At 55.7% G+C, this 922,746-nt stretch carries 709 protein-coding genes, 8 tRNA genes, 10 rRNA genes, 2 other RNA genes, 30 pseudogenes, 1 CRISPR repeat array and 4 riboswitches (2 of these 764 running past the window's edge); of the genes and pseudogenes, 244 read left to right on the plus strand and 515 right to left on the minus strand.

Going from position 1 to position 922,746, the window contains the following annotated elements; genetic code table 11:
• Nucleotides 1–1,981, minus strand: the 5' portion of a protein-coding gene (locus AH68_RS05910) for an AMP-dependent synthetase/ligase (protein WP_039198493.1). The gene continues 68 nt to the left of window position 1, outside the view; the window shows 1,981 of its 2,049 coding nt (coding positions 1–1,981); it begins with the start codon at nucleotides 1,979–1,981; its stop codon lies off the left edge, out of view.
• Nucleotides 1,982–2,087: 106 nt separating this feature from the next.
• Nucleotides 2,088–2,717: a hypothetical protein gene (locus AH68_RS05915; RefSeq protein ID WP_236682361.1), complete on the minus strand. Its 630-nt coding sequence runs from the start codon at nucleotides 2,715–2,717 to the stop codon at nucleotides 2,088–2,090.
• Between the two features lie 526 nt (nucleotides 2,718–3,243).
• Between AH68_RS05915 and AH68_RS05920 the strand changes: the two genes are divergently transcribed.
• Nucleotides 3,244–3,314, plus strand: a tRNA-Gln gene (locus AH68_RS05920).
• Nucleotides 3,315–3,491: 177 nt separating this feature from the next.
• On the opposite strand, the gene AH68_RS05925 is transcribed toward AH68_RS05920, so the two are convergent.
• The 5 genes from AH68_RS05925 to glyA all read right to left on the minus strand — a co-directional run bounded on the left by AH68_RS05925 (nucleotide 3,492) and on the right by glyA (nucleotide 8,709).
• Nucleotides 3,492–4,514: a ribose-phosphate diphosphokinase gene (locus AH68_RS05925; protein WP_033501057.1), complete on the minus strand. Its 1,023-nt coding sequence runs from the start codon at nucleotides 4,512–4,514 to the stop codon at nucleotides 3,492–3,494.
• A 90-nt stretch (nucleotides 4,515–4,604) separates the two neighbouring features.
• Nucleotides 4,605–5,333: a nicotinate-nucleotide adenylyltransferase gene (gene nadD / locus AH68_RS05930; protein WP_173405875.1), complete on the minus strand. Its 729-nt coding sequence runs from the start codon at nucleotides 5,331–5,333 to the stop codon at nucleotides 4,605–4,607.
• A gap of 14 nt (nucleotides 5,334–5,347) precedes the next feature.
• A complete protein-coding gene (locus AH68_RS05935; RefSeq protein ID WP_039199903.1) occupies nucleotides 5,348–5,899 on the minus strand; it encodes a hypothetical protein in 552 nt (183 codons plus the stop codon).
• A 35-nt stretch (nucleotides 5,900–5,934) separates the two neighbouring features.
• Nucleotides 5,935–7,248, minus strand: a complete 1,314-nt coding sequence (locus AH68_RS05940; protein WP_039198497.1) for a glutamate-5-semialdehyde dehydrogenase — start codon at nucleotides 7,246–7,248, stop codon at nucleotides 5,935–5,937.
• A 153-nt stretch (nucleotides 7,249–7,401) separates the two neighbouring features.
• Nucleotides 7,402–8,709, minus strand: a complete 1,308-nt coding sequence (gene glyA, locus AH68_RS05945) for a serine hydroxymethyltransferase (RefSeq protein WP_039198499.1) — start codon at nucleotides 8,707–8,709, stop codon at nucleotides 7,402–7,404.
• A 262-nt stretch (nucleotides 8,710–8,971) separates the two neighbouring features.
• On the opposite strand from glyA, the gene thrC reads away from it, so the two are divergent.
• Nucleotides 8,972–10,459, plus strand: a complete 1,488-nt coding sequence (gene thrC / locus AH68_RS05950) for a threonine synthase (RefSeq protein ID WP_039198501.1) — start codon at nucleotides 8,972–8,974, stop codon at nucleotides 10,457–10,459.
• Between the two features lie 109 nt (nucleotides 10,460–10,568).
• Nucleotides 10,569–11,903, plus strand: a complete 1,335-nt coding sequence (locus AH68_RS05955) for an MFS transporter (RefSeq protein WP_236682362.1) — start codon at nucleotides 10,569–10,571, stop codon at nucleotides 11,901–11,903.
• 201 nt (nucleotides 11,904–12,104) lie between these two features.
• Here the strand turns inward: AH68_RS05955 and AH68_RS05960 are convergent, their stop codons facing one another.
• The 3 genes from AH68_RS05960 to AH68_RS05970 all read right to left on the minus strand — a co-directional run bounded on the left by AH68_RS05960 (nucleotide 12,105) and on the right by AH68_RS05970 (nucleotide 14,076).
• Nucleotides 12,105–12,677, minus strand: coding sequence for a haloacid dehalogenase-like hydrolase (locus AH68_RS05960; protein WP_039199908.1), 573 nt, complete (start codon nucleotides 12,675–12,677; stop codon nucleotides 12,105–12,107).
• A gap of 201 nt (nucleotides 12,678–12,878) precedes the next feature.
• Nucleotides 12,879–13,763 (minus strand): Fic family protein, encoded by an 885-nt coding sequence (locus AH68_RS05965; RefSeq protein ID WP_039198505.1) that lies wholly within the window; start codon nucleotides 13,761–13,763, stop codon nucleotides 12,879–12,881.
• Between the two features lie 55 nt (nucleotides 13,764–13,818).
• Nucleotides 13,819–14,076: a hypothetical protein gene (locus AH68_RS05970; protein WP_236682363.1), complete on the minus strand. Its 258-nt coding sequence runs from the start codon at nucleotides 14,074–14,076 to the stop codon at nucleotides 13,819–13,821.
• Nucleotides 14,077–14,638: 562 nt separating this feature from the next.
• Between AH68_RS05970 and bcp the strand changes: the two genes are divergently transcribed.
• The 3 genes from bcp to AH68_RS05980 all read left to right on the plus strand — a co-directional run bounded on the left by bcp (nucleotide 14,639) and on the right by AH68_RS05980 (nucleotide 16,203).
• A complete protein-coding gene (gene bcp, locus AH68_RS05975; protein WP_039198508.1) occupies nucleotides 14,639–15,172 on the plus strand; it encodes a thioredoxin-dependent thiol peroxidase in 534 nt (177 codons plus the stop codon).
• Between the two features lie 201 nt (nucleotides 15,173–15,373).
• The gene (locus AH68_RS10925; protein WP_201772585.1) at nucleotides 15,374–15,598 is read left to right on the plus strand and encodes a hypothetical protein; all 225 of its coding nucleotides are present in this window, start codon (nucleotides 15,374–15,376) and stop codon (nucleotides 15,596–15,598) included.
• Between the two features lie 47 nt (nucleotides 15,599–15,645).
• A complete protein-coding gene (locus tag AH68_RS05980) occupies nucleotides 15,646–16,203 on the plus strand; it encodes a pyridoxamine 5'-phosphate oxidase family protein (RefSeq protein ID WP_039198510.1) in 558 nt (185 codons plus the stop codon).
• Nucleotides 16,204–16,352: 149 nt separating this feature from the next.
• On the opposite strand, the gene AH68_RS05985 is transcribed toward AH68_RS05980, so the two are convergent.
• Nucleotides 16,353–18,263: a histidine-type phosphatase gene (locus AH68_RS05985; RefSeq protein ID WP_081995889.1), complete on the minus strand. Its 1,911-nt coding sequence runs from the start codon at nucleotides 18,261–18,263 to the stop codon at nucleotides 16,353–16,355.
• 650 nt (nucleotides 18,264–18,913) lie between these two features.
• A complete protein-coding gene (locus tag AH68_RS05990; protein ID WP_052189171.1) occupies nucleotides 18,914–19,915 on the minus strand; it encodes a MurR/RpiR family transcriptional regulator in 1,002 nt (333 codons plus the stop codon).
• 308 nt (nucleotides 19,916–20,223) lie between these two features.
• On the opposite strand from AH68_RS05990, the gene AH68_RS05995 reads away from it, so the two are divergent.
• From AH68_RS05995 to AH68_RS06040, 10 genes are all read left to right on the plus strand, one after another.
• Nucleotides 20,224–21,810: an NCS1 family nucleobase:cation symporter-1 gene (locus AH68_RS05995; RefSeq protein WP_039198512.1), complete on the plus strand. Its 1,587-nt coding sequence runs from the start codon at nucleotides 20,224–20,226 to the stop codon at nucleotides 21,808–21,810.
• Nucleotides 21,811–21,956: 146 nt separating this feature from the next.
• On the plus strand, nucleotides 21,957–22,688 hold the full coding sequence (locus tag AH68_RS06000; protein WP_039198514.1) for an aspartate/glutamate racemase family protein: 732 nt from the start codon (nucleotides 21,957–21,959) through the stop codon (nucleotides 22,686–22,688).
• A gap of 164 nt (nucleotides 22,689–22,852) precedes the next feature.
• On the plus strand, nucleotides 22,853–24,082 hold the full coding sequence (locus AH68_RS06005; protein ID WP_039198516.1) for a pyridoxal-phosphate-dependent aminotransferase family protein: 1,230 nt from the start codon (nucleotides 22,853–22,855) through the stop codon (nucleotides 24,080–24,082).
• Between the two features lie 69 nt (nucleotides 24,083–24,151).
• On the plus strand, nucleotides 24,152–25,474 hold the full coding sequence (locus AH68_RS06010) for a Zn-dependent hydrolase (RefSeq protein WP_052189172.1): 1,323 nt from the start codon (nucleotides 24,152–24,154) through the stop codon (nucleotides 25,472–25,474).
• A gap of 88 nt (nucleotides 25,475–25,562) precedes the next feature.
• Nucleotides 25,563–27,005, plus strand: coding sequence for an allantoinase AllB (gene allB / locus AH68_RS06015; protein WP_081995890.1), 1,443 nt, complete (start codon nucleotides 25,563–25,565; stop codon nucleotides 27,003–27,005).
• A gap of 64 nt (nucleotides 27,006–27,069) precedes the next feature.
• Nucleotides 27,070–28,245 carry an acetamidase/formamidase family protein gene (locus AH68_RS06020; protein ID WP_081995891.1) on the plus strand — a complete coding sequence of 392 codons (1,176 nt, stop codon included), beginning with the start codon at nucleotides 27,070–27,072 and terminating at the stop codon, nucleotides 28,243–28,245.
• A 6-nt stretch (nucleotides 28,246–28,251) separates the two neighbouring features.
• A complete protein-coding gene (locus AH68_RS06025) occupies nucleotides 28,252–29,889 on the plus strand; it encodes an AtzH-like domain-containing protein (RefSeq protein WP_236682364.1) in 1,638 nt (545 codons plus the stop codon).
• 468 nt (nucleotides 29,890–30,357) lie between these two features.
• Nucleotides 30,358–30,735, plus strand: a complete 378-nt coding sequence (locus tag AH68_RS06030) for a GntR family transcriptional regulator (protein WP_039198517.1) — start codon at nucleotides 30,358–30,360, stop codon at nucleotides 30,733–30,735.
• Nucleotides 30,732–31,664 carry an ABC transporter ATP-binding protein gene (locus tag AH68_RS06035; RefSeq protein WP_039198519.1) on the plus strand — a complete coding sequence of 311 codons (933 nt, stop codon included), beginning with the start codon at nucleotides 30,732–30,734 and terminating at the stop codon, nucleotides 31,662–31,664. Before AH68_RS06030 ends, AH68_RS06035 begins: the two co-directional genes overlap by 4 nt.
• Nucleotides 31,661–32,377, plus strand: coding sequence for an ABC-2 transporter permease (locus AH68_RS06040; protein ID WP_039198521.1), 717 nt, complete (start codon nucleotides 31,661–31,663; stop codon nucleotides 32,375–32,377). Before AH68_RS06035 ends, AH68_RS06040 begins: the two co-directional genes overlap by 4 nt.
• 95 nt (nucleotides 32,378–32,472) lie before the next feature.
• Here the strand turns inward: AH68_RS06040 and AH68_RS06045 are convergent, their stop codons facing one another.
• The 3 genes from AH68_RS06045 to AH68_RS06055 all read right to left on the minus strand — a co-directional run bounded on the left by AH68_RS06045 (nucleotide 32,473) and on the right by AH68_RS06055 (nucleotide 35,883).
• A complete protein-coding gene (locus tag AH68_RS06045) occupies nucleotides 32,473–33,132 on the minus strand; it encodes an HAD family hydrolase (RefSeq protein WP_039198523.1) in 660 nt (219 codons plus the stop codon).
• A 97-nt stretch (nucleotides 33,133–33,229) separates the two neighbouring features.
• Nucleotides 33,230–34,936, minus strand: coding sequence for a DNA repair protein RecN (gene recN, locus AH68_RS06050; RefSeq protein WP_039198524.1), 1,707 nt, complete (start codon nucleotides 34,934–34,936; stop codon nucleotides 33,230–33,232).
• Between the two features lie 8 nt (nucleotides 34,937–34,944).
• Nucleotides 34,945–35,883: an NAD kinase gene (locus AH68_RS06055; protein WP_039198526.1), complete on the minus strand. Its 939-nt coding sequence runs from the start codon at nucleotides 35,881–35,883 to the stop codon at nucleotides 34,945–34,947.
• A gap of 268 nt (nucleotides 35,884–36,151) precedes the next feature.
• Between AH68_RS06055 and AH68_RS06060 the strand changes: the two genes are divergently transcribed.
• Nucleotides 36,152–37,615, plus strand: coding sequence for a potassium transporter TrkG (locus AH68_RS06060; RefSeq protein WP_039198529.1), 1,464 nt, complete (start codon nucleotides 36,152–36,154; stop codon nucleotides 37,613–37,615).
• Between the two features lie 87 nt (nucleotides 37,616–37,702).
• Nucleotides 37,703–38,356 (plus strand): potassium channel family protein, encoded by a 654-nt coding sequence (locus tag AH68_RS06065; protein ID WP_039198531.1) that lies wholly within the window; start codon nucleotides 37,703–37,705, stop codon nucleotides 38,354–38,356.
• Between the two features lie 370 nt (nucleotides 38,357–38,726).
• On the opposite strand, the gene AH68_RS06070 is transcribed toward AH68_RS06065, so the two are convergent.
• From AH68_RS06070 to AH68_RS06080, 4 genes are all read right to left on the minus strand, one after another.
• Nucleotides 38,727–39,137 carry a sigma-70 family RNA polymerase sigma factor gene (locus AH68_RS06070; RefSeq protein WP_015560007.1) on the minus strand — a complete coding sequence of 137 codons (411 nt, stop codon included), beginning with the start codon at nucleotides 39,135–39,137 and terminating at the stop codon, nucleotides 38,727–38,729.
• Nucleotides 39,138–39,653: 516 nt separating this feature from the next.
• Nucleotides 39,654–39,962, minus strand: a complete 309-nt coding sequence (locus AH68_RS11345; protein ID WP_427177975.1) for a cysteine-rich KTR domain-containing protein — start codon at nucleotides 39,960–39,962, stop codon at nucleotides 39,654–39,656.
• Nucleotides 39,847–40,257, minus strand: a complete 411-nt coding sequence (locus AH68_RS06075) for a YjdF family protein (RefSeq protein ID WP_039198537.1) — start codon at nucleotides 40,255–40,257, stop codon at nucleotides 39,847–39,849. The genes AH68_RS11345 and AH68_RS06075 overlap by 116 nt, the downstream gene beginning before the upstream one ends.
• Nucleotides 40,258–40,785, minus strand: a complete 528-nt coding sequence (locus AH68_RS06080) for a PadR family transcriptional regulator (RefSeq protein ID WP_039198539.1) — start codon at nucleotides 40,783–40,785, stop codon at nucleotides 40,258–40,260. It abuts the gene before it with no gap.
• A gap of 188 nt (nucleotides 40,786–40,973) precedes the next feature.
• Here AH68_RS06080 and AH68_RS06085 point away from each other — a divergent pair, with 188 nt between their 5' ends.
• Nucleotides 40,974–41,333, plus strand: a complete 360-nt coding sequence (locus AH68_RS06085) for a helix-turn-helix domain-containing protein (protein WP_039199920.1) — start codon at nucleotides 40,974–40,976, stop codon at nucleotides 41,331–41,333.
• A gap of 237 nt (nucleotides 41,334–41,570) precedes the next feature.
• Here AH68_RS06085 and AH68_RS10830 read toward each other — a convergent pair whose 3' ends face one another.
• From AH68_RS10830 to tyrS, 5 genes are all read right to left on the minus strand, one after another.
• Entirely contained in the window at nucleotides 41,571–41,735 is a 165-nt protein-coding gene (locus AH68_RS10830; protein ID WP_162473489.1) for a hypothetical protein, read from the minus strand.
• A 77-nt stretch (nucleotides 41,736–41,812) separates the two neighbouring features.
• A complete protein-coding gene (locus AH68_RS06090; protein WP_173405850.1) occupies nucleotides 41,813–42,595 on the minus strand; it encodes a TlyA family RNA methyltransferase in 783 nt (260 codons plus the stop codon).
• 10 nt (nucleotides 42,596–42,605) lie between these two features.
• The gene (locus AH68_RS06095; protein ID WP_039198544.1) at nucleotides 42,606–43,631 is read right to left on the minus strand and encodes an HAD-IIA family hydrolase; all 1,026 of its coding nucleotides are present in this window, start codon (nucleotides 43,629–43,631) and stop codon (nucleotides 42,606–42,608) included.
• A gap of 14 nt (nucleotides 43,632–43,645) precedes the next feature.
• Nucleotides 43,646–45,472, minus strand: a complete 1,827-nt coding sequence (locus tag AH68_RS10890) for a tetratricopeptide repeat protein (protein WP_039198547.1) — start codon at nucleotides 45,470–45,472, stop codon at nucleotides 43,646–43,648.
• 84 nt (nucleotides 45,473–45,556) lie between these two features.
• On the minus strand, nucleotides 45,557–46,864 hold the full coding sequence (gene tyrS, locus AH68_RS06105) for a tyrosine--tRNA ligase (RefSeq protein ID WP_039198550.1): 1,308 nt from the start codon (nucleotides 46,862–46,864) through the stop codon (nucleotides 45,557–45,559).
• Between the two features lie 171 nt (nucleotides 46,865–47,035).
• On the opposite strand from tyrS, the gene AH68_RS06110 reads away from it, so the two are divergent.
• Entirely contained in the window at nucleotides 47,036–48,880 is a 1,845-nt protein-coding gene (locus AH68_RS06110) for a DUF975 family protein (protein ID WP_039198552.1), read from the plus strand.
• A 98-nt stretch (nucleotides 48,881–48,978) separates the two neighbouring features.
• Here AH68_RS06110 and AH68_RS06115 read toward each other — a convergent pair whose 3' ends face one another.
• From AH68_RS06115 to AH68_RS10755, 15 genes are all read right to left on the minus strand, one after another.
• The gene (locus tag AH68_RS06115) at nucleotides 48,979–49,782 is read right to left on the minus strand and encodes a putative ABC transporter permease (RefSeq protein ID WP_039198554.1); all 804 of its coding nucleotides are present in this window, start codon (nucleotides 49,780–49,782) and stop codon (nucleotides 48,979–48,981) included.
• A gap of 12 nt (nucleotides 49,783–49,794) precedes the next feature.
• Nucleotides 49,795–50,304 (minus strand): HD domain-containing protein, encoded by a 510-nt coding sequence (locus tag AH68_RS10335; RefSeq protein ID WP_022244998.1) that lies wholly within the window; start codon nucleotides 50,302–50,304, stop codon nucleotides 49,795–49,797.
• Nucleotides 50,305–50,337: 33 nt separating this feature from the next.
• Nucleotides 50,338–51,825, minus strand: coding sequence for an argininosuccinate lyase (argH, locus tag AH68_RS06120; protein WP_022244997.1), 1,488 nt, complete (start codon nucleotides 51,823–51,825; stop codon nucleotides 50,338–50,340).
• Between the two features lie 108 nt (nucleotides 51,826–51,933).
• The gene (locus AH68_RS06125; RefSeq protein WP_003810287.1) at nucleotides 51,934–53,190 is read right to left on the minus strand and encodes an argininosuccinate synthase; all 1,257 of its coding nucleotides are present in this window, start codon (nucleotides 53,188–53,190) and stop codon (nucleotides 51,934–51,936) included.
• Nucleotides 53,191–53,267: 77 nt separating this feature from the next.
• On the minus strand, nucleotides 53,268–53,783 hold the full coding sequence (gene argR, locus AH68_RS06130; protein WP_039198558.1) for an arginine repressor: 516 nt from the start codon (nucleotides 53,781–53,783) through the stop codon (nucleotides 53,268–53,270).
• Nucleotides 53,783–54,751: an ornithine carbamoyltransferase gene (argF, locus tag AH68_RS06135; protein ID WP_039198561.1), complete on the minus strand. Its 969-nt coding sequence runs from the start codon at nucleotides 54,749–54,751 to the stop codon at nucleotides 53,783–53,785. The genes argR and argF overlap by 1 nt, the downstream gene beginning before the upstream one ends.
• A 50-nt stretch (nucleotides 54,752–54,801) precedes the next feature.
• Nucleotides 54,802–56,097: an acetylornithine transaminase gene (locus AH68_RS06140; RefSeq protein ID WP_039198563.1), complete on the minus strand. Its 1,296-nt coding sequence runs from the start codon at nucleotides 56,095–56,097 to the stop codon at nucleotides 54,802–54,804.
• On the minus strand, nucleotides 56,087–57,043 hold the full coding sequence (argB, locus tag AH68_RS06145) for an acetylglutamate kinase (protein WP_003834622.1): 957 nt from the start codon (nucleotides 57,041–57,043) through the stop codon (nucleotides 56,087–56,089). Before argB ends, AH68_RS06140 begins: the two co-directional genes overlap by 11 nt.
• Nucleotides 57,044–57,053: 10 nt before the next feature.
• Nucleotides 57,054–58,226, minus strand: coding sequence for a bifunctional glutamate N-acetyltransferase/amino-acid acetyltransferase ArgJ (gene argJ, locus AH68_RS06150; protein ID WP_039198565.1), 1,173 nt, complete (start codon nucleotides 58,224–58,226; stop codon nucleotides 57,054–57,056).
• Nucleotides 58,223–59,317, minus strand: coding sequence for an N-acetyl-gamma-glutamyl-phosphate reductase (argC, locus tag AH68_RS06155; protein WP_039198567.1), 1,095 nt, complete (start codon nucleotides 59,315–59,317; stop codon nucleotides 58,223–58,225). The genes argJ and argC overlap by 4 nt, the downstream gene beginning before the upstream one ends.
• A 144-nt stretch (nucleotides 59,318–59,461) precedes the next feature.
• Complete coding sequence (locus AH68_RS06160; protein WP_081995895.1) at nucleotides 59,462–60,196, minus strand: DUF4190 domain-containing protein; 735 nt, start codon at nucleotides 60,194–60,196, stop codon at nucleotides 59,462–59,464.
• A gap of 24 nt (nucleotides 60,197–60,220) precedes the next feature.
• Entirely contained in the window at nucleotides 60,221–62,830 is a 2,610-nt protein-coding gene (pheT, locus tag AH68_RS06165) for a phenylalanine--tRNA ligase subunit beta (RefSeq protein WP_144245712.1), read from the minus strand.
• A 7-nt stretch (nucleotides 62,831–62,837) separates the two neighbouring features.
• Nucleotides 62,838–63,905 carry a phenylalanine--tRNA ligase subunit alpha gene (gene pheS, locus AH68_RS06170; protein WP_004222372.1) on the minus strand — a complete coding sequence of 356 codons (1,068 nt, stop codon included), beginning with the start codon at nucleotides 63,903–63,905 and terminating at the stop codon, nucleotides 62,838–62,840.
• A gap of 65 nt (nucleotides 63,906–63,970) precedes the next feature.
• Complete coding sequence (locus AH68_RS06175) at nucleotides 63,971–64,843, minus strand: TrmH family RNA methyltransferase (RefSeq protein ID WP_039198571.1); 873 nt, start codon at nucleotides 64,841–64,843, stop codon at nucleotides 63,971–63,973.
• A gap of 75 nt (nucleotides 64,844–64,918) precedes the next feature.
• The gene (locus AH68_RS10755) at nucleotides 64,919–65,209 is read right to left on the minus strand and encodes a hypothetical protein (protein WP_158332984.1); all 291 of its coding nucleotides are present in this window, start codon (nucleotides 65,207–65,209) and stop codon (nucleotides 64,919–64,921) included.
• A gap of 278 nt (nucleotides 65,210–65,487) precedes the next feature.
• Between AH68_RS10755 and AH68_RS06185 the strand changes: the two genes are divergently transcribed.
• Complete coding sequence (locus AH68_RS06185) at nucleotides 65,488–66,030, plus strand: LOG family protein (RefSeq protein WP_039198577.1); 543 nt, start codon at nucleotides 65,488–65,490, stop codon at nucleotides 66,028–66,030.
• On the opposite strand, the gene AH68_RS11265 is transcribed toward AH68_RS06185, so the two are convergent.
• Nucleotides 66,008–66,352 carry an adenine-specific methyltransferase EcoRI family protein gene (locus AH68_RS11265; protein WP_081995896.1) on the minus strand — a complete coding sequence of 115 codons (345 nt, stop codon included), beginning with the start codon at nucleotides 66,350–66,352 and terminating at the stop codon, nucleotides 66,008–66,010. The two genes, AH68_RS06185 and AH68_RS11265, sit on opposite strands and share 23 nt — an antisense overlap.
• A 297-nt stretch (nucleotides 66,353–66,649) precedes the next feature.
• On the opposite strand from AH68_RS11265, the gene AH68_RS06195 reads away from it, so the two are divergent.
• A complete protein-coding gene (locus AH68_RS06195; RefSeq protein ID WP_039198582.1) occupies nucleotides 66,650–67,243 on the plus strand; it encodes a uracil-DNA glycosylase family protein in 594 nt (197 codons plus the stop codon).
• A gap of 599 nt (nucleotides 67,244–67,842) precedes the next feature.
• On the opposite strand, the gene glnA (AH68_RS06200) is transcribed toward AH68_RS06195, so the two are convergent.
• The 4 genes from glnA (AH68_RS06200) to AH68_RS06215 all read right to left on the minus strand — a co-directional run bounded on the left by glnA (AH68_RS06200) (nucleotide 67,843) and on the right by AH68_RS06215 (nucleotide 72,695).
• Nucleotides 67,843–69,279, minus strand: coding sequence for a type I glutamate--ammonia ligase (gene glnA, locus AH68_RS06200; protein WP_004222400.1), 1,437 nt, complete (start codon nucleotides 69,277–69,279; stop codon nucleotides 67,843–67,845).
• A gap of 333 nt (nucleotides 69,280–69,612) precedes the next feature.
• Nucleotides 69,613–70,395 carry a DUF4191 domain-containing protein gene (locus AH68_RS06205; protein ID WP_039198584.1) on the minus strand — a complete coding sequence of 261 codons (783 nt, stop codon included), beginning with the start codon at nucleotides 70,393–70,395 and terminating at the stop codon, nucleotides 69,613–69,615.
• 104 nt (nucleotides 70,396–70,499) lie between these two features.
• Nucleotides 70,500–71,981 carry an FAD-dependent oxidoreductase gene (locus AH68_RS06210; RefSeq protein ID WP_039198587.1) on the minus strand — a complete coding sequence of 494 codons (1,482 nt, stop codon included), beginning with the start codon at nucleotides 71,979–71,981 and terminating at the stop codon, nucleotides 70,500–70,502.
• Nucleotides 71,982–72,092: 111 nt separating this feature from the next.
• The gene (locus AH68_RS06215) at nucleotides 72,093–72,695 is read right to left on the minus strand and encodes a DUF3043 domain-containing protein (RefSeq protein ID WP_039198589.1); all 603 of its coding nucleotides are present in this window, start codon (nucleotides 72,693–72,695) and stop codon (nucleotides 72,093–72,095) included.
• A 150-nt stretch (nucleotides 72,696–72,845) separates the two neighbouring features.
• Here AH68_RS06215 and AH68_RS06220 point away from each other — a divergent pair, with 150 nt between their 5' ends.
• A complete protein-coding gene (locus AH68_RS06220; RefSeq protein ID WP_039198592.1) occupies nucleotides 72,846–74,213 on the plus strand; it encodes a dipeptidase in 1,368 nt (455 codons plus the stop codon).
• Nucleotides 74,214–74,336: 123 nt separating this feature from the next.
• Here AH68_RS06220 and AH68_RS06225 read toward each other — a convergent pair whose 3' ends face one another.
• From AH68_RS06225 to AH68_RS06250, 6 genes are all read right to left on the minus strand, one after another.
• Nucleotides 74,337–75,179 carry an energy-coupling factor transporter transmembrane component T family protein gene (locus AH68_RS06225; protein WP_039198594.1) on the minus strand — a complete coding sequence of 281 codons (843 nt, stop codon included), beginning with the start codon at nucleotides 75,177–75,179 and terminating at the stop codon, nucleotides 74,337–74,339.
• Between the two features lies 1 nt (nucleotide 75,180).
• Nucleotides 75,181–76,686, minus strand: coding sequence for an ABC transporter ATP-binding protein (locus AH68_RS06230; protein WP_144245713.1), 1,506 nt, complete (start codon nucleotides 76,684–76,686; stop codon nucleotides 75,181–75,183).
• Between the two features lie 95 nt (nucleotides 76,687–76,781).
• Nucleotides 76,782–77,393, minus strand: a complete 612-nt coding sequence (locus AH68_RS06235) for an ECF transporter S component (RefSeq protein ID WP_039198598.1) — start codon at nucleotides 77,391–77,393, stop codon at nucleotides 76,782–76,784.
• A gap of 25 nt (nucleotides 77,394–77,418) precedes the next feature.
• Nucleotides 77,419–77,521: riboswitch (TPP riboswitch) on the minus strand.
• A 150-nt stretch (nucleotides 77,522–77,671) separates the two neighbouring features.
• A complete protein-coding gene (locus AH68_RS06240) occupies nucleotides 77,672–78,793 on the minus strand; it encodes an Mrp/NBP35 family ATP-binding protein (RefSeq protein ID WP_039198599.1) in 1,122 nt (373 codons plus the stop codon).
• 93 nt (nucleotides 78,794–78,886) lie between these two features.
• On the minus strand, nucleotides 78,887–81,562 hold the full coding sequence (gene ligA, locus AH68_RS06245; protein ID WP_039198602.1) for an NAD-dependent DNA ligase LigA: 2,676 nt from the start codon (nucleotides 81,560–81,562) through the stop codon (nucleotides 78,887–78,889).
• Between the two features lie 129 nt (nucleotides 81,563–81,691).
• Entirely contained in the window at nucleotides 81,692–84,997 is a 3,306-nt protein-coding gene (locus AH68_RS06250; RefSeq protein ID WP_236682475.1) for a tetratricopeptide repeat protein, read from the minus strand.
• Nucleotides 84,998–85,090: 93 nt separating this feature from the next.
• On the opposite strand from AH68_RS06250, the gene AH68_RS06255 reads away from it, so the two are divergent.
• The 3 genes and pseudogenes from AH68_RS06255 to AH68_RS06265 all read left to right on the plus strand — a co-directional run bounded on the left by AH68_RS06255 (nucleotide 85,091) and on the right by AH68_RS06265 (nucleotide 88,779).
• On the plus strand, nucleotides 85,091–87,310 hold the full coding sequence (locus AH68_RS06255) for a hypothetical protein (protein ID WP_395947789.1): 2,220 nt from the start codon (nucleotides 85,091–85,093) through the stop codon (nucleotides 87,308–87,310).
• 31 nt (nucleotides 87,311–87,341) lie between these two features.
• Nucleotides 87,342–87,869 (plus strand): annotated as a pseudogene (locus AH68_RS06260) (aryl-sulfate sulfotransferase); the annotation flags it as partial.
• 109 nt (nucleotides 87,870–87,978) lie between these two features.
• Nucleotides 87,979–88,779 (plus strand): ATP-binding cassette domain-containing protein, encoded by an 801-nt coding sequence (locus AH68_RS06265; RefSeq protein ID WP_039198609.1) that lies wholly within the window; start codon nucleotides 87,979–87,981, stop codon nucleotides 88,777–88,779.
• Between the two features lie 71 nt (nucleotides 88,780–88,850).
• On the opposite strand, the gene AH68_RS06270 is transcribed toward AH68_RS06265, so the two are convergent.
• The 3 genes from AH68_RS06270 to AH68_RS06280 form a co-directional block, all read right to left on the minus strand.
• Complete coding sequence (locus AH68_RS06270) at nucleotides 88,851–90,014, minus strand: pyridoxal phosphate-dependent aminotransferase (protein ID WP_039199924.1); 1,164 nt, start codon at nucleotides 90,012–90,014, stop codon at nucleotides 88,851–88,853.
• Between the two features lie 159 nt (nucleotides 90,015–90,173).
• Complete coding sequence (gene ppgK / locus AH68_RS06275) at nucleotides 90,174–90,941, minus strand: polyphosphate--glucose phosphotransferase (RefSeq protein ID WP_039198611.1); 768 nt, start codon at nucleotides 90,939–90,941, stop codon at nucleotides 90,174–90,176.
• Between the two features lie 243 nt (nucleotides 90,942–91,184).
• Complete coding sequence (locus AH68_RS06280) at nucleotides 91,185–92,198, minus strand: glycosyltransferase family 2 protein (protein ID WP_039198613.1); 1,014 nt, start codon at nucleotides 92,196–92,198, stop codon at nucleotides 91,185–91,187.
• A gap of 116 nt (nucleotides 92,199–92,314) precedes the next feature.
• Nucleotides 92,315–92,425, plus strand: a riboswitch (TPP riboswitch).
• Between AH68_RS06280 and tenA the strand changes: the two genes are divergently transcribed.
• Nucleotides 92,418–93,185, plus strand: a complete 768-nt coding sequence (gene tenA / locus AH68_RS06285) for a thiaminase II (protein WP_003834566.1) — start codon at nucleotides 92,418–92,420, stop codon at nucleotides 93,183–93,185. (Overlaps the previous riboswitch by 8 nt.)
• A 125-nt stretch (nucleotides 93,186–93,310) precedes the next feature.
• On the opposite strand, the gene AH68_RS06290 is transcribed toward tenA, so the two are convergent.
• The 6 genes from AH68_RS06290 to AH68_RS06310 all read right to left on the minus strand — a co-directional run bounded on the left by AH68_RS06290 (nucleotide 93,311) and on the right by AH68_RS06310 (nucleotide 102,621).
• Nucleotides 93,311–93,616, minus strand: coding sequence for a YhbY family RNA-binding protein (locus AH68_RS06290; protein ID WP_033501017.1), 306 nt, complete (start codon nucleotides 93,614–93,616; stop codon nucleotides 93,311–93,313).
• 66 nt (nucleotides 93,617–93,682) lie between these two features.
• Nucleotides 93,683–93,814 carry a hypothetical protein gene (locus AH68_RS11180; protein ID WP_268871187.1) on the minus strand — a complete coding sequence of 44 codons (132 nt, stop codon included), beginning with the start codon at nucleotides 93,812–93,814 and terminating at the stop codon, nucleotides 93,683–93,685.
• On the minus strand, nucleotides 93,808–96,192 hold the full coding sequence (locus tag AH68_RS06295) for an energy-coupling factor transporter ATPase (protein ID WP_144245766.1): 2,385 nt from the start codon (nucleotides 96,190–96,192) through the stop codon (nucleotides 93,808–93,810). Before AH68_RS06295 ends, AH68_RS11180 begins: the two co-directional genes overlap by 7 nt.
• 81 nt (nucleotides 96,193–96,273) lie before the next feature.
• The gene (locus AH68_RS06300) at nucleotides 96,274–96,918 is read right to left on the minus strand and encodes an ECF transporter S component (protein WP_148307230.1); all 645 of its coding nucleotides are present in this window, start codon (nucleotides 96,916–96,918) and stop codon (nucleotides 96,274–96,276) included.
• Nucleotides 96,903–97,055, minus strand: a riboswitch (FMN riboswitch). Its footprint overlaps the gene before it by 16 nt.
• 219 nt (nucleotides 97,056–97,274) lie before the next feature.
• On the minus strand, nucleotides 97,275–100,994 hold the full coding sequence (locus AH68_RS06305) for a DEAD/DEAH box helicase (protein ID WP_236682476.1): 3,720 nt from the start codon (nucleotides 100,992–100,994) through the stop codon (nucleotides 97,275–97,277).
• A gap of 211 nt (nucleotides 100,995–101,205) precedes the next feature.
• Nucleotides 101,206–102,621, minus strand: a complete 1,416-nt coding sequence (locus AH68_RS06310) for a C1 family peptidase (protein WP_039199927.1) — start codon at nucleotides 102,619–102,621, stop codon at nucleotides 101,206–101,208.
• A gap of 350 nt (nucleotides 102,622–102,971) precedes the next feature.
• On the opposite strand from AH68_RS06310, the pseudogene AH68_RS06315 reads away from it, so the two are divergent.
• Nucleotides 102,972–103,469, plus strand: a pseudogene (locus AH68_RS06315) (excalibur calcium-binding domain-containing protein); the annotation flags it as partial.
• 98 nt (nucleotides 103,470–103,567) lie between these two features.
• Here AH68_RS06315 and AH68_RS06320 read toward each other — a convergent pair.
• The 4 genes from AH68_RS06320 to AH68_RS06335 are packed head-to-tail and all read right to left on the minus strand — an operon-like array spanning nucleotide 103,568 to nucleotide 106,527.
• The gene (locus AH68_RS06320) at nucleotides 103,568–104,293 is read right to left on the minus strand and encodes a potassium channel family protein (RefSeq protein WP_039198616.1); all 726 of its coding nucleotides are present in this window, start codon (nucleotides 104,291–104,293) and stop codon (nucleotides 103,568–103,570) included.
• Nucleotides 104,294–104,324: 31 nt separating this feature from the next.
• The gene (locus AH68_RS06325; protein ID WP_039198618.1) at nucleotides 104,325–105,317 is read right to left on the minus strand and encodes a D-2-hydroxyacid dehydrogenase; all 993 of its coding nucleotides are present in this window, start codon (nucleotides 105,315–105,317) and stop codon (nucleotides 104,325–104,327) included.
• 53 nt (nucleotides 105,318–105,370) lie between these two features.
• Entirely contained in the window at nucleotides 105,371–105,850 is a 480-nt protein-coding gene (dtd, locus tag AH68_RS06330; protein WP_039198621.1) for a D-aminoacyl-tRNA deacylase, read from the minus strand.
• A 17-nt stretch (nucleotides 105,851–105,867) separates the two neighbouring features.
• Entirely contained in the window at nucleotides 105,868–106,527 is a 660-nt protein-coding gene (locus AH68_RS06335; protein WP_395947790.1) for an alpha/beta fold hydrolase, read from the minus strand.
• A gap of 131 nt (nucleotides 106,528–106,658) precedes the next feature.
• On the opposite strand from AH68_RS06335, the pseudogene AH68_RS10930 reads away from it, so the two are divergent.
• Nucleotides 106,659–106,736, plus strand: a pseudogene (locus tag AH68_RS10930) (RarD protein); the annotation flags it as partial.
• Nucleotides 106,737–106,995: 259 nt separating this feature from the next.
• Here the strand turns inward: AH68_RS10930 and AH68_RS06340 are convergent.
• Together AH68_RS06340 and AH68_RS06345 are read right to left on the minus strand one after the other, a co-directional pair.
• Entirely contained in the window at nucleotides 106,996–107,193 is a 198-nt protein-coding gene (locus AH68_RS06340; RefSeq protein ID WP_039198624.1) for a hypothetical protein, read from the minus strand.
• A 93-nt stretch (nucleotides 107,194–107,286) separates the two neighbouring features.
• Complete coding sequence (locus AH68_RS06345) at nucleotides 107,287–109,425, minus strand: DUF2075 domain-containing protein (protein WP_039198628.1); 2,139 nt, start codon at nucleotides 109,423–109,425, stop codon at nucleotides 107,287–107,289.
• 59 nt (nucleotides 109,426–109,484) lie between these two features.
• Between AH68_RS06345 and AH68_RS06350 the strand changes: the two genes are divergently transcribed.
• The 3 genes from AH68_RS06350 to AH68_RS06360 all read left to right on the plus strand — a co-directional run bounded on the left by AH68_RS06350 (nucleotide 109,485) and on the right by AH68_RS06360 (nucleotide 112,203).
• Complete coding sequence (locus AH68_RS06350; protein WP_039198631.1) at nucleotides 109,485–109,808, plus strand: nucleotide pyrophosphohydrolase; 324 nt, start codon at nucleotides 109,485–109,487, stop codon at nucleotides 109,806–109,808.
• Between the two features lie 478 nt (nucleotides 109,809–110,286).
• Entirely contained in the window at nucleotides 110,287–110,733 is a 447-nt protein-coding gene (locus AH68_RS06355) for a hypothetical protein (protein ID WP_039198633.1), read from the plus strand.
• A gap of 102 nt (nucleotides 110,734–110,835) precedes the next feature.
• Nucleotides 110,836–112,203: a hypothetical protein gene (locus AH68_RS06360; RefSeq protein ID WP_039198635.1), complete on the plus strand. Its 1,368-nt coding sequence runs from the start codon at nucleotides 110,836–110,838 to the stop codon at nucleotides 112,201–112,203.
• A 162-nt stretch (nucleotides 112,204–112,365) separates the two neighbouring features.
• Here AH68_RS06360 and AH68_RS10350 read toward each other — a convergent pair whose 3' ends face one another.
• The 4 genes from AH68_RS10350 to AH68_RS06380 form a co-directional block, all read right to left on the minus strand.
• The gene (locus tag AH68_RS10350; protein ID WP_081995898.1) at nucleotides 112,366–112,758 is read right to left on the minus strand and encodes a HepT-like ribonuclease domain-containing protein; all 393 of its coding nucleotides are present in this window, start codon (nucleotides 112,756–112,758) and stop codon (nucleotides 112,366–112,368) included.
• A 9-nt stretch (nucleotides 112,759–112,767) separates the two neighbouring features.
• Nucleotides 112,768–113,139 (minus strand): nucleotidyltransferase family protein, encoded by a 372-nt coding sequence (locus tag AH68_RS10110; RefSeq protein WP_052189175.1) that lies wholly within the window; start codon nucleotides 113,137–113,139, stop codon nucleotides 112,768–112,770.
• Between the two features lie 166 nt (nucleotides 113,140–113,305).
• A complete protein-coding gene (locus AH68_RS06375; RefSeq protein ID WP_236682365.1) occupies nucleotides 113,306–113,608 on the minus strand; it encodes a hypothetical protein in 303 nt (100 codons plus the stop codon).
• A gap of 11 nt (nucleotides 113,609–113,619) precedes the next feature.
• The gene (locus AH68_RS06380) at nucleotides 113,620–113,934 is read right to left on the minus strand and encodes a type II toxin-antitoxin system RelB/DinJ family antitoxin (RefSeq protein ID WP_039198642.1); all 315 of its coding nucleotides are present in this window, start codon (nucleotides 113,932–113,934) and stop codon (nucleotides 113,620–113,622) included.
• A 238-nt stretch (nucleotides 113,935–114,172) separates the two neighbouring features.
• Between AH68_RS06380 and AH68_RS06385 the strand changes: the two genes are divergently transcribed.
• Both AH68_RS06385 and AH68_RS06390 read left to right on the plus strand, forming a co-directional pair.
• The gene (locus AH68_RS06385; protein ID WP_052189176.1) at nucleotides 114,173–114,487 is read left to right on the plus strand and encodes an SWIM zinc finger family protein; all 315 of its coding nucleotides are present in this window, start codon (nucleotides 114,173–114,175) and stop codon (nucleotides 114,485–114,487) included.
• A gap of 106 nt (nucleotides 114,488–114,593) precedes the next feature.
• A complete protein-coding gene (locus AH68_RS06390) occupies nucleotides 114,594–115,160 on the plus strand; it encodes a hypothetical protein (protein WP_236682366.1) in 567 nt (188 codons plus the stop codon).
• Between the two features lie 134 nt (nucleotides 115,161–115,294).
• On the opposite strand, the gene AH68_RS06395 is transcribed toward AH68_RS06390, so the two are convergent.
• Nucleotides 115,295–116,008 (minus strand): GNAT family N-acetyltransferase, encoded by a 714-nt coding sequence (locus tag AH68_RS06395; RefSeq protein ID WP_039198644.1) that lies wholly within the window; start codon nucleotides 116,006–116,008, stop codon nucleotides 115,295–115,297.
• Between the two features lie 320 nt (nucleotides 116,009–116,328).
• Between AH68_RS06395 and AH68_RS06400 the strand changes: the two genes are divergently transcribed.
• Nucleotides 116,329–117,036 (plus strand): YdcF family protein, encoded by a 708-nt coding sequence (locus tag AH68_RS06400; RefSeq protein WP_309573978.1) that lies wholly within the window; start codon nucleotides 116,329–116,331, stop codon nucleotides 117,034–117,036.
• Nucleotides 117,037–117,072: 36 nt separating this feature from the next.
• Here the strand turns inward: AH68_RS06400 and tig are convergent, their stop codons facing one another.
• Genes tig through AH68_RS06415 form a run of 3 tightly spaced genes read right to left on the minus strand, consistent with a single transcriptional unit; the run spans nucleotide 117,073 to nucleotide 120,407 of the window.
• A complete protein-coding gene (gene tig, locus AH68_RS06405) occupies nucleotides 117,073–118,434 on the minus strand; it encodes a trigger factor (RefSeq protein WP_039198646.1) in 1,362 nt (453 codons plus the stop codon).
• Between the two features lie 52 nt (nucleotides 118,435–118,486).
• Nucleotides 118,487–119,782 carry an HRDC domain-containing protein gene (locus AH68_RS06410; RefSeq protein ID WP_039198649.1) on the minus strand — a complete coding sequence of 432 codons (1,296 nt, stop codon included), beginning with the start codon at nucleotides 119,780–119,782 and terminating at the stop codon, nucleotides 118,487–118,489.
• On the minus strand, nucleotides 119,775–120,407 hold the full coding sequence (locus AH68_RS06415) for a DUF3000 family protein (RefSeq protein ID WP_039198651.1): 633 nt from the start codon (nucleotides 120,405–120,407) through the stop codon (nucleotides 119,775–119,777). The genes AH68_RS06410 and AH68_RS06415 overlap by 8 nt, the downstream gene beginning before the upstream one ends.
• On the opposite strand from AH68_RS06415, the gene AH68_RS10760 reads away from it, so the two are divergent.
• Nucleotides 120,397–120,561, plus strand: coding sequence for a hypothetical protein (locus tag AH68_RS10760; RefSeq protein WP_158332985.1), 165 nt, complete (start codon nucleotides 120,397–120,399; stop codon nucleotides 120,559–120,561). The two genes, AH68_RS06415 and AH68_RS10760, sit on opposite strands and share 11 nt — an antisense overlap.
• Before the next feature lie 40 nt (nucleotides 120,562–120,601).
• Here the strand turns inward: AH68_RS10760 and pflA are convergent, their stop codons facing one another.
• From pflA to AH68_RS06455, 8 genes are all read right to left on the minus strand, one after another.
• Complete coding sequence (pflA, locus tag AH68_RS06420; protein WP_033513353.1) at nucleotides 120,602–121,483, minus strand: pyruvate formate-lyase-activating protein; 882 nt, start codon at nucleotides 121,481–121,483, stop codon at nucleotides 120,602–120,604.
• Nucleotides 121,484–121,605: 122 nt separating this feature from the next.
• A complete protein-coding gene (gene pflB / locus AH68_RS06425; protein WP_039198654.1) occupies nucleotides 121,606–123,981 on the minus strand; it encodes a formate C-acetyltransferase in 2,376 nt (791 codons plus the stop codon).
• 189 nt (nucleotides 123,982–124,170) lie between these two features.
• On the minus strand, nucleotides 124,171–124,365 hold the full coding sequence (locus AH68_RS06430) for a hypothetical protein (RefSeq protein WP_003834504.1): 195 nt from the start codon (nucleotides 124,363–124,365) through the stop codon (nucleotides 124,171–124,173).
• Between the two features lie 46 nt (nucleotides 124,366–124,411).
• The gene (locus tag AH68_RS06435) at nucleotides 124,412–126,109 is read right to left on the minus strand and encodes an NAD+ synthase (protein WP_039198658.1); all 1,698 of its coding nucleotides are present in this window, start codon (nucleotides 126,107–126,109) and stop codon (nucleotides 124,412–124,414) included.
• 132 nt (nucleotides 126,110–126,241) lie between these two features.
• Nucleotides 126,242–127,390: a M20 metallopeptidase family protein gene (locus AH68_RS06440; protein ID WP_039198661.1), complete on the minus strand. Its 1,149-nt coding sequence runs from the start codon at nucleotides 127,388–127,390 to the stop codon at nucleotides 126,242–126,244.
• Between the two features lie 54 nt (nucleotides 127,391–127,444).
• Nucleotides 127,445–128,137: a methionine ABC transporter permease gene (locus tag AH68_RS06445; RefSeq protein ID WP_039198663.1), complete on the minus strand. Its 693-nt coding sequence runs from the start codon at nucleotides 128,135–128,137 to the stop codon at nucleotides 127,445–127,447.
• Complete coding sequence (locus tag AH68_RS06450) at nucleotides 128,134–129,282, minus strand: methionine ABC transporter ATP-binding protein (protein WP_039198665.1); 1,149 nt, start codon at nucleotides 129,280–129,282, stop codon at nucleotides 128,134–128,136. The genes AH68_RS06445 and AH68_RS06450 overlap by 4 nt, the downstream gene beginning before the upstream one ends.
• Before the next feature lie 109 nt (nucleotides 129,283–129,391).
• Nucleotides 129,392–130,363 carry a MetQ/NlpA family ABC transporter substrate-binding protein gene (locus AH68_RS06455; RefSeq protein WP_039199933.1) on the minus strand — a complete coding sequence of 324 codons (972 nt, stop codon included), beginning with the start codon at nucleotides 130,361–130,363 and terminating at the stop codon, nucleotides 129,392–129,394.
• Nucleotides 130,364–130,676: 313 nt separating this feature from the next.
• On the opposite strand from AH68_RS06455, the gene AH68_RS06460 reads away from it, so the two are divergent.
• Nucleotides 130,677–131,480, plus strand: coding sequence for a Cof-type HAD-IIB family hydrolase (locus AH68_RS06460; protein ID WP_039198667.1), 804 nt, complete (start codon nucleotides 130,677–130,679; stop codon nucleotides 131,478–131,480).
• A 34-nt stretch (nucleotides 131,481–131,514) separates the two neighbouring features.
• Here the strand turns inward: AH68_RS06460 and AH68_RS06465 are convergent, their stop codons facing one another.
• A complete protein-coding gene (locus AH68_RS06465) occupies nucleotides 131,515–132,894 on the minus strand; it encodes an MATE family efflux transporter (RefSeq protein ID WP_039198669.1) in 1,380 nt (459 codons plus the stop codon).
• A 318-nt stretch (nucleotides 132,895–133,212) separates the two neighbouring features.
• Between AH68_RS06465 and AH68_RS06470 the strand changes: the two genes are divergently transcribed.
• Entirely contained in the window at nucleotides 133,213–133,548 is a 336-nt protein-coding gene (locus tag AH68_RS06470) for a TfoX/Sxy family protein (RefSeq protein ID WP_039198670.1), read from the plus strand.
• Nucleotides 133,549–133,788: 240 nt separating this feature from the next.
• Here the strand turns inward: AH68_RS06470 and AH68_RS11270 are convergent, their stop codons facing one another.
• The 3 genes from AH68_RS11270 to AH68_RS11020 form a co-directional block, all read right to left on the minus strand.
• Nucleotides 133,789–134,049 (minus strand): DUF3923 family protein, encoded by a 261-nt coding sequence (locus AH68_RS11270; RefSeq protein WP_052189177.1) that lies wholly within the window; start codon nucleotides 134,047–134,049, stop codon nucleotides 133,789–133,791.
• Between the two features lie 293 nt (nucleotides 134,050–134,342).
• Nucleotides 134,343–135,230: an IS3 family transposase gene (locus AH68_RS10360; RefSeq protein ID WP_236682367.1), complete on the minus strand. Its 888-nt coding sequence runs from the start codon at nucleotides 135,228–135,230 to the stop codon at nucleotides 134,343–134,345.
• 2 nt (nucleotides 135,231–135,232) lie between these two features.
• On the minus strand, nucleotides 135,233–135,520 hold the full coding sequence (locus tag AH68_RS11020) for an IS3 family transposase (RefSeq protein ID WP_039198673.1): 288 nt from the start codon (nucleotides 135,518–135,520) through the stop codon (nucleotides 135,233–135,235).
• A gap of 141 nt (nucleotides 135,521–135,661) precedes the next feature.
• On the opposite strand from AH68_RS11020, the gene AH68_RS10895 reads away from it, so the two are divergent.
• Nucleotides 135,662–135,817 (plus strand): hypothetical protein, encoded by a 156-nt coding sequence (locus AH68_RS10895; RefSeq protein ID WP_162859208.1) that lies wholly within the window; start codon nucleotides 135,662–135,664, stop codon nucleotides 135,815–135,817.
• 103 nt (nucleotides 135,818–135,920) lie between these two features.
• Nucleotides 135,921–137,264 (plus strand): tyrosine-type recombinase/integrase, encoded by a 1,344-nt coding sequence (locus AH68_RS06490; protein ID WP_032744195.1) that lies wholly within the window; start codon nucleotides 135,921–135,923, stop codon nucleotides 137,262–137,264.
• 147 nt (nucleotides 137,265–137,411) lie between these two features.
• On the opposite strand, the gene AH68_RS06495 is transcribed toward AH68_RS06490, so the two are convergent.
• The 12 genes from AH68_RS06495 to AH68_RS06550 form a co-directional block, all read right to left on the minus strand.
• Nucleotides 137,412–138,179, minus strand: a complete 768-nt coding sequence (locus AH68_RS06495) for a Fic/DOC family protein (protein WP_039198676.1) — start codon at nucleotides 138,177–138,179, stop codon at nucleotides 137,412–137,414.
• Between the two features lie 2 nt (nucleotides 138,180–138,181).
• A complete protein-coding gene (locus AH68_RS06500; protein ID WP_004222561.1) occupies nucleotides 138,182–138,373 on the minus strand; it encodes an antitoxin VbhA family protein in 192 nt (63 codons plus the stop codon).
• A gap of 193 nt (nucleotides 138,374–138,566) precedes the next feature.
• A complete protein-coding gene (locus AH68_RS11275) occupies nucleotides 138,567–138,767 on the minus strand; it encodes a hypothetical protein (protein ID WP_039198681.1) in 201 nt (66 codons plus the stop codon).
• A gap of 30 nt (nucleotides 138,768–138,797) precedes the next feature.
• Nucleotides 138,798–139,175, minus strand: coding sequence for an ASCH domain-containing protein (locus tag AH68_RS06510; RefSeq protein WP_039198684.1), 378 nt, complete (start codon nucleotides 139,173–139,175; stop codon nucleotides 138,798–138,800).
• A complete protein-coding gene (locus tag AH68_RS06515; protein ID WP_052189178.1) occupies nucleotides 139,153–140,226 on the minus strand; it encodes a GNAT family N-acetyltransferase in 1,074 nt (357 codons plus the stop codon). The genes AH68_RS06510 and AH68_RS06515 overlap by 23 nt, the downstream gene beginning before the upstream one ends.
• Nucleotides 140,219–140,569 (minus strand): hypothetical protein, encoded by a 351-nt coding sequence (locus AH68_RS06520; RefSeq protein ID WP_039198686.1) that lies wholly within the window; start codon nucleotides 140,567–140,569, stop codon nucleotides 140,219–140,221. Before AH68_RS06520 ends, AH68_RS06515 begins: the two co-directional genes overlap by 8 nt.
• Nucleotides 140,570–140,645: 76 nt before the next feature.
• Complete coding sequence (locus AH68_RS06525) at nucleotides 140,646–141,488, minus strand: hypothetical protein (RefSeq protein ID WP_039198689.1); 843 nt, start codon at nucleotides 141,486–141,488, stop codon at nucleotides 140,646–140,648.
• A complete protein-coding gene (locus tag AH68_RS06530; protein ID WP_039198690.1) occupies nucleotides 141,485–142,489 on the minus strand; it encodes a Fic family protein in 1,005 nt (334 codons plus the stop codon). Before AH68_RS06530 ends, AH68_RS06525 begins: the two co-directional genes overlap by 4 nt.
• A gap of 49 nt (nucleotides 142,490–142,538) precedes the next feature.
• Nucleotides 142,539–142,910: a hypothetical protein gene (locus tag AH68_RS06535; protein WP_039198693.1), complete on the minus strand. Its 372-nt coding sequence runs from the start codon at nucleotides 142,908–142,910 to the stop codon at nucleotides 142,539–142,541.
• A gap of 21 nt (nucleotides 142,911–142,931) precedes the next feature.
• Nucleotides 142,932–143,345 carry a helix-turn-helix domain-containing protein gene (locus AH68_RS06540; protein WP_039198695.1) on the minus strand — a complete coding sequence of 138 codons (414 nt, stop codon included), beginning with the start codon at nucleotides 143,343–143,345 and terminating at the stop codon, nucleotides 142,932–142,934.
• A gap of 190 nt (nucleotides 143,346–143,535) precedes the next feature.
• Nucleotides 143,536–145,734 carry a type IA DNA topoisomerase gene (locus AH68_RS06545; protein WP_039198697.1) on the minus strand — a complete coding sequence of 733 codons (2,199 nt, stop codon included), beginning with the start codon at nucleotides 145,732–145,734 and terminating at the stop codon, nucleotides 143,536–143,538.
• 6 nt (nucleotides 145,735–145,740) lie between these two features.
• Complete coding sequence (locus tag AH68_RS06550) at nucleotides 145,741–146,184, minus strand: gas vesicle protein (protein WP_236682368.1); 444 nt, start codon at nucleotides 146,182–146,184, stop codon at nucleotides 145,741–145,743.
• Nucleotides 146,185–146,614: 430 nt separating this feature from the next.
• On the opposite strand from AH68_RS06550, the gene AH68_RS06555 reads away from it, so the two are divergent.
• The 8 genes from AH68_RS06555 (at nucleotide 146,615) to AH68_RS06595 (ending at nucleotide 153,480) form a co-directional block, all read left to right on the plus strand.
• Nucleotides 146,615–146,908 (plus strand): LPD28 domain-containing protein, encoded by a 294-nt coding sequence (locus AH68_RS06555; RefSeq protein WP_039198700.1) that lies wholly within the window; start codon nucleotides 146,615–146,617, stop codon nucleotides 146,906–146,908.
• 14 nt (nucleotides 146,909–146,922) lie between these two features.
• On the plus strand, nucleotides 146,923–147,348 hold the full coding sequence (locus AH68_RS06560; RefSeq protein ID WP_236682369.1) for a hypothetical protein: 426 nt from the start codon (nucleotides 146,923–146,925) through the stop codon (nucleotides 147,346–147,348).
• Nucleotides 147,349–147,412: 64 nt separating this feature from the next.
• On the plus strand, nucleotides 147,413–147,700 hold the full coding sequence (locus AH68_RS06565; RefSeq protein WP_039198702.1) for a DUF4160 domain-containing protein: 288 nt from the start codon (nucleotides 147,413–147,415) through the stop codon (nucleotides 147,698–147,700).
• A 16-nt stretch (nucleotides 147,701–147,716) separates the two neighbouring features.
• The gene (locus tag AH68_RS06570) at nucleotides 147,717–147,965 is read left to right on the plus strand and encodes a DUF2442 domain-containing protein (protein WP_014760414.1); all 249 of its coding nucleotides are present in this window, start codon (nucleotides 147,717–147,719) and stop codon (nucleotides 147,963–147,965) included.
• A 448-nt stretch (nucleotides 147,966–148,413) separates the two neighbouring features.
• Nucleotides 148,414–148,794, plus strand: coding sequence for a MobC family plasmid mobilization relaxosome protein (locus tag AH68_RS06580; RefSeq protein WP_039198708.1), 381 nt, complete (start codon nucleotides 148,414–148,416; stop codon nucleotides 148,792–148,794).
• A gap of 2 nt (nucleotides 148,795–148,796) precedes the next feature.
• Complete coding sequence (locus tag AH68_RS06585) at nucleotides 148,797–150,425, plus strand: relaxase/mobilization nuclease domain-containing protein (RefSeq protein WP_039198709.1); 1,629 nt, start codon at nucleotides 148,797–148,799, stop codon at nucleotides 150,423–150,425.
• Between the two features lie 43 nt (nucleotides 150,426–150,468).
• On the plus strand, nucleotides 150,469–151,533 hold the full coding sequence (locus tag AH68_RS06590; RefSeq protein ID WP_039198711.1) for a PcfB family protein: 1,065 nt from the start codon (nucleotides 150,469–150,471) through the stop codon (nucleotides 151,531–151,533).
• 12 nt (nucleotides 151,534–151,545) lie between these two features.
• Entirely contained in the window at nucleotides 151,546–153,480 is a 1,935-nt protein-coding gene (locus AH68_RS06595) for a hypothetical protein (protein WP_039198714.1), read from the plus strand.
• Between the two features lie 29 nt (nucleotides 153,481–153,509).
• On the opposite strand, the gene AH68_RS11030 is transcribed toward AH68_RS06595, so the two are convergent.
• A complete protein-coding gene (locus AH68_RS11030; RefSeq protein ID WP_236682370.1) occupies nucleotides 153,510–153,833 on the minus strand; it encodes a hypothetical protein in 324 nt (107 codons plus the stop codon).
• A gap of 37 nt (nucleotides 153,834–153,870) precedes the next feature.
• On the opposite strand from AH68_RS11030, the gene AH68_RS11035 reads away from it, so the two are divergent.
• The 5 genes from AH68_RS11035 to AH68_RS06615 all read left to right on the plus strand — a co-directional run bounded on the left by AH68_RS11035 (nucleotide 153,871) and on the right by AH68_RS06615 (nucleotide 163,634).
• Nucleotides 153,871–154,311 (plus strand): TnpV protein, encoded by a 441-nt coding sequence (locus AH68_RS11035; protein ID WP_236682371.1) that lies wholly within the window; start codon nucleotides 153,871–153,873, stop codon nucleotides 154,309–154,311.
• A 284-nt stretch (nucleotides 154,312–154,595) separates the two neighbouring features.
• On the plus strand, nucleotides 154,596–161,090 hold the full coding sequence (locus AH68_RS06600; RefSeq protein ID WP_236682372.1) for a helicase-related protein: 6,495 nt from the start codon (nucleotides 154,596–154,598) through the stop codon (nucleotides 161,088–161,090).
• A gap of 75 nt (nucleotides 161,091–161,165) precedes the next feature.
• Complete coding sequence (locus tag AH68_RS06605) at nucleotides 161,166–161,471, plus strand: hypothetical protein (protein ID WP_039198719.1); 306 nt, start codon at nucleotides 161,166–161,168, stop codon at nucleotides 161,469–161,471.
• Nucleotides 161,468–161,788, plus strand: coding sequence for a hypothetical protein (locus tag AH68_RS06610; RefSeq protein ID WP_039198721.1), 321 nt, complete (start codon nucleotides 161,468–161,470; stop codon nucleotides 161,786–161,788). Before AH68_RS06605 ends, AH68_RS06610 begins: the two co-directional genes overlap by 4 nt.
• A gap of 13 nt (nucleotides 161,789–161,801) precedes the next feature.
• Entirely contained in the window at nucleotides 161,802–163,634 is a 1,833-nt protein-coding gene (locus AH68_RS06615) for a VirD4-like conjugal transfer protein, CD1115 family (RefSeq protein WP_039198724.1), read from the plus strand.
• 37 nt (nucleotides 163,635–163,671) lie between these two features.
• Here AH68_RS06615 and AH68_RS06620 read toward each other — a convergent pair whose 3' ends face one another.
• From AH68_RS06620 to AH68_RS10900, 17 genes and pseudogenes are all read right to left on the minus strand, one after another.
• Complete coding sequence (locus AH68_RS06620; protein WP_039198727.1) at nucleotides 163,672–165,069, minus strand: hypothetical protein; 1,398 nt, start codon at nucleotides 165,067–165,069, stop codon at nucleotides 163,672–163,674.
• Nucleotides 165,066–165,260 carry a hypothetical protein gene (locus tag AH68_RS06625; RefSeq protein ID WP_039198728.1) on the minus strand — a complete coding sequence of 65 codons (195 nt, stop codon included), beginning with the start codon at nucleotides 165,258–165,260 and terminating at the stop codon, nucleotides 165,066–165,068. Before AH68_RS06625 ends, AH68_RS06620 begins: the two co-directional genes overlap by 4 nt.
• The gene (locus tag AH68_RS06630) at nucleotides 165,260–165,799 is read right to left on the minus strand and encodes a hypothetical protein (RefSeq protein ID WP_003831755.1); all 540 of its coding nucleotides are present in this window, start codon (nucleotides 165,797–165,799) and stop codon (nucleotides 165,260–165,262) included. The genes AH68_RS06625 and AH68_RS06630 overlap by 1 nt, the downstream gene beginning before the upstream one ends.
• A 115-nt stretch (nucleotides 165,800–165,914) precedes the next feature.
• On the minus strand, nucleotides 165,915–167,516 hold the full coding sequence (locus tag AH68_RS06635; protein WP_236682373.1) for a lytic transglycosylase domain-containing protein: 1,602 nt from the start codon (nucleotides 167,514–167,516) through the stop codon (nucleotides 165,915–165,917).
• Between the two features lie 4 nt (nucleotides 167,517–167,520).
• Nucleotides 167,521–169,917 (minus strand): VirB4-like conjugal transfer ATPase, CD1110 family, encoded by a 2,397-nt coding sequence (locus AH68_RS06640; protein WP_039198733.1) that lies wholly within the window; start codon nucleotides 169,915–169,917, stop codon nucleotides 167,521–167,523.
• A gap of 3 nt (nucleotides 169,918–169,920) precedes the next feature.
• Nucleotides 169,921–170,271, minus strand: a complete 351-nt coding sequence (locus tag AH68_RS06645) for a PrgI family protein (protein ID WP_039198736.1) — start codon at nucleotides 170,269–170,271, stop codon at nucleotides 169,921–169,923.
• 31 nt (nucleotides 170,272–170,302) lie between these two features.
• A complete protein-coding gene (locus AH68_RS06650; protein WP_003830698.1) occupies nucleotides 170,303–171,148 on the minus strand; it encodes a VirB6/TrbL-like conjugal transfer protein, CD1112 family in 846 nt (281 codons plus the stop codon).
• A gap of 14 nt (nucleotides 171,149–171,162) precedes the next feature.
• Entirely contained in the window at nucleotides 171,163–171,396 is a 234-nt protein-coding gene (locus AH68_RS06655; RefSeq protein WP_003817136.1) for a hypothetical protein, read from the minus strand.
• A 327-nt stretch (nucleotides 171,397–171,723) separates the two neighbouring features.
• A complete protein-coding gene (locus tag AH68_RS06660) occupies nucleotides 171,724–178,725 on the minus strand; it encodes a Spy0128 family protein (RefSeq protein WP_039198750.1) in 7,002 nt (2,333 codons plus the stop codon).
• Nucleotides 178,726–179,006: 281 nt separating this feature from the next.
• Nucleotides 179,007–184,391 (minus strand): LPXTG cell wall anchor domain-containing protein, encoded by a 5,385-nt coding sequence (locus tag AH68_RS06665; protein WP_236682374.1) that lies wholly within the window; start codon nucleotides 184,389–184,391, stop codon nucleotides 179,007–179,009.
• 320 nt (nucleotides 184,392–184,711) lie between these two features.
• Nucleotides 184,712–185,769, minus strand: a pseudogene (locus AH68_RS06670) (FIVAR domain-containing protein).
• 79 nt (nucleotides 185,770–185,848) lie between these two features.
• Nucleotides 185,849–186,325, minus strand: a complete 477-nt coding sequence (locus AH68_RS06675; protein WP_039198753.1) for a WhiB family transcriptional regulator — start codon at nucleotides 186,323–186,325, stop codon at nucleotides 185,849–185,851.
• A gap of 27 nt (nucleotides 186,326–186,352) precedes the next feature.
• Nucleotides 186,353–186,625 (minus strand): macrolide ABC transporter ATP-binding protein, encoded by a 273-nt coding sequence (locus AH68_RS06680; protein ID WP_039198755.1) that lies wholly within the window; start codon nucleotides 186,623–186,625, stop codon nucleotides 186,353–186,355.
• Between the two features lie 5 nt (nucleotides 186,626–186,630).
• On the minus strand, nucleotides 186,631–187,302 hold the full coding sequence (locus AH68_RS06685) for a ParA family protein (protein ID WP_039198757.1): 672 nt from the start codon (nucleotides 187,300–187,302) through the stop codon (nucleotides 186,631–186,633).
• A gap of 112 nt (nucleotides 187,303–187,414) precedes the next feature.
• Entirely contained in the window at nucleotides 187,415–187,912 is a 498-nt protein-coding gene (locus tag AH68_RS06690) for a WhiB family transcriptional regulator (protein ID WP_039199944.1), read from the minus strand.
• A 47-nt stretch (nucleotides 187,913–187,959) separates the two neighbouring features.
• A pseudogene (locus tag AH68_RS11280) lies at nucleotides 187,960–189,223 on the minus strand (helix-turn-helix domain-containing protein).
• Nucleotides 189,220–189,375, minus strand: coding sequence for a hypothetical protein (locus AH68_RS10900; RefSeq protein WP_039198759.1), 156 nt, complete (start codon nucleotides 189,373–189,375; stop codon nucleotides 189,220–189,222). Before AH68_RS10900 ends, AH68_RS11280 begins: the two are co-directional and overlap by 4 nt.
• Before the next feature lie 356 nt (nucleotides 189,376–189,731).
• On the opposite strand from AH68_RS10900, the gene AH68_RS11285 reads away from it, so the two are divergent.
• Entirely contained in the window at nucleotides 189,732–190,385 is a 654-nt protein-coding gene (locus AH68_RS11285; protein ID WP_039198764.1) for a GNAT family N-acetyltransferase, read from the plus strand.
• A gap of 74 nt (nucleotides 190,386–190,459) precedes the next feature.
• Here AH68_RS11285 and AH68_RS06715 read toward each other — a convergent pair whose 3' ends face one another.
• Together AH68_RS06715 and AH68_RS06720 are read right to left on the minus strand one after the other, a co-directional pair.
• A complete protein-coding gene (locus tag AH68_RS06715) occupies nucleotides 190,460–190,828 on the minus strand; it encodes a hypothetical protein (protein ID WP_039198766.1) in 369 nt (122 codons plus the stop codon).
• Nucleotides 190,828–191,049 carry a helix-turn-helix domain-containing protein gene (locus tag AH68_RS06720; protein ID WP_039198768.1) on the minus strand — a complete coding sequence of 74 codons (222 nt, stop codon included), beginning with the start codon at nucleotides 191,047–191,049 and terminating at the stop codon, nucleotides 190,828–190,830. Before AH68_RS06720 ends, AH68_RS06715 begins: the two co-directional genes overlap by 1 nt.
• 656 nt (nucleotides 191,050–191,705) lie before the next feature.
• Between AH68_RS06720 and AH68_RS06725 the strand changes: the two genes are divergently transcribed.
• The gene (locus AH68_RS06725) at nucleotides 191,706–192,245 is read left to right on the plus strand and encodes a peptidylprolyl isomerase (protein WP_039198770.1); all 540 of its coding nucleotides are present in this window, start codon (nucleotides 191,706–191,708) and stop codon (nucleotides 192,243–192,245) included.
• A gap of 119 nt (nucleotides 192,246–192,364) precedes the next feature.
• Here the strand turns inward: AH68_RS06725 and AH68_RS06730 are convergent, their stop codons facing one another.
• The 3 genes from AH68_RS06730 to AH68_RS06740 all read right to left on the minus strand — a co-directional run bounded on the left by AH68_RS06730 (nucleotide 192,365) and on the right by AH68_RS06740 (nucleotide 195,611).
• Nucleotides 192,365–194,686, minus strand: a complete 2,322-nt coding sequence (locus AH68_RS06730; RefSeq protein ID WP_039198773.1) for a RelA/SpoT family protein — start codon at nucleotides 194,684–194,686, stop codon at nucleotides 192,365–192,367.
• A gap of 155 nt (nucleotides 194,687–194,841) precedes the next feature.
• On the minus strand, nucleotides 194,842–195,318 hold the full coding sequence (dut, locus tag AH68_RS06735; RefSeq protein ID WP_039198775.1) for a dUTP diphosphatase: 477 nt from the start codon (nucleotides 195,316–195,318) through the stop codon (nucleotides 194,842–194,844).
• Nucleotides 195,318–195,611 (minus strand): DUF4193 domain-containing protein, encoded by a 294-nt coding sequence (locus AH68_RS06740; protein ID WP_022245122.1) that lies wholly within the window; start codon nucleotides 195,609–195,611, stop codon nucleotides 195,318–195,320. The genes dut and AH68_RS06740 overlap by 1 nt, the downstream gene beginning before the upstream one ends.
• Nucleotides 195,612–195,760: 149 nt before the next feature.
• On the opposite strand from AH68_RS06740, the gene sepH reads away from it, so the two are divergent.
• Nucleotides 195,761–196,789, plus strand: coding sequence for a septation protein SepH (sepH, locus tag AH68_RS06745; RefSeq protein WP_039198777.1), 1,029 nt, complete (start codon nucleotides 195,761–195,763; stop codon nucleotides 196,787–196,789).
• A 15-nt stretch (nucleotides 196,790–196,804) separates the two neighbouring features.
• On the opposite strand, the gene AH68_RS06750 is transcribed toward sepH, so the two are convergent.
• Complete coding sequence (locus AH68_RS06750; RefSeq protein WP_039198781.1) at nucleotides 196,805–198,031, minus strand: alkaline phosphatase family protein; 1,227 nt, start codon at nucleotides 198,029–198,031, stop codon at nucleotides 196,805–196,807.
• A gap of 85 nt (nucleotides 198,032–198,116) precedes the next feature.
• On the opposite strand from AH68_RS06750, the gene AH68_RS06755 reads away from it, so the two are divergent.
• Nucleotides 198,117–200,804: a DNA gyrase/topoisomerase IV subunit A gene (locus AH68_RS06755; RefSeq protein WP_039198783.1), complete on the plus strand. Its 2,688-nt coding sequence runs from the start codon at nucleotides 198,117–198,119 to the stop codon at nucleotides 200,802–200,804.
• Nucleotides 200,805–200,951: 147 nt separating this feature from the next.
• On the opposite strand, the gene AH68_RS06760 is transcribed toward AH68_RS06755, so the two are convergent.
• Genes AH68_RS06760 through AH68_RS06770 form a run of 3 tightly spaced genes read right to left on the minus strand, consistent with a single transcriptional unit; the run spans nucleotide 200,952 to nucleotide 206,321 of the window.
• Nucleotides 200,952–205,568 (minus strand): DEAD/DEAH box helicase, encoded by a 4,617-nt coding sequence (locus tag AH68_RS06760; protein ID WP_039198785.1) that lies wholly within the window; start codon nucleotides 205,566–205,568, stop codon nucleotides 200,952–200,954.
• Nucleotides 205,569–205,597: 29 nt separating this feature from the next.
• The gene (locus AH68_RS06765; protein ID WP_033500556.1) at nucleotides 205,598–205,813 is read right to left on the minus strand and encodes a helix-turn-helix domain-containing protein; all 216 of its coding nucleotides are present in this window, start codon (nucleotides 205,811–205,813) and stop codon (nucleotides 205,598–205,600) included.
• A 1-nt stretch (nucleotide 205,814) separates the two neighbouring features.
• Nucleotides 205,815–206,321 (minus strand): DUF2975 domain-containing protein, encoded by a 507-nt coding sequence (locus AH68_RS06770; RefSeq protein WP_173405853.1) that lies wholly within the window; start codon nucleotides 206,319–206,321, stop codon nucleotides 205,815–205,817.
• Nucleotides 206,322–206,502: 181 nt separating this feature from the next.
• Between AH68_RS06770 and AH68_RS06775 the strand changes: the two genes are divergently transcribed.
• Nucleotides 206,503–207,990: a DUF4153 domain-containing protein gene (locus AH68_RS06775; RefSeq protein ID WP_236682378.1), complete on the plus strand. Its 1,488-nt coding sequence runs from the start codon at nucleotides 206,503–206,505 to the stop codon at nucleotides 207,988–207,990.
• Here AH68_RS06775 and AH68_RS06780 read toward each other — a convergent pair.
• The 4 genes from AH68_RS06780 to AH68_RS06795 form a co-directional block, all read right to left on the minus strand.
• A complete protein-coding gene (locus AH68_RS06780; protein ID WP_039198793.1) occupies nucleotides 207,972–209,180 on the minus strand; it encodes an MFS transporter in 1,209 nt (402 codons plus the stop codon). The genes AH68_RS06775 and AH68_RS06780 overlap by 19 nt on opposite strands.
• Nucleotides 209,181–209,389: 209 nt before the next feature.
• Nucleotides 209,390–211,750 (minus strand): DNA gyrase/topoisomerase IV subunit B, encoded by a 2,361-nt coding sequence (locus AH68_RS06785; protein ID WP_039198796.1) that lies wholly within the window; start codon nucleotides 211,748–211,750, stop codon nucleotides 209,390–209,392.
• A 120-nt stretch (nucleotides 211,751–211,870) separates the two neighbouring features.
• Nucleotides 211,871–213,223, minus strand: coding sequence for an RNA polymerase sigma factor (locus AH68_RS06790; RefSeq protein WP_395947792.1), 1,353 nt, complete (start codon nucleotides 213,221–213,223; stop codon nucleotides 211,871–211,873).
• A gap of 187 nt (nucleotides 213,224–213,410) precedes the next feature.
• Nucleotides 213,411–214,070 carry a DUF4192 family protein gene (locus AH68_RS06795; protein ID WP_039198800.1) on the minus strand — a complete coding sequence of 220 codons (660 nt, stop codon included), beginning with the start codon at nucleotides 214,068–214,070 and terminating at the stop codon, nucleotides 213,411–213,413.
• Between the two features lie 206 nt (nucleotides 214,071–214,276).
• Here AH68_RS06795 and AH68_RS06800 point away from each other — a divergent pair, with 206 nt between their 5' ends.
• Nucleotides 214,277–215,365, plus strand: a complete 1,089-nt coding sequence (locus AH68_RS06800; RefSeq protein ID WP_039198803.1) for a polyprenyl synthetase family protein — start codon at nucleotides 214,277–214,279, stop codon at nucleotides 215,363–215,365.
• 136 nt (nucleotides 215,366–215,501) lie between these two features.
• Nucleotides 215,502–217,706 carry a Stk1 family PASTA domain-containing Ser/Thr kinase gene (locus AH68_RS06805; protein WP_039198805.1) on the plus strand — a complete coding sequence of 735 codons (2,205 nt, stop codon included), beginning with the start codon at nucleotides 215,502–215,504 and terminating at the stop codon, nucleotides 217,704–217,706.
• Between the two features lie 136 nt (nucleotides 217,707–217,842).
• On the opposite strand, the gene AH68_RS06810 is transcribed toward AH68_RS06805, so the two are convergent.
• Nucleotides 217,843–218,553, minus strand: a complete 711-nt coding sequence (locus AH68_RS06810; protein WP_039198808.1) for a lysophospholipid acyltransferase family protein — start codon at nucleotides 218,551–218,553, stop codon at nucleotides 217,843–217,845.
• Nucleotides 218,554–218,604: 51 nt separating this feature from the next.
• On the opposite strand from AH68_RS06810, the gene AH68_RS06815 reads away from it, so the two are divergent.
• Nucleotides 218,605–219,180, plus strand: coding sequence for a hypothetical protein (locus AH68_RS06815; protein ID WP_039198810.1), 576 nt, complete (start codon nucleotides 218,605–218,607; stop codon nucleotides 219,178–219,180).
• Between the two features lie 172 nt (nucleotides 219,181–219,352).
• On the opposite strand, the gene trpD is transcribed toward AH68_RS06815, so the two are convergent.
• The 3 genes from trpD to hpf form a co-directional block, all read right to left on the minus strand.
• A complete protein-coding gene (gene trpD, locus AH68_RS06820; RefSeq protein ID WP_039198812.1) occupies nucleotides 219,353–220,408 on the minus strand; it encodes an anthranilate phosphoribosyltransferase in 1,056 nt (351 codons plus the stop codon).
• A 259-nt stretch (nucleotides 220,409–220,667) separates the two neighbouring features.
• Nucleotides 220,668–223,544 carry a preprotein translocase subunit SecA gene (secA, locus tag AH68_RS06825; protein ID WP_039198814.1) on the minus strand — a complete coding sequence of 959 codons (2,877 nt, stop codon included), beginning with the start codon at nucleotides 223,542–223,544 and terminating at the stop codon, nucleotides 220,668–220,670.
• Between the two features lie 212 nt (nucleotides 223,545–223,756).
• Nucleotides 223,757–224,416, minus strand: a complete 660-nt coding sequence (gene hpf, locus AH68_RS06830; protein WP_039198816.1) for a ribosome hibernation-promoting factor, HPF/YfiA family — start codon at nucleotides 224,414–224,416, stop codon at nucleotides 223,757–223,759.
• A 177-nt stretch (nucleotides 224,417–224,593) separates the two neighbouring features.
• Between hpf and rnpB the strand changes: the two genes are divergently transcribed.
• Nucleotides 224,594–224,956, plus strand: an RNA gene (gene rnpB, locus AH68_RS10170) — RNase P RNA component class A.
• A 73-nt stretch (nucleotides 224,957–225,029) separates the two neighbouring features.
• On the opposite strand, the gene AH68_RS06835 is transcribed toward rnpB, so the two are convergent.
• From AH68_RS06835 to miaB, 9 genes are all read right to left on the minus strand, one after another.
• Nucleotides 225,030–225,710 carry a regulatory protein RecX gene (locus AH68_RS06835; protein WP_039198819.1) on the minus strand — a complete coding sequence of 227 codons (681 nt, stop codon included), beginning with the start codon at nucleotides 225,708–225,710 and terminating at the stop codon, nucleotides 225,030–225,032.
• A gap of 3 nt (nucleotides 225,711–225,713) precedes the next feature.
• Nucleotides 225,714–226,895: a recombinase RecA gene (gene recA, locus AH68_RS06840; protein WP_039198821.1), complete on the minus strand. Its 1,182-nt coding sequence runs from the start codon at nucleotides 226,893–226,895 to the stop codon at nucleotides 225,714–225,716.
• Between the two features lie 253 nt (nucleotides 226,896–227,148).
• Nucleotides 227,149–227,382, minus strand: a complete 234-nt coding sequence (locus tag AH68_RS06845) for a DUF3046 domain-containing protein (protein ID WP_039199946.1) — start codon at nucleotides 227,380–227,382, stop codon at nucleotides 227,149–227,151.
• Between the two features lie 90 nt (nucleotides 227,383–227,472).
• A complete protein-coding gene (locus AH68_RS06850) occupies nucleotides 227,473–227,985 on the minus strand; it encodes a helix-turn-helix domain-containing protein (protein ID WP_039198824.1) in 513 nt (170 codons plus the stop codon).
• 60 nt (nucleotides 227,986–228,045) lie between these two features.
• Complete coding sequence (locus AH68_RS06855) at nucleotides 228,046–228,612, minus strand: CinA family protein (RefSeq protein ID WP_039198826.1); 567 nt, start codon at nucleotides 228,610–228,612, stop codon at nucleotides 228,046–228,048.
• An 8-nt stretch (nucleotides 228,613–228,620) separates the two neighbouring features.
• Nucleotides 228,621–229,301, minus strand: coding sequence for a CDP-diacylglycerol--glycerol-3-phosphate 3-phosphatidyltransferase (gene pgsA, locus AH68_RS06860; protein WP_039198828.1), 681 nt, complete (start codon nucleotides 229,299–229,301; stop codon nucleotides 228,621–228,623).
• A gap of 67 nt (nucleotides 229,302–229,368) precedes the next feature.
• Nucleotides 229,369–232,167 carry an FtsK/SpoIIIE family DNA translocase gene (locus AH68_RS06865; RefSeq protein WP_039199948.1) on the minus strand — a complete coding sequence of 933 codons (2,799 nt, stop codon included), beginning with the start codon at nucleotides 232,165–232,167 and terminating at the stop codon, nucleotides 229,369–229,371.
• Nucleotides 232,168–232,364: 197 nt separating this feature from the next.
• Nucleotides 232,365–233,411, minus strand: a complete 1,047-nt coding sequence (gene miaA, locus AH68_RS06870) for a tRNA (adenosine(37)-N6)-dimethylallyltransferase MiaA (protein WP_039198830.1) — start codon at nucleotides 233,409–233,411, stop codon at nucleotides 232,365–232,367.
• Nucleotides 233,395–234,849 (minus strand): tRNA (N6-isopentenyl adenosine(37)-C2)-methylthiotransferase MiaB, encoded by a 1,455-nt coding sequence (gene miaB, locus AH68_RS06875; RefSeq protein WP_039198832.1) that lies wholly within the window; start codon nucleotides 234,847–234,849, stop codon nucleotides 233,395–233,397. Before miaB ends, miaA begins: the two co-directional genes overlap by 17 nt.
• A 131-nt stretch (nucleotides 234,850–234,980) precedes the next feature.
• Between miaB and AH68_RS06880 the strand changes: the two genes are divergently transcribed.
• Complete coding sequence (locus tag AH68_RS06880; RefSeq protein ID WP_033500538.1) at nucleotides 234,981–235,709, plus strand: GTP pyrophosphokinase; 729 nt, start codon at nucleotides 234,981–234,983, stop codon at nucleotides 235,707–235,709.
• On the opposite strand, the gene AH68_RS06885 is transcribed toward AH68_RS06880, so the two are convergent.
• Nucleotides 235,696–236,691 carry a DMT family transporter gene (locus AH68_RS06885; RefSeq protein ID WP_039198835.1) on the minus strand — a complete coding sequence of 332 codons (996 nt, stop codon included), beginning with the start codon at nucleotides 236,689–236,691 and terminating at the stop codon, nucleotides 235,696–235,698. The genes AH68_RS06880 and AH68_RS06885 overlap by 14 nt on opposite strands.
• A 118-nt stretch (nucleotides 236,692–236,809) precedes the next feature.
• Nucleotides 236,810–237,643, minus strand: coding sequence for a Bax inhibitor-1/YccA family protein (locus AH68_RS06890; protein WP_039198838.1), 834 nt, complete (start codon nucleotides 237,641–237,643; stop codon nucleotides 236,810–236,812).
• A gap of 151 nt (nucleotides 237,644–237,794) precedes the next feature.
• Between AH68_RS06890 and AH68_RS10765 the strand changes: the two genes are divergently transcribed.
• Entirely contained in the window at nucleotides 237,795–237,941 is a 147-nt protein-coding gene (locus AH68_RS10765) for a hypothetical protein (protein WP_158332986.1), read from the plus strand.
• A gap of 63 nt (nucleotides 237,942–238,004) precedes the next feature.
• On the opposite strand, the gene AH68_RS06895 is transcribed toward AH68_RS10765, so the two are convergent.
• Nucleotides 238,005–238,667: a response regulator transcription factor gene (locus tag AH68_RS06895; RefSeq protein WP_039198840.1), complete on the minus strand. Its 663-nt coding sequence runs from the start codon at nucleotides 238,665–238,667 to the stop codon at nucleotides 238,005–238,007.
• On the minus strand, nucleotides 238,664–239,641 hold the full coding sequence (locus tag AH68_RS06900) for a sensor histidine kinase (protein WP_236682379.1): 978 nt from the start codon (nucleotides 239,639–239,641) through the stop codon (nucleotides 238,664–238,666). Before AH68_RS06900 ends, AH68_RS06895 begins: the two co-directional genes overlap by 4 nt.
• 100 nt (nucleotides 239,642–239,741) lie before the next feature.
• Between AH68_RS06900 and AH68_RS11050 the strand changes: the two genes are divergently transcribed.
• From AH68_RS11050 to AH68_RS06915, 4 genes are all read left to right on the plus strand, one after another.
• On the plus strand, nucleotides 239,742–240,035 hold the full coding sequence (locus AH68_RS11050; protein ID WP_236682380.1) for a hypothetical protein: 294 nt from the start codon (nucleotides 239,742–239,744) through the stop codon (nucleotides 240,033–240,035).
• A gap of 186 nt (nucleotides 240,036–240,221) precedes the next feature.
• Nucleotides 240,222–241,220 (plus strand): ABC transporter ATP-binding protein, encoded by a 999-nt coding sequence (locus AH68_RS06905; RefSeq protein WP_052189182.1) that lies wholly within the window; start codon nucleotides 240,222–240,224, stop codon nucleotides 241,218–241,220.
• Between the two features lie 30 nt (nucleotides 241,221–241,250).
• A complete protein-coding gene (locus AH68_RS06910; protein WP_039198845.1) occupies nucleotides 241,251–242,495 on the plus strand; it encodes an ABC transporter permease in 1,245 nt (414 codons plus the stop codon).
• Entirely contained in the window at nucleotides 242,482–243,771 is a 1,290-nt protein-coding gene (locus AH68_RS06915) for an ABC transporter permease (protein ID WP_039198846.1), read from the plus strand. Before AH68_RS06910 ends, AH68_RS06915 begins: the two co-directional genes overlap by 14 nt.
• Nucleotides 243,772–244,119: 348 nt before the next feature.
• Here AH68_RS06915 and acnA read toward each other — a convergent pair whose 3' ends face one another.
• The 12 genes from acnA to AH68_RS06975 form a co-directional block, all read right to left on the minus strand.
• Nucleotides 244,120–246,822, minus strand: coding sequence for an aconitate hydratase AcnA (gene acnA, locus AH68_RS06920; protein ID WP_039198848.1), 2,703 nt, complete (start codon nucleotides 246,820–246,822; stop codon nucleotides 244,120–244,122).
• 69 nt (nucleotides 246,823–246,891) lie between these two features.
• Nucleotides 246,892–249,378, minus strand: a complete 2,487-nt coding sequence (locus tag AH68_RS06925; protein WP_039198851.1) for an HAD-IC family P-type ATPase — start codon at nucleotides 249,376–249,378, stop codon at nucleotides 246,892–246,894.
• Nucleotides 249,379–249,514: 136 nt separating this feature from the next.
• On the minus strand, nucleotides 249,515–250,096 hold the full coding sequence (locus tag AH68_RS06930; protein WP_039198853.1) for a type 1 periplasmic-binding domain-containing protein: 582 nt from the start codon (nucleotides 250,094–250,096) through the stop codon (nucleotides 249,515–249,517).
• Nucleotides 250,097–250,098: 2 nt separating this feature from the next.
• A complete protein-coding gene (locus AH68_RS06935) occupies nucleotides 250,099–251,364 on the minus strand; it encodes a class I SAM-dependent RNA methyltransferase (protein ID WP_039198855.1) in 1,266 nt (421 codons plus the stop codon).
• The gene (locus AH68_RS06940) at nucleotides 251,364–252,110 is read right to left on the minus strand and encodes a DUF3159 domain-containing protein (RefSeq protein WP_039198858.1); all 747 of its coding nucleotides are present in this window, start codon (nucleotides 252,108–252,110) and stop codon (nucleotides 251,364–251,366) included. Before AH68_RS06940 ends, AH68_RS06935 begins: the two co-directional genes overlap by 1 nt.
• A 26-nt stretch (nucleotides 252,111–252,136) precedes the next feature.
• A complete protein-coding gene (locus AH68_RS06945) occupies nucleotides 252,137–252,967 on the minus strand; it encodes a DUF3710 domain-containing protein (RefSeq protein WP_039198860.1) in 831 nt (276 codons plus the stop codon).
• Between the two features lie 117 nt (nucleotides 252,968–253,084).
• Complete coding sequence (locus AH68_RS06950; RefSeq protein WP_039198862.1) at nucleotides 253,085–253,945, minus strand: exodeoxyribonuclease III; 861 nt, start codon at nucleotides 253,943–253,945, stop codon at nucleotides 253,085–253,087.
• A gap of 73 nt (nucleotides 253,946–254,018) precedes the next feature.
• A complete protein-coding gene (locus AH68_RS06955; protein WP_039198864.1) occupies nucleotides 254,019–256,028 on the minus strand; it encodes a dipeptide ABC transporter ATP-binding protein in 2,010 nt (669 codons plus the stop codon).
• Nucleotides 256,029–256,046: 18 nt separating this feature from the next.
• Nucleotides 256,047–257,006 (minus strand): ABC transporter permease, encoded by a 960-nt coding sequence (locus AH68_RS06960; RefSeq protein WP_039198866.1) that lies wholly within the window; start codon nucleotides 257,004–257,006, stop codon nucleotides 256,047–256,049.
• 22 nt (nucleotides 257,007–257,028) lie between these two features.
• The gene (locus AH68_RS06965) at nucleotides 257,029–257,955 is read right to left on the minus strand and encodes an ABC transporter permease (RefSeq protein ID WP_039198868.1); all 927 of its coding nucleotides are present in this window, start codon (nucleotides 257,953–257,955) and stop codon (nucleotides 257,029–257,031) included.
• A gap of 404 nt (nucleotides 257,956–258,359) precedes the next feature.
• Nucleotides 258,360–259,994: a peptide ABC transporter substrate-binding protein gene (locus AH68_RS06970; protein ID WP_039199952.1), complete on the minus strand. Its 1,635-nt coding sequence runs from the start codon at nucleotides 259,992–259,994 to the stop codon at nucleotides 258,360–258,362.
• 301 nt (nucleotides 259,995–260,295) lie between these two features.
• Nucleotides 260,296–261,222, minus strand: a complete 927-nt coding sequence (locus tag AH68_RS06975; RefSeq protein ID WP_039198870.1) for a tyrosine recombinase XerC — start codon at nucleotides 261,220–261,222, stop codon at nucleotides 260,296–260,298.
• 177 nt (nucleotides 261,223–261,399) lie between these two features.
• Between AH68_RS06975 and AH68_RS06980 the strand changes: the two genes are divergently transcribed.
• Nucleotides 261,400–261,657 carry a DUF6725 family protein gene (locus AH68_RS06980; RefSeq protein WP_039198872.1) on the plus strand — a complete coding sequence of 86 codons (258 nt, stop codon included), beginning with the start codon at nucleotides 261,400–261,402 and terminating at the stop codon, nucleotides 261,655–261,657.
• 4 nt (nucleotides 261,658–261,661) lie between these two features.
• Here AH68_RS06980 and AH68_RS06985 read toward each other — a convergent pair whose 3' ends face one another.
• The 14 genes from AH68_RS06985 to infC all read right to left on the minus strand — a co-directional run bounded on the left by AH68_RS06985 (nucleotide 261,662) and on the right by infC (nucleotide 276,251).
• On the minus strand, nucleotides 261,662–262,702 hold the full coding sequence (locus AH68_RS06985) for a prephenate dehydrogenase (RefSeq protein ID WP_039198874.1): 1,041 nt from the start codon (nucleotides 262,700–262,702) through the stop codon (nucleotides 261,662–261,664).
• Nucleotides 262,696–263,676, minus strand: a complete 981-nt coding sequence (locus AH68_RS06990) for a prephenate dehydratase domain-containing protein (RefSeq protein ID WP_039198876.1) — start codon at nucleotides 263,674–263,676, stop codon at nucleotides 262,696–262,698. Before AH68_RS06990 ends, AH68_RS06985 begins: the two co-directional genes overlap by 7 nt.
• Nucleotides 263,677–263,742: 66 nt before the next feature.
• The gene (locus AH68_RS06995; RefSeq protein WP_039198878.1) at nucleotides 263,743–264,309 is read right to left on the minus strand and encodes a hypothetical protein; all 567 of its coding nucleotides are present in this window, start codon (nucleotides 264,307–264,309) and stop codon (nucleotides 263,743–263,745) included.
• Nucleotides 264,310–264,514: 205 nt separating this feature from the next.
• Nucleotides 264,515–266,446: a translational GTPase TypA gene (typA, locus tag AH68_RS07000; RefSeq protein ID WP_004220539.1), complete on the minus strand. Its 1,932-nt coding sequence runs from the start codon at nucleotides 266,444–266,446 to the stop codon at nucleotides 264,515–264,517.
• Nucleotides 266,447–266,583: 137 nt separating this feature from the next.
• Nucleotides 266,584–267,864, minus strand: a complete 1,281-nt coding sequence (locus tag AH68_RS07005; RefSeq protein WP_039198883.1) for a cysteine desulfurase family protein — start codon at nucleotides 267,862–267,864, stop codon at nucleotides 266,584–266,586.
• Nucleotides 267,865–267,880: 16 nt separating this feature from the next.
• The gene (gene nadC, locus AH68_RS07010; RefSeq protein ID WP_039198885.1) at nucleotides 267,881–268,765 is read right to left on the minus strand and encodes a carboxylating nicotinate-nucleotide diphosphorylase; all 885 of its coding nucleotides are present in this window, start codon (nucleotides 268,763–268,765) and stop codon (nucleotides 267,881–267,883) included.
• A gap of 36 nt (nucleotides 268,766–268,801) precedes the next feature.
• The gene (gene nadB / locus AH68_RS07015) at nucleotides 268,802–270,526 is read right to left on the minus strand and encodes an L-aspartate oxidase (RefSeq protein ID WP_039198887.1); all 1,725 of its coding nucleotides are present in this window, start codon (nucleotides 270,524–270,526) and stop codon (nucleotides 268,802–268,804) included.
• Nucleotides 270,523–271,803, minus strand: coding sequence for a quinolinate synthase NadA (nadA, locus tag AH68_RS07020; RefSeq protein ID WP_039198888.1), 1,281 nt, complete (start codon nucleotides 271,801–271,803; stop codon nucleotides 270,523–270,525). Before nadA ends, nadB begins: the two co-directional genes overlap by 4 nt.
• Before the next feature lie 94 nt (nucleotides 271,804–271,897).
• Nucleotides 271,898–272,710 carry an NUDIX hydrolase gene (locus AH68_RS07025; RefSeq protein ID WP_039198890.1) on the minus strand — a complete coding sequence of 271 codons (813 nt, stop codon included), beginning with the start codon at nucleotides 272,708–272,710 and terminating at the stop codon, nucleotides 271,898–271,900.
• A 164-nt stretch (nucleotides 272,711–272,874) separates the two neighbouring features.
• Nucleotides 272,875–273,714: a ParA family protein gene (locus AH68_RS07030; RefSeq protein ID WP_039198892.1), complete on the minus strand. Its 840-nt coding sequence runs from the start codon at nucleotides 273,712–273,714 to the stop codon at nucleotides 272,875–272,877.
• Nucleotides 273,715–273,801: 87 nt separating this feature from the next.
• On the minus strand, nucleotides 273,802–274,758 hold the full coding sequence (gene xerD, locus AH68_RS07035; protein ID WP_173405855.1) for a site-specific tyrosine recombinase XerD: 957 nt from the start codon (nucleotides 274,756–274,758) through the stop codon (nucleotides 273,802–273,804).
• A 147-nt stretch (nucleotides 274,759–274,905) separates the two neighbouring features.
• Nucleotides 274,906–275,289 carry a 50S ribosomal protein L20 gene (gene rplT, locus AH68_RS07040; RefSeq protein ID WP_003834366.1) on the minus strand — a complete coding sequence of 128 codons (384 nt, stop codon included), beginning with the start codon at nucleotides 275,287–275,289 and terminating at the stop codon, nucleotides 274,906–274,908.
• A gap of 50 nt (nucleotides 275,290–275,339) precedes the next feature.
• Nucleotides 275,340–275,534, minus strand: a complete 195-nt coding sequence (gene rpmI / locus AH68_RS07045; RefSeq protein WP_003834365.1) for a 50S ribosomal protein L35 — start codon at nucleotides 275,532–275,534, stop codon at nucleotides 275,340–275,342.
• A gap of 18 nt (nucleotides 275,535–275,552) precedes the next feature.
• A complete protein-coding gene (infC, locus tag AH68_RS07050) occupies nucleotides 275,553–276,251 on the minus strand; it encodes a translation initiation factor IF-3 (protein WP_004220560.1) in 699 nt (232 codons plus the stop codon).
• Between the two features lie 314 nt (nucleotides 276,252–276,565).
• Here infC and AH68_RS07055 point away from each other — a divergent pair, with 314 nt between their 5' ends.
• From AH68_RS07055 to ybaK, 3 genes are all read left to right on the plus strand, one after another.
• Nucleotides 276,566–277,321: a thiamine diphosphokinase gene (locus AH68_RS07055; RefSeq protein ID WP_039198897.1), complete on the plus strand. Its 756-nt coding sequence runs from the start codon at nucleotides 276,566–276,568 to the stop codon at nucleotides 277,319–277,321.
• Nucleotides 277,322–277,468: 147 nt separating this feature from the next.
• Nucleotides 277,469–278,524 carry a type I glyceraldehyde-3-phosphate dehydrogenase gene (gap, locus tag AH68_RS07060; RefSeq protein ID WP_003834362.1) on the plus strand — a complete coding sequence of 352 codons (1,056 nt, stop codon included), beginning with the start codon at nucleotides 277,469–277,471 and terminating at the stop codon, nucleotides 278,522–278,524.
• Nucleotides 278,525–278,653: 129 nt separating this feature from the next.
• Nucleotides 278,654–279,160 carry a Cys-tRNA(Pro) deacylase gene (gene ybaK, locus AH68_RS07065; protein WP_039198899.1) on the plus strand — a complete coding sequence of 169 codons (507 nt, stop codon included), beginning with the start codon at nucleotides 278,654–278,656 and terminating at the stop codon, nucleotides 279,158–279,160.
• Between the two features lie 25 nt (nucleotides 279,161–279,185).
• Here the strand turns inward: ybaK and AH68_RS07070 are convergent, their stop codons facing one another.
• The gene (locus AH68_RS07070; protein WP_039198900.1) at nucleotides 279,186–280,199 is read right to left on the minus strand and encodes a 4-hydroxy-3-methylbut-2-enyl diphosphate reductase; all 1,014 of its coding nucleotides are present in this window, start codon (nucleotides 280,197–280,199) and stop codon (nucleotides 279,186–279,188) included.
• A gap of 161 nt (nucleotides 280,200–280,360) precedes the next feature.
• On the opposite strand from AH68_RS07070, the gene AH68_RS07075 reads away from it, so the two are divergent.
• Nucleotides 280,361–281,311, plus strand: coding sequence for an aldose 1-epimerase family protein (locus AH68_RS07075; RefSeq protein ID WP_039198902.1), 951 nt, complete (start codon nucleotides 280,361–280,363; stop codon nucleotides 281,309–281,311).
• A 147-nt stretch (nucleotides 281,312–281,458) separates the two neighbouring features.
• Nucleotides 281,459–281,533 (plus strand): 50S ribosomal protein bL37, encoded by a 75-nt coding sequence (locus tag AH68_RS11290; protein ID WP_003817083.1) that lies wholly within the window; start codon nucleotides 281,459–281,461, stop codon nucleotides 281,531–281,533.
• Nucleotides 281,534–281,691: 158 nt separating this feature from the next.
• Here AH68_RS11290 and AH68_RS07080 read toward each other — a convergent pair whose 3' ends face one another.
• Together AH68_RS07080 and AH68_RS07085 are read right to left on the minus strand one after the other, a co-directional pair.
• Nucleotides 281,692–281,940 carry a hypothetical protein gene (locus AH68_RS07080; protein ID WP_039198904.1) on the minus strand — a complete coding sequence of 83 codons (249 nt, stop codon included), beginning with the start codon at nucleotides 281,938–281,940 and terminating at the stop codon, nucleotides 281,692–281,694.
• On the minus strand, nucleotides 281,937–282,578 hold the full coding sequence (locus tag AH68_RS07085) for a sigma-70 family RNA polymerase sigma factor (protein WP_081995949.1): 642 nt from the start codon (nucleotides 282,576–282,578) through the stop codon (nucleotides 281,937–281,939). Before AH68_RS07085 ends, AH68_RS07080 begins: the two co-directional genes overlap by 4 nt.
• Before the next feature lie 59 nt (nucleotides 282,579–282,637).
• On the opposite strand from AH68_RS07085, the gene AH68_RS07090 reads away from it, so the two are divergent.
• Together AH68_RS07090 and AH68_RS07095 are read left to right on the plus strand one after the other, a co-directional pair.
• A complete protein-coding gene (locus tag AH68_RS07090; RefSeq protein WP_039198908.1) occupies nucleotides 282,638–284,191 on the plus strand; it encodes a UDP-N-acetylmuramoyl-L-alanyl-D-glutamate--2,6-diaminopimelate ligase in 1,554 nt (517 codons plus the stop codon).
• A 61-nt stretch (nucleotides 284,192–284,252) separates the two neighbouring features.
• Entirely contained in the window at nucleotides 284,253–285,254 is a 1,002-nt protein-coding gene (locus tag AH68_RS07095) for a lipid II:glycine glycyltransferase FemX (RefSeq protein ID WP_039198909.1), read from the plus strand.
• Nucleotides 285,255–285,406: 152 nt separating this feature from the next.
• Here the strand turns inward: AH68_RS07095 and AH68_RS07100 are convergent, their stop codons facing one another.
• On the minus strand, nucleotides 285,407–286,978 hold the full coding sequence (locus tag AH68_RS07100) for a bifunctional folylpolyglutamate synthase/dihydrofolate synthase (RefSeq protein WP_039199954.1): 1,572 nt from the start codon (nucleotides 286,976–286,978) through the stop codon (nucleotides 285,407–285,409).
• 182 nt (nucleotides 286,979–287,160) lie between these two features.
• Here AH68_RS07100 and AH68_RS07105 point away from each other — a divergent pair, with 182 nt between their 5' ends.
• Nucleotides 287,161–288,762, plus strand: coding sequence for an aminopeptidase P family protein (locus AH68_RS07105; protein WP_039198911.1), 1,602 nt, complete (start codon nucleotides 287,161–287,163; stop codon nucleotides 288,760–288,762).
• Nucleotide 288,763: 1 nt separating this feature from the next.
• Complete coding sequence (locus AH68_RS07110) at nucleotides 288,764–289,285, plus strand: NUDIX hydrolase (protein WP_039198913.1); 522 nt, start codon at nucleotides 288,764–288,766, stop codon at nucleotides 289,283–289,285.
• 103 nt (nucleotides 289,286–289,388) lie between these two features.
• Here the strand turns inward: AH68_RS07110 and AH68_RS07115 are convergent, their stop codons facing one another.
• The 4 genes from AH68_RS07115 to AH68_RS07130 form a co-directional block, all read right to left on the minus strand.
• A complete protein-coding gene (locus AH68_RS07115) occupies nucleotides 289,389–291,098 on the minus strand; it encodes a dipeptide ABC transporter ATP-binding protein (RefSeq protein ID WP_039198916.1) in 1,710 nt (569 codons plus the stop codon).
• A 4-nt stretch (nucleotides 291,099–291,102) separates the two neighbouring features.
• Nucleotides 291,103–292,275: an ABC transporter permease gene (locus tag AH68_RS07120; protein WP_004220602.1), complete on the minus strand. Its 1,173-nt coding sequence runs from the start codon at nucleotides 292,273–292,275 to the stop codon at nucleotides 291,103–291,105.
• 1 nt (nucleotide 292,276) lies between these two features.
• Entirely contained in the window at nucleotides 292,277–293,368 is a 1,092-nt protein-coding gene (locus AH68_RS07125) for an ABC transporter permease (protein WP_039198918.1), read from the minus strand.
• A 168-nt stretch (nucleotides 293,369–293,536) separates the two neighbouring features.
• Nucleotides 293,537–295,168, minus strand: coding sequence for an ABC transporter substrate-binding protein (locus AH68_RS07130; protein WP_039198920.1), 1,632 nt, complete (start codon nucleotides 295,166–295,168; stop codon nucleotides 293,537–293,539).
• A 330-nt stretch (nucleotides 295,169–295,498) separates the two neighbouring features.
• On the opposite strand from AH68_RS07130, the gene AH68_RS07135 reads away from it, so the two are divergent.
• From AH68_RS07135 to ssrA, 3 genes are all read left to right on the plus strand, one after another.
• Nucleotides 295,499–296,701, plus strand: a complete 1,203-nt coding sequence (locus AH68_RS07135; RefSeq protein ID WP_039198922.1) for an ROK family transcriptional regulator — start codon at nucleotides 295,499–295,501, stop codon at nucleotides 296,699–296,701.
• 27 nt (nucleotides 296,702–296,728) lie between these two features.
• Nucleotides 296,729–297,628 carry a carbohydrate kinase family protein gene (locus AH68_RS07140; RefSeq protein WP_039198924.1) on the plus strand — a complete coding sequence of 300 codons (900 nt, stop codon included), beginning with the start codon at nucleotides 296,729–296,731 and terminating at the stop codon, nucleotides 297,626–297,628.
• 300 nt (nucleotides 297,629–297,928) lie between these two features.
• Nucleotides 297,929–298,325, plus strand: a transfer-messenger RNA (tmRNA) gene (ssrA, locus tag AH68_RS10370).
• Between the two features lie 309 nt (nucleotides 298,326–298,634).
• On the opposite strand, the gene AH68_RS07150 is transcribed toward ssrA, so the two are convergent.
• The 12 genes from AH68_RS07150 to mraZ all read right to left on the minus strand — a co-directional run bounded on the left by AH68_RS07150 (nucleotide 298,635) and on the right by mraZ (nucleotide 312,940).
• A complete protein-coding gene (locus AH68_RS07150; protein WP_144245768.1) occupies nucleotides 298,635–299,660 on the minus strand; it encodes a cell division protein FtsQ/DivIB in 1,026 nt (341 codons plus the stop codon).
• 68 nt (nucleotides 299,661–299,728) lie between these two features.
• Nucleotides 299,729–301,294 (minus strand): UDP-N-acetylmuramate--L-alanine ligase, encoded by a 1,566-nt coding sequence (gene murC, locus AH68_RS07155; protein WP_039198931.1) that lies wholly within the window; start codon nucleotides 301,292–301,294, stop codon nucleotides 299,729–299,731.
• 132 nt (nucleotides 301,295–301,426) lie between these two features.
• Nucleotides 301,427–302,602: a UDP-N-acetylglucosamine--N-acetylmuramyl-(pentapeptide) pyrophosphoryl-undecaprenol N-acetylglucosamine transferase gene (locus tag AH68_RS07160; protein WP_039199956.1), complete on the minus strand. Its 1,176-nt coding sequence runs from the start codon at nucleotides 302,600–302,602 to the stop codon at nucleotides 301,427–301,429.
• A gap of 129 nt (nucleotides 302,603–302,731) precedes the next feature.
• Nucleotides 302,732–303,988, minus strand: coding sequence for a peptidoglycan glycosyltransferase FtsW (locus AH68_RS07165; RefSeq protein WP_144245716.1), 1,257 nt, complete (start codon nucleotides 303,986–303,988; stop codon nucleotides 302,732–302,734).
• Nucleotides 303,975–305,414 carry a UDP-N-acetylmuramoyl-L-alanine--D-glutamate ligase gene (murD, locus tag AH68_RS07170; protein ID WP_173405879.1) on the minus strand — a complete coding sequence of 480 codons (1,440 nt, stop codon included), beginning with the start codon at nucleotides 305,412–305,414 and terminating at the stop codon, nucleotides 303,975–303,977. The genes AH68_RS07165 and murD overlap by 14 nt, the downstream gene beginning before the upstream one ends.
• Nucleotides 305,415–305,510: 96 nt before the next feature.
• Nucleotides 305,511–306,608 carry a phospho-N-acetylmuramoyl-pentapeptide-transferase gene (mraY, locus tag AH68_RS07175; RefSeq protein WP_039198935.1) on the minus strand — a complete coding sequence of 366 codons (1,098 nt, stop codon included), beginning with the start codon at nucleotides 306,606–306,608 and terminating at the stop codon, nucleotides 305,511–305,513.
• An 81-nt stretch (nucleotides 306,609–306,689) separates the two neighbouring features.
• Nucleotides 306,690–308,165 carry a UDP-N-acetylmuramoyl-tripeptide--D-alanyl-D-alanine ligase gene (locus tag AH68_RS07180; RefSeq protein WP_039199961.1) on the minus strand — a complete coding sequence of 492 codons (1,476 nt, stop codon included), beginning with the start codon at nucleotides 308,163–308,165 and terminating at the stop codon, nucleotides 306,690–306,692.
• A 104-nt stretch (nucleotides 308,166–308,269) separates the two neighbouring features.
• A complete protein-coding gene (locus AH68_RS07185) occupies nucleotides 308,270–309,148 on the minus strand; it encodes a hypothetical protein (RefSeq protein ID WP_039198937.1) in 879 nt (292 codons plus the stop codon).
• Nucleotides 309,149–309,181: 33 nt separating this feature from the next.
• Complete coding sequence (locus AH68_RS07190) at nucleotides 309,182–310,927, minus strand: peptidoglycan D,D-transpeptidase FtsI family protein (RefSeq protein WP_052189185.1); 1,746 nt, start codon at nucleotides 310,925–310,927, stop codon at nucleotides 309,182–309,184.
• A 53-nt stretch (nucleotides 310,928–310,980) separates the two neighbouring features.
• A complete protein-coding gene (ftsL, locus tag AH68_RS07195) occupies nucleotides 310,981–311,436 on the minus strand; it encodes a cell division protein FtsL (protein ID WP_039198941.1) in 456 nt (151 codons plus the stop codon).
• A 2-nt stretch (nucleotides 311,437–311,438) separates the two neighbouring features.
• On the minus strand, nucleotides 311,439–312,470 hold the full coding sequence (rsmH, locus tag AH68_RS07200) for a 16S rRNA (cytosine(1402)-N(4))-methyltransferase RsmH (RefSeq protein WP_039198943.1): 1,032 nt from the start codon (nucleotides 312,468–312,470) through the stop codon (nucleotides 311,439–311,441).
• The gene (gene mraZ, locus AH68_RS07205) at nucleotides 312,470–312,940 is read right to left on the minus strand and encodes a division/cell wall cluster transcriptional repressor MraZ (protein WP_173405880.1); all 471 of its coding nucleotides are present in this window, start codon (nucleotides 312,938–312,940) and stop codon (nucleotides 312,470–312,472) included. Before mraZ ends, rsmH begins: the two co-directional genes overlap by 1 nt.
• 308 nt (nucleotides 312,941–313,248) lie before the next feature.
• Here mraZ and AH68_RS07210 point away from each other — a divergent pair, with 308 nt between their 5' ends.
• On the plus strand, nucleotides 313,249–315,528 hold the full coding sequence (locus AH68_RS07210; RefSeq protein ID WP_039198947.1) for a HelD family protein: 2,280 nt from the start codon (nucleotides 313,249–313,251) through the stop codon (nucleotides 315,526–315,528).
• A 10-nt stretch (nucleotides 315,529–315,538) separates the two neighbouring features.
• Nucleotides 315,539–316,738, plus strand: coding sequence for a phosphoglycerate dehydrogenase (gene serA / locus AH68_RS07215; protein WP_039198949.1), 1,200 nt, complete (start codon nucleotides 315,539–315,541; stop codon nucleotides 316,736–316,738).
• A 170-nt stretch (nucleotides 316,739–316,908) separates the two neighbouring features.
• On the opposite strand, the gene nrdR is transcribed toward serA, so the two are convergent.
• The gene (nrdR, locus tag AH68_RS07220) at nucleotides 316,909–317,361 is read right to left on the minus strand and encodes a transcriptional regulator NrdR (protein ID WP_033500596.1); all 453 of its coding nucleotides are present in this window, start codon (nucleotides 317,359–317,361) and stop codon (nucleotides 316,909–316,911) included.
• Nucleotides 317,362–317,654: 293 nt separating this feature from the next.
• On the opposite strand from nrdR, the gene lexA reads away from it, so the two are divergent.
• Entirely contained in the window at nucleotides 317,655–318,368 is a 714-nt protein-coding gene (gene lexA, locus AH68_RS07225; protein WP_039198951.1) for a transcriptional repressor LexA, read from the plus strand.
• Between the two features lie 110 nt (nucleotides 318,369–318,478).
• Here lexA and AH68_RS07230 read toward each other — a convergent pair whose 3' ends face one another.
• The 3 genes from AH68_RS07230 to hflX all read right to left on the minus strand — a co-directional run bounded on the left by AH68_RS07230 (nucleotide 318,479) and on the right by hflX (nucleotide 322,314).
• A complete protein-coding gene (locus AH68_RS07230) occupies nucleotides 318,479–319,414 on the minus strand; it encodes a cation diffusion facilitator family transporter (RefSeq protein WP_039198953.1) in 936 nt (311 codons plus the stop codon).
• A gap of 274 nt (nucleotides 319,415–319,688) precedes the next feature.
• Nucleotides 319,689–320,651, minus strand: a complete 963-nt coding sequence (locus AH68_RS07235; RefSeq protein WP_004220646.1) for an L-lactate dehydrogenase — start codon at nucleotides 320,649–320,651, stop codon at nucleotides 319,689–319,691.
• A 202-nt stretch (nucleotides 320,652–320,853) separates the two neighbouring features.
• Nucleotides 320,854–322,314, minus strand: coding sequence for a GTPase HflX (gene hflX, locus AH68_RS07240; RefSeq protein WP_144245769.1), 1,461 nt, complete (start codon nucleotides 322,312–322,314; stop codon nucleotides 320,854–320,856).
• Between the two features lie 161 nt (nucleotides 322,315–322,475).
• Here hflX and AH68_RS07245 point away from each other — a divergent pair, with 161 nt between their 5' ends.
• Together AH68_RS07245 and hrpA are read left to right on the plus strand one after the other, a co-directional pair.
• Nucleotides 322,476–323,087: a class I SAM-dependent methyltransferase gene (locus tag AH68_RS07245; RefSeq protein ID WP_052189186.1), complete on the plus strand. Its 612-nt coding sequence runs from the start codon at nucleotides 322,476–322,478 to the stop codon at nucleotides 323,085–323,087.
• Nucleotides 323,084–327,184 (plus strand): ATP-dependent RNA helicase HrpA, encoded by a 4,101-nt coding sequence (hrpA, locus tag AH68_RS07250; protein WP_039198959.1) that lies wholly within the window; start codon nucleotides 323,084–323,086, stop codon nucleotides 327,182–327,184. The genes AH68_RS07245 and hrpA overlap by 4 nt, the downstream gene beginning before the upstream one ends.
• 108 nt (nucleotides 327,185–327,292) lie before the next feature.
• Here the strand turns inward: hrpA and AH68_RS07255 are convergent, their stop codons facing one another.
• The 3 genes from AH68_RS07255 to AH68_RS10840 all read right to left on the minus strand — a co-directional run bounded on the left by AH68_RS07255 (nucleotide 327,293) and on the right by AH68_RS10840 (nucleotide 330,085).
• The gene (locus AH68_RS07255; protein ID WP_039198961.1) at nucleotides 327,293–328,369 is read right to left on the minus strand and encodes a hypothetical protein; all 1,077 of its coding nucleotides are present in this window, start codon (nucleotides 328,367–328,369) and stop codon (nucleotides 327,293–327,295) included.
• A gap of 6 nt (nucleotides 328,370–328,375) precedes the next feature.
• Nucleotides 328,376–329,404 (minus strand): hypothetical protein, encoded by a 1,029-nt coding sequence (locus AH68_RS07260; protein WP_236682381.1) that lies wholly within the window; start codon nucleotides 329,402–329,404, stop codon nucleotides 328,376–328,378.
• 144 nt (nucleotides 329,405–329,548) lie between these two features.
• The gene (locus AH68_RS10840) at nucleotides 329,549–330,085 is read right to left on the minus strand and encodes a hypothetical protein (RefSeq protein ID WP_033524074.1); all 537 of its coding nucleotides are present in this window, start codon (nucleotides 330,083–330,085) and stop codon (nucleotides 329,549–329,551) included.
• A gap of 903 nt (nucleotides 330,086–330,988) precedes the next feature.
• Between AH68_RS10840 and AH68_RS07270 the strand changes: the two genes are divergently transcribed.
• From AH68_RS07270 to AH68_RS07280, 3 genes are all read left to right on the plus strand, one after another.
• Nucleotides 330,989–331,636, plus strand: a complete 648-nt coding sequence (locus AH68_RS07270; protein ID WP_039198965.1) for a response regulator transcription factor — start codon at nucleotides 330,989–330,991, stop codon at nucleotides 331,634–331,636.
• Nucleotides 331,629–332,807 (plus strand): hypothetical protein, encoded by a 1,179-nt coding sequence (locus AH68_RS07275; RefSeq protein WP_039198967.1) that lies wholly within the window; start codon nucleotides 331,629–331,631, stop codon nucleotides 332,805–332,807. Before AH68_RS07270 ends, AH68_RS07275 begins: the two co-directional genes overlap by 8 nt.
• Nucleotides 332,808–332,985: 178 nt before the next feature.
• Entirely contained in the window at nucleotides 332,986–333,636 is a 651-nt protein-coding gene (locus tag AH68_RS07280; RefSeq protein ID WP_039198969.1) for an ABC transporter ATP-binding protein, read from the plus strand.
• Between the two features lie 90 nt (nucleotides 333,637–333,726).
• Here the strand turns inward: AH68_RS07280 and AH68_RS07285 are convergent, their stop codons facing one another.
• Nucleotides 333,727–334,953, minus strand: a complete 1,227-nt coding sequence (locus AH68_RS07285; protein WP_039198971.1) for an MFS transporter — start codon at nucleotides 334,951–334,953, stop codon at nucleotides 333,727–333,729.
• A gap of 134 nt (nucleotides 334,954–335,087) precedes the next feature.
• Between AH68_RS07285 and AH68_RS07290 the strand changes: the two genes are divergently transcribed.
• A complete protein-coding gene (locus tag AH68_RS07290; RefSeq protein WP_039198973.1) occupies nucleotides 335,088–336,017 on the plus strand; it encodes a hypothetical protein in 930 nt (309 codons plus the stop codon).
• Between the two features lie 107 nt (nucleotides 336,018–336,124).
• Here the strand turns inward: AH68_RS07290 and glnA (AH68_RS07295) are convergent, their stop codons facing one another.
• The 16 genes from glnA (AH68_RS07295) to AH68_RS07370 all read right to left on the minus strand — a co-directional run bounded on the left by glnA (AH68_RS07295) (nucleotide 336,125) and on the right by AH68_RS07370 (nucleotide 355,210).
• On the minus strand, nucleotides 336,125–337,462 hold the full coding sequence (glnA, locus tag AH68_RS07295) for a type I glutamate--ammonia ligase (RefSeq protein ID WP_033500473.1): 1,338 nt from the start codon (nucleotides 337,460–337,462) through the stop codon (nucleotides 336,125–336,127).
• A gap of 112 nt (nucleotides 337,463–337,574) precedes the next feature.
• Complete coding sequence (priA, locus tag AH68_RS07300) at nucleotides 337,575–338,300, minus strand: bifunctional 1-(5-phosphoribosyl)-5-((5-phosphoribosylamino)methylideneamino)imidazole-4-carboxamide isomerase/phosphoribosylanthranilate isomerase PriA (protein ID WP_003834319.1); 726 nt, start codon at nucleotides 338,298–338,300, stop codon at nucleotides 337,575–337,577.
• Nucleotides 338,301–338,426: 126 nt separating this feature from the next.
• The gene (hisH, locus tag AH68_RS07305) at nucleotides 338,427–339,074 is read right to left on the minus strand and encodes an imidazole glycerol phosphate synthase subunit HisH (protein ID WP_039198976.1); all 648 of its coding nucleotides are present in this window, start codon (nucleotides 339,072–339,074) and stop codon (nucleotides 338,427–338,429) included.
• A gap of 96 nt (nucleotides 339,075–339,170) precedes the next feature.
• Nucleotides 339,171–339,926 carry a hypothetical protein gene (locus AH68_RS07310; protein ID WP_039198977.1) on the minus strand — a complete coding sequence of 252 codons (756 nt, stop codon included), beginning with the start codon at nucleotides 339,924–339,926 and terminating at the stop codon, nucleotides 339,171–339,173.
• Complete coding sequence (hisB, locus tag AH68_RS07315; RefSeq protein WP_039198979.1) at nucleotides 339,926–340,525, minus strand: imidazoleglycerol-phosphate dehydratase HisB; 600 nt, start codon at nucleotides 340,523–340,525, stop codon at nucleotides 339,926–339,928. The genes AH68_RS07310 and hisB overlap by 1 nt, the downstream gene beginning before the upstream one ends.
• A gap of 59 nt (nucleotides 340,526–340,584) precedes the next feature.
• Nucleotides 340,585–341,760 (minus strand): histidinol-phosphate transaminase, encoded by a 1,176-nt coding sequence (locus AH68_RS07320; RefSeq protein WP_039198981.1) that lies wholly within the window; start codon nucleotides 341,758–341,760, stop codon nucleotides 340,585–340,587.
• Nucleotides 341,757–343,139 carry a histidinol dehydrogenase gene (gene hisD / locus AH68_RS07325; protein ID WP_173405881.1) on the minus strand — a complete coding sequence of 461 codons (1,383 nt, stop codon included), beginning with the start codon at nucleotides 343,137–343,139 and terminating at the stop codon, nucleotides 341,757–341,759. Before hisD ends, AH68_RS07320 begins: the two co-directional genes overlap by 4 nt.
• Before the next feature lie 124 nt (nucleotides 343,140–343,263).
• Entirely contained in the window at nucleotides 343,264–346,854 is a 3,591-nt protein-coding gene (gene dnaE, locus AH68_RS07330) for a DNA polymerase III subunit alpha (protein ID WP_039198985.1), read from the minus strand.
• Nucleotides 346,855–346,888: 34 nt separating this feature from the next.
• Entirely contained in the window at nucleotides 346,889–347,827 is a 939-nt protein-coding gene (locus tag AH68_RS07335; RefSeq protein WP_039198987.1) for an RluA family pseudouridine synthase, read from the minus strand.
• On the minus strand, nucleotides 347,824–348,372 hold the full coding sequence (locus AH68_RS07340; RefSeq protein ID WP_039199962.1) for a signal peptidase II: 549 nt from the start codon (nucleotides 348,370–348,372) through the stop codon (nucleotides 347,824–347,826). The genes AH68_RS07335 and AH68_RS07340 overlap by 4 nt, the downstream gene beginning before the upstream one ends.
• Before the next feature lie 21 nt (nucleotides 348,373–348,393).
• A complete protein-coding gene (locus AH68_RS07345; protein ID WP_039198989.1) occupies nucleotides 348,394–350,052 on the minus strand; it encodes a DivIVA domain-containing protein in 1,659 nt (552 codons plus the stop codon).
• A 108-nt stretch (nucleotides 350,053–350,160) separates the two neighbouring features.
• Nucleotides 350,161–350,442: a YggT family protein gene (locus AH68_RS07350; RefSeq protein WP_039198991.1), complete on the minus strand. Its 282-nt coding sequence runs from the start codon at nucleotides 350,440–350,442 to the stop codon at nucleotides 350,161–350,163.
• A 93-nt stretch (nucleotides 350,443–350,535) separates the two neighbouring features.
• Nucleotides 350,536–351,015 (minus strand): cell division protein SepF, encoded by a 480-nt coding sequence (locus AH68_RS07355; RefSeq protein ID WP_039198993.1) that lies wholly within the window; start codon nucleotides 351,013–351,015, stop codon nucleotides 350,536–350,538.
• Between the two features lie 30 nt (nucleotides 351,016–351,045).
• Nucleotides 351,046–352,299: a cell division protein FtsZ gene (gene ftsZ / locus AH68_RS07360; RefSeq protein WP_039198995.1), complete on the minus strand. Its 1,254-nt coding sequence runs from the start codon at nucleotides 352,297–352,299 to the stop codon at nucleotides 351,046–351,048.
• Nucleotides 352,300–352,475: 176 nt separating this feature from the next.
• Nucleotides 352,476–353,705, minus strand: a complete 1,230-nt coding sequence (dusB, locus tag AH68_RS07365) for a tRNA dihydrouridine synthase DusB (protein ID WP_081995905.1) — start codon at nucleotides 353,703–353,705, stop codon at nucleotides 352,476–352,478.
• A 29-nt stretch (nucleotides 353,706–353,734) separates the two neighbouring features.
• The gene (locus AH68_RS07370; RefSeq protein ID WP_004220693.1) at nucleotides 353,735–355,210 is read right to left on the minus strand and encodes a glycine--tRNA ligase; all 1,476 of its coding nucleotides are present in this window, start codon (nucleotides 355,208–355,210) and stop codon (nucleotides 353,735–353,737) included.
• A gap of 292 nt (nucleotides 355,211–355,502) precedes the next feature.
• A riboswitch (TPP riboswitch) is annotated at nucleotides 355,503–355,611 on the plus strand.
• On the opposite strand from AH68_RS07370, the gene thiM reads away from it, so the two are divergent.
• The 10 genes and pseudogenes from thiM to AH68_RS07420 all read left to right on the plus strand — a co-directional run bounded on the left by thiM (nucleotide 355,602) and on the right by AH68_RS07420 (nucleotide 366,567).
• Nucleotides 355,602–356,471, plus strand: coding sequence for a hydroxyethylthiazole kinase (gene thiM / locus AH68_RS07375; protein ID WP_039198998.1), 870 nt, complete (start codon nucleotides 355,602–355,604; stop codon nucleotides 356,469–356,471). (Overlaps the previous riboswitch by 10 nt.)
• A 130-nt stretch (nucleotides 356,472–356,601) precedes the next feature.
• Nucleotides 356,602–356,850 (plus strand): annotated as a pseudogene (locus AH68_RS07380) (thiamine phosphate synthase); the annotation flags it as partial.
• Between the two features lie 42 nt (nucleotides 356,851–356,892).
• A complete protein-coding gene (thiD, locus tag AH68_RS07385) occupies nucleotides 356,893–357,735 on the plus strand; it encodes a bifunctional hydroxymethylpyrimidine kinase/phosphomethylpyrimidine kinase (RefSeq protein WP_039199000.1) in 843 nt (280 codons plus the stop codon).
• Nucleotides 357,736–357,794: 59 nt separating this feature from the next.
• On the plus strand, nucleotides 357,795–358,160 hold the full coding sequence (locus AH68_RS07390; protein ID WP_004220731.1) for a thiamine-binding protein: 366 nt from the start codon (nucleotides 357,795–357,797) through the stop codon (nucleotides 358,158–358,160).
• 95 nt (nucleotides 358,161–358,255) lie between these two features.
• Entirely contained in the window at nucleotides 358,256–359,299 is a 1,044-nt protein-coding gene (locus AH68_RS07395; RefSeq protein ID WP_039199002.1) for a LacI family DNA-binding transcriptional regulator, read from the plus strand.
• 282 nt (nucleotides 359,300–359,581) lie between these two features.
• Nucleotides 359,582–360,907 carry an MFS transporter gene (locus tag AH68_RS07400; protein ID WP_039199004.1) on the plus strand — a complete coding sequence of 442 codons (1,326 nt, stop codon included), beginning with the start codon at nucleotides 359,582–359,584 and terminating at the stop codon, nucleotides 360,905–360,907.
• Nucleotides 360,908–361,071: 164 nt separating this feature from the next.
• Nucleotides 361,072–362,628, plus strand: coding sequence for a glycoside hydrolase family 32 protein (locus AH68_RS07405; RefSeq protein ID WP_039199006.1), 1,557 nt, complete (start codon nucleotides 361,072–361,074; stop codon nucleotides 362,626–362,628).
• Nucleotides 362,629–362,898: 270 nt separating this feature from the next.
• The gene (locus AH68_RS07410; protein WP_039199008.1) at nucleotides 362,899–363,747 is read left to right on the plus strand and encodes an ABC transporter permease; all 849 of its coding nucleotides are present in this window, start codon (nucleotides 362,899–362,901) and stop codon (nucleotides 363,745–363,747) included.
• A 288-nt stretch (nucleotides 363,748–364,035) separates the two neighbouring features.
• Nucleotides 364,036–365,133: an ABC transporter substrate-binding protein gene (locus AH68_RS07415; protein ID WP_052189187.1), complete on the plus strand. Its 1,098-nt coding sequence runs from the start codon at nucleotides 364,036–364,038 to the stop codon at nucleotides 365,131–365,133.
• A 189-nt stretch (nucleotides 365,134–365,322) separates the two neighbouring features.
• A complete protein-coding gene (locus AH68_RS07420) occupies nucleotides 365,323–366,567 on the plus strand; it encodes a nucleoside hydrolase (RefSeq protein WP_039199010.1) in 1,245 nt (414 codons plus the stop codon).
• Between the two features lie 58 nt (nucleotides 366,568–366,625).
• Here AH68_RS07420 and AH68_RS07425 read toward each other — a convergent pair whose 3' ends face one another.
• From AH68_RS07425 to AH68_RS07450, 6 genes are all read right to left on the minus strand, one after another.
• Nucleotides 366,626–367,417 carry an isoprenyl transferase gene (locus AH68_RS07425; protein ID WP_039199013.1) on the minus strand — a complete coding sequence of 264 codons (792 nt, stop codon included), beginning with the start codon at nucleotides 367,415–367,417 and terminating at the stop codon, nucleotides 366,626–366,628.
• A gap of 5 nt (nucleotides 367,418–367,422) precedes the next feature.
• The gene (gene recO, locus AH68_RS07430) at nucleotides 367,423–368,151 is read right to left on the minus strand and encodes a DNA repair protein RecO (RefSeq protein ID WP_039199014.1); all 729 of its coding nucleotides are present in this window, start codon (nucleotides 368,149–368,151) and stop codon (nucleotides 367,423–367,425) included.
• Nucleotides 368,152–368,241: 90 nt separating this feature from the next.
• Nucleotides 368,242–369,954, minus strand: a complete 1,713-nt coding sequence (locus tag AH68_RS07435; RefSeq protein WP_039199015.1) for an alpha/beta hydrolase family protein — start codon at nucleotides 369,952–369,954, stop codon at nucleotides 368,242–368,244.
• Nucleotides 369,955–370,062: 108 nt separating this feature from the next.
• Entirely contained in the window at nucleotides 370,063–371,259 is a 1,197-nt protein-coding gene (ispG, locus tag AH68_RS07440) for a flavodoxin-dependent (E)-4-hydroxy-3-methylbut-2-enyl-diphosphate synthase (RefSeq protein WP_039199017.1), read from the minus strand.
• An 87-nt stretch (nucleotides 371,260–371,346) separates the two neighbouring features.
• The gene (dxr, locus tag AH68_RS07445) at nucleotides 371,347–372,525 is read right to left on the minus strand and encodes a 1-deoxy-D-xylulose-5-phosphate reductoisomerase (RefSeq protein WP_039199019.1); all 1,179 of its coding nucleotides are present in this window, start codon (nucleotides 372,523–372,525) and stop codon (nucleotides 371,347–371,349) included.
• A gap of 90 nt (nucleotides 372,526–372,615) precedes the next feature.
• Nucleotides 372,616–374,181 carry a DivIVA domain-containing protein gene (locus tag AH68_RS07450; protein WP_039199021.1) on the minus strand — a complete coding sequence of 522 codons (1,566 nt, stop codon included), beginning with the start codon at nucleotides 374,179–374,181 and terminating at the stop codon, nucleotides 372,616–372,618.
• A 209-nt stretch (nucleotides 374,182–374,390) separates the two neighbouring features.
• On the opposite strand from AH68_RS07450, the gene AH68_RS07455 reads away from it, so the two are divergent.
• Nucleotides 374,391–374,464 (plus strand) — tRNA-Val (locus AH68_RS07455).
• Between the two features lie 264 nt (nucleotides 374,465–374,728).
• Here the strand turns inward: AH68_RS07455 and AH68_RS07460 are convergent.
• Both AH68_RS07460 and AH68_RS07465 read right to left on the minus strand, forming a co-directional pair.
• Nucleotides 374,729–375,154: a DUF3052 domain-containing protein gene (locus AH68_RS07460; protein WP_004220767.1), complete on the minus strand. Its 426-nt coding sequence runs from the start codon at nucleotides 375,152–375,154 to the stop codon at nucleotides 374,729–374,731.
• Nucleotides 375,155–375,251: 97 nt separating this feature from the next.
• A complete protein-coding gene (locus tag AH68_RS07465) occupies nucleotides 375,252–376,145 on the minus strand; it encodes a YlbL family protein (RefSeq protein WP_081995906.1) in 894 nt (297 codons plus the stop codon).
• 66 nt (nucleotides 376,146–376,211) lie between these two features.
• Here AH68_RS07465 and AH68_RS07470 point away from each other — a divergent pair, with 66 nt between their 5' ends.
• A complete protein-coding gene (locus AH68_RS07470; RefSeq protein WP_039199023.1) occupies nucleotides 376,212–377,789 on the plus strand; it encodes a zinc-dependent metalloprotease in 1,578 nt (525 codons plus the stop codon).
• Between the two features lie 24 nt (nucleotides 377,790–377,813).
• On the opposite strand, the gene AH68_RS07475 is transcribed toward AH68_RS07470, so the two are convergent.
• Nucleotides 377,814–379,322, minus strand: coding sequence for an ATP-dependent helicase (locus tag AH68_RS07475; RefSeq protein ID WP_039199025.1), 1,509 nt, complete (start codon nucleotides 379,320–379,322; stop codon nucleotides 377,814–377,816).
• Between the two features lie 206 nt (nucleotides 379,323–379,528).
• Between AH68_RS07475 and AH68_RS07480 the strand changes: the two genes are divergently transcribed.
• Together AH68_RS07480 and AH68_RS07485 are read left to right on the plus strand one after the other, a co-directional pair.
• Nucleotides 379,529–381,049 carry a phosphotransferase gene (locus AH68_RS07480; RefSeq protein WP_039199027.1) on the plus strand — a complete coding sequence of 507 codons (1,521 nt, stop codon included), beginning with the start codon at nucleotides 379,529–379,531 and terminating at the stop codon, nucleotides 381,047–381,049.
• A 60-nt stretch (nucleotides 381,050–381,109) separates the two neighbouring features.
• Complete coding sequence (locus AH68_RS07485; RefSeq protein WP_034880914.1) at nucleotides 381,110–381,334, plus strand: DUF3107 domain-containing protein; 225 nt, start codon at nucleotides 381,110–381,112, stop codon at nucleotides 381,332–381,334.
• 176 nt (nucleotides 381,335–381,510) lie between these two features.
• Here the strand turns inward: AH68_RS07485 and AH68_RS07490 are convergent, their stop codons facing one another.
• Complete coding sequence (locus tag AH68_RS07490; protein ID WP_039199031.1) at nucleotides 381,511–382,389, minus strand: PHP domain-containing protein; 879 nt, start codon at nucleotides 382,387–382,389, stop codon at nucleotides 381,511–381,513.
• 93 nt (nucleotides 382,390–382,482) lie between these two features.
• Here AH68_RS07490 and AH68_RS07495 point away from each other — a divergent pair, with 93 nt between their 5' ends.
• Nucleotides 382,483–383,148, plus strand: coding sequence for a vitamin K epoxide reductase family protein (locus AH68_RS07495; protein ID WP_052189188.1), 666 nt, complete (start codon nucleotides 382,483–382,485; stop codon nucleotides 383,146–383,148).
• Nucleotides 383,149–383,289: 141 nt separating this feature from the next.
• Here the strand turns inward: AH68_RS07495 and dapF are convergent, their stop codons facing one another.
• Nucleotides 383,290–384,189: a diaminopimelate epimerase gene (gene dapF / locus AH68_RS07500; RefSeq protein WP_039199033.1), complete on the minus strand. Its 900-nt coding sequence runs from the start codon at nucleotides 384,187–384,189 to the stop codon at nucleotides 383,290–383,292.
• Nucleotides 384,190–384,255: 66 nt separating this feature from the next.
• Here dapF and murI point away from each other — a divergent pair, with 66 nt between their 5' ends.
• From murI to AH68_RS07510, 3 genes and pseudogenes are all read left to right on the plus strand, one after another.
• Nucleotides 384,256–385,032, plus strand: coding sequence for a glutamate racemase (murI, locus tag AH68_RS07505; RefSeq protein ID WP_039199036.1), 777 nt, complete (start codon nucleotides 384,256–384,258; stop codon nucleotides 385,030–385,032).
• 60 nt (nucleotides 385,033–385,092) lie between these two features.
• Nucleotides 385,093–385,269: pseudogene (locus tag AH68_RS10845) on the plus strand (patatin family protein); the annotation flags it as partial.
• Nucleotides 385,270–385,438: 169 nt separating this feature from the next.
• The gene (locus tag AH68_RS07510; RefSeq protein WP_395947796.1) at nucleotides 385,439–387,088 is read left to right on the plus strand and encodes a peptide ABC transporter substrate-binding protein; all 1,650 of its coding nucleotides are present in this window, start codon (nucleotides 385,439–385,441) and stop codon (nucleotides 387,086–387,088) included.
• A gap of 131 nt (nucleotides 387,089–387,219) precedes the next feature.
• Here the strand turns inward: AH68_RS07510 and AH68_RS07515 are convergent, their stop codons facing one another.
• Nucleotides 387,220–388,158 carry an isoaspartyl peptidase/L-asparaginase family protein gene (locus tag AH68_RS07515; protein WP_039199040.1) on the minus strand — a complete coding sequence of 313 codons (939 nt, stop codon included), beginning with the start codon at nucleotides 388,156–388,158 and terminating at the stop codon, nucleotides 387,220–387,222.
• Nucleotides 388,159–388,313: 155 nt separating this feature from the next.
• Between AH68_RS07515 and AH68_RS07520 the strand changes: the two genes are divergently transcribed.
• The 3 genes from AH68_RS07520 to AH68_RS07530 all read left to right on the plus strand — a co-directional run bounded on the left by AH68_RS07520 (nucleotide 388,314) and on the right by AH68_RS07530 (nucleotide 391,607).
• Nucleotides 388,314–389,162, plus strand: a complete 849-nt coding sequence (locus tag AH68_RS07520; RefSeq protein WP_039199042.1) for a patatin-like phospholipase family protein — start codon at nucleotides 388,314–388,316, stop codon at nucleotides 389,160–389,162.
• 13 nt (nucleotides 389,163–389,175) lie between these two features.
• Nucleotides 389,176–390,192 carry a LysR family transcriptional regulator gene (locus AH68_RS07525; protein WP_081995907.1) on the plus strand — a complete coding sequence of 339 codons (1,017 nt, stop codon included), beginning with the start codon at nucleotides 389,176–389,178 and terminating at the stop codon, nucleotides 390,190–390,192.
• A 188-nt stretch (nucleotides 390,193–390,380) separates the two neighbouring features.
• The gene (locus tag AH68_RS07530) at nucleotides 390,381–391,607 is read left to right on the plus strand and encodes a MalY/PatB family protein (RefSeq protein WP_039199044.1); all 1,227 of its coding nucleotides are present in this window, start codon (nucleotides 390,381–390,383) and stop codon (nucleotides 391,605–391,607) included.
• A 210-nt stretch (nucleotides 391,608–391,817) separates the two neighbouring features.
• On the opposite strand, the gene AH68_RS07535 is transcribed toward AH68_RS07530, so the two are convergent.
• The 10 genes from AH68_RS07535 to AH68_RS07580 all read right to left on the minus strand — a co-directional run bounded on the left by AH68_RS07535 (nucleotide 391,818) and on the right by AH68_RS07580 (nucleotide 404,397).
• Nucleotides 391,818–392,060 carry a ribbon-helix-helix protein, CopG family gene (locus AH68_RS07535; RefSeq protein WP_039199047.1) on the minus strand — a complete coding sequence of 81 codons (243 nt, stop codon included), beginning with the start codon at nucleotides 392,058–392,060 and terminating at the stop codon, nucleotides 391,818–391,820.
• A gap of 10 nt (nucleotides 392,061–392,070) precedes the next feature.
• Entirely contained in the window at nucleotides 392,071–392,295 is a 225-nt protein-coding gene (locus AH68_RS10770; RefSeq protein WP_039199974.1) for a hypothetical protein, read from the minus strand.
• Nucleotides 392,296–392,439: 144 nt separating this feature from the next.
• The gene (locus tag AH68_RS11225; protein ID WP_309573979.1) at nucleotides 392,440–392,799 is read right to left on the minus strand and encodes a helix-turn-helix transcriptional regulator; all 360 of its coding nucleotides are present in this window, start codon (nucleotides 392,797–392,799) and stop codon (nucleotides 392,440–392,442) included.
• Between the two features lie 37 nt (nucleotides 392,800–392,836).
• Nucleotides 392,837–395,760: direct repeats of the CRISPR family, unit length 33 nt; unit sequence ATTTCAATCCACGCTCTCCGTGAGGAGAGCGAC.
• Nucleotides 395,761–396,145: 385 nt separating this feature from the next.
• Complete coding sequence (gene cas2, locus AH68_RS07550; protein ID WP_039199049.1) at nucleotides 396,146–396,436, minus strand: CRISPR-associated endonuclease Cas2; 291 nt, start codon at nucleotides 396,434–396,436, stop codon at nucleotides 396,146–396,148.
• Nucleotides 396,437–396,501: 65 nt separating this feature from the next.
• A complete protein-coding gene (cas1c, locus tag AH68_RS07555; protein ID WP_039199051.1) occupies nucleotides 396,502–397,533 on the minus strand; it encodes a type I-C CRISPR-associated endonuclease Cas1c in 1,032 nt (343 codons plus the stop codon).
• Nucleotides 397,533–398,210 carry a CRISPR-associated protein Cas4 gene (gene cas4, locus AH68_RS07560; protein ID WP_039199052.1) on the minus strand — a complete coding sequence of 226 codons (678 nt, stop codon included), beginning with the start codon at nucleotides 398,208–398,210 and terminating at the stop codon, nucleotides 397,533–397,535. The genes cas1c and cas4 overlap by 1 nt, the downstream gene beginning before the upstream one ends.
• Nucleotides 398,211–398,243: 33 nt before the next feature.
• Complete coding sequence (gene cas7c, locus AH68_RS07565) at nucleotides 398,244–399,089, minus strand: type I-C CRISPR-associated protein Cas7/Csd2 (RefSeq protein ID WP_039199054.1); 846 nt, start codon at nucleotides 399,087–399,089, stop codon at nucleotides 398,244–398,246.
• 59 nt (nucleotides 399,090–399,148) lie between these two features.
• The gene (locus AH68_RS07570; protein WP_039199056.1) at nucleotides 399,149–401,026 is read right to left on the minus strand and encodes a type I-C CRISPR-associated protein Cas8c/Csd1; all 1,878 of its coding nucleotides are present in this window, start codon (nucleotides 401,024–401,026) and stop codon (nucleotides 399,149–399,151) included.
• Nucleotides 401,027–401,029: 3 nt separating this feature from the next.
• Nucleotides 401,030–401,737 (minus strand): type I-C CRISPR-associated protein Cas5c, encoded by a 708-nt coding sequence (gene cas5c / locus AH68_RS07575; protein ID WP_004220816.1) that lies wholly within the window; start codon nucleotides 401,735–401,737, stop codon nucleotides 401,030–401,032.
• 242 nt (nucleotides 401,738–401,979) lie between these two features.
• Nucleotides 401,980–404,397: a CRISPR-associated helicase/endonuclease Cas3 gene (locus AH68_RS07580; protein ID WP_039199059.1), complete on the minus strand. Its 2,418-nt coding sequence runs from the start codon at nucleotides 404,395–404,397 to the stop codon at nucleotides 401,980–401,982.
• 187 nt (nucleotides 404,398–404,584) lie between these two features.
• On the opposite strand from AH68_RS07580, the gene AH68_RS07585 reads away from it, so the two are divergent.
• On the plus strand, nucleotides 404,585–405,724 hold the full coding sequence (locus tag AH68_RS07585; protein WP_039197933.1) for an IS1249 family transposase: 1,140 nt from the start codon (nucleotides 404,585–404,587) through the stop codon (nucleotides 405,722–405,724).
• 634 nt (nucleotides 405,725–406,358) lie between these two features.
• Here AH68_RS07585 and ileS read toward each other — a convergent pair.
• On the minus strand, nucleotides 406,359–409,670 hold the full coding sequence (ileS, locus tag AH68_RS07590; protein WP_039199061.1) for a mupirocin-resistant isoleucine--tRNA ligase: 3,312 nt from the start codon (nucleotides 409,668–409,670) through the stop codon (nucleotides 406,359–406,361).
• A gap of 459 nt (nucleotides 409,671–410,129) precedes the next feature.
• Nucleotides 410,130–411,140 (minus strand): LacI family DNA-binding transcriptional regulator, encoded by a 1,011-nt coding sequence (locus AH68_RS07595; protein WP_039199064.1) that lies wholly within the window; start codon nucleotides 411,138–411,140, stop codon nucleotides 410,130–410,132.
• A gap of 119 nt (nucleotides 411,141–411,259) precedes the next feature.
• Here AH68_RS07595 and AH68_RS07600 point away from each other — a divergent pair, with 119 nt between their 5' ends.
• Nucleotides 411,260–411,466, plus strand: coding sequence for a hypothetical protein (locus AH68_RS07600; RefSeq protein WP_081995908.1), 207 nt, complete (start codon nucleotides 411,260–411,262; stop codon nucleotides 411,464–411,466).
• A 50-nt stretch (nucleotides 411,467–411,516) separates the two neighbouring features.
• Here AH68_RS07600 and AH68_RS07605 read toward each other — a convergent pair whose 3' ends face one another.
• From AH68_RS07605 to AH68_RS07620, 4 genes are all read right to left on the minus strand, one after another.
• Nucleotides 411,517–413,565: an ABC transporter ATP-binding protein gene (locus AH68_RS07605; RefSeq protein WP_052189190.1), complete on the minus strand. Its 2,049-nt coding sequence runs from the start codon at nucleotides 413,563–413,565 to the stop codon at nucleotides 411,517–411,519.
• A 13-nt stretch (nucleotides 413,566–413,578) separates the two neighbouring features.
• On the minus strand, nucleotides 413,579–415,390 hold the full coding sequence (locus tag AH68_RS07610; RefSeq protein ID WP_039199067.1) for an ABC transporter ATP-binding protein: 1,812 nt from the start codon (nucleotides 415,388–415,390) through the stop codon (nucleotides 413,579–413,581).
• Nucleotides 415,391–415,429: 39 nt separating this feature from the next.
• On the minus strand, nucleotides 415,430–416,134 hold the full coding sequence (locus tag AH68_RS07615; RefSeq protein WP_236682382.1) for a MarR family winged helix-turn-helix transcriptional regulator: 705 nt from the start codon (nucleotides 416,132–416,134) through the stop codon (nucleotides 415,430–415,432).
• A 203-nt stretch (nucleotides 416,135–416,337) separates the two neighbouring features.
• Entirely contained in the window at nucleotides 416,338–418,584 is a 2,247-nt protein-coding gene (locus AH68_RS07620) for an exo-alpha-(1->6)-L-arabinopyranosidase (RefSeq protein ID WP_039199070.1), read from the minus strand.
• Nucleotides 418,585–418,838: 254 nt separating this feature from the next.
• Here AH68_RS07620 and AH68_RS07625 point away from each other — a divergent pair, with 254 nt between their 5' ends.
• Together AH68_RS07625 and AH68_RS07630 are read left to right on the plus strand one after the other, a co-directional pair.
• Nucleotides 418,839–419,417 (plus strand): TetR/AcrR family transcriptional regulator, encoded by a 579-nt coding sequence (locus AH68_RS07625; protein WP_039199072.1) that lies wholly within the window; start codon nucleotides 418,839–418,841, stop codon nucleotides 419,415–419,417.
• Nucleotides 419,418–419,472: 55 nt separating this feature from the next.
• On the plus strand, nucleotides 419,473–420,675 hold the full coding sequence (locus tag AH68_RS07630; RefSeq protein ID WP_039199075.1) for a glycerate kinase family protein: 1,203 nt from the start codon (nucleotides 419,473–419,475) through the stop codon (nucleotides 420,673–420,675).
• Here the strand turns inward: AH68_RS07630 and AH68_RS07635 are convergent.
• The 3 genes from AH68_RS07635 to AH68_RS07645 form a co-directional block, all read right to left on the minus strand.
• Nucleotides 420,650–421,954, minus strand: coding sequence for an MFS transporter (locus AH68_RS07635; protein ID WP_039199076.1), 1,305 nt, complete (start codon nucleotides 421,952–421,954; stop codon nucleotides 420,650–420,652). The genes AH68_RS07630 and AH68_RS07635 overlap by 26 nt on opposite strands.
• 154 nt (nucleotides 421,955–422,108) lie before the next feature.
• Entirely contained in the window at nucleotides 422,109–424,781 is a 2,673-nt protein-coding gene (locus tag AH68_RS07640; RefSeq protein WP_039199078.1) for an alpha-L-rhamnosidase, read from the minus strand.
• 194 nt (nucleotides 424,782–424,975) lie between these two features.
• A complete protein-coding gene (locus tag AH68_RS07645) occupies nucleotides 424,976–426,274 on the minus strand; it encodes an MFS transporter (RefSeq protein WP_039199080.1) in 1,299 nt (432 codons plus the stop codon).
• 331 nt (nucleotides 426,275–426,605) lie between these two features.
• Between AH68_RS07645 and AH68_RS07650 the strand changes: the two genes are divergently transcribed.
• A complete protein-coding gene (locus tag AH68_RS07650; protein WP_039199082.1) occupies nucleotides 426,606–427,655 on the plus strand; it encodes a LacI family DNA-binding transcriptional regulator in 1,050 nt (349 codons plus the stop codon).
• 53 nt (nucleotides 427,656–427,708) lie between these two features.
• On the opposite strand, the gene AH68_RS10125 is transcribed toward AH68_RS07650, so the two are convergent.
• The 12 genes from AH68_RS10125 to AH68_RS07705 all read right to left on the minus strand — a co-directional run bounded on the left by AH68_RS10125 (nucleotide 427,709) and on the right by AH68_RS07705 (nucleotide 442,002).
• On the minus strand, nucleotides 427,709–428,008 hold the full coding sequence (locus tag AH68_RS10125; protein ID WP_201772588.1) for a Rossmann-fold NAD(P)-binding domain-containing protein: 300 nt from the start codon (nucleotides 428,006–428,008) through the stop codon (nucleotides 427,709–427,711).
• Nucleotides 428,009–428,167: 159 nt separating this feature from the next.
• Nucleotides 428,168–430,510, minus strand: coding sequence for a glycoside hydrolase family 3 N-terminal domain-containing protein (locus tag AH68_RS07660; RefSeq protein ID WP_039199084.1), 2,343 nt, complete (start codon nucleotides 430,508–430,510; stop codon nucleotides 428,168–428,170).
• A 173-nt stretch (nucleotides 430,511–430,683) separates the two neighbouring features.
• Nucleotides 430,684–430,806 carry a hypothetical protein gene (locus tag AH68_RS11185; protein WP_268871196.1) on the minus strand — a complete coding sequence of 41 codons (123 nt, stop codon included), beginning with the start codon at nucleotides 430,804–430,806 and terminating at the stop codon, nucleotides 430,684–430,686.
• Between the two features lie 45 nt (nucleotides 430,807–430,851).
• Nucleotides 430,852–431,181 (minus strand): hypothetical protein, encoded by a 330-nt coding sequence (locus AH68_RS11055; protein WP_236682383.1) that lies wholly within the window; start codon nucleotides 431,179–431,181, stop codon nucleotides 430,852–430,854.
• Between the two features lie 199 nt (nucleotides 431,182–431,380).
• Nucleotides 431,381–431,956, minus strand: coding sequence for a hypothetical protein (locus AH68_RS07670; protein ID WP_039199087.1), 576 nt, complete (start codon nucleotides 431,954–431,956; stop codon nucleotides 431,381–431,383).
• The gene (locus tag AH68_RS07675) at nucleotides 431,949–433,136 is read right to left on the minus strand and encodes an ATP-grasp domain-containing protein (protein ID WP_039199089.1); all 1,188 of its coding nucleotides are present in this window, start codon (nucleotides 433,134–433,136) and stop codon (nucleotides 431,949–431,951) included. Before AH68_RS07675 ends, AH68_RS07670 begins: the two co-directional genes overlap by 8 nt.
• A 69-nt stretch (nucleotides 433,137–433,205) precedes the next feature.
• Nucleotides 433,206–434,420 carry an MFS transporter gene (locus AH68_RS07680; RefSeq protein WP_039199091.1) on the minus strand — a complete coding sequence of 405 codons (1,215 nt, stop codon included), beginning with the start codon at nucleotides 434,418–434,420 and terminating at the stop codon, nucleotides 433,206–433,208.
• 508 nt (nucleotides 434,421–434,928) lie between these two features.
• Nucleotides 434,929–435,564, minus strand: coding sequence for a TetR/AcrR family transcriptional regulator (locus tag AH68_RS07685; RefSeq protein ID WP_039199093.1), 636 nt, complete (start codon nucleotides 435,562–435,564; stop codon nucleotides 434,929–434,931).
• Between the two features lie 47 nt (nucleotides 435,565–435,611).
• Nucleotides 435,612–436,811: a glycoside hydrolase family 5 protein gene (locus tag AH68_RS07690; RefSeq protein ID WP_039199095.1), complete on the minus strand. Its 1,200-nt coding sequence runs from the start codon at nucleotides 436,809–436,811 to the stop codon at nucleotides 435,612–435,614.
• 226 nt (nucleotides 436,812–437,037) lie between these two features.
• Complete coding sequence (locus tag AH68_RS07695) at nucleotides 437,038–438,684, minus strand: glycoside hydrolase family 43 protein (protein ID WP_039199097.1); 1,647 nt, start codon at nucleotides 438,682–438,684, stop codon at nucleotides 437,038–437,040.
• A gap of 283 nt (nucleotides 438,685–438,967) precedes the next feature.
• A complete protein-coding gene (locus AH68_RS07700; protein ID WP_039199099.1) occupies nucleotides 438,968–440,182 on the minus strand; it encodes a glycoside hydrolase family 5 protein in 1,215 nt (404 codons plus the stop codon).
• A gap of 494 nt (nucleotides 440,183–440,676) precedes the next feature.
• Entirely contained in the window at nucleotides 440,677–442,002 is a 1,326-nt protein-coding gene (locus AH68_RS07705) for an MFS transporter (RefSeq protein WP_039199101.1), read from the minus strand.
• Nucleotides 442,003–442,357: 355 nt separating this feature from the next.
• Between AH68_RS07705 and AH68_RS07710 the strand changes: the two genes are divergently transcribed.
• Nucleotides 442,358–442,984: a TetR/AcrR family transcriptional regulator gene (locus AH68_RS07710; RefSeq protein ID WP_039199103.1), complete on the plus strand. Its 627-nt coding sequence runs from the start codon at nucleotides 442,358–442,360 to the stop codon at nucleotides 442,982–442,984.
• A 20-nt stretch (nucleotides 442,985–443,004) separates the two neighbouring features.
• Here AH68_RS07710 and AH68_RS07715 read toward each other — a convergent pair whose 3' ends face one another.
• The 10 genes and pseudogenes from AH68_RS07715 to nrdD form a co-directional block, all read right to left on the minus strand.
• Nucleotides 443,005–445,131: a beta-galactosidase gene (locus AH68_RS07715; protein WP_039199105.1), complete on the minus strand. Its 2,127-nt coding sequence runs from the start codon at nucleotides 445,129–445,131 to the stop codon at nucleotides 443,005–443,007.
• 285 nt (nucleotides 445,132–445,416) lie between these two features.
• Nucleotides 445,417–446,610 carry a histidine kinase gene (locus tag AH68_RS07720; RefSeq protein WP_052189192.1) on the minus strand — a complete coding sequence of 398 codons (1,194 nt, stop codon included), beginning with the start codon at nucleotides 446,608–446,610 and terminating at the stop codon, nucleotides 445,417–445,419.
• Nucleotides 446,594–447,265: a response regulator transcription factor gene (locus AH68_RS07725; RefSeq protein WP_039199107.1), complete on the minus strand. Its 672-nt coding sequence runs from the start codon at nucleotides 447,263–447,265 to the stop codon at nucleotides 446,594–446,596. Before AH68_RS07725 ends, AH68_RS07720 begins: the two co-directional genes overlap by 17 nt.
• A gap of 111 nt (nucleotides 447,266–447,376) precedes the next feature.
• Nucleotides 447,377–448,183 carry a DsbA family protein gene (locus AH68_RS07730; protein ID WP_039199109.1) on the minus strand — a complete coding sequence of 269 codons (807 nt, stop codon included), beginning with the start codon at nucleotides 448,181–448,183 and terminating at the stop codon, nucleotides 447,377–447,379.
• A gap of 436 nt (nucleotides 448,184–448,619) precedes the next feature.
• Nucleotides 448,620–449,249, minus strand: coding sequence for a TetR/AcrR family transcriptional regulator (locus AH68_RS07735; RefSeq protein WP_039199110.1), 630 nt, complete (start codon nucleotides 449,247–449,249; stop codon nucleotides 448,620–448,622).
• 180 nt (nucleotides 449,250–449,429) lie between these two features.
• On the minus strand, nucleotides 449,430–450,701 hold the full coding sequence (locus AH68_RS07740) for a glutamate-cysteine ligase family protein (protein ID WP_039199111.1): 1,272 nt from the start codon (nucleotides 450,699–450,701) through the stop codon (nucleotides 449,430–449,432).
• Nucleotides 450,702–450,990: 289 nt separating this feature from the next.
• A pseudogene (locus AH68_RS11295) lies at nucleotides 450,991–452,343 on the minus strand (activase); the annotation flags it as partial.
• A gap of 15 nt (nucleotides 452,344–452,358) precedes the next feature.
• Nucleotides 452,359–455,859, minus strand: a pseudogene (locus tag AH68_RS07745) (acyl-CoA dehydratase activase-related protein); the annotation flags it as partial.
• 234 nt (nucleotides 455,860–456,093) lie between these two features.
• On the minus strand, nucleotides 456,094–456,807 hold the full coding sequence (gene nrdG / locus AH68_RS07755; RefSeq protein WP_081995909.1) for an anaerobic ribonucleoside-triphosphate reductase activating protein: 714 nt from the start codon (nucleotides 456,805–456,807) through the stop codon (nucleotides 456,094–456,096).
• 134 nt (nucleotides 456,808–456,941) lie between these two features.
• Nucleotides 456,942–459,341: an anaerobic ribonucleoside-triphosphate reductase gene (gene nrdD / locus AH68_RS07760; protein ID WP_039199113.1), complete on the minus strand. Its 2,400-nt coding sequence runs from the start codon at nucleotides 459,339–459,341 to the stop codon at nucleotides 456,942–456,944.
• 324 nt (nucleotides 459,342–459,665) lie between these two features.
• Here nrdD and xseA point away from each other — a divergent pair, with 324 nt between their 5' ends.
• The 3 genes from xseA to AH68_RS07775 all read left to right on the plus strand — a co-directional run bounded on the left by xseA (nucleotide 459,666) and on the right by AH68_RS07775 (nucleotide 461,450).
• On the plus strand, nucleotides 459,666–460,946 hold the full coding sequence (gene xseA, locus AH68_RS07765; protein WP_039199114.1) for an exodeoxyribonuclease VII large subunit: 1,281 nt from the start codon (nucleotides 459,666–459,668) through the stop codon (nucleotides 460,944–460,946).
• Nucleotides 460,947–460,948: 2 nt separating this feature from the next.
• A complete protein-coding gene (locus tag AH68_RS07770; protein WP_039199115.1) occupies nucleotides 460,949–461,233 on the plus strand; it encodes an exodeoxyribonuclease VII small subunit in 285 nt (94 codons plus the stop codon).
• 144 nt (nucleotides 461,234–461,377) lie between these two features.
• Nucleotides 461,378–461,450 (plus strand) — tRNA-Arg (locus tag AH68_RS07775).
• A 51-nt stretch (nucleotides 461,451–461,501) separates the two neighbouring features.
• Here the strand turns inward: AH68_RS07775 and AH68_RS07780 are convergent.
• Nucleotides 461,502–462,599, minus strand: coding sequence for an endonuclease/exonuclease/phosphatase family protein (locus tag AH68_RS07780; RefSeq protein ID WP_039199116.1), 1,098 nt, complete (start codon nucleotides 462,597–462,599; stop codon nucleotides 461,502–461,504).
• A gap of 314 nt (nucleotides 462,600–462,913) precedes the next feature.
• Here AH68_RS07780 and AH68_RS07785 point away from each other — a divergent pair, with 314 nt between their 5' ends.
• Nucleotides 462,914–463,588, plus strand: coding sequence for an ABC transporter ATP-binding protein (locus AH68_RS07785; RefSeq protein WP_052189193.1), 675 nt, complete (start codon nucleotides 462,914–462,916; stop codon nucleotides 463,586–463,588).
• A 68-nt stretch (nucleotides 463,589–463,656) separates the two neighbouring features.
• Nucleotides 463,657–465,957, plus strand: a complete 2,301-nt coding sequence (locus AH68_RS07790; RefSeq protein WP_158332987.1) for a hypothetical protein — start codon at nucleotides 463,657–463,659, stop codon at nucleotides 465,955–465,957.
• Nucleotides 465,958–466,054: 97 nt separating this feature from the next.
• Here AH68_RS07790 and rrf (AH68_RS07795) read toward each other — a convergent pair.
• From rrf (AH68_RS07795) to AH68_RS07805, 4 genes and pseudogenes are all read right to left on the minus strand, one after another.
• Nucleotides 466,055–466,171: ribosomal RNA gene (rrf, locus tag AH68_RS07795) — 5S ribosomal RNA — on the minus strand.
• Nucleotides 466,172–466,236: 65 nt separating this feature from the next.
• A pseudogene (locus tag AH68_RS11060) lies at nucleotides 466,237–466,378 on the minus strand (Ppx/GppA family phosphatase); the annotation flags it as partial.
• Between the two features lie 236 nt (nucleotides 466,379–466,614).
• On the minus strand, nucleotides 466,615–467,820 hold the full coding sequence (locus AH68_RS07800; RefSeq protein ID WP_039199118.1) for a pyridoxal phosphate-dependent aminotransferase: 1,206 nt from the start codon (nucleotides 467,818–467,820) through the stop codon (nucleotides 466,615–466,617).
• 130 nt (nucleotides 467,821–467,950) lie between these two features.
• Complete coding sequence (locus AH68_RS07805) at nucleotides 467,951–468,334, minus strand: very short patch repair endonuclease (RefSeq protein ID WP_039199119.1); 384 nt, start codon at nucleotides 468,332–468,334, stop codon at nucleotides 467,951–467,953.
• Between the two features lie 274 nt (nucleotides 468,335–468,608).
• Here AH68_RS07805 and AH68_RS07810 point away from each other — a divergent pair, with 274 nt between their 5' ends.
• Both AH68_RS07810 and AH68_RS07815 read left to right on the plus strand, forming a co-directional pair.
• Nucleotides 468,609–469,613, plus strand: coding sequence for a Gfo/Idh/MocA family protein (locus AH68_RS07810; protein WP_052189194.1), 1,005 nt, complete (start codon nucleotides 468,609–468,611; stop codon nucleotides 469,611–469,613).
• A gap of 420 nt (nucleotides 469,614–470,033) precedes the next feature.
• Entirely contained in the window at nucleotides 470,034–471,788 is a 1,755-nt protein-coding gene (locus AH68_RS07815; RefSeq protein WP_039199121.1) for a UvrD-helicase domain-containing protein, read from the plus strand.
• A 415-nt stretch (nucleotides 471,789–472,203) separates the two neighbouring features.
• Here AH68_RS07815 and AH68_RS07820 read toward each other — a convergent pair whose 3' ends face one another.
• Complete coding sequence (locus AH68_RS07820) at nucleotides 472,204–472,467, minus strand: Txe/YoeB family addiction module toxin (protein ID WP_039199122.1); 264 nt, start codon at nucleotides 472,465–472,467, stop codon at nucleotides 472,204–472,206.
• Nucleotides 472,467–472,685: a type II toxin-antitoxin system Phd/YefM family antitoxin gene (locus AH68_RS07825; RefSeq protein ID WP_234737409.1), complete on the minus strand. Its 219-nt coding sequence runs from the start codon at nucleotides 472,683–472,685 to the stop codon at nucleotides 472,467–472,469. The genes AH68_RS07820 and AH68_RS07825 overlap by 1 nt, the downstream gene beginning before the upstream one ends.
• A gap of 514 nt (nucleotides 472,686–473,199) precedes the next feature.
• Here AH68_RS07825 and AH68_RS11300 point away from each other — a divergent pair.
• The 3 genes and pseudogenes from AH68_RS11300 (at nucleotide 473,200) to AH68_RS11355 (ending at nucleotide 474,354) form a co-directional block, all read left to right on the plus strand.
• A pseudogene (locus tag AH68_RS11300) lies at nucleotides 473,200–473,647 on the plus strand (DEAD/DEAH box helicase family protein).
• Nucleotides 473,581–473,760: pseudogene (locus AH68_RS11350) on the plus strand (DUF8090 domain-containing protein); the annotation flags it as partial. The pseudogenes AH68_RS11300 and AH68_RS11350, both read left to right, overlap by 67 nt.
• 144 nt (nucleotides 473,761–473,904) lie before the next feature.
• Entirely contained in the window at nucleotides 473,905–474,354 is a 450-nt protein-coding gene (locus AH68_RS11355; RefSeq protein ID WP_039199126.1) for a DUF3427 domain-containing protein, read from the plus strand.
• Nucleotides 474,355–474,413: 59 nt separating this feature from the next.
• Here AH68_RS11355 and AH68_RS10775 read toward each other — a convergent pair whose 3' ends face one another.
• Nucleotides 474,414–474,563: a hypothetical protein gene (locus AH68_RS10775; RefSeq protein ID WP_158332988.1), complete on the minus strand. Its 150-nt coding sequence runs from the start codon at nucleotides 474,561–474,563 to the stop codon at nucleotides 474,414–474,416.
• Between the two features lie 270 nt (nucleotides 474,564–474,833).
• Here AH68_RS10775 and AH68_RS07845 point away from each other — a divergent pair, with 270 nt between their 5' ends.
• Entirely contained in the window at nucleotides 474,834–476,135 is a 1,302-nt protein-coding gene (locus AH68_RS07845) for a DUF6880 family protein (RefSeq protein WP_039199127.1), read from the plus strand.
• A 152-nt stretch (nucleotides 476,136–476,287) separates the two neighbouring features.
• On the opposite strand, the gene AH68_RS07850 is transcribed toward AH68_RS07845, so the two are convergent.
• The 15 genes and pseudogenes from AH68_RS07850 to AH68_RS07925 all read right to left on the minus strand — a co-directional run bounded on the left by AH68_RS07850 (nucleotide 476,288) and on the right by AH68_RS07925 (nucleotide 510,366).
• Nucleotides 476,288–479,416, minus strand: coding sequence for an alpha-mannosidase (locus AH68_RS07850; RefSeq protein ID WP_039199128.1), 3,129 nt, complete (start codon nucleotides 479,414–479,416; stop codon nucleotides 476,288–476,290).
• Nucleotides 479,417–479,741: 325 nt separating this feature from the next.
• A 5S ribosomal RNA gene (rrf, locus tag AH68_RS07855) occupies nucleotides 479,742–479,859 on the minus strand.
• A 203-nt stretch (nucleotides 479,860–480,062) separates the two neighbouring features.
• Nucleotides 480,063–483,139: ribosomal RNA gene (locus AH68_RS07860) — 23S ribosomal RNA — on the minus strand.
• Nucleotides 483,140–483,582: 443 nt separating this feature from the next.
• A 16S ribosomal RNA gene (locus tag AH68_RS07865) occupies nucleotides 483,583–485,102 on the minus strand.
• Together the 16S, 23S and 5S rRNA genes form the textbook arrangement of a ribosomal RNA operon.
• A 642-nt stretch (nucleotides 485,103–485,744) precedes the next feature.
• Nucleotides 485,745–487,307, minus strand: a complete 1,563-nt coding sequence (locus tag AH68_RS07870; protein ID WP_052189195.1) for a DNA polymerase III subunit epsilon — start codon at nucleotides 487,305–487,307, stop codon at nucleotides 485,745–485,747.
• Nucleotides 487,308–487,878: 571 nt separating this feature from the next.
• Nucleotides 487,879–488,535 carry a peptide deformylase gene (locus AH68_RS07875; RefSeq protein WP_003835375.1) on the minus strand — a complete coding sequence of 219 codons (657 nt, stop codon included), beginning with the start codon at nucleotides 488,533–488,535 and terminating at the stop codon, nucleotides 487,879–487,881.
• 63 nt (nucleotides 488,536–488,598) lie between these two features.
• Entirely contained in the window at nucleotides 488,599–489,981 is a 1,383-nt protein-coding gene (glmM, locus tag AH68_RS07880; protein ID WP_039199130.1) for a phosphoglucosamine mutase, read from the minus strand.
• Between the two features lie 274 nt (nucleotides 489,982–490,255).
• The gene (gene pepN / locus AH68_RS07885) at nucleotides 490,256–492,865 is read right to left on the minus strand and encodes an aminopeptidase N (protein ID WP_039199131.1); all 2,610 of its coding nucleotides are present in this window, start codon (nucleotides 492,863–492,865) and stop codon (nucleotides 490,256–490,258) included.
• A gap of 195 nt (nucleotides 492,866–493,060) precedes the next feature.
• A pseudogene (locus AH68_RS07890) lies at nucleotides 493,061–495,171 on the minus strand (ribonuclease J).
• A gap of 209 nt (nucleotides 495,172–495,380) precedes the next feature.
• Nucleotides 495,381–496,286, minus strand: coding sequence for a 4-hydroxy-tetrahydrodipicolinate synthase (dapA, locus tag AH68_RS07900; RefSeq protein WP_039199986.1), 906 nt, complete (start codon nucleotides 496,284–496,286; stop codon nucleotides 495,381–495,383).
• Nucleotides 496,287–496,573: 287 nt separating this feature from the next.
• Entirely contained in the window at nucleotides 496,574–499,456 is a 2,883-nt protein-coding gene (locus AH68_RS07905; protein WP_039199134.1) for a heavy metal translocating P-type ATPase, read from the minus strand.
• Between the two features lie 200 nt (nucleotides 499,457–499,656).
• Complete coding sequence (gene dapB, locus AH68_RS07910) at nucleotides 499,657–500,409, minus strand: 4-hydroxy-tetrahydrodipicolinate reductase (protein ID WP_039199135.1); 753 nt, start codon at nucleotides 500,407–500,409, stop codon at nucleotides 499,657–499,659.
• A gap of 163 nt (nucleotides 500,410–500,572) precedes the next feature.
• Nucleotides 500,573–501,937 carry an MFS transporter gene (locus AH68_RS07915; RefSeq protein WP_039199136.1) on the minus strand — a complete coding sequence of 455 codons (1,365 nt, stop codon included), beginning with the start codon at nucleotides 501,935–501,937 and terminating at the stop codon, nucleotides 500,573–500,575.
• A 189-nt stretch (nucleotides 501,938–502,126) separates the two neighbouring features.
• A complete protein-coding gene (locus AH68_RS07920; RefSeq protein WP_039199137.1) occupies nucleotides 502,127–506,317 on the minus strand; it encodes an ATP-dependent DNA helicase in 4,191 nt (1,396 codons plus the stop codon).
• Entirely contained in the window at nucleotides 506,314–510,366 is a 4,053-nt protein-coding gene (locus AH68_RS07925) for a PD-(D/E)XK nuclease family protein (RefSeq protein WP_039199138.1), read from the minus strand. Before AH68_RS07925 ends, AH68_RS07920 begins: the two co-directional genes overlap by 4 nt.
• A 238-nt stretch (nucleotides 510,367–510,604) precedes the next feature.
• On the opposite strand from AH68_RS07925, the gene AH68_RS07930 reads away from it, so the two are divergent.
• The 6 genes and pseudogenes from AH68_RS07930 to AH68_RS07955 all read left to right on the plus strand — a co-directional run bounded on the left by AH68_RS07930 (nucleotide 510,605) and on the right by AH68_RS07955 (nucleotide 524,361).
• On the plus strand, nucleotides 510,605–512,032 hold the full coding sequence (locus AH68_RS07930; protein ID WP_039199139.1) for a serine/threonine-protein kinase: 1,428 nt from the start codon (nucleotides 510,605–510,607) through the stop codon (nucleotides 512,030–512,032).
• Nucleotides 512,033–512,137: 105 nt separating this feature from the next.
• The gene (locus AH68_RS07935; RefSeq protein WP_039199140.1) at nucleotides 512,138–518,167 is read left to right on the plus strand and encodes an Ig-like domain-containing protein; all 6,030 of its coding nucleotides are present in this window, start codon (nucleotides 512,138–512,140) and stop codon (nucleotides 518,165–518,167) included.
• A gap of 81 nt (nucleotides 518,168–518,248) precedes the next feature.
• Nucleotides 518,249–519,589: an AAA family ATPase gene (locus AH68_RS07940; protein ID WP_039199141.1), complete on the plus strand. Its 1,341-nt coding sequence runs from the start codon at nucleotides 518,249–518,251 to the stop codon at nucleotides 519,587–519,589.
• A 92-nt stretch (nucleotides 519,590–519,681) separates the two neighbouring features.
• Nucleotides 519,682–520,901 (plus strand): annotated as a pseudogene (locus AH68_RS07945) (DUF58 domain-containing protein).
• A complete protein-coding gene (locus AH68_RS07950; protein ID WP_052189196.1) occupies nucleotides 520,898–523,432 on the plus strand; it encodes a transglutaminase TgpA family protein in 2,535 nt (844 codons plus the stop codon). Before AH68_RS07945 ends, AH68_RS07950 begins: the two are co-directional and overlap by 4 nt.
• Before the next feature lie 182 nt (nucleotides 523,433–523,614).
• On the plus strand, nucleotides 523,615–524,361 hold the full coding sequence (locus tag AH68_RS07955) for a variant leucine-rich repeat-containing protein (protein ID WP_144245774.1): 747 nt from the start codon (nucleotides 523,615–523,617) through the stop codon (nucleotides 524,359–524,361).
• Nucleotides 524,362–524,551: 190 nt separating this feature from the next.
• On the opposite strand, the gene AH68_RS07960 is transcribed toward AH68_RS07955, so the two are convergent.
• From AH68_RS07960 to AH68_RS07980, 5 genes are all read right to left on the minus strand, one after another.
• Entirely contained in the window at nucleotides 524,552–525,121 is a 570-nt protein-coding gene (locus AH68_RS07960; protein WP_039199143.1) for an FHA domain-containing protein, read from the minus strand.
• Nucleotides 525,122–525,331: 210 nt separating this feature from the next.
• Nucleotides 525,332–529,345, minus strand: a complete 4,014-nt coding sequence (locus AH68_RS07965) for a DNA-directed RNA polymerase subunit beta' (RefSeq protein WP_039199144.1) — start codon at nucleotides 529,343–529,345, stop codon at nucleotides 525,332–525,334.
• A 91-nt stretch (nucleotides 529,346–529,436) separates the two neighbouring features.
• A complete protein-coding gene (gene rpoB / locus AH68_RS07970) occupies nucleotides 529,437–532,997 on the minus strand; it encodes a DNA-directed RNA polymerase subunit beta (RefSeq protein ID WP_039199145.1) in 3,561 nt (1,186 codons plus the stop codon).
• Between the two features lie 163 nt (nucleotides 532,998–533,160).
• Nucleotides 533,161–533,805 carry a hypothetical protein gene (locus tag AH68_RS07975; protein ID WP_039199146.1) on the minus strand — a complete coding sequence of 215 codons (645 nt, stop codon included), beginning with the start codon at nucleotides 533,803–533,805 and terminating at the stop codon, nucleotides 533,161–533,163.
• Between the two features lie 52 nt (nucleotides 533,806–533,857).
• A complete protein-coding gene (locus AH68_RS07980) occupies nucleotides 533,858–534,802 on the minus strand; it encodes an A/G-specific adenine glycosylase (RefSeq protein WP_173405857.1) in 945 nt (314 codons plus the stop codon).
• A gap of 19 nt (nucleotides 534,803–534,821) precedes the next feature.
• Between AH68_RS07980 and AH68_RS07985 the strand changes: the two genes are divergently transcribed.
• Nucleotides 534,822–535,487, plus strand: coding sequence for a tRNA (cytidine(34)-2'-O)-methyltransferase (locus AH68_RS07985; RefSeq protein WP_081995912.1), 666 nt, complete (start codon nucleotides 534,822–534,824; stop codon nucleotides 535,485–535,487).
• 409 nt (nucleotides 535,488–535,896) lie between these two features.
• On the opposite strand, the gene AH68_RS07990 is transcribed toward AH68_RS07985, so the two are convergent.
• From AH68_RS07990 to AH68_RS08045, 11 genes are all read right to left on the minus strand, one after another.
• Nucleotides 535,897–537,261, minus strand: coding sequence for a PFL family protein (locus AH68_RS07990; protein ID WP_004221323.1), 1,365 nt, complete (start codon nucleotides 537,259–537,261; stop codon nucleotides 535,897–535,899).
• Nucleotides 537,262–537,300: 39 nt separating this feature from the next.
• Nucleotides 537,301–537,573 carry an ACT domain-containing protein gene (locus AH68_RS07995; RefSeq protein WP_004221322.1) on the minus strand — a complete coding sequence of 91 codons (273 nt, stop codon included), beginning with the start codon at nucleotides 537,571–537,573 and terminating at the stop codon, nucleotides 537,301–537,303.
• A 167-nt stretch (nucleotides 537,574–537,740) separates the two neighbouring features.
• A complete protein-coding gene (locus AH68_RS08000; RefSeq protein ID WP_039199148.1) occupies nucleotides 537,741–539,648 on the minus strand; it encodes a glycoside hydrolase family 32 protein in 1,908 nt (635 codons plus the stop codon).
• A 95-nt stretch (nucleotides 539,649–539,743) separates the two neighbouring features.
• Nucleotides 539,744–540,835: a LacI family DNA-binding transcriptional regulator gene (locus AH68_RS08005; protein WP_039199149.1), complete on the minus strand. Its 1,092-nt coding sequence runs from the start codon at nucleotides 540,833–540,835 to the stop codon at nucleotides 539,744–539,746.
• Nucleotides 540,836–540,862: 27 nt separating this feature from the next.
• Entirely contained in the window at nucleotides 540,863–541,540 is a 678-nt protein-coding gene (locus AH68_RS08010) for a YesL family protein (RefSeq protein ID WP_039199150.1), read from the minus strand.
• A 61-nt stretch (nucleotides 541,541–541,601) separates the two neighbouring features.
• Nucleotides 541,602–542,537: a carbohydrate ABC transporter permease gene (locus AH68_RS08015; RefSeq protein ID WP_039199151.1), complete on the minus strand. Its 936-nt coding sequence runs from the start codon at nucleotides 542,535–542,537 to the stop codon at nucleotides 541,602–541,604.
• 12 nt (nucleotides 542,538–542,549) lie between these two features.
• On the minus strand, nucleotides 542,550–543,521 hold the full coding sequence (locus AH68_RS08020) for an ABC transporter permease (protein ID WP_012578329.1): 972 nt from the start codon (nucleotides 543,519–543,521) through the stop codon (nucleotides 542,550–542,552).
• A gap of 106 nt (nucleotides 543,522–543,627) precedes the next feature.
• Nucleotides 543,628–545,235: a type 2 periplasmic-binding domain-containing protein gene (locus AH68_RS08025; RefSeq protein ID WP_039199152.1), complete on the minus strand. Its 1,608-nt coding sequence runs from the start codon at nucleotides 545,233–545,235 to the stop codon at nucleotides 543,628–543,630.
• A 615-nt stretch (nucleotides 545,236–545,850) separates the two neighbouring features.
• Nucleotides 545,851–547,101 carry a galactokinase gene (gene galK, locus AH68_RS08035; protein ID WP_039199154.1) on the minus strand — a complete coding sequence of 417 codons (1,251 nt, stop codon included), beginning with the start codon at nucleotides 547,099–547,101 and terminating at the stop codon, nucleotides 545,851–545,853.
• Nucleotides 547,102–547,132: 31 nt separating this feature from the next.
• Nucleotides 547,133–548,383 carry a galactose-1-phosphate uridylyltransferase gene (gene galT, locus AH68_RS08040; protein WP_033501640.1) on the minus strand — a complete coding sequence of 417 codons (1,251 nt, stop codon included), beginning with the start codon at nucleotides 548,381–548,383 and terminating at the stop codon, nucleotides 547,133–547,135.
• A 5-nt stretch (nucleotides 548,384–548,388) separates the two neighbouring features.
• Nucleotides 548,389–549,192 (minus strand): DeoR/GlpR family DNA-binding transcription regulator, encoded by an 804-nt coding sequence (locus AH68_RS08045; protein WP_039199155.1) that lies wholly within the window; start codon nucleotides 549,190–549,192, stop codon nucleotides 548,389–548,391.
• Between the two features lie 190 nt (nucleotides 549,193–549,382).
• Between AH68_RS08045 and AH68_RS08050 the strand changes: the two genes are divergently transcribed.
• Nucleotides 549,383–550,531: a quinone-dependent dihydroorotate dehydrogenase gene (locus AH68_RS08050; protein ID WP_039199156.1), complete on the plus strand. Its 1,149-nt coding sequence runs from the start codon at nucleotides 549,383–549,385 to the stop codon at nucleotides 550,529–550,531.
• 150 nt (nucleotides 550,532–550,681) lie between these two features.
• Here the strand turns inward: AH68_RS08050 and AH68_RS08055 are convergent, their stop codons facing one another.
• From AH68_RS08055 to AH68_RS08110, 12 genes are all read right to left on the minus strand, one after another.
• On the minus strand, nucleotides 550,682–551,818 hold the full coding sequence (locus AH68_RS08055) for an NADH:flavin oxidoreductase/NADH oxidase (RefSeq protein WP_039199990.1): 1,137 nt from the start codon (nucleotides 551,816–551,818) through the stop codon (nucleotides 550,682–550,684).
• Between the two features lie 194 nt (nucleotides 551,819–552,012).
• Entirely contained in the window at nucleotides 552,013–554,337 is a 2,325-nt protein-coding gene (locus tag AH68_RS08060; RefSeq protein WP_081995913.1) for a transglycosylase domain-containing protein, read from the minus strand.
• Nucleotides 554,338–554,438: 101 nt separating this feature from the next.
• A complete protein-coding gene (locus AH68_RS08065; RefSeq protein WP_033501645.1) occupies nucleotides 554,439–555,164 on the minus strand; it encodes a Crp/Fnr family transcriptional regulator in 726 nt (241 codons plus the stop codon).
• A gap of 169 nt (nucleotides 555,165–555,333) precedes the next feature.
• Entirely contained in the window at nucleotides 555,334–556,476 is a 1,143-nt protein-coding gene (locus AH68_RS08070) for a lipoate--protein ligase family protein (RefSeq protein WP_039199157.1), read from the minus strand.
• Nucleotides 556,476–557,210, minus strand: coding sequence for a TM2 domain-containing protein (locus tag AH68_RS08075; RefSeq protein ID WP_039199158.1), 735 nt, complete (start codon nucleotides 557,208–557,210; stop codon nucleotides 556,476–556,478). Before AH68_RS08075 ends, AH68_RS08070 begins: the two co-directional genes overlap by 1 nt.
• A gap of 173 nt (nucleotides 557,211–557,383) precedes the next feature.
• The gene (locus AH68_RS08080) at nucleotides 557,384–558,424 is read right to left on the minus strand and encodes a 3-isopropylmalate dehydrogenase (RefSeq protein ID WP_039199159.1); all 1,041 of its coding nucleotides are present in this window, start codon (nucleotides 558,422–558,424) and stop codon (nucleotides 557,384–557,386) included.
• A gap of 206 nt (nucleotides 558,425–558,630) precedes the next feature.
• On the minus strand, nucleotides 558,631–561,081 hold the full coding sequence (locus AH68_RS08085) for a S9 family peptidase (RefSeq protein WP_173405882.1): 2,451 nt from the start codon (nucleotides 561,079–561,081) through the stop codon (nucleotides 558,631–558,633).
• 161 nt (nucleotides 561,082–561,242) lie between these two features.
• The gene (locus tag AH68_RS08090; protein WP_039199160.1) at nucleotides 561,243–562,478 is read right to left on the minus strand and encodes an App1 family protein; all 1,236 of its coding nucleotides are present in this window, start codon (nucleotides 562,476–562,478) and stop codon (nucleotides 561,243–561,245) included.
• A 135-nt stretch (nucleotides 562,479–562,613) separates the two neighbouring features.
• Nucleotides 562,614–563,018, minus strand: a complete 405-nt coding sequence (gcvH, locus tag AH68_RS08095; RefSeq protein WP_039199161.1) for a glycine cleavage system protein GcvH — start codon at nucleotides 563,016–563,018, stop codon at nucleotides 562,614–562,616.
• A 56-nt stretch (nucleotides 563,019–563,074) separates the two neighbouring features.
• The gene (nudC, locus tag AH68_RS08100) at nucleotides 563,075–564,163 is read right to left on the minus strand and encodes an NAD(+) diphosphatase (RefSeq protein WP_039199162.1); all 1,089 of its coding nucleotides are present in this window, start codon (nucleotides 564,161–564,163) and stop codon (nucleotides 563,075–563,077) included.
• Between the two features lie 115 nt (nucleotides 564,164–564,278).
• On the minus strand, nucleotides 564,279–565,127 hold the full coding sequence (locus AH68_RS08105; protein WP_039199163.1) for an alpha/beta fold hydrolase: 849 nt from the start codon (nucleotides 565,125–565,127) through the stop codon (nucleotides 564,279–564,281).
• Between the two features lie 45 nt (nucleotides 565,128–565,172).
• Nucleotides 565,173–565,793 carry an NUDIX hydrolase family protein gene (locus AH68_RS08110; RefSeq protein ID WP_039199164.1) on the minus strand — a complete coding sequence of 207 codons (621 nt, stop codon included), beginning with the start codon at nucleotides 565,791–565,793 and terminating at the stop codon, nucleotides 565,173–565,175.
• A gap of 190 nt (nucleotides 565,794–565,983) precedes the next feature.
• Between AH68_RS08110 and trxA the strand changes: the two genes are divergently transcribed.
• Together trxA and AH68_RS08120 are read left to right on the plus strand one after the other, a co-directional pair.
• Entirely contained in the window at nucleotides 565,984–566,349 is a 366-nt protein-coding gene (trxA, locus tag AH68_RS08115; RefSeq protein ID WP_039199165.1) for a thioredoxin, read from the plus strand.
• 246 nt (nucleotides 566,350–566,595) lie between these two features.
• A complete protein-coding gene (locus AH68_RS08120; protein ID WP_039199166.1) occupies nucleotides 566,596–567,594 on the plus strand; it encodes an aggregation-promoting factor C-terminal-like domain-containing protein in 999 nt (332 codons plus the stop codon).
• Between the two features lie 187 nt (nucleotides 567,595–567,781).
• On the opposite strand, the gene AH68_RS08125 is transcribed toward AH68_RS08120, so the two are convergent.
• Nucleotides 567,782–568,282 carry a hypothetical protein gene (locus AH68_RS08125; protein WP_039199167.1) on the minus strand — a complete coding sequence of 167 codons (501 nt, stop codon included), beginning with the start codon at nucleotides 568,280–568,282 and terminating at the stop codon, nucleotides 567,782–567,784.
• A gap of 480 nt (nucleotides 568,283–568,762) precedes the next feature.
• Here AH68_RS08125 and AH68_RS08130 point away from each other — a divergent pair, with 480 nt between their 5' ends.
• Nucleotides 568,763–568,951, plus strand: coding sequence for a hypothetical protein (locus AH68_RS08130; protein WP_201772589.1), 189 nt, complete (start codon nucleotides 568,763–568,765; stop codon nucleotides 568,949–568,951).
• An 81-nt stretch (nucleotides 568,952–569,032) separates the two neighbouring features.
• On the opposite strand, the gene AH68_RS08135 is transcribed toward AH68_RS08130, so the two are convergent.
• The 3 genes from AH68_RS08135 to AH68_RS08145 all read right to left on the minus strand — a co-directional run bounded on the left by AH68_RS08135 (nucleotide 569,033) and on the right by AH68_RS08145 (nucleotide 574,305).
• Entirely contained in the window at nucleotides 569,033–570,688 is a 1,656-nt protein-coding gene (locus AH68_RS08135; protein ID WP_052189197.1) for a sugar transferase, read from the minus strand.
• A 126-nt stretch (nucleotides 570,689–570,814) separates the two neighbouring features.
• A complete protein-coding gene (locus AH68_RS08140; protein ID WP_039199995.1) occupies nucleotides 570,815–573,442 on the minus strand; it encodes a glycoside hydrolase family 31 protein in 2,628 nt (875 codons plus the stop codon).
• A 380-nt stretch (nucleotides 573,443–573,822) separates the two neighbouring features.
• Nucleotides 573,823–574,305 carry a Panacea domain-containing protein gene (locus AH68_RS08145; protein WP_039199170.1) on the minus strand — a complete coding sequence of 161 codons (483 nt, stop codon included), beginning with the start codon at nucleotides 574,303–574,305 and terminating at the stop codon, nucleotides 573,823–573,825.
• Between the two features lie 57 nt (nucleotides 574,306–574,362).
• Here AH68_RS08145 and AH68_RS08150 point away from each other — a divergent pair, with 57 nt between their 5' ends.
• Both AH68_RS08150 and AH68_RS08155 read left to right on the plus strand, forming a co-directional pair.
• Complete coding sequence (locus tag AH68_RS08150; protein ID WP_158332989.1) at nucleotides 574,363–575,448, plus strand: RelA/SpoT domain-containing protein; 1,086 nt, start codon at nucleotides 574,363–574,365, stop codon at nucleotides 575,446–575,448.
• Between the two features lie 742 nt (nucleotides 575,449–576,190).
• Nucleotides 576,191–576,721: a hypothetical protein gene (locus AH68_RS08155; RefSeq protein ID WP_039199172.1), complete on the plus strand. Its 531-nt coding sequence runs from the start codon at nucleotides 576,191–576,193 to the stop codon at nucleotides 576,719–576,721.
• A gap of 44 nt (nucleotides 576,722–576,765) precedes the next feature.
• Here the strand turns inward: AH68_RS08155 and AH68_RS08160 are convergent, their stop codons facing one another.
• From AH68_RS08160 to AH68_RS08175, 4 genes are all read right to left on the minus strand, one after another.
• Complete coding sequence (locus AH68_RS08160) at nucleotides 576,766–578,010, minus strand: HNH endonuclease (protein WP_039199173.1); 1,245 nt, start codon at nucleotides 578,008–578,010, stop codon at nucleotides 576,766–576,768.
• Nucleotides 578,011–578,013: 3 nt separating this feature from the next.
• Complete coding sequence (locus tag AH68_RS08165) at nucleotides 578,014–578,487, minus strand: AAA family ATPase (protein ID WP_039199174.1); 474 nt, start codon at nucleotides 578,485–578,487, stop codon at nucleotides 578,014–578,016.
• Between the two features lie 37 nt (nucleotides 578,488–578,524).
• Nucleotides 578,525–579,691, minus strand: coding sequence for a hypothetical protein (locus AH68_RS08170; RefSeq protein WP_039199175.1), 1,167 nt, complete (start codon nucleotides 579,689–579,691; stop codon nucleotides 578,525–578,527).
• A 230-nt stretch (nucleotides 579,692–579,921) separates the two neighbouring features.
• Nucleotides 579,922–581,250: an IS3 family transposase gene (locus AH68_RS08175; RefSeq protein WP_236682386.1), complete on the minus strand. Its 1,329-nt coding sequence runs from the start codon at nucleotides 581,248–581,250 to the stop codon at nucleotides 579,922–579,924.
• A 297-nt stretch (nucleotides 581,251–581,547) separates the two neighbouring features.
• Here AH68_RS08175 and AH68_RS10395 point away from each other — a divergent pair, with 297 nt between their 5' ends.
• The 3 genes and pseudogenes from AH68_RS10395 to AH68_RS08185 all read left to right on the plus strand — a co-directional run.
• Nucleotides 581,548–582,033: a DUF4365 domain-containing protein gene (locus tag AH68_RS10395; RefSeq protein ID WP_158332990.1), complete on the plus strand. Its 486-nt coding sequence runs from the start codon at nucleotides 581,548–581,550 to the stop codon at nucleotides 582,031–582,033.
• Complete coding sequence (locus AH68_RS08180) at nucleotides 582,030–583,250, plus strand: hypothetical protein (RefSeq protein WP_039199176.1); 1,221 nt, start codon at nucleotides 582,030–582,032, stop codon at nucleotides 583,248–583,250. The genes AH68_RS10395 and AH68_RS08180 overlap by 4 nt, the downstream gene beginning before the upstream one ends.
• A gap of 60 nt (nucleotides 583,251–583,310) precedes the next feature.
• Nucleotides 583,311–583,739: pseudogene (locus AH68_RS08185) on the plus strand (transposase); the annotation flags it as partial.
• 98 nt (nucleotides 583,740–583,837) lie between these two features.
• On the opposite strand, the pseudogene istB (AH68_RS08195) reads toward AH68_RS08185, so the two are convergent.
• Nucleotides 583,838–584,413: pseudogene (gene istB / locus AH68_RS08195) on the minus strand (IS21-like element helper ATPase IstB); the annotation flags it as partial.
• Nucleotides 584,414–584,529: 116 nt separating this feature from the next.
• Here istB (AH68_RS08195) and AH68_RS10630 point away from each other — a divergent pair.
• A pseudogene (locus AH68_RS10630) lies at nucleotides 584,530–584,658 on the plus strand (IS256 family transposase); the annotation flags it as partial.
• Nucleotides 584,659–584,765: 107 nt separating this feature from the next.
• On the opposite strand, the gene istB (AH68_RS08200) reads toward AH68_RS10630, so the two are convergent.
• The 3 genes from istB (AH68_RS08200) to AH68_RS11305 all read right to left on the minus strand — a co-directional run bounded on the left by istB (AH68_RS08200) (nucleotide 584,766) and on the right by AH68_RS11305 (nucleotide 587,238).
• Nucleotides 584,766–585,548 (minus strand): IS21-like element ISBad1 family helper ATPase IstB, encoded by a 783-nt coding sequence (gene istB / locus AH68_RS08200; protein ID WP_039199178.1) that lies wholly within the window; start codon nucleotides 585,546–585,548, stop codon nucleotides 584,766–584,768.
• On the minus strand, nucleotides 585,541–587,004 hold the full coding sequence (gene istA / locus AH68_RS08205) for an IS21-like element ISBad1 family transposase (RefSeq protein WP_039199179.1): 1,464 nt from the start codon (nucleotides 587,002–587,004) through the stop codon (nucleotides 585,541–585,543). Before istA ends, istB (AH68_RS08200) begins: the two co-directional genes overlap by 8 nt.
• A gap of 162 nt (nucleotides 587,005–587,166) precedes the next feature.
• Entirely contained in the window at nucleotides 587,167–587,238 is a 72-nt protein-coding gene (locus tag AH68_RS11305; RefSeq protein ID WP_144245777.1) for a hypothetical protein, read from the minus strand.
• Between the two features lie 178 nt (nucleotides 587,239–587,416).
• Between AH68_RS11305 and AH68_RS10645 the strand changes: the two genes are divergently transcribed.
• Nucleotides 587,417–587,803 (plus strand): hypothetical protein, encoded by a 387-nt coding sequence (locus AH68_RS10645; protein WP_144245722.1) that lies wholly within the window; start codon nucleotides 587,417–587,419, stop codon nucleotides 587,801–587,803.
• 307 nt (nucleotides 587,804–588,110) lie between these two features.
• Here the strand turns inward: AH68_RS10645 and AH68_RS08215 are convergent, their stop codons facing one another.
• Nucleotides 588,111–588,728, minus strand: coding sequence for a hypothetical protein (locus AH68_RS08215; RefSeq protein WP_201772590.1), 618 nt, complete (start codon nucleotides 588,726–588,728; stop codon nucleotides 588,111–588,113).
• 866 nt (nucleotides 588,729–589,594) lie between these two features.
• Entirely contained in the window at nucleotides 589,595–589,957 is a 363-nt protein-coding gene (locus AH68_RS08220; protein WP_039199181.1) for a hypothetical protein, read from the minus strand.
• 188 nt (nucleotides 589,958–590,145) lie between these two features.
• On the opposite strand from AH68_RS08220, the pseudogene AH68_RS08225 reads away from it, so the two are divergent.
• A pseudogene (locus AH68_RS08225) lies at nucleotides 590,146–591,330 on the plus strand (IS256 family transposase).
• Nucleotides 591,331–591,662: 332 nt separating this feature from the next.
• Here the strand turns inward: AH68_RS08225 and AH68_RS08230 are convergent.
• The 3 genes from AH68_RS08230 to AH68_RS08240 form a co-directional block, all read right to left on the minus strand.
• The gene (locus AH68_RS08230) at nucleotides 591,663–592,685 is read right to left on the minus strand and encodes a linear amide C-N hydrolase (RefSeq protein WP_039199998.1); all 1,023 of its coding nucleotides are present in this window, start codon (nucleotides 592,683–592,685) and stop codon (nucleotides 591,663–591,665) included.
• A gap of 81 nt (nucleotides 592,686–592,766) precedes the next feature.
• Nucleotides 592,767–593,741 (minus strand): DMT family transporter, encoded by a 975-nt coding sequence (locus tag AH68_RS08235; RefSeq protein ID WP_039199182.1) that lies wholly within the window; start codon nucleotides 593,739–593,741, stop codon nucleotides 592,767–592,769.
• 112 nt (nucleotides 593,742–593,853) lie between these two features.
• Nucleotides 593,854–594,618 carry a glutamine amidotransferase gene (locus AH68_RS08240; RefSeq protein WP_039199183.1) on the minus strand — a complete coding sequence of 255 codons (765 nt, stop codon included), beginning with the start codon at nucleotides 594,616–594,618 and terminating at the stop codon, nucleotides 593,854–593,856.
• A 233-nt stretch (nucleotides 594,619–594,851) separates the two neighbouring features.
• Here AH68_RS08240 and AH68_RS08245 point away from each other — a divergent pair, with 233 nt between their 5' ends.
• From AH68_RS08245 to AH68_RS11310, 3 genes and pseudogenes are all read left to right on the plus strand, one after another.
• Nucleotides 594,852–595,844: a LacI family DNA-binding transcriptional regulator gene (locus AH68_RS08245; protein ID WP_039199184.1), complete on the plus strand. Its 993-nt coding sequence runs from the start codon at nucleotides 594,852–594,854 to the stop codon at nucleotides 595,842–595,844.
• A gap of 178 nt (nucleotides 595,845–596,022) precedes the next feature.
• On the plus strand, nucleotides 596,023–596,268 hold the full coding sequence (locus AH68_RS08250; protein ID WP_236682387.1) for a hypothetical protein: 246 nt from the start codon (nucleotides 596,023–596,025) through the stop codon (nucleotides 596,266–596,268).
• Between the two features lie 240 nt (nucleotides 596,269–596,508).
• Nucleotides 596,509–596,842, plus strand: a pseudogene (locus AH68_RS11310) (transposase); the annotation flags it as partial.
• Nucleotides 596,843–597,241: 399 nt separating this feature from the next.
• Here AH68_RS11310 and AH68_RS08260 read toward each other — a convergent pair.
• The 3 genes from AH68_RS08260 to AH68_RS08270 all read right to left on the minus strand — a co-directional run bounded on the left by AH68_RS08260 (nucleotide 597,242) and on the right by AH68_RS08270 (nucleotide 598,671).
• Complete coding sequence (locus AH68_RS08260) at nucleotides 597,242–597,622, minus strand: hypothetical protein (protein WP_039199185.1); 381 nt, start codon at nucleotides 597,620–597,622, stop codon at nucleotides 597,242–597,244.
• 4 nt (nucleotides 597,623–597,626) lie between these two features.
• Nucleotides 597,627–598,070: a helix-turn-helix domain-containing protein gene (locus AH68_RS10130; protein ID WP_158332991.1), complete on the minus strand. Its 444-nt coding sequence runs from the start codon at nucleotides 598,068–598,070 to the stop codon at nucleotides 597,627–597,629.
• A gap of 148 nt (nucleotides 598,071–598,218) precedes the next feature.
• A complete protein-coding gene (locus AH68_RS08270) occupies nucleotides 598,219–598,671 on the minus strand; it encodes a hypothetical protein (protein ID WP_039199186.1) in 453 nt (150 codons plus the stop codon).
• Nucleotides 598,672–598,807: 136 nt separating this feature from the next.
• Here AH68_RS08270 and AH68_RS10400 point away from each other — a divergent pair.
• The 4 genes and pseudogenes from AH68_RS10400 to AH68_RS11085 all read left to right on the plus strand — a co-directional run.
• A pseudogene (locus tag AH68_RS10400) lies at nucleotides 598,808–600,041 on the plus strand (ISL3 family transposase).
• A 75-nt stretch (nucleotides 600,042–600,116) separates the two neighbouring features.
• Nucleotides 600,117–600,740: a hypothetical protein gene (locus AH68_RS08280; protein ID WP_039199187.1), complete on the plus strand. Its 624-nt coding sequence runs from the start codon at nucleotides 600,117–600,119 to the stop codon at nucleotides 600,738–600,740.
• A gap of 342 nt (nucleotides 600,741–601,082) precedes the next feature.
• On the plus strand, nucleotides 601,083–601,202 hold the full coding sequence (locus AH68_RS08285; protein ID WP_039199188.1) for a hypothetical protein: 120 nt from the start codon (nucleotides 601,083–601,085) through the stop codon (nucleotides 601,200–601,202).
• Between the two features lie 205 nt (nucleotides 601,203–601,407).
• A pseudogene (locus tag AH68_RS11085) lies at nucleotides 601,408–601,488 on the plus strand (hypothetical protein); the annotation flags it as partial.
• 37 nt (nucleotides 601,489–601,525) lie between these two features.
• Here AH68_RS11085 and AH68_RS08290 read toward each other — a convergent pair.
• The 7 genes from AH68_RS08290 to AH68_RS08320 all read right to left on the minus strand — a co-directional run bounded on the left by AH68_RS08290 (nucleotide 601,526) and on the right by AH68_RS08320 (nucleotide 609,220).
• The gene (locus AH68_RS08290; RefSeq protein ID WP_144245723.1) at nucleotides 601,526–602,317 is read right to left on the minus strand and encodes a hypothetical protein; all 792 of its coding nucleotides are present in this window, start codon (nucleotides 602,315–602,317) and stop codon (nucleotides 601,526–601,528) included.
• A gap of 238 nt (nucleotides 602,318–602,555) precedes the next feature.
• Nucleotides 602,556–603,818, minus strand: coding sequence for an oligosaccharide flippase family protein (locus AH68_RS08295; protein ID WP_039199190.1), 1,263 nt, complete (start codon nucleotides 603,816–603,818; stop codon nucleotides 602,556–602,558).
• 61 nt (nucleotides 603,819–603,879) lie between these two features.
• Complete coding sequence (locus AH68_RS08300) at nucleotides 603,880–604,725, minus strand: nitroreductase family protein (RefSeq protein WP_236682389.1); 846 nt, start codon at nucleotides 604,723–604,725, stop codon at nucleotides 603,880–603,882.
• 214 nt (nucleotides 604,726–604,939) lie between these two features.
• Nucleotides 604,940–606,043, minus strand: a complete 1,104-nt coding sequence (locus AH68_RS08305; RefSeq protein ID WP_039199192.1) for a polysaccharide pyruvyl transferase family protein — start codon at nucleotides 606,041–606,043, stop codon at nucleotides 604,940–604,942.
• On the minus strand, nucleotides 606,040–607,101 hold the full coding sequence (locus AH68_RS08310) for a glycosyltransferase family 2 protein (RefSeq protein WP_081995916.1): 1,062 nt from the start codon (nucleotides 607,099–607,101) through the stop codon (nucleotides 606,040–606,042). The genes AH68_RS08305 and AH68_RS08310 overlap by 4 nt, the downstream gene beginning before the upstream one ends.
• Before the next feature lie 10 nt (nucleotides 607,102–607,111).
• Complete coding sequence (locus AH68_RS08315; RefSeq protein WP_158332992.1) at nucleotides 607,112–608,314, minus strand: O-antigen polymerase; 1,203 nt, start codon at nucleotides 608,312–608,314, stop codon at nucleotides 607,112–607,114.
• A gap of 108 nt (nucleotides 608,315–608,422) precedes the next feature.
• Nucleotides 608,423–609,220 (minus strand): DUF4422 domain-containing protein, encoded by a 798-nt coding sequence (locus AH68_RS08320; protein ID WP_039199194.1) that lies wholly within the window; start codon nucleotides 609,218–609,220, stop codon nucleotides 608,423–608,425.
• A 493-nt stretch (nucleotides 609,221–609,713) separates the two neighbouring features.
• Between AH68_RS08320 and AH68_RS08330 the strand changes: the two genes are divergently transcribed.
• The 11 genes from AH68_RS08330 to AH68_RS08375 all read left to right on the plus strand — a co-directional run bounded on the left by AH68_RS08330 (nucleotide 609,714) and on the right by AH68_RS08375 (nucleotide 620,210).
• Nucleotides 609,714–610,772: a glycosyltransferase family 1 protein gene (locus AH68_RS08330; protein ID WP_236682479.1), complete on the plus strand. Its 1,059-nt coding sequence runs from the start codon at nucleotides 609,714–609,716 to the stop codon at nucleotides 610,770–610,772.
• On the plus strand, nucleotides 610,769–612,043 hold the full coding sequence (locus AH68_RS08335) for a glycosyltransferase family 4 protein (protein WP_039199196.1): 1,275 nt from the start codon (nucleotides 610,769–610,771) through the stop codon (nucleotides 612,041–612,043). Before AH68_RS08330 ends, AH68_RS08335 begins: the two co-directional genes overlap by 4 nt.
• A gap of 7 nt (nucleotides 612,044–612,050) precedes the next feature.
• Nucleotides 612,051–613,466 carry a lipopolysaccharide biosynthesis protein gene (locus AH68_RS08340; protein WP_039199197.1) on the plus strand — a complete coding sequence of 472 codons (1,416 nt, stop codon included), beginning with the start codon at nucleotides 612,051–612,053 and terminating at the stop codon, nucleotides 613,464–613,466.
• Complete coding sequence (locus AH68_RS08345; protein WP_052189203.1) at nucleotides 613,463–614,500, plus strand: glycosyltransferase family 2 protein; 1,038 nt, start codon at nucleotides 613,463–613,465, stop codon at nucleotides 614,498–614,500. Before AH68_RS08340 ends, AH68_RS08345 begins: the two co-directional genes overlap by 4 nt.
• Nucleotides 614,501–614,659: 159 nt before the next feature.
• Nucleotides 614,660–615,214, plus strand: a complete 555-nt coding sequence (locus tag AH68_RS08350) for an acyltransferase (RefSeq protein ID WP_236682390.1) — start codon at nucleotides 614,660–614,662, stop codon at nucleotides 615,212–615,214.
• An 82-nt stretch (nucleotides 615,215–615,296) separates the two neighbouring features.
• Nucleotides 615,297–615,467, plus strand: a complete 171-nt coding sequence (locus AH68_RS10780) for a hypothetical protein (protein WP_158332993.1) — start codon at nucleotides 615,297–615,299, stop codon at nucleotides 615,465–615,467.
• Nucleotides 615,468–615,595: 128 nt separating this feature from the next.
• The gene (locus tag AH68_RS10785; RefSeq protein WP_158332994.1) at nucleotides 615,596–616,837 is read left to right on the plus strand and encodes an O-antigen ligase family protein; all 1,242 of its coding nucleotides are present in this window, start codon (nucleotides 615,596–615,598) and stop codon (nucleotides 616,835–616,837) included.
• A 47-nt stretch (nucleotides 616,838–616,884) separates the two neighbouring features.
• Nucleotides 616,885–617,874, plus strand: a complete 990-nt coding sequence (locus AH68_RS08360) for a DUF6625 family protein (protein WP_052189204.1) — start codon at nucleotides 616,885–616,887, stop codon at nucleotides 617,872–617,874.
• Nucleotides 617,875–617,941: 67 nt separating this feature from the next.
• Nucleotides 617,942–619,033, plus strand: a complete 1,092-nt coding sequence (locus tag AH68_RS08365; RefSeq protein ID WP_236682391.1) for an acyltransferase family protein — start codon at nucleotides 617,942–617,944, stop codon at nucleotides 619,031–619,033.
• 87 nt (nucleotides 619,034–619,120) lie between these two features.
• Nucleotides 619,121–619,594, plus strand: a complete 474-nt coding sequence (locus AH68_RS08370) for an acyltransferase family protein (protein ID WP_081995918.1) — start codon at nucleotides 619,121–619,123, stop codon at nucleotides 619,592–619,594.
• A 13-nt stretch (nucleotides 619,595–619,607) separates the two neighbouring features.
• On the plus strand, nucleotides 619,608–620,210 hold the full coding sequence (locus tag AH68_RS08375) for an acyltransferase family protein (protein ID WP_039199200.1): 603 nt from the start codon (nucleotides 619,608–619,610) through the stop codon (nucleotides 620,208–620,210).
• Nucleotides 620,211–620,263: 53 nt separating this feature from the next.
• Here the strand turns inward: AH68_RS08375 and AH68_RS11315 are convergent.
• The 3 genes and pseudogenes from AH68_RS11315 to AH68_RS10410 form a co-directional block, all read right to left on the minus strand.
• Nucleotides 620,264–621,322: pseudogene (locus AH68_RS11315) on the minus strand (acyltransferase family protein).
• Nucleotides 621,323–622,212: 890 nt separating this feature from the next.
• Entirely contained in the window at nucleotides 622,213–622,977 is a 765-nt protein-coding gene (locus AH68_RS08385) for a hypothetical protein (protein WP_039199201.1), read from the minus strand.
• A 226-nt stretch (nucleotides 622,978–623,203) separates the two neighbouring features.
• Entirely contained in the window at nucleotides 623,204–623,386 is a 183-nt protein-coding gene (locus AH68_RS10410; RefSeq protein ID WP_309573981.1) for a YjzC family protein, read from the minus strand.
• Between the two features lie 460 nt (nucleotides 623,387–623,846).
• Between AH68_RS10410 and AH68_RS08390 the strand changes: the two genes are divergently transcribed.
• The 3 genes from AH68_RS08390 to AH68_RS10145 all read left to right on the plus strand — a co-directional run bounded on the left by AH68_RS08390 (nucleotide 623,847) and on the right by AH68_RS10145 (nucleotide 628,513).
• Entirely contained in the window at nucleotides 623,847–624,728 is an 882-nt protein-coding gene (locus tag AH68_RS08390) for an ATP-binding protein (RefSeq protein WP_236682394.1), read from the plus strand.
• Complete coding sequence (locus AH68_RS08395) at nucleotides 624,721–627,084, plus strand: S8 family peptidase (protein WP_039199203.1); 2,364 nt, start codon at nucleotides 624,721–624,723, stop codon at nucleotides 627,082–627,084. The genes AH68_RS08390 and AH68_RS08395 overlap by 8 nt, the downstream gene beginning before the upstream one ends.
• A gap of 358 nt (nucleotides 627,085–627,442) precedes the next feature.
• Nucleotides 627,443–628,513 (plus strand): Abi family protein, encoded by a 1,071-nt coding sequence (locus AH68_RS10145; protein WP_158332995.1) that lies wholly within the window; start codon nucleotides 627,443–627,445, stop codon nucleotides 628,511–628,513.
• A 132-nt stretch (nucleotides 628,514–628,645) separates the two neighbouring features.
• Here AH68_RS10145 and AH68_RS08405 read toward each other — a convergent pair whose 3' ends face one another.
• The 3 genes from AH68_RS08405 to AH68_RS08415 form a co-directional block, all read right to left on the minus strand.
• Entirely contained in the window at nucleotides 628,646–629,929 is a 1,284-nt protein-coding gene (locus AH68_RS08405; protein WP_052189206.1) for a hypothetical protein, read from the minus strand.
• A gap of 464 nt (nucleotides 629,930–630,393) precedes the next feature.
• Nucleotides 630,394–632,001: a hypothetical protein gene (locus AH68_RS08410; protein WP_039199204.1), complete on the minus strand. Its 1,608-nt coding sequence runs from the start codon at nucleotides 631,999–632,001 to the stop codon at nucleotides 630,394–630,396.
• Nucleotides 632,002–632,077: 76 nt separating this feature from the next.
• Nucleotides 632,078–633,478, minus strand: a complete 1,401-nt coding sequence (locus AH68_RS08415; protein WP_236682480.1) for a tyrosine-protein kinase domain-containing protein — start codon at nucleotides 633,476–633,478, stop codon at nucleotides 632,078–632,080.
• Between the two features lie 219 nt (nucleotides 633,479–633,697).
• On the opposite strand from AH68_RS08415, the gene AH68_RS08420 reads away from it, so the two are divergent.
• The 3 genes from AH68_RS08420 (at nucleotide 633,698) to AH68_RS08430 (ending at nucleotide 637,509) form a co-directional block, all read left to right on the plus strand.
• A complete protein-coding gene (locus tag AH68_RS08420) occupies nucleotides 633,698–635,503 on the plus strand; it encodes a DUF4012 domain-containing protein (RefSeq protein ID WP_039199206.1) in 1,806 nt (601 codons plus the stop codon).
• A 286-nt stretch (nucleotides 635,504–635,789) separates the two neighbouring features.
• Nucleotides 635,790–636,296, plus strand: a complete 507-nt coding sequence (locus AH68_RS08425) for a hypothetical protein (RefSeq protein ID WP_158332996.1) — start codon at nucleotides 635,790–635,792, stop codon at nucleotides 636,294–636,296.
• Nucleotides 636,297–636,417: 121 nt separating this feature from the next.
• Nucleotides 636,418–637,509 carry a nucleotidyltransferase domain-containing protein gene (locus AH68_RS08430; RefSeq protein WP_158332997.1) on the plus strand — a complete coding sequence of 364 codons (1,092 nt, stop codon included), beginning with the start codon at nucleotides 636,418–636,420 and terminating at the stop codon, nucleotides 637,507–637,509.
• Here the strand turns inward: AH68_RS08430 and AH68_RS10150 are convergent.
• The 6 genes from AH68_RS10150 to AH68_RS08460 form a co-directional block, all read right to left on the minus strand.
• On the minus strand, nucleotides 637,506–639,317 hold the full coding sequence (locus tag AH68_RS10150) for an ABC transporter ATP-binding protein (protein ID WP_052189208.1): 1,812 nt from the start codon (nucleotides 639,315–639,317) through the stop codon (nucleotides 637,506–637,508). The genes AH68_RS08430 and AH68_RS10150 overlap by 4 nt on opposite strands.
• The gene (locus AH68_RS10790; RefSeq protein WP_158332998.1) at nucleotides 639,263–639,739 is read right to left on the minus strand and encodes a S24/S26 family peptidase; all 477 of its coding nucleotides are present in this window, start codon (nucleotides 639,737–639,739) and stop codon (nucleotides 639,263–639,265) included. The genes AH68_RS10150 and AH68_RS10790 overlap by 55 nt, the downstream gene beginning before the upstream one ends.
• Nucleotides 639,732–639,992, minus strand: a complete 261-nt coding sequence (locus AH68_RS08445) for a PqqD family protein (RefSeq protein WP_039199209.1) — start codon at nucleotides 639,990–639,992, stop codon at nucleotides 639,732–639,734. Before AH68_RS08445 ends, AH68_RS10790 begins: the two co-directional genes overlap by 8 nt.
• 137 nt (nucleotides 639,993–640,129) lie before the next feature.
• Nucleotides 640,130–643,618 (minus strand): hypothetical protein, encoded by a 3,489-nt coding sequence (locus AH68_RS08450; protein ID WP_144245726.1) that lies wholly within the window; start codon nucleotides 643,616–643,618, stop codon nucleotides 640,130–640,132.
• A gap of 123 nt (nucleotides 643,619–643,741) precedes the next feature.
• Nucleotides 643,742–644,362, minus strand: a complete 621-nt coding sequence (locus tag AH68_RS08455; protein ID WP_039199211.1) for an arsenate reductase/protein-tyrosine-phosphatase family protein — start codon at nucleotides 644,360–644,362, stop codon at nucleotides 643,742–643,744.
• A gap of 203 nt (nucleotides 644,363–644,565) precedes the next feature.
• A complete protein-coding gene (locus AH68_RS08460; RefSeq protein ID WP_039199212.1) occupies nucleotides 644,566–645,582 on the minus strand; it encodes an endonuclease/exonuclease/phosphatase family protein in 1,017 nt (338 codons plus the stop codon).
• A gap of 315 nt (nucleotides 645,583–645,897) precedes the next feature.
• Here AH68_RS08460 and AH68_RS08465 point away from each other — a divergent pair, with 315 nt between their 5' ends.
• Entirely contained in the window at nucleotides 645,898–646,221 is a 324-nt protein-coding gene (locus AH68_RS08465; RefSeq protein ID WP_173405859.1) for a hypothetical protein, read from the plus strand.
• A 51-nt stretch (nucleotides 646,222–646,272) separates the two neighbouring features.
• Here the strand turns inward: AH68_RS08465 and AH68_RS08470 are convergent, their stop codons facing one another.
• The 3 genes from AH68_RS08470 to AH68_RS08480 all read right to left on the minus strand — a co-directional run bounded on the left by AH68_RS08470 (nucleotide 646,273) and on the right by AH68_RS08480 (nucleotide 650,329).
• Nucleotides 646,273–647,028, minus strand: a complete 756-nt coding sequence (locus tag AH68_RS08470; RefSeq protein ID WP_144245727.1) for a hypothetical protein — start codon at nucleotides 647,026–647,028, stop codon at nucleotides 646,273–646,275.
• Entirely contained in the window at nucleotides 647,021–648,409 is a 1,389-nt protein-coding gene (locus AH68_RS08475) for an AAA family ATPase (protein ID WP_039199215.1), read from the minus strand. The genes AH68_RS08470 and AH68_RS08475 overlap by 8 nt, the downstream gene beginning before the upstream one ends.
• A 378-nt stretch (nucleotides 648,410–648,787) precedes the next feature.
• Nucleotides 648,788–650,329, minus strand: coding sequence for an MDR family MFS transporter (locus AH68_RS08480; protein WP_039199216.1), 1,542 nt, complete (start codon nucleotides 650,327–650,329; stop codon nucleotides 648,788–648,790).
• 670 nt (nucleotides 650,330–650,999) lie between these two features.
• On the opposite strand from AH68_RS08480, the gene AH68_RS11100 reads away from it, so the two are divergent.
• Entirely contained in the window at nucleotides 651,000–651,842 is an 843-nt protein-coding gene (locus AH68_RS11100) for a GGDEF domain-containing protein (protein ID WP_236682395.1), read from the plus strand.
• Nucleotides 651,843–651,900: 58 nt separating this feature from the next.
• On the opposite strand, the gene AH68_RS08490 is transcribed toward AH68_RS11100, so the two are convergent.
• Nucleotides 651,901–653,163, minus strand: a complete 1,263-nt coding sequence (locus AH68_RS08490) for an Nramp family divalent metal transporter (protein WP_236682396.1) — start codon at nucleotides 653,161–653,163, stop codon at nucleotides 651,901–651,903.
• Between the two features lie 122 nt (nucleotides 653,164–653,285).
• On the opposite strand from AH68_RS08490, the gene AH68_RS08495 reads away from it, so the two are divergent.
• Nucleotides 653,286–654,140, plus strand: a complete 855-nt coding sequence (locus tag AH68_RS08495; protein ID WP_039200024.1) for an aldo/keto reductase — start codon at nucleotides 653,286–653,288, stop codon at nucleotides 654,138–654,140.
• Nucleotides 654,141–654,191: 51 nt separating this feature from the next.
• Nucleotides 654,192–654,998 carry an HNH endonuclease family protein gene (locus tag AH68_RS08500; protein ID WP_236682397.1) on the plus strand — a complete coding sequence of 269 codons (807 nt, stop codon included), beginning with the start codon at nucleotides 654,192–654,194 and terminating at the stop codon, nucleotides 654,996–654,998.
• A 75-nt stretch (nucleotides 654,999–655,073) separates the two neighbouring features.
• Here AH68_RS08500 and AH68_RS08505 read toward each other — a convergent pair whose 3' ends face one another.
• The 6 genes from AH68_RS08505 to AH68_RS08530 form a co-directional block, all read right to left on the minus strand.
• Nucleotides 655,074–656,150 (minus strand): LacI family DNA-binding transcriptional regulator, encoded by a 1,077-nt coding sequence (locus AH68_RS08505; protein ID WP_039199219.1) that lies wholly within the window; start codon nucleotides 656,148–656,150, stop codon nucleotides 655,074–655,076.
• Nucleotides 656,151–656,300: 150 nt separating this feature from the next.
• A complete protein-coding gene (locus AH68_RS08510) occupies nucleotides 656,301–658,355 on the minus strand; it encodes a beta-galactosidase (protein WP_039200027.1) in 2,055 nt (684 codons plus the stop codon).
• A 384-nt stretch (nucleotides 658,356–658,739) separates the two neighbouring features.
• On the minus strand, nucleotides 658,740–659,600 hold the full coding sequence (locus tag AH68_RS08515) for a hypothetical protein (RefSeq protein WP_236682398.1): 861 nt from the start codon (nucleotides 659,598–659,600) through the stop codon (nucleotides 658,740–658,742).
• 680 nt (nucleotides 659,601–660,280) lie between these two features.
• Entirely contained in the window at nucleotides 660,281–660,988 is a 708-nt protein-coding gene (gene pdxT / locus AH68_RS08520) for a pyridoxal 5'-phosphate synthase glutaminase subunit PdxT (RefSeq protein ID WP_039199221.1), read from the minus strand.
• 113 nt (nucleotides 660,989–661,101) lie between these two features.
• Nucleotides 661,102–661,977, minus strand: coding sequence for a pyridoxal 5'-phosphate synthase lyase subunit PdxS (gene pdxS / locus AH68_RS08525; protein WP_004223372.1), 876 nt, complete (start codon nucleotides 661,975–661,977; stop codon nucleotides 661,102–661,104).
• Between the two features lie 366 nt (nucleotides 661,978–662,343).
• Nucleotides 662,344–666,159: a thiol reductant ABC exporter subunit CydD/CydC gene (locus tag AH68_RS08530; protein WP_039200031.1), complete on the minus strand. Its 3,816-nt coding sequence runs from the start codon at nucleotides 666,157–666,159 to the stop codon at nucleotides 662,344–662,346.
• A 344-nt stretch (nucleotides 666,160–666,503) separates the two neighbouring features.
• Here AH68_RS08530 and AH68_RS08535 point away from each other — a divergent pair, with 344 nt between their 5' ends.
• Nucleotides 666,504–667,643 carry an IS1249 family transposase gene (locus tag AH68_RS08535; RefSeq protein WP_039197933.1) on the plus strand — a complete coding sequence of 380 codons (1,140 nt, stop codon included), beginning with the start codon at nucleotides 666,504–666,506 and terminating at the stop codon, nucleotides 667,641–667,643.
• Between the two features lie 516 nt (nucleotides 667,644–668,159).
• Nucleotides 668,160–669,983, plus strand: a complete 1,824-nt coding sequence (locus tag AH68_RS08540) for an AMP-dependent synthetase/ligase (protein WP_039200033.1) — start codon at nucleotides 668,160–668,162, stop codon at nucleotides 669,981–669,983.
• A 320-nt stretch (nucleotides 669,984–670,303) separates the two neighbouring features.
• Here AH68_RS08540 and araA read toward each other — a convergent pair whose 3' ends face one another.
• From araA to AH68_RS08600, 13 genes and pseudogenes are all read right to left on the minus strand, one after another.
• A complete protein-coding gene (gene araA, locus AH68_RS08545; protein ID WP_039199224.1) occupies nucleotides 670,304–671,821 on the minus strand; it encodes an L-arabinose isomerase in 1,518 nt (505 codons plus the stop codon).
• A 75-nt stretch (nucleotides 671,822–671,896) separates the two neighbouring features.
• The gene (locus AH68_RS08550) at nucleotides 671,897–672,589 is read right to left on the minus strand and encodes an L-ribulose-5-phosphate 4-epimerase (RefSeq protein ID WP_039199226.1); all 693 of its coding nucleotides are present in this window, start codon (nucleotides 672,587–672,589) and stop codon (nucleotides 671,897–671,899) included.
• 34 nt (nucleotides 672,590–672,623) lie between these two features.
• Entirely contained in the window at nucleotides 672,624–674,261 is a 1,638-nt protein-coding gene (locus AH68_RS08555) for a xylulokinase (RefSeq protein ID WP_039199227.1), read from the minus strand.
• A gap of 236 nt (nucleotides 674,262–674,497) precedes the next feature.
• Nucleotides 674,498–675,616, minus strand: a complete 1,119-nt coding sequence (locus AH68_RS08560) for a LacI family DNA-binding transcriptional regulator (RefSeq protein WP_039199229.1) — start codon at nucleotides 675,614–675,616, stop codon at nucleotides 674,498–674,500.
• A 76-nt stretch (nucleotides 675,617–675,692) separates the two neighbouring features.
• Nucleotides 675,693–676,763: pseudogene (locus AH68_RS08565) on the minus strand (Maf family protein); the annotation flags it as partial.
• Nucleotides 676,764–676,873: 110 nt separating this feature from the next.
• Nucleotides 676,874–677,165, minus strand: a pseudogene (locus AH68_RS11320) (Maf family protein); the annotation flags it as partial.
• Nucleotides 677,162–678,166, minus strand: a complete 1,005-nt coding sequence (gene thrB, locus AH68_RS08570; RefSeq protein ID WP_039199234.1) for a homoserine kinase — start codon at nucleotides 678,164–678,166, stop codon at nucleotides 677,162–677,164. The pseudogene AH68_RS11320 and the gene thrB, both read right to left, overlap by 4 nt.
• A gap of 197 nt (nucleotides 678,167–678,363) precedes the next feature.
• A complete protein-coding gene (locus AH68_RS08575; protein WP_039199236.1) occupies nucleotides 678,364–679,680 on the minus strand; it encodes a homoserine dehydrogenase in 1,317 nt (438 codons plus the stop codon).
• Between the two features lie 203 nt (nucleotides 679,681–679,883).
• Nucleotides 679,884–681,464: a diaminopimelate decarboxylase family protein gene (locus AH68_RS08580; protein ID WP_039199238.1), complete on the minus strand. Its 1,581-nt coding sequence runs from the start codon at nucleotides 681,462–681,464 to the stop codon at nucleotides 679,884–679,886.
• Nucleotides 681,465–681,469: 5 nt separating this feature from the next.
• Nucleotides 681,470–683,260, minus strand: a complete 1,791-nt coding sequence (gene argS / locus AH68_RS08585) for an arginine--tRNA ligase (protein WP_039199240.1) — start codon at nucleotides 683,258–683,260, stop codon at nucleotides 681,470–681,472.
• 31 nt (nucleotides 683,261–683,291) lie between these two features.
• Complete coding sequence (locus AH68_RS08590; protein ID WP_144245778.1) at nucleotides 683,292–684,674, minus strand: amino acid permease; 1,383 nt, start codon at nucleotides 684,672–684,674, stop codon at nucleotides 683,292–683,294.
• Between the two features lie 313 nt (nucleotides 684,675–684,987).
• Nucleotides 684,988–685,377: a Rid family detoxifying hydrolase gene (locus AH68_RS08595; RefSeq protein ID WP_003833824.1), complete on the minus strand. Its 390-nt coding sequence runs from the start codon at nucleotides 685,375–685,377 to the stop codon at nucleotides 684,988–684,990.
• 165 nt (nucleotides 685,378–685,542) lie between these two features.
• Nucleotides 685,543–685,615 (minus strand) — tRNA-Arg (locus AH68_RS08600).
• 226 nt (nucleotides 685,616–685,841) lie between these two features.
• Between AH68_RS08600 and AH68_RS08605 the strand changes: the two genes are divergently transcribed.
• Complete coding sequence (locus AH68_RS08605) at nucleotides 685,842–686,480, plus strand: CYTH domain-containing protein (protein WP_039199245.1); 639 nt, start codon at nucleotides 685,842–685,844, stop codon at nucleotides 686,478–686,480.
• A gap of 99 nt (nucleotides 686,481–686,579) precedes the next feature.
• Here AH68_RS08605 and AH68_RS08610 read toward each other — a convergent pair whose 3' ends face one another.
• The 3 genes from AH68_RS08610 to AH68_RS08620 all read right to left on the minus strand — a co-directional run bounded on the left by AH68_RS08610 (nucleotide 686,580) and on the right by AH68_RS08620 (nucleotide 689,856).
• A complete protein-coding gene (locus AH68_RS08610) occupies nucleotides 686,580–687,542 on the minus strand; it encodes a tetratricopeptide repeat protein (protein WP_039199246.1) in 963 nt (320 codons plus the stop codon).
• Nucleotides 687,543–687,646: 104 nt separating this feature from the next.
• Entirely contained in the window at nucleotides 687,647–688,645 is a 999-nt protein-coding gene (locus AH68_RS08615; RefSeq protein ID WP_039199247.1) for a DUF8094 domain-containing protein, read from the minus strand.
• On the minus strand, nucleotides 688,645–689,856 hold the full coding sequence (locus AH68_RS08620) for a hypothetical protein (protein ID WP_052189209.1): 1,212 nt from the start codon (nucleotides 689,854–689,856) through the stop codon (nucleotides 688,645–688,647). Before AH68_RS08620 ends, AH68_RS08615 begins: the two co-directional genes overlap by 1 nt.
• Nucleotides 689,857–689,937: 81 nt before the next feature.
• Here AH68_RS08620 and AH68_RS08630 point away from each other — a divergent pair, with 81 nt between their 5' ends.
• On the plus strand, nucleotides 689,938–690,894 hold the full coding sequence (locus AH68_RS08630; RefSeq protein WP_173405860.1) for an FKBP-type peptidyl-prolyl cis-trans isomerase: 957 nt from the start codon (nucleotides 689,938–689,940) through the stop codon (nucleotides 690,892–690,894).
• Nucleotides 690,895–690,953: 59 nt separating this feature from the next.
• Here the strand turns inward: AH68_RS08630 and nucS are convergent, their stop codons facing one another.
• From nucS to AH68_RS08680, 10 genes are all read right to left on the minus strand, one after another.
• Nucleotides 690,954–691,658: an endonuclease NucS gene (gene nucS, locus AH68_RS08635; RefSeq protein ID WP_033512712.1), complete on the minus strand. Its 705-nt coding sequence runs from the start codon at nucleotides 691,656–691,658 to the stop codon at nucleotides 690,954–690,956.
• 160 nt (nucleotides 691,659–691,818) lie between these two features.
• Nucleotides 691,819–692,097, minus strand: a complete 279-nt coding sequence (locus tag AH68_RS08640) for a F0F1 ATP synthase subunit epsilon (protein ID WP_004223302.1) — start codon at nucleotides 692,095–692,097, stop codon at nucleotides 691,819–691,821.
• Nucleotides 692,097–693,578 carry a F0F1 ATP synthase subunit beta gene (gene atpD, locus AH68_RS08645; protein ID WP_039199253.1) on the minus strand — a complete coding sequence of 494 codons (1,482 nt, stop codon included), beginning with the start codon at nucleotides 693,576–693,578 and terminating at the stop codon, nucleotides 692,097–692,099. Before atpD ends, AH68_RS08640 begins: the two co-directional genes overlap by 1 nt.
• A gap of 8 nt (nucleotides 693,579–693,586) precedes the next feature.
• Nucleotides 693,587–694,507 carry a F0F1 ATP synthase subunit gamma gene (locus AH68_RS08650; protein WP_003833846.1) on the minus strand — a complete coding sequence of 307 codons (921 nt, stop codon included), beginning with the start codon at nucleotides 694,505–694,507 and terminating at the stop codon, nucleotides 693,587–693,589.
• Between the two features lie 3 nt (nucleotides 694,508–694,510).
• On the minus strand, nucleotides 694,511–696,139 hold the full coding sequence (gene atpA, locus AH68_RS08655; RefSeq protein ID WP_034879776.1) for a F0F1 ATP synthase subunit alpha: 1,629 nt from the start codon (nucleotides 696,137–696,139) through the stop codon (nucleotides 694,511–694,513).
• A gap of 71 nt (nucleotides 696,140–696,210) precedes the next feature.
• Nucleotides 696,211–697,038, minus strand: coding sequence for a F0F1 ATP synthase subunit delta (locus tag AH68_RS08660; RefSeq protein ID WP_039199255.1), 828 nt, complete (start codon nucleotides 697,036–697,038; stop codon nucleotides 696,211–696,213).
• Nucleotides 697,039–697,067: 29 nt separating this feature from the next.
• Nucleotides 697,068–697,589, minus strand: a complete 522-nt coding sequence (locus AH68_RS08665; RefSeq protein WP_039199258.1) for a F0F1 ATP synthase subunit B — start codon at nucleotides 697,587–697,589, stop codon at nucleotides 697,068–697,070.
• A gap of 56 nt (nucleotides 697,590–697,645) precedes the next feature.
• Nucleotides 697,646–697,873, minus strand: a complete 228-nt coding sequence (gene atpE / locus AH68_RS08670) for an ATP synthase F0 subunit C (RefSeq protein WP_003809874.1) — start codon at nucleotides 697,871–697,873, stop codon at nucleotides 697,646–697,648.
• Between the two features lie 56 nt (nucleotides 697,874–697,929).
• Nucleotides 697,930–698,739: a F0F1 ATP synthase subunit A gene (atpB, locus tag AH68_RS08675; RefSeq protein ID WP_039199267.1), complete on the minus strand. Its 810-nt coding sequence runs from the start codon at nucleotides 698,737–698,739 to the stop codon at nucleotides 697,930–697,932.
• A 497-nt stretch (nucleotides 698,740–699,236) separates the two neighbouring features.
• Nucleotides 699,237–700,271 (minus strand): homoserine O-succinyltransferase, encoded by a 1,035-nt coding sequence (locus AH68_RS08680; RefSeq protein WP_039199269.1) that lies wholly within the window; start codon nucleotides 700,269–700,271, stop codon nucleotides 699,237–699,239.
• A gap of 191 nt (nucleotides 700,272–700,462) precedes the next feature.
• Between AH68_RS08680 and AH68_RS08685 the strand changes: the two genes are divergently transcribed.
• A tRNA-Met gene (locus AH68_RS08685) sits at nucleotides 700,463–700,539 on the plus strand.
• Here the strand turns inward: AH68_RS08685 and AH68_RS10415 are convergent.
• On the minus strand, nucleotides 700,518–700,706 hold the full coding sequence (locus AH68_RS10415) for a hypothetical protein (protein ID WP_081995920.1): 189 nt from the start codon (nucleotides 700,704–700,706) through the stop codon (nucleotides 700,518–700,520). The two genes, AH68_RS08685 and AH68_RS10415, sit on opposite strands and share 22 nt — an antisense overlap.
• Before the next feature lie 66 nt (nucleotides 700,707–700,772).
• Entirely contained in the window at nucleotides 700,773–701,708 is a 936-nt protein-coding gene (locus tag AH68_RS08690) for a hypothetical protein (protein WP_039199271.1), read from the minus strand.
• A 267-nt stretch (nucleotides 701,709–701,975) separates the two neighbouring features.
• On the opposite strand from AH68_RS08690, the gene AH68_RS08695 reads away from it, so the two are divergent.
• The gene (locus AH68_RS08695; RefSeq protein WP_039199272.1) at nucleotides 701,976–704,243 is read left to right on the plus strand and encodes a maltotransferase domain-containing protein; all 2,268 of its coding nucleotides are present in this window, start codon (nucleotides 701,976–701,978) and stop codon (nucleotides 704,241–704,243) included.
• A 347-nt stretch (nucleotides 704,244–704,590) separates the two neighbouring features.
• Here AH68_RS08695 and AH68_RS08700 read toward each other — a convergent pair whose 3' ends face one another.
• From AH68_RS08700 to AH68_RS10420, 3 genes are all read right to left on the minus strand, one after another.
• Nucleotides 704,591–705,232, minus strand: a complete 642-nt coding sequence (locus tag AH68_RS08700) for an ATP-binding cassette domain-containing protein (protein WP_052189210.1) — start codon at nucleotides 705,230–705,232, stop codon at nucleotides 704,591–704,593.
• 13 nt (nucleotides 705,233–705,245) lie between these two features.
• The gene (locus AH68_RS08705) at nucleotides 705,246–707,240 is read right to left on the minus strand and encodes a hypothetical protein (protein WP_039199273.1); all 1,995 of its coding nucleotides are present in this window, start codon (nucleotides 707,238–707,240) and stop codon (nucleotides 705,246–705,248) included.
• Between the two features lie 90 nt (nucleotides 707,241–707,330).
• The gene (locus tag AH68_RS10420; protein WP_201772591.1) at nucleotides 707,331–707,711 is read right to left on the minus strand and encodes a lactococcin 972 family bacteriocin; all 381 of its coding nucleotides are present in this window, start codon (nucleotides 707,709–707,711) and stop codon (nucleotides 707,331–707,333) included.
• A 126-nt stretch (nucleotides 707,712–707,837) separates the two neighbouring features.
• Here AH68_RS10420 and AH68_RS08710 point away from each other — a divergent pair, with 126 nt between their 5' ends.
• The 4 genes from AH68_RS08710 to AH68_RS08725 all read left to right on the plus strand — a co-directional run bounded on the left by AH68_RS08710 (nucleotide 707,838) and on the right by AH68_RS08725 (nucleotide 711,417).
• Entirely contained in the window at nucleotides 707,838–708,509 is a 672-nt protein-coding gene (locus tag AH68_RS08710) for a response regulator transcription factor (protein ID WP_081995921.1), read from the plus strand.
• Nucleotides 708,510–708,676: 167 nt separating this feature from the next.
• Nucleotides 708,677–709,657 (plus strand): ATP-binding protein, encoded by a 981-nt coding sequence (locus AH68_RS08715; RefSeq protein ID WP_236682399.1) that lies wholly within the window; start codon nucleotides 708,677–708,679, stop codon nucleotides 709,655–709,657.
• A 196-nt stretch (nucleotides 709,658–709,853) separates the two neighbouring features.
• Nucleotides 709,854–710,351 (plus strand): inorganic diphosphatase, encoded by a 498-nt coding sequence (locus AH68_RS08720; RefSeq protein WP_039199275.1) that lies wholly within the window; start codon nucleotides 709,854–709,856, stop codon nucleotides 710,349–710,351.
• A 499-nt stretch (nucleotides 710,352–710,850) separates the two neighbouring features.
• On the plus strand, nucleotides 710,851–711,417 hold the full coding sequence (locus AH68_RS08725; RefSeq protein WP_039199276.1) for a manganese efflux pump MntP: 567 nt from the start codon (nucleotides 710,851–710,853) through the stop codon (nucleotides 711,415–711,417).
• Nucleotides 711,418–711,566: 149 nt separating this feature from the next.
• Here the strand turns inward: AH68_RS08725 and AH68_RS08730 are convergent, their stop codons facing one another.
• Nucleotides 711,567–712,325, minus strand: a complete 759-nt coding sequence (locus tag AH68_RS08730; RefSeq protein ID WP_039199278.1) for a hypothetical protein — start codon at nucleotides 712,323–712,325, stop codon at nucleotides 711,567–711,569.
• Between the two features lie 174 nt (nucleotides 712,326–712,499).
• Here AH68_RS08730 and AH68_RS08735 point away from each other — a divergent pair, with 174 nt between their 5' ends.
• The 4 genes from AH68_RS08735 (at nucleotide 712,500) to valS (ending at nucleotide 718,533) form a co-directional block, all read left to right on the plus strand.
• Complete coding sequence (locus AH68_RS08735) at nucleotides 712,500–713,261, plus strand: winged helix-turn-helix transcriptional regulator (protein ID WP_039199280.1); 762 nt, start codon at nucleotides 712,500–712,502, stop codon at nucleotides 713,259–713,261.
• Nucleotides 713,262–713,428: 167 nt separating this feature from the next.
• Complete coding sequence (nth, locus tag AH68_RS08740; protein ID WP_052189211.1) at nucleotides 713,429–714,058, plus strand: endonuclease III; 630 nt, start codon at nucleotides 713,429–713,431, stop codon at nucleotides 714,056–714,058.
• Nucleotides 714,059–714,157: 99 nt separating this feature from the next.
• Entirely contained in the window at nucleotides 714,158–715,720 is a 1,563-nt protein-coding gene (locus tag AH68_RS08745) for an ABC transporter substrate-binding protein (protein WP_144245780.1), read from the plus strand.
• An 80-nt stretch (nucleotides 715,721–715,800) separates the two neighbouring features.
• Nucleotides 715,801–718,533 carry a valine--tRNA ligase gene (gene valS, locus AH68_RS08750; RefSeq protein WP_039199287.1) on the plus strand — a complete coding sequence of 911 codons (2,733 nt, stop codon included), beginning with the start codon at nucleotides 715,801–715,803 and terminating at the stop codon, nucleotides 718,531–718,533.
• 391 nt (nucleotides 718,534–718,924) lie between these two features.
• Here the strand turns inward: valS and AH68_RS08755 are convergent, their stop codons facing one another.
• From AH68_RS08755 to AH68_RS08815, 13 genes are all read right to left on the minus strand, one after another.
• On the minus strand, nucleotides 718,925–720,859 hold the full coding sequence (locus AH68_RS08755; RefSeq protein ID WP_236682400.1) for a hypothetical protein: 1,935 nt from the start codon (nucleotides 720,857–720,859) through the stop codon (nucleotides 718,925–718,927).
• Nucleotides 720,860–720,966: 107 nt separating this feature from the next.
• The gene (locus AH68_RS08760; protein ID WP_039199290.1) at nucleotides 720,967–721,380 is read right to left on the minus strand and encodes a chorismate mutase; all 414 of its coding nucleotides are present in this window, start codon (nucleotides 721,378–721,380) and stop codon (nucleotides 720,967–720,969) included.
• 24 nt (nucleotides 721,381–721,404) lie between these two features.
• Nucleotides 721,405–721,881, minus strand: coding sequence for an Lrp/AsnC family transcriptional regulator (locus AH68_RS08765; RefSeq protein WP_039199292.1), 477 nt, complete (start codon nucleotides 721,879–721,881; stop codon nucleotides 721,405–721,407).
• Nucleotides 721,882–722,261: 380 nt separating this feature from the next.
• Nucleotides 722,262–724,364, minus strand: coding sequence for a transcription termination factor Rho (gene rho, locus AH68_RS08770; protein WP_039199294.1), 2,103 nt, complete (start codon nucleotides 724,362–724,364; stop codon nucleotides 722,262–722,264).
• A 269-nt stretch (nucleotides 724,365–724,633) separates the two neighbouring features.
• Nucleotides 724,634–726,223 carry an NAD(P)/FAD-dependent oxidoreductase gene (locus AH68_RS08775; protein ID WP_039199296.1) on the minus strand — a complete coding sequence of 530 codons (1,590 nt, stop codon included), beginning with the start codon at nucleotides 726,221–726,223 and terminating at the stop codon, nucleotides 724,634–724,636.
• Nucleotides 726,224–726,411: 188 nt separating this feature from the next.
• A complete protein-coding gene (locus AH68_RS08780) occupies nucleotides 726,412–726,723 on the minus strand; it encodes a DUF2469 domain-containing protein (protein WP_003833998.1) in 312 nt (103 codons plus the stop codon).
• The gene (locus tag AH68_RS08785) at nucleotides 726,723–727,838 is read right to left on the minus strand and encodes a GNAT family N-acetyltransferase (protein WP_039199297.1); all 1,116 of its coding nucleotides are present in this window, start codon (nucleotides 727,836–727,838) and stop codon (nucleotides 726,723–726,725) included. The genes AH68_RS08780 and AH68_RS08785 overlap by 1 nt, the downstream gene beginning before the upstream one ends.
• 282 nt (nucleotides 727,839–728,120) lie before the next feature.
• Nucleotides 728,121–729,617: an Asp-tRNA(Asn)/Glu-tRNA(Gln) amidotransferase subunit GatB gene (gene gatB / locus AH68_RS08790; RefSeq protein ID WP_003833994.1), complete on the minus strand. Its 1,497-nt coding sequence runs from the start codon at nucleotides 729,615–729,617 to the stop codon at nucleotides 728,121–728,123.
• 25 nt (nucleotides 729,618–729,642) lie between these two features.
• Nucleotides 729,643–731,172 carry an Asp-tRNA(Asn)/Glu-tRNA(Gln) amidotransferase subunit GatA gene (gene gatA, locus AH68_RS08795; protein ID WP_039199299.1) on the minus strand — a complete coding sequence of 510 codons (1,530 nt, stop codon included), beginning with the start codon at nucleotides 731,170–731,172 and terminating at the stop codon, nucleotides 729,643–729,645.
• 1 nt (nucleotide 731,173) lies between these two features.
• Nucleotides 731,174–731,470 carry an Asp-tRNA(Asn)/Glu-tRNA(Gln) amidotransferase subunit GatC gene (gene gatC / locus AH68_RS08800; RefSeq protein ID WP_003833990.1) on the minus strand — a complete coding sequence of 99 codons (297 nt, stop codon included), beginning with the start codon at nucleotides 731,468–731,470 and terminating at the stop codon, nucleotides 731,174–731,176.
• 292 nt (nucleotides 731,471–731,762) lie between these two features.
• Nucleotides 731,763–732,446: a TrmH family RNA methyltransferase gene (locus AH68_RS08805; RefSeq protein WP_395947839.1), complete on the minus strand. Its 684-nt coding sequence runs from the start codon at nucleotides 732,444–732,446 to the stop codon at nucleotides 731,763–731,765.
• Between the two features lie 407 nt (nucleotides 732,447–732,853).
• Nucleotides 732,854–733,504 carry a type I phosphoribosyltransferase gene (locus AH68_RS08810; protein ID WP_039199302.1) on the minus strand — a complete coding sequence of 217 codons (651 nt, stop codon included), beginning with the start codon at nucleotides 733,502–733,504 and terminating at the stop codon, nucleotides 732,854–732,856.
• A 63-nt stretch (nucleotides 733,505–733,567) separates the two neighbouring features.
• Nucleotides 733,568–734,902, minus strand: a complete 1,335-nt coding sequence (locus AH68_RS08815) for a DNA recombination protein RmuC (RefSeq protein WP_039199305.1) — start codon at nucleotides 734,900–734,902, stop codon at nucleotides 733,568–733,570.
• 172 nt (nucleotides 734,903–735,074) lie between these two features.
• On the opposite strand from AH68_RS08815, the gene AH68_RS08820 reads away from it, so the two are divergent.
• Entirely contained in the window at nucleotides 735,075–735,950 is an 876-nt protein-coding gene (locus AH68_RS08820; RefSeq protein WP_039199307.1) for a copper-transporting ATPase, read from the plus strand.
• A gap of 153 nt (nucleotides 735,951–736,103) precedes the next feature.
• Here the strand turns inward: AH68_RS08820 and clpB are convergent, their stop codons facing one another.
• The 4 genes from clpB to AH68_RS08840 form a co-directional block, all read right to left on the minus strand.
• Nucleotides 736,104–738,809: an ATP-dependent chaperone ClpB gene (gene clpB, locus AH68_RS08825; protein ID WP_039199309.1), complete on the minus strand. Its 2,706-nt coding sequence runs from the start codon at nucleotides 738,807–738,809 to the stop codon at nucleotides 736,104–736,106.
• Between the two features lie 222 nt (nucleotides 738,810–739,031).
• A complete protein-coding gene (locus AH68_RS08830) occupies nucleotides 739,032–739,853 on the minus strand; it encodes a fumarylacetoacetate hydrolase family protein (protein ID WP_039199310.1) in 822 nt (273 codons plus the stop codon).
• Between the two features lie 127 nt (nucleotides 739,854–739,980).
• Nucleotides 739,981–740,823, minus strand: a complete 843-nt coding sequence (locus AH68_RS08835) for a YggS family pyridoxal phosphate-dependent enzyme (RefSeq protein WP_039199311.1) — start codon at nucleotides 740,821–740,823, stop codon at nucleotides 739,981–739,983.
• Between the two features lie 225 nt (nucleotides 740,824–741,048).
• Nucleotides 741,049–741,456, minus strand: coding sequence for an HTH domain-containing protein (locus tag AH68_RS08840; RefSeq protein ID WP_039199313.1), 408 nt, complete (start codon nucleotides 741,454–741,456; stop codon nucleotides 741,049–741,051).
• A gap of 209 nt (nucleotides 741,457–741,665) precedes the next feature.
• Here AH68_RS08840 and AH68_RS08845 point away from each other — a divergent pair, with 209 nt between their 5' ends.
• Nucleotides 741,666–742,769, plus strand: a complete 1,104-nt coding sequence (locus AH68_RS08845; RefSeq protein ID WP_039199315.1) for a glutamyl-Q tRNA(Asp) synthetase — start codon at nucleotides 741,666–741,668, stop codon at nucleotides 742,767–742,769.
• A 232-nt stretch (nucleotides 742,770–743,001) separates the two neighbouring features.
• Here the strand turns inward: AH68_RS08845 and AH68_RS08850 are convergent, their stop codons facing one another.
• The 5 genes from AH68_RS08850 to AH68_RS08870 all read right to left on the minus strand — a co-directional run bounded on the left by AH68_RS08850 (nucleotide 743,002) and on the right by AH68_RS08870 (nucleotide 748,192).
• Complete coding sequence (locus AH68_RS08850; protein ID WP_039199317.1) at nucleotides 743,002–743,730, minus strand: MIP/aquaporin family protein; 729 nt, start codon at nucleotides 743,728–743,730, stop codon at nucleotides 743,002–743,004.
• A gap of 1,455 nt (nucleotides 743,731–745,185) precedes the next feature.
• Nucleotides 745,186–745,485: a hypothetical protein gene (locus tag AH68_RS08855; RefSeq protein ID WP_039199320.1), complete on the minus strand. Its 300-nt coding sequence runs from the start codon at nucleotides 745,483–745,485 to the stop codon at nucleotides 745,186–745,188.
• Between the two features lie 111 nt (nucleotides 745,486–745,596).
• Entirely contained in the window at nucleotides 745,597–746,166 is a 570-nt protein-coding gene (locus AH68_RS08860; protein WP_039199322.1) for a helix-turn-helix domain-containing protein, read from the minus strand.
• A 74-nt stretch (nucleotides 746,167–746,240) separates the two neighbouring features.
• Entirely contained in the window at nucleotides 746,241–747,533 is a 1,293-nt protein-coding gene (locus AH68_RS08865; protein ID WP_039199323.1) for a sensor histidine kinase, read from the minus strand.
• Nucleotides 747,530–748,192 carry a response regulator transcription factor gene (locus AH68_RS08870; protein WP_039200039.1) on the minus strand — a complete coding sequence of 221 codons (663 nt, stop codon included), beginning with the start codon at nucleotides 748,190–748,192 and terminating at the stop codon, nucleotides 747,530–747,532. Before AH68_RS08870 ends, AH68_RS08865 begins: the two co-directional genes overlap by 4 nt.
• Before the next feature lie 198 nt (nucleotides 748,193–748,390).
• Between AH68_RS08870 and AH68_RS08875 the strand changes: the two genes are divergently transcribed.
• The 6 genes and pseudogenes from AH68_RS08875 to AH68_RS08900 form a co-directional block, all read left to right on the plus strand.
• Complete coding sequence (locus AH68_RS08875; protein ID WP_039199325.1) at nucleotides 748,391–748,792, plus strand: hypothetical protein; 402 nt, start codon at nucleotides 748,391–748,393, stop codon at nucleotides 748,790–748,792.
• The gene (locus AH68_RS08880) at nucleotides 748,789–749,517 is read left to right on the plus strand and encodes a hypothetical protein (protein WP_236682401.1); all 729 of its coding nucleotides are present in this window, start codon (nucleotides 748,789–748,791) and stop codon (nucleotides 749,515–749,517) included. The genes AH68_RS08875 and AH68_RS08880 overlap by 4 nt, the downstream gene beginning before the upstream one ends.
• Before the next feature lie 35 nt (nucleotides 749,518–749,552).
• Nucleotides 749,553–750,620 carry a peptidoglycan-binding protein gene (locus AH68_RS08885; protein ID WP_039199329.1) on the plus strand — a complete coding sequence of 356 codons (1,068 nt, stop codon included), beginning with the start codon at nucleotides 749,553–749,555 and terminating at the stop codon, nucleotides 750,618–750,620.
• 16 nt (nucleotides 750,621–750,636) lie between these two features.
• Nucleotides 750,637–751,368: an ABC transporter ATP-binding protein gene (locus tag AH68_RS08890; RefSeq protein WP_039199330.1), complete on the plus strand. Its 732-nt coding sequence runs from the start codon at nucleotides 750,637–750,639 to the stop codon at nucleotides 751,366–751,368.
• Entirely contained in the window at nucleotides 751,365–752,474 is a 1,110-nt protein-coding gene (locus tag AH68_RS08895) for a hypothetical protein (RefSeq protein ID WP_039199332.1), read from the plus strand. The genes AH68_RS08890 and AH68_RS08895 overlap by 4 nt, the downstream gene beginning before the upstream one ends.
• 180 nt (nucleotides 752,475–752,654) lie before the next feature.
• Nucleotides 752,655–752,885, plus strand: a pseudogene (locus tag AH68_RS08900) (IS256 family transposase); the annotation flags it as partial.
• Between the two features lie 134 nt (nucleotides 752,886–753,019).
• Here the strand turns inward: AH68_RS08900 and AH68_RS08905 are convergent.
• Nucleotides 753,020–753,093, minus strand: a tRNA-Lys gene (locus tag AH68_RS08905).
• Between the two features lie 143 nt (nucleotides 753,094–753,236).
• Here AH68_RS08905 and AH68_RS08910 point away from each other — a divergent pair.
• The gene (locus tag AH68_RS08910; RefSeq protein ID WP_039199337.1) at nucleotides 753,237–753,494 is read left to right on the plus strand and encodes a hypothetical protein; all 258 of its coding nucleotides are present in this window, start codon (nucleotides 753,237–753,239) and stop codon (nucleotides 753,492–753,494) included.
• A 127-nt stretch (nucleotides 753,495–753,621) separates the two neighbouring features.
• Here the strand turns inward: AH68_RS08910 and rplI are convergent, their stop codons facing one another.
• The 4 genes from rplI to rpsF are packed head-to-tail and all read right to left on the minus strand — an operon-like array spanning nucleotide 753,622 to nucleotide 755,400.
• A complete protein-coding gene (gene rplI, locus AH68_RS08915) occupies nucleotides 753,622–754,068 on the minus strand; it encodes a 50S ribosomal protein L9 (protein ID WP_033501466.1) in 447 nt (148 codons plus the stop codon).
• Between the two features lie 19 nt (nucleotides 754,069–754,087).
• Nucleotides 754,088–754,336 carry a 30S ribosomal protein S18 gene (gene rpsR / locus AH68_RS08920; protein WP_003833963.1) on the minus strand — a complete coding sequence of 83 codons (249 nt, stop codon included), beginning with the start codon at nucleotides 754,334–754,336 and terminating at the stop codon, nucleotides 754,088–754,090.
• 60 nt (nucleotides 754,337–754,396) lie between these two features.
• On the minus strand, nucleotides 754,397–755,056 hold the full coding sequence (locus tag AH68_RS08925; protein ID WP_033501467.1) for a single-stranded DNA-binding protein: 660 nt from the start codon (nucleotides 755,054–755,056) through the stop codon (nucleotides 754,397–754,399).
• Between the two features lie 56 nt (nucleotides 755,057–755,112).
• Entirely contained in the window at nucleotides 755,113–755,400 is a 288-nt protein-coding gene (rpsF, locus tag AH68_RS08930) for a 30S ribosomal protein S6 (protein ID WP_003810120.1), read from the minus strand.
• A 263-nt stretch (nucleotides 755,401–755,663) separates the two neighbouring features.
• Between rpsF and AH68_RS08935 the strand changes: the two genes are divergently transcribed.
• A complete protein-coding gene (locus AH68_RS08935; protein ID WP_033501468.1) occupies nucleotides 755,664–756,677 on the plus strand; it encodes a ribose-phosphate diphosphokinase in 1,014 nt (337 codons plus the stop codon).
• Between the two features lie 117 nt (nucleotides 756,678–756,794).
• On the opposite strand, the gene AH68_RS08940 is transcribed toward AH68_RS08935, so the two are convergent.
• From AH68_RS08940 to AH68_RS08955, 4 genes are all read right to left on the minus strand, one after another.
• Nucleotides 756,795–758,141, minus strand: a complete 1,347-nt coding sequence (locus AH68_RS08940) for an ATP-binding protein (RefSeq protein ID WP_039199342.1) — start codon at nucleotides 758,139–758,141, stop codon at nucleotides 756,795–756,797.
• 236 nt (nucleotides 758,142–758,377) lie between these two features.
• Entirely contained in the window at nucleotides 758,378–759,358 is a 981-nt protein-coding gene (locus AH68_RS08945) for a ribokinase (protein ID WP_039199344.1), read from the minus strand.
• 119 nt (nucleotides 759,359–759,477) lie between these two features.
• Nucleotides 759,478–760,434 carry a nucleoside hydrolase gene (locus tag AH68_RS08950; RefSeq protein ID WP_039199346.1) on the minus strand — a complete coding sequence of 319 codons (957 nt, stop codon included), beginning with the start codon at nucleotides 760,432–760,434 and terminating at the stop codon, nucleotides 759,478–759,480.
• Between the two features lie 275 nt (nucleotides 760,435–760,709).
• On the minus strand, nucleotides 760,710–761,768 hold the full coding sequence (locus AH68_RS08955; RefSeq protein ID WP_039199349.1) for a LacI family DNA-binding transcriptional regulator: 1,059 nt from the start codon (nucleotides 761,766–761,768) through the stop codon (nucleotides 760,710–760,712).
• A gap of 203 nt (nucleotides 761,769–761,971) precedes the next feature.
• Here AH68_RS08955 and AH68_RS08960 point away from each other — a divergent pair, with 203 nt between their 5' ends.
• Nucleotides 761,972–762,445, plus strand: a complete 474-nt coding sequence (locus AH68_RS08960) for a hypothetical protein (protein WP_039199352.1) — start codon at nucleotides 761,972–761,974, stop codon at nucleotides 762,443–762,445.
• Nucleotides 762,446–762,603: 158 nt separating this feature from the next.
• Here AH68_RS08960 and AH68_RS08965 read toward each other — a convergent pair whose 3' ends face one another.
• On the minus strand, nucleotides 762,604–763,173 hold the full coding sequence (locus AH68_RS08965; protein ID WP_039199354.1) for a PIN domain-containing protein: 570 nt from the start codon (nucleotides 763,171–763,173) through the stop codon (nucleotides 762,604–762,606).
• A 16-nt stretch (nucleotides 763,174–763,189) separates the two neighbouring features.
• Nucleotides 763,190–763,606: a helix-turn-helix domain-containing protein gene (locus tag AH68_RS08970; protein WP_039199356.1), complete on the minus strand. Its 417-nt coding sequence runs from the start codon at nucleotides 763,604–763,606 to the stop codon at nucleotides 763,190–763,192.
• A 165-nt stretch (nucleotides 763,607–763,771) separates the two neighbouring features.
• On the opposite strand from AH68_RS08970, the gene AH68_RS10155 reads away from it, so the two are divergent.
• Complete coding sequence (locus tag AH68_RS10155) at nucleotides 763,772–764,077, plus strand: type II toxin-antitoxin system RelB/DinJ family antitoxin (protein WP_052189212.1); 306 nt, start codon at nucleotides 763,772–763,774, stop codon at nucleotides 764,075–764,077.
• A gap of 336 nt (nucleotides 764,078–764,413) precedes the next feature.
• On the opposite strand, the gene rfbB is transcribed toward AH68_RS10155, so the two are convergent.
• The 5 genes from rfbB to AH68_RS09000 all read right to left on the minus strand — a co-directional run bounded on the left by rfbB (nucleotide 764,414) and on the right by AH68_RS09000 (nucleotide 768,616).
• The gene (rfbB, locus tag AH68_RS08980) at nucleotides 764,414–765,463 is read right to left on the minus strand and encodes a dTDP-glucose 4,6-dehydratase (protein WP_173405884.1); all 1,050 of its coding nucleotides are present in this window, start codon (nucleotides 765,461–765,463) and stop codon (nucleotides 764,414–764,416) included.
• Between the two features lie 206 nt (nucleotides 765,464–765,669).
• On the minus strand, nucleotides 765,670–766,041 hold the full coding sequence (locus AH68_RS08985) for a type II toxin-antitoxin system PemK/MazF family toxin (RefSeq protein WP_039199358.1): 372 nt from the start codon (nucleotides 766,039–766,041) through the stop codon (nucleotides 765,670–765,672).
• Complete coding sequence (locus AH68_RS08990; RefSeq protein WP_052189213.1) at nucleotides 766,038–766,289, minus strand: AbrB/MazE/SpoVT family DNA-binding domain-containing protein; 252 nt, start codon at nucleotides 766,287–766,289, stop codon at nucleotides 766,038–766,040. Before AH68_RS08990 ends, AH68_RS08985 begins: the two co-directional genes overlap by 4 nt.
• Before the next feature lie 442 nt (nucleotides 766,290–766,731).
• Nucleotides 766,732–768,036, minus strand: a complete 1,305-nt coding sequence (gene tnpB / locus AH68_RS08995) for an IS607 family element RNA-guided endonuclease TnpB (protein ID WP_039199361.1) — start codon at nucleotides 768,034–768,036, stop codon at nucleotides 766,732–766,734.
• Complete coding sequence (locus tag AH68_RS09000; protein WP_039199363.1) at nucleotides 768,029–768,616, minus strand: IS607 family transposase; 588 nt, start codon at nucleotides 768,614–768,616, stop codon at nucleotides 768,029–768,031. Before AH68_RS09000 ends, tnpB begins: the two co-directional genes overlap by 8 nt.
• Before the next feature lie 70 nt (nucleotides 768,617–768,686).
• On the opposite strand from AH68_RS09000, the gene AH68_RS09005 reads away from it, so the two are divergent.
• On the plus strand, nucleotides 768,687–768,968 hold the full coding sequence (locus tag AH68_RS09005; protein ID WP_039199366.1) for a hypothetical protein: 282 nt from the start codon (nucleotides 768,687–768,689) through the stop codon (nucleotides 768,966–768,968).
• Nucleotides 768,969–769,263: 295 nt separating this feature from the next.
• On the opposite strand, the gene glf is transcribed toward AH68_RS09005, so the two are convergent.
• Nucleotides 769,264–770,442: a UDP-galactopyranose mutase gene (glf, locus tag AH68_RS09015; RefSeq protein WP_039199369.1), complete on the minus strand. Its 1,179-nt coding sequence runs from the start codon at nucleotides 770,440–770,442 to the stop codon at nucleotides 769,264–769,266.
• 308 nt (nucleotides 770,443–770,750) lie between these two features.
• Between glf and AH68_RS09020 the strand changes: the two genes are divergently transcribed.
• The gene (locus tag AH68_RS09020; protein ID WP_236682402.1) at nucleotides 770,751–773,369 is read left to right on the plus strand and encodes an LTA synthase family protein; all 2,619 of its coding nucleotides are present in this window, start codon (nucleotides 770,751–770,753) and stop codon (nucleotides 773,367–773,369) included.
• A 78-nt stretch (nucleotides 773,370–773,447) separates the two neighbouring features.
• Here the strand turns inward: AH68_RS09020 and AH68_RS09025 are convergent, their stop codons facing one another.
• The 6 genes from AH68_RS09025 to AH68_RS09050 form a co-directional block, all read right to left on the minus strand.
• Nucleotides 773,448–775,457: a glycosyltransferase gene (locus tag AH68_RS09025; protein WP_039199373.1), complete on the minus strand. Its 2,010-nt coding sequence runs from the start codon at nucleotides 775,455–775,457 to the stop codon at nucleotides 773,448–773,450.
• A gap of 39 nt (nucleotides 775,458–775,496) precedes the next feature.
• On the minus strand, nucleotides 775,497–776,774 hold the full coding sequence (locus AH68_RS09030; RefSeq protein ID WP_039199374.1) for an ABC transporter ATP-binding protein: 1,278 nt from the start codon (nucleotides 776,772–776,774) through the stop codon (nucleotides 775,497–775,499).
• Nucleotides 776,774–777,610: an ABC transporter permease gene (locus tag AH68_RS09035; RefSeq protein WP_039199375.1), complete on the minus strand. Its 837-nt coding sequence runs from the start codon at nucleotides 777,608–777,610 to the stop codon at nucleotides 776,774–776,776. The genes AH68_RS09030 and AH68_RS09035 overlap by 1 nt, the downstream gene beginning before the upstream one ends.
• Nucleotides 777,611–777,769: 159 nt before the next feature.
• On the minus strand, nucleotides 777,770–779,641 hold the full coding sequence (locus AH68_RS09040; RefSeq protein WP_039199377.1) for a glycosyltransferase family protein: 1,872 nt from the start codon (nucleotides 779,639–779,641) through the stop codon (nucleotides 777,770–777,772).
• Between the two features lie 63 nt (nucleotides 779,642–779,704).
• Nucleotides 779,705–780,775 carry an acyltransferase family protein gene (locus AH68_RS09045; RefSeq protein WP_039199379.1) on the minus strand — a complete coding sequence of 357 codons (1,071 nt, stop codon included), beginning with the start codon at nucleotides 780,773–780,775 and terminating at the stop codon, nucleotides 779,705–779,707.
• Between the two features lie 255 nt (nucleotides 780,776–781,030).
• The gene (locus AH68_RS09050) at nucleotides 781,031–782,968 is read right to left on the minus strand and encodes a glycosyltransferase family 39 protein (RefSeq protein WP_081995923.1); all 1,938 of its coding nucleotides are present in this window, start codon (nucleotides 782,966–782,968) and stop codon (nucleotides 781,031–781,033) included.
• Between the two features lie 455 nt (nucleotides 782,969–783,423).
• Between AH68_RS09050 and AH68_RS10425 the strand changes: the two are divergent.
• Together AH68_RS10425 and AH68_RS09070 are read left to right on the plus strand one after the other, a co-directional pair.
• Nucleotides 783,424–784,046: pseudogene (locus AH68_RS10425) on the plus strand (helix-turn-helix domain-containing protein).
• 178 nt (nucleotides 784,047–784,224) lie between these two features.
• Nucleotides 784,225–785,196, plus strand: coding sequence for a glycosyltransferase family 2 protein (locus AH68_RS09070; protein WP_039199385.1), 972 nt, complete (start codon nucleotides 784,225–784,227; stop codon nucleotides 785,194–785,196).
• A gap of 53 nt (nucleotides 785,197–785,249) precedes the next feature.
• On the opposite strand, the gene AH68_RS09075 is transcribed toward AH68_RS09070, so the two are convergent.
• Nucleotides 785,250–787,952 (minus strand): RICIN domain-containing protein, encoded by a 2,703-nt coding sequence (locus tag AH68_RS09075; RefSeq protein ID WP_039199387.1) that lies wholly within the window; start codon nucleotides 787,950–787,952, stop codon nucleotides 785,250–785,252.
• 201 nt (nucleotides 787,953–788,153) lie between these two features.
• Between AH68_RS09075 and AH68_RS09080 the strand changes: the two genes are divergently transcribed.
• From AH68_RS09080 to AH68_RS09095, 4 genes and pseudogenes are all read left to right on the plus strand, one after another.
• A complete protein-coding gene (locus AH68_RS09080) occupies nucleotides 788,154–788,366 on the plus strand; it encodes a hypothetical protein (protein ID WP_039199389.1) in 213 nt (70 codons plus the stop codon).
• 497 nt (nucleotides 788,367–788,863) lie between these two features.
• Entirely contained in the window at nucleotides 788,864–789,778 is a 915-nt protein-coding gene (locus AH68_RS09085) for a hypothetical protein (RefSeq protein ID WP_201772592.1), read from the plus strand.
• Nucleotides 789,765–791,555 (plus strand): sialate O-acetylesterase, encoded by a 1,791-nt coding sequence (locus AH68_RS09090; protein ID WP_236682403.1) that lies wholly within the window; start codon nucleotides 789,765–789,767, stop codon nucleotides 791,553–791,555. The genes AH68_RS09085 and AH68_RS09090 overlap by 14 nt, the downstream gene beginning before the upstream one ends.
• A 75-nt stretch (nucleotides 791,556–791,630) precedes the next feature.
• Nucleotides 791,631–792,314 (plus strand): annotated as a pseudogene (locus AH68_RS09095) (site-specific integrase); the annotation flags it as partial.
• A gap of 221 nt (nucleotides 792,315–792,535) precedes the next feature.
• Here the strand turns inward: AH68_RS09095 and AH68_RS09100 are convergent.
• Nucleotides 792,536–792,898 carry a hypothetical protein gene (locus tag AH68_RS09100; RefSeq protein ID WP_039199393.1) on the minus strand — a complete coding sequence of 121 codons (363 nt, stop codon included), beginning with the start codon at nucleotides 792,896–792,898 and terminating at the stop codon, nucleotides 792,536–792,538.
• Between the two features lie 886 nt (nucleotides 792,899–793,784).
• On the opposite strand from AH68_RS09100, the gene AH68_RS09105 reads away from it, so the two are divergent.
• The 3 genes from AH68_RS09105 to AH68_RS09115 all read left to right on the plus strand — a co-directional run bounded on the left by AH68_RS09105 (nucleotide 793,785) and on the right by AH68_RS09115 (nucleotide 794,630).
• Nucleotides 793,785–794,000, plus strand: coding sequence for a helix-turn-helix transcriptional regulator (locus tag AH68_RS09105; protein ID WP_039199394.1), 216 nt, complete (start codon nucleotides 793,785–793,787; stop codon nucleotides 793,998–794,000).
• Nucleotides 794,001–794,141: 141 nt separating this feature from the next.
• A complete protein-coding gene (locus AH68_RS09110; RefSeq protein WP_236682404.1) occupies nucleotides 794,142–794,363 on the plus strand; it encodes a DUF4160 domain-containing protein in 222 nt (73 codons plus the stop codon).
• A 12-nt stretch (nucleotides 794,364–794,375) separates the two neighbouring features.
• Nucleotides 794,376–794,630: a DUF2442 domain-containing protein gene (locus AH68_RS09115; RefSeq protein WP_039199396.1), complete on the plus strand. Its 255-nt coding sequence runs from the start codon at nucleotides 794,376–794,378 to the stop codon at nucleotides 794,628–794,630.
• A 349-nt stretch (nucleotides 794,631–794,979) separates the two neighbouring features.
• Here AH68_RS09115 and AH68_RS09120 read toward each other — a convergent pair whose 3' ends face one another.
• The 7 genes from AH68_RS09120 to AH68_RS09145 form a co-directional block, all read right to left on the minus strand.
• Complete coding sequence (locus AH68_RS09120; protein ID WP_039199398.1) at nucleotides 794,980–795,408, minus strand: hypothetical protein; 429 nt, start codon at nucleotides 795,406–795,408, stop codon at nucleotides 794,980–794,982.
• A 1,368-nt stretch (nucleotides 795,409–796,776) separates the two neighbouring features.
• Nucleotides 796,777–796,962: a hypothetical protein gene (locus AH68_RS09125; protein WP_039200051.1), complete on the minus strand. Its 186-nt coding sequence runs from the start codon at nucleotides 796,960–796,962 to the stop codon at nucleotides 796,777–796,779.
• Between the two features lie 613 nt (nucleotides 796,963–797,575).
• Nucleotides 797,576–797,917: a hypothetical protein gene (locus AH68_RS10655; protein WP_144245730.1), complete on the minus strand. Its 342-nt coding sequence runs from the start codon at nucleotides 797,915–797,917 to the stop codon at nucleotides 797,576–797,578.
• A gap of 138 nt (nucleotides 797,918–798,055) precedes the next feature.
• Nucleotides 798,056–799,174: an AAA family ATPase gene (locus AH68_RS10435; RefSeq protein ID WP_081995925.1), complete on the minus strand. Its 1,119-nt coding sequence runs from the start codon at nucleotides 799,172–799,174 to the stop codon at nucleotides 798,056–798,058.
• 61 nt (nucleotides 799,175–799,235) lie between these two features.
• A complete protein-coding gene (locus AH68_RS09135) occupies nucleotides 799,236–799,433 on the minus strand; it encodes a helix-turn-helix domain-containing protein (RefSeq protein WP_039199401.1) in 198 nt (65 codons plus the stop codon).
• A gap of 228 nt (nucleotides 799,434–799,661) precedes the next feature.
• The gene (locus tag AH68_RS09140; RefSeq protein ID WP_039199402.1) at nucleotides 799,662–801,014 is read right to left on the minus strand and encodes a tyrosine-type recombinase/integrase; all 1,353 of its coding nucleotides are present in this window, start codon (nucleotides 801,012–801,014) and stop codon (nucleotides 799,662–799,664) included.
• A gap of 541 nt (nucleotides 801,015–801,555) precedes the next feature.
• A tRNA-Ser gene (locus AH68_RS09145) sits at nucleotides 801,556–801,643 on the minus strand.
• A 748-nt stretch (nucleotides 801,644–802,391) separates the two neighbouring features.
• Between AH68_RS09145 and AH68_RS09150 the strand changes: the two genes are divergently transcribed.
• Nucleotides 802,392–803,531: an IS1249 family transposase gene (locus AH68_RS09150; protein WP_039197933.1), complete on the plus strand. Its 1,140-nt coding sequence runs from the start codon at nucleotides 802,392–802,394 to the stop codon at nucleotides 803,529–803,531.
• A gap of 159 nt (nucleotides 803,532–803,690) precedes the next feature.
• Here AH68_RS09150 and rrf (AH68_RS09155) read toward each other — a convergent pair.
• From rrf (AH68_RS09155) to AH68_RS09170, 4 genes are all read right to left on the minus strand, one after another.
• Nucleotides 803,691–803,808, minus strand: a 5S ribosomal RNA gene (gene rrf, locus AH68_RS09155).
• Between the two features lie 210 nt (nucleotides 803,809–804,018).
• Nucleotides 804,019–807,099 (minus strand): 23S ribosomal RNA (locus AH68_RS09160).
• A 447-nt stretch (nucleotides 807,100–807,546) separates the two neighbouring features.
• A 16S ribosomal RNA gene (locus AH68_RS09165) occupies nucleotides 807,547–809,074 on the minus strand.
• Nucleotides 809,075–809,749: 675 nt separating this feature from the next.
• Nucleotides 809,750–812,119, minus strand: coding sequence for a DUF6541 family protein (locus AH68_RS09170; protein WP_236682405.1), 2,370 nt, complete (start codon nucleotides 812,117–812,119; stop codon nucleotides 809,750–809,752).
• A 238-nt stretch (nucleotides 812,120–812,357) separates the two neighbouring features.
• Between AH68_RS09170 and AH68_RS09175 the strand changes: the two genes are divergently transcribed.
• On the plus strand, nucleotides 812,358–813,683 hold the full coding sequence (locus tag AH68_RS09175; protein ID WP_039199404.1) for an ABC transporter permease: 1,326 nt from the start codon (nucleotides 812,358–812,360) through the stop codon (nucleotides 813,681–813,683).
• Nucleotides 813,680–814,798 carry an ATP-binding cassette domain-containing protein gene (locus AH68_RS09180; protein WP_039199405.1) on the plus strand — a complete coding sequence of 373 codons (1,119 nt, stop codon included), beginning with the start codon at nucleotides 813,680–813,682 and terminating at the stop codon, nucleotides 814,796–814,798. Before AH68_RS09175 ends, AH68_RS09180 begins: the two co-directional genes overlap by 4 nt.
• A gap of 118 nt (nucleotides 814,799–814,916) precedes the next feature.
• Here the strand turns inward: AH68_RS09180 and AH68_RS09185 are convergent, their stop codons facing one another.
• From AH68_RS09185 to tet(W), 9 genes and pseudogenes are all read right to left on the minus strand, one after another.
• Entirely contained in the window at nucleotides 814,917–815,708 is a 792-nt protein-coding gene (locus AH68_RS09185; protein WP_039199407.1) for an HD domain-containing protein, read from the minus strand.
• Nucleotides 815,709–815,857: 149 nt separating this feature from the next.
• On the minus strand, nucleotides 815,858–816,742 hold the full coding sequence (locus AH68_RS09190) for a class II glutamine amidotransferase (protein WP_039199409.1): 885 nt from the start codon (nucleotides 816,740–816,742) through the stop codon (nucleotides 815,858–815,860).
• Nucleotides 816,743–816,943: 201 nt separating this feature from the next.
• A complete protein-coding gene (locus tag AH68_RS09195) occupies nucleotides 816,944–819,121 on the minus strand; it encodes a KUP/HAK/KT family potassium transporter (RefSeq protein WP_039199410.1) in 2,178 nt (725 codons plus the stop codon).
• A gap of 223 nt (nucleotides 819,122–819,344) precedes the next feature.
• Nucleotides 819,345–820,301, minus strand: a complete 957-nt coding sequence (locus tag AH68_RS09200) for a TatD family hydrolase (protein WP_039199411.1) — start codon at nucleotides 820,299–820,301, stop codon at nucleotides 819,345–819,347.
• 169 nt (nucleotides 820,302–820,470) lie between these two features.
• Nucleotides 820,471–822,915, minus strand: a complete 2,445-nt coding sequence (locus AH68_RS09205) for a beta-L-arabinopyranosidase (RefSeq protein WP_395947802.1) — start codon at nucleotides 822,913–822,915, stop codon at nucleotides 820,471–820,473.
• A 276-nt stretch (nucleotides 822,916–823,191) separates the two neighbouring features.
• Complete coding sequence (locus tag AH68_RS09210; protein ID WP_039199415.1) at nucleotides 823,192–824,994, minus strand: ABC transporter ATP-binding protein; 1,803 nt, start codon at nucleotides 824,992–824,994, stop codon at nucleotides 823,192–823,194.
• A gap of 30 nt (nucleotides 824,995–825,024) precedes the next feature.
• Nucleotides 825,025–825,804, minus strand: a pseudogene (locus AH68_RS09215) (ABC transporter ATP-binding protein); the annotation flags it as partial.
• A 158-nt stretch (nucleotides 825,805–825,962) separates the two neighbouring features.
• Nucleotides 825,963–826,197 (minus strand): annotated as a pseudogene (locus tag AH68_RS11325) (ABC transporter ATP-binding protein); the annotation flags it as partial.
• A 201-nt stretch (nucleotides 826,198–826,398) separates the two neighbouring features.
• A complete protein-coding gene (gene tet(W) / locus AH68_RS09220) occupies nucleotides 826,399–828,318 on the minus strand; it encodes a tetracycline resistance ribosomal protection protein Tet(W) (protein ID WP_039199418.1) in 1,920 nt (639 codons plus the stop codon).
• A gap of 199 nt (nucleotides 828,319–828,517) precedes the next feature.
• Between tet(W) and AH68_RS09225 the strand changes: the two genes are divergently transcribed.
• Nucleotides 828,518–829,657 carry an IS1249 family transposase gene (locus tag AH68_RS09225; protein WP_039197933.1) on the plus strand — a complete coding sequence of 380 codons (1,140 nt, stop codon included), beginning with the start codon at nucleotides 828,518–828,520 and terminating at the stop codon, nucleotides 829,655–829,657.
• A gap of 682 nt (nucleotides 829,658–830,339) precedes the next feature.
• Here AH68_RS09225 and AH68_RS09230 read toward each other — a convergent pair.
• Nucleotides 830,340–831,110, minus strand: a pseudogene (locus tag AH68_RS09230) (ABC transporter transmembrane domain-containing protein); the annotation flags it as partial.
• Between the two features lie 399 nt (nucleotides 831,111–831,509).
• Between AH68_RS09230 and AH68_RS09235 the strand changes: the two are divergent.
• The 3 genes from AH68_RS09235 to AH68_RS09245 all read left to right on the plus strand — a co-directional run bounded on the left by AH68_RS09235 (nucleotide 831,510) and on the right by AH68_RS09245 (nucleotide 835,331).
• Nucleotides 831,510–832,607 (plus strand): alpha/beta hydrolase, encoded by a 1,098-nt coding sequence (locus AH68_RS09235; RefSeq protein ID WP_081995952.1) that lies wholly within the window; start codon nucleotides 831,510–831,512, stop codon nucleotides 832,605–832,607.
• Nucleotides 832,608–833,150: 543 nt separating this feature from the next.
• Nucleotides 833,151–834,398 (plus strand): ATP-binding protein, encoded by a 1,248-nt coding sequence (locus tag AH68_RS09240; protein WP_201772593.1) that lies wholly within the window; start codon nucleotides 833,151–833,153, stop codon nucleotides 834,396–834,398.
• A gap of 111 nt (nucleotides 834,399–834,509) precedes the next feature.
• On the plus strand, nucleotides 834,510–835,331 hold the full coding sequence (locus AH68_RS09245) for an alpha/beta hydrolase (RefSeq protein ID WP_039199421.1): 822 nt from the start codon (nucleotides 834,510–834,512) through the stop codon (nucleotides 835,329–835,331).
• 201 nt (nucleotides 835,332–835,532) lie between these two features.
• Here AH68_RS09245 and AH68_RS09250 read toward each other — a convergent pair whose 3' ends face one another.
• From AH68_RS09250 to AH68_RS09275, 6 genes are all read right to left on the minus strand, one after another.
• Complete coding sequence (locus AH68_RS09250) at nucleotides 835,533–836,663, minus strand: glycoside hydrolase family 172 protein (protein ID WP_052189270.1); 1,131 nt, start codon at nucleotides 836,661–836,663, stop codon at nucleotides 835,533–835,535.
• Nucleotides 836,664–836,731: 68 nt separating this feature from the next.
• Nucleotides 836,732–837,610 carry a carbohydrate ABC transporter permease gene (locus AH68_RS09255; RefSeq protein WP_039199423.1) on the minus strand — a complete coding sequence of 293 codons (879 nt, stop codon included), beginning with the start codon at nucleotides 837,608–837,610 and terminating at the stop codon, nucleotides 836,732–836,734.
• A gap of 75 nt (nucleotides 837,611–837,685) precedes the next feature.
• Nucleotides 837,686–838,624 carry a carbohydrate ABC transporter permease gene (locus AH68_RS09260; RefSeq protein WP_039199425.1) on the minus strand — a complete coding sequence of 313 codons (939 nt, stop codon included), beginning with the start codon at nucleotides 838,622–838,624 and terminating at the stop codon, nucleotides 837,686–837,688.
• A 163-nt stretch (nucleotides 838,625–838,787) separates the two neighbouring features.
• Nucleotides 838,788–840,095, minus strand: a complete 1,308-nt coding sequence (locus AH68_RS09265; RefSeq protein WP_039199427.1) for an ABC transporter substrate-binding protein — start codon at nucleotides 840,093–840,095, stop codon at nucleotides 838,788–838,790.
• A 248-nt stretch (nucleotides 840,096–840,343) separates the two neighbouring features.
• Entirely contained in the window at nucleotides 840,344–841,366 is a 1,023-nt protein-coding gene (locus tag AH68_RS09270; protein ID WP_039199428.1) for a LacI family DNA-binding transcriptional regulator, read from the minus strand.
• 713 nt (nucleotides 841,367–842,079) lie between these two features.
• Nucleotides 842,080–844,329 carry a glycosyltransferase family 2 protein gene (locus tag AH68_RS09275; RefSeq protein WP_039199430.1) on the minus strand — a complete coding sequence of 750 codons (2,250 nt, stop codon included), beginning with the start codon at nucleotides 844,327–844,329 and terminating at the stop codon, nucleotides 842,080–842,082.
• A 296-nt stretch (nucleotides 844,330–844,625) separates the two neighbouring features.
• Between AH68_RS09275 and AH68_RS09280 the strand changes: the two genes are divergently transcribed.
• The 4 genes from AH68_RS09280 (at nucleotide 844,626) to AH68_RS09290 (ending at nucleotide 849,625) form a co-directional block, all read left to right on the plus strand.
• Nucleotides 844,626–845,894 (plus strand): chitinase, encoded by a 1,269-nt coding sequence (locus AH68_RS09280; protein ID WP_236682406.1) that lies wholly within the window; start codon nucleotides 844,626–844,628, stop codon nucleotides 845,892–845,894.
• A gap of 108 nt (nucleotides 845,895–846,002) precedes the next feature.
• A complete protein-coding gene (locus AH68_RS11105; RefSeq protein ID WP_236682407.1) occupies nucleotides 846,003–847,121 on the plus strand; it encodes a hypothetical protein in 1,119 nt (372 codons plus the stop codon).
• Complete coding sequence (locus tag AH68_RS11110; protein ID WP_236682408.1) at nucleotides 847,028–848,476, plus strand: EAL domain-containing protein; 1,449 nt, start codon at nucleotides 847,028–847,030, stop codon at nucleotides 848,474–848,476. The genes AH68_RS11105 and AH68_RS11110 overlap by 94 nt, the downstream gene beginning before the upstream one ends.
• 132 nt (nucleotides 848,477–848,608) lie before the next feature.
• The gene (locus tag AH68_RS09290; protein WP_039199434.1) at nucleotides 848,609–849,625 is read left to right on the plus strand and encodes a LacI family DNA-binding transcriptional regulator; all 1,017 of its coding nucleotides are present in this window, start codon (nucleotides 848,609–848,611) and stop codon (nucleotides 849,623–849,625) included.
• A gap of 97 nt (nucleotides 849,626–849,722) precedes the next feature.
• On the opposite strand, the gene AH68_RS09295 is transcribed toward AH68_RS09290, so the two are convergent.
• From AH68_RS09295 to AH68_RS09340, 10 genes are all read right to left on the minus strand, one after another.
• Nucleotides 849,723–851,030, minus strand: a complete 1,308-nt coding sequence (locus AH68_RS09295; protein WP_039199436.1) for an N-acetylglucosamine-6-phosphate deacetylase — start codon at nucleotides 851,028–851,030, stop codon at nucleotides 849,723–849,725.
• A gap of 161 nt (nucleotides 851,031–851,191) precedes the next feature.
• Complete coding sequence (gene nagB / locus AH68_RS09300) at nucleotides 851,192–852,004, minus strand: glucosamine-6-phosphate deaminase (protein ID WP_034880391.1); 813 nt, start codon at nucleotides 852,002–852,004, stop codon at nucleotides 851,192–851,194.
• Between the two features lie 80 nt (nucleotides 852,005–852,084).
• Nucleotides 852,085–854,097, minus strand: coding sequence for a beta-N-acetylhexosaminidase (locus tag AH68_RS09305; RefSeq protein WP_039199439.1), 2,013 nt, complete (start codon nucleotides 854,095–854,097; stop codon nucleotides 852,085–852,087).
• Between the two features lie 78 nt (nucleotides 854,098–854,175).
• Nucleotides 854,176–855,117 (minus strand): ROK family protein, encoded by a 942-nt coding sequence (locus AH68_RS09310; protein ID WP_052189216.1) that lies wholly within the window; start codon nucleotides 855,115–855,117, stop codon nucleotides 854,176–854,178.
• 108 nt (nucleotides 855,118–855,225) lie between these two features.
• Nucleotides 855,226–856,185, minus strand: coding sequence for a carbohydrate ABC transporter permease (locus AH68_RS09315; protein ID WP_039199441.1), 960 nt, complete (start codon nucleotides 856,183–856,185; stop codon nucleotides 855,226–855,228).
• Nucleotides 856,182–857,126, minus strand: coding sequence for a carbohydrate ABC transporter permease (locus AH68_RS09320; RefSeq protein ID WP_039200065.1), 945 nt, complete (start codon nucleotides 857,124–857,126; stop codon nucleotides 856,182–856,184). Before AH68_RS09320 ends, AH68_RS09315 begins: the two co-directional genes overlap by 4 nt.
• Nucleotides 857,127–857,400: 274 nt before the next feature.
• Nucleotides 857,401–858,708 (minus strand): ABC transporter substrate-binding protein, encoded by a 1,308-nt coding sequence (locus AH68_RS09325; RefSeq protein WP_039199443.1) that lies wholly within the window; start codon nucleotides 858,706–858,708, stop codon nucleotides 857,401–857,403.
• 458 nt (nucleotides 858,709–859,166) lie between these two features.
• Nucleotides 859,167–860,990, minus strand: coding sequence for a glycoside hydrolase family 13 protein (locus tag AH68_RS09330; RefSeq protein WP_039199445.1), 1,824 nt, complete (start codon nucleotides 860,988–860,990; stop codon nucleotides 859,167–859,169).
• Between the two features lie 31 nt (nucleotides 860,991–861,021).
• Complete coding sequence (locus AH68_RS09335; RefSeq protein WP_039199446.1) at nucleotides 861,022–862,035, minus strand: LacI family DNA-binding transcriptional regulator; 1,014 nt, start codon at nucleotides 862,033–862,035, stop codon at nucleotides 861,022–861,024.
• Nucleotides 862,036–862,043: 8 nt separating this feature from the next.
• Nucleotides 862,044–863,384 (minus strand): ABC transporter substrate-binding protein, encoded by a 1,341-nt coding sequence (locus AH68_RS09340; RefSeq protein WP_039199449.1) that lies wholly within the window; start codon nucleotides 863,382–863,384, stop codon nucleotides 862,044–862,046.
• Nucleotides 863,385–864,249: 865 nt separating this feature from the next.
• Between AH68_RS09340 and AH68_RS09345 the strand changes: the two genes are divergently transcribed.
• The 3 genes from AH68_RS09345 to AH68_RS09355 all read left to right on the plus strand — a co-directional run bounded on the left by AH68_RS09345 (nucleotide 864,250) and on the right by AH68_RS09355 (nucleotide 867,632).
• A complete protein-coding gene (locus tag AH68_RS09345) occupies nucleotides 864,250–865,179 on the plus strand; it encodes a carbohydrate ABC transporter permease (protein WP_395947840.1) in 930 nt (309 codons plus the stop codon).
• Between the two features lie 58 nt (nucleotides 865,180–865,237).
• Nucleotides 865,238–866,242, plus strand: a complete 1,005-nt coding sequence (locus tag AH68_RS09350; protein ID WP_039199452.1) for a carbohydrate ABC transporter permease — start codon at nucleotides 865,238–865,240, stop codon at nucleotides 866,240–866,242.
• Between the two features lie 265 nt (nucleotides 866,243–866,507).
• Nucleotides 866,508–867,632: an ROK family protein gene (locus AH68_RS09355; protein WP_039199454.1), complete on the plus strand. Its 1,125-nt coding sequence runs from the start codon at nucleotides 866,508–866,510 to the stop codon at nucleotides 867,630–867,632.
• A gap of 15 nt (nucleotides 867,633–867,647) precedes the next feature.
• On the opposite strand, the gene AH68_RS09360 is transcribed toward AH68_RS09355, so the two are convergent.
• From AH68_RS09360 to metG, 3 genes are all read right to left on the minus strand, one after another.
• On the minus strand, nucleotides 867,648–868,352 hold the full coding sequence (locus tag AH68_RS09360; protein WP_039199455.1) for a TenA family protein: 705 nt from the start codon (nucleotides 868,350–868,352) through the stop codon (nucleotides 867,648–867,650).
• A 181-nt stretch (nucleotides 868,353–868,533) separates the two neighbouring features.
• Nucleotides 868,534–870,639, minus strand: a complete 2,106-nt coding sequence (locus AH68_RS09365; protein WP_039199457.1) for a glycoside hydrolase family 2 protein — start codon at nucleotides 870,637–870,639, stop codon at nucleotides 868,534–868,536.
• Nucleotides 870,640–870,851: 212 nt separating this feature from the next.
• Nucleotides 870,852–872,714 (minus strand): methionine--tRNA ligase, encoded by a 1,863-nt coding sequence (metG, locus tag AH68_RS09370; RefSeq protein ID WP_039199459.1) that lies wholly within the window; start codon nucleotides 872,712–872,714, stop codon nucleotides 870,852–870,854.
• A 215-nt stretch (nucleotides 872,715–872,929) separates the two neighbouring features.
• Here metG and AH68_RS09375 point away from each other — a divergent pair, with 215 nt between their 5' ends.
• The 3 genes from AH68_RS09375 to AH68_RS09380 are packed head-to-tail and all read left to right on the plus strand — an operon-like array spanning nucleotide 872,930 to nucleotide 874,076.
• On the plus strand, nucleotides 872,930–873,556 hold the full coding sequence (locus tag AH68_RS09375; RefSeq protein ID WP_039199461.1) for a hypothetical protein: 627 nt from the start codon (nucleotides 872,930–872,932) through the stop codon (nucleotides 873,554–873,556).
• A 32-nt stretch (nucleotides 873,557–873,588) separates the two neighbouring features.
• Nucleotides 873,589–873,852, plus strand: coding sequence for a hypothetical protein (locus AH68_RS10850; RefSeq protein WP_162473491.1), 264 nt, complete (start codon nucleotides 873,589–873,591; stop codon nucleotides 873,850–873,852).
• Between the two features lie 8 nt (nucleotides 873,853–873,860).
• Nucleotides 873,861–874,076, plus strand: a complete 216-nt coding sequence (locus tag AH68_RS09380; protein ID WP_236682409.1) for a variant leucine-rich repeat-containing protein — start codon at nucleotides 873,861–873,863, stop codon at nucleotides 874,074–874,076.
• 118 nt (nucleotides 874,077–874,194) lie between these two features.
• Here AH68_RS09380 and rsmI read toward each other — a convergent pair whose 3' ends face one another.
• Entirely contained in the window at nucleotides 874,195–875,178 is a 984-nt protein-coding gene (gene rsmI / locus AH68_RS09385; protein ID WP_039199463.1) for a 16S rRNA (cytidine(1402)-2'-O)-methyltransferase, read from the minus strand.
• Between the two features lie 373 nt (nucleotides 875,179–875,551).
• On the opposite strand from rsmI, the gene AH68_RS09390 reads away from it, so the two are divergent.
• Nucleotides 875,552–876,238, plus strand: a complete 687-nt coding sequence (locus AH68_RS09390) for a DedA family protein (protein ID WP_039199465.1) — start codon at nucleotides 875,552–875,554, stop codon at nucleotides 876,236–876,238.
• A 161-nt stretch (nucleotides 876,239–876,399) separates the two neighbouring features.
• Nucleotides 876,400–876,472, plus strand: a tRNA-Ala gene (locus tag AH68_RS09395).
• Nucleotides 876,473–876,615: 143 nt separating this feature from the next.
• Here the strand turns inward: AH68_RS09395 and AH68_RS09400 are convergent.
• The 9 genes from AH68_RS09400 to AH68_RS09440 form a co-directional block, all read right to left on the minus strand.
• Nucleotides 876,616–877,308 (minus strand): HAD family hydrolase, encoded by a 693-nt coding sequence (locus AH68_RS09400; RefSeq protein ID WP_039199466.1) that lies wholly within the window; start codon nucleotides 877,306–877,308, stop codon nucleotides 876,616–876,618.
• Nucleotides 877,309–877,566: 258 nt separating this feature from the next.
• Nucleotides 877,567–877,854, minus strand: a complete 288-nt coding sequence (locus tag AH68_RS09405) for a hypothetical protein (protein ID WP_033501772.1) — start codon at nucleotides 877,852–877,854, stop codon at nucleotides 877,567–877,569.
• Nucleotides 877,855–878,114: 260 nt separating this feature from the next.
• The gene (locus AH68_RS09410) at nucleotides 878,115–878,780 is read right to left on the minus strand and encodes a heat shock protein transcriptional repressor HspR (protein ID WP_039199467.1); all 666 of its coding nucleotides are present in this window, start codon (nucleotides 878,778–878,780) and stop codon (nucleotides 878,115–878,117) included.
• Between the two features lie 5 nt (nucleotides 878,781–878,785).
• Nucleotides 878,786–879,814, minus strand: a complete 1,029-nt coding sequence (locus AH68_RS09415) for a DnaJ C-terminal domain-containing protein (RefSeq protein ID WP_039199468.1) — start codon at nucleotides 879,812–879,814, stop codon at nucleotides 878,786–878,788.
• 84 nt (nucleotides 879,815–879,898) lie between these two features.
• Nucleotides 879,899–880,579: a nucleotide exchange factor GrpE gene (gene grpE, locus AH68_RS09420; RefSeq protein WP_039199470.1), complete on the minus strand. Its 681-nt coding sequence runs from the start codon at nucleotides 880,577–880,579 to the stop codon at nucleotides 879,899–879,901.
• Between the two features lie 2 nt (nucleotides 880,580–880,581).
• Nucleotides 880,582–882,453 (minus strand): molecular chaperone DnaK, encoded by a 1,872-nt coding sequence (dnaK, locus tag AH68_RS09425; protein ID WP_039199471.1) that lies wholly within the window; start codon nucleotides 882,451–882,453, stop codon nucleotides 880,582–880,584.
• Between the two features lie 329 nt (nucleotides 882,454–882,782).
• Nucleotides 882,783–884,843 (minus strand): alkaline phosphatase, encoded by a 2,061-nt coding sequence (gene phoA / locus AH68_RS09430; protein WP_039199472.1) that lies wholly within the window; start codon nucleotides 884,841–884,843, stop codon nucleotides 882,783–882,785.
• 232 nt (nucleotides 884,844–885,075) lie between these two features.
• On the minus strand, nucleotides 885,076–885,921 hold the full coding sequence (locus AH68_RS09435) for a sulfite exporter TauE/SafE family protein (protein ID WP_052189271.1): 846 nt from the start codon (nucleotides 885,919–885,921) through the stop codon (nucleotides 885,076–885,078).
• A 487-nt stretch (nucleotides 885,922–886,408) separates the two neighbouring features.
• Nucleotides 886,409–887,191, minus strand: a complete 783-nt coding sequence (locus AH68_RS09440) for an HAD family hydrolase (RefSeq protein ID WP_236682410.1) — start codon at nucleotides 887,189–887,191, stop codon at nucleotides 886,409–886,411.
• 609 nt (nucleotides 887,192–887,800) lie between these two features.
• Here AH68_RS09440 and malQ point away from each other — a divergent pair.
• The 4 genes from malQ (at nucleotide 887,801) to AH68_RS09460 (ending at nucleotide 892,015) form a co-directional block, all read left to right on the plus strand.
• On the plus strand, nucleotides 887,801–889,963 hold the full coding sequence (malQ, locus tag AH68_RS09445) for a 4-alpha-glucanotransferase (RefSeq protein ID WP_039199473.1): 2,163 nt from the start codon (nucleotides 887,801–887,803) through the stop codon (nucleotides 889,961–889,963).
• A 97-nt stretch (nucleotides 889,964–890,060) separates the two neighbouring features.
• The gene (locus AH68_RS09450; RefSeq protein WP_004223583.1) at nucleotides 890,061–890,207 is read left to right on the plus strand and encodes a TnpV protein; all 147 of its coding nucleotides are present in this window, start codon (nucleotides 890,061–890,063) and stop codon (nucleotides 890,205–890,207) included.
• Nucleotides 890,208–890,344: 137 nt separating this feature from the next.
• Complete coding sequence (locus AH68_RS09455; protein ID WP_039199476.1) at nucleotides 890,345–890,947, plus strand: Type 1 glutamine amidotransferase-like domain-containing protein; 603 nt, start codon at nucleotides 890,345–890,347, stop codon at nucleotides 890,945–890,947.
• A 468-nt stretch (nucleotides 890,948–891,415) separates the two neighbouring features.
• Entirely contained in the window at nucleotides 891,416–892,015 is a 600-nt protein-coding gene (locus AH68_RS09460) for a YesL family protein (RefSeq protein ID WP_039200072.1), read from the plus strand.
• A 228-nt stretch (nucleotides 892,016–892,243) separates the two neighbouring features.
• On the opposite strand, the gene AH68_RS09465 is transcribed toward AH68_RS09460, so the two are convergent.
• Both AH68_RS09465 and AH68_RS09470 read right to left on the minus strand, forming a co-directional pair.
• Nucleotides 892,244–893,086: a carbohydrate ABC transporter permease gene (locus tag AH68_RS09465; RefSeq protein WP_039199478.1), complete on the minus strand. Its 843-nt coding sequence runs from the start codon at nucleotides 893,084–893,086 to the stop codon at nucleotides 892,244–892,246.
• The gene (locus tag AH68_RS09470) at nucleotides 893,083–893,937 is read right to left on the minus strand and encodes a carbohydrate ABC transporter permease (protein ID WP_033501763.1); all 855 of its coding nucleotides are present in this window, start codon (nucleotides 893,935–893,937) and stop codon (nucleotides 893,083–893,085) included. Before AH68_RS09470 ends, AH68_RS09465 begins: the two co-directional genes overlap by 4 nt.
• Nucleotides 893,938–894,277: 340 nt before the next feature.
• Between AH68_RS09470 and AH68_RS09475 the strand changes: the two genes are divergently transcribed.
• Nucleotides 894,278–895,288 (plus strand): LacI family DNA-binding transcriptional regulator, encoded by a 1,011-nt coding sequence (locus AH68_RS09475; protein ID WP_039199480.1) that lies wholly within the window; start codon nucleotides 894,278–894,280, stop codon nucleotides 895,286–895,288.
• Nucleotides 895,289–895,467: 179 nt separating this feature from the next.
• Complete coding sequence (locus AH68_RS09480; RefSeq protein WP_039199481.1) at nucleotides 895,468–896,526, plus strand: LacI family DNA-binding transcriptional regulator; 1,059 nt, start codon at nucleotides 895,468–895,470, stop codon at nucleotides 896,524–896,526.
• 112 nt (nucleotides 896,527–896,638) lie between these two features.
• Here AH68_RS09480 and AH68_RS09485 read toward each other — a convergent pair whose 3' ends face one another.
• The 5 genes from AH68_RS09485 to AH68_RS09500 all read right to left on the minus strand — a co-directional run bounded on the left by AH68_RS09485 (nucleotide 896,639) and on the right by AH68_RS09500 (nucleotide 902,737).
• On the minus strand, nucleotides 896,639–898,015 hold the full coding sequence (locus tag AH68_RS09485) for an ABC transporter substrate-binding protein (RefSeq protein ID WP_039199483.1): 1,377 nt from the start codon (nucleotides 898,013–898,015) through the stop codon (nucleotides 896,639–896,641).
• Nucleotides 898,016–898,087: 72 nt separating this feature from the next.
• The gene (locus tag AH68_RS09490; RefSeq protein ID WP_144245735.1) at nucleotides 898,088–899,848 is read right to left on the minus strand and encodes a glycoside hydrolase family 13 protein; all 1,761 of its coding nucleotides are present in this window, start codon (nucleotides 899,846–899,848) and stop codon (nucleotides 898,088–898,090) included.
• A complete protein-coding gene (locus AH68_RS10800) occupies nucleotides 899,845–900,054 on the minus strand; it encodes a hypothetical protein (RefSeq protein ID WP_158333001.1) in 210 nt (69 codons plus the stop codon). The genes AH68_RS09490 and AH68_RS10800 overlap by 4 nt, the downstream gene beginning before the upstream one ends.
• A gap of 181 nt (nucleotides 900,055–900,235) precedes the next feature.
• Nucleotides 900,236–901,582: an ABC transporter substrate-binding protein gene (locus AH68_RS09495; RefSeq protein ID WP_039199485.1), complete on the minus strand. Its 1,347-nt coding sequence runs from the start codon at nucleotides 901,580–901,582 to the stop codon at nucleotides 900,236–900,238.
• Between the two features lie 450 nt (nucleotides 901,583–902,032).
• The gene (locus AH68_RS09500; protein ID WP_039199487.1) at nucleotides 902,033–902,737 is read right to left on the minus strand and encodes a histidine phosphatase family protein; all 705 of its coding nucleotides are present in this window, start codon (nucleotides 902,735–902,737) and stop codon (nucleotides 902,033–902,035) included.
• A gap of 129 nt (nucleotides 902,738–902,866) precedes the next feature.
• Between AH68_RS09500 and AH68_RS09505 the strand changes: the two genes are divergently transcribed.
• Both AH68_RS09505 and AH68_RS09510 read left to right on the plus strand, forming a co-directional pair.
• Nucleotides 902,867–903,247, plus strand: a complete 381-nt coding sequence (locus AH68_RS09505; protein WP_039199489.1) for a DUF4235 domain-containing protein — start codon at nucleotides 902,867–902,869, stop codon at nucleotides 903,245–903,247.
• A gap of 200 nt (nucleotides 903,248–903,447) precedes the next feature.
• The gene (locus AH68_RS09510; protein WP_039200075.1) at nucleotides 903,448–904,230 is read left to right on the plus strand and encodes a nitroreductase family protein; all 783 of its coding nucleotides are present in this window, start codon (nucleotides 903,448–903,450) and stop codon (nucleotides 904,228–904,230) included.
• A 5-nt stretch (nucleotides 904,231–904,235) separates the two neighbouring features.
• Here AH68_RS09510 and AH68_RS09515 read toward each other — a convergent pair whose 3' ends face one another.
• The 4 genes from AH68_RS09515 to AH68_RS09530 all read right to left on the minus strand — a co-directional run bounded on the left by AH68_RS09515 (nucleotide 904,236) and on the right by AH68_RS09530 (nucleotide 910,254).
• A complete protein-coding gene (locus AH68_RS09515; protein ID WP_003835954.1) occupies nucleotides 904,236–904,487 on the minus strand; it encodes a hypothetical protein in 252 nt (83 codons plus the stop codon).
• Between the two features lie 385 nt (nucleotides 904,488–904,872).
• Nucleotides 904,873–904,990: ribosomal RNA gene (gene rrf, locus AH68_RS09520) — 5S ribosomal RNA — on the minus strand.
• A 210-nt stretch (nucleotides 904,991–905,200) separates the two neighbouring features.
• Nucleotides 905,201–908,280: ribosomal RNA gene (locus AH68_RS09525) — 23S ribosomal RNA — on the minus strand.
• A 446-nt stretch (nucleotides 908,281–908,726) separates the two neighbouring features.
• A 16S ribosomal RNA gene (locus AH68_RS09530) occupies nucleotides 908,727–910,254 on the minus strand.
• 571 nt (nucleotides 910,255–910,825) lie between these two features.
• Between AH68_RS09530 and AH68_RS09535 the strand changes: the two genes are divergently transcribed.
• The gene (locus AH68_RS09535) at nucleotides 910,826–911,581 is read left to right on the plus strand and encodes an SIR2 family NAD-dependent protein deacylase (RefSeq protein WP_039199491.1); all 756 of its coding nucleotides are present in this window, start codon (nucleotides 910,826–910,828) and stop codon (nucleotides 911,579–911,581) included.
• 145 nt (nucleotides 911,582–911,726) lie between these two features.
• On the opposite strand, the gene AH68_RS09540 is transcribed toward AH68_RS09535, so the two are convergent.
• Nucleotides 911,727–913,097, minus strand: a complete 1,371-nt coding sequence (locus AH68_RS09540; RefSeq protein ID WP_039199492.1) for an ATP-binding protein — start codon at nucleotides 913,095–913,097, stop codon at nucleotides 911,727–911,729.
• Between the two features lie 186 nt (nucleotides 913,098–913,283).
• Here AH68_RS09540 and AH68_RS11190 point away from each other — a divergent pair, with 186 nt between their 5' ends.
• On the plus strand, nucleotides 913,284–913,418 hold the full coding sequence (locus AH68_RS11190; RefSeq protein WP_267128741.1) for a hypothetical protein: 135 nt from the start codon (nucleotides 913,284–913,286) through the stop codon (nucleotides 913,416–913,418).
• Nucleotides 913,419–913,421: 3 nt separating this feature from the next.
• Here AH68_RS11190 and ilvA read toward each other — a convergent pair whose 3' ends face one another.
• A complete protein-coding gene (ilvA, locus tag AH68_RS09545) occupies nucleotides 913,422–914,687 on the minus strand; it encodes a threonine ammonia-lyase (RefSeq protein ID WP_039199493.1) in 1,266 nt (421 codons plus the stop codon).
• Between the two features lie 224 nt (nucleotides 914,688–914,911).
• Nucleotides 914,912–916,732 carry a glycoside hydrolase family 13 protein gene (locus AH68_RS09550; protein WP_039199495.1) on the minus strand — a complete coding sequence of 607 codons (1,821 nt, stop codon included), beginning with the start codon at nucleotides 916,730–916,732 and terminating at the stop codon, nucleotides 914,912–914,914.
• A gap of 28 nt (nucleotides 916,733–916,760) precedes the next feature.
• Here AH68_RS09550 and AH68_RS11360 point away from each other — a divergent pair, with 28 nt between their 5' ends.
• Entirely contained in the window at nucleotides 916,761–917,111 is a 351-nt protein-coding gene (locus AH68_RS11360) for a substrate-binding domain-containing protein (protein WP_472924261.1), read from the plus strand.
• Nucleotides 917,090–917,263: a hypothetical protein gene (locus AH68_RS11120; RefSeq protein WP_236682412.1), complete on the plus strand. Its 174-nt coding sequence runs from the start codon at nucleotides 917,090–917,092 to the stop codon at nucleotides 917,261–917,263. Before AH68_RS11360 ends, AH68_RS11120 begins: the two co-directional genes overlap by 22 nt.
• Nucleotides 917,264–917,806: 543 nt before the next feature.
• Here the strand turns inward: AH68_RS11120 and AH68_RS09560 are convergent.
• From AH68_RS09560 to AH68_RS09570, 3 genes are read right to left on the minus strand one after another with little or no spacing between them, the layout of a single operon-like run.
• Nucleotides 917,807–918,691, minus strand: coding sequence for a carbohydrate ABC transporter permease (locus AH68_RS09560; protein WP_039199497.1), 885 nt, complete (start codon nucleotides 918,689–918,691; stop codon nucleotides 917,807–917,809).
• Between the two features lie 38 nt (nucleotides 918,692–918,729).
• Nucleotides 918,730–919,665: a carbohydrate ABC transporter permease gene (locus AH68_RS09565; protein WP_039199499.1), complete on the minus strand. Its 936-nt coding sequence runs from the start codon at nucleotides 919,663–919,665 to the stop codon at nucleotides 918,730–918,732.
• A gap of 14 nt (nucleotides 919,666–919,679) precedes the next feature.
• Nucleotides 919,680–920,972: an ABC transporter substrate-binding protein gene (locus tag AH68_RS09570; protein WP_039199500.1), complete on the minus strand. Its 1,293-nt coding sequence runs from the start codon at nucleotides 920,970–920,972 to the stop codon at nucleotides 919,680–919,682.
• Nucleotides 920,973–921,179: 207 nt separating this feature from the next.
• On the opposite strand from AH68_RS09570, the gene AH68_RS09575 reads away from it, so the two are divergent.
• Entirely contained in the window at nucleotides 921,180–922,382 is a 1,203-nt protein-coding gene (locus AH68_RS09575; protein WP_039200078.1) for an ROK family protein, read from the plus strand.
• Nucleotides 922,383–922,454: 72 nt separating this feature from the next.
• Here the strand turns inward: AH68_RS09575 and AH68_RS09580 are convergent, their stop codons facing one another.
• On the minus strand, nucleotides 922,455–922,746 hold the final stretch of the coding sequence (locus AH68_RS09580; RefSeq protein WP_039199501.1) for an alpha-galactosidase. Its footprint extends 2,021 nt past the window's final position; the window shows 292 of its 2,313 coding nt (coding positions 2,022–2,313); the start codon falls outside the window, past its right edge; it ends in the stop codon at nucleotides 922,455–922,457.

Raw genomic sequence — 922,746 nt, forward strand, 5'->3', positions numbered from 1 at the left:
CAGGTTCTTCGGACTGCTTCTTGATTTTCTCCTGCATGGTATCAAATGCCTGCCGAACCTTCGGACTTACGGATTCGGATGCCTGACGCATGGATTCGGATGCCTGCTTGACCGTTTCCGTAGTGCGGTCAAGGATCTGCACCGTCTTCGGCAATGGCCTGTTGAATGGTTTTGGAGCATACAACACGTTGTCGATGATGTTCTCATACCGTTTGAGCACTTTCGGCCTGACGACCTTCAGGCTCGCCGTCAGCGTGCCGTTCTCCTGGCCGAACTCCTCGTCGAGGATTTCAAACTTGCGTACGGATTCCGCACGGGAAACGTTCGCGTTCGCCTTTTCAACATACTGCTGGATAAACGCTCGCACGGCATCGTTCCTTGCGACCTGTCCCATGGACATGTTGCTGTCAAGTCCCTGCTGCGCAAGCCAAGAACGGACCATCTCCTGATCAAGCTCGATCAGAGCCCCGATGAATGGCTTGCCGTCGCCGACCACCACACCATGCGACACTATCGGGCAGGTGTTGATGATGTCTTCCATGGGTGCAGGGCTAACGTTCTTGCCACCGGCAGTGATGATGATGTCTTTCTTGCGTCCCGTGATATACACAAAGCCATCATCATCAATGGTTCCCAAATCGCCGGTCTTCAACCAGCCATCGGCCATCTTGACGTCGGCCGTCAACTCTGGTTTCTTGTAATAGCCAAGGAACACATTAGGGCCCATCACCTGCAGTTCCCCATCATCGTCGGTCCGCACGCCCATACCTGGACCAGGCTTGCCTACCGAACCGACACGGTTGGCATCCTGCCAGTTGACGATCATCGGTGCGGCAGTTTCCGTCATACCGTAGCCTTGGATGAAGGTAATATCATCCATACCGTTGAAGAAATGGGCGAGATCAACGTTCAGAGGTGCCCCTCCGCAGGCTAGGTACCTCATGTTCGGCCCCAAAGCGGAGCGGATGGATTTACCCACGACAGACATAAAGAACGAATGCTCGGCGCGAGCCGCGATGGAATGATGTCCGGTTTCCTGCTCATCTTTCGACCATTGCACAAAATGATCAAATGCTTTAGCGAACACCCTTCCCCGAATGCCCGCTCCGGCCTTCTGCGAAGCCGCGTTGTACACCTTTTCGAACACGCGGGGAACTCCCAGCAGATAGGTCGGTTTGAAGCTGCGCAAATCGGCAAGCAGATGCTTGGCCCCCGGAAGATAGCCAACCACTCCTTGCCCGCCAATCGCAACGTATTGGATGTAGCGGGCGAAACAATGCGCCAATGGCAGGAACAGCATCAGACGATTCGGCTGATACAGCATTTCGTCGAGAATGATGTAGCCATTCAACACGATATGCGTGAAGTTCCGGTGAGATAGCATGGCGCCTTTGGGCTTGCCTGTGGAGCCGGACGTATACACAATGGTGAGCATGTCATCGGCCTTGACTCTAGCGATCACCTGATCAAGCGCGTCCTCGCTGACGCCCTCTCCGAAATCAGCAACGGCGTCGAGACCATCCGCCTTGAAATTAAAAACATAACGCAAGCTACTGTGCTCTTCGCGAATCTGCTCAAGCGTTTGCGTGTGCGCGGAATCGCCAGCGAAAGCGATAACCGGATTCACCTCTTCAACAATTGACTCAGCCTGCTTGGCGGAATCGGTCTCGTATACAGGCACGCTTACCGCTCCAATCGCGGCGCAGGCAAAATCAACGACTCCCCATTCGTAGCAGGTAGGCGAATAGATAACCACCATATTGCCGGTCTTGACCCCTAGGCCAAGAAGGCCTTTCGCGACCGCACGCACACGTTCGAGCATCTCCCCAGCCGTGACGTCATGCCAACAACGAGTCTCATCGTCCTGCCATTGGGCGATGAGATCCTCGGGATCACGTTCAGCGCGTCTGGAGAGCAATGCGAAAACGGTGTCCTCATCCGTGGTGCTATACGCAGGTTCTGGTATAAATTCTCTCAACATGAATCCCTATAGTAGTTGCAGTACACTTAAGGCACGCTGAAAAACCCTTGGAAACGGCTGAATTCAGCCAATTCCAAGGGTTTTGAATAATTAGAGCTGTTTTTCGTCACATGCCGAAATCAGCAGTCACGCACTTCCAAGCGGACCCCTTGAGCACGCACTTCATATTGCCGCATAGTCTCCGGCTTCCGATGCCCATCAGCACAGTGCTTTCGAAACATGTCGGTGAGATCATCCAGCTTTCGACGGTATAGACGGTAATCGGAAGCAATCCGAGCTGGGCGTACACTTTTGCGTCCTTCTTCATCCGACTTACGATCTGGGCGGAGGCGATCTTCAGCTTTCGCATGTAGTCTTCGCTCAACACCTTCTCCACGAGCGACAGCTTCTGCCTGCCGCGGAAAATATCAACAATGTTGCAAAGTAGCCGCGCAGAAAACATGCTCATGGAGTAGGCAAACTCAGCATCGCATGGCCCGGGCATAATCTGAACAAAGTGGAATGGAATTTTCCTACCGAAAAGGTCTGAATCTAGAAACCCATCATAAGTGGGAAGCTTTCGACCGGAAGGAAAAACCAGTTTTTTCCATTCAGTCAGCTCTTCCTCCGTAGGAAGCTCTTCAGGATCATCCTCACCTTTCTTATTGAACAGCACATCCAGTCCAGAAGACGGAATAGCCAAACCCGTCCCGTCAACTGCCGGCGGCGGAACTTCATTTTCAAATGAACCATCCATAATGGTACCTTTCTTCTTTGCCCGACTCATCGTTGAGAGGGGGTGTAGGAACCATTAAGGCATGAAAGATTGCCCCCGTCAAGTTAACATTTGCCTTTTGTGGATATGTGGATAACTCAAACCCCCAAACTATTACCGAACACCCTAAATATGCATTTATTCACCCTTCACATACTGAAGAATAGGGTGGCTCTTTGTTGGAAATGCAATTAAACGACACGCTTCAGCGTCACACCCTAATTTATCTCAAAATTTCTTAGTAAAAATGGACGCCTTAGATTTTTTCTGAAAGATATTGATTGCGTTTGTTTGTATGTGTTCGCATTATGGTATTTTCGCGCCTTATAACGCCAGTTCTCCGCAAAAAATCTTTTTAAAAAATGTCTCTACACCGTTCGCAGCAAAGCCATCCCACATCGAGATCCTCCAAAAAGTTCATAACGATGCCGCGCGACACCCCGTGGTATGCGGCGTCCGAATAATATGGCATAATGAACACTTGGCAGAAAACGTATGTTTCTGCCGTTCCCCCATGGTGTAATGGCAGCACACGGGTCTTTGGAACCCTTTGTCTTGGTTCGAGTCCAGGTGGGGGAGCTTGCTAGAATAAAAGCTCCTGCAGAATCAATCTGCAGGAGCTTTTATCTTATCCGAAAGCGCAGCAGCAGAAAGCTCAGCGGCACTCCGGGAAAAATATTCGCAATACACAAAATTTGCGAGGTGCCCTCCCCATATGGAGCGGGCACCTCGCAAATGCACCTATACGCACCTATGTCAGGCGAACAGGAAGCCTTGGCCGTGGTGTTCCGGGTAGGTGTCAAACAGTTCAGCCACGGAGCCGTCTTCAAACACAGCGCGAATGGCGCTGGCCAGAAGCGGCGCGATCGATAGCACGGTCAGACCGTCCCAACGCTTCTCTTCAGGAATCGGCACGGTGTCGGTAAGCACGACCTCTCGGACGCCACTGTTCTTCAAACGTTCGACAGCTGGACCGGACAGCACGCCATGCGTGGCGACAACGGTCACCGACTTGGCTCCGGCGTTCTTGAGCACGCTGCAGGCGCCTGCGATGGTTCCAGCGGTATCGATCAGATCGTCGACGAGCACACAGTCCTTGCCTTCGACGTCGCCCACGACTCGGTTGGCGACCGCCTGATTCGGACGGGTGATGTCGCGCGTCTTGTGCACGAACGCGAGCGGGCCGCCGCCAAGACGTTGCGCCCACTGTTCCGCAACACGAATGCGGCCTGCATCCGGGGACACGACAGCGACATTGTCAAGCTGGTTGGCGAAACGATCACGAATGTAGTCAACAAGCACCGGCATAGCGATGAGATGGTCGACCGGGCCGTCGAAAAAGCCTTGGGACTGTGCCGCATGCAGGTCGACGCTCATAATGCGGTCGGCGCCCGCGGTCTTAAGCAGGTCGAACATCAGACGGCACGAAATAGGCTCGCGGCCGCGATGTTTCTTGTCTTGGCGGGAATAGCCCAGCAGTGGGCAGACCGCCGTGATGGAACGTGCGGAGGCACGCTTGAGCGCATCAATCATGATGAGCTGCTCCATGATCGACTGATTGATCGGAGCCGCGTGACTTTGCAGTACGAACACGTCCGCGCCACGCACGGATTCGGTGTAGCGCACGTACATCTCGCCGTTGGCGAAGTCGTATGCTGTGGTTTCCAGAACGTCGATGCCGAGTTGTTCGGCGACTTCCGCCGCCAGTTTCGGATGTGTTCTGCCTGTGACAAGGATAAGGTTTTTATCCGGCTTTCCTTCAAGGATTGCGCTCACCATGTCTCCAAACGTCTGTTTTCGCGTCAAGTGGACGTGACCCATACTAACCATCCGCGCAGACCGTCTCACCCGCGCGTGTTCACCTGAAATTTACCGGTACAGTCCGTGCTTGCCAATATATTGCACCACGCCGTCCGGTACGAGGTACCAAACAGGTTCCCCGTGCTCCGCGCGTCGACGTACATCGGTCGAAGAAATCGCCAGCGCCGGTATTTCCAACGTATCGACCTTGCCTTCCGGCAGTTTCGCTCCTTCTGGCGAGGAGTATCCAGGGCGGGTCACGGCCACGAAGTGGGCCAGATTCCACATTTTGTCAGCATCTTTCCATTGCATGATCTCCGCGACCGCGTCGGCTCCGGTGATGAAGAAGAGTTCCGCGTCGGGATGTTGCGCACGGATGTCTCGCAACGTGTCGATGGTGTAGGTGACTCCCGGACGGTCGATGTCCACGCGTGATACGGTGAATTTCGGATTGGATGCGGTGGCGATGACCGTCATGAGATAGCGGTCTTCCGCGTTGGTGACGTTCTTGTCGAGTTTGAATACGGGGCGTCCTGTCGGCACGAAGATCACTTCGTCGAGGTCGTACACCCATGACACCTCTGATGCCGCCACCAAGTGGCCGTTGTGGATGGGGTCGAACGTACCGCCCATGATGCCGATGCGAGGTCTGCTATGCCAGTTGCCGCGTGCTGAACGTCGACCCGTGGCCACCGAGGAACCTGCTGATTCCACGGAAAGGCCGGACATGCGCCGTTCCGGCTCCACCACATAGCTGATGGCAAGTTCGGAATCGGCTTCGGCGGATTCGGGCCACATGCGTTTCGGACTGGTCATGAGGCGTCCTCGCCTTTCTGCTCCTGATCGGCGTCCGCGGTTTCGCGTCCGATGCTGTCGGCCGTGGGCGAAGCGTTGTCAGGATCGATCTTGCCCATATCCTCGTCCCACTCGTCCTGCACAACACGCCTGATTTCAGCGAAGGTCGGCAACGGGAAGTCCGGCTGATAGGCACGTCGCACCTCAGCCACACGTTCGGTGACACGAATCAGCGTATCGGTCATGCCGTCGATATCCTGTTCGCGTTCCATAGCACTGAATTTGGCGATGTACTGTTCCATGAGACGCATCTGCTCGTCGACGTTCCTGAGTTTCTCCTCGCTGAGTTCCACCACATCGTCGGCGTCAGTTTCCGGCCAGCCAATCAGCACCGCATCGGCATATTCGAGTGACGCACGCTGTGCCGCCGAAGCAATGCCATCCTCAATCTGCACGAGAAACACGTATCGTACGATGCTTAATCGTTCGGAGGCGCGCTTCAATCCCAGATATGGATCATTGAGATCCGCATTCCATGGATTCTTGACGTCGGTCATTGTTCCCTCCATCTGACTGTTGTTTTCGTTGGTACCGTTTTGTTCGCTCATGCTCGCACCTGCCCCGTTCCGTAACCGATCCACTTGGTCGTGGTCATTTCGCGTAGTCCCATGGGACCGCGTGCGTGCATTTTCTGCGTGGAGATGCCGAATTCCGCGCCGAAACCGAACACTCCTCCGTCGGTGAAGCGTGTGGATGCGTTGACCATCACCACCGCCGAGTCGATACGTGAAGTGAATTCCTCTATGGCCGAATAGTCTTCGGCGATGATGGATTCTGTATGTCCGGTGGAATGGCGGTTGATGTGTTCGATGGCTTCGTTGAGTGAGTCGACCACTTTGACACCGATTTTCAATGCCAAATATTCGGTATCCCAGTCTTCGTCAGTGGCATGCATCAGTTTCACTCCGTCGATACCGGCTTTATCGATGATTTCGTAAGCTCGCTTGTCGGCATGCATTTCAACATTGGCTGCGGCAAGTGCTGCTGCGGCCTGCGGAAGGAACGTTTCGGCAATGCCTTGATGTACGAGGAGTTTTTCGGTGGCGTTGCAGACACCGACACGTTGCGTTTTGGCATTGAGGATGATGGGGATGGCTTTGTTTTGGTCGCCGGTTTGGTCGACGTAGATGTGTACGTTGCCAGCTCCGGTTTCGATGACCGGCACTTTGGAGTTTTGCACGACGGTTTGAATAAGGCCCGCTCCCCCTCGTGGAATGAGCAGGTCGATGTGACCTTGGGCTTGCATCATGGCGGTGGCACCCTGGCGTCCGTATTCGTCGACGGATGCGATGAGTGCGGGGTCATATCCGTAGTCGCGTAGCACGTCGGCGATGATGCCGAGTGTGGCTGCGTTGGTACGTTCGGCCGCGTGTCCGCCTCTGAGGAGCACCGCATTGCCGGATTTGATGCAGAGCGATGCAACGTCGACGGTGACGTTGGGACGTGCTTCGTAGATCATGCCAAGCACTCCGATGGGCACGCGAGTCTGTTCGAGTCGTAGACCGTTGTCGAGATGGTATCCACGTACGATTTCGCCGATCGGATCCGGCAGTGTGACTACGTGGCGTACGCCTTGTGCGGCTGCGTTGACGCGGGACACGTCGAATTTGAGTCGGTCGAGTTTGCCTGCATCCATGCCATGTTCAGCAGATTCCTGCATGTCAATGGCGTTGGCTGCGGCAATTTCTCCGGCACGCGCGTCGAGTGCGTTCGCGATGACGTTGAGAAGCTCGTTTTTACGTTGCGTGTTGGTTTGGGCAAGTTGCGCTTGCGCGATTCGTGCGGCGTCGGCTTTGGCGCACACTCCGTTGAACACGTCGGTTTCCATAGCGTTGGATTGAGTCTGTGGGTTCGTCATAGTTTCCTAGACTAGCGCGAAATCGCGCCTTGTTCCGTAGCTTCGACCATTATTTCGTCGTAGCGTCGGAAGCAGGGCGCGATTTCGCACGTCACGTGTCCTCAGAGATTTATATCCGAAACCGTTCTCGATCAACCGTTATTCGACATGGAATCAGTGGATCTGGTCGAGACCCGGATACAACGGGAAGTCTTCGGCGAGCTTGTCGACGCGAGCCTTGAGGGCTTCCACGTCAGCGTCCTTGCCAGCTGCGAGTGCGGTGCCGATGATGTCGGCGACCTCTTCGTATTCCTTGTTGCCGAAGCCGCGGGTGGCGAGTGCGCTGGTGCCGATGCGCAGTCCAGAGGCCACGCTTGCCGGACGCGGGTCGAACGGAACGGTGTTGCGGTTGATGGTGATGCCGCATTGTGCGAGGAGGTCTTCGCCCTGCTGACCGTCCATTTCGCTGTTGCGCAGATCGACCATGACGAGGTGGACGTCGGTACCACCGGTAAGGACGCTGATGCCGTTGTTCTTGACATCGTCGGACATGAGGCGTTCGGCGAGGATCTTGGCGCCGTCGAGGGTGCGCTGCATGCGGTCTTTGAACTCCAGGGAGGCAGCAACCTTGAATGCGACGGCTTTACCCGCGATGACGTGCATGAGCGGGCCACCCTGCTGGCCCGGGAAGACTGCGGAGTTGAGCTTCTTGGCATAATCCTGCTTGGCGAGAATGAAGCCGGAGCGCGGGCCGCCGAGGGTCTTGTGGGCAGTGGAAGACACGACATCGGCGTATGGGACCGGACTCGGATGCAGTCCTGCGGCGACGAGACCCGCGAAGTGTGCCATGTCAACCCAGAACTTGGCTCCGACTTCGTCGGCGATCTCCTTCATGGCCTTGAAGTCTTCGATACGCGGGTAGGCGCTCCAGCCGCCGATAATCATGGCAGGGTGGATTTCGAGTGCGCGCTGGCGAATGATTTCAGGGTCAATGCGGAAGGTTTCGGGGTTAACTCCGTAGGCTTCGGCATGGTAAAAGCGTCCGGAGAAGTTGATCTTCATACCGTGGGTAAGGTGTCCGCCATGGTCGAGTGCGAGGCCGAGCACGGTGTCGCCCGGCTTGACGAGCGCCTGGTAGACGGCTGCGTTGGCCTGTGCACCGGAGTGAGGCTGCACGTTGACGTATTCGGCACCGAACAGGCTCTTGGCACGTTCGCGGGCGATAGTTTCGATTTTGTCGACCTGCTCGCAGCCGCCGTAGTAGCGGCGTCCCGGATAGCCTTCGGCATACTTGTTGGTCAGCACGGAGCCTTGTGCCTGAAGCACTGCACGCGGCACGAAGTTTTCGGAGGCGATCATTTCCAAGCCGTTTTGCTGTCGGGACAGTTCGGCGTTAAGCACTTTGGCGATTTCGGGGTCTGCTTCGGCAATGGGCGCGTTGAACATGTCGTTCGGAGTTTGCGCGAGAGGCGATGCGGTCATTGAGCTCTCCTTGGCTTGGAGGATAAATACGTTGCCCGTACGAGCATGCGGACTTAATGATGAAGTGTACGTGCATAAATCGTATGGGGGAATATGGCGTTTCGAAACATGGAAGCAATCGCGAAACAAGAAGGAAACAATCGCCGATTTGCAAATCGCATGTCATCCCATTCCACGGACGCCAAGCATGTTTCTTCCCGCCCATAACGCTACACTCAATACTGTTTGACGTTATTGTCCGTTCTATTGCTAAGGAAATCCAGTGACCACGTTCCACAGCACCCGCAGCACCACCGATTCGCTCACCTCCAAGCAGGCCATTCGCAAAGGCATCGCCGACGATGGAGGCCTGTTCGTAACCGACTCACTGGGCGAAACCCACGTGGACATCGCATCCCTCGCAGGCAAGTCCTACCAGCAGATCGCATTCGACGTGCTGAGCGTGTTGCTGCCCGACTTCACCGAAACCGAACTCAAAGCATGCATCAGCGAGGCATACGGCGCACAATGGCCCGACGAAAAGATCACCCCGGTCAAGCCGCTCGGCGATGACTACGTGATGGAACTATTCAACGGCCCGACCTCCGCATTCAAGGACGTCGCATTGCAGATCCTGCCGCGTTTCATGGCGCGCACCACCCCGGCCAGCGGCGACGACAACGAGAAAATCATGATCGTGACCGCCACTTCCGGAGATACCGGCAAGGCAGCGCTCGCTGGTTTCGCGGATGCCGAGGGCACGGGCATCACCGTGTTCTATCCGGAAGGCAAGGTCAGCCAAGTGCAGGAACTGCAGATGAGCACGCAGGCCGGTTCGAATGTGAGCGTGTGCGCAGTCAAGGGCAATTTCGATGACGCACAGTCCGCTGTCAAGCGCATTTTCGGCGACCGAGAGCTTGCCAGCCGCTTGGCGTCCGACTCGCATGTGGTACTGTCTTCTGCAAATTCGATTAATGTTGGGCGTTTGGTACCGCAGGTCGTCTACTATTTCTCTGCTTACGCGCAGCTGCTCGAACAGCAGGTCATCAATGTTGGCGATGAGGTCGAGTTCGTGGTGCCGACCGGTAATTTCGGTGATATTCTCGCCGGATATTATGCGAAGTTGTTGGGTCTGCCGGTCAAGCATCTGGTTGTTGCGTCCGATAAGAACAATGTGCTGTTCGATTTCCTGACTTCCGGCACATATAACCGTCAGCGTCCGTTCTATCAGACGATTTCCCCGTCGATGGATATTCTCATTTCCTCGAATCTGGAGCGCATGCTGTATTACATGTCCGACAAGGACACTCGTCTGATTGCCATGCTGATGAACGATCTGAAACAGTGGGGCGCCTATGAGGTTCCCGAACCGATGCTGGCCAAGATTCGTTCCCTGTTCGGCACTGGCTGGGCCGATGAGGATCAGGTGCGTGAGATGATCGCGGATTGCTGGAACAAGAACCATTACGTGATCGACCCGCACACCGCGTGCGGCTATTACGTAATGCAGCAGATGCCTCGCAATCCGCTGACGCCGCGCGTGCTGTTGAGCACCGCCAGCCCATACAAGTTCCCGCGTGTGGTCAACGAATCCTTGGGATTGGACGCTTCCGGTACGGATTTCGAATGCATGGACGTGCTTGCCGAAGCGACCGGCACCACTGCCCCAGCCGCATTGCGCGGATTGGAAACCGCCAACGTACGTTTCGATCACGTCGTTGACATCGACGGTATGGAAAACTTCGTCGAGAAGGCCGCCAAAACCCTGTAAACGAAGCGTGTCTTTGAATCGTTAGTTCGTTACCGCCGGCCGTCCGCAATACGCGGGCGGCCGTTTTTCATTAAGACTGCTACAGTTGCATGCTCGGAGGCGAACCAGCATGACAGTACCAACAGCACCCGCGGCATCCGACAAGCCGACGATTTCCGCATCCGAAACGACACAGCAAACGCAATCGGCAAAACAATCAAGGCAGTCGAAGCAGCCGCAACGCAAACATGACCGTCTCATCACCCGTGATATGGCGTTGGTCATGCTCGCGACGTTCTGTTTCATGTCGAGCAATATGCTTGCCAATCCGATCGTTGCCGGATATGCGGAATCATTGGGCGCTTCCGGCATGCTGATGGGTGTGGTGGCCGGGTCGATGAGTTTCATCTCACTGTTCTGCCGCCCGATCGCAGGCAACCTTTCCGACAAAACCAGCAAACGTACGCTTGTAGCGGTCGGTACTGTGCTGTATTTCGCGGCGGGACTGCTGTACTATTTCGCGAACTCCCCCACCATGCTCATCATGGCACGTGTGATCAACGGCGTCGGTTTCGCATGCTGCTCGGTCTGCCTGGCCACATGGATGTCACTGCTGCTGCCAATCCGCCATATGGGTGCCGGCATGGGCTTATACGGCACAATGAACGCGCTGGCCATGGCGGTCGGCCCGGCATTGGGCATTCGCGCGCAGAAATATATCGGTTATCGTCTGACTTTTTTGAGTTCGCTGGTGTTGGCGGTGATCATGCTGGTCTCCACGCTGATGGTGAAAAACGGCGGGCAGTCGGTGCGCAAGAAGCAAACCGACAACATGACAGGCTCCTCCCCCACTATGAATGGTTCGGTCGATGAGAATGGCACGTCCCACAAGCGTCGTTTTTCGATCCGTTCGATTCTAGAACCTCGTGTGGTGCCATTGTCGTTGACGTTCATGATGTTCGCGATAGCGTATTTCGCGAATCAATCGTTCATCATGAACTACGTCGAAACACGCCATCTGCCGGTGTCGGCCGACCTGTTCTTCATGTTCTACGCGGTCGCATTGCTGGTGCTGCGGCTGGGTTTGCGTGACCTGTTTGACAGTAAGGGCTTCCGTTTTTGGCTTACAGTCTGCTCGTTGGGCATGGTGGCGATGCTCGCGTGCATGACGTTCCTATTCAACGATTGGATGCTGTTGCTGGCCGCGATCTTCACCGCCGTCGGCTATGGTCTGATGAGTTCCGTCACGCAGGCGCAGGCCGTGGTGATCGCCGGTCGCGAGCGCAGTGGCATTGCGAATAGTACGTATTATGCGGGTATTGATTTGGGTATGTCGGCTGGTCCGTTTGTGGGTGGTTTGGTGTATGGGCATTTGTCTGCTGTATGGTTTTATCCGGTGTTTATGTTGACGATGCCTGTTGCTTGGTTGATTTATTTGTTGTGTGTGAGGCGTGTTTCGCGGTAGTTATTGGCAGCGTGTGCGAGGTTTCTGCCGTAAACCATTCCAAGCGCGTGTCGTTCTATAACTGTTTTTGCGGTCGGTCGTATTTTCCATATACGGCAATATGACCGACCGACGCCCATCCTGGCTCGTGCAAGGCGTCCATGCCGAAGGGGAGATGTCAAGATCGGCCCTTGCCGCCGTATTCCGTTCCAGCCTTTTCGGCTATTTGACTTGGTGGATTTTGTTGCCTTTGACCATGTAGGCGCGGCGGGCCATGTCGATCATGGGTTGGTCGAAACGGCTGTCCGTGTAGAATTCGTCCACGCGTGCGTTGTCACCGTAGAGTTCGCGGAATCGTTTGGGCTTGTTGGTGTTGAAGTTGAGGTAGTTTACGTTCAACGTGCTGCCGTCAATGGTGGACGAGACCAGATGTTGCACGCCAAGTCTGCGGCAGGCCTCCCCTACCGTGATGTCGAACGAAGCAGTGAGGATCACATCGTCTTCGCGTGGCTCATACCAGGATTTGATGCGTTTCATGTTCTGATCCCAGAAAGCGTTGACGAGCTCTTCGAATTCCACCGATTCGGCCAGTTCGTTCAAATATCCGTGGCATAGTTTGCCCACACCGTATTCCATTTGGTCGAATGTGGCCCGTCCGAGCTTGTATTTGATGGCGTACCGCAATACCGGAGCGATGTACCGCAGCACCTTCGGATTGTATCGGGCCGAAAACAGGTACAGGTCGAACAGGCTTTCCCCGTCGTAGATGGTTCCATCAAAGTCGAACACACGCATGTAAGCAGCTCTCACTTCCTCGTATGCGCGCATCCAATACGCGCCATTGCACCTCATGCTAAAGTCCGAAGGCTGATTCCTTCTTACACCAAGGTGAACGGCCGGCGACCGCAATGTGCACAAATTGCACATCTCAATGCACATTCGGTTCATGTCACGTTTGGAAGGAGGAACCACCACAACAACAACACAGTCGGACCGCTATTCGCCCCATAGGAGCCGTTCGCGCTGCTGATACTCCTCATCGAACAACGGCTGGGCCTTCGTGTCGATGAGCTTGGCGAATTCCAGATCCTCATCTCGTTCCACCCGATGCTCAGCCATATTCCATTGGTCATGGTACGTGTAACGCAATGCCTCGGCATCCGTTTTCAGAACATGCGACCGGTAAAGGTCCCGTTCGAATAGAAGCGTATCAACCAGCCATCCTGGCTCGTCCGGAAACTTGCTGATGCCATTGACGTACTCCGCACGATACGCGTCATGGACAAGGGCAGGCAACGCATCGATACGCAAAAGCTCCTTGAACATGATAAGCCGTCCGATTCGACCGTTGCCGTCCGAAAATGGGTGAATCTTCTCAAACGTCCAATGGACACGGGCGATCTGATACGGCTCGTCCTCAAGTTTTGTGCACATATCAAACAGCCTGTCCATAAATTCGGGAACATCCTGCGGCAGCGCAGTCCTTGTCGGAGTGACAGGATTGCCGATAAAGTTCGGCCGAGTCTTGTAGCCGCCCACGTTGAAAAGCGAGTCGGAAACCTGTCTGGTGCCCTGCTTGAGAATGGCATGCAGGTGACAGACCATATCCCGGTCCACCGGCTCATCAGCATGGTCGAGAATCCAACGGAACGCAGCGAAATGATTACGGGTTTCCAACGCATCATCAGGATTGACCTGTTCGCTGCCATCCGTGGTATAGGTACCGGTGGCAAATAGCTGCGCGGTCTGTTTGGCAGTAAGGGTGGAACCTTCCATATGATTGGAATTCCATGCGAACTGGATTTGCGTGGTCGTGTAAATGCCGTCACCATATCGAGTATCACGCTCTCGGATAAGACGCTCCACGATACGTTCCGCCATAACCCCATCCTTCCTTCATTCCGCTCGACTATCCTCCCATGGTAATTCATTTAGGCTAGAAACCGTGGTGGATGTCGTATATCCTGCAGGTTGGTTCCATGTCGAACGTGACCGTGTCGAACTGTTCGGGATGGTGTACGAACGTATCGATCAGTTTCCATTGGCGACGGCTGATGCCGATACGATAGTCCGGGCGTACCATGAGCACCGGCGCTTTCGGCTGGAGTTCCTCCAAGAGCTGCGCGCGCTGTTCGAAGCATTCATCGAAATCCGTGAACACCACAGGCTTGGAAAACATTTTCAACTCCATCATCACTCCCCTTTGGATCGCCAACCATCTTCTTGTCTTGACCCTACGGCTTCCTCACTACGTTTTACCTGACAAATACTGACAGCACCGCCATCGTTTTATTTGCTACACTCGGATTGGTTCGGCACGGACGCCGAACGACCGCAGGCACAAGCATCCTCGCCGCACCGCTCGCCAAGGGCGGCCAGTCGTCTCTAACGAGCTTCGACCGGTCTCAATATTGGCAATGGAATCGCACATGTCAAGCGGCACAGCCAAATGTATGCAATACCCACAACGGACGCGTAGGACAGAGATCCCCGGGCAGGCTCGTCCAATTTCCACAAATGTAACATTTGACGTTCCTTCTGTTATCGGACGCTGCTTTGCCCGTATCTCGCTTACATATGGCATGTCAGTCTGTCAAAACGGTAGGTAGGGGGTGCGAAAGCCCTGTTTGCCCGGAATGGACTACCATGATACATAAGCGAGGTATCCATGTCACACCTCGAAATCTGCCATATATAGGCGTCTATTCTCGCTTTGGATCGGCATTTGAAGTCCGACGAGTAGTAAGGAGATAATCATGTCCGACATCAATTCGCCAGCAAACCCAGCAGCGCAGGACTCCCCCGCAGCCGCGCGACTCGAAGCGGGGCAGACGGCCCCGAACTTCACACTTCCCAGCGACGAAGGCGACAGCATCACGCTCTCCGCATTGCGCGGCCAGAATATCATCCTGTACTTCTACCCTGCCGCGATGACTCCCGGCTGCACTACCGAAGCCTGCGACTTCCGGGACAACCTCGCACGCCTCTCTTCCCGCGGATTCACCGTACTCGGCATATCGAAGGATCCGCTGGACAAGCTCATCCGATTCCGCGAGCGCGATCATTTGACGTTTCCTCTGCTATCGGATGCTGATTTGACTGTGCATCGTTTGTATGGCGCGTATGGTGAGAAGAAGTTGTATGGCAAGGTTTATGAGGGTGTGATTCGTTCGACTTTTGTGATTGATGGTGATGGGGTGATTCGTATTGCCCGATACAACGTGCGTGCGAAGGATCATGTTGATTCTTTGCTGCGTGCGCTTGACAAGCTCGATGGTTCCGTTTTCTAGTCTGGAATGCGATGCCGCTTTGTTTATAGATCAGCTTTTTCATGCGAATGACGCAAGCAGCGTCAGTAGCGGGTAGATGTCGAATTCCTGATAGTGGTCGTGCAGTGTGCCGATATCTTCGAATATGGGCTCTTCGGCGAGCCTTTCGAAGGTCTCGTAACGGCGCGGGGCACGGCCTCGTAAGAGAAGAGAAAAAGCGCGATGAGACTCAGACTTCCGACAATAAATCATCGTCTTCCGACATGTCAGCCCACGGCTCGCGTGTGCGGTTTGCTTGATCGTGTTGGCGATGCGTTGGCTGAGGAGCGTGAACGTTTGGAGTTGAAGGCGATTGAAATGCTGAAGGGACCGAAGCGTCTTATGCAGCCGGAGCCGGTGTATCATGCTTGGTGGGATGATAGTTCCGGCGTGTACAGCATCAGCTGAGGGAGCCGGTAGGCTGGGTGTGTAAATCCAGCAGAGAGGAACGTGCCATGGTGACGCGGCGCAATGATGAGCAGACAGTTGCGGGAAGGCATCGCATGATGAGGCGTGCCGATCGTGAGGTGACCGATCCGCGGCAGGTCGCGGCGATTATCGCAACATGTAGGATTGTGAATATTGCATACACCGATGCGGAAGGCATCACCATCGTGCCGTTGAATTTTGGATACGTGTTCGATGCGAAATCCAATCATCTCACCTTGTATTTCCATGGTTCTCCGGCCGGCCGCAAGATGGATGCGGTCAGGGTCGCGAACAATGCGCTTTCCGTGGCGTTCGAGATGGCGACCGACTGCGAGGTGGTCGAGGGGCGCACGCTGTGCAATTGGGGCGAGGCGTTCAAGTCGATCGTCGGCAATGGTACCGCGTCCATCATCGACGATCTTGACGAGGCGCGCCAGGGGCTCGCACTGCTGATGAGGCAGCAGGCCGGTATGGAGCATGTGGAGTTCACCGACCAGCAGGTACGCGCCGTCACCGTATGGAAGGTGGAAGCGGACTACTTCACCGCCAAAGTGCGCGAAAAGCCCCAGCCGCATACGCACTGACCTCATACCGCACCTGACGCAATGATGCGCTGCTTCCAAGTCCGAGGATGGGAATTGGGAACAGCGCATCAGATGTAAAACGCTAGACCAAAGTCCAGCTGCGGCCAAGTTGCAATCAGGCCGTAACCCGGTCGAGATAAGGTTTTGAATCAAGCCTTCCGGCGGGAACGCCGCGCGTAGCTTCCTCCAAGAATCGCGGAGGACACCATCACGACGGCCGCCACGATGGCGGGCGTCACGTTCGAACCGGTTTTGGCGAGCTTGACTGTATCGCCGCCGTTCGCGGACGATTTCACCAGATGCTTCCGCTGGCCGTTCGCATCATTCGCACCCGGAGCCTTCTGCGAATCATCTGGTGTCGATTCATGGCCTGGCGTTCCAGGCTGACCTTCCTCATCCGTCAGCCGGGCATCAACCGTGGTTCCCTTACCATTCAGACAGCTTTTCAGCTCACTTTCCTTATACCAGGTCGAACCATCCGCAATTGGCGTGCAGGAATCGTTGAATCCGATTTCCGTCTCGTTGTACAGCATTCTGACCAACGGCTGATACGGCTGCCCCAAAGCGTCCGCACCATCACGCACAACCACATCCCACTGCACATTCGCAGCCATCGGCGTCACACTTTCGCCACGCCACGGATTGTTCTCATACGTGTACAGTTCACTCGCCTGCTGCTGCGATCCAGGCAACTTCAGCAATGCCGCAAACGGAATAATGGTTTCGGCATGTGCGAATCGGAACGTCGCGGCGGTACCGGCCCGCTCCCTCGTGTCGATCGCATTGAAGAAATCGTCGAGCAACGGCTGGGCGATGCGGTAGGTCTCATCCTGACCTGCGCGCCCCGGTCCCTTCTCGTAGAAGTCCTCGGCATCAAGCGACCAAGCAAACGTCTTCGCATCCTGGGCGTGCTGACCTTGGAAGTACTGGTCGAAATTGAACGTGTGGGATCCGGTGTTCTCCTGTTCCATATCGGCCGCGATGATGTACAGATTGTACAAATCCATTGCCGCGTCCTGTTCCGACGCGATCTTCTTCTTGGCATCACCGCACGCGTTCGCATCCTTGGCAGGGTCGGCGCCGGCAGCGCAATTGGCCGCACCCTTCTTCGTGCCGTCAGCCGTGTTGTACCAGATGCGCTGGCCTTCTTCCTTGCCGATGGACGCGAGGAAATCGTCAGTGAAGATTTGAGAGAGCAGATCATGCGAAGCGGTGGTCATGGACGGATCGTTCGTCACGTTTTCCTCAGCTTCGGCGATGCCCCCATCATTCGCGACGAACTGCTGGTAACGTTCCGCGCGCTCCTTGGCCTCGCCCGTTTTCTGCGTACTATCCGGATTATCGGTCTTATGGAAATACAACGTGGTGGTGTTCTTGTCGAAATCCTTGCCGGAATTGTTATCCGCAGGATTATTCGGTGCTACAACCGCATTCGCCAGCAAACCGTTGGAAGCCTGATTGAATCCTAGTTTGAAGTTCTCTCCGGATTCGGTTGCACGAGGCTCACCCGAGCTCTGGTATGAGACGCGCAGTCCCTGCTTTGCGGCATTGGCGAACAGATCAGCATCACGCTGGTATATTCTCTCACCAATGCCCTGATGCTGTATGGCGCCCTGACCAGAGAGCATGCCATACCCGTTGCCCACGTTGGCCGCGGTAATGGCATTGACATTGTTGATGAATTCCTTGCCAACCTCTGGGCTAACGAATCCAGCATAATTGTTTTCCGCAGCGGACTGAGCCATCAGCGCCAGCAAAGCGTCATACTTGTAGCTCGACAGGCCACGCGAGCCATGCCTTGCCACAAACTCGGTGTATGCAAGATGGTATCTGTTCGGAATTGCTGAATATGATGTGCTCGCTGGTGCAACATACGGCTGCTTGCTGCTGTAATACCGGTCGGTTCCTTCCCCAGCCAAAGCCACTGGCGTTGCGAGCATGGCCGCTGCCACTACAGCGCTTGTCAACGCGAGCATGCCACCGCCCACCGATTTGGTACCGCGTTTGCGCCAGACTCCCGCCTGCCGCCATCCCTCCGTTGCCGTATGGATTTTCGCCATTATCCTCATTCATCTACCTTTTTTGTTTCTCCACAGTGAAGCTGCCAGACAAGCCAGCCCGCGTGACAAATTAGAAGAGGAAGGCGAACACGCAACACCTTAAACATGAACGATCAACAAACAATCCGCGAACCGTCGCTTAGAACTCAAGTAAGTTACGCAGCCGCAACTCCCCCACCCCATGGATTCACGATGCTCGACGTATCACAGAACCTGCTGGACAAGTTCCACCGATTTCGCTGCGGACACCCCACCAATCAACGCACATCATCATGGCTGGCTGATTGTCGACTTGGCGCGTGGAGACGTCCCCGCCTCTCACGTCAGGACCGAAAGCCCAGCATGCCAGCGCCCCACAGGAATTTTACTCCTTGCTCTTCACTGATAACAGCATTATCGGAAATCTCGCCAAGGAGCTTTGCGATCTGATTTACCAGAGTGTCTCCCAAGCAAGCATACTGTTTTTTATAGAGCTTGAGCAGCCGTTTAGCATCCGCCACCGCAAAACGAGGACTATCACCGGCATCGGAAACAAGCTTGATGAACTCCCCCCCCCACTTGAGCGGTCTTCTTACTCATCTGCCCATATCCGTAAGACATCGCATATCACCCCGCAGTGGATTGCATCGCTGTTCGCTGAACCGTATCTGCTAGCTGCGAGATGTGTGCGGGCGTCGAGAGGATTCCAGTTCTCCAAGCTGGAGAAGTTGACGGTTAATCTCTTCGATGCGGTCAACACTCTGTTGCACCGTATTGGCATCTGAGTGCTTCGAATCATGCGACAACGCAGCAGACGGCACGTCCGTCGAGATGCGACTGGATGAAGCAATCTGATCGGACAATGCATCAACCAGCAAAGCGGCAACAGCGTACACCGCCGTATAGTTTGACAGCACATGCACACTTAGATCGGCTTCCAATACCATGGCATCACCTTCGGGAAGCGCCGTGCGCACAGTAGCGTCGCCGATCACAATCGTCGGCACACCCGCTTCATGCAATGCTTGCGCCACGCCAGAGAACAGTGACGGTCGTCGGCGCACTCCGACAAGAATCGCCACATCGGAGGAATCATAGTCCACGATTTCCTCCGCGATACTCTGCCCCGGTTGGGGCAGCGCCGCAACGTCAGGTCTGAGCTGCATCAGCTGCTCACGCAGGTGCAAGGCCACTGGATAACCATTGCGGAAGCCGATCACGCACACCTTCCGAGCGGAGGCAAGCATGCGGGCGGCTTTGCATACTGCGCGTTCATCCAGTCGTGCGAAGGTGCGTCGAATAGCTGCCAGTTCACGTTCCATATGGGATGAGACCAATCCGTCTCTCTCGGATCCTGCCACGGAGTTCACCCCGGCCAGTTCAGGGGCGCCCGGTTGATGAAACTTCCGGATATCACGGCGGAATTCCCCAGCGTTGGCATAGCCCAGCTTGCGGTACAGGCGACTCATGGTCGGCTGCGAGACTCCGCTGAGTTCCGCCAGTTCGGCGGAATTGCATACCAGAACATCAGTAAGGTGTCCCAAGATAAATCGAGCCGCCTCTTGCTCGGTGACGGTCAACGTGTCAAACGAACCATGAATACGTTCTACTGCGTTAGGCACTGCCGCCTGAGTCTCAGATTCACCGTCTGAATATTTTTTTTCATCGTTCATATCGACACCTTTTCCGACGTGTATTTCTTAATCGTAAACGAGCTCACCCTAATAAAAGACCGGTATTCCATAAACAGACGGCAATGTGACGATCATGTTTCGCGTTCGCCACTTCGGTAATGAAAAAGAAATTTACAAATCGCCCTGAATGAAATATTAATTTCCATTAATAGTCATAGGCCACAACGCAGCATCGGCCACAAGCCAAGCGCCCCGCCAGAGCGATAGCCCGCAAGACGCCACGGCACTCTAAACGAATAACAGCATCCACCCGTACTCAAGCCAACCATTCACAGAAGGATCACGATATGACAGCCATGACCCTCGGCGAGACAAGCCTCCGCCCCTCACCCTCGACGCCACTCCCCACGGAAGAACACGATAACACCACCATCATCAAGGAAAGCTACGATCCCCGACTCGCCAACGCCGATCTGGCGCCACTGAAAAAACAAACCTGGTCGTGGTACAACATCTTCGCCTTCTGGATGTCCGACGTGCATTCGGTCGGCGGCTACGTGACCGCCGGCAGCCTGTTTGCGCTAGGCATCGCCAGCTGGCAAGTGCTCATCTCACTGATCGTCGGCATCGTCATCGTACAGGTGCTGGTCAATCTAGTCGCCAAGCCAAGCCAGGAGGCCGGCGTGCCGTTCCCGGTGACCATGCGATTCGTCTTCGGCGTCAAGGGAGCCAACATACCCGCCATCATTCGCGGCATTATCGCCGTGGCGTGGTACGGCGTGCAGACCTATCTGGCGTCCGAATCACTGAACATCATCTTCCTCAAGTTCATTCCCAGCAGCGAGACGCTGGCCACCGACTACTCATTCCTTGGCCTGTCGGCTCTGGGATGGATCTCGTACGGAATCCTGTGGACCGCCCAGGCATGCGTGTTCTGGACCGGCATGGACACCATTCGCAAGTTCATCGACTGGGCGGGACCGCTGGTATACGCCGTCATGTTCATTCTGGCAATTTACCTTGTAGGAAAAGCAGGCGGGCTGGGAGCCATCGACCTGAATCTGTCTTCCGGCGAACCGATGAGCTTCGCGCAGTCGATTCCGGTGATGATCACCGCCATCGCATTGGTGGTGTCGTACTTCTCCGGCCCGATGCTGAACTTCGGCGACTTCTCCCGCTACGGCAAAACCTATAAGAGCGTCAAGCGAGGCAATTTCTGGGGTCTACCGGTGAACTTCGTAGTGTTCTCCCTGCTTACCGTGGTATGCGCGTCCGCCACCGTGCCGGTGTTCGGCAAGCTGATCACCGACCCCATCGAAACCGTGAAATACATCGACACTCCGGTGGCCATTCTGCTGGGCGGCATGACCTTTGTGGTCGCGACCGTAGGCATCAACATCGTGGCCAACTTCGTCTCGCCGGCATTCGACTTCTCCCATGTGAATCCACAGAAGATCAGCTGGCGCACCGGCGGTATGATCGCAGCCGTCGGTTCAGTGATCATCACCCCCTGGAACTGGTATTCCAACGATCAGGCCATTCATTACACACTGGATCTGCTCGGCGCTCTCATCGGCCCGCTGTTCGGCATCCTGATCGCAGGGTACTTCATCATCGCCAGGCAGAAAATCGCCGTTGACGACCTGTTCACCATGAAGCCCACCGGCCGCTACTGGTACCGCAACGGTTTCAACCCGAATGCCGTATGGGCGATCGCGCTGTCGGGAATTCCCTCCATCGCCACAGTCATGTTGCCGTCGCCGCTGGCACAGATGGGCGTGATCGACATGACCTGGCTTTCAAACTTCAGCTGGTTCATCGGCGCAGGGCTCGGCCTGACGATCTTCACACTGCTGGAATCCAAGCATCCGCAAATGCTGCATCTCGACGCAAACGACCCCACAGTCAACGACGGCAATGCCACTGTCGCATAAGCCAGCGGCGCAGCCGACTCGCCAACCCACAAAAACCATTCATAGCAAAACGGCGCCGATGTCGGGACAGTTCCCGCTGCGGCGCTGTTTCGCATTCTTGCGAAAGCAAACGCCACAGCCTTCGCAACCAACAATCAGGAGCAATCATGAAAATCAAAATCATCAATCCCAATACCACATGGTCTATGACGCGCACCATCGAAAAAGCCGCGAAAGCCAGCGTGTCGACCGACACCGAAATCGAAGCGGTGAGCCCAAGCATGGGACCGGTGTCGATCGAATCGCACGGTGACGAGGTGCTGGCCTCCGTGGGCGTGATGGACGAGATCCGTAAAGGCGAGGCCTCCGGCTGCGATGGTTATGTTTTGGCCTGCTTCGGGGATCCAGGCCTGCACGCGGCCCGGGAGCTGGCGGCCGGGCCCGTAATCGGCATCGCCGAAGGGGCATTCCATGCGGCAAGTTTTCTTGGCCGTTCATTTGCCATCGTCACCACGTTGGAACGCACGCTGGGGCGTGCCAGAGACCTGACCGCGGAATACGGATTCGACCGCGCATGCGTGGCGTACCGGGCATGCGAGATTCCGGTGCTTGGGCTGGACGAGCATCCCGATACGGCATATGCGGCACTGAAGGCCGAATGCGAGCGCACGATCGCGCAGACCCAACCGGATTCCATCGTGCTTGGCTGCGCAGGCATGGCAGGTATGTGCGCGCAGCTTCACGAGGAGTTGGGGCTGCCGGTAATAGATGGCGTGGCGGCGGCAACATCATTAGTGGAAGCCATGGTTCGCTGCGGCTGGCATACCTCGAAGCGAAATGAATTCGCTGCGCCGCCCGCTAAGCAGGTCGTCGGATTGCTGTCGCACTTCAGCAGGTGACGTTCGGCGGCGTTATGAAAACTTTCCTTAACATGAATGAAAAGTTTCAGACTTTATTCGGTGGTGAAATATTTTTCATCAGCATGATGGCGGGTTGAAGATCGGATTTCGCAAATCAACGATCTCGGGCACGACATCAATTCCAGATTCAGGAGATGACCGCAATGAACGATACCTCAGCAATCAAGCCAATCAACCCTCCGCACAGGCTGTTGATGGCCCCAGGACCCGTGAACGTGGACCCGCGCGTGCTCACCGCGATGAGCAAACCAACCGTTGGCCAATTCGACCCTTATATGTTCAAAGTAATGGACGAAGTGCAAACGATGTTCCGCACGATCTTCAAGACTGACAACCAACAGACCATGGTGGTGGACGGCACTTCCCGCTCAGCCATCGAAGCGGCGCTGGTCTCCGTGCTGGCACCCGGCGATCCGGTGTTGGTCTGCTGCGCCGGGCGTTTCGGCATGCTGCTCAAGGAGATCGCGGAACGCTGCGGCGCCGATGTACACGTGATTCAACGCCCATGGGGCGAGGTCTTCACACTGAGTGAGATCGAGGAAGCCATCAAGTCGGTCAAGCCCAAGCTAGTGGCCACCGTACAGGGAGACACTTCCACCACCATGTGCCAGCCATTGGAAGGTTTGGGTGATATCTGCCACCAAAACGGGGCTTTGCTCTACACCGACGCCACCGCCTCATTGGTCGGCAACGATATGCGAACCGACGAGTGGGGGCTGGACATCGTCACCACCGGCATGCAGAAATGCCTCGGTGGCCCTTCCGGATCGGCCCCAATCACCGTATCCGATCGTGCCGTGGCCCTGATGAACGAGCGTAAAAGCATCGAGGCAGGCGTGGCCGACTCCGCCAACGAGATCACCCCCAACCGCATCCACAGCAACTACTTCGACATGACGCAAATCTTCGACTACTGGGGCCCGCGTCATCTTAACCACCATACCGAGGCCACCCACGCGTTATATGCCGTGCACGAGGCGGCCCGCATCATCTGCGAGGAGGGAATCGACCAGGCCATAGCGCGTCACACGCTCAACGGCAAGGCCATGAGCGCAGCCATCGAAGGCATGGGACTGAAACTGTATGGCGACCAGAATCATCGTATGAACGACGTGATCGGCGTGGTGATTCCCGATGGCGCGGAGGACGCAGCAATCCGCGCGCAGTTGCTCAATGACTTCTCCGTCGAGATCGCATCCTCATTCGGCCCCCTGAAGGGCAGAATCTGGCGCATCGGCGTAATGGGCTGCAATGCCCGTAAGGATGCGGTACTCACCTGCGCGGCGGCTCTGGGCAACGTACTGGAACGCAATGGCATCAAGGTCAGCGTAAGCGACGGCATCGCGGCGGCTCTGGACGTATACGGCGACTAACGCCGACCGCCATTGCCAACCACCATCATCATTATCAACCGTTCGAAACAATGCAGAAAAGAGACCATCATGAGCACAGCAGCATGGGCCGAGCAGGCAGCTTCAACCATTCTTGAACGTTGCGACCGCTTAGCCGAACTGACCAGTCTGAACAACGGCATCGAACGCACCTATCTTTCACCGCAGATGGCACAGGCCTATGACCTCACCGGCACATGGATGCGACAGGCGGGACTGGCCACACACATCGACCCAGCCGGCAATCTGGTTGGGCGTGTGGAAGGCATCAAGCCCGGTTTGCCCGCACTGATTCTTGGTTCGCATCTTGACTCCGTGCCCGACGCCGGCAAATACGACGGTATTCTAGGCGTGGTCACCGCCATCTCCGTGGCCGAACATCTGATTGACAGCGGCATTACTGCCACACTGCCCTTCGCCATCGAAGTGGTGGGCTTCGGAGACGAGGAAGGCGCCAGATTCGGCGCAACGCTTCTGGGCTCCTATGCGCTTGCCGGCAGATGGAAAAACGAATGGCTCGATCTTGCCGACAAGAACGGCGTGACGATGCGCGACGCATTCACCGAATTCGGCCTCGACCCCCAGCACGTGGCCGAAGCCGCACACAGCCTCGAAGACTCCATCGGATATTTGGAGTTCCACATCGAGCAGGGGCCAATTCTGGAACAGCGCAACCGGGCGCTTTCCTCAGTCACGTCCATTGCCGCAGCCAGCCGTTACATGGTTACAATCAACGGACTGAGCTGCCATATCGCCACACCCTACAACCTGCGACATGACGCCCTGACCGCAGCCGCAGACATCATCGCCGGTATCGACCGAATCAGCTTGGAAGCCGGAACCCGAGCCAACGTAGGCGAGATCAGCGCCGAACCAGGTGGCGTGAATGTGATTGCCGGCAAAGCCACCTTCAGCCTGGACGTGCGCGCCGGCACCGATGAGTTACGCGACGAAACCTTCGACCGCATCTGGGCCATGGCCGACCAGGTGTGCACCCAGCGCGGCGTCACCATGGAAAAAATCTGCATCCATACTGCCAGCGGCACCCAGTGCGACCCATTCCTACGCTCCTGCATTGAAGATGGAATCGAAACGTCGGAGGACAAAGACGCGTTCGGCCTGATCAGCTACCCGGGGCATGATGGCATGGCGGTGGCCGAACTGCTGCCAATCGCCATGCTGTACGTACGATGCAAGGGCGGCATCAGCCACAGCCCGCTGGAATCAGTGCGCGAGGACGACGTGGCCTGCGGCACCCAGGCATTCGCACAGGCGGTACTGAATATCGCCCGAAAAAACTGCAGTAACGACAAGCAGAACACCATGAACGCTGCCGATACTGCGACACCCGTCACCACCACCACTGCTGCCTGAAAACTTCGTCAGCAATCATTCAACCGCGCAAAGTCACACGACCGCATAGTCATCCGAACGATCGCAAACAGCCAAGAGGGAGCACAAAATGAGCATCGAATTCTCATACACCACGAAACCGCAGGACGAACTCCGGCAGCTATGTCAAGAAGAGGGATACTCTTCTCCCTCCCCCGCCGCCGCAGCCAATGATTCCGCAACTCGAAACATGCATGATTTGGCCATTTATGGCCCAACGCTGGCCGACGGAGTCATAACGCAGGCCATCGTGTTGGTGGATCATGGCCGTATCAGCGCGGTCTTGCATGGTCAGCAGGATTCTCCTGACGCCCAGGAACGCATCTATCTTGAACCTGATGAAGTGTTGATCCCCGGCATCGTTGATACGCATGTGCACATCAACGAACCTGGGCGTACGGAATGGGAAGGCTTTGATTGCGCCACCCGCGCAGCTGCGGCCGGAGGCGTGACCACAGTGCTGGACATGCCGTTGAATTCCAATCCGCCAACACTCACCGTGGAGGCATTGCAGCTCAAACGCTCCTGCGCCGAACACAAAGCTCATACGCAACTGGGATTTTGGGGAGGCGTGGACGAATCGAACCTCGGCACATTGCGTAGTCTATGGGATGCCGGCGTATTCGGATTCAAATGCTTCCTGTCGCCAAGCGGTGTCAGCGAATACGGATCGCTCAGCTACGACAAGCTGGAACTGGCGATGCGCGAAATCGCCGGTTTCGACGGACAATTAATCATCCATGCCGAAGACCCTCATGAGCTGTCGGCACATAGCGGACACATCGGCAGCAGCTACCGAAGCTTCGAGGAATCCCGTCCGGCCGAAGGTGGTCGACGTGCCGTCGATATGGTCGTCAATCTTGTGAAGCGCACCGACTGCCGCACACACATCCTGCATGTCTCCAGCGGCGAAGCTTTAGAGCCCATACGCCAAGCAAAGGCGGAGGGTCTGCCGATCACGGCGGAAACCTGCCCGCATTATCTGACACTGGACTGTGACCACATTCCCGACGGCAACACGGCGTTCAAATGTTGTCCACCCATCCGCAGTCTAGAGGAGCAGGATCGACTATGGGAGGGCTTGGTCGATGGAACATTGGATTTCATCGCCACCGACCATTCCCCTGCCGATGCGAAGATGAAATCCGGCACATTGGCTACGGCCTGGGGTGGCATCTCCAGCCTGCAGGTCGGATTCCGCGCCGTGCTGACCGAAGCGAAACGCCGCGGTCTGGGCCTTGTTGACACCGTACGCTGGATGAGTACGAACACTGCGGCGTTTGCAGGCTTCCACGATCGTGGCGCCATCATCCCTGGCAAAAGGGCTGATATGGTAGTGGTAAATCCCAACCGTCAGTTTGTTGTCGATGCGAATGCGTTGTTGGGACGCAATCCCATCAGTGCGTTCGATGGTGCCAAACTGGATGGCGTGATTTCCCGCACGATCATTGGCGGCAGAACCGTAGATTTCGACATGCCCGGCAATCCGGCGAATTTGATCAGTCGCCCATGATTGTTCATGGATGGTCGCGCCGCGAACTCAACGAATCCGAAAATAACACGCCGCAAGGAATCTTATGAAACGGATAAGCCAGATATTACAAACCGGCACCTGCATACCGGAACAATCGAATTACATCCCGTCCACAACCAGTAACGTACTATGGGGTCGATTGCCATGCCGCAACGACCGGATGATCGGCACCGTGCATTCCGGAAACGAAATCACCATCGACACCATCAGCCACGAAGGACTGCTGGAAGACCAAGGCAGCGATCCGATGGCGTATTTCGCCACGCACGGCGTCGCCGCAAACGACGTGTTGAACGACGGCATCGCCATAGCACGAGAATGCCACCACAATCCCGATACAGATGGCCCACATGTGGTCACCGGTCCGATTGCCGTACCGGAAGCCCACCCAGGCGATTTGCTGGCAATCACTCCGACCACGTTGGCGCCGCGCGTTCCCTACGGCGTGATCTCCACCCGTCACGCGCGTGGAGTGCTGGCAGGATCCGAGGATTTCGACGGCAACTATGGCCAGTTCTGCCGAGCGGATGTTGAAAACGAAACGGCATGGTTCCCGGTTCAAGCACCGTATAGCGCAAACACAAGCAGCGAGCCGGCGTCGACGGTGCGTTTCCCGATGCGTCCATTTCTGGGAATCATGGGCGTGACCACCGCCAGTAATCAGCGTCCAAGTTCCATTCCACCTGCAGATTATGGTGGCAATATCGATTTACGCAATCTCACCGTTGGATCCACGCTGTTTCTGCCCGTGCAGATCGAAGGCGCAGGTTTGTATATCGGCGATCCGCATTTTGCCCAAGGCAATGGCGAGGTGTCGCTCACCGCATTGGAAGCGTCGCTCAGGGCGACACTTCGCGTGCAGGTAATACCGGCAGACGAAGCCAAACGACTGTTCGGTCGCACGGATCTGCCATTTGCGATCAGTCACGGCACGCTGGTCCCAATGGGTTTCGGCAGTATGCTGGATGACGCATTATCGCAAAGCGTCGAACACGCCATCGATATGATTGCCGCCATGTTCGAGATGCCGCGTCAACAGGTTTACCTGCTGCTGTCGGCCGCCGTCGACTTTGACGTGACGCAAGCCGTTGACATCACCAAAGGCGTTCACGGTCTGATTGATCTGTCGATGTTTCAGCAACTGCCCGCTTATGAACGGACGATGCGTGACATCAAAACATACGCCGACGATGCCAGTCAGACGAATCCCACCCATTAAGGAGACATGATGAGTTCACGCCATATCCCACATCCGGCCTTCGACAACGCGGCAAATCTCGATTCAACGTTGCTCAGAGCCATCAGACAATATGAACAGGCTTTAATGGCCAATGACACCGCCACGCTTTCGGAATTGTTCGCCGATAATCCGGATGATATTCCCGTGGTACGTTCCGATAGCGCGGGAATGCTGGTCGGACATAACGCCATCACCGCGTTTCGGGCAAAGAGAGGCGGTGCCCCGGAGCGCAAACTGCATCGCCGTGTGGCACGACAGCTGGATGCCAACAATGCGTGCGTGATTTCCGAATTCGATAAAGCATCTGGAGGCAGGGTAATTCAAACGCAGGTGTGGTCACGCGTAGCAGATGCAAGCAACAGCCGGTTCGATTCTCGCGGCACCGAACCGGCTTGGAAAATCGTCGCCGCGCATCTGACGTATCCCGCGCCCGCCGTGGATCGGCGTGTCTGGCGTGTGGTCGGCACACCGCTGACAAAGGCGAATGTCCAAGGACCGTTATCAGGTATGAACGTCGCAGTCAAGGACCTTTACGCCATCGCCGGCCAACGCATCGGTGCCGGCAATCCTGATTTTCTAGCAGACTCTCCGATCCGCATGCGAAATGCCGATGCCGTGGAACTGCTGCTACTCGCCGGAGCCGATATCGCAGGCATCGCCCAGACCGACGAGTTCGCTTATTCCCTGGCTGGCACGAACATCCATTACGGCACACCGCCGAACCCCAAGGCGCCAGAGCGAATCAGCGGAGGCTCATCATCAGGCCCCGCCACAGCGGTAGCATGCGGACAGGCTACAATTGGATTGGGCACCGACACTGCCGGATCAATTCGTATTCCCTCGTCATATCAGGGATTGTGGGGCATTCGCACCACACACGGACGAATCAGCCGCAAAGGCATCCATCCATTGTCTGAATCTTTCGACACGGTCGGTTGGATGACCCGAGATGCGCAGACTCTGGCATTTGTCGCCAAAGCAATGATGCCGGAGCAGGAACCCGGCACGATGATCGACGGTTTGGCAATCTGCCCTGCGCTGGACCAGTGCGTCGAACAAGACGTTCGCGAACCATTCATAGCCTTCCGTGCCAGCATCGGCAATCGGAATAGTGGCGCGCACGGCGATATTTCCACTGCCGGCTTCACCTCTGGCATGCTGGATGAACTTGTATCGATCTTCCAGACCGTACGCGGCTATGAGGCATGGCAGGCAAATGGCGAATGGGTGAGCCAACATTGGTCGTCATTGGCGCCAGAAATTGCAGCACGATTCCATCATGACGCCACAATCAGCTCCAGCGACTATCACGAGGGACTGAAACGACTCAAACAGGCCAGAGCAATGGTACGCGGAATTATTGGAAACCATGCACTGCTGATTCCCTCGGCATCATCCGTCGCGCCATTGAAAATCAGCAGCAACGACATGGCACAGGCCGAGCGTACCCGCGCACAGACACTACGTTTGACCAGCATCGCAGGCATCGGCGGACTGCCCGCCGTGAACATCCCATTGGAAACAACAGATGGACTGCCATGCGGCGCATGCCTTATTAGCCCAGCAGGCTCAGACAAGTCACTGATTGATCTCGCCAAAGAACTCTATAAGGGAATGGAATAACAGATGGTTTCCCTAATAAACAATCATGCAGCAAGATAGCAACACCACCCAAGCGACGGATCGCGCCAAAAGGGGCTCTCTTTCTCCTTCGGCGCGACGCTAATCGCAATCATGACTGATGTGGAACTCATCGCCGGTTCCCTACATTGCCTATGTTGATGACCATGCCGTTGGCATGGCTGATCTGCCTGTGTTTCCGCCATATCATCCATCTGACTTGCATATAACCGTCCATACGGGAATCCGCGAACGCAAGTCAATATCACTTCCGTCAATCGCCGACCGCAAGAGACGTTCATGGAGCGGCGGATTCCCTTATATTCCGACAAAACCCGTACTGTTATGCGACACGCAATAACAGTACGGGTTTTCTGTGTTACTGTTATATATAACAGCTAAACAGTTTGCATCTAACTGTTCAGCTGGGAGATATATCACCTACGGAATATACAGAAAAAGAGGCACAGATTGAAGCTGATCATCTCATCCGTGTCCGGAGAACCGATTTACGAACAGATCAAGAGCCAAATCAGGTCCGTGATCATGTCGGGTGAGCTTACGGCAGGCGAGGCGCTTCCCTCACTGCGCAAGCTCGCCAAGGAACTGCGCGTCAGCGTGCTCACCGTGACCAGAGCGTATAACGAACTGGCCGACGAGGGGCTCGTGGAGAATGTGCAGGGCAAAGGCACATTCGTGATGGAACGAGGCAACGAACTCATGAAGGAACGTGCGCGTGAACGCATCATGGACAAGCTCCGTGAAGTTTCCATCGAGGCCAAAGCCGCCGACATCAACCTGCTTGATCTGCTTGGCATGTTCGAGAAAGCGTACAGGGAACAATCATGAACGATTCCTCACTCCCCCAAGGAACACGGCCAACCTTGGCCTTGAGCGTAACTGGATTGACGAAGCATTATGATTCCGGCTTCACATTGGATGACGTGACCTTCGACCTGCCGTCCGGCTACATCATGGGTCTGGTCGGTCCGAACGGAGCCGGCAAATCCACGTTGATCAAACTGATCCTCAATATGACCACGCGAGACGCGGGACGAATCGAAGTGCTCGGCCTTGACGCGATGGCCAATGAGGAGCGGGCCAAAGAGCAGATGGGCGTAGTGCTCGACAGCAGCTATTTCATCGAATACATGACGGTCGACGCGGTGGAACGGACAAGCAGCCCAATGTACCCGCTGTGGGACCACAATCTGTTCGACGCATACCTCAGACGGTTCGGACTCGGACGAAACAAGAAGATCAAGGACCTGTCGCGCGGCATGCAGATGAAGCTCATGCTCGCCGTAGCGTTGAGCCACGATGCGAAACTGCTGATTCTCGACGAGCCGACCAGCGGTCTGGACGTACTGTCCCGCGACGAGCTCATGGACATCCTGTCCGATTATGTTGCGGATGGCGGACACAGCGTAATCTTCTCCACGCATATCACCGCCGATTTGGAGCGTTGCGCGGATTTCCTCGCGTATATAACGAACGGCATGCTGTATTACAGCGGGCCGAAAGACGAGTTCGAAGACGCGTTCCGTCTGGTCAAGGGCGGTCCGGATGAGCTTACTGATGGTCTACAGCGGGCAATGGTCGGCATCCGCACATACGCAACCGGCTTCGACGCGTTGGTCCGCACGCAGGACATCCCACACATCGGCGGCACCGACGGTCTCCTGACACAGCATGCTTCGATTGAAGATGTGATCAGACTGACCAACGCCGCGGAACATACGGCAACCGGCAATACCAACGAAGGAGACGTACGATGAACACGACAGCGAACGCGGACGCCATGACCGCCATCCTTAGGCAGATTTCCTTGGACTGGAACCGCACCATCAGCTACGGACGGTCGTACATAGCCATCTTCTTCGCGTACGTTCCAGGTTTCACATGCCTGATGGCGGCCACAGGATCCACTCTCGACAGCGTTGCGGGAGCCGCCATCGGCGGAGCGGCCTCCGGCTTCCTGATGCTTAATATCACCCTGTTCTCCTATGAACAGATGAACAACCATCATTGGATGAACGGCATCGTGCCCATCAACCGCAACCACCAGATCCTCGGACGATTCGCATTCCTTATCGCCTGCGATCTGGTGGCAGGATTGGAAGTGGCCGTCAGCATCGCCTGCGCCGGCATCATCATGCACGAGCCAGTTAAAGTGACTGATGCGATCGGCTTCGCCGCGATGACCGTGCTGACCCTCGTTCTGCTCAACGCCATCGTGCAGCCGTTCCTGTACCGGTTCTCCCCTTATCGCGCCATGGCCGCCATTATTCTGAGCATCGGCGTGATCGGGGGCACGGTCATCGGACTGTGCAAGGCATTGCCGGAACTCGAAAAGACCGTCGAACAGCTGGCCGAGGCGATCAGCCGGCACCAAGCCATTGCGTTAGCGGCATTCTTGATCATCGACGTACTCGCCTTGGCGTTCTCCCGCAAGATATCGCTGCATATTTACGGCAGCAAGGACATCTGAACCGAGCCAGCCGGTAGACTCTTATGGAACGTATTTGGGGTCTTCCGAATCAACGGAAAGCCCCAAATGCATATATCCCCGTACGACGCCGGTTCCTACAATACGGCAGGCGCGTCGTGGAAGTCGAACATGACACCATCTGCCAGACCGCAAATCGCCGGCCAATCGGCATCGGACGAATCGTCGTGCATGGCCCATACCTTCATGCCAACCGACTTGGCGGAACGCATGCCGACCAGCAAATCCTCGAACACGGTGCACTCCCCCGGCTCGACTCCGAGACGAGATGCAGCCAACAGATACACGTCCGGCCGGTCTTTGCCGACATCGCCGGCATCATCGACGCTGACCACTTCATCGAAGTAGTCGAAAATACCAACATGCTTCATCGCCGGCTCTCTCATCATCGGCGGTAGCGATGTGGCAACGGCAAGTTTCGCTCCGCTCCCCTTCAATTGAGCGAGATATTCGCGCGCATATGGCTTGGCTTCGACCACTGTGGAATACATGACGCGAGCCATATGATCCCACTCGTCCATCAGCTCTTCGGGAGTGTCGGATAGATCAAAACGCGCGATCGTATATTCGGCGATCTGGCGGAATTGCATGGCTGCAACTTTCGTCATGTAATCGTCCGGCACGTCAATGCCTCGTTTTGAAAGAAAATCGATGTCAACCTGATCCCATACGCCCATGGAATCAAGTAGTGTGCCGTCAAGATCGAAAATGGCGCCTTTGCCTTGGTTGCTTGCCATCGATATCCTGCCTTTCGATTCTTATTCAAAACTGCTCACGCAGTTTTTGATGGTCGATTCCTGTTTCACGGGGTCCTTTATTATTGTGCGTCCTACGTTAATCGAGAACCGATGATTTGAGCAGTTCTTCGGCATGTTCCAGCGAGGCTTCGCTTTCGCTGCCGGACAGCATGCGTGCGATCTCATGCACACGATCGCCGCCACGCACCTGTTTGATGGTGGTTTCGACCGACCCATCTTTCGTTTCGCCTTTCGCGACAACATATTGCTCGTCGGCCCAGGATGCGACCTGCGGCAGATGGGTGACGACTATGACCTGCGCGGATTGAGCGAGTTTCGCCAATCGTGCGCCAAGTTCCACCGCGGTTTTGCCACCGACACCCGCATCGACCTCATCGAAAATGAACGTCATGGGAGGTACGGAACCGCCCGCCACCACATGTTTTTCAGCGGCGACGAGTTCGAGTGCCAGCATGAGTCGGCTCAGCTCGCCACCAGACGCGCTTTTGCCCATCGGCATTTGCGGTGAGCCGGGAAACGGTGTGAACAGAAAATCAATGTCGTCAGCACCGGAGGCATCCAAATGTTCTCGTTCCGATACGCGGATTTCCAACTTTGATCCACTCATGGCCAGTGATTCAAGTTCCGCGGTGACTTTGGCGGCGAGCTCTTTCGCCGCGGCGGTACGTCTTTTGCTTACCGCACGTGCCGCTTTCAACGCTTCACCAAACAGTTTCTCGCGTTCCTCCTGCAATTGGCCGACTTTTTCCGGAGATGCATCCAAGTCTTCCAAGTCGAACACCGCTTGATCCCTCCACGCGATCACGTCCGACAGTTCCGGCCCCCAACGACGAACCAATTCGTCAAGCTCATGGATACGTCCATTGATGGCGTCCAAGTCTTCCATGCCGAGATCATTGTCGACTTCGCCCGACAAGGTAAACACCACATCAGACAAATCAGTACTGATGGAATCAAGCCGATCGGCCAATTCCGAAAACACGCCGTCCACGTGAATGGCACGAAGCGCCTGCGACGCGCGATCAATCAGATCGGTGGCGCTGGATGATTCAACATCGTCAACAACCTGCGAAGCATCCAACGCACTCAACGCACGGTTCACCCCTTCGGCAATCTCGGCCGCGTTCTCAATGCGATCACGGCGAGCACGCAACTCGGCCATCTCCCCCGGCTGCGGATCGATGCGGTTGATTCGTTCGATGGACTCGCGCAGGTAGTCCGCCTGCTGACGCATGGACGACTCCTGGCTCGACAATCGCTCCAACCGATCATCCATGGCACGAAGCGCATTCCAAGCTTTGCCGTATGCGGCCAACGCCACGTCATCGCCGGCATAGCGATCCAAAAACTCACGTTGTCTTACGGAAGAAGCGATACGCAGCTGATCTGCCTGACCATGAATCGTCACCAGCTCCGCTGCGATCGACCCCAGTACGGAACGAGGCACGCTACGCCCTGACAGCATGCTGCGGGAACGACCGGAGGCAGGCACCTTGCGAGACAGGAACAGTTCTCCGTCTTCAGGTTCGAAACCCGCCTCGTGCGCCGCGGCAACCGCCGCAGGCGATGAGGCGACCTCGAACACGCCCTGCGCCCACGCTTCGTTCGCTCCAACCGATACGCGGCCACCGTCGGAAGGGCCGCCGGAAATCAGCCGGATCGCACTGAGCAGCATCGATTTGCCGGCACCCGTCTCACCGGTGATCGCCGTCATACCGCCGGCAGGTGCGATCAATGCCGAACGGATCGGCCCAAGATTATGAATCTCAAGTTCTTCAAGCATCAGTGTTTTTACTCGTTCGCTTCTTTATCTTCCGGAGACACGTGGCCGCGATGTACTTCCCCGGTTTTACGTGCCTGTTCGCGCCATCCGACAACAGGAAGATCGAATTTCGTGACCAAGCGATTCGTGAAGGGCACGCCGGAAAGACGGGCCAGACGCAAGGTGCTCTTCGATTCGCGCACTTCGACGCGCGTGCCTCGTGGCAATGCGCGTTGGCGGCGGCCATCGCAGCAGATCCAGCCGTCCGACGTGGAATCCTCGAGAATATCGATGGCGAACGTGGAACCGGAACCAATAATCAACGGACGGGCGAACAAGGCATGAGCCGCCAATGGCACCAACTGCAACGCCTTCACGTTCGGCCACATGATCGGCCCTCCTGCGGAAAACGCATACGCAGTGGAACCGGTCGGCGTCGATACGATCACGCCATCGCAGCCGAAGGAGCTCATTTCCACATCATCCACGCGAATCGACAATTCGACCATTTTGCCACGGTCGGCACGCTCCAGCGTGATGTCATTCAACGCCCAATCGCCAATCGGCTCATTCGCCCCCGGCAGCCACACGTCAACATGCGCGATCATGCGTTCATCGATGGAATAATCATGCTCGGCAACCCTGCGGATCGCCTCACTCATCTGGAAGCTTTCAAATTCCGCCAAAAAACCGACATGTCCCAAGTTCACGCCAAGAATCGGCACGCTGGTGCAGTGCACCAGTTCGGCCGCTCGAAGAATGGTGCCATCCCCGCCGAGCACCACCACGATTTCGGTTCGTTCGGGAACCACCGGCGACTGCCTGCCGAAGTCCGGCGCCTCGATATTGTCGATGATCGACACTTCGAAACCGGCCTGGGTCAGCTGCTCGACCGCCTCCTCAACCACCGTTCCGCTCTCTCTCAGGCGACTATGTGTCACCACCACCGCATGACGGGTACCGAACATCGTCAATCCCTTTCCAGCAAAGGAAACGTCCTATGAAAAACGCCTATGAAGACGCCACCGACCTCCAGTGTAATCGAACAAATGAACGAAAACCGGCAATGCGCGTCGGAAACATGCCAAAACCCGCGGAAATACCCCAAATCCGCCTCCAATGCAAGCCACGAATCAGGAATGTCAGCCGTCAAATAGCCTGTTAGTCGCACATATGCCTACAATAGCTCACAGGAAAGAAGACCAACACATCATAAGAAAAGGAGAGAGGAACGGCATGTCAAACCTCGTCTTTGACGAGTCCTCCTCCAATCGTGAGGCCTCGCATGGCTACGCATGGTGGTTCTCGGGAGATACTTTCGAGAAGGCCATGGCGGAAGACCGCAAGCCGCGCAAACGCGGCCTCATGCACCGACTCGTCAACCATCCGGGCTGCCTGACCATCTTCTACTTCCTGACGCTCGCGACGTTGTCCACTACGTTGCTGATGACACCCATCGCCACACCGAAAGACGAAACCACCACGTTCACTACCGCGTTCTTCACCGCGGTATCCGCCATTTCCACATGCGGCATCTCCATCGTCAACTCCACCACGCATTGGACCACCTTCGGCCAAGGCGTGCTCATCTTCGCCGTGCAGATGGGCGGCCTTGGCGTCATGACGTTCGCCTCCTTGATCGCATTGGCCGTGAACCACCATCTCAAGGCCACGCAACGCATGCTGACCGCCAACGAACTCGGCACCACGAAGCTCGGTGAAATCAAAGGCGTGCTCACCGTGGTCATCACCACCGCGTTCGTCATCGAAGGCATCACATTCGTCGCATTGTTCCCCGGCCTCTACAAAGTCAACCACGGCAATGTGCGCCACACATTGTGGGAATCGCTGTTCTTCGCGGTCATGGCGTACAACAATGCCGGCTTCACCCCCGACGGAGCCGGGCTGCATGTCAACAACTGGGCGGTCGGCCTGCCGATCCTGGCCAGTGCTTTCTGCGGAACCCTCGGCTTCCCGGTGTTGTTGAACCTGATGCGCTCCTGGCGCATGCGCCGTCCTCCGAAGCGCTGGAGCCTGCACACCAAGCTCACACTGACCACCACGTTCTGCATTGTGATCGCCTCGTTCACGTGGTTCCTGCTGATGGAATGGAACAACAAGCTACTGTTCGCCGGAGACGGTATCGAGCCGCGCCTCTGGCACGCCATGGTCGCGGCCGTCATGCCACGAAGCTCCGGATTTGACCTGTCGTGGATGCCAGGCGTCAGCGACGCAACCAAAGTGTTCCTGTCCATCGTCATGTTCATCGGCGGTGGCAGCACCTCGACCGCAGGTGGCATCCGCGTCACCACGTTCGCGGTGATTCTGCTGACCTGTCGTGCCGCATTCACCGGACGCCACGACATCAACGCGTTCCACCGCCGCATCCACACGCAGGCGGTTATGACCGCCGTGGCCGTAAGTACGGCATGCCTCATGCTGGTCACCGTGGTGTCGATGGCGCTGATGATCATCACCGACTGCTCGCTGTGCGACGCACTGTTCGATACCTGCTCCGCGTTCGGCCTGGGCGGCTACTCGGTGGGCGTGGCCAGTGAAAGCAGCCCAACGGCGCTATACATTCTCGCCGCCACCATGTTCATCGGGCGTCTCGGACCGCTCACCATCGCCTACGCGATTTCGCGTCCACACAATCTCGAGGCCGTCCGCTACCCCACCGAGCAGATCGTGGTCGGCTGACGATACGGCTTCATATACTTGCAGTTGCCTGCAATCACACATGAATATAGTTTTTTGAAGACGGAATTTCGAAAGGTGTATAACATCATGGCTAACAACACCAGAAGCGTTCTCGTAGTTGGTTTGGGGCGTTTCGGCAGCTCTGTGGCCACCACGCTCGACATGATGGGTCAGGATGTGCTCGCCGTCGACAAAGATGGCGAACTGGTGAACCGTTGGTCTTCGCAGATTCCCACCGTGCAGGCCGACATGACCGATGTGATGGCGTTGGAGCAAATCAACGCATCCGATTTCGACACGGCCGTCGTGGCCATCGGCGACAGCGTCGAAGCTTCCGTCATTACCGCCGGCAATCTGCTCGACGCCGGCATTTCCGACATTTGGGCCAAGTCCGTGTCGAAGGAACACGCCCGCATTTTGCAGCGCATCGGCGCACGCCACATCATCAACGCGGAAACCGATGCAGGCAAACGCGTCGGACATCTTGTGTCCGGCAACTATCTCGACTACATCGAACTTGAAGGCGCATACAACGTCGTCAAAATACATACCCCCGCACACGTGGTCGGCTACACAATCGAAGACGCTCGCGCGCATGAACGTTTCGGCATCACCGTGGTCGGTATCAAATCCCCGGGCAAGGAATTCGAATACGGTTCGAAAGAGCTCATCATGCACCGCAACGACGAGCTCATCATCATGGGCAAGCAGGATCAGATCGACCGGTTCCTACGCGGCTGACATGCTCGTTCCATATGGAAAAATCCGGAATTTCATGATCATGATTTCCGGATTTTCTTTTACTTATTTACTTGGCCCGTCCAAAGACAATCGTTATTTTCTGTGCGGCGCTCTCAACGCAAGTAAAGCGACAAGCCGGAGGAACAGGCAGCCAACCTGTTCAGCGCCGGATCATGGCCTTGGGATGGCCGGGCCCATTTACAGTGTTGGTGTTGTTCGCTCAATCTCTTTTGGGAAATGTCACCGCCCCCACCGTCTGGCTTCCCGAACTTACTCAGGGTTGCCGTTATTCCCTTGCGTTAGGAAGAAAACCTCCTCTCATAAACCGAGACATTTTTTCATCAATTCCAAGTGGGTTAAGAAGAAAAAATCAAAAAGTTTTTTTCATGCGTTCAAGGCCACGCTTGATCGACTGGCGAATAGACTCCTCATGTACGCCCTCGGCCTCGGCAATTTCCTTAATCGACTTGCCAAGAATGATATGTGCATCAATTCTGCGGCCTTGGATCTCCGGCAGAGAATTGAGAGCGTTCCACAGACGAAGAAAGGTTTCCATTCGTTCAAGGAGCTCCTGCGGGGTCGGCTCATGTAGGCAAGCGGAATACTCAATCCCGTCATCGCAGTCCAGAGAATACTGCGCCTTGTGCCGGGAGAGCCGCCGCTGGTAGGCCATTTCGTAGCGGGCATCGGCCTTGAATACCTCGGCAACCTCGTCAGAAACTTCGATAAGCTGATCCTGCGTGTACCAATAATAAAGATCTTTCAGATTGATAGTAGTCATCGTAAAATCCTCCATTTCAGTTTGTTCGGGGTTGGCCGGAAACGAAATGGAGTAATGGCGGAGAACGGCACCGCACCTCGGGACACTTTGTCTCGAAGTCTGGAAAGCAAAATGCGCCTGCGCGACACAAAGCCGCACAAGCGCACGAAAAGATATTATCGGTTATGTACTGTTTAATTTCACATTCAAAACTGGACTGCTCCGATGGAGGGGCTACGCTTTTTTAGCTGGTGCAGATCACGCGAACAATGAAATAATAAAATGGACACGGCAATACCTCCCGGGAACCGCCGTGTCTTAAAAAAGGGTGACTTTAATACACCCTCCGTATTTCTACTTTTTGAAAAGAAAACGGCGGCTTGAAATTGCTATTTCAAAACCGCCGTAAGGCTACTGTATTTTGTTTTGGCGCATAGAAACTCAGCCTCCGAAACAACGGTTTTTTTATTATCCCGTTGGGCGGATAAAAGTCTATGATATAAAAAAGCAGAGCCAATAACCTACATCAGTAAGTGGTCATCGGCTCTGCGTCTTTGCGTCTGGCTCTTTGATAACAATTATTTGAAAACCTTTTGCATCAATTAAATTTTCTTGTTTGCATTTTGGGCAAAACAAGGGAAAATTTTTTAGTTCTGTATTGTATCTAACTTTGATCCGTGTTTTATTACTACACACTGGACAATATATCCACTGCTCATCTATTATCATTTTATCGCCCCCTATGTTTAGCCTTTTTCTTTTCTTGCCGTAAGGCATATTGACGTTCCTGTTCAGCTTCACGCTGTTCTCGACTTTTTGTCTTTCGTTCAACTTTGTTTTGCTCATGTTGCAATTTCAATGCTTGTTGAGCTTTAGTTCCAATTCCTCTATTTTGCAAGTGCTTGTTAATTTCGCGTTGCATTCGTTTAGGACTTATTCTTCGTTCTTCAACAACCTCATTTTTTATAGGCGGGCTAAACTTCAATTTGCCCCAATTTTTTAGCAAAAACTCATATACCTCGTAGTCTTTCGGCTCAGCCCCAAAGGTTATTTTACAAACTTCATATTTATCATTGTCAAATCGTTCATACAATCCAATCCAAAAAGGATCTTCAAACAGAATAGTTAGGCTACATTTCATCTAATCAATCCTTTCAAACTGTTCTCGAAATGTATCAAGCCATTCTAAAAGCGTTTTATAAAGAAGTCCCTGTTGTTCAATAATGGTTTTCCCAACGAGGGGAATATTAGAGTATTCTGTTAAGTATTCCTCGTTAGTGCCGACAGAAACTGTAATGCTTTCCTTTAACTTGGAAATCAGATCAAGAGCAGCATCTTTATTGAGTTTATTTAGATTAGCAATAACAACATTAAAATCAAATAGTAAGGGAACTGTTTGAGTAGCATAATATTGCATCAAACTATTAAAATAATCTTTTCCCTCATCAGTAATGGAGTACACTGCCTTATCCGCAAATCTATCCCCTTTAACAATATCGCTTCGAAGATAGCCTTTTTCACTTAACTGTAAGACTTTTCGATAAATTGAAGGTATGCTTATTTTTGTCCATCTCGAAAGATGATGATATTCAATATCTTTCTGTATGTCATATGCACTTTGCGGTTTTTCAGCTACAATCCCAAGAATCACTAAATCTATTGTTGACATTATTTAATACCTCCAGTTTGCTATTATCAATATTACTATTGTTGATAGCAAAAGTCAAGTATGCACACCAGCTTTTTATAGTGAAAATATTCTTCAATTTCATAAGTGAAATTAAATAGTCAGTAGTATGAAATTCAAAATCGTTCAAATAATATCACATGAAATGTAAAATCATATCAGGTGATGTTATGAAGATAGAACGAGATGAAAGACGCTTTGATTTTCACGATATAGGGCTCGCCATCAAGCGGGCAAGAGAAGCCAGCGGCATGACGCAGGAGCAACTGGCCTATATTGTTGACCGCGCTCCGCGTACCAGTATATATAACGAAAATGACGGCCAGCATCCAAGCCTCAACACCTTTTATCAGATGGTCACAATGTTTGATATATCGGTGGATCAATACTTTTACCCGTCCCAAAATAGCGGGAGCGAGTGCAGAAAGCGGATTGATGCCATGTTGAACGCCTTGGACGAAAGAGAATTGAAAATCGTTGAAGCTACAATCCAAGCGATGAAAGCATCGAAAGAAACGGAGGAAACGTAAAAGAAAGCGTAACCTCCTTTTTTTGCGCCATGTTGCGGGTTACGCGTTTTGGCAAGCAATTCGGATGTGGCCACACTCCGAAATTTTTGCAGGGCGCAGGGCCCGCAAAAATGCTTGTTGGGGAGCTCCCCAAACCCGCTGTACTTCGGGACAAATTGTCCCCAAAGTACAGGTGCGCTGCACCGTAGTCTGCGGCCCGCCACTATCGTTCCTGGGCCTTATTCTCACGCTCGTCTGTTATGCCGAGCAGATGATCAATGTTCGCTTTATTGCCACGGCCTCCCGCATTTGCCGCTGGGTCTCCCGGTATTCTGCATAAAGCTCTTTTTTCTGTCCCGCCAGCTCACGGCGGGATTTTTTTAGTGTTTCAATCTTATGGAAAAACCGGAATTTCATGATCATGATTTCCGGATTTTCTTTTACTTATCTTATTTGCCTTGCCTACACTGTAGACACGGTTTTCTCAATCAGCCACTGTTTCACTGCATGACCGCGTACAGCAGATATTCGATATTGCCATGCGTGCCTTCAATGGGAGATACTGTTGTAGCGCGCACGTCAAGCCCGTTGCGTTCCGCGCATGCCACGACGGATGTCAACGCCTGTTCGCGTAATTCCCGGCTTTCGACAATCCCGTTTTTCCCAAGATTGCCTTTACCGACCTCGAATTGCGGTTTGACCAGCAGCACGATCTGCGCCTGCGAGGCGGCGATTCTTGCGATTACAGGAATCACATATGTCAAGGAAATGAACGACACATCAGAAACAATCATTTCCGGACGGTACGGCAAATCATCCACATACACATCGCGGATATTGACGCCGCTCATCTCGATAATACGATCGTCATACGCGATTTTCGGGTCTAACTGTCCATGTCCGACATCCAATGCGATGACCTGCGCGGCATCATTACGCAACAACACGTCACAGAAACCTCCGGTGGACGCGCCAATATCCAAGCAATGCAATCCCTGCGCTGAACGCAATCCTGCGTCGGCGAATCGTTCGAACGCGCCGACCAGCTTGTATGCGCCCCTGGAAACGTAATCGTCGCCCCTATCGGCTGTGATGACGTCATCGCAGCCGACTTTCGTTGACGCCTTGGTGACGTCAACACCGTTCACACTGACTTTGCCGTCCGCGATCAGACGTTGCGCTTTGGAACGACTGTCGGTCAGACCGCGTTCCAACAACGCAACGTCAAGACGAACTACTCGAATGGAATCACTGTTTCGCAATGGTTTTCCAATAATCGGCATGAACTGTCCGCTAGGAAATGCGGAATTCCGGAACGATGATGCCACTCACGTCACGTCCGCTGTCAGCAGCGGCCCACATGGCGCTGCATGCGGCACGCAACCCGTCGACGCTGGTGACGTCGGTGACATACAGACGGTCGCCGTCAACACGAGCCTTCGTATCGCGGCACAGCCATGCGCCCTCATCGTGCACCACTTCAGGAGCGGACTCGTTGAGGCCACACAAATCCCTGGCGATGTAGGTTGGGCGAAGATGTGCCGGCGCGAACATGAGTTCGTTTGGATTGGTGACGCCGGTCAACACCGCAAGGGAATCATATCCGCCACGATTGCCCGCCTCGATATCGGTGTCGAGACGGTCTCCAATGGCGAGGCATAGTTCCTTAGCCACCGGATCGTCACCATCATGGGCTGCGAGAACACGCGCCTCATCATACATGGCGGATTCCGGCTTGCCTGCGGACGAAACCGGTTCCACACCGGTGGCGTTGATCACCGCCATGATCATGGAACCGCATCCCGGCGCAATGCCAAGCTCGCGAGGAATGGTCAGATCACGATTGGTCACGAAATAGGTTGCGCCATGCTCGACTGCATAAGCGATCTGCGCCATCTCATTCCATGACATGTCGGGATACCAGCCTTGAATGGCGGCAACCGGCTGCTCTTCCGCACGATCGACGACCTCAAGTCCCTGCTTGGACACTTCCTCACGTAGATGCTGGGCACCAAGCACGAAAACCTTCGAGCCTTCAGGCACGGCACGAGCCACCATGCGTGCGGCGACAACCGACGAGGTGATGACCTGCCATGGTTCGACTTCCAGATCGAACCCTTTCAGCTGATCTGCCACTACGGCCTGCAATCTGGACGAATTGTTGGTGGTGTATTCCACCGTCATGCCCGAAGATTCGGCCTTGCGAATGTTCTCGGCGGCATGTTCCACAGGGTTCTTGCCGCGGTAAACCACACCATCAAGATCAAGCAACGCCAGCTTGTACGCCTCGCTGAGCGGCTGATTCGTGGACTTCAGCATGTGGGCCACGCACCTCACTCGTTGTCTTCGGAGGCTTCGGAAGACTCCTCGGCCTCATCTTCGTCGCTGTAGGCTTCGCCTTCCACGGTTTCATCCGCCTCGTTGGCTTCGGCCGGCTCAGCGTTGACCTGAGCCGCCGGCTCGTCATCGGATTCCGCGCCAGCTTCCGCCTCCTCGGCCTCAAGCTGGGTTTCATCGCTGGTTTCGCCGTTCTCGCCGATGGCTTCGGATTCGCCTTCCTCATCTTCAGGATCTTCCGGGGCGTACTGCGCGTCATCTTCGGAAATGCCAAGCACATCCATGAGTTCGTCGTTCAGCTCCTGCATATCGTATTCGACAACAAGATCATCGGAAGTCTCATCATCCTCAACATCGGCATACTGCAGTTCGAGCTTGTCAAGCAGACGATCCAATGCGATGGCCTCATCGGTACGACCGGCCTCTTCAAGGAAGTACTGTTCGGCCTGCACCGCACGCATGCGGTATTCGCCGGCCAATCCCTTGGAACGACCCAGCGTATGCACGATCTCAATGGCCTTGTCCCACATCTTCAGATCGCCCAAGGCGCCCGCGTAAACCAGGAACATTTCAGCCTTGGCTTCGCCGCGCAGATACTTGGCGTCGTCGCTCGCTGCCACTTCGATGGCCTTCTTCGGCTCTCCCATGCCACGCTCGCAGTCGGCGATGAACGGCAGGTAATCCAGGAAACCGTTCATACGGAACGCGGTACGGAACTCGCGTAGTGCAAGCTTATAATCACCCTGACGGTATGCCACGAAGGCGAGCGTCTCACGAGCAAAATCAATGCGGGAAGCCTGACGCGCCACCCACTTGGCGTGTTCGAGAGCCAGTTCCGGATTGCTTTCCTCAAGCGTGTATGCGGCAAGAATGTGCAGACCGATGTTCTCCGCATGCTCCTTCGACAGTCCACGCAGGCGTTCACGATCGTCGGTGGTGAGCATGCGCCATTCGATACCCTTCGGCATCTTCGGCTCGTCAGGACGACGATGCGTGTACGGATTCTGAGAGGGGAAGCTCATCGTGCCATCGGAATTGCGGCGTGGCTTGGCCATGTACTCGCCACGCTTCTCCTCACGGTAAGCCATCTTCTCTTCACGGGTGAACTCGCGGCGTTCCTCACCCTGCTGCTGGTCACGATCCTTGTGGAAGTCGCGACGCTGGTCGTCACGACGGAAGTCCTTACGATCACCATCACGGAAATTGCGACGGCCGCCGTCACGACGATCATTGCCACGGTGGTCATCGCGGTGGAAGTTGCGGCGTTCGCCATCACGGCGGAAGTCCTTACGATCACCGTCACGATGGAAGTCACGACGCTCACCATCACGGTAGTTGCGGCGTTCACCGTCACGATGGAAATCCCTGCGATCGTTGTCGCGGTGGAAGCTACGGCGATCACCGTCACGGTGGAAGTCCTTACGATCACCGTCACGACGATCGTCACGACGGAAACCGGAACGCTCGCCATCGCGCTGATAGCGCGGATTGTCTCCACGACCGCCACGATAACCGCGATAATCGTCACGACGCTCGCCGTCACGGTTGAACTTGCGCGGACCGTTATGGAAGCGGCGCTCCTGGCCTTCCCCCTCACCGTTACGACGGAAATCGCGGTCGCGGTGGAAATTGCCGCCATTGCCTTTGCGATATCCGCCCTTGTGGTCGTCGCTATGGAAGCCTCCGGCCTTGTGGCCGTAGGACTTGCCGTCATTGCCACGCGGCTTGAATCCCTTGCCGCCGCGATTGCCCGGCTTGCCCGAGCCGTAGGACTTGTGGTTGCCGTAGGACTTGCCGCGCGATCCGCGCTGTTCTTCTGCCATGCTGTTCCTTATATTCCTTATATCCCTTGAGGATGGTCTTCGTTTGTTCTTTGCTTACGTTTGACTGCGCCGCTCGCAATCGCCTCACGCGTTTTCGACGACGCCAAGGGCCTTCTTGCCACGACGGATCAATGCGAAACGGCCATGCAGGAAGTCGTTTTCGTTCAAAATCTGCTCTTCGTCTTCAACACGAGCGTTGTTCAGATACACGCCGCCGGTCTTGATCGTCTTGCGCGCTTCGGAAATCGACTTAAACAGTCCGGCCTTCATGCCGGCTTCCGCCACACGGTCGCCCACCGTGGCCTTGGCGAACTCACCATCGATCTTCACACCGTCAAGAGCAGCTTCAAGCGTAGCCTCGTCAACACCTGCAAGATCGCCGCCACGGCCGAACAGCGCACCAGCCGCCTCAATGGCCTGTCGGGTGGCTTCCTCACCATGAACCAGGCTGGTGACCTCCCAAGCCAAGGTGCGTTGCGCCTCACGCGCGCCCGGATTGGTCTTGCTTTCCTCCACAAGACGTTCAATCTCCACCTTCGGCAGGAACGTGAACACCTTCAGCAGGTTTTCCATCTCGCTGTCGGGACGGTTGAACCAGAACTGGTAGAACTTGTACGGGCTCAGCATGTTACCGTCGAGCCAGACGGCGTTGCCCTCGGACTTGCCGAACTTCTTGCCCTGAGCGTCGGTGATGATCGGGCTGGTGAACACGTTCACATCCACGCCACGTACCTTGTGGATCAGATCAAGGCCGGACGTGAGGTTGCCCCACTGGTCGGATCCGCCAAGCTCAAGCACGCAATGGTATTCGTCGAACAGGTGCAGGAAGTCGTTGCCTTGCAGCACCTGGTAGCTGAACTCGGTGAAGGAAATGCCATCTTCGGAATTCAGTCGACGGGCAACGGTGTCTTTGGCGAGCATGGTGCCCAAACGGAAGTTCTTGCCAACGTCACGCAGGAAGTCGATGACGTTCATGGAGGCAGTCCAATCGTAATTGGACACAAAACGAACCGAGTTGCTGCCTTCCACTTCGAGAATGCCGCCGATCTGCGCCTTCAGACGCTCGGCCCAACCAGCCACGACATCCTTCGGATTCAACGTGCGTTCGCCCGACTGGCGCGGATCGCCGATCAAACCGGTGGCGCCGCCGACCAAAGCAATCGGATGATGACCCGCAGCCTGAAGATGGCGCATATTGATCAGCTGCACCAGATTGCCGATATGCAGGGAAGCTGCGGTCGGATCAAAACCGCAATAATAGGAAATAGGATCTCCGTTCAACGCTTCGGCGAGTCGATCCCTGTCAGTGGACTGGGAAATCAACCCGCGCCATTCCAGTTCATCGAGGACGGACTCGAAACCGGCCTCCTTGAAATCGATGACGTGAGCCATAGCTGTGCTTTCTCCCTATTGAATTGCGGATGATACTGCGTTTTACGCATCCTACAGTTTCGCAGAAGATGAAGACAGGCACACGCGGTGTTTTTGCCATCATCCATCAACCATCGTGCATACAAGTAAAGTTAGAAGGAGAATCCCCATACCAAGAAGGGAGATATCTGTATGGACCGCAAAGGCATGAAGGTTGCGGCTAAGAAAGCCCAGAGAAAACATTATTGGATGATAGTCGTCATTTGTCTGTTCGCTTCGGTATTCGGTGTTGCGTACGCATCATCGACGCTCTCGGTCAACATCAACATTTCGGTCAGCACCCCGCAAACAGAGGATTCCACGCAATCCAACGATATGTATGGCGTATTGCGGGATCTTGCCATAGGCAATGAAGACAATGCCCGTGAAAAAGTCAAGCAAAACCAAGAGCAGATCGTCAACAACGATACCGATGCCATGTTCGGCCGCCGTCGCGGCGTAATCGCGTCCCTGCTCAACTCGTTTGCATCAGGATCGCTGGTGGTTGCCATTGTCGATGCCGTCAATTCCGTCATCCATAACGGCGGAATCTCCATTGCGGTTCCAATCATTCTTTCTTTTGCCGTCTATATTTTCATCTGGCTGTTCATTCAGGAAACGTATCGCGTCGTCATGATGCGCATGCTGTTGGAAGGACGATCCTACGACAAACTGCCGGCATCGCGCTTCCTTTACCCCATCCACACGCACGCATGGCTTCGGATAGCCTGGACCATGTTCGTGGAAAACGTGTTCCTGTTCCTTTGGAGCCTTACCATCATCGGTTTCTTCATCAAACAGTATTCCTACCGTATGGTGCCGTATATCATTGCGGAGAATCCAAACATCAAAGCCTTAGACGCTATTCGCCTGTCCCGACATATGATGGAAGGGCATAAATGGGAATGCTTCGTGGCGGACTGCTCGTTTCTTGGCTGGTATCTGCTCAACCTCGTCACTTTTGGTCTGATCGGTATCTTTTACTCCAATGGCTACAACGCCGCATTTTTCGCCGAGTATTACGTGTATCTGCGCACGTTGGCCAAGGACAACGGCATTGAAGGCGCCAAGATGCTCAACGACGAATACCTGTATGCCAAGGCCGATCCGCAAACGCTTCATACCGCATATGCCGACGTCGCCCAGTCCGTGGCACAGCTCGAACAAGGACTCTCCCCCGCCCTCAAGCCGCGTGGATTCACCGGAATCCTGTCCGAATGGTTCGGCATCCGTATTCTGCATGCCGATGCGGTGAACCGTTATGAGGAATATCGCGAGGATCTTCATCAAATGCAGATTGGCAAGGATATTTTGGAAGGTAACATCTATCCGGGGCGTCTCGCACCTGCTCCCATATCATTCAAATTCCGCGAATCACGTACGATCAGTGCTGACCGTAGCTATTCGCTGGTCAATCTAGTCATGATGTTCTTCATGTTCTGCTTCGTCGGCTGGGTGTGGGAGGTAAGCCTCGCATTCATTTCCGAAGGCATGTTCGTGAATCGTGGAACCTTGCATGGCCCATGGTTGCCGATTTACGGCACTGGCGGAGTGATCATTCTGATTCTGCTCAAAAAGCTGCGTGAGAAGCCCGTATTAGAGTTCGTGGCGACCATGGTGCTGTGCGGATGCTTGGAATACTTCTCGTCGTGGTATCTGGAAATGACGCATGACGGCCAGCGTTGGTGGGATTACACCGGATACTTTCTAAATGTCAACGGCCGTATCTGCGCCGAAGGATTATTGACGTTCGGCCTTGGCGGATTGGCCATCGTCTATTTGCTGGCTCCGGCCCTCGACAATCTGCTCAGCCGAATCGATACGCAAAAGCTTAGCATTGTGGCTGTCATGCTGCTCGTGCTGTATTGCGCCGACCAAGTGTATTCCACACAGCATCCGAATATCGGCGAGGGCATCACCGACTACAAGGGATCAGATACGTCGCTGGAAGCGCCCATTCCGTACGAAATCAGTAAACGATCCAATGGACTGCCATAGCGTGATTGTCATGCAAATCGCATATCGCAAACAATAATGGAAATCGCCTGTCGTTCTTTCGAGCGGCAGGCAATTTCATGTCGTTGCTTATTGCGCGATTATTTGCGACGCAGCATTTCGTGCAGAGTTTCGATGATCTTGCTGTATTTGATGGAATCCGTGAAACGCAGGCGTGGGAATGCGTTGATCATACGACGCTGCTGCTTGTTCAGGATAGATGCGGCAGTGGCCTGCATACTGGCAAGAATCTCCTGCGAAGAGTCCGACCAGTCCTGAACCTTGTCTTGTACCTTGTCACGGAATTTGTCTCGGAAAACGTCCTTGCCCCATTGCAGAGAATCGCCGGCCTTCTCCGCATATGCCTGCACGGTTTCACTGAACTTCGCAAGATTATCGGCCAAATCGATGATGCCAAACACTGTGATAATGGTATCCGCGACGATAAGCGCCATGAAAATCACACACATCCAATGCACCGCCGGCAAAGGAATCATCCGTGTGACACGATTCACTTCAGGCTGTATCACATCGGTGATGAGCACACCCAGCAGACCGAACACCACCGCTCCAAGCAAACAAATGCGCCCTTGAACGTTGAATCGGAGATGACTGTAATCCCACCACCGCGCGTGGAATAGCTTTTCCATGCCCCATGACGTGATGTATTCAAGTATGCATGCGCCAATCGAGGAGATGAGAAAAACAGCGAAGGGATTATGCAGATCATGCAGCAGCATAATCGCAAGAACGGCTCCACAACCGTAGATCGGACAGACGGGACCATTCAGGAAACCACGATTCACCAAACGACGTTCCGAAACGGACACAAGAATCGACTCGTATACCCATCCGGCAAATGAATAGAACAGAAACCATAAGAACAGGTATTCCAACAGGAGCATGCCTTTGAGCCGTCACTTTCCACTTATGCACGTATTGGTTTTCGTCTTATAGAAGCGGTCAAAGCTGAACGTCTCCCGTGTGGCGCTGATCTTATCTGCGATAGTCACCAAATACCCTTCAAGATACCGAGGCGGTATCGGTGTCAAAGGAAACATATGGTTCTCAATGCTGTCACGTTCCACTCTATTGAGATGGAAATCACGCATGGCATTGCGCATGGCGGTGCCACCATGGGTGAAACCATGCATACGATGCCGGCCACCATCATGAGCATGCCAGTCGTATAGAAAATAATCATGCAGCAGAGCGGCGCGAATCAACGAATGCAAATCCACCCTATGCCATAAGTGCAACCTGTCTGCAATCCATACGGTCAGACAGGCCACACGAATGGAATGCGCAAACGTGGTGACCACGCCATGCTGGTAACAGACTCTTTCGATCTGCATATGCTCATGGCATAGTATTTCCTGGCCGTGAAGCCGAACAAGCTGCTGTATCTGCGTTCGTGTCAGTGGCACCGCTTTGCCTTTGTTTATGTATTGTTGCTGTGGTTACTTAAGCAATGATTCCGGCGTCTTGTATGCCGGGCCATCACTGACGGAGTTTGCGAAGGCACGCAGCTGTTCGATGGCGGTTTTCGCGGAAACGATCTGCTCGCGCACACGCAGCGGAGACGTACCTCCCTTGCCATTGCGGGCGGAAACCGAACCTTCGGTGGACAGCACTTCGCGCACTTCAGGCGCCTTGTCGGCCGGAAGGAATTCCTTGAAGACCTCGACAAAGTCATCGTCAGTCAGGTCCCACAGTTCCTGGCCGCGGTCTTCGGCGATCTTCACGCATGCGCCGGAAAGCTCATGCGCATGGCGGAACGGCACTCCGTTCTTGACGAGCCATTCGGCGATGTCGGTGGCGAGGGCGAAACCGGTCGGGGCTTCTGCTTCGAGGCGTTCCTTGTTGAAGACCATGGTGCCGACCATGCCGGTGAACGCGGGAAGGAGCACTTCCAGCGTGTCGACCTGATCGAATACGGCTTCCTTGTCTTCCTGAAGATCACGCGCATAAGCGGTGGGCAGGCCCTTCAGCGTGGTGAGCAAACCGGCCAGATCGCCAATGAGACGGCCGGACTTGCCTCGTGCGAGTTCCGCGATATCCGGGTTTTTCTTCTGCGGCATGATGGACGATCCAGTGGAATAAGCGTCGTCAAGGCGCACGAACGCGAATTCCTGGGTGTTCCAGATGATGATTTCTTCAGACAGCCGACTGATGTCGACACCTGCCATGGCCGCAATGAATGCGAATTCGGCGACCAGATCACGGCTGGCGGTACCGTCGATGGAGTTCGCGGTCACCTTGGAGAAACCAAGTTCGCGGGCCACGGCCACCGGCTCCAAGCCAAGGGTGTTGCCGGCGAGGGCACCGGAACCATACGGGCTTGCGTCGATGCGCTTGTCCCAATCGGCAAGACGTTCCACATCGCGCAGCAGCGGCCACACGTGAGCCATCAGCTGGTGTGCGAGCAATACCGGCTGGGCGTGCTGCATGTGGGTGCGGCCCGGCATGACGGTGCGTCCAGCCTTTTCGGCCTGTTCGGTCAGTGTCGCGGCGAGGCCGAGCAACATTTTGGCGATGACGCGGCTGTGGCGACGGAGCCACATGCGAATCAGTGCAGCGATCTGGTCGTTGCGGGAACGGCCGGCGCGGAGCTTGCCTCCAAGTTCGTCTCCGGCAATCTGCAGCAGTCCACGTTCCAATGCGGTGGCTTCGTCCTCATCGTCTTCGATTGGAGCAAACGCACCGGAATCCACACGACGCTGCAGCTCGTCGAGAGCATCTTCCATGCGCTGCAGCTCATCGGCGGTCAACAGTCCCGCGCGTCCGAGCGCACGGGCATGGGCGCGTGAGCCTGCGATGTCGTCGTCGGCAAGACGCCAATCGAATTGGGTGGACTTGCTCAGTCGCGCGAGTTCCGGAGACGGGCCGGACTTGAAACGGCCGCCCCACAGGGCGAGGTGTTCACCATTGGTTGTGCTCTCGGTCATTGTTACTTCATTCTCCTTGCAGATATGACTGAGGGAGAGAATACCAGTCAGGATGGTCCTAACGGTACGCTCTCCCCCATTATCGAGACGATTCGGTGTAAAACCCGCTTACTCGACGCTGTTTTCCGGAACCTCGATTCCATTGCCGAACTTGACGTCGCGGGCTGCGGCCACACGGCTCGGCAGACCGTAGATGTCGATGAAGCCGTTGGACGACTTCTGATCGAAGCTGTCGCCGGAATCGTAGGTGGCCAGATTGTAGTCATACAGCGAGGTGTCGGAACGACGACCGGTCACGACGGCGCGGCCACCATGCAGAATCATGCGGATTTCGCCGGAAACATACTTCTGGGTATCTTCGATGAAGGCGTTCAGGGACTGCGTCGCCGGGGAGAACCACTGCGCATCGTAGACGAGTTCGGCCCAGCGCTTGTCGATATCACGCTTGATGCGATGCTGCTCGCGTTCGAGACAGCAGTTTTCGAGTTCCTGGTGGGCGGTGATCAGTGCGATAGCGCCCGGAGCCTCGTACAGCTCGCGGGACTTGATGCCGACCAGACGATCCTCGATCAGATCGATACGTCCGATGCCCTGTGCGCCTGCGCGACGGTTCATCTCTTCGATGGCCTGCAGCGGAGTAACGTCGTGACCGTCGATCTTGACAGGGATGCCCTGCTTGAATTCGATGACGACCTCATCTTCGACCGGCGGGAAAGCCGGATCGTCGGTGTAAGAGTAGCAGTCCTTGGTCGGGCCATTCCACGGATCCTCAAGGAATCCGGTTTCGATGGCGCGGCCCCACACGTTCTGGTCGATGGAGAACGGGCTCTTCTCGGTCTGCACGATCGGAAGCTTGTGCTCCTTAGCGAATGCGATCTCGACGTCGCGCGTCAGCGACAGATCACGGATCGGGCTGATGGCCTTCAGCGTCGGGTCGATGGAGGAGATGGACACCTCGAAACGGACCTGGTCGTTGCCCTTGCCGGTGCAGCCATGGGAGATGGTGTCGGCGCCGAACTGGTGGGCGGCGCGCACAAGATGCTTGGAGATGAGCGGGCGGGAAATGGCGGAAACCAGCGGATACACACCCTCATATAGGGCGTTGGCCTTCAGCGCCTTCATGCAGTACTCATTGGCGAACTCGTCGCGGGCGTCTACCACATACGCTTCAACGGCACCGCAGGCAAGCGCGCGCTGCTTGATGGTTTCGAGGCTTTCGCCACCCTGGCCGACGTCGAGGGACACGGCCACGACATCCTTGCCGGTGCGTTCCTTCAGATATGAAATGGCGACGGAGGTATCCAGACCACCGGAGTACGCCAGAACGAGACGATTTTGATCGCTCATGGTTTCCCTTTCTAACATCAAACGTTATTCATTAGCATATGCAATACTCTGTATATTTATGCATATACGGTGCGTCGTGTCCACTATACGGCTATTCAGCCTTTGGACACGACGTCCAACAGCCATTGCGCACGCTGTTTCGCATAATCGTCATCGGCGCAGATCACCATGACGGTATCGTCCCCGGCAATGGTGCCGAGCACTCCGTCGATGGGCTGCTTGTCAATCACACTTGCCACATACTGAGCCGCGCCAGACGGCGTGTGGACCACCACCAGATTCCTGGCCGCAGCGACCGAAGTGACCAATCCGGAAAGCACACGGTTCATCTGCTGTTCCGTTTTTGCATCAGGATTGGCCGATGCGGCTTCTTCCGGCTGTTTGCCCAGCGCATAGGCCACGGTTCCGTCAGCCAAACGGGTTTTGGTGGCATGGATCTCGTCGAGATCGCGGCTCAAGGTGGCCTGGGTCACTTCGATGCCCTGATTCGCGAGAATCTGCGACAATTGCGATTGCGAGGTGACGATGCGCGTCAGCAACGCCTGCTCGATGGCGCTCAATCGAGCGGCCCGCGTGGCGGGGCGTTGCAGCGCAGGCGTTTGGTCCGTCATCAGGCCAGCAGGCTTTCATCGCCGCGGGCCTTGCCGGCAAGCCAAGTCAGCAGCGCCTTCTGCGCATGCAGACGGTTACCGGCCTCATCCCAAACCACGGACTGTGGTCCGTCGATGACTTCGGCGGTGACCTCCTTGCCACGGTATGCAGGCAGGCAATGCTGGAAGATGGCATCTTCCTTGGCGTAAGACATGAGCTCGGCGTTCACCTGATAATCCCAGAACGGCTTGGAACGGATGGAGTATTCCGCTTCTTCGCCCATGGAAACCCACGTGTCGGTGAACACGCAGTCGGCGCCGGCGACCGCTTCCTTCGGGTCCGTAGTCACCAGCACGGAACCGCCGGTTTCGGATGCGATGGCTTCGGCATCGGCAACGATCTGCGGATCCGGCAGATAGCCGTTCGGACCTGCAACGCGTACGTTCATGCCGGCCACGGCGCCGCCGAGAAGGTAGGAGTTCGACATGTTGTTGGCCGCGTCACCGAGGTAGGCGATGGTCTGGTTCTTCAGATTGTCGACGCCCCCACGATGCTCGGCGATGGTCTGGAAGTCGGCAAGAATCTGGCAAGGGTGGAATTCATCGGTCAAAGCGTTCACCACCGGATGGGTGGAATACTTCGCCATTTCCTCCACACGATCCTGGCCGAAGGTGCGCCACACCACACCATAGGCCATGCGGTCAAGCACACGTGCGGTGTCTGCCACCGGTTCGCCACGGCCCAGCTGGGATCCGGACTTGTCGATGACCAGCGGATAGCCGCCCAGTTCGGCAACGCCAATGGAGAAACTGGAACGGGTTCGAGTGCTCGGCTTATCGAAGATCACCGCAATGCCCTGCGGGCCAGCGAACGGCTGATGGTAGAAACGGTCATTATGAAATTTGATGGCAAGTTCGAGAACCTGCTTCTGCTCTTCATGGTTGAGATCGTCATCGCGCAACATGTGGCGCAATTCAGGAGTTGCCATTGTTGGCTCCTTTCAAAAGATTTCCTGTTCGTTGTGATTGACGGCTATGTTCAGTCGTTGGGAAGATCAGTGGGGATCTTCGCGAGAATGGAGATGGCCTGATCAATATCCTGTTCGGTCACCACCAACGGAGGGACAAGACGAAGCGCATCCGGCGCCACCGCGTTGACGATCAAACCGTGCTCCAACACCCAATTCATCGCCGCATGCGCGCATGGATGGGCAAGTTCGACCGCATCGAGCAAGCCACGCCCGCGCACGGAGACAAAGAGCGGATTGCCGCAAGCCATGATGCCGTCACGCAATTGCTGGCCACGCGCCTCGGCGTTGGACACAAGGCCGTCTTCCTCAATGGTTTCCAACGTGGCCATCGCGGCGGCCGCTCCGAGAGGATTGCCCGCAAAGGTGGAGCCGTGGGATCCTGGGGTGAACAGCGCGGAAAGCTTGGCGCCGAAGGAGATCATGCCACCCATCGGGAAACCGCCTGCAACGCCCTTGGCGAAGGTTACGATATCCGGAACCACTCCGCCCGCAAGATCCTCACGCTGGAATGCGAACCAGGATCCGGTGCGCCCGATGCCTGTCTGGACCTCATCGATGATGAGCAACGCATTGTTGTCGTCGCACATCTGACGGGCCTTCTTCACGTAGTCGGCACCAAGCGGGCGCACGCCGGCCTCACCTTGAATCAGCTCCATGATGACGGCGGCGACAGGACCCTTGCCATATTTGCCGGGACCGGTTTCGGCAAACGCGTCATGCAATGCGGCCTCGTCACTAGCTTCGACAAATTCGATATTGGGAACCAGCGGCTCGAACGCTTCTCGGATGGCGGGCTTCCACGTTGCGGACAGCGCGCCCATGGTACGCCCATGGAAGCCGTGGGTCATGGCGATGATACGTGCCGGCTTTCCACCAATGGCAGGCGATGCGCCCGGCAAGGTGCGGCCATACAGTTTGGCGAGTTTCAGTGCTGCCTCGTTGCCTTCCGCTCCGGAGTTGCCGAAATACACATGAGATCCCTCGGGAGCGCCTGCAAGCTCAATGAGCTTCGACGCCAGTTTGATCTGCGGCTCCGTGGCGAAGTAGTTGCTCACATGGGCGGCTTTGGCAGCTTGCTCGCTGACGGCCTTCACCCATTTCGGGTGGGCGTAGCCGAGCGCGTTCACCGCGATGCCCGCAAGGAAGTCGAGGTATTCATTGCCATCGACGTCCCAGATATGCGCGCCTTTGCCATGGTCCATAACGCGCAGAGGCGTGCCGAACACGTTCATGTGCACCTGGGAGTACTCCCCCAGCCACTTGGCGTCCTCACTACCAAGGTTTTCCAACCGTTCAGTTACCATACGAGCTCCTCATTTCAATACCGTCTTCGGGAACGACCATGGTTCCAATGCCGTCTGTGGTGAAAATCTCATTCAGGATGGAATGCGGCTTGCGTCCGTCGATGATGTGGGCGCGCGGCACTCCTCCGTCGATGGCCCTGACGCAGGCCTCCATCTTGGGGCGCATGCCGCTTTCCAAATCCGGCAGCATATCGCGTAGGTTCTCCACGCCGATGCGTCCGATCAGAGAGTCCCTGTCCGGCCAATCGGCGTACAAGCCATCAACATCAGTCAACACGACCAGCTTGCTGGCTCCGAGGGCGGCCGCAAGCGCCGCAGCCGCGGAATCGGCGTTCACATTCAACACTTCGGTAGCATCATCCTCATTTGGAGCCACCGAGGAAACAACAGGAATGCGGCCGGCATTGATCAGATCCTCAACCGCGGATGCGTCGACGCTCACCACGTCGCCGACCAAACCAATATCGGTTGGAGAGCCATTTATAATCGGCTTGCGCTGCATGGCGGAAAAGAGCGCACCATCCTCGCCGGAAAGACCGACTGCGAACGGACCATGGGCATTGATCAATCCGACAAGTTCACGGGAAACCTTGCCCGTCAAAACCATACGCACCACTTCCATGGCCTCCGGCGTGGTGACCCTCAGGCCTCCCTTGAATTCCGACTTAATACCCAAAGCCTTAAGCATGTGAGAAATCTGCGGACCTCCGCCATGCACTACAACCGGATGCAAGCCGACTTGTCGCAGAAACACCATATCTTCAGCGAAACAGGCCTTGAGATGATCGTCGATCATCGCATTGCCGCCATATTTGATGACGATGCGCTGTCCGGCGAATTCCTCAAGCCATGGCAGGGCCTCGATCAGCACTTCCGCCTTTTGGTCGGCGCGCAAATCGGTATGCACATCAAAATGGAATCCAGGTCCTTTGAGTTCCTTGGTCATTACCGTTCAATCAGCTTTCGTAGTCTGCATTAATGTGTACGTATTCGTGGGTCAAATCGTCGGTCCAGACGGTTGCTTCCGCATTCCCCGCATGCAAATCAATGTCGATGTGCACCTCGCGCGGAGTCATATCGACTTCGGATCGGTCGCGTCCGGCTCCGCCATTCTCACAGATACGCACACCATTGACATCAACCGTGACTTTATTGGAATCGTATGGCGCGATTTCCGATGGCACGGTGCCCAACGAGCTGACGATACGTCCCCAATTCGGGTCGTTGCCGGAAATGGCGCATTTGAGCAGGTTGGACGCGGCCACCGCACGACCGCAGGCAAGCGCCGCATCCTCCGTGGTGGCTCCGATCACCTTGACACGGATATCGTGGCTCGCGCCTTCGCCATCGCCGATGATTTGGCGTGCCAGAGACGCCGTGGCCTGCGCCACAAGATCGTTGAATTCGTCCGGATCGGGTTCGATGCCCGAAGCGCCGGATGCGAGCAGGAGCACCGTATCGTTAGTAGACATGCATCCGTCCACATCGATTCGGTTGAACGACATTTCCACTCCAGCATTCAACGCCGCCTGCAACTGACCGGCGCTCACCACGGCATCCGTGGTGATGACGCACAGCATGGTGGCCAACTGCGGGGCAATCATGCCCGACCCCTTGACCATGCCCCCGATACGGAAGCCGTTGGAGCCTTCCAGCTCAACGGTTTTCGGCTTGGTGTCGGTGGTCATGATGGCATGGGACGCATCCGCACCGGCCTGAGCGGTATCGGCAAGGGCCGCGAACGCTTTGCCTGCGCCAGAAAGCACATGGTCAAGAGGCAGAAGCTCACCGATCAGACCCGTGGAGCAGACCGCGATATCGCTGTCTTTGACACCTACAAGCGCCGCGATCTTTTGGGCCGTAGCCTTGGACTGCTCATATCCCGGCTGGCCAGTGCATGCGTTTGCACCTCCGGAATTAAGGATGACGGCTTTCACATGACCGTCGGCCACAATCTTGCGCGTCCACTGCACGGGAGCCGCGCAGAAACGGTTCGAAGTGAACACTCCAGCAGCCGCATCCAGCGGACCGTTATTGACTACAAGAGCCAGATCCTTCTTGCCTTCGACTGCGGAAATACCGGCTTCCACGCCGGCTGCGGAAAAACCTTGCGCAAACGTTACACTCACGGTGCCACTCCAATCTTCGTCAATCCTGCATCTTCGGGAAGTCCCAGCGCCACGTTCAGCGACTGCACGGCCTGTCCTGCCGTACCGCGGTTGAGATTATCGATGGCCGCGAACGCCAGCAGACGTCCGGCCTTATGATCAACCACCACTTGTATATGGGCGGCATTCGATCCGATGATATTTCCGGTGGCCGGCATCACGCCTTCCGGAAGAACCACCATGAAATCCTGGTCCTTGTAAGCATCAAGCCAAACTTGCCTGATCTGCTCGTCCGTCATCGTCAAAGCCTTATCGGTGAGTTTGGCTGAAACCGTAGCGAGAATGCCTCGGGCCATCGGAGCGAGAATCGGAGTGAATCCCAACGTGAATTCACTTGCATTGGAAGCGTTCTTGCCTGCCGCATGGGCGAGATTCTGCAAAATCTCTGGAATATGGCGATGCGTGCCTCCCACTGAATACGGCAACGCGGATCCGAAGGCCTCTGCGGCCAACAGGTTGGTACGCTTCAGATTCTTGCCGGCTCCAGAATAGCCGACCACCAAGTCAGCCACAATGTCGGTCGGTTCGACAAGTCCTTGGGCCACACCTGGCTGGAGCGCCAGCGTAGTGGCGGTCACATTGCACCCCGGTCCCGCGATGCATTTGGTTCCGGCAAGAGATTCGCGCTGCCTGATGTAGGAGCCGTCTGCCGCAACGCCGGTAATGAGCTCAGGCATACCGTAAGTCCAGTGCTCATAGAAGTCACCGCCGTAGAACTCATCCCATGCGGTTTTTTCCTCAAGCCTATGGTCGGCCCCCAAGTCCACCACAACGGCATTCGGATCAAGCTGCGAAGCCAATGCGCCGGATGCCCCATGAGGCAGGGCAAGAATAATGACATCATGCCCATTAAGAACTTCCGGAGTGGTGTCTTCCACCACAAGGTCGGCAAGTTGCGGAATATGCGGCATATGCCTGCCAAGCTTGTCCCCAACGGATGAATGCCCGGCCACGCACGTCACTTCGAAATATGGATGGGCCGCGAGGATGCGGAGGGCCTCGCCTCCTGCATATCCGGTCGCGCCGGCCACGGCTACTGTGTATTTGGCCATGTCACGTCTCTTTTCATTAACTCACTGAAAACACATTCAGCATACACTTTATGCACTACATTGCATAATTATGCATTCATTTCGTGTCGCATAGTGGTCATTGCGCGACCATGACGATATTAAAAGGCCAGGAAACACGCCGAGTCAGGCGGTGATCGACTCACTTCCTTGCTCTGACCCTGCACCGCCAAGCACATTCTGCAACATCTCGTTATACAGGTCAGCAACAGAAAGCCCATGCATCGCCAACCAAATCACGGCCAAGGTGTACAGCACGTTGATGATCACCGCGGCGAGAGCCAAGCCATGCCCTTTCATATGGAGTTTCTTGGTACGCCACATCGAAATCGCGCCGACCAACGCGGGAAGGACTGGCACCGGCATCAGCACGGCAAACACGAGGGACATGATCGCATAGGCATCCCAATGGCCGTATGCGGGGTTCTGTCGGGGATCGTTGAGATCCAGATTCGGCAGATAGGGCATATTGCCCCGTTGCGGATATTGGTTCGGATCACACGGATTTGGCCCGTACGGATTAGCACCGTATGGATTCTGTTGTCCGTTCGCATTGTATGGGGGCATCGGCTGTTGCCTATTTGGAGGGTATTGCCCCGTTTGGTATTGCACATTCTGCTGCTGGACGGAATCCGCAGGTTGCGGTTCAGGTTCAGGTTCAGGCGCACCGTACACGTATGGATCGTAGCCAGCTGGCAGCTGGCTGCTCATCGCGCCATATTCGGGTTGGCTGATTTGACCATACTCCGGCTGTGAAGGCGCAGCGCCATCAGAAGATGACGAAACCGGAGCAGCATCAGCCGTCTCCTGACGCTCGTCGGTGTTGTTCGGCTGATACGGTTCCGGTTCGTTCATAATCATCCTCTGTTCTTGGGAAGGTCGGGATCAGGCGCGCAGCTGCGCACCCAGTTTGGACGCTTCATCCACAATACGCTTGCGGATGGCTTCGCTGTCTTCGGAAGCGAGAGTCTTATCCGGAGCGCGGAACGTGACCGCGTAGGCCAAGGACTTTTCGCCTTCGCCCAGCTGATCGCCGGTGTACACATCGAACAGTTCAATACTTTCAAGACTGTCTCCGGCGGCTTCGACGACGACTTGCCTGAGTTCAGCGGCCGTAACGTCGGTGGACACCGTGAAAGCCAGGTCCTGCTTGACCGGCGGGAAGGTGGAGATCGGCTTGGCCTGCACCGGCTTGCCACTCAACGTGGCGAACAGCGCGGTCAAATCCAATTCAAAGGCCGCGGAATGGGCCGGGAAGCCCAACGCCTCGTTGATGTGCGGGTGAAGCTCGCCGACCATGCCGACGAATACGTCACCAGCCATCACGCGGGCCGCACGACCCGGATGCCATTGCGCCGGCACATCTCCAGCCTTCGGCTGATCCAGCGTGAGAGCTGCACCAATACGGTCGGAGATGCGCTGCACCGCCTCAACGGCATCAGACCAATCCACTGCGCGGCGGTCGCCCAGCCAACCGGAGTCAACGGCGTTTCCGGTCAGAATGCCAGCGACATGCATCGGCTGATCCGGAAGACCGGCATCAAGCGCGGCAAGCTGCTCGTCCGTCGGCTTGACGGCACCCGGCAGCGCCGGAATCGCCGGAGCGTTCGGATCCCACAGATACACGTGGCCGATCTCATACAGCGACACATTCTCCACGCCGCGACGCAGATTGCGCTGAACGGTCTGTGCCAGCGTTGGAATAATGTCACGACGCAGGAACGGACGATCACCGGCGAGCGGGTTGGCGATCTCCACGCTGATGTTCTTCGTCTCAGCGGCGTCCAACGCGAAGTTCTTGTAATCCTCATCGCCGACGAATGGATAGCTCAACGTTTCCACCATGCCGTATTCGGCAAGTTCATCGGCAACCTGACGCTTACGCAGCTGCTCAGCAGTCAGACCGACCCTGCCTTCGACCGGTGCCGGCGGCACGGTGACGGGAATCTCGTCATATCCGACAAGACGTGCCACTTCCTCAACCAGATCGCACGGCTCGTTCAAGTCGGGGCGCCAACTCGGAGGCACCACGGAAAACTCGCCGTTGCCGCCTCCTGCGACAGAGCAACCGATATCGGTAAGAATGTCGCTGATGGTGTTCACGTCCGTATCAAGTCCGGCCACACGAGCCACTTCCGAAGCTTTGAACAGGATCGGACGGCGGTTAGAGACGGTATTGAAGTCGGTCGGGTGCTCGCTCGGCTCGCCATTGCCGTACTTAACCATCAGTTCGGCCGCCATCTGGGCGGCTGCCGGCTGCAGCTGGTCGTCCACACCGCGTTCGAAACGACGGGAGGCTTCAGACGGAATCTTGTGACGGCGTGCGGAACGCGCGATCGACACCTGATCGAAGTGCGCGGATTCCAGCAGGATGTTCTTGGTCTCAGCGGTAACCTCGCCGTACAGACCACCCATGACGCCGGCGATGCCGAGCACACGGGAACCGCGCTCACCGTTCGGGGAATCGGTGATCAGCAGATCTTCGACGCTCAGATCATGGTCCTTGCCATCCAGTGTGGTGAGTTTCTCACCCTCATTGGCGCGGCGCACCACAATCGGTCCTTCGATCTTATCCAGATCGTAGGCGTGCATCGGCTGTCCCAAGTCGAGCATCACATAGTTGGTGATGTCTACAGCCAAGGAGATGGAACGCATGCCTGCACGGGCCAGACGGCGACGCATCCAGTTCGGCGTATGGCTGGCCGGATCGAAGCCCTTGACCGCGCGAGCGTAATAGCGATCGCATCCAACCACACCGTGAATCGGATTATTGTCGTCGACGATCACTTCGATATCGGTCTTGGTGCCTTCCGGCAGACCCTTAGTGATCGGCGCCTTCTCATTCAGAGCGACAGCAGGATCAGTGTAGGCGGCACCGGTGGAATGATGGTATTCGCGAGACACGCCACGGTATGAGAACGCGTAGCCGCGATCCGGAGTGATGTTGATCTCCAGCAGCGGCTCATCCAAGTGCAGCAGGTGCATGGCGTCGTCGCCCGGCTGGAGCTTCTCATACTCTTCCGGGGTGAAGCCGTACTTACGCAACAGGATGATTCCATCATGGTTATCGCCCAAACCAAGCTCACGCTCGGAAGCGCACATTCCGTTGGAGATATGACCGTAGGTCTTGCGCGGCTCGATCTTAAAATCGCCCGGAAGCACAGCGCCGGGAAGCGTCACGACGACCTTCTCGCCTGCGGCCATGTTCGGAGCGCCGCAGATGATGCCGCGCGGCACCTTGTTGCCGTTCTCATCGGTTTCGTTGTATTCGTCACCGACGTCGACATGGCACCAGTTGATGATCTTGCCGTTCTTCTGCGGTTCCGGAGTGGCATCGACCACGTAGCCGACGACGATCGGACCAACCAGCTGGGAGGTGTGAATCTCTTCCTCTTCGAGACCGACCTTCACCAGATCCTTGGCAAGCTGTTCGTACGTAAGGCCTTCCGGAACCTCGACGTGGTCCTTGAGCCAATCAATGTCAACCATTGGCATGGGTCAATCACTCCCCCATCACAAACTGTTCGCTGAATCGCACGTCGCCTTCGACCAGGTCGTGCATGTCGTTGATGTCATGGCGCAGCAGCAGGGTACGCTCCACGCCGACGCCGAAGGCGAAGCCAGTGTAGACCTCGGGATCGAGGCCTGCGGACTTCAGCACGTTCGGGTTGACCATGCCGCAGCCGCCCCATTCAAGCCAGCCTGCGCCACCCTTCTTATCGGGGAACCACAGGTCGAGTTCGGCGCTCGGCTCGGTGAACGGGAAATAGCTCGGGCGCAGACGGGTCTTGGCTTCCGGACCGAACATGGCCACGGCAAGCTTATCGAGCACGCCCTTCAGATCGGCCATGGTCAGATGCTTGTCGACCGCAAGAGCCTCCACCTGGTGGAACACCGGCGTATGGGTGGCGTCGAGCTCATCGGTGCGGAACACACGGCCTGGGCATGCGATGTACAGCGGCACGCCACGGGTGAGCAGACCACGCACCTGATCGGAGGAGGTCTGGGTGCGCAGCACCATGTTGGATCCGACGAAGCCTGCGGCGTCCTTGGCCTGATTGCCCTTGACGTAGAAGGTATCCTGCATCTGACGTGCCGGATGATCGGGGCCGAAGTTCAGCGCGTCGAAGTCGTACCATTCGGTTTCCACTTCAGGACCGTCGGAGATCTGCCAGCCCATGGAGATGAAGAAGTCTTCGACATCCTCCATCAGCTTCGGCAACGGATGGCGCGCGCCAAGCGGCTTGCGATTGACCGGAAGGGTCATGTCCACGGTTTCGGCGGCAAGCGCACGGGCCTCTTCCTCGGCCTTGACCTGCTGTTCCTTGGTTCCATACGCACGACCGAAGTCGGCGCGCAGCTTGCCCATGATCTTGCCGGCGTCTTTCTTCTGGTCCTTCGGCAGCGCGCCGATGGCCTTGCTTGCCTGCGTCATCGCGGATTCCGCTCCGGCGTACTGCGTCTTGATGGCTTTTAATTCCTCCATGCTGGAGGCGTTTTCGATTTTCGCGATGCCCTCGGCAACCGCATCGGTTACCGCTTGGGCGTCGAATACCGCACCTTCTGCCACGAGATACCTTTCTCATTTCCCGTTTGTTTTACGCGAAAAACGCGCAATTTCAACGTTTTCCGACTTTACATTCTTTCAACATGACTCGACATAGCCAAGCTCAGCAGCATTACCGCCGAACTGGTGCCGAGGTTCAAGGATTCCGCTTTGCCATAGAGCGGTATGGACACGATCCTATCGGTTCGTTCCAAAACTTCCCTGGTCAATCCGCGCGCCTCATTGCCGAACAACACGGCTTTGGCTCCGGCAAGCGTTTCCGGCGCGGCGATTACATCCGTCAAGGATTCCGGCTGTCGGGAATCCGTACCGTATACATCGGCTGCATACACTGCCAACTCGTGAGTATCGCACCATGCGAAGAAGTCGTCCGTTCCCATGGTCAGAATCGGAAGGTGGAACAGTGATCCCGCGGTGGAGCGGATCACTTTCGGATTGAACACGTCCACGCAGTCGTCTACCAATACCACAGTGGAGCAACCGGCTGCATCGGCGGAACGGATCACGGTTCCGGCGTTACCGGGATCTCGGACCTGCCAAAACGCGGCGACCATCGCGTGTTCGTCAAAATCACTTGGAGCGGCGGATGCATCAAGGAAAGCTTGCATGTCCGCTACAGCAAGCACGCCTTGCGCATCGGCGCTCATACGGTGCATCACCGCATGAGTGACCTTGTGCACATACGCGCCGGCCTGCATGGCCTTGCCCGCCATCTGCGCGACGACAGGTGTCGCAAACGAGGCATCGGGCTGTGCCGACTCGACCTCAACGTAGAGATCCTCGACAATCCCCGGATGCCACGCCAGCAGCTCACGCACCGACTGCGGACCTTCTACCATGAAACGGCCGGACCGTTTCCGCCCTTTTCGATCGACGAGTTCGGACACACGGCGAACGCGCTCCGACTTGGGATTCGCAATGACTTCGGATTTTATAGGCATACGCGTTAGCCTAACACCATTGCCGCAATGAATACCCCGTCCATGTCGCATTTTTAATTCAGAAAACTTTCAGATTCATTCCAGCTTCAATCGCAGCGGACCAGCCAGAGGGCGCAGTTCGGTCGCGATATACAGGGTCAGGCAAATGATTTCAACGACTCTGCCGGCTCGCAGGATTCCAATACCGATAACAATTCCCCGGATTCGCAGCAGCCCGGCAACGCACAGGACGATGCCCCGCCCCAACCACAACAGGGCGGCAAACGTGTATTGCGGAACATCAACCATGACTTCCATGCCGACAAGGTACATGCCATCACCGGACCTTCCGACGCTGGCAAAACCACTATGATCGCTGATTTCCAAGCTTACCAATCCCACGGAGGGAAAAGTATTGTGCAACGGCAGCGATCTGGCGCAGCAGGATCGCTACCTCTTCACCTTGCCCCGTATGCGACATGTCATGAATTTGGCAGGTCGAGTACGGTGCTTTTGCACATCCATGAAAGACATGCACAGCTTGCGAGTGTTTTTCGCCACTTTCGATTGGTTTGCGAGCATCAGTTCGTTACACTGATTATCTGATTATTGTCTGATTGCGGTTGGGCGTGCGACATCATCCCATGAATGTTGGAGGTACAAGCATGAACGTCACGGTGTATTTAGGAGCTCACGAAGGCAACAACCCCGTATACAAGCAGGCCGTGGTGGAACTGGCCATATGGATTGCCGAGAACGGGCACCGTTTGGTGTATGGCGGTTCCGACGAGGGGCTGATGGCGGTCGTCGCCGACACGGTGCTTGAGCATGGCGGCGAGGTGACCGGCATCGAAGCGCAGATGTTCGTGGACAAGGGCGTCGCGCATAAGAATCTGACCCAGCTCGCCATCGTGCCGAACATCACCGAACGGCGCACGCGCATGATCGAGCTTGGCGACGCGTTCATCGCCTTCCCAGGCGGCACGGGAACGTTGGAGGAGATCAGCGAGGTCGTGTCGAAAGTCTGTCTTGACCAGTTGACGCAGCCTTGCATTTTCTATAATCTCAACGGTTTCTACGATGATATGAAGACGTTGCTGCAACGCATGATCGATGACGGTTTTTCCACACGGGAACGCCAGCATGGTATCTATTTCGCTTCGAATCTTGCCGAGATAGAGCATATTATCGCCATGCACAAGGCATAGGCGGCTCAGTCAGGTCGTTTTTATTCGACAGGTCTTTTTCAAAGAAAACGGGAATGCCCAAACGACCCTCATAGTCGGCCGGAATATCCTCCAACCGGCCCACGCACAACGCATCCACCAGATCAAACCGCCGCAGACCCGCCACCGTGCCAGTCGGTTCCAGCCCGGGTTTCAAGACCGGTAGATTCGTATACCAGAGACAGTTGCCCAACCTGTCCCCACGTCCGTCATGCGTAAACAGCATCTCCCCCGTCGCATAACCGAACCGTATCCGCCCTGATACGAATAATGAGAGTACCGCATCCGTCTTCGCCGCATGCACAGCGCCTAATACGAGAAACCGTTTCGCATGAGCCGCCGCCCGTGTTTCGTCAACATCACCCTCTTGAGACCAAGTTCGAAAATGGTCGGCACCATGAACATCTCGTTTGTCCTGCTGTACATTTTCCTCGGCGGCGTGTTCCTATTCTCCGCCTATTCGCTCTGGAAGAAAGACAAAAATTACTACATGAGAATAATCCCTACGATATACCTTGCAGTGCAAAGGCAAGGTATATTTGTGGGAAACGAGTAATCACTATGCATGAACGGCGCATGTCGCCAAGGAGATGGTTTCGACATGGACAAGGATTTCCTTGCGATTTTTAATGCCATAAAGGCTGATGGGGCGAATGCAGACTACACCAAGCGCGGCATCGATCCGCTCTACTCCGTCGGGGCTGGCGCTCGCATCGTGATCATCGGGCAGGCACCAGGCTCGGTGGCGGAAGAGACGCGCATCCCCTGGAACGACAAGTCAGGAGAGCGTCTACGCGATTGGCTGGGTGTTTCTCGCGAGACGTTTTATAATCCTGAGCGGGTGGCGCTTCTCCCCATGGACTTTTATTTTCCGGGACATGGCAGGTCGGGCGATCTACCGCCGCGCAAGGGATTCGCCGAGCAGTGGCATCCTGCACTCTTGGCGCTCATGCCCAATGTTCGGCTCACTGTGCTTGTAGGCGCGTATGCCGTCCGCAGGTACCTGCATCTCAAGAATTCGGACAGCATTACAACCGTGGTGCGCGATTATGACGCCTATCTCGGCCGGGGATTCTTCCCTTTGGTGCATCCGTCGCCGCGCAACCAGCTATGGATGAGCAGGAATCCTTGGTTCGAGGCCGAGACCTTGCCTGCACTCAAGGCACAGGTCAACGCGGCGCTTGAACAGAGGTAAGTGGTTACGAAATCATCTGTGACGATAACTTCCAGCCATACAAGGAGGTTCATTCATGCAGAGAAGGACGAGCCTCCCGTCTGCCGCGCGTGCTATTGGAAGGCGTGGCTCCGCGACCAGAACAGGATGCTCCTGGGGGCGCCGCTCGGGAGGAGAAGCAGATGCCGCGACGCCGAGGAGGCGAGAGCGTTCGCGAATGACTATGGCTATGACCTCGTCAGTCTTCTGGTGCCCGGCATGAACTGCGCCCCGATTGTTGGACGCTGTTTATTAGGATACAGGCTCAGACCACGGTGGACGCTCTCCGGAATTCCTCCGGGGTGTGTCCACCGAGTCGTGTCTAGCGTCGCTTGGTGTTCCAGTGGATGATGCATGATCGACGATGGCTTCTCCACGGGGGAACGCCAGCATGGTATCTATTTCGCTTCGAATCTTGCCGAGATAGAGCATATTATCGCCATGCACAAGGCATAGGCGGCTCAGTCAGGTCGTTTTTATTCGACAGGTCTTTTTCAAGAAAACGAGAACGCCCCGAACCATGACTGTCCATGGTTCGGGGCGTTCCAACGTCACTTAGACTCAGCGCATCCGATCAAAAATCAGATGTGGAAGTACAGCTCATACTCCAGCGGAGTCGGAGCCAAGCGAGCCTGGTCGATTTCGCCACGCTTGATGCCAATCCAGGTTTCGATCAGGTCGTCGGTGAAGACGTCGCCTGCAGTGAGGAAGTCGTGATCTTCCTCAAGGGCATCCATGGCCTCGGCCAGGGAGCTCGGAACCTGCTTGATGCCTGCGTGCTCTTCCGGCGGCAGCTCGTACAGATCCTTGTCGACCGGCTCCGGCGGTTCGATGTGGTTCAGGATGCCATCCAAGCCTGCCATCAGCTGTGCGGAGAAGGCGAGGAACGGGTTGCAGGACGGATCCGGAGCGCGGAACTCGATGCGCTTTGCAGCCGGGGAAGTGCCGGCCAGCGGAATACGGATAGCGGCGGAACGGTTGCGTGCGGAGTACACCAGATTGACCGGCGCTTCGAAGCCCGGAACCAGACGGTGATAGGAGTTCAGGGACGGGTTGGTGAAGGCAAGCACGGAGGAGGAGTGCTTGATCAGGCCGCCGATGTACCAGCGGGCGAGGTCGGACAGACCACCGTAGTTCTTCTCATCGTAGAACAGCGGCTTGCCGTCCTTCCACAGGGACTGGTGGCAGTGCATGCCAGTACCGTTGTCGCCTGCGATCGGCTTCGGCATGAAGGTTGCAGCCTTACCTGCCAGAGCGGCGGTCTCGTGAACGACGTACTTGTACTTCATCAAGTCATCGCCTGCGTGCTGCAGGGAGTTGAAGCGGTAGTTGATCTCCTGCTGGCCAGCGCCGGCGACCTCGTGATGGGAACGCTCGAGGATCAGGCCGACCTTCTGCAGATTGGCGACCATGTCATCGCGCAGATCCTGAGTGTGGTCGATCGGCGGGACCGGGAAGTAGCCGCGCTTGACGCGGTTCTTGAATGCGATGTTCGGAGTGCCGTCATCTTCGGTGTCGACGCCGGAGTTCCACGGAGCTTCGATGGAGTCAACCTCGTAGAAGGAGCGCTGCATGCTGTTCTCGAAGCGCACCTTGTCGAAGATGAAGAACTCGGCTTCCGGAGCGAAGGAAGCGGTGTCGGCGATGCCGGTGGACTTCAGGTAGGCCTCGGCCTTGCCTGCAACCTGACGCGGATCGCGGGAGTACGGCTCGTCGGTCAGCGGGTCAACGATGGAGAAGGCCACGTCGAGGGTCTTGTGCTTACGGAACGGATCGACGAATGCGGTGGAAACATCCGGCACCAACTTCATATCGGACTCGTTGATGGCCTGGAAGCCTTCCACGGAGGAACCATCGAACGGCATGCCATCGGTGAAGGCGTCCTTCAGGAATTCGCTTGCCGGCACGGTGAAGTGCTGCTGAACACCGATCAGATCAGTGAAGCGAACGGAGACATACTCGATGCCTTCCTTGTTGATAAGGGCCTCAGCATCAGCCTTGGTTTCAAGTGCAGTCACGGGACCGCTCCTTTCGAATAAGTAACTTACAGGCTCTTAGTCTAGGAACGTGCGTTTCGCTCACTCGCCACTTGGGTTACGAGAATGTTTCGTGATGACATATTCCAAGGATGATTTCGCGGAAAACTGGGGTTCAATTGTTACGAACGCTCATATTCGCTTGCGCAAAACCGTTCAATTTGTGGACATTCGTGTCGTCGCACCGTCCGCAACGCCAGTTCTTTTCCAAGCAATACCCTTACGCAGGCTCATGAAACGATGAGATAAAAAAGAACCTCGATTGCATATCAATCGAGGTTCCTGCACGTTATACCGAATTGTCAATCCCAAGCATCAGCGGCCGCGCATGGCACGACGGCTGACACGCTGCGGATGCATCGGGTCGACACCCTTCGGAATGCCCATACCATTCTTCATCTGCAGAGTGCGCAGACGCTCGTTGAGAACGCTCAACTCAGTTTTGGTGAGTATGAAACGGCTCTTCGGATGGATGGCGGCCACCAGCTTGTTCTTGTGGTGGGTCGGCAGGTAGCTCTTGCAGTTGAGCACGGTCTTACGCAGGTTCTTCAGGCTCGTCTGGTTCTTACCCTGACCGACGTAGATGCGGTAGACGGGAATATCGGATCCGGCGGTCACGCCCTTGATGTTCTGTTCCTGACGATCCATGGCACGCTTGACACGGCCGTATTCGCCTTCGCCCAACAGATAAATACCGTTGTAGCCGGTACCGCGCCAGATGGCGTCCTTGGTCTTCGGATCAACCCACACCGGTTCCTGCGGGAAGTTGAAGCCAGCCTTGTTGATGTTGCCGAGCACGCTGATGGCGGCACCCTGACGACCTTCAAGCTTGGCGTATCCAACCTTGTCGGCACGGTTGGTGAGCATCATGGTGGCGAACAGCAGACCAAGCATGACGGCCAGGATCATAGATGTGATCCATCCGATCACCGACCACTTGAATACGATGCCAAGTACCACGAACACGATGATCGGTGCCATGAACACGGCTCCGCACAGCCACGGAAGAGTCTTGTCTTCGGCATGGGTGTACTTGAAGATCTGAATGATCTGTTTGATGGTGCTCTGCTTCTTCTTTGGCTCTTCTTTGTCTGCCATCGACTTCCTCACTTAGCTATGCGGTTACTCACACTGGAACGGTAGTTTATCAGGAACCATGCCATATCGCATGATTTCCGCTGTTTCCCCTTTATTGACGAGAATTATCGGGTGTGCAAAGGCCTGCCATCCGCTTTGAGCAGCGCCTCTCCGAACGATTCGCTGAACGTAGGATGCGGGTGAATGAGCCTTGCCGCATCGGCAAGCGGTACATGGTTACCGACCAGCTGTTCGGCTTCCGCGATCAGATCGCTGGCTATCGGACTGACGATGTGCACGCCAAGCACAAGAGGAACGTCGGGAGCGTCAGCCATCGCACCGCTGACGATGGTCATGGATCCGCCCTCCCCACTCATGAGCATACGCGAGTTGGACAGCATCGGATATGCGGTTTCCTGCGGATCGACAATGGTGTCACATGATTTCGCCTCGCCGAGCGTAAGCCCGACGCTTGCCGCCTCGGGGAAGGAAAACACGACTTGCGGCACGGTTTCGTCGATGACAGGTTTGGGATCAAGTCCCGCGATGGTTTCGGCGATGGTGATACCCTGCTCGAACGCACGGTGCGCCAAGGCATGCCCCGGCGTGATATCTCCCAAAGCCCATACGCCTTCCACGTTCGTGCGCCCGTACGCATCGGTCAGAACATAGCCACGTTCATCCAATGCGATGCCGTTGGATGCGAACCAGTCGGCATCGGTGTTCGGCATGCGGCCGATGGCAGCAAGCACCACTTCGCCATACGCGGTGCGCTCCTCAACGTCATCACCCTGCCTGTAGTGCACGGTAGCACCCAAGTTCGCTCCGGTGTCCACATGACTCACCGACGTGCGCGCCACCACATCCACGCCACGGCGTTTGAGCTCACGAGTCAACGTCATCGAAGCCCGCCTCTCCCAAGACGACAGCACGCGGTCCTTGCGAATGAGCAAGGTCACCTCGCATCCCGACGCGTTCCACAATGATGCGAATTCCAACGCCACCGCGCCAGCGCCGATAATCACCGCGCTGGATGGGAACGCGTCCAATTCCAGAGCCTGCGTCGAATCAATCAACGCTCCGGAAAACGGATCGTCAGGCAACGGCAGCGGGCGCGAACCGGTCGCGAGAACAATATCGCCGCCTGCGATCGTAAGTTTCGATCCTACAGGTTCCCCTACTCCCGCCTTGATGGAACGCAGAACCTGCGTCTCTCCCAAGGCCGGCGCAACATGCACCTCATGACCATTTTTCAGCTGTGCCTCGCCACGGAACACGGTGACGCCACGGTGCGACAGCAATCCCGCCAATCCCTTCGTCATCGTCTCCACCGTGGACATACGGAAGTCACGCAACCTGCCGAAGTCAATGCTCTGCAACGCTACATTGATGCCCATACGCTCCGCCTGACGTACGTTCTCCACACTATGCGCGGCCGTCAGCAACGCCTTCGATGGAATGCACCCGCGATTGAGGCAAGTGCCTCCCAACGTGTCGTCGCGTTCGACCAATGCCACCGTTTTGCCAAGTTGGGCAGCGCGTAGTGCCGTGGAATATCCGCCCGGTCCCGCTCCGATGATGACGATGTCGAAATGCAGTTCAGTCATGCCTGTCCTCGTTGATTCGTGCGTTATAACTGGTTCCATGGTAATGGAAAAGCCGCCGGTTTTCGCCGACGACTTGAAAAAACGATGGCCGCGATTCCCGGCAGGAGCCGATCACTCCGGCCAGTGTCCACGCTTATCGTAACGCGGCTTCGGCAGACGCCAACGGCGCATCTGGATCGCACGGCTCCACGCATAGGAACCAGAACGCATGCCCTTGGCCACGGATTGCTCGCCGAACTTCTCAATGAGCTTCTTCTTGAGCTTACGCCACATGATCACCACGTCAATGATCACCGCAAACAGGTACACATACATGAGCATCATCAACGGCAATGCCAACGCAGGCCACTGATATGTCACAAAAATCGAACCGATCAGAATGACGAACGCAATCGGAATGAAGAACTCACCGAGGTTAAAACGAGCATCGACGTAGTCACGGATGTAAATGCGCCATGGCAGACGCTCTGCCTTCGGCATGTGGTTGATGTCGCCCTTCTGCATGGCATCGTATTCGGCGTTTTCACGTTCGCGCATACGCGCCTTGGCGGCCTTACGGCTCGCCTCGCGATCCTTGGGAACCAACGGGCGAAGATTCTGCGCCTGAGCATCCTTGCGCTTCGGCGTCGGACGACCCTTGCCAGAAGTATTTTCTGCAGCCTTGGTCTCGACAGGCTCCTGCGCCGTCTCTTCCTTCTTGTTAAACAAACTCATGCCTATAGAGCGTAAAGTGACGTATCGACGCCTTGGCCCTGCCCTGTCAACAATTGGACGCGCCGATTGAGACCGATACAATGGTCATTCGTTACACGCATATGATCACGCTGCGTTGTTGTATGGCAGCGCGTCTTTGTAAGGAGCAATATGGCAGCTTTACCTGTCGAAGAAGTTCGATCACGAGTCGAAGCGGATTTTGACCGCATCGTCAACGTGCTTAACAAGAAAATCGCATTACAGTCCATTTCGGCAAAAGGCATCACCGCGGATCATATGAAACGATCCGCCGAATTTGTGGCCGAAGAGCTCAACAAGGTCGGCGTAAACGCCCAAGTGGTGCAGTCCCACAATCCTAATGGCACCCCGGGCGCTTGGGAAGTCATTGGTTCTAAGATTGTCAATGAGGATGCACCGACCGTGCTTCTGTACGCGCATCACGATGTACAGCCGGTACCCGACGCCAGCGCATGGAACACCGACCCGTTCGTCGGCACTGTAATCGACACCCGCCTGTACGGGCGCGGCGCGGCCGACGATGGCGGCGGCATCGCCATCCATTCAGGCGCATTGCAGGCCCTCGGCGACGATCTGAAAGTCAACATCAAAGTCTTCGTCGAGGGCGAAGAGGAAATGGGCTCACCAAGCTTCATTCCCTTCATCGAAGAACACAAAGACGAATTTGACTCCGATGTGATCATCGTCGCAGACTCGGGCAACTGGTCCGCGGAAATCCCCTCCCTTACCACATCACTTCGCGGCAACACCGACATCGACGTGCATGTCAAGGCATTGCATCACCCAGTGCACTCCGGCCAGTACGGCGGACCGATCCTCGATGCGAACACGCTCGCAGCCATGCTGATCGCCTCCATGTACGACGAACACGGTGATCTGGCGGTACCGGGCGTCGCCTCAGAAGATCCAATCGGCGGACTGCAACGAGACATGGACGAGACAGCCGTGCGTACGGACGCCGGCATCGTCGATTCCTACCGTCTGGCCGGCACCGGTTCTTTGGCCGCACGCCTGTGGACCAAACCAAGCGTGACCGTCATCGGTTTTGACGCGCATCCGGTGGAAGGATCCTTCAATGTGATCTCCCCTGAAACAACGTTCCGCCTCAGCCTACGCACCGCCCCGAACCAGCGTCCGGAAGAGGCCCAGGAGGCGCTTGCCGCATTCATGGTCGAGCATGCCCCGTTCGGTGCCGAGGTGTGGGTCGACAAGCTCGATAATGGCATGGGCTGGGCCATGGATCCGAATGCCGAAGCCACCAAGGATGCCATGGAAGCCATGGAAGAGGCTTTTGGCGTGGCTCCTGTCAACAAGGGTGAAGGCGGTTCGATTCCGTTCATTCCGGAATTGCAGCGTATTTTCCCGAAGGCCCAAGTCTTGGTTACCGGACCGGAGGATCCGAAGGCCAACGCGCATAGCCCGAACGAGTCCATCAGCCTGCCCAGTCTGAAGAACAACGTGATCACCGAGGCGCTGCTGCTCGACAAGCTCGCCAAGTAGCGGATGCCACGCTTTTTTTAAAAAACATACAAAAAGGACGTTCCATTCCGTGCAACGAATGAAACGTCCTTTTTGTAATCGCCGCAAATCCAACAATCTCGCGCTATGAGATCATGTGTTCAATCAATTGCCGGTACCGGTGAAAGCCCAATGCCAGTAGCCCGTGAAGTAAGCGCAAGACAACGCGATCACTGGCACTGCCACACAAATCGCATAAAACAGCCAGTCGACGGCATGCAAACGTGATTCCCGAGCCTGGCTACGTGGAGCATCCGATCCGAAAGCACGCGCCTCCATGGCGGTGGCAAGTTTCGTGCCACGTCGAATTGACACAACCAATAGGCTGAACGCCTGGGAAAACACGCGCTTGATGGCGCTACCGTCGCCCAGGCCACGAGAGCGGCGGGATTGTCCAAGCGCACGCCAATCATCCTGCAGCAACGTAAACATGCGCATGCCAGCCAAGCCGCCATATACGAATCGTGACGGCAAATGCAGAATCTGCACCAAACCATCAGCCAGATCGGTCGGGTCAAGGCCAAGCGCGAGGATCACGCCGGGAACGGCAATGGCCGCCACACGTAGGAACGTGGCCAACGCCAAATACAACGATCCCTGCGAGATCACAATGACATTGCCAAGATTGATCAGCACGACACCGGAGGTTTTGCCATACAATGCCACGGAAATGAAGCTTCCCGAAGCTGCGACCCATACCGGCCAGGTTTTACGAAGCACCGTCCATGGAGCGACGCCTCCAATCCAGAGCAGCAGCATCTCCAACGCGAACGCCACCGATGCGGAAACCACGTCCAACGTCACGAACATGGGAATGCACAATATCAGTGCACCGATGAAACGACTGACCGGATTAATCTTCGCTACAAACCATGACGGCGACGCCGGCTTGGCGTCATCATGACGTTCCTTATGCGGCACCACGCTGATGGTTTCCAACTGTTCCATCTCACTCCCCCTCGCTTACGAGAATGCGACGCGCACCCAGCGCTTCGATCAACGGCTCGTCATGAGTGACCATGATGACGGAACAGCCCGCGTCGCGCGCGCCCGCTATCAGCCTGACCATTTCCGTCCATGTGGTGAAATCCTGACCGAACGTCGGCTCATCCATCACCAACACCTTCGGCGCCGCGGCAAGCATGGACGCCACGGAAAGGCGACGCTTCTCGCCGCCGGATAACGTGAATGGATTGGCTGGGGCGAACCGTTTGAGGTTCAGCCGTTCCAGCATCATATCGGCGATGGCGTAGGCCTCGTCATCGGTTTTCCCCATGGATTTAGGGCCGACTGCCACTTCGTCGCGCACACTGGACGTGACGAACTGGTGTTCCGGCTCTTGGAACACCATGCCGATTCGCCCAAGAAGATCCCTGCTTTTCCATGTGAAGACGTTGTTCTCCCTATGCGCGGGAACCATGCTTTCATCCATACTTACCCGACCGGAAATCGGCTCGAGCAAGCCAGCCAAAGTCAAAGCAAGCGTGGATTTCCCCACACCGTTTTTGCCGGTCAGGGCGGTAATCTCGCCGGCACGGAACGCGAGGTTCACATGCTCGCCAAGCGCGAATTCACGTCCGAAGCTGAGATCCTCGGTTCGCAGAACAACATTTCCCGACGATTGATTGGATTCGGGAATATGGCTTTCGACAGTGCGCCCCGGAACCCAGGCACCGCCTTTTGCTAACACCGTCGCCATGCTGCCAAACACTTCTTCCGGAGTGCCGTCGGCAATGACTCCGCTGACATGCGAATCGGCTTCCGGCTTGCCAAGCACAATGACGCGATCCACCAAATCAAGCCATACGTCGATATGATGCTCCACCACCACCAAGGTTTCATGGGTTCGGTCGAGCACATCACGTACCGCATCATGCACTTCCTTGACGCCTTCCGGATCAAGGTTGGCGGTCGGCTCATCAAGCAACAGCAGCCCGGGATGCATGGCGAGTACGCCAGCCAAAGCCAGACGTTGACGCTGCCCGCCAGAAAGCCTGCGCGTGGAGCGATCGAGCTTCATATAGCCAAGTCCAACAATGTCGAGTGAGGAACGGACCCTGCTCCAAATCTCATCTTTTGGCAGATTCAGATTTTCACAACCAAAAGCGGTATCGTCTCCCACACGTTCCAGAATCGTCTGTGCATCGGGGTCCTGCAATACCAATCCTGAGCGCCCACGCGAATGGCGGGCATCTGTTCCGTCGATCAGCAGCTCACCCTCGAGTTCGCCTTCATCATCACCGCCGAGCACGCCGGCAAGACCGGCCATCAACGTCGATTTTCCGGCACCGGAAGCACCCAACAGCAATACGCGCTCCCCTGGCTGTATGGTGAAGTCCACATGCCTTAACGCAAAATCCTTACGTGAGGCATGTCGCCATCCCCAATCGCGTGCGACCACCCCGGCTGCGGAAAACGATTTTTCTGCATCAGTACCCATGAATCGTTCTTTCATTCCTTTTGCATTTGGCGTTCGTAAGGCGAACACGCATCAAAGAAGTCCCGTATCCACCCACCGTGAATGCGATACGGGACTTCACAAACGAATCGTCAGACCAGAGTCTGCGCACGACCGGATTCGAAACGGTCGAGCACGCCTGTTTTGGCGATGGCCTGATGCAGCAGATACATCAGGACTCCAGCCACCAAAGCGCCGGAAACAATGGAAGTGACGCAGTTGACGGCAATACGCAAGCCTGCCCAGGCGGGGTTTGCGTTCCAGTTGTAGAGGAAGCATCCCAAACCGGCGAGGGTGCCGGAAATGGTGGCCGACAGCAAATCCCAACGCTTGTATGCGAAAATCGCAAAGCCGATTTCGGCAGTGAGACCTTGGCAGATGCCAATGATCAGGGAACCGCCGATGCCCCAGGGATTGCCCATGGCGAGTTCTATAGCGGCAGCAAGGGTTTCGGCGAACAGCGCAGCTCCAGGCTTTCGCACAATAAGGGCGGCCAGAGGTCCTGCAAATAGCCAGATGCCGTTCAGTAGGCCTTCGAAGCCAGGCGTCACCGCTTCGAACAGCGTGATTGGAGCCGCGCAGATAACATCCCAGCCCCAGAAAATCACACCAGCTGCAACCGCGATGATGGCGGCCACAACGATATCAACGACTCGCCATTTGTTGTTGTGCTTCTTCACCGCGGAAGATTCATTTACGGTCATGAATGTGCCTTTCTTTATGTCAAGGCACGGGAAAAGAGAGACGTCCGTGCGCCGGCATTACCCGGTATACGTTCATACGGTCGAAGCGTTTGCTTCCTCTCAGCCATACGGCCCCCGTGTCTGCGCTTGATACTACACAAGGCACAAGATTTTCACAAGGGCTGTTTCATTTTCGCTTCGTTTCCGGCATAGAACACGCTCGGATTTTTGCAATGGCCTGTCTTCACGGGTTTCCCTCCCGTACTGAATGCAGCACGGAAACACGGTTCCATAGAGTTTTACAGAGGTCTGCACATCAATGATTCAGCTAGGTTCCTGAATGTCTCGCCAATACCGTCGGCACGTAACGAGCCATCCTCATTCAGCACGGCCGGGCGTCCGTCCTCACCAGTCTCCCGCAATTCCGGTTCCAGTGGAAGCTGAGCGAGCAAAGGAACGTCATAGCCGAGGCTTTCGGTCAGCTGTTCCGATACGCGCGTACCACCGCCTTCGCCGAAAATCCGCAGACGTTCACCCTTATGCTCGTAATAGCTCATGTTCTCTACGACGCCGCGCACTTTCATCGGCACCTGCAGCGCCACCAAGCCGGAGCGTACTGCGATGTCGGATGCGGACGGCTGCGGCGTGGTGATCACCACCAGTTCCGCATTCGGCAGGGCCTGGGCCACGGAAATCGCCATATCGCCGGTGCCCGGAGCCAAGTCAAGCAGAAGCACGTCGGGCTCGCCCCACCACACATCCGAAAGGAATTGTTCGAGCGAACGCTGCAGTCTCGGCCCTCTCCAAAGGATCGCACGATCGGCGCCCGCGAACATGCCGATGGAAATCAGTTTCACCCCCCAAGCGGTGACGGGCATGAGCATACCATTCAGATTGGTGGGTTGCGCATGCACGCCGAACAGTCGCGGCAGCGAGAACCCGTAGATGTCGGCGTCAATGGCGGCCGTATCATAACCGAGCGCCGCGAAAGTGGCGGCAAGATTCGCGGTGACGGACGATTTGCCGACACCGCCTTTGCCGGATGCTATGGCGAAAATACGGGTTTTGATGCCCGGCTTATTAAAGGGGTTCTGCTTGCGATCGGCTTTGAGACCTGCAACGAGTTGGGTGAGCTTGTCTTGGCTCATGGATCCGACTTCGATACGCGGCAGCAGCGTCGCATCCGGGTAGGATGCCACCGCTCCGTTGATTTGGTTGGTGATGGTCTGCGATAATGGGCAGCCTTCCACCGTCAGCTCGACTTCCACACGGACTTCGTAAGTGTTCGTTTTGCCTTCCACCGGTATCGCATCGATGGCTGCGATCATGCCCAGATCGGTCACGGACCGCCCCAGCTCGGGATCGATCACTTTGCTGAGTCGCTCATAGATGCGCGCTTCAATGGTACGCTCGTCGGTCATGGTTCCTCCTTTAACCGCGTACCAGACTAGCGTCTTGAGGCGCGGCATGCCAGAGCTTTCTTGCGATTATGTTGCCAGCTTGACGTTCCGACGTCACACCGTTCCGTTTTCCAGCAGTATTTTGAACTGGTCCTCGTTTAACATGGGAACGCCTAATTCCTCTGCCTTGGCGGCCTTGGCGCCGGCGTTTTCGCCAACGACCACCCAATCGGTTTTTTTGCTGACGGATCCTGAGGCTCTTCCACCGCGGGAGATAATCGCTTCTTTGGCGGAGTCACGCGAAAAATCAATCAACGAACCGGTGACGACCACTGTCTTGCCTTCAAGCGTCTGCGGTAGTGTACTGATTTCAGCCTGCTCCACGCCGACTCCAGCAGCCTTCCATGCTTCCAACACCATGCCACGCCAATCGCCTGATTCCTTGGCCGATGCGAACCACGTGACCACCGATTCCGCGATTTCCGGACCGATGCCGTCTATCTGAGACAGTTCGTCCACACTGGCGCGTTCGATGGCGTCAAGCGATCCGAACGTATTGGCGATAACACGTGCCGTGGGCGGGCCGAGGCGCCGGATCGACAGGGCTACAAGCACACGCCATAAGTCGGCGTGGCGTGCCTTGTCCATTTCGTCAAGCATTTTCCTTGTGTTTTCCGCAGGACGTATATATACCGGCTGCACGCTGGATGCTCCGGAACGAGATACCTTGGTTTCCTCTCGGACTACTATGGCATCCTCAGGCACGTCATATCCGGGATATTCCGAGGATTCATCGACTTCGTCCTTACGCTTTCTCGCCGCTGTCGGAGTTGTCCAAAACGCCGGGACCTGATGCCATAGGCCTGATCCGCCGATACGTTTGCGCGTTTTTTTCGGCTTACCGTTCTTGCCGACGGTTTCGTGGATTTCGATGATTGGCGCTTCTCGCCATACGCGAACATCCTGCAGGTCGGAGGCTTTCAGCGAGAACAGGCCGGCCTCACTGGACAACACCGGCGTTTGCCGGGCCGGCAGTTCCAGCCCTTCCACCGGCTCGTACGGTTCGGGCTCCTGCCCCGGTGCCACTACGATTTCGGTGATGTTCGGCGCGTAGGTCGCCACCGAATCGGGGCGATCCTCTTCTGGATTCGTCAACGCGATGGCCGATTGGTCACCCAGATGTTCGATATCGAACGCCTTTCTGGATGCCAGGTTGATGATGCGTTCGGTTAACTGTGCCGGGCAGGACTCCACGTTCGGACAGCGGATGTCCTTGTCCCCCTCTTTGGCTGGAGCGAGTTGTGCCCCACAGCTCGGGCAATGCGAAGGCATCACGAAACGGCGCAGCTGGTCTTCGCACCCTTCTCTACGCTCCAACACTGGACCTACAAGTTCGGGAATCACATCGCCTGCCTTGCGCACCACAACGGTGTCGCCGATAAGCACGCCTTTACGTTCCACCTCGAACGGATTGTGCAAAGTGGTTCTCGACACTGTTGAACCCGCAACATATACGGGCTTCAGAATGGCCACCGGTGTCACGCGGCCGGTACGACCCACTTGCACGGTGATGTCGAGCAACTCCGTGTTGACTTCCTCCGGCGGATACTTGTAGGCGATGGCCCAACGTGGCGCACGCGAGGTCGCGCCCAGCGACCGCTGCAACCCCAGATCGTCCACTTTCACGACAATGCCGTCGAGCGCATGCTCGATGTCACCGCGATGCTCACCGTAATAGTCGATCATGTCGAGGATTTGGCTGAATGTGGTGACTTCACGATTGTGCGGAGAGACCGGTATACCCCACTTCTTGTATAGCTCGTACGCCTCGGATTGGTTGTTGACGATATCGTGGCCGTCGCCTCGTTTGGCGCCCCATTGGAGCGTGCCGATACCGTGCGCGTAGAAACTGAGCCTTCTGGTGGAGGTGATGCGCGGGTCTTTCTGACGCAGGCTTCCTGCGGCCGCGTTGCGCGGATTGGCGAAAGGCGCGCGTCCCGCATCCTCGCTTTCCCTGTTGAGCGTGTTGAAATCATCCCATCGCATGAAAACCTCGCCGCGAATCTCCACGAATTCAGGAATATCCTCCTCTGGCCCGGCAAGATTCTGTGGAATGGTGGAGATGGTGCGCACATTGAGTGTGATATCTTCGCCAGTCACACCGTCGCCTCTGGTCAGGCCCTGTTCAAGCACGCCATTATGGTAGATGAGATTGAGCGCAAGCCCGTCAATCTTCACTTCGCAGGTCATTGGCAGGGGCTTCGTGTCCGGCCAATCAAGACCTCGGATGACACTGTCATACCATTCGCGTAATTCCTCAAGCGAAAAGACATCGTCAAGACTCATCATGCGTGACGGGTGACGCACTGATGCGAAATCATTGGAGAAGGTGCCCCCAACACGATGCGTCGGCGATTGCGTGGAGTCGAGGGATGGAAACTGCGCTTCCAAAGCCTGTAGGCAGCGCATTCTCGCATCGTAGGCCGCATCAGATGAGACCGGCGCATCATCAATATAGTATGCGATCTGATCGGATTCCACCCATGCTGCCACTCGCGCCCACAATCGTGCCGCGGCTTCGGCGCTCATCGATGAAACGTCGATCCTGTCCAGTCGCATGGCGTCCGCATCTGTCGGCTGCAATGCGGCGATCCACTGTTCGCTTCCCGGCGCATATGAGGCGGCTCCCTCGTCTGCCGACACGGGCGTCGACGTGCCCATGGCGCCGCCATCCGTTTCGGGAGCGTCAAAATCCCATGCGAGCTGTTCGGAATCGTCATGCCTTGTCATTGTCACTACCTTGTCAACATTTTTCGATGTGCTTTCAGTGCTGTCGGTCGGCGACGCTTCGAACAGTATCGCACAAATGTTCGACTAACGTGCCGTCGACGCTGAATTGTTCGCCCCGGATAGTGCCGGTCAGTTGTTCAACGACCTCAGGAACTGCATCTGCACCACATCGGCACCGTCGCGCTCCTCATCATCCATCCTTGAAGCGGCAACCGAAAGCGTACGTGCCGGCACGAACATGCCCTCGTCCACGCAGACTCGCGCGGCCTTGCGTACCAAGGATGCAACCTGTGTGTTGGGCCATACCGGCAGTCCAGCCTGCGTAAGCACATGCATGGCTTCCGACACATTGGTAGGCACCGGAATGCACTGCGACTGCGCGCGTCCGATCAATTCCTGAAGCTCACCTTCCAACATGGCGATTCGCCCGGGGGCAATCTCCTCGCTCATGATGTACGCGGCGGCCGCGATATCGAAGTGGTCGCACATCCATTCCGCATAGGCGAGTCTGTAATAGGCGAATGACGCATCCTCACGGTCAAGCGCGACGTGCAACGCGTTGAGGCAAGCCGCTCTGGCCGGATCCCAATCCTCGGCGCGCGCCAGTTGAACCGCCAACTTGAGATGGGAAAGCGGATAGGCCGGCGCGTATCGCACCATCGCGTTGAGATGCGGCAGCGCGGCCTTGACGCCTTTGACCTGTGCGAGCACGTCGGCTAGTTCCATATGCGCATAGAACAGGTTGTCAGGGATAAGCACGGTACGTTCGCCTTCCGTGGCAAACATACGGTTATAGATGACACGTTCCGCATACGAGTTGAAATACCGTGGCACGCCCGGATTCGAAGCGAACAGCTGATCCATTCGTCCCAGCGCTGCTTCGACCAATTCCACGCTCTGATCGACCTGCCCGGAAAACAGCAGGTCCCTCGCCTTGATGCGTTCCGCATCGAGCTCGCCGGCCACGCGGAACGAGAAATCCGGCGTGTCCTTGCCATCGATAAGAGCGCTTGTCACTTGCGGAGCCAAGGCCGTTAACTCAGGGTCGGCGATGGCGTTGATGATGTCCATGGCCTGCTTCGCTTTGGCTACCGACTCCAGAAGGGGATCCTGCGCGATCCTATGGAATTCACCAACCGCGCGCTGCAGCAGGTCCACACGCTGGATGGACAGCCCCGACATGTCGCGGCAGCCGAACAGTTGCGCCGTATCATGGTCGAATGTAACATCGGAAAGCTCGGGCTCCTCTTGGCTTCCCGCCGGAGAGAAACGGCTGTCACGCAGGTTGAGCGCGGCATCCACCGGCTTCAACGCTCCAAGACCATCCACATCCATTTCCGCATCGAACATGCGGTACGTGCCTGTCGGATCAGACAGTCCGCACTCACCCAACCGTTCCATGAACTCGCTTCTGGTAAAGGTGACCGTCACCAGATTGCGCACGGTCGGATTCTTGCGAAGCTGGCTCAACGGATCGTCATCATCCCCGTCGAAATCGTTATAGCCGATCAGACCAGCATCAAGACCATCATGCGTGAGATGCTCGGAATCGCTCTCCTCGCCGGTGGACTCGTTTGCGGCTTCGTCAGGAACCGCAAACGTCATCTCGTCGAAGTCGATATCCTTCATCAGAGCCTCGAACTGGCTGTTCAGCGAATCGTCCGCATCTTCACCGTCACCGCCATCGGCACCCAAGTCAGCGGTTTTCGGCGTCACCGGCCGAGACGGATCCCCATGGAAATCGCCGTCCTTTGGATCGGCTTTGGATCCGGAAACGCCCATATCTCCGGTACGGATTCGTTCGAATGCGGTCAACGCCTCGCTCATCAGCTCGCTGATGGCGGAATCCTGCTCGGCCACGGCCTCTTCCAAACCAATCGAATCGATATGCATCGATACGCGCTGGATGCCTGGATCAGCACCGAAACTCAACGCGGCCATCATCAGTCCGACACGTAGATTGTAGTCCGCGCTCATGCGAGCGCGTTCGGCGTCCGTCATGTCCACCCATGCATGGCGTGTCGCATCGTATCTGGTGGACGGCATCATGGAAACACCTGCGGAAGTGAATCCGATCGCCATATTGCCGTCCTTGAGGCTGCATCGGAAATCCACGTCGAAACGGTATGGAAGACGCATGCTGCGCAGCAGCCGGGACATTGTCTGGCGGTACACCCATTCCGAACCGCCTTCGCCGCCTAAGGCGACGCCGTCCGTGCCACCCTTCGTGTTTTCGGCGATGGAACGTCTGGTTTCCGAGGCGATGTCCACCAGACGCATGACGGCCTGCACGCCATCATCCTGTTGGGAGTCGAGGATTGCACCGAATTCGTCATCCGGTTTCAATGCGATCAACGCCGGATTTTCCAGCAGCGCCATGTCGATCTGCGCCGCTTCGGCTCGTGTCACGGTGTCTTCCGTGGGGAGTCTGCCGATACGGGCGTTGCGTTCCAACCATGAGCTGACTGCGGCGAAACGGTTGAGATTGCCTTCGATGTTCAACGCACGCAACGATGCCGAGAATGGCAATGTGGAATCCCATGCGAAGAAGTAGCAGCCGGAGTAGCTGGACGTGTACAGATGCAGCGGTTCCGCACCATGCACGGCCTCAAGGCCTTGGTCTTTGTCGAGCGCGCCGGCCTCGCGCATGAGGTCGGCGAAATAGTCCTCGAGTCCGGAGGCGCGCATGCCGTGCGAGCGGGCACTCATCGTGTCTCTGATGGATCGGCGGATCGCGCCCATCGGCGCTTCTCTGTTGAGCCTGCGGAAGATGTTGCCCGTGCCGAATCCTACGAGTAGTCCGTTCATTTGCGGCAGCATGTAGGCCGCGAAGAACGCGATGGCGATGGCGTCGCGATATTCCAGGTCGAATCGCATGGCTTCCGGCAGGTTGGCGCGCATCTGTTCAAGCGTGTAGCGGTTGCCGACTTTGAGCCAGGATGCTAGCCACATCATGCGTCCTTCGGGCATGCGCCCTACGACACCGCCTTGTGATGCGCGCACCATTTTTGGCGTGCCGTTCGCGGAATGCCCGAATCGTGGGCCATCCGGCAAAGTGAGGGTCTCCTCCTTGACGAAGATGAAGCGTGGGTCCAGTTCCTGCATGTCCATTTCGGGATCAGTGCCCGCGAAGACGCGTGCTTTGCTGTCGGCGAGCGCGATTTGTGCGAAGTGGTTGGTGTCGGTGAATAGGCCAATGGAGAAGGCTTTGCCTTGGGTTTGCGGTAGTTGCGCCCAGCCGAGTTGGAGTGTGTTTGGTACGCCTTCGAAGCCTTTGATGATGTGTCGTTTGATGAGTGGGTTGAGTTTGATGGCGTTGCGGGTGAGTTCGTCGATGATGTCGTCTGGTGTGTCGAGGGCTTTGCCGAAGGGGTTGGTGTCGGTGGCGTTGTGGGGGTGTTTGTTGTGGTTGATGAGTTGTCGTACCCCTTGCATGGCGTGGTTGAGCATGGTCCGTCCTTGGTGTGGATGGTGTGCTGATGACGATGCTGGTGTGAGGTGTGACATGTGGGCTATTCTTTCAATTCAATGCGACATGCAGCCTTTAGAATAATATTTGTGAGTTTGTCGAAACAGCGTTTTCAGGCGCGTCATTGTGTGCGCGCAGCTATTGTAGCCGCTTTTGTTGTGGTGGTGTTGGTTGAGTGCGTGTTGTGTAATGTGCCTTTTTTCCGATCGTTGGCGGCGTCGGGTGATTCGGCGGCTGCGTATAACACGTTGGGGCCGGGGCTTGAGCGTCGTGATGATGGGTTGTTGGAGGTTACTGATCCGACGCAGGCGTATTTGCAGGTGTTGGCGGATGGTTCGTCGGATTATGTGCGTGTTGTTCCTGTGTCTGATGAGGTGTTGCAGGGGGCTGAGCAGCAGGGTGAGCGCGTGGTGCGTACGGTGCGCGTGCGTCCTGATGCTGATCGTAGGGCGTGCGAGCTTACTTCAGTGTCGTTGGATTCGTCTCGTTCGTTATATGTAAGGGCTGCGGCTGGTCGTACGGTGCGTGTGCAGGTGGTGGAGCCGAAGGGGTCTTTGATTCCGTTTGAGGCAGTGCGTGCGAATGTGCGTGTGCCTTTTTCGGTGAGTCCGCTGCGCGTGGCGTTGTTGGTGTTGGCGATGGTGTTGGTGGCGTTGTGGCGCCCTGGTTCGCGTTTGTGGAAGGTGCCGTTGGATACGTCGAGTGCGCGTCAGCGCGTGGCGTTGGGTGTGTTGCTGGCGGTTCCGGGAGTGGTGACCGCAGCGGTGGTGGTGTGGCAGTTGGTGTCTGCCGTGCCATTGAGCTTTCATACGGACGGCATGTATACGTATGATTACGATCAGTATGATCATGTGGCTCGGGCGTTGCTTGATGGTCATGCGTGGCTTGATTTGGATGTGCCCCAGGGGCTGCGTGATGCGGATAATCCGTATGACGTGGCAACCCGGCAGCAGTTGCTTGCCGATGGCGTAAGTCCTGTGTATTGGGATTATGCGTTTTTCAATGGGCGTTGGTATTCATATTTTGGTGTGGTGCCGGCGTTGCTGTTGTTTGTGCCGTATCGTGCGGTGACGTCATTGTGGGTTGACGGTGGTCTGATGATGCCGTCGGGCGCTGCGGTGCCGTTGCTGATGTTTGGTTTTTTGGTGTTCACGTGCCTGTTGACGATTCGTGTAATCAAGCGTGTGCGTCCGCATGTTTCGGTGGCTGCGGTCAGCATGTTGTGCGTGTTTGTGTTGTTGGCGTCGAACGCTTCGTATTTGTGGTATCGGACGAATTTCTATTCGGTGCCGATCGCAGCGTCTTTGTTGTTGAGCACGTTGGGCTTGTGGCTGTGGTTGGGGGCCGAACGTCCGTCCACGACCGACGCTGGCGAGGATGGCAAGGCGAATGCGGCCGGATCGTTGTCGCTGCCTCATTTGGCTGCCGGTTCGGTGTGCATTGCCGCGAATGTGGGTTGTCGTCCGTCGTTTGTGGTGGTGGCGTTCGCCGCGTTCCCTTTGTTCTGGCCGCAGATTCGTGCGATTGCCAAAAAGTTGCGTGATGGCGCGTTCACTTCTGGCGCGCATGGGCACACCTGCGCCATGTTGCACGCGTTGCGTGCGCCTTTGGCCGTGCTGGTGCCCGCTTTGGTTGTGGTGGTGCCGTTGTTCGTCTATAACATGGTGCGTTTCTCCTCGCCATTCGATTTCGGTTCGTCGTATCAGCTGACAGTCACAGATATGACGAGCTACCATCAATCATGGTCGAATTTCATTTGGACGGTCGCATACTATCTGTTTTTGCCGTTGCGTTGGACGAATATGTTCCCGTTCCTTGCCGTCGACCCCTCCCCGTTGAAGGATTGGGGGTTCACGGAGGCGATGCCTGGAGGCCTGTTCGTCATGGCGCCTCTCGCATTGGCTTCGCTGGCATGTCCATTCCTGCGCCAACATATGCGCGCTCGTGATCATGCCGGTATGTGGCGCACGCTGACGACGTTCCTGCTGTTGGGTTTGCTGATTGTGGCGCTTGACGCGCGGCTGGGTGGTCTTGGGTGGCGTTACATCGCCGATTTCGGTTGGCTGTTCGCATTGGCTTCGTTGCCTCTGCTGCTCATTGCGTTGGATTGCGACCGTCCGCAGCTGTGCTGGCTGTTGCGTATCCTAGTGTTGGCGCTGCTGCTGTTCATGTTGGCGGTGACGGTATTGTCGTTGCTCCTATATGGTCGCGACGACGAGCTGATACGCAATAATCCCGGTTTGTTCCATGACGTGCAGTCGTGGTTCACCCTGATATGAGGCACGGCGTTTTCAGGGTTATTTCAGGGTTCTATTACGACATGATTACGCGATGGACGCCAATGGAGACATCGTGCTGTTGGCCACCGAGATGAACCGCGACGACAATGCCGTGCAAGATCAGGTCATCAAGCTCAGCACATCCACCGGTAGTGTGACCCGCTTGGTGGATTTCGGCGAACTGTTCGCCGACTATAAGGCCTTCACCACGCATGCGGGAACCGACGAGTCGGATTCGAGCTCCCAGAATCGTTGGGATTGGCTGCACTGCAACACCATCCAACTGTTAGATGATGGTTCCGCGTTGTTCTCCGCACGCGAAACATCCACCATCATCAAAGTGGATGATCTGGAATCAGATCCGACGCTCGACTATATGCTCGGTGAGCCGTCCGTGTGGTCAGGCACCGATGAGGCCAGCAGCTTCCTGACGAAAGACGGAGATTTTTCCGATACCGGCGGACAGCATTCCATCACATACGTCGCCGATGATTCGCTGCCTGACGGCCAGTATTACCTGTACATGTTCGATAACAATTTCGGCACTTCGCTGACGCGTAAGCATTCGCGAATCTTGATGGGGCTGGAATCTGAACTCCTTGTGGGGGTTTGGGTTTCCGGCCTCGTTTCGTATGCGGCAGGTTCGGCGCGCCCGTACAATGGGCAGCATGGGTTTTTTCGATTCGTTGTTTTCATCCAAGCGTCCCGAAGGGGCGCGTGATGTCACGTTCACGCTTGACCAGGCCGGCCACACGTATGAGGATGGCAATGTCGGCTTGAAGCCGACGTCGTTGACGATCACTCCGGAAAGCAAGCGTGTGGCCGTAATCGGGTTGAATGGTTCCGGTAAGACCACGTTGTTGCAGTTGTTGGATGGCGCGTTGGCCGCGACGTCCGGCTCAGTGCGCATCGACGCAGATGGCGTTGCATACGATCCGTCGGTGAAGCGTGATCTGAAACGTATCGAATCGATAATCGGTCGTGTTCGCCGCGAGGAGATTCCGAATAGTTATTACAAGGCGGATTCCATCCGTGAGGCGATTGATGAGCCGTTGAAGAAGCATAAGGTGCCGGAAAGCGAACGCCAGGCGATTATCGGCAATCTGTTCGCGCATTTCGATTTGACTGCGGTCGCGCGCGAGCCTGCTTCCGCATTGGATAGCGAGAAGCGCCATCTGCTGGCGATTGCTTCCGCATTGAGCTTCTCTCCCGCAGCGATCGTTGCCGACGAGCCGACCAAGGGTTTGGATGAGGTGGCGTCCGCGCATGTGGCGAGGGCCTTGTTCAGTTACGACAAGCAAGTGGTGTTCGCCACGCATGACACGGAACTGATCACACGCGCGGAATATGCGATCGACCGCACACTGGTGGTCGACGACCATCAGGTGGTGTTCGACGGTGGCCCACATGAGGCCGTCGCCTTTTACACAGATCTAATCCGAGCCAAATACGAGGCCGCCAAAGCCTGATTCATATTCCGATCGATTCGTATTGGCGTCGCTGTACCGTCATTGGCGTTAATTGCGGCACAGGGCACGATTCAAGCGATCATTGTGTTGACGGTGTCAAGCACGACTTGCACATTATGCCGGAATTCGTCAGATTCCGGCAGCAGCGAAATCGCAAGATAGCCGTTCGACGTCATATCAAAGAAGTAGCCGGGTTGGCCTGAAATTCCATGGCGTTCGATCATGTCCAACACCAGCTCGTTCTCGTCAAGTACGCTCGGCACGCGCAACAGCACGTTCCATCCACCCTCAGCACGCAATACGCTGACCATGCCGTTTTCGTCGGCGTCCAGCATGGCATGCAATGCGGTGAGATTAGCTTGCACGCGGTTTTTTACGCGCGTAGTCTGCGCTGGAGCCGCCTGCAGCATGAGGGGGATCTGTTTGGCGATGATTTCGCTCATCGGCAGATAGTCGTCGGCGATCACGTCGAGCCTGTGCCTGGCTTCTTCCACCTCTCCTGCCGGGCCGGATACTTGGATCCAACCGACTTTGGCGTGCGGCGCGGCCAACGTTTTCGAAAACCCGTCCAACGCGAAGGTCAATGCACCCTTCTCTCCCGCAAGACGCGCATTGCCTTCGAATGGTTCCAGATCGTAGTCGTAGAACACCTCGTCGGCGATGATGGCCACCTCATGGTCGTGGCAAAGCCGCACGATGGCTTCACGTTCCGACGGTTTGACATATGAACCAGTCGGATTATTGGGGTTAATGAGCACCAGTGCGCGGATGCGTTCGCCTTCTTCACTTTCAAGTGCTTCGCGTAGTTCGGCCACATCGATGTACCAGGATCCGTCGAATCGCTGCTGGTATTCGATCATATCAATGCATTCGAGACGTGCGATCGATTCGATGAGCGGATAGCCGGGTTTCGGTGCGAGCACGGCATCGCCGGTGTCGCACAGGAGTTTGATCAGCCACGAGTACGCTTCGGACGTTGAGCTCAGTATGTACAGGTCTTCGACGGCAACATCATTGCCTTGCCCTTGAAGGAATGCGGCCAGCGCTTCGCGTGCATACCGTTGGCCGCGTGGCTCAGCGCCATATATGTCTGGCAGAAGTTCCGGCGCGAGCGCATGCTTGGTTGGATTGGAGTCGTTGAGTTTGCCAAGCGTGATGCCATTTGTTTTGGCTTCCGCTTCCGCTTTGGCGATGGGATTGGGCTCGCTGATATCGACTCTGGAGGAAAAACGCATGGTCTCCACCATACTCCTTGGGTTGCGCAAGTTGCTGCGTCAATCAAGATGGCATGCCTTCGCTTCACAAATGTTGACGGAATAAGCGAGAGCCGTCCGACGATGAAATCGGACGGCTCTCGCTTATACGAAGGTTGGGAACCTTAATGGTTCACGGCATCACTTCTGCTTGGTGCTTGCGTAGTACGCGGCACCGATGATGCCAGCCTCATTGTGCAACTTAGCTGCGACGATCGGGGTCTTAATGTCGATGTACGGCAGGAACTTCTCAGACACACGAGACACGCCGCCGCCGACGACGAACAGCTGCGGATCCAAGTAGAACTCCACCAGGGAATAGTACTTGGTCAGTCGCTTGGCCCACTTCTTGTAGCCCATATCAAGCTTCTCACGGATGGAGGATGCCGCGTACTTTTCGGCGTCGCCCTTGCCCTTGAGCAGTTCCAGGTGGCCAAGCTCGGTGTTCGGGATGAGTTCGCCGTTGAAGATCAGCGCCGTGCCGATACCGGTACCCAGCGTGGTTGCCACGACCAGACCATCCTGACCCTTGGCCGCGCCGAACTGCTGTTCTGCAAGGCCTGCCGCGTCAGCGTCGTTCACCACGGTGACGGGGCGTCCGCAAGCTTCGGAGAACACTTCGGTGACGTCCACGCCGACCCAGGACTGGTCCAGGTTGGCCATGTAGCCGAGCTTCTCGCCCACGTGGATCGGCGCTGGGAAAGCGATGCCGACCGGAGCGGATTCGGGAACCTCGAAATGCTCGAGCTGCTGGCGAACGATTTCACCAACGGCCTTCGGAGTGGAAACTTCCGGAGTAAGGATCTTCAGACGCGGTTCGGCAAACTCGCCCTTTTCGAGGTTAACCGGGGCTGCCTTAATGCCGGAGCCGCCAATGTCAACGCCAAACGCCTGTGCAGTTTCAATCATCTTCGACCTCTCCTATCAAGGTACATAGTGGGTGTTATCGAACCGGTAAGCGCCATAGTAACTCGCCCCATGCCCCAAAACGCGCCGGAAAAGAATAAATGGTGAATACGATTGCATAATTTTTCGCAATGAAATGATTCATTCTGCAACTTTTTTCTGCAAACGATTCGCCCCACGTCAACTCAGCGTATCGACATGGGGCGAATCGTAAGAAGATGACCGTCTGAAAACGGTGCAACCGCATCACTTGAGCGGCGGCATCGGCTTCCAATCCGGATCATGCAGCAGCTTGCGAGAATCCCACCAACCCTTGGCGATCTGCACCAAGCCGGTCTTCACATGCTCTCGGTCCACCATCACCAGACGGATGACTTCCTTGGCGACGGTCAGCAGCGTACCCAGACCGAACATCAACGGACGGTAGTCGCCGAACGCCATGAAATAGCGCGCCATGTAGCCTCGGTTCCGCATGATGTGGTAACGGTTCATGTCAGAGGTGGAGTTGAGCTGGCGCACGCCGGCGATATCCCAATTGCCGATTTCACGAGTGCGGCGCAGGATCACGTCGGGCACCACGATCGGGTTGGTGACTTTGCTGGCGCGGTAGCCGTACATCGTGTCGTCCCAGTAGATGAAGAAACGCGGATCCGGCAAGCCGATCTGTTCGACGATGTTGCGGCGGAACAGACCCCCCTCGAAGCACAGGGTGTCCATCACGCGGTAGCCGGGGCGTCCGAATGCGGCCGGAGCGATCGGATTGGGGATGCCGAGGGGAATGATGAAATCGTATTGCCAGTAGAACGGGCCGCCGTCATAGTCGTATCGGCTGCCTTGGATCACATCATGGCTGCCGGTCCACTTGGCGAGTCGTTCGATGGCTTCGGGCATCACGGCCACATCGTCGTCCATCACCCAGAACCATTCGGATCCCAGCTCATATGCCTTCTTCACACCTGCGGAGAATCCGCCTGCGCCGCCGAGGTTGTCGGATTGAGGCGCATACACCACGCGACTTTCGTTGCCCGACTGGTCGGCGATGGTATTGCCCCACTGCGCGGTGACCGCTTCACGGAAATCGCCGACCATGCCTTGGGTCGCATCGCTGTGCTCGTTGTCAACGACGACGATACGCCATGGTGCCACAGTGAGTTTTTCGATGGATTCGAACAGGGTGGCGAGCAGCTGCTGACGCTTGTATGTCACCACGACGATAGCCAGCTTTTCGATGGTGTTCTTCGCAACTTGCTTTTCAGTCATACGTTCTATTCTTGCACTCGCCCTCAACCGAACATCGCCTGTGTTCGCATCATGCGGCACGATTCCATTCGGCGGACAGGCTCTTGCACATTTCGGACGGCTTTGCCATAATGTACGGCGTAATGCAGGGGAACCCGTGTTTGTCGGGTTGAGATAGGCCAAGTGAGGCCTGAACCCTTTGAACCTGATGGTTAATACCAGCGTAGGGAGGCATGTCTAATGACTGCTGTGACATCAACAACCAATTTCGATTATGAGTTCGACGCCGCCAAAGGCATCCAACGCAACAATCTTCCTCCGTTCGCGCAGCGCATGCGCAAGGCTGCTGACCTGGTTTGGGAGGAAGGCTACCAGCAGCCGTTCATCCGCGAGCTTGGCGAAGGCACACTGCAACGCGAGCGTTTCGCCTTCTATCTGCTGCAGGATTTTCGTTATGTGAACGATTACGCCAGAGTACACGCTTTGGGATTAGCCAAGGCCACCGACCCTGAAATCATGGCGTTCATGCTCAAGGTGCAGAACGGCGCCCTGCAGGTCGAGACCGAAGTACACCGCTCCTACTTGGCCAGCTATGGCATCACCGAAGAGCAGATGAACAATGTGCGCCAGTCGGCCTTCGCGCGTGCCTATACGTCGAATATCCTTTCCATCGCCTATGGCAAGGATATTCTCGACATTCTTGTGGCCGTGCTGCCGTGCGCCTGGGTGTATGCGGATTATGGTTACCGTCTTGCTGCCGAGTTTGCCGACACGCTTGACGACAATCCGTACAAAAGTTGGGTCGACATGTATAAGACCGACGAGTTCTGGCAGGATTCCGTGTGGCTGCTCGAACATATCGAGAAACTGGTAGCCGACGCGAGCGAGGAGCGCAAGCGCGAGCTGATTGACATTTTCGTGACCGGCGTGGAGAACGAGTACATGTTCTGGGCCAGCGCGTACGACATGCAGTACACGTGGAAGCCCGAATGGAATCAGGAGCGCTGACACCGCTCCATCGCATGTTTTTCTGACTTCCGATTGTTTATTTTCATTGCAATAGGGCGGGTGCCTTCCGATTGGTTTTCAGAAAGCACCCGCCCTGTTATGTTTGGTCGCGTCAGTTTCCCGCTTTATTCGCGTACGAGACGAATATGCTCCACGTCATCGCGATGGGAGCGGCGATAGAGCACGAAACGGTTGCCGATAACCTGTACGAGTTCCGCGTTCAGTTCTTCGGCCAGCCCTTCGCCCGCTTCCTTGGCAGTCAGTCCGGATCCGTCGAGCACGGAGCATTTGATAAGCTCACGCTTTTCAATGGTCTCGTCCGCCTGCTTGATAGCGGTTTCGCTCAAATCGTTCTTGCCGACCTGGATGAGCGGATTGAGCTTGGTAGCCAGGCCACGCAGCTGCTTGACCTGCTTCTTGGTTAATGCCATAACTTGTTCCATTCCTATCTATGGTGCTTGCTCAAGAGTAGCGTGAGGGCAGTAAAATCTTGCATATCACTCCCCCGCGCCTTTGATGGCGTTCACACCGTTTTCGATGTTCTTGCGCGTGTTCAGACGTGTCTCTTCGGCGGTTTCGCTTTCCAATGCGATCAGTGGAGCGCCATGCCCGTCCGGAATGCTCAGCATAGTCCAGCGATCAGGGCCAATGCGGCAATGTACGACACACTCACACCGACTACGGCGATGTCATGTTTGGCGATCCGCATGATTCGCCAGTGCGTGCGCATGATGCCTTCCTCGTAGCATCGTGCGTCGAGTGCGAGGCTGAGATTATCGGCATGACGTATCGCTCCTGCGAATACCGGAATGATAATGGCGGTCATCGCTTTGATCCGCTGTACGAATGTTCCTGTTTCGATGCTGCCGCCTCGGGCTGATTGCGCATCCACAATGGCTTTCGCTTCGCCTCCTAACGTGGGCAGGAACCGCAATGCGAGGCTCATCACCAACGCGATCTCCTGCGCATGTATGCCGAATTTTACGAAAGGTTTGAGCAACGCTTCGAATGCGTCGGTAATGGCCGTGGGAGTGGTCGTGGCAAGGAATACCGCTCCGATGATAATGACCGCAACGAATCTGCAGGCGTACAGTATAGCGATACGCACACCGTCGTCGGTGATTGGAATCGGTCCGATGTTCGTAAGAACATTGCCGGATCGTACGAAGAACACATTGAGCAGTCCGCAGAACACGAACAATGCAAGGAACATGTGAATCGATTTGAACAGTTGTTTCACGCCGATGCCTGATGTCGCAACGATCATGCCGGTCAACAGTGCGGCCACCAGTAACTGCCAGAAGGAGCGGATGGCGAATGCGGAGAACATGACCGCCAACGCGCTCACCATCTTCACGCGCGGGTCAAGCCGTTCCATAAAACTGCGGTTTTCACGGACGTCTCCCTTTGCATGTCCGGAGCCAAGCGTGTGCAGATTCTTCGAACCTGCCGTTTCGGAAGTGGCATCAGTTCCGATATCTCGAGTGACGTCATTACTGTTTTGTCTGCGATCAAGCGCGATCACCCGATCGGCGAGCACGTCGATTTCCGTTTGCGAATGGGAAATGATGAGTATGGTAACGCCTTGTGCGTGGAGGGTTTGGATGAGATTGTGCACGCGGGCTGTAGCCGCCTCGTCAAGTCCTGCGGTCGGCTCGTCCATAATAAGGATCTGCGGTTGGCATGCGATGATGCCCGCTATGGCGGCAAGTCGTTGTTGTCCGCCGGAAAGGTCGAATGGCGAACGATCGGCAAGATGTTCGATATGCAGCAGCGTCATGGCTTGATTGACGCGTTCGGATACCTGTGTTTCGTCAAGATGTTGGTTGCGTGGTCCGTATGCGATATCCTCGGCTACGGTTTCGGCGAAAAGCTGACGTTCGGGATGTTGCATGACGTAGCCGATGGTGGCGCGCAGTTTCTCGCGGTCCGCACGTTTGAGCGACTGCATATTGCCGTTGGCGAGTTGGCGTGCGACGGGAATGGTATTGATGGTGATGTTGCCGGATTGCGGCTGGTCAAGCGCGCAGAGAAGACGCGCGAGGGTGGTTTTGCCTGCACCGTTATGCCCTGTGATGGCCACGGTTTCGCCCGCATTGATGGTTATGGAAAGCTTATCGAACACAGGCTCGTTACTGTTTGGATATTGGTATGTCAGATTATGGATTTCAATGATTGGTACAGTTGATGTTGGCTTCGAAGCGTCATCTGCGATATTGGATTTGGCAATTGGGTTGTCTTCTTGCGCTGTGTCTGATTCATCCATTTCCGGAATACTTGCAGTATTACCGCGAGCGCTTTGCGCGATACGCCCGTTATTCAGGCGAATGATGCGGTCGGCATTGACGAATTCGTCACGATGGTGGGTGACGAGAATGATGGTTGTGCCATGCTGCTGCAATTCATCAAGAATATGCATGATGTCGGCACGGCCTTGCGGATCGAGCATGGCGGTAGGCTCGTCGAGCACGAGGATTTCGGGACTCATGGCAAGCATGCCGGCGATGGCGACGCGCTGCTGTTGGCCTCCGCTCATTCGCGTGGGATCGGCTTCTCGTTGTTCGCTCATGTCTACTGCATCAAGTGACATGGCGATACGCATATCGACATCATCATGCGCAATGGCGAGGTTTTCCGGACCGAAGGCAACATCATCCTCGGTGATGGTGGTGACGATCTGATCTTCCGGATGTTGGAAAACCGCCCCGATACCATGCCGGGCGCTGCGGTAAGCGTCAGCGTGCGCGCCGGCGTCATCGAATACGTTGTGTCCCAACAGCGTGACATGTCCGGCATCGGGTGCGGCAAGCCCTGCGATGATGCGCGAAAGCGTGGATTTGCCCGATCCGTTTGGTCCTGCCAAGCATACACGTTCTCCTTGGCGGATGGTCAGGTTCACACCGTCGAGCGCCCAGGTCGCGCCGGCGTCATATGTGAAACGAATATCACGTAATTCGACCGCAATGGTGTTCGTGTCGCTGTCAGGGTTCATGGAATCGTCTTTCATAAACGAAAGGAACCTTCCATCCATACGTCGAAAGGTTCCTTCCTATTCATCAATATGCGAAATCGATATGGTGAACGAGACTCAGCGGTTCAACAGGTTGGAGATCGGCTTGTAGATCAGGAAGGTGACCACGCCATGGATGGTGAATTTCAACGCGTTGAACGGCAGAAGCGCCGGCACGATCAATGCCACGACCTGTGCGGTGGTCATGTGCGCGTAGAACGGTGTGACGATCATATTGCCCACAATCGCCACCGCCAAAGCTGCGATCGCACCGACGATGATACCGATGACCGCGCCTTTGCGGGTCTTGTTCCTACGATAGATCAGTGCTGCCGGCACGGATAATGCCAAAGCCACGAGCACGGCCATAAGCGTGCCCCATGGGTTGGTAAACAGGTGCGGCAGGAAACCAAGCACGCTGACGATTACCGCCGCCGCTGGCCCGTAGGCGAAACCTGCCACCAGGCTGACAATGCCGGATGGATCATATTTCAGCCATTCAACGCCTGGCACAATGGGAAATTCCACAAAGCTGACGGCCATCGACAGCGCCACGAACAGCGCATACATGGCGATGCGTTTGGTGGACCAGCGTCCAGAGTCGGCCACGCCTGTGGAATGCGCGTTGTCGGGACGCGTCATGCTTTCGCTGGCGATTTCGGCGTCGTTGTTTTGGGTATTGTTTGGTGAGGATACACTCATGTTGAGCCCCGTTTCTTCCATCCGGACTTTGACCGTTGGCCCCGGATTCTCACCGGATCAGCCGCTTTCGCGGGTCGCGGGCTTCGGCATGGGACCGTTATGAACGCCAGTCGTACCGTTACCGCCAGTAAGGATTTTCACCTTCCCTGAAACTTGCACGATTATGTATACGCCTATCGTCGGAAATATGCAAATCGCGTCTCACTGGCGTCTATTATCAGCAGGCATTATCTTTAATCCGGAAACCATGATCTTAGCCTCGTATGCCTTTTGCCTATGACATGAACGTCGCCTCATGGTGCGTTGCCGCACTGTGTGCGCTTTGCCTGTTGCTTTCGTACCGTGTGCGTTCAAGTAAGCGGCAGGTACGTTGATTGTTATGCCAGCAGGTCGAGTAGGTCGTCTTTGCTGAGCGTGCCGACGCCTCCGGACGCGGTGCCGTCGGTGAACTGTTGGGCAAGTTCGCTTTTCTTCTCCTGAAGTTTGAGAATACGTTCCTCAATGGTGTCTTTGGCTACGATTTGGTACACGTTCACATCCTGCGTCTGCCCGATACGATGCGCACGGTCGGTGGCCTGGTTCTGCACGGCGGCGTTCCACCATGGGTCAGCGTGCACCACTACGGATGCGCCCACAAGGTTCAGTCCCGTGTTACCCGCCTTGAGCGAGATGAGAAATACAGGAACATCGTTGCCGTTGAATTCATCCACCAGTTCCACACGGCGTTTCTTCGGTGTCTCGCCGGTGATGGTGTAGAAGTCCATGCCATGTTCAGCCAAACGTGTACCAATCAGGTCAAGGAATGAAGTGAACTGCGAGAATACGAGCACTTTCTTGCCTTCGTCCATGCACGTGGATACGAGTTCGCAAATGGCGTCGAGTTTGGCGGAAGCATTTTTCACATCCGCATAGACGAGTCTCGGATCACAGCAGATTTCGCGTAGCAACGTGAATTCGGCAAGAATACGGATTTTCTTGGCATTGAAGTCGGCATCCTTGGTTTTGGTCAGGGTGGCACGCAACCGTTGTTCGTGTGCCGCATAGAGTTTGCGCTGTTCGCCTTCCAATTTGACGGTGAGCACGTTTTCGGACTTGTCAGGCAGATCGGTAAGCACATCTTTTTTCAGACGTCGTTTAATGAACAGTCCGACCAAAGCCTGCAGTTTGTCGGCCATGACGGAATGTTCCGAACCGGGTGCCATGATCGGCTGCTCATATTTTTCTCGGAACTTCGTGTAGGTTCCGAGCAATCCGGGCATGAGGAAGTCGAAGATGCTCCACAGTTCGCTCAACCGGTTTTCGATGGGCGTTCCGGTTAACGCGAACCGGTGTTCGGCGGTGATTTGCTTGACGGCTTTGGCTAGTTTGGTGGCATGGTTTTTGATGTATTGAGCTTCGTCAAGTGCCATTAATGCGAATCGGCAGTCGGCATAATCATCCACATCTCGACGCAGCAAATCGTAAGAGGTAATCACCACATCGGTTTGCTGCGTTTCATTGGTTTCAGGCGAATTGTTCCATTGCCGCGCCACGGTTGCGATGAGTTTGCGCCGTTGTGCCTTCGTGCCTGCCACGACTTCGATGGTGAGATCCTGCGTGAACTTCTCGCATTCGGCGGCCCAGTTGTATACCAAGGATGCCGGGCAGACAATCAACGCTGGGCCGTTCCCCTTGCGGGCTTCCACCAGTGACAGCAATTGCACGGATTTGCCCAGACCCATTTCGTCGGCGAGAATGCCACCGAAGCCTTTGTCCCACAAGGTGGAAAGCCATTGGAAGCCTTCCACTTGGTATGGGCGCAGTACGTTTTTGAGCTTGTTGGGCACTTCGTATCGTTTCGGGTCGATGATTTTCACATCGTTGACATAGTCGACGAACGATTCGCTTTTGCCGTCGTCATCAACTTGAGCATCCAAGAGGAACGCCTGATATCCGGGAATGGTGATTCTTCCGGAATCAATCTGTCTCTCATCAAGGTCAAGATCTGTGGCAATCTGATCAAGTTCATGCAGATCGGCATTCTTCAGATCAACGAACGTACCGTCCTTGAATCGATGGTAGCGGCGGTTCCTACGATAGGAATTCAGCAACGCGCCGACCTCGTTCATCGGCACTTCGCCGGCTATCGGCGAGATCTCAACCAGATTCGAGTCGATGGACAGTCCGACCTTCACCGTGGGGCTGCTTGGCATCATCATGCCGTCGAACGCGGCTGTGGAGAACACCTGTCCGACCGAGCGCAAGATATCCACGCCTTCGGTGAGCAAGAGCAGAATCGTCTGTTCGTCTTCCTCGCGAACCCGCGCCACGTCAATGGAACTCCATGTCGGGAAAAGCTGGCGAACCACCTGCACCGCGAATGATTCGCGAGCCGTATCTCGTTTGATGAGCGCCGCTTTCGACCGCGAATCCGGATTAATCACGCCTCGTAGTGCTTTAGCGGTCGGCACCAGCTGGAACACGAAATCGCCGTATCGTGCCACAGCCTCACAGGTGATGCCCTGCAGATCACGGTCCAAGTAGAATTCGATCTGGCAGTCGACTCCCATCTGTTCGGCGACTTCCTGCGGAATATCGAAGCCAATGCCCGCTTCGGTAAGTTTTGGCAGTATTGTTCGTGCGAACATGGGCCAGTCGTTTTCCGCGATGAACACACCATCGCTAACGTTCGATGCGCACAATGTCATCAACGCGTCCACTGCGGGAAGGATGCTGTCGGCGCAACGGAAGAACCCGCTCACTGGAATCATATGGGAATCCGTCGGAGTGCCGTTATGCTCGGCACTCATGAGGTACACGCCCCGCTGCCCAACAATCCGATCCGTGATGGTACGGTTCGACGTGATACGCACGCCCGACGAAGCGCCTTCCTTCACATATTCGGCGATGAACCGAAATTGCGGATTGCCATCGAATATGGCGATAGTATGCGATCTGGACTCCCCTGGCGTGGTCACTTCGACATAGTCCGGAGCGGTGTCATCCGTATGGGCGAAATCATCCGGAGTGAGCTGTCGCGCCCTCTCACGCCCCTCATGCTTGGGAGCTTCCACCGGCCCACGTGCTATCAGCACGTCTTCGATGTAGTCCTGCTGCGATTCCGCTTCGAATAGGTTCAGCAGATCGCACAATTCCCCATCGGTAAGCATGATTTCACGTTCGATACGCACGTCTGGCGCGTAATAGTAGTTGTTCTGCAGCTGTGCAGCAACACGTGATCCAACAACACCTTGCAGGAATCGGAACAGCTGCAGCGAGAACGGTTCGAGCATGTCCGAAGTGTGGGTGAACGAGAGTTTCTGCCCATACGACACGTATGCCCCGTTGTGCATGTCGGCTACGAATTTGGAAATGCTTTTGATGATATAACTTGCGTCGCCGCAGCCAATTTTCAACGTCAGGCTCCACAACTCACGATTCATAATCAGCGTGGGCTTCAGACATACGCTTCCCGGTTTCACCATGATGGAACCGCTCTTGCGTTTTGTTTTCGTGGCCCCTTGCGTAATGGCGCCTCGTTGCTCGTCGGCGAGACGGCTTTTCGCGTCGACGATGCGCTTGAGCACGTCAAGCTGCACGCTTTGACCGGTATTGTCATTCTTCGCATCCAGCGCACGCATGTAGTCGGAGAGGATAGGCGAGGTCACGCCACTTCGCTTGAATCCGCGGAACCGTTCGGGCTGGTCAAGAAACAGCAGCAGCATTGCGGCGACATGCTTGCACATGCCGGTATAGCGGCGTCCCCCGGTCGGATCTGAATCGAACTCGTCATCGTCCTGCACATGGCCGAACGTCGATCCTGAACCGAAATCATCATAATCGTCGACATAATCGTATTCATCGTCATCATCGTCGAAACTGCGATAATTTGGATTGTTGCGGTAGCTGGGCGAATATGCCGACGAATACGTGCCATAACCGTGCTGCGAACCGTTGAACGCGGGGCACGAGCAATAGCGCGCCAAGAACAGTTCGTCGGAGAGATCGAGCGTGGCTTGCACTTCGTATCGGCTGGACGGTGAGGTGGTGCCCCGCATATTGGCATGCAGGGTGATGCGATCGGAATCGGAGTCGTTCAGGCAATGCAGATCCGACATTTTCGCACGCCACTGGTTGGCGATTCCACGGGCACGCTGCAATACAGGCTGACTGCATTCGCTGCGTAGTTCGTCGGAAAGCCATGACAAAGTATCCGCCAACTGAACCCCAATCGTTCGCACATTTGTTCTTATGCAAGAGTATCAGCACAGCGGAACAGGAAAGCCGTGGCTGCAATCCCAGCCACGGCTTCGCTCCATACCGGTTATATCAGCGGCAACGCTTGGTGAGCGGCTGCCATGGATCGAGTTCCACCGGTTCGGATTCCAGCAGCACGAGGGTGGCGTCGTCGAGGTATTCCCTGCGGATGATAATCTCGGTCACATAGCGGTCGAACCATGCGTCGGAGGCCACGTAGTAGCCGTCCTCGCCGTTGTCCTTGCCCCAGCTGTTCTCCACCTTCCAGCGGTTCGGCTTGCCTTGTTCATCAAGGTTTACGCCGGTAAGGGTCATGGCATGGTTGCTCGGGCTGTCGCCGTATTCGAGGCCGTGCGCCTTGTCGAAATTGAAATCGGTGCCGAACAGCTGGTCCACGCGCACGCTGTCACAGTCGAAATAGCCGGCCGCGCGCAACGAGAATTGGGTGCAGTCGCAGGCAAACCAGATCGGATGGCCGGCGCTGATCTGGTCGACGGCGGCCTTCTTGAATACGTCAAGCGGCACGTTGACGAATTCCATATCCTCCGCTTCGGAGACATTGGCGGTGTAGCGGATCCGGTAGCGCTTGTTGAACGGACGGGATTTCATCGGCACGTTGCACAGCGTCACCAGATCATCGACGTCCACCGGCACGTATTTCCTGTAGAATTCCATCGGCGTGATGCCGGTCTCACGGATCTGCCTGCGCTCGTCCTTGCCGGTCTTTGGATTGTCGGACTTGCCTTCGTCGGCTTTCTTGTCGTTTTTCTTGTCATCATCGCTCACGCGGGCCAGGAAGTCGAACCTCTCCGGCGGCTCACCAAGCGAGATGGCGCACATGCGGTACACGGTGGACATGTCGTCTTCCTTGACCGACCGCAACTCTTCAATCGAAGCTCCAGCGGCATGGCGTTCGCGCAAATCCGCCGCGAACTGGCGCAGCCTGCTGTTGAGATACTGTTTGAATGCGTCGGAATCCTTGGAATTGGCGGATTCCGGATATGCGTTCTTCGGCACAAGACCGTACTTGTCAACAAGGGCGGCGAACATCTGCCACCAACCGCCATCGTCGGCCGGACCATAGTTGATCTCCTGGAACAGGCGGCTGTCGGTCGGCTCGTCGAGCGTGGAAAGCACGTTCTCAAGATATGCGTTGGATTTCTCCATCGCATCCCAGAAAAACAGGTAGGTTTCGGAGAATTCGAAATCGTCAAGCCCCCATTTGTGCATAAGCTCATAGCGCAGGGTGTTGAGGGACGCGAACATCCAGCAGCGGCCCGATCTACGCTGGTTGGTGATGGAGCCCTGCTTCAGTTCGATGGAGAAGTCGCGCGGCAGCGAGCGCTGACCTTTGTAATCGGTGGCGGCTTCGAGCACGCCCGCGGATACTGCCGCGTTGGCTGCCACGAGATTGGCGCGGTCTGCGTTGAAGTCCTTGGCGTATTGCATGAGACGTTCCGATTTGATTGCCTTGCTATTGTTTGTCATATCGCCGATATTCGCCGTATGCCTTGACAGAACGGCACGTTCAGCCCCCATTTCGTTCTGTCCCAATTCCATTTTGCTTATATGTGGCAGATTCAGACACTTGCGGAAAACCATTTCGCTTATATGTGGCACTTTCTTCCACGTAAGCACCTCCATAGCCCCGGAAAAATACCCCCTTGTACGGTTTTCCCCAAAAGTATCTGCCACATATAAGCGAAATGACATCAGGCGGAATGGGAAATCTGCCACATATAAGTGATTTGACTTCGATTTGCGGGTACGCTGATAGCGTGTGAGAGTTCGGAGATGAGGAGCATATCATGCGTCGTCGCAATTCGATGATGTCCGGATTGCTGGCGGTACAGGGGAAGGCCGACTAGAAGAAGTCGGATGGCGATGCGGCCACGTGGTTGCCGTCCAACAGAAGTTTCCGTTGCGGAAATGTGGTACGCCAGATTGGTGTGAAGCACAAATATTCGCTGTGGGTCACGCAGGCCGAGAAAGAGGCCATATCCAAGGTATTGTCCTCCTGCCCGACGCAGACCGTGCCCGATTACATGGGAGTCAAGGATTCTACAGTCGAGAAGACCACCGAATCCGAGCAGACAGAACAGACGCAGACCGAACAATCAGCTGAGCAGGCCCAGCAGAATCAGCAAACGACACAGGCACCTGCACCCGAACCCACTCCGGCTCCCGCTCCCGCGCCCCAGCCAGCGCCACAGCAGGATGTCTACTACCAAAACTGCACCGCAGCACAGGCCGCTGGCACCGCGCCTATCTACCAGGGTCAGCCGGGCTACCGTTCGCAACTGGACCGCGACCATGACGGAGTCGCCTGCGAATAAATCCAATACAGTGCCTCCACCTTCCGGTTGCGAGACGTATGGCGCTTTTCCTATGTCTCAGCATTTTCCGTATTTCCGCAGTGCAGTCATGAGAACCGCTATAACCTGCGCAGCTGCGCGATATCATCGCGCAGCTGGTTGACGGTGTCCGTCAGTTCCCGCACATTGTGGCGCAACTGTTCCGTTTCCGATTCCGCCTCATCCGCACGCTTGTCGGTCTCGTCACGAACACGGTCGACGATCCATGAAGCCAGCGTCGCGGTGACGATGCCGATCAGGGCAACGCCGGTTATCATCAGTCCGATGGCGATACATCTTCCCTGCCATGTCACCGGGGACAAATCGCCATAGCCGACTGTGGTGACGGTCACGAACGACCACCATATCGCTTCACCGAAATCGGTGATGGAAGCGCCTGGAACCCCACGTTCCACATCCAATTCGGCAAGGGCACCGATATACATCAGTAGTGTCACGCTGCAGCATGTGTACAGTGTGATGCGCCCACGCACCGCCATGCCACCGGTACGATTGAGCACGTTGAGCACTGCCACCAGACGCAGCAGTCTCAATGGCCTGAAGACGGGCAATGCGATGGACACCAGCATCAGCAGATTGTCTTTGAACCAGGTTTTCTTGTCTTCCGCCAGCAGGATCGAAACGACGTAGTCGACGATGAACGCCATCCAGATGATGTTGATCACCATTTCACACAACAGGATATGCGTCCTCGCCAGAACTTCCCACGAATACGCGAACAGGAACACCAATGCCAACGCCGTCATGAACCATTCCGTCGCACGACGCCATTTGTTCAATGTCATACCTTCTCCTTTCTCCCCGCACGCGTGGCCGTCAGCCTTTGAGGGGCATGAGGTTGTTGAGAGGCTGCCCGTTGGCGTAGCAGCGTACATTGCCCAATGCGATGGCGATGATGCGGCGCTCGGTGATCTCAAGATGGTTGCCGCCCGCCACGTGTGGCGTGACCAGGCAACGAGGCTCGCTCCACAATGGCGATTCCTCCGGCAGCGGTTCCGGTTCGGTCACATCGAGCGCGGCGCCACGGATTCGTCCTTCCGCGAGCGCATCGGCAAGTGTCTGGCTTTCAATGGCGTCGCCGCGGCCCGCGTTGATGATGATGGCGTCGTTTTTGAGTTTGCTGATGCGTTTCGCATCGAGCAGGTGGCATGTTGCCGGGGTGGATGGTACGCACATGGCGATCACATCGGCGTATTGCAGGACGTCGTCGAAGGAATCGAAACCGACCATATGATCGACGCCCGGCGCTTCGACGGAGGGATTACGGCGAATGCCGATGGTTGTCATTCCGACGTTTTTGCAGAGTCGTGCGAAGTGTGATCCGATGTCGCCGATTCCGATGATGAGCGCAGTTTTGCCGTTGGGGCTGATGGCGCGGCCCGCGTCCTGCCACATGGCGTTCGGGTTGCTTGCCGCGTAGATGTGCAGGTTTTTCATGATGGCCCACATCATGGCGAACATGTGTTCGGAGACACTTTGTCCGTAGGTTCCGGTGGCATTGGTGAGCATGGATCCGGGCTGCAGGATGCCGGGTCGCTGGTATTTGTCGACGCCGGCGCTCCAAGTTTGCAACCATTCGAGTTTGGGGCATTGCGCGCATTCCTCGGGCGCGATGTTGCCGATGACCGCGGTGGCTTTGGCTTTGAGTTCCTCCGGTACTGCGGCGGTCCAGCTCATGCTTCCCCGTTGGGTCGAATCGCCGACGAATTCCTGTGGTATGTCTTTCGCGGCACGTATGAATTGCGCACGTTCGGATTCGGTCAACGGCAGGCAGTTGACGATCAGTTTGCGGTCGTTCCATATTCCCATGCGTTTTACCCTATGGCAATCGTCGGATATAGGGTTTCACGTTGGGTTCTGGGTCAGACGCCGAGTTCGTCGGTGTCAAAGATGATGGTGACCGGACCGTCGTTGGCGAGCCGCACGCGCATGTGGGAGCCGAATCGTCCTTCTTTTACTTCGAGTCCTTGTGCGCGCAGGGCGTCGTTGAATCCGTGCCATGTCTGTTCGGCGTGTGCGGGCGCTCCGGCTTTCACGAAGCTTGGGCGACTGCCTTTGCGCACGTCCGCGTATAGCGTGAATTGGGAGATGGACAGCACACTGCCGTTCACGTCGTGGATGGAACGGTTCATTTTGCCGTTCTCGTCTTCGAAGACGCGTAGGTTGGCGATTTTGCGGGCAAGCCAGTCGATTTGTTTCGCTCCGTCCGTGTCTTCCACTCCGACGAGCAGCACATAGCCGATGCCTATATGCTGTGGTTCGAATGTGGTGTCGACTTCTCCGCTTGTCTTGTCGACCACGTCGACGGATCCTTCGCTGACCTTCTGCAATACGATGCGCATATTCCGTCCCGTTCTTTTCAGCCGGCGTAGTCGACGATGGCCTGCGTGACCTGTTTCAGATAGTCGAGCGACGTCTGCCAATCGTCCGGCACTTCGATGGAATGGTTGGCACCAGCATACGTGTGCACATGGTCGGTGAGCAGATGCGCTTTGGCGTCATCGTAGTATGGGTCGGCGTCACCTGCGCAGATTAGCGGCATCGGGCTGCCGACAGTTCCCGGCAGCGGCGCGGGAATGACCGACTTGTGCTTGTCGAATGGCGGCGGGTTGAGTACCGGGGTGAGCAGCACCACGCGCAATCCTAGTTTTGCGGAATGCGGATATGAGAGTGTGGAGAGCGATTTGGTGACGACCAGCAACTGCGGCTCCTCACCCGATTCGGCAGCATGTTCGAGCGCCGCCTTGCGCCATTCGTCGACCACGCGTTCCATGCAGGCGATCATTTCCGGAAACTCGACGCTTTCCGTCAGTTTCAGGTCGAGCCGGTCCACGAACCATCCGTTGGCCGCAAGCGCCTGCGCTGCCCAGTACAGCAGCGGTCGGTCTACGGTGTATCCAATGCCCGGCATGATGAGCACGTGCTTGCCGGTTTCGGTGTTCTTCACACGGTTCTTACCCCATGGTGTGACCGCCGGTATGACGTTTTTCGTTGTTGGTTGCGTACCGTTCTTGCCCATGCTGTGTTTGATTCGCCTTTTCGTGTGTTCCGTCCGTCTTGGCCGGCCGTTGTGGCCGGCGTCGTTTCCCATATTGCATGCTAGGCGGCGCCGGCTACAATCGTTTCCGTCAGTTCACCACGCATTGGTTGCCGAACTACGGACCGACCTATTACGCCGCTTTCGTGCACGATCCGGAAGGCAACAACATCGAGGCCATGCTCACCTGAGTGTCCGACAGCTCAACAGCGACAAAACCAGATCCCGCCATACGTAATGTTCTCATGGCGGGACCTGCCATATTCCCAGAGAATCAAACATCTCAGCAGCCGTGTGGAAACGCGGGCCGTTCTCCGCTGAATATTCATGGACTTCCCGCAAGGCAGAAAACGTATCAGTAGGAACGGCGCTCTGTTGAGGAAGGTCTAATGAAAGTCGGAACTCGTACGCGTCTGGATTGGAACACATGTGATCCCCCCTTAGCCCTGGTTACTTGAACAGGTCGAACAGGCTGAACGTGGTCTTCTTGTAGACCGTGTTGTACAGCTTGCGCTTGGGATGCAGCCATCCCAAGCCCTTCTTGCCGTAGCCGGGGATCAACGCTTTCTTGACCGCGCGGGTGGCACGGCCTTTCGTGCGCGCGGACAGGCTCTTCTTCCAGCTGGGTTTCCTCATCCCGTATTTCATGACAGCCTCTTTTCGGACAGTTATGTATCGCTCAACATTGCATACGCATCGGCTGGATAAACTCAAAGATGAACATCAAGTACAGTCAAGCAATTACTTACTGGCAGCTTCTTTGAGAGCGGCCTGCAGTTCAGGATCAACGGCGAATAAATACAATCCATGCACACCGCGTTTGAGCAGAACATTCAGTTCATTACGCAGATTGGATTGCGCGTAGCTGATTGAGCCATTCCTCTTACTCACTGCACGTTTATTACAACTTGCCTTTTCGTTAAAAACGATTTTCCCTTCGCGATAGGTAACCGACGGTCCAATGATGACACCTACATAATTAAGATCAAACCCCTGAATAGAGAACGTTGATCCCACTTCATTAAGCGTATGCGGACTTTCCGCCCAGACAGCATCTAGGGAAAGACCCTTATCCCCTACCTTGATTTCGTAATTCCATGGATGACAGAAATAATCAGCTCTTCCATCAAAATTAAACGCATCGTATCCTCTCTGCATTCCCGGAGCCGCTCCCATGCGCCATACTCCCTGTGCATCGCAATGCATCTCAACATTCCAGAGACCATCGGGACTGGAATCGTTAATTTTGCCGCCCTTATACTCCCAATCATACGTAGCAACCACACGAGAAAGCCCGCATCCGTCAACGCCTGAAGCCTTTAGAGATGCCTTCTTCTTTATGGCTTTAAACAGTTCAACCGGAGAATCGAATACTCTGATTTCAAATGGCTCGCGGACATATTCGCCTGTTTCTCTATCCTTCTCCCCAATGTCTTGAGGAATACGACCTATTCTCTTACCATCAGCGAAATCATCAATCCATCGAATCGTCGCATCATCCGCAGCAATGCGAAATTGCCTATGCAAGCATATGCGACTTAGCAAATAGTGATCACCCCACATATTCAATGGCACAAATCGCTCCAACTGCCCGCTATAGCCAGCAGCAGTTTTTTGCACGTCGCTTTCTGCTTGCTGCGGAAAAAGCATGTCCTGACCCTCTTCGCTCCAACGCTGCGAAGTTTGCAAAATCTGATTCGGGTCGAATACCGCAATAACCACTTTCGCGCGACGCAATAAATCGTGCAGCATGTTCTTGCCCGAGTATCCTTGGTCACCCTGCGTCAACAGCAGATGAGCTTCATCAACAAGCACTACATCGGCTTTGCCTCGGGGCTTGTCCGCAATAGCTCGATTACTTGTTGTTTTCTCACTAAATCGATTGATGAATTGACTCGGTTTAAGAGCCACCTCGCCAAAATGTTTCTGCAAACCTAATTTGCTTGCAATTTGGTTATAGACGTGCATTTGCTGGTTATGGTTGACAAGAATATATGCTTTTCTGCGATTTTCCTTACTGATTTTTAGTGATGAATCGCTTTCCAGAATATCTTCATCATCTTCGTCATTGATGCGCCCATTGATATCCATTTCTGTTGCTATGCGATAAAACAGGTGACTTAGCAAAACCGTCTTTCCAGTACCCGCAACGCCTTGCACGAAAATCAGTCTCGATAAACCGGAATCGGCTGAATCACCAGAGCCGGCAAGAGCTTCAGAAAGCGCGTCCATAATCGATTCCTCCGCAGCTATCTGATCATCACTCAATTGGTGAAAAGGCGATGCTTTAAAAAGTGCAGAATCGCGAATAATCTCCTCAGCCGGAAATAGTTCCGGATTCTGTCGGTTCAGTTCCAGCCAGATGTCCGAGAAAATCTGGTTGAATTCATCCTGCGTATAGTAGTCGCCTTGCGCATTGGTGCGACGATTGTTCAAATTCTTGACTGCATCAGAGCCAAGAAGATAATGCATCAGCCGGTTCTCCACGTCCAAAGTCAGAGATTTGTTGAAATGCGGATTGCCAATGACATACTGCCACACAGAACGAGCGTCGCTCTGCAAATTTTCTTGAAATTCCTTCCAATCAACTCTCGTTTTGGGATCTTCCCTCAGATGCTGCATTGTTCGACTACGAATATTATTCGTCTCTCCCACATACACCGTATATTCGGGACGTAAAGTATGCTGATTCCTCTTCTTTGAATGAACCACATACACCGTTGGATAATCGAAAATATAGTGCAAAGTCTCACGCTCGACAGCAGATAATGTCTCGTATCCTAATTGCTCGACAAAGGCTTTCTCTATTTCTGCCTTGTCATCAATGCTCTGATAAGGCAAATCTATAATGATTGGCTTTGGAAGCGCGCTCTTCGTCATATGCTCATTATGCACCCGAGAGAGGCCTTCAGAAAAGATTCGACATACACTTACGTATTATGATTTCCGATTCAAGCATCAACGCGATCCGTAAATTCGTAGCAGAGCGGGACTGGTCTCAATTCCACACTCCCGGCAATCTTGCCAAATCTATCAGCATTGAGGCCGCAGAACTTCTGGAATGTTTTCAATGGAACGACGAGCCACAAGACAGCAATATCGAACATATTCATGAGGAAATAGCAGATGTACTCATGTATTGCATCATGCTATCTGACAAATTTGGATTTGACCTTGACGAGATAATCCTCGATAAGCTTGCGAAGAATGCTCAGAGATATCCGGTTGAATTTGCCTACGGCAATAGTAATAAAGCCAATTGACGCTGTATATACGTTCGTAAGTAACACCTGAATAGTTGCACGCTGCCCAATCCGCATTCACCATGAGCCATGTTTTCTTCGCGAGCGCGACGGGCTTTCAACAGATAGGATCTGCTTCCAGGTTAGTAATTCGTCAGAATGCGTCCGCGCGCCTTCACGCACTCTCAGCACTCTCATGCATCTACATCTCAATTACATACTTTGTCACTCATGCAGCATGTTCAATCGCCAAAGAATGTACAGTCCTTTATATCAGCGCCCATCCAAGGCTACGTTTACGTCCTGAAATGCGGTGGGCCTCTTTTCTATCTCATTGCTGCTACGAGTAGCAGCAACAGCTTCCAAGTCTCTTGGCAATGCTCAAATCCAGGGTCTCTTCCTTCCACCAAGCCGCATAGGCATGTATAAATCAACCAATACCCGCCTTCTCTGAACTACACTGTTCCTAGAAGAATTTCCGTGTTGAAAGGGATAAACGATGACGCGCAAAGGTGGATTTCTGAGGGGAATCGTCGCATCGGCGGCGACCTATGCCGTCAAAACGGCGGTCGACATTGCGGCCAATCCAGAAAACATGCAGAAGGTGGCGCAGCTTGTCAGCGAACAACAGGTAGGCAGCAAGCTTAAGCAGGCCGCTGCGAACATGCATCTGCCGGCCGCGCTTAGCCCATCCGCAAGAGTCGCCAAGCAGCTTGACGCCATTGAGGAGACACTGGAGCAATACGCCGACCAATTTCCCGTAAACGCACCAGTCGAACGATGGAAGAGTACCCTGCAAAGCCTTCGTCTTATGGACACCATGAACAGATCCACAACCGGCAGCGAGCATAAGATCCGCTTGGAAAAGCTCCAGGCACAAACCGAGGCCCTGTTCAACGAGATCTTCCAAGCTCTCGACTCGGGCGATGCCCAGATCGAAGACTGACCACTTCCCCGCCGCTTTCATACCTGTCCCCCGCCACTCCCAAACGCACCGATGCGTCTGCCGGTCGTATACTGCTACCAAGTGGATTTGAAGGAAATAACCATGATCGACGCCGATTCCAACGAACTCATCCCATTCGAAGGCGGAGACGGTGATGCAGATGCCAGCACCGGGAACAACAATCCCGACGACACGCAAAGCGTCACCATCATCCAAGACGAACAAGGCATCGTCTTCCTCGGCGACGCCGGTACCATAGATCTCTGGCTCAAGGATGAGGGCTTCGATTCCAAAGCGTTCACAGCCAAAGCCATACAGACCATCTCGTCGGCCAGCAAAGGCGCACAAACGGTCGGCAACGCCATGTCCGAAAGCGGACGTTGGGTAAAACTCACCAAGGAATCGGCTGAGCTGGTTGCCAAATACGGCAAGAACTGTAAGAAGGGACCGTTCCAAGCCGGTGTTGTACGGCAACCGAACGGACACATCATCAAACATCTGCAATTCACCCAGCCAAGGCAGCTCAGCCCCGCCATGCTCACCGGCATCAGCGGCGTCATGGCACAGATGGCACTGGAACAGGCCGTCTCCGAGATCACCGATTATCTGAAGGAAATCGATGCGAAGCTCGACGACCTGCTGCGCGATCAGAAGGATCAGACCGTCAGCAAGCTCGCCGGAATCTCCCACATGATTGACGAAACCATGCTCATCTACCAGCAAGTCGGTTCAATCAGCGAGACCACATGGTCTAAGGTGTCAGGCTGCCCGCAAGACATCGCCACCCTCCAAGCGTACGCGATCGCCAAAATCAAGGGCCTCACCGAGAAGGTGGAACGCGAGCAGGATCCCAAGCAGGTTCGCCCGTTGACCCAGCAGATTCGTCAGGAGATTCACCAGTGGCTGGGTATGCTCGCATCCGCGGTCAAGATGCAGGATCAAGTCTCCTGCATCGAGCTCGCGCGCGTATGTCAGGAGGAGCCGGAACAGTTCGAAGCACACAAGAAGGGCATCGTGCTTGCCAGGAACAAGCGTCTTGCGGAAATCGAGCAGTCACTCAACGCATTGGGCAGGCAACTGGAAACGAAGGCTGGAATCGTAGGTGGGAAGGTGCTGCTGAACCCATACAGTTCACCTCATGCCATTGCCAACATCGAAAGCATTACCAGTGATCTCAATGCATTCGCCAGCACATTGCAACTTGAGCACATTCATCTGCATGTCGAAGACGGTCCCACCTGGATCGAAGCCGCAGGCAAAGCCGTAGACGACACCGGCAAGGCCTTGCAGAATGCCAGGCAGCAGACCGCACACGCCGTCCAAGACGTCGGCAATGCGATAGCGAAAGGCGCTCAGGACGCAGGCGCCGGAATCGCCGACGGAGTGCAGCAGTTTGGCAAAGGAATAGCAGACGGATTGAAACAGCTCCCGGAAATCAAACTGCCCAAGTTCGGACGAAGCAAGAAATAGGTTGGAGAATCACGGCGTGAGCTAGGAGTATGTCCGACTTAAAAAAACGTTGCTCCCAGTCCACCTTTTAATGGTCTGCATGCCTTTCAGCCAGCAACTCCGTTCTTCGCTATCCGCAACCATCCTCATCGACGAATCATGAGCGAAATCCGAAGCCGCCGCTCAGATCCGTGGCACATCGAAAGGATCCTTCTTTGTAAGCCGCACCCGCGCCTGTTTCTCCACATATGGTTGCAGCGTCGTCAACACCTGCGGCACCTCGTGGGTTACGGCATAATACAAACGATCAAAATCAAGCCCGTCATAATCATGGGCAATCCAATCGCGCATGCCGCTCACACCACGCCATGGAACACCGGAATCTGACTCGCGGAATTCTTTCGAAAGCTTCTTGACATGCTCCCCCGCTCTGGCAATCGCCATAGCCACGGCATTCTGCTTCTCATCATTCTCAGCGAATTCCTCAGAGCTCAGCCCTCCTAGGAATCGTTGCGCATCATGAAGCGCGCGAACTATCGCGACGATATGCAGGACGTCTTTTTCAGTCGTTTTCATAAGCACACCTCAGACAATGCGGAACATTGGTTTGGAGGTTATGGAATTGACGAATATCACCCGTTGCATCTCAGCGAGCCTATCTTGCAATTCAGTGGTGATGTATCGCTTTTTCACCAAGTCGATCTCCCGACCAAAAGTCGATGTGAGATCATCGCGCAAAGCCCACTCATCAATCATTGGATTAGCCGTGTCATCAAACTGGTAGATGAAATCGATATCCGAATCCGCACGTCCCTCGCCGCGAGCCATGGAACCGAACAGGTACAGTTCATTGACATGATGCCTCAGCGCGATAGGACGAGCAATGTCCGCTATCTGCTGCGGTGTAATGTCCTCGGGAATTTCGACCCGAGTAGTTCGGTCTTCGTCCCTCTTCATCCGCAATCATCCTCATCAACAAATCATTGGCGAAATCCGAAGCTTCCTGCTCATTCTCGAACGGCTCCGCAATCTGGCATGACGATTGCAATCGCGCACCTTGTCCTTTCAATGCGCTAGCCCTACTTGGCCGTCGAGCCGCACATGCGCCCAATACGGAAGACACCTAGTCCGAAGGAATGGAAGCATGATCGTATATACCGACCATGCGAATCACATGCTTTCTTTCACGCTTGTAGTACACGACCAACACGTCATCATCAAACGTATGAAACTCGAAGAAATGTCCGTCACCAAACGGCGGATGCTCCAACACGTGATCATGCCAACCGGATTCCTCCACCTTGCCCTTCTGCGCAAGCTCGCAGATGGCCTCGCGCACCGAACGGATGACAAACGCGAACTGATCATGCGTGTATTTTGCCTTCAGAGGCACGGCAGTACGCCAAAAATCAGGAGAAGCCTTCACATCCCACACAGTTACTGCCCAACCTCTTCAGCGGTCAAGCCCAGTTCACCGAGCACGTCGTCGGGAATAGTGCGGGCGTCAACGGCATCATCCGGCAATAACCCATATTCCTGGGCTTCCACGCGAAGCATATCCCGACGAACATCCTCAGCCAATTCACGGCTCACTCCGGAAGAAAACAACCCATCAAACGGAGTACGACTCTCATTGGCAACTTGCGTCACCATCATCTTCATCGCACTTGGAGTAGTGATGCCATTACGGGCAAAAGCGGCATCAGCCCGTTGCTTGACATCATCAGGAACATTAATCTGAATCAAAGCCATAACGCACCTCGTTCCATTGCATATTATGAATTTCCCATATTTTATCATATAAAAAGCTTTCACAAAAAAGAACAAAGCGACTCAACAACAAGGGAAAACTCGCACCTCCAGCCCGCGATTTCGCAATTTGACCAAGCATCGCAACCCGCGGAACCGCCAAACCGCACCCCACCCCTGCCGTGTTCTGCCATTGTCCTTATCAGTCAATGATGGTCCACGACAATGGAGGTCGCTGGCGATGGAGACACATACAGAGCAGCTGCCGCACCCAAAGGATTTCCGTTCCTTGTTCGACGGCAAGATTTACCAGCGTGCGCAGGCGTATTATGACGCCGGCATGGTCCAACACGTCTCGCAGGTTGCGCCCAGCCTGTGGCATGCTCAGGTGATGGGGTCGGACGCGCATTACGATGTGGACATCCGCATTCGTCATAGTCGCATCGTCTCTGCGGCGTGCACATGCCCCTATGGCCAAAAGCACACGATTGCAAGCATGTGGGTGCCGCCCTGCTCGCGCTCGACGCACGGAATCGGCAAACGGTGCCACAAATAAGCCAACTGGCGTTCCGCAAGCATCCGGGGTACCGTCCACGCAGACGCCCGCACCTACTATTGAAGGAGCATCAGAGTATCACCAACCGCATATCGTAAGGAATCGCATGCGTTATTTCACTTCGAACACGCATTTCGGCCATCCACTGGTCACCGCGCTGCGCGGGTTCCTGAACAATGGCAGGCTACGTGCTGAGTACCTCGACATCTGGCAGACGCAGACCCGCGCCGCCGCACACGCGTGGATCAAACAATACGTGCACGACAATCAGACATCGTTCAAAGCGATCTGCGACATCGCACGCCACGAGAACACCATCATCGACAATATCAACGAGATCGTCGGGCACGACGACGAACTGTGGATTCTCGGCGACCTCTCCTACCGTTGCACCGTCGAGCACACACTCGAATGCCTGCGCCGCATCAACTGCCGGCATTTGCATCTGATCATCGGCAACCACGACCGCAACTTCCGCCTCCGATTCAATGACATGCTATACGAAGACGCGTTCGAAACCATCGACGACTACCGCGAAATCGATATGGAACTTCCCGTTCTCGTTGAATCCGGCAAAATAACGGTGGCGACCACGCAGCAAAGCATCGCCATGAGCCACTTCCCCAGACTCTCGGCATTGGCCGAAGAGCACGGCGACTGGCCGAGCAACTGAACGAGTTCGCCGATATGGCGCCTACCACCGAAGGTTGGTTGCTCTACGGTCATGCGGCTCCGCCCCACCAAATCGGATAGCCGATGAACTCAGTGATTCAATCGCTCACCTTTTACAGTGATGGGCAGAAACGTTCAGCAGCGCCCCTCGTACAGGAAGAAGGAAAGCGAACCGTCTTCTAAACCACCTTGAGTAAAGGACTCCCTGCGTATGGTACGTTCCGCTTTACGTGTCAAACCACGGTAATCATAAAACCCGTAATCGCAGGTGGTGTCAGTGAAGAGGAAATACTCGTTCATTCCAGCATCACGAAACACGTCAAGCATGTGGTTGAACAGCTTACGACCGACGCCCATGCCCCGCGCTTCCGGGGAAACCACGAACAGCGTTACCTCAGCCTGATAGCTTTTGCCGGCATCTCGCTTCAACATTTCATCGGCCTGCAAAATCGCAATCTGGTCGGCAAGTCCTCGACGGCCATCCTTGCTTGCCAACAAGGGCAACGCCAAGCAATTTCGCGTAATAGCATGACGTATCCTCTGCGCTGTGGTAACACGGGATCTCAACGAGCCCAATACCACGCCAAGCACCCGACCATCACGTTCAGCGACCGTAGCCTCGGTGGTGCGGGAAAGAAAATCATGCATGTCGATTGCCGCAAGTCGGTGCATATTGCGCAGACGAATCGCCTTGCGCAACTTGTACTCACGCAACCCGCGCTCATCGTTCGGAACATTCCCGTTATCATCCGACTCATCATCCGCATACCAAGCTTGTCGAACAAGCTCTTCAAGCGCAGGAAAATCCGTGCGACGCATCGTCCGAAGCATAATTGTTTCTGAGGTCATGCTCCCCCATCCTAGCCGCAGCCATGCCAAAGCTCTGTTCCTGGATGGCATAATGCACATGGTATTGCAATAGCAGGAATGCGTAGAATTTGTTGGCATTGGCATGTGACGCTTGGGGGTCTAGGAGCCACGCGCTTAGGATGAGACAGGATTGCGCGCGACGCGCAATGAATGAGAGGTTCATCATGGCAACGTTGATTAGACGGATTACAGGTACTCTATGCTTAGTACTTGCCGTGGCATGCGCATGTTACGCTTTCGCCGTGCGCAATACGCATTCCGGCACGAGTTTCTGGATTGTTTGGCTAGCGTTCGCAGTTTTGTTCGCAATACTCGGATTCGGTCTGCTCTTCCGGTGGTGGACGATATTGCCAAGACTGGTCAGAGGCATCTTGATTGCGGTCGTGTGTATTGGTCTGGTCGTGTTCGGCACGGTGGAAGGTTGCATCGTCAGCAAAATGCATGCGCAAGGTGAACCAAATCTCGATTATGTGGTGGTGCTCGGCGCCCAAGTGCGTAAGTCCGGCCCAAGCCTTGTACTTCGCTACCGTCTCGACAAAGCCATCGAATATTTAGATGAGAATCCGAATACCATCTGCATCGTTTCCGGCGGAAAAGGACCGAATGAACCGTTCCCCGAAGCCCAAGGCATGGCTGACTATCTTAAGGAACATGGTATTGCCGAACAGCGCATTCTTGAGGAGCCGGATTCAAAAACCACTGAGGAAAACATCGTCAACAGCAAGAAGATGATCAACGACGATAATGCTTCCATAGGCGTGATCACCAATAACTTCCACATGTTCCGCGCATTGCAGATTGCCGACAAATATGGCTTAGACAACGCCCAAGGCATTGCGGCCGGCTCTCCCCGAACATGCTCGTCAACAATATGGTTCGTGAGTTTTTCGCCGAAATCAAATTCCTGCTGTAACTCACGTTTCGGCAATCTCTTTGCTCTGGTTAAGGGAATACGAAATAAATTGAGGGGTGGAATCCATACTGGATTCCACCCCTCAACGCCTTAGAAAGATGACTCTAACGAGTCAGGCATTAAGAGAAGCTCACTCTTCGGAAGCGAGTTCGTCAGCCACAGCGGCGGCTGCGGAAGCAGCTTCAACGCTCTCGGCTTCTTCATCTTCAGCGGCTTCGCCGAGGAAGGCGCTCAGGTCCAGGGTTTCACCCTCGGACTTGAAGGTCACAGCGCGCATACCGGCAAGCAGCCCCTTGGAACGACCGACTTCCTGCACTGCGGAGCCGAGCTGGCCGTTGCGCATGATGGCCTGGATGAAGGCGTTCGGATCCATGCCGTACTGCTGGGCGATGGAAGCAAGGAAATTGAACACTTCGGCCTGAGAGACCTTGATGTCCAGCTTCTCGGCGAGCACGTCGAGCACCATCTGGTCGCGCAGTTCCTTCTCAACGGTTTCTTCGGCTTCTGCCTTCTGCTCCTTGGTGGCGTTGGCCGGATCAGCGGTCACACCCTTGAGCTGCTGCTCAACCATTTCAGCCTTGACGCCCTTCGGCACCGGAATCTCCAGGCCTTCTTCGAGCTTGGCGATGAAAGCATCGCGGGCTGCGGTGGCCTGACGGCCTTCGGCATCCTGGGAAGCGGCCTTCTTGAGGTCTTCCTTCAGCTCGTCGAGGGTGTCGAACTCGGAGGCTTCGGAAGCGAAGTCATCGTCGAGTTCCGGCAGCTCTTCAGCCTTGACGGAGTTGACCTTGACCTTGATCTGGGCCTTCTCGCCTTCGTGCTCGCCAGCTTCCAGCGTGCCTTCAAAGGTGGTCTCTTCGCCGGAGGACAGGCCTTCGAGGGCCTCATCCAGACCGTCGAGCATGGTTTCGGAGCCGAGCTCGTAGCTCACGCCTTCCTGGGAGTCGACCACTTCACCGTTGATTTCGGCGGTCAGGTCGATGTTGGCGTAGTCACCCTTGGCGGCCGGACGGTCCACACCCACGAGGGTGCCGAAACGCTGACGCAGCGCTTCCAGACGGTTGTTGATGTCTTCGTCGGTGATTTCAGCCTTGGCGACCTCAATCTCCATGCCGTCGATTGCCGGCAGCTCGATGTCCGGGCGGCGCTCAACGGTGGCCACGAACTTCAGCTTGGTCTCGTCCTTAGCGGATTCCGGCACTTCCTGAACGTCGATTGCCGGCTGGGCCATCGGGTGGATGCCTTTTTCTTCGAGAGCCTTGGAGTACAGCTCCGGCACGCCGTTATTCACGGCTTCGCCAGCAACAGCACCGAAACCGATGCGCTGGTCGATGATCTTGCCGGGCACGTGGCCCTTACGGAAGCCAGGCACGTTCACCTGCTTGGCGATTTCCTTGCGAGCATTGTCGAGATACGGGTTGAACTCTTCCGGATCAACGGTGACGGTGAGCTTCACCTTGGTCGGCTCAAGATTCCTGACGCTGATTTTCACGCTTGCGCTCCTGAAAAATACGGTTCTTCACATTTCTGCCGTTAGGCAACCTCTACATGATAGCGCGACTCACGGACTCTGCAACCAGCGCGACTTGCCATGCCCTCGCGCCCTGCTCGGTAAGGAATTGCGCGACATCACGTTCCTGCGGCTCATCCGTCCAGCAGAGGTTACGCAAATACTGCGGTTTGATGATGACTTCCGCTGGTGTACGCGTATCTTCCGCTATCTGCGCCACCACCTTGCGTACCTTGTCAAGTGTGGCGAGGCGTTCCGGATAGCGTTCCCTCCAGGCTCGCGTCGCACGTGGGGCGGATGTGGCTTGCGCTTCTTGGTTCTGAGGATTGCCGTTGTCTATGACCGGCCACTCGCTTTCCGGAAGATCAAGTGCCTGCTGGATTATTTTCTTCCACATGCTTGGCTTGATTTTGCGTTGGATGGGCGCGTAGCGTTCGAACATTTTCTCCTGTTCGGCGTCAGCTTGGATGCGCACACGTTCGTTGATGGAACGCACCGCTCTGAATTGCGCGGCATTGTGTGGCTTGCGCTCCGCCACTTCGATGATGGTTCTGTCGGCAAGCAGCAGCGTTGGCGAAATATCGTATTGGCGCGCCAGTTCGTCTCGCTTGGTCCATAGTGCTTTCGCCACAGCCAAGGCCTGACGGTCCTTCATGATTTCGGTGATATGCGAGATGCGCAGCCATGGAACGGGATGCTCTTTGCGTGGCGCGGTTCCTTCGCGCAGCGCGTAATCGAATTCCTCCTCGGCCCATTCGATTTTGCCTTGACGGCGCAGTTCGGCGCGCATGATCGTTTCCAGCTCGATCAGCAATTCAACATCCAACGCCGCATAATTGCGCCAGTCACGCGGCAACGGACGATATGACCAATCGGCTGCGGAATGCTCTTTGGCAAGTGTCAATCCCAAGTAATGCTCCGTAACGGCGGCCAAACCGAACCGTTTCATGCCGAGCAGTCTCGCGGCGATCTCGGTGTCGAATAACCGCTGCGGCTTCAATCCAAGATCATTGAATCCTGGTAGATCCTGCAAAGAATCATGCAGAATCCATACCGCATCGCCTACGGCAGTATTGAAATCGTTCCAATCAATACCTTCGGCAGTCAATGCCTGCGGGTCAAGCAATCCTATGCCGGCACCGTCCCTTTTGAACTGCACCAACCAATCGTCATGACCGTATCGGAAACCGGATGCTCGCTCCGCATCGGCAGCAAGCGACCCGTGGGAAGACGCCAAAGCGCTGCAGTACTCTCGAAATGCCGGTAGGGTGTCGATCACATCGGGCACGCCCTCACGCGGCTCGGCCTGCAACCTTGGCTCGTCAGTCAATGGGATAATCCTCCTCGGATTGCGTCATGGACTGGAGGAATTCCGCCCATGCACCCACCTGAGTGCCTGCGTCAAGACCTCCATCGGCATAGTCTAATGGCGTCCAAGACACACGAATCTCACATCCGGTTTCCGGAGCGTCGGATTGCCCGCCAAATACCGTGCTTCTCGTAACGGTGACGGTTCCTGAAACATGTTCGACACCGTATGCGCCAATCTGGTCCACCATCGCATCCCAATACATGGACGGCGTCAGGCAGTCCCTTTCGTTGTCGGGCAGTGGCAGCGTGGCGAATGCGACGCAACGCCAATGCGAATGCCAGTCGTTTCGGTATTTGTGCGAATACAGCACCATGATCCAACCGGTGGAACGCGTCTCATCGCAATCCATTTCGACGCCGATGCCGAAACTCGCCATGGCGCATGGCACTGGAATCTCACGATATGACACACCTGATAATCGTGGCATGCGTTCCACGGAAAGCACGGCGTCCCACACTTTGTCTGGCACGCCGGAGGGTCTAGTCAACATTGGTTCAGGAGGGGCTGCGCAGGCGCACGATCCCCTACCTTTGGTGCGCGCTTCGTTGGGCGCACCTTGAGGAAAAGCATAGATGTCCGCCATGATTCAAGACTACGGCAGCGACACCGCTTTCACGGTATTTCGCAGCATTTCGCCACGCGTCGAATGTGAAGATTTTTTCCGCGTGGCGAATGCTGGTTCAACAATTGCACGAATATTCCCTTTTCCAATCGCTGAGGCACTTTCAAACGATTGATTCGCCGGAATCGTTGGTTGGAATATGCGAGGCTTCCCGTTTAGTAGACGGTGAAACCGTGCGATTGGAATTGTTCCACTACACGCTGTTTCATTGCCGCGGACGGACCTTTCTGGTCTTCCAGCGGGTAGGGAATGTCGAGCATATGCCATTTCGGGCGTCCCAGCTGGTGGAATCCGAGCACGTCGATATGTTCCACGGCGTCGCCGAACGATTCGCAGATCTTCGCCACGTTCTCAACGTTTTCCTCGGACGAGGTGAGCCCTGGCACGAGTACGAAACGCACCCAAATCTTCTTGCCTGCCTTGGCCAGTCGCTGTCCGAAATCGATTGTCGGCTGCAAAATGCCTCCGGTCACCTTCTTGTAGGTTTCCTCGTCGCCAGACTTGACATCAAGCAGACACAGGTCGATATCGTCCACCATGTCGTCGGTATAGCTTGCGCCAAGGAATCCGGAAGTGTCGAGGCATGTGTGCACCCCCATCTCCTTGGCCGCATGGAACACGCGGGAGACGAATGCCGGTTGCATCATGGATTCGCCGCCTGAGAAGGTGATGCCGCCATGCGTCGCCTTGAAAAGGTCGGCATAACGTTCGATCTTTTTGACCATGGCTTCGTAGTAGACGGGTTTGCCATCACGCATTTTCCATGTGTCTGGATTCTGGCAGTACTGGCAGCGCAATGGGCAACCGCTCATGAAAACGGTCATACGTGTTCCCGGACCGTCGACGGACGTGTTAATGTCCCAAGAATGCACGAAACCGATATCACCGCTTTTCAGCGCATTGATGCGATCGCGACGATCTAATCCGATCGGTGATTCAAAGCCCGATAATCCTCCCATGAGCGTCTGGTTGACGTAGCTTTGCGATTCTCTGAGCATGTGCCTGGTTGTGGAGCGAAAATGTACGTTCTCAGACATCCGTGTCCTTTCGTTGTATCTCTCCAATGGGTTTTCCCCATATTGTACGGGGAAAACAATGGGGCGGAGCTTTCACACTCCGCCCCATTGTCGTCTACCGTTTCACGCGGTGCCGTTCAGTCTCAGTCAACGACGGCGCCCTGGTGGAACGTACGGGAAATCACGTCGAGCTGCTGTTCCTTGGTGAGCTTGACGAAGTTCACCGCGTAGCCGGAGACACGCACGGTCAGGTGCGGGTACTTCTCCGGGTGATCGACGGCATCCTCAAGCTGTTCCTTGCGCAGCACGTTGATGTTGGCGTGGTACAGACCATGGCCATTGCCGGCGTCCAGAATGCCTACAAGGTTGCCGATGCGCTCGTCCTCATCGCGACCCAGACCGTCAGGGGTGATGGTGTTGGTCAGCGAAATGCCGTCAAGAGCATCGTTGTAGTCGATCTTGCCGACGGAGAACATGGACGGCAGCATACCGTGGGAGTCCATGCCGTTCTCCGGATTTGCGCCCGGAGCGTACGGGGTGCCCTTCTTGTGGCCGGACGGGAAGGCACCGGTGGCCTTGCCGTATTCCACGTTGGAGGTGATGGTCAGGATGGACTGGGTCGGGACTGCTCCACGGTACACCGGCAGGCGCTTGACTTGGCCCATAACGGTGGAGACGACCCACTTGGCGATCTCGTCGGCACGATCATCGTCGTTGCCGTACAGCGGGAACTCGCCTTCGGTGCGGTAGCCGACGATCAGATCGTCATCGGCACCTTCAACGTACTCCGCCTCGTGACCCGGGGTGGTCTTGGCGTCCTTGTTGTAGATCGGGTAAACCTTAGCGTACTTGCATGCGGACAGGGAATCAGCTGCGATGGACAGACCGGACATACCGCAACCGAGGGTACGGTACACCTCCTTGTCGTGCAGAGCCATCTCGATGGACTCGTATGCATACTTATCGTGCATGTAGTGGATGATGTTCAGGGCCATGACGTAGGTCTCGGACAGCCATTCGAGAGCCTTCTCATAGTTGGCCTTGACCTTCTCGTAATCCAAGGAGCCGTCGGCTTCCGGCTGAACCGGCTCGATAACACCCTTGTCGATGACCTGCATGCCCGTCATCTCGTCGCGGCCGCCGTTGATGGCGTACAGCAGAGCCTTGGCGGAGTTCACACGGGCTGCGAAGAACTGCATCTGCTTGCCCACGCGCATCGGGGAGACGCAGCATGCGATGGCGGCGTCATCGCCCCAGTGGGAGCGGATTTCCTTGTCAGACTCGTACTGGATTGCCGAGGTGTCGATGGAGATCTTGGCGCAGAAGCGCTTGTAGGCTTCCGGCAGCTTCGGATCCCAGAAGATGGTGATGTTCGGCTCCGGGCCAGGTCCAAGGTGCTCGAGGGTCAGGGTGTCGAGCAGACGGAAGGAGGTCTTGGTGACCAGCGTACGGCCATCATCGCCGAAGCCTGCGTCGGACCAAGTCGCCCAGTACGGATCGCCGGAGAAGATCGCGTCGTAATCCTTGGTACGCAGGAAGCGCACGATACGCAACTTCATGACCAGATTGTCAATGATCTCCTGTGCGTCGGTCTCGGTGATCTTACCGGACTTCAGGTCACGCTCAAAGTACACGTCGAAGAAGGTAGAGACGCGGCCGAACGACATTGCGGCGCCATCCTGGCTCTTGACGGAAGCGAGGTAGCCCATGTAGGTCCACTGCACTGCTTCCTGAGCGGTCTGTGCCGGACGGGACAGGTCAAGACCATATTCGTTGCCGAGGTTGATCAGCTGCTTCAGGGCCTTGATCTGCTCGTCATGCTCCTCGCGGAAGCGAATCCAGTGCTCGATCTCCGGCTCGGTGAAGTCGTTGCGGTACGGCACGGAGTCCTTGTCACGCTGCTTGAACTTGATCAGGGTGTTCACACCATACAGTGCCACACGACGGTAATCGCCGATGATGCGGCCGCGGCCGTAGGCATCCGGCAGACCGGTGAGAATCTTGTTGTGGCGGGCGACCTTAATCTGCTTGGTGTACACGCCGAAAACACCGTCATTATGGGTCTTGCGGTACTTGGTGAAGATCTTCTTGATTTCCGGATCCGGCTCCTTGCCGGCTTCCTTGATGGCCTGCTCGACCATACGCCAACCGCCGTTCGGCATCATGGCGCGCTTGCAAGGAACATCGGTCTGCAGACCGACAACCACATTGTCGACTTCCGGAGAGTCGATGTAGCCGGCGCCGAATGCGTCGATGCCAGCAGGGGTGTGGGTGTCGACGTCGTAGACGCGCTGCTTGCGCTCTACTGCCAGATAGTTGTCATCGAGGTACTGCCACAGGTGCTTGGTCTTCTCGGTGGCGTCAGCCAGGAAGGACTCGTCGCCCTCATAAGGCGTGTAGTTCTTCTGAATAAAGTCACGGACATCAATGTCCTTCTGCCAGTTGCCCTCAGCGAAGCCTTCCCAAGCCTTAGCCTGAAGCTCTTCCGGGGAGACTGCCGTCGCATCAACTGCTGCCATTTCCACTCCTTCTGGGTGTTGGTTTGGCGACGCATCGTTACGTCGTCGCTAGTTACCGATTCTAGCTGCACGAACCTGTAAAGAACCTGAGTTTGAGAGGAAATATAAGTGACATATGTCACAATTGCGAAGTATAAGAAAAATCGCGGTGCCGTAATCCAGACACCGCGATTTCTTATATCGAATCAACTACTTTTCATCGGAAGACCAGCGTTTCCATTCGCGATCCTGTTCTTCCCATTTGATGTTGCGTTCCTGCACGATCTTCCATGCATCGAGCGCGTCTTCCCTGGTTTTGTATGGTCCCATACGATGGCTCGCCGGTGAGATCATACCCAGTTCAGGCTGTTCGGTGACCGTATTGAAATACCATTGCTTTTCCATATCACTCCTTACGAAGCGTGTAACGAAACAATAGTTCGTCGCTATTTTATTCGCGGAATGCGTTAGTGATCGGCAAGCGGCGGTCACGTCCGAACGCCAATGCCGTCACCTTTGGCCCAAGCGGATATTGACGACGCTTCCATTCGGCACGATCGACCAGTCGCATAACCGTGTCGACGGTGGTTTCATCGAAACCGTCGGCGAGAAGATCCTCACGACCATGCGCATGTTCAATGTACATGGCCAGCACTTGGTCGAGCAGCTCGTACTCCGGCAGCGAATCGGAATCCTTTTGCCCTGGGCGAAGCTCGGCGGACGGGGCTTTCTCGATCGAATTGACGGGAATCATCACGCCATCCGGCAATGGCGTTCCTTTAGAGCCCTGTTCGTTGCCCACAACATGCAGTCCGCCGATGCCCATGCCCTCGGCGGCAGCCTTGTTACGCCAGCGGGAAATCTCCCACACGCGAGTCTTCAGCAGATCCTTGATCGGAGCGTATCCGCCGACTGCATCACCATAAATGGTGGAATAACCGCAGGCAAGCTCCGACTTGTTGCCGGTGGCGACAGCCAGAAGTCCCTTGGAATTCGAATACGCCATAACGATCACGCCGCGAATACGCGCCTGCAAATTTTCAGCAGCCACACCTTCAAGATCAAGCTGCTTTTGGAAGGAGACGAACAGCGGCTCAATAGGCTGAATATCATAGTGTGCGCCAATATTCTTCGCTAAATCGGCAGCATCATCCTTCGAACCATCAGACGAATACATGCTCGGCATGGAAATGCCATACACATTGGATCCACCCACGGCATCAGCAGCCATGGCAGCCACCAATGCGGAGTCGATACCTCCAGACAAGCCCAAGCACACGCCCTTGAAATGGTTCTTGGCCATGTAATCCTTCAAGCCGAGCACACAAGCGGTATACACTTCCTCATCCGGATCAGGCTTGGCCGCGATAACACCAACCTGCTGATGTTCGGAGGCAGTGTCCAAATCGAAGAAGCTCAAATCCTCCATGAACATCGGAGAACATTCCAGCAGCGTACCGTCAGCGTCAACCACGAAACTGCCGCCATCGAACACCAGATCGTCCTGGCCACCCACCTGATTGAGGTAGATCATCGGTGCGTTCACTTCAGCCGCACGGCGTACCGCAAGATCGAGTCGAGTATCAGTCTTACCCTCCTCATACGGAGAACCATTCATGGTAAGCAGCAAATCAATATGCTGATCGGCAAGTTCTGACACAGGACCGCCATCCTGCCAGATATCTTCGCAAATAGCCACACCAATACGTGCGCCATCCACATCAAGCACCATGGACTTATCGCCAGGACTGAAAATGCGGAATTCGTCAAACACACCGTAGTTGGGCAGGAAGTGCTTGTCATAGCCGGCCCAAACCACGCCATCATGCAATACAACAAGTCGATTACGCGGCTTAGATGTTTCACGATCAGTGCCGACCGTGCCAACCACCACAAACAGGTCGCCAAGCCCATCGGCAGCCAGTTCAGTAGCAAGCCAGTTGGCTTTGTTCCACGCGGCTTTGCGGAAGGTAGCCCGCAACGCGAGATCTTCAATCGGATAGCCAGTAAGCGTCATTTCAGGAAAAACCACGACTTGCGCATTGTTGTTGGCTGCAAGATGCGCATAATGCATGACCTTGTCTGCGTTGGAGTCAAGATCTCCCACACAAGTATCGATTTGGGCGAGGGCGAAGCGAATGTTTGTCATAGTTGTCTAGTGTATTGCGATTTACGTATCAAACATGCAAACGGCACGCATGTGGCAAGAAAAACCACATGCGTGCCGATGGGCGCTGCATTCATATCGGTTTGCAGAAGGATTGAACGAAATCCAACCAGCTTACGCAAGTTCGTTCAACACGGTAAGCGCCGCATTGGCATAGAATTCCACACCTGCCTGCAAGGATTCATCCAATCCCACAAAATTCGGACTATGCCAATCAGGGCATCCTTCCTCACCATTGGATCCGATAAAGGCGAACACGGGCAATGTGACTTTGGCGTATTCGCAAAAGTCCTCTCCCGCCATCGACGGATGAATCGGCTCAAGCTGCGCATACTCGCGCACGTCATCGGCCACGATCTTCGACAGTCCCTCGTCGGAGACCAGCGGATCCTGAAAATCATCCCAGTCGATGTCGGCAGTGATGCCATAACCGGCTGCGATGGCGTTGACCTGTTCCTTGAAGCGTTCACCTACCATGATGCCGTCGGATTTGTGGAAGTAACGGACGGTACCTTGGAAGCTCGCCTTGTCTGGAATCACGTTCCACACGTGGCCGCCGTGTAGTTCGGTAATGGACAACACCAACGGATGGAATGGAGACACATTGCGGCTCACGATGGTCTGCAATGCGAGAATCATCGTGGCGAGCGCTTCGATAGGACCGGTGCCCTTGTGTGGGTACCCTGCATGCGTGCCCGTAGCGTGGAGCGTAACGTGGAATTTCACGCATCCGGCCATCATAGGGTCGGGGCCGATGGCGATCTGCCCGGGCGCATAGTTTGGATTGTTGTGCGCACCGATGATGGCGGAAACGTCGGCCAGCAGTCCTGCGTCGATCATGGCGCGCGCGCCGGTGCCTGTTTCTTCGGACGGCTGGAACAGCAGTTTGATGGATCCCTTGATCTGTTTGCGGTGTTTGGCAAGCCAGAATGCCGCTCCCAGCAGATATGACATGTGCAGGTCGTGGCCGCAGCCGTGCATCACTCCATCGTTGACCGAGGAGAACGGCAATCCCGTGTCTTCCTGAATGGGAAGGCCGTCGATGTCGGCGCGCAATGCGATGCGCGGTCCGGGTTGTTCTCCGCGAATCAGTCCGACCACACCTGATTCGAGCGGATTGTTCAGGATTTCGATGTCGTGTGCTCTGAGCAGTTGCTCAATGTAGGCGCTTGTTTTGAATTCCTTGAAGCTGCGCTCCGGATGGGCATGCAGGTAATGGCGGATTTCGATGAGTTCCGGCGTGATTTCGACATGTTCAATCATCTTGTGCGAATCCCTTGGTTTCTTTTCTCCCTTAAGCGGCTTTCACCGTTGCTGTCAGCGTTTCAGCAGGTGCTTCGCGATGGCATTGGCGACGCCCTGCACCACCTGAACAAGCACAATCATAATGATTACCGCCGTCCAAGTCACAGTCTGGTCGAATTTCTGGTATCCGTAGGCAATGGCGAAATTACCTAGACCGCCGCCACCGATGTATCCGGCCATAGCCGACATGTCGAGCACGCCGATGAACAGGAATGCGTAGGCGAGAATCAGAGGCGCGAGCGCCTCCGGAATAAGCACGGTACGCACGATGGTGAATTTCGAGGCTCCCATGGCTCGTGCTGCTTCGATCACACCGGAGTCGACGGGAACCAGATTCTGTTCGACAAGCCTGGATGTGGCCATGGTGCACATGATGATCATTGGGAAGATCGCGGCGGCCGTGCCGATGGAGGTGCCGATGACTTTGATGGTCAGTGGCTGCATGGCTGCGAGGAAGATGATGAACGGTATTGGTCGAATGATGTTCACAATCACGTCGAGGATGCGGTAGACAACTGCGTTTTCGAATAGGTTGCCGGGACGCGTTCCGTAGAGCACCACGCCGAGGATCAGTCCGAGGATACCGCCCACGATCATGGTTACGAGCACCATTTCCAAGGTTTGCCCGATGGATTCGAACAGGAGCGGACGTAGTACCGTCCAGTCGCTGCGACTTGCGAGGGTTACGCCTTCAATCTGTGTCATGCCTGCTCCTGTCCGGTCTTGATGAGGGCTTGTTCGTATGGTGTCGGCTGTGCTGCGGTGCCGAAATCGACGATATCGCTGTTTTGCGCCAGTTCGTTCAGGAACGATTTGACATTGTCTCCGCCGAATTCGTAGGTGATCGCTCCGATGGCCACGCCATTGACGGTGTCGATGCCGCCGTACAGCAGGCTGCTCCGTACGCTGTGTTTGGCGATGAGTTGTGAAATGTTCTGTCCGGATGCCGCGATGACGGTACCGTCTTCACGCTCTTCGACGTCATGCTGTCGAATAAGCACGGTGACGATGTGCCCGGAATTTTCCTCATGCATGGTGTTGATGCGCGACTCTTCCGGAATACCGCTGATGGCGGTGGAGATGAATCGTTTGGTCACTGGCTGTCGAGGGGCCGCGAACACGTCGTAGACGCTGCCGGATTCCACTACCTTGCCGGAGCTCATGACCGCCACACGGTTGGCGATCTGCTGCACGACGTTCATCTGATGGGTGATGAGCACGATGGTGATGCCCATTTCCTCATTGACTCGTTTAAGCAGCGATAATACTTCCGTGGTGGTTTCCGGATCCAAAGCGCTAGTCGCCTCGTCGGCAAGCAGGATCTTAGGATTCGTGGCCAACGCCCTGGCGATTCCGACACGCTGCTTCTGGCCGCCCGAAAGCTGCGACGGATATTTGTTCGCATGGTCACTTAAGCCCACGAAGTCAAGCAATTGCGTCACGCGCTTGTCTTGATAATCCTTGCGCCAATGGTCGAGTTGCAACGGATAGGCGATGTTCTGCGCCACTGTTTTGGTGGAGAATAGGTTGAACTGCTGGAAGATCATGCCGATTTTCTGTCGGATCGGGCGAAGCTTGGATTCGCTGAGCGACGACACTTCGGTGCCAAGTACCGTGACAGTGCCCGATGTCGGCTTTTCCAAAGCATTGATCAAGCGCACCAATGTGGATTTGCCGGCTCCGGAATAGCCGATGATGCCGAAAATGTCACCTTCGTTGATGGTGAGGCTCACATCGTCGACGGCGCGGGCAACGGTCGTGCCGCGTTTGCCGCCGTCAGTGCCGCTGCCGCGCTGTCGGAACTCCTTGACCACATGGTCGAACGTGATGATCGGTGTGTGTTCTGTCATACTGCCGCTTTCATTAATGGTTTTTCAACCCTTGACCATACAACCACGCCTGACGTTGGTTGCACATATAGGAAAGCCCCCTCCTTGGAGGGAGCTTTCCGAAAAGGACTTACTCGGCGTCCTTGGCTTCCTGTTCGATCGTCTTCAGGTAGTCCTGAAGTTCGGATGTGCTGAACTTGTCGGCCAGAACCGCAGTGCCGCCGGAGTTCTCCTGCAGCTTGTCAAGCACGCTCGTGGTTTGGAAGATCTCAACGACCTTCTTGTAGACCTCGTTGTTCACGTCGGCCTTGCGGGTGGCGAAGATGTTGATGTACGGGCGGGCTTCTTCGGATTCGGCGTCATCCTGATAGATGGCGTCGGTGGCCTTCAAACCGGCGTCGGCGACATAATCGTTGTTGATGACTCCTGCCGCGACCTGCGGGTCCTTCAGGGAGTTGGCGACCTGCTCCGCCTTCAGTGGGGTGACCTTGACCTTGGATTTGGATTCGTCGATGTCCTGCGGAGTGGAGAACGGCGTCCAATTGCCCTTCATCGTCACCAGGCCTGCAGCCTTGAGCACGCCGATGGCGCGGGCCTGATTGGTCTCGTCGTTCGGAATCGGAATGGTGCTGCCTTCAGGAATCTCGTCAATGCTCTTGTACTTGGTGGAATACACGCCGAGCGGGTAGATTGCCACACCGCCGATCGGCTGCAGATCCTTGTTATTCTGCACATTGTAGTTAGCCAAGTACAGCAGGTGCTGGAACTCGTTGAGGTCAAGCTCACCGGAGTCGACGGCCGGATTCTCGGAAGTGTAATCCTGGAAATCAACGATATCAACGTACAGGTTCTGCTTTTCAGCCTGCTTCTTGAATTCCACCCACTGCGGATCGGTGGCGCCCACCACACCGATCTTCACCGGGTTGGCTTCGGTTCCCTTCTCCGCGGTCCTGTCGGATCCGTTGAACGCACGAACTCCAAAGAATGCACCGACCGCGACCAATGCGACCACCACGACGGCGATGATGATGTTACGTACCGTGTGATTGACGCGGACCGGTTCTTCCGGCAATCCTGCCGGCTGCTGATTTGCTTCTGCCATGATGAATCCTCTCTTCTTCTTCCTCATTGCTTTGCATGGTTTCCAACGTGTCTTCGATGAGCTGCATGCCATCGCGTCGTGTCCAACCATACGCGACGCTTCCGCTGCGAGACGCCGAAACCTAAAAATTGCCTTATCGGAGTTCGTTATAGCGGGCGTTCAATCGCAATGATTCCAGCATTTTCATCAATCCTCCGGAATGCATGGAATCATGCGTGATAGTGACATGCACGGGTGTGTCGGCAATCATGTCCGCTCCCTACACTGAAACGAGCGAGCAATTACGAAATCACATATTCGGAAGGTGTTTTCCATGACCGCAATCGACATCAAAGCGGCGTTTTTCGATATCGACGGAACGTTGACGAGCTTCACCACGCATGTCGTGCCGCAATCCACCATTGACGCGTTGCACGCGTTGCAATCCAATGGCGTCAAGATTTTCATCTGCACCGGTCGTCCTCCTGCGCAGATGAATGTCGTGTTGGATACCATTCCCGTCGATTTCGATGGCATTGTCGGGTTCAATGGCCAGTACTGCATTGACAGCAGCGGATTTTTGGAAAAGCAGACGCTTGACTCAACCGATGTGGCCACGATCGTACGTTGGCTGGATGAGCATGAGGACATCGTCGCCTGCATCGGCGAAGAGGATTACGTGTATTTCAACCACAGCAACGATCAGATGCGCCGCACGTGGGCAAGCTTGGGTAAAACCGCACCGGACGTGTTCTTCGACGATCCACTTGTGCGCACGGCGGAACATGAAACATTCCAGATGAGCCCATATATCAGCCGTGATCAGGAGACTGAATTGCTGTCGCTGTTGCCGAATACGCGCGGTGTGCGCTGGCATCCGGATTTCGTTGATTTGATTCCCGCTGACGGCGGCAAAAATCGCGGCATTCAGCGTTTCCTCGACCATTATGGATGGTCGAGGAAACAGACGATTTCGTTCGGCGATGGCGGCAATGACGTGGATATGCTACGTTTCACTGGCATCGGCGTGGCCATGGGCAATGCGACCGAGGAGCCGAAAGCAGTCGCCGATTACATTACCGACGATGTCGATCATGATGGTATTTGGAATGCACTTAAGCATTTCGACATCATCTGACGCTCTACCGTTGATCGTATCTCACAAGCTGATTTCAACGTGCGATATGCAACCATGTGGAGGTTCCGATACGGAAACCATTGAAAATGGCACGCAATCCTATAAATAGCAGATTCACGGCAGACCACAGCAATGCCATACGCAGCGCGGAAGAAGCCTGCATCGCATCGCATATCCAACCAATCGCAGCAAGACAGGGCACATATATTGCAGCCGTCGCCGTACACGTCAAGGCAAGATACCGGTAATCCCCTGCCCCAATCAGAATGCCATCAACAGCCCACATCCAACCAGCCAATGGCAATGTCATACCAACAACCATCATGCCGACGGTGAGCAAATGCTGAATCTCAGTAGACTGCGAAAACAGCGAGGACGCACACCATCCGGCAATCATCAAACCAATACCGATTACCGTTCCTCCGCATAATCCTGCCTTGCCAGCGATTCTCGTCAAACGCATGGCCTCGTCCTCTTGACGTGCACCAATTTGCGCGGCAACCAACGTCTGACCGGCAATACCAATGGCATCAAGCATGTTCAACACAAAATTCCAACTGGAATTCACCACCTGATATGCAGCCAACACTTCCACACCCATATGCGTGGCCAGCACCACATTCGCCACCAAGCATGCGCGCAACGCAAGCGTACGCAAAAACAACACCGCACCATCGCCAGCACTGTTCAACACTCCTGACAAACGCGGCCGCAAACGGGCACCTTCCGCACGAGTCCACAACACCGCAGGAACAATAAGCACCACTGCCATGAACCATTGCGAGATCAGCGTGGCCACCCCAGAACCAAACACACCCCAACCGAATCCGAGAATAAACAGCAGGTCCAGCAACGTATTGAGTATCGCACCCACCATAGCAGCTATCAACGTGATGCGAACCTTCTGCAGTCCGCGGAAAATACCGTTGGCCGCATACACCAGCAACATGCCGGGAATGCCGAACACCACTGCGCGAACATAGTCAACCGCGTTATGCAGTACACTCCCATGGGCTCCCATGGCCGTGCACAATGGGCGTGCAATAACGGACAGCGCCACAGACACCACCACGCCAATGATTCCAGCCAACCACAGGCCATCAATGCCTGCTTCCAAACCTTCACTCCGTTTGCCGGCACCCAAAAGACGTCCCACCTGCGAGGTGGTGCTATACGCAAGGAACACACATAGCCCCACAACAGTGAGCACAATGGTTGACCCGACCGACAGACCGGCGAGCGCCTGCCCGCCAATATGTCCGACGACGGCGGTGTCGATGAGCACGAATGCTGGTTCGGCGATAAGTTGCCCGAACGTTGGTATGGACAGTGTGAGAATGGTGCTGATGGTGGTGCATGATGCGTTGTTTGCGGTATCTGTTTCGTGAGTATTCTGCGAAGTTGATGTGGTCATAATCGTAAGCGTCTGGCGTGTTGGGAACTGTATGTGCAGTGTAAGGTCACGGGTTTCACCATCGCCGTTGATTGCTCAGATTTTGACTATGTCTGTTTTACGTTATTGAGAATGTCGTTGAAGGTTTTTCGCTTATTGTCTGCGTGAAAGAAATAGTCGAATCCGTCTGTATGGCGATGACGGATTCGACTATGTTGCAGTACAGATTGATTTCACCCAATTCGACTGCCATGTCAGATATGGTAATCTCAAAACAACATATAACCTTGAACCATCCAGAACATCGATAAGCCAAAATTCAAGATTGGAAATTTAGAAATGGCGTCAAGTAAAGAATATTTACAATTTGTTTTAGAACAACTATCAGAATTACAAGAAATAACATATCGTGCAATGATGGGAGAATTTATTATCTATTATCGTGGAAAAATCGTTGGCGGTATATATGATGATAGGTTGCTTGTAAAACCAACAAAGTCCGCAATTTCTTATATGCCAACAGTTACTTATGAAATTCCATACGAAAATGCCAAAGAAATGTTATTGGTGGAAGAAGTTGATAATAAAGATTTTCTGACGGAGTTATTTGATGTGATGTATGATGAGCTACCAACGCCAAAACCTAAAAAGAAAAATAAACAGCTTCTAGTTTGACAATTTCATATCCACTCACAAAGCAGTTAGTCTTAGGATTGACTGCTTTTTAAAAAGACACCATTTAGGTATAATGATGTCTTTTTGGGGTTATTTTATAGGTCATATCAAGGCTCATTCAATCGTGGTAAATTCGTGGTAGAATGAATGGTTTTCTATACTTCAAAATGTTTGAAAGTATAGTGTTCATGCGGATAATCAAAAATCAAATATAAAATTTTTATTAATTCGTATATCAATTTATTTTTTAGCATGTCGGACAATACAGTAAATCAACCACTCTATGGCTAAGATACCGAGGTAGAAAAGCGCCCATACGGAAAAACTAATCAGCTTTACTCCTAGTGTCTGTACAGTTCCATGCCCGTCCACTGTTCTTATAAAAAGGAATACACTAATGCATAAGAACAATATGAATTGAATGATTTGGAAAATTCTCCAACCTTTGTTTTCCACAATCACCCTCCTGTAACCCCAATCTCTATATGCTGATTCCACCATTATAAGCCGCCCTTGGTGAAATGTCAGGTGCTTACTGTGGCGAGAACTGGATCTACAGGGCCAACGTGACACAAATTATCGAAGAACACGGCATCTCAGTCACGGTCCAACGGCAGAATGCCGGAACCGCTCGCCACATCGTTACCCAATGCATTGGTCTCAATCTTGGTGGTCGGCCACCCCATGCCCCTAATCACAACCCGCATTCCTGCAATCAGACATCACCACCCGGTCTCAGCCCATGAGACACTTAAAAACATAACTACCATCATCATGCGCACCTCCGATGATAATCACGTTTGGTCGTTTTTGGCTTTGTGGATTGGCAACGGTGTGTTGGACAGGTCCTTAGAGGACGAGTCCCTGTTCGGTGAATTCCTTCGGGCTCCGGTATCCGAGGGTGGAGTGGAGCCGCTGGTTGTCGGACCACCACACGTAGTCGTCGGGCCATGCCTCAGCTGCCCGACCGTGGTGTAGCTGTTCCGGTACACGAGCCCCTTCCTCAACAGCCTGTCCGTCGACTCGACCACGGCGTTGCCGTAGGGATTGCCCTTGCGAGATGGCGATCCTTTGATGCCGAACACGTCAAGCAGCTCGTCGATCCTCGTGTTGTCGAACTCGCTTCCACGGTCCGTGTGGAACACCTGGACGTCCGTCAGCGGGAAGTCGAGCGTGGCGAACGCGCCCAATACCAGGCTTGCGTCCCGGGTCCGCCCGACGGAATGGCCGACGATGCCCCTGTCCGCCAGGCCGGCCAGCAGACACACGTACGCCCACCCGTTGCCGACCCTCACGTAGGTAAGGTCGCTCGCCAGGTGCGTGTGCGGGGCGTAGCCTTCGAACTCGCGGTCCAACAGGTTCGCGAGCTTCGCCTCGTCGGCCCGCGTCCTGTGCGGTTCGGACCGTCTGCGCGCGTACGCGCTCGTCATGCCCTGTTCGCGCATGATGTTGCCGATACGTCTCCTGGACGCGGTGACGCCCCTCCTTCCCAGAGCGGCCTTGATCTTCCTGGCACCGTAGCATTCGCGGCTGTCGCGCCAGACCGCGCGCACGTCGCCGGCGATCGGATCCACCCGCTCGGCTTCGGGATGTCCGATCATCCAATAGTAGGTGGAGCGGGGAACGCCCAGTATCCTGCACTGCGCCGATATCGGATAACGGGAGGCGTTGGCCCGTATCACTGCTACTTTCGTGCGAATACCGGCGCCGCTTGTTTTAAAACGTCCACCCCCATCTCCAACCGCCGGTCGCGCCTCCTCAGCTCGACCGGCTCGTTCCGCCCGGGCGTGAGGTTGTCCGCGGCCCGGGTGGAGCCGCTGTCGCGGATGCCTTGGACCCAGCGCCGCGGGATCGATCGCGCGATGTCGTACCCGGCCCTGATCTCCCGGGAAGGCTTGCCGCTCTCGTACAACTGCACGATCTGCCGCTTGAACGCCTCATCGTAGTGGCGGGGATGCTTCGGGCCGGCCATCGTCGGCCTCCAATCCCATGTCATTCGTCCCTCATCGGACTGTCTAATACATTGTAGCCAATCCACAACCGGGCAGGCCCCACAAGGAGCATAGCTCATGCACCCACCGTCCGGTCTCAAGCCCATGAGACACTTGAAACCATGACTACCATCATCATGCGCACCTCCGAAGGTGACATGCGCATGATGCTTCTTCTTTGGGATGTGACATCAGGAAACAGATCACTGAAGATTGTTGAAATTCCAGTCAAAACCACTCCAAGAGCCCTGAACAATCCCGATTTTCCCGAAAGATAGATCCCCACGGTCGAAGGATAGCACCTTATTCAAAATCACCGGCGTAGGCAATTACTCTTTCTTCTAATGGTTTTTCAAGAAGTAGAGAAAGACAAAACAACCGATGTCCAATGGAGACAGGAAAAGACGGAAATGGGGATGCGTCGTCGCCTGCAAGGACGCGGACGGAAGGATCGTCTCCTGGCAGGCCCGATACCAGAGTCCCGTCAATCCCAGGCAAAGAATCTACCGCCGATTCGGATTGGAATTCCAGACCGAGGCGTACCGCTGGCTCGACGAGGAGCACGCGCTCGTCATCGACCATAAAAAGGGAATCCGCAGGTGGACGCACCCGTCTGCAAGGACGATGCACGGCAGGGTCCTGTTCTCCTCATACGCGACGCGTTTCGTCGCCAACCTGCGGAAGAAGGACGGGTCGGAGCTGAGCGGCAGAAGCAAGCGGATCCAGAAGGCGGCGTTGGACAAACTGCTCCCCTGGTTCGGCGAGACGCCCATGTGCGACATCACCGAGGAATTCGTCAACGAATGGTACGCGAAGGCATGCGACGAGGTGCGTCCCTCCGCGCTCGAGCACGCGGTCTGGCTGCTCAAGCGCCTGATGAGGGCCGCGACCGAGCGGCAGCCGGACGGAGGTCCGCCGCTATTGTCCTCGAATCCATGCAATCTCGTCACGAGGAAGAGACCGTCCAAAAGACGCGAGCAGGCGCCGATGACCAGGCAGGAGATCGACACGCTGGTCGAGGGCTTCCCGGAATACTACCGCCTGTCGATCCATCTCGCGCTGCTGGTGGGCGGGCTGCGCATCGGAGAGGTCTGCGGACTGCAACTCAGGGACATCGACCTCGACCACAGACTGCTGTACGTGCGGCATTCCGTGACGCAAGGTCCGGACGATCTGGGCGAATACCGGCTCGACGAGACGAAGACCCCGGAAAGCCACCGAGTCGTACCCATCCCCGCACCGGTCTGCCGTCTCATCAGGGAACATATCGACAGGTTCTGTCCCGACAGGGATCCCGACACGATGCTCTTCCACGCGATCAGGCACCCGGAACGGGTCCTGAACCCGACGACGATCCAACGGCAGTTCCGCACCGCGAGGAAAAGAATCAACCGCGAGGACGTGACGTTCCACTCCCTGCGCGCGACACACGCGACGATGTTCATGATCCAGGGCGGCACACTGCGCGAGACCATGGACGAGCTCGGCCATGTGGACGTCGACGTGGCCGTCCGATGCTACCAACGCGTGGTGCCGAGACACAGGCGCGACGTCGCCGAACGACTGGCGCTCGAATATCTCCCCGCCGGGGATCCGGCCGGCATCAAGGCGCAGATAGCCCAGAAGGAAGAGGAAATCGACCAGCTGCGACAGACCGTCGCCGGACTCCGAAGAAGACTGGAAGAGCTCGAAGACGACGGAGACGGGCGGAGCCAGTCCGGATAAGCATACCCAAAACCGAAAAACCGAAAAACCGAAATAATGAAAAACCAAAACCGGTGGAGACCGGCATCAAACGGAACAGGCCCACGCATCTAAGCGTTGCGGCATCTGCCGTCGCAACACTTAGATACGTGAGGCGTTATCCGAAAATCATCTCGACCTGTGCCTGAGTTTCGGCTTTTCCTGCCCTGGAGGAACGATGGCACGCTGATAGGAGTAATGCTCGCACACATGTTGTCTCTGTGCGAGAGACATGTCGTATGCCGTGTTCGCCGGTTGCGCATATTCACCAAGATGGGCCAGATCATTCGACATGGTTAACGGTTCTGACAACGGCTTGACGATTCTTCTGAACATATCCTCGAGAGGACGCAGATCGTTTCGCTGCATCCCCGCGATCGAGGCTTGATCGTTCGTCCTTTTGTCGATGAGTCCCCAGTCGAAATGCCAGCCGGCCTCGCGCGCGATGATCTCCCAGAAAATGCGTTGCGTCCGTCCGTTGCCCTCACGGAACGGGTGAAGGATGTTGAAGTTGTTGTAGCTGACGCTCAGACGCTTTACGAATTCGTCATGGCCGAGACCCTTGAGAAGATCGTCGGCGCGAAGCACCTCCTCGGAGTAGCGAACCCCCATGCTGAACAGCTCCAATGGCTGGAAGGGAAGTCCCTCGCCCTTGCCCATGTCGATGGTTCGTATCTCCCCCGCCCAGTCGTACACGTCCTGAAAGAGGAACCGGTGTATGCGGCGAAGCTGTTCCAGCGTCCCCTCCGCAGGAGGGAGATCCTCTCTCAGAATGGCGGCACGGGCGGAGCAGAGATCGTTCTCCGCAGCCGCCAACGCATCCTCGTCCGTGGCGCCCACAAAGTTCCGCAGCACGTTCGTTCCTGGAATCAGGTAGGGATCGAAGACACGCTCCATCGTCACTCCAATCCGTAACGGCGACGGGTGCGGGAAAGAAGCTCGGCGCTGCCGATGCTCCCCCGCGCATATTCTCCGGCATCGCGTATGAAGGCCCTCGTCACGTCACCGCCTTCCAGCCGCACGGACTGCACCGACAGTCCGACGTTCTCCGTGCGGCGGCGCATCTCGGATTCAGATATCGTTCCGAACATTGCACCTCCTTTTCTCTTTAGATTCTAGCAAAACCGACGGCCCTTAGACGGAGCCGCGCCTGATTCCGCTCTTGATACCATTGGCGGGATGAGTAATGGCATGGCCGACAGACCGGCGTCCCGATAAGAAAAATCAAATGGGCAATGATGCGGGATAGAAAAATCTCGGTTATTCCAGTCCGATTCCGGCGCGTTAACGGTTCAGGTGGCGTCTCGGCGCGACCGGGCCGATTCCGGCGCTTTTACCTCCCTCATCACACTGGTCAAGGTTCTTCTGCAACGTTTCGCCGAACTTGTCCAGCAGATCCGTTTTGCTGCGAATGCCCTGGCTCGGCTCCGGTTTCCGGCGCAGCCCCTCGACCAGATCGATGAAAGCGCGTTCCTCCTGTTCCACATAACCGAGTTCGGGTTGTTTCCTTGTCCATCAATCGATATACACGAATGATTGCGGCGCACTATGAACCTGCGGCTCATAGTAGGACAACGGACGCGGTCGGACAAACCGTTTCACCTTCCCAAGCTTGATTGCGTAGGCGACGTCACGACCATCGAAATAGTCCATGAACCGCTCCTTGCTGATACCGCCTTCCTTTCCCGTCTGGAGCCAGATACTTTCGGGATCCGCGGTTTTGATGCCGTCGATTTTCACCTCGCCCACGACTTTGCACTGAGGGCTCGTCGCGTAGATCACAATGGTATCCACTTCTGGCCGTTTGAAGATACGTCGACGGAACTCGTAGGTTTTCTCACCGGATAGGATCCTATCCACATATTCGGGCTTAATCGACAACATAGCTTTCATCGGCTTCTCCCAAGGTAAGTATTCTTCCGAAACGTTTGCCATCAATCGGCTCGCAGACCAGCCTCGTCGATCTGTTGATGACCCCCTCCTCAATGAGGGTCTTGCGAATAGGGTGACGCTTCAGCGGGAAATTATAAAGCATGCAGATAATATAGGGGTATCTTTTTCTATTCCAGAACTGTTCCAACTCTTCATTGGTGAAAACGCTGCGGCCCTTGATGAAGGAAAAGAACTCCTCTTTCGTTCGGAATGAATGGATGTTCCGAACCTCAGTGACGGTGCAAATTGAGCTTATGACCGAAGTGAACTCTGCAGAACTTCCCCTAGGGCTGGTTCTGTAAATGGCGATGCGGTCACCGGGCATGAGAAACGACGCATTTAATGCGCCCGACAGATAGAGCTTCTCCAACGTATTGGTGCAGATTTCATCCTCGATCGGTATGCTCTTCTCAGTTCTGAGCCGTTCCACAAACATTCGTTGATGATATTCGGGACGGATGGCAAGGACGTAGTGCTTTTGATTCGTCGAGGTGAGAAACGGGAAAGACCTGTATGGGTCGTTCTCTTCTCTAGATGGTCTTGTCTTTTCCCAGACCTCCTCCCCTCTCTTCATCCCGATATGGTTAAACCCATATTGTTTGAGCAGTCTTCGGAGGCCCCTCGTGCCGTCATTGTCATGCATCGTGATATAGATGCGTGGAAGGCCGCTTTTTGCGAACCTCCTCAATGCGATGGCCAGCAGCCTTTTGCCGAGACTAGTGTGATGGTCGAGATCGACTTTGAAAGTACCGATTTTTAAGCGGGGACCAGAGAGCTCAGGTGTCACCCCCGGTTCAATGCCGTCCTCTGTTTTCAGGTAGAGCATGGCGATCAGTTTTCCGCCCTGCGGCTCCCTGGCCACTAGAGTTCTCTCTCCTGCATCGCTTTTCCTTTTGAACCAGCGTTCAAAGTCATCGTAGGAGTCACGAAGGCTTCTGAAGAACGGATCCTCCAGATCCAACGACGAAAAAAGAACCTCCTGCATCGGATCCATAATCTCCGTCTTATTCATTGTTTCGCCCCTTTAACAACTGTTCCTTATTGATCGGCATGCCTATGCGCGCAATCCATAGCTTTGAAGCTCCTCCCCTGTCGATGGGAGGAAACAGCTCATAGAACTCTTCCCTCGAAATACCGGAGAGTTTTATAGTCTCGGAATCATTGTGACGATCGCACATCATTGTCTCGGCAATTTCGCACATCCCGAGAAACGAACCATCCTCGGCGCTTACATACACGATTACCTGGGCATCCTCGAAAGGCGCGGATCTCACTTCGTATCGTTTTTCCCCGGTATGTATGAGATTGAAGAAACGACTGCATATTTTCGCCGTGACAAAAACGGTCCTTTTCATTGATTCCCCCAATCCTGCATCGCTGACGGTTCGATGATGAATTGGCTTCTCATTCTAATCGCACGACGTATACCTGTCACGACAGAGCTAATCCGCACAGTCGATTCATCTGCGCTGAAAACCATTCATCGAACTGGACATGAAGCTCCTGCAACGCCCCATCAAACTTCGAATACGCAAGAAGAAAAAAGCATAAGAGATAGAAAAGGAACCACACGAAAGACATCTCTGCTATACGCTCCGCTATCTTGCGGTACCAGAAATATGCTCGCGACGGAATGAGTCTGACGCATCCGTCATATTCGCAGTTTTCGGGAGCGAGTGACTCGTTGGCGCTGAGGGAATCAAAGCCCCGGAAAGTACTCATCAGATCACCATCTATATACCCTCTCATCAGATCAACTGCAAGCAAACAGAGCCAGGCGGCAATGATGATCGACATGAATGAGAAGATGAGATTAGCCTGATCGCTAATGAAGCTTTGCATGTCGGATGCCGCCTGTTTAACGGCAGCATTCTTCTCATCCAAAGAGATGCCCTTGTCCGCATAGGTCTTGTCAAGAGCACTGAGTTTTTTACCGAGGTCGTCGAGCTGAGAACTAATTAGCCAGCCAAAGTATCCCCCGGCAAAAAACATGATGAGGGATGTAACTTGTTTTATAAGCCCTATGATTCTTCCCAGAAGAAGATACTTGTCGCTGAGGGGTTCCTTTCTGGGGGAGAACAAGAGGAAGAAAATCGGTTGGGAAAAGGGCAGGAACAACAACACATGCACGATAGCACATGCACATTCGCCAAGGACCGTCGGCACTTTATGAAGAAAACCCGCCAGTCCAACAAGCAATAGATATATGCATATGAGCGCTGTAGTGGCCGCATGCTTGACTTCGTCCAGTTGTTGCTCCCCCAGATTCGTCATTCCGATTGACCTCGATCTTCCAGTTTCCGCAAGGGGACGTTCTGTCTGACTCCGTTCTTACCGTCGTGACTTTCGCCCTGGACGAGATCCCCATGCAATGCCTCGACAAGCTTGTTATGAGAATCCGTCCCACTATGAATCGATTGACTCTTTCCCTCCTCCGGCTCACGACGCAGGGCCTCGACGAGATCGATGAAAGCGCGTTCCTCCTGCTCCACGCAGTCAAGGAAAGTGGAGCAGAACGATGTGGGATCGCCGTCCACCTGCCATGCTTCCAGACTACGCGCGTAGGCCCGGCCCGCATCGTATTTGATGGCCACGGGACGGTATCCATGCCCGAGCAGTATGAAGTTGAGCAGCTGGCGTCCCGTCCGGCCGTTGCCGTCCATGAACGGATGGATGTTCTCGAACATCGCGTGGAATCCGGCGGCCTTGAGCAGCGGGTGCGCGTCGCTTCCGTCCAATCCGTCGATCAGGGCTTGCAGGTTGTCGTGGATCTCCAACGGGTCGGCTGTCTTGACGCGGGTCGCGGTGATCCTCGCCAGATAACCGTAGGGACGGAACGCGCCACGGGCGAACGGCTGGAGATCCAGCGCGGTCACCTCGTGGACGCGACGGACCAGTTCCTCGTCCAGCTTCCGCCCCTCTTTGGCGTATTCGCGCACGTAGGCCATGCCATCCGCGACACCACGCGCCGCGAACACGTATCTGGCCGGCGAGTCCGAGGGAACGAACTCGCCTTCCAGCACCAGCGACGTGTCCTCCAAGGTCAGCGTGGATCCCTCGATGGCGTTCGAGTTGTAGGTGTAGCGCACCAGCCAGTCGCGATCGTAATCCGCCAGCGCCATGTCCTCGACGCCATCCAACGGCTCCAGCGCGTGGGCCCGGTCCTTCAATGCATCGATCCGCCGCAGACGTTCAGCGGTTCCCTGTTCGCTCTCAAGGCCGTTCAGTTCGTCGGGAAGGGCGCGGATGCGCCGCGATAGTTCGGGATTGGCCATCGATGATCCTCTTTTCGTGTTCCGGTTGCACAGTCCATTATCGCAGTCGCTACATAGTCGTTTCACCGGGGATCTGCGCGGCAGCCCGTTCCATGGCGCGACGTTCGGCCCTGGTTGGCCGTTCGAGCACCCATTCGGCCAGGGCACGGATGATTATGGAACCGACGATCACGCCGATGGATCCCCAGAAGCACGGGATGAAGTCCGGCTTGGCGTGATCGGTCCAGAACCAGGAGATCAATGCGAGGATCAATGCCAGGCCGGCGGCCAGCGCGGAGAGCTTGTGGAACACCAGCGCGAGCGTGCGGATGGGATGCGTGACCAACCCCACCGCCAACGCGACGATGACAAGCAGGGCGACGACGCCCACGACGATGATGGCGACACCCAGGTATATCGCGAGCATATAGAGTCCAAACATGATCAGCCTTCCTTCTCTCTTCTATTCCGTTTCGTCGGGCATGTAGGTGTAGGTGACGGCCACGCCTTCCGCCTCGAGCAGCGCGGCGGCCTCGCGCACGGCCGCGTCGCGGCGCTTCACGGACTCCTCGGCCCTGACCCAATCGGGCAGCCCCTCGGGCAGGTCGGAGACGCGGGAGAACGAGAGCACGGCCTTCTCCTCTCCCCTATGCCGTTCCACGATGGCCGCCACGGCTCGCCTGTGCTCGGCGAGATAGTATTCGAGCATGGCCTTCATTTTCTCAGAGGGCTGGAGCCGGTATTTCTCCGACTCGTATTTCTTGACCATGTCCACGGTGAGGTGCGTGAGCACGGCCGCGTCGTGCTGGGTCATGCCGATACGTTCACGTGTCGCCCGTGCCCACGCCTTCGCCTCGCTCCAATCCTCTTCCGTCATGACTCCTCCCGGATACAGAAAACGCCGGGCCCGCCTGCGCGAACCGTGATTATACCTTTAGTATAATCTGGTTTCGGCAGGTCGGATCCGGCGTTTCATGGAACGCGGGCGCGTGCGCCGTGTTTCGTCCACTCGTTCGGTTCCTGCGAATTGTCGTCGGCCTGACGAGCCGGTCGAGCATTTCCTTTCTTTATTTGCCGAAGTCGAATGCGACGCCCTTGTCCTTGTCGATGAGGAGCGTGGCGTCGAACTTGCCGCCCTTCCTTGAGGTGAAGCCCTTCAGGCTGATCTTCTGTCCGGCGAGCAGCCTGCGCATGGCGGAGTCGGTGACGGTCTTGCCTGCGATGGTCGTCCAGGCGCGCCAGCCGCATCCTTCCGTGGTCTTCCATGTGCCGTCGGGCTGTTTCTCGCGTCGGTTGGTGGAGCATTGGAACACCTTGCCCGTTTTGATGACGGGTTTGCCGCAGCGTGGGCAGTCGCCGAACGATTCCGTGCTCCGCGTCCTCGTCTGCACATGGTCCTGCCGCACAGTGCCCTGTGCGTCGGCCGGGATGCCCGCCGCGAGACCACGGAATTCCGTTTCGACCTGCGCAGGATCGGCATGATTGTGTTCGACTTCCGAAAGCTGCCGTTCCATGTCGGCGGTCAACGCCACGTCCTTGAGCCTCGGTGAAACCACGTCGATCAGGGACTGTCCCTGTTTGGTGGAGCGCAGCTGCTTGCCCTTGCGTTCCACGTATCCGGTGCGGATCAGTTTCTCGATCACGTCGGCCCTGGTGGCCGGGGTGCCGATGCCTCCGGAATGGGATTCGTCGTCGTCCAATGCGGCCTTGAGCTCCTTGTCCTCCACCCATCGGCTGGCGTGTTCCATCGCGGCGAGCAGCGTCGCCTCGCTGAACGGCTTCGGCGGCTTCGTCTTTCCCTCGGACAATGTCGCACCGCATTGCGGAACGGGCGCGATGGAGACCCCGACGACGAGGTTCGCGGGGATGATGTTGCCCGCAGCCTCGTCATTGTCGTGTTCCTCCTGCGGCCCGTCATGTTCGATGGCATGCCAGCCGAGGGAGACGGGCTGGTCTGACCGGCTGGCGAACCTGGTCTGCGATTCGTCGAGCGTCGTGCCGTCCGTCGGGTGCCGTTCGCCCCAGGCGGGGTCGATGTCCGCGACGACGTTCGTCACGTCGTGCACGTAGTCGTCGCCCACGGCCTCCCACATGCGACGCGCCACGCGAATCAATACGAGGCGTTCGTCGTCGCCGAGTTCGTCGAGCGTCGCCTTGCCGGCCTGCATGGTGGGAAGGATGGCGGTGTGTCCGGCGACCTTCGTGTCGTCCACGGTCAGTTCGAGACGCGGACGTTCCGGTTTCGCGGACGGTTCGATGAAGCCGGTAACGAGGCGGTCGCCTTCGGTGAGGCCGCGTAGCGTGTCCAGGTCGTCGTGCGTGATGTACTGCGAGTCGGTGCGCGGATACGTCGCCAGTCTTTTCTCATACAGGGATTGCAAGGCGGCCAGGGTGCGGGCGGCGGTCAGGCCGTGCAGCCGGCTCATGTCCTTCTGCAATCCGGTCAGGTCGTACAGGCGGGGCGGCGCGTCGTGCTGCTGTTTGCGGTCGGCCTTGAGGATCTTGAAGGTGAAGTCGTCCGAGTTGACGATCCGCAGCAGCGTCTCGGCGTCCTCCCGCTTGTCCAGGCGTTCGCCGGCCAGCTTCCATCCGCCCATCGGGGCGACGACCTTCCAGTACGGTCGGGCCACGTGGCCGGTAATGTCCCTGTCGCGGTCCACGATCATGGCGAGCGTGGGCGTCTGCACGCGGCCGACTGTGAACCTCGCGTTGTAGACGAGCGAATAGGCGCGCGACGCGTTCATCCCGATCAGCCAGTCGGCCTTCGCGCGGATCATCGCCGAATCGGCGAGCCCCTGGTATTCCGTCTCGTCCTTCATGGACGCGAGGGCGTCGCGGATGGCGTCCTCCTCCAGGCTCGCGACCCACAGGCGTCGCATCGGCTTGGAGACTCCTACATGCGCCACGATCCTGCGGAAGATGGCCTCGCCCTCGCGGTCGGGATCGCACGCGTCGACAAGCATGTCGATATCGTCGCGGCGCATCAGTCCCGTTACGACCTTGTACTGGCGGTCTGCGCCCTTGTCCCGGCTGACCTTCCATTGCCAGTCGGGTGTCGGGTCGATGGGCAGCGTGTCGAGGCTCCACTTTCCCCAATCGTGATTCTTGTATTCGTCGGGCGCGGCCAGGTCGACGAGGTGTCCTTGCGCCCAGGTGACCAGGTCGGCGCCGACCTGGATGTAGCCGTCGTGTTTTTCCGCGTGACCGCCGACCGCCTGGGCGATCGCCTGGCCGACCGAATGCTTCTCGGCGATGATCAGTCGCATCTCGCATCACGTCCGATCATCAGTAGTTGCCGGACGCCCATGCGGGCCGTCCGTCGTCCGAGGTGTCGGGTTCGGCTGCGGGCTCCTGCGGGCGGTCTCGTCGTCCGCGGCCTGGACGTCGGATCCGGTCGTCTCCGGATCCGATTCGGCGACGGTTTCCGGTTCGGGTTCGGCGGGCGGGGTTTTCCTTCCGGCCGGCGCGGCGACGAGCTCGCCCTTAGCATCGAACGCGATGTTCTTCTCCGTTCCGGTCATCGCCAGCTTGTCCGCGATCATCGTCCGGCTCATGCCGGGGAACGCCTCCTCGAATTGCCTCGCCGCGTCGCGCAGCGCCTGCGCGCTTTTGCGGAAGTTGTCGAGGCGGTTGTCGAACTTCTTCGCCGCCGTCTCCTTGCGTTTGAACGACTCGCGTTCGTCGCGCAGGAAGTCGTCCACGTAATCGGATGCCATGTCGTGTTCCTTTCCAGTCTTGTTTTCATCGGTTCCCGGTTTCGATCCGGCTGGAACCATGTTCGCGCGATCGGATGCGCACCGGTTTGGACAGTCGGGCTCCGCCAAGGATCACACGCGTGTGATCCTAGCTTCGCCGGAAACGGAGCGTGGCCCTCGGGGGCCGCGCGCGATCATCGCCGACCCTTCCGGGATTTCCAGGCGTTGGCGCCTGGAAGGGAACGGTCGGCCGGCCATGGTTCATCATCGCAACCCCGCACCCGCGTCTTCGGACCTGCATGTTCCATGCCTCGCTCCGGGAGGGCTTCGCCCGATTATCCCGAAGCGGGCACGGCCCACGCGTCCTCCATCGCGCGGCGGTGTTGCGAGGCTGCCCCATGTCCGGCGAAAGGAAAACGGAAAGGCCGGCAAGACATCAAGGAGTGGAACCATGCAGATGGAACCGATGGAATTGCAGCACGTCGTCTTCGAGACCGACGAGGGACGCGTCGACGCGATGTGGAGCGACGTGCGTCTCCACACGCACGACATCCCCGACGGATGGCACTGCTACGCCGTCAGGGGCGACGACGGCGGATGGCCGCCATGCAGCATCGAGAAGAGCGCATGGGTCAACCACGCGGGTGGCATCGTCACGCCCGACGACCTCGACCCACTGCTCGAAAGGAACGACTGGATGCTCGTCATCAGGGACTGGTGGTTCACCGACGAACCGTTCGAATGAAAGGAGACGCGGACATGAAGGAGAAGGGCAGGGCCATGGAATGGTTCCGGACCAAGCACGACGAGCTCGCCGGGACGACGCGGACCAACTTCGCCGCGCACGGCCTGGAGCCCGGACGGGAGGCCTACCATCTGGGCAGCATCTACTATGCGACCGCCGAACAGATGGAGGCCATATGCCCGGCGGGCATCGACTTAGACCGGTACGCGACTCTGGCGAACGGCAACGTCGGATACGACGAGGCCGACGCGCATTGGGACGACGCGGCATGGTGGGACGAACAGGAGCGGGCCACGTGGCACGGAGGGCACGGCTCGCTGACGGGAAACGGAGTTCGGCACCGGTGCCGCGCGCATCCCGAGGATTTTCTTTTGGCCGGCCGGCTGACAACCCGTCAACTCCCACGCAGCGAAACCGGAGGTTTCGACGCGTTCTCATGACGGAACCCGCTACCACCGCTAGCGCTTTCGCTTGACTATCCGGTCAAAAGATAAATATCCTAGAATGGAAGACAACGAAAGCAAGGAGGCGGACATGCCGGTCATCAGCATGTTCTTCGGAATCATCATCACCATGAACGCGGACGATCATGTTCCGCCGCACATCCACGCCAGATATCAAGGACACGAAGCGTCCTTCACCTTCGATGGCAACCTATTCAAGGGAGACTTCCCGCGCAAGCAGCGCAAACTGGTCGAGGCATGGGTGTTGCTGCATGCCGAAGAGCTGGAAGCCGACTGGGATCTGGCCTTCAACCTCGAGCATCCATTCAGAATCGACCCGCTACGCTGACAAGGAGGCGACGGACATGACCATCGACTATTCAATCAAAGTGACCCAATGCGAACCCATGCCCGGCTACAAGCTCAAGGTCACCTGTTCCGACGGGGCGACCGGAATCTTCGACATGTCCCGATACGTCGAACGCGGCATGTTCAAACCGCTCAAGGACACGCAGACGTTCGACCGCGTGCGACTCACGTTCGGCGTGCCCTCATGGCCCGGGGACATCGACATCGCCGCGGAACGCGTCCGCTCCGACATGCAAATCATCTAGGAGCCCACGCACCCCTGCCCCGACCGTCACCAAGACGGCCGGGGCTTTTTCATGTCCGCATGCATGACGGACATGACGCGCCGCCGACCCCGCGTTTTTTCGCGAGGCCTTTTCATTTCCCGCGCTCCAAGTGTCCAAACCCATCGCCGTTTCCACGAGGGACGATTGGCGTAAGACACCGGCCTTCCCCTCAAGGCCATGAGTGAAAGGAGCGAGGAGTGAACGCGATCATCCTTCACGGCATTCCGCAATCATGCCGTGCGAAATCGCTCCCAATCAATGAAATTGATATGGGAGTAGCAAGCGACGTGATTGTAGCTACAATCACTCGATTCGCGGTGCGAATCGGCTTGCCGGGAAGACCCGTACCCCATAGTCGGCAGAGCCTCCAGACCGCTCACGCGGCATCCCCGAAAACCCAACTCCACACCTCCAAGAGAGGTGCGGAATGAGCTGGGCAGCAGGCAGAGATCGGAACATCTGCAAGCGAATCACGTTCACTCAGGACGAGTGGGAGCAGGTGCGGAAGCTGTATGAGGAGCTGACCAGGTACGCGCCGGAGCACCGTTCGTTCAGCTCCTATGCCCGCAGGATGCTGTCCGAACGGCGCATCCACGTCACCGAGATCAGGCCGCTGACGGACCCCGAGCCGATCGCGCGCGAGATCGACCACATCGGCGTGAACGTCAACCAGATAGCCCACTGGGCCAATGCGAACGAGCACATCACGCCCGCTCAGGTGGAGGAGATCCGCGCGTCGTTCGACCGCATCGAGCGTCTGCTCGGCGACCTGTTCGCCGACAGGCGCGAAGCCGAGCAGGACGTGTGAGCATGGCGGTGGTCAAGCTCGGCAGGCCCGTGAAATCGAATCTCGGCGGGCCCAACGGGGCGATGGCGTACATCATCAAGCCCGCCAAGACCGATGGAGGAAGACTGGTCAGTTCCAACTACGAGCGGACCAGGACGGACTACGACGCGCTGGCCGAAGGCATGCTCGACGACAACCGCAGGTCGCCGAAAGGCATCCGGAAGGACAGCCGTCTGGCCTACCACATCAAGCTCAGCTTCAGTCCCAAGGACCCCGTAACGCCCGAGCAGGTGCACGAGCTCGGCGTGGAATTCGCGCGCCGGATCACCGGCGGCGAATACAAGTTCGTGGTCGCCACGCACACCGACCGGCACCACCTGCACGACCACATCATGGTGTGCGCCGCCTCCCGGTACGGGAAGCATCTGAAGGCCGAGCTGCCCAAGGACATCATCGACCAGTGGCGCGCGGTCAGCGACGAGATATGCCGCCGCGAGGGGCTGAGCGTCGTGTTCAACCCCGTCGTGGAGGAACAGACGCGCAAGATGCGGGACGGTACGACAGCCGAAGGCGACGACGGAACGTCGCCGGCGCGCGATCCCGAACGCGACGATGAAGCATCCGTGCGGAGCGCGAACGAACCGGCGACGAAGACGCGGAAGGCCTCGGGCGGGGAGCCGTTGGAGCGCCGGTACGGCATGTCGATGGAGGAGATCTACGCGGCCGCAAAGGGCATGGGCGTCAAGGACCGGATCCGCATGCTGATCGACCTGACCTCGTCCACGGCGGAGAACTTCGAGGACTGGAAGGACATGCTCGACATCCGAGGCGTCGGTGTCGAGGTCCGTGGCCGGCACCTCACATACACGCTCAAGGACACCGGCTTCAAGATCCGCGACGAGAAACTCGGCCAGGCATACGACATGACGAACATCATGGCCGGACTCGCGCACACGCCCGTCATCCCCATCACATTCAACCGCAGACTCGTCGCCAAACAGACCAGGAAGACGATCACCGTGTGGCTGCCAGGCACCCACCGGAAGAAGAAGATCACGTTCGACGCGAAGCGTCTCGTGGACGACGGCGGCTCCACGCTGCGCGCGTTCCTGCCCCGCGACCGCGACCAGATCATCCTCGACCCGTCCAACCGGTACGCCGGCAAGACCCCGACGCCCGGCCTCTACCAGTGGTTCGGCGAGCCGACGAGCCGGCTCGAACCGCAGACCACGCCCGAACGGCTGCCCCTCAGATACGGGGTCAGCCCCGCCCAGCAGCGCTACTACCAGGCGCAGGCAAGACGCCTCGACCGCCTCGCCGGCGAGGCGAAGGCGCTGAACGCGGCGATCCGATGGACCCGCCTCGCGGGCGGCGACAGCGCCAAGGGACTCAGGCTGCTGCGCGGGAAGGTCCGCGAATCGCACGACGAACTCCAGGCCGCCGTCATCGCGTTGCACGACGCGATCCAACAGGAAGACCCTGACCTCGAGGCCGAGACGCGCGGCGAGATGGAACGCCGCGAGGCCCTGTGCGACCGGTACGAGGACGAGCTGTCCGCCATCGAACGCGAAATCCACACGACCCGCGACCGCGAGCAAACGGAAACCGAGCAACGCGAACAGCAGCGGCACAAGCGTGGACGGCCCATCTGAACCGTCCGGGAAAACACCAACCGACAACAGAAAGGAAACAACAATGCCAATCGAGGAACAGGCTGAGGAAAAGATCCAGAACGCCGTCCAAAGCATCATCACCGGAGGGGCGAGACTCATGCTCAGAATCCCCAAGGGCGTGGCCATGGCGATGCTCCGCTCCGGCATGAAACTCGCAAAGACCGGCGTGCACGCCGCGGGCGCGGCCGTGAAAGACGGGATCGACAGCGGCGAGATGTCCGAGAAACGATTGCAAAGGAAGAAGGACGGCGACCTGCACGAGCTGCAACTCGACGACTCGACCATGCGCGAGGTGCAGCACAGCCTCAAGCAAGCCGGCATCGACTACCACCTCGAACGCACCGACCGGGGCCAGTTCATCCTGCACTTCGCCGGCAGGGACGAGGACCACGTCCGCCACGCCGTGCAACGCGCTTTCAAGAACATGGGCCTGGACATCGCCGACGAAGACTTCACCGTCGAGCAGACGGAACAGCAGGAACGGACGACGGAACAGACCCGCAGCGAACCGGAGACCCCGGCACGGGAGACGCCCGTCGAACCGGAGGCGAAGCCCATGCCGCCCCAGCGCATCGCCTGGGACTTCGTGGATCCGGAGGTCATGGAGATGGCCGCGAACAGCCTCGCCGCCCGACATCCCGAACTCTCGTGGGACAAGCTCATGGGCGACACGGCATGGAACGAGCAGACCGGCCGCGATTTCGCGGACCGGATCATCGGCAAGTCCGCCGCCGACCCGAGCCTGCGCGACGAGCTCGACACCATCCTGCGCGACGACTACGGGCAGGGCGCGCAAACCCAGGAGCAGAACCGTGCGCAGACGCCCGAGCCAAGCCGGGAGACGCCGGCAACGGAGCCGGAAAACCAACCGGAACCCACGCCGGACGAGGCCCGGGCGCAGGCCGAGAAACAGCAGACACAGGCCAGAGCAGATAATCCCAGGCCGGCCGAGGAGCGGAAGCCGATCCGGTCGAAGAAGGCACTGCTTGAACGGTTCAAGACCCGGCTCAACGAGAACCTCGCCGAGCAGAAGAACCACATGCCACCCACCCAGAACAGGGACCGCACGCCCCGCAAGGGCCGCTGAAAGGAAACCACAATGAACCAACAGGAACAGGCAACGAAACGCGCCGCGATCTTCCAGGACACCATCAACGGGACCAACGACCCGACCCCATGGCCCGTGTCCATGTGGGCCTTGTCCGGCGACACGATCTGGACGGCCGGCACGGCGAGGACGGCCGGCGAGGATTCGGTGGGCATGATCTACGACGCCGGCGACACCATCGTTCACCGGAACACGATCGCCGGCGACGCGACCCGCGCCACCGAATCCTTCGTCATCAGACCGACGGACGGACAGAGCCCGATGGACGCGATGCTCGCGGGCATCGAACAATGGAACCACCGTCATCCCGACCGGTGGGACACCGTGGCCACGCCGGGCGAGTACCGCATGACGGATCCGACGACCGGCCGGCCGCTCCCGATGGGGTGGAGCGACAGCCTCGCCGTGGCCGCGTCCGCGGCGGGCCGGCTCGACCCCGACCTGCTCCAGGCCAGCCTCATGCAGAACGCGGTCGAGCACGAGCCGCGCCCCTGCGTGTTCTTCCTGGAGGACAACGGATACGACCTCATGGTCTTCTCCTGGCATCGGAACCAGCAGGGGCTGTTCGACGCGATGAGCTTCAAGCACCTGCAATACGACGACCTGAGCATGCAGGTCACGACCATCAGCCACAGCGAGGACATGAGCGAGTCCTTCCCCGCCAAGACCATGAGCGACGGCGAACTGCTCACCCAAAGCCGCGTCTACCGGGACGAATACCAGTACTGGCGCGAACGCGACGGCGGATCCGTCGCCCAGGGCATGACCGGCCGCGTCATGCGCAGCGGACTGCTCAAACCGGGACTGGAGCAGAAGCCACTGCTGAACCTGAACGACGGTCGACGCGCCCCGGACTGGGACGAGTTCACCGACCAGGCCGCCATGGCCATCCTCCAGGGCCGACCCATCTCACCGACGCCAGCGCTCCCCCAACAGGAACAACCAGCGCAGGCCACCGATCCCGCCGCCGCGACACGGACACCGGCTCGGACGGCCGCGACGACAAAACAGGTCTGGCCGAACGCGTGGGTGGCGAACAGGCTCGCGCACACCTATATATTGCGCGCGAAGGACGGACGCGACTGGCCGAAGATGATCGTCGGACTCCCCCGCGGCACCGCCATCGACGGACAGGACCTGACCGGCTGGGCCACCGACATGTTCATGAGCGGAAAGAACCAAAAGCAGAAGAACGAGGGACGGGCCGTCAACCTCAGATTCAAACCAGACACCCCGGTCGAACTGTTCACCGGCCGCGGCACGGAACGCCGCACCGTACAGGTCGACCCGCAGACGCTCGTCCAGGCGATCATCGACGCGCAGAAACGCAACCGTGACGCCGAGGAGACGCTCGACACGGCATCGGTGGAACTCGCCTCGAAAACCGTGGAGGAATCCTGGCCGCAAATCAGCCGCATGCAGGGCCGGTTCACGGAATACCAGCGCGCTGGCACGTACAAGCCGGCCGTCGCAATGAAATGGGCGCGCCGACTCGTCGACCGGACCGCCGAAACGGACGAAGGACGGTGGACCAACCGCCAACGCCGCCAGGCCGCCGGACTGCTCATCCAGGAACTCGCCGGCACACAGGAACCGACGCAGGACAGAGACAAAACGGCGAGCCGGCCAACCGTCGAACAGGACGCGGAGGCGACGGACACGCCACGGAAAACGGAGCCGACCACGTCGACGGAACAGGGACGGGACCACGACGAAGCCGGCTCGCCGGCCCTGGCCGCCGTCACGGAGACGAAAGCCGAATCACCGGAGACGACGCGGCACGACAAACCGGAACGACGGCACACGGACCTGAAGTCAACGCTTGACCGGTTCCGGACCAGGCTCAGGGAGAACCTCGACGGACTCAACACAGCCATGCCCGCACCCGGCCTCGACCAGAACCGCGGGCAGCGGAAAACCCTATAAGAAAGGAGAGAACCATGGTGAGAAAACGCCTATACGCGAAGCGGACGGCCTCGGCCGAATACGAGCAGCTGGACCTGTTCGGCCTTCTCGAGGAGGAGCAGCGGCAGGCCGACAGGACGGCGGAACAGGCGCACGGATACGAGATAACGGTGGGCCACGTCGCGGTGCAACGACTCCGCGCACGCGGCGCGGACGACGAGACGATAGCCGCCGTGGCGGCCGAATACCGGGAGAACCGGCTCCGTGGACTCGGCCGGCGGGACGCGCGGATCGCCGCCGAGAACAAGCTCGGCGTCGGCGCCGCCACGCCCGGCGAAACCACGCCGCAACCTGTGGTAAAACGTTTCACACAATCCTCCGGCACGGAAAACAATATCGAAGAAAGGAACAATGATGGACGAGATGACATGGACCGACCCGCAGCTCAAGGCGCTCTACGAGCGGCACCTCAAGGCGATGGAGCAGCGCCGGGCGGCGCATCCGGAACTGTTCAACAAGTGGGCGGTGCCGTACAAGGTGTTCACCCGCAACAGCCTGCACGGAATCCAGAACATGCGCATCAACTGGCTGATGGACAACCATCCGCAGCGGTTCAGGGAGATGATGATGGCCAACGTGCTCGAGGAGCATCTGCGGGACATCGAGAGACGCACGAGGGAACGCCAGGCGCAGATCATGGACCGGCTGATGGAGTCCAGGCACCTGCTCAACCGGACGGACTGTCTGAAGGCGGCACCGCAGATGACCGACCTGGACCGGCTCAACGGGATGAACGAGGCGCAGGCGGAGTCGATGAGCATGGCGATCCACGAGATCGTGGAAAGCTTCTAGCATCCCTCGACTCGCAACGCGCGCGTTCGCCCCGCGAACGCGCCGAAGCGAACATCGCCGCCATCCGGACGCTCAAAGCGCTCGATGGGAACGGCGACGAGCCGCCCTCCACGGAGCAGACGGACACGCTGCGCGGATACTCGGGATGGGGCGGATGCGCGGACGCGTTCTCCGACAAGCCCGAATGGGCCGCCCTGGCCGCCGAGATCCGCGAACTGCTCGACGACGACGAGTACGCGCAGGCGCGCGCCTCCACACTGACCGCCTACTACACGCCCGGCCCCGTGGTCAAGGCCATGTGGGACGCGCTCGATATCGGGTCCGCGCCCATCCAGGTGCTGGAGCCCGGGTGCGGCACGGGCAATTTCATGGCCGGCATCCCCGAAAACATCAAGGCGCACGTGTCGGGCGTGGAACTCGATCCGGTCAGCGCGCGCATCGCGGCCGCGCTGAACCCGGACGCCACGATCCTCAACGCGGACCTCGCGGACTGCACCATCCACCCGGGATTCGACCTCGCCATCGGCAACGTGCCCTATTCGGGCGACATCAGCCTCGACTACCGGACCATGGACGGCGGCACATCCCGCCTCCCCCTGCACGACTACTTCATCGAACGCTCGGTGGACGCGCTGCGCCCCGGCGGCGTCGCGATGCTGCTGACCAGCAGGTACACGCTCGACAAACGCTCCGAGACCATGCGCGCCGACCTCGCGAGGAAGGCCGAGCTCGTCGGCGTGGTGCGCCTGCCGTCCTCGACGTTCGCACGCCAGGCCGGCACCGAGGCCGTCACCGACGTGCTCGTGCTGCGCAAGCGCGAACGGACGCTCGACCGCACGCCCGACGAGGCATGGATCCACTCCGCACCGATCGCCGTGCCCGGATACCAGGACGTGACCGTCAACGTCAACCAGGCGGTCGCCGACGACATGCCAGCACACGCGGTGGGAGACATCAGACCGGTGATCGGACGGTTCGGCGGCGATTTCGACGTCGTCTTCCAGGGTGACGCGGAACAGGTCGGCGAACGACTCCACGGCCTGCTCTCATCGCAAATGCAAATCTCTCAGGCCGGACCATTAACGCCGGAAACGACGGGACCCGTGGCCCGCGCGGAGATCGTGGTCCGGCCGGACCACGTGGCACCGTTCGAATACTCCGTCGACCAGCGCGGAGTGGTCTGGTACGGCGACGGAATCACCGTCACCGAGATCGCCCACGGCCAGGGCGACGAGGCGCGGCGCCTGCGCGGCATGATCCGCCTGCGAGACCTGGCGCGAGAACTCCAACGGCTCGAACTCGACCCCGCCCGCGTCGACGACCCGGGCGTGGAAGCCAAGCGTGCCGAACTCGACCGGGCGTACGACCGGTTCACGGGCGAGTTCGGACGACTGTGCGACCGCGCCAACCAGCGCGCCTACAGCGGCGAGGAATCCGGCTGCCATCTCGTCATGGCATTGGAGGAGACGGATGAAAAAGGAAGGTTCGTCGGCAAGGCGAAATGCCTCTCGCAACGGACCATCAGCCCCGTGCCGCCCATGCCTGCCCATGCCGACAGTCTGGACGACGCGCTGAACATCAGCCTCGACCGCGATGGCAGGGTCGATCTGGAACTCATAGCACGCCTGGCCGACACCACCGTCGAGGAGGCCGAGGCGGGCCTGGGCGATCGGATCATACGCAGCCCCGACACCGGCGACGTCATGCCCGCCGAGGACTATCTCACCGGCGACGTGGGAACGAAACTCGACCACGTCACGGCCATGGCCGAACACCTGAGACACCGTGCCGGCACCGAGGCCATGACACAGTTCGCGGCATCCACCTACGCGACGCCGGAGGACATGCCCGCCATGGAGCAGGCGCGCGAATGGATCGACACCGCGGGAACGGACGTGTGGCGCAGCCTCACGGACCCATATGCCGCCGAATCCTACAGGGATCCGGCACCGGTCATCGAACGCATCAACGACGGACGACACGGATGGACCATGGGCTGGAACCGCAACCCGGAACTCGTCCTCGCCCTCGCCTGGCGGGCTGTGGAGGAACTTCCCGAGAGCCATGCGCGCGTCACCCTCGAACGATCCGACATCGGAGAGCGGAAACCGTGGCACGCACCGGCATGGCACCAATCGCACGGCACCAGCCCACTGTGGGACGCATTGTGCTGGACATGGCGCGACGGCGACGCGCCACAGGACTACGCACCGACCTTCGCCGACCGGCGCATGCCCGTCAGGGACCTCGCCCTGTTCGTCCACAAGATCGCCCACACTGACCGGCTCGAAACCGCCGACAAGACCGCGATCCTCTCCAACCTGTTCGAGAGCTATTCAGCCCACGACGAGCACGGCAGCACGATATGGACGGACACGACCATCGGCGCTATGGCGCGCCAGCTCATGCCCGGCACCGACGACCCCATGCGACTCGCCGAACGGCTCGCCACCGACATGTCGGTCAGCGAATGGATCTGGGGCATCGCCCGCGAACTGCCCGGCCCGCGCCAAGGGGCGTCGCACGACGCCTACAGCACGCCGCCCCGCACCATCGATGCACGCCCCGACGACTACCAGAAGTTCCGAGCGCGCCGCGAGGAGCAGCTCGGACAATGGCGGGAGCGGCCGGAGCACGCCAAGGCCGCGCACGCCGACCAGGCAGACGCGGAACGGCTCGAACACGTGGCCGACCTGCTGGAACGCGTGCAGCCCACCCCATTGGAGACCGAACAGATCAAGGCGCCGCTGGGAGCCCCATGGATCCCCGCCAAGGACATCCACGACTTCATGATGGAGACGTTCAACGTGCGGGGCCACGGACTCACGCCCGGCAAGCTCGCCCAGTACTCGGTCGACTGGATCCCCCAGCTCGGACAATGGCGCGTCGGCTACTCCGGCGGCAGCGACATCGACTACAAGGCCGCGAAGATGTACGGCACCGAGGACCGCAACCCGTTCCAACTGCTGGAAGCATGCCTGAACAACGCGCAGATCACCGTCACCAAGGACTCCCCCACGGAGACCACGGCGGCCGGCAAGCCCAAACGAGTCAAGGACCAGAAGGCCACGATGGCCGCCATCGAGAAGGCCAACGCGATCCGCGACACGTGGAACCAATGGGTGTTCAAGGACCCCGCCCGCGCGCAAAGGCTCACCGCCCTGTACAACCACAGATTCAACAGCCTGCGGCCCCGCCACGTCGACGGATCCTACCTGACCACGCCCGGCACCGCCCACGGCGTCGCCCTACGTCCACACCAGAAAGACGCGGTGGCCCGCGCCCTGCGCAGCGACGAGGGCACCCTCATCGCCCACGTCGTCGGAGCCGGCAAGACGTTCGAGGGCGTCGCCCTCTCCCACGAGGCGAGACGCCTTGGCAAGGCGTCCAAGCCGATGCTCGTGGTCCCGAACCACCTCGTGAGCCAGTGGGCCGGCGGCGTGCTCAGGCTGTATCCGGCCAGCCGAATCCTCGTCATGGACAAGGACGCGCAACGCAACCCGGAATCGGTGCGCCGATTCTGGGGACGGGTCGCCACCGGCGACTGGGACGCGGTGGTCGTGCCGGAAAGCCGGTTCAGCCAGCTGCATGTCAGCAAGGAACGCCGGCTGAGAAACATGCGCGCCCGCGTCGAAGAATTCACCCTGGCCGTCAAGGCAGCCGCCCAGGCCAGGGGCGACAAGGACCCGACCGTCAAACGGCTGGAGGCCGCGCGCAAAAGCGCCGAGACCGCCATGAACAGGCTGCGCGACGGCAAGGAGTCACGCGACGACAAGGCATTGGCGGGCATCGAGTTCGAGTCGCTGGGCGTGGACATGCTCATCGTCGACGAGGCCCACCACTTCAAGAACCTCGGCGTACCCGTCGCCTCCGCGGACCTGGGCATGCAGCTGTCGTCCGCCGCGAAATGCGAGGACCTGCTCGACAAATGCGAATGGCTGCGCGAGGCCGGGCACGGAGGCAACATCGCGTTCATGACCGGCACGCCGGTATCCAACAGCATGAGCGAGCTGTACAACATGCAGCGCTACCTCGCGCCCGGAACCCTCAAGGCGCAGGGGCTGGACACGTTCGCCGCATGGGCGGGCGCCTACGGCCAGGTCGTGCCCACCGTGGAATTGAAGCCCGAAGGCAACGGCTTCCAGGTCAAGCAGCGGTTCGCGCGGTTCCAGAACCTGCCCGAACTGATGAACGCGGTGAAGCAGTTCACCGACATGATCACCAACGACGACATCCAGCTGCCGCTGCCTGAACTGGAGCAGGTGCCCGTGCCCGTGCCGATCACCGACCGGCAGAAGGAGGAGATGGAGGAACTGTCCGACAGGGCCGACCGCGTACGCGACGGCGACGTGCCGCCGGAGATCGACAACCTCCTGCGGATCACGGGCGACGGACGCAAGATCGCCCTCGACCCCAAGCTCCTCAAAGGCCACGAGAACGACCGGCCGTTGGAGAACGGCAAGATCCAGGCATGCGCCGAGAACGTCGCCCGGATATGGCATGAGGAGACCCCACGCCTGGGCACGCAGCTCGTCTTCTGCGATTCGAGCACGCCCACTTCGGGCGGATGGAACGCCTACCAGGACCTCAAGGACCGGCTCATCCAACTGGGCGTGCCGGCCGAGCAGATAGCGTTCGTGCACGACGCGGGCGACAACCCCGCCAAACGCGAGCGACTGTTCGCCAAGGTCCGCTCCGGCGAGATCCGCGTGCTGATGGGAAGCACCCAGAAGCTCGGAACCGGCACCAACGTGCAGGAACGGCTCGCCGCGATCCACGACCTCGACTGCCCCTGGCGTCCCGCCGACCTGGAACAGCGTCTCGGCCGCATCCAACGCCAAGGCAACACGTACGGCCATGTGCGCGACTACCGGTACGTGACCGAGGGCACGTTCGACGCGTACAGCTACCAGACCGTGGAACGCAAGCAGCGTTTCATCAGCCAGCTCATGAGCTCGAAGAGCCCAGCCCGCGAGGCCGCGGACCTCGACGCCGACGTGGTGACCCTCGCCAACATCAAGGCGCTGGCCACCGGCGACCCCGGCATCCAACGCCGCATGACCCTGGAGAACGAGATCAACCAGCTGAAGCTCCTGCGCGCCTCATGGGCGCAGCAGAAGGCCGACACCCGCAGAGACATCGGCCAGCAGCTCCAGCCACGCGTCGAACTCCTGCGCCGGACCATCCGCGAGAAGGCCGACGACAAGCCGCTCGCGTCCAAGGCCCTGGGCATCCACCAGACCGCGCGCATGGACGGACGATGGGAGGGCATGACCATCAACGGCCAGCCGGTCGCCGACCGGCAGACCGCGTGCAGGCTCCTCCACCGGGCCGCCCACCAGGCGCACGACGGGGACACGCTAGCCGAATACGACGGCCTGCCCGTCATCGCGCACAGAGCGGCCACCAGCGGACGGATCACCCTGGCCGTCAAGGCCGTCCACGAACACGAATCCGGTACCGAGATGCCCAGCCCCTACCTGACCGGACCATCCAGCATCGTCAGCCAGCTCGACCGGCTCGTCAGGAACATGGCCACCGACCCCGGCAAGCTCACGGAACGGCTGGCGGACGCCGAAAGGGAACTCGCCGCCGCGCAGGAGACACTGGCCGAACCATTCGCCCACGAGGACGAATACCGGCAAAAACAGGCCGAACTCGAACGACTGACGTCCAAACCCGACGAGCCCCGCGAGACGGAAGGTAGAGACCAGAAAACCACGCAAAAGGAAAGGAGCGAGAACATGCCATTGACCCAGGAAAACGTCAGACGGCTGCTCGAACAGGATCCCGACGTCACCGGCATCACCCAAGGCGGCAACGCCATGGGCAACTACCTCGAGGCAAGGCTCACGGACGGACGGGCCATGCAGATCGACTTCCACGACAACCCCGCATGGAAGGACACGGACCGTCTGTCCGGCCGGATCGAGGTGTCCTATGCCAACCGCCCACAAGCGGAATGGCAATACGACGACAACGACATGGCCGACCGCGAACACACCGTCATCGACCCCTCCGACCCCGACGCGGAGGGAAGACTCGCCAAGGCGGTGAAGGACTGGGAACGCGCGGGAGGCCTCGGCCGGACATCCAAGACGAGCCACCTGGCCGCGCAACAGCCGCCGGAGGAATACGCCTACCGGTGGCGGAAGCCCGGAAACCCCGACAGGCACATCGCATACCTGAGCACCGCCTTCGACCGTGACCAGGCGATGAAGGCGAGGGAGGACGCCGGATACCTCGTGACGAAGGTCGAGGAGGATCCGGCCATACTCTACGAGCGGCACCGCAAGGCGTCCTGCCTACATGCGAGCCACATCCTGGAACGATACGACTCCCCCAACCAGGACGCGGTCAGAATCCTCCACGACATCGTAAGCGAGGTCAACGCTCACGACCCCGAGAACGACATCGCCGCCTACCTCACCTACCCGTCCGACAAGGCGGTCCAGCTCGCCGGCGACGGTCTCACCGAAGCGGACATCGCGGAGAAACGCGAGATGGGCGGATGGGACCCGCTCATGCGCATCAACGAGCAGGGCGACTGGACGGGCGCCACCCAGCAGCAGGCCGACCAGCTCGTCTGGGACAATCGCGACGAGATCCTCGCCCGCGCCTCATACGACAGTGAGCTGTCCACGTGGACGCTCCACCAGCTCGACCAGCTGAAGGAGCCCCAGCCTGCCCAGAGCCTGGACCGCGACCGGCCGGAACCGGATCGCGAAGCGCCCGCACAGACAGAATCCACGACGAAGCGTCGCGGGCCAAGACTGTAGATCCTCTCCAGCCACGGGGCGGCGCGCTTCCGTGCCGCCCCGCATTCATTCCACACGAAGGAACAGAAGACACACATGACAACAGAAGCAAACGACCGGCCGGAACCCGTCATCTGGTTCGAGAGCACCCTCATCAGGGATCCGCAGCCGCACGGAGGACAGGACGACTGGCTGCTCGAGGCACTGGCCGACGCCGACGGGCCGAAGATCACCATCCATGCCAGCGGCGAGGATCACTCGGCGAACATCCACGACAACGCGCACAAGGGATCTCGCCTCATGGTCAAAGGCACCGCCGGAGACGAGGGCTCCGGCATCGATATCGAGGCCACGAGCCTCGCATTCGACCCCAGCCACGACGAGCCGGACGTGGAGCAATGACACGGACCACCGTCAGCGGCATCAGACCGGACAAGACCGGCACCGGCGAATGGATCGACATCAACAGTCACGTCGGCCGTCTCATGTCCACGCTCATGGCCGGCGGCCGGCCATTCAGCATCGACGCCGACCCGGCCGGCATGACCATCGTCACGCCGCTCCCATCCCCGGCAGCCGGCATGGAAACGGAAGCGGCCGGCGGGAACGACTCCAGGACCGGAACAGGCCCGGACGAAGGGCGGATCACCAGCAAAAAGACGCTGTACGAGCGGTTCAAAACCAAACTCAAAGCAAACCTCGACGAAAGAAAACAATAGAAAAGGAACAGCCATGGAACGAATAAGAGGAATCGCCATCAAGACATTGACTATCCTCGCGGGATTCTGGCTCGCCGATCTCGCGGCCGCCCGCATTCAGGCCGGCATCGCTGCCGGTGAAAGCGTGGAACGGATCATGGATGGCATGACGACCATGCTCCAGCATCCGACCGCCCTGGGATTCGATCGGACCAGCCTCCTGTGCGGACTGGGCGGCGCGTGCGCGGTCGGCCTGTTCCACCTCTACCGGTGGAGCATGAGACGCAACTGGAGGGACGGCGAGGAGTACGGGTCCGCACGCTGGTCCACCAGCCGGGAGATGGCCCCATACACCGACGGCGATACCAGGCAGAACCTCCAGATGACGGCCACCGAGGGCCTGAGCCTCGACGCGCAGGCCACGCGACGTAACCTCAACACCGCCGTGATCGGCGGCTCCGGTTCAGGCAAGACCGGCACGCACGTCATCCCCAACATCCTCAAGGGCAGCATGAACTACGCGTGTACCGACCCGAAGGGCGAGCTTTACGCGAAGACCGGCGGAAGGCTGGAGAAGATGGGCTACACGGTCAAACAACTCGACCTGGTGGACCTGACCAGCGAGACGAAATTCAACCCCATGCACTACATCGACCCCGACAAGCCCGACGTGGCGATCATGCGCCTGGTCACCAACATCATGGACAACACCAACGGTTCCACGTCCAAGGAGCACCAGACCGACGACTTCTGGACCAAATCCGAACGCAGCCTGCTGACCGCGCTCACCGCGTTCGTCTACTACCTACCCGACGACATTCTCAAGGATTGCCTGCACATCGACGCCGGCCAGACCCTCAACGCCGTGGCCGACATGCGCGACCTGCTCGAGGCCAGCGAACAGGACGAGACCAAGGAAAGCCAGGTCGACGCCGTCGCCCGGACCGCCACGGAGATCTATGAGGAGACCCGCGCCGAATGGAATCGCGATGGCGCGGACCACGACGATCCGGACCTGCGCGAGGCATGGCGTCTCGCCCAGGGCCTGAAGTTCGCGGCCCGCCAGTACAGGCCCTTCACCCAGGGCGCGGGAGAGACCAAGAAGGGCATCATCATCAGCCTCGGCGTGCGTCTCGCCCCATTGACAGTCGGCCCGGTCCGGGAGATCCTCTCCGACGACAACCTCGGTATCGACCGGATCGGCGGATACGCGGACGAGCACAAGGGCGGATACAAGCATCCCAACGGGAAGACGGCCATCTTCCTCGCCCTGCCCGACGAGGACCCGACATTCAACTTTTTGGCCGCGATCTTCTACCAATGCCTGTTCGACAGCATCATCCGCCGCTGCCGCACCTACCCCGGCGAATGCCTCGCCACGCCATTGCACTGCTTCCTCGACGAGTTCGCCAACGTGGGACGCATCCCCAACTTCGACAAGCTCATCGCCACAATCCGCTCGCGCAAGGTCAGCGTCAGCATCATCCTCCAGACCATCGCCCAGCTCAAGACGATGTACAAGGACTCGTGGGAGACCATCGTGGGCAACTGTGATTCGGTGCTGTTCCTCGGCGGCAACGAGCAGTCCACCACCGAATGGCTCAGCAAGCTGCTCGGCAAGGAGACCATCGACATCCGCACCACCAGCGACTCCAAGGGCGTGTCCGGCAGCCACACCACCAACTACCAGCGCACCGGCCGCGAACTCCTCACGCCAGACGAGCTCGCGCAATTGGACAACGACAAATGCATCTACAACCTGCGAGGACTGCACCCGTTCCTCAGCCGCAAGGCATGGCCCGGAACCACCATCGCCAGACCGAAATCCACGCTCAAGCACTCCAAAGAATGGAAGGCAGCGGCATGAAACCCAACAGCTACACCTTCAACGTGGACAAATGCCGTCAGAGCCCCGGATCGCTGCCGGGCAAGCCGGAGTCCTCATCAGACGGTGCCGGCACGGACCATCCCGGCGAGGCTCCGCCCGTATTGGTGGAGGACGACGAGCCTCCCGAAGACGGGCGTCGCACAGTTCCGGAACCGGATCCGGAACTTCCTTGGGATTGGATTCCTCCCGAATACGAGGGTGTTTGCCGCTGTGGAGCCGACTGGGATTGCGATGCCTGCGCCTGCTGCGCGGCGGCCGCGGCGGCTTCCTGTTCGGCCCTGGCCTTCGCCTCCGCGTCGGCCTTCTCCTTCGCCGTCTTCGATTCGTTGACCGCCTTCACGGCTTTCGCGATGGCGTCCGCGTCGCGTTTTTTGATGGCGTCCAGCAGACTTGCGCGGGTCTTGTCGTCCGCCACCTTGCCGTCGGTCTCCTTGTACAGCGTGTTCGCGTCGTCCACGGTCTTGTCGAGTTTGCTGTCGGTGACGGCCTCGGTTGCGGTCTTGAGATCGGCGAGACGGGTCTTGAGCTCTTTGGTCGTGCTGCGCAGCGCTGCAGTGGTCCGGTCCACGTCGGATGTGGCGGCGTCGGGCGCGCAGGAACCCTTGATGGTGGTCGTCTTTGCGTCCAGGAGCCGATCCAACGCGTCAAGCGTCTTGGGATCCGCGACCTGGCCTCGACCGGTGCCCTCCAACAGTTTGGATGCTTTGGCCGCAGTCCTGTCCAGGTCGGACTGGACGGTCTTGCGTGTCGCTTCGGCCGAGTCGCATGCGCTGATTGCGCTCTCATGCGCCTCCTGCCGCAGGGTGGCGGCGCGTCGGTTTTTGATTTGCAGTCCCATCCAGGACACGGCGATGAGGCTCGCGGCCATGACGATCGCTACGAGCGCTTTCCCGACCGGGAAGGTGCGGCGCACCTTCAGATCGTCGAGGTCGGCCGAGTAGGTGACGGCCGATTTCGTTTCCGATATCGGCGGGATGTCCATTGTGTCCGGTTCCGGGTCGGCGACTTGTTCGAGTGCAGCGGAATCGCCGTCGGCATCCTTCAGGGCCTTCTCCGCGGAATCGTCGGGATGGGACTGGGATGGCTCCGGCCCGGCGGTCCGAGCCTCATCCACAGGCGCCGGTGCGGGTTCCACGGTGAGATGTTCTTCCGGCGGCAATGGCGCGGCGGGTATGGCGACGGGGCGGCGACGGCGCATGGATTCGGGAGGCTCCGGCGCGGCCCCGGCCGTGTCGAAGCCTTGATCCTGCGCGACATGCCACCAGTCGACGAGTTCGGGCCATGCGTGCGGGTGTTCGGCTATGAGGCGCATCCATGGGCGCCAGCCGGGATCGTTGGCCATGGCGTGCAGCTGGTCGGCCGCGAGTTTGGGGCTGAGGATCGGCTCGCCCGTCTTTCTGTCGGTCCTGATCATTCCTCACCGCCCTCGTTTTTCTCCGGGACCTTGTAGCAGAGGGTGGCATAAGCGCCTTCGAGAGGGACGCTGATGCCGGTGCGGTTCCATCTCATGACGGCGTCCATGCCGCCCGACGCCTGCACGTCGGACTGTTCGATGATCCGGGATGCGGGGATGAGGACCGGCCGCCCCTGTTTGTTTGTTTTCATCACTTTTGTTCCTCTGGTTTGCCTTCATGCACCCGGTATCCGCCTTCCAATGGGCCCTTGACCGCCGCGCATCGCCAGCCGTCGTCAGTGAGCGTGTAGTCAAGCACCCAGGATGCCTCCAGCCCGGTGGATACGGCGCATGTCGCCACCCGCCGCCCCGTGGACACGGGGAAGCCGGTGAACTCGGTCTCGGGCAATGGCTGCGGGGCTATGGATGATGCCGGTATGTCGAGGCCGGCGGCATCCGGCGTGAAGTATTCGCCTTCGAGTTGGCCTCGTTCGTCGCCCATGTAGACGCCGAGCGCTTTCGGCGCGAGGTCGGCGCACGGATCATCCTCCGTCGGCGTCGCCGGCTCGGTCTCTTCGTCTCCAGCCGTTTTTTGTCCGGGTTCGGTTTTCGTTCGCGGCCGGGCGACGGTGCTTTGCGTGTCCTCCGCGGTTCCGTTGCCGGCGCATATCACCGCGACGTTTCCTCCCAGGATGAGGAGCGCGACCGCAAATCCCGTCGCGGCGATGATCCTGTTCCTCTTTGGTTCCATGCTTGGTTTTCCTTTCAATGGATGTAACGGACGCCATTTCCGGCTGCGGCCAGTTGGGAGGCGCTGATTTCGCGTGTGGATACGACGCCGAGGCCAAGCGCGTTGGACTCGCTGATCAGGATCGACCCGTCCCGCGGACCTCCTCGACCATGGCGACATGCCCGTAGCCGGCGGACGCGCCCAATACTCCCGGTTGGAACACGATGACGCTGCCGGCGGATGGGGAGCCGTCCACCGTGTAGCCGGCCGACGCCGCGGAACCTGCCCATGTGGCGGCGTTGCCCCACCCTGGTATCGGTTTTCCTATGTCGGCTCTTCTGGTCGCGGCCCACCAGGTGCACTGCCCCCATGGGTATCTCGTGTCCGGCGTGATGCCGGCCGTGGACACGATGCCGCCGGAGACCGTCAGTTTCGGTTCGAGGGAGCCGACCGTGCCACCCTCGGCGGTCCCCGTTGCGGTGTATTTGGTCGCTGCGAGTTCCTTGATCCGCCGCACATAGTTGATGGTTTCCTCGAAGGGCGGCACCATGCCGTATCTGAGCACGCTGCCCAGGCCAGCGTTGTACGCCGCGAGGGTCAGCTCCAACGTGTCGCCGGTCAGTTTCCCGGACTTCTTGGCCGTCTCGACCTGCGAGGCGAGGCCGCACATGTAGTTGCCCTGGCTCCAGATCGCGTCGTGCGGGTTCCAGATGTCGGCCTTGCCGTCTCCGTCGCCGTCCTTGCCCGCGGACGCCCATGTGGATGGCATGAACTGCGCAATGCCCTGCGCTCCGGCGGAGCTGCCGGCCTTCGGATTCCAATTGGACTCCTGGTCGATCTGGGCGGCGATGATGCTCGGCGTGACGACCTGGCAGATGGATCCGGCGCGGATCACGTCGGCCTCGTATTCCGCGGGCACGCCAGCGACCGTGGATTCGCTGGCGCTGGATCCCAGGAACGCGCCCATGACAGCCAGGAGCAAGCCGAGCACCGCGAGCATGGCCGCGATGACAGGCATGATGGGAAGGCTGATGGAGGCGGCCCCCGCGATGACTCGGGACGCGGCCATGCGAACGAAGTTCGCGGCGGCGCGGGCGGCGCGCACGGCGGCCTGCCCGGTGGCTTTCGCGCCGCGTACCGCCTTGGCCGGCGAGCGGCGGTGCCGCCAGATGAATTTGGCCGACGAATTGACGCCCTTCACGCCCGCGCGTGCCGCTTTGAAGGACAGGTCGCGTGTGGTGCTTCCCAGCTTCGACGCGAAGTCGTCGTCGGCAGCGGTGAGCCTCGCGCCGGCTTCGTCCATCCAGCCCATGCCGGTGGAACCCATCCGTTTGACGCTACGGCCGGCTTTCCCAAGGCCCGCGCCTATGTGCTTGCCGATCCGCTTGCTCGCCTTGCCTTTCGCGGCGAACTTGCCGATCTCATCGCTGGGCTTCGCCTCGGACAGCGCCTTGGGTTTGCCGGCCGTCTTGCGCATTCCCCTGCCCGACCGCAGGGCGCGTTTGCCGCGGTTCATGATGCGCCGCGCCTTGCCGGCCGCCCAGCCCACGCCGTGCATGGTGGAGGACATGCCGTGCATGCCGGCGCGGCCCGCCATCTCGGCGGCGGTGTGGCCCATGGAGTCGGCGATGTCGGTCCGGTCCGCGCCGAACTGCGCGGTGCTGGACACCACGCCAGTGGCCGCGCGTCCGATGCGGGCGCGTGTGCCTCCGGCGTGGTGGGCTTGGGTTCCGCTCATGCGTTTACTTTCCTTCCTGGAAGGTCGTGGAGTACAGCCGGTAGAGGTCGCCGCCCGCGGGGATGCGACCGTCGAACGGCACGTAGGCGCTGCCGATCTTCATGAGTCCCTGGCCGGGCAGCACGCCGGTGAAGTACTGGCGCTGCTCCTCACTCAGGGTCAGCAGCTCGCACAGGGCGTCCGCGTCGGTGCTGTTCTGGCTCAGGAGCATGAGGAAATCGCTGTTGGACAGCATCTCGCGCGCGTCCTGGAGGTCGAGGATCTCCTCGACGTTCTGCGTGATGCCGGTGACGCCGAGCCCGTATTTGCGGGCGCGCTTGTAGATGTCCTTGAACTGGGCGGCGGCGTACTGGTTGGAGAAGAAGCGGTGGAACTCGTCGACGTACAGCCAGGTGCGCCGCCCGTTGGCCTTGTTGCGGATGACGCGGTTCCACACCTGGTCGATGACGACCATCATGCCGAACGTGCGCAGCTCGCCGGACAGGCCGGACACGTCGAACACGGTGAACCGGTTGGACAGGTCCACGTTGGTCTGCCCGTTGAAGCCGCTCATGGAGCCGGTGATGTACGGGTTGAGCGCGTCGGCAAGGTACCGGCTCACCTGGTCGCCGCCCGCCTGCAATTCGTCGTGCAGGTCCTGCAATGTGGGCTGGACCACTCCCCCGCCCTGGTTGCGGTAACGCGTGTACAGGTTGCTGACGCACTGGTCGACGAGTCCCTTCTGGAGCGGGTCGAGGCCGTCGATGCCGCCTATGAGCGCGCCGATCATGGAGACCACGTTGTTGGTCTTGTCCTTGACGGGGTCGGAGGCCGAGTCGTCCTCCAGGACGATGTCCATCGGGTTGACGCGCGTGCCGGTGCCGGCGCTGATCTGGATGATCTGTCCGCCGAACGCGGCCGCGAGGGCGAGGTATTCGCGTTCCGGGTCGATGACGATGACCTCGTCGTCACGGTTGAGGAACATGCCGGCGATCTCCTGTTTGACGGTGAAGGATTTGCCGCCGCCGGACGTGCCGAGCACGAATCCGTTGGAGTTCATGTGGCTGCGCCGGTCCGCGAGGATCGGGTTGCCGCTCCTCGCGTTGCTTCCGTAGAACAGGCCGTGCGGCTCGAACACCTCCTGCGTGGTGAACGGGATGAGGATGGCCGCGCTGTTCGTGGTCAGGGTGCGTTTCATGGGCAGAGGGTTGTTGCCCAGCGGCAGTTCGGCCGTCAGTCCCTCCATCTGCATGAACTTGAGGCTCTCGGCCGTGCAGGACTGCGCGTTGACCTTGGCCTTCACGTTCCTGCACGCGACCTCCAGCTCCTCCTGGCTTGCCGCGGACACTCCGATCACGATGATCGAGTCCACGAGCCTCTGGTTGGTGGAGCGCAGCTCGTCGCGCAGTTGGCCGAGCTGTTCCTGCTGGTCGGCGAGGTCGTCGGGAAGGTCGTCGGGGTCGAGGCCCTGCTTGCGGTTCTTGCGCCGCTGGTCCATGATCTGCATCTTGACCTCGGCGTTCTTACGGCGCACGAGCGTCATGCTTTCGCCGCGGTCCATGGGCGCGAGGTGGATGCTCACGTCGACGCGGGCGCGCAGTCCGGTCAGGTCGTTGACCAGCTGGTCGGACAGTTCCGGCGGCAGGCTGGACACCCACATGGTGCGGTGCAGGTATTTCGAGTCCAGGGATTCGATGTCCAGCTGGGTGGGATTTCGCGCGTCGATGCTCCACGGGCACACGAGGTCCTTGGTGTCGGGTTTGCCGGGCTGATGCTCGAAACGGCGTTCGTCGAACCGGAACTCCTCGCCGGGCCGGAGCACCTCGGCCATGAGGCGCAGCCGGTGCTCGCGGTCGAGCCGGGTGGCCTTGCATGCGTCGATGGAGCGCATCTGGCTGACGAGGTTGTTGCACAACGCGTTCAGGGTCGCGACGGCGGCCTGCTCGTCGCTTTCGCGGACGGTGACGGTCAGGGTCTTGACGGTGCTGGTGTTGCGGCTGACGGATTCGAGTTTGCCTTGGGCGAGGCGGTTGTAGTCGAGCCTGTAGTGGTCGAGGCCGTCGCCGGTCTCGTCCATCATCACGTCGGCGAGGATTTCGCGCACGCCGCGTGAGCGCGTGTAGGAGGCGATCTGCACGCTTTGCCCGGCCTCGAAGCTGTTGATGAGCTTGGCCCACCGGTCGATGATTTCCATCTGGTGGGATTCGGGGCTCAGCTGGTAGTTGATGTCCTGGAAGAGGATGGTGGCGCTCCACCGTCCGTCGTCCAGGCTGGCGATCCCGTTGCGCAGCATCGCGTCGTAGCCGATGAGCTGCTTGACGCCCTTCGGCAGACGCGTCGCCTTCTTTCTCCGCGCCTTCGCCCTGGCTTCGGCACCGCCTTCGGCCGGCGCGACCACCGGGGTCTTCTTCTTTCCGAACATTCCTCACCTTTCCTTGATCGTTGGTTTCGCGCCGGTGCGGTATGGTCTGCCAGGACCGTCGAGCAGGTAGACCTCGCGCTGCGTGTAGTGACGCAGGATGTATTTCAGGTATTTCTCGGGCATGAGGCCCTTTGGCCTCACCCATCCCCATACGGCTATGGGCAGGCCGGGCGGGAAAATCAGGTACATGGCGAGGTTGGGGTCCATGCCCAGCCCGAGCCACAGTCCGACGTATCCTCCCCCGCACACGATGGCGAGGATGACGGCGGCGAGGCACTGCCGCCAGCTCATTCCCATGAACACCTTCGATTCGATGGTGGTCAGTTCCCTGTAGACGGGCATCTGCAACGCCATGATTGCTTCCTTTCGTGGATTGCGTTGTGTTTCATTCGCCGCCGAAGAGCTTCTTGGCGACGGAGTTGGCCGCCATGACGATGCCGATGAGCATGACGCTCGCCAGGAGCAGGCCGGTGAAGTTGTCCATCACCCAGCCGGAGAGGCTGTCGCCGTCCTTGAACTTGCTCGGGTTGAGCGTGCCGCCCACAAGCGTGCGGTACATGAGGATCGCCAGATACAGGGTCGCGCATTGGAACACCAGCGACGCGTACTGTTTGAAGTAGTTGATGCCCCACTGGCGGGTCTCCTCCTGGGCGATGAACGCGATCGGCAGCGGGTTGAACGCGGTGAGCATGTATATCTGCACGAAACGCAGGAGGATGACGACGGTGACGACGATGGTCGCGCCCTTGGAGACGAGGAACGGGATGAGCAGCAGGATCAGGCACGGTATCTGGCCCATCCAGCCGGCGGAGTCGATGGCGTCGCGCATGCTGTCGCCAAGGCCGAGGCCCGACGATGCGCCGGTGGTGGGCGCCGCCGAATGGATGCCGCCGAGCACGCTGTCGCCGATCTCGTCGATGGCCTGGAGCATGAGCTCACTGTGCTGGGCCGCGGTGAACACGAGCGTGAGCTTGAACATCGCCATGGCGACGAGCTTGACGCCCAGCTCTCGGTCGCCGTCCGCCCGGGTGCTGACCCTGGCGAGTTCCAGGACACACATGATCGCCAGTATCGTGCTGGCTATGGGTTTGACCGCCGAGCGGGCGACGGTCAGGCTCAGCTGGTACATGCCCGCGTTGTATTCGGCGGGGGTCTTCAGCAGGTCGGCCACGAGGTCGTCGCCGACGCCGGACCCTATCGAGTTGAGGATGCCGACGATGAAATCGACCATGCGTGGCCTCCCGTCTACAGGGCGATGTTGGAGAACAAGGCCGCGGCCGCGATGATCAGGCCGCCGCCGACGACCTGCCAGACGCCCGACTGGGTGGCGGGGCCGTTCTGGTCCTTCAGTCCTCCGGCCAGAGTGACCACGCCCCACACGGCCCACAGGCCGCCGCCGATGATGGCGAACTGGCTGAAAAGCTGCAACGCGCTGGTGACGACGCTGCCGCTGTCTGCCGCGATGGTGATTCCGTACATGATGTTTTCCTTTCGACTTGTTTTGGATGACATGACCACGGTATGGCCGTCGAGAAGGCTCCGGTTTGGACGTTCCCGACGAAACCGAAGAGGCTCGGACGATGGTATGGAAAAGGCCCCGCCGACCGTTCGCCGGTGGGGACGGGTCCCGCCGGCGAACGGTCGGCGGGGCCTTTCCCATGCCCGGAACCCGTCGTCGTAACGTCTCCTTCGATCCTCACGCATACGAAAGAACCGCACCTCCGATCATCGAATCTGAATTTCTTCAGTCCAACAATCGGGGTGCGGTTCACCGCTCCCCTGCCCGGCCTTTCTACTACCGTGGCCTTACTTCCTGTGCCGCGCGGTCTCGGTTTGGTTTCCGCGACGGCGGAACAGCATCAATCCCACTCCCAAGAGCGTGAACGCGGCCAACGCCACGGTCGGCGCGGATACGCCGGTCTTGGCGAGTTGGCGAATCGTCTTCACGATGGCCGGGGTCGCCGGTGGAATGTAGGAGTTGGTGAACTCGGGTCGGGTTCCGGTGATGGTGACCATGCCGGGGGTCGTGGACGGCTTGTCCCCGACGGCATCCCCCTTGGTCTTGTCGGTCGGCGTGGCGCTGGAATCCTTCGTCTTCCCGTCCGTCGGGTCGTATTCGACCTTGGCGGTCAGATTGCCTTGCAGGTCGTCGCCCACGGTGACGGTCACGTGGTGTTCCGTCCTGTCGTAGGTGACGTTCTTCTCGCCGGTGTTCCTTTCCCGAATCACGTACCGGTGTTCGCCGCAATCGTCGATGCCGTTGTTGTCACGACCGTAGGTGAGAGGCTTGAACCGGATGTCGCCGTCCTTGTCGTTCCGTTCGGTGTCGATGACCTTGCCGGTCTTGTCCACGAGTTCGAACTCGAACTCGTCGGCCTTCAACTCGCGTCCGGTCAGACGCTTGCGTGCGGTGAGTTCCACGAGCACGTTCTGCGGCTGGTACGTGTTAGTGAAGCGGATGCCGTCCTCGGAACCGTTTTCGGTGGAGTATTCGGTCTTCGCGGTCAACGTGTGACTGTCCGCATCCTCGGTGACGGTGACGGTGACGGTGTGGCTGGTGGTGTCGTAGGTGACGCCGCCGAGCTGGGTGTCCGTTTCGTCAACGGTGTACTTGTAAATGCCGGTCTTGTCGAACGTGAGCTTGTCGAAGGTGAGCGTGCCGTCGCCCTCGTCCGCTTTCGCCTCACTGCCGGTGGTGCGCTTGAACCGCTTGGATTGGAGCGTGTTGCCGTCCATGTCCTTCAGTTCGGCCGTGAACTCGCCATCGTTCAGGGCGCGTCCGGTCAGGTGCTTGTCCGCCTTCACGGTCACGTCAACGGGTGTCGGCGTGTACGTGTTGTCGAAGCGGATGTCATTGGTCTGACTGTCGGCGGTGGCCGCGAGCATACCGCCGTTGTCGGTGACGGTGACGGTCACATCGTATTCCTGAGTGGAGTAGCCGATGGTCTTGTCCGTTCCGGCGAGTTCCTTCACGTGATACGTGTATACGCCGGGCATGGTGTAGACCATTTGTCCGAATGTGAAACCGCTTCCCTTGTTTGTGACGGTTACTGTTCCGTTTTGGCTTCCGGCTGGCATTGGCATGTCGTTCATGCTGATGGCGTTGCCGCCCGAATCATGTGCGGATACCGCGTTCAACTGGAACTTGAATTCACCGTCTTGTGGAACGCGGCTGGTTGCCGTATCCGTGTTGACGATGTTTTTCACGCCGCTGATAGAGTATCCGACGTTCTTCGGACTGTAATGGTTGGTGAACGTGATGTTCTTGCCGTTAGCGCCGGTGGTCGGGGTGACGGTCTTGGACACGACGGCCAGCTTGCCCGTATGGTCAACATCCTTGACCACGTAGGTGATGGTCGCAACCGTCCCGTCCTTGGTGACGCCCGGAACGGTCGTATCCTGTTCCGACATGGTGAACACGTAGGTGCCTACGAGCGGGAACGACAGTTGGTCGAATCGGATGTTGCCCTGCTGGTTGTTCCGTTTCGTCTGGTCGGCGTTCGACACGTTGGCGGGCGCGGACTGTTGTTGGAGCGTGAATGCGAAGTCTTCGCCCTTGAGCGTGTACTTGTTGCCCTTGGAGGAGGTCATCTTCTTCACTGCGGTCGGATTGTCCGTGGCGGGTTGGGCATGATACGTGTTGGTGAATTCCGGAATGTTGGTTCCGTTATCATACTTCACGTCGGCCAACAGTTGGCCTTCGCCGTTGTCGGTGACGGTGACCCTCACGTGATGTTTCGTAGCGTCATAGGTGATGCCGCCCCTGTCGCCTTGGACTTCGCTGAGCGTGTAGTCGTACACTCCCGTCTTCGTGTAGGAGATGGTGTCGAACAGGACGTCGCCCCGCTGGTCGTTGGTTTTCACCGTTCCAACCTGACCGCCTGTCTTGTCCTCGACGCACGTGAACTCGTATTGTCCGGCTTGCAGTTGGACGCCTGTATGGTCGGGGTCCGCGAGGGTCTTGTGCGCACGGAATTGCACGCTGACCGGCTTCGCCTGATACGTGTTCGTGAACGTGGTCGGATAGGCCGCGTTCGTTCTGGTTTGGGCTTTCAACTGTCCGGTCAAATCGTCGGTGACGGTGATTTGCCACATTCCCATGTGGGAATCGTAGTTGACGCCGCCCGCCGACTGGCGGATTTCACGCACCGTATAGGTGAACGTCTTGGACTTGTTGCCTTTCAGTTGGCTGGCGGTGAACGTCAACGGCTGGAAGCGGATGGTACCGTCCTCGGCGGCGTTCACGGTCTGCACGGGCACGCCGACCGCCCGCTCGTTGTCGAACAGTTGGAATTGGAAGTCGGTGAGCTTCGCGTGACTGTTGTTGGCGTCGCCGAACATCTTGCGGGCGGTGAGGGTGACGGTCACGTCCTTCGGCGCGTACGTGTTCGTGAACTGGATGGCGTCGGATTGGACGCCGTCGCACGTCGTGTTGGCGGTGATGCGACGGGTGAACGTGGTCAGATCGTCGGCGACGGTGACGGTCAGAATCCAAGTGCGGTCGTCGTAGGCGATGCCCGGGTTGTCGCCCCTGCGTTCCCGGACCTGATACCGGTAGACGCCGTCCTTGGCGAAGGCGTTGGAGTTGATCTGGAGCGTCTGCGTCCTGTTGTCGGCGAACGTGATGGACGCGGGCACCGCGTTCGCGGGCGCGCCGTCCAACGCGGTGACGTCCGCGACGTACCTGTCCCTGTCGGTCCAAGCGCCGTTCGGACGCCCGTCCAATACCTTGACCGCCTTGAACGTGGCGGGCGTGGCGAGCATGAGCGTGCCGCTCATGCCGTGGTCCTCGTTCGGGTCCTCGTACACGGCGGACGTCATCTCATCCAACGCGGGGAACGGTTTCAGCGTGATGACGCCGGCGACCATGTTGCCGTGCGAATCGTTCTCCTGATCGCTGTCGGAGTCGGTCGCCTCGCTCGCGTCCTTCGCGTTCTTGACGGTCACATGGAGCCTCGACCAGTCAGTGCCGGTTTTCGGCGTGAACCTGAGCTTGAACCCGGAGCCTGCCGGAATGGAACCGATTTCGTAGTGGCCGTTCCTGTCGGTTGTGGTGGCGCAGGGTTTGCCGTTCACACTGGTGACGGTCCTGCCGTTGCCGTCCACGAGGGTGACGTTCACGTCGGGGAGGAGACGGTCGGTGTCCTCGCGTACGCCGTCATGGTCGAGGTCGAACCATGCGACGCCGTTGACCTTGCGTTCCACGACCTGTGCGACCGCGTCCACCTTGTTGTCGCCGTCCGCCCACCGGTTCACGTACGCGTCGGCCGCGCTGTTGCCTGTAGGCTTGATGCTCAGGATGAAGTCATAGCGGGCGTTGGCGGGCAGGCTTGGCGAGGTGAACGCCCACGCCACCGGCTTGCTGTAGCCGTCGGGGATGGCCACCTTGCCTGTGGTCGCATTCACCGTGGCTTCGGTCCATTGTTGGACCTGTTCGCGGGTTATCTTCGTCGCGTCCACGTTGCGCCACTTCTGGTCGGTGGTGAAGTAGACTTTGACGCCGTTCATGCTCGCACCCGCACCCGCCTTGACGGTGAGTCCGGTCAGAGCGTAGTCGCCGTGATAGTTGGACTGGTTCAAGCCCTTGTTGTAAGGCATGATGTCCACCGCATACGGATTGGTTTTCTCGTCCTTGGAGAAGTTGCCCAGCATGTTCCTGTATCCCAATGGGCGTTCGATGTCGTTCAGCAGCGGGTCGGCGCGGGTCGCCAACGCGGTCGCGCGTGTACGAGACACGCGAACCGTGTAGTCGGCGGTCTGCCCCAACATGGATCTGGGCTCTCCCATGGCGCGTTTGGAGCGAATCTCCACATGGTTCATGTACTGCTGGTTGTTCTTCGCGTCGTTGTCGGGGTCGGACGCGTCGCCTATCATGGTCGTGAAATGCAGCCGTGTTTTCGTCGAGGAGTCAGCCTTCGCGCCGTTCACGACGTATTCGAGGGTGGTTGTGCCATCCTTGTTCCTGCTGATTTTCGGCGTGATTGACTGGCCTCCGGTCACGGTTCCGCGTTGCTGCCCATGGTCATGTTCGGCGTAGGTCCCGCCCACGTAGCTGGAGCCGTCAACGTAGGTCAATCCGGCGGGCAGGGTGTCCTTGATGTGGTAGTCGGTCACGTAGCCCCCGCCCGTGCTTGAGGCTTGGGTTTCGGCGCTTGCGGTGACGACCCAGTCAACGTAGCGTTGCTCCTTGTCCAAATCGTAGACGGTTTTGGCGGATGTCCCGTCGTCACCGCTCTGCGCGGTGCTTTTCCCGACATGCGGCTGCTCTCCGACGACGTACAGGGTGTCGCCCTTCACATTTCCGGCGGTGTCGCCTCCTTGGTAGGACCCGTCTTCGGAGAACGTCGCCTTCACGTAGTTCTTGCCGTCAACATGCAGGTCGGCGTTACCGTATTCCCCGACGAAATCCCGGTAGCGCAGGCGTCCAACCTTGGAGACGAACGACACCCATGGGGCGATGTCGTCGCTGTTGGCGTCAAGCCCGTTCGCCTTAGCGAGTTTCGCGCGCGTCCAGAAGTCAACCTGTCCGGTGATTTGGGCGGTTCGTCCGACCGCCGTGTCCTTGATTCTGACCGGGAGGGTCAGTCCGGAGGCAACCCTTTGCCCCAAGGTGGTTCGCGTCGAATCCCAGACCCGGGTGTCGCAGACGGTCGCGGCGAGCACCAGCCCATGTTTCGACGCCTCGGCGTAGGTGTCGTACCAGTCGAAGTCCTCGTAGGACGCCTTGGCTTGGCTCTTGTCGTCGGGGAAGTTCCCTCCGTCCGGTCTGACGCCCCAGATGACGGGTGCGGACGAGTTGCCGTCTATCGTGTCGGAACCGGACCATCGCGCACCCCACGTGCTCACGGTTATTTTGACCATGTAAGGTTTCGAGGGGTTGTTCTCGGCGGCCAGCGGAGTCATCACGGTCGGGTCCCATTTCATGAGATGGTAGCCTATGACTCGACCGTCACCGACTGTGCCCAAATTGTTTTCGGTGCTGCTCATGATGCCGATGGACTTACCGGCCAACACGCGATCGCTGCCCTGCTCACGTTCGGGGTCCTGCCACCGTCCAGTGGTGGAAGCGTCCTGTCGGCCGCAATCGGTCGAAGCGCAGGACGTATAATACAGGGATTGATTGAACCGGCCGTGCAGCAGTACGGCATAGTCGAAGGTGGTGGAATCGTCGTTGGTGACGGTCTGGTTGCCGTTGTCCTTCGAAGAGGGCAGCGAGTACCCGGATTCCGTGTCCGCCGTCAGTGACCGGTCATACGCGCTGACGATTCCCGTCTGACCTTTGCCATAATATTGCGCGGCCGTTTTGCCGTCACGCGTGGTGGGGAGGATGAAAACGAAGTTGTCCACATGCAACGGTGCGACCTGCTGCACGGTTCCCGTCGAATCCATGTAATCGGTCGAACAAACACCTTTGTCGCCCCAAGTGTTCCTACAGGGGTAGTTCGCCACATCGTATCCGTCGAAGGAGACCTCGATGGTGGTCCCGTCATCATCCGTGGTCCCCTCATCATAGGAGACGTCGCCGTCCAGCACGCTGTTCTCGTTGACGGCACCGGCTGTGATGGAAAACGGGAACCACCAGGTAGAGTGGTCGAAGGAGTCCACCGCTCTTACATGAGATGAACTATAGCCGTCATGGAGCCTGTCCCAAAGCAGGGGTTGCCATTTCCTCTCGCCCGCATGCTTCGTATGATCGGCGTCGTCATCACGGAACACGTTCTTCACGTGAAGCTTGTACGAGATTCTCCCCCTCGGAGCCTCGATGCCCTTCAACCCCTTGGAACGGTCCGGCCAACGCATCGACACCATCGCTCCGACGTGGAGCTGACGGCCCGACACCTTGCCTTGGGTCTTGTTGGGCGCGGACGCGTCGCCCGTGCCGAAATCATAGACCCCGCCCCCCACGGTGTAGGTCTTCAGACTCACGTTCAGGTTGAGTTTCGCGCTGACGGTCACGTCGGCGGGCGTGTCCTCGGCCCGTTTGTGCGTGCCCGTGTTCGTCGGGTTCGAGGCGTCCCATGCGGGCCACGCCTTCACGGTCGGATGGAACCGGTAGCCGTGGGGCGCGCCCTTGACGGCGACCGACAGGCCGATGGAACCGGTGCCGGGGTTCACGGTCGGCGACTGGCTGGTCGGCTCCAACAGACGGTAGCAGGTGTACACCTGCGTGACGGTCCCGTCGATGGTTTCCGTGGTGAGTTTCGGCTCGTAGCCGGGCGTATGGTCCACCCAGCCCATCTTCTCCGCGTCGAACGTGACCTTGTCCTTCGGGTAGGGCAGTTCGAACCGGAAGCCGACGCGCGTGCGCCGATAATAATCCATGGTCGAGTCGGGGGTGAGCGTGTACTCGTAATCGTAGGTCACCGTATCGTACGAGCGGACGATGTCGTTGGTCTCGTCCTTGTCGTCGCCGCGTTCGTTGTCCTTGTCGAACGGCGCGGTGCCGGTGATGCGGTCGGTGAGCCTGAGCCTGCTCACGGCGGCGCTGTCCGTGTCGAGCATGTCGTGGATGGTCACGTCCGGCGCGGCCTGACCCGCGTCCGCCTGCGGAGCGGATTGCGCGGGCGCACCGGTGTCGGATTGTTTGTCCGCCCCGGTTCCGGCCTCGTCGCCGGAACCGGTGTCGGGTTTCGTCGCGGCCTCGTCGCCGCCCGTGTCCGTCTTCACGTCGGGTTCGGCTTGGATTCGCGTGGACGTGCCCATGGTCGTATCGTCCGCATACGCGGCGGACACGGCCGACGCGCCTGAGCCGAACAGCGTCGCGGTCGCGAGTATGAGCGCGGCGACCTTTCTCAGACCGGGTTTCATCGCTTTTCGGTTCCTTTCGGGGATGTGCCGTGACAAGTGGAGGGAAGTATGAATACGGCTGTTCTAATGGTGTGGAGGATGGGTCCCAAGTACGGTTTGCAGGAGAGTTCCCGGGACCCGTCCCCCGGTTTTCGTCCTTCCCGGCTCACGCCGTCCGACCGTCTCCGGTCAGGTGACGGTGATTCGTCGGGGAGGACGAAGTCTGTGGTTCATTCGGGCATGTGAAGTCAATGGAGGGCGTTCCGGCCGTCATCGGACGACGAGGCCGGAACGCCTCGGGGTCACTTGCCCGCGTTCGCGGCCGTGTGGCGGCCGGAACCCTGTGCGCGGTGGCGCTTGCGGAACACGAGCAGGGAGCCGCCGGCGAGCAGCACCGCCAGGGCGCCGCCGGCAAGGCCGAGCACGGCCGTGCCGGTGGAGGCCAACGGCTTGGCACGGTATCCGTTCCAGTCGTCCGTGTTGGATTCCACGGTGGTGTCCTCGCACAGGGTCCTGTCGCCGACCTTGACCTGCTTGAGGCCGGTCGTGTCGGACGCGTCGCCGTCGACCTTCGTGTCGCCGGTCTGGTCGCCGTCGGTGGACTGCTGGCCGCCGAACTGGTCGGTGACGGGGCATTCGACGAGCGGCGTGCCGGTGACCTTGACACGGTCGGTGTGCTTGCCGCCCTGCTCGACGCCCTTGAGGGTGCCGGTGATGATGGTGGATTCGCCGGGCTTGAGCACGAGGGTGTCCCAGTTGTCCGGATACTTCAGGTCCGTGACGTCGCCCTCGCCCGCGATGGTCCTGTCGACCATCTTGAGGTCCTTGGCGAGATACCAGGCGCCCTCATCGGTCGAGGAGTCCGTCTTGGACGTGTTGGTGATCTTGAACGCGATCTGCTGGCTGTCGCCGGCCATCTGCAACGCGTCCTTCACGTCGTCGCGGTCGCCGGCCTGTTCGCCGGAGGCCACGTCGTACTTCTCGATGTGGATCGACGGGGTCATGTCCGGGGTGCGGGTCCACACGATGTTGGATTCGAACTCCTTGTCGTTGAAGTATTCGGTGAACCGGTTTTCGACGCGGTCGGAGACCTTCAGGCGCTTGCATTGGATGTACGCGCGCCAGCCGTTCTCGTGGCTATTGTCCGCGGACACGAGGGTACGGTACGCTTCGGTCGCTTCGACGGTGACCACGCCGTTGGCGTCGGCCGCGGCGTCGAACAGGTCGCCGCCGAACTTCGAGGAGTCGAAGCCGCTGCCGGCGAGCTTGTCGCCCTTCGCGGCGATCACCTTGCCGTCCCTGTACAGGTCACGGCTCGCGTACACGGCCCACTGGCCCGTGTACTGGTCGTACTCGGTGTTCAGCGGGTCCACGATCCTCCACTGGTCGACCCGCGGGTAGGCGCGGCCGGCCGGGATGATGGAGCTGTCGAACAGGTAGAGGAACGTGCGGTCCTTGTACACGCTCCTGCCGTCGATGCTTTCGCCGCCGACCTTGACGGTCACGTCCTTGGCGGGGTTGATTTCCTTGAGCGGGTTGGACACCTCGTTGGTTTCCCGGGTCAGGTCGTTGGTGACCTGGATGGCCTTGTTCCTCACCGTGTAGCCGTCCTCGACCTTGACGACCTTGTACGGCATGACGATCCGGTATTCCTGGCCGAGGAGGTTCTGGTCGATGCTCGGATCGGAAAGCGGATCATGCTTGGACGAGGACGCGTAGGCGGCGAGGTCCGTCGGCTGGGGATCGCCCTTCACGGTGACGCCCTTCTTCGGAATCCACGTGTCCACGGTCTTCGCGTACACGTACGCGACGCCGTCCTTGATCTGGATGTTGAACTTGCCGGTCACGTCCTGGCCCTTGGAGTCGAGTACTTCGATCTTGGTTCCGTCGATGGCGAGATGCTCGTCGTCGAAATCATCGGTGATGCCGGCCTTCCACACGCGGTACGCGTTGTTGGTCTGCTTCAGGTCGAGGGTGACGACGTAGTTGCCGGTGTCACCCAGCAGCATGGTCTTCCCGTCGATGCTGACGGACGGGTCGCCCTGCTCCTTGGACTGGTTGTCCTTCTTGGAGGGATCATGCTTCGGGGGTAGGTTGTCGACGATGTTGGACGGGGTGATCGAATTGTTCAGGGTGAGCATCCACTGGTTGTCCACCCTGCGGTCGGTCGGCGCGTCCTTCGCGACGGTGCCTTCGAAACGGACCTGGATCTGCGGGTGGGAGCCGGCCCGCCAGTGTTCGGCCACGTACTTGTCGGAGTACGTGATGGTGAACTGGTGGTTGGCGTTGTCCCAGGCGACGGTGTAGTCGCCTTCGACGCCCATCTGCGGATCACTGGTGGTCAGCTGGTCGCCGGTGGCGAGGTCGGTGACCTCCAGGGTCTGCTGGTCGGGTTCGAGGTACCGGTCGTACGTGTCGGTGTCGCGGATGGACACGATGCGGTACGCGAGGTCCGACGGGATTTGAGGACGGGTGGTGAGCCTGTATTCGACCTTCTGGCCCGGATACACGACCTTGTCGTTCGCGTCGTTGTTCGCGCCGCCCTGGCTGCCTTCGGCGACGACCCTCTTGACGACCGGCGGAACGTAGCCGCAGATGTACGGCTCGTTGGTCGGCTGGGACTCGTTGTTGACCTTCTCGGAACCCTTGTTGGTCAGTTTCGACCCGTCTGGATTCTCGCAGAACGTGAGCTCGTCGCCCGCGTGCTTCCCGAAGTCCTTGCGGACCTGGGCCGCGCCCTTGCCGTTCGCGAAGTTCACGACGCCCGGCAGGAGCAGGCTGATCTGCTTCGGATTCTTCAATCCGGCCTGCGCGGCACGGTATTCCGGCTTCGCGGTCGCGGTGACCTTGGTGCCCGCCACGGTGATGTCGAACTGGTCGGTCACGTCACGGCCCTTGTTCGCGATGTCCGCGACGGAGGACGCCGCGTCGGTCGTGGCGTCCGCCTCGTACACGCGGATCCGCGACTGGTCGGACGCGAGGTCCCAGATGTAGTCGGCGTTCGCGTAATCATCGGTCAGTTTGATGTCGGTGACCTTGACGAGGTCGGACGCGATGACACCGTTGACGACGCTGGCGACCTGGTCGCCGTCGAGGAACTTCAACGTGTCGGCGCCGGTCTTGTTCGACCCGGTCGGATCGACCACGGCGGCCCACTTGCCGTCCTCGCCGAGACGGATCCAGCTCTTGTCCGGGTTCGGGCTCCACTCCTTGACGGGCGGCTCGTTGCCGGGCACGGTCTGCTGGTTCCACTTCTCCCAATCACCGTTGGTGAGCTGGACCTTCTGGCCGGCCTTGAGCGCGTCCTTGAGGAACGCGCCCTTGATGGTCATGCGGACCTTGCGGTCGGCGGCCTGGTTGTAGGTCGTGTCGAGCAGCTCCTGCTTCGCGCTGACCCACACCCTGTCGTCCTGTTTGTGCACGTCGAACAGGTTCTTCGCGTCCTTGCCGTCGATGGTGACGGTCACGGTCGCGGAGTCGAGATCAATGTTCCTGGCGCTCTTGGAGAAATCATCGCCAAGCTCGTAGGAGCTCATCTTCCTGGCGAGGTTCCTGGGCAGCAGGCCGTTGACGGTCACGCCGAAATCGTCCTGCTGGACGAACGTGTGCGTGTCCGCGTTGACGTTGTTGGCCCACGCCGAGTCCTCGGCGTTCGCGGCCTGGCCCTGGTCGGCGCTCCATACCTTGTCGGGCTTCGGATTGCGCACCCAGACCGGCGGCTCGTTGGTCGGCCGGGATTCGTTGTTCCAGGTTTCGGTGGCCTTGTTGGTCAGTTTCTTCTGGTCGGCCGCGGCCTGGGCGTTCGGAACCTGCCTGACGATGCCGCCGATGTACAGTTTGACCTTGCGGTCGGCGGTGCCGAACGCGGTCTTCGTGAGGAACGACTGCTTCGCGGTCGCGGTGGTCGTGTGCTTCGCCGTGTCGATCGTGATGTCGAACTGGTCGGTCACGTCCTTGCCGTCCACGTACACCCTGACCTGGTCCTTGTGGTTCCAGTCGATCCACTGGGCCGACGCGGTCCAGTCGTCGGTGATCGAATAGGAGGTGAACGGGTTGAGCAGGTGCGCGGGGATGCGTCCGTTGACGACGGCGCCGATCGCGTCGCCGGTCACGAACGTGCGGTTGTCGCTGCCCTTGTCGTTCGTATGTTCCGGATCCTCGGCGTTCAACGCGCCGTTGGAGTCCAATACCCACACCTTGTCGGGCTTCGGGGTGACCTTGCCGACCTGTTCGCTGTTGCCGGTCTGGCAGTGGCTCTTGTCCGTGCTGCCGTATTCGTCGCCGGTCCAGCAGGCCTGGCTGTCGTCCGGAATGGTGTAGTCCGAACCGGTCGGGGTCGCGGACTGGGGCACGTTCAGCGTGTACTGTCCGGACGCGGGGTTCAACACGTGCGCCTTGACGATGCGCTTGCCCGGCTGGCTGTCATCGACCGTGATGTCGGCCTTGACGGCGTTGCCGTCCTGGTCGGTCACGGTGACCTTCGAAACGTCGTCCCTGTCGGTGCCGCCGATCAGGACCTTCTGCGCGGTCACGTCGATCGTGTCGTACAGCCAGAAATGCTCGCTCGCGTTCGACTGCGCGGTGATGTGCGCCGTGTACAAGGAACCGGACGCGATCTGCTGCGCGTCGGAAGTGACCTGCTGGCCGGCCGCGTTGGTGAGCTTCTTCGACGGCGGGGTCGGTACCGGCTTCCAGGATTCCCTCGCGTCGGCCGAGCCCGCATGGCCTGCGTCGGCCTTCATCTTGCCCTGCTTCGGGACGTTCACGTCGTAATAGTAGGAGCCGGCGGGCCAGGATTTCCATGTCTTGTCCACGTCCCTGAAACCGAACGACACGTTTTGGGTCGTGTTGTTGTCCTGCGTGAACTGTTTGGACGCGGTGCGGGTCGTGCCGTCCAGTCCGGTCCAATGCAGGGTGATGGTGCCCGTCACGTTCTCGCTGATCGAACTGTTGCCACGGCTCGTGGTGATCGCGTCGGACACGTCGCCGGTCGCGCCGGCCTGGGTGAACGTGCCGCCGGCCTGCGTGCTGACGGTCAGGTCGTAGTTCGGCGGTGCGGGCTGGTACTTGTCCAAAACGATCACCACGATTGACGGCTTCGAGGAAGCCCCCACATTACGGCGCATGATCGCATCCACGCTGTTCGACGGATCATCCGAGAAACCAGCAGATGTGCGGTAGCTCTGAGTACCCGCATAGTTATATGTGTTTGGCGCAACGTAGGTGTTCCAGTTGTCATACCAGCCGCCGGGCAAAGAGGGCGAATAGTAACCGGTGCCGTTGTAGATGAAGCTGCGGCCTGAGATATAGGGCACCGCGCCGACGGCGACCACTCGGCAGTCACCATCGCCCTCGCCGGGATGACGCTGCCGGAAACCGGTCTCGCATTCCGTGCGGGCCTGGTCCAATGCGGCCTGCGCCTTCGTGACGCCATCGCCCTGCAACGCGACGCCGGCATTGTTCATGGCGGCGCGCACCGAATCAAGACTCGTGGCCGGACCCCATGCGCCCGATGCGTCGTCCTTGTACTGCCAGAACTGCAACACGTCCATGTTCCCGCCCGCGCCGGGCTGGTTTCCGCCGCCACCGCCCGCGAACGCGGTCGATGCGACGACGCCGCCGGCACCAAGCGTGGCGATCGCAGCCACCGCCGCGACACCGGCCTTCATCATCTTGCCAAAGTTCATGTAAATGAACCTCCGTTAACCTTGTCTGTCCATCCCCTCCCCTCAATCGTTCCGGTCATGGCCCCGCCGCCTTTTTTCAAGGGGTGGCGGGGCTTCCGACCGCAGGAATAACGGGAGGTAGCCGCCGGTTGGCCCGGCGGCCACCAACAAGCCTCACAGACGACACGCCGAACCACGGAGCATGGCGTCTACAAAAATCCGGAAGTATTTCCCGGCAACACGGATACACGGGAATGCGGGGAAATGGGTTTCCTTTGCGAAATCCATGGAAAAGGCCCGTACCGGTTTCCCGATACGAGCCATAATCAGCCAATCGTCAATCAGTGATGAATCAAACCATCGCTGGACGGTGGAGGGCAGCTGTTGCCGCACCCGTGGCCTCCACTGAGGTTCGGCTTCGGGGCGGAGCCGCCGGCCGGGCGGAGCCGGACGTGGAGCCGGAGCCGGTGCCGCCCGATGTGGTGCCACGGTATGTGTTGGAGCCGGAAGTGGAGCCTTCCGTGCGCCTGTACGCGCCGCCGGAGTAGGAGGAGCCGCCGTTGTAGGCGGATTGGGCCTGCGCCTGAGCCTGGGCGGCCGCTGCGGCGGCTTGCGCATCCGCGTCCGTCTTTGCCTGGACGCTCGCGTTCACGCCATTGATGGCATCCTCCACCGTCTTGCGCGCCCCGTCGATCTTCGCCGGATCGTTCCCGTCCTTCAGCCCGTTCGCCGCGTCGATGGCGTTCGACAATGCGTCGCGGGTGGCGTTGTCCGCGACCTTGCCGTCCGAATCCGCGAGCAGCTTCGACGCCTCGTCCAGCTTCGCCGTCAGATTCGTTTTCGCGGTTTCCAGCCTCTTCGCGGCCTTGGATTCGGTGACGGCCCTCACCGCCTTCGACAGGCTCTTCTCGTGGGTCCCGTACCAGTCGGCCTGTTCATTGAGCTTCACGGTGGCGGCATCCAGTCCTTGCGCGTCTTCGGCCACGCAGCCCTCGTATTCGGGTGCCATGGCCTTGAGCTCCTTGCCCAGGGATTCGACGGTCTTCGAGTCCTTGACCTGTTCGGCCTTGACGGCGGCGGCATCGGCGGCATCGCCGTTGAGCAGCGCGTTGTATTCGTTGGCATTGCTGCGCACGGCGTCGGCGGCGGTGGCGCACGCCTCCTTGGCCTCGGCGAGCTTCGCGCCGCTGTAAGCGTTCCAGCCGACGATGCCGGCCGCGACCAGAATCACCGCGCAGACGGCCGCGATCAGGGGCGGCAGCCACTTCGGACACTTCCTTCCATCCTTGCCTGGCCCTGTGATGTTCTCGGCGGGTGTTTCGACGGGTTCGAGGATTTCCGTCTTGTCGTTCTCGCCCTTGAGGTTGACGAAGGCCACCGTTTTCGTGTTCGTGGTCATTGGGATTGTTCCTTTCATTCGGGTTTCCGGAATGGTTCGTCCTTATGGGACCGGACCGGTTATCTGTATCGGATTGTCTTCAGAAGAGGGTGTCCTGCAAGGGCGGGGTGTGCGTGGCGGCGGCCGGGGCCTTCGCCTTGCCGGTCGAGCGTGTGGTGGCGCGCCATCGTTGCTGGCGTGCGTTGCGCTGCTCGGTCTTGCGGCGTTTGCATTCCTTCTCGCGTGCCGCCGCCACGATCTCGGGGTTCTCGCGGATGTACCGGGCGAGCCGCCGTTCGGCGGTCGGGTCGTCGGGGTCGAACCGGAATCCGGCCTCCTGCGCGGTCTTCAGCACCTGGCGTCGGGCGCGCAGGGGCAGTCCGCCGTAGATGCCGTACTGGTCCCGGACCATGATGCCGAACGCGAGGCATTCGGCCCTGACCGGGCAGGCCTCGCAGATCCGCACCGCCGCACGGCGCAGATCGTATTGGGTTCGTTGGTTGGGAAGGTCGTCGGGCCCCCACATGCGGTCCGACCACGAGCCGGGGAAATCCGCGCACTCTCCCTTCAGGAACATTGTTCTCCTTGTTCATAGGTTCACAGCTTATTTCAAGCCCAGGTACGTTTCGAGGGCAGCATCGACCACTTCCTGAATGCGCATGTCATGCTCGGCGGACCAGGTCTTGAGCCTGCGTCGGGTCGAGGCGCGCAGGCTCACGCTGGTCTTCACCCAGCCCTCCGCGTCGTTCGGTTTCACGGTCCTCCGGTTTTTCGGTATTTCGGTTTCCACCGATTCCGGTCTTCCGGTATCCGCCGGTTCCGTCCGGTCGCTGTTGAGCAGCGCGGTCAGGTCGCGCGGACGGGGCGTCAGGTTCATGTTCCTCACAGGTCCTCCTCCTTGTCCTTGAGCTGTCGCATGGTCTGCTTGAGTTCGCCGGCCAGGTCGCGGTATTCGTGCAGGCGGGACCCGCGGGGGCGGGTGGATTTCGCGTTGAGGATGTCCTGGCGTTTCGGAATCAGCGTCTCGAAGCACGCGATGTCCGCGGCGTCGATCCACGCCAGGGCGTCGCGCAGGGCGGTCGTGTTGGCCTCGGTGCGGCACAGGAGGATCGCGGCGGGGACGCCGCGACGGTCGCACAGGTCCTTCACGCCGGCGGCCTGGTCGAGGTCGATGCGGCTGGGGCTCGAGGGAATGACCACGAGGTCCGCGTTGTTCACCGATTCGTCCAACGCGCGCCCGTACGGGGCGGAGTCGATCAGCACCCAGTCGACGGGGTCGTCGAGACGGCCGTTGATCCCGTGCAGGTGCGTGATGTCGGCCGGCGCGGCGGACATCACGTCGAACGGCAGCGGGTCTCCAATCTCGGCGGCCAGGTACCACCAGTCCTTCGCGTCGCCCTGCACGTCCGCGTCGGCGACGAGCACGCGCTGCTCGCCCCGGGACTGGTCCACGAGGGCGCAGGCCAGGAACACGGCGCTGGTGGTCTTCATGCTGCCGCCCTTGCCGGTCGCCAACGCGATCACCAGCGGCTCGCGGTTCTTCTTGTCGTTCATCGGTTTCTCCTTATTTCGGTATGTCGGTATCCGGTTTTTCGGCATTCCGGTTAGTTGGTTTTTCGGTATTGCGGTTTGTGCCGCGTCCCACGCGGATCGCGACGGGAAACGGTCAGAAGAGGCTGCCCTGGACCAGTCCCTTGGGCACGGGTTCGGTTTTGAGGAAGAGCGGTTCGTCGTGCGTGTATTCGCGGCGGGAGCGTTGGCGGCGTTTGACGGAACGCCAGTAGTCCCTGCCGGCGCGGCGCATGCGTTCGTCCCAGTCCGGGTTGGCGGCCAGCCAGTCGTGGATCCGGCTTTGTGGGATCCGGTGCAGGCCGGCCGCGTCGACATGCAGGTCGCGGGCGATCAGCCGGGCGAGGGCCCAGCGGCTCGCATAGTCGAGCCCGCCGTACACGGCCTTGTCCTTCCAGCCGCCCACGAGGGCGCGGCTGATGCAGTCGAGGCGCATCGGGCACGCGGCACACAGCATGCGGCCCTTGCCGCGCATCCGACCGTCGATCAGGTCCCGGCCATCCTGGTCGCTCACGGTGTTCCACATGCGGTCCGCCATGGCCGGGTCGATGGCGGCGATCCGGGCGCAGGCCGGCAGCGTGGCCCGCCCGTTCATGGCCGCCGTCCCGGAGCAGACGCCCGCGGCGAGGTTCGGTTCCCTGTTCATGCGGCCACCTCGATTCCGTCGCGTTGGTTGAGCTCGGCGGCATGTTCCATGCACGCGGTCTGCCATTCCGACGGATGGCCGTAGCGCAGGCTTCCCTCGTGGTCGTATTCGTCCTCGTGCGGTCTCATGTCGGCGAGGACGTGTTCGCAGCCGAGCGTGTGCACATGGCGTTCCTCGTAGCGCGGAGGGACGGGCGTGTTCCTCACCGGCTTGGTTTTCCGGTCGCGGTCCCGGGCCTCCGAGTCCAATGCGCGCTGGCGTTCGATCTGGCTGATGGTCCAGTCGTTGGCGATGCCGTCCCAGTTGTCGGCGAGACGTCGCGCGGAGTCGATTCGTCCGAGCCAGTACGTGTTCGACGGCAGCCAGTCGATGGCCGCGAGGATGAGCGCCATCGCGGCCGCATGGTCGCCGTCATGGGCTTTGGCGATTCGGCCGACGAGGTGGCCGATCTTGGCGTGATCGCGTTTGGTCGGTTCCGCGGTGGTCAGCATCAGCCTGGAGCGGACGGACGTGAGATGTTCCATCACGGTCGCCGCTTCGGAGTCCGTTCCGATCATGTCGTTCCCATCCTTCTCGGCGGGCGCTTCCCGCTTGCGGGGAGCTCTCCCGTAGGGAGAGAGGGGTTGGGTTTACATGGAGGGTTTACATGGAGGGTTTTATCCTTATATATACAGCCCTGCGAGATTTGCAGTGCTGGAGGTGCGGCATTTGCAGTGCTGGGGTGCAGCTCTCGCAGTGCTGGCCCTGCGGGATTTGCAGTGCCGTTTTCGTGTCGTTTTCCAGCCCTGCGAGATTTGCAGTGCTGGGAATCGGCTTCGTTCCAGCGTTTTCCGGAGTCACGTCCTTGGATTCGCCGTTTTCCATGATGGTGGAGGCGGCGGGGTCCACGGTATTGCCCATGGTCTTCGGGTCGCGTTCCGCGGCGTGCGTCTCCTTGATCCATTCGAGGGTCGACGGGTCGGATTCGACCGCGAGGTCCCACACGATCTGGCAGTACTGTGGCAGGCGGTTCCTGCCGCCCTTGCCGAGGCGCGCGTAACGTTGGTCGCCGCGGCGGATGAAGCCGCGCTCCTGGAGCGTCTTCAAAGCGGCGCGCACGGTGCGTTCGCTCAGTTCGGTGACGTTGACGATGGTCGCGATCTTCGGATAGGCTGCGGTGCCGTCGTCGTCCGCGCGGTCGGCGAGGTAGACGAGCACGGCTTTCGCGCTGGCGTTGCCCACATGGCATCTGAAGGCCCATGACAGTGCGATGTTGCTCACGGCCGCTCCTCCTCACGCTGCTGGGCGGCACGGCGTTCGGCGTCCAGTCTGGCGGCCTGCTCGTCGCCGAGACGTGCCGCCCGGCACAGGGCGAATGTCATCAGCCCCGCGAACGCGACGAACACGATCAATCCGATCAGAAGCCAGTTCACGCGAGTCTCCCTTCCATGGACGGGTGCGCCATCATCGACGCCAGGCGACGGGAATCGGTGGAAACCGGACCATTGTGGCGGGCGAATGCCGCCGCGACCGGGAAAGTCCAAACCGGTGCCTGGAAATCCCGGTTACACTCGGGAAACACAGAGCAAGACATGCGGAATGCTTTAGTAAAGTCGTTCATGTGTGATCACTACTCCAAGACAATGCATTGGGCGGCCACGGACCGGGATCCGGCAAGATACGGGATCCGCGGCCGCTCGGAATATTGGTTGCACCGCCCGTCCCCGACGCTCCAACATCGGGAACGGGCATTTCTTTTATCGATTGCAGAGAAAGAGAGAATTTTCAAATGAGATCAGACCATCGCACCACCTCCCTCGCCGTCGACGGGCCACGCGCCGCCGCAACGGATGGCGAGGCAAAGGCAATCAAGAGCCTGCTCGTCAGGGACATCAAAGGCTTCGATCAAAGCGTTCCAGCAGTCGTCAGACACGATGATGGAACGATCAGGCCTACGTACATAGGCGTATGGGGACAGGACCGTCTGATAGGCGCGGCCCTCATCCAGCCAGCCCTTTACGTAGCCGAGACGCTCATATACCGCACCGGGACGAGCGGGGTCCATGCCGCACAGATACGAGAGGCTTTCGCCGAGCATGCAGCCCTCATCGAAGGGATCGCGGTCGTCAGGAAGCATCGGCGTGAAGGCATCGGATTGCAGATCAAGGCGTTCTGCGACTCCTGGGCGGCAGACCACGGCGCTGAGCTGATACTCAGCATCCCCACCAACGAGGGCGCGCGCCTGCTCAACAAGAAAGCCGGATACACGGTCGCACCGCCCGATGGATATCTCACCATCAAGGTATTTGACGCTCAGGGACAGCCTCTTCACATTCCCTACGCCGACCAGCGGACCCAGGACAGAGGCACTAGCATGTGGGCGTACAAGCTCGTAGGGCAACGCACACAGCACTTCGAGATCGGCGTTCTCACCGCCTCCTGAAGTTCCGAAGACCATACCGTCGATGAATGTTCCCGACGGGTCACGGGAGAAGACGAGTCTTCCGGCTTCGTCGCTCATGCTGTCCTCCCCTCGGTCAGCAGCAGGCCCACCACCATCCGTTCGCGGGCGGAGAGCTGTACATCGACCTCCCGGGAGGCATGCGTGTAGGCATGCGTGGGGCGGAGCCAGGTGTCGGCCAGTCCGCGGGTCTCGCCGCGGCGCAGGGCGCGCACGGCGCAGGCCGGGCAGAGCTCCAAAATCTCCGTGTCGCCCGGGACGCAGTAGTTGCGCCAGCCGTTACGGGCGAAATAAGCGTCGCGGGCGGCCGAATCGTAGTCGGCCCAGAACGTGCCCCAGACCACTGTGTGGCAGCCATCGCACACCGTGACGCAATCCCACCGACTGTCCGGCCATTCGGACTGTTCGTAGATTCCACCAGCCATCACGCGACCTCCTCATGATCAGCATCAAGCCCCAGCAAATAGTCGGTAGACACACGGAAGTGCTCGGACAACACAACGATGTCTGAAGTTGTCCAGCCAATGCGTCCCAAGAGTTTTCCATTCGCCGAAGTTTTCGATAAACCAAGCAATGAACCGAGTTGGGCACAAGTAAGTCCCTCACCCTTTACCAGAGCACTTATCCTTTGGGTCACTCCATTCATAGTTCTTTCTTTCTGACTTGGTTCATTTTTACTGTACTTCACTATAGCGTACAGTTTGACTGAACGCAAATCGTATGAGACACTTAATTAAGAAATTCTGAACTATTTTGGGAAGTGATCATATGTCCACATCGGAAGTCTCACCAGAAACACCTTTGGATAAAGGACAGCGTGCTGAAGCGGCGATCCCGACCAACGTGAGAGTTTATCTAGGACTAAGCGGAAAAACACAAAAGGCACTTGGAGAAGCTTTGGGCATTACCAAGAGTGCTATGTCCATGAAAATGTGTGGCAAAGTTGGATGGTCAGTAAGCGATCTTGTAACGACCGCCGATTTTCTAGGTGTCACGCCAAGCGCCCTAATGGATGACACAATTCTCAGCAAAGCCGAGGCTGGATATGCAAAATCGGCCGAGTATGGAGTTTTTGCCGAGAAGCCAGGTGCTTTGGTAGGTGTCGGCTCCCCTAGGTTCCTTGTCAGTCCCTTCAACCCCGACGCCCCGATCGAGGGCGGGATCTCGGGTGCTGCTAAAGGCGCCTTGGCCGGTTTTGTGCCGTCCGGGGTCCCGTCCGGCTCGGGTTCCCCGTCCAGCCCCTCGAAGCATGGCGGGATTGGGGTTCCCGGCCGGTCTCAAGCCCATGAGACACTTGGAGCCATGACTACCATCATCATGCGCACCTCTGAAGGTGATATCAAGATCAACCTGTTCGACGACAAGACCCCAGAGACCGTGGCTAACTTCCTGGGTCTCGCCACTGGCGAGAAGGAATGGGCCGACCCGTTCACCGGTCAGCCGAGCCATGAGCCGTTCTACGATGGCCTGACCTTCCACCGCATCATCAAGGACTTCATGATCCAGGGCGGCTGCCCGCTGGGCACCGGCACCGGCGGCCCGGGCTACAACTTCGATGATGAAATCGTTCCAGGACTGACCTTCGATCGCCCATACCTGCTGGCCATGGCAAACGCAGGCCTGCGCCGCGGCATGGACGGCAAGGTCCACGGCACCAACGGCTCCCAGTTCTTCATCACCACCGTGCCGACCGAATGGCTCAACGGCCATCACACCATTTTCGGCGAAGTCGCGGATGACGAGTCCAAGGCCGTCGTCGACAAGCTCGACTCCGTGGCAACTGACCGTTCCGATGCTCCGCTCGAGCCGGTCGGCATCACTTCCATCGAAGTGCTGAAGTAAGTTTCGCATCAACAAGCTTCACGGCAAAACAATGAAAAGCCCCTCACGTGAGGGGCTTTTCATTATCTCCGAGAGAATCTACAGCAGTTCAGATGAGTCTCACGACCGCACTGATCGTGTCAGATTTTGCGTAAGCGAGGTTCGGCGGAGTCCTTGGCACCGGTGATTCGATATACATCGAACACGCCTTCGATCTTGCGCACTGCGGCAAGCAAAGTATTCAAATGCTGGGGGTCGGCCATTTCGAAGCTGAATTGGCTGGTGGCCACACGATCGGTTCCCGTGGAAATGGAACCGGAGATGATGTTCACACCATGGTCGGAAAGCACGCGAGTCACATCACTCAACAAGTGCGGACGATCGAGCGCCTCCACCTGAATCTTGACCATGAACACGCCCTTGGTGCTGGTCCACTGCACGTCAACCACACGTTCCGGCTGGCGTTTTTGCAAGTCCAGCATGTTCTGGCAGTCCACACGATGCACGGACACGCCCTGATTGCGGGTGATGAAGCCAATAATCTGGTCTCCCGGCACCGGCATGCAGCATCGGGCAAGCTTGACCCAAATGTCTCCCACGCCTTTGACGGAAATGCCCAGCGAACTAGTGGTCTTCTTGGTGCGTTCCACCTGCTTGAGCGGCAACGCCTCCTGTTCCACTTCTTCGTTCACTTCGTCGCTGCCCGCATCGCGAACCAAGTGCGAAATGACGTTCTGCGTGGAAATCTGACCATCACCGATTGCCACGAACACAGCCTCGGCATTGGCGAGATTCAACTCGTCAGCAATGCCGACCAACGCTTCAGGAGTCAACAATGTTGCGATCGGAAGGTTGCGCTTGCGCATGGCTCGCGTCAGCTCATCGCGACCTTCTTCAATGGCTTCGGTGCGGCGTTCCTTGCTGAACCATTGGCGAATCTTGTTACGGGCTTTCGGGCTCTTCGTGAAGCTCAGCCAGTCACGAGACGGACCAGCAGATTCGGACTTCGACGTAAGCACTTCAACGGTATCGCCGTTTTCAAGCTTGGTGTCGAGCGGCACCAAACGGCCGTTCACACGAGCACCCATGGTACGGTGACCGACTTCGGTATGCACCGCATAGGCGAAATCAATCGGCGTTGCCTCGGCAGGCAACGATACGATCTTGCCTTTCGGAGTGAACACGTAGACTTCGGCAGCACCCAGATCTTCCTTCAGGGAGCCTAAGAACTCGTTGGAATCCGGAGTCTCACTCGTCCAGTCGGCAAGTTGCTGAATCCACTTGAGATTATCAGCCTCGCTCAACTCCTGATTCTCGCCACGCTTACGATCGGACTTATCAGGCGAGCTCAATGCGCGACCGGCCTGACCATTCTCCTTATACTTCCAATGCGCGGCGATGCCGAACTCAGCACGACGGTGCATGTCCCACGTACGAATCTGAATCTCGACAGGCTTGCCGCCAGGACCAACCACCGTGGTGTGCAGGCTCTGATACATGTTAAGCTTCGGCATGGCAATGTAATCCTTGAAACGACCTGGAACAGGGTTCCAACGCGCATGCACCGCACCCAACGCAGCATAACAATCCTGAATCGTGTCGACGATAATGCGTACACCCACCAAATCGTAGATATTCGCAAAATCATGTCCGCGTACGATCATCTTCTGATAAATCGAGAAATAATCCTTCGGACGCCCCGTCACGTACGCCGAAATGTTCTGCTCGTCAAGGTCTTCGTTGATCTCAGCAAGAATCTGCTTCAAATACACGTCTCGCTGGCCCGCACGACGTGCGACAAGCACCACGATTTCGTTATAGATTTTCGGATAGAGCACCTTGAAGCTAAGCTCTTCCAATTCGGTTTTGATGGCGTTCATGCCAAGACGATTGGCAAGCGGCGCGTACACGTCGAGCGTTTCGTGCGCTTTCTTCTGTGCGCTCGGTGTTTTGACGTAACGCCACGTACGCGCATTATGCACGCGATCGGCAAGTTTGACGACCAGCACGCGCACGTCGCGACTCATCGCGACCACCATCTTGCGAATGGTTTCGGCTTGCGCGGAATCACCATATTCCATTTTGGAGAGCTTGGTGACACCATCAACCAGACCGGTCACGGTATCGCCGAATTCGGCACGACACTCGTCAAGCGTGTAGTCGGTGTCTTCAACAGTATCGTGCAGCAAGCCGGCGGCCACAACCAACGGCCCCATGCCAAGATCCGCGAGAATCTGCGCCACAGCCAGAGGATGGATGATGTACGGCTCACCCGATTTGCGCCGTTGTGAAGAATGCTGCTTGACCGCACGCTCATAAGCACGTTCAAGAATGCTCATATCCTCATCGGGATGATGGTATTCGCACATCTTCAGAATCGGCTCAAGCGGATCAAGCGGATTCGTGCTGATCTCACAGCCCAACATTCGGGCAGAATGAACCTCACGTTCAATGTCTCCCATCGTCCACCTCCTCGCTCGCAATGCTCCCTATACTACCCGCGCATCACGGTATGTTCGGGGTATCCGACCGCGTGTTGCACGGCCAGATACCCCCGAAAAACATTATGCCGCCAACGTTTGCCGATTCTTGGCGCCTATGCCTTCGCATACTCAGTTCAGGAGGCCACACCGGTGGATCCGAAGCCACGCTCAGCACGGTCAGATCCGGGCAGCGTCTCCGCTTCGATGAACTTCGCCTCGACATAACGCTGGATGACCAGCTGCGCGATGCGGTCTCCCGGGTGGAACGTCACGGTGCGTTCCGGATCAAGATTGATCAGCGGCACTTTGATTTCGCCACGGTAGCCCGCGTCAATGGTTCCAGGCGCATTCAACACGGTAACGCCCTGTTTGACGGCAAGACCAGACCGTGGGTGCACCAAGGCCACATAACCCGCTGGAAGCGCGATCGCCACTCCCGTAGGCACCAGTGCCCTCTGGAACGGCTTCAACGTGACTTCCTCGGTGGTACGCAAATCGGCGCCCGCATCCCCGGCATGGGCATAGTACAGTTCCGCCGGCTGGTCGGGATTCAGCGACTTTACTAGGACCTCGACGTTTTCCGGCTCGTTGTATGTTTCGTCGAACGCCATCAGGCAGCGCACTCCTGACATACCGGCTGACCATCGTCAGTGGTGTAGGCGAGCTGGCTGCGATGCTTCACCAGGAAGCATTCGGAACAGATGAACTCGTCTCCCTGCATAGGAATGACGGTCACCGAAGCGTCCTCGTTGCTGAGATCCGCGCCCGGCAGCTCGTAATCCTCGGCGATGGCATTCTCGTCATCGTCCATGTCGTTGGAAGTGTTCTGGGAGCTCTTGCCCAAAGCCTGGAGCGACTCCTCGTCCTCGTCCTTGTTGCGCGGGGAATCATAATCCTGTGCCATCGAGATTCCTTTCGTCATCTATGGTGCTTATGCGCCATAGGATACATGACTTTTACCCCGCATAGGATACACGATTCGAAATACTCGTAAAATCCGACACGTGGGGCACAATAGAATAAACAGTAATTCTTAAAGGAAAGTGGTGTGTTGTGCCTGAGAATTCACTCGAGGAAGCGCGGTTCGATCATGTCAGTGATGCCGGTGAACTCGTCTTTGTTTCAGGTGCCGGGAAGTTCTCTGTAAAGGTCGATGAAGCGCTTGAAAGAGCCGTTTTAGAAGCTAAGCAGATCCGTTCTGAAGTGCAGGAGAAACAGCAGACGCACACTCCGATTACTCTGCCGATTTCGCAGATTCAGTCGTTGATTCGCGCCGGCGCCGATCCCGCGCGTGTTGCGGAAAGATATTCGTTGAGCGAAGCGCTCGTTCGGCGTTTCTCGGCTTCGGTCGAAACGGAGAAACAATATGCGATTGAGCAGTTCCTCGCCGTTCCTGCACCGAAAGAAAGCCGCGTACGTACGCTTTCCGAACTGATTGAACGCACATTCGCGGCGGCGCGGGTGCGTTTGGAAGACGTGACTTGGAAGGCCACCAGACTTGGCTTGGAACCTTGGAAGATCAGCGCTCAGTTCGTTTCCTCTGGCCATACCATCTGCGCGGAATGGTCGTGGAACATGCATGACAACGCCGTAAGTTGTTTGAATTCCGCTGCACGCAAGCTCATCGGGGAGCAAGACACGCCGAAGGAAGGACACGCCGAGAAACACGCCGATGAGAATTTCCTCGCTTCGCTGAATCTTCCAGGAAATTCCGCCCGATCGGCGCGAATCGAACAGACCGTATCGGCATGGAACACGCCTGAACCGTCCATGCCGGTGGCGCGCCCCTCAGCGGCGCCTTCTGTTCCAATCGCGCCAATCGGCGTCTCTAACGAATTCGACACGCCGAGTATGGCCGCCGACGTCTCTCTGTCAAACCTATCGGAAGACGCCATGACGAAAACCGACGCCAATGCAACAGGCGCTGCTCAGAACACCATCGCGTCCGCATCGGATACCGCTTCGAACACCGCAAACACGAGTCAAACACCCGATCCGCACAGCCAAAACACCACCAAATCGAAGCGGCGCGCCGGACGTTCCGCCGTACCAAGTTGGGATGAGATTCTATTCGGCGACTGAGCCAAACCCTGCATGCTAGGCCACGTCGATCAGACAGGGGATATCAGACTCGAGCATGGTGAGCGAGCCATGCACGCTCGGCAGATGCATCGCCTTTTCCGCCTGAGTGCGGGAATCCACGATGGTGACGGCCTTCGTGGCCGAAACGATCACATCACCAATCATCGGTTCGACGTGCGAGACCACAGGCCCGTACACACCCTCCGCAATCGCCTGCGATCGCGTACGCACTTGTGCCCGGTCTTCCAACACGTCACGCCACCGTGTGGCGATGTCTTCCGGGGCCTCGCCCTGTTCCGCATAGAGCATGACGCAACGCGGTTCACCGCCGACATGAGCGACGCCCTGCATGAGCCGCTGATCCTGTGCAATGTCAATCACGGATTCGGGATCAGTGGTGATCATACCGTGATCCGCCACAATCACAATCAATGTGCCTTTGGACACGCTGCGGCGAAGAAGGCCGAGCTGAGCGTCAACACGCTCGTACGTGCCAATCCATTTGTCGGAATCCCAACCGTAATTATGCCCAACCTTATCGGTATCACGCAGATACAGGTATGTCAGTCCGGGATTTTTCGCCGCCTGAGCCGCGACTGCGACACGCTTGCGCGAATCATCGTTGGAAATGTAGTCACTGCCACGCAAGGCAGCCTGCGTCAACGCGGAAAATGCGAATTTCGGCAATCCAGAACTGGTCACACGAACGCCTTGCGCGCTTAGCTGTTCAAACATGGTCGGCTGCTGCTGCAACTCAAGCGGAGGAACCGCATTTTTGAAGGAAATCAGCTGGCATATTTCACCGGTTTTCGGATTGAGCTGCGTATAGCCGGTCATACCCGTCATACCGGGGCATGTTCCCGTACCGAATGTAGACATGGCCGCGACGGTAGTGCTCGGCATGCATGTGGCGATGGGACGTTGATTGGCGGAATCGTTCATGAGGGACCGCAAGTAGGGCGCATGCCCCAGTCTCATGTTGAGGTTCCAGTAGCCGAGACCGTCCACGAGCACCACGACCGCGGACGCCGAGTCCGGCAGCCCAAGCGCTTCCTGCAGACCTTTCGGGTCAGAATGAATGTCCGTTGGCATGGGGCAGCCAATGGCGTTGGAAACCGCAGGAAGTACCGACGACAGGTGCAACGCTCCCCCACGGGTCCCTTCAGATGGCATGTCATCTCCGTAGCATGCCGGTTCAGTCATGGTAAGCAGCTCTTCGTCGCTTGGCACTTCAACACTCATGACTCCTATTCAAGCACCGCGGTGGTACCGGCTGGTAACATTGCTAGGTTGATTACCATTACTTTTCCGTGAGGAGATTCACCGCATGGTGTCGCACCGCAAACCGGCAAAACCAGCCTTTGACCCGCGTACGGTCAAAGAGAACATCGTCGAAACACCGTTGAACGAGGAGATGAGCAAGTCCTTCCTCGAATACGCGTATTCGGTGATCTATGCCCGCGCGTTGCCCGACGCCAGAGACGGTCTGAAGCCGGTGCAGCGCCGCATCATCTACCAGATGGGTCAAATGAACCTCAATCCGGATCGTCCGTACATGAAGTCGGCCCGTGTGGTCGGCGAGGTGATGGGTAAGCTTCACCCGCATGGCGATTCCGCGATTTATGAGGCGATGGTTCGTCTTGCGCAACCGTTTGCCATGCGTCTGCCTCTGGTCGACGGCCACGGTAATTTCGGATCCCTTGATGATGGTCCGGCAGCATCGCGTTACACCGAGGCTCGCATGGCCCAGGCTGCACTTGGCATGAACGCGAATATCGCCGAAGATACAGTGGATTTCACACCGAACTACGACAACAAGCTGCAGGAGCCAACCGTTTTGCCTGCCGCGATCCCGAATCTGCTCGTCAATGGCGGTTCCGGCATCGCCGTCGGTATGGCCACAAATATGGCGACGCACAATCTGGGCGAAGTGGTTGCCGCAGCCAAACACTTGATGCATCATCCTGATGCCACGTTGGAAGAGCTTATGCGCTATGTTCCCGGCCCTGATTGGCCGAGCGGTGGCGTGATTGTGGGACGTAAGGGCATTCGCGAGGCCTACGAGACCGGTCGTGGCGCGTTGACCACGCGTTCGGTAACACATATTGAAAACGTAACCGCTCGTAAGAAGGCAATTGTCGTAACGGAACTGCCTTTCATGGTCGGTCCGGAACGTGTGTTGGAACGTATTTCCGAGGGTGTGAAGAATCGCAAGCTGGAGGGTATTTCCGGCGCGATAGACCTGACGGACCGCCATAACGGCACTCGCCTTGTCATTGAAATCAAAACCGGCTTCGACCCGAACGCCGTACTGGCGCAACTGTTCAAGCACACACCGCTGCAAGACAATTTCACCATTAATAACGTAGCATTGGTCAACGGTCGCCCACACACCATGGGCTTGAAGGAAATGCTTCAGGTATGGGTGGATCATCGCCGTGCGGTGATTCGCCGTCGTAGCGAATTCCGCAAAAAGAAGGCGCTGGAACGTCTGCACCTGGTTGAAGGCCTTCTGCTTGCGATGGTCGACATTGACGAAGTGATTCAGGTGATTCGCTCGTCTGACGATGCCGAAGCAGCAAAGACGAAGCTCATCAAGGTGTTTGATCTGGATGAGATTCAGGCACAGTACATTCTCGATTTGCGTTTGCGTCGCCTGACGAAAATGAGCCGCATCGAGCTTGAAGCGGAACGCGACGATTTGAAGCAACGTATTGAGGAGTTAGATCGCATTCTTGCCTCCTCTGAGGCGCTTGACGGCGTGGTGATTGCCGAAATGGACGAAGCTGTTGCCACGTATGGCACGCCACGTCGCACTGTGCTGTTGGATGAAGACGCTGACGGCAGGCTTGTGCCTGTTGTGGCGCATGGCGATGATGGCGTATCCGCCTCCGCTGTGGCTGCGGCACGCGCCGCAGCCACGGTGTCGTCCGCCGCCGCCGATGTCGCCGCCGCTGCAAAGGCCGCGAAGAAAGCCGGCGAAGACAATGCCGAAGCCATGGCTTTGCAGATCGACGACGAACCGTGCGCTGTGATGTTGTCGGCCACTGGTCTGATCGCACGCACCTCCGAAGACGCGTTGGAGCGTTGGGAGAATCGCTCTTCTGCCGACCAGCGTGCAAAGGATGATCAGATTATTTCGATCTTCCGCACGACCACGCGTTCCTCATATGGTTTGGTCACATCTGCCGGCCGTCTGATTGTGGCGCATGTCGTGGAATTGCCGGTTATGTCCGTGGATGGGCCGCTCCACGTGACTGGCGGCGTCCGCGCCGAAGAGTTGATCGGTATGACGGAAAACACCGATCCAATTCGTGGTGAACGTGTGATCGCTGCGATCGCCATGCCATCCGCCGACGATTCCGGTGATAATACCGTAGAGCCCACTCCTCTTGCGTTGGGTACGCGCAATGGTGTAGTCAAGCGTTGGAATCGCGAATCGCCCACCACCATGGATTCATGGAGTGTCATCGATTTGAAGGATGATGATGAAGTTCTGGCTGCCGCTGAAGCGCGTGACGAGGATCGGCTGGTGTTTGTATCCACCGACTCCTCTCTGCTGACGTTCGAGGCGAAGAACGTACGTCCGCAGGGACGCACCGCCGGAGGCATGGCAGGCATTCGCCTGGCTGAAGGCTGCTCAGTGGCCGCGTTCGCGGTGGTTCCCGCCAGCAAGGTGGCATGGAATTATGAAGAAGGCGAGAATGGCCTGTTCTCCGCGTCTGGAGCTGTGGTGTTGACGGTTGCAGGTGATTCCGAAGCGTTGCCGGGTACGGAGAATGGTTCCGCGAAGGTAACCCCATTGGAGATGTATCCGACGAAAGGCCGCGGTACCGGTGGTGTTCGTTCGCAGCGCTTCCTCAAGGGACAGGATACGTTGATTCTCGCATTTGTGGGCACATACCCAGTACACGCTTCCACACAGGGCGGCGCCGGCGTGGAATTGCCGAAGCCGGATATGCGTCGAGATGGTTCTGGCACGGAGCTTTCCGCACCAATCGCCATCGTCGGCTAAATTGTTTTCGTTGACAATGCCCGTATCTTGCGATGGCGGGAATCGCTTTGGTTTCGCTTGTGCTTGCAAGATGCGGGCATTGTTGTCGGCACGGTTCTGTCAGCGCGTCCGTTTCGTTCGCTTTGGCTCAGGCGATGTAACACCAAGCTAGCAGTAGAGCTTCATGCCTTGCGGGCTGTCAACGAAGCCGGCCGCATGAAGAATCTGCCGATTCGCATTCCGTTCCTTTAATGACATACCGTTCATTTCACTGAAGCTGACGCTGCCACTGGGTTGTCGTTGTAATGCGTAGGCAAATTCGACGCAAACTGGTTTCAATATTGTCTCGTCAATTGCGAAACTGACGATTTTATGACTCTTTGGCACGGCAAACAACACGGGTTCGCCTTGCCTGAGTACGATGATGGAGCCAGATCTACGTGCCGGTTTGAGGTAATCCTGTTCTGACCAGGCGATTGCGGAGCCAATAAGATTGGCGGGATCAGTCACATCGAGCGCCACGCAGGACTGACTATGCCATTGCGTATCGCTACGAAGCGCGTCGATGGTTTCTCGCTCTGCGAATTGTGCTGCGCCGAAACCTTTCACGAACATGCCTCGGACCAGTGTGCCATGTTCTTCCATTCGTTTGAGTACTGGATAGAGTGATGAAAATCCTCCGGCAATCCGTTCCTTATCAACCAAAGGGGCGGCAATCACCCCATATCGATCCAGCAGCGAGTCGATGAGCGCCAACTTACGCTCCTCCACACTTGATGCATGCGCCGCATCATCAATGCCGGTATCTCCATTTTTAGACATGGCAGGCTCAATGACACCGTCTAGCGTTTTATTTGATATAACGGTTCGCCCATCACCACAAGCTACAGCGGACCATAATCCACTCAAGCTCAATGGTGTTGGAGGGCGCATGGTGACGCGCCTACGTGCGGCACGACGAGGTGTGCGAACAGTTTTGCCTCCGTGTAGGAGCGTTCGTACTGGCGTGAACGAGCTGTTCGTCACTTTTCCTTGCCATACCAGTGACCATAGGGCTTCCTCGAACTGTTGCTCGCCCCATGCGGGGAAGATGATTTCGCCTGTTTCAGAGTTCACCTGCACTTCGGCATGCTGCTGCCAGATGGTTTTGGCTGCGGCTGAAAGCTGTTGAATAGGGAACGCTCCGCCACCGCTCAATGCTGCTAGCACGGCTTCCGGCATGGTCAATGTTTCATTATTTTTCAGTTCTTCCAATGTTGATTCAGATGGGTTGAACAGCAAAGAACCCGCTGGGTAGAAGGCGATATCACCAGCTTCTTTGGCGTTGGATCCGCTCGCTTTCGAGCCGACCCACACCACATCCGATGATGAAATGAGCTCGTCGAGCATGCTGGGCTGATAGTCACGCACACGCGTCGGGAATACCATGGATTCCCATACCGAAGCGTTCAGGAACACGCCTTCCAACTGTTCGATGACACGCATCAAACCATCGACACCTTCGTAGCGTTCACCTCCAACAGGACCGACTCCTTGACGATCAAGCAGAAAAGCCTGATAGACGCTCGGATCGACCGGTTTGACGGCTTTTCGAGCCTTGGCGAGAGACAACGATCGAATGCGCCGGAAAACATCTTTGTGAAGCCATTGCTGAATAGCGCCCTTTTGGGGAGTCTCACCTAAATCAGTGAATCTTCCTTTGATGAGTTCACCTCGAGCATCCAGCTCATCAAGCGCATGCACCGCTTGAGCCGCGTCAACATCAAGTTCGGCAATCATCTTGTCGGAGGTGAATGGGCCATGCGTTTTGGCGTATCTCGTTACGCGCCCGTTGATATCTTCTTCGGCGAGATCATTCCAGAACGTTCGTTCGGCAAGCTCATCTTCCACCTGCGTAACGACTTCGGCATCCAACAACGATGCCATATCCGTACTCCCTAAGAGCCGTTCCAGTACTTCCGGATCCATGGACAGCAATTGCGTGCTTCGTTCGGCCTGCGGCACGTCATACTGGTACATCACCGATCCAACGAAACCAAACAGCATATTCTCCGCAAACGGAGACGGTGCTTCGGTAACCGCTTCCGACAACAGTATCGTCCCAGTATTCAACCCGTTCATAATCGTGTGCAATGCGGGAAGATCGTACACATCCTGCAGGCATTCGCGAGCGGTTTCCAGCAGTAGAGGAAAATTCTTACGGGTACGGGCCGCATTCAATAGCTGCGCGGCCTTCAATCTCTGCTGCCATAACGGCACACGCTTGCCTGGACGAGTACGCGGCAGAAAAAGTGATCTGGCTGCGCATTCGCGGAATCGGGCCATGTAGAGCACGCTCTCGCCAACCTGTGTCTCAACGATGCGTTGTAATTCGTCCACGTCGAACAGCAGCAGCTCATGCATCGGCAAATCGCCATAACCGTCCGGCAATCGTAGAACAATGCCGTCGTCGGCCGCATACACTTGACCATCGAAGCCAAACCGCTGTTTGATTCGAGCGGTAATAGCCAACGCCCAAGGCTCATGCACGCGCCTACCGTATGGCGAGTGGATGATAATGCGCCAATCCCCACCTTCATTCTGACAACGTTCCACCACGAGATCACGGTCCGAAGGAATCACACCTGTCGCCTTGCGTTGTTCGTCAAGCAGTTTGGCAAGATTGCTTATGGCATTGCGGTCAAGACCATCCCGCTTCAAACGTTGTGTGGCCTCACAGTCGAACCGCACTTCCGATACAGTTTGGACCGTATTCTGATCACCATTCTCCGCTGGTTCGTGTCTGTGCAATCTTTGGCTGAGTTCGCGTGTCAAACGCCCTTGTGCCAATCCGAAACCATAATCGCGACCGTCCTGGTCCCCATGCCAGAATGGCAGGCGTGCGGTACGGCCTGGTGCGGGAACCACCACTACCCTGTCTCGTGTGATCTCTTGGATCTGCCAAGTCGAAGTCCCCAAGGTGATGATGTCTCCCACACGGGATTCGTATACCATTTCCTCATCCAGCTCACCTACCCGTCGAGGGCCCGCGCCGGAGCCTTCTTCTGGAAGTACCACCGTGTACATGCCACGGTCAGGTATGGTGCCGCCGCTGGTCACTGCCAAACGTTGCGCTCCTGGACGTGCGGAAATCAGCCCCGCTTCTTCGTTATATTGCAGCGGCGGGCGGAATGCGGAAAAGTCCTCACTGTTGTACGCTCCTGTCATCATGCCGATAACCGCATCGAACATGGACCGATCGAGATCTCGGAAAGGCGCGGAACGACGCACGAGGTCGTACCAATCATTCGTAGAAAGATCTTCCATGGCCGCGGCCGCAACGGTCTGCTGTGCGAGCACATCCAGAGGATTACGGGGTATACGTAATGGTTCTATAGCCCCTTCCCGCATACATTCCAGGCTGGTTGTTACGCCAATAATCTGCTGTCGGGTTATGGGGAAGAACAACGCATGAGAGACTCCCCCGACATTGTGGTCGGCACGGCCCACTCGCTGCAATCCCGATGCGATCGACAATGGGGCGGCCACCTGAATCACTAGATCCACAGAACCCATATCGATGCCGAGTTCCAAGCTGGAGGTGGCCACCACACAACGCAACTGGCCGCGTTTCAACTGCTCTTCGATCCGTTTGCGCCGATCTTTTGACACGGACCCGTGATGCGCCATGGCAATCACATCAACATCGTCATGCGATTCAACCAGCATGGTGGTGGACCCCACCACCGAATCGTAATGCCCTGCAAATTGCTCGCGGCCTTCCGGCGAGCCCAAGTCACGGTGCTCACTCAAATCGGTCGCCTCCGCGCCCTGTTTCGACTCCGCATACATGTCGTTGAGCCGTGCAGTAAGCTTCTCTGCCAATCCACGCGAATTGACGAACACCAATGTGGTTCGGTGACGCAACACCTCATCGAGAATGGACCGTTCAAGAGCCGGCCATACCGAACCACCTGTAGCGCTGGTATCAAGCATATTACGCAATGGTTCCACGACCCTCAAATCCATAGCCGGAACAGCGCCGGGGTTCACCACCGTCACCGGTTGCGAACCTCCAAGGAACCGCGCTACTTCCTCAACGGGATTAACGGTTGCCGATAACCCTATGCGCTGCACTGGATGTCCGATCATATCGTCAAGGCGTTCAAGACTTAACGCGAGATGCGCGCCTCGCTTCGTACCTGCGACCGCATGCACCTCATCGACGATCACCGTCTCCACATCCGCCAATATGCTGTTCGCTTTGGAGGTAAGCAGCAGGAATAATGATTCCGGCGTGGTGACGAGAATATCCGGCGGATGACTGACGATTTTTCGACGTTGTTCAGGTGTCGAATCGCCGCTGCGCATAGCCACTTCAACATCGGGGACGGGCAGTCCCATCGCCTCGCACTGCTGAGAAATTCCCCGCAACGGCAGTTCAAGATTCTTCGTCACATCGACGCCAAGCGCCTTCAACGGCGAAATATACAGTACTTTGACGTTACGCTTCGTCTTCTTGCGGGAACCTTTCTTCACAGTTCTTCGTTCCGCATGGCTCTCGGTTGCCACGGTTTCGCCATGAACGTCCACTCCTGCGGAACGCGCTCCGCCCGTCATAAGCCGGTCAAGAGCCGAAAGGAACGCACAGAGGGTTTTACCCGACCCAGTAGGCGCCACAACGAGCACGTTCTCGCCAGAATGGATGGCCGGCCACGCCTGCTGCTGGGCTTCGGTGGGCCGGTTGAACGCATGTTTGAACCATGCTTTGGTCGGTTCCGAAAACAAGTTCAAACATTCGCACATACGTTCGATTATCGCATCACCGTAAGACGTCACTCGTCTTCGCCGTCAACCCATTCGAGCACTTCTCCCGGTTGACAATGCAATGTCTCGCATATGGCATCAAGCGTGGAAAACCGTATCGCCTTGGCCCGTCCGTTCTTCAACACCGAAACATTGACCGGCGTTATGCCTATAGCCTCCGCCAGTTCACTGACGCTCATTTTTCTTTTGGCGAGCATCACGTCAAGATTTACACGAATGGCCATATCAAATCACCACCGCCAGTTCGTCACGCTGTTCGATAGCCTGCATCAACAGCGAGCGCATCACCACCATCAACAGTTCGAACGCCGCGATCAGCAGAAGCGTTGCCGCACCAACCGCCAGCACGACGTATGGAAACATTTGCTCGTCGACCCCTATCGCGGCCATCAGAAAGCGCGAAGGTGACAACCAGATTTGGCCAATCATCACAGCGAGCACCAGTATGCCTTCAATCCCCGCATATATGAGAATGTGATTCACCCAACGCATGGCTTTGCCGGAAAAGACATCACGTTTTTCAACTAAGCTCAGCAATCTCCACAGCGGTATCAACGCGAACTCGAAGCAGGAGACAATCAGCACTGCGGCAACCGCATACAGCCAATGCATCGAGTCAGCGCCGGCATATCTGGAAGCAACGACAGCGGATGCCGCAATCGCACTGACCTGCAGTCCGAGGCAGCATATTGCAATTATCACAATCAGCACACGCAATACGTCAATCACCATGGAACGTTTCGCCGCGGAATTCGACATGATATTCGTCTCCTTCAATCCAATAAACCTGAATATCGATAATATTCTATCGATATTCGATATGCAAATCTTGTGAAAGTATGTTAGTCGATATTTTTCTATCGTTTTTCGATATGTACGATGACAGCCAACACACTCAAGGAAGGAATTTGTTATGACGGAACCAGCCAGCGCTTCCCCATCACAAGCCCAACAAGCCCAACAATCATCACCATTACGAGAAATGCGAGAAACTCAAGAAACTCCAGGCGCACAAGAAAACCAACCAACACAAGAACCATCCGCACATCAGGAGGAACAGCCTTTGGCAAAACCTAAAATCACGCGGGAAGAAATAGCGCAACATCCCCTCGACAAACGCACGGCCATCACCATTGGCGCTGCATTACTCATCACTTTCACATTCGACCGTCTGATCTGCAGCATGCCTCCGACATGGCTTATCGGATATGAACTGCCGGTTTTCTGGATCATCTGCACGCTTACCGTAACCGCGCTGCACTGGAAAACCGCACGAAAACAAGTTCTTGTTTGGCTTGTTTTAGGAGGCATCGTCGCCATTGGCGTGTGGAATATACTCGCTCAGTCGACCTGGTGCTATTCGAGAAACGACGAATACGCGCTCACCACGCAATTCGTTCAACCGGCGTTGCTTATGCTGCACTGTCAGCTGGTCAACGGGCGTTACGATGTTCGTCGTCCACTTCAAGTTGTCTGGAATTGGTTTACCGGCTGGTTGCAGCAGCCGTTTATTCACATTCGCGATTTTGCGGAACCGTTTTCCGTCATATTCGCAAGATTCGCAGTCGCGTCGAGACAACGTTCAAAAGTGCGCGAAATCGGCATCGCGCTGCTGATTTCCATTCCATTGCTTTTGACGATCATACCGTTGCTTGTCGGCGCCGATCAAATAGTGCAATATGAGATGTTGAACGTTTTCCGTGATTTCAATCCGATGGCACTCATTCTTCACATCATGTTCATCGTATTGCCGTGGCCATTGCTGTTCTCTTTGCTCATCAGTCTCGACACCGAGCCCGCTTCCACACCACCGGAGCAACGTTTCTCCCTCAGTTCAATAACAGCGTTCGTGGTACTGGCCGTGACCCTGATGGTGTACGCGCTGTTCTGTGCCGTACAAGTCCGGTTCCTGTTCGCAGGATTGCTCACCGACGGTTCAATCGCACTGCCAGATGGATTGACCTATAGCGAATACGCACGCAGCGGATTCTTTCAACTGTTGGCAGTCACGACCATTAATGTGACCCTGTTCGGCTTGGTGATCACTCTCGCGCCACGCACACGCATGCTCAACATCACATTGGTCGCATTGCTGGCGTTAACAGCCATTATTCTGACTTCAGCGGCACTTCGATTAGGGCTGTACATCAACGCATACGGTTTGACTTGGCTACGCTACCTTTCGGCATCATTCATCGCCTTGCTTGCCGCTGTAATCCTGTTATGTCTTATTCGTTTGAAAACACAACGACTGCCATTGGCCGCGACCGTGGCCGTACTGCTTATCGTATGGTATGTTGCACTCGGTTTCAGTAACCCTAACCGTATATGCGAAATCTACAATGCTGCTCATGGCATCGCAGACGCAGTGGAGGCAACGCCCTACCAGCCGATGGTCTGACCACCGCACTTTTTACGCAGGCTCTCGTGCATGATCACCATAAGCACCAGAAAAACAAACATGTACAGAGGGAACCACAGCACGCTGATATGCTGTGCGATCAAGCCGAATACCGGCGGCATGCACATCGAGCCGACGTATGCGCATGCCATCTGCATGCCGACGATCGCCTGCGATTTGTCTTCGCCAAAATATGCCGGCGTGGAATGAATGACGCACGGGTAAATCGGAGCGCAGCCAAGACCGATAATCATCAGCCCCACAATAGTGCCGATATTGTATGGCAACGGTAACAACATGCTAACGATACCGGTCAGCACGAACGCCTGGCCTAGGCGAATCATAGTCGGATCGTTGCACTTCATGGTCAGAAAGCCACTTGCCAAGCGGCCCACGGTGATGCCGATGCAAAACAGGCTGGCCCACATGGCGGCTGTGGTCTTGTCGACGCCTTTGCCGAGCGCCATGTAGCTACTACCCCACAGCATGGCCGTGGATTCCAACGCACAGTAGCAGAAGAACATCACCAAGATTTCTTTGGCACCGCGAATGGCAAGCACGCCTCGTACACCAAGCGGTTTGCGAGTTCCATCCTTGGCTGTTCCGTTGGATTCGCCGGAAACCTCGCCCATCTTTGCCTCGGAGCGCTTCTTCCACAATGGCAAGCTGAAAATAAGAATGGCGGTGAGCGCAACCTGCAGTATGGAGATGTAACGGTAGCCCCACGGCCAGCCTTGACCCGCACCCAAGGCGAATCCCATGACGTATGGGCCAGTCAATGCGCCGATGCCCCACATGGCGTGCAGCCAGCTCATATGACGGCTCTCATAGTGAATGGCCACATAATTGTTGAGGGCCGCGTCAACTCCACCCGCTCCCAAGCCGTACGGGATGGCAAGCAGAATCAGCACCCAATAGTTCGGAGCCACCGAAAAGCCAAACAACGCCAACGCCGTCAATGCCACGGAAACCGCGGTGACTTTGCCCGCCCCAAAACGCAAGGTCATACGGTCGGAAAGCAGCGCAGAGACAATGGTTCCAGCAGAAATCGTCATGGAAATGCCGCCAGCCCAAGAGATGGGTGCACCCAAATCGACACTCATCGTCGGCCATGCGGCACCCAACACAGCATCCGGCAAACCAAGACTGACGAACGCCACATAGATTACGGCAAGCAAAAGATTGACCACGCCCCACTCCCTCTTAACTGATAGCTGCAGAAGACAACATCAGCCACCATTGTAAACATATCTATCTACCGATCGGTAACTGCTCAATTGCACTATTTACCGCAGAATCTTCAATCCCTATCTCGCGAAACCATATACCGTCTTCGCTAAGAAAACGCCCTCCGCAACGTCTTTGACGCAACGAAAGGCGAACCATCGAAAAGCACCAATCAGGTATCGATCTTGGAACGGTCGAAGTCATCGGCGTTTTCAACAATGAATGCCTTTCGAGGAGGCACATCGTCGCCCATCAACAGGCTGAAGATCTGACTGGCCTGTTCGGCATCTTCCATACGAATACGGCGCAGCATGCGCGTGCGTGGATCCATGGTGGTGTCAGCCAACTGATCGGCGTCCATCTCACCAAGACCCTTGTAACGCTGGATATCTTCGTTGTAGCTGATGTGCTTCTTGTCAAGCTCCGTCAATTTTCCGGCAAGCTCATCATCGGAATACGTATAGATGTACTCCCCCTTGCGAGCTCCGGTCAAGGCGATGCGGTGCAACGGAGGCACAGCCGCATACACATGGCCATACTCGATGAGCGGCCGCATGTAACGGTAGAACAAGGTGAGCAGCAGAATGCGGATATGCGCACCGTCAACATCTGCATCGGTCATCATAATGACCTTGTTGTATCTTGCCTGCTCAATGTCGAAGCTTGCACCGGAGCCAGCACCGACCACCTGAATAATCGCCGCGCATTCCTTGTTCGACAACATCTGTGACAGCGACGCCTTCTGCACGTTAAGGATTTTGCCGCGAATCGGCAACAACGCTTGGAAGCCGGAATTACGCGCGGCCTTGGCGGTACCAAGCGCGGAATCACCCTCCACGATGAACAGTTCGGCTACATCGTCATTACCCGGCTGGCAGTCAGACAGCTTCGGAGGCATGGACGCCGATTCGAGCGCGTTCTTGCGACGGGTCACCTCTTTAGTCTTACGCGCCTGAATGCGGGCATGCATTTCGCCGACGATCTTCTCAAGCACGCGACCGGACTGTTCCTTGTAGCCGCGCTTGGATCCGGTGATCATCTCACCGAACTGCTTGTCGGTCATTTTGCTGACGATCGGCTTGACCTGCGCGGTACCAAGCACATCCTTGGTCTGGCCTTGGAACTGCGGTTCGGCGATACGCACGGTGATGACGGCCACAAGACCAGCCAGGATATCATCACGTTCGACCTTCATGTTGGAATCTTTGAGATTCACCTTGAGCTTGCGCGCGTTGTCTTCAATGGCCTTACGAATCTGCTTGGTCATTCCTAACAAGTAGCCGTCCACATGCGTGCCGCCGCCGGGGGTCTCCACCACATTGACGAAACTGCGCATGGTGGTGTCGTAACCGTTGGTCCACCGCATGGCGATGTCGACGGCGCACTTTCTTGTAACCTTCTGCGCATGCAACTCGCCGCCGTCGCCAACGGCCTGGGTTTCTTCAACGTACGTGTCTTCGCCGGTAACGCGCCAAATGTCGGAAACGGCTTCACCCTTGGACAGGTAGTCCACGAAATCCTTCACGCCGCCGGTATGGCAGAATTCCTCGATGCGGGCATGCGTATACTTCGATCCCTGAGGTTGTGCCACGGCATCGGTTTCCACCGTCTGACCTGCGACGGCATTTTCAGCATCGTCACTTTCGCCGCTTTCGTCGCTTTTCTGCGTTTGCGCATCGTTATCCGCTACCGGTTCCTGAGATTGCGCAACTTCCTGCGTTCCTTCGAAATCCTGAGATTCGTCATCCGCAGTATTCGTAATATCGTCGATTTCCAGTATTTCATCGATGGATTCATCGCCGGTTTCCGGAATATTCTCGTCGATAACGGTGATTTTCAATCCCGGCACCAGGAAGCTGGTTTGCCTGACACGGTCGACCAGCTGCTCATAGCTGAATTCTGCGGTATCGTTGAAGATCTCCGGATCAGCCCAGTAACGGATGCGGGTACCGGTGGTCTTCGGACTGACCTTGCCAATGATCTCAAGTTCGGTCGGGCGGTTCTTGCGCGTACGCTTGAACGGCGCGTCCGGCGACGGATGCGCCGGATCGACGTCGGTATACACACCCGGATGACCCTGGTGGAACGACATGTGATGGGTTTTGCCATCACGATCCACTTCCACATCAAGCCTAGAGCTCAACGCGTTCACCACGGACGAGCCCACACCATGCAGTCCACCAGAGGCGCCGTACGAAGAGCTGCCGAACTTCGCGCCAGCGTGCAGCTTGGTCAACACCACTTCCACGCCGGTAAGTTTGGTCTTCGGCTCAATGTCGACAGGAATACCTCGTCCATTGTCTGCGACTTCCACGGAACCGTCGGAATGCAGTGTTACGACGATATGGTTGCAGACACCCGCAAGGGCCTCATCGACGGAATTATCGATGATCTCCCATAAACAGTGCATCAAGCCTTGGCTATCGGTGGTACCGATATACATGCCTGGGCGCTTGCGCACCGCGTCAAGACCCTCGAGCACAGTAAGACTGCCTGCACCGTAATTGTCCTTGTCTTTCGCCATTTTCCTCATTCCGACTTGCTTATTCGCTTCGGTTTTTCAAAACATAAAAACGTCTTGTAGACGTAAGAAGCCGAGAAATTCGACATTTCCGCCGGATTTCTCGACTTCATTCACACATGTATCGTCTGATCACTGATCAAGGAAGTCACGCAACGTCTGCGAACGAGACGGGTGACGCAGCTTCGACATAGTCTTCGACTCAATCTGGCGAATACGTTCACGGGTTACGCCATACACGCGGCCAATGTCATCGAGCGTTTTCGGCTGACCATCTTCCAAGCCATAGCGCATCTTGATCACACCGGCCTCGCGCGGAGACAGCGTCTCAAGCACCTGCCTGAACTGTTCCTGCAACAGCGAGAAAGCAACCGCATCGGACGGTGCGATGGCGTCGGTGTCTTCGATCAGATCACCGAACTCGGAATCGCCGTCCTCGCCCAGAGGGGTATGCAGGGAAATGGGCTCACGACCGTACTTCTGCACTTCCTGCACCTTCTCGACCGGCATGTCAAGCTCGCGCGCAAGCTCATCCGGCGTAGGTTCACGGCCAAGATCCTGAAGCATCTGGCGCTGCACACGAGATAGCTTGTTGATCACTTCGACCATGTGCACAGGCACGCGAATAGTGCGCGCCTGATCGGCCATAGCTCGGGTAATGGCCTGACGAATCCACCACGTGGCGTAGGTGGAGAACTTGAAGCCCTTCTTCCAATCAAACTTCTCAACAGCGCGAATCAAACCAAGGTTGCCTTCCTGAATCAAATCCAAGAACAGCATGCCGCGTCCGGTGTAGCGCTTGGCCAGCGACACCACGAGTCGCAGGTTAGCCTCCAACAGGTGGTCCTTGGCACGTCTGCCATCGTTTGCGGCCCACTTAAGCTCGCGCTTGCGCTTGAAGTCCATCTGGTCGGATTCGGTGTCCAGCAGGTGTTGGGCATATAGACCAGCCTCAATACGCTCGGACAGGTCGACTTCCTGCTCCGCGTTCAGCAAGCTCACTCGACCGATCTGCTTCAGGTAATCCTTGACAGGATCGGCGGTCGCTCCTGCTGCGATCACACGACGCTTCGGGTTGCCGGACGGAGTCAGATTCTCATCATCGTCATCGTCTCGCACCACGAAAGCGCCCTTTTCCTTGGGCTCTTCCGGCTTCTTGCGTTCTTCCTCGTCCTCGTCGTCGTCATCCTCCGGCTCGGATTCCTCGTCATCATCGAGATCGTCATCATCATCCGAATCGACGTCATCGAGATCGTCATCGAAATCATCGAGATCGGGGTCATCCACCTGAGCGTCCTCATCGTCAAGGGCGTCATTCTCAATCTGCTCCTCTTCCTTCTTGGCAGGGGCGCTCTTCTTGGCGGTGGTCTTGCGAGGGGTCTTCGTGGCAGGGGTTTTCTTCGCTGCGCTTTTCTTGGTGGAGGCCTTACGCGTGGCAGCTTTCTTCGTGGAGGTGGTCTTTTCGGTCAGATCAGCCTGTTCCATGCTTGCCGTCGTTTCCTTGGTGGCCAAACTTATCCTCCTATTGATCCTGCCAGAAGCGTATACCACAAGGACCCACTTCTGGCAAGGGCAAATCGTCAACTATGTGAGTAAACCATCTTGCAAGGACGATTATTCCCGCATAATGAGGCCTGCACGCACAAGTCACGCCGCTTTACGGCGTGTTGCTTTAGGTTTCCGATGTCCAGGCAGGCCCGATATGCCGTTCGACCGCTGAACATACGATCGCTGCCAGCGAACATTGATCATCTATCGCGAGCGCGCTGATGGCGGCCGCCATGGCGCCTTCCTGACCCATCCACCACATGATGTAGCTGATTATGGCGAACGGCTGTGCCCGATATGATTTGGGAATCATATCGATGATGTCGAACAGCATGTTGATCGCTTGGTCGCAACGTCTCATATCGGGTCTGGCTGATGGGTCGCGGAATGCATCGCTGAGCAGCTGTTCCAAACGTTGCGCGTTGCTTGGCTGCTGGGGTCGTTCGGCGAAATCCATAAGGAACTCCCGACTGGCGCGTTGCTCATCGACTATGGCGGAGATGAGGAACACATCGCGTATGGACAGCATTTCGCCCATGCCCACTGTAATTCGTATGACCGTGTCCCTATCGAGGCTGCATTCGGTACGTGTCACGCTTACTCGGCATGGCTCGTCGTTCTCTGCCGACGCCTGTTCGAGCGCGTCCATCCATATGAGCAACGCCTCTGATATGAGGGAACGCACCGCTTTGCGCGTGCCATTCGATCGGCGATCTTGTTCGAATTGGTTGATGGTTTCTTTCATTTCCGTTCCGGTGATGCGTACGGTCCTGTTGATTGTCATTGTTCTGCCCTCCTTAGCATGGTTGATCGGCTTCTCTGTGCGCCGCTTGTATGGCACTATGTCCGATGCGCTGAGACGATGCGCTGTTTTTTGGGGCTTGTGGTCGGAGGATGGGTCTTTCGGCTTTTCGCAAAATGGTTTCGGTACCGCAACTATTGCAATCACTGAGATTTGGTCTTGTCGAATGCCTGTGGATAACTGTTGGTATGACTAGCTCTTCCGATTTGGAACAGATTGAATCGCGCATTGTTTCGTTAGTGAAGGATTTTGCGTTCCTTCATGTGGACGATTCGGTTGTCTCTTCCTGCAGGCCCATCGCAGACATGGTCGCCACGCAGGCAGTCACTTCAAGTGAGGGCGGCAAGCGGCTTCGCGCCTTGCTGACACTGGATTCGTTCCGCGCGTTCGCTTCGGAGGATGTGCTGGAACGCGATTTCGATACGCTACTTGATTTGGCGTGTGCCGTGGAGGTTTTTCAGACCGGCGCACTGGTGCATGATGACATCATCGATGATTCCGATCTGCGTCGCGGCAAGCCATCCGCGCATCGTGCGTTTTCCACCGATACGCATAGTGAGACTATCGGTCATGGTTTGGGAATCATGCTCGGCGACATGTTGGCCACGGCGAGCGTGGATATCGCGGATAAGGCCGCATCCAAGCTTACTTATGGTTCCGATGTGGTTGCGGCGTTGCTCAATATGCATCGCGAAGTCGAAGTTGGCCAGATACTTGATTTGGCGGTGGAACTCAACCCGTTAAACGATCCGGACGAGCTGGTGGAAGCTTCGTTGAATGTATTCCGTTGGAAGACCGCCAGCTACACCACCATCGCCCCTTTGGAATTCGGCATGCTTGCCGCTGGTTTAAGCAAGGATGATGCTCGAAGACGCGCATTGACGGTCGGTTTGCCGCTCGGTTTGGCGTTCCAGCTTGCGGATGACCTTTTGGACGTTGTCGGCTCAAGCAGGAATACCGGGAAACCTGTTGGCGGAGATATTCGCGAAGGCAAGCGTACCGTGCTTCTCGCCGATGCCATCAACGCTGCGGATGATGGGCAGCGGCGTGAGCTTATCGACATGTGGGAAGCCGATTCGCGTTCCGAGACTCAAGTGCAACGCGCCATTGAACTGTTCGGACAGACGGGAGCCATCGCGCAATCCCGCAACAGAATCGCAGATCTGTGGCATGCATCGAAATCGGCTATCAATGCGCTTGATCTTTCTGAGTATCGCAAATCAACGCTCGTCGAGGCCTGCGCACGTTTCGTACCTAATGTACGTGCAAATGCGTGACGAGATCCGCGTAGCTTCTAGTCAGTCCGGACAGGACGCTCGTTCGTTGCATAATCCGCAAACCTCTGCTTGTAGACTACAAATGAGAACACGTTCAGCGTGAAGCGTTTTGAAGAAGGAACCGCAGCAATCAACCATGAGTGAAGCTCCACATGCCCCCGAAGGTCAGGTCATCGAAGGCCGGTATCGGGTCGTCAGCAGAATCGCCGATGGCGGCATGGCCACAGTGTACCAGGCGGTAGACGAGCGCTTGGGGCGCACTGTCGCCATCAAAATCATGCATACGCAGCTGGCTCAGGGGCCGCACCGTGACCAATTCGTGGAGCGTTTCCACCGCGAGGCACGCTCCGCGGCCGCCATTGCCAACCCGCATATCGTGCAAGTGTATGACACCGGCGAATTCGACGGTCTTGACTACCTCGTCATGGAGTATGTTCACGGCGTGAATCTGCGCTATGAAATGAACCAGCAAGGCACGTTCAGCGTTCGTGAAACGTTGCGTATCATCGGCGAAACGTTGGATGGCCTTGCTTCCGCACACCGTGCGGGCGTGGTACATCGCGACATCAAGCCGGAGAACATTCTGCTCAACGACCGCGGCCACGTGCAGATCACCGATTTCGGTTTGGCCAAAACGGTTTCACAGGCAACGCTTTCCTCCACTGGCATCCTACTTGGAACGGCCGCATATCTGGCGCCGGAAATGATTGAGAGGAACCAGGCCACGCCTCAAGGCGACTTGTACTCCGTAGGCATCATGGCTTGGGAAATGCTCGCAGGCAAGGTGCCGTTCACTTCGAACAATCCGGTGACATTGGTATTTAAGCATGTTCACGAGGATGTGCCAAGCATCGTTACCGTCTGTGAGGGCATCAATGCCAATGTGGCTGCATTCATCGCTCACCTCACGGCTCGCGCGGTCGAAGCACGACCCGCAGACGCTTCCGCCGCATTGGCCGAGTTGCAGCGACTGCAATCCATGCTCGCGATCAGCGATTGGCAGTATCGGCTTCCCACGGCAAACGTCAACGTATCGCGCAATACCGCACAAGCGGAAGATGCCGCTGCCCCGATGGATGAGGGTAATCCGGCTCCGCCCACTCCCCCGGCCCCACCGACGCAACAATTCGACGATCGTACACGCAAGCTGGACAGAGTCAAACCGAACATGACGACCGTCATGCCGGTGCAACAACAGAACGTTGATCCCGAGGCGACAACGCGCTTCTCGCTGCCGCCGGATGGAGGCGTCAATACCGCAGACAGCAGTACGAGGCCGCAATCCCCTGCCATGCAGAACGGCGATTACGGCAATGCGGGAAAGGACAAATCTTCGAAAAAACATCGTACGCCGCTTATCGTCGCAGGTGTGGCTGCGCTTCTTTTGACGTGTGGCGCAGGCGGCTGGGCATGGTGGCGTTACCAGGGGCCTGGCAGTTATTGGACCATGCCTCAGCCGGATGGCATGTCGTGCAGCGATTCCGTAGCCTGCCCCATCACCGGTGTGAAATGGAGCGACTATGAGAGTCTGCTGAAGGTTTCCGATATCGAATACGAAGTGTCGGAAGAGTATAGCGATTCCATAGCGGAAGGCGATATCATCTCCACCGATCCGGCGAATGTCGGCGATCGTGGCAGCAAGCGTCGCGGCCAGAAGGTCAAGGTCGTGGTCTCCAAGGGAGTCAGACAGGCGACGGTTCCCGCCGACATTCTCGACGCGACCAGCGCATCCGGCAAGGATCCGATCAATGCGTTGAAGAAGGCCGGATTCGATAATGTCGAGCAGACCACTGCTTCCGATGACACGTATTCCATGAAGGTGCCGCAGGGGGCGTTGCTGTCGTTAAGCGTGGATCCCGGTGCCACATTGCCGCATAATACGACGATCACCGTCACCGTGTCGCAGGGACCAAAGCCCATAACCATGCCTAATATCGTCGGCAAGACGAAAGATGAGGCGCAGCAGACGATGGATGACCTCAAACTCACCGCCAATTGGACGGAATCCTTCGACGATAAGATTCCGCAGGGTCAGGTGATTTCCACTTCCGTCAGCAGCGGCAATACGCTGCATTGGGGAGATAGCGTTGACGTAGTGGTCTCCAAGGGACCGGAAACCATAACCTTACCGAATTATGTGGGCCAGAAAGCCTCTGACGCCAAAGCTGCGTTGGAGAAGCTTGGATTCACGGTCAAAGTGAGTTCGCAGCTCACATTGGACGCCAGCCAAGATAAGAAGGTCGCTTCGCAGGATCCGGTAGGTGGCACCGAAGTACGTATCCGAGACGAAAATGGAACCCCGACCACCATCACATTGAAAATGTATTCCTCACTGTTCTAAAACGTGGGAGGCACCGGATCCGGCAACGCGTTTCCCCACAACAGAGTGAGCCCGTCCGATTTCCCGGATGGGCTCACTGATGGCGTCCCGTCTCCGTTTTCAAATCATCTTTACAACTGCGTGACTACGACAAAATTCAGTCCTGCTTCGGCTGCTCTTCCGCTTCCTTGGCCGCCTTAAGCTGTTCCTTAACTTTTTGCGCGTATTCGTTCACATATTCCTGACCACTCATCTTCTGAATCTCCATGGTCACACGGTCGGTAAGCGAACGCAGGTCGTCATGCGTAATCTGGTCCAACGGTTTTTTTTCAACCTCGATCGGCTTGCCGTAAATCACCGTGGTCTTGCCTTTGTCGGGAATGACCTGCCCTGGCTTCTGCAATTCTCGGGAGCCGATGATAGCGGCCGGAACAATCGGACATCCGGTTTCGAATGCCAGACGCGCCGCACCGGTGTGGCCTTTATAGAGACGTCCGTCAGGACTGCGGGTGCCTTCGATGTGGATGCCGAACAGGTGGCCGTCCTCAATGATTTCACGGGCATGGTTCAGCGCACCCAACGACTTGGAACCACCGGAACGGTCCACGGGGAACACGCCAACGGATGTAAACCACCATTTCTTGAACTTGCCTTTGATGCCTTTACCTTCGAAATATTCGGCTTTGCCCATGAAGTGAATCATGCGTGGGCTGGTCAGCGGCAACAGTGCATCGTCGATGACGGCAAGATGGTTGGCCGCAATAATGGCACCGCCTTCGCGAGGAATGTTTTCAAGCCCTTTTGCGGTCGGTCCCAAACGGTGGATGGCGATCGGTCCTAGGCCTTTAACGAAAAACCAGTAGAGCATTCTTCACGGTCCTCCCAGCGGATGGGCATCCGCTTGATTAAAGTTATCAGTATGACTGACCTCAACAATAGCAATGCCGATGAAGAACACCCAAATACCGAGTCGCATGGTGGAGGGAATGTTCCATCCTCTGATGCGAACGATCTGGATGCCGCTTGGGCAGAATTCGCCAGTTCTCATGCCGACGATTTGAAGGCCGTGGAACACTCGCGGAATGCGAAGCGTTTCGAGAAACATGCGCAGCGACGTGAAAAAGAGGCGCTGCTATCGATTCGGGATCTGGATCAGGGTACATTCACCGACGATATACCGCAAGGTCGTGGACCACGCGATTTCACAGGTTCCAGCTGGTTGGACACCGATAGAGTGATGGATCGTTATGGAGATGATTTCGTGCCTCCGAATCCAGAAATCGGACATGTCAAGCTTTCGAAACTCGTGTTCTGGGCGTTGCTGGTCGCCGGAGTCATCGGCATCATCGTTTCTGTATTCATGCCTACGTTGGCGGCGATTCTGGGATCGATTTTCGGCTTGTGCGCATTGGTCGGCGCCGCAGGGCTTATTGTGCAGCACAAGGGACACTCACAGACTCGCTTTGATGAGTTTGATGATGGCGCGAGGGTCTGATTTCGACCTCTTCTTCATCGAGCATATTTCAGAACATCATAAGAATCCTGGCAACGAGATTTTCACATCGAAAACCTCGCATCAGAAAAATGCGTGTGCGGCACCGGATATTTCGATGCCGCACACGCATTGCTATTCAGTTATTGGCAAATACCGATCAGAAAGTCCTGAGTCAGGCATTTTTCTTAGACTGCGCGGTGGCGATCCACTGATCAAGCAACGCGGATGCCTTACCGGAGTCGACGGTCTCTTCGGCGATGGCGTAGGCCGCTTTGAAACGATCGGCGAGGCTGGCTTCCGTTGGCACCAAATGTCCATCAGCGACAATTGCGGATGCCGCATTGAGCAGAGCGGTGGTGCGGAACGGCACGTCCTTGCCTGCGAGGAAGTCACGGAATAGTTGGGCATTAAGCTCCGGTTCACCACCCTTGAGGTCGGCGACGGTCACTTTGGCGAGACCGAGTTCAACGGTTGGATCAAATTCGTTTTCCGTGACCTTGCCATCCTTGAACTCCCAGATGGATACCGGGCCAGTCGGAGCCATTTCATCAAGTCCCTCATGCGAGGTGTAGACCATGCCGGTCTGACCATTCGCTGCATATACTTCGGCCATAATCGGACTCATCTTGCGATTGGCGCAACCGACCGCCATATGCTTCGGAGCGGCAGGATTGGTCAGCGGGCCCAGCACGTTGAACACGCAGGGCACTCCCAGCGCGGTACGAATCGGTCCGACGAAGCGCATCGCCGGGTGAAAGGTGCGTGCGAAGGCAAAGGCAATACCACATTCGTTGCCGACTTCCGCCACCTGGTTCACAGTCAGGTCAAGCGGCAGACCGAGCGCTTCGAAGCAATCGGCTGTACCACACTTGGAGGATGCTGCGCGGTTGCCATGCTTGACGACTTTGACACCAGCGGCGGCCGCCACAACTGCGCCCATGGACGACAGGTTCACGGTGGCGGCACCATCGCCACCGGTACCGACGATATCGGTGGTCTCACCTTCGATATGCAACGGAATGGCGTGGGCCACCATGGCCTTCGCCGCTCCACGCACCTCGTCCGGAGTCAGCCCCAGCTGCTGCTGCGTGGCGAGCACCGCGCCGACCGCAGCCGGATTGGCGTTGCCATTCATGAGGTCATCGACGAACCACTCGGATTCCTCGGCGCTCAGATGGTCCCCTCCGACCAACTTGGTGAGGATCGACTTCCATGTGATTTCGGCCATGATGCCCTCCTTGACGCTTCGACACGTCATTATTGTTATGTGATGCCGATTATTGTATCGGGTCTACGTTTCTTGGTTTTCCAACGTCCATATCACGAACAGATGATTACACAACCTGTCCCACTTATAAAATGCACAGACGATTTCGATATCGATCTCACGTATATCAGATGGCAAAGGAACGGATTAAAAAAGCGGTCTGCGAAAAACCGCAAACCGCCTTCACCATGTGCGAATCATCAACGCACTATCTCATGCGTCACTGCTCGTTCTGTCCGTGGCACATCTTGTACTTGCGACCGGAACCACACGGGCACTGGGCGTTCTTGCCAGTTCCCGGGAAGGTACGGCCATCCGCCCACGGGGAGTGCAATTCCTCGCTCTTCGGACGCTTGTTGGCCGGAACTTTGCCTTCGGCGTGGCTGATCGGCTGCATGCCAACGATGCCAGATTCGTTCTTTTGCTCGTCAGCCAGTTCGTCGATGGCGGTCTTTTCGGACTCATCATCGGTTTCCGGCTCGGCAGGAGCGGTTTCGCCGGTAGGTTCGGTCTCGCCTTCCAGTCCCATCACCGCTTCAGCCGCGTTCACGGCCTCATCCTCGTCAGATTCGGTGTTGGCGTCTTCGGTGGTGGCGACACGATCGATATCGACATGGAACAGCAACTGGATGGTCTCCTCCTTGATCGCTTCGATCATAGAGTTGTACATCTGGTAGCCTTCGCGCTGGTATTCGACCAGCGGATCGCGCTGGCCCATGCCACGCAAACCGATGCCGTCCTTGAGATAGTCCATCTCATACAGGTGTTCGCGCCACTTGCGGTCAAGAACCGCGAGCACGACACGACGTTCCAACTGACGCAGACTCTCTTCACCAAGCTTGCCTTCGAAGTCGATATACTGGTCCTTGGCGTCGGAAACGATAAGCTCCTGCAGGGCCACGACGGCCTTGTCTCCCTTGAGCTTGGAGACAGCATCCTTGGCTGCTTCCGGATCGACGGCAATCGGGTACACGGCGTTCAGAGCCTTGAACAAGCCTTCCCAATCCCAATCCTTCGGCTTGTCAGAGCCCTTGTTGGCACCCTTGATGTAGCTCAATACCGTCTCGTCGATGAACTTGAGGATATCCTCGTGGATGTCCTCGCCCTTCAGTACGGCCTGACGCTCGGCATAGATGACGGTACGCTGCTTGTTCATCACATCGTCGTACTTGAGCACGTTCTTACGGATTTCGAAGTTGCGTGACTCCACAGCCTTCTGTGCGGTGCGTACGCCCTTGGAAACGCTCTTCGCCTCGATCGGCTCGCCTTCCGGCATACCCTTGGCCATAACGCGGGCCACGAGCTGGGTGTTGAACAGACGCATCAGATCGTCTTCGAGCGACAGGTAGAAACGGGACTCGCCCGGATCGCCTTGACGTCCGGAACGTCCACGCAGCTGATTGTCGATACGGCGAGACTCGTGACGCTCAGTACCAAGCACGTACAGGCCACCGAGCTCGACGACCTCTTCATGCTCGTCCTTGACCTGCTCCTTGATTTCGGCCAAGGTGCCCGTCCAACGCTTCTCGTACTCGTCCGGAGTGTCATCCGGAGAGTAGCCTTCGGACTTAAGCTTCGCATCGGCGAGGAATTCGACGTTGCCGCCGAGCATGATATCAGTACCACGGCCTGCCATGTTGGTAGCCACGGTGACGGCACCCTTACGGCCTGCGACGGCCACGACGGCGGCTTCCTTGTCATGCTGCTTCGCGTTCAGCACCTGATGAGGAATGTTGGCAACGTCAAGCAGGGACGACACGATTTCGGAGGATTCTACGGAAGCGGTACCCAGCAGCACCGGCTGGCCCTTCTTGTGGCGCTTGGCAACATCGCGCACGATGGCAGCAAGCTTCTCCTTCTTGGTACGGAAGATCAGATCGTCCTTGTCTTCACGAATCATCGGCTTGTTGGTCGGAATCGGGAGCACGCCCAGCTTGTAGGTGCCCATGAACTCCGCGGCCTCAGTTTCTGCGGTACCGGTCATGCCTGACAGCTTGTCGTACATACGGAAGTAGTTCTGCAAGGTGATGGTGGCGAAGGTCTGGTTCTCAGCCTTGACTTCCACGTTTTCCTTGGCTTCGATGGCCTGATGCAGGCCCTCATTGTAGCGACGCCCCGGCAGGATACGGCCGGTGTGTTCGTCGACGATGAGCACCTCGCCGCCGGTCACCACGTAATCGCGGTCGCGCAGGAACAGTTCCTTGGCCTTGATGGCGTTGTTCAGGTAGCCGATCAGCGCGGTGTTGTTCGGCTCGTACAGGTTGTCGATGCCGAGATAATCCTCGATCTTGTTGATGCCTGGATCAAGAATGCCGACAACCTTCTTTTTCTCGTCGACCTCATAATCCTCGTCGCGGGTGAGCTTGAGCACCAGACGTGCGAACTGGCGGTACCAACGGGTCACGTCGCCTTCGGCCGGACCGGAAATGATCAACGGGGTACGGGCCTCGTCGATGAGGATGGAGTCAACCTCATCGACGATGGCGAAGTGGTGGCCGCGCTGCACCAGATCGGACTTTTCCCACGCCATATTGTCACGCAGGTAGTCGAAACCGAACTCGTTGTTGGTGCCGTAGGTGATGTCGGCGTTGTACTGCTTGCGGCGCTCCGGCGGCTTCTGGTTGGTGATGATGCAGCCGGTGCTCATGCCAAGGAAGCGGTAGACACGGCCCATGAGTTCGGCCTGATAGCTTGCCAGATAGTCGTTGACGGTGACGACATGCACGCCTTGGCCGTCGAGTGCGTTCAGGTATGCCGGCAGGGTTGCCACAAGGGTCTTGCCTTCACCGGTCTTCATTTCGGCGATGTTGCCCCAGTGCAGCGCCGCACCGCCCATGAGCTGCACGTCGAAGTGACGCAGGCCCAGCGTGCGCTTGGAGGCCTCGCGCACGGTGGCGAAGGCTTCCGGCATCAGCTTGTCGAGGGACTCGCCATTGTCGAGACGCTGCTTGAACTTGGCGGTCTGGCCCTTGAGTTCCTCGTCATTGAGCGCTGCAATCTCGTCTTCCAGCGCATTGGTCGCCTGAGCGACGTGCTCAAGCTTCTTGATCTGTCGGCCTTCGCCCATTCGCAGAGCTTTGTCAACGATATCTACCACAATCACTCCCTTTGTGTATGCGAGTTACCTCACCTGAGATTAGTCGCTGTTTAACGATTTCCGAAAAACACCGTCCATTTTACGTAACTTTCAGCGTGTTGCGGCTTTCTACCATTCGACATACCGTCTGCAGTCATGAAAAAGAGGCCCGCACATACACTGTGCGAGCCCCGTTCGGTCAGATTATCTCCCTATCCAACCTGTTGCATGTCTTACTTCGCCACATTCTCCGGGGTGTCGATCTCGAAGACGCCATAGCTCCAGCCGTGACGATGGTAGACGACGGACGGGCGACCGGTCTCCTTGTTCACGAACAGGAAGAAGTCATGCCCGATCAACTCCATCTCATACAGCGCCTCATCAATGGTCATCGGCTCCGCGATATGCAGCTTGCGACGGATGACAATCGGGGTGTCGCCTACCTGGACTTCGACGGACTCTCCCGGACCCAGCTCAGCGGCGACGGCGTCGGCTGGGCTGTTATTCGGCTCTTCGATCGGCTCCTCGACTTCCGGAGTCGGCTCGACGACGCCAAGATCGACCGGGACCGGATCGCTGTAGCCACGACGATGATCCTTGCGACGATCACGGGTGCGACGCAGACGGAGGGTCAGCTTGTCGAGAGCCATGTCCAGAGCGCTGAACTCATCGGCGCTTGAAGCCTCGGCACGCACTACAGTACGACCCGCGATGACAGTGATCTCGACGCGCTTGGCAGTATCGGCCTGACGCGGATTGCCCTCATGCGACAGCACAATCTGAACACGCTGCGCATCCGGAGCGATAGCGGTCACACGATTCATCTTGCTTTCGACAACGTCACGGAACCTTTGCTTGATCTGCGTATGACGTCCGGTAACGACGATTTCCATGTGGACCTCCCTAGACTCAAGCGGTGTTACCCGCTATATACGGACCAAACAGCTGCTTCGCTGTTCGGTAGTCAACATTGTAGCCGCAACATTGTGATTTCACTGAAAAGTTGATGCAAGAAAAATAAAGTTTTTTTGATTTTCCTTTCGTCCGTTTTCTTGCTATCATAGTGCGTTTGAGACCTCTTGATGGCCGCGACCGATCCGTCGGTTGAGGAACTTCCGGGCTCCATAGAGCACGATGGCGGATAACGTCCGCCCAGGGCGACCTGAGAGATAGCGCAGCAGAGAACAGACCGCCTATCGGTTTCGACCGGCAGGTAAGGGTGAAACGGCGGTGTAAGAGACCACCGGGCCGCTGGTAACAGTCGGCCGCATGGCAAGCCTCATCGGGAGCAAGGCCAAGCAGAAGGCGTTTGAGGGCTGCTCGCCCGAAGCCTTCGGGTAGGCTGCTAGAGCCTGGCGGCAACGTCAGGTCGAGATGGATGGCCATCCGTGCCTGAGGCACGACAGAACCCGGGGTATAAGAGGTCTCACTCCCTTATCACACCGACCGATTCCCGCGGCGAAACAGTGTTCGAAAACCGCATAGCCACTATGCGAATCAGCCGTTTCAGACGAACAATTCCTGTGCGATTTCCCGCAGAACTTCAGGATTATGGCCTTTCCGCCCACCAGCACTCCAAAACCGTCGTTTACGCACCTCGACATCCAATCCAGCAGTTTTTCTTGCTGTTCGACGTCCCAGCTCCCATGCAGCCTCGGCGAACACGCCTTGGGATTCGGCCTCATCGCACACACGTTGCGCAAGCTGGCGGTCTACACCTTTGCGTTTGAGCTCCATAACCGCTCCCCTATGCCCCATCAGCCGTGATGCGCAGTACCGCACCGCGGACTGGGCGTACGCCTCGTCGTCGATGAGACGGACCCTAATCAGCCTAGCAATCACATCGTCCACTACTTCAGGAGCGTATCCTTTGCCAACGAGTCGCTCTCTCATCGCACCTGACGGACGCGGTGCCGCATCAAGCAACCGGAGGGCGGCCTCCCTGCACGCATCCAGATCAGTCGGATCGTCAGGGGTTCGCGACACGCCGACCACGACACGCCCTGCGTGTCGTGCGTGTCGCACACGCTTCGGCGTGTCTTCTTCATCATTGCACAAAACCTGTCCGCAGCCGGATTCGATTCGGCCGTCCTGCAGTCGCCCACCGCAGGAAAGGGCAGGGCCCCCAGCCTTGGACAATACCGGCTGGAGGCCCTGCTGTTCAAGAAATCGCTCGGCACTGATCATATGTCATGCCTTGTCGGCAGGCTTGGAAGACTTTGTCGCACCCTTGGCCGTTTCCGGCTTGGCAACAGCTTTCGCCTTTTCCTCGCCTTTCGTATCCTTCGCCGACGCATCGTTACCATCCTCGGCGAATTGGTCGGTAGGCTCAATGAGTCCGAATTCGGCTTTCACCTTATTCTCGATCTCTTCAGTGAGCTCCGGGTTGTCTTTGAGGAACTGACGCACGTTCTCACGCCCCTGCCCCAGTTGGTCGCCACCATACGTGAACCACGATCCGGACTTCTTCACGACATTGACCTGCAACGCCATGTCAAGCACAGATCCTTCTTTGGAAATCCCCTCGCCGTACAGCACATCGAACTCAGCAGTCTTGAACGGCGGAGCCATCTTGTTCTTGACGACCTTGACCTTGGTACGGTTGCCCACAGCCTCGTCGCCGTTCTTGATGGTCTGGATGCGACGAATATCCATGCGGACGGACGAGTAGAACTTCAACGCCTTGCCACCGGTGGTCGTTTCCGGATTGCCGAAGAACACGCCGATCTTCTCGCGAAGCTGGTTGATGAAGATGGCCGTGGTGCCCGCCTGGGCCAAAGCGCCAGTCATCTTACGCAATGCCTGGCTCATCAGTCGCGCCTGCAAACCGACATGGCTGTCGCCCATCTCACCTTCGATTTCGGCCTTCGGCACCAATGCCGCCACGGAATCGATGACAATCACGTCAAGAGCGCCGGAACGAATCAGCATATCCGCTATCTCCAGCGCCTGTTCGCCGTTATCGGGCTGAGAGACGATCAGCGAATCCGTGTCGACGCCAAGCTTGCGCGCATAGACAGGATCAAGCGCATGCTCCGCGTCGATGAACGCGGCGACTCCACCGCTTTTCTGGGCATTGGCCACCACATGCAGCGCCAGCGTGGTCTTGCCAGAGGATTCCGGGCCGTAGATCTCCACAATACGCCCCTTCGGCAAACCGCCGATGCCCAATGCCATATCCAATGCCAGTGATCCGGTTGGAATCACCTCGACATCCTGCTCGGGACGATCGCCTAATCGCATGGCCGACCCCTTGCCGAAATTCTTCTCGACCTGCGCGAGCGCCGTATCGAGCGCGGCCTGACGACGCGGGTCGATGCCGTTCGCGGACTTGTTCTGTGCGGCTCCCTTTGCCGCGCTCGTCTGTGCCATGACTACTCCTTTTGCCGACTATGACGAATGGTGGCTTCACCGTAAGGCCACAGCATTCGTTCTTGCAAATCCAACGACCGCTGTGGTCGGAAGACATGCGATCCAACGAGTCATAAACCAACATTCTTTGAAAAATCAACGTTCTCACGCGACCTAAAGAATTTGGAAACGGCCCGTTTCGGTTGTTATCTGTGGATAACTATATCCCAATATGCGAACATCTGTTCGAAGAGGTGTGTTGTGTTCGAAAAACTCAACAAACCGGCATGGGAGGCGCGTTATGATCTTTGCCCCAACGTTGGGAATCCGGGATACCCATCTGGTCGCATAGCACATTCCACACCACTCGAGGCTCCTCGCCCGCACTGAGAGCGTCGACCACCGTCATACCGCCAAGGCGATCAAGCACCTGATCATGCGCCAACGATCGACCGTAGCTGCGTCCGAGCACTTCCTCAAGCAACTGCCAAAATTCACGTTCCTGCACGCGCCCCAGTGTACACAGACTTGATTTATATGCGAAAAGAGAAACGCCCGGCGAACAATCGCCGGGCGTCATCATGCCATATTTCACGAATCAGGCAGTCACGGAATCAAGATAGTCAGCCACCATACGAAGCATCTGAGCTGTGGACAGCCCCAAGGACTGCGCGATGGACGACAGCAGCTCGGAGCTGGCTTCCTTCTGCCCGCGTTCCACTTCGGAAAGGTACCCCAGCGACACGCCGGCCTTTTCGCTGACCTCGCGAAGCGTCTTATGGTCTCGCGTGCGCAGGTCACGCAGCACATGACCGATGGCTTCGCGCAACGAAACCTCTTTGGCCTCATCAGACTGCTCCGGAGCATGCTGCACGGCGCACGTGTTTACACGTTCGGAGTCCTCTTCCTGCCACATTCGCGTCAACGCGGCCTGACGCTCGTCCTTGGCTTTCTTAGCCGCACGCGCACGGAGCACCTGCTGCTGCGCGAACATCACCGCACGCCTCTGAGCCGGCGTGAGCTCCCTGACGCGAGCCCCGGCAGCCTGCGCGGTCGCAGGGGCCATAGCCTTGAGTTCCCTCTGTTCTTTGGTGAGTGTCATCATTTCCATTCATCAGCCCCTTTTTCGTGCGTACGTCTGTCCACTATGGTCAACACTCATCTTTGTGGATTATTCCTGTGAATCCGCTGAAAGCTCCCTCAGTTTTTGCAGAATGCAATACACGACGCCACGCCGTACGCTTTCCCTATCTCCCTGCAAGCGAAGTTCGAAAGCCTCCGTTCGCCTAGAGCGAACAGATCCAAACCCGTTCGGCAGGGAACAGCCGACGTAGGCAAGCCCCGCAGGCTTGTCTCCGTCAGGTCCAGGACCTGCCACACCGGTGGTCGACAATCCGACGACACGATCGCCGTCCTCCTGCTGACGGTACAGCCTCGCTGTTCCGAAAGCCATCTGGCGCGCCACTTCGGGATGGACAGCCCCCTCTCGGCGCAACAACTCGGCATCCACTCCAAGAATCGACGCCTTGGCACGAATGTCATATGTCACAGCGGAGCCAAGAAACACTTTCGACGCCCCCGGCACACGCACGAAAGCATCGGCCAGCAAGCCTCCTGTCAATGACTCAGCCGCCGCGATTTTGAAACGATTGGTCTCGCAATATGCAAGAACGGCCGCAGCCAATTCATCGCATTGCGATTGGTTGGCGGCAGCCGTCTGGTTCAAGGATTCAATCATGAATAACCCTACTTGGTTTCTTTTCCGGTCTTGTCTGCGGGCTTCTTACGACCGCCGAAAGTATTAACCAGATACTCGCCACCGGAATACAGGCAGAGAATCAGCGCAAGATAAATCAGCGCATACGTGATGGTGTAGTAGACGGTCATCCACATCGGGGTGTCGTTGACCCCTTCCGACGCCAAGCTCCACATAGGCAGCATCAACATGGCCAGACCGATGCACTGGCAGAGCGTCTTGTACTTGCCCGCCTGGGATGCGGCGATGACCTTGCCGCCCGTGTCGATCACAAAGAAGCGCATGACGGTGATGCCAATCTCACGAATCAGGAACAGGGCGGTCACGACCCAGCCCAGCACCGGATTGCCAAATTCGTTGAAGATGGCGGCAACGATCAGTGTGCCGCAGGTGAGCAGCTTGTCGGCAATCGGGTCCATCAGCTTGCCAAGTTCAGTGACCTGGTTGTATTTGCGGGCCATCCAACCATCAAGCTTATCGGTGCATGCCGCGATGATGAAGATGACAGCGGCAACCCAACGCATGGTGACGTTGTCCACGCCCCACGCGCCGGCTTTGGCGTACAGCGTCAAAAACACGATGACCAAAATGATACGAGAGAAGGTGACAAGGTTCGGCGGCGCGTTCCAGCCGTCAAGCAACGATGATTTGCGTTCTTCTTGCTTTTCCATACCGTTCACGTTACCCTGACACTTCTACTTGCTTACCAATTTGCGTTTCATACGGAGCGCTCCCCGGTCACATCGCCACTTCGGAATCCACCGCCGAAGAAGCTCCCGAATTCAGCGACGAGGTCTCGCCCTTGATGAAGGCGAGCACTTGCGGCAAGTCCTGGGGCTGCACCAACACCTCGCGCGCCTTGGACCCTTCGGACGGCCCCACGATGCCACGCGACTCCAGCAGATCCATAAGACGTCCCGCCTTGGCGAACCCGACGCGCAGCTTGCGCTGCAACATGGACGTCGAGCCGAACTGCGATGTGACCACCAGTTCCGCCGCCTGCAACAGCACGTCCATATCGCCGCCAATATCTTCATCCGGTTCGATGGCCTTCTTGTCGGATTCCTTAGCCATTTCCTCGATATCCTCGCGGTAGTGCGGCTTGCGTTGGGTGCGCACGAACTCCACCGCACGACGGATTTCCGATTCGTCGACCCATGCGCCCTGCACGCGCAACGGTTTGGCCTGTCCCATCGGCAGGAACAGCGCATCGCCCTGCCCGATCAGGGTTTCCGCTCCGGTAGAGTCGAGGATGACACGAGAATCCGTGGCGGACGAGGTCGCGAAAGCAAGTCGTGAAGGAATATTTGCCTTGATCAGACCGGTGACCACATCAACCGACGGACGTTGGGTGGCGAGCACCAGATGCACACCTGCCGCTCGTGCCAGCTGCGTGATGCGCTGGATGGAGCTTTCCACATCGTTCTTGGCCACCATCATCAAATCGGCCATCTCGTCGACGACCACCAGGATGTACGGATATGGGGCAACCTTCCGTTTCGACCCGGCTGGCGCATGCACTTTGCCCGCACGCACGGCCGCATTGAAATCCTTGATGTGGCGGAATCCGAAGAATTCAAGATCGCTGTAGCGTGCATCCATCTCCTTGACCACCCATTCAAGCGCCTGCGCGGCCTTCTTCGGATCGGTGATGATCGGGGTCAGCAGATGCGGGATGCCCGCGTAGGCGGACAGTTCCACTCGTTTCGGATCAACCATGATCATGCGCACTTGGTCAGGCGTCGCTCTCATGATCACAGATGTCAACATGGAGTTGATGAAACTGGACTTGCCGGAACCGGTGGCGCCTGCCACCAGAAGATGCGGCATCTTGGTGAGGTCGGCCGTTATAAAATGGCCTTCCACATCCTTGCCCACGCCTGTGAGCATCGGGTTCGGATCATTCCTTGCCTTGTCCGAGCGAAGCACGTCGCCAAGCACCACGGTTTCACGGTCGGTGTTCGGTATTTCGATGCCGATGGCGGACTTGCCTTCGATCACCGACAGGATGCGTACGTCGGAGCTGGCCACCGCGTAGGCGATATTTTTCTGCAGATTGGTGACCTTCTCCACTTTCACGCCAGGACCAAGCTCCACCTCGTACATGGTCACGGATGGGCCTCGCAGGAAGCCGATAACTTTGGCGTCGACATTGAATTGCTGGAAGGTGACCGTAAGCGCGCGAATCACACGATCGTTCTCCGGCGTGTGCACGGCGTGCGGCGCACCTTGCTTCAGCATGCCGAGGTCAGGTAGATGGTATGGGCCTTCCGGAATCTCGTCGGATTCATCGGAAAAGCCTTCCTCGCTCAAGCCGCCATTCAGATCGTTTACGACCTCGTTGGTCGCCGCATCGACCATGACCTGCGTTCCGTTGGATGTGCCGTTCTCATCGATGACCGCCCACGGGTCGTCCGCAGCCACGCCGACTGACTTGATTTCACTGGATGGTACCGCTCCGACCATCGCGGGGACGGTTTCTGAAATTTGCGGCATGGTGCCGCTTGCAGTTCCGATCGGATCTGACGAAAGGGAACGCGCCACGGGCATTTGAGGCATGACGACGGTTCCGCCAGAATCCTGAGTGGAATGTTCGCCGGATGAAATGCTGCGCGGCTGCGAAACACTCTGATATGGTTCGTCAAGCATGGTTTCCGCCGTTTCGCCATGCTGTTCGGCGGCATTGCGGAACGCCTCATCGCCGTCATAGTATTCGAGTCCGTCTTGAGTGCCCTGCTTCTTGGTTTTTGATGATATCAACTGCTTTAAGCGAGAAAGCAGCATCGGCCCCTTCCCTTCGGCTGCCGCATTGTCGGTTCCATCATGCGCCGGCACTCCCTCGGCAAAGGACAGCGTGGTATCTCCGATGCGCACCTCATTCGGGAATTGCTCAGTCTCGTCATCGTCCGCCTTATTTGCACCGAAACCAAAACGGGACATCAACGCGCATATTTTGTCGGGAACCTCATCAACCCGCGTACGGGTGATCAGCAACAGCGAAAACAGAATGACGACCGCGAAAATAACGATGGCAAATGCTTTGGAAAGCCCCCATGCCAACGGGCAACCAAGCACGTAGCCGAGCAATCCTCCCGCTTTCTGCAGCAGCGCCATATCGAAACCTTGGATGTCGGACGCGAGTGCCGCGTCAAGTATGGAACAGATGGACCACAAGATCATGGACCATCCCGCCGCCATACGCGCATTGTCGCTTTTGCGCTGGGTCTTATGCATAAGGCTGAACACCACTAGCATTAGGAAAACCGGCAGAATGACGCTCATCAGGCCAAACAATCCGGAGGCCATGGCATGGAGCACCTGACCGAACGCACCTTGCACCCGGAACCATTCCGAAGCGCAGAACAGCACCGCGAGAATCACCAGAACAAAACATGTGATGTCACGCCTGTACTTGGTCAAGACGCCCATCACTGGCGATGGTTCGGCCGCGTCCATGACCTTGGTCTCGCCGGAACGGGCTTTGCCCGCGGACCTTTTGCCGCTAGATTTCGTGTTGGAAGATGCTGTTCGTGCCATAACGGTCATGATTTTACCCATGGGATGCGCCATGACATGACATTTCCTCGAATCGCACACATTTTCTAACTTAAGTGAACACGCAATTTCACTGATTGGATTCCGTCAAGATCGTCACCGTCAAGCTGGGTGCCCAGCCGGAGAAGACCGTGGATAAGGTGAAAAGCTTCGACGAATATGCCAGCGGGTTTTTCATTTCAGGCGAGGTCTCCGAGATGATGCTGGGTGTAGGCGTCCGCTTGCGCGTCTATGGCGTCATAGGCACCTGCATCGGCATGTTCGATGATGGCCATCGCATTGTCTAACAGCGCCGGATTGAGCGCTTGGAGCCAGTGGATGCGCGGATCGCGACCGAACCATCCCATCTGCTTGCGTGCCAGACGCTTCGTTTTCTGCGCGATGTCCATGAACGTGTCGTTCAGGTCACGCAATCCGTCCAAATAGTCGACGACCTGCTGGTAACCGAGCGCTTTGGCTGCGGTGATGCCCAGTTTGGGGCGCATGCGCTCCACTTCTTCGATGAATCCGCCTTCAAGCATCTGCTTGGTGCGGATGTCGATGCGACGGTCCAGTTCCTCACGGGGCAAATCGAGACCGATCTGCACGGTGGGAATGACGTACCGATAATGCGGAAGGCTTGCCGAATAGGGGCGTCCCGTCACTTCGATGACTTCCAGCGCGCGGATGGTTCGTCTCGGATTGTGCGGGTCCATGCGCGCCGCCGCTTCGGGATCCTTGACCTTCAGCTCGTCGAACAACGCGCCCGCGCCTTCGGCTTTCTCCCGTTCCTCAAGCGCCTTGCGTACTTGCGGGTCGGTGCCGGGGAAGGAGATGTCGTCGATGGCCGCCCGTGCGTACAGGCCGGAACCTCCAACAAGGATCGGACGCACTCCCCTGGCCTGTAGTTCGGCTATTTTCTCGCGGGCGAGCTCTTGGAACCGCGCCACGGACATGGCATCGTCCGGTTCGATTATATCGATGAGATGATGTCTGACCTGCGCCTGCTCCTCCGGGCTCGCTTTGGCCGTGCCGATATCCATGCCCCGATACATCTGGTATGCGTCGGCGTTGATGATTTCCGCCTGTTCGCCTTTGCACGCCAACGCTTTGGCGACGGCAATGCCCAGTCCTGTTTTGCCGGATGCGGTTGGTCCGACAATGGACACGACCTTACGCTGCGTGGCAGGATCGGCGCCCCTTGTTTTGTCTGTTTTCTCAGAAGTCTGCTCAGTGTCGAACGGCATAGGTCTGCCCCGCCTTCAGATCGGGATCGGCAATGAGGTTGTGGCGCCCCGCATGGGTGACGGTGGCGGTCACGAAATCGCCTACCTGCGGCATCGGCCTGCCTTCAGGCACACCGACATGCACGAGCACGCCGGTTTTCTCGCGCCCGGTAACGCGATGGGTCGCGGCGTCCTTCTTGCCGGATGCGCCGGTTACCATCACTTCGACGTCACGGCCTTCGAAGGTTTTGAGATTTTCTTCGGTGATGCGTTCCTGCAATGCCACGAGTCGTTCGAACCGGTCCTGGACCACGTCGTGCGGCACTTGCTCCATTTCGGCGGCCGGAGTGCCTGGGCGCGGCGAATAGATGAAGGTGAATGCGGACGCGAATCTCGCCTCTTCCACCACGCGCAGAGTTTCCTGGAAGTCCTCTTCGGTTTCACCCGGGAAACCGACGATGATGTCGGTGGAGATCTGCGCATCCGGCATGGCCTCACGGATTTTGCGCAGAATGTCAAGGAACTTCGCGGAACGATACGAACGGCGCATGGCGCGCAGGATTCGGTCGGATCCGGACTGCAGCGGGAAGTGCAGCTGGTGCATGACATTGGGCGTTTCGGCCATGGCTGCGATCACGTCGTCGGTGAAGGCGGCGGGATGCGGCGAAGTGAATCGCACGCGCTCCAATCCTTCGATCTCACCGCATGCGCGCAGTAGCTTAGAGAAGGCGAAACGGTCGCCGATGCCGTAACCGAACGAGTTCACGTTCTGGCCGAGTAGCGTGACTTCCTTGGCTCCTTCGTCCACGCACTGGCGGATTTCGGCAAGAATGTCTCCCGGGCGACGATCATGTTCCTTGCCTCGGGTGGTAGGCACGATGCAGAATGTGCAGGTGTTGTTGCATCCGACGGAGATGGCCACCCAGCTCGACACCTTCGACGCACGGTCGGTGGGAAGCTGGCTTGGGAAGTAGTTGAGTTCCTCTTTGACCTTGACCTGGGCGTGACCTTCAATACGTGCCTGATCGAGCAGCTGCGGCAGTGAACCGATGTTCTTCGTGCCGAACACGGCGTCGACCCATGGCGCTTTTTTGGCGATTTTCTCACGGTCGAGCTGCGCCATGCAGCCGCCGACGGCAATCTGCAGGTTCGGGCGCTGGCGCTTCCTTTCGGCCCACAGGCCGATGGTGCCGTACATGCGTTCCGCCGCGTTTTCTCGCACCGCGCACGTGTTCATGACGATGAGATCCACGTCATGGTCGAGGTATTGCTCTTCGGTGGCGGGCACGTAACCGTCCGCCTCAAGCACGCCTGAGATACGTTCGGAATCGTGCACGTTCATCTGACATCCGAGGGTGTGCACATAGAACACGCCTTTGCCTCGCGTGGCGGTGTCTCCTGTGGTGGGTTCCGCAAGTTTCGAGGCGCGCTCCGCCTCGGTCATCATGTCTTCGTTCATAGTGTTCCATGCTATCGGCAGGGATTCCCAGCACGCGCCGTACTGTGCGTGGCATGTTGACGAATTGAAGGGATAACGTTTTTCAGCGCTTTTTCAGTTTCCCCTGCTCCTTTTGGGTACACTATGGAACCGTGATACTTGATAGACAAAGCCGCATCAATACCAGCGAACTACAAGCGCGATTGAAATCGGTAAGTTTCGACGACGGTCCGTTGCCATCCGATCAGATCACCGAATTCATCGATCAGATGCAGGTGTACGAGGGTGCGATGTATGAGATTAGCACCAAGTTGGAGATTCTTGATTCCGAATTCCAAGTGCGTTTCTCCCATAACCCCATCCATCATATGGAACGCAGGTTAAAGTCCGTCAATTCCATTCTCGGCAAGCTAAAACGTAAGGAACTGCCGCTGACGGTGGAGTCGGTCAAAGACAATCTGTTTGATGTGGCCGGCATTCGTGTGATCTGCAATTATCGCGATGACGTATATTCAGTATCGAATTATCTGTCTGCCCAGAACGATATTCAGGTGTTGCGCGTGAAGGATTACATCAAGAATCCGAAGCAGAATGGTTACCGTTCGCTGCATGTGATTTACGCGGTGCCTGTTTTTCTGTCTTCCGGACCGCATTACACGCCTGTGGAAGTGCAGTTCCGCACTATTGCTATGGATTATTGGGCGAGTTTGGAGCACGCGCTGCGCTATAAGACGGATCTGCCTGACACAAAGCTGTCGGAGCATTCGCAAACGCTACTTGATTGCGCGAGGAGTCTGCAGAATATCGAAACGCAGATGCAAAACATCCACCGCGACATCAATGGCGCGCCTCGGGTTGGCGAGGCTCCTAAGGCCGATTGACGTCCACCTGCCTGCATTTGACCGCGTGCAGAAGCTGGTCGATGGGCAGCTGGGCAAGTATGGTGCCCACGAAGATGAGCGCACAGCCGATATAGGCTCGGGTGGTCATGATCTCGCCAAGCAGGAGTGCGCCGCCGACCGCGGAGAAGAACGATTCGAGCGACATGATCACGGACGCTCTGGTCGGGGGCACAAGTTGTTGCCCTACGACCTGAAGCGTATAGGCTACGCCAGCGGAGCAGACGCCCGCGTAGACGATGGCGATCCAACTTTGCGCGGCACCGGCCCAGTCGATGGATCCTTCGATGATAGAGCCGATCCAACTGAGGATCGCGGTGGTGGTGATCTGCCCGAATGAAAGCAGGATGGGGTCCATGTCTCGCCCGAAGGTGTCTATGACGAGGATGTGCCCAGCGAAGAGAACCGCGGTGAACAGCAGCACCATGTCCGCCAGGGTGATGGATCCGAATCCGTCGGTGACGCACAGCAGGTAAAAGCCGATAACGGAGATGGCGACGCTGATGACGACGCTGAGGTGCACTCGTCGACGCAGTATGACGAAGGCAAGCAGCGGAGTCATGACGATGTATAGCGCGGTGATGAAGCCAGATCGTCCCGCCGATCCGGAGTAAAGGATGCCGTATTGTTGGACGGTGCTTGCGGTGAAAAGCACGATTCCGCAGATGATGCTGACCACGATGGGATTGCCGGTCCATTTCGGCATGGCGACGATTGCGCCGTTGCCGAGGGTGATGGACGGTTTTCCCTGGGTTTCACGGCGTTTACGCTCTTGTTCCGCTATGGTGCTGCGGCGAACCCAAAGCAACGGTATCAGCGAGATGGATCCGAGGGTGAATCGGGTGGCTCCGAAGAACAGCGGTGTTGTGGAGTCCATGCCTTGCACTTGCGACACGAATGCGAATCCCCAAATGAGGGCCGCCAGTACGAGGCATGCCATGCCGCCAATCTCTTTTCTCTGCATGAGCACCCACCGTAAAGCATGTCTTTGACCAACGGATAAAGCCTGGCCACATTCTGGTCAGGCTTTATCCGTTACGTTGACCGAGGAGCAATTCCGAGGACGCTCCGTCATTTGGATTTCAGTCGCGATTGCCAAGGAGTTGGAGAATATACATGAACATGTTCACGAAATCCAAATACAGATTCAGCGCGCAAAGGATGGAAACCTTCTTGACCATTTCGGGGCCTTGGGCGGAATACTGTTCAAGCATCGCGCGGGTGGCTTGGGCGTCGTAGACGGTCATACCAGCGAAAAGCAGAAGGCCGATGGCAGAGACGATCATGAGGGTGGTGTTGCCGGGGGCGAAGATCATGAGAATCACTTCGGCGATGATGAGCACGATGAGACCGACGAAAAGGATGGGGCCGGCCTTGAGCATGTTGATCTTGGTGGTGCGTCCGAACATGGTGAGCGCGAAGAAGAAGCCGGCGCACAATGCGAGGGAAATGCCGATGGTGCCAAGATCGTAGGCCATGAAGATGGTGCTGAGGGTGAAGCCCATGAGCGCCGCATACACGTAGAACATGACGTATGCGGTGGAGACCTTCATTGTATGGATGCGCGCGCCAAGGTAGATGGCAAGCACGATTTCAATGATGGCGGGGGCGAAGATGCCGATGATGCCCGTGGTTTGGATGAGTGCCAGGTATGCGCCGCTCATTTGGGTGATGATGGCGACCACGGCGGTGACGATCAAACCGAGGGTCATGTGCGCGTATGCGCTGTTGACGGAACTGCGTTCGGCCTGCTCGTAGGAATAGGTGGCCTGCACGTTGACCGCGGCGGTACCGTTGGGCGCGTAGGCGTATTGCGGCTGCGCATTGTACTGGTTGTACTGTTGGTTGTACTGGTATTGATTGTTGAAGCCGTTATTCTGGGCGTTGTTACCCCGGGGCTGCTGACCGAATGCCATAATCGCTCCTTTTTGCTCGATTGCGCATCACGATACGGCATTTTCCTGACGATTTCATGAATATTGGCTTAATCTCGTATTTTCTTCAAAGCCCGCATAGGTTTCGCGTTCGACACGGGGAGTGTGCCGGACGCGAAAGACTGGAATCGGAATGAAGCTCAGCACCAAACCGAGCGCGCCGACCGCGGCCGCACGCGCCGTCGGCGGCAGTTCGGCGGGATTGACCGTGTGGAAGCGCACGTCGAACGGCCAAAAGCTCAGCGACGTGTGGAAGACCTATCGTCTGCGCACACGCTAAGAGTGGTATCCGTTGGTCGCTTACGTAGGTGCCATTGGCCAGCGGTCATTTACTGACGGTCGCTTATTGGCAGGCCAGCCATTCGACGGCAAGCTTCGTTCGATTCGTGATGTTGGTTTTCGCGAGAATGTCGCTGATGCGATTGCGTACCGTACCTTCGCTTAAGAACAGTTTCGCGGCGATCTCCCGATTATCGTAGCCTTCGGCGACCAGTTGCAGCACGTCACGCTCCCGTTCGGTGAGATTCGTGAAACGGCCCGGAAACTGAGCCACTTCGCTCTTATGCGCTTGTGAAACGTCGTTCCATGCTGGACTGGCATTGCCGACGTGCAGTTTCTGCAACACCTGTGCCCCCATGACGACCTGCCCTGCCATCACCGACTGCACTGCGGGAATTACCGATGAGACATCCTGTTTGATCAAATAGCCTTTGGTGCCGATTTCCAGCGCTTTGGCGATATACGACTCGTCCGCGAATGTGGTGAGGATCAGGATTTTCGCATTCGGATGGGCGTCGATGATCTTGCGTGACGCAGTGAGCCCATCCATGACCGGCATCTGCACGTCGATCAGAAGCACGTCCGGATTATCGTCTTCATATCGGTCCACCGCGGTTTCGCCATCGCAGGCCGTCCATGCGATGTCGGCGGTGCCTGTCGCCTTGAGGATCGTGGACAGCGACGAGCATACGATTGGATCATCATCGACGATTGCGACTCGCGTCATACGTTCTCCTTCGTTGCCATATGCGTTGCCGTGCTATTGTCCGTTTTGGGAATGGACACAAACACCCGCCACCCTTCATGATAAGGGCCGCACACCGCTGTGCCACCGAGGGCGCGCGCACGTTCCTCGATATCGGCCAATCCAATGCCTGTATCTCCTTGCATCGCCTCCTTGCGAACGGCACTGCGGAACTGGTGGATGCGGACGGAAGTCTCCCCCATCATGCTGGCGTCTCTTTCCTGGGAGCCATCGCTCCACAAGGCCCCGTCATCCTGTATACGCAACTGCCATAGCGCAGGAAAATCACGCAAAACGATATCGACGTTGCGCGCCATACTGTGACGGATCGTATTGTTCAACGCCTCACGAATCGTCGTGGCGAAACAGCGTGACACCGCGGCCGGAGCCGCATCAATGCCGTTACTCAACATGACCTTCACTCCACTGGAACCATCAAAACCATGTGCGGAGGCTTCGATCTGCGCCACGAAATCCGTGCCTTCGTCCTTCAGATCATGCACCGCGCCTCGCACCAATGTCATCGCCTCGCCCACAGTGTCGCGAATCTGCGCGAATCCTTGAGCCGCCTGTTCCTGTCCGGAAACCTGCGCCACCACCTGCGACGCTTCGGACTGCATGATGGCGCGGGTGAGCATATGACCGACGTTGTCGTGGATTTCCCGTGCTATGCGCGTACGTTCCGCAAGCGTGGCCGCACGTACCGAGGCGGCGCGATCCTCCTCGCTTTCCGCCAATTGCGAGCGCAACCGACGTATCTGGTCGCGTCTGGAATCTTGGAGTCTCTTGTTTTGCCATGCAAGTTCGATGTTGCGGGCGCATAGCATGCCGACCGCGAATCCTAATATCATGTGCAGGATCAGCAGCGCGGCGACCATTGGAGAGTTTTCGTTCGCACTTGCACCGTGGCAACGAAGCATCGCCGCCACGGCAGGAGCGAGCCATGCCCATCGCACGACAATCCGTATGATTCTCGACAAGATGTGGTGCGGTCTTGATGCTTGCTGACGTTGGATAGCGTATTGCCGGTCGGCGTCATGTGAGACTGCAGGCAACATGGCTACATTGTATGCGGCGATCGGCACCATCGCGCACCATGAAGGCATGATGCAGGCGCCGCAGTCCAACACCAGCAATAGGGCAGCGTTCCATACCGATGAGCGCGCATACTCCCCCACTGAGGCGCAGCAGATGGCCAGTAACGCTCCACATACCAGTTCGGCTGATGCATCTCCTGTCATGTATAGATTCGCAATCAACGCGAACGCCAGGAAAATGGCTTGGAACATCAATCGCAACATGCCATCCTCCATTGTCGCCGCCCAACATGGTCACGGCTTACCAGCGTAGTGCACGATGCCGTCGTTACCGTCCCGCTTTGCGTCGAAGATGACATTTGTCACCTTTCGCCTGTTCATCTCGCATCGTATTTCATGACTGCAAACACTGTGTTGTTCCTCTTTCATCGGAGAGAATGGAATCATCATCGAACAACGGCCGCCATCGCCGGTGGAACATGTGAGGTAAGGAGTTGCTATGAGCGGGCATATGGAACGCGGCACTGATGAGCGTTTCGGTAGCGCGGTCAAAGTGTCGAAGCTGGTCAAACGGTATGGGGATATGCTTGCGCTTGACTATTTCGACCTTGACGTGCGTGAAGGTGAGATTTTCGGTTTGCTTGGCCCGAATGGTTCAGGCAAGACCACTGCGATTAATTGCATTCTCGCATTGCTTACGTTCGATGAGGGCACGGTGCGCGTGTTCGGCGAACCGATAGGCCCGACCAGTTATGCGCTGAAACGTCGCATTGGCATTGTGCCTCAGAATGTTGCCGTGTTCAACGAGCTGACCGTTGAGGAGAATATCGATTATTTCTGCTCATTGTATGTTCCCGACAGGGCTCGTCGCCATGTGATGGTTGAGGATGCGCTGGATTTCGTGGGCTTACGCGATTACCGCAAGTTCCGTCCGTCGAAACTGTCGGGAGGTTTGCTTCGTCGATTGAACATCGCATGCGGTGTGGCGCATAAGCCGGATCTGATTTTCTTCGACGAGCCGACCGTTGCTGTCGACCCGCAGAGCCGCAATGCGATTCTGGAAGGCATTCAGCGGCTTAACCGCGAAGGCGCGACGGTGATTTACACGAGCCACTACATGGAGGAGGTCGAACAGATCTGCGACCGCATTCTCATCATGGACCACGGCAGGCATCTGGCATTGGGCACCGCCGACGAGTTGAAGACGATGATCGACACCGGCGAACGTATCAGCGTGGAAACCGATGACTTGGGCGGTACTCACGATGAGTCCGGCATAAGGAAGACGTTGGAAGAGCTGAGAGCGCTGCCATGTGTGGTCGGCGCCGATTATGACGGTCACGAATTGACGGTGCGTTGCCGCAGAGGCGACCACAATCTTCTTGACGTGCTGACGTTGCTGAAAACCAACGGCACGAATATCGGGCATCTTTCCTCCCGGCAGCCGACGCTGAACGACGTGTTCCTCGAGCTGACCGGCACCGCGTTGCGCGACTAGTGGAAACCATGATCTGAAAGGTTTGGCATTATGCTGCAGACACTGCTGGTCAATCTGAAACTTCATTTCAGGGAAAAGTCGTCACTGTTCTGGCTGCTCGCTTTTCCCATCATTCTGGCGACCATGTTCAACGGCATGTTCGGCAATATCGCAGAAAGTTACGAATTGCACACGATCGATGTCGTCGTGATCGATAATGACGATTGGCGCGCCTCCCCTGGCGTGCAAACGTTAGTTGACGGCATTTCGTCCGGCTCCGACGGCGATCATGAAAAGGCCGATAGTGGTGATGGTGCCATGCCAAAGCTCATCACGGCCACGAAAACCAGCTCAGTGCAGGCCGCGGATCAGCTGCTTTCCGACGGGAAGGCGCAAGGCGCGCTATCCGTCGACGGCGAAGGGAAACTGCAGTTGGCCATTTCGCAGGCCACGCAATCGTCCGTCACGGATGTGATGGCATCAAGCAGCGGCTTGGACATTTCCCTGACGGTATTGGGCAATATCGTGGACTTGTACAATCGCAACACCGACGTGGTGGTCAATGCCGTGCAGCATAATCCGTCGGCTTTGCTGGATGACGCATTCACCGGCAGTATCGGATCGTCAAGCGGGTTCACGAAAGAAATCCAGTTGACGAATTTCAAACCGAGCAGCACCGCACGCTACTATTACGCGCTGCTTGGCATGGTTGCGATGATGGCCATGAATTTAGCCGTGAACGCGGTATCGATGGCGCAGGCGAATCTTTCGGCGCTTGGCATCCGACGTTCCGTCGCTCCCCTGCCGAAATTGCAGCAGTTACTTGCCGGTTTTCTTTCCAGCTGGATCTGCTCGTTCCTAAGTCTGACCGTGGACATGCTGTACATCCGTTTCGGTTGTCAGATCTCCCTTGGCGGCCGTGAATGGGCAGGTTTGTGCGCATGTTTGATGGCATCGTTCGCCACGAGCGCGTTTGGCACATTAATCGGCGCATTGCCGGGTATTCCCGCAGGCGCCAAGCAGGGATTGTGTACGGCTCTGGCTTGCATTCTTTCACTGTTTTCCGGTTTGTATGGTTCGTTCGCCATGGCTCTGAGCGATCAGATAGCGCAGCACGCGCCCATATTGAGCACATTGAATCCGGCACAGCAGGTAACGAACCTGTTCTACGACATTCTGTATTACGACAGTTTCCGGCCGTTCCTCACCACGGTGGGCGTGCTGGCTGCAATGAGCCTGGTCTGCCTTGCCGTGGCGACCGTTCTGTTGAGGAGGCAGCGCTATGAACACCTGTAAAGCCGCGATGCGCATTCTCAAGGCGCGCAAATTGTATGTGATCATCTATTTGGTGCTGATCGGCACGATGATGTTCTCAATCAGCTGGCAGATCATGCGAGGCTCCTCAACTGCCGGAGCGTCGACGTATGAGCCGAAATCAGCCCGCATCGCAGTGATCGACCGTGATAATGACGCTGACCATGTGGCGGAATCGTTGCGTTCCTATCTCGCCTTGGATGGTGAGATGGTCGACATTGACGACGATTCCGTATCATTGCAGCAGGCTGTCGCATCGAATTATGTTGATTTGATTGCGATTGTTCCAGAAGGTTTCGCCGAGCACTATTTACAGTACGTGGACGGCGGCACGGATGCGCAGCCAACCATCGATACCGTGGTCAGCTATGCTTCCGGGGCTGGATCCTTGGCCCAGCTGGAAGTCAACGAATTCCTTTCTTTGACGCGTACCTCCTATCTTGGTCTGCCGCAATCGCAACGCGAACTCGGCACCGCCATGACAACGGTGTTGGATGTTGCCAACGACGATACGAAACAATCACATATCGCCGTGGTGTCTTCGTCTTTCGAAGATGAAAGCACAGCCATGCTGGGTACGTCGGCATTCGCAGGCACGATCAAAACCGGCCTGTATCCGCTGCTGCTGGTCATGCCGATATGCACGTTCCTGGTGGTCAGCACGTTCAACGACAGCGAGATCAGGCGCAGACTCTACTCGTCGCCCGCACGCACGGTATCGTTGGAATCGCAGCAAATGTTGACATGCGGAGCGTTCGGTCTGCTGGTATGCGTGGCCTACATTGCGGTGACGTTTCTGCTGATGATGTTGGCCGGAGTCTCCTTTGACGGGCTCACCATCATAAATGTCGGACTGGCATTCGTGTCGCTGCTGACTTACACGTTCATGGCGATCGCATGCGGCTTTCTGCTGGGATCGACAGGCTTCAACGAAATGGCTACGAATGGCTTCGCCAACGTGTTCGCTCTGCTGGTCATGTTCACGTCCGGCATGGCGTTCCCCGTTGATATGATGCCCGACCCAATGATCCTCATCGGCAAACTGCTGCCAGGATGGTGGCTTTGCTCGTCGATAGATTATGCGTTCGGGCTTGGCACGGCTTCCTCGCATGGCGTGGACTACGGCATGTGGGCATGCGATACCGGCTTGGTGGCGTTGTTCGCAGCGGCGTTCATCTGCCTTGGTCTGGCATTGGGACGTATCCACCGTGCGCGCCCGACGTTGGCCTCGCCCGCCACCACCCAACTGGTGCGATAACGGCCCAGTCACAGGTCCGTGTCTATACATAGCACGACCAAACGGCCTATTTGAGCACGACCAACGATGTCCATCCTTCAATGCCATAGTGCCGACAGTGGCTGACCGCATGATCATGTGATCCGTGAAATCACCGACGCCAACCGCGAATATCGAGAAGGCAAGGCCGTAGAATATCGTATCGCGCTTGGAAGGGTTCGATCCAGTAAACGCGGTTCCACATACTGCAGATTGCCGCAGCTAGTTGAGCTGCCGTATCAGCGCATGAAATCAACAAAGCCCGTGTCATACTGCATTGCACAGTGTGACACGGGCTTTGTTATTTGCTGATCTCAATCATGTGATTATTTATTTCATGAGATTACGCAGCACATACTGGAGGATGCCTCCGTTGCGGTAGTAGTCGGCCTCGCCTGGGGTGTCGATGCGCACGACCGCGTCGAATTCGGTTGTGGAACCGTCTTCGTGGGTGGCAGTGACATGCACCGTCTTCGGAATAATGCCATTGTTGAATTCTTCAACGCCGGCAATATCGTATGTTTCAGTACCGTCGAGGCCGAGGCTCTCATAGGATTCGCCTGCGGGGAACTGCAACGGCAGCACGCCCATGCCAATCAGGTTCGAACGGTGGATACGTTCGAAGCTTTCGGTGATAACGGCTTTGACGCCCAGCATGACAGTTCCCTTGGCGGCCCAATCACGTGAGGAGCCGGTGCCATATTCCTTACCGGCGAGTACCACCAGAGGCACATCGTGTTCGATGTAGTCTCGGGACGCCTCAAAAATGGTGGTCGGCTTCTGATCGAGGAAATCGTAGGTGAAACCGCCCGGAGTGACCTCTTCTCCCACGGACGCGAGCAACTGGTTGCGCAGTCGGATATTGCCGAACGTGCCACGTACCATGACTTCATGATTGCCTCGACGGGAACCATAGGAGTTGAAGTTCTTCGGTTCAACGCCACGGTCGGTCAGGTACTTGCCAGCAGGACTGGATGCCTTGAACGCGCCGGCCGGAGAAATATGGTCGGTGGTCACGGAATCACCGAGCAGTGCGAGCACGCGGGCGCCATGAATGTCTTCGACGGGATCCGGTGTGGCCTTCATGCCGTCGAAGAACGTCTGCTTACGCACGTAGGTGGAATCCTCATTCCATGCGAACAGTTCGCCTTCGGGAACGTCAAGTCCTTTCCAACGGCGGTCGCCTTCGAATACGGAAGCGTAATCCTTCAGGAACATCTCACGGCTGACGGTACCATCCACCACGGCGGCGACTTCGACATTGGTGGGCCAGATGTCCTTCAGATACACGTCGTTGCCGTCCGCATCGGTACCGAGCGGCTGGGTTTCAAAATCGAAATCCATGGTGCCGGCAAGCGCGTAGGCGATGACGAGCGGAGGGGATGCCAGGTAGTTCATCTTGACGTCCGGGCTGATGCGGCCTTCGAAGTTGCGGTTGCCCGACAGCACTGAGGTGACGGTCAGATCGTTGGCGTTGATGGCTTCGGAGATTTCCGGCAGCAGGGGGCCGGAGTTGCCGATGCAGGTGGCGCAGCCGAAACCGACCAGCTGGTAGCCGAGCGCGTCGAGATCGTCTTGCAAGCCAGCCGCCTTAAGATAGTCGGCCACAACCTGGGAGCCCGGTGCGAGCGAGGTCTTGACCCACGGCTTGGGCTTCAAACCCTTGGCATGCGCGTTGCGTGCAATCAAACCGGCTGCGATCATCACGGACGGATTGGATGTGTTCGTGCACGAGGTGATGGATGCGATTGCCACATCACCGTTGGTGATGTCGAATTCACCACGGAAGTCGGTGGAAACGGCAACCGGCTCCTGCACGGTCTTATCCGTTTCGTACGCGGGCAATGTTTCGGCGAATTTCGCTTTGGATTCAGACAGTTTGATGCGATCCTGCGGGCGTTTCGGGCCTGCGATCGACGGCACGACAGTACCGAGGTCGAGTTCCAGGTATTCGGAATACTGCGGTTCGACGTAGTTTGGATCGGTGGTGTCGCCCCACAGCTTGTTTGCCTTGGCATACGCTTCGACCAATGCGATCTGTTCTTCGGAACGGCCGGTCAAGCGCAGATAGTCGAGAGTGACGCCGTCGATTGGGAAAATGCCGCAGGTGGAGCCGAATTCCGGACCCATGTTGCCGATGGTGGCGCGGTTAGCCAGCGGCACCGAGGCGATGCCATCACCGTAGAATTCCACGAATTTGCCGACTACACCATGCTGGCGAAGCATATCGGTGATGGTCAGCACCACGTCGGTGGCGGTGACGCCTTCAGGAATGGAACCGGTAAGCTTGAAACCGACAACACGCGGCACCAGCATGGAGATCGGCTGTCCAAGCATGGCCGCTTCGGCTTCAATGCCGCCAACGCCCCAACCGAGCACGCCCAAGCCATTGACGGTGGTGGTGTGCGAGTCAGTGCCCACGCAGGAATCAAGATAGGCAAGAGTCTTGCCACCGTTTTCTTCGACCTTGGTCATGATGACCTTGGCGAGATATTCGATATTGACCTGGTGGATGATGCCCGTTCCCGGCGGTACCACGCGGAAGTTCCTGAATGCCTGCTGACCCCAACGCAGGAACTGGTACCGTTCGCCGTTGCGCTGGTATTCGATGTCCATGTTTTGTTCGACCGCGTCGGCGATGCCATACTTGTCGATCTGCACAGAATGGTCGATGACCATGTCGGACTGCACCTGCGGGTTGATGGCCTCCGGGTCTCCCCCAAGATCCTTGACCGCATCACGCATGGTGGCAAGATCCACAATGCAGGGCACGCCGGTGAAATCCTGCATGACCACACGGGACGGGGTGAACTGGATCTCATGGCTCGGCTGTGCAGCCGGATCCCAATCCAACAGTGCCTTGACATGATCATCCGTAATGTTGGCGCCATCGATGTTACGTACCAGGTTCTCGACGAGAACCTTCAACGAATACGGCAGATGATCGATGCCCGGCAGATCTGCGATGCGGTAATATTCATAATCCTTGCCGTCCACCTTCAAGGTGTCGAGCTGGTCGTCGCGCACAGACATGCTACCTCCGAGCTTCTTGGCTGTATAACACAGCTGATTATTCGTTGCCTACGATACAGCCAAGTTAATTCAGCTCTGGCGTGTCTTCTTAAAGTATGGGACAATGCTCAGAATTTTCGGCACCAAACGCAAACACACCAAGAACACGAGCGCCGAAAGCACCATTGCCACCGTCGTCGCAGCCAGCATCTGCCCGGTCGGCACCACCAGCGCGAAGAAATTCGCCACCGGTTTTACGAGCATGCCCCCGAATCCAATTGCGGCAAAGGCCAATACCAATATGCCACGCCACGAATGCAACGGCTTTGCCACCCGCGCAAGCACGAACACTCCCATCATGAGCAGAATAATCGCGTTGATGCCACGCAGCATCGCCAACTGCGCACCCGAATCCTGCACATTCCACTTCATGAATATCGGCAGCAGCCACGACGTGGACAAAATCGACAATCCGACCGCCACACCGCAGGGCACAGCAAAATGCAGCACACGTTTCAGGAATCCTGGAATATAACGACGCGTATTCGGAGCCAACGCAAGAATGAATGCCGGCATGCCGATCGTCAATCCTCCCACATATGTGATGTGGCGAGGCAGATACGGAAATGGTATCTGCGTCAACACCACGCCCAACGAAATCAGTGCGGAATACACGGTTTTCACAAGGAATAGGCTTGCCACACGTTCCATATTGGCCATGACCTGACGCCCCCGCGCCACCACATCGGGCAGATGTGAGAATTTCGAATCGACAAGCACCACCTGCGCCACGGCCTTGGTGGCGGGCGCAGCATTGCCCATCGCAATACCCAGATCTGCCTCTTTGATGGCGAGCGCGTCGTTCACGCCGTCGCCGGTCATCGCCACCACATGCTCACCCGCATGTAATGCCTCCACGATCGCCTTTTTCTGATCGGGCAGCACACGCCCAAGCACATCCACGTTTTCCAGTACTTGTGCCAGTTCCGTAATGTCGGCGGGCAGCTCGCGCGCGTCCATGAATCGTGGTTCATGTTCGCCGGTCAGATGCACTTTTCTTGCAATCGCGCCGACGGTTACAGGATTGTCGCCGGAGATGATGCGGCAACGCACGCCTTGCTCACGGAACCATGCAAGCGTTTCTTCGGCGTCGGCGCGAATATGCTCGGAACAGCACACCAATGCGACAGGGCACGATGCCGGATTGAGTTTTGGATCGGTTTCGTAATCGTCGGGCGCTGCACCGTCGATTCGCGCGACCAGCAGCACACGGTTACCGTCGTTGGCGAGATCATTGACTTGCTTGAGTATGTCGGCATGGTCGCCGTTGATTTGGGAAAGAATGACTTCCGGCGCACCCATCGTCCATACAGCATTGCCGTCATAGATCGAACTCCACTTGCGAGCCGACGAGAACGGTACTCGTGCCTCGACAGTGCCGTCCGCAAATCCCTGTTCCCGTAGTCTAGACAGAATCGCTTGCCCTGTACCGTTGGGCTGTCCTTCGTTCGATAGGTCGAATAGAGCCTGTCTGACGTCATGCTCATTCACGTTGCCGCACATAATGCAGGAGCTTCGAATATCCAGCAATTCCACGGCATCGAGTCGGATGGTGCCGTCGGTGACAGTACCGGTTTTGTCAAGGTTCAGGCAATCCACACGAGCAAGAGTCTCCACGGATTCCAGCTCCTGCACCAGCGTGTTCTTACGTGCCAAACGAATGGCTGCGAGCGCGAAATTCAGCGAGGTGAGCAGCACCAGGCCTTCAGGGATCATACCGACCACACCGGCCACTGCGGAAATGACCGCGGAACGCCATTCGCCGGTCGAAATGGCCACATTCCAGCCGCCAACAGTGCGTGCCTGCGACCAGATGAGCAGTACGCAGAGGGGCACCACCAGGAAGGTCATGAATTTCAGAATCGTGTTGATGCCCTTGTTTAGGTCGGATACTGTTTTCTTGTAGACCTTCGCCTGTGCAGTAAGTTTGGCCGCGTAACTGTGCTCTCCTACGGCGGTGACTTTCACTAATGCCATGCCGGAGATGGCGGTGGATCCGGAGAAAATGTCGCAGCCTTCGCCTTTGCGTACGGTCCGTGATTCGCCGGTAAGCATGGATTCATCCAGTTCCAGTCCCCAAGTGTGCACGATCTGCGCGTCCGCGGGTACCTGTTCGCCGGAGCGGATCCACATGAGATCACCGAGCACGATATCGTTGTGCGGTACTTCAACGTCTTTGCCGTCGCGATGCACAAGGTAATCGGAGGCCACCAGAATCGATAGTTTGTCAAGCGTGCGTTTGGCTTTCAGTTCGGTACAGATGCCGATGCCGGTATTGATGATGATGATCAGACCAAATACCGCGTCTTTCCACGACCCGGTGATCAGCACCATGACCATGGCGACGAAAATGATGCCGTTGAACAGGGTGAACACGTTGGCTCGCACAATGTCGACAAGAGAACGCGAGGTCGATGCTTTGACCGCGTTATTCAGTCCGCTTTCTCTGAGGGCAATCACTTCGCCTTGTGTTAGCCCCGTCTCTTCGATGGGAGGCATTGTTCGACTTTCGCTCATAATTGCCAGCCTACCGTCACAGTCCCGTTTTCTGGTCAACTTCTTGTGAAACACAGGTAAAAATCAGGGAATTTTCAGGGTACTCGCCGAGCACTGATTTGGCATCCATCTCACGCAAACAGAGCACAGATTCATGTCAGCGGTCGATTGTAGTCACCAGCATCTCACGGTCGTGGGGATCGTTGTTGGCTACGGCCACGACCGCGTCGTCGAGCGTTGTCGCGTCGGTCATGCGGTCGTTGATGGTCATGGTCACCGCATACAGTTTGTTGTCTTTCGGCACGGCGATAGGATTGAGAAGCGCCACTGGAACTCCCGCTGTTCTTGCGGCTCCCAAAGCATCATTCCAGTTTTCGGCATTGGCTTCGTCCACGTCGATTCCTGCGATGATAATGAGGTCGGCCTTTCGTTGCGCCATATCACGCACGCCTTGCTGTGCGGTGGATTGCGCGTCCACAGTGCCTGAGACGGTAATGTACACCGGCTTGAGTTTACCGGATTCCATGGCATCCATTGCCATGGAATCGGCGGTGACATCATCCGATCCGATCATGGCGATGGACAGGCTGTCACGATCCTTCATGGAGTGCGCCACCGCAGTATCGGGAGATTGCGTATCCCCCACCGCGGCATTCGACGGCACGCAACCAGATAGCGCCGTGCAAGACAACGCAATCACGGTCATTCCACAAAACGCACGACGTGCGAATAACGGCATGCTCACTGCTCGTGCTTTCTGAACAGCGCCACAGTTTCCACATGATGGGTCATAGGGTAAATGTCGAACGCGCGGATATCCGCCAATTCGTAGCCAAGTGACACGAGGGTGGCGGTGTCTCTGGCGAGGCTTGCCGGATCGCATGCGATATAGACCGCGCTTTTCGCTTCAGCTTCGGCAATCTGCCTACACACTTTCGCGCGAGCGCCGGCACGGGGCGGATCAAGCACCACCACATCTGGCTTGGCGAGATCATTGCGCACGTTGGCAAGTGTTTTCGCCACATCGCCCACACGCGCATCGACGTTGCCCAGATGAATGCGTCTCAAATTACGTTGCGCGTTCCTTACCGCGGTTTTACCGCCTTCGACGCTCAACATGCGAGTGCGCTCTGCCATCAGCGTGGCCAACGGCAGTGTGAACAGACCCGAACCGGAATACAAATCCCACAGGCATGCGGATTTGGCACCGTCAAGCTCGCCGCGTACCAAATCAATCACATGGTTGGTCAAAGCGATCGGCGCATGCCTATGCATCTGCCAGAAACCGCCTGCATCCACGTTGTATTCGAATTCATGGCCGGTAACAGTCACCTTTTCCGTAAGCTCACGGCTTCCCGCAACCACCTCGCCGTTCACAAGCACGGCGTAATTGTTTGAAATCGGCGCATTATCACGAGGTTCCGGAACGGATAGACGAATCTGGGAACCCGGTTCGAAGCTCCCTTCCCACACATGCTCACGTTCGGCCACTTCCAGCAACGTACGGCTGGCCAACGGCATGGTATCAATCGGAACGCGCACATGCGTGCCTCGACGGTGCATCGACAGACGCCCATCAGCATCAGCAATCATCTCGATACGAGTACGCCAATGCAGACCTCGCTCCGCATCGTCTTCCGGCATACGCTCAATAGGCACTTCCACGTCGACATGGCCAAGTCTTGCCATCTGTTCGGCCACCGACGCGGCTTTCCACTTCAGTTGCCCGGCAAGCGACACATGCACCAGATCAGCGCCGCCGACACCACCGCCCATGGCAAGGGGGCCAGCTAACGACCATATTGGATCAGTACGGTCTTCGCTCGCTTCGAGCACCTCCACCACTTCACCCGTCCAGAAGCGATCCTCACGATCATGCGGCTCGTCCAATGCGACACGGACCAGTTCGCCCGGCAATGCGAATCGCACAAACACAACACGTCCGTCAATATGACCGACGCAACGACCCTGGTCGGCGTACCGTTCAACGCGGATGGTCGATTCCATCAGTGCCCTTCCCTCATTTCGGTAGTTTGTGCTGCCTCAGCATCGTCTTCAGAAACTTCCTGCATCATCTTATGTCGGTGCATTGGCGTCGCCACGATCAGATACGAGACCCAAATCGCGAGCGCCCAGAACGGAATGCCCATCAGCAGACGCGCCGTTCCCAGCCAGCCGACATGATTGCCGAGATAAAGCGGCACCTGCACAATCAGACGCAGCGCGAACACCCCGATCCACAGTGCGGTGATGATGGTATAGGCGCGATTGAGTGCCCTGTCACCTTGCCAATCGGCAAGCCATGCACGAAAATGTTCAGTCGGTAACGTTCGGATGAACTCGATGACCAATCCTAAGCCAGGCACTCGGGCCAGCAGTGAAATCGTCAGCAAAACAACATAAAAGGCGTTGGTGAGGAATCCGAACATGTAGTAGTTACGTGCCTCGTGACTGTTCCATGCCCAAATCAGGCAGATACCTACTGCCAGCAAGCCTGATACCGCTCCCATGACGGACTGCCGTTGGCACAGGCGCACGATCACCTGCAGCACGGCCAACGCGGCGGACACGCCGATGGTCAGTTGCAAATTGGACGTGATGACGAACAGTACCACGAACACGACGCCCGGCAGCATCGATTCGATAACGCCTCTCGGACCGCCGATGGCGTCGATCACGGAAAAATCGTCAGTATTACCGGCGTCGGCAAGCGCACCAAGACCAGTTCGTTTTTTCGCTTCGGTTTCAGCCATATGTATTAGCTATCGGTTCAAGCGGCTCAGCGCACTTCGGAGAACATCGGTCCACGAGACAGCGTGGTCTTGACCTCAACCTGCTGGTCAGAGTCGAATGGACCCTTCGGTTTGCCTGGAATCTCAGTCTTCTGCTCAGCCTCTTCCGCAGCTGCCTTTGCCGCCTTGCGTTCGGCCGGAGCGACCGGCGGATGCATGGGAATAAGGTCGCGCGGCGCCAACGGATCATCGCCTCGTTCCACCACAATATCGGCGAAGAACTGGTTCAATGCCTTTGCTTCCTCACCCTCAGGATCGGTGGCAGCCTTGCCGGAGAAGATGCCGCGCAGCATCCAACGTGGGCCGTCGACACCTACGATGCGAGTAAGCACCTTGCGTCCACCCTTGACGGTAACCGGCAATGCCAGTTCGGTGCCGAACACGCCTTCGACTTCCTTCGCGTCCTTGTTGGCTTCAATCAGGTCGGCACGAACGTCATCCCATAATCCGAGCGTCTTCGGTGCCGCGAATGCCTCAATCTCCACACTGGAGGAACCGTAGGTGATGGTGGTGCCAAGAACCTGCTGGGTGGCACGGTTGGCCTTCACTCGCAATTCAATGCCCTTCAGGAAAGGCAGATAATATGATCCCATATCGAGGTACTCGTCGTAGTCGGGAACGTTCTCATCTTCCACATCCCACGGACCACGCTCGTCACCACGGCCCTCGTATTCAGCGGAAGGCTCCGGAAGCGCCACGACTTCCTGAGCTTCGTCAACATTTTCAGCTGCGTCAACAGCCTCTTCGTTTTCTTCGGCGGCCGCTTCAAGAGCTTCCTTGCTCTGATGCTTCTTCTTACCGAATCCAAACAATCCCATGATGTTCCTCATTTCATAACGTTTGCAACCGTGACTAGCCTAGCACCCATGCTTAATATGGGCTGGGAATCGGGGTGTGATATTCCAATTCCCAGTCTGTTCACGGTAAAAAGTGGCTTAAATGTCATACATAATGCTGAGCGGCGCATGATCGGACCAGCGCAGGTCGTAGGTCGGAGCCTTATCGATCACGAATCCGCAGGCCGTTTCCGCCAGTTCCGGTGTTGCGAACTGATAGTCGATCCTCCAGCCAACGTTGTTGTCGAACGCGCGGCCACGCTGGCTCCACCAAGTGTACGGCCCTTGAATGTCTCCGGATAAAGAGCGCATCACATCCACAAACTCCAGTTCACCCAGCCACTTGTCCACATAGGCACGTTCCTCGGGAAGGAATCCGGCGTGCTTCTCATTGGCTTTCGCATTCTTGATGTCGAGCGGAGTGTGCGCGATATTGAAATCGCCACAGAGCACCGCCTGTCGGCCACCATGCGCCGCTTCGTCACGCAGCTCGCCCATACGTACCAGCATGGTGTCAAGGAAACGGTACTTCTGTTTCATTTTCTCCGGATCATCGGTATTGCCGGCATGCACGTACACGCACACGACGGTAATGACGTAGCCCTGTGGGGTTTTGATATCTGCCTCGATCCAACGACCGGAATCGACGTCATCGTCCAGTCCCGGCAGTCCGTAACGTTTGTCGATGACCGGCAATACGGATAAAAGGCCGACACCGGCACGTCCTTTGATACGGCAGATCTCATTCATGCGATTGAGTTCGCTTTGGTCATCGACGCGTCCGGCGGTCGCGTATTCGAAACCGAATTCGTCGAAGATGGGATCGATTTCGTTTTGCGGAGCACGTACCTCCTGCATGCACCATACGTCCGGCGTGTTTTTCGCAGCCCATTGCTCGACGCCTTTGCGTTTCGCCGCGCGGATTCCATTCACATTCGAAGTCGTGATTGTGATCGTCATAGCGTCTTAGAGTAGCCGGAATACAAGAAAACCTCCCTCAGAGGGAGGGAGGTTTTCCAGACGGCGGACGCGATCAGTCAAGTCCGAGCTGCAGCTTGCCGCCCGGGATGGCGTCCAGCAGATCGCGAGTGTACTGCTTCTTCGGATGGTCGAAGACCTCGTCGGTGGTGGCGTGTTCCACCAGCTTACCGTGCTGCATCACCACGACTTCGTCGGCGATCTGGCGTACCACCGCCAGATCATGGGTGATGAACAGGTAGCTCAGTCCCTTTTCCGCCTGCAGGTCGTTGAGCAGGCGAAGCACCTGGTCCTGCACCAGCACGTCTAATGCGGAGACGGCTTCGTCGCAGACGATCACATCCGGGTCGAGGGCCATGGCGCGCGCGATGGCGATGCGCTGCCTTTGGCCGCCGGAAAGCTCGTTCGGGTAACGGTTCATCACCGATTCCGGCAGTTCCACCATGTCGATGAGTTCACGCACGCGCTTGGCACGACTCTTCTTGTCTCCGATGCTGTGGATGCGCAACGGCTCCTCGATGGACCGGTAGATGGAGTACATGGGGTCGAGCGATCCGTACGGGTTCTGGAATACCGGCTGCACGTGACGTCGGAAGTCAAGCAGCTCTTTGCCTTTGAAGCCGGAGATGTCCTTGCCGTCATAGGTGACGGTGCCGGCGGTTGGTTCGAGCAGCTTCAGCACCATGTTGGCCACGGTGGACTTGCCGGAACCGGATTCGCCGACGATGGCCAGCGTGGTGCCCTTCTTGATGGAGAAGCTCACATCGTCGACCGCCTTGAACATCTCCTTCTTGCGCGGCAGCTTGAATTCCTTGGTCAGGTGGTCCACCGTGATGATGGCTTCGCCCTTCTTCAGGGAATCCTCGTTCACCGCGTGTTCCATGACCGCGGTGGCATCGCCGCCATGCTCCTTGACGGAGATGATGCGCTGAGAGGCCAAGGACGGCGCCGCGGCGACCAGACGCTTGGTGTATGGATGCTGCGGATGCTGCAGCACTTCCAGGGAAGGACCGGATTCCACGACCTGTCCCTTGTACATGACCACGATGTGCTGGGCGCGCTCCGCAGCCAGACCGAGATCGTGGGTGATGAACAGCACCGCGGTTCCCAGGGAATCGGTCAGCATGTGCAGATGGTCGAGGATCTTCTTCTGCACGGTCACGTCGAGCGCGGAGGTCGGCTCGTCGGCGATGAGCAGTTCCGGACGGCAGGCCAGACCGATGGCGATCAACGCGCGCTGGCGCATGCCGCCGGAGAATTCGTGTGGGAACTGGCGGGCACGGGTGGCGGCGTCAGGCAGGCCGGCCTCGGACAGCAGACCGGCGATGCGGTCGTCCATGGTGGAGCCGACCACATATTTCTTGGCGATGTACCATGCGTCATCGTCCTTCACACCGGCTTTGATCAGGCCATCGGCCACACGCCAGCGGGTTTCGGATCCCGGAACCCATTCCTCGGCGAACCGGGCCATGATCTTGTCAAGTTCGTCACCGCTCTTGCCGATCTTGACAAGAGCTTCCTTGGCTGCGGCGGTCAGAGCAGGCAGTTCCTTGGAGCCGAGGAAGGTCTCGTCGTCATTGCCCTTGAGCTCCACTTCGTCGCCGGCCAAAGCCTTGGCGAATTCGGAACGCTTTTCGTGGTCGATGTCCATGTTGTTGGCCACCAACGCTTCCTTAACCTGGGTGCCGATGCGCCACACCGGGTTCAGGTTGCTCATCGGATCCTGCGGGACAAGACCCATTTTGCTGCCACGGAGCTTGTCGAAGTCCTTCTGCTTGAGGCCGGAGATCTCCTGTCCATCAAGCTTGATGGAGCCGCCGACAACATGGCCGGTTCCCGGAAGCAGGCCAAGCACGGCCATGGCGGAGGTGGACTTGCCGGAACCGGATTCGCCGACAATGGCCACCCACTGGCCGGGATACACGCTGAAGGACGAGTTGCGCACGGCGTGCATGGCCTTGCCTTCATCGGTGGTGAAATCGACCTGAAGGTTCTTGACCTCCAACAGCGGCCCGTGGGCGCGCTGCATGGCCTCGAGGTTGTTCTCGGTATTCATTTCAATCATCGAATTCCTCACTTACTCTCAGGCTGTACGGCTCTTCGGATCGAGCGCGTCCTTGACCGCATCGCCCATCATGATGAACGCGAGAACGGTGATCGCCAGCGCCGCGGACGGGTAGAACAGCACCATCGGGTCGGTGCGCAGAATGGACTGCGCGCTGGAGATGTCGCCGCCCCAGCTGACGGTGGTAGTCGGCAGACCGATGCCGAGGAAGCTCAGCGTGGCCTCCGAGACGATGTAGGAGCCGAGGGATGTGGTGCCCACAACGATGATCGGCGCGAGGGAGTTCGGCAGAATGTGGCGGAACAGGTTGCGCATCGGCGTCGAGCCCAACGCGGTGGACGCGGTGTTGAATTCCAGATTCTTCGATTCCAGCACGGCGCCTCGCGCGATGCGCGCGGTGCCGACCCAGCCGAACAGGGCGAGGACCAGAACGACCTTCCAGATGGAATCGTTGGTGCGGAACATCTGCAGAACGACGATCGCGCCCAGCAGCATTGGTAACGCCATGAAGATATCGACGATGCGGCTCAGGATCGCATCCACCCGGCCGCCGAAGAAGCCGGCGATGGCGCCGATCAGCGTGCCGACCAGCACCACCAACAGCGTAGACAGGATGCCGACGCTCAGTGAGGTGCGCGTGCCGTAGACCACGCGGGTGTACACGTCGCAGCCCTGCACGTCGAATCCGAACGGATGGCCCGCGGAGGCGGGCTCCAAGGAGTTGTCGAGCGTGCAGTAATTCGGATCCTGCTTGGTGAACACGCCTGGGAACAACGCCACGAACACGATGAACAGGATCAACAACCCGGAAATAATGAACAGCGGGTTTCTGCGCAGCGTGCGCCAAGCATCGGCCCACATGCTGGTGGCGGGAACGGAGTCGTCGACGTTGTCGACGCTCTGCAACGGGGTCTCCTCGATCGGGGCGACGTAGCGTTCCTGCCCGGGAAGGGCGGTCATTGTTTTCTCATCAGTCATGATAGTTGCGACTCCTTCCCTATCACGCGTAACGGATGCGCGGATCAAGCGCGGCATACAGCAGATCGACCAACAGGTTGCAGACCACGAAGATCAGGGTCAGCAACGTGACGACGGAGACCACGACGTTGGCTTCGCCCTTGAGGATGCTCTGGTAGGTCAGGAAACCGACGCCATGGATGTTGAAGATCTGTTCCGTGATCATGGCGCCGCCCATCAGCGCGCCCAGATCCTGGCCGAGGTAGGTGACGACGGGAATCATCGAATTGCGCAGCACATGGCGCAGCATGACGGACTTATTGCTCATGCCCTTGGCGCGTGCGGTGCGCACGTAATCCTCGGAGATGTTGGAGGAGATCTCGGAACGCGACAATCGGATGATATAGGCCATGGAAACGGAGCCGAGCACCATAGCCGGCATCAGCAGATCGAAGAATCCCGGATCGGCACCTGCGGTGACCGGCAGGATGCGCCATTTCACGCCGAGGAAATACTGGCCGAGGAAGCCGGTGACGAACGTCGGCACGGAAATCAGCAGCAACGAGACAATCAGAATCACGGAATCGTACCACTTGCCCTTCTTCAGGCCGGCGATCACGCCGAACACCACGCCGAAGATAGCTTCGAACACGAATGCCATCAGACCGAGCCTGATGGTGACCGGGAATGCGATCGTGATCTCGTCAAGCACCGACTGGCCGGAGAATGTCTGGCCGAAATCAAGTGTCAACGCGTTCTTCAAGAACAAGAGATACTGGATGATGAACGGCTTGTCGAGGTTGTACTCGGCGCGAATCTGCATTTCGACGGCGTGATTGACGGGCTTGTCTCCGAACATGGCCTTGACCGGGTCTCCCGGAAGAGCAAAGACAAGAGCGTACACCAACAATGTAGTGCCGAGAACCACTGGAATCATCTGCAGAATGCGGCGCAGAAGATATTTGCCCATTTTTGGTTGCTCCTTTTCCATATTCCGGTTGGCCGCCAGTCCGTACTGACCTGCGAATGAGGCCTCACCAGAATCAAATACCCCGTAAGTCTACCGCATCGGCAGACTTATGTTGCGCCAAACTAAAGAAATCCTGAGAATCCGCCATTCAACGGCTGCGAAATCCTCTCACACGGCTGGCGGAGAACCGGAAAAAATAGACAAAATCAGTCGATGAAACCAAAAACCTCCGCATATGCGTTCCATGAGCGCAGCACATGCTGAATGCATTCGGCGAATTATCTGAGAGCATCCATCAGCAGGGAGCGTGCGCACGGAATACGAAAAAAGGGAAACAGGGTGTACCCTGTTTCCCTTGTCACAGCGAAGTGAATCCTATGACGGATCGGAATCCGCCATCAGCCTCACTTGGTGAGCTCGTTGTAGACCGGCAGGTTCTGCCAATTCATCTCGAAGCCCTTCACGCCGGTCGCGGCCACGCCGTTGGCGTTGGAGTAGTACAGCGGGAAGGCAGGAAGCTCCTTGAGCAGAATCTCCTGGGCCTGCTGGTAGATCTTGTTGGCCTCATCGGTGCTCTTCGCGGCGGAGGCCTCGGAGCACAGCTTGTCGAACTCGGCGTTCTTGTAGTCGCCGTCGTTCGAACCGTTGCCGTCGGCGGCCGCGGAGGAGTACAGCTGGTAGAGGTAGTTCTCTGGGGACGGGTAGTCTGGCTGCCAGCCGGTGCGGAAGGCGCCCTGGATGGAGCGGTTGGTCACGTCGTTACGGAATTCCTGGAAGGTAGGAATCGGGTTGGTGGCCACGTCGATGCCCAGGGTGTTCTTCACGGAGTTCACCACGGCGTCGAAGATCGACTTCGCACCGCCGTCGGCGTTGTAGGCGAAGGTGAGCTTGCCGTCGTAGTGGGAGATGGCCTCGGCCTTGGCCCACAGTTCCTTGGCCTTCTTCGGGTTGTACTTCAGGTTCTCGCTGCCCTTGAGGGAGTCGGAGTAGCCCGGGGTGAGCGGGGAGGTGAATTCGACGGCCGGGGTGCCCAGACCGTTGAGAACCTTCTTGCAGATGGCGCCGCGGTCGATGGCCATGGACAGCGCCTGACGGCGGAGCTGGCCTTCCTCGGTGTTGGTCTGCCAGTGTTCCAGAGATGCCGGGATGGTGAAGGTTTGGCTCACGGAGCCGGCCTTGCTGTACGGCTGGACAGAAGAGTCGGACTTGAAGGTCTTGGAAGCGGAGGTCGGAACGCTGTTCATCACGTCGAGGTTGCCGGCCTGGATGTCGGCGTATGCGGCCTCGTCATCGGTGTAGATCTTGAAGGTCACACCGTCGTTCTTCACCACTTCGTTGCCCTTGTAGGCGTTGTTCTTGACGAGTTCGATCTGCTTGTTGTGGCTCCAGGACTTGAACTTGTACGGGCCGTTGCCGACCGGCTTCTCGCCGAAGGCCTTCGGATCCTTGTAGAAGGATTCCGGCAGCGGGGCGAAAGCGCTGTAGCCGACCTTGATAGCGAACACAGAGTCAGGCTGGTTCAGGTCGACGGTGAACTCGTGGTCGTTGACGACCTTGAGGCCTTCGAGCTGCTCGTCGCCCTTGAGGTTCTTGGCGTCCTGCAGCTTGTCGAAGCCCTTGATGGTGGAGAAGAACGAGGAGCACTTCTGCGCGTTCTTGGCGTTGGCGACGTAGCTCCAGGCCTTGGTGAAGGATTCGGCGGTCACTGGGGTGCCGTCAGCGAACTTCCAGCCGCTCTTGATCTTGATGTCGAACTGGGTGCCGTCGTCGTTGGACTTGATGGACTCGGCGACTTCGTTCTGCGCGTTGCCCTTCGTGTCGTAGGAAACCAGACGGGCGAACAGCAGGTCGATCGGGATGCCGCCGCCGGTCTCGTTGGTGTTGCCCGGGATGAGCGGGTTCTGCGGTTCGGAATCGTATGCGGTGATGACGTTGGAACCCTTGTCAGCGGTGGAGCCACCGTTGGAAGAGCCGCAACCGCTGAGCAGCATGCCGAATGCGCATGCGGCCGCAGCGAAAGCCAGAGCTTTCTTCTTCATGGAATTCATATTCTCCTTATCCATTATTTCCAGAGCTGTAAGACCCTGTTCAAAAAGAAGGCGGACGTCAATACCGTGGCATCAACGTCCGTCTTCGTTCTGATAGTAGGTTCATTATCACTCGATTAAGGGACAACCACTCCATATCCGAGGGAGGCCCATACAAAATAGTCAAATCAAAACTCATCATCTAATAAAATAAACCGTTTTTCCGCTTATCGCCGGAACAACTTATCCGCATCGTGCATATGGACGGACACGGACATATCTGTTCGCTGTCAGCGTACTTTGCCGATTCGTATCATGCCCGAGGAAATGCCTGACCGTATCGGGCTTTCAACTGTTCGATGGATACATGCGTGTACCGTTGCGTGGTCTTCAGTGAGGAATGTCCCAGGAGCTCCTGCACCTCACGCAAATCCGCTCCCCCGTCAAGCATATGCGTGGCGGCACTGTGCCGCAGAGCATGAGGGCTAATGTCGGGAACGCCGGCATCACGCGCGCATGCGTGCACCACACGACGTACCATCCGCTGATCAATGCGTTTGCCTTGTCTCCCAAGAAACAGCGCAGCCGCGGACTGCTCACCCACCAACAGGGGACGCCCATCATCCAGCCACCGACGTATCGCTTTTTGCGCCGGAGCGCCAAATGGCATGACTCGTTGTTTGTTGCCTTTGCCGGTCACTTTGACCGTTCGATTGGAAAAGACCACATCCGGCACATCGAGTCCCACCAGTTCAGCCACACGCATGCCCGTCGCATACAACAGTTCCAGCATTGCGGCGTCACGCAGCTCAATGGCCTGCTGCTTCATGGTCCGTTCCTTCGGCTGAGACGTTTCACCGTCCTCATCCACGCGTTCCATCAGCTGTTCAGCCTGTGATTCGCTGAGCACATCCGGCAATGTATCAGGTATTTTCGGAGTCATGAGCACACAAGCCGGATCCGTCGTCGTCACGCCATGCTCATGCGTCCACGCGAAAAAACCACGTACCGCCACAGTTTTTCGGGCCATGCTGCTTTTCGCATGGTTTTTCGATGATTCCGCCATCCACATGCGAAGATCTTCGATGGTCACCTCGTTAAGGTCCCTGCATCCAAGCCGCTCCAAGGCAAGCAGACATTCTTCGACATCGCCTCGGTATGCCTTCCGTGTGTTTTCACTCAATCCACGGTTGGCTTTCAGATATGTATCGAATGCCTCTACGCTCTTATCGAACAGCATGCCGATCAGCCTTTCCCGAGCTCAACAGCAAGCCCGAATCCATGAATTTCCTTCCATTATGTGTCCATTCTCCGATAGAAACCGAATTCCGGCACAACTTGGAAGAAGACCAACTATGCTGTCCAGTAGCGTTCGCTCAGCGAATCCGTCGATAATCGTCTATTCGAAGGGGAGATTATGCCGATTCCAAACGAAATTCCAGCAGGTGCACGCATTGTGGTGCGCACCTGCGAAGGTGTCGACTCAAAGGACCAGCGCATGAAATTCCGCGATTATGTCGGTCACGTACGTTCTTGGGACGGGCAGACATTGGAAATGACGCGCGATGCGGCAGCCAACGGTTCGCGCCCGGAGCAACGTGTCAGCATTCCCGCCGACACCATCGTCACCATAAAACCGGTTCCGGAACGTTCCATGACAAGGCCGCGCCCATAGCGCGTCATACTGCGGAACGCACCTGTGCCATAGCTTGACGGTAGCCGTCGAATCGCACAATATGCTCTCCCCTGCGCGCCGACTCCAGCAGCATCTGCTGCCAACCGGTCTCGGGAATTGCCAGTTCGACCGTTTCGCAACGTTCTGTAAAATCGGGTTCTTTGGCGAGAGCCTTGTATTCACGGAATGGCTGCCCCTGTACGAAGAAACGCGCCATTTCCTTATCATCGCCTGCAGTGAGCACGCCCTGTTGCGAAGTCATGCCATGCAACACATTGGCTATAAGCGTCAAACGATTGGCCATGTTGCGCAATAACGCTTCAACATTGGCCGCATCCTCTTCCACCATTGCACGGGTACGGTTCGGATCGGTCAGCGCAACACGGGTCATATCCCGCCACGAGCCGGCGGCGAGCGCTGCCGCGATGTTTCGATTGGGATTGGCCACCAGCTCGTTGATCATGGCCGTGGAAATGACGTGTGGCATGTGAGAGATCAGTGCCGCGCAACGATCGTGGGTCGCATCGTCGAGTACAATGAGACGATTCGCGCAATGGTCGACGATCATTGTCGCAACGGCACGAAAACGCTGATACTCTGTGTTTTCATCCACGGTAATGGCCCAAAGAGCGCCATCGTAAAGCGTTGGATCCGACGATTCCCACCCGGATAGCTCATTGCCGGCCATGGGGTGCGCCCCTACATAGCAGTGTTCCAACCCTACGGCCCTGACCTGCTCCCTGACCATTCCTTTGACGCTGCCTACATCGGTGAGCGTGGTGACGCTTGGATCGATCAGCGGTTTGAGCGCACCCAGAATTTGCGGCATGGCTTTAAGCGGATTGCATAACACAAGCACATCAGGCTTTGCATCGGCAAGCACAGCCAGCGTGGGCACACATCGTATGCCGTCCGCCTCCGCGGTTTCATATGGCCGATCGTTATGGTTCCATGCGACGACCTCGCAGCCCGCATTGACGAGCCTGCGTGCCAGAGACCCCCCAATAAGTCCGAGACCCACGATTGCGATACGTTGCTTCACCACATCAGTTCCTTTTTGACCGTTTCACTGTTCTGCCAATCGTCTGGCAGATGCCTTTCGTCAAGACGTACGCCTCCCTGAGGCAGCATCCATGAGGTGACTGGAGGATTGGGACGTTCTCTACGCGGATATACAGCCAGAGTTTTGGCCCAATCACCATGTTCTGCGATTTCGACCAGAGCATCGTGGAAACGTTGTTCCCACGGTGCCGCATCGAGCGTCGCGATAAAACTGTAGGTGCCTGTGCATCCTTTGATTGGCCGTGAGATGAAGCTTGTCATGTTAAGTCCTGCGTCTCGGAATACGTCCAGCAGGTTCGCAAGTACGCCAGGGCCGGTGACGAGCGGGATAAGCGTCAACACGGACTCGTATTCCATACCGGATTGGGAACGTGGCTGTTCCAATAGTTTCTCTGCTTCCTTGCGCGGGGCGAGCACAAGGAAATCAGTTTGCGCGCCTTGATAATCCTGCACGGCAGTGCCGATACGTGTGACGTTGTAGAGTTCACCGCAGATACTTGGCCCAAAGGCTATTTCGTTCGCTGTAATGTCTCGACAAGCGGCGGCGTTGGATGGTGCTGGAACCGGCCGCAAACGATGTTCCGCGATAAAACGTTTGCATTGCGCGAGTCCGTGCGAATGCGCGGTGGCCACGGTGGCATCTTCCGGATCGGATTCCGCACGCACGTACGCGTCAAAAGTAACGTCGACGCCCACGCGCGCGAATCCGGCCAGGTCTTTGGCGTCGATCAGCGCGTCCAAGTTCGGTACCACGTAGCCTTCGACATTGTTTTCCCATGCCACGACGCCCCAGCCCTCACCCTGCTGCACGGCTTCGAAAATCTGCGGCACATCGTCCAAAGCCACCAATTCGAACCTTTCAGGTTCGAGATGGGCCAGCTCCTGCGATGCATTGACCGCGGCCTGATGGGTGAAGGTGCCTTGCGGACCCAGATAGAACAGCTTGCGTGCGCTCATTCAACCCCATTTCTTTTCTTGGTGTTTCCATGCACCTTATCTCATTGACATGGAATCAGCTGCTAATCATTTCACTGGCTGGGCGCTGCCAGACGTTTCGGGCCCTCTCGTTTGGGGGTAGACAACAAACGCATCATCATGCGTCTTCTTGCGTGGAGGCGTGACGAACCAACATTTCGGTAATACCAGCATCACGACCGGAATGAGTACGACTCCGTATAGCCAAAAATATCCCGCTTGCTCACTGAAGAACGGCATGGGATCGTCTCCGCCGAATCCAACGGGAATCATGGCATCTCCGCCGGGACCATACCCAGCCATCACCGTCCAGACTGCCAGGGAAGAGCTAATCAGATGCAATGCGAGGCCTGAAACGCCGTCACGAGATCGAGCGGACCATGTTGAGATGATCACCATGAGATAGGCGATCAGCAATCCGTAGGGAATGTTCATGGATGCCCCCATACGGTGAGCCATGGTTCCTATCATGCCAACTACGATTCCAGAAACCAGATCGACCAGGAATCGTCCCCATATCGGCAGGCGGTACGACCATGGCATCAATCGTGCATCAGCCACCATCCGTTGATTGGATTCATCCGTATCATGCGATTGCCTCATCTGTTGCGTCATATCTCTACTATCTCTCGTTAACCTGAAAAGAAAAAGAGATACGTGAGAACACGTATCTCTTTTCGTGAAAGCAACGCGAAAAATCACTTGTTATTTTGAGCGTTGTTCTGCTGAGCCGTCAAACGGAGAGCCCAGTGGGCTCACCGTAGGCGAAGTGAGCAAGCACACTACCGTGCTTGCGAAGCCGACTGAACAACGTAAAAAATCACTTGTTATTTTGAGCGTTGTTCTGTCGGCGCTGCTTGGCGCGCCACTTATACCAGTCCTCACGGCTGAGAATGATCTTGCGCACGCGGATGGATTCCGGGGTGACTTCCACACACTCGTCCTCGTTGGCGAAGTCCAAGGACTCTTCGAGGCTCATCTTGATCGGCGGAGTCAGGGTTTCGAGCACGTCTGCGGTGGAGGAACGCATATTGGTCATATGCTTGGCCAACGTGATGTTCACATCAAGCTCGTCCGGCTTGTTATTCACGCCGACGACCTGGCCCTCGTACACCGGAGACTGCGGCTCAACAAAGAAGTTGCCGCGTGCCTGCAGACGCTGCATGGCGTACGGGGTGGCGATACCCTTACGATCGCAGACCATGGAGCCGTTCTGGCGCGTCACAATCTGACCGGCCCACGGAGCGTAGCCGGCGGAGATGGAGGATGCGATGCCGGTGCCGCGGGTGGCGGACAGCAGCGCGGTACGGAAGCCAATCAGGCCACGGGACGGCACGGTGAACTGCAAACGGACCCAGCCGGTGCCGTGGTTGGTCATGTTCTCCATGCGGCCCTTACGGTCAGCAAGCAGCTGAGTGACGGTGCCCATGTACTCTTCCGGAACGTCGATGGTGGTGTTTTCCATCGGCTCGTTGATCACGCCGTCGATGGTCTTGGTGACCACCTGCGGACGTCCGACGGTCAACTCATAGCCTTCGCGACGCATCTGCTCGGCGAGCACGGCCAGTGCGAGTTCACCACGACCCTGAACCTCCCAAGCATCCGGGCGCTCGGTCGGCAGCACCTTGATGGACACGTTGCCGATGAGCTCGCGGTCGAGTCGATCCTTGATCATGCGGGCGGTAAGCTTGTGGTCTTTGCCTTCGGTGCCTGCAAGCGGGGAATCGTTGATACCGAAAGTCATGGAGATGGCCGGGTCATCAACGTGAATCAGCGGCAACGGACGCGGATCAGACGGGTCGACAATGGTCTCGCCGATCATGATGTCGTTCACACCTGCGACTGCGACGATGTCGCCAGGACCTGCGGAATCGACCGGAGTACGCTCAAGGCCCTGCGTACGCAACAGTTCGGAAACACGGAAGTTCTCAACGGAGCCGTCCACACGGGACAGTCCGTAGGTCTTACCCTTTTCAAGGGTGCCATTGTAGATGCGCACCAAGCCGAGTCGTCCGAGGAAGTCAGAGGAATCGATGTTGGCGACGTGTGCCTGAAGAGGCGCGCCTTCCTCATATTCCGGAGCCGGAATGTTCTTGATGATGGCCTCGAACAGCGGTTCGAGATCTTCATTGTCTGGCAGACCGCCATTTTCCGGCTGGTTTTCGGAAGCATAGCCAGCCTTTGCCGCACAGTAGATGACCGGAAGGTCGAACAGTGCGTCTTCATCGAGGTCGATGCCTTCCTCGATAACATCCTGGGCCAAGCCGAGCAACAGGTCGGAGGATTCACCCACGACTTCTTCAATACGGGCGTCCGGGCGATCGGTCTTATTCACGCACAGGATAACCGGCAGTTTGGCCTCCAGCGCCTTGCGCAGCACGAAGCGGGTCTGCGGCAGCGGACCTTCGGAAGCGTCGACAAGGAGCACAACACCGTCCACCATGGAGATACCGCGCTCGACCTCACCACCGAAATCGGCGTGGCCAGGGGTGTCGATGATGTTCAGGGTGATGCCTTCCGGATGCCCGTACTTGGCGGCCAGCGGACCGGTGTACTGCACAGCGGTGTTCTTGGCGAGAATGGTAATACCCTTCTCACGCTCCAGATCGTTGGAATCCATCACGCGATCCGGGACTTCCTCACGCTCGTTGAACACGTGGGACTGCGCCAGCATAGCATTGACCAGCGTAGTCTTGCCATGATCGACGTGTGCCACAATCGCTACATTTCGAATATCGCCGCGAACCGCCATCGAAACCTCTCTTAGTATTGCCGTTCTCTTGCGTAAACGTTCGGTACATACATGCTGTCGGTACTTGAAAAATCGTACTTACACACAAACCGAGCCAATATTAGCGAAGCGTTACGACACCTTCGCCGACGCCGCATTCAGGCGAGCGCCTGTTGCGCTTGGATGTTAATCGACGGATCGCTGACCGTCGAAGCCCCACGCAACGAGTCGCAGGATTCCTCCACTACCGAGGCGATCTGGTTGATCTGCTCCGGTGTGACCGGCTCACGGAAGGTCATGCGAATGGCTGATTTTGCCACTATCGGATCATATCCCATCGCCAACAATGTACCGGGCGCTTCGTGACGGCCGACAGCACAGGCCGAGCCGGATGAACAAGCGATGCCACGAGCATCCAAATCGACCAGCAAAGCTTCTCCGGAAAGTCCCGGAAAAACGAACGACGCATGCCCCGGAAGCCGTCGTTGCGAATCCCCCGTAAGCTGTGCTCTGGGTTCCACACGCAGCACCGCGTCGATCAGACGGTCCCGGGAAGCCACCAGCGCGCGTCCAATCTCATGCATTCGTGTGTTCGAGTCACGCAACGCAACGGCCAGTGCGACCGCACCGGCGACATTCTGCGTGCCTGACCGTAGGGAACGTTCCTGCCCGCCGCCGCTCATCAGCGGCTCGACAGGCACTCGGGAACGTAGCAGCAGTGCCCCCAGTCCCTTCGGCGTGCCGAATTTGTGTCCGGACAAGCTCAACGCGTCCACATCCCATTCGCGCATACGGATGGGGATGAGTCCCGCCGCCTGCACCGCGTCCACATGCAGTGGCACGCCATGCTCGTGCGCGATGCGTGCTATTTCATTGACGGGCTCCACTGTGCCCACTTCGTTATTGGCAAGCATCGTCGATACCAGCAGCGTGCAGTTACAGGGTTTTCCGGACGTTCCGGAAACGCTGTCGGAACTGCTGTCAAGATCGCCCTGGGCCAATTCGGCCCTCAACGCATCCAAATCGATATGCGCTTGATGGTCGACGGGGATCTCCACCACTTCGCAACCGAACCAGCGTTCCATCCAACGGGCCGATTCCAACACCGCCGGATGTTCGATCGACGACACAATGACACGCGGACGCACCTGCTCGCCATATGCTTCACGCAGCAAACGCATGCGGGCCATCGCAATGCCTTTAATCGCAAGATTATCCGCTTCGGTGCCGCCTGAAGTGAAGATCACGTCATCCGGACGCGCGTCCAAATCGGCTGCGATAGACCCACGTGCAGCTTCGAGGGCGCGTGCGGCGGTTTTGCCCGCGCTGTGCACGCTCATCGGATTCGCGTACGCTTCGGTCAGAAACGGCATCATCACGCTGATGACGTCGCCGCCGACCGGCTCGGTGGAGGCGGCGTCCAGATACAGGTGTTCCATCAGTCCTCCCTGCGCTTCAGTTCCAATCCAGTCCAAGGTCGATGCTGCTCACGCTGTGGGTGAGCGCGCCGACGGAAATCACGTCCACACCGGTGGCGGCCACCTGCGGTATACGTTCCAGCGTCATGTTACCGCTGGCTTCCACAATGGCGTTGCCTGCGATAAGGTCAACTCCCTTGCGTGTGTCTTCCAAGGAGAAGTTGTCAAGCATGATGGTATCGGCACCGCCTTCAAGCGCGGCTTTGATCTGCTCCAAACGGTCTACTTCCACTTCGATATGCGTGGTATGTCCCACCTGTTCGCGGATGTGGCGAATCGCCCCGGCCATATCGATGCCTTGTTCGGCGAGCGCCGCGAGATGGTTGTCTTTGACCATGACGGCATCGGACAATCCGTAGCGATGATTATGTCCTCCACCGCAGGTGACGGCATACTTCTCGAACGGACGCAGTCCCGGAGTCGTCTTGCGCGTGTCCACGATACGGGTGCACGCATAGGTGCGCGGCGTTCGATAGTCCGTGGTTTTGACGGCTTCGTCCGCCGCTTTGACGAAGGCCGCCGTCATGGTGGCTATGCCGCACATACGTTGCGTGAAGTTCAACGCCACACGTTCCGCCGTGAGCAAGTCACGCACAGGACCTTCGACTTCGGCAAGCGTCTGTCCAGCTTCGAAACGTTCGCCATCCCTGATGGTGGCGAGCACACGAATCGCAGGGTTCTGCGCGACGAACGCCGCTTCGAACACCGCGATGCCGCTCATTACACCTTCCTGTCTGGACACGAGTCTTGCGGTGCCGTGGGCATCGGCGGGAATGGTGGTTTCGCAGGTGATGTCACCGTTGGGTGCATCTTCCTCAAGCGCGGCTTCGACGGCCGTGCGAATGACCTGACGGGTCAGCATTTAGGGTCCTTTCCGCTATCTCTCGTCGCGCAGCAGTTATGACATCTGGTAGGCGATGGAATGCGCGATCGTCGGATTGTTGGTCGGATAATCCTGCCGTGTGTGCGCGCCGCGCGATTCACAACGGTTGCTTGCTGCAACCGCCGCAACGTATCCCACGGTAAGCAGGTTGCGGTTTTCCCACATGATGATTCGTTCCGCATACGTTGTCGGCTGGGCGATGTTTTTCGACATATCCGCGCTGTCCGCCGCATTCGCCATGGAGAGCGCTTCGCCAAGTTCACGTACGCCTTGGGACAGGCTGTCGCCGTCGCGGATCACGCCGACACGCTTCCACATCGCGTCTTCAATTCGCGCACGGTCCCATACCAGCGATTGTGCAACATTCGGCTGCGTTATGGCATCCGGCATATGCAGCGGCATCGGCTGCTGGCAGACCGGCATGTTTTCGATCGCACTGTTGTCGAAGTCCTGCGGTTGCCAAACGGTACCGTCAATGTCATTTGCAGCGGCGAGGCCGGCGCGATATCCGTAGACCATGCCTTCGAGTAGCGAGTTCGATGCGAGACGATTGGCACCCTGCACACCAGTTCTGGCGCATTCGCCGGCAGCATAGAGACCGGGAATGCTGGCTCGCCCGAACAGGTCGGTGCGGATGCCGCCCATCCAGTAGTGGGCCGCGGGAGCCACGGGAATGGGTTCCTTGCTCCAATCGAAGCCGAGCGAACGCGTGTAGGCGTCGATGGTTGGGAACCTGTTGCGTAGGAATTCCGCCAGATCAGGGTTCTCTGTGCCCATGGGCGAAACGTCGAGCATGATCGGCTTGCCGCCTTGCGCCTGCATGGTACGGAAGTTGGCTCGCGCCACCACGTCGCGCGGTGCGAGTTCCGCCTTGGGGTCGATATCGGTCATGAAACGGTGCCCATGCTCGTCGAGCAGTACCGCGCCTTCGCCGCGCACGGCTTCGGAGACGAGGAAATGCTCGCCGATAGCCAAAGCCGTGGGATGGAACTGGTAGAACTCCAGGTCGGCTACCTGCGCCCCTGCACGAATCGCAGCGGCCAGGCCGTCGCCAGTCGCCACCGCGGGATTCGTGGTGTACGGGAACAACCGTCCCGCGCCACCGGTGGCAAGAACCACACGGTCCGTATCTACGACACGTGTCTCAACACCGTCTTGAGCGTCACGAACCGCCAGACGCACGCCGACGACATGACCGTCACGCACCAGCACATCGTTCAGGAACGCATGCTCCAGCACGGTGATATTCGGATTCTCCCGCACCATGGCGGAGACGTCGAGTTCCAAAACCTTTCCGGTGGCGTCTCCCCCAGCGTGCACCACGCGGGAACGGCAATGCGCGGCTTCGAGCCCACGCAGCACATGTCCTTCGTTGTCGCGATCCACATGCCATCCATCGCCGATAAGCTCACGTACGCGACGCGCGCCCTCGTCGGTCAGAATGTCGACTGCGGTACGGTCGCACAACCCATGACCGGCAGCCATAGTGTCGGTCGCATGCAACGCGGGCGAATCGTCATTGAAAATCGCAGTGGCCACACCGCCTTGAGCGTGGTATGTGTTCGATTCGACGAACTTATCCTTGCATACCAGCAGCACTTCCTGCGGTCGGTATGTGCCATTTTTCGGAATCGACGCACGCCCGCCGGTGGCCAGTCCTTCGCTGCCAAGACGGCTATCCCCAGCTGCCGCGAGCGCCGCGCACAACCCGGCGATACCCGCTCCGACTACGACGATCATGGGTGTACCTCCAGCATGCGCTGCAACGCGATTTTGGCGTCACGCGCGGTGTCCTCGTCCACGGTGATGCGGTTAACGATATTGCCTTGCTCAATGTTCTCCAACGCCCACGCCAGATATGCGGGGTGGATGCGGTACATTGTGGAGCATGGGCAGACCACCGGATCGAGGCAGAACACGGTCTTGTCCGGATACTGCGCGGCGAGGCGGTTGACGAGGTTGATTTCCGTGCCGACTGCGACGGCCGAACCAGCCGGCGCGTTGGCGATCTCCTTAACGATGTACGCGGTGGAGCCGGTGCCATCCGCCGCGTTGACGACGTCCATCGAGCATTCGGGATGCACGATGACCTTGACGCCCGGATACGCCTTGCGTGCGCGCTCGATTTGGTCGACGGTGAAGCGCTGGTGCACAGAGCAGAAGCCTTTCCACAGAATCATCTTCGCGTCAGCGTACACGGACGGGTCTTCGGCACCACCGGCCGGCTTGTACGGATTCCACACTGGCATCTGGTCAAGGCTCATACCCATGGCAAGAGCGGTATTGCGGCCAAGGTGCTGGTCCGGGAAGAACAGCACGCGCTTGCCGCGGGCGAACGCCCATTCGAGCACGGCATGCGCATTGGATGATGTGCAGACGATGCCACCGTGGCGTCCGCAGAATGCTTTCAGCGCCGCGGAGGAGTTCATATATGTGACCGGCACGATCTGCTGCTTGCCGTCAGCATCCGGCTTGGTGCCGCAGATTTCGCCGAGCTGTTCCCAGCAGTCCTCGACCTGGTCGATGTTCGCCATGTCGGCCATCGAGCAGCCTGCGGACAGGTTCGGTAGTGTCACGGTCTGTTCGGGAGTGGACAGGATATCGGCGGTTTCGGCCATGAAATGCACACCGCAAAATACGATGTGGTCGGCGTCGGGACGTTCGGTGGCGTTCTTGGCGAGCTGGAAGGAATCGCCCACAAAGTCGGCGTGCACGATGATTTCGTCACGCTGGTAGAAGTGACCAAGAATAAGCAGCTTATTGCCGAGACGCGCCTTGGCGGCCTTGATACGTTCCTGAAGTTCCTCATCGGAGGCGTCACGGTATTCCTGCGGCAGCACCTGCTGGCGGGGTGCGTTGTTCGGCAGTGGGTCGAACATGGATGCGCCCGGGCCGTAGCTCGGCTGGGTGGTGTCGAAATGCCACGGATCCTGTGTCAGTCCGGCATCGCATGTGCTTTGCGCGCCCAGTCGGGCGATGATTTCGTCTACGGATGACGATGACAGAGTAGCGGCCATACCGCACCTTCCCTTCATTGTAGTTTGTTTTTATCGTCTGTTATTGGATGATAAATGTCTTGCGATTGTTTGAATCGTTGCCGTTGAAGCGGTTTCAGACGGTTGTCAGCGTGGCGAGCACGTCGTCGCCGGTTGCATGGCTTCCTTGATCGGACTGATTGCTGCCGTAATCCCATGATGAGGATTGTCGCAACGCGCTCTGCACGTACCGGTATACGGCAGCCGGACGGTTGCGCCCGACGCGCAGTTTTTCGCCGGTATCCTCCAACTGGCCCGATGTGAGCATTTTCCGCCGGAAATTCGCCAAATCGATGGCTTCGCCCGTTACGGCTTCATATACGTCGTGCAGTTGGCTCAGTGTGAATCGTTCACCGACCAGACGCGTGACGACCTGGGGATATTCGATTTTCCCTCGCAGCCGGCTTAGGGTGTAGTCGATGATGGCACGATGGTCGAAAGCAAGTTCCGGCAGATTATCGACGGGGAACCATTTGACGTTGTTGCCCTCGATGGGTTCCGTTTGCGCATCCGCTCCTCCGACCAGCGCCCAGTACACGATGGATACCATCGGCAGCCCTCCGTGCGAGCGTGCCGGATCGCCAAACGTATACAGCTGCTCGAGATATCTCGGATGAAGCGACGTGGTCGATTCCAGCGCGGCATACGCGGATTGCTCCAACGAATGGTCGGCGCGCAGACCGCCTCCTGGAAGCGCCCATTGTCCAAAAAACGGCTGGCGCACACGCTTGACCAGCGGCATCCACAGCGTGGACCCCATACCGTCCGGAGCGGTGTCCACCCCATTTCCATTCCCGGATCTTTGGACCGGCCCCAAGGTGAGGATGACCACGGAAACGCCCACCTGCGGCGGCTGTTTGCGCCGTTCCGAGACATTTCCCATGATCATTGCGACCTCACTCCTTCAAATTCTCGTCAATACGAATTGTTCCGAAGCCACAGTGTATCACTTATGGTCAACATGACTATAAGTTGAATGTTCCACCAGTCAATCATCAAAATCCATCACGCATGCAACCAACGAAAAAGGCCCCTCAGTGGAGCCTTGAACATCTATGCGATAACGCCTTGGAAAATCAGCTCCCGGGCAACCTCACGATACTCCTTCGCCGTCTTGTGATTCGGCGCGTAGATGGTGATCGGCGCAGCGGCAACCGTTGAATCCGGCAACTTGATGGACCGCGAGATCACCGAGTGGAAGACCTTGCCTTGGAACGCCTCATAAATGCGCTGCAACACCTCATCGCAATGCAGAGTATGCGTGAACATGGTGACGAGCACTCCATACACTTCCAGACTCGGATTGATACGGGACTGCACCTTTTCTATGGATTGCATCAGCAAAGCCACGCCACGCAACGCGAAGAACTCGGCAGCCACAGGGATGATCACGCCATCCGCCGCGGTCAGAGCATTCACCGTGAGCAAGCCCAACGAAGGCTGGCAGTCAATGATGATCACGTCATATTCATCCTTGACCTGTCGCAGCACGCCAGCCAGCACCTGTTCACGTCCCACTTCGGTGACCAGCTGCACTTCGGCAGCGGATAGGTCGATATTGGCCGGCATGATATCGAGGTTCTCGAAATCGGTATGCTGAATCACGGTATGTACATCCATGCGCGGATTGAACAACGCGGTGTACACCGTATCTTCCACGGCATTGGCGTTGATGCCCAGTCCCACCGTGGCAGCACCCTGCGGGTCGAAATCGACGATAAGCACACGACGACCGTACTGGCTCAACGCACCGGCGATATTAATGGAACTGGTGGTCTTGCCAACGCCACCTTTCTGGTTGCACATGGCGATGACCCTTGCCGGACCGTGCGTCTGCAGCGGCTCCGGAGCGGGAAACGTCTCATAATCTCGTCCAAGCAAATCCGTAGGCATACCGTTTACCTTACCAACATCCTTGTGTCAACTTTCACTGTAATCCATGCTAGTCCATTGCCGCCGTTCAAAACGGCAGCAACACCATCATCTGGCGCGGGGATGAGACGTCAGATACGTTTCAATCAGGTTTTCGGGACTGACGTGCGTGTATATCTGCGTGGTGGTGACGCTTGCATGCCCAAGCAGCTCCTGCACGGTACGTACGTCAGCGCCGCCTTGGATAAGATGCGTGGCGAAGGAATGACGCAACGTATGAGGATGCAACGGCTTGTCGATGTGCGCACGTTCCCCCGCAACCCTGATGATCTCCCAAACCGACTGTCTCGACAATCTTCTTCCGCGCTTGTTGAGGAACAGGGCGCGACGCTCCTGAGGACCTTTTGACTTCGACGCCAGTATTGGACGCCCCGAACGCACATACCGGCTGATTGCCTCGCATGCGTAGCTGCCGACAGGAACCAGACGTTGTTTTGAACCTTTGCCCATCAGTCTGGCGATTCTGGCTTCCGTATCGACGTCATCAAGATTCGCCCCACATGCCTCCGACACTCGCGCGCCGGTCGCATACATGAATTCAAGCAACGCCTTGTCTCGAAGCATCACAGGATCATCCGGGACCTCCAACGAAGCGCCGCCATGAGCTCTGTTCTGGGAAACGGGAATCGCTTCCAATAATCTGACGACCTCATCAATAGCCAGCACATCGGGAAGGGTACTTGCACCCTTGGGAGCTTTCACCTGCGCGGATACATCGTCGGCGACGTTATGTTCGTTCACGGCGAAACGATGGAACGCGTGGATGCTGGCCAACCGGCGGGCCTTGCTTCGGACGGATTCCCCGGACTCGTCAAGAAAAGCGACGTAGTTCTCCACATCCTGTGTCGTCACGGACATAATGTCGTTAATACCCTGATTGGCAAGCCACTGCCGATATTTTTTCAGATCGGCGCCATATGCCGACACCGTTGCTTTTGACAATCCTCTCTCAACATCGATGTGTGCAAGAAACTGTCTAATCATCCGCTCGAAATCGTTCATCATCCTCCTTCCGCCGAAGATTGTCTGTTTGCATCGTATACCGCCGCTGCCATGGCTATGAGATAGATGGTTCCTGACGCACAACGCAAGAACCCCCGCCCATTGCTGGAGCGAGGGTTCCCATCAGTCACGCTGAATCAGCGAAGAAGCTCAGGCTTCCTTCGGAGCGTTCACATCAGCCGGAAGAGCAGCCTTGGCCTGCTCGACGATGGCCTTGAAGGTCTCCGGATCGGAGATGGCCAGCTCGGCGAGAGCACGACGATCCAGTTCGATGCCAGCGAGGTGCAGGCCCTGGATGAAACGGTTGTAAGTGATGCCCTCTGCGCGGACGGCAGCATTGATGCGCTGGATCCACAGCTTGCGGAAATCGCCCTTGCGAGCCTTGCGGTCGCGGAAGTTGTAGGTAAAGGAGTGAAGCAGCTGCTCCTTGGCCTTACGGTACAGACGGGAGCGCTGGCCGCGGTAGCCGGAAGCCCTCTCGAGAACGACGCGACGCTTCTTGTGGGCGTTTACTGCGCGCTTGACACGTGCCATATTTGATTCCTCAGCTTTCTATTAAGTCTTCTTATTGGCTCTCGCTATGCTCAGCGACCGAGCAGCTTCTTCATGTTCTTGCTCTGGGAAGTAGCCAGAACGCCGTCGGCCTTCAGTGCGCGACGCTTACGAGCGGACTTGTGCTCGAGGTTGTGGCGCATTGCGGAGCCAGCGTGCATCAGCTTGCCGGAACCGGTCACGCGGACGCGCTTGGAAGCGGCGGAATTAGTTTTCATCTTCGGCATTGCTGCCCTCCTTGTTTGTTACTTCGTTTCGGAAGTCTTCGGTTTGTCGGACGTCACTGCGGCCTTGGCTTCGGCCGCTGCCTGAGCCTGGGCTTCCTGCTTGGCCGCCAAGCGTGCGGCCTGACGAGCCTGACGTTCGGCACGGGACTGATCGCCACGACGACGCTGCTCGGACTGGGTGTGGACCTTCTTGCCCTTCGGCGCGAGCGTCATGATGATGTTACGGCCCTCCTGCTTCGGAGCGAATTCGACAGTGCCGTATTCCTCCACCTCGCTAGCAAGACGCTGCAGCAGCTCGACGCCACCAATTGGACGGGACTGCTCGCGACCGCGCAGCATGATGGTGACCTTGACCTTGTCTCCGCCATTCAGGAAGCGCACAACATGGCCCTTCTTGACTTCGAAGTCGTGGTCGTCGATCTTCAGACGGAAGCGGATTTCCTTGATTTCCGCAGTGCTCTGGTTACGACGTGCCTCACGAGCCTTGATCTTCTCGTTGTACTTGTACTTGCCGTAATCGATGAGCTTGGCAACCGGAGGCTTCGCGTTGGGCGCCACCTCGACGAGATCGAGGTTCGCTTCCTTTGCCAGGTTCAGTGCGACGGAAGTCGCGATGACTCCCACCTGTTCGCCGTTCGGGCCGATCAGACGCACCTGGGAGACGCGAATCTCGTCGTTAATGCGTGGTTCGTCGCTGATGATGACTCCAATCCTCATGTTCCATTCCACGGAATGTTCCCAGATTGGCAGTTCTTCAATACCTCAAAAGTCCATGGCATACCAAACGCACCCACAGGGGCACACCGAAGAACGTTCTGATACGCTCTTCATTGCACTGTTTCAACACAGTGACAGGGCATTATGCCTGAACCCGAGGCCCTGAAAGGCTTCCAGGTGGGGATATCCCGCTTTCTTGATTTCTCAAGCCTTGTAGATAATACCACACACCACGACCACCGCGTGTCGTATTTACAAGCCCAGCTAAAGCGCACCTTACGACAACGCCGGTCAGCATACTACACTGACCTTGTATGACAAATAATTCCAATACCTGTGTGATTTTCGCGGCAGGTGAATATTACGGAGAAGCACCAAGAGTTCCGGCTGACTCGTTCGTCATCGCCGCGGACGGTGGGCTTGATCATGCCCGCGCCCTTGACGTAATGCCCGACGTGGTAGTAGGTGATTTCGATTCGATCACGGGCAAACGCCCCGCACCGGGCGAGCGCACCGTCGAGCTGCCGCCGGAAAAAGACGATCCGGATCTGTTATCCGCCCTCAAAATCGGATGGTTTCACGGTGCGAGGCTTTTCCATATCTACGGCGCGCTCGGAGGACGGATCGACCATACGATATCCAACATCCAGTTGATGGCATTGCTCGCCAATCATGGCGGCATCGGTTTTCTGCACGGCAATGATTCCATTGTGACGGCGATATGCGATGGAGATCTTGACTTCGCAGCAAGCGATGTCGAACCGGGTCGCATGATCTCCGTCTTCTCTCATTCCGACACATCCGTCGGCGTTTGCGAAAAAGGCTTGAAATACGAGATAAGCGGCGCGCTCATGACCAGCACCAAGGTCAACGGAGTCAGTAATGAGTTCCGGCATGGCCTGCCCGCGCATGTCGGGGTCACCCAAGGCACGCTCATCGTGACATTCCCAGCCGAAGCGCCTCTGCCGCAGGTCTCTTGGCATCATGCGTTCAAGGGTGATCTCGGCCCATTGGATACCAAAATCTCGTCTGCGCTCGTCGAACGCAGCCTGAAACCACATACAGCGTGAGCCCTCACAGAAAATACGACGTTTTCTGAAACACACGCGCGAATACGTTGTCTTAAGTACAGGTGACGCACTAAAGTGGGTGACGTTGGTAAACAATGGCTTCTGTGTGCCCGGCACACGTGTGGCCTACCCTAAAGGGAGAATTACATGACAGTTAAGATTGGTATCAACGGCTTTGGTCGTATCGGTCGTCTGGCTTTCCGCCGCATCTTCGAGCTGCAGGCTCGTGGCGGCCAGGCCGGTGACATTGAGGTCGCTGCAATCAACGATCTGACCACCCCGTCCATGCTGGCCTACCTGCTGAAGTACGACAGCACCCACGGCACCTTCCGTCATGACGATGGCACCCCGGTTGAGGTCACCTCCACCGAAGATTCCATCGTGGTCGATGGCAAGGAATACAAGGTTTACGCCGAGAAGGATGCCAACAACATCCCGTGGGTCAAGAACGATGGCGTTGAGTTCGTGCTCGAGTGCACCGGCTTCTACACCTCCGCTGAGAAGTCCCAGGCTCACATCAACGCTGGCGCCAAGAAGGTCCTGATCTCCGCTCCGGCCAAGGACGAGACCACCCCGACCGTCGTCTTCGGTGTGAACCACAACATCCTGAAGGCTTCCGACGTGATCGTGTCCGCCGGCTCCTGCACCACCAACTCCATGGCCGCTATGGTCAAGCTGTTGGACGAGAACTGGGGCATCAAGGCTGGCTTCATGACCACCATCCACGCCTACACCGGCACCCAGATGATCCTCGACGGCCCGCGCTTCCCGAAGGCTCGCAACAACCGCGCCGCCGCGATCAACACCATTCCTCACTCCACCGGCGCTGCCAAGGCCATCGGCAAGGTCGTTCCGTCTGTGAACGGCAAGCTGCAGGGCCACGCCCAGCGTATCCAGGTTCCGGATGGCTCCGTCACCGAGCTGACCACCGTTCTGAACAAGGAAGTCACCGCTGACGAGATCAACGCCGCATTCAAGGCCGCCTTCTCCTCCACCGAATTCTACGGCTACAACGAGGATGGCATCGTGTCTTCCGACATCATCGGCGACACCCACGGTGGCGTGTTCGATCCGACCCAGACCGACGTCAACACCGTTGACGGCGTGACCATGGCTCGTACCGTTTCTTGGTACGACAACGAGTACGGCTTCACCTGCAACATGGTGCGCACCCTGCTGTACTTCGCTGAGATCTCCGAGTGAATCAATAGCGGAACAATCCGCACGATTCTAAGTAGAACTTAGTGCAAGGGCTTTCGCTTCACGGCGGAAGCCCTTTTGTTAACCGACGCAAATACGTACCGATACAAATACGTTTTAGAGTAGAGCAACATGGGCAAGAAAAAGCATGAGAAGGGAGCCGGTTCAACACCGGCAACCGTGCAACTGGAACAAGCCGGAATCCCATTCAAGACTTACGAATACGCACATTCAAATGACCATATGGATGACGGCTATGGGGTCGAGGCCGCCACCAAACTGGGCTTTGACGAGCATCAGGTATTCAAAACGCTTATGGCCGACACCGGCTCCGAACGCGTGGTAGGCGTGGTTCCTGTAAGCGGACACATGGATCTGAAGGCGCTGGCCGCAGCGGTCGGAGCCAAAAAAGCCTCCATGGCCGATCCAAAGGTCGCCATGCGCGAATCCGGGTATGTAGTTGGAGGCATCTCACCGCTCGGCCAACGCACACATCACAAAACCGTACTCGACGAAAGTGCTTTGCAATATAGCGAGATACTGCTGTCGGGAGGCAAACGCGGCTTTTCGATCGGCATCAATCCCAACGATCTGCTCAAAGTGCTTGACGGCGTAGCCGCGCCTATCGGCGCTCGGTAAAGTACTCGACGCTCGCAAAGTCCAATCAGCTGACCGGTTTCTTACGAAGTTCACTGGGAAGCACGAAATGCATGTTTTCCTTGATGGTTTCAATGGTGGTCACATCGGTGAAACCTTGGCTTCGCAGCGATTCGATAACACCTGACACCAATTCGTCAGGTACGGATGCGCCCGACGAGATTCCCACGGATTCAACACCCTCGAACCATGCGGGATCAAGCTCGGACGCATCGTCCACACGGTGGGCCTTTCCGCAAGCACCATCAAGTACACCGCCAAAACGCGTGTTCAACCCCTCCTGCGCGACCTCCATCAAGCGCACGGAGTTCGACGAATTCGCCGAACCGACGATCACCACGCAATCCGACTGCTCGGCAACGAGTTTGACCGAGGTCTGACGATTCGACGTGGCATAGCAGATATCGGAATTCGGAGGCATCTCAAGCCATGGGAAACGCTCCTTCAACGCGGCGATAGTACCTGCCGTCTCATCCACGCTCAGCGTGGTCTGCGAAAGCAGCACCAACTTCGTATCCGAAGAAAAATCCAGCGAATCGACATCCGACTCATGCTCAATCAGATGCACATGTTCCGGAGATTCGCCGACCACGCCAACGGCCTCATCATGACCCTTATGCCCGATGTAGATGATTTCGTAGCCTTCTTTGACGAAACGCAACACCTCACGATGCACCTTGCTCACCAAGGGGCATGTGGCGTCAACAACATGCATGCCTCGAGCCGCGGCCTCAGCCTTCACTGCAGGAGACACGCCGTGCGCAGAGAAGACAATCGGAATTCCTGCGGCAGCCGCGGAATCGGGAATCTCAGCCAATTCCTGCACGAATACTGCACCCTGAGCCGACAGTTCTTCGACAACATGCTTATTGTGCACAATCTGACGACGCACATACACTGGAGGCAGATCGTCATTCCGAGATGGATTGGCAGCCTTGAGAATCGTCTGCACAGTCAGAATCGCCCTGTCTACGCCCGCACAAAAGCCACGGGGATCCGCCAGTACGATGCGTTTGGTCATGATGGCCGCCTTTCGTCACTTCGTGAAAACCTCATCAATACTAAGACATGGACGGCACGCCGAAGAAGCTGCATCGCCATACGACGTAAAACAGGTAGACTGTGGTGTTGGTGGTAACAATACCGTTACCGGAACCTATCCAACAGCACTATGGAGTGACTATGACCTGCATCAACCTGCCTGCCCGCACCGGACAGCAATTCTCCATCTCCCATGGCGACTATGAAGCCGTCATCACCGAACTTGGCGCAACTATGCGCAAACTGACCTATAAGGGCGAGGATCTGACCGTCGCCCTTGGCCCTGATGATCTGGTAACCTGCTGCCACGGCCAGATTCTCATTCCGTTCCCGAACCGTATCAAGGGCGGCGAGTACACGTTCGAAGGTAAAACCTATTCGCTGCCAATCGACGAGCATGACCGCAACACCGCCATCCACGGCTACGGCTACCGCTCGTTCTGGAAGCTGATCTCGCTTGCCGAAGACGCAGTCACCCTCGCCTGGCGCTCCCCCAACATGGTCGGTTACCCGTTTGACCTGTATGTCACCGCCACCTACAGCCTCGCCGATGACGGCATGCACTTGACCGTCAGCGCCTACAACAATGGCAACGCAAACGCGCCGTGGGCTTTGGCCATTCACCCGTGGCTCGCCAACAGCCTTAACGGCTATGGAGACGAGATCGACGAGCACAACGCCAAATGCAGCCTCACGCTGCCGGCTCGCACACACGTCACCGTAGACGAGAACCTCATTCCGACCGGCACCGAGCCGGTTGACGGTACCAAATACGATCTGCGCGAAGACACTCTGCTTACCGAGCAGCCGTTCGACGATGCATGGACCGATCTGGAGCATGCCGAAGACGGTTCCGTCACGGCAGTGTTCACCCGTGCCGACGGCAAGAAGGTCCGTGTTGGCGGCGATGAAACCATTACTTCGTTCCAGGTGTGCACAGGCACGAAGTTCCCCGCATCCCAGCATCCCGCCGGCGTTGCAGTGGAACCGCAGACCGCTTATGCCAACGCGTTCAACACGGGTAACGACCTGATTGTGATCAAGCCGGGCGAAACCACCAGCACGTCGCTGTTCCTCGGTATGGCCGAGTGATCTGATCGTCTGAATCAACCGACTTCGTTCACATCAAGGTCCACGGATAAGCCGAAATGGTCATGTATCGAACACAGGATTTGTCAAACGTCTTGCTTGTGTGCGATAATCCCGAAGGCTTGTTAATCGTAAGTAAAGGAGTCCATCATGGGCATGCGCGGACGTAAGCGCAAGGATCGTCGTAAGAAGGCCGCCAATCACGGCAAGCGTCCAAACGCCTGATCCCTGCCAGCGTGAATAACGCTACAGAACATTGAAAACCCCGCCGAATCACCATTGATTCGCGGGGTTTTCTCATATCTCCTTTCAGTCTGTCACAAGTCCGTCGTGCCAACTGCCACTGCCGATACCAATGCCACTGTCAAACGGCATGCACAAGCTCACTCGCCACAGCAATGGTCGAGTGTGGCTTCAAGACGGTCAATCAGACTCTGCGGGGCATGCTGCGGACGCAGATACGCGCGCATGGCCGCGATCAATGCCCTTTCATGCTCGTCGCAGCAACGTTCGGGGTCGAAACAATCACCGGAGGCGCTAACGCGCACGCTGGTATGCGTAACCCGGGTCACAACAGTGCCGTCCTCGCTGGTGGTGACAGTGGTGATATGCCGTTCGATCGATTCACTCATGCTCTGCCCTTCCCCGCCGTGGCATAGCCACGTTCCTTCGCATAGTTGGCAAGTTCTCGTTTCAACTGCGTGCGCGCGCGATTGAGACGGCTCATCACCGTACCGATTTTCACACCCTGCTCGTCAGCTACCTGCTGGTATGACTTGCCGTCGATCGCAGCGTCGATGAACACCTGACGGCGTTCCGGCGAAAGCTTGGCGAGCGCCGCCATGATTTCTTCAGGCGCGTAAGCGTCCAAATATTCCTGTTCCGCTGATTTAAGCTCTTCCGGTGAATGCCCAGAAGCCGAATAGATGTCCCAATCGTCGTATTCGCCGGTGGAATCGTTGGCCCGCTGCGGTCTGCGCTTGGCTTTGGCGTATTGATTGAAGTAGGCGTTGCGCTCAATGGTCGTCATCCATGCGGCGAAATTCGTTCCCTCTTGGAAGGAGTCGAATGCCTTGAATCCTCGTTCGAAAGTATCCTGCACCAAATCTTGGGCGTCATCGGGATCGTTGGTCAGCTTCATCGCCTGCCGGTACAACGCATCAACCACAGGCATGGCAAGTTTTTCAAAACGCGCCCTTTTGCTTGCCATGGTTTCCGTTCGTACTTCAGTCACAGCTTCATTGTAATCACATCGACTTCCACATGCCATGCACATAGCTGACGGTAGAATGGCTGTTCGGTATCCGAAGAACAGGGAGAACACGAAACATGGCTTTGACTCTGGCATCTGCAGCGCGTCTGCTCAGCGAGTACGGATTGCTGCGCGAAATCATCCAAGGAGACGCCTGGACGCTTGACGTGCAGACCATCAACGGATTCGACAAGCCGTTCGGTTCAATCACCTACGACACCAGGCAGGTCGTATCTGGCACACTCCTGTGCTGCAAAGGCCGTTTCAAAGCGGAATATCTCAATGGCATCGATGATCGTGGTCTTGCCGCATACGTTGCGGAAAACGACTTCTCCGCAACAACGACGGCCCCTGGACTTATTGTGAACGACGCGCGCAAAGCCATGAGTCTGCTGTCTGCGGCATTTTATGGGTACCCGCAGAACCAACTGAAAGTCATCGGCATTACTGGAACCAAGGGAAAAACCACTACCGCCTATCTCACTCAAGCTATGCTCAACGGCTGCTCCGGCGGCAAATGCGCTTTGTTCTCTTCCGTGGATAACTGCATTGACGGACATACCTATGTCGAGTCCGATTTGACCACCCCGGAGTCCATGGATGCGTTCCGTATGATGAGCGAAGCCGTTGATAACGGCATGGAGTACCTGGTTATGGAGGTTTCGTCGCAGGCGTACAAAGTCGATCGCGTTTTCGGAATTACTTTCGACGTCGCCGCATTCCTCAATATCAGCCCGGACCATATCAGCCCCATCGAGCATCCGACATTCGAGGATTACTTCCACTGCAAACGTCAGATCGTAAAGAATTGCCGTTTCTTGGTTCTCGGCACGGCATGCGCACACGCCGATCTTATTCGTCAGGATGCTGCAATCGCTGATATTCCCGTCACCACGTTCGCTCTTGGCGAAGCATCGGCCGCGGATGTGACCGCATGGCCGGAACTTATAGACCATAGCCGTTTCGCCATTGCGGTGGAAGGTGAACAGATCGGCTCGCTCAGTCTGCAATTGGATGGCGACTTCAATTATGCGAACGCCGCCGCAGCCATTGCCATTGCGCATGCCGTTGGATTCGATTTCCACGAAACCACCGCGAAGGAAGCGCTGCGCAATATGGAACCGGTACGTATCGCCGGTCGTATGGAGCATTTCCACGATACGAAGTCGAACACCATCGCCATCGTCGATTATGCGCACAATTATGCTTCCGTAACGGCGTTGCTCGACTATGTCGACCAACGCTACGGCAAGGACGATCCTGAAGTCACGCTGGTCACTGGATCAACAGGCAATAAAGCGTATGATCGCAGATCGGAAATCGTCAGGGCCGCTCAGAATCGCGTCGACCATCTGATTCTCACCTTCGAAGACACGGATGACGAGCCTGTGGAACACGTCTGCCAAGACATGCTCGACAGTGTCACCAATCCTGATCTGGATGCGAGGATCATTCTCGACCGTACGGAAGCAGTGGAATCGACCGTAGCAATCGACCGCAAGAATCCCAACCGCCTCCATATCATCCTCATCATAGGCAAAGGCAACGAGCGCTGGTTCAAAGACCACGGCAAGCATGTTCCCTTCGAAGGCGACGACCACATTGTGGAGCGTATTTTTGGACTTGCCTGACCTGCGGCAACAGCCAACCATCATCGAGTAATCACCAACCATAAGGAATAATCCAACAATCATGATCACTCTTGAATTCACCGACGCAGCCACCATGGAACAGCAGGCTGTGCAGGCGGGGCTTACCCTGCCCATCGAACAGACCGCGGTATGGGCCAAATATCAGAACACCATTAACGGACGTACGCCGTGGGGTGCGTATGTGGTGAAACAGGACGGCGCTCCAATCGCATTCATCGCGCTCATCGATTACGAAACCCATGGATACCACTATTTGAGGTCCGTTCATGGTCCGGCTTGGCTTGACAGGCCTTCCGCACAGCTGGAAGCGCAGGTTCGTGACCTGCTTGTCGAGGATGTACGCAAGCGCGATAAAAACGTTGTGTTCCTGCGTATCGACTTGTGGGATTTCGAAGGCTCGTTCCCGGTGCTTTCCACCGTTCCTTACAACGAGACCGTGCACATGGACATCACCGGTGGCGATGAGGCGGTTCTTACCCGCATGAAGAAGCGTGGCCGCCGCGACGTGCGTAAGGCGTTGAGGGAGAGCCCCGCCGCTTGCGCCGATGAGACCGCGCAGGCGATGGCTGATTTTTCCGAATACTACGAGGTCATGGTTGATACCGCCCACCGTGATGGCTTCTCCCCCGCTCCGATGAGCGACTATGTCGATATGATCAGCAATCTTGGCCCTGATCATGCGCGCGTGTTCGCGGCACGTATCGACGGCAAGGTTGTGGCATGGTCCATCATCACCATCAATGGCGATCACGCTGTCTATTACTATGCGTGCATGCGTACGGAAATCATGCGCCAGCATGTTCCCGACAAACTGATTTACGTTGTATGTTGCGCACTTGGAGAGCGGGGCTGCACTGTTCTCGATTTGATGGGCATCGGCAACGATTTCGCGCCTTCATTGAAGAGTTTGAACGGATTCAAGACGAAATTCTCCGAGAATGTCGTACAGGTTTCGGCAGGTCGTGATATTCCGGTCAAGAAGACGTTCTACCGTTCGCTCACGCTGCTGCAGTCGCTGCGTCGCAAACTGCGCAAGCAATAATCATGCCTCACGACGGATAGTGTAAAATATCATGCAAAGGAGGATGCGGCGAATCGATTCGCTGCATCCTCCTTTGCATTGCATCACAGATTGTTGTATCGATGGATCATTGACAACAACCGACGATCCATCATCGCCATGCATATATGCGATTACTGCACATCTTCAGAAGACGCATCATCTGCATGCTCGACTTCGGAACCATCAGTATCTTCATCATCGGGAAGTTCGGGACCGACACTGCCGAAATCGTTGATATCGAAATCAGGGTTGGCGTCGGATTCGAAATCGAGATCCGCCTCGTCCTGATCCTTACGCGGTTCCGGCTCAACAGCCTCTTGGAAGACACGTTCCGACTTCGGCTTCTTCAAATCGGGATTGACTTTCTCTTCCAACATGAGACGCGCATCGCCAGCCGTGGTGAAGCTACCGCAGATCAGCACACCGTGACCATAGCCAACACCAAGCTCATCATCGGCGTCAACCATATTAACGGCCTCCTGAATGGCGTCCGGCAGTTCAGGAACACACGTAACCCTTTCCGTACCGAACACGCGTTCAGCAACCGTTTTCAGGTCTTCCGCGGGCATCACACGATCACGCCACGAATTCTCTGTAACGATCACATGGCTCAACAGCGGTTCAAGCACGCCCAAATACTCTTCGACCTGCTTGTCTCCCATCATGGCGATCACGCCGACGAGCTGCTGGAAATCGTAATTTTCCTCAATCGCGGCACGCAACGATTCCGCCGCATTCACATTATGCCCTCCATCCAGAATGATCGTTGGCGATGTACGAATCTGCTCGATTCGGCCTGGAATCCTCACCGTGCTCAAAGCCTCAGCCACAAGATCACCGTCAAGCGCACCGTTGACGGGAATCACCACTTCCGCCGCACACAGGGCCGCGAGCGCATTATGAGCCTGATGCTCGCCGAATTTGGCGACCGGCACTTCCGCGTACGTGCCATTCGGCGTACGCAGGGTCACAACCTGACCGCCAACTGCCGGAATGCGGGTCACAACTTCCGCTTCGATGCCATCCCTCACCAGATTGGCATGGTTCTGCTTCGACGCTTCCTCGATAATCGGCATGACGGCCTCTTCATGCGGTTGACGCCCGATGACCGCGGTGCAGCCCGGCTTGATAATGCCGACTTTTTCGGATGCGATCTGTTCCACGGTATTGCCAAGCCATGCCATATGGTCCATGTCGACCGGTCCGATAACGGCCGCATCGGCATCGAGCACGTTGGTGGCGTCCCAGCGGCCGCCCATGCCAACCTCGACGATGGCTACATCGACCGGAGTGTCGGCGAACTTCCAAATGGCCATGGCGGTGAGCACTTCGAAGAAGCTCATTTTGGGCTTGTCGAGTTCTTCCATCTTCATGTCGACCATGGCTACAAGGTCTTTGATCTGATCCCAGGCATCAACGAAATCGTCATCGGAAAGCTGCTGTCCATCGATGGCGATGCGCTCGTTGACATGTTCAAGATGCGGTGACGTGTACAAACCGGTTCGCATGCCATACGCACGGCAGATCGCCTCGGCCATGCGCGCGGTAGACCCTTTGCCGTTGGTTCCAGTGATGTGAATCACACGGAACGACTGCTCGGGATGTCCCATGATGTCGAGGATCATCTTCATGCGTTGCAGGTCAAGATTGGTGGTATTGCGCTCTGATGGGCGGCTCATGATGTCGCGTTCGACGTCGATCATGCTTTCATTGTTGCGATTCGGATGTTCGAATGACATATTCTTTCGGATTCCTCCCCTACCTTGGGATTGCTCACTCAATCTCCCCTATTCTATGTGCTTGCATGAACGTTGCGCGACGCAAAAAGTTATAGGATGGTTTGCGGTAATTGCGTAAGCATGGATAACCATATTCAGGAGATGTGATGAACGAAGTCATTACCGATAAAGACAAGGAGTATGAAGCCATGGAGCAGTCCAGCGCCCCCGGCCCTGATCAGGCGATGAGCGACCGTGTGAACAATCGTTCGCTGCGCCCGCGTTCCGAGGCGTTCAAGGAGTTCATGACCACCGGTTGGGATGATAATGAGCCGGCTATTGAACCGTTGGAGTCTTCCCATTACATTCAGGCTCGTCTTGACACGCTGGGTAAGGCTTTTCCCGGAGAGCGTATTGTGATTCCGGCCGGTCAGCCGAAGGTGCGCAACAATGACTGCGATTATGCGTTCCGTCCGGATACGACGTTTTCGTATTACACCGGTTTGGGTGAAGACTACGAGGCCGGTGCCGTGCTGGTGTTGAATCCGGTTGATCCTGATTCTCCGGAGGCCGCGGCCGGCAAGACGCATGTGCCGGAATTGTTTGTGGCTCCGCGTGCGAACCATTACACGCAGGACTTTTTCATGAATGCCCATTATGGAGAATATTGGGTTGGACCTCGTGCCGGATTGCAGGAGATGACTGCAATGACCGGTATTGAGACCAATGACATTGCACAGCTGTCTGATGCATTGAGCAAGGATGTCGGTTCTGAAGCCGGTGCCGTGCGTGTGCGTGTGATTCGCGAGGCTGATCCGCAGATCACCGAAATGGTGGAGAATATTCGCGAAGCGAACGGTTTCGCCGATCCGAATGGCAATACCGATGCCGATGACAAGCTTCATGAGTTTGCCGCCGAGGCTCGCATGTGCAAGGACGAATATGAGATTCGTGAGATGCGCAAGGCCGTTGCCGCAACCAAGCATGGTTTCGACAATATTCTGCGCAAGCTGCCGTCGTCGCTCGACAAGCCTCGTTCGGAACGTATGTTGGAAGGCGCGTTCAATGCAATTTCCCGTGAGGAAGGCAATGAGGTCGGCTACGATACGATCATTGCTTCCGGCGCTCATGCGCCGATTCTGCATTGGATGCGTAACACCGGTACCGTGGAGTCCGGCGATCTGCTGCTGATTGATGCCGGTGTGGAAGTCAATAGCTTGTATACGGCCGATATCACGCGCACGTTCCCAACCAACGGTAAGTTCACTGATTTCCAGAAGAAGCTGTATCAGGCGGTTTTGGACTCCCAGCAGGCTGGTTTTGAGGCCGCCAAGCCGGGTGCCACATATTCCGACATTCATCATGCGTGCATGCGTGTGATCGCTGAACGCCTGCACGACTGGGGCATTCTTCCGGTCGATGTCGAAGAGTCGCTTTCTCCGGAAGGACAGCAGCATCGCCGTTGGCTCGCCTGTGGTGTGGCCCATCATCTTGGTTTGGATGTGCATGATTGCGCTCAGGCACGTTATGAGTCGTATCAGGGTGCTGCGATTCGTCCTGGCATGATTTTCACGATTGAGCCGGGTCTGTATTTCCGTGAGGATGATCTGCTGATTCCGCCGGAGTATCGCGGCATCGGCATTCGCGTTGAAGATGATGTGCTGATGACTGAGGATGGTCCGGAATGGCTTTCCGCCGGCATTCCAAAGCAGATCGATGAGGTCGAAGAGTGGATGGCCAGCATGGCTGCCGAAGGTGTAAAGGCCTGATATGCCAACGCCTGAATTCATTCTCGAGTTACGCAAGAAAGTCGGTCACGATCTCCTGTGGCTGATGGGCGTCTCCGGCTATGTTGAAGACGAGCAAGGTCGTGTGCTTCTTGGCAGGCGTTCCGATACCGGCGAGTGGGCCATGGTGTATGGCATTAATGAGCCTGGCGAGGAACCTGCCGACACGGTGGCACGTGAGGTCAAGGAAGAGACTGGCGTGGATGTTATCGTCACCGATTTGGTGTCGGTGAAGGCTTCCCGAAAGGTGCTTACGTATGCGAACGGCGACAACACCATGTATATGGATCACCTGTTCGTGTGCAAGCCCGATCCGAATGGTAATGCCGAACCGTTCGTAGGTGACGAGGAAAGCCTCAACGTGGGCTGGTTCTCCCCTGATGACCTGCCTCAACCCCTGGCCGACACCACAGTGGAACGCATGGGCTACGTGCATGAGTACCTCAAGAACAAGGCGAACGGCGACGCACACGCGCAATTCTCCTTCAACGGTACGATTCGCTGAACACAGTCACAATTGAATATATAAACTAAGAGCTGGTGTGACGATCATGAACCGTCACACCAGCTCTTGTGTATGCTAGGAAGCCACGAAACTCACTCCGGCATCAAATTCCTTTGGAGAGCAACTCGTGCAGCTGGGCACGATGTTTTCGCTGTTCACGCGGATCAGGCACCGGCAGCGATGCCAACAACTTCTGCGTGTAGGGATTCTGCGGGTTATTCATAACCTGATCGGCATCACCATGTTCCACAATCTCACCCTTATGCATCACCATAATGCGATCGGCCAGCATATCGACCACGGCAAGATCATGGGTGATGAACAGGCATGCGAAACCTATTTCCGCCTGCAGTTTCTTGAACAGCTCCAACACCTTCGCCTGTACCGACACATCCAATGCAGAAGTCGGTTCGTCGGCGATAAGCAGGCTTGGCTTAAGCGCCAGCGCTCGTGCCAAGGAGGCACGCTGACGCTGACCGCCGGAAAGTTCATGCGGGAACCGGTTCATATATGCACGCGGCAACTGCACCATTTCGAGCAAATCTCCCACATAGTCGCTCGCTTCCGACACAGACGAGTACTTTTTATGCACGATCAGCGGTTCTGCCACATTCTCCGCGATGGTCATCAGCGGGTTGAATGAGCTACCCGGATCTTGGAACACAAAGCCAATATCAGCACGCTTGGGTTTGAATTGACGTTCCTTGACACCGTTCATTTCCACACCCAACACGTTCAGGGAGCCGCCGGACACCTTCTGCAAACCCGCGATGGCACGACCGGTAGTGGATTTGCCGGAACCGGATTCGCCGACCAATCCCAGCACTTCGGAACGGTGAATAGTGAAATCAATACCATTGACCGCCTTGAAATCAGGCTGCGTCAAATGCCCAGGATAGGTGATAGTCAGCCCCCTGGCCTCGACGGCAATGGGTTGGTCATGCCAATCCTTGCTGCGTTCAATCACCTTGCCCTGCTCATCACGAACGACCAGTTTCTGCCCGATACGCGGCACGGCTGCGAGCAACCGCTTGGTGTAATCGTCTTTCGGCGAGTAGAAGATCTGTTCGACGCTTCCCTGCTCGACCACATGACCTCGATACATGACCACCACTTCATCGGCGATATCGGCGATCACACCCATATTATGAGTAATAATCAGCACGGAAGCGCCGAATTCGTCGCGGGCAAGACGCAACAAGTCAAGAATTTCTGCCTGCACAGTCACGTCGAGTGCAGTAGTCGGTTCGTCAGCCAGAATCAGACCTGGATTGAGAACCAACGCCATGGCGATGACGATACGCTGTTTTTGGCCGCCTGAGAACTGATGCGGATAGTAGTCAATTCGAGTTTCGGCATCAGGAATACCTACTTTTTTGAGGATATCCACGGACTTGGCACGAAGCTCCTTCTTGTCTTTCATGCCGTGAGCGCGAAGTCCCTCTTCGATTTGCCATCCAATGGTGTACACCGGATTAAGTACCGAATTAGGTTCCTGGAACACCATGGCCGCTTCTGATCCGCGCATACGGCGCAGATCTTCTCCGGAAAGGGACAGTACGTCAAGCTGCTCATTGCCTTCACGGTTCGACAGATAAATCGCGCCGGAAGTGGTTGCTGTCTCCGGCAACAGCTTGATAATCGAACGTGCTGTCACGGATTTTCCGGAACCTGATTCGCCGACCACACCCACCACGGTTTTGCGTGGGATGGTGAAGCTAATCTTGTCGATGGCTTTGATGGATCCTGCGTCGGTCATGAAGGAAACGCTCAGATCCTTGACTTGCGCAAGATTGGTTTGTTCGTCACTCATTGCGTCACTCTTCTTCCTTGGAGCCCCATTCGGAGGCGGTAAATGACGGGTCGCGATCCGTAACAGTCACTGGCTGATCGCTGGCTCCCATTGGATTCTTGGCGGCCGCGAGCTCGGCTATCACCTCGTTACGAACGCCCGGCTTCTGGCTGGGATCAACCGAAGTATCTTCGATGGATCCAACCACTTCACCAGCGGATTTGCGTGCACGCAGACGCGGGTCGGCAAGGTCATTGAGGGATTCGCCCACCAAGGTGATACCCAGAACAATCAATACGATGGCGATACCTGGGAACACTGCGGTCCACCAAATGCCTGCGGTTACGTCCGACACGGAACGATTCAGATCGTAACCCCATTCAGCGGCTGCGGTAGGTTCGATGCCGAATCCGAGGAAGCCCAATCCCGCAAGAGTCAGAATCGCTTCGGACGAGTTCAACGTCAGAATAACCGGTAACGTTCTGGTGGAGTTCTTAAGAAGGTGCTTGGTCATGATGCGCCATGTCGACGCGCCCACCACGCGAGCGGAATCAACGTAAGCGGATTCCTTGATTCGAATGACCTCGGATCGAATGGTACGGAAATACTGCGGAATATAGACCACGGTGATGGAGATACCCGAAGCGAGAATGCCACTCCACAGACCAGACTGACCGCCGGAAATCATAATGGCCATCAGAATCGCAAGCAGCAGCGAGGGGAAAGAGTAGATGGCGTCGGCGATCATAACAAGCACACGATCCACCCAACCACCGAAATATCCGGAAACCAAACCGAGCAATACACCCGCGAAAATAGAAAGCAGCACAGCGATCACAATCGCAATGACCGCAGTACGAGAGCCCCAAATCACACGGCTGAACACATCATAACCACCTGCGGTGGTACCCCAAATATGCTCGGATGAGGGTGCTGCCTGGGCTGGGAATGAAACTCCATTGGCATCTTTGAGCTGCGCATAGCCGTACGGTGCAATTACGGGCGCAAACAAGGCCACGAGCAGGAAGAACGCAGTGAGTAACAGGCCGGTAATCAGCATGCCTTTCTGCCAGCCGACCGCTACGCGAAGCTCCTTGATAATCGGAATCTTGGCCCAGAACGGAGCTTTCCTGTTGACTTTGAGATCGTTCAGACGAGTGTCACCCGGGACGGTGACGTTATTTGCTGATGCAGTCATGTCAGTACCTCACTCTCGGATCCACCAACGCGGCGATAACGTCAACGATGAAGTTGACGACGGCCACGATGATGGCGATCAGAATCACGATGCCCTGCACAGCTACGAAGTCACGCGCTTTCAGATATTGGGACAACATGAATCCGAGTCCCTTCCATTCGAAGGTGGTTTCGGTAAGCACCGCGCCGGCGAGCATCAATGCGATCTGCATGCCCATAACGGTGATGATTGGAATAAGCGCCGGCCGCCATGCGTGCTTGCTGAGCAGACGTTTTTCGGCGACGCCACGCGAACGCGCAGCCTCGACATAGCCGGAATTGTAGGTGGAAATCACATTGGTACGCACCAAACGAATGAACACGCCTGCGGTGAGCAATCCCAATGCCAGCGCAGGAAGTACGGCGTGGCGCAACACGTCGGCGAGCACGCTCATATCACCCAGCTGCAGTGCATCGATAATGTAGAAGCCGGTCGGAGAGACGAGTCGGGTGAACTGCATTTCCGAAGACAACGAGCATCGACCGGATGCCGGCAACACATTCAGCCAGATGGCGAAAATGAGTTTGAGGACCAATCCCAAGAAGAACACGGGGGTGGCGTAGCACAGAATGGCAAAGGTTCGAATGCCTGCATCGGCAGCGTGATCGCGTCTGCACGCAGCTACACGACCTAAGCCGATGCCTACGATCAAAGCAACAATGAGCGATAGGAGCGCCAACTCGAAAGTCGCTGATCCGTAATGAACAAGAATGCTGATAACCGGCTGATTATCAGTCAATGTAGTGCCGAGATCCCCATGGAGCAACCCCCCAAGGTAATCGATATATTGCACAATAAGAGGACGGTCGTAGCCGGCCGCATGAATACGTTTTTGCAACTCGTCAGGGGCAAGACGACCACCCAATGCCGCAGAAATAGGATCACCAGTAGCTCGCATCACAAAAAACACGACGGTGACGAGAATGAAAACGGTTGGAATAATAAGTAGGAATCGAGTCAGGACAAAACGGAAAAATCCGCCTGACAAATGATTCTTTTTGGCTTGTTTCGGCTTCGTCTCTTGAGAGACGGCCGGAGCTGCTGTGTCTGACACGCGATGCTCCTTGATAAGGGGCCTGTACGGCTTTGATTACAACAATATCGAATCACTGCGCCGTTTCAGGCAGATAATTCGGGAAATGGGGACCTCCGGCCATGGACCGGGGATCCCCAGTGGTTTTCTATGCAGGCTACGGCAGGTTATGCCGCATGTCCGCACATATCACGCCTTGGTGACAGATGCGAAACGGAAACGGAAAGAAGCGTCGAGCACAACACCCTTCACGTTGGCGCCGGTAACTGCAACCTGCGCACCCTGCAGCAGCGGGATGGTGGACAGGTCTTCGGTTTCAAGGGTCTGAATCTTCTTGAGCAGATCCTCACGGGCGCTTTCGTCGGTTTCACCAGCCTGCTCCATAATCAAATTGTTGATTTCGGAGTTGGAGTAAGCGTTGTTCACGAAGTTGCCGTCACGGAAGAACGGAGACAGATAGTTATCCGGGTCGGAGTAATCCGGGAACCAGCCGAGCTGGTAGACCGGGTAGGATCCATCAGAATCCTCGGTAACAACACGGTCTTTGCTGTACTGAGTCCATTCGGTGGACTGCAGGTCGACCTTGAACAGACCACCCTCCTCGAGCTGGGCCTTAAGAGCCGCATACTCGTCGGCGGAAGAGGATCCATAGTGGTCCGGATTGTACTGCAGCTTGAGCTCAACCGGGGTGGAAACGCCTGCGTCCTCAAGAACCTTCTTGGCCTTGTCGGCGCTCGGCTTGCCACTGCCATCACCATACGTGGTCTTGAAGGTGTCTTCGTGACCAGCCAAACCGTCCGGAATGTAGGAGTACATCGGGGTGTACGTGTCCTTATAGACCTTGGTAGCCAACTCCTCGCGGTCGATGAGGTTAGCGACGGCCTGACGCACAGCCTTGGCCTTGTCGGCATTCGGCTCGTCGGACTTGGTGCCGTACGGCTGGATGTTGAAGTTGAAGACCAAGAAGCGTTCCTCACCGCCCGGGCCCTTGACGACCTTGACCTTGGAGTCCTTAGACAGATCATCGATGTCGGTCGGAGTCAGAGAACGGTAGGCCACGTCGACCTGTCCCTGCTGCACGGCCATCTTCAGGTTGGAAGAATCGGCAAAGTACTTAACCTGAACAGTGCTGTTCTTGGCTGGGGTCAGACCCTGATAAGAGTCGTTCTTGGAGTAGCCTGCGACCTCATTGGCCTTGTAGGAGGTCAGAATGTAAGGACCGGCGAAAGCCTTCTTCTTGATGATGGTGTCAGCATCAGTGAGCTTGTCGGCGGAGAAGACCTCTTCGTCGACAATCGGACCGGCCGGGCTGGAAAGCACCTGCTTGAGGGTCACATCGTTCTTGACTTTGGAATGGAACACCACAGTGGTGTCATCCGGCGTATCGATGGATTCGATGTTGGCCAGCAACGAACTCGGACCATTCTCATCGTTGATCGTGTTGACACGGTCGAAGGAGAACTTGACATCAGACGAAGTCAGGTCGTGACCATTGGCGAACTTCAGGCCAGACTTGATCTTAACAGTGAACTCAGTGCCGTCGTCACTCCAAGTACCGTCATCCGCAGCAATGTCCGGAGACAGTTCAGAAGTGTTGTAGTCCTGCGCATACAGGAACGGGAACACATTGATTTGAACGGCATAGGAACCGTTGTCATAGGAGCCGGCAGGGTCAACGCTAGTAACCTTGTCTGTGGTGCCGACGGTAATGACATCCGCATTTCCCGATGCGGAACCGCTATCTTTTACTCCGCCGCATGCCGCGAGCGAGGCCAGCGCGGCAACCGAAACAGCTGCAGCGATAATCTTCTTGTGATTCACTATGGAATCCTTTCTCTTCCTGCTGTCGTAATTGGCACTCCAAAACGACGTGCCACAAGGGTAGGGCACACTTTGTTAGCGGAACATTTCACGGAAGCTCATTTTGCGATGTCACCCTTTCTCGATCTAACAAAAACTCAGCAATCACAACGGTTTTGCAGTTAATATTTTTCTGAAAAGTGTGTGTCAAATAATGAGACAGCCAATCCCATATTGAGAATCGACGGTCCTTGTGACACGCCGAAAGACGGAACTTGCATCAACTAATTAACGGCGTTAATATATCAACTACTTCAACGAAGGGTCCGTGCACTGGCGCAAGGAGGTGTTATGAGTAATTACAGCGCTCAGCAATCATCGATTTCCGAAAACAATCGATCCCGCATCCTGCAATACCTGTATCACAACGGCATCTGCTCACGTGCGCAAATCGCAAAAGCAATCGGATTGACCCCTGCGGCAATCACCAAAATCACGGCAAAACTGCTCGCACAGGATATCATCGAAGAAACCGGCGACATGGAAGGCGATAAGAATCGTCGTTCCATCGGGTTAAATCTCAACTGCGGAAAATACCATGTGATTGGCTTGAAATTCGCACGAAGCTTGGTGCAAATCGGTCTGTTCGACCTGAAATGCAACCGTATTTCGCTTACCGATCTTCCGACCGTCAGCGAAGAAAACATCGACGAGACAGTCAAGCAGATCCACAACACCATTCGTCACCTCATCGCCGAAGACGAGAAAATCGTGGCAGTCGGCATGGCAGTCCCCGGACCGTACCTTGTCGAAGAAGGGCATACCGCACTCGTCTCCTCCATGCAGGGCTGGCGCAAAGTCAATTTCATCAAGGAATTCAGCGAAGCCTTCAATGTGCCCGTATTCGTGGAACAGGACGCACGTGCAGGAGCCTTGGCACAGTTCCTGTTCAACCCGGAGCCGTCCGAAGGATCGCTCGCTTACTATCTGCTTGGCGAAGGCATCGGCCTTGGCATCATCGATAACGGTTCGATCTATTACGGGGCGCATGGCACGGCCACCGAAATCGGACACATCTCCGTTGACGTCAATGGCAAACCCTGCGATTGCGGCAATTACGGGTGTCTCGAACGTTACTGCTCGGCCAATGCGATTCACGAGCGGCTCAACAAGCAGCCAAGCATTGTCCCAGGATGCGAAACCATGACCCACGCACAGGCGTGCACCGCACTGTTCGCCAAAGCTTCCACGGGAGACAAGGCGGCCACGGAATTGACTTCCGAAGTCGCACGATATATCGGATACGGCGCGGTCAACATCATCAACGCCTTCAATCCGACGCATATCGTGCTGGGAGACATCATTTCCCAAGCAGGCCAACCCCTGCTCGACGAAGTCAAAAGGGTCGTTCGCGAGCGTACCATTCCCGAAATCGAGCACGATACCGAAATCACTCTGTCCAGCCTTCCGACGGACGCCACCGTCACCGGTGCCGCAGCTGTGGCCATCACCAATTTTCTAGAACATCCTTCGATGTTCTTTGACGTCGCATAGCACGCCACAACCAAAGAAAGGAACACCATGTCCAAGCCAATCGTCATCTCTCTCGGCGAAATCCTGTGGGATATGCTCCCCACCGGCAAGCGTGCCGGCGGCGCACCCGTCAATTTCGCATACCATGCGTCTCAGAACGGCGCGGAAAGCTTCGCCATCAGCGCGGTCGGCAACGACGAACTGGGCAATGAGCTGCTTGCAGACGCCCATAAGGCCGGCATCAACACGCTGGTGCAGGCCAACGAATACCCGACCGGCACGGTTGATGTGGCTCTGACCAACGGCATTCCGGAATACACCATCATCGAAAACGTGGCATGGGATCACATCAAGCTCACCGACGAGCTCATTGAAGCCGTATCCAAGGCCGACGCCGTCTGCTTCGGCACCCTCGGCCTGCGCTCCCCCGAATCCCACGACACCATCATCGAGCTGCTCAAGCACACCAAGGAAGGCGCACTGAAGTTCTTCGACATCAACCTGCGCGCCAACTTCTACTCCAATGAGCTCATCGAAGAGCTGCTCGGCTACGCGAACATCTTCAAGATCAACGACGAAGAGCTGCTCATGATGCGCGACAGGTTCTCCATTCCTGAGTGCAATGACACAGGGGCATGCAAGTGGTTCATCGACCGCTTCAACCTCGAGTACATCATCCTGACCGGCGGTGCCACGTTCAGCACCGTCACCGCCAAGAATGGCGAAGTCTCCACCCTGCTGACCCCGCATGTCGAGGTTGCAGATACCGTCGGCGCCGGCGATTCCTTCTCCGGCTCCTTCACCGGCAAGCTGCTGACCGGTGCTCCACTCAAGGAAGCGCATCGTGCCGCCGTGAACACCGCTGCCTACGTGTGTACCAAGGAAGGCGGCTGGCCGACATACCCAGCGGAAGGCGTTCCAGATTATCTCGCCGAAGCCGGTAAGTAATCCTACCCCCCTATCATCACCAACGAGGCCACGTCTGCCATCATGGCCTCGTTTTTCATGCTCATATTCAATCCGCAATTGGTGCAATCCCGAACTCCTATGCCCGACCATGGTTCAGCCGGGCCAATATGACGTTCTGCGAATTGGTCATGAATTATTTCGACATTCAGGTCAGGCAGTAAGTCCATGTTCCGACTTCGCTCACAGCACAAGAAAAGCAGCATATGATTTGCGATTATTGACATTCCGTGATATCTTGAAAAGTCCGGTCTTGCACCGGGTGCTTGATAATTCAAGATTGGGGATGATCGGTTTCGACGGTGACCTGTTCGTCGCAGGGAAGCGTGCCGAGAACGTAGGGTCCGCTCGTGGATGCCCCCTACAAAAGAATAAGTGCTAAATCTAACCGCACTGAGTTCGCTCTCGCTGCCTGAGCTTCGCGCCAGGATTAACCAGTGAGCAGCCGCTCCGTTCACTCCTTCTCGTCTTTGGGAGGATGTTGAGCGTCGTTAAGAAGACTTGCTTTGTCGGCTGAGCCACAGGGCCGGCAAGGGACTTTTACTGTAGATATGCTCGCCATCAGTTGTCTGCGACATCGATGGGGGCAGAAAAACCGCCGCACGGCCAGCAGACTACGCACGTAGAAGACTGAGGGTTCGGTTATCGGACCGGGGTTCAATTCCCCGCATCTCCACGGATTAAAAGCCGCCAGAAATGGCGGCTTTTCCTTTATTTCCAACGATTTGCGACTGTTGTTGACGTTTATCGAGATTACGAAAATCACGTCGTTTTCTAAAAAATGTTGCCAAAACGTTGCCACGGAACAAGCCCCCGAACAACAAAAAGCCCCTCCCTCAGCAATGAACCGCACCTCCGATCATCGAATCTGAATTTCTTCAGTCCAACAATCGGGGTGCGGTTCACGCAAGGCAACTGGGGCCCTTCATATATCAAACCTGATACTCAACGTATGCAATTCCCCCTATTTTCAGCGACGTCTTCACCACTATTTGATGATCGGGCGTAGAGGCGCGGACACGTCGACGTTGTGTTTGTCTCCAATCACATTTGGATCATTGATAATCTTGTCGACAACGGCTTTCTTCAACTTAAGATCGGAAGAGTCGCCCCATACGATCACGCGGCCTCCCCCATTGATTTCCGTGGTGATGGAATCCTGGGTTTCAGCCGTCACCTTGGTAATGGAGTTACGCATCGATTCAGACAGCGAGCTCAGAATCTTCAGCGCCTCCTTAATGGAGCGGTTGCTCAGACTCGTATCGACATCCTTCACTTCGATGACGGGAATTCCATCCACGGAGGCACCGCTGACGGAATTCAATATACGCCCCTTGCTATCGACCGCGGTCATGCTGTCTTCACCTGTTTTAAGCATCGCAGCCGGCTTTTGCGCTTTGATGGTCACTTCAAGGGAGTTCGGAAATTGCTTCTTGGATTGCGCGGAAGTGACTCCCGGTATCTCCTTGATTTTCTTTTCTACATCGTTGTTTGATACCAGCAGAATCGATTTCCCGGCCTGCCGACCGGCAATATCCAATACCTGCGACTCGCTCACCCATTCGTTGGCCCCGACAACGGAAATATTGCCAGGTTCAAGACGAAACACCGATGAGAAGAAAAACAACCATGCCAACGCCACCACGACGACCGCAACCGCGGCCAACACGACGGCCCGCATCGCCACAACACGCGCATTCGCCTTACGTCGTTCCTTCAACCGCGCGCCGAAATCAACCACTTTCGGACGGGTGACCACCCCCAAAGTGCCAGTGGTTTCCTCCAACGTCTTCGCAACGAAATCCTCGCCTGCAAGATTGCGCGCATCCACGAAGTCACCTGACCGGGAACGACTCGTCTTGTTCTTGCCTCCGCGCTCCATTTCGGCTTCCGCCTGCGCATGGTTCACGGAAGAAGACGAACGCCCCGCTCCTCCGGCAATGGAACGACCCTTCGGTTGAGACCGAGCCGTGGAGTCGGACTGTTTCCGGCTTTGAATGGTTCTGCCGTGCAACGCATGCTTTTCAGACATCGTTTCAGAACCATCCGAACCCGTACCGGAGCTGACGACCCTTCGCGCCATCAGCCCTCACAATCCCAGCGATGAGCCTGAAGCGCGTGCAATATCACCTCGTCCATCTGCGTGATATCACCAGCGCCAACGGTGAAGATGACATCACCATGATGGGCGCGCATCACCATCATCTGCGCCGCGGTGTGCATGTCTTCCACCCCACGGATCCAATCCTCGGCAGGCGTGTGGTCGAGCTTAAGAGCCTCATCCACAATGGTGGCCGGGCCGACCGTCGGATAATCCTCCTGCTTTTCACGTGCGGGGAAAATGCCAGTGACAATCACATCATCCGCCTTAGCCAGCGCCTCCGCGAATGCTTCCGCGAAAAACCTGGTGCGGGAGAACAAATGCGGCTGGAAAATCACACGAATCGCCGATTGCGGATATTTACGGCGGGCAGCATCCAGCAAAGCCGAAATCTCAGTGGGATGATGCGCGTAATCGTCAACGACGGTCACCTGACTGACGGTGCCGCGCACTTGGAAGCGACGGGCTGCACCGAGGAATGACGTAGCCGCTTCGGCGGCCTTCTCAATGTCAACTCCCAGCAATGAGGCCGCGATAATCGCCGCGGAAGCATTGCGCGCATTATGAATGCCCGGAACGGTGAGCTTCACGGGAATCATACGTTCCTGTTCACTCAGCAGTCCCGCGGGCACATGCAAGGTGAAATGTTCGGCACCGCTTTGCGCGCTTTCACTTTCCGATTCGATATGTACGAACGCCGCCCCATTCAGATCACCCAACGAAGCCGCATCCTGCGTCGCGTACACGACCGTATGCGCTGCCACAGACGCTTCAAGAGCGCGCAACACAGCCAGATTTCCTTCGTCGTCACCGCACATCACCACCGATTTGACGGCATGCTGAACATGGTCCACGAAAGCCGCTCGATAGTTTTCCTGCGTTCCATAATGGTCGAGATGGTCAGCTTCGGAATTGGTGACAATCGCGATTTCCGGATGATATTTAGCAAAGCTTCCATCGGATTCATCGGCTTCCGCCACAAGCACGTCACCTTGGCCTGCATGGCCTCCATCAAGCATCATGCCGTCCTTGCCTTGGATGGATCCGCCAATGGCATAGCTTGGATCAGCCAGATTTCCCTCACCGGCATGGGTAAGAATATGGGCGAGCATGGAACTGGTCGTGGTTTTGCCATGGGCTCCCGCAACCGTTACCGCACGTTTCGTATTCATCAGCAACGAAAGAATGTCGCTGCGATGCACGATGCGTTCGCCCGCCGCATGTGCTGCGACGATTTCCGGATTGTCAGGCTTGATGGCGCTGGAAAAAACGATAGTTCGTTTGCCTTCGACGTTTTCCTCGCGCTGTCCGAATTCGACGGCAATGCCAAGCCCCTGCAAACGATCGGTTTTGGCGCTGGGTTCGCGATCCGAGCCATCCACCTCCACGCCCTGCTCGTGCAGCATCTCGGCAAGTACGCTCATGCCTGCGCCTCCGATGCCGATGAAATGGGTGGCTCCCAGATCGTTCACGCCTTCCTGATGGCTGAATGACACATGGGTTGGATCAAGAATAATGGTACCGGCTTCACGCTGGTTGTCAGTCACGACTGCTCCTCTTGCATATTATGTTTAGCTTGTTCCATTATGGTCTCACCCATGGTCTCGTATTTGACCAATCATGGGTGAGATCCGGAACGCGACTTCAAATGCGACGGACGCATCTGCCGTCGCTACGGCTTACCTTTCGTCAATCATGGAAAGCACACGCCTGGCCATGACTTCGGCGGCATCTCGAATACCGTATTTCCAAGCGTTATCGCCATACCTGGCAAGCGCATCCGAATCGGCTAGCAGATTCGGCACATGACGTTTGACCCATTCGGCAGTGAAGTCAGTGTCCGCCACCATCAGACCACCTTCCGCATCGACGACCGGCTGAGCGTTGAAACGCTGCTCGCCGTTGCCGATCGGTAATGGAACATAAATCGCAGGAAGTCCCAAAGCAGTCAATTCCGAAACGGTGCCCGCTCCGGAACGGCAGATAATCAGATCGGAGCAAGCGAACGCAAGATCGATACGTTCCAGGTAAGGCGCGACTCGATAATCACCGTCGTTGACATGTTCTGGTCCAAGCTCACCAAGCACCTGCTCTCCAGCACTCACCGACACCAACGAACGCACCTCATCGTCTTTGCCTTTTCCCGTCAGGTGAATCACCTGCGCATGTTCCAGCAATTCCTTGGCGGAAGCCGCCACCGCACGATTCACGTTCACAGCGCCCAACGATCCTCCGGTCACCACCACCAGAGGACGGTTCGGATCGACTCCCAGCTGCGCTGCAGCCGTTTGCCTTGTGGCTGCACGGTCATGTTCCATACCTTCGGCTATTGCCGCGATTTCAGCACGCAACGGCAATCCCACACGTTCGGCTTCAACACCCTTGCGTGGTTTCAAACCGGTTTGCGCGTACGCGGTGCCGATCATGGACGCCCAGCGCGCGCCCAGCTTGTTGGCCATGCCAGCACGGGCGTTCTGCTCATGCATCGCAATCGGAATGCCCATCTTGTGCGCGGCCGCATACACGGGAGCCGACGTGTATCCACCGAATCCGACGACCACCTGCGCCTCGTGACGGGTGAGAATGTCCCGAACCTTGGCCGTTTCAGCCTTCCACTGCGCGGGAAACTTCAATGCCGCCATATTGGGCCTACGGGGGAAGGGCACCTTCTCAATGGTTTCCAGCTCGAAGCCCGCTTGCGGAACCAACTCGTGTTCCAAACCGACTGCGGTGCCTACCACCGCGATATCGGCATCCGGCTCAAGCTCGCGAATCACATGTGCCACGGCGAGCAGAGGATTGACATGACCTGCCGTACCACCGCCGGCTAGAACGATATGCTTCTGATTGCTCATAACGTACGAGCTTAGTCCACGGCATCCCGGCACACCATGCGCCATACCGATGCTCGCAAGGATACTCACATTTCATCTACGTTTGGGTACCGCCGCATACGACAGCACCCCGCAGACAACAGTAGCTTTTCAGGCCCGCTGGATTTCCGCTTGAATCTGCGGCTGCTGTTTCATCATGCTGACGGTCACGCCCGCAGCACCCAAACACAGAATCAACGACGAACCACCGGCCGACACGAAAGGCAAAGGCACACCCATCACAGGGAACAGCCCCACCACGACACCAATGTTCACAAACGCCTGACCGACGATCCACACGGTAATATTGGCCAGCACCAAAGTGATATATCTGTCATGTGCTTGGATAGCCACCACCAGCATGCACCATCCAAGCACAAGGAACAGCAGAATCACCAACGAAGCGCCAACGAAACCCGTTTCCTCACCAATGATGGCGAAAATGAAGTCGTTGTGCGCTTCCGGAAGATATCCCCATTTTTCTCCTGAATTGCCGATCCCCACACCCAGCAAGCCTCCGGAAGCCATGGCGTATTTGCCATGCACCGCCTGATAGCAGACACCCTGCATATCGGCCGTAGAACAAGTCTGATATGTAGCCATGATGCGGCCAAGTCGATTCGGACTGCTGATAACAAGACCGCCAACCAAAGCCACACCGCCACATGCCACAATAGCCAGCCATTTGCCAGGAAAATTTCCCAGCAACAACGCGGTCCCCGCAATCGCAAGGAGAATCATGGCCGTACCAAGATCCTTGCCACCCACAACCAACAGCAATGCAAGACCAAGCCACACAATCAACTTGCGATATGCCTGGAACGGCTCCACCTTTTTTATCTGCTTCTGCGCGTCAATCAGCTCCCGAGGCAGCCATACGCATAGCGCAAGCTTGACGACCTCCGCCGGCTGGAAGGTAAATCCAAAAACGCCAATCCAACCTTTATTGCCCTGAACATCAATACCTAACGGAGTAAACGTCAACGATTGCAAGCACAGGGCGACGAACAGAAAAGCGAAACTGACTTTTCTGATAAGCTCCGCCGGAACCATCATGCAGGCCACACCCACAATAAGTCCGAGAACGCAGAATCCACCCTGCTTAATCGCTTGTGACCACGGAGATTGGCCATTGGCGATCATATTCACCGAAGAGCTGGAAAACACCATGATCACACCGAAAATGGTGAGGATAATCACAGAGACCCTAAACCCGTGAAAACACCAAATCGGATTAAGCAGACTTCGCAGACCGACATAACCACGAAAATCGTCGACCCGTTCTTCAGCCGCCCGCCTCTTCTGACGGGTACCGTCACTCTGCTTCTGACGGGTACCGTCACTCTGCCTGGTTCTAGGCTTCTCCATACTCATTCACCCAACGCTGAGCCTGCTGCGCGAACTGGTTTCCACGATCGGCATACGACTTGAACTGATCCATGGACGCGCAGGCAGGCGCCATCAGCACCACATCGCCGGATTGGGCATATTCACCCGCAGCATCGACAGCCCGTTCCATAATGACATCATTATTCGCCGGATCGATGATGGTCAACGGAATGTCGGGAGCGCTCGCTGCGAACGCGTCCAAGATAGGCCGCTGATCTTTGCCGATGATGACCGCGGCTTTGATGGTGTGCGCCTGTTCTGCCACCAACTGTTCGAAACGGCTGCCCTTGGCCAATCCTCCAGCGATCCACACCACGGATTTGTCCGCAAAACTGTTGAGCGATGCCTTGGCCGCATGTGCATTGGTCGCTTTGGAATCATCCACGAAACGGATGCTGCCCCCATCTTGCGTGGTGGCGGTGGCGACGGTCTGAATGCGGTGCCCACCTGGCGTGAATTGTTTCAGAGATGCGATGGCTTTCTCTTTGTCTGCGCCAAGCCCCAGCACCAGCGCCAATGCGGTCAACGCGTCGGCAAGCAAATGCGGGTACACCGTGCCATCAGGCTCAGTCAGATGCGTGAACTCAGACACCTTGGCGACCTGCTCCGGCGTTCCGGGCTTGCCACCTGCGATGCCGGACATATCGACGATCCAGCCGTCCTTCACGCCGATCTGACCATCTTGCGGCTCAGACAGAGTGAATCCGACCTTGCGGCAGCCTTCCGCCGTCTCGGCGGCGAACGCCAGCTTAGTCACACGCTCGTCATCAGCGTTGTATACCAAAGCCTTCTTGACGCGGTGGAAGACCTTCGCCTTATCCGCCGCATAATTATCAATGCCGCCATGCCAGTCAAGATGATCATCCGCGATATTGGTGATCGCAGCGCAATCCAAAGCCAGCGAATCGGTGAAATGCAGCTGGAAGGAACTCAGCTCAACGCATAGCACATCATTTGCCGGATCTACCACGGCATGGGACACCGCCTTGCCGATGTTGCCGACAGCCGGTGCCGTCAGACCGCAAGCCGTCAGCATTTCCGAAGTCATTTCCGTAGTGGAGGTTTTGCCGTTGGTGCCGGTGATGCCGATCCATTGCGCTGGTTCGCCGGTAGAATCGCAATTCACTCGCAGCTGCCAAGCAAGCTCAACCTCACTCATCACAGGAATGCCACGACGTTGCGCCTCAAGAATAAACGGCGTCCTCGGATTGAACACCGGCGAAGTCATAACCAAATCAACATGATCCCAGTCGATGCGATCAAAGGAGTGCAAATCAGCATCAGGCTTCTTTTCATCCACGCCAAGCACTTTTTCGGCGCGGGAACCCAACACTTCCATCATGCTTTGTCCGGAAACTCCAAGACCCGCCACAATCACGGTCTTACCGCTCATATCCATATCCATCATCCTTCGATTGTCGGAACCTCATATGCCTTGATATTCCTTACATGTCACAGTCATGTTGCAGCCGTTCGGCATATCAACGGAACGCAACAGCCGTCACAGACCGGAACGGGCGACCCAATCGCCGTAGAAAATCACCAACGCAACTAGCACAAACAGCAATTCAATCATCCAGAAGCGAATCACAACCTTGACTTCCGGCCACCCCTTCAATTCGAAGTGATGATGGATCGGAGCCATCTTGAACACACGCTTGCGTGTCATCTTGAAATATCCGACCTGAATAACGTCGCTCATGGTTTCAATCACGAACAGGCCACCAAGGATAATCGCCAGAAATTCCGTGTGCGTGGCGATGGACATGGCCGCGAACAGGCCGCCAAGCGCCAGAGAACCGGTATCTCCCATAAAAATGGATGCCGGATTGGAGTTGTACCACAGGAATCCGAAGCACGCCATCGCCGTACAGGCCGCGATGATGGTCAAATCAAGGGGATCAGACACCGCGTAGGCGAAGCCTTCATGCCCCGAGCCCTTGAGATGGTAGAACTCCCAAAAAGCAATCACCGCATATCCCATGAATGCAATCATCGAAGAACCAGCGGCCAATCCGTCAAGACCATCGGTCAGGTTGATGGCATTGGTCCATGCGGTCATCAGGAAGTTCACCCAAATCACGAATAGCACGATGGCCACGGTTTTGCCTGCGAACTCGAAACTGAAAAACGGCTTTTCAATGAAGCTCATGCCGGCCTGCGCGCTGGGGAAACCGGAGTTCGTCGGCAGAAGCAACGCCAGCACCGCATAAATGGTAGCGAGAATGAACTGACCGATGAATTTGCCTTTGACCGTCAGACCTTCACTCTGCTTTTTGCGAACCTTCGCGAAATCGTCGATGAATCCCAGCATACCCATCGATAGCATAGCGAACAGCACCAGCAGTGCCGACCATGACGGTACCTCTCCCCTGGTGATGAAGCGATACAATGCCGACGAGCCCCAGCCCAACACAACCGCCAGATTGATGACCAAGCCACCCAACGTAGGCGTGCCACGCTTGACCAGATGGGACTTCGGACCATCTTGGCGTATGTACTGCCCGTAATTAAGCTTGTGCACCAAACGAATCAGCAGCGGGGTTCCCACAATCGTCACGCCCAGCGACACCACAATTCCGATGATGAGCGAAATCACCTGATGTTCTCCGTTTCAGTCAGACATTCTTCAGATAACGTCGATTATTCGATTATTCAAATCTTGCTAAGTGCTTTTGTTCTATTGTGCGGCCAGGTCCTGCCAACGTTCGGCCAGAGCGCTCAAGCCGGAAGCGTGGGAACCTTTAAGCAGCACCACGGCACCTGGATGTTCAACGGCGAGTCGCGTCACAAGACAATCGGCCTCATCGATATCGTGGACCCAATAGACGTGAGAAGCGTCTCCCGCCAATGATGCGCCGTCAGCCATGGCACCTGCCAGAGCGTCCAGAGAGGCATCGGATGCACTGCCAACCGTCAGCAGCGCATCAACCCCGCCTTCCAACGCATACCGGCCGATACCAACATGCAAATCCTTTTCATCCGGACCAAGCTCAAGCATGGCGCCCAACACCGCAATACGGAATGGCTGGCTTTCGGAACCAGCCTTCCAACGCAGCAATCCGTCAAGACCAGCTTTCATGGAATCAGGATTGGCGTTGAATGAATCATCAATCAGCGTGAATGACGTTTCCTGCTTGTTCACGGTGGAAACAGCCATACGATGGGGGCTGATGGCCGTCACATCCGACAATGCTGATGCGACCTCGCCAATCGACATGCCCAAACGCATCGCCACCGAAGCGGCGGCAAGCGCATTCATGACATTATGCTGACCGCAGATGCCCAAGGTGACTTCGGCATGTTCACCATCACCGTTTTCCAGAGTGAAGGACGGATGGTCCAACTCGTCGCAACGCACATGCTGAGCGGTGATCGCAGGATTGCCACCATCACCATTCGGAAGTCCGAACCACATCACGTCGCCCGGAGCGAAGGCGCTCATCGCAGCCACGTGCTCGTCGTTCGCATTCAGCACGGAAAGACCCCCGGGAACGAGGCCATGAATGATTTCCGACTTGGCCTGCGCGATGCGTTCCACAGAGCCGAATTCGCCCAAATGCGCGACGCCGACTTTCAGCACAACCGCGATGTCCGGCGGCACCAGCGACGTCAGATTAGCGATTTCCCCAACATGGTTGGCACCCATTTCCGCTACCAGAAAACGAGTTTCGGCATTTACTTTGAGCGAGGTCAAAGGCAGGCCGATTTCGTTATTAAACGATCCGACCGGTGCGACCGTCGGTCCCATATGAGACAGCAACGCCTTCATAAGATCCTTGGTGGTGGTCTTGCCGACAGAACCGGTGATGCCGACCACCGTAAACGGAGTCCCCAGCGCGCGACGGCGCTCGATATTGTGCTTGGCCAACGCCCCCAAGGCCAGCACCGTATTCTCCACCACAATCTGAGGCACACCGGCGTCGGCGATCGCATGGTCGACTATTGCGACAACGGCACCTTGAGCGCCCACGTGCGGCACGTAATCGTGACCGTCCACACGCTCTCCGGCAATCGCTACGAAAACCGAACCTTCAATGATTTGCCGTGAATCGGTGAATGCGCTGGTGGCCACCGGCACATTCACCGCCGCAGTTCCGGCAATCAGCCGTCCCTGAACCGCCTGGGCGATCTCCTCCAAGCTCATTGGCATCATGGTCAGGCTGCTCACTGTGTTTTCTCCTCTGTGTTGCTGTTCCGTTTACTGTTCACGTTGTTTGCGATTATCGTGTGTGCTTTACGTATCCGTTCCGATTGAAACTAGTTCAGATCTCGGGATACGCGCAACGCGCTTTTGATATTGGCCTTGCGTACACCCGCCGCAAGCACCATCGATATGGACAGCGACAATGCGCTGCTGTTCGTCTGCCCGTACGCCGCTGCCGCTTGCGATGCGAGTACATCGGATTCCTGCGTACGGACGGCGATATGGGTCCGCTTTCCGACAGCGCATCCAAATCGCGCAACCGATTTGACGATCTCGGCTTCGCCTAGACCATTGTCATCGCAACCAAGCACATCGACACTTACCGACTGCAATGCGTCGTCTTTCAACGTCTCCTCGCTCAAAGCGAGAATCACAGCAGCAGCACCGTCTTCAGCGCACACAGCCATCGTACGCTGCACGTCAAGAATCGATAATGGATAGTCCAGATCGAGATATCGTTCCAACGATTGCGAATTGCCCGAGCTGATCACACCAACCGGATTACCAAGCATATGCAGGAAATCAGCAAGATCCCTCACTCCCTGGTCCACCGCCTGCGCATCGTTTCCCGCCACGGCGAACACCGCCAACGAATCGGACGGGCTACCCGCCATTTCGCTGGCAAGCCTACCCAACTGCTGTGCGGTCGGCTCGGCATAGATCACAGGAATCTGTATACCTTCCGTCTTACCACGCAACGCATGAGGCACCACCGCACCATATGCGCCAAGTGCTTGAGCCTGACGCAACTGTTGCTCATCCACCGGTGCGGACGGCATGAACAACGATCCCGGCCGCACCGAATCGATATCGTCCGCAATGGACGTGATCGTCACTTCAGTGGCAAACGTAGGATCCAAGTCAAAGCCATATCTGCTGGCAAGCAGACCCAATGTCATTCGTCTGTTCATGGACTCACTGACCGCGCTCATCTTTCCGCCCCTCCGTTCTTCATGCTTGCATACTCACCACGTTACTGGAATAGCATCAGTTCGCGGACTTGACGCCGGCACTTCATACTTCTGCATAAGGAATTCACCAATCTCCGCGGTAACCGGACCTGCCGTCAGACCACCAAAAACGCCTTGCGGATCCTTCAGCACCACCGTGACGACAAAGCGAGGATTGTCTGCGGGAATAATCGCCGAATAATCGCTGATAATCGACGACAGTCTGCCATCGGCACCAGCGACTTCCGCCGTACCGGACTTTGCTGCGACACGATAACCATCCACCTTGATGAACTGGGAGTAATGGTCGGACACGGATTCCATGGCGTTCATCACCTGAGAGGCCACCTGCTCGTCAATCACGCGCGTCGCCTCGCCCTTGGGCTTTTGCTCTTCGGAATGTCCCTCGGCATCGCTGATCGTTTTGATGATGCGCTGCGGCTTCTTGACGCCCTTATTGGCGATCACGGCAACCGCATTCGTCAGCTGAAGTGCATTGGTCGTGTAAGCCTGGCCAAACAACACGGTGTTCTGGGTTCGCAGATCCCATTGATCGGCCGAATATAGCAAACCATCCGATTCGCCAGGAAGTCCGAGCCTATTGTCTTGGCCGATACCGAATTTTCTGATGAAATCGTATCGCTGCTCGTTAGACATCTTCTCCCCTGCGATGATCATGCCAACGTTCGACGATTGCTCGAGAATGCCCGCAAGGGTCCAGTGTTCGGCACCGTGGGTGGTCGCATCGCTGTAGGTCTGCCCGTTCACCGTGATATGGTCCGGCACGGTGAATTTGTCTGACGCCTGATGCAATCCAAGCTGGATCATGCCCGACATTGTGAAGACCTTGCCAATGGAACCGGGCTCAAACGTTTCGCTGACGGCCCTGGAAACCGTCATCTTCGCCTGATCGCTGCCGGCTTCGATCTCGTCGCTGTCGGCGAGCGCGAGAATATCCCCTGTTTGAGTGTCCTGCACCACGGCGATTCCCCATGGCGAACTGTATTTCTCGCAGCTTTCTCTCAGTACTTTTTTGACATACCACTGCACGTCGTGATCGATGGTCAGTGTGACGTCGGATCCGTTGACCGCATCTTTCGATTCGGTCATGGTTCCGGGGATTTCGACGCCGTTGTTGCCTTGTTGGTAGACCTGGTATCCATCTTCGCCGGTCAGCGTCTTGTTTTCCATTTGTTCGATACCGGCAACGCCTTTGCCTTCGCCATCGACGCCTCCCAACAACGCTCCCATCAAGGTTCCGTTGGAATAGATGCGTTCGTTGCTGAGTTCCGCATAGACGATACCGCCCAAATTGAGCTTGGAGATTTTGCGTTTAACCGCCGGCGTCACGTCTTTCTTCAGCACCGCGTATTGGCCTGTTCCCGAGAGCATGGCACCCAATTCGGTAGCATCCATGCCCAGTACCGGGGCGAGTAGCCTGGCCACGGCCGCGGCTCCTGTGGCACTTACCGGTTTGCCGTCGATCTGGTGGCAGTTGTCTCCCGTCTGTTTGGTGCAGGTTGTTGGCGTGAAGGCCTGCGCCTCCTCGGGATTGCCGATGATGGTGTATCGTTCCACGCTCTGTGCGAGGATCGAACCGTTCGTGTCCATGATTTTGCCACGACTCGCCTTTAATGTCACGGTGATGGTTCGGCTTTGCGCCGCGGCCTGCGCCATGCTTTTGCCGTTGACCAGCTGGACGTTGGCCAATTGGATGAGGCATGCCGTGCCCATCAGCGCCAGAATGACGCCGATGGCCATGGTTTTTGTAAGCAGTTTCTTATGGAAACGCGCGTACGTGCTGCGAAAAGGATTCACTGAGCGTCGTCTCCGCTTGGCTGATAGCCGTTCAGATCAATCGTCAAGGCACCTTTTTGAGGCACCATACCCATTTCCTCAGCTTTGCTTGGCAGCGAGGCTTCAAGCTCGTCAAGCTTGGTCTGGTCATCTTCCACGTCTTGCGTCAAACGGGTGATGTTCGACTCGATCTGGTTCGCTTCGAAGGAATGCTGCACCATTTGGGTGCGTAGCATCAAGGATCCCACAAGGCAGACTCCAAGGAAAACGACGGCAATGACCAAATGCAGCAATGGGGTGCTTCTGGTGCGAGTCCATGTGATGAGCTGTTCGACTCCCCGCTTGACACCCTTGCCTTCGGCACGTGTTCCTTTTACGACATGCAATTCAGGGCGAGTGGTGCCTGCGGTTTCGTTTTGGTTCCGGCGTCCTGCGGGAGCCGCGTTTGATGCGATCGTTCTTGGTGCGGACACGTTCAGCCCCTCCTTCCTTGTCGTTTCATGCTTGCGTAGTTATTGCCTTGGTCGAATCGTTTTCGCCAGCGTTCGGGAATTGGTCTGGTCAGTTCCACTGCACGCAATCGTACGGAAGCCGACCTCGGATTCATGGCGATTTCCTCGTCGCCGGCTTTGATGGCGCCTCGCGTGAGTTCCTTGAAGAATGGCATCATATCCGGCGGAATCACCGGCATGTCCGCAGGCACGTCGGCTTTCAGACCTTGGTTCATGAATGTTTTGACGGTTTTGTCTTCCAGTGAATGGTACGACTCCACCACCAAACGCCCTCCCACCGCGAGATGGTTGGCGATCTGGGGCAGTGTCCCCGCCAATTTGTCGAGCTCACCGTTGACTTCGATACGCAGCGCTTGGAACACTCGTTTTGCGGGATTTCCTGCAGGACGGTGCGCCTGCGGCACAACCTCATCCACAAGACGGTTAAGCTGCCCTGATGTGGTCAACGGCTCGATCTCACGCCTACGCACAATTTCACGGGCGATCTGCTTGGAGAAGCGTTCCTCCCCATACGTACGGAAAATGCGCACCAGATCGGCAAACGAATAATCGGCAAGCACCTGCTCAGCGGTCAATGGCTGGGTCACGTCCATACGCATGTCCAAAGGCGCATCGTGGGAATACGAGAATCCCCGTTCCGTCTCATCGATCTGCAGACTCGACAATCCCAAATCCATGAACACGGCGTTCACTTGATCGATTCCCTGATCATCAAGCACTTGCGCGAAATCGTCGAATGCGGCATGCACAGGTATGAAGCGGTCGGCAAGGCCTTCCATCTGCATTCGCTGCGTGGCAAGCGCAAGGGCCTCAGTGTCTCGGTCGATGCCAATCAGGCGAGCATGCGGGCTCGCTTTAAGGAATGCCGTGGAATGCCCGGCCAAGCCAAGCGTGCAATCCACGGCGATCGACCCTGGCTTCGCCAATGCAGGCGCCACCAGATCCACGCAGTCACGCAGCAACACTGGCTGATGAATCGTTGTCACATCTGTCATCAGAATTCCACCGCCGGTAATACGTCATCGGCAATATCGGAATATCCCTGCTCCTTGTCGGCGAGATATTCCTCCCATGCCTGCTTATTCCAAATCTCAGCTCGGGTTCCCACACCAATCACCACAATGTCGCTTCCCAAATTCGCGTAATCGCGCAACATCTGCGGCACGAGCACACGTCCTTGCTTGTCCGGCTCCTGATCAACGGCACCGGAAAGAAATACGCGCAAATAGTCGCGCGCAGCCTTGTTGCCCATGGATGTACGCTGAATCTGCAACGCAATCCGGCGAAATTCCGATTGGGGCAACAGGTAAACGCAGCGCTCCTGCCCCCTGGCCATCACCATGCCCGATCCCAATTGACTGCGAAATTTCGCAGGCAGTGCCATGCGTCCTTTGGCGTCGATTTTTGGAGTGTATGTTCCCAGCAGCAATGGCGGCAATCCCGCCATCATGCCGCCCGCCTGCATTGCATCGTCCTCGGAGAATGGCGTGGTTTCAACGCTTTGAACCATCACCACACCTCCTTATCCGACACACAGGAACACCTCAGGCCCGAGACTCTTTCCCCACTTTACCCCACAGGTCACCATAAATCCCCACATAAATGGAAAAAATCAGCAAATAAAAGGACGTTTCTCCCCACAATGAACAAACCCCATCGAAATTCATTCGTCATCCTGTCCCAGAAACATCACTTTTTCGCTTGGCAATAACGTTTTCGTAGAAGCCTCGGGGTACATTGGAGTGCCTAAGTTTTGTGAGGAAGGGATTGTAGATGTCGAGTTATTCCGCCCAGTTGCGTGAAGAACAACAGGCCGTCAGCCGCGCTTATGGTCGCTTGGACGACCTACGGGCTCAAGCTCGCGCCCGTCTCGACACCGTGCGCGCAGCTGGCTCGCACGGTTCGCCCACGCAACGCACCGAACGCGACTCCTTCGCCACCATGTACGAGGACCGTCTCACCCAGTTGCGTGCGGTCGAAGACCGTCTGGTGTTCGGTAGGCTCGATGATGTTCACGGCGCGCACCGGTACATCGGTCGTATCGGATTGTCCGACGAGCACCATGAGCCGATCCTCACCGATTGGCGAGCCGACGCGGCACGCCCGTTCTACGAGGCGACGCCTTCACATCATGGCGATATCGTGATGCGTCGCCATATCACGCTGAGTTTCCGTGAAGTGGTCGGCGTCGAAGATGAGGTGCTTGATGTGCATTCCGACCAAGTGGGCCAAGCGTCCTCGGACGGCACGCTAACCGGTGAAGGCGCGCTGCTTGCATCATTGAACGCCAAACGCACTGGCAAGATGACCGACATCGTGGCCACCATCCAGGCCGAACAGGACCGTATCATCCGCGCGGGCCTCAATCAGGCCGTGGTGGTGCAGGGCGGTCCGGGTACCGGCAAAACCGCCGTCGCCCTGCATCGTGCGGCATATCTGCTCTACACGCATCGCAGAATGCTCGAACGTTCCGGTGTGCTGGTGGTCGGCCCGAGCTCCACGTTCCTGCACTACATCGACCAGGTGCTGCCCTCCCTTGGCGAGACCGGAGTGGTCAGCCGCACCATCGCCGATCTCATTCCCGGCGTAATCGCGACAGCGCATGACGATCCGTTCGCAGCAAAACTCAAGGGCGACCGACGCATGGCCAAGGCCATCGCCAACGCCGTCGCAGCAAGGGAACGTGTTCCTTCGCAGTTGCCGTCGATTCGCGTCAACGGATTCACTGTGCCCATCGTGCGTACGGATATCGAGCAGGCCATCACCGACGCCAAGCGCACGCGACAGCAGCACAACAAAGCACGCGAAACCTTCGTGCACAGCATGCTGATCGCCATGCGCAACCGTTATGTGGACAAACTTGATTACGAGCCGGAACAGGCCGAGTTGACGGATGTGATGCAGCAGCTGCGCATGAACGATGCGCTGCGTAAGACGTTGAATCTCGCCTGGCTGCCGATGACCGGCGAATGGCTGGTCGACCAATTGTTCTGCAAGCCGCAGCAGCTTCGCCGTTTCGCACCTTGGCTTGAGGAACGAGACATCGAAGCGCTGACGCGTCCGAAGGGATCGCCGTTCACAGTCAGCGACGTTCCCTTGTTAGATGAGGCCATGGAGCTGCTTGGTCCCGACCCGAAGGCGGTCGCCCGTCAAAAGGAGTTGGACGCCAAACGCGCCGAAGAAGAGCAATTCGCGCAAGACACGTTGGCGCAGGCCGGCATCGGTTCAGGCATCGTCACCTCGCAAATGTTGGTGGACAACATCAATGGTATGGACGCCGAGCTCACCGCGCAGCGCGCCGCTTCGGACCGCGAATGGACGTATGGCCATATCGTCGTCGATGAGGCTCAGGAGCTCACCGCCATGGATTGGCGTATGCTCATCCGCCGTTGCCCGTCGCGTTCGTTCACCATTGTGGGCGACGTAGCGCAAACGTCCGCATTGGGAGGCACCCGTTCGTGGCGACGCATGATGGATCCTCTGTTCGGACCTCGCAATTGGCAGCTCAACGAATTGACGATCAACTACCGTAATCCAAAGGAAGTATCGCAACTCGCCTGCGATTTCGCGGCCGCCGAAGGCTTGTATATCTCCACCGTCAATGCGGTTCGCGGCGTGCCTGATTCGGTCAAGCGTCTCACCTTGGCTGATGAAAGTCTGATTTTCGACGCCGTGGCGCAACAGACCGTCGATCTGGTTCGTTCGTACATATCCGCCGACGGCACTGGACGTGTGGCCATCATTGCTCCTGATGATATGGTCAAGCCACTGCGTAGGCGCGTGTACGAACAGTTGCGTGAAACATTGCCGGCAAAGGAATTCGACCGTCTTGATGCGCAAAGCTCCTGGGATGAGCAGGTGACCGTCTGCTCCACCCAAATGGTGAAGGGACTGGAGTATGACGCGGTGATGGTGGTGCAGCCGGGAATCATCGAGGAGAACGCTCCTTCGCGCATTGTGGCAGCCGCCGATCTGTACGTCGCCATGACCAGACCGACGCAACGTCTGCTTATAGTCCGGACAAATGCTGACGAAAAACTGCTCAAGCTATAAGGTAGGAATCATGCCTAAAGCATTGTTACTTGAAAACATTCATCCCGACGCGGCGCAGTCGCTACGTGACCACGGCTTCGAAGTCGAGTGCCTCAAAGGCGCTCTCAACGAAGACGAACTCATCGACGCTCTGGAAGGCGTTGACCTCCTGGGTATCCGATCCAAAACCAGCGTGACCCGCAAGGTCATCGATGCCCGTCCGACGCTCACCGCGGTCGGATGCTTCTGCATAGGTACCAATCAGGTCGATCTTGACTATGCGGGCAAGCATGGCATCGCCGTATTCAATGCTCCATATTCGAACACCCGCTCCGTGGTGGAACTGGTCATCGGCGATATCATCTGCCTGATGCGCCGCATTCCCGCGCACACCCATCACATGAAGCATGGCATGTGGGATAAGTCCGCTTCCGGCTCCCACGAGGTGCGAGGCAAGACGCTCGGTATCATCGGCTACGGCAATATCGGCTCCCAGCTTTCCGTCATCGCCGAGGCGCTTGGCATGCGTGTGGTGTTCTACGACATCGAAGAGAAGCTTGCCATGGGCAATGCTCACCGTTGCTCCACGCTGAACGAGCTGCTCGAGCAGTCCGATGTGGTCACTTTGCATGTCGATGGCCGCAAGTCCAATACCGGTTTCTTCGGTGAGGACCAGTTCGCCCATATGAAGCAGGATTCGATTTTCATCAATCTGTCCCGCGGTTTCGTAGCGGATTTGGACGCGTTGAAGAAGCATTTGGATTCCGGTCATATTTCGGGCGCTGCGGTGGATGTGTTCCCTGTAGAGCCGAAGAAAAGCGGCGATGAATTCTTGACGAACCTTGCCGATGAAGACAATATGATTCTGACCCCGCATATTGGCGGCTCCACGCTTGAAGCGCAGAAATCCATCGGCCAGTTCGTTTCACAACGTCTTGAGGATTATTGGTTCAAGGGTTCCACGATGTTGTCGGTTGATCTTCCGCAGATCACCTTGTCCGATATCCGTTCGAACTTCCGCATCGCGCATCTTCATGCGAATCTGCCTGGCGTCCTTGCCAAGGTGAACCATGCTCTTGGAGAAGAGAACATTAATATCGCGGCCCAGGCGCTTGGCACCGAAGGCGAAATCGGCTATGTGGTCACTGATGTGGCGCAGCGCCCGAGCCAGAAGGCTTTGGACGAGCTTGCGGCCATTGAAGGCACGATCCGCATGCGTGTAATCAGCTGACGGTCTGCAATACGGCATTTATGCATTGTGGGGGTTCCAGCCTAAGCGGCTGGAACCCCCACAATGCATAAACCTTCATGTCATTGCCGTAATCGCCCAACTTTTGCGTCACCTAGTCCATCCTTGACAAGACAACGCATTGCCGCACGTTTCAATAGCGACTGCCCAAACTACTTCAGCGCGTCAGCTTTCAGCTCATTAATCGCATTCTGAAAATCCCCAAGATTCTCAAAGTTCTGATACACACTGGCGAAACGCATGTAGGCAACCTCGTCAAGATCACGCAACGGTTTCAGAATGGCTTTGCCGACCTCGTCGGACTTGACCTGGGCAAGCCCCCGAGCACGAAGATCCTCTTCAACCTGCTGACCGAGAGCTTTCAAATCGTCTTCCTTGATCGGGCGACCCTGGCATGCTTTTCTAACGCCGGAAATCACCTTGTTCCTATCGAACTGTTCGACGTTGCCAGAACGCTTCACCACCAACAGCATGGTGGTCTCCAGCGTGGTGAAACGCTTGGAACATTTCGGGCACTCTCGCCTACGGCGAATGGAGTGGCCATCATCGCTAATGCGGGTATCGACCACCTTGGTATCTGGATTCTGACAAAAAGGGCAATGCATGGTGTCAAGAATAGCCTGAGCCATTGAACTAGGCCAATCCCACGTGAGTTATACCTCGTCAGGAACGATAAGCCCTTGCCCGGCCCTTAACGAAACAGAATCCAGATTATTCAAGCACCAGCTCGTCCAACGTATCCGAAACATCACGCCACTCCTTCTCGAACAGCCGTTTCATCGAATGTACGTTCTAAGTATGGCACATGCGTTCGATAATCGCAAACACACCTCGAACAGATGTTTGATTTCCTCAGCGTTTCGCGTTATGCTTACCTGAGACCTGAAAGGAGCCCATCGTGAGCACCGTCCCATTCACACCCAAAAAGGATGCTGAGCGTCCGGATGAAAGCACGCTGACCGATCGCCAGCGCAAGGTGCTCGGCGCCATCAAAAAGCATCTGGCGGAACAGGGTTTCGCCCCTTCGTTCCGCGAAATCGGCGAAGCCGCAGGGCTGAAAAGTCCGTCATCCGTCAAACACCAGCTGCAAGTGCTTGACGAAAAGGGTTTTATTCGCATGAATGCGAACAAGGGCAGGGCTATTGAAGTCGTAAGCTTTGACGATGAATCCTCGCCGAACAAGGTGGCACGGGTCATTCCATTCCCAGGCCAATCCGATTCCAGCGGTTCCATCATGGCCTCACGAGATGTTCCTTTGGTGGGGCGCATCGCCGCGGGAGTGCCCATCACCGCCGAACAGCATGTGGACGATGTGATGCGACTGCCCGAACGGCTCACCGGTACCGGAAATCTGTTCATGCTTGAGGTGCACGGCGATTCCATGATCGACGCGGCCATTTGCGACGGCGATTTTGTGGTGGTACGCGAGCAGAATACCGCGGAGAACGGAGATATTGTGGCGGCACTGCTCGACGATGAGGCCACAGTGAAGACGTTCCGCAAGGATCACGGTCATGTCTGGCTCATTCCGCACAATCCCGCTTACTCCCCCATTGATGGCACGCATGCTGAAATCATGGGCAAGGTGGTTACCGTACTCCGCAAGATCTAAGGCATAATGATCGTCTCGCCCTTTACAAAACCGCGCTTTTGGACGTGAAGTCAAACATTTGATTTCACGTCCAAAAGCGCGGTTTTTCATAACACAGCAGGCTTCGTTGGTCAGGAATGCATTTCGGATTTGCTCGCCGAACTGTACCCCTCCGGTTCGAGCTGGAAGGTAGTGTGTGGCACTGATACGGGGAAATGCTCACGCAGACAGCCCTGTAGTTGGGCGAGTATTTCCGCAGCCTCCTTCATGGTGAGGTCTCGTTCGACCACGACATGTGCCATGAGGATCGGCATGCCGGTGGATACGGTGCTGGCGTGAAGGTCGTGCACGGCAATAACATGTGGCACTTGTTCCAAATGGGCCCGCACTTCGTCAAGGTCAAGTCCGTTGGGCGTTTCTTCCAAGAGCACGCGGACCGCATTGTGCAGGAGCTTGATGGCGCGTGGAATCATCATGAGCGCGATGATGCCGCCGGCAACCGCGTCGAAGCCGGCCCAGCCGGTGCAGATGAGTACGATTGCCGATACGATTACGGTTACGGATCCCAGGGCATCGTTCATAACTTCGAGGAACGCCGCTTTCATGTTCATGTTGTCTTCGCTTTGCGATGCGAGGATGAAGATTGATCCGACGTTGGCGGCAAGGCCGAGTATACCCATGAAGAGCAATAGTCGCACATCGTTTATTTCGTCAGCAGCTCCTCCGAAAAGTCTCATGCCTGCTTCCACGAGAGCGTAGATGCCGACGATGAAGAGTATGAGGGCTCCGACTGCCGCGGTGAGCACTTCGAGCCGTGCCCATCCCCAAGTGCGTTTGTTGCTGGGTTTGCGTTGCATCAGTATCGCAGTGACGGTTGATGCGATGAGTACGGACATGTCAGTGAGCATATGGCCTGCATCTACGAGCAGTGCCAATGATCCGGTGATGATTGCGCTGACGACTTCCGCGATGAATACAGTCGAGGTGAGCCCCAGTGACATCATGAGTCGTTTTTGATGTTCTGCTCCCGTGTTCGCCATTGTTCCGTACGTGTGGTCATGTGCCATGTATGCAATCCTTCAACCTAATTAATTGAGGAACTTATTGAAATTGTTTCTCAATACCATTTTCATTGCTTGTAAAACGCAAGAAACCCCAGCCAAAGGCTGGGGTTTCCGTTATTTCTGCTTGCAGTCTAACGACTCATCATCCGTCTGTCAATAGTCAAAACAAACAAAAAACGCAGCAACGCTTGCATCGGCAAGGCACACAAGACGAAGGCGTGCAAAAGTACGTCGAATTCCGTGTAACGCAGCTGACGCTCCGTTACCGCGTTTTTTATCAGAAGCCGAATTGGGCGGCGGTTTCCTTCAGCGTCTCTGCAGAGCGCGTAAGGGCTGCGAGTTCGCGGTCGGACACCGGGGTGTTGATGGCGGTGTTGACGCCGGAGCGGTTGAGGAGGGTCGGCACGGACATGCAGACGTCGGAGATGCCGTGGAAGTCGTGAAGCATGGAGCTCACCGGCAGGATGCGGTTAGAGTCGCGCATGACGGCTTCGATGATGTCAACGCCGGACATGCCGATGGCGTAGTTGGTCGCACCCTTGCCGTTGATGATCTTGTAGGCGGCGTTCTTGACGTCCTGGTGAATCTGCTCACGGACTTCGGCGTCGAGCGGGGCGTGGCCCGGCAACGGGGTCCAGTCGCACATCGGGACGCCACCGATGGTGGCGGAGGCCCACAGCGGCACTTCGGAATCGCCGTGTTCACCGGCAATGTAGGCGTGCACGTTCTTGACGTTGACGCCGGTCTGCTGGGCGATCAGGAAGCGCAAACGTGCGGAGTCAAGGTTGGTGCCGGAGCCGAAGACCTGGTTTGCCGGCAGGCCGGAGATCTTCTGGGCAACATGGGTTGCAATGTCGACCGGGTTGGTGATGAGCATGTAGATGGCATTCGGGGCGACCTTCACGAGACCTGGAATGATGGCCTTGAGAATGTTGATGGTGGCACCGACCAGTTCGAGGCGGGACTGGCCCGGCTTCTGACGCGGACCTGCGGTGATGACGATCATGTCGGCGTCGCGGCAGATTTCCGGATCGTCGGAGCCTGCGATGGACACGGTCGGGAAGAAGCTAGAGCCGTGCTGCATGTCGAGCACTTCGGCTTCGACACGTTCCTTGGCAATGTCTTCGAGCACGATCTCACGTGCGACGCCACGCTGAGCGGCAGCGAAAGCGAGAGTGGAGCCGACTGCACCGGCACCGATGATAGCGAGCTTTGTGGGCTTGATTGGTGAATCCACCATGTGCTTACCTCTCTTACAAGAAAAGAATGTCCCGCTAGTAGCAGGTTTTCTCTTAGGATTTCATCTTTACTTTATCCATACAGCATGACGTTTTGACATGCTGTAACACGACTTGCAAGTACTGAAAAAGTGATTTGCCTCACAAAGTATGTGAGCGCTCACAAACGCTGTGTCCGTTGCGTTGCACTGTTTTGCAAGGTTTTCAGCCGATTGACTGTTCCACGATTTGCGCAGCCAAATGATCGTCCACTTCCGCTTCGAGCATCATACCATCGTCACGGTATTCGACGTTGATCACTTTGCCATATTCACGTACGCGCGACACCAGCGAACCGGCAGTGTATGGCAGCAACGCCTCGACATGCACGTTCGGCGTCGGCAGCATGGATTCCACCTGCATACGCAGCTCGTCGACGCCTTCGCCGGAAAACGCCGACACGATGTACGCTTCTGGCATCAACGCCTCGATACGCTCGTGTGTGGCCTCATCCATACGGTCGGCCTTGTTGAACACGATAATCGTGGGAATGGTTTCGACGCCGTCGATGTCGGAAAGCACATCGTCGACCGCGTCGATTTGCGAGAACGGGTCCGGATGCGAGCCGTCCACCACATGCACGATCAGATCGGATTCGGAAACCTCCTCCAGCGTGGATTTGAACGCTTCAATCAGCTGGGTAGGCAGGCGACGCACGAACCCGACGGTATCGACGTACGCATATTGACGTCCATCTTTGGCGCGCGCCCTGCGCACTGCGGTGTCCAGTGTGGCGAACAACGCATTCTCCACCAGTTCCGCGGAACCGGTCAGCCGATTTGTCAACGACGATTTGCCCGCATTCGTATATCCCACCACGGCAACGGTCGGCAATCCGAAACGACGGCGAGCGCCACGTTTGACGTCACGCGCGGGAGCCATCTGTTCGATCTGTTTGCGGAGTTTGGCGATTCGGCTTCGGATCACACGACGGTCCATTTCGATTTTCGTTTCGCCAGGTCCTCGCGAGCCGATGCCGGCGTCTCCTGCGGCGCGGCCGCCCGCCTGTCGTGACAGTGATCCGCCCCAGCCTCGCAGTCGTGGCAGCATGTACTGGAGTTGTGCCAGTTCCACTTGGGCTTTGCCTTCGCGAGAGGTCGCATGTTGGGCGAAAATGTCGAGGATCACGGCAGTGCGATCCACGACCTTCACTTTGGTGGCGTCTTCCAAGGCGCGGCGTTGGCTTGGCGGCAGGTCGTCGTCCACAACGATGGTATCGGCTTCCTCTTGCGCCACGATTCCGGCGAGTTCGCGGGCTTTACCGGAGCCAACGTATGTAGCTGCGTCCGGCTTGATACGATGCTGCAGCAGGCCGTCGCATACCACGGCGCCGGCGGTTTCGGCGAGCGCGGCAAGTTCTCGCAATGATTCTTCGGCCTGTGCTTGTGTGGTTTCACGGCTGGACCACACGCCGACGAGCACGACGCGTTCGAGGCGGACTTTTCGGTATTCGACTTCGGTGACGTCTTGTATTTCGCCGAGTCCGGACACATGCTTCAACGCATTGCGGGATTCGCGTTCCTGCCATTGTTCGTCATGGGATTCGTTGAAATGGTTCTCGCCGTTGGTATCAAGCAGCACTTCGGACTGGTCGGCGAGCACTCCTGACACGTCGTTGGCGCTCATGCTATGCTCGATGTCGTTTTCTTGGCTCAATGGCACCTCTCACGGTTAAACTATGGTGTCTTTATTATCATCATTCTCTAGAGACATGGGTATCGGGCATTCGCCACGTGGATGAGCGTGGCTTGCGTGATACCGGAGGCGAGCGTTTGCAAGGAGTGGGTATGGCACAGGCCGAACAGTATTTCGCGGCTGATCCGCAGTCGAAGGATGTACGTAAGAGGCTGCATGTTGTGTTGCGAGGCAATGAGGCCGATGTTGAGGTTTCCAATGGCGTGTTTTCCGGCAATCGCGTGGATTTGGGAACGTCCGTGCTGCTTCGTCAGGCTCCGGAGCCTCCTGAGGAGGGTACGTTCCTTGATTTGGGTTGCGGTTGGGGTCCGATTGCGTTGACACTTGGTTTTGCTTCGCCGAAGGCTGATATTTGGGCGTTGGACGTGAATGAACGCGCGTTGGATCTGACGCGTCGCAATGCCGAGCTCAATGGTGTGAGGAACGTTCATGCGGTCACCGCCGATGAGATCCCTTCGAATGTGACGTTTGATCTGATTTGGTCGAATCCGCCGATTCGTGTTGGCAAGGATGTGCTGCATGAGTTGTTGATGACGTGGCTGCCACGTTTGAATGCGGGTGGTGCCGCCTATTTGGTGGTGCAGAAGAATTTGGGGTCGGATTCGTTGATTCCGTGGCTTGCCACGCAGCTTGGCGATGGTTATGAGGTAAGTAAGTACGCGAGTTCGAAGGGCTTCCGCGTTATCGAGGTTATGAAGGCATGAAATTCGAATATCCTTCCCAACTGCCGGTTTCCGCTGCACGTAACGATATTGCCGAGGCGGTGAAGTCGAGCCAAGTCGTGATTGTGTCTGGTCAGACGGGTTCCGGTAAGACCACGCAGCTGCCGAAGATTCTGTTGGAATTGGGCCGTGGATCGCATGGCAGGCAGATTGTGCACACGCAGCCGCGTAGGTTGGCCGCGCGTACCGTGGCCGAACGTATCGCCTCGGAGATGGGCGTGCGTTTGGGTGACGAGGTCGGCTATCAGGTGCGTTTCACCGATGAGAGCTCACCGAAGACCCGTCTTCGCGTGGTGACCGACGGTATTCTGTTGGCGCAGATTCAACGCGATCCGAAACTGATGCAATACGATACGATCGTTATCGACGAGGCGCACGAACGTAGTCTCAATATCGACTTTCTGCTCGGCTATTTGACTGCGCTATTGCCGAAACGCCGTGACCTGAAATTGGTAATCACGTCGGCGACGATTGATTCGGTGAAGTTCCAGGAGCATTTCGAACATGCTTTGCATACGAAAGTGCCGGTTATCGAGGTTTCGGGGCGAACCTACCCCGTGCAGGTCGTGTATGAACCGCTGGGTACCGCTCCGGCGTTGATGCGTTCCGTACCCGGTTTTGAAACGGGCGCGATGCCGGGCGATGCCGACTATGAAACGTTGTCGGCCGCTCCCGACGCGAAGGATTCCCGCGAGCCGAACGTTGACATGCCGACGGCGGTGGCGCGCGCCTGTGCCGAGTTGGTGATTCATTCGAGTCATGACCGTGGCCCGCGCGATATTCTCGTGTTCGCTTCGGGCGAGCGCGACATTCATGATTTTGAGAATGCGTTGCGTCATCATTATGGTCCGCGTGCCATTGATATGCGTCGTCCTGATGCGATTGAGATCGTGCCGCTGTTCGCGCGGTTGTCCGCCAAGGAGCAGCATCGCGTGTTTGAGCCGCACGACCATCAGCGTATTGTGATCGCTACGAATGTGGCCGAAACGTCGTTGACGGTGCCGGGCATTCGTTATGTGGTCGACCCTGGCACCGCTCGTATTTCACGTTATTCGAAGAGCGCGAAAGTGCAACGGCTTCCGATTGAACCGATTAGTCAAGCGAGTGCGAACCAACGTTCGGGTCGTTGCGGTCGTATTGCCGATGGTATTGCGATTCGCTTGTATTCTCGTGAGGATTTCGAGACGCGCCCGGAATTCACGGAGCCTGAGATTCTGCGCACGTCGTTGGGTGCGGTCGTATTGCATATGCTGTCGGTGGGTGTGGCTCGTACCGCGCAGGATGTTACGGATTTCGGCTTTATCGATCCGCCTGATATGAAGGCGGTGTCTGACGGTTTCAATGAGTTGACCGAGTTGAAGGCCGTGGCGCGCAAGCATGGCGAGGTTGTGCTGACGCATACGGGTCGCATGCTTGCACGCATTCCGATCGACGTGCGTTTGGGCCGTATGATCATCGAGGCTGCGAAGTCGACCACGCCGAACACGTTGGCCGCAGTGCTGGTGGTGGTCGCGTTCCTGAGTTTGCAGGATCCCCGCGAACGTCCGGATGAGAATCGTGAGGAGGCCGACCGCATTCACAACCGGTATGCCGATCCGTCCAGTGATTTTCTGACCGCGTTGAACTTGTGGGATCGCGTGTTCCAAGCTGATGGCGAGCCGAGCAATTCCGCGCTTCGTAGGATTTGCAAGACTGAGTATTTGAGTTGGCTGCGCATCCGTCAGTGGAAGGATCTGGTCACGCAGTTGCGTGAGATGTGCAAGGAATTCAAGTTCAAGGTTGGCGATCCGATTCCGGCTTCGCGTCCGCCGCTTGAGATTCGTCAGCTTCCGTCGAATCAGCAGGCTGCGCATTCGTTGTGTTGTTCGTGGGATGCGCAGGGTATTCATACGTCGATGCTTTCGGGCTTGTTGTCGATGATGGGCATGCAGATCGTGCGTGAACCGAAGGCATCTGATTTCGCTGGCTTGAAGGGCGCTGCCCGTGCGCGTGCCATGAAGCGCGCGCAGAAGATGGCGAAGAATGATTATCAGGGTGCGCGTGGCACGCATTTCGCATTGTTCCCGGCTTCCGCGGTTGCCAAGTCGACACCGCAATGGGTGATGAGCACGGAGTTGGTGGAAACGAGCCGCTTGTGGGCGCGATATTCCGCCCAGATCGATCCTGCTTGGGCTGAACCGTTGGCGGGTTCGTTGACGCGAACCACGTATGCGGATCCGCATTGGTCAGGCTCGCGTGGTTCCGCGGTGGCGAGCGCGAAGGTACTGTTGTATGGTTTGCCAATCGTACAGGATCGTACGGTGCAGTGGGGTCGTATCAATCCGCTGGAGGCCCGTGATTTTCTGATTCGTCAGGGTTTGGTCGAGGGCGATATTCAGCAGCGGTTCTCGTATGACGATTTCATTGCGAAGAATCGCGATGTGTTGGAGGATGCCGCCGATGACGCGAGTCGTACACGTCAGATGGCGCAGACGGTCAGTGATGAGGATCTGTTCGATTTTTATAATTCGGTGATTCCCAATACTGTCACGTCGGTTGCGGATCTTGCGAAATGGTGGAAGTCAAAGCATGATGAGCAGCCGGATTTGTTGGATTTTGATCCGGAGAAGGTGGAGCGTCTTGCTGATGCCGAGTCAGTGTCGTTGGCTGATTATCCGGATCATTGGCATACGTTAGGTACGGACGGCTCCCCTATCGATTTGCGGTTGAGTTATGTGTATGATCCGCATGATCCAAACGATGGCGTGACCGTGCATGTGCCGTTGAAGGTGTTGTCTCGTTTGACACCGGAACAATTCACGTGGAATGTTCCCGGATTGTTGGATGAGTTGATTGTCGGCATGATCAAGTCGTTGCCGAAGACGTTGCGCGTGCAGTTTGTTCCCGCTCCTGATACGGCTCGTAAGATTCGTGCATGGATTGATGAGAGGTATCCGGATCTGCCTGGTTCCGGTAACCAGCAGAAGCCGAATCTTGCTCCTGCCAATGCAGAGGGTGTGGCCGCGTGGCCGGATCTGCCTCATACGTTCACGCAGGCGGCAATCAGCATCGTTGGCGCGCAGATTCACCCTGAAGTGTTGACTGGTGAATTGTGGAGCAAGCTCACGCCGTATTTGCGCGTGACGTTCTCGGTGGAGCAGCAGTTGCCTCCGAGTCGCAAGAGTCAGCATGGCAGGCGTCATGCGCGGGGCCCTGTCAAGGTGCTTGGCTCGGGCAAATCGTTGGTGGAGTTGCAGCGCAAGTTTGCGGAGCAAGCTGAGGCTTCCGCACGGCAGATGGTAAAGAAGCAGGCGGAAAACGCTGGAAATCAGGGCAAGCTTGTGGAGCAGGCCAATCTGCTGCATAAGGCTGGTGCCACTACCGAAACTCGTTCCACCATGCTGTGGCGCGGTGCGCTTGATGTTTTGCGTATGCCGAGCGAACGTATTTCGTCGCGTTGGTTGGGTGCGGAGGCGTTGATGTTGGCGTCCGCGCCATATCAGTCCACGAAGGATCTTACTGAGGATCTGCAGTTGGCTGCGGTGAAGCGTTTGCTGCCGAATGTTGACGAATTGCCGGATGATGAGGCGTTGGCGAATGCGGTGCTTGATGTGCGTGAAGTGTTCGAAGATACCGTATACGCGGTTGCGCATGATGTGATCGCTATTTTGAAGCGGTATGCGGAGGTTGATAAAGCCGTGTCAGGCAAGGCTGATCTGCCGATGTTGAGTGTTTTGCAGTCGATTCGTGAGCATATCGCCACGCTGGTGTATCCGGGATTCATTGGTAAGACTCCCCCAGATGCGTTGGCGTCGATTGAACGGTATCTGCATGCTGACATGCTTCGTTTAGGTAAGGCGAAGAACGACAAGAATCGTGATGTGCGTTGGGCTTGGGAGGCTGATGAGGCCAAGCAGTTGGCTGACAAGGCCATGGCGAAGGCCGAGCGTGAGCCTGCAGGTCCGCGTCATGAGGCGTTGATGAAGCAGGCGGCCACCGCACGTTGGATGCTTGAGGAATTCTACGTATCACTGTGGGCGCAGGAACTGGGCACGCCGAAGCCAATCAGCCTGCAGCGCATCAAGAAAGCGTTGAGCTAACGCATATCATCCTTCGTATTCCATTGCCGTCGATACTTGCAGTTTTCCAGTATTGACGGCAATGGGACCTAACGAAATCATTCTCAACCGAACCATGGTTAGCGATGTTTAGCGTTGCTTGAAGAAACGGAACAACTGCGTTTCACATATCGTCATACCGACGAGCACGCTTGATACCATCACTCCAGCGAATATCGCACATGGCGTGCGCATCGCACCCAACCATACGGTCATCGCATCGGCGCTGCTCATGCGAACGCAATACGCGCCCAACAGCGCGACTGAAGAGGCACACGCCAAACCGCTCCAAATCATCGTTTCCGCAGTGATTTCCAGCAATTGCGCACCTTTGGACTGCCCTGAATGCAATGCGCCAGCATATTCCAATCTACGATGACGTACGCTGAACGCGCCGAACATCAGCCCCACAGCCAACCCCAGCCACGGCATCCAACGGGTCATACGCTGCCCGTACGAAGCTTGCGCATCGTAATGCGAATCGAAACTCTTATTCACCTGCGTTACGCCGGCATTGGATGACGAACCCGACGCAACCAGCGTGGAATACAACAAATCCCCCGTCTGCCCGCTTTGCGGCCACTGTCTGACCCAACATTCGTCGAACGTGCCATTCGACGCGGATACAGGCACAAGGAACGCGTAGACGAATCGCGTGTCACGACCATCATTCGGCCAATCAAACACGCCTGCGACGCTCATCGTTCCCTGTTCGGTCTGCATTACGCTGCCTTTGGTGAGACCAAAATCCTTGGCCACGTCGGTAGAAACCCACACGCCGGACACATCGGTTTTCGTGTTCCCGGCGATCATCCTGATCATGCCGGGCGTCACCTCATACGACGATATATCCTTGCCGGGCGTGGCAAGCGGCACAATCTGTTGACCGGCACGCATCGCACCGGCCAAGGTGCCCATCACACCGCCGCCAGCGTTGGCGAGCCTGTCGCATGCGGCTCCGTCCACCGTTCCCCCGACGATGGCGTTAACGTCGGCGTAGGCGTTGATGCGTTGCACCGCCTCGGTTTCAAGCCCCACCACATTGACGGCCTCGTATCCGCCGAGCAATGTAGACGCGAACAATACCGCTGCGAACATGAGCATCGCATGACTCACTCCCGCACCAATATTTCGTAACGCTTCGGAAAGCACCGATCGTAATCGCATAATCGTCTACTCGCAGGTGAGATTGTTGAGTCCGCTGCCAATTTCCACATTGGATATCGAAGTGATGTCTTCGCTGTTGGCTTGTACGAGGCTCACGCCAAGTTCGCCTCCCACGATCGACACTTTCACGGGAGTGTTGCCATGGTTATTGGATTTGGGCACGATGCAACCGGTTGAACCGTTGATGCCGAATACCGCGCCGGCGGGAACGCGCAGCACTCGCATCCGTTCGCTCAAGGCCAGAGTGGCGTCCAATCCCGCTTTTTTGGATTCCACGTCCACGGATTGGTAGCTGTTGTTCGCTTCGACTTGTTGCAGGAACCCGGCATCCGTGATTTCAGTGGTATTGGCTGGCAATGTTCCCGTAATGCCGAATATCGTCAACGTGCGGTCCTGCGCGGATGCGGTGCCGTTTTTGATGGTGAGTTTCGTCAATGATCCGGGGATTTTGCCGATTGCGGTGCCGCCCGTCACCATGGATCCGGCGGTTGCGTTCCACTCGGCAACTGCGACTTCGTGTTCGGGAATCCACAATGTGTCGGCCAATGACAATGATCCGTCCGACGTATTGCCGTTGTCGGCCATCAACTGCTTCCACCCGTCCGATGTGGCCCGCCAATAGGTATCCGATCCGGGAACGCTGTTGTAGCCAAGTAAGCTGAGTTCATTATTCAGGGCGAGCACATCGCCGCCGGTGTCTCCGGTCTTCAAATCGCGATACAAGGGGGTTGCGGTGTTCAACGCCACTACCGTGCGATCGTTCACCTGGTAGGCACCTTTGCCTGAAGTCAGGCCATTGCCGGACCAGTCTGCGGTGACCATGCCACTCGCATTGCCGGAAAGGTCACGGTCACTGGAAATAGCGGGCACCACGGTAACCTGCTGCATACCCGCGTATTCCTGTACGCTGGCGGGAGCCACAGTCCTCTCCCCCACCGAACTGAGCAATGTCGGAGTGCGGTCAGGCAGCCACAATGCGCAGGATCCGACCGTAATACAGGCTGCCGTGACAGCCGCCAGCAGAGTCCAAGTCACAGCAGTGCACTTCGAACGCTTCCCACCCGTTCTTTGCTTCATTCCGAATCGTCGCGTCATACTCACATATACCCCCTTCACTCACAACCAACAAGCACCATCAGCGAATACATCACCATGATTCCCCTGGAATCACGTACCTTCTCACCACAACTGTTCCGTATCGTCGGTCGCATATCCCACGTTGTAGCCGTTCGACACAAGGCAACTGCGCACTTGCAGGTTCTGCATGTCAAACGACGTGTTGCCATCCGTTCCGGAAAACTCCTTGTTGAACCGGCTTACGGTATAGTCCTTCGGCACGAGCGAGTCTCTATGCAAACAATCGACCACGGCTTGCGCTTGATCGGCATACAGATTCGGATTGCCTACGATAATGCCGTACACATCCTGCACATCTGCAACATACTCATCGCCGCATTCCGTGGAATCATCGGAATATCGGGATTCCTGAATGGTCGTCCCCTGTTTGTGTCCAGCTTCGGCATAGAGTCCGCTCGGATATTTGATGAGTTTGATTTCCTTATATCCTTTGTCGATCATGCATTGCCGGTAATCGGACCAGGCTTTCTCATAATCCGACGTTGAAATCTCACCCGTACTCTTGGCTTTGTCCAATATCGTTTTCTGCGATTCAGCGATATTACCTTGCGATTCCCGCTGTTCAATCCATTCACTCAACGACGCCGCCAATTTCTGTCCACTGGTTGACCCCTGCCGTGCAGCTCCCGACTGCGTAGCAGAAGACGAAGCTTCAACTTCCTCGCCTTTTTGTCCATCTACGATAGACGCGCAAGACATCAATGATAACGTCAAGCCAACTACGCTAATTAGAGGAATGATCCGAAATCGATGCAGCATCTGCCATCAGCCCCATACCCTGGCGCTATCAGTATGATTACTCGCGCTACCGTATGCTACAGCAGTCGTTGATTGTATACGTTGCGTCGTATGTCCAGTGAAGCAAACACCGTCTTGGCATGCCTGCGCATACCCTGTATACACAGGTTTTCTCGCCCATACACTCGCAGTAGATTTTGTCCACGAATAATTCCAAGATCCATTGATTCTTGCGTTATCTATGTTGCCCGCAGCCGCTTGGGCCATAGGTGCCCCCAAACTGAGCACCATGGCAAAAGCCGCACATCCAGAAAGCATAGAAAGCGTTTCCTTTTTCATTTTTCTTCCTTCCTTTAAGAATGACCGAGGACAATATAGCAAGGAATGCTGCTCAAAGAAAAGCTGACGATACTTAAATTGAGTATTTTTCCCAATAAAAACTTTTTTCCATCATTTTGCGCATAAAAGATACACGTATTGCGTATGACTCACTTCATACATTTCATCATCCTGATGTACGGTGAAGCATGGCGTCTTAGAAAGGTAAATATGAATGACATCCTTATCGGGACAATAGTTGTAATGTTACTTGTTCCAGTATCAGTCCCATACCGTTCTTCAACTAATACCGCTTTGCTATCGTCAAATCCTCAAATCACTTTGTCTTCGATTTGCCCCATCCTATCGTAAAGTGGTGCCGGTGAATACGTTTTCGTTGCGTTTCATAAAGCAAGGAGTGTGTAGATGAGTCACATCGTTGTTCATCCGCGTATTCTCATGGTCGATAATGACAAGCGGGCCATCGAAGCGCTCACTGCACTGCTCAGCAAAGCACTCCCCAACGCCTATGTCGCCGACGACGTCACCGACGGCACGAAAGCTCTGTCACTGTGCAGAGCGTACGGAAACCAATACGACATCATATTGCTCGACATGTCGCTCGAGGGCTTGCAGGGACCAGACATCTGCAAACGTATACGCCTCACCAACAATAGCACGCCCATTCTGGCCATGACCAGTTTCAGCCTCAACCGATACCGAAACAGTGCCATCGAATCCGGAGCACAAGGACTTGTCGACAAAAGCAGCATCGAACAATTCACCCAATACATTCCGCGCATCGTCCGAGGGCAGACCATGGACGGTTTCGGAACCCCGCTCGTCGCCCATATACAGCTCAAAAACCGGTCCGCACTCAAGCCGACCCTCACCGTCACACAGGAAACCATCATGCACTTGTGCGCCGAAGAATACTTGACCGACGACGAAATCGCCGACCGACTTCATATAGCAAAAGCAACCGTCCGCAAACATATGCAGAATATCGTTCAACGTCTGCACTGCAATACTCAACGACAGGCAATCGCCATTTGGATGAACAATCATGAGTAGAACACCAATCACGTCGGTACAGTCGTTTCTTGCGAAATTCAAACTTTTCCAGCATCCTTTCCGTCTTCTTCTCGTGCTCGTATGGGAATATCTGCTGATTTGGACGACACTGAGCTACCAGCAACCAATGTCAGCACAGGTAGTGAACGTAATACATGCCGTACTTGCATTGCTCACGCTCTTCTACCCGCAAGCATGCCCGCTTATCTGTTTTGTGCTTCTGCAGGTGACGGATTACGTTTTTGGGGGATACGATAATGAGTGCGGACTCTACGGCGTGCTGTTTTCGCTTGGCATACTGTCTTACGAGACCAATGATCTTTACGCTTTGGGTCTGGCTCTTGAAATATCCCTCAGCCAAGCGGTGGAGACAACGCTTTTCAACGGACCCGGATATAATTTCCGCGCTTATCCGGTGTTCGTCATCATGTTCGTGTTGGTCGCGACGTTCGGCACCGCGTTACGAAAGCACGGGGAGAAAGCTCAGGCGCAATGGGTCGCTGAACGCGCGCAATACGACAACGCACGATTGAAACGCGACGCCGAAATCGTCAGCCAAATGCATGATGCGGTGACGTCGGATCTTTCCCTCGCTTCCCTGCAGGCACAGCAGCAGATGCTCGATGAAAACAATCCCGACACCGCGCAGTGGAAGCAGACCAACGACTATATCGTCTCCGCATTACAGAACGTCCATCATGTGATCGACTACATCAAAGATGGTGATCATGCGAATCAGGCTGCACAGTCCGGACAGGACACCGACCTCGTATGTCGTATCCGACAGGAGATGGAACGTAACGGCAAGGCACTTGAATCTATGCGTTTCAAGGGAACAAGCCAAGTAAGCGTTTTGGAATCTCCCGCAGATGTTGGCGCCGATTTGTCTGCCATCATCATTCGGCTAATCAAAGAGGTTTACGCGAATATTTCCCGTCATGCAACGTGTGATGACGAATATGATGTTTCCGTGCTGGTCAAACGTGCTTCGATTGAAATCACAGAAGTCAATGATCATCATGCCGAAACGCAGAAAAATCTGCCGGGAGGCCGTGGTCTGAGCCAACTGTCCGACGAACTTGCCGCATATGGAGGTCAAATCTACACCACGCAGGAGCGTGGACGGTGGGAGTTCTATGCGTTCGTTCCTCTTATACAGGCTGGTTTGTAACGTCAGAAATGCTTGTTGCTGATTAACCGTTTTCGCACCTCATCGCATGCTGCATTGAACATTTCATTCCGCATATACACAAATGAGGTAGGGTGGATGTTGCGTGGTTGCGATTAGGGGACTACAAATGATTGGCAAGGGTGCGTCGGTAAGGTGATTGCCCCGTGAAAGGTTGGCTATGCGCGTTGCGGTTGAGGGGTTGGCTCATCGATTTGAGGGAACCGATTTGCTGTTCGAGAATTTGAGTTTCGTGGCCGAACCTGGTGTGACCATTGCGATATGCGGTCCGTCGGGATGCGGCAAGTCAACATTGCTGTCGATTCTTGCAGGATGGGAGCAGCCTTACGCTGGCACGGTGACGCGAGAAGGTGTGGATCGTGTTGGATGGGTGTTTCAGAATCCGTATGGTGTTGCGGAACGCACGGCGCTCGACCATGTGGTGTTTCCACTGCTCGCCAAGGGAATGAGCCGCCGCGAAGCGGAACCGAAGGCTTTGGAAGCGATGGAACTGTTCGATCTGGCGTATGCGGCGGACAGGCGTTTCTGCGATTTGTCTGGAGGCGAGGCGCAGCGTCTTATGCTCGCGCGTGCGGTATGTTCCAGACCAAGTATGCTGCTGGTCGACGAGCCGACCGCCCAGTTGGATACGCGCACATCGCATTCCGTAAGCCATGTGCTCGGCAATCTGGCCGGTCAAGGCATGATCGTGCTGGTGGCAACCCATGATCCGGACACGCGGGACGCCTGCGATCGCGTAATCGATCTAGCCGACTACGCTCCGCAAGTCGGCGGGTCTACTGCCCAGCCCGCCAACATCGCAGTCCACTAATCGTTTTCCGCAATCTCAACGAATTACAGATAAAACTTCTATAACTTTGCCGCTTTCAGAAACCGATCGTTCAAACCCAACCAAATGCCATCAGGCTTGCTGTTTGGCGTAGAAGTCGCGTTCTCGAGCTACGAACGGGCGCAGCAGGGTTGTGGTGCCAACCGCACACAGCAGGAAGATCGCACCCACAGGACCAAGCCACATCAATCCCAAATGGGTGTTGACCAGTCCGCCGACCGCGGAGCCGACCGCAATGCCGATATTGAACGACATGGAATTGAGCGACGCGGCCAGATTCAACGATCCCGGATGCGACTGCGAGGCGACGTCCATATACAGCACCTGCGAGGCGGAATTCTGCAGATACATGAACATGCCAAGCACCACCAGCAGCAACGCACCATACACCGGCACCCAATGCGTTACGATCAGCGATGCCATAAGCACGGCGTGCGCGCAGTAGATCGGACGAATATGCGTCAGCGGTTCCACCCCCCTACCACGGTCGGCAAGCTTGCCGCCATACAGGTTGCTCCACAGGCAGGCCGCGCCGAAAATCACTAGGCCAACGCTTAAATACTGTTCGGGAACATGCACTTCGTCTCGCATGATCGGCGTCAGATACGTGTAGAACACGTAAGTTGCCGCCGCGCCAAACACCACGGCAAGCACGCCCAGCTGAATACGACGGTCGAAAAACAGGCGGAATTGCGGCAGAAAACCAATCTTCACAATATGGCTGTTGCGCGGCAGCACCATCATCATGAGCACCATAAGTGCCACCGTAAGCACGTTCACCAAATGGAACGCCCAACGCCAGCCGAACGTGTTCGCAACCCACGTGCCAACCGGCACACCCACCACGGATGCGATGGAGAAGCCGGAAAACACCCATGCGATGAACTTCGTGCGGTACTGTTCAGTTGTTACATCGGGCGCGTACGTCATGGCGATGGCCACCAGCGTGCCAGATACCAACGCGATGAGAATTCGCGCCACCACGAGCACGCCATAATTCGGCGCGAACGCGCACAACACGTTGCCGACAAGAAACACCCCAACCAGCGTCAGATGCGTGGCAAAACGCGGAAAACGAGCCGACAACGCCGATCCGAGCGGCGTGACCGGCGCATACACGAACGCGAACAGCGACACAAGATTGCCGACCGTCACCTCCGACACCTTCAAACCGGCCGCGATATCCGGCAGAATGCCAACGACAATGAACTCGCTCATGCCCAGCATGAAACTCAGCGAGATCAGCACAATCACAGGCAGATTGAAAAACCGTTCCTTCGCCACATCACTCTTCGCCATACTCTTCTCCTCCATAACCCCCGCGCTCCCCACGCCTTGCCAGACTCACGCTTCCCTTGAAGCTTTTCACGTCAATCGATTAACGAATCAATCGTCAAACAAACGATAAGCCAAACGCGATACAATGACGCGTGATGACACGCAAAACAACCACCACAGCAAAAAACAACCGCAAGCCCAAGAAAAACAACCAGCCAAGCCTCACCAAACTCCGTAACGCCTGGAAAAAAGCAAACACCCCAAAACGTATCCTCATAGTCGGCAAAACACTGATAGCCAGTATCATCGCGCTCACGTTGATCGTTGGATTGGTGCGATTCGTCAGTTGGCGTGTGCAAGTGGATGAAGCGGTCGCATCGCAGGAACAATTGCAGACTAAATACGATTTCAATCCGGGCAACATCATTTCAGATGGTCTGTTCTTCAACGGGAACGCGTTGAGCGAGCAGCAGGTGAACGCCATCATCGAAAAACAGGGTGCCGCATGCAGCGGCGAGAAATGCTTGAAATCCATGACGTTTAGCACCGAATCGCAACCTGCCAACGAATACTGCGAAGCATATGAGGGAGAGCCGAACGAAAGCGCCGCGGAGATCATCTACAAGTCGGGAAAGGCATGCGACATCAGTCAAAAAGTGTTGCTCACCGTGCTGCAAAAGGAGCAGCACCTGCTTACCGCCACCGATCCAAGCGACTTCCAATTCAAGTCGGCCATGGGATTAAGCTGCCCGGATGACGCGAACTGTGACCCGGAATATGCAGGTTTCTTCAAACAGGTGTATGGCGCGGCGAAACGTTACCAGTATTACGTGCAACATGAGGATCGCTACGGATACCATGCGGGCACGCTCAACTATATTCAATACAATCCGGACGCCAGCTGCGGTGGCAGCAACGTGTACATCGAAAACAAGGCGACCGCACTGCTGTACATTTACACGCCTTATCAGCCGAATACAGCCGCATTGGATGCGGGAGTCGGCGAAGGCGACGCCTGTTCGACCTACGGCAATCGCAACTTCGCGATCATCTACAATTCAATGTTCGGTTCCCCACGCGGCTGATCAGCAATCGTAAATGAAAATTTTCAAGCATACGAAAACCCGCTGTGCGATCATTTTCGGTCACTTCAGCGGGTTTTTCATATGCGATTCTCGATTATGGAAAGCCGTTACAGCTTCGGCAAGTACTTCTTCAGTTCGAACGGAGTGACCTGCTTGCGATACTCCTCCCATTCCTGACGCTTGTTGCGCAGGAAGTATTCGAACGCGTGCTCGCCGAGCACGCTGGCCACGAAGTCGGACTTCTCCATAACCTTCAACGCCTCGTCAAGAGACTCCGGCAGCGGCTGGATGCCCATGGCCTGCCGTTCCGCATCAGTAAGCTCCCAGACGTCATCGCTGGTCGGCTCGCCCAACTGCATCTGCTTGTCGATACCATCGAGCCCCGCGGCCAAAAGCACGGAGTATGCGAGGTACGGATTGGCGACCGGATCGAGCGCACGGAATTCCATGCGGGCGGAATTGCCCTTGCCTGGCTTGTACTGCGGAATACGCAGCAACGCGGAACGGTTGTTGTGTCCCCAGCAAATGTAGCTTGGAGCCTCATTGCCGCCCCACAAGCGCTTGTAGGAGTTGACATACTGGTCGGTGACGGCGCAGATTTCAGCCGCATGGTACAGAATGCCGGCGGCGAACTGGCGTGCGGTGACGGACATGTTGAATTCCTGACCCGCCTCATAGAACGCGTTGGAGTCACCTTCGAACAGGCTTAAATGCGTGTGCATGCCGGAGCCCGGAGCGTCGGAAAGCGGTTTCGGCATGAAGCTGGCATGAATGCCGCGCTCCAGCGAAATCTCCTTGACGACGGTGCGGAAGGTCATGATGTTGTCGGCCGTGGTAAGCGCGTCCGCATAACGCAGATCGATTTCGTTCTGGCCTGGACCCGCCTCATGGTGCGAGTATTCCACCGAGATGCCCATCTGTTCGAGCATGTTGACGGTGGCGCGGCGGAAGTCCATGCCAGGGCTGCGCGGCACATGGTCGAAATAGCCGCCCTCATCGATTGGGGTTGGCGTCTGGGACCAATCATCCTGCCTTTCGAACAGATAGAATTCGATTTCCGGATGTACGTAGAAGGTGAAGCCCTTTTCCTTGGCTTTCGACAGAGCCTGCTTCAGCACATGCCGCGGATCGCCCAACGACGGCTCGCCATCAGGGGTAAGCACGTCGCAGAACATGCGCGCGGTGCCCTGCGGGCCGCCACGCCACGGCAGAATCTGGAATGTCGACGGATCGGGTTTGACGATCATATCGTCTTCGGACACACGGGTGAGGCCTTCCACCGCGGAACCGTCGAATCCGAGCCCTTCCTCGAACGCAGCTTCCAATTCAGCCGGTGCGATAGCCACGGACTTCAATGTTCCCAACACATCCGTGAACCACAAACGAATGAAGCGCACGTCGCGTTCTTCGACTGTGCGCAAAGCAAACTCTTGCTGTTTATCCATAGTGCCCCATCGTTCCATGCGCATGTTACGAAAGTCGTTAACACGCGCCGCAATACGACGAGACCGTCCACGTTGTAGACGGTCCTATCATCATTGGCTTGTCGAACAATGTTCAGCGTGCGACTTCGAGCGCTTCTTCCAAGGTGAAAGCACGCGCATACAGCGACTTTCCGAGAATGGCGGAGTCCACGCCCAAATCGGCGAGCTCCTTGATGGCACGCAGGTCATCGAGCTTGGAAATACCGCCGGACGCGGTGACCTTCGCATCGGTACGTTCCGCGACTTCACGCAGCAGGTCAATGTTCGGGCCGCTCATCATGCCGTCACGGGCCACGTCGGTGACCACGTAACGGGAACAGCCGACGGAATCCAGGAACGCCATGGTTTCGAACAGGTCGCCGCCTTCCTTCACCCATCCGCGTGCCGCGAGGGTATGGCCGCGCACATCAAGGCCGACTGCCACGCGATCACCGTACTTCTTGATGACGGAAGCGGTCCAATCCGGATTCTCAAGAGCGGCCGTGCCAATGTTCACACGGGCTGCCCCTGCTTCCAAGGCTGCATCGAGCGATGCATCGTCACGCACACCGCCGGACATTTCAATATTGACCTTGTCGCCCAATTCCTTGACGATGGCACGCAGCTGGTCACGGTTGTTGCCTGTGCCGAACGCGGCGTCAAGATCGACCAGGTGAATCCATTCCGCACCGGACTCAACCCACGTGCGAGCGGCCTCCAACGGCGAACCGTAGTCGGTTTCCGAACCGGATTCACCCTGACGCAGGCGAACAGCCTTGCCATCACGAACATCGACGGCGGGGAGCAATGTCAAAGACATATCTGTACCTCTCTGTGATCAACCGATCGCCATTACATGGCAATCGCAAGTATGTGCATCAAATAGGCGTGTATCAATCGTATATATGAAGTCATCGTCAAAACAGGCGATGACGGTCTCATATCATCAGAATGTCGCAATCCAATTGCGCAGCAGCTGCGACCCCGCTTCGGCGGACTTTTCAGGGTGGAACTGCGTGGCGAACAGCGGACCGCGCTCGTAGGCCGCCACGAAACGGCTGCGTCCGTACGTGCACCAGGTCACGCGCTCCTCGGCGTCACCGAAATCAAGCTGGTCTCCGGACGTGTCGGCGGGAGCGGCGCTCATCGCGGCGAAGGAATGCACGAAGTAGAAACGCTCGTTCTCCACGCCCTTCATGAGCACGGAACCTTCCGGCGCCTCGACGGTGTCCCATCCCATGTGAGGCACCACATCGGCATCAAGCAGTTCCACGTCGCCCTTGACCAGACCAAGGCCCGGAGTGCCGGTGCCATGCTCCATACCACGTTCGAACATGATCTGCTCGCCCACGCACACGCCGAGCACCGGTCGGCCGGCACGCAGACGATCCTTGATCACGGTGTCTCCGCCCACCGACTTGAGGCCTTCCATGCATGCACCGAAGGCACCCACGCCGGGCACTACCAGACCGTCGGCTTCCAAGGCCTGCCGATGGTCGGAAGTGAGGGTCACGTCAAGGTCGAGATTGGCCAGCGCACGAACCATGGAACGCACGTTGCCGAAACCATAATCGAAAACCACCACGGAAGTCATGGGCGTTCTCCTTCTTGTGTCATTTGTTGTTCTATGGCGTGAGTCGTCTTGTGTCGCATAACGCATGTTCGGCAGGATGTCTCACGCTTGCCGTCGTTAACTGATGCTTGATGTGCCGCGTCCGAACCGCGTATGCTCGGCGATAATGCTCATTGCCGCATCTCGATCGAGGTCGGCGGAATCGAAAATGGTCATATCCGCCTGTTCCAGCGCGTTCATATCGGTGATGCCAAGCATGAGATCCTCAACGAACGGCGCGGTGGAGGTGAATAGCACCGGCGGAGCGAAGGTTTTGCCCGCCTTGCCTTCCACGTACATCGTCGCTTCGAGCTTGTCCGCACGGTTGACGGCAAGAATCGCGGGCATGCCGGCAACGACGATCGTCATGTCTTTGACCGCCGCTTCCGGACCGTCTCCGTCGAGATTGCGCAGCACCGCGACAGCACCTTGCGCCGATCCTATGCATTGCGCGGAAATATCGGACAATTCGCAGAATGCCGACAGCAATCGTGGCGAGGTCAGTCTGGTGATGATCACTGCCACTTTCGCGCGATTGCCAAGCAGTCCCTGCAGCTCGTCTTCGAATTTCAACGAATCCTCAGCCGCGTTGAGCATGTCGTCGATTCCCGAGGATTCGGAGGATTCCGCATTGTCGGAAGCTTCAGATGGCGGATTGTCCGCCCGCTCATCCTTGGTTGCTTCGGCATCTTTGAATTCCTGCTCGAAACCGGCCATAGCCGCTTCCAATTCCTCTTCGCTGAAATGCATGCCGTCAGCGTTAAGGTCACCAAAATCTTTTGATTCGTCGAATCCTTGGAAATCGTCGAAATCGTTATTTCGATCGTCGCTCATCACAGAGCGCCCTTCGTGCTCGGAATACCGTCGACACGCAGATCCGGCTCGATGGCGAAACGCAGCGCACGCGCCAAGGCCTTGAACTCGGCTTCGGCGATGTGGTGCGGATCGCGACCGGAAATCACCTGCAGATGCAGGCAGATTCCGGCATGCATCGCGATGGATTCCATAACGTGACGCACGAGCGAGCCAGTGAAATGTCCGCCGATCATGCAGTATTCGAAGCCTTCCGGCTCTCCGGTGCACACGCAGTACGGACGCCCGGAAATATCGACCACAGCCTTGGCGAGCGCCTCATCCAACGGCACGGTGGCGTCGGCGAAACGACGGATGCCGCGCTTGTCTCCCAATGCCTGCTTCAATGCTTCGCCGAACACGATGGCGATGTCTTCGACGGTGTGGTGCGCGTCGATGTCGGTGTCACCGGTGGCTTTGATGGTCAGGTCGATCAGCGAATGCTTGCCGAGTGCCGTCATCATATGGTTGTAGAACGGCACCGAAGTGTCGATGTCGGTTTTGCCTGTGCCGTCGAGATTCAGGCTCAGCTCGACTTTGGATTCGCTGGTTTCACGAACGATGGTTGCGGTACGCGCCATGTTGCGACTCCTTTTGGAAAATGTTCGGTCCTGTTGTGTTGGTTCAATCCCGTATATGCTCAGTCTTGTTCCACAATACGCAACACTTCGACCAAGGCTTCACGGAAACGCGCCATTTCCTCATCGGTGCCCATGCACACGCGCATCCAACCGTCGGGGCCGACGGTGCGGATGAGCACGCCACGCTTGAGCAATTCATCGAAGATGCGGTCGCGATTGTCGAAATGCCCGCCGAACAGAATGAAGTTTGACTGCGTTTCAGCCACTTCGAGCGGCTGACCCTTGTAGGTTTGTTCCTTGAGCCATGCTGCAGTCTGATTACGGGTGTCGCGCAGGTGTGCCACGCGGCTGAGCTGCTCGTCGGTATGTTCGAATGCGGCGAGGGCGGCTGCTTGGGTGACGGCCGACAGATGGTACGGCATGCGCACGATGCGTACGCAGTCGATGATGCCCTTGTTGGCAGCCAGGTAGCCGACTCGTGCGCCCGCGAAGGCGAACGCCTTGCTCATGGTTCGGCTCACTGCGAGGTTCTCATACTCACCGATGAGTTCGAGCGCGGTGGGCGTGCCCGGATCACGGAATTCGATGTAGGCTTCGTCCACCACGACCACCGGATGCACGCCTTCGGCGGCACCTTCGACTTCAGCGGTTTTGGCGGCTTCGAGCACGCGCTTGAGATCGTCCATCTTCAGCGGCGTGCCAGTCGGATTGTTCGGGCTGGCAAGCACGATCATGGCCGGCTTGACGTCTTCGATGGCTTTGATGGTCGCGTCCACGTTCAGCGAGAAATCCTCGTTGCGGTGTGCAAGCTTCCACGTGGTGAACGTGTCGCGGGCGTATTCCGGATACATCGAATACGTCGGATCGCAGCTAAGCGCAATACGCCCTGGACCGCCGAAAGCTTGGAACAGCTGAAGCATGATCTCGTTGGATCCGTTGGCACCCCACAGCTGGTCGACTTCCAGCTTGACGCCGGACTCGCGTTCGAGATAGTCGCAGAATGCCTGACGCAACGCGATATGCTCACGATCCGGGTAACGGTTGAGAGTCGGGGCGATTTCCTTGACTCGCTGCGCGATGGTTTCGACCACTGCCGGTTCCGGCGCATACGGATTCTCGTTGACGTTGAGGCATACAGGCACGTCCAATTGCGGCGCACCGTACGGCTCTTCGCCGATCAGATCGTTGCGCAGCGGAAGATATGCCGGAATGGCGTTGCTGGAAGTCTCACTCATCGAAGGCCTGCCTGCTCTTCCTGTTCCTTGATGGTTTCCTTGTTGTACGGATCGTCGATGAAGCGGCTTAGCACGCTTTCGCCGTGTGCCGGCAGATCTTCGGAAACGGCGAAGGCGTTCACGCGAGCAGCGAGGGTCTTCAGACCCTGCTCGTCGTATTCGATGACTTCGACCGGCTTCATGAAGGTGTGCACGCCTAGGCCGGAAGCGAAACGTGCAGTGCCGGAGGTCGGCAACACGTGGTTGGAGCCGGACATGTAGTCGCCCAGCGGCACCGGAGAGTACGGGCCACGGAAGATGGCACCGGCGTTGCGGATCTTGGCGATCACGGCATCCGGGTCGGCGGTCTGGACCTCAAGGTGTTCGGCGGCATACGCGTTGGCCGCGTCGATGGACTGTTCGATGCCATCGGTAAGGATGATGCCGGACTGACGACCACGCAGCGACGTGTTCACACGCTCGGAATGCTCGGTGCGAGGCACGCGGTACTTGAGATCCTCCTGCACCTGTTCGGCAATCTCTTCGCTGTCGGTGATGAGCACGGAACCGGCGAGTTCGTCATGCTCGGCTTGGCCGATCAAATCGGCGGCCAGCCAGCTCGGGTTGGCACCCTTATCTGCGATGATGGCGATTTCGGTCGGTCCTGCCACAGCGTCGATACCGACAATGCCCGACACCATGCGCTTGGCGGTAGCGACGAAAATGTTACCCGGACCGGTAATCTTGTCGACCGGATCGCACAGGATCTCGCCGTCCTGCGGTTCGGAACCCTTGGCGCCGTAGGCAAACATGGCCACGGCCTGAGCGCCGCCGACCGCATACACTTCATCAACGCCAAGAATGGCGCAGGTGGCGAGAATGGTCTTGTCAGGCAGACCGTCGGCATTGTTACGGCTCGGCGGGGTTGCGATGGCGAGGGATTCCACGCCGGCGGCCTGTGCCGGAACCACGTTCATGATGACGGAGCTCGGGTAGACGGCCTTGCCGCCAGGCACATACAGACCGACACGCTGCACCGGAATCCAACGTTCGGAAACGCGGGCGCCCTCAGCCAAATCGGTGTGGAACGGTGCCGGCACCTGGGAAGCGGACACGGCGCGGGAACGACGCACGGACTCTTCGATGGCGGCACGCACTTCCGGATCCAACTCGTCGACGGCGGCCTTCATGGCTTCCACCGGCACGCGCAGATTCTCCGGACGGATATGGTCAAATTTCTCTGCGAAGTCACGCAGGGCCGCAGCACCGCGGGCCTTCACATCGTCAAGAATGGGCTGCACGAGATCGGTCGCCTCGTTGGTGCCCATCTCGGCGCGAGGCATAGCCCCCAGCATTTCAGCTCGGGTCAGCTTCTTGCCACGCAGGTCAATGATTCGCATATAGTTTTCTTCGCTCATAACGCCCCATGGTAACAACGTGATGTCACGAGAACGCCCGCGCGTCTCAAGTTCAGCCGCATAGTGAGATATTCGGCTGAACTTTCGGCATCATCCCCACGACCGTTCAGCCCAAAGGCAGAGAACTGGGACCGAAAAGGATTTTGATCTCAGCGAACAGACTCGTGTCGCGGCGCACGCGGAAACGGTCGCCGAACGTCAGTACCTTGGCGTTGCCCTTATCGTCCATCAACGCGAGCTTCACTTCGCAAGGCCCAGGATGATTTGAGAGAATCTGCCCCAACTGCTGCACATGCGATTGGTCAAGCGCGATCGGCGGCAGCATAATCGTCACCGGCTTCTCATCCTGTGCCTCCAACGTCGGCACGTTGAATTCCGTGGCACGCATGCTCACCGTCTCATCGCGTTTTTCGACCTGTCCACGAATCTGCACCACCGTATCGACCGCCAGTTCGGGAGCGGCGGCCTCATATACCTTGCCGAAGAACATGCACTGGATAGAGCTTTCCAAATCCTCAATCGTCACAATCGCCCAAGGATTGCCCTTCTTCGACACGCGACGATCCACATTCGTAATCAAGCCAGCCACCGTCACCTGCTGGCCGTCAGGCATATTCGCGGCACGATCGATCAGATGCGCGATCGACATTTCACTCAACGACACCAGAATCGACTGCATGCCGCTCAACGGATGGTCGGACACATACAAACCAAGCATTTCACGCTCGAAATTCAACTTGGTTTTCTTATCCCACTCCTCCACGTCAGGCACGCTCACCATGGCATCACCCATGCCGGCATCATCTTCGCCGGAATCCTCCAAATCAGCGAACAAATCAAACTGGCCCTCAGCCTGCTTACGTTTCAAACCGACCACCGAATTGATCGCAGCCTCATGAATCGTAAACAACGCACGACGGTTCGGATCAATCGAATCAAACGCACCAGCCTTAATCAACGATTCAACCAATCGTCGATTCAACGCTTCCATCGGCACACGCTTGATGAAATCAGGGAAATTCACATACTTGCCATGATCGTTCTCACGTTCCTTGACAATCGCGTCAACCGCAGCCTTGCCAACATTACGAATGGCGCCAAGACCGAAACGCACCACATCGCCGACAGCGGAATACTCGTACACCGACTCGTTCACATCAGGCGACAACACCTGAATGCCCATGCGGCGAGCCTCACCCAAATACAACGCGGTCTTGTCTTTGTTCGTACTCGCACCCTGCAGCAAAGCCGCCATGAACTCCACCGGATAATGCGTCTTCAAATACGCGGTCCAATACGAAATCAAACCGTATGCGGCCGAATGCGCCTTATTGAACGCGTAGCCTGAGAACGGCACCAAAATATCCCACACGGCCTGGGCCGCCTCCTGGGAATACCCATGCTCCTTCATGCCCGCGAAGAACGGCACCTTCTCCTTGGCTAGTACCTCAGGCTTCTTCTTACCCATCGCTCGACGAAGCACATCTGCCTTGCCCAACGAATAACCAGCCAAAATACGCGCAGCCGACTGCACCTGCTCCTGGTACACAATCAGACCATACGTCTCATCAAGCACCTCCTTCAGCGGCTCAGCCACCTCAGGATGAATCGGCGTGATCTTCTGCAAACCATTCTTACGCTTCGCATAATTCGTATGCGAATCCATATCCATCGGACCAGGACGATACAACGCGATCAATGCGGAAATATCGTTGAAGTTATTCGGCTTCAACGTTTTCAGCAACGAACGCATACCATCAGAATCCAACTGGAACACGCCAAGCGTGTCACCTCGCGACAACAGATCGTACGTGGCACGATCATCCAACGGAATCTTCGTATGGTCGATACGTTCCTTGCCATTCGCCTCGATATTGTTCAACGTATCGCGAATAACCGTCAAGTTGGAAAGACCAAGAAAATCCATCTTGACCAAACCAAGCGTTTCACACGTATGATATTCCAACGTGGTCGTAACCGTACCATCGGTACGTTCCAGCAACGGCGACGTATTCGAAATCGGCTCGCTACCCATGATCGTGGCGCACGCATGCACGCCGGTCTGACGAATCAGACCCTCAATACCCATCGCCTCATCCGTAACACGCTTCGCATCCGGATCGGAATCATACAATTCACGGAATTCACGAGCCTCCGCATAACGCTTCGACGTCGGCTCGAAAATATCGCGCAACGGAATATCCTTGCCACCTGTCTGCGCCGGCGGCAACGCCTTGGTGATGCGCTCGCCCATGGAAAATTCGTAGCCCATGATTCGCGCTGAATCCTTCAGCGCCTGCTTGGTTTTGATAGTGCCGTAGATCACACATTGCGCGACCTTGTCTCGACCGTACTTGTCGCCGACGTAATCAAGCACGCGGCCGCGGCCATCCGGATCGAAATCGACGTCGATATCAGGTAGTGACACACGTTCCGGGTTAAGGAATCGTTCGAAGATCAGGCCATGTTTGATTGGGTCGAGTTCGGTGATGCCCATGGCGTACGCCACCATGGCTCCTGCCGCCGATCCACGGCCCGGCCCCACCATAACGCCATGCGATTTAGCCCAATTGATGTAGTCGGCCACCACGAGGAAGTAACCGCAGAACTGCATCTGGCAGATCACACCGCATTCGTAATCGGCCTGCTTGAGCACTTCGATCGGCGGATGCCCGTCATAGCGCTGTTCCAAGCCTTCCTCGACTTTCCGCAGGAACAGCGAGGTCTCGTCCCAGCCTTCCGGGCAGTCGAATTGCGGCATGAACGCGCCGTCCTCATGATCGTCGAACATGACGTTGCAGCGTTCGGCGATTTCCAACGTGTTGTCACACGCCTCGGGAATGTCTTTGAATAGTTCGCGCATTTCTTCGGCGGATTTCAGGTAGTAGCCGGTTCCGTCGAATTTGAATCGTCCCGGCTCGTCCAGCGTGGAACCCGAGTTGATGCATAGCATGGCATCCTGCGAGCCAGCGTCTTCGGCACGCACGTAATGCGAATCGTTGGTGGCAAGCAGCGGCGCGTTCAGCTTTTTCGCGATGTCCAGCAGACCATCGGTCACTTGCTTTTCGATCTTCAGACCGTGATCCATGAATTCGATATAGAAATTGTCGCGTCCGAAAATATCCTGCAATTCCCCTGCGGCACGCAATGCTTCATCGAACTGGCCGAGCAGCAGTCGCGTTTGGATGATTCCTGACGGGCATCCGGAAGATGCGATGATGCCTTTGGAATATTTGGCAAGGATTTCCTTATCCATTCGGGGGTATCGCATGACACGGCCCTCAAGATTCGCATCGGTGGACGCTTTCATAAGATTGACGAGGCCTTCGTCGGTTTCGGCCCACATCGTAAGGTGGGTGATCAGGCCACCGCCGGATACGTCGTTGGGGTTGCGCCGGCGATGCTGCGGATCAATATCGGGATTCCAGTTGGTGTCCCAGCTGACGCGGGTTTGATCCTGTCGCGCGGTTTCCGGCGTCACATACGCTTCGATGCCGATGATTGGTTTGACGCCCTCTTTGACCGCGGTGCTCCACATTTCGTACGCGCCATGCATATTACCGTGGTCGGTGATGCCGACTGCGGGCATATTGAGTTCTTTGGCGCGCTTGACCAGATCCGGAATTTTCGATGCGCCGTCAAGCAGCGAATAATGCGTGTGATTATGCAGTTGTACGAAATTTCCGGAAGTAGCCATGCACTCCAATCTACCGGTGATTGGTGACGTGCACTCACGCTTCGGGCTTGCCTTGTGTGTCGTGCCTACCGCGCATCACATCAAGCGCATGCTGCAAATCAGCTGGATAATGCGATTTCACCGTAGTCCAGATACGAGTTCGCGGATGGCGGAATTCGAGTTGCATCGCGTGCAGCCACTGCCGCTCCAGTCCCAACGTTTCGCTCAGTTGCGGATTGGCGCCATACATGGCGTCTCCGGCAAGCGGATGCCCGATGGATGAGAAATGCACGCGAATCTGATGCGTGCGCCCTGTTTCAAGGTTCACGGAAACCAGTGTCGCCTCACCGAAGCGTTCCATCACATCCCAATGGGTGACGGCCTCTTTGCCGGCGGGCGTCACGCAAAAACGGAAATCAGAGACTTTGGCGCGACCGATCGGTGCTTCGATGGTTGCTTTGTTTTCCCTGAGATTGCCTTGCACGAGCGCATGATAGGTTTTCACGACTTCATGTTCGGCGAATTGCCTGCGCATTTCCACGTAGGCGAGATCGGACTTGCATACGAGCATCAAACCGGATGTGCCCACGTCGAGGCGGGATACGATGCCTTGACGCCCTGCAGCGCCATAAGAGGTGATGTGCACTCCCCTGTCAAGCAGACTGCCGAGCACCGTCGGACCTGTCCAGCCGACGGAAGCATGAGCCGCCACACCCACCGGCTTGTCAACCACCACCAAATCGTCATCTTCGTAGACCACGGCCATATCATGTGCGATCGGTTCAGGCTCGGTTCGTTCCTCGACAATATCGAATTCCACGGTTTCGCCTGATTGCAGGGTCGACGATTTAGAAATGTCACGGCCAAGCACACGTGCCTGCCCGCTTTCGATGAGTTCCGCTGCCTTGGCACGGGAAATGCCTAGCATTTTGGCAACGGCGACATCGAAACGTTTGCCGACAAGCGCGTCGGGTGCGGGAACAAGACGGCTCATGCGCTCTTCTCTCCAGCCATCCGTTCCATCTGTTCCTTGTTCCGTTCGTCAAGTTCCTTCTGGCTGAACGGTTCTCCTACGAACAGCAGCACGACTGCGGCAACGCCAGCCACCATCAGGAAAATGTCAGCGACATTGCCGACCGACCATCCGTAGTTGAGAAAGTCGATGACTCTGCCGTTGAGGAAACCTTCGGCATATGCCACGCGGTCGATGAGATTGCCTAACGCTCCGGCGAACGCAAGAGCGAACACCACCGTCCATTTCATGGAAATGGTACGGATCTCCAGTACCACCAGCACCACGCAAGCCACAATGGCAAGCAGGGAAATCAACCACGTCATGTTGGATCCCATACCCAAGGACGCGCCCGGATTATGCACCAACGTGAATGAAAGAATCCCCGGAATCACACGTACCGTATGCCCGTCGGCAAGCGCCGACTGTGCCCATGCCTTGGTGATCTGATCAAGTACCAGCGCCGCAACGGCGATACACGCAAAGACGGCCACGCGAGTGCGCAGCCGTCTTTGATCATTTGTCATGATGTCAGACACAGCCTAATCTCAGTCGTTCTGGGAATCCTGATCATAGTTGTTCGTGTCAGACACCTGCGACACGAGCTGGCCGAGGAATTCGGTAAGACGCGCACGGTATTCGGTTTCGAACTGCTTGAGGCCCTGAATGTTGCCCTCGATGACCTTGGTCTGCGCTTCGAGATTGTCGTGGACCTGCTGGGCATAGTCGTCGGCTGCGGTACGGGTCTTCGAATCGTAGTCGAAGGCACGCTTCTGCACTTCGGACTCGTATTCGTCGGCTTCGTTGTGCTTCGTGGAGAAGTACGTATCGCCATCCTGCGTCTTCTGCACAAGGTAGGCGTCGCCTTCCTGAGTCTTCTGATCCAAGTAAGCATCGCCATCCTGCGTCTTCTGCGCAAGATAGGCATCGCCTTCCTGAGTCTTCTGCGCAACATAGGCATCACCTTCCTGAGTCTTCTGATCCAAGTAAGCGTTACCCTCCTGAGTGCGCTGTGCCAGGTAATCATCGCCTTCCTTGGCACGCTTGGTCAAGTACGCGTCACCTTCCTTGGCACGCTTAGCCAAGTACGCGTCACCTTCCTGAGTCTTCTGGCTTAGGTAACCATCAGCCTTGGCACGAGTGTCGGCCGAATACTGATCAGCATCGGAACGGGTGCTTTCGGAATAGTTGTCAGCTTCGGAACGAGTACGGTTGGAGTAGTCGTTGGCGTTGCCGATGAGCTCGTCATACTTGCGCTGGGACTCATCGGTGATTTCCTTGGCCTTGGCCTTACCCTTGTCAACATACTGGTCATGCAACTGCATGGCCAAGGTCAGCATGGCGGTGGCACGCTCCGGCTCCGTATTGGCACTGGCTGCAGCTCCTGCAATCTTCTGCAGGCTACCGGTTTCGGTGCTCGGCTCAACCTTAGCGACCTGTTCGCGCAGCTGGGCTTCACGCTGCTGCGATTCCTGCAGCTGCTGGGCAAGCTGCTGAATCTGCACGGCCTGCTGCTGAGCACGCTCATCCTGCTGCTGGGACTGTGCCGCATGCTGCTGCGTGAGCTGCTGGGCCTGGGCGACCTGCTGCTGAGCTTCATCAAGCCTTGCATTGAGCTGCTGGATCTCAGCGGCCTGCTGCTGGGCCACCACAACCTGCTGCTGGGCGGAAGCCAGCTGACGGGACAGGTCTTCGGTCTGTGCGCGGAATGCGTCGCGCTCATGCTGCATGGCGGTCAGTTGCTCGCCCAAATCTGCCTGGCCTGCTGCCTCAGCCGCCTGAGCGGTGAGCTGGTCAACCTGCGCAGACAGACGATCCACCTGACCTTTGAGCTGTTCATTCTGAGCCGACAGGGCACGGTTGCTTTCCTCAGCCTCAGTGAGTTTGGCTGCTGCGACCTGTGCGGCCTGAGCTGCCTGATCTCCAGCGCCAGCTGCCTGTTCGGAGGCGGACTTCAATGTCGCGTTCTCCTGCTGCAGGGACTGAACCTGAGCGCTGAGCTCGGAAATCTTGGAGTTGAGCCCCGCAACATCCGGGCCGAGGGACTGAGTGGCCTGGCCGCTGGCGACCGCCTGCTTGCCTAGAGCCTCCACCGTCTCGGTTACCTGATCGAGAAAATCGTCGACTTCGTCGACGTCATACCCCTCTTTGAACCTTACGGTCTGAAAAGTATGCTCTCTGATATCTTTCGGCGTCAACAGAGCCATAAATCTTACACCTCGCTTTGGGCTTGATGCCTTGCTGTTGTTGCTTTCATTTGTTGACTCTAGCACGGAACCACCGATTTTTTGCGAAAAATCGGCATTTGACATGCATTAAATGAGGAAATCAATGACAATGAGAATGAAATAAAGAACGATGAATGCCACATCGAAGTAGATGGGACCCATTGGAATAGGGCGGATATATTGGCGTAGCCAGCGCAGCGGCGGTTCCGTCAGCTGGTAAATGGCGTCGATCAGCGATGCCACCAACCCCCGTGGACGCCACAACGGAGCCAGCACGGCAACCCAATCGAGGATCATGCGAATGAACAGCACCAGAATGTAGGCATTAACCAGAAAGTGGACGATGCTACCAATCAAAGACAGAATCATGGAGTACCACCATAGCAACAGAACATAACAAAGCCTCCATCATGGCTGATAGAGGCTTTGCGCAGTCTGCTTTCGCAATGGCTTTCGTCTACGTCAGTCGGCGAACAGATCGTGCGACGAGTTATTTGCTTGCGGCTCTTCAACCTTGATGTTCACCTGAGCTGGGCTCAGCAGGAACACGCGCGGAGTGACACGCTCGATGGAGCCACGCACGCCGAAAACCACGCCCGCGGAAAAGTCCACAATACGATACGCCACGGCCTCAGCAACGCCAGTTAGATTCAACACCACCGGAACGCCGTCGCGAATGGCACGACCGACCAGCTGCGCGTCCTCATAGGACTTCGGGTGAATCGTGGTGATACGGCTCACCCTTCCTCCTTGGAATGGGTTGGCTTTGTTCTGCTCGCGAGGTGCGGACGTCGCTGCAGGCGTCGAAGCCATCGGGGTCACGGAATGGTCGGAATCGAACGAGGTTTCGCTGCTCTCATCCTCCTCGCTGAAATCCTCGTCACCCTCGGCAACGTCGGTCATGCCCAAATAGGACATCGCGCTTTTCATAAAACCTGCCATGAACGATCCTTTCGCGTCTTCGCGTTGCTTTTAGCGCAGGAAATCCGGGATATCCAAATCGCCGGCGTCGCTCGAAGACACCACTTCATGCTCAGTGGTCTGATCGAATGACGGAACGACGGGTTCCGGAGTGGACGGAATATAGGTGGACAGCGGCTGCACCTTCGGGGCTTCCGGAGTCTGAATGAGCTGAGGCTGAGGCTGCTGCTGAGGCTGCTGAGGAGCCGCCGCTCTCGGAGCCGCGGACAGCGCCGACAGTGGAATCGTTTTTTCAGCAGGCTCGGCCTGCTTCTGGGCATCGGCCTGAGCCGCCTTTTTGGAGTTGGCGTCAAAGCCTGCGGCGATGACAGTGACACGCACTTCGTCGCCATAGGCGTCGTCGAGAGAAAGACCCCAAATGATCTGCGCTTCCGGATGGATGGCCTTGCCCACCAGCTGGGTGGCGGCGGCCGCTTCCTGCAGCTTCAGGTCGGACGGACCTGCAATGTTGATCAAAGCTCCGTGAGCACCCTCAATGCTTTCTTCCAGCAGCGGAGAGCTGATGGCGATTTCGGCGGCCTGGGTGGCACGATCCTCGCCCCGAGCGGAACCGATACCGAACAGTGCGGTGCCCGCTCCACGAAGAATGGCGTTGACGTCGTTGAAGTCGACGTGAATGTACGAATTAGAGGAAATCAGGTCCGTGATACCCTGCACGCCTGCCAGCAATGCGGTGTCGGCGGTCTTGAACGCGTCGACGATACCAATGGTGCGATCGGAAAGCTCAAGCAGTCGGTCGTTCGGAATCACGATCAGCGCATCGACTTCCTTGCGTAGATTCTCAATGCCAAGTGCTGCGGAAGCCGCACGCTGGGGACCTTCAAAGCCGAACGGACGGGTAACCACCGCGATGGTCAACGCACCCTGCTGGTGTGCGGCACGAGCCACGATCGGACTTGCACCTGTACCGGTGCCACCACCCTCACCGCAGGTCACGAACACCATATCGGCGCCCTTGAGCGATTCCTCGATATCAGACTGATGATCCTGAGCGGCCTTGGCGCCCTTCTCTGGGTCGGCACCGGCGCCAAGACCACGGCTGGTGGCATCGTTCAAGGAGATCTTGACATCAGCGTCGGAACGCATCAGATCCTTCGCGTCGGTATTGATCGCAATAAATTCGACACTTTGAAGACCCTCAGCAATCATGCGATTGACGGCATTACCGCCAGCTCCACCAACACCGACAACCTTGATATTCGTCTTGTCGTTGAAATTGTCAGTCTGGGCAATCTCGCTCACCATAGTCTCCTGTCACTCGCGTTTACGCACAACTTTATCGCAGACACGCCGTAATACGCGCGCTTTTCGTCGTGTGTAACGACGTTTTTTCACTTTTTTATTGCTAACGTGTTCATTTCGCCTGAGATGTATTCTCTCTCGGCGCCCCCACGCAATTTAACCACATCAGCATGTCATGTTCAATAACTGGCATCCATAGGATCGTCGCCGAACAACGCCTGACGTTCATCATGCGTCGTTTCCCGTGATTCCAACCACCCGTAGGGCAAATGCACTTTCTTTGCGAAGCGCACGCGCCCCCTTGGCTTGTCGACCACTCGTTCGGGGAAACGGGTGTCGGGATCCAGCTTGCCTATTTCGGTTCTGACATCCTCAAGATTTTCACATTCCATGAACGCGCGACGGGTGGAGCCTCCAACGGGGAATCCCTTGAGATACCACGCGATATGCTTACGCAGATCATGCACGGCCATCTGCTCGTCGCCATCATAGAATTCGGTCAACAGTTCCGCATGGCGTTCAACCACACGGCACACATCTCCTAACGTGGGGTCAACACGCTTGTCGCTGCCAGCGAACACATTCTTGATATCGGCAAACAACCATGGTCTGCCTTGGCAGCCACGGCCTATCGCAACGCCAGCGCAACCGGTTTCGGCAACCATGGCAAGTGCATCGTTCGCACCCCAAATGTCACCGTTGCCGAACACCGGAATATCAAGCGCTTCGACTAGTTCGCCGATTCTGCTCCAGTCGGAATGCCCACCGTAATATTCGGCGGTGGTACGCGCGTGCAGGGTAACAGCCTTGCAGCCTTCCTCCTGCGCGATATGCCCAGCTTCAAGGAACGTCTCATGCTCGTGGTCGATGCCAACACGAATCTTCGCCGTAACGGGCACCTTGGCCGCGTCACAGACCTTGACCACGCGTTGGATGATTTCACGGAACAGATCCGTCTTCCATGGCAACGCCGAACCACCGCCACGTCTGGTCACTTTGGGTACGGGGCATCCGAAATTCAGGTCGATGTGGTCAGCCATGTTTTCGTCGATGACGATTTTCGCGGCTTGTTCTACGATTGCCGGATTCACGCCATACAGTTGCAGCGAGCGGATTTTCTCGCTGGGAGCGAAATGACATAACCGCAATGCTTTGGGATTGCGGGCAACCAACGCGCGTGCGGTGATCATTTCGGCCACGTACAGACCGTCCGGCCCGTAGCTTTCGCAAATCACGCGGAACGGCCAGTTGGTCACTCCCGCCATAGGCGAAAGAACCACCGGCGTCTCAACATGCACCGGCCCCAAATCAACAGGCTTAATAACCGGAGGAACCGACGGCCTCACCGCGTCGGTACGCGGGTCGAGCACGTCGGATTCCTCGTAAGCAGTCACAATGCTATCTGGCATAAGAACGCTATGGTAACCAGTAACCAGCTTTAGTACAAGCCACCGGCTTCGGCGATCTTAACGGACTCAGGCCAAGCCTCGCCGCCCATCTCGACCGGTACCTGCGGGTAGCGCACATGCTTCTCACCGATGCGTGCAGCCACATAATCAGCCACCTTGTCAAGTGCGACGCGCTCCTGCTGCATGGTGTCACGTTCACGAATAGTGACGGCCTGATCGTCAAGCGTGTCGAAGTCGACAGTGATGCACAGCGGGGTGCCGATTTCGTCTTCACGGCGATAGCGACGACCGATCGCACCGGCCTCGTCGTAGTCGATCATCCAGTCATGCTGACGCAGGTCGGCTGCCAGATCATGTGCCACGGTCTGCAGCTCCGGCTTCTTGCTCAACGGCAGCACGGCGGCCTTGACCGGAGCCAGGCGAGGATCAAGACGAAGCACGGTACGCTTGTCGACGCCACCCTTGGTGTTCGGCGCCTCGTCAACGTCGTAGGCATCAACGAGGAAGGCCATGAGAGAGCGGGTCAGGCCCGCGGCCGGCTCGATGACGTACGGCACGTACTTTTCGCCGGTGGCCTGGTTGAAGTAGCTCAGATCCTCGCCGGAATGCTTGGCATGCGCGGAAAGGTCGAAGTCGGTACGGTTGGCTACGCCTTCGAGTTCGCCCCAATCGGATCCCTGGAAGCCGAATTTGTATTCAATGTCGACGGTGCGCTTCGAATAGTGGGCCAGCTTCTCCTTCGGATGCTCATAGTGGCGCAGGTTTTCCGGCTTCACGCCAAGATCGATGTACCACTGGGTGCGTGCATCGATCCAGTACTGGTGCCATTCCTCATCGGTGCCCGGAGCCACGAAGAATTCCATTTCCATCTGTTCGAACTCGCGGGTACGGAAGATGAAGTTGCCCGGGGTGATTTCGTTACGGAAGGACTTGCCCATGTTGGCGATGCCGAACGGCGGCTTGGAACGAGAAGAGGTCATCACGTTCTTGAAGTCCACGAAAATGCCCTGCGCGGTTTCCGGACGCAGGTAGTGCAGCGAGTTTTCGTCTTCGACCGGTCCGAGGTGGGTACGCAGCATCATGTTGAAGTCGCGCGGTTCGGTCCAGTTGCCACGGGTGCCACAATCCGGGCACACAATATCCTTAAGACCGTTTTCCGGCAGCTTGTCGCCATGCTTTTCGGCATAGGATTCCTCAAGCTTGTCTGCACGGTGGCGCTTGTGGCAGTTGAGGCATTCGATCAGTGGATCGTTGAACACGGACACGTGGCCGGAAGCCACCCACACGGCCGGCGGAAGAATGATGGACGTGTCAACGCCCACCACATCGCCACGGGTGACGACCATGGAACGCCACCATTCACGCTTGATATTGTCTTTCAGCGCGACGCCGAGCGGACCGTAATCCCACGCGGAACGGGTTCCGCCGTAGATTTCACCGGCGGGAAAAACAAAGCCACGACGTTTGGCGAGGGATACGACTTCATCGAGTTTGGATACAGCCACAATGCACCTTCTGGTTTGAACGGTTTGGGGTCTTTACAAGCGCAAAGCCTACCTTTACGCGGTGACAGAACGCCGCCCGCGTTACCGCTTCGTGGCGTTCTCGTCTTCAACGGTGTCGTTGTCAAGCAGCAGCGACCAGATCTTGCAGTCAGTCATCACGGTTTTCTTATTCAGATTTGCCTATGAGATTTACGTACGCACCTATATTTACGAGAACGTGCTGCATTCACCTGATCCCGGAATCGACTGGCTCGTTCCAGTGTCAGGGCCTTTGTATAGGTTGGACACGTTATGGTACATGCAGGGGGGCTTCCGACGAAAGCAGAAGCTGAGATAGGCAAATGCCTGACCCTTTGAACCTGTTGGTTAGGACCAACGTAGGGAGCAGACAATGAGCGATGACTCCTATATGACCGCATTGCGCGAACGGATTGCGCAGGCAGTGAACAACGTACGCGCAACCACGCCTTTGTCGCAGTCGTTCACCAATTTCGTTACGATGAATCTTGTGGCCAACGCGCAGCTTGCAGCCGGAGGCACTGCCGCCATGAGCTTTCTGCCGGACGATGTGATCGACACTGCGGAAATCGCTGGATCGAACTACATCAATGTGGGCACGTTGTTGCCATTCTTCAAAGATGCGCTGCCGGAAATCGCTTACAAACTGCACAAGAACGGCAAGACGTGGGTGCTAGATCCGGTCGCCGCCGGCATCGGCAAAACCCGTACCGCCATTCTTGAATCGTTCCGCACCTATCCGCCGACCATCGTGCGTGGCAATGCGAGTGAGATCATCGCACTCGATGCGATGTGGGGTCTTGCGCAAAACGATTCCACCGTTCCTGGCACGCGTCCGGCCGGCGTGGAGGCTGTGGACGAGGTCGATGCAGCCGTTGATGCGGCCAAGAGGCTGGCCCGCCATCTTGCGAAACACTCCCCCACCGGCGCTGGTGCGGTGGCTGTTTCCGGTGCGGTTGATTTGGTGACCGACGGCGAGCATGTGTTCCGTTTGCCCGGCGGCAGCGCGATGGTGACGAAGATCACCGGTGCCGGATGCTCGCTCGGCGGCGTTACCGCAACGTATCTGGCCGTGGCAGAACCGCTTGTCGCCGCTATTTCTGCTTCGTTGCTATACAACCGGGCTTCTGAAATTGCCGAAGCGAAGTCCGAAGGCCCAGGCTCCTTCCAGGTGGCGTTGCTTGACGCCCTGTGGAATGTCACGGCCGAAACTGTCGCCACCTCTGAAATCGTCGTCGACTAGACTTTGCCGCTGCCCTGCATACTATGCGGCATGTTATGCAGGGTTCGGCAATTGCGTATGCGGAAAAACGGACGAATGCCGGTTTCACATTGTAGGCTTTCTGGACCACTTACCGAGAAGGGTTGATTATATGAACAATTATTCATATGAATCGATGCGCGATACATTCGCTATGAGCGCCTACTTTGTGGTCGGCCCGCAAGATTGCAAGGAACGACCGATTACCGGCGTGGTTGAGGACGCGCTGCGCGGGGGCGCAACGTTCATCCAGCTGAAGGCCAAAGATACCGACGTGAAAGATATCACCAGCATGGCACGCAATATCGCACAGGTTATCGAACACAACAGCAAATCCGATTCCGTGGCGTTCGTGATCGACACTTCATATCACAAGTAAGCAAAAGCAAGTAAGGAGTCATTCATGACCAGCACTTTGGCACCAGTATTGAGCATCGCGGGATCGGATTCCTCCGGTGGTGCCGGCATTCAGGCGGACTTGAAAACCATGCTTGCCAATGGTGTGTTCGGTATGACCGCCATTGCGGCGCTGACCGCGCAGAACACCACAGGCGTGACGATGGTCACGAACACGCCTCCGGAAATGCTCGCCGCGCAGATCGACGCCGTGTTCGACGATATTCCGCCGGTCGCGGTGAAGATCGGCATGGTGTCGAGCGTGGAGCTCATCAATGTGATTGCCGACCGTTTGACCGCGCATGATGCCGAGAATGTTGTGCTTGATCCGGTGATGGTGGCAACGTCCGGCGCGAAGCTTATCGAAGATGACGCGATCGCCGCATTGACGTCCAAGCTGTTCCCGCTCGCCACCGTAATCACGCCGAACATGCCGGAAACCCAAGCATTGTGCGAGCTGGCTGTTGAGCAGGGCACCGATGCGATCGACTATGAGAATGGCGAAAGCATCTCCAGCGAAAACGACATGGTGACGGCAGGTCATCTGCTTGCCGGCCATTTTGGCTGCGCAGTGCTCGTCAAAGGCGGTCATGGCACGCAGGATGCCAGCGATGTGCTCGTTGAGCCGAATGGCAAAGTCACTTGGTTCCGCGCGCGTCGTATCAACAATCCGAACACGCACGGCACCGGATGCACGCTGTCGTCGGCGATCGCATCGCACCTGGCGCTTGGCGAAACATTGCCGGAAGCCGTCGACAGTGCAAAACTGTATCTGACGGGCGCTTTGGAGGCACAGCTTGACCTCGGACACGGATCCGGACCGATGGACCACGCTTGGAAATGGCGCTGACCGCCGCTCAACAATCCAAGCCATATCAAGCCGATAGGAACGCAACGAAAGGAACGAACATGACTCTTGATCGCAATGCGGAAAAGCAGGAAGTGCCGATCAACCCGGAAACCGGCAAACCGTATATCAACACGCTTGCTGCGGTCGCCATCTCTCCCGCTGGCGCAAGTCCTGAAAAATCCACGTACGTAGCGCAGGCGGTCGACGTGATCCGTCAATCCGGACTACCGAGCGAAACCAACGCCATGTTCACCAACATCGAAGGCGATATCGACGACGTGCTCAAGGTGATCCGCGACGCCACCATGAAACTCGCCGGCCAGGGCTATCGCACCGACGTGGTGATCCGTCTCGACATTCGCCCCGGTTTCGAAGGTCAGATCCACGCCAAGCAGGCGCTTGTGGACGAAATCCTGTCGGAATAAATCCGGGATGGACCAATAGAGTATCGAGTAACAAAAGAGCGCGCTATTTACAAAATAGTGCGCTTTTCTTATTGATTTAGGTTAGTGTAGCGACTATGACTACGATGAAGGAAATTGCCGCAGCGGCAGGGGTGTCCATTTCCACCGTTTCCCTGGTACTTAACGGCAGAGATGAGGGACGTGTGAAAGCCCCGTTGGCCGCGCTCATACGTGAGAAGGCGGACGCACTCGGCTACACGGTCAATCCTCTGGCACGCAGCCTACGCACCTGCCGCACACGAATTCTCGGCTTCATCAGCGAGGAAGTCGCCACCACCCCGTATGCAGGCGGCATCATTCTGGGCGCGCAGGATGCGGCAAGCGCCTACGGGTATATGATCATCACAGTCAGCACCGATGGCAAGGCAAGCGAAGAGAATGAAATCGCCACATTGAAACGGTATGGCGTGGACGGTTTCTTCTATTCGAAAATGTCGAACCGCATTACGACCGTGCCTGCATCCCTCGGCGATTATCCGGTGGTGATGGTGGATGCCACCGATGCCGACAACCAGATACCCAGCATCGAGCCAGACGAATTCCAAATCGCCTACGATGCCACGAAACGGCTGATCCAAGCCGATTGTGAGAGGATCGCCTATCTCGGCTGTTCGGAAAACATGATTGCGCAGGACGGTCGTTTTGCCGGATATCAGGCGGCGTTGCAGGATTCCGGTTTTGCCTACGATCCTTCGTTGGTGTGCAATGTACTCAATAATGGCCCGGCGTTGCGCGCCGTCGATAAGCTGTTTGATGAACGCAATCCCGACGGTTTCTTCTGTTTCAACGATGCGCGCGCGTGGTATGTGTACGAATGCGCGGCACGCCGTGGACTGACTGTCGGCAAGGATATTTCCATCGTCGGCGTCGACAACCACCGCGTGTTTGCCGAAACGCTGGAACCGCAGTTGACCACAGTGGAGCTGCCCCACTATGAGATGGGTTATTGGGCTGCCTGCAAGCTGATTTCGCTGATCGAACGCAAGCCTGTCGACAGCTCGTCCTGGCCGAGCACCACCGCTCCCCTGCCACCGTTGGATTCGCCGATTCCCGCGAAGATCCATTGTGCGCTGATAGAAAAGGGATCAGTCCGAAGCTGATTTCCTTGATTTGAGATCATGCAAGAAGGTTTTTGACATGTCTGTTGCGACACGCCGAAGGCCTTCTTTTTATACCTCATTTCGGCTTAATTGCAACACTTCCGAGAAGCGTTGCAATTATTGACGTCAATCGATTGACGTCAATCGTTTGACACGCTATTATTTAACCATGTTCATTCACTTGGCACGGAAGCCGGGTGAATGACGGTACAACACAGCATCGGTCAAACAATGAAGTGCTGCGCGGCAGCGGCACCAACAAAGAGAAACAGAGAAAACAACATGGCAAGCAACACTCGATCTGCATGGAAGAATCCTTCCTACCTGCAGAGCTCCTTCGGCATCTTCATGTTCTTCTGCTCGTGGGGCATCTGGTGGTCCTTCTTCTCCCGCTGGCTCACCGACCCGACCCACGGCCTGGGCATGACCTCCGCAGAGCAGGGCCAGATCTACTCCATCAACTCCTTGGCAACCCTAGTCATCATGTTCGCCTATGGCGCCATCCAAGATCAACTGGGCATCAAGCGTAAGCTCGTGATCTTCGTCTCCGCCATCGCAGCGCTCGTCGGCCCGTTCGTACAGTTCGTGTATGCCCCGATGCTGACCGCCGGCGGCACCACCCGTTTCATCGGCGTGCTCATCGGCTCCATCGTGCTCTCCGCAGGTTTCATGGCCGGCTGCTCCCTGTTCGAAGCGCTCACCGAACGCTACTCCCGTAAGTTCGGCTTCGAATACGGACAGTCCCGCGCTTGGGGCTCCTTCGGCTACGCCATCGTGGCACTGTGCGCAGGTTTCCTGTTCAACATCAACCCGCTGCTGAACTTCTGGGTCGGCTCCATCTGCGGCCTTGGCATGCTGTGCGTCTACGCTTTCTGGGTTCCGGCCGAGCAGAAGGAAGAACTCAAGAAGGAAGCCGATCCGAACGCGGCTCCAACCAACCCATCCTTCAAAGAGATGATCTCCGTTCTGAAGATGCCGACCCTGTGGGTGCTCATCGTCTTCATGCTGTTCACCAACACCTTCTACACCGTGTTCGACCAGCAGATGTTCCCTAACTACTACGCTTCCCTCTTCTCCTCCACTGAAGTCGGCAACGCCACCTACGGCACCCTGAACTCCTTCCAGGTGTTCCTCGAGTCCGCCATGATGGGCGTCGTCCCGATCATCATGAAGAAGATCGGCGTTCGTAACTCCCTGCTGCTCGGCGCAACCGTGATGTTCCTGCGTATCGGACTGTGCGGCGTGTTCCACGATCCGGTCAGCGTCTCCATCATCAAGCTGTTCCACTCGATCGAGGTTCCGCTATTCTGCCTACCGGCATTCCGCTACTTCACCCTGCACTTCGATACCAAGCTGTCGGCAACCCTGTACATGGTGGGCTTCCAGATCGCTTCCCAGATCGGACAGGTGATCTTCTCCACCCCGATGGGTGCTCTGCACGACGCCATGGGCGACCGTCCGACCTTCTTCACCATCTCCGGCATCGTGTTCGCCGCTCTGGTCTACGGCTTCTTCGTGATCAAGAAGGACGACCAGGAAGTCGGCGGTGATCCGTTCTACACCGATAAGCAGCTCAAGGCCCAAGCCGCAGCTGAAGCGAACGCCTGAGCGTACGCCAAAATCAGCAAGAACACAACTAAATCGTGCTGCTCGAAGCGTTTCACCCTTTTTCCGCTTCGGGCAGCATTCTTAAAAACTCTCACTTAAAAACTCAATACGCAACAATTCAACAATCGCAAGATTCAACAATCATTAAGAAAGGCTGTTCAACGATGACTGACTTCACTCCGGATGCACCCGTCCTCCACGAAATCAAGAACCACAGCGAAGCTCTGGCACAGGCGGAAGCAGGCGTTGCGGCCATGGCCGCCGAACGAAACAACCGCTGGTACCCGAAGTTCCACATCGCATCCAACGGCGGTTGGATCAACGATCCGAACGGCCTGTGCTTCTACAAGGGCCGTTGGCACGTCTTCTACCAGCTGCACCCGTATGGCACCCAGTGGGGCCCGATGCATTGGGGCCACGTCTCCTCCGCCGATATGGTCAATTGGAAGCGTGAACCGATTATGTTCGCCCCGTCTCTGGAAGAGGAAAAGGACGGCGTCTTCTCCGGTTCCGCAGTGATTGGCGACGACGGCGAACTCAAGTTCTACTACACCGGCCACCGTTGGGCCAACGGCAAGGACAACACTGGCGGCGACTGGCAGGTACAGATGCTCGCCGAACCAGACAACGATGAGCTGACCAGCGCCACCAAGCGCGGCATGATCATTGATTGCCCGACCGACAAGGTCAACCACCACTACCGAGATCCGAAGGTCTGGAAGACCGGCGACAAGTGGTACATGACCTTCGGTGTCTCCTCTGCCGAGAAGCGCGGCCAGATGTGGCTGTTCTCCTCCGATGATATGGTCAAGTGGACCTATGAGCAGGTACTGTTCGAGCATCCGGATCCGAACGTATTTATGCTTGAGTGCCCGGACTTCTTCCCGATCAAGGACGCCGAAGGCAACGAGAAGTGGGTTATCGGCTTCTCCGCCATGGGTGCCAAGCCGTCCGGCTTCATGAACCGTAACGTCAACAACGCCGGCTACATGATCGGCACGTGGACTCCGGGCGAGCAGTTCAAGCCGGAAACCGACTTCCGCCTGTGGGATTGCGGCCACAACTATTATGCTCCGCAGTCGTTCAACGACGGCGAACGCCAGATCGTATACGGCTGGATGAGCCCGTTCGTTGAGCCGATTCCGATGCAGGATGACGGCTGGTGCGGCAACATGACCCTTCCGCGTGAGATCACGCTGGGTGCCGACGGCGATTTACACACCGCTCCGGTTGCCGAAATGGAGGGCTTGCGTGAAAACACCACCGATTTTGGTGCAATCTCACTTGGTGTCAATGGCGAGCAGACCATTGCTGATGATGCTGAAGCCGTCGAAATTGAAATGACCATCGATCTCAACGCCTCCACTGCGGAACGTGCTGGTCTGAAGATTCACGCGACTGAAGACGGCGCTTATACGTACGTGGCGTTCGACGATCAGATCGGTCGTGTGGTAATCGACCGTCAGGCCGCAGCCCAGGGTGATCGCGGCTACCGTACCGCCCCGCTTTCCACCGAAGAACTGGCTTCCGGCGAACTCAAGCTGCGCGTGTTTGTGGATCGCGGCTGCGTGGAAGTGTATGTGAACGACGGCCACCAGGCCATGAGCTCCTTCAGCTACGCTTCCGAAGGTCCGCGCGCCATCAAGCTTGTTGCCGAATCCGGCACGCTTGAGATCAAGTCCTTGAAGCTCCACACCATGAAGTCCATCGGACTGGAGTGAAGCTGATACAAGGCAGTGGCAAGGGGTAAATAGTAAGGTGGGTTCCGTGTCAGGCAAGATACGGAACCCACCTTGCGTTATACCGCAAGTTATGACTTACGTGTTGGTTGAAGAACGATTTTCGTTTCAGAACGTGGTTTAGGGAGTGCTTTATACTGGCACCCCGGTAATGAACTTTTCTGACCGGAACGCGGGCAGGCTCCTCACCTTACTGATTTCTCGCCACCGGTCACGTGCGCGCCCACTATGGCGCAGAAAGCAAGGTGAACGATGGCGGTTTCGCACGTTCAACACATACACTCTGAACATGCTCAGTCAGTGATCTCACGATCTTTCTCCACTGTTCTGAGTATCTGCAAGCGCAGCGTTCCCACAGTTATCGCAGTAGTGTTGCTGTTGGTGGTTTGGGAGGCGTGGGTTCGTATCGACAATGTGCCCAGCACCATGATTGCCGCGCCGAGCGAAATCGCGCAGGCCACCGCCGAAACCTGGTCGACGTTATGGCCCGCCACCCAAGTTACCCTGCTTGAAGGCACCGTCGGTTTTCTATTCGCCGTACTGTTCGGCATTCTTATCGGCATATTGTTGTACTGTTCGCGCATTGCGAACGCCGCATTGTTCCCGTTGCTTTCGGCCGCGCAGACCATGCCGTTGATTTCCATCGCTCCCCTGTTCTTGATTTGGTTCGGTTTTGAAATTTCCGGAAAAATCGTGATCGTAACAGTATTCGGCTTATTCCCGATTGCAGTGCAGACGATTCGCGGTCTTGAAGCGGTCCCCCAGTTTTATTCGGATGTTGCGCTGACTTGTGGTGCCACGAAAGCGTGGACACTGTGGCATGTGAAGTTGCGTGTTGCCGCTCGTCAGATTTATGGCGGCATCCGCGTTTCCGGCGCATACATTTTCGCCACTGCCGCCACCGCAGAATATTTGGGCGCACGCAAGGGTCTTGGCATTTGGCTACAGGCCGCCTACAACTCGTTCCGCACGCCGCTGATCTTTTCGGCGACGCTTGTCATCATCGTCATCACTGGCATTTTGATGTGCCTAGTGAATCTCAGCGAACGCGTGCTGCTCGGCCCTGCCGATGCCGACGCCGATCCGGATGCGGATCAGTAAGTCAAACACCCAAACATTATCGGCTTTCTGCAATCGCAGCATTTGCAGCATTCCGCCACTCCGCATTATGTAGCCGGTCACACTGCCTGCATATAATGAAACCCGCTGTTAAGGCCAATGTGTGGCAAACCGGCAATATTCCACGCCTTTCACTAGGCACCATAAGGAATGGCGGGGGCATTGGACGAGCGGGGGCCTAAGGCCCTTCATATCGTTTTCTGCCCGAACTCCGCTCGCAGCATATCCCTAGAAAACGATAGAGAAGATAGATTCAAGGGAAATCGCTTTATGAGCATCTTCAGCAGGCATGACGCCACCGCACATACTCACATCGTAGGCAAACTAATCGCGCTCTTCAGCGCAATCGCCATGCTATTCAGCGTCACCGCATGCGGGCAAAGCAACGACTCCACGAAGGCCACGACCGACGGCAACGGTCTGAAAAAAGTGACATTCATGCTCTCTTGGGCGCCCGACACCAATCATATCGGCGTGTATGTGGCAAAAAACAAGGGCTATTTCAAAGAGGCAGGTCTTGACGTTGACATCGTGGCCGTGGCACAGGCTGGTGCCGAACAGGCCGTGAACAACGGCATGGCCGACTTCGCCCTATCCAACCTCACCAATGTGGGCACATACACGCTAAAAGGCGCAAAAATCAAGCAAGTGCTGCAGGTACAGCAGAAACCAAGCGCCATCTGGTGCTCCCTTGCTTCGAACACTTCGATCAAGTCTCCGAAGGACTTCGACGGCAAGACTTTCGCCACGTTCGGCTCGAACGAATCCGACGCGGTGATCCGCCGCATGATCCAGACCGATGGCGGCAAGGGCACGTTCGACAAAGTGACGGTCGGCACATCCACGTTCCAGACGCTGTCGAGTGGCAAAGCCGATTTCGGCGGATTCTACGCCACTTGGGAAGGCGTGCAAGCAGATATGTACGGTCCGAAACTCAATTGCTTCACCGAACCCGATTACGGTGTGCCGGGCAATGCGGACACCATCGGAATCATCACCAACACCAAAACCATCTCCTCCAATCCGGATCTGGTGAGGAAGTTCACGCAGGCTGCTAAAAAGGGATACGAATACGCCTACTCGCACCCGGACGATGCCGCTGAAATCCTTGTGAAGGAAGCTCCCGACGCGAATCTCAAGCCGGCTTTCGTCAAGAAGAGCATGAAGACCATCGTGGACGGCCAGTATTGGGGCGATCCAGCCAAGATCAATGATGGCTCGTTCGTGTTCGGCACCAACGACACGAAGGGGGCACAGCGATACTTTGATTTCATCGCCGAAGAAAATGCCTACACCGACTCGCATGGCAAAGTGGTGCATACCGCTCCGCAAGCCAAGGATCTTGCCACCGACGAATTCCTGAAATAATCGGGTTTGAACGAGTAGGTTTGTAACCCGTTTAGGTGCGAATAATCGAAAATATTGGAATACGGCATCCTGCATTTTTATTTCATGCCCAACACTGCTTGCTCAGTATGGGTTGAATATGGTTTGTGGGATGCCGCACCATTATGCGTTGCATTTGGCTTCATTGCACGAGTTTGATTAAATAAAAATATGACACGACTGATTCTTGATGTGGACACCGGTATCGACGATGCACTGGCGTTGGCATATCTTGCGACGTTCGACACTGTTGACGTGCTTGGCGTGATCGGCACGTACGGCAATGTTTCCGTCGACACTGCGGTTCGCAATACTTCGTATGTGCTGGAACGGTTGGGGTTTCGGCACATTCCGGTGACACGTGGATCGTCGCATCCTTCATGGGCTCGCTGTTTCATTCCGGATGCAGGTTGCGCACAGTTTCACGGCACGGACGGATTGGGAGGATTCGGCCCGGCTTGCGATAGTTCGTCTTCGGATACTGCTTTTTCAGATATTTTTTCGGATAATTCCGGTTCCGATACTGTTTTTTCTCGCGATTACCGTAGTCTGATTTCCGTTGGCGGATATGCGTTGGATGATGTTCATGCGAATCCTGCGGTTGATTCGTTTGAATTATCGCTTACTACGGATTCGGCTTCTTCTATTCATGCTGCTGATTCTTCCGCCAACTCGGTTTCCGAAGGCGTGCAGTTCATTATTGATCAGGTTCGCGCTTATGGTTTCGACGTCACTGTAGTTGCGACCGGTCCGCTGACCGATATTGATGCTGCGATCGCGGCCGCACCGGATATTGCCGGCAAACTCAAACTGGTGATGATGGGTGGCACGTTGACGCAGGAAGGCAACTGTTGGGATCTGACTGCGGAAACGAACATCATTCAGGATCCGGAAGCCGCAGATCGCGTGTTCCATTCCGGTGCCGACATCACCATGGTCGGCCTGGACGTAACGCATCAATGCCTGATGGGTCCCGATGCGACCTGTGCTTGGCGTGAAGCAGCGAATGCTGACACACTTGGTGGTTCAGCCGGTAATTCGAATGCAGCTTTAGCTCAAAACTCGAGTCCGGACTCAAGCCCATCTGCTTCCGATGTGCGCGCATTCCTCGCTGACATGGCTGATTTCTCCATTGCCGCGAATTACAAAGCCGATGCGCGCCTGTTTTCTCAAGGCATGCCTTTGCATGATCCGCTGGCCGCAGCCGTCGCCGTGGATCCGTCACTAGTGACCTGCATTAATCTGCCAATGAAAGTCGAACTCGAAACCAGCGATTTTCACGGCACACGAGGCCGAACCATCGGCGATCCCGCCGGCCTGATCAACCTCAACTCCCCCCGCGTGCACGTAGCCCTACAAGTCGACGCAGCCCGTTTCGTCTCCGACTTCACCACCCGCATCAAGTCTCTGCAGTAATACACTGCGGGAAGAACCTCATACTCTCCCCGCAGTGAACGCGATCAATTAGTCAAAACTACTTTTTTACGCCGCCGAAACGACGGTCGCGGTGAATGTAGTGGTCGATCGAACGCCATAGCACGTCTCGACCGCAATCGGGGAACAGTTCCGGCACGAAATCAAGTTCGGCATATGCCGCTTCCCACGGCAGGAAATTCGACGTGCGCTGTTCGCCGGAAGTACGAATCACCAAATCACAATCAGGGATATCAGGATTGTACAGGTGTTCGGCAATCATTTTTTCCGTTATACGATCGCCGGAGATCTTTCCATCACGCACTTCCTTTGCGATTGCCGCGCAAGCATCCGCGATTTCGGCACGTCCGCCGTAATTCAGGCAGAACACCACGTCGATGGTCGTGTTGTTTTTGGTACGTTCCTGTGCTTTTTCCAATTCGTCGATAACGGATTTCCATAGTTTCGGACGGCGACCGGACCAGCGCACGCGCACGCCCCACGCGTTCATCTGCTCCACACGACGGTGGATGATGTCACGCGAGAAGCCCATCAGGAAGCGCACTTCCTGCGGGGAACGCTTCCAGTTCTCCGTGGAGAACGTATACAGCGACAGGTAGCGCACACCGGCTTCGATGGCACCTGCGATGGTGTCGAACACCACCGGTTCGGCAGCCTGATGCCCGTCAGTGCGAATCAGCCCACGCTGCTGCGCCCAACGACCGTTGCCGTCCATAATCACGCCGATATGGCGCGGAACCTTATTTTTTGGAAAATCAGGAATAATCGACGGGTCAGAAAATGGTGCCGCCGGAATGTCAAGGGACTTGTAATCCACGTTCTCAAAAGCCATACCCGCTAATCTAGCAAGCGCATGGAACGAATCGGACGTTCCAAATAGTATTCACCCCATTTTTCCACCATTTGACGGGTTTTCGGAAGCAACGCCGTGCCGTCCAGCTCTCCCCAATCGCCGTCTACAAGCGCTTGCAACTGGCAGATCGCATTCCACGAAACGTCAAACGATTCACGAATATGATCGGTCGAACACATCAGGCCACCTGCGGAAATCGAGAAGAACCATGGACGATCAGCAGAAATCGGATCCCTGCACACCACGCAGGCACGCAAACGCGGCGTCCAACCAGCAATCGCAAGGGCACGCATCACGTAGGAATCGCCAATCGCAGCAGCCTCATGCGCATGCTTGGAAAGGGCATTCAATGCTCCCAACACCAGCCGATACTGTGCCACGGAACGCTCATGCTCCGTCACTACCAGCTTGTCAGCGGTTTCGCAAATCACATTCGCTGCGGCATACGCCTTGAAATCGGCGCAGATGTCTCTCGCATACGCCGAGACCGACTCGGCTTGGGAAATCACATCAAGCGAACGCCCTTCCGCAATAAGCAACGAGACACGCATGAAAGGCTCTAAACGCCCTCCGAAACGCGATTTGGTTCGACGCACACCTTTGGCGACGGCACGGATTTTGCCATGGTCGCGTGTCAGCAAAGTGACAATACGATCAGCTTCGCCAAGTTTGACGGTGCGCAAGACCACGCCCTCGTCCTGATACAACGGCATTCACACACCTCCTTCGCCTTGCCTCGTTGTCCCAATTGAACTATCTATACTTTCCGCACGTTCTCGCGCCAGCCGCACTCTCCTGCGATATCAGTAAATAAACAATCCCCAGAACGCGAACACCAACAGCACATACAGCATGGTGACCGCCGTGATCCAAAACATCACACGTCCGAATCGCGTCGACGCGAGCACCGGCTGTCGGCCACTCACAATCGCGCCTATAGCCCCTTTACGTGGTGGCCATTGTGCAAGGCCACGATTCGTCGCCTCCTCGATAAGACGCATGAACACGCGGGACCATGCCCACACCACAACAACGCACACCATTTGAATAACCGGCCAACTCCAATACATCATGCCCGGGTCCTCGGCGGGAGCGCCACCCCACGCTAGCTTGACCACGCCCATAACCACTTCGCCCAATCCTGCACCAAACAGCACAAAAGTGACCATGGTGGCAACGGCAAGCGTAATCAACGCGTTTTTGAACACAGGTCTCAGCCCCAACACATATCGGCGTCGATGTGCACGCGCCCAAATCTTTCGTACGAGCACAATCAGCCACAGCACGCCGATCACCAGTAGCAACAGCACCATGCTGGCATGCAACACCACCAGATAGATGGTCAGCCCACTATTCGCCCGCAATTCCAACGGAACCGCGATCGACTGGTACAGGTTGGTGCCGGCCACACGTTCGCTGGTCTGCTCCAGTCCTTGCGTGGTACCGACGGCCCAACTGATCACATCATCCACGTAAGCGTCGGCGAACGGAGTGCCGCTGTTGGATTCGTCGCCGAGTCGGAGCACATGGTTGGCGATCGGATATGTGCGTACGGTCACGTCCCAATTGCCCGCCTTATGCGCCATATCAATGATTTTCTCCGTGCCTTCCACCTGCGCGGTCATCACATCTTTGGTGCCGTACGCCACAAGCGTGGGAATGGAATAGGCTTGGGGATTCAACGTGTCGAGGTCGAGATTGGTCAGGCCGAACAATTCCGCATCGATGTTGAACGCGCGGCGCACAATGGACTGGTATCCATCATGCGCTCCGACCAGCGCGAAATCCTGCGCCGCAAGGAATCCCAACGAATATCGTGGCGAATACACCATTGGGCTCAACAGCACTTGGAACGCCACATCAGGATCTTGCCCCAGCAGATACGAGGAAATCCAGGTGCTTTCGGAAGTCGCGTAAATGCCAACATTCGAAGCGTCAACGTTGTCGAGATCACGCAACATGCTGATGACCTGATCGTAGATGGCCGCGGAGCCGGGATAGTCACGGGTCGCATCGTTGGTGGACCACACCGGCTTGTCAAGCACAGCCGTCACGAAACCCGCGGATGAGAGCGCAAACGCCATGTCTCCGAAGGAGTTATCGCATGTGCCATAGCCTGCTCCATGCATGAACACCACGCCAGGCCGATTATTCCCTGCGCCTTTCGGCTCACGGATCAGCACTTTGATATGTTGGATTTCACCGGTTGAAGGTTGTTTGGCGTCGATGGTGACATATCTTTGCGTCACTTCGTAATCGCCTTGTTTGGCAAGGGATTTGCCCGAAGGATTGTCGAAGGTCACGGAGGTGTCGGACGTCAACGTTTCGATGGTTTGCCCGGTCGGCTCGTAATTCCATGATGATGCCGTCAGATTGGAGACCGATACCAGAATGCCCAACAATATGATGAAAATGGGCAGGCTGACCATCAGTCGTTTGCTTCTCGTCCACTGACTGGATTGAATTTCCCCGCTGGACATGGCTGACTGACGTTCCTGATCTGACACGCCGTTCATTGTACCGGCCCCAGCTGAAATGACAATCAACAGTCAGCGAAAATCAACAGGCGGCCGATCACAATCTGTGATCGACCGCCTGTAACCAACGAATCAGCACTCAACGAATCAGCAATTGCCCTGTGCCACCGGCACCACTACAGGGCCGGTGGCATTGATTGGCACCTGCCCGTCCGCTTCCATCTGTGCGGCAATTTCCTGCGCTTTGGCCAGCAACGTTTCCACAATCTGATCTTCAGGAACGGTCTGAATAACCTTGCCCTTGATGAAAATCTGCCCCTTGCCGTTGCCGGATGCCACACCCAGATCGGCTTCGCGTGCCTCACCTGGACCGTTCACGATACAACCCATCACGGCCACACGAATCGGCGCGGTCACGTCCTTCAATCCTTCGGTCACGGCATTGGCCAGCTGAATCACGTCAACCTGGGAACGGCCGCAGCTCGGGCAGGAGATAATATCAAACTTACGCGGGCGCAATCCCATGTATTCCAGCAGTTTGCAGCCAACTTTCACTTCTTCGACGGGCGGTGCGGACAGTGAAACACGAATCGTATCTCCAATACCTTCAGCCAGCAGCGCACCGAATGCAAGACAGCTTTTGATCGTACCCTGCCATGCGGGACCCGCCTCGGTAACGCCGAGATGCAGCGGCCAATCGCCTTTGGACGCGAGCAGACGGTACGTCTCCACCATGGTGATCACATCATGATGTTTGACGGAAATCTTGAAATCGTGGAAGCCGACGTCTTCAAACATGCGCGCCTCCTTCATGGCGGACGCAACCAACGCTTCCGGTGTCGGACCACCATATTTCGCATACAGTTCCTTATCGAGCGAGCCCGCGTTCACGCCGATGCGCAACGAAATGCCCGCATCAGTGGCGGCCTTGCAGATGGAGGGACCAACCTCATCGAATTTGCGAATATTGCCCGGATTCACGCGTACCGCGGCACAACCCGCATCGATAGCCTGAAACACGTATTTGCTTTGAAAATGAATATCGGCGATTACCGGAATCGGCGATCTCTTCACGATTTCCGGCAGTGCGTCAGCATCATCCTGACTTGGCACGGCCACGCGCACGATGTCGCATCCGGCTGCGGTCAGTTCGGCGATCTGTTGCAATGTTGCGGGCACATTAGCGGTCAGCGTGTTGGTCATGGATTGCACCGAAATTGGCGCTCCCCCACCTACCGGCACCGGTCCGACCATGATGCGGTGGGACTTGCGGCGCGGATGCAATGGGCTTTCGCTGATGGCTGCCTCACCGGTTTTACGGAACGGCTTTTCGATTTCTGGCATACGTCAAATCCTTGCAATAACAAGGCTCCCAACACAGGGAGCCTTGTGTCACTCACGTTTCGTCTGTTTGTCTTGTTTCGTTTTCCGTTACTTGTTTATCAGGTTGTCGGCACGATGGCGAGCTTCCAGCTCGAGTTGGCTCATTTCCTCCACGGAAGCGAACAGCGGATTGCCACGCAGCTCCGCGTCCATTTCGTCCAACACTTCCCTGACGGTATCGACGATGCCGAGATATGGCAGACGATGTTCGAGGAAGGCATGGACGGCCTGCTCGTTGGCAGCGTTCAACACGGCTGTATGCTTTTCGGAAGCTTCCAGGCAGTGTCGAGCCAAGCTCACCGCGGGGAACGCCTCATCGTCGAGCGGTTCGAACGTCCAAGTCGCGGCTTTTGTCCAATCACATGCCGCCGCGATATTGCCAAGTCGTTCCGGCGCGGACAGTCCAAGCGCGATTGGAAGGCGCATGTCAGGCGGCGAAGCCTGAGCAATGGTGGCACCATCGCGGAATTCCACCATGGAGTGCACGATAGACTGCGGATGCACGGTCACGTCAATGCGGCTCGGAGGCATGTCGAATAGACGACTCGCCTCAATGACTTCAAGTCCCTTGTTCATCAGTGTGGACGAGTTGATGGTCACCACCGGACCCATATTCCAAGTGGGGTGGTTCAACGCCTGTTCCGGTGTGATATCGGTCATCTGTTCGCGTTTCCAACCACGGAATGGCCCGCCCGAAGCGGTGACGACCAGCTTCGACACTTCACCATGTGTGCCTGAACGCAACGACTGCCAGATGGCGGAATGTTCGGAATCGACCGGATTGATCTGCTGGGCACGCACTTGCGCGTCGAACAGCAAATGCCCCCCTGCCACTACGGATTCCTTGTTGGCGAGAGCCAGCTGCGATCCTGCCTGCAGTGCCGCGATGGAAGGTTCAAGTCCGATGGATCCGGTGATGCCGTTCAATACCACGTCGGCTCCGGACCCGGCCATGGCAACCACAGCTTCCGGTCCGGCTGTGATTTCCACATTGTCTGCGCCAGCTTGCTTTAGTGCCTCACGTAGTGCTTTTGCCGCGCTTTCTTTGAAAACAGCGACTGTTGAGACGTGGAATTGTGCTGCCTGTTGGGCCAGAAGTTCCACGTGGGAGCCGCCTGCGGCAAGTCCGACCACGTTGAAGCGGTCGAGATGGCGGGAGATGACGTCAAGGCCTTGAGTGCCGATGGATCCGGTGGATCCGAGAATGACTACGGTTGAGGTTTGCATGGGTTATGCGTGTGCTCCGTATTGTTTTTGTTTGCTCGTGTGAACGTGAAAACAGGCTGACGGTTACGCCAGCCTGTTCAATGCGATTGCCTATTCAAAAGAAGGGAACGACAGGTCGGGAATATCGACATCCAGATTGCTGTTGGGCGCTTCGAACATCGGATTGATTACCGGCTTGGTTTCGTTCTTCTTCTCTTCCTCTGCCGGTTTCGCCGGTTCAACGGAAGTTGCCGTTGTCGAGTGACCTGCGGAGGTTGCTGGTTCCGGCGTGAAGGAGGGCGGGACGGTCGGCAAGGTTCCGAGATTGATCGAGTCGGTATTGACCTGCGGAAGGTTCGGCGTCGACAGGCTCGGCATGCGCGGGGTGAACGTGTCTTCGACCGGATCGGGAGCGTCGATGTTCTGGGCCATCTGCGCCAAGGCAGCCAACGAAGAATCGGGAGCGATGTTGATGCCGTGAGACTCTTCTGGCTGATGCGCGACCGGAGTGTCTGGAATCACAGGAGCCGCAGGAGCGGCCGGAGCATCATAGCTCGGCTCGCCATCATCAGAAAGCGGATTGAACGCTTCGGTTTCCGTTCCTACGGAAGATGGCTCCTCGGCAACCGTATTGGACGCTTTGAACAGGTGTGCCAACGACTGTTCCGGAGCCGCTGGAGCAACCGGAGCAGCCTGAGGTTCCGACGTTACAGGAGCTGCCGGAGTTACCGGAGCCGGCGGGGTGCTGATGGTTGGCTGGAACACGGGCGGAACCACAGGAGCATGCGTCGGCGCAGCGGCTTGAGCGACCGGAATGCTCACCGGGGACGTCGCAGGCGTGGTGAAAATCTCACGTTCCGCCTTATTCAAAGCGTCGAAGGAGTCAGTGCTGTTTTGAACCTGAGCGGGCTGCGCAATAGGTTCTGCGGAAACTGCTGGAACGGCGAATAGCGGCGAGACCACCTGCGTCTCTTGGGATGCCAGACTGGTTGCGGACGGATTTACTGCGGCCATCGCGCTTTCGGAGGGCTCACCCACGAAGTCAGCCACACGAGCATAGGATTCGAGTCTGGTCAGCAGCTGCACGCATTCGTTCAGGTAATAATCCACCTGACGCTCGTCATAGCCACGCTTGCCCTTGCGCTGGGTGAAGATCACATTCGCCACGGTCTGGGAGTTCAGATCGACGAGTTTCTTGGCATCGTCTCCCGACACTTCCTCCACGCCGAGCTCGCCAGCGGCCTTCGTCAGGCACTGATCAACGATGCGATCCACTTGCTTACGGTCATAGCTCGGGTCCTTGCCTTCTCCTGGCTTGAAACGTTCGCCGTGCTCACGTTTGGAGTGGGCATCAAGCTGACTGAACAGGGTTTCGGTCTGTGCCTTCCACGCCACGCGGCCATGCTGCGAGATCTCCCATGTGGTCTGCTTGTCTACCACAGCACGCTCCAGCCGGGCAAGGGCCGCGTCCACCTGGGCAATCACATAGCCGCCCTTGACCAAATCGAAAGAAACATTTTGAATATCATGCTGGGTGAGTTGCGCTCCCTCACCTTCGTATAGCATGTGCGCACGCTCAAGAAAAGCGTCCACCTGTTCGGAATCGTACCCCCACTTGCGCTTCGAAGTACGAGCGATCCCCGATGCGTTCCTCTCGGATTCAGGTTCTTGCGCCATTGGCTATCGACCTCCTACTGCACTACTCAACGCAACTACTTTACGTGATTGATTCGACGCTCGCCTCTTTCGCGTAGAAAAATCAGTGAATCGACACTCAAATCGCACCGTTTTTCCCACGCATTCACCATGGGATGAACCCCTTATCTGGCAACGCGACACACGTTGAGGCTGTCGCCGGCAACGAATACTGTACAGTAGAGTTTTGCGGGCGATTAGCTCAGTTGGTTAGAGCGCCACCTTTACACGGTGGATGTCAGGGGTTCGAGTCCCTTATCGCCCACCTTTTGTTTCCGCGGAGAATAAGCCGTTCCGGTTCTTCTGACATTTCCAGTTATCTCGCGCGCATGTCAGCAAAGTCATGACTTTTGTCAATGTTTCGTCAAAGCCTCCGTCAACGCTTGCCGATTCAATATGGACAATTTCATGGAAACATCTTCTTCGACCGCTTCCGCAAGCAAAAAAGGCTTGGAATCGTGTGATTCCAAGCCTTTATATGAGCGCCCGACCTTGGCCATACGTGCCGAGGCGGGCAAAACGAATACGATCAGCGGCCTTTACCGAATGCGCGCAGACGGATGCCGTTCCAGTCACCGCTGACGGTCAGCGGCGTGGCTGCATTCATGCCGGCGGTCTTCGCGGCGGACTGCACGGTGCTTGAACTTGCCGCGCCCGGGCGCCCCGGCTTCGGGGTAAGCACCCACAATGGACCATCGTCTCCAAGGACCGCATACGCATCGACAATGGTGTCAGACAGTTCGTCTTCGTCATCGCCGTCGCGCCACCAAATAATCACGCCATCAACGGCGGAATCATAGTCCTCGTCGACCAGCTCTTCACCGGTCAGCTCCTCGATCTTGGCGCGGATCGAGTCGTCCACATCATCGTCCCACAGCCATTCCTGTACCAGGTCGCCGGCGTGGAAACCGAATTCTTCAGCGTTATCAGATGCCGTTTGATTCACGTTCGTCAATATACCAACACTGCTCGAACATATACATTACGAACCGCGGAATTGCTCACTTTGCGAGATTGTTTTTTCTTATATCTCGGAATGCGTCAAGAATGCGTCACTCTTTCGCGGAGCATTGCGGCAGGGATGCACCCTTGCCGTCTCGGATGGCAATCAGCGCATCGTACGCCTCCTGCAAAGTGGACACCTTCACCACGTTCAAACCTTCCGGAATATGATCCACAACGCTGGAACAATTGGATTCCGGGGCGAGGAACCAAGTTGCTCCGTCGCGTTTCGCTCCGAGCATCTTCAAACGAATGCCTCCGATTGCACCGACTTCACCTTTGTCGTTCATCGTGCCCGTTCCCGCGATGATCTTACCCCCGGAAAGTTTTTCACCGGTCACCTTGTCGATCAGACCAAGCGTGTACATCATGCCCGCCGACGGCCCGCCGATGTCGTCCACATGCATGGACACCTTCATGCCGGACACGTCATAACCGTGCTCTTCCAGGAACTTTTTCGCCGCTGCGGTGGCGGAATCCTGCGATGACGTCATCTCCTTGTCGCTGGACTGCTTGTATTCCTCTGCGGTCTGCCCGACAGGAACCACCGCCTCCTGAGGCATCACTGTGGATTTCGAATCGGCCCACGCCACCAATGCCTGCGCGTTTGACACCGGGTACCCTGGCACACCTGAAGCGTTGACCGTAACCAACAGCAGTTGGCCTGAATCCTTATACGTTTTCACACCGGAAACGGCGATGACCTGCTTGCCGGAAACCTCCCCGAGCACATTCTGCGTTGGACCGGGCACCTGCACCACATACGCGCTGGGCATAATCAACACCAATACGCACAGTACCGCCACCACCGGCCCTGCAAGATAACGCCATGAACGCGCGGACAGCCAACCTTCCGCGTTTATCAGCCATCGTTTGACACGTCCCAGAGCGCAGTTACGTGTGTTTTTGCCGTAAAATCGTCGTGTTTCCTTCATCTTGGGCATACCTCCCATAGCATAGTATGGAACCAACCAAACTTGAAAAAACGCTTAGGAAAAGGCAGGGCCGGCATGGACGAGAACGCGATCCGCCAATGGTTTATCGATTGTTTCGGACCAATTCAAGGCGAGATGGCATGGAACCAGTTTTCCAACATGCCGGAGGAGTTGCGCGACCAGCTAATGAGTCAGGATGTAAGCAAGCTTCCCAAACCGGCTGAGGTCAGGTCGATGATGCAGGCGTTCACCGCGGGCGGGCTCAACACTTTCGGGGACATCCAGCATATTACCGAAGAAGGTCCAATCAACGTCAAATTGGCAAAATCATTGGCATTGCAGCAGGCCAATGGCGAGGGATCTGAAACCAGCGTGAGCGCGGAATACGCAGAGATGGCTCGCCGTGCCATCAGCGAGGCGAATCTGTGGCTCGATACCGCCTGCGAGTTCAATCCCGCACAGGGCGAGACGCAGGTGCTCACCCGCGCTGGATGGGTGGAAGGCTGCATTGATTCCTGGGCGCAGTTCGCGTCTCCCATAGCCGAGTCGATGAGCGACGCGCTGGCTTCGATTTTGTCTCAGCGCTTTGGAGATTCGGAGTTTCATACAGAAGTTTCCGGCATTTTCGCTGGTCCGGTGCAGATTCCGATTCCTGATGATATGAAGGATCCGGCAAAGCTGATGCGTTTCGTCGGCAACACGTCGTTTGCCATGCAGCTGGGACGCGCCGCCGGCGATCTGTCGCATGAGGTGCGCGGCAGTTTCGACCAAGGTATTTCACTGCTGAAGAATCCGGCTGGCGGCCTGATTGTACAGAACGTCGTCGAATACGCCAAATCCTTGGAAATCGACGTGACTGAAGTGATGAGCTATCTTGCATTGCAGGAGCTCGCCCATTCGCGCCTGTATGCTTCCGTGCCGTGGCTGATGCCACGCTTCGAGGCTCTGTTGGGCAAATATGCCCGTGGCACCAGCATCGATTTGGACGCCATGGAGGAGCAGATTCGCGATGCGCAGTCCGTCGACCCGGATTCCATGGCCGACGCGGTGAACATCACCAAGGTGGCGTTCCCCGACACGCCTGAACAACAGCAGGCCATGAAATCGCTGGAGAATCTGCTCGCCTTGGTCGAGGGCTGGGTAGACACCGTAGTGTGGCGCGCCGGCATGGCCCATATTCCGCATATCGAACAGCTTCGTGAGATGCTCCGCCGCGAGCGCGCCATCGGAGGCCCTGCGGAACGCACCTTCGAAAGCCTGATCGGCTTGCAATTGCGCCCGAAGCGCATGCGTGAAGCGGCCGCATTGTGGGATAACATCTGCGCTACGGAAGGTGCGCAGGCACGAGACGTGAAATGGTCGCATCCCGATCTGTTGCCGCAACTACCGAATGATGACGATGGCAACGCCTCACAATCGCAGAACAACGGATCGTCGGAAAATACGGAAAATACGACGTTCGCCGCTTCCAACGCAACCGGCACGGCACCACAGCCCCTTGGCGATGCCGATGGCATGACCATCGATTGGGATGCCGAACTCAGCAAGCTGCTTGACGAGGAAGAGCACAAGGGCGGCGAATCCGATACCAATGGCGGCGGCTCTGACGATTCCGCAGAATCCGGCAGCAACAACGAAACTGACGCCGAGTAATCGCGCTTCTTCCGTTAAGAAGTATCAGAGGAAGAAGCGTGACACCCGTCGTGCCCTTTCGCCCTCATTGCCTTCACGGGTGCGCGCATATGAAACGTCAAGCGTGTCCTCGGCGCGCGTCACAGCCACATACATGAGTCTGCGCTCCTCTTCAAGCACGTCGCCCTCTTGCGGTGCCCCATACGGTATGAGCCCTTCCGAACAGCCGATAAGGAATACGTGTTTGAATTCCAGACCCTTGGATGCGTGGATGGTGGAAATGGTCACACCGCTCAGATCCGCACCGACACCCAATGCTTCCAACATGGCCAATCTGGTTTGCGCATCGTCGGAAAGCGCGGAATTCTGCCATCCGCTATCCCTGCGCACGCGGTATCTCAGATGCTGTTCACCCAATGCCTTGCACAGGATTTTCTGCTGTGCGTTGACTCTGGTGAGAATCGCGCAATCGGCCGGCGACTCCCCCGCATCCACCAATTTGCGAATACGTGCCGCTACGCCTTGTGCCTCTTCCCAATCACTGCCGTATATGGTTTCCGTAACCCTTCGCCCTTTGCTCCTTTCAGAGCTGAGCTTCAGATAATCGGCCCGTTGCGGCGATGCCGCAAGCACACGATTGGCATAGTTGACGATTTGCGGCGTGGAACGGTAGTCGTTGTTGAGGTTGATGTCTGCGGTGAGCGGACCGAATTCCGAAGCGAAATTGAGCAGACTGTAACTGCTTGCACCCGCGAACGAGTAAATGGTTTGTGCGGGATCTCCTACCACGCAGATATTGCGGTTTGAGCCGAGCCATCGGGTGAGCAAGCGGTGTTGCAATGGCGAAACGTCCTGATATTCGTCGACGGTGAGCCATGCGATATTGGAGCGGATGGCTGAGGCTACGTCTTCATCGCTTTCCATCAAATGGCATACGATCAGCAGAATATCGTCGAAATCGATTTCATTGCGATTTGTTTTTTCAGCTTCATACGCTTTGTATACGTCTACGAATTGGCTTGGTTCAAGACCTGAAGGCGGCTGACGATGCATTGCCGCGCAAACGCGCGCGTAATCTTCCGGCGCGATCAGTGAGATTTTGCACCAGTTGATTTCCGCCTGCAGGTTGCGTATGGTGTCGTCATCCACCTGGAAGGTGGTGACGCGGCGCAGCGAACGCTCCACCAGCTCCCGCGGATTTCGGCAGATGAACGGCATCGGTCCTTCGCACACGTCCGGCCAAACCTGGCGAAGCTGGTGGAGAGCCGCGGAATGGAAGGTCGCGGCTTTGACGTCAGCTGCGACATCAAGCTTCGACAGTCGGCTGCGCATTTCCGCCGCCGCCTTGACGGAGAACGTGACCGCCATCGTGCTTCGTGGATTCCATGCTTTGGTGGCGCACGCATAAGCGATTCTGCGGGTTACGGTCCGCGTTTTGCCCGCGCCCGCGCCCGCGATGATGCGCACCGGACCGTCCACTGCCGTTGCGGCAGCCCGTTGTGCGTCATCTAACCCGTCGAGAATCTCTTCCACTGTTGCACTCATGTGTTCCATTGTGGCAGATTGCCGTCATCGGCGCAGGCGTTTGCTGAGATGTCATTGCATGTCTTGCCTGACGCACCCAATATGCCCGCCATGATGGCGCAATATGATGTATCGTCGATTTACTGGTGGTTTGCCGGCAATTTTACGGGCAAGTCGGCGTCACTTCGCCCCTATTGTGTATTAAGGTTGGAATTGTGACCGAACGAAGTAAATTTATGATGGCTGCCCTGACCAGCGCGACAATGCCCAATGCCGCCATTGCCGGCGCGCGCACCAGCGAACAGACCAACCCGACCGACGAAGGGTATGGAATCGACCATGCCGTGGTTCAGGATGCAGCAGGCAAACTGTATGACGTGTTCGCATCCAACACGCCTGAAGGTCGTAAACGTCTTGCCGGTCGCGTGCGTGCTGCGCAGACGCTCGCGCAAGCCCGCGAATTAGGCGGATTGGGTTTTGCCGTCGATCACATAGTGGCTTTTTCCAACGGCGATTTGAAGCATTCCGCCACTGGAGACACATCCGTGCTCGTCGCCACCCATCATGTGGGGCAGGCACGGCCGTTGGAGCTGCTGACTCTGGACGATTGCTCCAGCGTAGGCACCGCTTTAGGGGCGATTCATCGCCTTCGCCCCGACTTCCTGCAGGAAGCGGGCTATCCGACGTTTGCCACCGGCCAGATTCGCGCACAGCTGACCGCTTGGATCAAACGGTTGTGCCAAGCCGGGCATGTTCCGCAGGAGATCACCACCAGTTGGGCGAATATTCTTGAGACCGACGGACTATGGTCGTTCTCCACTTGCCCGGTGCATGGCGGATTGCGTGACGGCGATTTGCTGTTCTCCGATTCGTCCATCACCGCGGTCACAAATTGGCAGGACATGCAGGTAAACGATCCTGCCCGCGATTTGGCTTGGATTTTCGCCAAACTTGATGAGAATCACCGTAACGCTCTGCTTTCCGCATATGGTCGCATGTTGGGCAACCGCCTGGATGATCTGATTATGCTGCGCGCCAATCTGTGGCTGCAGATGGAACAGGTAGGCGATTTCATTTCCGCTTTGAACAAGGCAGACAACGCCAAGATTATGCAATTCAAGGCGCAGGTGGAACGTTTGGCGCATCAGTTGGGTGTTGCCACGGCGAAGAATCGCACACAAACCAAACCGAAGCAGGAGTCCAAGGATCGACCCCAGCGCCCGCCGAGCACAATCACCGTAGGCACGTTACTGAACGAATCGGAGCGTCGCCGTAACGCGGCCGCACAGCAGAATGATTCCGACACGACCGGCGAACGTCATATCGACGCTGTGGATATGGATGATTCCACTGGAGATTTCGACGTTACCGGTTCCCAGCCGGTCCGCAAGACGAAGGAAATCGTCAACGACGCGACGGAAGCGTTCGTACCGGCAGGAACCCAGCAATCACAAGCAGCATCCGGCAATACAAACGCACGTGAGGCGACCTCAGTCAGTACTTTCATTCCGGAACGTTCCGCAAAAGAACGGCACGAATCCATGCCGTCAAGTTCCACCATGGTAATCAGCAGGCTGGAAACGGCCGACGACAACGACGATACGAACGAGGAATCGATTCCCGCATCGCACAGTGAGGCCGCGACAGTACTCATTCCACTGTTGGAGCGAGATGAGGCGACCATGCAGAAAGCGCAGGCGCAGATCAATCAGTGGGAGGCGGAAGACGCCACCGATGAGAAGCTACGCGTAAAATAGGCGCACATAACCCGTACATACACGTGCGCATGCATTGCGCATTATCACAAAGGAGCATCCATGGATATTGAACTCGGCATTCAGAATGTGGCCCGCACCGTCACCTTCAGCACCGAACAGAGCGCCGATGAGGTCAATGCGGCCATCGCCGACGCCGTGGAGAACGGCAAGACCATCAATCTGACGGACGACAAGGGTCGTCGCATCGTGGTGCCGGCAGGATCGCTCGGCTACGCCATCATCGGTTCCGAGACCAAGCACGCCGTCGGTTTCGGCAACCTCTGATCCGTTCGCATCACCAGATTTCAGCTTTGAACTGAAACACACGTTTTCGACGTAACAAGAAAAGCCAGACGTTCGCGCCTGGCTTTTCCATTTTGAGCGATCAACTCGTTCCTGGTTTCATATCTCAATTACGCATCGATGATTACGTTTCGGTTTTTTATTTTCGCCTTCGACGATTATTTGCTCAAGCGGACGCCTCGATTGATGATTTCCTGAACCGTTTCGTCGCTGGTGAGGTTCTCCCCCAGCGCATTCGGCTTGCCTTTACCGTGCCAATCGGATCCGCCGGTCACCAGCAGGTCGTGCCGGCGCGCAATGGCGAGCAGACGCTCACGCTGTTCTGGCGGATTGCCGCGATGCCACACTTCCAAACCGTCCAAACCTTCGGTAATGAGAGATTCGATTTGCCGGTCGGTCAGTAATGTCCGATTGCGTCGGGGGTCTCCGGCGTGGGCGATAACCACCACCCCGCCCGCACCTTTGACTGCGGCCACCACATCATGCGTGGTCGGTGATGGCGTGGGAATGTAATATTTCGACGTTGCGCTCACCGCATCGGCGAAAGCGTCGGATCGTGTTTCATACACGCCGGCAGCCACCAACGCGTCGGCGATATGCGGCCGGCCTATCGTAGTGCGATTGCCTTCACGCACCTGCGCGAGCACATCATCCCACGTAATCGGAAAATCCTGTGCCATCAGTTCCACCATACGTTTGGTGCGCCGCAATCTGGCCTCGCGGGTGGACGCGAACATCTCGCTGATATCGGCGTTCAGCGGATCATATTGAAACGCGAGCATATGCACGGATACGTTCTCATCGACGGCAGTGATTTCCGTACCGCGTAACAACGGCAATCCGATCTGTCGCGAAGCAGCCAACGCATCCTGCCAACCGGAGGTCGTGTCATGGTCGGCAATCGCAACACCATGCAATCGTAATGATTGTGCCTCTTTCAGCAACGTACGCGGCGTTTCCGTACCGTCGGAAAAAACGGTATGGCAGTGAATGTCCCAACCTTCAGCGGGCGGTGCCGCAGTGCCTACGCGAATCATGTATCCATCGTAAGCTGTTCTTCGTCGCAACGCGGCACAATACCGCGTAAACTAAACGATGACAACGTTTGTATTTTGATTCAAGGATGCATGATGAGTGATTTTCCCGGCGAACTGGTTGTCGAAGCCACTCTCGACGATGATTACACGAAGCCGCGCGGCTGGCGTCACAGCGCCACTTGGACGTATCTGATCATGCTGGTCGCTTCGGCGGTCGCGCTGGTCGTATCGTTCGTGCTTTCCGCCGAGACACTGAAATTGGCGCGCAATCCCGGTCAGAAGCTCAGCTGTGATGTGAATGCCGTGATGTCGTGTTCCACGGTTGCGGAATCGTGGCAGGCTGAGATTGTGAAGTTCGCCGGTTTGAGTTTCCCGAATGCATTCTTCGGTATCGCCGCGGAATCAGTGTTTGTAACGATTGCGGTGATTGGATTGATGAAGGTTGCCGTGCCTCGCTGGTTTGCGTTGTGCACATGGCTGGGCGGACTGGCCGCGCTGGCTTATTCGTATTGGCTGACCTCACAGTCGTTGTTTGTGATCAACGCGCTATGCCCGTGGTGCCTGTGTCTGATGTTCTCCACTACCGTGCAGTTCATGGCGTTGTCTCATGCCACGACGGTGGTTCAGGGGATTCCGGCCAAAGGTGCGGGCGTACGCACTTACTACCGTCTTAATTACGATCTAATGGTCGATGCCGTATGGATTGTGGCATTGATCGTGATCATTCTCGTCAAGGATGGCCCGATGCTGTTCAGCTGACGTCAGCCAACAATCTACGCAATATCAAATATTTGCCTGAATACAAGAGAAGCCGACTGGAAACAGCCGGCTTCTCTTGTATTTATTTGCGGATTTCGGTTTCTCATATGAGATTCGCGCGAAAACCGTCTTACAGCAGTCTTACAGCAGTTCGATTTTGCCGACGATGGTGGCCGATCCGGTGAGTTTCACATCATCGTCGGTCACGTCGACGCGCAAGATGCCGCCACGTACGGTGATCGTCCAATGGTCGATACCTGTTTTGGCGCACAGGGTGATGGCGGTGGCGCACAGGCCCGTACCGCACGACAGCGTTTCGCCGCAGCCGCGCTCGTTGACGCGCATGGTGGCGCTGCCCTCGTTGTCGCCTTCGCTTTGTTCGTCGATACGCACGAATTCAACGTTCTGGTCGCTTTCGATCTGGGGCGAGACGACCGGCTTGGTCACCAGATCAAGCTGTTCCACGGTCGGCAGGCTGGAGAACGCGTCTTCGATGACGGCGACCACATGCGGATTGCCCATGTCCACGAACGTGCCTCGCGCGGAACCCTTGGTTCCCGGAATCGTTACCTCGTAGAAGTCGAGGTCACCACGCTTCCACGCGCCCATTTCCACCTGGAACACGTCGTTGCCGAGGCCGGGCACATTGCCGAGCGACGTCAGCACTTTCACGCCGGCGCGCGTGCCAAGGCGGAATGGTTTGCCACCCGGCTGGTCGGCGATACCCTGACGTTGCGCGAACAGGGTGATGGCTCGTGTGCCGTTGCCGCACATTTCGGCCAATGATCCGTCGGCGTTACGGTAATCCATGAACCATTGCGCGTCCCCGGCAGCGCATTCGTCCACTTGGGCATCATTCAGGTCGGAAACGTATTTCGGGTGGGCGAGACGAATCAGTCCGTCGCCGCCAATGCCGAAATGACGCTCGCACAGCATTCGCACTTCGTCGGCGGTCGGCTCATACGCTCCTTCGGGGTCAACATACACCACGAAATCGTTGCCTGTGGCGTGCGCTTTGTAAACAATGTTCGGAATGCTCATACCAATTCACTCTACACGCGGTAGGCTATTGGAGGCAGGCTAAGTCTGGCAATCGCAGGAGGAATCATGACTTCAACGGCACCAATCGGCGTATTCGACTCCGGTTTGGGAGGTATTTCCGTGGTCCGTGAGATCCGCCATAACATGCCGAATGAGCGTGTGCTCTATTTCGGCGACTCCGCAAACGCCCCATATGGCACGAAATCTCCGGAACAGGTGCGCGACCTGTCGAACACCATCGTGGAGCGTTTCGTGAAACAAGGTGTGAAAGCGGTGGTGATCGCCTGCAATACCGCAACTTCCGCAGCAGCCAACGAACTGCGCGACCGCTACGACATTCCAATCATCGGCATGGAACCGGCATTGAAAGTGGCATGCGACCGTGGTGAGGGCCATCGTCAGCGCGTGATCGTGGCCGCCACTCCCCTTACGTTGCGCGAGAAGAAATTCGCCGTGTTGATGGACCGGTTCAAAGCCGATCATACGATTTTTCCGGAACCATGCCCCGGTTTGGTGGAGATCGTCGAACATGGCCTGCTTGACGATCATGACACGGTGATGCGCACGTTGCATGAGTATTTCGACCAGTATGATTTGTCGACGATTGATTCGGTAGTGCTTGGCTGCACGCATTTCGTGTTCTATCGTGACTATTTCCGCGAATTGCTGCCGAGTTCAGCTGCGATCATCGACGGTAACGCCGGTACCGTGCGCCATCTTGGCGTGGTGCTCGAATCGTTGGGCAAACTTGCGCCGGACCATGCCGACGGCGGTATTGAACTTGCGAATTCAGACACTTGCGAACGAATTGCACGGTTAGCGCAGTCGCTGCTCGATCGCTGATCGGCGAATGAGCGCAAATGTCCTCAATACGCGCGTAGAGTCAAGAAAACAGCAGCTTCAGAGAACGATGAAGTGGTGTTGGCCAAGGAATACGAGAAAGACGGCCGCGTGCTTATTCTCGCACCGGAAAGCCTGTATGGTTTAAGCACGTTGAGCAAGTCGTTCGAAGGTTTGGAACGCATGTACCGCGCGGGCCATGCGGCGGCCGAGGCCATTCCCTCATTCCTGGAAAGCTGAGGATGGCGTCCGCACACGCATTGGATGCGGACACGCCGTATTCATCGCCTGCGAGCTGTTCGTTTCCAAATTGAGACGTAACACGAAAATTTTATAAAACTCCTATATTGTGTCCTACTGTTTTTCGCCGACATAATCGGCGGAAATGCCGACATTAAAGGAGAATGAAATGAAGAACAACGCGTTCCGTCGACTGCTGGCCATGGCCGCAGCGGGCGCCATGCTGACGTCGATCGCCGCATGCGGCTCGTCGTCCAGCGATGACACAGCCTCCAACGGCTCCGATAGCACCTCGCTGATTTCAGTGAACAACAGCGAACCGCAGAACGGCCTAATTCCAAGCGACACCAACGAAATGGGCGGCGGCAAAGTTATTCGATACCTGTTCGAAGGTCTGGTGAGCTTTGACGCAAAGGGCAAGCAACATCTCGAAGTCGCCGAGAGTATCACCCCGAACGAGGATGCCACCACGTACACAATCAAGTTGAAGAAAGGCTGGAAGTTCACCAACGGCGAGGCAGTAACCGCCCATTCCTTCGCCGACACCTGGAGTTTCGCCGCCAATGTGAAGAACGCGCAGAAAACCGCAAGCCGATTCTCCACCATCAAGGGCTATGACGAGCTGCAGGATCCGAACGTCGATCCGAAGGCCACGCTTTCCGGTCTTTCCACCCCGGACGACTACACGCTGGTCGTCGAGCTGAACAAGCCTGATTCCGTATTCCCGACCAAGCTCGCGCACCAATCCATGTTCCCGCTGCCAAGCGTGGCGTTTAAGGACATCAAGAAGTTCGGTCAGGCTCCGATTGGCAATGGTCCGTACAAGTTCAAGTCCTGGTCCCACGACAAGAACATCATCGTCGTACCAAACAAGGATTATAAGGGCAGCCGCAAGGTGTCCAACAAAGGCATCGAATACCGCGTCTACACGAATGAGGATTCCGCTTACTCCGACGTGCTGTCCGGCAACCTCGACGTGATGGATCAGATTCCACAGTCTGCGGTGAAGACCTTCCGTCAGGATTCCAGCGTGATCGCCTACAGCCAGGCAGGATCCTCGTTCCAGTCCTTCATCATTCCGGAACGTCTTGAGCATTTCGGCAACGACGAAGAAGGCCAGTTGCGTCGTCAGGCCATTTCCATGGCCATCGACCGCGACCAGATCGTCAAGAAGGTTTACAACAACACGAAGACCCCTGCCACCGATTTCACTTCACCGCTCGTCCCCGAATATGTGAAGAAACTGGAACAGAACGGCAGCAACCTGAAATACAACGCTTCCAAGGCCAAGGAACTCTGGAAGAAAGCCAATGCCATCAAGCCATGGTCCGGCAACTTCCGAATCGCCTATAACGCCGATGGCGGCCATAAGGAATGGGTCGATGCCGTGTGCAACCAGATCAAGAACACACTCGACATCGACGCCGCTGGCGAGCCGTACGCCACGTTCAGCGACGTGCGTAACCAGGTGACCAACCGCACCATCAAAACCGCGTTCCGTGCCGGCTGGATGCTGGATTACCCGTCCGCTGAAGATTATCTCAATCCGCTATATGCCTCCAGCTCCGCTGACGGTCATGGTTCGAACGATGGTGATTACAAGAGCGCGGAATTCGACGAGCTCCTGAACGCCACACTTGCCCAGACCGACGTAAAGAAGCGAACCGAGGACTTCACCAAGGCTCAGGAAGTGCTGGCCAAGGATCTTCCGGTGATTCCGCTGTGGAACGACAACGTCGCCGCCGTGTCCGCGACGAACGTGAAGAACGTGTCGTTCGATTACACCAATCTACCTACCTACAACACCATCACTAAGTGATGTTTCTGGACGGCGAACGAATGATTCGCCGTCCAGAAAGGGAGCTAAAGCACAGCGGGGTTCGAATCCTTCATGGATTCGAACCCCGCTGTGCTTTTGTGACTTGTTTTTGACGGTTTGCCGCTACAGTATCAACTCTGCACGTAGCTGCCCTTCGGAGACTTCCAACCGCAGTTCATCATCTCGCTATTGAATACCATCGCGCCTTCACCATGCGCCGGAACGACGATCATACCGCCATCGCCATGATGACGGGCGACACCATCCAGCGCCGCCTTCGCAGCCTCGACCGGCTCCTCCTTGGCGTACAGAACGCGATCAGAAACCTGATGCGCAGCGACTTCCTTGACGAACGCCTCACCGATGCCGGTGCAGGAGATCGCGACGGAATCGTTGTTGGCATAGGTGCCACAGCCCGGCAGGGGCGAATCGCCGACGCGTCCCGGCATCTGGTTGGTGATGCCACCGGTGGAGGTGCCGGCAGCGATGTTGCCGAACGAGTCGCGGGCGACAGCGCCGATGGTGCCATGCTTCTCCCACTCATCGCCGTTGGATTGCGCCTCGTGCAAGGATTCCTGGCGTGCCGGAGTGATGAAATATTCACTGTCGCACAGTTCGATTTCCCACTCCTTAAGCAAATCATTACCAGGCTTGGCAAACATGACATGCTTGGTCTTTTCCTTGATGGCACGCGCTACGTTGATCGGATTCTTAGACGTGGTCAGACCACACGCGGAACCAACCTCGCCATCGACACCGGTCATCAGGCAGGAATCCATGGATACGATGCCTTCGCTCGTCAATGCAGCGCCACGACCAGCGTTGAACTCCGGAGCATCCTCCATAACACGGATAGCCGCGCACACGGCATCCTCCGCCGGAGCCCCCTGCTCCAGCAACGCATAGCCAGCTTCAAGAGCCCTGTTCAAATCCTGCTCCACCTGGGCACGACGTTCCGGCGTATCCTTTTTGCCACGATTGCCGGCACCCGCGTGAATCACCAGCAGAATCCCGTCCGGATCAGCTTGGGCGATGTGGACCGTCGACTGAGGCAGTGCAGCTTCGTTCATTGATATCTTCTCCACTCCATTTTTATTGATTGTTCGCAGATATCTTACGTCGTTCTTCGCTAAGAAATGACCGAATACGCAGAAATACGTCAATTAGACCGCGTAAAGTCAATTGAACCCGCAAAAGGGACGGACGGCGAAAGGACGGGGCGCATATGGCTCACAGGACGGCAATGATCGACGTCGGCGGTGGTTTCCGCGCGATCTACGGTGCGGGCGTGATGGACCGCATGCTTGAGGACGGCATCAGCGTCGACCATTGCTACGGCGTTTCCGCAGGCAGCGCCAACATGGTCTCGTTCATCGCGAAGCAGCACGGGCGCAACCACACGTTCTACACGCAGTACGCGTTCCGCAAGGAGTACGCGAGCTTCGACAGCTACGTCAAGAACCATAATTTCGCCAACCTCGACTACGTGTATAGCACGCTCAGCAATCATGATGGTGAAAATCCGGTTGACTACGCGGCTTTCGAAGCCAACCCGACCGATTTCACCGTGGTTGCGTGCAACGCCGAAGACGGCTCCACGAAGTATTTCAGTAAGTCCGACGTGAGCTACGACAATTTCGACATCATGAAGGCGTCATCAGCAGTGCCGGTAGCTTGCGAACCGTATGCGATCGATGGCGTCCCCTATTACGACGGCGGCATCGCCGATCCGATTCCGGTGCAGAAGGCCATCGATGACGGCTACGACCGTATCGTGGTAATACTCACCCGCCCGAAAGACACCGTACGCGAACAGAAGAGGGACATCGGCCCGGCCAGGATTTTGAAGCGCAGCCACCCCGAAGCCGCGGAAAAACTGCTCAACCGTTATCAGAAGTACAACGACGAAGTGGCGCTGGCCAAGGAATACGAGCAGGACGGCCGCGTGCTCATCCTCGCGCCGGAAAGCCTGTACGGCCTGAACACGTTGAGCAAGTCGTTCGAAGGTTTGGAACGCATGTACCGCGCGGGCTATGCGGCAGCCGAGGCCATTCCCGCATTCCTAAAAAGTTGAGCACTACCCTCATATGAACACTCCAGCCGATAGCAACACGCGCGAAAACGCCAACACGAACACCGACATCAGCATCACCGCGAATGCCACGGGATTCAGCACGAAAACACTGAACCCGCAGATTCTCGTGACCTTGTGGAATGTGGAACGTTTGGGTTCGTTCTCCGCTGTCGCGCGCGAAACCGGCTGGTCGCAACCGGCCATCAGCCAACAGATCCGCAAGGTCGAACGCGAACTTGACGCAAAACTCGTGCAGCGCACGTCGCATGGGGTGGAATTAACGCCGATCGGCCGTATTCTGGCACGCCACGGGCAGCTCATCTACAATCGCGTCACACAGGCCGTCAAAGATGTGGAGGAATACCAGCGCAACGGATCGACGCATATTCGCCTAGTCGCTCCCCCATCGGTATGCTCGTCGTTCGTGGCGCGCGTACTCGTGCATATCAGCAAAACGTCCGACATTCGCGTGAGCCTCATGCAGATGGAGCCGCCTGAGGCCATGGACGCGTTGGAACAGGGGCTTGCCGATTGCGCGATCATCTTCCAATACAATTCACTGCCTGCCTTAGTTGGTCCGGACGATTTGGAAGTCTCCCCCTTCGGCATCGATCCGCTGATGCTGCTGGTCAGCGCAAACAACACGATCGCACGCCAGTATGAAAGCTCGCATCTGCCGGTCCAGCTGGTTTCGGCACGCGCCGAACAGTGGATCGCCGGCTGTGAGACCTGTCAGGCGAATCTGGTGTCGTTGGCGCATGCCGCCGGTTTCACACCGGAAATCACGCATTCGACCGATGATTTTTGGGCAACGCAGAATCTTGTGGAAGTCGGCATGGGCGTCTCGATCGTATCCCGTTTAGCCACAACCGCTGGAATGCAGTCCAACCTGGCCGCACTGCCGATCGCCGACAACAACGCATTCCGTACCGTCTGTTTCGTCACAAGAAAAGCGGATGACCGACCGTCAGTGGCCCGCGTCAAAGACGAAATCGAAAAGGCGTCACATCAGTATTTGGAAAGCATCTGATTCGCTTCTGATTCCCTGATTGCGGAATGCTGATGCGAGCGAATGTTTCTTGTATTTTTCAGCATCGACATGATCAGATTAATAATTGAATAGCAAAAGCGTCTGATATAAGAAAACTTCATAACAGTCTTCGTATTCAACACAAGAACACACTATTCCCGCAACCAACGGTACGGCATGCTGGAACCATGGAAGAAATCACGGAAATGAAGCATCGTACCGATTCCGGCTTTGACGCCGACGCCATCGACCACACCACCGCAGCCGACCTCGCCAAAGTCGGATCCGACAAATGGACACGCTACCCCGGCTGCATCGGCGCATTCATCGCCGAAATGGACTACGGCCTAGCCCCATGCATTCAAGAGGCCATCGACAACGCGTGCGACCATTGCAAACTCGGCTACATTCCCGGACCATGGAAACAGCGCGTGGCAGAAGCCTGCGCAGACTGGCAGCGCTCGCATTACGGGTGGAATGTGGACCCCAGTATCATTCGCGTGGTTCCCGACGTGCTTGAAGCGTACGAGATTTTCCTGCGCGAACTGGTAGGCGCTGGTAATAGCGTGATCGTGCCAACGCCGGCTTACATGCCGTTTCTGAGTGTGCCGAAACTATATGACGTCAACGTGATCGAAATCGAAATGCCGCAAAGCGGCGATGCCAAAACCGGCGAAGCGCAATGGCTGTTCGATTTCGACGCCATCGAACGCGCGTTCGCGGCCGGATGCCATGCGTTCGTGCTTTGCAATCCTCATAATCCGATCGGCAAAGTGCTTACTCTGGAGGAAGAGCTGCGCCTAAGCGATTTGGCAGCGCAGTACGATGTGCGCATTTTCAATGATGAGATCCATGCTCCGTTCGTGTTCGAAGGCAAGCATATTCCATTCCCCACCATCAGCGAGCAGGCTGCATTGCAGTCAATGACCGCTACCAGCGCGTCGAAATCGTTCAATATTCCGGGCACAAAGTGCGCGCAGGTGCTGCTTACCAATCCTGCGGATCGTGACATGTGGGCGGTCAAGGCGGAGTGGAGCGAACATCAGACCGCCACCATCGGCGCAATCGCCACCACCACCGCATATAACGAAGGCGACCCGTGGTTCCAAGACGCGCTCGCCTACGTGCGCAGGAATCTTGACCTGTTCGACGAACAGATGCGTAAACGGTTCGCTGGCGTCGGCTATATCAAGCCGCAAGGCACCTATATCGCATGGCTCGATTTTGGTCCGCTCGGCATCGAAGACCCGGCCACATACTTCCTTGAGAAGGCGAAGGTGGCGTTGACCGACGGACGTTTATGCGGCGAGGCCGGCGCCAGCTGTGTGCGCGTGAATGTAGCGATGCCTTATCCGCTGCTGGTCGAATGCCTTGACCGCATGTTCAACGCATTGCACGCCGACGGATTGCTGTAAGCTTCGCCACATACTTCACACTCTCTTCGATCAACGGCAACATGACGGCGAACGTCCCCCGCGTTAGAACGAGAAGGCTTATAAAGCATATTGCCTTAAGTAATACCCCAAGAGTGCGGCAACACTCTTAGGGTATTTTCATCAGGCAGAACCCCGCCAAACACGTTCGAATAAACAAAATCCCGGCCGCAAGAGCAACCGGGACAATGTTCAAGCGTCAACGAGATCGCGCGCTATCGCATGGCGTATCACGTCATCACGCCCAACGCCCAACCGCCTAGCTTTCGCGTCAACCAACGCCAACATGTCCGCGGAAACACCCAACGAGACAATATCGGGATAATCGGCGTCCACTGGGAAAATAGGACCATGCATCACAGGTCCCTTACTTCCACCGTAATCGCCACGTTCGGCGGCTTCGCCCCAACGGTCAAACTCGGCATCACTAATCACAACACACCTCCTACTCGGTAACTTCACGCAAAAACTTAGCCGTGGCCGGCATAGCATGGAATATAACCCAATGGTCAACGTCGAACACCGCGCACATCTCCAGCAGTCTGTCGCTGTCATCATAGCCTATGGCGAGATAACGCAACGGGTCGGTGCCAGGCCTGTACGACCAGCCTACGCGGTTGCGCCACGAGGCCAGCACATCAGCCTTGGACACCTCTGGATGACGTCGCATAACACGGCTATGCACCACGACATTATCCAAATCCACCAGCTATCACCACCTTTCATTTCACAACGCCGATAATATCGGCTGAACATTAATATTTCGTAGGCCATCGCGCCCGTAAAGAGCGCCGACGGCCCCGGCGGATTGCAATCAATCCGCCGAAGATTCAGAGCCAGAATCAAGTAGCTTACGTGGATTAGCAACGCGCAAAGCGTCACACAGCTTTATCGCAGTGGCTAAGGTTAGGTTAGCCTCAGAGCGCCTACCGCTCTCGATATCTGAGATGTTGCCGCCTGACATGCCGACCTTTTCGGCTAGCTCTCGTTGCGTCATTCCACGTTTCAGTCTCAATTCCTTTAATCCCATGACCCTACTCCTATCTTGGATTAGAGGCCATTGTAGATCACTCAGACGGCGCGGGACAATTCCATGCCGGGCACCGCGCCACGTTGGCGACTCGGCGACGGTTCGGTCTTGCATGATGTGAGGGTGTATCACGCCTAGTCGCATTCCGTCGCGTCTCTGTCGCGTCCACTCTTGAGTTTTCATTTCAATCCACACTCTCCGTAAGGAGAGCGACCCGGTCACGCTTCGCTTGACCAAACGGTCCAAAAATTTCAATCCACGCTCTCCATGAGGAGAGCGACTTCGACGGATGGCCGTCGCCATAACACACATCCCAATTTCAATCCACGCTCTCCGTGAGGAGAGCGACCCTTTGACCGAAAAAGGGTGGACGGTGCATCTCATCATTTCAATCCACGCTCTCCGTGAGGAGAGCGACTCGAATCCACCAACAGCCACGAGAGCGACTTCACATTTCAATCCACGCTCTCCGTGAGGAGAGCGACTTTTGTTGGCAGTGGCAGTACTTGCGGTGCTAATTTCAATCCACGCTCTCCGTGAGGAGAGCGACCAGGCTGTGGGAGATGCCGCAGCTTGCCCTCACATTTCAATCCACGCTCTCCGTGAGGAGAGCGACACGGCAAGCATGAACCACGTCGCCATCATCCTATTTCAATCCACGCTCTCCGTGAGGAGAGCGACACGGCAAGCATGAACCACGTCGCCATCATCCTATTTCAATCCACGCTCTCCGTGAGGAGAGCGACTTGACGGTCAGCCTGTATTCCTCGGGACACGTGCTCATTTCAATCCACGCTCTCCGTGAGGAGAGCGACGTGATACCCCAATACCTGCAATGGTTGCTACGCGCATTTCAATCCACGCTCTCCGTGAGGAGAGCGACCCGCCATAGGAACGTCACGCCGAGCACACTCATCTTTATTTCAATCCACGCTCTCCGTGAGGAGAGCGACGATGGCCGCGACACGCGGTGCCGACGTGACTGACACATTTCAATCCACGCTCTCCGTGAGGAGAGCGACCACCGATCTCACGGCGTGCCATCTGACGTACAAGCATTTCAATCCACGCTCTCCGTGAGGAGAGCGACGGCGTGGCTCGCCGCGCTTTGATCTCCGCTTCGGTATTTCAATCCACGCTCTCCGTGAGGAGAGCGACCGCCATCGCCAGCGCTCCGCCATTGTTTACCACGATTTCAATCCACGCTCTCCGTGAGGAGAGCGACACACCAACAACAACACAAACACCACACAACACAACATTTCAATCCACGCTCTCCGTGAGGAGAGCGACCTGTGTTTGCAATATGTTTTCATAAAAGCTATAAGGGATTTCAATCCACGCTCTCCGTGAGGAGAGCGACTCGCTCACGACGGAGGCCGTCGCATCCTGCATGATTTCAATCCACGCTCTCCGTGAGGAGAGCGACTTTTCGGAAAAATTATTCGCCGTTGTCTTATAATTTCAATCCACGCTCTCCGTGAGGAGAGCGACCTCCTTCGACGGCATACCTGATACCGGTTGGTTATTTCAATCCACGCTCTCCGTGAGGAGAGCGACCACCCCGTTTCTGGCGGACAAAATCATCACCACATTTCAATCCACGCTCTCCGTGAGGAGAGCGACCGGCTGTCCCATGTGCCTGTGGCGACGTCGGCGGGATTTCAATCCACGCTCTCCGTGAGGAGAGCGACCAAGTGGGCGCAGGCATTGGCCGCGCACCGCAATGAATTTCAATCCACGCTCTCCGTGAGGAGAGCGACGGCCGTTAGAATGTCCTGTTTCGAACAGTTGTGCGCATTTCAATCCACGCTCTCCGTGAGGAGAGCGACGGCCGTTAGAATGTCCTGTTTCGAACAGTTGTGCGCATTTCAATCCACGCTCTCCGTGAGGAGAGCGACCACGCCTTTCCTCGCGGATAAGATCATCACCACATTTCAATCCACGCTCTCCGTGAGGAGAGCGACACGCGTACAATGCCTGCGATTCGGCGACCAATCCGATTTCAATCCACGCTCTCCGTGAGGAGAGCGACTCATTCGGCTTCTTCGGGCAGTAGCGGTTGATATTTCAATCCACGCTCTCCGTGAGGAGAGCGACGCGAAGACCATCGCCGCGAACGCGATCACAGCGGAATTTCAATCCACGCTCTCCGTGAGGAGAGCGACGTGGGCGGTTCGGACATGAGCACGATCCTCGGACTATTTCAATCCACGCTCTCCGTGAGGAGAGCGACTAGCGCCACCGGTGGTGTCAATCCACAAGGTCATTTCAATCCACGCTCTCCGTGAGGAGAGCGACACCGTGGCCCCGACGAACCGTCTCATGATGGTCTATTTCAATCCACGCTCTCCGTGAGGAGAGCGACCATGCAGCATGATCTCCGCGAACGCGATCACCGCATTTCAATCCACGCTCTCCGTGAGGAGAGCGACCAGTGCCATTCAGGCAGCTGCATTCGATAACGCAATTTCAATCCACGCTCTCCGTGAGGAGAGCGACTCACATAGCAGCTCCCGAACGTAATATCATGCTATTTCAATCCACGCTCTCCGTGAGGAGAGCGACTAGCCGTCATCGTTGATATGGCGTGACTTTGGCAATTTCAATCCACGCTCTCCGTGAGGAGAGCGACTGGACACCGGTAGTGAAATGGTCACCACGTCGCAGATTTCAATCCACGCTCTCCGTGAGGAGAGCGACGTCTCGCGGTGTAACGCGCGGCTCATCATTGTGATTTCAATCCACGCTCTCCGTGAGGAGAGCGACCGGGTTCGGCGTGATCGAACCCCTATGCTTGTAATTTCAATCCACGCTCTCCGTGAGGAGAGCGACTCAAGTCCCCCCATTCGTCCACGAATGAGCGGAAATTTCAATCCACGCTCTCCGTGAGGAGAGCGACGGTCGCGGCCTGCGAGTCCGCCGTCCGCCAAGTATTTCAATCCACGCTCTCCGTGAGGAGAGCGACTTGATGACCCGCTGTTTCTGGCCATCCGCCTGTATGCATTTCAATCCACGCTCTCCGTGAGGAGAGCGACAACATGTCTTCCGGAATCGGAATGATACGGTACGATTTCAATCCACGCTCTCCGTGAGGAGAGCGACTGTGCAGCTGGACATTTTTGTCCGCTTTTTGAGACGCAAGCCAGCTGCCTGAATTTAAGCATATCAAACAACACCGCCGGCACGACGAACAACATGCCTAAAACGAGCAACTGGCTTTCTGTCTCATTTTAATGTCCATTATTTAGTTTTCAAACGCCCCACGAAAATCACAATTCGGATTTCGATAGTTTTTCAGGTGCGAAAGACGTCCCTTATCATGAGCGCTTCCACTTCGCACAAACACCATTCCAAGACCGGCCACCTTGCCGAAAACACAATACTGCTGGCTAGAAAACACGCTCTGAATACCGGACACCCCACTCAAACACTCAACCCAGCATACCCCACACCATATCGTTATGGCACCATGCCATTTTACCCTGTGCTATATCATCATCACATCATTAACCGGCAAACTCCGTTCACGTCCATAATGCTCAATCCTATCCGCATATCGGGCGCCAAGTTTATAAAAGCGCAGGCTGTCCTCATCGGCATTGGCAATCTTCAGCAAATCGTGCACCAGAACCAGATAATCGGAAGGACTCACCGAGCATTCGAAAACACTGTTCTGCACACGCTGCCCGTATTTCATGCATATCTTTGCCACCAAACGAAGACGACGCTTTCCCTCAGGGGTTTCCGTACTCACATCGTACGCAACCACAACCATCATGGTTTTTCACCTCCAATAACGTATCACCACGAGTCATCGCATACCGTCACACAGCTACGCACCTTTTACTTCCACATAAATGGCGGGTAATCATCAAGATCACCCCGCAACGATCGAGCTAGCAGCAGCGCTTGCACATACGGAACCAACCCCCACGAAATTTTTTCTTGCAGGAACGGATGAAGAATCTGATCGCTCTTCTTTTTCTGCCACGCCGTAAGCACTTTCTTCCGCCCGGAATCAGACAGCAGCACACCACCATTCTCCCGTATTTCAAAATCCCCAGGCTTAACAGCACCTGTATTAACCAATGTCAGCACAAAGCGGTCAGCCAACACCGGGCGAAACTCTTCAACCAGGTCCAATGCCAGAGAGGCTCTCCCAGGCCGATCCGTATGCATAAAACCAACATACGGATCCAACCCCACGCCTTGCAAAGCCGCAATGCAATCATTCGTCAATATGGAGTAGCAAAAAGACAACAATGCATTTAGTCTGTCCAGCGGAGGCCTCCTCGACCTATTGGTGAAAAAGAAATCATCTTTATTCTTCAGAACCAAATCGTCAAAAGCGTAGAAATAATCTTTGGCAGCAAGCCCTTCGACACCCCTCAACTCATCAACTGTCAAGCTTTTCCGAGCTTCTAACAATGCCGCCGACAATTTGCCGCTCTGCTCAGCAAGTCGGTCAATATTTACCCGCAAAGCATGATCACGTTTCGTGCGTTCGAGCACCCATTTCGCATTGTAAAGTTTTCCAACAATGAAAGATTTCGCGTAACACAAAGATTTTTGTTCGTCATCCGCGACTCGAAATTGTTCACGGCGAAGTAGCACATTACGATTCTCCTCCCCTAACACGGAGCAGTAATAATGACCTCTCGGTGAATAGAATGCTATAGAAACGCCCAGTTTGCCGCAGCGCCCCATAAGAGCAGGCGAAGCACCCTTATATGAGAAACACATGATTCCCTCAATTGACCGTAACGGCACTTTCGCCAAGGTCTTGTCATTCTGATGAATCACAACATTATCGTTCTCCAAAGCAAGATAGGCATCTTCCGTCATCACAAACAGCGTGTTTAACAGCTGCCTCATCACTCCCCGCTTTCCTTGAGCCGTTCTTCGATATATGCTTTTGCCGATTTCACCTTCCGTAATTCAGGCAGGCACAAATCCCGTAGAGAACATGACGAACACGATCTGGTCTGTTTCACTTTAGGAGTCCATCCACGGGAAAAAAGATCATGCATTTGCAAGAAGTCAGCTTCGACCATGCTGCGAAGATCTTCGTCCAATTTTACCCGCTCACGACGTTTTGTCTGCCGATAGAACAAAGCACCTTCAGGAATATCACACGCAAGCATTTCTTCCAAGCACATCGCTTCCGCGCATAGCTGTAAACGATCAGCATCAATCGTTTTGGATTTGCCGTGTTTGTATTCAATCGGATACGGCAACCACAATCCATCTCTTCCGTGAAGCGGAACACCATCATTAGACTTATGGAATTCCACAACATCACAGGCCCCAGTTATACCGAGCGCTCGCGAATAGACTCTCAAATCCCGCATGATCAGCGTATCGCCGCGAGATTCAGAAGCCGCATAATCATGGGCACGTTCATGTTCCAGATGCCCAGCTGTGGTCAAATAATTCTCTGACCACAGCTGTTCGACATGGATAAGAGCCCACTGTCGTTTGCAGAATGAGAAATGCTGGATGCCCGAAAGGGCCAGCCAATCTTCTTCCGGATATCCTTCTGGCCCTTTCATGCAACACCCCTTACTTACTCAATTCCAAACGCTTCAGCGTCCTTCAATCACTTCGTACCGCAAGTCGGGAATAGAAGATTCATTCACTGCCACCGTTCCGTCCACATTAACGGAAACGGAACGATGAACTTTGGCGGAGGAGTATTGCCCTGACTTGCTGTTGTGCATGAACCACACAACGTCCAGCACTTCCATGGACCCCGCAGGACGAGCCGAACTTTCATCATTCTCAAACAACGTGACGAGAGCTTCCTTGATTTTTTCGGCGTCTTCTGCAGTAAACCCGGTTTTTTCGGCAAGCTGTGGGCTGATGCTGCCATACGTTGCATACACCGCACGGCCGGAAACACGGTATTTCATTCCCATGGTGTCGGAGGATTTCTTACCGGTGTCCGTGGTTTCACTGTTCACTGACTTAGTGATCTGCACGTCGTCAATGGCGATGGGTTCAACCGAGAACGCGGCCTGAATGGAAACCGGACCGCGCACGCCCAAGGAAACTTCATCAACATCCTTGGCTTTTTTGAACGCGAATACTTGTCCGAACGCACGTACGTCAAGCCACTGTTCGCACACTTTCTGGAACACCAGGTTCTTTTGTTTCTGCTCTTCTTTCGGCAAGGTTTTCAGATATGTGTTGAAACGATCCGACAATGATTTTGCGCCGTCATCGGAACGGTCATCGGACTGCACGAAAATCGTTTCCCCAGCATCTTGCAGGCGATTGCGAATCTTCCTTTTCAGTGCAACATCAGAAACCTCGCCCAGCCCTTCCGATGTGGTTCGTGGACGATTGCCATTCAACGGATCACCGTTAGGATTGGCATTATTAGCCGCAAAAACGACTGCGAAATCAATCTTGTTTTCCAAAGCTGCCATGATATGACTCCTTAACTTTTTCTTTGATAATCAACGTCGATAACTTCAAAAACTAAACACTAGTTTTCTTTGCTCTTCTGGGATGCTTCTTGCGCTTTACGCATAGACTCCCTTCGCTGGCATGAATAACCGAGCAAAAAGAGCGGTGAAAGTGCACGGTTATCTTCGAAGTCTCCTTCTTTGAAAAGCGCCATGACCTCATCCACGCTGTTCTGGAACCAGGGCGCGCCATTCGCCGATTTCAGGTAGGGCATCAGTTGTTTCCACAGCGTTCCCCATGTTGTAAACGGCTTTGCGACGAAATTGCTCATGAGCTTAACGGCATTGGTCGGACGGGTGTCACTGATTCCTTGCTTGTACAGGACACCGTTTTCAAAGCGGTCTGCGAGTGCCAGCAATCTCCCGTATAAGTAGTCGCGGTCATTTCGTGTTGGTTCAAGGTACATGGATATCGTGTCCTCCTGTTTGTTTTGCTTCCTCGCGTCGTCAATGTAATGTTTTTTCCATAGGCTGCATGCGATTTCAAAATCTCTTAGCCATGCTCCTGGAGCGTCATATCCCATAGGTTTAGTGACTCTGTGGTATGTGGCGTCCAATATGGAGCGGGGAAGCGATTCTCCTCCGAACATGCATTCTATAAGCTGCTTTTTCGTGTTTTTCGCAAAACGTTTATAGGCTTTGCTGCTTCTGTCTGACACGTCATATGCGCAGCTGATGATGTCGGCAAATGGTGGCGCACCTTCATATGCGACAAACTTCTTTTTTTCTTTGTCGTACATTTTCAACGGCCATGCCGCATCAACATGCCACCGCAGGATACTTTCGACATATTCGTCTTTTGAAAGTTCACGATAATATGTAACGCTCAAACGCCCTGATGTCGCCGCATCCAGAATGACAATCATCATTGGGTCGGCATGCTTTTTGAGTTTGTTAGCATTGCCATATCCGCGCAGTACCTTCGAAAAAACTTGTGCGTATTGAAAGTTTGTTGCGGTCAGCGCATCTGCAATATCGTTGCGGGGAGCTTCCGGCTCTTCCACATCCGATGAGAACAAAGAGTCAAAATCATAAGAACCTTCCTGAGGGTCAAGCTTCGGCTTTTCGTTGGGGTTTTTCACCGAGCAGATGACTATGGCCTGGGTATCGGTAATCGTTCCATGATTATTGACCAACCATTGCAGCGTCGAATGTATCTTCTGCGATGTTTCACCATCGACTTGCAAAGCCTCCTCTTTGGATGCGAAGCGCCCTCGATAGGTGAAATTCGTTGAATCGTTTGCCGATAACAGTTTGGCGTTGCCATTTACGCTGACAATTTTCTTAGGGAAGTTCAATATCGGAGCATATAGGTCCTCTCCGAACATATCCTTCCCTTTTTTCTGTCGATCATGGTACAAATAAGAAATCCATTGCGCCTGTATATCGGGATCGTTCGAGACATCTGAGTTTTGCAGCCCAATTTCAACTTCGAAGCAAACACCTGCTTTCCGGTCTTTTTCGGTTATTTCCACATTGAATCGAGCGGCTTCTTCGCTGATGCTGTGTTCCGAGACGCATCGATAGATGGCATTGAGTTTGACGTTGTCGCCTTTCCAGGCGGCAAGCTGCTCCAAATACATGGAGGTTTTCTCCTTGTCGAAATGCAAGTCGAGATATTGGAGCTGATCAAACAGAGGATGCGGTACCGGCTTGATGGTGCGTCCCATGGAACTTTCTGTGCACGGGATGACAATCGTTTGTTTTTCCCTCAGAAGCCGTAGTATCTCACCATTCCCGTTTACCCCTAGCGTCAATAGTGTCGGAAGTGTCGTATGCCCCGGAGGAATCAAGGCTTTCCTAATGTCAAGCGTAGAACCGTCGTCACTTCTCGGAATTTTTCCGGCGGCGTTGTGCACAGATTCGTTGATAAGCAACAGATTGTTCGACAGGCTCATCACTCACTCCTCTCCCACCGGCTGCAGATTGCTCCCCAAAGCGAATTCCTTGACACTCTGGTTTTTCCTGATAATTCGTCCATCCAATTTCGTGGATTCCGGACGCTCAAATTCGATGATGCCGTCGGACATAACAGGCGACCAGAATCGGGCGATAAAATCGTGGTCCTCGTTTTCATCCGGATACGTGAATCCATGGAACATGTATCCCATATTCCACTCGCCATAACCGTCATAAAACCCTTCGCCAGATCCGAACTCACATGGTTCCACATACCCCTGGCACTCGCGCGTCCCCAAGAATATGTCTCGGCGACCGCCTTTCTGAACGGATCTCAAGGCGATGTTATGATGTTTGTTTTCGTCGCGGTCAGCGACAAGATCTTCACGCTGATCATTCCATTCGAAATGAGCCAAAACCTGATAACGCACGTCTTTGAGATATGTGTAGTACGAAAGATCATTGCCACCGCTCATTTTGATGGGTCGAATTCCCTTCCCTTCAGTCTGAACTCTGTTCATCACACGAACAGCGTCAATAACCCACATAAAAGTTGGCTTCCAATAGATGCTTTCCGTAATGCCTTTCAAAGCTTGGTACGTTGGCACCTGATACGAAAATTTCTCACCCCCAACACGTGTTGCCGCTTCCGAGAACAACGCATATCTGCCTGATACCTCATATTCAATTGAGTTGCGATGTCGTTGCATATAACTCCTTCGTTAATCGTTCCCTCAACCAGCCACTGTCAATATAGCACATTTTACGCTTATTGTACATAGAACTCTTTGAGTGTTTCTCAATCAACAATCAACCAGTTATTCTTGTATAAGTAGGTTTTCCTACTGTCGCCACATTCATGGCGTGGATTGAAAATATGTACAACATGCGTATTTACCAAACGAAACTCTCCTGCAGATTCCCATCGATCTGCAGGAGAACCACTGCCCTTTCATATCATCAACAGAGACATGTCTGTCTCTGTCACCACGCCATATTCGCCTTTGTAATAATCTCCATTCAGAACGCAAATATCGAAATCCTCGTTAGCGATGGAAATCGCATGTTTTTCGTTCAAAATCTTGTATTCGTAATCGAAAAGGGAGACCGTGTATTCCTGTAGCCGCCGCAGAATCGCAATCTTCTCCCTCAACTCACCGTGGCCCAACATATCCAGTAATTCCATCGCATTGCCATAGGGAACCACAACATTGTGCGTGATTTTCGGAATCACACGATATTCATTGCCGACCGTTTTGAACGCCTGGGCAAAAAACGGATTGTATCTCTCCCCCATCGTATTGTTCTCGAATTGCTTACGTTGGCTTTCGTTGTATGCCAGCAACTCATAAATCGTTTTTCCAGCGTTTTCCTTTTTCCAAAGCGAACCATCCAGCAAACTATTGCCGCCATCTCGATCCTCACTTTGAAGCAGCATGCCATAAAACTCATTGAGCATGCCAGTAGAAAGCAGATCAGCATCAGGATGCTCACCCATAATCTGCAAAGTGAGCTTTTTGCCTCTGTGAATCTCTGGAAGATAGTCCTTGAACCTTTCCTCACCTTGCAACGGATAGACATACACATCCTTGATTTCTTTCGATTCACCATTCCTGTTGCACCTGCCAGCCGCTTGCATAATGCTATCCAGACCAGCCATCGCCCTGACTACGCATGCGAACGAAAGGTCCACTCCCGCTTCGATAAGCTGCGTACTTACGCAAATCACCGGCTTGGAATCATGAGGATCAGTTAACACCTTTATTCTCGCTAACTGGTCTGCCCTATGTTTGCCACACATGGCAGTACTCAAATGAATCAACTCAAACTGCCCGTCAGCATTGAGCTCTTGCAAACACTGATACATTTTGCGCGCTTCACTCTTCGTGTTGACGATAGACAGGCAATTGCCGTTCCGAAGTGCCTGCTCATATATGATGTTCGCAAGTTCCTCGCAACTCTTGCTTTCCTGTGAAGCAATAATCCGGGTACGCTTGAGCTTCTCTTCGTAACCATCAGTATTGTCGATAAGATCAGGCTCGTCTGACAGACGCAGATTCTTTCGCGCCGTTCGTTCCAATAAAGGCTGCGTAGCTGAGCACAGCAGAATAGTCGAGTCCAATATCGTCGAAAGAAAACTCACAACTTCATTAAACGGATTGATGATATTCAACGGAAGCGACTGAATCTCATCAAAAATGATGACGCTATTGGCCATGTTGTGGAATTTACGAAGTTTCGTACCACGCGCCGACATAACCGTTTCCAAGAATTCGACCATCGTGGTCACGATGATCGGATTATCCCAACGTTCAGACGCCAGTTTACGTTGACGTTCCTTCGCATCCTCTTCCTCACTTGTGCCGATAGATCCCGTGTTATCGGAATTCTGAAGGCCCGCGGTGGAGTAATGCTCCAGCACAATATTGCTGTCAGCATCCAGACCAAGCATATTCCGGAATGTTGCCACGGTCTGTGACGTAATAGACAAGTACGGAATCACATAAATGATTCGTCTTTTCCCTGTTTCCAAAGCATGATGCAAGGCGAAATTCAACGAAGCCAACGTTTTACCGCCTCCGGTCGGAACCGACAATCGGTAAATCCCTGTCTCTCTGCTCCCAGCTTGACGGCACTGTTCCGTAATCTGTTGACGGATTTTATTGATTTCGGATGTCGAATCGAATGATTTCATGCTTTCGTCAAGATGGCGAATCAGTTCCGACCAATCCGCCTTGATCGGATGATATTGCTCTTTCGTCTCAAAATAAGCCGTATCTGTTCTATCGGCATCAATCAAACGAGAATAAACGTATTTAACTAGTAATCCCGAGTAGAAATAACGACTATCTTTCGACAATTTCAGCGATTTAGTTCGTCCTGCAAAATCGAAAACATCCTTTTCGGCCTGCTGGAAGGTGTCTTGCAAGTCGAGGTCCAAATCATGTAGCCCCTGTTTGATTTCCCCATACGCATATTTAGGATTCTGTTTATCTGCTTCCGTAAAACCTGTGAGAAAAGCCTCATCACCGATTTCATTGATGCAATCAGGAAGCTCTCCATGATGTTTTGCAATAACAAGTTCAAGAATCTCTTTCACGATTTCCGCTGCCGAATTCGAAATCGGCAGGTCATTGACGACGAACGCACCCTGCCTCGCATGAGGAATCTCACCACGACGTCCCTTGCCTGATATCAGATACGTTTGAAACTGTTGCGCGACCTTTCCAACATCATGCAGGAGCGCAGCCATTCGTGAAATTTGAGAGAATTCAGATTCATAGCTTTCCGCCAAATCACCCGCACCATGGAGATGACCATGCAGCGTTTGCACATTACCGTCCGCATCTCTGTGCGCCAACAAGTCCATGATCCGGGGTTATTGGCCAAAATGTGTGTCTGGAATTGTCTCTGAGGCCTTGTGCTGCAAGGGTCTGGAGGTATTTGAATGTGATGGAGGGGACTTTCCAGGTCGGCCAAAATGTGTGTCTGAAACCGGTTGGGACGTCTTATAACAGTAGGCGTGAGGAGCGTTTGAATGTGGTTGTCTGAAAGGTATGAGAATTCCTCTGTGTCCCGGATGTCACACCACGATGAAGAAGAACGGAAAGACCTCGGCCGGTAGGACGCGCTGGCGGTGCAAGGATCCCGGCTGCGGTAGCTCGCTGTCGCGCGGCTATGATCGGCGGGCGGCGGATCTGGAGACGTCGCTGCGCTGGTTGTTGTCCAAGCAAAGCCAGGCCGAGTATGCGATCCCGGCGCGCACGCTGCGCCGGATGAACGAGTTGTTATGGAGCCTGTGGCCGCCGGTTCCGCTGGTCGACGAGGTGTATGACGTGGTGCATTTGGACGGTATTCACTTGCATCGGGATGCGGTCGTGTTGATAGCGATCGCCTGCGGGCATGTGATCGGCTGGTACGTCGCCAAAAGCGAGACCGCTGCCGCGTGGGCTCATCTCATGGCCAGGATCGCCCCGCCACTGGCGGTGGTGGTCGACGGGGGCGGTGGCATTCTGAAGGCATTGCGCGAGCACTGGCCTGATACCAAGGTGCAGCGGTGCTTGTTTCACGTGTGCATGAACATCACCCAGCTCACCGGAATCAAGCCAAGGTCCGAGGCAGGCAAACAACTGCGGAAGATTGCTGTCGCCTTGAGCCGCGTGACGGACACGGATGCCGCGGCCGCATGGCTCGCCTCCTACAACCAGTGGGAGCAAACGTACGACGCGTTCCTTGACGAGAAGAGCACGTACGCGGACGGTACCATAGCCGACCAGCACCAACGCCTCGTCAAAGCCAAACGCATGATCCGCAGACGTATCCGCGAGAACCACCTGTTCACGTTCCTGGAACCACCCAAGGGTTGCACCACGCCGATCCCAGCGACGAACAACCTCATCGAGTCATGGAACGGGCGGATCCGCGACATGCTCCGCCACCACCGGGGATTAAGCCTGTTGCGCCGAATCAAGGCGATCTGCTGGTGGTGTTATCAACACACCCGACAGCCCAAACCAGCCTCATGGCTCATAACCAACGCCATCAGTGACCAGCAGATCGAGGAACTCTACCGCAAAGCATGGGAACACAGCCCACAAGGCGCATACGAAACCTACGGCATCCCCAACCGGTACGGCACCGGCATCGACTGGAACGAATTCCACACCCGCGTAAAATACCCCAACACCACCGACTAACCCCATACCACCAGACACACATTTTGGCCAATAACCCATGATCCGCCCCTTCACAGATACACCCGAGCAAGACCCTTATATTACCATAGCCCAACGCACTATTCACAGGTCTTGAATCCAGTTCCCCTGATATACACGAGAACTCCCCTAAAACCCATTTAGCTCTGCAGACAAATGCAAATAATACATATAAGCAGAACGAAAAACAGGAACCGCGCGAGCGCGATTCCCGGTGTGCGACTGCTTCTCAAATGTGTGCTTGACTCACATGGATGGTACTGAGAACCATTCGCGTAACGATCTGTTTCCACATGTGTGTCGCGCGCGCAATGCGATCACATATGTAAAGTGCGCGCCGACATAAATCACATGCTTACGGATACAGATCAAGTCTGCAAGGCTCAAAGCCACGGATTCACTGTAGCTTCATGTTTGAACATTTCATGGTCGATTGTTCAGCTCCACCAGAATACAACCAAAGATACCGGTAGAAAAACACCAAAAGACTATTAAAAAGGTCCCGAACCTTCTGGAATAATCCATCGGATTCGGGACCTGTTATGTTGGCGACCGTTCACCGGCTAACCGGCATTAGTCAGCTGTCAGCCATCAGCCAAGCCACTAATCAGCCCACTCAGGCCTTGGCAACCTCAACGTTCAGCTCATCGCCGGCCGTCACTTCGAAAGAGGTGGCGAGCGTTTCGGAAGAGACGAGCTCCTTGAACTGTTCGACCTTGGCCACGTCTTCGGCGGGCACAACGAGCTTCAGTGCGATACGGTCGGAGATCTGCAGATCGGCGGCCTTGCGGGCGTCCTGCACGGCGCGGATCATGTCGCGGGCATAGCCTTCTGCGATCAGATCGTCGTTCAGCTCGGTGTCGAGGATCACGAAGCCACCGGTCGGCAGTGCAGCACTTACAGAGTTGGCGGCCTCTTCGGCGTTCTTCTCCTCCACGCTGTTGATCAGCTCGTATTCGCCTTCCTCAAGCACGATCTCGCCATTCGGCGTCTCGCACACCGGAGCGCCTTCGGCATTCACATGCCATGCACCCGACTTGGAAGCCTTGATGGCGAACTGCACGTCCTTGCGAAGACGCTTGCCTGCCACGCGAGCGTTCACGCGCAGCTCGTTGATGATCTTCAAGCCTTGGGTTTCGGCATCTTCAAGCGTGCACAGTTCAACGTTCTTCACGTTCAGTTCGGACTTCAGAATCTCGTCATATGCGGCCACGGCGACAGTGTTCTCCACCACCACGGTCAGCTTGGACAGCGGCTGGCGCACGCGAATCTGCTTTGTCTTACGCATAGACAGAGTGCCGGACACGACCTCGCGCACCTTCTCCATCGCATCAACCAGAGCCGGATCGTCAACAAGCACACGGCCCAGTTCGCTCGCTTCGCCAGTCTGCTCGTCGGCAAGGAACGGCCAGTCGGCCAGATGCACGGATTCGCCACCGGTCAGACCACGCCACACGGCTTCCGCCTCCATCGGAGCAAGCGGTGCGATCACGCGCATGAATGCTTCAAGCACGGTGTACAGCGTGTTGAACGCGTTCGCATCCTCGTTCCAGAAACGGTCACGATTGTTACGGATGTACCAGTTGGTGAGCATGTCGATGAAATCGGACACGGCTTCGCATGCGTCAGAAATCAGGAAGTCATCCAGCGAATGCTGCGTCTTCTCGATCAGTCGGCGGGTACGCGCCAGCAGATAACGGTCCATTTCCGGCAGTGCGGCAACCTCATCGGCACGCAGCGCACGAGCATCGAAACCGGCACCATTATTGGCAGCGTTCGCATACAGGGTGAAGAAGTAGTACGAGCTCCACACCGGCAGCATGACCTGGCGAACGGTGTCACGAATGCCATCGGCGGTCACGATCAGATTACCGCCGCGCAGAATCGGCGAGCTCATGAGGAACCAACGCATGGCGTCGGAACCGAAATCGTTGAACACGCCGTTCACGTCCGGATAGTTGCGCAGATGCTTCGACATCTTCTGGCCGTCGGAGCCAAGAACGATGCCGTGGCAAATCACGTTCTTGAATGCCGGCTTGTCGAACAGTGCGGTCGCCATGATGTGCAGCACGTAGAACCAGCCACGGGTCTGACCGATGTATTCCACGATGTAATCGCAAGGGAAATGCTGTTCGAACGTTTCCTTGTTCTCAAACGGGTAATGGTACTGGGCGAAGCTCATGGAACCGGATTCGAACCAGCAGTCCATCACGTCGGTGATGCGGTGCATGTGGCTCTTGCCGGTCGGATCGTCCGGGTTGACGCGGGTCAATTCGTCGATGTACGGGCGGTGCATGTTGACATTGCCGTCCTTATCGCGCGGATAGTCGCCGAAGTCGGCCTTCAGCTCGTCCAGCGAACCGTACACGTCAACGCGCGGATACTTCGGATCGTCAGACACCCACACCGGAATCGGCGAACCCCAGAAACGGTTGCGCGAGATCGACCAGTCGCGGGCATTAGCAAGCCACTTGCCGAACTGGCCGTCCTTCACATTGCCCGGAATCCAGTTAATCTCCTGGTTCAGTTCGAGCAGACGGTCCTTGATTTTGGTGACGGACACGAACCACGAGCTCACCGGCTTGTAGATGAGCGGGGTGGCGCAACGCCAGCAGTGCGGGTAAGAGTGCACGTAACTCTTCTCCTGGAAGAGAATCGCGCGCTGGTCTTCCGGAATACGCTCCAGCGGGCCGTCGCCGGCACGCAGGTTACGCAGAATCGGCTTGTTCGCATCGAACACGTACATGCCCTCGTAGTCCGGGCACAGCGCGGTGAACTTGCAGCCCGCGTCGAGCACGTCAACGCTCTTGATGCCCTTAGCGTTAAGCGTATTCATATCGTCCTCGCCGTACGGAGCCTGATGCACGAGGCCGGTACCTTCAACAGTATCGACATAGTCGGCGGTGAAGATCTGATAGCCTTCCGGACCAGGAACCTTGCCTTCGACGGCGTTCTCGTCGCCTGCGAAGTACGGGAACACCGGGTAGTAGCGCCAGCCTTCCATTTCAGCACCCTTGAGTTCGCGCACGATCTCATAGTTCTCGCCGAGTTCCTTGGCGTAGGAACCGAGCAGCGGCTTGCCCAGATAGAACTTCTTGCCAGCGAACTTGCCTTCAGTCGGACGCACTTCCACATAGTCGATGTCTGCACCGACCACAATGGCGAAGTTGGTGGGAACGGTCCACGGCGTAGTGGTCCAGAACACCGCGTAGGCGTCTTCCTCATCGCGCAGCTTCACGGCCACGGACACGGTGGTGTCCTGACGATCCTGATATACGTCGGCATCCATGCGCAGCTCATGCGCGGAAAGCGGCGTCTGATCCTTCGGACAGTACGGCAGCACGCGGTAGCCCTGATATGCGAGGCCCTTGTCGTACAGCTGCTTAAACGCCCACATCACGGATTCCATGTATGGAATGTTCAGCGTCTTGTAGCCATGCTCGAAATCGACCCAACGTGCCTGACGGTGCACGTAGTCCTTCCACTCGTTGGTGTACTTGAGCACGGAGGCACGGCAGGCATCATTGAACTTGTCGATGCCCATTTCCTTAACCTGATCGACCGAATCGATACCCAATTCCTTCTGGGCTTCAAGCTCGGCCGGCAGACCGTGCGTATCCCAACCGAACACGCGGTTGACCTTGTGGCCCTTCATGGTCTGGTAACGCGGAATCACATCCTTGGCGTAACCGGTCAGCAGGTGGCCGTAATGCGGCAGACCGTTGGCGAACGGCGGACCGTCGAAGAACACAAATTCGTTCTGGCTGTGATCGCCGGAAGGACGGCGTTCAATGGACTTCTGGAAAGTGTCGTCCTGTTCCCAATATTCAAGGACGGATTCCTCCAGCTTCGGGAAGCTGGGATTCGGCGCGACATTGGCGCTCTGTTCGCCGGCCGCCGCCTTCGGATACACGTTGTTTTCGCTCACCGTATCTCCTCGTAGGTTCTTATTATCTGTCTCCTACGAGGACGATGACTATAGCGTCTGCTGGACGCTGCCACCGCGGTACCACCTCGTTTGCCATGCTTTTGTTACGCGCACGACCGCTCGTATGTTCGGCTGTTCGGGCCTTCCCGCCGGGTCTAATAAGTCGCTGACACGACCGTTCTTCCGGAAGCTCCCCGCTGATAACGGATCATCGCTCGCATTTCGGTTGTCACTATAGCATGCGGCGCGAACTATTTCGCTTGTTTTTTCATGATTATGGACGATTCTTAAGTAGGTCTTATATACAGATCACACACAACAAGATGCGATACTGACAGTCCATCAGTATCGGCATTTTCAATATGTATTTTCAATATAGAAAACCTGCTATAAAAAAAGCAGAAGAATTACTACATGAAAGTAAAAAGAATCACTAGACGAATAACGTCTTAAGCATCACTATTTCGCCGGAACGAAACTGTCGCGCGCCACCAATGACGTCGACAGATACGCATGCTGGCGAATCGTGCGCTTGCCGGAAATGGCGTCGCCCAACGCCAAGGTCGCCACACGCGCAAGCTCATTCTGATCGATGGAGAAGGTGCTCAACGGCGGTGAGGTCAACTGCGAAATCGTCTGATTGTTGATACTGATCACGCTGATGTCGCGCGGCACCAGCACGCCGACCGCATTGAACGCCTGCAGCACTCCCACCGCAATCACATCGGCGGCGACGATCACGGCATCCGGCAGCACACCGTTATGGTCGCGCACGAACCGCTCCCCCAAAGCACGTCCGTTGCTCACCGTGAACAGTCCGTCGGAATACACGAGCCCGTCGGACTGAATGCCGAAACGTCTCGTTTCACGGCGGAAATACGTAGCGCGGTTCTCCTCATCGACCTCATAGAAGTTCATCAGACAGCCCTTACCGCCAATAAACCCGACACGCTTCATGCCCTTGGCAGCGCACGCCGCAACCGCATCATGCATGGTCTGCTGCAAATCAGGCTGCACGGAATCGAACAGATTCGGCGACGGATTCACATCAATGAACACGCCATACGGCATGGCTTCATGCAACCGATCCAAGTCCTTTTCACTAATTCGGTCAGCGCCGATCGCCATGAAACCGTCGAACTTGGAACTGCAAGCAATCATGTCATCGAGGTTGCGGAACACCGTCATTTCCATGCGTTGTTGCTCCGCATTGCGTTCGAGCGCTGAACGCAAATCAGTGTAATAGGAGTCACGAAACGCTTCTTCAGACTTCTCATTATCAAGCAATGCGACCTTGTGAGGAATGACGATGCGTTTGGTCTGCATGCTGTAGCCGAGATCTTCGCTCGCCTGAATGATCTTACGACGCGTCTCCTCACGCACGGAAAGAGTGGGATCCCCATTCAGAAGTCGAGACACCGTAGCCTGAGAAAACCCAGTACGCTGCGCAATTTCTTTAATCGTCGCCATGTCTCGCTCTCCAATTTAGTAAATCGTTTACCTCATGAAAGGATAACCTATTATTGACACAACGACAAACCAAGCGAGATTTGCGCAACGACTACGCACGCCAATTATAATCGTCGTTCATGCAGCAGTCTCATGAACGCATGACGGAACAGCCTTCACGGAAGGCGGGCTGGCCGCAGCCGAATACCATGCATGCCAAAGGCAATAAGAAATCCCTTACTTCAAAATCGCAATTTCAAAGCAAGGGATTTACTAGAGGATCCATGCCGTTCAAGGCCACCGGACATAAGGGCGGTATCAGCCGACAGGGATCGAAGCGCGGCTAGTGTAGAACGCTAGCGTGTGTTCGCATCGCTCCGATTCAGGAGATTATTGATTATTCGAGTTCTACGGCACCTGTGTAGAGCTGATAATATTCGCCCTTCTGCGCGATGAGCTCGTCATGCGAGCCACGTTCGATGATACGGCCATGGTCGAGCACCATGATCACATCGGAATTGCGCACGGTGGACAGGCGGTGTGCGATCACAAACACGGTACGACCCTTCATGAGGTTGTCCATGCCGGCCTGCACCACTTCCTCGGTACGGGTGTCGATGGACGAAGTGGCCTCGTCGAGAATCATGGCCGGCGGATCGGCCACGGCTGCACGAGCGATGGAGATCAGCTGACGCTGGCCCTGAGACAGACCAGAACCATCACCTTCGAGCACGGTCTGGTAGCCGTTGGGCAGCATGCGGATGAAGCCGTCGGCGTTCGTAAGCTCCGCAGCGGCAATGCATTCCTCGTCGGTGGCATCGAGTCGACCGTAACGGATGTTATCCATCACCGTGCCGGTGAACAGGTTCACGTCCTGTAGCACCACACCCAGCGAACGACGCAGATCCGGCTTGCGGATGCCCTTGACGGAAATGCCGTCGTACAGAATCATGCCGTCCTGAATGTCGTAGAAACGGTTGATCAGGTTGGTCACCGTGGTCTTGCCGGCACCCGTGGCACCGACTAATGCGATCTTCTGTCCGGGCTTGGCGAACCAGGTGATGTCATGCAGCACCGGCTTGTCGGGATTGTAACCGAAGGTCACGTCGGTGAAGCGCACATCGCCCTGCAGCAGGGTGAGGCGTCCATCCGGCGAAGTGATAGCGGTTTCACGGGCCTTCATCGCTACTTCTGCAGCACGCGGGCTCAAGGATTGCGCGGCCTTGAGCGAACGGGTGCCGTCGTCGCCCTCCTCGCGCTTCCACGCCCAGTGACCGGTTTCATGGTCGACTTCGGTCATGGTGCGGCCGTCTTCGCCGAGTTCCACATTCACCAAGGTCACGGAACCGTCGTCATCTTCCGGCTGTTCGTCCATGAGCGCGAAGATACGGGATGCGCCGGCGAGCGCCATCATCACCATGTTGAACTGCATGGACACCTGACCGAGCGGGTTGACGAAGGAGCGGGACAGCGTCAATAGCGAAATCAGCGTACCTAAGGTGAGCGGGCCAACTCCGGACAGGCCGAAGTTGCCAAGTCCGCTAATCGCTGCGGCTCCGCCGAAGATGGCGAGCAGAATGTAGAGCAGGTAGCCCATGTTGCCGACGATCGGCATGGTCACGTTGCCCCACGTGTTCGCTTCGGCGGAAGCTTCGAAGAGTTCTTCGTTCTTCTTGTCGAAGATGGTTTGGGTGGCGTTCTCATGATTGAAGACCTTGATGACCTTCTGGCCGTTGACCGCTTCTTCTACGAATGCGTTCACATCGCCGATGGCGATCTGCTGCTTGACGAAGTAACGTCCGGAACGGGAAACGACCTTGCGTACCACTATGAACAGGATCACGGTGAATGCGAGCACAAAAATGGTGACGGGCACTGACAGCCATAGCATCGACACGAGCGCCGCAAGCGCGGCTACCGCGGATGAGAACATTTGCGGGAACGATTGGCTGATGGCCTGGCGCAAGGTGTCGGTATCGTTAGTGTAGCGGCTCATGATATCGCCGTGTTCGTTGGTGTCGAAGTAGCGGATCGGCAGGGTCTGCTGGTGGGCGAACATGTCATCGCGGATCTTCTTCAAGGTGCCTTGTTCAACGGTGACGATGATCCACTGCCATAGCCAGCTGCAGAAAATACCGGCCGCATACAAGCATGCCATGAGTGTCAGCGCACGCAGCAACGGCATCCAGTCAGGGTTGGTGGCACCAACCATGGGCAGAATGTAGGTGTCGATCAGCGACTGCAGGAACAGTGATGATCCGGCCTGCGCTGCGGCTCCGACGAGAATGCACACTACTACGAGCGCCACGCGCCACTTGTATTGGAAGATGTAGCCGAAAATACGCTTGGTGGTGCCTGGTGCGGCTTTCTGCATTGGTGGCTTCGGCTGTTTGCCGGCCACGTTGTTGTTTTCCTTGGATTTCAATGCGGAAGTTTGTTCAGTCATTTTTACCCTCCTTTCACTGCAGTTCCTCAGGCTGAGCCTGATTCTTGGTTTGCGATTCGTAGATGGAACGGTATTCGTCGCAGGTTTCCAGCAGTTCGTCATGCGTGCCGGCTGCCATGATGCGGCCGTGGTCCATGACGAGAATCATGTCGGATTCCTGCACGGAAGCCACACGCTGGGCGATGATGATCTTCGTGGTGTCGGGAATCTCATGATGGAATGCGGTACGAATCAGCTGATCGGTTTTGGTGTCGACCGCGGATGTGGAATCGTCGAGGATCAGGATTTTCGGCTTTTTCAGCAACGCACGTGCGATGCACAGACGCTGGCGCTGGCCGCCGGAAACGTTGGTACCGCCCTGTTCGATGTACGTATCGTACTTGTCGGGGAATTCCTGAATGAAGCCGTCGGCCTGCGCAAGCTGGCACGCGTGGCGAATCTCTTCATCAGTGGCGTTTGGATTGCCCCAACGCAGGTTTTCGGCAATGGTTCCGGAGAAGAGCACGTTCTTTTGCAACACCATGGCAACCTGATCACGCAATACTTCCAAATCGTAATCACGCACATCCACGCCGCCGACCTTCAGCGAACCTTCGGTCACGTCATACAAACGTGGCACAAGCTGCACCAGACTGGACTTTGCGGAACCGGTGCCGCCGACGATGCCGATGGTCATGCCGGAACGAATCTTCAAATCAATATCGTCAAGCACCGGCTTTTCGGAAGTAGCGGAATAACGGAAGGTGACATGGTCGAAATCAATCTCGCCATTCTTCACTTCCTTGACGGGATTAGCCGGATTCGTAACCGTGCTTTCCTCGTTCAGCACCTGGCAGATACGTTCGGCGGAAGCCTGCGAAATAATGCACATCACGAAGATCATCGACAGCATCATCATGGCCATGAGGATCTGCATGGCGTAGGTGACCAGTGCGGTCAGATCGCCGGTGGTCAAGCCCAGGGCCGCATTGTTGCCGGACGCCACGATCTGCCGGGCGCCCATCCATGCGATGAGCAGCATGGACACGTACACGCACAGCATCATGAGCGGATTGTTGAAGCTCATAATGCGTTCGGCTTTGGTGAAGTCCTTGAAAATGCGCTGCGAAATGCGGTTGAACTTTTCGGTTTCGTGGCTTTCGCGATTATAGGACTTGACCACGCGGATTCCCTGCAGGTTCTCGTCGACCACGTTGTTGAGCTTGTCGTACGTGCGGAACACACGCTCGAACACCGGGTGCACCAGCACCACCAGGCCACACAAGCCGATGGCGAGCACCGGAATGCAGACGAGGAACACCAAAGAGATGGATGGGCTGATGCGGAAGGAGAAGATCCACGCCACAATCACCATGATCGGAGCGCGCACGCCCATGCGGATGATCATCGAATACGCGTTCTGCAGGTTGGTCACATCGGTGGTCAGTCGTGTGATGATCGAACCGGTGGAGAAACGGTCGATATTGGTGAAGCTGTAGCCTTGTACCTTCTCGAACTGGTCGTGACGCAGATTCTTCGCGAATCCGGCACCTGCGATAGCCGAGAATTTTCCAGCCAAAAATCCGGATGTCAGCGAAACTACCGAGCAAATCAGCAGAATCAAGCCGAATTTCAAAATCGCCGGCATGCTGCCACCGCTGATGCCCTCATCAATCAGCGATGCCATGACGGTCGGAATGAGTATTTCCAGCACGCTTTCCACGGCTACGAATGCCGGGGAAAGCAGACTGACTTTTTTGTATTCGCGTAGGGATTTGCCTAGTGTGCGAATGACATGCTGCTTTGGTTTCGGCGTTGCGGACGTCGTTACGTTTGCCGTTGCCACTACTTGTCCTTTCCTTCTCATACTTACTTATGACGTGTGCTACCTGCGATTGCGCGCGATCGCCATTTCCTGCGATATCCGCAGTACGTGCGAGACGTACTCATCACGAGCATCGCGATTATTCGGAGCAGGGTCATCGCACGTTTTTTGCGGAACCTGCGATTCTTGCGGAACCTGCGATTTGCTTGCGTCTTGTTCCCGTATTTCCAAACTTGGGTATCGGCTTTCATCTCCGATCAAACCTGTTTTCACCAGATTCGTCTGCATGACGTCAAGCACGTGCATGAATTGGCGGATCTGATCGTCTTCAAGACCTTCCAGCAGGATTCGTTCCATGCTTTTCGCATTGTCGTGCAAGACTTCGGCGATATGCCTCGACTTGTCCGTCAACACGATTTTTTTCAGTCGTGCGTCGCGTTTCACCGGTTCGCGCGCGATCAGGCCTTTCTGCTCCATCAGCCCCAGCACCCGGCATGATGTAGATCGAGTCACGCCGAAGCGTTGCTCGATGTCTTGAGGAAAGATTTCCTCGTTGTCATGCCATGCTAGATACACGATGATGTCAACGTTGCCGTTGCTGACGTCTTCCGCCGCTTCAGGGCGGGTGACGCGCAAATACCGGTTGACCACGTTGTGCAACGAGTGAATGGCCACGCTGGGGGGCTTTGCCAGGCCGCTTTCCCAGACTTCGAAGAGTCGCGAGCCAGTCGGTTCCTTGTATTGTTCGTCTGTCACTTCTGTCACAGCATACACAGTAAACCGTTGCATATACGACTGTTGCACATGCAACAATCAGCGTGTCGCATGTATCCTTTTGCCTTGAAAATCGCCATAAAGTAACAGCCCCAGAGCAACGTTCCAACAACGCAAAGACCGAGGAATCAGGTTCGTACCGGTTCAGAGCAACGAACCAGATTCCTCGGCCTTAAGCCTTGAATCCTGCGAAACTACTTGGTGAGTTCAGCGTATTCGGCAAGCATGTATTCGAAGATCCGCTTGCCATCGGCACCCAGTAGCACCGACATGCTGTTGATCGGCATGGAGTCGAGGAACAGACGGGTCATGTCATTGTCGGGCATGATCGGCATGAGGCCGGCTTCACCTTCGGCACGCAGCTTCTCGAGCACCTTGGAGCCGAGCGGATCCTTGCGCCATTCCATGAAGTTGGACCATTCGGTGAGCGGCTGGACCTTACCGTCGCCATCGAGCTCTACTACCGCGGAACCGGCGATGTCACGGCTGGACGTGCCGACTTCGATGACGTATTCGCCGCTCTCCACATGCCAGTCGTTAAACTTCTCAGACCAGTAGGCGAAGGCGCGACCGTCGAGCTCGAAGGAGACTTCGGCGGATTCGCCGGCCTTGAGGAACACCTTCTTGAAGCCCTTGAGCTCGTGCTTCGGGCGGGCCACGTCGGCTTTGCCAGGAGCCACGTACACCTGCACGGTTTCGGCGGCGTCAACGTTCGAGATGTTCTTGACCACTGCGCTGACGGACGCGGTGCAGGCACCAGTCTTGACGACCTTCACGTCGCTCACTTCGAACGTGGCATAGCTCAAGCCGAAGCCGAACGGGTAGTCGACGGCCTTGTTGTAGGTGTCGTAGTAGCGGTAGCCCACAAACACGCCTTCGCCATAATCGACATGCCCCTCTTCACCCGGCCAGTTGATGGTGCTCGGATCGTCGTTGATGTCGAAGGGAATGGTCTGCGCAAGCTTGCCGGACGGGCTCACCTTGCCGAACAGCACGTCGGCGAGCGCCGGACCTCCGGACTGGCCGAGCAGCCAGGATTCGAGGATGCCCTTGGCGTTCTTGGCCCATGGTGCCACGGTGACGACGGAGCCGTTGGAGAGCACGACCACAACGTTCTTGTTTTCGGCTGCGACGGCTTCGAGCAGTGCGATCTGCTTGGCCGGCATGTCGAGGGTCTCACGGTCGAAGCCTTCGGATTCAGCCTCTTCAGGGAGCCCTAGGAACATGAGCACCACGTCGGCACCCTTGGCAGCGTCGACGGCTTCGACTTCGAGTGCCGGATCGGCCGGTTCGAGGTCGAGGGTGAAGCCTGGGGCGAACTTGGCATCCACGCCGCGCTCGGTGAGAGTGTCGAGGAAGCTGGTCATCTTGGTTGGGGTGATATGCGAGGAGCCTCCGCCCTGGTAGCGCGGGGTACGTGCGAATTCGCCGATGACGGTGACCTTGGCATCGCCAGCAACTGGCAGAATGGCGTCATCGTTCTTGAGGAGCACCATGGATTCGACGGCGGCCTGATGTGCGACTTCGTCGTGAGCTTCGATGTCGAAACGATAGTTTTCGACGCTCATGGCTGCGCGAGTCTTATTGACCAAGTCGATCATGCCTTGTGCCATGCGGTCGAGCTGTGCCGGCTGGATTCGGCCGTCCCGTGCGGCATAGACGATCTGGTCGTCGGTGTAGCTTGGCGGCATTTCGAGGTTGAGGCCCGCGTTGAGGGAGGCCACGCGGTCATGGTCGGCACCCCAGTCACTCATGACGATGCCCTGGAAGCCCCATTCGTCGCGCAGCACGTCGGTGAGCAGCCAGTGATCCTGGGCGGCATGCACGCCGTTGATGCAGTTGTATGCGCACATGATGGTCCACGGCTGGGCTTCCTTGACGATGTGTTCGAATGCCGGGAAGTAGATTTCGCGCAGCGCACGCTGGGAGATGTTGGCGCTGATGCGCAGACGGTCGGTCTCCTGGTTGTTGGCGGCGAAATGCTTGAGCGAAGTGCCCACGCCCTTGGACTGCACGCCTGCGACAATGCCAATGGCCTCATGGCCCGCCAGATACGGGTCTTCGGACCAGTATTCGAAGCAGCGGCCACCAAGCGGGTTGCGCTTGATGTTTACGCCGGGACCGAGGATTACGGCAACCTTCTCCTGAATGCATTCTTCGGCCATGGCTTCGCCGACCTGGTGGATGAGTTCCGGGTGCCACGAGCTGGACAGGCCCGCGGCCGGCGGAAAGCAGGTGGCAGGCACGGAGTTGTTCAGATCAACTTCGCCGGTGGTGGCCGAGTTGGACTTGCGCAGGCCGTGGGGTCCGTCGGTGATCATATAGCCGGGAATGCCCTTGGCTTCAACGCCCTGCAGATGCCAAGCGTCGCCGCCGGAAGTCAGGGATGCCTTCTCTTCAAGCGTCAGGTCATTGACGGAAGGATAGGTTTTTTCGCTCATGCGTTCCTCTTTCGCATCGTTCTTTTGAGTTCGTATCGGTTAACCGGCTTGTGGAATCTCAACCCCGAAATCTTTACTAACCGGTCGGTAGGTACTTTATCAAAACAAACATCACAACACGCCAATCATCCTTGAAAAATCAGTTAACCGACCGTAAAGTAACTGCAGTATCTACAACTTGAGAGAAATGACGATTCATAAGCATTGCAGTGCACATGAATCGCCATTCATGGAAGGCAAGAGAGGGAATCATCATGGCCAACGAAGAAGTCGACCGAAGAGCAGAGATTCTCAATGCGGCCGTCGAACTGTTTGGAATGCTCGGCTATTACGGCACTTCCCTACAGAAAATCGCCGACCGCGTAGGACTCACCAAGGCCGGCGTACTGCATTATGTCGGCAGTAAGGAAGGACTGCTCACAGCCGCGCTGGACGAAGTCTACGATTCCGAAACGGAAGACATTCTTACCGACATAGTGCGTGAGCCACGACCGCTGATCGCTGACATGTGGCGCAAAATCGTGGCTGTGAACGCACGCAGACCGCTTCAGGTGCACATGTTTTCCACATTAAGCGCTGAAGCGATCGACCCGAACCATCCTGCGCACGGGTATTTCGCCAAACGCGAGCTACGTAATGCCGATACGGCACTCAACATTCGTTGGCGAGTGCCCGAAGGCGTTGATACGCGTCGGCTGCTTAATGCGGGATTCGCCATGATGGACGGCGTGCAGCTGCGTTGGCTGCGCACGCCCGGCCAGGATCTGAACGCCATGTGGGCGGAATGCGAAGACGCCCTGTTCCCCCTGCCTATGTGGGAGGGCTACCGCTAAGCCTCTGCCCCGGCACTGCATTAATGTATGGATGCAGACGTAAAAGGAGGAATGCATGCGGATTTTGCTGGCACCGGACTCGTTCAAGGAGGCCGCTTCGGCTGAAGCAATCGCACAGGCGATGGCTCGCGGCATTAAGCGCGGCAATCCGCAGGCGGAATGCCGGCTCATGCCTCTTTCCGATGGTGGCGAAGGATTGACACAAGCCTTGGTTCACGCCACCGCCGGCACGTTGCACAGTGTTGAGACAGTTGATGCGATCGGCCGCCCGATTACCGCTCAGTTTGGCTTTCTTGGCAATAATCATGCTTCTTGCATTCTCCACACCGCCGTGATCGAGTTAGCTTCGGCAAGCGGACTTGAACGGGTCTCCCACACCGACCGCAATGCGTTGGCTGCTTCCACGTTCGGCACCGGCTTGCTGATTCGCGCTGCGATTGACGCTGGCGCGGATTGTATTGTGCTTGGTTTGGGCGGTAGCGCCACTACGGACGGTGGCACGGGATTGGCTCGCGCGCTTGGATTTCGTTTTCTTGATACTGCAGGTCATGATATTCCGCTTGGCGGCGGTTCTCTTGTTGATTTGGCGAGAATTGACGATTCGGAAGTTCCCGATTTCGTAAAAGCTGTTCCGATTGTTCTCGCCTGCGATGTCACCAATCCTTTGACCGGACCGGAAGGCGCCGCGCATGTGTTCGCTCCGCAAAAAGGCGCGAACGCAGCACAGATCGAACTCCTCGATCAAGGACTTGCGAATCTCGCACACGCAATCACGCAATATAGCGGCCGCGATATCGAGCACACTCCCGGATCGGGCGCCGCGGGCGGTACCGGCGGCGGGATGCTCGGCCTGTTCAATACAACAGTGCGGCCGGGCATCGAACTTGTACTCGATCTTGCGCATGGTCGAGAAGCATGTGCATGGGCAGACGTCATCATCACCGGCGAAGGTTCCATCGACAGTCAGACACCGTACGGCAAAGTGCCGAGTGGCATTGCGAAACTGGCGCAATCGCAAGGAAAACCGACTATTGCCATCGGAGGAACGGTAACCCGCGATCTGCACACCATCGAAGCACTCAACGAAGCCGGCATCGTCGCGACGTTCGGCATTGCGCCCGGACCGGCGGATCTTGCGACGTTGATCGCCAACACGGAACGCAATGTCGAGATTACGTGTGCCGCAATCGCCGGCACACTGCGCGTTGCTTCGGCTACTGCAGTAACTGCAGCTACTCCACCTTGCGAATCAGCATGATAAACACCGCGCCCAGTAGCACCGCAACCACAGCGATCGGGAACAAAACCGCATAACCGCCAGTGGCAAGCACAATCGCGCCAACAACCACAGGGGCAAGCACCTGGCCAACGGTATTGGCGAGGTTCAGAATGCCCAAATCCTTGCCGGCTTCCCCTTGATTCGGCAGCACATCGACGTTCAACGCCTGATCGACAGCAATATAAATGCCATAGCCGGCACCGCCAATACCCGCGAATAGCATCATGCCCAAAGCATTCGGCATGAACCACGGAATAGCCACGCCAATCGCAATAATCACCGAACCAACCGCCACAATAATCTTGCGACGCTGCAAACGATCCGACAACGGACCAGACACCATAGACGTAACGATCAGCACAATCATGGAAATCACCGACATGGTGGAAATCGTCGCCGCGGAATCCTTCACGCTCAAACCGCAATATTTCTGCAGAATATACAGCTGATATCCGGAAATCATGTTCCAACCCAAAATAAGCAACAGTCTGCCCATCAATGCCAGATAGAAATCGCGGCAATTCCTAGTAGGCGGAATGAACGAACGCAGCAACCGCTTGACATCAAGCTTTGCCGTAGTTCCGAAAGACGTTGTAGAAGCCGAAGAACGTTCGCGCGGCCAAATCAGCACGGTCACAATGCCGGTGACTGCGAACAGTGCCACACCGATTGTAAATCCGGCGCCCATGTTTTCGATGAATTTCGACCCAAGGAACGTTCCGGCCGACGATCCGACGATCTGCGCGCCACCATAGAATGCGGAGAACGTACCGCGCACGTTTTCCGGAATACGGTCGGACAACACCGCTACGGCCGGCGCGATCATCATATTGACGCCGACCTGCACAATGCACCATCCGGCCACAATACCTACCAATTGCGCACTAGAGAATGCGAGTACATAGCCTGCAGCAGTAATGAAGCCGCCCGCCACAATCCATGGGGTACGCTTGCCGAAACGCGAGCGCGTAATGTCACTGAGCGCGCCGAAAATCACGTTGGCGAACAGTGCGAATACGCAGCCTATGGAATTCATGGTGCCGAGAATCACTTCCGGCACGCCTATGTTCAGTTCAGTGAATTGTTGCGGCAATAACACGGCTGATCCGGAGGTGCCTGCGACCATCCAAATCAGCGAGAAAAGCACGAAGCCGACGCCAAATCGCCATTTTTCGGCGGACGTCAGTTTGCGACCGCTGTCAGGTGCTATATCGCTCAATATTGCGGCGCTTGGCTCGTTTGATGCGTTTTCCGTCATAATTCCCCCTTTGGAAGCATGTTTCTACATCTCCATTTGTGTTGAGAATGATGTTGAAATTTTCAATTATGAAATTAGTTTTCAGATGATTACGATCCTGCCGAAGCCATAGCGTTTTTATTTCGGCAGGATTTGCGCATTGTGATTATTTCGATCACAGCGCCATCTGCAGATGGTGCGTTCCTGCAGCGAGATCGACACGCTCATGATCGACGATATCCACGAATGCCGTAGTCCCGGCAGGTACCACAACCGTCAGATCAAGCACATTGTCATCGACCTTCCACTGCACTCCCGCCTTGCCATACGGGGTGATGTGCGAGGTTTCAGCGTAGGTGAGCTCTCCCCCGACCGCCGGAGCTATACGGAATCGTTTCCAGCCGGGTTCAACGGCTTCGAGGCCACCGATGCGCGCGTGCATCCATTCGGCCACCGATCCGAGCGCGTAATGGTTGAACGAGGTCATGCCGCCGGGGTTCAACGAACCATCGGCACGCATGGAATCCCAACGCTCCCATGTGGTGGTGGCTCCCATGGTCACTTGATACAACCAGCTTGGGCATTCGGTGGAGGTCAGCAATGCATAGGCTTCGTCGCTATGGCCGGTCATGGTCAATGCGGGGAGTACGAATGGCGTGCCAGCAAAGCCAGTGCTTACCTTGCCGCCGGATTCACGCACGAGACAAGCGAGTCGATTCCCAGCCTTCACGCGGCGTACCGGTTCGCCATCAAGCAGTCCGAATGCGATGGCGAGCGCATAGGCGCACTGGGTGTCGGATGTCATGGTGCCGTCGAGGTTGGTGAAACGCTGCAGGAATCCGTCGACCACGCGATCACGCAAGGCCGCGAACCGCGCCTCATCATCGGTTTTGCCAAGAATATGCGCGATTTGTGTGCCTTGCATGCAGCTGCGCGCATAGAAGGCGGTGGCGACCAGTTCTTTTTCGGTCATGGCCTGCGTTGGATCTTCCGGAGGCGCGGTCGGATCAAGCCAATCGCCAAGCTGCCCAAGTGAATAGTTGGGCTTGCGATCCCACACGCCATCAGACGAAAGGTAACCAGCCACCTCATCAATCCAATCGCGGATCAAATCGTAGGAGTCGTCGAGTACCTGCACGTCTCCGCTTTCCATATACAGCGTCCACGGCACTTCCACGGCCGAATCACCCCATGTGGAGATAGCTTGCGGATGCGCCCATACGCCCAATGGCACGAATGGCACGTAGAACGGCACCGTTCCCCACTTGACCTGGTCGGCGCGCACATCCTTAAGCCAGCTTTTCAGGAACCCGTACACGTCATACAAGTAGGCTGCGGTGGATGCGAACAGGCAGATATCTCCCGTCCACCCCATGCGTTCGTCTCGTTGCGGGCAGTCGGTCGGAATAGACACGAAGTTGGAACGCATCGACCATACAGCATTCTCATGCAAACGATTGAGCAGCGGGTTCGAGGTGGTCAATTCGCCGGTGCGTTCCATTACGGAATGGTAGACGTGACAGTCCATGTCTGCAACGGTCAATTCGCTCACAAATCCTTCGATTTGCACGTATCGGAAGCCATGCATTGCGAATCGCGGCTCCCACCACACATCGGTGCCATTGGAAGTATATACATCACACTGCTGGCCTCGGCGCAAGGTTCGTGTGGCGATGGAACCGTCCGGTTCCATCACTTCCACATGCCTCAATGTTACGCTTTGCCCCGCTTTCAGATCACGCATGCGCAGGCGAATGCGCTGCGAACAGTTCTGACCAAAGTCAACCAGCCATATGCCACGGCCATCTTCCATGGTTCCAACGCGTTCGATGCTGACTGGCTCATGCGACTCATGGGCTCGAACCGGCGATGTTGCAGGGTTTTCGATGCGTGCCGGGTCATACATCACTTCCGCAACCGGCTGCCATGAGCTATCGTCAAATCCCGGCTGCGACCATCCCGGCTGTTCCAGTCGAGCATCATATCGTTCGCCTTCGCATAGATCCGAGCAGACAATCGGTCCGAGCGAAGACTTCCACTGGCGGTCCCATGCGTTGGAATAGATGTTCTGCATGCTGCCGTCGGCGTATTCGACTTCAAGTTGTGCAAACACGGCGATGCGATCGCCGTAGAAGTTGACGTAGCCACCGTCAAAGCCGAGTCGGCCGCGGTACCATCCGTCTCCAAGCCAGAATCCCAATGCGTTGGCACCGGACTGCAGTTCGTCGGTCACATCGTAGGTGAGGCATTCCACGCGCTGGTCGTAGTTGGTCCAGCCTGGCACAAGCGCGTCATTGCCTACTTTGACGCCGTTGATTTCGGCTTCCACAAGGCCGAGTGCGCTCAGATACAGGCGTGCGCGCTTGGGTCGTTCCTTCAGTTCAACTTCGGTGCGCACCAATGGCAGGTGACGATGGTCGGTTTCGGATTCGTTCCACGATGGTCCGACGAAATCGGCGACATGCTCATGTTCTTCCAAGAGTCCGACTTCGAAATGCAGAGTTGCGCTCGGTTTGCCCAATGGCTTATGGCTTGCCGAAACCGCCTGCATGGTGGCGAATACCTCTTCACGTGAGGCGAGCGGCGCAAATTGCCATGGGATAAGCACGGACGTGTCGGTGGGCAGGTAGGTACGTTCTTCCACGCTCTGCCCACCGGGAACACGTCGGGTGACTTTGAGCAGAATCTGCGCATCGACGGGCAGCATGCCGGAGCAGACCCATGTCATGCGTGGGGTTGCCGTGTTGATGCCAAGCGCGTCTCCCGGGTAGTGTTCCACGGTGAAGCTGATGATGTCGAGATCCGAATCCAGCGTACTGGGCACAATCTGCGAATCAGTAATGGCCATGATGACTCCTTTGTCTGCAAAAAGATAACGAATCACTTGTGTGTGATGGTGAGGAAACCAAAGTCCGAGCCACGTTGCAAGGAGAGAGATGAACGGCGACGATGGCTGGGACTTTGGTTGATAATCTCAAGTTATTGGATAGTTGAAATTGCGATTGGCGATATTAAGTTTTTATGTGATTGTTGTTGTACTAATCAGGCTGCAATCTTGCGCGCCTGACGCTCTTCATCGGTGCCGTACTTCTTCTGGGCACGAATCATGATGGTACCGGCGACGCCTTCAATCACCACGATGCCGAAGAAGCACCACATGGTGGTCTGGATGGTTTCCGGAAGCACCAGAGCCGGGGTGATGAGTGCGAACAGGCCGCAGCACAGGCGGGAGAAACCGTTGATGAAGCCCTGCACGGATGCACGGATCTCGATCGGGAAGGATTCCTGAGTCCACACCTTGTACAACGCCTCGCCTGCCAGCGGAGAGCCGAGGTTCATAAACGCGGTCGCACCTACGATGACCCACAGGTTCGTGCCACCCATGGCCATGGCGGCCATGGCGATCAGGGAGATGATGATGCCTGCGAAGAACGCCTTGTTGCGATACTTGCCACCTGCAATGGATGCGAACACGATGTTGATCACAAGGGTCACAAAGTTGAGAATGATGCCCAGACCAGTGGCCAGGGACTGGGTGGCGCCGGCTTTGGAGAACATGTAGGTTTGGAATTGCCCCCATGTGTTGGCTAGCAGGTTCCAACCGACGTAGAAGATGACAATGGCGAGGCAGTAGGTGAGCAAGACCTTCTTGTCGGCACCGAACAGCACCTTGGTCACCGATACCTTGCCGCCTGCGGCAGCGGCCGGACGAGCCGCGTCACGGGCGTCGGCGGCTTCGTGGAAACGGCGGAAGGTCGGCGAAAGCAGACGCCACAGCCATGCGATGACTGCGAACACCGCGAGAATGGCGAACACCACACGGCCACCGGTCGCACCCGGCATGGCGGAGACGAGGAACGCACAGATGAAGGAGATGAACACGCCCACCTGCCAGAAGACCTGCGTGGTGGAGACGAGCTGTGCTGCGGTAGCGTCGTCCGGAGCGTCATGGGAGACGATGGTCATGGAGACCGGCAAATCGGCGCCGGACGCAAGACCCGCGATGATCAGGCCGATAAGCAGCATGGTGAAGTTAGGAGCGAACACGCAGATGGCAGCACCGATGGCGTAGAACAGGTTGATCCAGTTGAAGAACAGCACGCGACCGATTTTGTCGGCTAAACGCCCGCCGAACAGCGAGCCGAATGCAATGGCGAAGGTCAGAATACCGGAAAGTAGGCCAACCTGCGTGGTATCAAGGCCAAGGCCCTCCTGCCAGACCACAATGGTTGCCGACAGTCCGACGATAATGCCGGACCCCAGCATCGATCCGATGCCTGCCGCGAAGGCAAGCGGCATGTATTCGCCTAATCCCTTGCTCTTCTTAGTTGAAGTATTCATCGCCCTTTCCTTACTTTTTCATACTTGCATGTGTTTTTCATACACATACACCCTTCTTTTTCAAATGGTTTTCACTGCGATTTCAAATCGTCAGGACTTCTCCTTTGATCTGCCCAACATTTGAAAATCACTGCGATTTCCATCTCTTCATCACAGAACATCCCGCCGTCTTCAGCAGCACCTTCAGTGACGTCGTGATTGAAATAGTACATTCATTTTTAAAAATTTCAAAATCATAGTGCGTTTTTCAATATATGATTTCAAAGGAGAGCGCGTAGACTATCTGATATATCAATAGATAAGCGGCTTACGTACGAACAGGAGCAATCTCATGCCAGCATCAAAACGTGTGGGCGTTTCCGACATCGCCAAACATGCCGGCGTCTCCATCGGCACCGTATCCAACTATCTCAACTATCCGGAACGTGTATCAGACACGTTAAAAGAGAAAATCGGTATAAGCATCAAAGAACTGGGATACACCCCGCGCAGAAACACACCACTGCCCCAACAAGAGAATGCCGGCCCTCAGCTCATCGGATATATCATGACCGACATCGAACATTCCCTGTTCACTTTCATTCACGAAGGAGCGCAGGAAGTCTGTGAAGAAAACAACCTGCAGCTTATCGCATTGAACGCATCATCCGACGAGCAACGGCAAAGCGAACTGGTGAAAACACTTATCGACATGAACGTGTCCGGAATTCTGCTGAGCACCGTATCGGACTCCCCCGAAGATGTCGCAGCCGCCCGCGCGGCAAATATTCCCATCATTCTGCTCGACCACACCAATCCACGCCATGCCGACCAAGTGTGCTGCGTGCTCGAAAACAATATGGCGGCCGGTCAGATCGCGGCCGACGAACTCATTCGTATCGGATGCCGACGCGTTGCCTTCGCCGCGCACTCATTCGACTATGAATCAGTGCAGGATCGACAGATGGGCGTCGAGAAAACCATCGCACGTGCGCATGGAAGCACGCAATTAGAACTCATCAATTCCAAAGGTCTGATGTTCGAAGACGGCTACCAGCTCGGTCTGGACCTCATCAACAGAATGAAGCGTGACGGATTGGACGCCATTCCCGACGGCATCATCACCGCTTCGGACGCACTTGCTTCAGGTGTGATATCAGCCTTCCACGAGCATGAAGGGCCACGCATCCCAGAAGATATCTGCGTCATCGGCACGGAAGGGACGCGTTTGGACTCCAATTGCCCCATGCCACTGACCGTGGTGAGCGCCCCTAGCGTCGACATGGGACGCAAGGCCATGACGCAAATGCTTGATTACGTAGACAATCCCGCCGCACACGTGCATAGCACCACGCTTATCGAGCCAACGCTGATTCGACGTGCATCCACGCGCGCCGAATAGCAGCCATATCAGCGTATACATCGCAATACATATACAAGGGTGAGTCCGCTCTATCAAGCGAGCCCACTCTTGCTCAAGTGTTGCGTTATATTGCCTTGCCTATATCGTTTTTGATTAATGTTCACCGTGTTGATGAACTCTTCCGGATCGATGTGTTCGATATCAAGATCCTTAGCTGGATTAGACGTGTCGAGATTATTGACGAGCACGTCGATTTTGCCTTTATTGGCAACCACGGCTTCCACAGCAGAAACGTAGGTCTCATCTTGTGAAGCGTCATTGTAGACGAATCTCACTGTGCCCGGCAGGGTCAGACAACCCTTCGATAATTGGTTGCGCAATTGTTTTCGCATCGAAATTATGTGATATTCGCATGCTGGCGCGGCTACAGTTTGCACCGGCACACATCGCACAAAGTGAAGTGAAAAACAACAGATAGCACGAAGTCCTCTGCAGTAAGTTGTCGCTCTCCCGACTTACTGCAGAGGTCTTTGTTTTATTTCGTTTCGCTTTTACGCGACGGTGAAGGTGGTGCGCTTCAAGTGTTCACGACGGCTGGAATGGCCGATAAGCACTTCAAATTCGCCCGGCTCAACAATTCGGTTAGCTTCAGAATCGACGATGGTGCAATCGGAAACCGGAATATCGAAGGCAACGGTCTTGCTCTCGCCCGGTTCTAGTTCCACACGCTGGAATGCCTTGAGTTCACGATCAGTCCAGCTGTAGGAGGTCACGATGTCGCCGATGTAGAGCTGCACTACTTCCGTGCCCTTGCGATCGCCCGTATTGGTGATGGTGATTTCAGCATGCACAGTATCGGTTTCAGCAAACGTTCCGGATTCCGGAACATTGGTGACGGTCGGCTCTCCGTATTCGAACGTGGTGTAGCTCAGACCTTCGCCGAATGCGAATGCCGGATTCTGCGTGAGGTCGGCGTAACGGCTGCCGTGCTGGCCTCGAATCTGGTTGTAGTAGACCGGCAGCTGCCCTGCGTGACGCGGGAAGGTGATCGGCAGACGTCCGCTCGGCTCGGTTTCGCCGAGAATGATTTCGGCGATGGCCTGACCACCCTTCATGCCCGGGCTTGGAGCCCACAGCAGGGCCGAAGTGCCTTCGGCTGGAGTTTCGTCGACAATCACACCGTTGGTGCCGATCACGGATGCCGGCAGCACTTGCGGCTTGGAGCTGACGAGCACCACCACGAACGGCTTGCCGGTTTCGCGAGCCACGTTCGACAGCGCATCGATCAGTGCATTCTGGCCGCCGAGCAATTCGAGCGTGGCGGTGGAGCAGCCTTCACCAATGACTTGAATCACATCGCCCACCACGGCCACGATCAAGTCGCTTTTGCGTGCGTTTTCCACGGCTTCGTCAAGCAGCACGCGGTCAAGCTTGGCGGAAACGCCGATCTTCGGGCGAGGCTGGCCATCCGGATAGAACTCGCCTTCCGGATCGGGCACCAAATCCACGATGTTGGCACCGCGAGAGTACACGACCTCGCAGTCTTTCGGAGCGAGCTGCTTGAAACCATCAAGCACGGTGGTGATCATTTCACGCGGGTGACCGTCAGGCATCCAGTTGATCTGGCCGGAGCTGCCGGCCCAGTCGCCCAGCTGGGTCTGGGCGTCGTCGGCAATCGGGCCAACGACCGCGATACGCTTCGCACCGGCCACGTTGAACGGTAGTGAACCGTTGTTCTTCAGCAATGCCACGGCTTCGCGAGCCACTTCAAGGTTGAGCCGCTGATGCTCTTCGGAACCGATCACTGCATCGATACGCTTCTGGTCGGGCAAGCGTGGATCTTCGAACAGTCCAAGACGGAACTTCAGTGCGAGAATACGAGCCACGGCGGCATCGATCAACGATTCGTCAAGCAGACCGGTCTTCACGGCTTCGATCGCACCCTCGTAGAACTTTGGCGTGGTCATCACCAAGTCGTTGCCGGACTTGACCGCGTCAGCGGCGGCCTGCACATAGTCCGGCTTAACCTTCTGCTCCCATACGGAACGGCCGACATTGTCCCAGTCGGTGATAAGCGTACCCCGATAGCCCCAAGCGCCACGCAATTTGTCGGAAAGCAGCCACTTGTTGAAGGTGACCGGTACGCCTTCGATGGATTCGTAGCCGAGCATGAAGGTGCCGCAGCCTTCCTTGGCCACGCGTTCAAACGGCGGCAGGAACCAGGATTCCAGTTTGCGGTGACTCAGGTCAGCTTCGGAAGCGTCACGACCTCCCTGGGTTTCGGAATAGCCTGCGAAATGCTTGGCGCATGCGAGGATCGCATCTTTGGCGAGCGGCTCGCCCGCCTTGGCTCCACCCTGATAGCCTTTGACGATGGACGATGCCATTTCGCCGATCAGGTACGGGTCCTCGCCAAAGGTTTCGCCCACGCGACCCCAACGGGTGTCTCGCGCGATGCACAGCACCGGGGAGAACGTCCAATGCACGCCGGTGGTTGACACTTCCTCGGCGGTGGCACGGCCCGCGGCCTGCACTTTTTCGGAATCCCACGTGGTCGCCATGCCCAATTGTTCCGGGAAAATGGTGGCCCCCGGCCAGAAGGAATAGCCGTGAATGCAGTCGTCACCAATCACCAGCGGAATGCCGAGACGGGTTTTGACGTTCACCGTTTCCACGGCTTTCGGCAGATCGGATGGCGAGGTGTGCAGAATGGAACCGACATGCTTGTTGACGATTAGATCGTCCAAATCGCCGCTTCGCGCGTCAAGCTGCATCATCTGTCCGACTTTTTCCTCAAGGGTCATACGACCAAGCAGATCGGCGATGCGTTCCTCAGTGGGAAGTTCCGGATTCTTATAGGGCAGATTTACCGTATTTTCAGTGGTTTCGGCCATGGATTGCTCACTTTCCTCATTGAAGCGATTTCATTTAATTACCAATTGGTAGTTTAGTATATCATATACGCATCCGCAACTCGACATAACCCCATCAACGCAAAAGGCAAGAGACCATCAGCCCCTCGCCTTTTCGCACGCGCATGCAATGCAATCTCAACAAGTATCCAAAATCAACGATACGCATCCCACAACGGAGATGGAAACAGCATGTTTTCTATCTGAGCCCACTCTTTGCACAAATCAACTTCAGGCTCGCGCAACCACCATAATTGCATGCCATCCATGATTTCCATGGACTTACGCACCACCGGACGCATACTCGACTTCCGCGAACCCAATTACGGAGGAATCAGCCAAGGATATCGCGAATAATTCTCCCAAATATCGTCCATACGAGCAGTGAATTCATCATGCAACGGATGTTCGGGATTCAACGATTCCGCAGAAAGCACGGTAAACAACTGCACCATCATGCGGCGTCGCGAATTATGCCGCACCAAATAACGCAAGTATGCGGGAAACAGCGGCGCGGTAGGATCACTGCCAGGCATACCGGATGCGAAGAAATCCTCAGCAGTCCCCGCCCACCCCGTAATGCGGATGCGACGATACTGCGCAACGAGGCGTTGCTGGCCGGTTGAGAGGGAACATACGAGATTCCCTAACAACTATCCTCAAACCCAGTGATAGCAAGACTTTCAGCGATTACTGGTTTGATTGCAGCACTCTATTTGTCACTCTAAGCGCCTATCAGGGCATCTGATTTACACATTTACTCTTTTTACTCTTCGCGGTTTTGAAAAGAGTAACAAAACGTTGGAATTCCAACGTTCTTACTTACACTTTTACACTTTGCAGAGTTGTCTATCATGTGCATTTTCTGTTCAAAAGCCTCAAACCTATTAACATATTGAACTTTGGAATCGACCACGATTCGTAGGCAGCGTGGTACCGCCTTTTCAGCTGTCGCAGCACCTCCGCCAGCTCGGTGTCATGGTGCAGCTGGACATACACGACCCCAGTGGCCGACGATGAATTCAGAGGCTCGGAGAAACAGGTGCCGACGGGCTCGAGATCGGCGGAGATGAAACCGTCGACCGATGAAAGCTCGTCGATCGTGCTGATGTCCACGAGTCTTCCGGTCTGGACGGGAAGATCGATATTGGCGACGATTCCCGGAATCGATTCCGATGCCTCGCAATCATATTCACAATTCAGCGATGCCGCAGTGATGGGTCTGGAGGAATCCAGCTTCCTCGCGACGTCCAGTACCTCCGTCACATCCGCTATGTCATGCACGTAATGCAGATTCGCATCGTGCGGATACAGCGGAGTGTACTTACGTTCCGTGATAACGTCCACGCGGTCTCCAGGCACGAATTTGACCAAGTGACAGTAGGCGTCGGTTTTACCTGAATTGAGCAGAATCACATGTTCACTCATTGTCATTCCTTTCATACGCAACGTTTTCCACCAAGCCGAGCATACGTTCCCGCTCCCGCTCGTTTCCGCCCCGGACGACCGCCCCACCGACATAGTCGGCCGCATCCGTGGGATTGTTCGGCTGTCCCGAATCCCATAGGTCCAACAGCCATCCGTCCGAGTCCAATGGCTTGCGGAGCCGGTTCCCGCCCGTTCTGACCAGCCATCCGGTCTTCTTGCCGTCGTCCACACTGGGAACGACCGACGCGGGAAGCCCCAACTCCAATCTCACGAACTGTTCGGAGATGTCGAAGCCGTACGCGGATTGGATTGATTGTTTGATGAGTCCACCGCCGACCCTCGCCGCGACCTCCCCGCATCGCGCGTGCCCCGAGGCGTCGTCTATGAATTCGAAATGCAGCACGTGGACGCCGCCGTCCTCGGGCAGCCCCTTCGCGAAACGTCCCACGAGATCGATGATTTCCAAGCGTTTCAGGGAGGCGTTGTCCAGCATCACGGATCCGTAGTTCTCCTCCTTAAACATGCATGGCTTATGAATGTAGCGGCTGACGGACGTGAACACCGGAATCCGGTCCTGGAGCAGCACATCCGCGTGATAGACATCTCCGGGCAGGTACTCCTCCACGAGGAGCATGTTCCCGTCGATCTCCTCACGGATGCCGCGATCCTGAAGCAGCCGGCCCACGTCATCAATGGTCTCCACGATGTGAACCCCGAACGCGCCGGCTCCATTGCGCGGCTTCACCACGGACGGCCCATGCTCTTCGACGAACGCTCCCAGGTCTTTCCCGGAACCGGCTAGGGCGAAGTCGGTGCTGGGAAGCGACGCCGCGGAGAACAACGACTTCATGCTGTACTTGTCACGAAATCCCTCCGCGAGAGGGAGCTTCATGCCCGGGACCGCGTACTGCGACCGGACGGCCGCCACCCGTTCCACATCGTCTTCGGAATTGCAGATGATGCGGTCGCATCCCGAACAGGCGATGGACGACAAGGCCTTCCCGAACTCGTCGCTGTAGTATCGGTTCACCAGCACGAGATCGCAGTAGCCCTCATTCGCTTCAGCAGCCTTCGATCCCTTCTCGCTAACGAGGAACAGCCGGCAGCCCGGTATCAATTCCCTCACCCATTTGGCGTACTGCGAGCCGGACGACGGACGTTGGCATATGACTATCTTCAAGATTCCTCCCTTGCTGTTTGGATACGAGATCCGCAGAAGCCCCGCGGATCGAATCGCCGCTTTTGGCCGCTACTTCGAACGCGTGCGTACTGCCAGCCTTGCGATGGGCCCGTAGGACAGTCCCGTGAGCAGGAACACCATTGCCAGGACCAGCCATCCCGCCGGCGAATCGGCATGGGCGACGCCGGTCAGGATCATCGGAGAGACCAGCGCCATGGTATCGGCCCCGGCATTCAGAACACCTTGGTATTCGCCGAGCAGATCATCGCTGGACATCTCGAAGCCGAAGGACCATGCCGACGCGGACTGCCACAGTTCGCCACAAAGATGCATCAACCCCGCCGCCACGAGCATGACGACGGACAACCACACCACCGCTTCCCTGGACAGCGCCAACAAAACACAGGCGGCGCAGAGCGACAAGCCGCTTCGCAATCCGGCCCGTCCCGCACCGCGAATCGAATCCGTTCCCCTGGCGAACCTCACCTGCAGCAGGATGACGCCGACCGTGTTCACGAGAAGCAACGCGGATACCATGCCGTTCGGAATCGATTTGGCAGAGGCGATCCATATCGGCAGAGCGATGGTCAGGATCCCGTCATGAAGATAGAGGACGGCATTGGCCGCCGTCGCCAGCAGGAACGGCACATCCCTCACCGCGACGAGACCCATCCGGCCGTTCTTCCGGGAATGGGCGGACGCGAATATCCCGCATTGGATGCCGCGTAGCATCAGCGCGGCGGCGAAATACGTGAGGACGTTGAACAGTATCAGGGCCACGAACACCGGACGCGTGCCGATGGTGAGCGGTATCGCAGACAGGACCGAGCCCATCGCGGTGCCGACGTTGGAGACCACGCGCAACATGGCCCTGTACGATACGCGGTTCTCCCCCTGCGAGATATGGGCGATGATGGGACCACGCGCCGCGGCGGCCCCTCGATCGGCCGTGGACACCACGGCCATGGTAATCCCCAGGCAGATGAAATTGTCCGTGACGACATAGACGATCAAGCCCAATCCCTGCACGGCCAGAAGCGTGCGGTACATGGTCATCGCATCGACCTTGTCGGAGGCTCTTCCGAACAGCACGCTGCCCGCCAGACCGGCCACCGCGGAAAGCGTGAGGAACATGCTGAACAACGTCAACGGCATACCGAGGATCTGGGTGAAGTACAACGTGGACAACGCAAAGAAGATGCCGCGACCAACGGAATTGATAAGCGTCGCCCGGGCGTATCGGCCTTCGTCGGCCTTCCCCCTCAAAACCGTCCAAATAGCCATATCCAACGCTCCTTCACCATGACCATGGCAATCCCCCAAATCGACATCCGCGTTTTACGACCTAGACTAACTGCCCCCCTACTAGTCATGTGGAATTATAGCACTTCTCGTAAAAGATATGTCACGCCTCGTCAGTCTTATCTCACAATCATCACTGGCACCATTCAATGGAGGGAACTCCAATCTGCGTATTGCATAAATCACGCACAAAACTTGCGTAGTTCGGCGGAAGACATCACCTCATCCTCAGACATCGGTCAAACCATGGCACTCTCCACGGAATACGCCGTGACCAGATGAACAGACAAGAAACCACACGCAAACGAAAAGCAACCCGATATATGGGAAGTGCAGTAGCAGGTAGTCTGACTGCATCAAAATGGTCGACATCTCAGGAAAATAGCATGTTTCTTTCAGCAAACTTTTCAGACACTACCACAATAGAAGATAAGCAAAATGAGGGTGGCCGTCAGGTCACCCCCGAATCGTATGCGGAACACACATAAAATCAGCGGTATGCATCCCAGAGGGGCGCGGGAAACAGCAGATTCTCCATTTCGGACCATTCCTCGCACAAGTCCACTTCCGGTTCGCGCAGCCACCACAGCTGAATGCCATCCATGATTTCCATGGCTTTGCGCACCACCGGCCGCATGCTGCCGGCCCATGCACCCAATTGCGGCGGAACCACCCACGGGTATTTCGAGTATCGTTCCCAGATGTCCTCCATGCGTCCCATGAATTCGTCATGCAATGGATGATCCGGGTTCAGGGATTCCGCCGACAGCACGGTGAACAGCTGCACCATCATGCGCCGGCGCGAGTTGTGTTTCACCAGGTAGCGCAGATACGCGGGAAAATGCGGCGCGGACGGGTCGCTGCCCGGCGTGCCCGAAGAGAAGAAGTCCTCCGGCGTGCCGGTCTGCCCGTAATATTCGTCATATACCAGCGCCAGCATATTGTCTTTGTTGTCGACGTATCGCAGCACGCCTTGTTTGGAGATGCCGACCCTGTCGGCCACGTCCTGGATGGAAATGCCATTGAACCCACGCTCGCTGATCAGCTGAACCGCAGCATCCAGCACTTCCGCTCGACGCTCCTGCGGTGATTTTCGAATACGTTTCGAAGTCTCTTCCTCTGCCATGATTCCGAGTCTAATGCACCTTGTGTCGATTGCCGTTGATTGACTGCCTATGGCACGTCATCGTGAGAGGTATCCGCCCGAATCCATCCATGACGCCATACGCGAGTCAGATCCCACGCCTCAAGATTGCCGCCGTTGCGAGGATCCCGCGGCGGTTTCCCTTCGCCACTACCCGGTTTCGCGGAGCGCGCAAGCTGGTAGCTCCAATAGATCTGCCCCGCCGACACGTCCCATGCCGCGCGTTGCAATCGTGACACTTGGCGGTATGCAGCCGATCGGTTTTGGCTGTGTAGGGCCCACTGATTCTCCACGCACCACTCGCCCACCAGCACGGGAATACGACGAGCCGCCAAACGGATGGCGATGCCACTCGCGCCCACCAGCATCCGGTACAGCCATGGCAGTCGCCGCGATCGCAGGTACAGCCGGCATGCCGGTCCCGAAAACAGCGGATTCTCCATCGCGATGAGATACTGATGGGTGTCGAGCATGACATTGCGCATGCCAGCACGACGAAACCAACCGCCCCAGCGGAGTAGTCGGAAACCGTCATGGAATACGATCACGGTTTCCGGACGTAGCACGGCGCGTAACCGGGCGTAAGCGTCGCGGTAGAAGCGCTTCAGAAACCGCAGTGAGACATACGTGCTACCGGAAGCCTCATGAGAGTCTTTCGCCGTGTTCGACGTGCTATGGAACACTGACCAGCTCACTGGTTCGTTGAGTACTTCGATGCTGTGCAGGGCCGGTTCGTCGCGGTATCGGCGAGCCAATCGCTCCAGCACGTTCAGCGTGTACTCCACCAAGTCCGTATTCTGCGCCCATTTGCACACACCCGTCAGACCGCCGTTGTCGAAACCGTTCTGCGATTCGGGAACGGTATGCAGGTCAATCATAATCTTCAATCCCGTCTCCCGCGCCCAACGGAACGCGCGGTCGAGGTACGTGATGCAGCCCGGATGCCCGGGCCAGTCGCCGAAGATGAAATACGGTATGGGAATGCGTACGAGGTTGATTCCGTGACCGACGATAATACGGAAATCCTCCAGGGTGATGTAGGTTTCGCGGTGCCGGCGCAGTTCCTCGGCTAGATTCCGTTCGGACCAGAGGGATCCGTGCGTGCGGTGCATCCAGATTTCATCGTTTTCGGCGCTGCGGGTGAACGGTTTCGGATCCATCCATTTCTCCAGCACCAGCCAGTTGCCGAGGTTCACGCCGTCGATTCTCTCGTCGATGCCTAGCACCATGCGTCTCACCGCCCTTACGTTCGGGGGTTGCCCGACTTTTCGTTTCCACCCATCACAACCCATGGCAAAACTCAATCGGCCCAATGGGCCAAGGAACCGCGCGTCATTCGCAACGTTCCTTGGTCCATTGTACGTGTGAGCCCCGCGAGCGGCCACGCGGCCGCTCGGAATCGGATCATGGCCGGATCAGGGTCATTGAATGATCGTGGTGGCCGCCCGGGCGGGATCAGTCGACGGGCTTCGTCTCATCCGCCTCGTAGTCGAAGAAGTCGAAGTCGGCAGTCTTCTCGTGCAGCGAAGCGTCGGTAACGGCAATACCAACCATTGTGCCCGTGAATTCGCCAAACTTGCAGTACTCGTCAGAGAAGGTGGTAATGTCGAAATCCGGGCCAATCTTGGTCCATTCCTCGCCATCATAACCCCACTCGAACCAAGTACGACGACCTTCGATATTCAAACGGAAATAGATCGGCTTGTCTTCTACAGCAACACGGGTGTCAAGCATTTCCGTCTTGTCGCCATTCTCAAGACGCACGATCGAAATCGCGCTGCCGCCAAGCGTCTGCGAATAATACTTGCGCAGGAAAATATTATTCATGTTGTCGTAGTAGATGGTCAAGCCAGCGCTGTGCTGGTAGACTTCCGGCTCGAACTCCATCTTGGTGGTCACCGTGGCATACACGCTCGTCAGCTTGCGAGTAAGCAAGCTCGTACGATTCAGCGAGGCAAGCGATTCCTCACCACGAATACGTAACCAGCCCGGGCGTTCCGTAGCATTCGCAAACGTACTCGGCATCTGACGCGGCGAGTAATACCAGTTACCCAGTTCCCCACTATCGAAATCGTCAAGGCCTGGGATTTCCGGCATCGACACATCTGGCAGATTCGGCTCCTCGACTTCAATCTTTGCCAGATTAGAACCATCGGCCATACGCAACCAACCATCAGGCGTCCACTGCATCTTCTGAATGGCGGTTTCACGGCCAAGCGTACAACGCAATTCCGGCACGAACGGACGGCTGGTCAAATGCACCAAATAGGTTTCGCCATTCGGCAGGTCAACATACGAGCCATGCCCGGACTTCTGCAATACGGAATCCGGGTTGAAATAGCGCGGCTTCAAATGATCGTCATCAGCACGCTCATTCGACTCCTTCGGCTGCGAAGTGACGAGCGGACCATTCGGATCCGGCTCATACGGACCCCACACATTACGGGAACGTCCCATGGTCACAGAATGGTTGTAGCCAGTGCCACCCTCAGCGCACATAATGTAATACCAGCCGTCACGCTTGGTCAGATGCGGAGCCTCAATGCAGCCACGATCAGTAGCGCCACGCCAAATACGCTTCGGATAGCCAACCACATGCTTGGTTTCCGGATCATATTCCACGCAGCAGATCACACCCGGCTTCTCATAGCCTTCGCGGGTCTCCCACTCCAAGCTGACAATATACTTCTTACCATCATCGTCATGCAGAATGGACGCATCGAAACCGGAGGAAGTCAAATACACCGGCTCGCTCCACGGGCCTTCAATATTCTTCGACTTAATAAGATAATTATTCACATCGAAATAGCGCGCATTCATGGAATTCATAACACCATAAATCACGTAGAACATGTCCTCTTCCTCACAATACGTGAGGCATGGAGCCCAAATGCCCTTAGCACTTGGCAGCTTGGTGAGGTTCGGATTCGTATCATCAGTAAGCACGTGGGTGAGCAACTCCCAATGCTTCATATCCTTCGAATGGTAAATCGGAATACCCGGGAACCATTCGAAAGTAGAGACGGCAACATAGTAGTCGTCGCCTTTACGGCAGATGGCCGGATCAGGATTGAAGCCTTTAAAAATAGGATTTTGCAGCATTATCTCTCCTTTGATTTCTGCTTTTCTTTTTTCGTTTTTTACTTATTGCGATTTTGCTTTAGTTATTGCGGCGCCCGCCGCTTACTGCAGTGTTGTTTGGTTACTGCAGTGTCCGCCGGAGTCTGCGATGCTCTATTGCTGACACGCTCCAAGGCCGCTCTGGCCAGTCTTTACGGTCTTCAACAGAGCATCGCAGACTCCGGCTCGTAACGCTTTTGCGTTACGTTGCGTTGCACTTACGTTGTGTTACGCAAGTTGATGTTTTTAGTGAGTTTTTCCTTTTTTAAAGGATGGGAGGGAGGGGGAACCAGGATTGGGCTATGCAGCGGCCTAGGTCCCAAGCGTCCCAGCCGATCCAGCCAGGGGTGTTGACCGTGTCGGTGAGCAGCTTGTAGTTCCAGTAGTAGAAGCCGCTTCCGTTGCTCCATGCTTCAAGCTGCGACTTGGCGACGCCTTGGTAGAGCGCACGCTTTTCTTCGGCACTGAGCGTTTCCGCCCGCGCACCTTCCTCGCCATTGAGCACGCTCTGGCCGCCGTGGGTGTCCACACCACAGCCGACCGAGTTGAACAGGCACCACTCGCCCACAATCACCGGGAAGTATTCGCTCATTTCGGCGACCATCGGAGCGTACGTGTTGCGCACGAAATCGTCGTAGCCTTCCACGGTCTGCGGGCAACCCATCATTTCCGCGGCCATCAAGTACTGGTGGGTGTCGAGGATCACGTTTTCGAACTCTGACGCAATCTTGCCATCTGCGCCACGCATGAAGTCCTTCCACTGTTCGATATCGAATCCATCATGGAATACCACAGCCTTATCAGTCGGCAAAGCACCTTTGTCGACGTCGCGCAGGCGACGGTATGCGGTGATGTAGAAGTTCTTGAGCCAGTCGAATTCAATCGGACCGGTGCCTTCCGCAAGTTCGGCATCGACGGCCTTGTATCGTTCGGTCACGTTCATCATCGGCCAGGACGTGGTGGTGTTCGGCTCGTTGATGATTTCAATGCCCATCAGCGCTTCCCTATTGCCATAACGCTTGGCAAGACGCTCGAGCACACTAAGCACGAATTCAACCTCTTCCGGCAGTTGTGCCCACTTGCACACACCGGAAATACCGCCATTGTCGAAACCGTTCTGACTCATCGGAGCGGTATGCAGGTCGATAAGAATGGTCAGACCGTACTTTTCAGCCCAACTGAAGGCCTTGTCAAGCTCATCAATACAACCAATGAACGGTGCTCGATCGCCGAAAATAAAATACGGTACCGGAATTCGTACAGAATTCAATCCCCATGATTTAATGGTGGCGAAGTCACGTTCGCTGATGTATTCCGCACGATGCGTTTTGATGCGCGCCTCGTACACGGCCGGATCGAGTTGCGTCGGCAGATAGTATTCGTCATCGGCAGTGGTTCCGTCGAACAATGCCGGGTTCATCCACTTTTCCAGAACCAGCCAGTTACCCAGGTTCACACCCTTGATGGAATTGAGATCCATATGCACTCCTTTGTACGTTTTCACCATAGTTTCTATTACTTAGTAACTACTTAGTTAAGTGATAATACATTTTTCTTCTCTGCGCAACTCGTAACGAAAAAGCGTTTGCCCACGGCGACCAGTAACCAATCACCACAGGCAAACGCCCTGCAACACAACACCGGCTTGCGAAGGTGGCAGGAAGAGAAGGGAAAATCCACCACCCGGCATTCAACAAACCGTTGCCGCAACCAAGCCAACGCGTTACGCACACATCCGCGTCAGCCGGCGACTCCCCATCAGTCCAACACGAACGTGTTGAACGAACGCGGAGCAAGCGTCACCTTGATACCACGATCGGCATTGCAAGGATCAGCAAATTCAAAACCCTCGGCATCGTCACAAATCCTTCGGATTCATCAATTTGCAATTGTTCGCTTCCTTACGGAAAACCCCGGACCCAATCGAGAAGGGGAAAACGATGGATCCGGGGCAATCATTCAAGGAAGGATTACTTACTTGACCTTCTTGATGGCCATGATGAAAAAGCAGCCGATGATGGCAAGGGCAATGGCGGTCGGGAAGGCGAAGTTGTAGCCGAGGCCCACCACGATGGTGGACATGATGACCGGGCCACACATCTGACCAAGGGTGGTACCCATGTTCAGAATGCCCAAATCCTTGCCAGCTTCTTCCTTGTTCGGCAGCACGTCGACGAGCAGAGCCTGATCGACTGCGGAGTAGACGGCGTAGCCGAGGCCAGCGATGCCCGCGAACAGATACATGCCCAGAGTGGACGGGATCAGCCACGGCATGGCGATACCGATAGCGAAGAGCACAGAAGCTACGACAACCGGGACCTTACGACGGCCGATGATATCAGAAACCGGGCCGGAGATGAAGGAGCCGACCAGAGACATGACCATCATGATCATGGAGACGACGGACACGGTGACGGCTGATTCCTTAACGGACTGGCCGATGTAGTTCTGGATGATGTAGAGCTGGTAGACGTTGATCATCTGGTAGCTCATGATCATGCAGAAACGGCCGGCGAAAGCCTTGTAGAAGTCGTGGGCGCCAGCGAACTTCGGCGGACGGAAGGATGCGAGGACGTCCTTGAAAGAGCCTTCTTCCTTTGTCAGGAAGTCAGCAGACTGTTCCTTCGGCAGAATGATCACTGCAACGATACCGCCGAGAAACATGAGCACGCCTGCGACGGCGAAGCCGACAGTCAGGTTCTCGATGAAAAACGCACCGATCATGGTACCGATCGGAGCACCGATGGTGGAGCCTGCACCATAGAAGGCTGACATGGTGCCACGGATGCCGGAAGGCACACGGTCAGACAGCACGGCGACCAGCGGGGCGATCATGCAGTTGAGGCCGAACATGCAGGCGCAGTAGAAGATGGTGAGCATCACCGCGTTATGCGTGGTGCCGGTCAGGAACAGGGTGACGCCACCGAGCACCGCACCGAAAACGATCCACGGAGTACGACGACCGAACCTGGATCGGGAACGATCGGAGAAGTTGCCGAACATCAGGTTGGCAACCAGGGACGCCACTGCGGTGAACGCATTGACGATACCAACGAGAGCGTCCGGATCGGCGCCTTCGATGGTCTTGTAGTGCATCGGCAGCAGCACGGCGGAGACGATGCCGAGGCCCGACATCCACAGCACGCCGAACAGCAGGAAGCCTGCGCCGAAACGAATGGTGTTGACCTTGCTCAGTGGCTTGCCGGTTTCAGGAGACAACTGCGGATCCTTGTCTGCAGCGGCGATATTGGCGTTATAACGCGCCAAACGTTCCTCTTTGCTTGCGATTGCTTCACTCATGAAACCCTCTCCTTCGATTCATGTTTCAGTAGTGTTTTCTGTGATATTCCTGTTTTCCGATAGGGCTTCTCTGCCCAGTCAGCTAACTACCACTTGGTAAATAGCTGGTTTTCATCATAGATGCCCTTTCGAAAAAGCACAAGTCAGACGTGATTTCCCCGACGGCAGTGTCTTCCGAATGGCAATCCACAACGATTCGCCCCATGCAGCAACTTCAGTTTTTATTACTTAGTAACTGCTTAGTTAAAGCATATTACAATCTCTTGTATCTGTCATTTTCCGGCGTGTCCCAATGTTTCCATCACACTTCCTCTCCCCCTTCTTGTAACTTAGTAAGCACAAGAAAGGAGAGCGCATGCATCGCCGCACCGAAAGCAAACCCAAAAAACGAATGAGTGCAGAAGACCGTAAGAAAGCGATTCTCGAAACCACGGTATCCTTCATCTCACAATTCGGTTTCTGGGGCTTCACCATTCGTGACGTGGCACAAGCTCAGAACATCACCGAAGCAGGCCTCCTTTACTACTTCAAATCCAAAGAACAACTCCTTGAAGAAACCCTCAAATACGCCGATCGCACCAACCAGATCGCCATTGCAGAGCATCTTGGCGTCGACGGCGTGACCGGCGAAGTCCTGCAAGACGGCATCGCATACCATTGCGATCTTGGTCTTAAAGCCATCTCCACAGGCACCGTGGAAACCAACGCCATCCGCCCCGAAATGGTTCGTCTTTACACCCTGCTCGAAAGCGAGGCCTTAAGCAAAGACCATCCGGTGCACGAGTATTTCGAACAGCGCGAAATCAATCTGCTGAAGGAATACACGTTCGCAGCCGAGCGAGATGGCGTTGCCGATCCGGAACGCACCGCACTGCAGGTACTGTCCGCCATGGAAGGACTGCAATTGCGCTGGCTCAACGGATCACACGATGTCGATTTCGTTGGGGAATGGAAGGCCATGATCGACCTTCTCATTCCCTAATCGTTCTCTTTTCGCCGATTTCAGCCGGCGATCACCGCAACATTCCAGCGGCCGATCGTCAGCGGATCGCCCTGCTTGACAGCAGCACCTTCCTTCAGCGCGACTTCAGCAGTTGCAGCCTCATCGACGTTGCCGTCAGTGGCGATGGCAACCGGGGCAACCACCACTTTACCTGCGACCGGGCTTGCAACAGTAACCTCATCAGCCGAATAGTTGAGCAAATAGGTCACGTTCTCGCCGCGAGCGTTTACGCCCTGACGAACTGCAATCTGACCTGCGAGCGCGGTTCCGGCACCGGCGACACTGGCATGCTCCACAGCTTCGCGCATGACCGCACGAATGGAATCGGCGTTAAGCAGGGTGGCGACCCACTCGGCGTCGCCCTTGCCGAACGCGTGACGTGTGACTGCGGCGTAATCCTTCCAAGCGTAGTGACCGTAGGATGCGAGCACCTCGGTATCGGCGTCGGCGTTCAGCAGTTCGATCAGCGCTTGGGCGTCAGTGGACGCGGTTTCGGCGAGCGCACCTGCGAATTCCACGGAAACATGACCGTTCGGGCGGGTGAACTGGTTGTAGGTCATACCGAACACGTCGGTGAGATTGTGCGGAGCACGGTCGGACCACACGGTCACTTCATCGTCGGACACAAAGGAACGCATGGTGGAGACCAAGTGACCGCCGTTCTCAACGAACGCGCGCAGACGATCCGTGGTTTCTTGGGATGCGCAGTAGAGTGCCGGGGTCACGATCATCTCGTACTTGGCGAGGCGTTCGGCCGGAGCGTCGGACGGCACGAAATCGCATTCGACGTTGAGCTCGAACAGCGCGTCATACACGTTGCGTACCACGTCGTTGTACTTGAGGTTGCCGCCGAACGGGAAGCCTGCTTCGATGAGGAACCAGTCGAGCGCGGTAAGCGACTCGTTGCTGACCATGATGGCCGCCTTGTTCTGCTTCTTCAGGTGAACGAGGCGCTCCCCCACTTCCGGCTTGCCGACTTCGTGTCCGAACACGCCTGCCTCGCGGTAGGTCGGGTTCGGTTCGAGGTCGTGACTCAGCAGACCCTTCCAGTAGGTTTCGAACGAATTGTGGATGGAATGCCAATGCCAGTATTCCACCATGTCAGCGCCGGAGGCCAAGTGCGAGTAGGCCTGCAGACGGAGCTGTCCCGGGAACGGAACCCAGCCATGCTGACCCTGCGCTTCGGTTTCGAGCACGAGGAAGTTCTTGCCGTCCTTGGTGGAACGGGTCATATCGCCGCCGAATGCGATTTCCTTACCGGTCAGATCGTCTTCGGTCGGGTGGTAGATGTCAACGCCGGTGATGTCCACTGCGGTTGCGGCCTTGAAGTGGTCGACGGCCGGCTGCACGCCGAAGGAATAGCCACGCCATTCGAAATCGAAATTGTGGGTGATGAACTGGTCGTCATGAGCGTATTCGCGCACAATATCGGACTGCCACTGCAGGAAGGCACGCACCTGATCGCGACGGAACTTGTCGAATTCGCCGCCGAGGGACTCGTTAATCGTGGCGGTCACATCCGGGAAGTCCTCCCAGGAATTGATGCGGTTCGACCAGTAGTCAAGACCGAAGTGATGGTTCAGCTCGTTCAGATTGCCATCGAACTTCTCATACAGATACTTGATGAACAGGCGCTGCATGTCGTTGGACACGGAATCGTAGTACTTGGTTTCGTTATCGACCTGGTAGCCGATCACTGCCGGATGGTCGGCAACGTGGGAGATCAGCTTGCGGATCACGCGTTCACCGTAGAAACGGTAGGTGGCATTGACGATGTCCATGATCTGGCGTGCGCCATACTTGCCTTCACCGTTCGGGGTGACTGCGAGCACGCTCGGGTCAAGCTTGACGAGCCAGCTCGGCACTGCGTAGGTCGGGGTGCCTACGATGACGTCGATGCCCGCGCGCTGTGCTGCGTCGAGTGCGCGGTCAACGTAAGTGAAGTCGAATACTCCCGGCTGCGGTTCGCAGGTACTCCACGTGGATTCGGCGATGCGAATGACGTTCAGTCCCGCTTCCTTCATCATCCTCATGTCTTCATCGACGCGGTCGATGCCTTTCATCATGAGGTACTCGTCGTAATATGCGGCACCGAAAAGAATGTGATCCGCCTCGTAACGACTCATGGATCCTCCATCGTCTTCATTGACTTGTTACTGGTTACTACTTATTTCTGCTGTTTCTGCATCTAAAGCTGTTTTATATTGCCTGCGATATCTCCGGAACATATCCTTAGAACATTCGTATCTAACAGCCATTAGATATAAGAAATCTAGATCTTCCCAATTTAGTTGTCAAGAACCGCATAATTTCAGGCGTGTCTTACCTAACAACTATTAGATAAAACATTTCCTTAGTCGACAAATACCCAAATCAGCACCAACAAATGCGCCAAACACTTCATCGCTGCATCATTGCTGCCCACCAGCAAATTTCAACACATCACCCGCCATTGCGACAGGGAAACAGGCATGAAAATGCCACGTATCCCCCTCGGAAGACGTTCGAACAAATCCTCCTACAGATTCAATCCAACGCTTACGCAAAGCCAAACCCTTTTTCGACAACGGCTTATCAGGAAACAAACTTCGTAATGAAACATCATTCACCGAATCCACATGAACCCAATTATCATCATGCACACCAACAGCAATGTAGTACGTGCCCTCAGGACTCCCATGCACGGCAATATTTGTATACAATTCATGAACTAAAGAAAGAATCTCTCGAACATAATTACCGTCAAGATTATTCAAATTATCTATCTCTATTTTCGTCTGCCCATGAAATCCAAGTTCTCGTAAAAAAGCATCCCCCTGTCCGCCGATACCCCGTAATTCAGCAAGGTAAGCGTGTTCATCCTGTTTAGACTCTTGCCGATCGCTGCCATGCATCATGTCAACAACATCCCGCACCTCATGCAAGGTTTCAACAACAAGCGTTCGCAACTTTCTCATCTCATGTTTGTCGGACGGATTCTCAGCATCCAACATAAATCCATCCAGCACAATCGCCATATATGTCAAATTACCTGCGATTGAATCATGAATTCGACCAGCCAACATATGTTCCCTACGCAAATATTCAATATGCTGGCTGAGCTTCTCATATTTCAGTTCATTTCGCCGAGCCTGATCAACAAATTCTTTCCACGCGAGTGATTTTCCAATAAAAAATGCGAAAAACATAACAAAAATCAGCATGACGTACTCGTTCAACGGCACACCGTCAGCATTAAACCGCCACATTCGAACCGTCGACACCGCCAACGGATACAGCACGCCCCACCACGATGTGATCCGCATTCCCACATATCCCAAAGCCAGCCAAGTCCCCCACAAAAGACTGGGTCCGCCATCATCAGGAATGAAACAGCATGCCACAAAAGTCAAAAGCACAATATTGCAGCACACACGGGGTCTCCATGGCATCAATACAAGAGACAACACATGCACGCACACGAACAAAGTTGTCGCCGCACCTACGGGAGGGAATATCAACGTTTCCGCAACAGTCATGGCAACGCAAACCACTATCAGCAAGTATTGAACATGATTAACGCACCACGACGCCAACGACTTCAGCTTGTCAGTTTTCACGCCCATCCATTTCCATCCATCGAATCACCGCCTGCGTTCTGTTCTTAGCGCCCAATTTCCTCATGACTCTTCGGACGTACGTTTTCACAGTAGGCTCCCCAATACCAAGCTTGGCACTAATTTCTTTTGAGGTGAAACACAAAACGCACAGCTGCATCACTTCCCTCTCCCGCTGCGAAAACGCCTCGCAAACACCCTCTTTCCACCCTTCATTCAGCAGTCTTTCATGTGACTCCTGCGCATTTTCAGAAGACACATATTCAGCATTCGGACGCCGACCGTTCGCAAGTTCACACAAAGTCTGGCAAAGGCCTCTCACATCCGCCTTGTCAACAAGGCAATCCGCTCCGTTTTCCAACGCGGACGCGCCGTAGCGTTCCAGAGAGAAAGCCGTCATGCCCACCAGCGCGATGCGAGCGGTTTCCACGCGAATACAGCGGCAAACATCACAACCACTCATCCCCTCCAAAGACATATCCACCAGTAACACATCAAGTTGCGTTTTTGGATCAAGACCCTTTCGTACCGCCGTCGCACCATCAGACGCAGTCCAGCACACATCCGCCAGCGGAAGAATCCGTTCGACCATCAGCTTCATGACGCCAAGCGTGAGTTTGTCATTATCCACGATGCCGATTCGTATTCGCTTACCTACATACATGCATTCGCCTACCTACACACATTGCCGCCCGCATGCAAAGCATAATTCTTCAATATTTCACTCAGCCTGCTGCATCAACTCAATCAAACATCTCAACTCACGGTTGTAATTCTAATTCCTGATTGAGTTCCCGATTTCACTCTTTTTCGACGTTAATTCATGCACGAAATCATTCGATAAATCATCAAGCGAAAGACCATCCATGGACCATATGTTGCCATCGATACGTATCAGAGGAGTTGCGAATCCTTCCTTGCCAACAGCAATCAAATCATCTCTCGTGATTGTGTAATTCGTAGCGTACGTCACCCATCGAACATACCGTCCATCAACACTCTTCTTCGCTATCGAGGAAGGCACACCGGCCTCTTTCGCCCATTGAATTATTTCTTTATCTGGAACTGGTGCGTAATTTACTTCTGATGGTTGATTGCTTTCATCATATATTTTCGCAATAAACTTGATAATATGTTCGGGATCATGTTCCGAAATATAAGCAATAGCGCTCGACACTCTACTCGAGTAGGTGTCCGTCGATTTTCCATCCAAAAAGTTCAGAGGATGAATTTCTATTTTGATTTGCCCTTCTTCATACATTTTTTCGAGCGTATCGTTAAGAATTCGATCAACCTGCCCACATGCCGGGCACAAAGGATCCAAATAGATCTCCACCGTGGGAGCTTGCTCCTCTGAGCCTACGAAAGACGCCAAACCACCTTGCTTCGTGGCATTTGAAGGCTTACTTTCGACATTTTGCAACAAATCGTAAGCTCCGCCAACATCATCACGATGCTTTTCCACTGTCCCCTGGAGGAAAAACCCCACAAACGCAACAATAATTAGAGCTGCGATAATGCACGCAGTGATGAGCAACGCAAACCGCTGCTTCTTCTTATCTGACTTGGTTCTTTGGAACATACAATGCCGATCTTCATACGCTACAGATTCCTACGGCACCATTATGTCCATCCCCATTTCCCGACCGCCCATTCCATCACCTCTTGTCATCTTCAGATGACAGCACCACTACACCTGGCAGCCGTTCACGCTGCCTCAAACACGCTTCAAACCCAACATTTCACCCATAACTCGCTTATATATGGCAGAATCACGGATCCGACAGGAGACATCTCGACTATATATGGCAGACCTTCCCGGAACAAAGCCAGTTCAGGGGTATTAAAAGGCCTTTTCACCTACTTGACCCGCCATATATAGGCGAGATACAGGCCAATCAGGCTCTCACAACACCACCACACACGGCTCTAAAACTTCCAGTCAGAGGAGGAATCACCCCATTTATGCGCCTTTTAGCGTCCCTATTCTTCCAAGGACGCTGAGGGAGTCATGCGGCTTAGCGGTAGCCGTCCCAGATGGGCGAGGGGAAAATCATCTTTTCGAAGACAAGCCATTCGTCGTAGAAGTCAATGGGCGGCTGGCGGAGCCAACGCAACTGAATGCCGTCCATTGCCTCCAAACTTTGCCTCACGTATGCCCGCATATTCTCCCAACCACCAATTTCAGGCGGCAGCTTCCAAGTAAAACTCGAATAATGCTCCCACACGTATTTCGGTCGATTCTCGAAATAGTCATGCAACGGATGATCCTCGCTGAACGACTCGGTTTCCAACACCATGTATAGCTGCAACAAGCTGCGTCGGCTCGCATTGTAGCGAACCAAGAATCGCAAGTAGGCGGGGAATAGCATGCCTTCCGGATCACTGCCGGGTAGTCCCGACTTCGCAAAATCAGCAGGAGTACCCTCCTGATCGTAATTGTCGGTGACCAACAGCGACAGCAACCGTTCCTTGTTGCCGATGTAATGCAGCAATCCAGGCTGGCTCATGCCAATCGCATCAGCAATATCTTTCAACGATGTACCGTAATACCCCTTTTCCCCGATAAGACGGCTCGCCGCAGCTATGATTTCCTTCTTACGTTCCTCAGGCGATTTCCGAACGCGCTTCTTCCCCTCATTACCCATACGGAACAGTGTACTATCTACCGTTCATTAGACAGGCGAAATCGTATCAAAACACAGCATTTCCAATCGCCACATAAAAACGAGCCGATCTTCAACAGACCAGCTCGAAATTACATTCAAAACCACTTCGAGATCACATTCAGTCAGCCTCAGCCAACCAAAAAAATTCAAAAAGCAGTTTTACTTCTGGAACACGTCAGGATGCTTTGGATCGCCGGGCTCGTCGGCAAGCACACCTTCGAGCCCTAAGAATTCCTGCCAGAATTCCAGCGAATTGCCATACGGAGCGGCCTGATGTCCACGCGCCTGCAGGTTCGCCTTCGCCTCAAGCACGTCTTCCTCGCGAATGCCATCGAAATACGATTCGAGACGCTCACGGTTCGTTGGATCATAGAACAGCGATCCGATGATTTCCGTCAGTCGTTCCGCACGCGCTATCGGCAGTGAATCCCAGTGACGGAATTCAATGAAGTTCTTCAGACGGACATCATTGAAATGCGTGGAAATCACATGATTGATCTCATATGCGTTGAGTTCTCGATCAGGATACACGTCGTTAGCATTCTCATAGAATGCAGGATGATGCAGATCAGTTCCGGGAGTTTCCAACGCTTCCGGAGTGTGCGTCAGATCAGCGAACATCATCGGCGTGCTCAACACGTCAACCGCATAATCCTCCCAACCGAAGCGAGGGTCAAACAATCCCGGAATAACGTTCGTGCGCTGCAAATCCAAATAATCCCACATGCGTTGGCGCAGCAACGGATACGGGTTCTCCTGCCCCTCGAAATACGGGGTGTTACGGAAGAACCAGGCGAGAATCGGGCCGACCACCGTGCCCAAACGCAGTTTAGAAATCGCATCCTGTTCGGAAACATAGTCGATGCTGACCTGCGTCGAAGCGGAGCAACGCATCATGCACGGACCGAACTGGCCGACGCGCCCCAAATACGCGGTCATCGCCTTGTAACGGTCCTTCGGATTGACGGGAATGTCGGCATAGCCGGACTTCGGCTGATACCCGTAATTGACCAAGCGAAAGCCGAGATCGTCAAGCACAGGATCGACTTCGCGGCGGAACGCTCCGTAAATCGTGCGCAGATCTTCCGGCTTGTGCAGAATGCCCAGCGAGCATTCCAGCTGACCGCCCGGCTCAAGCGACACGGAAATACCTTCGCGGCCAAGGCCAACAAGCCTGCCGTTCTCCCAGTATTCCTTGCTTTCGTCGTAATACGGGCGAATACGGTTCAGTAACGCCTCGATGCCGTTCTCCTCGTAATAGTTCACGGCGGTATCATCGCTGTTATGTACCGGCAGATGCTCGATTTCCACACCGAAACCGCCGGTTCCGCGTTCTTGGCAGCCTGATTCGAAGAACTTGACCAGACTTTCCACATGCTTCGGATTCGGCTCGGTAAGCAGGTGTGCATAAGAAATTCGTGGCGTTGTCATGTTGGCAATCCTATCGAAACTCATTGATGAGCACGGCGCGATTGCTATACGAAAAACTGATAGCCAACTCTTGCGTATCCCGAATCGAATACACAATTTCGATTAAAACAGACATGCTCTGCAAAGACGACCAATAATAATTAACAGCTGTCAATAAAGTCAGAAGCAATTACCACTATTTTGAAGAATTGTTTGTATACATCAAATGAAAATACCGACGCTGAAGATGTTGTCAGCGTCGGTATGTTAGTCAATTCCAGTCAGTGCTTATTGATTTATCCGCCTATGATCAGGCGGATTTTTCGCTTTGCGCCGCTCCACCCTGTCGCGCGGCCTTGTGAGCCTTCTTGGCGGCTGCGATCATCAGTTTGATACGGTTGAGCTGGTTCGCTTCGGATGCGCCCGGATCGTAGTCGATGGACACGATGTTGGCTTCCGGATGCAGGCGGCGAATCTTGCCGAACATACCTCGGCCGGTCACGTGGTTCGGCAGGCAGGCGAACGGCTGCGCACAAATCACGTTCGGGCAACCGGATTCGATGAGTTCAAGGATTTCCGCAGTCAGCAGCCAGCCTTCGCCAGCCTGCACGCCCACGGAAGTGACCTCGTCGGCCTTCTTGACCAGTTCCGGCATCGGCAGGTCCTGGGAGAACTTGCCGTGTGCCAAATCTATCGCCTTGCGTACGGGAGCGTTGTACAAGTCAAGCGCCTTGCGCATCAGCGCGTAGCCAAGCTTGTTGCCGCCCATGCCGAGGTAATGCTCGTTCCAGTCGGAAATGTACGGGCGGGTGGTCATGAATTCCATGATGCCCGGCACCACAGCCTCGCAATTCTGCGATTCGATCACGTCGACCACATGGTTGTTGGCGTCCGGCTGGTACTTAACGAGAATCTCGCCCACCACGCCGACGCGCACCTTGCGCGGTTCGTCCTTCAACGGCAGCGCGTCGAACGATTTGACGATTTCTTTGACGAGCGTCGAATATGGCAGGTATCCCTTGCCGATGAACTTACGTGCCGTCTTCGAGCGACCGTGGTTCTCGAGCGTTTCACGCACGATGGTGTTCCAAGTCTTGTACAGCTGATTCGCACTACCAGGCGTCACCTCATATGGGCGCACGCGGTACAGGCATTTCATCAGCAGGTCGCCGATGATGAGCGCCTTGATGACGCGATGAATCAATGCCGGCGTCGCTTTGAAGCCCGGATTGTCTTCAATGCCTTGCGTGGAAATGGCGATTACTGGAATTTGCGGATATCCGGCATCGATCAGCGCCTTGCGAATCAGGCCGAAATAGTTTGTGGCTCGGCACATGCCGCCGGTCTGTGTGATGGCGAGCGCGGTGTGTTCCGGATCGTATTTGCCGTCCAAAATCGCGTCCACGAGCTGACCGATAACCATGATGGCCGGGTAGCAGGCGTCGTTGTTGACGTATTTCAGGCCGGTTTCCACGTTTTCGCGGCTGGCGTGTTCGAGAATGTCGAACTTGTAGCCGCCGGAGCGGATCACGGATTCCACTAGGGAGAAGTGGATCGGGCTCATCTGCGGAGCCACGATGGTGTAGTCCTTCATGTCTTTGCCGAATGGCACGCGGTTGGCGTATTTCGACATGGTGGCGGAATTGTGCGCGGACTTCTTCACTTCGCCGATGCCGTTTTCCGCGGCACGCTTGGATGCGGCTTTAACGGCTTCGGTGAGTTTCGGATTGGCTTTCATCACGGTATCAAGCATGACTTGACGGCCCGGAGTCGGCGCTTCCGTTCCGGTCTTGCGGAATTCGCCACGCTTGGCACCGGCTTCGGCGGATTCAAGCTGGGCCTGCGCTTCGGCGAGCTGCGCCTGAGCCATTTCCAGCTTGGCTTTCGCTTCAGCCACAGCATCCGATTGCACCGGCTGATCCTGCTTGCCGGGCACGGCACCGGCCAGAGCGCGGCGATGGTTGCGTTCACGCTCTTCGACGGCTGCCTTGAGTGAGCGAAGGCGGATTTTCGCCGCGCCCAGATTGGAGACTTCGTCGATTTTCAGCATGGTGTACACGTCAGCCTTGTCGGCGAGGATTTCGCCCACCTGGTCGGTGGTGATTGCGTCAAGACCGCAGCCGAAGGAGTTGAGCTGCACGAGTTCGAGGCCGGGGTACGAAGCGACGAAATTGGCCGCCGCGTACAGACGGGAATGGTAGGCCCACTGGTTGGTGACGCGCAATGGCATTTTGGTGACCTTGCGGTCTTCCACATGGCGGAAGCCGTCTGTGTTCTTCTTACGTGGATCGTCTTCATCGGCGGCGAGGAATTCGCTCAGGTTGAGCTTCTCCCCCGGCTGCAGTTCGCAGATCGAATCTTCAGACAATACCACCATACCGAGCGAGCATATGGTTTCCGGAATGCCATGGTTGACTTCCGGATCGATATGGTACGGGCGGCCTGCGAGCACGATGCCTCGGCAGTCGTGTTCCTTCATGTAGGCGAGTGCCTTGAGGCCTTCCATTTGCACGTCGTGCTTGAAGACTTCGTTTTCGGCATATGCCGCTTTGACTGCGGTTTTGGCTTCTTCACGGGTCACGTTGGCCCAAGCGAATTCTTCGACGATACGGTCGACCATGAGTTCATGGTTGGCCATGTTGAAGTATGGACGCATGTAACGGATGCCTTCTTCGCGCAGTTCGGGCATGTTCGCGCCGATGACCACGGGATAGTTGGCTACCACCGGGCAGTTGTAGTGGTTGTCGGTGTTGGGTACCAGGTTCTCTTCGTAGCTGACGCACGGGTAGAAGATGTTTTTCACACCCTTGTTCAGCAGCCATTTGATGTGTCCGTGCACAAGTTTGGCCGGATAGCAAATGTTTTCGGATGCGATGGATTCGATGCCCGTTTCGAACAGTTCGTGCGAGCTTCGTCCGGAAATCATCACTTTGAAGCCGAGCGAGGTGAGCAGTGTGAACCAGAACGGATAGTTCTCGTACATGTTGAGTACGCGCGGAATGCCGATTTCGCCGCGGGTTGCGTTCTTGTCGGTGAGTCTGCGGTAGGCGAAGCAACGCTTGTACTTGTAGTCGTAGAGGTTCGGACGATCGGAACGCTTCTTTTTCGCGTCTCCGCCTCGTTCGCAGCGGTTGCCGGTCACGTAACGGGATCCGTCTTGGAAGGTGGTGATGGTGAGCTTGCAGTGGTTTTGGCACAGTTTGCACACGTCTCGTTCGGAGGTCATCGACAGGTTGTCGAGTTCTTCGCCGCTCAAAATGTTCGATGCGGTATGGCGTACGTCTGCGATCACCGCTTCTTTGGTGTCGGTGGTATCGACGTCTTCATTTTCCGCTTCGTCGGCATAGTGCATGCGTGCGGTCAGTGCGGCACCGTATGCGCCCATGAGTCCTGCGATGTTCGGTCGGGTCACTTCACGTTCTGTGAGCAGTTCGAATGCGCGGAGCACAGCGTCGTTGAGGAATGTGCCGCCCTGCACTACCACGGTGTCGCCAAGTTCACCGGAATCACGCAGTTTGATTACCTTGTAGAGGGCGTTGCGCACTACGGAATAGCACAGGCCTGCGGCGATGTCTTCGATGGACGCGCCTTCCTTTTGCGCCTGCTTCACGGACGAGTTCATGAACACGGTGCATCGGGAGCCCAAATCGACCGGATGGGTGGAGTTGAGTGCCGCTTGGGTGAATTCCTGAATGGTCAGACCCATGGAAATGGCAAACGTTTGCAAGAACGATCCACAGCCGGACGAGCATGCTTCGTTCACTGCGATGGAGTCGATCACGCCATCGTTGATGGCGAGATATTTCATGTCTTGGCCGCCGATATCGATGACGGCGGTAACGCCCGGGCTTACCATTTCGGCACCGCGATAGTGAGCCATGGTTTCCACTACACCTTCGTCAAGGTGCAGTCCGGTGGTGATGAGGCCTTCGCCGTAGCCGGTCGCACAGGATCGTGCGATCCATGCGCCTTCAGGTAGTTCGGCTTGGATTTTTTTAACGATTTGCACGGCTGCCGTCAACGGGCTGCCTTCGTTGGTCGCATAAGAGGACCATACGATTTCTCGATCGTCGTTCACCAACGTCGCTTTGATGGTGGTGGAACCGGCGTCGATGCCCAGGAAGTGCGGTCCTTGGGCTCCTTCGAGCGTGCCTTGATGGATATGCTCGCGATGATGTCGTTCGTTGAATGCGGTACGATCCGCTTCGGTAGCGAACAGCGGAGGCATGGTCGGAGTGTTGGACGGCAGGTTTTCCAGTTCGTCCAGGCGCGCCAGAAGGTCGGCGCAGGTTCGTGCTTCGTAATGCTTAGTCAAGGTCGTCACCATCCTGATCGGCCTGCAATGCGGCACCGTATGCCACATACAGGTGAGCATCGGTCGGAACAATGAATTCGTCCACTTTGCCGTCGAGCGCCCGCTTGAACGCGGCTCGCAGCTCGGACATGAAGAACAACGGACCACCTAGGAAGATCACGGTTCCGTGAATCGGGCGTCCGGAGGCAAGGCCTGCAATGGTTTGCGTGGCCACTGCGGTGAAGATCGATGCGGCCAGATCCGGTTTGGCCGCGCCATCGTTGATAAGCGGCTGCAAATCGGTTTTGGCGAACACGCCGCAACGTGATGCGATCGGATACAGGGTTTCGTATTGCGCGGCCATTTCGTTCAGACCAGCGGCGTCGGTGTCGAGCAGTGTTGCCATCTGGTCGATAAATGCGCCGGTACCACCTGCGCAGGAACCGTTCATGCGCTGTTCCGGAGTCGGCTTGAGATAGGTGATTTTTGCGTCTTCACCACCAAGCTCGATGATCACGTCAGCCTGCGGATATTCCTTGTCAATGGCTTCGGTTTCGGCGATGACCTCCTGAACGAAGGGCACGTCGAGGCTGTCTGCAAGAGCAAGACCGCCTGAACCGGTAATGGCCAGACGAATCGGCTCGTCGCCTCGGCCAAGCTTTTCCAATTCTTTGTGGATGTCGGCCAGTAGTCCGGCCACGGTGGCGCGCACATTCGCGTGGTGACGCCGATAATCGGAGAACAGCGCGTCCGCGAGCGCGTCGGACTGATCGAGCACCACCGCCTTCACAGTAGTGGAACCGATATCAAGACCTACACGCAACGGCTTTGTGCCGTGCGTTTCGGTCACGGCTTCTGCTGCTTCAACCATGTATCAACCTCTATCGTTCTATCCGCCGGGCTGCGTTCCCATGGCAGGCATGGAAGCCCCTACCCCGGTTATCCAATCATGTAATCGTAGTCTGTGCCCACGCCTAAGCGCTTCGTGAATGCTCGCAATCAGCATAAAATGCAAGAAACAGCGCATAAATTAGACAACTAATCCAGTCAATGTGTCTAATTATGCATCCGGACACTCGACGAATGCCGAAATCGCAAACCCAGCCAAACATTTCCATGTCAAGATGCGCCGCCTTCCCCCGCAGAACGGTCTTTGCCATATATTTCGGGAATGAATCGTGTTTGATCATGCAATTTCGGCCAAATCACCACTTGTCCGCTTTCCAGTGATTTCGGCACGTCGATGATGCGTTGGTTGCTGCTTCCGCGGAATTGCAGCAGGGAATCACGTAATTCTTTGATATAACGGCCGTCCACTAGAATGTCGATCAGTTCGAGCAGTTCGCGCTTGTCGGGGCTTTCGCCTTCGCGCATGAGCTCTTCCCACGTATAGCCGGTCCAGCACCAAATGTCTTTGGCATTACCGAACCGTTCGCGGATTTTGCGCGCGAGGGGCAACAGCACGCCCGTATTGAGCAATGGTTCGCCTCCGAGGAAGGTGATGCCTTGCACATACGATTGGCTTAAGTCATCCATGATTTGCGCTTCGAGCTTGTCGTTATATTCGTGGCCGGCTTGGAAATCCCAGATTGACGTGTTGTAGCATTCCTCGCAATGGAACGGGCAGCCGGACACGTACAGCGAGCATCGGATGCCTTCTCCATCGGTCATGAGGAACCGTTTGTAGTCGGCAATCATATTGCGGCTCATGCGATTGGTCCATTGCCCTGCTTTGGGATTGTTGGAACGAGTTGTGGGGATGAAAGGCCCGCGATTGGTTTCGTCCGCTGCAAAGTCACGACGTTGAATTGCTGGATTCGCGCTGCTGATCATACGTTGCCCCTTCACGTTTTGCCGTTGCGTCGCATTTTTGCGATTGCTGATTGCCTCATGATTGTCACAGAATGAAAGAGGGTGGAAACCCACCCTCTTTCATATTTCGTTTATGCTTGCTGCCGATGCGGCTCTTACTTGGCTTCCTCGAACCATTCACGTTCGGAACCGTCGCCCAAGGTGACATGACCAGTTTCGCCGCTCATATGCTTGACGCGGTGCGCGATCTCCTCGTGACGTCCGTGCACCATCGGGCGCTGCACCGGGTTGCCCAAGTAGCCGCAGGTGCGCTTGGTCACGTTGCAGTGGTCCGGGTCGGAGTTGCCGCACTCCGGGCACTTGAAACCTTCCTCAGTGGGCTCGAAGTCGCCTTGGAATCCGCAATCGTAGCAGCGGTCGATCGGCGTGTTCGTACCCAGGTAGCCGATGCCGATGTTGTAGGCGTAATCCCACACCGCTTCGAGTGCCTTGGGGTTGGACTGCAGGCACGGGAACTCGCAGTAGTTGATGAAGCCGCCGGACGCGTAGTACGGGAAGTCCTTCTCGTAGTTGAGCTTTTCCATTGGGGTTGGCTGCAGCCAGACCGGATAGTGGAAGGAGTTGGTGTAGAAGTCGTGGTCGGTCACGCCTTCCACTTCGCCGAACTTCTCGTGGTCCATACGGTTGAAGCGGTCGGTGAGGGATTCGGCCGGCGTGGAGTACACGGAGTAGTGGTAGCCTTCCGCGTCGCTCCATTCCTTGCACAGCTCGTTCATGCGCTTGACGATGGACAGTGCGAACTCCTTGCCTTGCGGATCCCAGCCGTGATCGCGCATCCAGTTCTTGCCGTAGAACACGCTGGTCGCCTCATACAGGCCAATGTAGCCCAGGGAAACGGTGGCACGTTCGTTGCGGAACAGCTGGTCGACGCTGTCGTTGGCGCCGAGGCGACCGAAGGCTCCGAAACGGAACAGGGTCGGCGCATTGACCGGCGCGGCCTGCTTACAACGCATGATACGGAATTGCAATGCCTGATGAGCCACGGCCATACGCTCGTCGAAGATCTTCCAGAAGCGATCCTTGTCGCCGTGGGATTCCAGTGCAATGCGCGGAACGTTCACGGTGACGACGCCAAGGTTCATGCGTCCGTCTTCCACGTCCTTGCCGGTCGCCGGATCAATCCAACCCTGCAAGAAGGAACGGCATCCCATCGGGGCTTTGAAGGAGCCGGTGATCTTCACGATGTTCTCGTAGAAGATCACGTCCGGATACATGCGCTTGGTGGCGCATTCGAGGGCGAGCTGCTTCAGATCGTAGTTCGGATCGCCCGGATCGGCGTTCACACCATGCTTGATGGTGAACACGAGCTTCGGGAAAATGGCGGTGTGGTGTTCGGAACCGAGGCCGCGGATACGGTTCAGGAAGATGGCACGTTGAATCTCGCGGGCGAACCAGTCGGTGCCCAAACCGAAGCCAACGGTCACGAACGGGGTCTGGCCGTTCGACACACGATTGGAGTTGATCTGGTATTCCATGGTCTGCATGGCGTCGTAGATGGCCTTGCGGGTCTGGATCTTCGCCCACACCTCGCGCAGCTGCTGCAAACGACTGGCATCCTTGTTAAACGGCTCGTCCATCGGCAGGGCCGGACGGTCCTTTTCGAAATGCAGACGCTTCGGTTCGACATCCTTGGCCAAGCGTACCTGACGTTCGGCGATTTCAATCGGCAGATCGTCAGGCATGATCTCGTGGGCCTGCTCAAGGAATTTATCGTAATCTTTCCTGGCATATTCAACGAAGTGCTCATCGGCACGGTTGGCGGTCTGGCCGCCGTATTGGCTGGAAGCCACGTCCTTCATGATCTGGGTAATCTGCGTGGCAGCGATAGAGATACTGTTCGGCGATCCCATCGGCGCGTTGCCGAGGGTGAAGCCGTTGGCGAGCATATCCCAGTAGTTCGGCAGAGAGCAGTTGGATTGTGCGGTGAACGGCGAGTAGTCGGCGTCGTGGAAGTGGATGTCACCCTTCATATGGGCGTTGGAAACCGCGTCCGGCAGCATGGAGAAGGCGGACGCCTTGGACACCGCACCCGCCAGCAGATCGCGCTGGGTGGAGTAGACGTTGGAATCCTTGTTGGCGTTCTCGCGCACCAGAGCCTCGTCACGGTTCACCAAACGCTTGACGGCTTCGTTGATGTCGGTGGCCTTGGCACGTTCGATGTCTTTGTTCAGACGGTAGTTGGTGTACGTGCGCGCCACATCGTACAGGTGGTCTTCAATCAGGCTGTGTTCAACGAGATTCTGGATGTCTTCGATCTTGGCGGGACCGTTGTAACGATCCTTGATTTCGGCTTCGACCTGATTGGCGATATCACGGATCAGCTGTTCCTCCTGCGGCCCGATCTTCTTATCAAGGTCGGCGAAGGCTGACTTCACCGCGCTGATGATGTTGATCGGATCGAAGTCGACCACACGACCGTCGCGCTTCTCAACGAGCACCTTACCGGTTCCCGTTTTAACGGTTGCGGAGACGGCATTCAGAGCCTGCGTTTCCATTCATCATCCTTTCCGGGTCGGACCCCATCCGACCAGGTTTTCATGCTTTGTTTCGCATGCCATATGTTTTCTACGTCCATAGACTCTACGCCATAGACAGCACTAAATGTAGTAGCGGCACGCCGACAGTAAGACTATATATTCCATTTTTGGCTTGATTCCGCCATTCCTTAACCTGTGTGACAAAGGTAACGGTTTCGCCACGGAGTGTCGCCCGAGTGTCGATTTGACGCAGGCACCGAAGAGGGACTATACAAGGCGGGGTACCCTCACACGATTCGAACATGTGTTTCATTTGTCCGCAAGATGATGGAGTCTTGAACTATGACTTGGAACCAGGATTACACACCCCCGGCAGCGCAATCGAACAGCAAACCGCTGCCGCGACTGGCCGGCGAAACCACCGCTGACAACCCCTGGCCGGTAAGTCTGCTCAGCGAGAAATTCCACATGGCCGTTGAACGGTGGCCATCGGTTTGGGTGGCCGGGCAGATCACACAGATCAACACCAGACGTCAGGGCAGTGCCTACATCACGTTGCGCGATGATTATCAGGACATTGCGTTGGAGGTCAACGGCTTCGGACAGTTCGCCGCAGCAGCCACTCCTTTCGTGCAGGGCGATCGTGTCATCATCCACGGCAAACCGAATCTGTGGATGAAACGCACCTCCCTGTCTTTACGCGGTGACGCCATCATCGCCGCAGGCGCGGGCGGCAGCCTGAAAGCCATGATCGACGAATTACGCAAGAAGCTTAAAGGCGAAGGATTGTTCGACGCCGACCGCAAGCAGCCACTACCAGAGTTTCCGCATTGCATCGGTCTGATTTGCGCCCCGCAGGCCCGCGCGGAAGGCGATGTCATCACCAATGTGAGATTGCGTTGGCCTGTTGTCGATTTCAAAGTAACGCATGTGCATGTGCAGGGTGAGCAGTGCCCTTCCGACGTGATCAAGGCGATCGCGCAGATGGATGCCGATCCCGACGTCGATGTAATCATTGTAGCCCGTGGCGGCGGCGCTTTCGAAGATCTGATCGGATTTTCCGACGAAGGTGTGGTGCGCGCCGCGGCAGCCTCCCATACGCCGTTGATTTCCGCGATCGGTCATGAGGATGATTGGACATTGCTTGATTTGGTCGCCGACTTGCGTGCATCCACGCCAACGGATGCGGCAAAGAAAGTCGTGCCAGACGTTCGTGAGCAGATGCAACTCATCAATGTGAACATCGAACGCATGCGCATGCGCATCGACGCCACCGTCAACAATGAAACAAGACTGATCGAAGGCTATGCGAACCGTCCAAGCCTTACACAGCCGCTCACCATGCTGGAACCGCATCAGCGTCTCATCGACGACGCAAGAACCCGCATGAGAATCGGCTTGACACGTATTCTTGACGACGCAAGTCTCACCATCGAAAAAGCGCACGCTTCACTGACCGCGCTTAGCCCACAATCCACCCTCAACCGAGGCTATGCGGTAGTGCAGGGAGCGGACGGCCATGTAATCGACGATGCGAACGCCGTGAACACCGGCGACCAACTCACCATGACATTGAAGCACGGCATGATCGTGTCCGAAGTCACCACCGTAACGAAGGAGTAGCAATGACCAACGAAACCACCCCCGCATCCAGCCTGACCGACAAGGAACGCGAAGCCATCGCACAAATGCCTTATGAAGAGGCTCGAGATCAGCTCATTCAGGCCGTGCAGGCACTTGAAGCCGGCGGACTTAACCTTGACCAGTCCATGCGCCAGTGGGAGCTTGGCGAGGCTCTTGCCAAGCGCGCCCAAAGTTTGCTCAGCGAAGTACGCGACAAGCTTGACGCAGCACAGGCGGAACAGGCCACTGCGGCCAATACCGCTGGCACGCAAGACAATCTGGCCTGAAAATACCGCCAATACATCGTTTTCCATGACTGTGCGCCACACGTTTTTACAAGGCGTTATATGGCGTACAGTCATGCAGAAATTTCGGATTTCTTCATTTCGGCACCACACTCGTCCGGAATGTGTGTAGAATGAAGATTCGTTGCCTCAGTAGCTCAGTGGATAGAGCACTTCTCTCCTAAAGAAGGTGTCGTAGGTTCGATTCCTATCTGGGGCACTTTATTTTATGCGGATACGCAGCCGATACGTAGTTGTGCCGACACTCTTCTCACACGTCGAATTGCACGGTTGCCAGCAACGCCTTGTGATCACTTCCATCGATTTTCAACGATTTGACCCGACCGGCCAACATGCCGGAATCCAATACGATATGGTCAATGCCCGCGAATGTTGGCACATAATCGATATTCGCAGGCCATGTGAACACCAATCCCCCAGCCGCCTGCTTGGCCGCATCCGTAAACCGCGCTCCCAAGAAATTACGGAACGGCGCATGATCGTCGGTCGCGTTGAAATCGCCCATGAACACGTACCTGCGAGACGTATCGTACCGGAGTCGACCAAGCTCATCCAATGAACGCTTCCACTGCTGCCAATATCCATCGGTCGGAGACGTGGTATGTACCGAAACGAAACGGATCTGCGTCTGACCATCATTGAATGCAACCGTGGCTCCTGGCATGAACGACGCACTCGAATCAACATCATCATCAGCTGGATCAACAAGCGGACTCGCCGACCACAAACCATTGCCATACACGCCGTCTGAACTTGCCACCTGCGCATACGGCAGCAAATCGCCAATACCAGCCTTGTTCAACTCGTCCACGAAAGCATCGGTCGTTTCTTGCAATGCCAGCACTTCCACACGCTCGCTACGCACCACATCAACGATTTCCTGCGCGTCGGCACGACCCTTAAACACATTGCATGTCATCAAACGAGCATAATCATCCTGCGTATTGGCGGACGCTCCCGAAACCGCTGCAATCGCGGCACGCGGAAGCTTCGTTTCATTGTAGAAAAACGGATACTGCCACCATACTTGCAACGCGATCGTCGCAATCGCCAGCAATACCGACATTGTTCGCTTCGAAACAATGCCGCAAATCAGCGCAATCACCGCAAGAATCGCGAACCAAGGCACCAACGAAACGATAATGGGAACATATGGCCACGCCTGAATCTCAGCAGGCAGTATGTGCGAAACAGTGCCCAGCAAAGCTGCAAGCGACAAAATGCCAGCCAGAAAACCGCATATGATATTGCGCACGCGATGCGACTTAGTTTTCTTCAACGTGCGAATAGGCTTAACAGCCTTCGCCTGCGCCGTACGCGGTTTCGTAGGCGTACCAGACCGTGCCATACATCCTCCAACATGGGCATTGCGTTCCATCAGTCAATACATCAATCATCAAATCAGCCATCAAAACCGAGTTCATGACGAACGCCATCGGCAATAGTGCGGCTTCATAGTACCCCAACTTCCACATTCGCCGGCAAATAGTCGCAATCGTCTCCATAAATTTAACGAAAAACAATCGAAACACAAAAATCACCATATTGCCCCCAACCATTAAATGCTATTATGCTGGACGCATAAGAAATCGTAACTAATAGGGGTACGACGCCTTACGCAAGAGCAATGGCTGCTCATGTATACCGAGAGGGAGCTATACCATGCTGGAACTTGACCACGTGGGGTTTTCGTATGGAAAACGTCTGATTTTAGACAATGCGAGCGCGTTATTCGAAGAAGGTTCGACAACGGCAATAATGGGACCTTCCGGCTCAGGAAAGACCACTTTGCTGCGTTTGATGGACGGTTCTTTACAACCAGACACTGGCTCCGTCACCATTGATGGCGCAAATGTCAATTCCATTGATCGAAAAAATCTTCTCGGATCTTTATGCATGCGCATATTTCAGGATTACAGGCTCATTCCATATCTTAACGTGCGAGAAAACATCATGTTGGCGTTTGAAGCGGCGCATAAGAACCTCGGACAAACCAAGATTAAGGAAACTTCCCGCGCTGAAAACAACACAATCGATAACTTGCTTGAAGAAGTGCATTTAGCAGGCTATGCAAACCATTTGGCTGGCCAATTGTCAGGAGGAGAACAGCAACGTGTGGCCATCGCACGCGCGATCGCCATGAAACCACGTGTGATTCTCGCGGATGAACCCACCGGCGCGCTTGATGAGGAAAATACGCAGGCAATCGCAACATTGCTTTCAGATATTGCCCACAAAGAGCGATCCATTGTCATAATCGCAACGCATGACGCTACGGTCGCGCAGCACAGTGACCGCATTGTGCGCATTCAGGACCACAAGTTGGTGGAGCAATGAATGGCATGCCTAACCACAGCACTGGAATCACGAGGCACGTTACCTCTGGATATTTGAGATTCCATCCGATGCTCACCATCTCACTCTTTGTGGTGGCATTATTGTCGGCGATGCTACCCGTGGTGGCCTTGAACAGCTTGGATCTATACGTACAGGCCGCCAAAGAAGGCGCAGCAGGTCAATCCGGAGGGTACACATATCAAATTTCAGGAGGCAGCAACGATGTAGCCGAAGAACTCAGGCAACAAGTCCAAAACGGTAAGGCCATCGGCGTCAAATCCACACAAGGATCAGTAGGCCTCACCTCCGCCAGCGGCTCTTCACGAAACACCATCGCAGACATAACTTTCCTAACAGGCCCCTCACGATATGGCACGCTCATCGAAGGGCATCAGCCGTCGCAAAAAAACGAAATCTCCCTGTCTCGGACCGCAGCTGAACAAATTGACGCCCAGCTGGGAGATATAGTCACCGTGCAATGTGACGATTCCGCATTATCAAGCGACTATAAGCTCATTGGCATCACCGTCGATGCTGCGAACACCAACACCGTGTACGCAACAGCAGTGTCTTCCAAAGACAATCTCCAAAACATACAAATGTGGCTCACCGACGATGACGCTACCGTAAATCAGGGAGAAGTCGCGAAAGAGAGCGCAACCAACAATGTCAATATCGGATACATCAAATCGACAATACGAAATGCCGAAGAAACGGTTCGTACTCGCGATCTGCCAGGATGCCAATGGTACGGAATAGTTCTGTTCCTTTGCTTGTTGTGCGTACATATCGCAGTGATGACGGCATTCTTCCGAGCAAGTCAGTGTTCCGGAGATGCTGTGGTAGAAGCTCTGGTAGCTTGCGGATTCCCCCTCACCACCAGCAGATGGACAGTGTTCCGAGGATTGCTTATTTGCACAATACCCGGAGCCGCAATCGGCATCGCAGCCGGATATGCGGTATTCGGTCTTAGCTACAGGACCATAGGCAGCATATTCGCCCAATATTGGGAATGGCAACCATCAGTAACTTCCCTGCTGTCTGTCTTTTTTGTCGCAGCGATTTTGCTGTGCTCGCTATACTTGACATGGCTGGTTTTGTTCTTCCGCATATCCTTTAAGCATGACATCACAACCAGAAACGCATTATGGTACATCATTCTCTCCTCGGCCGTTCTGATGTTTTCTTGTGTGGCGATAGAACGTTATCATGCAGCCGCATGGCCGTTTGGCGGATCAGTAGGCTCGGTCATGGGGGCTTGCGCTCTGGGGCCTATGCTCCTTTCACTGCCTTGGCTTTTCCGCACGCCAGCACAATGCAGTGCGGTAGAACGTACACGAAGTTTGTCTGCCCCAGTATGCGCATTGGCACTCTTATTGTTAGGTGCCAGCTCATTGTTTAGCGGGCAAATGATGATAGCGACAGGCAATTCGGATAATGGGCTGTTCATCGCCGATTATTTGACTCAGGATGACTTGAACTATCTTGCCGGCAAATATCCCGAGACTCTAGACAAAGCCATCGTGCTCACGGCACCGGATGAATCCCGGTATCTGGTCCGCGCCGCAACTTCCCATGCTTACGATTGCGTCACTCAACATGGTTCCGACGACGCGGATTGCTACTCAGATTCCGATAATGAAACCACTGTCATGCTTGTTGATAGCAACTCATCTTTAGCTGGTAAAACCAACGACGTTCATATTGCCGAAGGCGGTAACACTGGTATCATTCTCATTGATCCAACAACCCAAAAAATAACTCAGGCAGCACAAGTTCCCACCGAGGGCACCGATTCGCTGCTCAATGATTACACCATGCCTGGCGTGGTTCTTGGAATCGACTCACCGCAGGCAAAGACGCTTGGACTTGCACCGAGCAACCGGCATACTCTCGTTATTACTGATTTCCCGTCAATTGCTTCCGGCGTTCGCGATTCGATTCGATCCGACATCATTAACCGTTGTGGGTATGCATTCATTACCGAACACGACACCACCTCTTACCGCTCCTACGTGGCACGTGCCATTGCCATGCCGGCTTTGGCTACGATTATCAGCGGCCTGACATTCGCCGCATTGGCTATATCAACCCGTCAATCGCAGTCAGCGTTACGCTGGACTCTTCAAGAATTCGGTGCATCACGATTCCAGCTCATGCGCTTGTTCAAACCTTTAGGAATAACCATGTCGCTGGGATCAACCATAGCCGTATTCTTGGGGTGGCTGGGCTCGCATCCTTGGATTGTTGCGCCCGCGAACGAATTCGGCACCACTGGCTGGTGGTGGCTCATACCGCTACCTGTCATTTTTGTTGAAACGGCATTGTTCTGTTGGTGGTTTTCCCTGCCTGAGCGCCGCCATCAGTGACCTTCGGATTCACATTCGCGCGTAATTGGACTTGCACGAATCGAATAATGAAAAATCCCGAGGAGCGGCGCTCGACTCGGGATTTAAAAAAGTTTAAGTGCGGCGACATGCTACTCTCCCACACCCTCTCGAGTGCAGTACCATCGCCGTGCTAGGCCTTAGCTTCCGGGTTCGGAATGGGACCGGGCGTCTCACCTAGGCTCTGATCACCGCAAGATGAAATAATACGCACACATGCCTCAATCACCAAATCACGGCGTGTCGCAACACGTTTGGCCACATCAGCCGCGCCGTGCTTTTAGCGCTTGCCTCAGGTTCAGGGCGAGCTCCGGAAGCCGCGTCAACGATGAGCATGTGTACAGTTATTCGAACCAATATCAAGCACGCCGAGTCGCGTGGCATACGAATGCAAATCGACCATGATTCAACAGCATAGTTACCGAAGCATTTAACATGTTACGCGACATGCCATTGACAACCTTCGCTTTTTTCTTTATCTCAAGTCAGGAAGAAAAGGGTGCTTACCCCTCTTATAGGGCGGAAACAACGATTGCAATCAACAGAAAAACATATACAAAAGACGGTTCCACACGATGTTTCCATCGCACGGAACCGTCTTCACCGCAAAAACAACAGTCTCAACAAGCCATGCAGAAATCAGCCGCGAAGCTTGCTAACAAAATCGCCAAGCCGCTTCAAACCTTCACGCAACGCCTCGCGCGAGGCCGCATACGACAGTCGCACATGCGTGTCCGCGGTCGCCTCGCCGAAATCACGACCAGGCGTCAATGCGATATGCGCTTCCTTCAACGCGCGCTCACAGAACGTCCACGCATCAAGACCAGTGCTGGAAATATTGAAATACGCATAGAACGCGCCATTCGGCTCGACTTCCAACGGCAAACCGATCTCAGCCAATCCGTCGACCACAATGCGACGACGCTCCAGCAACTCCTGACGGCGTTCCTCGCACACGGCCAACGTTTCCGGAGTGAAGCACGCGAGCGCCGCATGCTGGGTGGGTGTATGCGCGCACAGGAAGAAGTTGGTGGCGAGATCATCCATGGCTTCGAGCGCGTATTCAGGCACGACCATCCAGCCCAGTCGCCAGCCGGTCATGCCGAAGAACTTGGAGAAGCTGGAACATACGATGGCGTCCGGGTCGCAGGCGAGCACGGATTTCACGTCGGAACCGTCCGGTTCACGGTCGGCTAGGTCAAGGTAGGTTTCGTCGACGATGCGCCATGCGCCGCGTTCTTTCGCCAGGTCGCACACGGATTTCAGAGTGTCGAAGGCGATGGTGGTACCGGTCGGGTTCGACGGCGAGGTGATCATCACCGCTTTGGTGCGATCCGACCAGTATTCGCGGCATAGTTCCGGTGTGAGATGGAATCGGGTGTCCGCGTTCGTCGGCGCGTCCACGACTTTGCCTCCGAACGCGCGGACCAGTTCGCGATTGCACGGGTACGACGGGTCGGCGATCAGCACTTCGTCACCCTCGTTCACCGTCAATGCGGCGGCAAGCAGCAGTGCCGTGGAACCTCCGGCCGTAATCGCGATACGTTTCGGATCGACGCTCACATGGTGGCGTTCTTTGTAGAAATCGGAAATCGCCTGACGTAATTCCGGCAAGCCCATTGCAGCGGTATATGGCAATGGACGGCCATCATACTGTTCGCGCATTGCATCACGTACTGCGGGCGGAGCGCCGAAATCCGGCTCCCCCAGGCTCAACTTGACCACATCGGTACCTGCGGCGATCATCTCGTCGGCCATCGCACCAAACACCATGGCACGGAACGGATTAGCAATCTGGGCGCGGTGCGACATCTGCGGCAGCGCGCTGTTCTCAGCATTTCCCATAGTTCGTTTGTATTCTTCAGACGCGACAAATCGCAAACACCGTCTCGCCGCCATTACGCTCGTTTTGAAAACAGAAAATCACATGTCACGCAAAGCTGGAACCACGAGCATCATGCTCCAGCGGCAAGAATCACGCTTCGACGATTTCGCAGTACAGTCTCTCCAACCGTTCCTCACGCACTTTTTTGGCGAGCTCGCATTCCCACACCACGATCACTTTCCAGCCCATCGCTTCAAGTTCGGCATGCTGTCTGACGTCTCGTTCGTGGTTGCGCAGCAGTTTCGCACTCCAGAATTCCACATTCGATTTCGGTACGCGTGTGGCTTTCGGACAGTTTTCATGCATATGCCAGAAACAGCCGTTGATGAACACCATCGTACGGTATTTCGGCAACACCACGTCGGGATGCCCCGGATACCGCTTGTCGTTTTTGCGGAATCGCAGGCCTTTCGAAAAAAGAAAACTGCGTACCATCATTTCGATGGATGTGTCTTTGCCTCGGATATGCGACATGATGTAGCTTCTCGTACCACGCTCATATTTCTCTATTTTTGCGGATTTCCGAGGTTTTCCGGTCTTCTTAATTTGTTCCTGCGCTACCACAGCACACCATTATGGCAAGATCCGGCAAAATACGGCAAATCAGAAAAGCATCCGGACGAACGCGTGCAAGTGCGATACGGATCAACGCGCGTTGCGATCACGCATGGCGTACGCTGGAACTTGCAACGCAGCAATATAAATGAATCAACACTATTCAGACAGTTTACGAAAGATGGGGTTTAATATGGCTCGTATTCGTGTCGCGATTCTCGGCGCAGGCCGGATCGCACAACATATGGCTGACACGTTGGTGAAAATGGCCGCGGACAGCCGTTATGCGGATTTGGTTGAACCGTATGCCGTCGCCGCACGAGATGCGGGGCGTGCGGCTGATTTCGCCGCGAAATACGGCTTTCCGGTTTCATATGGTTCATATGAGGAACTTGTGGCCGATCCGAACGTGGACTTGGTGTACATCGCTACGCCGCACAATCTGCATGCGGAACAGGCGATATTGTGCATGAAGGCCGGCAAGGGTGTGCTGGTGGAGAAAGCGTTCGGCGCGAATGCGGCACAGACTCGTGAGATGTTAGCCGTTGCAAAAGAAACCGGCATGCTGTGCGCGGAAGCGATTTGGACGCGATACATGCCGTCTCGCGCCATTATCGATAAGATTCTCGCCTCCGGCGCGATTGGCGAAATACAGGCGATCGATGCGAACCTGTGTTACCCCACCACCGCGAAGGCACGAATCACTGATCCCGCGCTTGCCGGTGGCGCATTGTTGGATGTTGGCGTATATCCAATCAATTTCATCGACATGATCATGCATAATGCGCCGATCGTCCGCATTGAATCGTCGATGCGAGCGTACGAAACCGGTGTGGATGCGCATAATTCCATGACGTTCTATTACGAGAACGGTGTAATGGCGACCGCGCAAAGTTCGATTCTATGCCATAGCGACCGCATGGGATCCGTGTGGGGAACCGATGGCTATATGGTGTGCCAGAACATTAATAATGTTGAGGCGATTGACGTGTATGACGGCAATCATACGATTGTTGCACATTACGATGTTCCCGCCCAGCTCACCGGCTATGAGTACGAGGTGGCGACCGCCGCACAGGCTGTAATCGACGGTCGCACCGAATGCGAGGAAATGCCCCACGCCGACACCCTGCGCATTATGGAACTCATGGATTCGCTGCGCCGCGACTGGAACCTCACCTACCCCTTCGAACGTTGAGCTCCAATATTAGTTTCAGCGTCGGCGAATTGCGATTCCGTTTAAGCAGCCGACGCTGAAGCATTCATTGGCAGCACATATAATTTCTCCTTGCACTGGTTGAGAAGGAACATTATGGGATTGCTGAGCAAGTTCATGAACGCACTTATTGGAGAACCGTCTGTCCCCAAAACGGCGACTCAGCCCGCCCCCAGGCCTGCGCAGCAAAACGTTTCCGAGCCCACACAACAGCAGACGACGCAACGCAAGTCCACTGTACAATCACGTCAAACACAACAGCTTACGCAGCCATCCCAATCATCACAGTTGGCGCGATCGTCATACCGCGCGCAAACACAAACCACAGCTCGCAATACTTCTGTCACAACGAATCGTTCGCGAGCGCAATCTCATGCCAATTCACAACCGGCGCAGAAGCTTATGCCGCAACCGTTGCTTCCCGCCGATCAGATTGCGCGGGCGCGGAATATCATCGGTAAAATCGAAAAGCATGATTTAAGCGACGAGCAGATCAGCGCCATCGCCGGAGCTGGTCACAATACGCTGGTGCTTGCAGGTGCGGGAACCGGCAAGACCACTACTATCATCGGCTATATCGCATGGTTGCTGAACACAGGAACAGCTACCCCCGAAGAGATTCTGGTGCTATCGTTCACCAAAGCTTCCGCCGACGAAATGTCGAGCCGCATCACGCAAAGCACCGGCAAAGTCATCCGCGCATGCACATTCCATAGTCTCGGACTGGAAATTTGCCGTTCCTCCACTATTGCCAATCGTCCAATTATTGACGGGCACACGTCAAACAATGTGGTGCGTAACGCATTTGAATACTTGCTTGAACACAATGTTTCCTATCGTCTTCTGGCATTTAAACTCATGTCGCAACAGTTGCTCGATAAATATTCCGCAACTGCACGACTTGAGAATTTCCAGTTACCAACAGACGATTACGCATTCAATCAATATCGTCAGAATCTTATCGACACCACACAAACCATTATCCAGCATATGCGGTCAAACAATATTGACACTGCTGGAATGCAAGCTCTTAACGAACGTTATGGCGGTAAAAACATCGGCTGCAATCGTGAGATGCTGCAGCTCATAGAACCGCTTTATCACGCTTATATGCAGAATTTCGCAACCAATAATGGTATTGATTTTCCGGGAATGATCGTCGATGCCATCAGTTGCGTCAATAATGGCTCGTACCGTCATCCATATAAGTACGTGCTGATTGACGAATATCAGGACATGTCACGACCGCGTTATGAACTAATCCGCGCGCTTCGCTTGCAACATGATTTCTCACTATTCTGCGTTGGCGACGATTGGCAGTCGATTTATCGTTTCGCAGGCAGCGACATTCATCTCATTCTCGATTTCGACCGAATTTGGCACGACTGGGGTCCGACCCGCATGTTCCAAATCACCACCACACGGCGCTTCCGACAAAGTCTCATCGACGCAAGCGGAGCATTCGTGATGCGTGACACCAATCTGTATGTCAAACACTTGCATAATCCCAGCGATAAGAAGGATTACTCGCTGAAAGCACTTGGCGGGCATACTGAGGAAGAACGATTCAATGTAATTGTCGAGCAGTTGCGTAAACTGCCGAAAACCGCGTCCGTACTATTGCTTGGCCGGTATCGCAGCGACATCAACCTCATGATTCGTTGCGATCAAGACGGTCTGTTCTCCATTGACCAGAGCACTGGTAATATTCGTTTTCTTGAAAAACTGGATATGGATATTCGTTTCATGACCGCTCATGCTTCCAAAGGATTGCAACGCGATTTCGTATTTCTGCTGTGCTGTTCCGGCGGATTGAAAGGTTTCCCAAGCACGATTCCCGAAGAGCCGCTGCTTGGTCTGCTATTGCCGGAAGTGGAGAGATGCCCACATGCGGAGGAACGGCGACTGTTTTACGTGGCGATGACCCGATGCAAGAAGAAACTGTTCTTCATCGTGGATCAGACCCGTCCATCGCGATTCATGTACGAATTGCATAGCAAAATCTGTCCGAACATTTTCCGAGGAGTCAAGCTTCCTCCGCAATGCCCGAATTGTGGCGAAGCTCTAAGCTTGCGGCGCAATCGCAACGATCCGAACCGCTCATTCTACGGGTGCACCGGCTTCCCGAACTGCCGCTACACCCAACAAGCAAAATAAGCGTGACATACGTGATGTGAAAGTTTTCACTTCCAGAGATCATCTCCAGTTCTTCGCAAATGTCTGCACGCCCTATATTGTGTGCGTAACGCACGTTGCTTCATTGGTTGAGGTTACGGACTGAAGTATATCCCCTCCGGACAGGACGGCGATTGCACCGCTGCCCTACTCCGCTTCATGGACCGGTTCAGCTTGGAAGCTTGTTGCGATCTCGTGGATTTCACCCGAACCAAGCCCTTGGGGTCCTGGTTCTTCCGGAAGGATTCCGCGAAATATCACAAAGCAGTGCTCTCCCATCGGCACGAGCATGCATTCATGCCAGTCTGGAAGGAACTCTACTGATTTCTTGAGTCCCGCTTTGCGCGATGGACCTCCCGGCCTCACGATTCACTCGTTTCGTGGGGCCGGATTATTCCTATTCCTTGCTGTAGTGGCTTTTGGCGGAGAGAATAGTGATGCCGTCATCGTCGATTGTATAGACGAGCCTGTTTGCCGAGTCGATTCTACGTGACCATGCTCCTTGAAGAGCCCATTTGAGAGGTTCGGGTTTGCCGATGCCCTCGGCAGGCGAGCGCATGGCATCTTTTATCAGCAAGTTGATTCGTTTGAAGGTTTTCGGATCCTGCCTCTGCCAATACAGATAGTCATCCCATGCGTCCTCGGTCCACGAGAGAATCACTATTCCCCCTCTTGCTCGATCAGGTCATGACGAATAGTCTGCCTTGACTTAACTTGAGCCAATCCCCTTTGCACCTTGTCCATAAGGTAAGGATTCTCATAGATATGCAGCGTCTCCATAAGGGAGTCGTAGTCACTAGCGCTCATTACGATGACATTGTCTTTCGGATCTGAATTCGTAACGAGGATCGCGTCGGCATCCTCGTTTGCCTTCCTCATGTAGGACTTAAGTTCCTTACGAAAATTACTGTATGCGATTGCTGTAACCATTGCCCACGACCTCCTATGATTGTACAAGATATTGTACCACTTTATTTGTCGTCGAAAAATTCACAATGCCAAGAAACCTCGTCACCTGTTATTTTGTTTCAATCTTTAGGCTTGGCGCAATCGCCCCCGTTGTATCCTGGATCTGATTTCCGACAAGAAAGGAAGCCATGATGCCACGTAAGATCATCAATGTTTTGGTAGTTCGAATCTCACCATTAACGCACTGAATTCCAATCGCGAATGGAACCTTAAGGTCGCCTCCACCAATCAAAGTGGTCTTGCACGACAGCTTGAAGAGGAAATTGATTCGCAAATCAGCGAATCCAAGCCGCTCACCGACGCTTGGCTTGCATTATACGAGGAAGATTTCAAGCAATACGCACCACCCCGCCAGCCGAATCGCAGGCAGAGCAACGATTCCAACGCAGCCATCACCCCGAATGCCATGCAGGTCGAAGCGTTGATGAATCTTGTGCAACTGCGCAAACAGGGCGAAAGCCGTGCGATTATTATTTCGGCAATAGGCACCGGCAAAACGTATCTGTCCGCATTCGACGTGTGCCAATATAAGCCGAATCGCATGCTGCGCATCGCCCAGCAGGAGCAAATTCTCAAAAAAGCGCGGGAATCATATCAAAAAGTGCTTCGTTGCACCGATAATGAGCTTAGATTATTTTCCGGAACTAGTAAAAGAGCATGATCGCAAATATGTGTTCGCCACCGTACAAACCATGTCTCGTCCGGAAGTTCTCACACAATTCAGCAAAGATGATTTCGATTATATTTTGATTGATGAAGTACATCACGCTGCCGTGGATTCATATAAGAGAATTATTGGCAATTATTGTCTGCGCTGTTCCCTTATGCCGATAAGAGTATTCAGCAGTGTGATTCTGCTTTTTCCACGTTAGGTTATTCGTATTTCACGAGTGCGAATCGTACTCGTTTCGGCAATACTTCCTTGGTTTACATGCATGAGGACGGATCATACGTTTTGACTCCAGAATGCGAATCGATGCTCCAACATTCAACATTCCGCACGTTTTTCACGGACACTATCGAAGCTAGCTTGTTTAATGCTCTTTCACTGTCACGGGAGGCTCGCAAGCGTCGCATTACGCCAGATCATGGGTTCATATATGGCGAAAAATACAGTCTCGCTGACGTCATGCAGCTATGCGCATGGAAGGATGAGCAGATTCCGCAGAATGTGGGCGGATATAAGCTTGACACCGATACTAATTCCTTGCCGATCTTCATTAAATACGAGGCAAGCCAGTATGGCGATCGTTTCCTGAATCCCGAAGAAATTGAATGGTTCAGCAAGAATAATCGTTCTTTGCAATCTCCTGAATTCAAATGGATGCTTGACGGAACGGAACATACGTCAGAATGGAAAAACCGTCATTTTGTTCCCATTTTTATTCGACGCAAGGCCGAGGAAAAGGAGAAATCCTACTATTATGTCGGTTCCGCTATAGCTGTGGATGATTCGCATGAATCAGTGAATATCGCAGATGACGGAACACAATCGAAGGTTGTGATTTCCACACTGAAACTCACGAAACCGGTTGACCCCGAACTCTACCGTCACCTCACCGGCAACGCCGCGTTCTGAATAACCGTCGGTGCGGCAGCTCTGTTTGTAGCCGCCGCACCAATCAATTAATTAATTAATCAGCGGTTTTCCAATAGGCGGCACAGCACATCGTCGATGTCCGCATTCAGGCAAATCGAACGGTGCGCAATCGTAGCGGGAACCGCCGCTTCGCCGAATTCACGCATGAGTATGTCACGGCATTGTGGCACGGCAATGAACACGGCCATTCTACTGGCATTATGGCACCGTATGCCACTCATTTCAAATCATGTTTCACACACTGTTTCACGTAACGTTCCGTTATATCTTTCCTATGACATCGAGAAAGGAACGTAGCACCGTCACAACAGCTATTTAAAAACGTCTGGATTTCGTGTGAAAAGAGCATGCGCAACAACGGCAGCATGATATAGGCTGAATGAGGATATGTCTTGTTCCACGAAGCGTCATCGCCAACGCGGCACTTGTAAATCCATGTTTTTGAGGAAAGGCATGCAATGAGCAACGAACACGGTAGGATCAACCGTCTGCAGGAAGTCGAAGATCTCACCGAGTACATCAACAATGGTTGGCTGCATTCCGGCGAATTCGACGGTCCCACGTTCCTATGGAACCATATGATCCGTGAAGCTAGTCAGGAAGACGCCGAAAACCGCAATAATGTGCCCGTAGCACAGCTTTCCGACGCGGACATGGTAATCAGTATGCCCATGCAGTGGTATTTCGATTCCATTGCCGCCATGGTGCCCACAGCCGAACGCACCGATACCGGCGTGGAAATTCCAAGAATCGACATGCCGACTTTCCATCTTGATTCGCAAGCGCTCTCTGGAGTGGACGCGGTGGTCGGCAATGCCATCGTAAGCACACGTTGGCTGGATGCTGTCGGCAATCTCGCCAAGGCAGTGGAAATGACCGCGCGATTCGTTGGCAACGTCGCCGATCGAGACAATGAGGGCTTCGACTATTTGAAAGACCTGATTCAGACCGTGCGCGTGTACATGGACGCCGTGGCCTGCAATGCCGATCCCATGACCGGCGAACAGGCGCTGAATATCATCACACAGGTGGCTTGCAACGAGGATTTTCGTCTTAACGCCATGCAAATGGTTGAACTGCTTTCGTGCGGATTGTCGTTCGCACAGTGGGATGATACGCGCATGTTCGCTTACGATGCGTTGAATAAGGGCATTGCCACGATGAGTGATTTCGCCTCGTCTGCTTCGACGTTGTCAAACTCGGCAGATGATTCCGACAGTCGCGACATGCAAACTGATTCGCAGCCTGTTGCGCAAGCGAAAACCAATTTGGGTTTGTTTGAAGACGCTGATTCCTTATCCGCAGAAGATTTGAATAATCTCGCGATGCTTGATCCTGCTTTGCTTTCAGAAAAGGAGATCGCGCAGGCCGCGCAGAATCAGTTCGATCATGCCGTACAGTTTTTGCGGCATGACTTGCTGCGGATTAGTGGTGACATTGATGAGGCTGATCGTTTCCTGCGTGACAATCATACTTCCGAACCGCTCGCCGATGCGTATGCGGCACGTCTGATTGCTGCCGAACGTTGGCAGGATCTGCTCAATTTTGTCGATCTGGTATTGCGAGACAAACCTAATCAGGTCACGATGATGTTCCCCGAAGAAGTGGTGCCCTACGAGTGGGAGACGATTCGCGAGGCCGCTTTGGAAGCACTAGGACGCCGCGACGAATTGATTGCGATGTATCAGGGACGTTTAGATGACACATATGATCCCAACACCGCACTCAATCATCTGAAACTTCAGGCATGGCAAGACTAAAAGCTAAGAGCCAACAAGGCTGAGAGATAAGGCAAAAACGTATCGCATCAACAGGTGTGCGATTGTACTCCACGGCGACCGGACACAATCGCACACCTGCTTTTTCATATTGTCTCCAATATTGCTTCCACGCTACGTATTTCATATCGGAGTCAGTAGTGCGAGATACGCAGCGTGGCCAACTGGAACGGGGCGAGATGAATATGGGCGCCTTGGGCAAGCATCGGTTCGCGGGATTCGAGACAAATCGGCAAATCCTCGGGCAATCCGTCGCCTTCCATAACGTCGGTTTCTCTTATCAGGCCGTCACCAATCGATTCCGTCAGATGCAACATGGCTTCGGCATGGCCTCCCGCGGCCTCATACAGTCGTATTACAAGATCTCCCGAACCATCATCAGCCAATTTCACCCAATCGATGATTGGCATGCCAGACACGGTTTCCAAAGATACTAAAGGATCGAATACAGGAACATTGCCAATTATCGGCGCATTAAGCTCCGCTGCTGCGTGAAGGGTACGGGCCAGACTCGCGTCAAGTATGACGGACCATTGAAAATCATGCGGTCCGATATCCTCTTTTGGATCCGGAAACACCGGTGAGGATAGTAACGACAGTCGGAACATCGTACCGTTCACACGACCGGTAGATCCATTCGTGGCGATGGACGTCACATCGGAACCATATATGGAACCGTTGGCAATCGCTACGGAATAGCCCGGCTCGTTAAAACGTACAAAACGACGCGTGCAGCTTTCGTATTTCGCTTCGTCGGAAGGAGTGTTGCGATGTATCGGCCGCTCAATCAGACCATATTGGCAATCGTACTGCGCGATGGACGCAACAACAGACAACGGAAAACCGACTTTGAGGAAACGCTCCCGCTCGTGCCAGTCGACGTGAGCGGCAAAATCAAGCTGTTTGGCTTCACTACGCAACGTTATCGTAGTGTCGATACGGCTCTGACCAAATTTGGTGCGCACAACCACATAGGCCTCATCATCCCCTGTTTCCGTGGAAATGATGCAGCCACTCGCCAAAGTTTCATAACGAAGAAACGCATCGCGCTCAATCTCCCAAGCATCCCAAACGGACGGCTCGTCTTTCAGCAATTCGTAAGAGCCAAACCTCATGCCATCGGGGACGATCTCACGGCCAGCCTGAACATCCTTCAAAGATGAAACGGTGCCGTCAGGCTCGATGACGGTCTCGACAAGACCATTGGACAGGATGACACCTCCTGTAGCGGTATGGGTCAACGAAACTTGCGTACCAGCCACAGGTTCGGCGGGAACCGCTCTCCATGCGTTGCCATCGACCCGATATTCTGCGATTCGCGCACGTTCCAGCACAGGAGCGTCCGGTCTGGCGCAACGCAGTACCGCACATGCCGAATCAGCAATCATTTCAAGTCGTTTGATATCACGCGCATAATCCGTACGGGCTTCACGATGCACCCATGCGATTGCGGAACCGGGAAGGATGTCATGGAACTGGTTGAGCAGCAGCGTTTTCCAAATATCGTCAAGTTCGTCGGTTGGATACATGTAGGATGAGTCGGCAATGGCCGCGGCGGCGCACAAATACTCCACCGCCCGTAGCCACGTTTCCTCGTTACGACATCCGCGCTTCATCTCTTGCTGGGAGGTAAGCGTGCCTCGATGCAGCTCCAGATAAAGCTCACCATGCCATATTGGACTTTCTTCACCTGCCTCGTCTACAATCTGCTTGCGTATCATATCGAAAAGTTCGTCAGGCCCACTGGTTTCGACTTTAGGTAAACCTTCAAGATCATGAAAGCGTTTCAGACGGCCCAGCATCTCACGCGTGGGACCGCCGCCGCCATCACCATAACCGAACAACATAAGGGCGCAATCGGAAAGATCCTTATCACGGAAATTGTGTTCCGTATACATAAGTTCTTCCGCAGTTACACAAGCCGAATAAGTATCAGAAGGCGGAAAATGCGTAAGGATACGCGTACCGTCGATGCCCTCCCATTGGAAGGAGTGGTGTGGAAACTTAGTAGTATCGTTCCATGAAATTTTCTGCGTAAGAAACCAGTCGTATCCGGCCCTTCGCGCGATCTGAGGCCATGCACCCGTATAACCGAAACTATCTGGCAACCAGATGCCATGTGGCTCAGCTCCCAGATGTTCACGGAAATACCGTTTGCCATAGGCAATCTGGCGAATCAACGATTCTCCGGCTGGGAGATTGCCATCAGACTCAACCCACATGCCGCCCACGGGAATGAACCGTCCCTGTTTAATACGTTGCAGCATGCGGGCGAATAGGTCCGGATGGTCCTGTTCAAGCCAGGCGTACTGTTGCGCCGAACTCATCGCGTATGTGAAATCAGGATACTTATCCATCAATGCGAGCACATTCGATACGGTGCGTGCCACTTTGCGGCGGGTCTCACGCACCGGCCACAACCATGCGGAATCGATATGAGCATGTCCGACCGCACTGACGTGCAAAGCAGAAGCGTTAGCCGGCTTAGACAGCACTTCAGACAACGCTTCACGTGCTTCGACAACGGTATCCGGATGCTGTTCATCAAAGATGTTCAAAGAACGTTGCAAAGCCTTGGCTAGCTGGTAATAGCGTGTGGATTCCTTATCCAGCAAAGTTTTCATCAATCCTTGGATAGCATCTAAATCCAAGTGGTATTCTTCGAAGCGTTCATCGTATTCGGTTAGTTCAGCGGTTCGGAATACATATTGCGTCTCAGGTTTTCCAGTAGCATGATTCCCCAGCCCGGTTTCATCGAAAGTGGTGATACCGAGTATCAGCGGATTGCAGGCCGCTTCAACATACACGGTGAACATGTCATCGTTCCCGATTGCCATATGACACGTTCCATCGGCATCAATGAACGGCACCCAGCGATTGCGCGGATGCAATGCTTTGAGAACCGTGCCATCTGACCGATAGACCATGCCTTCAACATGTCCACCTACCGAATGATCAAGCCATCCTAAATCAATAGACAGTTCCAAGGGCTTGCTTTTCGGATATCCCGTTGGCAGTTTTCCTCTCAGCCGAAACCAAGTGGTGCCCCAAGTGGTTCCCCATACGGAACCTACAGCGAACGGTCGGAATGGCACATCGCCTTTGGATTCATGTACGAAAAAATCTGTCGCAGGCATAGGCTCTCCGGGAATGTCAAAGGCTTCAATGGAGAGAGGCTCTATGGTGCGATGAATATGTGGACGGACGCGTTGTCGAATAACTCGTTCACATCGTGCAAGCTGCTGATCGATGTTCAGGAACATCGCTACCATCCTTACCGATTCCGTTCCACAAACCGTATTCAGCAAACCGTATCATATACCGTGTCAAAAGCACGTTCCGAAAAAAGATCTGTTCACCAGAAGCCTTTGTGGAATAACAAAAATTCCCTTTGGAAACCCGAAACGGACCGAGCCGACCGGGAACAGGAAAAGCCTTCCGCGCGCCGCGGGAAGCGAACACCAAAAGGCAAACAAAAAAGGGGGTTCCCGGAGCCGAAGCCCGACGGGAACCCCGTGCGAATAAAAAAAAAGAGGACCCCCCGGGAATCCCGCCATGGGACTCGACCGGAGGATCCTCCGACGTTGAATGCGGCGGCGTGCTACTCTCCCACACCCTCTCGAGTGCAGTACCATCGCCGCGACCAGGCCTTAGCTTCCGGGTTCGGAAAGGGACCGGGCGTCTCACCTGGGCCATGACCACCGCAAAACCAAACACAACGGCCAACCACAAGGATCGGCCGGCAAACGGAACCAACCACGATTCCGATCGTGGCGGTCCGGGAACCGGACAACGGACGCGAACAAAACGCCTTACCAACATCATCATTGTGACCACAAGAAACAGCGTTCCCTGCCATCCAACGAGAAAAACCACCACAGGACGAGACCCAACCCACAAGGGTTGGAAAGTGTGCCGCGTTCGCCCGTTAGTACCGGTCGGCTCCACCCCTCGCAGGGCTTCCACCTCCGGCCTATCGAACACGTGTTCCACATGCGGGCTACAGACGCTCCGAAAAGCGTCAAGGAATCCTAATCTTGGAGCAGGCTTCCCGCTTAGATGCTTTCAGCGGTTATCCCTCCCGAACGTAGCCAACCGGCCATGCCGCTGGCGCGACAACCGGCATACCAGAGGTCCGTCCACCCAGGTCCTCTCGTACTATGGGCAGGCCTCCTCAGGATTCCAACGAGCGCAGAGGATAGAGACCAAACTGTCTCACGACGTTCTGAACCCAGCTCGCGTGCCGCTTTAATCGGCGAACAGCCGAACCCTTGGGACCTGCTCCAGCCCCAGGATGCGACGAGCCGACATCGAGGTGCCAAACCATCCCGTCGATATGGACTCTTGGGAATGATCAGCCTGTTATCCCCGGGGTACCTTTTATCCGTTGAGCGATGCCGCGCCCGTGCGCCGGCACCGGATCACTATCTCCGACTTTCGTCCCTGCCCGAACCGTCGTTCTCGCAGTCAAGCCCGCTTGTGCGATTACACTCGAAACCCGATTGCCAACCGGGCTGAGCGGACCTTTGAGCGCCTCCGTTACTCTTTGGGAGGCAACCGCCCCAGTTAAACTACCCGCCAGGCACTGTCCCTGACCAGGATCACTGTTCGAGGTGAGACGTCAAACGAGAACAGAGCGGTATTTCACCTTGCGGCTCCACGATGGCTGGCGCCACCGCTTCGAAGCCTCCCGCCTATGCTACACAATCCGCGCCTAACGCCAATACCAAGGTATAGTAAAGGTCCCGGGGTCTTTTCGTCCTTCTGCGCTTAACGAGCATCTTTACTCGTACTGCAATTTCGCCGAGCTCCTGGTCGAGACAGTGGGGAAGTCGTTACGCCATTCGTGCAGGTCGGAACTTACCCGACAAGGAATTTCGCTACCTTAGGATGGTTATAGTTACCACCGCCGTTTACCGGGGCTTGAATTCACCGCTTCACCACAAAGGCTGACGGATCCTCTTAACCTTCCGGCACCGGGCAGGCGTCAGTGCATATACAGCGGCTTGCGCCTTCGCATGCACCTGTGTTTTTGGTAAACAGTCGCTACCCCCTGGTCTGTGCCACCCCAAACGCTCCGAGGGCAAGCCTCTTCACGTCCGGGGGTCTCCCTTATACCGAAGGCACGGGAGTGATTTGCCGAGTTCCTTGACCAGGATTCGCTCGATCGCCTTGGTATTCTCTACCTGACCACCAGTGTCGGTTTGGGGTACGGGCGGCAACGCCCCTCGCGCCGAGGCTTTTCTCGACGGCCTGGACCACCGGATATCGCGTCAACAAAGACGCCCATCATCGCACCTCACCCACGTGCCCCACGGATTTGCCTATGGGACGGGCTGCGTGCTTGACCACGGAAAACCACCTCCGCGGCCGGCTCCCATTCCGTGTCACCCCTGTGCGCTAACCTACCAGGACTACGCTCCCAACAGCCGCGAGCCCCGAACCCCGAAGGGAACGACGCCACGCGACCGGAGGTTAGTACTCATCCGTTCAGTTCGGACGGTTCGCTGCCGGTACGGGAATATCCACCCGTTCATCCATTCGACTACGCCTGTCGGCCTCGCCTTAGGACCCGACTCACCCGGGGACGACGAACGTGGCCCCGGAACCCTTGGTCATCCAGCGGACGGGATCCTCACCCGTCTCTCGCTACTCATGTCTGCATTCTCGCTCCCCCGAAGTCCACGGCCGGCTTGCGCCGCCGCTTCGCCCCTCGGGGACGCTCTCCTACCCAACGGTCGAAAAGACCGTTGCCGCGTCTTCGGTGGTGTGCTTGAGCCCCGCTACATTGTCGGCGCGGAACCACTAGACCAGTGAGCTGTTACGCACTCTTTCAAGGATGGCTGCTTCTGAGCCAACCTCCTGGCTGTCTATGCGACTCCACATCCTTTCCCACTTAGCACACGCTTCGGGACCTTAGACGACGATCTGGGCTGTCTCCCTCTCGACGACGGAGCTTATCCCCGCCGACTCACTGCCGGAATACACATCCACGGTATTCGGAGTTTGGCTGCTATTGGTACCCCACACGGGCCCGCAAGCATCCAGTAGCTCTACCCCCGCGATGCAATCAACCGACGCTGCACCTAAATGCATTTCGGAGAGAACCAGCTATCACGGAATTTGATTGGCCTTTCACCCCTAGCCCCAGGTCATCCCCCCGGTTTTCAACCCAGGTGGGTTCGGTCCTCCACGCGGTCTTACCCGCGCTTCAACCTGCCCAGGGCTAGATCATCCCGCTTCGGGTCCAGGGCACGCGACTCAAAACGCCTTTTGAGACTCGCCTTCGCTACGGCTCCCCCACGACGGGTTAGCCTCGCCACGCACCACTGACTCGCAGACTCATTTTTCGATAGGCACGCCGTCACCCCACCAGGGAGGCTCCGACGGATTGTAGGCGCACGGTTTCAGGAACTCTTTCACTCCCCTCCCGGGGTGCTTTTCACCTTTCCCTCACGGTACTGGTACGCTATCGGTCAGACAGGTATGCTTAGACTTACCCCACGGTCGGGGCCGATTCACACGGGATTCCACGAGGCCCGCGCTACTTGGGACGCATGATCGGAAGACGGCAAGCTTCCAGGTACGGGGCTGGCACCCTCTGCGGCCAGGCCTTCAAGCCTGTTCCCCTGGCAAGCCGTTTTATGACTCCCGCCCGGTCCGTCGGAACCGGGACACACGCTCCCACAACACCACGGACGCAACCCCCGACGGGTATCACGCGCCCATGGTTTGGTCTGATCCGCTTTCGCTCGCCACTACTCACGGAGTATCCCTTCCTGCAGGTACTGAGATGTTTCACTTCCCTGCGTACCCCCGGAACAACAAGGTTCCGTGCCGGCCCATGACGGCCGGCGGGTTGCCCCATTCGGAAATCCTCGGATCGAAGCCATGTTGGAGGCTCCCCGAGGCTTATCGCATCCTCAAACGTCCTTCATCGGTACTGTCTGCCAAGGCATCCACCATACGCCCTTCAGGGCGGCACACGCCCGAAAAACCTGATAATAGCTTTTCTACGCCAGACGACAGATCATCACACTGTAAAAAATGATCACAAAACGATCGATCTCGAAACCAGACTCCAAAAAAAGAGCCTGGCGAAATCGCGATAAAGCAAGCAGGACAACAATCCTGCATTGCTCGCGTCCACTATCCAGTTCTCAAACCACCACGCGCCCCGACAAGACCCGGCCCGCGGCCACAGACCACGGCGTCCGCCAGGGGCATCCGGAAAACCGCACGCGACCAAACGTCGCGGGTGGCGGTCCGGGAACCCAAAAGCATACCCATACCACTCCCCGCAGGCCCCCAACGGAACCCGCGAAGCCCACGATCTCTTCCACACCAGCACGCCCACACCCTCCGAAGACTCTCTCCGGCATGCGGGCCACACTACGGACGCCGACCGGCGTCCTGAAAAACTCCGTAGAAAGGAGGTGATCCAGCCGCACCTTCCGGTACGGCTACCTTGTTACGACTTAGTCCCAATCACGAGTCTCACCTTAGACGGCTCCATCCCACAAGGGGTTAGGCCACCGGCTTCGGGTGCTACCCACTTTCATGACTTGACGGGCGGTGTGTACAAGGCCCGGGAACGCATTCACCGCGGCGTTGCTGATCCGCGATTACTAGCGACTCCGCCTTCATGGAGTCGGGTTGCAGACTCCAATCCGAACTGAGACCGGTTTTCAGGGATCCGCTCCACGTCGCCGTGTCGCATCCCGTTGTACCGGCCATTGTAGCATGCGTGAAGCCCTGGACGTAAGGGGCATGATGATCTGACGTCATCCCACCTTCCTCCGAGTTGACCCCGGCGGTCCCCCGTGAGTTCCCACCATCATGTGCTGGCAACACAGGGCGAGGGTTGCGCTCGTTGCGGGACTTAACCCAACATCTCACGACACGAGCTGACGACGACCATGCACCACCTGTGAACCCGCCCGAAGGGAAGCCCCATCTCTGGAGCGGTCGGGAACATGTCAAGCCCAGGTAAGGTTCTTCGCGTTGCATCGAATTAATCCGCATGCTCCGCCGCTTGTGCGGGCCCCCGTCATTTCTTTGAGTTTTAGCCTTGCGGCCGTACTCCCCAGGCGGGATGCTTAACGCGTTAGCTCCGACACGGAACCCGTGGAACGGGCCCACATCCAGCATCCACCGTTTACGGCGTGGACTACCAGGGTATCTAATCCTGTTCGCTCCCCACGCTTTCGCTCCTCAGCGTCAGTAACGGCCCAGAGACCTGCCTTCGCCATTGGTGTTCTTCCCGATATCTACACATTCCACCGTTACACCGGGAATTCCAGTCTCCCCTACCGCACTCAAGCCCGCCCGTACCCGCGCGGATCCACCGTTAAGCGATGGACTTTCACACCGGACGCGACGAACCGCCTACGAGCCCTTTACGCCCAATAATTCCGGATAACGCTTGCACCCTACGTATTACCGCGGCTGCTGGCACGTAGTTAGCCGGTGCTTATTCGAAAGGTACACTCACCCGAAGGCTTGCTCCCGATCAAAAGCGGTTTACAACCCGAAGGCCGTCATCCCGCACGCGGCGTCGCTGCATCAGGCTTGCGCCATTGTGCAATATTCCCCACTGCTGCCTCCCGTAGGAGTCTGGGCCGTATCTCAGTCCCAATGTGGCCGGTCGCCTCTCAGGCCGGCTACCCGTCGTAGGCTCGGTGGGCCGTTACCCCGCCGACTACCTGATAGGACGCGACCCATCCCATACCGATAGAATCTTTCCCAGCCCACCATGCGGAAGGCTGGAGCATCCGCATTACCACCCGTTTCCAGGAGCTATTCCGGTGTATGGGGCAGGTCGGTCACGCATTACTCACCCGTTCGCCACTCTCACCACCAAGCAAAGCCTGATGGATCCCGTTCGACTTGCATGTGTTAAGCACGCCGCCAGCGTTCATCCTGAGCCAGAATCGAACCCTCCACAAAAACCTCGTGGAAAGACATCGAATAGATGACTCTCAAAAAAAGAAACCGACATCCGTTTATCAGGAAAACGGACTGTCCGCAAAACCCCGTCCCGTTTGACCGGCCTCCCGGCACCACGCCAAACGCGCGCGGGCCGTAAGACGGACTGGCAATCATTGACTATAAAGAAGTAGTACAAATACGCTCTTGAGTTCTCAAACCACCACCACTCACCCACCTCGAAGCACCCAGCCGGGGAACCACTCGCCGAGCGGCAGCGAAGAGTCAATCTACACGAAACCGGCCACCCACGCAACCCGGCCCATCATGAACGCCCCGTGAACCATTGGAAAACAACGCATCCACCGGCGTGTCGAAAACACGGGAAAAACGGGCGGCCGACGCCACCGCGCAGCGAGAGGCCGTCGGAAAACCCCGAAAACACCCACCACAAACCAACATCCGGGCGTGTCGCAACTGCGGTGAGTGAATGCGCGTAGCTGAAGGACAAATACAAGACAACAAGCGGGCAAAACTTCCAGCGGGAAAACAACACGACTACGCTTGGCACACATTCAGCAGCGTCAATTCGCCCATCCAGCCTGCATTATGCTATCCAGCTTGCGTCTTGCCGACCCATTTGCGAGAGACTCCACCTACCGCCTACCAACGCTTGCCACACCGTTTGCCGCCATTGCCGGGTCTGCCAGCTGCGCTCCAGGGGCCGCGCCCCTCGGCATGCAGCACACCAAGATGATGCTTCATGGCGACCAGCATGATGTGCGTATCTTCCAAGCCTAGATGCCGTTCACTTTGGGAAGCGTCCAACGCACCCTGACGTTTGGCATACGCATCCAACGTGTTATTGCCATACGGATGCTCATCATCGGGAATCGACCCCTCATCCCAACGACGGCTCATCGGCAACGTGTCAATGATCGTAATATTGCCGGCACGATAGCTTTCCGCATATCCGGCGACATTCAACATGAAAAAGCTGTGCTCGAACCGGGCGTTGTGTGCAACGTACGGCTGCTGTTCAAGCCGTTGCAGCAATCCGACCTGCGCTTCGGGCCATTCGTCAAACAAACGGAAGTCCGTGCCGGCACGATCGCGCACGTCGATACCGGTAAGGTCGAGGATCAAAGGGTTGCCGAGCAGCGCGTTCTGTGCAGGAACTCCGAAGGAAAGACGCGCCTGTCCGTACGCGTCGCCGGCCTCGTAATAGCCCTGTTCGTAGCAGTAGCCCAAGGGTTCGCCGGACGGACGCGGCGAAATCATGTTCATGAATTCGAACCCGGCGTCGATGATGTACACGCGAGCCGGATCCGTGCCTGTGGTTTCAATATCAATGCCCATCACCGTGTCGAGGTCACGGCCAGGGAGGTAGGCATCACGCCAATCCGACTTTTTGTAATCCGCCAAACGTCGAGCTTGCGCAGCCTCCGCCGAGTCAGCGGAACTTCCAAAAGAGCCAAAAGAACCGCCTGCACCCGTGCCAGCAGAGTCAAGGGCCCCATAATCGAACACACGCGAACCTCCCGGACTCGTCACCCCGCTCAAGTTCGCGCGCGACATGGCGTACTCGCTGGCACGTTTCTGCTCACGTTCTGCGGCACGACGTTCGGCACGACCATTGACGATCTGTGCGGTGCGATCCTGAATATCGTCGAGGTTCACACGGTTGTCCGCTCCGGCAACAGGCTGCAGCACGGGCACCGTCACTCGTTCCCGGCGTTCTTCGGCAATAGTCCACAAGCCCGTCGCAACGCCAATTCGACGCAACATGGCGATTTCGTCACACAACCGACGGTTCGCATATGCGAGCGCGCGAGGCAAACGGTAAGAAGCGATCAAACGATCGAAATCCGTCATGAAAGCGGTGTTGCATTGCGCGATGATGGATTCGAGACGGTCGCGTACCGTCAGATCCTTTTTCAGCAGATTATGCAGCTGTTGGGCGGATAATGCCGAATCCTGCATGAAATCCGTTGTCTCCGGAGTCGGCAAAAGCGCGGTATCGGCGGCGTTCAATACGGCAATCAGGTCGATGCTTTGGTTTTGTGCGGCTCCAATGCCGTGTTCCAAGTCGAGGGATGCGATCCACTGCCAGTCGATAAGCTGGTTGTCGGCGTTTTTCGGCATCGATGCCGACCATTGGTTGATGTCTTGCTTGGCTTCAGTAAGCCAGGAACGGCCCGTCTTTGCTTCGTTCATACTTTGCATGGTAGCCGAGAGGGGGCGCAGTACACGTCGACGCCCACGAAAAACATGCTGCTTCTCGGATAGCGCAATCTCCTTTTTTCAAGATTCGAAAGCGTATCTTTAATTCGTTTATTCCGCTGAATTCAATACAGGAAAGAAAATAATGTTGCGAAAAACGATTATGTTCACAAAAAATACCTTGCTTGACTGTGTCCATGCACGTTGCGCACGTAGTATGACGTCGCGTACGAAATCGTTTCGCCATGATGATGACGCAGATGGTGCTGGAAATATCACGCGATATAACGCTGCGAAAGATAATCTTGCGAAATGCAAACATGGTTACGTGCATACGTGCGTGTGCCGTGGGGAATACGATGCGTGCGCGCATTACACGGGACATACAAACGATGGCATGACGAAAAAATGATGGCATAACGAAAAAAGGGAGAGGCTCGTAGGCCTCTCCCCCTTGTTAGGTATTCACGGATTTCCGCAACGATCGGATTCGTAACAACCGGATTCCGTGTTGATTGGATTCCGCAACGCCTTTGCCGCACATTATGCGCTTACAACGGCGCTTACCCCTAAGTTACAGTTCGAATCCGAGTTCGGCTGCGGCTTCGTTAGGAACCGGATCGTCGCACCAGAAATCCTCAAGATTCTCGTTGGTGGCGAGGCTGCGGATTTCCGCCTTGTCGATATACAGTTCGCCGCTTAAATGGTCGGTTTCGTGCTGGAAGATGCGGGCTGGCCAACCATGCAGATGCTCCTCATGCTGTTTGCCGTCTTCATCTTGCCAGCGGGCGGTGATGTCAAGCCAGCGCTTGCGTACCGCCTGATAGCCGTCGAAGCTCAGACAGCCTTCGTAGAAGCTGCGGGTTTCGGTGCCGATCGGCTCATAGCTGGGGTTGATGATGACATGGAACGGGAATTCGGCCGCTTCACGCGGATCATCGTCATCGTCGTCACGCACATGGTCTTCCACCACGGCGAGGGCCAGTCCAAGACCGATCTGGGTTGCGGCGAGGCCCACACCCGGCGCTTCGATCATGGTGACGCGCATGGTTTCGATGAGTTTGTCGAGCGTTTTGCGGCTCAGCTGGCCTTCGTAGGCCGCGGTCTGCTGGCGCAGTACCGGTTCGCCTGCTTGCACGATGGGGAGCAGTTGTTCCTTGCCGCCGGTTTTTATGAGTTTTTCAACCTCGCGGTTGAGTTCGAGGTTGACTTTCGAATTGCGTCCAAACATGGGTTTCCTTCGCGTATTGGTTCAGGATTTTGGATTGCCGAATGATGTGTATCGGCAGTGTGGTTACAGGGCGAGTTCTTCGGCTACGACTTTGGCGAGACGGTCGCAGACCTCGTCGGCCTGCTGTTGGGTTTCCGCTTCGGCCATAACGCGCACGAGCGGTTCGGTGCCGGACGGGCGCAATAGCACGCGGCCGGTGTCACCGAGCATTTTCTCTTCGCGTTCGACGGCCGCCTGCACTTTGGCATTGGTTTTAGCCGCGAGCTTGTCGACGTTCGGCACGTTGATGAGGGTTTGCGGCAGTTGCGGGAAGTCGGATGCGAGTTCTTTGAGGCTTTTGCCGGAGTTGACCACTTCGTTGCATAGGGTCAATGCTGTGAGGGTGCCGTCGCCGGTGGTGGCGAATTCGCGGTTGATCACGTGTCCGGACTGTTCGCCGCCGAGCGAATAGTCGCCGCGCAGCATTTCCTCAAGCACGTAACGGTCGCCCACGCCGGTTTGCACGGTTTTGATGCCCATGGAACGCAGGGCGAGTTTCAGGCCGAGGTTGCTCATCACGGTTACCACGAGGGTGTCATGGTTGAGCTTGCCCGCGTTCTTCTTGGCGCGTGCGAGAATGCCCATGATTTGATCGCCGTTGACCATGGTGCCGTCTTCGTCCACGGCGAGGCAACGGTCGGCGTCACCGTCGAAGGCCACACCCAGATCGGCGCCGGAAGCCTTGACCATGGCCTGCAGCTGTTCGGGGTGTGTGGATCCGGCGTTCTTGTTGATGTTGTAGCCATCTGGCGAAGCGTTGATTACGATCACGTCTGCTCCGGCGCGGCGCAACGCTTCCGGCGCGACCACGGAGGTGGCGCCGTTGGCGCAGTCGGCCACGACTTTCAATCCTTTCAGCGGTGTCGGCTGGGACTTGTCGGGTCCGATGGGAGCGATGGTGGACACCAGATGGTCGATATACAGGTTGGTTGCGGTTGCCGTGTCGTGGCTGATGCGGCCCACGCCGGCACCGGTCGGGCGTTCCCAATCCTGGCCGAGCACGCTTTCGATTTCGTCTTCTTTGGTGTCAGGCAGTTTGAATCCGCCACGTGCGAAGAATTTGATGCCGTTGTCGGGCATGGGATTGTGGGATGCGGAAATCACGGCACCCATTTCCACGTTCAGCACGGAAGTCAGGTATGCGACACCCGGAGTCGGAATAATGCCCGCGTCGATCACGTCGAATCCGCCTGCGGACATGCCTGCGGACAGTGCTGCCGCAAGAAAATCGCCGGAAACGCGAGTATCACGGCCGACCAGTGCACGGCGACGACCGTCGAATTCGCTTTTGCCTTCGTCATCACCAAGCACACGCACTGCAGCATCGCCCAAATCCAACGCAAGCTGTGCGGTCAAAGCCCTATTCGCCAATCCTCGAACACCGTCTGTTCCGAACATACGTGGCATGAGTCTCAAGTCCTCGCTATCTCAAATTATATTGCCGTGCACCATCGTACTCAACGGGTTCACCATTCAACGAAATAGTCGACAACATGTTGCGATACCTGCATACTGCAGCATGGGACCGGCCTTTGTTTGGGATGGCTTGTCTGGAAGCAAACAAGCCCGGACTGGCAGCGAGATAAGTCACGCCGCCAGTCCGGGCTTATGATGCGATATCACAGAGTGATATCAAAAGTAGCTACTAAAAACAGCTACTGCAGTGGTATCAGGAACAGCATCAGAGGGACGCGTTGAAATCGCGCACCTTGAGCGTGCGATGCGACGATTCAACATTGCCGCGCACAATGCGCTGCAACGCGTTGTCGGCGTCCGCATGTGAAGCCAGCCAAGCATCACCGAGCTCCACCAGCGTGGCCGGATCGGCATAGCTCGGGTACAGGCCTTCCAGCAGAGCCTCAGCCATGTGGAAGGTCTTGTTCTTCCAAATCCAGTCGGCAACCTCGAAATACTTGGCCGCATAAGGTTCAGCCAAGTCGGCACGTGGAGTGGATGCAAAGCCGCGGGCCACGGATTCCAACTGCATGTTGGTCAGCTCGTCGTTGTGCAAAGCCTCGTTCCAAGCCCATTCCTTGGCTTCCGCAATGCCTGCGATCGCACGTGCACCCAATGCGAACTCACGGTTCTCAGTGGTTTCACGCTTGGCAAGTTCCGCGTCGATGTCGCTCTGGCCGATGGCGTTGATCGTGCTCAACGCGTTGATGATGGTCCAACGGAAATTATTGTCGATTTCCAAGCCGTCAAGCTTCACGGAACCATCGAGCAGACCCTTCGCATTTGCTTCGAACGCAGCATCGCCCGGCTCACCATAACCCAGATAGGCGGTGATCAGCTGGAACTGCTCGTCGGAACCGGCTTCGGCAGCCTGAGCCAGTTTGAACAGTTCGGCAGCCACATGCTCCACCACTTCGGCACGGTCGGCCGGAGCGGTGTAATGCCATGCGGTAGTGCTGATCTGCGCCAAAGCGTAACGGAACGTGGTGGACTCATGTTCCGTGGCGAGCGCAGCCAAAGAGGTTTCGACGAACTGCTTTGCCGGCAATTCGCCGTCACGAGTCATATCCCAGAAGGCAAGCCAAATCACGGAACGAGCCAACGCATCGTCGAAACGATACAGGTTCTCCGCAGCGAACTTGAGGCTCTTCTCATCGAAGCGCAGCTTCGTGTATGTCAGATCGTCGTCATTCACCAAAATCAGCGACGGACGTGCCTTGCCGGCAGCCGCTTCGACAATCGTCAGTTCTCCGTCAACATCAAGTTCGAACTGGTCGGTACGCACGATCTTGCCGGTTTCCGAATCCTCATTGTAGAAGCCGACAGCCAAACGATGCGCGCGCAGCACCGGATGCTCAGCCGAAGCGGACTGGCGCAACGCAAGCTGGCGAATCGTACCATCCTCGTTTTCCTCAACTTCGGTGGCGATGGTGTTGATGCCGGACTGTTCAAGCCACTGGGCGCTCCACGCCTTGAGATCGCGTCCGGACGTCAGCTCGAGTTCGGCCAGCAGATCGGCGAGCGTAGCGTTGGAGTACGCATGCTTGTTCAAATAGTTGTTGATGCCCTTGAAGAACTTCTCACGCCCCACATAGAACACGAGCTGCTTCAACACGGAAGCGCCCTTGGCGTAGGTAATGCCGTCGAAGTTGACATACGTGTCGTTCAGATCGTTGATCGGCGCAACGATCGGATGGGTGGTGCTCAGCTGATCCTGGCGAAGTGCCCAGCTCTTTTCACCGGAGCTGAACGTGGCCCAAGCGTCCTTCCATTCCGTGGCTTCGGCAGTGGCAAGGGTGGACGTGAACTCAGCGAAAGACTCGTTAAGCCACAGGTCGTTCCACCACTTCATGGTCACGTAATCGCCGAACCACATGTGTGCAAGCTCGTGCAGCACGGTGACGACGCGGCGCTCGGCATACGCGTCGGTGACCTTCGATTCGAACACGTACTGGTCGCGGATGGTGACCATGCCAATGTTCTCCATAGCGCCGGCATTGTATTCCGGCACGTAGATCTGGTCGTACTTGGCGTACGGGTATGGCACGCCCCAAGTCTTCGCATAGAAGGCAAAACCCTTCTTGGTGATATCGAACAGGTAGTCGACATCCTTGGCGAACGCTTCGGCGAGCGCCTGACGGCAGTACATGGCCATCGGCACGGTGCGGCCGTCTTCGTTGGCGTATTCGGTATGCCATTCGGCGTATGGGCCTGCGCAGATGGCGGTGAGATAGGAGCTCATGGTCGGCGTGGATTCGAACACCCACAGCTTGGTGGTTTCGGCTTCGTGCGTGCCGAGCGTGCCTTCTTCGGTAACGGTTTCGTTGTCGGTTACGGAGGCGGCGGGCATGTTGGAGGTGACGATCCATGACTTGGCTGCGAGCACGGAAAAGTCGAACACGGCCTTGATATCGGGCTGGTCGAACACGGCGTACACGCGGCGAGCATCCGGCACTTCGAACTGGGAATACAGGTAGATGTTGCCGTCGGACGGGTCGACGCTGCGGTGCAGGCCTTCACCAGTGTTGGAATACTGGCACAGCGCCTTGACGGTCACTTCGTTGTGCGCTTGGAGGTTCTTCAGTTCGATACGGCTGTCGGCGAACGCTTCGGCCGGATCGAGAGTTGCGCCGTTGAGCACGATTTCGCTCACTTCGGTGGCGATCAGGTCAAGGAAGCTGGTAGCTCCCGGCTCAGCGTCGAACGTGATGGTGGTTTCGGAACCGAAATTCTTAGCTCCACGGGTCAGATCAAGTTTGACCGTGTAATGAACCGGTGCTGCGATAACGCTTTTGCGTTCTTCCGCTTCGATTCGGGTGAGATTTGCTCCTGGCATGTCACTCCTTTTTTTATTGTGAAATTCCTATTTATGGAATAGGAGACGGCGCAACCGGTTGTGCCGGTTACGCCGTCCTTCTTTTGATTATGTAATCAACAATTATTGATGATCTGTCGATATTTCAATATTATTCCAATATTAATTTCACCGAAATCAGCGATATTGCGAAAATATTGACTATCTATCGATTCATCATTGCGCTGCATTCAATCCCATCGCTTCGTCAACATCCTGCGCGATATCGGCAACGACCGGAACGATCATCGGCTTGCGATGCAGCTGACGTGCGACCCAGCTACCCAACGTACGACGCATGATTTGCTGAAGCTTGTACGTATCGTGCGTGCCAGTCATCATCGCATCCTGCAATTGCTCGACGATCTGATGACGGACCTTGTCGAATTCGCTCTCGTCTTCGGCAACCGCGTTGAGATAGATCTTCGGACCGGCGACAACGTCAGCCGTTTCCGTATCGACAACAACGAAGCTCGACACAAAACCTTCCGTGCCAAGAATACGACGCTTCTCAAGCTCTTCCTCAGTAAGTTCACCAACGGAATCGCCGTCAACGTACACGTAACCGCATGGCACAGAACCGACAACGGCAGCCTGGCCGTGGTACAAATCGACCACATCGCCGTCTTCAGCAAGCACCACGTTCTGCGGATCGACACCCGTCTTAACCGCGATCATGCCGTTCGCCACCAGATGGCGGTTCTCACCATGAATCGGCATGGCGCACTTCGGCTTGACGATGTTGTACATGTACAGCAGTTCGCCCTCATTGCAGTGGCCGGACACATGCACGGCGGCATTGTCTCGATTGACCACGCGGGCACCAAGCTGCACCAGCTTGTTGATGATCTTGTACACGCCATGCTCGTTGCCTGGAATCAGGGAGCTCGCAAGAATGACCGTGTCGAATTCGTTGATGGTGATGTCGCGATGGTTGCCGTCGGCGATGCGGCCAAGCGCGGCCATCGGTTCGCCCTGGGAGCCAGTGCACATGTAGACGAGCTTATCGTCTTGCACGTCATGAGCCTTCTTCAGGTCGATGACCGTGTCTTCAGGAAGCCTCAAGTAGCCCAAATCCGCAGCAATGGACATGTTGCGGACCATGGAACGACCCACGAACACCACCTTGCGGCCATACTTATGAGCGGCATCAACAACCTGCTGCACGCGGTGCACATGGCTGGAGAAGCTGGCCACGATGATCTTGCGCGTAGCTTGGGCAAACGCCTGATCAAGCGCTGGACCAATGGTGGTTTCCGGCTTGACAAAGCCCGGAACCTCAGCGTTGGTGGAATCCATCATCAGCAGATCCACGCCCTTTTCACCAAGCTTGCCGAACTCCACCAAATCGGTGATGCGATGGTCGAGCGGCAGCTGATCGAGCTTGATATCGCCGGTATCGATGAGGCTTCCGGCCGGAGTCTGCACAAACACAGCCAGAGCGTCCGGAATGGAATGCGTGACGTTCACAAACTCAAGATTGAACGGACCAACCTTCAGCTTGTCGCGCCCCTTGACCTCAACCAGTCGCGGATTGATGCGATGCTCATTGCACTTGGCTTCAACGAAAGCCAACGTGAGTTTGGAACCGATCAGCGGAATATCAGGGCGAAGCTTCAGCAGGTACGGCACGCCGCCAATATGATCCTCGTGGCCGTGAGTGAGCACCAGAGCCTCGACCTTGTCGAGTCGATCCTTGATGTAATGGAAGTCAGGCAGGATCAAATCAACACCCGGCTGCTCCTCTTCAGGGAAAAGCACACCGCAGTCGATGAGCAGCAGGTGGCCGTTGTATTCGACCACGTTCATGTTGCGGCCGATCTCACCAAGGCCGCCAAGGGGCACGATACGCATGGAACCCTTGCGGTACTTCGGCGGAGCGATCAACACGTCATCCTGCTGGGGTGCGGTGGTCTGCGGGCAAGACGGGAATTGCGGCGGCTGCCGGCAGAAGAGCTTGCCGCATTGGAATTCTTGGAGTTCCTAGAAGTCCTGGCGCTTTTCACATTCTTGACGTTCTTCACGCTCTTCGTGCCCTTGGAGGAACCGCTGCCATTGCCGCGGGAACCGCCACGGGCGGAACCGGACGCATCGCCAGCGCGAGTGCCACGACCACCGCTACGGCTAGAAGACTTCGTCTTCTTGGAAGTCGTTTCGGCCTTGTTGGGCTTCTCGGAGCTCACAGACTTCGCGGATTTCACATCCGAGGTCTGGGGGTTTTCAGTGCGCTTGGCAGCTTTGCTGCCGCGCTTGTGCGTAGTCACTGTTTTGGTTTCTTCTATAGCCATTTCCTAGTTGGATTTCTATTACTAATTGTCTCCGCCTGTGCGGAAACGAGGAATTCAGTAGGTTTGCCGCATTACGACAAACGTATTACGGCAAACCGGTAGTCGCAATGCTTGCCGTAATCGTCGAGATTGATCACCATGATTGCTGTAATCGCCATTGCACATCAGTGCTGTAAACATCGCTGCTGCAGGTATGGCAATAATCGCAATCACAGCAAGCCGGAAGCGCGCATGCCATCCTCCGCGCGCTTAATCTCAGCTTCGCCCGGACCGACGTTCGGCAAACGCATCGTCGTGGAATCGAGAATGCCACGCACCTTCAGCGACGCCTTCGCCATAACAGCTTGGAAGCCGCTTCCATTCATCGCTTCGACCAGCGGGGCAAGCTGCACGGCAATGCGCTGCGCCTCATGAATGTCGCCGCGATCGAACGCAGCAGCCAAATCACGCATCGGACCGGATGCGGCATGCGCGATCACGGAAATAATGCCGACCGCACCAACCGAAAGGAACGGCAGGAACAGGCCGTCATCGCCCGAATACCAAGTCAAACCGGTTTCCATACGCTTACGCACGGCACCTGCGATATCTCCGGTGGCATCCTTGACTGCCTTAACATGATCAAGTTCAGACAAACGACGGTATGTTTCCAACTGAATATGCAAACCGGTACGGCCAGGCACATCGTAAACGATAATCGGCTTGTCGGCGGAATCATTGACCGCCTTGTAGTGGCGGAACACGCCCTCCTGCGACGGGCGCGAATAATACGGAGCAACCACAAGCACCGCATCGGCGCCCGCCTCCTGGGTCTGCTCCACCATGCGCACGGTGTGGGCGGTATCGTTGGAACCCGCGCCGGAAATAACGGGAACGCTCACCACATCTTTGACGGCCTGAACCAGCTTGACCTTCTCCTCCATGTGGGTGGTGGGAGACTCGCCCGTGGTGCCATTGACCACAAGGCCATCGGCGCCATCGGCAACAAGCTGCTTCGCAAGCTTCTGCGCAGCCTCGAAATCAACGGAACCGTCGGCCTTCATAGGGGTGACCATGGCCGGAAGAATACGTCCGAAAGGAGCAGGATCAAGAAGATGCATAGTACCGTCAGTCATAGTGTTAACGGTACTTCCCGCCACGGACGCCGAAGCATTCACGTTCGTGACCATACCGCAATATGAACTGCCTCACCGAGACCAAAATCCTCCAGTCACTGGAAGAATCCTCCCGCTGCCAAGCCTCCCACAGTCCAAAAACTCCCAGTCACTGGAAGAATCGGTACGCTTAGCCGCATACTCAGGCGGATTCAATCCAAATGACCTCACGACTTCGCTTTCCTGACCGCACAACACTCCAAACAGTGCGGCCAGAAAGAGGGAAACGTGCGGCCGCCAGAACAAACTCAGGCAAGGTATTGGGTGGGGTTCTGCTCGAACTTGGCAGCGCAGCCCGGATTGCAGAAGTAGTAGTCGGTGCCGTTGTATTCGCGGGTGGCCGCAGCGGTGGCCGGATCGACGCTCATGCCGCAGACCGGATCCTTGGCGAGCGCGCTCTGGTCGACACCGGCGGTGTGGCCGCCACAGCAGGAGTGCGCTCCACCCATGCCTTCCATGCCCTCGTGCATACCTTCCTTCTTGGCCTTGTGATCACTGAACAGTCCCATGATGAATCCTTTCTGGCTATGGTTGTTGTGATTATTATCGTTCGGGTTCGGCTGGCGAACCTGATACGTCTTATTTGCGGCACGCACCGCCTTGCCTGGATCGAACAGGCGCAGTCGACTCGCATTCGTCACCACGCACAGCGACGAGAACGCCATGGCCGCGCCCGCAATCATCGGATTGAGCATCATGCCGGTGAACGGGTAGAGCACGCCCGCCGCAATGGAAATACCAATGCTGTTGTAGCCAAGGGCGAATCCAAGATTTTGCGCGATATTGCGCATGGTGGCATGGGTCAAATCAAGCGCATGCACCAAACCCATCAGCGAGCCATTCATTAATGTCACGTCCGCGGACTGGATCGCCACATCCGTGCCCGTTCCAATGGCGAATCCCACATTCGCACGGGCAAGCGCAGGAGCATCGTTGATACCGTCGCCCACCATCGCCACCGTATAGCCTTGCGCCTGCAGTTTTGCGATTTCGTCCGCCTTGTTTTCCGGTCGCACTCCAGCGATCACATTGCTGACGCCAACTTGATTTGCCACGGCATGTGCCGTCGTTTCGTTGTCTCCGGTGAGCATCACCACGTTGACGCCATGTGATTTCAAGGCTGCGATGGCCTGCTGCGAATCGGCTTTCACCGTATCCGCAACGGCCACGATTCCCGCAAGCTCGCCGTCGATCGCTGCAAGCATCGGCGTTTTCCCCTCCGCCGACAGCCGTTCCATAGTCTCGATAATGTCATCGAGATCCTCGTTGCCGACGCTCGGCATGGCCACGTCAAGATCGTCGATCAGATCGGCATTGCCAACAGCGACACTATGTGACGCGACGTGCGCAGTGACTCCCTGCCCGGAAATCGCGCGGAATTGCGTTACCTCGCCTAACGTAAGATGCTTCTCTTGCGCGCCTGCAACGATCGCGGCGGCAAGAGGATGTTCGGAATCCCGTTCGGCACTGGCTGTGATCGCCAGCAAATCATCTGTCATTTCACGCCATTTTCCAAGCGGAAGCACGTCGGTCAACGACGGTTTGCCAGCGGTGATCGTACCTGTTTTGTCAAGCACGACAGCATTGATTTTGCCACACGTCTCCAGCGCTTCGGCGGAACGAATCAGCACGCCCATTTGCGCGGCGCGACCGGTCGAAACCGTTACGGAAAGCGGTGTGGCAAGACCCAATGCGCATGGGCATGCGATCAGAAGCACCGAAACCGCCGCCACCAGCGCATGCACCACGCGCGGTTCCGGCCCGAACGCGAACCACAATGCGCACGACCACACGGCGATCAGTACCACAATCGGCACGAAAATACCGGAAATCTTATCCGCCATGCGCTGTACCGGAGCTTTGGAACTTTGCGCGGATTGCACCAATCCAATGATCTGCGCGAGCACCGTATCTTTGCCGACTTTTGTGGCACGATACCGCAACGATCCGGTACCGTTGATCGTGGCACCGGTCACACTGCTGCCAGCCTGCTTCAGCACCGGCATGGATTCGCCGGTGATCATGGATTCGTCGACAGACGATGAACCGGAAATAACCGTGCCGTCAACGGGAAGTTGTTCGCCTGGACGAATCGCAATAATATCTCCGGCCAACACCTGATCGACCGGAATTTCCTCTTCGATTTCATTACGCACCACGCGAGCGGTTTTCGGCTGCAGTTTCGCCAATGCACGCATGGCTTCTCCCGTACCGACGCGAGCGCGCGCTTCAAGCAATTGCCCGACCAGCATCAGCGTGATGACCACACCAACCGCTTCAAAATACGGTTCTCGAGCATTCTCAGGCAGAATCTGAGGCACAAACGTGACCACACACGAGTAAGCAAACGCGAATACCGTACCCAAACTGACCAATGCGTTCATTTCCGGAGAGCGGTGAATGATCGCAGCGAAACCGCTACGGAAAATCGGTAATGCGGCATAGCACATCACCGGCAGCATCAGTATGAACTGCGCCCAATTCGGCATTGGATACAGCATCAACATCGTAGAAGCGAATACCGGAATCGTAACGATGGCAGACACAATAAGCCGCGTAATCAATGCTCGCATTTCACGAGATGCGTAAGAATCATCTGAAGAATTAGCAGAAATAGAAGAAAAATCAGAAGAAGTATCAACAGATTCATGCGATGTTTCATCAACAGCAGTCTGTTGCGATTGCGCAGGAACATGAGATTCTGCATTATTCGGATTTTCTTCCGACGCTGAATGCTCGTCCTGCATTGCAGCATGATGTTTTCCCGGCAGCACACGTAACGTGCCATGCAGCATGTTCATACCGCATGCAAAACCGTACTCCCCCGGCTCATCAGGATGAATCGTCAACGTCGTCGTACGGAAAGGAGGCAGCGCAAGGTCGACGCCAAAATCGGAAAACACCACATGCGACGAGCATTCGCCATCTTCCTTGCGATCGAAAATCAATCGCAAAGGCAAGCCAGCCTCGGCTTCGATGACCGCCGGACTGTACCCGCCTTTGACTTCGACGACCGCCTCTTGCACACCGTTGCCGACGCGGGCTCGGAACGCTTTGCGCGGCGCGAAAAAGAACCACAAAACGGCTGCCGTCACAGCCAATGCGACGATGATGGCGATCAGAGCCTGCATGTTTCACCGGTTTCCATATTACATTCGTTTTCGATTCGGACAGTCACACTGTATACCAGCATTTGAGCTGATTGCCAAGAGTCAGCGCACAGCTTTATTACGTAGGTATACGACGATATGAATAATCCCCAAATCGCCGATGCCTGAAATAAGCCAACATCAGCCGGTTTGGGGACTATTTACCGTTCAACCGTAAGGATTTACAGGTCGAGGAAGTTGTCGAGGCCGACGGTCACGCCCGGATATGAACCGGTGGCGACCTTGCGTACGGCCAACAGCACGCCCGGCATGAAGGAAATGCGGTCGAAGCTGTCGGCACGAATGGTCAGCTGCTCGCCATCGTTACCGAACAGGGCTTCCTCATGGGCATTGAGGCCACGCAGACGCACGGCGTGCACATGAATGCCGTCAACCACCTGGCCGCGGGAGCCGCCATCGGTTTCGGTGGCATCCGGAACAGGGCCAAGACCTGCGGCCTTACGAGCTGCGGCAATACCCTGCGCGGTATGGAATGCGGTGCCGGACGGAGCATCCACCTTGTTCGGGTGGTGCAGTTCGATCACTTCGGCGGATTCGAAGTACGGAGCCGCAACCTTGGCGAAATAGTCGGCGAGCACGGCGGAAATGGCGAAGTTCGGCGCAATGAACACGCTCTGGCCTTCGCGAGGCGCGGCAGCGAGCGCGGCACGCACCTGATCGAGCTTCTCTTCGGTCCAACCGGTGGTGCCCACCACCACATCAACGCCTTGCGCCACGAGTGCGAGCACATTGTCAAGAGACACGCTCGGCACGGTGAACTCCACCACCACGTCAGTATTTTCGGGGGTTATTTGGCTCAGGTCGTCGCCAGCGTCAAGCGCGAGCGCCAGTTCGGTGTCGTCCGCGTTGTTCACAGCGTCGACCACGTGGGAACCCATGCGCCCTTTGGCACCAACTACAGAAACCTTGATCATTGCAACTCCTTCAAGCGTTCTGGCTGCATCTATCTGCAACAGCTTTCTACGATTCCAACGAATCCAACAATAGAATACAATTGCCCGAACATAATCCTTACGATCATTTTCGGGCAATTTTTGGAATGCTTAATTCGCATAGTATCTATGAATCACAGATCATCTATGAATGTTGCGAAACACTTCGACGCGTGATCACCCAGCCGAGCAGGGCAAACGGAATCGAGGCGAGCACGAAAATCCATGGCAGCATCAGGCTCACGTCGGGTGTGGCGTGATCCAATATGATACCGGTGATCATCGAACCGAATGATGCGCCGACGGTTCCCGCAGTGCTCACCCAGGAAAGACCTTCGGTCAACGACTCTTCAGGAACGGTTTCCTTCATCACAAGGTTGCCCGATGCGAACACCGGCGAAACAGCCAGACCGGTGATAATTTCCATAATGCCCATTACGATCAGATTGCCTTGGCACAGGTGAATTACAAAGAAGCCGACGGTGATCATCGCGAGGAACATGATCATGTAACGCCAACGGGACCCTTTGAGCTCGAGCGTTCCGAAAACCAGCGCGCCCATGCATGAACCGACCGCTAGCATCGCCAGCTGCACGCCGAGCACGGAATCAAGATGCAACGATTTCATGACGGCCGTCATGGACGTGTCGAATGCGGTGAAACTCATATTGAATATGATGAAAACCAGCAACAACGGAATCACGCCAGCATAAGTGAATACGCTACGTTTCTTGGCTGCGTCGTTTGTTTTCAGCTGTGCGATGGTCAGCCTGTCGCGCGGTGCGGAACCCGAATCGCCAATATTGCTGGCATCGCCATCGATAGTCAATCGCACATCAGCATCGTCGGAAGAGGCCGAAACGACCTTGACTTCATGCACGACCGGCGGCTGCGTATCCTTCAATGTGAAGAAAATGGTACCGCCAAGGGCGCAGGCAATCGTTGGCACGAACAACTGCGAAACAGGGTGCACGGAAGCCGCAAGGAACGCTGCGAGAATCGGTCCGAAAATGAATACGATCTCATCGATGGCGGATTCCAGCGCGTATGCGGTGTTCAGCAGTTCGCCGTTGCCGGTGCGGTCGAGCACATACGCCCAGCGCGTACGCACGAGCGCGCCGAACGAGAACTGCGTAAGCCCCATCACCACAGCCAGCGCAAACAGCAGCGGGATCGGCACGCGCACCAATGCGGAGAACGCGAAACCAAGCATGGTGATGATTTGCACGATAAGCACCATCGAACCGACCTTGCGCTGGCCGAATCGGTCGAACAGTCGCGCGTACAGTGGCGTGACCGCTGCGGTGGCGAGCACATACGCCGCGCTCATCACGCCCGCGATCGTCCAATTGTCGTACAGGTGGTTGAGTGCGAGAATAATGCCGAGGCCCATCATCGACATCGGCAGTCGCGCCAAAGCTCCGGAAGCGCAGAACGCTTTGGTTCCCGAAATGGAGAACAATACGGAATATGGCGACTTCGGGGTTTCGGTTGCGCTGGTGGCAGCCATGATTATCGCTCCTTAACTTTCGTTGCGTCCGGCACGTGTGCCCGCCCACACATGCTGCACGAGGGTAGCGGCGCTCCTCCACAACGCTGCACGTAGTGCGTTACCCTACGAGCAGGCTGGAAAGCGCCGCTTTTCAACGATGATCAAGAACAAGCAGGATGCATACACGCGTCCTTTGGCGCACCAGCACTAGTCGTTGTCGGATTGTTTCGGAATTCCGTAGCTCAACTCGGCAAGGATCTCTTCTTCTGTTTTGTCGGCGGCGTTCAGCTGCCGATTGCCCTCAACGGGCTCACTCAGATAGTAGAGGCAGGCGTCGATAGCATCAAGCGGTACGCCTTCCATTGCCGACAGCAGCAGCCGATACATATCCAACTGCACTAATTTTTCTTGTATTTCTTCTTTTTTTCTAGGTTTTTTTCCAGTTTTCCAATCAACTATCGTATATCGTTTCGATTGGTCCTTTTCATTGAGACCTCCGAAGAACACCGCGTCAAGCTTGCCGTTGACGATGGTGCCCAATTGCGGCACATTGACGACAATCTGCCGCTCCGCCCACGTGGGCTTACGTTGCGCCCATGCCGACGTAGCAAGACGCTGCTGCCAATCGAACAATGCATTGTTTTCCATCGCATTTTCGACCGTATTTTCGACTGCCGCATTATTTTCTTGAGATTGCATCCTATTGTTGCGTTCGATTTCGGCAAGCATCGACGATCTCGATTCAGCTACGCGCATATTTCCGTTGCCTTCGGTACCGTCGACGATGCAATCAATATCCACGTCGGCCATAATGAACCGTTCCGCCCACGCATGGAACTGCGTGCCCAGCTGCGCGGCCGGCGAGGCAACGTTCGGAATCGGACGCACAAGCCCACGCCAGTAGGTGCGGGCGCCACGATCGTTCATCATGCCCGCGCGCGCCTGCAGGGAAGTGACGTTCTGACGGCCGGACGCAAGAATCTTCTCGCCTTGCGCACGCACCGAACGGTCGAACGCGTCCTGCGATGCGTCGGTCAGCATGTCGGGCATGAGATTGTCATCATCGACCAGCAGCTGCGCGCAATGCAGCAGCGAACCGGCCGAACCGAGCGCAACGTCATCAGCAACAGCATCCGCCCCCACGCCGGCATCCAAGTCCGCAGCGGTGGTGTCCATCGCATCACGCACCTGATCGGCGGACGAACGCAACATTTCGCAAGTCGCTTCAGTCAAATCGCACGGCCATGGCAGGAATCGCTCGCCTTCCAGAGGCTCAAGCGGCGCGTTCCAAGCATCGCCGACCACTGCATCCTCGAAATCGCAGGCATGCTCGCCCACGAAATATCCGTCTGGCAATGGCGCGCCAATCGAATGCAAGCTGGAAATGCCATTTTCGGAAAAATCATCTCCAGAAAAATCTACCCCCGTGGCGTCCTCAACTTCCGTAATATCGTCCAAATTGCTCGGTTCATTCGCCTTGGAAACGATATTGAGCATGGAGTCATACACTTCCTGCCAGAAATTCGACGATTTGGCCACTTGTCTGCGCTCACCCACGGCACGCGGATCACGGCTTTCCACATTCGTTTCGCTATAGGTGAGCAACGCCTCATGACGGGCGCGGGTCAACGCCACGTATGCGAGACGACGCTCGTCGGCATGCAACCGGCGGCCATATTCCTCGCTCTGCGTCAAATACAGTCCATCAGGATCGACGCCTTCCATGTCGTCGACATTCATGGTGCGCAGGGTGCCGAACACTTCATCGTCGATGATTTCCGCATCTTCCAAGGCTTCCAAGGCCTCCAACGGATTCCAGCCGACGAGCGCGTCATGGGGGAATCGCGGCAGAATATCCGCATCCACGCGCACAGGAACAGGCACCGCGGCGGGATTCGTCAGCCACGTTTTGGCGTTTTCATGGTATTCGGGAGGCGTCCATACGCCATCCCGGAAACCATTGAGATGCGTTTCATCAACGGCCACGCTCAGATTGTCGCCCTTGTTACTGGGAAATCCGCCATCAGTCATGCCGACCACGGCCACGGCATCCCATTCAAGCCCCTTCGACTGGTGCACGGTCATCAACACCACGTCGACGGGCACATCGGGGGCCACCGCGTTCTCTTCGGAAGCGTCGCGCAGCGAATCCACCCATGAGATGAACGCGCGCAGACTCGGCACGCCTTGCGATGCGATCTCCTGCATATACGTGTCGACGAGTTTCATCACAGCGTCTATCGGCGACTTGGCGAGCGCCACGTGGGAGGCGTCAAGCGTGGCCTCGGCATGATCGGCATGCATATGCCGAGCCAGTAGCATGTCGATGTCAAGATTCAACGCCGTAATAGCTTCGCGAACCACCTCCGGCAGCGGGTGGCCGAGCACACGCTGTACTTGGCGGAGCATATCCGCGGCACGCAGCACCGCCTGCACTCCCCTGCGGCTCAGCCTGCCATCGATGAGTTGTTCAAGATCGTCGCGCAGCATGAGATCCACCAGAAAAACAGCATTTGGCACTTGGTCGCGGTATTCGCGCACAGTGGAGCGGATTTCAGCATTCGACAGACCAGAGTCGGAAATTGTTTCGCCATTTCCGAAATCACTGGTTTTCCCGGAAGTACCGGAATCACCGGAATTTATAGAATCACCGGAATTCCCAGCTTTCGTAGCATGCGCAGGAACAATTCCCGCCGATACGAGCGCACGATACCGGTACACCGTATTCACTCGCTCCGCCGTGTCCGCAAGCGCCTGCAGATCGTCGGCTTCAACGGCGAATCGTGGCGTCGCCAGCAGTCGCATAAGCGCCGCACTGTCGGTATGGTCGCTGACTACGTGCAGCAGGGCGAACACATCCTGCACTTCCGGACGTTCCAGCAGGACCGCCTGCCCCACGACCAGCGTGGTCAGTCCGGCCTGCTCTAGCGCTTCCGCGTATTTCGGCATGGTTCCTTTGGATCGGAACAGCACCGCCACATGCGGGCGATTGTCTTTCGCACCATGGTCGAGGTCACGCGCAGAGGGCGTATGCAGGGCGATCGCATGTTTGGCGAAACGCACGACCGCATCGACTTCCTGACCGAATGTGGCAAATCCGAGCACGCCAACCGTGCCTTCGGGTGCTTCTTCGATATTGGAGAGCGCAGGCACGTCGACTTCGCGCATCAGCGAGCTGCTGAGGCGTCTGGCTGGCAGACGCAACGGTTTAGTGAGATTGTTCGCCGCTTCGAGCACCATGCGCGAATTGCGCCGCGTCACCGTCAATGCGAACGGTTTGCTGGTGGCGTCCATGCCGAAATCGTGTTGCAGCATACGGAATGCGCCCGGACTTGCGCCTCGCCATGCGTAGATCGATTGGAAGGGGTCGCCGACCGCGTTGACCGCGCTGCGATGCGTATCGTCAACGTGGAACAGCGCGCTCAGCAGTGCGGCCTGCGTGGTGGAGGTGTCTTGGTATTCGTCAAGAAGCACATGCGAGTAGCGTTTGCGGTACGTTGCGCCGATGGACGGGAATCGGGAGACCAGTTGGAATGCCGCGATGGTGAAATCGCTGAATTCCGCCATATTGCAGGCGCGTTTTTCGGCATGATAATCAAGCACGAGGTCGAGCAGCAGATTGCGCTGCTTGGCGACGGATGCGAGTTGCGCACTGTTGTATACGCACATGCTGTGCCCAAGTTCGCGGTATTTCTCCAGTTTCTTTTCGTAATCCGCGTCGGAATCCTTTTTCAGCCGTTTTGGTGGTTTTTTGGATTTTGGCTGCTCAGTTGGCACGGTTTCACCGTCAAGCGCCTTGTCGACCTGTTTGATGAACGCTTCGTCCCAGTCGCGCACGCGTTGCACCGCCTCGTCGAAGCTGGTGCAGTCGCCGCCGATCATAGCTCCGGAAATGGCGTTGGACAGGGCGAATACGTTGCCCGCTATGGTGTTGAACGATTTCAGATCGCCGTCGAACGCCATGAGATCGCCCATATGCTTGTCGAGCACGGTGTGGATGAGCTGCATGGCTCCGGCTTCGCTCAATGGCTGCGTGTTTTGGTCGAAGCCGACAAGCAGTCCGTATTGACGCACGATGGATTGGAAGAAAGCATCGTACGTGGAGACTTCCGGTTTGAGGAACGCCATATTCGCCGATTTCAGCCCACGTTCACGCTGGTTGCAGCTCACGGCCGCGGACACGCGTGACAGCAGTTCCGAAGCCGCTTTGCGCGTGAAAGTCAGTCCGAGGATTTTTTCAGGGCTCACACCTTGTTCGATCAGTGTGATGATTCGCCTTGTCATTGTGTAGGTTTTGCCCGATCCGGCACCGGCGACCACCACCACATCCCCATAGGAGGGCGCTTGGATAACGGCGGCCTGCTCCGGACTGTCGGTGAATTTCGTAGTTCCGCTCATGCCGTTCTCCTGTCGAATACGGTGTTCTGTTCGCCCGCGCAGGCCGGGCAGACCGCAGTGTTCCTGCAATATTTCATATGTTCCAATGTTGGTCTTGCCGTAATTTCGCTTGCCCTGCTGGCTGCGGCAGCGTAGAAGACTCTGGCGATCATGGTGAGGGACCATACCGCCATGGTGTCTCGCAAACCGACGAACTCACTCCAATGCTCGTCGCTCACTTCCAGCGGTGGAATCATCTCGTCAAGTCCGTCATGGAAATCCTTATCGAGTTGTTTGACGTAGTAGCGCGGCACGAATGCGCCCGTATTCAGGCTTCCGTTCGCAAACAACGACTGCTGCATATGCGATTCGGCGGCGGTGTTGCCATGTGGTGCCGGGAATGCATGATCCGCTACGTGAAACAGCGCGCTTTGCGTGATGTTCGGCGCCGCAGCCACCGCCTGTGCCCCACGCAGGCCGCTTCCTTCGGGGAACACGAGTCCCAGTTGGTAGCAGACGAGCTGCAGATCGTTGAACAGGCCTTCGCCGTTCGGACTTGCACCGGTTTTGTAGTCGATCAGACGCACTTGCTGCGTACCGTCCGCCATGTCACGGCGTTCCAAACGGTCAATTCTGCCGGTCAAGCGCACGGTGAGATGCTCGCTCATGCCTGTTTGAGGCCATCCTCCGACCAACGTTCCCATAATGGCGATCAATTCGTTTCGTGAAATCGCATGAATACCGTCCATCGCATTGTAGGCGGCGAGAATATCGTCGAAATCGAATTTTGCGGTGAATTTCAGTTCAGGTTCGACTTTCGTAAGTTTTCCAACGCTGAACGCATCATTGTTTTTGATTGGATAATCACCATGATTCGATTGCACGAAATACGTGGCAATGTTACGCAACGCATCTCGCGCCTTTTTATCTTTTTTCAATGCCTGATATCGTTGCGCGGGATCGGTGATACCGTTCAGATCGCCGCGTAGACGCTCATATTCGGCATACATTTGCTCGGTGATCGCGTCGATGTTGTCCATATCGCTGATGGCGGTGTGCTGTTCCGGCATGTCAAGTCCGGCTTCGGTGGCCTTCTGCGCCACCATGTGGATCAGCGAACCGAAACTCGTGGCGGCGCTGCCCATGCGCGGGCCGGAGAAACGGTTTTCAAGCATCCAGCACACCGGGCACGCCCACAGATCGTCCACCGCGGACGGAGACAGGGTTACCACGTCGGATTGCCGTGTCTTGCCATCCTGAATCGTTTTCCGCGCAGCGGACGAAACAGGTTCCTCCACGAACGGCCAACAATCGGGATTAGCCGCCCTAATGCCTCGCGAGGACAGCAATGCCAATGTTGCAGCGGCGTCACGCGCCTTCGGGCTGTCCGGCGGTTCCATCGCAAGCACACTTCGCGCGGCCGCGATCAAACCACGGGGATCGGATTCAAGTCCCGCATAATCGCCCTGACTGCCGATCGCCGCATATTCGCGCCGTTCCATATCGGCGTCTCTATCGCGGTCAAACCATTCCGGCACATATCCGTACAGAAAATCAGATGGCACGTGGTCGTCGTTCAGCACGGCGCTCATCACCGCACGCTCATCGGCACGGGTCAATGCCACCAGGAAGCTTTTCTGCTCGGATGCGAGCACGGCAGCCAATTGCGCATCCCGCTTGCCCGCCGAAGTGATGACGGTATCGGACAGTTCGCCATGCAACATCACATCGGCGAGTTCCTCACCGCCGAACAATGTGTTGCGTGGCGTAAGATTCGGCCATTGCCCTTGCTGCAAGGACGGCAGAAACACCAGGTTCCAATGCCTTCCCGCCGCGCCCGCGGGCGTGGTCAGCGTCACCGCCTGGTCGATGGGCGCGGTATGCGCCAACGAATCCGCCTCGATGGTCAGCGAGCGCACCTGTTCCATGAACGCTTCGATGGTGTGCGCGGCGAACTCGCCGCTTGATTCGCCGCCGGAAGCGTAGTCGAACAAGCGCATCGCCGCATCAAGTCGGTCGTTTGCGGCACGGCCGGCCGCCGAATTTTCCAAGGCTACGCGCTGCCAGATTTCCGCTTTTCCACAGGCACGCCATGCGCAATCCAATACGTATTGCGGTTCGCGCAAAACCAGCTTGCGTTCCGCCTCGCACGTTTTGTCAAGCACCTTCCACAATGACGCGAAAGCCTTGACATGTGGATCCGAACCCGTCACGGAGGAGATCGTGTCGATCACACGATCGGCGTTTCCTTCCAGAAGAAGCACGTACAGCGCGTCCATATCGAATACGGGATCATCATGGTCTCCATCATGTTGACCATCGTCGGCAATCGCATGGTATTTCGCCATGTATTCATGCCAATCCGCCATCAAACGCGGCAGCGACGATTGCCGTTCAACGTCCGTCTTCGCCATGTTCGCAGAATCCTGCGCGCGAATCTCATCATCGTCCACAATCTCAGCGAGCGAAGCCAACGCATGCATCGCGGATTCCACGGACGCGAGACGGGCCGGACGCCCTTCATGCCGCTTGTCGCCGCCGACCGTAATCAGTGGGGATGCCATGATCAACGCCACACGTGAGCGAATATAGGATCCGGCCGACTGCGGATCCATGCCCGAAGCCGCGATCGTCCGCTTCTTCAATTCCGCCAATTCGATCAGCGCGAACAGGCCTTGCACGAACGGTTCATCCTTCAACGGTCGTGTCACGCTCGAATAGCGCACGGGAACGCCGTCGGCACGCAAACGCTCGCCAAACGTGCGTACGGTGGCATTGTCGTGTGCAATCACAGCCATGTCGTTCCATTCGCGGGAACGCTGCAAATGCTCGGTTTTGATCTTCCACACCACGTCGTCGAGCTCTTCGGATGCGGAACGGTACAGAGCTGTTTCCACGCTGCCATCAGCGGGCGTGATGCGAGCATCCGTATTGCCGGACGACAACACTTCGATAGGCATCGCGCCCGGTATGTTCCGCATTTTGCCCGGACGCTCAGGCAGGGGCACGTCAGTCGGTTCCATGCTTGCAATCGACAGGCTTACGCGGGTCGCGACAAGCGTCCGATAGTCGTCATGCGCGTTTTGCCTGTTCGACGCGTTTTGCATGGTTTGCGCACTATCGTTTTCGCATGCAGCATACAGGTTTTCGACGCGCTCCAATCGCGCTCCCATGCGCGCCTGTGCCTCGTCGAACAGATATTCCGGATACGATCCACGGAACGTCTGCACGGCTTCGTCGGGATTGCCCACCAACAGCAGACGCGTCCCGCGATTATGCAAAGCCTCAAGCAGAGCGAAACCAGCCAACGTCGCATCCTGGAAATCGTCGACGATCAGCATGTCTGGAATATCGGCATCCCATATGTCAGGCACGGCCTCGGTAGCGTCGATCATCAGTTGTGACGCATCAAGACGGTATTCGCCGGAATAGGCTGCGCGAATCGCCGCATTGTATTCCTCACGCAGCGCGAAAGCGAGACGCCACTGGGTACGCAGGCGTTCACGACGCGCGTCAAGCTCGCCATTCCTGCTGGCCGCACGGGCGATGAGCATGTCTTCAAGCTCCGGTTTCGCACCGATTTCATTCATGCGCGCAAGCATGTCTCGCAATTGGCTGGCGAATGCGTCGGTGGAATCGTCGGCCACCAGTCCGGACCATTCGGAAACAGCGAAATATACGCGCAGCAGATCGCAGATAGCGCACTCGTCGCCATGCTGCCTATGTTCCACATGTGATGCAAGCACCTTGCGGATGATCACATCCTGTTCGGCGCCGTTCAACAGTTTCGGCAACGGTTTGCCCTGTGCGGATCTTGCGGCCGTCAGCAGGCGGAATGCGATGGCCGACAATGTGGTGACCGGTCGAGCCTGCGAAACCACAGACAATTCACGGATCGCGCGATCGCCCAACATGTCGGCGATCTGTCTGCCGGACACCGTCATCACGGCATTCGCATCACCATACAGCTTCATCGCGGCGATCAGCATGTCCAACGCAAACTCGGTTTTTCCACTGCGTGGCGCTCCCGCAACCAACGTGACGTGAGCCAGATCTTCCAAATCCATCATGCCTCCCAACACTACTAGTCTCATCCTCCCTTACCTGACAGAATCCGGCAATGGGAAAACTTATGCCGGAAGGCTCGATGGCTGCGAAAGGGGCGGAAGACATGGGAACAGCCTCGAACGCCCGTCTTTGCATGCGAATATTCAACCCCTTACTGGTAGGTTTTTGGGTTGGTCTTCGGCTAACATGGCCTTTGGAGAGAGCGGCTGAAAACATACGCACTACGAGGAAAGAGAGCATATGGAAGCCATGGACGGCACTCCCCCTCAAATCCCTGGGTACGCATTCGCCCAGAAGTTGGGTTCAGGTTCCGAAGCGAATGTGTACTTGTACCAGCAGCTTTCCCCCAGCCGTCAGGTGGCCATCAAAGTCAGCAGGGGAACGCTCGACCTGCGCGCGGCAGCAAGATTCCGTTCCGAGGCGAACTTCATGGGCAAGATCTCATCACACCCTTACATTCTTTCGGTGCACGAAAGCGGAGTCACCACCACAGGCAACGGCTATACCGTGTTCGAATACGCTCCGGGAGGCAATTACAAGACCTTCCTGGAATCCAACCGTCTCAGCGCAGACCAGATGCTCACCGTCGGCATCAATCTGGCAAGCGCCCTTTTCACGGCGCACCGCGAAGGCATTATCCACCGCGACATCAAGCCCAGCAATATTCTTATCAACGCGCATGGCATGCCCATGCTTTCCGATTTCGGCATCGCGGGAACGATTTACGGGCGCCCCGGCATCGGCTACACCATCGCGTGGGCTCCGCCGGAAGTGCTTGCGAAGAACGGCGGAGGCAACGAATCCTCTGACATCTATTCTCTGGGGGCGACGCTGTCCGCCATGCTGACGGGCCAGTCGCCGTACGAATACGGCTATTCCGCAGCTCTTGGCGCAACCCGAGGCAAAAATCGCGGCGCTCTGCTGCGGAACATCATTCTCACCAATCCGCTGCCCAAGCTCAACAGGCCGGATATTCCCCAGCAAGTGGAGCGGATCCTGCGTAAGGCGTTGAATAAAACTCCGGAGGACCGATATTATTCCGCATACGATTTCGCACGTGATATGCAGCGTGCGCAGCAGGAATTGTATGGCCATGCCACGCCGACCACAGTTGAGGGGGAACCGCCGTTCCCGCAGAACCTGTACACGCAGGCGCAGACGAACGTTCAGGTTTCGCCGACTGCCCCAAAGCAGCGCAGCACTTGGGCCAAGCCTCTTGCGATCGTTGTTTCGGTGGTCGTCGCGATTGCAGCCGTCGCGCTGGTGTTCACGTATGCGATCATGCCGAATATGGATTCCGCTTCCGACAACAGCAGCGTGCAGATCAAGAATCCAGGAACACGCGATCAGGAGAACGATTCACCGGATTCGGCTATCACCACCGGCAGTGTGCCCAGTGTCGAGAATCTGACCGGGTCATATTCCGCCGATGGCAGCAGCGTGCAGTTCACTTGGGTGAACCCCGACCCTCAGGATGGGGATTCGTACGTGTGGTCACTGGTCGGCGATGCCGGCGTCGATTCGAACGCCCAGGGAACCACCACCACCGACACTCATATCAGTATCGAACCCGCCAACGGCTCGCAGACCTGCATTCAGGTGAGCCTCATCCGGACCGACCGTCAGATGTCGCAGAATCCTACGATAGCGTGCGCAGCTAAACCATAAGCATCGCAGCATTTCGCAACAGGGTCGGCCGACGGCATTATTCAATCGCAGGCGACGTCCGGAACGAACACAACGACAATCGGAACATTCAGGGAAGAACCGGAAATGGGCAAACGCAAGAACGCAGCCAATCAGTCGGCACAATCGTATGAACGTCAATTGCACTTCGGATCGATGATGCGCAAACTACTGTTGCCGTCGGGAAGCAGACGGTGGATCACACCGATCGTCATGCTGCTTCTGTTGCTGGGCATCATCGCAGGCGCGTTCATCGTCCATTCGGTGACGCAACGGCATGTGCAACTTGACGACGGCACCGTGTGGATCACTTCGCTGAAGGACCGCAAGGCCGCACGATTCAATGCGAAAAACAAGGATGTGAACGCTGGAGTCTCATCCGCGGCCTCCCGTTTCGACGTGGCCCAACATAATGGCAGCACCGTGATTTCCGAAGGTACGAAAGCCAGCAACATCGCGGCTTCCACCATCAGCGAAACCGGCAACACCGCCATCAAAACGGATATCGAAACCATTGTCGGAGGCGACACCGCAGCGTTCATCAATGTCAAAACCGGCAATGTGTGGGTGGGATCCGCTTCCGATGTGAAATCCGTCAATCCAACCACCGACAAGCCGAACATGAAGCTGGGATCCGGTGGAAAAATCGCGTTGACACACGACGGAACCGTATACGGATACCGTGCTTCCGATGGTGCGGTGCTGAGCCTCGACGGGCCGCAGGGCACGAACGAGCAAACAGACACAATCAAAGGCGCACCGCATGCCGAATCGTTCACCGTTATCGGCGCAACCCCGGTCGTGGCGACGAAAAGCACCGTGTACTGGCCGCAGGGAAGCGCAGCCATCAATCTGCAGGGCGACATGACCTTGCAAGCCCCTTCCACGGACGGCAAACAGAACGGATGGGTGGCCGTGGCGACACCACGTGGACTCGCAACGGTGAACCTCAGCACCAAGAAAACCTCTGAAACCCCAAATTCCGGCAAAGGCGAGGCCGCCCAGCCGGTATCCACAGGAGGATGCGTATTCGCCGCATGGGCACAGAAAGCCAACAATTACGCCAAAGCATGCTCCGCCGACGGTTCGGACACGACATTCGACACCCTGACCAACATCAACGCCACTTCGGAACTGATATTCCGCACCAACCATCGTCTGGTCATACTCAACGACGTGGTCAACGGCAACGTCTGGAATCCGCAGGAATCCACCAAAGTCATCAAAATCCAATGGAACAAGGTGGAAACCAAACAGTCGAAGCAGCAGGAACAGAACAACGATAGTGCCAACAACCAGCATAATTTCAGCAAAACCTGTTCGTCGCAATCCGGGCAGATCAAAGCGGAAGACGATTTGCTCGGCGCGAGAACGGGATCGCAGCAGATTCTCGACGTGCTTCGCAACGACGAGCAGACCGACTGTTCCGTGCTGCGCATCACCTCGGTAAGCGCCCCGGACGGAGCCAACATCAGCGTCTCACCCGTATATGACGGACGATACCTGCAGCTCGACGCATCCGCGGCAGCCGAGGGATCGGTATCGTTCAGCTATGAGATTTCCGACGGACGCGGGCAGACATCCAACGCCAACGTGAACCTCACCTTGGTCGGAAACGACGACAACGCGCCCCAGCAAACCGATACGCCACCGGAAATCGACGTGGAGCAAGGAGCCACCTACACCACCAACGCTTTGGGCAGCTTCTCCGACCCCGACGGCGATCCGCTCACGCTCGTATCCGCAACCCCGCAGAACACCGACCAGGTGACCGTCTCCACGCGAGCCGACGGGCAGCTCGTATTCAACGCGGGATCCATGTCTTCCGGCAGAGCCAGCATCGAAGTAACCGTTTCCGACGGACAGCAGACCGGCACCGGCATGGTGTATTTCTCAGTGAAACCGGCCAACACGTTGGCCGCGGTGATTGATCCGGTAGTCAAGCAGACCACGCCAGACGCACGCACCACCGTCTCGCTCAAACAATACGTGCACGGCACCTCGGCCGAACCCACGCAGCTGACCGCCGTGGAAACCCCATCCGGCGCATCCACAGCCATGAACGCCACCGACATGTCGTTCACCTTCAGCGCGGCCAACCCCGGCACCTACTACGTGCCCTACACCATCACGCAAGGAACCATTCCCACGACCGGCCTGGCCCGCATTGAAGTACAGGCCACGACCGGAGACTCCGCCAAACCCATCGCCGCCAACGACGTGGCACTGCTCGGCGCCGACAACACCGCGATCGTGGAGCCCCTGGCCAACGACGTCGACCCGATGGGCGGCGTATTGTCCGTGACCAACGTGACCGCCGACGCGGCAAGCGGCATCAAAACCGGCGTCGTGAGCAACAAGCGCGTCTACATCACCGCACGACAGGTGCCGACCGAACCCGTGCAAATCAAATACAGTGTAGCCAACGCAGCAGGCACGTCGACCGGCGTAATCGTACTGCAGCCGCCGGCGTTGACCACCTCCAACTCCATACCGAAAGCCGACAACATCACCACGCAGGTACGCACCGACGGCATCGTCTCCATCGACGTGCTCGACCACGTTACCTACTCCGACGGCACCACGGTAAACCTGCAAAACGACCTGCAATACGACAAGAGCACGTTCAAAGGACTCGTATTCGTATCAGGCAACACCGTACGATACCAAGCATCCGACCAAACCGGATCCTTCCCCGTAACGTACACGATCAAAGACAATCTCGGCAACGCGGCATCTGCCACAATCACCATCAACGTGCATCAAAAAGACGCCGAAAACAAGGCGGCGCCAACACCATCCGACGTTGAAGCACAGGTTGCGGCAGGGCAGAAAGTCCAAATCCCAATCACCTTGACCGGCATCGACGCCGATGGTGACGACGTGCAGCTGCTCGGCCTTGGCAACAAGGCTCCGACGCTCGGACGCATCAGCGAAGTCGGAGCCACCTACCTGGTATACGAGGCATATGCCGACTCCGCAGGAACCGACACCTTCTCATACGCCGTCGAAGACTGGACCGGCCAACGATCCCAAGCGCAAATCCGCGTGGGCGTGTTCACATCCGGCACCGACTCGGGCGTGTACGCGCGCGATGACGAAATCACATTGCGCCCCAACACTGCAGCAACCGTACCCGTGGCGCAAAACGACATTTCCGGAGACAGCACCGACCTGACCGTCAGCGAAGACGTCGAATCGCAAGACATCAGCAATGTGAACGTAGTGGATAATGCGCTCGCCTTCACCACACCGCAGCAGGCGGGCACCTATTACGTGGTGTATACGGTCAAAGACAAAGCGGGATTGTCCGACACAGCAACGCTGACGGTGAACGTCGATGGCAACGCCACCATCGAACCGCCGACCGCATACGATTATCGTGTGCCTTCTTCGGCGACGATCGACAAGAAATCGGTCGACGTGGACGTTTCGCAATGGATCGCGAATCCTTCCGGCAGCGCCGACGAACTGCAGGTGGCCGTGGATGATTCGGCCACCGACCACGCACATGTCAAGGGCGGAGACAAATCCACGACCATTACCGTGGAATTGACGGACGAGGCGCGAGCAGTGCCATACACCGTGACCAACACGACATACGGCATCATGTCCACGGCGTTCATCCAAGTGCCCGCATATGGCGTGTTCCCGCCGATTCTTCGACCGAAGGCACCAGCATTGAAAGTGAACGCGCGCGAGACGATCACCATCAATATCGCCGATTACGTGCGCGTGGGCGCAGGCAAGACCGCATATGTGGACGGCGCCGATTCGGTAAGCGCCACGAAAGCCGCGGACGGCGACCTGTATGTGAACGACCAGACGTTGAAGTTCACCGCGCCGAAGGACTACTCCGGCCCTGCATCCATCACCTTCACCGCGGTGGATGGCAAGCGCGACAAGAACAACAAGGTGAAAATAATCAATTCGGCGGTGTTGACGTTGCCGATCACCGTGATCGGGCGTGACGCGCCCGCGCCGACGTTCTCTTCGCCCACCATCGACGTGGTCGCCGGCGAAAGCGCCACCACCATCGACCTGACCGCGTTGACCCATTCGGCGTCCGACCTATACGACGATGAAAAACAGTACACGTATTCTGGTGGCGCTGATTCCGACCAGGTGAGCGCCAAAGTGAGTTCTAACGGCAAACTGACCGTGTCCGCCGACAAAACCACGTCACCGGGAACCACGGTGAGCGTGCCCATTTCAATCCAATATTCGAAGGGCACGGTGAACGCGGGCGTCACGGTTCGTGTGACGACCTCCAACAGGCCTTTGGCACGCATCAACGCGAAAACCGTGAAGGTCAAGGCGGGAAGCAGCGAGGAAGTGAACCTGCTTGCCGACGCGTACAATCCGTTCCCCGATTCCGCATTGACCGTGACCGGATGTACGTCCGACGGCGCGTCGAAGCTGACCGTGGACTGCCCGTCCAACGGCGTAGTGTCGATCAGCGCAGCTTCCGACATCGGCTCGAGCATCAACAAGGTGATCGTCAACGTGCGTGATGCCACCAATACGAAGGAACGTGAGGTTACAGGCACCATCAGCGTTTCGGTAATGGACAAGCCGGATGCGCCTCTGCCCTCCCCCATCGCGGGAGACCCGCAGGATGGCGTGGTGAATCTGAGTTGGACGGCCGGTTCTTCGAACGGCAGCCCGATCAGCGAATACAAGGTGACGTGGAACGGCGACGGTTCCGGCGAGAAATTGTGCGGTTCCGTGACCTCCTGCCAGATTACCGGTTTGAAGAACGGCAAGACGTACTCGTTCAAGGTGCAGGCCAAGAATGAGGTCGGCTGGTCGAAGGAGTCGAACAGCGTGGAAGGCACGCCTGACAAGCTTCCGGACGCGCCGACCGATGTGAAGGCCGAAGCCGGCAGGAACACCGTCGTTGTCACATGGAAAGCTCCGGAAGGCAATTTCTCCGCCGTCGACGGCTATGAGGTGACGTTAAATGGATCCAATATAGCGAATCCGACGCAAAAGGTTGAAGGTACAAGCTTCACGTTCAAATTCGACGACAATGCGATTACCAATGGCGCATCCTATACCGCCACGGTCAAGGCGCATAACAAAATGAACTGGAGTCAGCCATCCGCCGTGTCCAATGCCGTTTCGCCTTGGGGTAAGCCTGACAAACCAACCATCTCCGCAGTGCAGAATGGCGACAAGATTGTGGTGAGCGGGCGGATCAATGACGCCCGTAACTCGAAATACCAGTCGATTACGGTAAGTATCAGAGACGAAGACAGATCCGTAGAGACCAATGCCACGGACTATTCCGTCGAATTCGACATCAAGAACGAGTGGTATTACAAAGAGATTAAGCCAACGATTACCGTGGTCACGGAACGCAGTGGTTCGTCGAGCAGCGAAACATCCGTTTCGCCCTTCACAGCAGTCGACCCTCCAACCAATGTGAAGCTGGAACTCAGCAACAATACATGTGTGGCGACCTGGTCCAAAAAAGGGCGCGTCACAGGCTTTGTTGTAAGGGCCAAGGATTATTACAATGTTGATCTTCACGAGAACAGAGCAGAATGGCCGCTTTCCGGTAACTGGAGCACCTGCGATACGGTAAATGTCCAGCAATACTTCATTGATACGTCACATATCAGCACCCCTGAAACTGCCAACAGCAATACCGTCGGCAACAAAATCAAAGCGGAAATCACTACCATGCCGACCCTTTCCTGGGATGCCAATGACACGAATCTCATCAAGGTCGCCGGCGGATCGGTGAAAACATGGAATCAAATTGGCAGCTACTCTTTCGTATTCACCGGAGGTGGCAAAACATACGAAATCCCTTGGGCCCAAGGTACCAGTCAGTTGAACGCCGAAAAGCTACCAACGGGGGTTGACTACACATGGAAGTTTAAAGTCACCGGTCCAGACCCGGCACTCAACAACGAGGCAGACGGATCAACGATCAAAGACTCCGACCGCTATAACGGACCAACCCCCGATCCTAAGCCTGATTCCAATCCGGACCAGTCGGGATCAGGGCAAAGTGACGCCCCTACGGCTTCATCCGTAGCTCTTTCCACCATCGATGGAAAAAGCAAGCCGTGGGTGAGAGGCTTGGCCTATTACGCCAATCGCTAGCCGGTATGGCAATCTCGACGAACAATCCAATATCGACAACCAATCATCAATACGACCAATAGAAGCAAGCAAGGAGCACCCATGAGCAACGAAAACGATGACGACGCCACCCAGCTGGGTTCCATCGGGCACCATATGAACAAGCCGCAACAGCCTGGCAATCCGCAGATGCGCCTCGCATTCCAAGCTCCAAGCCTGCCGACGCATCCGCAGAAGCAAAGCGGCGACGATGAAGACACCGTGCTCAGCGCATACAACGCAACGCCCTCCAGGCCTGCAATGCCTACGGTTCCAACAACGCACCCCATGAAGGCGCAACCGGCACAGCCGGTGCAGATGCAACAACCATTGCCGCAATCGCAGCCAATTCCGACAGCGGCACCACGCCAATTCCCGCAGGCCACAACACCGCAAGCCAAGCCCGCGCAGCCAGCCGCAACCTCGTCCATGATGTCCGCGCCACAGGCCGACATCACCGAATTCTACAACCAGTTCGCCAAACTGGTCGACAGCGTCTCCCAGGTCGTGGTCGGCAAGGAACAACCGATCCGCCAATGCGCCACCGCCATGATTGTCGGCGGCCACATTCTGCTTGAAGACAACCCCGGAACAGGCAAGACGCAGCTGGCCCGAGGCCTCGCCAACTCCATCGACATGTCGTTCAAGCGCATCCAGTTCACTCCGGATCTGCTGCCTTCCGACGTGGTCGGCGTAACCTACTACGACCAAAAGAACGGCGAATTCGAATACCGCGAAGGCCCGATTTTCGCATCCATCGTGCTTGCCGACGAAATCAACCGAGCCTCGCCGAAAACACAGTCCGCGCTGCTCGAGGTCATGGAAGAGCAGAAAGTCACCGTCGACGGCGAAACCCACGCGGTACCGCAGCCTTTCATGGTCATCGCCACCCAGAACCCCATCGAACAGCTCGGCACCTACAAACTACCGGAAGCGCAGATGGATCGTTTCCTCATCAAAACAACCATCGGCTATCCGAGCCATGACGTGAGCGTAAGCATTCTCAAGCAGGTCAACGTCACCGACCGTGCATCCACCGTACATGCGGTGCTCACCGGCAACGACGTGCTACGCATGCGTGCCATCAGCGAAACCGTTCATCTTGACGACGCGATCCTCGAGTACATCGTGCGCTTGGTGGAAGCGACGCGCCACAACGAACGCATCCAAGTCGGATCGTCCATGCGAGGCGCACTCGCGCTGACCCGATGCGCCCGCGCGTGGGCAGCGTCCAACAATCGCGGATATGCGGTACCCGACGATGTGAAGCAGCTGGCGGTCGCCGTGCTCGCGCACCGCATCACGCTCACCGCAGAGGCCACGTTCGCCGGATACACCCCCGAACAGATGATCGAACAGATCCTCGAAAACGTACCTGCACCGACCGTAGGCGCCACCGTCTGAAACGTATACCCGACACAGCTGCACACTGCACGCGCAGCACGACAGAAGCGCACAACCGCACGAAACGTTCGCAAACCCCCGAAAGGTCAAGTATGCGACAATCCAAAACCATGCAACGCAGGAGAACCATGCAACGATCCCTGCGACGCATCAAGCATCGCATCAAACGACTGGTCACCTCATATGTGTCACCACTCGGATGGGCAGTAGCCGGACTCACCATCGCCTCGCTCATAGCGTTCACGATCCTCGGATGGCATGAACTGCTGGCCATGGCGATCATATTCGTCTGCATGATGGTCGCCGCCATCATGCTGTCGCTCGGCAACACGTCGTTCACTGCCACCATAGACGTGTCTAGAAGGCGAGTCACCGTGTCAGACACCGTGAAAGTCGACGTGTGCGTCGACAATCCGGGACACACGCCAACCACATCCGCACGAGGCGACCTGTCCATCGGCGACAATCACGAACGATTCTCCATCCCCATGCTCACCGCTGGCCAATCGCACCAAACAACCGTGGAATTCACCGCCGTCTCCCGCGCGGTGTTGCCGGTCGGACCGCTTTCCATACGCAAAGGTGACCCATTTGGACTCGTACGGCACGAAAAGAAACTCGCCGACCAAATCAACGTGTTCATCCACCCGCAAACCGTCATGCTGAACACACTCAACGCCGGAATTCCGCGAGACTTCGAAGGTCAGCCCAGCGGCGAAATCGTCGACGACGACCTCGACTTCTACGGACTGCGCGAATACGAGCCGGGCGACGACGTGCGCAACGTGCACTGGCTCAGCTCCGCAAAAACGGGAGCACTGATGATCCGCCAATACGAAGCAACCCGACGTACCAACACCGCATTGACCATCAGCGTGAACCCAGACGACTACCTCAGCTCCGACGAATTCGAACTGGCGGTATCCGTCCACGCATCCATCGGCGTGCAATGCCTGCTCCAAAACCGCCCGGTAACCTCCCATGCGGGAAACGAACACGCCACGCCATGCAACTCCACGGAATTCCTCGACGGATGCAGCGCCATTACCCCCGACATCAACGACAATCCGAACCTCGCACAAACCACCCTCACCCACGCCCCGACTCATCGTTCTACTACATCACCGTCGGCAGGCTCAAAAGCATCGACGAGATCAAACACATAGCGCTCGCGCTCCCCCGATCAGCAACCTGCGTGGTACTGCAAACCACCATCGGGCAACCACGCGCCATCAAACAATACGCCGACTTCACCCTGGCGACCGTAGGAAACCTAGACGATCTTCCAATGATCATGGGGGTACTGGCATGAGCACCGCAGGATTCAGCAAACACAGCATCAACGCCAATACCGGCGAAACCCGCGCCGACCACACCACCGGATTCGGCAACACCTTCACCGAATCATCCACCGGCACCTTCACGGAAACAGGCACCGGAACAGGCTCATGGGCCGACTCCACACACTCCGCCATCTGGATGTCACGAGACGGCAAATCGCAAGTCCTTCCCTACTTACACCGACCACGCGCCTCGCAATACGCAAGCTTGCTCGTAGCAGCCCTGCTCACCCTCGCCGCAGCCAGCAACCTCATCGACGTCTACGGATCAGCCGCATCCTGGGCCCTCGCCGCCATTCCAGCCACCATCATCGGATCACTCGTGGCGCTCGCAGGCACGGTTCCCGCGCTCCGCCTCTGGTGGCAGATACTGTTCACGGCCGTCGCGCAACTGGTTGTCGGCCCGGTTCTGTTCCTCAACGACACCACCATCACACACTTCATCCCAACCCTGCGTACGCTTACGCAAGGTTGGATGCAGATGCTTGGCTCCTTCAAATTCATTCTGTCGGTCGAGCCTCCAACCGGTACCGCGGACGGCTGTCTGCTTGCCGTATGGACCATCTGCCTGTGGTTCGCGCTGCTCACCGGTATTTTCGCAGTGACGGAAGATGGACGATTCACCATGATCGCCATCATTCCCGTCATCGCCAATCTTGCGATCTGTGCATTGCTCGGCTCATCTTCCGGCTATTACCGCATATTCGTCGGCATCGCGATGGCGCTTGTGCTCGTGATTTGGATCAGTGCACGTTGGAAATTACTGGAATTGGGACGTTGGATCAGTTCCGTGGTAATCGTGGTTGTTTCCATCGCATTGGCGATCGGAGGATGCCTTGCCGTCGGCCAGGACCGCACCATTCTGCGCGACCATTACGATCCGCCGCTCAGCCCGTACGATTACACAAGCCCGTTGAGCGGCATGCGTTCGTACATCAAAAACAGCAAGGACGATGTGCTCCTCACCGTTCAAAACCTGCCCGCAGGATCGGGCGTGCGGCTAGCGGTCATGGACCGTTTCGACGGCAACGTATGGAACCTGTCCGATTCCGCCATGTCATCGGACTCCTCCAACTACCATCGTGTCGGCACCTCTATCACCAACAACGCCGAAGGCAAGAAATTCACCGCAACATTCACCGTGAACAAAGGCCTGAGCGACTACTGGCTGCCCATGGCCGGAGCCGCATCGAGCGTGACCTTCGACAACAGCGAAAACGCCGACTCGTTCTATTACAACAGCGACACCATGTCGGCCATCTACCCTTCACGCACTTCCGAAGGCCTCACCTACACGGAAACCGGCATCATGCCAACAGTTCCCACCGACAAGCAAATCGTCAAAGCCAATGCAGCCTCCATCAGCCAGCCAAAAGCCGAAGACGTGCCCGATTGTGTGGACAAACTCGCCACAGCCATCGCCGGCGGCCAATCCAAAGGCGGCGAAGCAGCCCAGGCCATCGCCGAAAAACTCAAGGAATCAGGCTGGTTCTCGCACGGCTTGAGCGGCGATTACCCGTCTACCGCCGGCCACGGCAACTACCGTATCGACCAGCTGCTCGCCGGAACGGCCATGGTCGGAGACAGCGAACAATACGCCTCCGCAATGGCACTCATGGCACGCAGCCTGGGACTTCCAAGCCGAGTGGTGCTTGGATTCCTACCAAAAGACGATGAAGGCGACATCAGCGAAAACCGCACCGAAAAACAAGGGAAAAACACCGTCATCGAATTCACCGGCAACGACGTGACCGCATGGGTGGAAATCAAACTGGACGGCTACGGCTGGGTGGCGTTCTACCCGACGCCAAAGGAAACCAAAGTCCCCGACGAAAACCAGAACCTCACCCCACCGAACCCGCAGAATCTGGTGCGTCAGCCCCCAGTACCCCTCACCGACCCGCTGCGCGACGATAACCAAGCCAAAGGCAGGTCCTCAATCGGCGGAAGCATGGCTGACGAAACGTCAACCAACCTCTTCTGGCAGCATTTCGGCAGAATCGCAAGAAAAGTAGCCATCTACGGAAGCCCCCTGTGGACGCTGCTCATCGTATGCGGCCTCCTGCTCGCTATCAAAGCGATCGCATTGGCACGGTCAAGAAAACACGGCAGCGCGCAACAGCGAGTGGCAGCAGGATGGCAATCCGTGGCGGCGCTCGCCCGGCAAAGCGGACTTGACATTCAAGGCACGCGCAGCGAACAGGCGGTCTCCATCGCAAGCCAGATGGATATTTCCAGTGAAACGTTGCTTGCCTTGAGCACACAAGCCGATTACGCGACCTTCTCCGGTAATACCGTCAACGAGGAGCATGTGCAGCAGTATTGGCGCGATATTGAGCAGGAACGCCAGTACATGCTCAAGTCATTGCCGACATTGCGCAGATGGCGTGCCAAGCTTTCGCTTGCCGACGTTTTCCATTTTCAAGGCAAACGCGGCGCGAGCGACGATTCAGCGAATAACGCAGCGGATACGGCAACCAATATTTCGGATGACAACGATTGAAACGTCAGCAAAATCGGAGATCATGAGGATATCGTCGATTTGCAGGAAGGCACATTGCAGACGTTGCGAACCGTTCAATAACGCGCATGTTCCCGCAATGGCAAGCGTCGATGATTAGATTGCCGCTTTGTTCTCAGCGCATTCAATACAATATTTACAGATCACGAGATAAGGAGACCATGATGGTCGATTTCGATACCGCGGCCGCAGCTGTGCAGGATCCGAACGCAGATCCCGTGCTCTTGGCGAAAATCGCTTACGAAAATCCAGAATTCGGCGCGAATGTGGTTGCCAATCCGCGTGCGTACCCTGGTCTGAAACGTTGGGTCGCTCAATTCGGCGATGAACGCGCACGCCAGCAGCTGGTCGCATTGGGGTGGCCGGTTCCGCAGGAAGGCGTTATGCAGAGGAATACCGAAACCGTTCCGGAACAGGCACAGCAATCCCAAACGCAAGCGCAGTATCAGCAGCCGCGGCAATCGTCGGACGTGCAGCATCAGATGCAATACCAGCCGCCGGCAACCGACCAATACCAGCCTGAATCGTTCATGGAAGCGCCGGCATCGAATATGGCGAACGACGTTTCAACGGAATATGTCGACCCGTACACTAATCCAGCGGATTTGTCGGAAGTAGCCGATTATTCTTCGGCCCAGCCGCAATATGACGGGCAGCAGTACGCGGAGCCGTACACGGACAACGCCCAGCACGCCATGCAGCCGCAGGAACCGGCCGCATCGAATAGCGGTTTTACCGCGGAATTGGCCATGACCACGCAAGACAAGCTGCTGATGGCCCAAATCGCGAGCGAGGCTCCGGAGCTGCACCCCTTCCTCGCACGCAATCCGAATATCTACCCGGATCTGCTTGACTGGCTTGCCAATCTCAATGATTCCGCCGTCAACGCGGCCATCCGCCTGCGCCAGTAGCAAATAGCCGGTCAGCAAGCGCCAGTTGGCAGGTAGCGAATCGCAATAGTCAAGAAGGGCTGTATGCGCATCCTCACGTGTACAGCCCTTCTTCTACTCTCGACATCGTTCATTGTCGCGCCGTCATTTCAGTCATCCCAAACCTTGCGGTTTGACGGCATACTTGGTGATGCGCAAAACAACGTTTCAATCAGCGCTGCTCGAGCGTGAAGAACTGGTCTCCGATACGAACCGTGCAAGGTGCCTCAAACTTCATCGGCTTGTGCTCGACCTTGGTCTCCTCATTGTCTCGAATAAGGTACGTGCCATTAAGCGATCCATAATCCTCAATCCATAACGTGCCATCCTGATCGAAGCTGATCGCCGCATGATTACGTGAAATCGTACGCGTCGAATCCTCCAATTTCACGGATTTAGCACCTTCCGGCACTTCAACGGACGGTTTGCGTCCCAGCAGCACGCCCATGTCGATAATCACTTCCTGACCGGTCTGCTCATTGTAAAGCGTGTATTCCAGCTTCGGCTGCTTCATGGTGAATGCCGAAGACAGCACCGTGCCATCCCAATCGATATCATCATCGTTGGCCGGTTCGTCATTGACCGACTCGTCATTGGTTGGTTCCAGCGAAACGGAAACCTGTTCCATCAGCTGAGATTGCGCCATTCCAGGCATTGCAGAATCGGCGAAGGAAGACATTACGGTGGCGTCATCGTCGTACCAGCCTGGTTCGGGCGGCGGCGGATATGGAAGGAAGCTCATGCCCTTATTGTAATTTGACGTTTGATTTTGCGATGGTGATATTCGCCCTGCAATACAGGCAGTTTCGTAATATGCCGACTGTTGGCATAATAATCGCAACAATCGTCTTTTTTGTATTAAAAATGGGGATCAGCTGTTTGAAGCCAATCCCCATTTTTATGTCTATCGGATGATTTCAGACGTTATGTCGTTCCATCATCGTCTTTCGGATCACAGGGTGTCGCCCAAATCCATCTGACCACCATTGTCGTCCAGGAAGTCATCCGGATTGAAGTCGTCGCCAAGCTTCAGATCGCCGAAATCGATGTTGGAGAAGTCGACTTCGGACAGATCCGCATCGCCGAAGGCAGCATCGGACTCGTCGCCACCCAAACCGAAGTTCGGGTAGATGGTGTCGCGAATGGCCTTGTCGGGCTCGACCACGGCGTTACGGTAACGGGCAAGACCGGTACCGGCCGGAATGAGCTTACCGATGATGACGTTCTCCTTGAGGCCCTTCAGGTCGTCGACCTTCTGGCTCAGGGCGGCTTCGGTGAGCACGCGGGTGGTCTCCTGGAAGGAAGCCGCGGACAGCCAGGAATCGGTTGCCAGCGAAGCCTTGGTGATGCCCATCAGCTCCGGACGACCGGCGGCAGGCTTGCCACCTTCCTTCACGGCCTTCATATTGGCGGCCTTGAAGCGGGCCTGATCCACCAGTTCACCCGGAAGCAGGTCGGTATCGCCGGAATCGATCACCGTGATACGACGCAGCATCTGGTGCACGATGACCTCGATGTGCTTGTCGTGGATATCCACGCCCTGGGAGCGGTACACGGTGTGCACTTCCTCCACAATGTTCACTTGGGCGGCACGAGGGCCGAGGATGCGCAGGATCTTCTTAGGATCGACGGAGCCTTCGATCAGCTGGGTGCCAGCTTCGACATGCTCGCCGTCCTTGACCATCATCGGGGCGCGACGGGTTACCGGGTAGACGATCGGTTCGACGGATTCGTCGTCCGGCTTCAGCATGACCTGACGGCCGCGCTCGGTGTCTTCCACCTTGATCACGCCTGCGAACTCCGCGATCGGAGCCTCGCCCTTCGGGGTACGAGCTTCGAAAAGCTCGGTAACACGAGGAAGACCCTGGGTGATATCGGATGCGGAAGCGACGCCGCCGGAGTGGAAGGAACGCAGCGTCAGCTGGGTACCAGGCTCGCCGATGGACTGTGCTGCCACGATGCCAACGGCCTCGCCGACGTCCACAAGCTTGTTGGTGGCCAGAGACCAGCCATAGCACTTGGCGCACACACCGCGCTTGGAATCGCAAGTGAGCACGGAACGGGCCTTGACTTCTTCCACATCGTGGGCGACGAGATCGTTGAGCACGTCCATGGACAGCGCGTCGCCGGCCTTGTACAGCACGGTTTCGCCGTCGGCTGGATCGATCACGTCAGCTGCGAGCAGGCGGGAGTACGGACCACCGTCGGCAGCCTTGACGAGATGCAGGTTGCCTTCAGCGTCACGCTCGCCGACCTTCATCGTCAGGCCGCGCTTGGTGCCGCAATCCTCTTCGCGCACAATCACGTCCTGGGAGACGTCCACCAGACGACGGGTCAGGTAACCAGACTCTGCGGTACGCAGTGCGGTATCGGCCAGACCCTTACGCGCGCCGTGCTGGGAGATGAAGTATTCCAGCACGGACAGGCCGTCGCGGTAGTTGGACTTCACAGGTCGAGGAATGATCTCGCCCTTCGGGTTGGCCACGAGGCCTCGCATACCTGCGATCTGGTTGATCTGCATCATGTTTCCTCGTGCACCGGACTGCACGATGATAGCCAGATTGTTCTTGGAGTCGAAGTGTTTCTCGACAGCCTCGGAAACCTCACTGGTGCACTTGGTCCACAGGTCGATGAGTTCCTGGCGGCGCTCCTCTTCGGTAAGCATACCGATTTCGTAGTTCTCGTTGACCTTGTCGGCTTCGGCTTCGTACTTCTCGATGAACTCGTCGCGCTCGGACGGCTGGATAACGTCGGAGAACGCGAAGGACACACCGGACCACGGTGCGCGGGTGAAGCCCATATCCTTCAGAGCGTCCAGCGTTGCAGCCACCTGTGCAGTGGAGTAACGGGTTGCGATGTCGTCGACGATCTTGCTCAGACGCTTCTTCGGAGCCTGATCATTCACGAACGGGTAGTCGACCGGCAGCGTGCTGTTGAACAGGATGCGGCCGTAGGAGGTCGCGAAAAGCACGGAACCATCGTGGAAGCGCTCTTCCTTCACTACCGCCGGGCTGCCCGGTTCAGGATCGATGACTTCGATTTCGCTCGGTTCCCAACCCTTCGGAAGCACGAAGTCTTTCGGAAGGCGGATAAGCACCTTGGCCTGCATGTCGATCTCGTGCTTGTCGAGCGCCATTTCGGCCTCTTCGAGCGAGGAGAACACACGGCCCTGGCCCTTGGCTCCGTCGATGACGGTGGTCAGGTAGTACAGACCGAGGATCATGTCCTGGCTCGGCATGGTCACGGTGTGGCCGTCTGCCGGCTTCAGAATGTTGTCGGAAGCCATCATCAGGGAGCGGGCCTCGGCCTGGGCTTCAGCGGACAGCGGCAGGTGGACTGCCATCTGGTCGCCATCGAAGTCGGCATTGAATGCGGCACAGGCAAGCGGTGGCAGGTGGATGGCCTTGCCTTCCACCAGGATCGGCTCGAATGCCTGAATGCCCAGACGGTGCAGCGTAGGTGCACGGTTCAGAAGCACCGGATGTTCGGCGATGACCTCTTCGAGCACACCCCACACTTCGGAATCGCCACGGTCCACAAGACGCTTGGCGCTCTTCATGTTCTGCGCGTAGTTGAGGTCCACAAGACGCTTGATGACGAACGGCTTGAACAGCTCGAGGGCCATCGGCTTCGGCAGACCGCACTGGTGCATGCGCAGGGACGGACCGACCACGATCACGGAACGGCCGGAGTAGTCCACACGCTTACCAAGCAGGTTCTGACGGAAACGACCCTGCTTGCCCTTGAGCATGTCACTCAGGGACTTCAGCGGGCGGTTCGAAGCGCCGGTGACCGGGCGTCCACGACGACCGTTGTCGAACAGGGAGTCGACGGCTTCCTGAAGCATACGCTTTTCGTTGTTGAGCATGATTTCAGGAGCGCCGAGCTCGATCAGTCGCTTCAGACGGTTGTTACGGTTGATCACACGACGATAGAGGTCGTTGAGATCGGAAGTGGCGAAACGGCCACCGTCGAGCTGCACCATCGGACGCAGATCCGGCGGAATGACCGGGATCACGTCGAGCACCATGGCTTCCGGCTTGTTGCCGGTGGTCAGGAAGGCGTTGACGACCTTCAGACGCTTCAGGGCGCGGGCCTTGCGCTGGCCGGTGCCGGTGTCGATTTCCTCACGCAGCTGCTTGGAAGCGGCCTCAAGATCGAAGTCCTGCAAGCGCTTCTTGATGGCTTCGGCGCCCATGCAGCCTTCGAAGTAGTCGCCGTAGCGGTCTTCCATTTCGCGCCACAGGTCGACGTCGCCTTCCATGTCGCCCGGCTTCAGGTTCTTGAAGCGGTCGAACACGGCGCTCAGACGCTGAATCTGCTCGTCGAAACGGATGCGGATCGCGGCCATTTCACGCTCGGCGCTGTTGCGCAGCTTGGCGCGTGCGGAGCCCTTGGCTTCACCTTCGGCCTCAAGTTCGGCCAGATCGGATTCAACTTTCTTGGCACGCTCTTCGATTTCCGCGTTGCGACGCTTCTCCAGATTGGCGATGTCGTTGTCGAACTCATCCTGCAGACCCGGAAGATCCTCGTGACGCTGTTCCTCATCGACGCTGGTAACCATGTAGGCAGCGAAGTAGATGACCTTTTCCAGATCCTTCGGAGCGATGTCCAGCAGGTAGCCCAAACGGGACGGAACACCCTTGAAGAACCAGATGTGGGTCACCGGAGCGGCAAGCTCGATATGGCCCATGCGCTCACGGCGCACACGGCTCTTGGTGACTTCCACACCGCAGCGTTCGCAGACGATGCCCTTGAAGCGCACGCGCTTGTACTTACCGCAGGCGCACTCCCAGTCACGGGTAGGTCCGAAGATCTGTTCGCCGAACAGACCGTCTTTCTCCGGCTTCAGGGTACGGTAGTTAATGGTTTCAGGCTTCTTGACCTCGCCGTGGCTCCAATTACGGATGTCTTCGGCAGTGGCCAGGCCGATCCTCAGTTTGTCAAATGCGTTGACGTCCAGCACTCTATTGTCCTGTCTATCGATTCTTAATGCTTAATCACGTTTCGTCAGGCTGGTCGCGCCACGTTTTCATACGACGCGACCAGCCATGGGATCACTGGAATTCAGGCTCTTCCGCAACCTGGTCAGCCTTGGCGACCGCGTCGGGGCGCGCGCCGATGTTGAAGCCAAGATCGTCGGAGGAAGCAGACGGATCGTCGTCCTCGTCCTTCATGTCGATGGCCACACCTTCCGCGTTGAGCACTTCGACGTTCAGGGACAGGGACTGCATTTCCTTGAGCAGCACCTTGAAGGATTCCGGAATGCCTGCCGGCGGCAGGTTGTCGCCCTTCACAATGGCGCCGTAGACACGCACGCGGCCGTCGACGTCATCGGACTTGGTGGTCATCATCTCGTGCAGCGTGTAGGCGGCACCGTAGGCCTCGAGGGCCCACACTTCCATTTCGCCGAAGCGCTGGCCACCGAACTGGGCCTTGCCACCCAACGGCTGCTGGGTGATCATGGAGTACGGGCCGGTGGAACGTGCGTGGATCTTGTCGTCGACCAGGTGGTGCAGCTTCAGCATGTACATGTAGCCAACGGAAATCGGCTTCGGGTACGGTTCGCCGGTACGACCGTCGAACAGCACGGCCTTGCCGTCGTCTCCGACCAGCTTGTTGCCGTCGCGATCCGGCAAGGTGCAGGAAAGCAGTCCCTTAATGGTTTCCGGACGAACGCCGTCGAACACCGGGGTTGCCACCGGGGTGCCCGGCTCGCCCTTTTCGGCGCCCTGCGGAATGTTCTTCTTCCAAGCGGCTTCGATATCCGGGTCGAGGGAAATGTCCCAGCCGGCATGTGCGATCCAGCCCAAGTGCAGTTCCAGCACCTGGCCGAGGTTCATTCGAGAAGGCACGCCCAGCGGGTTCAGCATGATGTCGACCGGAGTACCATCCGCGAGGAACGGCATATCCTCTTCCGGCAGAATGCGGGAGATAACACCCTTGTTGCCATGTCGGCCGGAGAGCTTGTCGCCCTGGGTGATCTTACGATGCTGCGCAATGTAGACGCGAATCATCTGATTCACGCCGTTCGGCAGCTCGTCGCCGTCTTCTTCGGCGTCTTCGCGGGTGATCTCCTTGACGTCGATCACCGTACCGGTCTCGCCGTGAGGCACACGCAGCGAGGTGTCACGAACTTCGCGGCTCTTCTCACCGAAGATGGCGCGCAGCAGACGCTCTTCCGGAGTCAGCTCGGTTTCGCCCTTCGGGGTGACCTTACCCACCAGAATGTCGCCGGCTTCGACTTCGGCGCCGATGCGGATAATGCCACGCTCGTCGAGGTTGGCCACCGCGTCTTCGCCGACGTTCGGCAGATCACGGGTGATCTCCTCAGCACCCAGCTTGGTTTCGCGGGCGTCGATCTCGTATTCCTCGATGTGGATGGAGCTCAGGGTGTCGTCCTGCACGAGACGCTGGGAGATGATCACAGCATCCTCGTAGTTATAGCCGTTCCACGGCATGAAGGCGATGAGCAGGTTCTTGCCCAGAGCCATTTCACCCTTCTGGGTTGCCGGGCCGTCGGCCAGCACGGTGCCGGCTTCCACACGTTCGCCGTCGTGGATCAGCGGCACCTGGTTGTAACAGGTGGTCTGGTTGGAACGGCGGAACTTGGCCAGCTTGTAGGAGCTGGTGGTGCCATCGTCGTTCATTACACGGATGATATCGGCGGAAACATAGGTCACCACGCCCGGCTTCTCAGCCAGAATCACATCACCGGAATCAACGGCTGCACGCCATTCGGCACCGGTGCCCACCAGCGGGCGCTCGGATTCGATCAGCGGCACGGCCTGGCGCTGCATGTTGGTACCCATCAGTGCTCGGTGGCCCTCATCGTGTTCCAGGAACGGAATCAGGGATGCGCCGACGGAAACCATCTGGCGCGGGGAAACGTCCATGTAGTCAACGGAGCTGACCGGCACATCGACCGCTTCTTCCTCACCGACTCGGGCAAGGGCCTGCTTCTTGACGAAGTTGCCGTTCTCGTCGAGCTCCTGGTTGGCCTGTGCGATGACGTGCTCGGCATCGCGGTCTGCGGTCATGTATTCGACCTCGTCGGTCACATGGCCGTTGACGACCTTACGGTACGGGGTCTCGATGAAGCCGAACGGGTTGATGCGGCCGAAGGTTGCCAGAGAGCCGATAAGACCGATGTTCGGGCCTTCAGGAGACTCGATCGGGCACATACGGCCGAAGTGGGACGGGTGCACGTCTCGCACTTCCATGGATGCACGGTCGCGGGACAGACCGCCAGGACCCAGAGCGGACAGACGACGCTTGTTGGTCACACCTGCCAGCGGGTTGTTCTGATCCATGAACTGCGACAGCTGGGAGGTTCCGAAGAACTCCTTGATGGTGGCGTTCACAGGGCGGATGTTGATCAGGGACTGCGGGGTGATGGCCTCCGGATCCTGAGTGGTCATACGCTCGCGGACCACGCGCTCCATACGGCTCAGACCAGTGCGCAGCTGGTTCTGGATCAGCTCGCCGACCTGACGGATACGACGGTTGCCGAAGTGGTCGATATCGTCGACGTCCACGCGCAGATCCACATCCTGACCATCACGCTTGCCCGGGAACTTGGTGTCGCCGGCATGCAGAGTGACCAGATACTTGATGGTGGAGATGATGTCTTCGCGAGACAGGCTGCGATCGTTGATATCCTTCTCCAAGCCAAGCTTGCGGTTGATCTTGTAACGGCCGACGCGGGCCAGATCGTAACGCTTGGTGTTGAAGTAGAAGGAATCCAGCAGATTGCGGCCAGCTTCCGGCGTCGGGGTGTCGGCCGGGCGGATCTTGCGGTACAGATCGGTCAGAGCCTCGTCCTGGGTCTGCACGGTCTCCTTGGCGAGCGCGTCCATGACCAGCGGGTAATCCTTGAAGGCGTCGGCGATCTCGTCCTTGGTCATGCCGATGGCCATGAGGAACACGATGGCGGACTGCTTGCGCTTACGATCCACACGCACGCCGAGCACATCACGCTTGTCGATCTCGAACTCAAGCCATGCGCCACGGCTCGGAATGATCTTCGCGCCGAAGACTTCCTTGTCGGAAGTACGATCCTGGCTACGGTCGAAGTACACGCCCGGAGAACGCACCAGCTGAGACACGATCACTCGCTCGGTACCGCCGATGATGAAGGTGCCGTGCGGGGTCTGCAGCGGGAAATCGCCCATGAACACGGTCTGGGATTTGATTTCGCCGGTGTCGCCGTTCTCGAACTCAGCGTTCACGTACAGCGGAGCGGAGTAGGTGTAATCCTTCTCCTTGCACTCCTGCACGGTGTGGCGCGGTTCCTCGAAATATGGATCGGAGAAGGTCAGGCTCATGGTCTGAGCGAAGTTCTCGATCGGGGAGATCTCCTGAAAGACCTCGTCAAGACCAGAGGTGTGGGACACGGTATTGGTGCCGTTCTCCAAATCCTCCTCGACACGCTTCTGCCAGCGCTCGTTGCCGATGAGCCAGTCAAAGCTGTCAGTCTGTACACCCAACAGGTAGGGTACATCAATGGGCTCGCGGATGGAGCCGAAATTCACACGGTCCGACGCCTTGTGCAGATCAATATCGTGCTGGTCGGCGCGTGCGATGATGGTGGTGGTGTTCGTCGTAGCCTCAGCCAATGGACGTTCCTTATCGCTCGCTAAATCGTTTCGATATGTTTCCCCGGAAGCGCTCCCATTGGCCACCATATGCCTAGTACGCGGGCGCTTCTTCTTTGTCAGCGTGCCCGCTATATGACACGCATGTACGCAAAGTCATGAGAATAACATATCCTGTAGATTTTTATTCGACAGTTATGCCGACCGGATCGGACTTGGCTTTGGGATGCCCTTCAAGTGAAAGCTGCGCCGAATACACGCCCCGATCCGCCTTCGGTAGGGTGGATTCCTCCACACACTCACTGCCGATACGCGTTCCCGGCCAAGTAATCGTCTGCTTGACCTCGTCGCCCTTCGCCAAGAGACGATAATCAGCATCCACAGGACACACATTCGACTTCCAAATCACATCATCGCCCGATTTGATCGTCAACACAACGTTGGAAGCCGATATATCAACCAAACAGCCGACCTTGCTGGAACCGTCATATTTGATATCCGTCGTAAAATCCATCGAACCGCCCACGCCGAAACTCGACGCCGCAGGAGTCAACGAAAGCGCAACATTCGTCGCGCCGCAATCCGGCACCCCGCTTTTCTTCTTCTTCGTCGGGGACGGCACTTCCTTACGGGAAATCGCATACACATCCGCATGATGAATCTCCCGATTCACCGCAACAATCCCCCTAGACAGGGAATACAGGCAAAACACCAGAAAAGAGACCAGCACCACCACCGCAATACCGAAGACAATGCGACGACGACGAAATATCGTCTGCTGCTCTTTCGAACGCTTCTTGCCGGATTTCGAGGACGTCTTCTGTGCCATGATTCCACAGTCTAGCGTGCACGCATCCAAAGAACGTCAGCACCCGCCTTTTTCATACCGGAAGACGCACATCCGCATTCGGCAGGATCTCAATAAGACCATCCTCGTCCAACGACGCGATGCAACGGTCAAGTTGGATATGATCATTCCACAATCGTTCAAGCGACTTACGGTCGACGGCAATCTCACCTTCCGGCAGATTACGCAACGCATTCAGCACCAGCCCACGCACCTGACGATCCGTACCTTGGAAACGCTGACGCGGCCTGGTGCGACGTTCCCCCAATCCCGGGCGTCCATCACGCAAAAACACACACCGCGAAGAAACCGGACACGCCTCACACAACGGCGATTTCGCCGTACACACAATCGCGCCCAATTCCATGACCGACTGATTCCACACCACCGAAGAACGGTCGAACCGCCTGCATTTCGACTCACCATCTTGCGGCAACACTTGCTTCGCCAACGCACGCTCAGCAGGGCTCGCAGCACCACCAAGCGACTCCGCACCAAGGAAAACCCGCGAAAGCACCCTGCGAATATTCGTATCTACCACCGCGATGCGCTCTCCGAACGCGAAACTCATCACCGCGCTGGCCGTGTAATCGCCGATACCCGGCAGAGCCAACAGCTCATCGTATGTTTGCGGTAGCTCATTGCCATAGTCGGAAGCGACCACACGAGCGCATTCCTGCAATCGCAACGCACGCCGAGGGTACCCAAGCCTGCCCCAGGCAGTGATCACATCAGATTTCGCCGCACCTGCAAGCGCAGCCGCATCAGGCCAACGCTCCATCCAATCGTTCCAATACGGCACCACACGGCTCATCTGCGTCTGCTGGCTCATCACCTCGGAAACAAGCACACCCCATGGCGTGGCACGGCCGAATCGCCACGGCAGATCACGCGCCGAGGCATGCCACCATTCGGCGAGCGCGACCGCCACAGCTTCGGCGTTTTCGATTTCAGCATTATTCCCATTCGTGTCGTTCATCGTACCTATTCTTGCATTCATGACGAACGAAGAGCATACCAATGACGCGCAAGGCGCAAACGCAGCGGAAGCCAAAGTCGAGAAAATGTTCGAATACGGCTACCGCAAATCGAATTACGGCCCGGACGAACTCGTGACCGATGCGCACGGCAATCCGATTTCCGTAGTCGACGCGATGCTGTCGGCCGAAGACGCGGCAAAAGCCGAAACCTCCACGCCCCACCTGTGCTACTACTCCCCCCGAATTCCAGGCAACACCGGTTCGGCAATCCGCCTGTGCGCAGTGACCGGCACGATCCTGCATTTGGTGGAGCCGCTTGGATTCAATCTGCGCGATACGAAGCTGCGCCGCGCCGGATTGGATTATCACGACATGGCGCACGTGGTATTACACCCGAATTTTGAAAACCTAGTGGAATCCATGCCGAATTCTCGCATCATCGCGTTCACCGCACATGCCACCAAACTGTATACCGACATCGAATACAAACCGACCGACATTCTGCTGTTCGGCCCGGAGCCGGGCAATATTCCCGATCCGATGGATATTATGGCCGGGCCGCACGTGACCGAACAGGTGCGATTGCCAATGCGCCCAAGCCTGCGCTCCCTGAACCTCACCAACTGCGCGTCCATTGCCATCTATGAAGCTTGGCGCCAGCTAGGCTTCGCCGGCGGCCAGTGATTCCTCCCCTGCCTGCCAACTTCTAGGTTTTTCAATAATTTTGCTTTTGTATAGCAAGTTCCGCTGGAGAGGCGGCGGGGTCTATTCCCGACACGCTCCAGGCCGCTCAGGCCAAGTCTTTACGGTCTGAAACAGACCCCGCCGCCTCTCCAGCTGCGCTGAGTTCAACTTAAGTAAGTTTTCTTTTCTTTTATGCAAGACGCAACGAGATGTACGAAAGCGAGCAGAAGAGCGGGATATTCTGTTCGAGACCGTAAGCTTGGCCAAACGGCCTTGAGTGTGTCGCGAATAGAATATCCCGCTCTTCTGCGACCTCCCCATTACAGCAGCTTATGCACCCAACGCAAGCACAGATCGCAAGAATGAATCGCACGCGACAAGCATGCATCGGGAAGAGGGAAGGGAGGGGCTAGTTTTTGAAGCTGTGGATTGGGGCAGGGATGCGACCGCCTCGAGTCACGAAAGCTTCGCAGCTGGTCTGGTTGACTGGAATGATCGGCGCATATCCCATCAGGCCGCCGAAGTTGGCCATCTCCCCTACGCCTTTGCCTTCAACCGGAATCACGCGCACAGCCGTGGTCTTCTGGTTGACCATGCCGATCGCGGCCTCATCGGCGATGATGCCGGAAATGGTGGATGCGGTGGTGTCTCCCGGAATGGCGATCATGTCAAGTCCGACGGAGCACACGCAGGTCATGGCTTCAAGCTTTTCGATCTTCAGGCAGCCATTGGTTGCCGCATCGATCATGTTCTTGTCTTCGGAGACAGGGATGAACGCGCCGGACAGTCCGCCGACGTAGGAGGACGCCATGATGCCGCCCTTCTTCACCTGATCGTTGAGCATGGCGAGCGCCGCGGTGGTGCCCGGTGCACCAACCTGTTCGAGGCCGATCTTCTCAAGCACTTCGCCGACGGAGTCGCCTACGGCCGGGGTCGGTGCGAGGGAAAGGTCGATGATGCCGAATGGAATGCCGAGGCGACGGGATGCCTCCTGTGCCACCAGCTGGCCGACGCGCGTAATCTTGAACGCAGTGCGCTTGATGGTTTCGCACAGGAATTCGAAGTCCTTGCCCTTGGCTTCGTCGAGCGCGCGGGAAACCACGCCGGGGCCGGAAACGCCGACGTTGATGACCGCGTCGCCTTCGGTTACGCCATGGAAGCCACCTGCCATGAACGGGTTGTCGTCGGGGGCATTGCAGAATGCCACGAATTTCACGCATCCGTAGGAATCGTTATCTGCGGTGGCATGTGCGATGTCTTTGATGATGTGGCCGAGCAGTTCGACGGAGTTCATGTCGATGCCGGTCTTAGTGGATCCCACGTTGACGGACGAGCAGACAATGTCGGTTTCGCTCAGCGCCTTCGGCAGGGAGCGGATGAGCAGCTCTTCAGCAGGGGTCATGGACTTGGATACGAGAGCGGAGTAGCCGCCGATCAGGTCGACGCCGACCTTCTTCGCCGCCTTGTCAAGCGCATGCGCGATTTTCACGAAATCATCCGACGTTTTGCACGAGCTTGCGCCGACCAAGGAAATTGGGGTGACAGTGATGCGCTTGTTGACGATCGGAATGCCGTAGTCGCGTTCGATGGCTTTGCCGGTGGATACGAGATCCTTGGCGTACGTGGTGATTTTGTTGTAGATGTTGTCGCAGACTTCGTCGACGCTGTCGGCCGCGCAGTCCAGCAGGCTGATGCCCATGGTGATGGTGCGTACGTCGAGCTTCTCCTGCTCGATCATCTTGTTGGTCTCGTGGACCTCCATGATATTCAGCATGATGTGTTCCTTCGCTCCTTACCGATGAACCCTGATGGATCAGACGCGGTGCATCTTGGTGAAGATCTCTTCACGCTGGCAGCGGATGCGCACGCCGATCTCTTCGCCGAGCTTGTCGAGATCGTCCACGACCTCGCCGAATTCCTTGTCGGTGTTGGAATAGTCCACAATCATCATCATGTTGAAGAAACCGTCGATGATGGTCTGGGAAATGTCAAGCACGTTGACCTGATGTTCGGAAAGGTATGTGCAGACGCGTGCGATAATGCCGACAGTATCCTGGCCGACGACGGTGATGATTGCCTTGTTCATGGAACTCCCTAAACGTGAGGTGTGAATATCCAGTTACCGTCTCGGCAAATTGCCGGACGTGTGCTCAAGTATAGGAAAGACACGTGCCAAAACACGTGCCTTTCGTCTATTTGCCTTACATACTGAGATGACTGTCGGATATCACCTGCCTCTGCAGCAGCTGTATGTCACCGCCAGATGCCGTCAAGCACACGCACATCCACGCAATCGACCTTGCCGTCAGCAACAAAACGGAACTCGCCATCGCCGTCCGCACCTTGGAACAGCATGCTGCCGGCCGCTTCGCCGTTGTTAAGGAAGACTTCCACCACATTACGGTCGAAGAAGATTTCGACGCGACGAACATCGGCGATGCCGCTATCGAAATCGATGTCGTCCACGACTGTTCCCTTCGTGACCAGTCGGGTCACGCCGTCGCGACGCTGCAGCTGCAATTCAGTCGAATCACCATTGGCGGGATTGGTACCGGTCGCGATGAGCATTGTGAAATCGTCATCGTCGGCCAGATGCATGTCCGTGTAATACGCGTTGTTCGGCACAATAAAGAAGGTCCCGTTTTCGTCTGCATGCGCTTCCAAACGATCGCCTAGCAGCTGCTCGTACGCTTCTTTGACAGGACGGCTGGTCAAGCGGCCGTCACGCACGTGCAGTTCACGTGGCAGCGACATCATGCCGTTGGCGATGCACGGCTTTTCCACACGCATCGCGGGAAAGTCGGTATACCAGCCGAACACGATACGACGCCCGTCGTCGGCAAAGCTTTGCGTGGCATAGTAGCCGGTACCGAAATCACACCAATCACTGTTCTCTACCTGCAAACGTGGACCTTCGGCGGTGTCCTTGAGATCACCAACATACCAACGCACCTGCTGGAAACGACCTTGCTTGTCACGGTAGTGCATCAACGCGCCGATGGCGACTGTCTTGCCGTCGAGCTGGAACAGGTCAGGACATTCGTAGGTACGCGATAGCTGGTGGCCGAAATCGGCGAGCACCGGTCCTTCATACTGCCACGTCACGTTGCGCTTGAGTGGTTTCTTCGCGGAGAAGAGCGCCATGGCAGGCACCGTGTCCATATTGGGCTTGTCGGTGCCGGGCCTGCCTTGCGGACCGCATGTGAACCAGCCGTCTGTACCCTGTACGCTGATGCCAGGCGCCGCGGAGGACACAGCATCAGTATCGAATTCGGAGACCGGCAGATTCGTGGCGGTCACCATGTAAGCGCGTTCCGGATTGATAGCCTCGCCAGACATGCCGGTTTCCACCTTCGGATCACGGAAATCGAAGCCAAAACCATCGTTAACGCGCAACGCGACCGGAGATTCGACACTCACATGCACGCCATCCTCACACAAGCAGGTGGTCTGGTATTCAGTAACAGACGATTCGTCTCCGCGAGTCTCCAGGTGCCGGGTTAGATACAGGCGAATAGCGGCCGCATCATCACCCTTGCAGGGATTGTCACACGCATCCACCGTCACCGCGGATCCGGAGAACGCGCCACCAACGATGCGTTCGTCGATATGCAGCTCCGGCTGCGGTTCGAGGAAGATTGGCAGATGCGTCCAATGCACCAGATCGCGGCTCACCGCATGCCCCCAGTGCATATTGTCCCAGCCAAAACCATACGGATTGAATTGGTAGAACAGATGGTAGCGTCCTTGGAAACGACACAGGCCGTTAGGATCATTCATCCAGCGAGCGAATGGCTCGAAATGCGCCGCAGGGCGAGCGAAGCGATCATAGATCTGCTCCAGCGTCGGCTGCGTATCCCATTCATTGTCGTACGGATTCATGCTGATGAAACGCACGCCTTCATCAAGGAGATTCTCACACTCGGACAAGTAGGCGAACCGTACGGTCAGTCGGTGCGCACTCACCGTAATACGCACGTTCGTCGGCACCGGAATCAAGAAATGGTGACGACGCTCGGCCACCGGCATGGCATGGCTGGCGATTTGATGGCCGTCCCCGTCTGTAATGGTGACGGCAGCGTCATCGCCGCATCTTTCGGCGAACAATTCCAGCAGACGGTAGCCGCCGGTTTCGATGGCAACGGAATAGTTGTCAGGCATAATGATCTCCTCCACAGCGCCACATGATCGGATAGCACGTGGCTACGCATTGAAAAACAGATAATTAGAAAAACAAATACGGAAAGAAACGTCCGTCACGACACGATGGAATCGCGTTCGATGATGCGGCAGCGCAATGCTGTTTTGCTGCCATCACGTTGCCTCTGCACCGCCATGCTACGATCGGACTCAAGATCGGCTACGGCCTTGTCGCCGTCAAGTATGGCGACAAGTTGCCGAACCGCTTCAAAACCCATCTCATAATGGGGTAGTTCCAGCGTAGTCAGTGATGGTTTGATCACATTAGTGATGAACGGCTGGTTATCGATGCTGATCACCGACACGTCAGCGCCGATGCGCACTCCGCGTTCGCGTGCGGCTTCGTAGATGAAAGTGGCGCGCACATCGTTGAAACAAAAGATGCCGTCCGGCTTGATTTCGTCGAACACCCGCGCCGCTTCATCGTCCGCGTTAGTAAATTCCGATACTTCGACAACCAAAGCGTCATCGAATGGAATGCCCGCTTCCGCAAGCGCACGTCGGTAACCAGTCAGACGTTGCTCTTGCGCGACGATGGAGGTTGCGGAACCGTAGTAGACGATGCGTCTGCATCCAGCTTGGATCAGACGGTTGGTGGCGTCATACCCCGCCAGTTCATCATCGGGGTAGACCGAGGGAACTCGCCCCGCTGCATCCTCACTGTCCACCACTACGGTCGGGCTACCTTCCAAGACTTCGGGAATGTCCACTTTGCGGTGGAACATCATGGCGTATAGGAAGCCATCCACGTTGTATCGGAGCAGGGCGGATATTTCTTGGTTCTCAAGTTCGGCGTCATTATTGGTGTTCGTGGTAAGCAGTATGTATCCGAGCTTGCTCGCGGCATCCTGCGCACCTTCGAGTACCTTGCTCGCGTACGGGGTCGTGGCGATCTCATCGGTCACAAATCCCAGAGTATTGGATTTGCTGGTACGTAGGGTGCGCGCCACAGAATTGGGCTTGTACCCCATGCTCTTGGCAGTCGCACGGATTTTCTGCGCAACCGCCTTGCTGACGCGATTGTGATCCTTGTTGTTCATAACCAAAGACACAGTGCATACGGAAACACCCGCTTCCTTAGCTATGTCTTTGATGGATACCAATCGTTTGGACCTGTTCACTCGTTGCCTTACTGACGACTGCACCATTTTATCACCCCCTTTTTTGCGAACATGTCACGATGTCTGGTTTCGGGCGTGGCCCGTGCTCTGTTCCATGCGGTCATGAATGTCCATTCCAGGCAGACGGCCGAATGAATAAATAATCCAGGCTGTGCAGAACATCGGCAGCGACAAGCCGAACACCATGAGAATTCCAGGCCATTGCACCCATACAAGCACGGTAAGAATCAGCAGTCCGACCTGCAGAAGGCTGCACAACGGGCGTGCCACAATCATCGCCAGTGTTGTACGAACAATCCAGACGGGGCTCTCTTCATAGTTCGCGCGCACCACCCAAACCAAGGACGAGAACACTGCCAAAACTACGATGATGAGCAGCAGCACGCCGGAAACCATGATGTCGAAATCGCCGCGAGCATGCCAGTTCATTACGTAGTAGTCGACGATGACCACGGCCCAGAGAATAATCAAAGGCCAACCGAAAAGATTCGCGCGCTTGACTTCGCTTTTCCAGAAGCCGTGGAACGTCTTCCAAACTTCCTTGGCCCGCATTGAACGGTCCTCAGAAAGCACCCACGCACGGAACGTAGCCTGCGCAGCCGCGAACGAGGGGAGAAATCCCAGCACGACGGCTCCCATCAGAGTGTGCGCGAGTATAGCCACGTTGACCACGAAAATCGCGACTAGCAGACGGCAGAACCGCTCGTAGGCCACAGAGAAGCGGGCAAGCATAGCGAATCCTTTCTATCGGCTGGCTTTTAGATTGGTTGTTTCTTGTCGGATTGCGTTTGACTCACCCCTTGACCGCGCCGAGCATCACACCCTTGTTGAAGTACTTCTGCAAGAACGGATAGAGCACAAGCAGAGGCAGAGTAGAGACGATGATGATGCCGAACTTGATCTGATCGGCGGCCTGCTGCTGCGCAGCCGCGTTAACATTGGTTCCAGTACCCTGCGCCACCAACAGCAACTGCTGCAACACCACCTGCAATGGCTGCTTCTTGTCGTCGGTGATGTAGATAAGGCCCGTCATGAAGTCGTTCCAATGGCCGACAAAGTAGTACAGACCAATTACAGCCAGAATCGCGGAGCTTAACGGCAGCACAATCTTGAAGAAGTAGCCAAAATAGCTCAGCCCGTCGATTTGGGCCGCGTCGAAGAGCTCTTCGGGGATAGAGGTTTCGAAGAAGGAGCGGGCCACGATCACGTTGTACACGGAAACCGCGCCAGGCAGGATGAACACCCACATGCTGTTGTTGATGCCGAGGCTCTTGTACAGCAGGTAGTTCGGAATCAGGCCGCCGGCGATGAACATGGTCACGGTGAACAGGAACATGATCACGCGTCGCGGCTTGAACTCGCGACGGGATAGCGCGAAAGCGCAGGGAATGGTCACTGCCATGTTGACCGCGGTGCCGACCACCGAATAGATGATGGTGTTGAGATAGCCCTGCCAGATGCGCTGGTTGGCGAACACCTTAGCATAGCCAGCGAAGGTCACACCCTTGGGTAGCAGCAGCACTTCACCGCCGGCCACGGCGTTCGGATTTGAAAATGATGCAATGACCACGAACCACAGCGGATAGAGCACCGCCACAATGGTCAGGAGCAGCAGCACATTGATGACGCCCGACACCGCCAGGTCACCCGGCTTCTGCTTCTGGCGCACGTGCTTGTTCCAGGGAATGTCGTTCTTGTTCTGGGTAACAGCCTCAATTGTTGCAGACATGATAAAACCCTTCTAGAAAATGCTCGTATCGGAAACGCGCTTGGCGATTGCATTCGCGGTGATCAGGAAGATGAAGTTGACCAAGGTGTTGAACAGGCCAATTGCCGTCGAATACGAGTATTGGCCATTGATAATACCGATTTTGTAGGTGTATGTGGCGATGACTTCGGTGGCCGGCATGTTCAGCGAATTCTGCATCAGATAGATCTTGTCGAAGCCCACGTTGAGCACGGAGCCCATGTTCATGATGAGCAGGATCGCACATGTCGGCATGATCGCAGGAATATCGACGTAGCGAATCAACTGCAGACGGCCTGCACCGTCGATCTTCGCCGCCTCGTACAGCGATGTGTTCACACCGGCGAGCGCAGCCAGGTAGATGATGGAGTTCCAACCAACATGCTGCCAGACTTCGGAGATCCAATAGACCGCGGTGATGGCGCTGGTGGAGCCCATCAGTGATTCATCACCGAAGAAGCGACCGAGAATGCCGGTACCAGGAGTCAGGAAGATGTTGAGCATGGAGACGATGACCACCACGGAGATGAAGTGGGGCATGTAGGTGATCGTTTGTACGAAACCCTTGATTTTCTTAGAACCGATCTGATTGATCAGCAGGGCCAGAATAATCGGAAAAATGAAGCCCATGACCAGTGTCCAAAGGGAAATGCGGATGGTGTTGGTCATGATCTCGCCAAACAGCGGGTTGTGGAAGAATTCCAGGAAGTATTTGAAACCGACGAATTTGCCGCCGGTCAGGCCTTTGGTCGGATCGAACTCGCGGAAGGCGAGCTGGATGCCCCACATCGGCACGTAGGAGAACAGTCCCACGAAGAACAATGCCGGAGCGGAAAGAATCCACAACTGCCAGTAGCGACGTAAATGGTCGGCGATGCGATCGAGCAGACCTGGTTTCTTGCGGTCGGGAGCCGCTTCCATCGCCACGGTCCGTGCAGCAACGCCTTGCGATGTTTGTGCACTCATGTTGGTCTCCAATTTAGGATGATTGCTAGGGAACAAAAATGCGGGGTCCGGCGGCAGTCACGGGAGAGAAACGAACCCGTGCGATGGACCCCGCGGTATTACTTGGCTACTTGGTGTACTTGTCGTACCACTTCTGCCAAATCTTGATGTTGGCGTCGAGGCCGAGGGTCGGTTCGGACACCTTTTTCACGTAGGCATCCCATTCCTTGTCGATGCCGCCCTTCTGGACCCACTTCGCGATCTGGTTGTTCGCGTAGTTGGAGATGGCGGTGTTGTTGTTTTGCAGGGTGTTGGAGTCCTCGGTATCCGGGCGCACGTAAATCGGTACGACATCCTTGACGCCGTCGACGCGGTTGCGCGCCTCACGAATGGCCAAATCGGACGCAGTGACCTGGTCGGCGTTGGTGTCGTTGACCATCTTCACGTCGTCGCGAATCCAGCCACCGAAGCGGTCCTGCAGGGCGACGGCGCGGGTATCAGGATATTCGGCGTAGGCTTTAGCCTTGTCGATGGTGTACTGGTGGTCGCCGTCATCGGAGACGATATCTGGAATAGAGCCGAAGAATCCAGCCACGGAAAGCTTCTCGCCATACATGGCGTCGATCACCTTGTAGATGGCGTCCTGGTTGGCTGCGTTCGGGTTGACGGTCAGGCCGGAACCGGAGTAGGCCCAGCGGCAGGCGTCCTGGGAATAATCCCACTTGACCTGGGAGTCGGGCGTGGAGGCGTCCTTCTTCAGCGGCGGCAGGGTGACGTACTGGTCGCCAAGCGCGTTGCCGTATTCGGCGTAGTTGGACCAACCGAAGGAGACGCCGGTCAGCGCGGTCTTGCCGTCACTGACGGTCTGCGAAGTGTATTGCGAGGCGTCGCGGGTGAGCACATCCTTCGGGATAAGGCCCTTGGCCATGAGTCCGTGCAGGTAGGAGACGACGTCCTTGAGCGCGTCGGAGGTGTAATAGCTCTTAACCTTGCCGTTGTCCACATAATAGCCCTGTTCGGAAGCGCCACCGCCCATGAAGGAGGTGACCACGCCTTCGGAGTTCATCAGCGCCAGAGGGCTCCACAGGCCGAAGCCGAGGCTGCGGATATTCATCGGCACCTCATCAGCCTTGCCGTTGCCGTTCGGATCCTGGGTCTTGAATGCATCGAGCACGTTCTCGAGCTCGTCCCAAGTGGTCGGCATCTGGAGTCCCAGCTTGTCCAGCCAGGTCTTGTTGATGAACATGTGAGTGCCGGAAACCTCGTAACCCTTGCCGCGGTCGGAGGGCAGCATGGCGATCTTGGTGCCATCGGTAACGTACTTCGCGGCGCCCGGCTGGGCCTTGAGGAACTTCTTGACGTTCGGCATCTTGTCCAGATGCGGCTTGAGATCCTCGAAATAGGTGCTGTACTTGGCCGCATCCACCATGCTGAACAAGCTCAAGCCAATGTCCGGGAATTCACCGGCGGCCATCTTGGCGCTCTTCTGCTGACCCCAAGCGTTGTCGGAGACTTCCTGCCACTTGATGGTGCAATCGCAGGCGGCTTCCAGATCCTTGGTGTACTGGGTGTCCTGCATCGGATGGTCGGTCACGTTGCGACGAACCAGAATATTGACGATTGGCTTGCCGTTCTCGTCTGTGGTGGCCTGCTTGTTGCCGCAGGCGGCAAACGTCGTGACCATAGTCGCGACTGCAGCTATTGATGCCAACAGGCGAACACTTCTTCGTGCCATGATTAGGCTCCTTCTTCCTTGATGTTTCCTCCCCGTACCGATGTAAGACGCACCGGTACGACCCCGTCAGCCACTTGCTTTGTGGTTGTTTCCTTGCGGTGGTTAACACTATAAATCGTTAATCGTTTAATGTCAAACGTTAATCGTTTATCTCAATAGTTAACACTCTCATCGACCAGTCCCCCAGCGTCGCAAACGTAAACTTCGGCTCTATACTGCCGTTCTTGCAGAACACCGGAATCACCCACATCGCGACACGCCGTTAATCGTATAACGTATCGTTTTCATCAAATACACGTACCACCCATCCACTGCACGCACAAAAACGTAGCCGAACAGGACGGCCACCAAGTCGACACGTCGCTACTTACGAAAGATGCTCCCCTCCTTCAGGAAGAAGGAGGGGAGCACGAATACGATCACAGACGGCACCAGGCCAAACACGTAGCCGCACCGGGAGCCGGGATGAAGCATTCGGCATCGTACCTGCTGGTCATCACCGTGGGATACGCTGTGCGCCATCTGGTCCACAAGTAGATCGTGCAAAAACGCGCGTTGGCGCACGTCCTTTTCATGGGCGTGCGCCAACGCGCGTTTTTGCATCGGCTTCTGCGATCAAGCCTCGCGGCTCGCGGAAGCCGCAGCGAACGCCGGCAAAGCGCGAGGTGCGTTGAAACCTTCCTTTTCGAAGCGGTCAGCAATCTTCTGTGCGATCTCGTGGCCCTGGCCCTTGTCCACCAGTGCGATGATGGAGCCGCCGAAACCGCCGCCGGTCATACGTGCGCCGTACGCGCCGTTGACACGAGCCACGTCCACGGCAATATCCAACTCGGGCACCGTCACTTCATAATCCGCAGCGAGCGAATCATGTGACGAGTTGAACAGTCGGCCTGCCTCGTCGATCTTGCCGTTGGCGAAGGCGCGCACGAAGGAGTTGACACGGGCGATTTCGGTGATGACGTGGCGCACGCGCTTCTTCATCGTGTCGTCTTCCAGCTTGTCGAGCGTTTCCTTGAGCGCCTGGAACGGATCGTCGGACTTGGCGATGCTGTCGGCGACCACACGCAGGTTGGCCACACCGAGGATTTCTGCGGCCTTCTCGCAAGTGGCGCGACGCTGGGCATACTGGCCGTCGTTGAGCTGGTGCGGAGCCTGAGTGTCAAGCACCAGCAGTTCCAGACCGTACTTGTCGAGATCGAATTCCTGCTGGGAGACGTTCTCCAGCGGGCTCAGCTCTGGACGGCAATCAAGACGCAACGCATGGCCGAAAGTGCAGCGCATGGATGCGTTCTGGTCGAGACCACCGGTGGACGCGCCCGCCATGTCGTTTTCCGACTTAATGGCGGCGTTGATCAGCGTCACACGACCGGCATCGGATGCGCCATAACCCAAACCGTACACGTCATCCAACGCCAAGGCGGTGGAGCAGGTCATGGCTGCGGAGGAGCTCAGACCGGATCCGAGCGGCACGCAGGAGGAGAATGCCGCGTCGAAGCCCTGCACCGCGTCGAAGCCGGCTTCGCGCAATGCCCAGGCAACGCCTACCGGGTAGGCGGCCCAGCCTTCCACGCCACCGGCCTGCAGGCCGTCGAGGTCGGCTTCGGTAACGTTTTCGGAGTCAACGTCGGAAACCACGCGCACCTTGGTGTCTTCACGCGGCTTGAGCGCGATGAACGTGCGGTGCGGCAGTGCGATCGGCAGGCACAGGCCCGCGTTGTAGTCGGTGTGTTCGCCAATCAGGTTCACACGGCCCGGTGCGGCCCATACGCCAGCCGGCTCCTCACCGTAGGTGGCACGGAACAGGTCGGTCGCGTTCTTCACACCCTCGTCGTGCGAGAGCGGCTCAATGAATTCAACAGCAGTCATTGGTGTTTTGTCCTTTGGGTTTTATTGGCTTTCAGCCTTCGATATCGATTGGTCCGAGCTCGTGGAAGCGCTTGGCGATGAGTTCCGGCGTGGTGTCGGAAACCCATGCGGCCATGCCGGATTCAGATCCGGCCAGATACTTGATCTTGTTGGCTGCGCGGCGGAACGAGAAGAACTGCAGGTTCAGGCGGTAGTTTTCACGGCGTGCGTCGTGGATCGGAGCCTGATGCCATGCTGCGATGTACGGCAGGTCCATGCCCTTGCCGTCACCCTTGTCGAAGAACGCGTTACCGCGCTTGAGCAGGGTGGAGTACATGACGGCCAGATCCCAACGTTCCTGGTCGTTGAGCTCGTCGAGGGTGAGCACGTCGCGCACCGGGGCCACATGTACCTCGAGGGGCCAGCGGGCTGCGGCTGGCACGTAGGCCACCCAGCTGTGGTTGCGCATGACGATACGCTCCCCAGCTTCGATTTCGGAGTTCATGAGATCCTTGAGCAGGTTGCCGCCGGTCTTCTCATGGTAGGCTTCGGTCTGCTTGAGTTCGGCTTCCATCTTCGGCGCGATGAACGGGTAGCAGTAGACCTGTCCGTGAGGGTGCGCCAGGGAGACGCCGATTTCCTGTCCGTGGTTTTCGAACGGGAAGATCTGTTCGATGCCTTCCATCTTGGAGATTTCGGCGGTACGGAACGCCCATGCTTCCACAACGGTGCGCAGACGGGAGACCGGCAGATCCGCCGGCAGACCGTTTTCGTCCGGGTCGAAGCAGATCACTTCGCAGCGGCCTGCGGCGAGCTTCTTCTCCCACAGCGGGTTGCCGTTGACGTATTCCACAGCTTCGGAACGGCCCGGCACTCGAACCATCGACGGGAAGCGGTTTTCGAACACGACCACGTTGTAGTCGGTATCCGGCACTTCGCCGTCCTGGTACGGGTCGCCCGGCTTGCGTGCGGCCAGCGGGTTGCCTTTGGCGGTGGCACCCGGTCCTGCGGTGATCGGGCGGTTCATGCGTGCGGTCGCCATCGGAATCCAATCGCCGGTCAGTGGATCGCGACGCATTTCCGGAGCGGCGTACGGCACTTCCTCACCGGCTGCGTTGAGCTGGTTGGAGAAGCGGTATGCCAGCTGACGAGGATCGTTCAGTTCGCGCGTCTTCGCGCCGGAAACATATTCCGGATCATCGTCGAGGTAGAAGAACGCACGGCCATCGGCGAGCGTGGTCGGCGTGATGCGAATGTGTTCCTTCGCGTACTCTCCCGGAGTGTAGTTTGCGAATTCACTCATTATGGTTATTCACCTTCCTGAATAGGCTCGTTCTGGTGCGCCAGCACGAGCTCTTTAACCAAATCCCTTGTTTTCCCAACCGAATCGGGGTCTAGTCCATCATCGGTAATGACCGTGTCCACCTGGTCGAAGCGTGCGAAAAGCGACAATGATGTGCAGCTCCACTTGGTGTGATCGGTCAAAATTATGGTTCGATCGGCAATGTCCATCATTGCCATATCGGTTGCGGCCTCAAGCGAGTTCGGCATGAGGAAGCCGCGCGGAATGGACACGGAATGCGTGCCCAGGAAGACTGTGTTGACGCGCAGGGAGGACACCACCTTGTCGGCAATCGGCCCTACGAGCGAGTTGGATCGGGTGGTCACGCCGCCGGTCACGATGACTTCCACGTCTTTCGATTCCAGCGCCTGCACCAGTTCTGCCACCGGAATGGAGTTGGTGAGGATGGTTATGCCCGATGACTGCTGCGATTCAAGCAGATGTTGCGCGAACACGTATGCCGTGGTGCCGCCGCCGACGGCGATCACGTCGCCGGGCGCCACATATTTGATGGCTTCCTGTGCGATGGCGTCTTTGAGGCCGATGTCCATCTGCGACTTTACAGAGAACAGCGGCTCGCTCAGCAGCGTGCTGGTGGTGACGGCGCCGCCGTGCACGCGTTTCAGCAAACCCTTGTCGGCCAGATCGGCGATATCGCGACGGATGGTCATGGCGGAAACACCCAATTCTTTGGACAATGCGGTGATACGCACCGCACCGCGGGTACGCAACCTGCTCAAAATCAAATGTTGACGTTGTGACGATATCATTCGAACATTATCGCACATGTTCACTCAAAATAAAAACTGAGATGAGCGTTTCGCGCGTTTTACTTGCAGAAAAGTGTACCTGAATATCACACAATCCTCCGAATCGCACAAAAACGAACGTCGACATACCGTCAACGAAACCGATCACCATGTTGCCTTCTTTCAGCAAACGATGCGAGAATGGTGAACCATGACGTATGTTTCTGAGAATTTCTGGCACGACGCGGTGAACAAAGCCACCACCGATCTCTTCACCTTCGGCTACAAGCACATCATCAAACCGTTTTTCGTTTTCAATCAAACGCCCGACGTGGCGCATGACCAGATGATCCAGTTCTGCAAGATCACCAAGAACATTCCTCCGCTGATGTGGGCGTGCCGTGAAATGCTCAACTACTCCGACCCGGTGCTGGAAACCAATGTTATGGGCATCGACTTTGTCAATCCGTTCGGTCTTTCCGCCGGTCTTGACAAGAACTGCGAGATGCCGGTCTTGCTCGACAATGCCGGTTTCGGCTTCGAAACGGTCGGTTCCACCACGTCCCGCCCATGCCCCGGCAATCCGAGGCCGTGGTTCCATCGCCTGCCTGAATATGATTCGATGATGGTGCACGTCGGTCTTGCCAATGAGGGATCGGAAATCGTGGTTCCTCGTGCGGAGCAGGCTTGGACGAAAGCTCGCAACATGCAGATTTCCGTGTCCATCGCCCGCACGAATGACAACAAAACCGGCGATTTGGAAGAAGGCATCGAGGATTACTGCATTTCGATGCGCCGCGCCGCCGGCCGCACCGCCATGGTCGAAGTGAACATCTCCTGCCCGAACACCATGGCCGGCGAACCGTTCAACGAAAGTCCGGAAGCGCTCGACAGGCTATTCACCGAACTCGACAAAATCGAACGCCCGCAGCCCACACTGGTAAAACTGCCGTTGAACAAGAGCTGGGAAGAGTTCAAGGAACTGCTTGACGTGCTTGCCGAGCACAACGTGCAGGGGCTATCGATCGCGAACCTGCAGAAGGATCGTACCGGCATGAACATCCCGCGTGATTGGGAGGGCGGATTGTCGGGCTCGCCTTGCTATGCGGCCAGCAACGAACGCATCAAGCAGGTGTACCGCGAATACGGCGACCGTTTCACAATCGCAGGCATCGGCGGCGTGTTCACACCGCAGCAGGCCTATGAGAAGATCCGTTCCGGCTCGTCGTTGGTGATGTTCATCAGCTCGCTGATGTACCGCGGTCCGCAGCAGATCACCGTTTTGAAGCGCGGTCTCGCCGAACTGCTCAAGCGCGACGGTTTCGACCACGTCAGCCAGGCCGTCGGCATCGACGCCTGATTTCAGCCGGCTTCCCGATAGATGAAAGCAGCAAAAATAATGCGTCCCGCAACCAATACCATGGTGCGGGACGCTATTTTATTGCGATTACCAATACTGCCTGTTTTTATCTGATATTTATCTGACGATAATCCAATCTATCGGTTCCATTTAATACGCGCCACGCACGTATTGCGGCTGATAGGGCGCATTTTCGGTCGGAATATCGAGCTTGGCTGCGGCACGCAATGGCCAGTTCGGATCACGCAATGCCACACGTCCGATTTCGATGGCGTCGGCAGCACCGGATTTGAGAATCTTCTTGGCCTGCTTCGGTTTGGTGATCAGACCGACCGCCGTGGTTGGGATTCCGGCACGCGAACGCACCTGCTCCGCGAACGGAACCTGATAGCCGGGCTTGACCGGAATGGTCACGCCCGGAATCATGCCTCCGGTGGAAACATCCACCAGATCGACGCCATGCTCCTTCAATACTTTGGCAAGGTCGACGGTCTGGTCGAGATCCCAACCGCCGGCAGCCCAGTCGGTTGCGGAAACGCGCACCAGCACCGGCATGGTGTCGGGCACGACGGAACGCACGGCGTCCACGACCTCGACCAGCATGCGGATGCGGTTTTCGAACGATCCGCCATACTCATCCTCACGCTCGTTAATCAGCGGGTCGAGGAACTGCGACAGCAGATAGCCGTGGGCCGCATGAATTTCCACCGCGTCAAAACCGATATCATAAGCACGCCAAGCGGCATCGCGGAACTGGTCGACAATGGCATGGATCTCGTCAACGGCCAACGCGCGAGGCTTGGTCAGCGAGCCGAACGCGTTGGCGCTTGGCCCCACAGTCTTCCAACCGCCCTGCTCCTCCGGCACGCTCTCATGCTCGAAACCGATGGAGAAGCAACCGGTGGAGGCTTTGCGTCCGGCATGGTTGAGCTGCACCGCCATGGTGGCGCCGGCGGCCTTCGTATCGGCAACGATCCAACGCCATGCATCCATCTGCTCGTCGGCCCACAATCCCAAGTCGCATGGCGAAATACGACCCTCCGGCGCCACTGCGGTAGCTTCCACGATAATCATGCCGAAACCGCCCATGGCACGCGACACATAATGCTGGTAGTGGAATGGCGTGGGCAGACCATCCTGGGCCAACGCGGAATACGTGTCCATCGGCGGCAGCCAGATACGGTTGCGCACGGTCACTCCACGCAAAGTCATAGGATCGAACAGGCCAACCGTGCCATTGGTTTTGGCCTTCTTCGACTGCTTCGTCTTCTTTTCATCTTCGCTCATCGTAGTAGCTCCCCCTCCGGTCGCGCCTACCGGCTTCATGCCGATCAGCTGAACCTTCTTTTCGTATTCCCCTTGAGCTTCTCTGGAGATTTCGTGCCGTAGAACCGGCACTATCTGCATTCTACGCAGAACGCCCGCCGAGCATGGCGGGCGTTCATTGATTGTTCACTTCCATTCACTGAATTGCGGAAGCGTCACTCATCTTCGGTCTGCTGCTGATCCTGATCAGCCTGCTGGTCGTTCTGCTGGCTTTGCTGCTGAAGCGACTGGCTTTGCTGCTGAAGTGACTGGTTCTGCTGCTGAATGATTGTGCTTTGCTGCTGTGTGGCATTCTGCTTTCCACCGCCAATCCTAGTGACCGCGCCGGATGTTGCGGAATACTTGGCCGCAGGCTGCCCATAATCGTTATCAATCGGCAGCTGTTTGCGTTCCGCATAAGCATTCATAAAGTCACGCCATGCCGGGGCCGCGATGGTGGAACCATCCCAATAGCCGTGGTATTGGCCGTTGATAGCGATATTCGCAATCGGGTGTCCAACCGGATTCTGCACGTCACCGACGAGCACGAATGTAGCGATCTGGTTCGGAATGAAACCACCTGTCGTAACTAGCTGATCCTCGTGGGTACCGGTCTTGGCGAAGGTCTTACGTCCATTGGCCAACTGTGCCACACCGCCTGCGCCGTCAGGACGAACAACGCCTTGATTCATGGCCCAAGCAAGCGTTTGAATAATTTCCGGATCAACCGCCTGATGGCAGTTCGCGGAAGGCACCTTAATATCATTGCCATCCACATCAGTCACCTGCTTCAGCGCGATCGGATTGCATTGCACGCCATTGGACGCATATACAGCGAAGATGCTTGCCATCGTCAGCGGGGACACGTTGACGTTACCGACCATCATGGCAGGCACGAATGATGAGGTCTTGTCGAGCGTCTCACCGGTATTCGCATCATGATAGCCAAGTTCAGTTGCGGTATCGGCAATCTTGCACAAGCCGATGATGGATCCCATGGAAGCCTGCGTGGTGTTATGAGACCTCGCCAAAGCCAACGCCGGCGTTTCCGGATTCACCGTTCCATTGGTTATTGCGTTGGTGACGTTCCACGTATCAGTGCCACCGGTATAACGATCGCATGCGAACAACGAAGTCGAATACCTCGTGGACGTCTGCAGGTTCTCGTTGACAGAATGTCCCGCTTCCATCCATGCCACCAGATTGACAGGCTTCCACGACGAGCCGATGGAGAAGCCCATGCCGCCGCCGTCTTCTCGATCCACTGCGTAGTTCATGGAATCCTTGGTCTGGTCGCCTTGGGCCGCTTCGGTGGCATCATACGTTCGGTTCAGCCCGAAGCCCAACACTTCTCCGGTACCCGGTTTGACGGACGCCATCACGATTTCCATGCCGGAGGAATCTTCCGGTGGAATGGTGTTGCGCGCGGTTTCGTTCAACAAGGTGTTGGCATCGATATCCAACGTGGTGACAATCTTCAGGCCGCCCTCTTTCAGCAGTCTTTCCCTGTCCTCGCTGGTCTTGCCGAATTCCTTGGAATTCAAAATCTTATGAACCACGTAATCGCAGAAATAGCCCGCATCATAATCCGCGGCCATGCAACCGGTGGAAATAGGCTGAACATCAAGCGTATCTGCAAGCGGAGTATTGACCGCCTCCTGATATTCCGCATCCGAAATATAACCCTGCTCGTTCATCAGCTGCAGCACGATGTTGCGTTGCTTCTCGGATTCCGGCTGGTTCGATTCGACGGAAGGATCGTAAGCGTTCGGATTCTTGGTGATTGCCGCGATGGTGGCGGACTGCACGATGTTCAGCTGATCTGCGGTGGTGTTGAAATACCGTTTCGCAGCCGCCTGCACGCCATAGAGACTATTACCGCCGAACTGTGCGATATTGAGATATCCCTGCAAAATTTCAGGCTTGGAATACTGCTTTTCCATTTGCACGGAAATCAGCATTTCCCTCAATTTTCGTGCGATGGTATCTTCCGACGCATGGTATTGCGCGATCGGATCGTCATCCTGCTGCGCCTGCAGAATCAGCACGTTTTTGACATACTGCTGGGTAAGGGATGAACCGCCCTGATGGTCGCCCTTCATGTATGTTTGGACGAACGCGCGGAACACACCCTGCACATCAACGCCGCCGTGAGTGAAGAATCGTCTGTCTTCACGCGAGACCACGGCCTGCTGCATGTATTTGGAAATCTTCTTCAACGGCACGACTTCACGATTCTGATCCCAGAATTCGGTGATTTTCGTGGTGCCATCGGAAGCGTACATGGTCGACTTCTGCGGCAGGCTGGTCACATCAAAATCAATACCTTCGACCGACAGCGACGGAATAACCGCCTTGGCGACGCTGTTCGCGCCGAAAACCGCCGGTAGGAGGAACAAACTGGCGGCCACGCCGCCACCCACACTCAGCGTGATGTAGGCAATCACGAGTGCGAGCACACGTTGAACGGTCAAAGTCTTCTTTTCGGGCATGGTGCCCATTCTAAAGTGGTGGGTCTACTAATCAACCGCTCGCCCGCAGGCGTCACGGGTTTCTCACAAACAACCGTAAACCTTAAAAACCGCTGGAAAATAGTCGAAAATTATCGTCTCGATCGACGAATAAGCATACCCGGCTGGTAGATGATGATGGAACGGCCCTCACGCGCAATCCATCCACGGTTGGCGAAATCCATCAGCGCCTTGTTCACCGTTTCGCGCGACGAACCGACCAGCTGCGCCATTTCCTCCTGCGTCAGATCGTGCGGCACCTTCAACCCCGCCTCGACCGGCTCGCCGAAACGTGACGCCAGATTCAGTAACGTTTTCGCCAAACGTCCCGGCACGTCCATGAACACAAGCTCCGAAATGCGCTCGTTATTGTCACGCATGCGATGCGCGAGCACCTGAAGCATGTCGACGGCCACGCGCGGATGCTCGTCAAGCCATGCGAACAGGGCGTCATGCTCAAGCCATACGACTTTCGTGTCACTGGTCATGGCCACGGCGGACGCGGTGCGCGGGCCACCGTGCGGATCGAACACCGGAATCTCACCCAGCACCTCGCCGTACGCATGAATGCTCAACAACTGCACACGCCTGTCGGACGATTGCCGGATCAGTTTGACGCGCCCACGTTCCAGCAGATACATGCGATGATCGGTGTCGCCTTCACGGAAAATATAGTCGCCCTTATTGTATTCGGCATGCTGCAGATGCGGCAGCAGTTCCTCCGCCTCTTCGGAAGAAACCTGCTTGAACAACGCGGTGTGCAGCAACGTCGCGCTTTCGCCACTGGGTCCACTATTGGTCTCATTTGGCGTAGCCATTTGTCACACCTCCGTTCATAGGCACATCCTCTAGACACGCCGCCAAGCGTGTTGCCGGGCGCGCTGCCGCGGCCTCGAAAACTTGGTGCGATTCCACATGCCCTCACGGAACACAAGCTTTCGTAACGTTCTCATTGCCCTTGACATCAGGGCGGCTTCGGCCATCGGGCTACATTGTAACTCGCTTGGCGGCGTCGAGCAGCCGTTCAACCACGTCTTCACGGCTCATGCCCGTCTGCGAGCGCATCGGATCGACTCGTTTTACCGCTGATTTCACCGCTTTGTCCGACATTTTCTCGCGTGAGGTGTTCAATACCCGCCCCATTTTTTCCGCGTCGATATCGTAGGCGAGGGTCACGTGATGCAGTATGGCGCCAGGCCCTTCCCCTGCTGGCATGAAGCGGCGTTGCGCGGCTCCGCCGAGCTTGCCGTATTGCGTGGCGATGTCGTTGAGACCGGCGAATCGTACGTCGAGCCCGAGTTCCTTAAGCGCGCGCACCAGCCAGAAATCGCAGAGCCGGTATGATTCCTCGATGCTTATGCCTTGGGCGAAATCGAACGGCGCGTACAACGAGTAGGTGATGGTATTGCCCGGTTCGATGAACATCGCCCCGCCGCCGGTGCAACGTCGGACCACGGTGAATCCTTCCTTCTGCGCGACCGCCGTATTGACTTCGTCTTCGAGCGACTGGAATTTGCCGATGACCACCGCTGGGGCGGCCCATTCCCAGATACGCAGCGTGGGTTCGCGTTTGCCTGCCGCCACTTCGCGCGCCCATGTGATGTCGGTTTCCATTTGTTCGTTTGGATTTCGCGGTTTGTCGTGGATGACGGTCGGTTTCAGGGCCCGCCAGCGTTCCAGATATTCCTCTTGCGTCAGCGCATTATGCATTCCCGGTTGTTCCCCGGAATATTGTTTCGTGGACCGCGCGATGTTCCCGTTGTCCGTTGCATCTTCCGCATTGCGCGATTCACTGCCTGTGATTGCGCGGAGGAAAGCGATGGTAATGCCTTCTTCCGTCATACCCACCAATCGCACGTTCGGATAGTTCGCGGTAATCGCTTGCAATCGTCGCGTAATGTCGCGTGCGGACGCACTTCGCTGGCTTTGCAGCAAGTTTTCCCAATCCTGCAATAGTCGGCGGGAATCCTTGTCATCGCCGTCAAGAAAGAAATCGCCGTCGATCCGACATTGTTCCACGGATTGGATGGAACTTGCGCCTTCGCGGGAATATGCTGGAATGGCATCAGAAAGCCGGACGGAAACCCCTACGAGTTTGCCACCCGGCTGCTTGTACAGGCCTCTGCCCATCAATCTTGGAGCTCTTGGCCGCGCCCATCGCGGTGCCAGTTGGACCCGTAGCTGGAGCACAGGATGAGGACGGCTTCGATCAGAGACCAGATTCCGGAAATGATCGGTCCGATAAGGATGATCCATCCGATCAGGGTCAGCAACAGCTGGGCCACGGCCTTGCCGGTGTAGCCCAGATAGAAGTTGTGTATGCCTAGGGTGCCGAGGAACAGGCCGAGAAGGCCGGCGACGATCTTCGACTTCTGCGCGTAGCCGTAGCCTGGCTGCTGTTGGGCCGCCTGATAGTAGGCCTGCTGCGCGTAGATTGGCGGCTGATTGTATGCGGGCTGCGTGTATTGGGGCTGCGCCGGCTGCTGATCGTAGGGGGTCTGCGCCGATTGTGCGTAATCCGCCGGTCCATACATCGACTGGCCGTAGCTGGGCTGAGCTGGCTGCGTAGGCTGCGCGTAAGCGGGAGCGGCCAAGCCATCTGCGGGCACGGACGAACCGTAGGCAGCCGGCTGACCATATGGCTGGGCATTGCCATACGTACCGTCGGGAATGTTGTTGCCCTGCGCGTCCGGGGCATGTCCCTGCACAGGCTGCTGCGATGCATACTGGTTGGGATTGTACGGTTGCGCTGCAGGCTGATTGCAGCCATCCTGGAATTGTCCGAAATCAGCTTGGGTCGAATCATTCGACGCGTAATAGTTGTCTTGTCCGGAATTGTTGTAGCCGGCATTGTTGTCACTCATGTTTCCAACAATATCCCATAATTTGTCTTATCTCTTTCATCTACCCTGAAAGCAATCCCTGAAATCCCCCTGAATATACGTGAAGCCCGTCGAACCAAGCATGAAGCTCGATTCGACGGGCGTTGCAACAGGCGAATAGATCCGGCAAAATCATATAATCCGGATCATGCCCGTCACATGCGGGCCAGAATGTCGCGTCCGACCTCGTCGGTGGAGCGGGTGGTGGATCCCAGTTCCTCAATGTCGGCTTCGACGGCCGCATCGATCTTGGCTGCGGCTTCGTCGAATCCAAGGTGGCGCAGCAGCATGGCTGCGGAAAGAATCGCGGCGGTCGGATTGGCCTTGTTCTGACCTGCGATATCTGGAGCGGAACCGTGGATCGGCTCGAACATGGACGGGTATTCGTCGGAAGCGTTGATGCATCCGGAAGCGGAATAGCCAACGCCACCGACCACGGCGCCGGCCTCGTCGGTGATGATGTCGCCGAACAGGTTATCGGTGAGGATCACGTCGAAACGGGACGGATTGGACACCATGAAGATGGTGGTCGCGTCAATGTGCAGATAGTCATGGGAGACTTCCGGATATTCCTCGGCGACCTTGTCAACGATGCGCTGCCACATGTCGCCCGCGTTGACGAGCACGTTCTTCTTGTGCACGAGGGTCACACGCTTCCTGCGCTTCATGGCCAGCTGGAAGGCGTAACGTACCACGCGCTCCACACCGTAGGCGGTGTTGATGGAGACTTCGGTGGCCACCTCGTTCGGGGTGCCGCGACGCACCGCTCCGCCGGCGCCGCAGTACAGGCCTTCGGTGCCTTCACGCACTACAACGAAGTCGATGTCGCCCGGGTTGGCGAGCGGGGAGGTCACGCCCTTGTACAGCTTGGAAGGACGCAGGTTGACGTACTGGTCGAGATCGAAGCGGAGCTTGAGCAGCAGACCACGTTCCAGAATGCCGGCCTTGATGCGCGGATCGCCTACGGCGCCCAGCAGAATCGCATCGGTCTTCTTGATGCGCTCCTCTTCCTCTTCCGGAAGAATCGCACCGTCGCGCAGGTAACGCTCGGCACCAAGATCGAAATTCTCGTAATCGAATTCAGCGACGCCCTCGGCCGCCTTCTCCAGAGCCTTCTGGGCCCACGGAGTCACTTCCTTGCCAATGCCATCGCCCGGAATGACGGCGATGGTGTACTTCTTTGCAGAATCACTCATAGCACGCGACTCTAGTCAACGGATCAGCACGTGGACACGTAACGCTCAACTAGTGGACACTCCATATGGCGTCGTCGGCGGCCACGAACGTGTCACCTTCATTGATTTTGACGTCGTATGGCACTTTCCAATGCAGTTCGGTGCAGGACCCTCAAATCGGGGACCCTACAAGAAACACCGAACATACACGGTCGGACACAAACGAATTAATGCGTAATACCCATCATCGCAAGGCACCAAGCATTCTCATAGGAAATCTCCTCCCACTGCTTATACCTTCCGGACGTACCCCCATGACCGGCCTCAACCTCAATCTTCGCCACGGCATCCACACCAGCGCGCTGCAGGCGAGCCAACCATTTCATCGGCTCCACATACAGCACACGCGTGTCATTCATCGACGTGGTGATGAAAATCTTCGGGAAAACCACAACCCGATCATCATCGGCATCAGCCGGCGCATTCTCATACGGCGTATATTCCTTCATATACCGATACACGTCCGCATTATGCAACGGATCGCCCCACTCGTCCCACTCCGTAACCGTCAACGGCAACGACGGGTCAAGAATCGACGTCAACGCATCCACAAAAGGCACATCCGCCTCAATACCGGCAAAACATTCAGGAGCCAGATTCGCCACGGCACCCATCAACAGGCCACCGGCGGAACCACCATCGGCCACCGTGCGAACAGGAGACGCCAAACCGGCACGTTGCAACGCACGCACGGCATCAACGAAATCCTCAAATGAATGCTTCTTATTGAGCAGATGCCCCTGCTCATACCAGGCACGACCCATCTCACCGCCGCCGCGAATGTGCGGCACCGCATAAAGCACGCCACGATCAAGCATACTGATGCGAGACACCGAGAATCCCGGATCCGAACTGATCTCATACGCGCCATAACCAGTAACGAACATCGCCGAATCACAAGCAGGCACGTCCCGACGCCACACCAAGGAAACGGGAATACGCTCGCCATCGCGGGCGGTGACCCACACTCGGCGTTCCATATATTCGCGCGGCTCAAATCCACCAAGCACGGTGGCACGCTTCAACAGGCGATCCTCACCGGTTGCCGGATCGACATCATGCAGCTCGCCGGGGCGCGTATAGCTGGCGAACGAGTAGCGTATACGGGGCGCATCATATGAAGGATTATCTCCCGTACTAATCGAATACAGGCGCCGGGTCTCCCCCGGCATCGCATCGGCAGTCGCGCCATCCGACGAAGTCATCGCCTTACGGGAAATCCCATGCACGGCCGATCCTTCGCCTTGCGCAGCGGCCAACTGGTCGAGCGCACCCCACACTTCGGCACGCTCCACGTTGATCTCGTCCACCGACTCATCAACATCCCAATCGCCTTCCAACGCGTGCGGAACCAGCTCGGTGAACCGCCATGGGCGACCTGCAAGAAAATCCTCCGCGGCCGCATCCTTCGTCATCACCGCAATATGCGGCAGACTTTCCGCACGGTACTGCAACGCCACGTAATGCCGATGAATCGAAATTCCCTCGATGCCAAGACCATGCGCACCCTGCAAAATGGCGGGATTGCAAGGATTCGAATACGGCGTGCCGATCGGCATCGAAGAAGCGCCCGGTTCAACATCGTCGCCATGCTCGCATCCGTACGGCGAGCCGACGGCCACACGCACACCCTCACCCAAACGATACGGGGGCTCATGCGAACGCATGTCAATCACATCGATTTCGAAATTCGGGTTCAACGCATTGTGGTAAACCACGGCGAGCGGAATGTCCTCGCCATGCTCGCCGGCACCTTCGAAACGGCTGAAGCTCACGTCATATTCCACATCCGGCTCGCGCGGAATGAACGCACGGAATTCACCTTCCGGATCGTCAGTGGAAAGCAGCAGCACTTCGGTGGTGGTTTTCGATCCGGTGCCGATCACCAGATTGCGTTCGTCGAACGACAGGCCGATGCCCACCCAGAATCGTTCGTCCTGTTCGCGATACACTTCCACATCGTCGGTGACGGGGGTACCAACGCGGTGTCGCATCACCGCATATGGACGCCATGCGTCGTCGAGCAGCACGTAGAACACCCATTGCGCGTCCGGCGTGAAGCAGGCGCCGCCGATGCCTTCGAACACTTCCGGCAGTTCATCGCCGGTTTCGATATTGCGAATACGGAAATTGTAACGTTCGTCGCCGCTGGTATCAGTGCCGTACAGCATCCAACGTCCGTCTTTGGAAACATCCATGCCACCAATGCGGAAGAAATCGTAGCCTTGCGCTTCGGCATTCGTGTCGAACACCACTTGTTCGCCGTCGAGGGGAACGCCGATCTCAATGGTCGGCGGATCCCAATCGTCTGCGCTTCGAATCGGCACACGGCATTGCACCGCATACTGCTGGCCTTCCTTGGTGCGTGTGAAATACCAGTAGCCGTCCATGCGCGTTGGCACGGACATGTCGGTTTCCTGCACATGCGATTTGAACTCGTCGAACAATGTGGTGCGTAGGTTTTTCAACGCTTCCATGCGCTGTTCGCAATACTGGTTCTGTGCGGCGACGTAATCCTGCACGTCCTGCGATTCCTTGTCGCGCAGCCATTCGTACTCATCGATGAAGGTGTCGCCGTGGAACACGCGCTCCGTCGGCACGCGTTTCGCGATCGGCATTCCGCATTCGCCCAGACGGCTCTGACGGCTCTTGTCGTTTTCCTGCGCGCCCGTTGCGTCCTGTTCACCCCGAAAATCAGTCATGCAGGCGATTATACCGGTATCGCGCTCCCAATCCAGCGCAACGCGCATCCCCCTTGCTGTAAGTGGAAAGAAAAACGTCAGACACCCAGCTGTTGTTTCAGGAACGGCAGCATGGTTTTCATCAGATTCGAGCCAGTCGTTCCCGTAAATACAGGAACGTCGGTGACTGGAATCGGCTGCGTGGCCGCACGCCCCGAAACGGTGCCGAGATTACCGGCGGCCTCGCGTGGAGACAGTTGCCGTATGCCGATCGCAAGCACACGCCCCGGATACCGACGTGCGATCGTGGCGTACGTGGTCGGATCCTTCTGCCCATCATCGCCGATCAGAATGAACTTCATATCGGGAAAATCAGCCATTAATTGTTCGGCATACTCGAGTTTGTGCTGCACTCCGGAAGGAATGAACGTTTTCGGACGGGGATCGAGGTCACGCAGCAGCAGCGGCCCTTCCGGGAACCCATGGTCGGCAATGAAATGCCTAATCGAGCTTTCCACGTTCCACGGCGACGTCGACAGATAGAAGAACGGGGCATCCGGAAACATGTCCGCAATGCGGTTGAACAGCAGATTCATGCCCGCCACCGGCATTTTCTTCTTCGGATTGAGCAGCAGCAGATTGTAGGCCGCTTTCATCAGGCTTGGCGCCTGCGTGACCATGACGGTGTCATCCACGTCGGAGATTACACCGACTTTCGTGCCGCTGGGAATGGTGAACAGGTTGGCTTTGACCGGCTTGCGGCTACGCACCTTGTACGACACATCATGCACGCCCGGTTCGAGCAAATGCTCGGCCACAAGATCGAGATAGCCTGCGGAATCGGATGCGGCAAATTCGCTGGAAACATTGCGCTGCGCATCCACTTCGTCATACACTTCCGACACCCCCACCTGCACGGTTTCGAGGGGCACGCCGTCGATGGCGATGCGCACCTTCGTATGCGGCGAGGGGATGGTGAGCATAGCGCGTATGCCTCGGGTCAGGCGGCCCGCCTGGCGTTTGAATGGGCCGTACACGGTTCGGCAGATCAGGCGCGAGTAATGTTCGGTGCCATAGCCGACATACGGTTCCACGCGCGGATACCAATTGAGATTGCGTACCATATTTGTCGAGACCGTCACCCACCCGTTGAACGCTCTGGTGAGGGCACGGCGGAACAGCTGTGTCAGCGGAGGCTTGACTTCGATACGCTCATGTTTTGAAGCGGCATCGAAGGTGGTGACCACCTTGCGTGCGGGAATGGGCACGGTCGGCATGTCATCTTCGGATATGACATCCGGTTCACGCTGGGGCAACGGCTGTGGTTCGGTCATATCCCCACTATAAAGGCGATTGCCGAACTACTTAGTGCCCCAGCCATGAAAATCAGGGATTATTCAGGGAACGGTAACGATTTCATACCTGATTTCGCATGCGGTTCCCTGTTCCGAGACGTTTTGCCGAATCTTTTATTCCGCCACGATGTTGGCGTATTCCTCGGAGGAAAGCAGTCCCGGTTCGTCATCCTCAAGCTCGATTTTGAAAATCCAGCCTTCGCCATACGGATCGCCGGTAACGATGCCCGGATCGTCGGCCGCTTCGCTGTTCACATAGCGGATCACGCCAGCCACTGGAGTGACCAGCGGCGTGACGGCTTTGGAGGATTCCAATTCCGCCACTTCGTCGCCGGCCTGTACTTCGGTGCCGACTTCCGGCAGATCGATGTACACGAGTTCGCCAAGCTGGTCGGCCGCATATTCGGTGATGCCCACCATGGCCGGTTCGGTGGAGGCGTCCACCCACACATGCTCGTCGGAGTATTCGAGATGCTCGGGAACGTCCAGATTCGGCCTGTTTTCGTTTTCTTCACTCATGAAAACTCATTCTATGTCAATTGCGCGCATTTCCCATAGCGCGGTACCGAAACTTGTTACGGCAGATCGTGGCCGAGCCATTCTTCGATCATGTAGCGGGCGATGGTGGCCTTTCCGGGGGCTTCCATACGCCCTGTTACCAGCTCGTTCATATATTCGTCACGGGTCATCCAACGCGCTTGCAGGGTCTCGTCACCGTCCACATGCACGTCGGTGGTATTGGCCACGCCCTTGAACGCTATCATGAGCGAGGCTGGGAATGGCCATGGCTGCGATCCCAAATATTTGAGTTCGCCGAGGTCGATGCCGACCTCCTCTTTGGCTTCGCGCCGGCATGCGTGCTCCAGATTCTCGCCCGCCTCCACGAAGCCGGCGGACACGGAATACAGGCCGGTGTTGCGCCATGCGCTGTTGTGCTGCAGCAGCAGACGGTCCTCATGGTCCACGATCGCCGTGATAACGGCCGGCTCCACTCTGGGGAACAGCAGCCGTCTGCCATCCGCTTCGCTGGTGCACCGCTGCGCCCATCCGCCCAACGCCGGTTCGGTCGGAGCGCCGCACGTGGGGCAATGGCGTTGGCGCGCATGCCACACACCTAGCGAAATCGCCGTTGTGGCCTGGCCAGCCTCACGCGCGCTGGCATGTGGGGCGAATCCGCGCAGGTCAACCCAGTCGAATCGTTCCGCTGCGTTTTCCAACAGCGATTTCGACGTCTTCGCTTCCGGCTCGCGCTGTTCGTCGAACGCGTCGTCCGCGCCCATATGCTCGCTGCTTGCGGCCACCGGCTCTGCAGCCTTCACACGAGACACGTCAACGGCCACCACATGCTCGTCACGCTTGCCGCCATATGAGCCGAGGAATATGGCGAGCGCCGTCGGATGCGTGTGCAATTCCGCCGCTACATAGGATCCGGGCAACTGTGTCAAACGCATGTGCACGTTGGCGTAGTCCGCGATGGCGCCTTGTCCGCGTGGCACCGCCACCATGCCGTCTTTGACGAGAATGACTTTCGTAGCAGGTTCCAGCAGCACTGTGTCGAACAGGTCGGGTTCGTCGCGTCTTGAAACCTCATAGTCAATGTCGCCTTGCGCAAGTGGCAGGAACGGCAGTGCCTGAGTCAGCGCCAGTGGCGAGAACACGCTCATCGATTGCTTCTTTCTTTGAATACGATATATAGAAGATTTTTTCTATATAAATCGTATTTTCTTTATATTTTTGTATATCTGATTGCGCTATTGACGGCAGTTGCGGGAATATCGGCTACTGCACTCTGCGCACCAATGCAAGCAGTGCGTCGGCGACCGCCTGCGGATGCTCATAAGCGCTGAAATGACCGCAATCAAACACCACCGTCATATCCGTGCTCGTAGCCGTCATCGAATCGGCGATCGGTGCCATCACGCTCGGCGGGCTCGACGGATCCTTGTCGCCGCAGATCACCGCGACCGGCGCTGTAATCGTTGATAGCACATCGTTCAGGTCCGGGCGCCCGGCCGCCATGCGTTCACGCCAGGCGATACCTTCGGCCGGCTGCTCGTTGATCCATGCAGTGAACTGTTCACGGTAGGCGTCCGACTGTTTGATGGTTGAATCCTCAGGCGTGGCGGCGGCGAATCCCATAACCGGTTCGTGTGTGCCCGTCGATTCGCATTCCTCGGCGATCGCGATGCGTTTCGCACGCATCTGCTCGGAATCAGCGTCGGCCTTCGTGTCGCATAATGCCAGTGCGGCGACGGCTTCGGGGTGCAAACGCTGAATGTCGAGAATCAGGTAGCCACCCATTGAAAGACCCACCCAAATCGCCTTGTCGTATCCGGCAGCGTGCAACAGGTCGACGTAAGCGTCGGCCATGCGGTCCAAACCGTTGGGGAAAGCGCCGTCCGTGTCTTTGCCACCGCTGTTCTCGTCGGAAGGAATCGGCCCTTCTCCCGCACCGGGCATGTCGGGAGCCCAAATCGGGAATTGTTTCACGCCATGTTCCGCAGCGGTCGTTTTCAACGCATCCGCGCATTCGTTCCACATACGGTGGTCCACGGGGAACCCGTGCACCAGCACCACGGGAAGCCCCGCCCCTTCGCAATACACATTGTTATGCAATTCGATCGTCATATGCGCTCCTCCATTACTCTCCCCTGTTGTTCATGCATTCGCAGCCTATTTGCCGGTCCAAGCAATCGCCTGACGCACAATCGTGCCATATCCGTTGCTCATCTGGTTGACGAAAGTGTCGAGAATCTCGCTGTTCGGATTGACCCATTCCACGTCGAGCGTCTCGTCCTGCGGCTTGCAATCGCCCGCGATCGGCACTACATAGCACAATGCGATCGCATGCTGGCGGGAATCGAAATAATCGGACAGTCCTGGCGTCGGGAAAAATTCAGCCACGGTGAATGGCTGCAGGCTCACTGGCAACTGCGGCAACGCGATATCTCCCAAATCCTTGGCGATATTGCGCGCCACGGCCTCACGCAACGATTCGTGGTAGAGCACGCGGCCGGCGATCAGCGTTCGTTCGATGCTGCCGTCGTCAGACACACGAAGCAGTGATCCGACCTGTGAGACACGTCCCAGATCATCGGTGCGCACCGGCACCACAAGCACGTACGGGATCGGCATTTCACCTCGCATACGGTTGATTTCGCCGGAAGCAAGCCATCCTGGAGGGTTTCCTATTCCGCGGATGAAATCCTCCGGCGTGATGTCGTCGAATTCTCCGCGACGGCGGCCTGCATCGAAATCGCCCTCGTCGGGCACTTCATCATTCATCACTGGCATAGTCCCATTATCACGCATCTTGTGTGAATTGGCTGGAAAAGCGTGCGATGGAAGACGATTCCTCTGATAGCGGATCTTGCGCATGCCGGGAATGCGTCGGGTTGGGGCACGGTTATATACTCCAAAGCAATCGCATACGAGGGGTGCAGCCCGTCACGCGCGTCGATGGAACGAACAGCAAGGAGTAATCATGGCAACGCATGCAGTCACTTCCGAGGATTTCAATCAGATTGTGGAATCCAATGATCTGGTATTCGTGGATTTTTGGGCGACCTGGTGCGGTCCGTGCCGCGCATTCGGTCCGACGTTCGAAAAGGCGAGCGAAGCGAATCCCGACGTTTATTTCGCCAAGGTCGATATCGACCAGAATCCGGATCTCGCTTCCGCGGCCAAGGTGCAGGCCGTGCCGACGTTGATGGTGGTCAAGAACCAGCAGATCGTGTTCCAGCAGGCCGGTGCGTTGCGTGCGTCGGATCTGGACGATCTGATCGCGCAGGCCAAAGCGTTGGATGTCAACGCGGCCGCTGCCGAAGAGGCTGAGGCGCAGGCGGAATAGGCTGAAAATTACAACGATTTCAAAGGTGTCGTTCGATGGTAAACATCAACGGCACTTTTTGTTTTGCCCGCCTATTGCGTACGCTTGCTTTGCCCACCTGTTACATATGCGCCCGCTCGGTTTCCATGGCGTGAGGTAAACTGGCTCGTTAGATGTGCGCTTTCCGGCGAAGCCTCGTGTGGCAGCGCACCGCATGCCGAGCATGCGTGAATTCGCCGAGGATCTGAACGCGCGTTTAGGAGCAGAATGGCTAACCACAGCAAGCACGCCCAATCGTCTACCTTCACCGTGCCGAGCAAGTCCTCGCTGGTGAAGATCGCCGCAACGGTTGCGGCGGTGGGCCTGTTGGCTACCGGCGGCATTGTGTCGCGCAATCTTTACACATCCGCGGAGCGGAATACGGCCAATCAGGTCACGGCTTTCTCCGTCACCGATTCCGCGGAGGCGTCCCGTGGCAATGCCCGCGAGCTGCTTAATGGAGACACCTCGTACGTCACCGTGAAAATCAACGGCAAGTCACGCGTGGTGCCCGGCGCCAATTTCACCGACGTGAAGTCCGTGCTTGACGCGGGTGATATCACGCTCGAACCGGAAGACACGGTCTCCCCTTCGCTCACCACCAAGGTCGATGAGAAAACCGTGATCACCATTCAGCGTGCCGGCGCGAGCGTCGAGGTTTCCGACACCGCCATCGGCTTCAATGTCGTCAAGAAGGAAACCTCAAGTCTGCCGAAAGGCCAGGAGAAGGTCGAGACGGAAGGCGAAGAGGGCGTGTTGGAAACCACGAACCTCGTAACCAAGTCCGGCGACACTGTGGTTTCCTCCAACATGATCAGCTCGTATGTGAAGAAGGCTCCGGTCGACAAGGTTATTCTCGTCGGCACCGGCTCCACTTCGTCGTCGTCCTCCAGCGCTTCCGCGTCGATCGGCACCACTGTGCCGGCTGGCGAAATGCAGCAGTGGGCTCACGATTATCTGCTGTCGAACGGCTACACCGAGGCCGATTTCACCGCCACCGTATACATCATCACTCACGAGTCCGGTTGGAGTGTCACCGCAACGAATCCGAGTTCGGGTGCCTATGGCCTGCCCCAGGCATTGCCTGGTAGCAAGATGGTGAGCGAGGGTGCCGATTGGGCCACCAATTATCAGACCCAGCTCAAGTGGTTCTGGGGTTATTGCGCGCAGCGTTACGGTTCCATCCAGGGAGCCTATTCGTACTGGCTCGCCAACCACTGCTACTGATATGCTTCGTCACGCTAATTTCAGCACGATCGGATGGCAATGCTCGTATTGAAATGCTTGCGTTGGCTGGTGATTAATATTCAATTTACTTGATTCAGCGCACATAGTTTGAGCCCGGTAATATTCGAAGATATTACGGGGCTCAAACTATATTGTGATTCGAGATATCACCAAGATACTATCGGTTTCACAGGGCGTTGTTGGCGCCGATCACCGTAGCTTCCTTGACATCGTCGATCTTCCTACGCTTGCGGCCGCCATGGCCGGCCTTCGGACCGCGCTTGCCGACGGTGCCGCTACGAACCCCGTTCTTGGCGTCGAAGAGGATCACGCGCTCATCGCTGTGATATTCGCCTTCCAAGGCGAAGTAGGCGATCTTGTCTGCAGGCACTTCCGGGAAAGCGAAGAACTTCTGCGTTGCAACGAGCAGGTCAAGATTGCGAGTGGTCACGGAAGCCGGACGATCAGCGTTCGGATCGTTGAACCGAACCGCGAAATCGTCGTTCTCGTCGCACACCTGGATTGCGAACTTGCCACGCTCGTAATTCACCAGCAGCTTGACGAATTCCGGACGACCGAGTACTTCGGAAACACCCTTGGAAAAACGAACGGATTCAAGCATGACCGTCATGGTCAACTTGCCGCCCGTTCTTTCGCCAACTTCTTTGAAACCATCAAGAACGGACATGTAAATCCTTTCCTTATTGTAAATAACTACGTGAAATACTGTACCTCATTGCCGGCAATAAAACGAATCGAATCTTAGGGAATATATATCCGTATCTTCAAAAACACAACATGATACGGAAAAACATAATGAAGCCATCTCACGCAACCACTTTTATAATCATTTTCTTCTTTAAAATGTTTTCCCAGCAACGATCTTCATTGCAATTCCACCATCTCTTGGTGCTTTTTGCACTCCAATTGAAATGGAGCATACGCTACACGGTTACAGCATCGCAAACGCAATCAAAGAAGATGATACCCCGTCGCAAAGCAGGATTTCGACATTGCTAACAGCGTGGCGGAATCCTTGAGCAATGTGGTGGAAAAGTCGCTAAACGCTTCCAGCAAAGAGTAGCCGGTAAAGCTTTTCCATGGTGCAGCGCACCGCGGAGCCCGTAGCCCCCAGCTCTCTGAAGGCAACATTGTACCTGGCTGTGACGTGACTATGAAGCGCGATCTGAAGGAAATCGCCGTTCAGCTCGATAACCTCAACGTTCCGGTGATGGGCTTCGTGTTCAACTTCGCGAAGGAACGCAAGGTCTCCGCGAACGGCAACTACTATTACTATTACGACGAGGGCGGCAAGAAGAGCCAAAGGAGCCGAAAGAAGAGCAAGCACAAAAACTGACTTAATCTCAGCAAAATAATCGCCTCCCTTTCTACTAGAAAGGGAGGCGTTTTTTCGAGTTTATGCAACGCAATGCGCAGCTTAGTAGGAACCGGTACCGCGGAAGACTACGAGCACGGTCTTCGCAAGAATCGCGAGATCTCCAGCGATGGACCAATTCTCGATGTACGAAACGTCCAAATACTCGCTCTGCTCCTGCGAAAGATCCGAACGACCGGAAACCTGCCACGGACCAGTAATGCCGGGCTTCACCAGCAAACGCGTGGAATACAGGGAGCCATAGCGGGCAACCTCGTCAGGCAACGCCGGACGCGGCCCAACCAAAGACATATCGCCTCTCAACACATTAAAGAACTGAGGGAACTCATCCAACGAAGTCTTACGAATAAAATGGCCAATCTTCGTAATACGTGGATCATCCTTCATTTTGAAGATAAAGCGATCGCTCTGGCCATTCTCTTCCGCAAGCTTCTTCTTCAACTCTTCTGCATTGGTAACCATGGAACGGAACTTGTACATGGTGAACGGCTTACCATGTAACCCGACGCGCTGCTGAGAGAAAAACACCGGGCCACCATCATCGAGCTTGATGGCAATAGCCACACCAAGCATAATCGGCGAAGAAATCAACAACGCACAAGCCGAACCTATGATGTCAACGACACGCTTCACCACAGCAGTAACAGTAGTGTATTGCGGCAGACTCGCCAACAACACTGGCTGCTCAGCAGTATTACGCAAATACAAGCGGTGCCCGCTCACATCAGCCAAAGACACAGCCAAGGCAAGCTCCATGCCCAAAGATTCCACTGCAAGAGAGATACCATGCAGCATTTCGGAATCACGAGACAGTACGTCGGCAACGTACACTTCTTGAGCGCAAAGGCTTTCGCACGTGCGGGGAAACGCGGAATTAAACGGAATCACCTTCAGCATGTCGGCACCCTCAATGGTGGGATCCGGCTCGAACGAAGTGACCACATACGCATCTTTCTTGCTGCCGTCAGCTTCGATCGGGCATACTGCGACCGGCGAATACCCCCAATTGGAATAATCCTGCATGGTACGCAACGCACGGTTAATACCGTCGGAAGAACCAATCACCACGGTCTTATACTTGCAAGAACCTTTTTTGCGGCTGCGATGCAACCACTGACGCATCTGCCAACGGGCAACCACTTCCAGAAAGAACGCGATAATCGGGGCAATGATAAGTGCCGTTCGTGGAAGCGCAAGTTTGAAAATAAACGCAACCGAGCAATACGTGATAATAGTGAGCAGCGAAGCGTTGATGATCTTCGCGTACAGCTCATAGCCTTCCGCCATCACATGCCTATGGTATGCACCGACGATCGTGAGGCTCAATACCCAAATGGCACTGAAGCAAACAAGAAATAGCCAAAATGGCATGACGCCACCGATGGCTTCATATGCAGAATTGTTTGCCCACAGACTGAACGCGAGAGAAACCAGCATGACGGCAAGGTCGACCATTACCAGACAGGCAACGAACGAATACCTCCACCCCGGAACGACCTGCTTCTTGGCCCTCTTGCGGCTACGCCCGTCCCCATCAACGGGAAACGGCGTGTTCGAGAATGTCATCGGTTCAAACTGCGAAACGTTTTGAGCTTGATCCTGAACATGCGCCCGCTGCTTATGCCATGCGTTGGAGGAAACAATATGTATTTCCTCCGTCTTTGGCGTTGAATCCGAATCGCAGGAGTTCCCTCGCATGTCCAATCCCTTCAGTCTAGCTCTTACACTCTATCCTTCTAGGGCAGACTACACCCACCCCCCCCCGAGTAACATCCACCACCCTAGAATGGCATAGAAGGGTGATGGATGTCAGTACTCCCAGAATCAGCTGCGAAGGAGGATTTCTTCCAAGGCGCTGATTACCGAATCGGGCATGCCGGAGGTGACGAACAGCTCGTTACTGAAACGGGGCGCGGTATCGAAGGTGCGCAGAGCACCAAGTGCGCGCACTCCTTGCTCACGAATCGCCTGCATCGCATGCTCTTTGGAAATGTACGGCATTTGCGCGTGCAAGAGCACGTCGAGCGCGTCCTGCTCGACTGGGTTCTCAGCAATCTGCAATCCATTCGCAATCGTAACGTTCAAGCATGCAGTAGACGGCACGCCGCGCACAACGACCGACAGACTCAACGTCTGCTGATCATATGTAATTTCTGCAGTATTGCAAGCTTTACCGCCAATTTCGATACGAACGTTCTGCGTGTCTGGCTGCGCAACTCCACGGAACACAATCTCCCAGTTACGCTGTGCCGGAATGGCATCAGCACAGCCTTCCACCGGACTGATGGCGAACTGCGTGGCATTGTCCGTATTCTTCCAGTCGAAGCTCATGCGCGTATCGGCAACATGAGTTTGGCCATCGCAAGACTCGGCAGATGCAGAGCCGGAAGCAGCAGAAGCCACAGAGCCGTCATCTTCCTTGAGTGTGAACGAACCGTTCGCACCGGGGAACACCAGCACCTGCAGGGACTCCGGATTGCCCAGATCATTCACCTTATTGCCCTCGCCAAGCCGCTGCAACGGCACGATACCGCCAGCCTTGGCAAACACCGGCATACGGTCGATCGCACGCCACACTTCCAAACGACGCCCGGACTTCCCTGCCGAAACGTAACGGCGACCATCGAAGAAGTCATACCATTCACCTTGAGGCAGCCATGCTTCCGTGCTACCAAGCTGTGCAGAATCGTCATTGTCAGAAACAATTGGTGCAACCAGCAGCTCAGTGCCGAAACGGAATTCATCCGGCACCTCGTACGCCTGCGGATTGTTCGGATCCGCCCAATACATCGGCTCCACCAATGGCATGCCCTCGAACGCGGCGCGATAGTTCATGGTGTACAGGTACGGCAGCATCATATGGCGCAGTCGCAGCGAACCCACCATGGAATCGCGCACTTCCGCGGAGAAGTTCCACGGCTCCTTGCCCATGAACTGCGAATTGCTGGAATGCAGACGATTGATCGGGCTGAACGTGCCAAGCTGGTACCAACGGGCTTCCAGATGTTCGTTACGATAGCCACACATGTGACCGCCAATATCGTGACTCCACCATCCGTAGCCGATATTCGACGCGGTAGCAGTAAAATACGGCTGGAACTGCAAGGATTCCCACGTAACAATGGTGTCTCCCGAGAAGCCAACCGGATAGCGGTGCGAACCCGGGCCAGCATACCGCGAGAAGGTGAGCGGCCAACGATTGTTGCGTTCCATACCACTCACGTTACGTTCGGATTGCTCAACATGCATTTCATGCTCATCGCGAGCGCCCGGCTCGGCGCACTTTTCGCATCCGCAGCTCTCCCCTGCGTTGCGTTCGGAAGAAGTCGCGTAGCGCCCGGAATCCAGGTAGTGCAAGTGGTTGAGCACCCACAGCGGGTCGAGTCCCGGCTGACGGGTCACACCGCCCTGCTGCCAGTCGAGCCACCAGAAGTCAACGCCTTCGGCTTCCATGCGGTGATGCATGTCGAAGTAAGCACTTACGAAATCCGGATTCGTCAGGTCGAATTCCACCGCCTCTTCGGTTGCGGGATCGATGCCGACACGTTTGGCCACCGCCTCATAGTCGTCTTCGAACGCGCGCACGCCGTCTCGCGGATGCACGTTCAACGTGGCTTTCAAGCCACGCTCGTGCAAGTCGCGCAAGAACGCCTCATGATCGGGAAACAGCTGCTTATCCCACGAATAGCCGGTCCAACCGGAACCGTATTTCGGATCGACATCGTCCACACGGTGCCAGTCCATGTCAATCACGGATGTGGTGAACGGAATGCCTTCGCGCTTGAACCGGTCCATGAGCTGCAGGTATTCGTCTTGCGTGTAGCGGTAGTAGCGGCTCCACCAATTACCGAGTGCGAAGCGCGGCAGCAGAGGCGTTGGTCCGGCCAGCTTGTAGAAGTCTTGCACTGCTTCGGTGTAGCGGCGGCCGTAGCCAAAGAAGTAGAAGTCGGTTTCCGCGTGATCGCGTGGCATAACCCATGCACCAAGCGGATTCGGTTTGCCGTTCACTTCATGCGCTTCCACGATCACGTTTGCGGCGGAATCGTCGAGTACCGCCCAACCGTCTCGCGAAATCACACCATCGTCCAGAGGAATTTCGCCGTTCGCCTCGTCGAGCGTGCGCGCGGTGCCTTTGAGATTATGCTTCGGCTCGTCGCCGTAATGCCACGTATTGAACTGGGTGTCGGCCACGCCCTTGACGACCACGCTCAAGCCTTCTTTGCTGAACGGCTTGCCATCGTACGTCACATACAGCGCGGGGGTGTCCACAATGAGCAGTCCGTCGCGATGCGTCACCGTGAATTGCGGGTCGGCGCCAAAATCGCGGTTGACCACCATCTGCGTGAGATTGTCTTCAAATTCGCCGGAATCTGACCATTCGAAACGGATCAGCGATTCCGTTAGAATGCCAATCCTCCAATGCTCTCCCTGCAGGATCGACGCTTCTCGCATATTCGGCCGCGCCTTGCGCACATACCTCACAAACGGCCCATCCGTTGCGTTCGCAACGTCGTTCGTGTTGTTCGTGTTGTTCACCGCGTCATTCACCGAATCCGCCGCACCCGTTGCGCCACTTGTCATATTATCTTTCATATTCACCTCTTACGCCCTGTCATAATAGCGTGCCCTCATAAGGGACCCGCGCGCAATATTTCCGCCACAGGCGATACGTATTCTTAACCTCATATCCCACCCCACGTAGCCTGCCGTCTGCACAACCCGAGTTTTACGGCCATTTCGGGACCTGTGCAGACAGAAACAAACGTTGTGCAGGCACAAGACAGCACCTCCAATCACTGAACCTGAGTTCAGTCCAGCAATCAGGTTATGGTTCAGTTCGGCGTTGGCACTTGTTTCTGCATACTTTCCCGCACAATGGGATTAGCGGCATAATATTCTTGAATTGTCTTTTTGCTGATAATCGTGCTGCATGGAGCGGAAGGCGGCAAATCACCGCGCGCGATTTTCCAAGGGCTCTCAGCGTGCGTCCTTATGCTTAGCTCATTTCCCGTACGAGACGACAGCACCGCGCACACTGCATCTATGGTTTGCTTTTCTTCTTCAGAAAGCGTCTTTTCACAGTCGTTCACAGGAAGCTCGCCTTCACGGATAAGGAATTTTCCCCTGTGCTGCGCATACAGTTCACGACATACAGGGCCGCCACGCCATGCTTGGAAATCTTCGTCAAAAAGAGGATGTCCACGACGAGCCAAAGATTCCGCCTGCGAATAGAACGCGAGCTTTTGTAATTTCATAGTGGTCATTGCTCCACAGCGTTTAAGAATGTACGCCGCGACATCCACCACAGTTGCCATGTCAATCCTCCCTTCATATATATGAAATCTGAAATCAGTCTAGTATAGTGGATGGCCATGGACGCGCCCCTTACTACTATCAGCCTCGGCACTATCAGTCGGAACAGAGCGAACAATTCTGGGAAAATCTTACGTGCAGGAGCACAATCAGTTTCGCCGGAAGAATATCAGCTCGCTATCGATACAGCACAAGCTTGGCGTGATCAGCATATCGAAGCCACTCAAGAGTGTTTTTCAGAGGTCTTAAAGTGCTCAAATGATTTTGCCGAATCCGTCTGCACTTATCGTCTCAAACGAATCGTTTCCATCATTCGTAAACTGCAACGCGCCCAAACCCACCTGAAATTAGGCGAATTGGATGATATCGGAGGATGCCGTCTGATTTTAGAGACCAATAATCAGGTCCGTCAAGCGGCTGAAATTCTGAAATCTCAGATCCCTCTCAAGAAAGGCAGCGGAGAGAAGGACTATATCCTCAATCCGCAAAAGTCCGGTTACCGATCCCACCACCTTTTGTTCAAACCTGAGACTCAAACAGGCTCTTATCAGGTGGAAGTACAGATTCGAACACAGCTTCAACATTACTGGGCAACAGCTGTTGAGGCCGCTGGAGAAATCTATGGCACCGAATACAAAAGCCCCGAAGTTCGTAGACAGGCCGTAGGGCCTGAAGACCAGGAAAGGATTCAATTCTTTCAAATTGTTTCCAGCCTATTCGCTCTCGAAGAGGGAGCCCCGCAGGTTCCCGGCTTTGAACGCAGCCAAAAGGAATTGGTAAAAGAGCTTCAGACGCTTGAATGCTCATCATGCTTATTGGATGATTTGGCAGCGTCCACAGACAGCATCTTCCCTTTGAATCCTCCAACGGATAAAGCGGCAACGCTGTTTCTCCTCAAACTTTCTCGCGAAGATCAACTCCTTGATATCGAGTCTTTCCGCCAAGATCAGCTTTCTGAAGCATTGCAAAAATACGGCGATCTTGAAGACCAAATTGAGGCAGCGACCAATAAGGGAACCGAATACGAATACAACAATGTTGTGTTGGTTTACGCCCAAAATCATGAACAGTTAAGCATTGCCTATCCAAACTATTCAGCTAATGTCAGCCACTTTGTGGACAAGGTTGGAGAATATCTGCAATAGTGTACGTTCAGTCAAGCCGACGTTTCGCGATGAGAACGGTGTCTATGCTGAACGCCAATAGTGTTCAGCATAACTGGCGACGGCATGCAGATTTATTCGACAAAAGGCATCAAGTAGAGCAGCGCGATGATGCTCAATGCATGACGTTTCATGAGGGGGCGTCGATAATACCGGCAATCACGACTCCGCCAAGAGAAATCCGTGCGACCGATATAAGGTTAGACGCACGAATTCCTTAATCATGCAGACTGTAGGATACTGAAAGACAGATGCCGCGGGAACCTGCCAGAAATAAGAAACCACGGAAGGAACCGACGAATTTTGTTGCACGATTCCGATTTTCGGGGCAAATTTCGAATCGTGCAACATTTTTCCTGCCGAAATGCGTTTTTCCCACGCATTTCATACCCCCGAACTGGGTTTTCCGGCACTTTTCTGCAACTACGGGGGTGTGCGATGCGGCACGATTCCAAAAAACGGCCGAAAAATGAAATCGTGCGACATTTACGGAGTGCGGAACGTGCCAAAGCGGTCGGAACCATGCGATCATGGCAAGAAAAACACATCCAAGGCGCCGCTTTTCATACATTTTGACGACCCCGCCCCCCTATCGGGAATAGGGACCAAGAGCCCCGGAAACATCACCATCCCGATCGAAACGACTCCTATCCCGATATAGAAGGATATATCGCGAAGGCTGCCGCACGTAAACAGAAAGCACCAAGGCAATGCCCCGGATTGTATGATGTTGTTCCGTATTGCCGTTTATTTCCAGAAAAATGAGGATGGTATGGTGCGCTTCGCGCTTCGCCTTGCAGACGTGCTGATCGACGTTACGGTGCAACATGATTATGCCCGGAACTTCTGCAACGATTGGATCACGGACTCCAGCGAATCCACGGATTCCCGACTCACCATCACCGTCACACAAGACGACATCGATTCCGAACGTGCCGAAGCTTGCAAGGAATACGCAAAAGGCCGCCCGCGAGTCGCCGCACTGGATACCTATGGCGATGATTATCTGGAAATCCTCTCCTTGTACCGCAAAATCGCGGAAGCCCTTACGGCACGCAACATACTGCTTTTCCACGGTAGCGTCGTCGCCGTCGACGACCAGACCTATGTCAGTATTACAGATGGCAGGAATACGAGTATTCTTTCATGGTTTTCCGTCTCTTATCATCAGCGAAGCAATTCCGTCCTCTTTGCCGACAGAAACCGCTACAACTACATTTTCTCTTTTGACGACATTCGAAATCTACATATTTAAATTTCTAGATATGACTGACAGTAGCCAAATATTCAACGAATAGGTTAAACGTGCTCTGTTTTATCTGCCCTTTCTAGAAGAATTACGCCACAGTCATGACCTATACATCTATAACATCCCACCGTACAGGTTTTACTCGAATCGAAAATATAGAAAACCGCATCTTCGCAGTCAGAAAAATCAAATACTCCACATTTAAAGACCCTCAAACTCTCCTTATTTTTAAGAGGTATTTGATTGGCTTCACATGCAAGACAAACAATTTTGTGCTTATATTTTTTATCTGAAATGAAATAGACGTCTTTATCCCCATAGGCTTTAACAACTTGAATTAAATAATCATCCAGCTTTTCCCCAGGAAATGGAACGATATTTTTCACATCATTGCACGAAAGCCACTTATTTGTAATACCGCAATACTCCATCAAGCCTCTTCGAACATCTTTAGATTCTTTCCTCTGAATATATTCACATAGAACCTTCTTCCAAACTTCATCCTCCGAATCCGAAAGAAACAACGACATATTTTCAAAAAACCTGCAGACATCCTCTTCACTTGCACACATTTTTTTAATATTTCTTCTTTGATTTAGAATAAACTCAACAGCTCTTAAAGAATATCTTTTTAATAGACAAAGCTTTTCACACGTGTTCGATATTTTTATCTTTTCCTCACAATTAATGGATTCATTAATCTTATACGTAATCTGCAAAGTAAAATTATCCAGTTCAATTCTATCAATAGACAACCAATCAGAACTAACTTCATCAAGATACGGATTATAGAAATGTTCTTTCGCTGGATCAATATTACTTTTTTTATTATTACAAATAAAACAACATGGAATTAGATTAAAAAGGGTGGTACTCAACAACAAATACTTCGACTTAGGTAAGAAATGATCAAGTGTTCCACAAGTTTCGAGACCACAATACGGACACAGAGGAAGCGAATCCCATTTATAGTATTCGGAAAGCTGCGTTCTATTATAGAGAATTCTCCAATCACCTTCTTTCTTGATTGCATTTTTTACATAATTTTCCCAGCCGATACTCAGTAACCTAGCATTTTCTTTCATCGCTTCATTAATTACCTTTTCTCTTTCCATTTTTCTTTCTTCAAAATTTTCCAGATCTTCATCTTCTCTATGCGCAATCCTTTTACTTTTCAAAATGTGTTTCAAGAGTGGGTAAACATCGTCTAAATAATCTGAACAACTCTCATCTTTTTTGCGCTTTCTGCACGATTTAGGAAAATTCTTATCTAATTTATTTTTAATATTCTTCATCTTTTACCTCTCTTCTATTTCCGCCAGTGCTTCATCTGTTATGTAAGGGAGTAACGCTCTTGCTTCCATGCCAAACTCTCCACCGAATTTATCCAAGCAACGCTGTACCAACACCTCTTTTTCGCATTCTTTTTCCTTGTACTCTTCCACAATTTTGTCTTTTAAAAAGGAAAAGTAACCGCTCTTATCAGCATTTACGCCGAAAACTTCATTAAGCAACACACCAAGATTCTCACCAAAAGTTTCAATTGTCGGCGATATAACGCAACGTAGCCCCTCAACAGATTGAAGGATGTGTACGCATTTTTTTGGAACTTCACGTAAAACGATTGGCGAATGCGTTGCGATAATTGCCATAGCTTCCTTCTCAACAAGCACATTCCGCAACACGTACATAAATGCGCTCAACAAAGGAGCATGCAGACTATTTTCCGGCTCATCGATTACATACAAGCCACGCTTACCAATGTTGGTCATACTATAGAAAAGATATAGAACTCTTAACTGCCCAGAGCTAAGTTTTTTTTAGGTTCTCTTCACTAAACCACTTAGCAAACTTTTCTTTTTCGTCTTGCAAAACATAGCTATCCAAAACAGGAATAAACGAACACCCCGCCCCAGTAAGAGCGCCTAGAAGCATCGAATAATATTCGATAATCTTTTCCGCTCTATTTCCTTGCTCCACTTTTAATTGCTTATAATTCTCAATAAAAACACTAGATTCATTTTTCTTTCCGCAAAGCTCACCAGCCACAAAAATATTTACTAGCTTACGTACTCTTTCTCCATTTTTCTCTGGAACGACATTGAATGTATCATTATTTACAGTCAAGTCGACTGGAACATAAGTAATGTGGCTGAAAGATAATTCTTTATCGTTGCGTTCAACATCTTCAGCAAATTTCAGTTCCCCTAATTGGTTTCTTGTATCAACACCAATAGTGGAAATAGGAACAGAGTCCTCTTCAATTATATCATCAATAGAACTATTTTTATCAAAAATATAACTTTTAACAATTTGATTTAAAAGCTTCGTTTTTCCCACACCATTTGCACCAATCAATACATGAATGTTTGATGGAGGAAAATCTTTGAACTGCACTACACACTTTAACTCCTTCGAAGAATATGTATCGTATGAATTTTTCCCCTCAGAATTAAACTGGTATGAAAAACTAATCATCTTGTAATGACGAACATCATCTTTGACGATACCGCGATAGTCGCGTGTAGCAGTTGCTATGTCTTTATCCCGCAATAAAGAACTTCGAAAAACCTCCTCGCTTGCATATAATTTCTTACACTTACTTTCGCATTCATCAATTGTGCCCAAGTATGCGACATCCTGAAGCGCCATTAGTACATTGTTGAAAAACTTGAGTTTCTTCAAGTCACTGTAGTATTCTTTATCCGCTCCTAGAGAAAAATAATTTTCATCAAGCGAGTCAAAAGGGTCAGGCGGCAGCTCCGGTCTCCCCGAATGAAAATCCTTCTGAGCAATTCTAACCCTACCAACAGAATTTAGTTTTCCATAGCTATCTACTTTATAAAGAATAAAAAGAGTTTTAAATCCATAATCATCCCAATTGTCTGCCTCGAGATAAAAAACGTGTCTATTATTTTTTTCAGCCTCTTTTTTTGCTTCTTTTTCTGACGTATAAAAACAAATTTTCTTATTCATTTTATTCTATCCTCTTGTTATTGTTTATTAGAACCAGTCGTGTTCGTCGGAATCAGCATTGACTCCGCTATCATCAATGATACACCCCCGTACTTGTTCATATGTCCATTTCTACAATTGAGCATTCGCACCACGAAGGTCATCATCCACTTTTACCATCATTGCAAAAAACAGAGCAGGTTTGGCCCCATCAATCTCCTTGGCCAGAACCCGCCATGGACAATCACCTATTACCAAATCCATCGGCAACAGGCCCCAAACTGTACCTTTGTACAGACAAACTCGGAGACACTTATGTTTTGATATGGCCTGATTTTTGTTCCGCCCTTATAGTGGGGCGGTTTGCGCCGCTTGGTTTGCATAATACTCGGTTTCGGTCTGTTCTGGTGTCCTGTAGCCCAAGGACTAGTGCAGACGCTTCGGGTCCCCGCCACGAGACCCACCGGAACGTCGCCAATTCCAGGTCCCTCAAAATCCTGGAAGGGCTTGCGCCGCCAGACGAGCTCGGTCCTGTACGCGCCGTCGGCGCTCTCGGCCATGGCGTTGCCGTACGAGGCGCCGACCGTGCCGGTCGAGGGAAGCATGCCGAATTCCCCGACCCTGGTGGCGTACACGAGGCCGATGTACTGCGCGCCATGGTCGGAATGGTGCACGAGACCGTCCGTGCCGCCATGCGAGGCGGCCCATGATATCGCCTGTTCCAGCGCCTGTAGCGGCAGCTCCCTGGTGTCCATGGTGGTGGCGCGCGCCCAGCCGACGATCCTGCGAGCGAACACGTCGGCGGCGAACGCCGTGTAGCCGAACGAGCCGTTGTCCATGCGCACGTAGGTGATGTCGGCCACATGCGGCCGGTTCGGCGCCTCCGCCTCGAACCCGCGTTCCACGAGGTCGGGCCTGCCGCCCGTGCCCTTCGCCGGTTTGGCGGTGACGGGCGTCCTGCCGCGGCGCACGCCGCGGATTCCCGATTCCCGCATGACGCTCATCACCCGGCCGCGGCCGATCTCGGCCGGATCCCAGCCCCGCGCCGACGACCGGGCGTGCGTCTTGCGGTACCCGTACACGGCCATGAAGAAATCCGAGTGGACCAGAAGGATGTCGCGGGCCGGCGCCTCGTGCCTGGCGGCCATGCGGCTGACGGGCCCGGATCTGAACATGCGGTAGCCGCGCGGCGTGACGAACCCGCAGTCCAGCGAAGCGGCCAGCGCCCTGCAGATCGGCCCGACCCTGAAACGGTCCTTGAATTCGTCGATGTAAGCGACCATCAACGCCGTGTCGGGTCGAGCCGTGCCGCGAAAAAAGCCGACGCCGTCGTCAAGATCTCGTTCGCCCGCCTCAATCGCGCGACCTCGGCCCGCAAACTCTTCAACTCCGCCATCGCGTCTTCGGCCGACTGCTTGGTCTCCGCCGCGACCGTGGCGTCCGTCTTGTTGCGCGACCCCCAGATCCTTGGCGACCTGTTCGATCGCCTTGGTCTCCGACGAATACGAGCCGCGCGACTCGGTCAACAGCCTGACGGCCTTCGCCTTGAACTCCGGCGTGTATCTCGTTCCTTTTGCCATGGTTCCATCATCTCCTCGAGTTAGGGGAAATGCGGAACAAAAATCAGTTCATATCATAATAATGCTTATGCCAGAGATTTGCAAGGTTATCCGCAATGTTAGAGTGGGCGAAGTGGATTAAACGAAAGTGCGTAAGAATCATTTTGTGTTTCGGTATTGGCCCATATGGTGATTCCTTGAGTATATGGGCAAGGAACCGTGTTATACCATTCTTTTATGGTCAGTTTAGCCGAAGTGAGTGGTGCGAATCCTGGTCTTACGATTCAGCGAAGTTCGCCTCAGCGGCATACTAATTGGATGGAAGAATTCCAGACGGGGTATGTCAAGTCTGTAGCGGCAGCGGCAGGATGCCAGTGTTGGGATTCTCATATTGATTTAGGTTTTGATCTTAAAATCGAGCGCTATAATTCTCAGGGTGTTCCTGACTCTGAAGTGGATTTACAGCTTAAGGCTGTGTCAGCTTCCCATTGTTGGGACGTTAACCGGACGTGTATATCTGCTTTTTTATCAAGGCAACGATATAATATGCAGGTTAACCGAAATCCGATTCATCCTAATCTAGTTCTGATTATGGAAATCCCTGACACAGTTGATAAGTGGATAACTAAACAGCCAGATGAATCTGGAATGATTTTATCAAATCGTTGCTATTGGGTTTCTTTGGCTGGATTACCTAAAAAAGAAACAGATCGAGTAAAAGTGTCGGCCCCTGTCAATCAGGTTTTTGATGACGCCTCTTTATGCATGATAATGGAAAAGATTAGCAAAGGAATAAAATTATGATTAATGATGTTTCGATGCTAAAAGCCATGTTGAAGCAATATGGTTGGAGCTGCCGTCCATCTTTTAACGGTAAGGCAACATATTGGAGTTTTCCTCATTCTGGATCAGGTATGGAAAATTTATTGATTACTATACCAGAGGATAAATCGACTGATGATTATGAATTTTACTTAGAGCAGGCTTATCACGAAATTGAATTGATCTATGGGAAGAATTTTGAAACTTTCAAGGAGGAATATCGGTCTTTCTCTTCGCGTCAATTTGATCCTCTGGAGATTCGTGAAGAAACGGGGGTAAAAGACGGCCTTATTCCTTGGGATAAGGGAAGGCGTTTGGTCTTAGGTGCTGAAGGCATATTGAACGCTGGTGCTCGAGCGACTGCGGTTGGTTTGAGAAATAGAAAAGCGCATTATCTTCAAACTGCGCATGCGGCTGCAGAGTCTGTGTTGTCTGAATCATTCATGGGACAAACTAAAATTGGTAGTTATATTGTAACTATGTACGTACCTTCTGAGCATAGATTTTCTATTAGCTCTAAAAAGAATTCTCAAAATCAGCTGATGGATTCTGATTATATTTTAGGTAGAGATGTAACCAATACAATAGTCAGTTCTTTGCAATCTTTTAAGTCAGGATTTCATGAAACATCTGGGAAAAATGCTAGCGATATTGACTATGAATTCTTTAATGAACTAGTGCAAGATGGTGTCTCCTATGAATTATTGGATGCAATATCATGTTTGTTGGACGAAAAAGAAACTCAGATAACGGTTGCCCAGCCGGTGAAAGATGTTCCTTCGGAGAAAAAGACCTATGAGATATCTGTTGGCTCTTATATGAGTGAATGGGTAGACAGAGGTAAATTCTGCCTTAAAGGAGAATTTGAACCTATTAGAGTTTTGGTTGCTGGCGAGGTAACCCGTCTAGATAATTCCGCGAGAAACCCTCATCATTTGATTAAAATGAGACTAGTTTCGAATGCAAGTATCTCAGCTATTTCAATGCTGTCTGTTCATCTTTCCTCTGAGCAATATCAAGACGCTATTCGTGCGCATAAGGCAAAGGTTATGTTTATGGTGAAAGGGGAAATAAAAAAGAAAGGACGTATTTTTGAAATGACTCTGCCTGATTTTGTGAGCGTAACCAATACTCCAATATCGCAAATTGCGGAGGAATATAATGAAAGAGAGAATTTTCAGCAAACTTCTCTCTTTTGAAGCATGATATGAACTGATTTTTGTTCCGCATTTCCCCTAACTCGAGGAGATGATGGAACCATGGCAAAAGGAACGAGATACACGCCGGAGTTCAAGGCGAAGGCCGTCAGGCTGTTGACCGAGTCGCGCGGCTCGTATTCGTCGGAGACCAAGGCGATCGAACAGGTCGCCAAGGATCTGGGGGTCGCGCAACAAGACGGACGCCACGGTCGCGGCGGAGACCAAGCAGTCGGCCGAAGACGCGATGGCGGAGTTGAAGAGTTTGCGGGCCGAGGTCGCGCGATTGAGGCGGGCGAACGAGATCTTGACGACGGCGTCGGCTTTTTTCGCGGCACGGCTCGACCCGACACGGCGTTGATGGTCGCTTACATCGACGAATTCAAGGACCGTTTCAGGGTCGGGCCGATCTGCAGGGCGCTGGCCGCTTCGCTGGACTGCGGGTTCATCACGCCGCGCGGCTACCGCATGTTCAAATCCAGGTGTGTTTCTGCAAATTGGCGTCCACGGTATGGGCACTATTTTTCAGCAGTATAGGCGGCTGGTTTCCAGCAGAAACTGCGTCGTCGGGTCCGCCGCCTTTTTCTTGGTTATCTGGTCATGAGGGCGTGCTCGCTGCGGTAGGAGCCTCCCTCAAATCTGATGAGCCTGCCGTGGTGCACGGTGCGGTCGATCAGCGCGGCGGCCATGTTCTTGTCGCCGAGCACGCGTCCCCAGCCGGAGAACTCGATGTTCGTGGTATAGACCACACTCCGGGTCTCGTAGGAATCCGATATGACCTGGAACAGGAGCCTGGATCCCTCCTCGTCGATCGGCATGTAGCCGAACTCGTCGATGACCGGGAGCCTGGCCTTGGCGATCTGCCGGAGCTCCGTGTCGAGCCGGTCCTCCCGCTTCGCGCGGCGCAGCCGCATGAGCAGCCCGGTCGCGGTGAAGAACCTGACCGGTATCGCGCGCATGCACGCGAGCCTGCCCAACGCGACCGCGAGATGGGTCTTGCCGGTGCCGACGGGCCCGTAGAGCACGAGGTCCTCGCAACGGTCTATGAAGTCGAGCGCCTCGATCTGCGCGCGTCCCCAGTCGGCGGGCATGCGCAGGTTCGACCAGTCGTATCCCTCGATGTCCTTCGCGTTCGGGAATCCCGCGGCCTTGAGCGATAACGCCCGATTTTTTGCGCACTTTCGGATTCCGGGTCTGACGTAAGAAGGCATGGCCCGCGTCCTGTGTACGATTTTCATTCGCCAAAACAAAAAACCGCGATTGGAAGCCAGGAGACGGAACCATGCCCGAGAACATCATACAGATCGACCAGAACCTGCTCGAGACCAGGCTCGACCGCTTGGTCGCCGAAAAGGTCGCCGAGCTATTGAACGCGATGCTCGACGCCGAGGCCGACGAGATCGCCAACGCCTGTCTTTCGTCAAATAAATCTGCGTGTCGTCACCAGTTAATCTGAACACCATCGGCGTTCACAATGGACACCGTCACCGGCGGTCCGGCAGATTCCCCTCTTTTCGTTTATCTCATCAGGGAGTGGCTGTTGCGGTACGACTCGCCACGGAACCTGACGATCCTTCCGTGGTGCACGATGCGGTCGATGACCGCGGCGGCCATGTCGCCGTCGCCGAACACCTCGCCCCACCGTCCGAACTCCAGGTTCGTGGTGAACACCACGCTCCGCTTCTCGTAGGAATCCGCGACGACCTGGAACAGGAGCCTGGCCCCGTCGATGTCGATCGGCAGGTAGCCCAGCTCGTCGATGACCAGCAGCCTGGCGCGGCCTATCGCGCGCAGTTCCGCGTCGAGCCGGTTCTCGTCCCTCGCCCGCCGCAAACGCATCACCAGCGACGACGCGGTGAAGAACCTCACCGGCATGCCCCTCTCGCACGCCAGCATGCCCGTGGCGACCGCCATGTGCGTCTTGCCGCATCCAACGTCGCCGTAGAGCACGAGGTCCTCGGCCCGGTCCACGAAACCGAGGCCCATGAGCTGCTCGCGCCCCCAGTCGGCGGGGAACGACGCCATGCCCCAGTCGTATCCGTCGAAGCCCTTGACGCACGGGAATCCCGCGTTCCTGATCAGCCTGGCGCGCCTGGATTCCGTCCGGCTGGCGTTCTCGGCCCTGAACAGGTCGGCCAGCACGCCGAGCTGGCCGGGCGTGGCGTCCGCGACCACGGAACGCAGCACGCTCCTGGTCAACGGCAGCCCGCATGCGAGCCCCATGACCTCGTCCGGGGTGGACTTGCTCACGGTCCGCCCGCCCCTGCGTCCGGCCGCCGCGGCGTCCGTCGACTCACTCATCGCCGTCCTCCCTCATGAACCTGCTGTACGTGTCGAGCCTGGCCCTCGATTCGGGACCGTCGCCCTGCGCGATCCGCCTGGCCGTCTGGTCGATCGCGGCCCTGTCGGGCCTTCTGCCCGCGGCGACGATCTCGACGACGGCCATGGCGGCCGCACGGAAGCCACTCGCCACGGCCGCGCGGCGGATGCCGTCGACCAGCAGGCCGCGTTCGCGCGGCTCCATCCGGTCGAGCAGCACGCGCGTCTCCTCCGGGAAGTCGGAGCGTATGGGACTCTCGCCCCACGAACGCGGCTTGCGCGCGATGATGGCGAGCAGCGACAGCGGGTCCATCGCGGTGTCGGGGCTGCGGCCCCACCTGCGCTCCAGCGTGACGATCGGCTCGCCGTCCATGGAACGCAGCTCGACCCGCAGGGCCCGCACGCCGGCCATGAGACGCATGGAATGCCATTTCGGGCCCGCGAGGTAGCGGTTCGAGTCGATCGTGACCGTTCCGGTCCTGTCGGCCTTCACCCCGCGCCAGTCGCACGCGTCGAACATGGACGGCGGCAGCGGGAGCATGTGGTCGAGGTCCGTCTCGAACAGGTCCCGGATCGGCACGTCCTCGCGGTAGTGGACGCCGCGCGCGATCTCGTCGCAGCGTTCCAGCCACGCGTCCGTGAGCCGGTCCCATCCCTCCGCGGACGGCGTCGGCACCATCAGGTTGCGGCGCAGGAAACCGACCGCGTTCTCGGTACTGCCCTTCTCGTGCCCGGAATACGGGTTGCAGAACCTCGTCTCGAAACCGTAGTGCGCGCAGAACAGCGAGAACAGCCTCGTCTGGGTGACGGTCCCGTCGGCCCTGCGGTGGCCGACCCCGGTGGCGTTGTCGAACACCAGCACGCGGGGGACCATGCCGGCATGGGAGAACACCTTGTTCAGGCCATGGCACACGCATTCCGCGGTCTCTCCCGGCAGCGCGGCCACGTATCTCATGTTCGAGTACGGGAACGAGACCACCAGGAAATGCACGGTCCGTTCCACGCCGGCGACCACGGCCAGGGCCTGGCCGAAATCGACCTGCGCGCTGCCCGGCGCCCATTCCAGCTCACTGAACCCCTCGGCCTCGCCGCGGTGGCGTTGGCGCCAGCGCTTGACCCATCGCTGCACCGACGAATAACTGCCCTCGAAGCCGCATTCCTCCACGAGCCGCTCGTGCACGCGCCGGGCGGTGTGCCGCTGTTTGCGCGGCATGCGCCGGTCGGCCTCGAGCCATTCGTCGGCCTTGCGCGCGTACTCGCCCGCGACCAGGGAACGGCTCGCAGTTCCCCCGGTCGGCGGAACGGGCGAATAATCGCGGGTCGCGTACTTGACCACGGTCGTCCGCGAAACGCCCAGTTCCCTGGCTATCTGCGTATGCGTCAGGCCGTTCGTCTCGAGCCGCCTGATACTCTGTTGAATACGCACCGGTGTCGTCATTCCTTTCCTCCCGAGGACCATGTGTTGGTTGTTAGCACTCGGGAATCTATCAGGAACCGTACGGCACCGGCGCTTTTCTTCCGCCGATGCCATTTCCGTCCGCCGTCCGTGTCCAATATGAACGCTTATGCCGTTCAGATTTGGTGGTGACGCCATACACGTTTATTTGACCATAAACATCCTGCGCATCTCCCTGCTGATGGTCGACCGGTCCCTGCCCGTCGCCCTTGCGATGTCGGCCTAGCTCCTGCCCTCGTGCCGCATCAGCATGATCTCCTCGCGCTCCGCCAGTGCAGGATGTGCGTACCGGCCCATGCGTCCTCCGATGTCTGGTTGTCTGTCGCAAGCACCATCGTATCGGTGACCCATGGGCCCTTGCCGTTTCCGGCCGTTGCACTTGAAATGAAAATTCATGTATCAAAATGGCGAAGTTACTCGGATACTTTGCGGGACAGCACACCCATTCCCAGCTGTTCTAATTTCAAAAGATTTTGACCCAGCATGGCTTTCGTATACTACTGCCCCAATTGGGCCGGTCTTCCTTCCAGATTGTGATTCTGCATTACCAGCGGTTGAATCAAAGTCGGATTTCTTCGGCCCCTATGGAACTATGCCTCCTAATAAATGCAACGCAACATGGACAAAGATTCTTTCAGCAAAGAAACAAAGAGCTAAAGCACCTGAATCCGCCGAGGAGCGCACTGAAATGGTTCTGCCATGTATCGAGCGCATGGAACATGACGCAGGCATAACTCCAAGTCGTTTCGACTTACTGCAGGACAGCAACCTCGCTGTCTAAGCGAGATTATGCATAGCACTGATGATGTCTGCACAACATAGACAGGTGGGTTTTCTGTGCAGTGGGAACGACATCCTTGCATGAAATGTTGCGAATGCACAATCCGTCCGAATGCAACTCGTACCAGTCGCGCTCATAAGTCGTGCTTCCCAGGTCATACTCACCAGAGTCAAAGAAATATTCCTACCGCAGCAGGTACATTCCTAAATAACCGAATTATCGGCGACACAGAGCATCCAGCGGGTTTCCTCATGTGGCATACAAGGAAACCTGCTGCCGAAACACATTGAACAGACAATGCGTTCACTTAATCATTTGATTTTCCTCCAAGTATCTCTCTGAAATTCTCATATGCTGTATCATCCTTCAATATTTCAACCAACTCCGGTGTTAAGACTTTCTCGAACATACTTACAGAGTCAGGTTCCTCTACCTTTGAAAGAAGGAAATTCTTGAGCATAAGAGTTAGAGGTTCTCCTATGGCAGTCTTATAGTTGAAACCAATTAGCTGCATAGTTTTAAGGGTATCCACACTAATCAGTTCCATAAACTGCTCATATACTTTGGTTTGTTCTTTCACTGCCTCAACAGCAGCTTCTCCTGCCCTTTCGGCGCCAGCAATTTGAATATCCGTCATAATCTTCAAAATATTTGCAACCGTATTATGAAGATGCTGAATATCTTCATCGCTGATAACGACCTTCTCTAGCTCCGACTTATACGCCTGTGCAATCCTAACGGCCTCTTCTCGCTCGCTAAGAAGCTCATTGACTATCTCGTCATATGTATTGCGTATTTTCTCAGCATTCTTCTCATCTTTTATTGCTCGAATCTTAGCTGACACGGCAGTGGCCGTACCTTTAACAGCCATTTGCGCCAGATTCGCACCAAGAGCAACCAGCTCAGTCGTATATACATCAGTCATCTGCGCTCCTCTCAACAGACCCTACAGAAACATCCTTGGCTCTGACAAGACGCATCAGCGTAATGTCTTGCAACCTAAGTCTATCGGATAGCGACAAGCCAATCCTCACAATTCATCACCCCAGCTTCTGCTTTAGCTTGCCGAACAGGTAGCGGCGCTCATCTGCGTTCAATACCAAGAGGGCATTCACGGACAAGGCAATCACGCCCTGCTGAGGAGAGAATCAGACCAAGCCATGACCCGCCTGGGAGCAGCGGCTTGATTAAAGCCGAAGATGGACCAACAACAGGGAGGAAGAGCTACCATGGCCCTCATCCGGGCGGGAGAGAAGAACCAGTACCACTTGAGCCTCAGATATCTGGCATCGCGGGCAGGGCAAACGATATGCCCCGCACCGGGTTTGACCGCCGCGCTGACGCCGTCCACCGTGCACAGACCGTAATCCGTGAAGTTCGCGACAAGCATGGTTGAGCAGAGTGAGAAACGACAGACACTACCCCACTGATGGGATTACCCCAATCGAGCGCCGCTTCACCTTGCTCACCGAGTGAGCACGCTGCGCAGAATCCGCGTCCCGCTGGTGAACACGCACCTGAGAATCGGCAGCACCAAGAGAATCTGCGACAAACCACACGATAGATCTCAAACTTCTGGGGGCAGACAAACACTCAGTCGCCGTGAACAGGTGCCAGAGCGCCCAAAACACCCACGGGAAGGGACAACTCGAAATAGTCATAGAGGTGCTCATCAATTTGAAAGAGCTTGCCTTTGGCGTCCCGAGCCCACGAAAGCCCTTTAGAGTCAGTAAAACCTAAAGAAGCATTGAACTTCGCGCACATTCCAGGTGTCGGCTTGGATACTTCGACCTAGTATTTTCCTGGCAGCAACGTACCAATAGGAACGGCATCGTCACCAGTAATTAGCTCTGGGGCACCACCTTGAATGGCTCCCATGGAAATTATAGCGTTGTACACCGGTTGAAAACTGCCATTACACACGGTGACGACTATTTTCCTCTCCGCCTCATTCTCCAGATAGCCGTCACCGTCCGGTGTCGCCCAGGCTGAGACAAGCACCGCCTGAGCACGTTCCTCTTCTTTCCGATCCTTCTCTCGTGAATAATCGAAAGAACCCTGGTCTATTCTATTCGCTCTGTTAGCGACACCAATAGATCTGCAGGAGACAACAATTCCCACTACCGCTATGACAGTTGCAATAATCGTCGACACAGCATTGACCGCATTCCCGTACTGATTCAGTCATTCAGCCACACGTTCTATCGCAGTCATGAAGATAACGTCTGAATTCTTGCGCATTTTCGGATTCCGGCCTTGATGGAAAAGGACATGGGCCGTGCCGGGTACGATTTTCAGTCGCCAGACAATGAAAAACCGCGATTGGAAAGAGGCACGAGGCCATGTCCAGGGAAATCATACAGTTCGACCAGGGCATGTTCGAGAGCAAGCTCGACGCCATGGTGCGCGAGAAGGTCGAGCGGATCGTCAACGCGATGCCCGACGCTTCAGGCGGACGAGATCGCCAACGCCGCGAGATACGGGCGTTCCGGCGGACGGAAGGCGTACCGGGCCGGCCACTACGAGCGGAGCCTGACCGCCAAGGCCGGCAGGCCCGGGCTCAAGGTGCCGAAATTGAAGGGCGCCCTGTTCGAGTCCGCGGTGATCGAACGCTACCGCAGACGCGGGGAAAGCGTAGAGGAGGCGCTGATCGACATGTACCTGGCCGGCGTGTCCACCAGGCATGTGACGACACCGGCCAGTTGCCGTGGGGCGACCGCATGCCATCCCAGGCATTGAGCGACAAGCTCAAGCGCGTGTACGCCGAGATCGACGAATGGCGCACGAGGCCGTTGGAGGGCGAGTACCCATACGTGTTCGTGGACGGCGTGTGGCACAAGCGCTCCTGGGGCGGAAGCGTGGAGAACGTCGGCATCCTGGTCGCCATCGGCGCCAGCAAGGATGGTCACCGCGAGGCCGTCGGCGTCGCCGAGGGCATGAGGGAGGATTCCGCCAGCTGGGAACGGTTCTTCCGCGGCATGATCGAACGCGGCCTGAAGGGCGTCCGGCTCGTGGTCGACGACCGGTGCACGGGACTGGTCGCCACGGTGGACTCGATGCTGCCGAAGGCGAGGGACCAGCGGCGCATGGTGCGTTTCTTGCGCAACGTGCTCTCCAAGGTGCCGCCCAGCCACCGCGAATGGGCGTCGGCGGCCCTGAAGGCCGTGTTCGCCATGGAATCATGCGAGTCCACGTTGGACAAGGCGGACGCCGTCGCGTCCGATATGAAGGCCAGGAGGCTCAAGGCCGCCGCGACCTGCCTGCGCGAGGGCGTCGGCGAGACGACGACCTACCTGCTGGACGAGTTCCCGGACGGGCACCGCAGGAGGATCCGCACGAACAACATGATCGAGCGGCCGGACAGGGAGATCCGCCGGCGCACGCGCGTGGTGGGCGGCTTCCCCGACGGGAACAGCGCGTTGATGCTCATATGCGCCCGCATCCGTCACGTCACCGCGAACGAATGGTCGACCCGCCGCTATCTCGACATGTCCCGGCTCGGTGACAACCTCGTGAAAGCGAACTGATCATCGTGCCATGGACGTCCACGACCAAAAGTACGCAACCTTTCGGGCACTACCACGCGGTCCTCAGGGGTCCAAGAAGTGTCATCTAGAATGTGAAAACCCGCACAAGGGGCTTCAGGGACATGGGCTATTTCAGCACGATGATCTATCTGGTCTGCGGCAAACACGACCTACGAACCACCATACCTGACAGAATTCACCCACGCCAAACAGCGAAAGGCCAGATTATTTGCATAAAGAGTTGTGTCTCCGACTGCTGTGACAGCCGGAGACACAACCCAAGGAATTGCATATCTAGCCGACTAGACTCTACATAAGATGCTCGTCACCCATCAGTTTTCTTCGGCAAATGGCTCGTAGGTTTGTCGGGAGATAAAACTGAAATAGTGTACTTTGTCCCACTCACGCGGATTTCCGAATTCCAGCATGCGTACGTTGCGATTATCGTAGGTATGCGCATAAAGGACACGGTTCCTGATGTCGTATGCTGCAGTGTATTGGGTCCATGGGACTAGCACCTGTCCGTTTTCCACAGGGCGCAGAACTCCCTTTGGATTATTGACGGTAGTCAGCAGCTGGAACACCTCGTTGATGGCGGAATCATCATCGACAGGAAGGGACATGAGCTTGGCATATGCCGCCCGCAGAAAGCGTGTTTCCGGCTTATAGTCAGAAGGTATTCCCATCAGTCCGCTCGTCCATTCGTCAAGTTCGATAGACTTGATTGGCTCATTAATGTCGTATGAATAGTGACGATGAGTTGAACGCTCCAGATGCATCTTAAGATTGGTGACATGCCAATCAAAGGTAGGAGCATTGGCGAAGACGCCGACCTTGTTCTCGTAAATTGCGAAACCGTTGGTGGAGGACGGTTCAACTACGATGGAGCGTCCTGATTCGTCTTGGAATACGCTGTGCTGTGGAACGGATCGTCCCATCATCGGGCCTGGCGCATCCACGATTCCAACTTCGCTATTCAGCCGCTGCTTGATCTCGTCCAGTGAACAATAATGCGTAAGAATCCAAGTAACAAGCTCTTCTCCTCGCAATGGCACCTTGCCCTGGGCTTGTATCTCCTCATCGGAAGCGTAGCGGTACCAATGGTCGAAGTAGAATGATCCCCCACATATGCCTTGTTCGTTAATGCCGTCAAGAATCACTGGATGGGCATGGACGTCTGTCGCCCAGGCGATTCCCATAGTGGCGATTTCTGTTGTGAAGGGGGTGTACGTGGATTCGATCTTCGTTCCTGCCGGGATTTTCATTCCGGCATATTCAAAATGCTGCTCGAAGTCCTGGGTGCGCCCCCAATAGGGGTTCCCTTGGTTGCTTATTATCTCTATTCCCGTGCACATGATAAACCTTTCGATTGAAGCGAAATACATCCTGCAGCCGCGATGGAACTACATTCCAGTGTCGCGGACCATTGGGCGTTCCTACGCAATGGACTGTGACGCCGCCGCGTCGGATTCGTTTTTAGCCGATGGGATCGCAGCAATGACCGCACCCACCAATGCGACGAATGCGCCAAGCACCGTTACCAGATAGACTTGCGCGCCAAGAGCCGGAACCAGCCAATCGATAAGCACAGAACCAATTAGCTGACCTGCTGTTGAGGCCAGTCCTAGAAGCAATAGGCCAAGTCCACGCACCAGCAGGCCCATCAGGGCGATGGACAACAAACCAAGCGGGCCACCGAGATACATCCACCAAGTATGTGGAAGATGGAAAGAAGTGGCGCCGATAAGCACACGTATAAGCAGCGCTAGGGCGAGAACCGTGAAACCGACGATGAAGTTCCATGTAATCGAGACGAGCATCGACCCTGTCTCTCGGGCTACCGCAGAATTACCGGCTGGCTGCCAGCCTGCCAGCAGTCCAGCTAGGAACGGTAGGATGGCAAGACCGATTACCGAAGGAGCCTGCCAGTTAGGCAGTACCACAAGTACCGTCGCTGCGACAGCAAGAATAGCACCCAGCACTCGAGGGACGTTAAAAGGTTGTTTTATCTCCACGCCAATGCCGAATCTATCGCACAGAAGTCCGGAAATGACCATACCGGAAATCAGTGTGGTCTGGAAAGTGGCAACACCAAGTACCGATGCCGACGCACCTTCGGAGAATACCACCATGGCACCGCATAAACCAGCCAACCAGCTCCACCACGGAATCCTGCCGGCTCGTATCCGCGACGGGATTGAAACGAACTGCTGCCTTGTGCTCTTTCTGGATAGGATGATGACTGCCATGACGACCAGGCCGGATCCGAACGACACCACTGCGGATGCATTACCGTCTCCCAATTCCTTACCAACCTGACCGTTCACCGCCGATTGCATCGGCGAGAGCATACCAGCAAGAACGGTAGCGATGAATAGCAGCGGAATTACATATTTCTTTGCGATCTTCATTATATTTCTTTTCCTTTATCAATAGATCTAGGACAGTCGTGCCTCTGCCTACGTCAAGTGAATTTCGGCAGAGCATCTGCGATTGGAGGAACGACCGAAAGCGGGTCTTGTATCAGTTGTTTTCGCCGGCTAGCCAGCGTGTGAGATTACCGAACAGTTGACTGTAGCCATTCCAGTTCATGAATTCCTCGGATGCCCAATGGGGTGAGATATCTGATGCGTATGCCGCGCTGCGTCCCATGCCGTATTGGCCGATCACTAGCAGTGGGTCGCTGTTAACTTGCATTAGTACAGACGCATTAGATTTGGGAGCCATTTGCTGATAGCCGAGTATCGGTGGGGTCCGTCTATCTGTCATGTAATTCTCTAGGTCTCCAATGGCGGGATGATTTTGCAGGATTTCCGCACAGACCCCCTGCGGCATTTCCACCCGATCGTCATAGGGTTTGATATCAACGGGAAGGGCCCTCTCAACGGCCGTCCCATGATAATGGGCTTTCCCTTCGAAACCACCAAAAGAGAGATATCCCCCAGCCATCATGAGCCCATGTCCTTCTTTTACCCATTCGGCAAGGATGTCCAATCTATTGGCGGCACAACGACCGTCATAGAACACTAATGCGGGAAGCAAAAGTGAGTTGGCTCCAATGTCTGAAAGAATCACGACGTCATATTCATTGAGCTCGTCTCTGGACCACGGAAAGCGTTCCGGAACATCATGCGCAAGCAGATGTGTCACATGGTGCCCCATATCGGTAAGGGACTCGAGGAACTTCTCGCATCCGATCTCAAGCTTTGTATTTGAGAAGGAATCGAAACCCTTATACTCCACTGTCGTGGAAATCCACGACTCGCCAGCCAATAATACGTTAGCCATATATAACTCCTTTGTTTGGCAGTGGCATCTTCGGTACAACCACTGACTACACAATAACACTTTTACAATTGTTGCGCAAATTTTGCGTTGTATAAATAATGTAACTCTTTACCAATTGATGCCATGTTAACGTCAAGTAACACATTTTTTTGCGCAAAAAGATATACTTGTCGAGACTTTTGCGCAAAATGGATGAGCCAATAACATAGACCAGCGCAGCATAGGAGTACTAGGTGTCCATCACCCAGATAGCCAAGGAAGCCGGAGTGTCCGTTTCTACTGTTTCCCGTTATTTACGCGGAACGCTAAACGTGACTCCGGCCGTCGCGGAGAAAATCAACCATGCCGCTTCGAAAAGTGACTACTCCACCAGAAGCAATACATCGCGGCAGGACGATGCCGTCGCATTGATTATCCCTTCCCTGCAAAACCCGTTTTACAGCGAGCTTGCGCAGAGCATCAGTCAGACAGGCATCTCCGCTGGATACCAAGTCGATATTAAAGTTTCGCAAGGGAACCCCAAGATAGAAGAGGGTCTAGTACGCCACATCACTGAAAGCCAGTATTACGGTAACCTGCTCTATGCGGGGCTGAATAGCACTAATCCAGCTCTTTCGCAGTCCCAAGCGTCTGGAATCCATATTGTTCTTTTGGATGAGCACCTTAATGGTTCTTCCTTGGATATGATGGACAGCGTCACTGTAGATAATTATTCAGGTGCTTATCAGGCGGTGCACTACTTGCTAACGCTCGGCCATCGACACATCGCTTACCTATCGGGCCCGCAATCACTAAGTACGTCAAAGGAACGCTTTCGAGGCTATAGCGCGGCTTTAGCGGCAATGGACATTCCAACTAATGAGAATATTGTATTTTCGGGTCCGTATAGCGAGGAATTTGGCAGCAGTATATTCCCCTACCTCATAGAAAGCGAACCGCGTCCATCGGCGATATTTTGCGGATCAGATATTGCTGCAGCTGGTCTGATGGCTGCGGCAGAACAATATGGTCTGAAAATCCCCGACGATCTTTCAGTCGTGGGGTGCGATGGAATACATGTCAGCCAATGGCTCAAGCCTAGTCTGACCACCTTGCAGCAGCCCATAGATGAGATCGCCCTCAGCGCTTTCAATCTGATAGCATCTTCGGGAGAATGCCGTCATGTACAGTTGCCGCTCAATTTGGTAATCAGGAATTCGACTGCGCGAATAGCGCGTCGACCATAAATGTCCCCCATCCCTAAATTGATGTCGAAACCTTGAATGTCCGCACAGTTTTGTCGAAAACGAAGTAGGGCGTTACTCCAATTGGCATACAAGCAATTCGGAAAGACACTCGGCACCCGCAAAGTACTGATATGGGGCTGCGGACGTTTTCTTGGAGACTGAACGAAAGGATTATCGTATGTTCAGTCCCGAGGAACGACGGCGCGCGGTGGACTTGTATTTCACCACGCCGATGACCACGGCCCAGGTGGTGAGGCATCTGGGTTATCCGACCAGTCAGTGCCTGGAACACCGTCTGGCGAAGGATCCCAGGCATGCCGTCCATATGGACAAACCCATCATCCCACTGAAGACAAGGACCAAGACGATCGAACCGGTGCCGGGCGGCATGCGCGGAAGCGGGCCGCCGAATGGCTCGGCGTGAGCGTCGGAGCGGTCCACAACTTGGTCAAGGCGTATCGCGAGGGCGGCATGGCCGCGCTGCAGCCCAAAAACAGGAACGCCAGCCAGACCAACAAGCCTGCGCCGCGACGAAGCCGGAATGCCAAGGACGTCGGCTGTGACGTGGAGGCGTCGCGCCGCAGGGTCGAGAAGCTGGAACTGGAGAACGCGGTGATGCGGGAGGCGGTGGAGGCTCGCAGAAAAAGCCCCAGGCACCGAGCGGCCGAACATGCTGTGGGTCACGGACCTCACGGAGTTTTCCATCCCCGCGGGCAAGGCGTACCTGTCGCCCGTGATCGACTGCTACGACGGCATGCCGGCCGCCCGGACGATCGGCACCAGCCCGGACTCGGCGTTGGCCAACGGCATGCTCGCCGACGCGTGCTCCACGCTCAAGGACGGCGAGAAACCAATCATCCATCCCGACCGTGGCTGCCACTACCGGTGGCCCGAGTGGATCCGCATCCGCAAGGACAACAACCTGACGCGTTCGACGGGCGCGAAAGGCTGTTCTCCGGACAACGCCGCCGCGGAGGGCTTCTTCGGCCGGCCCAGGCAGGAGTTCTTCCACAAGCGCAGCTTCGCGGGCGTCTCGATGGACGGGTTCATCAACATGCTCGACGACTACATGGTCCGGTACCGGGACAAGAGGATCAAGACGGAGTCCGGACACGGGCATCATGGACCGTCGACGCGAGCTCGGTCTTGTGGCATGATTGGTGGTGATGGAATCAACGATGAATCCAACAAAACGTCACCGGCCCCTTCCGACCGACATTTTTTATACATTTTGGTACCCTCTATTGGAAATCGGGGATCCAGCCAAGCACCATCATCTTCAAACCCGTCAGCAAGCTTTTCGATGCTCCATCAACGTCCTTCCCTCAACAAAAAGGACCAGTAGAAAATGCAATAATGTAATCCACCATTTCGTCGTTAAACCGTCTGACGGAACCTTATCCAATGGAGAACGGCAAAAGTGGCGAAGGCAGCTGGTACAAAAAGAACATTGCATTAATGTCTTTTCGGCAATACGGCCAAGTGGCCGCGTAGACATCCTTTTTCAATGCATCCGTCGTTATCTCGTTATCATCAAGTTCAAGACGGTACCGCATTGTCACTTCAAAAGCAGTCTCCATGCTCTCTTTTTTGGAAACGTCCATCTTCTCACGAATGACAAGATTCAGTTCAAGCTCAAGAGGCCAACGCTGGCCCTTCATTTCTGTAACACCTTGACGGACCGAAACATCAAACTCAGCATTCGAGAGTTCCAAAACATCGGAATCATAAGTACTGTGAGAGGATATCAGGCCCATTTGTATAATTCGTTTTGCCATGACTCTATGCTCCTTGCCACACAGGTAAACCGTCACAACGAGATTCAGAATAAGACTTACATTCCAATCGACTAAGGTAGGTTACCCCCTCAAGCGATCCGGAAATATGCCTGTTTTCAACCGCGCATGGCACTCCCTCATAACCCACCACGACAGTTTCAGAAACAGGCAAGTCGGACTCATCCTCGAACGGAATAAGCTCATGATCAATCATGCAACTCACTGCATTAGCATATCTGCGAAGCGTTGACTGTCTCGGATCGGCATTCCCTTTTTCAATCATGGAGATATCCGGCTGAGATACGCCCATCCGATATGCGACTTCCTCTTGCGAAAGTCCAAGTTCCTTCCGTCTTTGCTTAAGGTCCTCGATAATTTGACTATCAGATTGAATGGATTTACGCGCTCGCTTGCGAAGCAGCTTAAACTCGTCCGACTTAGTATCCATTATCATCACTTGCCCTGCAGTATTACTTAATGTGCGTCATGCGCATATTGTCAATATAAGTAAAAACTTATATTTGACCTCTAGAGTAATGCAACATCACACCATACGCAAACGCCACGCGAGTTAGCAGCTTTTAATTCCTTCCCAGTTATTCGCACGACATTCCTGCAAACGTTGTTTCGCATAAATCGCATCCGCTGTTTGCGTTTGCCACAGCATCGTATCGGTTTGCATTTCCCTCTTCGCCATCAGAAAAAGACCAAGTGCCACTTCCCCGTTTAGTATTAGGCCAGCCATTTCTTATTTCAAAGATTCTTTCCGGAGACGTCGTTTTGGCATTGATTTCCTTAACTTCATAGACAGGTTTCAAAACACCTTTTTTAGCACGGTCTATAGTATCGAGAAACTCTTCTTCCGCCATGGCCGCCGCATAATCCGATTCAAACTGTGGAGCGACATACTCTTCAAATGCTTCTTCCAAATCCGCGGCAACGTCTGTTTGGAACCAAAAGAACTCGATTGGCTTCTTTTGGGAACAAATAGAGGGAAAGACCGGCCTCACACCAGCATTACTCGGAGTCGGGATTCCAGCAGCATTCATATGCGCATGCTACCGGAACCCTATTACAAAGAACGCCTCACGTCAGAATAGAGTCCTCAATTGTTTTTTGGCCTTTCGCTGTTTAGTGTGGGTGAAGCGGGTTAGGCGGTGACGACGGCCGGGTAGTTTTGGCGGCATGGATACCACGATGCTGTCCGCCGCCGCCCTGCAACTCGTCGAACCCTGGCACGTCACCGATGTGGAGTTCCGCGATACCGACGCGGGTGGACGGGAGCCGCGCATCACGATCGGATACGGGCCCGGCTCCCGTTTCCACTGTCCCGAGGCGGGATGCGGGGAGGCGTCTTGCCCGGTACATGACACGATGGAACGCACGTGGCGTCACCTGAATTTCTTCCAGTACAAGGCGTTCATCCACGCCTCCGCGCCACGGGCGGCGCGTCCGGAGTACGGCGTGAGGACCGTGACGGTGCCGTAAGCGCGTCCGGGCGGCGGCGTCCGCGCTCCTGTTCGAGGCGATGGTCGTGGAACTGGCGAAAAGCCAGCCGGTCGCGGACATCGCCGAACAGGTCGGCGAGCACGACACGAGACCGTGGCGGTTCATAAGGCATTACGTGCAGGAGGCGCGCCTGTACGAGGACTGCACGGGCGTGGAGACGATCGGCATCGACGAGACCAGCCGCAAGGGGCACGGCCGCATCACCGTCGTCGCCGACCTGACGGAGCGCAACGTGACCAACGTGACGCCGGGCAGGGACCCGACCACGGCGAAACGGTTCGCGGACGATTTCATGGCGCTCGACGGCGACCCGGACCGTGTGCGCCCGGTGACGTGCGACATGGGCCCGGGATTCGCCAGGGGCATCCGCGGCCGTTTGCCCAACGCGGCCAAAACCATCGACAGGTTCCATGTCGTCAAACACGCCAACGAGGCCGTCGACAAGGCCCGCAAGGCCGAGGCCAGGGAGAACCCGCCGCTCAAACGCACGAAGTACCTGCGACCCGGGAACGAGTCCAACCTCACGGACCCGCAGCCGGAGGTCAGGCGCGATCCGGCGAAGCGGCGGTCGAAGACCACCAGGGCGTGCGGGATGCGCGAACGCCTGCAGGACATCCACGCCGACAGAGCCAACCGCACGGAGGCGGAGGCCGGGTTCAAGGCATTGCGCTCGTGGATGATGCATTCGCGGCCGGAACCGATGAAGGCCCTCGCCGGACAGTTCCGCCGGCACTGGCAGGACATCCTCGCCTACTTCGGCCATCGGCGCGCCAACGCGATCCTCGAGGGACTCAACGGCATCATACGGCACGTCAAAACCCGCTCCCGCGGCTTCAGGAACATGGACTGCTCCGGCACCATGATCTACCTGACCTGCGGCAAACTCGGCCTCAACACCGTCACCGCCTAACCCGCTTCACCCACACCAAACAGCGAAAGGCCTATAATTTATTAGAATTGACGTACTTCTAATCAGGAATGGACAATGAAACGATTCATGCAAATCTGTGGGCTCCTTTTTGGTTTCTTGTTGTCGTTTATTGTAATCTTCGAAATCTGTATGGCATATGGCTCCTGCCATGGAATGCAAGCGGGAGATGCCGTCGCGCTTTTCCAGTCGACAATCGAAGCTTTTGCATGCTTCGTAGCCATTTTGGGCGCATTCATCGCTTGGGAGGAATACCGTAACGCTCATAGGCCAATTTTACTGGTCCGAATAAAGAAGGAATATCACTACAGTAAGAGTGAGTTTCGTTCTGAATCGATATCTTATGTTTTAGTCAATGAGGGGACCATGCCTGCGCAGGATGTCATAGTTAACATCCATCCAGGTATTCCTTGGCCAATGGCTTCTCATCCAGCTGGGGATCCTCAACAAGAATTACGTGAGCGCAAGGTAACATACTTAAGTCCCAAAGCAGAAGTCACTCTGCTGTTTACGGGTCGCGGTGAGTATGAAGAGATGCTCTCATCAACTCATTGCGGTTCGCAGAGCGTTAGCATTGAGTATTCTCGTCCAGAACATAGAAAAAGGGAAACGGTTAAATTCCATCTCGATCCAACAGATATAGCTTATTTAGCAGCTAATGCTGTGGTGGATCCTCTTTAGATAAAGCGCGTTGTAGCATTCTTGGTGGCACAGTTGCGGCTTTTTTAATTCGTGGTCTAATCGCAATTAGACCACGATTGCCATTGATATGACCTGATTTTTGTTCCGCATTTCCGCTAACTCGATGGGAGATGATGGAACCATGGCAAAAGGCACGAAATACACGCCGGAGTTCAAGGCGAAGGCTGTTGGCGGAGTATGGAGCGTCGTATTTCGTCGGAGACGAACGCGATCGCCGCGATGGCGAAAGATCTGGGGATCACTCCGGAAACATTGGGGCGCTGACGCAACCAGTCGGACGCGACGGTCGCGGTGGAGTCGAAGCGGTCGGCCGAGGACGCGATGGACGAGTTTATCGGCATGCTCGACGACCACATGGTCTGGTACCGGGACAAGCGCATCAAGATGGAGTTTGGCATGAGCATCATGGGCCAACGCCGAAGGCTCGGTCTTACGGCATGATTGGTGGTGATGGAATCAACGACGAGTCCAGCAGAACGGCACCACCCCCGCTGAACACCTTTATTTGATCACATACAGCTTTTCGGACAACGCGGCCGCGGAGGGCTTCTTCGGGCGTATGAAGATGGAATCCGTCTATCCCGAACATTAAGAGGAGCATACCCGCGACGAGGCACCCGCTCTTGTCGACGGGTACACCCACTGGTGCAACCACGAGCGCATCAAGCAATCGCTTGGTTGGATAAGCCCGGTACAATACCGTCAGAGCCAGGGAATGGCTGCGTGATTAACTCCAAGAAAACGTCCGCATCCCCTACCCGGGTTTATGGGCGTTTTTTGCCTATGGCCCACCACATCCAGCGTTGTATGAAAAGGTTCGCGAGGGTCAGCAGCACGAGCGCAGGGGCGGTGGCCGCGAGGCCCGCGAGAAGCTGTGAAAACCACGGTGCGGACGCCACGTCAATGCCGATGACGCGGAAAAGCCCGATCTTCACGATGTTGAGTGTCAATGCGTTCAGCGCGTAATAGACGAGGCTGTAGCGGCCGATATAGGCCAGCATCCGGCATGACCCCACCGCGATGCACAGCCAGATGACAGCGAACGTGCCAAGGAATGCCGCCGCGACCGATGCGGTCAGCAACGCCGGACCATCCGGTACGATTCCGGCCACGGCCGGTACCGCCAACGTCAGGAACACTATGGCCGCGCAAGCTGACAATACGCCCGCTCTCCCGCGCGGAATGGCTTTGAGCCATTCCTTCAGCACGTATCCGACGCACATGTAGCCAGCTGCCTTGACTCCGGCCACAATCTGGAAGGGTAGTGCAGGCCATCCGATCTGGGACGAGACGAATGTCGACAGGATGACGGCCGCCATTCCAATAGCGGCAAGCACGCGCCCGTCATCAGTCAGGCTGGTCAGCCCGTACATCAGGCATTCTCCCACGAAGAACGCCATGAGGAACCACAGTCCGTTGCCCATGACAAGCACGTCGAGGAACTGGTGCCCAATACCGTAGTCGTGGCTCGTCTGGAAGGCCGCACGCATAGATGGTATGAGCAGTATCGCGAACGGTTTCGCGAGGAAGTACAGGGAGAACACGTAATACGGCACCAGCAACGTCTTGGCCTTGCGCGCCAGGAACGCCTTGAACCCGCCCCTCCTACTGAACGTGAGCCCCCCCCCAGTAGGAAGAACAAGGGCATATGGAACAGGTATATCGCGTCGATGGGCGCGTCCAATGCGGGCAGCCACACGCTTTCGCCGTCACCGTTCCTGAGGTGGCCGAAACTGACCAGTACGATGCCGACACCCTTGGCCACGTCGATCCACTCGATACGCTTGGAACCACTCATTCTGCATCCTGTTCCGCTAAGTTCCTGAATTTCATGAATGCGCCGAAGCGCACGATGAAGGTCGTGATGTTGGTGCTGGAGAACACCACGCACACCGTCAGCGGTGTGATGTTCCCGGTCAGCCACAGAACCGCGCAGGCCGTAAGATTCACAATCGCGCTGACCATGATCGCCGCGTTCGCCCAGGTCGCCTTCCCGATCGGCGAGAGTGCTGGATAGCCAAACATGAAACTGAAATATCCGAAGAACACGCCAACCATCAGTATCCGCAGGAACCCGCCCGCGCTGGCGTACTGTCCGCCGAGAATCAGCACGCACAACGGCGTTGCCAGCACTTCCACCAGCGCGCACGCGAGGAACCAGAGAATGCCGCCCCGCAACACTATGCGGTAGAACAGCCTGTAGTCCTTCTTGTTAACCATCGACGGGTAGAGCGCGTCACCGAGCGGCGGAATCATCTGCTCTCCGGCGGACGACAATTTGGTCGCGCCGGAGTACAGGCCCATCTCCACGGATTCTGGGCTGTAGCGCATGCCGAGGAAGATGGATCCCAATGATCCGTTGATGCTCACGGATATGCGGGATATGAAGAACCAGAAGCTGTCTTTCAACGCTTCCAACATTTCCCTCATGGTGGTGCTGGTCGCCTTCAAACCGTCGCGTTTGAGCAGGGAGAACGCCCACAGGAGCGCGATGGTATCGAATACGATCATCGAGACGGGATATATGATCAGGGTGTCGTCACCCTTCACGAACAACAGCGTCGCCACCAAGATTCCGGATTTCGCGGACACCGCGCGGATGGTAATGTCTTTCATACGTTCGATGCCCCTGAAGTAGGCGTCCGGAAGCAGTGCTTTGGCGATCGAGTCCACGAAGAACAGCAGGATGATTACGAAATGGCCGCGGAGCATGTTCACGAACATCGCGCATGCCAGGAACACGACCGACGCGCCGCACGCCAGCAACAGCTTGGTGTACGTCATCGTCGAGATGGTTCGGGACATTTTTGCCTTGTCGTCGCGATGCACGGAGATGGTCGCGGTGGTCGACAGCTGGAAACCGTACTCCACCACCATCTGGAACACCAGGCAGAACGACGTCGCGAATCCGATCACGCCGAACTTCTCCACGCTGAGCACGCGTGACAGGTACGGCAGGAGCAACAGTCCGATCAGATAGTTTGAAAACGTGAGAGCGTATAGGAACAACGCATTCTTAAAAATACGCGAATATGATTTGTTATTCGTAGCCTTCATTGTCTTTCGGTTAACTCACCTATCTAATGTTTTAGATTCATGCATAAGAAATCAGCAGTTCCTATTTGATGACTGTCGTGATTTGATTTCCTGTATAACGAACCGATGCACATGTGCGAGTTTCCTCAAGGAAGTTACCGACCTCAATATACATGACTGGCACTTCGTTATCAGGGAGATCCAGAAGTTTGCGGGTATCCTTATCTGCTTTTGCCGTGAACATGGTATTCAGAGGGCAGGAAGCGAGTCCTAAGGATTCAAGCGACAAAAGAAGTGACATACCAAAAAGTCCGCCGTCAGTGAACCCCTCATTCCGTTCATAGGATGTGATGAACGATCGCAGGTCGGAAGTAATGAGAATAAGGGCAGGGGGTGCCGCATATCCTCTCACTCCTCCTTGGATAGCCAAAGCCTTAGTGATGATTTTAGGGTTTAGGATTAGATGAACTCGAGTTGGTTGTCTGTTGCAGACGGACGGTGTCCTCATAGCCATGTCAATGGCTTGCTCGATGAGATTAACATCTACTGGCTCATCGGAAAACTCTCGTACCGAATGACGGTGTTCATTAAGTTGAGCGTAAGGTAGGAGCGAGTTGTTAGCTTTTGTTGACCGTCGGATGACGATGCTCCCCCCGCGTGATGGATTTGCGGACTTAATATGATTCCATTGCTCGTTGGTGAAAAGACTTTTTTGCCATGAGATATCTTTGCCCGCGCGAATATGGCGTTCCATGTACTCGTGTAGTGCTGACATCGACTCTTGAAATACGGTGTTTTCCTCATAGTTGCTGTCGGCTAGCTCTAAGCTTTTGAGCATGGCTGGAAGTTCGAGAAACACTTTGCGTCCAAAGCCATATCGAAAATCGCTATGGCTGAGTCCTTTTTCTATCTGATGGCTCAGGAACATGATTCGTGTTTCCAACTGTGTGAGCTCGGTAGAGGCAACACGGGAGTAGTTTCGGTTATATCGATGTGCCTGAAGAACGGAGTCTTTGTAAAGATGAAGCGTTTGCCGTAGATTTCGTATTGCTGATGCTATAGGATGCGGGACGCACGCGTGAAACACTGCTCTGAGCTTCTCACTCATTTGAATCCTCCAATTAAGCGTGAGTGATGAATAATCATTGTTTGTTTGCAAGTACTGCTTGCTGCATGTTGGCGAGGTATTCGTCGACCCTCGTGCGCTCTGCGTCGAGTATTCGTTCGACCTTGGCGAAGTCCACATGCCGATTAATCACGTCGAAGTCGTCATATCCGTCTACATGGCGCTGCTCGGAGTCCACGAGCCTCAGGAACTCGGAAAGCCTTCCGGAATACTGGCCCGGGTAGATGCAGATTGGCTCGGTTCCCATGTTCATGGAGAATGCGGTCGCGTGGAATGAATCAGTCAGCACGTATTTCGCGTTGTCCACAAGGGAAACGAAATCAAGGATTTCAGGCACTACGAGGCTTTTGCCGTTCCGGAATACTTGATCCACGCGGGTGCAGAATCGGTAGATAGGCAGGCCTGTTCTGCGAGACAGTTCATCCGCATATCCGTCGAACTCTTTGCTGCGGTTCAGGTTGTAGATAAGGATGTAGTCGCCTTTAACCCGCGGTCTCGTGGCGATGGAACGCCAGAACGATGCCGGCATCGCCAGCGTGGGGTCGACGATTTGCATAGCGTTGTGGTATCCGTACTGATCGTTCAGAATATCAACGCCGCTCTGCTCTCGTACGGAAATCATGTCGAAACGATCAATGTACTTCTTCGACTGGTTGACTTCGTTCTCGTCGAGATGGCTTCGACCGAAGCTGGACGCATACGCGTACTTGGGTTTTCCGTCAGGGGCAAAGTCCAGATAGAAGCATGGAATAACTCCCCTGTTCCATCCGGAATTCCACACTTGGTCACTGCCGGAAACGTACACGTCAGCGAAATCGTTGAAGTTTTTGAAATCCGATTCGCTGAGATACGTCTTTTCCGTGAGGTTCAGATATTCGCTGCGGAAGCCGTCGAACACTTTCTTCCATAACAAGTAGGTTGGCAGGAACGCCAGGGCCTTCACCGGATTGCCTTTGGCAAAGGAGTCGACCAGGCCCTTACCATACGTATCGGGACGTCGATAGTCTATGAGAACGACGTTGTCGAAATACTGCTTCAGCTTCTCCTGCGTGGCGTATGCCTGAAGCTGTGTGCCGTAGTTGTCGACTTGATGGAGCGTGATTACCGCCGCTGTTGTCATGATTGTTCCTTTCCTGTCGTGTCGGGTGTCCCAGCCGGACCGGCCACAGTCCTGTTTCGTTTGGCCTCGTAGTAGCGGCTCCAGATGGCGCGATAGCACCAGAAGCCGGGAAGCAGTGCGAGGATGCCGAGCTTGTCGCGCTTTGACGCCCTGCAATCGCACAGCACGGTTGGCGCAACCGAGAGGACCTCCCGGCGCAGTCTTCGGGCGAGGTCCTTGTCATGATGACCAGTGTTGACCATCTGGGAAAGCGTGGAGAGGCGCACGTACGCCCGCTTCTCAGCTGCAGCCGTTTTAAGGTCGGGATAGTGCTCGCACACCCATGCGGCCATCCGGTCGCCGGCGAGCACGAGGTCCAGCTTGCTGTCCTTCCAGGTGGTGCCGTTCGCGATGGACGTGTAGCGCTGCGCGTAGTGGTATTGGGGTGTCATGTCCGCCGCGACCCTGTCGCATTCCTGCGTGATCAGGTATGTAGTGGCCGTGTCCTCATACAAGAGCCCCTCCGGATACCGTATCTGCTTGAACAGGTCGAGCCGGTACAGCTTGTTCCATGCGGTCACGTCCCACAGGCCGTTGCGACACAGGCTCTCAACTGCTTGCGCACGGTCGAACGTCGTGCGCGTGTGGGCGGGGTCCTTGTCGTCCTCGTTGTCCGGCGCGTAGGAGACGAAATGGCCGCACTGCGCTGCGTCCGCGCCGGACGCCTCCAGCGCCTCAAGCATGGACTCGACGTATCCGGGCTCGACCCAGTCGTCGGAGTCCACGAACGCTATGTATCGTCCGCGCGAGGGTTCTTCGATTGAGAACACGTGGTCGATTCCCGTGTTACGGGCAGCTGAGAGCCCGCCATTCGTCCTGTGGAGACTGATGACGCGCGGGTCTTGTTCTGCGTATCGGTCGCATATTGCGGGGCAGTCGTCTGTGGACCCGTCGTCGACCAAGACGATTCGTACGTCCCGGTACGTCTGCGCGAGCAGCGAGTCGATGCATCGGGGCAGCAGGTCAGCGACGTTGTAGACCGGCACCACGATGTTGACGGGTGATTTATCTTTCATCATGATTCCTCTTTTATCTCTTTTTCCCAAGGAGAATCGCAATTCCAAAAATGAATAAACTTACAAAGAATTTTGTATTTCCAAGCTGGAAAATCATAAAAGAGCCTATGATGGTTTGTAATATAAGCAGATAGAATATGAACCATGTGTCATTAGTTCTAGTTCTTTGTTTTTTATATACATATCCTGATATGAAGCCATAAAGCAATGAAAAAAGAACTATTCCAACAATTCGAAAATCGAGATAAAAAAAGTAAAATAAAGAACAGAAGGCATTGTAGGATCCCGTTGGGAATAAGGTTGATGTCCAGGTTTCTTGTGGTAATCCGACGTAATAGATTAAATTATCCAAAAACAACGTTTTAGTCCCCAAAAAGCTGGCAATAGACGCAAGAACGTAGAATAGGGGATAAAATGTTGCTGCGCCAAAAGATTCAAAATTATTGACATCAATAATTGAGGTGTAATATGAAAAAAGACCTACAGGTAATGTGAAATAGGTATATGTCGTCTGCAGGAAATTCTGACTCGTCCTAAGTGATGTTAAGACAAACAGTGCTACAATTCCTACAATTACAGCAATCTTTACAGTTCTCTTTGTTCTAGTGGTAATAGCGCTTTTATAGTATAAAAAAGCTGCTATTAACTGTAAAGCTATGTACATTATTTGAATGCGGCCGCCGCTGGAGACAGTATTCATAAGAGCGCATAAAAAAACAATCAGACTAAATTTTCTATGTTGTTTTTTAAAAAGAAAGACGATTGCGACAGGCGTAAGTACCGTCATTGCTGGACCACAAAAGTAAGTGACAAACAATCCAACGATTGGATTCGAAAATGCCTGCTCGTCATTGTATCCTAAACGACTGCCACGCACTTCCATGTAGGAAGCTCCGCTTCTGAACGCGTTTAGTGAATAAAAGAGAGATAGCGCACTACCTACGCAAGCTAACGCTAATATTATTTTAAGAAATGTGAAGCATAACTGTTGTTGACTGCTATCGCTCGTTTGGAGAGTCTTTCCGTGCAAGCTAGCATATCGTGTTTGCTTTGTAGTCTGTTTGTTTACAAGTGTCGAAGAAAAGGCACCCAAAGAAAAAGCCACGCTGCCGCAGGTAATATAGCCAATTGTCTTTTCTGAATAACCGGTAAATCCATAGAGTCGTAATGATGCGAGGGTACATATGAACAGCCATAAAGAGGTGAAAACGATCACAGGACTTGATATATCTTTGTGGGCAGAATAGTCCAAATATATAGTGAAGACTGAAATAATAAAAAACAAAATGAACAAGGATCTTCCTTTCTGATTTGCCGATATAAATCAGAAGCTCTTCGCGTATTTCCTGCCGGCGAACTTGGCCATGAGGAAGCCCTTGCCCTTTTTCCACCAATCAGTCGGTTCCGGGCTGGTGAGGGGCAACTCGACGACATCCTGTCCGTTTGTTTTGAGCCACACGTCCAGCAGGAGCTCGCTGACCCTGCCGGGATAACGTCTCTCGAATGGGGTGTATGCCGAGGCGTCGACTCGTTCGGTCAATTCGTCGATCAGCGGGAAGAGCCATGCGCAGTACGCGTCGAACAGGTCGGCGCGCATGACGAGCATGTTGAACATGTGACCGCCGGTCGAGGCCATGCACCTGTCGAACATGGGAACGTATTCGGGAGCCTTCGACATGAGGATGTCCCTCATAACGTCCAGATGGGATCCATCGAGCGTGTGCGCATAGTGCGAGCGCATCGTCTCGATATAGTAGTTCCGCCTACGGGGCACGACTGCGCCGGTCTTTTTCAGCGCTTCCCTAATCTCCTTGCCGGATGCGATTCGAACGAATCGGTCTTTTCGCAGTCGGTTCGCGAGACTGGGGGACGCAAACAGCCTGCGGTAGTGCACGAGGCCTTTGTAGTCGGCGTCGCAGTTCTTCCACATCCAATACAAGGCCGTCAGTTCGGAATAGCTTGCGTTGAGGGACGAGATGTTATCGCCCTCGTTATCTCCCTGAATGTTGGGTAGCACGTCCGGGTGCAGGGCCGCGCCGACGTGGAGCGGCAGGTACGCCGGGTCGTCGGGCGTGCGGTACGGCTTGTGCATTGCGACTGCTATGCGGATCGACTCGCTCAAATCCCACGGACCTCCGTAACGGTCTCGGAAAGCGGAGTACGGACGGCGTTCCTGCCAAACCCGACATAACGGCCGTTATCGGCTCTTTGTCTATTTCGGAACCATAAGAGAGGCGTCAAAATCAGGTTTTGAGCAAGGCCTTCAAAGTCGCGAACAAGCAAAGTGTTCATGGAAAACCCGTGAAGAGCATCTCTGAGGTATGTGGCGGGACTGGGCGTGTCTAAGGGGGATGCAAAAATCAGTGCTGTCAGATAATGAATGGGGTTTGGCAGTTCCTGCACAGTTCGCGCTGCGCTTGAAAAACACCAATTCGGGGTTCATCTGGAAGGAAAGGACGGGACTCGCATGCCGACCACAGGTCGATCGATTGCAGAAAGAGCCGATAACGGCCGTTACGTCGGTTTGATTCCGGTTCGGGGACGGTAATCCAGTGCCGATTCGTGTAGCCCAAGTCATGGGGAAAATGCTTGGCGGTGGTGTCGAATCCGTAGTGATGAACTACTATCGCCATATCGACCGCAACAAAGTGCAGTTCGATTTTTTAGTGGATGACGATTCTACCCGCGTTCCAGAAGAGGAAATCAAAGCGTTGGGCGGCCGCGTTTTCCGCATCCCTCCATACCAGCACCCCCTTCGCTACCACAATGAATTGGTCAGGCTTTTCCGTGAGGAACACTGGCCGATCGTGCACAGCCATATCAACACGCTCAGTGTATTCCCATTGTCTGCGGCCAAAAAGGCTGGAGTGCCGGTCCGTATCGCCCACTCACATTCCACGATGGGCAAGGGCGAGTTTGCCAAGAACCTGATGAAGCTCGCGCTGCGTCCGCTCTCGAACCTTTACACTACAGAACGTTTCGCATGTAGTGAATACGCCGGAAAATGGCTGTTCGGCAGAAACGCTGACTTCACGGTGATTCCCAACGCCATCGAACTGGAGAAGTTCCATTTCGACCCAGTCCTTCGCCAGGAAACCCGCAAGGAACTCGGCATAGCCGATGACATGTTCCTGATTGGCCATGTGGGTCGTTTCATGCCGCAGAAGAATCAGGCTTTCCTTGTCGACGTTCTCGCCAAGCTCCTTCCCCAGAAACCTAACACAATGCTCGCGTTCGTTGGTGACGGTCCAGACAGGCCAGGCGTACAGCAGCACGCCCAAGAACTCGGCATTGGTGACCACATTCTGTTCTTGGGCCAGCGCACGGACGTCAACCACCTTTACCAGGCGTTCGATGCTTTCTGTCTGCCGAGCCGTTATGAAGGTCTGGGCATGGTCGCCATCGAAGCCCAGGTCGCCGAATGCCCCTGCGTCCTCAGCGATCAGGTTCCGCACGAAGCTGATATTTCCGGAAAAACATCTTTCATAAGCTTGGAAAATAAATCTTCTTGGATTTCAACTGTACTCAACATTTCCTCGCAAACAGCGAATCGGCAGATTGAAACATCAAATACATGCGCTGAAAAATATGACATTTCAGCTAGTGCGAATCGTCTGACTTTCTTGTACGTAAGCAGTGCGGAAAGCGCGAATGGGTGGGAGGAAACGCTGTGAATCCTCATGTTGCTGTAATCACTTCAGGTTATTTGCCAGTGCCTAACGTTCTCGGCGGAGCTGTCGAAGCGCTGGACATGATGATGGTTCAAGAGAATGAGAAAACTCCTAATTTTGATTTCACTGTTTTTTCTTCTTGGGCACCCGGCGTAGATCAGATAGCGCGTAAAGGTAATTTCAAGCACACTGATTTCTGCTTTATCAAGACGCCATTGCTGGTTTGCGCAGTGGATCATTGCATTTATTGGGCAGCCAAGCATGTGCTTCACAAGAAGAAGCTCATGAGCTATCGATATATTGCGCAACGCCTGTGGTATATCAACAAGGTTTCCAAGAAACTCGCACAGCCCACAAAGAATGGCAGTCCGGCTTTCGACAAAGTAATGATCGAAAACCACGCCACGCTGTTCATGACCATGCAGAAGCACGGCAATTCCGAACGATATGCGGAAAAAGTGTATTACCACCTGCATAACGAAGTTCTTAATGATTTCGGCTGCATTAAAGAAATTTCCAAAGTCAAAAAAATACTTGGAGTTTCCAAATATATTGTTGACACGCTTGACACGTATTTAAGAGAGCATGGTGAGCCTGGTCTGCGCGAAGATCAGAAAGCTGTATGGCGTAATGGCGTCGACACAAGCCGGTTTGGCTCGGAAGAGGCTAATAGCAAGGCGATTGAATTTCGAAAGAAATTCAATATAGCCGAAAATGATATTGTTTTCCTGTTTTCCGGGCGCCTTACTCCGGAAAAAGGCGCCGAGGAACTATTGAAAGCGTTTACTGAAGTAGCGCAGAAAGTTCCCAATGCCAAGCTGGTTGTTGCCGGGGCTTTCTTCTTTAATTCAAATATCATAAGTCCATTCGAACAGAAACTTCGTGATCTGGCGTCGAATCCAACTGTAAAGAATCGAATTATCTTTACTGGTTTCGTGAATTATGAGGATATGCCCGCCATTTACGCCATGTCTGATATTTGCGTGCTGCCGTCAATTTGGGACGATCCAGCACCCCTCGCGGTAATCGAAAGCTTGGTTTCTGGTAAGCCGCTCATCACCACTCGTTCCGGAGGCATCCCCGAATACGCCGATGCACAGTCAGCCATCATCCTTGAACGTAGCGATCAACTTGTTGGAAAACTCGCCAAATCAATGGTCAAACTTGCGACAGATATAAAAGCATATCAATCAATGGCGTCATACGAAGGTTCGATACGCACCAAGCTTGATGAAAAGGCTTATACGGCAAGTCTGTCTGAACTAATGAGGTAAAAAACGCTTGGAAAAATATAAGAAACTTCTTGCCAATATTGGCATTTTTACTCTTAATGCAGTTGCGACTAAGCTCATGGCATTTCTTTTGATGCCACTGTATACGCTCTACTTTTCCACTGATGAATACGGCATTATGGACATGGCGGTCATCATGACTAACATGTTATTTCCATTGCTGACAATGTTAATTAGTGAGGGCATGCTACGGTACGCGCTTGAAGACAAAGAGCATATTTCCTTTTATGTCACGGAATCTTTTGTCGTCATGCTCCTTAGTTGCGTGATTTTAGCGCTTCTACTTCCATTATTTGACTTGTCTTTTTTTGGCGGTCTAGGGCAGTATAAACTCTGGTTCCTATTGTCTTATATGGCGATGGGGTTTCCCACTGTAATGAGCACCGTTGCACGCGCATTGGACCAGACCAAACTTATGAGCTATGCGTCCATTCTCTCGGCCATCGTCATGGGAGTGTTGGCGTATGTATTGATCGCTGTCATGAAGCTCGGGCTCATGGGTTATTTTTACTCATATATTATCGGCAATGGATTATCGATATTCGTTTACATTCTCTTAGGGAAGCAATACCGATATGTCAATTTCCATGAGTGGAGGAATGGTTTTCCCCTTCGCAAGCAGCTCTGGAAATACTCAATTCCGTTAGCCCCTAATGCGCTTTGCGATCAGATTCAGACGGTGGGAAGTAGGCTGATTATTACTGGCGTCTTGGGAATCTCATCATCTGGCTTATATGCGTCGGCATCAAAAATTCCGAATCTGCTCAACACAGTACAGCAGATCATCCAACTCGCTTGGCAGCTATCTACTTTCCAAGAGTTCAAAAACAAAGGTCTCAAGCATTTTTATGATGTAATTTGGAAGGTTTATCAGGCATTAATGTCTTTGGCGAGCTCTGCTGTAATTCTTTTTTCTCCAGTTCTTGCCATGTTACTAATGCAAAAACAATTTTACGACGCCTGGCCATTGATCTCAGTTCTCGTAGTGGCATTCTATTTAAGTTCCATAAATTCTTTCCTTGGCACTATTTATCAAGCTTTCATGGAAACCAAGCCATTACTCACTGCAGCATTACTCGGAGCTTTAATCTGTATCGCTTTTACCGCGTGTTTTGTGCATTCGTTGGGTATAACCGCAGCAACTTTCGGTGTTCTTATCAGTAGTTTTCTGATCTTTATTGTTCGATCAATCGATATACGCCGGCTGCTTCGAGTGGATATGCGTCCTTTATCCACAGCTATCACTGTGATGCTGCTCACTGTTCAGTCCATAGTGACCCTGAATCAATACGATCACTATCTATTCTGGTCATCGATTTGTCTGTTGCTTATTGCATTCGTGCAATGTTATGAACTTAAACCTCTTGTTACTCTGATATTCACAAGGAGAAAGTACACAGCATGAATACTAATCCATCTGCCATGCCTGAGAAATCTCGCACTGATGATCTTCCCTTGATTTCAGTGATTGTTCCTGTGTACAAGGTTGAACGTTATCTCGACCGTTGCGTACAGTCAATTGTCGATCAAACATATCGAAACTTGGAAATCATTCTGGTCGACGATGGCTCTCCGGACGCTTGCTCTGATATGTGTGATGCTTGGGCAGCAAAAGATCATAGAATTCGCGTCATTCATCAGGAGAACCGAGGATTAGGTGCCGCTCGGAATAGCGGAATCAGAATTAGTACCGGAGAGCTTATCGGTTTTGTTGATTCCGATGATTGGCTAGAACCGACTATGTATGAAATCCTATATCATTCTCTCACCAAAGAAAACGCTGACACCTCCATGATCGCCGATATTTTGGAATATCCTAATGGACGACAAATATACCTTTATCAGCCTGATTTACATCTGGTAATGACCACTTCAGAATCCTTTAAATACATTAATCTGCCAGGTTATTCGACAATCTCAGCTTGGAGCAAGCTCATCAAACGTTCCGCTCTAGGAAATATTCGTTTCCCAGAAGGGTGCACTGGCGAAGATTGGCAATTCACCTACGATATACTCGCAGCAAGCGCGCGAACTACTTTTGATTCAACGCCGCAGTACCATTATCGACAAGTTGCAGGAAGTCTCTCTAACACAAGCACAAATTTCAATTTTGCTGGCTACGAAGCTACCAGGAATATGGTGAAACTGGTACGTCAAAGATTCCCTGAACAACTTTCCTTTGCGTTGTATGGACAGATGAGAAGCATGGTGAGTCTTTATGATCAGGCTCTTGTCACAGGGCATGCCAAAGAACGGCAATGGCGAGATTTCGTGAAAGACACTCGCGCTTTCATCAGGCAAAACATAAAAGCTATTACTGAATCCGTAACGCTCCCTCATGGGCGTCGCTTACAGCTCAAACTCATGGCCATCTCTCCAACGCTTTATGACGTGTTCTTCCTACTTTATAAGCGCATTCATCCGGAACGGAGCAAATGAAAAATGAACATTAAACAACTTGCGATGCGGTTAGTTTATGGCCACAAGTCTTCATCGGAACAATACGTATCATGGCTCCGAAGCCAGGGAGTGCGCGTGGGGCAGCATGTGCATCTATATACGCCATGGTCCATCAGAATCGACACTCAGAGACCCTGGATGATTGAAATTGGTGATAACGTGCATATCACGGCAGATTGCTCCATTTTGCAGCATGACTATAGTTGGGCGGTAGTACAACGTATTACGGGTGAAGTGCTGGGGTCATGTGGGACGGTTCATATTGGCAATAATGTTTTTATCGGTCAAAAGTCGTTGATTCTCAAAGGAGCTGAGATCGGGGACAACACCATCATTGGAGCTGGCAGTGTGGTGACTGGCCGTTTAGAAGGAAACGCTGTATATGCCGGCACTCCGGCACAGAAAATCTCTTCTTTGGAAGCATATATCGATAAACGTCGCAAACTCCAGTTGAATGAAGTCGTGTCATTGGTACGCGAGTACGAGCGGACATATGGAAAGCGGCCGCCCAAAAAGTTACTTCGGGAATTCTTTTGGCTGTTTGAGCCTAGGGATACTCAGTTGAACGAGGCATTCCAAAAGGTCCTCCAGCTTGATAACAATACCGAACGTTCATGGCAAGCGTTTGCGCAAAGTGAACCTATATTTAGCAGCTATGAAGCATTGCTCGAATACGTTGAATCAAATTCTTAACAGCTGGCGCCGTGAAAGGGGCTTTCATGAAAAGCGCAATCACTTCTTGCACCGTTACCTGCAGCAGGTCACAAACTCACGCATGCTTGACCTGCTGGAATCTCTGACATCAAAAAGACAGGCATGTTCCAGTGACGATCTGCTGAGCGACCATATCGCCTATGCACAGCCGAATATTTTACCCACTTCATTACGTAAACAGTCGTCAGCTTATTTGCACAGCAGCGTATTGGAACCACTAGATCAGCGTTAATCAAGAATCTAAAGGAATGCCATTATGAATTGGAAGAGCACTGTAGAACAGCGGATGCCAAAGCCGCTTATCGCTCCTCTCAAAAATTTGCGCGATCAGATGGTCGCATAATCAGCAAGGAGTCTTCCATGGACGCACTCTATGTTTTCATTACTACATCATTACCCAAAGCTGGAGCGCAAGTTTCCGGATTGCCATTGACACTGAATTTGCTGCTTACTGCATATGTAATTCTTCGTCAACCAAACCGAACTTTATTGATGATTCAACGATTCCGCGGACTAACCGTAGCCTATGGAACGTTGTTCATATTTGGTGTGCTGTCCATACTGATGGCCCTGGCTCAAGGGATGGAGGCATATACTCTTTCGCAAATGATTATTGTCGTGGGATCGCCTTTGGTCGGTGTCGCTGCGACAAGAATGTCAAGCAGACAGTTCAGCAGAATCATCATCTGCTCCATGTTTATCGTTAATCTGTATGGCATTATCCAGTTTGCTATAGGTATAGAGAATTGTGCGGTAGCGGGTATCACATACACATTAGGGCAGGACTTTACGGATAAAGCCATTGGATTTCACGCAGATGGAACAGTAGAGAAGATACCATCAACCTATCAAAGCGGCAGTTCACTAGGAATTTTTAACGTCCTAGGAGTGTCCTTTCTCTTGTCGAACTACCAGGATTCGTCAATTTGGAAATATATGCGATACGTTGCACTTGGTCTTGGACTAGTAGGAGTTATGCTTAGCGGTTCACGATCCATTCAGATTCCTTTCATTCTACTTTTAATCATTTTCCTTATACAGTTTGTTAAACAACTACCCCCACGCAAACGAAGCATGACTTTGGGCGTCGGAGGAATTGCACTAGCAATTGGAGCCGTATGCCTTTGCGCCCAGCAAACCATCGTCGATCGTTTTTTTGATCGCCTTGTTAACCAGACCTTAGCCGACAAAACAGCGAGCGGCAGAACTGAACAATGGTCACAGAGTTTTGAAGTTATTTCACAAATGAACGGCTGGCAACTACTCAGGCAGATTATGTTTGGGCAGAATCCTCATACTGATGTCGTAGGCGAAGGATTACCGAAGTTCTTTTTTATGTTTGGCATTGTTTCGACAATGGCATTTTATGGTGGATTGCTATATATTATTCGGTGCTGTTGGCAATGCCGTAGGAGTCGCACCGTTGCACTTGGGATTCTTTGTGTTTTCTGCGCTTTTTGCGTGGATCGATCATTTAATTATCCACCTAATATCATGAATGTTTCATTATTTGCAGCAGCTGTGCTAAAAAACCACTCTTTCACAAATTCTAGTGAACAAAGACTGCGGAATACTGCAATTAAATCATTGATAAATGATTAGCAAAATCTTTTAAAACAACCAAAAGAAATATGTCGCTAAGGAGTGAAATGAAAAAATGCGTTCTCATTTTACCATATTTTGGTAAATTTAATAATTATTTTCCTTTTTTCTTAAAATCATTCTCAAAGAACACTGACTACGATATCCTTATCATTACCGACAATACGGAAAAATATCACTACCCACAGAACGTGAAAATACTTCCGTACACCCTAGACGATTTCAGACGCAACGCAGAATCAAAACTCGGCTTTGCTCCATGCATCCCTAAGCCTTACAAGCTATGTGATTACAAGCCGGCATATGGCTTTCTATTCGAGGAATATATCAAAGATTATCAATACTGGGGGCATTGTGATTGCGACCTCATATTCGGCGATCTCAATCGACTCTTAACTCCTATCCTTCAGAAAGATTATGACAAAATCTTCGCCGCAGGTCATTTAACCATATATCGCAATAATTATGATAATAACCGTTTATTCATGAGTCAATTCAGAGGAAGATACTTATATCGCGAAGCTTTCCTTACAGATAAAATATATGCTTTTGACGAAGATTATCGCGGTAAGAAGTACCCTGACTCATTAAACATTCATTCGATTTTCTTGGATCAGGGAAAGAAAATATACTCTACGGATATGGCATTCAGCGCTGCACCCGGTAAAGCTGAACTTACCCGCGCTGCTTATCAGCCTTCCTTGCGAGCGTTCAAGAGAGAAGAAACCAGAAAATCAAGGTTTTACTGGGATGACGGAAGGATCATAGAGCTTAGTCTTTCAAAGAATTCAGACGCTCTTCAGAGAAGAGAATACATCTATATTCATTTACAGTCGCGGTCCATGAAACCGCTCAAAAACATAGATTCAGAGCCCATCGAAATCCGCGCAACGTCATTCCGCCCCGTCACCAAGCTTCCCTCCAACGCAAAGGAAATGCATGTCGCCGAGATGATGCTTCCGAATACGTACTGGCTGCGGTTTTATGGAACCAAAATACTACGCAAGCTAAAAAGAACTCTCAAGAGTCTTAACTAGTTAACAATTACGCAGACGCCTTTCTGCGCCTTTTCCAATTAGCCCTTCATCTGAGAGGTACACCCGTATGAGCCAAACCAACATGACACAAATCACTCCGATACAACACCAATCAACGCGTATTGCGTGGATTGACATTGCTCGCGCTGTAGCCATGGTGCTCGTATTTACAGGGCATCTTGGTACAAGCTGGTTTCCACAGCTAGAGCCATTGACGACTGCTATATACACTTTCCATATGCCCCTGTTCTTCTTGCTCAGCGGGTTATTCTTCAAGCCAACTATCGACCTGTTGACACTAATAGCTAAACGAGCTCGGACCTTGCTGGTCCCTTATTATGTGTTTTCGGTATTCGCACTGGCCGCGCCCATTGTAAAATTACTGCGTCCTTCGTTATATCAGGCCGCTGGAAAATCCACTGATTCGAATCCTTTTGAAGCTATTGTCGCCATCCTCTTTGCGCAAGGCAATGCAGGATTATGGTTCCTTTGGTCATTGTTCGTAGGTACCCTTTGCCTGTGGATTACGGTGCGAGCCGTCCGTTCCAACAGGCTAGCGTTGACCATAGTACTGTTGGCATATCTTGTTGTCGACTGTTTCCTTAAAGGCTATCCTGTGGTGGCTCAGATTCCTTTCCAATTAGGCAAAATCTTCGAGGCCACAGCCTACGTTGGCTTCGGATATCTTGTCGCTCAAACTTGTGATATTCGAGGCTGGGATCAGTTGAGCATAAATCGCAAGCTTGGCGTATTCGGAATCACCACTGTGATATTCCTAATCCTTGAACACTGCTCAACGGCGCAGCCCATAACAAGTGGAGTAATGCTTAACGCACTGCTGCTGCTCACCACATTCTCAGGTATAGCTATGGCGATTTCTTTCAGTTTATTATTGCCAGAAATGCGATGCTTCGCCACTATCGGCCGAGACAGTCTGGTTTTTTATGCTCTGAATGATATTGTTCTCAAAACGATTAAATTTGCCTTATTCTCCGTCGCACATATTCCAGTAGCTACTTTGCCATTTGCCGGGCAGCTTTTTACCGGAATCCTGGTGCTCATCATGGCGATGACGATTTGCTATGCTCTCAACGCTTTTGTTCAACGATATATGCGCTGGGCTATCGGCGATTTTAGTCGACACGTCATGGCTGAATGAGAAAGACGCAAGATCCTCTAAGCGTATGCACAGTCCATATTCGTGTGAAACGAACTGTGCATACGCTTAGAGAAGAGAGCTGGGAAGATGACAAAGGAATCTAGACTAACAGCATTGGATTCGCTGCGAGGTTTTGGCATACTGCTTGTAGTTTTGGGGCATACCTCGCAAACTAGTGGCTTGGTATCATGGATCTTCTCATTCCATATGCCATTGTTCTTCATCATTTCAGGAATGCTGTTTCACGAAAGGCAGTTTCTGGATTCGTTCAAGAGAAAAGCGGTAAGGCTACTCGTGCCATACGTGTTCTTCGGAACGGTGACCCTTGCGTATTGGGCTCTTATCGAGCGACGTCTCAGGGGAGATGATGGATCCGTTCCGAACGCGTTAGCGAATATTGTTCTCGCTCGTGCAGGCGTCGATAACTATCCACAAAATGCGGTGCTTTGGTTCCTGCCATGCTTATTCGTTACGGAGATGCTTTTCCTAGGATTCTTCCTCCTTGTCAATAAAGCGGGTTCTGTCGAGACGAGAATCGTAATGGGGGGGGGGCTGGCGTAATCGGATTGCCGTCATGGCACTCGCTCTGGTCAGCTTCCTTTCGATCATCGTCATGTGGTCCCTTGACCTGCCGGTCGAACAGTTTCGGCTTCCGTGGGCTCTTGATATCCTGCCCTTCTCCATGCTGTTCTACTGCATCGGTTACTTATTAAGCGAATTTATTCTCCCTCACGTGCAACAGGTCTCCCAAACGCAGACGCTGGCACATATTGCATTTGCTGTCGTCAGTGTTGCTGGGCTTTATCTTCTTTGGCTATTCGATGGCTGGACTAAGCTGGAGGTCAACCTTAATGGTGCATCTACCAACAATCCGTTCTGGATGTTATGTGCCGCAATGCTCGGTTTTGTGTCGTCGCTCATGCTTTGCATTGCTATCGACTGCCGGGCTTTGAGATTCCTTGGGAGGACATCGCTCACGATTATGTGTGTGCATGAACCCGTCAAGAGAATGATGATTTTTATCATGGCGAAAATCGTCGGAGTGAGTACGGATGCGTTGCGAGCGAACTTTGTGTACGAGCTACTCGTGACCGCCATCACAGTGCTCATCTGCATTGTCGCGCACCTGATTCTTGACAAGATCGCGCCCGCGCTGGTGGGCAATCCTGTCAGATAAATGTAATAAGCGGGTGAGTACTCATGGAGTGCTCACCCGCCATCTATCTCCGTCTACGCTTTCGCGCTACTCTGCGCGCTTTTGATATGTCTGATCCGTTCCGCCGTCTTGCTCCAGACCAATTCGAACCAATGGCCACGGTTGCGGTCGACGGTCAGGGAGAACAACCATTGGCGCACGAAGTCAATCAAAGTGCAGACAATGTAGACCACCAGCAGAATGCCGGAAATCTGCCAAATCGCGAATGGCTGGTCAAGGAAATTCCGCAGGTCCAGACACTTCCACAGTATGTCTCTGACAGGAGGATATTCGGTAATCAGATAAACAGCAAACGCAGACCGGGCAACACGATTGACGATTCGACTATGGAAAGAAAGCCTGTCAAACAGCAGAAACATGCCGAAACCAACCATGATAACAGGCAGTTTCCAATGCGCATTAATAAAAATGCCCTTATTAATGCCAAGCAACGCCAAAGCGATAGAAGCACATGTGTATACCACAAAGAAACCGAAACCAATTCCGGTCATCAGCCATATCTGCTTGAGCGTGAACGGCTTCATATACCACTTGTATGCGGAAATAAGAATGAACAGATAAATGAAGCCAAATACGCCATCCTGATAGCCGTTCAAACCAACAGCTCCAGGAATAAAACTAGTCAGCCCCCAAATCACCAGAACAATCGCCACCAAAATGAGATGGTTACGCTTGCCCAAGGCACGCAACCCCTTGGAAAGGAACGGCAGCAACGCTAAAAATGCCGCATATGCCGTAACATATCACCATAATCCCATGGTAGTCGGTGCGACGCTTCGAACAATCAACTTCATGCCGAGAGCGGTCCGGTCAAACACAAGGAAAAACGCAAGGGGCACAAGACTCCAGAACAATACCTCACGCTCCAGAATCCATATGCGTTTGAGGTTCGATTTGATGGTCTGTTCCTTGTCAAGGAAGAACCACGCGGAAATAGTGAAGAAGATGACAACGCCCACCACGCCGCCACTTTGCATAACAAGCTGAAAAAAGATTCTCATCGGCCCGACTGGAAGATCCTTGACATCATAACCGTTGTGCACCACAAAATGAGATGCAAGGATCATGAACATTGCGACGATGCGCAGCAGTTCTATGCTGGAATTACGCCCCCCCCATTTAAAATTCGGGTCGACTGGCTGGCCTTATGGGAAGCCGCAGTCTTTGAGCTCATAATCATTATCCTTCGCTTTCTCTTACTCTCTTATCTCTTTCCGACATCCCCCTCAAGGGGGATTCTACCCGCTTGGAAAGACCAATTTACAAAGCTGACTCACAGTCATCGACACGATCGCGGTCCGCGTTGGTAACGAATGCATACCACCCTAAATTAACCGATGACGGAAAGCTCGTTTTCGGTCGTAGAGACCGTACTGTCAGTGATTTCTGGAAAGGTAAAGTTCCCGTATCGTCACAATCTGATAGTGCCATCTGCACGATTGCCGATCTGAAGAGATGCCTGGCTGAGAATCCGGAATATTTGGAAATATCTAGGCACAATGGCTCCGGTAAATCGTTAATCGCCGACGGGGTTTCCCCGTCCGACCCCGAAGGAAATGAACCTCTTATCCTAGGTTCAATCCCAATAGAATAATTGCAAGGTTCAGTTGTAGGGCAGCTCTCCGAAAGTGTGAACTACGCCCCGTTTGAAGTCCGCGTGAATTAAGAGGAGCGATTTGATCTTCGATTGTGGTAAAAAAATTACGCCTGAGGACTCCAATCAAAGCGCAAGATCTGCCTTTCTAGAAGAAAGGCAGCCTTTGCGAACTGGACACCATCCAATTTTATCACAAACAAATATTCCATACGAAAACTGGTTTCTCAACTTCTACATGTTCCGCACGGTAGCGTTCGAAAAGTTGCGTACCAACCACAGGAAGCACTATAGTAGACGGCTTCCAGACGCAAAGAACAGCAAACAAAACAGACCAAAGATCAATGGCCAAAGCCATATACAAGACGACTAGTCACACTTCGCTGAAATAGCTCGAGCAATAGCGTCACCCGACCTATTCAATTCCTTACCAACCTTTCTCACCTCTTTTTCCAGTAATTCGGAGTCGCTTTTCTCCCTGACTGCATTTATATAATCCGCAGCATTTATCGGAAACCCCTCATCATAACGATTACCATGAGAATCAACGTACTCGACAGTGACAATCGTTCTTAAGCTGTCCCTTCGCTCATTCATCCGCGGATAAAAGTCATCAGCCAAATCCACGTAATACCGTACGTGTTGCCGAGGAGCCAAGAAGGCAAGCCCATCTTTGAAAAGCGTATCTAGTGATTCCTTGACAAACTTTTCCCAATCACCGTCCTTAGGACTAAGCAACTCATCAAATTCAACATCCCTGCTGACTTTTATATCTTTTGCTGGAGTCTTTCCTATATTCTCAATTTCCAGCATCACTGCCGATCGTTCAGGAATCAAACGAACCTGAACATAAGGACGTACCTGTGATACATAATCTTCTTTTCGCTCAACGTATTCCGAATAAGTGAATACCGCGGCAACAACGGCCACGATGAATGTGCCAAAAGCCCACCATGCTGACCAGTCTGTCGGGAAACCGGGGTGCGACCACTCCCAAACATACGGACAAAGGATGAACAACGCGACAAAAACAGCGGCAATCCCAATCCCAAAACCACTCTTTCCGGCAATCTTTCGCTTAATACCGTTGCCATTTTCACACCTACCACTTTTAGTATGAAACCGCATTGTCATCTTTTCTGTTTCTGCCTAAGAATCAACCAGTATAAAGCATCAATTTCACCCGAATTCGTCAATACATTTCATAATTCACGGCCAGCAGCATTCCAATCTTTATGTTGAATAAAGACCGAAGTGCACCACACCGATTCATCCAGCACCATCAACACCAGAGACAGTCCAAAAAGGGTTTGTTTTTCATAACACGATTTGCGTCACAAAGAACAAACCCTTCAGCAACTTAGGAACGTCGCTTCCAGCAACGGCCTTCTTCCTGCGTAGGAGGGAGACGATCACCCGCGTCTATGTGCACGACGCGGGCATCTGGCACCACCCCACCACGAGGGCCTACTTCCACATATTCACCGGGGCGTTTATTGTCTTCACCCGGCTTGAAAACAGCTGCCATTGCAGCTCCTTTCATTTGTCAGGAGCCCCTCTCAACCGTTTTGACATACCATTGCGGTAGTTTTGTAGCGTCGTGCAGACACCTACGAGTTCGAGAGGCTCGTTTTCCTAGGTTCCGACCTGTTCCAGCAGATCGGAACCTTTTTGTTTCCAGGCTTCGGATGAAGCCCCGTGAAGACCATACCACACGAAACAGATTGAGACAAGTTTCACCAATCTAAGACACATATCGTCTATATTGATGGCTATAGTGGAGATATCATTACCTTTTGAGACTTTACTGGAGCGTGGCGCATATGAAAAAGAAAGACGTTTTGGATCTCATTCGCTATCACACGGAGCACAACGACGCCGCTTTTCGCACCCAGGCATACAATATCGCCAAGGAATTCGCCGAATCCGGAGACACCCAACTATCCGAATACATCCTCGCGCTTATCTCAAACGCGAACACCCTCGTTCCACAATCCGCAAGCATGGAACTCGATTCCACATTTCTCACAAAGCGAACAGTTGTGCGAACATCACTCCCCTTGCCGGAACCCATCGCGAACGACATTCAAGGCGTGCTCAATGCCATCGGGCGCAACATCGGCATACATCGCTTCCTTTTCCACGGCCCCGCAGGCACAGGAAAAACCGAATCCGTGAAACAGATTTCCTCTCTCCTGCAACGAGAACTTTACGTAGTGGACTTCGCATCCATCGTCGACAGCAGACTCGGCCAAACCGCCAAGAACATCACGAAACTCTTCAACGAAATCAACCAATTCCCCCAACCCGAGCAAATGGTTGTTCTATTCGACGAAATCGACGCCCTCGCATTAGATCGCATCGACTCCCGAGACGTACGTGAAATGGGGCGAGCAACATCCATGCTGCTCAGTCAAATGGACGAACTGTCAGAGCAAATCATGCTGTTCGCCACCACAAACCTGTACTCCAAATTCGACAAAGCCTTCATCCGCCGGTTCGACGCCACAATCGACTTCGGCAGATACACGAGCGAAGATCGCTCTAACATCGCCGTAAGCATCCTGAACGGATATTCGAAACAGTTCTCGTTCATCGGGAAGAATACGCGACTGTTCAAAAAAATCCTCGCCAACGCAGGCATACTCCCCTACCCAGGAGAAATGAAAAACATTATCCGCTCATCCATCGCTTTCAGTAAACCCGACGACGAAAACGATTACTTGCGGCGTTTATACACCATCTTGGTACCCAATGGCTCTGAAACCATCCAAGACATACATGCACTGCATGATCAGAACTTCACCTTGCGTGAGATTGAAATCCTAACTGGAATATCCCGCAGCACCGTAGCTCGAGAAATCAAGGAAGCCAGCAATGAATAATACGCTCATACTCAAAGGTAAACTCCAGACTCGGCGAGCGCAACGCCCTGGCGCTCCGGCACTGCCAGTAGGCAAGTCAGTTGACGTAAGCGATGTGGAAGCGAAAATCGCAAGCCTTCAGACAGTACGTGATTACTGGAGAGAGCAACCGCCGATTATCAATCCTCTGGTTGAAGTGCATTACAGGCAGGTTGTGGCTAAAAGTAACAGGATCAAACAACTTCTTTCCGGTCATAGGAAGCGAGCTAATGATTCCATAGTTGGCGCACGCTTTGAGCCAATCGAAAGCAAACTCAGCACTTATGACGGATCCGAACATGGTTCCAGCCAAATCGGTACGCGCATGCGTCACGTCATCACGCATTACGTGACTATGGATATTATCGATTCGACGCTTACTGACTTGGAAGCGTGCAAAACGATCCTGGAACATCATGGCGGTTCCATCAACGACGAACAACTTGCCACAATCACCAAAGCGGGTCTCGACAAAATCGACGAGCCCACAGGACTAAGCAAAACAACTTTCGCACAGCTTATTCGCGACATATATTTCGTTGACCATTTCGACGTGAGGTCCGTAATCAATAATCCGAAGTATCGCGCTTTGGTGACGCTATATGATACTGGGCGAGATGCCAGCCAAACAGTGTCACTGCTGAATTCCCTTGGCATCAATGTGATCTCAACCAGTCTGCTCGATCCGACAACCATCAACCTGTTGCCAGAACAGTACAGCAAGCTGGCTGAAACTGCACCATATCTGATTGCCATGGCGCAAAAAAACATCTTGGATCTGAAAGTTGAGACAAGCACTAAGCAGAATCCGCAGGATACACGAGACTCTCAAAACGAATATGGCCTTTCCGTTCCGCCACCGCATAACGAGCCGATTGTCGGCGTCATTGACACGCGATTTGATGAAACCGCTTATTTTGCCGATTGGGTTGAGTATCACGATGATCTGATCGACCCGCAATTGGGGGTCGATCCGGAAGACTATGAGCATGGCACGGAAGTCGATTCCATCATTGTGGACGGCCCTGCCCTGAATCCTGCTCTGGAAGACGGTTGCGGCAGATTTCGCGTACGTCATTTTGCGGTCGCTAAAAATGGCAAAAATAGCTCTTTCAGCATTCTGAAATCCATACGGCACATCGTGGAAACGAATCAAGACATCACCGTATGGAACCTATGCCTCGGATCAACAGAGGAAGCGCTCGAAAACACCATATCCCCCGAAGGCGCAATGCTGGATGAACTTCAAGAGAAATACGGCGTTATCTTCGTAGTGGCAGGGACGAATAAGACTTCTAAAGATTCCCCAGATACCCCCAAACGAATCGGCGCCCCAGCAGATTCCGTCAACGCTTTAGTGGTCAATGCGACTTCCATACTCAGAGAGCCCGCCAGCTATACCAGAGAGGGACCGGTATTACATTTCTTCCGGAAACCAGATATCTCCTACTTTGGTGGAGACAATTACGGCGAGATGGCTGTGTGGTCTCCAGAAGGAGTGGCGACCACACAAGGAACCTCCTTTGCCGCGCCTTGGATTACACGAAAACTAGCATATCTGGTCCACGTCATGCATCTTTCTCGTGAAGCAGCCAAAGCACTGATTATCGACGCAGCTTCCGGCTGGGAGCCAATTTCTGCGGACAATATCAAGCTTGGATATGGTATTGTCCCCACCCGAATTGAAGACATTCTGGAAACCCCTTCTAACGAAATACGATTCGTTTTGGAAGGAACCATCGACACTTTCGAAACATACAACTACAACATTCCCGTGCCAATGAAAGATGGAAAATACCCATACATGGCCAGAGCCACGCTTTGCTATTTTCCAAAATGCGATAAAAGGCAAGGCGTGGATTACACCGACACCGAACTTGATTTCCACTTCGGACGCATGAAGAAAAGCGGTATCGACTCACTTGACAACAACATACAAGGAGATCCTTTCGCTCGAACTTATGAAGATACGGCTCGGAAAATGTATCGCAAATGGGACAACGTGAAACACGTCAGCGATATTGAAAAACGCAGTTTCCGACCACGCGTTTCGCACGGAATCCCGTACTGGGGTTTCAAAATCCGCAAAACCGAACGTTTCGACCCTCCCGTAGACGAAAACGGCATTGTCGGGAAGAATGCAGGCGACGGTCTTCGTTTCGGCATTGTGGTGACGTTACGCGGCATGGACGGACGTAATCGTTTCGACGAATTCAAGATGCAATGCCAACTGCAAAGTGAACCCTGGATCGTGGAAGAAATCGACATGAACACTAACATCAAGCTTTACCAGGAAGCCGACGCTGAAATCACGTTCGACGACGAAACTGAAAAGTGAACCAGTCGTCAGGCTGACCGTCCGACAGTGTGAAACGTGACTTGTGCAGACGCCCACAACCCGCCCGCACAAGACGCGTTTCACACCTGCGCAACTCGGATTTTGTCAGACTAACATGACTTGCGCAGGCACGATTTTAGTAGTAAAGAATCACCCATTACGGCGTGTCGATTTGTCAAAAACGATTTCTTCATGTAAATTATTCGCTTATATGTACGTGGAGCGACTCGACCGATTCTTATGAATGTGAAGCGGTCCTCCAAAAGTGGATAGTCGTTATGGCTATCCACTTTTTCCTTAGGGAGCGCAAACGATGCGATCGGCGTCAAACGTATCGGCAAGTAAAAATAGGATCGCCTTGAACACTAAAGAACAGTGCGATCTTTTAGAAAGTCATGGTGTTGAATTCAAACTCTGCTCCAAGGCGGAAGCAGAATCTTTCCTACGAAACAATACTTACTTCTTCAAAATCAAAGCCTTTGACAAGAACTTCAAACGCGATCAACAAGGCAACTACAGCAAGCTGGATTTTGCCTATCTCAAAGATATATCAACCATCGATTTTAAGCTTAGAATGTTGATTCTTCGCATGACAGGCGATATAGAACATGCGTTGCGCATTCGATTCAACAACTTAATTTCAAGAGTCCAAGAAGACGGATACCAAGTAATTGCCGACTACGAAAAAGATCAAAACCTCTACTATGCCAAACATGGCAGATCGTTTGTTCCAGAAGATGATTACAAAAAATCGGTTTATACGGAAGGAATGATCAATAAGTATCTGGATCAAAAACCAGTGTGGCTGTTCTGGGAGACTTGCACTCTGAACAGTCTTATACGTTGTTACAGTTCTTTTCTCGAGCATCGCAAGTTTTATGACATGACGTATTCTTTGCTCTACGGAGTAAGGCTCTTCCGCAATGCGGCCTCGCATCATAATTGTCTTCTTATCCCACCAGCGGCCACCATCAAAAAGACAAAAGTCTTGGATAGTTTGATGCCTATTTTTCTCACGACAGACAACCCGGCAAGGGAGAAGACTCTTTATCTTGCGCAATCAGATCCTTTAATACATGATCTTTCCTGCATCCTTCTATCTCATATCAATTTGGTCAAGAGTGCTGGAATGAGGCGATACACAGAAGACCAAGCAGCCTCTGTGCTGAGACGAATCGATGAACACGCGGCGTGGTACAAAGACCCGCAGAGCGGCTGCGACTACCTTCTGGACCAGTTTGCCGCTATCAAACTGTTTGCTATCGGAATATATCAAATTCAACAAGAAGTACGATTCCGGCAAACTGTCAGAAACGCAATTAAAACTGAAAACAGAGCCTACCCGAGAACCCGTACGCCATGGACGACGTCGTCCTTCAAAGAAAGCCCGGAACCAAGCCACCAGTGTTTAGTCCATTGGAAACTTTGAGACCGAGGAGCTGACCTTGAACCTTGCTTCCAATCATCGGATTGAAAAATCGGTCCCGATGATCGGAAGCAAGGTTTCATACCTGCATTACTTACGCTTGCGTTCACACAGCTCAAAGAAGGACGGAAAACGCTAGTTGTGCAGACGCGGCGATCGCAGATGGGCCGTTGCGTATACGCAAATTGCGGAAGCGATCATCAGCAGCAGTGAGATGATGGCGAGCGCTTGGATTGCGGAGCCGGTACGGGGCATGTCCGGCTGCTTGGGCTCGGCGGGCTTGCCAGGTTCGTTCGGCTTGTCTGGCTCTTCTGGCTTGGCTATGGATTTGATATTCACTGTTACTTGCGTGCTGATTCCATCATGGCCGGAGGTACGGAATTGCGGGTCCGCTCCCCCATCGGCGGTTTCAGTATTGCGTGTTGCAGTGATGGTGACGGTTTGGCTTACCGCATCAAACGCTTTTCGCTTGGCGACTGCCTGCAGCGCGAGCTCGATCTGCTTGTTCAGAGCTTGCAGTTGCTCGGCATCCGCTACGAGACGATAGTCGGAAATACCGTTCAGTTTGGTTCTGGTGAGGTCTAGCAGACTGTCGTTGGTTAGATTCTGCAAGGTTGAGCCTTGCTCAAGTGCTACCGTGGGGTAATCACTTGAAATAGCCAGCTCACTGATATCAAACATGCCGTCGTCGCCGTTTGGGATTAGGCCTACCATGTCGGCTAAGTAGGGTGTGAGATTCTCCGTAGTGGAGAATGAGCCGCCCATGAGCACAAGCGTGTCAAGCCCGGCGGGGATTGCGCCATGGTATTCACCGCCGCGAATGCTCACATGGCCGAGGTGTTCGGCATCGTTCAACATGCCGATCAGTGCTGGTGCGGTGAATATTCCTGCGGAAATACTGGCCTCGGCAGAGGTGCCGTTTGTTTCCGCGAACCGCATGAGCGTGGTGTTCGATGTGAAGTTTCCACCTTGAATCTGCAACGCTCCACGGCAGTCGATTGCGGGATTATCTCCGCCGACAACCGTGCCCGATCCGACAATGGTGAGCTGCATGTTGGCAGGAACGGTAATTGCCGTGGTATTGCTGGCGTTGAGCGCATGTCCGTTCAATTCGAGCGTGATCCCGCGCACCACTTTCGGTGGGGTGACGGTGATGCTTTCCGTAGTATCGGTAAGCAATGTGACCGTATTGTTCTTCATCGACGTATGGTCAATCGCGTCTTGCACGCTCATATAGGTCGTGTTGCCCACTTGAGCGACCGGCTGCGGCTCATCTGCGAACGCTATCACGGGAAACAACAGCGTTCCCAATAATGAGATAATCAAGAAAAACGCGATAATCGCCGTCGAAAGCGTTGACAACATATGGATGTGGTTTGATTGCAGGCGTTCGACCGCCTGCTTTTCATGCTTATACATGATCGTTCCTTGCATGGAGCGGTGATTAACTATTTCAAACGCACCGAAATGCGTGTAGACCACCCTCAGCTTTGAGGGATAAAGAAAAGCAAAATAACAATATTACAGCGTTGAAAAATTATCTCACGCAATCTACATAAAAAGCAAATCCACTACCGAAAGAAACTAGACAAATAGTAGAGTAACTAACTCTCTATCAGTAGTATTGCAATCATATCAGCAATTCCCCAGAAATTTTTATACGAGTAAAGAATGACAATAGACAGTAAAAGATACACCACAATTCAAATACTATAGGAAAGTTTTCTTGCTGATGTGTCAGTATTGCATGCAAAAAAACGACGCAATCCATCCAGGTGATACAAACACCCCATGAACCGCGTCATACCCCACTATTTCCCAGTGCATAACACCTTAGGGCAGAAGAAAATTCAAAAGCTCGGCAAGAGCGACCCCGAAAAGGTTCAGAGCACACCCTGATCGCTTGGAGTCTGCGAACCCGAGCTAGAATCGCTACCGGAATCAGGATTATTGCCAGGAGGTGTAATAGGAGCCGAGGGAGTCAATCCACCGCTTGGAGGCTGCGAACCAGAGCCAGAACCGCTGCCGGAACCAGGATTCTTGTCAGGAGGTGTAATAGGAGGAGTCGAGGGAGTCAATCCGCCGGAAGGCTGCCGCGTGTACTGGTAGTTGTATGAATTGCCAGCATTGCTCTGTTGCCGCTGTTGCTGCTGTTGATTCTGCGCAGCCAACGCGTTCATGGAAGCATTCACATCATCAGATGCGGTTTGCAAATCCGTTATCGACTGGTTAATGGCATTAGTATCGGTACTGTTGCCATTGAACAATTCCAAAGCATGGTCAATGGCACTCTGCAACGTCACTCGCGTGGAATCATCCGCCACTTGGTACAAGCTATTGTCAAGCAGTGACTGCGCATTATTGATGGCTGTTTCAAGCTTCTTCAGCGCATCAGCGTTGTCTTGCTTCTCCTTAGCCTTCTGACTGTTCGTAACGGCTGTTGCAGAATCATTCAAGTTCTTGGATTGGCTTTGCAACGTAGGCAGTTGCTCGTTCATGGCTTTACTGCGCTGGCGAAGTTCAGCGTTGCTCAAATCAGCACTGCACTCCCCCACCGCCGTAAGATTCTGCGCATCTTTCACTGCAGACTGCAACGCGGTCAACGTTTTCGCATCCGAAACCTGATCGCTTTTCACATTCTGCAACGATTTAGCGTTCTTCAACGCCGACTTGTGTTCCTTCACAGCCTTCTCATATGCCTTGGAAGACTTTTTGCACATGCTCAACGCGGTACGGTGCTGTTCGTTCCGTTCAAGTCCCTGGTCATACTGCTGGCGCTGCCAAACACCAAATCCAACGCCCGCGGCAACCAACGCCACTATGGCCACAATCGCAACGGTAATAATAATTGTCTTGCGATGTGACTTCTTTGGCGGAACCGGAACAAGCCTCAATGGATCATGCTCATCGTTTTCCATATCAGACAGGTCATCTGGCATGGGCAGGCTTTCAGGTATGAAGGTAGTAGAAGCAGAGGCAGGAGAATCCACAAAAAGCGGCATAGTGGAATCCGCAGAAAAGGCCGACCCTACCGGAGATGCAAACGAAACAGTTCTCTCGGCAGATTCAGCAGATGGTGAAGCACCAGAAGACTGTGCAACATCGAGCGTTGTGGCCGAAGAAGACGTCGAATCAGGCTCGAACGACGGGGTGGAATCGTTGTCAGCACCAGAAATATGTTTTCCTGCACTATTCGGAAAATCCTCAACATGAAAGTTTACCGTGGGCGCATCACTCACCGGGGTGGATGACGTGGCAGCAGTCATGCTTGTGGCTGCAGCCTGCGCATAAGCCGCATCGGATGCCTCGCCACGTTCCACAGCCGACTCAACTTCCGAAAAGGTAATCGGCGGAATATCCCAGAACGTATCCACCACATCATGCTCGGAAGCCGACTGCGCCTTGGTCTGCTGCTCGTCCTGAGAGCCCGAAGAGTCTCCCGACGAAACAAGATGCGACAGATTCGGCACAGTATTGTTGTTGTCACCCATGTTGATTCCTTATTACAGCGTGAGACCGAAGCTTCACGCTCCGGTCTCACGTTCACGCCTTATACACTACTTGCGGCTACTTTTTGTGGCTTTTCTTCCGCGGAGCATCCTCGTAGTAGTAGTAATAGTAGTTCGAATTGGAATGCGTCTTCTTCGGATCGGCATAGTTGAAGATGAAACCAAGCACCGGAACCTTGGCTGTATGCAAGGACTCGGAAATCTCCTTAAGTTCCTTCTTCTCGCACACGCCACGACCGGTCACCAGAACCAGACCCTTGGCCCAACGTCCGAACACGATACCATCGTTGGAAACACTCAACGGAGCGGTATCAATAATAACATAATCATACTGGGTCAAAGCCTGCTCGACCATAATACGCATGGTGTCTGATCCAAGAAGCACGCCAGCATTCGCCGGGCGTTTACCAGCAGGAAGAATATGCAGATTCGGCTTCCAGTAGTTCTGCACCACATCTTTCGGAGACATCTGACCAGAAAGCACGTGCGCCAAACCGGCAGAACCTTCAAGACCCAAATGATGGGCAACGGAAGGATGGCGCAAATCAGCGTCGACCAGCAGCACGCGAGCACCATCTTCAGCCAAGGCCGCAGCCACGTTGATTGACGTGGTGGTCTTGCCCTCAGAAGGCTGCGCACTGGTAATGACCAGCAGCTGCCCCTTGCCCGCAACCTTATCGGTCTGCAAAAATTCGATATTGGTGTGAATACGGCGGAATTCCTCAGCGATAGGGCCATTAGGCTGGCTGACGAGCACTGGGCGCTTCTCACCTAGGGAATTATCCTGAGGCACGGAACCCAAGGAAGACGCCCCAACCAAGCTTCGCACGTCGGAAGTCTCCTCGACCTTAGTGTTCAGCATGTCTTTCAGCAGTGCGGCGAACACTCCAAGCACCAGACCTGCGACCACGCCGACCGCCAGATACAGCGGCTTATTCGGCGAGCTCGGGCTTTCAGGCACACGCGCCCTCTGCACGATGGAAATCTTCACCGGAGACTTATCTGCCGCGGAATACAGATCGTTTTGAATCACGTTCTGCATAGACACTGCCACCGCATTGGCAATGTCGGATGCCTGCTGCGCGTCACCGTCTTCCGCGGAAATGTTCACGAACGCGGTGTCCGTAGGATTGGTGACAGTCAGTTGCTCGGCCAGACTCTTCACCGAAGTATCCAGTCCAAGATCCTTGATGACCGGCTCAAGTACGGTTTCGGTGGTTGCCAACGTTGTATACGACGTGATCTGGCCAGCGATGTACGTGCCACCCGTGTACTGCTGGCTAATGCCCGCATCATCCCCCTGGGATGCATTGTACGTAGCCATGGCCTGAGCCGTGGCGGTATACTTCGGCGGAACCAAGAAGGTGTACGCAGTCACCCCGGCGAAAACCATCACAAATACGATGGCCGCGGTGACCAGATGCTTGCGAATGATACGCATCAAATCCATCAGCGTGATGCCGTCTTCAGAATCATCTTCAACGGCAACCTGCTGGACGTTAGTGTTCTCTGCGGAAGTCACTGAACCCCTCATCTCCGTATGTCAAAAACCTTAAGAAATGCTACTCTACCCCCTAGAAATAGAGTCGGTTTTATCAGGCAGCAATCGCTTTTTTCACTATTTATCCATACGAATGTGCCATGATAAAAAGCTGGAACACCTAACAGAGGGGGATTAATGTCTCAACATGCGAGCACTCACGCCGCCCGTTCTCACAAGCTTCGCAATACATTGCTTGTTATTGCGGCACTGCTCATCCTGCTGGTCATTGCCGGAGGCGTCGTCGGTCTGAATTTCTACAAGCAGGCGAAGGAAGTCAAAGCTCACGAGGAGCAGGCGATCTCGTCTCTTTCGGCCATCGCCGACGTCAATACGTTGAAGGATGCGCAGGCGTCGGATGCCGCGATCAAGCAGGCGCGGACCCATACCGCCGCGGCAAGAGATATTGCCAATGGAACACTGTGGAACATGCTGTCGAAGATGCCGATTGTGGGCGGTGACGTTACCAACGTGCAAGGCATGACGCAGGTGGTGGATGATTTGGTGCAACAAACACTGCCGTCACTCACCGATGTGGTACAACAGCTTGCGAACGCGCAGATCAGCGGTGAGAATGGCCAGCTGAATCTTCAGCCCATTGTGGATGCGCAAGACGACTTCTCTTCGGTAAGCAAGCAGGTGAAGTCGCTGAATTCGAAGCTCAGCAATCTGCCTGAACCACGTATCGGCATGGTGAAGAAGGCATATTCGCAGAGTCGCAGCCAGTTCACCAAGGTTACGGACATGGTGGAGCAAGTGAACAATGCGCTACAGATGCTCCCCTCCTTCTTAGGACAGAACGGTGCCCGAACGTATCTGCTGGTGGCGCAGACCACTTCCGAACAACGTTCCGGCGGCGGACTGGTGGGCTCCATGGGTACGTTGCAGACCGATCATGGACAAATTCAGGTCGGTGAGTTCCATCACAATGGAGACTTCATTAACGGCAGTAATGGCAATGCTTCGGAACATACCGTGTTCAAGGGGCCCCTGGGATTCTCCTTCGATATTCGCGATACGTTCGCGGTGCCAGACATCGCCCGCAATGCGGAAATGATGAATGAAGCTTGGCAGCGTTCCCAATATGCTTGCGATGTTGACGGTATCGTATCTATCGATCCGGTGTTCATCCAGAAAATGGTAGAGATTAACGGCAATGTGACGTTGGAAGATGGTACTGTGCTCACCGGCGAAAATACCGCTGAATACATGCTCAACACCATCTATAAGGAAGTTCCTGTATCTCTACAAGACACGTATTTCGAATACATCGCCTCCACCATCATGAATAACGCCTTCAGCAACATGGACATCGCCAAGATGATGAAGGTGGCTCAAAGCATCGGCGAATTAACTAAGAACCGTCATTTCTACGCATACACGTTCCATGATGATGAAGCCAAATATTTCCAAGGTGCCGGACTCGCCAAGGGCACTCCAGACAGCGAGACCGATCCGGAAGTGGGCATTTACCTCAACGAACAGAATCCGTCGAAGTTGGGATGGTATATCGACCGTAAGACGCAGATTACCAAAACCGGTCAGAATGCCGATGGGTCGAAAACCTACCATGTCACCTACACGTTGACCAATACGCTGACTTCCAGCGAGATGGCCACCTGCACCGGCTATATTCTGGGCGGCGAGCAGGCGGGTGTAACGGGTAAGCCTGTTGCGGCTCCGGGAACGTCTGCGCAGCGTATGCTGTTTTACGCGCCGAAGGGCGGTTCCATCAGCGAGATCACCTCATCCGGAGACGTGCGAGATCAAAGCAATGCTGTGATGGATGGTCAAAAACTGGTCACCAACGTGGCTTATATCGCCCCCGGGGAAAGCGTGACTTTCGATTTCGACGTGACCACCTCGCCGAAGGCCGAAAACGACCTGACCATCGATCAGACACCATCCGGCAAAATGACTAACGAGGTCAACTACCAGTACTGAGCGGAAACCACCAGTACTAATCGCAAAAACTGATCGAAAGGCGCGTATGCAACGGTTCACGCTCACGCTTGTGGAAGTTCCCATTTCGGCGACCGTGCAATTCCCATCCACAAGGGAGTACTGTGCCGAATGGGAAACTCCCGGGGCCACGCCGGTGGAACATGTGACGATTTCTGAGCAAGACATCGCAGCCGAACGCGAACCGCACACGCCCCCCAGTCAAGCCGAAGCCTTCAGCAGTTCGTATCTGGAAACTTTGGCTTTATACCGGGCCATAGCACAATGCATGGCAGACCATGATGCCATACTGTTCCACGGCAGCGTGATTGAAGTCGACGGGAAAGCCTACATTTTCACAGCGCCCAGCGGCACAGGCAAAAGCACACATGCCCGGCTGTGGCGCGAACTACTCGGGTCACAGGCACGCATGATCAACGACGACAAGCCATTACTGCGGTTCAACACCGGCGCTGCAGGAACCATTCAGGCCTATGGCACGCCATGGCGAGGCAAGCACATGTTGGGAACAAACATTCACGCCCCCGTCAAGGGTATATGCGTGCTTCATCAGGCTCCGAAAAACACTATGACCCGCCTTTCCAGCGCACAGTCATTACCGCTGCTGTTGCAACAGACGTTCAGACCAAAGGAAGCCGATTCTTTGGAAAAGACGCTTGCTATGATTATGCGCATGGCTGCCGAATTGCCTGTCTGGAGTATGGGATGCACCCCGACCTTAGATGCGGCGGCGCTATCGTACACCACCATGAGCGGAGACCGGTCTTTTGTCTAATCCTTCTGAATCCAGTATGTCGAAACCATCGTCTTCCAACCAATGCGAGGAAGCCGACACCGCGAATCTCACCATCGCCTGCGACGCACTGTATCTATGTGCCTGCGCCATAAAAGGAACCTTGGCTGATCCTCAGCGGCTGGAGCGTATAGACTCAGAAGCTTTATGGGATTTCGCTGACCGACAATCCATTCTGGGCTGCGTGGCCATGGCCCTTCCGCTCGAACATATGGAACAGTCGGAGCGGTGGCAGAAGGCATTGGCCATTTACTCCCGTCGAGCTCTGCTTTTAGACGCCGAACGCAATCGTATCTTCGCTTGGCTGGATGAGCAGGGCATCCGTCATAGCCAGCTCAAAGGCAGCTTGATGAAGGATTATTATCCGGCTTTGGGCATGAGGTATATGGCGGATAATGATTTCTGGTTCGATTCACAACATGCGAATGAACTGCGCGCGTTTATGGAGGCGTCAGGTTACATGTGTGAATCTTTCAACCATGGTGTTCATGACGTGTATTTGAAACAGCCGTTGCTGAATTTCGAACCTCATTATTCGTTATTTTCAGAATCCAAATATCCGAAATGGCATCGGTATTTCCGTGACGCACTGTCACAGGCTCCCGTAATGGAATCCACCGAATGCGAAGCACGAATGTCGATGGAGGATTTCTATCTGCATCACATTTGCCATGCCGCAAAGCATCTTTGGGGCAGCGGCACAGGGGTGCGCGCTTTGGTTGATGAGATGGTCATGTTGAAACGTTTTTCATCGACTTTGGATTGGCAGCTTATTCAACAGCGCTGCAAACAGCTTGACGTTGCCGTTTTGGAAGCCCAGTTTCGTCGCGTGGCCCAACTTTTCCTTGACGGAAAAGTGCTTGTTTCCCATGATCTTCAGGAGCAGGATAACCGATTGCTGCAGGCGATGGCTTTGGCGAACACGTATGGCACCATCCAACAGCAGATTCTCAACAAGCTTGACAATATCAGGAAACAGACGGACGGCAGTGCGACCGACCGGAAGATCCGTTTTATCTACGTGTGGAAGCGTCTTTTTCCGCCGCTGAGCGACATGGCCGAATGGATACCCGTTCTGCGCACATGGCCGGTGTTGTATCCTGCCGTGTGGGTTTTCCGCATGGCACGCTTCCTGATTGCTCCCCCTCGTTGGAAGAAAATGTTGAGTGAACTATCAACGATTCGCAAGCATTAAACATGTATCACCTGGTCAGCCAAGGCAAGCGCCGCTGGCCTATGAGTGACCATGATGATGGTTCTGCCTTCCAACTGCTTCAAGCGGCTCAGCACTTCCCGTTCAGTAGATTCGTCCAATGCGCTGGTGCATTCATCAAGCAGTAGTACACGGCGTCCGCTGAATACGGATCGGGCGATGGCCAGTCGTTGCATCTGACCTTCGGAAAGGCCCGAGCCATGCTCACCCAGCTCAGTGTCCATGCCGTGCGGCAGCTGCTGCACGAAATCTTCGGCACAGGCCACCCATAATGCCTGATCAAGCCGCTCCTGATCTTTCATGGCTTGCGCGTCTCCGAATGCCAGGCATGCTCGAATCGTGCCTTGCATCAGTCCATTGCCTTGCGGAACATAAGCGAACCACTGCCGTGTTCCCCTATCCAAGGGTGCCGCTAACCCGTTATTGAGCACCGCCTGGCATGTTCCATGTTCCGGATGATACAGTCCAAGCAACAGTTTAAGTATGGTTGATTTTCCCGCTCCGCTGGCCCCCACCAGAACCGCACATTCCTCTTTACGAACCGTCATTGTGAAATGATTCAGCACCCGCAAGCCGCCGTTCGACTGGTCTTGCAGTGGATGATACGCGAACGTGACATCATTCAGGCATAGTTGATCAAAATCGCATGTTTCATTGAACGTTCCTTCATCAAACCAACTATCTTGATTATCTGAATTATCTTGATTATCTAAAACATTTGGATTATTCGGATTATTTCCGGGAAAATATCGCTTTTCAACGATTTCCACATGACAATCATATTCAAGTTCCATCAGTCGTTCCGCACTGGCCGTCATGGCATAAAATCGTGGCACATACGAACTGATGTTGGCGATCGGCGACTGAATCTGCGAAACCAATTGCACTACGGCAACAAAAGTACCGTAAGAAAGCACGCCCTGCATAATACCCCATCCGCACCAAATCGCGCCAATAACATAGGCACCGTTAATAGCCAGGGAAAAGCCGATATTGCACATGTTCCAAAACCGGTTGCGCTGCATACGCGCACATTTATGGACATCCATAGCCTGCCCTGTTTCAAAAACCATATCCCGCTCTTTTGAAAAAGCACGAATCACTGCAAGATTCGACAGGCATTCCATAACCAGTATGCGGAATCGGCCATCCGCTTCCTGAATACGCCTATGCAATTTCTTCAATGTTTTTCGGAACACGTAGGAGGCGGCCACCACCGCCAAACCACCTATAACCAGCAGCAATGCCAACTGCGGCAGCATAAAAGCCAGTAATGCCATGGCCCCCGCCAGCTTGGCGACCATACTGAGCACTCCGGGAATGATTTCCGCCACGCCATTCGCCACCACTTGCGCATCATTGGTGAGACGGTTCATCCACTCCCCTGAATGCACTGCAGAAACACATTCATAATCACCCAGCAAAGCCGCATTCACCAGTCTGTTTTTGTACGCGTTCTCCAACGAGGCTCGGGTCAGTTCGCTGGCATAGCGATCAACGGCCTGCAACACCGCCTGCAACACGACCAACGCCACCAAGGCAAACGCCATTTCGATGAAACTATGCGTATTGGCCGCAACGGCATAATCAATAAGCTCTTTAAGCAAGAAAGCCATGCATACGCCGGACAAACCAATCAGCACTTGCGCCAACGCAAGCACAGCCACCAATGGAGCACGTTTCTTGGACGTACGCCAAATCCAACGCAAGGTGCGCGCCGGAGCCTCAGTACCGGCTAGCCGTTGAATCTCGTTTGCATTGCCCTCGCCAGCTCTATCAGACGTATGCATGCTCGTTTGTACACCAATCTTACGGGGGTGGTCATAGCGATATATCGCGAATACGCACGATATGAACGGTCTTCAACCGTACGCTCGCGACCGTTATGGGTATAGCCGGTCAGTATTCCAAGCACCTGGCTGGACTGAATAGGTTGGTCCGAATATGCGCAATTATCGCCACGAGTAATGATCTCATGCTCTTCGACATGTACGATGCGGTGCAGAATATAAGCACCCCGATAGTCTTTGAACAGTATGACATCACCCCGTTTAAGCTTCGGAATGTCCGCCTCGGCACACAGCCGAATGGTGACGTCATCTCGCCCCTGCCGCAATAACGGCAACATGCTGACGCCCTGAAAACGGTACGTCAGCATGCCATATCGCCGTAGATAATCCTCTATGCCGAGGCTATTGGCATGCTCACTCATCGAGCGCGTCAATAGCACGCAACATTTCAAGCACGTATGCTACGCCCGCTTGGGCTTCCAGCTCGTCAACCTCATACCTTTCCAAGCATGCGCCAACCAGCTGGCTTTCCGTGGCACCCGCCTTGAGCATCTCCACAATGTACGCCGCGGTACTATTGCTGCGCACCAGTCCAGAAAAAGCCTGCGAGTCAACCGAAATCATGACATGCTCGGCATCAGTGTTGTGCGTAACGAAAGAAGATTTAAGCTTCACGCTGCAATCCTTTATTCGATTGCGAATAAATCGTCAGAGGCTGAGCGGAATCTCCGGAGTGGTGTTACCGCTGGTGCGGATAATGTCTTCATTGTTCAGCTGAACGGCTTCCATGTGCGGAGCAGACCAGGTTTCCTTCATCGTTGACCTCCAAGAAAATCACTTGCGGCTTGATTATACACGTACAAAGCCCTGACCAAATCGCATAGCTTCGTTTGTGAAGTATCTTGCCCATACAGTTCCATTACACTATAAGCATACGTCAAAGGAGCTACTTGGATGGTCTGGGCGGATCCATCACCGCCCTTGACAACCACCTGATGCATGTTTCCAAGGTCTTTAGACGGTATATTGCTGATTTTGAGCTGGTATTTTCCATCCGAGCGCAACTGTGGAGACATAGTCTTACCATCGATCGCAAACGTGTACCCGCCAATGGACTGCCCATTCGAAAGGGTGAAGACCAAATTGAGGCTGGTACGCGTTTCAAGATCCAGCGAAGCCGCCGTCAATTGAATGCCGTTCACCTGACCGTTTTTCTGAAGTTCGTATTGCTTCAACACATCAGCAGTGACGGCAGTGTTCGAATCGACCTGACCTGCTTCGTCGGCATGATAGTTGAAAAGACGCTGGGCGCACCTGCCATAGTTATCCATGGCAACAGCCAGTTTCTTGAATTTCTCATCTTGCGAATTATCTTTCACATAATTCAAGAAAGATGTCACTTTATACGAGAAACCGCCATTATTTCCGTAACTGCCGTTCGACGTTTTAATAGGCACCTGAGTTCCGTCGGAAAGCCTGATCGTGGCAGTGAATATGTCGTTCATCTCCTTGGCCACGATCTCATACGTGAATTTATATCGTCCATCGTTTTGCAGATGATTCTTAACATACGACGTCTTATCGGCACAGCCTTCCTTCGAGAAGGTGATGGTCGCACCACTATCGTTCTTCACCCGATCCGGCAGACTCTTCGCGAAAATATTGACGCCAATCTCACCAAGCAATGTCAACGATGCGGCATCAAACGTTACCGCGGGAATGGTGCTGGAAGACGCGCTTTCACCGTTTCCTCCGGGAGCGACCGAATCACCGACCGTTTGATACCGCACAGTCAGCATGTTCGCCGAGTAGTCGGCGGCAGCCATATACAGCTTGTTTCCTATCATCACCGCGTCCAAGCTGGAACTAGCGGAAACCGCGAAACGTCCATTCTGCTCGGCGAATGTCGTCGGCGAGTTCAAGTCAGCAGCGAAGCTTTTCCCCACACCCGTGTTGTCTAAAGCGACTACGAACAGTTGTTTGAGGCCTCCAGAAAGGGCGAGTCCCACGCAATTCGCCGGCAGACCCGTCACCTCGTCAGTTTGCTGCAGTTCGCCATCTGCATTGAATTTCATCAGCGAATACGATCCTTGCGAAGATCCGGATTGGTAACTCAAAACATAGGTTGACCCGTCTCCAGCCATGGCTGCATCTAACATGGCTACGGCATTGCCGGTCGACGTTAACGCGTTCCAGCTGCCATTGCGCAAAGACATGACCACTGTTCGCTGATCGGAGTACACGATGGCGGGATTGCCGCCAATCTCCGTCAATACAGCCTTGCTGATGCTTCCGGACGTAAACAATGGACCCAACTTGATGAGCGTATCGCCATCATACTGGTATACCTGCTGCGTGGCGGACTTGCCCCAGTCAGCTCCATTACTGGCAAAAACGCAAAGCTTGCTTCCGACAACAGCGAGACTTGCGGCATTACCTTGCCCAGTCAGTGATATCGTTCCGACCTGCTGCCAGACATTGTCAGAGAAACGGTACAGCTTCGCCCCGGCCGCACTGTAGTTTTGCGTCAACAGGTACAGATGATCCTTGTACCAGGCGATTGTGGTGGCATAGCTCGCCGCGTCAGCAATGGGGCTTCCCAGTTGCTTCCATGACGAACCATCGTAGAGGTATACGGTGGCGCTGTTCGACGTGTTTTTCACCACATACAGGTTCGTTCCGTCCGTGGCTGTAGACGTATTCCAGATCCCTTGAGAGTTGAATCCTTCCGGAACGTCACCTGTTTCGCTCCATGATCCCGAATCAGCCTGATAATCCGCGAATTCAAGATCGAATGTGCAGCTGCCATCGCCATCCGTGACAGCCGTGATTTTGATTCCGGAATTGATGCCGTTCGAGTATACGAGCGCATCGTCATTGAATGAGGCGTTCAAGTCCGTTGAGCCTATGGCATTGCGGAACGTTCCGGTCGCATTGATGACTGCGTTCTGTGCGGAAATATACGAACTTGAAGTATTACCGTCGCCGCCCTTGTATGTATTATCAGTGTCTGCCGGACGGAAAACATACACATTATACCCTTGACTTGATGGAGCGGCATTGCCCTCGTCATCAAGCGCAGGATTGACACGATACACAATAAGTCCGCTGGCTCCAATGTACTTGTCCATAACGTCGGAACCGATGTAGCCATTCCCTTTATGCCTGTATTCGATAACAAAATACTCATTGCTGTTCAGCGGGCTTTTCACCTTGATGGCTTGCTGGCCACTGCCAATACTGTGCAACGTGTACGTTCCGGCCTGATTCACTTCGTTCAGGATCGTCCACCCGAGTCTTTCCCGAGTAATGGCCAGCGGCCATGAATAGCTTCCGGAACTAGCCATGTTGTCCCAAATGGCAACAGGTTTGTTCACAGTATCGCCATTGCTTCCGCGCACATACAAATCCTTCGCTCCCAACGTGTGCATGTATTCATGCGCGCTGACACCACCCGCACTGTACGAATACGCTGGAACGCCCGATTGCGTTTGTGCGGTACCAGATGAGAACGACTTAGAATCAATAAGATTGAATTCGGCAACATCCAAAGAGCCGAGTTTCACACCTTGGCCACCGATATTACTGCTATGCGAGGTCCATCCGTTGAGGCCTGCAGGTACCTGCGGAATGACGGTGAGGCAATCCACGTAGGAATCCGCGTTGGTGTTCACCTCAGAAGTGTCGAAATTCGGATACCTTTGTTGGAACTTGGCCAGCGCATCCTTAGCTAGCGCGGCATCATCAAGATATGCGCTGTTCGCTTTGGACGCGTAATAGCTAGCCTCATGGTCGAGCGTGAGATATTCGACGTGCAAATCGTTTGTGGTTTGCGGGAAAGAACTGATGAGATCATGCTTCCCCTGCGAATACGTGTAAATGAGGTCTCGCACACTGGGAGCAGAGTACTGGCGGTTCACAGCATTGTAATCGAGCATGAACCGATGCCATATCGTATCGGTTTCATCATACGCATACATCGAGTTAAAACCAGTCCACGCCTGAGTGGTGGTTCCATCCTGCTTGCTGACCGTCTCATAGTCGCCCACGGTGTCTCCAGCGAATCGCACCAGCAGAACAAGGTTGCCTTGACCAACCGTGCCCGTTCCAGAATCCGTGCGCCTTGCAGGCACCGAATCCAAATCCGTAGGCAAAGGAGCTGCGCCTCCGGTCATAATCGTGCTATCCGTACCGCCAGAGGCAATCGGAGCGACGTCTTCGTCAGCAATCGCCAAATCAGCGGAAACGGCAGAGCCTACAACCAACGCAGTGGAAAGCAGTAGTCCCATCATTCTCTTCATAATCTTCTCTTTCTAGGGAAATGATAGAGACTATCGAATCACATCTTTCGTAATCCGATATCAAAATCCTAACCGACTCAGCATAATCATGCTTAATCGCCGGTCACTGACGGCCACCGTCATCTAAGCCCACATATTGTAGGCGGTAGTGGACCGCACAGAACAAATCTGCGAGCGAACAGGCGCCATACCCACGCCGTAATGCTTTTTCATGCTCTTCAGCATGGTTCGCAGAGCATTATTGGTTTGGTTGGCCGCGATACGGAACTTGTCGAACGACTTGCCGTGCGGGTCATCGATATCTTTGGGAGTGGGCAACATCGGACGAATCATGGAAGAGACTTTGATAACGGATGCAAGACGCTCCTGGATGGTCAGTCCGCTTACCATGCCGTTTTGCGCGCAGTATTGGCACATATTGGCGAAGTCGTTAAGCAGAAATGTATAACGGACCGCGCCGGGCGCGAGGGCAACGATGTCTTTGCGCTGTTCTTTCTCGAAGCAGAGAATCAGATCAGCACTCTCAGCCATAGATCGGGTGAGTCTGCGGGATCGGAATCCGCTTGGTTCAATGTTGACGCTGGTCATAAGTCTGGCACTGGACGGATCCATCTGGCATCGCGGAAGGCCACGCGTGCCGGCGCTGGAAACCTGCACAGTGGTGCCAGCGAGGTAGCGAGTGAGCAAGAGTTCGCCCATAGGCGACCGGCAGATATTGCCTGTACAGACGAACATGATATGCATACCGCACACCCCTTTGTATCTCTACCTACTTATGGAAACTACAATCCTCAATCTTACCTCAGGTATAGATATTACAATTTGGGGTTTAACCGTTTTACCCCTTAGGGGATACCGCAGGAAACATATACACCTTCGGCAAAGGAGCGTGCTTCTTGAGTTGCAGGCTTATCGCGGAAGTTCGTTTCCGCCGCCGCTTTCCGCCGCTATGCAATGGTTAGGGTGGCAAGCAGTGCGAGATGGTCGGAACCTTGAATCCGCTTGGTTGCAAGATCAGTTGCACGCACGCCCTTGTCATAAATAATATGGTCGATTTCAGCAATCGGAAATACTGCAGGGAACGTCATATGCAGACCCTCCCCCGCGCTCTGACCAGCGTCAGTAAAACGATCACCAAGCAAATATCTAAAACTTGCATGATCCCATGTGGAATTAAAATCACCCATCAAAACATATGATTCATTATTGCCATAATGCCGTAATTGAGCGATAGAATCCAAACTTTTATTCCATAAACCCTGATTTCTGGGACGCGGAGAAAAAGGATGCACCGACCCGAATCTCACTGTTCTTCCGTTGAGCACAACGGTTGCAGCAGGAATGCTGCTTGATTCTATAGGAATAAGATTCTCAGTTGCTTCCTGCAACGGATGCGCACTGTACAGCACATTCACACCGCCATTATCATGCCATGTAAGCTGCGGAATAACGAAATATGGAAGATAATCTGCGATTCCCTCATCGTTCAGTCTGTTCAGCAAATCCGAAGAAACCTCTTGCATTGCCAAGACTTCGATATGCTCGTCGCGTATTGTTTCAACGATTTGTTGTGCATCGGCAACACCTTGCTTTGTGTTGAACGTCATAACACGAACCGTTGCCATGGGCTGTGCGGCAGGGCTGGCAGCCGGCACAACATACCCCCAATGCCAAGCGACTTGTATGACCACGCATACCGCGCTCAATGCAGCCAACGCCCTTCGTTTGCCGATACGGCGAATCGTCAGAGCAAAAACCACAATCACAGCGGAAAGCAAACCCAGCCACGGCATCAGCGCAACAACCAGAGGCACATAGCGTTTACCATCAAGATTATTCGGCAGCATGCGCAACAACATCGCCACCACAATGACCGCGGTGACCAACCAAAGCAAAACCGTCAGCAACGTTGAACGCGTTTCGTGACGCGTTTCATTGCGCTGAACGTCGCCAAGTCGAGTCATGCGCGCTCCTTTCCTGTTCCATATTCCCGTTTCATCTTCCCGTTCCGCGCAATCCGCAATCGTATGCAATCACATGTTGCAACCGATAGTCCCACGCATCGTTTTTCACAACATCTCTCACAACATCTCTTCTCTGAACATTACCCGCGTTCATCCCCGCATATATTTCCCGCGCGCATTGAGGATTACGCTTTCACAAAAGTGTCACTATATGGACACTTTCCAGCATTTGGAATTGTTCTGATACGTTCATCCGATAATCTATAGGTTGAAAAATGGCGCTTAACAAAAGAGGCAGTAGCAAAAGAGGCAATCATGAGCGAAGAGGCAATGCGAGAAGAAGTGGCGCAAGCTGTGGAAGTGGCTGCAAACAAGGCCGCCGAAGAGGAAATCAGCAAACTGGCCAAATTCGAAAGCGCCATCGACGAAACGCTCGCATCCGGATATTTGGACGATACGCTCACCGTCACCGACGCAGACGGCGTGGCGCAAGTGCTGCCGATGCTTGATTCCGAGCCAATCTCACACCTAGTGGAAGGCTTGGAAGCCGTAGGCGGAAGCGCCAATGTGTTCGTGCACACCAGCGCAGGCGTGGTGGCCCTCAGCGTAGTGGAATACAAGCCCAACGAAGAAGAATAAATAAATCAGTCGTTTCAAGATCCCGCCCCAATCACTGGAAGAAACAGGACCCTAACACTCATCTGGCCACGTAAATCCAAGCTCAGATGGCAACAATCCAACGTTTGACCCACGCTGCAAAGAGTGCAATCCTTCAAAGGCCCACAACCATGAATTGCGGTACTCAGAACAGCCATGAAGCACCGCATCTGAAGTAATCAAATCCTTAAAATAATTAGGATCCGACTCACATTTTTCAATAAACGCAAGAGATAGCTCACGTTTACGATTTTTCCCTGCATTTCCAGTCAGATTATCCGCAATATCCCATAGTGCATGTTCCAAATTTCTCGACATGTAGAAAGCTCGAAATGGAACCATCTTTGAGCCGATTTTAAGCTCGGAACAGTTATCCACCAGCTCACTGACACGAACCTTTTTCTCACGATGACGCAATCTGATTTCTTTAACACGATTCGTTTCAATAGAGTCAGCACGGTATTTTAATTCAATACCTTCAAATATCTGCGAATCAGGAATAAACGCACCGTCCAAATCCATTAATAGCGCAACCGCAATAACATCACGTTCTCTGAATTCATGTCGCCGTTCAATCTCTTGCTTAATTAACGTTCTTACCTTTCCGGTAATTCCCGCACCAGAAAGGCCTCGAAAATTCTCTGGATGAATTTTATATAACGTAATATCGCCGCCCGATGCCACTCCGGTAAAGCTGAGTCGCTCACTATAAAACGCTTCCTCGAAGGCATCAACAATGCAGCCATCAGTCTCACCTTCCGTAATGATTGGAATGACTTTATTAGGCATGGTCATCCTTTCTCATTACGCGTCCCGCCTTATTGAAAGCGACCGCAACTCTCGACTTTCGAACTCGCGGAGCCAATTCCTCAGGCTGATCGTCAATATTCACAGCACGAATATACATATTTCTCAAATTATTACTATCGCGAACACCTTTAATTGTCGTAAAACGATTCTTCGGATTTGATGTTGAGAAAACAATAGATTTATCTGAAAGCACTTCCAGCACGCGCAGATTATGAGCAGTAAAAATTAACTGTCCTCTGCCATATTCAGCAATCACCTGAAGCAAGGTACCTAGCAGAATTTCGAAAATACCGGAATCAATTTCATCGATGGCGATACACACATCGGATTCATTAAACATCCTAATCAGCAAAGACATCATGCCGACAATACGCTTGACGCCTTCGGATTCCGCCCAAAATGGTATAGCAACACCGTTACGTTCGCTTCTCAAAAATACACGCACGCCAGGTTGCCTATCATCGGTAACGTCATCTTGCATGTCACAGCCCAGCTGAAGGCCCGGAATAACCGTAGGCAACACCTCATTGGACTGCTCAACCATCTGCTCGATGACCGGCTGCAAATCCTGAGGCACAATGACCGGCTGCGTGATGTTCAGCACATCGAATCTGGATCCGTGCGCAATTGGCACACATCCAAAAGAAACCGCTGCACCCTCGCGAGTTGTCATAATCCTCATGTTTTCACGCGCGTAATTCGACAATGCCGACAGCACCGAAATCAATGGGCGAAGATTCGTATCCCGCGCATCCCTCTTTGCCTTCGGCAGATTGGAAGTATCGGAAATCTCTTCATCAATCACCTTCAAAGCATCAAAAAAACTCGTGGCGAAAACGAAAGAACGACCTTGGCTCCACGCAAGAGTCTCTTCCTGACGGAATTTTTCATCAGCCCTACGTACCGATTTCAACGAATTCCATTGACTGACCGGAGACAAGGTGGAAACAAGAAGACCCATCTCGTCTTCCTCGGAAACCTTATGATCCAGAAGAACACGCTTTCTTTCACCTGGAGAACGCAATTCAACCGTCTCTTGGCCAACATGAGCCTTTCCATTCTCAATAGGTTTCAGGCGAACAGAATATCCGACCTCATCATCACCAACAGAAAAAACAGCAGAAATCGACGCCGATTCACTTCCCTGACGCACAAGCCCAACGATGCATTCATCAGGCACCGACCACCCCGCCATCAAACACCGGAGGCAGCGCACCACCGTAATAACCGCAGTTTTGCCAGACCCGTTCTGACCATAAATTCCAGTAACACTTCCCCCGGAAGGCAGATCAGAAAAGACAACCATGCCTTTTTCAACGTTTTTTATATCCTGCAAGGACAACGACTTCAGACGGATCATAGCAGCACTCCCTTGTCTTATCGTCGTTCAATATGTCAACACAAAACAAGAATAGCGTATTTCATATACAAAAAATAGAAAAAATGACGACCACTTATCAATTTGAGACAATATTTCAACTGAAAGCCATTGTTGGACAGAGAAACTCAGCGGGGTAAATCTCCCATTGGCTGGAAGAATCCGGACTCTAGCACACGACTAAACGTCCAGAATCCTCCAGCGGCTGGAACAATCCGGACGCCAAGGCACTCCTAAACGTCTGGATTCCCCCACCCACTGGAAGAATCCGGACGTTCACAAGCCTTTTAGCGGGATGATTATTCCAGCGAGTGGGGTTTTCGGACAGAGGCGCGTTGCGACTGAGGGCACGCGGGCAACTCAGGCGGCACGCCTACGGCTGAGGGCGCGTTGCACGGTTTCATGCGTGGAACCGGCACCCTGGCCGCGCACGCCGAAGAACACCATCAGCACCATCACAAAGCAGATTGCCGCGCTAACACGAAGCGCCCACTGAATGCCGAACACGTTGGCAGCCGCATACACGGCTTTTGTGCCACCAAGCGCAGCCCAACGAAGAGACGTGAACGTCTCCATCAAAATCACCAGCACCGGAGCGCCAATCGCGCCCGCAATCTGACGAACCGTATTCGTCACCGCGGATCCGGCGCTCACCTCTTCCGGTTCCAAACAATTCAGCGACCATGTGGTGATCGGCATCAACACGAAACCCATGCCGATCTGGCGCACAAACTGCCAAATCGACACCCACCAAATCCACGAAGTCATGGAAATCAAACTCATCATGACCGTACCGAAACACAAGGTAATCGTACCGATCAACGCCACCGGACGCGCACCGAAACGGTCAAGCACCTTACCGCCGAAAAACTGCGAAATGCACTGGCCAAGCGCGCCAGGAAGCATCACCAGGCCGCTAATCGCAGCAGAATAGCCACGGCAATCCTGAATGTACAGGGGCATGATCACCATAATCGAACTGAACGCGAAGAACGCAAGCGCGGCCGTGATCGTGCCAACAGTAAAACTACGATTCTTCAACACGCTCAAATTCAACAGCGGCGGTTGCGCTTCAGAATTTTCAATCTGCCTGCGCGCGCCATGAATCTGGCGGAACACAAACCAAATAATTCCCGTAACGCCAATCACCATTGGCAGCCAAACCATCGGATTTACAAACGAATACGATTCAATATTCGTAAAGCCGAACATTAAGCCGCCAAAACCGAAAACAGACAGTCCAACGGAGAAAAAGTCAGCCTTCGCGGTTTTATCGTTCTCGCCGAAATTATGCAATCCAAAATAGGCAAGAAGCAGCGAGATAACGCCGATAATGGTCAACGTGAGGAAAATTGAACGCCAACCGTTCAAATCCGTCTGCACGCCGCCAAGCGTCGGACCGATCGCCGGAGCCACGCTCATCGCCATGCCAACCGTACCCATTGCGAAACCACGGCGAGACAGCGGATAAATCGAAAACACAGTAATCTGCAGCACCGGCCACATCACACCCGTGCCAACCGCCTCAAGCAAACGCCCGATCAGCACCATCAAAAATGTTGGACCAAGCCAGGCGAACAGCGAACCGATCGTGAACACAACCATGGAAACAAGCACGATTTCGCGAGTCGAAAAACGTCTCGTAAGGTATGCCGTAAGCGGCACCATCACGCCCATGACCAGCTGGAAAATCGATGTCAGCCACTGACCGGTCGTAACGGAAATACCGAAATCACTGACGATCGTCGGCAACGCGGCACTCAACTGCAATTGCGTGAAATTACCGACGAACGTAATAAATGTAAGAATCGCAATGGAAATAAACGCCGTGCGCGTTAAATGACCGTTCTGATACGATTCCTCTCGAGTAAGCGCTCGGGACATGCTCCGCTTCGCTGACATCAATCACCTTCTCCACATTCAAACGCACAAACTATATGATAGCCCGTATGACAGAGGCATGGATATTCGCTTACGAATTCCCGTTTTTGTCATTTCGGGGTAGCGCTCCCCCATTTAGAGGTATCATGACACGCAAAGCGGTAGACAAGTTTTCGGCGTAGGCAGCGCCGGGGGGGGGATGATGACAGTTAGGGCCATGTTCCACATCTGCATGGAGTTGTGGGGTATTTTCATATGCTTGATTTGCACAGGCGGAATTTTCATTGCCACACCACACAAAAACAGACGAACTCGCATCAAAATACTCATGCAGATCGCCTGCATGCTTCTTCTTGGAGCCGACGCGCTCAGCTGGTATTTTCTCAACAATCCCGGAGAAACCGCATATTACATGGTGCGACTCGGTAATTTCTCCGTATTCTGCATTAATTATATTTTCATGAGTTTATTCACAACCTATATGTGGTTGACAGTAAGCAACCATAATCATCACAAACCAGCCGCATTGTATGCCGTCTACGCATTATCCGCAAGCGGAATTCTTTTACTCATCATCACTCAATTCACTGGTCTTTTCTACTATTTCGATGACCACAATCGTTACCATCGCGGTAATTACTATCTTCTTGCGCAGGCAATTGCGGTCTTGGGAATCTCAGTATGCCTCTTCATGCTGATCTCATATCGCAAGAATCTTAATCGCACTATTTTCCTCGCCATGATGTCGTTCTTCGTGCTTCCGGTATTGGCGACCATCTACCAAGCACTGGCATACGGTTTTTCATTGCAATGTTTGGCGGCCGTAATTTCCACACAGATCATGTTCATTATGGACACCGTGGAAATAAACCTGCGATTCCACTCGCAACAGGCCGACTACCGAAAAGCAAGATACGAAGCCGAACATGACGGCATGACCGGTTTGCTGAACAAGGAAGCGGGATGGAAACGCATGCGCGAATACTTCAACCGCATGGGTTCGCGCGATGAGGCACTGCTGATGTTCATTGACATCGACGATTTCAAAACCATCAATGACACATATGGACACACGGCCGGCGATTTCTGGATTCGCGAGGTCGCATCCCAACTTCGGCACATCTACCGGCAAGATGACATTATCTGCCGATATGGCGGCGACGAATTCTTGGCGCTCATTCGCAATACCGCCAGCGAACAGGTGCTCGAAACCACGCTGGGCATATTCTTCCAACAGTTGGCACGCACCTCGGAACAGCACGGGCAAGACGTGCGTTGCAGCGTAGGCGTATGCCGCATTGCCGCCAGCCGCATCCGCAGAAACACGGGCATCAGCAGAAACACGGGCATCAGCAGAAACACGGATGAAGGAAACAGCGAAGATATCAGAGGCGAAGTGGATTTCGACCAATGCGTCAAACAGGCCGACCTAGCGCTGTACGAAACCAAGCGGTCCAACAAAGGAAGATTCACCGTCTACAATTACACCCCCCCCCCAGCCAGAATCCGCAAACATCTGCGCCTAAATGCATAGCAGCTTTCCAGCAATTCCTGCGTCAGGCAACTGTGCGGACACCGAAAACGGGATGCGCCTAGGAGCGGCCGGAAAGTGTGAGGAAGACGAGAATCACATTAAGCGCAACAATCAACGAAACAACTATCATATTAATCGCGAATTTCACCGAACCATCCACATAATCGCCCATTAATGAGCGATCGTGAGTGTATTTCATCAGCGGAATGATCGCGAACGGAATACCGATCGACAGTATCACCTGCCCTATGATCAGCGCCTCCGTCGGATTCTTCGCAAACCACAGTACAATCAATGCCGGCACAAGCGTCACCACGCGGCACGCCCACATCGGCGCTTTGACCCGCAACAGTCCATGCATAATTTCGGCGCCGGCATACGTGCCGACCGATGTGGAGCTCAGACTGGAAGCCAACAGTCCAATCGAGAAAATCGTGCCGATCACAGGGCCCAGAGCGGCGGCGATGGCATGCTGCGCGCCTTCGATCGAATCAGTGCCGGTCACGCCATACAGCGAATTCGCCGCGAGAATCAGCAGCGCCAGATTCACCGTGCCGGCCAGAAGCAACGCCCATACCACATCGACCTTGCTGCCATGCAGCAGCGTCTTGATGTCGGGCTTCTTTTGCCCCGCGGAATAATGGTCATTGACGAGTGTGGAATGCAGGTAAATCGCATGCGGCATCACCGTGGCTCCCAGCATCGAGGCGGCCATGAGCACGGTCGCGGACCCTTTGAAACGCGGGATCAAGCCCGTTGCCACCTGCGTGGGATTCGGCGGGTCGATGAAAAGACCCGCGATGAAGCCGAACGTGATCACCAACAGCAGCGCGATGATCATCTTCTCGAAAAGACGATGCGTAGGCCCCTTCTGGAAAATCAGCAACACCGTGGAAATCGCGCCGATAATGCAGCCGCCGACGAACAACGGCAGACCGAACAGCAGTTTCAGTGCAATCGCTCCGCCGATCACCTCCGCCAGATCCGTGGCGATGGCGATCACCTCAGCCTGCATGAAGAACATGAACCGGCCGGCATCCCCCAGACGTTCGCCCAGAATCTCCGGCAGACTCCGGCCCGTGACGATGCCGAGTTTGGCTGACTGGTATTGGATGAGCACGCTCATGCAGTTGGCCAGAACGAGCACCCATACCAGCAGATAGCCGTATGTGGCTCCGGAAGTAACATTTGCAGCCACGTTGCCGGGGTCCACGTATGCCACAGCCGCCACAAAAGCGGGGCCGAGGATGCCGGCGAGCGCGTGCCCGTAATGCTGGTGAGATTGTGGTTGCGGAGTAGTTATTGCATTCTTTGAATCCATATTGTCCTCCATATCCGCGCAATGTTATAGCGCGCTTACCTGCATGGAATTGTTACGGCCGTTACGCTTCCCGCTAAACTGGTGTGGAGAACATCGCATATTCGATTCAAGGGGTTGTTTCCATGGCTACTTTCCATACTCCGATGGTTACGCTTTCCGACGGCAATCTGATTCCGCAGATCGGTTTGGGCGTACTGCGCATCGACGATGAAGGCGTTACTTCCGTAGTAGAAGGCGCGCTGGAAGTCGGATACCGTCACATCGATGGTGCCGCGGGATACAACAACGAGGCCGGTGTGGGGCGTGCGTTGCGCAATGCGGGCTTCACGCAAGGCGAGCATCGCAAGAATCTGTGGGTGACCACGAAGCTGCGCGATTCGGAACAGGGGTACGATTCCGCGCGCAAGGCGTTCGACCGGCAGCTTAGTCTGCTGCAGCTCGACTACGTGGACATGTACATGCTGCACTGGCCGACGCCGTTCGACTGGCGTTCCGGCGAAACGTGGAAGGCATTCCAGGAGTTTCGTGCGGAAAACCGCGTGCGCACACTGGGCGTGTGCAATTTCATGCCTGAACATCTTGACCGCTTGTATGAGGAAACCGGTGAATATCCGGCCGTCAACCAGATCGAACTGCACCCGACCTGGCAGCAGCGCGAAGTTGTGGAATACTGCAAGGCGCATGGCATTGCAGTGGAAGCGTATTCGCCGATGGCCCGCGGCGCTGATTTGAACGCTGGAAATGGCACGATCGAACGTATCGCAGCCGCGCACGGGGTCACCCCGGCACAGGTGATCCTGCGCTGGCATATCGAAAATGGAACAATCATCATCCCCAAGTCGACGCATGCGGAACGACAGAAGCAGAATCTCGATCTGTTCGGTTTCGCGCTTGCTCCTGAAGAGCATGCCGCGATTGACGCGCTTGACGGCCCGACGCGCGCAGGTCATGATCCGATGACGTTCACTTACGCCTGATATTCCCCAATTCCGCAATTTCAGTGTGTTGCATGTATTATTTCAATACTTATGGCACGAAAGAATAATCGTAATTCTTATAATTATCGGAATATTGAGCAAGATGTGCGTGATATTCAGCGGGCTGGAAAACGGTTCAAAAAAAGTTGGATTAATGCTGACGGCCCGCTAGAACGCATTCTCATTCTGCTGGTCGTCGTTGCGGTAATCGGCGTCACTATCGGCATGCTTCTGCCGAAAATCAATCCGACCGTAGGTGAGATTACCGGCGAATACACGGCAACCGGCACTGCCGCGGAAACGTTGGAAAAACTTACGGTTGACGACAATCCCAGCAAAGCCGGATATGATCGCGACGCGTTCGGATTCCGAGAAACCGACGACGACGGCAATGGTTGCGACGTGCGCGAAGATGTGCTCGCCCGCGATTTGACGGACGTGCAATATAAGAACAGCCGCAGCTGCCAAGTTGCGTCGGGTACGCTTGATGACCCGTATACCGGTCAGACCATTCAGTTCGTGCGTGGAGTGAAAACGTCTTCGGCGGTGCAGATCGACCATGTGGTCGCGTTGGAGAATGCATGGCAGTCGGGCGCGAACACATGGGATCATACGAAGATGTACCAATTCGGCAATGACATGTACAATCTGCTGGCCGTGGATGGGCCGGCGAATCAGCAGAAGGGTTCCGCTTCGGCCGCATACTGGCTGCCGACGAACAGCGAATACCGTTGCGATTACGTGGCTCGGCAGATTGGCGTGAAAGACAAGTACGGACTGACCGTCACCACGCAGGAAAAGCGAGCGATGCTTTCCGTGCTGCACGGCTGCCCCGCGCAGGCATTGCCGGCAAACTGACGCTAATTCCCGTCCGCACAAGTCCTGTTCTGCGGCTGTGCGAGTCCGGAACTGGCTGTGCAGACGGCAGGTCAGCTACGCGCGGGTGGTGGCACGGGCGATCACGTGCGAATGGGTGGTGATGCAACTCGGCTCCAGCACACGCGTGCCGTCGATCCGGTCGAGAATGCGGCTGACCGCAGTCGGCGCAATCCAGTCGAGACAAGAATCCATGGTGGTCAGCGGAGGCTGGAAATATGCGGCTTCTTCAATATTGTCGAAGCCGATCACCTGCATCTGTTCAGGCACGGAAATGCCGTTCGCAGCCAAAGTGAACAGCGCACCCAACGCAAGCTGGTCATTGAACGCCACAATACCGTCGAATGGAATTCCGGAATCGATGAGCTGTTGCGTAATGCGAGCGCCAGAGCCGATCGTCCAATCCTGCCCAGTGCTCATTACCAGTCGGGAATCGAATGCCGCTCCCCGCGCGGCGCACGCTTCGAGCACGCCGCGAAGTCGCAGTTGCGCATTGCCGTCAATGGCGTCTCGTATGGAATCAATGTGTTCCGGTTCGGTTCGCGATCCGACCACCGCGAGCCGGGTTGCGCCATGGTCGAACAGGTATTCGGCTGCGAGTCGGGCTTCCTGAATATCGTCGGGGGTAACGTGGTCGGCTTTGCCGTGTGTGGAACGCGCGCCCACGCATACGAGCGGATAGTCCACGTCCAAGTCCGTCGCTTCAAGGTTTTCGACTTCGGAGATCGACAGGATCATGCCGTCCGAGACGGTGGTGTTGAAGTTGCGCAGGAGTGATTGCGCTCCTTGTGCGGATCCTTCGGTATACGTGGTGACGTATACGGAATAGCCGTGGCCGCGGGCCGCGGCGATCACGCGATTGGCGAGCTCCGACAGGTAGGGGGCGGTCAGGGTTGGCACGGCGAGTGTGATGAAGCCGGTTTTACCGCGGTTGAGATTGCGCGCGGCCACGTTCACTTGGTATCCGAGGCGGTCGATGACTTCCTGTACTTTTTCTCGCGTGGAGTCGGTCATGCGCCCGGAATGGTTGATCACGTTGGATGCGGTTTTGAGCGAAACGCCTGCCTCTTCGGCCACGTCTCGCAGGGTGACTCGCTTCCTGTCCGCTTTCGGCCCCAGCTTTGACTCGCCCATGTTCTTCTCCAGGATCGTTCGATATGCCGATGAAAGTTTACCAGTTATAGCAAGCCCGCCACCTGAAGTTTCAGTATGGCGGGACTGGGTTATGTGAGGTTGGTGAGATTACGTGAGGTCACGCAATCAATCATGCGGAATCATGCGGGATTACGCGCGCTTTACGACGAGCACACCGTTGCGATGCACGGTATAGCTGCCCGCTTGCTCCCCTGCTTCCGTTTGGAACAGGTAGACCGGCTCACCGTCGATGCCCTGCAATGCGATTTCTTTCTTGCCTCGCGGAAGGTAGAAATCGAAGGTTGCGTCTGCGGACTTGCGTACGGTGTGCAGCACGTCGAGATTGACCGGATCCGCAGAATCTTCCACGATATTGGCGCTCACGAATTGCGTGAGATCGGCCACGTTGAGATCGCATCCGACGAAGTACGTTTCGCCGGAACCGTACGGATTGTGGGTGATTGCGGCGGTGCCGTCGAGTTCCCATTCGTCGGCTTCCTCACCTTCGTAGGTGGCCAGCACTTGCGTGTGTTCACCGTCGACGTTCACGTCGTTTTGCCACAGGCGAGTGACCGCTCCGGAGCTCAAACGAATCTCAGCGGGCTCGCCTTCGGCTTCGGCGCCGAGAATGTTGAATTCTTCGCCGCGAATGCCGAGCATTTCACGCAGTAGGCCATCGCCGGCTCCCGGGTATCCGCCGAGCCAGGTGTGGAAGTTCTCGTCGATCAGTCCGGTTGCGTAGCCGACGACCACACGGCCGCCCGCGGCTGCGAAATCAGCCAAACGCTGCGTGTCTTCGGCGCTGAGCATGATCACAGTCGGCAATACGACGGTCTTGTACGAGCTCCAATCGTATTTCAGGGGCACAATGTCGGCGCGGGTGCCTGCGTTGAGGAACGCGCGGTACCAGTCGCGTACGTCATGCCAATGGTTGAGTTTCATGCTTGGCAGGGTTTCGGAGCGTGTGGCCCATTCAGATTCCGCGCTGAACAGGATTGCCGTGTCGGAGAGTTCCAATTCGGTGCCTTGCACGCCAGCATCGCCGAGGGTTTTCAGCGCTGCGCCCAGTTCGCACACCTGACGGAACAGTTTGGTGTTTTCGCCTGCGTGGGGCACGAGCGCGGAGTGGAAGGATTCGGCACCGAATGCGGAGGCACGCCACTGGAAGAAGTTGATGGCGTCGGCGCCCATGGCCACGTGCGCGATGGAGTCGCGTACGGTTTCACCCTTGCGCTTGCGTGCGTTGAGCGGCTTCCATTGCACGGCCGAAGTGGAGTGTTCCATCACATACCACGGCTTGCCGAGTGCGAGGGAATCCATCAGAGCGTCGGAGCAAAACAGCTCGTCGATATGGGATTCGCCCTCGTGGAAGTAGTGGTCGTTCGACACGAAATTGACTTCTTCGGCCCAGTCGGCATAATCCATGCAGCACTGGTCGGTGGAGACCATGAAGTTTGTGGTGAACGGCTTGTCGGGGCAGATTTCGGCGATTGCATCACGTTCAGCCTTGTAGAAGTCGAGCAGCATATCGTTGCCGAAGCGTTCGAAATCAAGCTTTTGACCGGGGTTCACCATGGAATCGGCACCCATGAAGCGCGGGATGAGCACTTCGTGGAATCCGTTCATTTCCTGACCCCAGAAGGTAGTGCCCCACGCCTTGTTGAGGTTTTCGATGGTGCCATATTTACGCTCGCACCACAGGCGGAATGCGTTGAGCGCGTTGTCGGAATAGTCGTAACGGTTGTTCCAGCCGTATTCGTTGCCCATATGCCATGCGGTGACGTACGGGTTGGTGCCGTAACGTTCGGCCAGCTTGCGGCACAGGGTGAGCGCGTATCCCTTGAATACCGGGCTTGTCGGACTCCAGGATTGGCGGGATCCAGCGTTGACGGGGTGACTGAATTTGTCTCGCGGAAGCACTTCCGGGTGCTTTTCGTACAGCCACAGCGGTGCAGTTGCGGTTGCGGATGCCAGGTCAACCGCAATGCCGGCTTTGCCGAGCTTGTCGATGATACGGTCGAGCCACCCGAAATCCCAACGGTTTTCTTCCGGCTGAATGCGATCCCAGCTGAAAATTGCCACGGCCACGGTGTTGACACCGGCCTGCTTCATCAGGCGGACATCGTCGTCCCACACACTTTCCGACCACTGGTCCGGATTGTAGTCACCGCCGTATGCGATGCCTTTGCCGTTATCGGTCAGCAATTCCGGCCATTTGAAGGGCTGACGATTGGGATTATCGGAGTTACTGGTATGGTCGGGTTCTTTGGATTTGTTGTTTTCTTTGCTCTCATCGTTGAAGGTCTGCACGTCCTCACCTTTCCGAACATACTTGATACAACTGTGTATCTATTGACAATGCTTTTATAATAGATGTTTCTGCGATTCTGTCAATTTCGATTGCGTGTCCGATAACATTCCCATCCACCCGACATTTCCGAGAAACACGTCACGCAACGCCGAATTCCAACAACTCTACCCTCCTACGCGAAAAAGTCAGATCATGAGGCAAAAATCTCAATCAACACAGAATAGAGGGTATGAATATAGCTCAAAATTATCAAAAACATACCCCCATACGCGAAAAAGTCAGATTCTCCTCATTCTTCGCATACGACAGGCCACCTTTCTCCACGGAAGCGGCGTGCTCAACGCAATCGGACGTCCCAACTTGCGCGCGCGGATGGCGGCGATATTCATCGCAAACGCGGCACGGTGCGGCTCATCCGACAAATCAAGCTGAGTAACCGAGACGACCGTCCATCCCATGCTTTCCAACTGCCTACGCTTCCATGCATCGCGACGCCATTGCGTCCGGTCCGTGCGGTGATGGTCGCCGTCATACTCGATGCCGATCAGCAATTCCGGATCGGCCAAATCGAGCGTAATCGCGGCACCATTATCGAATGCGATTCCCGGAACAGTGTAATTCGATGTGAAACCCCACAATCCGTAAGAATATAAACAAAGCCGCGTCTGCGTCTCTTTAGGCGAATCGCTGCTCGAGTCCATCAACGTAAGCGCGTCGTAACATTTTGCCTTGCATTGAAACGTCTCATGTTCCACGAAATCACGCAACTTCGACTCGGTGGTCCTGCCATGACGAATCATCGATTCCCCCAATTCCGTCAATCCATCAACCTGCGTGCCTTTTGCCATCAACGCCCATGTCGCTTCCGCATTCAGGACTCCAATGCCATCAGTCGTGTATCGAATATGCCTTGAATCAAGCCCCGACCAGCAATGCACATAAGCATCCGGTGAAGCAAGACGACTCAATCGGGGATCCGAAACGGTGACATGTAGCTTGTCCGAAACAAAATTCGTTTGCGACGGCCGTTCGACCTTCCACATATCAACAGCCGAAATATGGCTGATTGGACCGAGCAACACAGCCTCACGGCACGCTTCCCAAGTGATGGACTGCCTTTCTTCAAGGGATCGAGCCATCAAAGGTTTGTACATCTCATTCATGTTTCGACGATATTGAAGCACATTCGTAGTTGTCCAGCCGAACCGGGGTTGTGGTCGGAGAATGCAAAAATCGCACGATAAAGGCGTGTCGGCCGTGGATAACCCATGGCAGAATCCATTTGGATCAATGAATGTGGATATTCCTGTGGATTGATGTGAGTCCATTTCTGAGCAAGTTCCCCATTTTCGGACGGGTTGCGAGCTCATCGGAAAATCCACGCATCAGTTCTGGATGCAAGAGGGAGTAACCAACTATGCCCTTTGTTGCCCCCTACGCGAAAAAGTCGAAAATGATAAAAAATACGGGACATTTCATAAACGGGGGTATAAAATCGCCTTAAAACCGTTTGAACAGTGCCCCCGTATACGAAAAAGCCAGTTTCTCGTTTGAAAATTCGACTCTTTCGAAATAGACAAGGCAGCCAAGGCATGCCCAGAGACGTCGGAAGCCTGAGGATATCTCCTATGAGCGGGTACAAAGCCACAAAACGGGAAGGAACGCGAAAATCTCCGACGAGGACCGGAGAGTTCCGAATAAACCCAGATAAACCCAGATAAACCTAAACAACCCGCAAACCGCGTATAAAAACGGCGGCTCCAAGGGTACCCTCGGAGCCGCCGAAAATGGCTATTCCACTACGCTACAGACTACGGATTTACAGGTTGAGGAACAGCTCGTGAATGCGGGTGTCTTCGGTGAGCTCCGGGTGGAACGCGGTGGCGAGGATGTTGCCCTGGCGCAAACCGACCACATTACCGTCGACCGAGGTCTCAATGGTCGCGGACGGCCCAACCTCGGCCACGAACGGTCCACGGATGAACACCAGTGGGAAATCCTTCAGTACGATGGACTCGGAAGCGGCACTTTCCGGAACGTGCTCACCCGACGCAACCGGGACGGCGGAATCGCCAGTAGCGGAACCGAAATCGGCGGTCGCAACGAACGAGCCCAGCTGACGGCCGTACGCATTGCGGCGCACGACAGCGTCCAACGCACCGAAGTAGACGTTCGAATCGTTATCCAGCTTGCGGGCCAGCAGAATCATGCCCGCGCACGTGCCGAACACCGGTTTTCCGGCGGCGATATGTGCTGCGATTGGCTCAAACAGGCCGGTCGAACGCAACAACTTGCCCTGCGTGGTGCTTTCGCCGCCAGGCAGAATCACGCGATCGATTGAATCGTCGAAATCCTCGGCGGCACGCAGCAGTTTCCACGGTGCGCCAAGCCGATCCAGCATCGCGGCATGCTCGGCGAACGCACCCTGCACCGCAAGAATGCCAGTCACGCCATGTTGCGCGGAAGCCGCACCTTCGGCAACGTCGGCCGATTCTTCCTTCGAAATGTATTCAACGGCAACAACCATCGGATCTCCTTACCCAAACCCATCGAGACCATCACGAATCACGCAAAACGGGCGGCATAAGGCAGCCGATAGTCACACCCCATCCGCCCGCAATACGTGAAATCACAGCGAAATCACTCGCCGCGGGCGGCCATGATGGTTTCAATCTCATCTTCGTTGATGCCGACCATGGCCTCACCGAGGTTCTCGGAAAGGCGTGCAAGTAGATCGGCGTCCTGCCAATTGGCGGTGGCCTGCACGATGGCGGCGGCACGCTTGGCCGGATCTCCGGACTTGAAGATGCCGGAACCGACGAACACGCCTTCGGCACCCAGCTCCATCATGAGTGCGGCATCGGCCGGAGTAGCCACGCCACCGGCGGCGAAGTTGACGACCGGCAGACGGCCATTGTCGTGCACGTACTTGGCCAGATCGTACGGCACCGCCAGCTGCTTGGCGGCCTCGTACACCTCGTCGTCGCGCAGGGAGACGAGTTCGCGGATCTGCTTATTCATGGTGCGCATGTGGCGCACGGCCTGGATCACATCGCCGGTGCCCGGCTCGCCCTTGGTGCGGATCATGGATGCGCCCTCGGCGATACGGCGCAGCGCTTCGCCCAGATTCTTCGCGCCGCACACGAACGGCACGTCGAACTGGTTCTTGTCAATGTGGTACACATCGTCCGCGGGGCTCAGCACTTCGGATTCATCGATGTAATCGATTTCGATGGCCTGCAGAATGCGGGCTTCGGCAACATGACCGATACGAACCTTTGCCATGACCGGAATGGACACGGCTTCCTGAATGCCCTTGATCATGGCCGGATCGCTCATGCGGGAAACGCCGCCGGCAGCACGAATATCGGCCGGAATGCGTTCGAGCGCCATCACCGCGCATGCGCCCGCGTCCTGTGCGATCTTCGCCTGCTCCGGGGTGGTGACGTCCATGATCACGCCACCCTTGAGCATCTGCGCCAGATTCTTGTTCAGTTCGTTCCTGTTGTTGGCCATCGCCAGCCTTTCGTCGAATCGTATTCCACTCTTCTGCAGAGCGGATATCTCTTGACACAGATACTAACGATTTTTCATTACAAAATCATGTGAACTGAATATTTGCACGTCTCAAAAAGTTGCTTTTCTTAAATTTTGACAATCATTTTCATGATTGTTTCATTTTCTTACGATTTCGATTCCGTCGACGATTCCACGATTTCGCCCGCTTTTCTTACCTGTCATACGTTGTTTGCTTTCGATTCGCGCGCACAGTGCCTTTCGGCAGCGCTTTCGACGCACGTTATAAGAAATACGAATGACGCACGATTTTCATACGACCACATTGCGGACAGGGGTGCGATGCGCACGTACTTGCGTAACGCTCTACATACGCAATATGCGATCGGCGACGCGCATGGTGGAATCGCGGTGCGACACCAGCACGACGGCACTCCCCTGCTCAGCTAGATTGTTGACCGATCCAAGAATCACCGACTCGTTATAGGCGTCGAGACGGCTCGTCGGCTCGTCGAAGAGCACCAAATCGGCGTCACGCAGGAACATGCGGGCCAATCCGATGCGCTGCTTTTCACCCTCCGAAAGGCGGCCGCCCAGCTCGCCAACCTGCGTATCCAAGCCGTTCGGCAGCGCATCGACCAACTCGAGCGCGGATGCCTTGGCGAGCGCCTCGCGCAATACGGAATCGGGGATGGCGGACGCTGCGGAATCGGCAGAATTGCAGGCAATGGTGAGGTTCTCTCGAATCGTACCGTCAAAAAGGTAAGTTTCCTGCCCCATCATCGTCTGCACACGGCGACGCCAGCTAGCGTCAACCTGAGGCAATGGAATATTCGATAGCGCAATCGTGCCGGAATCCGGATCCCAATAGCGCATGAGCAGCTTCAGCATCGTTGATTTTCCACGGCCGGACGGGCCTTGAATGCCAAGAATGCCATGCCGTGGAACATCGAGTGAAACATGGTCGAGCACGGGTTGCGAGGCACTGTCGGAAGTGCGGCCGCCAGAAGTGTGGGCACTGGAACCGTAGCCGAATGTGACGTCGCTCATTGTCATACCTTGATATTCCGGGCGTTCGGCACCCTGCTCAACCACAGCGGGGGTCTCATCCATCAACGCAAACAGGCGACGCGCCGAAGCGAACGTTTGCGTCAAATTCGCCGGCAGCGCGCTCAATGCAAGCGTCGGACCAAACGAGCTGGTAAGCAATACGAAAGCCGCAACCAACGCAGGAGCGTTCGAATCCACGGAGCCCATCCAAATCAGGCCTTCCGGCATATCGGCGGCAGTGGAAACCGCAGTGCACAACGTCATCACAAGGAAAGCAGTAATCGCGGTAAACAGCATCACCAATACCGCACCCAATCCTGCAAAATCACCATTCTTCGCACTCAATCGCAAACGTTTGCCCCACAGCGAAAGGGTGCGCCGAGCGATGGAAGCGAGCCGGGCACTACCTTGACCGAAGCGGATGATTTCGCCGATACCACGCATATCGTCAAGCATTTCGTCGTCGAGGGCGGCGGATTCCTTGCGAAGTTCCGGACCGACGCCTCGCACCGCCGACGCGAACAACTTTGGTAGTACGACGCCGACTGTGAGGTGCGCGATGACCAGCGTCACCGCGAGGGGTGCACTCAGGGTGAGCAATGCGAGTGTGTAGACGACGATGGTCACAACAGCGATGACGATCGGGCTGATGGTGTGCGCGAAGAAGATTTCCAACAGCTCCACGTCGGTGGTGACCAGCGCGATCAGGTCGCCCTTACCTTTGCCCGCAAGTTTGGCCGGGGCGAGACGCCGCAGGGCCGCGAAGGCTTTCGTACGGAACAATGCGAGCAGGCGGAACGCTACATTGTGGTTCATGAACTGTTCGGCATAGCGCATGCCGCCGCGGATCAGCGCGCAGACGGCCATGGCGGTGAGCGCTGCGGGAACGCTGAGATTCCAGATGGGCGAGCCGACAGCCGCGACAGCCGCCGCAATGCCGAATACCGGCAGGAAAGTGGCGGCGAGGTGGCCGAGCGCGCCGCAAACACATGCGACGATCATGTACCTACGCAGCGGTCCGACTTCCTTCAACAACCGCGCGATAAGGCGCGACGTAGGCATACCCTGTACGTCCGATTCTGCAGAAACGGACATACAAGGCACGGTTTCGGTACGCTGGCTGTCCGATTCGGGAGAATCGGACATGTTGGGTGCGCAAGCTGAAGTTACGCCGGTTGCGGATGTGAGCTGTTGGATTTGCGGCCGCATTCCTACGTTTTCCACGGTTTGTTGGGCGTGGAACAGTTTGGCGTATGTTCCGTTGGCGCACATGAGTTCCGCGTGCATGCCCTGTTCCGCCACTCGCCCGCGTTCGAACACCACCACATGATCGGCGTCGGCTGCATTCGCCATGCGATGCGTCACCATGATCACGGTTTTGCCGCGATCGGCAAGCGCACGAATGGTTTGCAGAATCAGGGTTTCGCTTTCCACATCGACGCTGCTGGTGGCTTCGTCGAAAATGTAGACGGCAGACTCCCGCAGCAATGCGCGCGCGATGGCGATGCGCTGTTTTTGTCCGCCAGACAGGTTACTTGCGCCCTGTTCGATGGCCAGGTCAAGTTCTTGCGATTGCGCACGCACGAATTCGTCGATGTGCGCCGCTTCCAGCGCTTGCCACAGTTCGCTTTCGGTGGCATTCGGCTTGGCCATCAGCAGATTGTCGCGCAACGTTCCTGCAAAAAGGTGGCTTTGCGCCGCCACGATGGCGATTTCTCTCGTAAGGGATTCGATGGAAAGATCGTTGATTTGGTACCGTTGCGTCGAGTTGTTTCCTGCATTTCCGGACAGCAGCCACATACGTCCTTCATATCCGGAAAGATTTCCGGAGAGCAGTTCGACGGCGGTAGATTTGCCGGATCCGGACGGACCGACGATGGCGGTCACCTGCCCGCGCCGCGCAGTGAAAGAGACGCCATGCAATGCGACGACCGAACCATCGTCATCTTTCGACATGCCTGTTTTTCCAGCACCAACCACAGCCGCCGCAACGTCCGCGCCCACGTCCGCATATCGGAACGACACGTCATCAAAGCACACGTCCACACCGTTATCGGAAGCGCCGAATTCCGGCATTCCCTGCATTCCGTGCGCAGGAATCGGCGTATCAAGCAATGCGAAAATACGCTTGGTCGAAGTCATACCGTTCATCGCAACATGGAAGAACGAACCCAATTGGCGCAGCGGAATGAAGAAATCCGCGGAAAGAAGCACTATTAGCAGCACGCCGGCAAGCGGCAATGCGGCACCGTTCGCATACTGCCAGATCGCCACGCCCACGCCGGCCGCGGCACCCCCGTATGCAACGACGTCCATGGCGGTGAGCGAGCGCAGCTGAATTTGCAGAACATTCATGGTCATTACGCGGAATTGTTCCGCCTGCTCGTTCATTTTCTTGGCGGCATGAGCATCCGCGTCAAAAGTTTTCAGCGTTTCAAGACCTTGTACATTGTCAAGAAACATAGATCCCATGTCGGTGTATTTGCCCCAATATTTTTTGAATACTCGGGCTGCACGCATTGCGACCATGCCAACAATCAATACAATCAACGGCGCGCATACAAGCAATGTAACAGCCGTCGGCATATTAATCGGCGCAACTATAAAAAATAACGTTACCGGCGCGAGAATCGCATAAAACAGTTGCGGTAGGAATAATTCGAAGAAGCTTTGGATTTGTTCGATGCCTTCACCGGCAGATTGCACCACGTCGGCAGTGCTGATATGTTGCGAATATGATGGTCCAATCGCAAGCATTTTATTAAAAAGTTGTTCACGTAACGCGAGTTTGACACGCTCGGCCGCTTCCGCGCCAAAATAGGCCGCGGCGCGCATCATCAGAAACCGCAGCACTGCACAGACCACAATCGCCAACACGCATCCGACGTACGCTTCCGCGCTGAATCCGCCGTAGCCAAAGCCGACGAACATGCGGGAAATCAGGCCACTATCACCCATGGAGAACATGGGGTCGAACGCCGATTCCACCACGGCAAGCGCCGGTGAAAGCATGACCACCACCGTCACTACGAACACGACGTTGGACAGCAGTCCGATCCATTGACAGAGCACTTTCGCCGCAACCAACCGCCCCACGCCGGGAGCGAGGGAAAACAGCCGTTTGTCAAACATCGAAATCCTTTCCTTCACATTCACGCGGTTCAATTTGCGCGCCCGCATCACCATGTCTCTCGATTCAGCCTATCCGCCCGAAAACAGAAACGTCAAGAGCTCATCGCACATAGCAATCGCAAACGCATTTTCAGCAACAACACACGAACCAAGCGCACGTGCGGGGTTATTGGCCAAAATGTGTGTCTGGAATTGTCTCTGAGGCCTTGTGCTGCAAGGGTCTGGAGGTATTTGAATGTGATGGAGGGGACTTTCCAGGTCGGCCAAAATGTGTGTCTGAAACCGGTTGGGACGTCTTATAACAGTAGGCGTGAGGAGCGTTTGAATGTGGTTGTCTGAAAGGTATGAGAATTCCTCTGTGTCCCGGATGTCACACCACGATGAAGAAGAACGGAAAGACCTCGGCCGGTAGGACGCGCTGGCGGTGCAAGGATCCCGGCTGCGGTAGCTCGCTGTCGCGCGGCTATGATCGGCGGGCGGCGGATCTGGAGACGTCGCTGCGCTGGTTGTTGTCCAAGCAAAGCCAGGCCGAGTATGCGATCCCGGCGCGCACGCTGCGCCGGATGAACGAGTTGTTATGGAGCCTGTGGCCGCCGGTTCCGCTGGTCGACGAGGTGTATGACGTGGTGCATTTGGACGGTATTCACTTGCATCGGGATGCGGTCGTGTTGATAGCGATCGCCTGCGGGCATGTGATCGGCTGGTACGTCGCCAAAAGCGAGACCGCTGCCGCGTGGGCTCATCTCATGGCCAGGATCGCCCCGCCACTGGCGGTGGTGGTCGACGGGGGCGGTGGCATTCTGAAGGCATTGCGCGAGCACTGGCCTGATACCAAGGTGCAGCGGTGCTTGTTTCACGTGTGCATGAACATCACCCAGCTCACCGGAATCAAGCCAAGGTCCGAGGCAGGCAAACAACTGCGGAAGATTGCTGTCGCCTTGAGCCGCGTGACGGACACGGATGCCGCGGCCGCATGGCTCGCCTCCTACAACCAGTGGGAGCAAACGTACGACGCGTTCCTTGACGAGAAGAGCACGTACGCGGACGGTACCATAGCCGACCAGCACCAACGCCTCGTCAAAGCCAAACGCATGATCCGCAGACGTATCCGCGAGAACCACCTGTTCACGTTCCTGGAACCACCCAAGGGTTGCACCACGCCGATCCCAGCGACGAACAACCTCATCGAGTCATGGAACGGGCGGATCCGCGACATGCTCCGCCACCACCGGGGATTAAGCCTGTTGCGCCGAATCAAGGCGATCTGCTGGTGGTGTTATCAACACACCCGACAGCCCAAACCAGCCTCATGGCTCATAACCAACGCCATCAGTGACCAGCAGATCGAGGAACTCTACCGCAAAGCATGGGAACACAGCCCACAAGGCGCATACGAAACCTACGGCATCCCCAACCGGTACGGCACCGGCATCGACTGGAACGAATTCCACACCCGCGTAAAATACCCCAACACCACCGACTAACCCCATACCACCAGACACACATTTTGGCCAATAACCCCACGTGCGGCACATGCCACACGACCAGCGAAACAGCGAAAGAATAAAAAGGCTGGATGTTCGCCGTTGAGCAAGCAGCCCTCTGACGCAAGGGGTAAATTGCGTCACTCGTGAGTGTACTCGATAAAAATCGCTCGCACCACCATTTCTTCGCATTTCGCTGGTTTTACGGTCATTTCGGGGATATCTGGAAAGCATGACAGCTCCCCCGCAACCGTTACGTCAAGCCTTTTTCGAACGAATACAGCACGCCACCAAACACTTGATTTTTGACGGAATAGCACCATTTGTCAGTTCATACAAAGTTGATGAAATATTTCTTGTCGCTTCTCACAATGCAGACTTACGGCTCCGTAACTTAGAATGTGCGAGGTGCGCAAGGGGTAGGAAACGCGGACACACGGTTTGTACCGCTCCCGCACGCATCACAAGCAGAAATACGCGGAAACAACGCAAAAACCGCGAGAAAGAGAACGCTTCATGCTCACCGAGTACACCACCCCGGGCGAATCCGTTGAGGTGCGCGACGACGAATCCATCTATTCCCTGCTTACCGGACGCATCGCGCGCACTGGCGAGGATACCGTAATCGCGGAACACAAAACCGCCCCCGGCCAATGGGCGAAGGTCACTACCGGCGAATTCCACAAGGATGTGATCGCCGCCGCCAAAGGTCTTATCGCGTTCGGCATCGCCAAGGGCGACGCCGTCACCATCTTCTCCACCACCCGCTACGAGTGGGGCGTGCTCGACTTTGCACTGGCCGCCATCGGCGCAGTGAACGTGCCGATCTACGACACTGATTCCGCGGCGCAGGCCGAGCGCATTCTCAACGATTCGGATGTGAAACTGGCCATCGCCGACAATCGCGAGCGCTTCGACCGTCTCGACTCCGTAATCGACCGCTGCCCGTCTCTCAAGCACATTCTGATGCTCGATTCCAACGCCATGGGCGCGTTGGAAGGCTTGGGGGTCACCGTGTCCGACGAGGAGCTGGAAGCGCGCATCGATTCGGTGCATGCAGACGATCTGGCCACCATCGTGTACACGTCCGGTTCGACGGGAGCTCCAAAGGGTGCCGAGCTTTCGCACCGCAATTTCATATCGATCACGCGCGCGGGCAGTCTGGCGTTGCATGAGATCGTTCTCGAAGATCATCCGCGACTGCTTCTCTTCCTGCCGCTCGCCCACTGTTTCGCACGGTTCATCCAGTACGCGTCGATCGCTTCCGACGACGGCGTGGTCGGCTATCTGCCGGACACAAAGACGTTGCTGCCCGATTTGCGTTCCTTCGAACCGACATATCTGCTAGGCGTACCACGAGTGTTCGAGAAGGTGTATAACGCGGCCTCCCGCAAGGCCGGCATGGGCTGGAAGGGACGTCTGTTCCTCAAGGCGGCCGAAGCCGCACGCGATTGGTCGCGCATGCAGCAGGCCGGTGAGCAGCCGACCATGAAGCAGACCGCCGAACATCTCTCGTATGAGGCTTCCGTATACCGTACCGTGCGTAGTGCTCTCGGCCCGCGCATCCGCTACGTGGCATGCGGCGGCGCTCCTCTGGACGTGTCTCTGGCGCATTTCTTCAACGGTATCGGCCTGCCGATGATTCAGGGTTACGGTATGACGGAAACCGCTGCGCCGTTCGCAGCCAACCGCGTCACCGACAATGTGATCGGCACTGTTGGCCAACCGGCTCCGGGATCATCTGTGCGCATTTCCGATGATGGCGAACTTCAGGTGAAGGGCCCGAACGTGTTCAGGGGCTACCACAATCTGCCTGAGAAGACGGCGGAAGCGTTCACCGAGGATGGGTGGCTGAAAACGGGTGATTTGGCGTCGATTGACGACGAGGGACGTATTACGATCACCGGCCGTAAGAAGGACATCATCATCACTGCCGGCGGTAAGAACGTCTCCCCGATTCCGATGGAGCAGGAGATCGTGAAATGTCCGATTGTGGAGCATGCGGTGGTTGTCGGCGACAATCGCCCGTTCGTCGGTGCGCTGATCACGCTGGATCCGGAAGGATTGGCAGCTTGGCTGCCGTCCGTGGGATTGTCTGCAGACACTCCGCTCGACCGCATCGCGACCGTCGCTGCCGTTCACGATGAGATTCAGAAGTATGTGGACAAGGCGAACGCAACGGTTTCGCGCGCCGAATCCGTACGAAAGTTCGTAGTGCTAGATACCCAGTTCACGCAGGAAAACAAGTGCCTGACCCCGTCGCTGAAAGTGGTGCGTCCGGCAGTGAACCGCGTGTTCGCGCAGGTGATCGATCAGCAGCTGTACTCCGGCAAACGCTGAATCGCATAATACATAAAAGCGTGGGGTGCGAGAGAATACAAACGTTCTCTCGTACCCCACGCTTTTGTTCTGTCTGTACAACTTTCAAGGAATGCAAACGAGCGTCGGAGATCGGAAGTGATCCGACCTGCCGGCGCTCATACGGCAGAGATTAGTGATGAATCAGGAATGCCTAACGACACTCCATCAGCCATTGTCAGTAAAGCGACAATCAGTGACGGTTCCGTCAGTGCATAACGCGTGCGGTAACGGTGCGACAGAAGACGAAGGCGTACGAGGGTACGTCGAGTCTTCTGCCGTACCGTTAACGCTCCGTTATGTCAGTGACGGTTGTTGAGGCGGTGATACATTTCGGAGATCTCCAGGTCACGCTCGAATTCTGCGACCTTGGTGTTCGCGTCGATGGTGGCGAGCTCGACACCGGCAATGCGGGCGAAGTCTTCCCAAGCCTCACGACCAACGGAGGTGGTCATGCAAGTGTGGTGGGAGGCGCCGGAACGCAGCCAGCACTCGGCGGAGGTCTTGAGGTTCGGCTGCGGCTTCCACAGACCACGGGCGCACGGCAACTGCTTGAGCTCTCCGAGCGGCTCGACCACGTCGACCAGGTTCATGGTCAGGCGGAAACGTTCGCGCACGTCAGACATGGACACGACAACGGCATCCTTCTTCGGGGCGACAGTGAAGACCAAACGCACCGGATCGGCCTTGCCACCGATGCCGAGCGGGTGGATTTCCAGCTTCGGCTTGGCGATGGTGCCGACGGACGGGGAGACTTCAAGCATGTGGGAGCCCATGATCATCTCGTTGCCCGGGGTGAAATTGTAGGAATAGTCTTCCATGAGGGAAGCACCACCTTCGAGGCCGTAGCCCATCACTGCGCCGATGCGCACGAGCACGGCGGTCTTCCAGTCGCCTTCGGCGGAGAAGCCGAAGCCGTACTCGGACGGGAAGCGCTGCGGGCCAACTCCCGGCAGCTGCGGGAGGGCGCCCAGGTCTTCGAAGTTGTCGACGCCGGCGGTGCAGCCGTTAGCGCGCATCATGTTGACCATAGCGGCTTCTTCCTTGGCCGCGATGAACAGGGAGTCGTACTTGGCGTCGAGCAGAGCCGGGTCAACGTCGTACTTGGCCTTGTAGTCTTCGATGATGTCCTTGACCTGGTCATCCTTGACGGCGTCGTAGGCTGCGACGAGTTCGTTGACTGCCCAAGTGTTGATGGATGCGCCGAACACGCGCTCGGCTTCGGTCTTGTCGCCTTCGGTGACGGCCACATTGCGCATGTTGTCGCCCCAACGCATGACCTTCATGTTGTTGGATGCGTCCCAGCCGGCGCAGGCGCGTGCCCAGGTGCCGATTTCTTCGGCAACAGCCGGATCGGTGTAGTGGCCGACCACAATCTTGCGGTTGATGCCTAGACGGGTCAGAATGTAGCCGAACTCACGGTCGCCGTGTGCGGCCTGGTTCAGGTTCATGAAGTCCATGTCGATGGTTTCCCACGGGATTTCGAAGTGGTGCTGCGTGTTGAGCTGCAGCAGCGGCTTGGTGAGCACTTCGAGGCCGCGGATCCACATCTTGGCCGGGGAGAAGGTGTGGCACCAGGTGATCACACCGATGACGTTCGGATTGGCGGAGGCTTCGACCATGAAGGCCTTGACGCCGTCGGAGGACTTCAGGGTCGGCTTGAGCACCACCTTGACCGGGATTTTGCCGGTTGCGTTGAGTGCGTCGACGATTTCGCCGGACTGCTCACCCACCTGACGCAGCGCTTCTTCGCCGTACAGATCCTGGGATCCGACGCCAAACCAGACTTCCTTGCCTTCAAACGGGTTTTCCATTGCCATGTGATTGTTCCTTTACTTCGTTGTTTATGGAATTTTTAAATTATTATTTCGATTGCGGATTTGCGGGTTTGTGGCTCAGTGCTGGCCGTAGACGTTGGTGTAACGATCATTCAACTTCGCGATATCCTCATCGGAAATCGGAATGATCTCACCAAGCTGGCGGGCGGCCCACATCGTATGAGCGACCTCCTCCGTCATCGCCGCCGCCTTCACCGCGGACTCAGCGTCCTTGCCGATCGTGAACGGACCATGGTTCTGCATCAGCACCGCCGGGGACTTCGGATACTCCTTGAGCGTCTCGACCACGCCCTCGCCGATCGCCTCGGAACCAATCAGACGGAACGGACCCACCGGAACCGGACCGCCGAACTCGTCGCCCATCATCGTCAGACCGCACGGAATGTTCTGGCCCGTCGCCGCCCATGCCGTCGCGTACGTGGAATGCGTGTGCACCACGCCGTACACATCCGGCATATGACGGTAGATGTACGCATGCGACGCCGTATCGGAGGAAGGAGCCTCGGAACCGTCCACCACGTTGCCGTCCAGATCGCACACCACCATGCTCGACGGGGTCAGGTACTCGTAACGCAGGCCGGACGGCTTGATCACCATCAGGTCCGCGGTGTGCAGACGCTGCGACACGTTGCCCGCGGTCCACACCACCAAGTTCCACTTGACCAACTGCTCGTGCAAAGCCGCCACGACCTCACGCACCTGCTTGACCTCCGCACGCACCTCAGGACCATAATCAGCCAAAGTAGCCATAAGAATATTCCTTTCTATTCTTAAAAAAAAGTTTTTACTTAGTTTCCAAATCGATTGTTTGGATTGCGGTGTGTTCGATCGGAAGCCCCTTGCGGAAGCGATCGAAGAATTCCTCGAATCCCGCGACATCGCCTTCATCCGGATTTTCCGTGGTCGAAGCGGCATCGGCGAACACGCGAGCGTCAAGGAATTCGTCGAGCGGCTGGTCGGCATGCCACAGATAATCGGCAAGCACGGCCATGCCCCATGCGCCGCCTTCGGCAGCGGTGGACATTACCTTGATCGGCGTATCGAATGCGGCTGCGAGAATCTTCTGGGCAACCTTCGGGGTGGTGAAGATGCCACCGTGGCCGACAAGGGAGTCAACGGCAACGCCCTCGTCCTTGGTCATCACATCCATGCCGATCTTCACCGGGGAGAATGCGCTGAACAGCTGGGCGCGCATGAAGTTGCCGAGGCTCATGCGGGCTTCCGGGCCGCGCGCGAACAGAGGACGGCCTTCGGGCAGCCCTGCGAGGAATTCGCCGGAGCGGAACGGGTAGTTGATGAGTCCGCCGCAGTTGGAATCGACATCGTCCGCGATGGCGGCTCGGAACAGCGTGCCATACAAGGTACCTGCGTTGACCGGAGTGCCGATTGCGGCCGCGAATTGGCCGAACAGTCCAACCCATGCGTTGAGGTCGGATGTGAAGTTGTTGGCGTGGCTCATGCCTGCAAGATCGCCGGCAGGAGTGGTGACGAGGTCGACTTCCGGATGCAGACGTTCCAGCTTGTGTTCGAGCACGACCATGGCGAAGATGGAGGTGCCGGCGGAAACGTTGCCGGTACGCACGCGCACGGAGTTGGTGGCCACCATGCCGGTGCCAGCGTCACCTTCCGGCGGAGCGAACGTGATGCCCGGCTGCAGCGTGCCGGTCGGGTCGAGCAGCTTGGCGCCCTCCTCGGTCAGCGTGCCTGCAGGAGTACCTGCGACCAGCGGTTCCGGCAGCAGGTCGGCTAGCTTCCACGGCTGGGCTGCTACTTCCGGAATCGCATTGAACTTTTTGATGAATTCGGTTTCGTAGGTGTGCGTGGTCGGGTCGATCGGGAACATGCCGGATGCGTCGCCAACGCCGAGCACTTTCTTGCCGGTGAGCTTCCAGTGCACGTAGCCTGCGAGGGTGGTGAAGAAATCGACCTTGCCGATATGCTCTTCGTTGTCGAGCACGGCCTGATACAGGTGTGCGATGGACCAGCGTTCCGGAATGTTGTACTGGAACAGTTCGGAAAGCTTTTCGTGCGCTTCGAAAGTGTTGGTGTTCTGCCAGGTTCGGAACGGCACCAGCAGTTCGCCATCCTTGTCGAAGGCGAGGTAGCCGTGCATCATGGCGGAGAAGCCGATGCGGCCCACGCGGGTGAGCTTTTCGCCATAGGCGTTTTCGACGTCTTCGGCGAGCGCCGCGTATGCGGTCTGCAAGCCAGTCCAGATTTCTTTCTGCGAGTAGCTCCACAGGCCGTCTTCCAAATGGCTGGCCCAGCCGTAATCGCCGGTTGCAATGGTGACATACGTGTCGTCGATGAGCACAGCCTTGATTCGGGTGGAGCCGAATTCGATGCCCAGACTCGTCTTGCCAGCGCGGATTTTCTCGGCAGTTAGCGCGATGTGATCGTCAAGTACCTGCTCTTGCGCCATAGTTTCAAACTCCTTGCATACGAGTGCCTCACAACCACATTGTCGGCGGAATGTTAGCGCTCACTGTTAACGCTCACTATTCTAAACAGAAAGTCACAACTATACAAGTTCGACGTGTCACGAAATCTTCAATGCACTACATGCAAATCGTCAGCCGATTTCTCGATATACCGGCTTCACGCAATCCACCCAGTACAGCAGACGTAAAAGAGCGATATAACAATCACAAGAAGTATTCAGCGACGGCTGGCGGCACCCAAAGATGCACGCCCGATCACTTTTGCGGAAATCAGACCAACGCCATGCTGCGACGAGGCGAACGAATTCTCATCGCCCTCCCCTAGCAAAAACAACGTCTCCCGCATGGCGGCAACGCCAAGCTGTTCAAAATCAGGGCGAACCGTGGCCAGCGGCGGGTACATGTTGTCCATAGCGGGCATGTCATCGAAACCGACCAGACTCACATCCTGCGGAATGCGCATGCCATGTTCATGCAGCGCACGAGACACACCAACCGCCTGGCTGTCGTTCGCACACACCATGCACGTCGGCAGATTTCCACCTGTACGACCGATGTTTTCAAGAATATGATTCATCTTGCCATACGCTTCGGTCGATTCCCATGTTTCGCACTGCACGGTGACGGAACTCACCGCATTGGCCGCGCACAGCTTGTTCCACGCCATCAAACGCGTGGCGGCATCACGCCATTCCTTCGGACCTGCGAAATAGAGCACGGAACGATGCCCATACTCAACCACCAAATGCATCACGTCGGCCATGGCCGCCCACTGGTCCACGCCTACAACCGATACGCGGCGACGGTCGGCCAGCTTCATCAAACGCAAACCGTCTTGCACGCTGATGCTGCCGTGCGTGGAGGTGACGATAACGCGCGGCTGCGTGATCTGCGCACGACAGGCGGCCGAGAACATGACATCCGTTGGCGTGAGGAAAATAAACGCATCCACATTCATCTCGTCGAAGGTGAAGCATAGATCATCGAATTCCGTCTGCGAGCAGAGCGCCTCGTGCACCATGCTCACCGACATGAACAGGCCATGCTGCCTCGCCATCGCCTCAATCGAGGAAATCGCGGAGATCGGGCCGTAAAAACGCTGCCCACCTGCAATCAAACCGATGGTACGGGAGCGATGCGAGGCGAGGGCGCGTGCGGAATTGCTTGGACGGTAGCCGAGCGCGTCGATGGCTTTCAGCACTTTCTCGCGGGTCGCGTCAGACACGTCAGGGGAATGGTTTACCACGCGTGACACCGTTTGATGGCTGACACCAGCCATTTTCGCCACTTCGAACATCGAAGGGCGTTTGTTCGCCGCATTACGCCTGCCTGCCATGCCCCGTCGCCTTCCGCACACTACCGTTGTTACTTTCGACTATTCTACACGCAACTTCGGTTAGCGCTAACAGACGCTATTTTTCAGCCATCTGAGCGAGTCGCGCAGCGAAATTCGGCCAGTCGGTACACATGGCGGTCAACAGTTTACGATTGGGGACTTCCTCAATCGGCACCCATTCGATTTCCATGCTTTCGTCGTCATTCGCTTTGGGGTCAACATGATGCCCCGGCTTTTCGAATGCGAACACGGTGGTGTAGGACCACGGTCCGTGGTCTTCGCAGTATGATCCGACCACGTCGATATCTTCGGGGGTAATGTTGGCTTCCTCGTACGATTCGCGCAGCGCGCCCTCGATCGGGCTTTCACCGTCGGCGGTGGCACCTCCTGGAATGCCCCATGTGCCACCTTCCGCGCTCCACACCGCGCGATGCTGCATGACAACGTGTGTCACTTCGCCGGTCTGTTCGCTTCGGCGGGCTAGCAGCACGCCGGACGCGCCGTTCGTACCCCAATGCTTGCGGCCGCAATCGCAATCAATCCAACCATCACCCGGCTGATGCACGTTTTCCTTGGGAGGAAGCGGTTTTGCAGCACCGGTTCGCGAATCGTGTTCAACGTTCGGTTCTTGATCGGCTCGCGTCACATTCCACAGATCGGTCCATTCCACGCCAAGCTCGGCGGCCAAACGGCGCGCCAGCGGAAGACTCAAGCCGATAATGCCGTGCGGATCGCCTTCGATGGAGTCAATGAACGCTCCACCGAAGCCCTCAAGCGTGAAGGAACCAGCCACTTCCAACGGCTCCCCGGTAGCGATGTACCGTTCGATATCGGTGTCGGAATATTCGCAGAAGTGCAGCGTGGCCCTGCTCGCGCCTCGCGCGATACGCCCGGTGGCGAAGTCGATCAGGCAATGACCCGTCCACAATTCACCGGTGGCACCGCGCATGGCACGCAGTCGTTCCCGAGCCACCTCAGCGCTATGCGGCTTGCCGTAACATTCGCCGTCAAGCAGGAACATGGAATCGCAGCCAAGAATCAGCGGACCGACTTTTGCACGGGTCAGGCTCGGCTTGCCATCAACGAAATCAGCAATCGATTCAGTGATCGTAGGAATGGTGATTCCCGAAAAATCGCGGGTATTTACGTCGGAGGCGGACTGCACTTCGTCCACACGCAATGTAATACGAGGATGTTCTAAAGATGCAGAATCTCCAGTATTTTCAGCATTATCTGGATGTTCGGAAGATTCGGCAACGGCTTTCAGCGGAAATCCGATCACGCGATCGCCGTGCGCCGCCGCAGCGGTGGCAGCAACGTTACGATACGCCTGATGCACGGCTTCAGCTTTAGCCGTAGCGAGAATCATCACCCGCTGCTCCACGCTCAGATCGCTTACGGCAACGCCCATGGCGGCTGCCTCACGTTCAAGCGCTGCCGGCTCGTCCACGTTCGATACACGAATCGTGGGGCAAATACCAGCCGAGAAAAGCACGTCACGGCGAGGCTTGGATTTGGAGGCGAGAATCAGCGGAATGGAGTTGTTCATACGCGTTCCACCTGCACACCCTTGGTGTCGACGCCCAAATGCAGCACACGCCAATGACCGGAAGCGAGCTCTTCGGAAGCGAGCTGTTCCAGCTGTTCGTGAGCGTCGCCATGATGCAGCACGAGCACGCATGGGCCGGCACCGGAAACCATGGATGCGAAACCATGGGAACGCAGCTTTTCGATCAGTGCCCACGACGGTTCCATCAAAGGGGCGCGATACGGCTGATGCAAACGATCCTGCGTGGCTGCGAATAGCAACGCATTGGCATTCTGACGCTGGCCAGTCGCCAGCATAGCAGGATTCATGGCGGCCGGCAGCAGGCTCACACGAGACACATTGTGCACAGCATCCTTGAACGCCAGCTGACCCGGCAGCGCCTGACGCGCCTTTTCGGTGGACAGCTCATAATCCGGCACGAACACGGCTGCGGTCAGATCGTCGGCAACACGATAGTTGATGGTGTGGAAGCCCTTGTGCAGCGGCTCGCCGCCCGGAATCGGCACGGAACCGACACCTTCGGGGGTTTCCATGTCCCAAGACATGGTGAGCCCGCCATACACGGCCGGAGCCACGTTGTCCGGATGGCCTTCGATGGCCGCAGCAAGCTCAAACACGGCATCACGGTTGAGTCCGTCGTCCTGCGCGAAGGCGGCCGCGGCTGCGATGCCCGCCACAATGGCCTCTGCGGAAGAGCCCATGCCTCGTGCCTGAGGAATGTTGTTGTGAGCCTGAAGAATGAAGCCCACACGGCCCAGACCAAAGGTCTGGCATGCGCGGCGGAACGTGGAAACCACCAAGTGGGTTTCGTCACGCGGGAGAGTATCGGCGCCTTCGCCTTCGATCATCACCTGAGCCGCAGTGTTCACCGGATCGGCGCTCAGCGTGAATTCAAGTCCGTCGTGGTAGTCCAGAGCAAGTCCGACCGTATCAAAGCCAGAGCCAAGATTGGCACTGGTAGCCGGAACACGCACGCGTACTTTACGAGTAACTGGAGTCATATCTCGTCGTCCTTCGTCACATCTTCTTTACAAGTCAAGCACCGTATACCCGAAAGGGTACAAGAGTCAAATTCAAACCCATAATCAACAGACAATTTAGTAGACAATCGGCACGCAATTGTCCAACGCAGCAGCCGGAATATGAACGAAAAGACGGCCGCCCAATCGCAACGATTTGAGCAGCCGTCTCATGACTGTTAGTTGAGCACGCGGAGGATGGAAGGCTCGCCAACCACGCAGTCGAGTGCGCACACGTCTTTCACGGTTTCACGCAGGGTAAGCTCGTCGGTCATGTGCGTGACAAGGCGCAGCTGCTGCAGTTCGCCGTCGTAACCCGGATCCTTCAGCGTGGGCTTGAGATCCTGGTTCACACCATTGATAGACACGCCATGCTCGGCGAACTTGGCCGCGATGGCCGCAAGCACGCCCGGATTGTCGTGAATCACGAAACGCACGGCGAACTCGGCCTTGGAAGCCTCGATCGGAGCCTTCTTCAAATCCTTATACAGCGGAATGGTCGGGCCGGTGCATCCCTGTGCGATGTGGCGCGCCTCGGTCACCACATCGCCAACCACTGCAGAAGCGGTCGGAGCGCCGCCAGCGCCACGACCATAGAACATCAGATCGTCGGCCGCTTCGGCCTTCACAAACACCGCGTTAAAGGAACCATGCACGGAAGCCAGCGGATGCTCGTTGGAAATCAGCGCCGGATACACGCGGGCAGACACACCGGCCTCGCCATTCTCCACCACGGCCAGCAGCTTGATGACCTTGTTTTCGGCGGTTGCGGCGGCAATATCGTCGGCGGTGATCTTGGTGACGCCCTCAACGGACACATCGTCGATGGTCACGTTGGTGTGGAAGCCGAGCGTGGCCATGATGGCCGCCTTGTTGGCCGCATCATAGCCTTCGATGTCCCCGGTCGGATCCGCTTCGGCGTATCCCTTGGCCTGAGCGTCCTTCAGCACGTCGTCGAAATCAAGACCCTTGGTGGTCATTTCGTCGAGAATGTAGTTCGTGGTGCCGTTGACGATGCCGAGCATGCTCGTCACCTTGTCTCCGACGAGGGATTCACGCAGTGGCTTGAGGAACGGAATAGCACCGCCCACGGAAGCCTCGAAGTAGATATCGACGCCCTTGGCTTCGGCGGCGGCATAGATTTCTGGACCATACTTGGCCAACAGCGCCTTGTTGGCGGTAACCACGGAAGCGCCGGATTCGATGGCCGCAAGCACGAACTTGCGGGCCACGCCGGTTCCACCGATCAGCTCGACCACAATGTCGGCATTGGTGGCCACGCTCATGGTGTCGGTGGTCACCACGGACTTGTCGATCCACGGGAACGGGTCGGTTTCCGACGGATCAAGGCAGGCGACGCCGGTCAGTTCGATCGGTCGTCCGATGCGTGCGGCAAGCTCATCCTTCTGCTCCACCAGCAGGCGTGCGGTCTGAGAGCCGACCGTGCCCGCGCCCAACAATCCAACGCGAATCGGCGCAACATCTTCCTGTGCCAAGGCATCCTCCCTTGAATGTGAAGTATTGGTGTAACCCTGCCTATTGTACGGTCCCGATATGACGTAAGACCGCGAAATCATACGAAAATGGACGGTTTCCGAGCTTTGCCCCGAAAACCGTCCATACCGCATCCATGCTGCGTCCGCAATTTGAGACGAATCGCCATGAACAATACGAAACACGAGCGAAACGCCACGAATCGCTATTCGCTCACATCCCAATCCAACAGATCATCGATCGTCTGACGGCGAATCATCACATGCGCATCTTGCTCGGATACGGCAACAACCGCAGGAATCAGCGCCTGATTGTAGTTGCTGGCCATCGTGCGACCGTATGCACCCGTAACAGGCACCGCAAGCACGTCACCGCGCTGAATATCGGCAGGAAGACGCACCTCGTTGACGATGATATCGCCCGATTCGCAGTGCATGCCGACCACACGGCACAACTTGGTTTCGCTGGAACCCTCACGATTGGCGATTTTCGCAGTGTAATCCGATCCATACAATGCCGGACGAATATTGTCGCTCATACCGCCGTCGACAGACACGTACACGCGTTCCGTAACCGGATTGCCAGCCTTGTCTTTCGCGGTTCCGGCAAGCTGCACCGGCTTGACCGTACCCACGCGATACAAGGTGACGCCGGTCGGGGCGACCGTCCAACGGCCCGGTTCGAACGAAATGACCGGAGCGGGCATGCCGAGCGCACGGTTCACGGTGGTGACCGCATCGGCAAGGCGGGCAAGTTCCGTATCGAGATCCATCGAATCCTCGCCATCGGTGTAGGCCACGGAATAGCCGCCGCCCAAGTCAACCTCCGGCAGTGTGTATGCGTCGGTGGCGTAGAAGGTCTTGCGCAGCAGCATCATGCGCTTCGCGGCCTGGATAAAGGCGTCCGCATCGTGAATGTTCGATCCGATATGCGAATGCACGCCGACCAGTTCGAGCACATCCTGATGGCGGTAGATCTCCTTCAATACGGCGAGCGCGGGGCCATCAGCCACCATGGTCATGGCTTCGGCGAGTTTGCGGTCGCCTTCAGAAACCTTCTCGTGGCTCATGTCATACGGGTATTTGATGTCGTACTGCAGTTGGCGTTCTGCGCTTTCGCCCGGAGTGGCTTCGCTTTCGCCTAGGCGTGCGTTCGACCCTGCGGGGGTCACGTCAGCCAAATCGTCGAGCACGTTCAGCTTGCTTGCATCGGCACCAACCGGCAGCAAGGCGACACCGAACTTCTGGTCCTCATGCGCGGTAGACACGAATTCGTGGCCGCCCGCATGAATGCCGGACGTAACACGCAACATCACGCGAGCGCGCTTGCCGAGACGCTTGGCGATTTCGGCGATACGGGCCGGCTCGTTCGGCTCGTCCACCACGATTTTGGCGAAGCCTTCGGTAATGGCGAGTTCGATTTCCGCATCGGACTTGTTGTTGCCGTGCAGCACGAGCCGCCTTCCGGGAACGCCCGCGGCAAGCGCGATACGCATCTCGCCCATGGTGCAGGTGTCAATCAGCATGCCGGATTCGGTGACGATACGGCAGATTTCCTTGGAAAGCAGTGCTTTTCCGGCGAAACTGACGTGGGTTACGGTGTTGTTGAACGCATTTGCCGCAGATTTGACGAATTTGGCGGCGCGGGCGCGCACGTCATCGGTGTCGATGACGTAGAGCGGCGAACCAAATTCGTTCAGCAGGCTTTCGGCAGTGCGGCCATGGAACGTGATTTCACCTTGCTCGTTCACGTTGGAGCCGGCCGGCCAGATGGGGGTGACTGCCATGGCGATCACATCCTGTCTGGGGCTGCGACGCCAAGCAGGTCAAGGCCCTCGGCGATAACCGTCTTGACGGCGTCATTGAGCTTCAAACGTGCGGCTGCACGAGCCGGTTCCGGAGCCTTGGCGATGCGCAGGGCTTCAGCCTGTTCGCCGCGAGCTTCCGGATCGGTGAGCTCCATAGGCACCACGCGTTCCACGTTGTACCACTTGTGGTAGGTGGCGGCGAGGTCTTCCAAGTAGTGGGCTACGCGATGCGGGGCGCGCAGATCTCCGGCTTCGCGCAGCAGGGCCGGCCACTGGGCGAGCGCGGCAAGCACTTCGCCGTCGGCGGCGGTGTCAAGCAGACTCACGTCGGCACCCTCGTAAGTGATGCCGGCAGCAGCCGCATTGCGATCCACATTGCAGGAGCGAGCGTGCGCGTACTGCACGTAGTACACCGGATTCTCGTTGGAATGCGAAGCGAGCAGGTTCAGGTCGATATCGACCGGGGAATTGTAGTCGGTGCGTGCCAACGAATAACGAGAAGCATCCACGCCGATAGCGTCGGTCAGATCGTCGATGGTCACCACATTGCCGGCGCGCTTCGACATGCGCACTGCCTTGCCGTCCTTCAGCACATTGACGAGCTGTCCGATAAGAATCTGCATGTTTTCGCCAGGTTCGTCGCCGAATGCGGCGCACATGGCCATCATGCGGCCGATATAGCCGTGATGGTCGGCACCCAGCATGTAAATGGCGATATCTGCAGGATCGTTGTCACGATGGCGCTTGTTGCGATAGTAAGCAATATCAGCTGCGAAATACGCGTAGTTGCCGTCGGATTTGATGATCACACGATCCTTGTCGTCACCATGCTTGGTGGACTCGAACCAGGTTGCGCCATCCTTTTCGTAAATGTCGCCGCGTTCGCGCAAATCAGAGATCGCCTTGTCGACTTCGCCATCGGAATACAGGCTGTTCTCATGGAACCATACGTCGAAGTTCACACGGAAATCCTTCATGGATTTGCGGATTTCTTCGAACATCATCGGTACCGCACGCTTGCGGAACTCCTCACGCTGTTCGGAATTGCCCTCACCCAACGGATTGCCATCGTTGTCAACACCACCGTCGACGCGCGGCAGGTCGAGAATCGCAACACCGTCGGCATTTGCCTCATCGATAACGCGACGCGCAATCTCATCGATATAAGCACCCTTGTAGCCGTCGATCGGGGTTTCCTCACCGTGAGCGGCCGCAACCAGCGACTTAGCGAAACGGTTGATCTGCTCGCCGTGATCGTTGAAATAGTATTCGCGCACCACCTTGGCGCCGTTCGCTTCAAGCACGCGGGCCATGGAATCACCGACCGCAGCCCAACGGGTGCCGCCGATATGGATCGGACCGGTCGGATTGGCGGACACGAATTCAAGATTCAGGGTCTTGCCGGAAAGATGGTCGTTCTTGCCGTAGTTCGCTCCCTCGCCAAGCACAGTGTCAACCACGGCCGCGGCGGACGCGGAATCAAGCACAATGTTGATGAAGCCGGGGCCGGCCACTTCCACGGACTTGATGCCATCGGCATTGGCAAGTTCCGCAGCGAACAGTTCGGCGAAATCGTGAGGCTTCATGCCGGCCTTCTTAGCCAGCTGCATGGCCGCGTTCGACGCCCAATCGCCGTGCGCGCGGTCCTTCGGACGCATGACGGCGAATTTAGCCTGCGGAGGGATGAGATCGGTGGTCAGGGTGCCTGCCTTGCCTTCATTCACAAGGTTGTTGGCAATATTGAAAATCAGTTCACTAAGCGCTTCTGGACTCATTCCTCCAAGTCTACCGATTATGCAGACAGAATCAGCCTTGCGTATCGATCCGCGTATCATCCTGCAGTTCGCCATGCTTTCTGCGCCAAGCCACGGAAGCGTAATAGCCGATATAGCAGATCGCAACGAACGGAATCATATACAACAATGTGGAGCGCTGCGACGGATCGCAAATCACCAAAACCAACGCACCAATGCACATCACAATCGCAGCGATCGGCACGAACGGAAAACCGGGGGCACGATACTTCAAATCGTCAACCGAATAACCTTGGGCAAGCCACTGCTTGCGGAAACGCAAGTGGCAGACGGAAACCGACGCCCACACCACCAGCGTGGCCAAGCCGGAAACCGCAACCAACGCCAAATACACCGTCGAGGCGGCAACCACGGAAGACAGCAACGCCAACAGCGATCCGGCCATACTGAAGAGCACCGCGAACACGGGCACACCATGAAAATTCGTCTTGCCGAGCGCGCGCGGAATCATACCCTCCTGTGCAAGCGACCAAACCATACGCGAGCACACATACAAGCCGGAATTCGCAGCGGACAGCACCGCCGTCAACACCACGAAATTCATCACATCGCCGGCAAACGGCATGCCGATCGACTGGAACACGAGCACAAACGGACTCGTGTCGACGCCCGACTGATGCCACGGAATCAGCGCGGACATCACTGCAATCGAACCGATGAAGAAAATCGCAAGACGCAGCACCGTGGTATGCACGGCCTTCGGAATCGCCTGCGCCGGATCCTTCGTCTCCCCCGCCGCGACACCAACGACCTCAGTGCCCGAAAATGCGAACACCACCGTCAGCAGCGTCGAAAAAATCGGCAGCACACCATTCGGGAGCCAGCCATCATTATAGAAATTCTCAAACAGCGGAGCATGATCGTAACCGGCAATCGGAATCGCACCAAACATGGCAAGCAAGCCGATCACAATGAACACGATAATCGCAAACACCTTAATGGATGCGAACCAGAATTCCGATTCGCCATACAGCCTCACCGACAGAATATTGAGCATGAACACCACCGCAATGAAAGCGGCGGACCAAATCCACGCGGGCGAATCAGGAAACCAACGTTGCATCAGCAGACCTGCTGCCGTGAATTCCGAAGCGAGCGCCACCGCCCAATTCAGCCAGTACAGCACGGCGATGGTGAATGCGGTGCCGGGGCCGATGAAACGCTTCGCATACAGGTGGAAGCTGCCCGCATACGGCATGGCCACCGACAGTTCGCCAAGGCTGAGCATCACAAAATACACAAGCATGGATCCGATGCCATACGCGATGATCGCGCCAAGAGGACCGGCTTGGTGAATCGTGTAGCCGGAGCTGAGGAACAAGCCAGTGCCGATCACGCCACCCAGCGAAATCATGGTCAGATGGCGGGTTTCCATCTTGCGTTCAAGACCGCCCTGCTCGGCTTCAGCGGATTCAGCGGCGTCAGTGCCTGCAGTGGATGCGTTGACTTGCGATTCGGCCATGCGCGACTGCTCCTTCATATTTGGATGGGCGCGTTCTTACGTTCTTGCGTTTGCACAATACCCAATCGCATTACTATACGGAAATCGGTGGAACCATGTTGCTTGCTGTTCACTTTTAGCGGCAATCCTGAGGTTGCATAAACACAACAGGCTCGCATGCAGCGTAAGAAACCGCATACGAGCCTAAAAAAGGATTTCCTGGAGATTTGCAATCAGCGCACTGAAATCAGAGCACAGCGATGGCGTCGATCTCAACGAGAGCGCCCTTCGGAATGTTGTTGCCGCCGAACGCGACGCGGGCCGGCTTCACGGAGCCGATGAAGGCCTGCGCATACACGTCGTCGATCTCGTGGAAGTCTTCGACGTTCTTCATGTAGATGGTGGCGCGGCAGACGTGCTCGATGCCGGTGCCTGCGGCGTCAAGAATGTGCTTGATGTTCTTCAGTGCCTGGGCTGCCTGCTCGCCGGCGGTTTCGCCAGCCAGTTCGCCGGTGGCCGGGTCGATGCCCAGCTGGCCGGAGACGAACACGAAACCGTTGGCCTTCACGGCCTGGCTGTATGCGCCCAGCGCCGCCGGGGCTTCAGAAGTCGCAACCGCTTCCATCTTCTCGCTCATAATGTTCTCCTTTGAAGAACGTGTTATTGCATCTTGCTTGCGTTCAGGCCGTGGCAAACCACGACAACGCAATCTCAAGCAATCACTGTACCCATGGAATCGACGCGCATTGTCCCATGTTCCAAATACCGGCTCCGCGACCTGACCCTTCACTTGTCTTTGTAGTGGGCTTGATGGGGATCGAACCCACGACCTTCTGTTCCGGAGACAGACGCTCTATCCACTGAGCTACAAACCCGTGCGTTAACCTACTTTACACTGCCTTGAGATGAAAGCGACACTTTTTACGGAAAAATGGTTTTTGAATCTCAGTATGTTGGCAAAATAAGCATGGATGGGGTTTCGGCAACGCGCCCAACTATGTGGGGGATTCGACGGGTATAGAACGGGGAACGAAAAGTATTACGTCATAATTTACGGCGCAATAACGCCATTTACCGCGTCTTTTCCACTAGACTGAAGATATGGTTGAGGATTCAGGCAGAAATATAGGCGATTTCGAATACACGCGCCGTTTTTTCTGCCGTGCCCTGCCGACGCAGTTGGATGACAGTGACAGTCCGACATTAATCGTACAAAGTTATTACGTTCACCAGGATAATTACGCGCTGCGCGTGCGATTGAAAACAAAGTCCGTTCGCATCGCCATGACTCCGGACCTCGACCCGCTGGCCGTGCTCGAAAAGTATCGCGACGAATTTCGGCTTGGATCAGTCACCGTGAAAGGGCCGTCCGTGGGAGGCACACGCTATGAGGCGAGCCGCGATTTGGATTCGCGCATCGCCGGGGAGCTCATCAAACGCGGCGGACACGTGACCATCAAAAACCGTTTCACCGACTGGATCGATGAGGACGGCTGGAATATCGACGTGTTCGGAGGCACCAACGCTCCCCTGATCATTGCGGAAGCGGAACGTATCGGGCCGGTCACCAATCTGGTGATTCCGAAATTCTGTACCACCGAAATCACCGACCAATCGCGGTTCAGCAATGAAGGGCTTGCCGCGAATCCATATTCACGATGGAAATCCGCATTCGAAGCCGAACTGGAAGCAGACGGACCGCAATTCCTCGACTATTTCGGCACCAATCGTATGGAATAAGTTTTTCTTCTTAAAAACAACCGTAGGCCGTAAAGAGCGATGTAGTTGTGCAGCCTACGGTTGAACAGTACCTAAACGGTACCTAAGTCAATAAACGAGTCAGTACATGAGCGTGGCGAGGCGACGGCGGGCACGCTTCAAACGCTCGTCGGTCGGCTCAGGAATCGTAAAATATTCCAGCAGACGTTTGCGCACCGGCTCAATATCGGCCTTGTGACCGGCTGCGACGAAATCAAGCAAACGGTCGAACGCATCCTGAATCTGACCGCCAATCATATCAATGTCGGCGACGGCAAGCTGCGCTTTAACATCATCGGGATTGTCAGCAGCAGCGGCACGCACCTCACGCACGTTCGCATTGGCGGAACGGGCCAACAGCAACGCCTTCGCACGCTCGCGGGCGGCACGCGCATCGTTCGGATCGGCTTCAAGCACCTTCTCGTACGCGGCTGCGGCACCAGCGTAATCGCCCTGCTGTGCCAGCATATACGCCTCCTGATGCTCCGGAGGCACCTGCTCCTGGGCGCCGGCGGCGGAATTCGCCGCATCGGAATCCGGATCGCCCGAGTACGGCGCGGAACCGGTCACGCCAGCCTGCTGGGCGGAAGCAACCAGATTCGGAATCACCGCGTCCACGATCTGCTGCATTTCCTCAGCGGACGGCAAGCCCTGCAGAATCGGCATCGGACGGCCGTTGATCAACGCGAACAACGCGGGAGCACCTTGCACTTGGAACGCCTGCGCGATCGACGGATTCGACGCGATATCGATACGAGACAGCTGAATCTGGCCGTTCAGCTGGTTCACGGCATCGCCCAACTGGCGGGCCATGTCGAACAGGCGATCATCGGTCGGCACCCACAGCAGCAGCAGAATCGGGAACGTGGCCGACGTCTGCACCATGGCCTGGAACGTGTTCTCCGTAGTGTCAATCACATAACCACCTGCGGCCGGAGCGCCTCCAGCCTGCCCCGGCTCAGCCTTCACCTGATGCTTCAACGCTTCAAGATCAACGGCTCCCGCCAAGGAAACTCCCGGATTAAACGGCCTTTGACCTGCCATGCTTGCCTCCTAAAATATCAACAATCAACAACATTAAGCGCCCGGCGCAACACGCATTGCAAACGTTCGCCCCAAGCTTACGCGCAATCGCGCAACCGCCACGATTACAGCGCCTCAACCCTGACCGGCTGACGTTCGGAACCGACTGCAGTGATCTTCGCGTCAGAATTCGCCGGAGGCACGTACAGCGCGATCACATTCACATACGTGGTTTTCATGGTGCTGGTGGCCTGACCGTCGCCAAACAGCGCTTTTTCCGCATCGGAAGCAGGCTGCGACTCACGGCCGGAGCCAGCTGAACGCGTCCATTCGGAATTGATCTGCGCCACTACCAAGTCTCCACCATCCGCGGAACGCATAACGCTGATGGCATCGTCAACCGGCGTGAACACCTGCTGCTGCGATCCCTCGTTCAGCTCCATGGCCTTCTGCACCTGTTCGGTCAGATCGGCAAGCTTCGTACGCAAATCGTCGTCGGCAAACTTCTGCGCATACTGGCTGGACGCACCATTCTGCAACACGTCGGCATATGCAGCAACCGCATCCTTCGGGGTCATGACCAGACCGGTGTCTTTTTCCGTTCCCTGCTCGCTGCCGGTTTTGGAAATCTCAAAACTCGGCATTTTCACGCCCGAGAACAGTCGTGCCACACCCCACAGCTTGTAGTTCTGACGTGCGGAATCCTGGCGGAACACCAGCAGACGCTTGGACTGCTGGTCGTCCGTGGTGGAAGTGATGGAGAACACCGAACGTGGCCATCCACTGTCCGTAGAGATCACGGCCTGCGCCAGATCAGTTGGAATCGTGGTCTTGCGGTCAAGATTGCCCGTGACCTGCGCCACATGAAGTTCGCTAGTGCGAATCTCAAGTTCCGGCCCCTCCAAAATCGGACCGAGGGCGTCGATATTGCGATCGTTATTGCACTGGTCAAGCGTTTTGAGAATATTCGTACGGATGGTTTTCTCCTGCTTGGCGGTCAGATTCGGAGCATCTTGACGTTGCGTGGTTTTCGGCTGCGGCAGCTGCCCCTCGCATCCGCACATGCCAACGACCATTCCCAATGCGAGCACGGCCGCCGAGATTACGTTGAAACGCTTCTTCATCACTTGGCCTCCTCGTTGTCAGGTTCGTCGGATTCGTCGTTTTCGGATGTTTCGTTGGATTCGACCGGCTCGGTCGTTACGGCCATTTCGTCAACTTCGTTGGGCATATTGATTTCGTCGGATACCGCGAATTCTACAGTTCCCGAGGCCACTGCGGCCGCACTGCTTTCCTCTTGTGCGAGACGTGCGAAATATGCGGCAAGCTCGTCTTGCGAAATCACGGAAGTCTGTTCGAAATCGTTGTTTTCACCAATGCCATCAGTGGCAGCATTCTGCTGGTCGGCAACCAAATTTCGAGCGGAAGGATCGACAATCGTGGGTTGCGTCATCTCATTTTGCATGTTTTCCGAACCGGTCGCACGATGGCTCGCATGGCGACGGCGCTTACGATTCGACCCGCTCTTATCACTACGGGCGGCACTCGCTTCGGCGTTCTTCACCCATGCGGCAACCTCGTCATCGTCACCCTGCGTGGAACCGATGCCGTCAACCATGGCAAACGCGCGCTTGTTGCGACGCTTATGCGGAGGCATGGCAAACACAGAAGCCGAAAGCACTGCAAGTATTGCCAGCAATCCGCCGGAAAGATAGAACGGCATGGCGAAATTCAGCATCGAACGACGATTCCAACCAAGCGCGACCGAGCCTCCCTTGCGATCGCCGTAATCGATAATCGCAACGGAATCCTCGGCATTATTCGCATTAGTACCCTTGAACTGCATGTCGACGGAACCGGCATTGCATTTGACGGTGCGCCACATGTCGGAATCCTGAAACGCGACCTGGCCTTCGGAATTATCAGCAGTGCCCTGAGCCGTGGCCTTCAGCGTAGACAGGGTGGACCAATCGGACAACCCGGTGACGCGCATGTATTTGGATCCCGCGATCCATCCGGCAACATCACGGGCGGAACCGATGGCGATGCAAACGTTCGCAGATTTGTCTCGGGACTTCGCCGAAATGGTGACGCGATCGTCAACCAATTGCAGTACGTTCGGATCGGTGACCACATACTGTGGTCCCGTGACCGTGGCGGACGCCGAGACCTGTGTCGAGGGCTTCCAGATCGTCGCGTTCAAGACGCCAAGCACGATGCAAGTAATGGCAAGCAAACCGAAAATAGGCGTGACAATGCCGCGCATGATCTTGGCGTGTCGCGTGGGACCCGCCTTGGACTGCGGCTTTTCCTGTTCTTCCTGCAATAAAGTCATAACATTTACCATTCTACATTGCCCCTCTGCAAAAGCCTGAAAAAACTATGAAAATCAATGATTGCCACTAAGGTGGAACCTATGCGCAAATCTACTCTTTTCAAAGCCGTCGCCGCCGCTTGCACAACGATTATGTGCCTAGGATTCACGGCATGCGGAAGTTCCGACACAAAATCTGATTCTTCTTCCGATTCGTCATCGTCTTCCTCCAACTCCTCGTCGAAGATGAACCAGATTGCCGGCGTGACCGCCACGGGCGAGCCCGGCGAGAAGCCGACCGTCTCCTTCAAAACCCCTATGACGGTGGAAGACAACAGCTACGTCGTACTGCAGAAGGGCAACGGCGACCAGATCAAAGACGGCGACCGCATATGCACGCAGGGCATCGCCATCAATGTCAAGGATGGTTCCGAATTGGCGAGCACATGGGAGAACAACACCCCTGATTGCTCCACGGTGGTCACTTCCGACACCAGTCAGATGACTGAGAATTATTACAACATTTTCAAGGATCAGAAGCTTAACGCCACGCTTGCGTTCGGCGTGAACGATTCGAATTCCGCAGGCACATCATATTTGATGGTGCTCACGATCGTGTCGAAGTCGAAGGATCTGACGAAGGCAACGGGCACAAAGGTGCATGACGTGCCTACCGATCTGCCGAAGGTCACGCTTGCGAAGGACGGCAAGCCGTCGATCGACATGAACGGTTATAAGGGTTCCGACACGTTGGTTTCGCAGGATTTGATCAAGGGCGAAGGCGCCGAGGTCAAGGATACGCAGACCGTGGTGGCGCATTACACTGGCTGGCTGCTGGACGGCACGCAATTCGATTCCTCGTGGGATCGTGGCAAATCCTCCACGTTCTCGCTTGACAGCGTGATCAAGGGATGGAAGCAGGGTCTGGCCGGCCACACCATCGGTTCCCAGGTACTGCTGGTGGTACCACCGAGCCTTGGCTACGGCAGCGAGGCGAAGGATAAGATTCCAGCGAACTCCACGCTGGTCTTCGTGGTCGACATCCTCGCCGCCTACTGATCTACATCACGATTCGTGCATAAAAACTCCCTGCATAACAACAGGGAGTTTTTTATAAGCTAGAAGAGTCGTAAGGAGTCGTCTTCGGTGCCCTTCATCTCGTCATAGTCGAGGATCAGGCAGTCGAAGCCACGATCTTGGGCAAGCACGCGGGCTTGCGGGGTGATGGTCTGCGCGGCGAAAATACCACGTACGGGGGCTAGCAAAGGATCGCGGTTGAGTAGTTCGCAGTAGCGGGTGAGCTGCTCAACGCCGTCGATGCCACCATTTCTCTTGATTTCGATGGCAACATGCTTGCCACTGGCGTCGATGGCCATGATGTCGACCGGTCCAATGGCAGTCGGGTATTCGCGGCGTACGAGCGTCGCCCCCTCGCCGATGCGTTCGATCTGTTCAGCCAAGTATTTTTGCAGATGGTCTTCGACGCCATCTTTGATCAGTCCCGGATCTTCGCCCAAATCGTACGTTTCATCGGAATAAATATGCTGCAAGGTCACTTCGAGCACGTCGTTGGATTTATCTGCCGAAGCGCGGATGACTTTCTGTGGAACTTCCGTTTCGACATCGTCGTCGGCATGGTCCGGAGTGATGTCTTTGATGGTGCAGGGCGCTGCCATCCAATTAAGCGGCTTGTATGATCCAAGTTCGGAGAAAATCAGCAGACTGTTGTCGGCTTTGATCAGCAACACGCGCTTGGCGAGCGGCAGGGACGCATTCAAACGTCCGGAATATTCGGCAGAGCAATCAGCAACAATAATTCGCACGAGGCACTACCCTACCATGATTGTCGTAAGCCCCGAATCCGCGATAAGGCAATCTTTTTTATTTTGCTTAATACTGTTTTTTTTTGAAAAGAAAAACGGCCTGTCTGTTGCGATTGCATCAATCGCAACAGACAGGCCGTCAGAAGTATGCTACCGAGTGCTACTCGGCCATCTTGACGTCACGTCCACGCTCAACCGCAACGGTGAGCTTGTTCGAATCGAAGGAGATGAAACCGTCGGTCACTTCGAAGGAGCGACGGCTGCCATCCGGATCCACCACAACGATGGTTCCTTCCTTGATTACGGTCAATACAGGCTCGTGGTTGGGCAGGATGCCCATTCCGCCTTCAAAAGCCGGAATGGTGACGGACTTCGCCGTACCGTGCCACACAGGGTGGTCGGCGGCGACGATGTTCACCTGCATTGTCAATCCGGCCATCACGCACCGTATTCCTTCTGCATGTCGTGCCACTTCTTCTCGAGATCGTCGATGCCGCCGATGCCGGAGAATGCCTGCTCCGGAACGTCGTCGTACACGCCGTCGCAAATACGGGTAAACGCTTCGATGGTCTCGTCGGCCGGCACGTAGGAGCCCGGGCGACCGGTGAACTTTTCAGCGACGTAGAAGTTCTGACCGAGGAACTGCTCGATCTTACGAGCACGGTTCACAGTGGTCTTGTCTTCTTCGCCGAGCTCGTCGATACCGATCAGAGCGATGATGTCCTGCAGCTCCTTGTTACGCTGCAGAATTGCCTTGACGCGGTTCGCGCAATCGTAGTGAGCCTGGCCCACGTAACGCGGATCAAGGATTCGCGAGGTGGAGCTCAGCGGGTCCACTGCCGGGTAAATACCCTTGGAAGCGATGTCACGGGAAAGCTCGGTGGTTGCATCCAGGTGGGCGAAGGTCGTTGCAGGAGCCGGGTCGGTGTAATCATCAGCCGGCACGTAGATGGCCTGCAGCGAGGTGATGGAGTGACCGCGGGTCGAAGTGATTCGCTCCTGCAGGGCACCCATTTCGTCAGCCAGGTTCGGCTGGTAGCCCACTGCGGACGGCATACGGCCGAGCAGGGTGGACACCTCGGAACCAGCCTGGGTGAAACGGAAGATGTTATCGATGAACAGCAGTACGTCTTGGTTCTGCACGTCACGGAAGTACTCTGCCATGGTCAGTGCGGTCAGCGGCACGCGCAGACGGGTACCCGGCTGCTCATCCATCTGGCCGAAGACCAGTGCGGTCTTCTCAAGAACGCCAGCCTCGTCCATTTCGCCAATCAGATCGTTACCCTCACGGGTACGCTCGCCGACGCCTGCGAACACGGACACACCGCCGTGGTTCTGGGCGACTCGCTGGATCATTTCCTGAATAAGCACGGTCTTGCCGACGCCTGCGCCACCGAACAGACCAATCTTGCCGCCCTGCACGTACGGGGTCAGCAAATCGATAACCTTGATACCGGTTTCGAACATCTGGGTCTTGGATTCCAGCTGGTCGAATGCCGGCGGGTTGCGGTGGATAGGCCAACGCTCAGTGACCGTGATGGTCTCGTCATCCTTCTTGTTGAGGATGTTGCCGGACACGTCGAACACGTGACCCTTGGTGACATCGCCAACAGGAACGGAGATCGGGCCGCCGGTGTCAAGCACGGTGGCACCACGAACGAGGCCGTCGGTCGGCTTCAGCGCCACGGTACGCACGGTGGAGTCGCCGAGGTGCTGTTCGACCTCAAGCGTGATCTTCTTCGTGGTTTCGCCCTCTTCGTTGGCGGTGTTGGTCAGCTCAACGGTAAGTGCGTTGTAAATGTCGGGCAGGTGGCCCACCGGGAATTCGACGTCGATGACCGAACCCTGGATACGCGTGACGCGTCCAGCGGTCGGCTCTGCAGCCGTCTCGGGAGCCGCTGTGGTCTGATTCTCAGCCATATGCGTTCCTACTCTTCCTTCTTATTCAGCGCGTCGGCGCTGCCGATGATTTCGGTAAGTTCCTGGGTAATCGAAGCCTGTCGCGAAGCGTTGAGCTTACGGGTCAGGTCGTCGATCAGGCTGCGGGCATTGTCTGTAGCCGTATGCATGGCGTTCTGTCGGCTTGCAGTCTCGGATGCCGCCGCGGTGAGCAGGCATTCATGAATACGGGACTGGATGTACTTCGGCAGAATCGCGTCAAGCACTTCGTCGACGCTCGGCTCGAACGCATAAAGCGGGGTCGCGGCATCGGCATCGGATTCGGACACAGGGCCGGAGTCCTGCTGTTCCGGAAGCACGAGTTCAACGGGCAGCATACGCAGCACGCGCACCTTCTGAACAACCATATTCACGAATTCGGTGAACACGATGTAGAGTTCGGAAACCCCACCTTCGCTCGCCGGCTTCATGTAGGCGTCCATCAGTGCCTTCGAGATGGACTCTGCGACTTCTACGCCGGGCTGGTCGGTATCGCCTTCCCAAGTACCGGCAACATCACGATTGCGGTACTTGTAGTACGTCACACCGCGACGACCATACACATACAGTTCCGGCTGCTTGCCTGCCGCATCAAGGCGGGCCAGCAGCGATTCCGTTTCGCGGATGATCGAGGAGGTGTACGGTCCTGCCATACCACGATCCGAGGTGAGGGCGAGAACAGCCACGCGAGGGTTGTCCTCGTCCTTCTTCACGATCGGATGGTCGATATGGGTATGGGCCACCAGCGCTTGCACGGCGTCGAAAATCGCATCGGTATACGGCTTCGCGTTCAAGGCGACGTCACGTGCCTTGGCGATGTGCGAAGACGCGATCATCTCCTGCGCGTTGAAGATTTTCTCCAACGACGCGGTGGAGGCGATCCTAGATTTCAATGCGAGTTGCGAGCCCATGGATCACTTCTCTCCTGCGACGATCTTTTCCTGCTCGACCGGAGTGGCGTTCTTGATGTCAGGCTTCTTCTCGACCAGCGGCTTGCCCGCGCTGGTCACGAAGGTCTCACGGAACGCTTCCACAGCCTTGTCGAGGGCGGCCTCGGTGTCGGCGGTGAAGTCTTCGGTCTCGCGGATGGTCTTGAGAATATCGGTGTTGTGGTCCAAGTAGTCCAGCATGGCCTTCTCGAACGGCAGCACGTCGTTCAGCGGCAGGTCATCCATCTTGCCATGGGTGCCGGCCCACACGGAGACGACTTCCTGTTCCATGGAATACGGGGAGAACTGCGGCTGCTTGAGCAGCTCGGTCAGGTGGGAGCCACGGTTCAGCTGGGCCTTCGAAGCCGCATCCAAGTCGGATGCGAACATGGCGAAGGATTCCAGGGAACGGTACTGGGCCAAGGAAATCTTCAGCGTGCCGGAGACCTTCTTCAACGCCTTGGTCTGTGCCGCGCCACCGACTCGGGACACGGAGATACCGACGTCGACAGCCGGACGCTGATTCGCGTTGAACAGGTCGGACTGCAGGAAGATCTGACCGTCGGTGATGGAAATCACGTTGGTCGGAATGTATGCGGACACGTCGTTTGCCTTGGTTTCGACGATCGGCAGGCCGGTCATCGAACCGCCGCCGAGGTCATCGGAAACCTTGGCGCAACGTTCAAGCAGACGGGAGTGCAGGTAGAACACATCGCCCGGGTATGCCTCACGTCCCGGCGGGCGGCGCAGCAGCAGGGAAATCGAGCGGTAAGCCTCAGCCTGCTTCGACAGATCGTCGAAGACGATGAGCACGTGCTTGCCGTTGTACATCCAGTGCTGTCCGATGGCGGAACCGGTGTACGGTGCGATGTACTTGAAGCCTGCGGAATCGGAAGCCGGTGAGGCCACGATGGTGGTGTACTCCATGGCACCGGATTCTTCGAGGGACTGCTTCACCGATGCGATGGTGGAGCCCTTCTGACCGATGGCCACGTAGATGCAGCGCACCTGCTTCTTCGGGTCACCGGATTCCCAGTTACGCTTCTGGTTGATGATCGTATCGATTGCGATAGCGGTCTTACCGGTCTGGCGGTCGCCAATGATGAGCTGGCGCTGGCCACGGCCGATAGGCGTCATTGCGTCGATGGCCTTCAGACCGGTGGACATTGGCTCGTCAACCGGATGACGATGCATAACGTCGGGTGCCTGGGCCTCGAGAATACGACGGCCTTCGGTCTTGATTTCGCCAAGACCATCAATCGGGTTGCCTAGCGGGTCCACGACGCGGCCAAGGTAGCCGTCGCCGACGGGCACGGAGAGCACTTCGCCGGTACGACGCACTTCCTGGCCTTCCTCGATACCTGCGAAGTCGCCGAGGATAACCACACCGATCTCGCGGGCGTCAAGGTTGAACGCCAGGCCAAGCGTGCCGTCTTCGAAGGTCAGCAGCTCATTGGCCATGCAACCAGGCAGTCCCGTCACGTGCGCAATGCCGTCGCCAGCAGTCGCGACATAACCGACCTCCTGGGTCGGGGTGTCCGACGGCTTGTACGACTCGACGAACTCATCGAGCGCCTTGCGTATCGTGGTGGGATCAATGGTAAGTTCTGCCATGATCACTCCTTATTGTTGTTTATAAATTCAGTCAAGTCTTGTTTCAGGCTTGTTCACCGTGCGGCGAACCGTCAGGCGGTTGCCTTCACCGTGCGCTGAAGATGCTGCAGCTGTGCGACCACCGTGTTGTCGGTGACCTCGTCGCCCACCTGGATGCGCATGCCACCCATGACGGTCGGATCGACCACAGAGTTGATGTGCACCGGATGGTCGGTCTTCGCCGTATAGATGGCGATGAGCTTTTCCACCTGCTCCTTGCTCAACGGCGTTGCCGTGGTAACAGTGACCATCGATTCGCCCATATGGCGGGAGAACTTATTGATCAGCCACTGAATGGTCTGCAGGTAGCGGCGATTGCGCAGATTGCAGGTCGCGTGCTCGGCCAGGCGCTTGGTCACCTTGGTGAAATCCGCGTCACCAATCAGGCTGTACAGCAGCTTGACACGGGCTTCACTGGAAACGGTTGCGTCATACAGCTTGGTGCGCACGACCGGAAGGTTGAGCAGTGCGGAATGCAACTCGGCAAGCTCGACGGAGACCTGCAAAGTCGTATTGGTGTGGTCCGCGTAGTACATCATGCCGTCAACACCGAAATCCTCAACGGCATTGGCGATATCAGACACGCGGCTCCAACGGCGGGACACCAAATCGGACATGATCTCCATCACCAGTGGATGGGCTTGATTCCCGATCAGGGTCTTGACTACCGCAACCTTGTCTTCGACTGGGCGCGACGGGTCGGTGAGGGCACGTTCAAGCTGGATGTTGTGGTCTAGCGCGCTGGTGATCGTGAACAGCTCATTCCCGATACGCCATGCGTCCTCACCGCTGTTACGCAGCTTGGGGGCCAGCGAGTCACGCGAAACGCGATCTGCGATACGCGATGCTTCTCCTCGCATTGGTCACCTCCCTTTCTTGAAGGTTTCGATCACTTCTTGTCGCTGTCCATGTCGGCGATCATCTGGTCGATCATCGACGACTGCACATCGTCATTCTCGAGCTTGCTACCCAGGATCTTGCCGGCCAGTGCCGTTGCCAGCACGCCGACTTCACCCTTGAGGCTCACCAGAGCCTGCTGCTGCTGCGATTCGATGGAACGCTGGGCGGTAGCGGTGATCTGCGCCGCATCGCTTTCGGCACGGGTACGTGCGTCCGCGATGATGTGCGATGCCTCCGTACGTGCGTCGTCACGGATCTTGGATGCCTCGACGCGCGCCTTGCTCAGCTGAGCCTCATACTTCGCCTTGGCTTCATCGGCATCTTTCTGGGCCTGTTCGGCCTTGGCGATGCCACCTTCGATCTTGGCAGCGCGCTCATCGAACACGGCCTGGAACTTCGGCAGGAAGAACTTGTAGAAGAACACGGCGACGATGATCAGAATGACCAACGACCAGAAAATGTCGTAGCTTTTCGGAAGGAACAATTCCATTTCGCTAGCTGCGGTCACCATAGTGTCTTCCTCCTTTCATGTTCGTTTGCGTCTTCGGTGTTACCTTGAATCAAGTCTTACTTGATGAAGGCGAGCACGAAGCCGAGCAGTGCCAGCACCTCAACGAATGCCAGACCCAGGAACATGAGGGTCTGCAGACGGCTGCCGAGCTCAGGCTGGCGAGCAGTGCCTTCGATGGTCTTGCCGATCAGGATGCCCAGACCGATGCCAGGGCCGATGGCGGCGAGGCCGTAGCCAACGACGTTCAGGTTGCCGGCAACCTCAGCGAGGGTAACGATATCCATGATTGTTTCCTTTCTGGTTATTGCTTGACAAGAAGCAACAATTAAAAAGCCGGCGGTCAGTCGATCTCCGGATAGCTCATATTGATGTATGCGGTGGTCAGAATGGCGAAGATGTAAGCCTGCAGGCAAGCGACCAGCGCCTCGAACAGGAACATGAACATGCCAGCTGCGAAGGTGACGACGCCGAACGGCATGAACACCTTGTTCACCACATCAATGAGGAAGTACTGCGTGGCCGAAAGGCACAGCGCAAGAATCAAGTGGCCCGAAACCATGTTGGCGAACAGTCGAATCGTCAACGAGAATGGGCGGATAATCAGCAGCTCAAGCAGCTGAATCGGGGACAGCAGAATGTAGATCGGGGCCGGAACACCCTTCGGGAAGATCTCATCCCTCAGGAAGTGGCCGAGACCCTTTTCACGAATGCCTGCAATCCAGTATTGGCAGAAGCACCACATGGCGAATACCAGCGGCAACGTAATCGTTGCGCTTGCCGCGATATTGAAGCCTGGGATGATGCCACACAGATTGAAGATCAGCAACGTGCAGAACACGGTGGTGATCATCGGCACGTAACGCTTGCCGCGCAGCTCACCCATCACTTGATAGACGATATTGTCGCGGACGAATTCGATCAACCATTCGACTGCTCCCTGCCAACGGCTGGGGATGAGCTTTGCACGGCTTGCCGTAATTCCGAGAACCAGCAGCATGATGACGGTCGCAAGAATGCGAACGAGGATGATGCGGTTAATGGCGAACGGCGTGCCCTGAAAAACGAACGGATCGGGAAGGAAGTCATCGACGCTGGGCATCTCGGGACCATCAGCGATGGTCAGCATGCCTTTTCCCAATGCACCAATCATTCACGCCTCCTGCTCTTGTGTCAGCTGTTAGTTTAACCCAACAACCGAGTCGAATGTGACGTTCTGGTTACTTAACCAAAGCGTACTTCGAAGTGTGCATCGACGCGACCGGAGTCCCGTGCGACGCATTCGACTCCGAATGGCTGGATAGGATTATTAGCCCGTGTCTAGACAACGTCCACACACCTGGGGTTTTCCTTACGGCCATTTGGTTTTTCCGGCGTTTCGCTTCAAGCTGGACTAACTAGACACGGCTCTGTGATTCGTCGGATAGTCGACGTTATCCAGCATACCGCATGTTGTCGGTAAAACGTTTCACTATGTTTATCGAGTGTCGGAATTTTTTAAGCTGATTCAGCTCGACACCGATAAATCGCAGACGAATGCGACTGGCACAAGCAAAAAGATGCACACAATCATGCGATTCGTATCACACGAATTATCCGCGTATTCAACGCATCGACGACTTCCGCAATGTTACGGAAAGGACGTTGGATTCAGCTGTGGATCACACCGTAGCCGTCGCACACGAACGGCGCGAACGCATCGACACGCGGCGAACCTGGCTGATGGCGAATCGAACGATCCGTGCCAAGACGTTTCTGCGCACGAAGCTGCGGAACCTCGCTCAAATCGTATGGCGTGGTCTGATACACCCAATTCAACCAATTACGCCATAACAGATTCGCGTGGGCGCGCCACGCGAACACCGGCTCAAGCTGCGGATCGTCATGCGGGAAGTAGTTTTCGGGGAACGGCACGTTCGTCATCCCCTTCTTCATATCGCGCTCATACTCCTCAGCCAAGGTGTACTTGCCGTACTCCCAATGGCCAAGCGCGAACACCTCCGAAAAATCGCGGGTGGCGATCAGACCAGGACCGGATTTTGGACCCCACGTAAGCACCTGCAATTCGGGATTGCGGGCGACATCGCCTTCGTTCACCCCCGCAAGGCGAGAATGCGGCTGCAGGCAGATTTCGTCGAAACCGTTCGTCAGGAAGCAGTATTCATCCTGCAAATACTGTGGAAACACACCGAAAATCTTCTCCGGAAGATTCTCTTTGCGCACGTTGTAGCGGTAATTGAGCGCACCCATCGCGCCCCAGCACAAATACATGGTGGAGAACACGTGCGTGGAAGCCCAGTCGAGAATCTTCTTGAACTCATCCCAATAATCGACCTGCTCGAAATCAAGATGTTCGACGGGAGCACCCGTCACCACGAAGCCGTCGTAATAATTGTCTTGGAACGCGTCGAGGGTTTCATAAAACTTTACTAAATGGTCGGCGCTCACATGCGTACCCTCATGTGTGGAGGTCTTCATGAAATCGATCTCCACCTGCAGCGGACTCTTCGAGATAAGGCGCAGCAGCTGAGTTTCCGTTTCAACCTTCTTAGGCATGAGATTCAAGATCACCAGCTTGAGCGGGCGCACACGCTGACGCTCCGCTTCGGGCTTTTCCAGCGCGAAAATGCGCTCGGAGTCGAGAATGTCTCTGGCCGGAAGGCCGCTGGGAATCTTGATAGGCATGCTTCTATTATGGTGCGTGGTCGGATATGGCGCACTCCCCTGCGCCGGCGATCGGTCGAAACGGGTATAGGAAAAATGGATAACGCGCTATTTGTGACGCTATTTCGCACGGTCGAACGAGTACGACACGCCGATTTGACATATTTGAAAGTAATCGTAAAGTTAATAGAGCTGTCTTGAAGACAAGCCGACGCGGGGTGGAGCAGCTCGGTAGCTCGCTGGGCTCATAACCCAGAGGTCCATGGTTCAAATCCATGCCCCGCTACCAATGAAAGTCAGGAACCATAGTAGTTCCTGACTTTTTTGTTTTCCTACCGAATCTTGGCCAAGCCGATTACTTAACAAAATCCAGGCAAAATCTGGACATGGCAGCTGGTCGGATTGTTCGCGGGTTTTGAATTTCACCACGTTCTTTTCACTGGCTTCCTTCAGCATATTCAGCCAAGCTTCGCAAAATCACCTCTGCGAACCGGCATTATCGCCACATATCATCGCCACCTATCATCGTCGACGAACGGCATATAGCATGAACGCCCCGCAGCACATCACGGCAGCTGCCAAACCCAACACCAGCCCCATCGGACTTCCTGTCTGAGGCATTTCCTGCTCGGGGGCATAAAGGTTATCGACATTGAACGTCAGCAGGCTATCCTCACGTTCCACCACATCGTTCAGCACCATCATTTTCTGCGCGGTGACGGCCTCATCCAATCCCACGGACTGGTATCCGACCTTGATATTGACCTCACCGGCGCCCGTTGCATGCCAATACACGGTGGTTCCCTCCAGTTCGGCCCAGCCGACCGCCGTGGGCTCGTCATCTTCGTCGAACACGGCCGGACCTTCGATCGTCGCCGTGAATACGCCCTCGATCGGCTGTCCACTCGCATCCAGCAACTGCACGAACAGGCTTCCGGACCGCAATCCCTGCCGATCATCACGCGTCACCCTCGAAGAAACCGGCAACTTGTTCGCAGCCTCCTCCCAAAGCTCGTTGACCTTGCTTTCCAGCCCGTCCATCACCGAGAAGAGGTATTGCTCATGCCTGGCCCACACCTTTTGGTCGTCATAGTTGCGGTGCACCAGCACGCCGATCGCCGCATACGTGAGCACCGGTTCCCCGTCATGTTGATATTCGGACAGCAGCCATGCAAGGCGCCGTGCCGCTTCCGTATTTTCCACGGTGGTGGTTTCAGTCACCTTATAGTCGGTCATGCGTTCGATTTGCCGGCAATAATAGAATTTGCCCGATCTCGATTCCGCGTTCACCCCGATCACATACGGTTTTCCATCAAGAAAATAGTTGTAATGCTTGCCGTTCGCACGTAACAGCTGTTCGGCGGCCAGCGCTGCCGGGCATGTCATCGTTACGATTATGGCGCAAGCCGCCAATACCGCGGCCAGAATCGCAAGCATACGTCGCTTCATAACATTCATTGCATCGTCCTTTCGATATGCACGTCGTTGTTGCCGTGATTCAACAGACTTGCATACTTGCGATTACCACATGGTCTTTTTCAAGGGTTGTGGTCGGAGGACGTATTTTTCGGCATTTTGTGGATAACTTTGCCTGTTGAAAACCGCGACTTATCCACAAAAAACGTTTTGTCAAACTTAAGTAAAGAAGTTATCCACAAAGGGCGGAAAATCGCTGGTCAGAAGATAGTTCACCAAATCCACCTTTTCTCCTCTATAATCGGCGTTATGGCAGAAGAAGATAAGAGCGCGGAACCGCGCACCACAACCAAGCAATCAACCATCAAGAAGACGACCGCTAAGGCGAAGTCATCAATATCTCAGACGCCTAACAAGCGCACTGCCGCCAAAAAACCTACGGCATCCACCGCTCGCAAGCGCACCGCCAAGGCGAAGGCTGCCTCACCGCAAGCCGTAGGCGAAGCCCCAGCCCCCGTCATCGAACGCACCAGCCCCGAACAGTTCGGCCGCGTGAACGTGCTCGACATCACCCCGAACGTTGAGAACGGCCTGTTCCCAGCACGCGTGGAGCTCGGCGAAGCATTCAACGTCACCGCCCAAGTGTTCATCGAAGGCCGTACCAAGACCGGAGCGACCGTGTCCGTGCGCAGCGCACGCGGCCGCGAGGTTGAACGTTTCGCCATGACCTGCACCAATCCGGGTCTTGACCGCTGGGAAGCCATGGTCAAGATCGGCGAGCACAGCGATCTGAAGCCGTGGGATGACGACTATGCTGCCGTCAAGCGTCAGCTGGGTGAATGGCAGATCGTGGTCGAAGGCTGGGAAGACACCTACCAGTCCTGGCTGCACGACGCCATCATCAAGGTTGAAGTGAATGACGACGTGGAGAATGCGCTGGAATCCGGCGCACGGCTGCTCGCGCGTTGGGCCGACGCGAAGGATTCCAAGCTTTCCGCAGCCGACAAGAAGGTGCTACGCGACGCTGCCAAGACCATGGAAAACAAGTCGCTGAGCGCCGAAGAGCGTCTCGCCGCAGCCCAGAGCAGCGACATCGAGCAGCTGCACGAAACCAACCCGCTGCGCGACGGCCTGTCCGAGTCGAATCCGCAGCGTTTCCGCGTGGAACGCCCGAAGTCCAGCTTCGCCTCCTGGTATCAGTTCTTCCCGCGTTCCGAAGGCGCCTACTACGGCGAAGACGGCAAGATCGTTCCCGGCAACCTCAAGACGTCGATCGCCGGCTTGGAACGTGCCGCAGCCGAAGGCTTCAACATTGTGTATCTGCCGCCGATCTTCCCGATTGGCGTGACCAACCGTAAGGGACGCAACAATTCCCTGGTAGCCGGTCCGAACGATCCGGGCTCCCCGTTCGGCATCGGTTCCGAACTGGGTGGACACGACACCGTTGACCCGCAGCTTGGCACCATGGACGATTTCAAGGCATTCTGCGAGCGCGCCCACGAGCTGGGCTTGGAAATCGCGCTTGATTTCGCCCTGCAGTGCTCTCCTGACCACCCGTGGGTCAAGGCGCATCCGAACTGGTTCCGCACCAAGCCGGACGGCACCATCGCATTCGCTGAGAATCCGCCGAAAAAGTATCAGGATATTTACCCGATCGACTTCAATGCCGACATGGAAGGCATCGAAAAAGAAGTCGAACGCATTATGGATCTGTGGGTCAAGGCGGGTGTGACGATCTTCCGCGTTGACAATCCTCACACCAAGCCGGTGCGTTTCTGGCAGGATGTGATCGCCGCCGTTACGAAGAAGCATCCGGAAGTGCTGTTCCTCGCTGAGGCGTTCACCCGCCCGGGCATGATGCGCGCGCTGAGCTACGTAGGCTTCACGCAGTCGCACTGCTACTTCCCGTGGCGCAACACCAAGGAAGAGCTCGAAGAGTACTTCGAAGAGACCAACGGCGATGGCGGCTTCTACCAGCACAACACGTTCTGGCCCACCACTCCGGATATTCTCACCGCCTACGTGCGCGACAACGGCATCGCCGGCCACGCGGTGCGTGCGGTGCTCGCCGCTATGGGCAGCCCGAGCTGGGGTATTTACAACGGCTACGAGCTGATCGAAAACAAGCAGCGTCCGGGCTTCGAAGAGCAGATCGACAATGAGAAGTACGAAGTCAAGGTGCGCGACTGGGACAGCACCGAAAAGTACGGTATCGCCGAACTGCTGACCTCGCTCAACAAGATTCGTGACACTCACCCGGCATGCCGCAGCTACCACAATCTGCACATTCTGCCAAGCGACGATGCGGGCGTGATCGCATTCCTGCGCCAGACCCCGGCCGAACTGACCGGCACCGGCAAGGCAGACACGGTGATTGTGATCGTAAACCTTGACGGCCACAATGCGCACCAGTCCATCGTGCATGTGGAGCTGGGCGACTTCGGTTTCGCCACCGACAAGCCGCTCAAGGTGCATGACGAGCTGACCGGCCGCGACTTCGAATGGGGTTACGACAACTACGTTTCGCTCGCCCCATGGGCCGACGTGGCACACGTGCTCACCGTCGTCGAAGACTGATTGAGTCTCAATCGCATTAAACCGAAGGCGGGTGTTTAGAAAGCCACAAAACTTCCTAAACACCCGCCTTCATATTGTCCAAACATCGCTAAATGTGCGCACACCGCACACACTTATAATCCATATTCACATACATATCCACTTGGGCAGCCACGAAGGACATACGATGTAGGCTGGAGTCACTGATGGGTCAGCTATACCAGAAACATGCTCATCAGCCATAGCCACATTGAACGGGCATGCAAGAGAGATAATCACGACAATCGTCACAAGAAAAACACTCATTATCTTAGTAAATCTGCAAGAGATAAAACTCATATCATCTTCCCCTATCTATAAACAAAATTTCATCGAGATAAATCAATTACTTGGTCACATACGTTCGCTAATTCCAAATCGTGTGTTGAAACAACCACACAGGCTCCTTTTCTCACTGCACTCTTCAGTAAATCAACGACCATCTTTCTGTTTGCTGCATCCAATGAAGCCGTGGGCTCATCAGCGAAAATATAAGCCGATCTCTTCCAAAGTGCTCGAACAATCGCTATACGTTGTTTCTCGCCACCAGACAAAACCGCCGCAGTTTCATTGACGCGATTCAGCATCCCGGTCTCTGCAAGTAAATCAGACAGTCGGCGAGGCATTTTTGTTTTCTTAGATTGAAGAAAACCGCGTTTAAACGTCAAATTATACAAAACCGTTTCATCATCTATCAGTCCATAATCCTGATAAATAAATGATGCTTTATTCTTCCAAAACAATCTTCTTTTACGATCATTCCAATGCGATGTACCTGCACCATCAACAACAACGTCACCAGCACTTGGCTTACATAACAGCGACGCGACATTCAACAGCGACGTCTTACCACAACCCGACGGACCAGTAAGTGCAATCATGCAACCTCCGTCAAGTCTTCCATTCACATGCTGAAAAATCGTACGATTATCGATTGCATACGAAATGTCATTAAGTTCAATAGTCATCATTACCCCTTTTCGATTATTTAACAGCTCTGTTTACAACTTCCGTAAAGCATTTATTTGACGCAAGTAAGACGGAAATAATCTCAATAGACAGGCACAGAACTGAGATACCCGTCATAAAAATGCAAATATTATTCGAAAGTAATTTCTGTTGCCCTACAACAACATATGCAATTATGCATGAGATCACCAGCAAAACAGCCTGCGTCACACAATGTCCAAAAGAAAGACGAAGGTAATGCTCACCCAGCGTATGCCTGATGAATATTCTCCGTCTATTTTCATACGCCCAAAGATACGCACCTTCTACCGTACTTAAAACAACTTCAAGCAACACAATGATCAAATAAAATAGGTTAGTTTCACCAAGTTGCTTAAGAATACAGTATTGATAAAAAGCGTCATCAGAAACTCTATTTATAGAATTAATCGATGACAGTAATCCAGATTCCTCAGCTATGCTATTTACAAAATCAGCATCATTAAAAATGATATTAGACGTCGAAAGTGCAGGATAAACGAAACCATTGATATTGAGATCCTTGCTCACATCGTCCACTACGATGACCAATGGATTACGAGTCATTGAAAACATGCCATTTTGAGCACCGTATTCAAGCGCAGGAAAAAGCCCTTCGCCCTTCCATTCATACAGGCAATCCTCCATCGCAATCTCAGAATGCTCATTCAACCATATTCCGTCATACCCCCTCAGACCACTCAACACCGAAGCAGGAATGTGCGACGAATCAATTTTCTTTAAATCATTTTCAGAAACATTCATCAAATTCAGGAAAGATTTATTCGTTATAATGACATCGTCATAAGGAGACAGTTGTTTCGATATATCATTCGCAGTCGGATTTGCCCCCTCAACCAAAGCTGGAGCAACGGAATACGACAAATACAACCCGCCCCGCGCATCCGCCAAACTGAAAAAATCATTAAAAGCCTGCGCAACTTCAGAAGATGAGGTCGTTGGATCCGCAAATGTTTTCACCGACACAACCTGTTGCACTCCCTCCCATCGTTTCACGGAACGAAACTGCTGAGAAGCCGATTCAAATGAAGACAAGGCCATGGCACCGGAAACCAATGCAAGAACAATGCACACAAGTTTCAAGAAAACTTGTCCGCACAAAAGCTTCTTAGATAAATTTTCCCTTAGGGAAATATTCCGAACCGAAGGCATGGTGATAACGGAGAAAATGGCAACAACCATCAAAAACAATACTAGAAATAAAATAACAGAAGCCAGATATGCTTCAAGATAATCAAATATAGAATTAACCGAATGAAGAACCAATGATAATGCTATCGAAATCACAATCCCAATAACATATGGAATAATCCACACACGCAGAAAATCACTGGTATCACGATAAACTATATTTTTGTTTTGACAACCATTAAGCACAAGAATGGAATGCAGACGCTCACGGTTTCCCACCCATGACCAGCATGTCGCACACACGACAACAAAAAGCAAAGCAATACCGAATCCACCCGACCGATTATTCGCAAGTAATCCAAGAACATCAATACTTGACACCCTCGATCCACTGTTAACAACAGAACCACCGTACTGTTCAATAATCTTTACAGCAGATTGCGCGGCTTTGGAATCCGTAAACGAGTATGTTCCAGAAAGACTCGCTTCCGAAAGGTCAGATAAGGGAATCAGCTTGATCTCGCTACGCCCAGAGTAATTGCTCCTTTTCAGCTCGTCCGCGGCACTATTGTGATCCCCAAAATAAAATAACTTCACTTTGTCGTGAGATATGGATTCCACTTTAGATAAAACACCAAAAGATCCTTTATCATACGTCAAATCTTCTATCGCTGAAATAACTTCATTTTTATCAGCAGACAATGAAGAAAAATTCACAGAGATAAATGTTCTCGTTCCAACCGGATACGTCATCTCCAATGATTGCAACGTCGAAGCAGTAATAAATGAAGACAACATGGCAATAACCAAGCTAAGAGTCGCCAGAATCTTTTTTCCCATAACCCATCAAACCAACTACTAAAAAATAGCAATACGGGTGCTTATTCACCTACAACAGCAAATAAGCACCCACAAAAACACAAACAACAATTAGCAAATACGGTAGTAATACCGGGCTGAGGAATCATATACCCATAGTTGCGCATAAGACCAATGTCCCGCCGCAGTATCGATCGACACACTCTTGTTCGTGTTCGTATATACAGATGATCCATGGCACTTGCTCGTATGCCAATAATTAGACCACATCTTCGCCGGGTTGGCACCGTACTGCCATGTGCCACCTTCATTAGGAAAAGCTTCATATGCCGGAGAAGCACTGTCAGATACCGAAACCTCACTCCACTGTCCGCTGCAGGATTCAATACCTGAACCAGCAGGCTCAGAGGCAAAAGCACCTGTCGGCACGCCGACAAACAGAGCTGAAGTTAACGCAGCTGCACCAATAATTCCGACCATTTTTTTTGACATGGTCACCTCCAACCACTATGTTTCATCGCCGACACTGGCGATAACCTCCACGGTAGCGATCCTCAGCTGTTTACAGAAACGCTTGTCAAGGAAAACTTGACATTAAAGCTCCACATACCCCCATCGATGGTATTGTCTATCAGTGTGAACAAGGAGAAAACCATTGATATCGCAATCCTTGACAACGATGTCCTATCGGCAAAAATGCTGTCGCATTGGATAGATCAGCTTTCCAGAGAGCATCATGTCACGTGGGTAGCACACTCAGGCGCAGAGGCACTACACCACTGCCTATTCGGTGATAAACTTCCCGATATTCTTCTTGTCGACATGGCATTGGGAGACATCAGCGGTGACATTGTCTGTCGAAAAATACGCCAAAAGACCCCTGATATGGGGCTCCTCTGCATCACAGCATACGAAACAAAACGTTACGAAGAAGACGTCATATCAGCAGGAGCCCAAGGAATACTATCAAAAGAAAACCTTATTCAAGACCTGCCATCCGCAATCATTCGGGCAAGTCATGGACTCCCGATTGACGATCGATTTCCTGACGCATTAACCGCACATCATTTGCTTAACAGCAAAACAGACAAAAGACCCCCTAAACTAAGTCGCAAAGAGCAAGAAGTCCTGCGTCTCTATGCACAAGACCATTCAACCGAACAAATTTCAGCGCTACTCAGCATAAGTCAAAATACCGTTTACACGTATATCCATCGCATCCTCAAGAAGATGGAAGTCCATAACAGAAAAGAAGCGGTCATCCTATGTCGAAAATACGATTTAATATAGTTAAAACCTATAAACCATCATCTAGAATATACTTCAATTTTCTTCCATTTATCATACGAGTTCTTTATCTCCTCTGTCTCATTATATTTCTAATAGATGAAATAAGCTTAAACATCAACCATAATTACCTCAAATGGCATATCTTTTTTTGCTGTGCAGAAATAATTGTGTTTCTCATTTTCACGAAATGGCAGATCGCCGGCAGCTGGCTCATCATCCTCACATCGTGGATCGGCCCCATTCTGCCATTTCAAACATCTGCAGCTCTTATTTTTAGTTGTCTACTAGCAGTCACACTGCTCGGATATCACAATCTCTTACAGGGAATCGGTGCCTCACTCACCTACCTCATCACGCACACCGCCAGCACTTACATAATGCAGTCAGCAATAAACACAACCGACTCTCTACTTATGCTGATGACGTTAGGCGTCTTCTGCTTAGCAGGATCATTACTTCATTGGGCTCAACTAAAAAACGAAACGAACAACCAACTCGCAAGATCCAAATATCAACAACAAGTCGCAATTTCACTACACGATAAAACTTGCAATAATCTCACTTATGCAATCCGATTTATAGATGAGCGTATATATTCAAATTCTCAATTATCTAAAACGGATCTCATTGAGTTGCAGGATATTCTACGCGAAACACTTACACAAACACGTACTACTATTTCACAACTAATCAATAATGACCACTCCAAAGACACGCAGCAAGCTGACAATTCCAACCAACTCAAGCACCTCGATCAGATTATTTCTAGGGCTCAGCACAGATTAGAACAGCTACAATTCAGAGGAGAAATAATTAACACTCTTCAAGATCTGAATCATCTTCCCAATAAAAACTCTGAATTGCTTTTCGACGTCACCAATGAATTGTTTTCCGACATCATCAAACATGCCGACCCTAAGAAAGGCTACCTCGTCACTTTTGGAACCTCTGGCGGTAATATCACCATCTCAGCGTGCGATACCCCACGAAGTGCCCCTATAAATCTCGACATAGATAAGCCCACTACTATGGGATTGTTGAGATATACAGCAATCCTAGAAGCACAAGGGGGATCTATCTCCACCCAATCAACGGAAAATCTATGGATGGCCGACATCACCATACCTTTATTCCAACCTTCTCCATGATTCTCAACCAGGGGAAGCCCCAACTGAATACATGCAACCTTAGCGCGCACAATTTGCTTCCGAACGACGGCACTCTTTACAACAAAACATATCAGTCCGAAATCAAAATCCTATTTGATCAGGTTCGTTCCACTTCGGTGGAAAGCGGTATTGTGGTTACTGATAATGTAAACTGCCCAATCTCAAGGAGAAAACAATGGCAGAAACCTTCAACGTCGTGGTGGAAATTCCGCGCGGCTCCAAGAACAAGTACGAAGTGGATCACGAGACCGGCCGCGTGTTCCTGGACCGTACCCTGTTCACTTCCATGGGTTACCCGGATGACTATGGCTACATCGACGGCACTCTGGGCGAGGATGGCGATCCGCTCGACGCACTCGTCACGATCCCGAACTCCGTGTTCCCGGGCTGCGTGGTGGAATGCCGCGCCGTTGGCCTGTACCACATGGTCGACGAGGCTGGCGGAGACGACAAGGTGCTGTGCGTTCCGGCTGATGTGCGTTTCGACGACATCAAGGATGTCGAAGACGTTTCCGAGTACCACAAGGCTGAAATCAAGCACTTCTTCGAGCAGTACAAGGCTCTGGAGCCGGGCAAGGAAGTCCTGCCGGGCGATTACTGGACCGGTGCAGCTAAAGCCGAGGAGGAAATCGTGGCCGCTCGCAAGCGCCTCGCCGAATCCGAAGCTAAGTGATTTCGCCCCTTTCTAGGTAGCGACTTTACGTAAAAAGCCCGTTGACGTATGTACTTACACATGTCAACGGGCTTTTCACGTATCCAAACGTCCCAATCCCCCCCCAGCCGCTGGAGCAATCACCCCGCCCACAAGCCTCCAAACGTCCCGATTTCTCCAGCCGCTGGAGCAATCACCCCAGCAAAAGCCATCTCAACGTCCCAAAAACTCCAGATACTGGAAGAAAACGGACATAACCATACCCTCCAAGTGTCCGGATTCCTCCAGCGACTGGAAGAAACAGCCCGCAGACGGGATGCGCTCATACCGCACACGCATATTCGCTGGGGGCCGCTATAGTGGAACACGTAATTCACGGCATGCGAACAGTATTCGCAGAATTCAAAGCCCGCTGGCTGGCGCGGCAGTTCTATGTCGGTACCCCTAGGCGTAGGCGGACGTGAGACTCCGTCGAGGCCCATCCCGTGGGAAACCGTCGGGATGAACCTATATACCAGCTATGTTGATTCAAACACTACTCATTGCCGTTTCCGTATCTATGGACGCATTCGCCGTTTCCATCGGCAAAGGCCTCACCGTCAAAAAACTGCGTGACCTCGACGCGTTCAAAACCGCCCTCTGGTTCGGCGGATTTCAGGCGCTTTTCCCGCTGCTCGGCTATTTCGCCGCGTCCACGTTCAGCAAATACGTGACCGCAGTCGACCATTGGATCATTTTCGGCCTGCTCGCCCTCATCGGCGGCAACATGGTGCGTGAAGCATTCGAAGAGGATGAAGAAAACGCCAAGGAAACCGCTGATTTCGATTGGAAGCACATGCTTCCGCTCGCCGTGGCCTGCAGCATCGACGCATTCGCCGTTGGCGTCAGTTTCGCATTCATGTCGCTGAACATTTGGATTTCAGTGATCATCATCGGCATCACCACCGGCCTGTTCTCCGCAGCCGGCCTGTATATCGGCCGCGCATTCGGCTCGCACTGGCAGAAGCCCGCACAGATCGCGGGTGGCGTCGTGCTTATTCTGATCGGTGTGAAAGTACTGTTGGAACATCTCGGATTCCTCGCATAACAATCGCAAGTCAGATAAAAACAGATATACAAACTACAGCAAAAGCCCGTAATCGCACATGATTATGGGCTTACATTACCGCTTGCCGCAAATACTTGCGATATTTTCCTGCGCTTTCGCGTTTTCTCGCGATTGCAGGAATCACACTATTAGAACATGACGGTCGCGTACGATGCGATACCGACCACAATTCCGGAAATCATAACTGGCAACAGCGCGATGCCAATCCACGGATTCTTGAATTGCGGATCAGGATCGGCATTACGATTCCACCAATACGAGCACACATCGAGCGCGACGATCAGCAACAGCGACACGATCACGGAGACAATCCACGCCGGACTCATGGCAAACTCGGTAGAAGCCGCATTTTCGCCGGAACGAATCGGCAGCAGCGTTGACAAGAAACACCAGCCCGCGCTGCCAATCATGACAACGCCTTCCACAACATTGTGCGACAGCGAACGAATCAGATGCGTACGGTTCTCACGCGCCATCTGACGCCCGAACGAAACCACAATCAGCAGGATTAGCAGACCGCCAACACCGGCAATCCAACCTTCCTGCATCCAAAATGTGTCTTCATCACCCAAACCGGCGGGGAAAATCGCACGTCCAAGCATCACCGTCGTGGCACACACCACGGAAAGCAAGCCCGCAACCACGGAAATCACATGCCCCGCAACACCATCGCGGAACGGGTTAAACACGGCAAGCAGCGCAATCATCGCCACGGAAGCCACAACGGCGAACGACACGATTGCAGGCTCTTCCGCATTCCCGTAGGAAATGCCGGGAATCAGCGCAAGCACAACCAGCACCACATATGCGGCGATTTGAACGGCAAGAACCTTGCCGAACGAGGCTTTCTGAGCCGACTTGACGGCAACTTTTTCAGAGGCGGTCATTTCGTCCCCTTTTCATGATTTTCCATAGTGTGGTCATTACGTATGCAATACCATTAAATGTAGCCGCAAGTGTCCACATAGTTCAGATAAAATTAACGAAACGCCGATAACACACAACAAGAGTACAATCGCGGCAACGATACAAAACCAGTGCAAGAGACAAAGGGAGCTAACGTGACGGATCTGACGCTTATGACGTTCGCTAGCGACCCAGCTACCGTGCTTCCTTCTCTGGCGCTGCTTTCTCACCGCGTGCGCGTGCTGCCGATGGATGCGGCGAGCCTGGTAAAAATGCCGGAAAGCACCATTCTTTTCCTTGACGCGCGAGACGACTTGGCCACGGCGAAAACGCTGTGCCGCCTGATCCACGCCTCCGGACTTTCCACGCCGATCGTACTCATCCTCACCGAGGGCGGGTTCACCGTGGTCAATTCGCAGTGGGGCATCGCCGACGTGGTAGTGGCGTCCGCCTCCCCGGCCGAGGTCGAGGGGCGTCTTCGCCTGGTGTCGGAGCGCGGCAACTCGCCGATCAACGCAATGTATGGTTCCGGTGACTCGGGCGTGCAGAACGAAGACGGCATGATCCACTCCGGAGACTTGGTGGTGGACACCAACGGCTACACGGCAAGCCTGCACGGGCATCCGATCGACTTGGCATACAAGGAGTTCGAGCTCCTCAAGTATCTCGTGCAGCATCCGGGGCGCGTGTTCACCCGCGCGCAGCTGCTGCAGGAGGTGTGGGGCTACGACTATTACGGAGGCACCCGTACGGTTGACGTGCATATCCGTCGCCTTCGCGCCAAGCTGGGCGGCGAATACGAGCATGTAATCGGCACCGTACGCAATGTCGGCTATCGTTTCGATCCTCCCGAAGAGGAAGAGGGCGAAGCCGCAGCCAAGGATGCCGCAGCCCGTAACGCTTCGGACGAAGGCTGATTTTCTTACTATCCGCTTGATTTGCAGACGATTTGCAATATCTGCTTTTTGCAATTACTCGCGATTTGGCTGTCGGCTATTTCACTTTCGTGCACGCGGTTGCACTATTCATGCGACGGTAGACTGGTAGCGTGCCCAAGGAATCGAAACAAGCGCGACTATCACGCATGCATCAGGAATACGCAGTATTGTGCGAGGAGATTCCGCATCCGAAGTGCGCGCTGAATTTTTCGAATCCTTTTGAATTACTGGTGGCGACCGTACTGAGCGCGCAAACCACCGACAAGCGGGTGAATATGGTCACACCGGAATTATTCGACGAATATCCGGGACCAGACGCACTTGCGAGCGCCAATCCCGAACGCGTGGAAAGCATCATTCATTCCATCGGATTTCATCGTACGAAAGCAAAGAACATCATCGGACTTTCTTACGCATTGTGCGAACGGTTCGATGGCGAAGTGCCGCAAAATATGGACTCTTTGACAAGTCTGCCGGGCGTGGGGCGCAAAACCGCGAATGTGGTGCTTGGGAATGCTTTTGGCGTGCCGGGTTTTCCTGTTGACACGCATGTGATTCGTGTGACCGGTCGACTGCGCTGGCGTTCGGATTGGGCGAGCGGCTCTCCTGATCCCAAGGCCATTGAACGTGAGATCACCGCATGCTTCCCGCCCGAGGAGTGGACTGATCTGTCTCACAGGCTGATATTGCACGGTCGTGCCATATGCCATGCTCGAAAGCCGGACTGCCTGAACTGCCCGCTTAACGACACCTGCCCCAGCGCATTCGCAGCGTAGTTCCGCATCGGACCTTCCAACGGGGGTCTCCCACCCGCTGGAACAATCACCCCGTAGATGCGGCACCCGCTGTAGCATGTGTCAACTAGACTCGGCAGCATGGAAGTCACCATGGAAGAAGAAAACGGGCGGGAAGCCAAGCTAAAAGCTGAAGTCACGCGGTGGCTGGTCTTTTTCGGCGTCGCCATCATGCTCAGCGTCATGACCTGGCTGGGCTGGTCGCTGACGAACCGCAAAAGCCCGATCGCATCATTCACCACGCTCGTTTCCGACTCCTCCGTCGCCATCGGCATCCAAGGCAGCGCGCCGGAATCGCTTGACATCCGCAGAGAACAAGACACCGCGCTGGAGCAGGCACTGCTCGAAAACGTGTACGAAACCTTGGTGTCACGCAGCGAAACCAACAAACTGCAGTCGTCAATCGCCAAATCATGGCAGATTTCCGACGACGGACTGACCTACACGTTCACGCTCAACACCAACATGACCTTCGCCAACGGTCACAAACTCGACTCGTCGGACGTGGTCTGGTCGCTGCAAAACGTCATCAACAACAATTACGTGGACGCCGACCAGCTCGGCGATCTCAAGGAAATCACCAATCCCGACGAAAACACAGTAGTCATCACTCTTAATCAGCCAAATCCAAGGCTTTTGCGCGCACTCAGCGGGCGCGCCGGCATCGTCTACGACGAGGAAAGCAAGGCGAATTACAGTAATAAGGCCGTGGGATCGGGCCCGTTCACCGTGGCGAGCACGTCGAAATCGCAGATCGTGCTGCAACGCAACGACTCGTATTGGGGCACCAAGGCCGCAGCATCGCAAATAACGCTGTATTACTACGCTTCCGAAGATTCCCTGGTCAGCGCCATGGAAGCCAAGAAAATCAGTATGGCGTTGCCGTTGAGCGCATCGACGGCGGACGAGCTCAACCAACAAAGCGGCATCAATTCCGACAGCGGCATCAGCTTCGACAAAGTGATGCTCGCCTTCAATAACAGCGCCGAAAGCCCATTCTCCGACGAGCAGATCTGCAAAATGACACGGTACGCCATCGACGCCCAATCCATCGCCAAAGACGCTCCGGACGCCTATTCGCCGCTCGGCGGTCCGATCAGCCCGCTGGAAGACGGCTATGAGGACTTAAGCGAACTGTTCCCATACAATCTTGAACAGGGTCAGCAGATGCGCAGCTATTTCGGCGCCTCCTATATCGCCGACATCGATCTGCTGGTGCCCAAAGAATACGAGCAGATCGGCAATACCGTGAAATCGGCGATCGAACAGCTCAATATCGGCGTCAATATGGAAGTGCTTGATTCCGCGGCACAAGTCACGGAACGCATGAACGCCGGCACGTACAATATCGCGCTCACCACCATGAGCGGCGAAAACGATGCGAGCGTATTCACCGACGGCCAAAGCGTGTTCCATTATGAGAATGGCGATGCGCAGCAAGCATATGCGGATGCGATGGCAGCCACCAACGACAACGATTATCAGGATCGCATGCGCACGTATGCACGCACCGTCAGCGAGAACGCGGCAAGCGACTGGCTGTACACGCGTAAGAATTTCATTGCGGTAAGCGACCAGTTGCAGGGATATCCGAAAAATCTGACCGACCGACTGCTTCCGTTAAGCAGAATAAAACTGCACTGATTTTCCTGCGATTATTTCGCGATTTCGGCATTCGGTTGCGGTTCCGTAAGTTGTCACATTCGCTTTCTAGACTAGCGTTTATGACTGAAAGCCAAGATAATACCATCAACGCGAACCTCACGCCGCTGCCCGACAAGGTCGGCGTGGACGGTCTCGAAGACAAGTGGCGCGGAGTCTGGGACGAAAACGAAGTCTACAAGTTCCAGGGCACCCGCGACCGCAAGGCCGTCTATTCCATTGACACCCCGCCGCCCACCGTTTCCGGCCACCTGCACGTGGGCCACGTGTTCTCGTACACGCATACCGATGTGATCGCGCGATTCAAGCGCATGAACGGCTACGACGTGTTCTATCCGATGGGCTGGGACGACAACGGCCTGCCGACCGAACGCCGCGTGCAGAACTATTACGGCGTGCGCGTGGACACCTCCCTCAAGTACGATCCTGATTTCGTGCCGCCATTCGAAGGCACCGATGGCAAGAAGATCGACGCCAAGGATCAGGTTCCGATCTCCCGTAAGAACTTCATCGAACTGTGCGAGAAGCTCACCGCTCAGGATGAGAAGCAGTTCGAGGCGCTATGGCGCTCCCTCGGTCTGTCCATCGACTGGACGCAGACCTACCACACCATCGGCGAGCACCCGCAGCGCGTGGCTCAGAAGGCATTCCTGCGCAATCTAGCCCGCGGCGAAGCATACCAGAAAGATGCTCCGGGTCTGTGGGACGTGACCTTCCAGACCGCAGTGGCTCAGGCCGAACTGGAATCCCGCGAGTACCCGGGCTTCTACCACAAGGTGGCCTTCCGTTTCGAAGACGGCACTCCGATCTACATCGAAACCACCCGTCCGGAACTGCTGGCGGCCTGCGGCGCACTGATCGCGCATCCGGACGATGAGCGTTACAAGCAGTATTTCGGCCAGTACGTCTACTCCCCGCTGTTCCACGTGAAAGTGCCGATTCTGGCGCACAAGGCCGCAGAAATGGACAAGGGCGCAGGCATCGCCATGTGCTGTACGTTCGGCGACGTGACCGACGTCGAATGGTGGCGCGACCTGAATCTGCCGTTACGTTCCATCATCCAGCGCAACGGACGCATCGTCATGGACACCCCGGATTGGATCGAAGACGAGGAAGGCAAGCGCATCTTCCAGGAGACCGCCGGAAAGACGACGTTCTCCGCACGTAAGGTCATTGTCGACGCACTGCGCGAATCCGGTGATCTTGACGGTGAGCCGACTCCGACCAAGCGTATGGCGAACTTCTATGAGAAGGGCGACAAGCCGCTCGAAATCGTCACTTCCCGCCAGTGGTACCTCAAGAACGGCGGCACCGATCAGCAGCTGAACGCCGAGCTGATCGAACGCGGCCGCGAACTGAACTTCCACCCCGATTTCATGCGCGTGCGTTACGAAAACTGGGTGAACGGTCTGAATGGCGATTGGCTAATCTCCCGTCAGCGCTTCTTCGGCGTGCCGTTCCCGCTATGGTATCCGGTGAATGAAGATGGCACCGCCGATTACGATCATCCGATCGTGCCGAGCGAGGATCGTCTGCCAATCGATCCGACCGACGATGTGCCGGAAGGCTATAGCGAAGACCAGCGCGATGTGCCTGGCGGCTTCACTGCGGAGCCTGACATTATGGATACGTGGGCGACCTCGTCGCTCACCCCGCAGATCGTGACCCGTTGGGAAGAACCAGGTGAAGAGAACCAGGCGATTTTCAACGCCACATTCCCGATGGATCTGCGCCCGCAGGGTCAGGACATCATCCGTACCTGGCTGTTCTCCACCGTAGATCGCGCGCATCTTGAGAACAAGTGTCTGCCGTGGGCCAATGCCACCCTGTCTGGCTGGATTCTCGATCCGGACCACAAGAAGATGTCGAAGTCCAAGGGCAACGTGGTCGTGCCAGACAAGCCGATCAAGCAGTTCGGCGCAGACGCGGTGCGTTATTGGGCCGCTGCGGCACGTTTGGGCCTGGATGCCACCTACGACGAAGGCCAGATGAAGATCGGCCGCCGTTTGGCCATCAAGTTGCTCAACGCCACCAAGTTCGCGCTGGCCATCGGCCGTGAGGATGAGAACCATCATGTGGGCGCTCCGGCAACCGCAAACTGGAACCCTGCCGACGTGACCGAGCCGCTGGACCGCGCAGCCATGGCCAAGATGGCCCTCGTGGTGCGCGAAGCCACCGAAAGCCTCAACAACTACGAGCATTCCAAGGCTTTGGAAGTCATCGAGAACTACTTCTGGCAGTTCTGCGACGATTACATCGAACTGGTTAAGAACCGCGCATACGGCACCGCCGACGCCACCGGCCGCGTGCCGAGCGAGAAGGCTGTGAAGTCCGCCCGCACCGCACTGGGACTGGGCTTGGATGCCTTCGCACGCCTGCTGGCACCGTACCTGCCGTACGCCACCGAAGAAGTGTGGAGCTGGATGCATGAGGGCGAAGGTTCCGTGCACCACGCCGCATGGCCGAAGGCTGAAACGTACGATGCGGCCGCAGCAGCCGTCTCCCCGGAGCTGCTCACCCATGCCGGTGAAGCTCTGGCCGCGCTGCGTGGCATCAAGTCGAAGGCCAAGGTTTCGATGAAGACCCCGATCCTTTCCGTGCAGCTGGGCGTTTCCGATGAGGCACGTAAGTCCATCGAAAGCGCATTGGGCGATATCGCCGAAGCCGGTCGCGTGGTCGGACGCATCTCCTTCACCTCGCCTGCAGCATCCGAAGGTGAGGACGAGGCCGCAACCGACGTGACAATCGTTGAAAGCGAGCTGGGCGAGCCGCCGGCAAAGAAACCTAAGAAGTAATCTTCTGAAATCATATCGGCCGGCGGCTCTCACGGGACTGCCGGCTGACGGTAAAGCCTCCTTTTGTATTGCCCCGCATTGCGGATTTCGGTATCGCAAAAGGAGGTTTTATCGTATTCTTATGCTTTTCCAAATCGCAATCGATGCATGGTCGGGGTTGCGAAAATCACATTCCCTACCAGAATATGTACCCCCGTACTCGAAAAAGCCGCATTCCCGATGCGCAATCGCAGTTAACGCACGCAAGAGGGCATCAAAGCGGCGTTCCAAGCCGAAATACGTACCCCCGTATCCGAAAAACCGGGAAAACCAATACAAACCGCTCTTATTCATGAACGGGGGCCGCGCCAAAACAACCACAAATCGCACCCACCAGCGAAAAACAGCCAATCTACAGTATCGGGACAGCCAGCAAATACTGCGTGACGCCAGTCGCCTTTGCGGAGCCAGCCGACAGTCCAGACTGCATCGCACCGTCCAAAATCTCGGCCGCGGTAGCCAACTCAACCGTCTCGTCGATCAAATCGCCATTATTTGGCGCAAACTCACTTTTCGCCAAACCGTAGCCCGAAATCGGCATCGAGCCGGTGGATTCGGAACCGCCATCCGAAGCGGCGGAATCGCCCTTCTTCGTGGAGCCATCCACTCCCCCAACCTTCGCCACGTTCTTCGACGTGGCGTCCGCGGCCGCGCCGAATGACGGGCGCAATCCACCCGCATAGCTCATCACATCGTCCATGCTGATGGCGTTCTTGTCGTCAACCAAGCTGGAGGAATCGGCGGCATCGCCCTTGGCCTGCACCCGTTCCGCCTTGTGCTGAGCCTTGGCGCGCGACTTCTCGGCCTTCGCGCACAACGCATGCCCAGCCGAAACGGCGTGCATTGAATCAAGCACCGAAGAGCCGTCAGCAGCGTCGGAATCCGATGTCTCGTCATCCGAATCCAGATGGTCAGCAAACCGCACGATGATCTGATGGAACGCGCTAGCCTGCCCGATGTGCTCGCTAGCGTCCGCCAACGCAGTCATCGCGGCGGAGACCTTGTCGGATGCGGTTTTGAGCTTCTCATTGCCCTTGATGCCGGCACGCACGTCGGCGATCGCCTGGTTTTCGTATTCGGATGCGGTGCCGGTGGTGGCGCCCAGTTCCTTGAGTCGAGCCGTGTATGCGTCGGTGAAGTCCATCGAATACGGAATCATCGCGGAGGACAGCTGTGACTGGCCGACGCTGTAATCCTTGGAGCCGCGCTGCTGCTCCTCACCCGCGCGTTTGCCTAGCTCTCTCACCAGCCCGGATGTGCCGCGCTGTTCGATGGTGCGGATCACCTCGTCGACCGCATCAGCGGCACCAATATGTCGGTAGGCGGCGCTCACGTCGTTGACGGCGTTGGCAAGATCCGCCACGGACTTGGCTACAGGGGTGTCGCCGTTCAACTCGGATGCGGTGCCGAGAATGGCGGACAGCTGCGTGGAATTGCCGAGTGAGCCGGACAGATGCGTGGTATACGAGCCGACATACGCCTCGACATAGGTGTCGAACGCCTGCTCATGCGCTTTGGAACGCGTTGAGATGGTCTGTTTGGCAATCGCTTTTTCGTTGTCCCGAAGCTTTTCCAGTTGAGAAATGAGCTTGCGATTGTACTGCGAACCAACGTTGGTCAACTCGTCCACCAGCGTCGCCGCACGCTTGGTGAGATCAGGCAGCGATTGGGCGGCATCGCCATCCACCGCGGCGACGGCTAGCGAGCTCATGGAGAAGCGATTCGCCGTCACATACGTGTTAAATGTTAGATCCTCACCGGGTTTGCCGGCTGCGGCCACCAGTGTCGAAGTGTTGTCCGACGAAACGGCCACACCGTCATCAGCGGTCACGTCATTGCCGACGCGGCTGGGGATGGTGAAAGCGACGATCGGTGTCAAATCGGCCGTTTTGTCGGCATCAACGGCATGCAGGGCGATGCGAACGCCAACCATTCCGGAAGCGCCGGAAATTTCGGAAGCGCTCACATTGGGACCGTCAAGAGTGAATGTGGCGGACACTTTCCACGGCATTGCCACAGTGCCTTTGGGAACGCGCTGTGATGCGTACGATGCAGAAGTTCCGCTTTGAGTCAGGAAAAGACGGCCAGGCTTGTCGATGGATTCATACGCGCTCATCACGTCACTTTGCGTCGCTTCGACCGCATATTGCCTGTTCTGCCGCACGAACGTCGCCACATTGGCCGCATCGACGGCCACGACCGGAATCGCGGCGACAAGCGCCACAGCAGTAGCCGCGGAAAGATGGCGACGGACGTCCCGTGGATGAATCGTAAGTGCGTGACGCATGCCGGACCTCGCAATCGCAATTACAAATGCCTGAAATACTTTCCAAAGCATTCAATGTAGCGCCCGGCATGCCCCGAAATACTTGTTTTCCGCCGAAAACAGACAGGTCAGGCGAATACGTCGAGCACGCCCGGATCTCCACCGTTTTCGGCGATGCGCTTATGCCTGCGCTTAGCTTCGGTCACCACGAATTCGCGGTACATTTCGGCGATATCGGGGTCAAGACCCGCGTCGACGGCAATGCGATGCAGACGCTTGATCTGGTAATCTTCACGCTTGTAATCGGCCGGCGCGAAGCCCGCACGCGCCTTCAGCACGCCCACTTGAGACGTGTATTTGAAGCGTTCCGCCAGCAGGGAGACCATGGCCGTATCGACATTGTCGATCGACTGGCGCAACGCGGCGATTTTCGCCACGGCGTCGGCGACCTCAGGATTGCTTTGCGCGGTACTTGCATCGATGATGGTTTCGGTTTCGTGTTCTTCTTCTGGCCGAAGCCAGTCGTGTTCGCTATCGCTCATGCGTACAAGACTACCGCGCGAATGTCACTTGGAGAAGTACCGTTGCAGCACAATCGTGGTTTCCGTGCTCACCGGCACCGTCTGATGAATGACATTCAGCAGATCCTCAAGCTTGCCTGGCGAGGCCGCGCGCACCGTCAGCATGTAGCTGGGAGAACCGGCAACGGAATCGCACGACATAATGCCATCGATATCCTGCAACTTGTCGGGAATCTCGGATTCCTTGGAATAGTCGATCGGCGTAACCGCAATGTAGGCACGCACGGCAAGCCCGCGCCTCTCATCGTCAATGACGGCCTTGTAGCCGAGAATCACATCGCGACGTTCCAACTTCTGTACGCGCGACTGCACCGCGGAAATCGACAGTCCCGTAGCGTCCGAAAGCTGGGACAGCGTGGCGCGGCCATCCTCCTCCAACATGCGGAGAATGGTCTCGTCGATGTCGTCGAATTGGCCCACGTTCGCGTGCGTAGTGTCGGGTTCGTTGCCGTTGCCTGTCATACATACCCCTTTCCAACAAGCATTCTGCATCGGCCCGGCGGGACCGACTCCCCTATGCAGCTCACAGTTCGTCTATTACCATATCCACCCCAACACACAATCCGTCAACCGCGTTTTCGTAACGTTTCCGACGAATTTCGTTTTTCAATCACTTGTTTTTTATTTTTTACACATCTCCTCTTGTAAGGCAATACGTTTTTCGTCTTTCAACTTTTGCTTTCGTATTTTTTAGCATGTCGGAATTTATGTATCGCATGTCCACAACGTGATCACCCACGCATCCGCAATACCTTGCGGCTATGCGAAAGGGTCGTATGACGATTGTCATACGACCCTTGGCTTGCTTACCGCAAATTGCGATCACTCGCAACTAATTGCGCTCAATTACTGCCGTTATTCGCGGCATTGCCGCTTTGCTGGATCAGCGACGCCATGAAGTCACGGTTGGTCGCGGTCTTCTTCAGACGCGGCACGAGCGTCTGGTAGGCCTGCTCAGGCTCGAGACCGCCAAGCAGTCGGCGCAGACGGTAGATGATCGGCAGTTCCTGCGGATCGGTGATAAGCTCCTCGCGGCGGGTGCCAGAAGCGTTCACGTCGATGGCCGGGAACAGGCGCTTGTCTGCCAGTTCGCGGCTCAGACGCAGTTCCATGTTGCCGGTGCCCTTGAACTCCTCGAAAATCACCTCGTCCATCTTGGAACCGGTTTCCACCAGAGCGGAGGAGATGATGGTCAGGGAACCGCCGTTTTCGATGTTGCGGGCGGCGCCGAAGAACTTCTTCGGCGGATACAGCGCTTGGGCGTCAACACCGCCGGACAGGATACGGACGGAAGCCGGGGCCGCGATATTGTAGGCACGGGCCAGACGGGTCATGGAGTCGAGCAGCACCACCACGTCCTGACCGAGCTCCACGAGACGCTTCGCACGCTCGATGGCGAGTTCGGCGACGGTGGTGTGGTCGGAGGCCGGGCGGTCGAAGGTGGAGGAAATCACTTCGCCCTGCACCGTGCGTTCCATATCGGTGACCTCTTCCGGACGTTCGTCCACGAGCACGACCATCAGGTGAACTTCCGGATTGTTGGTGGCGATCGCGTTGGCGATGTTCTGCAGGGTGATGGTCTTGCCGGCCTTCGGTGGAGACACGATCAGACCACGCTGTCCCTTGCCGATCGGCGCCACAATGTCGATGAGGCGACCGGTGAGCTTGTTCGGCGCGGTTTCCTGCTTCAGACGCTCCTGCGGATACAGCGGGGTGAGCTTGTTAAACTGCGGACGGTTCTGCGCGGCCTCGACGGTCATGCCGTTGATGGAGTCGATGGACTGCAGGGGTACGAACTTCTGACGCTGGTTACGGCGGTCGCCCTCACGCGGGGTGCGGATGGAACCATGCACCGCATCGCCCTTGCGCAGGCCATACTTCTTGACCTGTCCCATGGAAACGTACACGTCGTTCGGGCCCGGCAGATAGCCGGAAGTACGCACGAAAGCGTAGGAATCGAGCACGTCGACGATGCCTGCGACTGGCACGAGATCCTCTTTCGGTTCCTCGTGGCGCTGTTCGCGTTCGACATTGCGATCCGTGCGCTCGTTACGGTCGGCACGATCATTACGATCATTACGCTCGCTGTTACGGCCACGGCGATCGTCACGCTCGTCATAATCGCGGTCACGTCCGCGCAGACGGCGTCCGCGACGATCCATACGATCGCCCCTGTCGCTGGCACGGCCACGGCCACGACGCGCGAAATCACCATCCTCGGTTTCGTCATGGCGCTCGTTGTCCTCGTTGCCCTGCGAAGGCAACGTGGCGAGAATATCGTCGAGATCACGCACGACATCCTCATCCTTCAACTCCTCCACCGCACGGCGACGGCGACGTGGCTCGGCATCGGCCTCATCATCCTTGCGATAGCGACGACGGTCGTCCTGCTTCGGCGAAGCATCATCCAATCCCAATTCGGCAAGCAGATCGGTGGCTGATTCCGTATCACGGCGACGACGGCGCTTCGGAGTCTCGTCGAGGCTGTCCAAAGCGTTCACAGCGGCCATAACGTCCGCAGTATCCTCGCTTGCCGGCGCTTCAGCCTGCTTACGGCGGCTGGAGCGCTCGGAACGATCAGTGCGCTCGACGCGGGTCCTTCTAGAGGTTCTGGAAGCCGGTTTTTCGGAATTCTCAACATCATCGGCCTTGACTTCGGCAGCCTCAGCAGGCTTACCGGCCTCTTCGGCCTTACCAGCCGCGACCTCAGCGTCTGCGGATGGAATTGCGGTCTGAGCTGCCGGTGCAGCCGAAGCGGCGGACGCTGCGGACTTCGGGGCGCGGACGGTCACGCCGGCCGGCGCCTCGCCGCCGGAACGAGCGGCCTGAAGCGTCGCGATAAGTTCCGGCTTACGCATGGTGGAGGTGCCACGAAGGCCCATCTGCTTGGCGAGCTCCTTGAGCTCAGGCAGTTTCATATCTTCAAGATTCGGGCTGGTTGCCACTGGTTTTGCCTTTCCTTAGCTTCCGCAGGCACACGCCCGCGACAGCTGTAAAAAAGAGATACGGAAATGTTCCGCCACTGAAAGTCCGCCGCGAAATATCACGGTTTTCGAACTTCCCTAACCATACAACGTTATCCAGACCAACGCAACGCAGGCGTGCCAACGTATTCACGCCAACCGCAAATCACAAATCACAATGCAAAAGACCCGTCATGCGATCACACGACGGGTCTTTGCCAGCAACAACAGCATGTAGGACTTACTGAAACTTACTTTTCCTCGTGGTAGCTCTTGTCGGTATTGACGGACCACACGTTCTTCTTGGACGTCTTGCCATTCTTGATATTGCCGACGGCCTCGATGGCGGTTGCCATGGAATGATCCATGTTGTTGTAGCGGTGCTGGCCGTTACGGCCGACACAGTACAGATTACCGAAGGAATCAAGGTATTCCACGAGCTCAGACATGCGGTCGTACGTGTCGAAGTAGGCCGGATACGCCTTCTTCACGCGCTCACGATGGGAATCGATCACGTCCTGCGGGCCGTTGATGATCTGCATGCGGGTGAGCTCCTGGATGGCGAACTTCTTCGCCTCCTCGTCAGACATGTTCCAGAAGGAATCACCCTCCTCGCAGAAGTATTCAAGGCCGATCCACACGGTGTTGTCAACATCCTTAACCAGATACGGGCTCCAGTTGTTGAAGATCTGCAGGCGGCCGACCTTATAGCCCGGATCCTGCACATAAATCCAGCAATCAGGCACGATCGGCGGATTGCCAAGGGTGGGAATGTCGGTGGTGTTCGGCAAGCGCAGATGATTGACGAGCAGACCGACGGTCACGAAATCACGGTACGGCAGGCCGTTAGCGATTTCGGTCATATCCTTCGGCGCGGGCTTGCTGGAAGCATCCACGGCGTTGATGAGATCCTTGACCGGCATGGAAGAAATGAAGTCGTCCGCAGCCATTTCGGTACGATTGCCTTCGGAATCCTCATACACCACGGAAGCGATCTTGCCGTCAGCCTGGCGAATCTCCACCACATTGGCATCGGTAATGACTTTCACGCCCGCGGCCTCGCAGTTGGCCTCCACGGTTTCCCACAGCTGGCCCGGACCATACTTCGGATACCAGAATTCCTCAATCAGCGAGGTTTCAACCTCAGCATTGCTGCGCTTCTTCGGCAAGAGCTTCTGGAACGCGTTCTTCAGCACGCCCATAATGCTCAGGCCCTTGACGCGCTGCGCACCCCAATCGGCGGAAATCTGGGACGGATGGCGACCCCACAGCTTCTCGGTATACCCCTCGAAGAACATGGAATACAGCTTGCGGCCGAAACGATTGATGTAGAAGTTCTCCAGATTGTCTTCCGGCAGCTTGTGCACCATGGACTTCAGATAGCTGAAACCGGCAACCAACGTAAGCTTCGGACCCATGGCCTTCAACGTGTTGGCACTCAGGGAAATCGGGTAGTCAAAGAAGTGGCGGTTCCAGTAAATACGAGACACGCGATGACGCTTGAGCATCACCTTGTCTTCGACTTCCGGATCCGGTCCGCCCGGTTCCATATCGTGCTCACGACCGAGCTTCTTGTCATCATAGCTTGGCGCGCCCTGCAGCGGCAGGACCCCCTTCCACCAATCCATGATGCGTTCGTCCTTCGAGAAGAAACGATGGCCACCAATATCCATACGGTTGCCATCATGCTTGACGGTGCGGGAGATGCCGCCGAATTCGCGGGTCGCTTCCAACACGGTCACGTCGTAGTTCTCGGAGCCACCGTCCTTGACGAGCTCCCAAGCGGCGGTCAGGCCTGCAGGGCCACCGCCGATAATCACCACGGATTGCTTTTGCGTCACTTTGAGGTCTCCTTATGAAAACAAAAATCCCTGATAGTCTACCCGAGGGTAGGGAAACGAACATCGCAACTTGTGCGAATGCTTACAAAATCAAGCCAAGTCAGGCAATGCCAAGCCGAGCTGTCTAAAACAAGCAAGGCAATATCAGGCCAAGCAAAGCGATGCGCGACCACGCACGACCATATCGACTATATGGAATCAGGAATGTCGATATCGGTTTTCTGCACTTCCTCGACATTGACGTCCTTGAAAGTGACGATACGCACATTCTTGACGAAACGGCTGGAACGATAGACATCCCACACCCACGCGTCGGTCAAACGCACGTCGAAATACACGTCCTGACCGGCGGAACGCACGTTGAAATCGACTTTATTTGCCAGATAAAAACGACGCTCCGTCTCAACAACGTAAGTAAATAATTTAATAACGTCGCGATATTCCTTATACAAAGCCAGTTCTGCGTCGGTTTCGTAATTATCGAGATCCTCGGCGCTCATCACTTACCTTCCACATCACGCTTGCGACCACGACCGAGCGTACGCCACCAAGCTTCCTTCGACGTCTTGCGCTCGCCAGCCGTATACGGCCAGCTGTTTTGATCATCGGCATCACCATTAACGGGCTTGCGATCATCACGCTCGCTTTGCCGTGCAGCATTCACGCCTTCGGCGTTCTTCCGCTTCTGCTGAGGTGCGTTCGATTCGCCTGCCGCACCGAAAGCTGTTTCCTGCGCGGATTCCGTGATGGTTGCGGACTTGGCTTCGTCTCCATGCGCGCTTTCCACATCATGCTTCACGTCCTTCTTGCTATTCAAACGAATGGCGATCGAATGCTCACGTGCGCTCAAAGCCTCCTTGACGCCCGGATTGTCTTCGATCACGTGCATGCCGAACGCGTCAAGCGATCGGATCGGATCAAACTCGTCAACCAGCGTATCCATAACGATCAAATCCTGGTAACGGTTCTGCGAGGCGTTCCACAGGGCGTCGCGGGAGCGGCCGGAAGGCACGAATCCCAACGACTGGTACACGGACACGGAACGCGTATTCTGTTCGGGCACGGCGACCCAAATGCGATGCATGCCAAGGCCTGACGGCTCCGGCGCAAGACCGTACGCCATCACGCGCGGCATGATGTCTCGCGAATAGCCACGGCCCCGGTAATCCTTGCCAAGCACCACCTGAATGCGGGCGGAACGGGCCCAACCGTCAACATCGATCAGGAAAATCATGCCGATCACATTGTCGGAATTCGCGGCATCAATCTCACCATCGCCATCATGATCGGCTTCAGTGACGATGGACCATGCGATCGTGCGACGTGATTCCGGGTCCCCCACACCGGATTCGGATGGAGCCTCGCCTTGGGACCATGCCACGGAACGACGCACCCACGCACGCACCGCGCCACGCTCGGCAACCCGGTCCTTACCGGTGATTCCGGAAGCGCCGACGTACGCCTCGATGGCGTCCATGCGGTCGAGATCCTCGATCACGGCCGGGCGCAGATGCACCATCTCGCCCTTGATAGGCGGCACAACGATACGATCCGGCAATTCACGCGACTGCTGATTCGACTGCTCCTGTGTTGCAGCCTCAAGATTCTCTGGCATTTTCCTGTCCCCTACATCATTGCAGGCACGACCGTCGCCGCACCTATACCGAGGGTATTGTACCCGACTGTATGTCAGCTGTGAATTGGCGCGGCGGCAATCGTTGTACATCTTCCTCTATCAGCATAACTTGGTATTGGAAGACACGTTGGTAATCATAAGAAAAACAACTGGCGATTACGCTCTCCCTTTCTTTCGGAAAGATAAGGAAACGCACGTCCCAAGTTTTTTGGAACGTGCGTTTTCGTGCGATTCAGCAATCGCAAGTAAACGTTGCAAACGTCACTTAATCTTGCTCATCACGATCTTGGTAACGGCCTTCGCGTCAGCCTGACCGCGAGTAGCGCGCATGACGGCACCAATGATGGCACCCATCGGCTTCATGTTGCCGCTCTTGAGCTTTTCAACGATGTCAGGATTGGCTGCGAGCGCCTCATCCACGGCCTTTTCGAGAGCGCCGTCATCAGACACGACCTGGAAGCCATGCTTCTTGACGACCTCATCCGGAGTACCCTCGCCGGCGAGCACACCTGCGACGGTCTGCTTGGCCAGCTTGTCGTTGAGCTTGCCGTCGGCGATCAACTTCTCGACTTCAGCCACATCGGCCGGAGTGATCGGCAGCTCTTCGAGGCTCACACCCTTGTTGTTGGCTTCACGGCTCAGCTCGCCCAGCCACCACTTCTTGGCACCGGCTGCGGTGGCACCGGCCTTGACGGTTTCCTCAAGCAGATCCAGAGCGTCGGCGTTGAGCACGTCGCGCATCTCCAGATCGTTAAAGCCCCACTCGCCCTTCAGGCGGTTGCGGCGCTCACGCGGCATTTCCGGCATCTGGGCCTTCATCTCTTCGATGTGCTCCTTGGTGATGTGCAGCATCACCAAATCCGGATCCGGGAAGTAGCGGTAGTCGTCGGCGTCGGACTTCACGCGGCCGCCGGCGGTGGTCTGAGAAGCCTCATCCCAGTGACGGGTCTCCTGCAGAATCTCGCCGCCTTCGGAAAGGATGGCGGCCTGACGGCGGATCTCATACTGGATGGTCTTCTCGATACCGCGGAACGAGTTCACGTTCTTGGTTTCGGAACGGGTGCCGAACGGGTCGGACGGGCTGTTGCGCAGCGACACGTTCACGTCGGCACGCATGTTGCCCTGTTCCATACGAGCATGGGAGATGTTCAACGCACGCACGATGTCGCGGATGGCGCGCATATAGGCGCCTGCGATTTCGGGGGCACGGTCTCCGGCGCCTTCGATCGGCTTGGTCACGATTTCGATCAGCGGCACGCCTGCACGGTTGTAATCAACCAAGGAGTGATCGGCGCCTTCGATACGGCCGTCAGCACCACCGACGTGGGTGTTCTTGCCGGCGTCGTCTTCGATGTGGGCGCGTTCGATCGGCACGCGGAACACGGTGCCGTCCTCAAGTTCCACATCAAGATAGCCGTTGCCATTGGTCGGCTTGTCGTACTGCGAGATCTGGTAATCGCGCGGCATATCCGGGTAGAAGTAGTTCTTACGTGCGAACTGGCTCCATTCGGCGATTTCGCAATGCAGGGCCAGACCCAGCTTGATCGCGTAATCGACGGCGGTCTTGTTGACTACCGGCAGAGAGCCCGGCAAACCAAGGCTCACCGGGGTGAGCTGGCTGTTCGGATCGCCGCCGAACGAGACTTCGGCCGGGCAGAACAGCTTCGTGGTGGTGCTCAGCTCAACATGGGTTTCCAGACCGATGACCGGGTCGAATTTCTTGACGGCATCGGCGTACTTCATCAACTTTTCAGCCATTTTGTTTTCTTTCCTCCGATGCTTCTTACTTGTTCAAGCCGTCGAGCCACGGGGTTTTCAGGGACTGCCAGATCGGACCGTTCCAGTCTTCCTCGAGAGCTGCTTCAAGAGCTGCGGCAGGCTTGTACATGGCCTCGTCGCGCTGCTGCGGAGCGAGGAACTGGAAGCCGACCGGCAAACCGTCGTCGCTCAGACCAGCAGGAATGCTCATGGCCGGAACGCCGGCAAGGTTGGCCGGAATGGTGGTGATATCGATGGCATACATAGCCATCGGATCTTCAGTCTTCTCACCGAACTTGAATGCGGTGACCGGGCTGGTCGGGCCAACAAGCACGTCGACCTTGTCGAAGGCCTTCTTGAAGTCATCGATGATCAGGGTGCGCACCTTCTGCGCGGAACCGTACCATGCATCGTAATAACCGGCGGACAGGGCGTACGTACCGAGGATGATACGACGCTTGACCTCGTCGCCGAAGCCGGCTTCACGAGTGTAGGCCATCATGTTGGCGGCGGTCTGAGGAACACCCGCCGGCGGCATGACGCGCAGACCGTAACGCATGCCATCGTAACGGGCCAGGTTGGAGCTGACCTCGGACGGCATGATGATGTAGTACGCACCGAGGGAGTACGGCAGGTGAGGCAGAGACACCTCGGTGATCTCAGCACCCATTTCCTCGAGCTTCTTGACGCCTTCGTTGAAACGTGCCATAACGCCCGGCTGGAAACCTTCGCCACCGAGCTCCTTGATCAGACCGACCTTGAGGCCCTTCAGATCACGCTTCATGCCTTCGCGGGCGGCCGCCACCATCGGGCGCGGGCCTTCCGGAATGGACGTGGAATCACGCTTGTCGTGGCCGCCGATCACTTCCTGGAGCAGGGCCGCGTCGAGCACGGTGCGGGAGCACGGGCCGATCTGGTCGAGCGAGGAAGCCATGGCGATCGCACCGAAACGGGAGACGCCACCATAGGTCGGCTTGACGCCGACGGTACCGGTCAGCGAGCCCGGCTGGCGGATGGAACCGCCGGTATCCGTGCCCAGAGCGAGCGGAGCTTCGAATGCGGCCACGGCAGCTGCGGAGCCACCACCGGAACCGCCCGGAACGCGCTCGGTATCCCACGGATTGTGGGTGGTTTGGTAGGCGGAGTGCTCGGTGGAGGAGCCCTGCGCGAACTCATCGAGGTTGGTCTTGCCCAGCAGCGGCATGCCCGCTGCCTTGAGCTTCTCAATGACGGTGGCATCGTACGGGGGCACCCAGCCTTCGAGGATCTTGGAGGCCGCGGTGGTTTCGATGCCCTTGGTGACGATCATGTCTTTGATGGCGATCGGCACACCGGCGAGTTCCGGCAGTGCGGCCTTTTCCTCATCGGACTTGGCGTCGAAGGCATCGGCCTGTTCGAGGGCCTGTTCGCCGGACACCTTCAGGAAGGCCTTGATGCTCGGCTCAGCAGCCTCGATGACTTCGAGGTGCGCTTCGACCAGCTCACGGCTGGAGACTTCCTTGGACTTGATCTTGGCCGCCATCTCAGCGGCGGAAAGCTTGACGAGTTCGCTCATGTCACTCCTCCCCCAGAATGCGCGGTGCAACGAACATGCCGGCCTCGGAAACCGGGGCTCCCGCGGTGGCCTCTTCCTGAGTCAGCGGGGTTTCCGGCACATCCGGACGCAGGTAGGCTTCCAGCGGAATCGGGTTCGCGGTTGGTTCCACATCGTCGGTAGCGACTTCCTGGACCTTGTTGATGGATTCTGCGATGACGTTCAGATCGCCCTGCAGACGGGTGATCTCCTCGTCAGTAAGTGCAATTCGGGCCAAATCGCCCAGATGCACGATTTCTTCTTTGGTGAAAGTAGGCATGTCCCTAACATTAACGCGTCTGTGTGACGAGCGCCCCGCCCATTTCGCCCATCGCCCCAGCCTCATGCTCCAACAGCAACGGCCTCGCCGAAACAGCAGCAACAGCCCAGCCACACCAGCACACCGTCCCACCAAAGTCCCGTCAAAAGCGCATCAGAAGCACATCAGGGTCGCACCAAAAGCACTCGCGCAGTCCCAAATCCCCCATCCACTGGAACAATCATCCCGCTAGCAGACCTCTAATCGTCCCGATCCTTCCAGTCACTGGAGGATTTGGAACGATAGGAGCCGGTCAGGACTGGGGCGCGGCGTGCTGAGCGATCCAGGCATGCATGGAAACCGCAGCGGCAGCTCCGGCGTTAATGGAACGCACCGAACCGAATTGGGAAATGTAGACCACGTCATCCGCCAGCTCAAGCGCTTTTTCGGACAGGCCCGGGCCTTCCGCACCAAACAACATAAGGCATCGCTTTGGGAAGCAATACGTTTCCATCGGCACCGCACCCGGAATGATGTCAAGCGCAATCACCCGCGCAGCCTTCAGCTCGGCAATACGCTGATCAATCGCCGCAAGCTGCGTCATATAGGCCAACTTGTTCCCATTTTCAGCGCTAATTGCGGCTGAAACATCCATTGAAATGCCAGATGGAGCACACTCAGCAACACGGCCTTCATTCAGTGAGGCGGCATCGTTCATACCGGCACCGTGCCCACTTTCCGCATTTTCGTGCATATGTAATGCGATTGCGGAGGCTTGCGATTGTGCCGCCGCAATTTCTCCGGCAATGCGCAGCTTCCAGCACTCGACCAGTTCGGTTATGGAAGGGTGGTTTTCGACATGCTGGTACAGTTCCGTCATCAACGCGCCCTTGCGATTCCACTTATGAGGACCGACGATATGCACGCGTTTTGCCTGAAATGCGTTGGCAGTGCGCACCATCGATCCGATATTGAAATCGTGCGTCCAGTTTTCCACGGCAACCTCAAAATCATGGCGCCCATGAGCGTCAAGATCGTCTTTGATAGCCGAAACCGTCCAGTAACGATACCGGTCAAGCACGTTGCGACGATCACCCTCGTCAAGCAGAGACGAGTCGAACCGACGATCGTAATTCGGCGATTGCGGATCATCCGGACGGGGCTCGCCAAGATGCGCTTCAGCCCACGGCCCTACGCCCACTTCACGAAAGACTGGCTCTCCGGATGCTTTCGCTGCAATATCGATGGGATTAGGCTGATGCACGCGATTTCTCCTCACAACTCATTAATCAATCCAACTAGACGCAAAGTCGTGAAACGTTCCGTGAAACACGATATTTAGCGTCATCGAACCACCAATACAACCGAAAAGCTGCGGTACCTCGATACTTAGCGTCGCGACACTTAGTGAAGTTCCGATTCCTTGAATACTTCCACAAACGGCAGATCGGATTCGCTTCCGTCAACCGGATTGATGACCTTGATAGAAGGCGACGCCATATCGACGCCACCAATCAGCGATGCGACGGCAAGCACTTCGGCGCCCTCGTTTTTCACCACGGAGAAGTCAAGGCTCAGCTCGTTGCCATTGCGCAACGTAACCAACGAGGACGTCTGCACATACGACTTTTCAGACAGCCAGGAATCCAACAAAACCACGCGCTTGCCCGCAATCGAAGGCCCCTTTATGGACGGATACACGAAATCCATCACGAAACCGTTAAGGTTCTCCCCACGCGAAGCGGCCGCCTGAATCATGGCGGACACCAGCGGAACCGCGGCCGCGGTCAACGCACCCACCGCGTCGAAATCGTCTACGGAATAACCGGCCTCTTCCAACGTGTCCAACAGGATATGCCCAACGATCGAAGCGCCACGATGGTCGAACAGCACGGAGGAAAGCTCCGAGAATGGCTTGTCGGCCATTTCAGCCTGCAACAGCGACTTTAGCTGGTCACGCGGCTCAAGCATGGCGAAATCGATGTCGCTATGAACGGGAGCATCAGCAGTCGCAGCAACCGACTTGGTCTTACGGAAAGTCTTCTCTTCGGTCATGCTCCTAGCCTATCCTTTCGGCTCGTCAAACCTTATCTCATACCGACACGTATCAGGCAAAGATTACTGTGCACTGGTTTCGGGAGCGTTGAGTTCGCGGACATCAGCCTTTTCTGGCGCGATCATGTTCACGGGTTCGATGATTCTGCTCTGGTCGACGCGCTGCAGCTTGCGTGCGGTGACCAGCACGCGCGATTCCAGTGACGAGGCGAACGCATTGTAGGCACCGACCGTTTTGGTGATGGCGGATCCCAGCTTGGTGGCACGGTCCCCGAGCACGGCGAACCGTTCATACAATTCGCGAGACAGGTCGAACAGCATTTTCGCGTCATCGGTCAGGCTTTGCTGCTGCCATGCGTACGCCACGGACTTCAGCACCGCCCATAAGGTAATCGGCGAAGTCAAGGCAACCTTGCGCGCAAACGCGTCGTCCATCAGCGTCGGATCGGTTTCCAAAGCCGCCTGCAGCAAGGATTCGTTGGGAATGAAGGCGATCACGAAGTCCGGCGCGTCGTCGAACGCATTCCAATAGGCCTTGTCGCCCAAAGTTTTCACATGCTCACGCACCGCCTTGGCATGCGCATGCAGCAATTCCGACTTTCGTGCCAACTCCTCAGGCGTGGCGGTATCGGGAATTTCACACGCTTTCTGATAGTCGGCATATGGGGCCTTCGCATCGATCGGAATGGTTTTGCCGCCCGGCATGTGGATGATCATATCCGGACGCTGCGTGCGGCCATCCGCATCGGTGACGACCACCTGCGTATCGAAATCCACATGCTCCAGCAGCCCGGCGGATTCCACGATATTCCTCAACTGCGCCTCACCCCACGCGCCGCGCACCTTGTTGTTACGCAATGCGGACGACAGGGCGTTGGTCTCGCGGTCAAGACGGGCCTGCTGCTCGCCAAGGCCCTTGAGCCGCTCGCCAAGCGCACCCATTTCCCGCTTGCGACCCTCTTCGATTTGCGAAACCTTCTGCTGCAGGGCATCAAGGTTCTTCTGCACGGGCGCGAGCGCGGACAATACCTTGCTCTGCTCCTGCAGCTTTCGTTCGTTTTCGGCCTGCTTGCGTTCCGCTTCGGCCGCGGCACGCTCACGTTCACGCTCCACACGTTCCTGTTCGGCCCGCTGGGCCTGCGCGAGCTGCGATTTGAGATAGGTCAACTGTTGGGCTAACCCTTCCGCCTGCGTGCGGTATTGGGTCACCGATGTGGACAATTCGCTGATTTCCTGCCGATCAGCTTCAATCTGCGCTTTCGCCTCGTTAAGATCAGCGGTTTTCGCATCACGGGCCATTTCCTGCCCTTTGGAACGGCCCGCAAAAAAGCCGGCCGCGGCTCCAAGCGCGGCCACAACCACCAGAAGAATCACCACAAACACAGGATTGTCGAACATATGTTCTATGTAACAGCATGCCCAAGACATCATGGAAGATCAAAGTTCGCAAGACATCCGCGTCCAGCTGCATTATGCTTGGAGCCGAAAGCATGCTCACGAACATGCGGCAACGCGAGCACGCTGAATATTCGAGAGGCACTCAAGAGGCAATCCGGGGGTTCGGAAACACATGGGATTCGATTTGTTTATGACGGTGGCGGTGATTGTTGCGGCGGCCGTGGCCACTTGGGCCATCCTCAGGCTATTCCTAAGCGAAAACGATGACATAGCCCCCTCCCACCAACGCATCCCCGATGAAAAGCCCGCCAAGAATCACACCGAAAATCACACTGAAAATCCAGACGAGGCAGCCGGCGCAACACACCGAAGCGACATCGCCAAGCGTCTCGCCATCGCAACCATACTGACCATTCCCACATTCACCGTAACCATGCTGACATTCGGCGGCATCACACTTCCCCACTGGCTGGCCAATCCATGGCTGCACGCCATCATCGCCACGCCGGTCATGTTCTATTGCGCCGCGCCGATGCACAATCGTGGCACCGCCGCCCTGAAAAACCGCATGCCCAACGCGGATTCGCTGCTATCGCTCGCCATGACCGTCGTGTACGTCTACAGCCTGCTGGCGTGCGTGGTGTCATGGATTTTCCCCGCAGGGTCACGCAATCAATATTTCGCTTTCGCAAGCATGGTCGTCGTGCTGTCGCTTGCGATTTCGCTGATCGAGCAACGTCCCATGACAAAGAAAGCATCGGAAGGCGATATTCCGACCGCACAATCGCAAGAAATACAATCGCAAGAAACACAAGAAACACAGCAAAGCATGGATACGCTTATCCAGGCCAGCATCACATATGAGATTCGCACGCGGGTAACGCAGATTACCGCAACCGTGACGATGATCATCGCGGTATGGACGTTCGCTTTGTGGCTGATTTTCGGACTTCAGCCGAAGCTTGCGATTGCCGTGTTGATCGGCGCGACGGCTTTGACGGTCGCAGGCTTGGTTTTGCAGGCATATGACCGCCAACCGTCACGGTAAAACGGTTTTCGCAAAAAAAATCGCGCAATCGCACGAAAAATGGGCGGACCCGCATGTGCGCAGTCCGCCCACCGTCAACGGTTAGACCGTTTTCGCGACTCGGCCAATCAACAGTCAGTCAGGCCAAACCGATCAGCCGCATGACTCCGACCGTCACTTAGCTTCTGCCGAAAAATCGTCGTCGATCTGCCCCGGCGCCCACGAGGAAAGCTCCAAATGGTCGCCGCCGGTCTGGTCCACAAGCACGGTGTCGCCGTCGTGCACTTCGCCAGCCAGCAGCATGCGCGCCAATTGGTCGCCGACTTCGGTTTGCACCAAACGACGCAGCGGGCGAGCGCCATACGCCGGATCGTAACCGGTGTTGGCGAGCCAATCGCGCGCCGAATCGGTAACATCCAGCTTGATGCGGCGATCCGCCAAGCGGGCCGAAACCTGCGCCACCTGAATGTCCACAATGCCGCCGAGCTCTTCGCGCGTAAGCGGGTGGAACATGACCAGTTCATCCAAGCGGTTGATGAATTCCGGCTTGAACTGCATGTGCACGGCGTCCATCACGGCCTTCTTCTTGGCTTCGCCATCCAGTTCGGTGTTCACCAGGAACTGCGAGCCAAGGTTGGAGGTCATGATCAGAATCGTGTTCTTGAAGTCCACGGTTCGACCCTGCCCGTCGGTCAAGCGGCCGTCGTCGAGCACCTGCAACAGCACGTCGAATACTTCAGGATTGGCCTTTTCAACCTCATCGAACAGCACCACCGAATATGGGCGGCGACGCACGGCCTCAGTCAGCTGGCCACCCTCCTCATAGCCGATGTAGCCCGGCGCAGCACCGATCAGACGAGACACGGAGGCCTTCTCCATGTACTCGCTCATGTCAATGCGCACCATGGCTTTTTCATCGTCGAACAGAAAGTCGGCGAGCGCCTTGGCTAGCTCCGTCTTACCCACGCCGGTCGGTCCAAGGAACAGGAATGATCCTGTCGGGCGGTTCGGGTCGGAAATGCCCGCGCGCGAGCGGCGTACCGCATCAGAAACAGCTTGAATAGCTTCTTTCTGGCCGATCACGCGCTTGCCGAGATAGTCTTCCATGGTCAGCAGCTTCTCGTTTTCGCCTTGCATGAGGCGGCCGACGGGAATGCCCGTCCAGTCGGACACGATTTCGGCCACGGAATCGGCGTCGACGCGGTCCGGCACCATCGGAATGTCATCCGCCGCGCCGCCGTCGCCAGCCACGCCGGCCGCACCATTCTTGGACACCGCCTCGTTTTGTTCGGCTTGTGCGATCTCCTTCTGAATGGCCGGAATTTCGCCATAGTTGATGGCGGAGGATTTCGCCAGATCACCTTCGCGCTCGTACCGTTCGGCTTGGGTGCGCAGTTCGTCGAGCTTCTTGCGTAGGTCGCCGATGCGGTTGTGTCCGTTCTTTTCGGCGTCCCAGCGTGCTTTCAGACCGTTGAGTTTTTCGCTTTTGTCTGCGATTTCCTTATTGAGGTCGTCGAGACGTTCCTTGGCGCTTTCGTCAAGCTCGGTTTCGGCTTTGCTTGCGGCGGCACCGTCTTTCGGATTGCCAAGCAGGTATGATTTCTCCATTTTGAGTCGGTCGACCTGGCGTTGCAGTTCGTCGATTTCCTCAGGCGAGGAGTCGAGTTCCATGCGCAGGTGCGATGCGGCCTCGTCCACCAAATCGATGGCCTTGTCTGGCAGCTGACGGCCGGAAATATACCGGTTCGACAGCGTTGCCGCGGCCACGAGCGCGTCATCGCCGATGGTCACCTTGTGGTGGGCTTCGTATTTCGGCGCGATGCCGCGCAGAATGGCGATAGTGTCTTCAACACTCGGCTCTCCTACGAACACTTGCTGGAAACGACGTTCCAACGCCGGGTCCTTTTCGATGTTCTCACGGTATTCATCGAGCGTGGTGGCACCGATCAGGCGCAGTTCGCCGCGCGCAAGCATGGGCTTGAGCATATTGCCCGCATCCATGGATCCTTCGGCCGCGCCCGCGCCGACGATGGTATGAATCTCATCGATGAAGGTGATGATCTGCCCGTCGGCGTTCTTGATTTCCTGCAGCACGCTCTTCAGGCGTTCCTCGAATTCGCCACGGTATTTCGAACCGGCCACCATGGAGCCCAAATCAAGCGAAATGAGCTTCTTGTTTTGCAAGGTCGTCGGCACGTCGCCGGCGACGATGCGCTGTGCGAGGCCTTCCACCACGGCGGTTTTGCCCACGCCCGGCTCGCCGATCAGCACTGGGTTGTTTTTGGTGCGGCGGCTCAGAATCTGGATCACGCGGCGGATTTCCTGATCGCGGCCGATCACCGGATCGAGTTCGCCTTCTTTCGCGGCCGCGGTCAGATCGGTCGAGTACTTTTCGAGGGCTTTGTACGAGCCTTCAGCGTCGGGGCTGGTCACTTTCGCGCCTCCTCGAATCGATGGCACGGCTTTGCGTAACGCTTCGGCGGTCACGCCGTACCGTTCCATGATTTGCGCGCTTTGGTTTGGTTTTGCCGCCGCGATGGCGATGAGCAGATGTTCGGTGGAGACGTATTCGTCGCCCATCTGCTGCATTTCCTTGCCCGCTTGCGCAAGCACGGCGGACAGTTGCCTGCTGACCTGCGGCTGCGCGGTGGTCGATCCGCTGGCGCTCGGCAGCGCGTCTTGTGCTTGGTGCACGGCTGCGCTGATGTTCTGCGCGTTGCCACCCGCGGCTTCGATCAGTCCGCGAATCACGCCGTTTTCCTGACGCAGCAGCGCGTCGAGCAGGTGCAGGGTTTCGACTTGCGCGTTGCCTGCGGCCGACGCGTTCTGCACGGCGTCGGAAATGGCTTCCTGCGCCATTGTGGTGAACTTCTGTTCCATATCATCCTCCATGGTTCGCGTCGAACGTCCGTTTTCGCACGGTTGCGTCGGCGCATATGTCGTTGTCTGATATGCTCAACCAACTTCACCACCATTCTATTCCCAAAAGTTGAGTCCGCAACACTCAACTTTTGTTCACCGAATGAAAAGTCGTGAAAACACGAAAAGGCCGCCACCCACGAAAGGTGACGGCCTTCATATCCGCAATATGTCAATCGACAATCAACCGCGCACTACCACATTGCGCAGGCTGCCAATGCCTTCGACGTGCACGATCGCCTCGTCGCCCGGATCAAGATGGCCGGAAGCGTTCGGAGTGCCCGTTAGAATCACATCGCCCGGCAGCAGCGTCGTAAAGCTGGAAATCGCGGCGATCTGCTCGGGAATGCCGTGAATCAGGTTCGCCGTGGTGCCGGAAGCCAGCTCAACGTCCTCGCCATTCAACGTGAAGGAGATCTTCGCATCCTTCCAATCCAAGTCGTCACGGGTCACGATCCACGGGCCAAGCGGGCAGGACGTGTCGAAGCCCTTCGCGCGCGTCCACATCGGGTCAAGCCCCTGCAAATCACGCAATGTCACGTCATTCACGCAGGTGAAGCCCAACACATAGTCCATGGCCTGTTCGACCGGCACGTTCTTGGCGATGCGGCCCATCACCACGGCCACTTCCGGCTCGAAATTCATGTCGTTCGAATATGACGGAATCACGATCGGATCATCCGGACCAATCACCGACGTGCTCGGTTTGGAGAAGATCACCATGTCTTCCGGAGCATGCTTGATGTCGGAATGGCCGGCTTCATGCATGAACTGCGCGTGCGCCTCATAATTCTTGGCCAGGCCATACACCTTCGACGGAATCACCGGAGAGAGCAGACGGATGCCATCGCCGTCCACCGGAAAACGCTCGCCAGTCGGCTTCACGCCGGCCCCGGCCAGAGGATGCCCCTCAAGCGCTACGAGATAGTCCTTGCCGTCGCTTTCGTCGGTCTGCACGAAAGCGTATTGCGGTACATCATTATGCGAAAAACGTGCGATTCTCATGCTTGCCAGTCTACCCGCAACAATCGTCGAATCGTTCATATCATCGACATGCAACGCCCGACAATCAAAAACATCAAAAAAAAACGGGCCATCACATCATGCGACAGCCCGTCACAGGAAGAAAACGTCAGATAAAAGCACGCTCGCCGAAAATCGCGGTGCCAACGCGCACGATAGTGGATCCTTCCGCAATCGCGAGTTCCATGTCGCCGGTCATACCCATCGACAGTTCACGGCAGGACTGCGTGCCAGGCTCCCCCGATTCGAGAATATGATCGCGGGTTCTACGCAGATGTTCGAATCCCCGGCGAATGGCGGTTTCGTCGCTCACATGCGCGCCGATAGTCATCAGCCCTTGCAATTCAAGCCCGTCCAATGTGCCGATTTTCTGCGCGACGCGAATGGCATACGCCGGATTGCAACCGGATTTCGACGCCTCGCCCGATTCGTTGACTTCCAGCAGCACGCCCACGGTGACGCCGCGCGCCACCGCCCTACGTGAGATTTTTTCCGCCAAATCAAGGGAATCAACCGATTCGATGGCGTTGACGACCGGCAGCACCTTGCCGATCTTATTGCTTTGCAACTGGCCGATCAAATGGAACGGAATGCGCTCGCAAGCGACTTCGGAATCGTCTGAAGCGGACGCGATGCCGGAATCGCCGGCAACACCCAACGCAAACCCGCGTTCCGCGCAACGCGCCATCAATCCTTCGGCCTTCGCCGTCACTTCCTGCGGACGATTCTCGCCGATCATGCGCACGCCCGCGTCGATCGCCGCCATGATCTCGCCCACATCGCGCGTCTTCGTAGCAGCAAGCAGGCGCACGGAACCCGCGTCACGACCGGCATGCTGCTCGGCCGACGCGATACGATCCAACACGCGATGAACGCCATCGGCGATCTGCACGGCGCGCACGTCGTCGATCACCTCATTGGCAAGATTCTTATGATCCATGTATGCGGTCATATTCAGCCTCTTATATTCAATCCCAACTACCTCTACCAGAGTAAGAAGAAGCCCGTACGACGGTCTGAAGTGAAGTGATAAAGCGACCGATATCCGTACGGGCTAATAAAACGGACGGCAGTAGAAGGGGGACTTCAAAGACTCCGTCCGACAACCACTATATGCAAGTTTTACTAAACACGCGCCGAAAAAACATCTTTTCTTTATTTTTTCGGATATCGCACTTCATCCCTGTATTTCTTTCAATTGCTGTTCCAAAGTGTCAATGCGATCCTTCAGCTCAAGCACCTGACACGTCAACGATCGAATCTGCCCCAACTGCACAGACACCAGTCGTTCGCGCGTCTCGGAAGACAACGGCCCCGACGAGCCTCCGCTTTTCGCAGCGGCCATGATATCCGGATCCGCCTTCCAGCGCGCGATATTACGCTCCACACGCTTGCGACCGACAATCGCAGGGCTCAATCCAGCCGACGTGAAAATCGAACTCGGTCTCTCGCCATCCAAATATCTGCGCATGCAGCTGATTTGAAAATCACGCGAATACGTGATCCTGTTCTGCGTAACCGACTCAACCGCCGGCAACGCACGAAGATACTCGACCTCCGTATTGCTAAACTGCCTTTTCGTCATATCGACCCCATTCACTCGACAAAACGGAATACCTTTTTTCGCGCTCGCAGATTACCTTCGCAAACGAAAGTATCCGAACGGCATATACTATCACCTCACACGCGATGGTATGGGGGCTTGCGCCACCCGAATCGCTCTACGCTAAACCTGAACGAGCCCCAGCATGTACAGTTGCATACTGTCACCATCGATGCACCAAAGGAGCCACCATGACCGGCCGATTCGCACCCACCCCATCAGGCCGCATGCACATCGGCAACGTCTACGCCATGCTTGGAGCGTGGCTTTCCGCCCGCAAAACAGGCGATTTCATACGATTGCGCATTGAAGACATCGATGAGCCGAGGGTCGTTCCCGGCGCCGCCGAAACCATGATGCACGACCTCGACTGGCTCGGTCTCGACTGGGATGGCGAACCAGTGTTTCAATCGGCGCGACACACCCTATATCGGGAAGCGCTCAATCTTCTCAGCAACCTCAACATTGACGAAATCAACGATACTATCAGCACTATCGGCATCGGTCCCAACGATTCCGACCCCTATGGCACTACCGCAAGCAACACCATAAAAGCCCCCGGCACAACGCCGCTCATCTACCCCTGCTTCTGCTCGCGAGCCGACATCCGCGCCGCGTCGGCACCGCAGGAAGGCGACCGTTTCACCGTATATCCGGGAACATGCCACCGACTCATCACCAACGATCCGCAGCGCGTGAAGCAACGCCTCGCCAACGGCGACCGCCATTCGCTGCGCATCGCCACCACCGACACCACCATCGTCTTTCATGACGAAGTGTTCGGCAACCAGCATTACAACATCGCCCAAGACATCGGCGACACCATCGTCCGCCGATCGGACGGCATCTACTCCTATCAGCTGGCCGTCACCGTGGACGATCTTGACATGGGTATCACCGATATTGTGCGCGGCCGCGACCTGCTTCGTTCCAACGCTTTGCAGATCTATATCCGCAAAGCCCTTATCTCCGCGGGATTTCAGCCTTCTGAACCCACCGAAGCAACCATCTCATACGCGCATCTGCCCCTTATCGACAACGCGGCCGGACAACGCCTCGCCAAACGCGAACGCTCGCTCGATCTCGGTATTCTCACGGCGCACGGCGTCACCGCGCAACAGATCATCGGCTATTGCGCATGGCTGCTCGGATTGCAAGGCGATCCGGAACATACCAAACCGCAGCCCATGAACGCCGCCGAAGCGCTTGGCGAATTCAGTTGGAGCGCCGTTCGCGCCAACACTTCGGATCGCGTGCTCGATCAAAACGAGTTCAACGCGTATTTCGACCTGTAGCCACGTTCCGCGGTCTTATTTCCGCTTATTCCGCAGTCTTATCCTGCTGTCATATAGGCGGCAGGATATCTCGTCCACGGCAACACTGCCAGCCGATAGTAGGCATGCAAAAAGCCCGCTTTCCTCGAACCAGAAAAATTCCGAGGAAAACAGGCTTTGCATGTCAGTTCTTATACGTCAAGCGCAACTTATGTGACGGTCAGACAAACAAATCACGGACGACCGCAGGCGATCAGACAAACAACTTAAACATGGCCACACCGATGATGGCGCCCAGAATCGGGGCGACGACCGGAATCCAAGCCTCGTCCCAGCGGGAGGAGCCCTTGGATGGAATCGGCAGGATGGCGTGCAGCAGTCGCGGCATGAGATCGCGGGCCGGGTTCAGGCCAGGACCGGTCGGACCACCCATGGAGGTCACGAGACCCCACACAATGAAACCAACCGCGATGGATGCGGCAGCATGGTCTTCCTCACCCCACGGCAGGGACAGGCAGCACAGTGCGCCGACCACGAGCACGAGGGTGCCGAAGAACTCGTTGACGAAGTAGTTCACACGATCGTTGTGAGCGTCGGTGGTGCAGAAAGTGCCGAGGATGGCGTCGGCGTCTTCGGTGTCCTTATAGTGCGGATAGTAGGTGATGTATACCACGAGCTGACCGACTGCGGCGCCGAGCAGCTGAGCGATGATGTACGGCAGCACCAGATTCCAGTCGAACAGGCCGTTCACCGCCTGGGCGATGGTCATGGCCGGGTTGATGTGCGCGCCGGAAACGCCACCGAACATGAGCACCGGGAACATCACGCCGAAGCCATAGCCCATGGCGATGTTCAGCCAGCCTGCATGGTGGCCCTTGGTGTTCTTCAGTTCAACGTTCGCGACAGCGCCGTTGCCGAAGATCATCAGAATGGCGGTACCGAAGAATTCGGCCGCAAGTTTGACAAAAGTCGAGTATTCCACTGCTGTTTCCTCTATTGCTTCTTCTCTGTAAGAATCAGATTGATGTCGATTCCGCTCTCGGCGGACAACAGCGTCCAACACTACTCCCCACACTGGAAGTCGAGCACAAAAAGGCTTGACAGGCCGTCGGCTTGCCGGACAGTCATACGGAAATCGGAAAACAAAAAAGCCTTGGAACCGGAGTTCCAAGGCTTTAACTGTGCCCCCTCAGGGATTCGGACATATCAAGTTGCAGGCAACAGACACCGCCAATCCCCATACTTGCGGCCAAGCAGATGTACTCACACTGGCCAACGGCATCCTGTCATTCGGGTTCCTGACCATCGTTATTCGTAAACCTAGTCGCCAGTAAGGTAGCCACCCTTTTCCTATGATGCTGGCGGGGAATTCCTCGCCTTTTCTTTTCTCTGAATCATTCCTGGTCCTGCAGAGACGTATGTGAAGTAGCGCAACGCGGGAACACCGAAAGAGCTTGTAATGGAAAAGCATGTAGGTGCATTTTTAGGTGCGAAAGCCGACACGGGCAGAAGTACTTCCGAGGTGAGCAATAGGTCTAGGTCCAATCGGTCAGTCAGAACTACAAGGAGGAGGAACTCCACCCACGCGGGACGAGCCCCGGAACAAGTGGGAATCGGTCATAGCAGGATTGGATTCCGCCGAGCAACTGTATGCGTGACAGTTCCGATATAAGAACCCGATCGATCCCAGTAAGAAAGTACAACGTCAGTTCAAACCGGAATTCAAAGCGGAGACATGCCGGCGGCTCGCTGAGGGGCATAAGCTCGTCATCATGCATGAAAAGGGTATCAAACAATGGATTCACGACCGAACGGGCTAAGGCCAAAGCTACGTTTCAGATTACATTTGGCGATTTTATGCAGAACGAATTCATCCCCGGATACCGTAAATCCGATGGCACCCCTTGGCCGGGTCATCGAAACGGAACCTGAGAGCGGATTGCTCTCATTTTCTTCCCTCATTGGAACATCCGAAAGTCGCCGACATCACGCCCAGATACGCGATTCCGCTGGACAGCGAATCATAGCCAAGCAGTTCCTTCGACGAACATGACACACGCCGGTCCCCGACCGCCTATTCCCGGCCGTCCTCCCGTGCCGCTTGTCCCCAGAGACCTTACCGATTTTGACGCCAGACATGGCGGCACGCTCCTTCCCCTGACCCGACTACCGGCCTTCTCCCTCAACGAGGGTATGCCCCAAACACACCAGCCACAGGCCACCATCAATCGTGGCGAACCTGACAAATAACTGAAGCACCTGATTCAACAAATCCACGACGGCCTCCATTGACACCCATCGTCAGGGAAAACCAGCAGGATAGCGACGGGCAGAAGAGCTTCGTTGCCCGCTGCACAAAAGCAAGGCCGTTTCCGGATTCGGTAATAGAAAAAAGGAGACGAGCAAAAGCTCGCCTCCTCAATGCATGTTTCCGAGCTTAGCGGAACCAGACCTGAGCGTGGTGGCTGGTCGAGTAGCCGTCATCGGCGTAGGCGCGACTGGATTGGAGTGTCCATCCGGTACTCGCTACGCGCTTGCCATGCTGCGCGTAGGATCGGCCTTGAGTTCCGCCGTTGGTCCAGGTCTGGGCCAGGGCGTAGTCGGTGCCGGCGTGGAGGACATAGGTTCCGGCTGCGTTGGCCGCAGGGACGGTGAAGGCCATCATGGCCGCTGCCGCCGCGACGATTGTTCCGGTTTTGCCCAGCAGACCGATCCTGCTCTTGGTCATAGTGTTCATAGGAGTTCCCTTCCACTTGGTTTTCGACAACCTTTCTGGTTGACACTCCCATAATAGATATTGACTGAACAGTCAGTCAATATTTTTGATGATTCTGGCCATATGCGTTTCTTATGAGGCGCTATCAGACCGTTTCTCCGCATCCTTCAGACCGGTCAATGAGAACAGGAAACCAAGGGCCTGGTGAAGCTGCCGCTCGTCCTTCCACCGATTAGAACGCATAATGGCGACGTACATGTCGGCCACGGCTCCGACCTGGATCCCCGGCATCTCGCTCGGGTCGTTTCCGAGAGTGGCCTTCAAGCAGACTTCGAGAGACTCCTCCCATTCCATGCGGCTTTTAACTCCCCGTCGTGCCTCTTCATCGTACAGCAGCAGTCCGGCACGTATTCTCGCGTCCTCATGGTGCAGGTCGGCGACTTTCGTGAGCATGTGTATGCACCCGCCCCGGCCGTCGCTGCCCGCCATGGTCGCGCACAGGCGCTCATCACACCATGCAACGAGGGTATCGCGCAAGGCTTCCTTCGTATGGAAATGGAACAGCACCGTGCCTCGCGTCAGTCCGAGACGGTCTGCGACGCCCTGCAGGGTGGTTTTCTCGTATCCGTACGCTTCGAATTCCTGAGCGGCCGCCTCCAGCAGGGCCTCACGAGTCCTGCGCCTTCGTTCCGCGTTGTCCATGAGAACCCTCGCATTCTGTTGACCATCAAGTCAAAACGTTTCTCAGGATATCCATTGCCGTGGATTCGTTCAACTCATCCGGCGGAGTACTCCCCGAACGTGATTGCCGCATGGAATATGTCCGGTGTGGGCCGGCCGATGGTGAGTGTGGCTCCGATGATGTCGGTACATGCCTTGGCGATGGACAGGCCGAGACCATGGCCGGGCTGGTCGGCCATACGGGTGGCGTCGCCGCGGTGGAACGGCTGGAGGAGATCCGTCGCGTCCGTGGGGTCCATAAATGGTTTCGTGGTGTTGTCGATGGTGATGGCGGTCTGCCCGTGGCCGGTGTGGATGGCGCAGGTGATGGTGCCGTGGTCAGTGTTGTGGACGATAGCGTTGCGGATGAGGTTGTCAACGGCGAGGGCGAGGTAGCGGGGATCCGTGTCGATGGTAGTGCCGTCGTGGCTGTCGAGTCCCCGGGCGTCGATGATCAGGTGGCGCAGGCGGGCTTGTCCAGCGTGGTTGCGGAGCGCGGCGCGTATGGCACCGGCCGGGCTGGTGGGTTCGTGTCGCGTGTCGGGGGCAGTCTGGATACGGGAGAGTTCGAGCAGGCTGGTGATGAGCTCGCCGCTTCTGCGGTTCGCTGCGATGGCGTGGTGGATAGCAGGTTTGACGTCGTCGGGGAAACGATCCTGGGCCATGAGCGCTTCGAGGCTAGTGCCGATGACGGTGATCGGGGTCCTTAGCTCGTGACCGGCGTTGCGGATGAACGAACGTTGCAGGTCGTTGGTCTGCTCGATGCGCTCCAGCATGGCGTTGAGCGAGGCGGCGAGGCTTGCGGTCTCGGCGTCCGGATTGTCGAGGTGGATGCGCGTGGAGGGGTGTTCGGGGTCGAGGCTGGCGGCTTGGCAGCTGATGGAGTCGAGCCGCGCGGTGAGCCGTCCCGACAGCCTCCACACGAGGAGCATGGTCAGGAGCGCGGCCATGGCGAACACAGCTAGTGACCCGTAGCGCATCCATTGCACGACGTTGTCCCTGACGGTGAGCACCACGCCCTCAGTCCCGGATCGTGTGCCGTCAGTGGGTATGGTGCCGGTCGCAGTGCAGGGGTCCGCGTCGCAGGATTCGGCGGTGCCCGACACCCCGTCAGATTCGGTTGGTGTCGTCGTGGGGGCGGCCGTCCCGCCGCCGGTGGAAATGGTATCGACCTGGTGCTGAAACGCCCAGTCGAGCGAGATGTTCTGGATGAGAATCACGGCCAGAAGCATGCCGAGCAGGAGCAGGCCCACACCGACGGCGAGGCGGGTGCGAAAGCTGGCGGGCTTGCATGCATGTCGCCTTGCGGGGCGCTCCGCCCGTCCGGCGGAGGATGGTGCGGCAGTCATGGTATGCGGTATCCCTTCCCGCGTGAGGACGCGATGAGCGTGGAGTCGGGCAGTTTGCGACGCAGCGAGTGCACGGCGGTCTTGACGAGGTCTGGCTGGCCGTGCGATTCGGCCGGCCAGAGCGATTCGAGCAGGACGGTGGTGGCGGTCCAGCCGCCGTCGGCACGCAACAGCTCCTCCAGGAGCGCGTATTCGCGGGGCGCGAGGTCGAGGGGTTGTCCGTCGGCGTAGGCGAGCCGTCTGACGGTATCCACGCTCAGGCGACCCCGAGAGAGTATGGTGGGCGCGTCGTCCGCCCCGCCGCGGCGCAGGAGCGCGCGGATGCGGGCGAGGAGCTCGGGGTAGGCGAACGGCTTGGCCAGATAGTCGTCGGCCCCCAGGTCGAGTCCCCGCACGCGGTCCTCGACGCTTCCAGCGGCGGTGAGCATGAGCGTGCGCACGGGGATGCGCAGCCGGTCGACAGTGCGCATGACCTCGTCGCCGGAGAGCACAGGCAGGTCGCGGTCGAGGAGCATCACGTCGTACGTTCCCTGCGAGAGGCGGTCCAACGCCTCGATGCCGGTCGCGGCCAGGTCAGTCGCGTACCCCTCGTGTCTGAGACAGTCATCGAGCACGGCCGACAGGTCGGCGTCGTCCTCAATGATCAAGATCCTCGCCATATTCTCGTCGCCTCCGATTCCCCGCACGCCCTCCATGCAATCGTATCCGTTCCCCCATTGTGCTCGACGTGGGTGTGCGTTAGGTGAGCGCGACACGCACCCACCGCACACGGTGCGCCGGCTGTAATGGGCATCGTCCGGCAACCGCCGAGCCAAGCATCGTCTCGACAACCACGAACCCGTGCAGAGGAGGAACACATGCGAACCACATCCGTTCTCAGACTGGCGGCGGCCGCGGCGCTAGCCGCCATGACGCTCGTACCGCTGTCGGCATGCGGCCAACAGCCGTCACACTCATCCGGCGCTTCGTCCGCGTCAGCGTCGCGGGAGGCGGTTCCGAAGACCGACAGCCAGAGCGACGATGCGCTGCAGGACGCGAGCCCGGCCTCGAAACAGGCCGCCGAAGCGTACCGCGACTGCCTTGCATCCGCAGGCATGCCCGCGCAGATCATGGACGGCGACTGGGTCGCGCTCCAGTGGACGGGCGACGACTCGGGATCGGCATCATCGGGATCCGAGGACGGAGAGCGGGACAAGGCCATCAGGGAATGCCAAGCCAAGGTGCCAGACTACCACGATCCAGACTTCAACACCAGATGAACAGACCAGCATCAGCCGATGGAAGGAAGACCATCATGACCATCACACCATCATCATCGACCGCACGCCCCACGGCATTGCGCAGGGCGGCCGTATTGCTGTCCTGCATGGGACTGCTCGCCTCGCTAACGGCCTGCTCCACTCCCTGGGGCGGGACCGATGTCGGTGATACACAGGCGTCGGGGGCGAGGATCGCTCCGAGCATGGACGCACTGTTCGACCAGTACCTCGCCAAGGACACACTCAGCCAGTTCGAACGCGATGTGCTCCAACGGGCCAAGAAGACCGGCAGGATCAGCGCCGAGGACTACGAGACCGCGCACGACAAGCAGGCCGCGTGCATGGCCGAGAACGGCTGGCGGGAACAGACCCGCAAACTGTCCAACGGGCTCTACCAGACCACCGGAGTGACGCCGGTACCATCGACCGATGCTGAGGTGAACAAGTACATGGAGACGTCCAACACCTGCTCCGAAGGCGTCAGCAAGGTCATCGAATCCATCTACCAGCTCCAGCAGGGCAACCCCGGGCTCTTAGCCGACCCGTACGAGACCGCCGTGGAATGCCTGAAGAAAGGCAACCTCGTTGACAAGGCCTACACCGGACGCAAACTCGAAAACGCGCTAAGTAAGGACGGCACGTCCAAGGGGCTAACCTTCGATGCCTCGTCGGACGCGGCCCAGTCTTGCTTCGCCGGGGCCGGCCTCGCCGTCAACATCGGCTGATAAACCCCCGGACCCCGACGAAAGGAACCGACCCGATGAAGACAAGAATCCTGACCCCACTGATACTGACCGGACTGGGCATGCTGTCCGCGGGCGTGCTCGCCACCGCGTTGATCATTCCCACGCCTACGCCCGACGGGCTGGCCTCGCCCACGAGCCCCGACACCGTCACAGCCAGCCGACAGCAGTTCGCCGACGAACGCACCGTCGAAGCCTCGTTCGAGACCATCGCCGAACAGCCAATCACCTCACGCGCGGCCGGCACCGTCAGTGAGACCCTATGCACGCCCGGGCAGACGTTCGAATCCGGCACACGCCTGCTGTCCGTGGACGGCAGGCCCATCATCGCCCTGCACACCGACACGCCCCTCTACCGCGAGATCGGTACCGGCGACAGCGGGCCCGACGTGCTCGCCCTGCAACAGGAACTCGCCCGCCTCGGCTACAACGCCGAAGGCAACGGCACCTACGGGTGGCGCACCGCGGACGGCGTCAGACAACTATTCTCCCGGGCTGGCAAAACCAATCCCGACGGCAGAATCGGGCCCGCCGACGTGGCGTGGCTGCCCCAGACGTCCGCCACGCCCACCCAATGCACAGCCGGCCTGAACATGAGCCTGGCGGATGGTGCCGAGATCATGAAGACCGGCGGCCAGCTGATCGCCGTCACCTTCCCCACACCCGCGAACCTGAGCGAAGGCAAACGCACGTTCACGCTCTTCGGCGTCAAGACCAGCCTCGACGCCGACGGCATCGGTAAGACCGGCGGCAGGATCAGCGACCAGAAATTCCTCGACCAGATCCAGGCCAGCGACGGCTACAAAACCACCCTCGCCGACCAAGGCGGCAAGAAACCCACCGCCACACTCGCGCTCGAGCAGCCCATCGACACGACCAAGGTCCCGCCCTCTGCCATCACCGGCCAGAACGGCACCCACGCCTGCGTCTCGTCAGACGGCAAACAGGCCATCCCCGTCACCGTTATCGGCTCCGCGCTCGGAGCCACCCTCGTCCAACCCGAACAAGCCGACGCCTCCATCGACAAAGTCGTGCTCGGCCACAAACTCGACAAAGTCCAATGCCCCACCGAAACACAACACTGACACAAGGAGGACGAGCGTGAAAACCAGCATCACACCCCTGGAGATGGTCGCCAATCCCGCACCCACGCGACCACAAACCCCCGCCATGCAGCCTCAAGATGGCGGGCCCCCGTCGGTCACTGGCAGGCACGTGGGCCACCGGTTCGCAGATGACCCCTGGCTGTTCCGCGACCTCGACTTCACCCTTACCACCGGCGAGGCCGTCGGCCTGTGCGGGCCATCCGGCTCCGGAAAATCCACCCTCCTGTCCGTCATCGCCGGATTCGAGACACCTACGGAAGGCACCATCCGCCGCAGCAGGATCAACCGCGTGCGCTGGGTGTTCCAGAACCCCCACGGCATGCCGCGACGTACCGCCATTGACCACGTCGTCCAACCCCTGCTCGGCCAAGGCATCAGCCGCACACATGCCGAAGACGAGGCCATCGCTATCATGAGCACGTTCCACCTGACCAAAGTCGCCGCACGCGAGTTCCGCGAACTGTCCGGAGGCGAGGCCCAGCGCCTCATGCTCGCACGCGCCATCGCCAGCAGACCCGACCTGCTCCTCGTGGATGAACCCACCGCCCAACTCGACCAACGCACCGCCAACGACATCGACGCCACCCTCACCGGACTCGCCCAAGGCGACGCGATCGTCGTCATTGCCACCCACGACCCCAACACCCGGGCCGCCTGCACCCGCGTCATCGACCTCGCATGGCACAACCCGAACCCCACCCCTGACACCAAGGACGACACACGATGAAACCGACCGCCATCCTGTCCGAAGCATGGCGCAACATCGCCACCGGCACCACCCGCGCCCTCACCTGCGCCACCATACTCACCCTCATCGCCGCCGGCACCGCCATATTCGACCTGACCGGTATCCTCGCCCTGCAACACGAATCACGCCAATGGGCCACCAGCGCCGCCGCCATCCACATCATCTCCGGCAACAAACAGATCGACCCCATCACCTGCGCCGACCTCACCCAAGCCACTGGTACCACCCGCGATCACACCCGCACAACCCCCATCCAAGCGGCAGGCGCACTCAAAAGCAGCGGGGAAATCACCCTGACCGCCATGCCATCCGCGCCCTTGGACGCATGGCAGGCCACACCGGGACTCGCGAACGTGCTCGGCATCGGCGCGACACAGCAGACCCGACCCGGCGTATGGATCTCCAGTCAACTCGCCGCCACCCTCCACGCGCGCGAGGGAGACGACCTGCCCACCACCCAAGGCATCATGCACATCAGCGCGGTCTTCCCCTGGGCCGACGACAGCCGCGACCAACGACCCTCCTACGCGATCATCACCCCCACCCCCATCGACACAGGCCAGCAATGGGACGAATGCTGGGCCACCATCGACCCCGCCAACCCTGACGCCGAGGACCTGCTCAACACCGCCGCCATACCCGGAACCGCGCCCGCCACCCAGACCAAACAAGCCAACACCTTGCTCGGTACCAACCCCGACCTCGACAACCGCTACCGGCAGCGAACCACCCGCATCATGCTCGCCATCACCCCCATCGCCGCGTTCGTCATCGCCTTGACGGCCACACGCGCACGACGCATCGAAATAGCCGACAGCCTGCACATGGGACTGCCACGCCAAGGCATCCTCGCTACCGGCATACTCGAAACACTCGCATGGACCCTGCCCGCCATCCTCGCCGCCACCGCCACCGTCTACACCACGGCTCGATGGACAAGCGGGCACGCCAACGCCCTGACCCTGACCGCCATACAACTACCCGCACTCACCGCAGCCCTCATCACCGCCCAGATCGGCACCATCACCGCCATCACTGTCATACACGACAACCAGCTCTTCGCCTTCTTCAAAAACAGGCAATGAGCCCTGAAGGAACACCGGGTTCCCATGCAACTCCCAGCCAACACCCACATCATGCCGAGACTCGCGTTGTTCTATGGAACCACGGCCGCAGGGCCGGATAACTGAACCCTTCTTCTCTCTTCTCTCTTAAGACCGGCCGCACAGCCGGGCTTTTCCTCTGCCCGCCCGGGCCGCGGCGATGACGGCATCCACCTGCACCGCGACGCAGTCATGCTCATCGCAGTCTCCGGCGGCCACGTGGTCGGATGGCACGTGGCGAGGAGCGAGACAGGCACGGCCTGGTCGTCGCTGTTGTCCAGGATCGCGCCGCCGCTGGCGGCGGTGTGCGACGGCGGGGACGGCGGGGACGGCGCACTCAAGGCGCTGCGCGAGATCTGGCCGTCCACCCGGGTGCAGCACTGCCTGCTCCACCGTCCCTCCGAATACCACGGCATCCCCGACTAAGCCACGGACAGACACACATTTTGGCCTATAACCCGCCGGACGGCCATGCAGAAATCGAAAAAACAAAAAACCTTGGAACCGGAGTTCCAAGGTTTCATCTGTGCCCCCTCAGGGATTCGAACCCTGGACACGCTGATTAAGAGTCAGCTGCTCTAACCAACTGAGCTAAAGGGGCGTTGGTCTTGCGAGGTTTTGTTCTCGCTGAGCACGAGAAGTAAATATACTCAGAATCGAGAAGAATGCAACTCTCGGCGTGTCGCGATTATAAAACCGCTATTTTCCAACGATTTCAGCATATTACGGAAGTCACAGAAAAACGTGATCCAACCATCGTATTTCCCACTCGACCATCGCGGGCAAGGCTGGAAATTACAATTTCTTCACAATTTTCCTAAGCCCGGCAGCATTGCCGATCCTCAAGTGAACAAAAATCAGCGCAAACTGCTTTCCAACAGCGTCGTCAAACCCGATAAAGCGATCATTGCGAACGCGCATGTCAATGGTGTGAAGTCGTTGACGACCAGCAAGGATGGCAAGGTCGCAGTCACGCTTGATGACAATGGCTATCAAATATGAAAATCCCCCTGCACAACTGTTTTCAGCTGGTGCAGAGGGATTTTCCATGCTTAAGCTCAGACGTATCTCAGTCTGAAGTCATTCATCATGGCTGCAACGAATGCAGTCTCGATGAATGGGGCCGAAATCACTCAGCGACAACCTTCACGGTGAAGGAAGCGGTGATTTCCGGGTGCAGAGCGACGGTCGCAGCGAACTCGCCGGTGGTCTTGATCGGATCCACGGTGATGTTCTTCGGGTTGACGGCAGCCTTGGAAGACAGAGCGATGGCGATCTTGTCGGCGGAAATGCCACCGAACAGCTTGCCGGACTCGGAGACCTTGGCAGCGATTTCAACGACGGAGCCCTCGATCAGACCCTTGGCGGCAACAGCCTCTTCGCGGGTGGCGACGGCCTTGGCCAGACGAGCGCGCTTCATGGACTCAATCTGAGCAGCAGCGTTCTTGGACCAAGCAAAGGCGAGGCCTTGCGGAATCAGGTAGTTACGAGCGTAACCGGCCTTGACGGTCACGACGTCGCCCGGGTGACCCAGATGATTGACGGACTTGGTAAGAATAACCTTAGCTTCAGCCATTGTTCAAACCTCTCTCAGATCAGCGACCGGAAGTGGCGTACGGCAGCAGAGCCATCTCGCGGGCGTTCTTGATAGCCTTGGCGAGCTCGCGCTGTTCCTGCACGGAAACACCGGTGATACGACGGGAACGAATCTTGCCGCGATCGGAGATGAACTTGCGCAGCAGGGCAACGTCCTTGTAATCGATCTCGGTGACCTTAGCGGCCTTCAGTGGATTCGGCTTCTTCTTAAACGGCTTGACCGGCGGCTGCGGCCTCTTGCGTGACATCTTGATGTTCTCCTTAAAATCTGGAAATTGCTTTTCTTTTAAGCTGCGATCCGGGTCGGATCAGAATTCCGGTTCGTCGCTGCTTCCACCAAATTCGGAGGAGCCAAAGGAACCGAACGATGAGGAACCGGAATTATCCGAATTGCCCCACGGATCCGATGCCGGAGCAGGCTGCACGGCGGGCGCGGCATTGGCTGGAGCGGCAGCCCCACCCTGATAGCCAGCGCCACCGGAATACCCGGCACCGCCCTGATATCCACCGGCATTGCCGGCGAAGCCACCGTTGTTGAACCCGCCGTTGCCACCAGCGAAAGCATTGCCGCCACGATTGCCGGCAAAATTACCACCGTTGGCACTGGAGGTTCGTGTGACCTGGGCGGTCGCATAGCGCAGGGACGGGCCAATCTCATCGACCTGAAGCTCGACAACCGTGCGCTGGGAACCATCGTTCGCCTGATAGGAACGCTGCTGCAAACGACCCTGCGCGATCACACGCATGCCCTTGCTCAGGCTCTGCGCGCAATGTTCGGCCATGTCGCGCCACGCGGAGCAGCGCATGAACAAAGCCTGACCATCTTCAAACTGGCCCGTATTACGGTTCCAGGTGCGCGGAGTGGAGGCAATCGTGAAGCTGGCCACGGACGAGCCGTTGCCAACCGTACGGATTTCGGGATCAGCCGTGAGGTTACCCACCACAGTGATAATCGTTTCGCCTGCCATCGTTACCTACTTACTTTGCAGCTTATTGTTTTGCAGCTTGAAAAGCTTAGAATTACTTACTTGCGAAGAATCTTCGTGCGGATGACGGATTCGTTCAGGTTCAGCAGACGATCGAGTTCGTCGCTGGTGGCCGGCTCAGCGGAGTAGTTGACCACAACGTAGTTACCTTCGGTCTTGCCAGCGATCTCGTAGGCAAGCTTGCGACGGCCCCAGATGTCGATGTTCTCGACAGCACCGCCTTCCTTGGTGACAGTTTCCAGATACTGCTCGGTCAGCTTCTTCAGACCGCGCTCATCCAGCTCAGGATCGGCAATGAACATCAGTTCGTACTTATGCGCAGACATCACCCACCTCCTTCGGACTATCGGCCATGGACCTTCCATGGCAGGAGTGTGTATGCGTACTGCCTTCGCGCATCCATATATAAAGGTATAAAGATACGGTTCAGACAACCCGCTCAGCATAGCCCTTCTGCTGGACGAGCGGCAATTGCGCACGTTCCGCAAAACAGGCGCGTCATGGGCACCCGCATTGTTATATTGAATACGGCTATTTTTGTACGGTTGGTACCGTATTTACGCGACTCTAGATTTGTGGAAGGCGAAGCATGTCGGCGATTCTCGAAGGCACTCCGGATAAGAAATTGGCTTTGGTGACGGGTCGTGCATACCCTGAGCAGGCCCATGAAACCGCGAAATACCTGGGAATCGACGTGCTTGAGACCACGGCTTACGATTTCGCCAACGGCGAGATGTATGTGCGTTACACCGAGCCGGTGCGTGGTGCCGACGCATTCGTGATGCAGGCGCATACCGAGCCGATCAACAAGTGGATCATGGAGCAGCTCATCATGGTTGACGCCATGAAGCGCGCTTCCGCCCGTTCCATCACCGTGGTCGCGCCATTCCTCGGCTATTCCCGTCAGGATAAGAAGCATCAGGGCCGCGAGCCCATCACCGCCCGCCTGATTTTCGACCTGTTCCGCGCAGCCGGTGCCGACCGTATTATGACGGTTGACCTGCATGCCGCTCAGGAGCAGGGCTTCTTCGATGGTCCAGTCGATCATCTCACCGCTACTCCGGTGCTGCTTGACTATGTGCGCAACAACATGCCGCTTGAGAACACCACCATCGTGTCTCCGGATGCCGGCCGTATCAAGGTTTCCGAGCAGTGGGCCGCGAAGCTGGGCAATCTGCCGCTCGCCTTCATTCACAAGACTCGTGACACCACTCGCCCGAACCATGCCGAGGCACATGGCATTATCGGCGAGGTCGAAGGCCGCGACTGCGTGGTGGTTGACGACATGATCGACACCGCAGGCACCATCTGCGAGGCTGTGCGCACACTGAACAACTCCGGCGCGAAGTCCGTGACGCTGGTTGCCACGCATGGTCTGCTGTCCGGCCCCGCCGTGGAACGCCTGAGGAATTGCGGTGCCAAAGAAATCGTACTTACCGACACCGTGCCGGTTCCGGAAGAGAAGCGCCTTCCGAATATGACCGTGCTGTCTGTGGCCCCATTGCTGGCCGCCGGCATTCGCTCCGTGTTCGAATCCGGTTCCGTTTCCACGCTGCTCAACGGCTTGCCCGAAGACATGCGTCCGCGCAACATCTACGCCTGATTCGTAATCTTTTCAAAATAAAAACTCGCCACCACTCGGTCGGCGAGTTTTTTGTACATGCTTTACTCATTATTTGACGGCAAATATCATCTAAGTTTTATCTACCGCAACTACCGTTCAATGTGTCTCCTCTTTAGCCCAAGAATCATCAAACATTAATTGAGAAACCATGTATATAGGAAGATAATCAATGTTTTCCATGCATTCAACATTGGACTCCGCAAAAACAATTCCTCGTTCCATACCATAATTAGGTGTGGCAAGTGCCTTGTCGATGGCACGATGGCGTCTATAGCCCTTACCAGATTTTACTTCGACAGGAACCACCCTGCCGGCTGCACTTTCAACAACGAAATCAAGCTCACCAATCGTATTATTTTTGAAATAGTACAGCGGGAATCCATGAGCACGAAGTTCCTGAGCCACCACATTTTCGTACAATGCACCGAAATTAATGTCAGTACGATCGTTCAATAAATCGCGCACAACGTTCATGCCACACATGCACGTCAATAGTCCAACATCATTCATGAACAGCTTGAACAATCTAGATTGCATCGACAACATCAACGGATACCGCGGCTCCTCAACGTTGTATGAGGGCAATGCGACGCCCGCATCAGCCAGCCATAGGAAGTTGTTTTCATTACGTTCCATTCTGGCATGCTTATCAAGGCTGGTCACACGGAATCGTTTGTTCTGCTGATTTAATTCGCTGGGAATCAAATCGAAAATACGGCGGATATTCCGCGCTTGCGTGAGACTCTCTGCATACTGCGAAATATCCTCACGATACCGATTGACGATTGCCTGCTGACGCGCACGCAATGATTGAATATTGTGCTGCTCCAAAAAAACGGAAACCGCATCCGGCATACCTCCCACCAAAAGATAGTCGTGGAAAAGATCCGTCATTCTTCGATGGACCGCCTCATTGACAGACCTTTTCTCCTTGTGGGCCAGACGAACTTCATTCCACACATTTCCCGGAACTTTATTCGCCCAACAATATTCCTCGAAATCCATGGGATACATGGTGATCGAATCCAAAAATCCCACCGGAACTGATTCCACAGATTTTGCTTCAACGCCAAGCAGCGAGCCTGATAGCACAAAATCGTAATCGCCATACCGGGAAACAAGAAATTTAATCATGGTGACCACGTCACGGCATGTCTGAATTTCATCTAAAAAAATAAGGGTTTTCCCGGGAATTATTTCATCTTGCGCATATGCGGAAATGGCAAGAAACAGATCGTCTGCGTTCTGTGCATTGTCCGCCGCTCTCCTCGCATCAGGCATGTCGATGAAGTTGATTTCCACCATATGCTCGTAGTTGGTTCTACCAAATTCTTCAACAAGACTGGTCTTTCCCACTTGGCGAGCACCATCGACCAACATGGCCTGCTTGTTTTTATGTTCCTTCCAAAACACCAGTTTTTCCATGGCTTTTCGCTTGAACACAAAACCTCCTTGTAACGCAATAAGACGGTTTTTAATCTCGTTTTGTAACATTATAGAACGGTTTTAATGGGTGATCAGTAACGAAATAGAACCCTCTACAATGATGATCTGTAACGAAATGAGATTTCGGTGGCAATACGATTATCAAAGGCAATACAAGACAAAAACGGGTGCCGCGTCCTTTGTTTTGTGGGATGCGGCACCCGTGTATCAAGAGAGAAAAGAGAGAAATCTAGCTATCGTCCGATATACGCCTCGCGGATTTGCGCGGCATTGCCGTAGGAGGCCTGCGCACCGTAACCGGTGGCGGCATATGCGGACACGTACGAGGCGAGTTCGGCAGCTTCGGAAAGTGCCATACCTGAGGCAAGACCGGCAAGCACAGTGCCCATGAACGAGTCGCCGCAACCGGTGGTATCCACCGCATTGACCCGCACGGGGGCTATCCGCTGAATCGGCGTTGCCGAAGTGGAATCCAATACCACCGAACCATCGCCACCGAGCGTCACAATCGCCTGTTCGAAACCGAATCCGCGCATCACTTCCAGCGCATGACCCCAGTCGAAACCGTCCCAATCATCGTTTTCCGGCTCGTCAATGCCAAGCAACTGCACCATTTCGTGCTCGTTGACCAACAGAACGTCGGATGCTTCAACCAGTTCTGCCGGCAGCGACGGAGTGAACGGCGAATCGTTGAGTAGCACCTTCACGCCCGCTTCGTGGCACATGCGTGCGGTGGCCGTCACCGTTTCGATCGGGCTTTCCAAGCACAGGCCAAGTACGGAAGACCGCACCAGCGCCTCACGCACGGATTCCACATAATCCACGGTGACCTGCGCGTTCGATCCCGGAGAGTAGACGATGGTGTTTTCGCCGGTTGCATCCACGGTGATCACGGTTGTGCCGGATGGCCCAAGCACGCGGCGAACATGCGTGGTATTCACACCAGCTTCACCTAGGGCGCCCAGCAGGAAGTCGGCGTTGGAATCGGAGCCTACCGCGCCGAACATTTGCACGGTTGCGCCGATGCGCGCTGCGGCGGCCGCCTGGTTGCCGGATTTGCCGCCTGGCAGCAGCTGCAGCGGACCGCCGGTGATGGTCTCCCCCGGCCCTGGCAGACGCTGTGCGGTGACGGTGTAATCCGCATTCATCGAGCCGATTACGGACACCGTGCCGTGGATGCGGTCCAATGCAGAGAGAACTTCAGTCGCGCTCATCTTTGTCTTCCTTAAATGAAAAGGAGATTTGTGAAATATTGTTTTTCAGTAATCGCAATTTTACGAATCTCCATTGTTTATATTGAGGATATTATGTGCGATTGTTTGGCCGGTTACGCTTATTCGGCTTCGGCTGCGAGGCCGGAGATGCGGGTCATGAATTCGTTCAGGAAGCGCGGCACGTCAACGCCGACGGCCACCTTCATGGTCTTGACCGGATCGTTCAGGCGGGTTTCGTCGCCGATGGTACGTCCGCGGGTCGGGCCTTCCACGTCGACCTTCATATTGATGTCGAGGGTGGTGACGAGGGTCGGGTCCACTGCCACGCCGACGGCGAGCGGATCATGCAGTCCGCAGCCACCCAAGTGCGGGGACGTGGTTTCGTAGGCCTTGATGTAGAAGTCGGTCATGTCGGCCAGGAACCTGCCGGCCTTGGTGCCGAGGTCACGCCACTGCTGGGTTTCCTTGTAGGTGAGCAGGGTCTGCAGGGTTACGTCGAGGCCGATCATGGTGGTCGGTGCGCCGGAACGGAACAGGTAGTCGGCGGCTTCCGGATCCTGCGAAATGTTGGCTTCCATGCAGGCGTTGCAGTTGCCGGGTACGGTCAGCGCGCCGCCCATGAGCACAATCTGGCCGATTTCGTCTTTGATTTCCGGTGCTTTCTTCAGTGCGGCTTCAATGTTGGTCATCGGACCGGTCGGCACGTAGACGAGATCCTTGCCGTAGGTCTTCACTGCGTCGATGATGAAGTCGACCGCGGATTCGGTTTCGACGGAGCGGTTGGAATCGGGGATGTCCACGTCGCCGATTCCGTTGTCGCCGTGGATGAATGCGGAGATCGGCAGCACTTCGAAGTGGTTGGTGGTGCTGGAGTGCGGCAGGCCTTGATACACCTTGACTTCCGGATGGCCGAGCAGGTCGGTCACAGCCAGCGCGTTGCGCACACCTTGCTCGACAAGCACGTTGCCATAGGTACCGGTGATGCCGATCAGCTTGACTTCCGGGCTTCCCAGGGCATACGAAATGGCAAGTGCGTCATCAACGCCGGTATCAAGATCGAGAATCATCTTTTTCATGTGTGTGCCTTTCCTCTTTGACGAGCCTGACGACGGTCCGCCACCATACGGGTGCGCCGTCAGTTATACATCGAACACATTCTTCGGTTGTGTTGTGCGTTGACAAGATTTATGATAAAGCGTTTTATCAATAACGCAAATTCAATACCCCACGCACGGCGTGTTGCTTTTATTTCCAACATTTACAGAATATTGGAAATACTGATGTCACTGCATATCGAGATTGATCTACGCCACCCGTTTTTCACCGGTCTGCAGCACCTAAAAATGGCGGTTTACGAGCAGGCCGCCTGCACCAATTTCGGCGTAAGCACCTCAACCTGCGGATCGGAAAGCCACGGACGAGCAGCCACCGAATCCATACCGGACTTAGTATGAACCGAAACATCAATCCGCCCACGCAACATATCCCAACAGGCGGCGGCCAGATCAGTCACACTCTGTTCAACGGTGGTCATACGCCAACCAAGCCCGAATCGCTTGAGAATATTGTCGTAACCGATCACCTGCATATCCTCAGTAACGCGTAACCCGCGCTCCGCCATACGCTGACGAAAACCAAGCGCCATCACATCATTGCAGCAGAACACGGCAGTCGCACCGCCATCAATAATCTGATCAGCAGCCCGATAGCCACTACCGAAACGGTAATCCCCCTCAACACACAGCGCAGGATCAAAATGCTTTCCCGACCGCTCGATAGCATCCACAAAACCACGACGACGCTCCGCGGCACTCGACTCCGCAATGTCGCCGGCGACAATGCCAATACGAGTATGACCACCCTCCAACAGATACTGGGCAGCCAAATGGCCGCCAAGATAATTATCAAAACCAACCGCATCACACCAACCGCACTGCGCCAAACGGTCGATCAACACCACCGGGCACGACACAAGCGCCACATCCTCACGCAACCGCCCAGCAGCATCGCCAACGCAGGACTCACGCGCCGGAATCAGCATCACACCATCCACCCCACGGGCCGGAAGACGCTGCAACAACTCATGCTCAGTAACACGCGAATCATCGGAATTGGCCACAATCAGCGAATACCCCTGCGCGGCGCATTCATCCTCCACACACTTGGCAAGTGCCGCAAAAAACAAGTTCTCAATATCAGGCACAATGAGCGCCACCAACTGGGATTGCTTGGTCACCAAGCTTCTCGCGCTCTGATTCGGCACATAATTCAGTTTCTTCGCCGCATCGGCAATGACCTTGCGCTTCCCCTCAGACACGCGAGCAGGACGATTATTCAACACCAGCGAAACCGTCGTCACAGACACCCCCGCGGCAGCAGCCACATCCTTCAGCGTCGCACGATACGCCATCCAAACCCCCTTAAAACGTTTATCCCTCCAGCATAAATGCCACGCAAACCTGACGCGCCCAGCATCGCAATCACAAACAAATTCCTTTCACAGCAAAATAATCCGCACTATTTCCACCGGTAAATCGTTTTTCGGAAGTGTTTTTTGTATACTCGCAACGTTTTGTCCGAAATAAGAACCGCACAAGAAGAAAGGAACCAGCAATGCAGCCAACCACGCAGAAAAACAATGCGAGACAGCACAAAACCATCGCCATCGTCGCAGTGATCGCAGTGGTCACCATCGCGCTCGCAGCCATCGCCATCATCGCAGTCGCCAACAAGCGCGAAATGACACAAGCCGCCAGCGACACCTGCACCTTGAATGCAAAGGCACTCTCCACGCATCAGCAGAGCTTCAAGGAGGCACAGAAAGAAGCCAAAGAGGCGGCGAAACTCACCGTGGATGACGTGGCCGACGGCACCACCCTCGAAACCCTGAAGGATGCGATCGCGCTGGCCGAATCCGTAGAAAACGCGCCGACATGCCCCACAAGCGGCAATGCCAGCGACTTCACCAAGGCGACGGACGATATTCGCAAATACGCCGACAACCTGCGCAACATCACCAACGAACTTGACGCGGCCGCCAAGTCGGTGATCGCCAGCCAAGAACTCAAACTCGAGTCCGCCAAGTAAGTCAAGTAAACCGCCCCGACGGTTAGCGCCGCCGTCAGCGCCAAACCCTACGTTTAACGGGGTCAAAGTCATGTTTTCAAACAACTTTGCCCCCGGTCCACCCCTTCCCGGCAAGATCAGTCAGCCGTAGTGTTCATGCCCGACAGCGAATGTCCACTTCATGCACGCAACCCGTAGCAATCCCGCAGCCGTTCGGAAAACTCGCATAACCGCAAACTCCTCAGATGCGCGATCTCCTCAGCCATCGTGCGAGGTGGATTATCTTTGCTCTCTACAACCTCATTCATGACACGAAGCATTGAGTTCCGATTCACATCAAACATCTCACAAAGGAAAACATCAGGGTGCACAGCTGCGATTGAATACTTCTGGAGTTCCGCCTGTGGAAAATCTTTCAGATTATACGTAACGATATAGTCCGCATCCGCAACCAGCGCAGCCGCAAGCACATGCCGATCATCCGCATCAGGCAGTTTCAACATCATTTCACTTGACTCCCACCCATATACGCAATGCGTTGGATTCATTGAGATGAAACAGTCCATGAAATTCTCGATTTCTTTTTGATTGCGCCGTAACCGATCGATCATCGCACGGCGGACTTCTTCCAAAATCCGTTGCGACCATACCGCATCAAAAACCTGATGCTCGTCCATGGTCAGCAGAACATCAAGCAACCACACGGGCGGGAATACGTTGGCATCCAAAAGAGCGACTGGTTTAGTCATGTTGCCCCACTAAGGCTTAGGCATCGAACTGCGACACGTAGTCAGTCATTTCGTCGTCGTTCAGATTGAAGTCTCGCGCTGCACGACGCATTGACGCGAGGGACTCACGCATCCGTTCCATCTCCTCACTGCGGTAATCCATCACGTCAACAACGTCGACCATGCGACGCCCTGCGGCGCCATTACGCACGAATGGCAGACGCCCCGAATCCAAAATGCGCGCAACCGTGCGAGCCGAGCAATCCAACAGTCGGGCAGCATCCCCCGTGGTGATCATCCGATGCTCGCCCATCACCCCCATTGCCGCATTAAGCGCAGCCTCATAAGACTCAGGCGTCAATTCCACAACCGCGCCATCCGCACCAACCAGCACACGGCTCCCCGCCGCGATCACGGTTTTCTTGGAGCCAGGCCGATCCAATACAGCACTCATGATTCCTCCCACACAAATTTTCACTTCATTTCAGCATACAAGTTTCTGACAAAACTGACAAGTTGCCATTTTGTCAAGAAATAGCCCTTACCATTTGCTGTAATATATGTGCATTAGGCGTATAATACACATTAATTGCACGTCAAGTTAAGGAGGACGATTCAGATGGGCAACATCACCATTCGCATGAACGACGACCTGAAAGCCCGCGTCAACCAGACGCTGGACGCCATGGGCATGAATTTCAACACTTACGTAACCATGGCCAGCATCCAGCTTGTGAACCAGCAGCGACTTCCTTTTGACACTTCGGTACGCACTGCGGAGCCGAACGAGCAGACCAAGTGCGCCATGCTCGAAACCGAAGCCAAGGAACGCGGCATCCCCCAGGCGACGCGGCCACTTTCAGCAACGCGCAAGACGCCATCGCTTGGCTGCACAACAATCACGGCTAAACGGCCGAACGGATAAAGCGCCATGGTTATCATCAAATTCGATCAGCAATTTCAGGCCGACTTCAAGCGAACTACGCGGAGAACAACTTGAGGCACACCACCCTAAATACACCTGTCAGCATTAATTCTTACACTCTAAACCTTGATTTGGTGTATGAATGGCACTTCAGTTACCCTTGATTTGGTGTATAAAGGTGCCTTTCGTAACCATTGATTTGGTGTAAAGCCCGCATAATCATTGGCTTTTCAAGCAGAATACCTATTGCAAATCAAACAAACACCCTAAAATTTGGTACAACAGAAGAAGATTTCGCCCACACACCAAGTCACGCCATGCAAGCCAAACCCCCACTTACTGGCCTTGGGCACGGTAGCGGGCTTCGGTGGCGGCTTTGGCGGGCTCCCACCAGGCGCGGTTGGCAGCATACCAAGCGATGGTCGCCTGCAAACCGGCTTCGAAATCGGTGTGTGCAGGCTTCCATCCGAGTTCGGTACGCAGCTTGCTGGAGTCAATCGCGTAACGCCGATCATGCCCGGGACGGTCACGCACCCAGTCGAACGCATCTTCGGCACATCCCATAAGCCGCAGGATCATACGCATCACGGCAATATTGCTCATTTCGCCATCCGCGCCGATCAGGTATGTTTCGCCGATCCGCCCGCGTGTAAGAATCTCCCACACCGCAGAAGAGTGGTCTTCCGTATGGATCCAGTCGCGCACGTTCTCGCCTGTGCCATATAGTTTCGGCCGCACGCCCTCCATGATGGATGTGATCTGGCGTGGAATGAATTTTTCCACATGCTGGTACGGCCCGTAATTGTTGGAACAGTTAGAGATCGTGGCGCGAAGCCCGTACGTGCGAACCCACGCGCGCACCAGCTGGTCGGACGCCGCTTTCGACGCACTGTATGGGCTTGATGGCTTGTACGGCGTGCTTTCGGTGAATTTGCATGGATCGTCGAGCGCAAGGTCGCCGTACACTTCGTCGGTGCTGATGTGGTGAAATCGCACGTCATGCTTGCGTGCCGCTTCAAGCAGACGGAACGTGCCTTCCACGTTTGTCGTGATAAAGGGTTCAGGATTGGCGATGGAATTGTCGTTGTGCGATTCGGCCGCGAAATGCACGATCGCGTCATGACCAGGCACGATACGTTCCAGTAATGCCGTATCGCAAATATCGCCTTGCACGAGTTCGACTTGCGATTGCGGAAGACCTGCGATATTCTGCGGATTTCCGGCATAGGTCAGTTTGTCGAGCACGGTTATGTGCACGTCAGGATGGTTACGTGCCACATAGCGCACAAAATTGGCTCCGATAAACCCACATCCGCCGGTCACGATGATGTTGCGCGGCTTGAAAATCTCACTACTCACAATTTCAGAGTACCGGCAGGGTTGCATAGCCATGAAGCGATTCCACAAACTGGCTTATATATGGCAGATTTGCGGCTATTTTCATCCCCCACCGCTGAACCTAGACTCACGACTAGGGTCATAAGGCCCAAGTCCGTCCGGCTCTCATAGTCATTTCTTGACGCTTACCAACCTTGGGTACCGTGGCGGGTTTCGGTGCCCCAAACGGAGCCACACCACAAACTCACTCACACCTACACAAGGTTTTCAATGCGCATGGTGGGCTGCATAAGACAAACAAGGACCAAGTCCGTGATTTTATCCAGAGTCTCTCCATCCAGTTCTCCAACGACGCTGCCGTATCGCGCCTCGAGGTCAAGCGATTTAAGCTGTTCGATTTCCGCCCACCCATGAATTTCCGAACCATCTTCAGTCGGAATCACACCAACATTGACATGCAAAGGATATTCCCTACTGCTGGTTATCGGCACGACCATGGTGAGATTATTGAAACGGTTGTAAGCATCGTTACTAACAACCACCACAGGCCGGCGTTTCCCCTGTTCATGGCCAGCCGACGGATCCAAATTCACCCACACCACGTCACCATAGCGATAGTCCTTCATAGAAGTTCCTTTCCGACTTGGCCAGCAAATCCGTCCTCCTGCGTCCGAGGCCCCTCGTAGCCCGCAAACATCGCCTCAAAATCCGGAACCGAAATGACCCTCACACGCTTAGGGGTTAGAACAATACGCCCCTCCCGTACCTGCACGTCAAGCTGGTCGCCCACTTTGATTCCGGCATCCTCCACAACGTCGCGATTCAGCCGAACGCCTTGGCCGTTTCCCCATCTCACCAGTGTCGCAGCGCTCATTTCGATGCCTCCTTAACGCAAAATAAGTTTGTATACATTGTATACACAAAGTCCGTTGTAGACAAACCATAGAGCAAGACCACATACGCGCGCAAGTGAGATAATCGAACGCCTCCGTGCAAACCCCAAAATCTGCCATACATAAGCGAGATAGCGACCATCTGTCAGAAATCTAATTCAAGCCGATCAGCAAACCACCATTCCACTACCCTTGATTTGGTGTATTTACGGCGGTGAGACATGGAGGCTTTCGAACGAAAAGCGTACGAAAACTGGCTTCCTGGAAGGATTCTTCCCAAGGAAGCACAGCCCTGCTCATCGAGGGCGCACGACGTGTCGGGAAAAGCACCATCGCGGAGGAATTCGGACGACGGAACTATGCGTCGTATATGCTCGTCGACTTCTCGAAAGCCGTTGCAAATGATTTTGTTTTAGCTTGTCGCTAAAGCGAAGTCATCTGCATGGCCTCGTTGCCAAGGCCAGCTCCAAGACTCACGCGACTCTCGCCGCCGCTTGGTTCGCGCTTCGCCGGATGCCGCATTGTCCCGCCTTTTGGGTGGGCCTGTCTTACGCTTCCTCCACGCGCGTTTAACGTCTCCGGGGCACTCCCGGCGACTTGGATGTTGATGGCCGCGTTCAGGTCGCGGTCCATGTCAAGCCCGCACTTGCCGCAATGGTAGACGCGCTCGGACAGGGGCAGCTTGGCTTTCACCGTCCCGCAGTTCGAGCAGGTCTTCGAGCTTGGATACCAGCGGTCGATGACGTGGAGCCTCGCGCCGGTGCGTGCGGTCTTGTAGGTCAGTAGGCGTCGGAACTCCGCGAACGCGGCGTCCTGAATCGATCGGGCGAGCCCGTGGTTTCCCACCATGCCCGCCACGTTCAAGTCCTCGATGCTGATGTCCGCGTAGGTATGGGCGAGCATGGTGGTGGTCTTGTTGAGCGCGTCCGAACGCAGGTTCGCCACCCGTGCGTATAGTCGGGCGACCTGCGCTCTCGCCTTGCGGCGGCGGTTGGAGCCTTTCCGTTTGCGGCTCAGATTCCGTTGGGCTTTCTTCAACCGTCTGAGGTTCGATTTGAGTGCGTGCGGGTTGTGTATCACGGTGCCGTCCGACAATGCGGCGAGCTCCTTCACGCCCAAGTCGATGCCGACGCTCCCGCCTTTCGGCGGCGATGGAATCGGCAGGTCGGCGCGTTCGACGGTCAGGCTGGCCTGCCAGCGTCCACCACGCTTGGATACGCTCATGCGCAGCACCTTCGCGCCGTCCACTCGCCTGGACACGTTCTCCATGCAGTGCACGCGGCCTATCCTCGGGAGCCGCAGCGCATGAGGGTCACGGTCAATGAGACCAAACGAGCCCGTCGTGTACGCGAATCCGGGAACCGCCTTGTCCTTGGATTTGAAGCGTGGGAAGCCCATCCTGCGGCCTTTCCGCCGCCCCTTGCGGGACTTGGAGAAGTTCTTCAGGGCGTCGGCCAATGATTCGAGGCCGCTGTTGTATGCCTCCTTGCTGTTCTCCGGCCACCATGTTTCTCCCGTGGTCTCGTCCACGGCGAGTGTGTTCTTGGCTTGGTTCCACCACCTGCGCAGCCCGTAGTACGACCATTCGGGTTTATCGCCGCGTTCGAGCATGTCCTTGACATGAGCGAGTCCCGCGTTGTAGGCGAACCGCGCCGCACCAGCATGGGACTCCAAGAGTCGTTCCTGCCGTGGCGTCGGGTCAAGCGCCACCCTGACTGCCTCAAGCATCGCGCGCCGCCTTCAACGCCGCGTCCGTCTTGCGCTTGGCCGCGCAACGCCCGTACAGCCGGGCGCAGAACGAGGTCAGCACCTCGGTCATGTCGCGCACCAGATCGTCGTCCAGCTCCGTGTCGTCCACCACGATGATTCGGCGTCCCTGCGCCTTCAACGCGCTCTCCACCAGCCCCGCGTTCATGCGGGCGAGCCTGTCCCTGTGCTCCACGATCAGCGTGCCCACGGTCGGGTCGGACAATAGCCGGTTGAGCTTGCGCCGCCTGTCGTCCATGCCGGAACCCGTCTCCGTGACCACCTCGGGCTTCTCGACGCCCATGCTAAGAGCGAACGCCTTCAACCGGTCGGCCTGACGTTGCAAATCGTCCTTTTGGTCAGACGAACTGACACGCGCGTAACACACCGTCCTGCCGTTCGCTGTGGGGGTGGCGAACTGGTTCTCGTATTTCGGGTCGTGGATGATTATCGTGCCCGTGCTCATGCGCTCAAATGGGACGGGCATGCGGTTCTCTCGGCACCACTGCCATACCGTCTGCTCGTTGAAGCCCTCTCGTTTCGCCCATTCCCTGACACGCATGACTCAAGTATATCATACGAAAACAATCGAAAGCAAGCAATTAAGTTAACTGGTTGCAACCCCCGATGACGTGCTGGGCTGCTTCGTCGACCTGCGCAATGATCGCGACGACCCGTCGAACCGCATAGAGATCGACTTCCTCATCGTCGAACCGTACGAGAACGCGGCAATGAAGTACAGGATCAGCCCCATCGAAGTCAAGTCATCGAAACGCTACCGTACGGGCTCGTTAGACAAATTCAAGGCAAAATTCGATAAGAAGGTCGGCACCAGATACGTGCTGCATCCAAAACCGCTGGTCGTGGAAAATGACGTGGTCAAGCTGCCGATATACATGGCGGGATTGCTGTAGAAGGCTTCATTCCATTGAGAGGCAAGTAGTCAACCTGCGTTACACTGTCATAGCTGCCTGTTATAAACGTCCCCTTCCGACACGCTTCGCAAATTTGTCTTCCCGGTGAACGGCTACAACCGCGAGGGTGCCAAGTATGCTCCCGCGAGCGGCACCTACGTGCAGACCTGCGACGGCAACGGCAACCATCTGGCAGGACTCGCCCCCATCAATCAGCACGCCGGCGTGAAAAGAAATCCCCGTGACGCGGGGTGGCATCGCGGGGATCCTTCACATGCGAGAGGCGGGGTATGGCTTACTTCTTGAGGAGTGGTTCGACCTGTTCCTCGTACGCGGTCAGCGCGGTGTCGATCACATTGTGCATGTCGTAGTACTTGTACGTGCCCAGACGGCCGCCGAACACCGTGAGCGGCTCGGCCTTCGCGAGCTCCTCGTACCTCGCGTACAGCGCCCTGTCGGCCTCCGTGTTGATCGGATAGTACGGTTCGTCGCCACGCTCCGCGAAACGGCTGTACTCCTCCCACACCACCGTTTTGTCCGGGTTCTGCGAGTCCCTGCGTTCCGGGTTGAAGTTCTTGAACTCGATCGCGCGCGTGTACGGCACGTCCGCGTCGGAGAAGTTCATCACCGGGCATCCGAAATGGTCGCCCTCGTCGTAGCGCACCTCCCTGAAGTCGACCGTGCGCCACTTGAGCTCGCCCAGCGAATAGCCGAAGTAGCGGTCCACCGGACCCGTGTACACCACCGGCACGCCCGCCGCGGCCAAAGCCGCCTTGTTGAACGGCTGCGACCCGTCGAAGAAGTCGGCCTCCAGGGTCACGTGGATGCGCGGATCGTCGATCATGCGCTCCATCCACGCGGTGTAGCCGTCGGTCGGCAGGCCCTCCCACGTGTCCCTGAAGTAGCGGTTGTCGTAGTTGAAGCGCACCGGCAGGCGGTTGATGATGCCCGCGGGCAGGTCCTTCGGATCGGTCTGCCACTGCTTGCCCGTGTAGTTCTTGATGAACGCCTCGTACAGGGGACGCCCGATCAGCGAGATGCCCTTGTCGTTGAGGTTCTGCGGGTCCTTGCCGGCCAGCTCGCCGGCCTGCTCGGCCACGAGCGCCCTGGCCTCGGCGGGCGTGTAGTGGGCGTGGAAGAACTGGTTGATGGTGCCCAGGTTGATCGGCAGGGGGTAGACCTCGCCGTCGTGCGTGGCGTACACGCGGTGCACGTAGTTCGTGAACGAGGTGAACCTGTTCACGTAGTCCCACACGCGCCTGTTGGACGTGTGGAACAGGTGGGCGCCGTACTTGTGGATCTCCGCGCCGGTCTCCTCGTCCATGTAGCTGTACGCGTTGCCGCCGATGTGGTCGCGCACGTCGATGATCTCCACCCTGACGCCCAAACGCTCGACGGCCTGCTGGGCCACGGTCAGGCCGAACAGGCCCGCGCCCACGACCACCAGATCGGGATATTCCACCGCTTCAGTCATAATGGCTCATTCCTTCCATCAGTTGAAATTACTTACAAAATGCAGCTTCATCTATGGTACCCACAAACATGACTCATTACGACGTCATCATTTTATTGGTAAGAGGATAAGATTCCGTAAGCAACCCGTTTTGAATACGCATACGCAGATAAGAATCAACTCAGTAGATTGCCTTCATTTCGACACAGCGCTGTTCACCCTTCAGCTACTTTCCAGTCACTTACAAGACACTCGTTCGTCCACAGCTAAACACTAGAATGTGTTCGGTTTAATTGTATAGGGTCTCCAATTTATACGGGGTTATCATCTTGAAGGATGCGATGATGCTTTTTTCCCAGCTTAACAGCCATGATTGTGTCCCTTCATACGTAAAACATGCTAAACAGCCGTTTGCAGGAGGAACGTATCGTCCTCTCTCAAACAATGAGGGAACCCACGCCCCAGTCCCGTCTAATTTCAAAGCGCATCATAGTTCAACGCTTTATACGCAAAAGTCGACGATTCACACCGACTCCAATAGCACAAGCATCTTTATCCCCAACGTCAGCGCATTACTCCGACCAGCAGAAACAGCAACAGCCGCAATCGTCAACAAAGTTGCGAACAATAGCGATCAAATTGTCCCCTTTCCTGAAACTCAGCTAGATCATTCCACAGACCGTATCCCAAACCAAGCCGTTAAAGCCTGCGAAAAGGCCGCACAAACCGCAGCAAAAACACTTTCCGCAGCGGGCCATACAATCGCAGGCACAGTCCAAAACGCCAGACGTACCGTTCACTCTGCCACCGGAACAATAAAAAGGGCTTGGTACACTTTTGTTAATTCCAAAGCCATCCAGCTCATCATCAAATTCTTCTCAAAGACGCATGTCCTATGGAAGAAGCGTATGAAGTTCTCCTATGCGTTCTACACCGTTGTGTTTGCACTGCTGACTTCAGCTGAAGTCATTTTCTTACAATGGGGGGTTTACAGTGAGCCGGAATACGCCGAAGATACCGAAATCGATCAAACAACAAGAATTTTACAAAGTGTCGCGGGACAAGTCACCAAATTCGTCAGTCAGATGTGGCTTGAACAAAAATATCAGTTTCTGCTCAATTTCATTGGCATAGGTCTCATTTACCTTGTTCTAATTCTCGTATTAAACCGTTTCTGGATAGCAACGGTCATTTTCGGTGTCGCTATGACCGCTTATGGCGTGGCGAACAGCATAAAAATGAGGCTGCGGAATGAGCCTATTCTTCCATCAGACCTTAGTTTTATATTAAATGGCAACAGTGGGAGTCTTCTTTCTTTTATCCCGAAAGATCAACAAACTCTTGTTAGCGGAACAATCACCGTATTGGCTTGGTTCTCTTGCATCTGTGTCCTTTTCTTTATTCTCGACGGTAGACGTCGTTTCATTCACTGCTCTTGGAAACAACCTTTTTCTAGTGCGAAGAACGTAGCCGGAACTCTTACCCGCATAATCGCAGCGGTGCTCAGTATCGCCCTTTTAGCCTCTTACACATGTAATCTCAATATTCCAGGAGCTTGGTCCTATGTACTTGCAACCAATTTAGGATACAAGCCCGTTCCTTGGAATACCTACGAGGACGCGACAAGCAACGGCCCTGCCACGACTTTTGAAAGCCTTGTACGAATCAAAGCTATGGAGAAGCCTGAAGGTTATAGTCAAAAAAACATGGAATCCATAGCCCGACGCTATGCAAAAGAGGCGGACAACATCAACTCCTCTCGTACAAACAACCTTACCGACAGCACCGTCATTATGATTCTCTCCGAGTCATTCTCCGACCCTACGCGCGTGCCCGGAGTTTCTTTCAGCATTGACCCTATGCCGAACATTCGCAGCATAAAAGACTCCACCACCTCGGGATTGATGCTGTCACCAGGTTATGGAGGTGGAACCGCCAATATCGAGTATCAGTCATTGACCGGTATGAGTTTGGCTTCTTTCAATGACCAGCTCATTTCTCCTTACCAGCAGCTAGTCCCTAATATGAAAAGTGCATACTCTTTCAATCAAATCTGGAATGAGGCATGCCATTCAACATGTTCAGTCGCTTATCACCCTTACTACAAAAGCTTTTATCTCAGGGACTCTAATTATAAGAAATTTGGGTTCAAATTCTTCCGAACGCTAGATAGTAGTCCCATGATCAGTCATCAGGATCACATTGATAATTCTATATACGTCAGCGATGCGGCATCATATCAGAACGTACTGGACTATCTTCAACAATCAACAGATCAGTCACAGTTTATACAGCTAGTAACAATGCAAAACCATCTACCTTACAGTGACTGGTATGTAGACAATGAGTTTAAAGATGCTGACATTTCTTCCGATATTAATGATGTAGAAAGGCAACAAATTGATACTTATGCAAAAGGCGTAAGCCACACTGATTCCGCCACAATCAACTTCCTCAACCAGCTAAACGAATTACAAAAGCCTACTACTGTTATTTTCTACGGAGACCACCTTCCTGGAATCTATCAAACTGCAGCAATGGAAAAGCGAAACCAACTGGCCCTTCATGAAAGTGACTACTTCATATGGTCGAACGCCGCATCTTCAAGCTCTGAGACGAAGCTATCTCCTGAAGAAAGCAACTATTCATCATCCAACTATTTCATAGCTTCCGCAGCAGAGCATATGAACGCTAAGGTGTCTCCTTTCTTAGCGTTGCTTACCGAGCTCCACGAAGAAGTACCTTCTATGGGACGTTTTGGCTCGACAAATGATAGTTGGGGCAGCGGATCCGCAACGTATCTTAACAGCGATGGTTCCATTGTGAAGAAAAAAAATCTATCCCAAAAAGCTCGTCAGTTGCTGAAAGATTATAGCCTAGTCCAATATGACATGACTTCAGGGAAAAACTATCTTCAAAATCTGAATTTCACTCAGATTTCCGAATAACGAAAGGGTCAGGGAAAAATCTCTGGCCCTTGACTGATCTCTGTTTAACGCCAACCACTGACGCTAAACAGTATTGTTCTACTTACCTTCAAAAATATGCCGCCATGTTTCCACTGAAGAAATGTTATACGCTCGGTACTGAGCAGACAGTCGCTTCCAGTTTCGCATGATCTTACGGGTTAGTCGATATCCCTCAATCATGTTCCGGCGGAAAAGGCGATTATCCCTCTTCAGCCAAGCTACCCCATTACCATCAGGCGTGGTGACCAACGCTGAATTAACACGATCAAATGCGAGCCATGTCCAAGCAGCGTCCTGCGCTGGAATCGCAGCATCTGGATTCTTAGCTTTACTGGGATCAACATTCTTAATAAAGCTTTTTGCAATTAGCCCGACAGCAGCCTTATAGCGGCTCTTCATCGTAGACGGATGATTACGCGGGGAATCGGTCTCGCCTGACGGTTCCGGATAATCCTCGAAACTGTCCTTAGCCTGAGCATCCGGATACTTAGCACGTAGCTCTCTGACTTCACCCAATTTAGTAGGCAGACAGTCCACAATGTATTGTGGACCTCTCAGAATGTCTCTTAATGCCATGTGATGCAGTGCCATAGCAGAATACACAAAACGTAAGCCTAAGCTCGCGTCACCGTAGAGGGCTTCCACGAGCATATTAGGCTTGGCTTCCGGATATGTGACTAGCGCGGCAAGCCAACGGTTGCGCTCAGTGAAATATTCTTCCCAAGAACGTGCAGGATCCTTATCATGCCATGCTTGATGCCACACAGCCACACCCGGCAGACAAACCGTTGGAAAACCGGCTTTTTTCGCACGCAATCCGTATTCGATGTCATCAAACTTAATAAATACCGGCAGAGAAAGTCCTATCTTCTCCAAAACTACTGTTGGAATCAGGCACATCCACCAGCCATTGAAATCTTCATCAATACGTTGGTGACGTTCTGGAGAATCACGAAGAGGTTCTACCGAAAAATCATGGTTGTACCCCAGACCCTTCGAGGGATGCATCCACATTCGCCGCGCATTGATTCGTTCACCTTGTGTGTACAGCATGGTTCGATTGTCTAGGTGGAACATTCCACCACCCACGAGCAGAGGTCTGACAGTATAATCGGAAAATTGAATGGAACGTAGAATCGACTCAGGCTCACTTATAGCATCATCATCAAGCAGAAGAACGAAGCCGCTCTTCTTTGCTTTAAGCGTCTCATACATGCCACGAGAGAATCCACCAGATCCCCCAAGATTTGCCTGCTGAATATAGGTCAGTTGAGCCCCTAAATCTTCGGCGATTTGAGTATATCCCTGCTGATTCTTGACTAAATCGTTTCCTTGGTCGGTGCAATACACCGTGTCCAGACGCTTCCTCAGTTCTTTAGCCCCAGCTATTGCTCGTAACTGATTCATGCAATAGGAAGCACGGTTGAACGTAGTAATGGCAATAGACATGGTAGTCGGCTTGGACGCAGTACGAGCATTTTGTGGGACAGACCATGCAGCCTCGCTAATAATTACTTCTCCGTCCAGAGATTCGGCATCAAACCAGAAATAACCGCCATCCATTAGACCCGTCATAGGAATATCCACAGTGACACGTTCAGCTGTCTGCGGTGAATGTACAACCTTCTCGGCAACCGGATACATCAATCCTCGTCCGGTGGAACGGAACACATTAATCTTCGCATTTCCTTGGATATCTGCGGCAAAACGCACCATCTTCACAGAAGTCCAGCGACGCCAATAAGAGGCTGGAAATGCATTGAAAAAAGTACAGCCAGACATGTGCCCATGTTTCTTCAACGCTATTGTGTTCCGATTTAACACAGTGAATGAATCACAACTCACTCCCGCAGAAGAACCAGCATGTCGCATGATGCGTTGCAATGTCGACTGGTTCATTGATCCGAACTCGAGACGTCGCATATCAATGCGAGAGTCCAATGTGGTCTCGGCAACGTGAGGCCTCGTCCAATCAATCGCATACAGAGGAAGCGTCTGCTCGGTATCCTTGATCGGATAGACAACCCGCATCACGGTTTCCCATGTATCAGCATCTTTCAAAGCCATCCTAATCACCGAACCCTCTCAACTTTATTTGCCGGCATCCTACTCAATTTCAACCTGAGTACTGTCTGTCGGCTCGATAGTCAGTGCTCGATCGCTCAGTAAAGCGTATTCTCCGTTCCGATCATCCCGAATGACGAAGCTACATGCATTGTCATCTAGCGCGACACCAACGGCATCCGTTGTTTCCGGATTTGTCTGACTTGGAATCCTCAATGAAGTAATCAGCCTAAACTCGCCATTATTGAACAATTCAAGAGGCATTTCGAAATGAATGACTTGGTGCCCGTGTTTCTTCATCTTCAGCACCTTTGCACCAGTATCATAGGTAATTCCACCGCGACGGATATCATGTAGCGCTATTGCAAGATAGAAATCTCCAGGTTCATCATATTGATATTCCACATCGAACTTAAAGACATCTCTACCTGTGCAAAGCTTCGGCGACACAGCTATCGTCTTTAATAGAGGACAACGCTCATTAAGTCCATTTGGATAGCCGCCACGCTCTTCCTGACGCCTGCGTTCCGCTTCTTCCTCAGCTTCAAGATTAGCTAAAGTGTATTGCTGGGAAACAGTTTCAGGATCGCCCAGGGCCTCCACTTCACCATTTGCGATCATCATGGCACGAGAACAGTATTTCTTCACCGAATTCATATCATGCGTAACGAGAATAACGGTCTTAGTAGGATCCTTCCGAATCTCAGTGAAGAAATCATCACACTTACGCTGAAACGCCTCGTCACCAACCGCAAGGACCTCATCTAGCACCAAAATATCGCCCTGCGCCTTAATCGCCACAGAAAAAGCCAAGCGAACCTGCATACCTGAAGAATAGTTCTTCAGCTTTTGGTCCATAAACTCTTCAAGCTCGGCAAATTTGACGATATCGTCGTACATACCGTCAATCTCTTCATGAGTAAAGCCAAGCAACGAACCATTGAGATATACGTTTTCACGCCCAGTGAGCTCAGGATTGAAGCCGACTCCCAATTCAATGAATGGCACCAGCTTGCCATTCACACTGATGGATCCAGACTCGGGATAATAAATCTGGGAAATAAGCTTCAGTAACGTCGACTTACCGCCGCCATTACGACCTACAATTCCAAAGAATTCTCCCTGATGGACTTCAAAGCTGATGTCCTTGAGTACTTCTTGCTTCCTGTATCCTTTGATTCCCTTGGTCCAGTTTATAAAAGCCTGCTTGAGTCCTGTAGCCTGCTCCGTAGGAAGTTTAAAGCACTTAGACACGTGGCTAGCAGATAGCACCACAGGCGTCTTGGAATAATCAATCTTTTCAACTACAGTCTCGGACATTACATGACCTCCGCGAATTTACGACTATTTCGACGGAACAAATGGATTCCAAGCCACAACAATACGGCCGTGAAAACCAATGGGAACAACTTTATTACCCAATTATCGAACTGATTCCAAATAGTCGGCTGTGTCTCAGGCGCTATGAAATTATGTCGAATATCTTGAATCACCTGAGCAAACGGATTCAACAACTCAAGACGTGCCAAATCAGCAAGAACACCACCTCGATCCGTTACATACGTAAGGGGGTAAATGATAGGCATTCCGTAGAATACCAATTGCTGAAGCACATCCCAAATATGAGCGATATCACGGAAATACACGTACATGGTAGACATGAGTAAGGTCACGGCCAATGTGATGACGTAAAGCTCAATGATGTTAAGAGAAAGCAGTACAACTCGCCAGGTGAAATGCACCCGCGCAACCAATGCAAACAAAAAAACCACAACCAAATTGATGGCATAACTAATCAACGCACCGACCGTCGCAGAAACAACCACAATATAGTTCGGAAAATGAATCTTACGAAGTAGATCTCCACGGTCCACTACTGAACGAAGTCCGACATTCGTCGATTCAGTAACAAACTGCCAAGAGCTGATGCCAAGCAGAAGTACCACCGGATAAGTGGATGTACCGTCAGACATACGCAAAAACTTGCCAAACACGACATACATCACACAAAACATCATCAACGGTTTCAGCACCGACCAGGCGATTCCCAAAAAGGATCCCTGATATCGGAGCCTGAAATCAGTCTTCACCAGACCTTGCAGCACGGTCCATGCATAACCGTACCTGTTTTTCACGTTTTTCACCAACTGTTTCACAAGTTGTATCCTATCAGCGACTATTCCAATCATGATATACAGCTAGAAATCGGCACTATCCGGTCACTGGAAATCTAGAGAACTTCATTGAAAAGACAGGCCGCAAAGACTAAGGAGGAGCCCCAATCCGCTGAGGCTCCTCGCGTGGCTACCTATAACTCAGTCCATCTTAAGATAATGCTTCCAGTACTTCACTGAGGTCAATTCCTTACGGGCTGCGGCGTATTCCTGGCGCAGACGCTTGATATTTGCCTTGTAGTACTTGAGATCTCTTGCGTAACGCTTCTTAATCTCCTGGTAGCGCTTCACATCCTTGGTGCGGATGAGGCCTTTGCGGTTGTACCAATCGAGAACAACAAGCTTGTGCTTGCCACGAATCGCGCCGGCCGGATACAGCCATCCCTGCAGTGGAATGACAGCATAGCCAGTGCCATCCTTCTTGAAATAGCGCTGGTTGTTGTCGGTGATAAGGTCTTCCAGTCGTTCGGGTAGGCTACGGGACTTATCTCCATCAATCAGCTGACGATCGATGTCCTTGATACGCAGACCATTCAATTCGGCATCAGCGTCAATCCGAGACTGAAGAGTCGCAAAGTCCACAAGCTGTTCCTTGTTACGGTTCGCGGCCATAAAGCTCTTCTCCGCCTGACCGGGCTTCTTGATGAATTCAGGACCCTTCAGGAAGTCCTCAAAAGCATCTAGGCACAGCTCTGCGTTGGCGTAACCGAACTTCTTCAGCTCAAGACGAATGTTGTTGTGCAACTCATACATGAAGTCGGCCTTCGGGGCCATGCCGCACGTCGCCTGTGCAATCATCGTGTTACGGGTGGTCTGGTAGCGTTCCACTGCTGCGTTATAGCGCTCGAAGAACGACATATGCCACACACACAGGCCGTTCATGGTGATAAATCCAGTCTGACAGCGAATGCCATACTCGGCATCGTCACAACGAACGAACACGGGAAGGGGTAGGCCGTTCTTCTCAATCACGGAAATCGGAATGCAGCAGTACCACCATGCGGCATACATGTTGTTCCGCTGCCACTTGGTCGGCGTGTACATCTCGTTGTACACCAGATCCTCGAACAGAGTCAGACGCAATAGCGGCTTGCAACCGGCAAAAGTGCCCTGCTGAGTCATGTTGCCGATGTCTTCCCACTGGTCCTCGCCGACCTCATAGTTCAGCATCGCACCGCTGATCATGTCATTACGATGCTCAGGCTTGAGAATGCGCAGCAAATTATAAGTACGCTTGATGCTTTCCGGGGAGACCGCGACATCGTCATCCATCAGCAGAATGTTCGTGGCCTTTGGAATCTGTTCCATGGCGGTGATCATGCCACGGGTAAAGCCGCCGGCACCACCAACGTTATCGTTCGGCACGACCTGGACGCGGTTTCCGCTCAGCTTCTCGGCATCGAGAGTACGGCCATTATCAATCACATACATATGGAAATGATCGGCAATCGAATCACCGGAATTGATGATCTTATCCTTGACCAGGCCGATGTTGCGTTCAATGAACGCTTCCTTCTTGAAGGTGGTGGTGGACAGCACCAGCTCAACGTCGTTCAGCTCACCATCGATGCCAAGCTCGTAGTAGCTGTTACGAATGGCGACCGCACCCTCCGTCTTGATGAGGAAACCGACAATCACCATGTCATCGGTGATTGTAAGAGGCAGATCGGCAACCTGCCAGTCATCAGAAGCGCTCAGTACCTTCGAAGCCCCCTCGACAGGCAGCGGATCATGTGCGAAAGCATCACCCATGGTCTGTTGCACCTCACAGGCAGCACCCTTAAGCTCAAGATGCAGCATGAAGCTTGTTGCACTTGTGTACTTCCGCAGCTTCATTACGGACAAGGAATTGAAATACGTGCTGAAGTCGAAGGTCCCCGCATTAAACATCTTCCACTCGCCAAATTGTTCGTCGAAAACAACAGGCTGATCGGAACGGCAGTACAGCGCCGGGTAAGCGACAGAGCGAGGGTTCGTTTCCAGAAGGATATTTGCGAATTTCATCGAAACCATATTCCATAGACTAGCGTAAACCCTTGAAGAGAAGGCGTACACTTCTCAAACGAGTATTTCAGACTATTCCGTTACACTAACCATATTTGTCTTATGCTTCTTCTTCGTCAGCTGAGGATAAAACCATTCATTGATCACCGGAATGTGATACAGCAGCGCGGCACCGATAAGATCTATCGGCAGTCGAACAATGAAACTCAACATAACCAGAGGAACTTGAGGAAACGCCGTACGCAACACTCCTAGATACATCTGCCAGGGCAATGCGTCATCTTCAATCAAGTGCACGCACAAAATAGCAAGACTTGCCTGACCGATGCTGCTTAACGCACTTCCCAACACCGAAACCCGATCGATCAACTGTGAGATGCCAACAACACACAGTGTTCCCGCAATGCTGCCGATTACGGCCAGGACAGGGCGCGAACCATAGTTATTGACGGCCATGCTCATGCCACCGAAAAGCATGATGTCGGCCACCCAAATAACAAACGCGATAGCCCATACACAGGGGAACCTCTTCATCATGCCGAGCACATCGTATTTCTTGGCAAGATACCCCAGATAAAGGAACGCGACCGCACACATTCCGGATTGAATGCTCCACGGCAGCAGTACATATCGCGAGGAAACATAGCCGACAGCGAAGCACAGCACCACCCAGACAGGGATAATAGGGAGCCTTGCAAGACAATGCAGCAGCAGACGAGCCCAAAACAGTGCGAGCAGGAACCAGATCGCGCCGATTCTCAGGTCTACTCGCCAGAGCGTCAGATTCGAGATATCGCCGCTTCCATATATCGCGGCCATACCCCACTGTCGAAGGGCAATCGCACGGCTTTCATGGTCGAGCGTCGCCATGCAGGTCACGCCGACAAGCACGCACAATGCCGTCACCGCGTAGGTGAGCAGCAGCTGTTTTGCCTCCTTCATCCAGCGGAATCGTCTTTCCGGATGCATGAAATACCCGGAAAGAATGAAGAAAAGCGGCATATGGAATGAAAAACAGATGGACAGAACAACCTCAGCCGTGCGATGGGGTACAAATAGGTTCGTTTCAATGGCACTGTGTCCCAATATCACAGCCAGAATGGCTATACCCTTGGCAATATCGAAAAATCTAATACGTTGCATACTCTCTCAAGTCTCTTGTTGGCGCGTTCTCTCTACCGCTTGTCAGACGTTTTATCGGACGTTGTAGGCCAAGCAATTGCTGCAATGCACGCCACATCACAACCTGACCCATACGATTTGAACTGCCTCCCATTTTTTGGACAACAGAAGTGGGAGGCAATTCAAATCAGTCCACTTCATCCCATCATCTCCCATCAAGTTAGGGGAAATGTGGAACGCTGATAATGGTCAAGCCGGTTCAAAAATCAGTTCATATCAGTCTATGCCGGTATCGGCAGCGAGTTGTGTTGATATTTGCTCATGCTTACCTGTGATAATGCGAGAGAACTTACCCATGAGGCGTGCAGCTCCGTTCTCAATATCGAGAAGCCCTTGTCCAGAATATGTCAGCAGCACCACATAGGCAGGCATAGCATATTGAGCTTTGGCTTCCCACAGCACATAGATGCAGAAAATGCCAAGACATACGGTGATGGGAAGCAGCTGCTCAATGCGGAAGCGTTTACGCAGTCCTATGAGCACGGTAGCAGCAGCTGCGAGAGTGAGGAACTGGAAAGCGTCACTGGCGCGTAGGATAATCGTATTGGTTTTGCCATAATACACAGAGTGAACTAAGTGAGTCATAGGACGGTCAGACATGGGAGTAGAGCTATGGTTACTTGGTACTGCAGACCAATTACTATTGACCAGTGATTCATAAGTGGGATCAAACCAAATAGTTGCCTGTTTTTGTATAAAGAATCGAATGGCAAATGTTGGGTTTTGAACAAATCTTGTCAAGGACCGTTTGATAGATTCCTCTGAATCAGCTGCTGCCACTTCAGGATTGTAGTCAGCTGTCCACCCCCAAGGGTAACCATTGTACCATCCTGGATTGGCTGATCCTGTAACCCATGAAGGTGCATCGGGTAGACGGTTGCCATACTCATCTCCCTGTAATCCCATGGCAATCCATGTGGTCTTGCCTAGTCCGTTGTCCGTTACCACATCGTATTTCTTTTCCATCATGGCGAAGAAACCATGGGAACAGGCAGCATACACTACGATCGGCACGATAATGCCTGCAATGCCATGCCAATTACGCTTGACCATCGCATGGAGAAGAAAGATAAGGCACATAGCCATAAGCACGACAATCATCGTGGATTTCAGCAGGACACTGACGGTGATAGCCATGGACGCAAAGATCAAGTGACGCCAAGTATGCGTTTCCATGAACTTCGCTTGCCAAAGGATTGCCGCAAGGGCGAATGGCAATGAGGGGACGTTGCCATATGCAAAAGTAGAGTACAGGAACAGCGGCAGAAAGAAGAACGAGAACAGACCGGTCATGACCGCTGCCTTGTCGGAAAAAAGCTGACGCGACAGACGCACCAGCAACAATGCCGTGGCCCCAGCGCATATGGCGTTGAGGAACTCCAAAGCAATGTATAGCTGACCATCCCCCACCATTTCCAGTAGCAGTCGGATGACCATGACGAATGGCATTTGATAAGGGTATCGTTCCATGTACCAGCCGTTCCACATGGGCATATCATCGGTACCGAGTTCTTTGGCGGCATTGATAAGGTCCAATGAGTCATATGCGGGGAAGGTGTCGCTGGCTATGGCCCATGCGGTGCTCGCAACAATCATATAGCAGCAAACAATCCACGACAGGACATTGACATTAATTCGTTCCAGAACATTGCATCGGCGTAACAGCGCAACTACCGCAATGGCGGCTATGGATAATACGACAACAGGCCATGCCGCATTGGTGAGATATTCGGCTTTCTCCGTGTATGACGGATAGAACGTCGTGAACATTAATGCGCCCAGGCCGATGCAGGAAAAGACGATGATTCCCATCCAGAGAATGATTCGAGACAGAACGTTGCCTACGACCGGCATGATGTACCGCCGCTGTTGCGATTTGGCCGTGGAGCCGTTCGGCTTGGCCTGTGTTTCTGCCGATGAAGTAATAGATGACATATCGTTTCTCTCGTTTGACTGTTCTGATAGTCGATGATAACAAGAATTATGCCATTTAATGGTGGCTGTATCCTGCTTCTTCAGCAATTCTGGGAAGAAAATATTGTTCCTCGGCACATGGTATGTCCCCTGCAAGCAGACAATCGATGATGGCACGGATGAGAAACCGTGCAATGCCGCTAGCATGTCCGACAACGAGACCCGCAGCAGCGACAACATCAGATTCCAAGGCGTGATGTCATCCTTTCAGAATATCGAGAATCGGATACTTGCCAAATCCGCTCATCGCCATGCTAAAGCCACTGAATTGACAGATGAATGCCCCAGCCAATCACGAGTACTGCCCAATCCCTGGGTGAGCAATTGATTGCCCAATCACGTTGTGTTGCCGCACGAGATAGCCTATATAGATGAAGAGCAAAGATGCCATGCCAGATTACAGGCTGGGGGTAGAACACCTTGGCACTAAAATATCCGAGGCCTTTCGCTGTCCGTCGCGAAGATCCCAACAACCCCAGCACAGCACTTCTCAAAAATTTTAAGAAGTTCCGGCAAGTATGCAGAAGTTAAAGAATGGCCATGTGCATTATATAAGGCAACACGGAAGCGATACATCGGGCCCGAGTTCTAAATAGAAGCGCAACACCTGTCTATGGTCGGAAGTGTTCAGATTCATGACCGGAGAAAGTGTCGCGCTTGGTATGAAAGCGTATTCCCACCTGTCGGCAGAGGAACGTGTCCGGATCGACGAATTGCGGAACCGGGAGGGGCTTGGCGTGCGCCAAACAGTCCTGAGAATCGGCCGTGACAAGTCGACCGTCATTCGCGAGCTGAAACGCGGCCTGTGGTCCGCGTCCAACGAGAACGACCCGTATCGTCCCTGCCGGTCGAGCTGCTCGAAGACGGACGCGTGGACATCGCGGCCGTTCCATTCGGCCATGGCCGAGCGGAGGAAGGCCGAACAACGGGCCTGCCGGCCACGCAGGCCCACGCGCATGGCGTACCCGCCGCCGCTCTCCCGGGTCATGGACGCGCTCAGGAGGGGATAGACGCCCAAGAGGATTAAGGGGTGGCTGAAGGTCGAATGAGAACCGCAACGGGCGCATCCGCCGTTGCCTACCCAAGAGGACCGGACGACCTGTCGAATGCGGGCCTGCCGGCCATCGTCGACGAGATCAACGACACCCCCATGAAGGTCCTGGACCGGGAAACGTCCAACGAGGTTTGGCACCGCGAACTCGGCAAGGCGCCCTCGAAGACCAGCTGCCCAAAGACGAACGTTGCACTTATAAATTGAATTCGGGTATCAAGAAGACAACTTTTTTCAATGTTCTTTTAAAAACTCAATATGCGGTGGGACTTCGTATCTGATTCCGAAAGAATTTGCCACTATAACACCCATCGCACCTTTACATGTATCATGTACATGTAAAACAAAAGATTGTCCTCATTAAGCGCAAAAGGATACACCCCCAATGCTCGTCAGTTTCGTCGTTCCATGCTACAACGAAGAAGAGTCTTTGCCTCTTTTCTACGATGAGGCTTGCCGTGTCGCCAACGTTCTGCATCAACAGTCCCATGCTGAAGCAGAGTTCATCTTCGTTGACGATGGTTCTGGCGATAAAACTCTCGAAAAGCTTCGAGCATTGCATGCAAAAGATGAACGAGTCCATTACATTTCTTTCTCCCGAAATTTCGGCAAAGAAGCTGGTTTATATGCGGGATTAAAAGCCGCGAAAGGCGACTATGTAGCCACCCTAGACGCCGATCTTCAAGACCCACCATCTCTGATACCAAAGATGCTTCAATTCCTTCTTGAGAACAAGGATTATGATTGTGTAGCAACACGCAGGAAAACCCGTAAAGGCGAACCACCAATTCGCAGTTTTTTCGCAAAGATGTTCTATCGAATCATCAACAAAATGTCTGGAACGGAAATCGTAGACGGAGCACGCGATTTTCGCTTCATGACAAGAAAGTTTGTTGACGCGGTCTTATCATTAAGTGAATATAACCGCTTCTCTAAAGGCATTTTTTCGTGGGTTGGATTTAAAACCCATTGGATTTCATATGAAAATATTGAACGCGCAGCCGGAAAAACAAAGTGGAATTTCTGGTCATTGTTTAAATATTCTATTGAAGGAATCGCCGGATTCTCTACAGTACCGCTTGCACTGTCTTCTTTCCTAGGTGTCTTCTGCTGTCTCGTCGCATTCATAGGCATCATCGTTGTTGTAGTCCGTGCTTTGCTTTTTGGTGACCCAGTTGCAGGATGGCCAAGCATGATTAGCGTTATGCTACTCATCGGCGGCCTTCAGCTATTTTGCATAGGCATCGTAGGGGAATACCTATCCAAGACCTATACCGAGGTCAAGCATCGTCCACTCTATCTCACTAAAGAAACGGACGGGGAAGATCGTCGATTCACACCGTCCGCAAACGCATAACGCGTATCGCGCAGTTTGATCGTCTGGATCAAACTGCGCGATATAGACACAAACTACTTCACCCATTTTTGGGCATTTGTTCCGTTGGAAGTATACAACTGCACGTTAGTGCCGTTTGCGCTGGAACCACCATTCACATCCAGCACCACGTTTTCCGCGAGCGCCGACCGGAACGTATACGAGCCATCGGAGTTTTTGACAGCTATCCACTTTTGAGCGTATGTTCCATTGGAATCGTACTGTTGCACGTTGGTTCCGTTGGCAGATACACCGCCGTTCACGTCCAAAACTTTGCCGGAGTTCACACTGGTCAGGGTCACATACCCGTTGGAATCATGCGTTACTTTCCACTTCTGCGCATTGGTTCCATTACCGGCCCAAATCTGCACGTTTCCATAATTTGAACACGAAGCGCCGCTTACATCCATCTTCATAGACGTATTAAGCTTCGATCCAAAAGTGTAGGTTCCATCCGACAGATCTTGCCTATGCTTGGCTGCAGTCTCGTTCAAACGTTCGCGCAACGTCAACGGCGCCTTTGCGACCAACCATTGCTGAGCAACAGTGCCATTCGGCGAATAAAGCTGCAGCTGAGCCTGCTGCACGGCATTGCCACCTGGAATATCGACAGCTTTGTTGGCGTTCACCGACACCAACGCAATCTTGCCGCTGCCGTAATTCCGCACCGTCCACTGCTGAGCAACAGTATTATTACTCGTATATTGCTGCAATGCCGCTCCATTAGCAGTGGATCCGCTAGATACATCCAGCACCTTGCCCGAATTAACATTGACGATCTTGTAAGTTCCGTTGCCAATTGATTCAAATCGATATTTCTGGGCGTTCGTATCATTGCTTGAATAAAGCTGAACTCGTGCCCCGTTCGCCGTCGATGCACTCGTCACATCCGTGACAAGTTTTTTATTCGCAACCGAAGTGATAATCATCGACACTCCAGCAGTTATGTTGACATCGCTCGATGAAACAACGAATAACTGTGAAGCAGTGCCATTCGGCGTATACAGCCGAATCGCAGCACCATCCGCAGTATTTCCGCCACTCAAATCAAGAACCCAATTACCGATAGCGGACTGCAAATAATATCCCGCTCCAGAGTCACGAATAAACCATCGCTGAGCTTGAGAATTATTTCGAGAATACTGTTGCACTATAGCGTTATTCTCAGCAACACCATTACGCACGTCCAAAGCCTTACCGGAATTCACATTGACGATCTCGTAGCTTCCATCAGACTGCCTAGTAAAAGTGAACTGCTGAGCCTTGGAACCGTTACCGGAATACAACTGAATGGCGGTGGAATCTGCAGCACTTCCACTAGGAATATCAACACTGGACGCGACTTTGGAACGAACATTAATGTAGTAATTGCCATTCGGAATGGTAACTGCAGTCATTTTGCGTACATCAATGGCCGCTTGTAAATCATTGCTGCTCCCGCCATTCACATACTCCTTATTCCCAAACGCATTCATGTCCACATTGCCGCTGATGCCGTCCACTTTGCCGGAGCTGGTGTACTGCCATCCGCGACTATTGGTCGGGAACGAGTCGAATCCCATGCGAGCGCCGTACTGCGCCACCCACGCGGTTTTGGCGTAAATGTCGGCATGTTTCAGCGGGCCTTGCAGGTAGCTGGTGTACGAGTAGACGCCCAGGTTCTTGTATCCGGCAGACTGCAGTGCGCTGTACCAATTGTTGACGATATTGTTGTACACGTTCGGGTCGGTGGGCGGCTGATGCCCCTCCCAGGTCCACTTTTCCAGGTCGTAGTACACGGGGTACGCCAAGTCGCTCGGATTCACACCGAATTGCTTGAGTTTGGCGACCACGTCGGTACCTTCTTCTTTGGCAATCGACGGAGTGTCCGCGTAGGAATACCAGTAGATGCCGAATGGGATGCCGAGTCGCTTGCATTCGGAAATGTTACGTTGCGCTTTCTTGTCAGCATTGTTGCCCCAACCGTAGCCGAGGCGGATGACCACGCCTTCCACGCCGTCGGCTTTCGCTTTGGCCCAGTCGATGTCGCCTTGCCATCCGGAAACGTCGATCACGCCTTTGGCTTGCTGTACGAACAGGTTGTTCTGGTAGTCAAAGAAAGCTTTCGTATTGTTGTAGGTGCCCCAGTGCGCGCCGTATTCATTGCTTTCGAATTTGGTTGTTTGCACTTTCGCGTTGGATTGCGTGGATTGCGCACTCGATTTCATCGACGATTGTTCCACGATTACGCTGGATTGCGCGGATTGCACTTCTGCACTATTGGCATCATTCGCGTCGGCTACAGCATTTTTTACATCTTCCGCACTTACCGGAATGAAGGATTCGCCATTAGTTTTGGCGAGCGGATCCGGCTGCTGATCCTGCGTACCGACCAGTGTCGGATCGGCTACAATTTCGCCGGTTTCGATGTTCTTGACCTCACCTTCGGAGGTGACGGCCAGGTCTTCCGAAACCACGGTGGCATCGTCGGAAATCTCGTCACTGATGGTGTCTGGAAGTTTCGCATTCGGATTGTCAGGCATGCCGTCTTGCGATTGCTGGTCGCCCGTCTGATCATCCGACTGATCGTCAGACTGCACAACAACGCCATTATCTGCAGTAACGGGACCGCTCTGTGCAACAGCATCCTCAATCGCAATATCCTGCAATGCGTAAGCCGGCGTAACCGCAACGGAAGCCGTCAACGCAACCGCAGACAGCGCAGTCGCAATCTTCAAAACATGATGTGGCGAAACCATTCGTCAGCCTCTCTTGAATAAATTCATCAACCTCAAATATTCGGCGCAAACGCCCTAATCGCCAACTCTAACCGCACCCCGCAACCCTGCATATCCCCAATCCCCAAAATCATCCCGATCCCCACATCTCATTCCGCCGACAGCATGTGCACTTTTCGACAAGATGATGTTTAATGGAATAACCACGTGGAAGGAGGAAAGATGACCGCAGCACTGGCTTCTCTCCAAGCAAGAAGGATTGGCAAGCCGATCATGCTCACCCTTGAAGATATTCGGGAACAGCGTGACACTATAGAACGTACGTTTGGCACACGTGAATCACTTGAGGACAAGCGCGACATCATCGGCCTCACACTCGATGAACGCATCGCTCTGCGTAACCTCGAAGATCTCGACTACCTCGAAGGTTGCTGATTCTTTGGAAAATCTCGCCACACAGATCGACGACTTCGCACAGCGAATCGAGGACATGCTCACCGCAGTACTTGGTCCCGCAGAAGAACAATACACGTCCACACCTCGCGGATATCGCAAAAATGGACGAGACAGCTTCGTCATCAATACTCATAATCCGGAGGGGATACCTCTCACTGTGGAGGGGCGGGTTATTCTAAGGCTTGACTATAGGTATCAATGCTCGTTTAAAGATGGCAGTTCCTACCTGCAAGTAGACGATTCAAGCATCACCTTGCGAGCCGAAAGCGATCCCACGCCAATAGTGCACTACGACTACGTCCGGAATGTACGGGTCGTCCATATATAAAGCAACACGGAAGCGATACATCGGGGACGAACGGGTATCGTACGCTGTATATTGGCATTTCAGGTGAACACTCGGCACGGTCAGCATTGACCGGGACCGGAAGCCGGCACCGGGGATCACAGAATAGCAGGCAGATTCTGGAGGGGTTATGGCACGGCACGGCAAGAAGCCAAGCGAGGAAAACACCTCGGCACGCACACCGAGAACACTTGCCGGAAGCGCAACGACCAACACTTCTGCCGACGGTATTGACGCCGCTACCAGCAGCAGCGCAACCAACAGCTCGACCGACAACGGCACATTTGCCAGCAATGCCGACAACAACACCGCCAGTAATACCGACAGCAGTACCGGAAATGCGCATACCAACAGCGCTTCCAACGAAGCCGACGCAACCAAAGCCGGCACCAACGCGATCGACAACAACGCAACCGGAACACGCACAATCGTCAGTGGCGACACGACTGAGACCAGCAATCGGCAATCGCTCGAAGCAGACAGAGCCGTTAAAACCAACGAATCCCATCAACCGCAAGACCCATTCGACGCGGCCATAGCGCAAGGCATCAGCGATGGCGACGCTTGGACGAACCAGCATGTAAAGCGCTTCTATCGCCAGATCATCATCACCATAGTCGTTGTGGTCGTCATTCTGGGGGCGATCTTCGGATTCACAGGCATGCGCGCATCGCAGCAAATGCGTGACCTGACCGCGCTGAACGACTGCAAGGAAGCCGTCGCGACCATGAACACCTCCTATTCGAAGGCGTTCCAACTGAAGGCAAAAATCTCCGAAGCGTTCACCAGTTTTGACAAATCTTACGATCTCGACAAGCTCGCCGAACTTCATCAGACGGAAGTCACCGCTCCAAAAACGCTGAGCTGTGCCACCGACGCCTCCGCCACCATCAGCAAAGCCAACGCCGCGAAAGCCGAGTATGACAAGCAGGCAAAGCAGTTCAAGCAGGCCCTGCAGAAGGCCGACGAATCCGCGGCCACCGATGGCGGTGACGGAACTGATGGAACGGCCAGCGGCGATAACAGCACCGGTGGCACGGACTGAGACGCGGTCACGAAAGACGATGCTGGAGTTGTCGGAGACACGTCCGTCACAGACGGCACTGTCGACCAATCCGATGCAGCCGACACAACCGGAAGAGGCTGATTTGAATAAGAAACGACTGACACGCGTGATTATTGCCGCCGCAGTGACCATGGCGATACTTGTGGCAATCATTGTTGGCTGCGGGCCGAAATGGGGCGACGGTTCGGCGAATGCCAACGACAGTAACTCCAGCAGCGCCTCCAGCACAAGCGACGATTCATCCGCAAACCATGCGACCCGTGCATCGGTGCAACTCCCCTCCTACTACATGGAGAACATGGTTTTCCAACGTGGCAAAACGCTGGTAGTCAAGGGAGCCGTCACCACTTCACAGCGTGGAAAAACCGTTGACCCAACACAACTGGTTACAACGATTTCCCAAGGTAAGAAATCATCATCCGCGCAAGCAAAAATTTCCAAAAACGGTGATTTCACTTGCATTTTACCTAAGCAGAAAGCAAGTCTTAAGCCATATTCATTAACGATTTCGTACAACGAATCCACTTTGTTGACTCTGAAAAACGTGTATGTCGGCGACGTTTTTATTGCTGCCGGACAGTCGAATATGGAATTGAATTATTCGCAATACTACAAGGGTTCAGGCAATGACTATAATTTCGGCGGAGGTCTGGTAACGACCAACGATCTGCCGAAACAGCTTTCCGACAAGAACGTGCATTTCGTTGCGAGCGCCAACACCACGGAAGGTACTGATTTCCCGCTACGCGACGTGAACAAGCAGGCCGATTCCTGGCTTGATGCGACCGCCGATAATTCGCAGCATTTCAGCTATTTGGCACAGCAGTTCGCCATGCAGCTTCGCGCCGCGCATCCGGATGTGCCCGTCGGTATTATTCAGACTGCATGGGGTGGTACGCCGATTCGAAACCATGTGAAGGGTGGTTCCATTTATGCTAACCATATCGCGCCATTGAAGGGTTTCCATGTGGCGGGCGTGCTGTGGTACCAAGGGTGCAATGATTCCGCGAACGAGGCGACCGCATTGGTATACGAGTCTCAGATGACGTCGCTGATCAACCAGTATCGTGCAGTGTTCGACCAGAATGATCTGCCGTTCCTGTATGTGCAGTTGGCGCGTTGGCCTGGCTATCAGTACACTCAGAACGTGCGATTCGCGCAGTTGAGCACATTGAGCAACGTCGGATTGCACAATGCCTCCAACGTTGCAATGACAGTGTCGTTGGATACTGACAAGGGCACTTCAACGTTGATACATCCGCTTGGCAAAGATATTCTTGGCGCACGCATGGCCGCGCAATATCTGGCGATGTCGGAAGGCAACGCCGTTCCCAACGGACCGCTTATCGCACATGCGAAGCATGCTTCCGATGGCACGATCGTATTGTCATTCCAAAAGGGCACCGCAACTGGTTTGCAGGCAGAAAAACCCAATTATTCGAAGACTGCGGGCGCTACTGTACCTAATTACACGGCTAATTCGGACGTGACTCCTCTGGATGGTATTGCTAATGTTGCAACGCCGACTTCCGCATCATTGCAAGGTTTTGAAATTGCCGACGATTCCGGAAAGTGGGTTTCGGCAGCGGCAACAATTAAGGGTGATCAGATTGTGCTGAGTGCCGCTGATGGAAGTTCGAATCTTAACGCGGTAACTCAAGTGCGTTATTGGTGGAGCGGAAATCCAGCTATTTCCAATCTGCTCTATAACAATCTTGGATTGCCTACAAGTCCGTTTATTGCGGTTGTTGAGTAGGCCAGCCAACTGATAATCGGAATATTATTCGGCGGCAGCGAAGGACACGACAAAGCGAGATAGGTATTTTCAATAAATCCTTTTGATTTCAAGTTAAGTGAAGTCTTAGAAAATGATACAAAAGAGAAAGTCGCATTGACAGAGGAACAAGAACAATCCCTACTGTCATTCATCAAGACGGACAATGTGTATCATAAGTATTTTGATGATGTGCTGATACTGTTAAAGACTGGACTTCGTATCTCGGAACTGTGCGGATTGACAATCATGGACGTTGATTTTAACCATGAGGTTGTGATTATCGACCACCAGTTATTAAAGAGCAAGGAACAAGGCTATTATATTGAAACGCCTAAAACAAAGAGCGGAACAAGGCAAGTACCGTTGAGTGAGGAAACAATCAAAGCATTTCAACGATTGATGAAGAAACGCCCAAAGGCAGAACCATTTGTGATAGACGGACGGGGCAACTTCCTATTTGTCAATCAGAAAGGCAAGCCCAAAGTTGCCATTGATTACAACGCCTTATTTGTCCGTATGGTAAAGAAATACAACAAGCACCATAAGGATAACCCCTTGCCACATATCACACCGCACACGCTACGCCATACGTTCTGTACAAGACTGGCAAGCAAGAACATGAACCCGAAAGATTTACAGTATATCATGGGGCATTCAAATATCAGTATCACAATGAACTGGTACGCTCATGCGTCCATAGATACCGCAAAATCAGAGGTTCAGCGTCTAATTGCATAGAAGTATTTACCACGATTTTAACCACGTTTGATAGCGAAAATATAAGAAGATAGACCTAGATATGTGAGGTTTACCACAAAAGCAAAAATGCCCGTAGAGCCGATAAAATAAGGCTTTGCGGACATTTAAGAAGATATAAAAAGATAGTCAAAAAGACATATATAATTTATTGAAAAATCAGGCATGTTTTTATCGAATTTAAGTCGAAACAATGTTGACTGTCAGTCGACGTAGTGCGGGGCGCTGGACGCCATGCGGGGCGTAACACCGTTATTGCCGTTGTCATCGTCATTACCGTCCGCAGTGGAATCTTGCGATTTACGAAGCGATCCCGCAGCCAATGAACGTATGGATCGAACGGAACGGCCAAGCTGCGACTGCTTTTCCTGCTCGTCCGACTGGATTGCGGGAAACGCACCGGTCACAGGGCGAACACGACCGGTCGCAGTGGGAATGAAGCTTGGCGGCAGTACTTGCGTGGTAATGGCGCTCGGAGATGATGCATGATAGCGGGCCATTGAAGTCAGAGAATCGTGGGTATCGAGTTCACGCCGAATATCTAGCTCATCGTTGGATTCAGCCATCGCCGCCCTCCTTCTTTTCCGGCAATCTCCACCGGTAATCTCTCTCCACTGGTGACGGTCACCGTTCCGAGCGTAATGCAAGGCGGCAGGCCACTGCGAACGAAATCAGCGATATGCGCAACTCCCCCACTGTTTCGCAACTTTTTCGTCGCACCTCTACGTAACAAGCCATTGAAAAGACGCCGTTTCCGGCATGAAAAAAGGCTTCCGGAATCATCCGGAAGCCCTACTGGCGGAGAATACGAGATTCTGCCTTATATCACCTCTAACGCTTACTGCCATATAGGTTTTACCCGTCTCAGCAATTCCTTGCGCCCAACAACTCGCCCAATAACTCGGCGTGTCTGACGTGCCCTCACGGGCCCATATGGGAAGAAACTTCACTTTGAATTATAGCCCAGTCAGGTCTGAAGCCTTTGAAGCCTCTGCCCCGTAGGGGAGTCCCCCATCACCTCTTCGCTGGGGACCGGTGGGACAATAGCAGAAATAGCGCGCGGGTTTTTGAAAAGTTTGCGCATAAAACGTGACGTACCGCTGCTGTCCTATTTTTTCCAAATCGTCCGCGGAATACCATTCACGGGCGGAACCAGAGGCACAGCGGCTCCGGCTCAAACCACCCGAGGGAGGCCTCCCCACCCCGGCACGCCAGCCACCACGGGCACAGTGCCGTTTTCCCCTCCCGGTTTTTCCACACGTTTCGTCTCCGGTGGCAACATGTGACGGCTATTCAAAATTTACTTCCGGCAGCATTCGGAGTCAGCACTAGAGAGCCAGCGACCCTGAGTTTGACCCCTGGAGTACCCTTCTCCCGGCCCGGGAGTCTGTCGTATGACGAACGCTAGTGAGTGGTCTACAATGGCCTCTAATCCAAGTTAGGAGTAGGGCCATGGGATTGAAAGAATTAAGAATGAAACGTGGGTTGACACAACGAGAGTTAGCCGAAAAGGTTGGAATTAGTTATGGCCGTATTGGTGACTACGAGCAAGGACGGTACACGGTCGGCGGTATGTCACTGGATTTAGCCATAAAATTCTGTGATGCTTTGCGCGTTGCTAATCCACGTAAGCTACTTGATTCTGATTCTGAGACTTCGGCGGATTGAATGGAATCCGACAGGGCTAGGCATGTCTTTATGGCGTGGCTGGCCCACGAAATATTAATGTTCAGCCGATATTATCGGCGTTAGAGTAAGGAGGTGGCATAATTGCCGGGAATCAGTAGGTTTTTCGGTATCGTCATTTACATGTACGCCAATGACCACGGCCCCGTGAAGCATTTTCATGCGGAATATAATGGTCATTGGGCTAAGTACTCGTTTGATGGCGATTTGATTAAGGGCGGTTTGCCTCGGAAACAGGAACGTCTTGTGCTGGCGTGGGCTGAAATACACCGTGAGGATCTTGAATCCAATTGGAAGTGCGTTGAAGCCCATGTGCAGCCGGGCCCGGTTGAGCCGCTTAGGTAGGGAGGTTGCATTATGTGCGATGACGTGATTCTTGTGACTGACGCGGTCCCGTTGGACGGCCACCGTGTGGCGGTCAGGTTTAACGATGGTTATAGCGGCGTCTTGGATATGGCTAAGTATTTTGACTATCCGGCGTTCGCTGGGCTGAATGATCCTACGGTGTTCGCTACTGCGCGTGCCGGTCTCGGTACGGTGCTGTGGGGTGACGGTGATATAGACGTTGCACCGGATACCGCGCGTGAGGAGGCCGTTCCGTTGGGCGCGTAATTGCTCATGCTAATGAATCCCGGTTGCTTTTGGCTGCCGGGATTTTGTTCATTCGAACATGTTTGGCGGGGTTCCCGCCTGATGAAAATACCCCAAGAGTGGTGCAACACTCTTGGGGTTTGCTTAAACCAAACCGATTCATAAGCCCTCTCGTTTTAGCGAGAGGGCTGGAATGGAGTATCAAGAATGAAGACTATCAACGAAACCTACAGGGCAATCGAAGCTAATTATCAACCGCGCAGCAAGTGGGATCGAGGCGTCAAGGAAACCGCTTTGGATATTCTCGAATCGCTCGACATGCCTAATACCGTTCTCCTTGAGCACTTCGATTCGCGTCGCTCTCTGCTGCTCAACGGCGCGCGTGACTGGAGCCAGTACAGCTATGACGGTTGTGGTGTTGGCCGTCATGTTTGTTTGAATACCGCGGATCAGGATCTCTTCGTCGTAATCCTGCCGCTTGTTCATCGTCTGCGAGCGCCGGTTCGGTTGATCGCAAGTGGCACTCGTAGGCCTCGCGCTTCGGCGGTTGCCACGTGCCGCGGTTGATCTCGCGCTCCACCTTGTTGAGCCACGCCTCGGCGTCGGCCTCCGCTTGCCGGCGATCCTCGGGATCCTTCGGATCGAACTGGAAACGCTGCGATAGGCGCTTCTTGCCTTCCAGCATGTCCGCGAACTTCTCATAGGCCCACACCGGAACCGGATACGACGCCTCGAGACTCGTCGGGTTCTTCTTGTTCGGCTTCGGATCAATGCAACCGAAACGTCTTCTCGCACCCATGACCCCATCTCCTCGGAACAGCGGGCGGAACCGTGCTAATTGGGCGCGATATGGATCATGCCTAATCTCGCCCAACATCTTAGCCCATTTGACGGTCTCTCACGACATTGTGAGGAGTGGTCGAAAACATTGGAAAAAAGCCAAAAACGTTGGAAAATGGCCGTTTTGAGCATGAAAAAAGGGTTCACAGTTTTACCTGTGGACCCTGTCCGCGGAGAACACGAGATTCCCCCAACAACTATCCTCAAACCCAGTAATAGCAAGGCTTTCAGCGATTACTGGTTTGATTGTAGCACTCTATTTGTCACTCTAAGCGCCTATCAGGGCCTCTGATTTACACTTTTACACATTTACTCTTTTTACTCTTCACGGTTTTGAAAAGAGTAACAAAACGTTGGAATTTCAACGTTCTTGCTTACACTTTTACACTTTAGAGAGTTGTTTATAGTATGCATTTTCTGTTCAAAAGCCACAAACCTAATAATTCCAAGGGTTATGGGGTCCGTTACACATGCTTTGCTCCGACTTCCACGCCAGATCCGGCCAAATCAGATGCAACGAGATATGGATCATGGGGCATTTCTAGGCAACCCAAAAGCAGACCGGAGCGAAGCGTAGGGCTTTTGGGGCGGCAGCTTCTTGCTTTTCATACGCCCGTGCTGCCATGACGAGGACCGACAAGCAGCACGTATGAAGGCGCTTAAGCACGGAATATCTGATGGGTCACAATGGCCCGTCAGATATTCCAATTCGGCTCCAATCACGTTAATTGCCAGAACAAACGTTGCATATGGAAGCGATGCGATACTTAAAAAGTGTGATATCAACTGCGGAATTATTACGCAGTTGATAATTTCGTCGAGATGCCAACGTGATCAAGTAGTCCGCCCTCCGCCAGAAATGGGTTCCGATCCGAAAAACAGCCAATTGGGGAATCGTCACCGGGCAGAAATAAGGCTGTCAGCCCACAACCCATAACATGTTTCTTGACACTGTTCCGCCGTGAAGAAATGGGTTCGGCATCAGGCCGCACTAACTGGAAACATTTACCTAGCATACAAAGGACAATAATTAAAAAAGTATTTTTCTCTCCCAAAAAGTTCTCTTTAAAGTTGCGAATCGCCTACTGCCAACTGCTCTCGCGGGAGTCTAAAAGATATTAAAAGATTCTTATAAAAGGGCGCAGGGCGCCTGGGCAGTGAACGGAAAGAGACAACACCAGCCATCACGAAATCAGGCAACCACGCCACCGGCACAGCCGTTAGGAGCGTAAAGGGCCGATGCCCGAAGGCATCGGCCCTTTACCTATCCAACAGATTCCAGTAAGAGAGAAGCATGCCATGATTAATGCATGTTTCTCTCCAAGAATTACCTATAGAAATATTTCCCTTGATCTATTTGTCTGGAAATGTCACGTAACTCACCAGCCAATTGGCGCTCTTCATCATTCCCGTGCTGCAACTTGGCTGCTTTGCTATCCAAACGGTGCTGCGATGCGGAATAAGAAACGATTGCAATCAGCAGAATTACGCCGATGATTACGAGATATTCCATAGCTATTATCCCCTTTGCCCTACGCCGTTCAAGGCCATGCAAACAGCCTGTTGCCACGCAGTCCCCCAAACGCCCACTCCTTTGCATGAATCCGGAGTGGGAATCCAGTGGTCATAGCACTGACCTTGATAATAAAAATCACACCGTATGCGAGTTGTTGGACGAGAAGATTCAACGGCTGACGCTGCAGGCACCGCGAAGCCTAATCCCAAAAACATGAGCGCAGCACTAACCGCTGCCGATATCTTACGACGCATAGCATCCCTTCCTATATCTACTTTTTGAGCTCCCCTTCGGAACCCGCCAAGATTCTAGTTTTTTCTTACAGGCAGTGACGTTCAACGTTCAGATTCCGACTTCTTGACACGATAAAAATGGGAATTTTACGTCACTAAAAACCTCATCAAAGAGGATCCATAGACCAACAGCGCCGAAACCAGCAAACCACATAGAAAAACCAGAGGAACCACAGACCGCACCAGAAGAAAAAAATGACAGACAAGACACGATCAGCCATCAAAGCCAATGAGAACCAAGCAGTCCCAAGGCAACGAGAGCCACAGACAGAAGCCATGGATCCAACGAAAACCCATGAAAACCACAACTTTTAGCATCAGAAATAAGCCACGGGCGTCTTGCATCCTGCTCCGCGGCTGACGCCCGTGGTTTCTTTTTCATGTATATAGTTTTTGGTTTTCTGCTTTGGTTGTGGGTATGGCTTGTTTTTCTGTCTGTGTTGTCTTGCTTTGTTCTTCTGGTCTGCTTTTGATTGTGTGATTCTTCTCTTTTCTGTATGTCTTCTTCTTGCTTTTTCGTCTTGCTTTGCTATCCGCTGCGTCTGTTCGTCTATTTCTGTTGTCTGTCCCCCCCGCTTTGCGTGGCAACGAGAAATATCAGATGCAACATTATGTTGCATCTGATATTCAGGTTTTAAGCATCCCCCGCTCTCCCACACAGCATCCGTCCTCATAGACGGTTTCACAATCAAGACGACCGGAACCGGACCAGAATATCAACCTCGGCATAATGTCGAGGTTGATATTCCCCGATGCGGAGAAAATATCAGATGGAACATAACGTTCCACCTGATAATTCAGCGTGGCACGGTCGCGACCCATTCCTTGGCGAGCGTTTCCGGGGTGGATCCCACATCTAGACGTTCCGCCTCCTCACCCGAGTATTCGGATGGATCCTTAAGGTAGACGATGGAACGGCTGCCGCGTTCAGCCGCCCTGGCCTGCCCCAAGCCGGCCAGAAAGAAAGCCTTTCTGAGCTTCGCGGGAGTCCACCTGCGGTCCTTGCTCTCCGCCTGATGGAACAGCTCTCTCGTCAGCATATGATTGCCATTCAAATGGACGGCAGCATGCATCCATTCGGCCATGGCCTCCCTGACCACCGGGTCCGTCCGATCCTCTTTCATGACGTTTTTGAGATCCAGATAGTCTTGGGCGGTATCGTCGGTCGGCGCGGTTTCGACCACGACCCGTACCGGAAACGTCTCTCCGTCGTCGCCGACGCATTCACGTATCCCGAAGCGGATTTTGGCGTTGACGGTATCGGAGTACGACGCATCCACCTGCTGGCACACGGTCACATCGGATACGTTCGGACATGTTTCAAGGTAGAGGTAGGAACGTGCCTTGGCCACCCACTGGTCGGATCCGGAAATGGCGTATGACACGTCCTCCGGATCCTTTTTCGCGTGAAGCACGCCCAGCACGCAGCAGTTGTTTCTTTTCGCCATGGCGTCGAGCGCGATCAGACAGTCGGCGGACTGCTGGTCATTCATACGGCCGGCGGCGAGACCATGCAATGGGTCTATGTACAGTGCATCCTTTCGGCCGATTCCACGATTCCCCGCAGGTCCCCGGCGTCGAAGCCACAGTACTCGATTCCGCCGGCACGACGTTTGTACAGCATGATGTTGCCCAGATCGGCCCATGCATTGCAGTTTTGCCTTTACGAGACCGGCATCGTCCTCTCGCTGCACGATGAGGACCTTCTTGCCCATGGCCGAGAATCTCGCGCACTCATATAGCGCGAGGATGCTTTTGCCACAGCGTTTGCGTCCACCCAATATAGTGATCGCTCCAGATGGAAACCACACGTTTTCTCCCAGGAATTCGACGTTCCGTACCAGTTCATTGAGCATTGGCGTCAGAACATAGTCGGTCTGCTTTGTTTTTCCGTTTTTTTGCGTTACACTGTTCATTGGTTTTGTTGGCGTCTGTCGTTGTTCAGCGACAGACGCTTTTCCTTTCCTGCGATGCCTCTCAGCATCCTTCGACGTAATCTTCCAGTGATTTGTAGCTGATCAGGAAAATACGTCCTGATTTGCGAGCTCTGATTTTGCCCTGTCTGATGAGCGTGTAGATGCTTTTGGTGTCCTTGAATCCCAGCAGCTGTGCCGCTACAGAGACGGTGACCGCCAACAGCCGATGAATCGAGTCCATCGTGCGTACGTTTGCCATTGTTTCGTTCCTTTCTGACCCCTCCGGCCTGATTCGGTTACGTTCGGACGGTTGCCCGGGCTTATAGCTACCACGTCGGTTCCTTGTTACGACGTCCGATATCGGCTCATGCCATGTACGGTCATTGGGGTTCCATCAGCATCCGTGACAGGGTTTCTTCCTTCGTCTCGGGCGATAGCCGGCGCATCACCTCCTCTCGTTCGCTGGCGTCCATGACCTTGAGAAGCGTTATGCGTGCCACCACGTCGGTTCTCTCCAGAAGACGGGCAATCTCGACGGATGTGCCTCCGGCGTTCCGCGGCACGGGTACGTCATTCCCGGAAACGGAGGGGATCGCGTCTTTGGCGTCGTTCTCCATGCCCGAAATGATTCTTCGCCGTTCCGTCTCCACCGATGCTGGTAGTGCCGGTCGGTGTCCAGCCGTTCGTGCCCCGCGAATTCCATCACGGTTTTGTCCGAATTCGTGTACGCCTTCATATGGCTGATGGCACGGTGGCGCAGGTTGTAGAGGGAAACCTTCTTCTCTTCAAGCCTCGGAACGCTTTTGCGCGCCCTGTACCAGGCGTTGCGTACCGTCTGGGCGTTGACCACCTCGCACGTCCTTGGTCCCGTGAACAGGAAAGCGGTTGGATTGTCCGGCACGAATGTTCGAAGGTGCAGGTCCAGCGCCTTGCAGATGAACCCCGGTATCGGTGGATGCCTGACGCTTCCGGTGCTCTTGGTTTCGTTGACCAGCACCTTCTTATGGCGTTTGCCTGTTTCCGGATCCTTCGGACTGTATTCCTTCGCCGCCCTCACGATGTCAAGCACGCCCTCCGAAAGGTCGTCCTTGAGCCTCACGTCCCTTCGCTGCAGCCCGTACACCTCTCCCGGCCGGAGCCCCATGACCCCGGACAGGTAGACCACCACCGCGAACCGCTGCGACATGGCATGATACAGCGCATTCAGCTCTTCCATACTGATATCCACGTACTGAAAACGAGCCGTCGGTTTGTACATGCGGATGTGCACCGGATTGGATTTGAGCAGAGTGGTTCCGTCCTGGTCCAATTCCCGCTCGCACGCATCCCTGAAGATCTCACGCAGCAGCACATATGCCTTGTGCTTGACGGAGGCACCCTCGCCGGCCTTGCCCACCCTCATGGAGTCGGCCCACTTCTCGATGTCCCGCGGACCGATGCTTCCCATCGGCTTGTCGCCTAGGACGGGCAGCAGATAATCGTCCAGGTATTGCAGGTACTTCTCGCGCGTGGTCGGCGCTATCCGTTGTCCGTTCGGTTTTCTGCGGTTCTGCACGAAGTCGAGCGCATACTCGCGGAACGTTATGGTCGAACTTAGTTCCTTGGTCTTCTCGATTCGGGGCGGCTCCCAGCTTCCCAGCTTGATGAGCCGTTCCTGTTCCGCCAGCCATGCTTCGGCCATCGCAGTGTATTCCGCATCGAAATTCTTCGTATAGTGCCTCGGCAGGTCGGGCCACTTGGAATAGGCCCATACCGGTGGCTGATAGCGGGCCTGCACGTACTTATGCCCGTCGCGGGCGGAACGCACCAGGACCGAACCGAACTTTCGTCTCCCGCTCATAGGACCTCCGTTCCGATCTGCGGAGCCGTGGCGACCGACATGGACGTGTACATTTTTTCACTCTCATTCAAGCTTGAAAAATGTGCAGAATCTCAATGATTCCAACGGTTTAGAAGGATTTTGGAGAGTGTTCTTCCCCTTAGAGAGAGTGACAAGTGTAAAAGTGTAAGCAAGAACGTTGGAATTCCAACGTTTATTACTCTTTTCAGCGAATAAAAAGAATAAACAGAGTAAAAAGAGTAAAAAGTTAGACATGAAGCATCACGTTCCCCGACGAAGACGCGGACGTGGGAGGCATCAGACGCATACGCCTCCGGGTTGGGATGAGAGAACATGCCGGAGTTCCTTTCGACGATAGAGTGACACACCGATTTGGTCCGTCATGTGTGTCACCTAATACGTCATCGATATCGGCGTTTCCAACGTCATTCGAAGGCATCACACGGCAAAATGGCATATGGGCCAAACTGGTTGGAATCGCTGAAAGGAAGCCATTTTCGGGCATGAAAAAAGGGCTTTCGGAATCATCCGAAAGCCCTGCTGGCGGAGAATACGAGATTCGAACTCGTGAGGCTGTTACACCAACACGCTTTCCAAGCGTGCGCCATAGACCACTAGGCGAATTCTCCAATTATGCAACGCTCCACAGTGTCTATCCGTGAAACGCAACTTAATTAGGATACAACAGTTTCTCCTAAACCCCAAATCGGCGTGTCGCAACGTCTTAAATCTCCCACTCACTGGAGTGAATCTACTCGCTACCAAGCCTCTCACAGTCCAAATTCCTCCAGCCACTGGAATAATCAGTACGCCCACAGGCTTTCTACAGTCCGAAAACCTCCACCCACTGGAGGAAAACACCCGCGTACAGGTCTCCAAACGTCCCAAAACCTCCAGTCACTGGAGGAATTGGTACGTTGGCAGGTTTACCAGCATCCAAATCCATCCACTCACTGGAACAATCCTCCCGCCCACGGGCCTCTCAGAGGAACAAAACACCCAGTGGGTGGAGCGATCCGCCCGCTGACAGGCATCTCAGCGTCCAAAAAACTCCAATGGGTGGAGGAAGGCAACCCGCGCGAATACGAAAAAAGCCCCTTCCGGGAACCCCACGAGGGGCACGGCCGGAAGACCCCGACCCAGCCAACCGGAACAAAAGCCTCCCGCACGCCGCGGGAAGCGAACACCAAAAGGCAGGGTTATTGGCCAAAATGTGTGTCTGGAATTGTCTCTGAGGCCTTGTGCTGCAAGGGTCTGGAGGTATTTGAATGTGATGGAGGGGACTTTCCAGGTCGGCCAAAATGTGTGTCTGAAACCGGTTGGGACGTCTTATAACAGTAGGCGTGAGGAGCGTTTGAATGTGGTTGTCTGAAAGGTATGAGAATTCCTCTGTGTCCCGGATGTCACACCACGATGAAGAAGAACGGAAAGACCTCGGCCGGTAGGACGCGCTGGCGGTGCAAGGATCCCGGCTGCGGTAGCTCGCTGTCGCGCGGCTATGATCGGCGGGCGGCGGATCTGGAGACGTCGCTGCGCTGGTTGTTGTCCAAGCAAAGCCAGGCCGAGTATGCGATCCCGGCGCGCACGCTGCGCCGGATGAACGAGTTGTTATGGAGCCTGTGGCCGCCGGTTCCGCTGGTCGACGAGGTGTATGACGTGGTGCATTTGGACGGTATTCACTTGCATCGGGATGCGGTCGTGTTGATAGCGATCGCCTGCGGGCATGTGATCGGCTGGTACGTCGCCAAAAGCGAGACCGCTGCCGCGTGGGCTCATCTCATGGCCAGGATCGCCCCGCCACTGGCGGTGGTGGTCGACGGGGGCGGTGGCATTCTGAAGGCATTGCGCGAGCACTGGCCTGATACCAAGGTGCAGCGGTGCTTGTTTCACGTGTGCATGAACATCACCCAGCTCACCGGAATCAAGCCAAGGTCCGAGGCAGGCAAACAACTGCGGAAGATTGCTGTCGCCTTGAGCCGCGTGACGGACACGGATGCCGCGGCCGCATGGCTCGCCTCCTACAACCAGTGGGAGCAAACGTACGACGCGTTCCTTGACGAGAAGAGCACGTACGCGGACGGTACCATAGCCGACCAGCACCAACGCCTCGTCAAAGCCAAACGCATGATCCGCAGACGTATCCGCGAGAACCACCTGTTCACGTTCCTGGAACCACCCAAGGGTTGCACCACGCCGATCCCAGCGACGAACAACCTCATCGAGTCATGGAACGGGCGGATCCGCGACATGCTCCGCCACCACCGGGGATTAAGCCTGTTGCGCCGAATCAAGGCGATCTGCTGGTGGTGTTATCAACACACCCGACAGCCCAAACCAGCCTCATGGCTCATAACCAACGCCATCAGTGACCAGCAGATCGAGGAACTCTACCGCAAAGCATGGGAACACAGCCCACAAGGCGCATACGAAACCTACGGCATCCCCAACCGGTACGGCACCGGCATCGACTGGAACGAATTCCACACCCGCGTAAAATACCCCAACACCACCGACTAACCCCATACCACCAGACACACATTTTGGCCAATAACCCAAAAGGCAAACAAAAAAAAGGGTTCCCGGAGCCGAAGCCCGACGGGAACCCCGTGCGAATAAAAAAAGAGGACCCCCGGGAATCCCGCCACGGGGCTCGACCGGAGGATCCTCCGACGTTGAATGCGGCGGCGTGCTACTCTCCCACACCCTCTCGAGTGCAGTACCATCGCCGCGACCAGGCCTTAGCTTCCGGGTTCGGAAAGGGACCGGGCGTCTCACCTGGGCCATGACCACCGCAAAACCAATACAACGGCCAACCGGGAAACCGGCGGCCGGCAAACGGAACCAGCCACGCGACCGATTCCGATCGTGGCGGTCCGGGAACCGGACAACGGACGCGAAGCAAAACGCCTTACCAACATCATCATTGTGACCACAAGAAACAGCGTTCCCTGCCATCCAACGAGAAAACCACCACAGGACGAGACCCAACCCACAAGGGTTGGAAAGTGTGCCGCGTTCGCCCGTTAGTACCGGTCGGCTCCACCCCTCGCAGGGCTTCCACCTCCGGCCTATCGAACACGTGTTCCACATGCGGGCTACAGACGCTCCGAAAAGCGTCAAGGAATCCTAATCTTGGAGCAGGCTTCCCGCTTAGATGCTTTCAGCGGTTATCCCTCCCGAACGTAGCCAACCGGCCATGCCGCTGGCGCGACAACCGGCATACCAGAGGTCCGTCCACCCAGGTCCTCTCGTACTATGGGCAGGCCTCCTCAGGATTCCAACGAGCGCAGAGGATAGAGACCAAACTGTCTCACGACGTTCTGAACCCAGCTCGCGTGCCGCTTTAATCGGCGAACAGCCGAACCCTTGGGACCTGCTCCAGCCCCAGGATGCGACGAGCCGACATCGAGGTGCCAAACCATCCCGTCGATATGGACTCTTGGGAATGATCAGCCTGTTATCCCCGGGGTACCTTTTATCCGTTGAGCGATGCCGCGCCCGTGCGCCGGCACCGGATCACTATCTCCGACTTTCGTCCCTGCCCGAACCGTCGTTCTCGCAGTCAAGCCCGCTTGTGCGATTACACTCGAAACCCGATTGCCAACCGGGCTGAGCGGACCTTTGAGCGCCTCCGTTACTCTTTGGGAGGCAACCGCCCCAGTTAAACTACCCGCCAGGCACTGTCCCTGAACAGGATCACTGTTCGAGGTGAGACGTCAAACGAGAACAGAGCGGTATTTCACCTTGCGGCTCCACACGGGCTGGCGCCCGCGCTTCGAAGCCTCCCGCCTATGCTACACAATCCGCGCCTAACGCCAATACCAAGGTATAGTAAAGGTCCCGGGGTCTTTTCGTCCTTCTGCGCTTAACGAGCATCTTTACTCGTACTGCAATTTCGCCGAGCTCCTGGTCGAGACAGTGGGGAAGTCGTTACGCCATTCGTGCAGGTCGGAACTTACCCGACAAGGAATTTCGCTACCTTAGGATGGTTATAGTTACCACCGCCGTTTACCGGGGCTTGAATTCACCGCTTCACCACAAAGGCTGACGGATCCTCTTAACCTTCCGGCACCGGGCAGGCGTCAGTGCATATACAGCGGCTTGCGCCTTCGCATGCACCTGTGTTTTTGGTAAACAGTCGCTACCCCCTGGTCTGTGCCACCCCCAAACGCTCCGAGGGCAAGCCTCTTCACGTCCGGGGGTCTCCCTTATACCGAAGGCACGGGAGTGATTTGCCGAGTTCCTTGACCAGGATTCGCTCGATCGCCTTGGTATTCTCTACCTGACCACCAGTGTCGGTTTGGGGTACGGGCGGCAACGCCCCTCGCGCCGAGGCTTTTCTCGACGGCCTGGACCACCGGATATCGCGTCCGAAAGGACGCCCATCATCGCACCTCACCCTGCATGTCCCACGGATTTGCCTATGGGACGGGCTGCGTGCTTGACCACGGAAAACCACCTCCGCGGCCGGCTCCCATTCCGTGTCACCCCTGTGCGCTAACCTACCAGGACTACGCTCCCAACAGCCGCGAGCCCCGAACCCCGAAGGGAACGACGCCACGCGACCGGAGGTTAGTACTCATCCGTTCAGTTCGGACGGTTCGCTGCCGGTACGGGAATATCCACCCGTTCATCCATTCGACTACGCCTGTCGGCCTCGCCTTAGGACCCGACTCACCCGGGGACGACGAACGTGGCCCCGGAACCCTTGGTCATCCAGCGGACGGGATCCTCACCCGTCTCTCGCTACTCATGTCTGCATTCTCGCTCCCCCGAAGTCCACGGCCGGCTTGCGCCGCCGCTTCGCCCCTCGGGGGACGCTCTCCTACCCAACGGTCGAAAAGACCGTTGCCGCGTCTTCGGTGGTGTGCTTGAGCCCCGCTACATTGTCGGCGCGGAACCACTAGACCAGTGAGCTGTTACGCACTCTTTCAAGGATGGCTGCTTCTGAGCCAACCTCCTGGCTGTCTATGCGACTCCACATCCTTTCCCACTTAGCACACGCTTCGGGACCTTAGACGACGATCTGGGCTGTCTCCCTCTCGACGACGGAGCTTATCCCCCGCCGACTCACTGCCGGAATACACATCCACGGTATTCGGAGTTTGGCTGCTATTGGTACCCCACACGGGCCCGCAAGCATCCAGTAGCTCTACCCCCGCGATGCAATCAACCGACGCTGCACCTAAATGCATTTCGGAGAGAACCAGCTATCACGGAATTTGATTGGCCTTTCACCCCTAGCCCCAGGTCATCCCCCCGGTTTTCAACCCAGGTGGGTTCGGTCCTCCACGCGGTCTTACCCGCGCTTCAACCTGCCCAGGGCTAGATCATCCCGCTTCGGGTCCAGGGCACGCGACTCAAAACGCCTTTTGAGACTCGCCTTCGCTACGGCTCCCCCACGACGGGTTAGCCTCGCCACGCACCACTGACTCGCAGACTCATTTTTCGATAGGCACGCCGTCACCCCACCAGGGAGGCTCCGACGGATTGTAGGCGCACGGTTTCAGGAACTCTTTCACTCCCCTCCCGGGGTGCTTTTCACCTTTCCCTCACGGTACTGGTACGCTATCGGTCAGACAGGTATGCTTAGACTTACCCCACGGTCGGGGCCGATTCACACGGGATTCCACGAGGCCCGCGCTACTTGGGACGCATGATCGGAAGACGGCAAGCTTCCAGGTACGGGGCTGGCACCCTCTGCGGCCAGGCCTTCAAGCCTGTTCCCCTGGCAAGCCGTTTTATGACTCCCGCCCGGTCCGTCGGAACCGGGACACACGCTCCCACAACACCACGGACGCAACCCCCGACGGGTATCACGCGCCCATGGTTTGGTCTGATCCGCTTTCGCTCGCCACTACTCACGGAGTATCCCTTCCTGCAGGTACTGAGATGTTTCACTTCCCTGCGTACCCCCGGAACAACAAGGTTCCGTGCCGGCCCATGACGGCCGGCGGGTTGCCCCATTCGGAAATCCTCGGATCGAAGCCATGTTGGAGGCTCCCCGAGGCTTATCGCATCCTCAAACGTCCTTCATCGGTACTGTCTGCCAAGGCATCCACCATACGCCCTTCAGGGCGGCACACGCCCCGAAAAACCTGATAATAGCTTTTCTACGCCAGACGACAGATCATCACACTGTAAAAAATGATCACAAAACGATCGATCTCGAAACCAGACTCCAAAAAAAGAGCCTGGCGAAATCGCGATAAAGCAAGCAGGACAACAATCCTGCATTGCTCGCGTCCACTATCCAGTTCTCAAACCACCACGCGCCCCGACAAGACCCGGCCCGCGGCCCACAGACCCACGGCGTCCCGCCAGGGGCATCCGGAAAACCGCACGCGACCAAACGTCGCGGGTGGCGGTCCGGGAACCCAAAAGCATACCCATACCACTCCCCGCAGGCCCCCAACGGAACCCGCGAAGCCCACGATCTCTTCCACACCAGCACGCCCACACCCTCCGAAGACTCTCTCCGGCATGCGGGCCACACTACGGACGCCGACCGGCGTCCTGAAAAACTCCGTAGAAAGGAGGTGATCCAGCCGCACCTTCCGGTACGGCTACCTTGTTACGACTTAGTCCCAATCACGAGTCTCACCTTAGACGGCTCCATCCCACAAGGGGTTAGGCCACCGGCTTCGGGTGCTACCCACTTTCATGACTTGACGGGCGGTGTGTACAAGGCCCGGGAACGCATTCACCGCGGCGTTGCTGATCCGCGATTACTAGCGACTCCGCCTTCATGGAGTCGGGTTGCAGACTCCAATCCGAACTGAGACCGGTTTTCAGGGATCCGCTCCACGTCGCCGTGTCGCATCCCGTTGTACCGGCCATTGTAGCATGCGTGAAGCCCTGGACGTAAGGGGCATGATGATCTGACGTCATCCCCACCTTCCTCCGAGTTGACCCCGGCGGTCCCCCGTGAGTTCCCACCATCATGTGCTGGCAACACAGGGCGAGGGTTGCGCTCGTTGCGGGACTTAACCCAACATCTCACGACACGAGCTGACGACGACCATGCACCACCTGTGAACCCGCCCCGAAGGGAAGCCCCATCTCTGGAGCGGTCGGGAACATGTCAAGCCCAGGTAAGGTTCTTCGCGTTGCATCGAATTAATCCGCATGCTCCGCCGCTTGTGCGGGCCCCCGTCAATTTCTTTGAGTTTTAGCCTTGCGGCCGTACTCCCCAGGCGGGATGCTTAACGCGTTAGCTCCGACACGGAACCCGTGGAACGGGCCCCACATCCAGCATCCACCGTTTACGGCGTGGACTACCAGGGTATCTAATCCTGTTCGCTCCCCACGCTTTCGCTCCTCAGCGTCAGTAACGGCCCAGAGACCTGCCTTCGCCATTGGTGTTCTTCCCGATATCTACACATTCCACCGTTACACCGGGAATTCCAGTCTCCCCTACCGCACTCAAGCCCGCCCGTACCCGGCGCGGATCCACCGTTAAGCGATGGACTTTCACACCGGACGCGACGAACCGCCTACGAGCCCTTTACGCCCAATAATTCCGGATAACGCTTGCACCCTACGTATTACCGCGGCTGCTGGCACGTAGTTAGCCGGTGCTTATTCGAAAGGTACACTCACCCGAAGGCTTGCTCCCGATCAAAAGCGGTTTACAACCCGAAGGCCGTCATCCCGCACGCGGCGTCGCTGCATCAGGCTTGCGCCCATTGTGCAATATTCCCCACTGCTGCCTCCCGTAGGAGTCTGGGCCGTATCTCAGTCCCAATGTGGCCGGTCGCCCTCTCAGGCCGGCTACCCGTCGTAGGCTCGGTGGGCCGTTACCCCGCCGACTACCTGATAGGACGCGACCCCATCCCATACCGCTAACGCTTTCCCAGACCACCATGCGATGGACTGGAGCATCCGGCATTACCACCCGTTTCCAGGAGCTATTCCGGTGTATGGGGCAGGTCGGTCACGCATTACTCACCCGTTCGCCACTCTCACCACCAAGCAAAGCCTGATGGATCCCGTTCGACTTGCATGTGTTAAGCACGCCGCCAGCGTTCATCCTGAGCCAGAATCGAACCCTCCACAAAAAACCTCGTGGAAAGACATCGAATAGATGACTCTCAAAAAAAGAAACCGACATCCGTTTATCAGGAAAACGGACTGTCCGCAAAAACCCCGTCCCGTTTGACCGGCCTCCCGGCACCCACGCCAAACGCGCGCGGGCCGTAAGACGGACTGGCAATCATTGACTATAAAGAAGTAGTACAAATACGCTCTTGAGTTCTCAAACCACCACCACTCACCCACCTCGAAGCACCCCAACCAGGGAACCACTCGCCGAGCGGCAGCGAAGAGTCAATCTACACGAAACCGGCCACCCACGCAACCCGGCCCATCATGAACGCCCCGTGAACCATTGGAAAACAACGCATCCACCGGCGTGTCGAAAACACGGGAAAAACGGGCGGCCGACGCCACCGCGCAGCGAGAGGCCGTCGGAAAACCCCGAAACACCCCACCACAAACCAACATCCGGGCGTGTCGCAACCACACTATCCGTTTACAGCCAATCCCCCAAGCCAACCCATCCGAGAAAACCTCCCAGCTGAAAGCTGAAATCGGAGAAACAGAAAAAGCAGATAAACGAAACCGCACCACCGATCGTTGTCCTGAACAAATTCAGATCTCAACTGATCGAAAGTGCGGTTTTGCATATGCGCGTGCAAGCGACGGCAGAACAAGGCCGCGCAGCCAAAAATCGATTAATCGGCGCAACCGAAACGGTAGAGGGCCCAACCCTGGCCGTATTGCGAATAATCGGCAACCTTCACCAACGTGCCGCCATCCACATACGTATCAATCAATTCCTCATTATGGAAGGAATCGTATTGGGCGCGATACGGGAACGACTGCAAGCTTTGCGCCTGGTCGCCCATCGTAAGAAAGTACTCCGGAGCGTCGGTCAGCGAACATACCGTGCCAAGCACCTGCTGCCTATCGCCGGAAGCAAACGCAGTCTCCACTTTGCCGAACGGAGCGGATGGCACATCGGTGCGCGCATTGATGATCGGATACAGCATGTTCGCGTTGAACAGCGTATCCGCATACATCGAACCGTTTAACGGATCGGAAATGATGGTGGCCTGAGTGCCAGTACGTTCCGTGACCTTGCGCAGCACAGTGATTTTCTGCTCGGTGAGCTGCTCGTTGGGGTCGCTTTGGTTCAGGCTGGAATGCGCGATGATCGCGTCACGAGCTGCAGTGCGAGACGGGCATACGATCTGCGCGGAAACCGCAAGTATCGCAACTACGAGGAATACGGCGAGTGGGCCGATCCAATTGGAAGCGAGAGAAACGTTCTTCACGGAAGAAACAGCAGACGCAGAAGAAAGAGAAGGAACGGAAGAAGAAGAAACACTATTCTTCGCGGAGAAAGAAGATGCGGAAGGAGCGAAAGAAGCGGATGCGGCGCACGCGGAAACGCATTCGGAAAGCGCGTTGACGCCAATGACAAGCAACGGCAACGCAACCAGGGGAAGCATGGTCATAATGCGGTTTTCATCGCGATACCAGGGAGCGCTGATGATATTCGGCAGCGCGCCAACCAACGTGACCGTGCACACATATACCAGCGTGACCAGCAGAAACGCGGCCGTCAACGCGATCACGTCACGCAGGCGATCGTTGCGGCGAGGTCGAGATGGTTCGGATGATGAGGATAAGGAGACGTCGGCAGGATCGGAACACGAAGCAGCCGGCAGACCGGAAGCGGAAACTGGGGAAACAGCAGGAGCGGAAACCTCAGTATCGGAAGCCAAAACATCAGCATCAGCGGAAAAAGCGGGAGCCACAGTGGAAACAGCACCCGAAAGCGAATCCGAAGAGCGCATAGCAGCGCGGCGGGAGGCGCAAACGAAAGCGGCAACGGTTCCCGCAATCAGCAATAATGCGAACAAAATCGCAGGAAAACCGTCAAGACCATCCGTGAAACAGAACGAAATCGACTCCCACAAATTCTTGGACGGCTGATGGCTATGGAACCAGGAAGCGGGATTCGCCCAACGGTCCGATTTGAACGACGTAAGCATCAGAGCCACAAACGCAACCGCGCCGACACACATGGCGATAAACGCACCCAGAATCAGCTTCCACGGCAAACGCAACACAATGAACGGCACCAGAATCAGAGCGTACGTGAATGCGATACGCGGGTGCGCAACGAGGCAAACCACGCCTGCGATAGCAGTGATCGCGAGCCATTTCACTATATGCTCGCGTGCGGCGATCGCGTCGAACAAGCGCAACGTGGCAGCGATAAGAAACGGCAGCAGCGACGTGGCGAAACCGAATGCGATCAGCGGACCGGCATTCAGCAGTCCGTACGGGTGGCATACCGAGCTGACGGCGAGCACGGGCACGAACAGTCCAATCAGATTCTGCAGAACGAAAGTAGCGTCGAGAGTGGCGTTATATTGCCGATTCACAGCTGACGATACCTGCTGATTTGAAACATTCGACGATTCAGATACGGATGATGATTCAGACGTAGGCGATGCTTGCGAAATACGTGAAATTGGATTGGAAATTGGATTGCCGCGATTCCAACGTTGCAGGAAATACCTGCACAATACCAGCATTCCGGAGGGGAAAATCACGCCCGAAGCGATGATCCACGTGATATTGAATGCCGCATAAATCGAACATTGCACGCCGAACAGCGCCGCGATTTTGATCACGAAATAAGCGCAAACATGGAATAACGGCGGATAGAACGAATTATGAGGCCACAAATGCAGCGCCGCCCCCAAACCTTCGTCAAGCAGGCGGCGAATGAAATAGTAATGCGCGGGGGCATCGCTGCTGACGATCGGCGTATTCCATACCGTGGAGGGGAACCACGCAATCACCAGGCATAGTGCGGACGCGATGCCGATAATCGACGTAAGCCACGGCAATAACGCGCGGAGCGACGCCGGATGCAGCATCGCAGGACGCCATCGCAGACCACGTTTCCGCTCGGACGGGCCGCCATTGGACGAGCCGTTCTGCCGAAGCTGAGTCTGCGCATGCGTCTGAATCGAGCCATGATCGGCCGTTACGGAACCGGTATTCGCAATCTGTTCGGAAGTCATCGATTCCATCGTAGCGAGTGCCGCAACCATGCTCAACGTTCGATTTTCAGGAATCATTCAGACTTCATGCAGGGGTATAACAGTGTTGCGCAAGAAAACAATCACGTTGGAAGCCCAAGATGATTTCACGGGACGCACCATGCGCTACGGGCCTGCCTTGCTGCGGAGCGCGCGTCCCGGCCAACGCTGACGTCGGCATGCGCCGGCGCGCAATAACAGAGAACTGGAGAAGTACCGCATGTTCGTTCTCAAGAACGCATGGGCGGCGCTCGGCCGCGTCAAATGGCGCACCGCGCTGATCGCCCTACTCGCACTACTGGTGTCTTTCTCGGCTGCCGTGGATCTGGCAGTCATACGAGCAGACGACGCCGCCAATAATGAGACATACCAGTCGCAGAAAGCCACTGCGGTGATTCGGCCGACCGCGCAGACCAAAGCCAAGCGCGACGGTGCCGATTCCAGCTACACCGACAAGTACTTGACGTGGGAAAAGTACAGCACGTATGCAACGGCCGCGCAGAGCAACAACGTGACCTTCAATTACACGTTGGCAACGTCAGTGCCGGTGCGCGAAAGCAAGTCGTTGCAGGCAATCGCCGCGAAAAACGATACCAGCGAAGACAAGACCGGCGGCAATCTGACCCTGCAGGCGTTCTACACGTTGGACGCCGCGAAAATCAACGATTACGGCTACTACAAAGTGGTCAAAGGCAAGCACCTGAGCTATAAGACGCAAAGCGACGGCGTGCTCATTTCGCAGGCGCTGGCCGATAAGAACAATCTCAAGGTCGGCGACAAGGTGACGGTCGGCAATCCGTCGAAGGCTTCCGAAACGTACACGTTCACCGTGCGCGGCATTTACGAATACGACAGCGACGTGCCTGAGGGCAACGGTTCCGACGCGAAATACGCAAAGGACAATCGTGAGAACGTGATCTACACGACGTATATCAACTTCGCCAAGAACGGGCTTGACACGACGGAGGCCACGGGATGGGGCGTTCCGAATCTCAATATCGTGTTCTCTCTGGCGAATCCTTCCACGTACAACAAGTTCGTGCGCTCGGTGAAGAAAGCCAAGTTGGACACGAAGACGTACGAGATCACCTCGCCGTCGCTTACCGCCTATAAGAAGTCAATCGAGCCGCTTGATTCCGCCGCTTCGGCCGCGCGCATCATGCTGTTGGCCATGACGATCGTCGGCGGAATCGCGTTGCTGGCATTAATTGTGTGGGCGGCGGTCGGCGGCCGTCGCGATGAAATCGGCATGGCGATGATCACCGGCGTGACCAAGGGCCGTTTGGGATGGCAGTTCATGCTGGAAACGTTCATGATGACGGTTCCGGGTTGGATCATCGGCTTGGTTGCCGGCGCGCTGTTGGCGAAGCCGATCGGTACCGCGTGGGCCGGCGGGCAGGCTGTGGCGATCACGTCCGCTTCGGTGTGGAATGTGATCTGGTACGGCTTGGGCGCATGCCTGGTGCTTGGCATCGTGGCGTTCGTGCGCGTGGCCTGCTTCAACCTGAACCAACTGTTTGAGGAACGCTCGGAGGTGACGGCATGAGCGACAATATGAACGATAAGAACGAGAACATCGACGAGACCGTGGTTGACGAGGCTGCGGTTGACGAGACCGCTGAATCCGCGGCAAGCGAGACCGTCGATGATGCTGCAATCGACGATATTGCAGCTGACACATCTTCCGCAGATTCCATTGAATCCATCGACTTTACGGTGGTGTACGACGATGACAATGCAGCGGTTGCAGGCAACGATACTGTAGACGCCGCCGAAACCGCCGATGCTGCAAATAACGCTGCGGATACCACGAATGACGATTCGGACGTGGCGGCGAATAACGCGAATCAAGTGAAGGAAACGCTCGCTTTGCTTTCTTCCGACGAACCGACCGCACTGGAATCGCATGAAACGGTGAAAGCCGACTCCGCAACCAGCGTTTCGTCACAGCTTGACAACGAAATCAAGCGCAATCGCAAAAAGGATGCGTTCTTCTTCAAAGCGAATCCGACGTTCGCGCTCGATCATGTGACCGTGACCAATCGCAAGACCGGCCGCAATATTCTTGACGACCTGTCGTTGTCGTTCCATGCGGGCGCCACACATGCGGTGCTCGTGGACGTGGAGGATCGCGAACAGCATCAGGCATTGCTGGCCACCATGGTCGGCATGGTGCGCACGGACCGCGGCAATGTGATGCACAAAAGCGCCAACCTGAGCGACGTCGAACCGGTCGAAATGTTGGGACACCGCATCGGATTCATTCCGCAACGTTTCGCTTTCCGCCCCGATCTCGACGCGGAAAGCAATATCCTGTACGCCATGGATGCGTCGAACCGCAACTTCCTCAAGCCGAAGCCTATAATCGCCCGCGAACTACTCAAGCGCGTGGGCTTCGACGAAGTGACGTCTGGCCTGGCAGTCGGCGAAGTAAGCGAACTGAACCAGCGTCGTGTGGCCATCGCTCGTGCGTTGAGCTGCGAGGCTGAAGTGATCATCGCCGACGAGCCGACCGCTGGATTGGATGCCGACGATGCGGCCGTGGTGTTGGAGCTGTTGAAGAAGTTCAAGCGCGATGCCGATCGCAAGCGCGCCATCATCGTGGTGACCACCAATCCGGAGGTCGCCGATGCGATGGAACACAGCGTGGAACTCGACTAGCCGCCTAGTGCAACGGGCGCACGAACATAGACTCTTTCGCGCGCCCACAGGTAAGCCCTTTGGAATTCTGGTTTTAGCCAAATTCCAAAGGGCTTACGTGTTCTGAAAGCGGTCTGCCCTACTCCGCGATACGCATGTGGTACTGCTCGGCAAGTGGCGTGACGTCAAGCACGCCGTATCGTTCGAGCAGCCGCAGCCATTCGCGCCTGTTGCTTTCGCCGAAACGGGCCGCTTTGCGCGCATAGGCTTCGGCAGTCAGGAACTTCGGCGGAATCGACTTGCTGTTGTACTTGTCGGCCACCATCACCACTTCCTGCTCAAGATTCATGGGCACATAGTCGGCCGGAGGCAGCGGCAATCCTTGCGATTCCACCGCTTCTTTGGTGAGTCCCACACCGGTGTGGTTGCGCGCGAACTGCGCGATGGACTCGTCAACACCCTCATTCAACAAATATTCGTAGCCTTTAAGCCCATGCCGCACGTAATTCGGACCGTCGAATTTCAGCGGCCCACCGTCGGAACCATCTTGTTTGAGCAGAAAATACGTGCCGATATCATGCAGCAGACCACCGATCACCACCAGATGCTCATCGATCAGCCTTGGCGGAACGGTTCCGCCCGTAAGCCCGTCCGATGATGGAATGGAAGGAATGCGAAGCATGCCGAACGATTCGTCTCCATTGCCATCTTGCGTAAGCCTAAGGCCGAAATCGCCCACTTTTTCGGGGGCGTCGTCCGGTAGCGTGCATCGACGGGTGAAAAGTGCGTTCTGCCTGCATGCCATGCGACGTGCGATGTCGGCAACGACTACGCAATGTCCGTGAATCAAATCGTATGCGGCTTGCGATTGCGCGATTTTTCGATGCAGTTCGTCAACTTGGGCGAGTGTAGGAATATATCCGGTTGTCATACCGCCTATCTTAGGCGCTGTATGACGATTGCCGCATGCTGAATCCGGTCGAAAAAATGTCCAGAAATCCCAGATGAAAATCCCAGATGAAAATTACAGTCGAAAATTACGGTCGAAAATTCCCAAGTACGGATTTCAGCTTACGAATTTCAGATAGAACGCACGCGAAATGCGCCGGTACGGTTAGAAGCGACGATCATCCGATCGTTTTCCAAACGAGTCCAGCCATCTTCGGCACGCTGATCGAAACCGGAGCTGGCCACAACCACGCCCTTCAGCTGGCCTGCAGCCTGATCCGCTTCGGATTCGCCGAGCGCACGATAGCGCATCACACGATAGTCATGCGCCTGGTCGCCACGTCCGTACTGGTCGTAGATTTCCACAATGCGCTTGGACGTGACCTCACGACCGGCCGCGCACAGAGCGATGAACTGGTCTTGGCTCTGAATCATGCAGTTGTAGCTGGATTTCGGATAGCTTTTGCGCAGTTCGCGCACAGCCTGCGCGACCGCCTCGTCGAGCGCGAAACCAAAACCGATGTACTGCAGAATCACTGCGAAGAAAATGGCGGAATCGGAACGGCCGCCGGTGGACTGCACGATATTCGGATCGACTGGGAACGCACGGTTGGTGATGATATTGCGACCCTGATCGTCGGAAATATCGCCATTGTGGATGAAGCTCAATCCGTTGGCGTAGAACGGCTGCTGGTTTTCGAGAATCAGCGGCAGGTTCGAGCTGGCCAAACGTAGGTGCCACAGGCCTCCACGGGCCGGAGCGTTGGCGAGCTCGTCGAAAATCGGATCATGGCGGGCCGCGATCGTGTTCTTGTAGATGGCGGTGCCGGTTTCCGGAGTGGGAGCGCCACCGTCACGTAGGTACGGCGACTCGCTCGGCACGGTGACCAGCGCGGAGCCCCAGCCATCGTTGTGGATTTCACTCAGATCACGGAAATCGCGTACGGTCTGCATGCCGAGCACACCATTGAGACTGGTGTTGCTTCCGGCTGCCGCGAATCCAAGTAATCTGCACATGGTTGATTACTCTACAGGGCTTGTGCTGCAACGCGCGCATATGGCTATCGACATTGCTTATAGCGTGCAAAAAACCGCGTGATTCCAACGATTCTTCGCGATAAGACCGTGCAAAACCTACAAAATGTCCCTACGAAAACGGGCTGCGCGACGATGGCAGAAGCGATCACCATCATCGTGCAGCCCGTTTCACGGCTTGTTTCACACACGCTTTAGCCGCGGAGGACGCTGAGTCGCGAGGAACAGCGGCTGTATCTCAATCAGTGGATTGTAAGGCGCAAGGCCGAACCATTTGACCGGAGATCCCGCAAGACGACGGATCGCATACTTGATTTCCAAAGAAATCGCGCCACGCTGCGATACCTTCGACTCAGGCATAAGCGCCTTGTGAATCAGCACATATCGAATCGGACCGATATTCGGATCAGCATCAAGCTTCGGATAACGGCTTTCCTGCTTCGGCAGATCTCCCGACTTCGACAAATCGTTCATGATCTGATGAATGTAAGCCGGAATCGACTGAGAAACCTTGAAACCAAGCCGAATGCGAACACGGAACATGTAATCCGTGCCGAAATTCTCAACCGAATACTCGCGAGTGAACGGCTCATCAGCGGTCTCGACAGAAACCGCCCACCAAGCGCGGGCACGTTTTGGATGGTCGGCGAAAATCGAGAAGAAGATATCGGTATCGATACGCTTCATCTCCGGATCCGACGTGAGGTAAACGATATTGTCGGCAAAATACGGAATCGTATCGTCATCATGCAGCCGCTCCAGCACCGGCAGGCACTCGGCGGGCTGCATATGACGACGCTGTGCACGTTCCAGCTTCGTGCCTTCGTTCCACGTATACATGACCAGCAGAATCGCGAAGGTAAGCAGCATTGTGAACCAGCCACCATGCAGGAACTTCGCCATGGAAGCGAAGAAAAACATGAACTGAATCGCAAGGAACAGCACGGTGAATACGACCGCTCCGATACGACGCCCTGAATGCCAGATGTAGACGGCAAGCAGAATGGTGGTGGTGATCATTGTGATGGTCAACGCCAGGCCATACGCCGCGGAAATATGCTCGGAATCGCGGAATAGCGCCAAAACCAACAGCGTGGAAACGCAAAGCACCACATTGACCACAGGAATGTACAGCTGGCCGCGGGTACGGGCCGGGTAACGGACCTGAAGATGCGGCATCCAGTTCAGATGGGTGGCTTCAGACACCATCGTGAACGCGCCGGTGATCAATGCCTGCGAGGCGATAACGCCCGCGACCACGGAAAGCACGACGGCCACGTAACGCACGCTGGGCGTCATCATTTCGAAGAACGGGTTCAAACCGTGCGTGCGGGCATAAGCCGAATCATCCCAATGATTGAGCATCCATGCGCCTTGGCCGAAATAACAGAGCACAAGCGCGATTTTGATGAACGGCCACGTGAAATAGATGTTGCCACGTCCAACGTGACCCATGTCGGAATAAAGCGCTTCGGCACCGGTGGTTGACAGGAACACCGTACCCATGATGGCAAGACCAGCGGCATTATGGCTGCTGAACAGGAATCTGACACCGTACAAGGGGTTGAGCGCCGCGAACACGCCCCAATACTGACTGAGGTTCGCCAAGCCGACAACCGCTAGGAACGAGAACCATACAAGCACGACCGAACCGAACACCTTGCCGATACGCTCGGTGCCACGCGACTGCGCAGAGAACAGTATCAGAATGATGGCCGCGGTGATCATCAGGGTCAGCTGCTTGTTTTCGGTAAAAAGTTTTTCAAAAGCCGGTAGTGTTTCCAAGCCTTCCACTGCCGAGCTGATGGACACGGCTGGGGTAAGCACGGAATCGGCGAGGAACGCGGCACCGCCGAGCATGGCGGGAATCGCAAGCCATGCACCGTACTTTCGAATCAACGAGTACAGCGCGAAAATGCCGCCTTCGCCCTTGTTATCGATGCGCATGGCAATCAACACGTATTTGACAGTGGTGATGAGTGTGATTGACCAGAACACCAACGAAAGCACGCCGAGCACGGCCTCGTGGTCAGCGTGTGCGAGTCCGCCCTGCCCGTTGAGGAACGTCTGCATGGTGTACAGCGGCGAGGTGCCGATATCGCCATATACCACGCCCAACGCCACGATCGCCATGGCAGGCGTGATTTTGTTTGGCCCGGATTGCAGACGGCTCCACCAGCGGCCGATGGGACCTTTGCTGGCCACCTGGTCAAGTTTGGCGGCCTCCTGCTGCTTCTCCTCGTGCTGCTTGATCAGCTCCTGTCGCTCTTCCTTGGTCAGCACCTTGTGCGAAACCTTCGGCGCCTGCGTGTATGTGGCTGCGTGAAACAGCGGCTCATCCTCGTTAGGCTCGTTAGCCATAACGCTACCTCCAAGTGGCGGGCCTTCCAACCCACTCCCCAAAATAAACGCAAAAAGGCACGTTAGGAGCCGTACGAAGTCTTGTCAAATCTTCACATTGTTTCTTGCGATTCTTGATCTCGAAAGAAGTAGACTTCCTGTGGGTTTTTTCCCTTTTGTTTTTCTCTTATTCTCTCTCATTTTCGGACAAATCGTTTCCGCTTTGCCGATTTTCGGAATTTGTTCAGATTCCGTACACTTCGCGCGTAGTCTTTCGTGTTGCCTGCGCGACTTCCGTCAGCGGTTTATCGAGATAATTCGCCAACGACTGCAGGGTGTAGGGGATCATGTACGGCGCGTTGGTGCGGCCACGATACGGCATCGGACTTAGGTAGGGGGCATCGGTTTCGACCATGACATGACTGAGCCCGACAATGCGTGCCGACTCGCGGATACCATCGTTGCCCTTATAGCTGGATGTGCCCGAAAGACTGAGATACCAACCGTTTTCGCGCGCTATCTCACCCATTTCGGCATCACCGGAATAGCTGTGGAACACGGTCCGTTCGGGAGCGCCGTCCGCCAGCAACGTTTCGATAACTTCCTTATGCGAGTCACGGTCATGGATCTGCATAGGCAGATTGAGTTCCTTGGCGAGCGCGATGTGCGCGCGGAAAGCTTCCCGCTGGAGTTCTTTGGCGGCTTCGCCGGTGCGGAAGAGATCCATGCCGGTTTCGCCTATGGCCACAACCTGATTGGGGTAAGTGATGGCAAGACGGTGTACTTCGGCCATGGCGTCTTCGAAGTTGGTGTCGTGCCAGGGTTTGTATTTGAGCGGAAGGCCGTCTGGTCCGGGCACTCCGCGATGACCGTGGAGCACGGATTCGTTGGGATGTATGGCGATGGCCGCGTGCACGGTTTGGGGGTGTTCACGTGCCATGTCGATGGCGGTCATGAGGTTCGGTAGTTCGCATCCGCAGTCGATGACGCCTTCGACGCCGACTTGTTGTGCTTGGTTCAGCAGTTCGTCGACGCTGTATACGGGGACTTCCGGTTGGCCTTTTTCTTGGGCTTCATGGCTCATGGCCCGCGAGAACGGCACGACGGACGCCACATGCGTGTGGTTGTCGATAACGTGCGCGTTCTCGGGAAGTGGTTGCGGTGCTGGCGCCCAGCTGCGGTCACGATGGTGTTTGCTCATGCCTCCAGCCTACGCTCGATGGCAGTCTTGCTTGATCGCAGGCTTTGGCGTGCGACTAGGCGTAGGCTCTTGTCTCAGCGCAGTTCAAGTGCGAAACAGAGCACGTCGTGCGCCGGTATGGTGCCGCGGATGTGAAGGTGATCGGGTTCACGGACAGTCAATCAACCGGTCAGCCGCGACGGCGAATCGCGAAGATTCGGGCGGAGGGACGCTTGGAGGTGGTTGCGTTCAGACGAACCGTTTCCGGATCCATGCGTTCGATAGTCCATGGTTCGGCGTCCGGCGCATAATCGGGTTCGTCCGGATTCGGGAAGACCTGCTCGATGGTCTTGCCGGCTTCCAGCGGTATGTTCACCGAGGGGGTGCCTCCGCGACGCCATACGATGATGTAATCGGGTTTGTCTTCCTGCTGAGGCTGCTGGCTGTTCTGTTCGGCAGTCTGCTCGTTCCATGCGTTTTCGCCACGCACATACGCGTCGCGCATATCCGTTTCGACATGGCGCAAACCGACGGTAAGCCAATCGCCGTCGAAATCGGGAAGTCCGGACGGCCAGAACGGCACCATATGCTGCTGATCGGCAAGTACACAACGATGTAAGGCGATGGCGTCACGAACGAGCGAAAGACGCGGCTCGGTCATGTGATCGATGAAACCAGACAGATACAATCTGCCGAGCACGCCCGTGGCAAGCGTGAAGACGGCCGTCTCATCGTCCATCTCCTGCTGGGCGTAGCTCCAATTCCCCTGCTGTTCCGGCAGAATCGTCATACCTGCGCCGGCCGCGATGGCCGCGTAAATCAGCGGATCGCACTGGTCGGAAGTGGATTGCAGATCCAAGCGGGACAACTGCGCATAATCGGCACGCATGGCGCCGGAACCGCAATTTTCGATCATCACGTCCGGGTGACGGCGACGCAAATCGTCTAGCCAATCCAAATATGCGCGGCAATGTTCAAACAAGCCGTCGCCAACGGATTCGGCATTCAAATCAGTGCCGACGCCGGGAGTGGTGTTGTAGTCGAACTTGAAGAACACCGCGCCGAAATCGTCGATTAGACGGTCAACGGTACGTGTAACATGCTTGCGTGCTTCGGGGGAACGGAAATCAAGCAAATAACGACCCGAATCACACACACGCACGCCATGGCGTTGAAAGAACGCGGAATCCGGCAGCGTGCTTGCCAGCGGCGATTTCACGCCGATCACTTCAGGTTCGAGCCACAGGCCCAAGCCCATGCCGTGCGCACGGATGTTTTCGGCAAGACCACGCAAACCAGTGTCGCCGAAACGGTTGGTGGAGGCCTGCCATTCGCCGACCATGTCCCACCAGCCGCCGTCGGTGCTGTCGTACCAGCCGGCGTCGATGCAGAAAATATCCGCGCCAACGCTTGCCGCGCCTTCGATCAGCGGCAGCTCCTTCTCAATACGAGGATCGCCAAACAGCGTATTCATGTAATCGTTGTAGATCACAAGACCCTGCGTACGTTCGAACTGCTTGATGCGGCCCAGTTCGCGGGCTTTGGCAATGCGTAATGCGCGACGCTGCAACGTCATTTCGGCGACGGCCTGCTGCCAATCGCCTGCGGCAATGGCAAACGACACGGGAACCGACTCGAAATCGTTGCCTTCACCGAGATTGGTGAACCAGCCGTGATCCTGATATTCCGGGCCGAATGCACTGATGTGCAGACCGGGATCATCCTCACCGACCTCCCACTCCCACGGACCATTGTACTCGATCTGCCACATTACGGAGAAGTCGCGGGCACGGCGCATGGAACCCTCGACCTGTACGATACCGGCCGGTTCATGCACGCCCGTACTCCATGTGGAAGTGGAGCTCATGGCGAATCTCGAGCTGGACTGGCCTGGATTGATTTTCTGGTTGCGGTTACGCACCTGGGTGTCTCGCAGCGGGCGGACGCGCCAATCGTTTTCCACGGCCCAGGCGGCGTCACCCCAGAAAATATTCGAACGATGGATTTTGCCGCAGTTGACGCGCATGGGAACGGTCAGGTTCAGCGACGACACCGCTTCAATCGGCAGTTGTTTGGCGGACTGCAGACGCGTGTACGTGCGCACCGCAGAAAGATTAGGAAACGCTTCGAACACGGAGGTGACCACCAGGCCCTCATGCGGGTCGGCACAAACCGTTACGGGTGTGGGATTCACAGCAGAGGCAGCCGCATCGCGCTCACTGGCGGTCGGCTCGAATTCGCGGCCTTTCGGCTCAAGATCGGCATACGACGCGAACTGCGTGATCTCCAAACGGAACGGATCGTCGGAACCCTGCCCAGGCTCGGACGCGAGCGCGGAAACGAAGCGTAGCTTGCTGCCGGCGACCGTGGCAATCAATGCGAGACGGTTGTCTTGCGAACCGGTGTTCGCGGCGAGCACCTCCACGATCGGGCGGGGATCCTTTTCCACTACAGGCTTTCCATCGTCGGACAGGCGACCGTCAATGGGGATCATGCCTCGTCCTACAACGTTGCATAGGCGGACGGGAGAATCCCCTGCAATGTCGAACAGCATGGACACCACACCGTTACCCCATTCGAGACGTCCATCCTGACGAGGAAGTAGGGGGTTCAACATGCTGGCTGCCATTGCCATCTCCTTCGCGCTTCGGATACCGCCTGTTTATTAACGTGTATCGTTTGACGTACCTCCACTAGCTTAGACGGAAAACGAGGCATGGCGTGCATGCGTGTCTATAGGCATTCAGGAAACGTTCAGCAACAGGATTTCGGCAAATGCATTTTTCGGCAAAGCAAAGACGCAGTCATCGCACGAATCGCATGCGTGTTCCGCGAATCGCACGAGCATCGCGTGGGAAATCAAGCCAATCGAGTCAAATCAGCCCGAACGGATTAGACCAGCCGACTTTAATCAGCCTAAGCCCTGATCAGACCTGATCATGGCGTATTGGGAGTCGTAGAGGCGATAGTAGGCGCCACGCTTGGCGAGCAGCTCGGCGTGGTTGCCTTGCTCTACGATCTGCCCATGGTCGATGTAGCAAATCACATCCGCGTTCTCGATGGTGGACAGCCGGTGCGCGATGATGAAGCTCGTACGCCCCTTCAGTAGGTGGTTCAATCCGGCCTGAAGCGCCTCTTCGGTACGGGTATCGATATTCGACGTGGCTTCGTCGAGAATCAGAATGCGAGGATCGGCTAACAGCACTCGCGCGAACGCAATCAACTGGCGCTGACCCGCGGAAAGCGTGGAACCACGCTCCTCCACCACCGTGTCGTATCCGTTCGGCAAATCCATGATGAACTCGTGCGCATGCACCGCCCTCGCAGCCGCCTCGATCTCGGCATCGGTCGCATCCAACTTGCCGTAACGAATGTTCTCACGCACATTGCCGGAGAAAATGAACGTATCTTGCAGCATGACGCCCATCTGCCGACGTAACGATTCCAACGTGACCGAACGCACGTCATGCCCGTCAATCGTCACCGACCCTTCTGCAACGTCGTAAAAACGCGACAGCAGGTTGATGATCGTTGTTTTGCCGGCACCGGTCGGGCCGACCAACGCAACAGTACTGCCTGGCTCAACATGCAGATCGACCAGATTGAGAATATTGCGACCGTCAGGCTCGTAACGGAAGATAACATCGTTGAAATCGACGCGGCCTTCGATTTGCGGCAGTTCGGTCGCGTCAGGCGCATTGCGGATCTCCGGCTGCACATCAAGCGTTTCGAAAATACGCTCAAGATATGCGGAACAGGTGATCAGCTGATTGTAGAAATTGCCGATACTGATCACCGGATTCCAGAAATTATTCGCATACCCGACGAACGCGATCAGCACACCGGTGGAAACGTTCACCGCGCCGAAGCCCGTGACGCCCACATAGTAGATGAACGCGATCGTCATGACGGAAATGGTCTGGATGCCCGGCCACATGAGGAACTGGATGTGCACGGCCTTCATCCACGAGGCGCGCACGTCGTTCTGCTGCTCCTGGAAGGTTTTGAACTGTGCGGCCTCCTGAGCGAAGGTCTGCGTGGTTTTCACGCCGGCGATCGACTCGTGGATGAACGCGTTGAGATTGCTCTGCTTGTTCGATAGCACTTGGTACGCGCGACGCTGGAAATGTTGCAATATCATCACCCACGCGATCAGAAACGGGAAGAGCACCAAGCTGAACAGCGCGAGCCTCCAATCGACCACAAACATGACCACCAGGGTGATCAGAAACGTGAACACGTCGGAAATCACGTTGATCAGACCGGAACTCAACGTGTCGGAAAGGGTGTTCACATAATTGACTACGCGAATCAGGATTTTGCCGTGCGGACGCGAATCGAAATAGCTGAACGGCAACGTTTGAATATGCGTGAAAATATCGCGACGCATATCTTTCAACATGAGCTGACCAACTCGAGTAATTTCAACGGTACGATAGCGCAATCCAAACTCATAAATCACAATAAGCACGGCCATCAATCCCGTTAGTTCACCAAGTAAGGTGAGATTTTTCGACGGAATCGCACTATCGATCATGATTTTCGTCAAATATGGTACAACTACCGCAATGCAGCTCATCATTACGACGACGACGAGAATGCGTGCGATACGCGACATATATGGTTTTAAATAGACGCCGATACGCAGAATATCGTGCAGATTAATATGCTCTTCCAGCTCTTCGTCTTCACGGAATGTATTACGTTTTGCCATGGGTTTTCCTCCTTTCTTGCCTTAGCTGCGTCACGCTTCGAAACCATGGGAACGACCCGCTTGCAAGCCAAGCTGCTTGTAGTAGATCTCCCAATATCGGCCATGCGCGGCCACGAGTTCGTCATGCGTGCCGCGCTCCACAATGCGGCCGTGTTCGAGCACAAGAATCAGATCGGAATCTTTCACCGATGAAATACGGTGCGCGATGGTGACGATGGTTTTCCGCTCGTCCAGCTCGCGCAGGTGACGTTGGATTTCCGCTTCCGTTTCCATATCGACGGCGCTGGTCGTATCGTCCATGATGAGGATCGACGGATTGTCCGCAAGCGCACGGGCGAGGCTCAGGCGCTGTTTTTGCCCGCCGGAAAGGCCGACGCCGCGCTCTCCAACCACGGTATCGTAACCTTCCGGCATGCTACGGATGAAGCCGTCCGCGCCAGCGATGGTGGCCATGCGGCGAATGTACTGTTCGTCGTATTCGCGCTGTTCGCCCACACCGAAGCTGATGTTGCCGCCAATGGTGTCGGAGAACAGGAACGTGTCTTGCGCGACGACGCAGACTTGCGAGCGCAGTGCGGCAAGCGGCCAGTCTCGCGCGTCGACGCCGTCGATGAGCACATGGCCTTCGGTGGGGTCGTAGAAGCGGGAGATGAGGTTGACAAGGGTGGATTTGCCCGCGCCGGTTTCGCCGAGAATGCCAAGTTTGGCACCTGCCGGAACATGGAAATCCACGTCTTCAAGCACGGGGGTGTTCGGTTCGTCGGGGAAGGCGAAGCTGACATGCTGGAAGTCGATGCTTCCGGCGATGCGGGTCGTGTTAGTCGTTACCTGTGTTGTCTGCGCCGCTTGTGTCGCCGACGTTGTAAACGTCGCCTGCGATTGCGAGATGTTGCCAGTTGCATCGTTTGCACCGTTGGCATTGTTGGCGTTGTTCGCATTCGTAGTCGCGGTATTCGCTTTTGCGCCGACTCCCGGCTTTTCCGTGATGTGCGACTGAGAGGTGAGCAGTTTGCGGATTTTGATGCAGGATGCGTTGAAACGCTGCCAGTCGTTGATCAGCCATCCGGATTGGCGCACCGGCCCGTCGATCATCCACAGGTAGGAATTGAACGCCACGAGATCGCCAAGCGTCATGCGCCCGGTGATCACCAGGAATCCGCCGAGGCCGAGCGTGATCAGCTGCAGCGAGAATCCCAATCCGTCTGCTTATGTGTGATAAAGAAGCAATAGAAGTGCAAAAAATTTTGCCGTTCCTATCCGACACTTGGCCATTGTGTCGGATAGGTCGGGCGGTTATTCGGGCAAGTCAATCTTGCCGACAAAGCTGTAATAAATCTTCCTTACTATATTCCATTGTTACCCTCCATAACTTCTGATTGTTGCCGTCTTGACGATTATGTATCTTTACATTACCTTCTGAAACATATGGCGCACCTTGTCCAGGCGGCTGTTTGGACGGCGGGGCTGGATGACCGGCTGACCGACAGCGGCCTGATATCCTTTCAGCTCTGTAAGGCATACGCTCTGCCCGTTGGTGTAAAAGGCCAGATCAGTACGGTATGCCTGTATACAGCGGGCGGGAATCTCGCCAGTAAAGACAACTTCATCCTTTTTTACCTGGACCGTTTCGATGGTGGCACAGTATTTCGGTGCATCATGATAAGCCCTGGAAAGATATTCCCGGGGCGCATAGAGGGTGAAGGAGAGATAAGGTTCCAGCAGTTGCGTCCCTGATTCCTTCAATGCCTGTTCCAATACAATCGGGGCCAATGAGCGGAAGTCCGCCGGCGTGCTGACCGGACTGTAATAAAGCCCGTATTCAAAGCAAATCTTACAGTCCGTTACGTTCCAGCCGAACAAGCCCTGCTCCAGCCCGTAACGGATACCATCCCTGACAGCGTTTTGAAAACTCTGGTTCAAGTATCCCAGCGAAACCCGGCTCTCGTATTGTACACCGGAGCCAAGCGGGAGTGGTGTAACAGACAGTCCGATGGATGCCCAAAACGGGTTGGGCGGCACCTCGATATGGATGGTGTGGCTGGCTGCTTTGAGCGGCCGCTCCATATAAATGACGGTGGGTTCCTTTACCACTGTTTCAAGCTTGTATTTTTCCGACAGCAAAGCGGAAACAACCTCCAACTGCACCCGGCCCAAAAAAGAAAGAATGATCTCATGGGTGATGGAATCCACCTCGCAGCGCAAAAGCGGGTCAGTATCCGCAAGTTGCGTAAGAGCGTCCAGCAGCCGTTCTCTTTGCGCTGCCGTTTTCGGCGCAATCGACGTCCGCAGCATGGGGAGGGGGTCCTCACGCCACCTTTTACGAGGGAGCCGGGTTGGGTCCCCTAATACATCGTTTAACCTCACGCTGTCGCTGGGAAGGATAACAATTTCACCCGGATAAGCGGTGTCTGTCCGAACAATTTCCCCTTTGGATGGAATACGCATCTCTGTGATTTTCAGCTTTTCTCTCCCGGCCAGGGCCACCGTATCCCGCAGGCGCAGCGTTCCGCTGTATAGCCGTAGATAGACACGCCGCTGGCCGCAATCTGTATACTCCACCTTGAAAACGCTGCCGCATAGGGCGGCGCTCCCCTGTTCCCCAATCGGTTGGAACAGCCCTGTCACCGCATCCATCAACGGTTGAATGCCAAGGCCCTTTTTGGCGCTGCCATAATAGACCGGGAACAGGGAGGCGTCTTGAACCCGCTGCTGTTCCTCCCGCGCAAGTTTTTCCCGGCTGATTGGTTCTCCTGCGATATACTTTTCCAATAATTCATCGTTATTTTCGATGACCGCATCCCATGCTTCTATGTCGGTATTTTCCTCCAGGACTATTTCCGGGGACAGCGACACCGTCTGCTTGATGATAATATCGGCGGAGAGCTTATCCCGAACAGACTGAACCACGCTCTGCAAATCAACGCCAGCCTGGTCGATCTTGTTGATAAAGATAACGGTGGGAATGTTCATTTTCCGCAGGGCATGGAACAGAATACGGGTCTGGGCCTGCACGCCATCTTTAGCGGAGATCACCAAGATGGCCCCATCTAAAACAGCCAAAGAGCGGTACACCTCCGCCAAAAAATCCATGTGGCCGGGCGTATCCACAATGTTAACTTTACATCTGTGCCACTGGAAGGAAGTGACTGCCGCTTGAATGGTAATCCCACGCTGCCGCTCCAAAAACATGGTGTCCGTCCTCGTTGTCCCTTTTTCGACGCTCCCCGGTTCTGAAATGGCTCCGCTGGCATATAGCAGGCTCTCCGTCAAGGTCGTCTTTCCAGCGTCTACATGGGCAAGAATTCCAATATTGATTATTTTCATGTGATTGTCCTCCCTTTAGGGTTATTGGCCAAAATGTGTGTCTGGAATTGTCTCTGAGGCCTTGTGCTGCAAGGGTCTGGAGGTATTTGAATGTGATGGAGGGGACTTTCCAGGTCGGCCAAAATGTGTGTCTGAAACCGGTTGGGACGTCTTATAACAGTAGGCGTGAGGAGCGTTTGAATGTGGTTGTCTGAAAGGTATGAGAATTCCTCTGTGTCCCGGATGTCACACCACGATGAAGAAGAACGGAAAGACCTCGGCCGGTAGGACGCGCTGGCGGTGCAAGGATCCCGGCTGCGGTAGCTCGCTGTCGCGCGGCTATGATCGGCGGGCGGCGGATCTGGAGACGTCGCTGCGCTGGTTGTTGTCCAAGCAAAGCCAGGCCGAGTATGCGATCCCGGCGCGCACGCTGCGCCGGATGAACGAGTTGTTATGGAGCCTGTGGCCGCCGGTTCCGCTGGTCGACGAGGTGTATGACGTGGTGCATTTGGACGGTATTCACTTGCATCGGGATGCGGTCGTGTTGATAGCGATCGCCTGCGGGCATGTGATCGGCTGGTACGTCGCCAAAAGCGAGACCGCTGCCGCGTGGGCTCATCTCATGGCCAGGATCGCCCCGCCACTGGCGGTGGTGGTCGACGGGGGCGGTGGCATTCTGAAGGCATTGCGCGAGCACTGGCCTGATACCAAGGTGCAGCGGTGCTTGTTTCACGTGTGCATGAACATCACCCAGCTCACCGGAATCAAGCCAAGGTCCGAGGCAGGCAAACAACTGCGGAAGATTGCTGTCGCCTTGAGCCGCGTGACGGACACGGATGCCGCGGCCGCATGGCTCGCCTCCTACAACCAGTGGGAGCAAACGTACGACGCGTTCCTTGACGAGAAGAGCACGTACGCGGACGGTACCATAGCCGACCAGCACCAACGCCTCGTCAAAGCCAAACGCATGATCCGCAGACGTATCCGCGAGAACCACCTGTTCACGTTCCTGGAACCACCCAAGGGTTGCACCACGCCGATCCCAGCGACGAACAACCTCATCGAGTCATGGAACGGGCGGATCCGCGACATGCTCCGCCACCACCGGGGATTAAGCCTGTTGCGCCGAATCAAGGCGATCTGCTGGTGGTGTTATCAACACACCCGACAGCCCAAACCAGCCTCATGGCTCATAACCAACGCCATCAGTGACCAGCAGATCGAGGAACTCTACCGCAAAGCATGGGAACACAGCCCACAAGGCGCATACGAAACCTACGGCATCCCCAACCGGTACGGCACCGGCATCGACTGGAACGAATTCCACACCCGCGTAAAATACCCCAACACCACCGACTAACCCCATACCACCAGACACACATTTTGGCCAATAACCCTCCCTTTACAGCCCCAAAGGGCATAAAAATCCCCAGCAGTAAAATACTTTTACCACTGGGGATTATAAGTTGCGGACATACACATATACAGCATACACCTGTTTGTGATTGCTGTTTTTGGGGATATGTCAAAATTGATAAGGCAAAAGTATTCTTGAATTGGGTACAAAAAACTAAGCCCCTACAAAAGGAGCTATCATAATCCTTTGTTCCCACTATTTGATTATAGTTTTATTTAAGAATACCTTGCCGCATATTTTTTACTCCTTTTCTGGATTAAATCATTGTATCACATCAGTTTTAGGAAAGCAAGTACCTAAAAGAAATTTTTCTTCCCCTTATATGTAACAATCATACCGGCTTCCTAGCGTTCAGAATGTTTTCTGCTGTCTGCTGTGGTGTTTGGTTGGAATTGTCCAACCAAAAGCCGATCCGTGGTGTTGTCTGCATTTTACTAAATACAAATTCAATGTATACAGAAAGATATAAGGAGTGGGAGGGATTCCGCCGTAGTTGGCATTGTAGGAAAATCCAAAAGTTTAGATTTTCCCACAATGCTTATCTTTTGGTCTTTGGTTCGGAATAGTGTAGTGCTGGCGGTCTATCTCTTGTTTTCGGTTGCTTGCTTCCTTACCGTACATGAGCATCAAGCCACGGCATGTATTTGCGGCTGTTGTAAGCCTGAGCCATGTTGCGTTGCATGTAATCGTCGTTGCGTTCGTCGAATTTTTCGGTTTCGTACGGTTCGCGTACGAACGCTTTGACCACGCGGTTGCCTTCGATGTTTTCTTCGACCATCGAATTCATTTCGGCGAGCGAATTGCGGATGGCGAAGAACAGCGGTCTTGCGTGCGTGGAAAGTCCGCGCGTAAGAATGAAAATGAACGGCGTGACGCATGCGAGCGCGAGTGCGAGACGCCAGTCGATGGTGAACATCATGGCGAGCGCGCCGACGAACATGACCACGCAGTCGAGCACCTGGTAGCTCACCCAGCTCAACGCGTGACGGATGGCGTCGGTGTCGGAGGTCATGCGGCTCATAATGTCGCCGGTGCGTGTGTGGTTGAAATATGTGAAGTCAAGTTCGTGCAGTTTCTCGTATTCGTCGCTGACGAGACGAAATACGGAGTTCTGTCCGAAACGTTCCATCCACATTTGATAGCCGTAGCGTGAGGCGACGCGCACGATGGTGAACACGATCATCATGATGCACAGTCGTGTCAGTTCGTCGACGTGTCCTTGCACGATCACACGATCCACAATGAGGCCCGACAATAGCGGAATGATGAGAGCCATGGTGTTGTTGACGCAGAATAGCACTATCGCGCCGGCAACTCGCGGCAGGTCGGGTTTGCAGTATGGCAGGATCCATTTGAGGTTGCCTGCTTCTGTATTTCGATTCGGATCGACGTACATACGTAGCGTTCCTTCAGATTGTTTGCTTGGGTATTTAGGTTTTCGTGGGCTGTTGTTGCGTTGATTCGTTGCTCTTACGGCTGTTCGTTGCCGTTACGATTCACGTCCGTCGTTCGTCGAGCGTCCCGTTGCCGTCTCTCTCGGTCGAAACCCCTGTTCGGATTCGCAAACGCGACTCATTCTATGCGAACCGTTTTTCGATGCAACGTAGGTGATTTCGGCGTGTCGCAATCGCAGTAAAATCAACACATGCATCGTTGCATAAATTCGCTGTGAACGCAATGAAATATGGATGATTGCGGTAGCGCTTTCCGTATCGAACCGGTACGATATATCGAAGTGCGGCATTCCGACGACGGCAACGACCGCAATCGTATGAAAAATCACGAAAGGACGGCAATGATGGCGGATGAACAGGCGATCATCGCGCAATATGCGGAAAAATATGGTCTTACCGACGAGATGATCAAGCATGCGGAACGTTGGACGGAAACCGACGGCGATCTTGCGGGACTTTCCGAAAAGCGAGTCCGCGGCATTCTTGACCTGCGTTTCAGCGCGATCGCGGTTGACACCCCACGTTCCGAGCTGTGGCATACTCCGGACACGATCGATGTGATCGAGGACCTTCCATACCTGCCTGACGGCGGTTACGATACGGAAGCCGGACAGTGCCGCGGACACTTGCTCGATCTGTATCTGCCGCATGATGCTGTACTGCGCGCCGGGCATACGACACCGGTGTACATCGATATACATGGCGGCGGTTTCACCTATGGATATAAGGAACTGAACCGCAATTTCAACGTGCATCTGGCCGATATGGGATTCGCCGTGTTCTCACTGAATTACCGCCCGGCTCCGCAGACCGATCTGAAGGGTCAGCTGGCGGATGTGCAAGCGGCATTGCGTTGGATCAAGGCGCATTTGGCCGATTATCCGGTCAATCCGAACGCCGTGTTCCTCACCGGCGATTCAGCCGGCGGCGCATTGACCATGCTGACGCTGGCAATCGAGAACAGCGCCGAAGCTGCGGCCGCGTTTGGTATTGACGAGCCTTCGGGCATCGGTTTCGCCGGCGCGGCTCCGGTGTGCGGCGTGTACGGCTTGGCTTCCAAGCAGGCCGCCGACGAAGCCGGCTTGGGCGCTACCGCGTTCACACCCGATACGCGAATCGCGCTCGATGAAGCTCTTGGCACGGAATTCTTCGCCGGCCTCGAAGCGGCCGATCCGCAATTCCTCACCGCGGAAGGACTCGTCAACAACGTTGATCTGCCGCCGTTGTTCATCACCACCTGCAGCGACGATTTTCTGGAGGCAGACAATCTGGCGCTTGCCACGGCCCTATCGCGCAAGGGAGCCGATTTCGAACTGTTCGACCCGAAAGCGGGCCGTCACGAAGCATTGGGGCACGTGTTCGTGATCGGCATGCCATGGCTGACGGCCAGCGTGGATTGCCTCGAACGCATCCGTGATTTTTCATATGACCGCTGCTGAATCACAAACGCCAACCAGTGACCACGCATAATCACAGACCGCCAACGGTCGGCCATACGCCAACAGGCGCGTGACCGACCGTTTCTTTTCATGCGCCTTTTACGCAACCGGAAAACACCAATCGCAATCACATGAATCCTGTTCAGAAAAGAAGAAAGCCGGCGGAGAGAAAGGCCGCCGGCTGAGAGAGAAGAGAGAAGAAGGGTTCAGTTATGGGGTTCTTCGGGAACCTCGCCAGCTGCCGTAACCGCTGACATGTTCTATATAACCGCCCAAGTCTTGGAAGAATGATGCGTGTTCCTGTCAATTCGCTGGGAAAAATGTATCGGACATGTAAGCGGAACATACACATTCGTGAATTCCGTCGAATGATCGCAACATTACTTCCGATTTGCCCAATCGCACGTCCATATCACTCACCCACTCTGTAAAATCGTCCATTTCACTGGACGATTCTGCATTTCCCGCAAAATCATCCAGTAAAATGGACAATTCTGCAAAAAACGCAAAATCATCCATTTCACTGGACGTTTTCGACATATCATGGATAACATCAACATCATTTCAACAGGGCAGAGGTTCCACATGGTCACCAGTGAGCTTATCGAGCGACCGCAGTACACCGATTGGCTTCAACGGTGGAAAGATCGGGATGTCATCAAGGTGATCACCGGTCTGCGACGTTGCGGAAAATCCATGGTTTTAGAGCTTTTCCGCCGTTCGCTGGTTGCGGAAGGCATTGCAGAAAGCCGTATCATCTCCATTAATTTCGAATCTCTCGACGCACACTATCCAACCGATTACCAGTCTTTATACGATTACATCGTTGAGAGACTGCAGCCGAACTGCACCAACTATGTTTTTCTCGACGAAGTACAGCACGTCGAACATTTCGAAAAAGCTGCGGACGGACTGTACGTGCGCGATGACGTCGATTTGTATATCACCGGATCGAACGCAAATCTGCTTTCCAGCGAATTGGCAACACTCCTCACCGGACGATATGTCGAACTTAAGATGCTGCCACTGTCTTTCTCGGAATACCGAAATGCATTGCAATCAACAGCAAATGACAATGCGCTGTTCGACCGGTATCTCACATATGGAGGACTCCCCTACGTCACGCAGCTCACCGAAGATCGGGACATCGCCGACTATTTGGGAGGCGTGTTCAACACCATTCTTGTAGCGGACATCGCACAGCGGAACCCCCGTATGGATATGCGGGCATTCAACGATGTAGCTGCATTCCTCGCCGACAATGTAGGTAATCTTGCATCACTGAAAAGCATGTCCGGAGGCCTCGCCGCAAGCGGCCGCCGCATTTCCCCCACCACAATCAGCGGGTATATCGAAGAAATGGTTCGTAATTACCTACTTTTCGAAGCAACCAGATACGACCTGCAAGGCAAAGCGTATCTGCATAGCGAATCCAAATATTATTTGGGCGATATGGGATTTCGATTCTGGCTGCTTGGCAAAAGGCAAGGCGACCTCGGACACCGCATCGAAAACGTGATCTACTTGGAATTGCTGCGACGGTACAGCACCGTTTCGGTCGGCAAGCTTCGGGGCGGAGAAATCGATTTCGTCGTATCCGATGCCAACGGCCCGCACTACTATCAGGTTTCGCAAACCGTGCTTGACGAGTCGACACTTGCGCGGGAACTGGCACCATTGCAGACGGTGCGCGACAATCACCCCAAGACGCTGCTCACTCTAGATACCGTCGGTCTCGGCGACTACCAAGGCATTCAACACCGTAACATCCTCGACTGGCTGCTCGAGTAGGACGCACTCTCCCGACTGCACAATTTGCGCCCACGGATCACAAGGTACGAAAAATAGCGGGACCAAATAGTTCCTGCATAGCGTGCGCCGTGTTCCACCTATGATGGATATATGAAATATTTCGAATATGAAATTTCCGGTATCGACGGCAGCGCAGCGAAATTCGTCGAATATTGCCTTGATAACAGTGAAGAAATCGTTCCCGATCGTGTGCGTCCGTCCGTTCTCGTGATTCCGGGCGGCGGTTACGAAATGACGTCGGATCGCGAGGCCGAGCCGATTGCAATGCAGTTTCTGGCGGCAGGATTCAACGCTTTTGTGCTGCGATATTCGGTGAAGCCTTCCGTTTTTCCAGTTGCGCTTTTGGAAGCCGCTGATGCGATGAAGATGATTCGCGAGCATGCAGCCGAATGGCATGTTGATCCGGAAGCGATTGCCGTGATCGGTTTTTCCGCAGGTGGTCATCTGGCTGCGAATCTCGCCACGTCCGCCAGCGACGACGTGCTCGCCGCCCATGGTTACGATCCGGATGCGGTGCGCCCGAATGGTTTGATGCTTGCCTATCCGGTGATCACGTCCGGCCCGCTCGCGCATCGCGGCAGTTTCGACTCGCTGCTTGGCGAGCGACGCAACGATCCGGAAGCGCTCGAATCCGTATCGATCGAACGCCATATCGACACCAAAACACCGCCGGTGTTCGTATGGCACACCGTTCCCGACGAAACCGTGCCATACGAAAACACACTGATGCTGATCGACGCTTGCAAGAAAGCCGGAGTCAGCATCGAAGCGCACCTATTCCCGCAAGGCGGGCATGGACTGTCGTTGGGCACTGCGGAAACCGCATGGCAGGGCGTCAGCGGCATCGAACCGAGCATGCAGATCTGGACGCAACTGGCTGTCGCGTGGATACGTAGAACGTTTGCACGATAATCAACGCAGCAGATACCGTGATATCTAACCCCGTCTGCGCAAGTCGCATTTCCCACCTACGCAACCCGCACCCTGCGTCTGCACAACCCACAAAATCGGGTTAAAACCCGGGTTGTGCAGGCACAGAACGCAAGTCATGCAGACAGCACAACACCCCGAACCGACCGAATAGAACGAAAATCGTAAGTTCGGGGGCAAAAATCAGCGGGGCTGACGGAAGCGACGATCTCCAATCGGATCGAACGGCGCGTGCGGCTCGAGCTGATACCAGTACGCGACGGAAGCGACGTCGTCCTGACGTTCGAAATTGCCACCCTCTTCAGTGCCGATCTGCTGCCATTCCACGCGCAAATCATGCTCGAAATAAATCGGATCAGGAATATGCCAGCGATACAGTCCGCGGGTCACAGGCGTATTCACATCCCAATACGCACTTTCGCGATGCGAGGCGAGACGCTGTGAATAGAACGGGAACCCGACGTACGGCGCACAGAACGTCTGCTCATACATACGGCCATGCTCGTCAAAATCAGCGAAACTCCACGCGCCGCCAAAATAATCCTCGGCACCGGTGCTACACCATGTAGGGTACTGATCGTCTCCATCGATGTACATTTTGACTTCGCCCTCGCCCCACCAGCGGCTTTCCAACGCGGTGAGCGCCAGATACGTGCCGACATATGCGCCGCGTCCCTGCACACCGTCAAGCACCACATAATCGCGGGCAAGTTCGGTGACGCGCTCGCGACGCCACTGCGCATGGAAACGCATGGTGCCGGCCGGAAGCGCATCGTATTCGGTGTAGTCGATTTGGTAGAAGAACGCGGGAACGTCTTCGTTGTGATCGTTGCGGAGCACGATGCGCGCATGTTCGAACGGCATGGAGAAGTAGCAGTTGAAACCGCGATTGGGTACGACCACCACCGGCATCGAATTGACTCGGCAGGCCTGCGCGTGGCCGCAGCAGAAGAAGTCGCCGATCGGGCATTGCACGGACGGGGTTTCCTCGCCATCCCAATAGAATTCCAGGATCAGGTTACGAAGCACGTTCGGGCCGGTAGGCGACGTGCGGTCAGTGACGGTCATCCAAATATGGCGGATCACGCCCGGACCGTCCACGTCCATCAAAGTGACGCTCTCCCCCGCTTTCACGGTTTGGATGCAGGGGCTGCCTTTGCGCGACGGGCCAAGTGCACTGGCCGCAGTGGCCGCAGTGCCCTTGCCGCCTGTGGGATTCTCGGCGTTCACACAACGCGTGCGCCCTGGTGCCGCAACCGCAAGCGAGTCCAGCGGACTGCGCGCGGCGAACGCACCCAATGAATCGACCTGCATATCGCGACGTGAGCTGTTCTGCATGGCGCTCCAATCGTTATCTCGAGTCATAAGAAACCCCTTTTCTGCTACTTTACGGCACCGGCGGTGATGCCTTGCGACAACTTGCGCTGGAAAATAATGAAGAAAATAATGGTCGGCACAATGCTGAGCAGCGAAGCTGAAGCAAGCGTGGTCGCATCCATCGTGCGCTGCCCCTGCAAGGTGGCGAGCGCCAGCGGAATGGTCTGCACGTCATCGCTCATCAGGAACGCCATCGGAATCATGTATTCGTTCCATGTCCACACGAAGAAGAACACGAACAGCACACTGATGGTCGACCAGGAAATCGGCAGCACCACCTTGCGCAGAATCTGCCAGCGCGAGGCGCCGTCGATGGCCGCCGCTTCGAGAATGGCCTGCGGGAACGTGCCGTATACGGATGACAGCAGATACGTGCCATACGCACTTTGAATGATGGTGAAGATGATGATGATCGCCAGTTTGGTGTTGTACAGTCCGACCTGCTTGAACATGGTGTACAGCGGGTAGAGTAGCGCCTCCTGCGGCATCATGTTGGCGAGCATGATGGCGAGTACAATCCACGTGTTGCCTTTGACTCTGCCGATGCCGAGAGCAAAGGAGTTCAGCACGGAAAGCACGACGGCGGCCACTGCCACTACCAGCGCAATAACCAAGCTGTTCCAGAATTTCAGCGGGAATTTGGTGGTGGTCCAGAAGGAGATGATGCCGTCCATGGTGAAGTGTTTCGGCAGTGAAAGCGGACCTGTGGCATTGTAGTCGGCAGGCGTTTTAAACGCGTTGACGGTGAGTACGAGCAGCGGGAAAAGCACGAGCAGTGCGGCTGCTATGAGCACGATGAGGGTGATCCAGTCGCCGGTCGAGCGCACATGTTGGGTTTTCTTGGATGCTTTCCGCGCTGCCGATGCGGTCATGGTTTGCGTCATGATTGTTTCCTCGACTTTCGAAGTCTTACGAGTCTTGCGAGTTCTACATTTGACGGGTCTTGCGGCTTGGACCGTTCAGACCAGTTCCTTTTCGACGTGCTTCTGCACCATGGTGAACACGATGGAGAACACGATGATGACCACGGTGAGCGCCGTGGAGATGGCCGCGCCGTAGCCGACTTGTTGCACTTGGAAGAATTGATTGTAGGAATAGTATGATGGCACGGTGGTTGCCGTTCCCGGCCCGCCTTTGGTGAGCAGATAGACCGGTGCGAAGGTTTTCAGCGCGCCGATGGTGGCGGTGAGGATGACCACCAGCAGTTCGGGAATGATGGACGGCAGCGTGACCACACGGAATTTCTGCCACCAGTTGGCTCCGTCAAGACCGGCCGCCTCGTAAAGTTCAGGATCCACGCGCTGCAGACCGGACATGAAGATCACGATCGGATAGCCCAACTGGATCCACACCAGAATGAACATCAGCACCGGAAGCGCGCTATCAGGGCTGCCGAGCCAGTTATGCTGCAACGATCCCAGGCCGAGCTTGACGAGCAGCGCGTTCACCGCGCCATCTTCCGGACGGAAGATCCAGCCCATGATGATGGCCGCGACAGCAACCGGCAGCAACTGCGGCAGGTAGAACATGGCTCGCAGGAAGGAAGCCGTCTTGCCGCCGAATTTCTTCTGAATAACGTCAGTCAGCAGTGACGAAATAAATAGTCCAAGAATCGTAGGAATAACTACGATAGCCACAATAATCCAGAATGAATTAGCGAATGAAATCCAGAACGTGGAATCAGCGAACAGACGTTTCCAATTCTGCAATCCAACGAATTTAACCGGGCCAACTCCACGCCAGCGAGTGAGACTCAAGTAAATGTTCCACACGAATGGAATAACGACGATAACGAGCAGACCTACCAGTCCGGGAACAAGATATGGTACGAATTTTGCGGAACGGTTTCCGGGAAGCCTTGACATTGAGACTCCCCCGTTTTTGGTCTTCTTTGACATTTTGGCTTTTCCTTTGGTTGCGCTGCGTTGCCTGTGAATATTTACGATTGCGATATTGATTCGCAAGTTGTAATTTGCGATACCGCACGGGATTATTCATGATTGATACTGAGCAAAACCGGAATAATCCCGTGCGATGTCGGATATGAGATCAGATATACGATCAGTTGGTCTTGACGCCCATGTCTTCCACACCGACGTCGTACTTCTCGTGGATACCCTTGAGCACGTCGGCCGGCTTCTTGGTGCCGTTCACCAGTTCCTGGAATTCCGCCGGAACAGCATCGGTAAGGTTGGAAGCGGCGTAATCCGGGTAGTAGCTGAGCTTGCCATCATTGGCGTAGGAGGCGTATTCCTCGATCATGGCCTTGCTCTTCTCGTCGTTGATCTTGCTGGCGTCGCCCGCCACCGGAATTCCACCGGCGTTGCCGAGGTAGTTCTGCACATCGTCGGAAAGCACGTAGTCAATGAACTTCGCAGCGAGATCCTTGTGGTGCGAGCGTTCCGGAATCACCAGCAGATTGCCTGCGCAGCCAATCGCGAAATTCGATTCCGGCATCACCGCGGCGTCCCAATCGAAAGTGGTGATCTGCTTGACGAAACGTCCCTGATTCCAGGTGCCGGTCTGATAGATCGGATACTCCCCCTTGATGAATGCCTGCGTGGTGTCTTCGGCCTTCATACCGGTGGCGTTGCGGGAGATGAAGCCCTTGCCGAGCCAGTCGTTGATGGTGTTCACGGAATTGGTGAGAATCTTGGAGTTCCAGTCGACATCGCCCTTGTAGAGCTGCCAGTTGTCGATGAATTTGGCGTCGGCCTCCTTGGAAACCAGCTGCCACCACAGCCACATCACGCCGTATTCCTGCGCGTCGGCGGCGATCGGCGTCACTCCGGCATCCACGAATTTCTGGCAGACGTCCACGAACTCGTCATAGGTGGTCGGAATCTCCAGCCCGTACTTGGCGAACAGATCCTTGTTGTAGTAGACGCGCTGGAATTCCGCGTAACTGGTCATGCCGTACCAGGTGTCACCATCCATGATGCCGTTTTCATCATACTTGGCCACGGCCGCATTGGCGCCGGTCACCTTCTTGTCCCAACCGTATTGATCGACGTAATCACCCAAATCGGTGAGCAGCCCCATGGTGGAGAGCACGCCAGCCGAACCGTTGCCGCGATTGGATTCCATAAGATCCGGCGCCTCATCGGAATTGAGGAATTGGCTGCCGTTCTGCGCGATCTGCGTGAACGACTTGCGTTCGAAATTGATTTTGACACCCGTTTCCTTTTCGAAGGCTTCCGCGGCGCGACGCCATGCCTGGGTCTGGCCAGCGTCGTCTTCCTCGTAATACCAGAACGACAGGCTGTCTGGCATTTCCTCGTCTTGCGCGGTGTCGCTGCCGCATGCAGCGAGCGTGGTCAGCGACATTGCCACCACGGCCGCAAGTGCGATGCCTCGTGTGATCTTCATGGTTTCTCCTTTGTTATTGGTGGTTGTGTTGTTGAGTTATGTCTCAAGTTGTTTTTCAGTTATGAAGATTGATATGTGTCGCCTCCTTTTTTCGAAACGTTTCGACGATGGCCGCGGATTAGCGCTTTTCAATTCGGCAATCACCATCTTCGCTTCGGCTACAACGCCTTCACTTACTTTCGAATCGTTTCGATTATGGATACAGAAATCCGTCCGCCTTTCACGGACATACTCCTACAGTTTTCTTTTCACACGTCACCAACTTTGGTAACGGAACCTCGACTATGCATGACCGGAGCGGACAGCTCCACCAATCCCTTGATGTCGCGATGCTCATCGATGGCGTCGACCAGCAGATCCACAGCCTTAGAACATAATTCCTGCGGCATGACCGGCATCTCGGTAATCGGCTGCGGCATCAGCTCTCCCTCGAAATACGTGCCGCACGACAATACCGAAATATCATCTGGCACCCACAATCCCGAAGCCTGTAATTGCTGCAATACCAACTTCAGCACATTGGCGTTCGCCTGGTTGACAATCGCCGTGGGGCGCTCATCCAAAGAACGAAGCTCACGCACGAATTCCACGGCATCAAAACGATCGTCACGATGCTTGGAGGATTCATGAATCGTCATGCCCAACTCTTCGGCACGTTCCAGCAAAGCCTTGCGGAACAGCAGCACATAGCCCGAACCGCGATCGTAATCGGTCTCATTGTCACGCAAAAACATAGCACTCCGATGCCCCTTGGAATACAGGCAATCCACAGCCATACGACCAGCCGTAGCAAAATCGATATCGACACAGGCACAGCCTTCATGCTCTGCAGGGTAACCGATGGCCACACAGGGTTTGGAATATGAGCCAGCCTGGGCGGCACGCTCGTCATGTTCCTCAATGTCGAGCAGCACCACGCCATCAACCAAGTTGCTTTGCGTCACGCGCCGAATGTCAGCCACCGCGTCCTCGCCGGTAAGCAACAGCACATCATAGCCACGGTTCTTTGCCTGCCATGCGGTCTGCAGAAAGTAAGCGTTGTATTTGGCCTGATTGATATCACCGCGAATCGGCGCGCTGAGCGCAAAAATATGATTGCGCATACCACGCATTTTACGGGCGCTGGCATCCGGAGTATATCCAAGTCGTTCAACGGCGGCCATCACCTTATCGGTGGTTTTGGCGGAGATGGAACGCTTGCCGGAAAGCACGTACGAAACGGTGCTAACCGACACTCCCGCCTCCTGGGCTACGTCTTTGATGCCCGCCATCTTCCGCCTCCTTCGGCTCTCCAAATCGCTTGCGCCACACATTGCGCGTGCCGCAATCCTCACTCATCATCCAACGAAACCATCCGCCAAGTCTCCCGGAATCTCTCCTACGGACCCTGTTCGACAAATTTATCGAATCGTTTCGTCGAAACGTTTCACTAATCGTAAAACAGTAATTCCGATTTGTCAAACGTTTTGACACGCCTGCCCATCATTCCCCGATAATAAGAGAATCCAAACAAACTACCGCAGATTTTGCAGCTACTTCTTTCGCTTTCTGTGGCGGACAGGTTTTGTATCAACCGGCGATGGGACAGGCACCAAAGTCTGCCGTCATCCGCCAACGCAACCCCTTGCCACATGTATAAAAAACCGGGAGCACGATGGGTCTTGCTCCCGGAATTACCGCACCATCGAAGGCTTTGTTTACTGTCCCCCCGCACGGACGATCCCATTCCCATCGGACCCTAGGAGGCGCTCGACACAAGGTCGCTTCGACCCGCCCCTAGCCTAGCCACTTTTAACGTAGGACAAGTAGCACGGCGGAAACCTTCTTGCGGATTTGCAAACCTTCTTAGCCCGTTCCGACCGACCGGCAAGCCGATACGGACAAGGTTTTCAAAAGTTTGTACCTCAATGATACCTTCACACGAAGATAACAACTCTTTTATGCTTTCGGAATACGCGCAAACGGCCCGGCACGCGCATATCGATCAGAGCGGGCGGGACTCGTAGATCATTTGGCGGTCGCCGAAGTAGAGGGCGTCACGCCATGAGGACTTCTTGCGGGCCGCCTCCTGCTGCGGTTCCTTGATCGGCACGAAGAACCAACGAATCAGACCGGCCACCATGTCTTGCACGGAATGCCAGATGCCGATATATGCAGTCAGCGCCCAGAACGTCACGATCGCATTGAATCCGGCGAACACCGCGTTACCCCAGTTATGCGAAAACGTATCGGCATAGAACACCATGCACGAATAAATAATGATCACCCACGGCATCGTCACATACAATGCCGGAGACGCAGTACGATTATTGACCTTCGGCGTGCGCGCGAACGGAATCTTCGTGTTCGTCATGCCCTGCTGAATCGACTTGAGCGTACCGGAAAGATTCACCGTCAACAGCACGATATTGAAACCGTAAATACGGAAAATATCAGAACGCTTATACCCGTTACGTTTCAAATCACTCGACATGGTGGCAAAATACGGCAACGAAGCAAGCACCACCCACGGGCTGAGCAACCGCTGATTGAACGGATACGCCAACAGGAACATCAAGCCGAAACTCGACCATGCGATGGACGCCATGTAATTCACGCGCAACGCCCACTCGCCCAGCTTCACATCATTGCCTTGCTGATGCCGGGCATGCACGATGTGGAAGAATTTGCCGATGATCAGCAGCCCACCGTTCGCCCAACGTCGCCGCTGCACCACCAGCGAGCCGAAATCCGGAGGCGTAGCACTATAACTCAACCGCTCCGGATAATTAACCAAATGCCAGCCGAAATAGCCCAAATCAATGCTGGATTCGGTGTCTTCAATCACCGTGCGATCCTGAATATACGTTTTCACCGTGCGCGTGCCCTCAGTTGAGACCACGCAGATGTCGTCAAGCGCGGCCTTGCGAATCACCGCGTTCGCACCCACCCAGAACGTGGCGTCATAGTACGTCATGCCCTGATGCAGCATGTGCTGAATGTCGGTGGTGGCGGCCGCGATGCGTTCGATTCGTGTCGGCGCACCACGATACGAGGAATACGGGGTTTGAATCACGGCCACGCGCTCGTTGCCCGGCTGTTCCATCTGGTACACCAAACGCAGGCAGTAATCGCGCAGCAGCATGGAATCGGCATCGAGCGTCAGCACGTATTCGGAATTACGCATCACAAAATCCGGAGATTCGTCCTCGTACACGTCACGCAAAATCACGCCATCCGACGTTTCCACACGCTTCAACGAGTGCCCCATCAATCCGATGAACGAATTCAGATTCATGGCTTTGTTGCCTTCACGGGAGGTCGATGCGTACAGTTTGCGCTCGAAAGACCATCCTTTTGCGGTGAAGATACGCACCAAACGTTCATACAGTTGCAGAATGCGATTCGCGTCGACATGCTGCTGCAATGTGATCGATTCGTTCAACGCCCGTTCCGTCAAACGCAAGTCGCGTGCAAGACCGCGCAATACCTGATCGCAGAAGAAATCGTCGGTATGATCTTCGATCAGCCAAGTATCGGCCTTATGCTCCAGCCATTGTGCGGCCGCACGATAGTCTTCCGCACAGCGTGCGACCACGCTACGTCTCGCATCCATCTGATCGGCGAGCGCCGCAGCGGTTTCGTCTCGCGCTTTCGTGAAGCGTTCGGCTGGCACCGCCAATTCGGCGAGCACTTTCGGCATAAGTTCGCGGCTTGCTTTGAGGATCGCGCGCGCTTCGTCATTTTTAGGATGTGGAGGATCGTCGATTAAGAGTACGACTGCCAGATCGGGAAATTCTTGCAGTGCGGCTGACCAGATTGTTTTTTCGACGACTTTTGGCTGTTCCACATACGATGGGATGAGTACGGTGATGCCTTTGCTGTAGTTGTGTGCGAAATGGTCGTCGAGCATGGCTCGAGGTACGCGCTCATGCCGGATGAAGCGGTATAGCGCTCCTTGCCGTGTGACCAAGTAGACGAGCGCACTGAAAATCAGCGTGGTCACAATCGTCATGTACAGCACGCCTTCAACCACGAAACGTAATGTGAGCGAGGGATTGTTGACGAACAATGACAGAATCATCGTGATCATGTAGATAAGCCATGAAATAACCGTGCAGATGATGGCAACGTAACCGAGCACGACTCGCGTCGGCGAAGGCTTGTCATGCATAATCGCAAGCGGTTGCGTGGAGGTTTCCGCTCCCCACTGATGTTTGCGATCACCACCCTCAGTATCCCCTATTCTTGCCACCTCAAACCCCTTTGAATTGCCAGCGCCGTCTCACCGGCGCAAAACATACATCACTGCCTAAATCGTCGTACTAGCCACATACTACACTCCTTTACTGTTAGCGAGATATAAGAGAGCCAGCGCACGAGAGGAATACCCAATCCCCGTGAAATCCCCCGCCTGCGCACTGAAGCCAAGCGGGGGGCACAGCCTGTTTTGACCATCCGATGACCCCATTGGCATGGCAGCTTGACGATTCTTGATGAAAGGGAATAATGAAACCCTTGTTTCCAGGAAGGCGATTTTCCTTCCTCCGATTGTTCATAGCAATACTATGCATCGCGCTCGTCGCGGCCGGCACATGGTCGTGGATCACGTTCACGCGAACGGCGGCTAAGAAATTGCCGGAACCCTGGTTCGGCGGCTATGTGGACGTGACCACAACCCCCTCATACGAGTTCGAATCCAAGGTGGGCAATGTCTACCGGAATGTGATTCTCGGATTCGTCACCGCCGGCGACGGCTGCCAGCCGAGCTGGGGCGGCTATTACACGCTTGATGAAGCAACCTCCACACTTGATCTTGACAGCCGCATCGCGCAAACCTACAAAACCGACCGCACGGTAACCGTCAGCTTCGGCGGGCAGAACGGTACCGAACTGGCCACCGCATGCACTGACGTCGACGCGCTTGCCGACGCATACCAGCAGGTGATCGACCGCTATCACATCACCTCACTCGACTTCGATATCGAAAACACGAATCTCGACGGCTACAGCGAAGCCGCAACCCGGCGAGCGCAGGCCGTGGCAAAACTCATCGCCAATGAAAAAGCGAAAAACAAAGGAAAAGACGATACCAGCCACGATCTGATCATCAGTCTGACGCTTCCAGCCGACGCGAAAGGCCTTACAATGCAAGGCATGCAAACCGTGAATGCGTTTCTGGACGCCGGCGTGACGCCCTCCACCGTGAATCTCATGACCATGGATTTCAACGTGGCATCCACGTCGATCACACAATCCACCCTGATCAAAAGCTCGTTGAACGCGGCCCACGCGCAATACAAAACCTTGCTGTACAGCCGCGGCAGACTCTTCGGCGACCATCAGATCTGGGAACTGCTGGGAGCCACCGTGCTCATCGGCCAGAATGACACCAAAAACGAGTATTTCACGCTCGACAATGCGCGCGAGATCAACACGTTCGCGCTGGAAACAGGCCTGGGACACTTAAGCATGTGGTCGTTGAACCGCGACCAGCAATGCGGCGAAAACTATACGAACACAAACACGCTCAAAACGTTCTGCAGCGGCAGGAAACAGACGGACGGCGAATTCGCCACCACCCTGGGATCAGGATTCCGAGGCATACCGGGCACGCTCGTCGATTTCGACAACGCAAGCTGGCATTCCTCTCAGGAGGCCTACCCCACATGGGAGCCAGACGTACTGTACAAGCACGGCGACAAGGTGATCCGGAACGGCAATATCTACGAATCGCTGGGCAACAACGAAAACGAGCAGCCAGACAGCGCCGAGGAAGGCACCAACGCACCGTGGCGCATCATCGGACCGGTGCTATAAACGCTTGCCTCAGCGAGGCACAACCATAGACACAATACAAGGCGGTAACACAAGACAGTCGCTACTTTTCAGCAAAAGTGGCGCGCAACAAGGAAACGAAAAACAATCATGGCATCGAAGCAATCGAAACATCAGGCAGCCACCGGCAGTCAGTCAAAAGATGGCATCAGAAAACCGGTCAGACTCACCATTCTGGCCATCATCTATGCGTTGTGCATTGCGGCCGCGATTGCCGTGCATGCGCAGGAGGGTGCGCAGCGGTTCATGGAAAACCCTGCACGCATCTGCATATGGTCGGCCTGCTTTCTGCTGTGCCTGATCTACCACAAAAAACGTTCGTCGTATCGCGTTGCCGCCGAACACACCGTGCTGCCACCGTTGACCGTCATACTGCTGGTAACCGGCTATTTTCCCGACGTGGCCATGTTTCTGATCATCGTCACCATCATCACGTCGATCATCACCGCACGCAGTCTGAAAATCGGCATTCTTCGCGCCGGAACCACGCTTGCGACAATCCCATTAATCAAAATATTATTTGCGCATACTTCTCACGTACTGTCGATTATTATCAACCAGCATTCCGTCAATGCTGCATTTAATCCTTTTCAATTTCAGAATTGGCTGCTGCCATTGCTGATCATGACTGTTGCAGTGCCGATTATTCGATTGATTTGCGATATTGTAACGTTCTTTTTTATACAAATTCCGATTCGTAAAGCCATGCACGAGTATTCACTGTCTCACATTCTTGCCATGACTTTGGCTGATTTGATGGCAATTGTGTGGATTCCTGAAATTCTGCAGTTCGCCAATATTGGTTCGGATACTGCCACCGTGCTTTCCGTGTTCATGCTGGCACTGATCGCCTACTCGCTGTTGCTGATGACGGTCGATACGATGAGCAGGCTCGCACGATCCCGAAGTGCGCTGAAATGCATTGCGAATGTGAGCGACGCGCTGCCGTTGCCGAATCAAGTGCCGGAGGAGACCGTGGTGAGGCGCATCAATCGTGGCCTTGCCCCCCCCACATGCGCTGTTTCGTCAGCGATGCAAACAATCTTGATAAAAGAGGATATTCCTACCGATATTCCGCGCCTATTTCCACCGGCTCGCGACAGTATTATATTGCGATGGAACGCAGCATTTGGAATCGTCCGTTCATGTCGATCGACGAAACGATATTGTCCACTTGCGGCGGAGTGCTTGCTGAATCGTTGCGCGTGAACAAGGAAGTGACGCTGCTGCGCACCGAAGCGGAAACGGATACGCTGACCGAAGCGCTCACGTATCGTGCGTTCATCGGGCATTTGAAGAGTCTGCAGACTGAAAATGTGCATAATCTGGTTGCCGTGGTGTATTTCGGTGTGGAGCATTTGCGCACCGTCAACGAACATTATGGACGCAAAATCGGCAATGCCGTGCTGCGATCCGTGGGCATGCGTTTAAGCCAGCTGCTGCCGGAAAACGCCACGCTTTCGCGCGTGAACGGCGCGGAATTCGCCATGATTGTAACCGATGTGACGTCAACCAGTGATGTGGAGGAGTTGGCCACACGCATGCGCAATCTTGCCGTCATGCCGGTGTACACCGAAGAGGGTGAGGTTTCCGTGGACGTGTCGAGCAGTATTTCGTTCTCGAATGCGACGGACGGTTTCGCCGTGCTGCTTGCCGATGCGAGCGCGCATATTTACGAGTCGGAAAGTTCCAACCTGCCGGCGGTCGACGGCACGACGGCCACGCTTGCCGCGCAAAATGGTTCAGACGATTACGTCAACGCGTCCGACGTGCTTCGCCATGCAATCGAAGACAATACGATTTCCGTGCTCTACCAGCCGATTTTCGATGTGAATACGAAGCGCATCACTTCACTGGATACGATCGTGCGCGTGCATGATGAGAAGGGCCGTACGCTGGCACCGTATTTCGTAACGGCCGAAGCGCATCGTCTCAATATGAGCGTGCAACTGACACTCGACGTGCTGGAAACCTGCGTGAAAGACATGACCGCGTTCCGCAAGGTGGCACCCGAATTGGATATTGTGGACATTTGCATGAATGGTTCGGAACTGGGCGCGTCCGTCTTCCACGAGCGCTTGGAGCAGTTGACTCATGAGCAGCCACAGCTGCGTTTCGGTTTGCAGTTGGGATCGCATGCCATTCATGTGGCGCATGATGAAGTTGATGATGAAGTTGATGATGAGGTCGCCGATCTTGCCGCTTTGCCGAACGTCGAGTTGGGTTTGACCAATGCTGGCACCACGTATTCGGAGGTTGCTGCATTCGCACATCTTCCGTTGGATTTCGCACGATTCGACAAAACGGTAGTTCGCGCTTTCCGTACGCCTCGCGCGAAGCAGATCATGCAGCGCATGCTCGAGATTTCGCGCGACAATGATGCGTTCCATGTGGTGTTCGATGGCGTGGAGACTTTGGATCAGGTTGAGTTCATCCGTTCCATCGGAGGCACGCTTGCGGAGGGCACGTTGTTGAGTAACGCCATGAACGCCAACGAGTTCCTCATGCGCCTCGAAACCATGGGCACTTCATTGCCCGAAGCCGCCCCGAGACAAGCTGAGTAAAGAGGATTCTCGTTTGTCGCACGACTGCTTTATCTCGTGAAATGCTTGGAGGAAATACGGCAGGATGGAATCATATGTGCTAAATTAATTAGTAAACCTGTTTAGCCAATGATGGCTTTGAGGAGGATTCGAATGGCCACTATCAGAGAGATAGCAAAACGGGTAGGTTTCTCCCAAGCCACTGTTTCGAGGGTTTTGAAGGACGATCCCACCTTTTCGGTGAAGGATTCCACCCGTGAGAAAATCCTAAACGCCAGTCTGGAAATGGGGTACAAGAACGTACCGCAATACCAACGCATCACCATTCCGCAAGATATTGCGATTCTCGACAATGTCATTCCCGACAAGGGTTTGCAGGACGCGTATTTCGACGATTTGTGCGAAGTGCTCGTCAAGCATGCCGAAGAGCAACGCATGAACGTGACCATGCAGGAAGACGTGGATTCGTTGATCGCCAACGCTGACAAATACGCGGGTTTCATTTCGGTTGGCCCGTCGCCGTTGGATCGTAAGACGTTGCACCGTCTGCATAAGAAACTTCCCCACGGCGTCTTCATCGACATCAATCCTGCGCCAGCATTGTTCGATTCGGTGCAACCCGATTTGGAACAGACGATTTTGGATGCGAGTGACGCGCTTATGACGTCCGGTTGCTCACGAATCGGCTTTATTGGCGGCTTGGGCAACATTATGGGCGAGCATGAATATCCGGAAGATGTTCGTACGTTCGCATTTCGCAATTGGGCGCTGCGTTTGGGCTTGGACGTGCAGGGATTAGTGTATGCGGATGGCCCGTTCACTGTGGAAAATGGCCGTTTACAAGGGCATCAGTTGGTGCAGGATCATGCTGATGATTTGCCCGATGCAGTGATTGCTGCCGCCGATCCGTTGGCGGTTGGCGTGCTGCAGGCATTTGCCACCGAAAATGTGATGGTACCGCGAGATATCAAAGTAATCAGCATAAACAATCAGGAGATCGCGAAATACACGTCTCCCGCATTATCGTCGTACGACATCAGCCAGGACGAACTTGCGAAAGCTGCAGTACTCATGCTTGCCGAAGCACTGACCGCCAACCGCAAAATCAGCCAGCATATGCGAATCTCCACCAGTCTCGTCGCCCGCGACAGCTTCACCCCGCAAGACTGAAAATAAACGCAAGATTGAAAATAAAAACTTGAGATACAGCAAGGACCGGCATCCCGTTACGGAGCCGGTCCTGCAATTACGTTTCAGCAATCGCACCTCAACGAAGGAGGTGGGCGTCGCACCAGACGTGTTCGACGGCCCAGGTGGCGGGGTCGAGCAGAAGCACGTCGGCAGCATAGCCGGGGGCAAGCAGACCGAGCGGCTGCTTGGTGACCGGGTTCGCACGGTTGAAACCGAATGCTTTAGCCGGAGTCAACGTGGCGGCTTCCACCGCGTCGGTAGGCGTGAATCCTAATTCGAGCACCGCACGTTGCACAGCCTTTTCCAACGTCAACGTGGAACCGGCAATCGCACCATTCGACACAAGCCGAGCGTGACCATCAATCACATTCACATCCAACGCACCCAGCAAATAATGACCATCCGGGCAATCGGTGGCAGCCATGGCATCGGTCACAAACGCAATGCGATGCGGGGCGAAACTGAATCCCAAACGCACCATCGGATCCTGCACATGAAAACCATCATTAATCAACTCGATAGTGACGCGCGGATCTTCAACGGCAGCCGGAATCGGGCCTGGCTTACGATGATGCAAACCATTCATCGCATTGAACATGTGCGTCATAATGCCCGCACCCGCATTAAAACCCTTGCGAGCGGTCGCATAATCGGCATCGCAATGTCCCACCGCAGGAACCACTCCAGCCGCAGCAAAACGACAAATCGCATCAATGCCATGCGGTAGCTCGGGGGCGATGGTGATCTGCCGCAAACAGCCGTTCGCAGCATGCAAAAGCCGATCAACATATTCGGGAACCGGATCCTTCAAGCATTCCGGATCATGCGCACCCTTGCGAGACAACGCGAGGAACGGTCCTTCCAAATGAGCGCCGAGAATGTCAGGGCGGGCACTCATCATGCCATGCACGGTTTGAAGATTGGCGCACATCACGTCTAGCGGATTGGTGATCAAACTGAGCACTTGGCGGATGGTGCCGTGCATCATATGACCTGCGCGAGCCATGCGTATGCCTTGCACACCATCATCGAAGGAACTTCCCCACGAACCGTGCGCATGAATGTCGACGTAACCGGGAGTCATCATGCGACCTGCAGCGTCGGTGACGGAACCAGCCGAACCGGTCATGGCATTGCCGGAATCAGCCGAACTGACCGAATCGGAATCAGTATCGGCATCCAAACCGACGCTTGCGCAAGCCGCAGCAAAATCATCGTCCCGATTCCCAGTCGCAATAATCGCACTACCATCGGAAACCAGCCAATAATGCTCCGCAACACCTCGCGCATCGACTTTGCGCGCATTGTGAATCGCAAACGGGCGGGCCGACTGCGCCAACGCAATGTCCACCTCATTCGCAAAACGCTCCCGAGACTGTTCCATATTCAAACCTTCCTACTCACTCACAGTCATATTCCTCAATTAGCATTCAATTCTTCCAGCCAGTGGAAGAATTGCCCCGCTGACAGGCCGAAAAAACGTCCGGAATGTTCCAGCGTGTGGAAGAATCCGGACGCTAGCGGACACCGACTGCGGAGCAGCAATCAGATGCGCTGCCAAGCGGGCTTGTGAGCGTAGGCGTAACGGTAGTAGTCCTTGTGGCGTAGGCGGCTCGCAGCCTCTTCGTCCACAATAATGGTAGCGTGCGGATGCATTTGCAGCGCGGACGCCGGGCAGAACGCGCTCACACCGCCCTCCACCGTTTCGGCCACAGCTTCGGCCTTGCCTGATCCGAAGGCGAGCAGCACCAAATGGCGAGCTTTGAGAATCGTACCAATGCCCTGCGTGATGCAATGCGTAGGCACCTTGTCGATGTCGTCGTCAAAGAATCGGGCGTTATCGATGCGTGTCTGTTCAACCAGCGTTTTGACGCGCGTTCCGGAAGCAAGCGACGATCCCGGCTCATTGAAGCCCACATGCCCATCTGTGCCAATGCCCAGAATCTGCACGTCTATGCCACCGGCCTCTTCGATCGCCTTATCGTAGGCAGGGCCGGCAGCCGCAATGCGTTCGCCGTCGCTCAACGGTGCCCCGTCAAGCACGTCACCAGGCACGTGCACCAAATCAGGGTTCAGTCCAAGCGGTTCCACAACCGTGCGGTGAATGGTGGAATGATACGACTGCGGGTGATCAAGCGGCAATCCCAAGTATTCGTCCAATGCGAAACCGCGCACCTGCGATACGTCAATATGCTCACTGTGCACAATGCGTGCGAGCGACTGGTATGCGGCGAGCGGGCTGGATCCGGTTGCAAGTCCCAGCACCGCATTCGGCTTGGTTTTGATGAGATCGGCGACTGAACGGCCGTAAATATCGCCCGCTTCGCGTTCGTTTTTCACGATGATGACTTCAGTCATGATGTTCCTTTCATTGAACTTGGATTGACGTTTTCGTTTGCTGATTACTTGAAAATTTGTTTGACGATTTATCTGCTGATTCACCGCAACTCGTCGGCCGCTTTCCACACGGTTTCCTGAATGCGGTGCAGTTCCGATGGTTGGCTCGTCACGGCCCATTCCTTCGCATAGGCCTCGCACCAGCATTCGAGCTCGCGTGCCAGCGTACGGTAATCGGAAGGCTGCCGATCGTCAACGTCACGCGCATCACGCACGCCATGTGCGTCGGCGAGCGCGAACCCCACTCGATTGAGCAACAGCTGACCTTCCATGGCGATACGCACGGCAGCTGCAATGCCCGGCTTTCCTGTATGTGCCATAATCGGCGCGATTTCAACCATGCATTGCTGCAACTTACGATTGGCTTGCGGAATTCGTTCGATTGTCGTTGCCATATTACGCATCATGCGATCACGCGCTTCACGCAAGGTCAATGCGGTTCCCTGATTGGCAAGACGTTCGGTCAAGCATGGGATGGTTTGCGCAACATCAGTATTGCAGTTTCCCGTGCCATCATCCAATTCGAGATATTCCACAAGCTCACGCCAAGTAAATACGGCTTGCGCGGAAGCGTTACAAAGCAATGCAACGAATCGTGCGCTGCAATCGCCATATTCGACGCGCGAAATACGCGCGAGCAAATCATTTTCGGCACTATTTTCGTCAGTATCTTTAACAATACTTTCGGCAGTATCTCCGGCAGGATTCCACGCATATTGCGCACCGAATATCATGCCAGGCACGGCCATGCGCGGATCGTTGACATGCCCAAAATCACCCCAATCGGTGACGAGCATGCCTTCCGCACCACAGTCAATGCCGTAGCGCGCGATACGCGCAATGTTGTTCCATGCGTCGTCGACGCGCGGAAGCAGCGCATTCCACCCCCATACTGCCGGGCATACGATTTGTTTGGCTCCGGCTTTCGCAACAAGTTGGATTTTCTCGTCGGTTGCTTCCGGATCGTACTGCCAGTTCAGCAGGGTGACGTTGTTTGGCAGGGTTTCGAGGATTTCCGGCATTTCGATGGCGATGTCTCCCCAGAACATGGGCTCGTGGCCTTGCTGGGACAGGTGTTCGCACAGTTTGCCCACGTATGTTGCGTACAGCGTTGCGACGCCCACACGTTGCGCTTCCTGCTTCGATTGGCCTTTGCCGAGGTCGAAGGTTTCGTCTGCGCAGATATTAAACCGCTTCGTGCGGAAGAGTTGCAGGTACGAGTCGACCAGTTGCGTGGAGAACGCGAACGCTCGATCGTCGGCGACGTTGAGTGTGTGGTGCCTCATGCGTTCGATGAAGCTGAACGGCCGGTCTGCGTCTTCGGGGAATTCGCCAAGTTCGCGCAGTTCCTGCGTGCGCATCGCCACGTATTGGTGGCCGAATGTGGAGACTGACGGCACGAGTTCGATGCCAAGGTTCGCACAGTATTGGTCGAATTCAAGTATGTCTGCCGGCGTGAGCGGGCTTGAACCACGCCATGTTTCGCTCATGCCGTCGAATGCGAACGTATGCTCGATGTAAAGCTGCAATTGGTTGTATTTGTAGAGGCAGAGCTTGTCGGCCCACTGTTTGAGCCATGCAAGCGTTGGCACGCGGCCGCGCGTCGCATCCAAGTAATATCCCCTGATCCGATATGCGGGAGCATCTTCGATCTGCAGCACTGGTAGCACGGCACCGTTTTGACGTATGAGTTGACGCAGGGTCTGCACACCGTTGCGCATGCCCTCGAAATCGCAACCGGTAATCGCAATACCGTCAATATCAATAGTCAGCGTGTATGCACCGGGAGTGCCAGCTTCTTCCGACGCGTCCGAATCCGCAATATGCAAACTGATGAATCCAGGCCACATATCGCCAGTCGCAACATCCCAATCAAGCCCTGTTGTGGAACGTATGTCGGCAACAAGCTGATGTGCAAGCAGATAATCACCATCGCCAATTGCAATGGATTCGTTCACACGACCCGCGTAGGGCAGCGATACCACGCCTTCGCCGACCGTCATGCTGTTCGGTTCGGGAATGATCGCCCATTCGCGGGTATTCTCATTTGTCATCGATTTGCCTTTCAGCTTTCTGAATTCGCCGTTTTACGCGGATCATTGTGCGATTACCTGCAACTTGTTGCACGTCGCTTACATTGTTTGATTTCCCAACTGTGCTCGTTTTGCCGCGAGCGCAGCACCGATTGCGCCGATTGGTTTATCGACCGCTGCGATTCTGATTTTCGATGCGATGTCAAGTGTGTTCAGGAATCGGCAACCTTCTGCCCTGCGGCTCAGTTCGGCTTGAATGACTTTGATGAGATCATTGCCGGTTTTCGCCATGCCTCCGCCGATGATGATACGCTGCGGATCATAGGCTTGGGCGACGATTTGGATGACGTCCCCCATGCCGTGCGCCACTTTGCCGAGCACGTCGTTGGCATGCTCGTCTCCTTGCCGCGCTTTGCGGATGAGGTCAGGCATGGGCGGGTTCGCGGAGGGCCAGAGTTTTGCCACGGCTCCGCCGGATGCCACGGTTTCCAAGCATCCTCGCTGTCCGCAGGGGCATGCGAATCCATTCGGGTCGATGGGAAGATGCCCGATTTCGCCGATGCATCCGCTGTACCCGTGTTCGGCTTGCCCGTCGCGTACGATCCCTGCGGCCAGGCCGGTGCCGAAGTTGAGGAACACCACGGTTGCGTTGCCGTCTACGTGTTCCACGAATTCCGTGGCTCCGACCGCAGCCGCGTTCACATCGTTTTCCACGTGAACCGGAACGCGCATAATCTCACTGATGCGTTCGCCGAGTTCCAAGGTTTCGATGCCGAGATTGACAACGTTGCACACCCGCCCAGTTTCGCAGTTCACCTGCCCTGGAATGCCAATGCCGATGGGCAACGGTTCATTGGAGAGTATACGTGCGACGCGTACGATGTCGGTTACAACGTTGTTTTCGCCGGGATGCGATGGCATACGGCAAACGTCGACAACGCGGTCTGTTGCGTCGAGCAGCACGCCTTCGATTTTTGTGCCGCCGATGTCGATACCGATGCATCCTTGCGGACGATTGTTGTGGTGCAGTCTTGCGTTCATTGCATATACCTGCCTGGAATAGGATAGGTGCCCGGATTGCGGTTGTTCCGTCGCTCCGGGCACCCGTGCGCAGCGTTTACGCCACGCACGGAGTTGGATGGATAACCGTCAGCCCTTGACCGCGCCTGCCGCAAGACCTGCCTGCCAGTAGCGCTGCAGACCGAGGAAGAGCACGATCACCGGCAGTACGCCAAGCAGTGCGCCCATCATCAGCGATCCGCGATCGTTGAAGGTGGCGAGCGATACCATGCCATACAGGCCGAGTGTGACCGGCTTGAGGGTATCGGAGGAAACCATCATCAACGGCAGCAGGAAGTTGTTCCACGTTCCTACGAAGAGGAACAGGAAGATGGTCACCATGGCTGGAGCGAGCAGGCGGAGCACGATGGTGAAGAAGATTCTTGCTTCACTGGCGCCGTCGATGCGTGCCGCTTCCAGCAATTCGTTCGGCACGGAGGTTTGCGCGTATACGCGCCCCAGGAAGAAGCCGAATGGCGAAACACAGCACGGGATGATGATCGCCAGCATGGTGTTGGTCAGGTGCAGTGCGTGGAAGATGGAGTACTGCGGAATGGTGAGTAGTGCGACCGGCATCAGCATGCATCCCATGACCACGCCAATGGCGATGCCCTTGCCTCGGAAGTTGAATTTTGCGGTGGCGTAGCCGGCCATCACCGAAATGATTGTGCCGATCAGTGCGGAAACTCCGGAGTAAATCAGGGAATTCAGCACCCAACGCCAGAATTGGCCACGGGTCCACCCCATGAGCTTCGAATAGTTGGTGGCGATGGCGTCAGGAATCTGGTCAAGTCCGACGGCAAACCACAATCCGTTGCTGCTAGTCAGCTGCGATGGTGTTTTGGTGGATGCGATGATGGCCCAGTAAATCGGGAACAGGAAGTAGATCAACGCTACGACGAGCACGATCACGGTAATGGTTTTGACGATCGGCGACGGGCGCATGGAGCGTGGCAGATCATGCTCGGCTGCTTCACGTTGCTTTTCCATCATGCGTTCCGCTTTTCTGCGGGCGCGTTCGTCTTTTCTTGTTGCGACTGCGTTGCTCATTGTTCGTTCGCCTTCCTCTCGACCAGTGCGTAGATCATGGCGAGAATGCCTGCGATCAGTGCCATAACGATGGCGACCGCCGATGCAGGTCCGTCGCCGCCTGGGGTCAGTGTGCCTTGGGATGTGTTCATGGCCATCATCATTGGCGTATAGGTTTTGGAGATGCCTGGATCGGCGGTCTGCATGATCTGCGGTTCGTTGAATAGCTGGATTGTGCCGACGATGGACAGCAACATGGACAGCAGCGCTGCGGAACGCACGTTCGGCAGTTTGATGCGCATGGAAATCTGCCATCCGCTTGCGCCGTCGATACGCGCGGCTTCGTACAGTTCGTGCGGAATGGCTTGCAGTGCGGCCAAGAAGATCAGCATGTTGTAGCCGGTGAACGTCCAGGTGGTGATGTTTGCCATGGAAGCGAGCACAACGTTCTTGCTGAAGAAATCAACGTTTACTCCGATGGCCGCAAGACCTTTGACGATCGGCGAAATCTGACCGTTATACAGGTACACCCAAATGATGGATGCAACCACACCTGGAATGGCGTACGGCAGGAAGTAGCCGAGGCGGAAGCCCGTGATGTGCTTGACCACAAACGAATCGATGACCATAGCCAAAGCCAGCGCGACGACAATCATCAACGGAACCTGAATGAGGGTGTAAATCAGCACCCTGCCCACACCGGACCAGAAATTGCCGGACGTAAGCACATATTCGAAATTCTGGAATCCTACGAATTTATTCACCAATTCGCCGCCGCCGTAAGCGCCACCGCCTTCGGTGACCTGACGGAAGAAACTGGAGTAGATGGCATAGAAAATCGGGATGATGAATACGATGGCGAACAGTATGCCGAATGGCGCCATGAACGCCCATCCTGTTCGATTCTCGCGGCGTTGCGCTTCAGTGCGCTTTGGTTTCGCCGCTTGCGTTGTTGCAATCATGATGTACCTATCTTTCGCATCGGATGTCACTCATCGTTGGTGGCATCTTCCACAGTTCGAATCGCCGTATCCAAATCTTCGTCACGGGAAAGGAGTGCCAGTTTCAGCCGCTCCGTCGAATCAGCTAGATCGATTCATAGGGAATATTCACAGGGAGGAATATTCGTGAGGAATGTTATGAACAACGGTGCGAAGCCGTGTGCCGCGTTGGCTCCACACCGTTGTTGGAGGGGTTATGGAATCAGAGCGGATGATCTCTGACTCCATACGTCGATCACTTCGCTACAGACAGACCGTAGTTCTTGAGGGTGTCGATGGAGGTCTTCTGTGCCACAGGGAACACGTCCGCCACCTTACCGGAACCGTCGGTTGCCTTGTCGGCGGCTTCCTGCATAGCTGCGGCGACCGCGGAGTAGCCCGGCATGTAGTTGAATGCGACCATGTTGTCGTTGGCAGTAGCGAATTCCTTCATCACGTCCTGGCCGCCGTAGAATTCGTTCCAGGATTCAGGAGTCTTCGCGGCTTCGGTGGAGGCTGCCACGATCAGACCCTGGGAGGTCAGATCCTCAACCTGAGTGTTGAACCAGTCGAGGAATTCCATGGCTTCGGCCTTGTGCTCGCAGCCCTTGAGCACTGCGACACCAGAACCACCGTCAGGGCCGGTCTTGGTGCCATTGTCAAACCAATCGCCGACCTGGGCGACACGCCAGTCACCCTTACCGGTGTCTCCTGCGGAGTCCATGAATAGCGGAGCCTCCCAAGCGGCGCCGATGTTGCCGATCAGCGTGCCATCTTGCAGGGATGCGTCGAACGACGGCACCCAACGCGGGTTGGTCAGCGTGGCCTTGTTGTCGATCAGCTCCTGGAAGGTTTCGGCCACAGCCTTAGAACCGCTGCCGTTAGTGTTGACCACCCAAGCGTCATTCTTGACCGTGTACCACGGGTCGGAAGCATTTGCCAAACCTGCGAAGATGTTGCCAGCCTCATCGGCTTCGTAATCCATAATGTACTTGCCGGACGCGGCTGCGGTCTTTGCCGCTTCGATCAGCTCATCCTTGGTTTTGGGAACCTTGATGCCCAGCTCATCGAAAGCCTTCTGGTTGTAGAAGTACACAAGCGGACCAGTATCTTGCGGCAGGCCGTAGGTCTTGCCGTCAACCTGCATCATGGAATATGGGCCTTCGGCGAAGTCGCTCTTGTACTTCGCGGCCTCTTCGGTCACGTCTTCGAGCAAGCCCTTGGTGAACACCTCAGGCACTTCAGCGTAGCCGACCTGTGCAAGATCCGGAGCATTGCCGGCCTTGACATCGGTTTCAAGCTTCTTGATCATGTCTTGTGCGGCGCCATCGAACTTGGTGGCCTTGACCTGAATGTTCGGATGATCCTTGTTCCACTTGGCAACAATGTCTTTGACCAAGGTCATACCTTCGGAATCCGGAAGACGATGCATGTAGGTGAGGTGGACGACCTCCCCGGAATCCCCGCCGGTGCCGGCCGTATTGGAACCGCATCCTGCAAGACCCATGCACAGAGCCGCGAAAGAAGCTGCGCAAACCATCAAACGCTGAGTGTGGGATCGCATATCTCTCTCCTTCGTGAGATTATTCCGGCACCTTCTTGCACCGGATAGTCACAGCGTATCCTCATAATTCTTTTTTGTCAAGTTCCCTTACATTTAAATCAGAAGCAAGCTACAAACAATGCCAAAGCATTGCAATTTAGCCAAACATAGAGTATTCACAAAAGACAGAAATGCTTATATTTGCATCACACAACAGTTTTCAGTAATGCTTATTGACAATAAATACACAACGAAGCATCCTTGCATCGCGGCAAACTACAATATGTATCAGCCCCACACGGGAAAGCGAGAACACCGTGAGCGGCACCAGCCAGTGTTCTCCAATTCACATTTGACGGACATCGACTTCCCCATTAAGAGACGCCACTCCGGGAGATAGACACGCCCCTGACATTGACTTCATGTTCACACTCAACCAGGGTAAGGTCGAGCGTGAACATGAAGTCAGCTTGAGTCGATTAGAGCTGGATCACGACTCCCTCCCAGCGAGCGAGCTCGCCGCGAGCGATCGACTTCACGCTATGTACGGCATCATAGGTGCCGAGCAGTACTTGTGACTCGTCCACGCCATCCTCAAGCAGTTGCGCGACCTCAGCAGGCACCCGCGCCGTCCCATCGGAGAGATTGACCATGACGAGAATCGTGTCGTCGCCGCCGGTACGGGTGAAGGAATACACCTGCTCGCTGTCCGCCGCGACCAGATTCCATTCGCCCGTCGCGACGGTCGCGTTATTGTGGCGCATGGCGATGAGCTTCTTGTAGAACGTGTACACGGAATCAGGATCGTCGAACTCCTCGGCGGCGTTGATCTCCACATGATTCGGATTCACGCCGATCCACGGTTCCACCGCCGCGTCCGCCGCGGTGAAACCTGCATACCTGGAAGCATCCCACTGCATCGGCGTGCGCGAATTGTCACGTCCGATGAGCGCGAGGGCCGCCATCATCGATTCTGCGGACTGGCATTTGGCCTCCTCCACGCGCTGGCGGTAGGCGTTGATGGCCTCCAGATCGCGGTACTGGCCGAGCTCGGTGAAGTGGGCGTTGGTCATGCCCAGCTCTTCGCCCTCGTAAATGTAAGGGGTGCCGCGGTGCATGTGCAGCAGCATGCCGAACGCCTTGGCGCTCAGCTCGCGCGACTCGCGGTCCGTGTCGTCGCCCCAACGGGAGACGACGCGCGGCTGGTCGTGGTTGCAGAAGAACAGGCTGGCCCAACCGGCGTTCCTCACGGCCTCCTGCTGTCTGCTCATTCTATCTTGAAGTTTTTTAGGAGCAAAAGCGTGTGTATCCCATTTTGATTCGGGGGATTGATCGACACTGACGTGGTCGAACAGGAACAGCATGTCGAGTTCCTTGTGGGCCGGATTGGTAATAAACTCGTTGCGTTCCGGAGTGATGCCCGGCGCTTCGCCGACGTTCATGTAGCCCTCACGGCCCTCGAACACCTCACGGCGCATTTCGGCGAGGAATTCATCGAGCCGCGGACCATCGGAACAGAACGGGCTCGCGTTCGTGTATCCCTCTTCGCCTATCTCTCCTTCGGATAATTCCGAGTCGACCTCTCCAGGCAGCCGTCCGTGGCTATCGAGATGTTTCGAGATCAAGGTGATCACGTCCATGCGGAAGCCGTCAATGCCGCGGTCCATCCACCAGTTCATCATCCTGTACACGGCCTTGCGCACCTCCGGATTCTCCCAATTGAGATCCGGCTGCTTCCTGGAGAACTGGTGGAGATAGTATTCGCCGCGCTTCGGATCGTACTGCCAGGCGGAACCGCCGAAATACGAACCCCACCGGTTCGGTTCGGCACCCGGAGCGCCCGGCTCGTGGCCCGGCCTGGCCGGACGCCACCAATACCAGTCGGCATGCGGGTCATCCTTGTCCCGGGAGGCCTGGAACCAGGCATGCTCGTCGGACGTGTGGTTGACCACCAAATCCATCACGATCTTCAGACCGCGCCTGTGCGCCTCGGCAAGCAGCTCGTCCATGTCCTCCAACGTGCCGAACAGCGGGTCGATGTCCTGATAGTCGGAAATATCGTAGCCGTTGTCGTCCTGCGGCGACCGGTAGACCGGGGAAAGCCACACCACGTCCACGCCAAGATCGGCCAAATAATCGAGACGACTGGTGATGCCCTTCAGATCGCCGACGCCGTCGCCGTTCGTATCCTGGAAGGAACGCGGGTAGATCTGATACACCACCGCGTTGGCCCACCAAGGGTTCGGGGTAGCACCGTTGGAACGCACGGCGTCGGGAAGGACGGAACGATTAAAATCAGTCATATCTTGTTTCCTTATTAAATCAAGTTCTTCATCAACGCGATGCTATGGATCCACGTTGCCTATATACGGGATGAATCAATGTTGCTTTTTCCTTTCCCTTTAGAGTTCCATCCATGAGCCGAACAAGCATGCTCATGCCCAGTTGACACAACTCTGCTGGCATCAAGGGAAATTCATCTATCCTCAGACGCTTGCCTATGGAATCTGTATATGTTCCCGCTGAAATCAGCGAAAGATCTTGAGGAATCTTCATTCCACGCTGCCGCGTCGCAGCAACAAGATTATTAAGGAATAATGGGCCGCCTTGAGTCACAATTGCTGTGTTCTCACTCGAGATGAACCTCTCAAGTAGGTTTTCGGCAGCATCGAAATCATCCTCGTCGGTAAACTCTTCATCTATATGAATCTTGTATCGCGCAGCAGCATCATGCATTGATGTCCTGAGTCGAATGAGGTAATTTGCACCTCCATTTCGTTCGTAATCAATCTCCTTCCCCCCTGCAAACAGAATTCTGCTGTGCCCATTACGACAAAGCGTTTGCATGATCATTTCACCCATTTCAATAAAATCGGTATCAATGCATGGCACATTTATTTCATTCATAGGATGTCCAATAGAAATGACCGGAATACTTGAAAGCTGAGCTAATTCAATTCGGGGATCATTCATAGTCACATCCATAAGAGCGACACCATCCACCATCCCAGTATCGATGATAGAGCGAAGTTGCTCATCTCCTGTTTCCTCAGTCAACAGCAACGTTTCATAGCCAAGTTGCCTGGCCGCTTTGAGAAAATTTAGAAAATAAGCACAATAATTGGTATAGCTGGTGGAATCATGAACGGGCGAACTCAGCGCGACGAAATGAGTCTCACCACTCAACGGAGCTGGACCACCGTTTTTCGCCAAGTAACCAAGTTCCCGCGCAGCTTGCAATACTCTCCGACGGGTATTTGCCCCTATGGGACGTTTCCCTGTCATCACATAGGAAACCGTGCTTATGGAAACTCCTGCAAGAGCCGCCACGTCCTTGATTCCAGCCATTGTTATCCTTATTCGTTCACAGTAAAGCCTTGGCTCTTTCCTTGCTCAACGAGCTTGTCCTGCCAAGCCTTCACACCTTCCTTCATTGTGGTCTGTCCCGTGTAAGCCGCCCCGACAGTGTCGGTGAAAACGCTTCGCGCATAAACGTCATAGGGCAGAAATTCGAACTTAGATGTGACACGCTTCGCAGCCTCGGCGAATTCAGCATTGAACTTCTCACCGCCAAAATAATCCACCGTGTCTCCATCGGAGTTCACCATAGTAGTCTGGCTAAGGAATTTATCGTTAGACATGGTCTTCAAATCAGCAGGAAAACCACCTTGGTCCACACGGGACATAATGGCATCAGAATTAGTGCTGGCAAATTCCATAAACTTGTACGCAGCATCCGCATTCTTGGATGACGACATCAGGGCAAGGGAGGAGCCGCCGTACTCAGAACTTACCTTCTCGCCGACGTTCCACGTTGGCATTTGAGCAATTCGCCACTTTCCAGCACCCTCCGAAGCATTGTTTAAAAACATGCCGGGAGCCCATGCAGCAGATATCACGCTCGCAAATTCTCCGGAACCAACTGAACGATACCAATCATCAGAACTATCTTTTGTCTTCGTTTCGATTAGTCCTTCATCAATCATCTTTTGCCAGAAGTCACAGAATTTCTGCACCCCTTTATCAGTAGTGAGTTTGACGGTAACCTTGGTGCCGTCTTTAGATGTGGAATATGGGTGTCCACCTGCTTGCCAGACCATTGCATTGAAGAATCCGGCGTTCCCTGGATCATTAGTAATATATGAACCAATCTGCTTAATCTTCTTTGCATCTTGATAGAACTCATCCCAAGTACTTGGCGGCTCAGAAATGCCAGCTTTGTCAAATACCTCTTTGTCATAGTAAAAAGCCATTGGTCCAGAGTCGACTGGCATACCATACATACCGCCATTGAAATTCACTGCATTCCAAGTACCTGGGGTGTAGAAATCCTTATATTTGGCAGTCCCATAGTCATTCAGATTTTTAAGAGAGCCCTTAATTACATACTCAGGAATCGCATAATATTCAATCATGGCTATATCCGGAATTCCACTGCCAGCTTCCAAAGCATTATTCAGAGCTTTGTATTCATCTTTACCACTACCGGCATTGGTAAATTTGATGACAATGTTAGGGTTTTTCTTCATGAAAACCTTAGCATTAGCTTTAAGATTGTTATCCCAAGCCCAAACATTAACAACCGTCTTACCGCCCCCATCGGGAGTTTCCGACTGAGTTGTTCCACACGCTGCCAATGGAACAACCATCGCCGCAGCACCGCAGAGAGCAATTATTTTTCCTAATGAGAACCTCATTGTTTCCCTTCTTTCTATTGAGCAGCAGTGGCATGATCCTTGCTTTTGGCGCCCTTGCTTGTAGTCTGCATCTTAAAACCGAAGGATTATGACTGACAAATAATTTCGATGATTTCGACGATTTCAATAATCAAGGCACTCACCATAACAGACACGCGCGGCTACATCACGCAACGGCCAACACAATTGATGATCCATTGTCTAAAGAACGAGAAAGTCACATTAGCGAATATAGTGCTGTCCCAAGGAATGTGCCGCGTCTAAAAGCACATACATCGTCATATGATCGGACACTTCAACGCTTTACTAAGAAGTCAACACAGACCGGAAAAACCTATAACGTAAATCAACAGCGATGTCGCCAATAACAGCTCTGCTATATATTTCTATCAACAAATTGCCTGGAATATATGCCAAATTGCAACCCCGGCGGTTCAGCTATCATGCGCTGAACCATCAACTTCGTAGGCCCTCACACGACGCAGTCGCGCGTGTCTGTTCTGGTGAGCTCCTTGATTATTGAAATCGTCGAAATCATCGAAATTATTTGTCAGTCATAATCCTTCGGTTTTAGGATGCAGACTATAAGCAAGGGCGCAAAAAGCAGGTATCGTGCCACTGCCGTTCAAGAGAAAGAAAGGAAGAAGAGTACCATCGGGTGTCCTCGAAAGCATGGAATGCACCGCCCGATCATCGAATCTGAATTTCTTCAGTCCAACGATCGGGGTGCGGTTCATCAAGGCTCCACCCGTGGAGTGAAAGTACGGGCGCGAAAGGGATGCTTTCCCATCCACACCTGTTTCGCACTCAGAAATCTTTGCACGGCAATCAAAAACAATCAAAAAATGTCTCGAAGGAGAGAATGATGTCAGCAACGGAAGTTGTTGCCAATATGCCACTGCATTCGGCAACCGTGCGTGTCAATAAACACAAGGCGGATTGGCGTGGTTGGAAGTTCATGTGGCCGTTCGCGTTGGTGTTCGTGTTCGTGTTCGTGATCCCGATCCTGTACGCGATCTACATCAGCTTCTTCCAGAAGCAGATGATCGGCGGCACGAAGTTCGTGGGAGTCAGCAATTACATTCGTCTGTTCCACGACCAGCAGTTCTGGAGCTCAGTCGGCAGGGTCGCGCTGTTCACCTGCGTGCAGGTGCCGATCATGCTGTTCCTGTCGGCGGCGATGGCCCTGGCGTTGGATTCCATGAAGCTGCACGGCGCGAAGTTCTTCCGCATCACCACGTTCCTACCGTACGCGGTGCCGGCCGTGGTGTCGACTTTGGTGTGGGGCTTCATGTACGGCGCGAAATACGGTCTGGTCGGCTCCCTGAACGACTGGCTGGGCACGAACCTCGACGTGCTGAGCCCGAACGTGCTGCTCGCTTCGATCGGCAACATCGTGACCTGGGAGTTCACGGGCTACAACATGCTGATCTTCTACAGCTCGCTGTCCACGATCCCGCACTCGCTGTACGAGGCCGCCAGCATTGACGGCGCGAGCGAATGGCAGATCATCAAGTCCATCAAGCTGCCCGAACTGAAGGGCTCGCTCGCGATCACGGTAATCTTCTCGATCATCGGCTCGTTCCAGCTGTTCAACGAGCCGAGCATCCTGCAGAACATGGTGCCGGGCAACTCGATCACCACGTATTACACGCCGAACATGTACGCGTACAACCTGAGCTTCGCGGGCAACCAGTCGAACTACGCCGCCGCCTTGGCGATCACGATGGCCGTGATCACGATGGCGATCGCGTACGCGGTGCAGCTCAACAGCATGAAGGAGCAGATGAAGTAACGCCTTGGGGCGTACGTCATCTGCATAGGACATGGATTTTTCAAGGAGCATAACAATCATGAGCGATACTGCGATGTCGACGGGGTATATGACTCCCCAAGAGCTTAAAGAGCAGGAACGAGCCGCAAAGAAGGCCGAGAGGGCACGCTTGAAGCGCGTGGAAATGGATGAGAAGGCGGAGCGCAGACGCGCGGCGAAGTCCGGTTTCGCGAACGTGTCGAACCCGAGGCGCAGCAAGCTGCTGACCATCGTGTGCGCGCTGTTCGCGGTGTACTGCCTGTTCCCGTTCGTGTACCTGCTGGTCAACGCCACGAAGACGCAGGCCGACTTCACTTCGACGTTCGGCCTGGGCTTCGGCCACACGTTCGCCCTGTGGGACAACATCGTGACCGTGTTCACCTACCAGGACGGCATCTTCGGGCGCTGGCTGCTCAACACGCTCCTGTACGTGGTCGTGGGCGCGGGCGGCGCGACACTGCTGGCCATCATGGGCGGCTACGCGCTGGCGAAGTTCCGTTTCCCGGGCCGCAAGGCCGTGTTCGCGGTCATCATCGGCGCGATCAGCGTGCCGGGCATCGCGTTGGCGGTCCCCCAGTTCCTGCTGTTCGCCAAGCTCAGCCTGACGAACACGCCGTGGGCCATGATCATTCCATCGTTGATCAGCCCGTTTGGTTTGTATCTGATGTGGATCTTCTCCGAGCAGGCGGTTCCGACGGAATTGCTTGAAGCCGCACGAGTTGATGGAGCTTCGGAGCTCCGCACGTTCTTCCAGGTGTCCCTGCCGCTGTTGGCTCCGGGCATCGTTACGACGGCCCTGTTCACGATCGTGGCGACGTGGAACAACTACTTCCTGCCGTTGATCATGTTGAAAAATTCGAACTGGTATCCGTTGACAATCGGCCTGAACCAGTGGAAGGACCAGGCGAGCACCGCTGGCGGCCAGGCGATCCAGAATCTGGTGATCACGGGCTCGTTGATCACGATCATCCCGCTGGTCATCGCGTTCCTGTGCCTGCAGAAGTACTGGCAGTCCGGCCTCTCCGCGGGCGCAGTCAAGGAATAATCCATTTCTACGCCACAGCCATGGAACGAAAAGTATGGCCCGTACTACAAGTACGGGCCATACGCATATACATGATCTGGCGGACCTTCCTCACAAATCGCGATAGTTGTTCTCTATTGCGAGACATATTCCGGCTGCAAAGCTGAAGTAATTCAGATTCATATGGCTGGAGGTGCAATCTCGTTATGAGTAGAATCTACAGAACGCACTTGTAGCGCCACACACTACAATATGTATTGGCCCCACACAAGAAAGCGAGGACACCGTGAGCGGCACTCAGGCAAAGGCTTCACCTTCCGATATTCGAATCAGCAATATCACCGCCGCATTCGAGCAGCTGTTCCCCGCAACGCAGATGTCACGAGCCAATATCGGCAAACTCATCGGACTTTCACGCTTCACCACCAGCGAAGTGACCGGTGAAATGGTCGACAATCGCATTCTGCGCGAACTCGGGCCAGACAATCGCGAGGGGCGTGGCAAACGTTCGCAAGTACTCGCCATCGACACTGATTTCTGGCGAATCATTTCCATCGACCTGTCGAATCCGAGACTCACCAAAGGAGCGCTGGCGGATCTTTCCGGCAGAATCGTGGACCGCACCGAACTTCCCACAGACAACGGTTGCAGCGTCGATGATGTAATCAGCCTGTGCAAGCAGCTCATCACTTCAACGCCACTGCCGATTCTCGGCATCGGCATCGCCGTGACCGGCATTGTGGAACCCGACGGCATAGTGCGCAAATCCGTGCACTTGGAGTGGAACGAACTGCCACTGAAAGCTGAAGTGGAAAACGCCACCGGAGTGCCTGTACTGGTAGACAACGACACCAACGCGGCGCTTGTGGCGGAACGATTCTTCGGAAACTGCTCCCCTAATTCCATGCTCATCTCCATCGGACGAGGCGTCGGTGCCGCACTATGCCTCAACGACGTCATCATCGGGGGAAGCTCCTCCACGGCCGGAGAGATCGCGCATGTGGTGGTCGATCCGAATGGACCGACCTGCGAATGTGGCAAACGGGGCTGCCTTGAATCGTTGGTTTCCGGCGACAGATTGCAGGAACGCATCGCACAGGATCCCGCCTCACGCACGCACATTCTCGCCGAAGCGGGCGCTCTGCTCGGTCGCGTCATGGCCATACCGGCCGGACTGCTGGATCTGCGTGACATTTCGGTATACGGGGCGCCAGAAATAGTCAATACTCAATTCATCGACGCAATGGAAGATGAAATCAGGCGCACCGTAACCACGGATTATCAGAAAGCGCCGCAAATTCACCGTTGCAAGCAAGGCGAGGATCTCACATTGCGCGGCCAGGCCACCATCGTAATCCGCACACTAGTGCCGACAATCCACGAACGGGGCTCCTTCATCGGCGATGCATGAGCCCCGGCCATCCACTCACTGCTGCGGGTAGGAATCCTCAAAGAAGCGACGTTCGAGATGCACGATAGTACGGAACACGTCGGCTTCCGAGCCATCCACCGACGCGTATTCGTTGACGAGCGCGATCAGGCGGCCCGTCCAAGCGCGAAAATGATCGCCTTCATGCAAATCAACCCAGCCTTTGTGCGCCGGAATCTGCTGAATAACACCCGCGTCGATGGTGCGCTTGGCCCAATCGAGATAGATCCATTCCATGCAGCATAGTGCGGTGATCAGTTCTTCCCACGTGCCCTGAACCAGCTTGGTGAGATATTCGCAATACTCGCGATTTGCCGGAGTTTGCTCGGAATTATTGTATTCTTCATCAGTAATTCCATATTCCTTAAGGAATCCCGTAAAATATGTTGCCTCATTATCAGCAAACCATTGCGATTGTTTTGCCAGCATATCTTTGGTTTCCTGACGTGGCGCAAGTTCAATTGCATGCGACATAATGCCTTGATTAAAGAATTTGAAATCCTGAATTAAATAAGACTTCAAAATCGATTCCGGAAGCGTATCATCCAGCATTTCATTCACAAAACGTGAATTGATGGCCTGATTCCATTCATCGGCAGCCGACATGTACAGCTGATCGGCGACAGAACCCGGCTCAGCTCCCAGCCATGCATAATCACCACTTGCGGACTGTGGTGCTTCTGGAACATGATTCACGGTCATAAGACCCCCTTTGATTAGTGCGGCCAACGTATCCTTACCACGCCCCGCTCTGGATCGCTTTGCATAGCGCAGTCATAACGACCGCCGTTTCCAACGTACCGAACACTCCGCCGAAACGCAAGAAGCAGAACACTTCCATGACCGCCATGGCCTCCATGACCGCACGCTCAATCTTGGCGAATCATTGCACGAATTTGTTGAGACGGCGATCGTAGGTCAAGAGGCCGTTGAGCTCTTCTTCGACGTCGGAAACCTGCGTGTACACGTAGCCCGCCAATCCGCGTGATTCCAACGATTCCGCCGAAGCAAGCACGGAACGGACGGCAGCGCGCCAATCCTCAATCGAATCGTACTCGCCATAACCGTAAGCTCGCGAAACCGCGGCATGATCGGCCACCAACTGCGCTAATCCACCAAATTCCGAAATCATGAACGCACGAACGCCATGCTGCGCCACCGGCAACACCGCATAATGCGCGGCACGACGACGCCTTTTGTGCCTCTTCTCATATTCGGCCACATACCCGCGCAACGGCCCCTTATCAGGGTAGATTTCCAGCGGACGGAAGTAGTTGTGCACACTATGGAAGTCGCCGCAACGCTGGTCGTACCAACCGCTTGTAGCGTCAATCGGGCGCGTCGGGTCAAGCGCGTGAATGCGTTCTGCCGCATCACATGCGTTGAACTGTCCCCAACCCTCGTTGAAAAGCACCCACGCAACAATCGACGGGTGGCCGGCAAGCATGTGCACCATGGCATCGCAAGTGCGCGACCAGTCACGGCGGTACGTCGAATCGTCTGCACCAAGCGCCGCGAAATGCTTCGCCGTGTCGTCGCGGTACTTGTTCCACGTGGTGCGCACGAGCGTCGGCTTGCGATTCGTGGTCCACGCGTTATATTCGCCGCCGCCCGACACCGCGTCCTGCCATACGAGCATGCCGAGGCGGTCGCAATGGTAGTACCAGCGTGCGGACTCAATTTTGATATGCTTACGCAGCATATTGAAACCGGATTCCTTCATGGCGATTATGTCGTGAATCAGCGCTTCGTCGCTCGGCGCAGTCATCAAGCCGTCCGGCCAATACCCCTGGTCGAGCACACCCTTGAGGAACAGCGGTTTGCCGTTGAGATGGAATCGCGCAACACCCTTCAAATCAGGCTTGATTTCAACCGTGCGGAATGCGCAATACGAGCGCACAATATCCTGCTTTTCTTGCGATTTCGCAGCGCCAAATTCCAACGTCGCCGTCATGTCATACAAATACGGATCTTCAGGCGACCATAAGTGCTCGGCCCGCGTTGCGATTTCCGTACGCACCTTGCGCATGCCGGCCGCAAACCGCTCATCCGCAACAATCGCGCCATCCGCAGGATCCGTTACGACGATATGCAGTTTAGCGTTCGGCTTGTCTCCGCCGATTTCCGCGCGAATGAACAGTCTGCCATCCGCAGCGCCCTTCAGCGTGAGCGTCTGCATGTACGCCTCCGGCACGATCTCCATCCACACGCTCTGCCAAATACCGCTTTGCGCGGTGTACCAAATACCCTCGCGTTCGATCTTCTGTTTACCGCGCATCTGCGTGCCCGAATCGTTCGGATCATACACGCACAACGCAATCTCGAAAGCATCATCGGGATCGACAAATGCCGAAATATCAACATCGAACGGCAGATAGCCCCCGACATGCGCTCCTGCAAACTGCCCGTCGATAAAGCAGGCACACACGTAATCAACCGCTTCGAAATGCAGAATCAAACGATTCGCATCCCCGATCTGCCGAACCGCTTCCTCTCCCCCAAGCGTGACAGGGTGCACAATCGTGCGATACCAGATCATATTGTCGGGATAAATCGTTTGATGTACGCCGGAAAGCGCGGATTCCGGCGAAAAGGGCACCAAAATCTTACCGTCGAACGTTTCGGGAATGGCCGTTTCCTTCACTGCCTGCACCGCTTCGTCACGGGTGAGTGCAGTCGCGGATTTGCGCCATTTCGGGCCATTGTCGCTTTCGGGAATGGATACGATCGCGTAATCCCAGAATCCGTTGAGCATAGTGTGATTGCTACGCACCATGGTTGGGCGCGGATGTTCGTTCAGGATTGGCGTGCGGCCGTTTTCCAGTTTGCGTTCACCATCTTTCGCAGGGCAGAACGCTTTGTGTGCCGCGTTGGAAGACAGCCATTCGCTGGCGATCTGCTCACCCCACGGCGTCCACAACTGCTGCAGCGGCTCCTGAGAACGCATTTTCGTAGGCGCGGCTTTCAGCACTCGCTTGACGTCCAACATAAGAGTCCTCCCTGCAGCATCGCATTTCCCTCAACTTCCCCATTGTAACGAGAGGAATGGCGAAGAGAGATGGCGATTGTTACGGATTCGAAATCGATGCAATCTGGATTACACCGTCAGATATGCACAATCAGATATAAAAAGCCGGTGCAGGAACTTCGTAAGTTCCTGCACCGGCAATCAAGCAAATCATCTGAAATATATCAGCTGAATCAGCCTTCCAGCTTAGCCTTTTCAGCGGCAAGACGAGCCGCTTCAGCCTCACGACGAGCCTTCAGTTCGGAATCGAAGCGGGCAAGCTCCTCTTCAACGGCCTCCGGCGGAATCTTCGCGAAAATCGGATGCGGCTTCGGCACCGGAGTGCCGACCACGATCGGCTCGGAAGCCCACGGATGCACGGTTTCGCCCAGCTTGTAGTCGCCGGTGATGATCGGGTACATGAAGCCCGGCTTGTCGAGATCCTCAACCTCTTCCAAACGCGGCAGCGGTGAGAACGTGCCCGAGCCACCAAGAGCCTCCCACACCTTCTGCGCGGAATGCGGCAGGAACGGGGCCAGCAGGTGGTTCGCGTCAGACACGGCCTGGGCGGCAACGTGCAGCACGGTGCCGAGGCGAGCCGGATTGTCCTTGATCTTCCACGGTTCAGTGGCGGAAATGTACTTGTTGATGTCGCCGACCACGCGCATGGCTTCGCTCAACGCGTTCTTCTGACGATGGTTCTCGATCAGCGAACCGACCGTGTTGAACGCGGCCTTGGTTTCGCTCAGCAGAGCGCGATCCTCATCGGTCATTTCGTTCTCGTCGAGCGCCGGAATCTCACCGAAGTTCTTGTTCATCAGGTTGGCCACACGGTTGACGAGATTGCCCCAGGAAGCGGCAAGCTCCTCGTTGTTGTGGCGCACGAACTCAGCCCATGTGAAGTCGGAATCGGAGCTTTCCGGGCCGGCCACGGAAATGTAGTAGCGCACGGCGTCCACAGGGTAACGGGCGAGAATATCCTTCACATAAATGACAATGCCGCGGGAAGACGAGAACTTCTTGCCTTCCATGGTCATGAACTCAGAAGCCACAACCTGCTCCGGCATGTTCAACGGGCCAAGCTTACCTGTTTCGCCGCCCTTGGATCCCTGGCCGTTATAGCCGAGCATTTCGGACGGCCAGATCTGGGAGTGGAACGTGATGTTGTCTTTGCCCATGAAGTAGTAGCCCGGAGTTTCCGGATCGTTCCACCATGCGCGCCACGCTTCCGGATCGCCCTTGCGGCGAGCCCATTCGATGGATGCCGACAGGTAGCCGATCACAGCGTCGAACCACACGTACAGCTTCTTGTTCGGATTGTCGATCCAGCCGGCAACCGGAACGGGAATGCCCCAGTCGATGTCACGCGTGATGGCACGTGGCTTGACCTCCTTGAACAAACCGATGGAGAAGTTAATGACGTTGGTACGCCAACCTTCGCGGGTCTTCAGCCATGCGAGATTGGCTTCGGCGAGCGCCGGCAGGTCGAGGAAGAAGTGTTCGGTTTCCTCAAAACGCGGGGTTTCGCCGTTGATCTTGGAAACGGGGTTAAGAAGCTCGTCTGGGTCAAGTTCGTTGCCGCAGGCGTCGCACTGGTCACCGCGGGCGCCGTCTGCACCGCAGATCGGGCAGGTGCCTTCGATGTAACGGTCAGGCAGGGTGCGGCCGGTGGACGGCGAGATGGCGACCTTCTGGGTGCCCTTGTAGATGTAGCCGTTGGCAAGGCACTGCTTGAACAGTTCCTGCACCACCTGCTCGTGGTTGCCGGTGGTAGTGCGCGTGAACAGGTCATAGCTCAAGCCAAGATCGCACAGATCCTTGGCGATCACACGGTTGTAACGGTTGGCGAGCTCCTGTGCGCTGACGCCTTCCTTGTCGGCTTCCACCAGAATCGGGGTGCCGTGCTCGTCGGTGCCAGACACCATCAGCACGTCATTGCCCTTCATGCGCTCGTAGCGCGCGTACACGTCGGAGGGCACGCCGAAGCCGGCGACGTGACCGATATGACGGGGGCCGTTAGCATACGGCCAAGCAACATTCACCAAAATATGACTCATGGTGCCTGATTATACAAACCGCCATATCCCGCATTTTCAATGTATTTCGGTAGTCGGATTTTTATTGGAGGACTGACGTGCGATCGTTGATTTCGATTGTTTGAATATCTGTCGATTTATTCACATTGTTGCATTGCGCGACAATCATTTTCCACATATCCACAGATTTTCGGGGAAAGTGGCGAGGAAGGAATCGGATTCGCTACTGTACCGCCATGGACACTTCACCACCCCTTCTGGGCAGCGCCGACCTTCCGGGACCGATGTGCCTGAACCTGTTGGCCTCATCCGGCGCGCTGTGCAAGCTCGACAGCGCGAACGCCTACTCAAGCCATGATTCGGACACGTTGTACGGGCGGGCATGCATCATCGCGACACTATTGCCAAGTCGTTCCGTGGCATGTGCGCGCACCGCCGCATGGGTCTGGCTGGGAGGCGCGTTCCCCGACTCCATAGACATCATCGCGAAAGCCCACTACAGAACGCTGCGATACGGGCGAAAAATCAACGTTTTCAACCGTTTCGCACCATCCGAGCACACCATTAAGGTCGGCCCGATCACCGTGACCACACCCGTTCGCACCGCATGTGATCTAGCTCTGAACTGCGCCCCCGAAACGGAATCGAAGGTTTCCGAAATCATCTGCATGCTTATGCAGGAATTTCATTTTCGTTCCAACGATTGTATGCAGATCATGGAAGATGCGAAGCATATTCGCAACGCTCCGCAGGCACGGAATTACATTCTTGCGATTGACGGCGGAGGTTACGAACACGGGAACCGTAAGGATTGCGAAGACCGTAAGAACCGTAGGGATGCCGAATATGTGCGCGGCGCATAGCAGGCATAAGGCGCACGGCAGGCGCAAAGCACATGAGCACCGCTGGAGCAAAGCTCGCGAACGTGGCTTGGGAGGCCCACGCCAATCGGACGACACCGGCAGGTCCCGCGGACCGTTCGGAATCCGCGAAAAACGCAAGCCGGGTGAAAGCCGCAAAGCGCACCGGGCAACACGACGGCATGCACGGAATCGCACGCATCGCCATGCGTATCGCACGCGCCGCGAACCGCCGTCATACCAGCCCAAGCCGCGACCGAAACCGCTGGTCGAACCGCCATCTCCTCCGATTCCGTTGACGCCGCTGGTGGCATGCAGTCCTGGCACTCCACAGGACGTGCTCTGGCATATCGCGGAGTACGCGCCTCAACTGCGCAAATGGCTGATTGCCAATCCTTCCGCAACACCTGCGATGCTGGAATATCTTGCGCAAGTCGGCGGACCGGATGTGGCACGTTCCCTGCAAATATTGCTGGAATCGTTGGAATCGCGCACATTAGATGCGATTGCGTATGAGGGCTAAAGTAGCGTGACCGCAAGTGATTGCAACGCAATAACGCAATCGCAAGTACGCAGCGGGCAATCGCACGGCAAGCGATTATGCGACAAGCGATCGCCAAACGGCAAACAATGCGAAAAGCCTACTCTTTCATGGCAAGAACCGTGTTGTAGACCTGCTTGCGATTGGCGAGCGAACCGTCCGCAAGGGGGTGCTCGGCAACGACTTGCGAAATCGCGTCTTTGATACGCAGATTGTCTTCCCGCGCACGGTCGATCGACAGTACCGCCAAGTCTTCTATGCTCAGCGACGCGGGGGCCGCGGCATCGGCCTCCTCTTCGGAAGCACCGGCGACGACCAACACCATTTCACCGCGCGGAGGCTCGTCGATCACGCTTTGGCGAATCTGTGCGATGGTTCCGCGGCGAATCTGCTCGAAATCCTTGGTAAGTTCGCGGCAAAGCGCCATCTTGCGGTTCGGACCGAACACGTCAAGCAAGTCGGCCATGGCCTCGTCGATGCGATGCAACGTCTCGTAAAACACAATGGTGCGGCGCTCCGAACGCAACGTGCGCAAGTATTGCACGCGTTCGGAATGCTTGCGGGGCAGGAACCCTTCGTAGCAGAATCGGTCGGTCGGCAGGCCTGACAGGCACAGCGCGTCCAGTACGGCGGACGGGCCGGGAGCGCAGGTGACGGGCAGGCCGCGTTCGATGGCGCGACGCACAATCGCCAAGCCCGGATCGTTGATGGTCGGCATGCCCGCGTCGGACACGACCAGCACGGTCGCACCGGTTTCCACCTGGTCAAGCAGGCCATCGGACTTGTCTCGCTCGTTATGATCGTGGTAGGCCACCACGCGGCCATTCACATGCACGCCAAGACGGTTGGCGAGCGCATAGAGACGGCGGGTGTCTTCGGCTGCGACGATGTCGGCGCGCTCCAGCAGTGCAATGAGGCGTGCGGACGCGTCGGCAGTATTGCCGATCGGCGTGGCCGCCAGCACGACCGTGCCTTGCGGAACGTTGGTTCCGCGCACGAGAGCGTCAAGTCCCGCATCGCCGTCTGCGTTTTCATCTTCACGTTCGCGCTTGTCTTCGCATTCGCGCTCATTCATGCGTTCCATGCCTTCAGCCTATCCAACGCAAAGGAAAATGAACTGCCTCCCACTTTCTGTTGCCCAAAAAAATGGGAGGCAGTTCATTTGAAAATCTACCCTTTTTGAAATCGTGCGGTCGCCCGGGCAAAATCTCCCAGTCGCGCAACACAGCCACCCAAAGCCAGCCGTCAAAAGAAACAAACGCCGACCGCAGTTGACACTTTGCGCCTGTTTGTGCAGATTTGCCACCCGTCGGGCGTTACTAGGCGCTGCATTAGAGGGCCACTGGTAGGCTGACATTGGTTCCGCAGGCGTGCGGAAGTTCAGGCCAACCGCCAAAGGCAGCCTGAACCACGTAATTTTGAACGTATAGATGTAAGGTACTCACAGAGAGCATTCCATGGGAATTATCAACTTCTTCATTAATCTGCTCAAGGATCCACGCACCGCGATCGCCGGCTGGATCTCCATGGGCGTCGCCCCCACGCTTGGTTTCATCTTCCTGATCGTGTTCGTCGAAACCGGCGTCGTGTTCTTCCCGTTCCTGCCGGGCGACTCCCTACTGTTCGCCGCCGGCTTCTTCGCCGCGCCCGACGCCCAGACCGGCGTTTCCGCGCTGCCGCTGTTCGCGCTGCTGCCCGTGGTCTGGTGCGCGCCGATCATCGGCGATCAGTGCAACTACTGGATCGGCCATTTCTTCGGCCGTCGCATCATCGAATCCGGCAAAGTCAAGGCCATGACCCCCGAACGCCTCGCCAAAACCGAAGGCATGATCGAAAAGTGGGGCCCGCTCGCCGTGTTCCTCGGCCGTTTCTTCCCGTTCATCCGCACGTTCATGCCGTTCATTTCCGGCATTTCCGGCATGCGTTGGAGCCGTTTCACCCCGTTCTCCGTGCTCGGCGGCCTGTGCTGGTCCACCCTGTTCACGCTGCTCGGCTACTTCTTCGGTGGCATTCCGGCCGTGCAGAAGCATTTCGAGCTGGTCATCATTGCGATTCTCGTGCTGTCGCTGATTCCTACGATCGTCGGCCTGCTCAAGGCTAAGTTCGGTAAGAAGAAAGCCGATACCGCAGCCGTAGAAGCCTGATCTTTCGTCTTTCTTCTTTTCTTGGCGAAAACGGCGTCTTTCGATTATTCGGAAGGCGCCGTTTTCGTATGCTTTTCATAGGAATCATGGCAACACGCGACTATCGGAAATTGCATTAGTACAGACCTCGTACTAGAATCACGAGAGTTGTCTTAAGACATGGGGCCGTAGCTCAGTTGGTAGAGCGCTTCGTTCGCATCGAAGAGGTCGCGGTTTCGACTACCGTCGGCTCCACTAAGCCCGCTGCATTCATTCCACCGCAGCGGGCTTTTTCTTTACTCATGCAACCCAGACATGTCGGTCACCAACCAACCAATCCTCGCCAAACACCCCCGAACTCATATATCTGCCATATATAAGCGAGATAAGGCGCAAATTTAGGCTTGAGACGTGCGCTGACGTACGAATGCGTCAAGCGAGGCCACGTCGATGCCCTCATACCCCTTGATCGAAGCGAACTGCGGGCCGTTGGAATTGTCGATCTGCATGAATCCGGTCTGGCCAATCGTCGTCGCACCGGAAGCGACAGCCGAACGCAAACCAGACATGGAATCTTCGACCGCAATGCAGTACTTCATATCTTCCGGCGCGACGCCCAGGCGGCGGCCAGCCTCCAAGTACGGGGCCGGAGAAGGCTTCTTCTCAACATCGTCGTCGCCGCACACGTAGCCCGCGAACGCACCGTCCGGTGCCTGCGCAACCAGATTCTCCGCAAGATGACTCGGCGACGTGGTGACCAGCATCGAAGGAACACCCGCATCACGCAACGCAACAAGCACGTCCTCCACGCCTTCGATCCACGGAATGCGCTCGAATTCCTTCTGAGCTACATAATCGATCATGCCTTGACCGATCTCCTCGATTGACAGCTGGCAACCATGCTCCACCATACGGCGAGCCACATCCGGAACCGGCGTGCCCGAACCCTGCCAGGCAAGCTCCTCATCCCAATACCCGCCGTGCGCGGCTGCGATTTTCATCTCCCCCTCATGCCAGTACGGTTCGGAATCGATCAGAGTACCGTCCATATCCCAAAACACAGCCTTGATCATCAGGTTCGACTCGGTCATGATGTTCCTTCCTTACGACCGTCGGACTCAGAGCACCGGATTTACGCGCGGCGCCGTCCATCGCGATTTCCACTGCCATTTCAGCAGAGCGGCAAGACGGCAAACGAAAAGCGCCCGGACGTTCTTTCATCCGAGCGCTTCCCACATCAACGCAATAACTCACGTCTGCGAAATAATCCGTCTCAAGTACTACAGGCAACCCCCATTGCCGCAACCCATGACATTCGAAAAATTCGCCTCTATCGGAAGATTCGAAATCTACTCTCCCTGGTTCTCCTTGTTTTCTCCAGCGGCTTCCGCGGCCTTTTCCGCATTTTCCGCCTTCCAGCGGGCGATGCAACGTTCCACGCGCTTGTAGCCGATGATCTTCGGATCAAGCCCTGCCTCGCGGAAGATCGCGGCAGGCGAGCCACCTTCGGCATACCTGCGCATGCAGTCGTCGCGAAACTCCTTGGAGTAGCAAATACGATATTGGGTGACCGATTCCACGGCATCCAGAGACCCGAGATACTTACGGGTCTTAGCGGTGAACGCAACTCTTGGCACTGTACGCTCCTAACCTTTCCTGTTCTTGCCGCATATCTTACCCCCCCCCATGATTTCTCATGGAAAAGGAGACCCATCTTTCACCGAAGCACCTTAATAACCGGAAGAATGACAGTTAGAACGCGGATACTCAACATCATTTCCCACAACGATGACATCGTCGCAGAAAACAACGCATTTGGCGAAATTATATAACAAAACAGGCACATCTGTTGCAAGATGTGCCTGTTTTTAAATATTTTCAGTATTTTTTCCGAAAATCAGTCAATTCCCCAAAGCACGATTGACCTAGAAACGGGATCTGAAGCGGGTTGGCCCCTCTGAACACCCTCGTTTTCGCGCGCGACACCTCTATTGGGCGTGTTGTACGCGTCGGCCGCGACACGCGCGGACTCCATGGACTCACGCGATGGTAGCTGCCGGGTATTGACCTGAATCTGCCTGCGCCACATGCGCGCACGGCGGGAACGTTCGATCTCCACAATGTCGCCGTCCGCATCGGCTGCGAACACGCTGGAGCCGGCCGGCTTGCGCAGACGCTCGACCTGGCGGCGCAGCTCGCGGTTCTCCTCCTCCAGGGAAAGAATCCGTGCGACACCGGCCAGATTGATGCCCTCTTCCTGGCTCAGCTGCTGCGCTTTCGCAAGGCGGGCGATATCTCGCAGCGAGTAACGGCGGGCACCGCCATCCGTGCGCTGCGGCACCACAAGCCCAAGCCGATCGTACTGGCGAAGTGTTTGAGGGTGCACGTTGGCGAGTTCGCCGGCACGGCCTACCGTGAACATCGGCAGTTCGATGTCGAAACCAACTTCGTCTGCCCCATCAAGATCGGCCCTGCCGGCCACAATCGCCATCGCACACATGTCGTACAGCATTTTGGCCTGCCGCGCCGCGCGGGCTTGGGAGGTCCGAGATGCGCGCGCCATGGCGATCAGCGCTCCTTGGCAAGTTCGTCGGCGAAGTCGCCGCACTCCTTGTCGAATTCCTTCGCCGCATGCTTGACTTTCAGGCTTGGCCTGTCGGGGATGCGAATCTGCACGCGCCCGACCAAATCGCCGTCGCCCTGCCTGTTGGCCACGCCTTTGCCGGAAATACGCACTTCCGTGCCGCTGGATGAGCCCGCCGGCACTTTGAAGGTGACTTCGTTGCCGTCGACGTCTTTCGCAGTCACTTTCGCGCCCGTTACGGCCTGGCCGACGGTAATCGGCAAATCCATGATGATGTCACGCTTGCGCAGGCTGAATTTCGGATCTTCGGCAACGCTGATCTGCAGGTACAAATCACCGTTTTTGCCGCCGTTACGGCCCGGCTTGCCCTTGCCTGAAATGCGGATCTTCTGCCCGTCATGCACGCCTGCCGGAACATGCGTTTTGAACTTCTTGCCATCGGCAGACAGCGAAACCGTCGCTCCTTTGACCGCCTGGCGGAAGGTCAAGTTGATCTTGGAGTTGCGGTCCTCGCCGTCTTCCGGTTGCGCAGCCTGCTCGTAGCCACCCCCGTAAGGGCTTCCGGTGGCAGGCCCACCAGCGCTGCCACCGAACATCGAGAAAATATCGTTGATATTCGGGTTGCCGCCGCCGGTTTGGAAGCGGATGCGCGAACCATTGCCGCCCGCGCCATACGCTCCAGCCCCAGCGCCACCGCCGAACATCGATCCGAAGATGTCGGAGAAAGCCCCCGCATCGAATCCGCCCGCACCGGAACCGCCGGCGAAGCGCGCGCCACCCATACCGAACTGGCGGATGGCGTCGTACTTCTGACGGTTGCCTTTGTCGCTGAGCACGTCGTACGCTTCGGAAATGTCTTTGAACTTCTCCTCGGCCTCCTTGGTCTTGTTCAGATCAGGATGGTACTTACGTGCCAGCTTGCGGTACGCCTTGGTGATCTCATCGTCCGTGGCGTCTTTGGAGACACCGAGGACCTTGTAGAAATCCTTGCTCAGCCATTCATTCTCAGCCATGATGTGCCTCCTTTCACGAGGTCGCTGATGTCACTGCGTGTTGTTTTGCGGTTATTGGTATCGAAATCGCGAATGTCACTGCGTTCAGTTCTGCGGGGAGGCCACAACCACGCGAGCCGCGCGAATCACGCGGTCGCCGATGCGATAGCCGGCTTCCACCACGGTGTCGACGGTTTCCTTCTCGGCCTGCGAATCCGGCTTGTGCAGGATCGCGTCATGCTTGGTCGGGTCGAAATCCTCACCTTTTTCGCCGAACTTCTCGACGCCGAACTTTTCGAACGCCTTGTCGATTTTGGTGGAAACGGCTTGGAAGGACTCATCCATTTCGCTGTGTTCGCGAATGCGATCGATGTCATCAAGTGCCGGCAGCAGCGCGGTCAGCACGTCGATGATGCCGTGTTGGCGGAAACGTTCCTGTTCCTTCTGCGAACGATTGCGGAAGTTGATGAATTCCGCACGTTCACGCTGGAGCGCTTCAAGATATTCCGCCGCTTCCTTCTTGGCCTGACCAAGTGGAGTCAGCGTATCTTCACCATCTTGCGTTGCACTATCCGCGGCATCGCCGTTTTCTTGCGATTCGGAAGATGCTGCGTTCGCGGCCGTTGCCGCAGTTTCAGAAGCTGCGGAATCGGCAGATGCAGTTGCTGCAGAATCGCCATTATTCTGCGACTCCTGCGATGCACCGGCTGCAGGGCCGGCCTGCCCGGACAGGTTGTCCATGTCGGGCAGGTCGTTCAGATATTCGTCCTTGTTGAAGTCGGACATGATTACTTGTTGTCCTTGTCGTCATCGTCCACGACTTCGGCGTCAACCACGTCGTCGTCAGCGGGAGCGGAACCGGCAGCACCTGCGGCACCAGCGGCGCCCGCAGCGTCGGCGGCACCCTGCTGTGCGTAGAGGGCCTGGCCAATCTTCTGTGCGGAGGTCATCAGCTCGCTCTGGGCGGACTTGATCTTCTCAATGTCCTCACCCTTCAGGGCTTCCTTGAGCTCGTTGACCTTGTCGGTGACTTCCTTGGCCACATCGTCGGAGAGCTTGTCCTTATTGTCGTTGACGAGCTTCTCGGTCTGATAGGCGAAGGATTCAGCCTGGTTGCGGGTTTCAGCGTCTTCCTTGCGCTTCTTGTCTTCGGCTTCGTGGGCTTCGGCTTCCTTGACCATGCGATCGATCTCGTCCTTGCCCAGACCGGAACCGCCGGTGATGGTCATGGACTGTTCCTTGCCAGTGCCCTTGTCCTTGGCGGACACGTGCACGATACCGTTGGCGTCGATGTCGAAGGTGACTTCGATCTGCGGAACGCCACGCGGAGCCGGAGCGATGCCGGTCAGCTCGAAGGTGCCCAGCGGCTTGTTGTCGCGAGCGAACTCACGCTCGCCTTGGTAAACCTGAATGAGCACGGACGGCTGGTTGTCTTCAGCGGTGGAGAAGACTTCGGAACGCTTGGTCGGAATGGCGGTGTTACGGTCGATGAGCTTGGTCATGATGCCACCCTTGGTTTCGATGCCGAGGGACAGCGGGGTCACGTCGATGAGCAGCACGTCCTTGCGGTCGCCCTTGATGACGCCGGACTGCACGGCTGCGCCGACTGCCACGACTTCATCCGGGTTCACGGACTGGTTGGCTTCCTTACCGCCGGTGAGCTCCTTGACGAGCTCCTTGACGGCCGGCATACGGGTGGAACCGCCGACAAGCACCACGTGGTCGATGTCGGAAACACCGATGCCAGCGTCGTGCAGCACGTTGTTGAACGGAGTGCGGCAGCGACCCAGCAGGTCGGAGGTCATGCTCTCGAAGTGGGCACGGGTCAGGGTTTCGTCCAGATGCACCGGAGTGCCGTCAGGGGTCATGGCCAGGTACTGCATGGAGATGGAGGTGCTCGAAGAGGAGCTCAGCTCCTTCTTGGCCTGTTCTGCAGCTTCCTTCAGGCGCTGCAGGGCAATCTTATCCTTGCTCAGGTTGATGCCGTACTTGTTCTTGACTTCGCCGACGAGCCAGTCGATAATCTTCTGATCCCAATCGTCGCCGCCCAAGTGGTTGTCGCCGTTGGTGGCCTGCACCTGAATGGTGGAGAAGCCGTCGTCATCCTTGCCGATCTCCAGCAGGGACACATCGAAGGTGCCGCCACCGAGGTCGAAGACCAAAATGGTTTCGTCTTCCTTGCCCTTTTCGAGGCCGTAAGCCAGTGCGGCTGCGGTCGGCTCGTTGATGATACGCAGCACGTTCAGGCCTGCGATGGTGCCGGCGTCCTTAGTGGCCTGACGCTGAGCATCGTTGAAGTATGCCGGGCAGGTGATCACGGCGTCGGTGACCGGTTCGCCGAGGTAGGCTTCGGCGTCGCGCTTCAGCTTCATCAGCACCTGTGCGGAAATCTCCTGCGGAGTCCACTTCTTGCCGTCGATTTCAACGGTCCAGTCGGTGCCCATGTGGCGCTTGACGGAGCTGATGGTGCGGTCGACGTTGGTCACAGCCTGACGCTTGGCGACTTCGCCGACGAGGATTTCACCGGACTTGCTGAATGCCACAACGGACGGCGTGGTGCGAGCGCCTTCAGCGTTTACGATAACGGTGGGCTGGCCACCTTCAAGAGTTGCGATGCAGGAATTAGTAGTACCCAAATCGATGCCAACTGCGCGTCCCATAACTTGTCTCCTTTGTAGATAGGTTCGCTATGCGTTTTCTGTTCTGTTCGTTCTTTCGCCCGAGTTTCGGTTTGCCGTCTCTCGGACTTTCCAAAACTTGAGCCTACACCACTCAACTTTGAATCGCAAGCGATTATTCCCAAATCTACAAAAAAGTTGAGTTCTCTTCGCTCAACTTTTTGCCGGACGCAATCTCCAGTGCAACCGAAAATCGCAAATAAGATCCGGACCACACTGCAATGCATGCGATCCGGATCTTATCTGCGATCTTCAGTTTTTCAATCCTCAGCTATGGTTTTCAACTGCAATCTTCAAATCTCTTCAGATTTTCAGCGGCTGATCTTGGCGGTTTTAACGATCATCGCGATTGCGGCCAGCATGGCGATCGCAAGCGCGGCAATGGTGATTGCGGTACCGGTGTTGCCGAGCACACCGGACTTCGGCTTGTTGTTCACCTTGCCGGAAGCGATCACGTCATTCTTACCGTCGCCCGGCTTCTCATCTGAGGAATCGTGGGCCGGAGCCTGGAAGTCGACGGTCACGGTCTTGCCGGACTGGCGGCCAGTGACGGTGAGCGTATACTCGTTGCCTTCAATGACCTTGTCGAGCGTGATGCCGGTGGTCTGAGCGGTCTTGACGCGCACGCCGGAGACCGGAGTGGAGCTGTCGGAAGCGGCGACCACGTTGCCGGACTTGTCCTTGAGCTCGTAGGAGAGCACTGCGTCGCCGTTGAATCCGGTGGATTCGGCCACATACTTGCCATCGGCGAGCTTGACTTCGGTCTTGGCGTCGTTGGAGAGCGACTGCTGAGCATCGGAGGTGGAGGCAAGGCCGAGGGTGTTGGCGATGGTGTAGAAGTTGTCGGTCTGGTCGGTCAGGCCAATCACTCGCTGGGCACCGGGGCCGGAAGCGGCGATGCGCAGTTGGGTGCCGGTGTGAGCCATGTCGCCACCGTTGTAGCCTCCGTCCTCATCGCGGGAATCAGCTTCAGCGGTGCCGTAGGAGACGACCATGTTGTTGCCGTCAGCAGTCTTGATCACGGTGGAGAGCGCGTAAGCCGGCTGAGCGTTGAGGATCTGGGAGGTGTGGGCGTGGTCGGCGGTGACGATCACGAGAGTGTTGCTCAGGTCAACGTTCTTCATGGCATAGGCGATGGCCTGATCGAAATCGTCGGTTTCACCGATCTGGCCGCAAGCGTTGCCGGCATGATCCTGCTTATCGATGGAAGCGCCTTCAACCTGCAGGAAGTAGCCATTCGTCTCGCCGGCAGGGTTAGCTTCGAGCAGATCGAGCGCCTTCTTGGTCATGTCAGCGAGCGAGGAGCCCTGGTTGCCGAGCCAGCCGGCGTTCGGGGTGCATACGGTCGGGTTGGCGTCTTTGGCCGGGTCCTTGGCGGTGGCCTTGGATGGGTTGAACTTGGTAGGCATGTTGCCGTCGCTCATCAGGGCGAGCACCGGCTGGCCTTCCTTGTATTCGAGCGCGTTCATTGCAGCCGGATCGTTCTCGACGGTCTGGTAGCCCATTTCCTTGGCTTGCTCCCACACGGTCTTGCCAGCGTATTCGCCGCCTTGCACGGTCTGGCGGAAGTACTTGGAACCGCCGCCGATGGTCACGTCGGCGCGGGTATCGAGCAGCTGCTCGGAAATGGAGCCGATGCCGCCGTTTTCCTTAAGCTGGTTGGCGAGGCAACGCTTGAGCGCGTCGTTGGAGCGGCCGTCAGTCTTGCCCTGCGGGCCGTAGCAGCCACGCTCGGTGGAGTGCGATTCGAGCACGGCCGGGGTGGCGTCTTGGATTTCGGCGGTGGTCACATTGCCGGTGGCTTTACCCGCCGCCTTGGCGAGTTCGAACAGGTTGAGCTGCGGGTTGCCATAAACGTCGACGTCCACAGCATTGTTGTAGGTCTTGGTGCCGGTTGCCCATGCGGAGCCGGATGCGGAGGAATCGGTCACTCCGGTAAGTTTGCCCGGATTCGGATTGGCGTTGAGGTTGCCCTTGTCATCCTTGCCAACCGCACTGTCACCGCTGTTGCCGCCCAGCGAGAAGGTGGTGTACTGACCGGTACCGGCATTGACGTCACCGAGCCCTGCCGGCTGGCCGACTGCGTCGAGGCCTTCGAAATGGCCGTTTGCACCCTTCAGGTAATCGCGTGCGACGGTGATTTCGGAATCGCCCATGCCGTCACCGATGAACAGGATGACGTTCTTGGCGCTGCCGTTGCCGATAGCTGCAATGCGCTGTGCGCCGCCGTGCCGAGCCAGTTCCGCAACGGACTTGCCGTTCAAATTGTAAGTGGAAGTTTCGTTGGCGAGTGCCGGTGCGGCGAGCGCGCCGAGCGTCGCTACGGATGCGATTGCCACAATCGCTCCTTTGAGAGCCTTTCGATCGCTCATCTTTTTCTTCTTTCTTCAGCCTGTGCTGTATTGCAATCTCCACGCTAGATTTCGCAAACCAACTTCTGAGGCGTTTTGGACGAACGAAACGTGAACTCTCACCTTCACAAAGTGAACACTTATCTCAAATCCTCTTTCCGCCAACTATCATCCCAATACCCCCTAAGTACTGAATTATGACTCATGCTTTTGCTGCATGATGTGCAAACGGTCAAGCAGGGGGTGCGACGCGTCAGGCAGAGGCACGGGCGGAACGAGTGGCCTTAACGGCTACGAAAAGGCTGCGAATCAGCAGCACGCACAGATAGCAGGCGAACAGAATCGAGCCGACACGGGGCGAGACTGCGCCCGCTATCCACGTACCGAATGGCGCGGCAACGGCAGCCACCAAGCCAATAATCAGCGCGGCCTTTACATGCACCAGCCTTCGTTTCAGGTTTGCCACGCTTGTGGTGATCGAGTTCGGGAACATGGCCAGCAGCGACGTGCCCCGCGCAATCAGATCGGAAGCGTTGAACAGCATCGACAGTGCGGGCACGGCGAGCGCCCCGCCGCCAATTCCCAGCAGTCCCGCCAATACGCCAATCACCACGCCCAACAGCACCAGGCAAACTCCGGTCAGCGCACTCATCGCAATGTGCTGGTCTCGCGACGGCACGAAACTAATCTGATTGAACACCACAAATATGAGGAACACTACGAAAATCCATCGCAATACGAGTTCCGGCAAGCGCGAAAGCAGCCAACTGCCAATCTGCCCGCCTACAAACATGCCACAAAACAGCAGCAGCGCGGCAAGCCAGTCCACATTGCCACAAGTCGCATAAGAAATGACGCCGGAAATCGAGGTTGGCACGATTGCAAGCATTGACGTCGCCGCCGCATTACGTTGCGTCAGTCCCAGCCATACCAGCGCGGGCACGATCACAGTACCGCCGCCAATGCCGAACATGCCGGATAGTAGCCCTACTGCCACGCCGACGATCACCAGCACTACAATGCCTCGCGCGGATTCGTCGAGTCCCACAGGATCTGCACCAAATAGCCAATCCGCTTTCTTGCTGAACCACTCACTCATCTGCCCGCTCGTTTGCGCATTCGACCGCCCGCCATCTTCAGCACGTTCAACACTTTCAGCATCCGAAATATTGGAAATATCCGATTTCTTCATCTCTCCCCTACCATCGCATTTCTTCCTTCTTGCGATAGTTGCGATAGTACATTCCCGCACATTTCAGTGCCGCAAACCCGGCACATTGCGAGAAAGCAAGAAGAGATAAAAGAAAAAGGCGATGACGCGACCAGCGCCAATGCCACCGACTGAACGCTTGGGAAAAGCAGGATCTTTGAATCATGCAATATGCATATGATTCATATCATTACGCACCCCGCATCCTCAGCAGCGCGAGGAAACCATGCATAATCGCGGGAAGAATGGTTCCACCGGTGCCAACTCAAATCATTCTTCACGCATACTCGCACGGCGTGGATGTTGGAGCAACGACGCCCTCTCAGTCTGCTTTATTATACTGCAAACGTTGTCAAAACCCACGCGCCACGCAAGATCAGGCGTTCAACACGTAATCCAGCAATCCCTCATAATCGGTGCCGGTAAACGAACGCACCGCATAACTTGACATTTCCGGATCATCTGCCGGCGAAATCTCCGTGCGGAAATACACGCCGTCAATGCCCGCGGTGCGAGCGCCAACAATATCGTTCTGCTCGTCATTGCCCACCATCAGCGCATGCTTGGCGGTCACGAATTCGCGGTCGAGCGCCAGCATGTACAAGTCGCGCGCGGGCTTGCGGATCTTCTCCTCGCTGGAGATGATCACGTCGTCAAGCACGCCGGCAAGTCCCGTCATTTCCAGTTCGGCGCGGGTGTAGCAGGATTGCGCGTTACTCAGCAGCGCCACGACAATGCCGGCTTCCTGTAGTTTTTCGATCATTTCTAGCACCCCAGGATACAGGCGGATCATACTGGTGCTGCCCTGCCGGAACGCCCATGCGGCCTTTTGAGCGGCCTGCGGCAATGCCAACAAGCGTTCCGCCTCGTCGCTACGATTCATAAGCAGCGAGCGGTACACAGGTAGTATGTCGAACTCGTCCCACCCACTACGAACGATGGCATGATTCGACTGATGCGCTATTTCGCGCGCCTCAAGTTTTTCGAAACGCTCACGCAACGCCTCGACCGAATCGTATTGCGCGCCCAATTCGCAAGCGGCGTCATACAAGGCCTGCCAGGCCGCGTCGCACTGTTCGTCGGTACGTATGTCGATAAGCGTTCCATACAAATCGAAGAACACAACCTCATATTTAGGGGTATGCGCCACGTTTTCCATAACAGGTCCTTTCGTCGGCATCGTCGCCGCTTTACCGGCGGCGGCGATTGCCACTTTGCAGCCGCCGCCATTGCAAATCAATGCGTTACATGCGTTATATACGAGGTTACCGCAACCGCCAGATTGCGAACGTTTGCGATTACCGAATAGTCACTATCGCAAGATTTTCAAAATCGGCGAAACCAAGGTCGATTTCAACACTTTGACCCTCGGTGTGCAAAGTTTTGCAATTCTGAAGGCGACCGCATGACCCATTTCCAGGCAGTACCGTCGTCGGTCTTGACGAGCCACGCCGTCCTTACCATGGCGGCATCGCTATCGCACTTCGGAAACAGCGGTGACAATGACAGTAGAAACTGCGGTCACATCCGCTTTCAAACACCTTGCAAACGATAGTCAAAAAGAAAAAGCACTTTTCTTGTTTCTCATCCGCAAGATAGTCAAAAAATCGCAATACTGCAACGTTTACGCTTAATAACACGCCTATTGAAAACGATGTCATCATATGCTACAGTACATAGCAGAACGATTGGCATACGCACCGAAGCACGCTAATCGCGCGGCAATGCAGCATGATTGGCCACCAACGGCCCAGGGAAGAAGGAACCTATGACGGAAACCCAACAAACCGAAAGCGCGGAACGCATCGCACGACCGCTTATCCAACTCGCCAAACTCAACGGCATCTCAACGTCGTACATCGACCAGCTCGGAACCTACGTGGAAATCCGCGACGAAGTGCTCGTCTCCGTGCTTGCGGCGCTCGGCGTGGACGCGTCCAGCGACGAGGCGATCGAAACATCGTACGAACTCACCAAGCAGCGCATTGCAGACACGCTCGTAGAACCGACCATCGTGAAGTTCATCGGCAAGGAGTCAACCACGCCGATCCGCGCGAAAGGCCATGACGTGACGCTGCGCCTGCTACTCGAAGACGGCACACAGTACGAGGGCAACCTGTGCATGTACCTGACCCCGCAGACCGACGGCTCGCTTACATTCACCCTGCCCGACGACATTCCCGCCGGCTACCACACGTTGCGCGTCAACGCGGGCCCGCTACACGGCGAGGCACGACTGATCTGCGCCCCGGCACGCGTGCCCCTGCCACCAGCGATCGCCGAAAAGCAGCGTTGGGGATGGATGGCGCAAATGTATTCCATCCGCTCCGCTGAATCGTGGGGCGTGGGCGATTATGGCGACCTGAAGCTGCTGCTCACCGATGCCGCCGAAAAGTCGCATGCCGACTTCATGCTCATCAACCCGATTCACGCGACCGCGCCGGTCGAGCCGCTCGAACCGTCGCCGTACCTGCCGGAATCACGCCGATTCATGAACGTCACATACATTCGCCCGCAGGATATTGAGGAATATGCAGGACTTGACGAAAAGGCGAAGGCCGAGGTCGAGCGTCTGCACACCGAAGTGGCCCCCGACAACGACAACGCCGACGAACTCGACATCAACTCCGCATGGTGGCACAAGCGTCAGGCGCTGCAGCTCGTGTTTAAGGTGCCACGTTCCGCCGAACGCCAGGCCGCCTTCGAAGCGTTCAAGGAAGCGGCCGGCCCTGATCTGCGTGCGTTCGCCGCATGGTCGGTGGCATTCCAGGTGTGGGGTGCTCCGTGGGAGAGCACATGGTTTGCGGAGACGAACCGTGATTCGCCGGAAGTGGCCGAACTCATACGCGATCATGCCGATATGGTCGACTTCGAATGCTGGCTGCAGTGGATTGCAGACGAACAGGTGACCGCCGCACAGACCGCCGCACGCGAAAGCGGCATGGCATTGGGCCTCATGCAAGACATGGCCGTAGGCGTGCACTCGCTGGGTGCCGACGTGTGGTGGAATCCGGAACGTTTCGCCGTCGGCAGCGTCACCGTGGGCTGCCCGCCAGACTTCTACAACCAACAGGGCCAGGATTGGGGCCAGCCGCCGTTCAATCCGAATTATCTCGCCAAAACCGGTTACGGCATGTACCGCGAGATGGTGCACAACATGTTCTCGCACGCGGGCGCGGTGCGCATCGACCATGTGCTCGGCCTGTTCCGCCTGTGGTGGATTCCGCAGGGCGAAGGCGCACGCGGCGGCGCGTACGTCACGTACGACTATGAGGCGATGATCGCAATCCTCACGATCGAAGCCTCACGTGTGAACGGCCTGGTGGTGGGCGAAGACCTCGGCACCGTGCCCGATTACGTGCGCACCGTGCTCGCCGAACACGGCCTGCTCGGCTGCATGGTGGAATGGTTCGCCCGCGTGGACGACTCCCCCAACGCCGGCGACCCGTACGCCGACCCGGCCGACTACCGCAAGTATGCGCTGGCTTCCGTAACCACGCACGATCTGCCGCCAACCGCAGGCTACCTGCAGTTCGAGCACGTCAGACTGCGTGAGCAACTGCACCTGCTCACCGGCCCTGTCGAAGAATTCCAGGCGTCCGCGACCGCGGAACGTCAGGCCATGCTTGACCGACTGGTCGAAAGCGAACTGATCACGCCGGAAATCGCGGCGGACGTCGACAATCATATTCAGGAAATCGTCGAAGCGATGCACAAAATGCTGCTCCACTCGCCATCCGTGCTTCTACAGGCGGCGCTGGTGGACGGCGTCGGCGAAACCCGCTCACAGAACCAGCCGGGCACATCCAGCGAATACCGCAACTGGCGTGTGCCGCTGGCAGGCCCCGACCACAAGGTGGTGCACACCGACGAAGTGTTCGACCTGCCGCGCGTGAAGTCGCTTTCCGCCATCATGAACGGCGAAAAGTAAGCGTCCTCATATAACTCCATAAAGTCCCGTCACGCACCATAGCTGGGTGTACGTAAGACAGTATTGCGCTAAGATTGACGAAGCGGCACGAAACCGCATGGAGCTGATCATGCCAGAGCTGGCAAAGCAGTACGACGTGGCCGAACAGCTGAAAGCTGAAAACCAAATGGAATGGGTACGGCAGATGAACGCTTGCAAGGCACAGGCAGAGGAAGTTGTGAAAGCGGAATTGATTTATGATTGAGCGAGAAAGTCCGGGCAGAAAACTGTTCGGACTTTTCTCATATATTCCAAAGTTGCGGTAGAATTGTTCACAAGTTTTATGGTATAATTTGAACACGAAATTGAGCAATAAATCAGAAGTTATAAAGGAGAATTTAGATGAAACTGTTTTTATGTTCGCACTTTTCAAGCGTAGGAAGTTTGATAAAAGAAGAAATTGATAACAAGAAAGTCGCATTTATTCCAACAGCTTCACTGCATGAAGGTTACACCGGTTATGTTGGTTCGGCTCGAAAACTATTCAAAAAACTGGGAGCATCTGTAACTGAAATTGATATCTCAACGGAGGCTTATTCAACGATACAGGCTGTTTTTGAAGATGCGGATGTGATATATTTTACCGGCGGAAATTCTTTCTTCCTTATGGACCAGCTACGTAAAACGGAAACGGACGAGCTGTTGAAGAAAGAATTGGCAAACGGAAAACTGATGATCGGTGAGTCGGCAGGCGCAATTATATGCGCTCCGACCATTCAATATATTGAACAAATGGATGAAAAGCCAGAGGATTACTCTCAAGAAGATAATGAGGGGCTGGATTTGATTGATTTCTATGTTCTTCCCCATTATCTCACGGCACCCTTTAAGAAAATTACCGAGAGAATCATGGCTGATTTTTCGGATTTGAATATCTGTGCTATTAACAACCACCAGGCAATTATAGTCAATGATGAAGGTTCAAAGGTGATTTGTAAAGACTAATAAAACATTAAAATTGAATTCAAGTTTGTCGAACTGATAAAAACCCTTTAGGAACTAAAGGGCGCACTTCTATACTCTCTATCGAGAGTAGTGCGTCCTGCGGAGCTTCATTCCCGGTCAGCAGAAGAAAACTGCACGACCGAGAATGTTTCGTCACTTCGTTCCGTCAAGGTGGCTACACCCCCTTGCGCCGCTAAAGCGGCTATCCCCTGTGGACCTGCCGTCCGCAAACGGTTTTGACAAACCGTTTGCCGCCAGCAAGTTTGAAGATTAGACATAAACAAATCCTCCGCATGGTCTAAGCTATACGGAGGATTAACTGTTTTACGGACACCCGTCTATATGTGACGGGACTTTTTTATGCACATTCAATGACAACGATACTAAGAAAGCTACGCAAGGAACAGCAGACCGCTACTCGATGTACGCATGCAAACGATTGCCGCACCGCCGAGTAGACTGGTACGCATGAAGTTCCTATCACCCGACTCCGGCTTTATGCGCGGCCTCAGCGACGCCGTCGACGCGATTTGGATCAACATCCTCATGTTGGTCACCAGCATTCCGATCATCACCATCGGCGCGGCCTTGACCGCCGGTCACGATGCGGCACGACGCTCGCTCGCAGGCGAAGGCACCGTCACCCGCAATTATTTCGCCGCATTCCGGTCAAACTTCGTAAAGGCAACCGGCTATTGGCTGATTTTCGGCATTGCAGGGGCGATCAGCGTGTACTCATGGATCGTGCTGCAGATCACGCCGCTGCTGATTCCGAAATTCGCGTTGAGCATCGTATGGGTCATCGGATTCGAATGGATCTGGGCATTACAGTCACGCTTCGAAAACTCGTTCTGGCGCACACTCGGCAACGCCTTCGTATTCGGCGTGAGCAATATCGGGCACACGCTCGGCATGGCCGCCATCGACGCGATTTACATCGCGCTTTTGGTCGGCAGCTGGTTTTACATGCCGCAAGGCCTGTTCCTGCTACTCGTTTTGGGCTACGGCACCATGATTATGATTCACGTGCCGATTTTCGAGCATGTGTTCCGCAAATATATGAAGTAGTTTTCGGATTCGGATATCTGATTCGGATATGGAAGAGCCCGAACGAGATTTCTCTCGTTCGGGCTCTTTCTCGATCTTCGATCATCCCTTGACTGCACCGCCTCCGGCCCTGCAATTAGGGACCGGCCTTCGGCCGGGCTCAATGCTACCTTCGCGAGGCCTATCGGCCTCGCTCAGGCTGGTGCATGGGACAGCGCACTGCGCTGTCCCACAAGGGATGATCTTCGATCATCCCTTGACTGCACCAGCCATTACACCCTTGACGATGTGCTTCTGGCAGATGAGGTAGAAGACAATGATCGGGACGATGGCCATCACCAGGCAGGCCATCATGGCACCCATGTCAACGGAACCATAACCGCCCTTGAGGTACTGAATGGCCACGGAAATGGTCTTGTACTTGCCCAAGTCGAGCGTCAGGTACGGCAGCAGGTAGTCGTTCCAAATCCACATCGCCTGCAGAATCGCAACAGACACGATCGACGGCTTCATAATCGGCACTACAATCTGGAAGAAAATACGGGGCACGGAAGCGCCATCAATCATCGCGGACTCTTCCAACGACTGCGGAATGCCCTTGATCACACCGGTGAAGATGAACACGGCCAGGCCTGCACCAAATCCCAAATACATAATGCACAAGCCCCACGGAGTGTTGAGCTTCAACGTGTCAGCAAGCTTCGAAAGCGTGAACATCACCATCTGGAACGGCACGATCATGTTGAACAGGAACAACGTGTACAGCAGCTTCGCAACCCAATTGTTCACACGCACGATCCACCATGCGCACATCGAGGTGCATACCAAGATCAAGATCACCGAGCCGACCGTGATCAGCAGGGTCCAACCGAAGCTGGCGAAGAAATTCGTGGTTTCAATGCCACGGGTATAGTTTTCCAATCCAACGAACGCCTTGCCGGTCGGAATGGAGAACGCGTTACGCGAGATGTACGCCTTCTGCTTGAAGGAGTTAATAATCACCAGCACGATCGGGAAAACCCATGCCAGCGATACCAAGGAAAACAGTACGGTCCACAATCCGCCGTGCTTGACCTTTTCTCCGGAAATCATGCTTCCACCTCCTTGGAAGTCGTCAGCTTATTCTGAATCAGCGCAACAATTGCGACAAGCACGAAGAACAGCACTGCCTTGGCCTGTCCAACGCCTTCCCAGCCGACGCGGCCATAGAATGTGCGGGTGATGTTCAGTGCCAGGCCTTCAGACATGTTCGACGGAGCGCCGTTCGTCAATGCGAGGTTCTGGTCATAGAGCTTGAAGCCGTTGGTAACGCACAGGAACGAGCACACAGTGATCGACGGCATCATCAGCGGAATGATGATCTTGAACATGGTCTGCGTGCCATTCGCACCATCCACGGAAGCCGCTTCGAGCACGTCAGTCGGCAGCGACTGCATACCGGCGATGTAGATGATCATCATGTAGCCGATCTGCTGCCAGCACACCAGCACGACCAGACCCCAGAAGCCGTACGTTGCGCTATAGGTCAGCGAGCGCGCCCAGTGCGCGAGAATGCCGTTGAGCAGCAGCATCCAAATGTAGCCCAGAATGATGCCGCCAATAAGGTTTGGCATGAAGAACACCGAACGGAAGATATTCGATCCCTTGATCGCCTTGGTAAGCATGTACGCGATGAAGAACGCGACCACGTTGATCACAATCGTGGTAACGATAGTCAGCAACGTAGAGAAGCCCAGCGCGCGAAGGAATTCCTTATCCTGCAGTGCGCGGGTGTAGTTCTTAAGCCCTACAAACTCGGCGTCGGTAACCGTAGTGAACTTGCAAAAGCTCAGATAGACGCCCATGATGAATGGAACGACAAATCCAATAATGAACGCGGCGAACGTCGGTAGCGCGAACAACGCCCACCATTTGCGTATCGCCTTGCCAGCCATGCTGATCATAGCTTGCCTGCTTTCTTCCTTCTCCATTCCGAGCACCGCGACAACGCGGTGCGGAATCCTGCTTTTTAGCCGAATCAGCGGATCACTGCTCTGTTCTCCACCTTTCCGGTGCTTACATTCGTCATAATAAACGTCATGACACAAAATGTCAAACGTTGTCATTTTCGCATGTCTTGAGATGTGTTTTTACCAACGTTGTCATATTTTGCAACCTTCTAAAATTGTTGCAATATCAAGCACTTCTACGTTTTTCCTGCTATGATGAAAACGTTTGTAATACATGTATTGCAGAAATGTTGCAATACAGTATGCTGGAACGTACGCAGTCACAAGGAAAAATATGAAAAGCAGTATTCAAGATGTAGCGCAGCTTGCACACGTATCCATTTCGACGGTTTCGCGTTCGTTCACACGCCCTGACCTTGTGTCGAAAGCCACCCGAGACAAGGTGATGAAAGCAGCCGACGAACTGAACTTTTCCATCTCACGTTCCGCAGCTGCGCTGAAAACCGGCCGCGCGCTACGCATCGCGGTACTGGTTTCCGGCAGGATCAACCTGTGGTTCAGCTCGTCCATCATCGAAGGACTCAACGAGATCTTCCATAATGCAGGTTACGACATCTCCCTCTACCAGATGTCAAGCATCGAGGAGCGCCGCGAGTTCTTCGACATGCTGCCGGTGCGCCGCAATGTCGACGCAGTGATCGTCATTTCCTTCGACATCGACGCCAATGAGATCGATCAGCTCAAGTCCGTCAATGTGCCAATCATCGGCATCAACTCGAGTCTGCCGGAAGAGCGCGGTTTCAGCGCGGCCGTGCGCATCGACGACAAGCAGGGATCCGAGCTTGCCGCGCGCCATCTCATAACTCTCGGCCACCGCGATATCGCCTACATTCGCACCGATCGCGAAGTGACGCTCCACTTCAGTGTGCAGGGGCGTTTCGAATCGTTCATGGCCTGCTGCAAAGAGAACGGCGTCACACCGCGCGTGCTCGTTACCGACGAAAGCAAGAACAACATCAGCAAAGTCGTGACGCAGCTGCTCAGCCTCGACCACATGCCGACCGCGATCGCCTGCCAGGAAGACGGCATCGCCGTGCCACTGATGTTCCAGCTGGAACGCAACGGATTCACCGTGCCGAACGACATTTCCGTCATCGGCTACGACGATAGCGTCTACGCGCGCGACCTCGGCCTGACCACCGTGCGCCAGAAGCCCGTCGAAATGGCACAGGAAGCGGCCCGCATGACACTCGATCTAATTGAGGAACGCCCGCTGGAGCAGCCGTTCAAAACGTTCCCGGCACAGCTGATCGTACGTTCCACGACGGCGCGTCACCGTCAGTAGACGTTCCGGGCGCGCGCCGTTCGCATACCGTTCATTGGTTGCCGTCATGTCGCTTTCACCACTTCGTGATAGCGCTTTCATTTCTGTTGCACGAATCCATCAATCTACAGCGCGTTTTCGTCGCAAATCCGGGCTTTTAGTATTATGGAAGCGTTAACCATTTTCATCAAAGGAGACACATGGCCAAACCGACCATCGCCAACGTGGCCAAATTGGCAGGAGTGTCGCAAGCCACCGTTTCCCGAGCACTCCGTGGCGCGACCAACGTTACGGAAGCAACCCGCAGCAAAGTCCAGCAGGCGGCAGATCAGCTCAACTTCACGCTGTCCAAGAGCGCTTCCGCCCTGGCATCCGGAAAAACCATGCGCGTCATCCTCTTGGTTTCAGGCAAGCTCAACGAGTGGTTCAATTCCGGAGTGCTCCAAGGAGCCTATGAGGAGCTCGCGCCATTCGGTTATGACATCACGCCGGCCTTCATCACCGACCGCAGCGAACTGGACCGGTTCTTCTCCCAGCTGCCAAAGAGCCGCAACTCGGACGCCATCATCATTTCCTCATTCCAGCTCATGCCCGCCATGAGAGACCAGCTTCAAGCCATCGACCTGCCAACGGTAGGCGTCAACGTTCCTTCGAAATCGGGCTATTTCGACGCCTCCATCAGCATCGACAACTACAGTGCGATGACCATGGCCGTACGACTGCTGCGCTCCTTGGGACATACCAATATCGCGTTCTGCAGCGACTACATTCCGGCCGACATGGTCTACAACACCAGCCAGCGCACCAAAGCTTTCGCAGCTGCCGCGCAAGCCAACGCCGCCGATGGAGTCACGTTCAGCATGCTCACGGCCGACGCGCATGATGCGCCGCTAAGCAAATCCGACCTCGCCTCGCAACTGACCGCGAAACTGCTATCCCTTCCGGAACGCCCCACCGCCGTCTGCGTGGAAACCGACCAAGTCGCCATCGCACTAGTCAAAGAACTACGCAAGCAGCAGTTGAACGTGCCGGAAGACATTTCGGTGCTCGGATTCGACGACGCCGAAATTGCGCAGGCGGCGGACCTTTCCACCATTCGCCAGGAGCCGATTGAGCTGGGGCGCATAGCCGGCAGAAAAGTCCTGCAACTCCTGCACAACGAACCTCTGGAACATCCGCATGAACTGCAGGATCCCTTGCTGGTACTGCGCAACACCACAAGTCGCATCGACACCGATATAGCGTCGACGGCGGAATAAAAAGAAACCGACAAAGCACACGAAAGCGGCCTGTGCGCATGAATCCAAATCATGCGCACAGGCCGCTCTTTTCATCGCAAGCCCTTGCAGGGCTTCAATCAGCGGTGCGATCTCACCCCTGCTGATCGAATTTCTGCGCTTGAGGAACGGATCCCAACGATTCCTCGTTGTTGTTCCATTCGGTAGCCCAGCCGTCGACGTAGGCGCTCTTCACCTTGCTCCAATCGCCAGTGCCCTGCGCGTATTCGATAAGCGCCGCAGCCACGTCGTCCTGCCACTGCTGATCCGGAACGGTGAAGCTGCGTACCTCGGTCTTGCCGTCGGCAGCGTAGGAGCGTGCAATCTTGGTCAGCGGATTATCCGGCTGGAACTCATCGCCATCGAATGTGGTGAACGGCACGGAGAAGCCCATATCCTGAGAGAGGATCTTCTTGGCCTCGTCATCGGTGACCATCCACTTGATGAAGTCGAGCGTGGCCTGCTTGTCTTTGTCGGAAGCGTTCTTGTTCACCGCCCAGCTGGCGTCATACACGCCTGCGGGACCGGTCTCCTCCTCGCCCTTGATGCCCATGTAATACGGCAGCATGCCAAGATCGTCATCCGCCACTTCGTTACCCTTGATCTGCGTGTAGGCCCAGACGCCGTTCGGGTAGAACGCCACCTGGCCAAGTGCGAATTCGGAAGTGACATCGTCGTACGTCTTCGAGCTGACCAGGCTCGGATCGGTCGGACTGGTTTCCAGCTCGAGATCGAACAGATCCTTGTAGTTATCCAAGTAGGTGCCCTTGATGGTCTTGGAGAACGTGGTGTTCATATCTTTGTACTCGTAGTACAGCGGGATACGCCCCATATGCGCGGCGAAACGGTACGTGTCGGAGGCGTCCAGACCTGGCGTCGCGAACGCGCCGTCGACGCCGAGATCGTCCTTGTGCTCGTTGATGGACTCGGCCACGGCCTTGAGCGTCTTGTAATCTTTGATGTCGTCGGCGCTCTTGATCACCGCGTAATCCTTGCTGGCGTAATCGTTGATGATCTTCTTGTTGTAGATGATGCCGTACCATTCAGCCGCGTATGGCAGCGTGTACGAATCGTCGTCGATGGTGTAGGAGTAGGCCTTGCCGTCATCGGTGAGCAGTTTGTACACTTCGGTGTCCTGCAATGGCTCGCAATACTTCTGATATTTTGCGAACTGGTCGAAACCGGAGATGTTGAACATGGTCGGCGCGTTGGATTTGGCCAGTTCCGAGCTCATGGTCGCATCGTATGTGCCGGACGCACCGGTCTGCACGTCCACCTGCACACCGGTTTTTTCGGTATACATTTCGGCGAGCTGCTTGTATTGGTCCACGACTTCCGACTTGTTGTTCATGAAATACACATGGCCCTTGTCGGAATCAGCGCTGCTGCCGCCGCCGCAAGCCGCCAACGATACACCCATGGCCAACGCCGCGGCGACCGCGCACGTTTTGGTGATGATTCCCTGCTTCATTGCTGATCTCCTTCGTTGGATTTGTTGCTATTCCTACGTGTGCTGGTATTGGTAGCGACTCTGGTCGCCGCGTTATAGCTGGAGCCAGGCGGTGGTGTCTTGCGGCAAACGCCCGTCCGCGGTGAGTTCACCCGACGCGAGGATGACTTCGCCTTGCGGCAGCTCAACCGGACGTTCGCCGAAATTGGTGATGCTTGCCCAGCCATTGGAACGACGGTAGGCGATAACGCCGCCGCGCTGCCCATCAGCGCCGTCCCGCACGTCAGATGGACGATCTTCGTCCAGCCACTGCAGTTCGGTGTCCTGCGGCATCAGGTTATGCCTCAACGACAGCGCCTTGCGGTACAGGTTCAGCATGGAATTCGGGTCGGCATCCTCCACGTCAACGGCGAAATCCTTGTACCACTTCGGCTGTGGAAGGTGCGGATCATGTTCGGCACCCGCAGGAGAGAAGCCGAAAGAACCATCGTGGCCGAATTCGTCATCGGGATCATCGAGCTTCGGAGCGTCGGCGGCGACCCACGGCAACGGCACTCGGCAGCCGTCACGGCCCTTTTCGGTTTGCTCGCGCACGCTGTTGAACGCGGTGGGATCCTCCAGCTTGTTCCAAGGAATATCCGCGACTTCCGGCAGTCCCAGTTCCTCACCCTGATAAATGTAGGTGGAGCCAGGCAAGGCAAGTTCCATAAGAATCGCGGCGCGGGCACGCTTGGTACCGAGTTCGCGGTTCTCAACGTAACTCGCCCCATCGCGGACCAGCCAATCCTTGGCCAGCTGATGATGCGACGCGGCAGGAACCTGTGGCAATCCATAACGGCTGACATGGCGGGGCACATCATGGTTGCTCATCACCCAAGTTGCCGAAGAGCCGGATCGTTCCGCGCTTTCCAAGCCTTCTTCGATGGCCAGATGCATGTCGTCGCGAATCCAATCCTTCTTGGCGAATTCGAAGTTGAATACCTGCCCGAGCTCTTCGGTCGACGCATACAGATGCTGACGATCCGGATTGACCCACGCTTCGGCCACGGCGAACGCCGGCGGATTGTACTCGTTGAACACCTTGCGCCACTCGCGGTAGATGTCGTGCACTTCGTCGCGGTCATACAACGGGTGCGACCCATCCGAGGGAAGCACATGTTCGCAGACCTTGTAGCTTTCGAGATCGTCGCGGTCGAGATCCTTGGCGAGGCCGTGCGCCACGTCCACACGGAAGCCGTCCGCGCCATGGTCAAGCCAGAAACGCAGCGTCTTGATGAAGTCGGCGCGCACCTCGGGGTTCCTCCAGTTCCAGTCGGGCTGCTCCTTGGTGAACATGTGCAGGTACCACTGGCCGTCGGGCACGCGCGTCCACGCAGGGCCACCGAAGCTTGCAATCCAATCAGTCGGCGGCTGGTCGCCGTTCGGCCCCTTGCCGTCGCGGAAGATGTAGCGGTCGCGCTCTGGGGAGCCGGGGGCGGCGTCAAGGGCGGCCTTGAACCATTCGTGCAGGTTGGAGCTGTGGTTCGGCACGATGTCGACCACGACCTTGATGTTTCGCTCGTGGGCAGCCCTGGCAAGCTCATCGAAGTCGTCCATGGTACCGAGCTTCGGGTCGACGTTGCGGTAGTCGTCCACGTCATAGCCGCCGTCGGCGAGCTGGGACGGGTAGAACGGGCTCAGCCAGATGGCATCCACGCCGAGTTCGGCGAGGTAGTCGATCTTCTCGGTGACGCCTGCGATGCTGCCCAAGCCCGAACCGCGGGAGTCCTTGAAGGAACGCGGGTACACCTGATACACCACGGCCTGCTTCCACCACAACGCCGGATCGGTAGTATCAATTTCTTGTTGCATCATATGTTTTCACTTTCGTTCGCATCGTCGCAAATGACAGCGATTACATTTTCCCAAACTGCAGATAAGAACATTTTTAAATCAACATCTTCTCTGTTTGTTGTTAAAATGATAGCGCTTTCATTACTGCGGCGCAATCCCGTCACATACGGCGTGTCCCTTGATTCGCCGTCATCTTTTGTTTTTTTAAATAAAAAAACGAGCTGCAATCAGGAAAGGAGAAGAGGACTTCCGATTGCAGCTCGTCGCTTATTCAGTTATTGAGTTATTCGATTGACATGCTGATTGCGATCGCAGCCGCACTATACGATGTTCGAACCGCATTCGCAATACATGTCGCTTGTTGGACTTGCCGGATTGGCTGAATTTCGTCAGCCCGCTGATGTGAGATCAGTGAGCGGCGTCGTACTCGGTCTTCCAACCGTCCACGAATGCGGTCTTGACGGCATTCCAATCTCCGGTGCCCTGAGCGTACTCAAGAAGGGCGGAACCAAGCTTGTTCTTCCACTCTTCGGACGGCATCATGGTGAAGTTCCAGGAGACTGCGGTCTTGCCGGAGTTCTGATCTTCAACAGCGGCCTGCACCAGCGGATTGTCGGACTTGACATCGCTGAAGGACTTGAACGGAGTGGTGAAGCCCATGGCGCTGGACAGGGCCTCGATGCCGGTCTTGCTGGTGACGACCCACTTCAGGAAGTCCTTAGTGGCCTTCTTATCGGCGTCGGAAGCCTTGGAGTTAATGCACCAGTAGTTCTCGGAGCCAGTGGCCAGACCCTGGTTCTCCTCGCCCTTGACGCCCATGTAGATCGGGAGCATGCCGACGGACTCGGCCTTCATGCCGTTCTTCTGCAGATCGGTCCATGCCCAGGTGCCGTTCTGATAGAACACGGCCTCGCCGAGGGAGAACTCGGAGGTGGCGTCATCACCGGTCTTGGAGCTCAGCTGGGTCGGTTCGGTGGTGGAATCCTTCAGGTACAGGTCGAAGATGTTCTTGTACTCCGGCAGGTAGGTGCCCTTGATGGTCTCCGGCTGCTCGGTGACGTTGTCCTTGGTGAACTCATAGTACAGCGGCAGGTTGGCCAGATGAGTCTTGAAGCGCCAATCGGAGCTGGAATCGAAACCGGCGGAAGTGAATGCGCCCTTAACGCCGAGCTGGTCCTTCTTGGCCTGGATGTCATCAGCCACGGCCTTCAGGGTATCGAAATTGTCGATATCCTTGACGTCCTTGACCTTGGCGCCATCGGTGGCGATGTACTTGGCCAGCAGATCCTTGTTGTAAATCAGACCATAGGTTTCCATAGCGTACGGAACGCCAACGACCTTGCTCCCATCCTTGAGGGCGACGTCCTTGTTGATGAGCTGCTTGTACGGCTCGGTGTCCGTCATGTCATCAGTGTAGGACTTCCAGTTCTGATAGCCGACCGGCCCGTTGACCTGGAACAGGGTCGGGGCTTCGGACTTGGCGATCTCGGACTTCAGGGTCTGCTCGTAGGTACCGGAAGCAGCGGTCTGGACCTTGACCTCGACACCGGTTTCCTTGGTGTAATCCTTGGCCAGCTTCTGCCATTCGTCGTTGGATTCCGGCTTGAAGTTCAGGTAATAGACCTTGCCCTTGCCATCGTCGGAGCTGGAGCTCGATCCGCAAGCGCCCAACGTGCCTACGGACATTGCCGCGATGGCGACCATTCCAACTGCTGCCTTGATAGTACGATTCATCATCGAACCTTTCTCTTCCATTCCTGTTTCCCAGCACCCGCTGGTCAACATCCTGTGAAATCGCTTCCTCACGATTCCTGACATGCACTATTGTGCCGCATTTCTCCCATTTTTGCAAACGTAAGCAGAAAAAACCATTTTTAGGGTGATTTTGCAATCGCAAGTTTTTCTCAAAAACCTTTATTTTCAACGGTTTTCACCATATCGGCTTTATGAAACCGTTTGCGACACACCCTCCATATCGCACGGCAACAATCGCAGTAAATCGCAAACCTGACGCCTGACGGCAACAAAAAACGTCGGCAGCTTGTAAACGATGTCAAACTACCGACGTTCGCAACAGTCAGCTTCAGGTACCGGAAGCCGGGGTTCTTCAGGCGACGTAGCCAAATTTCAGTCCAAAAACCGATCCAAATATTGGTGAAATGCGACCACCTTCCCGCTACCGACATTCAGCCCAGCGCAACGCGCCTAGCAATTCCAATGCTCGATAACGTTGTCTCCCTTATATTGGCTCAGCACGCAATAATGCGCGGTGTCGAGGCGCAGCAAACGCGCGAAATGCGGATCGACGTCCAGCCACTGCGAGGTGAGGATGCGCAACACATGCGCGTGCGCCACCAACAGCACGTCATGACCGGCATTGAGCAGCGGCATCACCGCGTCGATCGCATCGCGGGTGCGCGCGGCAGCCTCCTCAACCGTCTCACCAGGGCCACTGTGCACCGGAACCTGCTCGCCACCCGGCAACGTCTCAACCCAGTCGCCCTCCAACGATTCGGGAAGGGAACGCGGACCGTCGCGCCATACATCCCACTGGAAGCCGCCGGCCTCGCTCACCTCCTGGCGTGTACGCCCTTCGGCACGGCCGTAATCCCATTCCGCAATCTCGTCAAGCACTTTGAAATCGCCATAACCGGCCAGTTGCGCGGTCTGCTGGGCACGACGCAGGGGGCTTGCGAACATGCAACCCGGATCAAACCCTTTAGGGAACGCCTCACGAAGACGCTCACCCGCCGCACGGGCCTGCTCGCAACCGGTATCGGTCAACGGAATATTGGTGCGGCCAGTATGCTGGCCCGATTCGCTCCACACAGTCTGGCCATGGCGCAGCAATACCAGGCGGCCGGGCGCGATTGAAGAAGCATCCTTGCCTCCAACTTGAGTATCTGTCATACTCCTACTCTAGCCGACGAAAAGCGTTTCACCAGCAATCTTCCACCACGTGTCTTAAGCGCTTCGCAACGCACGCATGCGCTGGCGAAATCCAACCGAAATCCGACGGCACGGTCTACACTGGAAACCATGAGTGAAATGCCTGACTTGGAATCTAGCGCAGACCGCATCGTGGCGTCGCTGCACAACGTCGACGAGAAGGTGAACGCCCTGCGCGAACAGCGAATCAACGATCCCGACGATCTTTGCGACAAGATATTCAAGGCAGTCGTCCCCACGCTGGCCGGACTCGTGTTCGGCAAACTGTTCGAACTGGCATGGCGCAAGTCGGTCGGCCGCAAAGCCGTATTACCGGACGGCACCACCGACAAACGCAAGGAACTGGCACTGAATCTCGTATTCGGCGTAGCTTCCGCAGGTTTCGGCGCGCTAGTGTCGCAACTATCCGACCGTGGATCACAGGCGCTGGTCGACCGCCGACACTCACGACAAGCACGCGAAAGCCACTAAAACTGCAAAATTCGCTGGATTTGTAAATAAACGCAAGTTTCGCCGAATTCCCAAACAATCCACTTCCGCATTTCGCAGTTTGCGATTCAAATCTGTAATTGAAGCCACGATTGGAACTGCACGAAACTGTGATTGGCAAGAAGTGCGCTTGTGGGCGAAATTGCTTGCGCAATTACGCAGGTAGGATAAAAATGGGCAACATGAGCAATATTCTGCATAATGCAACCGTTGACACTCTGCTGGAGCGTCGTTCAATCCGTAAATTCAAGCCGAAGCCGCTGAGCGACGATATCGTCGAAACGCTCGAAACCGTGGCTCAGCATGCCGCAAGCAGCCAATTCCTGAACGACTGGTCGGCAATCCGCATCACCAACCTGGCCGCAAAGAAGCGTCTTGCCGAAATCGGCGGGCAGCCATATATCGCGACCGCGCCACTGCTGTACGTGTTTGTGCTTGACGAGCATCGCAATGCAGCCACCGCAGCTTCCAAGGGCGTTGAGACCGCTTCCGACGAGTTTACGTTGAATGGCAGCTATCGTTACACTCAGGCGCAGAATGACGCAGTTTTGGCGCTTCATGCGATGGAGACGGCCGCTTATTCGCTCGGCCTTGGCTGCGTGATTCTCGGCTCGCTGCTTAACGATGTTCCGGCTTTGATTGATTTGCTGAATCTTCCGGAATACACGTACCCTGTGCTGGGACTTGCGATCGGCAAGCCCGATCAGGATCCCGCACTCAAGCCGCGTATGCCGCGTTCTATGCAGTTCTTTGAGAATGAGTATCCGTCGAACAATGAGACGTTGCTTGCCGGTTTACAAGATTTTGACGAGGAAGTGCATCGGTATTACGATTTGCGCAATACCGAGCGCCCAGTTGATCCGTTCAGCGATCAGATCGCGTCGAATGCGGTCGATTCCGGTGTGACCAGCAAGGCCGTGGCTCCAAACGCCAAGCGCCAAGGCTTCCGCCTCGACGAGCGCTAACGGAACTACTTACGACGTGGTTTGTAGCCTTTTTTGCGGGAATGCGGTTTAATCTGCTGATTAAATGGAACGTACGTATAGCTGGATTGTGGATCGCGATGCGTGAGATGCCAGGTTCCGCAGAATTCGCACCGATATACCCAAAGTTCGGTGCCGCGTTCACGCCAACTTTGGTCAGCGGCCTGCTGAGCTGTTGCTTTGTCGTGATACATGATTTTGTTCGATTCGACACAGCGTTTGGGTACGAAATAATGCATAGTTCTTCAGTCTATTCAACCATCGGATAAGCGCAAGAAGGTCCCTTAACATTCCTGAGATCTGTCGGCGTACTGGAACTTTCAGTGGCCAGAACGATCCTCCCGCCGGGAAGGCCCGTAACCCCGAAGACCGGAACGCAAGCGGATAAAAAATAAGATTGATGGAGATGTTCTCGTCATCTTGCGTTGCCGTGCTATCGTTTCGTGCAATGGACCGTGGCACGGATTCGCGGCCGTTCCCGGCCTTCCCTTTTCCGGCCCGGCCTTGCCAAGCCGCCGTCCTGCCATGCCGGGCGGTTAATTGGAATGGCGATCATCCGCCCGGAAATACAAGAGGATCCCCGGGAGCCGAGCTCCACCGGGGATCCCCATATCATTACGTTGAATGCGGCGGCGTGCTACTCTCCCACACCCTCTCGAGTGCAGTACCATCGCCGCGACCAGGCCTTAGCTTCCGGGTTCGGAAAGGGACCGGGCGTCTCACCTGGGCCATGACCACCGCAAAACCAATACAACGGCCAACCGGGAAACCGGCGGCCGGCAAACGGAACCAGCCACGCGACCGATTCCGATCGTGGCGGTCCGGGAACCGGACAACGGACGCGAAGCAAAACGCCTTACCAACATCATCATTGTGACCACAAGAAACAGCGTTCCCTGCCATCCAACGAGAAAACCACCACAGGACGAGACCCAACCCACAAGGGTTGGAAAGTGTGCCGCGTTCGCCCGTTAGTACCGGTCGGCTCCACCCCTCGCAGGGCTTCCACCTCCGGCCTATCGAACACGTGTTCCACATGCGGGCTACAGACGCTCCGAAAAGCGTCAAGGAATCCTAATCTTGGAGCAGGCTTCCCGCTTAGATGCTTTCAGCGGTTATCCCTCCCGAACGTAGCCAACCGGCCATGCCGCTGGCGCGACAACCGGCATACCAGAGGTCCGTCCACCCAGGTCCTCTCGTACTATGGGCAGGCCTCCTCAGGATTCCAACGAGCGCAGAGGATAGAGACCAAACTGTCTCACGACGTTCTGAACCCAGCTCGCGTGCCGCTTTAATCGGCGAACAGCCGAACCCTTGGGACCTGCTCCAGCCCCAGGATGCGACGAGCCGACATCGAGGTGCCAAACCATCCCGTCGATATGGACTCTTGGGAATGATCAGCCTGTTATCCCCGGGGTACCTTTTATCCGTTGAGCGATGCCGCGCCCGTGCGCCGGCACCGGATCACTATCTCCGACTTTCGTCCCTGCCCGAACCGTCGTTCTCGCAGTCAAGCCCGCTTGTGCGATTACACTCGAAACCCGATTGCCAACCGGGCTGAGCGGACCTTTGAGCGCCTCCGTTACTCTTTGGGAGGCAACCGCCCCAGTTAAACTACCCGCCAGGCACTGTCCCTGAACAGGATCACTGTTCGAGGTGAGACGTCAAACGAGAACAGAGCGGTATTTCACCTTGCGGCTCCACACGGGCTGGCGCCCGCGCTTCGAAGCCTCCCGCCTATGCTACACAATCCGCGCCTAACGCCAATACCAAGGTATAGTAAAGGTCCCGGGGTCTTTTCGTCCTTCTGCGCTTAACGAGCATCTTTACTCGTACTGCAATTTCGCCGAGCTCCTGGTCGAGACAGTGGGGAAGTCGTTACGCCATTCGTGCAGGTCGGAACTTACCCGACAAGGAATTTCGCTACCTTAGGATGGTTATAGTTACCACCGCCGTTTACCGGGGCTTGAATTCACCGCTTCACCACAAAGGCTGACGGATCCTCTTAACCTTCCGGCACCGGGCAGGCGTCAGTGCATATACAGCGGCTTGCGCCTTCGCATGCACCTGTGTTTTTGGTAAACAGTCGCTACCCCCTGGTCTGTGCCACCCCCAAACGCTCCGAGGGCAAGCCTCTTCACGTCCGGGGGTCTCCCTTATACCGAAGGCACGGGAGTGATTTGCCGAGTTCCTTGACCAGGATTCGCTCGATCGCCTTGGTATTCTCTACCTGACCACCAGTGTCGGTTTGGGGTACGGGCGGCAACGCCCCTCGCGCCGAGGCTTTTCTCGACGGCCTGGACCACCGGATATCGCGTCCGAAAGGACGCCCATCATCGCACCTCACCCTGCATGTCCCACGGATTTGCCTATGGGACGGGCTGCGTGCTTGACCACGGAAAACCACCTCCGCGGCCGGCTCCCATTCCGTGTCACCCCTGTGCGCTAACCTACCAGGACTACGCTCCCAACAGCCGCGAGCCCCGAACCCCGAAGGGAACGACGCCACGCGACCGGAGGTTAGTACTCATCCGTTCAGTTCGGACGGTTCGCTGCCGGTACGGGAATATCCACCCGTTCATCCATTCGACTACGCCTGTCGGCCTCGCCTTAGGACCCGACTCACCCGGGGACGACGAACGTGGCCCCGGAACCCTTGGTCATCCAGCGGACGGGATCCTCACCCGTCTCTCGCTACTCATGTCTGCATTCTCGCTCCCCCGAAGTCCACGGCCGGCTTGCGCCGCCGCTTCGCCCCTCGGGGGACGCTCTCCTACCCAACGGTCGAAAAGACCGTTGCCGCGTCTTCGGTGGTGTGCTTGAGCCCCGCTACATTGTCGGCGCGGAACCACTAGACCAGTGAGCTGTTACGCACTCTTTCAAGGATGGCTGCTTCTGAGCCAACCTCCTGGCTGTCTATGCGACTCCACATCCTTTCCCACTTAGCACACGCTTCGGGACCTTAGACGACGATCTGGGCTGTCTCCCTCTCGACGACGGAGCTTATCCCCCGCCGACTCACTGCCGGAATACACATCCACGGTATTCGGAGTTTGGCTGCTATTGGTACCCCACACGGGCCCGCAAGCATCCAGTAGCTCTACCCCCGCGATGCAATCAACCGACGCTGCACCTAAATGCATTTCGGAGAGAACCAGCTATCACGGAATTTGATTGGCCTTTCACCCCTAGCCCCAGGTCATCCCCCGGTTTTCAACCCAGGTGGGTTCGGTCCTCCACGCGGTCTTACCCGCGCTTCAACCTGCCCAGGGCTAGATCATCCCGCTTCGGGTCCAGGGCACGCGACTCAAAACGCCTTTTGAGACTCGCCTTCGCTACGGCTCCCCCACGACGGGTTAGCCTCGCCACGCACCACTGACTCGCAGACTCATTTTTCGATAGGCACGCCGTCACCCCACCAGGGAGGCTCCGACGGATTGTAGGCGCACGGTTTCAGGAACTCTTTCACTCCCCTCCCGGGGTGCTTTTCACCTTTCCCTCACGGTACTGGTACGCTATCGGTCAGACAGGTATGCTTAGACTTACCCCACGGTCGGGGCCGATTCACACGGGATTCCACGAGGCCCGCGCTACTTGGGACGCATGATCGGAAGACGGCAAGCTTCCAGGTACGGGGCTGGCACCCTCTGCGGCCAGGCCTTCAAGCCTGTTCCCCTGGCAAGCCGTTTTATGACTCCCGCCCGGTCCGTCGGAACCGGGACACACGCTCCCACAACACCACGGACGCAACCCCCGACGGGTATCACGCGCCCATGGTTTGGTCTGATCCGCTTTCGCTCGCCACTACTCACGGAGTATCCCTTCCTGCAGGTACTGAGATGTTTCACTTCCCTGCGTACCCCCGGAACAACAAGGTTCCGTGCCGGCCCATGACGGCCGGCGGGTTGCCCCATTCGGAAATCCTCGGATCGAAGCCATGTTGGAGGCTCCCCGAGGCTTATCGCATCCTCAAACGTCCTTCATCGGTACTGTCTGCCAAGGCATCCACCATACGCCCTTCAGGGCGGCACACGCCCCGAAAAACCTGATAATAGCTTTTCTACGCCAGACGACAGATCATCACACTGTAAAAAATGATCACAAAACGATCGATCTCGAAACCAGACTCCAAAAAAAGAGCCTGGCGAAATCGCGATAAAGCAAGCAGGACAACAATCCTGCATTGCTCGCGTCCACTATCCAGTTCTCAAACCACCACGCGCCCCGACAAGACCCGGCCCGCGGCCCACAGACCCACGGCGTCCCGCCAGGGGCATCCGGAAAACCGCACGCGACCAAACGTCGCGGGTGGCGGTCCGGGAACCCAAAAGCATACCCATACCACTCCCCGCAGGCCCCAACGGAACCCGCGAAGCCCACGATCTCTTCCACACCAGCACGCCCACACCCTCCGAAGACTCTCTCCGGCATGCGGGCCACACTACGGACGCCGACCGGCGTCCTGAAAAACTCCGTAGAAAGGAGGTGATCCAGCCGCACCTTCCGGTACGGCTACCTTGTTACGACTTAGTCCCAATCACGAGTCTCACCTTAGACGGCTCCATCCCACAAGGGGTTAGGCCACCGGCTTCGGGTGCTACCCACTTTCATGACTTGACGGGCGGTGTGTACAAGGCCCGGGAACGCATTCACCGCGGCGTTGCTGATCCGCGATTACTAGCGACTCCGCCTTCATGGAGTCGGGTTGCAGACTCCAATCCGAACTGAGACCGGTTTTCAGGGATCCGCTCCACGTCGCCGTGTCGCATCCCGTTGTACCGGCCATTGTAGCATGCGTGAAGCCCTGGACGTAAGGGGCATGATGATCTGACGTCATCCCCACCTTCCTCCGAGTTGACCCCGGCGGTCCCCCGTGAGTTCCCACCATCATGTGCTGGCAACACAGGGCGAGGGTTGCGCTCGTTGCGGGACTTAACCCAACATCTCACGACACGAGCTGACGACGACCATGCACCACCTGTGAACCCGCCCCGAAGGGAAGCCCCATCTCTGGAGCGGTCGGGAACATGTCAAGCCCAGGTAAGGTTCTTCGCGTTGCATCGAATTAATCCGCATGCTCCGCCGCTTGTGCGGGCCCCCGTCAATTTCTTTGAGTTTTAGCCTTGCGGCCGTACTCCCCAGGCGGGATGCTTAACGCGTTAGCTCCGACACGGAACCCGTGGAACGGGCCCCACATCCAGCATCCACCGTTTACGGCGTGGACTACCAGGGTATCTAATCCTGTTCGCTCCCCACGCTTTCGCTCCTCAGCGTCAGTAACGGCCCAGAGACCTGCCTTCGCCATTGGTGTTCTTCCCGATATCTACACATTCCACCGTTACACCGGGAATTCCAGTCTCCCCTACCGCACTCAAGCCCGCCCGTACCCGGCGCGGATCCACCGTTAAGCGATGGACTTTCACACCGGACGCGACGAACCGCCTACGAGCCCTTTACGCCCAATAATTCCGGATAACGCTTGCACCCTACGTATTACCGCGGCTGCTGGCACGTAGTTAGCCGGTGCTTATTCGAAAGGTACACTCACCCGAAGGCTTGCTCCCGATCAAAAGCGGTTTACAACCCGAAGGCCGTCATCCCGCACGCGGCGTCGCTGCATCAGGCTTGCGCCCATTGTGCAATATTCCCCACTGCTGCCTCCCGTAGGAGTCTGGGCCGTATCTCAGTCCCAATGTGGCCGGTCGCCCTCTCAGGCCGGCTACCCGTCGTAGGCTCGGTGGGCCGTTACCCCGCCGACTACCTGATAGGACGCGACCCCATCCCATACCGCTAACGCTTTCCCAGACCACCATGCGATGGACTGGAGCATCCGGCATTACCACCCGTTTCCAGGAGCTATTCCGGTGTATGGGGCAGGTCGGTCACGCATTACTCACCCGTTCGCCACTCTCACCACCAAGCAAAGCCTGATGGATCCCGTTCGACTTGCATGTGTTAAGCACGCCGCCAGCGTTCATCCTGAGCCAGAATCGAACCCTCCACAAAAAACCTTTGCAGAAAGCCAACATGTGACTCTCAAAAATAAGAAACCGACATCCGTTTATCAGGAAAACGGACTGTCCGCAAAAACCCCGTCCCGTTTGACCGGCCTCCCGGCACCCACACGCCAAACGCGCGCGGGCCGTAAGACGGACTGGCAATCATTGACTATAAAGAAGTAGTACAAATACGCTCTTGAGTTCTCAAACCACCACCACACCAGCAAGCCGCCCCAATCTCCAGGAGCGAGGCCGCCGTGCTGAGCAGCAAGAGATAAACCTACAGCACAATCCGATTCCACGCAACCCGGGCATGCGAAAACCACCGGGAAACGTTGGAAACACAACGATCACTCGGCGTGTCGAAAACGGCCTCCGAACGGCCGCACGGCCAGTCTAGAACACGAAAACAACGACCACGTGAACCAAAAACAAACACCAAACGGCGTGTCACCAACCGACAAACGCAATGCAAATTGCATAACCAACTCCATCACCGCCCAAAAATCGTCAGAAAAAGCTGTCAAAGCCGTGTCGGTAATCAACATAGACGGAATGAACCGTGGTATGCCTAATACATGAGCAAAAAGATCGCAGTATTGACAGGGGCGGGGATTTCCACGTCCGCAGGTATTCCCGACTTCCGCGGGCCGGACGGCGTCTGGACCAAGCACCCTGAACAAACGAAAGTGTATGACATCGACGCATTCCTCGCCAATGAAGAAGACCGCAAGTATTCCTGGCGTTGGCAGAAGGAATCACCCGTATGGAACACGCAGCCGGGCACCGCGCATAAGGCGCTCGTCAAACTGGAACAGGCTGGACTGCTAACACTGCTCGCCACACAGAATTTCGACGCGCTGCACGAAAAAGCAGGCAATAGCAGCGACGTCATCGTCAATCTGCATGGCACCATCGGTACCTCGCACTGCATGAAATGCCATGCAAAATACGACACCGCCGACATCATGGCGAATCTCGACAACGAACCAGACCCGCACTGCCATCGCAGACTACCGTACAGCGGCAACATGCCATGCAACGGACTCATCAAAACCGACGTGGTCTATTTCGGCGAAGCACTGCCGGACGGCGCGCTCGAAAAATCGTATCGCCTTGCGACGCAAGCCGACGAACTGTGGGTCATAGGATCCACACTGGAAGTCATGCCCGCGGCAAGCATCGTGCCTATTGCCGCGCAGGCAGGAGTGCCGATCACCATCATGAACATGGGACGCACGCAATATGACCGCTTGGCGGACCGGCTGATCCACGACGATATCGCCGTCGCCCTGCCCCAACTCGTCGACGAAACCATCGCCGCCGCACAATAAATATGAAAAATGGGATTATGGATTCTGCAAATAGTAGCGAAATCCAGAATCCCACAATTTGCGCATCTTCAGTTCTTTGATATTTCGCAGGGCTGCCGAAAATCTCCATAATTTCTGAATGTAGAAATCTTCTACATTCAAAGATTCATGCACCCAACGCAGTAATGGGAATCACGTAGATGCCATCTTCGCGTTGGTAGGCGAAATCTCCCACGCCAACAAGCACCGACAAAAATTCCGGAGCACGCACTCGAGACTGCGGATTCTTCAGCAACTTCTCACGCAAACGAAGCAGATTCTTCGCAGCATCGTCAACCTTGCTTTGACTGGACTTGATTTCAATGCCAGCCCAACGACCATCAGTCAACTCAATAATGGCATCGCATTCCAAACCGGAATCATCGTGATAATACCGGACCGGCTCATCACCAATATCAGGCAGCGCACGGGCATACACCAGCAGGTCACGCACGCACAAGTTTTCAAAAAGGAAACCGAACGTCTGCCAATCCTCAAGCAAAGCACGCGGATTCACGCCAAGCACGGCGGCCGCGATGGAAGGATCGGCGAAATAACGGCGAGGCTTAGTCTGCAAACGCTTCGGAGAACGTGACGGAGGCACCCAACCGGGCACGCCATCAATCACAAACATGCGCTCGAACATGGCCACATATTCGCTAATCGTTCTTGGAGAAATGAAATCTTCAAGGTCTTTATGAAGGTCTTTCTTCTGGGAATCATTCTGTTTGTCCGCGACATCGGAATCCAAATCCAACTCGGCACCATACATATCCAAACCAAGCGTTTTGAACGTGACGGACTGACTCACATTGCGAGACAAAGAACGCAAAAGACGGCGAGCAACTTCAGGATCGCGCCCCTGCCTAGACACCCCTTCGTTCAGCGTCAGGTGCGCATATTCACGAATGAGGATCTGCGCATCGGAAACCGGCAGATTCTGCGCTTCCGGCCATCCCCCTCTGCACACAAAATCGAACAGACGCTCCGTTGGCGTCTCCACTTTCGCAGGGTTGAAATCGCCTTCAAACAAGGATGACAAACTCACTTCGCCCGTGGAATCGCCACTTTCGAAAAGCGACATCGGACTCATGCGAACATGCCCGATACGCCCAGCGCCCGTATGCTTCGGGCGCTTGTCATGCATGGGCGTGGAAGAACCGGTCAGCAGCCATTGCCCCTTCTCCCCCGGCTCGTCGTCAACCTTGTGGCGCACCTCATCCCAAATGGGCGGAACCAGCTGCCACTCGTCAATAACATGCGGACGTTCACCCAACAGCATTAGCGACGGATCGGATTGCGCGGCCATAAGATTGTTACCGCGGTCAACATAAGTAATACTTGCCGCATGCTGACGTGCGGACCACGTTTTGCCGCACCATTTCGTTCCTGCGATTTCGACGGCACCGAAAATGCGCATGTAGCGTTCGATCTGCTGATCGACAATACGCGGGCGATAACCTTGCGGCTTGACCTGCTGATTGCTATTTTCCGTCATATCACATCTCGCTTCCATTCTCCGCACACTTCACAACACTGGCTCAGTTTCGTTGGCATTGCGTCGGTTTTGCCTGGGTGTTACCAAAATCCGAATTTTTGGATGACAAAAATCCGAATACTTCAACAACAATAATCCGAATTTTCCAACTACCAAAATCCGAATGTTCGGACAACGGAAATCCGAATGACGGAACAGCTGGCCGCGCAACAAAGCAACAAAAAGGGTCTTGGAGGGCTTCGCGACAATCAACAATCATCGCAAGGCTTTCCAAGACCCTTATTTGTTAAAGCTGGTACTGAAATCAGCAGAAATCAGTAGAAATCAGTAGATGCGCTTGGGCTGGAAACCGGCCGCGCGCATCGCGTCAAGGATGCGGTCGATGTGCTCGGGACCGTTGGTCTCGACGGTAACGCCCAAGGAAACCGAATCGGTGTAATGGCTGGAGGCCTTGAACTGGTCATGGTCAAGCGCGATGACGTTGGCGCGCTGCTCGGCCAGAATCGTAGCCACCTTGACAAGCTGGCCCGGGGTGTCCGGAAGCTCGACCTCGAAATTCATGATGCGACCGCGGGCGATCATGCCCTTCTGAATCACCGCACTGATGGAAACGGTGTCCTCATTGCCGCCAGAAAGAATCGGCACCACCACATGCGGACCCTTCGCCTCGGCGAACTTGCGTGAGCGCAGGTTGAGATGCTCAAGCGCAGCCAGAGACACGGCGCCAGCAGCCTCGACAACCAGCTTGTGCTTTTCGAGCATGAGCAGGATCATCTCGTTGATGTCACGCTCGGTCACGGTGACGATGTCATCAAGGAATTCGTTGAGCAGCGCGAACGTAAGATCGCCCGGACGCTTCACGGCAACGCCTTCGGCGGACGTACGCACCTGGTCGGCGGCGACCACATGACCAGCGGCCAGCGAGTTCTTCCACGCGGGGCTGCCTTCCGGAATCGCACCAATCACGCGCACTTCTGGCTTGAACGTCTTGATGGCAAGTGCCACGCCGGCACCGAGGCCGCCACCACCCAGCGGCACGACCACATCGGTAACGTTCGGCACGTCTTCGAGGATCTCGAGACCAATAGTGCCTTGACCGCACAGCACCTCGTAATCGTCGAATGGCGGCACGTAAATCATGCCTTCCTTGTCGCTCAATTCCTGGGCGCGGGCTGCTGATTCGTCAAATACTTCGCCGTACAGCACCACGTCTGCGCCGTACGCCTTGGTGGCGTCGACCTTCAGCGGCGGAGTGATCTGCGGCATGCAGATCGTTGCCTTCGCGCCACGTTCGCGAGCCGCATATGCCACACCCTGCGCATGGTTGCCTGCGGAAGCGGTGACAATGCCGCGAGCAAGCTGCTCGTCGCTCAGGGATGCGATCTTGTTGTACGCGCCGCGAATCTTGAACGATCCGGTAACTTGGAGATTCTCAGGCTTGAGCAGAATCTCATGTCCGGTCATGTCGGACAGCACCTTGGACGGAATGACTTCCGTATGGCGTGCAGTGCCCTTCAATCGTTCGGCGGCTAGTTTCAGTTCAGCTGCGTGATTGCGCTGCAATGCTTTGAGAACCTCGTTTTGTTCCATGAGCGTTATTGTAAGCGCACGTCTGCCAAAACTGCCTGATCATGCGGATTTTGCCATCAAAAGTGAGATTATTTGCGCAAATACTTACGAAATTGAGATTGCTCACAAACGCAATCGGAGGTAATCAGGGATAATCGCAGTACAACAATCGCATTAAAAAGCGTTCGTACGATTCCGTGATGAATCGTACGAACGCTTTGCAGAGAGTTTATAGGAAAGATCGATCAGAGCTGGATCACGACCCCCTCCCAGCGAGCGAGCTCGCCGCGAGCGATCGACTTCACGCCATGCACGGCATCATAGGTGCTGAGCAGTACCTGCGACTCGCCCACGCCATCCTCAAGCAGTTGCGCGACCTCAGCAGGCACCTGCGCCGTCCTATCGGAGAGATTGACCATGACGAGAATCGTATCGTCGCCGCTGGTACGCGTGAAGGAATACACCTGCTCGCTGTCCGCCGCAACCAGATCCCATTCGCCCGTCGCGACGGTCGCGTTATTGTGGCGCATGGCGATGAGCTTCTTGTAGAACGTGTACACGGAATCAGGATCGTCGAATTCCTCGGCTGCGTTGATCTCGACATGATTCGGATTCACGCCGATCCACGGTTCCACCGCCGCGTCCGGCGCGGTGAAGCCGGCGTACCTGGAGGCGTCCCACTGCATCGGAGTGCGCGAATTGTCGCGTCCGATGAGCGCGAGGGCCGCCATCATCGATTCCGGAGACTGGCATTTGGCCTCCTCCACGCGCTGGCGGTAGGCGTTGATGGCCTCCAGATCGCGGTACTGGCCAAGCTCGGTGAAATGGGCGTTGGTCATGCCCAGCTCCTCGCCCTCGTAGATGTACGGGGTGCCGCGGTGCATGTGCAGCAGCATGCCGAACGCCTTGGCGCTCAGCTCGCGCGACTCGCGGTCCGTGTCATCGCCCCAACGGGACACGACGCGCGGCTGGTCGTGGTTGCAGAAGAACAGGCTGGCCCAGCCGGCGTGCTTCACGGCCTCCTGCTGGTCGGCGAGACGGGCGCGCAGGTTCCTGACTTCGAACGGCACGGTGTTCCACTTGGAATCTTCCTGGTCGATGCCCACGTGGTCGAAGAGGAACAGCATATCAAGCTCCCTGTGGGCCGGATCGGTGATGAACTCGTTGCGGGCCGGAGTGATGCCCGGCGCTTCGCCGACGTTCATGTAGCCTTCGCGGCCTTCGAACACTTCGCGGCGCATTTCGGCAAGGAACTCGTCGATGCGCGGACCGTCGGAGCACCATGGGAACGGGCTGGAATAGCCTTCCTCACCAACCGGATAATCCTCAATCTCGCAGCCGTCTTCTCCCGGCAGCTTGCCGTTCTTATCAGCAGTCTTCGAAACCTGCGTGATCACATCCATACGGAAGCCGTCAATGCCGCGGTCCATCCACCAATTCATCATCCTGTAGACGGCCTTGCGCACCTCCGGATTCTCCCAATTCAAATCCGGCTGCTTCCTGGAATACTGGTGGAGATAGTATTCGCCGCGCTTCGGATCGTACTGCCAAGCGGAACCGCCGAAATACGAACCCCACCGGTTCGGCTCGGCACCCGGAGCGCCCGGCTCATGGCCCGGCCTGGCCGGACGCCACCAATACCAGTCGGCATGCGGATCGTCCTTGTCGCGGGAGGCCTGGAACCAGGCATGCTCGTCGGACGTGTGGTTGACCACCAAATCCATCACGATCTTCAGACCGCGCCTGTGCGCCTCGGCAAGCAGCTCGTCCATGTCCTCCAACGTGCCGAACAGCGGGTCGATGTCCTGATAGTCGGAGATGTCGTAGCCGTTGTCGTCCTGCGGCGACCTGTAGACCGGGGACAGCCACAGCACGTCCACGCCGAGGTCGGCCAAATAATCGAGACGGCTGGTGATGCCCTTCAGGTCGCCGACGCCGTCGCCGTTCGTGTCCTGGAAGGAACGCGGATAGATCTGGTAGACCACCGCGTTGGCCCACCAAGGGTTCGGGGTAGCGCCGTTGGAACGCACGGCGTCGGGAAGGACGGAACGATTGAAATCAGTCATTTCGATGAGGCTCCTTTGCTTAAGTGAAATGGGTGAACTTTGCTATGTCCAATGGTATGCAAAGCGTTTTTTCTTTCTTGCCCGCGGCGCGTTTCGACAAGCGGGAAATGAATGCTGGCGACGAACGAGACAATCGCTATTCCTCGAAAACCACAACCTCCCCATAGGAGACGCGTTCCGAAATAGATTCCCCAGCTTGCAGCAATCGGACGTCGCCACGATTCTTTCGCTGCCGGAGCGGCCGACCGCGCTATGCGTATGGTCCGACCATTACGCGCTGCCCGTCATCCACGAACTACGCAGCAACGGCGTGCGCGTGCCGGAAGACATGTCCTGGCCGGGCACGACGGATCGGATGTGGCCGCCAGCATCAAGCTGACTACCATGGCGCAGCCCGCGCGCGAAATCGGACGAATCGCGGCACGTAAAACATTGGATCTCGCCGCAAAGAAAACACTGGACGAGCCGCGCACAATCATCCAGACCGTGCTGACGCCCGGCGATACGACGCGGCCCATCACTCACGAATAGCGATTGGATGGACGGTGAACGGGAAGGGACGTCGGACGGGACTCCAGCCGATCGAGTAAATAAGCGAATAATTCGGTTTCGTATCGAAAAAATCGAGTTTTTCGGGTTTGGGGGTACACTTTCGATGCAATTCAGCGGAAATTGCGCCCCCATATATGCAGCGGAATTCATTCGATGATGGAAAACCGGCTTTTTCGAGTACGGGGGCAGAGCGATAGAAGCCAAAGGTATAAAAGGTCAGGCACGCAGAATCGACGCACAGCCGCTGATATATACGAAAAAGCGGGAATCCTCGGAAAAGGGGAAACGAGGATTCCCGCTCGGCGCTGTGAAGTGTTACTTCCTGAACGGACGGCCTACGGCCGCGTTATCCCTGCCTTCACTCGCCTATCGGCTCGCTCAGGGGGAGCCTATGAACAGACCACTGGGCTGTTCACTTAACAGCGTCCTGCAATTAAGGACCGCGCCAGTCGCGGACAGCATATCTACCTCGCGGGGCCCTGCCCGCTCGGCGCGGTCAACGGAAAGCCACCAGGCTTTCCTTTACTTGACCGCGCCCCTCATCACACCACCGACAACCCACTTTTGGGCGAAGATGTAGACGATGAGAACCGGAGCCATGGCCATCAGGTAGGACGCGAAGGCCATCGGATAGTTCGACGTGAACTGGCTTTGGAACACGTACTGTGCGAGCGGAATCGTCTGATTGCTCTGATCAGTCAGCGTGATCAACGGCAGCAGGAAGTCGTTCCAAGCCCACAGTGCGGTCAAAATCGCAATCGTGGCATTAATCGGACCCATCAGCGGGAAAATAATCGTCCAGAAAATGCGCCAAGTGGAAGCACCGTCGATGCGAGCCGCCTCTTCCAACGAAATCGGAATCGAACGAATAAAACCAATCGCAATAAACAGGTTGGTGCCGATGCCAAGAATCGTGTACAGAATAATCAACCCAAGCTGATTATCAAGATGCAGCGAACCCATTTCCTTCGCGACCGGCAGCATGATCACCGTGAACGGCACGAACATCATCGCAAGGAAGAAGTAATACAGGAAGCGGAAGAATCGCTTATCCATATTTCTTGCCACAGCATACGCGACGAACGTGTTCGTCAGCAGCGTCAACACCACCGCGCACACGGTGATGATCGCGGAGTTAAGTGCGGCCTTCGGATAGTTCACCTTATTCCATGCGTCGGCGAAATTATGCCATTCCCACGTGGTCGGCAGGCTGAACGTGCCAGCCTCGCCCGGCGTCTTCAACGCGGTGACCACAGCGAAATACAACGGCACGAGCACGGTGAGGCTCAACACCGTCACAACCGCGGTCAGCCACCAGTTGACCTTGTGGTCCCGGCGGATTTTCTCCGGCTTTGCTTGCGCTTGAACGCCAGTCTTTGCAGTCTTTGCAACAGTTGCGCTAGTCATGATATTTCCTCTTTACCTTCAGACTTTCAGACCCTTGCTCAGACCTTTTCCTTGCCGCTGAAGAACTTCAGCTGCACGAAGGCCAGGATTGCCAGCACGATGAAGAACGTGACTGCGTTCGCCATCTGGTAGGAGTATTCGCCATTACCAAGGCCGTTCTGGAAGATCAGGTACGAGACGGTTTCGGTCTTGGAATCCGGGCCGCCCTTGGTCAATGCCATGATCTGGTCGAACGCGCCGAGCGAATTCTTGAGGCTCAGCACCATGTTGATGGTGAAGAACGGGCCAATCAGCGGGAAGGTGATCTGCCAGAAGTTCTGCCAAGCGTTCACGCCGTCAATTGCGGCTGCCTCGTAAATCTCGTTGTCGATGGTCTGTAGGCCAGCCAAGTACAACAGCGTGGAGTAGGCCACGCCCTGCCAGATCGACAGGAACACAATCGGGAACCATGCCAAATCCGGATTGGAAATCATCGACGTCGACAGCCAATCAATATGCAGCGCCTGGCCGATCGCCGGCAGCGGCGTCATGAAAATGTACTTGAACACGTAGCCGATCACCAGCACCGACAAGGTGTACGGAATGAAGAAGATCGCACGGAACCCGTTTTTGAACGCGATTTTCGAATTCAGCAGCACCGCAAGGAACATGCCAAGAAAATTCGTGCCGATCGTAATCAAAATTGCGATGAAAATAGTAAACAGGTACGCGTGACCAACGCGAGAATCCTGGAACATCGCAATGTAATTCTTCAATCCGATGAATTTGAAATCACCGTAACCCTGCGAATTGGTGAACGAGTATGCCGCGCCCTGCAGGAACGGCCAATACAGGAAGATGAGCACCAGAATCGCAGCCGGAACGGTCATCCAATAAAATGCCGGATCGACCTTGCGCTTGGAATATTTCGAAACCTTATTCTTGGAAGTTTTTGCCGAGTTCTTCGCAGTATTTGCAGTATGTGCGGTAGTCATGTCCGTTCCTCCTCTCACCTGAAGTTTCTAGCTTCGATCTTGTCGTATTCGGATTGCATGCTGTTCAGGAATTTTTCGGTGTTGCCCGACTGAACCAGCGTCTGCAGGAAGCCTGCGAGGTTGATGCTGGCTGGCACGTAATGGTCGCAGAAGTCGGCCAGTTTGCCCGCCTGGTAGAAGTCAAGCACACCGTTCAGCGCTTCATCGCCCACATACGTGTCTTTGTAGGGGGTAAATGCGGACTGCTGCTTGGAGTAGTCCTTGATGTTTTCGTCGTTCATCAGGAAGTCGATGAATTCGCGCGCTTCCTTCTCATGCTTGGTATGCGCACCCATGGTCAGGATCACGTCATCGCCTGCGGTGAGCTGCTGTTCTTTGGCATCATCAGTTGCCGGCATTTGCGCGAAACGCAGGTTGGCGTCGCTGTTGATGAGTCGGATCTGCGGAATCGCGTAGGTGCCGAGTGGCAGAATCGCGGCTTTGCCTGCGGCCAGATCCTGCGTGGCCTGCTGGTAAGTGACGGCCGGATTCTTCTGCGTGTAGTTCTGGTAGATCTCGACCAGCTGATCGCTGACAGTGCCCCACAGGTCGGAGAATTTCTTCGATCCGTCTTTGAGGGAAAGATATTCGGATTCCGGTACCAGCGTGGAGTTGAGTGACGCCAGCGGCGCCTGGAGTGTCCACGGATCGGCGGTGCTCGCTTCGATCGGTACAATGCCCTTGCTCTTAAAGCGTTGCAGCAGGTCGATGAATTCGCTCCATGTCTGCGGCGGGTTGTCGGGATCCTCGCCCGCTTCCTCCCACACGTCGGCGTTGATGATGTAGCCGGACGCGTTGCCCGCATACGGCAGGCCGTACAGGCGCTTCTTGGATTCGTCGTTGGTTTGCACAAGGCTCTTGGCGATGTTCACCATGCCTGGATTGAGTTCGTCGACGATGTCATCGTCGGTGAAATCGTGGAAAACACCCGCTTCGGCGAGCATGCCGAAATTAATGTCGCCATTGATGGTGATGACGTCGGGTTCACGATTTTTCACGAGTCGCGTACGCAAATCAGTGGTTGCGTCGGACGAATTATTGACGTTGACTCTGATGTTGGGATGGGTTTTCTCAAATTCCTTTGCTTTTGCGGTGAACCAGTCCGCCGCTTCGGCTTTGAATTGGAAGAAATCCAAAGTGACGGTTCCAGCGGTGCTGTTGCCGCAACCTGCAAGGCCGGCCGTCAACGCGATTGCGCATGTGGCCGTGAGAGCGCGGTATACAATCCTCCTGAATTTACCTACACTAGTGGTGGAATCAGGTTTCATTCTCGACTCCTTTGTATCTTTTCTCTATTACGGTGGAGCGGCTTCCTTACCACACCACCGTTACTGAGAATTATAGAAGGGGGCGGTTTTCATTCCCAGCTCAGCGCGCCTGTGCGGGGCGGAAAACAAAAACGACGAGATTTTGTTACTCTGAGAAAGTAATTTGACGCACGATGTGCGCGAACGAGAGCACGAAGGATGGTGCAGATGGCAGTTTCACCTCTGCCACAGTGGTTTGAAGGCTCGGAATATACCCATAAAGTCGCGGCTTGCGTCATGAAATACGGTCCGATTTCACGCATTACTTTGGCGCAGATTTTAGGACTTTCGCAGGGGGCGGTTTCCCGTATTACCAGCGATCTGATTTATGCAGGTGTGATCGAGGAGACTCCGATGCCGTCCGGCAAGGTCGGCAAACTGCCGAAGGGTTTCGTTCAGAAAGAAAATACGGAACGTCGCGGCCGTCCGCAAACGGGATTGCGAATAATCGAGAACGCGCGCTCTTTCGTTGGCATGAAAATCAACGCGTCGCATATTTCAGCGGTTGCGGTCAACGCAATCGGGCAAATTATCACCGGATGCCACGATTTGGAAATCGAAGACTCGTCGCCGCAAACTGTGGTCGCGCTGATCAAACAACTGACAGTCGACTGTTCCGACGAGGCAGAGATGGCGGGATGGCCGAAACCGTGCGCCGTGGGAATCTCGCTGGGCGGACATGTCGTCGACGATGCCATAGTGACATTCGCACCGTTCATGCACTGGTCGCAGCCCGTGGAGCTTTCCGCTATGGTTCACGAGGCTACTGGATTGCCGACGGGCATTTACAATGACATCGATTCGTTGGTCGTTGATGCCTGCCTGTTTGGGTCCGGTGTTGGATTGGATAGCTTCGCGGTGCTGACGTTCGGCGCGGGCGTCGGCTATTCGTTGACGTTCAACGGCGAGCTGGTAAGCTGTCCGGATAAAAGTTACGGTTTGGTCGGGCATATTCTGGTCGATCCGGATGGGCCGCGCTGCGTTTCCGGACACAAAGGATGCGCGCAATGCCTGTCCGACAACTCGATAGCGGCGGAATACTCGCAAATCATCGGACATCCCGCATCATTCGACGATTTCGCACGTGACGCACGCGCGAACAAACCGCAGGCGACGAATCTGGTGAACCGCACCTGCTTCCGTCTCGGCACCCTGGTGGCGACCATCGCCAATCTTGCCATGCCAGACAAAATCATGATCGCCGGAGAATCGTCGTTCATCGCAAAATTCGGCATTGACGACTTGCGCAACGGCATCAACATGTATCGGCATAGCCAGGCCGCACCAGTGGATTTTGAAATTCCCGACCACGATTGGGCTTTGTGGGCCAAAGCTGCCGCAGCGCAGGCGATTCGGCAATATGTTGGCTGATTGATTACTTGATTGTTTAATGCAAAAATCCTCCCTTTTGTTCAGGGAGGATTTTTGTTATGCGATTACGGCCTATTCAGCGCTCTCGACGGGCGCAAGCACGGCCTTGAAAAGGACTGCTTGTGCCGGGTGCAGTGCCGGCGGGCGGATGCCGTACGTGGCGAGCGCGCGGCCGGTCATCTTCACACCTTCGACCTTCCACCAGCCGAGCGGGCTCTGTCCGTTGGCGATGTCTTGCTTGGCGAGGTCGAGGCTCACGTCGAGCGGAGACACCTCATACACCTTGTCTGGGTCGAGGCCGGGCAGGCGTACCGGCGCGGCCGGGTAGGTCTGCGAGGTGGTGAGCTGGGTGAAACGGTAGATG

This window comes from Bifidobacterium catenulatum PV20-2, from assembly GCF_000800455.1.
Taxonomy (GTDB): domain Bacteria; phylum Actinomycetota; class Actinomycetes; order Actinomycetales; family Bifidobacteriaceae; genus Bifidobacterium; species Bifidobacterium kashiwanohense_A.

Coding starts and splice junctions, on each gene's coding strand:
- AH68_RS05915 (WP_236682361.1), bottom strand. CDS start 2,717: ATGGATGGTTCATTTGAAAATGAAGTTCCGCCGCCGGCAGTTGACGGG.
- AH68_RS05925 (WP_033501057.1), bottom strand. CDS start 4,514: ATGGTGAGCGCAATCCTTGAAGGAAAGCCGGATAAAAACCTTATCCTT.
- nadD (WP_173405875.1), bottom strand. CDS start 5,333: ATGTGGCCCGAATCCGCCGAAGCCGATTCCGAACTTGCCATCAGCTAT.
- AH68_RS05935 (WP_039199903.1), bottom strand. CDS start 5,899: ATGGAGGGAACAATGACCGACGTCAAGAATCCATGGAATGCGGATCTC.
- AH68_RS05940 (WP_039198497.1), bottom strand. CDS start 7,248: ATGACGAACCCACAGACTCAATCCAACGCTATGGAAACCGACGTGTTC.
- glyA (WP_039198499.1), bottom strand. CDS start 8,709: ATGACCGCATCGCCTCTCGCGCAAACTCCGAACGACATGTTCAACGCG.
- AH68_RS05955 (WP_236682362.1), top strand. CDS start 10,569: ATGACAGTACCAACAGCACCCGCGGCATCCGACAAGCCGACGATTTCC.
- AH68_RS05960 (WP_039199908.1), bottom strand. CDS start 12,677: ATGCGTGTGTTCGACTTTGATGGAACCATCTACGACGGGGAAAGCCTG.
- AH68_RS05965 (WP_039198505.1), bottom strand. CDS start 13,763: ATGGCGGAACGTATCGTGGAGCGTCTTATCCGAGAGCGTGATACTCGA.
- AH68_RS05970 (WP_236682363.1), bottom strand. CDS start 14,076: ATGATGGAGTTGAAAATGTTTTCCAAGCCTGTGGTGTTCACGGATTTC.
- bcp (WP_039198508.1), top strand. CDS start 14,639: ATGTCCGACATCAATTCGCCAGCAAACCCAGCAGCGCAGGACTCCCCC.
- AH68_RS10925 (WP_201772585.1), top strand. CDS start 15,374: ATGAGACTCAGACTTCCGACAATAAATCATCGTCTTCCGACATGTCAG.
- AH68_RS05980 (WP_039198510.1), top strand. CDS start 15,646: ATGGTGACGCGGCGCAATGATGAGCAGACAGTTGCGGGAAGGCATCGC.
- AH68_RS05985 (WP_081995889.1), bottom strand. CDS start 18,263: ATGGCGAAAATCCATACGGCAACGGAGGGATGGCGGCAGGCGGGAGTC.
- AH68_RS05990 (WP_052189171.1), bottom strand. CDS start 19,915: ATGAACGATGAAAAAAAATATTCAGACGGTGAATCTGAGACTCAGGCG.
- AH68_RS05995 (WP_039198512.1), top strand. CDS start 20,224: ATGACAGCCATGACCCTCGGCGAGACAAGCCTCCGCCCCTCACCCTCG.
- AH68_RS06000 (WP_039198514.1), top strand. CDS start 21,957: ATGAAAATCAAAATCATCAATCCCAATACCACATGGTCTATGACGCGC.
- AH68_RS06005 (WP_039198516.1), top strand. CDS start 22,853: ATGAACGATACCTCAGCAATCAAGCCAATCAACCCTCCGCACAGGCTG.
- AH68_RS06010 (WP_052189172.1), top strand. CDS start 24,152: ATGAGCACAGCAGCATGGGCCGAGCAGGCAGCTTCAACCATTCTTGAA.
- allB (WP_081995890.1), top strand. CDS start 25,563: ATGAGCATCGAATTCTCATACACCACGAAACCGCAGGACGAACTCCGG.
- AH68_RS06020 (WP_081995891.1), top strand. CDS start 27,070: ATGAAACGGATAAGCCAGATATTACAAACCGGCACCTGCATACCGGAA.
- AH68_RS06025 (WP_236682364.1), top strand. CDS start 28,252: ATGATGAGTTCACGCCATATCCCACATCCGGCCTTCGACAACGCGGCA.
- AH68_RS06035 (WP_039198519.1), top strand. CDS start 30,732: ATGAACGATTCCTCACTCCCCCAAGGAACACGGCCAACCTTGGCCTTG.
- AH68_RS06040 (WP_039198521.1), top strand. CDS start 31,661: ATGAACACGACAGCGAACGCGGACGCCATGACCGCCATCCTTAGGCAG.
- AH68_RS06045 (WP_039198523.1), bottom strand. CDS start 33,132: ATGGCAAGCAACCAAGGCAAAGGCGCCATTTTCGATCTTGACGGCACA.
- recN (WP_039198524.1), bottom strand. CDS start 34,936: ATGCTTGAAGAACTTGAGATTCATAATCTTGGGCCGATCCGTTCGGCA.
- AH68_RS06055 (WP_039198526.1), bottom strand. CDS start 35,883: ATGTTCGGTACCCGTCATGCGGTGGTGGTGACACATAGTCGCCTGAGA.
- AH68_RS06060 (WP_039198529.1), top strand. CDS start 36,152: ATGTCAAACCTCGTCTTTGACGAGTCCTCCTCCAATCGTGAGGCCTCG.
- AH68_RS06065 (WP_039198531.1), top strand. CDS start 37,703: ATGGCTAACAACACCAGAAGCGTTCTCGTAGTTGGTTTGGGGCGTTTC.
- AH68_RS06070 (WP_015560007.1), bottom strand. CDS start 39,137: ATGACTACTATCAATCTGAAAGATCTTTATTATTGGTACACGCAGGAT.
- AH68_RS11345 (WP_427177975.1), bottom strand. CDS start 39,962: ATGAGCAAAACAAAGTTGAACGAAAGACAAAAAGTCGAGAACAGCGTG.
- AH68_RS06075 (WP_039198537.1), bottom strand. CDS start 40,257: ATGAAATGTAGCCTAACTATTCTGTTTGAAGATCCTTTTTGGATTGGA.
- AH68_RS06080 (WP_039198539.1), bottom strand. CDS start 40,785: ATGTCAACAATAGATTTAGTGATTCTTGGGATTGTAGCTGAAAAACCG.
- AH68_RS06085 (WP_039199920.1), top strand. CDS start 40,974: ATGAAGATAGAACGAGATGAAAGACGCTTTGATTTTCACGATATAGGG.
- AH68_RS10830 (WP_162473489.1), bottom strand. CDS start 41,735: ATGATCATGAAATTCCGGTTTTTCCATAAGATTGAAACACTAAAAAAA.
- AH68_RS06090 (WP_173405850.1), bottom strand. CDS start 42,595: ATGCCGATTATTGGAAAACCATTGCGAAACAGTGATTCCATTCGAGTA.
- AH68_RS06095 (WP_039198544.1), bottom strand. CDS start 43,631: ATGCTGAAGTCCACGAATCAGCCGCTCAGCGAGGCGTACAAGCTGGCG.
- AH68_RS10890 (WP_039198547.1), bottom strand. CDS start 45,472: ATGGCAGAAGAACAGCGCGGATCGCGCGGCAAGTCCTACGGCAACCAC.
- tyrS (WP_039198550.1), bottom strand. CDS start 46,864: ATGGCTCACGTCATCGATTTCAAGGAGGCCGGTTTCGAGTCCGTCCTC.
- AH68_RS06110 (WP_039198552.1), top strand. CDS start 47,036: ATGGACCGCAAAGGCATGAAGGTTGCGGCTAAGAAAGCCCAGAGAAAA.
- AH68_RS06115 (WP_039198554.1), bottom strand. CDS start 49,782: ATGCTCCTGTTGGAATACCTGTTCTTATGGTTTCTGTTCTATTCATTT.
- argH (WP_022244997.1), bottom strand. CDS start 51,825: ATGACCGAGAGCACAACCAATGGTGAACACCTCGCCCTGTGGGGCGGC.
- AH68_RS06125 (WP_003810287.1), bottom strand. CDS start 53,190: ATGTTAGAAAGGGAAACCATGAGCGATCAAAATCGTCTCGTTCTGGCG.
- argR (WP_039198558.1), bottom strand. CDS start 53,783: ATGACGGACCAAACGCCTGCGCTGCAACGCCCCGCCACGCGGGCCGCT.
- argF (WP_039198561.1), bottom strand. CDS start 54,751: ATGGCAACTCCTGAATTGCGCCACATGTTGCGCGATGACGATCTCAAC.
- AH68_RS06140 (WP_039198563.1), bottom strand. CDS start 56,097: ATGGTAACTGAACGGTTGGAAAACCTTGGTAGTGAGGACGCCAAGTGG.
- argB (WP_003834622.1), bottom strand. CDS start 57,043: ATGACCAAGGAACTCAAAGGACCTGGATTCCATTTTGATGTGCATACC.
- argC (WP_039198567.1), bottom strand. CDS start 59,317: ATGGCCAAATACACAGTAGCCGTGGCCGGCGCGACCGGATATGCAGGA.
- AH68_RS06160 (WP_081995895.1), bottom strand. CDS start 60,196: ATGATTATGAACGAACCGGAACCGTATCAGCCGAACAACACCGACGAG.
- pheT (WP_144245712.1), bottom strand. CDS start 62,830: ATGCCAATGGTTGACATTGATTGGCTCAAGGACCACGTCGAGGTTCCG.
- AH68_RS06175 (WP_039198571.1), bottom strand. CDS start 64,843: ATGCCTATAAAATCCGAAGTCATTGCGAATCCCAAGTCGGAGCGCGTT.
- AH68_RS06185 (WP_039198577.1), top strand. CDS start 65,488: ATGAACGTCACGGTGTATTTAGGAGCTCACGAAGGCAACAACCCCGTA.
- AH68_RS06195 (WP_039198582.1), top strand. CDS start 66,650: ATGGACAAGGATTTCCTTGCGATTTTTAATGCCATAAAGGCTGATGGG.
- AH68_RS06205 (WP_039198584.1), bottom strand. CDS start 70,395: ATGGCAGACAAAGAAGAGCCAAAGAAGAAGCAGAGCACCATCAAACAG.
- AH68_RS06210 (WP_039198587.1), bottom strand. CDS start 71,981: ATGACTGAACTGCATTTCGACATCGTCATCATCGGAGCGGGACCGGGC.
- AH68_RS06215 (WP_039198589.1), bottom strand. CDS start 72,695: ATGAGTTTGTTTAACAAGAAGGAAGAGACGGCGCAGGAGCCTGTCGAG.
- AH68_RS06220 (WP_039198592.1), top strand. CDS start 72,846: ATGGCAGCTTTACCTGTCGAAGAAGTTCGATCACGAGTCGAAGCGGAT.
- AH68_RS06225 (WP_039198594.1), bottom strand. CDS start 75,179: ATGGAACAGTTGGAAACCATCAGCGTGGTGCCGCATAAGGAACGTCAT.
- AH68_RS06230 (WP_144245713.1), bottom strand. CDS start 76,686: ATGAAAGAACGATTCATGGGTACTGATGCAGAAAAATCGTTTTCCGCA.
- AH68_RS06235 (WP_039198598.1), bottom strand. CDS start 77,393: ATGACCGTAAATGAATCTTCCGCGGTGAAGAAGCACAACAACAAATGG.
- AH68_RS06240 (WP_039198599.1), bottom strand. CDS start 78,793: ATGACCGACGAGCGTACCATTGAAGCGCGCATCTATGAGCGACTCAGC.
- ligA (WP_039198602.1), bottom strand. CDS start 81,562: ATGACAAGGCATGACGATTCCGAACAGCTCGCATGGGATTTTGACGCT.
- AH68_RS06250 (WP_236682475.1), bottom strand. CDS start 84,997: ATGCAAGGGGTACGACAACTCATCAACCACAACAAACACCCCCACAAC.
- AH68_RS06255 (WP_395947789.1), top strand. CDS start 85,091: ATGCGACATGCAGCCTTTAGAATAATATTTGTGAGTTTGTCGAAACAG.
- AH68_RS06265 (WP_039198609.1), top strand. CDS start 87,979: ATGGGTTTTTTCGATTCGTTGTTTTCATCCAAGCGTCCCGAAGGGGCG.
- AH68_RS06270 (WP_039199924.1), bottom strand. CDS start 90,014: ATGCGTTTTTCCTCCAGAGTCGATATCAGCGAGCCCAATCCCATCGCC.
- ppgK (WP_039198611.1), bottom strand. CDS start 90,941: ATGATTGAAACTGCACAGGCGTTTGGCGTTGACATTGGCGGCTCCGGC.
- AH68_RS06280 (WP_039198613.1), bottom strand. CDS start 92,198: ATGACTGAAAAGCAAGTTGCGAAGAACACCATCGAAAAGCTGGCTATC.
- tenA (WP_003834566.1), top strand. CDS start 92,418: ATGACTGCTGTGACATCAACAACCAATTTCGATTATGAGTTCGACGCC.
- AH68_RS06290 (WP_033501017.1), bottom strand. CDS start 93,616: ATGGCATTAACCAAGAAGCAGGTCAAGCAGCTGCGTGGCCTGGCTACC.
- AH68_RS11180 (WP_268871187.1), bottom strand. CDS start 93,814: ATGCTGAGCATTCCGGACGGGCATGGCGCTCCACTGATCGCATTGGAA.
- AH68_RS06295 (WP_144245766.1), bottom strand. CDS start 96,192: ATGAAAGACGATTCCATGAACCCTGACAGCGACACGAACACCATTGCG.
- AH68_RS06300 (WP_148307230.1), bottom strand. CDS start 96,918: ATGGAAGAAACGGGGCTCAACATGAGTGTATCCTCACCAAACAATACC.
- AH68_RS06305 (WP_236682476.1), bottom strand. CDS start 100,994: ATGTCGGATCTGCATTGCCTGAACGACTCCGATTCCGATCGCATCACC.
- AH68_RS06310 (WP_039199927.1), bottom strand. CDS start 102,621: ATGACAAACAATAGCAAGGCAATCAAATCGGAACGTCTCATGCAATAC.
- AH68_RS06320 (WP_039198616.1), bottom strand. CDS start 104,293: ATGACATTGAACAAATGGCGTCGTGCGACGGAATGGTTCATGACGGCG.
- AH68_RS06325 (WP_039198618.1), bottom strand. CDS start 105,317: ATGGGAATATGGAACGACCGCAAACTGATCGTCAACTGCCTGCCGTTG.
- dtd (WP_039198621.1), bottom strand. CDS start 105,850: ATGCGCATCGTATTGCAGAAGGTCAGCGAAGGATCCGTCGACGTGGTC.
- AH68_RS06335 (WP_395947790.1), bottom strand. CDS start 106,527: ATGGGCAAGAACGGTACGCAACCAACAACGAAAAACGTCATACCGGCG.
- AH68_RS06340 (WP_039198624.1), bottom strand. CDS start 107,193: ATGAAATACGGGATGAGGAAACCCAGCTGGAAGAAGAGCCTGTCCGCG.
- AH68_RS06345 (WP_039198628.1), bottom strand. CDS start 109,425: ATGACGAAGAGCGCGCTTCCAAAGCCAATCATTATAGATTTGCCTTAT.
- AH68_RS06350 (WP_039198631.1), top strand. CDS start 109,485: ATGATTTCCGATTCAAGCATCAACGCGATCCGTAAATTCGTAGCAGAG.
- AH68_RS06355 (WP_039198633.1), top strand. CDS start 110,287: ATGACGCGCAAAGGTGGATTTCTGAGGGGAATCGTCGCATCGGCGGCG.
- AH68_RS06360 (WP_039198635.1), top strand. CDS start 110,836: ATGATCGACGCCGATTCCAACGAACTCATCCCATTCGAAGGCGGAGAC.
- AH68_RS10350 (WP_081995898.1), bottom strand. CDS start 112,758: ATGAAAACGACTGAAAAAGACGTCCTGCATATCGTCGCGATAGTTCGC.
- AH68_RS10110 (WP_052189175.1), bottom strand. CDS start 113,139: ATGAAGAGGGACGAAGACCGAACTACTCGGGTCGAAATTCCCGAGGAC.
- AH68_RS06380 (WP_039198642.1), bottom strand. CDS start 113,934: ATGGCTTTGATTCAGATTAATGTTCCTGATGATGTCAAGCAACGGGCT.
- AH68_RS06385 (WP_052189176.1), top strand. CDS start 114,173: ATGGAGACACATACAGAGCAGCTGCCGCACCCAAAGGATTTCCGTTCC.
- AH68_RS06390 (WP_236682366.1), top strand. CDS start 114,594: ATGCGTTATTTCACTTCGAACACGCATTTCGGCCATCCACTGGTCACC.
- AH68_RS06395 (WP_039198644.1), bottom strand. CDS start 116,008: ATGACCTCAGAAACAATTATGCTTCGGACGATGCGTCGCACGGATTTT.
- AH68_RS10760 (WP_158332985.1), top strand. CDS start 120,397: ATGTCCGCCATGATTCAAGACTACGGCAGCGACACCGCTTTCACGGTA.
- AH68_RS06415 (WP_039198651.1), bottom strand. CDS start 120,407: ATGGCGGACATCTATGCTTTTCCTCAAGGTGCGCCCAACGAAGCGCGC.
- pflA (WP_033513353.1), bottom strand. CDS start 121,483: ATGTCTGAGAACGTACATTTTCGCTCCACAACCAGGCACATGCTCAGA.
- pflB (WP_039198654.1), bottom strand. CDS start 123,981: ATGGCAGCAGTTGATGCGACGGCAGTCTCCCCGGAAGAGCTTCAGGCT.
- AH68_RS06430 (WP_003834504.1), bottom strand. CDS start 124,365: ATGGAAAAGCAATGGTATTTCAATACGGTCACCGAACAGCCTGAACTG.
- AH68_RS06435 (WP_039198658.1), bottom strand. CDS start 126,109: ATGACAAACATTCGCTTCGCCCTCGCCCAAATCGATACTTGTGTGGGA.
- AH68_RS06440 (WP_039198661.1), bottom strand. CDS start 127,390: ATGATTGAACATGTCGAAATCACGCCGGAACTCATCGAAATCCGCCAT.
- AH68_RS06445 (WP_039198663.1), bottom strand. CDS start 128,137: ATGACACAGATTGAAGGCGTAACCCTCGCAAGTCGCAGCGACTGGACG.
- AH68_RS06450 (WP_039198665.1), bottom strand. CDS start 129,282: ATGACAGAACACACACCGATCATCACGTTCGACCATGTGGTCAAGGAG.
- AH68_RS06455 (WP_039199933.1), bottom strand. CDS start 130,363: ATGGCAGAAGCAAATCAGCAGCCGGCAGGATTGCCGGAAGAACCGGTC.
- AH68_RS06460 (WP_039198667.1), top strand. CDS start 130,677: ATGACCGCAATCGACATCAAAGCGGCGTTTTTCGATATCGACGGAACG.
- AH68_RS06465 (WP_039198669.1), bottom strand. CDS start 132,894: ATGACCACATCAACTTCGCAGAATACTCACGAAACAGATACCGCAAAC.
- AH68_RS06470 (WP_039198670.1), top strand. CDS start 133,213: ATGGCGTCAAGTAAAGAATATTTACAATTTGTTTTAGAACAACTATCA.
- AH68_RS11270 (WP_052189177.1), bottom strand. CDS start 134,049: ATGGTGGAATCAGCATATAGAGATTGGGGTTACAGGAGGGTGATTGTG.
- AH68_RS11020 (WP_039198673.1), bottom strand. CDS start 135,520: ATGGCCGGCCCGAAGCATCCCCGCCACTACGATGAGGCGTTCAAGCGG.
- AH68_RS10895 (WP_162859208.1), top strand. CDS start 135,662: ATGACTACCATCATCATGCGCACCTCCGAAGGTGACATGCGCATGATG.
- AH68_RS06490 (WP_032744195.1), top strand. CDS start 135,921: ATGTCCAATGGAGACAGGAAAAGACGGAAATGGGGATGCGTCGTCGCC.
- AH68_RS06495 (WP_039198676.1), bottom strand. CDS start 138,179: ATGGAGCGTGTCTTCGATCCCTACCTGATTCCAGGAACGAACGTGCTG.
- AH68_RS06500 (WP_004222561.1), bottom strand. CDS start 138,373: ATGTTCGGAACGATATCTGAATCCGAGATGCGCCGCCGCACGGAGAAC.
- AH68_RS06510 (WP_039198684.1), bottom strand. CDS start 139,175: ATGAAAGCTATGTTGTCGATTAAGCCCGAATATGTGGATAGGATCCTA.
- AH68_RS06515 (WP_052189178.1), bottom strand. CDS start 140,226: ATGAATAAGACGGAGATTATGGATCCGATGCAGGAGGTTCTTTTTTCG.
- AH68_RS06520 (WP_039198686.1), bottom strand. CDS start 140,569: ATGAAAAGGACCGTTTTTGTCACGGCGAAAATATGCAGTCGTTTCTTC.
- AH68_RS06525 (WP_039198689.1), bottom strand. CDS start 141,488: ATGACGAATCTGGGGGAGCAACAACTGGACGAAGTCAAGCATGCGGCC.
- AH68_RS06530 (WP_039198690.1), bottom strand. CDS start 142,489: ATGGCCAATCCCGAACTATCGCGGCGCATCCGCGCCCTTCCCGACGAA.
- AH68_RS06535 (WP_039198693.1), bottom strand. CDS start 142,910: ATGTTTGGACTCTATATGCTCGCGATATACCTGGGTGTCGCCATCATC.
- AH68_RS06540 (WP_039198695.1), bottom strand. CDS start 143,345: ATGACGGAAGAGGATTGGAGCGAGGCGAAGGCGTGGGCACGGGCGACA.
- AH68_RS06545 (WP_039198697.1), bottom strand. CDS start 145,734: ATGCGACTGATCATCGCCGAGAAGCATTCGGTCGGCCAGGCGATCGCC.
- AH68_RS06550 (WP_236682368.1), bottom strand. CDS start 146,184: ATGGCATCCGATTACGTGGACGACTTCCTGCGCGACGAACGCGAGTCG.
- AH68_RS06555 (WP_039198700.1), top strand. CDS start 146,615: ATGCAGATGGAACCGATGGAATTGCAGCACGTCGTCTTCGAGACCGAC.
- AH68_RS06560 (WP_236682369.1), top strand. CDS start 146,923: ATGAAGGAGAAGGGCAGGGCCATGGAATGGTTCCGGACCAAGCACGAC.
- AH68_RS06565 (WP_039198702.1), top strand. CDS start 147,413: ATGGAAGACAACGAAAGCAAGGAGGCGGACATGCCGGTCATCAGCATG.
- AH68_RS06570 (WP_014760414.1), top strand. CDS start 147,717: ATGACCATCGACTATTCAATCAAAGTGACCCAATGCGAACCCATGCCC.
- AH68_RS06580 (WP_039198708.1), top strand. CDS start 148,414: ATGAGCTGGGCAGCAGGCAGAGATCGGAACATCTGCAAGCGAATCACG.
- AH68_RS06585 (WP_039198709.1), top strand. CDS start 148,797: ATGGCGGTGGTCAAGCTCGGCAGGCCCGTGAAATCGAATCTCGGCGGG.
- AH68_RS06590 (WP_039198711.1), top strand. CDS start 150,469: ATGCCAATCGAGGAACAGGCTGAGGAAAAGATCCAGAACGCCGTCCAA.
- AH68_RS06595 (WP_039198714.1), top strand. CDS start 151,546: ATGAACCAACAGGAACAGGCAACGAAACGCGCCGCGATCTTCCAGGAC.
- AH68_RS11035 (WP_236682371.1), top strand. CDS start 153,871: ATGATGGACGAGATGACATGGACCGACCCGCAGCTCAAGGCGCTCTAC.
- AH68_RS06605 (WP_039198719.1), top strand. CDS start 161,166: ATGACAACAGAAGCAAACGACCGGCCGGAACCCGTCATCTGGTTCGAG.
- AH68_RS06610 (WP_039198721.1), top strand. CDS start 161,468: ATGACACGGACCACCGTCAGCGGCATCAGACCGGACAAGACCGGCACC.
- AH68_RS06615 (WP_039198724.1), top strand. CDS start 161,802: ATGGAACGAATAAGAGGAATCGCCATCAAGACATTGACTATCCTCGCG.
- AH68_RS06620 (WP_039198727.1), bottom strand. CDS start 165,069: ATGATCAGGACCGACAGAAAGACGGGCGAGCCGATCCTCAGCCCCAAA.
- AH68_RS06625 (WP_039198728.1), bottom strand. CDS start 165,260: ATGAAAACAAACAAACAGGGGCGGCCGGTCCTCATCCCCGCATCCCGG.
- AH68_RS06630 (WP_003831755.1), bottom strand. CDS start 165,799: ATGGAACCAAAGAGGAACAGGATCATCGCCGCGACGGGATTTGCGGTC.
- AH68_RS06635 (WP_236682373.1), bottom strand. CDS start 167,516: ATGAGCGGAACCCAAGCCCACCACGCCGGAGGCACACGCGCCCGCATC.
- AH68_RS06640 (WP_039198733.1), bottom strand. CDS start 169,917: ATGTTCGGAAAGAAGAAGACCCCGGTGGTCGCGCCGGCCGAAGGCGGT.
- AH68_RS06645 (WP_039198736.1), bottom strand. CDS start 170,271: ATGGCGTTGCAGATGCCCGTCTACAGGGAACTGACCACCATCGAATCG.
- AH68_RS06650 (WP_003830698.1), bottom strand. CDS start 171,148: ATGGTCGATTTCATCGTCGGCATCCTCAACTCGATAGGGTCCGGCGTC.
- AH68_RS06655 (WP_003817136.1), bottom strand. CDS start 171,396: ATGTACGGAATCACCATCGCGGCAGACAGCGGCAGCGTCGTCACCAGC.
- AH68_RS06660 (WP_039198750.1), bottom strand. CDS start 178,725: ATGAAACCCGGTCTGAGAAAGGTCGCCGCGCTCATACTCGCGACCGCG.
- AH68_RS06665 (WP_236682374.1), bottom strand. CDS start 184,391: ATGAACTTTGGCAAGATGATGAAGGCCGGTGTCGCGGCGGTGGCTGCG.
- AH68_RS06675 (WP_039198753.1), bottom strand. CDS start 186,325: ATGTTCCTGAAGGGAGAGTGCGCGGATTTCCCCGGCTCGTGGTCGGAC.
- AH68_RS06680 (WP_039198755.1), bottom strand. CDS start 186,625: ATGAACCTGACGCCCCGTCCGCGCGACCTGACCGCGCTGCTCAACAGC.
- AH68_RS06685 (WP_039198757.1), bottom strand. CDS start 187,302: ATGAACGACAAGAAGAACCGCGAGCCGCTGGTGATCGCGTTGGCGACC.
- AH68_RS06690 (WP_039199944.1), bottom strand. CDS start 187,912: ATGAACGGGCGGGCCACGCTGCCGGCCTGCGCCCGGATCGCCGCCATC.
- AH68_RS11285 (WP_039198764.1), top strand. CDS start 189,732: ATGAGATCAGACCATCGCACCACCTCCCTCGCCGTCGACGGGCCACGC.
- AH68_RS06715 (WP_039198766.1), bottom strand. CDS start 190,828: ATGGCTGGTGGAATCTACGAACAGTCCGAATGGCCGGACAGTCGGTGG.
- AH68_RS06720 (WP_039198768.1), bottom strand. CDS start 191,049: ATGAATGGAGTGACCCAAAGGATAAGTGCTCTGGTAAAGGGTGAGGGA.
- AH68_RS06725 (WP_039198770.1), top strand. CDS start 191,706: ATGACTACCATCATCATGCGCACCTCTGAAGGTGATATCAAGATCAAC.
- AH68_RS06730 (WP_039198773.1), bottom strand. CDS start 194,686: ATGGGAGACATTGAACGTGAGGTTCATTCTGCCCGAATGTTGGGCTGT.
- dut (WP_039198775.1), bottom strand. CDS start 195,318: ATGGCGTTCGACGAAACATACAACGAGCCGGAAAACGTCGAGGTCCTA.
- AH68_RS06740 (WP_022245122.1), bottom strand. CDS start 195,611: ATGGCACAGGATTATGATTCCCCGCGCAACAAGGACGAGGACGAGGAG.
- AH68_RS06750 (WP_039198781.1), bottom strand. CDS start 198,031: ATGAGTGTTGAAGTGCCAAGCGACGAAGAGCTGCTTACCATGACTGAA.
- AH68_RS06755 (WP_039198783.1), top strand. CDS start 198,117: ATGGTGTCGCACCGCAAACCGGCAAAACCAGCCTTTGACCCGCGTACG.
- AH68_RS06760 (WP_039198785.1), bottom strand. CDS start 205,568: ATGTGCGAATGTTTGAACTTGTTTTCGGAACCGACCAAAGCATGGTTC.
- AH68_RS06765 (WP_033500556.1), bottom strand. CDS start 205,813: ATGGCCATTCGTGTAAATCTTGACGTGATGCTCGCCAAAAGAAAAATG.
- AH68_RS06770 (WP_173405853.1), bottom strand. CDS start 206,321: ATGGTGATTGACGTATTGCGTGTGCTGATTGTGATAATTGCAATATGC.
- AH68_RS06775 (WP_236682378.1), top strand. CDS start 206,503: ATGACGGAACCAGCCAGCGCTTCCCCATCACAAGCCCAACAAGCCCAA.
- AH68_RS06785 (WP_039198796.1), bottom strand. CDS start 211,750: ATGAGGAAAATGGCGAAAGACAAGGACAATTACGGTGCAGGCAGTCTT.
- AH68_RS06790 (WP_395947792.1), bottom strand. CDS start 213,223: ATGGAACAGGCTGATCTGACCGAAAAGACCACCTCCACGAAGAAAGCT.
- AH68_RS06795 (WP_039198800.1), bottom strand. CDS start 214,070: ATGACAATCAACAGGACCGTACGCATCACCGGAACGGAAATGAAAGAA.
- AH68_RS06800 (WP_039198803.1), top strand. CDS start 214,277: ATGACTAGCTCTTCCGATTTGGAACAGATTGAATCGCGCATTGTTTCG.
- AH68_RS06805 (WP_039198805.1), top strand. CDS start 215,502: ATGAGTGAAGCTCCACATGCCCCCGAAGGTCAGGTCATCGAAGGCCGG.
- AH68_RS06810 (WP_039198808.1), bottom strand. CDS start 218,553: ATGCTCTACTGGTTTTTCGTTAAAGGCCTAGGACCGATCGCCATCCAC.
- AH68_RS06815 (WP_039198810.1), top strand. CDS start 218,605: ATGACTGACCTCAACAATAGCAATGCCGATGAAGAACACCCAAATACC.
- trpD (WP_039198812.1), bottom strand. CDS start 220,408: ATGGCCGAAATCACATGGAAGTCGATCCTCACCAAGTTGGTCGGAGGG.
- hpf (WP_039198816.1), bottom strand. CDS start 224,416: ATGGAAATCGTCGTTACCGGACGTCATACGCAGATCAAGCAAAGGTTC.
- AH68_RS06835 (WP_039198819.1), bottom strand. CDS start 225,710: ATGATCAGTGCCGAGCGATTTCTTGAACAGCAGGGCCTCCAGCCGGTA.
- recA (WP_039198821.1), bottom strand. CDS start 226,895: ATGGCACAGACGAGCGCGGCAAAGGGAGCCGCACAGAACAAGTCCGCG.
- AH68_RS06850 (WP_039198824.1), bottom strand. CDS start 227,985: ATGGAAATGATGACACTCACCAAAGAACAGAGGGAACTCAAGGCTATG.
- AH68_RS06855 (WP_039198826.1), bottom strand. CDS start 228,612: ATGATTGAATCCTTGAACCAGACGGCTGCCGCCAACCAATCGCAATGC.
- pgsA (WP_039198828.1), bottom strand. CDS start 229,301: ATGGAAAAGCAAGAAGAACGCAAATCATCGTTGCTTGACGGCTGGAAC.
- AH68_RS06865 (WP_039199948.1), bottom strand. CDS start 232,167: ATGGCACGAACAGCATCTTCCAACACGAAATCTAGCGGCAAAAGGTCC.
- miaA (WP_039198830.1), bottom strand. CDS start 233,411: ATGCCGTTCGACACTGAGCAGACTTCTGAGAAAACAGACAAAACAAGG.
- miaB (WP_039198832.1), bottom strand. CDS start 234,849: ATGAACGAAGACATGATGACCGAGGCGGAGCGCGCCTCGAAACTTGCG.
- AH68_RS06885 (WP_039198835.1), bottom strand. CDS start 236,691: ATGCAGAGAAAAGAGATTGGCGGCATGGCATGCCTCGTACTGGCGGCC.
- AH68_RS06890 (WP_039198838.1), bottom strand. CDS start 237,643: ATGGCATTCGGTCAGCAGCCCCGGGGTAACAACGCCCAGAATAACGGC.
- AH68_RS10765 (WP_158332986.1), top strand. CDS start 237,795: ATGAAGCTCAGCACCAAACCGAGCGCGCCGACCGCGGCCGCACGCGCC.
- AH68_RS06895 (WP_039198840.1), bottom strand. CDS start 238,667: ATGACGCGAGTCGCAATCGTCGATGATGATCCAATCGTATGCTCGTCG.
- AH68_RS11050 (WP_236682380.1), top strand. CDS start 239,742: ATGGCTACATTGTATGCGGCGATCGGCACCATCGCGCACCATGAAGGC.
- AH68_RS06905 (WP_052189182.1), top strand. CDS start 240,222: ATGAGCGGGCATATGGAACGCGGCACTGATGAGCGTTTCGGTAGCGCG.
- AH68_RS06910 (WP_039198845.1), top strand. CDS start 241,251: ATGCTGCAGACACTGCTGGTCAATCTGAAACTTCATTTCAGGGAAAAG.
- AH68_RS06915 (WP_039198846.1), top strand. CDS start 242,482: ATGAACACCTGTAAAGCCGCGATGCGCATTCTCAAGGCGCGCAAATTG.
- acnA (WP_039198848.1), bottom strand. CDS start 246,822: ATGTCTGTGCGCGACGACCAGCTCGACACCTTGAAGGTGGACGGCAAG.
- AH68_RS06925 (WP_039198851.1), bottom strand. CDS start 249,378: ATGAGCGAAAGTCGAACAATGCCTCCCATCGAAGAGACGGGGCTAACA.
- AH68_RS06930 (WP_039198853.1), bottom strand. CDS start 250,096: ATGCCGTTATTCGCACGTCGTGCGTTTTGTGGAATGACCGTGATTGCG.
- AH68_RS06935 (WP_039198855.1), bottom strand. CDS start 251,364: ATGGAATCGACCATCCGCGTTGAACGGTACGCCGACCAGGGTCGTTGC.
- AH68_RS06940 (WP_039198858.1), bottom strand. CDS start 252,110: ATGGCTGAAACCGAAGCGAAAAAACGAACTGGTCTTGGTGCGCTTGCC.
- AH68_RS06945 (WP_039198860.1), bottom strand. CDS start 252,967: ATGGGATTGTTTGGATTCGGTAAGAAGAAGCATCAGAGCAAGGAAGCT.
- AH68_RS06950 (WP_039198862.1), bottom strand. CDS start 253,945: ATGACGATCACAATCACGACTTCGAATGTGAATGGAATCCGCGCGGCG.
- AH68_RS06955 (WP_039198864.1), bottom strand. CDS start 256,028: ATGATTGAAATGAATACCGAGAACAACCTCGAGGCCATGCAGCGCGCC.
- AH68_RS06960 (WP_039198866.1), bottom strand. CDS start 257,006: ATGACTGATGAGAAAACAATGACCGCCCTTCCCGGGCAGGAACGCTAC.
- AH68_RS06965 (WP_039198868.1), bottom strand. CDS start 257,955: ATGGGCAAATATCTTCTGCGCCGCATTCTGCAGATGATTCCAGTGGTT.
- AH68_RS06970 (WP_039199952.1), bottom strand. CDS start 259,994: ATGAAGAAGAAAGCTCTGGCTTTCGCTGCGGCCGCATGCGCATTCGGC.
- AH68_RS06975 (WP_039198870.1), bottom strand. CDS start 261,222: ATGCTGTTCGATAAGAGCGTAGAGGCATTCGATACATATCTGAAAGCC.
- AH68_RS06980 (WP_039198872.1), top strand. CDS start 261,400: ATGCCGATTCCAAACGAAATTCCAGCAGGTGCACGCATTGTGGTGCGC.
- AH68_RS06990 (WP_039198876.1), bottom strand. CDS start 263,676: ATGAGCGCACGCAAGCTGTTCTATCTGGGTCCGCAAGGCACCTTCACC.
- AH68_RS06995 (WP_039198878.1), bottom strand. CDS start 264,309: ATGACGCAACAGATGAGGCAATCGCATGATACGGATGAATCCAATCAA.
- typA (WP_004220539.1), bottom strand. CDS start 266,446: ATGGCGGTTCGCGGCGATATTCGAAATGTAGCGATTGTGGCACACGTC.
- AH68_RS07005 (WP_039198883.1), bottom strand. CDS start 267,864: ATGGAACACCTGTATCTGGACGCCGCCTCCACCGAGCCGGTCGGCGGC.
- nadC (WP_039198885.1), bottom strand. CDS start 268,765: ATGCTGACCCGTCAGGTCATTCGCACGGCCGTCGAAGCCGCGCTTGAG.
- nadB (WP_039198887.1), bottom strand. CDS start 270,526: ATGATCGTCGTAGTCGGAGCGGGTATCGCCGGGTTGTGCGCGGCGCTC.
- nadA (WP_039198888.1), bottom strand. CDS start 271,803: ATGGCCGCTACTCTGTCATCGTCATCCGTAGACGAAATCATCGCCCGA.
- AH68_RS07025 (WP_039198890.1), bottom strand. CDS start 272,710: ATGATCATGGGAAATGTCTCGGAACGGCGCAAACAGCCGCCGCAGGTG.
- AH68_RS07030 (WP_039198892.1), bottom strand. CDS start 273,714: ATGCCTACGGATTTGCTTGGACGAGATTATGAGACGTTTCCCGCTCCG.
- xerD (WP_173405855.1), bottom strand. CDS start 274,758: ATGATGAACGATTTCGAGCGGATGATTAGACAGTTTCTTGCACACATC.
- rplT (WP_003834366.1), bottom strand. CDS start 275,289: ATGGCACGTGTCAAGCGCGCAGTAAACGCCCACAAGAAGCGTCGCGTC.
- rpmI (WP_003834365.1), bottom strand. CDS start 275,534: ATGCCGAAGATGAAAACTAATTCCGCCGCTTCCAAGCGCGTCCGCGTG.
- infC (WP_004220560.1), bottom strand. CDS start 276,251: ATGAGGATTGGAGTCATCATCAGCGACGAACCACGCATTAACGACGAG.
- AH68_RS07055 (WP_039198897.1), top strand. CDS start 276,566: ATGACAAATAATTCCAATACCTGTGTGATTTTCGCGGCAGGTGAATAT.
- gap (WP_003834362.1), top strand. CDS start 277,469: ATGACAGTTAAGATTGGTATCAACGGCTTTGGTCGTATCGGTCGTCTG.
- ybaK (WP_039198899.1), top strand. CDS start 278,654: ATGGGCAAGAAAAAGCATGAGAAGGGAGCCGGTTCAACACCGGCAACC.
- AH68_RS07070 (WP_039198900.1), bottom strand. CDS start 280,199: ATGACCAAACGCATCGTACTGGCGGATCCCCGTGGCTTTTGTGCGGGC.
- AH68_RS07075 (WP_039198902.1), top strand. CDS start 280,361: ATGACCTGCATCAACCTGCCTGCCCGCACCGGACAGCAATTCTCCATC.
- AH68_RS07080 (WP_039198904.1), bottom strand. CDS start 281,940: ATGAGTGAATCGATCGAACGGCATATCACCACTGTCACCACCAGCGAG.
- AH68_RS07085 (WP_081995949.1), bottom strand. CDS start 282,578: ATGGCATGTGGAAGTCGATGTGATTACAATGAAGCTGTGACTGAAGTA.
- AH68_RS07090 (WP_039198908.1), top strand. CDS start 282,638: ATGGCTTTGACTCTGGCATCTGCAGCGCGTCTGCTCAGCGAGTACGGA.
- AH68_RS07095 (WP_039198909.1), top strand. CDS start 284,253: ATGATCACTCTTGAATTCACCGACGCAGCCACCATGGAACAGCAGGCT.
- AH68_RS07100 (WP_039199954.1), bottom strand. CDS start 286,978: ATGATCGACGTCGAACGCGACATCATGAGCCGCCCATCAGAGCGCAAT.
- AH68_RS07105 (WP_039198911.1), top strand. CDS start 287,161: ATGAACGAAGTCATTACCGATAAAGACAAGGAGTATGAAGCCATGGAG.
- AH68_RS07110 (WP_039198913.1), top strand. CDS start 288,764: ATGCCAACGCCTGAATTCATTCTCGAGTTACGCAAGAAAGTCGGTCAC.
- AH68_RS07115 (WP_039198916.1), bottom strand. CDS start 291,098: ATGAGTGACGAACAAACCAATCTTGCGCAAGTCAAGGATCTGAGCGTT.
- AH68_RS07120 (WP_004220602.1), bottom strand. CDS start 292,275: ATGACTGCATCAGCAAATAACGTCACCGTCCCGGGTGACACTCGTCTG.
- AH68_RS07135 (WP_039198922.1), top strand. CDS start 295,499: ATGAGTAATTACAGCGCTCAGCAATCATCGATTTCCGAAAACAATCGA.
- AH68_RS07140 (WP_039198924.1), top strand. CDS start 296,729: ATGTCCAAGCCAATCGTCATCTCTCTCGGCGAAATCCTGTGGGATATG.
- AH68_RS07160 (WP_039199956.1), bottom strand. CDS start 302,602: ATGAGCAATCAGAAGCATATCGTTCTAGCCGGCGGTGGTACGGCAGGT.
- AH68_RS07165 (WP_144245716.1), bottom strand. CDS start 303,988: ATGGAGAAGCCTAGAACCAGGCAGAGTGACGGTACCCGTCAGAAGCAG.
- murD (WP_173405879.1), bottom strand. CDS start 305,414: ATGGATATGGATATGAGCGGTAAGACCGTGATTGTGGCGGGTCTTGGA.
- AH68_RS07180 (WP_039199961.1), bottom strand. CDS start 308,165: ATGATGCCAATGAGCTTGGAGGAGATCGCCCAGGCGGTTCAGGGACGG.
- AH68_RS07185 (WP_039198937.1), bottom strand. CDS start 309,148: ATGAGCGCGGTCAGTGAGTCCATGAACAGACGAATGACATTGGGTCTG.
- AH68_RS07190 (WP_052189185.1), bottom strand. CDS start 310,927: ATGGCCATCGGCGTCATTCTGGCGCTGATGGGCACGGCATGCCTCATC.
- rsmH (WP_039198943.1), bottom strand. CDS start 312,470: ATGACAGATGTGACAACGATTCATCAGCCAGTGTTGCTGCGTGACTGC.
- mraZ (WP_173405880.1), bottom strand. CDS start 312,940: ATGCAGGCGGGCGGCATGATGGCGGGATTGCCGCCATTGCTGCTGGGA.
- AH68_RS07210 (WP_039198947.1), top strand. CDS start 313,249: ATGTCGAGTTATTCCGCCCAGTTGCGTGAAGAACAACAGGCCGTCAGC.
- serA (WP_039198949.1), top strand. CDS start 315,539: ATGCCTAAAGCATTGTTACTTGAAAACATTCATCCCGACGCGGCGCAG.
- nrdR (WP_033500596.1), bottom strand. CDS start 317,361: ATGCATTGCCCTTTTTGTCAGAATCCAGATACCAAGGTGGTCGATACC.
- AH68_RS07230 (WP_039198953.1), bottom strand. CDS start 319,414: ATGGCACATGACCACACGTACGGAACAATGGCGAACACGGGAGCAGAA.
- AH68_RS07235 (WP_004220646.1), bottom strand. CDS start 320,651: ATGGTGGATTCACCAATCAAGCCCACAAAGCTCGCTATCATCGGTGCC.
- hflX (WP_144245769.1), bottom strand. CDS start 322,314: ATGAGCGCCAACGACGTGTCAGGAGTGCTCGCCGACCAGTCCGAAGTG.
- AH68_RS07245 (WP_052189186.1), top strand. CDS start 322,476: ATGGCACAGGCCGAACAGTATTTCGCGGCTGATCCGCAGTCGAAGGAT.
- hrpA (WP_039198959.1), top strand. CDS start 323,084: ATGAAATTCGAATATCCTTCCCAACTGCCGGTTTCCGCTGCACGTAAC.
- AH68_RS07255 (WP_039198961.1), bottom strand. CDS start 328,369: ATGCGATTACGATCGGTGCTTTCCGAAGCGTTACGAAATATTGGTGCG.
- AH68_RS07270 (WP_039198965.1), top strand. CDS start 330,989: ATGAGTCACATCGTTGTTCATCCGCGTATTCTCATGGTCGATAATGAC.
- AH68_RS07275 (WP_039198967.1), top strand. CDS start 331,629: ATGAGTAGAACACCAATCACGTCGGTACAGTCGTTTCTTGCGAAATTC.
- AH68_RS07280 (WP_039198969.1), top strand. CDS start 332,986: ATGCGCGTTGCGGTTGAGGGGTTGGCTCATCGATTTGAGGGAACCGAT.
- AH68_RS07285 (WP_039198971.1), bottom strand. CDS start 334,953: ATGGCGAAGAGTGATGTGGCGAAGGAACGGTTTTTCAATCTGCCTGTG.
- AH68_RS07290 (WP_039198973.1), top strand. CDS start 335,088: ATGACACGCAAAACAACCACCACAGCAAAAAACAACCGCAAGCCCAAG.
- glnA (WP_033500473.1), bottom strand. CDS start 337,462: ATGGATAAACAGCAAGAGTTTGCTTTGCGCACAGTCGAAGAACGCGAC.
- priA (WP_003834319.1), bottom strand. CDS start 338,300: ATGTCTTTGACATTGCTCCCCGCCGTCGATGTTCGTGATGGCAAGGCT.
- hisH (WP_039198976.1), bottom strand. CDS start 339,074: ATGACTTCCGTGGTGGTTTTCGATTATGGTTTCGGCAACGTGCGTTCC.
- AH68_RS07310 (WP_039198977.1), bottom strand. CDS start 339,926: ATGAGCGACGATCGAAATAACGATTTCGACGATTTCCAAGGATTCGAC.
- hisB (WP_039198979.1), bottom strand. CDS start 340,525: ATGGCGCGTACCGCAACCATCGTTCGTGAAACCAGCGAATCCAAAGTC.
- AH68_RS07320 (WP_039198981.1), bottom strand. CDS start 341,760: ATGAGTGAGACTTCCAGCAACGCCATTCCGGCATATCTTCCGCTGCGC.
- hisD (WP_173405881.1), bottom strand. CDS start 343,139: ATGCGAATCATTGACCTGCGTGGCAAGAAGCTGACCCGAGCTGAAATG.
- dnaE (WP_039198985.1), bottom strand. CDS start 346,854: ATGGCTACTTCCGGAAATTTCGTACAACTGCATAATCACACGCATTAT.
- AH68_RS07335 (WP_039198987.1), bottom strand. CDS start 347,827: ATGAGCCGTCTTGTTCCCGCACCCGACGCGCTTGTCGGCAAACGTTTC.
- AH68_RS07340 (WP_039199962.1), bottom strand. CDS start 348,372: ATGACAAATGATCAAAGACGGCTGCGCACTCGCGTGGCCGTCTTTGCG.
- AH68_RS07345 (WP_039198989.1), bottom strand. CDS start 350,052: ATGGCTCTGTTGACGCCGAAAGATATCAGAGAGCATACTTTTCAGACC.
- AH68_RS07350 (WP_039198991.1), bottom strand. CDS start 350,442: ATGATTCTGTCTTTGATTGGTAGCATCGTCCACTTTCTGGTTAATGCC.
- AH68_RS07355 (WP_039198993.1), bottom strand. CDS start 351,015: ATGGCAGGTTTTATGAAAAGCGCGATGTCCTATTTGGGCATGACCGAC.
- ftsZ (WP_039198995.1), bottom strand. CDS start 352,299: ATGGTGAGCGAGATTGCCCAGACTGACAATTTCAACGACAAGACGAAT.
- dusB (WP_081995905.1), bottom strand. CDS start 353,705: ATGCCAGATAGCATTGTGACTGCTTACGAGGAATCCGACGTGCTCGAC.
- thiM (WP_039198998.1), top strand. CDS start 355,602: ATGAGCGATGACTCCTATATGACCGCATTGCGCGAACGGATTGCGCAG.
- thiD (WP_039199000.1), top strand. CDS start 356,893: ATGACCAGCACTTTGGCACCAGTATTGAGCATCGCGGGATCGGATTCC.
- AH68_RS07390 (WP_004220731.1), top strand. CDS start 357,795: ATGACTCTTGATCGCAATGCGGAAAAGCAGGAAGTGCCGATCAACCCG.
- AH68_RS07395 (WP_039199002.1), top strand. CDS start 358,256: ATGACTACGATGAAGGAAATTGCCGCAGCGGCAGGGGTGTCCATTTCC.
- AH68_RS07400 (WP_039199004.1), top strand. CDS start 359,582: ATGGCAAGCAACACTCGATCTGCATGGAAGAATCCTTCCTACCTGCAG.
- AH68_RS07405 (WP_039199006.1), top strand. CDS start 361,072: ATGACTGACTTCACTCCGGATGCACCCGTCCTCCACGAAATCAAGAAC.
- AH68_RS07410 (WP_039199008.1), top strand. CDS start 362,899: ATGGCGGTTTCGCACGTTCAACACATACACTCTGAACATGCTCAGTCA.
- AH68_RS07415 (WP_052189187.1), top strand. CDS start 364,036: ATGAGCATCTTCAGCAGGCATGACGCCACCGCACATACTCACATCGTA.
- AH68_RS07420 (WP_039199010.1), top strand. CDS start 365,323: ATGACACGACTGATTCTTGATGTGGACACCGGTATCGACGATGCACTG.
- AH68_RS07425 (WP_039199013.1), bottom strand. CDS start 367,417: ATGGCTTTTGAGAACGTGGATTACAAGTCCCTTGACATTCCGGCGGCA.
- recO (WP_039199014.1), bottom strand. CDS start 368,151: ATGCCGTTGTATCAGGACGAGGGCGTGGTCTTGCGCACCGTCAAACTT.
- AH68_RS07435 (WP_039199015.1), bottom strand. CDS start 369,954: ATGAACGGCGTGTCAGATCAGGAACGTCAGTCAGCCATGTCCAGCGGG.
- ispG (WP_039199017.1), bottom strand. CDS start 371,259: ATGCCAGAAATCGAAAAGCCGTTCCGTAAAACCGGTGAGGCAGCCATC.
- dxr (WP_039199019.1), bottom strand. CDS start 372,525: ATGCAAACCTCAACCGTAGTCATTCTCGGATCCACCGGATCCATCGGC.
- AH68_RS07450 (WP_039199021.1), bottom strand. CDS start 374,181: ATGGCGCAAGAACCTGAATCCGAGAGGAACGCATCGGGGATCGCTCGT.
- AH68_RS07465 (WP_081995906.1), bottom strand. CDS start 376,145: ATGCCCAAGATGAAGGAAACACGACGATTTTACGGCAAAAACACACGT.
- AH68_RS07470 (WP_039199023.1), top strand. CDS start 376,212: ATGGACGAGAACGCGATCCGCCAATGGTTTATCGATTGTTTCGGACCA.
- AH68_RS07475 (WP_039199025.1), bottom strand. CDS start 379,322: ATGGAACACATGAGTGCAACAGTGGAAGAGATTCTCGACGGGTTAGAT.
- AH68_RS07480 (WP_039199027.1), top strand. CDS start 379,529: ATGATGGCTGCCCTGACCAGCGCGACAATGCCCAATGCCGCCATTGCC.
- AH68_RS07485 (WP_034880914.1), top strand. CDS start 381,110: ATGGATATTGAACTCGGCATTCAGAATGTGGCCCGCACCGTCACCTTC.
- AH68_RS07490 (WP_039199031.1), bottom strand. CDS start 382,389: ATGATTCGCGTAGGCACTGCGGCACCGCCCGCTGAAGGTTGGGACATT.
- AH68_RS07495 (WP_052189188.1), top strand. CDS start 382,483: ATGAGTGATTTTCCCGGCGAACTGGTTGTCGAAGCCACTCTCGACGAT.
- dapF (WP_039199033.1), bottom strand. CDS start 384,189: ATGAGCATTCCGAACATTGTTTACAAAGCGCACGCCACAGGCAACGAT.
- murI (WP_039199036.1), top strand. CDS start 384,256: ATGACTTCAACGGCACCAATCGGCGTATTCGACTCCGGTTTGGGAGGT.
- AH68_RS07510 (WP_395947796.1), top strand. CDS start 385,439: ATGAAGAACAACGCGTTCCGTCGACTGCTGGCCATGGCCGCAGCGGGC.
- AH68_RS07515 (WP_039199040.1), bottom strand. CDS start 388,158: ATGAACGAAGCTGCACTGCCTCAGTCGACGGTCCACATCGCCCAAGCT.
- AH68_RS07520 (WP_039199042.1), top strand. CDS start 388,314: ATGGCTCACAGGACGGCAATGATCGACGTCGGCGGTGGTTTCCGCGCG.
- AH68_RS07525 (WP_081995907.1), top strand. CDS start 389,176: ATGAACACTCCAGCCGATAGCAACACGCGCGAAAACGCCAACACGAAC.
- AH68_RS07530 (WP_039199044.1), top strand. CDS start 390,381: ATGGAAGAAATCACGGAAATGAAGCATCGTACCGATTCCGGCTTTGAC.
- AH68_RS10770 (WP_039199974.1), bottom strand. CDS start 392,295: ATGCGACGTCATCCAGAGGTGTCCAAGGCTGATGTGCTGGCCTCGTGG.
- AH68_RS11225 (WP_309573979.1), bottom strand. CDS start 392,799: ATGCGACTAGGCGTGATACACCCTCACATCATGCAAGACCGAACCGTC.
- cas2 (WP_039199049.1), bottom strand. CDS start 396,436: ATGATGGTTGTGGTTGCGTACGATGTGAGTACGGAAACCCCTGAGGGA.
- cas1c (WP_039199051.1), bottom strand. CDS start 397,533: ATGAGGCAGCTGTTAAACACGCTGTTTGTGATGACGGAAGATGCCTAT.
- cas4 (WP_039199052.1), bottom strand. CDS start 398,210: ATGAAAGGGCCAGAAGGATATCCGGAAGAAGATTGGCTGGCCCTTTCG.
- cas7c (WP_039199054.1), bottom strand. CDS start 399,089: ATGGCAGCTTTGGAAAACAAGATTGATTTCGCAGTCGTTTTTGCGGCT.
- AH68_RS07570 (WP_039199056.1), bottom strand. CDS start 401,026: ATGAGCCTGTCGAACAATCTGTTGCTTATCAACGAATCTGTGCACAAC.
- cas5c (WP_004220816.1), bottom strand. CDS start 401,737: ATGCAACGACATCGCAACTCAATTGAATATGAGGTATCAGGCAGATAT.
- AH68_RS07580 (WP_039199059.1), bottom strand. CDS start 404,397: ATGGACTTGTTGGCGCACAGAGATGCGGACGGTAATGTGCAAACGCTG.
- AH68_RS07585 (WP_039197933.1), top strand. CDS start 404,585: ATGAGAATTCCTCTGTGTCCCGGATGTCACACCACGATGAAGAAGAAC.
- AH68_RS07595 (WP_039199064.1), bottom strand. CDS start 411,140: ATGGCGACGATTAAAGAAATTGCGCAGCGTACTGGGTTTTCTCAGGCT.
- AH68_RS07600 (WP_081995908.1), top strand. CDS start 411,260: ATGCAGCAGTCTCATGAACGCATGACGGAACAGCCTTCACGGAAGGCG.
- AH68_RS07605 (WP_052189190.1), bottom strand. CDS start 413,565: ATGACTGAACAAACTTCCGCATTGAAATCCAAGGAAAACAACAACGTG.
- AH68_RS07620 (WP_039199070.1), bottom strand. CDS start 418,584: ATGAGCGAAAAAACCTATCCTTCCGTCAATGACCTGACGCTTGAAGAG.
- AH68_RS07625 (WP_039199072.1), top strand. CDS start 418,839: ATGGCCAACGAAGAAGTCGACCGAAGAGCAGAGATTCTCAATGCGGCC.
- AH68_RS07630 (WP_039199075.1), top strand. CDS start 419,473: ATGCGGATTTTGCTGGCACCGGACTCGTTCAAGGAGGCCGCTTCGGCT.
- AH68_RS07635 (WP_039199076.1), bottom strand. CDS start 421,954: ATGACGGAAAACGCATCAAACGAGCCAAGCGCCGCAATATTGAGCGAT.
- AH68_RS07640 (WP_039199078.1), bottom strand. CDS start 424,781: ATGGCCATTACTGATTCGCAGATTGTGCCCAGTACGCTGGATTCGGAT.
- AH68_RS07645 (WP_039199080.1), bottom strand. CDS start 426,274: ATGAATACTTCAACTAAGAAGAGCAAGGGATTAGGCGAATACATGCCG.
- AH68_RS07650 (WP_039199082.1), top strand. CDS start 426,606: ATGCCAGCATCAAAACGTGTGGGCGTTTCCGACATCGCCAAACATGCC.
- AH68_RS10125 (WP_201772588.1), bottom strand. CDS start 428,008: ATGCGAAAACAATTGCGCAACCAATTATCGAAGGGTTGTCTGACCCTG.
- AH68_RS07660 (WP_039199084.1), bottom strand. CDS start 430,510: ATGGCCGAAACCACTGAAAATACGGTAAATCTGCCCTATAAGAATCCG.
- AH68_RS11185 (WP_268871196.1), bottom strand. CDS start 430,806: ATGGAAATCATGGATGGCATGCAATTATGGTGGTTGCGCGAGCCTGAA.
- AH68_RS07670 (WP_039199087.1), bottom strand. CDS start 431,956: ATGAGTGAACATGTGATTCTGCTCAATTCAGGTAAAACCGACGCCTAC.
- AH68_RS07680 (WP_039199091.1), bottom strand. CDS start 434,420: ATGGCTATTTGGACGGTTTTGAGGGGGAAGGCCGACGAAGGCCGATAC.
- AH68_RS07685 (WP_039199093.1), bottom strand. CDS start 435,564: ATGGCAGAGGAAGAGACTTCGAAACGTATTCGAAAATCACCGCAGGAG.
- AH68_RS07690 (WP_039199095.1), bottom strand. CDS start 436,811: ATGGTGCTAGGCATCGACGAGAGAATCGACGGCGTGAACCTCGGCAAC.
- AH68_RS07695 (WP_039199097.1), bottom strand. CDS start 438,684: ATGCTGCAAAATCCTATTTTTAAAGGCTTCAATCCTGATCCGGCCATC.
- AH68_RS07700 (WP_039199099.1), bottom strand. CDS start 440,182: ATGGATCTCAATTCCATCAAGGGTGTGAACCTGGGTAACTGGCTGGTT.
- AH68_RS07705 (WP_039199101.1), bottom strand. CDS start 442,002: ATGAGTGAAGCAATCGCAAGCAAAGAGGAACGTTTGGCGCGTTATAAC.
- AH68_RS07710 (WP_039199103.1), top strand. CDS start 442,358: ATGCATCGCCGCACCGAAAGCAAACCCAAAAAACGAATGAGTGCAGAA.
- AH68_RS07715 (WP_039199105.1), bottom strand. CDS start 445,131: ATGAGTCGTTACGAGGCGGATCACATTCTTTTCGGTGCCGCATATTAC.
- AH68_RS07720 (WP_052189192.1), bottom strand. CDS start 446,610: ATGGGCGTGAAAACTGACAAGCTGAAGTCGTTGGCGTCGTGGTGCGTT.
- AH68_RS07725 (WP_039199107.1), bottom strand. CDS start 447,265: ATGTATGTAGGTAAGCGAATACGAATCGGCATCGTGGATAATGACAAA.
- AH68_RS07730 (WP_039199109.1), bottom strand. CDS start 448,183: ATGTTCCAAAGAACCAAGTCAGATAAGAAGAAGCAGCGGTTTGCGTTG.
- AH68_RS07735 (WP_039199110.1), bottom strand. CDS start 449,249: ATGGGTAATGAGGGGAAGAAGCGCGTTCGGAAATCGCCTGAGGAACGT.
- AH68_RS07740 (WP_039199111.1), bottom strand. CDS start 450,701: ATGACAACGCCACGAATTTCTTATGCACACCTGCTTACCGAGCCGAAT.
- nrdG (WP_081995909.1), bottom strand. CDS start 456,807: ATGATCAGCAGCGCGAATCCAGCAATTCAACGTCGTGACTTTGCAGCG.
- nrdD (WP_039199113.1), bottom strand. CDS start 459,341: ATGGAAACGCAGGCTCTGAATGCCGTCTCCGCAACCGTTAAAACGGGA.
- xseA (WP_039199114.1), top strand. CDS start 459,666: ATGACTTGGAACCAGGATTACACACCCCCGGCAGCGCAATCGAACAGC.
- AH68_RS07770 (WP_039199115.1), top strand. CDS start 460,949: ATGACCAACGAAACCACCCCCGCATCCAGCCTGACCGACAAGGAACGC.
- AH68_RS07780 (WP_039199116.1), bottom strand. CDS start 462,599: ATGGCACGGTCTGGTACGCCTACGAAACCGCGTACGGCGCAGGCGAAG.
- AH68_RS07785 (WP_052189193.1), top strand. CDS start 462,914: ATGCTGGAACTTGACCACGTGGGGTTTTCGTATGGAAAACGTCTGATT.
- AH68_RS07790 (WP_158332987.1), top strand. CDS start 463,657: ATGCTCACCATCTCACTCTTTGTGGTGGCATTATTGTCGGCGATGCTA.
- AH68_RS07800 (WP_039199118.1), bottom strand. CDS start 467,820: ATGGGAAATGCTGAGAACAGCGCGCTGCCGCAGATGTCGCACCGCGCC.
- AH68_RS07805 (WP_039199119.1), bottom strand. CDS start 468,334: ATGTCGCATATCCGAGGCAAAGACACATCCATCGAAATGATGGTACGC.
- AH68_RS07810 (WP_052189194.1), top strand. CDS start 468,609: ATGGCTCGTATTCGTGTCGCGATTCTCGGCGCAGGCCGGATCGCACAA.
- AH68_RS07815 (WP_039199121.1), top strand. CDS start 470,034: ATGCCGCAACCGTTGCTTCCCGCCGATCAGATTGCGCGGGCGCGGAAT.
- AH68_RS07825 (WP_234737409.1), bottom strand. CDS start 472,685: ATGAGGAAGGCAAACGAGGATGCCGACGCGATCCTCGTTACGAATTCA.
- AH68_RS11355 (WP_039199126.1), top strand. CDS start 473,905: ATGCAGCTATGCGCATGGAAGGATGAGCAGATTCCGCAGAATGTGGGC.
- AH68_RS10775 (WP_158332988.1), bottom strand. CDS start 474,563: ATGGCCGTGTTCATTGCCGTGCCACAATGCCGTGACATACTCATGCGT.
- AH68_RS07845 (WP_039199127.1), top strand. CDS start 474,834: ATGAGCAACGAACACGGTAGGATCAACCGTCTGCAGGAAGTCGAAGAT.
- AH68_RS07850 (WP_039199128.1), bottom strand. CDS start 479,416: ATGTTCCTGAACATCGATCAGCAGCTTGCACGATGTGAACGAGTTATT.
- AH68_RS07870 (WP_052189195.1), bottom strand. CDS start 487,307: ATGCAAAGTATGAACGAAGCAAAGACGGGCCGTTCCTGGCTTACTGAA.
- AH68_RS07875 (WP_003835375.1), bottom strand. CDS start 488,535: ATGTTTGGACGCAATTCGAAAGTCAACCTCGAACTCAACCGCGAGGTT.
- glmM (WP_039199130.1), bottom strand. CDS start 489,981: ATGCCACGTATGTTCGGAACAGACGGTGTTCGAGGATTGGCGAATAGG.
- pepN (WP_039199131.1), bottom strand. CDS start 492,865: ATGCCAGGAGCAAATCTCACCCGAATCGAAGCGGAAGAACGCAAAAGC.
- dapA (WP_039199986.1), bottom strand. CDS start 496,286: ATGACTGACGGTACTATGCATCTTCTTGATCCTGCTCCTTTCGGACGT.
- AH68_RS07905 (WP_039199134.1), bottom strand. CDS start 499,456: ATGCAGGCTCTGATCGCCATCATCGTCGCATTGGCTGTGACGGCAGCC.
- dapB (WP_039199135.1), bottom strand. CDS start 500,409: ATGATCAAGGTTTCTGTAGTTGGTGCCAAAGGGCGCATGGGTTCCCAC.
- AH68_RS07915 (WP_039199136.1), bottom strand. CDS start 501,937: ATGGCTGCCACCAGCGCAACCGAAACCCCGAAGTCGCCATATTCCGTA.
- AH68_RS07920 (WP_039199137.1), bottom strand. CDS start 506,317: ATGAGCGGAACTACGAAATTCACCGACAGTCCGGAGCAGGCCGCCGTT.
- AH68_RS07925 (WP_039199138.1), bottom strand. CDS start 510,366: ATGATGGATTTGGAAGATCTGGCTCACGTCACGTTGGTTGCGGGAGCG.
- AH68_RS07930 (WP_039199139.1), top strand. CDS start 510,605: ATGGAAGCCATGGACGGCACTCCCCCTCAAATCCCTGGGTACGCATTC.
- AH68_RS07935 (WP_039199140.1), top strand. CDS start 512,138: ATGGGCAAACGCAAGAACGCAGCCAATCAGTCGGCACAATCGTATGAA.
- AH68_RS07940 (WP_039199141.1), top strand. CDS start 518,249: ATGAGCAACGAAAACGATGACGACGCCACCCAGCTGGGTTCCATCGGG.
- AH68_RS07950 (WP_052189196.1), top strand. CDS start 520,898: ATGAGCACCGCAGGATTCAGCAAACACAGCATCAACGCCAATACCGGC.
- AH68_RS07955 (WP_144245774.1), top strand. CDS start 523,615: ATGGTCGATTTCGATACCGCGGCCGCAGCTGTGCAGGATCCGAACGCA.
- AH68_RS07960 (WP_039199143.1), bottom strand. CDS start 525,121: ATGAGCTTCCTTCCATATCCGCCGCCGCCCGAACCAGGCTGGTACGAC.
- AH68_RS07975 (WP_039199146.1), bottom strand. CDS start 533,805: ATGGCACAGAAGACGTCCTCGAAATCCGGCAAGAAGCGTTCGAAAGAG.
- AH68_RS07980 (WP_173405857.1), bottom strand. CDS start 534,802: ATGAACGACACGAATGGGAATAATGCTGAAATCGAAAACGCCGAAGCT.
- AH68_RS07985 (WP_081995912.1), top strand. CDS start 534,822: ATGACGAACGAAGAGCATACCAATGACGCGCAAGGCGCAAACGCAGCG.
- AH68_RS07990 (WP_004221323.1), bottom strand. CDS start 537,261: ATGCTGAATATCATGGAGGTCCACGAGACCAACAAGATGATCGAGCAG.
- AH68_RS07995 (WP_004221322.1), bottom strand. CDS start 537,573: ATGAACAAGGCAATCATCACCGTCGTCGGCCAGGATACTGTCGGCATT.
- AH68_RS08000 (WP_039199148.1), bottom strand. CDS start 539,648: ATGCCTGACAACTATTCCGTTGCCATCGAAACCGGCGGCTACCGTCTG.
- AH68_RS08005 (WP_039199149.1), bottom strand. CDS start 540,835: ATGGTGCAGTCGTCAGTAAGGCAACGAGTGAACAGGTCCAAACGATTG.
- AH68_RS08010 (WP_039199150.1), bottom strand. CDS start 541,540: ATGCTTGCCCGCTTCTCTGTGGCCTACGAGCGGTTCTGCCGTCTGCTA.
- AH68_RS08015 (WP_039199151.1), bottom strand. CDS start 542,537: ATGTCTGCAACAATTGAGGCTGTTACCCAGAACAAGAACGACATTCCC.
- AH68_RS08020 (WP_012578329.1), bottom strand. CDS start 543,521: ATGAGTGCACAAACATCGCAAGGCGTTGCTGCACGGACCGTGGCGATG.
- AH68_RS08025 (WP_039199152.1), bottom strand. CDS start 545,235: ATGGCACGAAGAAGTGTTCGCCTGTTGGCATCAATAGCTGCAGTCGCG.
- galK (WP_039199154.1), bottom strand. CDS start 547,101: ATGACTGCTGTTGAATTCATTGAGCCGCTCTCGCACGACGAGGGTGTG.
- galT (WP_033501640.1), bottom strand. CDS start 548,383: ATGAGTGAATTCGCAAACTACACTCCGGGAGAGTACGCGAAGGAACAC.
- AH68_RS08045 (WP_039199155.1), bottom strand. CDS start 549,192: ATGATATCGTCACAACGTCAACATTTGATTTTGAGCAGGTTGCGTACC.
- AH68_RS08050 (WP_039199156.1), top strand. CDS start 549,383: ATGACGTATGTTTCTGAGAATTTCTGGCACGACGCGGTGAACAAAGCC.
- AH68_RS08055 (WP_039199990.1), bottom strand. CDS start 551,818: ATGAGCGAAGATGAAAAGAAGACGAAGCAGTCGAAGAAGGCCAAAACC.
- AH68_RS08060 (WP_081995913.1), bottom strand. CDS start 554,337: ATGGGCACCATGCCCGAAAAGAAGACTTTGACCGTTCAACGTGTGCTC.
- AH68_RS08065 (WP_033501645.1), bottom strand. CDS start 555,164: ATGGCTACGCCAAATGAGACCAATAGTGGACCCAGTGGCGAAAGCGCG.
- AH68_RS08070 (WP_039199157.1), bottom strand. CDS start 556,476: ATGGGCAGAGGCCTGTACAAGCAGCCGGGTGGCAAACTCGTAGGGGTT.
- AH68_RS08075 (WP_039199158.1), bottom strand. CDS start 557,210: ATGAGTGACAACAATGCCGGCTACAACAATTCCGGACAAGACAACTAT.
- AH68_RS08080 (WP_039199159.1), bottom strand. CDS start 558,424: ATGAGTGATTCTGCAAAGAAGTACACCATCGCCGTCATTCCGGGCGAT.
- AH68_RS08085 (WP_173405882.1), bottom strand. CDS start 561,081: ATGCCGATCGCGAAACGCGTGCCGACGGAGCGCGTGTTCCACGGCGAC.
- AH68_RS08090 (WP_039199160.1), bottom strand. CDS start 562,478: ATGACCGAACCACAGCCGTTGCCCCAGCGTGAACCGGATGTCATATCC.
- gcvH (WP_039199161.1), bottom strand. CDS start 563,018: ATGAGTGAAGAAAACGAAAACAGGCCGAATCTGGACGTTCCCGAGCAT.
- nudC (WP_039199162.1), bottom strand. CDS start 564,163: ATGAGCGTGTTCTCGCCACTGGCGCTGACTCAGGCACTGCCGTTCCTG.
- AH68_RS08105 (WP_039199163.1), bottom strand. CDS start 565,127: ATGACGATCGAATTGCATAACAATGTGTATTGCGAAGGGGCGGGGCTT.
- AH68_RS08110 (WP_039199164.1), bottom strand. CDS start 565,793: ATGCCAGTGATGAATGATGAAGTGCCCGACGAGGGCGATTTCGATGCA.
- trxA (WP_039199165.1), top strand. CDS start 565,984: ATGGCAACGCATGCAGTCACTTCCGAGGATTTCAATCAGATTGTGGAA.
- AH68_RS08120 (WP_039199166.1), top strand. CDS start 566,596: ATGGCTAACCACAGCAAGCACGCCCAATCGTCTACCTTCACCGTGCCG.
- AH68_RS08125 (WP_039199167.1), bottom strand. CDS start 568,282: ATGTCCGTTCTTGATGGTTTCAAAGAAGTTGGCGAAAGAACGGGCGGC.
- AH68_RS08135 (WP_052189197.1), bottom strand. CDS start 570,688: ATGCGAGGGAACTCCTGCGATTCGGATTCAACGCCAAAGACGGAGGAA.
- AH68_RS08140 (WP_039199995.1), bottom strand. CDS start 573,442: ATGCGAGAAGCGTCGATCCTGCAGGGAGAGCATTGGAGGATTGGCATT.
- AH68_RS08145 (WP_039199170.1), bottom strand. CDS start 574,305: ATGGCAACTGTGGTGGATGTCGCGGCGTACATTCTTAAACGCTGTGGA.
- AH68_RS08150 (WP_158332989.1), top strand. CDS start 574,363: ATGGACGCGCCCCTTACTACTATCAGCCTCGGCACTATCAGTCGGAAC.
- AH68_RS08155 (WP_039199172.1), top strand. CDS start 576,191: ATGATGTTGTTCCGTATTGCCGTTTATTTCCAGAAAAATGAGGATGGT.
- AH68_RS08160 (WP_039199173.1), bottom strand. CDS start 578,010: ATGAAGAATATTAAAAATAAATTAGATAAGAATTTTCCTAAATCGTGC.
- AH68_RS08165 (WP_039199174.1), bottom strand. CDS start 578,487: ATGACCAACATTGGTAAGCGTGGCTTGTATGTAATCGATGAGCCGGAA.
- AH68_RS08170 (WP_039199175.1), bottom strand. CDS start 579,691: ATGAATAAGAAAATTTGTTTTTATACGTCAGAAAAAGAAGCAAAAAAA.
- AH68_RS08175 (WP_236682386.1), bottom strand. CDS start 581,250: ATGGCAAAAGGAACGAGATACACGCCGGAGTTCAAGGCGAAGGCCGTC.
- AH68_RS10395 (WP_158332990.1), top strand. CDS start 581,548: ATGGAAGAATTCCAGACGGGGTATGTCAAGTCTGTAGCGGCAGCGGCA.
- AH68_RS08180 (WP_039199176.1), top strand. CDS start 582,030: ATGATTAATGATGTTTCGATGCTAAAAGCCATGTTGAAGCAATATGGT.
- istB (WP_039199178.1), bottom strand. CDS start 585,548: ATGAGTGAGTCGACGGACGCCGCGGCGGCCGGACGCAGGGGCGGGCGG.
- istA (WP_039199179.1), bottom strand. CDS start 587,004: ATGACGACACCGGTGCGTATTCAACAGAGTATCAGGCGGCTCGAGACG.
- AH68_RS10645 (WP_144245722.1), top strand. CDS start 587,417: ATGTATCAAAATGGCGAAGTTACTCGGATACTTTGCGGGACAGCACAC.
- AH68_RS08215 (WP_201772590.1), bottom strand. CDS start 588,728: ATGACTGATGTATATACGACTGAGCTGGTTGCTCTTGGTGCGAATCTG.
- AH68_RS08230 (WP_039199998.1), bottom strand. CDS start 592,685: ATGTGCACGGGAATAGAGATAATAAGCAACCAAGGGAACCCCTATTGG.
- AH68_RS08235 (WP_039199182.1), bottom strand. CDS start 593,741: ATGAAGATCGCAAAGAAATATGTAATTCCGCTGCTATTCATCGCTACC.
- AH68_RS08240 (WP_039199183.1), bottom strand. CDS start 594,618: ATGGCTAACGTATTATTGGCTGGCGAGTCGTGGATTTCCACGACAGTG.
- AH68_RS08250 (WP_236682387.1), top strand. CDS start 596,023: ATGTTCAGTCCCGAGGAACGACGGCGCGCGGTGGACTTGTATTTCACC.
- AH68_RS08260 (WP_039199185.1), bottom strand. CDS start 597,622: ATGGCAAAACGAATTATACAAATGGGCCTGATATCCTCTCACAGTACT.
- AH68_RS10130 (WP_158332991.1), bottom strand. CDS start 598,070: ATGGATACTAAGTCGGACGAGTTTAAGCTGCTTCGCAAGCGAGCGCGT.
- AH68_RS08270 (WP_039199186.1), bottom strand. CDS start 598,671: ATGAATGCTGCTGGAATCCCGACTCCGAGTAATGCTGGTGTGAGGCCG.
- AH68_RS08280 (WP_039199187.1), top strand. CDS start 600,117: ATGAAACGATTCATGCAAATCTGTGGGCTCCTTTTTGGTTTCTTGTTG.
- AH68_RS08285 (WP_039199188.1), top strand. CDS start 601,083: ATGGACGAGTTTATCGGCATGCTCGACGACCACATGGTCTGGTACCGG.
- AH68_RS08295 (WP_039199190.1), bottom strand. CDS start 603,818: ATGAAGGCTACGAATAACAAATCATATTCGCGTATTTTTAAGAATGCG.
- AH68_RS08300 (WP_236682389.1), bottom strand. CDS start 604,725: ATGTTCCTGAGCCATCAGATAGAAAAAGGACTCAGCCATAGCGATTTT.
- AH68_RS08305 (WP_039199192.1), bottom strand. CDS start 606,043: ATGACAACAGCGGCGGTAATCACGCTCCATCAAGTCGACAACTACGGC.
- AH68_RS08310 (WP_081995916.1), bottom strand. CDS start 607,101: ATGATGAAAGATAAATCACCCGTCAACATCGTGGTGCCGGTCTACAAC.
- AH68_RS08330 (WP_236682479.1), top strand. CDS start 609,714: ATGAACTACTATCGCCATATCGACCGCAACAAAGTGCAGTTCGATTTT.
- AH68_RS08345 (WP_052189203.1), top strand. CDS start 613,463: ATGAATACTAATCCATCTGCCATGCCTGAGAAATCTCGCACTGATGAT.
- AH68_RS08350 (WP_236682390.1), top strand. CDS start 614,660: ATGATTGAAATTGGTGATAACGTGCATATCACGGCAGATTGCTCCATT.
- AH68_RS10780 (WP_158332993.1), top strand. CDS start 615,297: ATGCTTGACCTGCTGGAATCTCTGACATCAAAAAGACAGGCATGTTCC.
- AH68_RS10785 (WP_158332994.1), top strand. CDS start 615,596: ATGGACGCACTCTATGTTTTCATTACTACATCATTACCCAAAGCTGGA.
- AH68_RS08360 (WP_052189204.1), top strand. CDS start 616,885: ATGAAAAAATGCGTTCTCATTTTACCATATTTTGGTAAATTTAATAAT.
- AH68_RS08365 (WP_236682391.1), top strand. CDS start 617,942: ATGAGCCAAACCAACATGACACAAATCACTCCGATACAACACCAATCA.
- AH68_RS08370 (WP_081995918.1), top strand. CDS start 619,121: ATGACAAAGGAATCTAGACTAACAGCATTGGATTCGCTGCGAGGTTTT.
- AH68_RS08375 (WP_039199200.1), top strand. CDS start 619,608: ATGGCACTCGCTCTGGTCAGCTTCCTTTCGATCATCGTCATGTGGTCC.
- AH68_RS08385 (WP_039199201.1), bottom strand. CDS start 622,977: ATGACAATGCGGTTTCATACTAAAAGTGGTAGGTGTGAAAATGGCAAC.
- AH68_RS10410 (WP_309573981.1), bottom strand. CDS start 623,386: ATGAAAGGAGCTGCAATGGCAGCTGTTTTCAAGCCGGGTGAAGACAAT.
- AH68_RS08390 (WP_236682394.1), top strand. CDS start 623,847: ATGGAACTCGATTCCACATTTCTCACAAAGCGAACAGTTGTGCGAACA.
- AH68_RS08395 (WP_039199203.1), top strand. CDS start 624,721: ATGAATAATACGCTCATACTCAAAGGTAAACTCCAGACTCGGCGAGCG.
- AH68_RS08405 (WP_052189206.1), bottom strand. CDS start 629,929: ATGTATAAGCATGAAAAGCAGGCGGTCGAACGCCTGCAATCAAACCAC.
- AH68_RS08410 (WP_039199204.1), bottom strand. CDS start 632,001: ATGGGTGACAACAACAATACTGTGCCGAATCTGTCGCATCTTGTTTCG.
- AH68_RS08420 (WP_039199206.1), top strand. CDS start 633,698: ATGTCTCAACATGCGAGCACTCACGCCGCCCGTTCTCACAAGCTTCGC.
- AH68_RS08425 (WP_158332996.1), top strand. CDS start 635,790: ATGGCAGACCATGATGCCATACTGTTCCACGGCAGCGTGATTGAAGTC.
- AH68_RS10150 (WP_052189208.1), bottom strand. CDS start 639,317: ATGCATACGTCTGATAGAGCTGGCGAGGGCAATGCAAACGAGATTCAA.
- AH68_RS10790 (WP_158332998.1), bottom strand. CDS start 639,739: ATGAGTGAGCATGCCAATAGCCTCGGCATAGAGGATTATCTACGGCGA.
- AH68_RS08450 (WP_144245726.1), bottom strand. CDS start 643,618: ATGAAGAGAATGATGGGACTACTGCTTTCCACTGCGTTGGTTGTAGGC.
- AH68_RS08455 (WP_039199211.1), bottom strand. CDS start 644,362: ATGCATATCATGTTCGTCTGTACAGGCAATATCTGCCGGTCGCCTATG.
- AH68_RS08460 (WP_039199212.1), bottom strand. CDS start 645,582: ATGACTCGACTTGGCGACGTTCAGCGCAATGAAACGCGTCACGAAACG.
- AH68_RS08465 (WP_173405859.1), top strand. CDS start 645,898: ATGAGCGAAGAGGCAATGCGAGAAGAAGTGGCGCAAGCTGTGGAAGTG.
- AH68_RS08470 (WP_144245727.1), bottom strand. CDS start 647,028: ATGCCTAATAAAGTCATTCCAATCATTACGGAAGGTGAGACTGATGGC.
- AH68_RS08475 (WP_039199215.1), bottom strand. CDS start 648,409: ATGATCCGTCTGAAGTCGTTGTCCTTGCAGGATATAAAAAACGTTGAA.
- AH68_RS08480 (WP_039199216.1), bottom strand. CDS start 650,329: ATGTCAGCGAAGCGGAGCATGTCCCGAGCGCTTACTCGAGAGGAATCG.
- AH68_RS11100 (WP_236682395.1), top strand. CDS start 651,000: ATGCTGATCTCATATCGCAAGAATCTTAATCGCACTATTTTCCTCGCC.
- AH68_RS08490 (WP_236682396.1), bottom strand. CDS start 653,163: ATGGATTCAAAGAATGCAATAACTACTCCGCAACCACAATCTCACCAG.
- AH68_RS08495 (WP_039200024.1), top strand. CDS start 653,286: ATGGCTACTTTCCATACTCCGATGGTTACGCTTTCCGACGGCAATCTG.
- AH68_RS08500 (WP_236682397.1), top strand. CDS start 654,192: ATGGCACGAAAGAATAATCGTAATTCTTATAATTATCGGAATATTGAG.
- AH68_RS08505 (WP_039199219.1), bottom strand. CDS start 656,150: ATGGGCGAGTCAAAGCTGGGGCCGAAAGCGGACAGGAAGCGAGTCACC.
- AH68_RS08515 (WP_236682398.1), bottom strand. CDS start 659,600: ATGGCTCGATCCCTTGAAGAAAGGCAGTCCATCACTTGGGAAGCGTGC.
- pdxT (WP_039199221.1), bottom strand. CDS start 660,988: ATGGTTGTTGCCGTTGAATACATTTCGAAGGAAGAATCGGCCGACGTT.
- pdxS (WP_004223372.1), bottom strand. CDS start 661,977: ATGGCCAACAACAGGAACGAACTGAACAAGAATCTGGCGCAGATGCTC.
- AH68_RS08530 (WP_039200031.1), bottom strand. CDS start 666,159: ATGTTTGACAAACGGCTGTTTTCCCTCGCTCCCGGCGTGGGGCGGTTG.
- AH68_RS08535 (WP_039197933.1), top strand. CDS start 666,504: ATGAGAATTCCTCTGTGTCCCGGATGTCACACCACGATGAAGAAGAAC.
- AH68_RS08540 (WP_039200033.1), top strand. CDS start 668,160: ATGCTCACCGAGTACACCACCCCGGGCGAATCCGTTGAGGTGCGCGAC.
- araA (WP_039199224.1), bottom strand. CDS start 671,821: ATGGCAATGGAAAACCCGTTTGAAGGCAAGGAAGTCTGGTTTGGCGTC.
- AH68_RS08550 (WP_039199226.1), bottom strand. CDS start 672,589: ATGGCTACTTTGGCTGATTATGGTCCTGAGGTGCGTGCGGAGGTCAAG.
- AH68_RS08555 (WP_039199227.1), bottom strand. CDS start 674,261: ATGGCGCAAGAGCAGGTACTTGACGATCACATCGCGCTAACTGCCGAG.
- AH68_RS08560 (WP_039199229.1), bottom strand. CDS start 675,616: ATGGCAGGCAGGCGTAATGCGGCGAACAAACGCCCTTCGATGTTCGAA.
- thrB (WP_039199234.1), bottom strand. CDS start 678,166: ATGACTCCAGTTACTCGTAAAGTACGCGTGCGTGTTCCGGCTACCAGT.
- AH68_RS08580 (WP_039199238.1), bottom strand. CDS start 681,464: ATGGCAGTCACCCCCATCTGGCCGGCCGGCTCCAACGTGAACGAGCAA.
- argS (WP_039199240.1), bottom strand. CDS start 683,260: ATGAGTCCAGAAGCGCTTAGTGAACTGATTTTCAATATTGCCAACAAC.
- AH68_RS08590 (WP_144245778.1), bottom strand. CDS start 684,674: ATGGAAACCCGCCATCTGACCATGATTTCGCTGGGTGGCGTGATCGGC.
- AH68_RS08595 (WP_003833824.1), bottom strand. CDS start 685,377: ATGAGCGAGAAGATGGAAGCGGTTGCGACTTCTGAAGCCCCGGCGGCG.
- AH68_RS08605 (WP_039199245.1), top strand. CDS start 685,842: ATGGTTGAGGATTCAGGCAGAAATATAGGCGATTTCGAATACACGCGC.
- AH68_RS08610 (WP_039199246.1), bottom strand. CDS start 687,542: ATGGCAGGTCAAAGGCCGTTTAATCCGGGAGTTTCCTTGGCGGGAGCC.
- AH68_RS08615 (WP_039199247.1), bottom strand. CDS start 688,645: ATGAAGAAGCGTTTCAACGTAATCTCGGCGGCCGTGCTCGCATTGGGA.
- AH68_RS08620 (WP_052189209.1), bottom strand. CDS start 689,856: ATGACTTTATTGCAGGAAGAACAGGAAAAGCCGCAGTCCAAGGCGGGT.
- AH68_RS08630 (WP_173405860.1), top strand. CDS start 689,938: ATGCGCAAATCTACTCTTTTCAAAGCCGTCGCCGCCGCTTGCACAACG.
- AH68_RS08640 (WP_004223302.1), bottom strand. CDS start 692,097: ATGGCCGGATTGACAATGCAGGTGAACATCGTCGCCGCCGACCACCCT.
- atpD (WP_039199253.1), bottom strand. CDS start 693,578: ATGGCTGAGAATCAGACCACAGCGGCTCCCGAGACGGCTGCAGAGCCG.
- AH68_RS08650 (WP_003833846.1), bottom strand. CDS start 694,507: ATGGGCTCGCAACTCGCATTGAAATCTAGGATCGCCTCCACCGCGTCG.
- atpA (WP_034879776.1), bottom strand. CDS start 696,139: ATGGCAGAACTTACCATTGATCCCACCACGATACGCAAGGCGCTCGAT.
- AH68_RS08660 (WP_039199255.1), bottom strand. CDS start 697,038: ATGCGAGGAGAAGCATCGCGTATCGCAGATCGCGTTTCGCGTGACTCG.
- AH68_RS08665 (WP_039199258.1), bottom strand. CDS start 697,589: ATGGTGACCGCAGCTAGCGAAATGGAATTGTTCCTTCCGAAAAGCTAC.
- atpE (WP_003809874.1), bottom strand. CDS start 697,873: ATGGATATCGTTACCCTCGCTGAGGTTGCCGGCAACCTGAACGTCGTT.
- atpB (WP_039199267.1), bottom strand. CDS start 698,739: ATGATTGGTGCATTGGGAAAAGGCATGCTGACCATCGCTGATGGTCCC.
- AH68_RS08680 (WP_039199269.1), bottom strand. CDS start 700,271: ATGCCTATCAAGATTCCCAGCGGCCTTCCGGCCAGAGACATTCTCGAC.
- AH68_RS10415 (WP_081995920.1), bottom strand. CDS start 700,706: ATGCTGAAGGAAGCCAGTGAAAAGAACGTGGTGAAATTCAAAACCCGC.
- AH68_RS08690 (WP_039199271.1), bottom strand. CDS start 701,708: ATGAATGTTATGAAGCGACGTATGCTTGCGATTCTGGCCGCGGTATTG.
- AH68_RS08695 (WP_039199272.1), top strand. CDS start 701,976: ATGGCAGAAGAAGATAAGAGCGCGGAACCGCGCACCACAACCAAGCAA.
- AH68_RS08700 (WP_052189210.1), bottom strand. CDS start 705,232: ATGATGACTATTGAACTTAATGACATTTCGTATGCAATCGATAATCGT.
- AH68_RS08705 (WP_039199273.1), bottom strand. CDS start 707,240: ATGGGAAAAAAGATTCTGGCGACTCTTAGCTTGGTTATTGCCATGTTG.
- AH68_RS10420 (WP_201772591.1), bottom strand. CDS start 707,711: ATGTCAAAAAAAATGGTCGGAATTATTGGTGCAGCTGCGTTAACTTCA.
- AH68_RS08710 (WP_081995921.1), top strand. CDS start 707,838: ATGGTATTGTCTATCAGTGTGAACAAGGAGAAAACCATTGATATCGCA.
- AH68_RS08720 (WP_039199275.1), top strand. CDS start 709,854: ATGGCAGAAACCTTCAACGTCGTGGTGGAAATTCCGCGCGGCTCCAAG.
- AH68_RS08725 (WP_039199276.1), top strand. CDS start 710,851: ATGTTGATTCAAACACTACTCATTGCCGTTTCCGTATCTATGGACGCA.
- AH68_RS08730 (WP_039199278.1), bottom strand. CDS start 712,325: ATGACCGCCTCTGAAAAAGTTGCCGTCAAGTCGGCTCAGAAAGCCTCG.
- nth (WP_052189211.1), top strand. CDS start 713,429: ATGCATCAGGAATACGCAGTATTGTGCGAGGAGATTCCGCATCCGAAG.
- AH68_RS08745 (WP_144245780.1), top strand. CDS start 714,158: ATGGAAGTCACCATGGAAGAAGAAAACGGGCGGGAAGCCAAGCTAAAA.
- valS (WP_039199287.1), top strand. CDS start 715,801: ATGACTGAAAGCCAAGATAATACCATCAACGCGAACCTCACGCCGCTG.
- AH68_RS08755 (WP_236682400.1), bottom strand. CDS start 720,859: ATGCGTCACGCACTTACGATTCATCCACGGGACGTCCGTCGCCATCTT.
- AH68_RS08760 (WP_039199290.1), bottom strand. CDS start 721,380: ATGAGCGATAGCGAACACGACTGGCTTCGGCCAGAAGAAGAACACGAA.
- AH68_RS08765 (WP_039199292.1), bottom strand. CDS start 721,881: ATGACAGGCAACGGCAACGAACCCGACACTACGCACGCGAACGTGGGC.
- AH68_RS08780 (WP_003833998.1), bottom strand. CDS start 726,723: ATGAGCGCCGAGGATCTCGATAATTACGAAACCGACGCAGAACTGGCT.
- AH68_RS08785 (WP_039199297.1), bottom strand. CDS start 727,838: ATGCCAGAGAATCTTGAGGCTGCAACACAGGAGCAGTCGAATCAGCAG.
- gatB (WP_003833994.1), bottom strand. CDS start 729,617: ATGGCTGAAAAGTTGATGAAGTACGCCGATGCCGTCAAGAAATTCGAC.
- gatA (WP_039199299.1), bottom strand. CDS start 731,172: ATGAGCGAACTCGTCAAGCTTTCCGCCGCTGAGATGGCGGCCAAGATC.
- gatC (WP_003833990.1), bottom strand. CDS start 731,470: ATGCCTACTTTCACCAAAGAAGAAATCGTGCATCTGGGCGATTTGGCC.
- AH68_RS08810 (WP_039199302.1), bottom strand. CDS start 733,504: ATGACCGAAGAGAAGACTTTCCGTAAGACCAAGTCGGTTGCTGCGACT.
- AH68_RS08815 (WP_039199305.1), bottom strand. CDS start 734,902: ATGTTCGACAATCCTGTGTTTGTGGTGATTCTTCTGGTGGTTGTGGCC.
- AH68_RS08820 (WP_039199307.1), top strand. CDS start 735,075: ATGGGATTCGATTTGTTTATGACGGTGGCGGTGATTGTTGCGGCGGCC.
- clpB (WP_039199309.1), bottom strand. CDS start 738,809: ATGGAACAGAAGTTCACCACAATGGCGCAGGAAGCCATTTCCGACGCC.
- AH68_RS08830 (WP_039199310.1), bottom strand. CDS start 739,853: ATGAGAATCGCACGTTTTTCGCATAATGATGTACCGCAATACGCTTTC.
- AH68_RS08835 (WP_039199311.1), bottom strand. CDS start 740,823: ATGACCGCATACATGGATCATAAGAATCTTGCCAATGAGGTGATCGAC.
- AH68_RS08840 (WP_039199313.1), bottom strand. CDS start 741,456: ATGACGAAAAGGCAGTTTAGCAATACGGAGGTCGAGTATCTTCGTGCG.
- AH68_RS08845 (WP_039199315.1), top strand. CDS start 741,666: ATGACCGGCCGATTCGCACCCACCCCATCAGGCCGCATGCACATCGGC.
- AH68_RS08855 (WP_039199320.1), bottom strand. CDS start 745,485: ATGAACACTATGACCAAGAGCAGGATCGGTCTGCTGGGCAAAACCGGA.
- AH68_RS08860 (WP_039199322.1), bottom strand. CDS start 746,166: ATGGACAACGCGGAACGAAGGCGCAGGACTCGTGAGGCCCTGCTGGAG.
- AH68_RS08865 (WP_039199323.1), bottom strand. CDS start 747,533: ATGACTGCCGCACCATCCTCCGCCGGACGGGCGGAGCGCCCCGCAAGG.
- AH68_RS08870 (WP_039200039.1), bottom strand. CDS start 748,192: ATGGCGAGGATCTTGATCATTGAGGACGACGCCGACCTGTCGGCCGTG.
- AH68_RS08875 (WP_039199325.1), top strand. CDS start 748,391: ATGCGAACCACATCCGTTCTCAGACTGGCGGCGGCCGCGGCGCTAGCC.
- AH68_RS08880 (WP_236682401.1), top strand. CDS start 748,789: ATGAACAGACCAGCATCAGCCGATGGAAGGAAGACCATCATGACCATC.
- AH68_RS08885 (WP_039199329.1), top strand. CDS start 749,553: ATGAAGACAAGAATCCTGACCCCACTGATACTGACCGGACTGGGCATG.
- AH68_RS08895 (WP_039199332.1), top strand. CDS start 751,365: ATGAAACCGACCGCCATCCTGTCCGAAGCATGGCGCAACATCGCCACC.
- rplI (WP_033501466.1), bottom strand. CDS start 754,068: ATGGCTGAAGCTAAGGTTATTCTTACCAAGTCCGTCAATCATCTGGGT.
- rpsR (WP_003833963.1), bottom strand. CDS start 754,336: ATGTCACGCAAGAGGCCGCAGCCGCCGGTCAAGCCGTTTAAGAAGAAG.
- AH68_RS08925 (WP_033501467.1), bottom strand. CDS start 755,056: ATGGCAGGCGAAACGATTATCACTGTGGTGGGTAACCTCACGGCTGAT.
- rpsF (WP_003810120.1), bottom strand. CDS start 755,400: ATGTCTGCGCATAAGTACGAACTGATGTTCATTGCCGATCCTGAGCTG.
- AH68_RS08935 (WP_033501468.1), top strand. CDS start 755,664: ATGTCGGCGATTCTCGAAGGCACTCCGGATAAGAAATTGGCTTTGGTG.
- AH68_RS08945 (WP_039199344.1), bottom strand. CDS start 759,358: ATGAGCGCGACTGAAGTTCTCTCTGCATTGGACCGCATCCACGGCACG.
- AH68_RS08950 (WP_039199346.1), bottom strand. CDS start 760,434: ATGAAAAAGATGATTCTCGATCTTGATACCGGCGTTGATGACGCACTT.
- AH68_RS08955 (WP_039199349.1), bottom strand. CDS start 761,768: ATGGCGTATCGTGCGACGCTGAAGGATGTGGCTGCTGCCGCGGGGGTG.
- AH68_RS08960 (WP_039199352.1), top strand. CDS start 761,972: ATGCAGCCAACCACGCAGAAAAACAATGCGAGACAGCACAAAACCATC.
- AH68_RS08965 (WP_039199354.1), bottom strand. CDS start 763,173: ATGACTAAACCAGTCGCTCTTTTGGATGCCAACGTATTCCCGCCCGTG.
- AH68_RS08970 (WP_039199356.1), bottom strand. CDS start 763,606: ATGAGTGCTGTATTGGATCGGCCTGGCTCCAAGAAAACCGTGATCGCG.
- AH68_RS10155 (WP_052189212.1), top strand. CDS start 763,772: ATGGGCAACATCACCATTCGCATGAACGACGACCTGAAAGCCCGCGTC.
- rfbB (WP_173405884.1), bottom strand. CDS start 765,463: ATGCAACCCTGCCGGTACTCTGAAATTGTGAGTAGTGAGATTTTCAAG.
- AH68_RS08985 (WP_039199358.1), bottom strand. CDS start 766,041: ATGAAGGACTATCGCTATGGTGACGTGGTGTGGGTGAATTTGGATCCG.
- AH68_RS08990 (WP_052189213.1), bottom strand. CDS start 766,289: ATGAGCGCTGCGACACTGGTGAGATGGGGAAACGGCCAAGGCGTTCGG.
- tnpB (WP_039199361.1), bottom strand. CDS start 768,036: ATGCTTGAGGCAGTCAGGGTGGCGCTTGACCCGACGCCACGGCAGGAA.
- AH68_RS09000 (WP_039199363.1), bottom strand. CDS start 768,616: ATGCGTGTCAGGGAATGGGCGAAACGAGAGGGCTTCAACGAGCAGACG.
- glf (WP_039199369.1), bottom strand. CDS start 770,442: ATGACTGAAGCGGTGGAATATCCCGATCTGGTGGTCGTGGGCGCGGGC.
- AH68_RS09025 (WP_039199373.1), bottom strand. CDS start 775,457: ATGGCTTTGAAAGATGCTGATACATGGGAAACCGTGATGCGGGTTGTC.
- AH68_RS09030 (WP_039199374.1), bottom strand. CDS start 776,774: ATGTCCGAGACTGTAGTTGAAAAGATTGATTATTCCAAGACGCCTGTG.
- AH68_RS09040 (WP_039199377.1), bottom strand. CDS start 779,641: ATGGTTTCGATGAAATTCGCAAATATCCTTCTGGAAACGAACCCTCGC.
- AH68_RS09045 (WP_039199379.1), bottom strand. CDS start 780,775: ATGCAACGTATTAGATTTTTCGATATTGCCAAGGGTATAGCCATTCTG.
- AH68_RS09050 (WP_081995923.1), bottom strand. CDS start 782,968: ATGTTGTCGCTGCTGCGGGTCTCGTTGTCGGACATGCTAGCGGCATTG.
- AH68_RS09070 (WP_039199385.1), top strand. CDS start 784,225: ATGCTCGTCAGTTTCGTCGTTCCATGCTACAACGAAGAAGAGTCTTTG.
- AH68_RS09075 (WP_039199387.1), bottom strand. CDS start 787,952: ATGGTTTCGCCACATCATGTTTTGAAGATTGCGACTGCGCTGTCTGCG.
- AH68_RS09080 (WP_039199389.1), top strand. CDS start 788,154: ATGACCGCAGCACTGGCTTCTCTCCAAGCAAGAAGGATTGGCAAGCCG.
- AH68_RS09085 (WP_201772592.1), top strand. CDS start 788,864: ATGGCACGGCACGGCAAGAAGCCAAGCGAGGAAAACACCTCGGCACGC.
- AH68_RS09100 (WP_039199393.1), bottom strand. CDS start 792,898: ATGGCTGAATCCAACGATGAGCTAGATATTCGGCGTGAACTCGATACC.
- AH68_RS09105 (WP_039199394.1), top strand. CDS start 793,785: ATGGGATTGAAAGAATTAAGAATGAAACGTGGGTTGACACAACGAGAG.
- AH68_RS09110 (WP_236682404.1), top strand. CDS start 794,142: ATGTACGCCAATGACCACGGCCCCGTGAAGCATTTTCATGCGGAATAT.
- AH68_RS09115 (WP_039199396.1), top strand. CDS start 794,376: ATGTGCGATGACGTGATTCTTGTGACTGACGCGGTCCCGTTGGACGGC.
- AH68_RS09120 (WP_039199398.1), bottom strand. CDS start 795,408: ATGGGTGCGAGAAGACGTTTCGGTTGCATTGATCCGAAGCCGAACAAG.
- AH68_RS09125 (WP_039200051.1), bottom strand. CDS start 796,962: ATGGAATATCTCGTAATCATCGGCGTAATTCTGCTGATTGCAATCGTT.
- AH68_RS10435 (WP_081995925.1), bottom strand. CDS start 799,174: ATGAACAGTGTAACGCAAAAAAACGGAAAAACAAAGCAGACCGACTAT.
- AH68_RS09135 (WP_039199401.1), bottom strand. CDS start 799,433: ATGGCAAACGTACGCACGATGGACTCGATTCATCGGCTGTTGGCGGTC.
- AH68_RS09140 (WP_039199402.1), bottom strand. CDS start 801,014: ATGAGCGGGAGACGAAAGTTCGGTTCGGTCCTGGTGCGTTCCGCCCGC.
- AH68_RS09150 (WP_039197933.1), top strand. CDS start 802,392: ATGAGAATTCCTCTGTGTCCCGGATGTCACACCACGATGAAGAAGAAC.
- AH68_RS09170 (WP_236682405.1), bottom strand. CDS start 812,119: ATGACTTCCGAACAGATTGCGAATACCGGTTCCGTAACGGCCGATCAT.
- AH68_RS09175 (WP_039199404.1), top strand. CDS start 812,358: ATGTTCGTTCTCAAGAACGCATGGGCGGCGCTCGGCCGCGTCAAATGG.
- AH68_RS09180 (WP_039199405.1), top strand. CDS start 813,680: ATGAGCGACAATATGAACGATAAGAACGAGAACATCGACGAGACCGTG.
- AH68_RS09185 (WP_039199407.1), bottom strand. CDS start 815,708: ATGACAACCGGATATATTCCTACACTCGCCCAAGTTGACGAACTGCAT.
- AH68_RS09190 (WP_039199409.1), bottom strand. CDS start 816,742: ATGTGCAGATTACTTGGATTCGCGGCAGCCGGAAGCAACACCAGTCTC.
- AH68_RS09195 (WP_039199410.1), bottom strand. CDS start 819,121: ATGGCTAACGAGCCTAACGAGGATGAGCCGCTGTTTCACGCAGCCACA.
- AH68_RS09200 (WP_039199411.1), bottom strand. CDS start 820,301: ATGAGCAAACACCATCGTGACCGCAGCTGGGCGCCAGCACCGCAACCA.
- AH68_RS09205 (WP_395947802.1), bottom strand. CDS start 822,915: ATGGCAATGGCAGCCAGCATGTTGAACCCCCTACTTCCTCGTCAGGAT.
- AH68_RS09210 (WP_039199415.1), bottom strand. CDS start 824,994: ATGGCAAAACGTAATACATTCCGTGAAGACGAAGAGCTGGAAGAGCAT.
- AH68_RS09225 (WP_039197933.1), top strand. CDS start 828,518: ATGAGAATTCCTCTGTGTCCCGGATGTCACACCACGATGAAGAAGAAC.
- AH68_RS09235 (WP_081995952.1), top strand. CDS start 831,510: ATGATGGCGGATGAACAGGCGATCATCGCGCAATATGCGGAAAAATAT.
- AH68_RS09240 (WP_201772593.1), top strand. CDS start 833,151: ATGGATAACATCAACATCATTTCAACAGGGCAGAGGTTCCACATGGTC.
- AH68_RS09245 (WP_039199421.1), top strand. CDS start 834,510: ATGAAATATTTCGAATATGAAATTTCCGGTATCGACGGCAGCGCAGCG.
- AH68_RS09250 (WP_052189270.1), bottom strand. CDS start 836,663: ATGCAGGTCGATTCATTGGGTGCGTTCGCCGCGCGCAGTCCGCTGGAC.
- AH68_RS09255 (WP_039199423.1), bottom strand. CDS start 837,610: ATGACGCAAACCATGACCGCATCGGCAGCGCGGAAAGCATCCAAGAAA.
- AH68_RS09260 (WP_039199425.1), bottom strand. CDS start 838,624: ATGTCAAAGAAGACCAAAAACGGGGGAGTCTCAATGTCAAGGCTTCCC.
- AH68_RS09265 (WP_039199427.1), bottom strand. CDS start 840,095: ATGAAGATCACACGAGGCATCGCACTTGCGGCCGTGGTGGCAATGTCG.
- AH68_RS09270 (WP_039199428.1), bottom strand. CDS start 841,366: ATGGCGGGCATCAAAGACGTAGCCCAGGAGGCGGGAGTGTCGGTTAGC.
- AH68_RS11105 (WP_236682407.1), top strand. CDS start 846,003: ATGGCATCGAAGCAATCGAAACATCAGGCAGCCACCGGCAGTCAGTCA.
- AH68_RS11110 (WP_236682408.1), top strand. CDS start 847,028: ATGGAACGCAGCATTTGGAATCGTCCGTTCATGTCGATCGACGAAACG.
- AH68_RS09290 (WP_039199434.1), top strand. CDS start 848,609: ATGGCCACTATCAGAGAGATAGCAAAACGGGTAGGTTTCTCCCAAGCC.
- AH68_RS09295 (WP_039199436.1), bottom strand. CDS start 851,030: ATGGAACAGTCTCGGGAGCGTTTTGCGAATGAGGTGGACATTGCGTTG.
- nagB (WP_034880391.1), bottom strand. CDS start 852,004: ATGACTGAAGTCATCATCGTGAAAAACGAACGCGAAGCGGGCGATATT.
- AH68_RS09305 (WP_039199439.1), bottom strand. CDS start 854,097: ATGACAAATGAGAATACCCGCGAATGGGCGATCATTCCCGAACCGAAC.
- AH68_RS09310 (WP_052189216.1), bottom strand. CDS start 855,117: ATGAACGCAAGACTGCACCACAACAATCGTCCGCAAGGATGCATCGGT.
- AH68_RS09315 (WP_039199441.1), bottom strand. CDS start 856,185: ATGAGCAACGCAGTCGCAACAAGAAAAGACGAACGCGCCCGCAGAAAA.
- AH68_RS09320 (WP_039200065.1), bottom strand. CDS start 857,126: ATGATTGCAACAACGCAAGCGGCGAAACCAAAGCGCACTGAAGCGCAA.
- AH68_RS09325 (WP_039199443.1), bottom strand. CDS start 858,708: ATGCGATCCCACACTCAGCGTTTGATGGTTTGCGCAGCTTCTTTCGCG.
- AH68_RS09330 (WP_039199445.1), bottom strand. CDS start 860,990: ATGACTGATTTTAATCGTTCCGTCCTTCCCGACGCCGTGCGTTCCAAC.
- AH68_RS09335 (WP_039199446.1), bottom strand. CDS start 862,035: ATGGCTGGAATCAAGGACGTGGCGGCTCTTGCAGGAGTTTCCATAAGC.
- AH68_RS09340 (WP_039199449.1), bottom strand. CDS start 863,384: ATGAGGTTCTCATTAGGAAAAATAATTGCTCTCTGCGGTGCTGCGGCG.
- AH68_RS09345 (WP_395947840.1), top strand. CDS start 864,250: ATGTCAGCAACGGAAGTTGTTGCCAATATGCCACTGCATTCGGCAACC.
- AH68_RS09350 (WP_039199452.1), top strand. CDS start 865,238: ATGAGCGATACTGCGATGTCGACGGGGTATATGACTCCCCAAGAGCTT.
- AH68_RS09360 (WP_039199455.1), bottom strand. CDS start 868,352: ATGACCGTGAATCATGTTCCAGAAGCACCACAGTCCGCAAGTGGTGAT.
- AH68_RS09365 (WP_039199457.1), bottom strand. CDS start 870,639: ATGTTGGACGTCAAGCGAGTGCTGAAAGCCGCGCCTACGAAAATGCGT.
- metG (WP_039199459.1), bottom strand. CDS start 872,714: ATGAGTCATATTTTGGTGAATGTTGCTTGGCCGTATGCTAACGGCCCC.
- AH68_RS09375 (WP_039199461.1), top strand. CDS start 872,930: ATGGACACTTCACCACCCCTTCTGGGCAGCGCCGACCTTCCGGGACCG.
- AH68_RS10850 (WP_162473491.1), top strand. CDS start 873,589: ATGAGCACCGCTGGAGCAAAGCTCGCGAACGTGGCTTGGGAGGCCCAC.
- rsmI (WP_039199463.1), bottom strand. CDS start 875,178: ATGGAACGCATGAATGAGCGCGAATGCGAAGACAAGCGCGAACGTGAA.
- AH68_RS09390 (WP_039199465.1), top strand. CDS start 875,552: ATGGGAATTATCAACTTCTTCATTAATCTGCTCAAGGATCCACGCACC.
- AH68_RS09400 (WP_039199466.1), bottom strand. CDS start 877,308: ATGACCGAGTCGAACCTGATGATCAAGGCTGTGTTTTGGGATATGGAC.
- AH68_RS09410 (WP_039199467.1), bottom strand. CDS start 878,780: ATGGCGCGCGCATCTCGGACCTCCCAAGCCCGCGCGGCGCGGCAGGCC.
- AH68_RS09415 (WP_039199468.1), bottom strand. CDS start 879,814: ATGGCTGAGAATGAATGGCTGAGCAAGGATTTCTACAAGGTCCTCGGT.
- grpE (WP_039199470.1), bottom strand. CDS start 880,579: ATGTCCGACTTCAACAAGGACGAATATCTGAACGACCTGCCCGACATG.
- dnaK (WP_039199471.1), bottom strand. CDS start 882,453: ATGGGACGCGCAGTTGGCATCGATTTGGGTACTACTAATTCCTGCATC.
- phoA (WP_039199472.1), bottom strand. CDS start 884,843: ATGAGCGATCGAAAGGCTCTCAAAGGAGCGATTGTGGCAATCGCATCC.
- AH68_RS09435 (WP_052189271.1), bottom strand. CDS start 885,921: ATGAGTGAGTGGTTCAGCAAGAAAGCGGATTGGCTATTTGGTGCAGAT.
- AH68_RS09440 (WP_236682410.1), bottom strand. CDS start 887,191: ATGGAAAACGTGGCGCATACCCCTAAATATGAGGTTGTGTTCTTCGAT.
- malQ (WP_039199473.1), top strand. CDS start 887,801: ATGACGGAAACCCAACAAACCGAAAGCGCGGAACGCATCGCACGACCG.
- AH68_RS09450 (WP_004223583.1), top strand. CDS start 890,061: ATGGAGCTGATCATGCCAGAGCTGGCAAAGCAGTACGACGTGGCCGAA.
- AH68_RS09455 (WP_039199476.1), top strand. CDS start 890,345: ATGAAACTGTTTTTATGTTCGCACTTTTCAAGCGTAGGAAGTTTGATA.
- AH68_RS09460 (WP_039200072.1), top strand. CDS start 891,416: ATGAAGTTCCTATCACCCGACTCCGGCTTTATGCGCGGCCTCAGCGAC.
- AH68_RS09465 (WP_039199478.1), bottom strand. CDS start 893,086: ATGATTTCCGGAGAAAAGGTCAAGCACGGCGGATTGTGGACCGTACTG.
- AH68_RS09470 (WP_033501763.1), bottom strand. CDS start 893,937: ATGATCAGCATGGCTGGCAAGGCGATACGCAAATGGTGGGCGTTGTTC.
- AH68_RS09475 (WP_039199480.1), top strand. CDS start 894,278: ATGAAAAGCAGTATTCAAGATGTAGCGCAGCTTGCACACGTATCCATT.
- AH68_RS09480 (WP_039199481.1), top strand. CDS start 895,468: ATGGCCAAACCGACCATCGCCAACGTGGCCAAATTGGCAGGAGTGTCG.
- AH68_RS09485 (WP_039199483.1), bottom strand. CDS start 898,015: ATGAAGCAGGGAATCATCACCAAAACGTGCGCGGTCGCCGCGGCGTTG.
- AH68_RS09490 (WP_144245735.1), bottom strand. CDS start 899,848: ATGATGCAACAAGAAATTGATACTACCGATCCGGCGTTGTGGTGGAAG.
- AH68_RS09495 (WP_039199485.1), bottom strand. CDS start 901,582: ATGGAAGAGAAAGGTTCGATGATGAATCGTACTATCAAGGCAGCAGTT.
- AH68_RS09500 (WP_039199487.1), bottom strand. CDS start 902,737: ATGACAGATACTCAAGTTGGAGGCAAGGATGCTTCTTCAATCGCGCCC.
- AH68_RS09505 (WP_039199489.1), top strand. CDS start 902,867: ATGAGTGAAATGCCTGACTTGGAATCTAGCGCAGACCGCATCGTGGCG.
- AH68_RS09510 (WP_039200075.1), top strand. CDS start 903,448: ATGAGCAATATTCTGCATAATGCAACCGTTGACACTCTGCTGGAGCGT.
- AH68_RS09515 (WP_003835954.1), bottom strand. CDS start 904,487: ATGCATTATTTCGTACCCAAACGCTGTGTCGAATCGAACAAAATCATG.
- AH68_RS09535 (WP_039199491.1), top strand. CDS start 910,826: ATGAGCAAAAAGATCGCAGTATTGACAGGGGCGGGGATTTCCACGTCC.
- AH68_RS09540 (WP_039199492.1), bottom strand. CDS start 913,097: ATGACGGAAAATAGCAATCAGCAGGTCAAGCCGCAAGGTTATCGCCCG.
- AH68_RS11190 (WP_267128741.1), top strand. CDS start 913,284: ATGACGGAACAGCTGGCCGCGCAACAAAGCAACAAAAAGGGTCTTGGA.
- ilvA (WP_039199493.1), bottom strand. CDS start 914,687: ATGGAACAAAACGAGGTTCTCAAAGCATTGCAGCGCAATCACGCAGCT.
- AH68_RS09550 (WP_039199495.1), bottom strand. CDS start 916,732: ATGACTGATTTCAATCGTTCCGTCCTTCCCGACGCCGTGCGTTCCAAC.
- AH68_RS11360 (WP_472924261.1), top strand. CDS start 916,761: ATGGGTGAACTTTGCTATGTCCAATGGTATGCAAAGCGTTTTTTCTTT.
- AH68_RS09560 (WP_039199497.1), bottom strand. CDS start 918,691: ATGACTAGCGCAACTGTTGCAAAGACTGCAAAGACTGGCGTTCAAGCG.
- AH68_RS09565 (WP_039199499.1), bottom strand. CDS start 919,665: ATGACTACCGCACATACTGCAAATACTGCGAAGAACTCGGCAAAAACT.
- AH68_RS09570 (WP_039199500.1), bottom strand. CDS start 920,972: ATGAAACCTGATTCCACCACTAGTGTAGGTAAATTCAGGAGGATTGTA.
- AH68_RS09575 (WP_039200078.1), top strand. CDS start 921,180: ATGGCAGTTTCACCTCTGCCACAGTGGTTTGAAGGCTCGGAATATACC.